At 64.3% G+C, this 900589-nt stretch carries 827 protein-coding genes, 7 tRNA genes, 1 other RNA gene, 14 pseudogenes and 3 riboswitches (1 of these 852 cut by a window edge); of the genes and pseudogenes, 487 read left to right on the top strand and 362 right to left on the bottom strand.

Annotated elements, in window-relative coordinates; all coding sequences use genetic code 11:
- Window positions 1–287: the end of a Crp/Fnr family transcriptional regulator gene (locus RIdsm_RS07060; RefSeq protein WP_057814852.1), read on the top strand. 331 nt of this gene lie to the left of the window's left edge; 287 of the gene's 618 nt are visible here — the last part of the coding sequence; its start codon lies off the left edge, out of view; it ends in the stop codon at window positions 285–287.
- Window positions 288–544: 257 nt separating this feature from the next.
- Here RIdsm_RS07060 and RIdsm_RS07065 read toward each other — a convergent pair whose 3' ends face one another.
- Window positions 545–1882, bottom strand: coding sequence for an MFS transporter (locus RIdsm_RS07065; RefSeq protein ID WP_074940144.1), 1338 nt, complete (start codon window positions 1880–1882; stop codon window positions 545–547).
- A gap of 284 nt (window positions 1883–2166) precedes the next feature.
- Complete coding sequence (locus RIdsm_RS07070) at window positions 2167–2784, bottom strand: NAD(P)H-dependent oxidoreductase (RefSeq protein ID WP_074940142.1); 618 nt, start codon at window positions 2782–2784, stop codon at window positions 2167–2169.
- A gap of 1274 nt (window positions 2785–4058) precedes the next feature.
- Here RIdsm_RS07070 and paoA point away from each other — a divergent pair.
- Genes paoA through paoC form a run of 3 tightly spaced genes read left to right on the top strand, consistent with a single transcriptional unit; the run spans window position 4059 to window position 7835 of the window.
- A complete protein-coding gene (gene paoA, locus RIdsm_RS07075) occupies window positions 4059–4706 on the top strand; it encodes an aldehyde dehydrogenase iron-sulfur subunit PaoA (protein ID WP_057814855.1) in 648 nt (215 codons plus the stop codon).
- Window positions 4703–5653, top strand: coding sequence for an FAD binding domain-containing protein (locus RIdsm_RS07080; protein WP_057814857.1), 951 nt, complete (start codon window positions 4703–4705; stop codon window positions 5651–5653). Before paoA ends, RIdsm_RS07080 begins: the two co-directional genes overlap by 4 nt.
- 1 nt (window position 5654) lies before the next feature.
- A complete protein-coding gene (gene paoC / locus RIdsm_RS07085; protein WP_057814859.1) occupies window positions 5655–7835 on the top strand; it encodes an aldehyde oxidoreductase molybdenum-binding subunit PaoC in 2181 nt (726 codons plus the stop codon).
- 409 nt (window positions 7836–8244) lie between these two features.
- On the opposite strand, the gene RIdsm_RS07090 is transcribed toward paoC, so the two are convergent.
- Window positions 8245–9234, bottom strand: coding sequence for a HAMP domain-containing protein (locus RIdsm_RS07090; RefSeq protein WP_236553214.1), 990 nt, complete (start codon window positions 9232–9234; stop codon window positions 8245–8247).
- 383 nt (window positions 9235–9617) lie between these two features.
- On the opposite strand from RIdsm_RS07090, the gene RIdsm_RS07095 reads away from it, so the two are divergent.
- The 3 genes from RIdsm_RS07095 to RIdsm_RS07105 are packed head-to-tail and all read left to right on the top strand — an operon-like array spanning window position 9618 to window position 13376.
- The gene (locus RIdsm_RS07095) at window positions 9618–10796 is read left to right on the top strand and encodes an HlyD family secretion protein (protein WP_057814863.1); all 1179 of its coding nucleotides are present in this window, start codon (window positions 9618–9620) and stop codon (window positions 10794–10796) included.
- Window positions 10796–12814, top strand: a complete 2019-nt coding sequence (locus RIdsm_RS07100; RefSeq protein WP_057814865.1) for a glycosyltransferase — start codon at window positions 10796–10798, stop codon at window positions 12812–12814. Before RIdsm_RS07095 ends, RIdsm_RS07100 begins: the two co-directional genes overlap by 1 nt.
- Entirely contained in the window at window positions 12798–13376 is a 579-nt protein-coding gene (locus RIdsm_RS07105) for a hypothetical protein (RefSeq protein WP_143100434.1), read from the top strand. Before RIdsm_RS07100 ends, RIdsm_RS07105 begins: the two co-directional genes overlap by 17 nt.
- Window positions 13377–13894: 518 nt before the next feature.
- Here the strand turns inward: RIdsm_RS07105 and RIdsm_RS07110 are convergent.
- The 3 genes from RIdsm_RS07110 to RIdsm_RS07120 all read right to left on the bottom strand — a co-directional run bounded on the left by RIdsm_RS07110 (window position 13895) and on the right by RIdsm_RS07120 (window position 16389).
- Entirely contained in the window at window positions 13895–14635 is a 741-nt protein-coding gene (locus tag RIdsm_RS07110; RefSeq protein ID WP_057814869.1) for a DUF1353 domain-containing protein, read from the bottom strand.
- Window positions 14636–14648: 13 nt separating this feature from the next.
- Complete coding sequence (locus RIdsm_RS30050) at window positions 14649–15239, bottom strand: GNAT family N-acetyltransferase (RefSeq protein ID WP_057814871.1); 591 nt, start codon at window positions 15237–15239, stop codon at window positions 14649–14651.
- 244 nt (window positions 15240–15483) lie between these two features.
- The gene (locus tag RIdsm_RS07120) at window positions 15484–16389 is read right to left on the bottom strand and encodes a homocysteine S-methyltransferase family protein (protein WP_244955851.1); all 906 of its coding nucleotides are present in this window, start codon (window positions 16387–16389) and stop codon (window positions 15484–15486) included.
- 401 nt (window positions 16390–16790) lie between these two features.
- On the opposite strand from RIdsm_RS07120, the gene RIdsm_RS07125 reads away from it, so the two are divergent.
- Complete coding sequence (locus RIdsm_RS07125; RefSeq protein ID WP_160325829.1) at window positions 16791–20267, top strand: ATP-binding protein; 3477 nt, start codon at window positions 16791–16793, stop codon at window positions 20265–20267.
- Window positions 20268–20611: 344 nt separating this feature from the next.
- Here the strand turns inward: RIdsm_RS07125 and RIdsm_RS07130 are convergent, their stop codons facing one another.
- Window positions 20612–21565 (bottom strand): ornithine cyclodeaminase family protein, encoded by a 954-nt coding sequence (locus RIdsm_RS07130; RefSeq protein ID WP_057814875.1) that lies wholly within the window; start codon window positions 21563–21565, stop codon window positions 20612–20614.
- A complete protein-coding gene (locus RIdsm_RS07135; RefSeq protein WP_057814877.1) occupies window positions 21562–23130 on the bottom strand; it encodes an FAD-dependent oxidoreductase in 1569 nt (522 codons plus the stop codon). The genes RIdsm_RS07130 and RIdsm_RS07135 overlap by 4 nt, the downstream gene beginning before the upstream one ends.
- Window positions 23131–23831: 701 nt before the next feature.
- Between RIdsm_RS07135 and RIdsm_RS07140 the strand changes: the two genes are divergently transcribed.
- From RIdsm_RS07140 to RIdsm_RS07150, 3 genes are all read left to right on the top strand, one after another.
- Window positions 23832–25919: an NADH:flavin oxidoreductase gene (locus RIdsm_RS07140; protein ID WP_074940139.1), complete on the top strand. Its 2088-nt coding sequence runs from the start codon at window positions 23832–23834 to the stop codon at window positions 25917–25919.
- 14 nt (window positions 25920–25933) lie between these two features.
- A complete protein-coding gene (locus RIdsm_RS07145) occupies window positions 25934–27103 on the top strand; it encodes a mandelate racemase/muconate lactonizing enzyme family protein (RefSeq protein ID WP_057814879.1) in 1170 nt (389 codons plus the stop codon).
- A 98-nt stretch (window positions 27104–27201) separates the two neighbouring features.
- Window positions 27202–28230, top strand: a complete 1029-nt coding sequence (locus RIdsm_RS07150; RefSeq protein WP_057814881.1) for a GlxA family transcriptional regulator — start codon at window positions 27202–27204, stop codon at window positions 28228–28230.
- 637 nt (window positions 28231–28867) lie between these two features.
- On the opposite strand, the gene RIdsm_RS07155 is transcribed toward RIdsm_RS07150, so the two are convergent.
- Together RIdsm_RS07155 and RIdsm_RS07160 are read right to left on the bottom strand one after the other, a co-directional pair.
- Window positions 28868–30136: an MFS transporter gene (locus RIdsm_RS07155; protein ID WP_057814883.1), complete on the bottom strand. Its 1269-nt coding sequence runs from the start codon at window positions 30134–30136 to the stop codon at window positions 28868–28870.
- The gene (locus RIdsm_RS07160; RefSeq protein ID WP_143100432.1) at window positions 30133–31638 is read right to left on the bottom strand and encodes an alpha/beta fold hydrolase; all 1506 of its coding nucleotides are present in this window, start codon (window positions 31636–31638) and stop codon (window positions 30133–30135) included. The genes RIdsm_RS07155 and RIdsm_RS07160 overlap by 4 nt, the downstream gene beginning before the upstream one ends.
- Before the next feature lie 509 nt (window positions 31639–32147).
- On the opposite strand from RIdsm_RS07160, the gene RIdsm_RS07165 reads away from it, so the two are divergent.
- The 9 genes from RIdsm_RS07165 (at window position 32148) to RIdsm_RS07205 (ending at window position 43192) form a co-directional block, all read left to right on the top strand.
- A complete protein-coding gene (locus tag RIdsm_RS07165) occupies window positions 32148–33647 on the top strand; it encodes a C1 family peptidase (protein WP_177228411.1) in 1500 nt (499 codons plus the stop codon).
- Window positions 33644–34153: an OmpA family protein gene (locus tag RIdsm_RS07170; RefSeq protein ID WP_057814889.1), complete on the top strand. Its 510-nt coding sequence runs from the start codon at window positions 33644–33646 to the stop codon at window positions 34151–34153. The genes RIdsm_RS07165 and RIdsm_RS07170 overlap by 4 nt, the downstream gene beginning before the upstream one ends.
- A 24-nt stretch (window positions 34154–34177) precedes the next feature.
- Window positions 34178–38020: a caspase family protein gene (locus RIdsm_RS07175; RefSeq protein WP_057814891.1), complete on the top strand. Its 3843-nt coding sequence runs from the start codon at window positions 34178–34180 to the stop codon at window positions 38018–38020.
- Between the two features lie 788 nt (window positions 38021–38808).
- Entirely contained in the window at window positions 38809–38961 is a 153-nt protein-coding gene (locus RIdsm_RS30055) for a hypothetical protein (protein ID WP_160325830.1), read from the top strand.
- Window positions 38962–39232: 271 nt separating this feature from the next.
- Window positions 39233–39778: a GbsR/MarR family transcriptional regulator gene (locus RIdsm_RS07185; RefSeq protein ID WP_057814893.1), complete on the top strand. Its 546-nt coding sequence runs from the start codon at window positions 39233–39235 to the stop codon at window positions 39776–39778.
- A gap of 15 nt (window positions 39779–39793) precedes the next feature.
- Window positions 39794–41230 (top strand): cytochrome ubiquinol oxidase subunit I, encoded by a 1437-nt coding sequence (locus RIdsm_RS07190; protein ID WP_057814895.1) that lies wholly within the window; start codon window positions 39794–39796, stop codon window positions 41228–41230.
- A gap of 7 nt (window positions 41231–41237) precedes the next feature.
- Window positions 41238–42248, top strand: coding sequence for a cytochrome d ubiquinol oxidase subunit II (locus RIdsm_RS07195; protein WP_057815113.1), 1011 nt, complete (start codon window positions 41238–41240; stop codon window positions 42246–42248).
- Between the two features lie 350 nt (window positions 42249–42598).
- Complete coding sequence (locus tag RIdsm_RS07200) at window positions 42599–42799, top strand: GntR family transcriptional regulator (RefSeq protein WP_057814897.1); 201 nt, start codon at window positions 42599–42601, stop codon at window positions 42797–42799.
- A gap of 45 nt (window positions 42800–42844) precedes the next feature.
- Window positions 42845–43192, top strand: coding sequence for a hypothetical protein (locus RIdsm_RS07205; protein WP_057814899.1), 348 nt, complete (start codon window positions 42845–42847; stop codon window positions 43190–43192).
- Here RIdsm_RS07205 and RIdsm_RS07210 read toward each other — a convergent pair.
- The 3 genes from RIdsm_RS07210 to RIdsm_RS07220 are packed head-to-tail and all read right to left on the bottom strand — an operon-like array spanning window position 43155 to window position 46858.
- The gene (locus tag RIdsm_RS07210; RefSeq protein WP_057814902.1) at window positions 43155–44447 is read right to left on the bottom strand and encodes an NAD(P)/FAD-dependent oxidoreductase; all 1293 of its coding nucleotides are present in this window, start codon (window positions 44445–44447) and stop codon (window positions 43155–43157) included. The two genes, RIdsm_RS07205 and RIdsm_RS07210, sit on opposite strands and share 38 nt — an antisense overlap.
- Window positions 44448–44451: 4 nt before the next feature.
- Window positions 44452–45357, bottom strand: a complete 906-nt coding sequence (locus RIdsm_RS07215; protein WP_057814905.1) for a dihydrodipicolinate synthase family protein — start codon at window positions 45355–45357, stop codon at window positions 44452–44454.
- Window positions 45358–45367: 10 nt separating this feature from the next.
- Window positions 45368–46858, bottom strand: a complete 1491-nt coding sequence (locus tag RIdsm_RS07220; RefSeq protein WP_057814908.1) for an aldehyde dehydrogenase — start codon at window positions 46856–46858, stop codon at window positions 45368–45370.
- A gap of 188 nt (window positions 46859–47046) precedes the next feature.
- On the opposite strand from RIdsm_RS07220, the gene RIdsm_RS07225 reads away from it, so the two are divergent.
- From RIdsm_RS07225 to RIdsm_RS07260, 8 genes and pseudogenes are all read left to right on the top strand, one after another.
- The gene (locus tag RIdsm_RS07225; protein WP_057814910.1) at window positions 47047–47676 is read left to right on the top strand and encodes a cupin domain-containing protein; all 630 of its coding nucleotides are present in this window, start codon (window positions 47047–47049) and stop codon (window positions 47674–47676) included.
- A 108-nt stretch (window positions 47677–47784) separates the two neighbouring features.
- Window positions 47785–48630 (top strand): ABC transporter permease, encoded by an 846-nt coding sequence (locus RIdsm_RS07230; protein ID WP_057814912.1) that lies wholly within the window; start codon window positions 47785–47787, stop codon window positions 48628–48630.
- A 4-nt stretch (window positions 48631–48634) separates the two neighbouring features.
- Window positions 48635–49432, top strand: a complete 798-nt coding sequence (locus tag RIdsm_RS07235; RefSeq protein WP_057814915.1) for an ABC transporter permease — start codon at window positions 48635–48637, stop codon at window positions 49430–49432.
- A 53-nt stretch (window positions 49433–49485) separates the two neighbouring features.
- Complete coding sequence (locus tag RIdsm_RS07240; RefSeq protein ID WP_177228410.1) at window positions 49486–50586, top strand: ABC transporter ATP-binding protein; 1101 nt, start codon at window positions 49486–49488, stop codon at window positions 50584–50586.
- Between the two features lie 32 nt (window positions 50587–50618).
- Window positions 50619–51680 carry an ABC transporter substrate-binding protein gene (locus RIdsm_RS07245; protein ID WP_057814920.1) on the top strand — a complete coding sequence of 354 codons (1062 nt, stop codon included), beginning with the start codon at window positions 50619–50621 and terminating at the stop codon, window positions 51678–51680.
- 25 nt (window positions 51681–51705) lie between these two features.
- Entirely contained in the window at window positions 51706–53157 is a 1452-nt protein-coding gene (locus tag RIdsm_RS07250) for an FAD-binding oxidoreductase (RefSeq protein ID WP_057815115.1), read from the top strand.
- On the top strand, window positions 53150–54322 hold the full coding sequence (locus tag RIdsm_RS07255) for an alpha-hydroxy acid oxidase (RefSeq protein WP_160325832.1): 1173 nt from the start codon (window positions 53150–53152) through the stop codon (window positions 54320–54322). Before RIdsm_RS07250 ends, RIdsm_RS07255 begins: the two co-directional genes overlap by 8 nt.
- A gap of 232 nt (window positions 54323–54554) precedes the next feature.
- Window positions 54555–55966 (top strand): annotated as a pseudogene (locus tag RIdsm_RS07260) (aldehyde dehydrogenase family protein).
- An 81-nt stretch (window positions 55967–56047) separates the two neighbouring features.
- Here the strand turns inward: RIdsm_RS07260 and RIdsm_RS07265 are convergent.
- Genes RIdsm_RS07265 through RIdsm_RS07305 form a run of 9 tightly spaced genes read right to left on the bottom strand, consistent with a single transcriptional unit; the run spans window position 56048 to window position 64267 of the window.
- Window positions 56048–57067 carry a cyclase family protein gene (locus tag RIdsm_RS07265; RefSeq protein WP_057814928.1) on the bottom strand — a complete coding sequence of 340 codons (1020 nt, stop codon included), beginning with the start codon at window positions 57065–57067 and terminating at the stop codon, window positions 56048–56050.
- Window positions 57064–58182, bottom strand: a complete 1119-nt coding sequence (locus tag RIdsm_RS07270) for an NAD-dependent epimerase/dehydratase family protein (RefSeq protein WP_057814930.1) — start codon at window positions 58180–58182, stop codon at window positions 57064–57066. The genes RIdsm_RS07265 and RIdsm_RS07270 overlap by 4 nt, the downstream gene beginning before the upstream one ends.
- 1 nt (window position 58183) lies before the next feature.
- Window positions 58184–59344, bottom strand: coding sequence for an acyl-CoA dehydrogenase family protein (locus RIdsm_RS07275; protein WP_057814932.1), 1161 nt, complete (start codon window positions 59342–59344; stop codon window positions 58184–58186).
- Window positions 59345–59349: 5 nt separating this feature from the next.
- On the bottom strand, window positions 59350–60222 hold the full coding sequence (locus tag RIdsm_RS07280; protein ID WP_057814934.1) for a MaoC/PaaZ C-terminal domain-containing protein: 873 nt from the start codon (window positions 60220–60222) through the stop codon (window positions 59350–59352).
- Window positions 60222–61133, bottom strand: a complete 912-nt coding sequence (locus tag RIdsm_RS07285; protein ID WP_057814936.1) for an SDR family oxidoreductase — start codon at window positions 61131–61133, stop codon at window positions 60222–60224. The genes RIdsm_RS07280 and RIdsm_RS07285 overlap by 1 nt, the downstream gene beginning before the upstream one ends.
- 40 nt (window positions 61134–61173) lie before the next feature.
- The gene (locus RIdsm_RS07290; RefSeq protein ID WP_057814938.1) at window positions 61174–62328 is read right to left on the bottom strand and encodes an acetyl-CoA acetyltransferase; all 1155 of its coding nucleotides are present in this window, start codon (window positions 62326–62328) and stop codon (window positions 61174–61176) included.
- Window positions 62325–62717, bottom strand: a complete 393-nt coding sequence (locus RIdsm_RS07295) for a Zn-ribbon domain-containing OB-fold protein (RefSeq protein ID WP_057814940.1) — start codon at window positions 62715–62717, stop codon at window positions 62325–62327. Before RIdsm_RS07295 ends, RIdsm_RS07290 begins: the two co-directional genes overlap by 4 nt.
- Window positions 62714–63223 (bottom strand): hypothetical protein, encoded by a 510-nt coding sequence (locus RIdsm_RS07300; protein WP_057814942.1) that lies wholly within the window; start codon window positions 63221–63223, stop codon window positions 62714–62716. The genes RIdsm_RS07295 and RIdsm_RS07300 overlap by 4 nt, the downstream gene beginning before the upstream one ends.
- Before the next feature lie 3 nt (window positions 63224–63226).
- A complete protein-coding gene (locus RIdsm_RS07305; RefSeq protein WP_160325833.1) occupies window positions 63227–64267 on the bottom strand; it encodes an enoyl-CoA hydratase/isomerase family protein in 1041 nt (346 codons plus the stop codon).
- A gap of 88 nt (window positions 64268–64355) precedes the next feature.
- On the opposite strand from RIdsm_RS07305, the gene RIdsm_RS07310 reads away from it, so the two are divergent.
- The 11 genes from RIdsm_RS07310 to RIdsm_RS07360 are packed head-to-tail and all read left to right on the top strand — an operon-like array spanning window position 64356 to window position 75195.
- Entirely contained in the window at window positions 64356–65537 is a 1182-nt protein-coding gene (locus tag RIdsm_RS07310) for an ABC transporter substrate-binding protein (protein ID WP_201455562.1), read from the top strand.
- A complete protein-coding gene (locus RIdsm_RS07315) occupies window positions 65506–66339 on the top strand; it encodes an ABC transporter ATP-binding protein (RefSeq protein WP_217625296.1) in 834 nt (277 codons plus the stop codon). Before RIdsm_RS07310 ends, RIdsm_RS07315 begins: the two co-directional genes overlap by 32 nt.
- A complete protein-coding gene (locus RIdsm_RS07320; protein WP_057814948.1) occupies window positions 66336–67082 on the top strand; it encodes an ABC transporter ATP-binding protein in 747 nt (248 codons plus the stop codon). Before RIdsm_RS07315 ends, RIdsm_RS07320 begins: the two co-directional genes overlap by 4 nt.
- Entirely contained in the window at window positions 67079–67945 is an 867-nt protein-coding gene (locus RIdsm_RS07325; RefSeq protein ID WP_057814950.1) for a branched-chain amino acid ABC transporter permease, read from the top strand. The genes RIdsm_RS07320 and RIdsm_RS07325 overlap by 4 nt, the downstream gene beginning before the upstream one ends.
- A 1-nt stretch (window position 67946) precedes the next feature.
- Window positions 67947–68927: a branched-chain amino acid ABC transporter permease gene (locus tag RIdsm_RS07330; protein WP_057814952.1), complete on the top strand. Its 981-nt coding sequence runs from the start codon at window positions 67947–67949 to the stop codon at window positions 68925–68927.
- Between the two features lie 9 nt (window positions 68928–68936).
- A complete protein-coding gene (locus RIdsm_RS07335) occupies window positions 68937–70112 on the top strand; it encodes an acyl-CoA dehydrogenase family protein (protein WP_057814954.1) in 1176 nt (391 codons plus the stop codon).
- A gap of 23 nt (window positions 70113–70135) precedes the next feature.
- Window positions 70136–70780: a TetR/AcrR family transcriptional regulator gene (locus tag RIdsm_RS07340; RefSeq protein WP_074940131.1), complete on the top strand. Its 645-nt coding sequence runs from the start codon at window positions 70136–70138 to the stop codon at window positions 70778–70780.
- The gene (locus tag RIdsm_RS07345; RefSeq protein ID WP_057814956.1) at window positions 70780–72114 is read left to right on the top strand and encodes a phenylacetate--CoA ligase family protein; all 1335 of its coding nucleotides are present in this window, start codon (window positions 70780–70782) and stop codon (window positions 72112–72114) included. Before RIdsm_RS07340 ends, RIdsm_RS07345 begins: the two co-directional genes overlap by 1 nt.
- Window positions 72111–73223, top strand: coding sequence for a CoA transferase (locus RIdsm_RS07350; protein WP_057814958.1), 1113 nt, complete (start codon window positions 72111–72113; stop codon window positions 73221–73223). Before RIdsm_RS07345 ends, RIdsm_RS07350 begins: the two co-directional genes overlap by 4 nt.
- The gene (locus RIdsm_RS07355; RefSeq protein WP_057814959.1) at window positions 73220–74032 is read left to right on the top strand and encodes an SDR family NAD(P)-dependent oxidoreductase; all 813 of its coding nucleotides are present in this window, start codon (window positions 73220–73222) and stop codon (window positions 74030–74032) included. Before RIdsm_RS07350 ends, RIdsm_RS07355 begins: the two co-directional genes overlap by 4 nt.
- Complete coding sequence (locus RIdsm_RS07360; protein WP_244955852.1) at window positions 74032–75195, top strand: CaiB/BaiF CoA transferase family protein; 1164 nt, start codon at window positions 74032–74034, stop codon at window positions 75193–75195. The genes RIdsm_RS07355 and RIdsm_RS07360 overlap by 1 nt, the downstream gene beginning before the upstream one ends.
- A 230-nt stretch (window positions 75196–75425) precedes the next feature.
- On the opposite strand, the gene RIdsm_RS07365 is transcribed toward RIdsm_RS07360, so the two are convergent.
- Window positions 75426–76313: a LysR family transcriptional regulator gene (locus tag RIdsm_RS07365; RefSeq protein WP_074940127.1), complete on the bottom strand. Its 888-nt coding sequence runs from the start codon at window positions 76311–76313 to the stop codon at window positions 75426–75428.
- 183 nt (window positions 76314–76496) lie between these two features.
- Here RIdsm_RS07365 and RIdsm_RS07370 point away from each other — a divergent pair, with 183 nt between their 5' ends.
- The 6 genes from RIdsm_RS07370 (at window position 76497) to RIdsm_RS07395 (ending at window position 82717) form a co-directional block, all read left to right on the top strand.
- Entirely contained in the window at window positions 76497–77546 is a 1050-nt protein-coding gene (locus RIdsm_RS07370; RefSeq protein WP_057814966.1) for an ABC transporter ATP-binding protein, read from the top strand.
- 76 nt (window positions 77547–77622) lie between these two features.
- Window positions 77623–78657: an ABC transporter substrate-binding protein gene (locus tag RIdsm_RS07375; protein ID WP_057814969.1), complete on the top strand. Its 1035-nt coding sequence runs from the start codon at window positions 77623–77625 to the stop codon at window positions 78655–78657.
- A 61-nt stretch (window positions 78658–78718) separates the two neighbouring features.
- On the top strand, window positions 78719–79528 hold the full coding sequence (locus tag RIdsm_RS07380; protein WP_177228409.1) for an ABC transporter permease: 810 nt from the start codon (window positions 78719–78721) through the stop codon (window positions 79526–79528).
- Between the two features lie 2 nt (window positions 79529–79530).
- A complete protein-coding gene (locus RIdsm_RS07385; protein WP_160325834.1) occupies window positions 79531–80307 on the top strand; it encodes an ABC transporter permease in 777 nt (258 codons plus the stop codon).
- Window positions 80304–81092, top strand: a complete 789-nt coding sequence (locus RIdsm_RS07390) for an enoyl-CoA hydratase/isomerase family protein (RefSeq protein WP_057814975.1) — start codon at window positions 80304–80306, stop codon at window positions 81090–81092. The genes RIdsm_RS07385 and RIdsm_RS07390 overlap by 4 nt, the downstream gene beginning before the upstream one ends.
- Window positions 81089–82717 (top strand): class I adenylate-forming enzyme family protein, encoded by a 1629-nt coding sequence (locus tag RIdsm_RS07395; protein WP_057814977.1) that lies wholly within the window; start codon window positions 81089–81091, stop codon window positions 82715–82717. The genes RIdsm_RS07390 and RIdsm_RS07395 overlap by 4 nt, the downstream gene beginning before the upstream one ends.
- A gap of 309 nt (window positions 82718–83026) precedes the next feature.
- Here the strand turns inward: RIdsm_RS07395 and nhaC are convergent, their stop codons facing one another.
- From nhaC to RIdsm_RS30480, 3 genes and pseudogenes are all read right to left on the bottom strand, one after another.
- Window positions 83027–84553 (bottom strand): Na+/H+ antiporter NhaC, encoded by a 1527-nt coding sequence (gene nhaC, locus RIdsm_RS07400; RefSeq protein WP_057814979.1) that lies wholly within the window; start codon window positions 84551–84553, stop codon window positions 83027–83029.
- Window positions 84554–84651: 98 nt separating this feature from the next.
- Entirely contained in the window at window positions 84652–88317 is a 3666-nt protein-coding gene (putA, locus tag RIdsm_RS07405; RefSeq protein WP_057814981.1) for a bifunctional proline dehydrogenase/L-glutamate gamma-semialdehyde dehydrogenase PutA, read from the bottom strand.
- 329 nt (window positions 88318–88646) lie between these two features.
- Window positions 88647–89209: pseudogene (locus RIdsm_RS30480) on the bottom strand (DDE-type integrase/transposase/recombinase).
- A 455-nt stretch (window positions 89210–89664) separates the two neighbouring features.
- Window positions 89665–89783, top strand: a riboswitch (TPP riboswitch).
- Between the two features lie 102 nt (window positions 89784–89885).
- Here RIdsm_RS30480 and thiC point away from each other — a divergent pair.
- The 3 genes from thiC (at window position 89886) to thiE (ending at window position 93123) form a co-directional block, all read left to right on the top strand.
- On the top strand, window positions 89886–91688 hold the full coding sequence (gene thiC / locus RIdsm_RS07415; RefSeq protein ID WP_057814982.1) for a phosphomethylpyrimidine synthase ThiC: 1803 nt from the start codon (window positions 89886–89888) through the stop codon (window positions 91686–91688).
- Window positions 91685–92488 (top strand): hydroxyethylthiazole kinase, encoded by an 804-nt coding sequence (thiM, locus tag RIdsm_RS07420; RefSeq protein ID WP_057814984.1) that lies wholly within the window; start codon window positions 91685–91687, stop codon window positions 92486–92488. The genes thiC and thiM overlap by 4 nt, the downstream gene beginning before the upstream one ends.
- A 62-nt stretch (window positions 92489–92550) precedes the next feature.
- A complete protein-coding gene (thiE, locus tag RIdsm_RS07425) occupies window positions 92551–93123 on the top strand; it encodes a thiamine phosphate synthase (RefSeq protein ID WP_420854129.1) in 573 nt (190 codons plus the stop codon).
- On the opposite strand, the gene thiD is transcribed toward thiE, so the two are convergent.
- From thiD to RIdsm_RS07450, 5 genes are all read right to left on the bottom strand, one after another.
- On the bottom strand, window positions 93112–93918 hold the full coding sequence (gene thiD / locus RIdsm_RS07430) for a bifunctional hydroxymethylpyrimidine kinase/phosphomethylpyrimidine kinase (RefSeq protein ID WP_057814988.1): 807 nt from the start codon (window positions 93916–93918) through the stop codon (window positions 93112–93114). The genes thiE and thiD overlap by 12 nt on opposite strands.
- Window positions 93915–94364: an NUDIX hydrolase gene (locus RIdsm_RS07435; protein WP_057814989.1), complete on the bottom strand. Its 450-nt coding sequence runs from the start codon at window positions 94362–94364 to the stop codon at window positions 93915–93917. The genes thiD and RIdsm_RS07435 overlap by 4 nt, the downstream gene beginning before the upstream one ends.
- A 34-nt stretch (window positions 94365–94398) precedes the next feature.
- Window positions 94399–94515: riboswitch (TPP riboswitch) on the bottom strand.
- Window positions 94516–94540: 25 nt separating this feature from the next.
- A complete protein-coding gene (locus RIdsm_RS07440) occupies window positions 94541–94843 on the bottom strand; it encodes a type 2 periplasmic-binding domain-containing protein (RefSeq protein WP_057814991.1) in 303 nt (100 codons plus the stop codon).
- Between the two features lie 216 nt (window positions 94844–95059).
- Window positions 95060–96280, bottom strand: coding sequence for an MFS transporter (locus RIdsm_RS07445; protein WP_057814993.1), 1221 nt, complete (start codon window positions 96278–96280; stop codon window positions 95060–95062).
- Window positions 96277–98346 (bottom strand): TonB-dependent siderophore receptor, encoded by a 2070-nt coding sequence (locus RIdsm_RS07450; protein ID WP_236553206.1) that lies wholly within the window; start codon window positions 98344–98346, stop codon window positions 96277–96279. Before RIdsm_RS07450 ends, RIdsm_RS07445 begins: the two co-directional genes overlap by 4 nt.
- 481 nt (window positions 98347–98827) lie before the next feature.
- Between RIdsm_RS07450 and RIdsm_RS07455 the strand changes: the two genes are divergently transcribed.
- Window positions 98828–99736: a LysR substrate-binding domain-containing protein gene (locus tag RIdsm_RS07455; protein WP_074940124.1), complete on the top strand. Its 909-nt coding sequence runs from the start codon at window positions 98828–98830 to the stop codon at window positions 99734–99736.
- Window positions 99737–99852: 116 nt separating this feature from the next.
- On the opposite strand, the gene RIdsm_RS07460 is transcribed toward RIdsm_RS07455, so the two are convergent.
- The 5 genes from RIdsm_RS07460 to RIdsm_RS07480 all read right to left on the bottom strand — a co-directional run bounded on the left by RIdsm_RS07460 (window position 99853) and on the right by RIdsm_RS07480 (window position 107362).
- Window positions 99853–101871, bottom strand: a complete 2019-nt coding sequence (locus RIdsm_RS07460; protein ID WP_057814999.1) for a CocE/NonD family hydrolase — start codon at window positions 101869–101871, stop codon at window positions 99853–99855.
- Between the two features lie 13 nt (window positions 101872–101884).
- Window positions 101885–103912, bottom strand: a complete 2028-nt coding sequence (locus RIdsm_RS07465) for a dipeptide ABC transporter ATP-binding protein (RefSeq protein ID WP_057815001.1) — start codon at window positions 103910–103912, stop codon at window positions 101885–101887.
- A gap of 4 nt (window positions 103913–103916) precedes the next feature.
- On the bottom strand, window positions 103917–104714 hold the full coding sequence (locus tag RIdsm_RS07470; protein ID WP_236553207.1) for an ABC transporter permease: 798 nt from the start codon (window positions 104712–104714) through the stop codon (window positions 103917–103919).
- Window positions 104715–104809: 95 nt separating this feature from the next.
- A complete protein-coding gene (locus RIdsm_RS07475) occupies window positions 104810–105757 on the bottom strand; it encodes an ABC transporter permease (protein WP_057815006.1) in 948 nt (315 codons plus the stop codon).
- A gap of 78 nt (window positions 105758–105835) precedes the next feature.
- Entirely contained in the window at window positions 105836–107362 is a 1527-nt protein-coding gene (locus RIdsm_RS07480) for an ABC transporter substrate-binding protein (RefSeq protein ID WP_160325835.1), read from the bottom strand.
- 708 nt (window positions 107363–108070) lie between these two features.
- Between RIdsm_RS07480 and RIdsm_RS07485 the strand changes: the two genes are divergently transcribed.
- The 3 genes from RIdsm_RS07485 to dctP (RIdsm_RS07495) are packed head-to-tail and all read left to right on the top strand — an operon-like array spanning window position 108071 to window position 110997.
- Window positions 108071–108565: a TRAP transporter small permease subunit gene (locus tag RIdsm_RS07485; RefSeq protein WP_057815119.1), complete on the top strand. Its 495-nt coding sequence runs from the start codon at window positions 108071–108073 to the stop codon at window positions 108563–108565.
- Window positions 108562–109887: a TRAP transporter large permease gene (locus RIdsm_RS07490; RefSeq protein ID WP_177228408.1), complete on the top strand. Its 1326-nt coding sequence runs from the start codon at window positions 108562–108564 to the stop codon at window positions 109885–109887. Before RIdsm_RS07485 ends, RIdsm_RS07490 begins: the two co-directional genes overlap by 4 nt.
- A 24-nt stretch (window positions 109888–109911) precedes the next feature.
- Window positions 109912–110997, top strand: a complete 1086-nt coding sequence (gene dctP, locus RIdsm_RS07495; RefSeq protein ID WP_057815011.1) for a TRAP transporter substrate-binding protein DctP — start codon at window positions 109912–109914, stop codon at window positions 110995–110997.
- 431 nt (window positions 110998–111428) lie between these two features.
- Here the strand turns inward: dctP (RIdsm_RS07495) and RIdsm_RS07500 are convergent, their stop codons facing one another.
- Window positions 111429–112322, bottom strand: coding sequence for a LysR substrate-binding domain-containing protein (locus RIdsm_RS07500; protein ID WP_057815013.1), 894 nt, complete (start codon window positions 112320–112322; stop codon window positions 111429–111431).
- Window positions 112323–112391: 69 nt separating this feature from the next.
- On the opposite strand from RIdsm_RS07500, the gene RIdsm_RS07505 reads away from it, so the two are divergent.
- From RIdsm_RS07505 to RIdsm_RS07515, 4 genes are all read left to right on the top strand, one after another.
- Window positions 112392–113342, top strand: a complete 951-nt coding sequence (locus tag RIdsm_RS07505) for a DMT family transporter (protein WP_057815014.1) — start codon at window positions 112392–112394, stop codon at window positions 113340–113342.
- Between the two features lie 2 nt (window positions 113343–113344).
- Window positions 113345–113764 (top strand): LysE family translocator, encoded by a 420-nt coding sequence (locus RIdsm_RS07510; RefSeq protein WP_217625285.1) that lies wholly within the window; start codon window positions 113345–113347, stop codon window positions 113762–113764.
- Entirely contained in the window at window positions 113739–113966 is a 228-nt protein-coding gene (locus RIdsm_RS30345) for a hypothetical protein (protein WP_217625286.1), read from the top strand. Before RIdsm_RS07510 ends, RIdsm_RS30345 begins: the two co-directional genes overlap by 26 nt.
- Window positions 113967–114696: 730 nt before the next feature.
- A complete protein-coding gene (locus tag RIdsm_RS07515) occupies window positions 114697–115617 on the top strand; it encodes a LysR family transcriptional regulator (protein WP_057815016.1) in 921 nt (306 codons plus the stop codon).
- A 61-nt stretch (window positions 115618–115678) separates the two neighbouring features.
- On the opposite strand, the gene RIdsm_RS07520 is transcribed toward RIdsm_RS07515, so the two are convergent.
- Genes RIdsm_RS07520 through RIdsm_RS07540 form a run of 5 tightly spaced genes read right to left on the bottom strand, consistent with a single transcriptional unit; the run spans window position 115679 to window position 121151 of the window.
- Complete coding sequence (locus RIdsm_RS07520) at window positions 115679–116479, bottom strand: N-acyl homoserine lactonase family protein (protein WP_057815017.1); 801 nt, start codon at window positions 116477–116479, stop codon at window positions 115679–115681.
- 1 nt (window position 116480) lies between these two features.
- Window positions 116481–117398, bottom strand: coding sequence for an NAD(P)-dependent oxidoreductase (locus RIdsm_RS07525; RefSeq protein ID WP_057815019.1), 918 nt, complete (start codon window positions 117396–117398; stop codon window positions 116481–116483).
- Entirely contained in the window at window positions 117395–119425 is a 2031-nt protein-coding gene (locus RIdsm_RS07530) for a (Fe-S)-binding protein (protein WP_057815021.1), read from the bottom strand. The genes RIdsm_RS07525 and RIdsm_RS07530 overlap by 4 nt, the downstream gene beginning before the upstream one ends.
- Window positions 119422–120396 (bottom strand): electron transfer flavoprotein subunit alpha/FixB family protein, encoded by a 975-nt coding sequence (locus RIdsm_RS07535; protein ID WP_057815023.1) that lies wholly within the window; start codon window positions 120394–120396, stop codon window positions 119422–119424. The genes RIdsm_RS07530 and RIdsm_RS07535 overlap by 4 nt, the downstream gene beginning before the upstream one ends.
- Window positions 120393–121151: an electron transfer flavoprotein subunit beta/FixA family protein gene (locus tag RIdsm_RS07540; protein ID WP_143100431.1), complete on the bottom strand. Its 759-nt coding sequence runs from the start codon at window positions 121149–121151 to the stop codon at window positions 120393–120395. The genes RIdsm_RS07535 and RIdsm_RS07540 overlap by 4 nt, the downstream gene beginning before the upstream one ends.
- A gap of 315 nt (window positions 121152–121466) precedes the next feature.
- Between RIdsm_RS07540 and RIdsm_RS07545 the strand changes: the two genes are divergently transcribed.
- The 10 genes from RIdsm_RS07545 to RIdsm_RS07590 all read left to right on the top strand — a co-directional run bounded on the left by RIdsm_RS07545 (window position 121467) and on the right by RIdsm_RS07590 (window position 132687).
- Window positions 121467–122654 carry a substrate-binding domain-containing protein gene (locus RIdsm_RS07545; protein ID WP_160325837.1) on the top strand — a complete coding sequence of 396 codons (1188 nt, stop codon included), beginning with the start codon at window positions 121467–121469 and terminating at the stop codon, window positions 122652–122654.
- Between the two features lie 79 nt (window positions 122655–122733).
- A complete protein-coding gene (locus RIdsm_RS07550; protein WP_057815028.1) occupies window positions 122734–124263 on the top strand; it encodes a sugar ABC transporter ATP-binding protein in 1530 nt (509 codons plus the stop codon).
- On the top strand, window positions 124260–125216 hold the full coding sequence (locus RIdsm_RS07555) for an ABC transporter permease (protein WP_057815030.1): 957 nt from the start codon (window positions 124260–124262) through the stop codon (window positions 125214–125216). The genes RIdsm_RS07550 and RIdsm_RS07555 overlap by 4 nt, the downstream gene beginning before the upstream one ends.
- Window positions 125213–126190, top strand: a complete 978-nt coding sequence (locus RIdsm_RS07560; RefSeq protein WP_057815032.1) for an ABC transporter permease — start codon at window positions 125213–125215, stop codon at window positions 126188–126190. The genes RIdsm_RS07555 and RIdsm_RS07560 overlap by 4 nt, the downstream gene beginning before the upstream one ends.
- 29 nt (window positions 126191–126219) lie before the next feature.
- Window positions 126220–127884 (top strand): GMC family oxidoreductase, encoded by a 1665-nt coding sequence (locus RIdsm_RS07565; RefSeq protein ID WP_057815034.1) that lies wholly within the window; start codon window positions 126220–126222, stop codon window positions 127882–127884.
- A 1-nt stretch (window position 127885) separates the two neighbouring features.
- Entirely contained in the window at window positions 127886–128305 is a 420-nt protein-coding gene (locus RIdsm_RS07570; RefSeq protein ID WP_057815036.1) for a hypothetical protein, read from the top strand.
- Between the two features lie 49 nt (window positions 128306–128354).
- Window positions 128355–128732, top strand: a complete 378-nt coding sequence (locus tag RIdsm_RS07575; protein WP_057815038.1) for a carboxymuconolactone decarboxylase family protein — start codon at window positions 128355–128357, stop codon at window positions 128730–128732.
- Window positions 128732–130216 (top strand): aldehyde dehydrogenase, encoded by a 1485-nt coding sequence (locus RIdsm_RS07580; RefSeq protein WP_236553208.1) that lies wholly within the window; start codon window positions 128732–128734, stop codon window positions 130214–130216. Before RIdsm_RS07575 ends, RIdsm_RS07580 begins: the two co-directional genes overlap by 1 nt.
- Window positions 130203–131759 (top strand): aldehyde dehydrogenase family protein, encoded by a 1557-nt coding sequence (locus RIdsm_RS07585; RefSeq protein WP_236553209.1) that lies wholly within the window; start codon window positions 130203–130205, stop codon window positions 131757–131759. Before RIdsm_RS07580 ends, RIdsm_RS07585 begins: the two co-directional genes overlap by 14 nt.
- Before the next feature lie 10 nt (window positions 131760–131769).
- On the top strand, window positions 131770–132687 hold the full coding sequence (locus RIdsm_RS07590) for an SMP-30/gluconolactonase/LRE family protein (protein ID WP_057815042.1): 918 nt from the start codon (window positions 131770–131772) through the stop codon (window positions 132685–132687).
- 376 nt (window positions 132688–133063) lie between these two features.
- Here RIdsm_RS07590 and RIdsm_RS07595 read toward each other — a convergent pair whose 3' ends face one another.
- The 4 genes from RIdsm_RS07595 to RIdsm_RS07610 form a co-directional block, all read right to left on the bottom strand.
- On the bottom strand, window positions 133064–136195 hold the full coding sequence (locus RIdsm_RS07595; RefSeq protein ID WP_057815044.1) for a multidrug efflux RND transporter permease subunit: 3132 nt from the start codon (window positions 136193–136195) through the stop codon (window positions 133064–133066).
- A 6-nt stretch (window positions 136196–136201) separates the two neighbouring features.
- On the bottom strand, window positions 136202–137365 hold the full coding sequence (locus RIdsm_RS07600) for an efflux RND transporter periplasmic adaptor subunit (protein ID WP_236553210.1): 1164 nt from the start codon (window positions 137363–137365) through the stop codon (window positions 136202–136204).
- A gap of 181 nt (window positions 137366–137546) precedes the next feature.
- Window positions 137547–137918 carry a DoxX family protein gene (locus tag RIdsm_RS07605; RefSeq protein WP_057815048.1) on the bottom strand — a complete coding sequence of 124 codons (372 nt, stop codon included), beginning with the start codon at window positions 137916–137918 and terminating at the stop codon, window positions 137547–137549.
- A 205-nt stretch (window positions 137919–138123) separates the two neighbouring features.
- Window positions 138124–138726 carry a superoxide dismutase gene (locus tag RIdsm_RS07610; RefSeq protein ID WP_057815050.1) on the bottom strand — a complete coding sequence of 201 codons (603 nt, stop codon included), beginning with the start codon at window positions 138724–138726 and terminating at the stop codon, window positions 138124–138126.
- Between the two features lie 105 nt (window positions 138727–138831).
- Here RIdsm_RS07610 and RIdsm_RS07615 point away from each other — a divergent pair, with 105 nt between their 5' ends.
- Window positions 138832–139494, top strand: a complete 663-nt coding sequence (locus RIdsm_RS07615; protein ID WP_236553211.1) for a helix-turn-helix transcriptional regulator — start codon at window positions 138832–138834, stop codon at window positions 139492–139494.
- A gap of 485 nt (window positions 139495–139979) precedes the next feature.
- Here the strand turns inward: RIdsm_RS07615 and RIdsm_RS07620 are convergent, their stop codons facing one another.
- The 5 genes and pseudogenes from RIdsm_RS07620 to RIdsm_RS07640 form a co-directional block, all read right to left on the bottom strand.
- On the bottom strand, window positions 139980–141092 hold the full coding sequence (locus RIdsm_RS07620; protein ID WP_057815054.1) for an ABC transporter permease: 1113 nt from the start codon (window positions 141090–141092) through the stop codon (window positions 139980–139982).
- Between the two features lies 1 nt (window position 141093).
- Window positions 141094–143829, bottom strand: coding sequence for a ribosome-associated ATPase/putative transporter RbbA (gene rbbA, locus RIdsm_RS07625; protein ID WP_057815056.1), 2736 nt, complete (start codon window positions 143827–143829; stop codon window positions 141094–141096).
- On the bottom strand, window positions 143826–144890 hold the full coding sequence (locus tag RIdsm_RS07630) for an HlyD family secretion protein (RefSeq protein WP_057815058.1): 1065 nt from the start codon (window positions 144888–144890) through the stop codon (window positions 143826–143828). Before RIdsm_RS07630 ends, rbbA begins: the two co-directional genes overlap by 4 nt.
- Window positions 144891–144971: 81 nt before the next feature.
- Window positions 144972–145478 carry a MarR family winged helix-turn-helix transcriptional regulator gene (locus RIdsm_RS07635; RefSeq protein ID WP_082647339.1) on the bottom strand — a complete coding sequence of 169 codons (507 nt, stop codon included), beginning with the start codon at window positions 145476–145478 and terminating at the stop codon, window positions 144972–144974.
- A gap of 129 nt (window positions 145479–145607) precedes the next feature.
- Window positions 145608–145718, bottom strand: a pseudogene (locus RIdsm_RS07640) (transposase); the annotation flags it as partial.
- 295 nt (window positions 145719–146013) lie between these two features.
- On the opposite strand from RIdsm_RS07640, the gene ftsH reads away from it, so the two are divergent.
- From ftsH to RIdsm_RS07655, 3 genes are all read left to right on the top strand, one after another.
- Window positions 146014–147894 carry an ATP-dependent zinc metalloprotease FtsH gene (ftsH, locus tag RIdsm_RS07645; RefSeq protein ID WP_082647340.1) on the top strand — a complete coding sequence of 627 codons (1881 nt, stop codon included), beginning with the start codon at window positions 146014–146016 and terminating at the stop codon, window positions 147892–147894.
- 202 nt (window positions 147895–148096) lie between these two features.
- Window positions 148097–148531 (top strand): hypothetical protein, encoded by a 435-nt coding sequence (locus tag RIdsm_RS07650; protein WP_057815062.1) that lies wholly within the window; start codon window positions 148097–148099, stop codon window positions 148529–148531.
- A 164-nt stretch (window positions 148532–148695) separates the two neighbouring features.
- The gene (locus RIdsm_RS07655) at window positions 148696–151419 is read left to right on the top strand and encodes a cation-transporting P-type ATPase (RefSeq protein WP_057815064.1); all 2724 of its coding nucleotides are present in this window, start codon (window positions 148696–148698) and stop codon (window positions 151417–151419) included.
- Between the two features lie 354 nt (window positions 151420–151773).
- On the opposite strand, the gene RIdsm_RS07660 is transcribed toward RIdsm_RS07655, so the two are convergent.
- Window positions 151774–152703, bottom strand: coding sequence for an IS110 family RNA-guided transposase (locus RIdsm_RS07660; protein ID WP_151175235.1), 930 nt, complete (start codon window positions 152701–152703; stop codon window positions 151774–151776).
- A gap of 403 nt (window positions 152704–153106) precedes the next feature.
- Between RIdsm_RS07660 and RIdsm_RS07665 the strand changes: the two genes are divergently transcribed.
- From RIdsm_RS07665 to RIdsm_RS07680, 4 genes are read left to right on the top strand one after another with little or no spacing between them, the layout of a single operon-like run.
- Window positions 153107–153418: a hypothetical protein gene (locus tag RIdsm_RS07665; RefSeq protein ID WP_057822042.1), complete on the top strand. Its 312-nt coding sequence runs from the start codon at window positions 153107–153109 to the stop codon at window positions 153416–153418.
- Between the two features lie 53 nt (window positions 153419–153471).
- Complete coding sequence (locus tag RIdsm_RS07670) at window positions 153472–154071, top strand: c-type cytochrome (RefSeq protein WP_057822041.1); 600 nt, start codon at window positions 153472–153474, stop codon at window positions 154069–154071.
- Between the two features lie 2 nt (window positions 154072–154073).
- Window positions 154074–154979, top strand: a complete 906-nt coding sequence (locus tag RIdsm_RS07675) for a c-type cytochrome (RefSeq protein WP_057822040.1) — start codon at window positions 154074–154076, stop codon at window positions 154977–154979.
- A 35-nt stretch (window positions 154980–155014) separates the two neighbouring features.
- Window positions 155015–155440, top strand: a complete 426-nt coding sequence (locus RIdsm_RS07680) for a c-type cytochrome (protein ID WP_057822039.1) — start codon at window positions 155015–155017, stop codon at window positions 155438–155440.
- Window positions 155441–155507: 67 nt separating this feature from the next.
- On the opposite strand, the gene RIdsm_RS07685 is transcribed toward RIdsm_RS07680, so the two are convergent.
- A complete protein-coding gene (locus tag RIdsm_RS07685) occupies window positions 155508–157859 on the bottom strand; it encodes a heavy metal translocating P-type ATPase (protein WP_057822037.1) in 2352 nt (783 codons plus the stop codon).
- 159 nt (window positions 157860–158018) lie between these two features.
- Complete coding sequence (locus RIdsm_RS07690; protein WP_151175218.1) at window positions 158019–158843, bottom strand: IS5 family transposase; 825 nt, start codon at window positions 158841–158843, stop codon at window positions 158019–158021.
- 133 nt (window positions 158844–158976) lie between these two features.
- Here RIdsm_RS07690 and RIdsm_RS07695 point away from each other — a divergent pair, with 133 nt between their 5' ends.
- The 4 genes from RIdsm_RS07695 to RIdsm_RS07710 all read left to right on the top strand — a co-directional run bounded on the left by RIdsm_RS07695 (window position 158977) and on the right by RIdsm_RS07710 (window position 165211).
- A complete protein-coding gene (locus RIdsm_RS07695) occupies window positions 158977–159336 on the top strand; it encodes a hypothetical protein (RefSeq protein ID WP_057822016.1) in 360 nt (119 codons plus the stop codon).
- Window positions 159337–159429: 93 nt separating this feature from the next.
- Window positions 159430–161622, top strand: a complete 2193-nt coding sequence (locus RIdsm_RS07700; RefSeq protein WP_057822014.1) for an efflux RND transporter periplasmic adaptor subunit — start codon at window positions 159430–159432, stop codon at window positions 161620–161622.
- Complete coding sequence (locus RIdsm_RS07705) at window positions 161619–164798, top strand: efflux RND transporter permease subunit (RefSeq protein WP_057822012.1); 3180 nt, start codon at window positions 161619–161621, stop codon at window positions 164796–164798. The genes RIdsm_RS07700 and RIdsm_RS07705 overlap by 4 nt, the downstream gene beginning before the upstream one ends.
- A gap of 32 nt (window positions 164799–164830) precedes the next feature.
- Window positions 164831–165211: a copper-binding protein gene (locus tag RIdsm_RS07710; protein WP_236553430.1), complete on the top strand. Its 381-nt coding sequence runs from the start codon at window positions 164831–164833 to the stop codon at window positions 165209–165211.
- A gap of 329 nt (window positions 165212–165540) precedes the next feature.
- Here RIdsm_RS07710 and RIdsm_RS07715 read toward each other — a convergent pair whose 3' ends face one another.
- Both RIdsm_RS07715 and RIdsm_RS07720 read right to left on the bottom strand, forming a co-directional pair.
- Complete coding sequence (locus tag RIdsm_RS07715; protein ID WP_151175219.1) at window positions 165541–166248, bottom strand: IS6 family transposase; 708 nt, start codon at window positions 166246–166248, stop codon at window positions 165541–165543.
- Between the two features lie 351 nt (window positions 166249–166599).
- The gene (locus RIdsm_RS07720; protein WP_057821622.1) at window positions 166600–167484 is read right to left on the bottom strand and encodes a MurR/RpiR family transcriptional regulator; all 885 of its coding nucleotides are present in this window, start codon (window positions 167482–167484) and stop codon (window positions 166600–166602) included.
- A gap of 143 nt (window positions 167485–167627) precedes the next feature.
- Between RIdsm_RS07720 and RIdsm_RS07725 the strand changes: the two genes are divergently transcribed.
- The 4 genes from RIdsm_RS07725 to RIdsm_RS07740 are packed head-to-tail and all read left to right on the top strand — an operon-like array spanning window position 167628 to window position 171339.
- Entirely contained in the window at window positions 167628–168341 is a 714-nt protein-coding gene (locus RIdsm_RS07725) for an N-formylglutamate amidohydrolase (RefSeq protein ID WP_244955853.1), read from the top strand.
- Window positions 168338–168916, top strand: a complete 579-nt coding sequence (locus tag RIdsm_RS07730) for a TRAP transporter small permease subunit (RefSeq protein ID WP_057821618.1) — start codon at window positions 168338–168340, stop codon at window positions 168914–168916. The genes RIdsm_RS07725 and RIdsm_RS07730 overlap by 4 nt, the downstream gene beginning before the upstream one ends.
- Entirely contained in the window at window positions 168916–170241 is a 1326-nt protein-coding gene (locus tag RIdsm_RS07735; protein WP_057821616.1) for a TRAP transporter large permease, read from the top strand. Before RIdsm_RS07730 ends, RIdsm_RS07735 begins: the two co-directional genes overlap by 1 nt.
- Before the next feature lie 60 nt (window positions 170242–170301).
- Window positions 170302–171339 carry a TRAP transporter substrate-binding protein gene (locus tag RIdsm_RS07740; protein WP_057821614.1) on the top strand — a complete coding sequence of 346 codons (1038 nt, stop codon included), beginning with the start codon at window positions 170302–170304 and terminating at the stop codon, window positions 171337–171339.
- Window positions 171340–171708: 369 nt separating this feature from the next.
- Here the strand turns inward: RIdsm_RS07740 and RIdsm_RS07745 are convergent.
- Window positions 171709–172380 (bottom strand): annotated as a pseudogene (locus RIdsm_RS07745) (IS6 family transposase).
- Between the two features lie 176 nt (window positions 172381–172556).
- On the opposite strand from RIdsm_RS07745, the gene RIdsm_RS07750 reads away from it, so the two are divergent.
- Entirely contained in the window at window positions 172557–173453 is an 897-nt protein-coding gene (locus RIdsm_RS07750; RefSeq protein WP_057821612.1) for a LysR family transcriptional regulator, read from the top strand.
- Window positions 173454–173463: 10 nt separating this feature from the next.
- On the opposite strand, the gene RIdsm_RS07755 is transcribed toward RIdsm_RS07750, so the two are convergent.
- The 11 genes and pseudogenes from RIdsm_RS07755 to RIdsm_RS07805 all read right to left on the bottom strand — a co-directional run bounded on the left by RIdsm_RS07755 (window position 173464) and on the right by RIdsm_RS07805 (window position 184411).
- Window positions 173464–174234, bottom strand: a complete 771-nt coding sequence (locus tag RIdsm_RS07755) for a carbon-nitrogen hydrolase family protein (RefSeq protein ID WP_057821611.1) — start codon at window positions 174232–174234, stop codon at window positions 173464–173466.
- A complete protein-coding gene (locus tag RIdsm_RS07760; protein WP_057821609.1) occupies window positions 174234–175265 on the bottom strand; it encodes an alcohol dehydrogenase catalytic domain-containing protein in 1032 nt (343 codons plus the stop codon). Before RIdsm_RS07760 ends, RIdsm_RS07755 begins: the two co-directional genes overlap by 1 nt.
- Window positions 175258–176058, bottom strand: coding sequence for an ABC transporter permease (locus RIdsm_RS07765; RefSeq protein ID WP_057821607.1), 801 nt, complete (start codon window positions 176056–176058; stop codon window positions 175258–175260). The genes RIdsm_RS07760 and RIdsm_RS07765 overlap by 8 nt, the downstream gene beginning before the upstream one ends.
- Complete coding sequence (locus RIdsm_RS07770; RefSeq protein ID WP_057821605.1) at window positions 176055–176909, bottom strand: ABC transporter permease; 855 nt, start codon at window positions 176907–176909, stop codon at window positions 176055–176057. The genes RIdsm_RS07765 and RIdsm_RS07770 overlap by 4 nt, the downstream gene beginning before the upstream one ends.
- The gene (locus RIdsm_RS07775) at window positions 176906–177952 is read right to left on the bottom strand and encodes an ABC transporter ATP-binding protein (RefSeq protein WP_057821603.1); all 1047 of its coding nucleotides are present in this window, start codon (window positions 177950–177952) and stop codon (window positions 176906–176908) included. Before RIdsm_RS07775 ends, RIdsm_RS07770 begins: the two co-directional genes overlap by 4 nt.
- A gap of 63 nt (window positions 177953–178015) precedes the next feature.
- Window positions 178016–179086 (bottom strand): ABC transporter substrate-binding protein, encoded by a 1071-nt coding sequence (locus tag RIdsm_RS07780; RefSeq protein ID WP_057821602.1) that lies wholly within the window; start codon window positions 179084–179086, stop codon window positions 178016–178018.
- Between the two features lie 24 nt (window positions 179087–179110).
- A complete protein-coding gene (gene speB, locus RIdsm_RS07785; protein WP_057821601.1) occupies window positions 179111–180064 on the bottom strand; it encodes an agmatinase in 954 nt (317 codons plus the stop codon).
- A 384-nt stretch (window positions 180065–180448) separates the two neighbouring features.
- Window positions 180449–180951 (bottom strand): annotated as a pseudogene (locus tag RIdsm_RS07790) (IS6 family transposase); the annotation flags it as partial.
- 156 nt (window positions 180952–181107) lie between these two features.
- Window positions 181108–182169, bottom strand: coding sequence for a response regulator (locus RIdsm_RS07795; protein WP_057821599.1), 1062 nt, complete (start codon window positions 182167–182169; stop codon window positions 181108–181110).
- Window positions 182166–183938, bottom strand: coding sequence for a sensor histidine kinase (locus RIdsm_RS07800; protein ID WP_057821597.1), 1773 nt, complete (start codon window positions 183936–183938; stop codon window positions 182166–182168). Before RIdsm_RS07800 ends, RIdsm_RS07795 begins: the two co-directional genes overlap by 4 nt.
- A complete protein-coding gene (locus RIdsm_RS07805) occupies window positions 183935–184411 on the bottom strand; it encodes a putative pterin-binding protein (RefSeq protein ID WP_201455612.1) in 477 nt (158 codons plus the stop codon). Before RIdsm_RS07805 ends, RIdsm_RS07800 begins: the two co-directional genes overlap by 4 nt.
- A 202-nt stretch (window positions 184412–184613) precedes the next feature.
- Between RIdsm_RS07805 and RIdsm_RS07810 the strand changes: the two genes are divergently transcribed.
- The 6 genes and pseudogenes from RIdsm_RS07810 to RIdsm_RS30485 form a co-directional block, all read left to right on the top strand.
- Complete coding sequence (locus tag RIdsm_RS07810; protein WP_244955854.1) at window positions 184614–185603, top strand: hypothetical protein; 990 nt, start codon at window positions 184614–184616, stop codon at window positions 185601–185603.
- A gap of 6 nt (window positions 185604–185609) precedes the next feature.
- Window positions 185610–186395 carry an SH3 domain-containing protein gene (locus RIdsm_RS07815; RefSeq protein WP_151175220.1) on the top strand — a complete coding sequence of 262 codons (786 nt, stop codon included), beginning with the start codon at window positions 185610–185612 and terminating at the stop codon, window positions 186393–186395.
- A gap of 71 nt (window positions 186396–186466) precedes the next feature.
- Window positions 186467–187474, top strand: a complete 1008-nt coding sequence (locus RIdsm_RS07820) for a DUF3137 domain-containing protein (RefSeq protein ID WP_057821592.1) — start codon at window positions 186467–186469, stop codon at window positions 187472–187474.
- A 58-nt stretch (window positions 187475–187532) separates the two neighbouring features.
- Window positions 187533–189809, top strand: a complete 2277-nt coding sequence (locus RIdsm_RS07825; protein WP_191908992.1) for a vWA domain-containing protein — start codon at window positions 187533–187535, stop codon at window positions 189807–189809.
- 165 nt (window positions 189810–189974) lie between these two features.
- Window positions 189975–191942, top strand: a complete 1968-nt coding sequence (locus RIdsm_RS07830; protein ID WP_144435887.1) for a hypothetical protein — start codon at window positions 189975–189977, stop codon at window positions 191940–191942.
- A gap of 34 nt (window positions 191943–191976) precedes the next feature.
- Window positions 191977–192219 (top strand): annotated as a pseudogene (locus RIdsm_RS30485) (IS3 family transposase); the annotation flags it as partial.
- A gap of 134 nt (window positions 192220–192353) precedes the next feature.
- Here RIdsm_RS30485 and RIdsm_RS07835 read toward each other — a convergent pair.
- From RIdsm_RS07835 to RIdsm_RS07855, 5 genes are all read right to left on the bottom strand, one after another.
- A complete protein-coding gene (locus RIdsm_RS07835) occupies window positions 192354–193229 on the bottom strand; it encodes an ABC transporter permease (RefSeq protein ID WP_057821587.1) in 876 nt (291 codons plus the stop codon).
- A 4-nt stretch (window positions 193230–193233) separates the two neighbouring features.
- On the bottom strand, window positions 193234–194100 hold the full coding sequence (locus tag RIdsm_RS07840) for an ABC transporter permease (RefSeq protein WP_057821586.1): 867 nt from the start codon (window positions 194098–194100) through the stop codon (window positions 193234–193236).
- Window positions 194100–195170 carry an ABC transporter ATP-binding protein gene (locus tag RIdsm_RS07845; protein ID WP_057821584.1) on the bottom strand — a complete coding sequence of 357 codons (1071 nt, stop codon included), beginning with the start codon at window positions 195168–195170 and terminating at the stop codon, window positions 194100–194102. Before RIdsm_RS07845 ends, RIdsm_RS07840 begins: the two co-directional genes overlap by 1 nt.
- Before the next feature lie 64 nt (window positions 195171–195234).
- A complete protein-coding gene (locus RIdsm_RS07850; protein WP_057821582.1) occupies window positions 195235–196311 on the bottom strand; it encodes an extracellular solute-binding protein in 1077 nt (358 codons plus the stop codon).
- Between the two features lie 37 nt (window positions 196312–196348).
- Complete coding sequence (locus RIdsm_RS07855; RefSeq protein WP_143100576.1) at window positions 196349–199039, bottom strand: hypothetical protein; 2691 nt, start codon at window positions 199037–199039, stop codon at window positions 196349–196351.
- A 204-nt stretch (window positions 199040–199243) separates the two neighbouring features.
- Between RIdsm_RS07855 and RIdsm_RS07860 the strand changes: the two genes are divergently transcribed.
- A complete protein-coding gene (locus RIdsm_RS07860) occupies window positions 199244–200134 on the top strand; it encodes a LysR family transcriptional regulator (RefSeq protein ID WP_057821578.1) in 891 nt (296 codons plus the stop codon).
- Window positions 200135–200217: 83 nt separating this feature from the next.
- Here the strand turns inward: RIdsm_RS07860 and RIdsm_RS07865 are convergent, their stop codons facing one another.
- From RIdsm_RS07865 to RIdsm_RS07890, 6 genes and pseudogenes are all read right to left on the bottom strand, one after another.
- Window positions 200218–200925, bottom strand: coding sequence for an IS6 family transposase (locus tag RIdsm_RS07865; protein WP_151175222.1), 708 nt, complete (start codon window positions 200923–200925; stop codon window positions 200218–200220).
- A gap of 265 nt (window positions 200926–201190) precedes the next feature.
- Entirely contained in the window at window positions 201191–201898 is a 708-nt protein-coding gene (locus RIdsm_RS07870; RefSeq protein WP_151175223.1) for an IS6 family transposase, read from the bottom strand.
- 265 nt (window positions 201899–202163) lie between these two features.
- A pseudogene (locus tag RIdsm_RS07875) lies at window positions 202164–202871 on the bottom strand (IS6 family transposase).
- A 491-nt stretch (window positions 202872–203362) separates the two neighbouring features.
- Window positions 203363–204295, bottom strand: a complete 933-nt coding sequence (locus RIdsm_RS07880; RefSeq protein WP_057814294.1) for an SMP-30/gluconolactonase/LRE family protein — start codon at window positions 204293–204295, stop codon at window positions 203363–203365.
- Window positions 204296–204326: 31 nt separating this feature from the next.
- Window positions 204327–206054, bottom strand: a complete 1728-nt coding sequence (locus tag RIdsm_RS07885) for a thiamine pyrophosphate-binding protein (protein ID WP_057814287.1) — start codon at window positions 206052–206054, stop codon at window positions 204327–204329.
- Window positions 206051–206788 (bottom strand): GntR family transcriptional regulator, encoded by a 738-nt coding sequence (locus RIdsm_RS07890; RefSeq protein WP_082647296.1) that lies wholly within the window; start codon window positions 206786–206788, stop codon window positions 206051–206053. Before RIdsm_RS07890 ends, RIdsm_RS07885 begins: the two co-directional genes overlap by 4 nt.
- 151 nt (window positions 206789–206939) lie before the next feature.
- Between RIdsm_RS07890 and RIdsm_RS07895 the strand changes: the two genes are divergently transcribed.
- The 11 genes from RIdsm_RS07895 (at window position 206940) to RIdsm_RS07945 (ending at window position 217978) form a co-directional block, all read left to right on the top strand.
- On the top strand, window positions 206940–208649 hold the full coding sequence (locus RIdsm_RS07895) for an acetolactate synthase catalytic subunit (RefSeq protein WP_057814273.1): 1710 nt from the start codon (window positions 206940–206942) through the stop codon (window positions 208647–208649).
- Between the two features lie 12 nt (window positions 208650–208661).
- A complete protein-coding gene (locus RIdsm_RS07900) occupies window positions 208662–209546 on the top strand; it encodes a branched-chain amino acid ABC transporter permease (protein WP_057814265.1) in 885 nt (294 codons plus the stop codon).
- Window positions 209543–210574, top strand: a complete 1032-nt coding sequence (locus tag RIdsm_RS07905) for a branched-chain amino acid ABC transporter permease (RefSeq protein ID WP_057814256.1) — start codon at window positions 209543–209545, stop codon at window positions 210572–210574. The genes RIdsm_RS07900 and RIdsm_RS07905 overlap by 4 nt, the downstream gene beginning before the upstream one ends.
- Window positions 210574–211320, top strand: a complete 747-nt coding sequence (locus RIdsm_RS07910) for an ABC transporter ATP-binding protein (protein ID WP_057814249.1) — start codon at window positions 210574–210576, stop codon at window positions 211318–211320. The genes RIdsm_RS07905 and RIdsm_RS07910 overlap by 1 nt, the downstream gene beginning before the upstream one ends.
- Window positions 211313–212041 carry an ABC transporter ATP-binding protein gene (locus RIdsm_RS07915; RefSeq protein ID WP_057814244.1) on the top strand — a complete coding sequence of 243 codons (729 nt, stop codon included), beginning with the start codon at window positions 211313–211315 and terminating at the stop codon, window positions 212039–212041. The genes RIdsm_RS07910 and RIdsm_RS07915 overlap by 8 nt, the downstream gene beginning before the upstream one ends.
- A gap of 2 nt (window positions 212042–212043) precedes the next feature.
- The gene (locus RIdsm_RS07920) at window positions 212044–213315 is read left to right on the top strand and encodes an ABC transporter substrate-binding protein (protein ID WP_057814234.1); all 1272 of its coding nucleotides are present in this window, start codon (window positions 212044–212046) and stop codon (window positions 213313–213315) included.
- A gap of 67 nt (window positions 213316–213382) precedes the next feature.
- Window positions 213383–214444 carry a zinc-dependent alcohol dehydrogenase gene (locus RIdsm_RS07925; RefSeq protein WP_057814232.1) on the top strand — a complete coding sequence of 354 codons (1062 nt, stop codon included), beginning with the start codon at window positions 213383–213385 and terminating at the stop codon, window positions 214442–214444.
- Complete coding sequence (locus tag RIdsm_RS07930) at window positions 214441–215187, top strand: SDR family oxidoreductase (RefSeq protein ID WP_057814231.1); 747 nt, start codon at window positions 214441–214443, stop codon at window positions 215185–215187. Before RIdsm_RS07925 ends, RIdsm_RS07930 begins: the two co-directional genes overlap by 4 nt.
- A 16-nt stretch (window positions 215188–215203) precedes the next feature.
- Window positions 215204–216196: an NAD(P)H-quinone oxidoreductase gene (locus tag RIdsm_RS07935; protein WP_201455555.1), complete on the top strand. Its 993-nt coding sequence runs from the start codon at window positions 215204–215206 to the stop codon at window positions 216194–216196.
- Between the two features lie 83 nt (window positions 216197–216279).
- On the top strand, window positions 216280–216615 hold the full coding sequence (locus RIdsm_RS07940) for an integrase core domain-containing protein (RefSeq protein WP_074940026.1): 336 nt from the start codon (window positions 216280–216282) through the stop codon (window positions 216613–216615).
- 37 nt (window positions 216616–216652) lie between these two features.
- Window positions 216653–217978, top strand: a complete 1326-nt coding sequence (locus tag RIdsm_RS07945) for a glycosyltransferase family 87 protein (protein ID WP_057814229.1) — start codon at window positions 216653–216655, stop codon at window positions 217976–217978.
- A 101-nt stretch (window positions 217979–218079) separates the two neighbouring features.
- Here the strand turns inward: RIdsm_RS07945 and RIdsm_RS07950 are convergent.
- Together RIdsm_RS07950 and RIdsm_RS07960 are read right to left on the bottom strand one after the other, a co-directional pair.
- Window positions 218080–218295 (bottom strand): annotated as a pseudogene (locus tag RIdsm_RS07950) (IS481 family transposase); the annotation flags it as partial.
- Window positions 218296–218578: 283 nt separating this feature from the next.
- Window positions 218579–219193 (bottom strand): replication-relaxation family protein, encoded by a 615-nt coding sequence (locus RIdsm_RS07960; RefSeq protein ID WP_143100419.1) that lies wholly within the window; start codon window positions 219191–219193, stop codon window positions 218579–218581.
- An 821-nt stretch (window positions 219194–220014) separates the two neighbouring features.
- Between RIdsm_RS07960 and RIdsm_RS07965 the strand changes: the two genes are divergently transcribed.
- A complete protein-coding gene (locus RIdsm_RS07965) occupies window positions 220015–221481 on the top strand; it encodes a tyrosine-type recombinase/integrase (protein WP_082647292.1) in 1467 nt (488 codons plus the stop codon).
- A gap of 51 nt (window positions 221482–221532) precedes the next feature.
- Here the strand turns inward: RIdsm_RS07965 and RIdsm_RS07970 are convergent, their stop codons facing one another.
- Both RIdsm_RS07970 and RIdsm_RS07975 read right to left on the bottom strand, forming a co-directional pair.
- A complete protein-coding gene (locus RIdsm_RS07970; RefSeq protein WP_143100399.1) occupies window positions 221533–222447 on the bottom strand; it encodes a hypothetical protein in 915 nt (304 codons plus the stop codon).
- A gap of 41 nt (window positions 222448–222488) precedes the next feature.
- Window positions 222489–223499, bottom strand: a complete 1011-nt coding sequence (locus RIdsm_RS07975; protein ID WP_057814225.1) for a tyrosine-type recombinase/integrase — start codon at window positions 223497–223499, stop codon at window positions 222489–222491.
- A gap of 271 nt (window positions 223500–223770) precedes the next feature.
- Between RIdsm_RS07975 and RIdsm_RS07980 the strand changes: the two genes are divergently transcribed.
- Window positions 223771–224424 carry a YajG family lipoprotein gene (locus RIdsm_RS07980; protein ID WP_143100400.1) on the top strand — a complete coding sequence of 218 codons (654 nt, stop codon included), beginning with the start codon at window positions 223771–223773 and terminating at the stop codon, window positions 224422–224424.
- Between the two features lie 352 nt (window positions 224425–224776).
- On the opposite strand, the pseudogene RIdsm_RS07985 reads toward RIdsm_RS07980, so the two are convergent.
- A pseudogene (locus tag RIdsm_RS07985) lies at window positions 224777–225012 on the bottom strand (transposase); the annotation flags it as partial.
- Between the two features lie 116 nt (window positions 225013–225128).
- Here RIdsm_RS07985 and RIdsm_RS07990 point away from each other — a divergent pair.
- A pseudogene (locus RIdsm_RS07990) lies at window positions 225129–225551 on the top strand (helix-turn-helix domain-containing protein); the annotation flags it as partial.
- Window positions 225552–226071: 520 nt separating this feature from the next.
- Window positions 226072–226440 carry a hypothetical protein gene (locus RIdsm_RS07995; RefSeq protein ID WP_143100401.1) on the top strand — a complete coding sequence of 123 codons (369 nt, stop codon included), beginning with the start codon at window positions 226072–226074 and terminating at the stop codon, window positions 226438–226440.
- Window positions 226441–226536: 96 nt separating this feature from the next.
- On the opposite strand, the gene RIdsm_RS08000 is transcribed toward RIdsm_RS07995, so the two are convergent.
- Together RIdsm_RS08000 and RIdsm_RS08005 are read right to left on the bottom strand one after the other, a co-directional pair.
- The gene (locus tag RIdsm_RS08000; protein WP_057814219.1) at window positions 226537–227475 is read right to left on the bottom strand and encodes a cyclic nucleotide-binding domain-containing protein; all 939 of its coding nucleotides are present in this window, start codon (window positions 227473–227475) and stop codon (window positions 226537–226539) included.
- On the bottom strand, window positions 227472–229934 hold the full coding sequence (locus RIdsm_RS08005; protein WP_143100402.1) for an ABC transporter ATP-binding protein/permease: 2463 nt from the start codon (window positions 229932–229934) through the stop codon (window positions 227472–227474). Before RIdsm_RS08005 ends, RIdsm_RS08000 begins: the two co-directional genes overlap by 4 nt.
- A 146-nt stretch (window positions 229935–230080) precedes the next feature.
- On the opposite strand from RIdsm_RS08005, the gene RIdsm_RS30060 reads away from it, so the two are divergent.
- The 4 genes from RIdsm_RS30060 to RIdsm_RS08020 all read left to right on the top strand — a co-directional run bounded on the left by RIdsm_RS30060 (window position 230081) and on the right by RIdsm_RS08020 (window position 234954).
- Complete coding sequence (locus RIdsm_RS30060; RefSeq protein WP_160325816.1) at window positions 230081–230248, top strand: hypothetical protein; 168 nt, start codon at window positions 230081–230083, stop codon at window positions 230246–230248.
- An 82-nt stretch (window positions 230249–230330) separates the two neighbouring features.
- Entirely contained in the window at window positions 230331–231167 is an 837-nt protein-coding gene (locus RIdsm_RS08010; protein WP_074940032.1) for a cupin-like domain-containing protein, read from the top strand.
- Window positions 231167–234205: a type 2 lanthipeptide synthetase LanM gene (lanM, locus tag RIdsm_RS08015; protein ID WP_057814214.1), complete on the top strand. Its 3039-nt coding sequence runs from the start codon at window positions 231167–231169 to the stop codon at window positions 234203–234205. Before RIdsm_RS08010 ends, lanM begins: the two co-directional genes overlap by 1 nt.
- On the top strand, window positions 234202–234954 hold the full coding sequence (locus RIdsm_RS08020; protein ID WP_057814213.1) for a JmjC domain-containing protein: 753 nt from the start codon (window positions 234202–234204) through the stop codon (window positions 234952–234954). Before lanM ends, RIdsm_RS08020 begins: the two co-directional genes overlap by 4 nt.
- 523 nt (window positions 234955–235477) lie before the next feature.
- On the opposite strand, the gene RIdsm_RS08025 is transcribed toward RIdsm_RS08020, so the two are convergent.
- The 3 genes and pseudogenes from RIdsm_RS08025 to RIdsm_RS08035 form a co-directional block, all read right to left on the bottom strand.
- Complete coding sequence (locus RIdsm_RS08025; RefSeq protein WP_177228396.1) at window positions 235478–236812, bottom strand: P-loop NTPase family protein; 1335 nt, start codon at window positions 236810–236812, stop codon at window positions 235478–235480.
- Window positions 236788–237495 (bottom strand): IS6 family transposase, encoded by a 708-nt coding sequence (locus RIdsm_RS08030; RefSeq protein ID WP_057814212.1) that lies wholly within the window; start codon window positions 237493–237495, stop codon window positions 236788–236790. Before RIdsm_RS08030 ends, RIdsm_RS08025 begins: the two co-directional genes overlap by 25 nt.
- Window positions 237496–237554: 59 nt before the next feature.
- A pseudogene (locus RIdsm_RS08035) lies at window positions 237555–237995 on the bottom strand (IS6 family transposase); the annotation flags it as partial.
- Between RIdsm_RS08035 and RIdsm_RS30490 the strand changes: the two are divergent.
- Entirely contained in the window at window positions 237918–238166 is a 249-nt protein-coding gene (locus RIdsm_RS30490; protein WP_236553195.1) for a hypothetical protein, read from the top strand. The pseudogene RIdsm_RS08035 and the gene RIdsm_RS30490 overlap by 78 nt on opposite strands.
- A 19-nt stretch (window positions 238167–238185) precedes the next feature.
- Here the strand turns inward: RIdsm_RS30490 and RIdsm_RS08040 are convergent, their stop codons facing one another.
- Window positions 238186–239697 carry a bifunctional AfsR/SARP family transcriptional regulator/alpha/beta hydrolase gene (locus tag RIdsm_RS08040; protein ID WP_057814391.1) on the bottom strand — a complete coding sequence of 504 codons (1512 nt, stop codon included), beginning with the start codon at window positions 239695–239697 and terminating at the stop codon, window positions 238186–238188.
- Between the two features lie 393 nt (window positions 239698–240090).
- On the opposite strand from RIdsm_RS08040, the gene RIdsm_RS08045 reads away from it, so the two are divergent.
- The 8 genes from RIdsm_RS08045 to RIdsm_RS08080 all read left to right on the top strand — a co-directional run bounded on the left by RIdsm_RS08045 (window position 240091) and on the right by RIdsm_RS08080 (window position 246654).
- On the top strand, window positions 240091–241476 hold the full coding sequence (locus RIdsm_RS08045; RefSeq protein ID WP_217625287.1) for an ATP-binding protein: 1386 nt from the start codon (window positions 240091–240093) through the stop codon (window positions 241474–241476).
- Window positions 241477–241492: 16 nt separating this feature from the next.
- Window positions 241493–242233 (top strand): response regulator, encoded by a 741-nt coding sequence (locus tag RIdsm_RS08050; protein ID WP_057814208.1) that lies wholly within the window; start codon window positions 241493–241495, stop codon window positions 242231–242233.
- Window positions 242230–243567 (top strand): ammonium transporter, encoded by a 1338-nt coding sequence (locus RIdsm_RS08055; RefSeq protein WP_236553191.1) that lies wholly within the window; start codon window positions 242230–242232, stop codon window positions 243565–243567. Before RIdsm_RS08050 ends, RIdsm_RS08055 begins: the two co-directional genes overlap by 4 nt.
- A 295-nt stretch (window positions 243568–243862) precedes the next feature.
- On the top strand, window positions 243863–244138 hold the full coding sequence (locus tag RIdsm_RS08060; protein WP_057814207.1) for a DUF1127 domain-containing protein: 276 nt from the start codon (window positions 243863–243865) through the stop codon (window positions 244136–244138).
- Complete coding sequence (locus RIdsm_RS08065; protein ID WP_057814205.1) at window positions 244138–244698, top strand: STAS domain-containing protein; 561 nt, start codon at window positions 244138–244140, stop codon at window positions 244696–244698. Before RIdsm_RS08060 ends, RIdsm_RS08065 begins: the two co-directional genes overlap by 1 nt.
- Window positions 244695–245261, top strand: a complete 567-nt coding sequence (locus tag RIdsm_RS08070) for a YgjV family protein (RefSeq protein ID WP_057814203.1) — start codon at window positions 244695–244697, stop codon at window positions 245259–245261. Before RIdsm_RS08065 ends, RIdsm_RS08070 begins: the two co-directional genes overlap by 4 nt.
- A 65-nt stretch (window positions 245262–245326) precedes the next feature.
- The gene (locus RIdsm_RS08075; RefSeq protein ID WP_160325814.1) at window positions 245327–245521 is read left to right on the top strand and encodes a DUF1127 domain-containing protein; all 195 of its coding nucleotides are present in this window, start codon (window positions 245327–245329) and stop codon (window positions 245519–245521) included.
- 53 nt (window positions 245522–245574) lie between these two features.
- Window positions 245575–246654 (top strand): glutamine synthetase beta-grasp domain-containing protein, encoded by a 1080-nt coding sequence (locus tag RIdsm_RS08080; RefSeq protein ID WP_057814200.1) that lies wholly within the window; start codon window positions 245575–245577, stop codon window positions 246652–246654.
- 344 nt (window positions 246655–246998) lie between these two features.
- On the opposite strand, the gene RIdsm_RS08085 is transcribed toward RIdsm_RS08080, so the two are convergent.
- From RIdsm_RS08085 to RIdsm_RS08095, 3 genes are all read right to left on the bottom strand, one after another.
- A complete protein-coding gene (locus tag RIdsm_RS08085) occupies window positions 246999–248513 on the bottom strand; it encodes an FAD-dependent oxidoreductase (protein WP_057814199.1) in 1515 nt (504 codons plus the stop codon).
- Window positions 248510–248764, bottom strand: coding sequence for a hypothetical protein (locus RIdsm_RS08090; RefSeq protein WP_057814198.1), 255 nt, complete (start codon window positions 248762–248764; stop codon window positions 248510–248512). The genes RIdsm_RS08085 and RIdsm_RS08090 overlap by 4 nt, the downstream gene beginning before the upstream one ends.
- Before the next feature lie 641 nt (window positions 248765–249405).
- Complete coding sequence (locus RIdsm_RS08095; RefSeq protein WP_057814196.1) at window positions 249406–249996, bottom strand: IS6 family transposase; 591 nt, start codon at window positions 249994–249996, stop codon at window positions 249406–249408.
- 189 nt (window positions 249997–250185) lie between these two features.
- Between RIdsm_RS08095 and RIdsm_RS08100 the strand changes: the two genes are divergently transcribed.
- The 3 genes from RIdsm_RS08100 (at window position 250186) to RIdsm_RS08110 (ending at window position 253435) form a co-directional block, all read left to right on the top strand.
- Window positions 250186–252117, top strand: coding sequence for a BTAD domain-containing putative transcriptional regulator (locus RIdsm_RS08100; RefSeq protein WP_057814194.1), 1932 nt, complete (start codon window positions 250186–250188; stop codon window positions 252115–252117).
- Window positions 252118–252198: 81 nt separating this feature from the next.
- The gene (locus tag RIdsm_RS08105; RefSeq protein WP_057814187.1) at window positions 252199–252570 is read left to right on the top strand and encodes a nuclear transport factor 2 family protein; all 372 of its coding nucleotides are present in this window, start codon (window positions 252199–252201) and stop codon (window positions 252568–252570) included.
- A gap of 64 nt (window positions 252571–252634) precedes the next feature.
- Window positions 252635–253435 carry a methyltransferase domain-containing protein gene (locus tag RIdsm_RS08110; protein ID WP_057814183.1) on the top strand — a complete coding sequence of 267 codons (801 nt, stop codon included), beginning with the start codon at window positions 252635–252637 and terminating at the stop codon, window positions 253433–253435.
- A gap of 287 nt (window positions 253436–253722) precedes the next feature.
- On the opposite strand, the gene RIdsm_RS08115 is transcribed toward RIdsm_RS08110, so the two are convergent.
- Window positions 253723–254445, bottom strand: a complete 723-nt coding sequence (locus RIdsm_RS08115) for a winged helix-turn-helix transcriptional regulator (protein ID WP_057814181.1) — start codon at window positions 254443–254445, stop codon at window positions 253723–253725.
- 151 nt (window positions 254446–254596) lie between these two features.
- On the opposite strand from RIdsm_RS08115, the gene RIdsm_RS08120 reads away from it, so the two are divergent.
- The 4 genes from RIdsm_RS08120 to RIdsm_RS30065 all read left to right on the top strand — a co-directional run bounded on the left by RIdsm_RS08120 (window position 254597) and on the right by RIdsm_RS30065 (window position 256013).
- Window positions 254597–254812, top strand: coding sequence for a tautomerase family protein (locus RIdsm_RS08120; RefSeq protein ID WP_057814179.1), 216 nt, complete (start codon window positions 254597–254599; stop codon window positions 254810–254812).
- A 65-nt stretch (window positions 254813–254877) separates the two neighbouring features.
- Entirely contained in the window at window positions 254878–255396 is a 519-nt protein-coding gene (locus RIdsm_RS08125) for an OsmC family protein (RefSeq protein ID WP_057814178.1), read from the top strand.
- Window positions 255396–255662 carry a hypothetical protein gene (locus RIdsm_RS08130; RefSeq protein WP_057814177.1) on the top strand — a complete coding sequence of 89 codons (267 nt, stop codon included), beginning with the start codon at window positions 255396–255398 and terminating at the stop codon, window positions 255660–255662. Before RIdsm_RS08125 ends, RIdsm_RS08130 begins: the two co-directional genes overlap by 1 nt.
- A 180-nt stretch (window positions 255663–255842) precedes the next feature.
- Window positions 255843–256013, top strand: coding sequence for a hypothetical protein (locus RIdsm_RS30065; protein WP_160325813.1), 171 nt, complete (start codon window positions 255843–255845; stop codon window positions 256011–256013).
- Between the two features lie 30 nt (window positions 256014–256043).
- Here the strand turns inward: RIdsm_RS30065 and RIdsm_RS30070 are convergent, their stop codons facing one another.
- Both RIdsm_RS30070 and RIdsm_RS08135 read right to left on the bottom strand, forming a co-directional pair.
- Entirely contained in the window at window positions 256044–256181 is a 138-nt protein-coding gene (locus RIdsm_RS30070; RefSeq protein ID WP_177228398.1) for a hypothetical protein, read from the bottom strand.
- 325 nt (window positions 256182–256506) lie between these two features.
- Window positions 256507–256740 carry a hypothetical protein gene (locus RIdsm_RS08135; protein WP_057814175.1) on the bottom strand — a complete coding sequence of 78 codons (234 nt, stop codon included), beginning with the start codon at window positions 256738–256740 and terminating at the stop codon, window positions 256507–256509.
- Between the two features lie 325 nt (window positions 256741–257065).
- On the opposite strand from RIdsm_RS08135, the gene RIdsm_RS08140 reads away from it, so the two are divergent.
- From RIdsm_RS08140 to RIdsm_RS08150, 3 genes and pseudogenes are all read left to right on the top strand, one after another.
- Window positions 257066–257365: a DUF3489 domain-containing protein gene (locus RIdsm_RS08140; RefSeq protein ID WP_057814174.1), complete on the top strand. Its 300-nt coding sequence runs from the start codon at window positions 257066–257068 to the stop codon at window positions 257363–257365.
- Entirely contained in the window at window positions 257365–257772 is a 408-nt protein-coding gene (locus RIdsm_RS08145; RefSeq protein WP_057814173.1) for a DUF2924 domain-containing protein, read from the top strand. Before RIdsm_RS08140 ends, RIdsm_RS08145 begins: the two co-directional genes overlap by 1 nt.
- A pseudogene (locus RIdsm_RS08150) lies at window positions 257769–257990 on the top strand (recombinase family protein); the annotation flags it as partial. The gene RIdsm_RS08145 and the pseudogene RIdsm_RS08150, both read left to right, overlap by 4 nt.
- 72 nt (window positions 257991–258062) lie before the next feature.
- Here RIdsm_RS08150 and istB read toward each other — a convergent pair.
- Window positions 258063–258854 carry an IS21-like element helper ATPase IstB gene (istB, locus tag RIdsm_RS08155; RefSeq protein ID WP_057814171.1) on the bottom strand — a complete coding sequence of 264 codons (792 nt, stop codon included), beginning with the start codon at window positions 258852–258854 and terminating at the stop codon, window positions 258063–258065.
- On the bottom strand, window positions 258844–260373 hold the full coding sequence (gene istA / locus RIdsm_RS08160; protein ID WP_057814387.1) for an IS21 family transposase: 1530 nt from the start codon (window positions 260371–260373) through the stop codon (window positions 258844–258846). The genes istB and istA overlap by 11 nt, the downstream gene beginning before the upstream one ends.
- Before the next feature lie 113 nt (window positions 260374–260486).
- Here istA and RIdsm_RS08165 point away from each other — a divergent pair.
- Window positions 260487–260756 (top strand): annotated as a pseudogene (locus RIdsm_RS08165) (integrase core domain-containing protein); the annotation flags it as partial.
- A gap of 347 nt (window positions 260757–261103) precedes the next feature.
- On the opposite strand, the gene RIdsm_RS08170 reads toward RIdsm_RS08165, so the two are convergent.
- Together RIdsm_RS08170 and RIdsm_RS08175 are read right to left on the bottom strand one after the other, a co-directional pair.
- The gene (locus RIdsm_RS08170) at window positions 261104–261571 is read right to left on the bottom strand and encodes a DUF411 domain-containing protein (protein ID WP_057814170.1); all 468 of its coding nucleotides are present in this window, start codon (window positions 261569–261571) and stop codon (window positions 261104–261106) included.
- Between the two features lie 11 nt (window positions 261572–261582).
- Entirely contained in the window at window positions 261583–263868 is a 2286-nt protein-coding gene (locus RIdsm_RS08175; protein WP_057814169.1) for a heavy metal translocating P-type ATPase, read from the bottom strand.
- A gap of 149 nt (window positions 263869–264017) precedes the next feature.
- Between RIdsm_RS08175 and RIdsm_RS08180 the strand changes: the two genes are divergently transcribed.
- Window positions 264018–264446, top strand: coding sequence for a MerR family transcriptional regulator (locus RIdsm_RS08180; RefSeq protein ID WP_057814168.1), 429 nt, complete (start codon window positions 264018–264020; stop codon window positions 264444–264446).
- A complete protein-coding gene (locus tag RIdsm_RS08185) occupies window positions 264446–264769 on the top strand; it encodes a YnfA family protein (RefSeq protein ID WP_057814166.1) in 324 nt (107 codons plus the stop codon). Before RIdsm_RS08180 ends, RIdsm_RS08185 begins: the two co-directional genes overlap by 1 nt.
- A gap of 59 nt (window positions 264770–264828) precedes the next feature.
- Here the strand turns inward: RIdsm_RS08185 and RIdsm_RS08190 are convergent, their stop codons facing one another.
- The 4 genes from RIdsm_RS08190 to RIdsm_RS08205 form a co-directional block, all read right to left on the bottom strand.
- Window positions 264829–265095 (bottom strand): hypothetical protein, encoded by a 267-nt coding sequence (locus RIdsm_RS08190; RefSeq protein ID WP_057814165.1) that lies wholly within the window; start codon window positions 265093–265095, stop codon window positions 264829–264831.
- Between the two features lie 307 nt (window positions 265096–265402).
- Window positions 265403–266881 carry a phage terminase large subunit gene (terL, locus tag RIdsm_RS08195; protein WP_057814164.1) on the bottom strand — a complete coding sequence of 493 codons (1479 nt, stop codon included), beginning with the start codon at window positions 266879–266881 and terminating at the stop codon, window positions 265403–265405.
- Window positions 266878–267306, bottom strand: a complete 429-nt coding sequence (locus tag RIdsm_RS08200; RefSeq protein WP_057814162.1) for a DUF5681 domain-containing protein — start codon at window positions 267304–267306, stop codon at window positions 266878–266880. The genes terL and RIdsm_RS08200 overlap by 4 nt, the downstream gene beginning before the upstream one ends.
- A complete protein-coding gene (locus RIdsm_RS08205) occupies window positions 267293–268672 on the bottom strand; it encodes a site-specific DNA-methyltransferase (protein ID WP_057814157.1) in 1380 nt (459 codons plus the stop codon). The genes RIdsm_RS08200 and RIdsm_RS08205 overlap by 14 nt, the downstream gene beginning before the upstream one ends.
- Before the next feature lie 443 nt (window positions 268673–269115).
- On the opposite strand from RIdsm_RS08205, the gene RIdsm_RS08210 reads away from it, so the two are divergent.
- The 3 genes from RIdsm_RS08210 to RIdsm_RS08220 are packed head-to-tail and all read left to right on the top strand — an operon-like array spanning window position 269116 to window position 271459.
- Window positions 269116–269385, top strand: a complete 270-nt coding sequence (locus RIdsm_RS08210; protein ID WP_057814155.1) for a DUF3489 domain-containing protein — start codon at window positions 269116–269118, stop codon at window positions 269383–269385.
- Entirely contained in the window at window positions 269385–269792 is a 408-nt protein-coding gene (locus RIdsm_RS08215; RefSeq protein ID WP_057814154.1) for a DUF2924 domain-containing protein, read from the top strand. Before RIdsm_RS08210 ends, RIdsm_RS08215 begins: the two co-directional genes overlap by 1 nt.
- A complete protein-coding gene (locus tag RIdsm_RS08220; RefSeq protein WP_057814152.1) occupies window positions 269789–271459 on the top strand; it encodes a recombinase family protein in 1671 nt (556 codons plus the stop codon). Before RIdsm_RS08215 ends, RIdsm_RS08220 begins: the two co-directional genes overlap by 4 nt.
- Window positions 271460–271813: 354 nt before the next feature.
- Here RIdsm_RS08220 and RIdsm_RS08225 read toward each other — a convergent pair.
- Window positions 271814–271903: transfer RNA gene (locus tag RIdsm_RS08225), tRNA-Ser, on the bottom strand.
- A gap of 221 nt (window positions 271904–272124) precedes the next feature.
- Here RIdsm_RS08225 and RIdsm_RS08230 point away from each other — a divergent pair.
- The 7 genes from RIdsm_RS08230 to RIdsm_RS08260 are packed head-to-tail and all read left to right on the top strand — an operon-like array spanning window position 272125 to window position 278448.
- A complete protein-coding gene (locus tag RIdsm_RS08230; RefSeq protein ID WP_057814150.1) occupies window positions 272125–273003 on the top strand; it encodes an SPOR domain-containing protein in 879 nt (292 codons plus the stop codon).
- 11 nt (window positions 273004–273014) lie between these two features.
- The gene (locus RIdsm_RS08235; protein WP_057814148.1) at window positions 273015–274181 is read left to right on the top strand and encodes a D-alanyl-D-alanine carboxypeptidase family protein; all 1167 of its coding nucleotides are present in this window, start codon (window positions 273015–273017) and stop codon (window positions 274179–274181) included.
- Window positions 274178–274804, top strand: a complete 627-nt coding sequence (gene tmk / locus RIdsm_RS08240; protein WP_057814147.1) for a dTMP kinase — start codon at window positions 274178–274180, stop codon at window positions 274802–274804. The genes RIdsm_RS08235 and tmk overlap by 4 nt, the downstream gene beginning before the upstream one ends.
- On the top strand, window positions 274801–275922 hold the full coding sequence (locus RIdsm_RS08245; protein WP_057814145.1) for a DNA polymerase III subunit delta': 1122 nt from the start codon (window positions 274801–274803) through the stop codon (window positions 275920–275922). Before tmk ends, RIdsm_RS08245 begins: the two co-directional genes overlap by 4 nt.
- Window positions 275923–275928: 6 nt before the next feature.
- Entirely contained in the window at window positions 275929–276720 is a 792-nt protein-coding gene (locus RIdsm_RS08250) for a TatD family hydrolase (RefSeq protein WP_057814143.1), read from the top strand.
- A complete protein-coding gene (locus RIdsm_RS08255; protein WP_057814141.1) occupies window positions 276717–277514 on the top strand; it encodes an MBL fold metallo-hydrolase in 798 nt (265 codons plus the stop codon). Before RIdsm_RS08250 ends, RIdsm_RS08255 begins: the two co-directional genes overlap by 4 nt.
- A 4-nt stretch (window positions 277515–277518) precedes the next feature.
- Window positions 277519–278448 (top strand): AEC family transporter, encoded by a 930-nt coding sequence (locus RIdsm_RS08260; protein WP_057814138.1) that lies wholly within the window; start codon window positions 277519–277521, stop codon window positions 278446–278448.
- A 55-nt stretch (window positions 278449–278503) separates the two neighbouring features.
- On the opposite strand, the gene RIdsm_RS08265 is transcribed toward RIdsm_RS08260, so the two are convergent.
- The 3 genes from RIdsm_RS08265 to RIdsm_RS08275 form a co-directional block, all read right to left on the bottom strand.
- Window positions 278504–279733 carry a mandelate racemase/muconate lactonizing enzyme family protein gene (locus RIdsm_RS08265; protein ID WP_057814137.1) on the bottom strand — a complete coding sequence of 410 codons (1230 nt, stop codon included), beginning with the start codon at window positions 279731–279733 and terminating at the stop codon, window positions 278504–278506.
- Window positions 279734–279817: 84 nt separating this feature from the next.
- Window positions 279818–280903 (bottom strand): Zn-dependent alcohol dehydrogenase, encoded by a 1086-nt coding sequence (locus tag RIdsm_RS08270; RefSeq protein ID WP_057814136.1) that lies wholly within the window; start codon window positions 280901–280903, stop codon window positions 279818–279820.
- Between the two features lie 84 nt (window positions 280904–280987).
- A complete protein-coding gene (locus RIdsm_RS08275) occupies window positions 280988–282199 on the bottom strand; it encodes a TCR/Tet family MFS transporter (RefSeq protein WP_057814135.1) in 1212 nt (403 codons plus the stop codon).
- Window positions 282200–282759: 560 nt separating this feature from the next.
- Here RIdsm_RS08275 and RIdsm_RS08280 point away from each other — a divergent pair.
- Window positions 282760–283350 carry a hypothetical protein gene (locus tag RIdsm_RS08280; RefSeq protein WP_143100403.1) on the top strand — a complete coding sequence of 197 codons (591 nt, stop codon included), beginning with the start codon at window positions 282760–282762 and terminating at the stop codon, window positions 283348–283350.
- Between the two features lie 166 nt (window positions 283351–283516).
- Here the strand turns inward: RIdsm_RS08280 and pcaD are convergent, their stop codons facing one another.
- From pcaD to RIdsm_RS08310, 6 genes are all read right to left on the bottom strand, one after another.
- Window positions 283517–284305, bottom strand: coding sequence for a 3-oxoadipate enol-lactonase (pcaD, locus tag RIdsm_RS08285; protein WP_057814133.1), 789 nt, complete (start codon window positions 284303–284305; stop codon window positions 283517–283519).
- Window positions 284306–284401: 96 nt separating this feature from the next.
- Window positions 284402–285571: a 4-hydroxybenzoate 3-monooxygenase gene (gene pobA, locus RIdsm_RS08290; protein WP_057814131.1), complete on the bottom strand. Its 1170-nt coding sequence runs from the start codon at window positions 285569–285571 to the stop codon at window positions 284402–284404.
- 47 nt (window positions 285572–285618) lie between these two features.
- Window positions 285619–286824 carry an endonuclease/exonuclease/phosphatase family protein gene (locus RIdsm_RS08295; protein WP_057814130.1) on the bottom strand — a complete coding sequence of 402 codons (1206 nt, stop codon included), beginning with the start codon at window positions 286822–286824 and terminating at the stop codon, window positions 285619–285621.
- Window positions 286825–287094: 270 nt separating this feature from the next.
- Window positions 287095–288081 (bottom strand): threonine ammonia-lyase, encoded by a 987-nt coding sequence (locus RIdsm_RS08300; protein ID WP_057814129.1) that lies wholly within the window; start codon window positions 288079–288081, stop codon window positions 287095–287097.
- Window positions 288078–288914: an alpha/beta fold hydrolase gene (locus RIdsm_RS08305; protein WP_057814128.1), complete on the bottom strand. Its 837-nt coding sequence runs from the start codon at window positions 288912–288914 to the stop codon at window positions 288078–288080. Before RIdsm_RS08305 ends, RIdsm_RS08300 begins: the two co-directional genes overlap by 4 nt.
- Window positions 288914–289597 carry a haloacid dehalogenase type II gene (locus RIdsm_RS08310; RefSeq protein ID WP_057814126.1) on the bottom strand — a complete coding sequence of 228 codons (684 nt, stop codon included), beginning with the start codon at window positions 289595–289597 and terminating at the stop codon, window positions 288914–288916. The genes RIdsm_RS08305 and RIdsm_RS08310 overlap by 1 nt, the downstream gene beginning before the upstream one ends.
- A gap of 211 nt (window positions 289598–289808) precedes the next feature.
- Here RIdsm_RS08310 and RIdsm_RS08315 point away from each other — a divergent pair, with 211 nt between their 5' ends.
- Together RIdsm_RS08315 and RIdsm_RS08320 are read left to right on the top strand one after the other, a co-directional pair.
- Window positions 289809–290237, top strand: coding sequence for an FKBP-type peptidyl-prolyl cis-trans isomerase (locus RIdsm_RS08315; protein WP_057814124.1), 429 nt, complete (start codon window positions 289809–289811; stop codon window positions 290235–290237).
- Window positions 290238–290368: 131 nt separating this feature from the next.
- The gene (locus RIdsm_RS08320) at window positions 290369–290980 is read left to right on the top strand and encodes a hypothetical protein (protein ID WP_057814123.1); all 612 of its coding nucleotides are present in this window, start codon (window positions 290369–290371) and stop codon (window positions 290978–290980) included.
- Window positions 290981–291002: 22 nt separating this feature from the next.
- Here RIdsm_RS08320 and RIdsm_RS08325 read toward each other — a convergent pair whose 3' ends face one another.
- The gene (locus RIdsm_RS08325; RefSeq protein WP_057814122.1) at window positions 291003–291998 is read right to left on the bottom strand and encodes an NADPH:quinone reductase; all 996 of its coding nucleotides are present in this window, start codon (window positions 291996–291998) and stop codon (window positions 291003–291005) included.
- 117 nt (window positions 291999–292115) lie between these two features.
- On the opposite strand from RIdsm_RS08325, the gene RIdsm_RS08330 reads away from it, so the two are divergent.
- The gene (locus tag RIdsm_RS08330) at window positions 292116–292439 is read left to right on the top strand and encodes a nucleoside/nucleotide kinase family protein (RefSeq protein ID WP_057814121.1); all 324 of its coding nucleotides are present in this window, start codon (window positions 292116–292118) and stop codon (window positions 292437–292439) included.
- 143 nt (window positions 292440–292582) lie between these two features.
- Here the strand turns inward: RIdsm_RS08330 and irrA are convergent, their stop codons facing one another.
- The gene (gene irrA / locus RIdsm_RS08335; RefSeq protein WP_057814120.1) at window positions 292583–293008 is read right to left on the bottom strand and encodes an iron response transcriptional regulator IrrA; all 426 of its coding nucleotides are present in this window, start codon (window positions 293006–293008) and stop codon (window positions 292583–292585) included.
- A 169-nt stretch (window positions 293009–293177) separates the two neighbouring features.
- Between irrA and fabA the strand changes: the two genes are divergently transcribed.
- Window positions 293178–293687, top strand: a complete 510-nt coding sequence (gene fabA / locus RIdsm_RS08340) for a bifunctional 3-hydroxydecanoyl-ACP dehydratase/trans-2-decenoyl-ACP isomerase (RefSeq protein ID WP_057814119.1) — start codon at window positions 293178–293180, stop codon at window positions 293685–293687.
- Between the two features lie 14 nt (window positions 293688–293701).
- Here the strand turns inward: fabA and RIdsm_RS08345 are convergent, their stop codons facing one another.
- The 3 genes from RIdsm_RS08345 to RIdsm_RS08355 form a co-directional block, all read right to left on the bottom strand.
- A complete protein-coding gene (locus RIdsm_RS08345) occupies window positions 293702–294124 on the bottom strand; it encodes a hypothetical protein (RefSeq protein WP_057814118.1) in 423 nt (140 codons plus the stop codon).
- A gap of 161 nt (window positions 294125–294285) precedes the next feature.
- Window positions 294286–294813 carry a hypothetical protein gene (locus tag RIdsm_RS08350; RefSeq protein WP_057814117.1) on the bottom strand — a complete coding sequence of 176 codons (528 nt, stop codon included), beginning with the start codon at window positions 294811–294813 and terminating at the stop codon, window positions 294286–294288.
- A gap of 123 nt (window positions 294814–294936) precedes the next feature.
- Window positions 294937–295854, bottom strand: coding sequence for a sulfotransferase (locus RIdsm_RS08355; protein WP_236553190.1), 918 nt, complete (start codon window positions 295852–295854; stop codon window positions 294937–294939).
- Window positions 295855–296030: 176 nt separating this feature from the next.
- Here RIdsm_RS08355 and fabB point away from each other — a divergent pair, with 176 nt between their 5' ends.
- The 4 genes from fabB to RIdsm_RS08375 all read left to right on the top strand — a co-directional run bounded on the left by fabB (window position 296031) and on the right by RIdsm_RS08375 (window position 299824).
- A complete protein-coding gene (gene fabB / locus RIdsm_RS08360; RefSeq protein WP_057814114.1) occupies window positions 296031–297260 on the top strand; it encodes a beta-ketoacyl-ACP synthase I in 1230 nt (409 codons plus the stop codon).
- A 7-nt stretch (window positions 297261–297267) separates the two neighbouring features.
- The gene (locus RIdsm_RS08365; RefSeq protein WP_057814113.1) at window positions 297268–298059 is read left to right on the top strand and encodes an enoyl-ACP reductase FabI; all 792 of its coding nucleotides are present in this window, start codon (window positions 297268–297270) and stop codon (window positions 298057–298059) included.
- A gap of 78 nt (window positions 298060–298137) precedes the next feature.
- On the top strand, window positions 298138–298455 hold the full coding sequence (locus tag RIdsm_RS08370; protein WP_057814112.1) for a hypothetical protein: 318 nt from the start codon (window positions 298138–298140) through the stop codon (window positions 298453–298455).
- A gap of 79 nt (window positions 298456–298534) precedes the next feature.
- The gene (locus RIdsm_RS08375; RefSeq protein ID WP_057814111.1) at window positions 298535–299824 is read left to right on the top strand and encodes an aminomethyl transferase family protein; all 1290 of its coding nucleotides are present in this window, start codon (window positions 298535–298537) and stop codon (window positions 299822–299824) included.
- Between the two features lie 59 nt (window positions 299825–299883).
- On the opposite strand, the gene RIdsm_RS08380 is transcribed toward RIdsm_RS08375, so the two are convergent.
- Entirely contained in the window at window positions 299884–300753 is an 870-nt protein-coding gene (locus tag RIdsm_RS08380) for a hypothetical protein (protein ID WP_057814110.1), read from the bottom strand.
- A 121-nt stretch (window positions 300754–300874) separates the two neighbouring features.
- Here RIdsm_RS08380 and miaB point away from each other — a divergent pair, with 121 nt between their 5' ends.
- The 9 genes from miaB (at window position 300875) to trmB (ending at window position 309668) form a co-directional block, all read left to right on the top strand.
- Window positions 300875–302209, top strand: coding sequence for a tRNA (N6-isopentenyl adenosine(37)-C2)-methylthiotransferase MiaB (miaB, locus tag RIdsm_RS08385; RefSeq protein WP_057814109.1), 1335 nt, complete (start codon window positions 300875–300877; stop codon window positions 302207–302209).
- 303 nt (window positions 302210–302512) lie between these two features.
- A complete protein-coding gene (locus RIdsm_RS08390) occupies window positions 302513–303019 on the top strand; it encodes an OmpA family protein (RefSeq protein ID WP_420426179.1) in 507 nt (168 codons plus the stop codon).
- A 9-nt stretch (window positions 303020–303028) separates the two neighbouring features.
- Complete coding sequence (locus RIdsm_RS08395; RefSeq protein WP_057814106.1) at window positions 303029–303328, top strand: hypothetical protein; 300 nt, start codon at window positions 303029–303031, stop codon at window positions 303326–303328.
- Between the two features lie 147 nt (window positions 303329–303475).
- On the top strand, window positions 303476–304489 hold the full coding sequence (locus tag RIdsm_RS08400) for a PhoH family protein (protein WP_420854115.1): 1014 nt from the start codon (window positions 303476–303478) through the stop codon (window positions 304487–304489).
- A gap of 70 nt (window positions 304490–304559) precedes the next feature.
- Window positions 304560–305048 carry an rRNA maturation RNase YbeY gene (gene ybeY, locus RIdsm_RS08405; RefSeq protein ID WP_057814104.1) on the top strand — a complete coding sequence of 163 codons (489 nt, stop codon included), beginning with the start codon at window positions 304560–304562 and terminating at the stop codon, window positions 305046–305048.
- Window positions 305049–305103: 55 nt separating this feature from the next.
- Window positions 305104–305988 (top strand): hemolysin family protein, encoded by an 885-nt coding sequence (locus RIdsm_RS08410; RefSeq protein ID WP_057814103.1) that lies wholly within the window; start codon window positions 305104–305106, stop codon window positions 305986–305988.
- 5 nt (window positions 305989–305993) lie between these two features.
- A complete protein-coding gene (gene lnt / locus RIdsm_RS08415) occupies window positions 305994–307502 on the top strand; it encodes an apolipoprotein N-acyltransferase (RefSeq protein ID WP_057814102.1) in 1509 nt (502 codons plus the stop codon).
- Between the two features lie 37 nt (window positions 307503–307539).
- Window positions 307540–307588: riboswitch (SAM-SAH riboswitch) on the top strand.
- Window positions 307589–307594: 6 nt separating this feature from the next.
- The gene (metK, locus tag RIdsm_RS08420) at window positions 307595–308776 is read left to right on the top strand and encodes a methionine adenosyltransferase (protein ID WP_057814101.1); all 1182 of its coding nucleotides are present in this window, start codon (window positions 307595–307597) and stop codon (window positions 308774–308776) included.
- A gap of 175 nt (window positions 308777–308951) precedes the next feature.
- Window positions 308952–309668 carry a tRNA (guanosine(46)-N7)-methyltransferase TrmB gene (gene trmB, locus RIdsm_RS08425; protein WP_082647287.1) on the top strand — a complete coding sequence of 239 codons (717 nt, stop codon included), beginning with the start codon at window positions 308952–308954 and terminating at the stop codon, window positions 309666–309668.
- Window positions 309669–309771: 103 nt separating this feature from the next.
- Here the strand turns inward: trmB and argE are convergent, their stop codons facing one another.
- Window positions 309772–310935 (bottom strand): acetylornithine deacetylase, encoded by a 1164-nt coding sequence (gene argE / locus RIdsm_RS08430; protein WP_057814097.1) that lies wholly within the window; start codon window positions 310933–310935, stop codon window positions 309772–309774.
- Between the two features lie 301 nt (window positions 310936–311236).
- Here argE and RIdsm_RS08435 point away from each other — a divergent pair, with 301 nt between their 5' ends.
- Window positions 311237–312493, top strand: coding sequence for a M24 family metallopeptidase (locus tag RIdsm_RS08435; protein ID WP_057814095.1), 1257 nt, complete (start codon window positions 311237–311239; stop codon window positions 312491–312493).
- Window positions 312494–312668: 175 nt separating this feature from the next.
- Here the strand turns inward: RIdsm_RS08435 and RIdsm_RS08440 are convergent, their stop codons facing one another.
- The 7 genes from RIdsm_RS08440 to RIdsm_RS08470 all read right to left on the bottom strand — a co-directional run bounded on the left by RIdsm_RS08440 (window position 312669) and on the right by RIdsm_RS08470 (window position 317963).
- On the bottom strand, window positions 312669–313466 hold the full coding sequence (locus RIdsm_RS08440) for a sulfotransferase family 2 domain-containing protein (RefSeq protein WP_057814094.1): 798 nt from the start codon (window positions 313464–313466) through the stop codon (window positions 312669–312671).
- Between the two features lie 140 nt (window positions 313467–313606).
- Window positions 313607–313983: RNase P RNA component class A (gene rnpB / locus RIdsm_RS08445), an RNA gene on the bottom strand.
- 13 nt (window positions 313984–313996) lie between these two features.
- A complete protein-coding gene (locus tag RIdsm_RS08450; RefSeq protein WP_074940095.1) occupies window positions 313997–314659 on the bottom strand; it encodes an N-acetylmuramoyl-L-alanine amidase in 663 nt (220 codons plus the stop codon).
- 28 nt (window positions 314660–314687) lie between these two features.
- Window positions 314688–315449, bottom strand: coding sequence for a hypothetical protein (locus RIdsm_RS08455; RefSeq protein WP_057814092.1), 762 nt, complete (start codon window positions 315447–315449; stop codon window positions 314688–314690).
- 35 nt (window positions 315450–315484) lie between these two features.
- Entirely contained in the window at window positions 315485–316972 is a 1488-nt protein-coding gene (gene gatA, locus RIdsm_RS08460) for an Asp-tRNA(Asn)/Glu-tRNA(Gln) amidotransferase subunit GatA (protein WP_057814091.1), read from the bottom strand.
- Between the two features lie 2 nt (window positions 316973–316974).
- Window positions 316975–317262 carry an Asp-tRNA(Asn)/Glu-tRNA(Gln) amidotransferase subunit GatC gene (gatC, locus tag RIdsm_RS08465; protein WP_057814089.1) on the bottom strand — a complete coding sequence of 96 codons (288 nt, stop codon included), beginning with the start codon at window positions 317260–317262 and terminating at the stop codon, window positions 316975–316977.
- A gap of 38 nt (window positions 317263–317300) precedes the next feature.
- On the bottom strand, window positions 317301–317963 hold the full coding sequence (locus tag RIdsm_RS08470) for a ceramidase domain-containing protein (protein WP_057814087.1): 663 nt from the start codon (window positions 317961–317963) through the stop codon (window positions 317301–317303).
- 56 nt (window positions 317964–318019) lie between these two features.
- Here RIdsm_RS08470 and RIdsm_RS08475 point away from each other — a divergent pair, with 56 nt between their 5' ends.
- Complete coding sequence (locus RIdsm_RS08475; RefSeq protein WP_057814082.1) at window positions 318020–318712, top strand: metal-dependent hydrolase; 693 nt, start codon at window positions 318020–318022, stop codon at window positions 318710–318712.
- A gap of 100 nt (window positions 318713–318812) precedes the next feature.
- On the opposite strand, the gene RIdsm_RS08480 is transcribed toward RIdsm_RS08475, so the two are convergent.
- Window positions 318813–319262, bottom strand: coding sequence for a nucleoside deaminase (locus tag RIdsm_RS08480; RefSeq protein ID WP_057814080.1), 450 nt, complete (start codon window positions 319260–319262; stop codon window positions 318813–318815).
- Between the two features lie 63 nt (window positions 319263–319325).
- Here RIdsm_RS08480 and RIdsm_RS08485 point away from each other — a divergent pair, with 63 nt between their 5' ends.
- Window positions 319326–320132, top strand: a complete 807-nt coding sequence (locus tag RIdsm_RS08485) for a pseudouridine synthase (protein WP_057814078.1) — start codon at window positions 319326–319328, stop codon at window positions 320130–320132.
- 1 nt (window position 320133) lies between these two features.
- On the opposite strand, the gene RIdsm_RS08490 is transcribed toward RIdsm_RS08485, so the two are convergent.
- Window positions 320134–321156: a GlxA family transcriptional regulator gene (locus RIdsm_RS08490; protein ID WP_057814077.1), complete on the bottom strand. Its 1023-nt coding sequence runs from the start codon at window positions 321154–321156 to the stop codon at window positions 320134–320136.
- Window positions 321157–321258: 102 nt separating this feature from the next.
- Here RIdsm_RS08490 and dtd point away from each other — a divergent pair, with 102 nt between their 5' ends.
- Both dtd and RIdsm_RS08500 read left to right on the top strand, forming a co-directional pair.
- Window positions 321259–321696 carry a D-aminoacyl-tRNA deacylase gene (dtd, locus tag RIdsm_RS08495; RefSeq protein ID WP_057814385.1) on the top strand — a complete coding sequence of 146 codons (438 nt, stop codon included), beginning with the start codon at window positions 321259–321261 and terminating at the stop codon, window positions 321694–321696.
- 54 nt (window positions 321697–321750) lie between these two features.
- Window positions 321751–322251 carry a DUF2244 domain-containing protein gene (locus tag RIdsm_RS08500; protein ID WP_057814075.1) on the top strand — a complete coding sequence of 167 codons (501 nt, stop codon included), beginning with the start codon at window positions 321751–321753 and terminating at the stop codon, window positions 322249–322251.
- 221 nt (window positions 322252–322472) lie between these two features.
- Here the strand turns inward: RIdsm_RS08500 and RIdsm_RS08505 are convergent, their stop codons facing one another.
- On the bottom strand, window positions 322473–322931 hold the full coding sequence (locus RIdsm_RS08505; protein ID WP_057814073.1) for a GatB/YqeY domain-containing protein: 459 nt from the start codon (window positions 322929–322931) through the stop codon (window positions 322473–322475).
- 197 nt (window positions 322932–323128) lie between these two features.
- Between RIdsm_RS08505 and carA the strand changes: the two genes are divergently transcribed.
- Window positions 323129–324277 (top strand): glutamine-hydrolyzing carbamoyl-phosphate synthase small subunit, encoded by a 1149-nt coding sequence (gene carA / locus RIdsm_RS08510; RefSeq protein ID WP_057814071.1) that lies wholly within the window; start codon window positions 323129–323131, stop codon window positions 324275–324277.
- A gap of 93 nt (window positions 324278–324370) precedes the next feature.
- The gene (locus tag RIdsm_RS08515; protein ID WP_057814069.1) at window positions 324371–326290 is read left to right on the top strand and encodes a glycosyltransferase; all 1920 of its coding nucleotides are present in this window, start codon (window positions 324371–324373) and stop codon (window positions 326288–326290) included.
- On the opposite strand, the gene RIdsm_RS08520 is transcribed toward RIdsm_RS08515, so the two are convergent.
- Window positions 326264–326908, bottom strand: coding sequence for a GntR family transcriptional regulator (locus RIdsm_RS08520; protein ID WP_057814067.1), 645 nt, complete (start codon window positions 326906–326908; stop codon window positions 326264–326266). The two genes, RIdsm_RS08515 and RIdsm_RS08520, sit on opposite strands and share 27 nt — an antisense overlap.
- 116 nt (window positions 326909–327024) lie before the next feature.
- On the opposite strand from RIdsm_RS08520, the gene RIdsm_RS08525 reads away from it, so the two are divergent.
- The 4 genes from RIdsm_RS08525 (at window position 327025) to RIdsm_RS08540 (ending at window position 329873) form a co-directional block, all read left to right on the top strand.
- Window positions 327025–327669: a pyrimidine 5'-nucleotidase gene (locus RIdsm_RS08525; protein ID WP_057814065.1), complete on the top strand. Its 645-nt coding sequence runs from the start codon at window positions 327025–327027 to the stop codon at window positions 327667–327669.
- An 87-nt stretch (window positions 327670–327756) separates the two neighbouring features.
- On the top strand, window positions 327757–327969 hold the full coding sequence (locus tag RIdsm_RS08530; protein ID WP_057814063.1) for a hypothetical protein: 213 nt from the start codon (window positions 327757–327759) through the stop codon (window positions 327967–327969).
- Between the two features lie 24 nt (window positions 327970–327993).
- Window positions 327994–329187 carry a UbiH/UbiF family hydroxylase gene (locus tag RIdsm_RS08535; RefSeq protein ID WP_057814060.1) on the top strand — a complete coding sequence of 398 codons (1194 nt, stop codon included), beginning with the start codon at window positions 327994–327996 and terminating at the stop codon, window positions 329185–329187.
- Between the two features lie 47 nt (window positions 329188–329234).
- A complete protein-coding gene (locus RIdsm_RS08540) occupies window positions 329235–329873 on the top strand; it encodes a M50 family metallopeptidase (RefSeq protein WP_338049632.1) in 639 nt (212 codons plus the stop codon).
- A 1-nt stretch (window position 329874) separates the two neighbouring features.
- On the opposite strand, the gene RIdsm_RS08545 is transcribed toward RIdsm_RS08540, so the two are convergent.
- The 3 genes from RIdsm_RS08545 to RIdsm_RS08555 all read right to left on the bottom strand — a co-directional run bounded on the left by RIdsm_RS08545 (window position 329875) and on the right by RIdsm_RS08555 (window position 332092).
- Window positions 329875–331002, bottom strand: coding sequence for an aminotransferase class V-fold PLP-dependent enzyme (locus tag RIdsm_RS08545; RefSeq protein WP_057814058.1), 1128 nt, complete (start codon window positions 331000–331002; stop codon window positions 329875–329877).
- Between the two features lie 179 nt (window positions 331003–331181).
- Window positions 331182–331640 carry an Lrp/AsnC family transcriptional regulator gene (locus RIdsm_RS08550; protein WP_057814056.1) on the bottom strand — a complete coding sequence of 153 codons (459 nt, stop codon included), beginning with the start codon at window positions 331638–331640 and terminating at the stop codon, window positions 331182–331184.
- The gene (locus RIdsm_RS08555) at window positions 331637–332092 is read right to left on the bottom strand and encodes an Lrp/AsnC family transcriptional regulator (protein ID WP_057814054.1); all 456 of its coding nucleotides are present in this window, start codon (window positions 332090–332092) and stop codon (window positions 331637–331639) included. Before RIdsm_RS08555 ends, RIdsm_RS08550 begins: the two co-directional genes overlap by 4 nt.
- 129 nt (window positions 332093–332221) lie before the next feature.
- Here RIdsm_RS08555 and ilvC point away from each other — a divergent pair, with 129 nt between their 5' ends.
- Both ilvC and RIdsm_RS08565 read left to right on the top strand, forming a co-directional pair.
- Window positions 332222–333244, top strand: coding sequence for a ketol-acid reductoisomerase (gene ilvC, locus RIdsm_RS08560; protein WP_057814053.1), 1023 nt, complete (start codon window positions 332222–332224; stop codon window positions 333242–333244).
- 70 nt (window positions 333245–333314) lie between these two features.
- On the top strand, window positions 333315–334229 hold the full coding sequence (locus tag RIdsm_RS08565) for a DMT family transporter (RefSeq protein ID WP_082647286.1): 915 nt from the start codon (window positions 333315–333317) through the stop codon (window positions 334227–334229).
- Here RIdsm_RS08565 and folP read toward each other — a convergent pair.
- Together folP and RIdsm_RS08575 are read right to left on the bottom strand one after the other, a co-directional pair.
- Window positions 334226–335236 carry a dihydropteroate synthase gene (folP, locus tag RIdsm_RS08570; protein WP_057814049.1) on the bottom strand — a complete coding sequence of 337 codons (1011 nt, stop codon included), beginning with the start codon at window positions 335234–335236 and terminating at the stop codon, window positions 334226–334228. The two genes, RIdsm_RS08565 and folP, sit on opposite strands and share 4 nt — an antisense overlap.
- A 6-nt stretch (window positions 335237–335242) precedes the next feature.
- Window positions 335243–336172, bottom strand: coding sequence for a dihydroneopterin aldolase (locus RIdsm_RS08575; RefSeq protein ID WP_057814047.1), 930 nt, complete (start codon window positions 336170–336172; stop codon window positions 335243–335245).
- 414 nt (window positions 336173–336586) lie between these two features.
- Here RIdsm_RS08575 and RIdsm_RS08580 point away from each other — a divergent pair, with 414 nt between their 5' ends.
- On the top strand, window positions 336587–337369 hold the full coding sequence (locus tag RIdsm_RS08580) for an MBL fold metallo-hydrolase (RefSeq protein ID WP_057814045.1): 783 nt from the start codon (window positions 336587–336589) through the stop codon (window positions 337367–337369).
- A gap of 239 nt (window positions 337370–337608) precedes the next feature.
- Here the strand turns inward: RIdsm_RS08580 and RIdsm_RS08585 are convergent, their stop codons facing one another.
- The 4 genes from RIdsm_RS08585 to RIdsm_RS08600 all read right to left on the bottom strand — a co-directional run bounded on the left by RIdsm_RS08585 (window position 337609) and on the right by RIdsm_RS08600 (window position 344247).
- On the bottom strand, window positions 337609–338637 hold the full coding sequence (locus tag RIdsm_RS08585; RefSeq protein ID WP_160325811.1) for a hypothetical protein: 1029 nt from the start codon (window positions 338635–338637) through the stop codon (window positions 337609–337611).
- 207 nt (window positions 338638–338844) lie between these two features.
- The gene (locus RIdsm_RS08590) at window positions 338845–341439 is read right to left on the bottom strand and encodes a bifunctional metallophosphatase/5'-nucleotidase (RefSeq protein ID WP_082647285.1); all 2595 of its coding nucleotides are present in this window, start codon (window positions 341437–341439) and stop codon (window positions 338845–338847) included.
- 288 nt (window positions 341440–341727) lie between these two features.
- Window positions 341728–342369: an outer membrane protein gene (locus tag RIdsm_RS08595; RefSeq protein WP_082647284.1), complete on the bottom strand. Its 642-nt coding sequence runs from the start codon at window positions 342367–342369 to the stop codon at window positions 341728–341730.
- Between the two features lie 204 nt (window positions 342370–342573).
- A complete protein-coding gene (locus RIdsm_RS08600) occupies window positions 342574–344247 on the bottom strand; it encodes a cytochrome c oxidase subunit I (RefSeq protein ID WP_057814042.1) in 1674 nt (557 codons plus the stop codon).
- A gap of 343 nt (window positions 344248–344590) precedes the next feature.
- On the opposite strand from RIdsm_RS08600, the gene RIdsm_RS08605 reads away from it, so the two are divergent.
- A complete protein-coding gene (locus RIdsm_RS08605) occupies window positions 344591–344968 on the top strand; it encodes a hypothetical protein (RefSeq protein WP_057814040.1) in 378 nt (125 codons plus the stop codon).
- Window positions 344969–345108: 140 nt separating this feature from the next.
- Here the strand turns inward: RIdsm_RS08605 and lipB are convergent, their stop codons facing one another.
- Complete coding sequence (gene lipB, locus RIdsm_RS08610; protein ID WP_057814038.1) at window positions 345109–345771, bottom strand: lipoyl(octanoyl) transferase LipB; 663 nt, start codon at window positions 345769–345771, stop codon at window positions 345109–345111.
- Between the two features lie 176 nt (window positions 345772–345947).
- On the opposite strand from lipB, the gene RIdsm_RS08615 reads away from it, so the two are divergent.
- The 4 genes from RIdsm_RS08615 (at window position 345948) to RIdsm_RS08630 (ending at window position 349537) form a co-directional block, all read left to right on the top strand.
- The gene (locus tag RIdsm_RS08615) at window positions 345948–347555 is read left to right on the top strand and encodes a peptidoglycan-binding domain-containing protein (protein ID WP_057814037.1); all 1608 of its coding nucleotides are present in this window, start codon (window positions 345948–345950) and stop codon (window positions 347553–347555) included.
- A 214-nt stretch (window positions 347556–347769) separates the two neighbouring features.
- A tRNA-Leu gene (locus RIdsm_RS08620) sits at window positions 347770–347856 on the top strand.
- A gap of 298 nt (window positions 347857–348154) precedes the next feature.
- Complete coding sequence (locus RIdsm_RS08625) at window positions 348155–348502, top strand: hypothetical protein (RefSeq protein ID WP_160325810.1); 348 nt, start codon at window positions 348155–348157, stop codon at window positions 348500–348502.
- Between the two features lie 126 nt (window positions 348503–348628).
- Entirely contained in the window at window positions 348629–349537 is a 909-nt protein-coding gene (locus tag RIdsm_RS08630; protein WP_057814033.1) for a DMT family transporter, read from the top strand.
- Between the two features lie 52 nt (window positions 349538–349589).
- On the opposite strand, the gene RIdsm_RS08635 is transcribed toward RIdsm_RS08630, so the two are convergent.
- From RIdsm_RS08635 to dctP (RIdsm_RS08645), 3 genes are all read right to left on the bottom strand, one after another.
- Window positions 349590–350945, bottom strand: a complete 1356-nt coding sequence (locus RIdsm_RS08635) for a TRAP transporter large permease (protein WP_057814031.1) — start codon at window positions 350943–350945, stop codon at window positions 349590–349592.
- Window positions 350946–350948: 3 nt separating this feature from the next.
- Entirely contained in the window at window positions 350949–352169 is a 1221-nt protein-coding gene (locus RIdsm_RS08640; RefSeq protein WP_057814029.1) for a TRAP transporter small permease subunit, read from the bottom strand.
- A gap of 77 nt (window positions 352170–352246) precedes the next feature.
- Window positions 352247–353350, bottom strand: coding sequence for a TRAP transporter substrate-binding protein DctP (gene dctP / locus RIdsm_RS08645; protein WP_057814381.1), 1104 nt, complete (start codon window positions 353348–353350; stop codon window positions 352247–352249).
- 208 nt (window positions 353351–353558) lie between these two features.
- On the opposite strand from dctP (RIdsm_RS08645), the gene RIdsm_RS08650 reads away from it, so the two are divergent.
- The 3 genes from RIdsm_RS08650 (at window position 353559) to RIdsm_RS08660 (ending at window position 356107) form a co-directional block, all read left to right on the top strand.
- Entirely contained in the window at window positions 353559–354260 is a 702-nt protein-coding gene (locus RIdsm_RS08650) for an SDR family oxidoreductase (protein WP_057814027.1), read from the top strand.
- A gap of 114 nt (window positions 354261–354374) precedes the next feature.
- The gene (locus RIdsm_RS08655; RefSeq protein ID WP_057814025.1) at window positions 354375–355616 is read left to right on the top strand and encodes a lytic murein transglycosylase; all 1242 of its coding nucleotides are present in this window, start codon (window positions 354375–354377) and stop codon (window positions 355614–355616) included.
- 50 nt (window positions 355617–355666) lie between these two features.
- Window positions 355667–356107, top strand: coding sequence for a hypothetical protein (locus tag RIdsm_RS08660; RefSeq protein ID WP_057814024.1), 441 nt, complete (start codon window positions 355667–355669; stop codon window positions 356105–356107).
- Window positions 356108–356137: 30 nt separating this feature from the next.
- On the opposite strand, the gene RIdsm_RS08665 is transcribed toward RIdsm_RS08660, so the two are convergent.
- From RIdsm_RS08665 to crtA, 5 genes are all read right to left on the bottom strand, one after another.
- Window positions 356138–357943 carry a hypothetical protein gene (locus RIdsm_RS08665; protein WP_057814023.1) on the bottom strand — a complete coding sequence of 602 codons (1806 nt, stop codon included), beginning with the start codon at window positions 357941–357943 and terminating at the stop codon, window positions 356138–356140.
- Between the two features lie 89 nt (window positions 357944–358032).
- Window positions 358033–358896, bottom strand: a complete 864-nt coding sequence (bchO, locus tag RIdsm_RS08670) for an alpha/beta fold hydrolase BchO (protein ID WP_057814022.1) — start codon at window positions 358894–358896, stop codon at window positions 358033–358035.
- Window positions 358897–358902: 6 nt separating this feature from the next.
- The gene (locus RIdsm_RS08675; protein WP_057814021.1) at window positions 358903–360573 is read right to left on the bottom strand and encodes a magnesium chelatase subunit D; all 1671 of its coding nucleotides are present in this window, start codon (window positions 360571–360573) and stop codon (window positions 358903–358905) included.
- Window positions 360570–361574, bottom strand: coding sequence for a magnesium chelatase ATPase subunit I (gene bchI, locus RIdsm_RS08680; RefSeq protein WP_057814020.1), 1005 nt, complete (start codon window positions 361572–361574; stop codon window positions 360570–360572). Before bchI ends, RIdsm_RS08675 begins: the two co-directional genes overlap by 4 nt.
- Window positions 361571–362278 (bottom strand): spheroidene monooxygenase, encoded by a 708-nt coding sequence (gene crtA, locus RIdsm_RS08685; protein ID WP_057814379.1) that lies wholly within the window; start codon window positions 362276–362278, stop codon window positions 361571–361573. The genes bchI and crtA overlap by 4 nt, the downstream gene beginning before the upstream one ends.
- Window positions 362279–362386: 108 nt before the next feature.
- On the opposite strand from crtA, the gene RIdsm_RS08690 reads away from it, so the two are divergent.
- The 4 genes from RIdsm_RS08690 to RIdsm_RS08705 all read left to right on the top strand — a co-directional run bounded on the left by RIdsm_RS08690 (window position 362387) and on the right by RIdsm_RS08705 (window position 366569).
- Window positions 362387–363943 carry a phytoene desaturase gene (locus RIdsm_RS08690; RefSeq protein ID WP_057814019.1) on the top strand — a complete coding sequence of 519 codons (1557 nt, stop codon included), beginning with the start codon at window positions 362387–362389 and terminating at the stop codon, window positions 363941–363943.
- Window positions 363940–364980, top strand: a complete 1041-nt coding sequence (gene crtB, locus RIdsm_RS08695) for a 15-cis-phytoene synthase (protein ID WP_057814018.1) — start codon at window positions 363940–363942, stop codon at window positions 364978–364980. The genes RIdsm_RS08690 and crtB overlap by 4 nt, the downstream gene beginning before the upstream one ends.
- A 5-nt stretch (window positions 364981–364985) precedes the next feature.
- A complete protein-coding gene (gene tspO / locus RIdsm_RS08700) occupies window positions 364986–365462 on the top strand; it encodes a tryptophan-rich sensory protein TspO (RefSeq protein WP_057814015.1) in 477 nt (158 codons plus the stop codon).
- A gap of 75 nt (window positions 365463–365537) precedes the next feature.
- Window positions 365538–366569, top strand: coding sequence for a sodium:calcium antiporter (locus tag RIdsm_RS08705; RefSeq protein WP_057814011.1), 1032 nt, complete (start codon window positions 365538–365540; stop codon window positions 366567–366569).
- Here the strand turns inward: RIdsm_RS08705 and crtC are convergent.
- Both crtC and crtD read right to left on the bottom strand, forming a co-directional pair.
- Window positions 366566–367441 carry a carotenoid 1,2-hydratase gene (gene crtC, locus RIdsm_RS08710; RefSeq protein WP_074940098.1) on the bottom strand — a complete coding sequence of 292 codons (876 nt, stop codon included), beginning with the start codon at window positions 367439–367441 and terminating at the stop codon, window positions 366566–366568. The genes RIdsm_RS08705 and crtC overlap by 4 nt on opposite strands.
- The gene (crtD, locus tag RIdsm_RS08715) at window positions 367396–368982 is read right to left on the bottom strand and encodes a 1-hydroxycarotenoid 3,4-desaturase CrtD (protein ID WP_143100407.1); all 1587 of its coding nucleotides are present in this window, start codon (window positions 368980–368982) and stop codon (window positions 367396–367398) included. The genes crtC and crtD overlap by 46 nt, the downstream gene beginning before the upstream one ends.
- A gap of 96 nt (window positions 368983–369078) precedes the next feature.
- On the opposite strand from crtD, the gene RIdsm_RS08720 reads away from it, so the two are divergent.
- The 14 genes from RIdsm_RS08720 to dxs all read left to right on the top strand — a co-directional run bounded on the left by RIdsm_RS08720 (window position 369079) and on the right by dxs (window position 382419).
- Window positions 369079–369948 (top strand): polyprenyl synthetase family protein, encoded by an 870-nt coding sequence (locus RIdsm_RS08720; protein WP_057814008.1) that lies wholly within the window; start codon window positions 369079–369081, stop codon window positions 369946–369948.
- Window positions 369949–369951: 3 nt separating this feature from the next.
- A complete protein-coding gene (locus tag RIdsm_RS08725; protein ID WP_057814006.1) occupies window positions 369952–371082 on the top strand; it encodes a methyltransferase in 1131 nt (376 codons plus the stop codon).
- A gap of 145 nt (window positions 371083–371227) precedes the next feature.
- Complete coding sequence (bchC, locus tag RIdsm_RS08730; protein ID WP_057814004.1) at window positions 371228–372169, top strand: chlorophyll synthesis pathway protein BchC; 942 nt, start codon at window positions 371228–371230, stop codon at window positions 372167–372169.
- Entirely contained in the window at window positions 372166–373167 is a 1002-nt protein-coding gene (locus RIdsm_RS08735; protein WP_057814002.1) for a chlorophyllide a reductase iron protein subunit X, read from the top strand. The genes bchC and RIdsm_RS08735 overlap by 4 nt, the downstream gene beginning before the upstream one ends.
- Entirely contained in the window at window positions 373154–373297 is a 144-nt protein-coding gene (locus RIdsm_RS30075) for a hypothetical protein (protein WP_160325809.1), read from the top strand. The genes RIdsm_RS08735 and RIdsm_RS30075 overlap by 14 nt, the downstream gene beginning before the upstream one ends.
- The gene (bchY, locus tag RIdsm_RS08740) at window positions 373294–374856 is read left to right on the top strand and encodes a chlorophyllide a reductase subunit Y (RefSeq protein WP_057814001.1); all 1563 of its coding nucleotides are present in this window, start codon (window positions 373294–373296) and stop codon (window positions 374854–374856) included. Before RIdsm_RS30075 ends, bchY begins: the two co-directional genes overlap by 4 nt.
- A gap of 163 nt (window positions 374857–375019) precedes the next feature.
- A complete protein-coding gene (gene bchZ, locus RIdsm_RS08745; protein ID WP_057813999.1) occupies window positions 375020–376504 on the top strand; it encodes a chlorophyllide a reductase subunit Z in 1485 nt (494 codons plus the stop codon).
- Complete coding sequence (gene pufQ / locus RIdsm_RS08750; protein WP_057813997.1) at window positions 376501–376725, top strand: cytochrome PufQ; 225 nt, start codon at window positions 376501–376503, stop codon at window positions 376723–376725. Before bchZ ends, pufQ begins: the two co-directional genes overlap by 4 nt.
- A 133-nt stretch (window positions 376726–376858) precedes the next feature.
- Complete coding sequence (gene pufB, locus RIdsm_RS08755; RefSeq protein WP_057813995.1) at window positions 376859–377008, top strand: light-harvesting antenna LH1, beta subunit; 150 nt, start codon at window positions 376859–376861, stop codon at window positions 377006–377008.
- A 14-nt stretch (window positions 377009–377022) separates the two neighbouring features.
- Window positions 377023–377190, top strand: a complete 168-nt coding sequence (gene pufA / locus RIdsm_RS08760) for a light-harvesting antenna LH1, alpha subunit (protein ID WP_057813993.1) — start codon at window positions 377023–377025, stop codon at window positions 377188–377190.
- A gap of 120 nt (window positions 377191–377310) precedes the next feature.
- Window positions 377311–378150, top strand: a complete 840-nt coding sequence (gene pufL, locus RIdsm_RS08765) for a photosynthetic reaction center subunit L (RefSeq protein WP_057813991.1) — start codon at window positions 377311–377313, stop codon at window positions 378148–378150.
- 3 nt (window positions 378151–378153) lie between these two features.
- Window positions 378154–379140, top strand: a complete 987-nt coding sequence (pufM, locus tag RIdsm_RS08770; RefSeq protein ID WP_057813989.1) for a photosynthetic reaction center subunit M — start codon at window positions 378154–378156, stop codon at window positions 379138–379140.
- Between the two features lie 2 nt (window positions 379141–379142).
- Entirely contained in the window at window positions 379143–380381 is a 1239-nt protein-coding gene (pufC, locus tag RIdsm_RS08775) for a photosynthetic reaction center cytochrome PufC (protein ID WP_082647283.1), read from the top strand.
- Window positions 380382–380487: 106 nt separating this feature from the next.
- On the top strand, window positions 380488–382419 hold the full coding sequence (dxs, locus tag RIdsm_RS08780; protein WP_057813987.1) for a 1-deoxy-D-xylulose-5-phosphate synthase: 1932 nt from the start codon (window positions 380488–380490) through the stop codon (window positions 382417–382419).
- Window positions 382420–382492: 73 nt separating this feature from the next.
- Here the strand turns inward: dxs and RIdsm_RS08785 are convergent, their stop codons facing one another.
- The 15 genes from RIdsm_RS08785 to bchF all read right to left on the bottom strand — a co-directional run bounded on the left by RIdsm_RS08785 (window position 382493) and on the right by bchF (window position 398543).
- Window positions 382493–382912: a c-type cytochrome gene (locus RIdsm_RS08785; RefSeq protein ID WP_057813985.1), complete on the bottom strand. Its 420-nt coding sequence runs from the start codon at window positions 382910–382912 to the stop codon at window positions 382493–382495.
- 75 nt (window positions 382913–382987) lie between these two features.
- Window positions 382988–384202, bottom strand: a complete 1215-nt coding sequence (gene hemA, locus RIdsm_RS08790) for a 5-aminolevulinate synthase (protein WP_057813982.1) — start codon at window positions 384200–384202, stop codon at window positions 382988–382990.
- Window positions 384192–385004, bottom strand: a complete 813-nt coding sequence (puhE, locus tag RIdsm_RS08795) for a putative photosynthetic complex assembly protein PuhE (protein WP_057813980.1) — start codon at window positions 385002–385004, stop codon at window positions 384192–384194. Before puhE ends, hemA begins: the two co-directional genes overlap by 11 nt.
- Window positions 385005–385098: 94 nt before the next feature.
- Complete coding sequence (gene acsF, locus RIdsm_RS08800; protein WP_057813978.1) at window positions 385099–386238, bottom strand: magnesium-protoporphyrin IX monomethyl ester (oxidative) cyclase; 1140 nt, start codon at window positions 386236–386238, stop codon at window positions 385099–385101.
- Window positions 386235–386531, bottom strand: a complete 297-nt coding sequence (locus tag RIdsm_RS08805; protein ID WP_057813976.1) for a hypothetical protein — start codon at window positions 386529–386531, stop codon at window positions 386235–386237. The genes acsF and RIdsm_RS08805 overlap by 4 nt, the downstream gene beginning before the upstream one ends.
- A 14-nt stretch (window positions 386532–386545) precedes the next feature.
- Window positions 386546–387019, bottom strand: coding sequence for a photosynthetic complex assembly protein PuhC (puhC, locus tag RIdsm_RS08810; RefSeq protein ID WP_057813975.1), 474 nt, complete (start codon window positions 387017–387019; stop codon window positions 386546–386548).
- 10 nt (window positions 387020–387029) lie between these two features.
- Window positions 387030–387662 (bottom strand): photosynthetic complex putative assembly protein PuhB, encoded by a 633-nt coding sequence (puhB, locus tag RIdsm_RS08815; RefSeq protein WP_057813973.1) that lies wholly within the window; start codon window positions 387660–387662, stop codon window positions 387030–387032.
- A 44-nt stretch (window positions 387663–387706) separates the two neighbouring features.
- The gene (gene puhA, locus RIdsm_RS08820; RefSeq protein ID WP_057813971.1) at window positions 387707–388474 is read right to left on the bottom strand and encodes a photosynthetic reaction center subunit H; all 768 of its coding nucleotides are present in this window, start codon (window positions 388472–388474) and stop codon (window positions 387707–387709) included.
- A gap of 28 nt (window positions 388475–388502) precedes the next feature.
- Entirely contained in the window at window positions 388503–389945 is a 1443-nt protein-coding gene (locus tag RIdsm_RS08825) for a PucC family protein (RefSeq protein ID WP_057813969.1), read from the bottom strand.
- Entirely contained in the window at window positions 389942–390622 is a 681-nt protein-coding gene (gene bchM, locus RIdsm_RS08830) for a magnesium protoporphyrin IX methyltransferase (RefSeq protein ID WP_057813967.1), read from the bottom strand. The genes RIdsm_RS08825 and bchM overlap by 4 nt, the downstream gene beginning before the upstream one ends.
- A complete protein-coding gene (gene bchL / locus RIdsm_RS08835; RefSeq protein WP_057813965.1) occupies window positions 390622–391518 on the bottom strand; it encodes a ferredoxin:protochlorophyllide reductase (ATP-dependent) iron-sulfur ATP-binding protein in 897 nt (298 codons plus the stop codon). Before bchL ends, bchM begins: the two co-directional genes overlap by 1 nt.
- Before the next feature lie 88 nt (window positions 391519–391606).
- Complete coding sequence (locus tag RIdsm_RS08840; RefSeq protein WP_057813963.1) at window positions 391607–395179, bottom strand: magnesium chelatase subunit H; 3573 nt, start codon at window positions 395177–395179, stop codon at window positions 391607–391609.
- Window positions 395169–396698, bottom strand: coding sequence for a ferredoxin:protochlorophyllide reductase (ATP-dependent) subunit B (bchB, locus tag RIdsm_RS08845; protein ID WP_057813962.1), 1530 nt, complete (start codon window positions 396696–396698; stop codon window positions 395169–395171). The genes RIdsm_RS08840 and bchB overlap by 11 nt, the downstream gene beginning before the upstream one ends.
- A gap of 73 nt (window positions 396699–396771) precedes the next feature.
- Window positions 396772–398058: a ferredoxin:protochlorophyllide reductase (ATP-dependent) subunit N gene (locus tag RIdsm_RS08850; RefSeq protein WP_057813960.1), complete on the bottom strand. Its 1287-nt coding sequence runs from the start codon at window positions 398056–398058 to the stop codon at window positions 396772–396774.
- Entirely contained in the window at window positions 398055–398543 is a 489-nt protein-coding gene (gene bchF, locus RIdsm_RS08855; RefSeq protein ID WP_057813958.1) for a 2-vinyl bacteriochlorophyllide hydratase, read from the bottom strand. The genes RIdsm_RS08850 and bchF overlap by 4 nt, the downstream gene beginning before the upstream one ends.
- Before the next feature lie 334 nt (window positions 398544–398877).
- Here bchF and RIdsm_RS08860 point away from each other — a divergent pair, with 334 nt between their 5' ends.
- The 10 genes from RIdsm_RS08860 (at window position 398878) to RIdsm_RS08905 (ending at window position 410983) form a co-directional block, all read left to right on the top strand.
- Window positions 398878–399672, top strand: a complete 795-nt coding sequence (locus RIdsm_RS08860; RefSeq protein WP_082647282.1) for a cobalamin B12-binding domain-containing protein — start codon at window positions 398878–398880, stop codon at window positions 399670–399672.
- Window positions 399673–399707: 35 nt separating this feature from the next.
- Window positions 399708–401150, top strand: a complete 1443-nt coding sequence (gene ppsR / locus RIdsm_RS08865; protein WP_057813956.1) for a transcriptional regulator PpsR — start codon at window positions 399708–399710, stop codon at window positions 401148–401150.
- Window positions 401151–401222: 72 nt separating this feature from the next.
- Window positions 401223–402131 (top strand): chlorophyll synthase ChlG, encoded by a 909-nt coding sequence (chlG, locus tag RIdsm_RS08870; protein ID WP_057813954.1) that lies wholly within the window; start codon window positions 401223–401225, stop codon window positions 402129–402131.
- On the top strand, window positions 402128–403417 hold the full coding sequence (locus tag RIdsm_RS08875; protein ID WP_057813952.1) for a BCD family MFS transporter: 1290 nt from the start codon (window positions 402128–402130) through the stop codon (window positions 403415–403417). Before chlG ends, RIdsm_RS08875 begins: the two co-directional genes overlap by 4 nt.
- Before the next feature lie 2 nt (window positions 403418–403419).
- Complete coding sequence (locus tag RIdsm_RS08880; RefSeq protein WP_057813950.1) at window positions 403420–404598, top strand: geranylgeranyl diphosphate reductase; 1179 nt, start codon at window positions 403420–403422, stop codon at window positions 404596–404598.
- Complete coding sequence (gene idi / locus RIdsm_RS08885; protein ID WP_057813948.1) at window positions 404595–405131, top strand: isopentenyl-diphosphate Delta-isomerase; 537 nt, start codon at window positions 404595–404597, stop codon at window positions 405129–405131. The genes RIdsm_RS08880 and idi overlap by 4 nt, the downstream gene beginning before the upstream one ends.
- 100 nt (window positions 405132–405231) lie before the next feature.
- Window positions 405232–406869, top strand: a complete 1638-nt coding sequence (bchE, locus tag RIdsm_RS08890) for a magnesium-protoporphyrin IX monomethyl ester anaerobic oxidative cyclase (protein WP_057813946.1) — start codon at window positions 405232–405234, stop codon at window positions 406867–406869.
- Window positions 406870–406872: 3 nt separating this feature from the next.
- On the top strand, window positions 406873–407454 hold the full coding sequence (gene bchJ, locus RIdsm_RS08895) for a bacteriochlorophyll 4-vinyl reductase (protein ID WP_057813945.1): 582 nt from the start codon (window positions 406873–406875) through the stop codon (window positions 407452–407454).
- Window positions 407455–407605: 151 nt separating this feature from the next.
- Window positions 407606–409351, top strand: a complete 1746-nt coding sequence (locus tag RIdsm_RS08900) for a sugar phosphorylase (RefSeq protein WP_057813943.1) — start codon at window positions 407606–407608, stop codon at window positions 409349–409351.
- A 123-nt stretch (window positions 409352–409474) separates the two neighbouring features.
- Window positions 409475–410983, top strand: coding sequence for a hypothetical protein (locus RIdsm_RS08905; protein ID WP_057813941.1), 1509 nt, complete (start codon window positions 409475–409477; stop codon window positions 410981–410983).
- 31 nt (window positions 410984–411014) lie between these two features.
- On the opposite strand, the gene RIdsm_RS08910 is transcribed toward RIdsm_RS08905, so the two are convergent.
- The 5 genes from RIdsm_RS08910 to RIdsm_RS08930 form a co-directional block, all read right to left on the bottom strand.
- Entirely contained in the window at window positions 411015–412235 is a 1221-nt protein-coding gene (locus RIdsm_RS08910; RefSeq protein WP_057813939.1) for a glycosyltransferase family protein, read from the bottom strand.
- A 21-nt stretch (window positions 412236–412256) separates the two neighbouring features.
- Window positions 412257–413045: an HAD-IIB family hydrolase gene (locus RIdsm_RS08915; RefSeq protein WP_057813937.1), complete on the bottom strand. Its 789-nt coding sequence runs from the start codon at window positions 413043–413045 to the stop codon at window positions 412257–412259.
- Between the two features lie 100 nt (window positions 413046–413145).
- Entirely contained in the window at window positions 413146–414198 is a 1053-nt protein-coding gene (locus RIdsm_RS08920) for a YeeE/YedE family protein (protein WP_143100408.1), read from the bottom strand.
- A gap of 24 nt (window positions 414199–414222) precedes the next feature.
- Entirely contained in the window at window positions 414223–414612 is a 390-nt protein-coding gene (locus tag RIdsm_RS08925) for an ArsR/SmtB family transcription factor (protein ID WP_082647281.1), read from the bottom strand.
- Window positions 414609–414983, bottom strand: a complete 375-nt coding sequence (locus tag RIdsm_RS08930) for a thioredoxin domain-containing protein (RefSeq protein WP_057813935.1) — start codon at window positions 414981–414983, stop codon at window positions 414609–414611. Before RIdsm_RS08930 ends, RIdsm_RS08925 begins: the two co-directional genes overlap by 4 nt.
- Window positions 414984–415062: 79 nt before the next feature.
- On the opposite strand from RIdsm_RS08930, the gene RIdsm_RS08935 reads away from it, so the two are divergent.
- The 13 genes from RIdsm_RS08935 to RIdsm_RS08995 all read left to right on the top strand — a co-directional run bounded on the left by RIdsm_RS08935 (window position 415063) and on the right by RIdsm_RS08995 (window position 426599).
- A complete protein-coding gene (locus tag RIdsm_RS08935) occupies window positions 415063–415800 on the top strand; it encodes a cytochrome c biogenesis CcdA family protein (RefSeq protein WP_057814369.1) in 738 nt (245 codons plus the stop codon).
- 15 nt (window positions 415801–415815) lie between these two features.
- Window positions 415816–416394 (top strand): thioredoxin family protein, encoded by a 579-nt coding sequence (locus RIdsm_RS08940; RefSeq protein ID WP_057813933.1) that lies wholly within the window; start codon window positions 415816–415818, stop codon window positions 416392–416394.
- Between the two features lie 107 nt (window positions 416395–416501).
- Window positions 416502–416981, top strand: a complete 480-nt coding sequence (soxX, locus tag RIdsm_RS08945; RefSeq protein ID WP_057813931.1) for a sulfur oxidation c-type cytochrome SoxX — start codon at window positions 416502–416504, stop codon at window positions 416979–416981.
- Between the two features lie 34 nt (window positions 416982–417015).
- The gene (soxY, locus tag RIdsm_RS08950) at window positions 417016–417435 is read left to right on the top strand and encodes a thiosulfate oxidation carrier protein SoxY (RefSeq protein WP_057814367.1); all 420 of its coding nucleotides are present in this window, start codon (window positions 417016–417018) and stop codon (window positions 417433–417435) included.
- Window positions 417436–417455: 20 nt separating this feature from the next.
- On the top strand, window positions 417456–417785 hold the full coding sequence (soxZ, locus tag RIdsm_RS08955) for a thiosulfate oxidation carrier complex protein SoxZ (protein WP_057813929.1): 330 nt from the start codon (window positions 417456–417458) through the stop codon (window positions 417783–417785).
- Window positions 417786–417851: 66 nt separating this feature from the next.
- Window positions 417852–418706 carry a sulfur oxidation c-type cytochrome SoxA gene (gene soxA, locus RIdsm_RS08960; protein WP_057813927.1) on the top strand — a complete coding sequence of 285 codons (855 nt, stop codon included), beginning with the start codon at window positions 417852–417854 and terminating at the stop codon, window positions 418704–418706.
- A gap of 95 nt (window positions 418707–418801) precedes the next feature.
- Window positions 418802–420499 carry a thiosulfohydrolase SoxB gene (gene soxB / locus RIdsm_RS08965; protein WP_057813926.1) on the top strand — a complete coding sequence of 566 codons (1698 nt, stop codon included), beginning with the start codon at window positions 418802–418804 and terminating at the stop codon, window positions 420497–420499.
- 27 nt (window positions 420500–420526) lie between these two features.
- Window positions 420527–421801 (top strand): sulfite dehydrogenase, encoded by a 1275-nt coding sequence (gene soxC, locus RIdsm_RS08970; RefSeq protein WP_057813924.1) that lies wholly within the window; start codon window positions 420527–420529, stop codon window positions 421799–421801.
- Entirely contained in the window at window positions 421785–422852 is a 1068-nt protein-coding gene (locus tag RIdsm_RS08975) for a c-type cytochrome (protein ID WP_057813922.1), read from the top strand. Before soxC ends, RIdsm_RS08975 begins: the two co-directional genes overlap by 17 nt.
- A gap of 140 nt (window positions 422853–422992) precedes the next feature.
- Window positions 422993–423661, top strand: coding sequence for a c-type cytochrome (locus tag RIdsm_RS08980; protein ID WP_177228403.1), 669 nt, complete (start codon window positions 422993–422995; stop codon window positions 423659–423661).
- Between the two features lie 25 nt (window positions 423662–423686).
- Window positions 423687–424958, top strand: a complete 1272-nt coding sequence (locus RIdsm_RS08985; protein WP_057813918.1) for an NAD(P)/FAD-dependent oxidoreductase — start codon at window positions 423687–423689, stop codon at window positions 424956–424958.
- A 92-nt stretch (window positions 424959–425050) separates the two neighbouring features.
- Window positions 425051–425461, top strand: coding sequence for a DUF302 domain-containing protein (locus tag RIdsm_RS08990; protein WP_143100423.1), 411 nt, complete (start codon window positions 425051–425053; stop codon window positions 425459–425461).
- Between the two features lie 70 nt (window positions 425462–425531).
- Window positions 425532–426599: a YeeE/YedE family protein gene (locus tag RIdsm_RS08995; RefSeq protein ID WP_420854116.1), complete on the top strand. Its 1068-nt coding sequence runs from the start codon at window positions 425532–425534 to the stop codon at window positions 426597–426599.
- A gap of 147 nt (window positions 426600–426746) precedes the next feature.
- Here the strand turns inward: RIdsm_RS08995 and RIdsm_RS09000 are convergent, their stop codons facing one another.
- Together RIdsm_RS09000 and RIdsm_RS09005 are read right to left on the bottom strand one after the other, a co-directional pair.
- On the bottom strand, window positions 426747–427694 hold the full coding sequence (locus RIdsm_RS09000) for an MBL fold metallo-hydrolase (RefSeq protein ID WP_057813912.1): 948 nt from the start codon (window positions 427692–427694) through the stop codon (window positions 426747–426749).
- Window positions 427691–428608 carry an MBL fold metallo-hydrolase gene (locus RIdsm_RS09005; RefSeq protein WP_236553187.1) on the bottom strand — a complete coding sequence of 306 codons (918 nt, stop codon included), beginning with the start codon at window positions 428606–428608 and terminating at the stop codon, window positions 427691–427693. The genes RIdsm_RS09000 and RIdsm_RS09005 overlap by 4 nt, the downstream gene beginning before the upstream one ends.
- A 116-nt stretch (window positions 428609–428724) precedes the next feature.
- On the opposite strand from RIdsm_RS09005, the gene RIdsm_RS09010 reads away from it, so the two are divergent.
- The 3 genes from RIdsm_RS09010 to RIdsm_RS09020 are packed head-to-tail and all read left to right on the top strand — an operon-like array spanning window position 428725 to window position 431083.
- A complete protein-coding gene (locus RIdsm_RS09010) occupies window positions 428725–429210 on the top strand; it encodes a flavodoxin family protein (protein WP_057813908.1) in 486 nt (161 codons plus the stop codon).
- Between the two features lies 1 nt (window position 429211).
- Complete coding sequence (locus tag RIdsm_RS09015; protein ID WP_057813905.1) at window positions 429212–430012, top strand: PfkB family carbohydrate kinase; 801 nt, start codon at window positions 429212–429214, stop codon at window positions 430010–430012.
- Between the two features lie 3 nt (window positions 430013–430015).
- Complete coding sequence (locus tag RIdsm_RS09020; RefSeq protein WP_057813903.1) at window positions 430016–431083, top strand: methylglyoxal synthase; 1068 nt, start codon at window positions 430016–430018, stop codon at window positions 431081–431083.
- Between the two features lie 330 nt (window positions 431084–431413).
- On the opposite strand, the gene RIdsm_RS09025 is transcribed toward RIdsm_RS09020, so the two are convergent.
- The 3 genes from RIdsm_RS09025 to RIdsm_RS09035 form a co-directional block, all read right to left on the bottom strand.
- Window positions 431414–431848, bottom strand: a complete 435-nt coding sequence (locus tag RIdsm_RS09025; protein ID WP_244955855.1) for a hypothetical protein — start codon at window positions 431846–431848, stop codon at window positions 431414–431416.
- Between the two features lie 78 nt (window positions 431849–431926).
- Window positions 431927–432826 (bottom strand): dihydrodipicolinate synthase family protein, encoded by a 900-nt coding sequence (locus RIdsm_RS09030; protein WP_057813900.1) that lies wholly within the window; start codon window positions 432824–432826, stop codon window positions 431927–431929.
- A 5-nt stretch (window positions 432827–432831) separates the two neighbouring features.
- A complete protein-coding gene (locus tag RIdsm_RS09035; protein ID WP_057813898.1) occupies window positions 432832–434172 on the bottom strand; it encodes an NAD(P)H-dependent oxidoreductase in 1341 nt (446 codons plus the stop codon).
- A 268-nt stretch (window positions 434173–434440) separates the two neighbouring features.
- Between RIdsm_RS09035 and RIdsm_RS09040 the strand changes: the two genes are divergently transcribed.
- The 4 genes from RIdsm_RS09040 to RIdsm_RS09055 are packed head-to-tail and all read left to right on the top strand — an operon-like array spanning window position 434441 to window position 437934.
- Window positions 434441–435211 (top strand): transketolase, encoded by a 771-nt coding sequence (locus RIdsm_RS09040; RefSeq protein WP_177228404.1) that lies wholly within the window; start codon window positions 434441–434443, stop codon window positions 435209–435211.
- Entirely contained in the window at window positions 435208–436251 is a 1044-nt protein-coding gene (locus tag RIdsm_RS09045) for a transketolase family protein (RefSeq protein ID WP_074940059.1), read from the top strand. Before RIdsm_RS09040 ends, RIdsm_RS09045 begins: the two co-directional genes overlap by 4 nt.
- A gap of 2 nt (window positions 436252–436253) precedes the next feature.
- Entirely contained in the window at window positions 436254–437147 is an 894-nt protein-coding gene (gene ltnD / locus RIdsm_RS09050) for an L-threonate dehydrogenase (RefSeq protein ID WP_057813894.1), read from the top strand.
- Between the two features lie 34 nt (window positions 437148–437181).
- The gene (locus tag RIdsm_RS09055) at window positions 437182–437934 is read left to right on the top strand and encodes an SDR family NAD(P)-dependent oxidoreductase (protein ID WP_057813892.1); all 753 of its coding nucleotides are present in this window, start codon (window positions 437182–437184) and stop codon (window positions 437932–437934) included.
- Window positions 437935–437973: 39 nt separating this feature from the next.
- Here the strand turns inward: RIdsm_RS09055 and RIdsm_RS09060 are convergent, their stop codons facing one another.
- Genes RIdsm_RS09060 through RIdsm_RS09070 form a run of 3 tightly spaced genes read right to left on the bottom strand, consistent with a single transcriptional unit; the run spans window position 437974 to window position 440543 of the window.
- Complete coding sequence (locus RIdsm_RS09060) at window positions 437974–438960, bottom strand: LysR substrate-binding domain-containing protein (protein ID WP_057813889.1); 987 nt, start codon at window positions 438958–438960, stop codon at window positions 437974–437976.
- Window positions 438961–438973: 13 nt separating this feature from the next.
- Window positions 438974–439819, bottom strand: a complete 846-nt coding sequence (locus tag RIdsm_RS09065) for a fumarylacetoacetate hydrolase family protein (RefSeq protein ID WP_057813887.1) — start codon at window positions 439817–439819, stop codon at window positions 438974–438976.
- Between the two features lie 37 nt (window positions 439820–439856).
- Complete coding sequence (locus tag RIdsm_RS09070) at window positions 439857–440543, bottom strand: GntR family transcriptional regulator (RefSeq protein ID WP_057813884.1); 687 nt, start codon at window positions 440541–440543, stop codon at window positions 439857–439859.
- A gap of 223 nt (window positions 440544–440766) precedes the next feature.
- Between RIdsm_RS09070 and RIdsm_RS09075 the strand changes: the two genes are divergently transcribed.
- The 8 genes from RIdsm_RS09075 (at window position 440767) to RIdsm_RS09110 (ending at window position 449445) form a co-directional block, all read left to right on the top strand.
- A complete protein-coding gene (locus RIdsm_RS09075; RefSeq protein ID WP_057813883.1) occupies window positions 440767–441780 on the top strand; it encodes a TRAP transporter substrate-binding protein in 1014 nt (337 codons plus the stop codon).
- 109 nt (window positions 441781–441889) lie between these two features.
- A complete protein-coding gene (locus tag RIdsm_RS09080) occupies window positions 441890–442699 on the top strand; it encodes a TRAP transporter small permease subunit (RefSeq protein WP_057813881.1) in 810 nt (269 codons plus the stop codon).
- On the top strand, window positions 442700–444328 hold the full coding sequence (locus RIdsm_RS09085) for a TRAP transporter large permease (RefSeq protein ID WP_201455554.1): 1629 nt from the start codon (window positions 442700–442702) through the stop codon (window positions 444326–444328). It begins immediately after the preceding gene.
- Window positions 444329–444413: 85 nt separating this feature from the next.
- Window positions 444414–445355 (top strand): phytanoyl-CoA dioxygenase family protein, encoded by a 942-nt coding sequence (locus tag RIdsm_RS09090; RefSeq protein WP_057813879.1) that lies wholly within the window; start codon window positions 444414–444416, stop codon window positions 445353–445355.
- A 9-nt stretch (window positions 445356–445364) separates the two neighbouring features.
- Window positions 445365–446855 (top strand): UxaA family hydrolase, encoded by a 1491-nt coding sequence (locus tag RIdsm_RS09095; protein WP_057813877.1) that lies wholly within the window; start codon window positions 445365–445367, stop codon window positions 446853–446855.
- A gap of 46 nt (window positions 446856–446901) precedes the next feature.
- On the top strand, window positions 446902–447795 hold the full coding sequence (locus tag RIdsm_RS09100; protein WP_057813875.1) for an NAD(P)-dependent oxidoreductase: 894 nt from the start codon (window positions 446902–446904) through the stop codon (window positions 447793–447795).
- The gene (locus RIdsm_RS09105) at window positions 447792–448514 is read left to right on the top strand and encodes an SDR family oxidoreductase (RefSeq protein WP_057813873.1); all 723 of its coding nucleotides are present in this window, start codon (window positions 447792–447794) and stop codon (window positions 448512–448514) included. The genes RIdsm_RS09100 and RIdsm_RS09105 overlap by 4 nt, the downstream gene beginning before the upstream one ends.
- Before the next feature lie 19 nt (window positions 448515–448533).
- Window positions 448534–449445, top strand: a complete 912-nt coding sequence (locus RIdsm_RS09110) for a DMT family transporter (RefSeq protein ID WP_057813871.1) — start codon at window positions 448534–448536, stop codon at window positions 449443–449445.
- A 107-nt stretch (window positions 449446–449552) separates the two neighbouring features.
- Here the strand turns inward: RIdsm_RS09110 and RIdsm_RS09115 are convergent, their stop codons facing one another.
- From RIdsm_RS09115 to RIdsm_RS09125, 3 genes are read right to left on the bottom strand one after another with little or no spacing between them, the layout of a single operon-like run.
- On the bottom strand, window positions 449553–450353 hold the full coding sequence (locus RIdsm_RS09115) for an NAD-dependent epimerase/dehydratase family protein (protein WP_057813870.1): 801 nt from the start codon (window positions 450351–450353) through the stop codon (window positions 449553–449555).
- 3 nt (window positions 450354–450356) lie between these two features.
- A complete protein-coding gene (locus RIdsm_RS09120) occupies window positions 450357–451094 on the bottom strand; it encodes an SDR family oxidoreductase (protein WP_057813868.1) in 738 nt (245 codons plus the stop codon).
- Window positions 451095–451122: 28 nt separating this feature from the next.
- Window positions 451123–452904, bottom strand: a complete 1782-nt coding sequence (locus tag RIdsm_RS09125) for an IlvD/Edd family dehydratase (RefSeq protein ID WP_057813866.1) — start codon at window positions 452902–452904, stop codon at window positions 451123–451125.
- Between the two features lie 247 nt (window positions 452905–453151).
- Between RIdsm_RS09125 and RIdsm_RS09130 the strand changes: the two genes are divergently transcribed.
- Window positions 453152–453850, top strand: a complete 699-nt coding sequence (locus RIdsm_RS09130; RefSeq protein WP_057813864.1) for an RraA family protein — start codon at window positions 453152–453154, stop codon at window positions 453848–453850.
- Window positions 453851–453854: 4 nt separating this feature from the next.
- Here RIdsm_RS09130 and RIdsm_RS09135 read toward each other — a convergent pair whose 3' ends face one another.
- From RIdsm_RS09135 to RIdsm_RS09145, 3 genes are read right to left on the bottom strand one after another with little or no spacing between them, the layout of a single operon-like run.
- On the bottom strand, window positions 453855–454751 hold the full coding sequence (locus RIdsm_RS09135) for a phytanoyl-CoA dioxygenase family protein (protein ID WP_057813862.1): 897 nt from the start codon (window positions 454749–454751) through the stop codon (window positions 453855–453857).
- A gap of 14 nt (window positions 454752–454765) precedes the next feature.
- Window positions 454766–455686, bottom strand: a complete 921-nt coding sequence (locus RIdsm_RS09140) for an NAD(P)-dependent oxidoreductase (RefSeq protein WP_057813860.1) — start codon at window positions 455684–455686, stop codon at window positions 454766–454768.
- 12 nt (window positions 455687–455698) lie between these two features.
- Window positions 455699–456460 (bottom strand): SDR family oxidoreductase, encoded by a 762-nt coding sequence (locus RIdsm_RS09145; RefSeq protein ID WP_057813858.1) that lies wholly within the window; start codon window positions 456458–456460, stop codon window positions 455699–455701.
- Window positions 456461–456577: 117 nt separating this feature from the next.
- On the opposite strand from RIdsm_RS09145, the gene RIdsm_RS09150 reads away from it, so the two are divergent.
- The 8 genes from RIdsm_RS09150 to denD are packed head-to-tail and all read left to right on the top strand — an operon-like array spanning window position 456578 to window position 464408.
- On the top strand, window positions 456578–457615 hold the full coding sequence (locus RIdsm_RS09150) for an L-idonate 5-dehydrogenase (protein WP_057813856.1): 1038 nt from the start codon (window positions 456578–456580) through the stop codon (window positions 457613–457615).
- A complete protein-coding gene (locus RIdsm_RS09155) occupies window positions 457609–458211 on the top strand; it encodes a LysE family translocator (RefSeq protein ID WP_057813854.1) in 603 nt (200 codons plus the stop codon). Before RIdsm_RS09150 ends, RIdsm_RS09155 begins: the two co-directional genes overlap by 7 nt.
- A 23-nt stretch (window positions 458212–458234) precedes the next feature.
- Window positions 458235–459152, top strand: coding sequence for a dihydrodipicolinate synthase family protein (locus RIdsm_RS09160; RefSeq protein WP_057813852.1), 918 nt, complete (start codon window positions 458235–458237; stop codon window positions 459150–459152).
- The gene (locus RIdsm_RS09165) at window positions 459149–460549 is read left to right on the top strand and encodes an FAD-binding oxidoreductase (RefSeq protein ID WP_143100409.1); all 1401 of its coding nucleotides are present in this window, start codon (window positions 459149–459151) and stop codon (window positions 460547–460549) included. The genes RIdsm_RS09160 and RIdsm_RS09165 overlap by 4 nt, the downstream gene beginning before the upstream one ends.
- The gene (locus RIdsm_RS09170) at window positions 460539–461681 is read left to right on the top strand and encodes a fumarylacetoacetate hydrolase family protein (RefSeq protein ID WP_057813848.1); all 1143 of its coding nucleotides are present in this window, start codon (window positions 460539–460541) and stop codon (window positions 461679–461681) included. Before RIdsm_RS09165 ends, RIdsm_RS09170 begins: the two co-directional genes overlap by 11 nt.
- A 5-nt stretch (window positions 461682–461686) precedes the next feature.
- Window positions 461687–462529, top strand: coding sequence for an SMP-30/gluconolactonase/LRE family protein (locus tag RIdsm_RS09175; protein WP_057814361.1), 843 nt, complete (start codon window positions 461687–461689; stop codon window positions 462527–462529).
- A 29-nt stretch (window positions 462530–462558) separates the two neighbouring features.
- Window positions 462559–463443: a sugar kinase gene (locus RIdsm_RS09180; RefSeq protein WP_057814359.1), complete on the top strand. Its 885-nt coding sequence runs from the start codon at window positions 462559–462561 to the stop codon at window positions 463441–463443.
- The gene (denD, locus tag RIdsm_RS09185) at window positions 463440–464408 is read left to right on the top strand and encodes a D-erythronate dehydrogenase (protein ID WP_057813846.1); all 969 of its coding nucleotides are present in this window, start codon (window positions 463440–463442) and stop codon (window positions 464406–464408) included. The genes RIdsm_RS09180 and denD overlap by 4 nt, the downstream gene beginning before the upstream one ends.
- A gap of 82 nt (window positions 464409–464490) precedes the next feature.
- Here denD and RIdsm_RS09190 read toward each other — a convergent pair whose 3' ends face one another.
- From RIdsm_RS09190 to RIdsm_RS09215, 6 genes are all read right to left on the bottom strand, one after another.
- Window positions 464491–465258 carry an HpcH/HpaI aldolase family protein gene (locus RIdsm_RS09190; RefSeq protein ID WP_057813844.1) on the bottom strand — a complete coding sequence of 256 codons (768 nt, stop codon included), beginning with the start codon at window positions 465256–465258 and terminating at the stop codon, window positions 464491–464493.
- A gap of 12 nt (window positions 465259–465270) precedes the next feature.
- Complete coding sequence (locus RIdsm_RS09195) at window positions 465271–466209, bottom strand: 2-hydroxyacid dehydrogenase (RefSeq protein WP_057813842.1); 939 nt, start codon at window positions 466207–466209, stop codon at window positions 465271–465273.
- A gap of 40 nt (window positions 466210–466249) precedes the next feature.
- Window positions 466250–467023, bottom strand: a complete 774-nt coding sequence (locus RIdsm_RS09200; protein ID WP_057813840.1) for a hydroxypyruvate isomerase family protein — start codon at window positions 467021–467023, stop codon at window positions 466250–466252.
- Window positions 467020–467670: a 3-oxo-tetronate 4-phosphate decarboxylase gene (gene otnC / locus RIdsm_RS09205; RefSeq protein WP_057813838.1), complete on the bottom strand. Its 651-nt coding sequence runs from the start codon at window positions 467668–467670 to the stop codon at window positions 467020–467022. Before otnC ends, RIdsm_RS09200 begins: the two co-directional genes overlap by 4 nt.
- Window positions 467667–468929 carry a 3-oxo-tetronate kinase gene (gene otnK / locus RIdsm_RS09210; RefSeq protein WP_057814357.1) on the bottom strand — a complete coding sequence of 421 codons (1263 nt, stop codon included), beginning with the start codon at window positions 468927–468929 and terminating at the stop codon, window positions 467667–467669. Before otnK ends, otnC begins: the two co-directional genes overlap by 4 nt.
- 107 nt (window positions 468930–469036) lie before the next feature.
- A complete protein-coding gene (locus RIdsm_RS09215; RefSeq protein WP_057813837.1) occupies window positions 469037–471001 on the bottom strand; it encodes a transketolase family protein in 1965 nt (654 codons plus the stop codon).
- 390 nt (window positions 471002–471391) lie between these two features.
- On the opposite strand from RIdsm_RS09215, the gene eda reads away from it, so the two are divergent.
- Window positions 471392–472033, top strand: coding sequence for a bifunctional 4-hydroxy-2-oxoglutarate aldolase/2-dehydro-3-deoxy-phosphogluconate aldolase (eda, locus tag RIdsm_RS09220; RefSeq protein ID WP_057813835.1), 642 nt, complete (start codon window positions 471392–471394; stop codon window positions 472031–472033).
- Between the two features lie 16 nt (window positions 472034–472049).
- On the opposite strand, the gene RIdsm_RS09225 is transcribed toward eda, so the two are convergent.
- The 3 genes from RIdsm_RS09225 to RIdsm_RS09235 all read right to left on the bottom strand — a co-directional run bounded on the left by RIdsm_RS09225 (window position 472050) and on the right by RIdsm_RS09235 (window position 477020).
- On the bottom strand, window positions 472050–474389 hold the full coding sequence (locus RIdsm_RS09225; RefSeq protein WP_057813832.1) for a mechanosensitive ion channel domain-containing protein: 2340 nt from the start codon (window positions 474387–474389) through the stop codon (window positions 472050–472052).
- Between the two features lie 179 nt (window positions 474390–474568).
- Window positions 474569–475705, bottom strand: a complete 1137-nt coding sequence (gene ribB, locus RIdsm_RS09230) for a 3,4-dihydroxy-2-butanone-4-phosphate synthase (RefSeq protein WP_057813829.1) — start codon at window positions 475703–475705, stop codon at window positions 474569–474571.
- Window positions 475706–475805: 100 nt separating this feature from the next.
- Window positions 475806–477020, bottom strand: coding sequence for an MFS transporter (locus RIdsm_RS09235; RefSeq protein ID WP_177228399.1), 1215 nt, complete (start codon window positions 477018–477020; stop codon window positions 475806–475808).
- Window positions 477021–477514: 494 nt separating this feature from the next.
- Between RIdsm_RS09235 and RIdsm_RS09240 the strand changes: the two genes are divergently transcribed.
- The 4 genes from RIdsm_RS09240 (at window position 477515) to RIdsm_RS09255 (ending at window position 481377) form a co-directional block, all read left to right on the top strand.
- Window positions 477515–478285: an SDR family NAD(P)-dependent oxidoreductase gene (locus RIdsm_RS09240; RefSeq protein WP_217625288.1), complete on the top strand. Its 771-nt coding sequence runs from the start codon at window positions 477515–477517 to the stop codon at window positions 478283–478285.
- Window positions 478286–478325: 40 nt separating this feature from the next.
- Window positions 478326–479492 carry an acyl-CoA dehydrogenase family protein gene (locus RIdsm_RS09245; RefSeq protein ID WP_160325808.1) on the top strand — a complete coding sequence of 389 codons (1167 nt, stop codon included), beginning with the start codon at window positions 478326–478328 and terminating at the stop codon, window positions 479490–479492.
- A gap of 10 nt (window positions 479493–479502) precedes the next feature.
- On the top strand, window positions 479503–479901 hold the full coding sequence (locus tag RIdsm_RS09250) for a MaoC/PaaZ C-terminal domain-containing protein (protein WP_057813823.1): 399 nt from the start codon (window positions 479503–479505) through the stop codon (window positions 479899–479901).
- Between the two features lie 96 nt (window positions 479902–479997).
- Window positions 479998–481377 (top strand): acetyl-CoA carboxylase biotin carboxylase subunit, encoded by a 1380-nt coding sequence (locus RIdsm_RS09255; protein ID WP_057813821.1) that lies wholly within the window; start codon window positions 479998–480000, stop codon window positions 481375–481377.
- A gap of 90 nt (window positions 481378–481467) precedes the next feature.
- Here the strand turns inward: RIdsm_RS09255 and RIdsm_RS09260 are convergent, their stop codons facing one another.
- The 6 genes from RIdsm_RS09260 to RIdsm_RS09285 all read right to left on the bottom strand — a co-directional run bounded on the left by RIdsm_RS09260 (window position 481468) and on the right by RIdsm_RS09285 (window position 488487).
- Window positions 481468–482583, bottom strand: a complete 1116-nt coding sequence (locus RIdsm_RS09260; RefSeq protein WP_057813820.1) for a C4-dicarboxylate TRAP transporter substrate-binding protein — start codon at window positions 482581–482583, stop codon at window positions 481468–481470.
- A 79-nt stretch (window positions 482584–482662) separates the two neighbouring features.
- On the bottom strand, window positions 482663–483970 hold the full coding sequence (locus tag RIdsm_RS09265) for a TRAP transporter large permease (RefSeq protein ID WP_057813818.1): 1308 nt from the start codon (window positions 483968–483970) through the stop codon (window positions 482663–482665).
- Entirely contained in the window at window positions 483970–484506 is a 537-nt protein-coding gene (locus RIdsm_RS09270) for a TRAP transporter small permease subunit (protein WP_082647277.1), read from the bottom strand. The genes RIdsm_RS09265 and RIdsm_RS09270 overlap by 1 nt, the downstream gene beginning before the upstream one ends.
- 155 nt (window positions 484507–484661) lie before the next feature.
- Window positions 484662–485378, bottom strand: a complete 717-nt coding sequence (locus tag RIdsm_RS09275) for an enoyl-CoA hydratase/isomerase family protein (RefSeq protein ID WP_057813815.1) — start codon at window positions 485376–485378, stop codon at window positions 484662–484664.
- Window positions 485375–486952 carry an FAD-dependent oxidoreductase gene (locus tag RIdsm_RS09280; protein WP_057813814.1) on the bottom strand — a complete coding sequence of 526 codons (1578 nt, stop codon included), beginning with the start codon at window positions 486950–486952 and terminating at the stop codon, window positions 485375–485377. Before RIdsm_RS09280 ends, RIdsm_RS09275 begins: the two co-directional genes overlap by 4 nt.
- Window positions 486949–488487, bottom strand: coding sequence for an acyl-CoA carboxylase subunit beta (locus tag RIdsm_RS09285; protein ID WP_057813812.1), 1539 nt, complete (start codon window positions 488485–488487; stop codon window positions 486949–486951). The genes RIdsm_RS09280 and RIdsm_RS09285 overlap by 4 nt, the downstream gene beginning before the upstream one ends.
- Before the next feature lie 105 nt (window positions 488488–488592).
- Here RIdsm_RS09285 and RIdsm_RS09290 point away from each other — a divergent pair, with 105 nt between their 5' ends.
- Entirely contained in the window at window positions 488593–488814 is a 222-nt protein-coding gene (locus RIdsm_RS09290) for a biotin/lipoyl-containing protein (RefSeq protein WP_057814354.1), read from the top strand.
- Between the two features lie 24 nt (window positions 488815–488838).
- Here the strand turns inward: RIdsm_RS09290 and RIdsm_RS09295 are convergent, their stop codons facing one another.
- A complete protein-coding gene (locus RIdsm_RS09295; RefSeq protein ID WP_057813810.1) occupies window positions 488839–489348 on the bottom strand; it encodes a flavin reductase family protein in 510 nt (169 codons plus the stop codon).
- 183 nt (window positions 489349–489531) lie between these two features.
- Here RIdsm_RS09295 and RIdsm_RS09300 point away from each other — a divergent pair, with 183 nt between their 5' ends.
- The 3 genes from RIdsm_RS09300 to RIdsm_RS09310 are packed head-to-tail and all read left to right on the top strand — an operon-like array spanning window position 489532 to window position 492786.
- Entirely contained in the window at window positions 489532–490689 is a 1158-nt protein-coding gene (locus RIdsm_RS09300; protein WP_057813808.1) for an acyl-CoA dehydrogenase family protein, read from the top strand.
- Between the two features lie 19 nt (window positions 490690–490708).
- On the top strand, window positions 490709–491170 hold the full coding sequence (locus tag RIdsm_RS09305; protein ID WP_057813807.1) for an FAS1-like dehydratase domain-containing protein: 462 nt from the start codon (window positions 490709–490711) through the stop codon (window positions 491168–491170).
- Window positions 491167–492786, top strand: a complete 1620-nt coding sequence (locus RIdsm_RS09310) for a rhodanese-like domain-containing protein (protein ID WP_057813805.1) — start codon at window positions 491167–491169, stop codon at window positions 492784–492786. Before RIdsm_RS09305 ends, RIdsm_RS09310 begins: the two co-directional genes overlap by 4 nt.
- Window positions 492787–492802: 16 nt before the next feature.
- Here the strand turns inward: RIdsm_RS09310 and RIdsm_RS09315 are convergent, their stop codons facing one another.
- Window positions 492803–494179: an aminotransferase-like domain-containing protein gene (locus tag RIdsm_RS09315; RefSeq protein WP_057813803.1), complete on the bottom strand. Its 1377-nt coding sequence runs from the start codon at window positions 494177–494179 to the stop codon at window positions 492803–492805.
- Between the two features lie 190 nt (window positions 494180–494369).
- On the opposite strand from RIdsm_RS09315, the gene RIdsm_RS09320 reads away from it, so the two are divergent.
- Entirely contained in the window at window positions 494370–495992 is a 1623-nt protein-coding gene (locus RIdsm_RS09320; RefSeq protein WP_057813802.1) for a class I adenylate-forming enzyme family protein, read from the top strand.
- Between the two features lie 6 nt (window positions 495993–495998).
- Here RIdsm_RS09320 and RIdsm_RS09325 read toward each other — a convergent pair whose 3' ends face one another.
- Entirely contained in the window at window positions 495999–496883 is an 885-nt protein-coding gene (locus RIdsm_RS09325; protein ID WP_057813799.1) for an alpha/beta fold hydrolase, read from the bottom strand.
- Window positions 496884–497020: 137 nt separating this feature from the next.
- Here RIdsm_RS09325 and coxB point away from each other — a divergent pair, with 137 nt between their 5' ends.
- The 6 genes from coxB (at window position 497021) to ligD (ending at window position 505065) form a co-directional block, all read left to right on the top strand.
- On the top strand, window positions 497021–498010 hold the full coding sequence (gene coxB, locus RIdsm_RS09330; protein WP_057813797.1) for a cytochrome c oxidase subunit II: 990 nt from the start codon (window positions 497021–497023) through the stop codon (window positions 498008–498010).
- Window positions 498007–500580, top strand: coding sequence for a cytochrome c oxidase subunit I (gene ctaD / locus RIdsm_RS09335; protein ID WP_057813795.1), 2574 nt, complete (start codon window positions 498007–498009; stop codon window positions 500578–500580). Before coxB ends, ctaD begins: the two co-directional genes overlap by 4 nt.
- Entirely contained in the window at window positions 500577–500966 is a 390-nt protein-coding gene (locus RIdsm_RS09340; protein ID WP_057813793.1) for a hypothetical protein, read from the top strand. Before ctaD ends, RIdsm_RS09340 begins: the two co-directional genes overlap by 4 nt.
- Window positions 500963–501535 carry a cytochrome c oxidase assembly protein gene (locus RIdsm_RS09345; RefSeq protein WP_057813790.1) on the top strand — a complete coding sequence of 191 codons (573 nt, stop codon included), beginning with the start codon at window positions 500963–500965 and terminating at the stop codon, window positions 501533–501535. The genes RIdsm_RS09340 and RIdsm_RS09345 overlap by 4 nt, the downstream gene beginning before the upstream one ends.
- Entirely contained in the window at window positions 501532–502524 is a 993-nt protein-coding gene (locus tag RIdsm_RS09350; RefSeq protein WP_057813788.1) for a c-type cytochrome, read from the top strand. The genes RIdsm_RS09345 and RIdsm_RS09350 overlap by 4 nt, the downstream gene beginning before the upstream one ends.
- Window positions 502525–502638: 114 nt before the next feature.
- Window positions 502639–505065, top strand: coding sequence for a DNA ligase D (ligD, locus tag RIdsm_RS09355; protein ID WP_082647274.1), 2427 nt, complete (start codon window positions 502639–502641; stop codon window positions 505063–505065).
- Between the two features lie 6 nt (window positions 505066–505071).
- Here ligD and RIdsm_RS09360 read toward each other — a convergent pair whose 3' ends face one another.
- The 5 genes from RIdsm_RS09360 to RIdsm_RS09380 all read right to left on the bottom strand — a co-directional run bounded on the left by RIdsm_RS09360 (window position 505072) and on the right by RIdsm_RS09380 (window position 513145).
- Entirely contained in the window at window positions 505072–505653 is a 582-nt protein-coding gene (locus RIdsm_RS09360) for an exopolysaccharide biosynthesis protein (protein WP_057813786.1), read from the bottom strand.
- 83 nt (window positions 505654–505736) lie between these two features.
- Window positions 505737–507563, bottom strand: coding sequence for an acetyl-CoA hydrolase/transferase C-terminal domain-containing protein (locus RIdsm_RS09365; protein ID WP_057813784.1), 1827 nt, complete (start codon window positions 507561–507563; stop codon window positions 505737–505739).
- Window positions 507556–509619, bottom strand: a complete 2064-nt coding sequence (locus RIdsm_RS09370) for a 3-hydroxyacyl-CoA dehydrogenase NAD-binding domain-containing protein (RefSeq protein WP_057813782.1) — start codon at window positions 509617–509619, stop codon at window positions 507556–507558. The genes RIdsm_RS09365 and RIdsm_RS09370 overlap by 8 nt, the downstream gene beginning before the upstream one ends.
- Window positions 509616–510899, bottom strand: a complete 1284-nt coding sequence (locus RIdsm_RS09375) for an acetyl-CoA C-acetyltransferase (protein ID WP_057813781.1) — start codon at window positions 510897–510899, stop codon at window positions 509616–509618. Before RIdsm_RS09375 ends, RIdsm_RS09370 begins: the two co-directional genes overlap by 4 nt.
- Complete coding sequence (locus RIdsm_RS09380) at window positions 510896–513145, bottom strand: acyl-CoA dehydrogenase (protein WP_057813779.1); 2250 nt, start codon at window positions 513143–513145, stop codon at window positions 510896–510898. The genes RIdsm_RS09375 and RIdsm_RS09380 overlap by 4 nt, the downstream gene beginning before the upstream one ends.
- Window positions 513146–513443: 298 nt before the next feature.
- Here RIdsm_RS09380 and RIdsm_RS09385 point away from each other — a divergent pair, with 298 nt between their 5' ends.
- Window positions 513444–514070 carry a Crp/Fnr family transcriptional regulator gene (locus RIdsm_RS09385; protein ID WP_235607989.1) on the top strand — a complete coding sequence of 209 codons (627 nt, stop codon included), beginning with the start codon at window positions 513444–513446 and terminating at the stop codon, window positions 514068–514070.
- Here the strand turns inward: RIdsm_RS09385 and proC are convergent.
- Genes proC through RIdsm_RS09415 form a run of 6 tightly spaced genes read right to left on the bottom strand, consistent with a single transcriptional unit; the run spans window position 514060 to window position 522221 of the window.
- On the bottom strand, window positions 514060–514872 hold the full coding sequence (gene proC / locus RIdsm_RS09390; protein ID WP_057813775.1) for a pyrroline-5-carboxylate reductase: 813 nt from the start codon (window positions 514870–514872) through the stop codon (window positions 514060–514062). The two genes, RIdsm_RS09385 and proC, sit on opposite strands and share 11 nt — an antisense overlap.
- A gap of 32 nt (window positions 514873–514904) precedes the next feature.
- Window positions 514905–518312 (bottom strand): molybdopterin-dependent oxidoreductase, encoded by a 3408-nt coding sequence (locus RIdsm_RS09395; protein ID WP_057813773.1) that lies wholly within the window; start codon window positions 518310–518312, stop codon window positions 514905–514907.
- A gap of 49 nt (window positions 518313–518361) precedes the next feature.
- A complete protein-coding gene (locus RIdsm_RS09400; protein WP_057813772.1) occupies window positions 518362–519426 on the bottom strand; it encodes an ABC transporter ATP-binding protein in 1065 nt (354 codons plus the stop codon).
- Window positions 519427–519438: 12 nt separating this feature from the next.
- Window positions 519439–520263: an ABC transporter permease gene (locus tag RIdsm_RS09405; protein ID WP_057813770.1), complete on the bottom strand. Its 825-nt coding sequence runs from the start codon at window positions 520261–520263 to the stop codon at window positions 519439–519441.
- Between the two features lie 3 nt (window positions 520264–520266).
- Window positions 520267–521169 carry an ABC transporter permease gene (locus RIdsm_RS09410; protein ID WP_057813768.1) on the bottom strand — a complete coding sequence of 301 codons (903 nt, stop codon included), beginning with the start codon at window positions 521167–521169 and terminating at the stop codon, window positions 520267–520269.
- Window positions 521166–522221, bottom strand: a complete 1056-nt coding sequence (locus RIdsm_RS09415) for an ABC transporter substrate-binding protein (RefSeq protein WP_057813766.1) — start codon at window positions 522219–522221, stop codon at window positions 521166–521168. The genes RIdsm_RS09410 and RIdsm_RS09415 overlap by 4 nt, the downstream gene beginning before the upstream one ends.
- A gap of 137 nt (window positions 522222–522358) precedes the next feature.
- Between RIdsm_RS09415 and RIdsm_RS09420 the strand changes: the two genes are divergently transcribed.
- The 6 genes from RIdsm_RS09420 (at window position 522359) to RIdsm_RS09450 (ending at window position 541026) form a co-directional block, all read left to right on the top strand.
- A complete protein-coding gene (locus RIdsm_RS09420) occupies window positions 522359–523261 on the top strand; it encodes a LysR family transcriptional regulator (protein WP_064260998.1) in 903 nt (300 codons plus the stop codon).
- Between the two features lie 422 nt (window positions 523262–523683).
- On the top strand, window positions 523684–523893 hold the full coding sequence (locus RIdsm_RS09425) for a hypothetical protein (protein ID WP_217625289.1): 210 nt from the start codon (window positions 523684–523686) through the stop codon (window positions 523891–523893).
- A gap of 196 nt (window positions 523894–524089) precedes the next feature.
- A complete protein-coding gene (locus tag RIdsm_RS09430) occupies window positions 524090–524479 on the top strand; it encodes a hypothetical protein (protein WP_057813762.1) in 390 nt (129 codons plus the stop codon).
- Between the two features lie 772 nt (window positions 524480–525251).
- Window positions 525252–528290, top strand: coding sequence for a hypothetical protein (locus tag RIdsm_RS30495; RefSeq protein WP_057813760.1), 3039 nt, complete (start codon window positions 525252–525254; stop codon window positions 528288–528290).
- Window positions 528291–533097: 4807 nt separating this feature from the next.
- The gene (locus RIdsm_RS09445) at window positions 533098–539316 is read left to right on the top strand and encodes an ICP22 family protein (protein ID WP_151175224.1); all 6219 of its coding nucleotides are present in this window, start codon (window positions 533098–533100) and stop codon (window positions 539314–539316) included.
- Between the two features lie 492 nt (window positions 539317–539808).
- Complete coding sequence (locus tag RIdsm_RS09450) at window positions 539809–541026, top strand: DUF3644 domain-containing protein (RefSeq protein WP_236553186.1); 1218 nt, start codon at window positions 539809–539811, stop codon at window positions 541024–541026.
- Window positions 541027–541061: 35 nt separating this feature from the next.
- Here RIdsm_RS09450 and RIdsm_RS09455 read toward each other — a convergent pair whose 3' ends face one another.
- The 6 genes from RIdsm_RS09455 to RIdsm_RS09480 form a co-directional block, all read right to left on the bottom strand.
- The gene (locus tag RIdsm_RS09455) at window positions 541062–544478 is read right to left on the bottom strand and encodes a DEAD/DEAH box helicase family protein (protein WP_057813754.1); all 3417 of its coding nucleotides are present in this window, start codon (window positions 544476–544478) and stop codon (window positions 541062–541064) included.
- 15 nt (window positions 544479–544493) lie between these two features.
- A complete protein-coding gene (locus RIdsm_RS09460) occupies window positions 544494–545696 on the bottom strand; it encodes a restriction endonuclease subunit S (protein ID WP_057813752.1) in 1203 nt (400 codons plus the stop codon).
- Window positions 545693–546631 (bottom strand): GIY-YIG nuclease family protein, encoded by a 939-nt coding sequence (locus tag RIdsm_RS09465; protein WP_057813750.1) that lies wholly within the window; start codon window positions 546629–546631, stop codon window positions 545693–545695. The genes RIdsm_RS09460 and RIdsm_RS09465 overlap by 4 nt, the downstream gene beginning before the upstream one ends.
- Window positions 546628–548235 carry a class I SAM-dependent DNA methyltransferase gene (locus tag RIdsm_RS09470; protein WP_057813748.1) on the bottom strand — a complete coding sequence of 536 codons (1608 nt, stop codon included), beginning with the start codon at window positions 548233–548235 and terminating at the stop codon, window positions 546628–546630. Before RIdsm_RS09470 ends, RIdsm_RS09465 begins: the two co-directional genes overlap by 4 nt.
- Before the next feature lie 188 nt (window positions 548236–548423).
- Window positions 548424–549107, bottom strand: a complete 684-nt coding sequence (locus tag RIdsm_RS09475) for a coiled-coil domain-containing protein (protein WP_057813745.1) — start codon at window positions 549105–549107, stop codon at window positions 548424–548426.
- Window positions 549108–549228: 121 nt separating this feature from the next.
- The gene (locus RIdsm_RS09480; protein WP_057813743.1) at window positions 549229–550320 is read right to left on the bottom strand and encodes an AAA family ATPase; all 1092 of its coding nucleotides are present in this window, start codon (window positions 550318–550320) and stop codon (window positions 549229–549231) included.
- Window positions 550321–550949: 629 nt separating this feature from the next.
- Here RIdsm_RS09480 and RIdsm_RS09485 point away from each other — a divergent pair.
- From RIdsm_RS09485 to RIdsm_RS09505, 5 genes are all read left to right on the top strand, one after another.
- Window positions 550950–551330, top strand: coding sequence for a hypothetical protein (locus RIdsm_RS09485; RefSeq protein ID WP_057813741.1), 381 nt, complete (start codon window positions 550950–550952; stop codon window positions 551328–551330).
- A gap of 297 nt (window positions 551331–551627) precedes the next feature.
- Window positions 551628–553427: a hypothetical protein gene (locus tag RIdsm_RS09490; protein ID WP_057813739.1), complete on the top strand. Its 1800-nt coding sequence runs from the start codon at window positions 551628–551630 to the stop codon at window positions 553425–553427.
- Window position 553428: 1 nt separating this feature from the next.
- The gene (locus RIdsm_RS09495; protein ID WP_057813738.1) at window positions 553429–554829 is read left to right on the top strand and encodes a hypothetical protein; all 1401 of its coding nucleotides are present in this window, start codon (window positions 553429–553431) and stop codon (window positions 554827–554829) included.
- 228 nt (window positions 554830–555057) lie between these two features.
- A complete protein-coding gene (locus tag RIdsm_RS09500; RefSeq protein WP_057813736.1) occupies window positions 555058–555465 on the top strand; it encodes a hypothetical protein in 408 nt (135 codons plus the stop codon).
- Window positions 555465–555839 carry a hypothetical protein gene (locus RIdsm_RS09505; protein WP_057813734.1) on the top strand — a complete coding sequence of 125 codons (375 nt, stop codon included), beginning with the start codon at window positions 555465–555467 and terminating at the stop codon, window positions 555837–555839. The genes RIdsm_RS09500 and RIdsm_RS09505 overlap by 1 nt, the downstream gene beginning before the upstream one ends.
- A gap of 22 nt (window positions 555840–555861) precedes the next feature.
- On the opposite strand, the gene RIdsm_RS30355 is transcribed toward RIdsm_RS09505, so the two are convergent.
- The 5 genes and pseudogenes from RIdsm_RS30355 to RIdsm_RS09520 form a co-directional block, all read right to left on the bottom strand.
- Window positions 555862–556059, bottom strand: coding sequence for a hypothetical protein (locus RIdsm_RS30355; protein WP_057813733.1), 198 nt, complete (start codon window positions 556057–556059; stop codon window positions 555862–555864).
- A gap of 54 nt (window positions 556060–556113) precedes the next feature.
- Complete coding sequence (locus tag RIdsm_RS09510; protein WP_057813731.1) at window positions 556114–558642, bottom strand: tyrosine-type recombinase/integrase; 2529 nt, start codon at window positions 558640–558642, stop codon at window positions 556114–556116.
- A gap of 75 nt (window positions 558643–558717) precedes the next feature.
- A pseudogene (locus RIdsm_RS30885) lies at window positions 558718–558957 on the bottom strand (hypothetical protein); the annotation flags it as partial.
- A tRNA-Gln gene (locus tag RIdsm_RS09515) sits at window positions 558958–559032 on the bottom strand.
- Window positions 559033–559127: 95 nt separating this feature from the next.
- Window positions 559128–559649, bottom strand: coding sequence for an SH3 domain-containing protein (locus RIdsm_RS09520; protein WP_057813729.1), 522 nt, complete (start codon window positions 559647–559649; stop codon window positions 559128–559130).
- 105 nt (window positions 559650–559754) lie between these two features.
- On the opposite strand from RIdsm_RS09520, the gene RIdsm_RS09525 reads away from it, so the two are divergent.
- Window positions 559755–560741, top strand: coding sequence for a 2-hydroxyacid dehydrogenase (locus RIdsm_RS09525; protein WP_057813727.1), 987 nt, complete (start codon window positions 559755–559757; stop codon window positions 560739–560741).
- A 39-nt stretch (window positions 560742–560780) separates the two neighbouring features.
- Here RIdsm_RS09525 and RIdsm_RS09530 read toward each other — a convergent pair whose 3' ends face one another.
- On the bottom strand, window positions 560781–561755 hold the full coding sequence (locus RIdsm_RS09530; protein ID WP_057813726.1) for a quinone oxidoreductase family protein: 975 nt from the start codon (window positions 561753–561755) through the stop codon (window positions 560781–560783).
- A gap of 301 nt (window positions 561756–562056) precedes the next feature.
- Between RIdsm_RS09530 and RIdsm_RS09535 the strand changes: the two genes are divergently transcribed.
- From RIdsm_RS09535 to RIdsm_RS09555, 5 genes are all read left to right on the top strand, one after another.
- Window positions 562057–562722 carry a cyclic nucleotide-binding domain-containing protein gene (locus RIdsm_RS09535; RefSeq protein WP_057813724.1) on the top strand — a complete coding sequence of 222 codons (666 nt, stop codon included), beginning with the start codon at window positions 562057–562059 and terminating at the stop codon, window positions 562720–562722.
- Window positions 562723–562905: 183 nt separating this feature from the next.
- Window positions 562906–564690 carry a gamma-glutamyltransferase gene (ggt, locus tag RIdsm_RS09540; RefSeq protein WP_057813722.1) on the top strand — a complete coding sequence of 595 codons (1785 nt, stop codon included), beginning with the start codon at window positions 562906–562908 and terminating at the stop codon, window positions 564688–564690.
- A 113-nt stretch (window positions 564691–564803) separates the two neighbouring features.
- Window positions 564804–565781: a hypothetical protein gene (locus RIdsm_RS09545; protein WP_057813720.1), complete on the top strand. Its 978-nt coding sequence runs from the start codon at window positions 564804–564806 to the stop codon at window positions 565779–565781.
- Window positions 565782–565931: 150 nt separating this feature from the next.
- On the top strand, window positions 565932–568439 hold the full coding sequence (locus RIdsm_RS09550) for a GcvT family protein (RefSeq protein WP_057813718.1): 2508 nt from the start codon (window positions 565932–565934) through the stop codon (window positions 568437–568439).
- A gap of 133 nt (window positions 568440–568572) precedes the next feature.
- A complete protein-coding gene (locus tag RIdsm_RS09555; RefSeq protein ID WP_143100413.1) occupies window positions 568573–569229 on the top strand; it encodes a hypothetical protein in 657 nt (218 codons plus the stop codon).
- Between the two features lie 7 nt (window positions 569230–569236).
- Here the strand turns inward: RIdsm_RS09555 and nusB are convergent, their stop codons facing one another.
- From nusB to ribB (RIdsm_RS09570), 3 genes are read right to left on the bottom strand one after another with little or no spacing between them, the layout of a single operon-like run.
- Window positions 569237–569722: a transcription antitermination factor NusB gene (nusB, locus tag RIdsm_RS09560; protein WP_057813713.1), complete on the bottom strand. Its 486-nt coding sequence runs from the start codon at window positions 569720–569722 to the stop codon at window positions 569237–569239.
- Complete coding sequence (locus RIdsm_RS09565; protein WP_057813711.1) at window positions 569719–570261, bottom strand: 6,7-dimethyl-8-ribityllumazine synthase; 543 nt, start codon at window positions 570259–570261, stop codon at window positions 569719–569721. Before RIdsm_RS09565 ends, nusB begins: the two co-directional genes overlap by 4 nt.
- Entirely contained in the window at window positions 570261–571418 is a 1158-nt protein-coding gene (gene ribB, locus RIdsm_RS09570) for a 3,4-dihydroxy-2-butanone-4-phosphate synthase (protein WP_057813709.1), read from the bottom strand. Before ribB (RIdsm_RS09570) ends, RIdsm_RS09565 begins: the two co-directional genes overlap by 1 nt.
- A 186-nt stretch (window positions 571419–571604) precedes the next feature.
- Between ribB (RIdsm_RS09570) and RIdsm_RS09575 the strand changes: the two genes are divergently transcribed.
- Complete coding sequence (locus tag RIdsm_RS09575) at window positions 571605–571943, top strand: hypothetical protein (protein WP_057813707.1); 339 nt, start codon at window positions 571605–571607, stop codon at window positions 571941–571943.
- A 305-nt stretch (window positions 571944–572248) separates the two neighbouring features.
- Here the strand turns inward: RIdsm_RS09575 and RIdsm_RS09580 are convergent, their stop codons facing one another.
- Together RIdsm_RS09580 and RIdsm_RS09585 are read right to left on the bottom strand one after the other, a co-directional pair.
- Window positions 572249–573031 carry a COG3904 family protein gene (locus tag RIdsm_RS09580; RefSeq protein WP_057813705.1) on the bottom strand — a complete coding sequence of 261 codons (783 nt, stop codon included), beginning with the start codon at window positions 573029–573031 and terminating at the stop codon, window positions 572249–572251.
- Entirely contained in the window at window positions 573028–574320 is a 1293-nt protein-coding gene (locus tag RIdsm_RS09585) for a hypothetical protein (RefSeq protein WP_057813703.1), read from the bottom strand. Before RIdsm_RS09585 ends, RIdsm_RS09580 begins: the two co-directional genes overlap by 4 nt.
- Before the next feature lie 149 nt (window positions 574321–574469).
- Here RIdsm_RS09585 and RIdsm_RS09590 point away from each other — a divergent pair, with 149 nt between their 5' ends.
- A complete protein-coding gene (locus RIdsm_RS09590; RefSeq protein WP_057814350.1) occupies window positions 574470–574919 on the top strand; it encodes an MmcB family DNA repair protein in 450 nt (149 codons plus the stop codon).
- Here the strand turns inward: RIdsm_RS09590 and RIdsm_RS09595 are convergent.
- Window positions 574914–575102 carry a DUF6324 family protein gene (locus RIdsm_RS09595; protein ID WP_057813700.1) on the bottom strand — a complete coding sequence of 63 codons (189 nt, stop codon included), beginning with the start codon at window positions 575100–575102 and terminating at the stop codon, window positions 574914–574916. The genes RIdsm_RS09590 and RIdsm_RS09595 overlap by 6 nt on opposite strands.
- 78 nt (window positions 575103–575180) lie before the next feature.
- Here RIdsm_RS09595 and RIdsm_RS09600 point away from each other — a divergent pair, with 78 nt between their 5' ends.
- The 3 genes from RIdsm_RS09600 (at window position 575181) to RIdsm_RS09610 (ending at window position 577276) form a co-directional block, all read left to right on the top strand.
- Window positions 575181–575663 carry a GNAT family N-acetyltransferase gene (locus RIdsm_RS09600; protein WP_057813698.1) on the top strand — a complete coding sequence of 161 codons (483 nt, stop codon included), beginning with the start codon at window positions 575181–575183 and terminating at the stop codon, window positions 575661–575663.
- A 211-nt stretch (window positions 575664–575874) separates the two neighbouring features.
- Complete coding sequence (locus tag RIdsm_RS09605; protein WP_074940063.1) at window positions 575875–577038, top strand: porin; 1164 nt, start codon at window positions 575875–575877, stop codon at window positions 577036–577038.
- Between the two features lie 161 nt (window positions 577039–577199).
- Window positions 577200–577276 (top strand) — tRNA-His (locus tag RIdsm_RS09610).
- Between the two features lie 55 nt (window positions 577277–577331).
- On the opposite strand, the gene RIdsm_RS09615 is transcribed toward RIdsm_RS09610, so the two are convergent.
- Window positions 577332–577634: a DUF6476 family protein gene (locus tag RIdsm_RS09615; RefSeq protein ID WP_057813694.1), complete on the bottom strand. Its 303-nt coding sequence runs from the start codon at window positions 577632–577634 to the stop codon at window positions 577332–577334.
- Here RIdsm_RS09615 and RIdsm_RS09620 point away from each other — a divergent pair.
- The 4 genes from RIdsm_RS09620 to RIdsm_RS09635 all read left to right on the top strand — a co-directional run bounded on the left by RIdsm_RS09620 (window position 577633) and on the right by RIdsm_RS09635 (window position 582153).
- Window positions 577633–578658: an RluA family pseudouridine synthase gene (locus RIdsm_RS09620; protein ID WP_057813693.1), complete on the top strand. Its 1026-nt coding sequence runs from the start codon at window positions 577633–577635 to the stop codon at window positions 578656–578658. The two genes, RIdsm_RS09615 and RIdsm_RS09620, sit on opposite strands and share 2 nt — an antisense overlap.
- 176 nt (window positions 578659–578834) lie before the next feature.
- The gene (rpoH, locus tag RIdsm_RS09625) at window positions 578835–579731 is read left to right on the top strand and encodes an RNA polymerase sigma factor RpoH (protein WP_057813691.1); all 897 of its coding nucleotides are present in this window, start codon (window positions 578835–578837) and stop codon (window positions 579729–579731) included.
- 62 nt (window positions 579732–579793) lie between these two features.
- Window positions 579794–580876, top strand: a complete 1083-nt coding sequence (locus tag RIdsm_RS09630; protein WP_236553185.1) for an alpha/beta hydrolase — start codon at window positions 579794–579796, stop codon at window positions 580874–580876.
- 86 nt (window positions 580877–580962) lie between these two features.
- Window positions 580963–582153 carry a hypothetical protein gene (locus RIdsm_RS09635; RefSeq protein WP_057813689.1) on the top strand — a complete coding sequence of 397 codons (1191 nt, stop codon included), beginning with the start codon at window positions 580963–580965 and terminating at the stop codon, window positions 582151–582153.
- Between the two features lie 64 nt (window positions 582154–582217).
- On the opposite strand, the gene RIdsm_RS09640 is transcribed toward RIdsm_RS09635, so the two are convergent.
- The 7 genes from RIdsm_RS09640 to RIdsm_RS09670 form a co-directional block, all read right to left on the bottom strand.
- Window positions 582218–584038 carry a M3 family oligoendopeptidase gene (locus RIdsm_RS09640; protein WP_057813687.1) on the bottom strand — a complete coding sequence of 607 codons (1821 nt, stop codon included), beginning with the start codon at window positions 584036–584038 and terminating at the stop codon, window positions 582218–582220.
- Between the two features lie 239 nt (window positions 584039–584277).
- Window positions 584278–585147, bottom strand: a complete 870-nt coding sequence (locus RIdsm_RS09645; protein WP_057813685.1) for a hypothetical protein — start codon at window positions 585145–585147, stop codon at window positions 584278–584280.
- A 148-nt stretch (window positions 585148–585295) separates the two neighbouring features.
- Window positions 585296–586576, bottom strand: a complete 1281-nt coding sequence (locus tag RIdsm_RS09650) for a caspase family protein (RefSeq protein ID WP_057813683.1) — start codon at window positions 586574–586576, stop codon at window positions 585296–585298.
- Window positions 586577–586641: 65 nt separating this feature from the next.
- The gene (locus RIdsm_RS09655; protein WP_057813681.1) at window positions 586642–588237 is read right to left on the bottom strand and encodes an ATP-dependent DNA ligase; all 1596 of its coding nucleotides are present in this window, start codon (window positions 588235–588237) and stop codon (window positions 586642–586644) included.
- Window positions 588234–589253 (bottom strand): ligase-associated DNA damage response exonuclease, encoded by a 1020-nt coding sequence (locus tag RIdsm_RS09660; RefSeq protein WP_057813679.1) that lies wholly within the window; start codon window positions 589251–589253, stop codon window positions 588234–588236. The genes RIdsm_RS09655 and RIdsm_RS09660 overlap by 4 nt, the downstream gene beginning before the upstream one ends.
- Window positions 589254–589293: 40 nt before the next feature.
- Window positions 589294–590271, bottom strand: coding sequence for an alpha/beta fold hydrolase (locus tag RIdsm_RS09665; protein WP_057813677.1), 978 nt, complete (start codon window positions 590269–590271; stop codon window positions 589294–589296).
- Window positions 590268–590558: an SCP2 sterol-binding domain-containing protein gene (locus tag RIdsm_RS09670; protein WP_057813675.1), complete on the bottom strand. Its 291-nt coding sequence runs from the start codon at window positions 590556–590558 to the stop codon at window positions 590268–590270. The genes RIdsm_RS09665 and RIdsm_RS09670 overlap by 4 nt, the downstream gene beginning before the upstream one ends.
- Window positions 590559–590635: 77 nt before the next feature.
- Between RIdsm_RS09670 and RIdsm_RS09675 the strand changes: the two genes are divergently transcribed.
- From RIdsm_RS09675 to RIdsm_RS09695, 5 genes are all read left to right on the top strand, one after another.
- Window positions 590636–591193 (top strand): tetratricopeptide repeat protein, encoded by a 558-nt coding sequence (locus tag RIdsm_RS09675; protein ID WP_236553184.1) that lies wholly within the window; start codon window positions 590636–590638, stop codon window positions 591191–591193.
- Window positions 591194–591212: 19 nt separating this feature from the next.
- Window positions 591213–594176 (top strand): helicase-related protein, encoded by a 2964-nt coding sequence (locus tag RIdsm_RS09680; protein ID WP_057813671.1) that lies wholly within the window; start codon window positions 591213–591215, stop codon window positions 594174–594176.
- Between the two features lie 7 nt (window positions 594177–594183).
- Window positions 594184–594570 carry an RNA-binding S4 domain-containing protein gene (locus tag RIdsm_RS09685; RefSeq protein WP_057813669.1) on the top strand — a complete coding sequence of 129 codons (387 nt, stop codon included), beginning with the start codon at window positions 594184–594186 and terminating at the stop codon, window positions 594568–594570.
- Window positions 594571–594622: 52 nt separating this feature from the next.
- On the top strand, window positions 594623–594961 hold the full coding sequence (fdxA, locus tag RIdsm_RS09690; RefSeq protein ID WP_057813667.1) for a ferredoxin FdxA: 339 nt from the start codon (window positions 594623–594625) through the stop codon (window positions 594959–594961).
- Between the two features lie 307 nt (window positions 594962–595268).
- On the top strand, window positions 595269–595778 hold the full coding sequence (locus tag RIdsm_RS09695) for a CarD family transcriptional regulator (RefSeq protein ID WP_057813666.1): 510 nt from the start codon (window positions 595269–595271) through the stop codon (window positions 595776–595778).
- 76 nt (window positions 595779–595854) lie between these two features.
- Here the strand turns inward: RIdsm_RS09695 and cobS are convergent, their stop codons facing one another.
- Window positions 595855–596613 carry an adenosylcobinamide-GDP ribazoletransferase gene (gene cobS / locus RIdsm_RS09700; RefSeq protein ID WP_057813664.1) on the bottom strand — a complete coding sequence of 253 codons (759 nt, stop codon included), beginning with the start codon at window positions 596611–596613 and terminating at the stop codon, window positions 595855–595857.
- Between the two features lie 77 nt (window positions 596614–596690).
- On the opposite strand from cobS, the gene cobT reads away from it, so the two are divergent.
- A complete protein-coding gene (gene cobT, locus RIdsm_RS09705; RefSeq protein WP_057813662.1) occupies window positions 596691–597707 on the top strand; it encodes a nicotinate-nucleotide--dimethylbenzimidazole phosphoribosyltransferase in 1017 nt (338 codons plus the stop codon).
- Here cobT and RIdsm_RS09710 read toward each other — a convergent pair.
- Together RIdsm_RS09710 and RIdsm_RS09715 are read right to left on the bottom strand one after the other, a co-directional pair.
- Window positions 597704–599626, bottom strand: coding sequence for a monovalent cation:proton antiporter-2 (CPA2) family protein (locus RIdsm_RS09710; protein WP_057813659.1), 1923 nt, complete (start codon window positions 599624–599626; stop codon window positions 597704–597706). The two genes, cobT and RIdsm_RS09710, sit on opposite strands and share 4 nt — an antisense overlap.
- Window positions 599627–599658: 32 nt before the next feature.
- Window positions 599659–600114, bottom strand: coding sequence for an Lrp/AsnC family transcriptional regulator (locus RIdsm_RS09715; RefSeq protein ID WP_057813657.1), 456 nt, complete (start codon window positions 600112–600114; stop codon window positions 599659–599661).
- Between the two features lie 143 nt (window positions 600115–600257).
- On the opposite strand from RIdsm_RS09715, the gene hppD reads away from it, so the two are divergent.
- Complete coding sequence (gene hppD / locus RIdsm_RS09720; protein WP_057813655.1) at window positions 600258–601352, top strand: 4-hydroxyphenylpyruvate dioxygenase; 1095 nt, start codon at window positions 600258–600260, stop codon at window positions 601350–601352.
- 39 nt (window positions 601353–601391) lie between these two features.
- On the opposite strand, the gene RIdsm_RS09725 is transcribed toward hppD, so the two are convergent.
- From RIdsm_RS09725 to RIdsm_RS09745, 5 genes are all read right to left on the bottom strand, one after another.
- Window positions 601392–604076 carry a hypothetical protein gene (locus tag RIdsm_RS09725; RefSeq protein ID WP_057813653.1) on the bottom strand — a complete coding sequence of 895 codons (2685 nt, stop codon included), beginning with the start codon at window positions 604074–604076 and terminating at the stop codon, window positions 601392–601394.
- A gap of 145 nt (window positions 604077–604221) precedes the next feature.
- Window positions 604222–605517 carry an O-acetylhomoserine aminocarboxypropyltransferase/cysteine synthase family protein gene (locus RIdsm_RS09730; RefSeq protein ID WP_057813651.1) on the bottom strand — a complete coding sequence of 432 codons (1296 nt, stop codon included), beginning with the start codon at window positions 605515–605517 and terminating at the stop codon, window positions 604222–604224.
- 75 nt (window positions 605518–605592) lie between these two features.
- Entirely contained in the window at window positions 605593–605916 is a 324-nt protein-coding gene (locus tag RIdsm_RS09735; protein WP_057813649.1) for a hypothetical protein, read from the bottom strand.
- Between the two features lie 87 nt (window positions 605917–606003).
- The gene (locus RIdsm_RS09740) at window positions 606004–606549 is read right to left on the bottom strand and encodes a DUF421 domain-containing protein (protein WP_057813647.1); all 546 of its coding nucleotides are present in this window, start codon (window positions 606547–606549) and stop codon (window positions 606004–606006) included.
- 39 nt (window positions 606550–606588) lie between these two features.
- A complete protein-coding gene (locus tag RIdsm_RS09745) occupies window positions 606589–607593 on the bottom strand; it encodes a hypothetical protein (protein WP_057813644.1) in 1005 nt (334 codons plus the stop codon).
- A 104-nt stretch (window positions 607594–607697) separates the two neighbouring features.
- Here RIdsm_RS09745 and RIdsm_RS09750 point away from each other — a divergent pair, with 104 nt between their 5' ends.
- The 9 genes from RIdsm_RS09750 to RIdsm_RS09790 all read left to right on the top strand — a co-directional run bounded on the left by RIdsm_RS09750 (window position 607698) and on the right by RIdsm_RS09790 (window position 615567).
- The gene (locus RIdsm_RS09750; protein ID WP_074940067.1) at window positions 607698–608198 is read left to right on the top strand and encodes a hypothetical protein; all 501 of its coding nucleotides are present in this window, start codon (window positions 607698–607700) and stop codon (window positions 608196–608198) included.
- Between the two features lie 135 nt (window positions 608199–608333).
- Entirely contained in the window at window positions 608334–609410 is a 1077-nt protein-coding gene (locus tag RIdsm_RS09755; protein ID WP_057813642.1) for a coiled-coil domain-containing protein, read from the top strand.
- Window positions 609411–609653, top strand: coding sequence for a hypothetical protein (locus RIdsm_RS09760; protein WP_057813640.1), 243 nt, complete (start codon window positions 609411–609413; stop codon window positions 609651–609653).
- Entirely contained in the window at window positions 609646–610791 is a 1146-nt protein-coding gene (locus RIdsm_RS09765; protein WP_236553183.1) for a hypothetical protein, read from the top strand. The genes RIdsm_RS09760 and RIdsm_RS09765 overlap by 8 nt, the downstream gene beginning before the upstream one ends.
- Window positions 610792–610842: 51 nt before the next feature.
- Window positions 610843–611268, top strand: a complete 426-nt coding sequence (locus RIdsm_RS09770; RefSeq protein WP_057813638.1) for a hypothetical protein — start codon at window positions 610843–610845, stop codon at window positions 611266–611268.
- Window positions 611265–613202, top strand: a complete 1938-nt coding sequence (locus RIdsm_RS09775; RefSeq protein WP_057813636.1) for an AAA family ATPase — start codon at window positions 611265–611267, stop codon at window positions 613200–613202. Before RIdsm_RS09770 ends, RIdsm_RS09775 begins: the two co-directional genes overlap by 4 nt.
- A gap of 78 nt (window positions 613203–613280) precedes the next feature.
- Window positions 613281–614630: a DUF6638 family protein gene (locus tag RIdsm_RS09780; protein WP_057813634.1), complete on the top strand. Its 1350-nt coding sequence runs from the start codon at window positions 613281–613283 to the stop codon at window positions 614628–614630.
- Window positions 614631–614633: 3 nt separating this feature from the next.
- Entirely contained in the window at window positions 614634–614900 is a 267-nt protein-coding gene (locus tag RIdsm_RS09785; protein WP_057813632.1) for a hypothetical protein, read from the top strand.
- A 10-nt stretch (window positions 614901–614910) separates the two neighbouring features.
- Window positions 614911–615567 carry a DUF1523 family protein gene (locus RIdsm_RS09790; RefSeq protein ID WP_057813630.1) on the top strand — a complete coding sequence of 219 codons (657 nt, stop codon included), beginning with the start codon at window positions 614911–614913 and terminating at the stop codon, window positions 615565–615567.
- A 19-nt stretch (window positions 615568–615586) separates the two neighbouring features.
- On the opposite strand, the gene RIdsm_RS09795 is transcribed toward RIdsm_RS09790, so the two are convergent.
- Window positions 615587–615670: transfer RNA gene (locus RIdsm_RS09795), tRNA-Tyr, on the bottom strand.
- 130 nt (window positions 615671–615800) lie between these two features.
- Here RIdsm_RS09795 and rlmB point away from each other — a divergent pair.
- The gene (gene rlmB, locus RIdsm_RS09800; RefSeq protein ID WP_057813628.1) at window positions 615801–616592 is read left to right on the top strand and encodes a 23S rRNA (guanosine(2251)-2'-O)-methyltransferase RlmB; all 792 of its coding nucleotides are present in this window, start codon (window positions 615801–615803) and stop codon (window positions 616590–616592) included.
- Here the strand turns inward: rlmB and RIdsm_RS09805 are convergent.
- The gene (locus tag RIdsm_RS09805; protein WP_057813626.1) at window positions 616589–617482 is read right to left on the bottom strand and encodes a hypothetical protein; all 894 of its coding nucleotides are present in this window, start codon (window positions 617480–617482) and stop codon (window positions 616589–616591) included. The two genes, rlmB and RIdsm_RS09805, sit on opposite strands and share 4 nt — an antisense overlap.
- Before the next feature lie 129 nt (window positions 617483–617611).
- Between RIdsm_RS09805 and RIdsm_RS09810 the strand changes: the two genes are divergently transcribed.
- Together RIdsm_RS09810 and RIdsm_RS09815 are read left to right on the top strand one after the other, a co-directional pair.
- Window positions 617612–617959, top strand: coding sequence for a hypothetical protein (locus tag RIdsm_RS09810; RefSeq protein WP_057813624.1), 348 nt, complete (start codon window positions 617612–617614; stop codon window positions 617957–617959).
- A gap of 233 nt (window positions 617960–618192) precedes the next feature.
- Complete coding sequence (locus RIdsm_RS09815; RefSeq protein ID WP_057813622.1) at window positions 618193–618666, top strand: CoA-binding protein; 474 nt, start codon at window positions 618193–618195, stop codon at window positions 618664–618666.
- An 83-nt stretch (window positions 618667–618749) separates the two neighbouring features.
- Here RIdsm_RS09815 and RIdsm_RS09820 read toward each other — a convergent pair whose 3' ends face one another.
- From RIdsm_RS09820 to RIdsm_RS09835, 4 genes are all read right to left on the bottom strand, one after another.
- Window positions 618750–619055, bottom strand: a complete 306-nt coding sequence (locus tag RIdsm_RS09820) for a Dabb family protein (RefSeq protein ID WP_057813620.1) — start codon at window positions 619053–619055, stop codon at window positions 618750–618752.
- Window positions 619052–619363, bottom strand: coding sequence for a phosphoribosyl-ATP diphosphatase (locus tag RIdsm_RS09825; protein ID WP_057813618.1), 312 nt, complete (start codon window positions 619361–619363; stop codon window positions 619052–619054). The genes RIdsm_RS09820 and RIdsm_RS09825 overlap by 4 nt, the downstream gene beginning before the upstream one ends.
- Window positions 619360–620124: an imidazole glycerol phosphate synthase subunit HisF gene (hisF, locus tag RIdsm_RS09830; RefSeq protein WP_057813616.1), complete on the bottom strand. Its 765-nt coding sequence runs from the start codon at window positions 620122–620124 to the stop codon at window positions 619360–619362. The genes RIdsm_RS09825 and hisF overlap by 4 nt, the downstream gene beginning before the upstream one ends.
- Window positions 620125–620220: 96 nt before the next feature.
- Window positions 620221–620568, bottom strand: a complete 348-nt coding sequence (locus RIdsm_RS09835) for a hypothetical protein (protein WP_057813614.1) — start codon at window positions 620566–620568, stop codon at window positions 620221–620223.
- Window positions 620569–620744: 176 nt separating this feature from the next.
- Between RIdsm_RS09835 and RIdsm_RS09840 the strand changes: the two genes are divergently transcribed.
- Window positions 620745–621206, top strand: a complete 462-nt coding sequence (locus RIdsm_RS09840; protein ID WP_082647265.1) for a DUF302 domain-containing protein — start codon at window positions 620745–620747, stop codon at window positions 621204–621206.
- Here the strand turns inward: RIdsm_RS09840 and RIdsm_RS09845 are convergent, their stop codons facing one another.
- From RIdsm_RS09845 to RIdsm_RS09865, 5 genes are read right to left on the bottom strand one after another with little or no spacing between them, the layout of a single operon-like run.
- Window positions 621207–621503: a hypothetical protein gene (locus tag RIdsm_RS09845; protein ID WP_236553182.1), complete on the bottom strand. Its 297-nt coding sequence runs from the start codon at window positions 621501–621503 to the stop codon at window positions 621207–621209.
- A gap of 41 nt (window positions 621504–621544) precedes the next feature.
- Window positions 621545–622258 (bottom strand): proteasome-type protease, encoded by a 714-nt coding sequence (locus RIdsm_RS09850; protein WP_082647264.1) that lies wholly within the window; start codon window positions 622256–622258, stop codon window positions 621545–621547.
- 28 nt (window positions 622259–622286) lie between these two features.
- Window positions 622287–623084 (bottom strand): transglutaminase family protein, encoded by a 798-nt coding sequence (locus RIdsm_RS09855; protein ID WP_057813610.1) that lies wholly within the window; start codon window positions 623082–623084, stop codon window positions 622287–622289.
- Between the two features lie 5 nt (window positions 623085–623089).
- A complete protein-coding gene (locus RIdsm_RS09860; RefSeq protein WP_057813608.1) occupies window positions 623090–624031 on the bottom strand; it encodes an alpha-E domain-containing protein in 942 nt (313 codons plus the stop codon).
- Window positions 624032–624033: 2 nt separating this feature from the next.
- Complete coding sequence (locus tag RIdsm_RS09865; RefSeq protein ID WP_057813606.1) at window positions 624034–625458, bottom strand: circularly permuted type 2 ATP-grasp protein; 1425 nt, start codon at window positions 625456–625458, stop codon at window positions 624034–624036.
- Window positions 625459–625745: 287 nt separating this feature from the next.
- Between RIdsm_RS09865 and RIdsm_RS09870 the strand changes: the two genes are divergently transcribed.
- From RIdsm_RS09870 to RIdsm_RS09885, 4 genes are read left to right on the top strand one after another with little or no spacing between them, the layout of a single operon-like run.
- Complete coding sequence (locus RIdsm_RS09870) at window positions 625746–626207, top strand: (2Fe-2S)-binding protein (RefSeq protein WP_057813605.1); 462 nt, start codon at window positions 625746–625748, stop codon at window positions 626205–626207.
- Window position 626208: 1 nt separating this feature from the next.
- The gene (locus RIdsm_RS09875) at window positions 626209–628449 is read left to right on the top strand and encodes a xanthine dehydrogenase family protein molybdopterin-binding subunit (RefSeq protein ID WP_057813603.1); all 2241 of its coding nucleotides are present in this window, start codon (window positions 626209–626211) and stop codon (window positions 628447–628449) included.
- 8 nt (window positions 628450–628457) lie between these two features.
- On the top strand, window positions 628458–629072 hold the full coding sequence (locus RIdsm_RS09880; protein ID WP_057813601.1) for a hypothetical protein: 615 nt from the start codon (window positions 628458–628460) through the stop codon (window positions 629070–629072).
- Between the two features lie 10 nt (window positions 629073–629082).
- Entirely contained in the window at window positions 629083–629427 is a 345-nt protein-coding gene (locus tag RIdsm_RS09885; protein WP_074940070.1) for a hypothetical protein, read from the top strand.
- Here RIdsm_RS09885 and RIdsm_RS09890 read toward each other — a convergent pair whose 3' ends face one another.
- The 3 genes from RIdsm_RS09890 to RIdsm_RS09900 all read right to left on the bottom strand — a co-directional run bounded on the left by RIdsm_RS09890 (window position 629428) and on the right by RIdsm_RS09900 (window position 632590).
- Window positions 629428–630963, bottom strand: coding sequence for a methyl-accepting chemotaxis protein (locus RIdsm_RS09890; protein ID WP_057813598.1), 1536 nt, complete (start codon window positions 630961–630963; stop codon window positions 629428–629430). It lies immediately after the preceding gene.
- 99 nt (window positions 630964–631062) lie between these two features.
- The gene (locus RIdsm_RS09895; RefSeq protein WP_057813596.1) at window positions 631063–631599 is read right to left on the bottom strand and encodes a chemotaxis protein CheD; all 537 of its coding nucleotides are present in this window, start codon (window positions 631597–631599) and stop codon (window positions 631063–631065) included.
- Complete coding sequence (locus RIdsm_RS09900; RefSeq protein ID WP_057813594.1) at window positions 631592–632590, bottom strand: CheB methylesterase domain-containing protein; 999 nt, start codon at window positions 632588–632590, stop codon at window positions 631592–631594. The genes RIdsm_RS09895 and RIdsm_RS09900 overlap by 8 nt, the downstream gene beginning before the upstream one ends.
- A gap of 239 nt (window positions 632591–632829) precedes the next feature.
- Between RIdsm_RS09900 and RIdsm_RS09905 the strand changes: the two genes are divergently transcribed.
- The 8 genes from RIdsm_RS09905 to RIdsm_RS09940 all read left to right on the top strand — a co-directional run bounded on the left by RIdsm_RS09905 (window position 632830) and on the right by RIdsm_RS09940 (window position 639194).
- On the top strand, window positions 632830–634287 hold the full coding sequence (locus RIdsm_RS09905; protein ID WP_057813592.1) for a globin-coupled sensor protein: 1458 nt from the start codon (window positions 632830–632832) through the stop codon (window positions 634285–634287).
- A 77-nt stretch (window positions 634288–634364) separates the two neighbouring features.
- Entirely contained in the window at window positions 634365–634655 is a 291-nt protein-coding gene (locus RIdsm_RS09910; RefSeq protein ID WP_064260618.1) for an STAS domain-containing protein, read from the top strand.
- Entirely contained in the window at window positions 634652–635032 is a 381-nt protein-coding gene (locus RIdsm_RS09915) for a response regulator (protein ID WP_057813587.1), read from the top strand. Before RIdsm_RS09910 ends, RIdsm_RS09915 begins: the two co-directional genes overlap by 4 nt.
- Window positions 635029–637131, top strand: a complete 2103-nt coding sequence (locus RIdsm_RS09920) for a chemotaxis protein CheA (RefSeq protein WP_057813585.1) — start codon at window positions 635029–635031, stop codon at window positions 637129–637131. Before RIdsm_RS09915 ends, RIdsm_RS09920 begins: the two co-directional genes overlap by 4 nt.
- Entirely contained in the window at window positions 637128–637601 is a 474-nt protein-coding gene (locus tag RIdsm_RS09925; RefSeq protein ID WP_244955856.1) for a chemotaxis protein CheW, read from the top strand. Before RIdsm_RS09920 ends, RIdsm_RS09925 begins: the two co-directional genes overlap by 4 nt.
- Before the next feature lie 10 nt (window positions 637602–637611).
- Window positions 637612–638460, top strand: coding sequence for a CheR family methyltransferase (locus RIdsm_RS09930; RefSeq protein WP_074940113.1), 849 nt, complete (start codon window positions 637612–637614; stop codon window positions 638458–638460).
- A 36-nt stretch (window positions 638461–638496) separates the two neighbouring features.
- Complete coding sequence (locus RIdsm_RS09935) at window positions 638497–638883, top strand: response regulator (RefSeq protein WP_057813583.1); 387 nt, start codon at window positions 638497–638499, stop codon at window positions 638881–638883.
- Window positions 638880–639194, top strand: a complete 315-nt coding sequence (locus tag RIdsm_RS09940; protein WP_057813580.1) for a hypothetical protein — start codon at window positions 638880–638882, stop codon at window positions 639192–639194. Before RIdsm_RS09935 ends, RIdsm_RS09940 begins: the two co-directional genes overlap by 4 nt.
- 155 nt (window positions 639195–639349) lie before the next feature.
- Here RIdsm_RS09940 and RIdsm_RS09945 read toward each other — a convergent pair whose 3' ends face one another.
- The 5 genes from RIdsm_RS09945 to RIdsm_RS09965 all read right to left on the bottom strand — a co-directional run bounded on the left by RIdsm_RS09945 (window position 639350) and on the right by RIdsm_RS09965 (window position 644714).
- Window positions 639350–641080, bottom strand: a complete 1731-nt coding sequence (locus tag RIdsm_RS09945) for a methyl-accepting chemotaxis protein (protein WP_057813578.1) — start codon at window positions 641078–641080, stop codon at window positions 639350–639352.
- A 35-nt stretch (window positions 641081–641115) separates the two neighbouring features.
- Window positions 641116–641697 (bottom strand): hypothetical protein, encoded by a 582-nt coding sequence (locus tag RIdsm_RS09950; protein ID WP_057813576.1) that lies wholly within the window; start codon window positions 641695–641697, stop codon window positions 641116–641118.
- Between the two features lie 136 nt (window positions 641698–641833).
- A complete protein-coding gene (kynU, locus tag RIdsm_RS09955) occupies window positions 641834–643024 on the bottom strand; it encodes a kynureninase (RefSeq protein ID WP_057813574.1) in 1191 nt (396 codons plus the stop codon).
- A complete protein-coding gene (locus tag RIdsm_RS09960) occupies window positions 643024–643854 on the bottom strand; it encodes a tryptophan 2,3-dioxygenase (protein WP_057813572.1) in 831 nt (276 codons plus the stop codon). The genes kynU and RIdsm_RS09960 overlap by 1 nt, the downstream gene beginning before the upstream one ends.
- A complete protein-coding gene (locus RIdsm_RS09965; RefSeq protein WP_236553181.1) occupies window positions 643851–644714 on the bottom strand; it encodes an alpha/beta hydrolase in 864 nt (287 codons plus the stop codon). Before RIdsm_RS09965 ends, RIdsm_RS09960 begins: the two co-directional genes overlap by 4 nt.
- A 96-nt stretch (window positions 644715–644810) precedes the next feature.
- Here RIdsm_RS09965 and RIdsm_RS09970 point away from each other — a divergent pair, with 96 nt between their 5' ends.
- Genes RIdsm_RS09970 through RIdsm_RS10010 form a run of 9 tightly spaced genes read left to right on the top strand, consistent with a single transcriptional unit; the run spans window position 644811 to window position 653951 of the window.
- Window positions 644811–647099 carry a bifunctional salicylyl-CoA 5-hydroxylase/oxidoreductase gene (locus RIdsm_RS09970; RefSeq protein ID WP_057813568.1) on the top strand — a complete coding sequence of 763 codons (2289 nt, stop codon included), beginning with the start codon at window positions 644811–644813 and terminating at the stop codon, window positions 647097–647099.
- Window positions 647096–647851, top strand: coding sequence for an SDR family NAD(P)-dependent oxidoreductase (locus RIdsm_RS09975; RefSeq protein ID WP_057813566.1), 756 nt, complete (start codon window positions 647096–647098; stop codon window positions 647849–647851). The genes RIdsm_RS09970 and RIdsm_RS09975 overlap by 4 nt, the downstream gene beginning before the upstream one ends.
- The gene (locus RIdsm_RS09980) at window positions 647848–648324 is read left to right on the top strand and encodes a MarR family winged helix-turn-helix transcriptional regulator (RefSeq protein WP_057813565.1); all 477 of its coding nucleotides are present in this window, start codon (window positions 647848–647850) and stop codon (window positions 648322–648324) included. The genes RIdsm_RS09975 and RIdsm_RS09980 overlap by 4 nt, the downstream gene beginning before the upstream one ends.
- On the top strand, window positions 648314–649114 hold the full coding sequence (locus RIdsm_RS09985) for an enoyl-CoA hydratase family protein (protein WP_057813563.1): 801 nt from the start codon (window positions 648314–648316) through the stop codon (window positions 649112–649114). Before RIdsm_RS09980 ends, RIdsm_RS09985 begins: the two co-directional genes overlap by 11 nt.
- Window positions 649114–650265, top strand: a complete 1152-nt coding sequence (locus RIdsm_RS09990; RefSeq protein ID WP_057813561.1) for an acyl-CoA dehydrogenase family protein — start codon at window positions 649114–649116, stop codon at window positions 650263–650265. The genes RIdsm_RS09985 and RIdsm_RS09990 overlap by 1 nt, the downstream gene beginning before the upstream one ends.
- A 2-nt stretch (window positions 650266–650267) precedes the next feature.
- On the top strand, window positions 650268–651890 hold the full coding sequence (locus RIdsm_RS09995; RefSeq protein WP_057814340.1) for an AMP-binding protein: 1623 nt from the start codon (window positions 650268–650270) through the stop codon (window positions 651888–651890).
- Entirely contained in the window at window positions 651887–652309 is a 423-nt protein-coding gene (locus tag RIdsm_RS10000) for an acyl-CoA thioesterase (protein ID WP_057813559.1), read from the top strand. Before RIdsm_RS09995 ends, RIdsm_RS10000 begins: the two co-directional genes overlap by 4 nt.
- On the top strand, window positions 652306–652704 hold the full coding sequence (locus tag RIdsm_RS10005) for a RidA family protein (RefSeq protein WP_057813557.1): 399 nt from the start codon (window positions 652306–652308) through the stop codon (window positions 652702–652704). The genes RIdsm_RS10000 and RIdsm_RS10005 overlap by 4 nt, the downstream gene beginning before the upstream one ends.
- Window positions 652705–652724: 20 nt before the next feature.
- A complete protein-coding gene (locus RIdsm_RS10010) occupies window positions 652725–653951 on the top strand; it encodes a flavin-dependent oxidoreductase (RefSeq protein ID WP_057813555.1) in 1227 nt (408 codons plus the stop codon).
- A 55-nt stretch (window positions 653952–654006) separates the two neighbouring features.
- Here the strand turns inward: RIdsm_RS10010 and RIdsm_RS10015 are convergent, their stop codons facing one another.
- From RIdsm_RS10015 to RIdsm_RS10045, 7 genes are all read right to left on the bottom strand, one after another.
- Window positions 654007–654525, bottom strand: a complete 519-nt coding sequence (locus RIdsm_RS10015; RefSeq protein ID WP_057814339.1) for a hypothetical protein — start codon at window positions 654523–654525, stop codon at window positions 654007–654009.
- Between the two features lie 125 nt (window positions 654526–654650).
- Entirely contained in the window at window positions 654651–655091 is a 441-nt protein-coding gene (locus RIdsm_RS10020; protein WP_057813553.1) for a cupin domain-containing protein, read from the bottom strand.
- Between the two features lie 27 nt (window positions 655092–655118).
- Window positions 655119–655826: an ABC transporter ATP-binding protein gene (locus tag RIdsm_RS10025; RefSeq protein ID WP_057813552.1), complete on the bottom strand. Its 708-nt coding sequence runs from the start codon at window positions 655824–655826 to the stop codon at window positions 655119–655121.
- Entirely contained in the window at window positions 655823–656587 is a 765-nt protein-coding gene (locus RIdsm_RS10030) for an ABC transporter ATP-binding protein (protein ID WP_057813550.1), read from the bottom strand. The genes RIdsm_RS10025 and RIdsm_RS10030 overlap by 4 nt, the downstream gene beginning before the upstream one ends.
- Complete coding sequence (locus RIdsm_RS10035) at window positions 656584–657564, bottom strand: branched-chain amino acid ABC transporter permease (protein ID WP_057813548.1); 981 nt, start codon at window positions 657562–657564, stop codon at window positions 656584–656586. The genes RIdsm_RS10030 and RIdsm_RS10035 overlap by 4 nt, the downstream gene beginning before the upstream one ends.
- On the bottom strand, window positions 657561–658487 hold the full coding sequence (locus tag RIdsm_RS10040; RefSeq protein ID WP_057813546.1) for a branched-chain amino acid ABC transporter permease: 927 nt from the start codon (window positions 658485–658487) through the stop codon (window positions 657561–657563). Before RIdsm_RS10040 ends, RIdsm_RS10035 begins: the two co-directional genes overlap by 4 nt.
- Window positions 658488–658549: 62 nt before the next feature.
- Window positions 658550–659704: an ABC transporter substrate-binding protein gene (locus RIdsm_RS10045; RefSeq protein ID WP_057813544.1), complete on the bottom strand. Its 1155-nt coding sequence runs from the start codon at window positions 659702–659704 to the stop codon at window positions 658550–658552.
- 337 nt (window positions 659705–660041) lie between these two features.
- Between RIdsm_RS10045 and RIdsm_RS10050 the strand changes: the two genes are divergently transcribed.
- The 15 genes from RIdsm_RS10050 to RIdsm_RS10120 all read left to right on the top strand — a co-directional run bounded on the left by RIdsm_RS10050 (window position 660042) and on the right by RIdsm_RS10120 (window position 670697).
- A complete protein-coding gene (locus RIdsm_RS10050) occupies window positions 660042–660743 on the top strand; it encodes a TylF/MycF/NovP-related O-methyltransferase (protein WP_057813542.1) in 702 nt (233 codons plus the stop codon).
- A gap of 303 nt (window positions 660744–661046) precedes the next feature.
- Complete coding sequence (locus tag RIdsm_RS10055; RefSeq protein ID WP_244955858.1) at window positions 661047–662285, top strand: tyrosine-type recombinase/integrase; 1239 nt, start codon at window positions 661047–661049, stop codon at window positions 662283–662285.
- Window positions 662285–662719: a hypothetical protein gene (locus tag RIdsm_RS10060; protein ID WP_057813538.1), complete on the top strand. Its 435-nt coding sequence runs from the start codon at window positions 662285–662287 to the stop codon at window positions 662717–662719. Before RIdsm_RS10055 ends, RIdsm_RS10060 begins: the two co-directional genes overlap by 1 nt.
- A 75-nt stretch (window positions 662720–662794) precedes the next feature.
- Window positions 662795–662983, top strand: a complete 189-nt coding sequence (locus tag RIdsm_RS10065) for a helix-turn-helix transcriptional regulator (RefSeq protein WP_057813537.1) — start codon at window positions 662795–662797, stop codon at window positions 662981–662983.
- Window positions 662980–663384 carry a hypothetical protein gene (locus RIdsm_RS10070; protein ID WP_057813535.1) on the top strand — a complete coding sequence of 135 codons (405 nt, stop codon included), beginning with the start codon at window positions 662980–662982 and terminating at the stop codon, window positions 663382–663384. Before RIdsm_RS10065 ends, RIdsm_RS10070 begins: the two co-directional genes overlap by 4 nt.
- Window positions 663381–663593, top strand: a complete 213-nt coding sequence (locus tag RIdsm_RS10075) for a hypothetical protein (protein WP_057813533.1) — start codon at window positions 663381–663383, stop codon at window positions 663591–663593. The genes RIdsm_RS10070 and RIdsm_RS10075 overlap by 4 nt, the downstream gene beginning before the upstream one ends.
- A gap of 2 nt (window positions 663594–663595) precedes the next feature.
- Window positions 663596–663907, top strand: coding sequence for a hypothetical protein (locus RIdsm_RS10080; protein ID WP_201455553.1), 312 nt, complete (start codon window positions 663596–663598; stop codon window positions 663905–663907).
- A 585-nt stretch (window positions 663908–664492) separates the two neighbouring features.
- Complete coding sequence (locus RIdsm_RS10085; RefSeq protein WP_057813532.1) at window positions 664493–666025, top strand: terminase large subunit domain-containing protein; 1533 nt, start codon at window positions 664493–664495, stop codon at window positions 666023–666025.
- The gene (locus RIdsm_RS10090) at window positions 666022–666363 is read left to right on the top strand and encodes a hypothetical protein (protein WP_177228401.1); all 342 of its coding nucleotides are present in this window, start codon (window positions 666022–666024) and stop codon (window positions 666361–666363) included. The genes RIdsm_RS10085 and RIdsm_RS10090 overlap by 4 nt, the downstream gene beginning before the upstream one ends.
- 68 nt (window positions 666364–666431) lie before the next feature.
- A complete protein-coding gene (locus tag RIdsm_RS10095; RefSeq protein WP_236553192.1) occupies window positions 666432–666692 on the top strand; it encodes an HNH endonuclease in 261 nt (86 codons plus the stop codon).
- Window position 666693: 1 nt separating this feature from the next.
- Window positions 666694–667956 carry a phage major capsid protein gene (locus RIdsm_RS10100; RefSeq protein WP_057813525.1) on the top strand — a complete coding sequence of 421 codons (1263 nt, stop codon included), beginning with the start codon at window positions 666694–666696 and terminating at the stop codon, window positions 667954–667956.
- Window positions 667956–668570 (top strand): HK97 family phage prohead protease, encoded by a 615-nt coding sequence (locus RIdsm_RS10105; protein WP_057813523.1) that lies wholly within the window; start codon window positions 667956–667958, stop codon window positions 668568–668570. Before RIdsm_RS10100 ends, RIdsm_RS10105 begins: the two co-directional genes overlap by 1 nt.
- Window positions 668561–669097 carry a hypothetical protein gene (locus RIdsm_RS10110; protein WP_057813521.1) on the top strand — a complete coding sequence of 179 codons (537 nt, stop codon included), beginning with the start codon at window positions 668561–668563 and terminating at the stop codon, window positions 669095–669097. Before RIdsm_RS10105 ends, RIdsm_RS10110 begins: the two co-directional genes overlap by 10 nt.
- 2 nt (window positions 669098–669099) lie before the next feature.
- On the top strand, window positions 669100–670188 hold the full coding sequence (locus tag RIdsm_RS10115) for a phage portal family protein (protein ID WP_057813519.1): 1089 nt from the start codon (window positions 669100–669102) through the stop codon (window positions 670186–670188).
- The gene (locus RIdsm_RS10120; protein ID WP_074940072.1) at window positions 670188–670697 is read left to right on the top strand and encodes a hypothetical protein; all 510 of its coding nucleotides are present in this window, start codon (window positions 670188–670190) and stop codon (window positions 670695–670697) included. The genes RIdsm_RS10115 and RIdsm_RS10120 overlap by 1 nt, the downstream gene beginning before the upstream one ends.
- Before the next feature lie 656 nt (window positions 670698–671353).
- On the opposite strand, the gene RIdsm_RS10125 is transcribed toward RIdsm_RS10120, so the two are convergent.
- The 5 genes from RIdsm_RS10125 to RIdsm_RS10140 form a co-directional block, all read right to left on the bottom strand.
- Window positions 671354–671428 (bottom strand) — tRNA-Glu (locus tag RIdsm_RS10125).
- Window positions 671429–671641: 213 nt separating this feature from the next.
- Window positions 671642–673384 carry a single-stranded-DNA-specific exonuclease RecJ gene (gene recJ / locus RIdsm_RS10130; RefSeq protein ID WP_057813517.1) on the bottom strand — a complete coding sequence of 581 codons (1743 nt, stop codon included), beginning with the start codon at window positions 673382–673384 and terminating at the stop codon, window positions 671642–671644.
- Window positions 673381–673530 (bottom strand): cysteine hydrolase family protein, encoded by a 150-nt coding sequence (locus RIdsm_RS30080; RefSeq protein WP_160325805.1) that lies wholly within the window; start codon window positions 673528–673530, stop codon window positions 673381–673383. Before RIdsm_RS30080 ends, recJ begins: the two co-directional genes overlap by 4 nt.
- A 7-nt stretch (window positions 673531–673537) precedes the next feature.
- Window positions 673538–674500 (bottom strand): class II fructose-bisphosphatase, encoded by a 963-nt coding sequence (gene glpX, locus RIdsm_RS10135; RefSeq protein ID WP_057813515.1) that lies wholly within the window; start codon window positions 674498–674500, stop codon window positions 673538–673540.
- Window positions 674501–674587: 87 nt separating this feature from the next.
- Entirely contained in the window at window positions 674588–675874 is a 1287-nt protein-coding gene (locus tag RIdsm_RS10140; RefSeq protein WP_057813513.1) for a homoserine dehydrogenase, read from the bottom strand.
- Between the two features lie 220 nt (window positions 675875–676094).
- Here RIdsm_RS10140 and nthA point away from each other — a divergent pair, with 220 nt between their 5' ends.
- The 3 genes from nthA to RIdsm_RS10155 are packed head-to-tail and all read left to right on the top strand — an operon-like array spanning window position 676095 to window position 677717.
- Window positions 676095–676742 carry a nitrile hydratase subunit alpha gene (nthA, locus tag RIdsm_RS10145; RefSeq protein ID WP_057813511.1) on the top strand — a complete coding sequence of 216 codons (648 nt, stop codon included), beginning with the start codon at window positions 676095–676097 and terminating at the stop codon, window positions 676740–676742.
- Window positions 676742–677380, top strand: a complete 639-nt coding sequence (locus RIdsm_RS10150; protein ID WP_057813509.1) for an SH3-like domain-containing protein — start codon at window positions 676742–676744, stop codon at window positions 677378–677380. Before nthA ends, RIdsm_RS10150 begins: the two co-directional genes overlap by 1 nt.
- Before the next feature lies 1 nt (window position 677381).
- A complete protein-coding gene (locus tag RIdsm_RS10155) occupies window positions 677382–677717 on the top strand; it encodes a nitrile hydratase accessory protein (protein ID WP_217625290.1) in 336 nt (111 codons plus the stop codon).
- A gap of 6 nt (window positions 677718–677723) precedes the next feature.
- On the opposite strand, the gene RIdsm_RS10160 is transcribed toward RIdsm_RS10155, so the two are convergent.
- Window positions 677724–678053: a hypothetical protein gene (locus RIdsm_RS10160; protein ID WP_057813505.1), complete on the bottom strand. Its 330-nt coding sequence runs from the start codon at window positions 678051–678053 to the stop codon at window positions 677724–677726.
- A 103-nt stretch (window positions 678054–678156) separates the two neighbouring features.
- On the opposite strand from RIdsm_RS10160, the gene RIdsm_RS10165 reads away from it, so the two are divergent.
- From RIdsm_RS10165 to RIdsm_RS10175, 3 genes are all read left to right on the top strand, one after another.
- Entirely contained in the window at window positions 678157–678747 is a 591-nt protein-coding gene (locus tag RIdsm_RS10165) for a TetR/AcrR family transcriptional regulator (protein WP_057813503.1), read from the top strand.
- Between the two features lie 82 nt (window positions 678748–678829).
- Complete coding sequence (locus RIdsm_RS10170; RefSeq protein ID WP_082647263.1) at window positions 678830–679153, top strand: c-type cytochrome; 324 nt, start codon at window positions 678830–678832, stop codon at window positions 679151–679153.
- A 426-nt stretch (window positions 679154–679579) separates the two neighbouring features.
- Window positions 679580–679894: a hypothetical protein gene (locus RIdsm_RS10175; protein WP_144435870.1), complete on the top strand. Its 315-nt coding sequence runs from the start codon at window positions 679580–679582 to the stop codon at window positions 679892–679894.
- Between the two features lie 127 nt (window positions 679895–680021).
- On the opposite strand, the gene RIdsm_RS10180 is transcribed toward RIdsm_RS10175, so the two are convergent.
- Complete coding sequence (locus tag RIdsm_RS10180) at window positions 680022–681155, bottom strand: AAA family ATPase (protein ID WP_236553178.1); 1134 nt, start codon at window positions 681153–681155, stop codon at window positions 680022–680024.
- A 4-nt stretch (window positions 681156–681159) separates the two neighbouring features.
- Complete coding sequence (locus tag RIdsm_RS10185) at window positions 681160–681972, bottom strand: RNA ligase family protein (RefSeq protein WP_057813496.1); 813 nt, start codon at window positions 681970–681972, stop codon at window positions 681160–681162.
- Between the two features lie 498 nt (window positions 681973–682470).
- Here RIdsm_RS10185 and RIdsm_RS30085 point away from each other — a divergent pair, with 498 nt between their 5' ends.
- Complete coding sequence (locus RIdsm_RS30085; protein ID WP_160325804.1) at window positions 682471–682578, top strand: LPXTG cell wall anchor domain-containing protein; 108 nt, start codon at window positions 682471–682473, stop codon at window positions 682576–682578.
- Between the two features lie 42 nt (window positions 682579–682620).
- Here RIdsm_RS30085 and RIdsm_RS10195 read toward each other — a convergent pair whose 3' ends face one another.
- Both RIdsm_RS10195 and RIdsm_RS10200 read right to left on the bottom strand, forming a co-directional pair.
- Complete coding sequence (locus tag RIdsm_RS10195; protein WP_057813495.1) at window positions 682621–683019, bottom strand: nuclear transport factor 2 family protein; 399 nt, start codon at window positions 683017–683019, stop codon at window positions 682621–682623.
- An 11-nt stretch (window positions 683020–683030) separates the two neighbouring features.
- A complete protein-coding gene (locus RIdsm_RS10200; RefSeq protein WP_057813492.1) occupies window positions 683031–683564 on the bottom strand; it encodes a redoxin domain-containing protein in 534 nt (177 codons plus the stop codon).
- Window positions 683565–683637: 73 nt separating this feature from the next.
- Here RIdsm_RS10200 and RIdsm_RS10205 point away from each other — a divergent pair, with 73 nt between their 5' ends.
- Complete coding sequence (locus tag RIdsm_RS10205) at window positions 683638–684243, top strand: TetR/AcrR family transcriptional regulator (RefSeq protein ID WP_217625291.1); 606 nt, start codon at window positions 683638–683640, stop codon at window positions 684241–684243.
- A gap of 36 nt (window positions 684244–684279) precedes the next feature.
- On the opposite strand, the gene RIdsm_RS10210 is transcribed toward RIdsm_RS10205, so the two are convergent.
- Complete coding sequence (locus RIdsm_RS10210) at window positions 684280–685191, bottom strand: pirin family protein (protein ID WP_057813490.1); 912 nt, start codon at window positions 685189–685191, stop codon at window positions 684280–684282.
- A 173-nt stretch (window positions 685192–685364) separates the two neighbouring features.
- Here RIdsm_RS10210 and RIdsm_RS10215 point away from each other — a divergent pair, with 173 nt between their 5' ends.
- On the top strand, window positions 685365–685850 hold the full coding sequence (locus RIdsm_RS10215; protein WP_057813488.1) for a hypothetical protein: 486 nt from the start codon (window positions 685365–685367) through the stop codon (window positions 685848–685850).
- Window positions 685851–685856: 6 nt separating this feature from the next.
- Here the strand turns inward: RIdsm_RS10215 and RIdsm_RS10220 are convergent, their stop codons facing one another.
- From RIdsm_RS10220 to RIdsm_RS10230, 3 genes are read right to left on the bottom strand one after another with little or no spacing between them, the layout of a single operon-like run.
- Window positions 685857–686426, bottom strand: coding sequence for a TadE/TadG family type IV pilus assembly protein (locus tag RIdsm_RS10220; RefSeq protein WP_057813486.1), 570 nt, complete (start codon window positions 686424–686426; stop codon window positions 685857–685859).
- Window positions 686426–686977: a TadE/TadG family type IV pilus assembly protein gene (locus tag RIdsm_RS10225; RefSeq protein ID WP_057813484.1), complete on the bottom strand. Its 552-nt coding sequence runs from the start codon at window positions 686975–686977 to the stop codon at window positions 686426–686428. Before RIdsm_RS10225 ends, RIdsm_RS10220 begins: the two co-directional genes overlap by 1 nt.
- Window positions 686974–688767: a TadE/TadG family type IV pilus assembly protein gene (locus tag RIdsm_RS10230; protein WP_057813482.1), complete on the bottom strand. Its 1794-nt coding sequence runs from the start codon at window positions 688765–688767 to the stop codon at window positions 686974–686976. The genes RIdsm_RS10225 and RIdsm_RS10230 overlap by 4 nt, the downstream gene beginning before the upstream one ends.
- A 308-nt stretch (window positions 688768–689075) precedes the next feature.
- Here RIdsm_RS10230 and RIdsm_RS10235 point away from each other — a divergent pair, with 308 nt between their 5' ends.
- The 14 genes from RIdsm_RS10235 (at window position 689076) to RIdsm_RS10300 (ending at window position 703783) form a co-directional block, all read left to right on the top strand.
- A complete protein-coding gene (locus tag RIdsm_RS10235) occupies window positions 689076–690509 on the top strand; it encodes a Glu/Leu/Phe/Val family dehydrogenase (protein WP_057813480.1) in 1434 nt (477 codons plus the stop codon).
- A 7-nt stretch (window positions 690510–690516) separates the two neighbouring features.
- The gene (locus tag RIdsm_RS10240; protein WP_074940075.1) at window positions 690517–691110 is read left to right on the top strand and encodes a DUF6151 family protein; all 594 of its coding nucleotides are present in this window, start codon (window positions 690517–690519) and stop codon (window positions 691108–691110) included.
- A 327-nt stretch (window positions 691111–691437) separates the two neighbouring features.
- Complete coding sequence (locus RIdsm_RS10245; protein WP_057813476.1) at window positions 691438–692691, top strand: sarcosine oxidase subunit beta family protein; 1254 nt, start codon at window positions 691438–691440, stop codon at window positions 692689–692691.
- Between the two features lie 119 nt (window positions 692692–692810).
- Window positions 692811–693452, top strand: a complete 642-nt coding sequence (locus RIdsm_RS10250) for a YceI family protein (protein WP_057813474.1) — start codon at window positions 692811–692813, stop codon at window positions 693450–693452.
- Window positions 693453–693456: 4 nt separating this feature from the next.
- A complete protein-coding gene (locus tag RIdsm_RS10255) occupies window positions 693457–693729 on the top strand; it encodes a sarcosine oxidase subunit delta (RefSeq protein ID WP_057813472.1) in 273 nt (90 codons plus the stop codon).
- Window positions 693726–696656, top strand: coding sequence for a sarcosine oxidase subunit alpha family protein (locus RIdsm_RS10260; RefSeq protein ID WP_057813470.1), 2931 nt, complete (start codon window positions 693726–693728; stop codon window positions 696654–696656). The genes RIdsm_RS10255 and RIdsm_RS10260 overlap by 4 nt, the downstream gene beginning before the upstream one ends.
- Before the next feature lie 10 nt (window positions 696657–696666).
- The gene (locus RIdsm_RS10265) at window positions 696667–697200 is read left to right on the top strand and encodes a sarcosine oxidase subunit gamma (protein WP_236553177.1); all 534 of its coding nucleotides are present in this window, start codon (window positions 696667–696669) and stop codon (window positions 697198–697200) included.
- A gap of 43 nt (window positions 697201–697243) precedes the next feature.
- Complete coding sequence (locus RIdsm_RS10270; RefSeq protein ID WP_057813465.1) at window positions 697244–697552, top strand: hypothetical protein; 309 nt, start codon at window positions 697244–697246, stop codon at window positions 697550–697552.
- A gap of 41 nt (window positions 697553–697593) precedes the next feature.
- Window positions 697594–699558: a DNA primase gene (gene dnaG / locus RIdsm_RS10275; RefSeq protein ID WP_057813463.1), complete on the top strand. Its 1965-nt coding sequence runs from the start codon at window positions 697594–697596 to the stop codon at window positions 699556–699558.
- 112 nt (window positions 699559–699670) lie between these two features.
- Window positions 699671–701671, top strand: coding sequence for an RNA polymerase sigma factor RpoD (gene rpoD / locus RIdsm_RS10280; protein ID WP_057813461.1), 2001 nt, complete (start codon window positions 699671–699673; stop codon window positions 701669–701671).
- Window positions 701672–701802: 131 nt separating this feature from the next.
- Window positions 701803–702186 (top strand): hypothetical protein, encoded by a 384-nt coding sequence (locus RIdsm_RS10285; protein WP_057813458.1) that lies wholly within the window; start codon window positions 701803–701805, stop codon window positions 702184–702186.
- Between the two features lie 149 nt (window positions 702187–702335).
- Entirely contained in the window at window positions 702336–702647 is a 312-nt protein-coding gene (locus RIdsm_RS10290) for an HlyU family transcriptional regulator (RefSeq protein ID WP_244955857.1), read from the top strand.
- Between the two features lie 81 nt (window positions 702648–702728).
- Window positions 702729–703187, top strand: a complete 459-nt coding sequence (locus RIdsm_RS10295; RefSeq protein WP_057813454.1) for a thiol-disulfide oxidoreductase DCC family protein — start codon at window positions 702729–702731, stop codon at window positions 703185–703187.
- A complete protein-coding gene (locus RIdsm_RS10300) occupies window positions 703184–703783 on the top strand; it encodes a DUF4166 domain-containing protein (protein WP_057813452.1) in 600 nt (199 codons plus the stop codon). The genes RIdsm_RS10295 and RIdsm_RS10300 overlap by 4 nt, the downstream gene beginning before the upstream one ends.
- Here the strand turns inward: RIdsm_RS10300 and RIdsm_RS10305 are convergent.
- Window positions 703725–704678 (bottom strand): AEC family transporter, encoded by a 954-nt coding sequence (locus tag RIdsm_RS10305; protein WP_236553176.1) that lies wholly within the window; start codon window positions 704676–704678, stop codon window positions 703725–703727. The genes RIdsm_RS10300 and RIdsm_RS10305 overlap by 59 nt on opposite strands.
- A gap of 117 nt (window positions 704679–704795) precedes the next feature.
- On the opposite strand from RIdsm_RS10305, the gene RIdsm_RS10310 reads away from it, so the two are divergent.
- The 5 genes from RIdsm_RS10310 (at window position 704796) to ribD (ending at window position 707883) form a co-directional block, all read left to right on the top strand.
- Window positions 704796–705284, top strand: a complete 489-nt coding sequence (locus tag RIdsm_RS10310) for a hypothetical protein (protein WP_057813449.1) — start codon at window positions 704796–704798, stop codon at window positions 705282–705284.
- 5 nt (window positions 705285–705289) lie between these two features.
- Window positions 705290–705715, top strand: a complete 426-nt coding sequence (locus tag RIdsm_RS10315; RefSeq protein WP_057814330.1) for a secondary thiamine-phosphate synthase enzyme YjbQ — start codon at window positions 705290–705292, stop codon at window positions 705713–705715.
- A 142-nt stretch (window positions 705716–705857) separates the two neighbouring features.
- The gene (locus tag RIdsm_RS10320) at window positions 705858–706115 is read left to right on the top strand and encodes a hypothetical protein (protein ID WP_057813447.1); all 258 of its coding nucleotides are present in this window, start codon (window positions 705858–705860) and stop codon (window positions 706113–706115) included.
- A gap of 197 nt (window positions 706116–706312) precedes the next feature.
- Window positions 706313–706792, top strand: a complete 480-nt coding sequence (nrdR, locus tag RIdsm_RS10325; RefSeq protein WP_057813445.1) for a transcriptional regulator NrdR — start codon at window positions 706313–706315, stop codon at window positions 706790–706792.
- A complete protein-coding gene (ribD, locus tag RIdsm_RS10330) occupies window positions 706789–707883 on the top strand; it encodes a bifunctional diaminohydroxyphosphoribosylaminopyrimidine deaminase/5-amino-6-(5-phosphoribosylamino)uracil reductase RibD (protein ID WP_236553175.1) in 1095 nt (364 codons plus the stop codon). The genes nrdR and ribD overlap by 4 nt, the downstream gene beginning before the upstream one ends.
- Before the next feature lie 91 nt (window positions 707884–707974).
- On the opposite strand, the gene RIdsm_RS10335 is transcribed toward ribD, so the two are convergent.
- The 3 genes from RIdsm_RS10335 to RIdsm_RS10345 all read right to left on the bottom strand — a co-directional run bounded on the left by RIdsm_RS10335 (window position 707975) and on the right by RIdsm_RS10345 (window position 709641).
- Window positions 707975–708619, bottom strand: coding sequence for an SDR family NAD(P)-dependent oxidoreductase (locus RIdsm_RS10335; RefSeq protein WP_057813443.1), 645 nt, complete (start codon window positions 708617–708619; stop codon window positions 707975–707977).
- 10 nt (window positions 708620–708629) lie between these two features.
- Entirely contained in the window at window positions 708630–709091 is a 462-nt protein-coding gene (locus RIdsm_RS10340; protein ID WP_057813441.1) for a DUF1178 family protein, read from the bottom strand.
- A gap of 73 nt (window positions 709092–709164) precedes the next feature.
- On the bottom strand, window positions 709165–709641 hold the full coding sequence (locus RIdsm_RS10345; RefSeq protein ID WP_057813439.1) for an NUDIX hydrolase: 477 nt from the start codon (window positions 709639–709641) through the stop codon (window positions 709165–709167).
- A gap of 297 nt (window positions 709642–709938) precedes the next feature.
- Between RIdsm_RS10345 and RIdsm_RS30090 the strand changes: the two genes are divergently transcribed.
- The 5 genes from RIdsm_RS30090 (at window position 709939) to bfr (ending at window position 711588) form a co-directional block, all read left to right on the top strand.
- On the top strand, window positions 709939–710091 hold the full coding sequence (locus RIdsm_RS30090) for a hypothetical protein (protein ID WP_160325803.1): 153 nt from the start codon (window positions 709939–709941) through the stop codon (window positions 710089–710091).
- Window positions 710088–710252 carry a hemin uptake protein HemP gene (hemP, locus tag RIdsm_RS10350; protein WP_064504600.1) on the top strand — a complete coding sequence of 55 codons (165 nt, stop codon included), beginning with the start codon at window positions 710088–710090 and terminating at the stop codon, window positions 710250–710252. The genes RIdsm_RS30090 and hemP overlap by 4 nt, the downstream gene beginning before the upstream one ends.
- A 6-nt stretch (window positions 710253–710258) precedes the next feature.
- Complete coding sequence (locus RIdsm_RS10355; RefSeq protein ID WP_057813437.1) at window positions 710259–710735, top strand: hypothetical protein; 477 nt, start codon at window positions 710259–710261, stop codon at window positions 710733–710735.
- Between the two features lie 126 nt (window positions 710736–710861).
- Window positions 710862–711137 carry a (2Fe-2S)-binding protein gene (locus tag RIdsm_RS10360; RefSeq protein WP_074940080.1) on the top strand — a complete coding sequence of 92 codons (276 nt, stop codon included), beginning with the start codon at window positions 710862–710864 and terminating at the stop codon, window positions 711135–711137.
- A complete protein-coding gene (gene bfr / locus RIdsm_RS10365; protein ID WP_057813436.1) occupies window positions 711103–711588 on the top strand; it encodes a bacterioferritin in 486 nt (161 codons plus the stop codon). The genes RIdsm_RS10360 and bfr overlap by 35 nt, the downstream gene beginning before the upstream one ends.
- 121 nt (window positions 711589–711709) lie before the next feature.
- On the opposite strand, the gene RIdsm_RS10370 is transcribed toward bfr, so the two are convergent.
- From RIdsm_RS10370 to RIdsm_RS10390, 5 genes are all read right to left on the bottom strand, one after another.
- Window positions 711710–712678, bottom strand: a complete 969-nt coding sequence (locus tag RIdsm_RS10370; protein ID WP_057813434.1) for an ABC transporter ATP-binding protein — start codon at window positions 712676–712678, stop codon at window positions 711710–711712.
- On the bottom strand, window positions 712675–713646 hold the full coding sequence (locus tag RIdsm_RS10375; RefSeq protein WP_057813432.1) for an ABC transporter ATP-binding protein: 972 nt from the start codon (window positions 713644–713646) through the stop codon (window positions 712675–712677). Before RIdsm_RS10375 ends, RIdsm_RS10370 begins: the two co-directional genes overlap by 4 nt.
- Window positions 713646–714554, bottom strand: coding sequence for an ABC transporter permease (locus RIdsm_RS10380; protein ID WP_057813429.1), 909 nt, complete (start codon window positions 714552–714554; stop codon window positions 713646–713648). Before RIdsm_RS10380 ends, RIdsm_RS10375 begins: the two co-directional genes overlap by 1 nt.
- Window positions 714551–715537 carry an ABC transporter permease gene (locus RIdsm_RS10385; protein ID WP_235607863.1) on the bottom strand — a complete coding sequence of 329 codons (987 nt, stop codon included), beginning with the start codon at window positions 715535–715537 and terminating at the stop codon, window positions 714551–714553. The genes RIdsm_RS10380 and RIdsm_RS10385 overlap by 4 nt, the downstream gene beginning before the upstream one ends.
- A gap of 143 nt (window positions 715538–715680) precedes the next feature.
- Window positions 715681–717219, bottom strand: a complete 1539-nt coding sequence (locus RIdsm_RS10390) for an ABC transporter substrate-binding protein (protein ID WP_057813427.1) — start codon at window positions 717217–717219, stop codon at window positions 715681–715683.
- 336 nt (window positions 717220–717555) lie between these two features.
- On the opposite strand from RIdsm_RS10390, the gene RIdsm_RS30095 reads away from it, so the two are divergent.
- The 6 genes from RIdsm_RS30095 to RIdsm_RS10420 all read left to right on the top strand — a co-directional run bounded on the left by RIdsm_RS30095 (window position 717556) and on the right by RIdsm_RS10420 (window position 723340).
- A complete protein-coding gene (locus RIdsm_RS30095; protein ID WP_057813425.1) occupies window positions 717556–717933 on the top strand; it encodes a hypothetical protein in 378 nt (125 codons plus the stop codon).
- A 95-nt stretch (window positions 717934–718028) separates the two neighbouring features.
- A complete protein-coding gene (locus RIdsm_RS10400) occupies window positions 718029–718856 on the top strand; it encodes a hypothetical protein (RefSeq protein ID WP_057813423.1) in 828 nt (275 codons plus the stop codon).
- Window positions 718857–718865: 9 nt separating this feature from the next.
- Window positions 718866–719519 carry a Fe2+-dependent dioxygenase gene (locus RIdsm_RS10405; RefSeq protein WP_217625292.1) on the top strand — a complete coding sequence of 218 codons (654 nt, stop codon included), beginning with the start codon at window positions 718866–718868 and terminating at the stop codon, window positions 719517–719519.
- Between the two features lie 51 nt (window positions 719520–719570).
- The gene (locus RIdsm_RS10410) at window positions 719571–721238 is read left to right on the top strand and encodes an ABC transporter permease (RefSeq protein ID WP_082647262.1); all 1668 of its coding nucleotides are present in this window, start codon (window positions 719571–719573) and stop codon (window positions 721236–721238) included.
- Between the two features lie 125 nt (window positions 721239–721363).
- Complete coding sequence (locus RIdsm_RS10415) at window positions 721364–722044, top strand: hypothetical protein (protein WP_057813419.1); 681 nt, start codon at window positions 721364–721366, stop codon at window positions 722042–722044.
- A gap of 108 nt (window positions 722045–722152) precedes the next feature.
- Complete coding sequence (locus tag RIdsm_RS10420; RefSeq protein ID WP_057813417.1) at window positions 722153–723340, top strand: MFS transporter; 1188 nt, start codon at window positions 722153–722155, stop codon at window positions 723338–723340.
- 127 nt (window positions 723341–723467) lie between these two features.
- Here RIdsm_RS10420 and RIdsm_RS10425 read toward each other — a convergent pair whose 3' ends face one another.
- Window positions 723468–724817 carry an NAD(P)-binding domain-containing protein gene (locus tag RIdsm_RS10425; RefSeq protein ID WP_057813415.1) on the bottom strand — a complete coding sequence of 450 codons (1350 nt, stop codon included), beginning with the start codon at window positions 724815–724817 and terminating at the stop codon, window positions 723468–723470.
- A gap of 160 nt (window positions 724818–724977) precedes the next feature.
- Here RIdsm_RS10425 and RIdsm_RS10430 point away from each other — a divergent pair, with 160 nt between their 5' ends.
- Complete coding sequence (locus RIdsm_RS10430; protein ID WP_057813413.1) at window positions 724978–726279, top strand: ABC transporter substrate-binding protein; 1302 nt, start codon at window positions 724978–724980, stop codon at window positions 726277–726279.
- A gap of 127 nt (window positions 726280–726406) precedes the next feature.
- Here the strand turns inward: RIdsm_RS10430 and RIdsm_RS10435 are convergent, their stop codons facing one another.
- Window positions 726407–727135 carry a FadR/GntR family transcriptional regulator gene (locus tag RIdsm_RS10435; RefSeq protein WP_057813411.1) on the bottom strand — a complete coding sequence of 243 codons (729 nt, stop codon included), beginning with the start codon at window positions 727133–727135 and terminating at the stop codon, window positions 726407–726409.
- Window positions 727136–727347: 212 nt separating this feature from the next.
- On the opposite strand from RIdsm_RS10435, the gene RIdsm_RS10440 reads away from it, so the two are divergent.
- Window positions 727348–727839 (top strand): thioesterase family protein, encoded by a 492-nt coding sequence (locus tag RIdsm_RS10440; protein ID WP_057814309.1) that lies wholly within the window; start codon window positions 727348–727350, stop codon window positions 727837–727839.
- A gap of 6 nt (window positions 727840–727845) precedes the next feature.
- On the opposite strand, the gene RIdsm_RS10445 is transcribed toward RIdsm_RS10440, so the two are convergent.
- The 3 genes from RIdsm_RS10445 to RIdsm_RS10455 form a co-directional block, all read right to left on the bottom strand.
- Window positions 727846–728496 carry a hypothetical protein gene (locus RIdsm_RS10445; protein ID WP_074940083.1) on the bottom strand — a complete coding sequence of 217 codons (651 nt, stop codon included), beginning with the start codon at window positions 728494–728496 and terminating at the stop codon, window positions 727846–727848.
- 242 nt (window positions 728497–728738) lie between these two features.
- A complete protein-coding gene (gene gatB / locus RIdsm_RS10450; RefSeq protein WP_057813407.1) occupies window positions 728739–730250 on the bottom strand; it encodes an Asp-tRNA(Asn)/Glu-tRNA(Gln) amidotransferase subunit GatB in 1512 nt (503 codons plus the stop codon).
- A gap of 135 nt (window positions 730251–730385) precedes the next feature.
- The gene (locus tag RIdsm_RS10455; RefSeq protein WP_057813405.1) at window positions 730386–731612 is read right to left on the bottom strand and encodes a hypothetical protein; all 1227 of its coding nucleotides are present in this window, start codon (window positions 731610–731612) and stop codon (window positions 730386–730388) included.
- A gap of 202 nt (window positions 731613–731814) precedes the next feature.
- Between RIdsm_RS10455 and RIdsm_RS30855 the strand changes: the two genes are divergently transcribed.
- Window positions 731815–732906 carry a lytic transglycosylase domain-containing protein gene (locus RIdsm_RS30855; RefSeq protein WP_082647261.1) on the top strand — a complete coding sequence of 364 codons (1092 nt, stop codon included), beginning with the start codon at window positions 731815–731817 and terminating at the stop codon, window positions 732904–732906.
- 13 nt (window positions 732907–732919) lie between these two features.
- Here RIdsm_RS30855 and sigJ read toward each other — a convergent pair whose 3' ends face one another.
- The 3 genes from sigJ to pepN form a co-directional block, all read right to left on the bottom strand.
- Window positions 732920–733807 carry an RNA polymerase sigma factor SigJ gene (gene sigJ / locus RIdsm_RS10465; protein ID WP_057813403.1) on the bottom strand — a complete coding sequence of 296 codons (888 nt, stop codon included), beginning with the start codon at window positions 733805–733807 and terminating at the stop codon, window positions 732920–732922.
- Window positions 733797–734258 (bottom strand): carboxymuconolactone decarboxylase family protein, encoded by a 462-nt coding sequence (locus RIdsm_RS10470; RefSeq protein ID WP_057813401.1) that lies wholly within the window; start codon window positions 734256–734258, stop codon window positions 733797–733799. The genes sigJ and RIdsm_RS10470 overlap by 11 nt, the downstream gene beginning before the upstream one ends.
- An 82-nt stretch (window positions 734259–734340) precedes the next feature.
- Complete coding sequence (pepN, locus tag RIdsm_RS10475) at window positions 734341–736893, bottom strand: aminopeptidase N (protein ID WP_057813399.1); 2553 nt, start codon at window positions 736891–736893, stop codon at window positions 734341–734343.
- Between the two features lie 114 nt (window positions 736894–737007).
- Here pepN and RIdsm_RS10480 point away from each other — a divergent pair, with 114 nt between their 5' ends.
- From RIdsm_RS10480 to RIdsm_RS10495, 4 genes are all read left to right on the top strand, one after another.
- Entirely contained in the window at window positions 737008–737211 is a 204-nt protein-coding gene (locus tag RIdsm_RS10480) for a hypothetical protein (RefSeq protein ID WP_057813397.1), read from the top strand.
- Between the two features lie 144 nt (window positions 737212–737355).
- Window positions 737356–738132: a gamma-glutamyl-gamma-aminobutyrate hydrolase family protein gene (locus RIdsm_RS10485; protein WP_082647260.1), complete on the top strand. Its 777-nt coding sequence runs from the start codon at window positions 737356–737358 to the stop codon at window positions 738130–738132.
- A gap of 198 nt (window positions 738133–738330) precedes the next feature.
- A complete protein-coding gene (locus tag RIdsm_RS10490; protein ID WP_057813395.1) occupies window positions 738331–739026 on the top strand; it encodes a DNA helicase in 696 nt (231 codons plus the stop codon).
- A gap of 145 nt (window positions 739027–739171) precedes the next feature.
- Window positions 739172–739639, top strand: coding sequence for a hypothetical protein (locus RIdsm_RS10495; protein WP_057813394.1), 468 nt, complete (start codon window positions 739172–739174; stop codon window positions 739637–739639).
- A 9-nt stretch (window positions 739640–739648) separates the two neighbouring features.
- Here the strand turns inward: RIdsm_RS10495 and RIdsm_RS10500 are convergent, their stop codons facing one another.
- Window positions 739649–740011: an MmcQ/YjbR family DNA-binding protein gene (locus tag RIdsm_RS10500; protein ID WP_057813391.1), complete on the bottom strand. Its 363-nt coding sequence runs from the start codon at window positions 740009–740011 to the stop codon at window positions 739649–739651.
- 4 nt (window positions 740012–740015) lie between these two features.
- Complete coding sequence (locus RIdsm_RS10505; protein ID WP_057813389.1) at window positions 740016–740765, bottom strand: SDR family NAD(P)-dependent oxidoreductase; 750 nt, start codon at window positions 740763–740765, stop codon at window positions 740016–740018.
- A 118-nt stretch (window positions 740766–740883) separates the two neighbouring features.
- Here RIdsm_RS10505 and RIdsm_RS10510 point away from each other — a divergent pair, with 118 nt between their 5' ends.
- The 5 genes from RIdsm_RS10510 to RIdsm_RS10530 all read left to right on the top strand — a co-directional run bounded on the left by RIdsm_RS10510 (window position 740884) and on the right by RIdsm_RS10530 (window position 746793).
- A complete protein-coding gene (locus RIdsm_RS10510) occupies window positions 740884–741336 on the top strand; it encodes a methyltransferase family protein (protein ID WP_057813388.1) in 453 nt (150 codons plus the stop codon).
- Window positions 741337–741457: 121 nt separating this feature from the next.
- Window positions 741458–741964 carry a phasin family protein gene (locus RIdsm_RS10515; protein ID WP_057813386.1) on the top strand — a complete coding sequence of 169 codons (507 nt, stop codon included), beginning with the start codon at window positions 741458–741460 and terminating at the stop codon, window positions 741962–741964.
- A 45-nt stretch (window positions 741965–742009) separates the two neighbouring features.
- Window positions 742010–743584, top strand: a complete 1575-nt coding sequence (locus RIdsm_RS10520; RefSeq protein ID WP_057813384.1) for a Re/Si-specific NAD(P)(+) transhydrogenase subunit alpha — start codon at window positions 742010–742012, stop codon at window positions 743582–743584.
- A gap of 14 nt (window positions 743585–743598) precedes the next feature.
- Window positions 743599–745032 (top strand): NAD(P)(+) transhydrogenase (Re/Si-specific) subunit beta, encoded by a 1434-nt coding sequence (locus RIdsm_RS10525; protein WP_057813382.1) that lies wholly within the window; start codon window positions 743599–743601, stop codon window positions 745030–745032.
- A 480-nt stretch (window positions 745033–745512) separates the two neighbouring features.
- A complete protein-coding gene (locus RIdsm_RS10530) occupies window positions 745513–746793 on the top strand; it encodes a DUF3422 family protein (RefSeq protein ID WP_057813380.1) in 1281 nt (426 codons plus the stop codon).
- A 102-nt stretch (window positions 746794–746895) separates the two neighbouring features.
- Here RIdsm_RS10530 and RIdsm_RS10535 read toward each other — a convergent pair whose 3' ends face one another.
- From RIdsm_RS10535 to xdhA, 10 genes are all read right to left on the bottom strand, one after another.
- Window positions 746896–747681 (bottom strand): glycoside hydrolase family 25 protein, encoded by a 786-nt coding sequence (locus tag RIdsm_RS10535; RefSeq protein WP_057813378.1) that lies wholly within the window; start codon window positions 747679–747681, stop codon window positions 746896–746898.
- 3 nt (window positions 747682–747684) lie between these two features.
- Window positions 747685–748350, bottom strand: a complete 666-nt coding sequence (locus RIdsm_RS10540; protein ID WP_057813376.1) for a DUF938 domain-containing protein — start codon at window positions 748348–748350, stop codon at window positions 747685–747687.
- 178 nt (window positions 748351–748528) lie between these two features.
- Complete coding sequence (locus RIdsm_RS10545) at window positions 748529–749200, bottom strand: hypothetical protein (RefSeq protein ID WP_074940087.1); 672 nt, start codon at window positions 749198–749200, stop codon at window positions 748529–748531.
- 190 nt (window positions 749201–749390) lie between these two features.
- Window positions 749391–750464, bottom strand: a complete 1074-nt coding sequence (locus tag RIdsm_RS10550; protein WP_057813375.1) for a BMP family ABC transporter substrate-binding protein — start codon at window positions 750462–750464, stop codon at window positions 749391–749393.
- Between the two features lie 50 nt (window positions 750465–750514).
- Window positions 750515–751435, bottom strand: coding sequence for an ABC transporter permease (locus RIdsm_RS10555; protein WP_057813373.1), 921 nt, complete (start codon window positions 751433–751435; stop codon window positions 750515–750517).
- Complete coding sequence (locus tag RIdsm_RS10560; protein WP_057813371.1) at window positions 751435–752517, bottom strand: ABC transporter permease; 1083 nt, start codon at window positions 752515–752517, stop codon at window positions 751435–751437. The genes RIdsm_RS10555 and RIdsm_RS10560 overlap by 1 nt, the downstream gene beginning before the upstream one ends.
- Window positions 752518–752661: 144 nt before the next feature.
- Entirely contained in the window at window positions 752662–754179 is a 1518-nt protein-coding gene (locus tag RIdsm_RS10565; RefSeq protein ID WP_057813369.1) for an ABC transporter ATP-binding protein, read from the bottom strand.
- A complete protein-coding gene (gene xdhC / locus RIdsm_RS10570) occupies window positions 754176–755111 on the bottom strand; it encodes a xanthine dehydrogenase accessory protein XdhC (protein ID WP_057813367.1) in 936 nt (311 codons plus the stop codon). Before xdhC ends, RIdsm_RS10565 begins: the two co-directional genes overlap by 4 nt.
- Complete coding sequence (xdhB, locus tag RIdsm_RS10575) at window positions 755101–757533, bottom strand: xanthine dehydrogenase molybdopterin binding subunit (protein ID WP_057813365.1); 2433 nt, start codon at window positions 757531–757533, stop codon at window positions 755101–755103. The genes xdhC and xdhB overlap by 11 nt, the downstream gene beginning before the upstream one ends.
- The gene (gene xdhA, locus RIdsm_RS10580; protein WP_057813363.1) at window positions 757530–758888 is read right to left on the bottom strand and encodes a xanthine dehydrogenase small subunit; all 1359 of its coding nucleotides are present in this window, start codon (window positions 758886–758888) and stop codon (window positions 757530–757532) included. The genes xdhB and xdhA overlap by 4 nt, the downstream gene beginning before the upstream one ends.
- A gap of 380 nt (window positions 758889–759268) precedes the next feature.
- On the opposite strand from xdhA, the gene dnaE reads away from it, so the two are divergent.
- Together dnaE and RIdsm_RS10590 are read left to right on the top strand one after the other, a co-directional pair.
- Window positions 759269–762763, top strand: coding sequence for a DNA polymerase III subunit alpha (gene dnaE / locus RIdsm_RS10585; protein WP_057813361.1), 3495 nt, complete (start codon window positions 759269–759271; stop codon window positions 762761–762763).
- Window positions 762764–762870: 107 nt separating this feature from the next.
- Window positions 762871–763638, top strand: a complete 768-nt coding sequence (locus tag RIdsm_RS10590) for a DUF2076 domain-containing protein (protein WP_143100416.1) — start codon at window positions 762871–762873, stop codon at window positions 763636–763638.
- Between the two features lie 12 nt (window positions 763639–763650).
- On the opposite strand, the gene RIdsm_RS10595 is transcribed toward RIdsm_RS10590, so the two are convergent.
- Window positions 763651–763845 carry a SlyX family protein gene (locus RIdsm_RS10595; RefSeq protein WP_057813357.1) on the bottom strand — a complete coding sequence of 65 codons (195 nt, stop codon included), beginning with the start codon at window positions 763843–763845 and terminating at the stop codon, window positions 763651–763653.
- Between the two features lie 148 nt (window positions 763846–763993).
- Between RIdsm_RS10595 and hisS the strand changes: the two genes are divergently transcribed.
- Genes hisS through hisG form a run of 3 tightly spaced genes read left to right on the top strand, consistent with a single transcriptional unit; the run spans window position 763994 to window position 767258 of the window.
- Window positions 763994–765484, top strand: a complete 1491-nt coding sequence (gene hisS / locus RIdsm_RS10600; protein ID WP_057813355.1) for a histidine--tRNA ligase — start codon at window positions 763994–763996, stop codon at window positions 765482–765484.
- On the top strand, window positions 765481–766566 hold the full coding sequence (locus RIdsm_RS10605) for an ATP phosphoribosyltransferase regulatory subunit (protein ID WP_057813353.1): 1086 nt from the start codon (window positions 765481–765483) through the stop codon (window positions 766564–766566). Before hisS ends, RIdsm_RS10605 begins: the two co-directional genes overlap by 4 nt.
- Window positions 766563–767258, top strand: coding sequence for an ATP phosphoribosyltransferase (gene hisG / locus RIdsm_RS10610; RefSeq protein ID WP_057813351.1), 696 nt, complete (start codon window positions 766563–766565; stop codon window positions 767256–767258). The genes RIdsm_RS10605 and hisG overlap by 4 nt, the downstream gene beginning before the upstream one ends.
- 487 nt (window positions 767259–767745) lie before the next feature.
- On the opposite strand, the gene RIdsm_RS10615 is transcribed toward hisG, so the two are convergent.
- The 3 genes from RIdsm_RS10615 to RIdsm_RS10625 form a co-directional block, all read right to left on the bottom strand.
- Window positions 767746–768333 carry an outer membrane protein gene (locus RIdsm_RS10615; RefSeq protein WP_057813349.1) on the bottom strand — a complete coding sequence of 196 codons (588 nt, stop codon included), beginning with the start codon at window positions 768331–768333 and terminating at the stop codon, window positions 767746–767748.
- A gap of 294 nt (window positions 768334–768627) precedes the next feature.
- A complete protein-coding gene (locus tag RIdsm_RS10620; RefSeq protein ID WP_057813347.1) occupies window positions 768628–769218 on the bottom strand; it encodes an outer membrane protein in 591 nt (196 codons plus the stop codon).
- A 500-nt stretch (window positions 769219–769718) separates the two neighbouring features.
- The gene (locus tag RIdsm_RS10625) at window positions 769719–770147 is read right to left on the bottom strand and encodes a DUF1489 family protein (RefSeq protein WP_057813345.1); all 429 of its coding nucleotides are present in this window, start codon (window positions 770145–770147) and stop codon (window positions 769719–769721) included.
- A 95-nt stretch (window positions 770148–770242) separates the two neighbouring features.
- On the opposite strand from RIdsm_RS10625, the gene RIdsm_RS10630 reads away from it, so the two are divergent.
- Window positions 770243–772531, top strand: a complete 2289-nt coding sequence (locus RIdsm_RS10630; protein ID WP_057813343.1) for an adenosylcobalamin-dependent ribonucleoside-diphosphate reductase — start codon at window positions 770243–770245, stop codon at window positions 772529–772531.
- Between the two features lie 122 nt (window positions 772532–772653).
- Window positions 772654–773004 carry a hypothetical protein gene (locus tag RIdsm_RS10635; protein ID WP_143100417.1) on the top strand — a complete coding sequence of 117 codons (351 nt, stop codon included), beginning with the start codon at window positions 772654–772656 and terminating at the stop codon, window positions 773002–773004.
- 4 nt (window positions 773005–773008) lie between these two features.
- Here RIdsm_RS10635 and RIdsm_RS10640 read toward each other — a convergent pair whose 3' ends face one another.
- The gene (locus RIdsm_RS10640) at window positions 773009–773227 is read right to left on the bottom strand and encodes a hypothetical protein (RefSeq protein ID WP_057813338.1); all 219 of its coding nucleotides are present in this window, start codon (window positions 773225–773227) and stop codon (window positions 773009–773011) included.
- Window positions 773228–773831: 604 nt separating this feature from the next.
- On the opposite strand from RIdsm_RS10640, the gene phnY reads away from it, so the two are divergent.
- The gene (gene phnY, locus RIdsm_RS10645) at window positions 773832–775280 is read left to right on the top strand and encodes a phosphonoacetaldehyde dehydrogenase (RefSeq protein WP_057813337.1); all 1449 of its coding nucleotides are present in this window, start codon (window positions 773832–773834) and stop codon (window positions 775278–775280) included.
- 12 nt (window positions 775281–775292) lie between these two features.
- Here phnY and RIdsm_RS10650 read toward each other — a convergent pair whose 3' ends face one another.
- Window positions 775293–776831, bottom strand: a complete 1539-nt coding sequence (locus RIdsm_RS10650) for an alkaline phosphatase family protein (protein ID WP_057813335.1) — start codon at window positions 776829–776831, stop codon at window positions 775293–775295.
- A 280-nt stretch (window positions 776832–777111) separates the two neighbouring features.
- On the opposite strand from RIdsm_RS10650, the gene RIdsm_RS10655 reads away from it, so the two are divergent.
- The 4 genes from RIdsm_RS10655 (at window position 777112) to RIdsm_RS10670 (ending at window position 781875) form a co-directional block, all read left to right on the top strand.
- Window positions 777112–778245 (top strand): extracellular solute-binding protein, encoded by a 1134-nt coding sequence (locus RIdsm_RS10655; RefSeq protein WP_057813333.1) that lies wholly within the window; start codon window positions 777112–777114, stop codon window positions 778243–778245.
- Between the two features lie 117 nt (window positions 778246–778362).
- Window positions 778363–779475: an ABC transporter ATP-binding protein gene (locus RIdsm_RS10660; protein ID WP_057813331.1), complete on the top strand. Its 1113-nt coding sequence runs from the start codon at window positions 778363–778365 to the stop codon at window positions 779473–779475.
- 13 nt (window positions 779476–779488) lie between these two features.
- Window positions 779489–780409, top strand: a complete 921-nt coding sequence (locus RIdsm_RS10665) for an ABC transporter permease (RefSeq protein ID WP_057813329.1) — start codon at window positions 779489–779491, stop codon at window positions 780407–780409.
- Window positions 780406–781875 carry an ABC transporter permease gene (locus RIdsm_RS10670; protein ID WP_082647259.1) on the top strand — a complete coding sequence of 490 codons (1470 nt, stop codon included), beginning with the start codon at window positions 780406–780408 and terminating at the stop codon, window positions 781873–781875. The genes RIdsm_RS10665 and RIdsm_RS10670 overlap by 4 nt, the downstream gene beginning before the upstream one ends.
- A gap of 156 nt (window positions 781876–782031) precedes the next feature.
- Here RIdsm_RS10670 and RIdsm_RS10675 read toward each other — a convergent pair whose 3' ends face one another.
- The 4 genes from RIdsm_RS10675 to RIdsm_RS10690 form a co-directional block, all read right to left on the bottom strand.
- On the bottom strand, window positions 782032–783765 hold the full coding sequence (locus RIdsm_RS10675; RefSeq protein ID WP_143100418.1) for an IS1 family transposase: 1734 nt from the start codon (window positions 783763–783765) through the stop codon (window positions 782032–782034).
- A gap of 153 nt (window positions 783766–783918) precedes the next feature.
- Entirely contained in the window at window positions 783919–786435 is a 2517-nt protein-coding gene (locus RIdsm_RS10680) for a Hint domain-containing protein (protein WP_057819525.1), read from the bottom strand.
- Window positions 786436–786552: 117 nt separating this feature from the next.
- The gene (locus RIdsm_RS10685; RefSeq protein WP_064259368.1) at window positions 786553–787302 is read right to left on the bottom strand and encodes a MarR family transcriptional regulator; all 750 of its coding nucleotides are present in this window, start codon (window positions 787300–787302) and stop codon (window positions 786553–786555) included.
- A 103-nt stretch (window positions 787303–787405) separates the two neighbouring features.
- A complete protein-coding gene (locus RIdsm_RS10690; protein ID WP_236553372.1) occupies window positions 787406–788353 on the bottom strand; it encodes a LysR family transcriptional regulator in 948 nt (315 codons plus the stop codon).
- Between the two features lie 215 nt (window positions 788354–788568).
- Here RIdsm_RS10690 and RIdsm_RS10695 point away from each other — a divergent pair, with 215 nt between their 5' ends.
- The 17 genes from RIdsm_RS10695 to RIdsm_RS10775 all read left to right on the top strand — a co-directional run bounded on the left by RIdsm_RS10695 (window position 788569) and on the right by RIdsm_RS10775 (window position 807846).
- Window positions 788569–789804 (top strand): ABC transporter substrate-binding protein, encoded by a 1236-nt coding sequence (locus RIdsm_RS10695; protein ID WP_057819519.1) that lies wholly within the window; start codon window positions 788569–788571, stop codon window positions 789802–789804.
- A 91-nt stretch (window positions 789805–789895) separates the two neighbouring features.
- The gene (locus RIdsm_RS10700; RefSeq protein ID WP_057819517.1) at window positions 789896–791164 is read left to right on the top strand and encodes a branched-chain amino acid ABC transporter permease; all 1269 of its coding nucleotides are present in this window, start codon (window positions 789896–789898) and stop codon (window positions 791162–791164) included.
- A gap of 12 nt (window positions 791165–791176) precedes the next feature.
- Window positions 791177–792409: a branched-chain amino acid ABC transporter permease gene (locus RIdsm_RS10705; protein WP_057819515.1), complete on the top strand. Its 1233-nt coding sequence runs from the start codon at window positions 791177–791179 to the stop codon at window positions 792407–792409.
- Window positions 792406–793146: an ABC transporter ATP-binding protein gene (locus RIdsm_RS10710; protein ID WP_057819514.1), complete on the top strand. Its 741-nt coding sequence runs from the start codon at window positions 792406–792408 to the stop codon at window positions 793144–793146. The genes RIdsm_RS10705 and RIdsm_RS10710 overlap by 4 nt, the downstream gene beginning before the upstream one ends.
- Entirely contained in the window at window positions 793143–793865 is a 723-nt protein-coding gene (locus RIdsm_RS10715) for an ABC transporter ATP-binding protein (protein WP_057819512.1), read from the top strand. The genes RIdsm_RS10710 and RIdsm_RS10715 overlap by 4 nt, the downstream gene beginning before the upstream one ends.
- A gap of 8 nt (window positions 793866–793873) precedes the next feature.
- A complete protein-coding gene (locus tag RIdsm_RS10720; protein ID WP_057819510.1) occupies window positions 793874–795211 on the top strand; it encodes an aminotransferase family protein in 1338 nt (445 codons plus the stop codon).
- 163 nt (window positions 795212–795374) lie between these two features.
- On the top strand, window positions 795375–796301 hold the full coding sequence (gene kce / locus RIdsm_RS10725; protein WP_057819508.1) for a 3,5-dioxohexanoate:acetyl-CoA acetone transferase: 927 nt from the start codon (window positions 795375–795377) through the stop codon (window positions 796299–796301).
- Window positions 796288–796779 carry a GNAT family N-acetyltransferase gene (locus RIdsm_RS10730; protein ID WP_057819507.1) on the top strand — a complete coding sequence of 164 codons (492 nt, stop codon included), beginning with the start codon at window positions 796288–796290 and terminating at the stop codon, window positions 796777–796779. Before kce ends, RIdsm_RS10730 begins: the two co-directional genes overlap by 14 nt.
- The gene (locus RIdsm_RS10735) at window positions 796779–797801 is read left to right on the top strand and encodes a histone deacetylase family protein (protein WP_057819505.1); all 1023 of its coding nucleotides are present in this window, start codon (window positions 796779–796781) and stop codon (window positions 797799–797801) included. The genes RIdsm_RS10730 and RIdsm_RS10735 overlap by 1 nt, the downstream gene beginning before the upstream one ends.
- Before the next feature lies 1 nt (window position 797802).
- Entirely contained in the window at window positions 797803–798843 is a 1041-nt protein-coding gene (locus RIdsm_RS10740) for a dipeptide epimerase (protein WP_057819503.1), read from the top strand.
- Complete coding sequence (locus RIdsm_RS10745) at window positions 798836–799882, top strand: N-acetyltransferase DgcN family protein (RefSeq protein WP_057819501.1); 1047 nt, start codon at window positions 798836–798838, stop codon at window positions 799880–799882. Before RIdsm_RS10740 ends, RIdsm_RS10745 begins: the two co-directional genes overlap by 8 nt.
- 61 nt (window positions 799883–799943) lie before the next feature.
- Window positions 799944–801689: an ATP-binding protein gene (locus RIdsm_RS10750; protein ID WP_057819499.1), complete on the top strand. Its 1746-nt coding sequence runs from the start codon at window positions 799944–799946 to the stop codon at window positions 801687–801689.
- Entirely contained in the window at window positions 801686–802918 is a 1233-nt protein-coding gene (locus tag RIdsm_RS10755) for a sigma-54-dependent transcriptional regulator (RefSeq protein WP_057819496.1), read from the top strand. Before RIdsm_RS10750 ends, RIdsm_RS10755 begins: the two co-directional genes overlap by 4 nt.
- A 329-nt stretch (window positions 802919–803247) precedes the next feature.
- On the top strand, window positions 803248–804249 hold the full coding sequence (locus RIdsm_RS10760) for a DctP family TRAP transporter solute-binding subunit (protein ID WP_057819493.1): 1002 nt from the start codon (window positions 803248–803250) through the stop codon (window positions 804247–804249).
- Between the two features lie 95 nt (window positions 804250–804344).
- Window positions 804345–805010, top strand: a complete 666-nt coding sequence (locus RIdsm_RS10765; protein WP_057819490.1) for a TRAP transporter small permease — start codon at window positions 804345–804347, stop codon at window positions 805008–805010.
- On the top strand, window positions 805010–806389 hold the full coding sequence (locus tag RIdsm_RS10770; RefSeq protein ID WP_057819488.1) for a TRAP transporter large permease: 1380 nt from the start codon (window positions 805010–805012) through the stop codon (window positions 806387–806389). The genes RIdsm_RS10765 and RIdsm_RS10770 overlap by 1 nt, the downstream gene beginning before the upstream one ends.
- A gap of 149 nt (window positions 806390–806538) precedes the next feature.
- Window positions 806539–807846, top strand: coding sequence for an NAD(P)/FAD-dependent oxidoreductase (locus tag RIdsm_RS10775; protein WP_057819486.1), 1308 nt, complete (start codon window positions 806539–806541; stop codon window positions 807844–807846).
- A gap of 3 nt (window positions 807847–807849) precedes the next feature.
- Here RIdsm_RS10775 and RIdsm_RS10780 read toward each other — a convergent pair whose 3' ends face one another.
- Complete coding sequence (locus RIdsm_RS10780) at window positions 807850–808326, bottom strand: MarR family winged helix-turn-helix transcriptional regulator (RefSeq protein WP_057819544.1); 477 nt, start codon at window positions 808324–808326, stop codon at window positions 807850–807852.
- Window positions 808327–808550: 224 nt separating this feature from the next.
- Between RIdsm_RS10780 and ectA the strand changes: the two genes are divergently transcribed.
- The 4 genes from ectA to RIdsm_RS10800 are packed head-to-tail and all read left to right on the top strand — an operon-like array spanning window position 808551 to window position 812286.
- Entirely contained in the window at window positions 808551–809081 is a 531-nt protein-coding gene (gene ectA, locus RIdsm_RS10785; RefSeq protein WP_177228451.1) for a diaminobutyrate acetyltransferase, read from the top strand.
- A 49-nt stretch (window positions 809082–809130) separates the two neighbouring features.
- Window positions 809131–810423, top strand: a complete 1293-nt coding sequence (gene ectB / locus RIdsm_RS10790; protein WP_057819484.1) for a diaminobutyrate--2-oxoglutarate transaminase — start codon at window positions 809131–809133, stop codon at window positions 810421–810423.
- A 4-nt stretch (window positions 810424–810427) separates the two neighbouring features.
- Complete coding sequence (locus RIdsm_RS10795; protein ID WP_057819483.1) at window positions 810428–810829, top strand: ectoine synthase; 402 nt, start codon at window positions 810428–810430, stop codon at window positions 810827–810829.
- 20 nt (window positions 810830–810849) lie between these two features.
- The gene (locus RIdsm_RS10800; protein ID WP_057819481.1) at window positions 810850–812286 is read left to right on the top strand and encodes an aspartate kinase; all 1437 of its coding nucleotides are present in this window, start codon (window positions 810850–810852) and stop codon (window positions 812284–812286) included.
- Window positions 812287–812372: 86 nt separating this feature from the next.
- Here the strand turns inward: RIdsm_RS10800 and RIdsm_RS30100 are convergent, their stop codons facing one another.
- Window positions 812373–812543, bottom strand: coding sequence for a hypothetical protein (locus tag RIdsm_RS30100; RefSeq protein ID WP_177228450.1), 171 nt, complete (start codon window positions 812541–812543; stop codon window positions 812373–812375).
- A gap of 15 nt (window positions 812544–812558) precedes the next feature.
- Window positions 812559–813944 (bottom strand): ammonium transporter, encoded by a 1386-nt coding sequence (locus RIdsm_RS10805; protein WP_057819479.1) that lies wholly within the window; start codon window positions 813942–813944, stop codon window positions 812559–812561.
- On the opposite strand from RIdsm_RS10805, the gene RIdsm_RS30360 reads away from it, so the two are divergent.
- The gene (locus tag RIdsm_RS30360) at window positions 813912–814175 is read left to right on the top strand and encodes a hypothetical protein (protein WP_177228447.1); all 264 of its coding nucleotides are present in this window, start codon (window positions 813912–813914) and stop codon (window positions 814173–814175) included. The two genes, RIdsm_RS10805 and RIdsm_RS30360, sit on opposite strands and share 33 nt — an antisense overlap.
- A 60-nt stretch (window positions 814176–814235) precedes the next feature.
- Here the strand turns inward: RIdsm_RS30360 and RIdsm_RS10810 are convergent, their stop codons facing one another.
- From RIdsm_RS10810 to RIdsm_RS10825, 4 genes are all read right to left on the bottom strand, one after another.
- Window positions 814236–814466: a hypothetical protein gene (locus RIdsm_RS10810; RefSeq protein WP_057819477.1), complete on the bottom strand. Its 231-nt coding sequence runs from the start codon at window positions 814464–814466 to the stop codon at window positions 814236–814238.
- A 13-nt stretch (window positions 814467–814479) separates the two neighbouring features.
- Window positions 814480–815910 carry an ammonium transporter gene (locus RIdsm_RS10815; protein ID WP_057819474.1) on the bottom strand — a complete coding sequence of 477 codons (1431 nt, stop codon included), beginning with the start codon at window positions 815908–815910 and terminating at the stop codon, window positions 814480–814482.
- Window positions 815911–816325: 415 nt separating this feature from the next.
- Window positions 816326–816955, bottom strand: coding sequence for a dimethylsulfonioproprionate lyase family protein (locus tag RIdsm_RS10820; protein WP_082647486.1), 630 nt, complete (start codon window positions 816953–816955; stop codon window positions 816326–816328).
- A 116-nt stretch (window positions 816956–817071) separates the two neighbouring features.
- Window positions 817072–817698, bottom strand: a complete 627-nt coding sequence (locus RIdsm_RS10825; protein ID WP_057819472.1) for a dimethylsulfonioproprionate lyase family protein — start codon at window positions 817696–817698, stop codon at window positions 817072–817074.
- A 215-nt stretch (window positions 817699–817913) separates the two neighbouring features.
- Between RIdsm_RS10825 and RIdsm_RS10830 the strand changes: the two genes are divergently transcribed.
- The 13 genes from RIdsm_RS10830 (at window position 817914) to RIdsm_RS10890 (ending at window position 829604) form a co-directional block, all read left to right on the top strand.
- Complete coding sequence (locus tag RIdsm_RS10830; protein ID WP_057819469.1) at window positions 817914–819359, top strand: aldehyde dehydrogenase family protein; 1446 nt, start codon at window positions 817914–817916, stop codon at window positions 819357–819359.
- Between the two features lie 82 nt (window positions 819360–819441).
- Entirely contained in the window at window positions 819442–820149 is a 708-nt protein-coding gene (locus RIdsm_RS10835) for a glutathione S-transferase (RefSeq protein ID WP_057819467.1), read from the top strand.
- Window positions 820139–821362, top strand: coding sequence for a Coenzyme F420 hydrogenase/dehydrogenase, beta subunit C-terminal domain (locus RIdsm_RS10840; protein ID WP_057819465.1), 1224 nt, complete (start codon window positions 820139–820141; stop codon window positions 821360–821362). The genes RIdsm_RS10835 and RIdsm_RS10840 overlap by 11 nt, the downstream gene beginning before the upstream one ends.
- Window positions 821359–821832 (top strand): ADP-ribosylglycohydrolase family protein, encoded by a 474-nt coding sequence (locus tag RIdsm_RS30365; RefSeq protein WP_057819462.1) that lies wholly within the window; start codon window positions 821359–821361, stop codon window positions 821830–821832. The genes RIdsm_RS10840 and RIdsm_RS30365 overlap by 4 nt, the downstream gene beginning before the upstream one ends.
- Entirely contained in the window at window positions 821833–822210 is a 378-nt protein-coding gene (locus tag RIdsm_RS30370) for an ADP-ribosylglycohydrolase family protein (protein WP_057819459.1), read from the top strand.
- Between the two features lie 13 nt (window positions 822211–822223).
- Window positions 822224–822610 carry a carboxymuconolactone decarboxylase family protein gene (locus tag RIdsm_RS10855; protein WP_057819457.1) on the top strand — a complete coding sequence of 129 codons (387 nt, stop codon included), beginning with the start codon at window positions 822224–822226 and terminating at the stop codon, window positions 822608–822610.
- Window positions 822611–822702: 92 nt separating this feature from the next.
- Entirely contained in the window at window positions 822703–823533 is an 831-nt protein-coding gene (locus tag RIdsm_RS10860) for a 3-oxoadipate:acetyl-CoA acetyltransferase (RefSeq protein ID WP_057819455.1), read from the top strand.
- Entirely contained in the window at window positions 823530–824615 is a 1086-nt protein-coding gene (locus RIdsm_RS10865; RefSeq protein ID WP_057819453.1) for a 3-carboxy-cis,cis-muconate cycloisomerase, read from the top strand. The genes RIdsm_RS10860 and RIdsm_RS10865 overlap by 4 nt, the downstream gene beginning before the upstream one ends.
- A gap of 322 nt (window positions 824616–824937) precedes the next feature.
- Window positions 824938–826134, top strand: coding sequence for a porin (locus RIdsm_RS10870; RefSeq protein WP_057819451.1), 1197 nt, complete (start codon window positions 824938–824940; stop codon window positions 826132–826134).
- Between the two features lie 111 nt (window positions 826135–826245).
- Window positions 826246–827076 (top strand): sulfotransferase domain-containing protein, encoded by an 831-nt coding sequence (locus RIdsm_RS10875; protein ID WP_057819449.1) that lies wholly within the window; start codon window positions 826246–826248, stop codon window positions 827074–827076.
- A complete protein-coding gene (locus RIdsm_RS10880) occupies window positions 827073–827909 on the top strand; it encodes a sulfotransferase domain-containing protein (protein ID WP_057819447.1) in 837 nt (278 codons plus the stop codon). The genes RIdsm_RS10875 and RIdsm_RS10880 overlap by 4 nt, the downstream gene beginning before the upstream one ends.
- A complete protein-coding gene (locus tag RIdsm_RS10885) occupies window positions 827906–828745 on the top strand; it encodes a sulfotransferase domain-containing protein (RefSeq protein WP_057819444.1) in 840 nt (279 codons plus the stop codon). Before RIdsm_RS10880 ends, RIdsm_RS10885 begins: the two co-directional genes overlap by 4 nt.
- Window positions 828738–829604, top strand: a complete 867-nt coding sequence (locus RIdsm_RS10890) for a sulfotransferase domain-containing protein (protein WP_057819442.1) — start codon at window positions 828738–828740, stop codon at window positions 829602–829604. Before RIdsm_RS10885 ends, RIdsm_RS10890 begins: the two co-directional genes overlap by 8 nt.
- A 2-nt stretch (window positions 829605–829606) precedes the next feature.
- Here the strand turns inward: RIdsm_RS10890 and RIdsm_RS10895 are convergent, their stop codons facing one another.
- Together RIdsm_RS10895 and RIdsm_RS10900 are read right to left on the bottom strand one after the other, a co-directional pair.
- Window positions 829607–830755 carry an alkane 1-monooxygenase gene (locus RIdsm_RS10895; RefSeq protein ID WP_057819440.1) on the bottom strand — a complete coding sequence of 383 codons (1149 nt, stop codon included), beginning with the start codon at window positions 830753–830755 and terminating at the stop codon, window positions 829607–829609.
- A gap of 170 nt (window positions 830756–830925) precedes the next feature.
- Complete coding sequence (locus tag RIdsm_RS10900; protein ID WP_057819437.1) at window positions 830926–832068, bottom strand: TauD/TfdA family dioxygenase; 1143 nt, start codon at window positions 832066–832068, stop codon at window positions 830926–830928.
- A 751-nt stretch (window positions 832069–832819) separates the two neighbouring features.
- On the opposite strand from RIdsm_RS10900, the gene dusA reads away from it, so the two are divergent.
- Window positions 832820–833776: a tRNA dihydrouridine(20/20a) synthase DusA gene (gene dusA / locus RIdsm_RS10905; RefSeq protein WP_057819538.1), complete on the top strand. Its 957-nt coding sequence runs from the start codon at window positions 832820–832822 to the stop codon at window positions 833774–833776.
- A 7-nt stretch (window positions 833777–833783) separates the two neighbouring features.
- Here dusA and RIdsm_RS10910 read toward each other — a convergent pair whose 3' ends face one another.
- The gene (locus RIdsm_RS10910) at window positions 833784–834959 is read right to left on the bottom strand and encodes a multidrug effflux MFS transporter (protein ID WP_057819434.1); all 1176 of its coding nucleotides are present in this window, start codon (window positions 834957–834959) and stop codon (window positions 833784–833786) included.
- A gap of 166 nt (window positions 834960–835125) precedes the next feature.
- Between RIdsm_RS10910 and RIdsm_RS10915 the strand changes: the two genes are divergently transcribed.
- Together RIdsm_RS10915 and RIdsm_RS10920 are read left to right on the top strand one after the other, a co-directional pair.
- Window positions 835126–835950 carry a sulfite exporter TauE/SafE family protein gene (locus RIdsm_RS10915; RefSeq protein WP_057819432.1) on the top strand — a complete coding sequence of 275 codons (825 nt, stop codon included), beginning with the start codon at window positions 835126–835128 and terminating at the stop codon, window positions 835948–835950.
- Window positions 835944–836729, top strand: a complete 786-nt coding sequence (locus RIdsm_RS10920; protein WP_057819430.1) for a hypothetical protein — start codon at window positions 835944–835946, stop codon at window positions 836727–836729. The genes RIdsm_RS10915 and RIdsm_RS10920 overlap by 7 nt, the downstream gene beginning before the upstream one ends.
- A 176-nt stretch (window positions 836730–836905) precedes the next feature.
- On the opposite strand, the gene RIdsm_RS10925 is transcribed toward RIdsm_RS10920, so the two are convergent.
- From RIdsm_RS10925 to ccmI, 3 genes are read right to left on the bottom strand one after another with little or no spacing between them, the layout of a single operon-like run.
- Window positions 836906–837145: a DUF1289 domain-containing protein gene (locus RIdsm_RS10925; protein WP_057819428.1), complete on the bottom strand. Its 240-nt coding sequence runs from the start codon at window positions 837143–837145 to the stop codon at window positions 836906–836908.
- Complete coding sequence (gene ruvX / locus RIdsm_RS10930) at window positions 837142–837618, bottom strand: Holliday junction resolvase RuvX (RefSeq protein WP_057819426.1); 477 nt, start codon at window positions 837616–837618, stop codon at window positions 837142–837144. Before ruvX ends, RIdsm_RS10925 begins: the two co-directional genes overlap by 4 nt.
- Window positions 837615–838841 (bottom strand): c-type cytochrome biogenesis protein CcmI, encoded by a 1227-nt coding sequence (gene ccmI / locus RIdsm_RS10935; protein WP_057819425.1) that lies wholly within the window; start codon window positions 838839–838841, stop codon window positions 837615–837617. The genes ruvX and ccmI overlap by 4 nt, the downstream gene beginning before the upstream one ends.
- Before the next feature lie 241 nt (window positions 838842–839082).
- Between ccmI and RIdsm_RS10940 the strand changes: the two genes are divergently transcribed.
- The 8 genes from RIdsm_RS10940 to RIdsm_RS10975 all read left to right on the top strand — a co-directional run bounded on the left by RIdsm_RS10940 (window position 839083) and on the right by RIdsm_RS10975 (window position 846585).
- The gene (locus tag RIdsm_RS10940; protein WP_057819423.1) at window positions 839083–840327 is read left to right on the top strand and encodes a sarcosine oxidase subunit beta family protein; all 1245 of its coding nucleotides are present in this window, start codon (window positions 839083–839085) and stop codon (window positions 840325–840327) included.
- Window positions 840327–841052 (top strand): hypothetical protein, encoded by a 726-nt coding sequence (locus RIdsm_RS10945; protein ID WP_057819421.1) that lies wholly within the window; start codon window positions 840327–840329, stop codon window positions 841050–841052. Before RIdsm_RS10940 ends, RIdsm_RS10945 begins: the two co-directional genes overlap by 1 nt.
- A gap of 292 nt (window positions 841053–841344) precedes the next feature.
- Complete coding sequence (locus RIdsm_RS10950) at window positions 841345–841617, top strand: hypothetical protein (RefSeq protein ID WP_057819418.1); 273 nt, start codon at window positions 841345–841347, stop codon at window positions 841615–841617.
- 192 nt (window positions 841618–841809) lie between these two features.
- Complete coding sequence (locus RIdsm_RS10955) at window positions 841810–842133, top strand: hypothetical protein (RefSeq protein ID WP_057819416.1); 324 nt, start codon at window positions 841810–841812, stop codon at window positions 842131–842133.
- A gap of 213 nt (window positions 842134–842346) precedes the next feature.
- Window positions 842347–842574 (top strand): hypothetical protein, encoded by a 228-nt coding sequence (locus RIdsm_RS10960; RefSeq protein ID WP_138179216.1) that lies wholly within the window; start codon window positions 842347–842349, stop codon window positions 842572–842574.
- 108 nt (window positions 842575–842682) lie between these two features.
- Window positions 842683–843012 carry a sarcosine oxidase subunit delta gene (locus RIdsm_RS10965; protein WP_057819536.1) on the top strand — a complete coding sequence of 110 codons (330 nt, stop codon included), beginning with the start codon at window positions 842683–842685 and terminating at the stop codon, window positions 843010–843012.
- Window positions 843009–846023, top strand: a complete 3015-nt coding sequence (locus RIdsm_RS10970; RefSeq protein WP_057819413.1) for a sarcosine oxidase subunit alpha family protein — start codon at window positions 843009–843011, stop codon at window positions 846021–846023. The genes RIdsm_RS10965 and RIdsm_RS10970 overlap by 4 nt, the downstream gene beginning before the upstream one ends.
- A complete protein-coding gene (locus tag RIdsm_RS10975) occupies window positions 846016–846585 on the top strand; it encodes a sarcosine oxidase subunit gamma (RefSeq protein WP_057819411.1) in 570 nt (189 codons plus the stop codon). The genes RIdsm_RS10970 and RIdsm_RS10975 overlap by 8 nt, the downstream gene beginning before the upstream one ends.
- Before the next feature lie 88 nt (window positions 846586–846673).
- On the opposite strand, the gene RIdsm_RS10980 is transcribed toward RIdsm_RS10975, so the two are convergent.
- Both RIdsm_RS10980 and RIdsm_RS10985 read right to left on the bottom strand, forming a co-directional pair.
- Window positions 846674–848266 (bottom strand): AMP-binding protein, encoded by a 1593-nt coding sequence (locus RIdsm_RS10980; protein ID WP_057819408.1) that lies wholly within the window; start codon window positions 848264–848266, stop codon window positions 846674–846676.
- Between the two features lie 4 nt (window positions 848267–848270).
- Window positions 848271–849077 (bottom strand): enoyl-CoA hydratase/isomerase family protein, encoded by an 807-nt coding sequence (locus RIdsm_RS10985; protein ID WP_057819405.1) that lies wholly within the window; start codon window positions 849075–849077, stop codon window positions 848271–848273.
- Between the two features lie 308 nt (window positions 849078–849385).
- On the opposite strand from RIdsm_RS10985, the gene RIdsm_RS10990 reads away from it, so the two are divergent.
- From RIdsm_RS10990 to rarD, 5 genes are all read left to right on the top strand, one after another.
- Window positions 849386–849985, top strand: a complete 600-nt coding sequence (locus tag RIdsm_RS10990; RefSeq protein ID WP_057819402.1) for a superoxide dismutase — start codon at window positions 849386–849388, stop codon at window positions 849983–849985.
- Between the two features lie 232 nt (window positions 849986–850217).
- Window positions 850218–850616, top strand: a complete 399-nt coding sequence (locus RIdsm_RS10995; protein WP_057819400.1) for a hypothetical protein — start codon at window positions 850218–850220, stop codon at window positions 850614–850616.
- A gap of 86 nt (window positions 850617–850702) precedes the next feature.
- Window positions 850703–850924 (top strand): hypothetical protein, encoded by a 222-nt coding sequence (locus RIdsm_RS11000; protein WP_057819398.1) that lies wholly within the window; start codon window positions 850703–850705, stop codon window positions 850922–850924.
- Between the two features lies 1 nt (window position 850925).
- On the top strand, window positions 850926–851384 hold the full coding sequence (locus tag RIdsm_RS11005) for a baeRF12 domain-containing protein (protein ID WP_057819397.1): 459 nt from the start codon (window positions 850926–850928) through the stop codon (window positions 851382–851384).
- 81 nt (window positions 851385–851465) lie between these two features.
- Window positions 851466–852362 (top strand): EamA family transporter RarD, encoded by an 897-nt coding sequence (gene rarD, locus RIdsm_RS11010; protein ID WP_057819395.1) that lies wholly within the window; start codon window positions 851466–851468, stop codon window positions 852360–852362.
- Here rarD and RIdsm_RS11015 read toward each other — a convergent pair.
- Window positions 852323–852874 carry an LOG family protein gene (locus tag RIdsm_RS11015; RefSeq protein ID WP_057819393.1) on the bottom strand — a complete coding sequence of 184 codons (552 nt, stop codon included), beginning with the start codon at window positions 852872–852874 and terminating at the stop codon, window positions 852323–852325. The two genes, rarD and RIdsm_RS11015, sit on opposite strands and share 40 nt — an antisense overlap.
- 101 nt (window positions 852875–852975) lie before the next feature.
- Between RIdsm_RS11015 and RIdsm_RS30375 the strand changes: the two genes are divergently transcribed.
- The 4 genes from RIdsm_RS30375 (at window position 852976) to xrtE (ending at window position 858935) form a co-directional block, all read left to right on the top strand.
- Entirely contained in the window at window positions 852976–854907 is a 1932-nt protein-coding gene (locus RIdsm_RS30375; protein ID WP_057819391.1) for a LysM peptidoglycan-binding domain-containing protein, read from the top strand.
- Between the two features lie 136 nt (window positions 854908–855043).
- Entirely contained in the window at window positions 855044–856867 is a 1824-nt protein-coding gene (locus tag RIdsm_RS11025) for an ABCB family ABC transporter ATP-binding protein/permease (protein WP_057819389.1), read from the top strand.
- Between the two features lie 4 nt (window positions 856868–856871).
- A complete protein-coding gene (locus tag RIdsm_RS11030; RefSeq protein ID WP_057819387.1) occupies window positions 856872–857216 on the top strand; it encodes a hypothetical protein in 345 nt (114 codons plus the stop codon).
- Window positions 857217–857363: 147 nt separating this feature from the next.
- The gene (gene xrtE, locus RIdsm_RS11035) at window positions 857364–858935 is read left to right on the top strand and encodes an exosortase E/protease, VPEID-CTERM system (protein WP_074940618.1); all 1572 of its coding nucleotides are present in this window, start codon (window positions 857364–857366) and stop codon (window positions 858933–858935) included.
- On the opposite strand, the gene RIdsm_RS11040 is transcribed toward xrtE, so the two are convergent.
- The 3 genes from RIdsm_RS11040 to RIdsm_RS11050 form a co-directional block, all read right to left on the bottom strand.
- Window positions 858936–859181 carry a VPEID-CTERM sorting domain-containing protein gene (locus RIdsm_RS11040; protein ID WP_057819385.1) on the bottom strand — a complete coding sequence of 82 codons (246 nt, stop codon included), beginning with the start codon at window positions 859179–859181 and terminating at the stop codon, window positions 858936–858938.
- A gap of 220 nt (window positions 859182–859401) precedes the next feature.
- Window positions 859402–863190: an efflux RND transporter permease subunit gene (locus RIdsm_RS11045; protein WP_057819383.1), complete on the bottom strand. Its 3789-nt coding sequence runs from the start codon at window positions 863188–863190 to the stop codon at window positions 859402–859404.
- Window positions 863187–864527 (bottom strand): efflux RND transporter periplasmic adaptor subunit, encoded by a 1341-nt coding sequence (locus RIdsm_RS11050; RefSeq protein ID WP_057819381.1) that lies wholly within the window; start codon window positions 864525–864527, stop codon window positions 863187–863189. Before RIdsm_RS11050 ends, RIdsm_RS11045 begins: the two co-directional genes overlap by 4 nt.
- 232 nt (window positions 864528–864759) lie before the next feature.
- Here RIdsm_RS11050 and RIdsm_RS11055 point away from each other — a divergent pair, with 232 nt between their 5' ends.
- From RIdsm_RS11055 to der, 3 genes are all read left to right on the top strand, one after another.
- A complete protein-coding gene (locus RIdsm_RS11055) occupies window positions 864760–865410 on the top strand; it encodes a tetratricopeptide repeat protein (protein ID WP_057819379.1) in 651 nt (216 codons plus the stop codon).
- Between the two features lie 66 nt (window positions 865411–865476).
- Entirely contained in the window at window positions 865477–866808 is a 1332-nt protein-coding gene (locus RIdsm_RS11060) for a PQQ-like beta-propeller repeat protein (protein WP_057819377.1), read from the top strand.
- 49 nt (window positions 866809–866857) lie between these two features.
- Window positions 866858–868309 (top strand): ribosome biogenesis GTPase Der, encoded by a 1452-nt coding sequence (der, locus tag RIdsm_RS11065; RefSeq protein WP_057819376.1) that lies wholly within the window; start codon window positions 866858–866860, stop codon window positions 868307–868309.
- 13 nt (window positions 868310–868322) lie between these two features.
- Here der and RIdsm_RS11070 read toward each other — a convergent pair whose 3' ends face one another.
- On the bottom strand, window positions 868323–869012 hold the full coding sequence (locus RIdsm_RS11070) for a hypothetical protein (RefSeq protein WP_338049631.1): 690 nt from the start codon (window positions 869010–869012) through the stop codon (window positions 868323–868325).
- A gap of 167 nt (window positions 869013–869179) precedes the next feature.
- Between RIdsm_RS11070 and RIdsm_RS11075 the strand changes: the two genes are divergently transcribed.
- Both RIdsm_RS11075 and RIdsm_RS11080 read left to right on the top strand, forming a co-directional pair.
- Entirely contained in the window at window positions 869180–870169 is a 990-nt protein-coding gene (locus RIdsm_RS11075; protein ID WP_057819372.1) for a fatty acid desaturase, read from the top strand.
- Between the two features lie 152 nt (window positions 870170–870321).
- Window positions 870322–870558 carry an EF-hand domain-containing protein gene (locus tag RIdsm_RS11080; RefSeq protein WP_057819370.1) on the top strand — a complete coding sequence of 79 codons (237 nt, stop codon included), beginning with the start codon at window positions 870322–870324 and terminating at the stop codon, window positions 870556–870558.
- 134 nt (window positions 870559–870692) lie between these two features.
- On the opposite strand, the gene serS is transcribed toward RIdsm_RS11080, so the two are convergent.
- Window positions 870693–871985, bottom strand: a complete 1293-nt coding sequence (gene serS / locus RIdsm_RS11085; protein WP_057819368.1) for a serine--tRNA ligase — start codon at window positions 871983–871985, stop codon at window positions 870693–870695.
- Window positions 871986–872089: 104 nt separating this feature from the next.
- Window positions 872090–873784: a pentapeptide repeat-containing protein gene (locus RIdsm_RS11090; RefSeq protein ID WP_143100540.1), complete on the bottom strand. Its 1695-nt coding sequence runs from the start codon at window positions 873782–873784 to the stop codon at window positions 872090–872092.
- Window positions 873785–874030: 246 nt separating this feature from the next.
- Here RIdsm_RS11090 and yajC point away from each other — a divergent pair, with 246 nt between their 5' ends.
- From yajC to RIdsm_RS11140, 10 genes are all read left to right on the top strand, one after another.
- Complete coding sequence (yajC, locus tag RIdsm_RS11095) at window positions 874031–874312, top strand: preprotein translocase subunit YajC (protein ID WP_057819364.1); 282 nt, start codon at window positions 874031–874033, stop codon at window positions 874310–874312.
- A 40-nt stretch (window positions 874313–874352) separates the two neighbouring features.
- Entirely contained in the window at window positions 874353–877016 is a 2664-nt protein-coding gene (secD, locus tag RIdsm_RS11100) for a protein translocase subunit SecD (protein WP_057819362.1), read from the top strand.
- Window positions 877009–877770 (top strand): sulfite exporter TauE/SafE family protein, encoded by a 762-nt coding sequence (locus RIdsm_RS11105; RefSeq protein ID WP_057819360.1) that lies wholly within the window; start codon window positions 877009–877011, stop codon window positions 877768–877770. Before secD ends, RIdsm_RS11105 begins: the two co-directional genes overlap by 8 nt.
- A 1-nt stretch (window position 877771) precedes the next feature.
- Complete coding sequence (locus RIdsm_RS11110) at window positions 877772–878125, top strand: Mth938-like domain-containing protein (protein WP_057819358.1); 354 nt, start codon at window positions 877772–877774, stop codon at window positions 878123–878125.
- Window positions 878126–878210: 85 nt separating this feature from the next.
- On the top strand, window positions 878211–878828 hold the full coding sequence (ccmA, locus tag RIdsm_RS11115; RefSeq protein ID WP_057819533.1) for a heme ABC exporter ATP-binding protein CcmA: 618 nt from the start codon (window positions 878211–878213) through the stop codon (window positions 878826–878828).
- Complete coding sequence (ccmB, locus tag RIdsm_RS11120) at window positions 878825–879481, top strand: heme exporter protein CcmB (RefSeq protein WP_057819356.1); 657 nt, start codon at window positions 878825–878827, stop codon at window positions 879479–879481. Before ccmA ends, ccmB begins: the two co-directional genes overlap by 4 nt.
- 16 nt (window positions 879482–879497) lie before the next feature.
- Window positions 879498–880235 (top strand): heme ABC transporter permease, encoded by a 738-nt coding sequence (locus RIdsm_RS11125; RefSeq protein ID WP_057819354.1) that lies wholly within the window; start codon window positions 879498–879500, stop codon window positions 880233–880235.
- Window positions 880232–880390, top strand: a complete 159-nt coding sequence (gene ccmD, locus RIdsm_RS11130) for a heme exporter protein CcmD (RefSeq protein WP_177228449.1) — start codon at window positions 880232–880234, stop codon at window positions 880388–880390. The genes RIdsm_RS11125 and ccmD overlap by 4 nt, the downstream gene beginning before the upstream one ends.
- Window positions 880383–880928 carry a DsbE family thiol:disulfide interchange protein gene (locus RIdsm_RS11135; protein ID WP_057819352.1) on the top strand — a complete coding sequence of 182 codons (546 nt, stop codon included), beginning with the start codon at window positions 880383–880385 and terminating at the stop codon, window positions 880926–880928. Before ccmD ends, RIdsm_RS11135 begins: the two co-directional genes overlap by 8 nt.
- Window positions 880925–882022: an ABC transporter ATP-binding protein gene (locus RIdsm_RS11140; protein WP_057819350.1), complete on the top strand. Its 1098-nt coding sequence runs from the start codon at window positions 880925–880927 to the stop codon at window positions 882020–882022. Before RIdsm_RS11135 ends, RIdsm_RS11140 begins: the two co-directional genes overlap by 4 nt.
- Before the next feature lie 192 nt (window positions 882023–882214).
- Here RIdsm_RS11140 and RIdsm_RS11145 read toward each other — a convergent pair whose 3' ends face one another.
- The 4 genes from RIdsm_RS11145 to purB all read right to left on the bottom strand — a co-directional run bounded on the left by RIdsm_RS11145 (window position 882215) and on the right by purB (window position 885592).
- Window positions 882215–883300: a flagellar motor switch protein FliG gene (locus tag RIdsm_RS11145; RefSeq protein ID WP_057819347.1), complete on the bottom strand. Its 1086-nt coding sequence runs from the start codon at window positions 883298–883300 to the stop codon at window positions 882215–882217.
- Between the two features lie 112 nt (window positions 883301–883412).
- On the bottom strand, window positions 883413–883571 hold the full coding sequence (locus tag RIdsm_RS11150; RefSeq protein ID WP_138178986.1) for a chitin-binding domain-containing protein: 159 nt from the start codon (window positions 883569–883571) through the stop codon (window positions 883413–883415).
- 75 nt (window positions 883572–883646) lie between these two features.
- Window positions 883647–884180, bottom strand: a complete 534-nt coding sequence (locus tag RIdsm_RS11155) for a tetratricopeptide repeat protein (RefSeq protein WP_057819346.1) — start codon at window positions 884178–884180, stop codon at window positions 883647–883649.
- Between the two features lie 104 nt (window positions 884181–884284).
- Complete coding sequence (gene purB, locus RIdsm_RS11160; protein WP_057819344.1) at window positions 884285–885592, bottom strand: adenylosuccinate lyase; 1308 nt, start codon at window positions 885590–885592, stop codon at window positions 884285–884287.
- 82 nt (window positions 885593–885674) lie between these two features.
- Between purB and RIdsm_RS11165 the strand changes: the two genes are divergently transcribed.
- Together RIdsm_RS11165 and RIdsm_RS11170 are read left to right on the top strand one after the other, a co-directional pair.
- Window positions 885675–886088, top strand: a complete 414-nt coding sequence (locus RIdsm_RS11165; protein WP_236553371.1) for a DUF6314 family protein — start codon at window positions 885675–885677, stop codon at window positions 886086–886088.
- Window positions 886089–886474: 386 nt separating this feature from the next.
- On the top strand, window positions 886475–887221 hold the full coding sequence (locus tag RIdsm_RS11170) for a heme-dependent oxidative N-demethylase family protein (protein ID WP_057819340.1): 747 nt from the start codon (window positions 886475–886477) through the stop codon (window positions 887219–887221).
- Here the strand turns inward: RIdsm_RS11170 and RIdsm_RS11175 are convergent.
- The 5 genes from RIdsm_RS11175 to RIdsm_RS11195 form a co-directional block, all read right to left on the bottom strand.
- Window positions 887209–887994 carry a hypothetical protein gene (locus RIdsm_RS11175; protein WP_057819338.1) on the bottom strand — a complete coding sequence of 262 codons (786 nt, stop codon included), beginning with the start codon at window positions 887992–887994 and terminating at the stop codon, window positions 887209–887211. The genes RIdsm_RS11170 and RIdsm_RS11175 overlap by 13 nt on opposite strands.
- Window positions 887995–888149: 155 nt before the next feature.
- The gene (locus RIdsm_RS11180; RefSeq protein ID WP_057819336.1) at window positions 888150–888956 is read right to left on the bottom strand and encodes a lytic murein transglycosylase; all 807 of its coding nucleotides are present in this window, start codon (window positions 888954–888956) and stop codon (window positions 888150–888152) included.
- A 77-nt stretch (window positions 888957–889033) separates the two neighbouring features.
- Window positions 889034–889933, bottom strand: a complete 900-nt coding sequence (locus RIdsm_RS11185) for a hypothetical protein (protein ID WP_177228448.1) — start codon at window positions 889931–889933, stop codon at window positions 889034–889036.
- 204 nt (window positions 889934–890137) lie between these two features.
- A complete protein-coding gene (gene glnA / locus RIdsm_RS11190) occupies window positions 890138–891544 on the bottom strand; it encodes a type I glutamate--ammonia ligase (protein WP_057819332.1) in 1407 nt (468 codons plus the stop codon).
- 43 nt (window positions 891545–891587) lie between these two features.
- Complete coding sequence (locus tag RIdsm_RS11195) at window positions 891588–891926, bottom strand: P-II family nitrogen regulator (protein WP_057819330.1); 339 nt, start codon at window positions 891924–891926, stop codon at window positions 891588–891590.
- A gap of 169 nt (window positions 891927–892095) precedes the next feature.
- Between RIdsm_RS11195 and RIdsm_RS11200 the strand changes: the two genes are divergently transcribed.
- Window positions 892096–893706, top strand: a complete 1611-nt coding sequence (locus tag RIdsm_RS11200) for an NAD(P)H-hydrate dehydratase (protein WP_057819328.1) — start codon at window positions 892096–892098, stop codon at window positions 893704–893706.
- An 85-nt stretch (window positions 893707–893791) separates the two neighbouring features.
- Here the strand turns inward: RIdsm_RS11200 and RIdsm_RS11205 are convergent, their stop codons facing one another.
- Window positions 893792–894280, bottom strand: a complete 489-nt coding sequence (locus tag RIdsm_RS11205; protein ID WP_074940615.1) for a Hint domain-containing protein — start codon at window positions 894278–894280, stop codon at window positions 893792–893794.
- A 153-nt stretch (window positions 894281–894433) separates the two neighbouring features.
- Here RIdsm_RS11205 and RIdsm_RS11210 point away from each other — a divergent pair.
- Window positions 894434–894518: transfer RNA gene (locus tag RIdsm_RS11210), tRNA-Leu, on the top strand.
- A gap of 214 nt (window positions 894519–894732) precedes the next feature.
- On the top strand, window positions 894733–894993 hold the full coding sequence (locus RIdsm_RS11215; protein WP_057819324.1) for a hypothetical protein: 261 nt from the start codon (window positions 894733–894735) through the stop codon (window positions 894991–894993).
- A gap of 80 nt (window positions 894994–895073) precedes the next feature.
- On the opposite strand, the gene RIdsm_RS11220 is transcribed toward RIdsm_RS11215, so the two are convergent.
- Entirely contained in the window at window positions 895074–895721 is a 648-nt protein-coding gene (locus tag RIdsm_RS11220) for a L,D-transpeptidase (protein WP_057819322.1), read from the bottom strand.
- Between the two features lie 149 nt (window positions 895722–895870).
- On the bottom strand, window positions 895871–896320 hold the full coding sequence (locus tag RIdsm_RS11225) for a nucleoside deaminase (protein WP_057819320.1): 450 nt from the start codon (window positions 896318–896320) through the stop codon (window positions 895871–895873).
- Window positions 896321–896515: 195 nt separating this feature from the next.
- Between RIdsm_RS11225 and tig the strand changes: the two genes are divergently transcribed.
- From tig to RIdsm_RS11245, 4 genes are all read left to right on the top strand, one after another.
- Complete coding sequence (gene tig / locus RIdsm_RS11230) at window positions 896516–897847, top strand: trigger factor (RefSeq protein ID WP_057819318.1); 1332 nt, start codon at window positions 896516–896518, stop codon at window positions 897845–897847.
- Between the two features lie 218 nt (window positions 897848–898065).
- Window positions 898066–898842: a DUF6782 family putative metallopeptidase gene (locus RIdsm_RS11235; protein WP_057819316.1), complete on the top strand. Its 777-nt coding sequence runs from the start codon at window positions 898066–898068 to the stop codon at window positions 898840–898842.
- 167 nt (window positions 898843–899009) lie between these two features.
- Window positions 899010–900056 (top strand): methyltransferase, encoded by a 1047-nt coding sequence (locus tag RIdsm_RS11240; protein ID WP_057819315.1) that lies wholly within the window; start codon window positions 899010–899012, stop codon window positions 900054–900056.
- Window positions 900057–900064: 8 nt separating this feature from the next.
- On the top strand, window positions 900065–900517 hold the full coding sequence (locus tag RIdsm_RS11245) for a thioesterase family protein (protein WP_057819313.1): 453 nt from the start codon (window positions 900065–900067) through the stop codon (window positions 900515–900517).
- Window positions 900518–900589 lie beyond the last annotated feature (72 nt).

Genomic DNA, 900589 nt, shown 5'->3' on the forward strand with positions numbered 1-900589 from the left:
TCGAAAAGGGCGATCCGGTTGACAGCCTTTACTATATTGCCGAGGGCCTAGTTGAGATCGAGGGTCAGGACGTGACGGTGCCCGCAGGCAATATCTTCGGCGAAATGGCCTTTTTCAACAGCAGCGCTCAGAGAATGGCGACGGTTCATTGTGTGGAAGATACGGTTGTCTACGAACTCAACGAGAAACGGTTTACGCGGCTGCAGTACGAAGACCCCAAGTTTGCCATGGCCGTGATGCGACTGGTCACAAAGCGGCTCGTAGCGAATGCGGCACACACGCACTAGGCGTAAGCCGCATCTGGCGCCACGGCCCAACTCGACACATTCCAGGGGTACGTGGGGGCGGGAGGCCGGTGCTGTCAGTCAAGTGCGAGCGCCTTTCCATTGAGACCGCGAAACCGTCCAACATGTCGCGCCAATATCGCGCCGCTCCGCAAAGTCTTCGGCACATTTGCATTGAACAGGTTGCAGGCAGAATTTTTTAGAAGTGACCAGTTTCACCGATCCCTTGCTGTGGCAGCAGGTCAACAGACGGGGCCGCGTCACGCCCGAGCGGCCCCGCGATTCAGCAGAACCATGCAGCCTAACCCAGCGAGGCTGAAGACCGCTGTCATCCAGACCGCCTGGTGCCAATGCGCGAACAGGTCTCCGGGCCGGGTTCCCGCGATCAGGACGGAGACCAGCGCGATCCCGAGCGCCGAGCCGAGATAGCGGGCCGTGTTGTTCGCGGCCGAGCCCATGGCCGCCCGGTCTGGCGGAACGCTTTCCACCGCGGCATGTCCCAGCGACGCGTTCAGAACCCCATTCGCAAGTCCCGCCATCAGAAGCCCGGGCATCACTGCGTACCAGGCCATGGCTTCGCCGGTCATCAACAACAGAAGTTGCCCTGCCGTGCAGCCGAGGATGGCTATGATTACCCGAGCCCGCGGCGCCAACCGGGAAGGCAGGTACCGTGCTCCGAGCGCCGAAAGAACCGTCACCCCCGACCACGCCAGCAGGATCACCGCCGACGCGATAGGCGACAGGCCGGCGCCACGTTCAAGGATCGTCGGCACGAGTGACATGAGCGACAGGACACCGGCGCCCGATGCGAAAGCCGCCAACGTCGCCCCGCTGAAAGCCACCCTTTGGAACAGGTCCACCCGCAGGATCGGGTTGGCCACGCGCCTTTCAACCCGGACGAACAAAACCAGCGCGACGATGCTGAGGCCCAACAGGACGGCAACAAGCCCGGTCAGGCCGAAACGAACCTCTATGAGCGCGGCCAGCAGGGAGGACAGTCCGACCAACAGCGCGAGGCTGCCTGCGAGATCCAGCCGGTGCGGGATGGGCACGCTCTCAGGCAGACGACGCGCGGCCCAGCCCAGCACGGTCGCTGCAAGTGCCAGCAGAAGATGCGCCAACTGCCAGCCACCAAGCGGCAGCAGCACGGCTGTCAGGATCGGCCCCAACGACACACCCGCGCCGAGCCCTGCCGCCCAACCGGCCGCGGCGCGTTCCCGCGCCGCCCCGGTGTAGATCTGCCCGACAAGACCCAGTCCGCAGGCCATGATGCCTGCACTTCCAAGCCCCTGCGCGATGCGCGCCAGGATCAGCATCGGCCCGTTTTGCGACAGGGCTGCGACGAGAGAGAACACCGCCGTGACCCAGAGGCCGCCAGCAAAGGTCTTGCGCCGTCCGTAGGTGTCCCCGAGCGCCCCCGCAATCAGCAGGCCAACGGCAGCACCGAGTGGCATGGCACTCATCACCCAAGCCTGTTCGCCCTCGGTAAGTGACAGCGAAACCGTCATCGCCTCGAGCGCGGTTAGCGGTGCCGAAAACGTCGCCAATGCCAGCAGGGTGGACAGGCAAATTACCATCAATGGCAAACGGGGTACCATGCGTCGAACTCCTTCAGTGTGTCAGGCTGCGACCGGATACCCAGGGTACGGGCAGGGTGCGGAGGGCCTTGGTCGATTCAGCGGATGCAGAGGTATCCCTTCGCAGCGAGGCCCTGCGCGGCCTTTCACCGCCTTGGAGAGATTAGTCGTCTGACGCATGCTCGAAATGTCGTAAAACCGGCATTCAGCCATGACCGAAGTTCATGAATTCCGACTCGCTGCAAAGCCTCAATGCGCCAGACAGATCGTGGAAATGGTCAGACAACGCCTGCGGCCGGGCCGGTTCAACTTTGAAGCCGGCCGATCAACTGCTGCTGATACTGGGGGAGCTCCGACGCTGAGATTGATTGAAACGCGAGTGGACGCAGATAGGTCATGCCGGCGTGCAATGCGCTGGCCTTCATCGGGGTAAATACGTCTGCCAGGTCGACACCGATCCTGCCCGACTGACCGTATGTGGATGCGCCTCCGGCGGCAGTTGTAACAAGGAGCATTTCCTTGCCTTGCCACAGGCCGGGCCCGACGCTCCCCCAGACGTCATTCAGATACGCCTTCATCATCGGCGTGATGTTGAACCAATGCGTCGGGAACATGAACACGATCCGGTCATGTTGCCGGGTGATGTCGCGCTCGTTTCGAGCGTCGATGGCGCGCGTATCGTCACCGTAGATGGTTTCCAGATTTCGTACGGTCACTCCGGTTACGCTTTCGGCCGCCTGTTGCAACCCTTTGTTGAAGACCGATCGTTCCGGATAGGGATGTGACGCGATCAAGAGGGTCTTGATATCCGTGCTGTATGGCTTGTCGACCGATCGAGCAGTGGCAGTGCGGGTCCGGAGCAGCCCGCCGGCAACTGCGGCGGCCAATAGCAGCTTAGCCTTTAAAAAATCGCGTCGTTTCATGTGCGCAAATCCTCTTTGGGGGAGTTCATTTAGGGGTGCCTGGCGCGGTATCTCGACCTCGGCTGGATTACATGGATCCCTCTCCGTAACGGGCCCAGGTGATCGCGACAGGTGCAGACGGGATGGACAGCATGGGCATCCAGCCGGTTCTGGGGCTGCCGCATAGCACAGGTAAGCATGGGCTCATCTGCCAGGGTTTTTCTTCCACGACCTTGCGCCAATGGATCCAGAGATCGGCGGCATGGCCAGCGTTCGTCACGCCGTGACTGGACGAGGGCGTGCCATTAGACGTGAGGCAATCAACAGGCACCGGCCGTTCATCGGGCGAGATGTTCAAGTAGCAGTTGCTGTGCAATCTTCGCATCCTGATACGTCTTGATATGCGGAGGTTGATTTCCCGCAATTGGATATCCAGATCGGGATCCGCCAACATATAACCCACCGACATCCCGGAGGTTATGCTCAAAAGATTGCAGCCACCCATGAGCCGCTTTCATGAAACGCGGCGATTTCATTACGGGATTGGTCAGCTATATGCACCTCTCGTGGTCTATGAAACCGAGTGGCGGCGTCGGGTGAGACGGAGGTGTTTTTCGGTTAGCCCGCGACTTAGCTCGTCACGCCCAACCCTGCTTTGAAGAGAAAACCGACGCGTTTCCCCACTACTGAAACAGCCCTTTAGTTATCCGATTGGATGTGATGAGCGATGCCCTAAAGGCTCGCGCGTGAACGCAGGATCGATGATGGCAGCAAGCCGGCTAGCTTGTGGTTGGTGTGGATCCGCCAGCCCAAAGAGGCCGAGATCCGCAACTTTCGGATCTTGTGATCTCGGTGCAGAATGAAAAGTCAATAATTTTTTCGACCTCATGTTCTGCACCGCACTGCATGCAACGGGGCTCGCCGATGACCTTCACGAATACCTCCGCTGGACGGATCAAGCACGGGGCCGCCTGAAAATGACCTTCCGGATCTCGAAGGCAAGCAGGGAGAATTGAACCACAGCTACATTGTCCCTGCCGGCCCTTGGGAGAAATCCATACGGAGCTCATGACGTGGTGTCTTCCCATCGCGCTGTCAAATCGGAAGGTCGACATACGCCATGACCGCCGGACGAGCGCAGCTCGGCCTTTCGCGCAAGGCCATTCATGAAAACCGTTCATCACTGCTTTCGTCCGGTCAAGCGGAGACCTGGGAAACCCCTGGGAGCCTCATGCGTTGAGTGTTCAGTTCCGCCGGCCAACCGGCGCATATTTACCCGAGAGGAAGATCTCATCATGAGTCCACCCATCGATTTCAGCCTGCGCCGCCGCACATTGTTGGCGGGTACGGCCGCAGCCGCGGTAGTGGCCGCGGCGACACGTAACACAGCCGCCGCTCAGGGCACTGGTGTCCCGGTGTCTGCTGGCGAAACGAAGAGTTCGGTCACTCTTGTCGTCAACGGACGCGAGCGCGAGCTGATGGTCGATAATCGCGTCACCCTGCTCGACGCCCTGCGCGAGCACCTGAAGCTGACTGGCACCAAGAAGGGCTGCGACCACGGCCAGTGCGGCGCCTGTACGTGCACGGTGAACGGCGAGCGGATCAATTCCTGCCTCAGCCTCGCCGTGATGCATGACGGTGACGAGATTGAAACGGTCGAGGGGATCGGCCAGCCCGACGCTATGGACGCAATGCAGGCAGCCTTCGTCGAAAATGATGGCTTCCAGTGCGGTTACTGCACGCCGGGCCAGATCAGTTCCGCCCGCAAGGTCATCGAGGAAATCCGGGCCGGCATCCCCAGTCATGTCACGGGTGACCTGACGGCCGAGATCACCCTGACCGACGCGGAAATCCGTGAACGCATGTCAGGCAATATCTGCCGGTGTGGTGCCTACGCCAACATCCTCGCTGCCATCACACAAGTCGCGGAGGAGAGAGCATGAGAGCCTTTTCCTATGAAAAACCTGCCAATCCCGCAGACGCCGCAGCACGCGCTGCCGAGGTCGAAGGGGCGAAATTTCTCGCCGGTGGAACCAATCTTCTCGACTTGATGAAGCTCGAGATCGAGGCCCCCGCCCACGTCATCGACGTGAACGGCCTGGGCTTGGACGAGGTGACGGAAACCGAAGAGGGCGGCTTGCGCATCGGTACGCTGGTCTCGAACACGGCGCTCTCGGCCCATGCGCGCATTCGGCGCAATTACCCGGTGTTGACCCGGGCCATTGCCGCCGGGGCCACCGGGCAGCTGCGCAACAAGGCCACCACCGGGGGCAACCTGTTACAACGGACCCGCTGCCCCTATTTCTATGACACCAACATGCCATGCAACAAGCGCGTGCCCGGCTCGGGCTGTGGCGCGCTGACAGAGGGGGCCTTTTCGCGTCAGCTTGGCGTCATTGGTACGTCCGACGACTGCATAGCCACGCATCCCTCTGACATGGCGGTCGCCATGCGGGTGCTAGACGCGGTAGTCGAGACGGTCACGCCAGACGGCATGACCCGGGAAATCGCACTAGAGGATTTTCACCGCCTTCCCGGCGATACGCCGCAGAACGAAACCGCTCTGATGCCCGGCGAACTGATCACCCATGTGCGACTCCCCGCTCCAGTCGGCGGCCACCAAGCCTATCATAAGGTGCGGGACCGAGCGTCCTATGCCTTCGCGCTGGTCTCTGTCGCGCTGGTCCGTCAGCCCGACGGTACCGGGCGCGTGGCCCTCGGTGGTGTCGCGCCGAAGCCGTGGCGCCGCGCCGACGCCGATGCCGAGCTGCCCAATGGGGCCTCCGCCGTGATGTCGGTACTCCTCGACGGGGCCCAGCCCACCGAGGAGAACGCCTTCAAACTGACCCTCGCCGAGCGGACCCTTGCCGCCATGCTGAAGGAGGCCTGAGATGGAATTCAATTCACCAGTCGACACCAACCTTTTCGACGATGCCAAGGTCATCGGCAAGCCCACGCACCGTATCGACGGGCCGCTCAAGGTGACGGGCTCCGCGCCCTATGCCTATGAACGCAACGATGCCGCGCCGGATGCGCTATACGGTTACCCGCTCGGTGCCGCCATCGGTCACGGGCGCATCACTTCGATGGATGCGGAGGCCGCGCGAAATGCCCCCGGTGTGCGCGCCGTGGTAACGACGCTGGAAATCGATCCGCTGGAAAAGGGAATGAACAACGTGGCGCGTCTCTTTGGCGGCGACGAAGTTCAGCACTATCATCAGGCTATTGCGGTGGTCGTGGCTGACACGTTCGAGGAAGCCCGCGCTGCGACGGCCCTGATCGAGGTGCAGTACGAGGAAGGCGAACCCGCCAATCTCGATCTCGATGAGGCCTTCGCCCGGGTTGAAGGCTCCGGAGAACCTGACACGCTTGTTGGTGACGTGGACGCCGCTTTCCGCGACGCGGACGCGGTGATCGATCAGATGTACCGCACTCCGGGCGAAAGCCACACCATGATGGAACCGCACGCCTCGACCGTCGACTGGTCGGATGGCGAGGACATGACGGTCTGGACCTCGAACCAGATGATCAACTGGAACCGGCAGTCCATCGCCACCACCTTCGGCATCGATCAGGAACGGATCCGCGTGGAAAGCCCCTACGTGGGCGGCGGCTTCGGCGCCAAGCTCTGGCTGCGGGCCGACGCGGTGCTCGCCGCGCTGGGCTCTCGGGCGGTCGGCGCACCTGTGAAGCTCGCCCTTCCGCGGCCGATGGTGATGAACAACACGACCCACCGCTCTGCGACCGTTCAGCGTATTCGCCTTGCGGCGAATGCCGATGGCCGGCTCAAGGGCCTGTGGCACGAGGCTGCGTCCTATTGCCTGCCAGGCGGGCGAGGTGAGAATGCCACCGCCCAGACGCCCGTCTTCTATGCCGGCGAGACACGGCGCGTGAAAAACCACGTGGTGGACATGCCCTTGCCCGAGACCGCCGACATGCGCGCACCGGGCGAGGCTTCGGGTCTCATGGCGCTGGAAATCGCCATGGACGAGATGGCCGAGCAACTGGGCATGGACCCTGTGCAGTTCCGGATCGTGAACGACACGCAGGTCAATCCCTCGGAGCCGGACAAGCCGTTCAGCGACCGACATTTCGTCGAGTGCCTCGAGCGCGGTGCCGAGGAGTTTGGCTGGGCGAGCCGGAACACCGCCCCTGGCCAACAGCGTGACGGCGACTGGCTGATCGGGCATGGCGTGGCCGGGGCCTATCGTGGTGCGCTGGTGTTGCCGTCTGGCGCACGGGCGATCCTCGATGGCGGCAAGTTGATCATCGAGACCGACATGACCGATATCGGCACCGGCTCCTACACCATCCTCGCCCAGACCGCGGCCGAGACGATGGGCATGGACGTCGAGGACGTCGAGATGCGGATGGGCAACAGCGCCTATCCCGTCTCCTCCGGCTCGGGCGGCCAGTTCGGCGGCCCCAGCTCCAGCTCGGGCGTCTACGCGGCCTGCATGGCCCTTCGCGAAAAGGTCGCCGGCAATCTCGGGATAGATGAGGCATCCTTCAATGGGGGCCGCGTGACCGGGGGCGACATCGACATGGCGCTCTCCGAGATCAACGAAGAGGCTTCCGCCGAAGACGCGATCCAGTGGGGCGAGTTTCAGAAGGGGTATGCGATGGGCACCTTCGGGGCGCATTTCGTCGAGGTGGGCGTTCACGCCTATACCGGTGAAACCCGGGTGCGGCGCATGCTGGCAGTCTGCGATTCCGGCCGCATTCTCAACCCCGTCACCGCGCGCAGCCAGGTCATCGGCGGCATGGTTATGGGCGTCGGCGCGGCTCTGTCCGAAGACATGGCGCTTGACCGCGGTCGCGGGTTCTTCGCCAATCACGACATGGCCAATTACGAGGTGGCAGTGCACGCCGACATTCCTGATCAGGAGGTCATATTCCTCGATACGCTCGATGGCGTGGCGACCCCGCTCAAGGCAAAGGGTGTCGGTGAACTTGGGCTCTGCGGTGTGGCGGCCGCCGTAGCCAATGCGATGTACAACGCAACCGGCGTCCGGGTACGTGACTATCCTCTGACGGTGGACAAATTGATTGATCGTATGCCGGAGGTCTGAAGACTTCGGTCAGCGGGCGGCGGCATGGTTGCTGTCGCCCGTGACGCTGCCGGCGCATGACAGACACTACAACAGCCGGGTCGTCGATCATTTTGGGGTTTCAGCGTCATGTAGTCGATATGTTTGCGCAAAACGCTGAGTGGGTAACATCCTTGAGGTAAGGAGCCATCTGATCACGCCCTGACGCCATGTGCGCCAAGCGTATCTTATGGATATCCTGCTAAAAACCTTCCACCGTCTTGCTCGTACTCGTCGTCTTTGCTGCTGCGACGCTTTGCAGGTCGGCTCCGGGCAGTTTGAGTATTGCATGTGCGGTATCGTCCCAGCGCAGATGCACTCTGCATTGCAGCGAACGAGCATTCTTTAGCGCGACAGGTTCTAAAACTGACGAGGCCGTGGACTGTACGCCCTAATAATAGCGGCTTTGAATGCGGCTCAGCGCATGAGACAGCTGCTCGCATTCCCGGCTGGAGTTGTACTCTTCCGGGTAGGGTTCCTTGCCTTCGGCTATCTCTCGCGCGATGCCCGTCAGGCGCTCCAGCGGACGCACGAAATGCCGTGTGAACAGGATCGAAAAGACACCAAGAACTCCCAGCAGGCTGAGCAGGCTGATCCACATGGCAACGGATAGTTGGGTCACATCTTGCCCGGTAGAGGCCGGTGGCACGCGCGCAACAACGGAAAGGCCTGTTGGCGGCGCATTGCCCACGGTAAGCTCAGGCGCAACAGCGAAGATATTTTTCGAACCGTCCGCATCCTCGACGATTTGTGCAGAACCAATATTGAGCGAAAGCGATCCGAGGCTGGCTGGTGTCAGGTTCAGGCGTGCCTGCTGATCCGGACCGAAGATGGAGCGGCCGCGCTGATCGACGACATACGCGATCAGGCCAAGGTCGTCGGCGGCGGCGCGCACGTATTCCTTGAGCCAACTCGCCTTGAGGCTGTAAACATAGACGCCAGTAACCTCTCCGTCCGCGGATTTGACGGGAACCGAAATGTTAATCACGTCCCTCTGGTCATGGGGCTGCTCCGTGCTGGACGAGGTAATCCTACCAAAGAACGGACCGTGTAGACCTTTCCGATACCATTCCGTGCTCGTTACTGACGTGCCTTCTCCAACCCCGTTGGACCCCACCCGGATCGTGCCGGAAAGGTCGGCCAACCCCGCCCATGCGACACGCCCGCCAGCGACAAGCACAGCGTCGGTGAAAGCGCGTGTCTCTGCGTAGTCCTTGGTTGCAAGTTGTCCGGCGACCGCCTGAAGACTTTCCCACTCGCGTTCGACCGCCCTTGAGACAGCAAGTCGAAGGGCTTTCACCCCGCGGATCGCATTCTCGGATACGACTCGAGTTTCAAAGTTCTGCGCGTGTTGATTTATCGGCCACCAGATTGCCAGCATGCCCAGCACGCCACAGATCATTACGAAGCCGAATATTGACGTCGCAAGGCGTGGGGCATGAAGTTTTGGACTTCGAGAATTTGTAACCTCAAGCCGAGCCATTCGCGGATTTCTACCCACTCTTACCTTACCGTGCACCACTCGCCATACCCTCCAGCCGAGAAAGCCAGGAGCGAGCCTCGTGCGTCACCGGGCGCCGAATAAAGTGCAAATTTGGCAACATTAAGATAGATCCATAGAAGTTTCGTTCTTCGGCAAGGCAAGCGATCTCCCGCCTGCCATGGCGGCGCAAGAGCGAAGATTTTGCCTTCCGCCATACTCTCGTCAATTTAATCGTGCGAACTGTCTTCAAATCGTCGTTGCAGTTTCGAGAGGTCGATAGTTTGCGGTATCTGCGCCTGTGCATTGGGTTTTTTCTGCTGTTTGGCGCGCTCTACGTCATCGTCGTCGAACAGATGACGGGCGCCAGCTCGAACGCGTTCGTCAATGCGCCTTTGTTTACAGCCCGCGCACCTATTGCGGGGGATGTTGCGCTCCCCGATCGGTCTCCCGGCGCCGTGATTGCCGAGGGAACGACGCTTTTCTCCATAGAAGACCCAAGGTCGGACCAGATGCGCTTGAACGATCTCCGGCTGGAAAGGGATTTGCTGTTGGCTGAGCTTGAACGGCTTGAAGCGGAACGCGGCGCCCGGCAGGCCAGCCTGAGCTGGCTTGAGTCGACTGCGGGCAAATACGGCGCCGCGCGCACGCGCGAGCTTCAGTTTCTGGCGAACGGCACGGTGTCGCCGTCCGAGACACCGACGATACCGGGGCAGCCTTCAGATAGCGCCGAGGCCGTGGACGAGGAAAAGCTGGCGCCTTACGAAAACGAACCCGAGGGCTTTCTTGAACTCTCGCGTGCCTTTCTGGAGGGCGCCACAGGGGATTTTGCCGAAATAGAGGCGCTCCAACTGCAGGCCGCGCAAGGCGCGATCTACCTCGACAACTCCGCGGGCGCGGCCTGGAACATGGCCCTGCGTTTCCGGGAGGCGGAAACCTTGCTCGCACTTGTCGAAGCCGACATCGTGCGCGCCAAGGCGCAACTCGATGCCTATGATGTTCGCACCGAGCGCGAGCTGTCGCGCCTCGTTGGGCTTCGCGGTGATACGCTCTCCTCACAAGTGAACGGCGTCCTCTGGCAGGAGCTGACCGCTGATGGGGTCAACGTCCAGCGTGGTGACCCCATCCTGCAGGTTGCCGATTGCGACTCCGTGCTGGTGACTCTCTCCGTGTCGGAGACAATCTACAATTCCATTTCCACCGGTGATACCGCGACCTTCCGGCCGCTTGGTGGACATCAGGTGATGCAAGGCACGGTAGCTCGCCTGGCAGGAGCCGGCGCGGCTTCGGTCTACAGCAACATGGCGGTTTCACCGAGCGAGGAGCATCTCGAACGCTACGACGTTGCGCTTGTCGTTCCGGAATTGAGGGCCGATTCGACAGGCGGTTGCAGCATCGGCCGAACAGGCCGCGTCTTCTTCGATGAGCGCCCGTTCGATATCTTGTGGAAGTTCTGGAAGTAATGCTTCCAAACCTTTACCTGGGCGATTTCGGCGCAAGCCTCATGCACGTGGTTCCGATCCTCGGCGCAGCACTGATCCTGCCTTATCTCATCAATCGCAATGACACCCGTCACCGGGTATTCCTGTTCGCGATCGCGATTGTTTTCGCGATCCGCTACGCATGGTGGCGCACGACCGAGACGATCGCGCCGGTGGGCTGGACAGTGGATTTTCTGGCCAGTGGGCTGTTGCTGGGTCTTGAGCTTATGGCAATCGTAAGTTCGATCAGCGCTTTTTTCATCCTCATGCGTCACCGCGACCGAAGTTCCGACGCCTACCTCCACGCCGGCTGGTGGGGAGAAGAGCCGCCGAAAGTCGCGCTGCTTATCGCGACATACAATGAGGAGCTCGAGGTGCTCGAACGCACCATCATCGGCTCCAAGGCACTCCGCCACCCAGAGAAGGAGATCATGGTTCTCGATGACGGGCGGCGCGACTGGCTACGTGACTACTGCGAGAAACAGGGTGTCACCTATGTACGGCGGCCCGACAACAAACACGCCAAGGCCGGCAACATCAATCATACGCTTCAACTTCTCTGGGCGCGCGAGAGACCACCAGATTATGTCGCCGTGCTGGACGCGGATTTCGTGCCGCACCGGGGCTTCCTGTCGCGCACGCTGGCGCTGTTTCACGATCCGACCGTGGGTCTTGTTCAGACGCCGCAACATTTCTTCAACGCCGACCCGATCCAGCACAATCTCGGCATCAGCCGCTCGTATCCCGACGAGCAACGTTTCTTTTTCGATGACATGCAGCCATCGCGCGATGGCTGGGGTGTCGCCTTCTGCTGCGGGACCTCCTCGATCATGCGGCTTGACGCGTTGAAGGATATCGGCGGCTTTCCCACCGACAGCATCACCGAGGATTACATGATCACGCTATGCCTGCAGAACGCCGGCTGGCAAACTGCATACCTCAACGAGCCGCTGACCGAGGGTCTCGCACCGGAGGGGTTGAAGGAATACGTGACGCAGCGGTCGCGCTGGTGTCTTGGCATGATGCAAATCGCGCGCAGTCGGGTTGGGCCGTTCCGCAAGAACGGGCTGCGGTTGCGTGACCGCTGGAGCGTCATCGACGCCAGCCTCTACTGGATCACGACATTTCCCTTCCGCGTCGCGGCCATGGTCTTCCCTTTGCTCTATTGGTACGGCAACATCACCGTGGTGGATGCCAGCCCGGCCGATGTCGTAACCTACTTTGGCTGCTTCTTCGTCTGGAACCTGATGGCGATCAACCTGATGTCGCGCGGCAACGTCGTGCCGATCCTGACCGATGTCAGCCAGCTGCTGGGCGCTTTGCCGATCACCCGTGCAGCCTTCGTCGGGCTGGTGCAGCCCAGGGGCCACCCTTTCAGCGTGACCGCCAAGGGTGGGGACCGCAGCCGCATTGTTGTGCAATGGAACATGCTGGCGCCCTTCGCAATCCTGCTCGGTCTGACGGTGATCGGGCTGCTGCTGGGCCTCGTGACCGACCGGTTCGCGTTCAACGATGCGGGCGAAGGCAAGTGGGTTATCCTCTTCTGGACGATCTACAACATGATCGTGCTGACCCTGACGATCATCGCGTGTGTCGAACTGCCCCGGCGCGAGCGCCACGTGGCCGACACGCCCGAGCGAATAACCTTCAAATTCGGCAGCGAGGAAAAGCGCATGTGGGTCACCAGCCTGACCCAGAACACCGCCCGGCTGCGGGGCGGGCATTTCGATGTCGGCACATATGGAAAGATCGATCTGCCGGGGGTTGGCGAGCTTCCAGTCTTCGTGCTGGCGCAGACAGCCGACGGAATGCGGGTGGAACTCATGCCCGACGAAGAACAGCGCGATGCCCTGTTCATGAGGTTCTATACCGAAGACAATACGCCAGGTATCAGTGTGGTGGACACCTGGAACATGCTGGGCGACATGGCGCGGCGGATCTCGCGCATCAGCCGGGACAAAACAGCCGGTAAAGGAGCAGCACTTGACCGAAAAGACTAAACCCATCCGAGCCGTGGCCGTAACGCTTACACTCGCGCTGGCCCCTCCGGCGGCCCGGGCCGACGGAGAGTTCTATCAACTGGACCTTGGAGAGGACACCACGACGGCCGTGATTTCGGTTGAGCGGGACCGCCTGTCTTACGGCATGGTCTTCAGCGACTATACCGGTCCGGAAGATCTGAACCTGACCGCCAGCTACAAGTTCACTCTGGGAACTCCGGTCACCTTTCGAGCCGGGCCGGCCGTCCAACTCGAGGGGCTCGACACGGTCAAGGGCGGGATCCGGCTCGTGGCTGAGCATTATCAGCCCACCAGTTTCGGCAGCATCTTCCTGCTTGGTGAGGTCACCACGATCGATCGCGGTTACTTCGCCCTCGCCGCGATCGGCTTCGACAAACCGGACGTGACGTTCGAGTTCAGCTATCTCGGGGACGATGATGGTTTCCGCGACACGGTTGCGGCCGTGGCATTCGGGATTCCCAAGACCAAGGCGAGTTTCCGTGCCGGCTACAAGTTTGACAGCGAGGAAAGCTTCGTGGGCATCTCGATCAACACCTTCTGAGGCGGGCAAGACTGTCTGACTTCGGCACTTACCGGGCCGAATGAGGTGTTTGAGCAACGAAGGATTTCTGGTTCACCGAAGCCATTTTGGAGCGAAGATAAACGACATATCCGGATGCTGCTGACAAGCGTTTCAAGGACATCAATCGTCAGGCGCGCATGCACGAAGCGGCGAGGAAACTATCCTCATCGTGCGTGCCGGGATTGGAAGCGATGAAGGCACGTTAGCTCATTGCCGCCATGAAGGAATTGCCGAGGGCCTGCATTTCAGCTGGTCAAACGAGTTTCTCGTCGCTGGAAGGAACCGACTGACGGTGACATTGGCCGTCGGGCCACGGCCCCGGGGGCATGGAACATCGCTCGGCCGGTCACGCTGAAGAACGATGGCAAACAAGCAGGAGTTATGCGTTCGAACCGTCATGGATGTGGGCCCCGCTGCGGATATCGTCGGACTTTGTTTCTGCGCGGCCCCAGCCAGCAAATGGTCACGTGCCGGGGAACCAGCCGCAGGCACGGAAATCAGGGCGCCGTTGCAGACGCCGTCGACAGAATCCCCGACTCGCGGCGGCGCATCCAGGCTTCTATTTCGGCCAGCGTCGGGCGCTCTCTTTCGATGAAGCGCAGGCACGCTTCCATCTCGCGGCGCAGAACGGTGTCGGGTACGCCTTCCAGCGATCGCGAGGGATCGTTCCATCGCGGGCCACCCAGGTAGACGGCGGCGAACATGACCTTCGCCTTTGCGGGCGGTACACCCGCGGCGCGCAGGCCGTGGTAGAACATCCGGTGCGTTTCCTCCCAGGATCGCGCGCGAAACTGGTTCAGTTGTTCGTTTCCCGCACCGCAATAGGCATCGTGCAGCGCCGCCGGGGAGAGGAATTCGGTGCTGCGCGGCTCTCCGATCAGGGGCACGAATATAGGGGGGATCGAGGCGCCGTCGGTCAGTGTCCCCGGTGGCGCCGTCCAGACGGTACCTGACGGGTCCGTGAAGCTGACCGGGGTGACAAGCCGCGCATAGAGGTGCGGCTTGCCGGGGATCTGGATCGCCTCTGCCCCTACCGTTGGCGGCGCGCTCCCGAAGGCGCAGCGGCGTGCCGGCGCATCGCCGCAGGCCGGCCCGGCGCCGAAAGGATCCCCCGTAAGAAAGAGGGCCCCGAGCGCAAGAAGCAAAGCCAGCGAAATCAGCCACCGGTACCGTTGCGACAGTTTGAAACCCCGGCGCCGCACCTGACCGGGGTGCTGCAGGCTGAACAGGGTGGACATGGCATGGCTCCTTTCACCGGGGACTGCGGACCATCGCGGTCAGCGGCGGGCAACCGGCAACCCGAATCTCTGCCGTTGCGTCAAAACCATGGCGGGCATAGAGGGCGCGATTGCGGGTGGTTGTCGCCTCGAGATAGGCGGGCACACCGGTTCGATCGCAGATCTCGAGAACATGACGCAGAAGCGCCGCCCCGTGGCCCTGTCCCTGCCTGTCGGGGCAGGTGCCGATGACCGGGAGATACCAGTGCGGCTCGTCCGGATGGTGCGCGCCCATCTCCTCGATCACGGCGAAGGCATCGCCTTGGCGATGTGGGGGCAGCGAACGTTCGATGACCTCGCAGAGGGCTGTTTCGTCAGGTTCGGAGCCGGGCTGAACCCACAGGGCGGCAGCGGCTTCGTTGAGCCGTAATGTGCATTCCGTGAAAGCAGGTGCGCCGAGCGCGGCTGCGAATGCGGGGAAATGGCGCCCGTATTCTGCGTCGTCCGGGTAGAGCCAGCGGACCGGCGGGTCCTGTTCAAAGGCGCTTTGGATGATGTCGAGGGCGCGGTGGGCGAGGCCCCTATCTGACTCGGTCGAGGGGAGCGTGAGTTCGGTCTGTGTCATTGGCTTATCTTTTGGTAGCGATACGGGACGTCTGGGATGAAACATGCCGGCAGAGCGCCGGTATCGGGTCGGTTCGACGACGCTTCTGGCCTGCGTCGCGGAGGATGAGTTCAGCCTTCGGGATGGCATGCCGCCGGTTTCGAACATGGGAATAGATGCGATCGCTGGCCTTTCTTTCCGGCAACATGAGATCGGTTGAGGCTGCCCGGGGCGGTGCCCGGGCAGCCGGGGGGCAAGTTTGAGGTCACTCGGCGTGGCTGGCCGCGCAGCAATCGGCGATTGCTTCGACATGGCGATGGTCGGTGCCGCAGCAGCCGCCCAGGACCTTGAGATTCGGCAATAGACGGCGCAGCCGGGCATAGTCGCGGCCCAACTCGGCGGGGTTGCCGGCATCGAGTTCCTCGGCTTCGTCAAGCTCTGCGTGGCTGAGGCGGGAGGCATTGGCGCGTACGCCGCCGATCCTTTTCAACCAGCCGGAGCCGGCTTCGAGCGCGTCGCGGAAGTGGTCGGGATGCGCGCAGTTGACCATGAAGTAGGCCGCGGCACAGTCGGTGCGGGCATCGGTTTCCTCGAAGGCCCGGCCAAGTGGGGTGCCGTCGGGCAGATGGCCGTCCGTTTCCACGGTGTAGGCCACGACGACCGGCAGGCCGACTTTTTTCGCCGCCCGGATCACGCCGACACCTTCGGCCACGGTCGAAAGCGTCACGGCGGTCACCATGTCGACATCGGTCTGGGCAAACCAGCCGATCTGTTCGGCGTGGTAGCGCTCGGCTTCGGCCGCGGTCATGGCGCTATCTGGCCGATAGCCATCTCCCCGCGGGCCGATATTGCCCGAGATCACCATCGGCCGTACCGAACCGGCCGCACCACGCAGGTCGGACAGGAACCCGATGGCCGCGCGGTTGATCCGCGCCAGGTCTTCGGGGGAATGGCCCAGCTGGGCGCCCCAATCGCGGCTGGCCCGCCAAGTCGGCGCTTCCAGCACGAAACCGGTGCCGTGGTCCGCGGCGATGCTGATATGGCGGCGATAGTAGCGCGTCAGCGTTTCGCGTCCTTCGGGGGTTTCCATCAGCGGATAGGCGGCGAAGGCCGGCAGATCGAGACCGTCGTGGAAGATCAGCGTCGTTTCCAGGCCGGAATCGGTCAGCATCAAGCTGTTGTCGAACTGGGGAAGATTATTGCGATACGTCGTCATTTGGGTCACCATAGGTTAGGGTTTCGAAGCAGGGTCGGTCTCTGCGGCGGCAGACCGGTCACCTCACCGAGGGGGTCGATCCGCGGCAGGCCAAACAGGCGGGTTACCAGGCCGTGCCATTTGCGCGGCCTTGGCGTTCCGGACATGCGGCCGGAACCTGGTCTTGAATTGAAGTGAATCATGTGTCGGCTCTTTGAATTTGTCTGATGAGCCGGCTTTTGCCCGGTCGGCGTGAATTTCTCCGGGTCTCCATGCGTGAAAGGTGCGTGAAAATGGGTCTCCGGCTTGAATGTCTTGGCGGCTTCGCGATGACACAGGACGGCGAAAGGGTGGCATTGAGCCCCCGCAAGCCCCGGATGCTGGCCGGACTTCTTGCCGTGGCGCGGCGGCGAACGATGTCCCGCCAGCGCCTTGCCGCCTTGCTCTGGGAAGACAGCGACGGCGAACAGGCGAGGGTAAGCCTGCGTCAGGCGCTGGCCCAGATACGTCGCGCCGCGGGCGATGGCTGGATCGAGGCAGAGGGCGACGACCTGCGCCTTGGCCCGGGCGTGGCTACCGATCTCGACGCGTTCCACGACGCGCTGGCGCGCAATGATCCGGCCGAGGCGGTGCGCCTGTATCGCGGGCCGTTCCTGGAGGGGCTCGAGGCGAATACCTCCGATCTCGCGCAGGCTCTCGCGGAGCATCGCGCAAGGCTCGCGACCCTGGTCACGGATGCCCTGTCGCAGGAGCTTGAGCGGATGGGAGACAGCCCTGATGCCGCGGCGCTGGCACACCGGTTGCTGGGACACGATCCGCTGAACGAGGCGGCACACCGGCGGCTGATGAAGCTGGACGCCGCGCGCGGCATGCGCGGGGCGGTGAGGTCACGGTTCAACGATTTGGAGGCCGCGCTGCGGCGTAACCTGGGTACCGCCCCCGCGCCCGAGACGCGCGCGCTTTATGACCGGCTGCGCCGAGGGGGAGGTGTTGCGTCCCAGGCGCCCGGACCGGAAGCCATGGATGCAGCGGGCGGCGCGCACACGCCCGACACGACCCTCCTGCTGCTGTGCATGGAGGCGGACGGCACGCCGGATTTTGACTTGCTGCGTGAAACGGCCTGCGCCAATGGCGCGGTCGAGCTCGAGGCGCGACCGGGCGAAGTGGCGTTCGTCTTCACCGGCCGGCCGTTGCACGATGTTGCCAACACCGCCCTCAAATTGGCCGCGGATGCAGGACCAAACCTTTCCTTCGGGCTGACTGCACCGGAAACCGCGGACCCCGCGACATCCCGCGCATTCCTGCAGGCCAGGCGTGTGGCGGCGATGGCGGAACCTGGTGATATTCTCGTTGTTGCGGACCTGGCACCGCGCCTCGGGCTGGCCGTCGAAATCGGCCAGCGCGCCGTGTCGCTGCAACGAGGCGCCACGCGAAAGCGCCCCGACCTCCCGATCATCGGACGGGATACCGAGCTGGCGCAGATCAAAGCCGCGACTTCGGCGGCGCAGATCGCCGGATCCGGTTTGACGATCCATCTGAGCGGTGAAGCCGGGATCGGAAAGAGCAGGCTGGCCGCAGAAATTGCGCGAAGTGGTCGGCAATCCGGGATGCGCATCGCGGTGGCGGGGTTCGACGCCTTCTCTCCCGGATCGCGCCACCTGGCACAGAGGATCATGGCCGCACTGCCGGAGCTTCCACGGCCGGAAGAGCTACCCTCGATTGATCGTGCCGTATGGTCGTGGCTTTGCGATGCGGAGATCGGCAACGAGGTCGAGTTGCGGTTGAGTGCACTTTCCCCCGAGTCGCAGCAGGCGCGGATCGTCGACGTTCTAGCCGCCGCCCTGACCCGGGCGGCGCAGCCTTCCGGTCTCCTCATCGTCATCGAGGACTGCCACTGGAGGCCCATGGGTGCCGGAGACTTCATCCTAGAGCTCGTGAAGAAACTTCAGAACAGCCCCGCCGTCGTTCTGCTGACGGAACGTCCCGGGCCTCGGAGCCTGGACCGCCGGCTTGCGGTGCGCGGCTTGTCCGCACTGGTTCGCGTCACGCTTCCGCCCTTGCCGGAGGCGGTGGCGCGCGACCTGGTCCGGGCGGTGGCGCCCGGCAACAATGCCCCCGAAGCAGCCATCGAACGGGCCGCCGGGCACCCTCTGTTCCTTATCCGCCTGCTCGAAGCAAACTGGACCGATGGCGCCCTGCCGACGAGCGTCGCGGAACTGGTGCAGGAGCAGGTCGAAAGGCTGCCCGAAGCCGAGCGGGGTGGATTGCGGCAGGCCGCGATACTGGGAGCGAGTTTCGATCCGGCCGATGCCGCCGCGATTTTTCCTGAAACCGCGAGACTTCGCCCAAGCGGAGATCTGCTGCACGAGACTGAAGCCGGGCTTGCCTTCGGTCACGATCTCGTCCACCTTGCGATCTACGAGGCCATCCCGGAGGACACACGGCAGGACTGGCATGCGCGTGCGGCGGCGTATTTCCGTGGGGGCGATCCGCTGCGGTGGGCCGATCACGCGCTGCGGGCGGCGGATGACGCCGATGCCGGGCATGCCGCCGTCGCGGCGGCGAATGCCATGGTCACCGCGCGCCGTTTTTCGGCCGCCTTTCCCTATATCGAGAAAGGTCTTGCCCGCGATGGCGACCCCGAAGCGCACGCCGAACTGCACTCCTGCCGCGCCAGCATCCGTCGCACCCGGGGCGATATGGCCGGGGCGCTGGAGGATTACCGCACCGCACATGCCCTCGCCACCAGGGCCGAAACACGCGTTGCCATGCTGACGCGCCAGGCGCTCGTTCTGCACCGGCTCGGCCAGGGGGACGAGGCCGACCTGGCGCTGGACGCGGCCGAAGAGATCGCCGATTCCATCGGTCTTGCCGGCCCTGTCCGTGCGGAAATACATGAACAGCGCGGCAACCGCGCGTTCGTGCGGGGGGATCATGCGGCCTGCATGGCACATCACACGGCGGCGCTTGCCGCGGCCGAGATTGCTGGCGATCCGCGCGGCATAGCCCGCGGCCACGGTGGCATCGGTGATGCGGCCTATGCCGCCGGCCGGTTCACCACCGCGTATGGCCATTTCACCAAGGCCATCGAAACAGCCGAACGTGCTGGCCTCGGGCTCGTGCGGGAAGAGTACATGTTCATGCGGGCCTTCTCGCTGTTCTTCGCCGATCCCGGTCCGCAAGCCTTTCTGCTGGCCGACGTCGCCGTCGACAGCGCGGTCCAATGCGGCGCCGCCCGAACGGAGCTGATCGCCCGCGAGATACGGGCGGAAATGCGCACAGCCAATGGTGATCTGATTGGCCTCGAGGAAGACCTGGTCGCGATTTCCAAACTTGCCACGGCACGGGGCGAAACCCGGTTCATGAAGGATGTGCAGACGCTGTATGCCTATCTCCACATGCGCCGGGGCGACCTTCGGACGGCGAGAGAGTATATCGAGCCGTTGCTCGAGGATGCCTGTTCCGACGCCTATATCGGCGGCAAGATATTGGGTCTCGCAGCCTTGCTGGCAGAAGACCGCGATACTCGGGATGACTGGATTGCAAAGGGACGGGAGTGCCTGGCGCGCGGCTCTCTCGCGCATTCGGTTTTCTGGTATCACGCCAGCGTTCTCGAACGCGCAGTGATGGATGGCGACAAAGCATTGGCGAGGGAAGAGATCGATGCGATGTTTGCTTTCGCAGCGAAAGAGCCGATCGGGATCATGTCGCTCTACATACGCACCGCCGAGCTTCTCCTGTGGCCCTCATCCGACGCGGATCGCCAAACCCATGCGGATGTCGTCCGGGCCGCTTGTCTTGAGGATTGCGCCCAGATCCTGCTCCGTCCGGAGCGGGATTACGCCAGACCGTGAGGGTGACAGGCTGCGTTGCCTGTTCGCGAAGGCGCCACCGGCGCAGGATCGTCGCGGGCTCCCGCTGAAGTTATCCGCTCGCGCAACAGGTCGTTTACGAGTCTGACACCAGGCCAGCGGCCAAGGCGACGCTGTGTGAGGTCGGGATCCAGGCCATGCTGTCACGTGTACCGTGCCGAGCCGCGCCATTCGGCCAAGGCGACGGCACGGTTTCGTTTGAATTGGCGCCAGCAGTCGTGACGTCTTTCCAAAGACTTTGCATGTGCCGGAAATGCAGCGTCGCCAGCTCTCGTCGTCGGAAGGTCAGGTCCGAGTTCTCGGCTCGAGTCAGGGCTGCTTTTGCGTTACCCTTCAATGGCATGCGCTGTAATGACTTGCGCGGTCATCAGGTCGAGTTGCGAAGCGCCCGCATTCTTGAACATCGAGATGTCGTCTGGCCCCGGCAAGGCACAACGGCCCTGGCACAGGTCGTAGAGATCGCCGAGCACATCCTCGCGGGTGATGACCCCGGCCTCGATCGCCTGTGTGAAATCACCCGATTTTTCGATCGCAGACGGATCATCGACGTAGAGCTTGGCGCGGGTGAGCAGCGTGTCGTCCCCCTCGCGCATTTCAGGACGGAACGAGCCGATCAGCCCGACATGGGTGCCGGGCTTGAGCATGTCGCCTCGGATGATGGGCTCCTCGGCCATTGTGGCGGCAAGGATGATGTCGGCCCCGGCATGGGCGGCCGCCACATCCGTACAAGGCACAACCGGCAGGCCCCTGCCGGACAGGTCGCTGGCGAGGGCTTCGGCCTTTTCCATGGTCCGGTTCCAGACCTGTACCTCGTCAATGCCGGGACAGACGGCGAGCGCCGCCTCGATGACATAGGGCGCTAGTGCGCCTGCGCCCATCATCACCAGTTTCTTCGCGTCCGGACGGGCCAGCAGGCGTATGCCGAGAGCGGTGTCGGCAGCCGTCTTGCGGAAGATCAATGCCTCCCCGTCGATCAGCGTTTGCGGTTTGCCTGTGGCGGGGTCGAAGATGATGTAGATCGACCCCACCGTGGACACACCATGCCGTTCCATGTTCTTCGGAAAGGACGTGACGAGTTTGACGCCGAGTGCCTCGTCCTTCTCCCACGCCGGGGCGATGGTCATGAAATCCGGCTGGCCGTCGTCACGAGACTGCCAAAGGCGGAGCTGACCGGTCTTCGGCTTTTCACGCCTATGTGCGGCTTCGAGCGCGTCGATCAGGGTCAGCCATGGGGCTCGGGCGTGGACTTCGTCGAAGTCGATATAGGGCAGGGCGCTCATGCGGCCGTCTCCGCCAGGCCTGAAACGGAGTGAAAATGCTCGGCGACGAAAGCGCGGTAGGCGGCGACTTCCTCGCCGATGCGGGCGTCGTCCCACCCGAGGATGTCGGCCACTTCCCGTGCCACGGCCTCTGCATGCGGCAGGCCGAGATCCACCTGCCATCCAAGGTTCACCCTGCGGAACATCAGGTCGAGCAGGGTATGGACATGCTCGCGCTCGGCCGCTGCGCGCAGGCTCACAATCGGTACACCGCCGATCGTGGGGCCGTCATCAACCGGCAGTAGCTGCGCGCCCGGATCAAGCTTGCCCGGCGTGCCCGTGGCCTTGCAACGTGCCGAAACCCATTTCGCAATGCTGCGTCCGGCATGACGGTGCACCATGATCGGCGTGCCGGTGATGGTGATGGCGTTCTCGAGGCCTTCCTTGGCGAGGTCGTGTATCGTGAAGGATTTGACACCATCGCTGGTCTGGTCATCGGTTCGAGGACGCACGCCGCACCACGCATAGCGGACATCTTTGCGGGACAGGTTGACTTCCGGGAAGACGCGGTTGGCCTCGCCCAACAGGTAATCGACCTCCTCGGGCTCCACGCGCACGTCTTCGGGGCGGCCCTCGAAAACCGTCTCGGTCGGGCCGAAGAAGTGGTGATCGCCCCAAGGCATGAGATAGAAGGGCTGCTGCTTGGAACTGAGCGTTTCGAAACCCTGGCCGCGGCAGTCATCGGGCAACTTGACCACCACGTTGACCCCCTTGATGCCGACGACATGCGAGCGCTTGGGCGGCACCGGGCCCTGCTTGAGCAGTCGGTCGACCCATGGGCCTGCCGCATTCACGAGATAGCGCGCGCGCACCTCGGCCCGCTGGTTGGAGCCTGCAGCCGGGCGACCCGGACGGGGGCCGTTCTCCAGCGTGAGCACCCAATCGCCGCCATCGCGGCGAAAGCTGTCGACCCGGACGTAGTTCGCCACCTCCGCGCCAAGGCGCTGGGCGTCGACCACCGTATCCATGACGATCCGCTCGGCCCAGTCATACTGGTACTCTCGGAACCGGGCGACGCCGGTGAGCTTGGAGCCGTCCATGTGGGAGACGACGCCCGAAGTCGCGGCCTCCGGCATCCTCTGGTGCCGATAGGCCAGCGGTGCATTGCGCGAGCCGAAGACGCTGAGCGCACGGTACCCGAGGGCCACCTTCCAGCGGGGGTAGTCACTCTTCTTCTGGACAGGGAAAACAAAGTCGAGCGCCTTCACGCGCTCCGGCATGGTCGTGGCGATCTCGGTGCGGCAGTGCATCGAGAGCCGGGCCATGCGGATACGTTGATACATCTCGCGGGGGTGGAAGATGGCCCGCCAGAGCGGGTAATCGGGTGAGAAATAGGCCAGTCCGCAATAGAGCAGGCGGCTCGACCGGCTCGACGTGCCAGAGGCGAAGTCACCCTGTTCGACCAGCAGCACCCGGTAGCCATTGGCCGACAGGTTCTGTGTGGCGGAGGCGCCGGCGGCTCCCCCTCCGACGACGACAACGTCGTAATCCGTTCCGTCGAGTTTCTGCAACTTTTCCGCGCTCATCACGCCATTCCTTCTTTCAGTTCAGGTTCGCTGACCAGCCTGCCGCGCTCGACAAACGCACCGTTGAGCCAGAACGGATCGAGATACGATGCCGAGGCGACGAGAAACCGGGTATTAGCGCGTTACTGTGCGCCAAGGATGCGACGCGTCTCGCCTGTGTCGATTTCCCGCCCGTCGTGCAGCACCAACATCCTGTCGGCCAGCAAGACGGCGGCGACAGGGAAATCTCGTCGCAAAGCGGAACCTCGGGCCGGATCGGCGGGATTTTGAGTGTCATGGACAACTCCTGTTGTGACAACCGGCTCGAACCGACCCTGTGAGGCGGCCGGTGAACCGTTTAGCTTGCTTGCGGCACGGGCATCCAGTCCCCGGTCGTGCTCGACGGGCTGCGCGGGTAAGCCATTGACTTCATTAGGTCGCGCTCTGTCAGCCGTGTTCTGAATAGGCAGAATGATTCCGACGACATCTTTACATTCGGGCCAAAACCGGCGTGCTGAATAGGTCGAAACTGGACCGGCTAGCTGCCCGTTCTGGACATCTGCAGCCAGGCACAGCCTGTGGTTGCGCATGTCCAGAACGGGCAGTTTCGGCGTCCGAAATACGACTGTTCAAAACCCCTGATCGGCGAAAGGATTGCAGCAGAAACTGCGCCAGTGCAGGTTTCCCGTGTTGCCCTTGCCGCCGCATCAGAGGTTTCCGAGATGAACCAGCCCCCGTCCCACGCGCCTGACCGTGCCGCGACGCCGCTCAGCCAAGAGGGCGCGAAAGACCCGCTTCTACAGCCCCTGACGGTGCGCCATCTCACGCTCAAGAACCGAATCTTCGACACGAGCCACGCCATCCGCCTGACCGAGGACAGCCTGCCGAAAGAACGCTATCGGCTCTACCACGAGGAAAAGGCCAAGGGGGGTATCGGCCTGACGATGTTCGGTGGTTCCTCCAACGTCTCGCCCGACTCGGGCTCGGTTTTCGGAGCCGTCACGCTCGACCGCGACGAGGCGATTCCGCACCTGAGGGATTTTGCGGAGGCCATGCACCGGCACGGTTCGGCAGTGATGGTACAACTCACCCACCTCGGCGGTCGCAGCCACTGGCGCGCGGGCGACTGGCTGCCCACGCTGGCCCCGTCTCGTTTCCGGGAACCGGCCCACCGGGGCTTCGCCAAGGCGGCGGAGCATCATGATCTCGACCGCATCGTGAAAGAGTTCGGCGATGCGGCATGGCGCTGTCGAGAGGCAGGGTTGGACGGGGCGGAACTGCATGTGCATCATCACCTCGTCGGACAGTTCTGGTCGCCGCTGATGAACCACCGCACCGACGAATACGGTGGCTCGATCGAGAACCGGGCGCGTTTCGGGCTGCGGGTGCTCGAGGAAATGCGCAAGCGTGCGGGCGACGACTTTCTCATCTCGATTCGCATGGCGGTGGGGGAGGGGCTCGATGCCGGCATGTCCGATGCCGATTATCTCGAGATGGCGCGACTGCATGAGCGGTCCGGGCTGATCGATTTCTTCAACCTCACCTACGGGCGCATTGACACGCCGATCGGGTTGTCGAGCTATATGCCTGGCATGGCGATGGGGCTCGCGCCGCAGCTCCAGTTCGTGGCCGCCTTCAAGAATTTTGTGGGGCTTCCGGTGTTCCATGCCGCCCGTATCAATGATCTCGCCACGGCGCGTTACGCGATCTCGGAAGGGCTGATCGACATGGTGGGCATGACCCGCGCCCATATCGCCGACCCGCATATCGTGAAGAAGATCAGCGAGGGTCGAGAAGAGCAGATCCGCCCCTGCGTCGGCGCCACCTATTGCTCGTGGCATGCGACCTGTATCCACAATGCTTCGATCGGTCGCGAGAAGACCCTGCCGCATCTCGTGCCCAAGGCGCCAAAGGCGCGCCGCGTCACCGTGGTGGGCGCCGGGCCCGCCGGGCTGGAAGCCGCCCGTGTCTGCGCCGAGCGCGGCCATGATGTGACCCTGCTCGAGGCCGCGCCGAAGGCCGGCGGGCAAGTGCTGCTGGCGGCCGAGCTGCACAAGCGGCGTGACCTGATCGGAATCATCGACTGGCGGGTGAGCGAGGCCGAACGGCTGGGCGTGACGACTCGCTACAACTGCTTCGCCGATGAATCGATGATCCGCGAGACCAATGCAGATGTCGTCATCATCGCTACCGGCGGGCTTCCCGACCAGATGGAAAGCGAGATCCCGGGCGCCGAAATGGCCGAAACCCTGTGGGACGTGCTGGGCACCCCCGGGCCCATCGAAGGCGATGTGCTCTTTTTCGACGTGACCGGCACGGCCTCGGGCCTGAATGCTGCCACCACCATGGCTGAAAGCGGCGGCACCGTTCTGACCGTGACGCCGGATTCGATGGTGGGCATGGAAACCAGCGGCATCGAGCGCCCGCTGATGATGCGTGATTATTATGCCTCCGGCGCGCAGGCGCTGACCGATCACAAGCTCATTGGCATAGAACGCCGTGACAACCAGCTCGTGGCCACCGTCGAGAATATCTTCAGCGGTGCCCGTTCCGAGCGTTCGACCAACCGCGTGGTGATCGAGAACGGAACCATTCCGGTTGACGAGGTCTACCACGCGCTCGCGCCCGGCGCAGACAATGGCGGCGCCTTCGACATGCGTGCCATGGTCGAGGGGGCCGAAGGCACCGGGGGCCCTGTGGTGCCCCCCGATAACGACAGCTATCTCCTCTATCGCATCGGCGATGCCGTCGCCTCCCGCGACATTCACGTCGCCATTCTAGAGGCCACCCGACTGGCCCGAACCGTCTGAAGGACCCCAAGACCATGAAGATCACCAAGGCTCGTATTTACAAGATCCCCAGCGGAGGCATCTCCCCCGTGGTATTGGAGCTGGAAACCGAGGACGGCACCAAGGGCCTCGGCGAGGCCTGCATCGCCTACGGCGCCGGCTCGACCGCCGCGGCCGGGATGGTCTACGACATTCTCGAACGCTATGTGATCGGCGGTGTCAGCGCGTTCGACGGCGAAAAGGTCTGGAACCGGTTCTACGATCACGGCTTCTGGGGCAAGGGAGGCGGACCCGTCATCATGTCGGGCATCTCTGCCATTGAAACGGCCATGCTCGACCTCAAGGCGCGCCTGCTGGGCGTGCCTGTGCACACCTTGCTCGGCGGCAAGATCAACGACAGCCTGCGGGCCTATTGCAACGGCTGGTATTTCGGCTGTACCGAGGATGCCCAGCTTCCCGGCGCGGCAGAAAAGGCCGTGGCCGATGGCTACAAGGCGATCAAGTTCTATCCATTTGCCACGATCCTGCCCGAAGGCCGGCTGCTGCATCCTTCGCTCAGATCGACGTCTGATCAAACGGTCATTGCCAAGGCCCTGAAACGCCTCAAGGAAATCCGCTCGGCCGTTGGTGATGATGTCGAGATCATGCTCGACCTGACCGCCAGCCTTACGCCCGACGATACGATCCGCTTCTGCCGCGAGGCGGCCGAGATTGATATCACTTTCATCGAGGAACCGGCCATCCCGGGTGACACGCGGGCGCTGGCCGACATCCGTCGGGAGATTTCGCAGCCGACCGCCGTGGGGGAGCGTCTGGCCTCGCGCTACGCCTTCCGCGATGTGCTGGAAGCCCGTGCCGCCGACATCCTTCAGCCGGATATCGGCAATACCGGTGGCGTGATGGAAACCCGCCGGATTGCCGCAATGGCAGAAACCTACGGCCTCAAGGTACAACCCCATATCTGCGCCTCGGCCGTTTCCACCGCCGTTGGGATGCACCTGAGTGCCTCTCTGCCCAACTTCTACTGGCAGGAGCATTTTCCCTATTGGTCACGCATCCCGGGCCATACCGATTTCGTTGAAGCGCCGGTGGAAGACACGATCAAAGACGGGATGATCCCCGTAAATGATCTTCAGGGTTACGGCGTTTCGCTGCGCAAAGAAGTCGCGGAACAGCATATCTGGGCCGAGATGGAGCTCGCCTGAGCGCAAAAGACGGGCCCCCCCCTTGTCGCAGGGCACAAACAGGGGGAGGCTGACGCCACAGAGGACGACCGTCGGTTGCATGGAAGAAGAGACGACACATGAGAAAATTCGCGTTTCTGCTGCACCCGTCCTTCCAGATGCTGGGGGTGGTCAATGCCACCGAAGCGATGCGTGTCGCAAACTCCGTTTGCGAAACGCCCCATTTCCGCTGGAGTTTCGTTCATGACTCCGCCCCCGACGTACCCTCGAGCTCCGGCGTGCCGATCCGGGCCGAGACATCACTCTCGGAGCTTGAAGACTTCGATACGCTGATCGTCTGTTCGAGCTTTCGTCACAAGGATTACGTCAATGCGGGCACCGCCTCTCTGTTGCGCCGCTTCGCGCGCTTCGGCAAGACGCTCGGCTCCTTCGAAAGCGGCATCTATCACCTGGCCGACGCGGGCGTGATGAACGGCCACCGGGCCACGGCTCATTTCAACAACCTCCCGCTTTTCGAACAGCTTTTCCCCGAGGTGAATTTCTGCCGCAGCGTCTTCACCTGCGAGCGCGGGCGCATGACGGCCGCAGGTGGCACCGCCTGCCTTGACCTGATGCTCCACGTGATCAAGCAGGATCTCGGCCCGATGGTGGCCACACGGGTGGCCAGTCTCATCAACTACAGCGGTCGCCAGCGCGCCGACGCCCTGCAGGACAGCCTGCTCACCGCAAGCCGCCATGATCATCAGCCAGCGGTGCGCGAGGCCTGCCGTCTGATGGAGGTGAACATCGGCGCCACAGCGGGCGGCATCGAGGAAATCGCCCGACGCGTCGATATCTCCCGCCGTCATCTCGACCGGATGTTCCGCGAGGCGTTCGGGTGTACCGCCGCCGATTATTTCCGCCAGATCCGCCTCGCGCGGGCGCGCAAGTTGGTGAAAAGCACGGGGCTCGAATTTGGCGCGATCAGCGAACTATGCGGCTTCGCCTCCTATTCGCATTTCCTGATACGCTATCGTGCGCAGTTTGGCCTATCACCCTCACAGGACCGGCAGTCGCCTAACCTCACCGCCTACGACCCCAGCCGGATTCGTCCCAGCGACGACCTGCATCCGTTCCAGCAGGGGATCGACGTGAAACGGATGATCTGAACACCCATCCAGTGCAGCGGTGCTGTCAGATTCAATCGAAGTCATCTCAGATTGGCACGTGAGTCTTTCCTGCATGCCATGCAGGGGCCGAACAGCGGGCCGAGGGCGACGGCACGGGATCGTAACTCACATCATCCCGCGTGAATGGAGCAGGTCCTTGACCTCAGGCAAAGAGCCGAGCGTGGGCGAGGACGGGATCATTGCCCTCCCGGGCGGTGGCGCCGTCCAGGCTGGTGGCGGAAACACACTCGTTGTGACCTGGCCTTGCGGCAGCTTCGTCGCTCGGGTCCCTTATTGGGAAGGCTCGCATATCACGGTCGGTTTCGCACCTGACCCGGATATGACCTACGCGGCCTCGTGCGCTTCACCGAACGTTACATGGTGCTCCGCAGGAGTCGCCCTTCCACGATCCGGTCTCCCCGAAGGTCTGCGAGGCGGACGAGCCGAACCCGTTCATTTCGGCGGGAGAATAACCCGCCGAAAGCCCGATGAACAGGTTGTTCCAGGGGTTTGCCAACAAGCAATGAACCGAGAACGCGCGCCAGGACTACTCCATTCGGAAAGAACAGCGGTACGCTTTGGCTTGAAATGGTCGCCTTATTCCGTGCGGGCACGGGAGGCAGAGGCTCAACCCGCCTCAAGCCCACTCGCTCTGACATGACCCTTTGAGAGACCTGCAAAGCATCACGACGCTCGCTGCCGAAATCGCAGGCAACGCCAGTGTCGCCGTGACGGTCACATCCATCGCCAGAAGCCCGGCATTGCCGAAGATCGAAGCAGCCACTGCCGCCTTGTTGGTCATGGTGAAGGCAGCAGTCGAGATGCCCTCGACAGGTTCACCAAGCCGCGCAGCGTGTGCTGCGGCCACATCAGGGATCATGGCCCAAGGGCAAACAGATAGCCCGCCCGTTGCAATACCTGCAAGTATCGCCGCAGCAAACAGAAGAACGGACATCCCGGAATTCACAGGCACAAGTGCAGCCAGAGCCAGAGCCACGAGGTAGAGCAGAGCCGCGTAAAGCAGCGCGTCCACCTTCCCCCGGTTGCGACACACGACCACCCACATACGCAAGGACGCGAACGTGGCGGCAAAGACTGTTCCCAATACGATAGCTTGCCCCTCCGCCCTGAGGCCAACACCGATCTCCATCCAGAACGGCAGGGCTGATTGCAGGGACACCAGCGCCACAACAGAAGCCGCGAATGTCACGAGTGTTTTGATTGCGTTGCCTGTAGCCGAAAGGCCGGCCAGTGCTTTCCATGGAGAAACCTGAACGGAAGCCCGGGCCTTTTCGGTGATCTTCATCAGGAAGGGCAGGTAGGCCGCCACCGAAATCACCGTCATGGCGATCGCCACGCCGACCCAAGTCGTGGCATCGGAGTCTGACAATGGAACGTCGTGGTGCGCGCCGATGGCGGCCGGAAACAGCGTCGACGCAATGAGAAGAGCACAGAATACGAAGGCCATATCGACAGCGGCCTGAACGCTACGGTCATGATAGGTCGGCGCAAAGGACGGGAGCATCCCCAACCGGGGGATGGACACGCACGTGTATCCGATCGTGAAGACCAGGAACGCCGCAGCAGCCGCGATGAGTTGCGGCGTCGTATCCTCGAACCAGAGCGGCGCCGCCCAAAGCGCGATGAAGGCGGGTGCGGCAATCGGCAAGCCCATGGCAATCGTGCGCTTGCGCCCGAACCGGTCGGCAAAGGCTCCGATCAGCGGGTCGAGCAATGCGTCGCAGATCCTGCCTGCCACAAAGACGGTGCCGGCCCAGAGCGGCGGCAGGCCCACGATCGTGACGAGGTAGAACAAAAGCCATCCGTTCACCGTAGCGAACAGAAGCGTGACCGAGAGATCAGGGCTTCCGAAGGCAAGCCTGTCGCGCAGTGGGGTGACTGTCATTCTGCCGCCACCCTTTCGAGCACGCGGTGCAAATGCTCGTACCAAACAAGCTGTCCCGCCCCCGGCAGTACATGCAACCGGGCGTTTGGCAGCGAATCCGCCAGGGCTTCGATTAGCGGAAGCGGATGTATGGCATCCTGTGCCCCGTGGTGAAGTTGAATGGCCAGGTCGGCAGGCGCCCGGTGCCACCCCAGATCGGCCTGGAAAAGGAAGTCGTGTCTCGCTGACGCTGCGCTGTCCAGCAATGAATCGGAAAAGCGGTCGACTCCGTAGGTTCCATGCAGATCACGGGCGACAATTGCCGCGTCTGCCGGACTGTCGGAGAATTGCGCCTCCAACAACTGCTTGAGTGCGCCGGGCCGTCGCAGTCTCCCTTCGAGATGTCCGAGAACCGGGTCGAGCAGCATCGGCCGCTGCGCCGCAAGGGCAAGAACCCCGCGTGCCAGCCGGCGCGCTCCTGTCTCCGGCCGACCCTCCCTGACGCAGGCGCCCGCCACATGCAGAGCAGAGACCCGCTCGGGATGCGCGCGCGCCAGTGCCAGCCCCACCTTGGAGGCCGCGGCGAAGGCCAGAACCGGAACCCTATCATGTGCGACCGTGGTAATCGCAAGTTCAGCACCGCGAACGGCATGTTCCATATGGGCTTCGGGCGTAAGCGCGGAAGCGCCAGGATCGAGTGTTCCGTGCCGAAGCGGCCAGATCAACCGAAGCCCGATGCGTTCACAGGCTTCGATCTCTGCCGCACGGATATCCGGCAGCGCCATCGGGTGCAGGACAATCACGGGCCGTGCATCTGGCCGCCCCATATCCAGCACCGGCGTGGATGTCCGCCCGTCGGCGCTTGTCAGCCCGTAGGCGCGAACGCCCTTGGGCATGTATCGGTTGACATAATCCGCAAGGGTGCGGCCAACCGCCTGTCTCGGCGGATTGACGTGGGCCGCAAGCGCAAGGACCAGTGCCGCGGCGACCTTCCGGCTGATGGTCGAAAGATCCGCCCCGTCAAACCTTTCACGCAGATGCTGAGCCTGGCGCTTTCGTGTTTCGACACTGCGATTGTCAAGCCGAGCACCCTCCTTCAACCCGATGCCAGACATCTGCAGAACAAGCACCCGGCGTAATGCAGGAGAAAGGCTGGCGGCCGGAAACGTGGCCATGAGAAACTCGCTGAGACAGTCCGGATCGAGCAACGCGGTGAAACCGGCCGTTCCGGCGCTTTGCTCGATGACTCGGACCACAAGGTCATCCCCCTCGACACCAAACGCAATCGGCATTCCCTCCTCCCGAACGCTATCGAAAAAGCGCGTCGCAGTTTGGTGAGAGGCCGTATGTCGCAACGTCGGATCGGTTGGTCGAAGCACGCCGCCCGACTCGAGAAATACGGCCGGGCGCCATGTTACGAGTTTCAGCGGCGGGTCGCCCCGTTCGCGCGGTAGGACCGACAGGATGTCGTCCAGCCCTTGCGTGACCAACTCATCGTTATTCCCTGATGATTCAGTCGGCATTCATTAACCAAAAAAGCTATTAGGTACTGACATTTACCCTGACAATAGAAGTCCGCTGCCGGGCCGTCCAGTGCGATACCACCCAAGGGGGATGCGGGACCCACCCGAAACGCGCATCATTTCGACGCCGAGGGCCTGACTTTCAGGGCTTCTGAGGCTGCTGCCGGTCCGAAAGAGACGGTAGCGGGGCGTTTGTCAGATCAGGATTCGTTCGCAACGGCGAAACGCCGGCGCGCGAGAGAGGGGAACCCGAGTATGCATCCAGACACGGTCACTCCGGTGGACGCCGCAGCCGCTGCCACCATGCGGCGCTCTCTTGCGCTTTTCCGGCATCGGAAAGTCGTAACCCTGCCGGGGATGCGCGAAGGCCCGGCCCGGGCGGGCATAGGGTTGCATGATCAGGCCGGGCCCGACGTTTTTCGAAGCTGGCAGTTGCCCGGTCGCCCTCTCGTCATTGGTCGTGTAGGTGCAGTATGACAGGGCTTTCTTGGTTCTTTCGGGTGTCCGCGGTGTCGCTGTCTGCCGGCCTTCTCTGGGCCGTTCCCGACAAACTCGTGGCGCAGGAAGAGGCTCCGCTCTACACGACCGGCGCCGTTCCTGCTCCGCGCGAGCTGCTCGACAGCCTGCCGACGACCCCCGAGTTCCGATCCTACCTGCCGCAAGCCATCAGCCTTTCTGACCGAATGCCCGAAGCCGGCGATCAGGGGGCGTGGGGCTCCTGTGTCTCCTGGGCCGTGGGATACGCCGCCCGGTCGTATTACGAACGTGCGGCACACGGCCGGCAGATTTCGCGCCCGAACAACCTGGTAAGCCCGGGCTGGCTGCACGGCATCATCCGCGTCGACCCGAATGACTGCACGCGGGGCGCACTGGTTGTGAAAGGTCTCGAACAGCTAAAGACAGGTGCCGTCTCGATGATGTCGTATCCTTACGACACCCGGCGGTGCGAAGCCGTGCCGTCGAGCGAGGCGCAACAGGTGTCCGAGTTCCGGATACGCGATTACCGCACCGTATCGACGACCGACCTCGACCAGATCAGGGGGCAGCTGGCCTCTGGCCACCCGGTCGTGTTCGCCGCCCGTTTGAACCAGGAATTCATGCGCGGCCGGGGAAAGTCGACTTGGCGGGCATCGCCGGACCAAGGCGAATTCACGGGCAATCACGCGATGACGCTCACCGGCTATGATGACCGCGACGGGGTTTTCACCTTCATCAACTCGTGGGGCACCGCATGGGGGCAGGACGGCTACGGCAAGATGACCTACGATACGTTCAAGGCACGGGCCTTCGAGGCTTTCGTCATCGAACCCACCGCCCCGCCAATCCGCCCGCGGCCACAGGAACCCGACCCGCCGCCGCGCCCCCAGGTAAAGGTGCTGACTGACCCGGAGCTTGAATGCGCCCAGGTCTTCGAGCGGACCGACCAGCCCCGCCCGGCACTGGATGGTTTCGTCGGCTCAGAGGAAGACTTCGAGACATTGCGCGACCGTTTCGGCGAGAGCCATGACATGGAGGTCGAACTGCGGCCCTGGCCACAATGCGAGGCCCTGCTGATCCTGACGCAGGGGCGGCTGGCAGCGGAGGGCCCCGAGATCGAGATACCGAAGACGGATTATCGCGAGGGCGACCTCTTCTCCTTTGCCGTCGTCACGCCGGATTTCGACACGCATCTGCACCTGTCATATTTCCAGGCCGACGGCTCGGTCGTGCATCTCAGCCAGAGCGCCGGAGACCGGCTCGTCACCCTGCTCCCACGCCAGCAGGTCATGATGGGCGATGGCGAAGACGGGCGACCGGCCTTCCAGGTGTCGGGCCCCTTCGGAAACGAAATGCTTCTGGCGATCACCACGAAGAGCCCGCTCTTCACCGAGGCCCGCCCCCAGGTCGAAGACGAGCGGGATTTCCTCAGCGCGCTGCGGGCCGCGACCATCGAATTCGAAGATGACGGAGATGGCCGCTACTACGCCAGCCGTTCCGTCGCGATCACAACCCGAGGAGACACTGAATGAAGGCACCGATTTACAGTCTTGCACTGGCCGTGCTGCTGGCAACCCCATTGCCCGTTGCCGCCCAAACCGTCGATGCCGAAGCCATAGTGGATGCCTTGCGCACCGATCTTCCGGGGCGCGGCAAACGCGGGTTGACCATTCTGGACGATGAAGACGTGCCCCCGCCGGCGATCGACCTGCGGATCGGCTTCGATTACAACGAAGCCACCCTGACCGTCGAGGCGCGACAGAGCATTCGGGCACTTGCGACTGCCCTGTCCGACGAGCGCCTTGCCAGCCTCCGTTTCGAGATCATAGGCCATACCGATGCCCGCGGATCCGATGCCTATAACGACGACCTGTCGGAGCGTCGCGCCCTTGCCGTGGCAAGCAGCCTGACCACGGATCACGGTCTCGACCCGTCGCGGTTCGTTCCATCGGGGCGCGGGGAGCGGGAACTGATCAAACCCTCTGACCCCGAAAGCGGAGAGAACCGCCGGGTCGAAATTCGCACCATCCTCGACTGATCCTTCAACGAGAGAAATCCCTTCATGTGTACCCGCGTTGCAATCGTTTCCGTCCTTTGGCTCATCTCGTTTGCCGTCTCCGCGATGGCGGCGGAGCTCTACCTGCGCAAAGGAGAAATTCCCGTTTACAACGGCTGGACTGATGCAAGCGAGCAACGCAACGAAATCGGCCGCATCCAGGGCGGACGGCCCGCCGCCGAACTCAGCAGGCTCCATCGGCAGACACGGGAATTCTACCGGATCGAGCATGGCGAGGTGGAGGGGATCGTACGTGCCGAGGACTTTCTTCTGAGCGAAACCGACCTCGAAGATGAGGGGTTGATCCAGTTTCTGCCTGCCAACGGATCCTCTTTCTTCCGCGGGTCGTCGATGGCGCCGCCGCGCCTGACGAACAACGGGCGCTACCTCATCAACAGCAACCGCGCTTTTCTTGATCTGGAACTGGAGCGCGTGGTGCTGGAACTTGGGCCGGTCACCAATTCCGCCATGGGCCAAGGGGTTCTGACCGAGACACGATACGTCAGCACCTCGACCGGGACATCGGATCAATCGCGCCTGATCGTCTATGACACGGACAACATCTCGCAGTTTCAGGAATACAGTTCCTACGACTATGGGATGGCAGAATTCGAACGCATCTGGCACAGCGGCCAAGGGGACGTGATCTTTGCGACAGGTCAACTCGATGGTGATATCAATGATCGGCGTGCCGACCTGATCGCCGTCAATGTGCTGACGGGCGAAGAACTGTTTCGGCATTCTCTCAAGGCACAGAACGGCTATGTCAACCTTGCCCGAATGAATGACGGGCGGTGGCTTATCTTGCAGCGCGGCGGTGTCGCCGGGGGCGAGCATCTCTACCTGCTTGATCCTGTAGGCTTGTCCATAGATCGCGAGACGACGGTTGATTTTGCGACAGACTGTTCCGCGGGCGGCCCGCGATTCAAAATTTTCGAAGAAGACAACATTGTTGAGTTCGGGCTGGAATGCTCGGACCACTCTACACCTTCCTATTTCGCAGCCGTCGACTTGGAACGGTTCGAGCTTCTCTGGAAAAAGGTCGAGACCGGCCTCACCGCGATTCAGTACACACCGGAGGTCGGATACTTTCACTCTCCGCGCTACGGCAAAGCCTTTGCCGCCGATATCTTCACCGGCGAGCGGACGGACGACCCACGTCCCTTTCCCCCCTACGAGCATGGCGAATCGCGGCGCAGTTACGAAGTAAGCTCACCCGACGGCACGGTTTCCGTGATGTTCCGCGGCAGCCTCTGGGTCCGGCCCAACAGACATGTTGCGGCGAAGGAAGACATAACCTTCGCGTCGGGTCTGCGCCAGGATCTAAGCATCACCCGATCCGGCCCTGGCCTCGACAAGAGTTTCGATGTGTCCTTTGCCCGCCGGCAATGGGCCGATCTGGACCCCGAGTCCAACCTGCTGCGAACCGTCATCATGGATGGACCGGAGACAAAAGCCTATTTCGAGTGGACCTTGGGGCAGCCCGAGGTTTCGATTGCGCAACCGCTTCCCGAAGACGTTTTCTGGCTCTCGGGGCCGGAGGACACGCCGCGCAAGGCGCTCGTATTTGCCGATCTGGAGGATGTCGACAAACGCCTTGTCGACATCCACAGGCTCGCCCCCGGGTCCCGGGTCGCCAGCGACGGAGAGATCATCCTGGCTCCACCGAGGCGAAACTCATTGACATCCTGCCAGCAATCGAATGGCAACGACATCTGGAAATGGTCTGGTGTGAAAGGCCGGCACCTCTTGCTGAACCATTGCTTCATCGACACCCAAAGCGATGACGGCACCTGGTCGTACGTGGACGACATGACCGTGAAATTGCGATCGGGGTGCAGTTACCGTCGCGATGATGGCCCGTGCCGGTCCACGCAAATATCCGAACTGAAAACCTCCCACCGGCTGGTCGAGACCGATGGCGGTACCGCCTTGGTGAGCTACGGAATAACGTCCGACAACGGTATCGAGGTGCTCGTTCAACACCCCGACGCTCCGGAGGTGCCGCGCTATCTTGCCTTCGATTTCCTCGATCGGGGTTTCCACCTTTATGATCAGGGCGATGATACATACAACGCGAGCCTGTACGTATTGCCGCCGATGGACGGTGCCCTGAGGTTCTTGGTTCGGGGGGTGCCGAAGACCGATCCCAAGATGCGCGGCGAATACGGCCCCACCTTCAAAAGCACTTTCATTTACCGCTTCGACCTGTTGGGCAACCAGATCGGCGCGCCGATGCGCTCCAGTTCGGAATTGAGCCCGGACGGTCTGATCGGGGCCCAAGATATCGCGGCGGACAATGATGCCGTGGTGATCGCGGGCAGCTCGGGCGGGCTTTACTTCTTCGACGCCACCATGGCTCAGGTCAGTGGCCATCCCCGCCACCCCGGCTTCACCGGCCTCGGTAACGCCGAAATTTTGATGGGCGATGGCTATACGGTCGTGCCGCAAACCGCTAGTGCCTCGGACGTTTTCAACACCGCCACCGGCGAACGTCTCGCCACCTTGTATTTTGGCCCCGATGGCGCCGCTCTGGCGCTCCTGCCGTCGGGTTTCTTCTCGTTTAACGAGCTGTCGGCGGCGGCCGACATTCTTGTCAGGAACCGCGAAACTAACCGTGCGGTGTCGCTGTCGGCCTTCGCCGAAACCTTCTACCGGCCCGATCTCGTACAGGCGGCGCTTGTGGGCGACCCCGGCCGTCAGCTGGCAGATGCCCGCGCCGCCGTGTCGCTCGCCGATGCGTTCGAGGCCGGCCCCGCACCACTGGTGACCGACCTGACGCTGGAGCAAGATAACCCGCCCGGCGCGGTCATCGCCCGGGCCAGCTTGTCGGTGGGCGAGGGCGGGCTTGGTTGGCTGCTGTGGCGCGTGAACGGAAAGGTTGTCGCGATCGATGAAAGCCAGGCCGGTGCCGAGGCCGAGGAAGTGCAGATCACCCGCAAACTGCCCTTGTCGGTGGGGTCAAATGAAGTCTCGGTGCAGGCGACGAATTCCAGCCGCCTGCAAAGCTCGGAGCCGGTCAGCGTTGAAGGCCCTGAATTCGCAGGCGACGCCGCGCCTGGGAAACTGCATATCCTGACGGTTGCCGTTCAGGATTACGCTGACGACCGGCTGGACCTTGCATACCCCACCCGCGACGCAGAAGCCTTCGAAGAAGCCCTTGTCGGTGCAGCGACCGCGCAGGACGCCCGAGTAGGGCCCGCTTCGCTGCTGGGCCGGGACGTATCTGTCACGCGGCTCTTCGATCAGGATGTCACGCGCGCCCGGGTGGCCGAGACGATACGCGATATGTCAGAACGGATGCATCCGAACGACGTCTTCGTCCTCTTCGTCGCGGGCCACGGCCTGACGGATGAAGGCCGCTTCCACTTCCTCGCCTCCGATGTCCGGACCGGTCGCGACCCCAAGGCGGAACTGGCTGAACGCGCGATCTCTCAAAACGATTTGAACAGGTGGCTGTCTCGCCTTCCTGCCCAGCGCTCGATCGTTCTGATCGATGCATGCGAAAGCGGCTCCGCCTTGCGGATGGATGCTGCGTTCCGCCTGCATCAGGCCGCCGTCAATGGCCCGGTCGGAGACGGAACGACCCGATTGATGGTGTCGGCATCTGCCGAAACGCAATACGCCCTCGAAGGTCATAACGGCCACGGGGCCTTCACCAGCGTCCTGCTGGACGCGTTCGCCTCGGGCGACCAGAATGGCGATGGGCTCATCAGCGCGACCGAGCTGTCGGATCATGTCAGGAACACCCTGCCGGAACTTACTTCGGAAAAGTGGAGCTACCGGCAGGTTCCGCAGATCAACCTGATCGGCGAAGATATCATCCTGGGTTCTTCTATCGAAAGGTGAAGACAAGCGTGAGGCGCCTGTACGGCAGCGAGTTTCCGTCGACGTCGCATGCACCTGAAAACGCCGAATTTTGCCATGCGGTCAGGGTAGGGGGAGGCACAACCCGTCTTGAACCAGGTTCCTCTGACATGACCGTTTCACTCCTGAAGGCGGCATTGCCGTCACGGGGCCCCTATACCGTAGCGCCCGGGGGCCAGTATATTGTTCGGGTCGAGCATGGATTTGATGTTGCCGCATGCGGTTCGGAACGCGTTTGTGGTCTGGTCCATGTGGAAGCGCTGGTAGTCGATCGGCGCGCGCCCAACGAAAACGCCTCTTGTGACAAGTTCCGCCGACATTTCCCAGCAGCACGCATCGGCCCGGGCGGGCCGTCATCTTCCAGCATTTCCTTGATCAGATGGATGCGACCCCGTGGTGACTCGTTTTCATCGCGCGTCAGCACATAGGTCGGGCAGGTGTTGGTAAAGAACCCGTAATGGACACAGGCTTGCAAGATCGCGTCCGCTTCGACGATCCGATTGTCGGTCAGTTGCGCGGGAGAGAAGTTCGTTTTCACGGCGCGGCACCCTCCGCCGGCGTTGCAGCGGCATGGTTTGAGGTCGACATGGCAGAAAACAGTTCCGGCCCTCACGGTTGGCATCAAAATGGGCATGGCCTGCCCCTGCGCCGCCAGAATAGCCGGCCAGCGTCGACAGGGCTTGGCTGGGAGCGCAGGATTTCTTTGCTCATTGCGAAATTTGAGCGGCGAGACGGCTGCGGCCCGCCGCTGTCATGCCGGGAGGAGCGCGATGCAACGACGCCGTTGGTCTACCGATACCGTCCGTCAGGCGGACAGGTTCGACGTGTGGAAACACGTCATTTGCGACGAGGTTCTGAACGTCGAAGCCTACGGGATACAGGACAATTCGCGGCCCGTCCGTGTTCCCGATTTCCTTCGCTGACATCACTGTCCTGCTCATGCAGGAGGTCTTCGGCGTTGCCCGGTGAAATTGGAAACCGAACATACATCACGAGCGCCAGGCAGATGATGTCACGGCTCCTTCGAAGGTGGCGAAAGGGTTCGGCCAGCTCATTCAGGCAGGGTAGCTCGCAAACACATCGCTCCGACACTGCCTTTCATAGGGAAGGACGCGGTCATTTGACAGGCAACGCCATGGCACTATCTGAACTTTCAGGAATTACTGAAAATTCGGGTATTCAAGGAGTGCCGGAATGAACCTGCCACCGATTCACAGGGAGTTCGTGCTGCATTTCGGCGAGATGGGCAGCAGGTGGGGCATCAATCGAACGGTCGGGCAAATCTATGCCCTGCTCTTCCTGTCTGCCGAAGCACTGAACGCCGATCAGATCACCCAATCGCTGGGCATTAGCCGGTCCAACGCGTCCATGGGGCTGAAGGAGCTGCGGGCCTGGCGCCTGGTAAGGCTGAAACGCGTCGATGGCGAACGGAAAGACCATTTCACCACTCCCGACGACCTCTGGGAGATCGTCCGGACCCTGATCGAGGAACGCAAGAAACGCGAAATCGATCCAACGCTGACCACCCTTCGCGCACTGGAGATGCAGGGTGCCTCATTAGACGCCTACTCCGAGGCGCGTATCGTCGAACTGCGCAAGATGATCGAACTGATGACCGAATTCTATGAGGATATGGCGCGGCTTGAGACCGAAAAGCTGATCCGCCTGATGACCTATGGTAGCAGGATTGCAGGCGTCATCGACAAGGTGGGCGGTTATCTGCCCGCAACCAGAAGCTAGCGAGGACACGACGGAATGGAAGCGCTCGACACTCTTCTGCTCAGCCGCATCCAGTTTGCGGCGAACATCTCTTTCCACATCCTGTTCCCCACGGTCACGATTGCGCTGGGTTGGGTGCTGCTGTTCTTCCGACTGCGATTTGCGCATTCGGGCGATGAAAAATGGATGGCGGCATACCGGTTCTGGGTGAAGGTCTTCGCCCTCAGCTTTGCAATGGGGGTCGTCTCGGGCATCACCATGTCGTTCCAGTTCGGAACCAACTGGCCGGGCTTCATGGAAACCGTTGGAAACATCGCGGGGCCGCTGCTGGCCTACGAAGTTCTGACTGCCTTCTTTCTCGAGGCCGCTTTCGTGGGCATCATGCTGTTCGGCATCTCTCGCGTGCCGGGGTGGCTGCACGTCACGGCGACCGCGCTGGTTGCCTTTGGCACCACGCTTTCGACATTCTGGATCATCGTGCTCAACAGCTGGATGCACACGCCGCAAGGGTACGAGGTGGTCAATGGCGTGGCCTTCGCCACCAGCTGGTGGGAGATCATCTTCAACCCCTCCATGCCCTATCGCTTCGCGCACATGATGCTGGCATCGTTCCTGACCGTCAGTTTTCTCGTGGCAGGTGTCTCTGCCTTTCGATGGGTCATCGGCGACCGGTCGCGCGAGGTGCGCGCAGTGTTGAAAACCGGCGTGGCCATCGCCGCGTTGCTGATCCCCGCACAGATCTTCATGGGTGACATGCACGGTCTGAACACGCTGGAACATCAGCCGCAGAAAGTCGCGGCAATGGAAGGCAACTGGGACTCCGGCCCAAACACACCGCTGCTGCTGTTTGCGCTGCCCGATGAGGAACTGCGCGAGAACCGGTTCGAAATTGGCATACCCAATGCCGCTTCGATCATCCTTAAGCACCATGCCGACGGCGTCGTGCCCGGTTTGAACGATTTCCTGGCCGATGACGGCACGCCGTTGCACCCGCCGGTCAGTCCTGTCTTCTGGTCGTTCCGGGTCATGGTCGGCACAGGGTTCGGCATGCTGGGTCTCAGCTGGGCTGCGGTCTTCTTCATGTGGCGCCGCCGTGATCGCCACGTGGGCCGGGCCAAGGGGCGCTGGATGGCGGTCGAGGGGCTGCCCAAGCCGCTGCTGTGGGCGCTGGTTCCGATGGCCTTTTCGGGTTGGGTGGCCACGCTGGCCGGGTGGTACACGACCGAGATCGGCCGCCAGCCCTGGCTGGTGCAAGGGATCATGACCACGGATATGGCCGTTGCGGATGTGCCCGCGCCGATGGTTCTGGGTACGCTGCTTGCCTATCTCGCTGTCTATGCCTCCCTCCTGATCGCCTATGTCGGGGTGATCGCTTACCTTGCACGCAAGGCCGCGCGCGGCGGTGATGCGCGCCCTGACAGCATGTCCCATTCGGGAAAGGCGAATGTCGTCGCCCTGAACGCCGCGGAGTGAGCCGATGATGCCAGACTTCTCAAACCCCGCCAACTGGCTGCCGTGGGCCTTTGCCTCTCTCATGGGGCTGTCGATCCTCGTCTACGTCGTGCTGGACGGGTTCGACCTTGGCATCGGTATCCTGTTCCCCTTGGCTGAACCCGACGAACAGGAGCGCATGATCGGTTCCATCGGTCCGTTCTGGGATGCCAACGAGACCTGGTTGGTCCTGGCCGTCGGGCTGCTGCTTGTCGCCTTTCCGACAGCCCACGGGATCATCCTGTCGACCCTTTACCTGCCGGTCTTCCTGATGCTGATCGGGCTGATCCTGCGCGGTGTTGCGTTCGAGTTCCGCGCCAAGGTGCGCAGCCGTCGCAAGGCGCTGTGGAACCGGCTGTTCTTTGTCGGTTCCCTTGTCACGGCCCTGGCGCAGGGGTTCATGTTGGGTCTCTACATCATGGGGCTCGTGCAAACCCCCGCGACCTACCTGTTTGCCGCCTTGTGTTCGGTCTTCCTCGCTGTGGGGTACAGTTTCATCGGTGCGACCTGGTTGATTCACAAGACGGTCGAGGGCTTGCAGTCCAAAGCGGTGAAATGGGCGCGGCACAGCCTTTGGGCCGTGATCGCCGGCATCGGCGCTGTATCTCTGGCAACGCCGCTGGTCAGCGATCGGATCTACGACAAGTGGTTCACCTACCCTGAAATCCTCTGGCTGGTCCCCTTGCCCTTCATTTCCGGTGTAATGGTCGTGGCGTTGTGGTGGATGCTCCAACGGATGCCCTTTGCGGGCGACCGCTGGAACTGGCTCCCCTTCGCCACGTCCAGCGCAATTTTCGCGGCCGCATATCTGGGCCTCGCCTACAGTTTTTACCCCTACGTGGTGCCAAACCGGCTGACCATCTACGAGGCGGCCTCGGCCCCGGAGAGCCTGATGATCATTCTCGTCGGCGCATGTTTCGTGGTGCCGGCAATCATCGGCTATTCGATCCTTGCCTACGTGGTTTTCCGCGGCAAGGCGGCCGATCTGCGCTACGATTGACGTGACCAACTCCGCTGCCGCCTTTCGCTGCGGGCAGGTGTCTCTTCATGGAAGGGTACCAGGCGGATCCGAACGTCTTCAAGCCGGGACGGTCCGGCCAGCCAGGTGATTTGTCGGCTCGTCGGAATGTATCGTACCGGCTGGGGCGAACTCACTTAGGCAGGGCAGGGCGCGCGGAACCCGGTCGCAAGTTTGTCCCGTTGGCATGACTGCTATCCTCGATGAGTATCTTGTCCGGCCAATACCGGTGAAGTCCGGAAAGCCTATGGGAAAGGGTCATCGTTTTACCTTGCCGGATAACTCGACTTTGCCGCTGCGCGATCACATCAGCGAGGCGGTTGGGGACACGCTTGATTTCGAAAGGCGAGGCGCTGCCGTCATGTCGTGCGCTCTCGGCGGATCTCAAGGTGTCCCGCAACACGGTCTTTGCCGCCTATGCGCGGCTGCCTGTCTGGAGCGGCGATTCCGACGGGTTGGACAGTGACTTCCTTGTCGAACAATTGCAGAAACGGCTTCTGAGTTATCGCGGGTTGCGCGCAGGCCGCGACTAGATTGTCATCACCGCAGGCTCTCAGAACGCGCTCTTCATCCTGGGGATGCTCTTTGCCGGAAAGACAGGCGCGATCGCCTTCGAAAACCCCGGCTATCCGGAAGCGCGAAATGCCTTCATGCTTGCCGGCAACGAAGTCATCGGCGTTCCGATCGACGCGGACGGCATGGATATCAGCGCCATCCCGAAGCAATGCAAAGTGGTCTATGTCACCGCCAGCCACCAGTTCCCCACGGCGGCCACCTTGCCGCTTCAACGCCGCCGCGACCTTCTGGACATGGCGCAACGGGTCGGTCCTGCTCATTCAGGCAGGGCAGGTGAAGGCACGGTCGATGACCGGCGCATCGCTCTGATACCTACCGCAAAAGCCGTGCCCGAAGCCGCGCAAAGGTGACGGCGGCTTTGACCCCAATGGGCCAAAAAGGATGAAAAGGAATTTTCCGCATGCTGCTTGGCGGGATGACAAGGTCGGATGCTCCCGACCTGTCGGCAAGTGCGGCGGCGAGATGCTGGCCCAATGCGGTCGCCAGCGCCACCCCGCGGCCATTGTAGCCATATGCAATCAGCAGGCCTGTGTCTGGCGCATGAATATGGGGCAGGTGATCCTTGGTGATGCTGACCCTGCCGTTCCAGGCGTGTTTCCAGCCGTGCCCCGCCAATTCGGGCCAAAGCTCAACGGCCCGGTTCGCAACCGCTGTCATGCCTGACGCCGCGGAGCTCGGCCGCATCGGGCCGCGGCCGCCGATGATCAGGTGCCCGTCGGGGTCGACGCGGTAATAGACGGTCACAAGTCCAGCCTCGTAGAGAACGCGGCGGGACGGGAATACCGTCTTCGCCAGCGACCCGCTCAGCGGATTCGAGGCCAGCGCAGAGCTGAATACCGGAACCGCTGCCTGTCGAAGGCCGGGAACAAGCCCGTCGGCATAGCCGTTGCAGGCCACGAGAACCCTGTCGGCGCGCAGCGTGGCGCCGTTCGTCTCAAGCTCCCATCCATCCCCGGCGCGGCGCAGGGCCGTGACACGGCTTGCCCCGTGCAGGGCGGCGCCGCGCTGTGCGGCCGCGTCGGCGAGACCCCGGCTGAGCTGTAGCGGATTCACTTCGCCCCCGCGCGGATCGAGAAAGGCCGAATGATAAACCTCGTGCCCGGTCTCCGCGGCAAGGTCAGCCTTATCCAGCCATTTTAGCGGCATCCCGTGCGCCCGCATGTCCTCGTAGGAGGCGCGGACAGCTTCAGCTTCCCGCTCGGACGTGGCGGCGCGCAATGTGCCGCAGCGGCGCATGCCGCAGTCTATACCAAGCCGCTCAACGAGCGTGGCGGTTTCCTCGACCGTCGACCATGCAAAGTCGACAATCTTGCGGCCCTGCGCCTCTCCGAAATGTTCGAGGAACCAGGACGGGTTGAACTTGAGGCCGGGGTTCAGCTGCCCGCCGTTGCGCCCCGACGCGCCCCAACCGGGGACTTCGGCCTCCAGCACGGTGACGTCGTGGCCGGCCTCGGCCAGGTGAAGCGCGGTCGAAAGACCGGTCAGCCCGCCGCCCACGATGGCTATGCCAGTGCGCCCGTCCCGTTCAAAGGGCGGAAACCTTGGTTCAGGTCCGGCCTGATGAAGGTAGAGTGCGTTGTCCGCGGTTTCGGGCGAGGGGCGCATCTGCTCAGCCGGCCCTTGGCAGGTTAACGCCGGAGGCGCGAAGATCGGACATGGCCTTTTCGACCTGCTTGCGCGCACTATCCGACAGGGGATGAAGCGGCACGGGCGAGCTTCCGGTCTCCAGGCCGATCAGCGCGAGAGCATGACGAAGCGGAACCGGGTTTTCCTCGCAGAACAATGCCGCCATCAGCGGCTCGAGACTGCGTTGCAGGGCGATCGCCTCGGCCAGTTTCCCATCGGCGGCAAGCTCCTGAACCTGCGCCCAGATACCGGGAACGAGGACAGCCGAGGTCAGTACACCGCCGACCGCGCCAAGCGCGACCTGCTGGGCGAAGAGCGTGTCCTGGCCGCTCAGAACCGAGAAGTCGGGTCCGACCGACCGAACCAGCCGGTCGAAGGCGGCCATGTCGGTGTTGGACGCCTTGATCGAGTTGATCGTGCCATCCTCGGCCAGGGCGGCGATCGTGTCGGTGTCGACGACGAAGTGCGACCGCGCGGGATTGTCATAGAACATGATCGGCAGGTCCACCGCGTCACGGACAGCGTGGAAATAGTCGATGACGCCCGACTGGGTCAGCTTGACGTAATAGGGGATCATCAGCATCAGGCCGTCCGCCCCGGCCTCGGCAAAGGCCCGCGCCGCGGGCAGCGCGTCGCCAAGGCCCGGTGCCAGGACGCCGGCATAGACCGGAGCGCCGCTGGCCGCCTCGACACAGGCTTCGATCGTGGCGATCCGCGTTTCGGGAGAGAGGGACGTATATTCGCCGGTGCCGCCAAGGGGCACCAGCCCGCTCGCCCCGTTGTCGAGCATATGGCGAACGACAGCCTTCATCGAAGCCACGTCGGCGCCACCCTCCGCAGTCAAAGATGTCGGGCAGGCGGGCATCAGCCCGGTCAGGGGTTTGGTCATTGCTTCGTCCTCAGCCCAGGTTGATCCAGGTTGTCTTGATGTCGGTGTACTTGTCGATGGCATGCAGCGACTTGTCGCGGCCGAAGCCTGACTGCTTGAAGCCGCCGAAGGGCGACGAAATGTGGCCGTGATCGAAACAGTTCACCCAGACCACTCCGGCGTGCAGCGCCTCGGAAACCCGGAATGTCCGGTTCAGATCGCCCGTCCAGACCCCGGCGGCAAGCCCGTAAATCGTGTCATTGGCAATCTTGATCGCCTCGGCCTCGTCCTTGAAGGTCAGCACCGAAAGCACCGGCCCGAAAATCTCTTCCTTGGCGATCCGCATGTCGGGTGAGACATCCGCGAAGACGGTGGGTTCCACGAAACACCCGCCCGCGTCGGGCTGCCCGCCACCGGAGACCAGCCGCGCGCCTTGGCTGCGGCCCGACTCGATGTAGCCGAGCACCCGGTCGGTCTGCGTCTTGTCCACGATCGCGCCGATCTGCGTTTCCGGATCGAGCGGGTCGCCGACCCGCATCGCCCGACCCGTGGTCACGATCTTTTCCAGCACCTGCTCCGCAATGCTTTCCTCGACCAGAACCCGCGAGCCCGCGTTGCAGACTTCGCCCTGGTTGTAGAAGATACCCCAGGCGGCGGCTTCGGCCGCAGCATCGACATCCGGGGCATCGGCGAAAATGATGTTTGGAGATTTGCCGCCGCATTCCAGCCCGACGCGCTTGAGGTTGGACTGGCCGGAATACTGCATGAACAGCTTGCCCACCGCCGTCGACCCGGTGAAGGCGATGCAGTCGACATCCATGTGCAGCCCCAAGGCCCGGCCGGCGGTTTCCCCCATGCCGGGCACGACATTCAGTACGCCTTCGGGAATGCCCGCTTCGACTGCGAGCGCGGCGATGCGAATGGCCGACATCGAGGATTGCTCGGCTGGCTTCAGGACCACGCTGTTGCCCGCCGCGAGGATCGGGGCGATCTTCCAGGCGGCCATCATCAGCGGAAAGTTCCACGGCACGACCGCGCCGACCACGCCCAGCGGCGCGCGCCGCATCAGCGAAACCGCCGAGCCCGGCGTCGGCGCGATCTCGTCGTAGATCTTGTCGATCGCCTGGCCGTACCACCGCAGGCAGCTGTGAGAGAGCGGAAGGTCCGTCGAAAGCGCGTCCGAAATCGGCTTGCCCATGTCGAGCGTCTCAAGCAGCGCGAGCTCCCGCGTATGGGATTCGATGAGGTCGGCAAACCTGACGAGGCGCGCGCCGCGGTCCGAAGGGCTCATCTTCGACCAGACGCCGCTGTCGAACGCGCGGCGCGCCACGGCGACGGCCCGGTCGATGTCCCCGGTGCCGCCCTCCGCGATCTGGCAGGTGATTTCCCCGGTGGCCGGGTTCACGTTGTCGAAGGTTTTTCCCGATTCCGCGTCAAGATAGGTTCCGTCTATAAACATGCGACCTTCGGGAGAGATGACCTGCGCCGCTTCGCGCCAGTCTTGGATGTTGCTATCCAGCATGTCATTGTCCAAATTCTAAGTGATGGTTTGGGTGGAGCATCCGGAAAACTCCGCGCCTTTGCAAGGAAGTTTTTTGGAATTCTGAAATCTGGTTGTGAAGGGGGTTAATTTCACGTAGCATTTCAGAATAATGGCGGCCGCACTAAGGGCGGATCACCTCAACCACAGAAAGTTGATGGCGGGGATACATGGACGGCAAGGAAATTGGCGCGGGCGGCGCTGTTGGAAATGACGTTGGTGCAAAGAAGCGGCGTACCTCCGGCTCCGGTGACACGCCGAAGGTCGGCGGCCGAATCAGGGACTTGCGGCAGCAGCAGAAAATGACGCTGGCAGATCTGGCGGCTGCGTCAGGTATCTCTATCGGAACGCTATCCCAGATCGAGCGCGAATTGGTGTCTCCGACCGTGCGGACGCTTTTTACGCTGGGCGAGGCGCTCGGTGTGTCTGCTGCGTGGCTGCTTGATCCCGAGAGTGATGAAAAAAAGGCCGATCCATATGTCGTTACCGCTGATCGGCGGCAGCCATTCCTGCGCTCCGAGGGCCTGAAGAAAGACCTTATTTCGCCGGCCTCCAGCGATCGACTCAGGGGGTTCTACATGCTGCTTGAGCCCGGCTACGGATCCGGCGAGGCGCCCTATGCACATAATGGCGAAGAGATCGGGCTCGTGATGTGCGGCGTCCTGGAGCTCGAGATCGAGGGCGAGACGTGGATTCTTCGTGAAGGCGACTGTTTTGCCTTCCCGAGCGATTTGCCGCATAGATTCGCGAATATCGGCGCGACGCAATGTGCCGTGTTCTGGATCAACGCAGATATCTAGAATTTCATATTTCAGAATCCTGCTTGCCAAGCCGGGTGATTGATGTCAGTTTCCTGAAAATGTCTCGGGTCGCGTGTTCAAATGTGACCGAACGACTGACGAGGGAACATGCAAGACGACACCCCATATCTGAATCAGACGACAGGGTTCCTGCTGATCGCGCCGATGGCGGCGCTGCTGGCTGTCCTGTTTCTCTATCCACTGGGCCAGACCCTGTGGCAGAGCTTCAATGATCAAGGCTTCACGCTGCGCGCCTATGCCGACCTTCTGGACAGCACGCTTTTCCTGAAGGTCCTGAAGACGACCCTGGTCATCAGCGGCACTGCAACGGTCGTGAGCCTTCTCCTCGGCTTTCCGGTCGCGCTGCACCTGTCGCGGATGGATGCGCACAAGCGCGTGCCCTACCTCGTCATGGTGATGCTGCCCTTCTGGACGAGCATCCTGGTCAAGAGTTTCGCGCTGACGGTGCTGCTCGGGTATGACGGGGTGGTGAACACGTTTCTCAGCTGGGTCTTCCAGACCGAGATCCATCTTGCGCTGGTGTTCAACCGGATCGGCGCGATCCTCGGCATGATCAACTACGTCCTGCCCTTCATGATCGTCTCGATTCTCTCGAGCCTGCTGTCGCAGGATGCAAACCTGGGGCGCGCCGCAGAAGTCATGGGCGCATCGCGCTTCACCATCTTCCGGCGCATCACGCTGCCGCTGGCACTGCCCGGCGTGATCGCGGGCGTACTGATCAACATCACCCTGTCCATCGGCATGTATATCACGCCGGATCTGCTGGGTGGTCGCCAAGATATGATGGTTGCAAACCTCATCGATTTCTACACGCGGCAAACCCTCGACTGGCCGCTTGCATCGGCCATCGCGATTGTTCTGCTGCTGATTTCCGGAGTCCTCGTCGCGGCGCTCGGAAAGGTGCAGGGCGGCGCAGGCATTGCGGGGAGGTAAGGGTATGAGCCGTAGAATGAACGCAATGGGAACCCTCGTCGTGCCGGTGCTGGCATGGGTGACCTACATTTTCCTGATGGCGCCGTCGCTGATCGTTGTTCCGATCTCGTTCGGCTCCGGCACCGAGCTGCAATTTCCCCCGCGCGACCTGTCGGTCGACCTCTACCGCCAGTTCTTCACCGATCCCTCCTGGTGGGGCGCCCTGACCCAGAGCTTGTTCGTCGCGCTCTGCGTGACCGTGCTGACAACGGCGATCACGGTGCCGGCGGCCTATGCACTGAACCGGGCACGCCTGCCGGGAACCGGCCTTTGGAAGGCGCTGGCGATGGGGCCGCTGCTGGTGCCGATGATCGTGCTGGCGCTTGGGCTCTACCTTCAGCTTGCTCCTTACGGGATGCTGAACCGGACCGTCACCGTGGTGCTGACCCACTCGATGCTGGCGATCCCCTTCATGATGGTTTCCGTCAGCGCCTCGCTTCGACACCTCGATCCAGCCTATGAGCAGGTCTGCCTGATCATGGGGGCGAGCAAGGCGACGATCTTTTTCCGCGTGGTCCTGCCGCAGCTGAAATCCGGAATCGCGGGCGGTGCGCTCTTCGCGTTCCTGATCTCGCTGGACGAAGTGATCGTCTCCTACTTCATCACCGGTCCCGAAACGGAGACCCTTCCGGTCAAGATGTTCAGCGCGCTGCGCTGGGAAATCTCTCCGGTCATCGCGGCGGTTTCGACCCTGTTGACGGTGGTTTCCCTGGTCCTGGCGCTGGCAATGATGCGCCTTGAACGCAAGGGGCAGGCGACATGACCGTTGCCGCACTGAACGTCAATCCTCCGATGCCGCAAGGAAACGTAAAAAGCATGACTCAAAGTTCGACCGCTTCGGACATGATCCGCGTCTCAAACCTGACCCGTCGCTATGGAGATTTCGTCGCCCTCGACAGTGTCGACCTCGCCGTGAAGGAAGGCGAATTCGTCACGCTGCTTGGGCCTTCAGGGTCGGGCAAGTCGACGCTGCTGAACCTGATCTCGGGCATGACCCAGGTCAGCGAGGGGCAGATCGAGATCGACGGGCGCGACGCAACGCATGTGCCGACCAACGCGCGCGGTCTGGGCATGGTGTTCCAGAACTACGCGTTGATGCCGCACATGACGGTGTTCGACAACATCGCCTTCCCGCTGCAGGTGCGCAAGGTGGCCAAGTCGGAGATCGAGACCCGCGTGCGCGAAGTGCTGAGCCTGATCCAGCTTGAGCACGTCGCCGACCGCAAGCCCAAGCAGCTGTCCGGCGGCCAGCAGCAGCGTATCTCGCTGGCGCGGTGCATCGTCTATCGCCCGCCGATCATCCTGATGGACGAACCTCTCGGCGCGCTCGACAAGAAACTGCGTGAGGATATGCAGCTCGAAATCAAGCGGCTTCACGCCGAACTTGGCGTGACGATCATCTATGTCACGCACGACCAGGAAGAGGCCCTCGCGATGTCCGACCGCATCGTCTTGATGCGCAACGGCCGGATCGAGCAGCAGGGCAACCCCGAAGACCTCTACTTCAAACCCGAAACGCTGTTCGCGGCCGATTTCCTCGGCTCCTCGAACCTGTTCTTCGGCAAGATCGACGCCGCCTCCGGCACCCTGGTCACGGGGGCAGGCAAGCTGCCCTACGAAAACGCGGCCCCCGGCGCGGCCGACACGGGCGAAGCCGTCCTCATGGTGCGCCCGGAATCCCTGTCCATGGAGGCGAAACAGAATTGGCCCGGTATCGAAGCGGAAGTGCTCGATACCGTGGTTCTGGGTGGTTTCCAGCGTCACTACCTCCGGGCGGATGACGGGACGCAACTGACGGTTCAGGTTCCGACGAGCCCGAACGCGCAGCGCCCGGAAAGACGCTCCCGCGTGACCGTCAGCTGGGATTCGTCCGATGCCCGCCTCCTGCCGCCGGATCCGGCCTTCAAATCAGAATGAAAAACTGAAGTTCAACAAGGAAAGGAAAATTCATGTCGAAACTTCTTAAGCCCTCCCGCCGCGCGGTTCTGCACGGTCTGTCAACCGGGGCAATGGCGCTGGCCGCTCCGGCCGTTTTCACCGGCCGTGCCTTCGCACAGGACAGCAAGATCACCGTAACCTCGTGGGGCGGCAGCTACCACGAGATGGTGCAGACCAACTTCGTCGAGCCGTTCACGGCCGAGACGGGTATCGAGGTGCAGCTGGTCGACAATGGCGACATGGCAAAGGTCAAGGCGCAGGTTCTGAGCAACTCCGTGACCTGGGACGTGATCGACGCGCCGGCCGCTTTCGCAACCTCCGGTGCCAAGCAGGACCTCTGGGAAGAGCTCGACCCCGAGCTGGTCAACATGTCCGGCCTGGTCGAAGCGCCGAACCCCTATTACATGCCGCTCTACCTCTACAGCGGCGGTCTTCTCTGGAACACCGAACGTCACCCCGACGGCCAGCACCCGGTCGATTTCGCGGGCTTCTACGATGTCGAGCAATTCCCGGGACGCCGCTGCATGCGGTCGCTGGCACCTGAAACTCTGGAAGCGGCGCTTGTCGCGGACGGCGTGGCGCCGGAAGACCTCTACCCGCTGGACGTCGAGCGCGCCTTCGCCAAGCTTGACGAGCTGAAGCCGCATGTCTCGACCTTTGCCAGCTCGACCCCGGAACAGGTGTCGTCGGTCACCCAGAACGAGGCGGACTTCTCCTACAGCTACTACAACCGCGTGAACTCTGCGCGGCAGGGCGGCGCGGCGCTGGACTTCTCGTTCGACCAGACGAACAACTCGCTCGACTTCTTCGCCATCCCGAAAGGCTCGCCCAACAAGGAAGCCGCCATGCGGTTCATTGAATTCTGCATGCGCCCCGAACAACAGAAGGCATGGTCGCTTGCGGGCTTCTACGTGCCGAACCGTATGTCGGTGCTGGAAGAAATCCGGAACAGCGATCAAGGCGGCTACCTGCCGGATCTCGGCAACGGCCGCAATGTCGTTATCGACCCAGCTTGGTGGGGCGACAACTACGACGCCGTTCAGCGCCGGTACGCCGAGTGGATGATCAGCTAAACACCTTTTGATCGGAATGACGCGGATGTTGGACACGACCGATTTTTTGACCTCGCTGCAAACCGTGGTGGGCGAAGCCCACGTCCTCACGGCAGACGACCAGGTCGCGGGTTTTCTCATCGACGTGCGGAGGCGTTACGAAGGCGACGCTCTCTGCATCGTCGAGCCCGGCTCGACCGCAGAGGTAAGCGACGTGGTTCGGTTGTGTGCCCGGCACCGTATCCCGATCACCCCCATCGGCGGCAATACCGGCCTTGTCGGTAGTGCCGCCGTTGTGGCAAGAAAATCCGAAAGCGGAGAGATCATTAAGGGCATCGGCCTGTCGATGCGCCGGATGAACAGGATCCGCGAGATTTCTCCGTTGGCGGAAACCATCACCGTCGAGGCGGGTTGCGTTCTTCAATCCATTCAGGACGCGGCCGAGGCAGAAGACATGCAGTTTCCCCTCAGCCTCAGCGCCGAGGGGAGCTGCCAGATCGGCGGGAACATCGCCACGAACGCGGGCGGCACGGCCGCGCTGCGCTTCGGGGTCACGCGCAATCTGGTTCTCGGGCTGGAAGTGGTGCTGCCTTCGGGCGAAATCATCAGCAGGCTGTCCGGCCTGCGCAAGAACAATACCGGGTATGACCTCAAGCAGCTTTTCATCGGCTCGGAGGGCACGCTCGGAATTATCACTGCCGCAGTTCTGCGCATTTTCCCGCGGCCGCTAAGCCGCGAAACGGCGCTGGTCGCGGTCGACTCGGTCGACGCCGGTCTCAAGATCCTTCGACGGATGAAGGCGGCATTCGGCGAGCGCGTCACCGCAGCCGAGATCACCGAAGCCGACTACATGCGCCTTGTACTGGAGCAGATGCAGGGCACGCGGCTTCCGTTCGAGGCCCTGCCAACATGGTCCTTGCTGCTCGAGGTTTCCGACACGCGCGAAGACACCGATCTTGCAGCCTTGATGCAGGAGACGCTGGTCAAGGCGCTGGAAGACGAACTGGCGCAGGACGTTGTCATCGCCCAGAACGACCGCCAGGCAGAGGAGTTCTGGTTCCTCCGCCACGCGGTGTCCGACGCGATCCGCCATTCCGGGCCGAACATGTCGCATGACAGCTCAGTGCCGCTGATGTGTCAGGAGGATTACGTCGAGATGACCCGAGAGCGGATCCTCGAGGCGTTCCCGGACTCGCGCCCGCTCTACGTCGGCCACCTCGGCGACGGCAACATGCACCTCGTGGTGCTCTTCGCCCAGGGCAGGTTCCCCCATCCCGATGACTACAACAAGGTTTCGGGCGAACTGGACCAGATCATCGACGACGTCGTCTCGGAACTGCAGGGCGGTGTCACCGCGGAACACGGGATCGGTCTGAGTTACCGCGCGCGACTTGCCCGGGCCGTCGGCCCCGAAGAGATTGCTATCATGCGCGGGATCAAGCGGGTCTTCGATCCGGATAACATCATGAATCCAGGCAAACTCTTTCTCGGTGACTGACCGGAAAACGACGTCCTTTCTGGATTGCCGGGAAGCGCGGGCACAGGCCCGGCGGCGCCTGCCACGGGGTGTTTTCGAATACATCGATCGGGGGACCGAAGCTGAGACGGCCATGTCTCACAACCGCGCGCGGTTCGACGCGCTGCGCGTGGTGCCCCGGGTTCTTACTGGCGGGGCGGCGCGTGATCTGTCGGCGGATTACCTGGGAACGCACCGAGAGCTCCCCTTCATCATGGCGCCCACTGCCTTTTCGGGCATGGTCCGCCACAGGGGCGACATCGCGCTCAGCCGGGCCGCGCGCAGCCTCGGCCTGCCGTTCTGCGTCGCCACCGAAGGCCTTCTATCGATAGACGAAATTGCCGCGGCTTCCCCTGCCGAGCATTGGTTTCAGATCTACCTCTGGACAGGCGAGGAAAACTGGCGGCCATTGCTGGCACGAGCCCGGGATGCAGGCGTCGAAATACTGGTGATGACGATCGACACACCAGTATATCCCAAGCGGACATTCAACCAGCACAACGGCTTCGGTCTGCCGCTGCGATACGGGCCGCGCAACATTGCCGATGTGCTGTCACGCCCCCTATGGGCCGCGGACGTTCTCGGGCGCGCCTTGGTCAGAGGTGGCTTGCCACGGTTCGCCCATCACCCCCGCGCCGCGGAGGCAACCATTACCGGGCGTGATGTGCCGCCGATGACCCACCAGGCAGGTCTGAACTGGGATCACGTGGCCAAGGTCCGCGCGGCCTGGAAGGGAAAGCTACTTCTGAAGGGAATCCTACACCCCGACGATGCCCGGCGCGCGGTTTCCGAAGGGGCCGACGGGGTCATCGTGTCAAGCCATGGCATGCGAAACCTCGACATTTCCGTCGCGCCGCTCGACATGCTGCCCGCGCTGCGGAAGGCCCTGGGCGACAAGACGACACTCCTTGCCGATAGCGGGGTGCAGCGGGGCAGCGATGTCTTCAAGCTGCTCCATGCGGACGCGGATGCCGTCCTGTTGGGGCGGGCGATGCTCTATGGCCTGGCAAGTGGCGGGCAGGCCGGTGTGCAGGCGATGGTTGATATCCTTGCCGACGAACTGGACCGAACCATGGCGATGTGCGGATGCCGAACGCTCGCAGACATTCGCCAAGCTTCCGTCGAACGCGATTACATTGGCAAATAAGGCCCGGCGGGGCGTGTCACGTCCGACAGTGGCGCGGCCTTGCCTGGGTGCCCATGCCCGTCGCTCTGGCCTTGTCCTCCGACAGATCCTCCCGTCCGCGTTCCGGCCGAAAAACCCCGAAAGATCATAACTTTTGGCACGTTCTGAGCCAACTCAATTGAATGTTCCTTATACCTTCCCCACTGCTAGCATCCCTCCGAAACTCAAGAAGACAAGTTTGGAGAAACCCCCCATGCAGAATGAAGCCGTGACGTCGCAAATTGACAGGCTGCAGATTCCCCTGCCGGACAAGGCATTCATCGGTGGCGCATGGGTTTCGGCCAGATCAGGCAAGACCTTGCCCTGTATATTCCCCGGCACCGGCGAAACCATCGGCACCGTCGCCGATTGCGATGCCGCGGATGTCGATGACGCCGTCAAGAGCGCCCGCGCCGCCTTCGAGGCCGGCACATGGTCGCGCATGGCCCCGCAGGACCGGCGCCGCATCATGCTCCGGTTCTCCGAGCTGATCCTCGAAAACCGCGATGATCTCGCCCTGCTCGAAACCCTGAACGTGGGCAAGCCGCTCGTCAACGCCACCAATGGCGACATTCCCTCCGCCGCAGGCTGCGTCGCCTGGTTCGGCGAGGCGATCGACAAGATCTACGGCGAGGTTGGCCCCACCGACGACTCGATGCTTGCCATCGCAGTGCGCGAGCCCGTCGGCGTCGTGGGCGCCGTGGTGCCTTGGAACTTCCCGCTCTCCATGCCGCGTGGAAATTCGCACCGGCGCTCGCCGCCGGCAACTCGGTCACCCTCAAACCGGCCGAGCAATCCCCCTACACCGCGCTGCGCATTGCCGAACTGGCCGTCGAAGCCGGCATTCCCGCGGGCGTCTTCAACGTCCTCTCCGGATACGGTGAAACCGCAGGGCAGGCGCTTGGCCGCCACATGGATGTCGATTGCCTGGCCTTCACGGGCTCGACCGCCGTCGGCCGGATGTTCCAGGTCTATGCCGGCCAAAGCAACGGCAAGCGCGTCAGCCTCGAACTCGGCGGCAAGTCGCCCCAGGTCGTCCTCGCCGACGCCGATCTCGATGCCGCCGCCGCCGGCGTCGCGGCGGGCATCTTCTCCAACGCGGGCCAGGTCTGCAACGCGGGCTCCCGCGTCGTGGTCCAGGACGGCATCAAGGACAAGCTCCTTGAAAAGGTGGTCGAGAAAGCCCGCGAGATCGTCGTGGGCGACCCGTTCGACGCGGCCACCAAGATGGGCCCGCTGGTTAGTGCCGAACAGTACGAGCGTGTCCTGAGCTATATGGAGACCGGCCTCGAACAGGGCGCAACCATCGCGACAGGCGGCGGCAAGCTCAACGAGGAAACCGGGGGCTACTACGTGGCGCCGACGATCTTCGACAACGTCAACAACGACATGCGCATCGCCCGGGAAGAAATCTTCGGGCCGGTCCTCTCGGTGATTTCGGTGAAGGATGCCGAAGAGGCCGTGAAGGTCCCCAAAGACACCGATTTCGGCATGATGCCGCGCAAGTCTTTCCACGACGCCAAGCATCTCTTTCCGCAGTCGATCTTCAGCGAGATGTTGCTCGAAACACTCAAGTCATCGGTGGACGATGCTGTCCTGAGGTGTCCATTGCGTCGGCCGGTGTGATATGCCGGTGAAAAGAATGAAAAATTGCAACTGTTGTCCGCCTGGCCAGGTTGTCCTGATATGGCTCTTGGACAAGACATGTCACACCATCGCGATCGGTGTCACCGGCGAGCCCACCGAACCTGGCAGGCGCAATGGCGGGGCTGTAAGGAAGAAGGCTGAACGTTGGTTTTCACTCAGCCATGCGGCAAGTTCCCCGAAATGCCACAACTCACCAAGGTGGATGCCGAGTTTGAAAAGACAGTGGTTGTGCAACGGCAACGCCGGGAAACGTTCTTCATCTGGCACACGCGATGGGTAGGCCTCAACTGCGAAATTGTCTGCACAGATAGCCACGATACCACTGTCAGTGACCCAGTTGAGCAGCCGCTCATCCCTGCCGTCAAGCACGGCGCAGGCATTGGCCAGAACCTCTCCGTCTGGCTGTTTGTTCATCGACAGAACAAGGTCGGCAAAGCCAGTGTTGAGGCAAAGAAAGTCCCCTGATTCCACCTCGACATCCATGCCGTCCATGGCTTTCATGAGGGCGTCGTAGTCGATCAGTTTACGATCGCGTCCGTAAGCTCTCTCAAGGTCGACCATCACGCCGCGACCCTGCACACCACAGGCCGCCAGGTTCTCGATGCCGAGGGCCGCGGCTCCGTGATCGTCCCCCTCATCGGGCCCGACGATATCGCTACCGCCGCGATAACCGTTGTAATAGACCTTCTCGGCCACACCGTCGCCGTCGGCATCAAATCGCATGCCGACGTGAGCAAGTGCATCCCATTGCGTTGAATACTGGGTGTACAGCGTTACCGCGTCATCGGATATTACGTCGCAATAACAAGGTGAAACGCCCGATAGATCGAAGTTGAAATTATGACCGTCCCCTCGTTTTTCATGGTGGAAGACGGGTTCCTTGCGGAGGGGGAAAAGCACGTTGCCGCCCGGATAGTCCAGTGGAAGCGACAGGCAGAATGACCGCCCTTCGCGGATCTCGCGGGCACCGCGCAGCCGCGCCTCGGGCGTGAGCAGATTCATCCGGCCGATCTGATCATCCGGGCCGAAATCCCCCCAGTTTGATCCTTCGGGCCGGTTTTTCCAGCGTTGTTCTGTCATGGCGTCCTCCCGTTGCTGAGTCTTTCGATACGCTCGCGCGAAGGCAGAACGTTGCGGTCCTGCAACTGACGGATCAGCTTGCGGAACATGTCTTCGCTATCGACACAGCCGCCAAAGCCCGCCTTGCGGAGCTTGATGGTCGAAACGATCACTGGCGCAGGCGGGCGCTTGGCGCCGGTCGCGAAAATGAAATCGGCATAGTGATGGGAGCGGCCCATGAGCGCGCCGAGGTCTTCACAGGCCAGCCCCTCCAACCGGGCAAGCGCGCGCCACTCTTCCGCCCGCGGCGGAAGGGTATCGGCCAGACGCTGCGGCGCGTCAGAGCCGGGCGTAGCACCGAGTGCCTCGGCGATGGCGGGCCAGACGTTGCGCCACGCGAAGACATCGCCATTGGTGATGTTGAATATCTCGTTTCTTGCGGTTTCAGCTTCGGCGGCCCAGAACAACGCCCCGGCGATAAGCCCGGCATCCACCGCTTCCAGCACGTAATCCGGCCCGCCGGTGAAGCAAAGCGGCCGCCCCTGCGCAGCTTCCAGCGCGGAAAAGGCACCAATCACCGGCAGCACGTTCATAACTGCGCCGATGGCATCGCCAAAGACAACTTGGGGCCGCCAGATAGTGAACCCGAAACCCGCTTTCTCGGCCGCGGCCCGCAGCAGGTCTTCCTGAAGCCAATAGAAATTCTCATGGTCATGGCGCGGCCAGCTTTCACGGGCGGGAACAGGGAAGGGGCGGATATGAACGCCGTAGGCCTTTGTGCCTTGAAAGGCCGAGACGTGGGAAAGCGAGCCCGACATGCCGAGCGGTTCGAGCAGATTTTCCAGCATGGCACGGTTGGTTTCCATCTGCGCCGCCGAGCGCCAGCCGTTTACGAGATCCGGTTCCTCGTAGACGGCGGCATACACGAGGTGAGTGACGGGATCGAGGCCGGCGATGGCCTCGACGCATGCGGTGGAATTGGTCAGGTCGACGGGAAGATGGGCGTAGGTGCAGTCCAGTTTTGGATCGCGCCGCGAGAGCGCCGTGACCTTCCAGCCGGCGGACGCGAAACGGGCAACGGCCGCCCGGCCGATGACCCCTGAGGCACCCGCGATCAGGACGTGCGGTTGCGCCATCTCATCCCCTCTGACTGAAGCGTCGACCGATAAGCCCGGCGGCAATATTGATCTTCTGAATGTCGATCGACCCGCCGGCGATGCCCCAGCCAAAGCTGTCCCTCACGCGGCGTTCCATTCCGTATTCCTTCGCGTAGCCGTACCCTCCCATGAGTTGCATCGCGGTGGTTGTCACTTCCCGCGTCATCTCGTTGGCCATGCATTTGGCCATGGCGGCTTGCTGGCTGTCGGGCAGGCCAGTCTCGGCGTTGGCTGCGGCACGATGGATCATCAGCCGCGTGGCCTCTACCTTTACGGCCATTTCGGCCAGTTTGATCTGTACCGCCTGAAAGTCGACGATCGGCTTGCCGAACTGATGGCGTTCCTGAACGTATTGAGTCACCATCTCGAGCGCCCCCGACGCGGTGCCGAGCGCCATGGTGGCATTGCCCAGCCGCTCGATGTTGAAAAGACCCATCAGCTTGCCGAATCCGCCAGCCTCTACGATCACGTGTTCGCGTGGCACCCGAACTTCGTCGAAATTCATATCGGCCGAGGATACGCCGCGGAAGCCCATAAGCTTTTCTTGCGGGCCGAAGCTGAGCCCCTCCGTATCGCGATCGACGAAAACTGCTCCCACGCCCTTGGCGCCCTGGATGCCGTCGAACCTGCAGAAAACGACATATCCATCCGAATGGCCTGCACCCGAGCACCAGCGCTTGGCGCCGTTGATGACGACCTCTTGGCCATCCAAACGGGCCGTGGTTCGGAGATCTGTCAGGGCCGTGCCCGCGTCGGGTTCCGACATGGAGATAGCCACCAGCAACTCGCCTGCGGCCGCCTGAGGCACAACACGCGCGGCAAGATCCGGATGCCCAAGCGCCTCGACGATGCGGACCGGCCCGGCGCAGCATTCGAAGACAGGAAAGGCCACCCCGACCGAGACCTTGGCGAATTCTTCCATGACGAGAAAGGCATCGAGATGCGACAGGCCCAGTCCGCCATATTCCTCCCGCGTGTTTACCCCCAGGAAGCCCATGTCACCGTAGCGTTTGAGCCAATCATGGCTCACCGGCTCGGCCGTGTCGTCTATCTCCCGCGCAAGGTCCGGCAGTTCGGCCTGCACGAACTTGCGCGCGGTTTCCTTCAAGGCTTTCTGATCGTCAGAGAGGTCGAAATTCATCTGGCTTACGCCTCCATCATGTAATCGAAACGCCCGCTTCCAAGAACGGTGGCCTCACGCTCCGGTACGCGCATTTCGAAGGCGGCCTTGCCGGGGCTTTCCGTCCAGTAGTCGATGCTCAGGGTCTCCCCGGGGTAGACCGGCGCCGAGAAACGTCCCGCCAAGCTCTTAACTCGCGAGCCATCCGCGTCGCACAGCGCATCCATCATGCCCCGGCACGCGATGCCGAAGGTGGACAGCCCATGCAGAATAGGTCTTTCGAACCCGGCCTTGCGCGCGACGGTGGGGTCGGAATGCAGCGGGTTGAGATCGCCCGAAAGCCGGTAAATCAGCGCCAGTTGCGGCGGCGTGGACACGCTGACCGTGCCGTCCGGAGCGCGTTCTGGCGGCCTTTCCATCGTCACGCTCTGCCGGGCGCTGCCGCCGAACCCGCCGGCCCCGCGGCAGAAAACATTGTGATTGACGCTGGCGATGGGCTCGCCCGTTTCGGCGTCGGAAATCTCGCGTTCGGTCACGATCAGCGCGCCCTTGCCGGGGCCCTTGTCCACCAGTTCAACGATCCGCGTCTTTGCCCGGATGCGGCCCTCGACGGGCAGGGGGCCATGCATGCGCATGGCCTGTTCGCCATGAACGACCTTGAGGTAATCCACGCCGGTCTTCTCGTCCCGCAGCCAGGCACCGTCATAGCCCAGTACGTTGACCATGGCCGGCATGGCCTGCATTTGCTGAGCATGGTCAAGAAAACGCAATTGCCGCTTGTCGAGCGGGTCGTCGCCATAACCGAGGCCGAGCGCATAGATCGCGGCGTCCTTCCAGGACCACTCCTGTACGATCTCGTCGCGATCGAGCGACATCAGGTAGTCGGGGTTAAGTGGCATCAGACCGGATCCCACGAGATGACATCCGCGGAGCGTTCGAGCGGGGTGAGATGCGGCCGGAACGCAGATGCCATCTCGGCAATGCTCTCTGCCGTCCAGCCATCGCCGCGGTGCAGGCTGCGTACCGGGCGCGGCTGGGAAAAGAGGTAGATCTCATTGTTGCGGGCCGAAAAGATCTGGCCCGAAATTCCTGCCGCCGCGTCTGAGCCGAGGAAGGCTACAAGCGGTGCAATCTTCTCGGGGGTCATCCGCTTCAGCTTGGCGACACGATCCTTGTCGGCTTCCGTCTCGGTGGGAATGGAACTGACCATGCGCGACCATGCGAAAGGCGCGATGCAGTTCGAGCGCACGTTGTACCGCTGCATGTCCATCGCGATGGCCCGCGACAGGCCCACGATGCCCATCTTGGCGGCCATGTAGTTGGCCTGACCGAAATTGCCGATCAGCCCGGCCGTGGACGTCATGTGAACCATGGCGCCGCCGTTCTGGTTGCGGAAGACTCCCGCTGCGGCCCGGCTGAGGTAAAAGCTTCCCATCAGGTGTACATCGATCACGGCGCGGAACTGGTCGGGATCCATCTTGTGGAAGATTGCGTCACGCAGGATACCGGCATTGTTCACCACGAGGTCGAGCCCGCCGAAATTGTCCATCGCAGATTGCATCATCTGCTGAACGCCGTCCCATTCGCTGACCGATGCCGTGGAGCCGACCGCCTGGCCTCCGTTGGACCGGATGCCTTGGGCCACCGCGTCGGCGGCGCCGGCGTTCTCGGCTTCGCCGGTGAGGGTCACACCGATATCGTTGACAACCACATTGGCGCCTTCTCTGGCGAGGCCTTCGGCAATGGCCTTGCCCACGCCTTGCCCCGCGCCTGTGACGATTGCGGTTTTTCCTTCCAGAACCCCTGTCATGGTGTCTCCCTGTCTGCATGCTGTTTCTTCGGATGCGTGGTCAAAGCGCAGCCTCCGTGCCCAGAATGGCGGTGGCCTGGCTGGAAAGAACACCGCCATTGGCATGTGCGAGCGCAATTTCGGCGCCATCGACCTGTCGCGCACCGGCCTGTCCGCGTAGTTGAAGCACCGCTTCGATTAATGTGAAAAGCCCATACATACCGGGGTGGTTGCAGCTCAGGCCCCCGCCGTTCGTGTTCACCGGCAGGCTGCCGCCCGGTGCGATGGCGCCTGAGGACACGAAGGCCCCGCCTTCGCCCTTTGGGCAGAACCCGAGATCTTCGAGGAACATCAGCGTGCAGATGGTGAAGGCGTCGTAGACCATTACGTGGTCGATATCCTCGGGCCGCACGCCCGCCTGGGCCATGGCCGCTGCACCGGAGTGTTTCGCCGCGGTCTCTGAGAGAGAGGGCATAGATGCTATCTGGCGATGGCTCACGGCGATACCGCTGCCCAGCACCGGCACGGGTGGCTGGCGCAAATCACGGGCCCTGTCCGTCCGGGTCAGAACGATGGCAGCGCCGCCATCGGTGACAAGGCAGCAATCCGCCTTGGTCAGCGGGTCGTTCACCATGCGAGCCGACAAAACGTCATCGGCGGTCAATTCTTCCCGTTCGAAGGCGGCGGGGTTCATACGTGCCCATTCGCGCGCGGCCACGGCCACCCGGGCCAGGTCCTCGCGCGTGGTGCCATAGTCATGCATATGCCGTCCCGCAGCCAACGCGTAGCTCGAAAGCGGGTAACGTGGCTTGTAGGGCGCTTCGAAGGGCTGCGGGTCCGGCATAGGGGCAAGCTTGCCGCCAGCGCTGCGCTGGTTGGAGCCGTAACATACGAGCGCCACGTCGCACTGGCCGGTCGCGAGCGCCGACATGGCAGAGCGCAGGTGAAACAGGAATGAAGCCCCACCCACCATCGTGCCGTCGGCATGTCGCAGTTGCCCCGCGACACCAAGGCGTTCGGCAGCGTTGAGAACCGGCAGCCCGCTGGTGGAGTGCGCGCAATAGAGCGCATCCACGTCTTTCAGGGAGAGGCCGGCGTCTTCCAGCGCAAGGAAGGTGGCCTCCTGCAACTGGTCGAAGGCCGTTCGCCCGGGCGCATTCCAGCGATTGGTGTTGCCGATTCCGGCCACGGAAATGGCGCCGCGCAGATCGCTCATGCCCGCTCCTCCGCGCGATCGAAGACGACCACGAGTGTTTCGCCACCTGTGTCGACACGGGCAGTGACGCGCTGTCCGATCTGTACTTCCTCCGCGGTCACGCCTTCCACCCGGCTCATGATGCGCGGGCCTTCGTCGAGTTCGATGATTGACACGTCATAGGCGCCGTCGCGAGCGCGCACGGTCGTCGTGGCATACACGGTGCCCGGGCCGCTGGCGGGCACGAGGGCAGGCTCGGGGGCACCGCAAGCCTGACAGGTAGCCACGGGCGGAAACTGGGATGCATTGCAGGCGCCGCAGGTCTGGATGGCGAACACGCCGCTTTCAAGAAGGTCTGTCCAGCGTGTCTCGGGGCCGGCCCCGTCGAATCTGGGGTCTGTCGTGCTCATTGCATTTCGTCCTGATTGGCGTGGGTAAGGGCGGCAAAGGCGATCGCCTCGTCGAAGGGCAGTTCAGCCGCCGCGACGAGCGCCGACTTGTATCTGGCAAGGAGGTCGGCCGCGCCACTATGCAAGACCCCGGCGGCCCCAAGGGCGGTCAGGGGGCAGGGCTCGGCCAGAAACGCGCGTGCGGCGACCTGGCCCATGCGATTGGCGGCAAGCGCCGCAATCAACGGCCCACGATGTGCACCGTCCGCGCCGGTGGCGTCGGACACCGAAACCAAGTCGGCGAGCAGCGCCAGGGCCACCCCGCGCGGGCCGAATTCGCCCGAAAGAGCAAGCGAAACGGGCATCCGCGAGCGGGCCAGAATGGTGATCCAGGTGCTGGCGTCTGCCTGAAGCGCGGCGCGCATCTCACCTTCGATAAAAAGGGCACCACCCGCGCGCAAGGCCTTGCCGATGCCTCGGCCGAGCTCGGCATCCGTCATGGTGTCGGAAATCTTGAAGGCGGTCATCGGTCAGTTTCCCGTGAAGTCGGGCTGGCGTTTCTCAAGAAAGGCAGTGATCCCTTCGCTGGCATCGGAAGAAGCCAGCAGGTTGGCCATCAAGGCGACCTCGTGGTCGAGCGCGGCCACCGCGGACATCCGCCAACGCGCTCTCATTGCCGATTTGACTGCGCGCAGGGCCAGAGGGGCTTTGCGGGCGAGGTGTTCTGCTTCCGTGGCGGTGGCGCCAAGCAGCGCCTCTTTCGGCACGACCCTGTCGACCAACCCGGCGCGACGGGCGGCATAGGCGTCGACGAACCCTCCCCGCATGGCTGCCTCGGCCTGCATTCCTCGGCCTGCGCGTTCTCCCCAAAGTTGGGTGCCACCCGCCCCTGGGATGATGCCGAGGTTGATTTCAGGCTGGCCGAAAACCGCCGTGTCGGAGGCGATCACGATGTCTGCGGCCAGTGCGATCTCGCAGCCGCCGCCAAGGCAGAAGCCCGATACCGCGGCGATGACCGGAAGACGCGAGTCGCGAATGCGCTCAAAGCCGAAGCGGTTGGGCGAAGTCACGTAGCTCGCTGCCGTTTGCCCGGACAGCATGTCGATATCCGCCCCGGCCGAGAAGGTATCTGCTCCGCCAGTCAGGATGATGATCTGCGTTTCGCCATCGGCCTCGGCGGCCTCCATCGCTTCGGCCATGCCAGTGAGAACGGCCACGTTGAGCGCGTTGCGCGCCTCGGGGCGGCTGATCGTTATGGTCGTCACGGCGGCCTTGCGGGCCGTATGAATCACGGGCTTGTCAGTCGTGGGCATGGGGCTCCTCCTGGCGAGAACGTGACATACCAGTGGGTATGCTGACAAGATGGAATCACAAATTTCTGCTCTTGGCCCGTTGTTAGAAGGCGCTGATTTGTGGTCGATCATAGAGGATTTTCTGATATTTTCGGCGAGGAGAAGCTTGGGTTCATCCGCAGAAATCATGCACGCGATCTTTATATTTAATGAAATAAAAACAGTGTAATAAAGATATTCTGCGCCTGCAGAAACATAGCTAGTTCGTAGCGTGGTCATTGACCGACCGTTTGTGTGTACGTGGAAGGCTTGCTTTTTGTGTGTTGGCTTCCGGAGTATCGGAATGGGTTGACGCATGAACATACCTATGAGTATGCTTTTTGTGTTAGGGAGGAAAAACATGCACAAACTAGTCAAGCCAATTGTATCTGCCGTCGTGGGGCTCGGCCTCGCGGCCAGCGCCGCGATCGCGCAGGAAGATCCCGTCAAGGTCGGGGTTATCTTCCCCTTCAGCGGAGGGGCCGGGCCTCAGGGGAAGCACGTGAGTTGGGCCATCGAATCGATGGCTGCGATCATCAACGAGGATGGCGGCGTCATGGGGCGCCAGATCGAACTTGTGATGCGGGACGACGAATCGACCCCCGCCGTGGGCGTGTCTCGCGCCAATGAGCTGATTGCCGAAGGTGTCGAGGTCATCATCGAAGGCTGGAACAGCCCTGTGACGCTGGCCATGCAGCCGGTCATCAATCGCGCGGGTATTATGGATATCACCGCGATTTCAAAGGCCGACCCGATCCTTTCGGGCGAGGGGAACCCGCTGGCGGTGCGCTTCAACAGCTCGAACGCCCAGGATGGTGAGGTTGTTGCCAAGTACATCGTCGACAACGCCCTGACCCGCGTGGCCTTCATGACGGAAAACGATGCCTACGGGAACGGCGCGCAGGCGTCCATCCAGTCGGCCCTCGAAAAGATGGGCCATGAATACGAGGTCGTGGCTGAAGAGAAGTTCCCCTTCGATCAGGCCGATTTCCGGGTCTCGCTCTCCAACGTGAAGTCGGCCGAGCCGGACGTGACGATTGCGATCAATGCAAATGAAGGTCTGGGCATGCCGGCGCTGATCCGCCAGCATTCTCGCTCTCGAGTTCCGGGGCAGCTGGTTGCAGCCGTGGGTACCGTGGCGCCCAGCGTCATCGAGGTGGCCGGCGAAGCGGCCAATGGCCTGATCGGTGCGGATATCTACTTTCCGGCGGTCGAGCCTTTCGCGTCAAACGAGGCGAACATGGCCTTTGTCTCCAAGACGGAAGAGCTGCACGACTACACGCCTGACAAGTTCATGGCACTTGGTGCAGCAGCGCTGCAAATCTGGGCGAAGGCGGTGGAAGACACCGGCAGTTTCGCCAAGGAAGATGTCGCAAAACGCATGCGTGGCGGCAGCTTTGAAGGCACCATTCTGGGTGACATAACGTTCGGTGACAACGGCCAGCTCAACTCAAACCACTATCTCTTCGACGTGGTGGATGGCGAGATCGTCGTCCGGACCGGCAGCTGAGCAGCAGGGCGATCGCCAGATGACTGTTTCTCAAGGCAACGGGCGGTCGCTCACCGTCGATGGGCTTCGGGTGCGCTATGGTGCGCTCGTTGCCCTCGACGGGGTCTCCTTCACCGTGAGGCCGGGCGAAATCCTCGGGATCATCGGCCCGAACGGCGCCGGCAAGAGCACCTGCTACAATGCCACGACCAACATGGTGCAACGTGCCGGTCGCGTGCGGATCGGTGATCAGGATGTGACCGACGTGCCCGCCCATGGCCTCGCCGCGCTCGGTCTGCGCCGGGCGTTTCAACAAAACACGTTCTTTTCCAACATCACCGTTCTCGAAAACATGATCGCCGTGATGCAACATGCCCACGGCTCATCCCTTGGTCAGACAATTTTTCGTCCTCTGGCCTCTGCCCGGCGCGCAGCCCAGGCCCGAGACGCGGCCCGCGAAGCGCTGGTCTGGATGGGCATCCCTGAAGCCTACCATGACAGCTACCCGACGCAGATTCCCTATGGCACGCAGCGCTCTCTTTCGATCGCGCTCGCCAACGCCACGGGTGCCGACATCCTGTTGCTGGACGAACCGGCAGCCGGACTCGGCGGCGAAGACATGCAGAACCTCGTCGACCTGATGCTCACGCTCAGGGACAACGGCGTCGCGCTGGTCGTCATCGAACATCACATGGATCTGATCATGAGCGTCACCGACCAAATCGTCGTGCTCGATCAGGGCCGCATGATCGCAAGCGGCGTGCCCGCAGACATCCGCAACTCTCCCGAGGTGCTGGAAGCCTACCTGGGGCGTGCGGAATGACCGAGCAGGCAAAAAGTCCGGTTCTCGAGATCGAGAACCTAACGGCCGACTACAACGGCAACCGGGCACTGACGGTAAATCGCCTTGCACTCCACGAGCAGGAGCTCATGGGGGTTGTGGGGGCCAATGGTGCCGGGAAGTCCACGCTTGTCGGGGCAATCCTCAACTGGTCGCGCGGCGCGCCTCGCGTTTCAGGCCGTGTTGTGCTCGACGGCGAGGACTTGAGCCGGCTGGACACGACACAGCGCGTGAAGAAGGGGCTGCTTCTCATTCCCGAGAGCCAATTGATCTTCCACACAATGAGTGTGGCCGACAACCTTGCCCACCACGCATCCGAGGCCGAAGCTGCGGGGCGGCATATCTACTCGCTGAATGACATCTACGATCTCTTTCCCAACCTCGCCAACCGGCGTGAGCATCTGGGAGGGCAATTGTCGGGTGGCGAGCGGCAGATGCTTGGCATCGCGCGGGCTCTGCGCCTCGCGCCAAGGGTTCTTCTACTCGACGAGCCCTCGATCGGCCTCGCGCCTAAGCTCGTCTCGACTGTGCTCAAGACGATCCGACAGCTGGCCGACAACGGGCTGACCGTGCTGCTCATCGAGCAAAACGTGAAAGCAGCGATAGAGGTGGTCGACAAGGTGGCGTTGATCGAACGCGGCCGGATCCTGGCCGAGGGCACCGCCACCGAGATGCGAGACGACCCACGCATCGCAGAAGCCTATCTGGGAGGGCAGGCCCCATGAATTTTGCACAACAGGTTATCAACGGGCTCGTTCTTGGTCATGCATATGCGCTCATCGCCATCGGCTGGACGGTGCTTCTGGGTGTGGCCCGGCTCGTCAATTTCGGACACGGGCAGATGTATATGCTCGGTGCCTTCGTCACCTGGTTCGCCATGACAGGTCTCGACCTGCCCTATCTCGCCGCCATACCGCTGGCGATGATGGTGGGCGTCGGCGTGGGATACGTCATGCAGCGCACCATGCTCAGCCTCACCATAAGGCAGGATCTTGTCTCGGTCATGATCGTAACGCTCGGGTTCGGCTACGTGATTGAGGGGGCCGCGGCGCTCACCTTCGGTTCGACCGGGCAGATACTGGATACGCCGCTTTCCCTGAAAGACATTTACTGGGGCGATATCTGGTTCACCTGGCAGGACGTGGCCACTGTCATCGTCACGATCCTGGTTTTCATCTCGCTGAAATACGTGATCGAGCACAGCCCGGTTGGCCGCAAGGTGCGCATGGTCGCCGAAGATCCCAAGCTTGCGCAGCTGGCGGGTATTTCCATCAAGCGCATCTACCTGGGCGTATTCGCCTTCGAGGGGGCCACGGTTGCACTGGCCGCGGCCATGGTTGCACCGCGCACGCCAATCCTGACTTCGATGGGCTTCGAGGAGGTGATCATCACCTTCGTGGTCGTGGTCCTGGGCGGCATCGGCTCGGTAACGGGCAGTTACCTCGCCGGGCTGGGCCTCGGGCTCTTCACTGCGTTCTTCGGGGCCTATGTTTCCTCGGCCTACGCGACCGCCGCGATGTTCGTGGTTTTGATCGCGGTGCTGGTCTTGCGTCCGGGCGGCATGACCCAGAAGATGGGAGGTCATTGAAATGCAGGGCGCAACGCTTCGCAAACTCGTCCTTCCCGTACTCGGGGTCGGCTTCCTCGCGCTACCCTGGCTGAGCGGCGGCGCCAATGTTGTCTTCTCCGCATGTGTCATCATCGCGATTTTCGCGGTCATGTCCTACGGGCTCGACATCATTGTCTCGGATCTTGGCGAGGTCAGCCTCGCCCACCCGGTTTTCTTTGCCGGCGGGGCATATGTCACCTCGATCGCCTCGTCGCGCGCCGGTCTTGATCCGCTCTCGACGCTGGTGCTCTCGCTGTTGGTCGTTCTCGTTATGGCGGGGGCCATTGCTTTCGTGACCTTGCGCCTGCGAGAGTTCGTCTTCTCCCTGGTGACCTACGCGGTTTCTGTTGTGGCGATGACCGTTGCTTCCAACTGGGCCTTCCTCGGCGGGTCTGACGGGGTAACGGGCATCCCGGCCTTCGAGCTTTTCGGGTACAGGGCGCTTACGGACAAACAGCTCTGGCCTGTTGCCTGGGCACTGCTGATGGCAACGCTCTACCTGGTGGCTGCATTTCGTAAATCCCGTCTCGGGCACGCTGCGATGACGGTGCACCTCAATCCGTCGCTGGCCCGGATGTCAGGTATCAGCCCCGAACTGGTCCGGATGAAGGTCTTCCTTGTTTCCGCGCCGATCAGTGCGTCCGCCGGCTGGCTCTACGCCTATCAGCGCGCCTATATCAGCGCGGATGTCCTTACACCGTATTTCCTGATCCTGATGCTCACCGCCGTGGTGCTGGTCGGGCGCCGCATCCTGCTCGCACCGCTGCTAGGCGTCACGCTCATAATCCTTCAGGAACGCTTCCTGTCCTATGGCGCCTATGTCGACCGGATCATTCTCGGGACGCTTCTCATCATGGCGCTCTCCTTCCTTCCGCGCGGCCTATACGGGCTGGTGCAGGATACAATCTCGGCTCTGCGCCGTCCCAAAAACCAACCGCTCGAAGAGCGGCAAGAAACCTAGGAGGCAGACATGTCTATCATCTGGTCCCCGAAACTCGATTCCGGCGCGCAAGCCTGGCTCGACACGGCCGCGGCGCTGACGAAGGACACGTTCGAACCGCTCGCCGAAGAGCTTGACCGCGAACAGCGCTACCCGTGGGAAAGCATCGACGTGCTGGTCAAGTCGGGCCTCGCGGGTGTTTTCATACCCAAGGAGCACGGCGGGCAGGGCGCGCCGCTTTCGGCGACCATTGCCGTTGTGGAAGAAGTGGCCAGCGGCTGCGCCTCAACTGCAGCTATCCTTTGTGCCTGTCAGTTGGGCGCGTTCCCGGTGCTGCTGGGCGGCACCAAGCAGCAGAAGGACAAGTATCTGGGCGAGATGGCAAATGGTACGGGGACCAGCTTTGCACTCTCCGAGCGTTCCACCGGATCCGACGCGGCTGCCATCACCACGACGGCCGTGCGTGAAAACGATGGCTGGCGCATCAAGGGCGAGAAATACTGGATCGGGAACGGGGGCGCCTCGCGCTACTACGTCGTCTTCGCCAAGACGGACCCGGCCGCCGGCGGCCGTGGCATTTCCGCCTTCATGGTCGACAAGGAGGCCAATGGTGTCGAGATAGATGAACTCAACGACAAGATGGGCATCCGCGGCACGCAGACGTCAAACTTGAAGCTCGACACATGGGTGCCGCAGGATGCCATGGTGGGCGAAAAGGGCAGGGCACTCCGCCTTGCGCTGAAAACGCTCAACGTGGGCCGCATAATGGTCTCGGCGCAATCCACCGGGCTAGCGCTGGCCGCCTATCGCACCGCCGCCGAGCGCGCGGTGGAGCGGGAAGCCTTCGGGAAGGCGATCATCGACAACCAGGGCATCGGTTTCAAGCTGGCGGATGTCGCGACCGAGCTTTCGGCCGCGCGCATGATGCTTTACGAGGCGGCACGCGCCTATGACGCGGGAGAAGACGTGCAGGTGCTTGGTGCGATGGCCAAGCTCTACACGTCCGAAGTGGCGCACAAGGCCGCCGATGCCGCAATGCAGATCTGGGGCGGCTTCGGCTATTGCAAGCCCAACCTCGCCGAACGGCTCTACAGGGATCAGCGCATTCTCGAGATCTACGAAGGTACCTCGGAAATTCAGAGACTTGTGCTGGCGCGGTCCATTAAGAATGCCGTCGAGGCGGCCGGAAAGGATCAGGCGGCCTGACGCTGAAGACAAGGAATTCGCCCATGGCCAAGCAGAAAATCAACCAGGAGCGCGAAAGCGACGCGAAGAACGAGATCGTGCGGACCGCGGCCGAGATTTTCATGAACTACGGTTACGCCGCCACATCAATCGACGCGATCGCCGAGAAGATGGGGGCAACCAAGGGTCGTATCTATCACTACTACCGCAGCAAGGCGCAGATTTTCTTCGATATCCAGCGCACTGCGATGACACAGCTCATGCAAGCGGTGGAACCTATCGCGCAGGAGAAAGTGCCGGCTGAGGAAAAGTTGCCGCGCATGGCATGGGCGCATCTTTCGCTCATGCTGCGGGAACTGCCGGTGCAGAAAGTCGCGGTGCAGGGCCTCGAGAAATACCTGTTCGAGGCCGAGGGCTTCCGTCATGCCAAAACGCTCTCGGAAATCAACGCCCTGCGCGACGACTACGAACAGATGTTCGCTGAAGTGATCGATGCGGGCGCCCGGGAAGGGGTGTTCGTGAAAGACTCTCCGCGACTGCTTACGAAACCGTTCTTCGGCACGATGAACTGGGTCACGGTCTGGTACAGGCCGCGGCGCATCCAGTCGGACGAGGATATCGATACGATCTGCTCGACGCTTGTCGATTTTGCCATGCGCGGGCTGCGTGACCCCAAGGGAGGAACTTGATGAGGACAGCGGCGAAGAAGCCCTATTCCGATGCGGTGTGGGATGAAGTTGAGCTCTGGTCTCGCGATCGGATCGAGGCCTTTCAGACTGACGCGCTGCCGAAGCAGCTCGATTATGTGGCAAATAACAGTGCCCATTACAAAAAGCTGTTCGCTGACCTGGGTGTCGAGGCCGGGGATATCAGAAGTCTCGACGACATCCGCAAGCTACCCCTCACGAAGAAGCAGGATTATGTCAGCGGATTGGCGGAAGACCCGCCCTTCGGCACCTTCCGCGCGGTCTGTATGACAGATGCGGCGCGGGTGCATTACTCCTCTGGCACCACGTCGAAGCCGGCTCCGGTGCTCTGGAGCCATGACGATCTAGACCGCTGGGCCGATCTTTATGCGCGATTTCTCTATGCGCAGGGGTTACGCGCCGATGACGTGTTTCACTGCATGTTCGGCTATTCGTGGTTCGTGGGCGGGCTTGGGGCCACGCTCGCGGCGCAATACCTGGGCGCGCTCGTTATCCCGGGGGGATCGGTCGACACCGAGCGCCAGATCGACACCATTCTAGAATACCGCCCGCGCTGCGTGATCGGTACGCCCTCTTTCATGGCCCACATCGCCGAGGCGGCCTATGCCCGCGGCGTGGACCTTCGGGCCAGCAGTGTCGACATGGTCTGCGTCGGCGGCGAGCCGGGGGCTTCCATCCCCGGAACGCGCGAGCGGATCGAGGCACAGTGGGGGGCCAAGATGTTCGACTGTTACGGCGCGCTCGAATGCCAGCCGATCGGCTGGGACACCGCGCTGCAGCTCGGGCCGACCCTGGCAGAAGATTTCATCTACGTGGAAATCCTCGACCCGGACACCGACGAGCCGGTGCCCGACGGAACCCCGGGTGTCCTGGTGCTCACCCATCTCGACAAGCAGGCCTGTCCGCTGGTGCGATGGTGGACCGGTGACGTCGTGGTGCGCGACAGCAGCGTGGGACCCGATGGCCGCACCCATGCCCGCCTTGTTGGCGGTGTCCAAGGCCGGGCCGATGACATGCTGATCGTGCGTGGCGTCAATCTCTTCCCTTCGGCCGTGGAAGACGTGGTGCGGGCCCATCCGGGCACCACCAACGAATACGCGCTGGTCGTTACCGACGAGATGAAGGACCCCGAAACCGGGTTCCTCAAGCGTGTGCTGCTGCGCGTGGAACGGGCTGATATCAATGATGAAAATCTCGCCGAAAGCCTTGGCGCGGCGCTGCGCAACAAGCTCAACGTGCGCTTCGACATGGAGGTGCTGGACCCCGGGACGCTGCCGAGGACCGTGCACAAGGCTAAAAGGCTGTTGCGCGAATGACCCCGCGACCGCCTCAACCCCTTGCCGGCAAGCGCGTGGTCGAGTTCTCGCAGTTCATCGCGGGCCCCACGGCCGCACAGATGCTGGCGGACTTCGGGGCCGAAATCATCAAGGTGGAGCCGCCCCTGGGCGACGGTTCGCGCGCTTTGCCCGGCGGCGACCACGGCTCGGCCTATTACCGTTGCTTCAACACCGGCAAGGACAGCCAGGTCATCGACATGGGCAGCGATGAGGGCCGCGCGGCGTTCCACAAACTGCTGGCCCGGGCAGACGCAATGCTCTGCAACGTGGCCCCCCGGGCCTTGCGCAAACTGGGGCTCGACCCCGACAACCTGAAACGGGATTATCCGAACCTGGTGGTCACGCTGATATCGGGGTTCGGGCAGGAGGATGACCGCTCCTGCATGGACACGATCGCGCAATGCGAAAGCGGCTTTGCCTGGATGAACGGCAACGCCGATGGCACGCCCCGCGTTTCGACCTCCTGGCCGGTGGATTTTTTCTCGGGGCACTACGCGGCGATGGCCACGGCCATGGCCTTGCTGGACAAGGGCCGGTCAGGCGGAACGATCGTCGACCTTTCGATGATGGAGGTGGCCGCTGCCATGCTGTTGGGGCCGGCCGCGATCCTTGCCGCGGAGGGCAGCCAGCTTGGCCAGCCCTCGGGCAACCGGGACAGGGCCTCGGCCCCGTCGGGGATCTACGAATGCGCTGACGGGCACGTCTACATCTACGGCGGGCTCGACGCTTATTGGGCGGCTCTGAACGGCGAGGTGGGGGCGCCCGAGGCCGGTGCGGCCGAGCGGCTTGCCCGGGCGGAGGCGTTCGACGGCTACGTGGAGGCCTGGACGAAACCGCAGACCGTCGAGGCCGTGCTCGAGACCATGGCCCGCCTGCGCGTGCCGGCAGGTGCAGTGCGCCAGCCACCCGAGGCGCTGGACCGAATCCGCGCCTTGCGGCCCGGGGCCGGCGTGACCGAGGGGCAGGGCGGCCAGATGGTGCCGGCCTATCCCGCGCTTTTCGACGGGGCGCGTATCGTGCGCCCGGTGGCACCGGCGCTGGGAGAGCCCGGCGTCAAGACACACAGACATCAAGGGAGTGAGACATGAAGGACGGCGACCCGCAGGAAACGGTATCGGTGCTGAAGGACGGGCTTTTCAAGGGAAAAGGCGCCGTCGTGAGCGGTGCGGGCACGGGCATCGGCCGGGGCATCGTGACCCGGCTTGTCGGGCTTGGCATGGACGTGACAGGCCTTGGCCGCCGGGAGGAGCCGCTGGCGGAAACCGCTGAGGCGGTGAAAGAGATGCCTGGCAGCTTTCGCTACCAGTCCTGCAACGTGCGCGACATCGAGGCGCTGGAGGCGGCTATCGAGGAGGCAGGCGAAACCCATGGGATCGACCTTCTGGTGAACAATGCCGGGGGGCAGTTCTTCGCTCCCGCCACCGAGATCAGCCGCCGTGGCTGGGACGCTGTAATCGACCTCAACCTTTCGGCGATCTTCACGGCGACCAAGGCGGCGTATCCCTACCTGAAGTCACGCCGCGGCGCGGTGGTCAACATGTCGCTTTCGGGGGTCGAGCGTGGGTCCATGGGCCTTGCCCATTCCATTGCGGCCCGGTCCGGGGTGCTGGGCATGACGCGGTCGCTGGCGCTGGAGTGGGCGGGGGACGGCATCCGTCTCAACTGCCTCGGGCCCGGTACGGTGGTGACCTCGGGTCTTTCGGACGAGGCGGCGCGGGCCTTGCTTGACGGGCTGCTGGCCGCCACGCCCATGCACTGCGAAACCTCCGTCGAAGAGGTGGCTGAGTTGACAGCCTTCCTCGCAAGCCCGGCGGGCCGGCTGATGACCGGCCAACTCATCCAGATCGATGGCGGCGCGCATATCGGTGCGGGACTCCACATGATCGGGGCGGCATGATGGCGCCACCGCTCGACGGCATCAAGGTGCTCGATCTCAGCCGCGTGCTGGCGGGCCCGACCTGCACGCAGACGTTGGCCGACCTGGGCGCCGAGGTCTGGAAGATCGAACCTCCTGGCAAGGGCGACGACACACGCGGCTGGATGCCGCCTGAGGTCGAGGGAGAGTCGACCTATTTCATGTGTTGCAACCGCTCCAAGAAATCGGTTGCGCTCGATCTGAAGAGCCAGGAAGGCCGGGCGGCCGTCCAGGCGCTCGCCCGCAAGGCCGATGTGCTCGTAGAGAACTTTCGCCAAGGGGCGCTAGATGCTTTCGGTCTAGATTACGAGACGCTGTCCGCTGACAACCGGCGTCTGATATATTGCTCGATCTCCGGGTATGGACGCACCGGCCCACGCGCCGGCGAAGGTGGCTACGATTTCACCATTCAGGCCGAAAGCGGTCTAATGGCGATCACCGGCGAACCCGAGGGCGAGCCGATGAAACTCGGCGTCGCGATCACCGATATTGCGACGGGTATGAACGCGGTTCAGGCCATTCTGGCGGCGCTGTTCGCGCGCGAGCGCACGGGACGTGGTCAGCATCTCGACCTCGCGCTCTTTGACAGCGCAGTGGCGCTTTTGGCCAACGTCGCTTCCGGCTATCTTCAAACCGGGCGTGAGCCCAACCGCTATGGGAATGCGCATGCCACCGTGGTGCCCTATCAGCTTTTCGACACCATCGATGGAACTTTGGCGCTGGCCTGTGGCAATGACGGTCAGTTCCTGGCGCTTTGCGAGGTGCTGGGCCGGACCGATCTCGCCCGTGACGAGCGCTTCATCCGCAACCGAAGCCGCGTTGAAAATCGCGACACGCTGATTCCCGAGCTTCAAGCGGCCTTCCTGACAAGGGGTACGGATGAATGGATCAGCCTTCTGCGCAAGGCCAAGGTGCCCGTGGGCTCGGTACGCTCGGTGAGCGAGGTGTTTAGCGCCGCTGATGTACTGGAGCGCGGCCTCGTGACCACGGTGCCCGATGCAGTGCATGGCCAGTTGAGCCTTGTACGATCGCCGCTCCGCTTCTCGGAAACGCCCCTGCACACCCCTGTGGCGCCACCCCGGCTTGGCGATAACACCGAAGAGGTGCTGGCAGCCCATGGGATCAATCTTGGTGCATCGAAGTGATTTGCCGGAATGGCATTGTCACGGCATGAAACGCCCCGATTCTAAATATGCTGGACCGGCAGGGGTTGAACCTGCGGTCTGTGGATCCCGAAAGCAAAACGTGGTCCTATCCTGTACCACCGGAACCGCACCGCCTCGTAGCAGACGTCGATGCCGCGCTCATGAAGCAGGTCTTTTGAAAACTGGGGTAGAGCATCACCGCCAGGCGGATGATCTCTGACACTGTCCGTTTACGCGATATGCTCGCGTAGAAGATCGAAGAACAGCGTCTCGTGTCGATTGCTTGGCATGCCACGCCGCTTGTAGCCGAACACATCGTAGCGGATCTTCGGCTCGAATGGCCGCCACTCCACGTCGAATTGACCACTCAATGTTTCGCAGATCATCTTGCTGACAATCGAAACGCCGGCGCCTTGCTCCACGAGGGAAAAGACGGACTCGCTGAGAGGCGAGAAAACCCTGATGTTTCGGACAACGCCGAGGTTCTGAAATGCCGCGGCGGAGCGGTAATAGTTCAACTCATTGCGCGAAGACAGCACGATGAAGTCCTCTTCCGAGACCTGTTCCGCATGAATTGTCGATTGCGCACACAGAGGGTGCGACTTGGGCAGGATGATCACGGCTTCCGAACTGCCGAGCCTTTCCTGAATGAAATTCTGATTATTGATCGGCACGCTGGTAACGGCAATGTCGATCATACCGCCCGACATCCAAGAGTGGAAATAGCTGGTCGCGAACGGATAGACGGCGAGGCTCACATCCGGACGGCGCTCCATGAATTTCGAAAGCACCGGTGTCAGCAGGGAGGCTCCCCATGCGGCTTCGCAGGCAATTGACATCTGCCCGCGATTGCCTTCCTTGATCGCCTGGGCACGCTGCTCAAGCTCCTGCATGACGTACAGGCTCTTCTCGCTTTCGATAAAGAACATCTCGCCAGCTTCGGTCAGTCGCAGGCCACGCCCGTCTCGTTCGAACAGTTTGAAATCCAGGGCCATTTCTAGGTCCTTGAGGGTCTGACTGGCTGCGGGTTGCGACATCCCCAACTGGGAAGATGCAGCCGTTACGCTGCCAGTCTGAACGATGGCGTGAAAGACGTTTAGTTGGCGTATGCGCAGCATGGCGAGACCTCTCGTGAGGGGAGTTAGGGAGGGTATAGATCAGAGCAAATACCTTAGAGGCATTAATAACTAAATGCTTATGTATTTGCGTCATATCCGCTTGGACGCGCCGCCAAATCTCTCCTTATCGTTGAAGAGCAATCATTCACGCCCGACCTCGGGCTACATCGGAGCAGCTACGACATGACGACGGGCGCCGCGGTAAAATTCGAAAACGTGTCGAAACACTTCGGCAACACGACGGCGCTGGACGGCTTGGATCTGACCGTCAGGTCCGGGGAGTTCCTTACGTTGCTCGGCGAAAGCGGCTCTGGCAAGACGACCGCTCTCAACCTTCTGGCCGGGTTCTTCCAGGCCTCTTCGGGGACCATTCTCGTGAACGGCACGGATGTATCGTCGCTGCCCCCGGAAAAGCGGAACATCGGGATGGTTTTCCAGAATTATTCCTTGTTTCCGCACATGACGGTGGAAGCCAACATCGCCTATCCGCTGAGGATGAGAGGCGAAGACCGGGACAGCATGCGCCGAAAAACCGCGCGGGCGCTGGAAATCGTACACATGTCACAATTTGCTCGCCGGATGCCCTCTGAACTGTCAGGCGGTCAACAGCAGCGGGTTGCGTTGGCGCGGGCAATCGTGTTCGAACCTCCGCTTCTGCTGATGGATGAGCCATTGGGCGCTCTTGACCAAAACCTAAGGGAAAAGCTGCAGTCCGAGATCAAGGACCTTCATACTCAGCTTGGAAGCACGATTGTTTTCGTGACCCATGATCAGCGCGAAGCGCTGGCCCTGTCCGACCGGATCGCGCTGATGCGCGACGGTCGCCTCGAACAGGTCGGCACACCTACTGAGATCTACGACAACCCCGTCAGCGAGTTCGCCGCCCGCTTCGTCGGCCAGACGAACATTTTCCGTGTCGAGCTTCGGGGCGATCAGGTCGATATCCCGCAGCTGCGCACCACGATGCCGAAAGCCGGCGCTGACGGCACCGCGACATGCGCGGTTCTGCGGCCGGAAAACATCCGGCTGTCGCCGCAGGCTGACGACACGACGATCTCCGCGAAGCTGGAGAAGTCCACCTTCCAGGGCGACTCGTTCTTCTACGAAGTCAGACACGAGGACGCCTGCATCCTTGTCCGGGCCGAGCGCGACGCTGGCCCGCCGCCGCCTCTGGGCAGCCAGGTCAATCTGCGCTTCGCCAGGGAAGACATCGTCTTTGTCCGGGATACCTGACCGACGCGATGAATACTCCAGACCAGAAAAGCAACAGGCCCCAAACCGGCCATAACCACAACAGGAAGAGAGAACCATGAAGACACTGAACAAACTGCTTGTCTCGGCGGCGTTCCTGCCGTCGATGGCAATGTCGCAGGAATTGACTTTCGCAACCGCCGGCGGTGTCTGGCTGGAAACGATTACCGAGGCCTGCCTCGACCCGTATGCTGAATCGGCGGGCGTCGAAGTCGCGGGCGTGGCCACGGAAGATACGGCCGCCCAAATCCGCGCGCAGATGATGACCCAGATCCAGTGGGATATCGTCGAGGTTCCTTCTGCCGTGCTCGCGCTCGGCACCGCCGAAGGCTGGTTCGAGCCCCTCGACTGGGACAAGATCGACCCGGAGAACCAGCTGCCTGATGTCGCGCGTCAGGAAAACGGCATCGGCTTCACCACCTATTCCGAAGGCATTGTCTATCGCACCGATGGCGAGAACGACCCGATCAACTCCTGGGCCGATTTCTGGAATGTCGAGGAGTTCCCCGGCAACCGCTCGCTGCGCGATACGCCGCTCGGCAACCTTGAATACGCTCTGCTGGCAGACGGCGTGTCGAAAGAAGAGCTCTACGACGTGCTGTCGAGTGAAGAAGGCGTCGACCGTGCATTCGCCAAGCTCGACGAGATCAAGCCGAACATCACCGTCTGGTGGACGGCCGGTCAGCAGCCGATCCAGTATATCGCAAGCGGCGATGTGGATTACTCCACCACGTGGAACGGCCGCGTGACCTCCGCCGTGGAAGACGGCATCCCGGCGGGTTTCGTCTGGAACGAAGCGGCGCTCATCGTGGGGTACTACGCCGTGATGAAGGGGAGCGAGCAGGTGGATCTCGCCAATGACCTGCTGAAGTTCTGCTGGACCGATCCCCAGATCAGCGCGAACGTGGTCGAACGGATGCCGTACCCGGGTTTCGCCCCCGGCCTCTATGATCTGCTGCCGGAAGAAACGGCGCAGAACCTGTCGACCTTCCCGGCAAATGAAGAGGTGCAGTTCGCCTTCGACGGTGGCTTCTGGGCCGAGAACCGTCCCGAGCTGCAGGACCGCTGGCAGTCCTGGCGCCTGTCGAACTGAGCGTGGACGATGACCGGAACACAAGGGCAGGAAAGCAACAATGCACAAGGCTAGGGCAGCAATGCCATTCATTCCGGTCGTGCTATTGCTCGGATTATGCTTCGTCTATCCCGTCGCGGAAGTCCTGAAATGGGGTTTCCACGACGGGAGCTGGACGGCGCGGTACATCGGGACGGTCGGCCGTCCGGAGTATATCCGCATCCTTCTCAATACCGTGCAAGTGGCGGTAGTCACCTCCGTATCCTGCATGGTGCTCGGCTATCCCGTCGCCTACGTCATATCCCGACAAAGGGCTGCGCTCAGAACCGTCCTGCTGATCGCTATCGTCGTGACGATGTGGGTCAGCGTGCTGATCCGCACCTACGCGTGGATGGTCGTTCTCGGTCGGGAAGGCATCATCAACAACGTGCTGGCGGCAACCGGCATCATCGACGAGCCGGTCCAGCTCATGTTCACGACCGGCGCAGTTTATGTCGCCATGATTCAGACCCTGCTGCCGATCAGTATCCTCGCTTCCTTCTCGGGTATGGCCGGGTTCGACCAAACACTGCTCCGCGCGGCGCGCGCCTTCGGCGCGTCTAAATGGGGAGGGTTCCGGACCGTGTTCTTCCCCCTGACCATCGACGGCGTGATTGCGGGCGGGCTGCTGGTTCTGCTGATGTCGCTCGGTTTCTTTATCACCCCCGCCCTCGTCGGCGGTCCGTCAGATATCCTGATCGCCAATGTCATCAGCGACCATGTCAACCAGACACTGAACTGGAACCTCGCGGCGGCGCTTTCGGCGGTACTGTTGGTCATCGGAACAGCGATGGTTCTGGCAGTCCTGATCGTGACCCTCGGTGTCAGACGTTTCCACAAGCGAGCGCTATGACCATGTCTACTATTCTTATCCGGGCCTACACGGCGGTGATGCTGGCGCTGCTCACCTTCCCGATCTTCCTCGTGATCCCGATGTCATTCAGTGCCACGCGCTACCTGCAGTTCCCGCCCGAGGAATACAGTCTGCGGTGGTACCAGTTTCTCTGGGAAAGCGCGGCATGGCAGGAGGCAGCGCTCCGCAGCCTCGGAATCTCGGCCGCCGCCACGCTGATCGCTCTGCCCATTGGCACGCTGGCCGCGCTGGGCGTCAGCCGATCGAGCGGGGCGACAGGGCGCATTGTCACGATGCTGTCTCTGGGGCCACAGATCGTGCCCGCGGTGATCGTGGCGCTCGGCGCTTTGCTGGTATCGGCCGGGCTCGGCCTCTATGGCAACCCGCTCGCGCTGGTCCTGGTGCATGCCTGTCTCGGCATTCCCTTCGTGCTGCTGGTGGTGACGCCGGTCCTGCGTGAAGGCAGCGAGCAATACATGCGGGCCGCCCGCTCTCTGGGCGCTGGCTTCTGGAGGGCCGTGTTCACGGTCGTGCTTCCGCAGATCATGCCGGCCCTCTTCGCGTCGGCGGTGTTCGTTTTCTTCATTTCATTCGACGAACTGGTGATCGCGCTTTTCCTCATGGGCGGTACCGAGACCCTGCCGATGCGGATCTGGTCCGACCTGCGCAATGAACTCACACCCGCGGTCGCTGCCGTATCGACTATCCTCATCCTGGTGACACTTGCGGCCATCATCCCCGCGGAAATCTATCGGAACAAGAAAAGGAGAGCGCCGTGATCGAGTACGAGCGCGACGGAGAGATCGGGATTTTCACGATCGCCAACGGCAAGGTGAACCCGTTCAACCCGCAAATGCACAAGGATTTCTACCAGAAACTGAAGGCCTTCGAGAATGATCCGGCGGTAAAGGTCGGCATCCTGACCGGGGCAGGCGATCGGGCCTTCTGTGCGGGCGACGACCTGAAAACTCCCCGCGAGGATCGCACGATCGAGGAACATGTCGAAAAGCACTTTGCGAACGTCGACCCCGATGCCGAGCCTTCCTATCCGGGCTGGGAGCGTGAAATTCACATGATGACGCGCTTCAAGCCGATCATCGGCGCGGTGAAGGGGTGGTGCGTCGGGCAGGGGCTGGTGTACCTCATGCGCCTGACAGACATGCGGATTTCCGGCGAAAGCGCTCGCTACGGCCTGCCGGAAATTGCTTTTGACATGGCCGGGGGAAGTGGCATGGCGGCCATCTCCCGCCACCTGCCGCGTGCCATCGCGATGGAACTGGTACTGACGGGCGATCCGATCGACGCGCAGGAGGCCTACCGCATTGGCTTTGCCAACAAGATCGTCCCGGACTCCGAGGTGATGGACGCCGCGAAAGCCCTTGCTGCCCGCATCTCCCGCCATTCGGGCCGCGCGATCCGGATCGAGATGGAGTCGTTCCATCGTGCCGAACAGACCGACGACGCGACTTCCTACGCTCTAACCGATCACATGTTCCGCCTTCAGCGGCTGGCTTCGTCCAAACAGGTCGGTACGTTCGACTATAAAGGGAAAACCGGTAAATGACGGACGCGATCAAGGCTCAGGTCGCGGCTGATCGGCTTCGGATGGAAAGCCGGCCGCTGGGCGAGACCATACCTGGCCTGATGTTCGACGCTGCAGCCGATGCACCCGATGAAATTGCCATCGCGGTGCTCGACGAGACGCTGACACTGACCTATCGCGCAACCGCCGACTGGGTGCGCAAACTCGCGATCGAACTGCAGGCGCGCGGCGTGACCTCGGGTGACGTCGTGGGCGTGATGCTCCGGAACGGTCCGGAGTTCCCCATCGCCTGGATGGCGATTACGGCGCTCGGTGCCGTGATGATACCGGTCAACACCAGCTACACAACGCGTGAAGTCCGTTTCGTGCTCAGCAAGGGTGGGGCCTCCCACCTCATCATCGAAGAGGAACTGCACGAAGAACTCGACGATGGCGAACCGCTTCTCGATGGCACGCTGTTGTCCATCGCGCTGGCGACCGCTGACACGCTGCTTTTCGAGGGACTCGTCGCGTCCGATGCCGTCGCCGATCCCGATTTCACTCCGGTCGCAACGCAGTTCGACCTCAGCAATATCCAGTTCACGTCCGGCAGCACGGGCATGCCCAAAGGCTGTCGGCAGACCCACCGCTTCTGGCTGGAAGTGGCGCTATTTATCGCCGAGGCCTACCAGCCGATCCACAAACGCATTCTGGTCAATCAGTCGCTCTTTTACATGGACCCGCAGTTTATGTTCCTCGCGGCCGTGCGCAACAGGGGCACCGCCTTCATTGCTCGCCGCCAAAGCTCGAGCCGGTTCTTCGACTGGGTCGCCGATAACGGCATCGAGTTCATGTTCCTGCCCGAGTTCGTCTACAAGCAGGAAGGCTGGCGCGGGAAGGACCTCTCGAAGGTGCGGCGCGCGATGGTATTCGGCTGGGGCCGGGAGAACCATGTCGAGGCAGAAGGCGCACTTGGCTTCCCCCTCCGCGAAGGGTTCGGCATGACCGAAATCGGTATAGCGGCCTACCTGCCGGAGAACGCGCGCGAAATGCTGGGCTCGCGGTCCTGCGGGCTTCCGGCTCCCTACCGCGAATTGAAAGTCATGCGTTCTCTCGAGGAAGAGGCCGACCCTGGCGAAAGCGGGGAACTCTGGGTGCGCGGGCCGGGAGTCATAACCGCATATCACGACAATCCCGAGGCCAACGAGAATTCTTTCCAGGACGGATGGTTTCGGACGGGCGATCTGGCCGTTCAGGACGCGCAAGGGTTCTATTACTACGTCGGACGCCTGAAAGATATGATTCGGCGCAGCGGCGAGAACATCGCGGCGCAGGAGATCGAAGCGGTTCTGCGAACGGCGCCCGGCATTTTCGAAGCCTCTGTCGTCCCGGTGAAAGACTTGGCACGAGGAGAAGAAGTCAAAGCGTTCGTAACTTGCTTGCCGGGCGTTGACCTTCGATCGGATCAAGCAGCGCTGGAAGCTGTCTATAAGACATGTGCAGCCAATCTTGCCCCGTTCAAGGTCCCTCGTTTCATCGAGCAGATCGACGTGTTTCCCCGCACCGGGTCGAACAAAATCGCGAAAAAGGAACTTGTAAGTTCGCGCATGTCGGTCGTGTCGGAGCATTATGACCGGACCGCCCGTGATTGGGTCCAGCAGTCCTGATAACCTTAGTTGATCCTTGATGTGTACTCCACAAACGCCCCGACTTCAGTTCGAGTTTATGAATAAAATCCCTGGCTGGGAGAGGAGCGGCGCCCATGAAAATGCCCCTCAGACAGGGTCTAACCGGTCGCTCCAAGCGCTGAACGGCCGACCTTTATGCCGCGCGGATTTGGACTTGCCCTGAAAAAGTAGAAAGCACCAACTGAGGAACCAGGAGGTGTTCTATGCAAAGGGAAACAGACCGACGCAGCCGGAGACGGCGCGAGATCGCTGGTCGCGCGTATCGGCGCGACCAGCTTTTGGTTGTGGCTACTCGGCCGGTCTCGCCTCGCTCTCCCACCCGGTCTCAGGATCGTCGAAGCCATGGGCGCTCATGTCCTTGATCGTCTCGCCGCTGTCTTTCCAGCCTTGGATCTCCTCCGGCGTGGCCTTGGGCGAGAAGAGCCCTGTGAACGCGTAAATGATGCCGATCACCGGTGCCAGCCAGCATGCAAAGGCAAGCGGGATATAAAGCAGGTTCTGGATGTTGCCGTCAGCCACCCCGAGGGCCAATGCGCTGATAACGAAGGCGCCACCGGCGTTCCACGGGATCAGCGGTGACATCAGCGTGCCGCCTTCCTCGACCGCGCGGCTGAGGTTCAGAGTGGAGTAGCCCATGCCCCGGTAGACCGGCGCGTACATGCGGCCCGGCAACGCGATGGACAGGTACGGATCGCCGGCGACGAGGTTCGTCGCGATCGAGGTGCCGATGGCCGAAGACTGGATGCCGGCAAAGCCGCGCACCTTCGTCATGATCGCGTTGATGATCGTCTCGAGGCAGCCGGTTCGTTCCAGCGCGCCGCCAAAGCCGAGCGCGATCAAAACCAGTGAAATCGTCCACATCATCGACTGGATACCGCCGCGGTTAAGCAAGCTGTCGATTTCCGACACGCCTGTCTCGATGGAATATCCCGAGTTTGCGAACGTGAATACTTCATGAAGACCGGCGCCCTGGAACGCCATTGCCATAAGGCCACCCACGACAACGCCGGCAAACAATGACGGGATCGGCGGTTGTTTGGTTACTGCCAAACCGATGACCAACAGCGCAGGCGCAAGAAGCCAGGGCGATATCCAGAAATTCTCCTGCAGTGCCGAGGTGATCGCATCGATGCGCTCGAAGGATGTCGACTCGGCGTCGACCATCGAGAACCCGACCCAGGTGTAGATCCCCAGCGCGATCAGCATGGCGGGGATGGTCGTCGGCATCATGTTCCGGATGTGATCGAAAACGCTCGTTCCCGTCACGGCCGGGGCAAGGTTGGTTGTGTCCGACAGGGGCGAAATCTTGTCGCCGAAGAACGCGCCGGAAACCACCGCGCCTGCGGTCCAGTAGACCGGGATGTCGAAGCCCGCGCCGATGCCCATGAGCGCGAGTCCCACCGTGCCGACGGTGCCCCAGGATGTGCCGAGCGACAGCGACACGATCGAACAGAGGATCATCGCAGCCGCGAGAAAAATCTGCGGAGAAAGGATCACGAGACCATAGTAGATCAGGGTCGGAACCGTTCCGGAGGCGATCCAGACGCCGATGATCATGCCGACGGTGATCAGCACCGATACCGACGGCAGGGACACGTTGATGACGTGGAACACGCCGTCCTGGATGTTGGGCCATTTATGGCCGAGGTAGATACCGACGATGCTGGTGATGGCCAGGCCGATCGACAGCGGGATGTGCGGAGTGAAATCGTCAAAGTAGAAAAGTTGAAGTCCGAGGACGACGAGAGTCAGCACCACGGGAATGAGTGCCAGACCCAGCGTTGGCGCGCGTGGTTCCGTCTGTTTGGATGACATGGGATTAGCCCCTCTGTTTTTAGTATTTCTTTTTCACGGTCTTGGTCTTGCCGTTTTGGCGGGCCAGCTTCGAGGCGGGCCCGACCATCAGGTATCCGTCAGTCGACAGACGCGAGCAGGCTCGCATTTCCGCCCGCGGCGGTCGTGTCTATGCATAGATGACGTTCGACCACGTAACGCTCGGGGCAGATCACCTGCGTCTCGAGCGGAACGATAGGCCCCTTGCGTTTGGCCAACGAGAGGCGAAGATCACGGGTCCAGTCGGATGCGCCTGCCGCCGCGACGGCGGCAATGCCGTCCAACGTGGCAAGCGTGTCTGGCGCGACCGTGCCGTCGAACGCCACAACCGGCGCGCCTGCGTCGGCCAGTGGTTTCGCCGCAGTCTCGGCACCCGGGGCCACGATCACGACACCGCATCCGGCTCCCAGGGCCTGCACCGCCTGCGCGAGGGCACGATCCACCGTCGGCCCGAGGCAGAGAACGGTGCCCTTGGAATACATGCTCAGCCGGTTGCTCTCACCGGTCGGCCCCGGAAGGTTCTGCGGCGTCATGTCGAAGGCTGCCGTCTCGTGCAGCGCCTTGCGGATATTGCCCTTGGCACCCGACAATGCCTTGCGCAACACCGAAACCCGGTCACCCGACCGCGCGGCCCAGTTCCGGGCATCGAGCTTGGCGACGGCCTTGTTCAGCGTCTCGGCGTCCATGGCATCGCCTTTGGGAGCATCGTGCGAGGTGGCCTCGGACGTACGGCGGAAACGCGTTACGTAGAGCGGTCCGCCCGCCTTCGGCCCCGTGCCCGACAGGCCCTCGCCGCCGAAAGGCTGACTGCCCACAATCGCGCCGATCTGGTTGCGGTTGACATAGGTGTTGCCGACCTTGATCTGTTCGACGATCTGCTGAACGCGATCATCGATCCGGGTGTGCAGACCGAATGTCAGGCCGTACCCACGCGCGTTGATCTGTTGGACGACCTGGTCGATCTTGCTCGCCTTGAACGTCGCGACATGCAGTACGGGCCCGAAGATCTCTTTCTCCAGGTCACCAATGCCGTCAACCTTGACCACGGCCGGCTGCACATATGTGCCCTTTTCCGGTGCCGGCAGGGTCTTGAGAACGCGCTTTGCCTTGTCCTGGGCCTCGGTATAGGCGGTTATCTCGGCCTGCGCATCGGCGTCGATCACCGGGGAGACATCCGTGTCGACGAACCAGGGGTCGCCGATGACCAGCGCATCCATGGCGCCATAGAGCATCTCCAGCAGGCGGTCGCGCGCTTCTTCCTGAACGTAAAGCATCCGCAACGCCGAGCACCGTTGGCCCGCCGACTGGAAGGAAGAGATCAGGATATCGCGCACGGCCTGTTCGGTCAGCGCCGTGGAGTCCACGATCATGGCATTCAGGCCACCCGTCTCTGCGATCAGCACGGCTTCGGGTCCGGCGTTCTCGGCGAGCGCCTTGTGGATGATCTGCGCGACCTCGGTCGAACCGGTGAAGCATACGCCCGCGATGCGTTTGTCGCTGGTCAGCGGTCCGCCCACGGTGGGGCCGTCGCCGGGCAGCAGTTGCAGTGCGGCCTCGGGCAACCCGGCCTCGCGCATGAACTGCACTGCGCGTGCGGCGATCAGCGGCGTCTGTTCCGCTGGTTTTGCGAGCACGGCATTCCCTGCCGCTAGGGCTGCCGCAATTTGACCCGTGAAGATGGCCAGCGGAAAATTCCACGGCGAGATGCAGACAAAGATGCCGCGCGCCTGCGCGGGCTGCTCGTCCTCCAGCCGCTCGGCTTCATTGGCGTAATAGCGCAGGAAGTCTACAGCCTCGCGCACTTCGGCAATCCCGTCGAGCACGGTCTTGCCTGCTTCGCGCGTGGTGATCGCCGTCAGTTCGGCGATGTTTTCTTCGTAGAGATCGGCGACCTTGCGCAGCACGTTCGCACGGTCCGATACGGGTATGGCCGACCATTCGTCGAATCCGGCGCCCGCAGCTTCGAGCGCAGCGCTCACTTCATCCTTCGTCGCCTCGAATACCGTGCCCACGACAACGGAATTGTCCGCGGGCGACACCGCATCGCGTGCCTCGCCTTTCGGTTCGGGGTTGCCCGCCAGCATCGGGCCGGCGGTCCAGGTCGCGTCGGCCCAGGCCTCGCGCGCCGTCAACAGCGGCAACACCGAGGCGGGCTCATTGACGCGGAACCCCTTGGAGTTCCGGCGGTCGGGGGCGAACAGCTCTTGCGGCAAAAGGATGTTGGGGTTGGCAATCTGGTCGAGCTTCCCGACTTCGGCCACCGGATCGCGCGAGATATCCGACGACGGGATCTTGTCATCGACAATCTGGTTCACAAAAGACGAGTTGGCCCCGTTTTCCAGAAGGCGCCGTACGAGATAAGCCAGAAGGTCGCGGTGAGCACCGACAGGGGCGTAGATGCGGCACCGCGTATCTTCCGCCTGTTTCACGATGCCATGCAGGGACTCCCCCATGCCATGCAGGCGCTGGAACTCGAAACTGTCCTTGTCGTTGCCGGCCATCGCGATAACAGCGGCACAGGTATGCGCGTTATGCGTGGCGAATTGCGGGTAGATGCGGTCGCGGCGATCCATCAGCATCCTGGCACAGGCCATGTAGCTCACGTCAGTGTTGACCTTGCGCGTGAAGACCGGGAAGCGTTCGACACCCAGCTCCTGCGCCAGCTTGATCTCGGTATCCCAATAGGCGCCCTTGACCAGCCGCACCATGATCTTGCGGTCAAGCCGCTCGGCCAGATCGTAAAGATATTCGATCACCGGGGCCGCGCGGCGGCCGTAAGCCTGCACAACAACCCCGAAACCTTCCCAGCCTTCAATTTCCGGGTCAGAAAGCAGCTCCTCGATAACATCGAGCGACAGGTCGAGTCGGTCCTGCTCTTCGGCGTCGATGTTGAAGCCGATATTCGCTTTGGCGGCCTGACGTACCAATTCCTTGGCACGCGGCACCAGGTCCTTCATCACCGTTTCACGATGCGTGTATTCATAGCGCGGGTGCAGTGCCGAAAGCTTGACCGAGATGCCGGGGCTCGAGCGCACGTCGCCTTTCGCCTGCTTGGCGATGGCCGAGATCGCATCGGCATAAGCCTTCTGGTAGCGTACGGCGTCTTCGTCGGTGCGCGCCGCCTCGCCCAGCATGTCGTATGAATAGGTGTAGCCCTTCTTCTCCAGCTCACGGGCGTTCTTCATGCCTTCCTCGATGGTCTGGCCCAGCACGAACTGCCGTCCGAGGATTTTCATCGATTGGCCCACGGCGGTGCGCACGACCGGCTCGCCCATGCAACGGACAAGGCCGCGCAGCGCTGCCGCGGGGCGCTTGGGGTCGTCATCCAGCACCCGACCGGTCAGCATGAGCGCCCAGGTCGAAGCGTTGACCAGCGAAGACGAGGAATGGCCCAGGTGTGCGCCCCAGTCGGACGGTTCGATCTTGTCATGGATCAGCTCGTCGATCGTCTCGGCATCCGGAACCCGGAGCAGGGCCTCGGCCAGGCACATGAGGCCCACGCCCTCTTCGGTCGAGAGGCCGTATTCGGCAAGGAATGCTTCCATCATCGATGGCGAGGTTTCCTTGCGCACACGGTCGACATATCGCGCACCGGCCGCGGCAATCTCCTGGCGCTCCGCCTCCGAAAGGTTGATATGTTCTACAAGGGCGCGCAGGACGTCGCCTTCATCCGCCTTGTAGTTCTGCCGGATTGATTTCCTGAGCGGACCCTCGGCATCCTGCGTTAACGTCGCGTATTTGTTCATATAGACCTCCTGAAGGATTGCGTTGATTCGCCTTCCGCTTGGGGCCGATATGATTTCATAATTTCAAAGCCTTACAGGAAGCAGAGACAGCTATCAGAATTGTCTGACCTAAAATGAAACCAAAACTCATGTTATCCATAGGGTCAACCTTTGACTGAAAATCTGCCAATCCACTCGCCTGATGGGCAGGAATCGCCGAGACAATGGGCGTGTATGAAGCGTCACCTCCTGCACATCCCTCCTCTCCAAACGGCATTAGAACAGAACTGCCTGGCAGGTGCTGCCAGACCAATTCGAACTCGTCTCAGCTCGGACCGTGAAACTGTTGTTCACGCTGCGCCGAGTTGGCGCCACTCGGTGAGAGCAACGGCGCGGCTGCATTTGAAGTATTGTCTGCCGTAGGGGCTGCGCTCCGAATTGAACAAACTGTGGATTGAAGAATGGAGGGCGGCGAATTTCTGCAAGCTTCGCATGCACCGGAAGCGGGACTTGGCGCGCTCTCTTCGTCGGAATCTCAGGTTTGAGTTCTGTTTTAGGTTGTTGAGCCAGCGCCCTCTACGCTGCCGATCCGCGTTCCCGATGTCTTTCATCGCTGCGTTGCGGTTTCGAAACTTGGTGACGAAGGCCTCGAGAATTTCGTTTCGTTGTCGACAGCGCTCCAGATATAATCTGTCTTGCTGTTGATGTACACGAAGACCTCGTCGAGATGCCAGTTCCAGTTCCAGTGGCCGCGCATCCGCTGGGAGCTGGCTTTGCGGATTTCAGAGGCGAAAAACGGCCCGACCCGCATCCACAAAAATCGGACTGACTCTTGGCTGACGTCGATGCTTCGTTCATGCAGCAGGCCTTTGACATTGCGCAGAGACAGCGGAAATCTGACTTACATCTTCATCACCGCCAGGCGGATGACTTAATGGATCGTTCGAAAGTAACGGAACGGATTGGGCCTACACATTCAGGCAGGCTAGGGAGCGGGATAATCCGTCGCAAACTCATCCCTCTGACAACCCCCTGTGACAGGCTCTGAGAGTACTTGGCGGCGGTTGTGGCCATCGACACGATGCAATGCCCGGCGCCAACGTCTCTCATAGGCGCGGATCGCTCCGGCGTCCGGTTCGAGACCATCACGGGCCGCCCCGTACGTCAGAGGTCGAGGTCCATAGGCCCCAAGCGGATGAAGCCGGTTTAGTTTCGCGGTTCCAAGACAATTTCCATTCGCTCCGGGAGACAAGCTGGCCGATCTGGATCATTTGAAACGACGAAATGAATTGAACTGCGAGTTCGGAAATTCAGGTAGGCCGGCATGCCGCGAAGGTTGACATCGGCGCGTTTGCCGCGCAGCCTGCCGACACTCACCCGGGGGGTCTCGACAAGAGGCTGAGATACTGCTGGCACCCGTGCAGCGCAGTGACCCGATGAACCTGATCCAGTTCATACTGGCGTAGGGATGGTGCACTGGCCGCGCGGGCCCCGATCATGTCAGGCATGTGGGGGCAAAAACCATACCGGCAACCCCATTCGACGCGGAACTGGGTCTCCAACGCTTTGAGCTATGGAGGCTCCGACCGATGAAAGACCTGACCCCAACCGTCACCACGGGCCCGCTGCCCGCCTCGCGCCGCGTCTGGCACGCGGGCGAGCGTCACCCCGATATCCGCGTGCCCATGCGCGAGATCGACCTGCACCCAACGGCAGGCGAGCCACCCGTCACCGTATATGACAGCTCCGGCCCCTATACGGACCCGGATGCCGAGATCGCCATCGACCGCGGACTTCCGCGCCTGCGCGAGGGCTGGATCGCCGCCCGAGGCGATACCGAGACTTACGAGGGCCGCGACACTACCCCCGCCGACAACGGGTTCGCCGAAGGCGCGCGGCTGGTGCCGGAATTCCCCGTGCGCAATGCGCCGCGCCATGCAACCGGGGGGCGGGCCGTAACCCAGATGGCCTATGCCCGCGCCGGGATCGTCACGCCGGAAATGGAATTCGTGGCAATCCGGGAAAACCTCGGCCGCAAGGCTCAGGCCGAGAAACTGACCCGCGACGGCGAAAGCTTTGGCGCGGCGATCCCGGATTTCATCACGCCGGAATTCGTCCGCGATGAAATCGCCATGGGGCGGGCGATCATCCCCACCAACATCAACCACCCCGAGGCCGAACCCATGGCGATCGGGCGCAACTTCCTCGTGAAGATCAATGCCAATATCGGCAATTCGGCCGTGACCTCGTCGATGGCCGAGGAAGTCGAGAAGATGGTCTGGGCGACGAGATGGGGCGCCGACACGGTCATGGACCTGTCGACGGGGCGCAACATCCACAACATCCGCGACTGGATCCTGCGCAACTCTCCGGTGCCGATCGGGACGGTGCCGCTGTACCAGGCGCTGGAAAAGGTCGGCGGCATTGCCGAAGATCTGACCTGGGAAGTCTTCCGCGACACGCTGATCGAGCAGGCCGAGCAGGGGGTGGACTATTTCACGATCCACGCGGGCGTCAGGCTGCACATGATCCCGATGACGGTGAACCGGGTGACCGGGATCGTTTCGCGCGGGGGCTCGATCATGGCAAAGTGGTGCCTGCATCATCACCGCGAAAGCTTCCTCTACGAGCATTTCGACGAGATCTGCGAGATCGCGCGTGCCTATGACGTGTCCTTCTCGCTTGGCGACGGGCTGCGGCCCGGCTCAATCGCGGATGCCAATGACGAGGCCCAGTTCGCGGAACTCGAGACGCTGGGCGAGCTGACGCAGATCGCCTGGGCGCGCGACTGTCAGGTCATGATCGAAGGGCCGGGCCACGTGCCCATGCACAAGATCAAGCCCAACATGGACAAGCAGCTCGAGGTCTGCGGCGAGGCACCGTTCTATACGCTCGGGCCGCTCACGACCGACATCGCGCCGGGCTACGACCACATCACCAGCGGCATCGGTGCGGCCATGATCGGGTGGTTCGGCACGGCGATGCTCTGCTACGTGACGCCCAAGGAGCACCTTGGGCTGCCCGACCGCGACGACGTGAAGGTCGGCGTCATCACCTACAAGATCGCGGCCCATGCGGCGGACCTGGCCAAGGGCCACCCAGCGGCGCAGATCCGCGACGATGCCTTGTCGCGGGCGCGGTTCGAGTTCCGCTGGGAAGACCAGTTCAACCTCTCGCTCGATCCCGAAACCGCCCGGTCGATGCATGACGAAACCCTGCCAAAAGAGGCCCACAAGGTCGCGCATTTCTGTTCGATGTGCGGGCCGAAGTTCTGCTCGATGCGGATCAGCCACGACATCCGCGCGGAGGCACAGAAGGACGGCATGGCGCGCATGGCAGAGAAGTTCCGCGAAGGCGGAGACCTGTATATCCCGCTGGAGGACGTGAAATGAGCCAGACACCCGCAAACCTTCTGACCACCCTGCGCGCCGCGCCGCCGCTGGTGCAATGCATCACCAACTACGTCGCGATGAACATCGCGGCCAACGTAATGGTCGCCGCAGGGGCCAGCCCTGCGATGGTGTCCGCCGCCGAAGAGGCCGAAGAGTTTGCCGGCATCGCAGGTGCGGTGACGGTGAATATCGGCACCCTGTCGCCGCCCTTCGTGGCGGGGATGCGGGCTGCAATCCGGGGGGCACAGCAGGCCGGGCGACCCTGGGTGTTGGACCCGGTGGCCTGCCAGGCGACACGCTATCGCCGCGAGGTGGTGCAGGCGCTGGTGGCCGAAGGTCCGACGATTATCCGGGGGAATGCCTCGGAGATTCTGTCGCTAGCAGGCGAGGTCAGCCAGGGGCAGGGGGTCGACGGGCGCGATGCCGTCGAGATGGCGGAGAAGGGCGCGCGGCGGGTGGCGCGCTCCAGCGGCGCGGTGGTCGCCGTGACCGGCGCGGTCGACTACGTGACCGACGGCACCCGCGCGGTGAGGATCGAGGGCGGCTCGCCCTACATGCCGATGAACACCGCGCTTGGCTGTTCGCTGACCTGCCTCTGCGGGGCCTATGCGGCGGTGGCCGAAGGCGCCTTCGACGCCGCCGTGGGCGCGCTGGCGCATTTCGCCGTGGCGGGCGAACGGGCGCAGGAGGGGGCCTCGGGGCCGGGCAGCTTTGCGCCGCGGTTTCTGGACGCGCTGGCCGCTGTGACGCCCGAAGCGCTGTCGGGGGCGGTGATCCATGACGCGGCGGTGCACGCGTGAGGCGCTGCCCGGACCTGTCGCTCTACCTCGTGCTCGATCCCGGCCTCTGCGCCGGGGTCGGCATGGTGGAAACCGCCCGCGCCGCCGTGGCGGGTGGGGCGACGGTGGTGCAACTGCGCGACAAGGCGGCAGACACCACGCGGATGATCGAGACGGGGCACGCGCTGAAGGCCGCGCTGGCCGCGACCGGCAGCGCGCTGATCGTGAACGACGACGTGGAGGCCGCCATCGCCATCGGCGCGGACGGGCTGCACATCGGTCAGGGCGACATGGCGGTGGAGGAGGCGCGGGCGCGGATCGGCGCGGCGATGGTGCTGGGTCTGTCGGTCGAGACCCCCGCGCTGGCCGCCGCCGTAGATCCGGCGCTGGTCGATTACATCGGGGCGGGGCCGGTCTTTTCCACGCCGTCCAAGCTGGATCACAAGGCCCCTGTAGGCTTTGAAGGGCTGGCAGCGCAGGTCGCAGCAAGCCCCGTGCCCGCCGTGGCGATCGGCGGGTTGAAAGCCCACCACGTGGCACAGGCTCTAAAGGCCGGGGCGCAGGGTGTCGCGGTTGTTTCGGCCATCTGCGGTCAACCGGACCCCAAGGCCGCTGCCGGCGCCCTCAGGGACAGGATCGACGCCCTAGACGCCTGATCCCCAAAGCGCATGAAAGTGATGCACGGGCCCGTGCCCCTGGCCCACGTCCAATGCATCGCTTTCGGCAAGCGCGGCGTGCAGATAGGCCTTGGCGCGGGCCACGGCTTCGGGCATGTCGTGATGTGGCAAAAGCGCCGCGATGGCCGAAGAGAGCGTGCAGCCGGTGCCGTGATCGTTGGTCGTGGCGATGCGCGGGGCCTTCAGTGCCCGGGTGCCCTTGGGGCCAGTCAGCAGGTCGGTGCTGTGCTCGCCCTCCAGATGCCCGCCCTTCAGCAGCACGTAGTCCGAACCTAGCGCCAAGAGGTCCGGTAGGGCGGCCTGCATCGCCTGGACAGTCCAGTCGTCTTCGCGACCCAGCAGAACTGCGGCTTCGGGCAGGTTCGGGGTGATGACGCGGGCCAGCGGCACAAGCGCCTCGCGCACGGCCGAGACCGCTTCTGGGTCGAGCAGGGCATGACCGCTTTTTGCCACCATCACCGGGTCGAGCACGATGTTACCCGCCCCGTGATGGCGCAGCCTGTCGGCCACGGCCTCGGCAATTCCGGCATTTGAGATCATCCCGATCTTCACCGCGTCGATGCGTACGTCGTCCAGTACCGCGTCGATCTGGTCGGCGACGAAATCGGGCGACAGTGCCTGAAAAGAGCGGACGCCGCAGGTGTTCTGCGCCACGACTGCGGTGACGACCGAACAGGCATATGCCCCTAGCGCCGACATGGCCTTGATATCGGCCTGGATTCCTGCGCCGCCCGAGGGATCGGTACCCGCGATGGTCAGGACGTTAGCGGTCATGACGGCATCTCCGACATCAGTGCAGCGGCCTGGTCCGCGACCTCGGCCACATCGAGGCTCAGCGCGAGGTTTCTGTCAGTTAATGCATTGAGGTCGACCCATCGCGCCTCGAGCGCGTCGTCCCCCGCAACCGGCTCTCCGGCTTTCCATCGGAATAGCACGGCGATCAAGATGAAGTGTCGGCACAGGTTGCCTGTGGCGTCATGGTCGAACGCGTCAACTGCCGTGAACACGCGGAGCGGCTCGGCGGAAACACCGGTTTCCTCCGCGAGTTCTCTTGTTGCGGCTTCAAACAGGGTCTCGCCGTGGCCGATCTTTCCGCCCGGAAATCCCCACCGCCCCGCGTCGGGCGGATTTGCGCGGCGAACGAGAAGCACCTGATTGTCGCGTATGACGGCGGCGATGGTCGCGGAAATCGGGCGAGGGTCTATGGATGGAGATGGCAAGTCGGCCTCGTCATGCTAAGGCCGGCAAGGGCAAGAGAGCGGTGCGATCCTGTCCCTTCGCCGGCATGATCCGGATCAGGTTCAAAGGGTCACCGCGCTGCATCTGCCAGCGATATCTCAGCCCCTTGTCGGGACACCCCTAGGTAATTTGCATCCTATCAGTGTGGTGCCCGAAATCAACGCTTCCCGTGCTGCGACTCTGCCGGGCCCAGATGCCTGAGGGTCTCTTCTCGGAGCACCCGCGCAAGCCTTTCGGCAAAGCGCGACAGTTTCGGTGCCCGCAACAGGCGCACGTCGATGTTCGGTAAATCCGGCAGGTCAAGCTCTGCGCCGACGCAGGCGAGATCCTCCGGTCTGCCGTGATCCATGCGAACGACGATGCCTAAGCCACTGCGCAAGCCAGCCCAGACGGCGGGCAGGTTCGGAGTGGTGAGCACGGCGCGCCAGCGCGTTTGGCTGTGGTCCAGCACGGCACCCATGCAGCAGGAGTGCGCCGTGCCAGAACGAAAGCGGAAGCCGCACGATTAGCACCATTGCTTGCTGTTACATACCGTCTGATCACCGTCGCAGTGGGGTGCGTGGATAGTAATGCGGAGGCCTGCCTCGGGGTTAGACTCGGAAGAGGCGATGTTCCGTCTAGATGAAAAGCCAAGAACCTGCCGTGGCCCCGGTCTCAAGTGCGGGCGCAAATGGCGTCACAGGGTTGCGATACTTGGCTCTGTCCGCCGGCTGAGCGCGACAATGGTCGGGATGGCCGCGAGGGCGAGGCCCGCGGCAATAGAGAAGAAGATTCCGTAGCCGAAATGCTCTGCCACGAGGCCGGCGAGGCTGCCAGAGATCATGCTGACGGCTGCATCCATGCACTGGAACAGCGTGAAGTCGACGCCCGCCTGCCGGGGGTCGGACCATTTCATGAAGAGCGCGTAGAGCGCCACGAAGCCGAGCGCCATCATCGCCGCGCTGCCGGCGATTGCGATCGGGGCGGCGATCTGGGTGCCGACGATTCCGGTACCGGCCGAAAAGGCCACGAAGCCGAGCAGCCCCGCCTGCACGGCGACTGCCGAGGCGAGGATGCGGCGGCTGCCGAATTTCCGCACAAGCCCACCGCCGCACAGCGCCCCGACAAGCCCCAGCCCAAGGCTGCCTGCACCGCTCACCAACCCGAGATCGGTCAGGGAATAGCCCGCGTCGATGAAGAAAGGGCCGATCATGCCCATCGCGGTTTTCTGGGCGACTACGTAGATCGCGGCGATTGCAAGCCCGTTGCGCACCTCGGGCCGCGACAGGGCATCGGACAGTTTCGGGACATGCGCGCGGGTTTCGTCGGTGCCGGCGCGGGCAATCAGGATGAAGGGGAGGATCAGAAGCACCACGCCGCCTGCCATCGTCCAAGTTCCGATGGCCCATCCGGCCCGGTCGACCAGCACGAGGAAAAGCCCGCCGCCGATGGCCGAGCCGACATAGGCCCCGCCCACCTGCGCAGCGTTGCCCCAGCCGTATTGCCCGCCGCGCAGGGCGGCCACGGCGTAGCCGTCGCAGGAGATGTCGACTGTGGCGGTAGCGAAGGCCACGGCCAGAAGCACCGCCATGACCGGCAGCACCGGGGCCGGCCCGATAAGCCCGGCGAGGCAGAGGCCGATAAACGAGACTGCCCCACCCGCGAGCACGATCTGCGCCGAGCGGTGCCGGCCCCGTGCGGGAAGCCGGAAGCGTTCAACCGCAGGGGCCCAGAGAAACTTCAGCGCCCAGGGGAGCACCAACAGCGACAAGAGCCCGATCTGGTCGAGCGGCAGCCCCTGTTGTCGGAGCACCCCCGGAAGGCCGGACCATGTCAGCCCGCCGATCACGCTTTGCGCGACGTAGACGCCGCCAATCGCTCCAACGATCGCCGGCGCCGATGGTGTGGACCCGCTCAAAACCGGTGCCGGAGGCTGACCGTGGCCGTGCGACCTTCGTAGCGGTAGCAGGTGCCGGCGCTGCAGGTCTGGCCGTCTTCGTCGAAGAGGTTCTTCACGTTGGCCTGGAGCTGCACACCTTCGATGCCGTGGCGGGCAAGGTCATAAGTGAAGCTGAGGTCGGTGAAATAGCGCTCGGAATTGCGGAAGCTGTTCTGGTCGTCGCCCCAGCTTGGCCCGACATAGCGCAGGCCGCCCCCGATACCGATCCCGCGAAGGGGGCCGGTTGTCGGCTCGTAGAAGGCCCAGAGGGAGGCGCTGGTTTCGGGGATGGCGGAGAGGTCGTTGCCATTGGTGCCCGCAGCGCCTTTTTCGATCTCGACCTCGACCTTGGTGAAGCTGCCGGTGACGCGGAGCGCCTTGGTCAGGTTCGCCTGTGCCTCGATCTCGAAGCCCTGCGAATGCAGGTCGAGCTGGCGCTGCTTGTTGACGCCGGTGGAGGTGTCGAAGACCACGCCGTCTTCCTGCTGAATGTCGAAGAGCGATGCGGTGATCAGGCTGTCGGTTCCTGGGATGACGTACTTGACGCCGATCTCTGCCTGTTCGGCGCGGGTGGGTTCGGCCGGACGGCTGACATTGGTGGTCACATCGTCGAAGACCCGCCCGACATTGGGCGAGAAGGAGGTCGAGTAGTTGGCGAAGGGCGTAAGGCCGTTCGAGAACTCGTAGGCGACGCCGATGCGGCCCGAGAAGGCCTCGTCGGAGGTATTGGTCGGCCTGCCGGTGGCATCATAAGCCTTGGTGTCGACCCAGTCGTAGCGGCCACTGGCGAAGACCGTCCATGGGCCAGAGGTCATCTGGTCATGGAAATAGACGCCGACTTGGTCGTTCCGCTGCCCGCCGGAATAGGGCACCGGCATCGTGGCCGTCGCCGCGGCTGACACATAGCCGACGGCGGAATAGGCATCGTAGGAGGCCTGGGTGTAGTCGACGCCTGCGACCATTTCATGCTCGACCGCGCCGGTTGAGAAGTCGATCTCGGCCATGGTGTCGACGGAGAACTGCTGCATGTCCTCGAGGTAGTGCCCCCAGTAGCGCGCGAGGCCCCCGCCAGCCGCGTAGAAGCCGCTGTATTCAAGATCAGCGTCGACCTCGGAATACCTGAGGTTCTGGCGCAGGGTGATGGCGTTTGTCAGCTCGTGCTCGATCTCGTAACCGGCGCGCCACTGCGTCTGCTCGAAATCGTTGTAAGCCGGGTCGCCGTTGTAGAGTTCGGACGCGACTCCGTAGCTCGGATTGTAGTAAGCGGCGGTGCCACCGACCGTAGCCTCGGAGTATTCGCCGAGGAAGGTGATGCGCGTGCGGTCGCTGAGATTGTAGGTCAGGCTGGGCGCGATCAGCATCTTGTCGTCGGGATAACCCGGCAGCGGGGTGCCGGAATCGCGCCAGAGGCCGGTCAGGCGGTATAGAAGCCGCCCGTCTTCGTCGATCGGGCCGGAGAAGTCGAAGGCCACTTCGGCGCGGTCGTCCGTGCCGGTTGTGAATTTCAGCTCGCGGAACTTGTAGTCGAGGGGGCGCTTACTGACGATATTGACCAGCCCGCCCGGGCCGCTGACGCCATAGAGGGAGGAGGCCGGGCCCTTCAGGAGCGCGACGCCTTCATAGGTGTAGGGATCGTTGCGGAACCAGGCCGACGGACCGTTATACTGGCGCAGGCCATCGCGGAAGAGGCCTGTGTAATAGGCCGGGAAGCCACGCAGGTAGAGGGCGTCGTAGCGGGTATCGAAACCGAAATTGTTGACGGAGGTGCCGCTGGAATAGCCGACCGTGTCGAGAAGGGTGCGCGGCTGCTGATCTTCGATTTGGTCCGTCGTCACGACGCTGATGTTCTGGGGGATGCGGCGGATCTCGGTGTCGACCTTGGTGGCCTGACGCCCGCCTTGGGCGACGTAACCATCCTGTTGCAGGGTGTCGTCGCTTTCCGACTCGAGCTGGATCGTTCCCAGCTCGTAGTTCTGGCCTTCTTGCGCCGTCGCGGGAAGTCCGATGACGGCGGTGACAGCCAGCACGCTTATTGATGTTCGCACGAAATTACTCCTGTACATACTCGGGTCCCGGTTGGGGGTGTGTCACGTTCATCGAAGAATAACAAACAAAAATAGTCAGATTTATGGTTCTCTGGTGGATAAGGAAGGCGGAATCCAACACACGGTCCCGAACTCCACCGGCCGCACGATCGGCGTTGCGCTTGTCAGATAGTGCCGAAAATGGCGCGAGAGGGTGCTGTCAGACCAATTCGAGCTCGTCTCGACTTGGTCAGTGAGGTTGCCCTTTATGCCGCGCCGAGACTGCGCCACTTGGCCAGAGCGGCAGCATGGTTGTGCTTGAGAATTTGTCTGCTGTGGAGGTTGCGCCCCGAATTGAACAAGGTGTTCTCATAGCTCAATTCTCAGTAAAATATTGGAAGCCTTCCGGTCCACGTCTCAGCTGAAATTAACAGCCTTACAAAAACGAAGATATGCGATTACATTTTTTTCGCTTTGAACCCAATGTTTACGGAATTTGGTCATGCCGCGCAGATTTCCACCGTTTTCGGCAATCCGAGCGTTTGAATCCACGGCGCGGCTTGGACGGCAGACCGAGGCTGCGAAGGAGTTGGGGGTTTCGATCTCCGCCATCAGTCATCAGATCAAGGCGTTGGAGAACTATGTTGGCGCGCCTCTTTTCGAGAAACAGAGCGGCCAGCTTCGGCTTTCCGCGTTCGGCTCGCAGTTGCTGGCTCCGCTTACCGGGGCGCTCAACATGCTCGAATCGACCTTTGCCAACTATCCGAACCGATCCGGTGTTCGCCAACTGACCATTCAGACTTACAAGCCCTTTGCGAACCTTTGGCTGATGCCGCAGCTGGCTGATTTCACGACACGGTTTCCCGACATTCCGCTGTCGGTTCTGACATCGACGAAACGCCCGCTGGAGAGCGATGTCGACATGGCCGTGATCTACGCGAACTCAAAACCCCAGGAAGAACGCTGCGATCTGCTTTTCAGGGAGGTCACCACGCCGGTCTGCTCGCCGGACCTGTTGAAGATGAAAGGTGGTGAGCCGACGATCGAAAGGCTTGCCAGTGAGCGGTTGATCTCATCTGCCAAGTACATGAACGCTTGGCAGGACTGGATGAGCGATGCAGGAGTGCAGGGTTTTCATGCGCGACCGTCTCTAGTGGTGGATGATCTCTCGACCGGGCTGCAGGCCGCGATAAGTGGAGTGGGGTGGGTCATGGACATGACGCCGCTTGCGTCGTGGTACAAGGGGCAAGGGGCCCTGGTGGCCCCGTTCAAGGGCGTGCTTCACGAGACGGGGTATTCATATTACCTCGTGATATCAAGGCATTGCGTCAATCGAGAAGACGCTTTGGTGTTTCGCGACTGGCTTTTGAAGCAATGCGGCCGGGAGGAGGATGAGGCCCCGGGCGGCTGAGATGCCTCTGCGATCCGGACGTTACGGTGTTGTCAAGCAGCGCAGTTAGTTGCTGAGGTGGGCCGCCCCGGGCAATCCTCCAGGGCGGCTTTCAGCCTGATCCGGTGCGGCGGGTGTCAAACCAGCACCCTCGGGATCCGTTCCAGCCATGATTTGGCGAGGACCGGCTTGCCGTCTTCATAGGCGCGGATCGAGGCTTCGATGATGAAGTCGTTCTCGTCGCAGCGCATGGCCTGCTGCGTTTCGATCCGAAATTCATGCTGGCCCTTGCGGCCCCATTCGTTCAACGCGACGGAGCGGCATTCTGCGGTGGTGGGGTCGCTTTCCGAAACGCTGCGCTCCCGCTGGCTCCGGCTGCCAAACTCCCAGCCGGTGTGGTCGATCCTGTGACGGCCGTTGTCGGATACCTGACGTGTCGTGACCGTGCCTGTTCTGACGTCGCGGACGACCTCAACCACCTGGGGAACCGGCGCACGTAGGATAGTCTTCGGTTGGACGGGAGCGGATACGGCGGGTGGGAAGGGGGGCAGCGTGTCGTCGATCGCCCGCCGCTCGCGCACCGGCAGTCGTAGGACGCTGTTGGCAAGATCGATGGTCAGCGTGGCCGGCTCGGGCGAGGGCCAGACGACCGGCCAGTAGGATGTCGACAAGGCAAGGCGGAGCGTGTGGCCGGCGGCAAAGCTGTGCGCAGCATCGTTCAGCTTGACGCGCACCCGGTAGGTCTTGCCGGGTTCGAGCGGTTCGGGATGTTCGTGGCTGTCGCGATGGGTCAGGTTCAGTATGCCATAGGTGACGCGGCTGGAGGTTCCGTCGGGCGCGACGTCACAGAGACGCGCGCATATCAGGGCGCACGGTTTGTCCGACGCCACGTCGATCTCGAGCTCCGGTGTGCCGAAGAATTCGAAGGGTTCGTCGACCGGCATATCAAAGCAGGCGGACCGGGCGTCGTCTATCCGCTGATCGGTCGGCTCGTCAGGCAGACCGCCGCCGCCGCCGATCCAGGACACGCTGCTTTCGCCAAGCGTTTGCGGCGAACAGATGTCGATTGTGCCGGCTCCCGGGGTCATTGACAGGCCTGACGAACCCAGGTTCAGGTGCCGGAGTTGCGCATCGTCAGCGGGCCAGCCAAGTTCGGCGATCCATCGCCCGGGGCGGTGTGTCGGGACGGCCGAGGGCGGCGCATAGTCCTGCATCCATGCCCGGATCATCGGCTCGTCCATGATACCGGTGTCCTGCTCCTTGAGCCAGTAATCCCACCACCGCAAGGCTTCCTGCAGATAGCCGATGTCGGGCCCGGGAAGGCTTTGATGGGGGTACTGGTGGCCCCAGGGACCAATGAGGGCGCGCCTTGGCGCGTTCAGCCCCTGCATGAGCCGAAGGACGGAGTTGGTGTAGCTGTCCGACCAGCCGCCGACGGCAAAGACGGCGCATTCGATAGCGCTGAAGTCTTCGCAGACGGAACCGTGCTTCCAGTAGGCATCCCGCCGCTGGTGACTGACCCAGTCAATCAACCAGGGGCGGGCCACCTCGAGCCGATCCTGCCAAATCTCCCGCCAGTTTTCGCCCACCGCATCGGGATCGGGCGGCCGGGCGGCGCTTTGAAACATGGAAAAGGCCCATGTCGCATTGCTGACATTCATGCCCCCGCCCATGTAGTGAACATCGTCCGCATAGCGGTCATCCGTGCTGTCGACGGTAATGATGCATTTCAGTTCCGGCGGGCGCAGGGCGGCAACCTGAAGCGCATTGAAGCCGCCCCAGCTTTTGCCGAACATTCCGACACTGCCCGTGCACCACTGCTGTTTGGCAATCCAGGCGATCACCTCGACACAGTCGTCGAGCTCCTGCTGTAGGTATTCGTCGAGCAGGGCACCTTCACTTTCGCCCGAGCCACGGATATCGACACGGAGGCTGGCATAACCGTGACCCGCAAAATAGGGGTGCATTGCCTCGTCTCGGGCAGTTGTGCCGTCACGCTTGCAATAGGGAATATATTCGAGCAGTGCCGGGACTGGGTTATCGTGCGCGTCTTCCGGAAGCCAATACCGGACGGCCAACCGAGTGCCGTCGGACAGCGGTATCCAGTCATGCAGTACTTCGCGGATCGGGCGGTCAAATGTCGGTTGCGTGTTCAACGGATATTCCTTCTTACGATAGCGGGTGGTGGCACCGGATATGGCGTCCCGGGGTGATTTCCCTCACAGCCGGCAATTCGGATCTGCAGATGTCCGTCGCGAACGGGCAGCGGTTGTGAAACTCGCACCCTGTCGGTCGGTCGGACAGGCTCGGGACTTCGCCCTCGATGGATGCAAAGGCGCGACGGGCGTTCGGGTCGGGCTTCGGAATGGCATTCAGAAGACCCTGTGTGTAGGGGTGTTTCGGGGTGGCGAATATCTGGCTCGCCGGACCCTGTTCCACGATGCGGCCCAGATACATGATGCCCAGCTTGTCGCTTATGTGGCGCATCACGGGCAGGTTGTGGCTGATAACGAGATAGCTGAGGCCCAGCTCTTTTTGTAGCCGGCCCATCAGGTTCAGGATTTCGCCCTGAACCGAAACATCCAGCCCCGCCGTGGGCTCGTCGGCGATGATGAGCCTTGGGGACAGGGCCAGGGCACGGGCGACGCCGACGCGCCGGGCTTGTCCGCCGGAAAGTTCGTGCGGGTAGCGGGAGAGTATCGCGCTTTGCAGCCCGACCATGTCGAACAGCTCTTTCGCGCGCGCATCGCGGTCGATGTCATCGATTCCGTGAATGTCGTAGGGTTCCAGAACCAGCGCCTTTGCGGTTCGCCTTGGCGAGAGCGAGGCGATCGGATCCTGAAACATCATCGCGACGTCGCGGCGCACGGGCTTCAGTTCTTTCTCGGTCAGCCCAGTCAAGTTGAGCCCGCCGAATTCGACGCGCCCGTGCTGTGCATCGGTCAACCCGATGATCGCGCGACCGAGGGAGGTCTTACCGGATCCGCTTTCGCCGACAAGGCCATAGGTTTCGCCTTCGGAGATCTCGAGCGACACGCCATGGACCGCGTCGATGAAAGGATCGCGGTTTCCCTTCACCAGGGCAGAGATCGGCCCTTCGGTACGGAAGCGAACGCGCAGATTTTCGACCTTCAGTGAGGTTTTTGGGGAAAGTTCCGGGGGCTCTTCGCCCCCGGCCTTCGGGGACAGGACGTCGGCGAACGTGTAATCGCCACCATTCTCGAGAAGGAGGCAACGTGCGAAATGATCTTCGCCGGTATGAATCTCTTTCGGATGATGGATCCTGCAATCGGGTCGTGCAACGGGACAGCGCTCTGCGAAAACGCATCCGTCCGGACGGGTGCGAAGGTCGGGAACGCTTCCCGGGATTGTCGGCAACTGCCTGGTTCGCCGGTTCAACAAGGCCGGATCGCATTCCAGCAGTTTTCGCGTGTACGGGTGCTTGGCCTGTTCGAAGATGTCGTGGACGGTACCGCGTTCCACCACCTCGCCCGCGAACATGACAACGACTTCGTCGCAAAGTTCGGCGATCAGGCCGAGGTTGTGGGAGACGAAGACCACGGAACCTTCGAATTCGGCCTTCATCTTGCGTATCAGGTGAACGATCTGCGCTTCCATCGTGACGTCGAGCGCGGTTGTTGGTTCGTCGGCGATCAGCAGGCGCGGGTTTACCAGCAGGGCCATGGCGATCGATACCCTCTGGCGCATGCCGCCGGAGAATTCATGCGGGTACTGCTCAAACCGTATTTCGGGGTCGGAAATGCCGACCTTTCGCAGCATCGAGATCACTTTGTCGCGTTTGGATGCGTAGGACAGATCGCGCCTGCGATAGAGAACGTCGGTCATCTGCTGGCCGATCGAAATCACGGGGTTTTGCGATGTCATGGGATCCTGAAACACCATCGAGATCTTCTGGCCGCGCAGCTCCTGCAACCGCTTTGGCCCGGCTTTTAGGATGTCTTCGCCTTCGAACAGCACTTCACCACTCGGAATAAGCGCGTTGTTGGCCAGCAACCGCATTGCGGCGGAAACCACGGTGGATTTCCCGCTGCCGGATTCACCTACAATGCCGACGATCTTGTTCTCGGGAATACGGATGGAGACATCGCGGATGGCCGAGATCCGGCCGCGGGGCGTCGAGAATTCAAGATTCAGGTTGCGTATGTCCAGGATGGGGGCTGAGGAGGGGGGCGTCATGACTTTACCGGGTTCCCCTTAGTTTGGGGTCAATCACGTCGCGCAGTGCTTCGCCGAGGAAGGTGAAGCCGAGGGTCGTCAGGATGAGCGGCACGCCGCCCGCGATCACAGGCCAGGGCGTGTCTCGGATGACGCTGAAGCCTTCGTTCAGAACGGTTCCCCATGTGGCTGTCGGCGGGAGAACACCAAGACCCAGGAAGCTCAACCCTGCCTCGACCGTCACGACGACGGGCACGTCCATCGCGGCGAGGATCAGCAGGGGACCGATGGCATTCGGCAGGATGTGCCGGCGGATCACCGTGAATGGGCCCGCGCCAAGCGAGCGGATCGCGAGGATATATTCGGTGTTTTTCAGGGCGAGTGTTTGGGTTCTTGCGATCCTTCCGAAGCTGGGCACCGCCCCGATGACGAAGATGATGCCGACCATTTTGACGCTCGGTTCGGTCAGGGTCAGGATGGCAAGCGCGAGCACAATGGAGGGGAAGGAGCGGATGGTGTCGAAAAGCAGGACCATGGCATTGTCCAGCCAGGCGGGACCGTAGCCGGCGATCGTTCCCAGAAACATGCCAATGATCAGCGAGGCGGGGACTGCCGTGAAGGCGAGGGTCAGCTCGATCCTGCCGCCATAGAGAATGCGCGTAAGTAGGTCTCGGCCGAGCCCGTCGGTGCCGATCAGGTGGGTTCGCGAGGGGGGCTCCAGCGGCATGCCCGCGAAATCGTATGGCCCGTAAGGAGTTAACCACGGGGCGAGGATTGCCGAAAGAAGGAAGACGGTCACCAGGATCAGGCCAAGCAGGCCCATCGGATTTGCAAGCAATGAGGACAGCGCGATAGAAAACTCGGACCGGTCGCGCGGCGTTTGCGGGCTCTGCCCAATGTGAGTCATCGAGTGTCCTCCTAGCTCAGCTTTTGCCGCATGCGGGGGTCGAAGAATGCCGCAAGGACATCTGTCGCGAGCAATGCGAACACGTAGAGGAGTGCGGTGGTCAGGACGGCGCCCTGTACCACCGGGAAGTTCCGTGCCTCGACCATGTCGAATATCAGTTTGCCGAGTCCGGGGCGGGTGAAGATGATCTCGGCAAAGACGGCGCCCGACAGAAGCCCGCCGAACCCGACGCCGATCAGGGTGATGGTGGGCAGGATCGCGACGCGAAGAGCGTAGTTGTAGAGGATCTTGCGCCTGGGCAGGCCGAAGGCCGTGGCCGCGCGCACGTGGTTTTCGCTAAGGACTTCGAGCATGGAGGCGCGGACGATCCGGGCGAGATAGCCGACCCATCCCAGGCCTACCGCAAAGGCCGGCAGGGTGAGGAATCGCAGTTGTGCCCAGAGCCCCGGTTCATCGTTGATGCCGATCACCGGGAACCAGCGCAATTCGATGGCCAAAAGCAGGAGTGCATAGATCGAGACGACAAAGGAGGGGACGGCAATCGTGCCGACCGAGAGTATCCCGGTGATGCGGTCGGCGGCCGAGTTGGGATGTGCGGCAGAGAAGCAGCCCAGCGGGATGCCGATGACGATTGCCCATCCCAGTGAGGCGACGGCGAGGATCACGGTGTTCGGAAGCTGTGCAAGGACCAGGTCCAGGACCGGCCTGTCCGTGAAGATGTCACGTCCCAGATCGCCCGTCAGCAGATTGCCGAAGAAGGCGGCCAGTTGGACATAGATCGGCTGGTCCAGCTTCATTTTCTCGATGAACCTCGCTTCCGCTTCCGGCGTAGCGCGGGGGCCAAGGGCGATCGATACCGGGTCGCCGGGGATCAGGTGGATCATCAGGAACAGGGCGACGATCACCAGGGCCACGATGACGAGCGAGAGGCCGGTGCGTCGAATGAGGTACGAGATCATGTCACTATCGTTGGTCCGGGCAGCTTGTCGCGGACCAGTGGCGGGCCCGCGGCAAGCTGTTGCTTCGGTATTCGTGGATCAGGCAGGGGCGATGTCCGCAAAGAGGTAGACACCGGTCGGGTCGACGGCAGGCTCTATCGATTTGGAATAGAGAAACGCCTCCGGTTCGTGGTTGAGCCAGATATAGGCGCCTGTCGACTCCATGATCTCCTGGAGGCGCATGTAAATTTCGCGACGTTCCTCTTCGTCGGTGAGTTCGAGCGCCTTGGTGTAGAGCGTGTCGAATTCTTCATCAGTCCAGCGCTCCCAGTTCCAATTGCCCTTCTGTTCGCTGATGAACCATTGAAAATAGTCGGACGGGTCCACGTTGCCGCCGAAGCGCATGATCCAGAGCTGGCTGTCCTTCCAGGCGTCGCCCTTGCTTTCCCGGCCGTATCCCCAGAATTGGCCGCTTTCGAGGGGCTGGATGTTCAGCGTGACGCCGATTGCCGCCAGGTTCTGCTGCATGATCTGTGCCGCAAGCAGGCGCTCTCGGTTGTTGTTGATCGTGACGATGCTGAGTTCCAGATCCTCAACGCCCGCTTCGGCGAGCAAGGCTTTCGCAGCCTTGGGGTCGTAGGCGTAGCCATGTTCCTTACGGCTGCCGAGAATGCCGGGCGGGACGATTCCGTGTGCTTCGGCCGCTACGCCCTTGAAGGCGATCTGACGGATGCTGTCGGTATTGATGGCGCGTTGGATGGCCTGGCGCACCCGGATATCCTGCAGCTTGGGGTGTTCGGTGTTCATGCCGACCCAGGCGTATTGCAGGTTGCCCGCCACGAAGATTCCGGCGTTTTCGGGTGGATTTTCCTCGTAGCGGGGGATGGAGGCGGATTCGATCTTCGTGATGTCGATCTCACCGGCCTCGAAGGCCAGTTCGCCTGCGTTGCCGTCTTCCACCACGATGCACTCGATCTCGGTGAAGTCGGCCGGTGTTCCGCTCCAATCGGGATTGGCGGAAAGCGTGAGTTTCTGCCGTTGGATATGCTCGCTGATGTAGTAGGGCCCGCAGGTCGCGGGAACGTTCAGCGTGAATCGCTTTTCGTCCAATTCCTCGACCGCGGCCTTGCAGACAACGGTGGCCACGCCTGTGCACATCGTGACGGTCATGAACGGGGCATAGGCATGTTTGAGAATGATGGCCCCGGAATGCGTGCCGGTGACTTCGATGCTCTCCATGGCCGCCCAGCGTTTTGCCCAGTCGCCCTCAAGCTGGCGCGTGTAGGAGTAGACGACATCTTCGGCGGTCACTTCGCCATAGTCGTTCGACCAGGTCAGCCCGGGCTTGAGGTCGAACTCGATGCGCGTCGGGCTTGCGAGTTCGAGGCGCGTGACGAATTCGGAGGGTTTCCAGGTAACGGCGTCGCCGGATAGGTCTAGCTCGGCCAGTCTTGGCATCGTGGCATACTGGATGGCCATTTCCTGAGCACCGATCATGTAGGCTGGGTCGAGCACTTCCATGTCGCGCTGAATCCGGGCACGAAGGACGGAGCCTTCCTGAGCCAATAGCACGGAACTGCTCAGGCCCAACGCTCCGAAGCCGGCGGTGAGTGCCGAACCCGCCAAGAAATCACGTCTATTTGGTGTCATTTATTGCTCCCTGGTTGTTTGAAAACGGGATGCCGAGATTTGAAAAGTCGGGGCCACGAAGCGCCTTCCGGAGCGCTCTGCATGGACAATTCGGCATGTGAATACCGTCTGGCGATATCTAGCCTGGGGTTTTGTGGGGCCCCAATTGAAAATGATTCAACTCGACGCTGGACAGGAGCGTTTGCAACGCAAGCCCCTTAGGGCCGCCTGCCGTGATACAATCAGAGCCGCTTTCCGGTGTCCGCCGGGGGAGGTGCTGAACTGCTCGAACTCGACCATCGACACCATCCCCTGCGATTTCAACGAGAAGGCGCTGCGCTACAAACGGCTGTTGAATGTACGCGAGACGATGCTTCACACAAGGCCCGTCAAGCTGCCCGAGGAGATAGCCCGGGGCAAACCCATCTTGCGGTGGTTTCTGGCCTGTTTCCAAAGAAATAAACCACTTCAGCGGACGCACTCAACGATGGCCCCTTACCTCAAAATTAGCGAAGCCGGAATCCACGTTATTCGGGGCTACACATTTCAATCGAGTTGCCCCAAGCTCCTTTGGCATACCGTGGCACACATTGCGGGTTGAACTAATCGCGAATAACCTTCAGTTTCTCGACATCCGCTTGAGGAGGAGAACCTCTCGACATGTGAGAGGACTGGTATGTGGAAATGCAGTCGGGAGGGAATTGCATGGTCATACGGGCGATTGACGGATTGAACGAGATTGTCGGTCGTATCGTTGCGGTTGTGGCAATTGTCTTTGCTGCCATCATCATTTTTGATGTCGTGATGCGCTACGCCTTCAGCGAACCCACCAGATGGGCGTTTGACGTTTCGAAGCAGCTTTTCGGCTTCTACTTTGTTCTGCTGGGGGGCTACGCGCTGCGCCACGGTGCCCATGTCAGGGTCGATATCCTGACTGAACAATTCGGACGTATGGCAAGAAAGGCCGTCGATCTTATGGGTTACGTGATATTCTTTTTCCCGTTTGCCTGGGTCTTTCTGACACGTTCGTGGGAGTTCGCATCGCGCTCCTGGTCGCAAGGGGAGGTGACCTATGGCGCAATCCAGATGCCGGTATATCCCCTAAAGATGGCCATGTGCGTGGCCTCCGGCCTGTTATTGCTTCAGGGGATATCCGAAGTCCTGAAGATCCTGCTTGATCGCGAGGAGACCTCGGAATGACACCTGAGCTCATTTCCGTGTTGATGTTCGGTCTGCTGGTCTGTGGCCTGTTCATGGGTCATCCACTGGCGTTCGTACTGGGCGGCACAGCCGTCCTTACCGCAATCATCGCCGGCAAACCGATGGTCTTGGGCATCGTCATCAACCGGATCTATGGAGATGTGCTGGACAATTACACATTGATCGCGATTCCGCTTTTTGTCCTGATGGCGCGTTTCCTTTCGGACTCCGGAGTAACGGACCGAATGTTCGAGACGCTGCGTTTGTTGCTCAGCCGGGTACGGGGCGGGTTGGCGCTGGCAGTCGTCTTCATCTCGATCCTGCTGGCGGCGACGACGGGTATCATCGGCGCGTCAATCACCGTGATGGGCGTCATGGCGCTGCGGCCGATGCTGCAATACGGATATTCCCAATCGCTCACGACTGGGGTGATCGCCGCGTCTGGGTGCCTCGGCATCCTGATACCGCCTTCGATCATGCTGATCCTAATGGCCAGTTACTCGCCGCTGTCGGTTGGCGAATTGTTCGCAGGCTCCATGATCCCGGGCGTTTTGCTGGGACTCAGTTACGCGCTCTATGTTTACGTGATCTCGGTTCTCCGGCCGGATCTCGCCCCGGCAGTGGAGCCGGACGAAAAGACCAGCAGGGGCGAACTGATGCGCATGCTGGTGATCGAGGCGCTGCCGCCGTTGCTGCTGATCTTCGGCATTCTGGGTTCCCTACTTGCGGGCATTGCCACTGCGACAGAAGCCTCTGCCATCGGGGCGGCGCTGGCTCTGCTTATCGTCATATTGCGCAAGAAGTTCAGGCTCGGCACGTTTTACGGCGCAATGCTTGAAACCGCGCGTACCTCGGCAATGATTCTGTTCATCGTCGTCGGTGCCACGGCCTTTACCGGTGTTTTCAACATCACCGGCGGCTTGCGTGCGACGCAGGAACTGATCCGGACGCTGGACATGCAGCCCTGGATGCTCATCGCGGTGATGCTGGCTATCGTATTCATCCTTGGGGCCTTCCTCGACTGGACCGGGATCGTGCTGTTGTCCTTCCCGATCTTCTTGCCGATCGTGCAGGAGATGCCGGATGTCAGCCTGCTGTGGTTCGTGGTCCTCATGGCGGTGGTCCTGCAAACGTCGTTCCTGACCCCTCCATTTGGATATGCGTTGTTCTATTTGCGTGCCATCGCGCCAAAAGAAGTCCGGACCGGAGCGATCATCCGCGGCGTCCTGCCGTTCATCGGGCTGATCCTGATAATGTGCCTGCTGGTCGCGTTTTTCCCGTCGCTGGTCACGTGGCTTCCGGACGCCCTCTATACTAGCTGACTTTCAACCAAGAAGGAGAAAACCATGACTGCCAAGGCACTCTTTATTGCCGCGTCCGCGGCAGCCGCCATCGGCTCACAAGCCGTGGCGCAGGAAAGCTGGACCATGACAACCACCTGGCCTTCGTCGCTTGAGTTGATCGAGACCGACAAGCACTTTGTCGATCTCGCCAACAAGCTGACCGTGGGAGAGTTGACCATCGAGTTCTTCGAGGGCGGGGCGATCGTCCCGTCGGGCGAGGTCTTCGGCGCGGTTGAATCCGGCACGATCCAGGCCGGCGCCGACTGGCCCGGCTATTGGGCTGGCCGCGACGCCGCCTTCTCGCCGCTCGCCACCACGCCGAGCCTGTTCAACGCGGTCGACTACGTGAACTGGATTCAGCAATGGGGCGGCGCCGAGCTTTACAACGAGATCTACGGCAATTTCGGCATGGTCTACCTGCCCTACGGCGTGACCAACAACGAATCCGGCTTTCGCACCAACGAGCCGATCGTCACCCTCGAAGACCTGCAGGGCAAGCGCTTGCGGCTGTCCGGCCTTGAACAGGGCAGGCTGCTTGAACGCCTCGGCGGCAACCAGGTGTCCATGGCCGGCGGCGAGATCTACCAGGCGCTCGAGCGCGGCGTAATCGACGGGGCCGAGTTCTCGACCCCGAACGTCGATTGGTCGGGCGGCTTCCAGCAGGTCACCGACTATTGGGCGACCCCGGGCTGGCACCAGTCGGCCTCGGTCTTCGGCGTAATGATCAACAAGGCGTCCTGGGACGCGCTGAGCCCCGAAACGCAGGAAAAACTGCAGATCGCGGCCGATGCAACCCTGCTGTGGTCGCTGGCCTTCACCGAGAAACGGGCGACGGAAGCCTATGCGAAATTCGACGAGGCCGTCGAGATCAACCGCTACGATGACGAGACCCTCGAACAGGTTCAGCAGATGGCCAACGAGGTGATCGTTGAGACGGCTTGCGAAAACCCCAACTCTGCGAAGGTTTACCTGAGCATGATCGAGTATCTTGAAGACTACAAACAGTGGCGTGATGCCTCTGCCCCGTTCAACCTTGGCCGCACACCAGATGGCCCCGACGTCGAAGCCCTGCGTGAGTGCGCAGGCTAAGTATTCCGACGGAACGAAAAAGAGCACGCCCGCCCACTCCGGCGGGCGTGCTTGTTCAGTTTGCCAAGGTCATCATTGGTGTGCGTGTACGGACCTCGCTTGAGTGCAGAGGGCTGGTGCGTCGATCACGATCTAGCGTGGTGCCAGACGGAATCGAACTTGTCTCAGCTTGGACAGTGAAACTGTCCTTTAGGCCACGCGGAGTTGGCGCCACCCAATGAGAGAAGCAGCCCGGTTGGGCTTGATTATGCGTCTTGAATAGGTGCCCAACTCCGCATTGCTCAAGTTATGGTCTGATAGTGAGCGGTGGCGAATTTCTGCAAACTTCGCATGCGCCCGAAGCGGGAGCTGGCGCGCTGAAGCATGGTGTGGGACGGCAAATTCGTGCCTCTGACAAAGCTAGGGCCAGGATGTCAGATCTCCTGTGAGGGTCAGGTTAGTTCCGCTTGCAGCCATGAGACAAGGCTATCCACAGCGGTGTAATTCGAGCGCCTTGAGCCTCTGAAGACGGAAATCTCATTTGGTCTATCGACATGTTGATGGCAAGCGGCTCGCAACTTGCCGTCCGCGATCATGTCACTGACCGTTCTTTTCCAACCCAAGGCGACCCCCTGGCCGGTGACCGCTGCCTGAAGCACGAGGGGGTAACTGTCGAATGATACGATCCGCAAGCGGGACGGACGGGGAATGCCGGTGGCGGCGAACCACTCCGGCCAGTCAAACCAGTCTTGCGGCGTGACGCGATGCGACAGGAGAGGGAGGTTGCCCAAGGTTTCCGGCGAGATTGGATCGGGATGATCCGCGAGCAGGGAGGGGGCGCAGACCGGAAAAATGGAGTCCGCCGCGGTGAAGAGCAACCGGGCCGAACCCGAGGCGCGACCGGTGGTCTGCAGGGCGATGTCGAAGGGTTCGGTCGCCTCCGTAAGCGGTGCAAGCGCACTGACGAGTTGAAGCTGCACCTCGGGATGGTTGGCATGGAAATCCGAAAGCCGCGGCATCAGCCAGTAGAAGGCCTCGCAGAGCTGGCAGCGAAGCACGACGGTATCGGGGTCGCGGCTGCCGCGAATGGCGGCGACTTCGGCGCGGATGGCTGCCAGCGCGTCGCCCGCGACCTGTCCCAGCCGCCGACCCTCCTCGGTCAGGAATACCGCGCGGTTGCGGCGTTCAAACAGGCGTAAGCCCAACTCTTCTTCTAGCTGCCCGATCTGGCGGCTGACGGCGGTCTGCGTCAACCCAAGCTCCTCGGCGGCACGGGTGAAGCTCTCGAGCCGGGCCGCGGCTTCGAACGGGCGCAGCCTAGCAAGTTGGATGTCGTTGTGTCGCATTACGTTTACTCATGCAATTTTCCTGTTTTATCATTTTTATTGGCCCCTTGTGAATGATTGCATGCCCACATGTCATCATTTCGATCCTTTTTGCCGCCGATGCCGGCCCTTGGTTCGGGACTCGCCGCGATCACTGCGGGCGTGTTGCTGCTCTCGCTGTCCGACGCGCTGGTGAAACTCGCCAACGAGGGGCTTTCGCTTGGGCAAGTTTTGACGATCCGATCCGGCATTGCCGTGTTGTGCCTTGGGGCAGTCCTGCGGCTGACGACACGGGAGAAAGTAAGCCTGGTCCGCGTCACGGGCTGGGTGTGGTTACGCAGCCTTTGCCTCGCCCTGATGTGGGGATGCTACTATGCAGCGTTGCCCGAACTGCCGTTCTCCATTGCGGCTGCCTGTTATTACACCTCGCCGATGTGGATGGCTTTGTTGTCTTCAAAGCTGCTCGGAACGCGCATCGGGGTGCGCGGCGCGTTTGCGATCCTTCTCGGTCTTGTCGGCGTCATGACGATTCTCCGGCCGGGGCTCGATGACGTTTCGCCAATGGTCGCCCTGCCGCTTCTTGCCGGGTTCTTCTATGCGCTTGCAGCCGTCATTACCCAGGGCCGTTGCAGTGCCGTCCCGGCGATGTCTATGGCAATGAACCTTAACCTCGTTCTGCTACTGAGCGGTCTGGCCCTGGTCGCCGGCCTGTGGTGGAGCGGACGCAATAACGACGCGGGGTTCCTGTTGTCGGTTTGGCCGGCTCTGGAGGCGGCGGACCTGGGCCTGCTGGCCGGGCTGGGCGTATTGCTCGCCGTCATCACCGCCCTTGTCGCCTATGCGTATCAGAGGGCGCCCGCACCTGTCATCGGCTTGTTCGATAATGGGTATCTTGTCTTCGCCCTGTTCTGGAGCGTCCTGATCTTTGGCGATCGACCGGGCTTAATCGATCTTCTGGGAATTGTCCTGATTGGGAGCGGGGCACTCCTTGCCACCACGGTATCGACCAGTTGCGGTCGGGACCGAAGCGATGAGGGTTGATCTTGTCACTGGAGACCTGGATTGCCTACACCACCGCCTGCGTTGTCCTGACAATGATTCCGGGACCGAGCGTCATGCTCGTGGTCGCGCAGGCGCTGACGCGGGGTAGGGTGGCAGCGGCGATGTGTATTCTCGGAGACGTGGTGGGGAGCATCGTGCTTGTCGGGCTGTCCTTCGCCGGGGTCGGCGCCATTCTTGCCGCTTCCGCCATCCTATTCCAACTCGTCAAATGGGTCGGGGTGCTTTACCTCGCCTGGCTGGGGATTAGTCAGATCATAGAGGCGCGGCGCGATGCACCGGAGAGGGCCAGCCATGCAGGGGGCGCCTCGTCCTGGAGCAGCTTCTGGGCCGGGACCGTGACCGCCGTGCTGAACCCCAAAGCGATCGTTTTTTTACATGGCATTCCTTGCCCAGTTCATTGATCCGCAAGGCGATTTGCTCGTGCAGCTTACGGTGCTGACGGTGACCTCGAGCCTTGTTGTCGTGGTGCTGCTGGCCGGGTATGCGCTGATTGCAGAGCGGGCGGGGCAGCTCTTTGACAGTCAGCGCGCGCGTCGCCGCATGGGCTATGCTGGCGGCGGGTTCATGATCGGCGGCAGCGCGGTGATGGCGGTGACGCGCTAGGCCTGCCGCGTCGTTGCCGGGGAAGGGTCCCGGAAGCCCGTCGCGCAGCCTTCTGGCCTCGGGCGCAGTTTCCTCTCCTTTGCCTCAGACGAAGTGCTTGCCCCAGTCCATCGGAACGAGAACGCCGCCGAGATGCAGAAATCTGCCCGCAGCGAGATTTCGTTCAGCCAGAAGGCGCCCCGCAAGTGCAACGTGACCTGCTCCTCTGGGAGCCCGCGCTTGTCGGTCAGTTCAGTTCCGGGTTTGACCGTCTTTGACCGTCGGTGATACTCCCACCGGGTGAGCCCGTCGAGGCTCGTGTGGGGACGGTGATGGGTGTCGTCGATGCACGCGGTTTGGTCTCCTTCCGTGCAAACGGCTATATGACGTTGGGCCTCGATGGTAAGACCATGACCAACGATAGGAAAAACCCTCTGCCATTGGTCGTAAGTGATATCGGCGTTCCGACTGATTGAGTGTCAGAAAGGCGCCCGTACAAATCGATCCGAACTGTGCCATTGGCGCTGACGTAATGCAGATCCGGAGCGTTTGCCCGGATACTTGTCACCAGCCCAACGAACCTGCTCTCCCGGCCCATCAGAATGGCATCAGGCCCGTGCCACAAGTTGAAAACCCCTGCTGTTGTTACAAGTGCCGTAGCCTGAAATACCACCTAGGCGCGAACCAGAAGTCATTGGAATAAAGAATGAAAATCCATTAGAAAGGGGCATTGCGGTTTGGGAGGAGCGCGATGGAATTTCGGCAAATGAAAGCCTTTCAGACTGTAGCGCGTGCGGGCAGCCTTTCGCAGGCTGCGATGAGCTTGTCCGTAAGCCAGCCGATGGTCACGCGACACATTCGCCAGCTTGAGGAAGAATTGGGAGTCGAGCTGTTTCACCGCACCGGCCGCGGTGTCGTGTTGACCGAGGCTGGCGTCATGCTGAAGGAATATGTCGATGAGATCATCGACCGCGAGGAGGTGGCGCGCAATGTCGTTTCAGCCATGCAGAAGAGCCCGAAAGGCAAACTTGTCCTCGGTGTGCCGCCTTCAGTTGGAACCGTTCTGACCGTACCGTTAGTGAAAAAGATCAAGAACGAGTTCCCCAATGTTACGTTGAGGGTGATCGAGGGATTCTCGGGACATGTGCTGGAGTGGTTGACGGTCGGACGGATAGATGCGGCTGTGCTTTACAATCCGCCGCGGCTGCCATCGGTCGTGACGGAGCCTCTGGTCGAGGATGAGCTTTGTCTGATCGGTCCGATGGTTGCGCGGAATGCACCGGATACGCCGGTTGTAAGTCTCGAAGTGATGTCGAGCCTGCCCATGATCCTGCCCAGCCGTCCCCACGGATTGCGGCGCCTTATTGATGACGAAATGACGAAGGCCGGCTTCGAACTTCGCGTCGACATGGAGCTGGAAGCGATGTCGTCAAACCTGATGCTGGTGGAGGAATCCTCGGGATATACGGTGTTGCCTTATGCCACGGTGCACAGGCTGGTGCAGCAGCGCCGCGTGCGCGCTTGGCGGTTTGACCCCTCCCTGTCCCGGCAGCTTCTTCTGGCGACCAGCACAAGCAAGCCGATGTCACCTCTGATCCGGTCGATGATGCGGACCTTCAGGCAGGAGGTGCGCGATATCATTTCAAGCTTTCCCTGGCGCCCGGGACCATGACGTGCCCAAGCATACGGAGCTTGTCAGTGCCCGTCGCGACGGCATTCCATTCAAGCTTCGATCAGGGGGTGCGGGGCGGATGATCCAGACGAACGATATCATGCAGGTCAGCTGACACAGGGCGGTACCGTTCGAGAACAAGCGGGTCATGGCCGGGAATGATACGGTCTTCAGCATCCTGACCGGCAAGCTCCTTCATCCGGCGAACACCGTCGAGGACCGCTGCCGCATTGTCGAAAACGGGGAAGGGCTGGGCGCGCTCCATGTTCGCGTAGAAATGCGCCGCGTCCGAGCCCAGGACAACCGGGCCACGCGCGGTGTCGACCCGGACGACCTGAAGCCCGCGAGAATGGCCGCCCACATGGTGAACGGAAAGGCCGGGTGCCAATTCCTCGTCGCGATGGTGAAAGCAGACCTTTCCCTCGTAGACACGGCGGATCATGGTCACAACGTCTTCGACTTCGAAAGGGTGGTTGATCGCCTTGTGGCACATGCAGCGGCCCGTGGCGTATTCCATCTCCGTGTCCTGAAGATGAAAGGTGGCCTCCGGGAACATGTCGTTATTGCCTGCGTGATCGTAGTGCAGGTGGGAAATGATTACGTCTTGAACCTTGGCGTGATCGATCCCGATGGCGGCCAAGCCTTCGGCAACGGGCCGGATCAGGGTCCGGCCGCGCTTGGAGCCCATGTCCGCCGAGAACCCGGTATCAAGCACGAAGGTCCGTGTCTCTGACCGAATTGCCCAGACGAAATAGTCGAGCGGCATGTCCACGTCGTGACTGTCCCCGCCTAGAAAATTCTGGGAAGACTTGCGACCGTCATGCCCGAAACGAACGGCATGGATCTCGTAAGTGTCCGACATCCTAGGCCTCTGCCGCGCCCTGTTCGGACGAGCCGACCTCGACATGCGCCCAGCCTTCGACGATCTTGACCATAGATGTGAAGTCGCTTTCCGCACCATAGACCTGGTTGGTCATGCTGAGCATCTGGCGTACGGCACTGCCCACGACCATCGGAACGCCCATCGCCTCGGCCTCGTCCACGCAAAGCCGGACATCCTTGAAGGATAGACCGGTGGCAAAACCGAAATCGAACGTGCGAGGCAGTACGGATTTCGGAAACTTGTCCTCGGTTGCACTGTTGCGGCCGCTGCCGGCGTTGATGACGTCCAGCATGATCTTGGGGTCCAGCCCGGCCTTGACGCCCATGACGACGGCTTCGCAGGACGCGGCCAGCGCCGAGGCTGCAAGCAGGTTGTTCGCCAGCTTCATGGTCTGGGCCGATCCTGGGGTTTCCCCCATGTAAAACAGTTTGCCGAAAATCTCGAGAACCGGGGTCACCTCGTCATAGGCGCTGCGCGGTCCAGAGTTCATCACGGCCAACGTGCCGTTGCGCGCGCCTTTCAAGCCGCCACTGACGGGGCTGTCGATCATGGCTTTGCCCTCTTTCTCGAGGGCCGCGGCGATGTTGTTGGCAACACGCGGGCCGGTGGTGCTGATGTCGATCAGTATGCGCATAGCTTTGCCGTGGATTGCGCCGTTTTCCCCCAGCGATACCTGTTCGAGAATCTGCGGGCTGGGCAGGCTGACTATGACGATCTCTGCACTGTCGGCAACAGAGCGCGGGCTGTCCGCAGCGGTGGCGCCAAGCGCGGTCAATCGGCGTGTAGCGGCAAGGTCGGTGTCGTGGATCACCAAGTCGTATCCTGCGTCGATCAGCCGGCCGGCCATCGGTTCGCCCATCTTGCCGACCCCGACAAAACCCAGTTTGATTTTGCTCATATGTTTTCCTCCTCCGGTGCCAGGCGTTCGGCCTGGGTGTTTCCATCCTGCGCAGGCGTGACAGCCTGCGCGTGTTTCGGTGCTGATGGGTCTATGGAGCCGTCAGCGACTTCGAAAAGTTCGATTACATCGCGGACTTCGATCCGGTCCCCGACGCCAAGCGCATCGACCGCGGCCGTGTACATGACCTTGTCCTTGGGACAGGAGGTCACGAAGGTCGTCACGTCCGGCAGGTCCATCGCCTCGCGGATGCGGTTTTCGCTGGGGCGTTCGATCACGCCCTCGTCGTCCTGCCAGATGCGGCCGCCGCCGGCACCGCAGCAAAAGCTGTTCTCGCGGCAGCGTGGCATGTCGTGCAGCTCGAACCCGGCCGCTGCGATCAGCCGGCGCGGAGCATCGAATTCGCCATTGTAGCGGCCAAGGTAGCAGGGGTCGTGATAGGTCGCCTTTCCACCAGCGAGCCCGTGTGCCGCATTCAGGCAACCGGCCTCCAGCAATTCAGCCAGGAAAGTCGTGTAGTGCTGCACATTATAGCGAGTACCGAACACGCCGTATTCGTTGCGAAGGGCGTTGAGGCTGTGAGGGTCCGTCGTAATGATCCGGTTGAAGTTTGCGGCGTCAATCGCCTCGATATTGGCTTGGGCAAGCATTTCGAACAGGCCCTCTTCACCCGAGCGGCGCACATCGTTGCCGCTGTTTTGCTCAGCGTCGTAGAGGATGCCGAAATCAACACCGGCGGCCTTGAGAAGCTCGGCCACGCGGCGCGTCGTTTCCTGTGCGCGAGGATCGAAAGAGGCGTAATCACCCACAAACCAAAGGACGTCGACCGGCTCCTTCCGGGCATCCTTTGGTTTGAAGGATAGGGGCTTTGTCCAACGCGCGCGCTGACGGCCCGGGCGGCCCATCGAATTGCCCGTGTTCGTGAGATTCATGAAGGCATCCTGCATCCCGGCATTGACGGTGCCATCTTCGACAAGTGTGCGACGCAGGTTGATGATCTTGGGCAGATGCTCGATCTCGACCGGGCAGACTTCCTGACAGGCACTGCAAGTAGTGCAAGACCAAAGGGTTTCCGGTGCGATGGCGCCGCCAACGATGGGTTCGTGGACACGCTCGGGGTCGGTCATCGCGTCGCGCAGATCGGTGATCAGAAGCTTCGGGCTGAGGGGCAGGCCCGCCGCGTGGGCAGGGCAAACCTCCTGGCAGCGCCCGCATTCGGTACAGGCCAGAAGGTCGAACTTCTGTTTCCAGTCGAACTCCGTGAACTCCTGAACGCCGGGAACGTCCTTGTCTTCCCGCTGGTCCGGTGACCGCCCGCGAGAGCCGAGATTTCGGAACCAGATATTCGGCGCCGCAAGGAACATGTGGCGGTGTTTCGAGCCGGGAATATAGACGAGAAACCCCAGTATCGCGCAGACATGCACCCAGTAGAAAAACCGCTCGCCCAGAAATGCGTTCATGTCGAGCTGGGCCACGCCTTGCGCGATGGCTGCGGAGATGGGACGCCAGCGCGGGTCTGCCCCCTCGAGCACGGCAAAGGCGGATTCCAGCAACATCGAAACAACGATCGCCAGGATGAGAAAATAGATGGTCGTGGCATCGCGCGAATTGGAGCCGCGGAACCGCGTGGGCCGCATGACGTGCCGATGCCAGGTCGCCAGCGCGACCCCCGCAACCATCACGAGGGCGAATATGTCTTGCAGCAGGGCAATCCAGGTGTTTCCGCCGACGGGGGCCAGGCTGAACCCGGGGAAGAGACCGGATCCGAAGGCCTGGATGATCGCGGTCGACAGCACCAGGAACGACGTGAAGATCATCGCGTGGAGCACGCCCGACAGCGGCTTGCGCAAGAGCTTGCGGTGCAAGCCCACGGCAGCCAGTACCCCAGCCAGCCGAACGCCCGGGTCGCCACGACGCCCGGCAGCGGGCCCGTCGGCGAGCAGCGGCGCGATCAGGTGGCGTGAACGCCACCAGGTCACGGCAATGGCCAGCAGGGTAATCCCCCAGAGGATCAACTGTTCCGTCATGCCGCGTCGCCTGCCGCCGCGACCGGGTTTTCTTCGAGGAGTTCTTCCAGTGCATCCATGAAATCGAACATGTCGCATGTGGCGACATAGTGAGCGACATTGAAGATGGGCGCGTCGGGATCACTGTTGATGGCTACGATCGATTCCGCGGATGCCATCCCTTCGAGATGCTCTGGGGCGCCCGAGACGCCAAGCGCAAGATAAAGGCCCGGCTTGACCTTCTGGCCCGACTTGCCCACCTGGCGCAGTTTCTCTAGCAGACCGCCATCAACCACGGGGCGGCTGCCAGCGAGCTCCGCCGATAGGGCACTCGCGAGGCCGCGGGCCTGTTCTATCCCGGTTTCGTCGCCGATTCCGCGACCAACGCATAGGATCCGGTTCGCCTGGGTCAGGTCGACGCCCGTAAGTTCGGGGCGATCCACGCCGGTCAGGCGGGTGCTGTAGGCCGCTTCGGCGTCGGTACCTCGCTTCAGGTCACCGACCACCGGTTGCGACGGGGCGGCTTCGAATGAGCCCGGCGTGATCGACAGCACGCAGCCGGCCCCGATCCGCGACGTGGCATCGAGTTTCCCGCCGTAGATCTGAGAGCGGACAAGTATATCTGCGCCGGCACGCTCCAGGCCTGTCACGTAGGCGAGCATGTCCATGTCGCAGCGGGCGGCGAGCCACGGGCCGATATCGAGACCGAGCGCGGAATAGGCCACCAGCACCACGTCGGGCCGATCCTCTGCTACCAGGCTGGCCAGGGCCACTTGTGCGGCCTCGGCCGTGGGAAGCCCCTCTGTTTCCGAAAGCAGGCCGACAACCTTGTCCGCGGCGCCAAACTGTTCCTTTGCTTCGGTCGGGTGGCCCAATGCAGCCACGGTCACCTCTCCGTCGTCACCACATACGGTGCGGGCGGCTGTGATCAGTTCCAGCGAAACGGGCTCGAAAGCGATGTCGCTGGGGTCGCTGATGACGAGAACTTTCATGCCACTGCTCCGCTTCTGATGAGGTCTAGGAATTTGGCGGCCGCGTCTTCGGCTGTTCCGCCCAAGGATGTCGCGGCTTCGTCTCTCTGCGGGCGCGCGAGTTTTAAGAGCTCTCCCGATGGTTCGAGCCGCTCGGCCTCTGCCGCGGCAGTGGCAATTGGCAGTTTCGAAGCTTCACGAAGTTTGCTGCCGGAAACGTAGCGCGGTGCCTTCGATGCTGTCTGCACGCCCAGCACAGCAGGCAAGGTCAACTCGTAATGTGCCGTGACGCCGCCACCGCGTTCCTGCGATACGGCGAGGCCCGTGTTGGCCAGCGCCACACGGCTCGTACCGGACAGGCCTGGCCAATTCAGGATCGCAGAGAGATAAGGCGCAAGCTGACCATGCAGGTCCTCCGCGGCCTGAACGCCGGTCAGCACGAGATCGACGCCTTCGTTCTTCGCGATCGCCGCCACATCGCGAGCGATGACGCGCGACGATATCATGTCATCCGGCTCGGTTTCATATTCAATGGCGCGATCCGCACCACGGGCCAGGGCCATTTGCAGAACCCGCCCGGCCCCTTCGCCGCATCCCAGCGCAATCACTTCGCCGCCACAGGCTTCCTTGAGCAGAATCGCTTCTTCCAGGGCCTGGTCATCAAAATCGTTGAGTTTGAAATCAAGCCATTCGTGGTCAAGGCCGGGGCTGTCTTCCAACAGTTCCAGCTCACATGCCGGGTCTGGCATCATGCGCAACACGACCAGTAGTTTCACGGCGCTTCCTCCCGCATTGTCTTAATTCAAGTGCGTCGCGCTCATGCCCGTGACCGGGCCGAAAAGCCGGCGACGCCTTCCTCCAACTAGAAGCTAATCCCGGGGCGTTCCTGGCTGGAAGTGCCTCAATGGTAATACCGGATATTACCTCAATGCGGATTGACCGGAGCGCCTGTCTCGCTGCTACTGTTAAACCGTGGATTGGCCGATATCGTGCAGGCAAGCCATTGAAGAGGAATGATTTTTCTTCCTCTCGGAGGAGGCGCACGATCATCGATGGCTGATTCATCGGAGATGTCAAAGGGAGGAAAGAACATGCATTCCGATAAGGGAAAAGGCATGGCCGCGAAGGTTTTGGCCATGGGATTTGTCGCCGCGATCAGCACGACTTCTGCGGTGCCGCTCAGTGCTGCAGAGGACACCGCGCAAGCGGCGAAAACCGGGTATGAGGGGGTGCCGCGCACCTGGCTCTGGAACCCCAATTTCAATGAGATGATCGACACGTCAGAGTACAAGAAGGAAGGCCCCTACGTGATCGGCTTCTCGAACGCGTCGATCTCCAACGCATGGCGCGTCGCCTTCCAACATGGCGTTCTCTGGGCCGCCGGCGAGAACTCGGATCAGATCGAACGATTCCTGGTCACGGATGCCAATGACGATCCCTCGAAGCAGATCGCCGACATCCAGGATTTGATCAGCCAAGGCGTTGATCTGCTTCTGATCGCATCTGCGACAGAAGAAGCTCTGGACAGCGTTGTCGGCCGCGCCACGCGGCAGGGCATCCCGGTCGTCATGGTGGATCGCAAGGTTTCGACCCGTGATAACTACATCACTTTCGTGACCGCTTCGGACACGGTGGTGGGGCGCATGGAAGCGCAATGGATGGCCGAGTATCTCAACGGCGAAGGCGATATCGTCATGCTGCCTGGCATCGCCGGTTCGTCGGTGGCGGAAGATCGCATCAAGGCGAACAAGGAAGTCTTGGCCAAATTCCCGGGCATCAACGTGCTGGAGATGCAGTATACCGACTGGAACCCGGCCACGGGCAAATCGACCATGGCGGCCCTGCTCCAGAAATACGGTGACGAGATCGATGGCGTGTTGGCCGACAGCGCTCTTCAGGGCTACGGCGCGATCGAAGCCTACCTGGATGCAGGTTACGGAAAGGGCGAGATCCCTCCGATGACGGGCGGCGACGTGGCGCGCATGTACCAGCTCGCGCATACCTATGACGTGCCGATGATGGGGATCGATTACCCGACCTCGATGGGAATTACCGGCGTGGAAACTGCGCTTGACGTGCTGAACGGTGTTCCGGTTCCGGCCCGTGTGGAAGTCAACATGCAGGTCGTGACATCGCCGGATGCCGAGACCCCATCGGTGCGGGCCGATCGCTATCTGCTAGATCATGTCAGCATGGATGATCCCGGTGACCTGTCTCCGAGCCACGGTCTTCCGGATGGGTACAACCCGGCTACGTTCGATCCCGAATATCCAAAGTAACGGAGAAATGTTTCCTGTCCCGCATGGAGGATGCGGGGCAGGGGTGTCGGGTTGTTCGGACGAACAAGTGGAGGAGCCAATGTCACTGCCGGTTCTCGAATTGCAGAAAATCGAGAAGGTCTATCCGGGCGTCAAGCCGCTGGACCGGGTCGATTTCCAGGTTTTGCCGGGTGAAGTTCATGCCCTGTTGGGTGAGAACGGTGCGGGCAAGTCCACGCTTACAAAAGTCATAGGTGGAAGCACCCGGCCCAATGGCGGTAGCATCACCTATTTGGGCGAGACAGTGACATGGCGCTCGCCGCGACAGGCCCGCGATGCCGGTATCCATATCATCCATCAGGAGCTGGCGCTCTTTCCTGAACTGACGGTTGCCGAAAACATACTGATCGACCATCAGCCGCGCGGAACCCTGGGGCTGATTTCCCAGCGCACCCGGATGCGCAGGGCACGCGAAGTTCTCGACACGCTCGGTGTCGACATCGATCCTGCGGCGCGCGTCGATGACCTGCCGTTGGCCGAGCAGCAGATGGTGGAGATAGCCAAGGCTCTGGTGGGGGATCTGCGTTTGCTGATCCTTGATGAGCCGACGGCAGTCATCTCGGGCCGCGAAGTGGATCTGTTGTTTGACCGGATGCGCCATCTTCGCGCGCAGGGTATCGGGATCGTCTACATCTCGCACCGCCTCGAAGAGATTTTCGAGATTGCGGATCGTGTCACCGTGTTGAAGGACGGCCAGGTGGTTGGGACGCGGCCAGTGGCAGAGCTCACGCGCGACCAGATGATCAGCATGATGGTCGGGCGCGAGATTGCCGGGATTTATCCGCCGAAGGCCGCCAAGCCGCCCGTTGGGGACCCGGTGCTTTGCATTCGGGGTCTTTCCTCCGGGCAGCGTGTCCGCGACGTGTCAATCGAGCTGCGCGCGGGCGAGATCGTCGGTATGGCGGGGATGGTCGGCTCTGGCCGTACCGAGGTCGCGGATGCCGTGTTTGGAGTGGGGCCGGTCGACGGCGGAGAAATTCTGCTCGACGGGCAACCGCTGGGCAATCACAGTCCGGCAGAATCCATCGCCCGTGGCATCGGGTATCTGACCGAGAACCGAAAGGGGCAGGGCTTGTTCCTGTCGATGCCGGTTTCGCTGAACGTGGTCGCTCCGGCACTGAAGGACATCAGCTCCGGCCCGATGATAGATGCCGCACGGGAACGCGATATCGCCCAGGAGCAGGTTGCAGCCTTCTCGGTTTCCACACCGTCGGTCAAGGTGCCGGTCGGGGCCCTGTCCGGCGGCAACCAGCAGAAGGTTCTGTTCTCCCGTTGGACAAGGATTTCCGACAGGCTGCTTATCCTGGATGAGCCGACGCGCGGTGTCGACGTGGGCGCCAAGGTCGAAATCTACCGCATCATTCGCGAGCTTGCCGACAAGGGTCTGGCGATCCTCATGATCAGCAGCGAACTGCCCGAGGTAGTGGGGCTTTCGGATCGCGTGGTCGTGATGGCGAATGGTGTGGTCACCGGGGAAGTCGCTGGGGACGGCATCACCGAGGATTCGATCATGAAATATGCGGTCGCAGGCCATGGGGAATCCACGGCGAATAAGGAGGCTTTGCCATGAGCGCGCTGATCGCAACATTTCGGGGCAACCGTCTGTTGCCGAGCTATCTTATCGTATTGGCGCTTCTCGTCATCATTCTGGTGGTTGGCGCCCAGGTGTCGGACCGGTTTCTGACATTTCGTAATTTTTCCTACCTGTTTCAGCAGATGATCGTGCTCGGCCTTGTCAGTCTCGGACAAACCTTCGCCATCCTGCTTGGCGGGATCGACCTTTCGATCGGCGCTCTGGTCGGGGCTGTCACGGTATTCCTTGCCTCATTCCTCGAATGGCAACCGCACCTGATGTGGGTGGCCGTTCCGGCCGCGCTGCTCTTGGGGGCGCTGGTTGGGGCGATCAACGGACTTTTGTCGGTTACGCTCAGGGTGCATCCGCTGATCGTGACGCTGGGCATGTCGTCGGTGATATTCGGCCTGACCTTGATGTACCGTAAGATACCAGGCGGGTCTGTTCCGATCGTGTTCGAGGAACTGGCCTATGGCAGTTTCTGGGGGGTGCCGATTCCGGCGGTGGCACTGGTCTTCTTCTTCGTCGTGGCCGGCCTTTGGCTTCAACGCAGTCGGTCAGGCCGCATGATCTATTTTGTCGGAGGGGACGAGGAGGCCGCCCGCCTGAACGGCGTACCTGTCAACCGTGTCAAGGTGCTCGCCTTTGCGCTTGCGGGGCTTTGCTCGGCGCTCGCCGCGGTATTCCTGACGGCCAAGACCGGTGTCGGGGATCCGAGGATCGGAACGGCCCTCACGCTCCAGTCGATCACGCCGGTCATCGTCGGTGGCACCATTCTGGCAGGAGGGCGTGGAGGCGTGCTCGGCACCTTCCTCGGCGTGCTGCTGGTGGCAATGTTGAACAACCTTCTGAATTTCGCGGGCGTGTCGAGCTACTGGCAATGGGTGGTCCAGGGCGGGATCATCATCATCGCCGTCGGTCTGCATCGTTCGAGAGGAAAGGCACAATGATGGAAGCGGACAAGAGCCGGGCACGCACAGGTGGCGGAGAGGGTCTGAACTTGGCGGCCGTAATGGAGAAGTGGGGCCTTTACATGTTCCTCGGCCTTCTTCTGGCGGTGGCCGCAGTGACGTCGCCGGCATTTCTCGCGCCCGAGAACATCGTCAATGTCCTGACCATCGCCGCACCGCTCGGCATGGTCGTGATTGGCCAGGTTTTCGTCATACTGGTGCGCGGGCTCGATCTGTCAGTCGCCTCGCTCATGGCCACGGTGGCGGTGATGGCCACGGCGTTCAAGGCAACGGACGATTCCATGATCCCGGCGATCTTTGCCGCGGCGCTGGTGATGTCTGCGCTGGTGGGGCTGGTCAATGGCTGGCTGGTGGCGCGCCGGGGCGTGAGCCCGTTTCTCGCGACATTGGCGACCATGATCATCCTGCAAGGCGCGCGCTTTGCCTATACCGGCGGGGCGCCGATTTCGACGCTGCCCCCGGGTATGAGCTGGCTGGCTTCAGGGAGGGTGATGGGCATTCCCGTCAACCTCATTGCGCTGCTTCTTCTGGCCCTGGTCGCCGGCGTGTTGCTGCACAAGTCCCGTCTGGGGCGCCAGATTTACATGGTGGGGACCAATCCGCAGGCCGCGCGCCTCAATGGTCTGTCGCCGGACCGGATCACCATCCTGTGCTACGTCATCTGCTCGGTATGCGCCGGCATCGGTGGTTTGTTCCTGCTCGGATATGTCGGCACCGTGTCGAACTGGGTGGGGCAGGGCTATGAACTGGATTCGATCGTCGCGGCAGTGATGGGCGGCGTCGCCCTTTCGGGCGGGCGCGGAACTGTCGTCGGAGCGCTGACTGGTGTCGTGGTGCTCGTCGTGATCAGCAACCTCGTCCTGCTGCTGGGTTTCCCCATCGAACTGCAGGAAGTCATCAAGGGCATCATCATTGTCGGTGCGGCAGCGTTCTATCGCACACGGCTGATGTGAGCCGGAAATCTCAAGGAGAGGAGAAACACATGTCCGTTTCGCAACTCAAGACGAAACCCCGCCGGCCACGTCGCGATGAGGAGGTCGATGTCCTGATCGTCGGGGCAGGGCCGTCCGGATCGGTCGCTGCGCTGGAGCTGGCCAAGGCTGGCATGTCGGTGGTCGTCATGGAGCAGGGCGACTGGCCGGAATATGCAGAATACACCGGCGCACGCCCTGAACACGAGCTGGTCTCGACCAAGCTGTGGCACCCGAACCCGAACGTAAGGGACAGCCCGAGCGACTACCCGGTTGATACCTCTACCACGGATATCAATCCGCTGATGTACGCAGGGGTCGGTGGTAGCGCCAACCTATACGGGGCCCAGTGGATGCATTTTCTGCCTTCGGATTTCCGCGTGCGGAGCCTCGACGGTGTCGCCGATGACTGGCCGATGTCCTACGAGGATCTGCTGCCCTACCAGCTTGAGATCGAACGCCAAGTCGGCGTTTCCGGGCTGTCGGGCGATCCGGCCTATCCGCCACGGGGACCATACCCGTTTCCGGCATTGCCGATGGGCAGCGTTGGCTACAAGGGGATCGAAGGTCAGGAAAAGATGGGGTGGCACTGGTGGCCCGGTTCCAACGCGATCCCGTCGGAGCAGCATGGTCAACTGAACCCGTGTGTGCGGCGTGGCACCTGCCTGACGGGATGCCCCGAGGGGGCGAAATCGACGACCGACCGGTCGCATTGGCCGATGGCTCTCAAGGCAGGGGCCATGCTGATCACCAATGCACGCGTCTCGGAGATCGAAACGAACGAGGAAGGCCTGGCGACCGGGGTTGTCTACTTTGACGCGAACGGGCGTCAGAGACGTCAAAGGGCGAAAGTCGTCATCCTTTGCGCCAACGGGGTGGGCACACCGCGCCTGCTCCTGATGTCCGGTGGCGAAGACGGGCTTGCAAACTCGTCCGGCCTCGTGGGCAAGCGCCTGATGATGCACCCCTTCGCGTCGATCCTGGCGTCCTTTCCGGACCCGCTCGACAGCTGGCGCGGACCGTTCGGCCAGCAGATCTATTCGCTCGAATTCTACGAAACGGACGAGAGCCGAGGTTTCGTGCGCGGATCGAAGTGGAACTGCATGCCCTCGGGCGGCCCGGTGGGCGTCTCCGGGGCCATCGGGTCAAAGGTTTATGTCTCGGAAGAGGGCGATTATCGCGATTTTTGGGGGAGTAACCTTCACGAGAACGTGGCGCGCCGCTTCGGCCATTCGCTCATCTGGGGGATCGTCGGCGAGGATCTTCCCGAGGAAAGCAACCAGGTCGTTCTCTCCTCCGATCTGACCGACAGCGACGGGCTTCCGGCGCCGCAGATACGCTATCAGGTCAACGAGAATTCGAACCGTCTGCTTCAGTTCAACATCGACCGGTGCCTGGAAAGCGTAAAGGCCGCGGGAGCGATCGAGACGCTGGTGAGCACGCCGGTTCGCGAAAGCGGATGGCACCTGATCGGAACGACGGTCATGGGCGCGGACCCAAAAACCTCGGTCGTTGATCAGTGGGGGGCGGCGCATGACGTGCCGAACCTCTACGTCATGGACGCGTCGACCTTCCCGACGTCGGGTGCGACCAATCCGACCGCAACCATCATGGCGGTCGCGCTTCGCAACACGCGCCGGCTGATCGCGGAACGTAGAAATCAGAAGGTGGCCTGACATGACTCAAGAGCAATCGACGACATTCATGGCATTGGCCGACGACCTGATCCCGGCCCATGATAGCATGCCGGCCTTCTCACAGGTCTGTACCTTCGACGAAACGCTGGCCGCGCTGGATTTTCGCACAGACCTCAAGGAGGGCTTTTCGCGGGCACTTGCCACAGACCTGCAAGAGGGGGCGACAGCCTATCTCGACAGGATCGTGCAGAAGGACCCCGAAGCCTTCGAAGCGATCAGCTCCGTCGCGGTGTGCACCTACTACATGAACCCGAAGGTTCGCGAGCTGATCGGATATCCGGGCCAGGAAAGCGTGTCCTACGACTCGAAGGCGACGCAGGGCTACCTGACTGACGGCTCGCTGGCGAGGGTCATCGCGCGCGGACCGATCTACAAACCCACACCGGAGCTCGCCGACTGAGGCGCCCCAAACAACCTATCGCAAATCCCCATACGGAAAGGAAAAGACCATGGACAAGGCAACCTTCGATAAAGGCCTGGAAATTCGCAAGTCGGTGCTTGGCGCCGAATTCGTAGAGAAGTCGATCGAGGCGGCAGATGACTTCAACCTGCCGCTTCAGGAACTGGTGACGGAATACTGTTGGGGTGCCGTCTGGGGCCGCGATACGCTCGACAAGAAGACACGCTCGATGTTGAACATCGGGATGCTCGCCTCCCTGAACCGCAAGCACGAACTGACGATGCACGTGAAAGGCGCGATCCGCAACGGCGTGACCAAGGAGGAAATCCGTGAGGTTCTGCTGCAGGTCGTGATCTATGCCGGTGTGCCGGCAGGCGTCGACAGTTTCCGGACCGCAAAGGAAGCGCTGGCAGAGCTGGACGAATAATGCCACGCGATCAGGTTTCCGTAGAGACATATGAAATGCTAATCGGTGGGCGCTGGACCGGCGCCCATTCCGGCGAATATTTCGACAGCCATGATCCTTTCACCGGTGAGGTCTGGGCACGTCTGCCGCGGGCCGGCGCGGAAGATGTCGAGAGTGCGGTGGAGGCAGCCGACACAGCTTTCCGAGGAGAGTGGAGGTCGATGACCGCGTCGAAACGCGGGCTGTTGTTGAACCGCTTTGCCGATCTATTGGCGGATGAGGCCGAGCGTCTCGCCGAACTGGAGACGCGGGACAACGGCAAGCTGATTGCCGAAATGCGCATGCAGCTCAATTACATGCCGCAATGGTATCGCTATTTTGGCGGTCTTGCAGACAAGGTCGAAGGCCGGGTCATCCCGATCGATAAGCCGGGGGTGATGAACTACACCCGCGAGGAACCGGTGGGTGTCGTGGCAGCGATCACCCCGTGGAACTCGCCCCTGATGCTTGCGTCCTGGAAATTGGCGCCGGCGCTTGCCGCGGGATGCACCGTCGTCTGGAAGCCGTCGGAGTTTTCCTCGGTCTCTGCCCTGGCGTTTGGCAGGTTGTTCGAAAAGGCGGGGTTCCCGCCCGGCGTCGTCAACATAGTCACTGGCCTGGGGCAGGAAATGGGTGAAGCCCTGGTGACGCATCCGAAGGTTGCCAAGGTTGCCTTCACCGGCGGCGATGCCTCCGGTCGCAAGGTCTACGGCGGAGCAGCGGACAACCTCAAAAAGGTGACGCTCGAACTAGGGGGCAAGTCCGCCAATATTGTTTTCGAGGATGCCAAGATGGAAGCCGCTATTCCCGGGCTGGTATCCGGCATTTTCGCGGCGTCCGGGCAGACGTGCATCGCCGGGTCACGTGCCCTTGTGCAGCGTTCGGTCTATGACGAGGTGCTCGAGAGATTGGTGGACTTCGCGCGCTCAGCACAAATGGGCGATCCGTTGGACCCCGAGACCCAGGTCGGACCGATCACGACCCAGCCACAGCGCGCCAAGGTGATGGACTATATCAATATCGCGAAGGGCGAGGGCGCGCGTTGCATGCTGGGGGGCGAGGCGCCCGATGGGGACGGCTGGTTCGTCGAGCCGACTATCTTTGGCGACGTTCGCCAGGATATGCGGATCGCGCAAGAGGAAGTGTTTGGTCCTGTCTTGTCTGTCATCCCGTTCGAGGACGAAGAAGAGGCGGTGTCGATCGCCAATGACAGCATTTACGGTCTCGCGGCAGGGCTCTGGACTCAGGATATCGGCCGGGCAATGCGGCTGCCCGAACGTTTGGAAGCTGGCACGGTCTGGGTGAATATGTATCGCGCGACCAGCCCGCTATCACCCTTCGGTGGGGTGAAGCAATCGGGCATCGGCCGGGAGAACGGCCAGACCGCCATTAGGGAATACCTTCAGGAAAAGTCCGTCTGGATCGACATGGAAAATTCGATCCCGGCGCCCTTTGTCCAGCGCTGAGGCGCAGGCAGAGAAGACGCGAAGAGAGGAAGATCAAATGACTAGTCATGTTGCTGCGGCATCCGAACATCCGGATGCCGCCCGGGAATTCTTGCGCCGAGAGCATGGGCTTGTGATCGGTGCGGACCGTCGCTCGGCAGCTTCGGGGCAAACGCTCGATGTGCTCGACCCCTCCAATGGTTCTTGCCTTGGCCGGGTTCCTGCCGGGGGCCAAGCGGATGTCGATCTCGCCGTCGCTGCGGCCCGGAAAGCCCTCGACGGGCCGTGGGGGCGCATGACCCCTTCCGACAGGTCGCGCTTGATCTGGCGGTTGGCCGAAAGTCTTCTCGACCATGCCGAAGAACTGGCGACGATCAACACGCTGGAGAACGGCAAGCCGATCGGCGACAGCCTGAATGGAGAGGTTCCCTTTACTGCCGATGTCTTTCGCTATTATGCGGGCTGGGCCACCAAGCTGAACGGCGAGACAATGACCGTCAGCGCGCCCGGCGAGTGGCACAGCTACACGCGTCGTGAGCCGATCGGCGTGGTCGGACAGATCATTCCGTGGAATTTTCCCCTGGCGATGCTGGCTTGGAAAGTGGCACCGGCACTGGCATGTGGCTGCACCATCGTCCTGAAGCCCGCGGAGGCGACGCCCATGGGGGCTCTCAGGCTGGCGGAACTGGCCCTTGAAGCCGGTCTGCCCGAAGGTGTGCTCAACGTGGTGACGGGATATGGCGCCGAAGCCGGCGCCGCGATCTCGGGGCACCCGGGGATCGAGAAGGTGGCCTTCACTGGATCAACGGTGACTGGCCGCGCGATCGCGACGGCTGCGCTCGGGAACCTCAAGAAGGTCAGCCTCGAACTGGGTGGAAAGGCCCCGACCATCATCCTGAAGGATGCCGATCTGGAGACGGCCATCGAAGGCGCTGCCTTTGGATCGTTCTTCAATGCCGGGCAGAGCTGTGGGGCAGGGACCAGGCTGTTCGCGCATCGGGACGTATTCGACCGGGTGGTCGAGGGCGTTGCCGAGGCGGGCGGCGCCATGCGTATCGGGGCCGGAATCGATCCCGATACACAACTCGGCCCGGTCGTTTCCGACCATCAGCAGGCCCGCATTCTGAGGCTTCTGGACGAAGGCCGCGCCGACGGGGCAGAGATGATCTGCGGCGGGCGCGCGGCCGATCGCGAAGGGTACTTCATCGAGCCGACCGTTATCACGGATGTGACGCCGGACATGTCTGTCATGCGTGAAGAACTGTTTGGCCCGGTGGTTTGTGCCGTGCCGTTCGATGATGATGACCTCGACACGTTGGCCAAGGCGGCGAATGACACGCAATACGGGCTGGCCGCCGCAATCTGGACCAACGATCTCGGACGTGCACACCGTTTGGCCGCGAGGATCAAGGCTGGAACGGTCTGGGTCAACACCCACAATTTCAACGACGCGACTATGCCGTTCGGCGGCTTCAAGCAGTCGGGATGGGGTCGTGATCTCGGGGCTCAGGCGTTGGAGCTTTATTCAGAAACCAAGACGGTCGCCATCCGGCTGCCGTCATAGGGAGGTCAAGATGGACTGTTTCGAAATCCTCGATCCGCGTTTCGCGCGGTTGATCGACCCGGTAGCCTTTCTCGAGAAACTGCACGGCGAGAACCGCTGGGCCGAAGGGCCGGTCTGGTTCGGTGACCTGCGCTGCCTGGTCTGGAGCGACATACCGAATGACCGGATGCTGAAATGGGAAGAAGAGACCGGCGCTGTTTCGCTTTTTCGCGGGGGAATGGAGAACCCGAACGGCTCGACCCGAGATCGGCAGGGACGCTTGGTCACCTGTGAACAAGGTGGCCGCCGGGTTCTGCGTAAGGAAATGGATGGGACGGTAACCGTCCTGGCGGACCGGCACGCAGACGGACGATTGAATTCGCCGAACGACGTGGTGGTTAAATCCGATGGCTCCGTCTGGTTTACCGATCCCAACTACGGAATCATATCTGACTATGTCGGCCGCAAGGCGGCGCAAGAGCAATCGGGATGTCATGTTTTCCGGCTCGACCCGGCGACCGGTGAGCTTACGGTCGTTGTCGATAACATGGATATGCCGAACGGCCTGGCCTTTTCACCGGATGAAAGCACGCTTTACATCGCCGACAGCGGTTGGCTGACCGACCGTAGCGCGCCGCATCATCTGCGCGCCTTTGACGTGGAGGGTGACAAGCTGGGCGCCTCGCGTGTTCTGGCGGAAATCTCTCCGGGAATTCCCGACGGGCTGCGGGTAGACGTGGAAGGGCATCTATGGGTCAGCGCCTGGGATGGCGTGCATTGCCTGACACCCAACGGGGAGCTCATCGGAAAAATCAAGGTACCTGAAGTTGTTGCGAACCTCTGCTTTGGCGGGGCGCGCTACAATCGTCTGTTCATTACTGCCACGACCGGTATCTACTCGGTCTTTCTCAACACGACGGGTGTTAGGTATGCCTCTGCGCTGAATTAGATCGGCACGGCCGGTTGGGTTCGGTCCTTTCAGTTCGGCGCTCTTGAACAGGATTGACACGGGGTACGTGCGTCCTTGTTCGCTCCCCACTGACCTTCTCCCCTTGGTGTCCGCGCTAATACGCTGGCGCTGTTCAATGTCTGGTCCTCTTCCGACCCTCGGTATCACTTTTGCGGGGTGAGCTCGTCGAAGCTCTCACCCATACCGGACCCCGGTGGCGCACGCAGCGAAGGGCCGCTACGGCAGTTCTCGACGGTAAGACAGACAGGGCGGAATGCAGATGTTCGACACACCTCATTCAACGATCTCTTTTTCTAGGCGAAGCGCGCAAATCAAGCAAATGCCCAGGCGTCTCGATCTGCCTGCGATCACTATCTCAAATGTGCAGTTCCGTCTTTCCGGCCAATTTCTTGTGCGTGCCCGTGAGCTTCATCACGAATACGAAGAAGACCGGGGCAAAGATCACGCCGAGCAAGGTTGCGGAGATCATTCCACCCACGACATAGGCGCCGATGGCGTTCTGGCTGGCCGCAGATGGCCCGGTGGCGATCGCCATGGGTACGACGCCCATGGTGAAGGCCAGAGAGGTCATCAGGATCGGGCGGAACCGGAGGCGGCAGGCTTCGACCGTGGCTTCGAGCAGTCCTTGCCCTTCGGTGATGAGATCTTTGGTGACCTCGACGATCAGGATCGCGTTCTTTGCGGACAGACCGACAATCGTGATGAGGCCCACGGTAAAGAACACGTCATTGGCCAGCCCCAGGGTCGTGACCGCCGCGACCGTGCCGACGGCGCCCATCGGCACGATCAACATGACCGATAATGGGATCGACCAGCTACCGTAAAGCCCGGCAAGGCACAGGAAGACGAATAGAACCGAGAGGCCGATCAGGATCGGGGCCTGGCTGCCGCTTTCGATCTCCTGGAGCGACTGGCCGGTCCATTCATAGGTAAAACCCGATGGCAGTTCGGCGGCGAGCCGTTGCATCTCGCTCAGCGCTTCGCCCGAGGAGAACCCCGATGCCGCCTCGCCGTTGATGCGGATGGAGGGGTAGCCGTTGTAGCCCACGATCTGCACCGGTCCGTAGCCCCAGTCGGCCGTCGCGAAGGACGACAGCGGCACCATGCCGCCCTGCATGTTGCGGACGTTGAGCTTCATGACCTCCTCGAGGCTGGCCCGGGCCTCCGGCTTGGCCTGCACGATGACGCTTTGCATCTTTCCCGCATTGGGGAAGTCGTTCACGTAGCCCGAGCCAAGCGCGACCGAAATCGTCCGGTTGATCTCTCCGAACGTGACGCCGAAGGCGTTGGCCTTCTCGCGGTCGATCTCGAGGTTGATCTGCGGGCCGGGTGTCAGCCCCTCGATATACATCTGCCCGAGCACTGGACTTTCCCGGCCGCCTGCCATGATTTGACCGGCTGCTTCCTGCAGCGCCGCGTTCCCGTTGTTGCCACGGTCCTGCAGGCGAAAGGCAAAGCCATTGCCGGTGCCGAGCCCGGCAATGGGGGGCGGGGAAATCGCGAAGGCGATTGCATCGCGGATGCCGAAGAGCTGACCCGAAAGCTGGCCGGCGAGGGCGCCGGCGGCAAGCCCGGGCGCCTTGCGTTCCGACCAGTCGTCAAGCGTCACAAAGCTGATGGCCGAGTTCGGACCCTGCCCCGAGAACGAGAAACCCTGAACGGTCACGATGTCCGAGACACCCTCGGTCGAAAGGGCGATGCCCTCGACCGCCTTGGTCACTTCGCGCATCCGGAAGGAGGTCGCCTCCGGTGGGCCCTGCATGCTGACGATCAGGTAGCCCTGATCCTCCTGCGGCAGGAAGCCTGCGGGCACCCGGGCGTAGAACCATCCCAGCCCGATCACAAGCGCCAGGTAGACCAGCATCATGCGCCCCGAACGGCGGATCAGCCAGCCCACCAGGCCGGAATAACCTTTGGACGTGCGGTCGAAGCCACGGTTGAACCAGCCGGCGGGCCCGCGTTTTTCATGGCTGTGTCCTGGCGGAATGGGCTTGAGAAAGGTGGCGCAGAGGGCCGGTGTAAGCGAAAGCGCAAGATAGGCCGAGAAGAAGATCGAGACGACCATCGTGAGCGAGAATTGCTGGTAAATGATACCGACCGAGCCCGGGAAGAAGGCCAGGGGCACGAAGACCGCCATGAGGGCCAGCGTAATCCCGACAATCGCGCCCGAAATCTGGCTCATCGCCTTCTTCGATGCCTCGCGCGGAGACAGGCCCTCTTCCGACATGATGCGTTCGACATTCTCGACCACGACGATCGCATCATCGACAAGAATGCCGATGGCGAGCACCATGGCGAACATGGTGAGCACGTTGATCGAGAAGCCTGCGCCGAGCATCACCGCCAGCGTTCCGGCAAGCGCGATCGGTACCACCAGCATCGGGATGACGGTGTAGCGCAGGTTCTGGAGGAAGATCATCATCACCAGGAACACCAGCGCGACGGCTTCGAGCAGGGTGTGGACCACCTTTTCAATGGATGCGGAAACGAAGGGCGTCGTGTCGTAGGGAATGGAGTATTCAACGCCTTCCGGAAAGCTGGACCCGAGTTCTTCGAGTTTTGTGCGCACCCCCTCTGCGGTGTCGAGGGCGTTGCCGGTGGGTGAAAGCTGAATGCCGATCTGCGCGGCGTCCTCGCCGTTCAGATAGGATTTGAACGAGTAGTATTCGGCGTCGAGCTCTACCTCGGCGACATCGGACAGCCGGACGAGCGAGCCGTCCTCGCGGGCGCGCAGGACGATGGTTTCGAAGGCTTCTGGCGTGGTCAGCTGGCCTGTCACAAGGAGCGTGGCCTGCGTCTGCTGGCCCGCGGGGGCCGGTTGAGCGCCGATGGAGCCCGCCGAGACCTGTGCGTTCTGTTCCGAGATGGCAGCAGTGATATCGGTGACAGACAGGTCGAGACCCACTAGCTTGGCCGGATCGATCCAGATGCGCATGGCGCGTTCGGCAGAGAAAAGCTGAGCCTTCCCGACGCCCGGCACGCGGCGGATTTCGTTGAGCACGTTGCGGGTGGCGTAATCAGCCAGGGCGATCGACCCGAAGCCCGACTCCTCGCTTGCGAAAAGCGAGACGAACATAAGGTAGCTAGATCCGGCTTCCTCGACCGTCAGGCCCTCCTGCTGCACCTGTGCCGGCAATGAGGATTCGACCCGCCTGAGCCGGTTTTGGGTGTCGACCACGGCCTGCGAGACGTTGGTTCCGGAGGCGAATGTCACGGTGATGGTGACAGAGCCGGTCGCGTCTGACGTGGACTCGAAGTAGAGCATGCCCGAGATGCCGTTGAGTTCTTCCTCGATGGGTTGGGTCACCTGCTGATACAGGTCTTCCGGCGCTGCGCCGGCAAAACGGGTCGAGATCGTGACCTGTGGCGGGGCCACGTCGGGATATTGCGAAACCGGCAGCGACGGAAGCGAAAGCACCCCGGCGAGCGTGATGAAAATGGCGATGACCCACGCCAGCACCGGGTTGTCGATGAAGAACTTTGCCACTGGAGGTTACTCCGCGTCCGGGCGGGACAGGTCGTCGAGACGCCTGGCGCAGACATCGGGTGCTGCGGTGTCGGGCTCGGCCGGATCCGTCCAACAGACGGGGCCAACAGGGGCGCCGGGGCCGATTTTCTGGAAACCGTCGACGATGACCATTTCCCCGCCCGACAGGCCTTTTTCAATTGTCGTAGCGTTGCCGATGCTTCGGCCTGGCGTGACCATTCGGGGCTGGGCCGTTCCCGCCTCGTCGACGACGAAAACGCTTGCCGCGCCTGACGCGTCGCGGCGTATGGCCTGGCGAGGGACCAGCAGCGCGCCCTGCTCGCGGGCCTGTTCCACGGCGACGCGGACATACATGCCCGGAAGGAGAAGGCCGTCGGGGTTCGGGACCTCGGCTCGTAGTGTGACCTGTCCGCTGGACCGCTCGACCGAAGACTCCGCGAAGAGCAGCTTGCCGGGATAAGGGTAGAGCGAGCCGTCGTCGAGATAGAGTTTCACCTGGGCGGCGCCCGGTTCAACCTGTGTGAGAGCGCCCGAGTCGAGGGCGCGCCGCAATCGCAGGAGTTCCGAAACGGGCTGCTGCATGTCGGCATAGACCGTGTCGAGCTGCTGAATGGTGGTTACGGCCTCGCCTTGTGCGGTAACCAGCGCCCCCTCGGTGATGAGGGCGCGGCCGGCACGGCCGGAGATCGGCGCCCGGATTTCGGTGTATCCGAGATCCACTTCCGCCGCGCGCAACTGGGCGCGGGCTTCCGCCACGCCGGCCCTGGCCTGCAGAAGCTCCGCCTCGGCATTCTCGTAGGCGGCTTCGCTGGTGACGTTCCTCTGCTTCAGGGAGGCGTAGCGGCTTTCGGTCTGGCGCGCGTCTGCCAGAACCGCCTTGGCGCGTTCCAGTGCGGCGTTTGCGGCCTCGACGGCAATCTCATAGCGTGCCCGGTCGAGCCGGAACAGCACATCGCCCTTTTCGACATTGCTGCCTTGCTCATATGCGCGGGATTCGATGATCCCTCCAACGCGGGCGCGCACCTCGGCGACACGTGTGGCAACGATGCGCCCCGGCAGTTCGGAGCTGACGGCCAATTCCTCCGGTTCGGCAACCACGACGCCGACGGGGCTTGGCGGGCGGTCCTGGGCAGAGGCCGACAGGGCGGACAGCGCGGTTGAAAGGGCCATCAACACGGGGGCGGCAAGCGTAGTCATCTGACGGCCTGTTCGGACGGAAGATCGGGGCCTCGGGGCGGCGGGAGCAGCGTGGTTTGCGCTGGTGGGAACGGGCATTTTTCAGAATCCGATTTCGTGGCGGCCGGGAAGGTCGCGAGGGGCGGGCTGGCTGGCCTGCGGTTCTCTTTGCGGGTCACATGTCGGGCCGGAAGCCCGTCCTGGCGGTGGCGCGTTTCGTGATCCAGCCGTTGAGAACGACGAGGACGAATACGGTCAAGGGGGGCACTGCGTGGCCGGTTTCACCGTGCAGTAGCACCGTCGCCGCCGCTGCGGCCATCACCCCGCAGCCAAGCAGGTTGCCGAATTGCCGTGCCGTGGGCGACGCGATCAGCACCGCAGTGAGCCATTCAAGCCCGCCGGTGACGTAGTGAAACCAGTCCGGATATCCCCAGCGTTCGTAATCCGCCAGGATCACGTCAGAGGCGAAAATGTTGAGCGTGCCGCCGATCACAAAGAAAGCGGCGAGAAGGCCGGCATAGATATGGCGCCAAGGAAGAGTTTTCATTGGAATGGTCCTGTCTTTCGGCAGTGGACTTGGTCGGGTCACGGCCGGGTTCAGAGGGGCGCGGCGAGGCGGAGCACCGTCGATGTTGTGTGCCCTTCACGAAAGTGAGGGCACCGGTGAACCTCCGCCAATCGTCGCGAAAACCAGCCACAGGCGGACGATCGTCCGCCTGCACCAGGAGAAACGGTCTGCCCGAACCGCTCGGTCAGGCGAGATTGGCCTCGGCGAACTCGTAATTCGCAAGCTTGTCGAGGAAGTTGGCAACATAATCGGGCCGCCGGTTGCGGAAATCGACGTAGTAGCTGTGCTCCCACACGTCGAGGCCCAGCAAGGCCGTGCCCTCGCCGGTCGCGAGGGGGTTCACACCGTTGGGTGTCTTGCTGACGGAAAGCCGACCATCGGGTTTCTGGATCAACCACGCCCACCCCGATCCGAACTGTCCGACGGCGGCGGTCTTGAACGCCTCCTTGAACTGATCGACGGAGCCGAAATCTTCCACGAGCTTCGTTTCCAGTTTACCTGGCAGGCGTCCGCCTTCGGGCGACAGTGCGTTCCAGAAATGAATGTGATTCCAGTGCTGGCCGGCCTGATTGAAGACGCCCGCAAGATCTGGGTTTGCATAGGAGAGCGAAACGATCTCCTCCAGGCTCTTGCCTTGCAGGTCGGTGGTCTTATCCACGAACCCGTTCAGGGCCGTGACATAGGCCTGGTGGTGCTTGTCATGATGCAGCTCCAGCGTTTCCTGGCTCATGCCACGATCTGCGAGCGCGGATTTGGCGAAATTCAGGGAGGGAAGTTCGAATGCCATGGTTGATCTCCATTCTGGCCAAAATCTTGCGAGTCGTTCGTTGGCTCGCTATTTAAGCAAGTACGAGCTTGTAAAAATACCGGATGGAATATGTCAAGAAACAACTTGGAAAAATATGACGCGGCACCGCGTGCGCCGTCCGAGCGCATTCTCATGACATTGAAGATGCAGGGCGCGCTGACCTCCACACAGCTTGGCGAGCGGCTCGGCATCACCAGCGAGGGCGCCAGGCAACATCTTCAGAAACTTGCAGAAAATGGACTGGTTTCTGAAGAGCAGCGCGCCAAGGGGCGCGGGCGCCCGGCGACGTACTGGCACCTGACCGAGAAGGGACAGGACCGTTTTCCAAATAGCCACGCGGCCCTGACAGTGGATATCCTGCGGAGCATCTCGGACGTTCTGGGACAGGATGCGCTCGAGCGGATCATCGGTGCGCGGGAAGCCGAGACGCAGGCGATCTACAGGGCGGCGATGGTTGATTGCCGCTCTCTCAAGGAACGCGTGGAAAAGCTTGCCGAGCTTCGTTCCGCGGAAGGCTATATGGCTCAATCCGAGGAGCGCGAAGAAGGAGGGATGCTCTTCGTCGAAAACCATTGTCCAATCTGCGCGGCGGCCACCTTCTGCCAGGGGTTTTGCCGCGCGGAGAAAATGGTTTTCGAAAATGTCCTTGGGGGAGGCGTCTCTGTTGAGCGCGTTGAACACATCGTATCCGGTGCACGGCGGTGCGCCTACGTGATCACGGACGACCCCGATAGTGCAAAAGCTTGAAGCGCGAATGACCTAATTGGAGATTTTGCGCGCGGCATTCCAGATGCCGTTTTCGGACTTCGACGTGCATCAAAGGCTTCTTAGGGCCTTTCGCCAAACAGCTCTTGCCGCTGCACAATCAAACTTCAACTGACGTTTATTCGGTAAGTTTTTGGACAAAAACGAAAGTTCGCCGCAAGATTTGAATGTCGCATATGGGCCGTTCGCGACGGTCCTAAAGTCTGCGCGCAAAGCCGTCATTTGCTACGGGCGCGGACATTCAGCCATGTAGCAGGGCACGCATATGGCCAATCGTCACGGCGAGCGGAGACCTGCTGCCAACTCTGGCGAGGACAAAATGCAAAGGCGCACAAGAAGCGAAACGGCATGAGCTGTCCGCGATTCGATGAGAAACTCAGGCATGGCTATGAGGCATGACAATATGCCTTAGCGGGTGCTGAGGTTCGAAATAGAGAACATCACCGATAGCTTGGCCTGCTATTGGCTCAGTTCAGAAACCCACGGAACGATCGTAGGGATATGGCGAAGAAGACCGCCGCGATCCCGGTGAGCCACATCATTTGTGGCCAGACGACATCCAGACTGGCGCCGCGAAACAGGACCGCTTGCGAGAGGATCACGTAGTGGGTGTTGGGCGCAATCAGCATGATGTTCTGAACCAGGTCGGGCATAGACTCCCGCGGAGTCTGTGCCCCTGAAAGGACCTGTAAGGGGAGCAGTACAAGGATCATCATGATCCCAAACTGGGGCATGGAGCGCGCGAAGGTCGCGAGAAAAATCCCCAGAGCAGCAGTTGCGAAGAGATGCAGCGCCGTGCCCAGCATGAAGAGCGCCAGAGAACCCTGAAGCGGGATGCCCAGCACAATGTTGCACATCACTACGAGTGCGAACAGTGTGCCCAGGATAACCACGAGGGACATTGACCAGAGCTTGCTGATCATGATTTCGAGCGGGGTGACCGGCATGACCAGAAGGTGCTCAATGGTGCCATGTTCCCGCTCGCGGATCAGCGCCGCTCCGGCCAGGATCAGTGCCAGCAGGGTGACGCTGTTGGCAACACCCATCACCGCCTGAAACCAGCCTCCATTCAGTTCGGGGTTGAACCGGGCACGCAGCTGCAGATCGACGGGCGGCCGCGGATCTGAGCGATGGCCTTCGAGGAATTCGGAAATCTCTGCCGACAAGATGGACTGAACATAACCGGCGCCGGAAAATGCCTGTGCCATCTGGGTGGCGTCCACGTTGAGCTGAATCTCCGGGCGTTTTCCGGCGAGAAGATCGGATTGGAAATCTGGCGGAATATCCAAGGCGAAGGTATCGAGGCCTTCGTCCATCCGGCGGTCCATTTCATTCCAGCCGATGCGCCTTGTCTCGGTGAAGAATGGCGGCTGAAACGCCTGCTCAAGGCGGTGGCTGAGGGGTGATTGGTCCTCGTTCACGATGGCGATGGGCGCGCGGTTCAGAGTCTCGCTGGCCGAATTCGCCGACGAGGTGATTTGCAGGGTGAAGGAGAACAGGATCAGGAACATCATGATCGGGTCTCGTGCCAGCCCGCGGATTTCCTTGATCCCAAGATGAAGTATGTTCCCCAGATCCATGCTACCTCTCCTGTTTGCGCATCAACAGCGCGCCGAGGCCGATCAGTACGGGTATCGCCAGTGCCAGCGGCCAGAGTGCGGAAGACAGCTCGGAAAACCCAAGTGCCTTGGAGAAGGCGCCGCGCGAAATGGTCATGAAGTGGGTCGTCGGATAGGCGCTAGAAATCAGTGCGTTGATCCCGTCCATCGAGGATACGGGCGTGATCATGCCGGAAAACTGCACGGCTGGCAGAATGGTCGCCATTGCCGTGGCAAAGATCGCTGCAAGCTGGCTTTTGACGAAGGCCGAGATAACCAGCCCCATGGCGGTGGCAGTGGAGACATAGAGGACGCCTGCCAAGGAGTAGAAAAGAAGATCTCCGCTAAACGGCACCCGAAACAGGAACACGGCTAGACAGGTGAGCAGGACGAGATTGACGATTGCGACCAAGGTATAGGGCAACTGTTTTCCCAAGAGGAATTCCAGCCGGGTTGCAGGTGTGACGTAGAAATTGGTGATAGATCCCATTTCACGCTCCCGCACCACGGACAGGGTGGACAGCATGGCGGGAATGAGCAGTAGCAAGATCGGGATCACGGCCGGAACCATGGCAACGATGCTCTTGATGTCAGGGTTGTAGCGATACCGCAGCTCTAACCCGAAATCGCCGGCCACTGCTGCCGGACCGTAAGCCTCTCGCATCCCGGACATCAACCAGCTTTGATGCATGCCCTGGACATACCCCATCACAGTTTCCGCGCGTGTGGGGTTTGATCCGTCGATCCAGCCGCCGATTTCGACATCGCGGCCACGTAAGACGTCGCGGCCGAAATCGGGTGGTATCTCAATCGCCAAATCGAGCGTACCCGCCCGCATGCGCCGATCCATGTCGGGATAGCCGGTCATCGCATCCTGTTCGATGAAGTAGCGAGACCCTGAAATCTGGTCGATGTAATCGCGGCTCACCGTGGACTGATCGTAATCGAGCACCGCAAAGCGCAGATCCTCAACGTCCATGTTGATGCCGAAACCGATCACCAGCATCAGGAGCAACGAGCCGAAAATGGCCAGGGCGGCGCGGATCGGATCGCGACGGAGCTCCATGGACTCGCGCATCGCATAGCTCAGCATTCGGCGCAGCCCGAAGATGGCGGAGCCGGAGGCAGTTTTTTCGGGGGGCGGATCGGTTGGAGCGGGCTTAGGCGTCTTTTCCGCGACGGTATCTCCGGTGGCCTCTTCCAGATGCGTGATGAATGCCTCTTCCAGCGTCGCCGCGCCAGAGGAGGCCATGATCTCGGCCGGGCTGTCGGAGATCAGCACGCGGCCCGCATGCATCAGCGAGATGCGGTCGCACATCATCGCCTCATTCATGAAATGGGTCGAGACAAAGATCGTGACACCGTCTTTGCGCGAGAGCTCCGCGAGCATCTGCCAGAACGCATCGCGTGCCACCGGGTCGACGCCGGAGGTTGGCTCGTCGAGGATCAGGATGTCCGGCGCATGAATCATCGCCACCGCAAGCGACAGTCGTTGACGCAGGCCCAGCGGGAGCGCGTCGGGCCGGCTGTCCATGACCTCGGCGAGATCGAACCGCAGGCGTATCTCTTCCATGCGTGGCCGAATCTCCGCAGGTGGGATCTTGAAGAGGCGCGCGTGCAGGTCCAGGTTCTGAGCGACGGTCAGTTCGCCATAGAGCGAAAAGGCCTGGCTCATGTAGCCCACACGACGCCGGACGGCGATATCATGCGGATCGACCTGGTTTCCGAATAATCTGGCTTTGCCCTCTGTAGCTTCCAAAAGCCCCGTGAGCATTTTCATGGTTGTGGTCTTGCCGCAGCCATTGGATCCCAGAAAGCCGAAAATCTCGCCCTTGGGGATGCGGAAACTGACCCTGTCGACGGCTGTGAAGTCACCGAACTGTTTGGTCAGACCTTCGGCTTCGATGGCGTAGGTCTTGTTCTCGTGCTGGATTGGCGGGATCACAACTTCTCGGTGCCTTTTGCGCTCGTCCTCCGGCAGCAGGGCGATGAAGGCGGCGTCAAGCGTGTCCGTGCCGGTTCGCGCCATCAACTCATCCGGCGCGCCCTTGTCCAAAACCCGCCCGGCATTCATCGCGATCAGCCAATCAAAGCGGGCTGCCTCCTCCATGTAGGCGGTCGCAACCACCACGCTCATGCCGGGGCGGCCGTCGCGAAAACGGTCGATCAGTTCCCAGAACTGACGCCGGGAGAGGGGGTCGACCCCCGTCGTCGGCTCGTCAAGAATCAGAAGATCCGGATCATGGATCAGCGCGCAGCACAGGCCCAACTTCTGCTTCATCCCGCCTGACAGCTTGCCCGCCGGGCGGTTACGAAATGCCTCCAACCCGGTGGCGGCCAAGAGATCGGCGATACGCGCTTCACGCTCAGCACGACCTTGATTGAAAAGGCGCCCGAAGAAATCGACGTTCTCGAACACCGATAGCGTCTCATAGAGGTTCCGTCCCAGACCCTGTGGCATATAGGCGATGCCGGGGCAGACCTGCTGGCGATGGCGCGCGGAGCGCATGTCGCCGCCAAGAACCCTGAGCGTTCCTGCCTGCATTGCGCGTGCCCCGGAGATTAAGGCCAGAAGGCTGGATTTCCCCACGCCGTCGGGGCCGATCAACCCGACCATGCAGCCGGCGGGAATGTCGACGGACACGGCGTCGAGCGCCTGCACCCTTCGGTAGGAGAGGCTTACATCGCGGATTTCTGCGATGACGGGTCGGGAAGTCATTCGGCCAGCGTCTGCTGAAGGAAATCGGGCCAGTCGACCTCCGGATTTAGCCGGACATAGGCCATGCCGGGCAAGCCGGTTTTCACCTGGGTAATATACTTTTGCAGAAGATCCGGGTCGATCCGAGCCCGGACGCGAAAGGTCAGTTTGAGCCGCTCCTGTTCGGTTTCCACGGTGCGCGGCGTGAATTGCGCCACATCAGAAACGAAAGAGATCGTGGCCGGAATGGCAATCTCCGGCGCGGCGTCCAGCACAAGCCGAACCTCCGTGCCAATGCCGATACGGCCGGCCTCTTCGGTCGGAAGAAAGAAGTTCATGTAGACATTGGAGACGTCGATCATGTTGATCACCCTACCGCCGGCGCCGAGAACTTCACCCGGTTCGGCCAGGCGATATTGTATCCGGCCATCACGCGGCGCGACGAGCGTAGCATCGGCAATCTGGGCCTCAATCCGGGTCACTGAGGCCCGTGCGGCTTCGACCGCGGCCTGGGCATCCACGATCATTGCCTCGGCAGACCGGATGGCCACCTTGGCCGCGGCCTGCGATGCCTGTGCCGAAGCCAATACGGCTCTCGCCCGACGTTCCGAGGCACGATCGTCATCGAGGGTTTGCTGCGAAATGGTGTCGGTCTGAGCGAGCCGTTCGGAACGTTCCAAACGTGTGGCGGCAGCATCGAGATCGGCATCGTGCAAGGCAACATTTGCCTGGGCGGCCTCGAATTCCGCCTGCCGCTGCTCAACGAGACTTTGCGCGGTCTGTACGGAAATCTGGGCCCGGCGTAGCTGTGCGGCGGCCTCGGCCCGCAGAGCCATGAGCTCGGTCGTGTCCATTCGAGCCAGAACATCGTCCTTCGTAACGAAATCGCCTTCCGAAAAGAAAACGTCTTCAAGCCGCCCGCCGGTCTTGGCCGCGATGTCGATATCCACCGCTTCGAGCCGGCCGTTGGCAATGACTATGCCGTCGGGGAAACCATTCGACGACAATTGCTCGAAGGCCACCCAGCCAGCGAAACCGACGAGAGCGATCCCGAGCGCCAGCCATTTCACTTTCAGTTTCATAATAGCCCTCATGTCTGCATTGGCCTGGAGGTATCTCTGTTGCGCATCCCCGTGATGCGCTTGGGGAAGAGAGGTGCGTCTTCATTCCAGAGCTTTGGCTCGGCGGCGCAGGCCCGCCAGTTTTTCATGTTCCAAAGTCAGATGCGTTGCGGTCACGTGTCGAAGTGCTTCCAGATACCGTGCAACCACCTCCAGTTCAGTCGAGGTGAACTCATCCGTGATCTGTGTGTAACAGGCGTGAAGAGCGACATATTCCTGCAAGGGACGAGCAGCGGCCTCTTTGTCCAGAGAAATCAGAACGCCGCGCCGATCCTCCGGATTCGGTTTTCGCACCACCATACCCCCGGCCTCCAACCTCAGGATCAGGGCTGAGACCGCGCCCGATGTCAGGCCAAGCGCATGCCCGATCTCTTTCGGGCTCATCGGGACGTTGTTTCCGCCCAGCAGGCAGATCGCCCGAAAGTCTGTCTGGTGCATGTCGCTCGACTGCGCGCTCTGCTCGTTAACGGCGTCGATCTGCTGCATGAAGCGCAGAAGCGCTTTGCCCACCCGGCGCACAATACTGTTTCTGCTTTGTTTATCGCTCATATTTTATCTTAATAGTGAAGATACTTCTTGGTAAAGGAAGTTTCTGTTAGCATTTGATGAGAATGGTTCGATTTCATCTCGCGGCTGCTTCGACAGGCCGGCTGCCTGTCGTCATATAGCTTGGAGCAAGGTGGCCTGGCTGATACCGGCCGTGCTGCAGGTTTCCGCAACCGGCGTGCCTTGCTCGCGCTGCTTCACGATGAAGGCCTTCTGCGCCTCCGTGAACTTCGATGCCTTCATGCGTTTCCACTACTCTCCCAGCCAAGAAGGATTAGCCGAAAACGCCTGCTTCGAACGATCCAGTTCCCAGGGGGAGAGAATTCGCTTTGGTTGTTTTGTAGGCTGTAGTCTCCATGCCCAAAGAATTTTTGAGTGGGTTCCACGGAACTTGGGCATTTTGTTTGCTGCCTTCAGCTTTGAACGCCGTTGAATGAATTCGACCAGTTCTCGTGGAGTTGCGTCAGTGTGGACGTGGGTACAGCGATGGAATAATTGTTTTAACCGGCAAGTGCTGAAACGTGACGGCGGGAATGCGATGTCGGGCGACAATGATGGGCAACGGAAGCCGAAAGACCCAGCGGGCTGGGGGCCGCGGTGGGCGCTGTTTCTCTGGTTCGCGGTGCTTTCGACTCTCGTTCTTGGGTCGATATTCTCTGATGGCGCCACGACGACCGACATCTCCTATTCCGAACTCAAGCAGATGGTCCGGGAGGGCAGGGCGACTTCGGCCATCATCGAAGAGCATGACGTCATCGTGACGCGCGACGGCGCCGGCCCGAACGAGACCGAAAGGTATCGGGCCGTGATCCCGGCACAGGGCGATCCCGCCTTACTGGCGCTTCTGGAGGATCGGAATGTCACGATCACCGCCCGCAGGCCACAGGGTACGTCAGTTTTGGTCTATTTTCTGCCGTGGCTCCTGATTATCGGATTCTATATGTGGTGGCAGCGGCGCCTTACGGGTCAGCTCGGCGGCGGCTACGGGTCCGGGGCGCTTGGTGGGCTGTTCAGCGGACGGTTCTCGAAACCCGCAGAAAAAAAGACGGGCATCACCTTCGCCGACGTCGCGGGACAGGACCAGGCGAAAAAGGAGGTGGCCGAGCTGGTGGAATTCCTGCGCGAGCCCGAGCGGTTCGAGAAGGTCGGCGCGGAAGTGCCGCATGGCGTGTTGCTGATGGGCCCGCCCGGCACCGGCAAGACGCTTCTGGCCAGGGCGCTGGCAGGGGAGGCCGATGTGCCGTTCTTCTCGACCTCCGGATCGGAGTTCATCGAGGTCTTCGTCGGCGTCGGTGCCGGTCGCGTGCGGAAGATGTTCGAAGCGGCCCGCAAGGCGGCCCCGGCGGTGATCTTCATCGATGAGCTCGACAGCATCGGGCGCACACGCGGCACGGGCCTCGGTGGTGGACACGACGAGCGCGAGCAGACACTGAACCAGATCCTGGCCGAGCTCGACGGCTTCGATGGCAAGGAGGCCGTGGTCGTTCTGGCCGCCACCAACCGACCCGACGTGCTCGACCCGGCGCTGCTGCGGCCGGGGCGGTTCGACCGGCATGTGATGCTTAGCCTGCCGGACAAGGCTGCGAGACGCGCGATTTTGGGTATCCATGCGCGAAAGCTGCCACTGTCCGAAACCGGCGATCTCGACACAATCGCAGCTGGCACCCCGGGCTTTTCCGGCGCCGACCTGAAGAACCTGCTGAATGAGGCCGCAATCAACGCGGCCCGGCGCAGCGACGACAAGATCACTGGCTCGGATCTGCAGGACGCGCGCGACAAGGTGATGATGGGAACCGTCCGGACACTGGCCATACAACCCGAAGAACGCCACCGGCTTGCCGTACACGAGGCCGGCCACACGGCAGTCGCCTATTACACACCCGGAGCGGACCCGCTCCACAAGGTCACCATCATCCCGCGGGGCAGGGCTCTTGGCGGTACGCATATGCTCAGTACGGAAGAGCATCACACCCTGCCGGAAGACTATCTTCGAGCGCAGCTGGCCATCCTGCTCGCCGGGCGGGCGGCGGAGAAAGCCCTGATCGGCAATGTCAGCTCTGGCGCTGACGATGACATCAAGCGCGCAACGGAAATGGCCCGCTCGATGGTCGCGCGTTGGGGCATGACCGAAGAGCTCGGCCCGGTCGACCTGCGCCAGAGCGAGGATCATCCCTTCCTCGGCCAGTCCATTGCCCGGCCCCGCGAACATGCCGACGACACGGCCGCACGCGTCGATGCCGCAGTGATTGATCTTCTGAAGGCGTCCGAGGCCGAAGCCACCCGGATCATCGAAGGGCACAGGGACAGGCTTCTTGCCCTGGTGCGGGAACTCGAAGAGCGCGAGGTGCTGGAATTCGATGCGATCGAGGCATGTCTCTCTCCCGGCAAGAGGAAGGCAGGCGCGCGCGAGAAGGCTTAGCCGACGAACGGTCGGACTGGCCGGAAAATCGCGTTAGCGCCTGTCCATGCCATGTGACGAAGAGCGACATACTTTGGGGTTCATACATGGTGGAATGTCAGCCGGGCACAGGTTTTTACGCATGTTAATGACGTCTGTCGTTTCAGCGCAAAGCATGGTGCCCGGCGAGAATGATTCGAAACTCTGCGACAGGAAAAGTGACATGGCAAAGGCAACCTCAACCCCTTCGGTGACCAAGATCAGTTGGCCTGCGGGTATCTTCGGAACATACTCGCTGGTCGGCCCCCAGATCGCGCATTTCTGGGAGGCGCAGGAGGATATCCTTACGGATGGCGAAACTTTCGCCAGGAACTGGTTCGAGCGCCGCCACACGGCTACGCGAACGGCGCTCGAAGCCGCAATGGAGATCGGGCAATGTGGCATTTCAGACCCGGCCGGGGCGATGAAGGCCGTGACCAGGTGGCAAACGCATTCCATGGAACGCGTCGCGCAGGACTACCGGGAATGGCTGGGGCTCTGGACCAGATGCGCCGGCTACCTGAACAATGCCGAGATGGAAGCCGGCGAAGAAGGTATGAAGAGCGTGGCGAAATCCATGACACCGGCCAAGCGGATGAAGGACGACATCCCGGTTTAAAGCGTTCGGGCCCGACAGGTTAAGCGCGGTCGGGCCTGGTGCCGGCATGCCCCGAGACCTGGCGAAACCCTGGTCTTTCCCCCTGACCAAAGGAATCCGACTCCGCAATGGCGGAAACCGATCCAGTCCCCGAAACGCAAGGCGAGACACCCGGATCTGACCGGATGCCCGTGGTTCATGCCTTGGATGCAGCGGATGCTTTGGAACTAGTTGCGTCGACGCCAGATGGGCTGAGTTCCGAGGAAGCCACGCGCCGGCTGAACATATACGGCCCGAACCGGTCGCCGGAGCCGAAAAAACGCAGCACGGTGCTGAGGTTCCTCGCCCACTTCCACAATGTGTTGATCTACGTGCTGATCGGCTCCGCAATCGTGACGGCGGCCCTGCAGCACTGGGTCGATACCGGCGTCATCATGGCCGTAGTCCTTGTGAATGCCGTGATCGGTTTCCTTCAGGAGGGCCGCGCCGAGCGGGCAATGGAAGCCATTCGGGACATGCTGGCTCCACACGCCACAGTCTTGCGGAACGGGCACCGCAGATCGGTAGACGCGGCCGATCTCGTTCCCGGCGACATCGTCCTGATAGATGCGGGCAGTCGCGTTCCGGCAGACCTGCGGCTGATCGAGGCCCGGGGTCTCAAGGCCGAGGAAGCTATTCTGACCGGTGAGTCCGTTTCCGTGGACAAGGGCATCGACCCGGTCGGGAAAGAGGTGGCGCTGGGCGACAAGACGTCGATGCTGTTCAGCGGCACACTCGTCGTTTCGGGGGCGGCGCGCGGCGTCGTGGTGGCCACCGGACCTGCGACCGAGATCGGCCAGATCAGCGACATGCTGACCGGTGTCCAGACGCTGACCACGCCGCTTCTGCGGCAGATGGATGTCTTTGCCCGCTGGCTTACGCTCTTCATCCTGCTCGTTGCGGCAAGTCTGTTGGTCTATGGCTACTTTGTCGGACACATGCCGTTCGCGGAACTGTTCATGGCCGTGGTCGGGCTGTCTGTTGCCGCGATCCCCGAAGGGCTACCGGCCGTACTTACGATTACGCTGGCCGTGGGGGTTCAGGCGATGGCGCGGCGGAACGCCATCGTTCGACGCCTGCCCGCCATCGAGACGCTCGGCGCGGTCTCGGTGATCTGCACTGACAAGACCGGTACGCTTACCCGCAACGAGATGATGGCGGCCAGCCTGATTTCTTCCGAGCATCACTACGTGGTTGAAGGCGACGGCTATGCCCCCGAGGGCGAGTTGCGCCGGCGCGGCGCGAGTGTGCCCGAGCCGGAAAATGCGATCCTGTCGGAATTCGCAAATGCCGCGGCCCTGTGCAACGACGCGACTTTGCGCAGAGCCGAAGGCGAGTGGCATGCAGAGGGCGACCCTATGGAAGGCGCGCTGCTCGCCCTTGCCGGCAAAATCGCCGGCGACACCGAAACGCCTTCGGCCCTCTGGTCACGAACCGACACGATCCCGTTCGACGCGGCGCATCGCTACATGGCCGTGCTGCACCATGACCACGAGGGGCATGCGGCAATCCATGTGAAAGGAGCCCCCGAGGCTGTGCTCGACATGTGCGCGACACAGCGCGGGTCGGATGGGGAGGCTGCGCCGATCGATGCCGCCTATTGGCACGGGATGGTGGAACACCTCGCCGCCGAAGGGCAGCGGGTGATCGCCGTTGCCAACCGCCCGGTCCGGCAGTCCCAGACGATCCTGAACGCCTCGGACCTGGACGGGAGGCTGACCCTGATCGGCCTGATCGGCCTGATTGATCCGCCGCGCCCGGAAGCGATCGACGCCGTTGCCGAATGTCATGCCGCCGGCATCGACGTGAAGATGATCACGGGCGACCACGCGGCAACCGCGCGCGCCATCGCGGCCGTCATCGGGTTGAAGCACTGCGAAGAGGTGCTGACCGGTGCGGACCTTGAGGCGATGGACGAGACCGCGCTTTCCGCGGCAGTCGCAGAGGTTGATGTCTTTGCCCGCACGTCCCCGGCGCACAAGCTTCGACTGGTGAATGCGCTGCAATCGCGCGGACTGACCGTGGCAATGACCGGAGACGGGGTCAACGACGCGCCCGCGCTGAAACGCGCCGATGCTGGTATAGCGATGGGCCGGAAGGGCAGCGAGGCGGCGAGAGAGGCCGCCGACCTGGTTCTGGCCGATGACAATTTCGCCTCGATCGTCGCCGCCGTGCGCGAGGGACGCACGGTCTTCGACAATATCAAGAAGGTCATCAGCTGGACGTTGCCGACGAGTTTCGGTGAGGCGGCGACGATCATCGTGGCACTCTTTGCCGGGCTGGCCCTGCCAGTCACCGCGGTTCAGATCCTTTGGATCAATCTTGTCACGGCAGCCACACTGGGGCTTGCGCTTGCCTTTGAGCCGTCCGAGCCCGGCACCATGCGCAGACAGCCTCGCCAGCGTTCGGCACCGTTGCTTTCCGGCGGGCTGGTTTGGCATATCGTGCTGGTGTCAGCGCTGTTCCTGGCGGCAGGCTTTGGCGTGTTCTTCTATGCGCTCGATCGGGGGTATCCCCTCGTGCTGGCCCAGACAATCGCCATGAACACACTGATCGTGCTTGAGCTTTTCCACCTATTCTTCGTTCGCAACATCCACGGGACGTCACTGACATGGAAGGCGGCCCGGGGCACTAAGGTGATATGGGCCTGTGTCGTGACAGTTGTGGCGGCGCAGGGGGCCATCACCTATCTGCCGCCCCTGCAATCGGTCTTTGGCACGCAGGCCGTTTCGGTCTTTGACGGGTTGCTGATTTTGGCCATCGGCATCTTGTTCTTTGCCCTGATCGAAACAGAAAAGCAAATGCGTCTCGCATTACGGAGCCCGGAACCGGGCAAATCCCGAACACGTGATGCTCAGGCCCGATCGTAGGTCTGGAAAATTGGCGTTTGACCGTGAGTGGCGTTACAGATGAATACCTGTGACCACACGGCCGGAACTACACTGACGGTCGTCCGCTTCAATCCCGGAATGACACCCGTAATACAGGGCAAGCTTGAGCTTGAGGCGACAGCCGTGTCCAAGGTGATTTTGGACTCAGGCGAGATGGCCATGCTGCTAGCACCTCGGCACGAACTCGGCAGCGTAGAGGTTATGGATCTCTTGCTGACAGCACGAGAAACGGGAAAAAGGTTCAGCTGCTCGGATGAAGGGGCGTACTGCACCGTCTCGCAATGGGTACCCGGCTACAGTGCGTTGAGAATGAGCGCGTAGCAACTGTCTTTCTTATCCTGCCGCTGGCCGGTGCTCCCTTTGATCCCGCAGCATTGCGTTGAGGACGGTGATCAGCTTGCGGGCGCAGGCGACGATGGCGAGTTTCACGGGCTTGCCGACTTCCTGCAGCTTGCGCCGGAAGGCACGCAGCGCCGGGTCATACCGGCTGGCGATGAACCCCGCGAGGTAGAGCGTGCGCCGCACCTCCGCGCGGCCGCCCCAGATCCGCCGCTTCCCCCGGAACCGGCCGCTGTCGCAGGCATGCGGCGCCAGACCGGCGAGGCTGGCGATCGCCCGGCGGTCGAGACGGCCCAGCTCGGGCAGCCGGGCCAGCAGGCTTGCCGCCAGCAGCGGCCCCACCCCCGGCATCGTCCGCAAGAGGCGCGACCGGTCCGACAGCGCCTCATCCGCCCCGATCACCGCGGCGATCTCGGCCTCGAGCTTGCCGATCCGGCGGCGCAGCAGCGCGATCATGCTGCCGATATCGCGGCGGACAGAGGCATCGCGGGCCTGACGCAGGCGCGCCATCTCGGCCCGCAGCATCGCGCCGAGATCGTCCCGGCGGCCCATCAGGCCGGCCAGCCGCGCCCGCCCGGGATCGGCCGGCGGCGTCGGGCGCAAAGCCAGCGCCCGACCCATCTCCGCCAGCACCCGGGCATCGACCCGGTCGGTCTTGGCCAGCCGGCCCGTGGCGCGGGCGAACTCCCGCGCCTGCCGCGGGTTGACCCGGGCGTAGGTGACATCCGCCGCGCCGAGCGCCTCGGCCAGCGGGTGCTCGTACCCGCCCGAGGCCTCGAACACCACCAGCGCCCCCCGGGCCCGGGCGGCGAAAGCCCGAAGCTCGGCGGTCGCCATCGGCACCCGCTCCGCCCGGCGGGCGGACAGAAAGAAGACGTCGATCCAGTCCTTGGCGATATCGACGCCGATGACATCTTGTGGCAAAGTCATGGGGCCTGTCCTTGATCTGCGGGATCGGCTGGTTGCACAGCCCTCCCTGGCAACTGTTCAGGTTTGACAACGGTCGGCAGACGAGCCCCGGGCTACGCGACGGTCTCAAGGACCAAGGGTGGGACGGGGTCTCGCCTGCCGATACACAATATCGCACAGATCAAAGAGACAAGGGTAGTGTCGGCCCATAGCAACCTTTTGTTAACGTTTCGCCGAATGGCCGTTCTCCTGCCGTTAGCCGGCATTTTTATTCACTCAAGTATGCTGACATCTCCACGCCAGTGTCCACGAAGCTGCAGGCAATGAGCACAAGTACGCCGTTGTTTTGCTCTCACTATGTTGACATGCCGTGCGATCAACAGACATCATTCCCAAGATGACAGTTTCCGCATACCGCATGGCCTTTACCACCGCTTACGTGATGATTGCCTTTGTTCTGTTCTACGCAGCAATGGCCATGCCCGCGGCTGCGCATGGTAATGAGAGTCATCTGTCCGCAATGGTTGCACAGGAGCAGGCGCCGACTGGTGAGGCTCTGGCCGATGATACCTGTTGTCACAAGGTCGGAACCTGCGTCGTGCAATTCCTGCAAGTCAGTCCGGATACGGCCCCGCTCGAGGTCCAGTTGACCACGATCGGGCGCGGGATCGCGACAGTGCGATATGCATCGATCTCGTCGGAGACTGACCCACCCCCACCGCGCGCCTGACCGATGGAAATCGACCCCTCGGGGTAAACTCTATCGGATCAAGGAAATCAGGAATGACATTTAGACAATTGGTACTGGGCGGGGCCGCCATCGCGAGCCTTTCCGCCGCAGCATTCGCGCATTCGGGCGCCACTGGTGTGGTCAAGGAGCGGATGGACGCGATGAAATCCATGGGGGACGCGATCAAGCGCATACAGCCGATGATGTCCGGCGAGACCGGCTATGATGAAGCGGCTGTGCGAGAGGCCGCGCAGGCCATCGCCGCCGAGGCGGGCAAGGCAATGACCGGCAAGTTCCCGGAGGGCTCGAATGAGCACCCGTCCGAAACCCTGCCGCGCACCTGGGAGGAATGGGATCGCTTCACCGCCCTCGCAACCCAGCTGGAAACGGCGGCGCAAGGGCTCGCCCTTGCTTCGGGCAACGTCCTGCATGGCGCCGGCCACATGATGAGCGGCCAGTCCGGGATGATGGGCGGCAACATGATGGGGGATAGCTCCGGCATGATGGGTAACGGCATGATGATGAGCGACGGCGCCATGCCCCAAGGTATGACCGCCGAGCAGATCGGCCAGATGCCCGCCGACGGGGCCTTCATGATGGTCACTCAAACCTGTTCGGCCTGCCATGATCGCTATCGGCAGGACGACGACTGACCATGTACCGCATTTTTCGTGTTCTGATCGGCCTCGCCGCGCTGGCGGGGCTGGGCGGTGCGTCTCTGGCTGTCTGGCCCATCGGCGAAGCGCCCGACCTGACCGAGCGCAAAGGTGACGCCCAAAGGGGCGCCTACCTCGCCCGGGCCGGGGGCTGCATTGCCTGCCATTCGGACCCCGGTTCCGGCCGTCCCGCCCTGACCGGCGGGGCGCCCATCGAAACCGGTTTTGGCCGGTTCGTGCCGCCCAACATCACCCCGCATGACACCGCGGGTATCGGCGCGTGGACGATCGACGATTTCGCCCGCGCCGTTCGGCAGGGCGTGGCCCCGGACGGGAATCCCTACTACCCGGCCTTTCCCTATGCGTTCTATAGCCACCTGAGCGACCAGGACATCGCCGATCTCTGGGCGGCGTTCCAGGGGGTGGGACCTCAGGAGGTGACGTCGGGCGAGAACGAGATCGCTTTCCCGTTCAACCTGCGCTTCGGGCTGAAGCTTTGGCGGGCGGTCTATGCCGAGGGCCCGGCGACGGCGGCGGATCCCGACAGGTCCGACGCCTGGAACCGGGGACGGTGGCTGGTCAACGGGCTGGCTCATTGCGGCGCGTGCCATACCGATCGCAACCTTCTGGGCGGGCGACGACCGGGCGAATATCTGTCCGGGAGCGACGACCTGCCGGACGGAGGCAAGGCCCCGCCGATCAGACCCGGTGACCTGCGCGAGGCGGGCTGGACCGTGTCCTCGCTGGCCTTCGGGCTGAAATCCGGCGTGATGCCGGATGGCGACACGTTCGGCAGCGGCATGGGCGAGGTGGTGCGCGACGGCACGGCATGGCTCAGCGAGGAGGATCGCCGGGCGATGGCCGCGTACCTGCTCGACGAAGACGAGGCCGGCGACGGAGGCTGATCCCCCGTTTCGGCGCAAAATATCTGGAGAATCCGATGAACAAGACGCTGATGATCGGCGCTCTGGCCGCCGCGTTTGCCGGCGTTGCCTATTACGTCACGCAGACCGGCCAGAGCGACCCGGGCGCGCCCGCGCAAGGGGACGCAATGGTGGCGGTCTCGCTGCCCGAGGAACTGTCGCAAAGGGCACAGATGGGCGAGAAGGCCTTTGACGCCGTCTGTGCCGCCTGCCATGGGCAGAACGCAGCCGGAAAGATGGGCAATGGCCCACCTCTCATCCACAAGATCTACGAGCCTTCGCATCACGGCGATATGGCGTTTCACATGGCCGTGCAGAACGGGGTGCGCGCGCACCACTGGCGCTTTGGGAACATGCCGGCTCAGGAGGGGCTCACGCGTGCCGACGTGGAGGCCATCATCGCCTATGTGCGCGCAGTGCAGAAGGTCAACGGTATCAACTGACCGGGTGGCATTGGAAAAACGAGGGCCTGCCGCGGGCGCCCGCGGCAGGCCTGTTGCCTGGACCGTCTCAGAGCTTTACGCCCCGCAGCCGAAGCGCATTGCCGATCACCGAGACCGACGACAGGGACATCGCCGCCGCCGCGATCATCGGCGAGAGCAGGAGGCCGAAGACCGGGTAGAGGATACCCGCCGCGACCGGCACGCCGGCCGCGTTGTAGACGAAGGCGAAGAACAGGTTCTGCTTGATGTTGCGCAGGGTGGCGCGGGCCAGCTTGCGCGCCCGGACGATCCCCGTCAGATCCCCCGACAACAGCGTGATGCCGGCGCTTTCCACCGCCACATCTGCGCCTGTGCCCATCGCGATGCCCACATCCGCCGCCGCCAGCGCGGGCGCGTCGTTCACGCCGTCACCGGCCATTGCCACGAGTGCACCCGCGGCGTGAAGCTCATCCACCAGCGCTTTCTTGTCCTCCGGCAGGACGCCGGCGCGTACCTCGTCGATACCCAGCTTGGCGGCCACCGCCTCGGCGGTGCGCTGGTTGTCGCCTGTCGCCATGATCACCCGCAGGCCTTGTGCGTGCAGATTGCGGATCGCGGCTTCGGTGGTATCCTTTATCGGGTCTGCCACGGCGACGATCCCTGCCAGGGTGCCGCCGATGGCGATGAACATCGCCGTCTTGCCCTCGGCGCGGAGCGTGTCGGCCGTTTCTTCGGCTTTGCCGGTGTCGATGCTCAGGCTGTCCATCATCGCCGGATTGCCAAGCGCCACGTCGCTCTCATCGACCCGACCCCTGACGCCCTTGCCGGTGATGGCCTCGAAATCTCTGGCACGCGCGGGTTTCAGCCCACGGTCTCGCGCGCCGGCCACGATGGCCTCGGCCAGGGGATGCTCGGAGCCCATCTCCAGCGCGGCGGCGACGGCCAGCACATCCTCCTCGTTGCGATCCGACAGGGTGACGACATCCGTCAGGCGCGGTCGCCCCTCGGTCAGGGTGCCGGTCTTGTCGACGATCAGCGTGTCGACCTTGGACATGCGTTCGAGCGCCTGGGCGTCCTTGATCAGAACGCCGGCCTGTGCCCCGCGCCCGGCGGCCGTGGTGATCGAGATCGGGGTGGCGAGACCCAGCGCACAGGGGCAGGCGATGATCAGCACCGAAACCGCCGAGACGATGGCGAAGGCCAGCGCCGGGTCGGGCCCGACCGCCAGCCAGGTGCCGAAGGCGATCACGGCGACGGCCACGACCGTCGGCACGAAGATTTCCGACACCTTGTCGGCAAGGCCCTGGATCGGCGCCTTGGAGCGGCGAGCGCCCGCGACCATGTCGACGATCTGCGCCAGCACGGTATCGGCGCCTACCTGCGTGGCCCGGATCGCGAGGGTTCCGTTCTTGTTGATCGTGCCACCGGTGACGTGGTCGCCCTCGGTCTTTTCCACCGGCACCGGCTCGCCCGTGATCATGCTTTCATCGACCGAGGAGTGGCCCTCGATCACCTCGGCATCGACCGGCACGCTGTCGCCGGGACGCACGCGGAGCATGTCGCCTTCGACCACGTTTTCCAATGGCGCGTCGTATTCCGAGCCGTCTGGCAGGATGCGCCGCGCCGTCTTGGGTGCAAGATCCATCAAGGCACGGATCGCGTCGCCTGTTCGCTCACGGGCGCGCAGTTCCAGAACCTGCCCCACGAAGATCAGCGTGACGATGACCACCGCCGCTTCGTAGTACGTACCGACCCCGTCGCCCATGCGGTATTCCTGTGGAAAGATCCCCGGCGCGAAGGTGGCGAAGAGCGAATAGAGATAGGCCGCGCCCACGCCCAGCGAAATCAGCGTCCACATGTTCGGCGAGACGTTGCGGATCGAGTCGATCCCGCGCTTGAAGAAAGGCTGAGCGGCCCAGAAAACAATCGGCGTGGCCAGTGCAAACTCGATATAGACCGAAAGCTGATGGCCCAGCCAGTCGCGCAGGTTGAGGCCGACCATTTCACCCATTGTCAGCACCATGAGGGGCACCGCAGCCGCCGCACTGACCCAGAGGCGGCGGGTAAAGTCGGTCAGTTCCTCGCTGGGCTCGTCGCTGGGCACCATCGGCTCGAGCGCCATGCCGCAGATCGGGCAAGCCCCGGGCTCGTCGCGGATGATCTCGGGATGCATCGGGCAGGTCCATTGCGTGCCTTGCGCCACGTTGCCCTTGGCCTTTTCGGCGTTGCCGGACGCATAGAAATAGGGATCGTTGCGAAACTTCTCCTGGCAGCCGTCGGAGCAGAAGTGGAAGCTTTGCCCATCATAGGTGTCGGTGCGGGTCTTTTCGGTGACCTGGACGGTCATTCCGCAGACCGGGTCTGTTGCGGTATCGGCCCCGGCGGGACTATCTTTGCCGTGATTATGATGGGGGTGATCGTGGTTTGCGTGCCCGGTCATGGCTGTCTCCTTGTCCGTGGCAGCTTATGTAAGGGTTCCAGTCACTGGAGGGTCAAGGCCGGACGGAAAAAATCGCAAAAGATCGGTCAAAGATCTTCGGATCACGAAAAATTGGGGCGGTCGCTTTTAAGAGTCCGATTCAAAATGGAGTGAGGCTTTTCAAGCCCTTGCGAGTAGCCTTGTCATGCGCCTGATATGCGCGATGATAATCCAGGCTTCGGCACTCTCGATGGTTTTCTCCCAATCCTTTGCCAGGCGGCGGCATTTGCCGAGCCAAGCGAAGGTGCGCTCGACCACCCATCTTCGGGGCAAGACCTCGAACCCAACGGTCGTGTCCGAGCGTTTCACGATCTGAATGACCCAGCGGCCGATGCCGGTCAGAGCGTCGCGCAGCTTTGGACCGGCATATCCACCGTCCGCAAACACATGACGCAGTTTCGGAGCCTCCCGGGCCAGTTGACGGAACACTTCAGGCGCACCGTCACGATCCTGAATGCTGGCGGCATGAACGCGCAGCGCGATCAGGTGGCCACAGGTGTCGGTCATGATGTGGCGCTTGCGGCCCTTGATCCGCTTACCGGCATCATAGCCGCTAACCCCGCCGTTTTCAGTGGTTTTCACGCTCTGGCTGTCGATCACACCGGCTGTAGGCGCGCTGGTCCGGCCTTCTGCCCGCCGCGCTGTCGCAACCAGCGTACGGTTGATTTCAGCAAGCAGACCGTTGTTACGCCAACCGTAGAAATAATAACGCACGGTCGAAACAGGCGGAAAATCCTTCGGTAAAAGCGACCATGCGCACCCCGATGCAGCAACATATTGGATTGCGTCCCAGACAAGGCGAAGTTCGACCTCCCGTGGCCTGCCAAGCGGGTTAGCGCCGGGCAGGAGTGGTGCAACAATCTCCCATTCCTCATCTGTTACATCACTTGCATATCGTGGTGCGGTGCGTTCATATCGGTTGCGGGTGAGTTCAGTCCAGGCCATTTCGAGCTCCGTTCAGTTGTGCAACCGAACAGAATCATAACCTGCTGAATTCACCCAACTCATTTCCGATCAGGCTCTAAGGGATTGCCGGTTTGACTGGACAGTCGCGGAAAGCCCGGTATTTTCGCGACCTATGAAACAGTTGCAGGCCGTTCTTGCCAAAAGTCTGATGGTCGTGCTGGTGGCGATGTTCGTCATGGGCTCGTTTGGCATGGGCGCCGCCGGTGCTGAGACGATGGACGAGTCCGCGCACATGATGGGCCACGCAGACCCGTCCGTCAGCGATTGTCCGACGATGGACGAGACGGATGCGCCGATGCAGAAGGGCCATGCCGCCTGCACGATGACGGTCTGCTGTTTCTCCGAAGGTCCCGATTTCCGCGCGATCCGGCCGGAGGCGCAGATCCTGCCCGCCAGCTACCTGCTGTCCGTCGAGGCCCGCCTGACCCAGGCGGAACCCGAGCGCGCCAAGAAACCCCCGAAACACGCCTGATCCCTTGACCGGAATGGTCCGGGCGCCTTGCTGCGTCCGGGCACCCTTGTTGCCGCGGCGCGCCCGCGGGACGCCAAGAGACAGGTATATGATATGCGTGGACGATATTTCGCGCTGGCGGTCATGGCGCTGGCCGCTGGAGGCGCCGGTGGTGTGCTGTATGAGCGTGAGCGGATGGCCCAGACGATGGATGCGGGCGATGACGGCGACAAGATCCTCTATTGGGTCGCGCCGATGGACCCGAATTTCCGCAAGGACGGCCCGGGCAAGTCTCCGATGGGTATGGATCTCGTGCCGGTCTACGAAGGGCAGGAGCCGTCGGGCGACTCCGAGGAGGTGACGCTGTCGGCGGCCGAGGTGAACACCATCGGTGTGCGCACCGCCGTGGCACGGGTCGAGGACATCGCGCACCGGATCGATACGGTGGGCTTTGTCGATTACGATGAGCACGCGACCAGCCATATCCATACCCGCGTAGAAGGATGGATCGAGCAGCTGGAGTTGCGCGCCGTGGGTGACGAGGTCTCCGAGGGCGATCTGCTGTTCGAGCTCTACGCTCCCGAGATCACCATCGCCAGTTCCGAGCTTCTGCGCGCCACGCGGTCGGGCGATGCCGACGAGATCGCTATCGCCCGGACCAAGCTGATGAATTTCGGTGTCAGCGCCCGCCAGATCGACGAGATGGCGCTGGCGGAACGCCCGGCGCAGCGTGTGCGGTTCTATGCGCCCCAGGACGGCGTGGTCTTCGCGCTCGAGGCCGCCGACGGCATGTACCTGCGGCCCGACACGCGGGCGATGTCGCTGGCCGATACCTCGTCCGTCTGGCTGCTGGTGGACGTGTTCGAACGAGATATGACGCTGCTGTCGGACGACATGCGCGCCGAGGCCCGGTTCGATCACCTGCCGGGGCAGGTCTTTTCCGGCGAGATCGACTACATCTTCCCCGAACTCGACGCCAAGACGCGCACGCTGCGGGTGCGGTTGCGGTTCGACAATGAAGACGGGCTGTTGCGGCCCAACATGTTTGCCAAGGTGGCCCTTGTGCCGAACGAGGCGCGACAGGCGCTGACCGTGCCGTCCGAGGCGGTGATCCGCACCGGCCGCGCCGAGCGTGTGATCCTGCGGCTGGCCGACGGCAGTTTCCGCCCCAGGCTGATCACCACCGGCCTGCGCGGCGGATTTGCCGAGGGACGGCGCACCGAGATCGTGCAGGGGTTGGCCCCGGGCGACGAGGTCGTGGCCTCGGCACAGTTCCTGATCGACAGCGAAAGTGCCCTGAATGCCGGGATGATGCGCTTTGCGCCAACCGATGCGGAACCGGCCATCGGCAAGGGCGTCCTGCTGTCGCTGGACACTGACACGCGCCGCGCCCGGATCGCGCACGCAGCGATCGAGGCATTGGGCTGGCCCGCGATGGAGACCGAGTTCGCCCTGCGCTCGGATGTCTACCTTGAGGACCTGACCGAGGGGCAGGACGTGGAATTCGAAGCGGTGCGCGGCGCAGACGGGCTGATCGCGCTCACGCGCCTGGGGCGGGACGACGGGGTCGATGCCACCGGCGAAGGAGTGGTTCATGCCATCACGCCCGAGGGCAAGCTGACCGTCAGCCACGATCCGATCCCGGCGCTTGGCTGGCCCGCGATGAAGATGGACCTCGACGTGCAGGGCGTCGACACCGCCGCGATCCCGCTGGGCGAGCCGGTGTCTTTCGACCTGTCCGCAGGAGAGGACGGCATGGCCGTCATCGTGGCCGTCCGGGCCGGGGGCGCGGAGGCCGAGACAGCGCCCGAGATGGCGGAGGCCGGACCGCAAGAGGACGCCGCGCCGCCGATTACCGTCGAGGGTCGTATCGCGGCGGTCAATGCCGAAACCAGCATGGCAACTATCGCCCACGGCCCGATTGCCGAGATCGGGATGCCGGGGATGACGATGGACTTTGCTCTGACCGACGGGCTCGACCCGGCGGATCTGCCCTTGGAGCAGGATGTGACGCTGACCTTCGTGCGGCCCGATGGCCTGACGATGGTTCTGGACGCGGTGGAGGCCAAACCCGAACCGATGACCGTCACCGGCACGATCAATAGCGTCGATGCCGAAACGGGCATGGCCAATATCACCCACGGCCCGATTGCCGAGATCGGTATGCCCGGGATGACCATGGATTTCGCCCTCGCCGGGGGTGTCGATCCGGCAGGCTTGCGTGTCGGGCAGGAAACCAGGCTGTTGCTGATGCAGGGGCCTGACATGACCCTGTCGCTCGCCGGAACCGTGGAGCTGGGCCAATGATTCCCGCCGTCATCCGCTGGTCCGTCGCCAACCGCTTCATCGTGATCGTGCTGGCGCTTTTTCTCGGGGCCGCCGGGGTCTGGGCGCTGCGAAGCACGCCGGTCGATGCGATCCCCGATCTGTCGGACGTGCAGGTCATCATCAAGACACCCTATGCCGGGCAGGCGCCGCAGGTGGTCGAGGATCAGGTCACCTATCCGATCACCACCGCCATGCTGTCGGTGCCGGGGGCGGTGGACGTGCGCGGGTTTTCCTTTTTCGGCGACAGCTACGTCTATGTCGTCTTCGAGGATGGCACCGACCTTTACTGGGCGCGGTCGCGGGTACTGGAATACCTCGCGCAGGTGCAGTCGCGCCTGCCTGCCGGCGTGAACCCGGAGCTTGGCCCGGACGCCACCGGCGTCGGCTGGATCTATCAATACGTGCTGATCGACCGCACCGGCGGGCATGACCTGTCGCAGCTGCGCACGCTGCAGGACTGGTTCCTGAAATTCGAATTGCAGACAATCGAGGGCGTGTCCGAGGTGGCCACAATCGGCGGCATGGTTAAGCAGTACCAGGTGGTCGTCGACCCCGACAAGCTGCGGGCCTTCAACATCCCGCTCGCAACCCTGCGCGCCGCCATCGGCGAGGCCAACCGTGAAAGCGGCGGCAGCGTGATCGAAATGGCCGAGGCCGAGTACATGGTTCGCGCCACCGGCTATGTCGACAGCATCGAGGACCTGTCCGAGATCCCCCTGATGGTCAATGACCGGGGCGCGGCGGTCACCCTTGGGGACGTGGCCGAGATCCGGCTGGGGCCGCAGATGCGGCGCGGCGTGGGCGAGTTCAACGGCGAGGGCGACGCGGTGGGTGCGGTGATCGTCATGCGGTGGGGCGAGAACGCGCTGGCCACGATCAAGGCGGTCGAGGAAAAGCTCGATGAGCTGCGTGGCTCGCTGCCCGAAGGGGTGGAGATCCTCACCACCTACGACCGATCCGGCGTGATTGAACGGGCCATCGACAACCTGCAAAAGAAACTGACCGAGGAATTCATCGTTGTCATCCTGGTTTGTGGCGCGTTCCTCTTGCACCTGCGCTCGTCGCTGGTGATCGTGCTCTTCCTGCCGCTGGGGGTGCTGGCGGCCTTTGCCGTGATGCGCCTGCAAGGGGTCAACGCCAACATCATGTCACTGGGCGGAATCGCCATCGCTATCGGCGCCATGGTGGATGCCGCCGTGGTGATGATCGAGGCCATGCACCGCAAGATGGAAGGCAAACGCCTGTCCTCCGAGGAACGATGGCAGGCCGCGCGCGAGGCGGCCGCCGAGGTTGGACCGGCGCTGTTCTACTCGCTGGCGATCATCACGATCAGCTTCCTGCCCGTCTTCGTGCTGGAATCGCAGGAGGGGCGGCTCTTCAAGCCCCTGGCCTTCACCAAGACCTACGCGATGGCCGGTGCCGCGATCCTGTCGATCACGCTGGTTCCGGTGCTGATGGGCTACTTCATAAGGGGTAAGATCGTGGCTGAGCGGCGCAACCCGCTGAACGTGGCCTGCCAGTGGATCTATCGACCGTTCCTCGATGCCGCCGTTGCCTGGCCGTGGGCGACGGTCGTGCTGGCCGCCGCATTGGTGATCTCGATGGCGCACCCGCTGCAACGGCTGGGCACCGAGTTCATGCCGGAGCTGAACGAGGGCGATTTCCTTTACATGCCGTCGCTCTACCCCGGTGTCTCTATCGGCAAGGCGCGCGAGGTGCTGCAACAGACCAACCGGATGATCGCGCAGGTGCCCGAGGTGGAAACCGTGCATGGCAAGCTGGGCCGGGCCGACACGGCGACCGACCCCGCGCCGCTGACCATGATAGAGACGACGATCCAGCTGAAACCGCGGGAAGAGTGGCGACCGGGTGTCGGCATGGACGACATCCGTAACGAACTCGACGCCCGCGTTCAGGTGCCCGGCGTCACCAATGTCTGGATTCAGCCGATCAAGAACCGGATCGACATGCTGGCCACTGGGGTGAAGACGCCGGTGGGGGTCAAGGTCTCGGGCGCCGACCTTAACGTGATCGAAGAGATCGCCGTGGCGGTCGAACAGGCCGTGGCCGACATCCCCGGCACCGCTTCGGCCTATGCCGAACGCCCCGTGGGCGGCCGGTTCATCGAGATCGACATCGACCGCGCGGCGGCCGCGCGCTACGCCCTGTCGATCCAGGATGTGCAGGAGGTGGTGCAGACGGCCATCGGCGGGCAGACCATCGCGGAATCCGTCGAGGGGCTGGAACGCTTCCCGATCAACCTGCGCTATCCGCGCGACTGGCGAGACAGCCCCGACGGGCTGGACGATCTGCCTATCGTCACGCCTTCGGGCGCGCATATCCCGCTGGGGGCCGTGGCCGAGGTCAAGCTGGTCGACGGCCCCGGCATGATCCGGTCCGAAAATGCTCGGCGCACCGGCTTTGTCTTCATCGACATCGCCGGGCGTGACCTTGGCAGCTACGTGGCCGAGGCACAGCAGGTGGTGGCGAACACTATCGAGCTGCCGCCGGGCTATTCCATCGCCTGGTCGGGCCAGTACGAGTATATCGAGCGCGTGCAGGAGCGGCTGGGCCTGGTGGCCCCGGCGACCCTGATGATCATCACGCTGATGCTGTTCCTGGCGTTCAACCGGGTGACGGAAGTTGCGATCATCCTGCTGGCGCTGCCCGTGGCGCTGGCCGGGGGCGTGTGGCTGATCTTCACACTTGGTTACGCTGTGTCGGTTGCCGTGCTCGTGGGATTCATTGCCCTCGCTGGCGTGGCGGTGGAGACCGCGATCGTCATGCTGCTCTACCTCAACCTGGCCTGGGACCGGCGCGTTCTGGCGGCCAAGGAACGGGGCCGCGAGGTCAACCGCGACGACATCGAGACGGCGGTGTTCGAAGGCGCGCTCCTGCGCCTGCGGCCCAAGCTAATGACCGTGGCGACGATCTTCGCAGGCCTCATCCCGATCATGTATGGCGATGGCACCGGGTCCGAGGTGATGCAGCGCATCGCCGCGCCGATGATCGGAGGAATGGCAACCGCGACGATCCTGACGCTCTTCGTGATCCCATCGATCTTCGTCATCTGGAAACGTTTCACCCTGGGACGGGTCAACCGGCAGATGCTGCAGCCCGTCCGTCCCTTCCACTCCCCCCAGCCCGGTGAATGACCGGGCACCACATGCGCAAAAGGAGAACCAATATGCGTCATTTCCTGCTTTCCCTCGCCTTCGCCGCGGCCGCCCCGGCGTTTGCCTTGGCCAGCGACGACTCGGAGTCCGGCCACGGCATGTCCTCGCACGAGGGCATGGGCACCGAGTCGCACGAAAACATGCATGACGAGTCCCACGAAGGCATGGCGGGCGTCCATGCCGAGGCGACGGTCAACAGCATCGGTGACGGCACCGCGAACATCACCCACGGACCGATCGCCGAGATCGGCTGGCCCGCCATGACAATGGACTTGCCCGTGCTTGACGGCGCTGAAGTCGGCGGCGTGGAAGATGGCGACGAGGTGATGATGATGCTCGAAAAGGGCGAGGACGGCATGTACGCCATCCGTGCGCTCATGCCGAAAGAATAAGACGGACCAAGAGTGAAGAGCGCGCCCTTGCCCCGTCGAGTATGGGCGCGCTTGATAATCCAAGATCTTGTTAACGCTGAGAAGCCGCCATTGGAACAGATCGCAGCGAAGGTCAGGAACCCGCCCAAACTCACCGGACTTTAATGCAGTTTCGAGCGTTACTTCGGTGTCCCCGAAACATCTTTCGGGCTTTCCCTAGTACAGTGGCTGGCAATGATTGGGCCCATGGACTGGGAAAACAAAGTTGAAAAACCTTCATCCGAAAAGGCTTCAGGGGGTGCTGTCAGACGAATTCGAACTCGTCTCTACTTAGACAGTGAGGCTGTCCTTTATGCCGCGCCGAGACTGCGCCACTCGACCAGAGCGGCGGTTCTGTTCAGCTTGAAGATATCGCGCCGGGAGAGGGCTCGGCCCTGATTGAAGTGGTTGAAAACGGAAGAATGGACGGCAACGAATTTCTGAAGACTTCGCATTCGGCGGAAGCGCTGCATGGCTCGCTCCCTTCGTCGGAATGGCAGGTGTGAATTCTCAATACGGTTATTGAGCCAGCGCCCACATGCCTGCAGATCATCACATCCGAGGTCACGCAGCGCGGCCCTGTAGGAAGGGAAGCGATTGGTTACTAGAACTTCTGGTTGACCGTAGCGGCGCATCAATTTTCTCAGAATTTTCAATGCGGTGCGCTTGTTTCTGCGCTTCGTGACAACGCTCTCCAACACCTCACCCTCGTGATCTACCGCTCGCCAGAGATAGTGGCGCTCGTCTTTTATCTTCACGAAAACTTCGTCCACGTGCCACTGCCATTTCGAGAAGGCACGCAGCTTTTGAACCCTTTTTCTTCTGATCTCTGAGGCAAACATTGGGCCGAACCTGTTCCACCAGAACCGTACCGTCTCGTAGCTAACGTCGATGCGGCGCTCGTGGAGAAGGTATTCGACATTTCGCAGCGAGAGCGGGAACCCGACGTAGAGCATCACCGCCAGGCCGATGATCTCGGGGCTGGATTTGAAATACTTGAAAGGGTCGCGTTTAGCCATGCGGGCAGGGTAGGCGGGGGCTCAGCCCGTCTCAAGCCAAGTTCCTCTGACATGACCCATATTTTCGTGCCTGCTACATCACCACCGGGTTAACGTGACAGTGCCGTCAGCAATCGTGATCGCCGCACCACACCAAACCAGACCGTTGCAATAAGGCGGGGTCCATATACGTCCACAAATGACACCATCGGCTTGCTCATTGAGGCAGGGCAGGCGGCGGCAAAGTCGGTCGCAAGCTCATCCCTCTGACACCGCCTAGCCGCGGCGAGGTGTTCGCAGACGACGTTGAACTCGTCTGAAAATCCCGTGACCAGCCGGCGAATCGGAACGCCGACGCGTCTCAAGGAACGTTCACTTGCGGAATATACGGGTCGAACGGAACATGTCTTCCAGCGCTTCGATCCGATCGCGCGCCTTTTCCAGGCGTTGCGTCTGAATGGCGGCAATCAACGCCTCGACGATCAGATTAATGCCCAGTGTCGAGTCCCAGCTTGAGGGTACCTCGACAAGCGCATTGATCACGTGGTCTGCCGATTTCGAGATAGGCGACCCCCACTGGTCAGTGAATAGGACGATGACGACGCCACGCTGTTTGGCCAGATCCGCAAGCCGCGCGAGATCCGCCTCATAGCGGCGAATGTCGAAGATCACCAGAACCGAGCTTGGGCCCATGTCGATAAGATACTGCGGCCAAACGTTCGGAGATTGAGACAGCAACGTAACGCCGGGGCGTATGATCTGTAGATGGTTGAAGAAATAGTCCGCGTTCGAGCGCGTGATCCGGCCGCCCAGAAGAAACACGTTGCGCTGCGTATCTGCCAGTGCCTTGGCCAAGGCGTCGAAGGTCGCGGGATCGAGGCGCTTGATCGTCTGATCGAGATTTTCGAACACCGTCTCGGCGAAATTGCGGAAAGCAGGAGAGTCCTTTCGCCCCTCCGGCCAGCCTTCTCGCTTCAGGATAGGCTTCCTGATCTGGGCCGACGCTTCTTCGCGCAGCGCGGCCTGCATTTCGGGGAACCCGTCAAAGCCCAGTTTTCGCGCCAGCCGGATCACGCTCGGGGTCGATACGCCCGCGGCATCTGCGAGCTTGGTAATCGACTGAAGCCCGGACATGGGGTAATCGTTCAAAAGAGTGTCGGACAGAAATCGTTCAGCCGGGGTCAGCTGGCTGGCCTTGTCCTTGAGTCTATCCTTTAAAGTTTCGGAACGTCTCACGTGCGCTCCCTTTTGAAGCATTTGTTACAGGATAATTTGGGGTCGTAGCACCGTCTACAAAAATTTCTTGACAGATTTTGTGTCGCCAACCCTAAAGTGGCGGTGTGAGTGGTTCAAAATCATACCAGATTCTGTCGGCTGAAGACGGATCGCCAGCGGCAGTCGTGAATGCGCGTGGGAAAGGACCAATTTGCCTTGTCTGCGAACATGCCAGCGTTGTCATCCCCGCTGGGCTCGGCTCGCTCGGCCTGGCCGAAGAAGATCGCTTTTCTCATGCTGTTTGGGACATAGGGGCCGAGCTATTGGCGCGTGACCTGTCGCGAAAGCTCGATGCGCCTCTGGTCGTCGCAACGGTCTCGCGGCTGGTGTACGACCTGAACCGCCCCCCAACGGCGCCAGGAGCCATGCCTTCCAAGAGCGGCGCGATACAGGTGCCGGGAAACCTGAACCTGTCGGATGACGACAGGGCGTTACGGGCCTCTGAGGTGTACGAGCCCTTCCATGCAAAGGTTTCCGAAGTTCTGGACGGATTCGATACGCCCCCTGCCTTCGTCACGATCCACAGCTTCACCCCAACCTGGGACGGCAAGAACCGAGAAACGCAGCTTGGCCTTTTGCATGATGCCGATCCCCGCCTTGCGATGGCCATGATGGCAATATCCGACGACACGCTCGTGACCCGGCTGAACGAGCCCTATTCGGCGCGCGACGGGGTGACCCACATGCTGGAACGCCATGCCATCGCCCGCGGGTTGCAAAACGTTATGATCGAACTGCGTAACGACCTGCTTACCCGTGAGGACGATGTGGCGCGGATATCATCGCTTCTGGCCGGAATGCTGACCGCGTCTCTTGACCTGCAGCCTGAATCCGCATGACCGGTTTGATGCTGACATATGTCAAGCGGGTCGATCGCATGAACCGCTGGATCGGGCGCATCGTGATGTACGGAATATTCGCAATGATGGCGATCCTGCTGTGGTCGACCTTCACCAAGGTCGGCAGCGATCTGGGCGTGCAGATCAACCCCTCGCTCTGGACGCTGGAGATGGCGCAATTTGCGATGGTCGCCTATTTCATCCTCGGCGGCCCCTACTCGATCCAGATGGGGTCGAACGTGCGGATGGACCTGCTCTATGGCGAGTGGAGCGAACGGCGCAAGGCACAGGTCGATGCCATTACCGTGCTTTTTCTGATCGTCTACTTGGTTTTCCTGCTCTGGGGCGGATGGGACAGCCTGATGTATTCCTTCAAGTACGGCGGCGAGCGCAGTTCCAGCGCCTGGCGCCCCTATATGTGGCCGATCAAGACGATCATGGTGATCGGTATTTTCCTGATGCTGCTTCAGGCGACCAGCGAATTCTTCAAGGACATTCTCAGGCTCAAGGGGCATGACATGGGGCCAAAAGACGTGGATCAAAGCGCCCCCGGCGCCTCGGGAACGAGCGCCTGATGTCATACGAAGCCATCGCCGCGCTGATGTTCGCCTCGATGATGCTGATGTTGCTGACCGGTCAGCGTGTGTTCGGCGCCATAGGGTTCGTGGCCGTTGTCGCCGCTTTTTTCCTCTGGGGCGACAGGGGAGGCTATGACCTCGGCTTTTCGGCGGCGGTCAAGCTGATGAATTGGTATCCGCTTCTGACGCTGCCGATGTTCATTTTCATGGGCTATATTCTGTCCGAAAGCCGCATCGCCGATGACCTATACCGAATGTTCCATGTCTGGATGGGGGGCCTCTCTGGCGGCCTGGCCGTCGGCACAATCGGGCTTATGGTTCTGATCTCTGCCATGAACGGGCTATCGGTCGCGGGTATGGCCATCGGTGCAACCATCGCACTCCCCGAACTGCTGAAACGGGGGTATGACAAGCGGATGGTCACGGGGGTGATACAGGCCGGGTCGTCGCTTGGCATTCTCGTGCCGCCTTCGGTCGTGCTGGTCCTGTATGCCATGATCGCGCGGCAGCCGGTGGGCCAGCTTTGGCTGGCCGGGGTCTTGCCGGGCCTGATGATGGCGGGCATGTTCGTGCTTTACATCGTGATCCGCTGCCACCTGAACCCTCAGCTTGGACCGATCCTGCCGAAAGAAGAGCGCGATATCCCAATGGGCGAAAAGATCCGGCTGCTGGGGGCCGGGTTTTTGCCGCTCTTCATCTTCTTCGCCATGATGGTGCCCTTCGTGAATGGCTGGACGTCGCTGGTGGAATCTTCGGCCATAGGCGCGATTGCCGCCTTGCTTGCGGCCGTGCTGAAGGGCCGGATGACGCGGCAGGTGTTCGAGACATCGGTACGAAAGACACTTGGCATCTCCTGCATGTTCATGTGGATCATCCTGGCAGCTCTGGCCTTCGGATCGGTCTTCGACGGGCTGGGCGCGGTCAAGGCGATTGAAAGCCTCTTCACCGAACAGATGGGCCTCAGCCCCTGGATGATCCTGATCCTGATGCAGCTGTCTTTCATCATCATGGGTACGTTTCTGGACGACACCGCCATGCTTGTCATCGTGGCGCCGCTTTATGTGCCGCTCGTGGGGGCTTTGGGCTTCGACCTGATCTGGTATGGCGTGCTATACACGATCACCACGCAAATCGCCTACATGACGCCGCCGTTCGGCTATAACCTGTTCTTGATGCGCGCGATGGCACCGCCAGAGATCACGCTGAAGGATATCTACTCTTCGATCCTGCCCTTCGTGCTCGTTATGGTGGTGGCGCTGACGACGATCATGATATTCCCGGAAATCGCGCTGTGGCTGCCGGGATATGTCTATGGAAATTAAGCAAAGAGACCTTGGTCACAAGGCGAATGAGAAACCTAACCTAACAGAGAGGGATTTAAGATGACAACAAGACGCAATTTTCTGAGAGCGGCCGGTGTGGCCGTGCCCGCGACGCTGGCGACGCCCGCAATCGTCAAGGCGCAATCTGCGATCAAGTGGCGCTTCCAGACCTATGCCGGCAGTGCCCTTGGCGAACAGGTGACCAAACCGGCCATCGACTATATTAACGCCAATTCCAATGGCGAGCTTGAGATCGAACTATTTTATGCCGATCAGATCGTTCCGACGGGCGAACTGTTCCAGGCGTTGCAGCGTGGCACGATCGACGGCGTCCATTCGGATGACGACTCGATGGCGTCTCCCACCCCTCTCCGGGTCTTCGGCGGCTACTTCCCCTTCGCCACAAAGCATATCCTCGACGTGCCAGTGCTGTTCAACCAGTACGGCCTCGCCGATATCTGGCGCGAGGAATACGGCAAGGTCGGCGTGCAATGGCTGTCGGCGGCGGGGCAGGACCCGTGCAACTTCAACACCAAGAAGGAAATCACGTCAGTCGATGATCTCGACGGGCTGAAGCTCTATACGTTCCCGACCGCGGGCCGCTTCCTTGCCAAGTTCGGTGTGGTCCCGGTGAATATCCCCTACGAGGACGCCGAAGTTGCCGTACAGACCGGCGAGCTTGACGGCATGGCATGGTCAGGCATCACCGAAGATTACACGGTGGGCTGGGCCGACGTGACTGACTACTTCCTGACCAACAACATTTCGGGCGCTTGGATCGGATCGTGGTTCGCAAACCAGGAACGCTGGGCCGAACTGCCCGACCACCTGAAATCGGTCGTCATGGCGGGGGTCGAAGCCGGTCATACCTACCGCAACCAATGGTACTGGGGCGGCGAGGCCGCGCTGCGCGCCAACGGCGACAAGCTGGAACTCCGCTCGGTGCCCGCCTCCGAATGGGCCGAGGTCGAGAACGCCGCCAAGGAATTCTGGGACGAGATCGCCCAGGAAGGCGAGGTTCACGAGAAGATCGTCGGCATTTTCCGCGAGTACAACTCGGTCATCAACCAGGCCGGCGTGCCCTACAATTTCGAGTAAGCTGGCCCCACACCCAGGGAGCGCCTTTAACAAGGCGCTCCTTTCACTTCACGGGAGAGCGAGAATGAGCGCCAACCTTACCTTCGACGCGCTGAAAGACCTTGCCGGCAAGGGCGAGATCGACACGGTTCTTGGGCCTGTCAGACGGATTCGAACGGGTCTCAGTTGGGGGCAGTGACGCTGTCCTTCAGCGCGGTCCTGTAGGACCGTAGTTAGTTGGTAACGATCTTTTCGGGCCGCCCGTAGCGCAGTATAGCTTTCTTCAAGAGTTTCAGGACCGCTCGCTTGTCTCGCGTCTGGCGTTGTCACGTTAATTCGCGGCGATGGGCCGAAGCGCGGCATTCGGCATCAGGTCGCCACAATCTCACGTCAATCGGCCACGGCTGCGGGTCGAAATACCTTCAGTGTGCGGCGGGAAATCAGGTGGCGTTGTACGTTGAAGAGGTTGGCAATCGCAGCGTGGGTCGAAAGAAAACGCTGCGCCGAACCTGGTGACTTGAAGCGGACTTGTTGCCGTTCTGGGCGTCGGGTCGGCTGATGTGAAACCTCAGCCCGATTGTTCACGCGGCCACCAGTCACGTGCCTGTTGGCCAAGCCCAAGTCCCGCAACGCGGCGCTGTAGGACCGAAGCCGACCCGTCACGATAGCATCCGGGACATAGCCCTATCTTTTCACCAAGTTTCGCAGCAATTTCGATGCGGCCTTCCGATCTCGCGTCGACTGAACCAGGATGTCGAGCACCTCGCCCTCATCATCGACAGCGCGCCAGAGATAGACGATCTTGCCACCGATCTTAAGGAAGACCTCGTCCAAGTGCCTGCAATCCGAGGGGCGTGGCCTGCGCTTTCGGCTCCGGTTTGCGTAGGTCGCTCCGAACTTCAACACCCATCGACTGACGGTCTCATAGGATGCATCGATACCCCGTTCCGCGAGCATATCTTCGACATCGCGGTAGCTCAGCGCGAACCGGAAATAGAGCCAAACGGCATGCTGGATGATCGCAGGCGGAAAACGATGGCGGGCGTAGGAAACTCGGTGCACGGTGGGTAACATCTTCACCCCCGTTTGATCACCACGCGGTTAACGTGACATTGCCTTAGTCGGTTATTCATCGTGAGCCGAACTCAGACATCCGCACCGACGCGTCGAGACCGACCTAGCCCGTCAATATTATTATCGGCTTGTTGAGTTCGGGGTTTGAGTGCTTCTATGCGAGGATGAAGATCACCGGGACAGAACTGCACCTCCTTGCCGTCTTTAACAGCGTCGTTCGTAACAGCGGCATTTCCGCGGCGCAGGTTGAGCTCGGTCTCAGTCAGCCGACGATCTCCAACCACATCACTGCGCTCGAAGAACGATTGGGGGTCAAGCTTTGCCAGCGGGGGCGGCGTGGATTCCTGCTGACGGAGAAGGGCCGGATCGTCCACGAAATGAGCCAATCGCTGCTCGCCACTATGGCCAAGCACGAAAGCAAGCTGGCCGAGCTGCGCGGCAGCCTGGTGGGGGGGATCAAAATCGCCGTGGTCGACTGTCTTGTCAGCGACCCGGATTTTCGGCTGCCGGAAGCGATCAAGGTGTTTGTCGATGCTGCCCCTGCGGTGCGGATCGAGCTGACGGTGGAGCGGCCGCAGGATATCCTGAGCGGGATACTCGACGGAAGTTTCGACGTAGGGATAGGCGGGTTCGACAACCTTGTTAGCGGGCTTGACTACGAGACGATCTATCACGAGCCGCACGGGCTTTACTGCGGCCGGGGGCATGTGCTGTTCGACCAGCCTAACGAGAGCCTGACCTCCTGCGATTATACCGGCTACGCCTGGGCGCATCGCCGCTACTGGAGCCGGCGGCGCCAGCGGGGGTGGCAGTTGTCCGAGAAGGATGCCTTCGTGCAGGAGATCGAGGCGCAGATGGCGCTGGTGCTGAGTGGGGCCTTCCTAGGGCTGTTGCCGGAACATGCCGCGCGGGCTCATGTCGAGACGGGCAAGCTGCGGCGGTTGCCGTTCAGCGGCCCCAATCTTGACGTGCCGATGAGCCTGGTGACCCGGAATGCGCCGCGGCCGGCGACGATCGAGCTGTTCCGCAAGGAAATGCTGGCGCTTTACCCGGGCGATTGAACCGGGGGTGTCAGTCGTTCCGGTCGAGGTCTTCCAGGTAGCTGTTCTCTGCGCGCTCGCGTCGAAGGAGGTCGGGGTCGAGATCGGCGAACAGAAGTTTTTGGTCGGCCTCGGCGGAGGCCAAAGTTTCGCCATTGGGCCCGTTGATCGAAGAGAGGCCGACGAAATCAAGTCCGTGCTCGGTTCCGGTGCGGTTCGCGTAGCCGAGAAAGAGCTGGTTCTCCATCGCCCTGACAGGCACGAGCTGACGCGCGATGCGGTCGTGGGGAGCCATCAGAGCGGTTGGCACGACGACGAGATCCGCCCCTGCCTGTGCCTCTTCGCGAACAAGCTCGGGGAACTCGACATCGTAGCAGATCAGGACGCCCACGTTCAGGCCGCCAACCTCGAAACGGGTGACATGGCGGCCGGGGGTGAAGGTTTCCTTTTCCCATGGCCCGAACAGCAGGCGCTTGTAATACCGTCCAAGCTCTTCCCCGGTGGAGGAGAAGATCACGGCGGCATTGCGCACACCTTCGTTCGAAAGCACGTGCGAGCCCATGACGACCGAAATGGCGTTGTCGGCCGCGATTCGGCCGACGCGGGCCAACGCCGCCTCGACATCGGAGAGGTCGGCGGCGGTCAGGCCGGGAATGTGGTAACCGGTAAGGTAGCCTTCGGGGAAGACGATCAGCCCGGCGCCGGAAGCGGCAGCATCGGACACGATGCGCTCGACCTCGGATAGGGTGGCGGCATGGTCATTCGCGACGCCCGCGCCTTGCCAGAGGGCCAGTTTCAGCATCAGCTCGCGCCCATGGCGGGAAATTTGAGTACGATCCGGCCGCGCACGTCGCCGCGGGCAAGCTTGTCGAGCCCCTCTCCGATCTGGTCGAAGGGCAGAACTTCGTGGTCGACCTTGAAGGGATGATCGCTGGCGAAGTCGAGAAACTGCCGGAGGTCGGCACGCGTACCGACAGACGAGTCCATGACCCGGTGGCCACCGTCAATGAGCCACATCATGGAAAGCGGAACGGGCTCGTGGACAAGGGCGACCGCCACGATCTGGCTCAGCGGGTTGGCAGCCTTGGCGATCAGGTCCCAGACCGAGGGAGTCGGGGCGAAGTTTAGCGTGATGTCGGCGCCGCCCCAGTCGCGGATTTCCTGCACGGCGTCGGGCGACACCGCGAGACTGGCGCCATGCGACAGCGCCTCGGACCGGCGGCGTTCGTCGGGTTCGACGACTGCGACGCGCAGGCCCCGCGAAAGGGCGATCTCGATGGCGTACTGGCCAAGCCCGCCGGCGCCCACCACGAGCAGGCGCTGGCCAGCCTGGACGTCGCAGCGCGCCAGTGCCGACCAGGCCGTGAGCCCGGCGCATAGCAGCGGGCCGGCGGTCACGGGGTCGAGTCCGTCGGGGATGGGCGTCGCGAAGCGCGTGTCGAGGATGGCATATTCGGCGAAGGCGCCGGGGGCGTCGAGGCCGCGCGCCTTCTGCTCGGGGCAGAACGTCTCCCGCCCGCGCAGGCAGGGATCGCAATCGAGGCAGGTCTCGTAGAGCCAGGGCAGGCCAACCCGCGTGCCAACGGCAAGGGGCCCGTCGCCGGCGACGATGCGACCGACGCCTTCGTGGCCAAGGATCAGGGGAAACGCCTCTTCCGGGAGAGGCTCGTCGCCCTGCTGTACGTGCAGGTCGGAATGGCACAATCCGCAGGTTTCCATCTGCACGAGGTATTCGCCCTTGCCGGGCTTTGGCACCGGGACCCGGTCAAGGCGCAGGGGCTTGCCCGGCGCATCGCACAAGGCCGCCAACATGGTGTCGGGCAGGTCAGTCATTTCCAATCCTTTCCGCCCCGAGCAGGCGCGGCAGATTTCCGTAGCGCCCGATCAGGCCGAAGGTCAGCGCGGCGAGTGCCACGAAGATGACCGCGACGACGCCCATGATGGGGGTGTAGCCATAGCGCAGGGAGTTGAAGATCTTGATGGGCAGGGTTTCTACGGTGAAGCCGGCCACCATGTAGGCGATGATGTACTCGTTCAGCGACAGGACAAAGGCGAAGGCGTAGCCGGAAATCATGAACGGTGTCAGCAGTGGCAGAATGACCGTCCGCAGGACCTGGCCGCGCCGGGCGCCCATGGTTCGGGCGGCTTCGATCAGCGAGGTGTCGACCGCCGCCAGCCCGAGGCTGATGGTGACCACCGGCAGGGTGACCAGGAACACGCCGTGCGAGATGATCGTGGCGGTCATCTGGCCGTACATGCCGACCGATACCCAAAATACCAGGAAGCCGAGGGCGGAAATCACCGGGGGCAGCATGAAGGGCGCCACCCCAAGCACGTAGAGCGATCGTGCGAGCCAGTTGTTGCGCGACCAGGCATGCAGCGCCAAGGGCAGGGCGATGGCCACCGCCAGCAGGCTGGATACGGCGGCGATCACGAGGGAATTGCGCAGCGGTATCAGCCAATCGGAGTTGCGGAACAGCTCGACATACCATTTCAGCGAAAGGTTCTGCGGCGGGAACACCAGGCTTTGCTGACCGTTGAGGGAAACCCCCGCCACGACCACGATGGGCGCCGCCAGAAGCAGCAGGATCACGACGACATAGAGCGTTTGCAGGCGGCGGGTCATGTTTCCGCCCCCTTGTCGCGGCTCAGAAGAAGGGAGAGCCCGACCATCAGCAGCGAGACCAGCAGCAGAAGCACGGCCATGGCTGCGGCGAAAGGCAGGTTCGACTGGAAGATCGCCTGATCGGTGATGTGAACGGACAATGTCCAGTGCTGTGGTTGGCCCAGGACCTGGGGCAGAAGGTAGATGCCGAGGGTGAAGACGAAGACGAGGATGAGCGCGCCCACCATCGGCTTGCGCAGCATTGGCAGTGTGACCGTTCTGAACGTCTGAAGCGGGCTGGCGCCCATCATCCGGGCCGCTTCACCCAGTTCCGGGTCAAGGCGCGAGACCGGAGGATAGAGGACGAGAACCGAGTAGGGCAGCGCCAGGTAGCACATGCCCGTCATCAACGCGAGCAGGCTGGGCGTGTAGGCGCGTGATTCCTCGATGATGCCGAGAAAGGCCAGCAGGTTGCCGACCCCGGCCGTCTTCGACAGCAGGGTGGAAAGCGAGAAGCCGATGATGACCTCGGACAGCGACAGAACCGATAGCAGGATCACCAGCACGATGGTCTGACCGCGCTGTTTCATGCGGGCGAGACTGAGGGTGAAGGGGAAGGCGAGAAGCACACAGATGACGGCTGCGCCTGCCGAAATCATCACGGAGGTCAGAAGGATCTTTCCGAAGAACACGGAGAAGAAGCGAAGGTAGCTGTCGAGTTCGAAGCCCGGCTCGTAGAAACCGCCCGAGACCCGGTGCGCCACGCTGACCGAGAGCATGATGGCGAAGGGCACGACGAAGAACACCAGCAGACATGCGGTGGGCAGAAGGGTCAGCCAGCCCGGCGTCGGTTTGTGCGGCTGCTGGCTCATGCCGGGAACACCACGCGCTTTCCGGGGGCGAAACTCACGCCGACCTCGTCGCCCAGATCGATATCCGGCCGGGCGCTTGGCGCGTAGAGCGCGGTGATTTCGTGGCCGTCATGGTCGAGCACGTACTGGATGCTTTCGCCGAGGTCGCGGATGAAGATGACCTTGGCCGGAAGGCCGGTGCCCGCCGCCTCCAGCCGCACATCCTCGGGCCGGACGGAGAGCATTAGGTCAGAGCCCGGTTCGCTCTTGATCCGGTCGTCTTCGGCTGCGTCGAAGCGGTGGCCAAGAACCTCGATGTTGTGGTCGGCGTCGAGAGTGCACGGCAGCAGGTTGGACGTGCCGATGAAGCCCGCCACGAAGGCATTTGCGGGATCGCGGTAGATTTCCATCGGCGAGCCGATCTGCTGAACTCGGCCCTCGTTCATCACGATGACCATGTCGGCCATGGTCAGCGCCTCTTTCTGGTCGTGGGTCACGACGATCGTGGTGACGCCAAGGCGCTGCTGAAGCTGGCGCAGTTCGACCTGCATGTGTTCGCGCAGATTGGCATCGAGTGCCGAAAGCGGCTCGTCCAGCAGGAACACTTTCGGGTCGATCGCCAGGCCGCGCGCGATGGCGACGCGCTGGCGCTGGCCGCCGGAGAGTTGGTGGATGCGCCGGTCGCCGAGGCCGGAAAGCTGCACGAGGTCGAGAAGTTCGGTCACGCGCTTGCGGGCCTCGGCCTTCGAGCGGCCGCGGATTGTGAGGGGATAGGCGACGTTGTCGGCCACGCTCAGGTGCGGGAAGAGGGCAAGCGACTGGAAGACCATTCCGAAGTCACGCTTTTCCGGAGGCACTGCCGTCTGATCCTCGCCCGAGACGATCACCTGACCTTCGGTCGGCATCTCAAGGCCGGCGAGCAGGCGCAGCAAGGTGGTCTTGCCACAGCCCGACGGCCCGAGAAGGCAGACGAAACTGCCGTCGGGTATGTCGAGGGTGACGTCTTCAACCGCGGTCAAACGCCCGAAGCGCTTGGTCATGCTGCGCAGCGACAGCTCGGTCATGGAGGAATCCTTCTGATCGTGACCGGCCCGGGGTCGTTCCGGGCCGGTCTGGCGTCGCTTGACTTAGCCGGTGACGAGCTCGGACCACTTCTGGTTCACCCAGTCGGCCTTGTCGACATAGAGTTCGTACCTCGGCAGGATCGGCTCCTGCTCTGAAGAGACGGCGGCGAATTCCTCGTCCGTGAGGTCGGTCATGTCGCGCGGGATCGTCGGTGCGGTGCCGACGAAGCGCGAGAGTTTCGACTGGATTTCCGGCTGGGACATGTAGTCGATGAAGACCTGGCTGGCCTCGATCGCCTCGGAAGCCTTGGACACCACCCAGGAGCCGGAATCAAGCACGGCGCCCTCTTTCGGGAAGGTCGAGCGTACTGGCTTGCCATCGGCTGCTGCGAGGCCGGTCACGTCGTGGTAATACTGACCCATCGGGATCTCGCCGGTTTCCAGCGCCTGCTGGAACTGGCCTTCGTCGCGGTACCACAGGCGGACATTCGGCTTCACTTCCGCCAGCTTGTTCATGACCTCCAGCACGCCTTCCTCGGTGGCGAGAATGTCGGTGCCGTCGAAGTAGCAATGCCCGGTGATCTCGAGCAGGAAGGAGTTCGACGCCAGGGCCAGCAGACCGAGGCTGTTCTCGTTGGCCGGATCCCAGAGCGTCGTCCAGCTTTCGGGGGCATCGGGATATACATCGGTGTTGCTAACCAGGCTGATGTACCAGGACACCGCGCCGGTGCCGTAAAACCCTGCACCTTCATAGCCGTGCACGAAGTGATCCGGCAGGTTTTCGACATTGGGCATGGCGCTGCGGTCGAGTTCGGCCCAGAGGTTGGCGCGCTCGCCGCGGATGCGCGCGACCTGCGCCATCATCGAGACGTCGGCCGGCGCCTGGCCGGCGCGGGCGGCCTGTTGCAGCTGGACGAGCCAGGCCTCGCCCGTGGGCTCGGCGATCGATTCGACCTCGATGCCGGTGGCCTCGGTGAAATCGGGGAAGATATGGGTCTTGAAGCTTTCCTCGAAATAGCCGCCGTAGGTGCCCACCTTGAGCGTCTTGTCCTGCGCCAAGGCGAGGGACGGCGCCGCGAGCGTGCCGAGCGCGGCCGCACTGGTCGTCGTAATGAATTCGCGTCTCTTCATCATTGTTCAGTCTCCCTGTTTCTGAGGTTACTTGGCGCCCTGCGGTACATTTGGAAGGACGCAGAGCATTTCGTACAACAAATTCGCCCCGATCAGAGCGGTGTTGCCCGTGGGGTCGTAGGGCGGCGAGACCTCGACGAGATCGCAGCCGACGATATTAAGATCACGGCAGCCGCGGACGATTTCAAGCGCCTGCCAGGTCGACAGGCCGCCGGGCTCGACCGTTCCGGTGCCGGGGGCGAAGGCGGGGTCGAGGCTGTCGATGTCGAAAGAAATGTAGACCGGCCTGTCCTGCACGGCCTCACGGACCTGCTGCATCAGAGGGGCGAGCGACTTGTACCAGCATTCTTCGGCCTGAATCACCGTCCACCCCCGGTCACGGCCCCAGTCGAAATCGTCGCGGGAATAGCCGGTGCCGCGCAGGCCGATCTGGAACACCCGGTCATTATCGAGGCAGCCGTCTTCCCACGCGCGACGGAAGGGGCAACCGTGGGCCACTTTTTCCCCGAACATTTCCTCGTTGATATCGGCATGGGCATCCACGTGGATCAGCGCCACCGGGCCGTGCACCTTCTTCATAGCCTTAAGGATCGGCCAGGTCAGCGTGTGATCACCCCCTAGGGTAAGCGGAATTGCCCTGTTCGAGAGGATCTCGTCGTAAAAGGTCTCGATAATGCCAACGGATTTCTTGAGGTCGAAGGTGTTGATCGGCACATCGCCGATGTCTGCCACCTGAATATGATCGAAGGGTGCTGCGCCGGTGGCCATGTTGTAGGGACGCAGCATCCTGCTTTCATCGCGGATCTGGCGAGGGCCCAGGCGCGTGCCTGGACGGTTCGACGTACCGATATCCAATGGGATACCGACAAAGCACGCATCGAGCCCTTCGGCGCTCTCGTGCGCTGGAAGCCGCATCATCGTCGCGGGCCCACCGAAACGCGGCATGTCATTGCCTCCAAGAGGTTGGTTTAAACTACGCATTCTGCATCCCTGCCAAATCGATCGCCGTATATTCGGTTGCTCAAGGATAAATGAGTTCTGCGTCGGTCGAATATCATCTTACGAACGAATACATTTGCTCATCCAAATGTATTTCACGTCTGTGCGGTAGGTCTCTCTTCCTCAATGAACGATAGACGGTTCCGCGCGCGGCGAAAGCCGCCCTCCGACCTATCAGCGAGTTAGCGGGTGGCCCTTAGCTGACATTGCGACGGTCCGACGGATGCTGCGTTCTCGGCCAGAGTTTCACACGTTGGCACGTACTTTCGGCGCCCCCCCCCCCAAGGCTTCAGTAGCCTGGGATGCGCAAGCGGGAGGTGTCAGACGGAGTCCAACTCATCTCAGCTCGGACAGTGAAGCTGTCCTTTATGCCGCGCCGAGTTGGCGCCACTCGGTGAGAGCAGCGGCGCGGTTGCGCTTGAAATTTTGTCTGCTGTAGAGGCTGCGCTCCGAATTGAACAAGTTGTGGATTGAAGAATGGACGGCGGCGAATTTTTGCAAACTTCGCCTGCGCCGGAAGCGGACATGGCGCGCTCTCTTCGTCGGAATGGCAGGTGTGAGTTCTCTATTCGGCTATTGAGCCAGCGCCCTGTATTCTTCCGATCCGCGTTCCCGATGTCTTTCATCGCGGCGCCGTAGGAGCGCAGGTTGTCGGTGACGATCTCTTCTGGTTGACCGTAGCGCTTCATCAATTTCTTTAGGAATTTCAACGCTGCCTTGCGGTCTCGACGCTTGGTGACGAAGGCCTCGAGAATTTCGCCTTCATGGTCGACAGCACGCCACATGTAATGTGTCTCGCCGTTGATTTTTACAAAGACCTCGTCGAGATGCCATTGCCAATTCGAGTAGCAGCGCATCCGCTGGGCTCTGGCTTTCGAGACCGAGAATTGAAATATCCTGATGCATTTGATGGCTTCTTAGACCTGGCTTAACGGCCAAATCATCGAACACTACGCTGGTGCAGGGGCCGTCCACAGCATCAGGTCAGTCTTGAGATGCCACGAAGACGAAGAAGATATCACGTACTACGTGAGCCCTTCGTATTTGATCATCATCGGCCCGGCGAGGATCAGCGCGACGAGATCGGCCTGGCGGTTCGTGCCGGTTTTTTGAAACAGGTTGCGCATATGGAAGGCGATGGTGGTTTGCGAGACGTCCAGTTCTTCGGCAACGTCGACCGTGCGGGCGCCATTGGCCAAGGCGCCTGCGACACGCGCCTCGGTGGGGGTCAGGCCGAATAGATCCATCAACAGGGTTTCCGGCGCGCGGCTGCGGCGGTCGGGAGCAGCGAGGAACAGGGCCAGGGCCGGGGCGTCGGGCGGGTCGTCTTCCTGAACGGGTAAGGCGCAGGCCAGCGATGAGAGTGCGCCTTCGCCGGTAACGCTAGGCAACTGGATGCCCACGACCTTGTCATCCCCCGCTTTTGCCGCCTCTAGCGTTTCGGACAGGGCGCGCCGGAAGGCACGGCCTGACCCTTGGTCCAGCGGGATCACACTCTTGCTCTGAATACCGATCCAGTCGGCGGCGGCCGCCAGATCGCAAGCTGCACTGTTGGCGTAAAGCAACCGCCCCGACCCGTCGAGAAGGACCACGCCCAATGCAACCAGGTTCAACACCTGTTCGGCGCCCTTGCCCGAAAGCCCGGCAAGGGCGCGGCGCAAGGCGGAGAGCTCGTCGTGATGATGCTCGCGGATACGTTCGACCTGACGCAGGCGGGCCGCGATCGTTGCCAGCATCAGGTCGTAATCGACGGGCTTGACCAGGTAATCGTCGGCGCCGAGGAGCTTTCCCTCGACGACCTTGTGCGGTTCAGACAGGGCAGTCAGGAAGACGAACGGGGTTGTGGCCAGTTCGGGCGGCATCTCGCGCAGGGTCTCGAGGACGCCGTAGCCATCGAGACCGGGCATGGAGATATCGCACAGAACCAGATCGGGCTTGGCGCTCGTTAGAAATTCGAGCGCCGCCTCGCCATTGGCCGCTTCCATGGCGCGATAGCCGGCGTCTTGCAACTCCTCGACGATGTCGCGACGCAGCGCGTCCTCGTCTTCGATGACGAAGATCAGGGGGGGATCGGTGGAGGTGGTCATGCGGTGCTCGGTTTGAAGCGGGGGAGGGTCATGCGGAAGGTGACGCCGTCGCTGCCGGGTCGCAGGGTGAGGTCGCCGCCCTGCATCCGCGCCAGCGTGCGCGCCATAAAGAGGCCGAGCCCGGTGCCCGCGCTTCCGGTGCTGTTGGTGCCCCGGTAGTTGCGATTGAAGATCAGGTTCCGTTCCTCCTCGGGGATGGGGCTGCCTTCGTTGTGCACATCGCAGAACAGGTTTTGCCGGTCGCCATGCACGCGGATCGAAACCAGTGATCCGGGAGCAGTATATTTTATCGCGTTCGAGAGGAGGTTTTCGAGAATTTGTTCGACATGGGCCGGGTCGCAGAAAACCGCATCGCCGGTGTCCGGTGAGGGAAGGATACTGATTTCGCGGGCCGGGTCGGTCTCGCGCTGGCGGGCGCAGACCGTGTCGACGATGTCGTTCAGGTCGCACCGCACCCTTTGAGAGCCGAGTTGGCCTGCGTCCAGCCGGGCTACATCCAGTGTGCTTTCAACCAGCCGTGTCAGCCCGGCAATCGCGCTGCGGGCACGGTTGGCCCGTTCCGCGACCTCGCCCGGCTCCACGCGGGGCCCACGCCGGATCAGCCTTTGCAGGGCGGAATCCGCCACGGCCAGCGGGGTGCGGAACTGGTGCGAGACCATCGCCGCGAAGTTGCGGTAGAGATCCGCGGCGGAGCGTTCGCGTTGTAGCGCGTCGTCGAGATCGCGGGTGCGCTCGGCCACCAGGTCCTCCAGCCGGTCCCGGTCCTCGGCCTCGCGTTGCTGGGCGGCGTGACGGTCTGTGGCGTCATGCAGGAAGAGTATCGCGCCGATCACCTCGCCGTCGTTGCGCATGGGGAAAAACCGGAGATCCACGTAGCGGGGCTCCGTTTGTTCGTTTTGGAAAAGCGGGTGCAGGGCAAGCTCGGAGGACTGGCCCTCAAGCGCCCTGGCTAGGCCGGCTTGCAGCGGGGCGATGCCGAAAAAGCCCGCAAGTTCGGCCGGCGGTCGGCCCATGGCCTGTTCTGCAGATTTCCCGATCAGGCCCGCCATGGCGTCGTTCCACAGGGTACAGCGCCCGGCGCGATCGACCGCCAGGATGCCTTCGCCGCTGGAGGAGACCAGCAGCGCCGAGAAATCCCGGGACTGCCGGAGCATCAGGTTGCGCTGATGGGACTGGCGAAGGGCGACCGCCAGCGTCGCAGCGAGTATCCCGCCCGCCGCCATGATGCCGATCAGAAACAGGATGATCTGGCGGAGCTGGGCGCGATAGGTTTCGAGCCGCTCCCCTAGGTCATTCCATTCCGCGATCATTGCCTTGTTGGCCGCACGCCCGAACAACCTGGCTGCGGGTTTCAGGGCGTCTCTCAGGCGCGCCCCGTCGCCCGGGGATAAGTCGGCGACGACCGGCGTCATGGCGTCCAACACCGCGGCTATCCGGTCGAGGTCGTCATCATAGCCGATCTCTTCGACAAAGCGGCGCTGCGGGCCGTCGTTCAGGATGGCGATCCGACTTTTCAGGATGTCGAAGCGCAGGGAAAGTTCCTCGGTGTCGGCTTCGCCCAGTCCGATGAGCGCTGCCGTTTCCGTCAGACGGCGGGCGGCGACCTCGCTTTGGTGAAAGACCCAGAGCATGTTCTTTTCCGCACCGACCCGCATCGCGTTCTCGACCTCGAGCATGCGGATCAGGGAGAACGTCAGCAGTACCGCGAAGACAACGACCGCAACGAGGGGCAGAAGCAGGCCGAAGGCCAGGTTGCGAAACCGGATCATTGCACCTCGAGCCGGGAGAGTTGCCAGACCCAGCGGTAATCATACCGGATATCCTGTAGCGCCTGGTGCTGGTCGCGCGGATAGACGATCCAGAGTGGACCCTTGTCATTACGGTGCAGGGGCTGACCATCCATGCTGTAGGCTACGATCACATCGAATTCGGTGAAATCCGTCATCGGGATTTCGACGATGTAATCGTTCAGCGCGGAGGCGATGACCTCATCGCCCTCGGCACCGAGTTTTTTGAGCAGGTCGCGCATGAGGAAGCCGGTGAATCTGTGTGTGCCGTCGGTGACGACTGTGGATGTCTCCAGCGAGGCCCGGGGTAGTTTCTGCAGGGCCTCACGATCAAGCCTGACCGTGCCTTCGGTGATATTGCCAGTGACTTCCAGAATGATATCATCCTGACCGGCGAGAGCGGCGCCGCTGACCAGCATCAACGTAGCCACCATGCAGGCTGTTGGATTCAGCATATCTTACTCCCCTTGTTTTGCGCCTTACTTCACCAGCCCTCAGACCTTTGCGCAAACCCTTATCTTACAATTAATTAGGCTTCCCCCTCTGAACGAACGGGGCGCGACGGGGAAAGCTGACCGACCCTTTCACCCAAATTCGGAATCAGGCGGCCGGTTCACGTCCTGGCCCGAAACCGGCGGGAGCCTGAACAAGGGGAAGATGGATATGTGGGATTTCAGCCTTGGCGGCGCATTGGGGATGATGGCGCGCACGATGCCCTTCATTCTTCTGCGCATGGCCGTCTATTTCGGGATCACGCTTGGCTACATTCTGGTCACCGGGGCCGGGGCCGGGATCGGGTACGGAATTGGCGGTTTCGGGGATGAGGACTTTCGCGCAAGCGCCACCATGTGGGGTGGGTTTGCGGGCCTCGGGATATTCGGGGCGATCATGTACTGGGTGCGGGAGTACATCCTCTACATCGTCAAGGCTGGCCATATCGCGGTTCTGATCGAACTGATCGACGGAAAGCCTATGCCGGAGGGGCGCGGGCAGGTCGCGCATGCGACCGCCGTGGTCAAGGAACGCTTTCCGCAGGCGAGCCTGCTGTTCGCGATCGATCAGCTGATCAAGGGGGTCATCAAGGCGATATCCGGGCTGGTGAAGGGGATCCTGACCATTCTGCCGATCCCCGGGGTGCAGCAGATCTCAAGCATCTTTTCGGCTTTCATGCGCGTCGCGGTCGGCTTCGTGGACGAGGTGATCCTTGCCTACGCCATCCGAACCAATTCGGAAAATTCCTGGATGTCCGCGAAGCAGGCGCTGGTGCTTTACGGGCAGAACTACAAGGTCATGCTGAAGAACGCGGCGTGGTTGGCGCTTATCGTGTACGGGCTGGGCTTGTTGGTATTTCTGGTCATGCTCGCCCCTGCGGCGCTTGTCGTCTACATCATGCCCGGCGCGTGGGCGGCCGGGGGCGTAGTCTTCGCGCTGTTGTTTGCGTGGAGCGTCAAGGCGGCGCTGCTGGAGCCCTTCGCCATCGCCTGCATGATGCAGGTCTATTTCCGCACCATCGAAGGCCAGACGCCCAACCCGGAATGGGAGGCCAAGCTGGAGCAGATGTCGGGAAAATTTCGCGAGTTGAAAGAACGGGCCGTCGGGGCCGTGGGCGCGGAGACGGTCCAGGACGGCGGTGCCAAGCCGGCGTAACGCGGTGTGACCAAGCACATTTTACCAGTGACGGAGGGTATCTTGCTGACATTGACCAAGCGTTTGATCATCATGCTTTCCTTGCTTCTGCCCCCGGCGGCCGCCTTGTCGCAGATGGACGGGCATGGGCCGGACGCATGGCAGGTCACGGGCGTTGCACCGAATGACACGCTGAATGTGCGCACGGGGCCAGGGACGGAGCATCTGGTCATCGGCACCTTCGAGCATGATGCCACGGGATTGCGGATGAGCACCTGCGTTCCATTCCTGACTCGTCAGAAATATCACCAACTGACAGAGGCCCAACGCGCGAACCTGCCGCCCAGATGGTGCCTGATGACAAGCCCGGACCGCCAGACAAGGGGGTGGGTTTCCGCACACTACCTGCAGGAGGATATATCGGGCGTGCATGCGGAGATGGAGCCGTCGGTGGCCGAGGCACAGGCGCTTGTGCGTGATCTTTACAGCAGCTTCGAAACCGCCAGCACAGTCGCGGCCAACCCTTTTTCCCCGGAAAATCGCCAAGCCTATTTCTTCGCGTCGATTGCGCCTCAGTTGTCGGGGCGCGGCGCGGACCTGCTTTACGACGCACAGGATTTCCAGGGAGAAGTGACGCGCATCGCGCCTGACTCCGATCAGCCAATGCTTCGGGGAATGATCACCATCGAAGTGGATTTCACCAACTGGGGCCAGTCGCAGCGTGCCGTCTTCCGGCTGCGCGCAGATACCGCAAGGCCAGGCGCCCCGGTGCGCATTTTCCGGATCGAACATGACGGCTGGGAATTTCCGTGACCCGTGATCTTCTCATTCACCCTGTCCGGAATTCCAGAAGGGCGCATTAAAGCCCAAAGAACAGAGGCAATATGACGACCACATTCACCGAGCACGCCGAGATTGAGACAGGCTTTTCCAAGGTATTCTCTGCCCGAATTGTGCCGCGACTGGCTGAACTTGAGGACAAGAGAAAAGCGATCCTGGCAGTGGCCAAGCGACACGCCATCATCGCGCTGGCGGTCGGGGCGGTCTTCGGCCTTGTTTTCACTGTGTTCGGTGAAGGGGCGGACGGGATCGGGGGCCTGCTTGTCGGGTTTCTCATTCCGGTCGCGTTTGGCGGTGTCGCCGCGTTCCTACTGTGGAAGCGGCAGGCCGCGAAATGGCGTGGCTCTGCGGCACAAACCGTGATGCCCGTCATCTGCGACTTCCTTGGCGACATGACATACGACCACGAGGCGCTGAGAGGGTTCGAACTCGAGCGGATGCAGAAGCTTGGCGTGATCCGCCCTTACAGCGAAACCAGGATCCGGGATCGGCTGGAGGGCACCTATCGCGATACGCCGTTCGAACTTGTCCATGCGGAGTTGTCTTCGAATTCGCGTCGGCACGGCGACAATTCCCCGAAGACGCATTTCAAGGGCTTGCTGATGCGCGTTCGCGTGCCCGAGCCGATTTCGGACCGAATCCTGATTGCGCGCGATTTTCAGGGGCCGGGCAACAAGCTGGCCGAGATGTTCGGGGGCGGCACCGGGCGCGACCTGCCGAAGGTGGACACGGGGCACGAGGTGTTTGAACGGTATTTCGAGGTCTATTCCTCGAACCCCTCCGTCGCGCGCAGCATTCTGGCGCCGGGGTTCCTCGAAAGTTTCGTAATGATCGCGGAAGCCGAGAGCGGCCGGCACGGGCCGGAGGGGCTGGAAGCGGGGTTTCACGAGGAGTCCTTCTTCATGGCGCTCAAAAGGGAAGACGACTTCCTGCAGATGGGGGCCCTCACCACGCCGGCCGATGACATCGAGGAGGATTTGCACGGTGTCTTCGAGGACATCACCACCGTGCGCCGCATCATCGACCGCCTGCATGGTGATCATCCGGCATGACCGTCACGGACATGCCACGGCCGGACAGTGCCAGAACAAGACCAGGGAGAAACAGGACATGAAACAGAATGCCTTGCGCAGAGCTGCATTCGCGCTTGCCGGGGGGATGGCGTGTGCTACCCCTGCCATCGCGGAGGATGAGAACGTCATGATCGTTTTCGACGGGTCGAACTCGATGTGGGGCCAGATCGAGGGCACCGCCAAGATCGAGATCGCCCAGGGCGTGATGGACAACCTGCTGGGAGACTGGACCGAGAGCCGCAGGGTCGGGCTGATGGCCTATGGCCACCGGCGGCGCGGGGATTGCACGGATATCGAAACCATCGTCGCCCCGGGTGACGGCACCCGCGCCGACATTCTCGACCGGATCGGCGGGGTCACCCCAACGGGGAAGACGCCGCTGACCAGTGCGGTGGAACAGGCCGCGACAGAGCTGTCCTATACCGATACGCCTGCCACCGTGGTGCTTATCTCCGACGGGCTGGAAAGCTGCGACCGCGACCCGTGCGCGCTGGCGGAAACGCTTGAGAAGGGGGGCGTCGGGTTCACGGCGCATGTGGTTGGGTTCGGTCTTGGCGATGCGGATGCGGGTGCGCTGTCCTGCCTGGCGGAGAGGACCGGCGGGCAGTACATTGCGGCCGGCAATGCCGAGGAATTGGGGCAGGCGTTCAGCGCCGTGGCCACTGCGGTATCCGAACCGGAGCCCGAGCCGGAACCGGAGCCGGAACGCCCCGAAGTGATCGTCACCGGCCCCGAGACGGCCCCCGCAGGGTCGCTCGTGCGGGTGGGCTGGGACAAGACCCTGGACAACAGGAATTACGTCACCATCGTGCCCGCCGGTGCCGATGCGGGGGAGTACGGCAACTACATCCGCGTGAAGGACAGGTCCGAGGGTGACCTGCGGGCCCCCGCGGATACCGGCATGTATGAACTGCGCTACATGACGGACGAGGGCGATAAGGTGCTCGGCACCGCAGCCATCGAGATCACCGAACCCGCGGTGACGCTGAGCGGTCCGGAGACGGCGCTGGCGGGTGAGCTGTTCCCGGTGGAATGGACCGGGGCGGTACACGGCCGGGATTACATTACGATCGTCGCAATGGGTGCCGAGGACGGTAGCCACATCAACTATTTCCGCGTGAAGGACAGGAGCCGCAACAAGCTGCGGGCACCGGCGGAGCCGGGGCTTTACGAGCTGCGCTACGTGCTCGAGGAGGGCGAGCGGACGATGGCGAGCCAAGCCATCGAGATCACCGAGCCGGAGGTGACGCTGAGCGGGCCGGAGACGGCGCTGGCGGGTGAGCTGTTCCCGGTGGAATGGACCGGGGCGGTACACGGCCGGGATTACATTACGATCGTCGCAATGGGTGCCGAGGACGGCAGCCACATCAACTATTTCCGCGTGAAGGACAGGAGCCGCAACAAGCTGCGGGCGCCGGCGGAGCCGGGGCTTTACGAACTGCGCTACGTGCTCGAGGAGGGCGAGCGGACGATGGCGAGCCAGGCCATCGAGATCACCGAACCCGCGGTGACGCTGAGCGGGCCGGAGACGGCGCTGGCCGGTGAGCTGTTCCCGGTGGAATGGACCGGGACGGTGCATGGCCGGGATTACATTACGATCGTCGCAATGGGTGCCGAGGACGGCAGCCACATCAACTATTTCCGCGTGAAGGACAGGAGCCGCAACAAGCTGCGGGCGCCGGCGGAGCCTGGGCTCTATGAGCTGCGCTACGTGCTCGAGGAGGGTGAGCGGACGATGGCGAGCCAGACCATCGAGATCACTGAGCCCGAGGTGACGCTGACCGGGCCGGATGAGATCAGGGCCGGCACGGAAGCTACGATTGAATGGACCGGAGCCGTGCATGGCAGGGACTACATCACCATCGTGCCGGTAGGGGCCGAAGAGGGTAGCCACGGCGAGTACTTCCGCGTGAAGGACAGGAGTCGACAAACGATGCAGGCGCCCGAAAAGCCCGGGCTTTATGAGCTGCGCTATGTGCTTGAGGAGGGCAAGCGCACGATGGCCCGTCACAAGATCGAGATCCTGGCCGCCGACGCGCCGCTGGAAAGCGGTGCCAGCCTCAGCGCCCCGGAAACCGCCGCGCCCGGTGCCGAAATCGACGTTGGCTGGGAGGTGGAGACCGAAAGCGGGGATCAGCGGATTACCCTGGCGCGCGGCAACCAGGCAATCTTCACCTGGCTGGAGGCAATCAAGATCTCGGGCGAGCCCCCGGTGAAGCTCACCCTGCCGGAGGAGCCGGGCATGTACGAACTGCGCTTTCTGGATGTGGCGAACCAGGCGGTTCTGTCGCGCAAGGTGATCAAAGTTGAATGAGACCAGTCGGGCGAACCCGGGGCAACAGGGCGGCGCGGTCGACTGCTGCCTGCCGTCCAGAGCTTGTTGAATGGAGGAGAGGCTTAGTAAATGAAACCTGCTATTGCAGCGATGCTGGTCATGCTGTCTGTCGTCCCCGCACGTGGGGAAGGCGCGCCGGAGGCCGTGGCAGATGCGCCGAATTACATTGCCGAGTCCGAGCATTTTCGCCTTTATTGCAACGCTGGCGATCATGATTGCGGAGCGTCGAACGACCCGGCACTGGCGCAACATTCTCGCGAGATGCTCGACAACATGGAAGCGGCCTATGCATGGCTCGACGATCTGGGTTTTCCGGTGGAAGAGAGCCATCTGGAGAGAGCGCGTTCGGACCGCAAGTTCCGCTTGCGTCTCGATCCGAATAGCGCGGCGAATGGCGGTTGCGTGGGCGATGCCTGCACCGATGTGAGCGGCGCGGATTCCAAGCTGTTGATCCCGAAGTCCAACGTGGCGATGGCGGCGAATGATCCTTCGCTTCTGGCGCATGAATTCGTGCATACGCTTCAGAGGGCAGTCGATGTGCGCGGCTCCGACAGGTTCTGGATGGACGAAGCCACAGCAACCGCGATCGGCACCTCGTTCGGTACGAAATACGGGTACGGCGTCGATCTTTACGAGCCCAAGTATTACATGTCCTTCGACCGGCCCTTTTACGATGTGGTAAGCGATGGCTACGGCAATTGGGCCTACCTGCTCGGGGTCGGGCAGAACCTCGGCAGCCGGGACATGGTCGCCTACCTGTCGAAACCGCAATTCTTGAACATTGAAGAGGATTTTCACGGAGCCTCCCCGTCGGCCCTCATGGACTTGCTCTACGACAAGGATCTGGTTGGAGGGCTGACCTTCGATCAGGAGTCTCCGAAGTTCGTCGCCAAGATGAACAACATCGAACCCTCGAATGACCCGGGCGACAGTGCCTATCACTATTACACCGACATCGAGGACCATACTGTCAGCATTCCCGCCACCGACGCCTCTCATGAAGAGCGGTTCGACGGCTCCGCTCTTACCTATGCCGTGGCCCCGATGCGCTTGAAATTGGACGTTACGGCGAAACCGGATGCCGAGCCGCGCGACACGCTGATGATGGTCGATCTGGAGGTGACTGACGGAAGCCCGCGCGACGATCTCACCCTGGTCATCGAGCATAAGCAGGCCGATAAGCCACTTCAGGAAACACTTATGCTCGACGGTTCCAACCCACCCGATGAACTGGGCTTCGTTCGGGTCGTCAATGTGCCATCGGCCGCGCAGGGCGATGCGAGCCCGAACCGATTCGAGCTGGAAGTACGTGCCCGGCCCATCGGTCTCGATCCGCCCGGCTGCTTGCGCGCGGGCGAGCCGGCGGGTTTCGCCGCGCGCGGCTTCGACCCGGAAGAGGCGGACAATTGGCGGCTGGAGGCCGACAACGGCACCACCGACGGTCTGAGCGTTACGCCCGCCCACTCCGGTGAGGTGAATGTCAGCCTGGAGGTGGACAGCCCTGTCACGCGCGGCCAGACCGGCCTTGAACCTGTGACGCAAGAGACCAGCCGGGTTGAGCTTGGGCGCTTCAAGGTGGCCCAAGACGACTGCATGGTCCGCCTGAGCGTGGGCCCGGCCCAGGCCACCTATACATCGGACGGGTCCTATACGGAGTATCGCACGCCAAGCGGCAGAGCCCTTTATTTCAAACAGGGAGATATCGCAGTGTACAAACAGTCTGGCTGGATGCCCATCCCGGCGCCGGCCAAGCAGATGGTGATCGGCCGTATCTCAGGGAGCCCGCTGATGGGCGGGCTGGCGCAGGGGGCACTGAAAGAAGACGCGGATACCGAGGCGATCCTGCCAGCCATGCCGCTGGAATTCTCCAGGCGCTTTTCGTGGAAGAACATCCGAAAGGCGACCCTGCTGAGTGGAAAAAAAACCCAGCGCAGCGCGGCGCCTTGCCCCGGTGGTGGCGAGGGATGCACCGAAACGGTGTTTCGGATGGGGCCGCACGCCATCCCGATCATCTATGACGCACAGGACCGCCCCCTCCGGGCGGTATTCAAGAACCAGCCCGTCGAATTCGCATATGGCACCTGGCCGATCCGCCGCCCGCCTGGGTGGTAACCCGCAAGTCGGCAGACATGGCAACGCAGTTCCGGAAGGGAGGATCCGCATCGTGCTTTCCTTGAGGCGAGGTGAAGAAAGCATAGCACTTCTTTGCCCTCGTCAAGGGATAACTGCGAGCCTGTCTTTCAGCTGATCGAAGGACTTTCTTGAGGCTGGGAAGAACCGGCTGGCGGGTGGCGGGGCGCCTCAGGCTACCACCCCCGAGGACAAGGATCTGCGCTCTGATGCAACCGCGCTGAAGGAAGTGGTCGCGGGGCTGATACTGGACAACAGGCGACCTGCTCCCCTTGGAGGCCGCGTTAACGAGTCAGCTCTGTTCAGGTTTTGATGTGCTACCCAATGCGCCCTCGGCCGTTGTCAGATTTTTGGCGCTTCGATCAGACGCACGGGCTGTTCTCGTACGCTGAATTATTCCATCGCCGCGACCGCAATGCCTTCCGCCTTCTTCGGTCTTTGTGCCAGCACCGAAGCCAGCGCCAGCAGGCCGGAGCCGAGCATCAGCACCACCGACATGGCATTGAGAACCGGGGTGGAGCCGACCTTCACCATGCGGTCATACATGGTGATCGTCAGCGGCGCGTCGGAGCCGACCAGCATCAGCGTGGTGTTGAAATTCTCGAAGGATACGAGAAAGGCCACCACGAACGCCGAGAATAGCGCCGGGAACAGGAACGGCAGCGTGACGGTCGTCAGAACGCGGCCCCGGCTTGCCCCGAGGTTCAGCGCCGCCTCCTCCAGCGCGATGTCGAATTTCTGCAACCGCGCGGCAATGACGAGCGACGTGATGGTCGTCAGGAAGGAGAACTGCCCCAGCACAATGAGCGGGATGCCCGGGCGAAGCGACAGGAGGAAGATGCCGAACTCCCGGTCGAGAAAATTGGCCACCATCGAGGCGAGGAGAAGGATCGATATGCCGATGATGACGCCGGGAATGACCAGCGGGATGATCATCAGGATATAGAGCAGGGATTTCATCGGGAACTGCCTGCGCTCGAACAGGAAGGCGTTGCAGGTGCCTGCCGCCACCGACAGCGCGGCGACGATCACCCCGATGTAAAGCGAATTGCCCATGCCGCGCAGCAGCCGGTCGTCGTGCAGCAGGCCAACCTTGGGATCGCTTGAGGAAAAGAACCAATCCCAGGTGAAGCCCTGCCACGGCAGCGACGGGAACATCGAGTCGTTGAAGGCAAAGACCCCGGCGGCCACGAGCGGCGCGATCAGGTAGATGAAGAAGATCAGCACGTAGGCCCGGAACACCCAAATGAGCGATTTGCTGCCCTGCATCGGCCTATTCCTTCGCAACCGTTGTGGCGAGGCTCTGCCCCGTCAGCCGAAGGCCAAGCCAGACTACCAACGAGGTGAAGATCAGCAGCAGGACACCGAAGGTGGAGCCCATCTCCCAGTTATAGCGGGTGACGAACTGGGTGTAGATCTGCTCGGTGAACCAGCTCGAATTCTTGCCGCCCAGGAGGATCGGCGTCAGGTAGCTGCCCGCGGTCAGCATGAAGGTGATGATGCAGCCTGCCACGATGCCCGGCATGGCATACGGCACGATGATCCGCCGGAACACCGTCAGGCGCGAGCCGCCAAGGTTGTAGCCCGCCTCCAGCAGCGCGCCATCCATCCCCTGCAGGGTCGAGACGAGCGGCACGATCATGAACAGGATCACCGTGTAGACAAGGCCGATGATCACGGTCACATCGTTATAGAGCATCTCGATGGGGCCGGAGATGATGCCGAGGCTGACCAGCGTGGTGGAAATGACGCCGGTTTCTCGGAGCAGCAGTATCCACCCATAGGCGCGGACGAGGTCGGATACCCAAAGCGGGATAAGACACATCAGGAACAGGCCCGCGCGGCTGCGCTCCTTCGCGATCTTGGCGATGTAATAGGCAACCGGAAATCCCATGAGCAGCGCCAGCGTGGTCACGAGGACGGAGATCCACGCCGTGCGCAGCAGGGTATTGCGGTAGATCGGCTCCTCGAAGAAGGCGGCGTAGTTCCCGAAGCCGAAGGTGAACTCGTTTACCCCCACCTTCTCCCGAAGAGAGACATAGCCGATGCCAAGCTGCGGCAGCACGATCAGAAGCCCGATCCACAGCGCGAACGGCGTGAAGAGCAGGGCTAGGGACAGCCTGTCGGCGCTGCGGCCCATCAACCGGCCCTCCGCGCGAAGATGAGCGCGTGATCGGGGCGCCAGTTGACGGTGGCGGCATCGCCCTCGGCAACCGCAGGCGCCTCAGCCGGGATCGCGACCTCCAGAAGCTGACCTGTGCTGGCGCGCATCAGGATGCGGGAATTGGCCCCGTTGAAAAGCAGGCTGTCCACCTTCCCCTCAAGGCTCTGTCCTGCCCCGCCCGCGCCGAGATGAAGCGCCTCGGGTCGCAGGAACACCTCCACGTCGTCGCCTGTGCGGCTGCCGTCGCAAAGCTTGCCGATCACATCGCCACCCTGCGGTAGCTCCACCCGCGCCTCGCCGGAACGTATCTCGGCGATCTTGCCGGGGAAGCAGTTGGCATCGCCCACGAACCCCGCGACGAAGCCCGACACGGGCCGGTCATACAGCTCCCGAGGGCTGCCGATCTGTTCGAACCGGCCGGCATTCATCACCGCCACCTGATCCGACATCACCAGCGCCTCGGACTGGTCGTGGGTGATGTAGAGAAACGTCGTCTCGAACTGGTGCTGAAGCTGCTTCAGCTCGATCTTCATATGCTCGCGCAGCTTGAGATCCAGCGCGCCGAGCGGTTCGTCGAGCAGGAGAACATCCGGCTCCAGCACCATGCAGCGGGCGATGGCGATGCGCTGTTTCTGCCCGCCCGATAGCTGCTCGATCCGCTTTTCCTCGACCCCGGGCAATCCGACACGGTCTAACACGCGGGCGACTTTTTCGGCGATGCCGGACCGGGCATCGCCCCGGCAGCGCAGGCCATAGGCAATGTTTTCGCCCACGTTCATCATCGGGAAAAGCGCCAGATGCTGAAACACCATCTTCACGTTGCGCCGGTTGGGCGGCAGGCCCAGCACGCTTTCCCCCTTGATCCGGATATCGCCGGAGCTGGGCGTCTCGAACCCCGCGATCATGCGCATCAGGGTGGTCTTGCCACAGCCCGACGGCCCCAGGATCGAGAAGAAGGCACCGGACGGGACATCCAGCGACACTTCCGAGACGGCGGTGAAATGGCCGAATTTCTTGGTTACGCGCTCGCAGCTCAGGTCATTCATCGCGGCTCATCCGTCAATCAAGGGGTCCACCCGGCGCACGGTGCGCGCCGGGTGGCCTGTACACTTATTCCGAGGTGGCGGCCTTCACGCGGTCCAGCACCCGGCCTTCCAGATCTTCCAGCCCCGGCGGAACGCTGGGCATGAACTTGAGGTTATCCAGCGCCTCCTCGTCAAAGGCGGCCGCGACGGCCTCGCGCGCTTCTTCAGGCATCAGCTCGACCCCACCCTTAACCGCGCTAACCGCACCGCTGGACGCGGAGATCATGGTGACGATCTCGGGCTGGTTGACGAAGTTGATCCACTTGTAGGCCGCATCGTCCGCCTCGCCCCGCTTGGGCAGGGTGAAGGTGTCGATCCAGGCCAACGCGCCGGTCCGGGTCGGGATGAAGCGGATATCGGGGTTTTCCTTGTAGAGCTTGAAGGCGGTGGAATCCCACGCGTCGGACATGACGATCTCTCCGGAAAGCAGCAGCGCGGACAGGTCATCCCCGCCGGTCCAGTAGGTCTTCACGTTGTCCTTGCAGTCAATCAGGGTTTGGCCGATCTCGTCGATCATCGCTTCGTAGGCCTCGAAATCGTCATAGGCCGCAAACGGATCCTTGCCGGTGTCGAAGGCAAACCCCAGCAGCAGCGCGCGTTTCAGACGCATCGACACGCGGCCCTTGTATTGCGGGTCGCACAGGTCAGTCCAGCCTTCCACGTCCGGCGCCTTGGAGATGTCGACCACAAGGCCCTGTGTTCCCCAGACATGCGGGATGGAATAGATCTCGCCGTCTATCTCGGCGTATTTCTCCATCGCCTCCATCATGTTCGGCTGGAAGACCGAGGTGTCGACCTGGGACAGGTCCATCGGCTTGTAGATGCCGTACTCGGCCTGCGCCGCCTTGATGCGCGACACGCTGGGCTGCGCCAGGTCATAGCCGGAGCCGCCGGTGGCGCGCAGCTTGGCGACCATTTCCTCGTTGTTGGAGAAGGTCACCTCCACGTCGATGTCGGGATACTTCTCTTCGAAGAGCTCGATCACCGAGTCCGGGGCATAGCCGCCCCATGTCAGCAGCCGGAGCGTTTCCGCTTGCGCGCCGTGGGCCGAAAAACCGAGAGCCACGATACCGGATACGAATGCGTTCATCTTATTATTCATCGTCTTCTCTCCTATTGGATGGCAGTTTTTGGTTGTTCTAGTTTCTTGTTTTTATGTGGAAATAAGGCGTGCTCGATACATCCTCGCCAAGGCCCGGAAAGAAGGACGACACCCCGTCGCAGGCGATCTCGAAATAGTAGAGGATCGCGTAGGGGCTGTCGGTGTACTCTCCGGGAATGGTGGCATGACAGGCGCCGCCGGCCCACGTCATCGGGGCCTCCTGCCACGGGGCTGTCTGCAGCGTCTGGCGGAAAAGCAGGCGGACGTCGCGGCGCGAGGCGCCGAAAGGGGTGCAGGTGATCCGGACGGGCTCGCCCCGCGTGACCTCGGGCCGGGGGACATGCTGGCAGGGCATGATCTGCGCGGCGGACCAGTGCAGGATGCGCGCCACGGCCAGCGCGTCTTGCCGCGTTCCCTCGCCTGCGCCATCCGCTGCCAGTCTTGCCGCCATGTCCTCGATATCCGCGTCGATCGCGGGTAGTCGGTCATCCCAACGCCCACGCAACCAGCGGAGCGGGCCGAAGGCGATATCCTCCAGGTAAACCTCGCAGCTGATCTCGGCCGCCACGGCCCAGGCGGCGCGGGCCGCGCGGTAGCAGCGCAGCGCCTCCCGGCCCACCCCGGCGGCGCCGGACAGCAGGTAATATTCCCATAGCGTCGCGGCGCGGATCTTCTCGGCGAAGAACCGGCCGATCCCGGCCATGATCGTTACATCGACACGCAGCAGGTAAAGCGCCGTGCTTTCCTCCCCCGTCCGGTCCAGCGCGCGTGCCATCGCGGCCTCGGCCGTGTCGGCGAACTGTTCTAGCCAGTTGGCCCATGTCAGGGGGGCCAGCTTGCGGATCGGCGCGCCGTCTCGAAGCGCGCGGGCGAACCCTGCGGGAGAGAGGAACATCTGCGGATCGGTCGCCCCCACCGTGCCGAAGCGGGATCCGACAGGCAGCTCGTACCCGTAGGGCAGCGGCGGCGCGTCATGCAGGATCGACATGTTCTCGTACATCTCCGGCCAGTAGGAGTTGTTCGAGGCGGTTGGTGCATGGGCATGGGCGATCAGCGGCATGATCCGGCTGGCCGAGGCAAGGGCCGTCGCGCAATGCGGCGCGGCGGGCCCGTACTTCGCGGCCATCCCCCGCTCGAACGCCTGCCCGTCGGCGCGCGGATCATAAAGCGACCGGCCCCAGACGCGGTAGGTATAGGTGAATTTCTCCCAGTCGCGGGACCGCGGGAAATAGGGCTTGTTGTAGCCGATGCGGTCCTTGTCCTGCGCCGCGCCCATGCGGCCCTTGAAGGACAGCGGATCGCACAGCTCGATCCCTGCCGCACCGCTGAAACTGCCATTTGCCCCGAAAGCCGCGGCCAGCACCGGATCGCCCCAGAGCAGCACCCGCTGCGTGCCTGGCCAGATGCGGAACATCAAGTCATAGGGCCGGCCCGCGGTCAGCAGGTCGCCATAGGAATAACGCATGAACTTGCGCGAGCCCTCGCTGAACTTCCACAGTCCGTCAAAGCGATGCGCATCGTCGCCCGAGTAGAGCGTCTTGCGCGCGCTTTTCTTGCCGCCTTCCAGATCCAGCTCCAGCGGCCGGATCGAGGCCTGGTGATAGGCCAGCCCCATATGCTCCAGCGTGTACTTGGGAGATACCGTCACCGGCATGCGCGTCTCCAGCGCCATGCCGATCAGCGTCTCGTCGATCCCCTTGGCATGAAGATCGAGCCGCAGGGTGCGACCGGCGCCGGTCACCGCGCCGAAATAGGTCTTCCAGAAGGCGTAATCGCCCTCGGGAATGCCCGATTCCACATGCACCCGCAGGGTCAGGCCGCTGATCTCCGGCACCTCCGCAAGGATCAGCGCCAGCGCGTCACGGCAGTAGGCGGCCAGGTTATCCGGGCCCAGCCCCTGCACCTGGTGGCGTGCGCCGGGGTAATGGTCGAAATCGTAATTCTGGGTCCAGAGCGCAAGCTGGAACTCCAGCCCGCGCCGCGCGGCCTCTCGCGCGATGAACTTCAGCGTGTCGAGATTCTCGCGCCGCTCCGCCTCGGGCAGGTTGGTTATGGTGACGCCATGGCCCGGCACGTCGACAAGGAAAGGATAGGCGAAATGCAGGTAGACATCTGACAGGAACTCGTTCCCGTAGGGGTAATTGTAGTGCATCCCCAGCGTCAGGGTCAGGCGGTTGAACCGGTGGGTGACCAGCTCGTCGAGATACGCCTGCCAGCCGTCGCGGTCACGGAACCACGGCAGGTCCTCCACCTCGCTTGAAAAGCATTTGGAAAGGCTTCGCACCCTTGTGGCGGGCTCTCCGACCAACGGCAGGGGGATGTCGAAGGCCTGCTCCGGCGTGGGCATGGTGCGCAGTCGGTCGGCCAGCTCGGTGATGGCGTAGATCAACCCGCGCAGGTCCGCGCCGTAAAGGCAGAGCGGCGCCTGCGCCTCGCGGCCGTTGCGGAAGATCGCGAAGCTTTCCACCCCCTCGGGAAGGGTCACGTCGCAGGCGGCAGCGATGCGGGTGATTTCCGCCCCGGCGCCCAGCGCAAGGTCAAGGTGATCGCGACCGCCCGCACCCGGCGCAGCCGCCTGTCGAAGCGCCGCGCCGCAGGTGCCCAGCCGGTCCGCCAGCAGGGCGATGCCCCAGTCGAGCCCGTCCCGCTCCGCCGCGCTTTCCACGCCAATCACGCGGAAAGACACGGAATCTTCCTGGTCCAGAACCGTCTCACCCTGTCGCGTCATTGCGGCCATCCCCACGTCTCGGGGTCGTCTTGCGCCTGAGCGGCGTCTTTCCCCTTGAGCCAAGGCTAGGTCACAAGATTAAACCGATAAAGCGAATATATTTGCGCAATATAATCGGAATATCCGATTGAATATCGACAGGCCGGCGCGCCGGGTGCTAGCCTTGCCTGCGCCCCCGGACCTCGCACGGAGAAGCGAAGAGCGATGCATATCGACCAGATCCGCACCTTTCTCGAAGTGGTGGCGACCGGGAATTTCAACCGCGCCGCCGAGAACCTCAATGTCACGCAATCCACCGTCAGCGCGCGCATCCGCTCGCTGGAGGAGGAGCTGGGCCGCGCGCTGTTCGAACGCGGCCGCAACGGCGCGCGGCTGACCGCGGCGGGGGACCGGCTGCTGCGGCACGGGCACAGCATGCGGCGCCTGTGGCAGCGCGCACGCAATGACGTGGCCCTGCCGGATGCCTATGATTCCTCGCTCAGCCTCGGCGTGACGCTCAGCCTCTGGGAGGAGATAGAACTGCCCTGGGTCAACTGGATGCACCGGGAGGCGCCGACGGTCTCGCTTCACGTGGAGGCGGATTATTCCCCCGGTCTGATGCGCCACCTGCGCGACGGCATCCTCGATATCGCGGTGATGTACGAGCCGCTCCAGATGCAGGAACTGGTGATCGAGGAATTCCTGCGGGACGAGCTGATCCTGTTCACCACCCATCCTGCCTGCGACGTGGCCGATGAGATCTGGCGGCAGGATTACGTGCTGGTCGATTGGGGCGAGGATTTCCGCTACGACCACGATTCCATGTATCCGGACCTCGTGCACAGTTTCTCTGCCGGGCTCAGTTCGGTCGCGGTGCAATACCTGGAGCAGAACGCCGCCAGTGCTTATCTTCCGGCGCGGCTGGTGTTGCGGCAATTGAAGAAAGGGGTGGTCCGGCCTGTGCGCAATGCGCCGGTCTTTGAGCGCACCGGATGCCTGATCTACAGCAAGTCACCGGCGGATGGCGATCTTCTCAATCTGGGGCTTGAGGGGCTGCGCAGCGTTACCGCCGAGCTGGAAGCGCAGACGGCGCGGCTCGTCGAAGCCGCGCGCTGAACCGCTCTGGGTTTCACGGAGGCTCCAGTTGGTGCTGTCAGACGAATTCGAACTCGTCTCTACTTAGACAGTGAGGCTGTCCTTTATGCCGCGCCGAGACTGCGCCACTCGACCAGAGCGGCGGTTCTGTTCAGCTTGAAGATATCGCGCCGGGAGAGGGCTCGGCCCTGATTGAAGTGGTTGAAAACGGAAGAATGGACGGCAACGAATTTCTGAAGACTTCGCATTCGGCGGAAGCGCTGCATGGCTCGCTCCCTTCGTCGGAATGGCAGGTGTGAATTCTCAATACGGTTATTGAGCCAGCGCCCACATGCCTGCAGATCATCACATCCGAGGTCACGCAGCGCGGCCCTGTAGGAAGGGAAGCGATTGGTTACTAGAACTTCTGGTTGACCGTAGCGGCGCATCAATTTTCTCAGAATTTTCAATGCGGTGCGCTTGTTTCTGCGCTTCGTGACAACGCTCTCCAACACCTCACCCTCGTGATCTATGGCCTGCCAGAGATAGTGGTGCTCGCCTTTTGTATTCAAGAAGACTTCGTACACGTGCCACTGCCATGTCGAGAATGCACGCAGCTTTTGAACCCGTTTTCTTCTGATCTCTGAGGCGAAACTTGGGCCGAACCTGCTCCACCAGTATCGTATCGTCTCGTAGCTAACGTCGATGCCGCGCTCGTGGAGAAGGTCTTCGACATTTCGCAGCGAGAGCGGAAACCGGACGTAGAGCATCACCGGCAGGCGGATGATTTCCGGGCTGGATTTAAAGTATTTGAAAGGGTCGCGTTTTGGCATGCCAGTAGGGTAGGGGCCCGGTCAGCGGGCCTCGAGCCAAGTTCTTCTGACATGACCCCGCGGAGTTTGGCGGTTTGAGACTTCTTCGAATTTGTCGGTAGGGTGTGGGCAAACGGTGCGTCTCTGTTTGAAAGCCGCTCCTCCAAACCCCGGAAATGACGGAGCAATTTAGGGAAATTGCGAACGAGGAAAGAGAGACCCGTCTGGCTGGCGGTGCTGTCAGACGAATTCGAACTCGTCTCTACTTGGACAGTGAGGCTGTCCTTTATGCCGCGCCGAGACTGCGCCACTCGACCAGAGCGGCGGTTCTGTTCAGCTTGAAGATATCGCGCCGGGAGAGGGCTCGGCCCTGATTGAAGTGGTTGAAAACGGAAGAATGGACGGCAACGAATTTCTGAAGACTTCGCATTCGGCGGAAGCGCTGCATGGCTCGCTCCCTTCGTCGGAATGGCAGGTGTGAATTCTCAATACGGTTATTGAGCCAGCGCCCACATGCCTGCAGATTATCACATCCGAGGTCACGCAGCGCGGCCCTGTAGGAAAGGAAGCGATCGGTTACTAGAACTTCTGGTCGACCGTAGCGCCGCATCATTTTTCTCAGCATTTTCAATGCGGCGCGCTTGTTTCTGCGCTTCGTGACAACGCTCTCCAACACCTCACCCTCGTGATCTACGGCCCGCCAGAGATAGTGGCGCTCGCCTTTTGTCTTCACGAAAACTTCGTCCACGTGCCACTGCCATTTCGAGAAGGCACGCAGCTTTTGAACCCTTTTTCTTCTGATCTCTGAGGCAAACATTGGGCCGAACCTGCTCCACCAGTATCGTGTCGCCTCGTAGCTAACATCGACGCCGCGCTCGTGGAGAAGGTCTTCGACATTTCGCTGCAAGAGTGGGAACCGGACGTAGAGCATCACCGTCAGGCGGATGATTTCCGGGCTGGATTTAAAGTATTTGAAAGGGTCGCGTTTTGGCATGCCAGTAGGGTAGGGGCCCGGTCAGCGGGCCTCGAGCCAAGTTCTTCTGACATGACCCCGCGGAGTTTGGCGGTTTGGGACTTCTTCGAATTTGTCGGTAGGGTGTGGGCGAACGGTGCGTCTCTGTTTGAAAGCCGCTCCTCCAAACCCCGGAAATGACGGAGCAATTTAGGGAAATTCCGAACGAGGAAAGAGAGACCCGTCTGGCTGGCGGTGCTGTCATACCAATTCGAACTCGTCTCCACTTGGACAGTGAGGTTGCCCTTTATGCCGCGCCGAGACTGCGCCACTCGGCCAGAGCGGCGGTTCTGTTCAGCTTGCAGATATCGCGTGGGGAGAGGGTTCGGCCTTGATTGAAGTGGTTGAAAACGGAAGAATCGACGGCAACGAATTTCTGAAGACTTCGCATTCGGCGGAAGCGCTGCATGGCTCGCTCCCTTCGTCGGAATGGCAGGCGTGAATTCTCAATACGGTTATTGAGCCAGCGCCCACATGCCTGCAGATCATCACATCCGAGGTCACGCAGCGCGGCCCTGTAGGAAGGGAAGCGATCGGTTACTAGAACTTCTGGTCGACCGTAGCGCCGCATCATTTTTGGAAGCATTTTCAATGCGGCGCGCTTGTTTCTGCGCTTCGTGACAACGTTCTCCAACACCTCACCCTCGTGATCTATGGCCTGCCAGAGATAGTGGTGCTCGCCGTTTATCTTCACGAAGACTTCGTCCACGTGCCACTGCCATTTCGAGAAGGCACGCAGCTTTTGAACCCGTTTTCTTCTGATCTCTGAGGCGAACATTGGGCCGAATCTGTTCCACCAGAACCGTACCGTCTCGTAGCTAACGTCGATGCCGCGCTAGTGGAGAAGGTATTCGACATTTCGCAGCGAGAGTGGGAACCGGACGTAGAGCATCACCGCCAGGCCGATGATCTCGGGGCTGGATTTAAAGTACTTGAAAGGGTCGCGGTTAGCCATGCGGGCAGGGTAGGCGGGGGCTCAACCAGTCTCAAGCCAAGTTCCTCTGACATGACCAATCGCCCAACTCGATGCAGCGGTTTCTGTCTGTTCACGATGACATTTACAATCAATTCAAACGGCAACGCCACCTGATCTCCCGCCGCACCTTCCGTGAGACGCGCGCTAAAGCGATGGCCGGGTGGCATCAAATCGTTGCCGCTTGAATGCGGACTGAAGCAATTTCTCGGGTAACCTGAAGTTACCGTGACAACGCCCTGCAGAGAATGAACGCTCTGCCTTACTGAGACGATCGAAAATCGTAGAAGCTGCAAATATCGTTGTCGCCTCGCGGCCTGTCCGCGCCTTTGACTTCGTAAACTTCTTACGCAAAACCTTCTCCCCCGTTTCGGTAATTCGCTGAATAAAGTGAGGCGGTAATTGGTTTGGAAGAAAGTCTGCATAGTCCAGACAGGCATCCCTCTGACACTGCAGGCGCGCCGTCTCGGAAATCACCCGTTGAAGCTCAGCCTGAGCCCGGGCCGCTCCCACCGCATCTTCAGCAATTGCCCCGAGGAGGAAAGCGTAACGTAAGCGTCCTTCATGTCCGGGCCACCGAAGGCGATGTTGGTGCAGAACGGGTCGGGCATGGCGATTTCGTCGACGATCTCGCCCTCGGGCGAAATCACCAGCACTGCCCCGCGATAGATCTGGCCGATGCAGATGTTTCCAGCGCTGTCGACGGCGAGAGAATCAAAGCCCCGTTTCCCCTCGGGCGAGGCGACGAGGCGCCCGCCATGCGCAGCCCCCAACTGGGGGTCGAGCGCAAGCTGACCGGGCCCCGTGACGTCGAAAGCCCAGAGACGGCAGGTAAAGGTCTCGGTTACCCAGAGCGTGCGGCCATCAGGGGACAGGCCGACACCGTTCGGAGAATGTACCGGAAAGATCACCTCGCGTAGCTCACTGCCATCGATCCGCCCGTAAAGCACCGCGCCACGGTCCATGTCCCGCTCACGCACCTTGCCGTGATCGGTGAACCAGAAGCCGCCATGCTCGTCGAAGACGATGTCGTTCGGCCCCTTCAGCGGGGCCTTGTCCGAGGCGGTGTAAAGTACCGTCACCTCGCCAGTTTGCAGGTCGACCCGCTCGATCCGGCCGCCCGCGTAATCCTCGGCCTGGCCCGCCGGGCGCAGGTCGTCTTCCGCGAATTCCTCCCAGCGGAAGCCACCGTTGTTGCAGACGTAAAGCGCTCCATCCGGCCCAATGGCAGCACCGTTCGGGCCGGAGCCGGTTTCCGCGACGATCGAACGCGTACCGTCGGGCGCCACCCGGGTGATCTTGCCGCGGGCGATCTCGACGACGATCACCGATCCATCCTCCATCACGACCGGCCCCTCGGGAAAGCGCAGCCCCTTGGTGACGACCTCATGCTTCGTCTTGCTCATGTACTCTCTTCCTCCTCCCGGGCCCGTCGTATCAGTCCGCCGCCAGGCCGCGCGTTTCCGACGTTTCCGAATAGGCCAGCCGCGCGAAGGACACCTCCATCGAGGCCTCCACGTCGATGACGGCGGGCCGCTGTTCCTCCTGTGTGACGCGTAGCGCGGCGGCAAGCGCCTCCTTGAGCGGTTCGATGCCCGAGGCGTGGAACCCCGCGCAGCCCATGCCCCGCGCGATTGCGGCATAATCGACCCTCGAGAACTGCGTCGCGAAGGGGCCGCGTGAATGCTGCGACCAGCCGAGCGCGTCGTTGTTCATCACCACCGAGATGATCGGCAGCGCGGCCTCGATCGCGGTGATCAAGCCGTTCATCGTCATCGAAAATCCGCCATCGCCCGAAAAGGCGACGACCGGGTTTTCCGGCGACAGCAGCTTGCGCGCCATGGCCGAGGGCAGGGCATAGCCCATCGGGCCTGCGCCGGCCGGCTGGATGAAACGGCCCGCCCCGCGCGGGCGCAGGAAGTGCAGCATGAAGATCCGGTTCTCGCCCGCGTCGCAGGTATAGATCGTCTCGCGCGGCAGGATCTCCTGCATCGTCGCGATGATCTCATGCGGGTGAATCGCGGCCGCCCCCGCATCCGAGGCGGGCAGGGACACGTGGCGCGGGGTGTTCAGCGCCGCGGTCCAGGTCTCATGCGCGGCGGCGGTCCAGCCGGTGCGCAGCGCGTCGAGAATTGTCGCGGCATCGCCCAGTAGCGGATGCGCGACGGGGATCGTCCACGACAGGTTGCGCGGTTCGATATCCACCTGAATCAGCGTTTGCCGCGACGGGTCGATAAGTCCGGTGTCGCCGTTGTTGGTGTCCGAGGCCGAAAGCTTGGTGCCGATGGCCAAGATCACGTCGGCGCCGGCGACTGCACGATGCGCCAACGGGTTGCCGTAACCGCCATAGACCCCGCAGGAAAGCACGTGGTCTTCATCGAAGACGCCTTTGCCCGAGGGCGACGTGACGACGGGAATGCCGCACGCCTCGGCAAATCGCATCAGGGCGGCTTCGGCGCGGCCCACGCGAATGCCATTGCCGGCGATGATCAGCGGCCGTGCGGCACCCTGCAGCGCGGCAAGGGAAGCGGTCAGTTCGGGCACGCCGCGCAGGGGCGGGGCGATAAAGGCCTCGGCCGGGTAGATTCGCGGCGCGGCCTCCGGGCGCGCCTCGCCATCCAGGGCGCGCAGACCCAGAAGCATGGCCACCGGCCCCGGTTCGCCCGAACAGGCGTGCTTGATCGCAAGCTGCGTGGCCACCACCGCCGAATTCGGATCTTCCGCGGTAAAGACCTCCTTGGTGACGGCGCCGAAGGCCTGCCGGGCATCCCAGTTGCCGTACTCGCCTGTCCCCGACTGGTAAGGCGCATGCAGCGAGGCGCCGGGCGTGTCTGAGAAATCGGTCAGCAGCAGCAGCGGCGTCGCCGAAAGATGCGCCTCGATGGTGCCGAGCAGCCCGTTGCCCAGAACCCAGGGGCCCTGGCCCAGCAGCACGCTCGGCGCGCCGGTGATGCGGCCGATGGTTTCGGCCATCACCGCGCCAAGGCTTTCCTCGCGCACGAGGATGGTCCGAATTTTCTCCTGCCGCTTTTCCAGCGCGCCGAAGATCCTTCCGGTATGCCCGCCGGAAAGGCCGAAAACATGCTTGATGCCCGCGGCGATCAGCGTGTCGACAATGGCATCCGCGGCGGCGACCGGGGCGTCGTAAAGCGGCTGGCAGGTCATCGTTTCGTTCCGCCGGGTGTATCCTGTGCTTCCAGGTTGCCCAGGATCGCCGTCGCGCTGCCCGCGATATCGGCCTGGATCGCCTCGCGTGCGGCCGCGCCGTCGCGGTTGTGCAGCGCTTCTATGACAGTCAGGTGCGAGTGGCGTTCGCCCAGGCTGGGCACGTCGCGATGCTCGTAAAGCACATTGAGTAGGGGCCCCATCTGAAGCCACAGTCCTTCGACGATGCGCAACAGCCGGCGCGACCCGCCGGCGGCGGCCAGTTCGAGGTGAAAGCGCTGGTTCCAGACCAGCGCCGAGCGATAATCGGCCGAGTTCTTGGCCTCGATCAGGTGCGCGTGCAGGCGGGTGAGCTCGGCGATGGTCTTATTCGTCGCCAGCCCGGCGGCGCGAAAGGCGGCCTCGCCCTCGGTCAGCTCGCGCAACCGGCGCAGGTCTTCATAGCTCTCGGCGTCAAGCTGCGGCACCACGAAGGAGCGCCCCGCCGTCTGTTCCAGCGCGCCTTCTGCGGCCAGTTGCACCAGCGCCTCGCGCACCGGGGTAGGGCTTATTCCCATCGCCGAGGCCAGGTCGCGAATCGTCAGCTTGGCGCCAGGCCGGAAGCCGCCGGTCATGAGACCGCGCTTGAGTTCGCCATAGGCTTCCTGGGCAAGATTCACATGGGCAAGCGACCGCAAGCCTTCTGAGCGCTCGTCGTTTGAAGGCCTGTCCGCGCCCATAGATTTCAACTCCATCAATTCACCGCGTTTTCTACCATGAAAGGCAGATCTGTCCCGATCTGAGTAGGACAAATCCGAAGTCGCATCAAGTTTGATATATCATTTTACATCTTGATATATCATATTTCGGATTGTAGCTGTCGAGTCGAGGAACGTGGGAGGACAGATGGCAGACCAATCCGGGCATACGGGGCAATCGCCCGTTGCCGTGACGCTTGCGGCTTCGCTCAAGCGGCACGGGGTCGAGGTGCTATTCGGCCAGAGCCTGCCGAGCGCGCTGCATCTCGTGGCGCCGGAGTTCGGCATGCTGCAGGTGAATTACCGAACCGAGAACGCGGGCGGCACCATGGCCGACGGCTATGCGCGGATCGCCAACCGGATCGGCGTCGTGACGGCCCAGAACGGCCCGGCAGCGACGCTGCTGGTGCCGCCGCTGGCCGAGGCCTTCAAGGCGTCCGTGCCGCTTCTGGCGATCGTGCAGGAGGTCGACCGCGATGCCACCGATCGCAACGCCTTCCAGGAATTCGACCACATGGGGCTGTTCGCCCCCTGCACGAAATGGGTGCGCCGCATCGACACGGCCGCGCGGGTCGAGGATTACGTCGACATGGCTGTCACCGCCGCGACGACCGGTCGGCCCGGCCCGGTCGCGCTGCTCTGCCCGGCCGACCTTTTGCGGGACGCGCACAGCGTGGCCCAGGCCCGCGTGGCCGCAATGGGCTATTTTCCCCTCGACCGCGTGGCCCCCGACCCCGACCGCATCCGTGCGGCGGCAAGTTTAATCGCCGGGGCGAAGAACCCTGTCGTGATCGCCGGGGGCGGGGTGCACCTGTCGCAGGCCACGGATGCCCTGACCGACCTTCAGGAGGTGGCCCATCTTCCCGTCGGCACCACGAACATGGGCAAGGGGGCGGTCAGCGAAGAGCATCCCCTGTCGCTCGGCGTGCTGACCAATGCGCTGGCCGAAGGCTCGCCCGCCCGGCCGATGCGCGCCATCCTGGACGAAGCCGACGTCATCCTGCTGGTGGGCACGCGCACCAACCAGAACGGTACCGACAGCTGGAAGCTTTATCCGCGCGAGGCCAGGATCATCCATATCGACATCGACGGCTGCGAGGTCGGCCGGAACTACGAGGCCGATCGGCTTGTGGGCGATGCCCGGCTGGCGCTGACGTCCCTCAAGCAGGCGTTGGAGGCCGAGGGGCTGGCCGCGCGCAAGGACGCCCGCGCCGCGCTCGAAGAGCGCATCGCCAATGGCCGGACGGAGGGCCGCGAAGGCGCTGTCGCGATGTACTCCGACGCCGCGCCGCTCAGGCCGGAACGGATCATGGCCGAGCTCGACAGCCGCATCGACGGCGACACCATCGTGTCGGCCGACGCGAGCTATTCCTCGCTCTGGGTTCTCGGCTTCCTGACCGCCCGCCGGGCCGGTCAGCGTTTTGTCACGCCTCGCGGGCTGGCCGGTCTCGGCTGGGGGCTGCCCCTGGGGCTCGGGGCCAAGGCCGGCGCGCCGGACCGCAAGGTTGTGACCGTGGTCGGCGATGGCGGGTTCGCCCATAGCTGGCAGGAGCTTGAAACGGCCCGCCGCATGGGGCTGGGGCTGGTGGTGATCGTTCTCAACAACGGCATCCTCGGGTTCCAGAAACACGCGGAGCTGGTGAAATTCGGCGCCCATACCGGCGCCATCGATTTCACGCCGGTCGATCACGCCGCGGTTGCCAAGGCCGCCGGCTGTGATGGTATCCGCGTCGAGACCGTGGCCGAACTCGGCGCGGCGCTCGACACGGGCCTCGCAAGCGATGGGGTGACCGTCCTCGACGTCGTGACCGACCCCGATGCGTACCCGCCGATCACCGTCTTCGAAGGACACCTGTAGGGGAGGATTGCAATGCAGCTCGTGTTTCAGCTGCTGGTTTCGGGTGTTCTGCTGGGCGGCGTCTACGCCCTGGCGGCGCTCGGCCTGAACTTGATCTTCGGCGTTGCCAAGATCGTGAACTTCGCACATGGCGAATTCCTGATGCTCGGCATGTATGCCGGCTTCGGCCTGATGACCCTGACGGGCATCAACCCTTATTGGGGCTCGCCGCTGATCGCGGTGGCCTTCTTCGTGCTCGGCATGGCGTTCTACTGGTGCGTCATGCGCTTCACGATCTATTCGACCGAGCTGACCCAGGTTTTCACGACCCTCGGCCTGTCGATCGCACTCCAGAACCTCGCGCTGGTGCTGTTCTCGGCCGATTACCGGACCATCCAGACGATGCCCGAGGGTATGTCGTCGCTCCAGGTCATGGGCTTTCACCTGTCGACTGACCGGGTCATCGCCTTCTTCTTCGCGCTGGCCATCTTTGGCGGCGTGATGTTCTTCCTTCGGCGCACCTATACCGGGCGCGCCATCGAGGCGGTTTCGCAGGATCTGACGGCGGCCCGGCTGATGGGCATCAACACGCGCAAGATTTTCCTGATCACCTTCGGCCTGGGCATCGGCATCACCGGCGTCGCCGGTGCGGTGCTGGTGCCGTCCTTCTATGCCTTCCCGTCGGTCGGCACCTTCTTTGTGCTCATCGCCTTCGTGGTCGTCATCCTCGGCGGGCTCGGCAGCGTGACGGGCACGATGATCGGCGGCCTCTCCCTGGGGCTGATCGAAAGCTATATCGGCTACTTCAGCCCCGACCTGAAGGAGGCCACCCACTTCATCCTGCTGATCCTGCTTCTCGCGGTGCGCCCGCAGGGCATGCTGGGGGTCAAGGGTGCCGAGAAGGAGACGCTGAAATGAGCTGGCTTCTCGACTATTTCGACATTCGCCGCAGCGACGGTATCTGGGCCCTGCTTCTGCTGGCCATGACGATCGGCCTGCCGCTGACCCTCAGCAACGATTACTACCTGAACGTGCTAGTCCTGATCTTCCTTTATGCCGGCATGGCATCGGCTTGGAACATCCTGGGCGGCATGGCGGGGCAGTTCTCGCTCGGGCACACGGCCTTTTTCGGAACCGGCGCCTATACCTCGACGCTTCTCTACAATTACCTCGGCGTCTCGCCCTGGCTTGGGCTGCTGGCGGGGGGTGCGCTGAGCATGGTCTTCGCGGTGATCATCGCCTATCCGGCGTTCCGGATGCGCGGCGTGTTCTTCGCCATGGCCACCCTGGCCTTCGGCGAGGCGATCCGCATCCTGCTGGTCTATTCCCGCAAGTTCGTGGACATGCCCTATGGTCTTTCGATCAACTGGCAACCGGGCTTCGGGCGCATGATCTTCGAGGAGCGTTCCTCCTACGCGCTGCTGGCGGGGGCCTTCCTGATCATCGTCACCGTCATCGCCTACGGCATGTCGCGCAGCTATCTCGGCGCGTATCTGCGCGCCATCCGCGACAGCGAGGAAGCGGCGGTGGCCTCGGGCATCCCGATGCGGCGCTACAAGATGATCGCCTTGCTGGTCTCGGCGTTCTTCACCTCGGCGGGCGGCACGCTGCTGGCGCAATACGTGCTCTACATCGAGCCCAGCACGGTCTTCAGCATGGCTTTCTCCGTCGACCTGCCGCTGATGGGGCTGCTCGGCGGACTCGGAACCGTGGCCGGGCCGATCCTCGGCGCGATCATCGCCCTGCCGCTGCGGGACATCCTGCTCGATCTCTTCGGAAGCGCGGCGGCGGGTCTGCACCTGGTGATCTACGGCGTCATGCTGATGGTCATCGTGATCGTTCTTCCCGAGGGGCTGATCGGCGGGGTGAAATCCCTGGCCCGCAAGTTGCGCCGCGGCCGCTCCTCCAAGGCGTCCCCGGACGCCTCCAAGAGAAAGGGGTCGTGATGCTCGAGATTGATACAGTCACCAAGCGCTTCGGCGGGCTGGTCGCGGTGGACGCGGTGTCGCTCACCGTCAACGAGGGCGAGATCGTCGGCCTGATCGGCCCAAACGGCGCCGGCAAGACCACGCTCTACAACGTCATCGCGGGTACCTTCCCGCCGACCGAGGGCACCGTGCGCTTCAATGGCCGGCGAATCGAGGGCATGCGCGCCGACGAGACCTGTACGCTCGGCCTGGCGCGGACCTTCCAGATCCCGCATGTGTTCGCCTCGATGACCGTCGGCGAAAGTATCCAGGTCGGTGCCTTCCTGCACCGCCGCCGCCGCTCTGCGGCACGGGCGCTCTCGCTGGAAGTGGCGGCGGCCGTGGGGCTTGGAGAGCGGTTCGATACGCCGACAACGGCGCTGACAACGGCGGAACGCAAGCGGCTCGAAGTCGCCCGCACGCTGGCCACCGAACCGCAGATGATCCTGCTCGACGAGGTGATGGCAGGGCTGAACCACACCGAGGTCAACCTGATGCTCGACCTTGTCCGCACGCTGCGCGACCGCGGCCTGACGGTGCTTTTCGTCGAGCACAATCTCTCGGCCGTGATGAAGATCTGCGACCGTGTCGCGGTTCTCGACCACGGCGCCAAGATAGCCGACGGCCTTCCCGAGGAGGTGATGGAAAATCCCGAAGTGGTTGCGGCCTACCTCGGCCCGCCGGCCGGGCGCGACGTTGCGGAGACGGAGGGCGGGAATGCTTAGTGTCGAAAACCTTCACGCGGGCTATGGCGACGCCGAAGTGCTCTTCGGGATCGACCTTCAGGTCGAGAAGGGCGAAGTCGTGGCCATCGTCGGCTCGAACGGGGCCGGCAAGACGACCCTGCTTCGCGCCTTGTCGGGCATCATCCAGCCGACGCAGGGCCATGTCCGCCTTTTGGGCGAGGACGTGACCGGCATGCACACGCACAACCTCGTCGAGAAGGGGCTGGTCATGGTCCCCGAGGGCCGGCGCCTGTTTCCGCGCATGTCGGTGCGACGCAATCTCGAGATCGCCGCCTATTCGTCGCGGGCGCGGCCGCACCTGGCCGAACAGCTGCGCGAGGTCTACGAGCTTTTCCCGATCCTTCAGGAACGCTCCGACCAGCTGGGCGGCACGCTTTCGGGCGGTCAGCAACAGATGGTCGCGATTGCCCGCGGGCTGGTCGCGACGCCCGAGGTCCTGATGCTGGACGAGGTCTCGCTCGGTCTCGCGCCGGTCATGATCTCGCGGGTATACGAGGCGATCCGGGCAATCCGGGACACGGGCGTCACGCTCGTTCTCGTCGAGCAGAACGTAAGTCAGGCGCTATCCGTGGCGGATCGTGCCTATGTCATCCAGCACGGCCAGGTCGCACTCTCCGGAAGCGGAAAAGAGCTTCAGGACAACGAGGAGGTGCGTCGGGTCTACCTGGGTCTTGGTCCAAAGGAGGAGAACTTGAAATGACTATGAACCGCAGAAGATTCGGCCAGACAGCCCTGGCCGCGGGCGCCGCCGCACTGGCCGCACCCTGGGTCCGGCCGGCACGCGCCGCCGGAGATGCCGCACGTCTCGGCGTGCTGCTGCCCTTGTCGGGGCCGCTGGCCTCGCTCGGCAACGACGTGTTGCGCGGCTTCCAGCTGGCGATGGACCTGACGAACGAGGATGGTGGCGTCATGGGCCAGCAGGCCGAGTTCGTCACCGTCGACGTGCCGTCCTCGACCGAAGCGACTTCGCAGGCCACCCGTCTGATCACCAGCGAGAACGTCGACCTGATCATGGGCTCCTACGCCTCGTCGATCTCCTTTGCTGCAAGTCAGGTCGCCGAGCGCAACAAGGTGGTCTACTTCGAACAGGGCGCCGTCGCCGACGACATCACCAGCCGCGGGTTCAAGAACCTGTTCCGTTTCATCTACCCGGCCTCCGAGTTGGGCGGCGGCGCGGCGCAGTTCACCCTCGACAAGGTGCTACCCGAGATCGGCAAGGAAGCCGGCGACGTGAAGGTGGCGCTTCTCTACGAAGACAGCTTTTACGGCACGGCCGTGGGCGAGGGCGCCCACAAGGTGCTCGAGGAGGCCGGCGTGAACATCGTCGACGAGACCTCCTACAGCTACAAGACCACCGACCTTTCGCCGATGGTCCAGCGCTACAAGCAGCTCGAGCCCGACGTTCTGATCCTGTGCCAATACACTCCCGACGGCATTCTGTTCTGGCGGCAGGCCCGCGAAGCGGGTCTCGAGGTCAAGGCGGTCGTGGGCAATGGCGGCGCGCATAACGTGGGCGATTTCGCCGATGCGCTCGGCGACGATGTGAACGGTGTGCTGAATGCGGGCACCTCAGTCTACATCGACAAGAACGGCCTGACCGAGGACGCGGCGGCCACCTTCACCCGCTTCCACGAAGAACATGTCGCCCGCTTCGACGGCCGCAAGCCCTCGGCGCACACCGGCATGGGCTTCAACGCCATGTGGACCGTCCTGCAGGACATCCTGCCCGGCGCCGGCGAGCTGTCGACCGAGGCGATCCGCGACGCGGCGCTGGCGCTCGACAAGCCGGTGGGCTCCAGCATCGTGGGCTGGGGTACCAAGTTCGACCCGGAGACTCAGAACAACACCCGTGCCTTCCCGACCTACGACCAGTGGCAAGGCAAGGAGATCCACACGGTCGCACCCGAAGAGGTCGCGATCTCCGAGATCAAGGCGCTCCCGCTGCCGACATGGGGCCAGCGCGGCTCGATCTGACCAACCAACCTGGCGGGGGGGCCGAAGCCTGCCCCCCCGGCAAAACGTCTCATTCGGGTATCCGGACATGCTGAGCTACAGAAAACCCGCCCCGGGGCCGGGCCTCGAACTGACCGATACGCCCGCGCCGGGCGATCCGGGGCCCGATGAGGTGCTCGTCTCCGTGCAGGCGGTGGGCATCTGCGGCTCAGACCTGCACGTCCTGGAATGGGATGGCGGCTACGAATTCATGGTGCCGCATCTTCCCGTCACCCTCGGACATGAATTCGCGGGCATCGTCGCCCGTACCGGCGAAGGCGTCTCGCATGTCTCGGCCGGGGACCGGGTGACCGTCTGGCCCTCCAGCCCCTGCGGCGTCTGCCAGGCCTGCCGCGATGGTGTTGCCCAGAACTGCAGCGACAAGCGCACCCTCGGCCTCTATACCGACGGCGCCTTCGCGCCGCAGGTCCTCTGCCGCGCCAACGGCGCCTTTCCCTTGCCCGCCGACCTCGATTTCGAGATCGGCGCGCTGACCGAACCGCTCTGCGTCGGCCACCGCGCTGTCGCCGTCGGTGGCGTGGGGCAGGGGGACCGGGTTCTTGTCCTCGGCCCCGGCACCATCGGGCAGGCGATCGCCATCTTCGCCCGCGATGCGGGCGCCGCCGCGGTCGCCGTGGCCGGCTATGACGACAGGGCAAGGCTTCAGGCGTGTGCCGACCTCGGCTTCACGACCACCTACGACCTCGCACAGGAGGGCGACCGTGCCGCGATGGAACGCGATTTCTCCGGCGCCGACGTGATCTTCGAAGCCACCGGCCGCGCCGTCAGCGTCACTGACGGCCTGTCGCTCTTGCGGACCGAGGGCGTGCTGGTGATGACCGGCATCCATTCCCGCAACGTCACGTTCGCCCCCACCGATTTCGTCCGCCGCAAGTTGCAGATCCGCGGCTCTCACGGCTCGCGCAAGTCCGACTGGGAAGCGGTGATCGCCAAGCTTCGGGCTGACGGCCCGTCCCTCCGCCCGATGATCACTCACCGGCTGGGTCTGCACGACATCGCCAGCGGCTTCGATCTCGCACGGCAGCGCGTCGCCTCCAAGGTGATGGTCTTCCCGCAAGACACCGGACCCGAGCAGGAAGCAGACAGATGACACAACAGAAAACCGCGCTCGTCACCGGGGCCGCACAGGGCATTGGCGCCGGCATCGCGAAACGCCTGGCCGACGACGGCTGCCGCGTGATCCTGATGGACGTGCTGCCCGACGTGGCCGAAATGGCAAGGCAGATCGGCTCCGGCGCCAGCCCGGCCGTTCTCGACCTCTCCGACGTGGCGGCGATCGAACCCTTCATGGCCGGATTGATCGGGCGGGACGGCCCGATCGACATCCTCGTCAACAACGCCGGTATTTCGCCCAAGCATGACGGCAAGCGCGCGCCGGTGCGCGACACCGCGCTTGCCGAATGGCAATCGGTCATCGACGTGAACCTCACGGCCGCCTTCCTGCTGTGCAAGATGGTGGTGCCCGGCATGCAGGCGCGCGGCTGGGGCCGGATCGTCAACATGTCCTCCCAGGCGGCGCGCACCCGCTCGACCGTGGCGGGCTCGCATTATGCGGCCTCCAAGGCCGGGCTGATCGCCTTCTCCCGCACGCTGGCGGGAGAGGTCGGGCAGGACGGGATCACCGTCAACTGCATCGCCCCGGGCCGCATTGACACGCCGATGGCCGCCACCGCCGGGGCCGAGGTCAACACCGCCTACGTCAAGACCATCCCGGTCGGCCGGATCGGCACCCCCGCCGATGTCGCAGAGGCCGTCGCCTATTTCGCCTCCGACGCGACCGGTTTCGTTACCGGAACCGTGATGGATGTGAACGGCGGCCATTTCATGGGCTGAACGAGGAGAACGAGCAATGTCCGATACCATGCGTTACGTGAAGATCGACGGCTTCGGCGACCCCGAGGTGCTGAAACCCGCCGAAGGGCCGCGCCCGGTTGCCGCCGAGGGAGAGGTCCTGATCCGGGTGAAAGCCGCCGGGGTGAACCGCCCCGACGTGGTCCAGCGCCGGGGCGCCTATCCGCCGCCTCCCGGCGTTACCGACATTCCCGGCCTCGAGGTCGCAGGCGAGATTGCCGAGGTCGGGCCCGGGGTCTCCGGCCTGTCCGTCGGTGACCGGGTCTGCGCGCTCGTCGCGGGCGGTGGCTATGCCGAATACGTCGCCGCACCCGCCCCGCAGGTACTGCCGATCCCCGGCGGGCTTGACGACGCAGCCGCTGCAGCCATCCCGGAAACATACTTCACCGTATGGACAAACGTATTCCAGCTCGGCGGCTTCAAGGCCGGCGAAACGATTCTCGTGCACGGCGGGGCATCGGGCATCGGCACGACCGCGATCCAGCTTGCCGCAGCCCTCGGCGGCCGCGTCTTCGCCACCGTGCGCAGCGATGAAAAGGCCGCCGCCTGCCGGGAAATCGGCGCCGAAGAGGCCATCAACTACACGACCGATAATTTCGCCGACCGTGTGCTCGACCTCACCGACGGGGTAGGGGTGGACGTCATCCTCGACATGCGCGGCGGCGACTTCTTCCCCGAGAACCTGCGCGCGGCCGCCCAGGGCGGTCGCATGGTCTCCATCGCCTCGCTCGCCGGGCGCGAGGTTACGCTCGACATCCCAACCATGATGCGCAAGCGCGTAACCATCACGGGTTCGACCCTGCGCGCCCGGCCAGTGGCCGAAAAGGGCGCCATCGCGGACGAGCTGCGCACCCATGTCTGGCCGCTCTTCGAGGCCGGAAAGATCCGGCCCCGTGTTGCCCAAACTCTCGACCTCCACGAAGCCGCCGACGCGCACCGGCTGCTGGAAAGCAATTCGGTCGTCGGCAAGGTCGTCCTGCTCTGCGAATAGCGGAGCATGGCCTCCTGAAGTTGCCGTGACAACGCCTATCGCTCCAAAGTAGCCAAACGGATTCGGAGATACTGGTCACGGGGGTGGTGCAGGCGGAGTATGAATACAACGCGCTCGGCCAACAGGTGGTCCGGCGGCTGTGGCGCTCGCTCAAGCAGGAGGCGGTCTATCTCGAAGAAATCGCCGACGGCTTCCAGGCCAGGCGGGTGATCAGCAACTGGATGGCGTTCTACAACACCGAACGCCCTCATTCTTCCCTTGAGCACAGAACGCCGAAGGAAACACATTGGCGCGGTCGAGACGAGAAATTGGCGGCAAGAAAACCAAACCCGATACACCTTAGATCAGCCGCAGAGCTGTTCGGAAAACCGGGACCACTTCACCGCCTTGTTTCGCTCAGGAATGTGCGCAAGGGTTGAGTGAAATGATTCGTAAACAACTTAAGTATAGCATTCCATGTGTGATGCCCGGCCGATCTCACCCCGGCTCGACACTCTGACCAGCTCAGCCATCTGCTTTCTATTCGTGCTGGTCGCCTTCTACGCCAATCACAAAACCTGGTTTCAGGACATGGGCGCGGTCTGGGTCGCGGCCGAGTTCTTTGCAGACGCGATGCCGGAGCGTATGTACGATGCGCCGGATCAGTTTTTCCAAGGCAGAATGCCTGAGGGCTGGACAGAAATGGCCTTCGACGCCGGTGCGCCAAACGAGACCTCAGAGCTGGTGCCTTATGTCTACCCACCGCTCTGGGCGGCGCTGCTTGCGCCAGTGACAAAGATCACCTCGGCGCAGGTGTTTTTCACCGTCAGCCAGACCTTGCAGGTCGCCGCACTTGTTGCGGCGATGCTTCTGGTCCGGCGGATGTACACCATGGGCCGCGGATTGACCGTCCACGTCGCGATCAGCTGCGCGCTATTGTACTATTCCGTGCCCTCGGCGCTCGCCCTGTTTCAGAACCAGCCACAAATCATGGTGACATTTCTGACAGTATGGGCGTTCGAACGTTATGGATCCGGGCGAAGCGTACAAGCGGGCGCCCTGCTTGCGACAGCGGCGGCAGTCAAACTTGTGCCTGCGGCCTTTGTCCTGATCTTTCTTTTCGACCGCGATGGTCGAGCCGTGCTTTCCTTTCTTCTGACCTTGGTTGGGTTCAGTTTGCTTAGCGTCGCCGTGGCCGGTTGGGATGTTCACCTGCTCTTCCTGGACCGCGTCCAGGAATTCGAACGGCACATTATTGCGGTCGCCCACAACCATTCCCTGTCGGTCGTTTGGGCACAGCTTGCAGACTGGAACACTGTATCCAACGCGCTGCCCCTGAAAGAGCCGATGCTGCTGCTCAAACAGCCAGCAGCGCTTGGTCTGGCGCTCAAGCTTGTGTTCCTTGGGTCCGTTCTGGCCTTGTTGTTCCAAACTTCGAAGATGGCCTCTGACAAGCGATTGGCTGTCCGTCTTCTGGGCGTCGGCATTATGCTTGGATTGACCGCGCCGGTGGGTTGGGCGCATTACTACCTGCTGCCTATCTTGCTGCTTCCATTCCTTTTCGGATTTCTGCCCCGGACAGAGGCCTTAATCTGGATCGGGGTCCAACTGACGGTCTTATCCGTCAACGCCCTGTTCATCGCGCAGTCTTACCCGTCCGCAAGCGCCCTGTCAGTGATCGCACCCATAGCGTTCTGGTTTGGCCTGTTCGTGAGGCTCTGCGGCTATTCGTTGGCGTCGTCCCGGTCTCTACTCCATGACGGCGCGGTTTCGGCCAGCAGAGGACCCAGACGTTCGAGATAACCATTTGATTTCCAATTCTTAGCTCTCACGCGATTTTCCTGAATACCCCAAATGATATCTCCATATCTCTATTTATTGAGAGGTCCGAATGCCTTACAGGGATGCCGCTGCAGGCATCTATGCAGAGAAGATCGCGTCAGGTGCGGGATCGTCGGCTGCAGAGCGTAAAGGCAATCATCCAAAGGCAATTGAGTGTGGCGCCGAAAAGCAACGATTACGGCCTCTTCTTCGCTTAGAAGGGTCGAGCGCGGCTCCCGCGGCCCGTTCGTCTGATCTACGACGGTCTGCCGGGCGCAGCCGTGGCGTATCTGTCCCATAAGGCATCCTTCCATTCCAACGAATGGATCGCGCCATCAAAACCTGGGATCAAACACCTAGCGGCGCAGCGTGGCCGGGGCTCAGGTTCTGGAGGCCAAATTGGTTGTCCCGGAACAGGGAAGTCGCTGAGGCCGCCGTGTGCCATGAACATGACGGTGCCATTGGGGCGAAGCCATAACTGGCGGGCCGCGTTGGTGGGTGGGCATGAGGGCCTGCGCGCCACGCGGCCACAATCCCGAGACTGCCGTTCACGGCTTTGCGTCAATCCTGGCTTCGCCCTCTCTACAAAACCAATTCGGTTTCGCCGCCGCAACTCATCCATGGTACGTCCTGGAACGCCGCCATTTCCCGCCACCGCGCACTCCCCGGTAGCACCTTGGCCAGGAAGCGCCCGGCATATTCGCCTGCCTCCGCCCGTGCGATCTCATCGAAACGCGCCATGCGGCGGGGAGCGTCGAAGACCCAGAGCACCAACGTGTTCGCCCGCAGGCCGAAATAGCGGCGATGGGCCTCTGTCACGAACATTTCACGATAGAGCTTGATCGAACGCTGCAGGCTCTTGCAGTGCTTTGCCGATCGGAGCGGTTCGGTGCCGCGATCAAACTCAAGCAGGAACGCCCGGTAGCAGTCAGGGTATTTCAGCGCGAAGAGCTGATCCGGGATCAGCTGACGGCCGCCAACCGGGACTGGCAGCGCTGCAGCGTTGCGCGCCAGGATCGTATGACCGGGAATGAATTCATGACGCCGTTTTTGCACGGCGATATCAAGCGAGCTGGTGACGGCCACGACCAGAAACCCATGCCAGCGAACGGACGGGGAGGACCTTTGGCGCGATCTGGGAGCCGGCCTACGACCGTCGGGTTCGCCACTATCGGAGCGATGTGAGGACGGCGGCAGCGCCTGACCTGCTCCATCTGCGGCCCACGCTTAAGTTCCTCGGCGTCTCGCGCTCCCCGCTCTTCATAGATCACCGAGATGTCGTCGCGAGCCCGGGGGAAACCCGATACACCTTAGATCAGGCGCTGAGCGGTCCGAAAAACCGGGACCACTTCAGCGCTTACCTCGAAGATTCGTGACTATAGCTACGCTATTCAAAACTTCGAATAGCCTCAGACTGAAGCAGAATGATTGCTGCCAATAGTTGATCAACATTTTCAGCATTCTCCCTTAAGTGTTGCCGTGCCGGCTTTGCGCGCTAGGTCGCCGCAACATGGGAGGTTTTTTGAGTGAGGATCATTGTATGTTTACTAGTAGGTGCTCTCATCATGGCTCTTGCTGTCGTCGAAGGCTTTTCTGCGGAAGCTTCTGAACAAGCCAGCCCAGTACGACGGCCGCTCTAACCATCGCAAGCGCAGCCTTTGCCCTTATGGCAGGTGTAACTCCGTTTGATGCATGAATCCCCGCAAGCTTTGCCTTTCCGGCAGACCTTACAGCACGCAGCGGACCAGATCTGCATTGAGGCACCTCTCAGCCTTTCGGCGGCCGACAGGTCAGCTTGCTCATTAAAAGTAGGTGGATAACTGTAGAGGCCCGTCTTAACCGAACCTGCTTCGGCGGAAGTTACCACCAATACAATAGCAGTAAGCGCGAATAAGCCTCTGAATTTGATATTGTTCATATCAATATCTCCAAGTGTCAAAAAAGGTTCGCGCAACAACCTTTAGGTCACATTGAAACTGCTATTTCAACTTATAATCCATTTCATCAGGAGAAGACGTTTGCCTCAAATCACACCTTTGGAAGAGCGCGTCCTCAAACTTCCTGTCAGAAAATCGCCGTACTGGGAGACGCTGGAATACTGTCGGCATATTGGAATCCAGAAAACCGGACAAAACACGGGCCATTGGGTCGCGAGGATCAGAAACAAGTCTGGCGGGTACAAGCAGTCAACTTTGATGTCTTGGCATTCGGAAGCTAATCAATTCTCCGAGGCCGTCGAAATGGCATGTTCTTGGTTCAGTTCGCCGAGCGTATCAGCGGTGGCCGCCGATCCCTATCCCAAGGGCTCCAAACAGGGGTTGGCCTACTGTCCGTGGGGTTCAGAATTTACACTGGGCCACGCGCTCGACGACTACGTTAAGTGGAAGCGCATTGCGGCGACGCAGAGCCATTTCGCATCCCTTGTTAGTTTGATCAATCACCACATTTTGCCGAGGCTAGGGCACATTCTGCTCGATGAACTGAACGGTCGCCACATCATCCAGTTTTCTGTAGACGTGCTCGAAACGCCTCCGAAGCGGGGCAACCAGAAGCCAGGGCCGCGCAGGAAGCTTGCTGAACTCAGTCCCGACGAGCTTAGAAAGCGTAAAAAGACACTGAACACGCTGATTGGTGTTCTGCGACTGGCAGTGAAACTAGCCTGGGAAAATGGGTCCACCGAATCTGAACGAGCATGGCGCTGTATTCGACGCGTGCCCATTTCCGATCAGCCACGCACGATTTTCCTCTCGCGCCAAGAATGCGTAACGCTATTAGAGAGTTGTCGAGGCGACTTGCGGGACTTGGTCCAAGGGGCTCTCTATACAGGGTGTCGTGTAGCTGAGCTCTCCAATCTAAAGGTTCGCGACGTGGCGTGCGATGTCTTTGGCATCTACGTTGCACCGCTGAAATCTCGCCGTCCGAGATACGTTTTCCTACCCGACGAGGGATTGGCCTTTTTCCTGGCGCTTTGCGCGGGACGAATGCCGGACGATTACGTATTTCGGCACCGGTCAGGCTATTCGTGGCAGGGTCGGCATAAGCACTTATTCAAGGAGGCTGTGCGTAATGCAGGACTGCCTGAAGAGTTCGTTTTTCACGGACTTCGCCATACGTATGCAAGTCAACTGGTACAGGCAGGAACGCCGCTCATCGTTGTATCGCAACAGCTAGGTCATGCGAACACAGATACTGTCAGCCGAACCTACGGGCATCTGGCACCCCAGATCAGAGAAGTTCAGGTTCGCACGCATTTTGCAGAATTGGACATGAGTTATGCTGAGAAGGCGAGAGGGCTAAGCGAGAAATTTCAGGAGCTTTCCAAATCATTGCAGGGGAATGACTGGCGCGAATACGGAAAACTTGAACCTGTTCATTCATGGCCCCGGTCAAACTTTGTGACCAGTGATTCAGAAGTAGCACAATTACTGCTTGGTTTTGAGGGGCCAGACTGCGAAAAAAAGAGCGAGGCAAGTGACTGGCGCTGAGAGGAGATTTGCACAACGGCAATTCTGGGCGCACCTTGAAATGCTTCCAACTCAATTTGGCAACTGAATTGCAGATGGCCACTTCGACGTGATTTCCTTCCAGTCCGCCTCGTACCTTTCATCGAGTTCGGAGGTCATTTCTGAACTCCAGAGCGTGAAGGCAGGATTTGTCGCAGTTGCTGGGTGACGGGCCATGGCTCGCCGCGAAACCTTTCCGGGCGCTAGTTGAAATGAGCCATGCTGGATCTTTCGCTCTAGCCAACTCACGGCATCCATGGAAAGCGTCGGTAAAGGTCGATTATCCAAGCTGACTAAATCCGTTCCAGCGGCCAGGGATGCCAGTATATTGGGTTCTGTTTGCCCAAAGTCTTCATATCGCCAGATCATCAACTTGGCTCTCGGCAAAGCTGCCTTTAGCTCCGTAACCACATCCACCCACGAACGGCTCAATGGCCACAGGGATGCAGCTACTTCGTCTTTTTCAAGCAAAGTTCCATTTCTGAGTGCACTCGTGTAGTTCGACGAAAAAAACTTCGAGTAAGCTCGGACAGCAAAGTACACGCTGACCGAACTGTGATTGAATAGCTCCGACAAGAGCGACAAGCGCATTGCGATATCCGGATACAGGCCCTTCAGGATAAGATTGTTCTTGCAGGAGCCAATCAGGTTCTCTTCAGAGACAATAACGCGCTTTGCGCGCGGTTTGTCTTCAACTCCATTACGAATCATTCGCCTGAGACGCTGGCCTGTGTCCGCACAACGCTGCAAATTTCTCGCATCGGACTGTCTCGGCGACGGGAGCTTCAGCCCAATTTTGCCTCGTATGTCTTTCGGGAGAAACAACTGAACGCCTGCTTCGGAAAGTCCATCTCGGTTCTTATCCAGTCGCTTTTGAAGGTATGTCGTCGCGGTTTTATGGGCACCCAAATGCAAGCAGATATCCAGCTTATCTGTATCCTTCGCCATCAAAATTTCGATCCTAAAAAAAACTTGAACAGGACTCTGCATCAGCCGTCTGAACTTCCAGCGTTGCAGGTCAGGCTCTTCCTTGCAAATTCTCTTGAAACTTTGGCGGCGGCCGAATTGCTCGCCAGGATCCTCCTTCCATAGCGCGCCGGCATCTCGGGCGACGTCCAGCGACCGGCCACCATGATGGAAGAGAGGTCACAACCAATCCGAAAGGCGTCATGAACGCCTCCCACGCGTGTACTGTGGGCCGATACATCCTTTCGGCCGGTGCATCGCTTGATGATCCTTGAAATCGTTGCCGGATCCATCGGGGCAATGCGTGCGTTCGCTTGGGACTTGGTCAGCAGCGGATCCTCGGATTTCAATCCGGCCAGTTCGATCCATTCAAGGACTGCGGCCGTTCCCTGCTCCGATAGAAAGGCGTAGGCGCCTTGGCCGAATTGGTCCGTCTTTGACTTCGCAACGAAGAGGAGACTTGAACCATCGTCCTGCCGGATCAGGTCGCGAACCTTGAAGGCGACGATTTCCGAAGACCGGCACCAGCTATCGGTCGCAACCCACAGGACAGCTTTGTCTCTGATATGTTGTCGAGAGTTCCCGAGCTTCTGGATCGCCTTGTAGACTTCCGCCTTGCAAAGCGGTGGTGCTTGCCGAACCCATGCACCGTACTTCCGCTTCACGCCTTTCAAAGCCAACTCCACGAGCCTGTGCCGGCATGGTGTCGGCTGAAAGGTGGCTCGATGCATTTCGGATATTGCCCAAAGCCGGGTTTCGATGGTCGTGCATTTAACTTTGCCACCCAGATAGTCGACATACTCGGCAACCGCTCTTGGATCGACGGGTGGGTCCGGGTTGTGACCATGCTCAGAACACCAATCCCTGAAGTTCTGGGTGATCTGGCGGTAGTTACGAAGCGTTTCCTTCGCAAAGGCGGCCTCTGAGCGCTTCCGGTACTCAGCGATGAGTGCTTCTCGTGTTTCGGATGGTGCATGGGCGAGCTTTACGACTGTCTCCAGACGTTCGGCGTCCCGGTCAAAATTGTAATCCATCTGAGCCTCGGCTTGTTCGATTAGAAATCCGTATGTTCAGACAAGCCGGTATTAACGATTCGTTAAGCTTTTTAGGTGAAGGCTTCGGGCATGAGAGAGCCAAAAAATTCCCAAGTCTCAGACCGTTTGATCATGGCAGAAGAGGTCATAGCGGAGTACGTCCAGAAGTTCGGCTTTACCGTTGCAGCGAAATGCTACTTCCTCAGTTGGAATGACGAAGAGAACCAAAGTGATACGCTTGGAGCCGATGTTTTACCGCCAGATACGGTAGGTGGACAGCGACCAACTCTGGATAAATAAAGAAAATCCCTTCCTTCATTCACGTTTTGGTTGTGCCACATTTGAATCTCCGAAAAGGTGGTGGTTCAAAAATAATGAGGGACAGATGAGACTTCGTAATCTTACCACTATTTTCGTAGCTGTGTGTGCATTGGCCGCGTGTGACTCTTACTCGGCACAACAATACCAAAGCAGTCCTCAGAACGTGATTGCGCTTCAGTCATTGGCGAAACAAGGCGTTCGTGCTTCGGTGGGCACCGTGCAGGTTGCTGAAGGCGTTAATGCACAGCCGACCTGCCGTCTGGCTGGTCCATTGGATCTGGGGGGCGGACAAAGCGTAACCGAGACCGTCAAAGAAGCAATTCAGTCAGAGTTCCTAGCTTCGAACATTTACAGCCCAAGCGGAACGCCTATTAGCGTCGTTATTACACAACTCAAACCGAGTTCGTTCGAGGGGACTTGGACGATTTCGATGCAGGTTTCATCACAGCGAGGCAAAGGTTATTCAGTCACGACCAACACGAAGTTCAGCACTAGCTTTTCTGCTATGGCGGCATGCAACAATACTGCGCAAGCATTCAACAGAGCCCTGAGTGCCGCAATCAACGATATGGTCACCGATCCAAGGTTCCGTTCACTGCTATAGTCATCTGTTTGCGCTCAGATTGGGAAACCCCGAAATGAGCGGGGTGAATAGGTAGCTGTCAGTTTCGGCCAGTTTCGGCTGGCCGCGGCATCGCCTAAAGGCCCTGGTCGGACATTCTGAATTTCAGGGCGGTGTTCATCAACGCTCGCCGCCGTCTACGTACCGGCCAGTTACGGTGTGATCTTCTGACGGTACATCCTCTCAAGCTAGATCTTTGGGGCTCGATCAAGGGCGCGCGGAACGGTGCCGCGCCCTTTTCTGTGAACAGGCGTGCAATTTTGGCCTCTTAGCAGGGTGATCGGCGTCGAAAAATGGCTCTGAATCAATTTCGGTGCAGCTTGGGGCCCTCCGGTCAGGATACCTCAACGAGCCGGGCTCTGAGCAGGTCGATGTTGGCCTGGCCATACATCTGGCGTTTGAGGGTCTTGAGGCGGTTGATCTGTCCCTCGGTCTGCCCGTTCGACCATGGCTCCCGCAGAGCAGCGGCGACCGCGGCCTGGTCCCGCCGAAGCCCGCGGGGTCCGGCCGAAGCCCGCGGGCGAAAGCACCGAGCTGGCTCTCTCCGGCTTTGTCCAACCATGTTTCCAATGCTGTTGGATGTCACTGAGAACTGACCCGGCGGCAGTCAAAATTGTCACTGAAAATTGACCCGTGTGGAACCATGCCCTTGACGGGATTTGTCGGGGGTTTTCGGAGTGATCGACATGGGTTTATTGAGCGTCATTCGACGTTGGGCATTGCGGGACAAGATGCCCATCCGCGAGATTGCGCGGCGGACAGGGCTGTCTCGCAACACCATCAAGAAGTATTTGCGAGCGGGGATTGTTGAACCCTAGTTCCAGAAACCGGCGCGGCCAAGCAAGCTGGACCCATATGCTGAGAAGCTGACAGGCTGGCTGGTGACCGAGCAGCGCAAGTCGCGCAAGGACCGGCGCACTGCCAAGCAGATGCACGCTGACCTAGTTCAGCTTGGCTATGACGGCTCGTTTGAGCGGGTCGCAGTCTTCGTGCGGACCTGGAAAGGAGACCGGCAACGCGCGCATCTGACGACGGATCGCGGGACATTCGTGCCGCTGGTGTTTCAGCCGGGCGAGGCGTTCCAGTTCGATTGGAGCGAGGACTGGGCCCATGAACCTGAAACACGCTCTTCGCGAGATCGAGACCGAGAATCGAAATATCCTGATGCATTCGATGGCTCCTTAGGCCTGGCTTAACGGCCAAATCATTGCACACTACGCCGGTGCAGGGGCCGTCCACAGCATCAGGTCAGAATTTTAACAGGTCCAGGGAGCGGGCAGGTCCGTCGCAAGCTCATGCGTATGACACTGCCCTCTGCCGCTTACATCATAGACATCATTGGCAGACAAGGAGGCCGATCAAATGCTCATAGGATACGCACGTGCAAGTTAACCTAGCATGCCCCCTTTGACAGTGTCTTGGAACTGATCAATGATTGGGTCTGCAGCACGTTGCGTGCTGGCAAACCTTGTGAGATTACAACGAAGACCAGTTATGACTTTAAATGATACCAAGAAGATTTCCCGACCCAATGCTGTTACGCGGAGCTTGCTCGCACTCCTTATCGGGGCCGTCGGTGCCGCAGTACATACTGCGATCGTGTCCACAATTCCTGTGTTGATCATGATTGTGAGCACGTTTTCCATTGCTCTGGCGGCTTTGAGCTGCGTGTTCTACGCGATGATCCCGAGCTCCGGGTTCAATCGCTTCTGGATTGCCGCTATCGGCGGCTGCGTGAACGTGATCGTGGCGGTGCTTGTCTGGTTCGCCATCCGTCTGGGCAGCCTATCCGACGCGTTTTTCGTGCTCAGCATGGGCCCCGGGGAAGTCTGGAGCACAATCGTTCTCTTTTCCCGAAACATCGCATTTTCCCTGAACGGGTCGGAGTTGACAGGCGAGAGCCTGCTTTACATCTTCTGGGTTCCGGAACTGGTGCTGCTCTTCCTGTTTCCCGTCATCATGTCGCGGTTCGGGAGCGGGCTGAGTGGATTGCGCTGATCTCAAAAGTGGTTTTGCGGCCTGTTCAGGAACCGGCATATGTGAGCGCGTGCGAATGCTTCTGATGCGCGCGTGCCGCTGACTGGTCGCCTCGGGTCAGGCAGCAACGTCTTCTTCGACCTTGACCGTTTGACCCAGCTTTTCGAACCGGGACGCGAGGTAATAGGCCATTGCCTGGCTTCGCAGGTCCGAAATTCGGATTGCCGCTTCCTCGCGCAGCACGAAGGGAAGGTCGGGAACCGCGCCGGCCTCGTCGCCTGTCGCGATTTCGACCGTAATGCAAAACCTTTCGGCGGCGCCTGCCAAGTGCATTCGCAATTCGTTCAGCATCGCGACCTCGGCCTTTGAAATCTGGTCATCGAGACTGGCGACGAGATTGACGAGACCGAACACGAACTCACAAAGGCCGTACTCCCCGTCAGCTCTGGTCAACTCGCGAAACACCTGTATGAGCCGGAGTGAATGCTGGATCGACCCCATCGAAAGGTCGAGTGTGTTCAGCGGGATATCGAGAAAACCGGCCATATGTGTCAGAAAGTTGTGTTCCCGCTTGTCGATATCCTCGTCGATGGCCACGGTATGGGCCATGACCTCGAGCAACCGTGTACGCTGCACGTCTGGTAACGAGAGCGCATGCGACTTGCGAAGCGTGCCTTCCATGACAAACAGGTTTACCAGGTTCATGTCAGACTGGCACAGGTAGGTGACGACATCCCGATCGAGCGAGATCAGGGTGCTGTCTTCTGCTGCCTCGGCGCCGTTCTCCGAAAGCGCGTATTCATCGGTCCACAGGCCGAAGACCTCGCCCGGCCCCCGGTCCACCACATGGCCCGCCTTGGTATAGGTCACGCGCCCCGTCACCACAAAAAGAAGCCTGTCGATATCCGACCTGGGAGGGAACACAGGCTCTCCCTGCCGGAAGACCTCGAAACTGCCGAGCTCCCGGATGGCCGCATACATGTCGTACGGAATGGCCTTGAAGAGGGCGTGCGCGGAAAGATAGGCGTCCAGATTCAGGTCATGATGTTCGATCATCGTGCTACGCTTTCGTTGACCTTCTCGGTGACCTTGGCCTTTTCCAGAAGCAATGTGCGATCAGAGCGTCTACCGACGAACTGATCATGAGTGATCGTCAGGATGATCGCTTTCCGCTTCAGGTCGTGGAGCATCGCCACGATGCGGTTGCGCGCCTGTTCGTCGAGCGCTGATGTGGGCTCGTCCATCACGTACAAGTCGCTCTCGCAGGCAAGGCATCGACAGATTGCGACCAACTGACGTTGTCCGCCGGAAAGTCGCTGTCCCCCTTTCCCGATGCCGGCGCCGAGGGACCAGTGAAGCAGGTCGTTGCGTGCGAAACGTGTTTCGAGGACATCGAGGATCATCTGATCGATCGTATCCTCGATACGCTTGTTTCGTACGACAACCCGCCCCGCGATCAGGTTGTCGCGCAGCGACAGGTTAATATCCATTAGGTCTGGATCGCCCGTGTCGCGGGAAAGGTTCCGCTGCCTGATCCATCCGATAAGATACTCGCGGCTCTCGGCATCAAGCACCTGTTCGAGGGGCACGCCAGGGAACTCGTCAACGCGTGCCGACAATGCCGAGGCGATCAGCAAGAGCGCCTGGTCCTCGCTCTCTTCGATCCTGACCAGCCCCATCGCCGCCCGCCGCAATGCCCAGACGTGTTCGTCCAGGATGTTATTCGTCAGGCGGACATAGATGTCGTGACTGTCGAGATTGCGAAGGCTCCAATCCCACCGCTCAAGAATGTGCTGGCCAAGGCGACGCAGCGCCGGCCAGTCGTGGGGCGCCTCCTGGCCCAAGGCCACGAGGCGGTCGAGCGTCAGATCCGCATGGTCGATATGCAGCCCCGTCAGCTTTTCGATCAGAAGAACCGCACCGTCATTGCGCTTTGACGGGACCAGGTGCAGGCCCTTCATGGCAGCAAGATGCGTAGCAAGCTCGGCGCGCAGCTCCGATATGTTCCCGGAGTTGACCGGCCAGTCATCATTTGGCGGCTGATCGAGGATGTTCTGGAAACAGAATTGAGCCACGCCGGATTTTTGAACGGCCTGCAGCATCATTTCTTCGTCAAGCTCGCCCTCGGGAACGGCGATCTCGATGTTGTCACGCACATTCCCGCTAACGAGATTGACCTGCTGCGGCATGTAGGAAATCCTGATGCGGTCCAGCGCCGCCCCCGATTTGTCGCGCCCGGTTATGGTGCCCTTGTCCTGCGGCATGCGCCCAAGCAGAAGATTGATCAGGGTCGACTTCCCGCTGCCTGAAGGCCCCATCAGAGTGTACCAGCGTCCCTGTTCAAGGTCGAAAGATGCATCCGCCACGATCGGCTTGTCGTACCCGAACCCGAGGTCTCTGACCTCGAGCCGGGTGCCGGAAACTCCATCCGGCATAGCAGCCTCTTCGGATTCCGGGCCATTTTCCTCTTGCGAAGCATATTCGCCAAGCCGTTCGACGCTGTTGCCGCCCAGTTGCAGCAGCGCGCGCGCCTGAATGATCGCGGACAATCCGGAAAACAGCTCGGGCAGAACCTTGATGACCACCGGAATGAGCGCGATCTGTGTCGCGTCGTCGCCAACTCCCCAGAGCAGCGCGACAACAATCATTGCAAGCGACAGCACGTAAGACAGCGTGTTCCACGACACCAGTGTCTGGTGGTGCAGGAAGAAGCGCAGGTATGTCCGGTCACGCTTCGCCTGATGGGCGCTCAGGCGGCGGAACATGTTGGGAGCGATGCGAACCACCTGCGCAATTCCGCGCAGTCCCAGGTTGTCGATCACGATTTCCTTGCCGCCATCCTCAAGCACGGCGAACTTCTGGTCGATGCTTGGCAGGGGCTTTGCAAGCTGAACGCTGATCAGTGCACAGAGGACCATCGCCCCGAATGTCGCCGCGGCGACAAGCACGTCGACCGACAGGAAGAAAAGGAAAGTGGACAACAGGAGAAGCACCTGAAAGATCAGGTCCACAAGGTGATCGCGCCGTTCGCAGACCCGCCTTATGTCAAAGACCATTCGGTTGCCGATTTCACCCAACGAGGTGTTCTGAAAAAAGCCATCATCCTTGCGAAGCAGATTGGCGAAGACCGCGGCCTCCAGATCGCTCTTCGACCGCGTGTTCATCTGTGTCTGCAGGATGTGACCGGCGCCCGAGGCAGCAATCTTCAGCAGGCTCACGACCACGAAAAGGATGAGAAACCCCGCCCACGGCTGAACGGCCTGGTGTTGCACCGCAGTCCGGATTGCTCCCATCAGACCTCCTTGATCGTCGGGCCTGTCGTCCGACAGGCTCTGGATCATCAACAGCAATGCCGTGTTCTCCAGGTACACAAGCCCCGCGGCAAGCAGGCCGAAGGCGATAACGATCAGGAACTTTCTTAGATACGGTGCCGCAAAGATGGGCATCAGTCGCGAGATTTCGAAGTTGGATTGCATTCGGCTTTCCGATCGAGTTTTCACCACCGCTTCATTCAATGTGGAGTTCGACCGTTATGGCTCCCATTAAAAATGTAGACTCAAATCGACTGCCATGTTACCTATATTACACGTCTTTTAAAGTGGGTAACTTAACTTATCTTATTATAAAGACTAAATTATTAGAGAAGGACCTTAGTACGGTAATGGAAAGCAAGATTTTTGAATCCCGCGAACAAGATCATCATTTCTCCTCCAAAACCTCGGATGTGGTGACAACCGAAACCGCCATCGCAAACACGAGCGGTCAGGCGCCGCGTGCGATGGGGACTGGCTTCTCCACTTGTCCGGCCAAGACGGGAAAGTACTGCTGAAGCAGGCGGCTTTTGTCGGCTTTTCTCTGCCGAAAGCTCATCGGGATGCCGGGCCCCGGCATCCTCTTTCACCGAGAGCCTCATGCACACCGAAACGGGTTGCGAAAAGGATCTGCGCCGCGTCCGTCAGTTCGACGGCGTACCTGATCTCGCCTGTTTCACGGAGCAGCTTCACTATAACCTCGAACCGGTTGTCCTTCGAAATTCGTGCTTCGACTGGCAGCCGGTGCGCGAGTGGAGCCCTGAACGACTGGAAGGCAAGCTGGCCGACCAGATGCTACGCATTTCCTCTTCCGCTTCGGGGTACTTTCCGGACACAGGGTCAACCTGTCGTGAAAAACTGTCGGGCCGAGCCTTTTTTGAGCGCTTGAAGGACGAGGCCGCCGGACGTTCGCCTCGATACAGCTATCTCGACGGATCGGAGACGTTCTTCAACCTTGGAGGCGAAAGCTCTTCCGCGCTAGTGGCGCTTGAACCGGAAGCCCGTCCGCCCCGCGCGGTACTGTCGCCCTTTCTGGTCAAATCGGCGTTATGGATCGGGGGCGGCGGCGTCCATTCAGGCCTGCATTACGATGGCAACGGATGCAACAATTTCAACGTGCAGGTCTGCGGCCGGAAATCCATAATTCTGCTTTCGCCGAAATATATCGACCGTCTCAGCATGCTTTCACCGGACAAATTCGCGCATCTGGGACATTTTAGCGGGCTGAGTCTGGATCGTGACGACATGGCAGGCCACCCTGCGTTCTCGGAGCTCACCCTGTATCATGCGGTGCTCGACCCCGGTGATGTCCTTTTCATTCCCGCGCTCTGGTTTCATGCGGTCACATCGCTTGAAGCATTCAATGCGAACGTGAATTTCTGGACCTTGCCCGATTCCACCTATCTGACGCCGCTCCTGAAAGATCTGGTCACCTGATGTTAAGCCGGGCGCAAATGCAATCCATTGCGGCCGGAGCACTCTCGCTGGAGGAAAGATGGGCGTTTCCAGGGTCAACCCGGCGTCCGTGCGATGCCGAAACGCTTGCGAACTGGTACGAGGCCCTGAATGGGGCCATGCCTCAACGGTTGCATCTGGCCGGCCAGGAAGGAACCGATCCGGCCGACCTGCTCTTCGAAATCGATCCTGCCGGTATCGACCCGTTGCCGGCTTGGGTCGTGGCGTTGAACTCGGCGCTGTGCGATCTGGGGTCATCTGCGGAACGGCGGGTTGTTGCCCCCCCGGGAAGCCCTTCGCTTTCCCCGGAGCCTTTCGAAGAATTGCTCTGGCCATTGGCCCGAACGCTGGCCGACGATTGGACAGCGGAGCAGAAGAGGCTTCTTTCTGAAGTGGCGCGGTTTCAGGCGCGTCATGCCTTGCTGCGGCGGCTGGCCCGCCAAACCGAACGGTCACTGGGGGTTGTCTTTGCAAACTACCGTGCATCGCACACGGAAGCCGGCGCATACGGGCGTTTCATCGCGTTAATGCGGCAAGGCGGATTTGGCCAATATCTCCTTGCCTACCCCGTGGCCGCCCGCGCGATCATGCGCACTGTCGACAACTGGCATTCCGCCTTGCAGGAAATGATCGAACGCCTGGCCAGGGATCAATCGGCCCTTAAGAGACTGACGGGAACATCGGCGATCTTCCCCATCCGGGACATCGATTTCGAACTTTCCGATCCACATGACGGCGAGCGTAGCGTGGCGCGTCTTACACTGGCTGCGGGAAAATCCGTCCACTACAAGCCTCGGCCCATCGAGGCGGAGCATGTGCTGGCCAGTGTCGCCCGAAAGTTCGAAGACTTCGACCCGGCGCGCTTCTCACTGCCATGTCCGGCAATGATTGCACGCCCAGACTGTGGATGGGTTGAAACGATAACGCAGACCGACCTGCCGGAAGACGTGCCTCCATCCTTGTATTTCAGACGCTTCGGCCACTGGCTCGGGCTGATGCATGTCCTGCAAGGTGGCGACATCCATCCCGATAACGTGGTCGCATGTGGTGCCCATCCCCATATCGTCGACGCTGAAGTTCTGTTGCAGGGTGTTCTGTCGGAAAACAATTTTTTTATCGACGCAGCGAGAGACCCGGCGCTGCGCGCGCTGTCGTATTCGACCATTCATACCGGGATGCTGCCGAGTTTCGCCGTGAAGGAGGATGGACAAACTACGGACCAGAGCGGCTGGTATCTTCCGCAGGCCAATGACTTGAACAGGCTGCGCCAACGCTGGGCCGAAATCAACTCGGACGATATGCATTTGGCGGATGAAACCGGGCCGCGGGCGACACACCACCTTCCGACCATAGGCGGTCGGCAGGTCGGTGCGCGTGAACACGCCGCCGATATCGTTGTCGGCCTGCGCGAAATATTGGAAGCCTCGCTCGACTTGCGCGACCCCGTTGCTGTTGAACTGGACAGGCTGATGGCATCCGGCACGATCGCGACAAGGTTCGTTTTTCGCGATACTCAGGTCTATGGCGCGATGCTGGATCGCTTGGCGGACCCACCAGCACAACGGTCGGGACTGGCGCGAAGCATAAGGCTGGAAACGCTTGCCCGCGTGCTGAAATCCCCGAAAACAGGCTCGGTCGTGCCTGCTCTCTTGCGTTCAGAACTGACCGCCCTCGAGCGCGGAGACGTTCCGCTCTTTCGTACCTTCGTCGCGTCCGGTGAGATCCTGTCCCGGCGTCAGGTCATCGTGACGAACGCATTTGGCCCAACCGGTGTGCAGTGGGTGAAGACCCGTTTGGCTGCATTGGCTCCCGCGAGCATTGCACGAGAGGCCGACATCGTTTCAAGCGCTTACATGGCCACACATGACAAGTCACCGGCCCCACCAAGAGACAGCGGTGGTTCCGCCAACTTCCGTGAATTGGCCGTGCCGGAAATGGAACGGCTTACCACGCTGCTTTCGAGAACGGCTTTGCAGGATGATGGTGACGCCCTGAACTGGCTTGCGATTCAGCCGGTCGGGACTGAAGGGCGGACCCACGTCGCGCCGCTTGATACATCACTTTACGATGGTCTTGCCGGCATCGCCCTGGCGCTTGCCGTTTCGGCTGACGTGACCCGATCTCGAATGGCTGCAACGCTGTGCGAGGGTAGCCTGAAGACCATTGCGCACAAGCTTTCAGCCGGCGACCTGGCCGAGGTGGGCCCGGGATATGGTGAAGGTGTGGGAGGTGTCCTTGCCGCGTCGGCCCAGATCGCGAGCCTGTTTCCGAACATGATCGCACGGCAGGTGATCGACCAGATCGCCACGGCGCTCGAAAGAGGGCAGGAACTGGAAACTTGGGACGTCGAGGACCTGTATGGAGGAATCGCCGGCCTGATCCTCGGCCTCGGAGCGGTGGAGCCCGTGCTGGGAAGGGCCCGCACCGCGGTGTTGATGAAACGGGCATTTAAACGATTGAAGCTCCTGCTGGCTCGTCCGCAATCCGACACAACCGGCCGGGCTTGGGGTTCCGGCATGGCCCATGGCGCGGGCGGCATCGCCGCGGCGCAAGCCATGTTGCAGTCATTCGGGGTGCTCGGGCCGCACGAAAACCTGCCCGAGAGCGGCGAAAGCGGCGCTCCGGCGAGTACAGATGATGAAAAACCGGCACGAGCAACCTCCTGGTGTCATGGTGCAGGGGGGCTGGCTCTCGATACAAGCATCCTTCAAAGGGCGGCCGGCTGCGGCCCCGATCACCTGTGTTGCGGCGAAGCCGGGCGATTGGATTCAAGGCTGGCCCTTGGAGATGATGTCGAACCCCTTCGTCGTGAGGCGGCGGGCATGGTGTCAGCGGCGCAAGGTTCCGTCGGGTATCGATTCTATCTTCGGGGCCCCGACACACTGAAACCGGGCCTCTTCACCGGGCATGCCGGGATCATCTACCTGTTGGCGCGATTGCATGACCCGGATCGATATGACTCAATCCTGCCGCGGATGACGTTGACCAGGGCCCCGCGACCGAAAAAGGAAATTGCATGAAGGATTTCAACAAGCCGACACTGGCTGATCTGTTGGGTGACATGACGGCAGATACGTTTCGGACAAACTACAACAACGCGCGCACGGTCCATCTTCCCGGCGCAATGAGCGATCAACGGCATCACCTCGATTTCTCCGAGCTTCGCGCTTTGGTCGAAAACCTCGACAACGCTGCGGAATACTGGCTTGACGAGGCCGGGGTCGAGCGCAGCGTCAGTCTGGACGGCAAGACCGCATGGCAGCGCGCGCAAGAGGGTTGCACCCTGATATGCAACGGTCTCAGCCGGGTCAGCGAACCGGCAAGGGCACTCTCCGAGAGCATGATCGATGGACTGGACGGCGAGGGCTGGCCCGGGGCGCGGCTGTTTTACTCGACCGCGTTCGATTACGGCTATGCAAGCCATCTTGACCCTTTCGCGACCTTCACGGTTCAGGTTTCCGGCCGAAAACGCTGGTTCGCCTCCCCGACGCCCGAGCGGTTCGATGTACAGAAACTCTCCCATTCGGTCATCATGCCGGCGCCGGGTGAGATCGAAGAAATGCCGTTCTTTACCTTCCGGCACCGGGAGGAAACGGATATGCAGAGTTTCGATCTGATGCCAGGTGACGTGCTCTATTTCCCTGCCGGAACATGGCACCGTGCCGTTTCGCTGGAACCTTCGCTTTCCGTGGCCATCGATATTCGTCCGCGTATTCTGCCTGAACCGGAATTCGAGGCAACGGTTATCCGGCATCCCCCACCTGACTGAGCCTGTGAGAGGGTCCTGTCACACGGTTTCGAACTCGTCTTCGCTAATCGGGTTGCATTTGTGAAGTCCTTCAAGCGGTTTTCTCGCCTTGGTATTTGTGCCCCGGCTGGTTCGCGGTATTCGAAAATACTGAAGATGACGAGCGATACCCTGAAACGAATGGCAGGAATGTATGCATTGCAGACATTGCTGAGTAGATAAAAGTAAGTCTGGTTCGGGGCAAATGCGGAGGCGCGTAGGTTCCATTATGTTAACGTTCTGTTCGCGCCCTTCGCCGCCGAGCTAGATGGGCGGGAAGCTGACTTTCGCTGCTCTACCGCGAGAAATTGCACAGATCGGGAAAGCGGACGTTCGACCCCACGAACCAGGGTTGGTCATTTTTCGAGACAGTTCTTCAGGGAAGCTGGCATTCGCAGCAGCAAGCGCAAATGGTCGGCTTGCAGTCGATCGCGAACCCAGGGTGCTTTCGCTGGGTGCTGCATGGATCGTCACATCATCGATCAAAATTCTGCGAAAACCGTGGTCAAAGTCGCTCGATCTCATGAGCTTCGAACCAGCCGTTACGAAGTGCAGAAGCTGCAAGAGTATCGGGCTCTTCGGAATAGGCGACCAGCGCCAAGCTTTTCTTTGCTCGTGTACAAGTGACGTAAAGCAGGCGGCGCGTGCGCGTAATGCCGCCTTCAGTGCCTTCGGCAAGATGCTTGCGGTCAGTGTCCGACAGCGGCTTGGCTTCGAATAGCTTATCGTAAGAAAACAGGAAGCCTCGCGCGTCGCTGTCGTCAAGAATTACCAGCACACGATCGAACTCAAGCCCTTTTACGCCCTGATGGGTTCCGAATGGACCACGATCACTGACATATTCGGCGAAATGGACCGTTTGGTTGTACGGAGTCTCAAGAAATGCCCGCCAAGCCTCTAGGCTTTCGGGAGACATCTCCGCAACTGCTTGCTCCTCTTTCGACTCTGCTTCTTCATTTGTCTTCTCAGGCTCCGCAATTTCAGCCTTCGGCTCATCAGCTACAAACGGCTGCAAGGCAGCAGGAATCTCGAACAGCCCGTGTTGCGCCACGCATTGGAGAACGGTGAGAAAGGTTGCATCTGGGCTTTCAGTTTCGAGGCCCAGCAGCGCGTCTACTCCTGCACGTATTGTCTGCAAGGGATCGCCGGTTGTTGACCTCTCAGCAATTGCTGATCGCTTAAGAAGGGGAGAAGTCGCGCGTAGGTGCGCCATGACCGCGAAAGCATTGTTCGCCTGTGCAGCCGCGACTAGTGGAGCGACGCGTTCAGTAAAGAGCCTTAGGCCTGCAAGTTCTCCCGTCCGAACCCCGGTAGATAGGCGCGAGTCCCGGTCAAGCGCCTGGAACATCTCAAGGAACCCGTACCTTGAAGCCGCCATATGGTGTTCAAGCGTGAGTGCCTTAACTCCAGCTTGGTCTCGCCAATTAGGATCGTTGCAGAATTCAGCCATTCGATCCTGAACCTGCCGTTCAAGCGCTGGCTTGTCGGGCGAGCTGCTAGAGGCAACAAACAAGCGAACGAGGCCGACATCGCTATCGTCGCGGGCCACCTGGCTTTGGCGATCAATTGGAGCGCGAAGTACATTGCCAAGCGCGATCACGCGTTGAGGCGATCGGTGATTCATTCTCTTCACGGGACGCGCCCAATCATCCGGAACGAGGCGCTCCAGTTCCGGATGGCCGTCAAGAAAGATCCGCTGCATCATATCCCCGAACAGGCCCACCGCAAACTTGTCCTTGTTCGCCGCAGCAAGTGCGAAGAAGGTTCTGTCAGACGGATTCGAACTCGTCTCGCCTTGGACAGTAACGCTGCCCTTTATGCGACGCAGAGTTGACGCCACTCGGCGAGAGCAGCGGCTCGGTTCCGTTTGAAATTCTGTCTGCTGTAGAGGCTTCGCTCCGAATTGAAGAAGTTGTGGATTGAAGAGTGAACGGCGGCAAATTTCTGTAGACTTCGCATGCGCCGGAAGCGGGACATGGCACGCTCTCGTCGTCGGAATGGCAGGTGTGAATTTTCTATTCGGTTGTTCAGCCAGCGCCCTGTACGCTGCCGATCCGCGTTCCCGATTTCCTTCATTGCCGCACCATAGGAACGCAGCTTGTCGGTGACGATGCGGTCTGGCTGCCCATAGCGCTTCACCAATTTCCTGAGGAATTTCAATGCCGCTTTACGATCGCGACGCTTTGTGACAAAGGCATCGAGAACCTCGCCTTCGTGGTCGACGGCCCGCCACATGTAATGGGTTTCGCCGTTGATCTTCACGAAGACCTCGTCCAGATGCCACTGGTGGTTGGAGTAGCAGCGCATCCGTTGGATCCTGGCCTTGCGTATCTCCGAGGCGAAAAGCGGGCCGAACCGCATCCACCAATACCGGACGGACTCGTGGCTGATGTCGATACCTCGCTCGTGGAGCAGGTCCTCGACATTGCGCAGTGAGAGCGGGAAACGCACATACATCATCACCGCCAAGCGGATTACTTCACGGCTCGTTCGAAAGTAGCGGAACGGATTGGGTTTGCTCATTGAGGCAGGGTAGAGGCCAGCGAGGTCGCTCGCAAGCTCATCCCTCTGACACTGCCGGCGCGATTGTTGAGCCAGCGACCGCAGGCTTGCAGATCGCCACAGCCAAGTTCTCGCAGCGCGGCGCGATACGAGGGTAGGCGGTCGGTGACCAGGACTTCTGGCTTTCCGTATCGCCGCATCAAATTCCTGAGCATTTTGAATGCGGCGCGCTTGTTTCGTCTTTTCGTGACGACGCTTTCCAGCACCTCGCCTTCATGGTCCAAGGCCCGCCAGAGGTAGTGGCGCTCGCCGTTGATCTTCACGAACACCTCGTCCCCATGTCACTGCCACTTCGAGTAGGTACGCAGGCGTTGCACGCGCTTTCGGCGAATTTCTGACGCGAACACCGGTCCGAACCGGTTCCACCAATACCGAACGGTTTCATGGCTGATCTCGATCCCGCGTTCATGCAACAGGTCTTCAACGTTCCTGAGCGAAAGTGGGAACCGCACGTTGAGCATCACCGCCAGGCGGATGATCTCTTGGCTCGATTTGAATTATTTGAAAGGGTCGCGTTTTGCCATGCCGGCAGGGTAGGGCGCCGACCAGCCGGCCTCAAGCTGAGTTGTTCTGACATGGCCGAGGATTGGCTACCTTTCACATTGCGGTCAAACGAAATTCGCAGTGAGTGATATATTGCGGATGTTTCTGTCAGATCTCGTGTTCCCGAAGGAAGTCGGCGACTGCCCTGATGCCCACATGCCAAGCCGGTTCCTTGTCGACGATGATATGGTTGCGGCTCTGGAGAGGGACGAAACGGGCGCCGGGAATGCCCGAGGCCAGCGCGCGCCCCATATCCAGTGGTATCCGCTGGTCGTACTGGGAATGCAGCACGATTGTCGGCACCCGCACGTCCTTGAGGCGGTGGCGCACATCGATCCAGCCGAACGCCTCCTGAAAACGTGCGGCGTTCCTTGGCGACGCCGTCTTGTGCTGGAAATCGTCGAACCATGCCAGGTCCTCTGCGCTGGCATCGGGCATGAAGGTCTGCGAGAAGATGTGCCGGTAGGCCGGGTTGTCCGTTCCCCAGCCCACTTCGGTCAGGGTCAGCACGGCCTCGCGCCGCGCCTGTTCTTCGGGGCTGGAGAGGTGGCGCCAGCCCGCAGCATAGCCGCCGAACAGGATCAGGCCGCTCACCCTTTCCGGGTGTCGCGCCGCGTATTCGATCGACACGGCGCAGCCCTGGGAGATACCGAGCAACGGGAACCTTTCAAGTCCCAGGCTGTCGGCGACAGCCTCCAGGTCTTCGACGAAGGCATCGAACTCCAATTTGTCCACGTCCCAGTCGGACAAGCCGCTGCCGCGCTCGTCATACCGGATGAAAGTGCGAGCCCGGGCGATTGTGCCGAACGTCCTGCCCCAGATCGGGCTGTTCCAATCGAATTCGAGATGGTTCAGCCAGTTTGCCGCCTTCAGCATGGGTGGGCCCGAGCCGATGGTGGCATAGGCAATCTTGGTGCCGTCGGGCACGTCGCAAAACCCGATACGCTGAGCCTGTACAGCCCGTCGACCGGGATTTGATTTCCGCGTGGTCCGGGGCGGCGGTCCGGCGTTTTTTGTAGTTGCGCCCTGGTCTTCTTCATGGGCGCTCGCGCCCTCGGGATCGACCTCGTGCCACAGGCGGCGCCACTTCCCCGCTTTGAACGCGGGCATCTCGGGATGGGTTGCGAGGCGCTGCAGGACCTCGACCCGCAGGGCGCTGGCGTCTTCCCGTTCCGAGGTCAGCCAGCCGGTAAACGCCTCGTCGCCCGCCTCGTCGAGACCGTCGAGAAGCGGCATGTCAAGGCGATCTGCCATGTGTTCAAGTTCGTCGACCGAAAGGCTTACATCGTCGGATTTTAGACGCGTCGTGATATCGTGCAGGTCGATCTGGGCGTTGTTCGCATCGAACCACACACGTTCCCTATCGGCCCTGATCTGAATGTCTTCGGGGGTGTCGACCACCTTGCGCAGTTTGGTCAGGGACCAGCGCAGGGCCGCCTTGGGGTCGTCCGGTACATCCCAGAGCAGTTCGCACAAGCGTTCCCGCCTGTGGGGGCGCCCGGTCGCCGCCAGGAAGCCAAGCAAGGCCCTTGCCTTGCGTGAGGCCGGCAAGGGTATTGGCCGACCGTCCCGAGTGACCCGCAATTCTCCGAACAATGAAATTTGCAGTTGCTGCGACAAGGCCTGTTCCTTTTTGTTCGAACAACCCAACCAGACGTTCCGGTCTGGGCAACCCTTTTCTAATCGCTACTGACGGCGCGAGACACCAAAAGATTGGGCGATAATACGGGCATTACAACTCTGGTTACAACGGTCACCCTTTAGGCAGCTGCACAGAGCCTTTTGGCGACACCCGGAAACCTGTTCTTTGAATGAGATCAACAGATCAGAAGAGCCATGCCCGTGACTGCTTTGGAATCGCCCCGAAAAAGCCGTATAAGTCCTTTCGTAGGCTACGTTATATCTTCGTACGAGATTGCCGAAGAATTGGTGCGGAACTGTCCGTCGGCGGTGATCGTCGCGCGTCTTTCGGACGGCCGAATCGCCGCCGAAAGCGAGTTGGCCCGAAAGCTGATGAAATGTCAGACCTCCCGCATTGGGCATCAGCTGAGCGCGCAATGGTCCAGCCGCCGCCATTTCCAGAAGTTGATTGCGCAGTTCGAACAAACGGGGGTTCTGGACAACGTCGAGGCGCGGCTTCAGAAGAACGACGGAACACAGTTCTGGTGTGCCGTTTCCGCCCGAATGCTGAGGGTCGAGGAGGAGCGGTACATCTATGTTCACCTTCTTGACCTGACCGACCAGTTGACAGCGCGAAGCGAGATTTCCCGCCAGCGGGATGCGCTTCACGCGGCCGAAAAGCTCAGCGCGATCGGCCAGCTACTTGGCGGCATCTCGCACGAGTTGAACAATCCGCTCTCGGTCCTGTCCGGTCAGGCGCTGATGCTGAAGGAAAAGGCGCCGACCGCCAATGTCGCCGCACGGGCCGACCGGATCATCAACGCCGCCGAGCGCTGCTCGCGCATCGTGCGAAGCTTTCTCGATTTGGCCCGGAACAAGCCCGTTTCGCCCGTGGTGACCAACCTGAACGAGGTCGTGGTTGAGGCGGTCGAGACGACGATCGACGCTCTTCGGGGCGCGGGCATCGACGTCGTGCTGGAGTTGCCCAAGGACCTGCCCGAGGTGCTGTTTGATCCGGATCAGCTGAGGCAGGTTCTCGTGAACCTCATCGTAAATGCGCAACAGGCGATGGAGGGGGCCGGTCGGCCGATGCGCATCACCATCGCCACACGCTGTTCTACGGATGGAGAAGCGGTTCTGCTGCGGTTCATCGATACCGGTCCCGGCGTGCCCAGGGACATCAGTTCGCGTATCTTCGACCCGCTCTTCACGACCAAGGCGCCGGGCAAGGGAACCGGCCTAGGCCTGGCGCTGTGTCGGCGGATCATGGAGGCGCAAGGCGGCGATATCGAATTGATGAGCACCTCAGCCCGCGGCACGTCCTTCCAACTGTCGTTCAGGTCCCTCGCGCCGGTTTCAGAGGCTGGCCCCGACGTCCGCCGGCGTCCGGCGACCCATGCCAGGGGCGTTTCGGTCCTGATCGTCCACAATGAAGAGGACGCCGCTGCGGATCTTGCGGATATCGTCACGGCCGAAGGCCAAGGGGTCGAGATCGTGCACTCCGCCTACGTGGCGATAGAGCGATTGCGTAAGGGTCGCTACGATCAGGTGTTTTGTCGGGCCGGCCTCGGTGACTTGGCCCCGCGCGATTTTCTGCGGGCCGTGGAGGATGCCCGGCCCGGCGCCTCTGCCGGGCTTGTGTTTCTGCTGGACCGGACGCCCGACCGCAAGACCACGGATTACCTCGACATGGTCGAGCGCCCCTATCTTCGAAACCCGATCCGCCGCAGCGATGTCAAGGAAGTGCTCGAGCTTCTGACCCTGCGTCCGGCAGCCTGACCAGAGGAGTGACTTCATGACCTGCGGCCAACATATCGCGGTGGTGGACGATGACGACGAGATCCGCGCCACCTTTGAGGAATACCTCACCGACAAGGGGTTCCGCGTGTCCTCGCTCAATGGCGGTGAGGCCTTGCGGGCGCTTATCGACGGTGACGACCACCCCGTCCTGGTCCTTCTGGACATCACGATGCCCGGCGAGGACGGATTCTCCCTTGCCCGGTTCCTGTCGGCGTCCACGAACGTGAAGATCATCATGGTCACGGCGTCGGGCGAAACGATCGACCGGGTCGTGGGCCTTGAGCTGGGCGCGGATGACTACATCGCCAAACCCGTCGACCTGCGGGAATTGCAGGCCCGCATCAAGGCGGTGCTGCGCCGCTCTGACCCCGGGACGCGCGAGGCGTCGGTACAGAAACAGGCTTCGCGGGTGCGCTTCGGGGAATGCGAGCTTGATCTGCAGGCCCGGCGGCTGTTCGACCTCGATGGCCGTGAAATCAGGATGAGCGCAATGGAATGCGACCTGCTGCGGGTGTTCGCGGAGCGGCCCAACCGGGTGCTGACCCGCGACAACCTTCTGGAACTCGCCCATCACGGCGACTGGGACCCCTACGATCGTTCGATCGACCTGCGGATCTCGCGGTTGCGCCGCAAGATCGAACGTGACCCGGGCAAGCCCGAAGTACTGAAGACCGTGCGGGGTGTCGGCTATGTGTTCGCGACCGAGGCAACCGGCATGGCGGAGGTCCGGACATGATCCGGGTTATGCCCCCCGCCCGCCTGCCGCGCGCCGGCCTTCGGGTCTGCGCTGTCGCCTGCACCGGCCTCATGCTGTCGGCCCAGCCCGGTGCGGCCGAGATACCGGCCGAGACCGCCTATGTCCTCAACTCGCTTTCGTTCCTCTACCATGGGATGCTGGTCTTCTTCATGGCGACCGGGTTCTCGATGCTCGAGGGCGGGCTCGTCCGAACCAAGAGCGTGTCGACGATCCTGCTGAAGAATGTGATCCTGATCGCGGTCGCGATGATCGGGTTCTACCTCGTCGGCTACAACCTGATGTTCTACAACGTGGACGGCGGGTACTGGGGCACGCCCCGGGCCTGGTCGCCGGACCAGACCGACGCGCTGTCGCAGGGCGCGGCGCCCGCGTCGATCTGGCTGTTCCAGACGCTGTTTGCGGTGACCGCTGTGTCCATCATTTCGGGGACGCTGGCCGAACGGATGCGTCTGCTGCCGTTCTTCGTCTTCGTCGCCTTCATGTCCTGCGTGCTCTATCCCGTTCAGGGCGCCTGGGGCTGGGGCGGGGGATGGCTGGCCGAGATGGGGTTCCTGGATTTCGCCGGGGGAACCCATGTCCACAGCGCTGCCGGCTGGGCGGCCCTAACCGGGGCTATCGTGCTTGGCCCGCGGCGCAGCCGGTTCGCCGACAGCGGAGAAGTGCGGCCCATGGCGGCGTCGTCGCTGCCGCTGGTGACACTGGGGACGATGATCCTGTGGCTTGGCTGGCTGGGGTTCAACGGCGGTTCGCAGGGATCGATGGATTCCGTCGCCGATGTGATCGCGATCGCGAATATCTACGTCAACACCCTGATGGCGACCTGCGGCGGCATCGTCGCGACCGCTGCGCTGCTTCAACTTCTGCGTCGCAAGATCGACCTCACCATGGTGCTGAACGGGGCGCTGGCGGGGCTCGTCAGCATCACCGCGGGTCCGGATACCTCAGGCATTGTCGGCGCGCTGCTGATCGGCGCGGTCGGCGGCTGCCTCATGCTCTGGACCACGCACCTGTTGCTTCGGCTGAGGATCGACGACGTGATCGGTGCGATCCCGGTGCACCTCGCTTGCGGGATCTGGGGCACGCTCGTCGTCAGCCTGCATCACCCGGAGGGAGACATCAGGGTACAGCTGATCGGCGTGGCGGCGGTCGCGGTCTTCTGTGTGACGGCCAGCGTCGTGGTCTGGATCGGCCTGCGTCGCTTCATGCGGCTGCGACTGAGCCAGGGGGAGGAAGCGATCGGTATCGACCGGGTCGAGACCGGGGCGCTGGCCTATCCGGAATTCGCGACGCGGTCGGTCCTACCGGGAGACTGATATGGCGAGTCCGAAACGGAACGCTTCGAAGGGGGCCGGTGAACAAGCGTTCAACGGCCCTTTTGCTGTCTGATCCAGGTCGATCCCAGCCACCGCTTGCGGTGGCCACTGACAAATTCCGTGGGTGCTGAAATATGTACCGCCGAATGTGTCAGTCGGTGACACAGGTCTTACACTTCCCCGGGTTTCGCGAGGTCATCGGGACAAGTCCCGCTCCTAGAACACTCCCATCAACGGTCGGTCACCAGCGCACAGCACGGGCCGGCGCATACGAAAATTGATGAGGAGATAAGGAATGTGGAGTCTTACCACCAATGTATTCTCGCTGCCGGCACTCTTCGGCATCCGAGGTTCCATGGCCCGCCCGGCGGGTGAAACGGACACTCGGATCGTCGCCGCCCTGAGGGAATTGTCGACCTTCGAAGATCACGAGTTGAGCGACATCGGCCTCTGTCGGTCCGACCTGACGCCGGAGGGCTTGGTCCTTGCCGGTGAGCGCCGGAAGACGCAGCAGGCCGCCATCGACAGGGAAGCCGCCTTCTCCGTCAGCGCGGTCCGGAGGGCCAACTGATGGGAGCGCGTTTTCAAGATATCAGGGGCCTCGGGCGGGCCGGCCTTTCCCTCGTCGCGGATGACCTTCGCGGCGGTCGGCCCGGTATCGACAGCGTCTCGCTCGCGCCCGGGATCCGCCGCGCGGATTTCGAGCAGCCCAGGCTCGACTTCTCGTGTTCCAACATCGGGAACGTTCTGGTCATCGACCTTTTTGGGGATATCGCCAGCCGCACGACCGGTGCGCTGAAGGATGCGCTGATGGCACCGATCGCCGCCGGAAGCGTCCGGATCGTCGTCGATCTGTCCGCAGTACGGTCCATGACGCGGGCCGGTGTCGGGCCGTTCATCATCGCGGCGAAGCTTGCGCGGTTTCGCGGTGGCGACCTGCGGATTTGTGGGGCCGATGCGGCCGCCGCAGAGATGCTTTCAGGCCTTGGGCATCATTACCTGGTCCGTGTCGATCGCAGCCGTAAAGAGGCCGTGGCCGCGCTGGCCAAAGCACAGGGCAAAGACGAGATGGCGTGGTCGACCGCAGAAAACCTGTGCCAGCCGTCGCTCATACCGGAGAGGCTGACATGATCGCGCAGATATTTCCGGACGATCCGGCGACGCTTCTGACCGGCCTCGCCGCGATCCTGTGCCTGAGCAGCAGCCCCGCCTTCGGCAATCGAAAGGCGATGCTGACGGCCCAGTTGGCCGCAAGTGCCTTCTTCCTTGCGCATTACCTGTGCCTTGGGATCACGGTCGCCGCTGCGGCCAATGCGCTTGGCTTCGTTCAGACCCTGGCGGCGATCCTTGCGCCATGCAGCGCGAGGATGAACCGGCTGGGCTATGGCCTGATCGGCCTGATGCTGCTGGGCGGGTTCTGGTTCTGGCAGGGCCCGATCTCGGGGCTGAGCATGCTTGCCATGACGGCGATCGCGCTCGGGCGGATGCAGACCGATCAGCTCAGGCTGCGGCTGCTGCTGCTTGCCGGAGGCGCGGCATGGATCGCACATGACTTCATCGGCGAAGCCTGGCTCGCGCTTGTCGCGGATATCGGAGCCTTCATGATCGGTCTCGTCGCCCTTGTCGCGATGCATGTGTGCATTCGGATTGAGTGGCGGCTGCCGGCCCCGATGTCCGCAAACCCCGCCGCCTGACGCTCATGCAGGCCGCAAGGCACGGCCTGCCAACTTCACACCCCATTCACACAGGATTTCAGGACATGACACTGTTTAACGCCGCCATCACAAAGCCCGGAACTGGCCTTTCCATAGGGAAGCTGGTCTGGGCTACGGCCCGCCACTTTCGCCCCAAGTCCCGGGATGACCTCGGTTCGCTAACAGACCACATGCTCGAGGACATCGGGCTGACCCGCTTCCATGTCGACCGCGCAGGACGGGGCTTGCCGTTCTTCTGAAGACCGGCCGCCTCGCAACAAAGACCCCAACCAACCCAAACAGGAGAAAAGACATGACCAAACTTGGATTTGCAGAATACATCTGGCTCGACGGCGGCACGCCTACGCAGGGCCTTCGCTCCAAAGCGCGCGTTATAAGCGTGCCGTCCAGCCCCGTCGCTGCCGACTTCCCGATCTGGAGCTTCGACGGCTCCTCCACCGGGCAGGCTGAGGGCGAGGATTCCGACTGCTTCCTCGAGCCGGTCTGTGTTGTCGCGGACCCGAAGCGGGGCGTGGGCAGCTACCTCGTGCTGTGCGAGGTGATGAACCCCGACGGCACGCCGCATGACACCAACCACCGGGCCGCGCTGCGCAGCACGCTGGCAAAGGCGGGCGACGAAGCCCCCTGGGCCGGGTTCGAGCAGGAGTATACGATCTACCGAGATGGCCGCCCGCTCGGGTTTCCCGAGAACGGTTACCCCCGCCCGCAGGGTCCCTATTATTGCAGCGTGGGGGCCGATGTGGCCTATGGACGGAACCTGGCCGATGCCCATGCGGCGTCCTGCCTCGACGCCGGGATCATGATTTACGGCATCAATGCCGAGGTCATGCCGGGTCAGTGGGAATTCCAGATCGGCCCCCGTGGCATCGACGCAGAACCGGCGGATGCGCTCACCATGTCAGACCATGTCTGGCTCGCGCGGTTCCTCCTTCAGCGCGAGGCCGAGCGGTTCGGCTATGTCATCTCGTTCTCGAACAAACCGATGGCGGGCGACTGGAACGGCGCAGGGATGCACACCAACTTCTCGACCGCCGCGACCCGCAGCCAGATGGGCGGACGCAAGGCGATCAAGGCCGCCGTCACCCGTCTAGGCAATGCCCATGACAAGCACATCGCGGAATATGGGGCTGATCTTGCCTCGCGTCTGACTGGTCTGCACGAGACCTGCAGCATCCTCGACTTCCGCTCGGGCATCGCGCATCGCGGCGCCTCGATCCGGATCCCGCAGCCGGTGGCACGCAAGGGCTATGGCTATTTTGAGGATCGACGACCCGGCGCCAACGCGGATCCCTACCGCGTCGTAAACTGCCTCGTGGACACGGTCTGCTGCGCGCAAGACGCCGTGCCTCAGGTCGCTCAGGAAGCCGTCTAACGGCCCCGGCGGATGGTATCGCCGCGGTCGGGGGCATGTCGATCGAAACATCGGCATGCCTCCGACAGCCACTTGCACCCAATTCGGGGATGCAGGCGTTCAGGGGCAGTCCCGAAACCTCTGATCCGCGCGGATTCGGGACCCAAGAGGGCCGACGGATCGAGGATCGTCTCCGCCCCGACGATGAGCGACATGAAAGAATGGCCAGCGCAGACGGCTCGAACGGGCCCGTCCGAGGGCAAAAAGCGTGGCCGACAACGCGGCGCGGTTGACGGGTCCCGAAAGGGTCCCGTCCGAACGCTAGCTTCCGGCCCAGTTCCGCCAGCCGTCCGATCCGACAACGCTCATGCTGCACGCGTTCGCCGGACGGTTTCGTCCTCGGGCACGCCCGGCCGGAGCGGGCCGCAGCGGACGCCATGCCGGCGGGCGACTTCGTCCAGGGCGGCACGGCACCAGGCGGTGCGGCGGGCACCGTACCGCTTGATGCCCAACAGGGCCCGAAGCCGCCGATATATGGGAAAGACACTGTCGAGGTCGGTGCCGCAGCGCATCATCGTCCTGGCCGGCAGCGTCTCGATCAGCGCGATGGTGTTGGCGTAGGTCAGCGCGGCGATGGCGGCGACATAGGCCTGTGGCGAGCGGGCGAAAAGCGCATCGCCGTCCATCTCGTAGAGCGGCATCCGTGACATCCGGTCCGAAAGGAAGGCATGCGTCATCAGGAACGCCGCCGTCGTGCTGAGGAAGTGCGTCGTGGCGTTCGGCACGATGCGCAGCACCTGCCCGTCGGCCGAGAGGCACGGCGCCTGCGGGCGCGGGTGCCGCATCAGTTGGCCGGTGCAGCCCACGATCAGCGCCCCGGGCTCGACAGGGCGGTGGGCGCCGCTGCGCAGGATCATTTCCGGCCCCTCCGGCCCGTCGACGACGTCCTCGAGATGATCGCCGATCACCTCGGAGAGCCCACCCGCGATCGTATCGCGCTCCGCATCGGACAGAAGGCCGAAGAGGAAGCGCCGCCCTGCGCCGACGGCGGTGCCGTAGTGCTGCGCGATCCGGTCGTGGATCGCATCCTCGTTCGTGCCGTCGAAGCGCAGCGCGATATCACGGAAGAAATCGGCCACCAACACGCCGGTCCACCAGCGCCGGGGTGACTTCGGAAACAGCATCTCGCGGCGCATGAAGGTGGTGCCAGTCCCGTCGATCAGGGTGACCGGGCGACGGTCGTCCCCCGACACGATGCGGTGAATCGCGTCCATCCCGGTCTTTCCCCCGCCAACGACGTAGACCGGCGCCGCAGGCCGGCTGTGCAGGGCCGTGATGAGGTCTTCGGAGGCCACGGAGTCGACCGCGCGGCTGGACAGGCTGAGTGGCGCGGAGCGCGGAACGTTGTAGCCCGTGGCCCAGACGACGCGACGGGCGCGCAGCTCGCTGGCTGGGCCGTCGGCGGCCAGGCATAGCCGGACAAGCTGGTGGTCGCCCTCCGGTTGGCAGGACTGGGCGTACTGGCCGAAGTGCTCCTCGACCCGAAGCCGGGTGCGGAGGTTTTTGTAGCAGCGTTCGAGGTGCCGTGCGACCTCGCCGCGGGAGGCGAGGTAGTCCGCCGGCCGTCGCCAGTTCCAGGGCATGTTGCCGACAGTGAATGCCGTGTGGGGTTGATGCAGGTGGCAGTGATCGTAGATCCAGGTCCACATGCCGCCGGGTCGGGCGTTGGCATCGACAAGCGCGACCCGGGCGTCCTTCGGCAGGAGGTCGGCAGCCGCCGCAAGGGCGTTGAGGCCGGCAATGCCCGCACCGATGACCACGAGGTCGAAGAGGGGCGCTGCAGGCGATTGAAGCGGGTAGGTCTGGGCCGGCAATTTCATCGTAGATCTCCCAGGGGTCTGACGCCCTCGGCGATCCTCAGGGAATGGAGGCCACGCGGCGCGCGTTTGCCGTAGCGATCGGACCGTGTCGGGCCGATGTCTGTGATAAGGTCGTCCGGCATGTCGGAGAGCCGGTCCAGTCGCCGACGGATACCGATAAGGCCTTTCACGGCTTTGAAGAGGGTCGCCAGTTTCGAGCGGCGCGGCAAAGCCGCCGGAAGAGGCACGTCAAAGTGTTCGGAGGACGTCATTTCTAATGCTCCTTTGAGGGCTGTGGGGGCATGTAGTTGGGGTCAGTTCCGTTCTCGCGCCGCATTCGACAACCAGGCGGCTGTAACCGGCTCGTATGCGTTCGACCGACTGATCGCAGAGCGGGCCGGTGGCTCGGGAAACGATCTGCCCGTCGAGGTGGACAATCGTGACATCGCCCTTGATTTCGTTCTGGCTGAGCATCGCTCTTCCCCATCTGGCAGTGCCGAGGAAAAAAGCTCTGCCCGGCCATGGGGCGTCCAATAGTCCAACCCGCGTTGTAGCGAGCGTTGTTGTCGCCGTTTTAGTTGGGACGACCCAACGTTGTTTTTCCCGAGCCGGTCGCGGTCCGGAGTGAGATACGATCCTCCTCAAAAAAATTGATCACGGATGTGACATAGGATCGCCATGTCGGCTCATAGCCGACAAGAACACGGTTCCGGCTCTCCCGCGGCACAAAGCGCCAGGGATGGTTGAGGCGAGTTCCGCCAGTGTCCCAGATGCCTGTGAGCATGTCCACGGAACCCAACGTTCTGCTCGCGCCCGAACCCGTTTTCGATTGGACTTGTCGCGGTTTGATGCCCGACGAACAGGCGTTGTCACGGTAACTTCGGGTTGCCCGAGAAATTGCTTCAGTCCGCATTCAAGCGGCAACGATTTGATGCCACTCGGCCATCGCTTTGGCGCGTGTCTGACGGAGGGTCCGGCGGGAGATCAGGTGGCGTTGCAGGTTGAATTGATTGTAAATGGCATCGTGGACGGCCAAAAACCGCTGCATCGAGCAGGGCGATTTGAACCGGCCCATTCGCCGTTCTCGTCGGCGTGTTGGTTGATGTGAGACTTCAGCCCGATTGTTCGATCGACCGCCTGTGACATGAAGGTGGTTCAGGCCGAGTTCTCGAAGCGCTGCGGAATAGGAACCCAGCTTATCGGTGACGATCCTGTCCGGAACGTAGCCCCGCTTTTTCAGGAGTTTACGCGTGAGGTTCAGGGCTGCGCGCTTGTTTCGGCGTGATTGGGCGAGGACTTCAAGAACCTCGCCTTCGTCGTCAACGGCGCGCCACAGGTAAACCCGCTTACCACGGATACGGACAAAAACCTCATCAAGATGCCAGGTTCCCGAAGGCTGAACTCTGCGAGGAGGAGGGCAGGATCGAACAGTCGGTCCGGAATGCAAAAGCCAGATGAGTCGACTTGGACCGGATAGATTGCGTCCAATGATGTGTCGCGTCATCTGGCAAAGAGGAGCGGGAAGCAGCCGTTCGTTGCTTTAGCGTTGGAGTGTGGGCGAATTCCTTGAACCGGACATTCAAACTGCAATACGTGCCATCACCGCGGAGGATAGCGGCTTTGTCGCACAAACTTTCGGACAAACCGAGCCGTCGGTGGCCCCCTGCCAGTCGATTTGTTAGAATTTCGGGCCATGTCGGGGCGCACTTTCGATGACAACGCTTCACTTTTTCTTCGGCTGTGGGATCGGCCGCTGGTGTTCGATGCGGAAGGAGAGCCGGTCCGGTTCCCGACGCAGAAGGCACGTGCACTGTTCGTCTACCTTGCCCGAGCCGGAGAAGATGGCGCAGCCCGCGGGCATTTGTCGGAACTGTTCTGGCCGGGCAGACCGGAGCGGGATGCGCGCCGGGCTTTGCGCGGGACCTTGTACGAGATGCGCAGCGCGCTGTGCCAAGGTGCCAACAAGATCGTGCGGCAGTCGCGTGACCGACTTTCGGTGAATCCGGAGTCGATCGCTACCGAGTTCAGAGGCGGTGATGGCAATCCTGGTCATGCGGCCGGCGAATTCCTGATCGGGCTCGAGATCGGCACGCCCGGCTTCGACCAGTGGTGCGCGGAAGAGCGGGCGCGGTTGTGCGAGGCGGCGGTTGGCAGGGCGGTCGCGTCCATGGAGGTGTGCCTCGCGGAAGGTCGCTTCGCGGCTGCACTCGGCGCGGCCGAACAGGTCATGGCCCTCGATCCCCTGAGCGAACTGGGCTGCCGCGGCGCCATGCGCGCGCTGAGCGGGATCGGCCGGCGCGCCGATGCGCTGCGGCGCTACGCGGCGTTCCGCGCGACACTGGCGGAGGACCTGGGCGCCGCGCCGGAAGCGGCGACCGAGCGTTTGGCGGATCACATCCGGCAAGCCGACGACCGCCTGCCGCACGTCGCGCTCAGCAGGCCGGACATGCCCTCGCTCGTCGTGATGCCGTTCGCGGACCTGACCGGGGGCGACAAGGCGCATCTGGTCGATGGGATGGCTGCGGACGTGCGCACCGCGCTGGCGCGCGACAGGGCGCTGTTCGTGGTGGCCGGCGACTCGGCAGACACCTATCGGGAAACCATGCTCGGTGCGGCCGAGATCGCGGGGGAACTGGGGGTGCGCTACCTGCTGCAGGGCCGGGTCCGGCTGGATGACGAGCGGTTGCGGCTTGATGTCGAACTGGCCGACGGACCGCGAAAAACCGTGGTTTGGAGCGAGCGGTACGACCGGCTTCGCGGGTCGATCCTGAGCGTTCAGGATGAGGTGGTGGCACAGATCGTGGCTACGTTGCGCGGCTACAAGGGAATCGTGCAACGCAACGAGGCGCAGCTTGCCCGGGCCAAGTCCGAAGCCGACCTTGAAACCCATGATCACCTGATGCGCGGCATGATGCTGAAGGAAAGGTTCCTGAAGGAAGACATGCGCGCCGCACGCGATCATTTTGATCAGGCGCTGGCGCTGTCCCCGAACTCGGCACCCGCGCATGGCTGGCTCGCCTGGACGTGGTTCTTCGAGGTGTATCTGGGGTGGGCGAACGATCCCGCGGAGGCCCTGGCACTGACCGAGCAGAATGCCCGGAGGTCGGTGCAACTCGACCCGGATCTCGACTTCGCGCACTGGGCGCTCGGCGCCGCTTATCTTGCCGCGGGCGACAATGCAGCGGCGCTCGACTGTTTCGACCGGGCGCTGGAACTCAATCCGAACAATTCCGATGCCCTTGCCAACTGCGCGTGGCCATTGATGTTCGAAGGCCGGACGGAGGAGGCGGTCTCCCGGCTGGAGCGCGCGATGCGGCTGAACCCGTTCCACCCGGACTGGTATCTCTGGGGCCTGGGGATGGCCCGGTATCTTCAGGGCAAATTCCCCGAGGCCTGCGCGGCACTCGGCCGGATGGCGCAACCCAACGAGCAGAGCAAGGCCTTCGAGATCGCCGCGCTCTTCCGCGTCGGCGAGGCCGAGCGGGCACGCGAGGAGGTTCTCGCGCTCGACCGGCTGGCCCCGGGTGCGCAGGTTGCGGACATCGTCGCACCGCTCGGGTTCAGGGACCACCGGGTGCAGATTGCGTTGGCGGATGCCCTTCACGCCGCAGGCGTCGCGGGCTGAGCGGCAAGCGACCAACGGTTTTCCGACGCGAATCGGTTTCCCTCCAGGCTGTCGAAAGACCGAAAACAGGAGGACATCAAGATGCAGACCAACGACGAAACTGCGATCCGAGACACTATCGACCGCTACGTGGAGGGCATGCGCACCGCCGACGTCGCGCTGCTCAGATCCGCGTTCCACGAACACGCCAACATGTTCGGCGATTTTGGCGATGACCTGATGGCCGCCCCGATCGAGTCGCTGTTCGACTGGGCCGCCGCGGAACTGGAACCCGGGGCAACAGGTGCCGATCACCGGGTCGAGATCGAGGACGTCGAAATCGCCGGCGAAGTCGCCCTGGCCCGCGTGCACGAGCGGGACTTTTTCGGCGGCGACGCGCGCGAGTTCTTCACGCTCGTGCGGTCGCCCGACGGCTGGCGGATCACCTGCAAGTCCTGGGCGACGATCGGCTGACATCTCTCCACCAGCCCGAATTCAATCCGCGAAACCATACTCTGCCAAGAAAAGGCGGTTTACGATGCCCGACCCGTTTCAGAATGTTTCCGCCGCGGGTGACGCGATGATTGGTCAGATCATCGCCGCGCTCGAAGACCGGGCCGACGATCCCGCGATGAATGAGATCATCGCGCGCTACTTCGCCGAACTCGACTGGCCCGAAGGGGGCACGCTGCTGGAGGTCGGCTGCGGCACAGGTCCCGTGGCACGGGCCGCGGCGCGCCATAGTCCCGGAACAAAGGTGATCGGGACCGATCCGGCCAAGGAACTTGTCACGGATGCGCGGAACCGCGCGACTGACATACCGAACCTGCGTTTCGAGGCCTGCGATGGTGCGCTACAGCCGGTGGATGCGGGTTCGGTGGACGCGGTGATCCTGCACACGGTACTCAGTCACGTCGCGGACCCGCAGCCGCTGCTGGCCGAGGCATTCCGCGTGCTGCGACCGGGCGGACAACTGGCTGTCTGCGACGCGGATTTCTCGCGGCTGTCGCTGGCGCTGTGTCCGGACGATCCGCTCGAAGCCTGTGCCATCGGGTTCACGCGGAACTTCGTGACCGATCCCTGGCTCGCGGCGCGCCTCAGGCCTTTGCTAGCCGAGGCGGGGTTCGAGACCGAAACATTCCGGACCGAGACCAGGCTTGACCTCGATGGTCACGGCGGCCCGGTGTGGACGCAATTCGCGACGGGGCACCTCGTCGCAGATGGGATCATCGGTCAGCCGCTCGCGGACGCGCTCGTCGCCGAATGCCAGCGCCGCATCGATGCCGGAACCCTCTACGGCTTCAATCCGTTCGTGACAGCGGTCGTGCGCCGACCCTGAACTGGGTGCGGGCCTGGGCAGCGAGGGCGAATGGCATTGCCCGTGCCTCCCCCTCACTGCTCGTCGTCGACTGGCCGCACGCTCTGATTGCCGCGGAACAGGTTTTCGGGGTCCTCGCGCACCCAACCGAGCACCCACGCCGACGGCCCATCGAGGCGTTCGGCGCCTGGATGGGCGCATATGCATCGCATGAACGGTAGAGTCCCGTTACAGCGTCATCAACTTCTTCTGACCGACGGCAACGGAATGCGTCGGCCAAGCAGGCTCATAGGACTCCGGGCATATTCTCAGCCACTGCTGCGGCGTGTCTCTTCGCAGGCAGGATGATTCAAGACGTCCGCGTAGCTGCTTCGCACGAGCCACCTGGTCAGGGTCCGGGCCATCAATTCATCTCCGCTCAGGCAGATCCTGTCGGCATCAATCTCGGCCTCGAAGGTCGAATGCCCCATCCAGGCGGCGGTGAGCGCCCGAAGGTCGCAGACCACGAACAGGTCCACCTCGTGCTTGGGGTCCGTGAAGCAGAGGTCGGTTTCCTCACCGGGCTTGGACAGTAACCAGTAATGGACGGTCTCCTCGGGAGGTTGTTCGAGGATGAACTGGATGACGCATTTCCGCCGGGGAAGCTCGAGCTGGTCGATCTTGCGCCGGATGTTCCACATCAGCAGCTGCGCATCGAGGTCCTGCAGCGACACCTCGCTGTCGATGTTCCGGTGCGCCCACTCGCCCAACCCGCGGATCAGCGGCTCGGCCTCATCAGCCATTGCCGTCGTGACATATTCCGCGTGGCCACCCGGCCCGTCGGTCTTCTTGCGCACCAGCCCGTTGGCTTCCAGTTCCTTCAGGCGCTTAGACAGAAGCCCGGGCGACATGCCGGGAACGCCGCGCTGGATCTCGTTGAACCGGGTGGAGCCGGACCACATCTCGGTGAGAACCAGCATCGTCCAGCGGGGCTCGAGCAGGCTCGCTGCCATGACGACGGGACAGAATCTCGGATAGTTCGAATCTGGCATCTCGGCACCTCCGCTTTGACCCAAACATGCCGCCCGCCCTTTCGTCCACTTCACATAGTGTAGCGGGTTTGCTGCATTTGCTGAACTGGGCCGGTCCGATCCGGCCGTGAGAGGGTCGTTTCATCGAAACCGCAAAGGAAGGAGTGGAATCATGCCTCTTGTAGACATCGAACTGGTCGAAGGCGTCTTCGACGACCAGCAGAAGGCGAAGATGATCGAGAAACTGACCGACGCGATGGTCGAGGTCGAAGGCGAGAACATGCGCCAGGTAACCTGGGTGCGGGTCAAGGAGGTCCGCAGCGGTCACTGGGGCATCGGTGGCAACCCGCTAAGGACCGAGGACCTCAAGGCGATGGCCGCCGAATGAGCATCGCTGCCGGCCGGGCCATCCTCCGGGGCGGCCCGGCCCGGGAACCGCCTGGAGGAACAGTCATGGACAGGAACAGTAACGCGCGGGAGGCGCAGTTGCGCGCCATCTCCGTCTTCGTGAAGAGACCGGAGCATGCCCATGTCGTCAACCGCGGCACCGCCGAGGTTCGAGAGGGGCTGAGTTGCGTCTACGAGCAGGACGGTCACCGGATCGCCCTCGACATGCCCGAGGCGATCGGCGGCAGTGGCGAAGGGCCGTCTCCCGGTTACTTTGGACGCGCGGCGATCTGCGGGTGCCTTGCCATCGGGATCAAGATGACGGCAGCGCGGGACGATCTGCGGCTTGATGCGGTGCGCGTCGGAATCGAGCAGGACTTCGACATTCGCGGAGTGCTGGGCATGGAGGGTGTGAATGCCGCCCCCGGCGATACGCGGATCACCATCGAGATCACGAGCCTCGAACCCGAGGCGCAGCTGCGACTGATGGTCGACCGCGCGTTCGCGGCGGATCCGTGGTTTCTGGCTTTCCGAGATGCGCAACCGATCCGCACGGCGGTTTCCGTCATCGAGGAGATCGCGTGATGGAGGCGCGCTTGCAGACCCGTGTCCAGCGCTACGGCTGGGATGCAGCCGCCCCGCATTACCATTCGGGTTGGGAGGCGCAGCTGCGACCGGCCCATGACAGGCTGATGGAGATGGCCGGGCCTGCGCTTGGCCAGCGGGTCATCGCGGTTGCCTGCGGAAGCGGACTGGTGACGAAACGGCTGGCGGACCGGATCGGACCCACGGGCCGTCTGCTCGCCACGGGCGTTGTCACGGTAACTTCGGGTCGCCTGAGAAATGGCTAAGATACGGTGTCAAGTGGACTATTTTTCCTATCTTATCTGATTTTAACCCCCGTACCCCCCCGCAAATCTTAATGAAAGTATGAAAAAACAGGTGTTTGGGAAAAACGGGGGGGCGGCTAACCCCCGTCAACCTCCGTCATCTGGTTGCGCCCGCCGTACCCGCCCTGCTATCGCAGGCCCATGGAACGTCGCATCAAGCGTCAAACCAAGAAAGACCCCGAGGGCCGCCTCTTGATGCTGTTCGAGGTTGTTGACGTCATCAACGGTGAGGAACGCCACTCCGGCGAGCGCCCGTTGTTCGATACGCGGGAGAAGGCGCAGGCTTGGATTGATCGGCATCGCCCGCGTTAGCTTCGCAACCGTCTACAATTTTTCCGGCTATCAGATTACACTCGACAACTTCGGCTTGTTATTGCCAATGACATGCAACATCGGATCAAGCGTCGCGTTAAGAATACCTCCGACAACCGCCTCGTAACCCGGTTCGAGGTTGTCGAGGTAATCGATGGGAAGGTTCATCACTCCCATGATCGTCCCTTGTTTCGGACGAAGGACGAGGCGGAGAGATGGATTTATAAGTATGGTTCGCGAAAGAGATACTGACGCGGACCCTCACCAAATTGGATGCAGGGTGAAGGCCCGCGCCACTAGGAGTGGACCCAGCGCGCCAACGCTGTGATTTGAACGGCCCAATCTCTGCCAGCAACCTTGCCTGTCTCGCGCCTGCCGTGCAACCGAAAGCTGTGCTTCTATCCGGGGCGGTTTTTGTTGTAGGGGTTGCTATCCTTCATATCTGCCGTGCGGAGGAAGCCGGTATCGAACGCTCGATCCTGTATCCTGCAGATCACCCGTTTTGTGTGCCGTCGTGGTGTCTCAGTGCCGTGGCGACCAGTTCTGCCAGCCGACATGCCTCGCCTTCACTCTGGGCGGCCGCTTGGTCAAAACCACGCGCCAGGTCTTCGCGTGCATTCGGGCCGTTTGTGACGGCCTCTGCCATTCCCATGACCATTGCCACTGCCGCGTGTCGCACCTCGATCACTTGATCCTCAAGTGCTTTGATTTTTTCTTCCGGCGTCATGGTGCCCTTTCGATATGCATCCGCGTTTATTGACAGTGGCAGCCTGTAACGGCTCGCGACCTATGCGTAATCCAATCTCTGATTGGTGGTAAAGAACCCATCTGATGTTGAGCACGATAGAATTCTGGAAGTTGCATCGTCTTTGTCGTCCGACGCCATCACGTTGGATGTTTTGCTCTTCTTGTAAAACATTGGCGTTTTCTCTGGAACGGACTGGACTGCGGCGCCCTTTCGAGCGTTGCTGTCCCTGCGCCCGGCACATGGTTCGGGCTTCTCTCGGTGACAGGGCCGGCATAGGGCCAGCCCCGTAAACCGGGAGAACTCCATGACGAAGAAGAACACTAAAACGGCAAGTAAGAAGGCCGGGAGCGCGGAGCGCAAACGGCCGGGTCGCAAATCGCAGGGCGCGGCGCCGAGGAATCCCAAGACCGCGCTGGTGCGCGAGATGCTGGAAGGCGAGGTCGGTGCGAGCCTGGACGATCTCTGCAAAGCGACCGGCTGGCAGCCGCACACCGTTCGGGCGGCGCTCAGCGGCCTGCGCAAGACGGGAAACGTAATCAACCGCACCAAGAATGATGCAGGCAAGTCGATTTATCGCGTCACGGATACAGGCGGTGCCACGTGATGCCTCATGTCGACGAGATAGAAGCGATGGATCGCCAGCAGCTCTTAGCGCTCTGGCAAGATCTCTTCGACGTGCCGCCGCCAAAGAGCCTGAGCCGGCCCTTCCTGCGACGGGTGCTCGCCTTCGAGGTGCAGGCCCGCGCGATGGGCGCTTTGCCTAAGGGCTTCATCACCAAATTGGAGCGAGCGGCAGGCGAGGACGCGCCCAAGCGCAGTGATGGCCTGAAGCCCGGCGGCCGGCTTCTGCGTGAGTGGAACGGTGTCACCCACGTCGTTGATGTCACCGAGCAGGGGTTTCGATGGCGGGACAAAACTTGGCGCTCGCTTTCGGCCATCGCGCGTGAGATCACCGGTGCGCACTGGTCGGGGCCGCGTTTCTTCGGCTTGAATGGCGGGGCAGGGCGGTGAGCCGCAAAATCCGTTGCGCCATCTATACCCGGAAATCGACGGAGGACGGGCTGGAGCAGGGTTTCAACTCCCTCGACGCCCAGCACGAGGCCTGTGCGGCCTATGTGACCAGCCAGCGTGGCGAAGGCTGGACCCTACTGCCCGCCCGCTATGACGATGGCGGCGTGTCGGGCGGCACGTTGGAACGCCCGGGCCTGCAACGCCTTATGGCCGACATCGTGTTAATTTCCGCTGAGAAGTGACCCGGTATTTTCACCGAGATTTGACCCGCCCTTACAGCTTATCAGCGGTCATGTTTTGGTCAATGCGGGGGTCTCCTTTCGCTTTTGCTTTGCAGCCTCGGAGCTGGCCTTGAAGCGGTAGCTGTCGTTGCCGGTCTCCAGGATATGACAGCGATGTGTGAGGCGATCGAGGAGCGCCGTTGTCATCTTGGCGTCGCCGAAGACCTGGGCCCATTCCGCGAAGCTGAGGTTGGTTGTGATGATGACACTGGTGCGCTCATAGAGCTTGCTGAGGAGATGGAACAGCAAGGCGCCACCGGACGCACTGAACGGCAGGTAACCGAGCTCGTCGAGGATGACCAAGTCGATTTTGGTCAGCATCTCAGCCATCTTCCCGGCCTTTCCGATGGCCTTCTCTTGTTCGAGAGCATTCACGAGTTCCACGGTTGAGAAGAAGCGGACCTTGCGACGATGATGCTCGATGGCCTGGACGCCGATCGCTGTCGCAACGTGGCTTTTTCCGGTGCCTGGGCCGCCTATGAGGACGACGTTCTCTGCGTTTTCCATGAACTCCCCGCGATGCAGCTGCCGGACTGTGGCCTCGTTGATGTCGCTGGAGGCAAAGTCGAAGCCCGCGAGATCCTTGTAGGCTGGGAAGCGCGCGACCTTCATGTGGTTGGCGATGGATCGGACTTCCCGTTCAGCCATCTCCGCCTTGAGCAGCTGGGACAACATCGGCGTTGCGGCCTCGAAGGCAGGTGCACCTTGGGCGACGAGATCATCGACGGCCTGGGCCATGCCGTGCAGCTTGAGGCTGCGCAGCATGATCACGATCGAAGCCCCTGCAGGATCATGACGCATGACGCTTCTCCGTGGTTTGCCTCAGGCCGTCATAGCGGTCGACATCGGCCTTCGGGGCGGTCGCCAGCGCCAGCGCTTCCGGCGGATCGATCTCGGGGGGATCGGTCTGTTTGCGGTCGACCAGCCTGTGGAGCAGGTTCAGGATGTGCGTCTTGGTTGGCACGCCGGCCTCCAGAGCCAGTTCTACGGCGCACAAGACCGCCTCTTCGTCATGGTGGAGCACCAGGGACAGGATATCGACCATCTCCCGGTCCCCACCTTCCTTGCGCAGCATGTGATCCTGCAGGCGGCGGAAGGCGTCGGGCATCTCCGTGAACGGCGCGCCGTTGCGCAGCGCTCCTGGTTTGCGTTGGATGACCGCGAGATAGTGCCGCCAATCATAGACGACCCGGCCCGGCTTGTGGTGCGAGCGCTCAATGATGCGCGCATGTGTGCACACCGTCTGCCCCTCCGCCACGATGACCAACCGATCGGGGTAGACATGCAGGCTGACGGGGCGGTTCGCGAAGCTGGCAGGGACGCTGTATCGGTTGCGTTCAAAGGTCACCAAACACGTTGGCGATACACGTTTGCCGTGCTCGACAAACCCGTCGAATGCGGGGGGCAATGCCATGAGCATGGGCTTCTCTGCTTCCCAGACATCTGCGATTGAACCGGGCAATGTCTGATGCGCCGTTTCCGCCCAGAGGGCGATACAGCGATCCTCCAGCCACTGGTTCAGCTCGTCCAGCGTGTCGAAGACCGGTATGATCTGCCAGAGGCGGTTGCGGGCGTCTCGTACGCTCTTCTCGACCTGACCTTTCTCCCAACCCGCGGCAGGATTGCAGAACTCTGGCTCAAACACGTAGTGGCTGGCCATGGCTTGGAAGCGCGCATTGATATCGCGCTGCTTGCCGCGACCGACACGGTCCACGGCCGTCTTCATATTGTCATAAATCCCACGGCCAGGCACTCCGCCGAAGACGCGGAATGCATGCCAATGGGCATCGAACAGCATCTCATGGGTCTGAAGCAGATAGGCCCGAACCAGGAAAGCGCGGCTGTGGGACAGCTTCGTGTGTGCGACCTGGAGCTTGATACGCTCACCGCCGAGGGTGGCCCAGTCCTCGCTCCAGTCGAACTGGAAGGCTTCGCCAGGCTGGAAGACCAACGGCACATAGGTGCCGCGTCCCGTTGTTTGCTCGGCCAGGTGCCGATCTGCGCGCCACGCCCGGGCAAACGCGGCGACACGCCCGTAGGACCCGTCGTAGCCGAGCTTCACCAAGTCTTCGTGCATCTTCTTCAGGCAGCGGCGCTCTTTGCGCGGCTTGCGCGTTTGCGCCAGAAGCCATGCGGAAAGTCGATCCGCATAAGGGTCCAGCTTGCTGGCGCGTGGCGGCGTCTTGAACCTTGGTTCAACAGCGCCCTCGCGAAGATACTTCCGGATGGTGTTGCGAGACAGGCCCGTGCGCCTGGCGATCTCGCGAATGGGCATCTTGTCACGCAAGGCCCAACGTCGAATGACACTCAAAAATCCCATGTCGATCACTCCATGTCTCCCCGACAAAACCCGTCAGGGAAAGGTGTTCACATGGGTCAATTCTCAGTGAAAAATTTGAAGCCTACCGGGTCACTTCTCAGCGGAAATTAACAGTCAGAGACTGGATCGCCGCGGTCGGCTCGAAGACTGCGTTCATTGAGCCCGGATCACCCTGGGAGAACGGCTATTGCGAAAGCTTCAATGCCCGCTTCCGCGACGAACTGCTTAACGGCGAACTCTTCTACACACTCAAGGAGGCGAGGATCATCATCGAAACCTGGAGAAGACACTACAACACCGTTCGGCCTCACAGCGCCCTTGGATACCGGCCACCCGCACCGGAAAGTATCGTCCAGATGGACCAGAGGCCGGTTATGCACTAACAATCAACCTGGATCACTCAGTGGGGGCATCCCACCATCCTAACAGCGAACACGAAAGAGTTCTGTTAACGCTGGAAAGCGTTTAACCCGCGTTTCGGCGACTCAATAAAGCACATCGAATCCGCTCTGAGAAGCCGCGCCATCTCGCGCCGTACCCACTTTGGGCTGGTATATACCGACCGCAGCTGCAGTATCTGAGGTAATCGCAACCGTCCGGTGTGGGCTCGTTCCGGACCTTCGCCGCAAGGTTCGCGAAGGCCGGCAACGCGGACTTTCCTGACTTTCGCTGCGACTGCGCGGTGTGAGATTTGTGCAGTGTCCTCACGGCGACCCTGAGATCGGTGCCGTCAGGCAGCCTCGTAGCTGGAGAAGATTTTCGTCCCGCCATCTCTGAGGATCAGGAACACATCGTAGACTTCCCGCTCATCCTCTGGCCCCATGCCCGGTGATCCGTAAGGCATCCCGGGCACGGCGAGACCGACGGCATCGGGACGCTCGGATAGCAGCCGTCGAATGTCGGCCGTCGGCACGTGTCCTTCGATCATGTAGCCCTCGATCTCGCCGGTGTGGCAGGAGGTCATGTTCTGGGGGATGCCGTTCTCGAGCTTGTGCCGGATCAGGAGGGTGCCGAAGCTGCGCTCGGTGGTGACCTTGAAGCCGTCCTCTTTCAGGATCTCGATCCAGGCGGTGCAGCAGCCACAGTTCGGATCTTTCAGAACGTGGATCGCGGGAGAGCTTTGGGACAGTCCGGCGGTCGGTGCCGTCGCGGCGAAACACGCGGCGGAGGCCATCATGGCGCGGCGGGTGAGGGTCATCAGGGTTCCTTTCAGGTCGTTGCGGCTGCGTGATCGGGGCGTGTCTCAGCGGTCAGACCGACGTGCCCCGCAGGATCAGGTGTGCCGGTGGGCCGGAAGAACAGCAGCCGGAGCGCGTTCATCGTGACCAGCACCGTGGCGCCGGTATCCGCAAGGATCGCGATCCAGAGGCCGGTGATGCCAAGGACGGTAGTTACGAGGAAGACCGCCTTTAGCCCGAGGGCGATCGCGATGTTCTGGCGGATGTTCGACATGGTGGCCCGGGCGAGGCGGATCTTGCCCGACACATCGGTCACGCGGTTGCGCAGGATCGCCGCGTCGGCGGTCTCGAGCGCGACATCGGTGCCCGAGCCCATTGCAACGCCGACATGCGCGGCGGCGAGCGCGGGCGCGTCGTTGATCCCGTCGCCGATCATCATCACCCGGGCCTCCGCCGTCAGGTCGCGGATCGCCGTCACCTTGTCCTCCGGCATCAGTTCCGAACGATGTTCGATCCCGAGCCCCTCAGCGATAGCTTGGGCCGTGCGCGGGTTGTCCCCCGTCAGCATGACCGAAGAGATGCCGAGCCCGCGCAGTTGCGCGATAGCGTTTGCCGCGTCGTCCCGCGGCTCGTCCCTGAGCGCGATGAGGCCCTGAGGCACGTCATTGCAGAGCACGATGACCACCGTCTTGCCCTCGGCTTCCAGTGCCGCCACGCGGGTCCGCAGGTCGTCCGTGAGTGCGCCGCGCTCGTTCGCCAGCCGTGGGGAGCCCACGCTGACGGTCACACCGTCGATGGAGGCTTCCGCCCCCTTGCCGGGAAGCGCGCGGCCGCCGGTGGCCGTCGCCGCGCCCACGCCTCGCCACTCGGCCTCGGCGCAGATCGCCTGTCCGAGCGGGTGGCTCGCGCCGCTCTCGACCCCGGCGGCAAGCGCCATGAGGTCGTCGTCGCTTCCGCTCAACACAGAGACATCTGTCACGCGGGGCCTGCCATGTGTGAGCGTCCCGGTCTTGTCGAAGGCGACATGGGTCGTGCGGGCCGCCGACTCGATCACCGCGCCGCCCTTCATCAGCAGACCGTTGCGCGCGCCGGTCGAGAGCGCTGAAGTGATCGAGGCCGGCACCGAGATCACCAGCGCGCAGGGGCAGCCGATCAGCAGCAGCGCCAGCGCCCGGTAGACCCACTCGCCCCAAGCCAGCCCGAAGGCCAGCGGCGGAACGATAGCGACGAGAACAGCGACCCCGACCACAGCGGGCATGTAGACCCGGCTGAACCGGTCGATGAAGCGCTCGGTCGGCGCGCGGGCGCTCTCGGCCTCTTCCACGAGGCGGACAATGCGGGCGATGGTGTTGTCCTCGGCCGACCTCAACACCCGCACGCGCAGCAGAGCTTCGGTGTTGATCGACCCCGCGAAGACCTCCGCGCCCGGCTCCTTGAGGCTCGGGACGCTCTCGCCGGTCACTGGGCTCTCGTCGACACCCGACGTGCCGTCGATCACCTCGCCGTCGCAGGGAACGCGATCACCGGGGCGGACCTGAACGACCTGGCCCAACTGGAGCCTCTCGGCCGCGACCTCCCGTGTCTTGCCACCCACTTCGAGCCGTGCCGTCTTCGGCACGAGCTTCGAGAGTGCGCGAATGCTGTCGCGCGCCTTGCCCGCAGAGACGCCTTCCAGGAGTTCGCCCACGGCGAAGAGGAAAACGACGAGCGCCGCCTCTTCCGGCTCGCCGATTATCAGCGCGCCACCAGCGGCGATGGTCATCAGCATCTCGATAGTGAAGGGCATTCCCGCCCGCGTCATGGCGAAGGCGCGCTGCGCCACGGGCACGATCCCGACCAGCGTCGCCAGGACGAATGCCCAATGCGCGATCTCAGTCGGCAGGACGAGGCGGGACGCCCAAGCCGCCGCGAGCAATGCGCCGGTGCCGAGCACGAGGCGACCCTTGGACGTCTCCAACCAGGAGGTCGGCGCGTCATCGGCGGGCCCAGTGATCTCCTTCGGCTCGCTGTCGATTTCCACGGCCTCCGCCGCATCCGGAAAGGCTCCCTCCGGCAGGACAAAGCCGCCCTGGGGTTTCTCTGGCCGCGCGCCTTTTGGCGCGATCCCGAAGCCGACGCCGCGCACTGCCTTCTCGATGTGCTCTGGCGGTGTCTGTGTCTCATCGAGCGTCAGTCGCAACCGCTCGGCCATCAGGGCGACATCGACACGCTCGACGCCAGGCAGGCGCTCGACTGCGCCGCGCACCTTGGCGGCGCATGACCCGCAATCCATGCCTGTAACGCGCCATTCGCGTTGTTTTGCACTCGTGTCTGCCATGAAGGCTCTCCGTCGTGATTCTTCGATCGACCCTTGATATACGACCTACAGCAACTGTAGGTTCAAGCCTCGGCTGGAGATTTTCTACAACGTTTGCCGTGGTGAGGAGCCACGCGATCCCCGCACCACAGGGCCGTAGGAGGAAACCCATGCTTTCAATCGGCACTCTCGCCAAGCGCACCGGCACAAAGGTGCAAACGATCCGATACTACGAACAGATTGGTCTAATGCCTGAGCCCGGTCGGACAGATGGTGGCCAGAGACGCTATGGGGATGTCGAGCTTGATCGTCTTTCCTTCATCCGTCACTCCCGGCAGCTCGGCTTCTCGCTTGGCGCGATCCGCGAGCTTCTGGATCTTTCTGACAGTCCGGAACGGTCATGTGCGCAGGTCGATGCAGTCGCCCAGAAACAGCTGCGCGAGGTCGAGGCGCGCATCGCGCGTCTCGAGGCGCTCCGGATCGAACTTCGGCGAATGATCGGCGAGTGCAGGGCCGATCGGGTTGCGAACTGCCGCATCCTTGAGGTGCTACGCGACCACGAAGAGTGCCTCTCCGATCACGACCGGCCCAGTTCCTGATGCCGACCGTGTTGATCTATCCTTTCGCTGCGCTGGCCGAGATCGCCGGCTGCTTTGCAATCTGGGCCTGGTGGCGGGGCGCGTCGATCTTCTGGCTGCTGCCAGGGATTGCGAGCCTTGTGCTGTTCGGCTGGCTTCTGGCACAGGTCGAGGCAGGTTTCGCCGGTCGAGCCTATGCCGCCTACGGCGGCGTATATATCGCCGCGTCGCTTCTCTGGATGTGGAGCGCAGAGGGGCAGCGGCCTGACGTATGGGACATCGCCGGTGCCTGCCTGTGCCTGATCGGCGCCGCAGTAATCCTTCTCGCACCACGCGCAGGTTGATAAAGGCTCAAGCCAGACCTTCGCCGCGTTATGCATGAATGGCCGCACTGGGCCGTTGCCTACTGCCTAAACGGAATGACGTTTGAACCACCGTTTGCGAAGGCGACTGCACCTTCACTGCGAATGGTCCTTATTGCCTCCGCGAATGCGGCTCGGTCGTCTTCAAAGAGATCATCCCAGACAATGGAAGTCCCGTCTTCGGTCACAACTTCCAGCGACCAACCGTCCCCACCTTCGAGTTTGTAGATGTCCACCTTAAATGTCACGCCATCCTCAACAATGCGCTGCGAGGCGCTGGAAATGACAAGGTTGGGTTCGGGTTCCATCTGAATACCTCTTTGATCTTCCGCTGATGATAGAAGCACTGGAGATGGAAGCCAATGTCCGCAAAGCGGGATGCTGTTGCAGCATCTGGAGCAATCGACAGATGGCAGGTTAGGGCCGTTCGCGACGTGGCACTTGACCCTTTTATCTGCATGAAATATTGGTCTGCAGTGTTGAGCGGGCGTTGTGTAATGGTAAGACCTCAGCCTTCCAAGCTCGTGTTTTCCTCCAAGACGTGGATCAGCCTTCAAAGTTTCCCGGCCGACAAATAGCCTGCAAAACCCAGAACCTACGGGACTTGGCGTTCGGTTACTTGCGGACCGGCCTTTTCAAATTGCGTTTCTGGCGCTCGACATTGATCGGGTGACGACGACCGAGGGCCCGGCGAAACCCATACCCCTTGGTCCAGTTCAGGAACTGGCTGAAACTGTCCACCTGGTCATCCCATTTTCCCCTGGGGAAACTCTGGAGCTCGCGTTTGAAGGTTTTGAGCCACGGCGCGTCAACCGGCAGGTAAACGTTCCCTTCTTCGACCGGAGCGCAGGCCGCATTGAAACGGACTTCCTTGTCATGCTCTGGCTTGATCGACACGGCCTGCCTGTAGTCGTTCACCCCAAATTCCTGCAGCAAGGGTTTCCCGCTGGCCGCGTCCTCGATCAGTACGCGGTCGACTTGCCAGTCGTCACAGAGCCTGAACGCCTTTTGCTTGAGCTCGGGAAAATCCAACTGGTCGCGGAAGACGTGCAACAAGTACCAGCGGCGCTCACGAAACCCCCAGGTCGTGCAAACCGAGTAATCCGATCCCGGGTCAGACGACATGCCGGTATCCCAGCTTTGGACCACCAGTTCATAGTCATTGCGCGACAAGTGCTCCTCGTAGCTGCCGAACCACTCCCAGCGAAGGGGCGAGCCGTCGGGCGCGATCGGGTTTTGCTGATACTGACAGTTGAACGTCGTGGTCCCCAGTTCCTTGCGCATACGCTCAAGGGTTTCGAGATCCATCCTCTCGGGGAACAATGCCTCGCCTGTCTTGCGCAGGTGAACCTGCCCCACACCGATGGCAATTTGTTCGTCCTGCTCGGCAATGGCCGTGAGATTCAAATGCCGATACGTGCCCTTTTCGAGCAGATAGCCGGGCGGGTCCATCTCGTGGAGACGTTGGGCAATCATCGCAACACGACCTTCGCTGGGATTGTTGAACCGGGTCAGCAGGGTCTCCTCGATGTAGATTCTGGCCCTCTCCAGCTCCGTTTCGGATGCCGCGTCCTGAGCTTTCAGAAGATCATCGATGATGATGTAGTCCGCCCCGAACCCCGTGACGGCGCCGCTGATGGAAACGGCCTTGCGGCCGCCCCCTTTGGTCGTGCGGAAATCGTAGGCCGAGTTGCCCTTGGCAGCGAGGCGCGTCCCAGGAAACACACGCTTGTACCAGTCCGACTCCATGATCCTTCGGCAGGCTTCGGAGTGGATCCGCGCGAGGTCCAGGCCGTAGCTTGCCACAATGATCTTGGCGCTGGGATAATGGCCAAGGATAAAGGCAGACAAGGCCACGGCGACGGTGATCGACTTGAGATGGCGCGGCGGCACGTTGATGACCAGTCGGGTATTTTTGCCGGAGAGCAAATGGTCAAGCTCGTGACACATGGCTTGCACGTGCCAGGCAGGAACGAACTGGTCCTCTTCACCCTGGTGCAGGGTCTCGAAGGCCTTCCACACAAACGCAAAAAGGTTTTTCCGATAGAGGGCTGTCGCTGCCTGGGCGCCAAGCTCGGGAGCCTGAAACGTCATTGGTGCTCTCCCTCATCGTCGTCGGCGTCAAACAAGCCCTTGCCACCGACCTCGAAAAAATAACGCAGGACATCTTCGTCCGTTTGGTCGGTCCGTACGATCTGTGCGTCTTGCTCAGCATCTGACGCATCAGCATCCGCCAAGGGGAGGAGTTTGATCAGCCGGTCTTGCGCCCGGGCGTCGCCTTCAAGCCCGGACTTGAGCAAAGTGCGGAACAACGCTTCGATCATTGTAATCTGCTTGCGGCGTCCGTTTTCCTTGATGTTAACCGTACTGAAGAGACGCTCTCGGAAAATGGTCGCGACGTTCTTCGACCCCTTCGGCCGACCCTTGGGATTGCCCGACTGGCCTTTCTTGAACTGGCTGTGCTTCGGCGGTTTGCCGTAGCCCACCTCGTAGTCCTTGTCATCGTCACTGGTCGTCATGGGTCTGCTCATCTTCGTTGGAGTTCGTCGCGTCTTCGCGGTCGGCGAAGGTCTCGCCGGTCTCAAGGTGAGTGGCCGTCTCGCCGGTCAGCGCCTGCCACCGGCGGATCGCCACGTCGACGTAAAGCGGGTCGAGCTCGATCGCGCGGGCAGAGCGGCCCGCCTTCTCAGCGGCGAGCACCGTGGCGCCCGATCCGCAGAAAGGATCGAGCACGATCTCGCCGCGGTGGCTCACGTCCCGGATGGCATCGGCAACGAGCGCGGTCGGCTTGACCGTGGGGTGATCGACGAGATCCTCGCTACGGCCTTTGCGGAACGTATTGACGCCGGCGTAGTCCCAGACGTTGGTCCGGTAGCGGCCGTGACGGCCGAGCTCGACATTGTTGATATGGCCCACGTCGCCTTTCTTGAAGATGCAGACCATCTCGTGCTTCGAGCGGTAAAGGCTGCCCATGCCGCCATTGGTCTTGTTCCAGACGCAGAGATTGATGAGCGACAAGCCTTCCGCCTTGCCGGCATCGATCAAATCGGCCAGGTGGCGCCAGTCCATGCAGATCATGCAGATCCCGCCATCCATGACGTGAGCCATGCTCTGGCGGATGAAGGCCCGCAGGAAGTCGCGGAATTCCGCGTCGCTCATCTCGCCAACGCCCATGGCAAAGTCACGGTGGGTGCCGGTGTCACCCATACGCACGTGACCATTGATCGGCACGTTGTAAGGCGGATCGGTGAAGATCATCCGCGCGGTATCCTCGCCCATGAGCGCGGAATAGGCGGACGGCTCAAGCGCATTGCCGCATAGGATGCGATGCCGGCCCAGCTGCCAGATCTCCCCGGGACAGGTGACAGGGCCTGCCTGCGGATCCGGTTCATCGACCGTTTCCTTGTCTTCGGTGTCATCCTCTGTCGGAGCGTCGCCGAGAATGATGTCGAGCTCCGGCGTATCGAACCCGGTGAGCGTGAGATCACACTCGAGTTCACCGGCAAGGTCGAGATCGCTGAGGTCCAGGATCTCGAACCGCAGGATCTCGTCGTCCCAGTCGGAGAGTTCGGCAATGCGGTTGTCGGCGATCCGGTAGGCCTTGATCTGGGCGTCGGTCAGGTGATCGAGTTGGACGGTCGGAACGGTCTCGAGCTTGAGCCGCTTGGCGGCCTCGAACCGACCGTGGCCGGCCACGATCGCGCGGTCGCGGTCAATGAGTACGGGGTTGTTGAACCCGAACTCCCGGATCGACCGGGCAATGAGATCGATCTGCTTGTCGCTGTGCTGCCGCGCGTTGCGCGCGTAGGGCTTCAGCCGGTCAATGGGCAGGGCGGTGGTCGCCGGTGCCTTGGCCGGTTTCTTTCTGGGTTTAGGATGGGACATACATGTCTCCTGAGTTTCACGAACCCCAAGGGGGCGGTTGCGGGAAACCAGGATCCGGAGACGGAACAGAGCAGCTCAACGGCGCTTCGGACCTTGCGATCCGGCTCCTGGTTGAGGCTGCTCCCTGTCGGCCACGAGGGGCCAGTGGGTATTCTGCCAAACTGTGAAGTATCGCGCGTGCAAGACGGCGTACGGCGATGGTGGATAGGTAACGAGTTGATCCCGATCTGGCAAGAGGTAAATTTGAAAAAATGCAGCGTTGACAAAGAATTAGGGGTATCCAACCTGAGCGATTATTTGTCTGGTGAGAAGATACTGTCCATGACATTCCGCTGGACTTCTGCGCCACAGGAAGCGTTGCTGTCTCTGCGCCCGATACATGGATCGGGCTCCTCTCGGTAGCAGGGCCGACATGAGGTTGGCCCGCAAACCGGGAGACCAACATGACCAACACCGCAAAGACCCGCAAATCGCGAGTATCAAAGCCGAAGACGGATACACCACGGAAGTCGAAGACCGCGCTGGTGCGCGAGATGCTCCAACGCGCAGACGGAGCCGGCCTTGATGAGCTCTGCAAGATGACGGGCTGGCAATCGCACACGGTGCGGGCCGCGCTCAGCGGCCTGCGCAAGGCCGGCGATGTGATCGACCGCACGAAGAATGAGGACGGCAAATCGATCTATCGGATCACCGCAGCCGCAGAGGCGCAGTGATGGTTGCGGTATCCGAGATCGAAACGATGGACCGCCCGCAGCTCATCGCGCTCTGGCAGGACCACTTCGGTGGTCCGCCGCCAAAGAGCCTGAGCCGACCGTTCCTGCGGCGGACGCTGGCATTCGAAATGCAGTCACGGGCACAGGGCGGTCTGCCCAAAGGGTTCGTGGCGAAGCTGGAACGGGCAGCCGGAGGCGATGCGCCCAAGCGAAGTACGGGTCTGCAACCGGGCGGTCGGCTCCTGCGGGAGTGGAATGGCGTCACCCACGTCGTCGACGTCACCGAGCAGGGGTTCCGCTGGCGCGACCAAAGCTGGCGCTCGCTTTCGGCCATCGCGCGCGAGATCACCGGCGCCCATTGGTCCGGTCCGCGCTTCTTTGGGCTCAATGGGAGGGCAGGGGGATGACCAGGAAAATCCGGTGCGCCATCTATACCCGCAAGTCCACCGAGGATGGGCTCGACCAGGAGTTCAACTCGCTTGATGCGCAACATGAAGCCTGTGCGGCCTATATCGCGAGCCAACGGGGCGAAGGCTGGAGTATGCTTCCCGCCCGCTATGACGATGGTGGCGTATCGGGCGGCACGCTGGAACGTCCGGCGCTCACGCAGCTGATGGAGGACGTCGATGCCGGGCGCATCGACATGATCGTGGTCTACAAGATTGACCGGCTGACGCGCTCGCTCTCGGACTTCGCCAAACTGGTGGACCGGTTCGAGGCCGCCGGGTGTTCCTTCGTGTCGGTCACACAAGCCTTTAACACCTCCTCGTCGATGGGCCGGCTCACGCTCAACATGCTCTTGAGCTTTGCCCAGTTCGAGCGTGAAGTGACGGCGGAACGCATCCGCGACAAGATCGCGGCCTCGAAGAAGCGCGGCCTCTGGATGGGCGGCGTGCCGCCCCTTGGCTACAACGCGCATCCCGATCCCAACACCCGCAGCCTCGTCATCAACGAGGGCGAGCGTGGCACGGTCGAAACCCTTTATGATCTCTACGACGAACTTGGCTGTCTCCGGGCTGTCGAGCAGGAAGCTGACCGCCGCGGTCTGCGTTCCAAGCGGCATGTCTTCTCGACGGGCCGGGTGCAGGGCGGCGGCTCGCTGTCCCGGGGCCAGATCCACCACATTCTCTGCAATCCAATTTACGTCGGCCGAATCCGCCACAAGGACAAGGTGTTTGACGGACAGCATGCGGCCATCATCGTTGACGAGTTGTGGGACCGGGTGCAGGCCAAGCTGCAGGACGCGAGTGTCAGGCCAAGATCGAGAAGCAAAGCGCAGGGGAGCGCGACCAGATCTGCGCCGCTCACGGGCAAGTTCCGCGACCAGACCGGCGACCGCCTGACGCCATCGCATGCGAGCAAGGGCGGTCGGCGGATCCGCTACTATGTCTCGAACCGGCTTCTCTCCGGGGGCGACAAGGCGAACGGTTGGCGGCTACCGGCCCAGCAGTTCGAGAACTCGGTTGCCACCACGGTCGCAAAACATCTCGAAGACGCCATGCGCCGTCATACCCTGCTCGCGGCTCCCGACCTGGAGGCGGCGGACGAAACCTCGCGCAAAGTGGACGATCTTGTTCAACGCTTTCGAAGCGGAGATGCCCAGCTTCTCAAGACGCTCGTCACTGAGGGGCAGCTTGGAAAGGATCGTCTCAAGATACAGCTTGACCGTGATGAAATTGCGGCCCTTCTGGAAATGGCTCCCGAAGACATATCCGAGGCGATCCTGTCCATCGAGGCTCCATTCACGATGCGACGGCGAGGTGTGGAAGCGCGAATCGTCACCGGCGAGATCCTGTCCGGACCGGACCGCACGCTTATTCGTGGATTGGCCAAGGGCCATAAATGGGCGGCAGACCTCCAGAAGGGCATGCCGATCTCGCAGATTGCCCGCCGTGAAAAAGTGACCGAGGCCTACATTCGAACACGGGCGCAGCTCGCGTTCCTGGCGCCGTCGATCCAGACGGCGATTTTCGATGGCAAGCAGCCAGCCAATCTGACGCTTGAAAAACTGGTGCGCATGCAGATCCCGCTCGACTGGACTGAGCAGGAGAGATTGCTTGGAATCGGCGCGTAACAGGCCGTCCCTGATACGCGATCCAATCTCCCTGATCCTCCCTGAAAATTCCCTGTTAGCCTGAAACGTTTCCCTGTTCTGTTTGTAGGGAAATGACGCCTTAAGGTATTGTTTTGCAGTGGTTTCGTCTTGGGCGCATATGCCCAATCTCTCTCAATACCCTGTAAATCGAGTGTTATCAGGGAAATCTCTCTAAAACCGAACCGCGCCAAATGGCCAACTGAGACGCGGGCTATGATCCAGGGGAAATGGGGAGATACGGTGCGTCTCACTTCGAATGCCCAGCTCGTATCCAGCGGGAATTGCGGCTGAAAACGCGGGAAAACCGTACACGGGAAATGAGACTGGGGTGGGTGGCGGAGGAGGTGGGATTCGAACCCACGGTACGCTTTCACGTACGCCGGTTTTCAAGACCGGTGCAATCGACCACTCTGCCACTCCTCCGGGTCCGGACCTCCTTAAGGGGGCCTGCGCGATTCTGAAAGGTGCGAGTTGCAGGGGAATTTCGCCAAGGAGCGCGCGGCGCACTTTTCTTGTGTCCGAACTGGCGCTAGACTGCGGCAAGAGCGGCCTGTGCGCGGGGTGCGCGTGGGGCGGAAGGCGAGAAAATCCGGAAAAACCGGGAGGGCGCAGATCAACGCGCCGCGACAGGCAAGGAACTTGGGATGGCGTATCATACAGAAGGGCGCAGGCTATTGAGGGCGGGCACGGCGATCGCCCTGGCCGGCGGGCTGGCCCTTGGCGGCTGCGGCGAAGGCACGGAGGGCGGCACGTTCGGCTTTCTCAAGCCCAAGGCCGACACGGCCGAGGCGGCGGACATGCAGGACACCTCGACCACCAAGCTGGTCGAACGCGATGTCGAGGCGCCGGAAGTCTTCCAGGTCACCGATAGCGGGCTGTGGGACGGCCGGCCCTCGCTGGGCGGCGTCTGGGTGGCGCACCCCGACGTGAAGGAGCCCGAGCGGGTCATCATCCGCAACACCAAGAATTCCAAGTTCGTGATCGGGGCGCTGTTCCGCCGCGAGCGCAACAACCCGGGCCCGTCGATCCAGGTGTCGTCGGATGCCGCGTCGGCGCTGGGCATGCTGGCCGGCGCCCCGGCGCAGCTCAACGTGACGGCCCTGCGCCGCGAAGCGCAGCCCACCGATGCGGAAGAGGTGGCCGAGGCGCCCGCGACCGATCTGACGGCGCCCGAGAGCGTCGAGGCGACCACGCTCGATCCGGTCTCGACCGCGACCGCCGCGATCGAGGAGGCCGAGGCCACGCCGCCCACGCCGGAACCGAAACCCAAGCCGCCGCAAACCTCGTCTCTCGACAAGCCCTACCTGCAGATCGGCATCTTCAGCGTCGAGGAGAACGCCCTCAACACTGCCGAGGCCATGCGCCAGAACGGCATGGTGCCGACCGTCAAGAAACAGAGCGCCAAGGGCAAGACCTTCTGGCGCGTCATCGTGGGCCCCGCCGCCAACAAGGCCGAGCGCAGCGCGCTGCTGCGCAAGGTCAAGGGCGTCGGGTTCGCGGATGCCTATCCCGTAACAAACTGAAGCTGATCCCTATGCCTCGTCTGACCCTACTCCTGTCGCACATCGTTCTGATCGTCCTGCTGGCGCTGCCGGCGCGCGCCTTCGACACCCAGGCCAAGGCCGCCTATGTGATGGACATGACGACCGGCACCGTGCTGCTGGACAAGAACGCCGATACGCCGCTGCCGCCTGCCTCGATGTCGAAGCTGATGACGCTCTACGTGGCGTTCGAGGCGATCCGTGACGGGCGGCTGTCGCTCGACGAAAAGCTGCCGGTCTCCGAGCACGCCATGAGCTATGGCGGCTCGACCATGTTTCTCGACACCACCGACCGGGTGACCGTCGAAGACCTGCTGCGCGGCATCATCGTGCTGTCGGGGAACGACGCCTGTGCCGTGATCGCCGAGGCGCTGAGCCCCAACGGCACCGAGGCCGGCTTTGCCCGCTTCATGACCCAGCGCGCCCAGCAGCTGGGGATGACCAGCTCCACCTTCCAGAATTCCAACGGCTGGCCCGCGGCGGGCCACCTGATGAGCGTGCGTGACCTTGCGCTTCTGGCCCGGCACATCATCGAGGATTTCCCGGAATTCTACCCGATGTTCGCCGAGACCGAGTATTCCTTCGATGGGCGCGCCCCGCAGAACACGCAGAACCGCAACCCGCTTCTGCGGCTTGGCATTGGCGCCGACGGCCTCAAGACCGGGCACACCGAGCGGGCGGGTTATGGCCTTGTCGGGTCGGCCAAGCAGGGCGACCGCCGGGTGATCGTGGTGGTCTCGGGCCTGCAGACGGCCGGCCAGCGCGCCGAGGAGGCCGAGGCGCTGGTCACCTGGGCCTTCCGCCAGTTCGTGCAGAAATCGGTGGTCAAGGCCGACACGCAGGTTGCCATGGCCGATGTCTGGATGGGTCAGGCCGACAGCGTCGGGCTGGTGCCGGGCGAGGATGTATCGGCCTTGCTGCCGGTGCTGTCCGATGAAGAGGTGCAGGCCGAGGTGGTCTATACCGGCCCGGTTCACGCGCCGGTGGCGAAGGGTGACGAGCTGGCCCAGCTTGTTTTCGCCCCCGAAGGCCTGCCCGAGAAGAGCGTGCCGCTCTATGCCGCCAACGACGTGCCGTCGGGGGGCTTTCTCGTCAGGCTCAAGACGGTGTCGGGGCTGCTTCTGAATCGGCTGAGGCAGGGCCCCGAGGGCCAGCTTTGAGTGGCGGTGCCCGGTTCATCACGCTTGAAGGGATAGACGGTTCGGGCAAGTCGACACAGGCGCGGCTGCTGGCCGAGGCGCTGCGCGGGCAGGGGCATGTCGTGCATCTGACGCGCGAGCCGGGCGGCAGCCCCGGGGCCGAGGAAATCCGCAAGCTTCTGCTGGAAGGCGACCCCGATCGCTGGTCGGCCGAGACCGAGATCCTGCTCTTTACCGCCGCGCGGCGGGACCATCTGGAGCGGGTGATCGAGCCGGCGCTGGCACGCGGAGAGATCGTCATTTGCGACCGCTTCGCCGACAGCACCCGCATGTACCAGGGCCTGCGCAGTGCCGAGGGCCGCGAGATGGTCGACAGCCTGCATGACCTGATGATCAAGCGCGAGCCCGACCTGACCCTGCTGATCGACCTCGACCCGCAGGCGGGGCTTGACCGGGCGCTGTCGCGCAAGGGCAGCGAAGAGCGCTTCGAAAGCTTCGGTACCGACCTTCAGGCGCGGATGCGGGCCGGGTTCCTGGAGCTTGCGGGCGACTTTCCCGACCGGATCACCGTCATCGACGGCGCGCGGGCGCCCGAGCAGGTTGCACAGGATATCCTGGGCGTCGTAACCTCGCGCCTCAGATGAGCGACGACTCCACAGCCAGACCCGATCAGATCGCCGGCGCCCCGCATCCGCGGGAGACGCCTGAATTATATGGTCAAAAACCCGCCGAGCAGGCGTTCCTGACCGCGTTCAACTCGGGCCGCATGCATCATGGCTGGTTGCTGACCGGCCCGCGCGGGGTGGGCAAGGCCACGCTGGCGTGGAAGATCGCACGGTTCCTGCTGGCCACGCCCGAGGCCGACGAGGGCGGGCTGTTCGGCGATGCACCGCCCGTGCCCGATACGCTCGACGTGCCCGAGGATCATCCGGTCGCAAGGCGCCTGCTGGCCGGGTCCGACCCGGGGCTGTACCACATCACCCGCAGGGTCAACGAAAAGACAGGCCGCCTGCGCGACATGATCATCGCGGAAAATGTGCGTGATTTGAACCGCTTCCTGCACATGTCGGCGACCGAGGGCGGGCGGCGCGTGGTGATCATCGACAGTGCCGACGAGATGAACACACAGGCCGCCAACGCCCTGCTGAAGATGCTTGAGGAGCCGCCGGCAAGAACGACGCTGCTGCTGATCAGCCACCAGCCCGCCAAGCTTCTGCCGACGATCCGGTCACGGTGCCGCGACCTGCGGCTGGTGCCGCTCTCGACCGAGGATATGGCCGCCGCGCTGCGGCAGGCCGGGGTGGAGCCGGGCACGGAGACCGAGGCGATTGCCGAGCTCTCCGGCGGGTCGGTGGGGGAGGCGGTGCGGCTGCTGAACCTCGAAGGGTTAAAACTTTATGAAGAGCTGGTCGGATTGGCGGCCAGCCTGCCGCGGCTTGACCGGCCCAAGGCCAATGCGCTGGCACAGGCCGCGGCGGCGCGCGGGGCGGAGGACAAGCTCGACCTGCTTTTCGGCCTGACCGACCTGATGCTGGCCCGGCTGGCCCGCACGGGCGCCACCGGCACGGCCCCGCCCGAGGCCGCGAAAGGCGAGGCCGAGATGCTGACCCGCCTCGCGCCCGGGCCCCACCAGGCGCGCGCCTGGGCGGCGCTGGCGCAGGAGATCGGCGAACGCGCGCGCCATGGCCGGGCGGTGAACCTTGACCCTGCCGCCTTGGTGCTTGATACGGTCTTCAAGCTGCAAAACTGTGCCAGAGCCTGAGGTTTCATGTCCGACCCCGTCGCGATCACCGACAGCCATTGCCATCTCGACTTCGACACGTTCGACGAAGAGCGTGACGATATCGTTAACCGCGCGGTCGAGGCCGGCGTCACGAAGATGGTCACGATCTGCACCAAGCTGCGGCTGGAGCCGCAGGTGCGGGCGATCGCCGAGGCCTATGACCCCGTCTTCTACGCCGCCGGCACCCACCCGATGAGCGCCGCCGACGAGCCGATGGCGACGGTCGACGAGCTGGTGAAGCTGGCAGAACATCCGAAATTCGTGGGCATCGGCGAGACGGGGCTCGATTACCATTACACCGCGGAAAGCGCGGAGGTGCAGAAGGAAAGCCTGCACGTCCATATCGCCGCCGCGCGCGAGACCGGCTTGCCGCTCATCATCCATTCCCGCGATGCCGACGAGGACATGGCCCGCATCCTGACCGACGAGTACAGGAACGGCGCCTATTCCTGTGTCATGCATTGCTTTTCTTCCGGGGCCGCGCTGGCGAAATCGGCGCTGGAGCTGGGGTTCTACCTATCGATGTCGGGCATCGCCGCCTTCCCGAAAAGCCAGGAGCTGCGGGATATCTTTGCCGCCGCGCCGGCCGACCGGATCCTTGTCGAAACCGACGCGCCCTATCTTGCGCCGCCGCCCTATCGCGGCAAGCGGAACGAGCCCTCCTATACCGTGCACACCGCCAAGGTGGGAGCCGAGGTGTTCGGCATGGACTGGCCCGATTTCGCGGCGCAGACACAGGCGAATTTCCGGCGCCTCTTCTGGAAGGCCGCCGCATGACCGAAACGCGCTTTACCATCCTGGGCTGCGGGTCGTCCGGCGGGGTGCCGCGGCTGGGCAACAACTGGGGCGATTGCGACCCGGAAAACCCGAAGAACAACCGCCGCCGCTGTTCGATGCTGATCGAGCGGGAAGGCGAGGGGGGCACGACCCGGGTGCTGATCGACACCTCGCCCGACCTGCGCAGCCAGCTTCTGGGCGCGGGCGTGGGCGAGTTGGATGCGGTCGTCTACACCCATGACCACGCCGACCACGTGCACGGGCTCGACGACCTGCGGATGATCGTCTTCAACATGAAGCAGCGGGTGCCGGTCTGGGCCGATGGCGACACGCAGAACACGCTTTATTCCCGCTTCGGATATGCCTTCATGCAACCTGAGGGCTCGCCTTATCCACCGATCCTCGAGATGCACACCATCAAAGGCGACATCACGGTCGAGGGGGCCGGCGGGGCGGTGACGCTGCGGCCGTTCAAGGTGAACCACGGCTCGATCGATGCGCTGGGCTTCCGGATCGGCGAGCTGGCCTACCTGCCGGACGTGGCGGAGATCCCCGAGGAAAGCTGGGCCGCGCTGGAGGGGCTCGATTGCTGGGTGCTCGACGCGCTGCGCCGCACGCCGCACCCGACCCATTCGCACCTGGAACAGTCGCTTGAGTGGATCGGCCGCGCCGCGCCGCGCCGGGCGGTGCTGACCAACATGCATATCGACCTGGATTACCAGACCGTGGCGGACGAGACGCCCGAGCATATCACCCCTGCCTATGACGGCATGGTGATTACCTATACGGACTAGGCCCTTGCAGGCGCTTATTGATGTCATCCTTCCGGTCTTCCTGGTCATCGGGTTCGGTTACCTGGCGGTCTGGCGGGGATGGTTCAGCCAGGCGGGTGTCGACGGGCTGACGAAATTTTCGCAGAGCTTTGCCATTCCCTGTCTTCTGTTCACCGCCATCGCGCGGCTGGACCTCGGCCAGAGCTTCGACTGGCGGCTTCTTGTCAGCTTCTATGCCGGCGCCCTGGCCGGGTTCACGCTGGGGCTGTTCGGGGCGCGGTTCCTGTTCCGGCGGGACTGGGAGGATTCGGTTGTCATCGGGTTCATCTGCCTGTTCTCAAACTCGGTCCTGCTGGGGCTTCCGCTGACCGAACGGGCCTATGGCGCCGATGCGCTGGAGGCGAATTTCGCCATCATCGCGATGCATTCGCCGATCTGCTACGGCATCGGGATCTCGGTGATGGAGATCGTGCGCGCCAAGGGGCAGGCGGGTTTCGGCGTGGTCAAGCGGGTGGTGAAATCGATGTTCTCGAACGCGCTGATCCTCGGGATCGGGGCGGGGTTCATCGTTAACTTCTCCGGTGTGACGCTGCCCGGCGTGCTGAACGATGCGCTTGACCTGATGGTGCGGGCCGCGCTGCCGGCGGCGATCTTCGGGATGGGGGGCGTGCTGGCAAGCTACAAGGCCGAGGGCGATTTCCGGATCGTGCTATATGCCTGCCTTATTTCATTGGTCATTCACCCGACGATCACCCGCAGCATGGGCCTGGCGCTGAGCCTGCCGGTGGAGCCCACACGCTCGGCCGTTCTGACGGCAGCGATGGCGCCGGGGGTGAACGCCTATATCTTCGCCTCGATGTATGGCCGCGCCATGCGCGTGGCTGCGACGACCGTGCTGGTCGCCACTGCGTTAACCATTTTGACCGCCTGGGTCTGGCTGAGCTTCCTGCCGTAAGGGGCAGGGGGCTTCGTAACAGACCTTCCTTAAGACTTCGCAAACGCCGTGGAGATCATTCCTTCGGCGGCGCGCCACCCGCAAAGCTGTTGCCGTTGACGTAATCGCAGGGCGCTTCCTGCATCTGCAGGTGCAGCCCGTCATCCTCGTACGGGTGGGCGCGGGCGAAGTCCTCGTCGACCTCGATGCCGAGGCCGGGGGCCTCGGGCGGGGTGATGAAGCCCTGCTCGACCCGGATCGACCCCTTGATCAGCCGGTCATGGAACTCGGTCTCGATCGTCTCGCACATCAGCAGGTTGGGGATCGAGGCGGCGAGGTTGATATTCGCCGCCCATTCCACCGGCCCGGCATAGAGATGCGGGGCGAGCTGTGCGTTGTAAACCTCTGCCATGGCAGAGACTTTCTTCATTTCCCAGATGCCGCCCGCCCGGCCCAATGCCGGTTGCAGGATGGCCGCCGCGCCCTCGCGCAGGAGGGGGGCGAACTCGGCCTTGGTGGTCAGCCGCTCGCCGGTGGCGATGGGGATGCGGACTTTCGCGGCCACCTGGGCCATCTGGCCGACGCTGTCGGGCGGCACCGGCTCCTCGTACCAGAGCGGCGAATAGGGCTCGAGCGCCTGGCCGAGGCGGATGGCCCCGGCGGTGGTGAACTGGCCATGGGTGCCGAAGAGCAGGTCGGCCTTGTCGCCCACCGCCTCGCGGATGGCCTTGCAGAAGGCGACCGAGAGCGAGATGTCGGACATGGCCGGCATATGCCCGCCGCGCAGGGTGTAGGGGCCTGCCGGGTCGAATTTTATCGCGGTATATCCGCGGCTTACGCAGTCGAGTGCGCTTTCGGCGGCCATCTCGGGCGAGGTCCAGAAATCGGCCAGCTTGTGATGCGGCAGGGGGTAGAGATAGGTGTAGGCGCGGATGCGCTCGTTCATCTTTCCGCCGAGCAGGGCCCAGACCGGGCGGCCGCGGGCCTTGCCGAGGATATCCCAGCAGGCAATCTCCAGCCCCGAAAAGGCGCCCATGACGGTCAGGTCGGGCCGCTGGGTGAAGCCCGAGGAATAGGCCCGGCGGAACATAAGCTCAATGTTTTCAGGGGTTTCGCCGGCCATGTGCCGCTCGAACACGTCGCGGATCACCGGCTTCATCGCCTCTGGCCCGACCGAGGCGGCATAGCATTCGCCCCAGCCGGTGATGCCGGTATCGGTGGTCAGTTTCACCAGGATCCAGTAGCGCCCACCCCAGCCCGGGGCAGGCGGCGAGGTGACGATGATGTCGAGGTCTTGCAGCTTCATGGCGGGCCTCCCGAAGGGGGTTTTGCAACGTCGGTATTACGTCGGTATTTTGTCGGTATCACGTCGGTGCGGCATCGGCGCGGCCTAGCGCAGCATGATCACGTTGCGCCGCGCGCTGCCGGTGTTGGTGTCGGCGATGGCCTCGTTGATCTGGTCGAACGACCAGCGGTTCGAGATCAGCTCGTCGAGCTTGAGGCGGCCCTGGGCGTAGAGGTCGATCATCCACGGAATGTCGCGCTTGACCACCACGTCGCCCATCAGCGAGCCGGTGATGCCCTGCCCGTAGGCGGCCAAATTCACCGGCTCGTAGGACGACATGTCGCCGGAATGGGGCATGCCGACCGCGATGATCCGGCCGCCGCCCGCAAGGTAGCGCGGCGCCTGGTCATAGGCGGGGATCGCGCCCACGGTCACGAAAACGGCGTCGGCGCCCCGGCCCATGGCCTTTTTCGCGGCGCGCCAGGGTTTTTCTTGGGTGGCCAGCACGCCGTCGGTCGCGCCGAAGGCCTTGGCGTCTTCCAGCTTGCCCTCGCTCATGTCGACGGCGACGATACGGCGGGCGCCGGCGATGCGCGCGCCCTGGATGGCGTTGAGCCCGACACCGCCGGCGCCGATCACGACCACGTCCTGCCCGGCGCGCAGCTTGGCGGCGTTGACCACCGAGCCGATGCCGGTGATCACTCCGCAGGCCAGCAGGCAGGCGGCGTCCATCGCCATGTCCTCGGGGATCTTCGCGACCTGGCTGTGATGCACGACGACCTTCTCGGCAAAGGCGCCACAGGCCATCGCCTGATGCAGCACACCGCCATCGGCCGTGGTCAGCGGCCCGTGATCGCCATCATAGGGCGTGTCGCAGCCGGTGGGCCGGCCGCTGCCGCAGCTGGCGCATTCGCCACAGGCGCGGATCAGCGTCACGACCACCGGGTCGCCCTCGGACAGCCCGTTGACCCCGGCGCCGACGGAGGTGACGCGGCCCGCCGCCTCGTGGCCGTAGACGGCGGGCAGGGTGCCGCCCCAGGCGCCCTCGGCATAGGAAATGTCGGAATGGCAGATCGCCACGGCATCGAGCGTGACCTCGATCTCGCCCATCTCGGGGGCGCGCAGCCTGACGTCTTCGATGACAAGGGGTTTGCCGAATTCGTGGCAGACGGCGGCCTTGATGGTTTGCATGATGATCCCTCCGGCAGGTTTTGAGGGGCAGCCTGACCCGGATTCTTTCACCGGTGCAAGCGGGAAAAAGGCGGCTTCGGCCTCTTACGGGGCGGAAACGGGGCGGCGCGTGGTAAGGAACAGCACGAGCGCCGCCAGGGTGAGCAGAAGCGCGGCGAGGAAGGGCGCGCCGGGCAGGTAGATGGCGCCGCCCGGCATGGTGGCCGCGGCGAAGACGCCGGTCATCAGCAGGGGCGAGAGGATCATCGCCAGCGCGTTGACGGAGGTGAGGATGCCCTGCAGCTCGCCCTGCGCGTCATCCGGCGTCTGCTGCGACATCATCGCCTGCAGCGCGGGCACCGCCATGGCGGCCATCGCGGCGACCGGCGTGAGGATCAGGGCGAGCGGGCCATTGGTGATGAAGGCCAGCACCGGGAAGGCGAGGATGGAAAAGCCGAAGCCCAGCACCACGGTGCGCAGCTCGCCCAGCCGCGACAGCGCCAGCCGGATGACGCCGCCCTGCACGACCGCCATCGAGATGCCGAAGACGGCCAGCGACAGGCCGATCATCCGCGGATCCCAGCCAAAGCGGGCCTGGGTGAAATAGGCCCAGATCGCCGGGTAGACATGGGTGGCCAGCTGGTAGAGCAGCAGCACGGTCAGCAGCCGCCCCATGCCGGGCAGCGCCCGGATCTGGCGCGCGGCGCCGAACGGGTTGGCGCGGCGCCAGATGAAGGGACGGCGTTTGTCGGGGGTGACGGTTTCGGGCAGGATGACGAGGCCGAAGAGGAAATTGGCAAAGGCCAGCGCCGCGGCGGCATGGAACGGCGCGCGGGTGCCCAGGTCGCCCAGCACCCCGCCGATCACCGGCCCCAGCACGAACCCGAGGCCAAAGGCGGCGCTGACCATGCCGAACCCCGCGCCGCGTTTCTCGGGCGGCGAGATATCGGCCATGAAGGCCGAGGCGGTGGAATGGGTCGCCCCGGTGATGCCACCGACGATGCGGCCCAGAAGCAGCAGCCAGATCGAGCCCGCCAGCGCCATGACCACGTAATCGATGGCCATCACGAAGAGCGAAATGAGGAGTACCGGCCGCCGCCCGAACCTGTCGGAGAGGTTGCCCATCACCGGCCCGAAGAGGAATTGCATCACCGCGAAGGCGGTCGACAGCACCCCGCCCCAAAGCGCCGCGCGGGCCAGGCTGCCGCCCTCGACCTCGAGGATCAGCGCCGGCATGACCGGCAGGATGAGCCCGATGCCCATCGCGTCGATCATCACGGTCATCAGGATGAAGATGGTGGGCAGCCGCCGCCGCATCGGCCTCTCCGGTCTGGCGGGGCCGGGCCCCTGTCTGCCGACCATAGACGCGCCACGCCCCCCTGCAAAGCGCCCCCCCGTGCTTCTTCTTGGGTCAAATATCCAGTCCGTTACGGATGTGCGATCATGGGTGCGGGCGGGAGCTTGTAAATATCCAGATGTGAAGACATCGTCTCCGCGCCGGGGCCCCGGCCGCATTGGTTTGTCCTGCACACTTGATTGGAGCGGTTGGCGCTGACCCCATGCGACTGGAACAGGAGTATCATGATGGATGATCAAGGGGGCCACATGGTTGCAGCCAACGGTCCTCGTGCAGAGTTAGGTGGGCACTTGTTGTCAGAGGCAGGTCAATAATCCCGCGAATGGTGTGGTATTGCCAACCACACGAAATTCCCCAATCCCAATAACAAGTTCCTTCGCCGGGGGAGTGGCATCCACCGTCAACGGTACTATGACTATCTGAACAAGCGGTTGAAAAATGTTCTTCCCAGCCAATAGTCGAAGACGACTCGGCAACTTGCAGATGAAATTGAGCGCGGCGAAATTAACTGGTGACTATGATGGCATATTACGAATTGAAGTATCCAGATGACGTTAGTGCTTGGGTTGCCACCTTGGGCCGACACCCAGGTCAAAAGTTTGATCCTAAGACCGGCGCGGAAGACTTTTCGGAGCACAGAAAAGTTGCTCATTATCTGGCGTCTTGGCGACCGGGAGAAGATTGGCGTCCAGCGCCGGTTTGCCTACATTTCAGGGCACGAGGGCGAAAGCTCGTCAAAAAAGATCGCATTTTCAACGATGTGGTCGGGCCTTTCATTTCGCAGAATGCTGTTGAAAGAATGCGAAATCTTCTTGAGCGGCAAGGTCATGTCCTGCCACTTGATGTGGTAAACAGCGACGAGCGATTTTTCTTATGGTGGGTGCCCTGTATCGAAGACAGCGTTGACTATACGCGTTCGGAAAAATTTCCAGATGGAACAGTAAAGAAAATTGCGCTTGATGTCCAAAAAGTTGCTGGCATCACAGCGTTCAGGCCGCATTATACAGGTATGTACAATCCAAGTTCACAAGGCATGGTTCTGGTCGATGAGGAGTTCAAATCCGCATGGAATGATGCAAAGCTAACAGGAATAGATTTTAGCCCAGTTTAGCCGTCTTTTGGCGTGTTCTCACTGGCAGCCTGAAAGTCATTTAAACACTTGTATTGCCCGAACATCTGAGTGCCATTGGTGATGGCCTGCTCCACTTGGAGTCCGCATTTGTCAATGAAATCCCTTAAGGATTTCAACGTGGGGGCAGCGCCCCCTTACCCCGTTGTCAGATATGCCCCGTCTCGCGCAGGAAATCCGTCAGCAGCCCGGCATATTCCTCGGGTTTCTCGACGCAGGGCAGGTGCCCCGCGCGGCGCATCAGGTGGAAGCTCGACCCCGGCACCAGCTCGACCGTCTCGCGCACGAGGTCGGGCGGCGTGGCGCCGTCTTCCGAGCCGGCGATGCCCATGAGCGGCAGTCGCAACCCGCTGGTGGGGGTATAGAAATCGGTGCCCGCGATGGCCGCGCCGCAGCCCATGTAGCCCTCGGCGGGCTGGCTCACCAGCATGTCGCGCCAGTAGGGCAGGGCGTCGGAGGCCAGGAAGTCGCGCGAGAACCAGCGCTCCATCACCGAGTCCGCCATCGGCTCGAGGCCACCTTCGCGGATCGCGGCGATCCGGTCCTCCCACATCTCCTTGGTGCCGATCTTGGCCGCCGTGTTCGACAGCACCAGCGCGCGGACCTGGTCGAGCCGCTTGACCGCCAGCCCCTGGCCGATCAGCCCGCCGATGGAGAGGCCCACGAAGACCGCATCGCGCACGTTCAGGTGGTCGAGCAGCTGCTCGGCATCCCGCACCAGCGCGCCCATCGCGTAAGGTGCGGGCGGCACCGAGCTTTTGCCGTGGCCGCGCTTGTCGTAGCGGATGATCCGCAGCCCCTGCGGCAGGTAAGGCAGGATCGGGTCCCACAGGTGCAGGTTGGTGCCCAGCGAATTGGCAAAGACCACCGGCGCACCGGCCGGATCGCCGTCTTCTTCGTAATGCAGGGTCACGTCGTCGAGTTGCAGCTCGGGCATGGGGCCTCCGGTGGTCTTGTGGGTCGCGCGCCCCGGGCCTGGGCCCCGGGGCCTCCTTGTCGGCTGTGCGAGGTCCCGGGTCAAGCCCGGGACGGATCAGTAGGGCAGGCCCACGTAGTTTTCCGCCAGCGCCCGCTGGGCGGCCTCGTTTTCCGACAGGAAGGCCAGCTCGGCGGCCTGGACATGCAGGTCGAACTCCGACTGTTCGGGGAAACGGTGCAGCAGGTTGGTCATCGACCAGCTGAAGCGCTGGGTCTTCCAGATGCGCTCCAGCGCCGTTTCGGAATAGCGGTCGAGCCCTTCGCTCTCGCCGTCCTGATAGTGGGCGACCATGCCGTGATAAAGGTAATGCACGTCGCTGGCGGCGGTGTTGAGCCCCTTGGCGCCGGTGGGCGGCACGATATGGGCGGCGTCGCCGCAGAGGAACATCCGGCCCCAGCGCATCGGCTCGCACACGAAGGAGAGCAGCGGCGCGATGGATTTCTCGATCGACGGACCGGTGACGAGTTTCTCGGCCGTATCCTCGGGCAGGCGGCGCTTCAATTCGGTCCAGAACGCCTCGTCCTCCCAATCCTCGGGCCGGTCGGAGAGGGCGCACTGGATGTAATAGCGGCTGAGGTTCGCGTTGCGCATCGAGCAGAGGGCAAAGCCGCGGTCGGAATTGGCGTAGATCAGCTCGTCCTCGACGGGCGGCGTTTCCGACAGGATGCCGAGCCAGCCGAACGGGTAGGTCTTCTCGTACTCGGTGCGCACCTCTTCCGGGATCGCCTGTCGCGAGGGGCCGTGGAAGCCATCGCAACCCGCGATGAAATCACAATCGAGCCGGACAACCTTGCCCTCGTGCAGGAAGGTCACGAAGGGCGCGTCGGTGTCGAGATCCTGCGGCCGCACGCCCGAGCACTCGAAAAGCGTGGTGCCCCCTGCCGCCTCGCGTGCGTCGTAGAGGTCGCGGGTCACCTCGGTCTGGCCATAGACGATCACATGATTTCCGGTGAGTTTCTCGAAGTCGATGCGGAAAAGCCCGCCTTCATGGGCGATGCCGGTGCCCTCGTGGATGATGCCTTCCTTGTCCATCCGCGCGCCCACGCCCGCCTCGCGCATGAGCCCGGCGAAACCGGTTTCCAGCACGCCCGCGCGGATGCGGCCGAGCACATGCTGTTTCGTGCGCCGTTCCAGAACGACGGTGTCGATCCCGTGTTTCAACAGCAACTGCCCAAGCAGCAGGCCGGACGGCCCGCCGCCGATGATGGCGACCTGAGTGCGCATGACGATCCTCCCCTTCTTTGTCCCCGGGCCCAGTCTGGCGCAGGCCCCTATCCCGCGTAAAGGTCCATATGCGCCATCACCTGTCCATGATCTGACGCAAGTTTGTTATAGGGCGCCTCGGGGTGCGAGCCGTCGGTGAGGTGGTCGTTGAAGACGCTGAAATAGGTCATCTCGCCGATCTTGCCCTCGTAATCGGGGTGGAAGTGGCGCGACAGGAAGATCTGGTCGATCGACTCGAAGACCCCGCCGAAGGCCGCCGTGTAGACCATGTCGCGCAGGGATTTTCGGACGAAGAGCTTTTCGGCGGAATGCAGGCGGACGCGCTCGACATCCTCGGTGATCTGGCGGTTCTCTTCTTCGCTGTAGCGGTCGGTGGGGCTTTGGGCGTCGTGGCGCAGCATCCAGGCGTAGTTGCGGAAGGGCGCCTCGCCGGTGATGATTTCCGAGCTGACGGCGTGTTCGCCATCGTTGAAATCGCCCAGAACCATGACGGGGGTGCCGGCGTTGAGTTCTGTAACGATTTCACGGCGCAGCACCCAGGCCTCGGCCATCCGGCGCAGCGCCGAGCGGAGGGAGCCCATGGCGCGGCCGACCGGGTCGTATTTCGTGAGGTCTTCCTCGGGCGCATAGGCCGCGCCGTCCGGCTTGATGTATTCGCCGAGCTTCGATTTCAGGTGGCAGTTGAAGACCGTGACGGTCTGGCCGCCGATGGGGATGCGGGCCTTGAGAATGGGGCGCGAGAGGCGGCGAAGGGTGTAATGGCCGGCCTCCTGTGCCGCCATGCCCCGGAGTGGCTGGAAGGGAATTTTGAGAGGTTCCGGCAAGTCCTGGATGACTTCCGGCGGTTCCGTGAATCCGAAACGTGACAGCAGCGCCAGGCCGGGGCGGCGCTTGCCGGGCGTGCCGGGATCGGCGGCATTGGGGGCGAAGGCCAGTTCGGCGTCGCCGTAAGGGTCGACGCGGATGCGGTCGAAGATGACCTTGCGGTGATAGCGCTTGGATTTGTCGGGCACGGTCGCGGCGTTCAGCACCTCGGCCCGTTCCGAGGCCTCCTCGATCACCTCGATCAGCGGGTCTTCCTCGAAGATCTCCTGGAAGCCCACGATATCGGCGTTCATGGTCAGAAGCTGGTCGGCCATCCAGTCTTTCTTCCAGGCGTATTCCTCGGGCGTGTATTTCTGGAACTCGTAATATTCCTTGTCGGCACCGATGAGGTTCTTGACGTTGAAACTGGCGATGGTGAAGCGGGGCATGGCGGACCTGTGGGTTTGTTTGGGCGGAGGTTGCGTTATGGAAAGCACTTGGTTGGTTTTTGGGTGTTTTTCCGGGCGCTAAGTCGGATTGATGCAAGAATGGGGGCTGGAAAGCGTGAGGCAAGCGGCCGTTTTCCGCGCGGAAAACGGGATAGAAAATGCGTATTTTCTATCCCGGAATTTGCGCAAATTCCGGGGCCGCACAGGGGGAGAGCGATGCGCGGGACCCGGTCCTGTGGACCGTCCCGACGGGTCAGGGGAAGGGCGCCGTTAAGGCGCATCGTCCAGCGTCGCCAGCGCCCGGCGAAACACCTGCGCGTCGACATTGCCGCCCGAGATGGTGCAGATCACCGTGTCCCCCTCGATCTCGTCGCCGTGGTAGAGCGCCCCCGCCAGCGCCGCCGCGCCGCCCGGTTCGGCCACCAGTTTCAACCGTTGGAAGGCCACGCCCATGGCGCGCAGGCACTCGTCTTCGCTGACCGCGATGCCGGGGCCGCAGAGGCGTTGCATGATGGGAAAGGTGATCTCGCCCGGGGCGGGGGTGAGGATGGCGTCGCAGATATTGCCCGAGGCGCGGGCGTTGCTCTCGCGCTGGCCGGATTCGAGCGAGCGGGTGACGTCGTCGAAGCCTTCCGGCTCGACCGGGCGCACCCGGAAGCCCGGCGCGTCCGCTTCCAGGGCCATGGCGACGCCCGCAGTGAACCCGCCGCCGCCGCAGCAGACCAGCACGTCGCCGGTTTCGATGCCTTCCTCGCGCGCCTGTTCGGCAATCTCGAGCCCGCAGGTGCCTTGGCCGGCGATCACCAGCGGCTCGTCGAAGGGCTTGACGAGGGTGAGGCCCCGCTCGGCCTTGAGCGCCTCGCCCACCGCCTCGCGGCTTTCGCCGTTCTCGCGGTCGTAGAGCACCACCTCGGCGCCCAATGCGCGGGTGTTGTCGATCTTCAGCTTGGGCGCGTCGGCGGGCATGATGATGACCGCCGGCACGCCGTATTCCGCCGCCGCCTTGGCGACGCCCTGCGCGTGGTTGCCGCTGGAATAGGCGAGGACGCCCTTGGCACGCGTCTCGCCGTCGAGCGCCGAGAGCGCCGAACGCCCGCCGCGATACTTGAAGCTGCCGGTGTGCTGAAGGCATTCGGGTTTGACGAAGACGCGGCGGCCGGCGATCTCGTCGAGGAAGGGGGAAGAGAGCAGGGGCGTGCGCCGGGCGTGGCCCTTCAGCCGGTCGGCCGCGGCGCGGATCATGGTGATATCGCTCAAGTCACTCTCTCCAGAAGGGCGCGGATCGCGGTCAGGGATTCAGCCTCGTCGAGGAAGGGCACATGGCCCCGGTCGGGCACGACGGCGGTGATCATGTCGGGGTGGCGGGCGTGCATTTCGGCCTGCGTCTCGGCCGTGAAAAGGTCGGAATTCTGCCCGCGGATCGAGGCGAGCGGCTGATCCTTCAGCCCGTCGAACAACTGCCAGAGGTCGGGCGCGTCGCCCGCGCCGGCCTGCCCGATCATGGCGTCGCGCAGGCGCGAGTCGTAGCGGATGCCGATGCCGCCATCGTCGGGCTTCTCGAACCACATGAACTCGGCCTGTTCGCGCCAGCGCTCCAGCGGCACGCCCGGGAAGCCCGCCTCGTTGCCCTTCTTCAGCGCCTCGGCCGCGCTGTCGAGATCGGGGAAGGGGGGCGTCTTGCCGACGTAATCCATGATCCGCTCTATGCCGATGGGGGCGACCTCTGGCCCGATATCGTTGAGCACGACGCCATTCAGCCGGTCGGGATGCGTGTGGGAGAGCGCCATGGCGATCAGCCCGCCGCGCGAGGTGCCGATGATGGTGGCCTTGTCGATCCCCAGGTGATCGAGCAGTTCGACCGCATCCTGCCCTTCGCGCAGGATGTTGTAGCTCATGTAATCCTCGGCATAATCCGACTGCCCCCGGCCGCGATAATCGAGCCGTATCAGGCGCGTATCGGTCATATGCGGCACGAGATAGGTGAAATCGGTGGTGTTCCGGGTGAGCCCCGCAAGGCAGAGAACGGGCGGGCCGTCGCCCTGATCCTCGTAATGCAGGGAAAGGCTGTCGGAGGTGGTGAACTTGGGCATCAGGCAGCGATCTCCGGTATGCCGGTGAGGTCATTCAGGGTGGTGTCGGGGGTGGCGGGCAGCCGGTCCATCGGCTGGCCCGCGCGGTTGACCCAGGCGGTGCGGAAGCCGTAGCCCGCGGCGGCCGCGGCATCCCAGCCGTTGGACGAGACGAAGAGCACCTCGCTCTTGGCACAGCCGAAGCGGTTGCCGACGAGGTCGTAGACCACGTGGGCCGGTTTGAAGACGCCCACGCTTTCGACAGAGAGCACGTCGTCGAGCAGGTCGCCGATGCCGGCGGATTGCACGGCGCCGTCCAGCATGTCGGGCGAGCCGTTCGAGAGAATGGCGGTGGTTTTCCCCGCCTCCTTGAGGGCGCGCAGCATGGCGGGCACCTCCGGAAAGGCCTCGAGCTCCCAGTAGAGTTGCAACAGGCGCTCGCGCAGGTCTGCGTCACCGCCCAGCCCCTCGGCCTCGAGCGCCCAGTCGAGCCCGTCCTGCGTGACCTGCCAGAAATCGGTGTGATGCCCGGTGATCGCCCGAAGCCAGGTGTATTGCAGCTGTTTCAGCCGCCAGTGCTCGGCGATGGCGGGCCAGTGATCTCGGAACCCCTCGCGCCCCGGTTCGGCGGCGGCGTTGCGGGCGGCGGCGGCCACGTCGAAGAGCGTGCCGTAGGCGTCGAAGATGCAGGTCGTGATGGCCATGATGTCCCTCCCCGTCACGAGCGGCAGGTTTGCATGTCTCGCGGGCGGGTGAAAGGCCCATTTCTTTCAAGAAATATTGGTTTTATCGTCGCGCGCGGGCGCGCGGCGGTTTGCAATCCGGGTTCGGCGTTGCTACGTTGAGGTTTGTCGAGACAAGCACCCGCCTAGGACGCGGCCTTGTAAACCCATTCCCAAACCGATCGGATTCCATATGACCCAGGCAAAGACGGGCGACACAGTACGTATTCACTACACCGGCACGCTGACGGACGGTTCCACCTTCGACAGCAGCGAAGGGCGTGACCCGCTCGAGTTCACGGTTGGCTCGGGCCAGATCATTCCCGGCCTCGACGCGGCCCTTCCCGGCATGGAAGAGGGCGAGAAGAAAACCGTCGAGGTTCCGGCGGACGAGGCCTATGGCCAGCCCGACCCGAACGCCAAGCAGGCCGTGCCGCGCACCGACATCCCGGAAGACATTCCGCTCGATATCGGCACCCAGCTGCAGGTTCAGACGCCGCAGGGGCAGGTGATGCCGGTGACCGTCGCGGAAGTGACCGAAGAGCAGGTCATCCTCGACGCCAACCACCCGCTGGCGGGCAAGGACCTGACGTTCAACATCGAGCTGGTCTCGGTGGCCTGAACGGCTTTTCCGGACAAGTCCGGTAATTGAAAACGCGCGCAAGGCCTCGTGGCCTTGCGCGCGTTTTTTGTATGGTATCCTCTTGGTCCAGGGACGGGGCCGCCCGTGCCGGCCCGGGAAGAGAGGGTGACATGAGCACGTATACCGAGGCGCTCCTGGAGCGGATCCGCCAGCTTCAGGACGAGATCGAGGCCGAGATCCACCGCGGGCGCGAGCGCTTCCGCTACCGGCTGGAGAATGGCCGCGTGGTGTTCGAGGCGGAGATGCGCCAGCGGCACCGGGCCTTCCGGGTGAAGCTCTCGACCTTCCTGCGGCAGGCCCGGCCGATGGTGATCGTCACCGCGCCGGTGATCTACGCAATGATCGTGCCCTTTGCGCTGCTCGACCTCTTCGTGACCGTCTATCAACGGGTCTGTTTCCCCGTCTACGGGATCGAACGGGTGAAGCGGGGCGATTTCATCCGCCTCGACCGGCACCACCTGGCCTATCTGAACGGGGTGCAGAAACTGAACTGTATCTATTGCGGCTATGCCAACGGGCTGATCGGCTACGTGCAGGAGATCGCGGGCCGGACCGAGGCCTATTGGTGCCCGATCAAGCATGCTGCACGGGTGGGCGGGCACCATGCCTATTACGCGCAGTTCGTGGATTACGGCGATGCGGAAGGCTACGGCCCGGGGCTGGAGGCGTCGCGGGCGCGGATCACGAAGGTGGGCCTGTCGGGCCACGAGGTGGGGGAGTAGAGGGAGCCCCGCCCGGTGGCTCTCAGTCCTGACCGGTGCTCAGCAGAACCGCCCCAGCCCGGCCCGGCGCCAGCACGATATCCTGCGCCTCGGCCGCTTTCTCCAGCGGCAGCACGTGCTCCACATCCGGCTTCAGCGACCCATCGGCCAGCGCCGCGTGCAGGCGCTCGATCGCCTCGGACCGGGGGCCGTCGGGCAGGATGTAGATGAGCGAAATGTCGAGCTTCAGCGCCTTGAACAGGAACGGGCCGAAGGGCAGTTCAGGCGTCATGTTCTTGACCGAGCCATAGGCGGCGATGGTGCCGAGCGGCTTCATCACCTCGGCCAGAAGCGGGGCGTTCACGCCGAATTCCACCTCGACCGCGCGGTCGATGCCGGCGCCGCCGGTGATCTCGGTGATCTTGGCGGCCAACTCGGGGTCGGCATAGTCGAGCACGTGGTCGGCGCCCGCCGCTTTCACGCGGTCGATGCCGCCTGACGAGCAGGTGGCGATGACCGTCGCGCCGCCGGACTTGGCCAGTTGCACCGCGTTATGGCCCACGGCCCCCGCACCGCCGCTGACGAGCATGGTTTGCCCGGCCACGTCGCCGCCGCCGAAGACGGTCTGCGCGGCGGTCAGGCCCGGAATGCCGAGCGTGGCGCCCGCTTCGAGCGAGACACCCTCGGGCAGGGCGACGGCCTGTGCCTCGGGCAGGGCGATATACTCGGCCGCGGTGCCGAAGGGGCGCTGCCACTGGCCGTTCCAGATCCACACGCGCTCGCCCACGCGGGCGGCATCGACGCCGTCGCCCACCGCCTCGATCACGCCGCTGCCGTCGGAATGGGGGATGATTCGGGGGTAGGCGGGCTTGGTGACCCCGGGGCGCGAGCCCGCGCGGGCCTTGGCATCCGACGGGTTCACACCGGAAAAGGCGACGCGCACGAGCACCTCGCCCGCTTGCGGGGCGGGCGTGTCGAGCTCGCCCGTTTCGAGAACCTCGGCAGCGGGGCCGAAGCGTTCATACCAGACGGCGCGCATGACGCTCTCCTTCTCGCTGAATTTCCAAGTGGAACACTGGCTTGCAAGTGCTTGTAAAGAATTTGTTTACCATGCGCACCTAATGCTCGGGGCCGTGAAAGTAAACGGAGGGGGCATATGATCCTTGGAAAAAAACCTGCATTTTACATCGCGGCCTTGGCCGTTTCGGCCGGGCTGGCCGGCTGCGGCACGCCCGAAAGCATGACCGAGCCGATCGTGTCATCCTTCAACGAGGCGAGTGTCGAGATCCAGGTGGGGGAGGGCGACATGGGGTTCATGAGCGAAGAGATGCGCGCGCAGGCGGTTCAAAAGGCAGACGCAAAGGCGGTGGAAATCTGCGCGCGCGGGCCGAACCGGCGGGCAGAGTTCGCAAGCCAAAGGCGTGTGCCGATCAGCCAGTATCTCGCCGTGACGAGGCGGCTATATCTCTGTCTCAAATAGCTCGGTGTCCCTTGCGTCAGGCGACTGTTCGATGTTGACCCGACGTTTGACGCAAGGACGCCCATAATCGCGCCCCGGGCATGGATCCGGGGCGTAAGCTGCCCGTGACGCGACAGCATTCGAAAGATCTTGTCGAAAAACTCTTATTTCCCGGTGCGGCGCAGGCGGATGACCACGTCGACGCTGGCCACCTCGGCCCCGTCGGGGGCCTTGGGCAGGCGGGCGATCTCGAGCTCTTCGGCGGGAGCGTCGGTCAGTTTCTGGTCGTCTTCCCAGAAGAAATGCGGGTGGTCATGGGTGTTGGTGTCGAAATAGCTTTTCGAGCCGTCCACGGTGATCTCCTGCACGAGGCCGGCGTCGCAGAACGCCTTGACGGTGTTGTAGACCGTGGCGAGCGACACTTTCTCGCCCGTCTCCTGGGCCGAGGCGAACAGGCTTTCCGCGGTGAAGTGGCGATGACGGCCGTCGCCAACGAGCAGCGTCGCGAGAGCCACGCGCTGTCTTGTCGGTCTCAGGCCCGAGCCTGCTAGCCACGCCGTGCCGCGTGTGATCGCTTGCGTTTCGGTCATACTGCACCTCTCAGTCAGGCGTAATATAAGCAGTGCCACAGGGGGATTTCAAACAAATTTCATGGCGCTGGCGAGCGATGCGGGGGGTGTCGCGGGCTTGCAAGGCGCTTTGTCGCAATGATACAGGACTTGGGACTGAGCCGCATCCAACATGAAAGGGCCGCGTTGCATGGCCGACTACCCGAGCAGCTTCGACCGAGATGACCTGCTGAAATGCGCACGGGGCGAATTGTTCGGGCCGGGCAATGCCCAGCTGCCCGAACCGCCGATGCTGATGATGGACCGGATCACCGACATTTCCGGGGATGGCGGGCCGCATGGCAAGGGGCACGTGATCGCCGAGTTCGACATCAAGCCCGACCTGTGGTTCTTCGAGTGCCACTTTCCCGGCAACCCGATCATGCCCGGCTGTCTCGGCCTTGACGGGCTGTGGCAGCTGACCGGCTTCAACCTCGGCTGGCGCGGCTGGCAGGGGCGGGGCTATGCGCTGGGCGTGGGCGAGGTGAAGCTCAAGGGCATGGTCCGGCCCGACCGCAAGATGCTGACCTATTACGTGAATTTCACCAAGGCCGTGCAGACCCGCCGGCTGACCATGGGCGTCGCCGACGGCGTGGTCGAGGCCGATGGCGAGGTCATCTACGAGGTCAAGGACATGAAAGTGGCCCTCAGCGAGAGCTGAGCGCCGGACCTGTCCTAAAGCAGGAAGTCGAATCCGTCCGTCAGGTCGGGGGGCACGTTGCCCTCCCACTCCGGTTCGATGTCTTTCGGGTCCGGGGCGGGGCTGGCAAAGCCGGTATGTCCGTTCAGGCGATCTTCCAGGATTTCCTGGATTGAAAGCGGCCGGGGCGGCACAGCGGGGCCCGGGCCCGTGTCCGGGAATTCCCTGTCGAGTTCCTCGCGCAATTGGTCGATGAAGAAAGAGGGGCGGCCACCGGGGTTGGGGATATCCGGCCCGTCACCGCCGGGAGGGCTGTCGCCATGGCCGAAAAGGATTTCGAAAAAATCTTCCCGGGTCGTATCGCCCGGGTATGTCGGGCCGGTCGGGTCGGAGCCCTGGCCGCCAAACTCCTCGATTAATCTTCGCAACGCGTATCCGGGCGAAAGGTCTTCCGGCATGATCGTATCCTCCTCGAAATTCGATCGTTTAGCCCGGGCGCGATGCCGGAGCCGAAAAATGCGCTTTCATTATAGCAGATTTTCCCGGTTCTGCTGAGCCAAAGATTCCGAGCGGAAAGGTGGTGGCGACGGTCGAGCTGCCCCGACCGCCGCCCTGTTCACTACAGCAGGAAATCGAACCCGTCGGTCAGGTCGGGCGGCACGTTCCCGTCCCAATCCGGTTCGGCCTTGACCTCCGGTTCGGCGGGGGCCTGTTCCACGACGCCCGGGTGGCGAAGGTTCAGGATGTCTTCCAGAACCACCTCGGGCGGTGATCCCGGCGGGCCCATCGGATAGGAGCCGGGGCCGGAATGACCGTTGCCGAAGAGCCCGGAAATCAGATCCCCGAGCGGGTTGTCCGAGCCCGGCGGTATCGGAGGAAGCCCACCCGGGCCGCCATGCCCCGGGCCTTCGCCAAAGAGGCCGCCAAGAAGCTCGGCCAACGGGTTGCCGGGCGCGGGCGGTCCGGACGGGTAGCCGCCGGGGCCACCGTGACCGGGCCCGTCGCCGAAGCCGCCGCCGAACAGGTCTTCGAAGATCTGGTCAGGCGGACCCGATGGCCCCGGGCCCGGCCCTGGGCCGGGCAGGCCGTGCCCGCCGCCAAATATCTCATCGACAAAATCGAACCCTGGAATTCCATCTTCTGGCATAATCTAATCCTCCCTCAATGCCTTTTGGGTGTCCCCTGGGTGACCCGACGTAAAGTCGGATTGAAGAGTTTGTACAGTATAGCACAATATTCGCCATTTTCGTCAGAAAGAGTTTCGGAAGGATTAAGCCTGCCAGGCCGGGGGCAGCTCTGCGCCGAAACGCTCGCGGCAGAAGGCGTATTGGGGGCCGAGATGCGCGCGGAAGGCCTCACGCGCGGCGTCGGGCAGGGGCAGGGTGACGGTGGTTTCGTTGCGCCGCTCCGACAGGGCCGCGGGCCGGTAGGGCGCATCGGCGAAAGCACAGAGCCGGCGAAGCGTCTCTTCGCGGAAGAGCGTTTCGTAGAACAGGTAGAGGATATCCCCGGCGGGGAAGGTCGCGTCGAGCGCGGTGACGATGGCACGGTAATCGGCGCGGGCGGCGATGGCGGGATTGGCCAGCGCCCGGGGCCACTTGGTGGCGGCATCGTTCGACGCGCTGAGCTGTTGCAGGTGGCGCAGCTGTGACCAGAGCCGCTCGACCGGGTCGCGCATCACGAAGAGGAGGCGCAGGCGCGCGTTCTGCGTGGCGCAGAAGCGTTTCATCCAGGCAAACCCCTCGGCCCCGATGACCGAATAGGACGGGGTCAGATCGCAGACGGTGCGGGTATCCGGCCCGCAAAGCCGGGCGAGATGGTCGAAATAGGCGCTGTCGTCGTAAAGCATCTGCGCCCGGTCGAGGCTGGCGCGGAAGGTGGGGCGCGCGCGCAGGTTGGCCGCCTTGTCGCCCGGCTGATCAAGGTGATAGGCGAGGCGCGAGAGCGCCAGCGCCTCCATGTCGCCAAGCGCGAGGGCGGGGAATTTCGCGTCGAAGAAATGCACCTCCTTCAGCGGCGAGGGGGCGACGCCCGGCAGCGTGCCGAGATAGTGGAACAGCCAGCTGGTCGCGCATTTGGCGGCGCCGACGCAGATCAGCAGCGTCTTGTCGTCGAGCTCCGGCATGCGGCGGGGGAGGGGGCCGGTTTCCGGCCCCGGTCCATCGGCACTGGGCGCGTCGCTGGTCATCTGTCACATCCCCGGCCCGGGCGGGCCCTGACGCAACGTTGCCACAACGGCGCGGGCCGCTCAACGTCAAGGCAGGCGGGGCCTGCGCATAAGTGCCTGTCGCGATTGCCCTCCTGCCATCTTGCACCACCCTCCCCGCATGCCCTACAAGGCGATAAGACAGCTAGGGAGGCAATATGCGCCGCGTCGTCGTCACCGGGCTGGGGATCGTCTCCAGCATTGGCAACAATGCCGAGGAAGTCCTTGCGTCGCTCAAGGGCGGAAAATCCGGAATCACCGCCAATGAAGAGATGGCCGAGCACGGCTTTCGCAGCCGGATCGCGGGCGATCTGAAGATCGACGTGTCCGAGCATGTCGACAAGCGGACCCTGCGTTTCATGGGGCCCGGGGCGGCCTATGCCCATATCGCCATGCAACAGGCGATTGCCGATGCCGGGCTCGAGGAAGGCGATATCGTCAACCCGCGCACCGGGCTTGTGGCCGGGTCCGGCGGGCCGTCGACATCCGCCATGCTGAGCGCGCACCAGACGGTTCTGAAAACCGGCGGGACCAAGCGGATCGGGCCGTTCGCGGTGCCGAAATGCATGTGCTCGACCGTGTCGGCGAACCTGTCGACCGCCTTCAAGATCAAGGGAATCAACTATTCGATCACCTCGGCCTGCTCCACCTCGCTGCATTGCATCGGCAACGCGGCCGAGCAGATCATGATGGGCAAGCAGGACGTGATGTTCGCCGGCGGCGGCGAGGAGCTGGACTGGACGCTGTCTTGCCTCTTCGACGCGATGGGCGCGATGTCCTCCAAGCGCAACGACACGCCTGAGGCGGCCAGCCGGGCGTTCGATGCCGACCGCGACGGGTTCGTGATCTCGGGCGGCGGCGGGATGCTGGTGCTGGAAGACCTAGAACACGCCAAGGCGCGTGGCGCGAAGATCTATGCCGAGGTCACGGGTTATGCCGCCACCTCTGACGGGCATGACATGGTGGCCCCCTCGGGCGAGGGCGGCGAACGGGCGATGCGGCTGGTGCTCGACCAGCTGGGCAACGATCACAAGGTCGGCTACATCAACGCTCACGGCACCTCGACCCCCGTGGGCGATGCCGGCGAGGTGGCCGCGGTGCGGCGCATTTTCGGCGAGGGGCACGTGCCGCCGATCAGCTCGACCAAGTCGCTGACGGGCCACGCGCAGGGCGCGGCCGGCGCGCTCGAGGCGATCTTCTGCCTTCTGGCGCTGGAGCACGACTTCATTATCCCGTCGATCAATGTCGACACCCTGGATCCGGAGATCAACCCGGGCGAGATCGCCACGGAATGCGCCGAGAATGCCGGGCTCGACACGGTGATGACCAATTCCTTCGGCTTCGGCGGAACCAACGGCTCGATGCTGCTGAGCAAGTACCACGGATAGGTAACAGATGAACAATTCGATGAAGGGCATGCGCGGGCTGGTCATGGGCGTGGCGAACGAGCGCTCGATCGCCTGGGGCATTGCCAAGGCCATGCACGAGGCGGGCGCCGAGCTGGCGTTTTCCTACCAGGGCGAGGCCTTTGGCAAGCGCGTGCAGCCGCTGGCGGCGACGCTGGGCTCGGACCTGCTGCTCGATATCGACGTGACCGACGAGGAGTCGCTCGACGCCGCCTTCGCCAAGCTGGGCGAGACATGGCCGACCATCGATTTCCTGGTGCATGCGATCGCCTATTCGGACAAATCCGAACTGACCGGGCGGTTCCTGAATACCAGCCGGCACAACTTCAAGCATTCGATGGATATCTCCTGCTATTCCTTCATCGAGGTGGCCCGGCGGGCCTATCCGCTGATGAAGGACAATGGCGGCACCATGCTGACGCTGACCTACCAGGGCTCGAACCGGGTGGCGCCGAATTACAACGTCATGGGCGTGGCCAAGGCGGCGCTGGAGGCGACGACGCGCTACCTCGCCAACGACCTCGGGCCCGACAAGATCCGGGTGAACGCCATTTCGCCGGGTCCGATGAAGACGCTGGCGGGCGCGGCCATCGGCGGCGCGCGGCGCACCTTCCGGCATACGGAAGAGAACGCGCCGCTCAGGGCCAATGCCACGCTCGAGGCGGTGGGCGGCACCGCCGTCTACCTTGCCTCGCCGGCGGGGGCCTTCACCACGGGCGAGATCATCCGCGTCGATGGCGGCTATCACGTGCTGGGAATGCCACAGGCCGAGAACCTTTAAGAGATTTCCGGGCCGGCGGCCCGGATTCCGCCACGCCTTCGCCGTGCTTTGGCCAAACCGGCCTGTTACGCGACAGGCATGGATTACATTCAGAAAGCCCAGGAAAAACATCAAGAGCGGCCCCATGCCGCGCGTGCCGTCAGGGCGCGGCGCTGGTCGCGGCGAGTGTTCGCGCTTCTGATCCTCGTGTTCCTCTACGCCGTCTGGCAGGACAGGGCGCTCGCGCCGCCGATCCACGACGGAATGCAGAAAACCGTAAGTCTTGCGACCGGTTTCGTGGAAAACTCGGACGATATCCGCTCCTATGTGAAACAGACCTTCGGCAGTTCCTCGGGCACGAGCGTCGAGCAGCAATACGATCCGATCACGCGGTGGCTGCTGAAATGGACAAGCTGAGCCGGCGCCTCTGAGCGGCGGTCCGCGCGCCGGGCTTGACGCGTCGGGAACGCGACCCCACCTCCCGTGGGTTATGCCTATGCAAAAACGCTCCCACCCGAACGTTCCGGGCATCGATCAGAGCGATCGCCTTGTTCCCGCCAACCTGCGCCAGAGCGGTCAGACGCCCGTGCAGATGCTCATTTCCACGAGGGTCCGGAAATCGGCCTTCTGGCACCTGTCGATCGAAGCGGGCGCGTGGCGGGCCTCCGTCTACAACCGCATGTACCACCCGCGTGGCTATATCCGGCCCGAGGATGGCGGCGCCATGGCCGAGTACCGGGCGCTGGTGCACGGTGTGACCCTGTGGAACGTCGCCGTCGAGCGCCAGATCCGGGTGAAGGGCAAGCAGGCGGAAGATTTCGTGAACTACGTCATCACCCGCGATGCCAGCCGCATCAAGGTGATGCATGGCAAATACTGCATCCTTTGCAACGAGAAGGGCGGCATCCTGAACGACCCGGTCGTCCTGCGGCCGGCGCGCGACGAATTCTGGTTCTCGCTGTCCGACAGCGACCTCATGCTGTGGCTTCAGGGGGTGAACACGCCCAAGGCCTGGGACGTTGAGATCGACGAGATCGACGTCGAGCCGCTGCAGGTTCAGGGGCCGCTCTCGGAAGACATGATGGCCGAGCTGATTGGCGAGGACCTGCGGAAAATCCCCTATTACGGCCTGATGGAGGCCGAGATCGGCGGCGCGCCCGTGCTGATCAGCCAGACCGGGTTTTCCGGCGAGAAGGGCTACGAGGTCTATGTCTACAACGCCCACGAGACGGCCGAGCAGGTGTGGTACGCGCTGCGCGGCGTCGGCGCGCGCTATGGCCTGCGGGTGATCGCCCCCGGACACCACCGCCGGATCGCCGCCGGCATCCTGAGCTGGGGCCAGGACATGGATCACGAGACCTCGCCCTTCCAGGTGAACCTGGCCTTCCAGGTGCCGAAGAAGAAAAAGGCCGAGTACATCGGCAAGGCGGCGCTGGAAAAACAGCGCGACCAGATCGAGGCGGGCAGCTATCCGTTCAGCCTCAAGCTTGTCGGCATGAAGCTGGGCGGGCGGCCCATCACCGATTACGCGCCCGATTTCTGGCTGATCCAGAACCGCGAGGGCACGCGCTGTGGCTATGTCACCTCGCCCTGGTGGTCGCCGGAGCTGGAGACGAACATCGCGCTGGGCTACGTGCCCTGGGCGCTGTCGAAGCTGGGGACCGAGCTCAGGGTGGAACTGCCCGAAACCTATGCCGAACAGTCGGGCGAACCGGTGCAAGCGGTCGTGTCGGAGGTGCCGTTCGTGGCCTCGGAACACCCGAGCGCCCGCGAACAAGGCAAGTAGGGGCGTTTTCTTGAAAAGAAAACGGTCCGAAATCTTTTAAAGATTTCGGGGCGTTGCGCCTAGAACCACTGGCCCGGCTCCATCAGTCCGAGGTCGAGCAACTGGCGCGAATGCCACTCGAACGGGGCCGAGTTGTGCCATCGGAAATCGTGGATGTCGAAGGTCGAGCCCGGGTTGGTCTTGAGCGCCTTGGCGGTGCGGAACGACACCACCGCCGCCGTCAGGTTGTTGTGCCACGGACAGGCATAGGTGTTGTATTCCTCGTCCGAAAACGTGTGGGTGTCGCGCAGGGTCAGGCCGGGCTTGGCCTTGAACAGCGAGATCCGGTCGATCTTGCGGCGTGCTGGCGGGATATGTTCCTCGTAGCGCCAGCGCAGGCCGCCGAAGAAATCGAGCTGGCGGTCCTTCGGGTGGTTGTGATTGTCGGGGTCCTTGCGAGCCAGCGCGTAATAGCCCGACTTGTCGAGATTGGCATCTTCCAGCGCGACGGCGTTCTTGTGCTGGCGCAGGTCGCCGGCATAGATGTCGATCACGTAGGTCAGCATGGCGTCGCGCCGTTCCTCGCCGTGGAACGTGGCAAGCTCCCCCACGGTGCGCGTCTCGCAGAAGGGGAAGAACAGGTACTCGGCATTGAAGCAGTAATACAGCCAGATGCCCGGCGCCGCCTCGATCACGCGGTTCACCAGGTCGGGGAAGCCGGCCTCGCGCTTGACGTCGTGGTCGACACGGATGACGGCCTCCTCCACGTCGGGCGCAAGGTCGAAGGCCGGCGGCATGAAGGCCACCACCTGCCTGAACCGCAGGTCGAGGTGATGGCGCAGGGTGCTGTCGGTCTCGACATCGTCCTCGACAAGGACAAGCGCCACCGGCCCCTTGGCCAGCGCCGTCTTGCCCTCCGCCAGAAACGCATCCAGGCTGGAATACCGCATTGTCACCCTCAAACTGCCCGGCCGCGAGAGTCGGCCAATTCGCGACGCATTGCAAGTGACCCCGGCCTTGATGTAGGGAAACGCCCTGATCACTCACACAAGCTTTCCGGAGCGCGACGAGATGGCCGAGGCGAAGAAGCTCTACATCAAGACCTATGGATGCCAGATGAACGTCTATGACAGCGAGCGCATGGCCGAGGCCATGGGCGGCGCGGGCTATGTCGAGACGCAATCGCCTGACGATGCCGACATGATCCTGCTGAACACCTGTCACATCCGGGAAAAGGCGGCCGAGAAGGTCTATTCCGAGCTGGGCCGGTTCCGCGGGCTGAAAGAGGCGCGCCCCGATCTCAAGATCGGCGTGGCGGGCTGCGTGGCCCAGGCCGAGGGCGAGGAGATCATGCGCCGCCAGCCGATGGTCGACCTTGTCGTTGGCCCGCAAAGCTATCACCGCCTGCCCGAGCTCGAGGCCAAGGCGCGGGCCGGGACAAAGGCGCTCGACACCGACTTCCCGCTCGAGGACAAGTTCGACGCGCTGAAGAACCGCCCCAAGGCCAAGCGCGGCCCGACCGCCTTCCTGACCGTGCAGGAAGGCTGCGACAAGTTCTGCGCCTTCTGCGTGGTCCCCTATACCCGCGGCGCCGAGGTCAGCCGGCCGGCGACGCGCGTGCTCGACGAGGCGCGCGACCTGGTCGAGCGGGGCGTGCGCGAGATCACCCTGCTGGGCCAGAACGTCAACGCCTACCACGGCGAAGGCCCCGACGGCAAAGACTGGTCGCTGGCGCGGCTGATCTGGGCCCTCAACGATATCGACGGGCTGGAGCGCATCCGCTTCACCACCTCGCACCCCAACGACATGGATGACGACCTGATCGCGGCCCATGGCGAATGCGAGAAGCTGATGCCCTACCTGCACCTGCCCGTGCAGTCGGGCAGCGACCGCATCCTCAAGCGGATGAACCGCAGCCACACCGCCGAAAGTTACCTGCGGTTGATCGAGCGGATCCGCGCGGCGCGGCCCGATATCCTGATGTCGGGCGATTTCATCGTCGGCTTCCCGGAAGAGACCGAGGCCGATTTCCAGGCGACGCTCGATCTCATCGAGGAAGTTCAGTACGGTTACGCCTTTTCCTTCAAGTATTCCCCGCGTCCCGGCACGCCGGCCGCCGAGCGGTCGATGGTCGACGAGGCCGAGGCCTCGGAGCGGCTGCAACGGCTGCAGGCGCTGATCACCAGGCAGCAGCGCGCGGTGCAGGATTCCATGGTCGGCCGCCGGGTCAAGGTGCTCTTCGAGAAACCGGGCCGTCTGCCCGGCCAGATGGTGGGCAAGTCGGATTACCTGCATGCCGTGCACGTGGCCGAATCTGATGCGCAGCCGGGCGAGCTTTCGGAGGTCGAAATCATCGAAAGCGGGGCCAATTCATTGGCCGGCCGGCCCGTGCAGGGCCTCTCTTAAACCGGTGATTCAAGACTGTCGGCTAAGGCCGTATTGTCAATGAATAAACCCTGAATCGCCCCTTCCGGCCCCGGATCGGAACGGGGTTGTTTCCGGTGCTGCGACAATGTGGCTTCATTTAGGCTTCACAACAAAGCGAAACTTGTTACACTCAAACAATAATTTCATTTCGCATGGATTCTCTGCTCATTTCACCGTGCGATCTGGGGGGTTAACATAAGGACAGTGGCTGTGACCGAATATCTTTCGAAAACAGTTCGCGGCATCCTCGGCGGGCTTGCTGCCGCCGTCATTGGTATTTCAGTGACGGCAAGTTATGCCGAGGCCCAGAGCGGCCAGCGCGTGGTTGTCGGCGAACGGTACGTTCCTACGATCTGGGTCGACCCGGACGGGTGTGAACACTGGGTGATGGACGATGGCTGGGAAGGCTACATGTCGCCCCACGTGACGCGTCAGGGCATCCCGGTCTGCCGCCGCGGCAACGTGTGTGGCGTGATGAACTCGGATCAGCTCTTCGCCACGGACAGCGCGCATATCAACGCCTCCGGGCGCCAGCGGCTGGCCAGCTTCTTCCAGCAGACGCAGGCGATTTCCTACATCATCGTCGGGCACACCGACAGCCGGGCGTCGGACGAGTACAACCTCGACCTGTCTCTGCGTCGCGCCAATTCGGTCGCCCAGATCGCGGCCTCGACCGGTGCGCGGATCGCGGATGTGCGCGGGTATGGCGAACGCATGCCGAAGGCGCCGAACTCGACGGCCGCCGGGATGCAGCAGAACCGCCGCGTCGAAATCATCTGCATCCGCTAGGGGGATACCATGAAGATCGTCAAAATCTGTGCCGTTCTCGGCGCTGCCCTGCTGGTCACCGGCTGTGTCGGATCCAAGCAGAACAAGACCGTCGACCGCTTTATCGACAGCAAGCACCTGAGCCAGCTTCAGGCCGGCATCTGGGTCGACCCGAACGGCTGTGATCACTGGATCATCGACGACGGGATCGAAGGCTACCTGTCGCAGCGTCTCGACCAGTACGGCAAGCCGGTCTGTTCGGGCGTCGCACCGCCGAACGTGGCCACCGGCGCCTTCAAGCGCGGCTCGCCGGTCTCCGACCCGATCTGATCCGGGCGCCAGCGTACCAAAAATCAGCCGCAGGCAAGGCGCCTGCGGCTTTTTTTGTACCAGCCCGGTGACATTTGATCCCTTTATCTTGCAGTTGTCTCGCCGTCTTGGCACCATATATACGACACGCTGGTTCAGGAGATCTGTTTGGCTACAACCGCGCTGCCCCCGATGGACGACTCTTCCGCGCTGCATGAAGAGACCGTTGAATTTCCCGATAATTTCCTCCTCATTGACCTGTGCGGCGAGCATGACCGCAACCTGGCCGAGATCGAGCGTCAATTGGGCGTGCAGATCATGCGGCGCGGGAATCAGTTGTCGGTGGTGGGCGAAGAGCCCCTGGTCAAGGAAGGCGTCGGCGTCCTGACCGCGCTCTATGCCCGGCTCGAGGCGGGGCGGTCGGTCGAGCCGGCCGATATCGACCGCGAGCTGCGGATGGGCGGCAGCGGGCCCGAGCCGCAGTCGGAACCCTGCGACGGCGACCAGCTCGAAATGTTCAAGGGCGGGCCGGTCGAGATCAAGACCCGCAAGAAGCTCGTCGAGCCGCGCACCGACGCCCAGAAGGCCTATGTGCTGTCGCTCTTCAACAACGAGATGGCCTTCGGCATCGGCCCGGCGGGCACCGGCAAGACCTATCTTGCGGTGGCGGTGGGCGTTTCGATGTTCATCGAAGGCCATGTCGACCGGATCATCCTTGCGCGCCCCGCGGTCGAGGCGGGCGAGAAGCTGGGCTATCTGCCCGGAGACATGAAGGAGAAGGTCGACCCCTACATGCAGCCGCTCTACGACGCGCTGAACGATTTCTTCCCGGCCAAGCAGGCGGCCAAGCTGATCGAGGAGAAGCGGATCGAGATCGCGCCGCTCGCCTTCATGCGGGGCCGGACGCTGGCCAATGCCTTCGTGGTGCTCGACGAGGCGCAGAACGCGACCTCGATGCAGATGAAGATGTTCCTGACCCGCCTGGGCGAGGGCAGCCGCATGGTCATCACCGGCGACCGCAGCCAGGTCGACCTGCCGCGCGGCGTGACGAGCGGGTTGCACGACGCCGAGCGGCTGTTGCGGGATATCCCCAACATCTCGTTCAACTACTTCACCTCGAAGGACGTGGTGCGCCACCCGCTGGTGGCGAAGATCATCGAGGCCTATGAAAAGGACGTGTGAGGCGGGGCGCCGTTTTCTTCGAAGAAAACGGACCGGAAAATTCGAATTTTCCGGCCTGCGACGGTAGGCGATGCAGATCGACATTCTCTACGAAGACGACCGCTGGGACTCGGCGGATTTTGCCGCGCTGGCCGACCGCGCGGCAGAGACGGCGCTCCGCCATGTCGGGCTGGACCCCGACGCATGGGAAATCTCCATCCTCGCCTGCGACGACGCCCGCATTGCCGTGCTGAACGAGGACTTCCGCGACAAGCCCACGCCGACCAACGTGCTGTCCTGGCCGTCCGAGGAACGCGCGCCGGAAGAGCCGGGTGCGATACCCGACCTGCCAGAGCCGGGCCTCGACCCGGAACTGGGCGACATCGCCATCGCCTACGACACCTGCGCGCGGGAAGCCGAGGCCGCGGGCAAGCCGATGGCCGATCATGTCACGCACCTCGTTGTTCACGCGCTGTTACATCTTCTGGGCTATGATCATGTGCGTGACCAAGATGCCACTTTGATGGAAGCAACCGAGGTGGCGATACTTGGCAAGCTGGGTCTGCCTGACCCATATTGAAACCTGTCAGGGCCGCGTGTATGCACGGCCCCACCTTTTTTTGGACCTAAGGACAATGGGCGACAGCACAGACGCATCTTCTAACGCGGCGCGTTGCGCGCAGGCGGATAGCCAGGACAGCGAAGAAGAGCAGGGCGGTTTTTTCCGCCGCATATTCGATGCATTCAGCACGGGCGAGGATGAAGACGAGGAAGACGGGGCAAACAGGCCGCGCTCTGGCGCGTTGGGCCTTGGTAACCTGCGCACCCTCACGGTCGAGGATGTTTCGGTTCCGAAAGCCGATATCGTCGCCGTACCCATCGACATCACCAAGGACGAACTTGTCAGCGTCTTCCGCGAAAGCGGCAAGACCCGGCTGCCGGTCTATGACGGCACACTCGATTCGCCCGTGGGCATGGCGCACCTGAAGGATTTCGCGCTCAGCCACGGATTCAACGGCAAGGGTGGCAGGTTTTCGCTCAAGCCGCTGGTGCGGCCGCTGCTCTACGTGCCGCCCTCCATGCCGATCGGCGTGCTCCTCCAGAACATGCAGAACGAACGCCGCCACATGGCGCTGGTGATCGACGAATATGGCGGGGTCGACGGGCTGGTGACGATCGAGGACCTGATCGAACAGGTCGTGGGCGAGATCGAGGACGAGCACGACACCGAAGACGACACCTACTGGGTGCAGGAAAAGCCCGGCATCTACCTCGCGCAGGCCAAGACCCCCCTCGACGAGTTCGAGGAGGAGATCGGCCAGTCGCTGACCGAGGCCGAAGAGGTCGACGAGGAAGAGATCGACACGCTGGGCGGTCTGGTCTTCATGCTGCTGGGCCGGGTGCCGGTGCGCGGCGAGATGGTCGAACACCCCGGCGGCACGGTCTTCGAGGTGGTCGAGGCCGATCCGCGCCGCATCAAGCGGCTGCGCGTCCGCCTTCCCGGACATTCGGACAGCTAGGATACATGCGCGCCCCCGGGATCGTTCAGGCGCTCGGGCCGCGTGCGCAACTGGCGCTCGCCGCGCTGGCGGGCGCGCTGGGCGCGCTGGGGCAGGCGCCGGTCGCGTTCTGGCCGGCGACGGTGCTGTCGCTGGCGGTGGTCTTCGGGCTGGGGCGCCTGGCGCCGGGCTGGCGGCGGGCCGGCTGGCTGGGGCTCTCGGCGGGCACCGGCTATTACATGCTGGCGCTCTTCTGGATCGTCGAGCCCTTCTTCGTCGACGCCGCCCGGCATGGCTGGATGGCGCCCTTCGCGCTTTTCTTCCTCGCGCTGGGGCTCGGCCTCTTCTGGGGCGGCGCGCTGGCGATCACCCGCGCGCTCGGCGGGCGAGTCGCGCCCTTCGTCGCGATGGTCATGCTGATCGAAGCGGCCCGCACCTATCTGCTGACCGGGTTTCCCTGGGCGCAGGTGGGCCATGCCCTGATCGACACGCCGCTGCTGCACTGGTCGTCCTGGGGCGGCTCGCTTGCGCTGACCGGGCTCGTGGTGTCCGGCGGGGCAGGGCTCTGGCTGCTGGCCGAGCGGCGCTGGGCGCCGGGCGGCGCGCTTCTGGCGCTGCCGGCTGTGCTCTGGGCCGCGGCCATTCCCCTCACGCCAGAGGCACCGGCCGGGCCCGACGCGGCCACCGTGCGCCTCGTGCAGCCCAACGCGCCGCAGCACGAGAAATGGGACCCCGAGAAGGCTCTGGGCTTCTTCGAACGGCAGATCGACTACACCGCCGCGCCGCCAGAGGGGCCGGCGCCCGACCTGATCGTCTGGCCGGAAACCGCGATCCCGTGGGTGCTGGAACGGGCGCGGCCGGCGCTCGACGCGATCTCGGACGCCGCCGGTGACACGCCGGTGGTGCTGGGCCTGCAACGCTTCGAGGGGCGGCGCTATTACAACTCGCTGATCCGGCTCGACCGCGGGGGCGCGGTGTCGGCGCTCTACGACAAGCACCACCTCGTGCCCTTCGGGGAATACATGCCGTTGGGGGATTTCCTTGCGAATTTCGGCATTTACGGCCTCGCCTCGAACGAGGGAAACGGCTATTCCTTCGGCCCCGGCCCGCAGGTGATCGACCTTGGCAAGCTGGGCCTTGCCTTGCCGCTCATCTGCTACGAAGGGGTCTTCCCGCAGGATGTGGGCGCCTATGACAGGCGGCCCGACATGCTGCTGCTCATCACCAACGACGCGTGGTTCGGCAATATCCTCGGACCCTACCAGCACCTCGCCCAGGCGCGGCTCAGAAGCGCCGAACAGGGCCTGCCGATGATCCGCGTGGCCAATACCGGCGTCTCGGCAATGATCGACGCGACGGGGCGCGTGACCACCTCTCTGCCCCTTGGCGAGGCAGGATGGACCGACACCCCCCTGCCACCGCCGCTGCCGCCCACGCCCTATGCGCGCACCGGCGATTGGCCCATCGCCGGGTTTGCCCTTTTTTTGCTCGTTCTGTCCCTTCTGTACCACAAGCGTACAAACCGCAGTTTTTAAGCGTTGACGCCCTCATGGGCGCGGCCTAAGCAGTTTCGACCCGTCACAACGGCTACCTGACGTGACGGGAAAATCTTAATGGAGCAACATTCATGTCCCGTCAGAACTATATCTTCACCTCCGAGTCCGTTTCGGAGGGGCACCCCGACAAGGTGTGCGACCGAATTTCCGATGCCGTGCTCGACGCCTTCCTGGCCGAGGATCCCCTCGCCCGGGTGGCCTGTGAGACATTCGCCACCACCAACCAGGTCGTCATCGGCGGCGAGGTGGGCCTGACGGATCAGGACAAGCTGCGCGATTACATGGGCAAGATCGAGGGCATCGCCCGCGAGTGCATTCGCGACATCGGCTACGAGCAGGAGAAGTTCCACTGGGACACCTGCAACGTCATGAACCTGCTTCACGAACAATCGGCGCATATCGCCCAGGGCGTGACCGGGGCCGACAACCGCGACGAGGGCGCGGGCGACCAGGGCATCATGTTCGGCTTCGCCACCAACGAGACCGACGCGCTCATGCCGGCGCCGATCCAGTTCTCGCACGCGATCCTGCGCCGCCTGGCCGAGGTGCGCAAATCGGGGCAGGAACCGGCGCTGGGCCCGGACGCCAAGTCGCAGCTTTCGGTGCGCTACGAAGGCGGCAAGCCCGTGGGCGTGACCCAGGTCGTGCTGTCGACCCAGCACCTCGACGAGGACCTGACCAGCGACGACATCCGCGAGATGGTCGAGCCTTACATCCGCGAAGTGCTGCCCGCCGACTGGCTGTCGGATGAGACCGTCTGGCACGTGAACCCGACCGGCAAGTTCGTCATCGGCGGCCCCGATGGCGACGCGGGCCTGACCGGCCGCAAGATCATCGTCGACACCTATGGCGGCGCCGCGCCGCACGGGGGCGGGGCCTTCTCGGGCAAGGACCCAACGAAGGTGGACCGCTCGGCCGCCTACGCCGCGCGCTACCTCGCCAAGAACGTGGTCGCCGCCGGCATGGCCGAGCGCTGCACCATCCAGCTCTCCTACGCCATCGGCGTGGCCGAGCCGCTGTCGATCTATGCCGAAACCCACGGCACCGGCGAAGTGCCCGAAGAGCAGATCGAAAAGGCGATCCGCGCCTCGATGAGCCTGACGCCCCGCGGCATTCGCGAGCAGCTCGAGCTCAACAAGCCGATCTACCAGCGCACCGCGGCCTATGGCCATTTCGGCCGTGAGCCGGATGCCGATGGCGGCTTCAGCTGGGAACGCACCGACCTTGTCGAGGCGCTGAAGAAAGCGATCTGATCACAGAATGCAGGTTGCGAAGGGCGGCGCCGGGCGCCGCCCTTTTTATGTGGGTGATGCATGGGTCAAGCTGTCAAACATCAAGGAAACCGCGCCGATTTGCGGAAAGCTGCGCCGTTGATGTACGATTTCGGCAAGGCTGTACCGATGATGTCGTACCTTGGAGGGCCTCAAAATGACCGATAAATCCCATCCGTCCGGCGCGCCGTGGCGCAATTTCTACGGCCGGCTCAAGGGCAAGTCTCTGCGCAAGTCGCAGAAGATCTATATCGACGAGGATCTGGCCGCGCTGTCGCCCGGCAAGGTCGACTGGGATGTGAACCCCGAGCGCGAAGCGATTGACCTGAAAGGGCTTTTCGGCGACCGGCCCCTGTGGCTCGAGATCGGCTTCGGCGGGGGTGAGCACATGGTGCACCAGGCCGCCCGGAACCCCGGCACGGGGTTCATCGGCTGCGAGCCTTACATCAACGGGGTCGCCATGCTCCTGGGCAAGATCCGCGACGAGGGCTGCGAGAATATCCGCATCCACCCCGGCGATGTGCGCGACCTGTTCGATGTTTTGCCCGAGAAATCGGTGGATCGCGCCTTTCTCCTCTACCCCGATCCCTGGCCCAAGAAACGCCACCACCGGCGCCGCTTCGTCACGCCCGAGCACCTCGAGCCGCTGGCGCAGGTGCTCAAGCCGGGGGCCATTTTCCGGGTGGCGACGGATATTCCCGATTACGTCCGCCAGACCCTGCAACAGGTGCCGAAGCACGGGTTCGAATGGCTGGCCGAGGGCCCGAAGGACTGGCGCGAGCCGTGGGATGACTGGCTCTCGACCCGTTACGAACAGAAGGCCCTGCGCGAGGGCCGCGTGCCCCACTACCTGACCTTCCGCCGGGAAGGTTAGGGTTTTCCATCAAGGCGTTGCAGGGCGGTCTTGAACACCCGTCCCGGGCTTGCCCCGGGGCCTCCGCGGTCCCACGAAAGGCCCCGGATCAGGCGGCGGCCCGTCAGGCCGCCAGTTTCCCGCCCAGCCGGTCGAGCATGTCGAGGCATTGCTGCAACTGCCCGATCGAGACAAACTCGTCGGGCTTGTGCGCCTGATCGATCGAGCCCGGCCCGCAGATCACCGACGACATGCCGAAGCTCTGGAAGATCCCGGCCTCCGTCCCGAACGGCACCACGTCGACCGAGTTGGCGCCGGTCAGCTCCATCACGATGTCCTTGGCCTCGTTTTCGTCAACCGGTTCGAGGCCTTCCACCTCGCCGATCACCTCGGTGACGATATCGGCGTCGGGGCAGACGGCCTTCATCGCGGGAAGCAGCTGGTTGAAGCAATAGTCGCGCAGGTCGTCCTTGACGAAATCGGCGTCAGAGGTCTGCACGGGCCTCATTTCCCACTGCACCTCGGCATGGCCGGCGATCACGTTATGGGCCACGCCCCCCTGCAAACTGCCGGTGTTGATCGTGGTCCAGGGCGGGTCGAACCGGCTGCCGGCCGGGGCCCGGGCCCGCAGCGCATCCTTCAGTTCCAACAGGCGGTTCACGTAGCGCACCGCATATTCCACCGCGTTCACCCCCCGGTCGGGTGCCGAGCCATGGCCGGCAAGCCCGGAAAACCGCGTCGTGTACTCATAGCAGCCCTTGTGCCCCTCGATGATCCGCATCGAAGTGGGCTCTCCGATCACCGCAACACCGGGCCGCAAGCCCTTGGATTTCAGGCTTTTCACCAGCGATTGCGCCCCGAAACAGCCGACCTCCTCGTCATAGGTGAAGGCAAAATGCACCGGCCGGTCCTTGACCCGCTCGGCAAAGATCGGCGCCATGGCGGTGGCGGCGGCGATGAACCCTTTCATGTCGCAGGTGCCGCGCCCGTAAAGCCGGCCCTCGTGCTCGATCATCTCGAACGGGTCCGACACCCAGTCATTTGCGTCGGCCGGCACCACGTCGGAATGACCCGACAGCACGATGCCCCCGTCAACTTCGGGGCCTATGGTCGCGAAAAGATTGGCCTTATGCCCGATATCGTCATGGTAGATGTCGACCCGCGCCCCGGCCTCTTCGAGGCGGTACGCCAGGTACGAGATCATGTCGACATTGCTGAATTCGGAAACGGTGGGAAAGGCGATCAGGTCGCCCAGAAGCGCCACCGTATCGGAAAGCTGTGTTGTCACGCGCACCCTCCCGGCTGTTGGAAAACCTGATCGACTGTGTTGAGGCGGGGCTGCCCCGTCAAGTCAATTCTGGACAGAATGCGCTGTCAGGCCGTGCTGACGGCGCTCGGTGATGGAAGATCACTCGCCGGGCGCGGTTTCTGACCGGCCTGTGCCCCGTTTCGCCCGGCTCATGTCGCATGACGCGTCGTGCGGTGTCGATCTGGGATAAGCGCCGCCGCCCCGGGCCTGTTACACCAAGGCCAACTTCCCTGAAACGTTTGACCGAATTGACGCGCGTCGCCGCGCGAAAGGAGATATCATGGCAGAGTTCGACTGGCACGCCGAGCGGGGCGACCTTGCAGGCCTCGCCCAGCTGGATCGCAGCCCCGACGACGAAGGCATCGACCTGAAAGCGGTCCGGCAGTACCGCCAGGCGCAGGTGCGCCGCGAGATGGGCCGCCACGGCATCGACGCGGTGATCCTGAGCGACCCGGTGAACATCCGCTACGCCACCGGCACCCGCAACATGCAGGTGTTTTCCATGCGCAACGGCCCGGCGCGCTACCTGCTGCTGACGGCCGACCGGTCGATCCTGTTCGAGTTCACCGGCTGCCTGCACCTGGCCGAGGGGTTCGAGACGGTCGACGAGGTGCGCCCCGGCAAGACGGCGAGCTTCGTCGCGGCCGGCCCGGACATCGCCGCGCGCGAGATCGGCTGGGCAAAGGACATGGCGGCGTTGGTCGAGGAGGTCGCGGGCAAACGGGCCACCGTCGGCATCGAACGGATGAACGCCGGTGCAGCGCTGGCCCTCCGCGATGCGGGCGTGCACGTGGTCGATGCCCAGGCCCCGGTCGAGATGGCCCGCGCGATCAAGTCCGCCGAGGAGATGAAATGCATCAACGCCTCCCTGCGCGCCACCGAGCGGGGCGTGGCAAAGCTGCGCGAGGCCATCCGCCCGGGCCTGACCGAGGCCGAGCTCTGGTCGGTGCTGCACCAGTCGGTGATCGCCCAGAACGGCGATTACGTCGAAACCCGCCTGCTGAACGCCGGGGCGCGCACCAACCCGTGGTTCCAGGAGACCAGCGACAACGTGATCGGAGAAAACGAGCTGATCGCGCTGGATACCGACGTGGTCGGCTGCCACGGCTATTACTCCGACTTCTCGCGCACCTTCCATAGCGGGCCGGGCAACCCCACGGCCGAGCAGAAGGAACTCTACCGCGTGGCCCATGAGCAGGTGTCGCACAATATCGGCATCCTGCATCCGGGCATGTCGTTCCGCGATTATGCCGAGGCCGCGTGGGACATCCCCCAGAAATACCACGCCAACCGCTATTACCTGTCGGCGCATGGCTGCGGGATGACGGGGGAGTATCCCTATCTCTACCACCGGGGCGATTTCCCCGATGCGGGCTACGATGGCGAGATCAAACCGGGCATGACGCTCTGTGTCGAAAGCTATATCGGCGCCGAAGGCGGCAAGGAGGGCGTGAAGCTGGAGCAGCAGGTGCTGATCACCGAAACGGGTGTCGAGCTGTTGTCGCGCTTCCCTTTCGAGGAGGCATTGCTGGGGTAGGGGGCGCGTCAACGGGCGGCGGCGCGCTCCGGTTTCGTGGCATGCGTCATTCTCATGCGATACCGGAGCGCCTGCCGGCCACGCCGCAGGGCTCCCCCGCACGAGCCACGTAAACCGCAAGGTACAACGACGCCGCCTCTACCCTCGTGCCAGTGACACACACGCGCGATGGCCTTCAATCCAGGCTGACACACCCGCTGCGCAGGTCGAACCGCAGCCGGTCGGGGAAGGCGAAGATCCCATCGCTTTCAAGCAGCGCGCGTTCGGGGTCTATCGAGCCATCTTTCTGATATCCGAACAGCGCCATTTCCGTGCGAAAACGGAACAGCAAACGGTTCGTCAGGTCCGGGTTTGTCACGTACCGGTTGCGATAGGCCCCGATGTTTCTGGGCTTTGCCACAAGCGCGGCCTCGTGGCCGAGAAGCTTTGAAAAGACGCTAATGGCGTCGTTGAGCCGCTCCTTGTACACAAGGAAGTCGACCTGGCATTTCCCGTTGCGGTCAAAACATTGGGCAATCTGGAAATCCCTGATCGGGCGACAGTGCCATTCAAAGTCATGGTCAAGGAACGACTCCGCGAACTGTTCGAAGCTTTGAAACCCGTGGTACTCCACGGCAGAGGCCCATCCCCAGCCGTCCAGGTTGGGCCTTTGGTTGTGGTAGTAGTAGCTGAACAGCCACTCGGTGGGCGAACGTATCACCGCGAAGCGGATGCATTTCCGGAAGTTCCTGTCGTAGATGTAGGTGGGCCAAGTCTTCCACCCGCGTTCAAAATGCGCAATGTGCCCCACGTGCACGACATCATCCACGCCGAAAGCGTGTCCGGAATTGAAGTAATTCGGAGCTCCCTTGAAGGCATTGTTCAGGGTGCTGCCGCCAGTCTTGGGGATGTGGACGTGGAAAATGCCGTTTTCCAAACTTCTCAGGCCGACTCCCGCCACAGCCTCGATGCGATCTTCGAGCCTTTCTGTCATGGGCGTCCCTCAAGCGATTGAACCGACAATTGCCTTCGCGATCTAATGCCATTGAATTTGCGCCCCGGGGTGAGTCGTGTCAAGAAACGGGCGCGGATGGGTGAGGGCTGGTTGGCCTCTTTGCCGGAAATGTCCGGAAAATGCGCGGAGGGCCTGTAAGCCGGATTCTGTCCCGGGTTGCCCCGGGGATGACCATTCATCTGGGCCTGCTGTTACCAACAGGCTCGTGCTGCCAACCCGGACCGCGGGGCCAAGGCCGGCCCAAAATGCGGTCCCTATTCGGCATTGCTCCCGGTGGGGCTTGCCGTGCCGGTCCGGTTGCCCGTCCCGCGGTGGGCTCTTACCCCACCGTTTCACCCTTACCCCGCGTGGTTCGCCGAAACGAATGGCAGGGCGGTCTGTTTTCTGTGGCGCTTTCCCTCGGGTTGCCCCGGCCGGGCGTTACCCGGCACCGTCGCCTTGTGGAGTCCGGACTTTCCTCGCCACCTTGCGGTGGTGCGGCCATCCGGCCCTCCGCGCATCTGTGGCAATTAGGCGCTCGGCGCCGCCCGGTCAACGGGAAACCGGCTTGCGAGGTCGGCGGCGAGGCTTGCGTCGATGGCATCCGCCGGGCCGCTGGCCCAGGAGCGGAAGCGCAGGCGGAAGGCGTGCAGGATTTCCTCCGGGGCGGCCTCGGGCGGGTAGCCGAAGCGGCGGGCGCTCTCAAGGAAATTCCCCTCCGCACCGGGGCAGGGCCACACCGACAACCCCGACAGCGCCAGCCGCCGCCAGTCGAACCGCGGGCCCGGGTCGAACTTGCGGTCGGGCGCCATGTCGGAATGGGCGATCACCCGGTGGGGCTCAATGGACCAGCGGCCCATGACCCCCCGCATCAGCCCCTCCAGCGCCGCCATCTGCGGTTCAGGGAAGGGGGCGGTGCCGGTATTGACCAGCTCGATGCCGATGGAGCGGGAATTGACGTCGTCCGTGCCGGCCCAGTGCCCGGCCCCCGCATGCCACGCCCTGAGCGCCTCGGGCACCAGTTGCCAAAGCGCCCCCGTTTCCGAAATCAGGTAATGCGCCGACACCTCGGCGCCAGGGTCGCACAGCCGCTCATGCGCGGCGGCGCAGCTGTCCATGCCGGTGTAATGCAGCACGATCATGTCGGGCAGAACGCCACCCCGCCGCTCGCCGCAATTGGGCGATGGGGTCACAGTGGCCGACGGGTGGTCGGGGGTCACCTCAGCCGTTCACCGCGATGCGGAAAGGCGCGGGGTTCCAGCCGCAGGCATAGCCGTCGCCATCGGGGTCGAGCCCCATCTTGTCGCGGTTCGGCCCGCCATTGGCGAGAAAGTCGATCTGGGCCCGGTCGGCCGAGGAATACTTGGCGCAGTTCCGCTCGAAGCGCGACTGCTTGTTGATGCCGATCCGGCTGTAGATCTTGGCGCCCACCGGGTGCTTGGTCGACAGGGCATATTCGACGATGTTCGGCCCGGTATTGCCCGAGCGCGAGGGCAGGGCGGTGGGCTGCACCACCTGGTACTGCTCGCGGTTGCGGGCGATCAGCTCGGCATCGCTCTCGATCGAGCGGGCCTCGCCCACGGCGTCGAAATCGTTCTCGGTCGAGATGCCCGAGGCGGTTTCCACGGTCTCGGGCGCCGGGTTGTTGGGATTGGCGCGCAAGGGCTGCTGGCTGGAATTGGCACGGGTCGCGGCCAGCGCGGCCTGGGTTTCGCGGGCCAGCGTCTCGCTGTCGGTGTCGTCGGCCGACGCGGTTGTCGTGGCGCTCAGAGGCTGGGTCGTAACCGCCGTGGTCGAGACTTCGTCGGACATTGCGCCGGCGGGCGGTACGGCGGTGGCGCCGGTCTGCGCGGCGGCGCTTGCCTGCCGTCTGCTCTCGTACTCGGAATAGTCGTCAAACCCCACGCCAGCCGCGCTGTCGGGGATGCTGGGCGAACAGGCCGAAACGGCCGCCAGGGCCGCGACGAGGATCGTGATACGCATCTGCTTATGTCCTGCCATCTATCGTTTTGGACAGTTTACCACCATTTGGCGGGTTTTGCCACATATCCCGCCGCCTGTTCGAGCGCATAGGCCGTGTTGAGCAGATCACCCTCTTCCCACGGCCGCCCGATCAGCTGCAGGCCAAGCGGCAGCCCCTGCCGGTCGAGCCCCGCCGGCACGGCGATCCCCGGCAGCCCGGCCAGGTTCACGGTCACGGTGAAGACGTCGTTGAGATACATCTGCACCGGGTCCGCCTCGGCCATCTCGCCCAGCCCGAAGGCGGCCGAGGGGGTGGCCGGCGTCAGGATCGCATCGATCCCCTCGGCAAACACATCCTCGAAATCCTTCTTGATCAGCGTCCGCACCTTCCGCGCCTTGTTGTAATAGGCATCGTAGAACCCCGCCGACAGCACGTAGGTGCCGACCATCACCCGGCGCTGCACCTCGTGCCCGAACCCCTCGGCGCGGGTCTTCTCGTACATCTCTGTGATGCCGTCGCCCTGTTCCAGCTTGGCGCGATGCCCATAGCGCACGCCATCATACCGGGCGAGGTTCGAAGACGCCTCCGCCGGCGCGATCACGTAATAGGCGGGCAGGGCGTATTTCGTATGCGGCAGGCTGATATCGCGGATCTCGGCCCCCGCATCCTTCAGCATCGCCGTGCCGTCGGCCCACAGGGTCTCGATCTCCTCGGGCATTCCGTCCATCCGGTATTCCTTGGGAATCCCGATGACCTTGCCCTTGATGTCACCCGTCAGCATCGCCTCGAAATCCGGCACGGCCAGATCGGCAGAGGTCGAATCCTTCGGGTCATGCCCGCACATCGCCTCCAGCATGATCGCCGCATCCCGCACCGACTTGGTCATCGGCCCCGCCTGGTCGAGCGACGAGGCAAACGCCACGATCCCCCAGCGCGAGCACCGCCCATAGGTGGGCTTGATGCCGGTGATGCCGGTAAAGGCGGCAGGCTGGCGGATCGAGCCGCCGGTATCGGTGCCGGTCGCGGCCAGGCAGAGGTCGGCGGACACGGCGCTCGCCGAGCCGCCCGAAGACCCGCCCGGCGTCAGCGCCGTCTCGTCATTCCCGCGCCGCCACGGGTTCACCGCGTTGCCGTAAACCGACGTCTCGTTCGACGAGCCCATCGCGAACTCGTCCATGTTGAGCTTGCCCAGCATCACCGCGCCCGCGTCGAACAGGTTCTGCGTGACGGTCGATTCGTATTCCGGCTTGAACCCTTTCAGGATCCCGCTCGCCGCCTGGCTCGGCACGCCCTTGGTGCAGAACAGATCCTTGATCCCCAAGGGAATCCCGCACATCGGCGCATCGTCGCCCTTCTGCAGCCGCGCATCGGCGAACTTCGCCTGCTCCCGCGCGATCTCCGGCGTGTTGTGCACGAAGGCATTGAGCGCGCCCGCGCTCTCGATCGCCTTCAGGCAGGCCTCCGTCAGCTCGGACGACGTCACTTCGCCGGCACGCAGCTTGTCGCGCGCCTCGGCGATGGTGAGGGTGTTCAGGTCGGTCATGCTCACTCCACCACTTTGGGAACCGCGAAAAAGCCTTCGCGCGCGTCGGGGGCGTTCGACAGCACCTTCTTCTGCTGGTGCCCGTCGGTCACCTTGTCCTCGCGCCGTTTCAGGCGCATGGGCGTGACGCTGGTCATCGGCTCGACGCCGTCCACATCCACCTCGCCCAGCTGTTCGATGAAGCCGAGGATGGTGTTGAATTCATTCGCCAGCGCCGGCAGGTCGTCTTCATCCACGCGGATGCGGGCGAGCTTGGCCACGCGGGCGGCGGTTTCCAGATCGATCGACATGTGATGCCTCTTGCGGTGCTCGGGTCTGACGCCAGCGTTTACCCCCCGTGCGGGCGGCGCGCAAGCATGTGACGGCGGTAGACCTCGATCATCCAGCCCAGCAGCACGCCATTGAGCAGGTGCCAGGCGAAATGCGTGCCCAGGGGCCAGCTGTCACAAAGCGGCATGTCGAGGCTGCGCAGGGTGATCGAGCCCAGAAGCAGCCCCGCGCCGATGGCCAGGCCCCGGGCGGTTTCGGGCGCGCGGCGGGCCAGTATCGCGGCATAGCCGGCGACCAGCACGACAACGGGCATGTACCCGGCCGAGCTCGACAGGAACGGCACCTGCCGGAAGATCGGCACCAGCAGCGCCGCGAAGGGAAAGAACAGCCCCACCGAGACCAGCGACCAGAGCTTCGACAGGCCAAGGTAATCGCGGCTGGAGGCATAAAGATAGACCAGGATGAAGGCGAGAATCGGCGTCGTATCCGCCAGCGCCGACCAGCCCTGCGCATGGGTATGAAACAGGTAGCTGCCGATCCCGATGATCGCCAGCAGCACCACCATCGCGTTGGCGCGCGGCAGATGCGCCCCGCGCAGCCGCCATGCCATCACCGCAGCCGACAGGATAAAGGCAAGGTTGGTCACCGCGTTCACCGGCTCGGCCCAGTAAGCGGGCCCCAGCCGTTCGCAATATCCGTCGATTGACGCAAACAGGTCCATCGGGCTTTTCTCTCTCGCGCGAGTTGCTAGGTTACGATCAAACATAGGAGTACATCATGCAAATCACATGGCTCGGACACGCCTCTTTCAAGATCGCCATCGGGGGGCAGGTTCTGCTGATCGACCCGTGGCTGACCGGCAACCCCATGCTGACCGAGGATCAGCACGACGCGGCGGTCGAGGGGGCGACGCATATCCTTCTCACCCATGCCCATTTCGACCACGTGTCAGATACGGTGGGGCTGGCCCGCAAACTCGATATCCCCGTCGTCGGGCAGTTCGACCTGATGGGCTACTGGGAAGAGAAAGAGAAAATCTCGACCGTCGGCTTCAACAAGGGCGGCACGGTCGACCTTGGCGGCGTGAAGGTCACGATGGTCCACGCCGTGCACTCCACCAGCTTCGGCACCGAAAACGGCCCGCATGTGCCCGGCACCGAATGCGGTTTCATGATCGAGGCCGACGGCCACACCATCTATGTCTCGGGCGACACCGACGTGATCGCCGACATGAAAATCTTCAACGACCTGCACGAACCCGATATCGGCATCCTCTGCGCCGGCGGCCATTTCACCATGGACATGCGCCGCGCGGCCTATGCCGCCAAGACCTTCTTCAATTTCAAGACGGTCATCCCCTGCCACTACAAGACCTTCCCGATCCTCGAACAATCGGCCGAGGAACTGGCAAAGGCGCTGCCGGGCGTGAACGTGATCGAAGCGGACGTCATGGAGCCGTTCGAGCTCTGACCGACCCCCCCGGGGCGCTGCCCCGGACCCCGGAGTACTTACGGCAAGATGAAGCCCAACCCGAGCTTCATCTTGCCAAAAATACTCAAATCCCCACGCTTCAACGCCGCGCGGCGAAGAAGGTTTTCAGCAACCCCTCCGCCTCTTCCGCCGCGATCCCGTCATAGACCTCCGGCACATGGTGGCACTGCGGATGCGTGAAGATCCGCGGCCCCTGTGCCACGCCCCCCGATTTCGGGTCGGCCGCGCCGTAGTAGAGCCGCGCGATCCGGGCATAGGAGATCGCCGCCGCGCACATCGGGCAGGGCTCCAGCGTGACGTACAGGCTGTGGCCCGGCAACCGCTCGCTGCCCGCCAGCAGGCAGGCCGCGCGCAGGGCCAGTATCTCGGCATGGGCCGTGGGGTCGTTCATCTCGCGCGTCCGGTTGCCCGCCTGCGCCACGATCGCCCCCGACGCATCGGCAATCACCGCGCCCACCGGCACCTCGCCCCGGTCGCCCGCCGCGCGGGCCTCGGCCAGTGCCGTGTCCATATGGCTCTTGAACGTCATTCCCCCTGCATGCCCCGCGCATGACGCTTTCGCAAGCGCGGCTTTTGCGGTAAGCGCCATGCCATGAACAGCAAGACCCCAGACGGCGACCGGATCGCCAAGGTGATCGCCCGGGCCGGCGTGGCCAGCCGGCGCGAGGCCGAGCGCATGATCGAGGCCGGCCGCGTGAGCGTGAACGGCAAGGTGATCGACCGCGCCGCCCTCAACGTTACCGAAAAGGATGCCGTCACCGTCGACGGCAAACCCCTCGACGCGCCCGAGCCGCCGCGCCTCTGGCTTTACCACAAGCCCACCGGCCTCGTGACCACCACGAAGGACGAGCAGGGCCGGCCCACGATCTTCGACGACCTGCCGGAAGAGATGCCGCGCGTGCTGAGCGTCGGCCGGCTCGACATCAATTCCGAAGGGCTCTTGCTGCTGACCAACGATGGCGGGGTGAAGCGCAAGCTGGAATTGCCCTCGACCGGCTGGATGCGCCGCTACCGCGTGCGGGTGAAGGGCCGGCCCAAGGACGAGACATTTGAGCCGCTCCGCAAGGGGCTCGACCTCGATGGCGAGAAATTCCAGCCGATGACCGTGACGCTCGACCGCCAGCAGGGCGCCAACGCCTGGGTCACCGTCTCGATCCGCGAGGGCAAGAACCGCGAGGTCCGCCGCGCGATGGAGGCCGTCGGCCTCTCCGTCAACCGCCTGATCCGCGTCTCCTACGGCCCCTTCCAGCTGGGCCAGCTGAAGCCCGGAGAGGTCGAAGAAGTGCGCCCCCGCGTGATGCGCGAACAGCTGGGGCTGAAGGAAGACCGGCCCGGCAAGAGCGGCAAGGGCGAGGCCAAGCCCGTCCCCCAACGCACCCGCCGCCCGAAACGCCGGTAATTCAGCCTCCGGCGACCGGCTGCGTCCACCCCTTCCGGTACACGCTCGGGCTCTTCCCGTACCGCTTCCGGAACCGCTGCGAGAGCTGCGTGGAACTGGTGAACCCCGTTGCCGCCGCCACCTCCGCCACCGTCATGTTGGTCTCGTTCAGCAGCGCATGCGCCCGGGTCACCCGCAGGTCGAGGTAGAACTGCGCCGGCGTCGCCCGGATATACCGCTGGAACAGCCGCTCCATCTGCCGCTTCGACAGCCCGATATGCCCCGCCACGTCCCGCATCTCGACCGGGTCCTCCAGATGCGCCTTCATGTACTCCACCGCCGCAATGAGCCGCGGGTTCCGGCTCCCGATGGCCGAGGCATAGGCCGACCGCTGCGGCACCGCCCGGTTCTCCGATCGGCTGTGCAGGCACATGTCCGCCACGATCGTCGCCAGCTCACTGCCGAAATCCGCCTCGATGATCGCCAGCATCATGTCCGTCGCCGCACTCCCCCCGCCACAGGTCAGCAATCCGTCGTCGTTCTCGTAAAGGTTCTCGGTCGGCTCCAGGTCCAGGAACGTCTCGACGAAGGCCGGCTGGTTCTCCCAGTGCAGGGTAAACCGCCGCCCGTCGAGCAGCCCGGCCCGCGCCAGCGCAAACGCCCCGGTGCAGATGCCGCCCACCCGCGCCCCGAAGGCCCGCTGCCTCGTGATCCACCCCACCGCCCGCCGCGAGGTGCTCTCGTTCGGCTCGATCCCGCCACAGACAAACGCCGCCCCGTCCCGCGGCACATCGCGCAGGGCCGTATCCGGCGTGATGGTGACCCCGCAGGAACAGGTGACCGAGGCATCGTCCTCCGTCATCACGTACCAGCGGTAGAGCTCCTTGCCGGTCACCTGGTTGGCCACCCGCAACGGCTCCAGCGCCGAGGTGAAGGCCAGAAGCGTCAGCTTCGGCAGCAACAGGAAATGATAATCCCGCGGCGGCCCGTCATAGACCACCGAAAGGCTGGCCGCACCGCGGGGAACGAAAGACCGGTCTTGCATGACGACCGGCTTAGCACCGCGCGGGTCGATTGTGCAAAATTCCTTGCGCCCGGCCTGCTGCTTGGCCAAGGTCCGGCCCGGAACATCGAAGGGGAGAAAGCGATGCGCGCATTGCTGCAACGGGTGGCCCATGCCTCGGTCAGGGTCGAGGGCGAGGTAATCGGTCAAACCGGCCCCGGCCTGCTGATCCTCGTCTGCGCCATGCAGGGCGATGCCGAGGCGCAGGCCGACCAGCTCGCCGCCAAGATCGCGAAACTGCGCATCTTCCCCGACGAGGCCGGCAAGATGAACCTCTCGGTCCGCGACATGGGCGGGGCGGCGCTGGTGGTCAGCCAGTTCACGCTGGCCGCCGACACCAGCCGGGGCAACCGCCCCGGCTTCTCCGCCGCCGCACCCCCGGCCGAAGGCGAGCGGCTCTACGAGTATTTCGCCGACCAACTGGCCGCACAGGGCATCCCCGTCCAGAAAGGCCAGTTCGGCGCCGACATGAAGGTCGAGCTGCTCAATGACGGGCCGGTGACGATCTGGATGGAAAGCTGAGCCCGCGCGCATCGGCGCGGTTTTCCTTTCCGCGATCCACGCTAGGATAGGGGCATGCCGTACGAGTGGAACGCATCGTCTAAGCCGACAGGCACCGTGCGCCGCCTGCGCCTGTGGCCGCACCGGTCACTGCCGCGCCGGGGGTTTGCCGCGTTCATCCTCGCGACCTTCACGCTGATCACCATCCCGCTCTACCCGCTGCTTGGCACGATCGTGCTCTGGGGGCTGCTGCCCTTCCTGCTGCTGGCCGTGGCCGGGCTCTGGTGGGGGCTCGAGCGGTCCTATCGCGATGGCACCCTCGAAGAGGAACTGACCATCGACGCCGAGCAGATCCGCCTGACTCGGACAGACCCGAAAGGCGCGAGGAAGGAATGGGAATGCCAGAGCTACTGGGCCAAGGCCACGATGCACGAGAAAGGCGGGCCGGTGCCGCATTACGTCACGCTCAGCGGCAAGGGCCGCGAGGTCGAGATCGGCGCCTTCCTGTCGGAGGACGAGCGCAAGGCGCTCTACGGCGAACTATCGGATGCGCTGCGCCAGGCGACCAGGCCGTAGGGTGGGTGAAACCCACCATTCACCCGCGCCCCGCACCTGAGCCTAGGGTAACAACGCATCGAATTCTTTAAAAGAATTCGACCCGATATCTTTTCAAGATATCGCCCCAAACCGCCACGTCTCGGGAAAAAACACCGACAAAATACCGACGTTATACCGACGCGATACCGACGTCGCGTTTGCCGCCGAATTCGTTAACGCAGCACGACGCGCGGCCCCGGTCAGGCCAGCCGTTCCTTAACCTTCGGACCGACCATGCCGAAATCCATCTGGCCGGTGTATTTCTCTTTCAGCCGGCCCATGATCTTGCCCATGTCGCGGATCGACGTGGCGCCGGTATCCTTGATCGCCTTGTCGATGGCGGCGTCCACCTCAGACTCGTCAAGCGGGCGGGGCAGGTACTCGGCGATGATCTCGATCTCGCGCTGCTCCCGCTCTGCCAGGTCGAGCCGGCCGCCTTCTTCATAGGCGCGCACGCTTTCCTGCCGCTGCTTGGTCATCTTGCCGAGAATGGCCATGATGTCGGCATCGGTCAGGTCGGTATCGCCATCGGCGCCGCGGCGGGCGATGTCCTGGTCCTTGATGGCCGCATTGATCAGCCGCAGCGTCGCCAGACGCGCGGTGTCTTTTTCTTTCATGGCCTGTTTCAGCGCAGTGTTGACCTGCTCTCTCAATCCCATCGACATTTTTCCCCATGGCCGCTGGCAAGGCTCCCAAACTATCGGAAAGCGCCGGAGGTGACAACCGCGCGCGACGCAACGGCACAACCGCCGGGCGCGTGGATGGCAGCCGCGCAACAGCGGGCGCTTGTCCCTTGACCCTCGGGGTCCGCGACCATAGTTTCCGGCCAATTTGCACCCCCGGAGATTCTTTCGCCATGGCTCACTCGCAGCAAAAGCGCCCGACCGCCTGTCTGGTTCTCGCCGACGGTTCCGTCTTCTATGGCAAGGGGTTCGGGGCGACCGGCCAGGTCACGGCCGAGCTTTGCTTCAACACCGCCATGACCGGCTACCAGGAAATCATGACCGACCCCTCCTACGCGGGTCAGGTGGTGACCTTCACCTTCCCCCACGTGGGCAACGTCGGCGTGAACCCCGAGGATGACGAAACCGCCGACCCGGTGGCCGAGGGCATGGTGGTGAAATGGGATCCGACCGAACCCAGCAACTGGCGCTCGGCCGAGACGCTGTCGGAGTGGCTGGCGCGGCGTGGCCGCGTGGCGATCGGCGGGGTCGACACCCGCCGCCTGACCCGGGCGATCCGCCAGCAGGGCGCGCCGCATGTGGCGCTGGCCCATGATCCGGACGGCAATTTCGACGTCTCGGCGCTGATCAGCCACGCCCGCGGCTTTGCCGGGCTCGAAGGCATGGACCTCGCCAAGCGGGTGAGCTGTGCGCAATCCTATCGCTGGGACGAGATGCGCTGGGCCTGGCCCGACGGCTATGCCCGCCAGAAAGAGGCGAAGCACAAGGTCGTGGCCGTGGATTACGGCGCCAAGCGCAACATCCTGCGCTGCCTTGCGAGTGCGGGCTGCGAAGTGACGGTGATGCCCGCCACCTCGACCGCCGAGGACGTGCTGGCGCAGAACCCCGACGGCGTGTTCCTGTCGAACGGCCCGGGCGATCCGGCGGCGACGGGCGAATATGCCGTGCCGATGATCCAGGGTGTGATGGACAAGGGCCTGCCGATCTTCGGCATCTGCCTCGGCCACCAGATGCTGGCGCTGGCTGTCGGGGCCAAGACGGTGAAGATGAACCACGGTCACCACGGCGCCAACCACCCGGTGCAGGAGCTCGAGACCGGCAAGGTCGAGATCACCTCGATGAACCACGGCTTCGCGGTCGACAGCCAGACCCTTCCCAAGGGCGTGACCGAGACGCATGTGTCGCTCTTCGACGGCTCGAACTGCGGCATCCGGCTCGACGGCCGGCCGGTCTTCTCGGTGCAGCACCACCCCGAGGCCAGCCCGGGCCCGCAGGACAGTTTCTACCTCTTCGAACGCTTCGCGGCCTCGATGAACCGTTAACCATTCGACGCCGTGTGCGTTAACGTGTTGTTTACCCATAATTAACCATCTGCTGCCACCCTCGCGGTCATTCGAGACCGCAAGGAGCGGCACATGGGCATTTCAGAGCTACGGCACCTGACCACCTCCCCCCGCACCGGAGACGGTGCGCCGTCGGCGCTGGAGCGGGATCTTCTGGCCCGCGGGACAGTCGAGCCCGGGGACCTGGACCGGGCGGCATGGGTTCAGGCACGATCGGATGCCACGCTCGACCGTATTCTCAGCGCCGAAGGGTTGGTCGGCGAGGAGGATCTGCTCGATGCCCATGCGCGGGCGTTCAAGTCGCGGCGGCTCTCGGCAAAGGACCTGGGAGAGTTGCAACAATTCCGGGTCGATACCGATGTCGAGCGTCTGATCCGCCACGCCGCGCTGCCGGTGGTGGACCGGGACGGAAAGGCAGCCATCGTATGCTGCGACCCGCAAAGCTTCGATGCCATCAGGCCTGATCTGCCCGAGGCGCTCAGCCCGGCGCGCGTGCTGTTCGCGCCGCGCCGCGCGATCCAGGACCGGCTTGCCGCGCTGCACCGGTCCGAACTGGTGCAGGCGATGGTCACCCGCGTTCCGGATGTCGAAAGCTGCCGGACCTGGAGCCAACGACAAGACCGGCGGTTGTTGGTTGTGGCCGGTGTGCTGCTCGGGTTGGTGCTGCTGACGTTTCTCTTTCCCCGGCTGGTCTTTGGGCTATTGGCGGGGTGGGCGGTGTTCACGCTGCTCGTTTCGGCATGCTTCAAGATCGCGGCCTTTGTCGCGCGCATGGCCGCGGGTCCGCCCGCGCCGGCGCCGGCGCAGCCCTTGCGCAAGCTGCCACTGCCGCGGGTGTCGGTGCTGGTGCCGCTCTACAGGGAAACCGAGATCGTGCACGAGCTGGTCGCGCGGCTGACGCGCCTGACCTATCCCAAAAGCCTGCTCGACGTGATCCTCGTGCTGGAGGAGGAGGATGGCGAGACGCGCGACGCGCTGGCGGAAATTGACCTGCCGCCATGGATCAGACCGGTCGTCGTGCCGGATGGCGAGCCGAGGACCAAGCCGCGCGCGATGAATTACGCGCTGGATTTCTGCGATGGCGACATCATCGGCATCTACGACGCCGAGGATGCGCCGGCGCCCGACCAGATCATGCAGGTTGTGCGCGGCTTCGGCGCGGCACCGCCTGAGGTGGCCTGCATCCAGGGATATCTCGACTATTACAACCCGCGTCAGAACTGGCTGGCGCGGTGTTTCACCATCGAGTACGCCACGTGGTTCCGCATGATGCTGCCGGGCATGGCGCGGATGGGGCTGGCGATTCCGCTTGGGGGGACAACGGTTTTCATGCGCCGGCGCGCGCTGGAGAAGCTGGGCGCGTGGGATTCGCACAACGTGACCGAGGATGCCGACCTGGGGTTCCGGCTGGCGCGCCACGGATACCGGACGCAGATGCTGGCCACGGTGACGGCCGAGGAGGCCAATTGCCGGCCCTGGCCCTGGATCAAGCAGCGCTCGCGCTGGCTGAAGGGATACATGACCACCTATCTCGTGCATATGCGCCGGCCGCGCGAGTTGTGGCGGCAACTGGGCGCCTGGCGGTTTCTCGGCTTTCAGGCGCATTTCCTGACCGCGCTTTCGCAGTTCTTCCTGGCCCCGTTCCTGTGGTCGTTCTGGCTTGTGCTGCTGGGGGCGCCGCACCCGCTCGACACGTTCATTCCGCACGGCGCGATGGTGGCGCTCGGCTCGCTTTTCCTGACGATCGAGGTGATCAACATGACGATCCACGCCACGGCCGTTTCCGGGCCACGGCACCGACACCTCATGTTGTGGACGCCGACGATGCATTTCTATGCCCCGCTGGGGGCGGTCGCGGCGTACAAGGCGCTCTACGAACTGGTGCTGAAACCGTTTTTCTGGGACAAGACCCAGCACGGCCTGTCACTGGGAGGCGCGCAGGGACGGCGGTCGATCAGGCCCATGTCAGACGGTGCTTTCGACTTCTCCTGAATCGAGCTTCAGCCGGGTGACAAATGCCTTGGAAATATGGGCCCTGAGCGCCTCGCCGGCGGTCGTGGCATCGCGCTTTTCGATCGCCGAGACGATGGCGTCATGTTCACGCAGGGCATCCTCGTCCCGGCCCACCGCGGCCAGCGAGGTGGTCGCCATCAGCGCCATCGAGCGATGCACCAGATCGAGCTGCTGGACCAGGAACCGGTTGTGCGAGGCAAGGTGGATCTGCTTGTGAAAGCGCCGGTTGGCGCGGGCCATCGCCTGCGGGTCGCCGATCAGGGAACGGTCGTCGTCGACCATGTCGCGCAGCACGCGCACCTCTTCCTCGGTCGCGTGGCGGGCGGCAAGGCTGGCAGCCAGCCCCTCGAGCTCGGCCCGCACGACGTAGAGCTCGGCCAACTGGTTGTGATCGAGCGAGGCCACGATGAGGCTGCGCCCGTCGCGGGCCAGCAAAGACTGGGTTTCTAGCCGCTGCAACGCCTCGCGGATGGGCGTGCGCGAGACGCCGAACCGCTCGGCCAGATCGCTTTCGACCAGCCGGTCGCCGGGCTTGAACACACCCATGTCGATGGCTTCGAGAATGAGCGTGTAGGCGTCTTTCATCGGCGCTTTCATGAGCGGTTGTGTCCCTGTCGCGTGCTTTTCCTTATCCGCGAGAGCTTACGCACGGGCCTTCACGGCAATCAACCCTTGCCGTTGCACGCAATGTCGCAGGCGCCTATCCTGCCGCCATGCCAAAGCAGCACTTCACACATGTCGAAACTTGGGTCTTCGATCTGGACAATACGCTCTATCCGCCGCGGGCGCGGCTGTTCGACCAGATCGAGGTGCGGATGACGCAGTTCGTCATGGATGCGCTGAAGGTGAACCGAGGGGAAGCCGACCGGTTGCGGAAGAAATACTGGGCCGAGCACGGCACCACGCTGGCCGGGCTGATGCGGGTGCACGGGGTCGACCCGGGGCCCTACCTGACCCATGTGCACGACATCTCGCTCGATCACCTGGAGGCGGATGTGGACCTGAATTCGCATATCCGAAGCCTGCCGGGGCGGAAGATCGTCTATACCAACGGCACCGCGCCCTATGCGCAGAGAGTCGTGGAAAAACGGGGGCTTGGCGGCGCGTTCGATGCGATCTACGGGGTGGAGCATGCAGGTTTTCACCCCAAGCCCGACCGGGCGGCCTTCGATGCGGTCTTCGCACTGGACGGGGTGCGCACCGACCGCGCGGCGATGTTCGAGGACGACCCCCGTAACCTGGCCGAGCCGCACGCCATGGGCATGCGCACCGTGCACGTGGCCGAGGCGCCGCATAAGGCCGACCATATCCACCATCACACCGATGACCTGACCGGGTTCCTGGCGCGGCTGATCTGACCGTGCCCCTGCGTCGAATTGCGCGTTTCGCGCGCGCTCAAAGTGCCTATCTGTCCCCCTGAAGACAGCGCGAACACGGAGAATGACATGGCGTATCAGGACACGGCCAGCGAGGCCGAACTTCAGCAGCATGGCGAGGAAAAAGAGGTCAACGTGGCCTATATCTATCTTGCCCTGGCTCTGGCGGTGGCGGCATGGGCCGCGGCGGTTGTAATCTTCGGGCTGCCGGGGCTTTATATCCCTGCCGTGGCGATGGTGCCGGTCTGCATGCTGACCATCGTGCGGATCACATTGGGCTAGCCAGCCCGCAAGGGCGGAGGACGCATGGACGCGGATATCATCATCTCGGGCGGCGGCGTGGCCGGGCTTTCGGCCGCGGCCATCTTCGGCAATGCCGGGTTCAGGGTGATCTGCGTCGACCCCGCCCCGCCGGTGACCGAGCGGGATGTCGAAGGGTCCGACCTGCGGACGACGGCTTTTTTGCAGCCTGCTCAATCGCTTATGGAAGAGGCGGGGCTCTGGGCAAGGCTGGCGCCCCATGCCGAGCCGTTGCAGGTGATGCGGATCGTCGATGCCGGTGGCGAGGTGTCGGAACCGCGGATCATCAAGGAATTCGATGCCGGCGACATCTCGGAAAAGCCGTTCGGGTGGAATCTGCCGAATTGGCTTTTGCGGCGCGAGATGGTGGCGCATCTGGAGAGGCTGGAGAATGTCGAGTTCCGGCCCGGAACCGGGGTGTCTTCGCTGTTCACGCGGGAAGCCGAGGCGCGGGTTGGGCTGTCGGATGGGTCGAAGCTGCGCTGTCGACTGGTGATTGCCGCGGATGGACGGAATTCGCCGGTGCGCGAGGCGGCGGGGGTATCGGTGAAGACCACGCGCTATGGGCAGAAGGCGCTGGCCTTTGCCGTGACGCATCCCATTCCGCATGAGCATGTGTCGACCGAAATTCACCGCTCGGGCGGGCCGTTCACGCTGGTGCCCTTGCCGGACTATGACGGGCGGCCGTCTTCGGCCATCGTGTGGATGGAAGAGGGGCCCGAGGCGATGCGGCTGAAGGACCTGCCCGAGGCGGAGTTCGAGGCGGCGATGAATGAGCGGTCTTGTCTGCTCTTCGGGCCTTTGAAACTGGCCTCGCGGCGCACGGTCTGGCCGATCATCAGCCAGGTGGCGGAGCGGATGTATGCCGAGCGGGTGGCGCTGGTGGCCGAGGCCGCGCATGTGGTGCCGCCGATTGGCGCGCAGGGGCTGAACATGAGCCTGGGCGATATGCGGGTGCTGCTGGAACTGGCGCAGGCGGCGCCGGAACGGCTGGGGGACCGGGCGATGCTGGAGACCTATCACAAGCGGCGGCACGGGGAAGTGAAGCTGCGAGTGACGGGGATCGACGTGTTGAACCGGGCCTCGATGGTGCATGCGCAGCCCTTGCGGGATGCGCGGGCGATGGGGCTCAACGCGATCTATTCGCTGGCGCCGGTGCGCAAGACGCTGATGCAGATCGGGCTGGGGGCGCGGGGCTGAGCCTGCGGGGCGGCATAGGTCTGCTGAAGGGGCATTGGCAGTTGCTGGTGCTGGTCGGGCTGATTGCCGCGCTGTGGCAGACGACGGCGGTCATGCCGTTGAAACTTCTCGTTGTTTTCCTGCACGAGCTGTCGCACGCGGTGGCGACGGTGCTCACCGGCGGGTCGGTGGTGGGGATGACGCTGGACCCGATGCAGGGCGGCTCGGTGACGTCGCGCGGGGGGTGGCGGTTCGTCATTCTGAGCGCGGGATACCTCGGGTCGCTGCTCATCGGCGTGGGATTGTTTCTGACGGCCGTTCGCACAAGGTGGGATCGGGTGATCCTTGGGGGTCTGGGCGTGGTGCTTCTGGTCGTGACGGTTTTGTACCTGCGGAGCCTTTATGCCATCGGGTTCGGAGTGGTGACGGGCGTGCTGATGATCGGGGCGGCCAGATACCTGCGGCGGGACTTGAACGACCTTGTTTTGCGGGTGATCGGGCTTGCCAGCATGATCTACGTGCCGCTCGATATCTTCAGCGACACCATTGCGCGGGCGCATCTGCGGTCGGATGCGCGGATGCTGGCGGAGGAGTTTGCCGGCCCCACCCTGTTCTGGGGCGGGGCGTGGCTTTTGCTGAGCCTCTGGGTGATCTGGCTGTGCCTGCGCCGGGGGCTGGGGCGCAGCAGCAATATCGCGTGGCGGTAGCCTAGAGCACCTTGTCGATCACGGCCTGAAGGCGGGATTTGGCGGCGTCGACGTCGTAGAGCTTGTCGAGGCCGAAGAGGCCGAGGCGGAAGGTCATGAAGCCCTCGGGCTCGTCGCAGGCCAGCGGGACGCCGGCGGCAATCTGCATGCCCTGCTGGCTGAATTTCTTGCCGTTCTGGATGTCGGGGTCGCTGGTGTAGCTGACCACCACGCCCGGTGCGCCGTAGCCTTCGGCGGCGACGGAGGTGACGCCCTTTTCGGCCAGCATGGCGCGGACGCCGTTGCCGAGATCCCATTGCGCCTGGCGGAGTTTCTCGAAGCCGTACTCTTTCGTTTCCAGCATCGTGTCGCGGAAGGCGCGCAGCGCGTCGGTGGGCATGGTGGCGTGGTAGGCATGGCCGCCGTTTTCATAGGCCTGCATGATCTGGTGCCATTTCTTCAGGTCGATGGCGAAGCTGTTGGAGGTGGTTTTCTCCAGCCGTTCCAGGGCCTTGTCGGAGAGCATCACCAGCCCGGCGGAGGGGGAGGCGGACCAGCCCTTTTGCGGGGCGGAGATCAGGACATCGACGCCGGTTTTCTCCATGTCGACCCAGGCGCAGCCTGAGGCGATGCAGTCGAGCACCATCAGCGCGCCGACCTCGTGGGCGGCCTCGGCCAGTTGGGTGATGTAGTCGTCGGGCAGGATGATGCCGGCGGAGGTTTCGACGTGGGGGGCGAAGACGGCGTCGGGTTTCGCTTCGCGGATCTTGGCGGTGACCTCCTCGATGGGGGCCGGGGCGAAGGGGGATTGGGCGCCGTTGCCGGTCTGGCGGGCCATGCAAACGGTTGTTTCGGCGGTGAATTTGCCCATGTCGAAGATCTGCGACCAGCGGTAGGAGAACCAGCCGTTGCGGACGATGAGGGCGTGGGCGTTGGTGCCGAACTGGCGGGCGACGGCCTCCATCGCGTAGGTGCCGCCGCCGGGGATGATGGCGGTGGAGCGGGCGTTGTAGACCTCTTTCAGCATGCCGGAGATATCGCGCATGACATGCTGGAAGGTCTGGCTCATGTGGTTGAGCGAGCGGTCGGTGAAGACGACGGAATATTCGAGCAGGCCGTCGGGGTCTATGGTGTCGAGAAGGGCAGTCATTTGCAGGCTCCTGTCTGGCAAGAGGGATTTGTCGCAGGGCTTAGCAGAGGGCGGGGGAAACCACATCCGAAAAAAGGCGGCAGGGGTGGGGTGGTTTTCGACAGCGGGGGCGGTGGGGGCGAAATCTTGAAAAGATTTCGGATCGATTTCTTTTGAAGAAATCGATGCGGGTCAGATAGTTAGCCGATGGGGCCGGGGCGGCGTTCTTCCGACAGCATGACGTTGGCTTCGACGTCGCCCACGCCGGGCAGCATCATGATGCGGCGGCGCAGGACGCGTTCGAAATCGGAGATGTCGCGGGCGACGATGCGCAGGCGGTAGTCGAAGAGGCCGAGGATGTGTTCGACCGTCTGCACCTCGGGGATGGCCGAGACGGCGCGTTCGAAGACGTCGATGCTGACCCGGCCCTTGGTGGCGAGTTTCACGCCGAGGAAGACGGTGACGCCGAAACCCAGCCTGTCATGGTCGAGATCGAGGCGCTGGCCCTTGATGACGCCGCTGTCGTAGAGCCGGCGGATGCGGCGCCATGTGGCGGGTTGGGACAGGCCGAGCTTGCGGCCAAGGGTGCTGGCCGGTTGGGTGGCGTCCTGGACCAGTTCGCGCAGGAGGCGGCGGTCGGTGGTGTCGAGCTCGATCATACCGGCAGGATCTCGTCTGTCTTGATGCGGGCGACGTGCATCAGCCCCTCGATATCGGCGATATGGGGCAGGGCGAGGATGGCGGTGCGGTAGAGCTCCTGGTAATGGGTCATGTCGCGGGCGATGACCGAAAGGCGCAGGTCGACACGGCCGAGGAAGGTCTGGATTTCCACGACCTCGGGCACCTCGCGCGCGGCGGCGAGGAATTCGTCGAAGGCGCGCGGCTCGGATTTTTCGAGCGTGACGCGCAAGCTGACCTCGACCTCGTAGCCAAGCGCGCGCCAGTCGATCACCGCGCGGTTGGCGCGGATGATGCCCGCGCCTTTCATCCGGTCGAGCCGGCGGGCGCAGGTGGCGGGCGTGACGCCCGCGGCCTCGGCCAGGTCGGCCACGGGCTGGGCGGCGTCGTGCTGATAATGGCGCAGGATGCGCCTGTCGATGTCGTCGAGCATGAAAATTCACATATCCGGGTTAACGGAGAATGAATACCACGTGGTTTTTCGAAAAGCACGGGCAAATGATGTGATTTTCCACCCCAACAGGCAGATTGTGCGCCCAGAAACGTTAAAGGAGACTGAACCATGCGTGTCTATTACGATCGCGACTGCGACATCAACCTGATCAAGGACAAGAAGGTTGCCATCCTGGGCTATGGCAGCCAGGGCCATGCCCACGCGCTGAACCTGCGCGACAGCGGCGCCAAGAACGTGGTCGTCGCGCTGCGCGAAGGCTCGAGCTCGGCCGCCAAGGCGGAAGGCGAAGGCCTGAAGGTCATGGAGATTTCCGAGGCCGCCGCATGGTGCGACCTGATGATGTTCACCATGCCCGACGAGCTTCAGGCGGATACCTGGAACAAGTACGTCAAGGACCACATCAAGCCGGGCGCGGCGATTGCGTTTGCCCACGGCCTCAACGTCCATTTCGGCCTGATCGAGGCGCCGGACAGCGTTGACGTCATCATGATGGCGCCGAAGGGCCCGGGCCACACGGTGCGCGGCGAATACGTCAAGGGCGGCGGCGTGCCCTGCCTCGTGGCCGTTCACAACGACGCGTCGGGCAAGGCGCTGGAGCTGGGGCTTTCCTATTGCTCGGCCATCGGCGGCGGGCGCTCGGGCATCATCGAGACCGATTTCAAGGAAGAGTGCGAAACCGATCTCTTCGGCGAGCAGGCGGTTCTGTGCGGCGGTTTGGTCGAGCTGATCCGGATGGGCTTCGAGACGCTGGTCGAGGCGGGTTACGCGCCCGAGATGGCCTATTTCGAGTGTCTGCACGAGGTGAAGCTGATCGTCGACCTGATCTACGAGGGCGGCATCGCGAACATGAACTACTCGATCTCGAACACGGCCGAGTATGGCGAATATGTCAGCGGCCCGCGCATCCTGCCTTACGACGAGACCAAGGCGCGGATGAAGGCGGTTCTGGACGATATCCAGCAGGGCCGGTTCGTGCGCGACTGGATGAGCGAATGCTCGGTCGGCCAGCCGTCGTTCAAGGCGATCCGCCGCAACAACGACGCCCACCAGATCGAAGCCGTGGGCGAGACCCTGCGCGGCATGATGCCGTGGATTTCCGCCGGCAAGATGGTGGACAAGGCGAAGAACTGAGGGCTATCCCTTGGACGAGCAGAGGGGCGCCCCGCCGGGCGCCCCTTTTTCATTCGCGGGGAGGGGAATGATGCAGGATATCAGGCCGGTCAACTGGCTTCGGATCGTCGTGCTGGCGGCGATCTGGGGGGCGTCGTTCATGTCGGTGTCAGTTGCGCTGGAGGGCGTCGGGCCGCTGACGGTGGTGGCGGTGCGGCTGGGATTGGGGGCGGCGTTTCTGGTGGTGCTGTCCTTTGCGCTAGGGCATGGGCTGCCGCCGGTGAGGGGAAGGCCGGCGGGGCGCGTCTGGGCCTTCGTGCTGGCGATGGCGGTGTTTTCCAACGCGTTGCCGTTCCTGCTGTTGAGCTGGGGGCAGCAGGTGGTGGCCTCGGGGTTTGCCGGCGTTTGCATGGCGGTGGTGCCGCTGTTGGTTTTGCCCTTGGCGCATGTGTTCGTGCCGGGGGAGGTGATGACGTTCCGGCGGCTCATCGGGTTCTGTATCGGGACGGCGGGGGTGATTGTGCTGATCGGGCCGGAGGCGTTTGCGTCGACGGGGGAGAGTTTCGAGAGTCTGGCCAAGATGGCCTGCGTGGGGGCGGCGTGTTGTTACGCGATTGGCGGGATCTTCACGCGGCTTTGCCCGGCGGTGGACCTGCTGGCGCTGGCGGCGGCGGTGCTGCTGGTGGCGGCGGTGCTGTTTGCGCCCTTGGCGTTGGTTGTCGAGGGGTGGCCCCGGGACGTGCCGGGGTTGAGTTTGGCGGCGCTGGTGTATCTGGGGCTGTTGCCGACGGGGGTGGCGCAGATCCTGCTGGTGATGGTGATCCGGGATGCGGGGCCGGTGTTTCTGGGGCTGGTGAATTACCAGGTGCCGGTGTGGTCGGTGATCTTTGGCGTGGTGCTGTTGGCTGAGCCGTTGCCGCCGAGTTTGGTGCTGGCGATGGCGTTGATCCTGGCCGGGGTGGCGCTGAGCCAGTGGGGGGCGTTGAGCCGGTTGTTCCGGCGTTAGGGCAGGCGGCCCAGGGTGGCGGCCTGCCAGAGGCGGAGGGCCTCGGCCGTTTCGCGGACGTCGTGGATGCGGAGGAGCTGGACGCCCTGGGCCACACCTGCCAAAGCCACGGCGACGGAGCCGGGGGCGCGGTGGCGGGCGGACTCGGCGCCGCCGATGGTGCCGATGAAGCGCTTGCGGGAGGCGCCGAGGAGGACGGCGCAGCCGAGCCCGTGGAAGAGGGCGAGGTTCTGCAGGAGCGTGAGGTTGTGTTCGAGCGTCTTGCCGAAGCCGATGCCGGGGTCGACGATGATGCGTTCACGCGGGATGCCGAGGGTTTCGAGCGCCGTCACGCGGGCGGCGAGGTGGTCGTAGACGTCGAGGGCGACGTTGTCGTAGCGGGGGTCCTTCTGCATGATGTCGGGCGTGCCCTGGGCGTGCATGACGCAGACGGGCAGGCCGTTCTCGGCGCAGTAGGGGGCGAGGGCCGGGTCGAAGGTGAAGCCGGCCACGTCGTTGACGAGGTCGGCGCCGTCTTTGTGGGCGGCGCGGGCGACGGGGGCCTTGCGGGTGTCGATGGAGATGGGGGTGGCCATCTCGGCGCGAATGGCACCGATGACCGGGGCGGTGCGGCGGATTTCCTCTTCGATATCGACTTCCGTCGAGCCCGGACGGGTGGATTCACCGCCGATGTCGAGGATGTCGGCGCCCTGTTCGGTCATGGCGCGGGCATGGGCGAGGGCGGCGTCGGGGGAGAAGTGCTCGCCGCCGTCGGAGAAGCTGTCGGGGGTGACGTTGAGGATGCCCATGAGGCGCGGCGTGTCGAAGGTGAGGCCGGCGATGGGGGCGCGGGGTTTCGTCAGGTTTTCAAGGGCGTCGGCGGGGATATCGGCCGCGGGGATGAGGCGCGAGGGGGCGTCGCGGTGGAGCGCCTCGACCGTGTCGAACCACGCCCAGCCGCCGGCAAGGGGGAAGGCGCCGGTGGGGCGGGCGCGGTCGGTGCTGGGGATGGGGCGGTAGTAGGTCATGGGCCCTCAGAGGCCGGATTGGGCGATATCCTGAACCAGCACCGGAACGGGCGGGTTGGCGGGGGGCGTTTCGCCGATCAGGAGCAGGTCGGAGGCGTCGATATGGCCGGCGAACCACGAGGCGAGCGCGACCGGGTCGTCGGGGCCTGTGGTGGGGCCGTCGACCGCGTCGAGGACGATTTTCGAGGGGGCCCAGACACTTATCTGGCCGTTCTTCATGGACCAGTCGAGCTCGGTACGGCTGCCCACGACGACGCAGCGGTCGTCGCGGCCCGCGAGCACCCAGGCGTTCTGTTCGAGCGCCAGAAGGTCGACGCGGCGTTGGGTCATGCGGTGGCCGGTTTGCGGCGCGGCGGTGTCGGCATGGCCGACGCAGAGGATCACCGGCTCGGCGCGGGCTTCGAGCTGGTCGAGCCAGCGGGCGAGGTTGGGCGAGCGGATGGCGGCGTTGGTGAGGTAGACGACATGGGGGTGGGGCGCGGTGTCGTGGTGGGGCGTGACCGGCTTGGTTTTCAGGTCCGAGACGGAACGGACGATCTCGACGCCGAGGGCGCCGGGGCCGCGGTCGAGTTTCTCGATGCGGACGAAGGTGCGGACGGCCTGCGGCTCCCACAGGATGCGTTCGGCGATGCGGTCTGCGAGTGTTTCCAGCAGGTTCAGGCGTTCTTCGGCCAGCGCCGCGTGGATCGCCTCGGTCACCTTGTCGTAGCTGAGGATGCGGTCGACATCGTCGTCGATCGGGTCGGTGAGGGGCCGGACCTCGACCACCACGTTGAAGGAGACGCGCTGGGTTGTGCCGCGCTCGGCCTGGAAGGCGCCGATCTCGACCTCGACCACATGATCGCGCACGGAAATGCGGTCGAGCGGCCCGTCGGGGGCCGTGGCATCGGCGCGGGCCGAGGGGTGGGCGAAAGCGAGGCGGATTTCGTTGGACATGGCGCGTCCTCCGGCAAGGTCAGTGGGGCGGGGGATAGCATGGGCCGAGACGAGGGGGGAAGGGCGAATGCGACGGGGCAGGGCGCGGAGGCGGCAGGGTTGGCGATTCGATGGTTAACGGCGTTGATTTGCTGGGATCGGGACGTCGGTATCACGTCGGTATTTTGTCGGTATCGCGTCGGTATCGGCGTCTGTGGGGGCGGGGGTAAATGTGGCGCGCGGTGCGCAACGGGCCAGATGTGGGGTGGGGCGCAACGGGGATGGGGCGGCGCGGTGGACGCGGGATGTGCAAAATTCCTCTGTCCGTCGGCCGTGACACTCGCCGCGCCGGGCGAATGCACTATTCTCTCTGCGGACAGTCGAAGACATGTCGACGTCTGACGACGCCACGCAACAAACCCGGGAGGTTCCCACATGACGACCAGACGCAATTTCCTGATTGGCAGTGCCGCTGCCGGAACGGTGACGGTTCTGCCCTCGCTCGCACTTGCGGCCGAGGACGGCGCCAGCATGAGCTTCATGGATGGCAAACTGACCATTCACCCGATTTCGCACGCTTCCTTTGTCATGGAGACGCCGGCGGGCGTGATCTATGTCGATCCGGTGGGCGAGGTCACGGATTACGAAGGCATGCCGGACCCGGAGCTCATCCTCGTGACGCACCGGCATGGCGACCATTTCAACGCCGAGTTGCTGGGCATGATGCCCGACGTGCCGATCCTGACCAATGCGGATGTGATGGGCATGATGCCCGAGGAGATGCAGGGCCAGGCGCAGAGCATCGCGGCGGGCGAGAGCACCGAGATGATGGGTGTCGGGATCGAGGCGGTGCCGGCCTACAACATCACCGAGGGGCGGATGGATTTTCACCCGCAGGACCGGGGCGATATCGGCTTTGTGCTGACGATCGACGGGAGCCGGGTGTATATCTCGGGCGACACGGAAGGCACCGACGAGATGCGCGCGCTCGAGGATATCGACGTGGCGCTGGTGTGCATGAACCTGCCCTTCACCATGACGGCGGAGCAGGCGGCGGAGGCCGTGGCCGAGTTCAATCCGGGCGTGGTGATCCCCTATCACTATCGCGGCCGGGATGGCGGCACGCAGGACCCGGAAGCCTTCGCGCAGATGCTGAACGATGCGGGGGCCGAGACCGAGGTCAAGCTGCATGACTGGTACAACGGCGAGCTGAGCTGAGCCGTTAAGAGTGGTGGGTTGGCACCCACCCTACGGAAGGGCTCCGGCGTTGGCCGGGGCCTTTTTTTGTTGGTCGGTGCAGTGCGGAGCTGAGAGCCGTTCAGGGTCACCCGATGCCAAGCAACCGGTTCCCGAAGATATCCTCGGGAGTTGGGTATGATGGATGTCGGTTGCGCGGGACGAAGCGGTCATCGCTCACGCGCGTTTCGAGGTCGGCTTTGATCTCTGCCGCTCGTTTCTCAGATGTCCGAATTTAGCCAAGCGATGTTGTGAGCGTAGCCTTCGCTGCACCATGCTTGCTGCAATTCGAGGTCCAATACGCAAAAGTAGTGTTCATAACGGTATTGATGAGTTTCCGAGAATGGCTGTCCGACAGAGTTACAGAATGCTTTGGCTTCCTCTAAGTCTTTGCCGGTCAGTTTCTCGCGACCTGTCAGTCTGGCCAGTCCATAGCGTGCGTCTGGGCTGAAGACTACGGGCTGAGCGTAACTGCCGCATTTGCCGGAACTTGTATCCAGCCCCGAAAGCTCAACAATCACTTCAAAACTGCCATTCTTAGAATTCAGTTTCGCCAGTACTCCGTCTTTGAGATCAAACCAAACGTCACCTTTGCCATCAATCGCAGGGTACTTTCCATGTTCGCAAAGACGACTGGTCGAGCCGCTTACCGTATCCCATCCCCAAAGCCCGTCACCTCCGAGGATTATTCGGCGCTCATCCGTGTCAAAAGCACCACCTAGCACCCAAGGCGACAGTTCAATCGAAGCCAAGGTGCTGACTTCGTTCGCTAAATGGTAGACAGCCGCGCCCTGTCGGTTGCTGTATAGAACCTTTTCACATGTGCCACTGAGCGCGAGAGGAACGAACGCTCCTTCCGGAAGTTGCAGTCTTTGGATACTTCCATTCTCAAGGTTCAGACGGGCGATGAAGCTTTGCATCGGTTCTTCGCCGCGCAAATGCATCAATAAATCGGGCCCCTTCGGATTATGCGAAAGCATCCAAACCGGAGATGCATTTTCACTGATCTTGCTTTCTTCCTCGGCGCTACCATGAAGCTCATAAGATACAATTCCGTCGACCGATACAAAGACCCGCCTCGTGGTTTCATCGACAGCAATGGGACAGTTGCTTCCACCAGAGAAACCAATCTCTTGTTTATGTCGGAACGCTGTATCCGTCGAAATCAAGCATTGTCCGGGAGACTGTCCCGATATCAGGAGTTCAAAACCCGTTTCCATTGGTTCGACCTGCGTCCAACCATCGGCCAAGGACAAATTCATACTAGACATGGATTTAACCTAGAGAGTCCAAAAGCACATGAAAAGCTGCCATTCGCGCAAGCCGCAGCATCCGTCACTTTGGGCTCGAAGCGGTCATTGCGATCAGGACCCACTGCTGGTTCCCACGTAAGCCAGTTGCGGCAAAGGCCCCGGTATGTGCCGGGGCCTTTGCTGTCATGTTGTCGGTGAGTGCCGTCAGACGAACATGAACTCGTCGATGGCGGTGTCGAGGGCCAGCCCGTCCTGGAAGTCGAGGTTCTGGATGCGGGTGTCTTCGGCGGGGCCGGTGTCGGCCATGTCGAAGGCGGTGTCGGGCGTGGCGTGGGTGTCGAGCAGGTATTCGGCCAGCGCGTCCTGTTCGGTGCCGTCATCGGCGAAGGTGGCGTCGCCCGTCTGCACGCCTTCCTGTTCGAGGGGGACGTAGTCGAAATCCTCGGGGAAGGGGTAGCCGTCGCCGCCGCCGATGAAGGTGCCGTTCTCGTCGTAGCGGGGTTCGGCGAGGAAGCCGAGGGTGACGACACCGTATTCGGCGTCGGGGTTGACGATCTCGCCGTCCTTGACCAGCACCGCGCGGATTTCGCCGGTCTCGGGATCGACGAAGGCGGCGTCCTCGATGCGCTGGCCTTCGGGGGCGTCGGGGTCGAAGCTGAAGACCACGCCGGAAACCTGGATGAACTGGCCTCCGGCCTCGGGGTAGGCGGCGATGCCGTGTTCCAGGAGGGCCACGATCTCGGCGCCGGTGAGCGTGCCCACCACGAGGTCGTTGTTGAAGGCGAGCGTGGTCTGGATGTCGTTCTGGCTGATGCCGCCCTCGGGTTTGACGACGTTGCCGTCCTCGTCGAGGATTTCCTCGTTGACGCCGCGCACCGGCTCGGAGCCGCCCGGGGGCACGATGGTCTGGCCGATGGAGGCGCGGATGCCGCCGCCGTTCTTGACCGAGAGCCAGATGTCGTCGCCGTCGCCGTACATTTCATTGGCATAGGCGAGGTTGGCGTCGGCGGTGAGGTTGCCGAGGTTGGTTTCCTGGGTGCGGACGCCGTCGGGGTCGTCAGCGGTGCCGGTGCCGGAGCGTTCGCCGTTGAGGAAGACGTCGGAGACGCCGAAGACATTGCCCTCGGTGGCGAGGATCTGGTCCTGGATGGCGTCGGCGATGGCCTGGATTTCCGGGTCGATGTCGTCTTCGGCGTCGAGGTCGGCGACGCCCTGGTCGTCGGTGGCGTAGGCGCCGGAGATGTCGGGGTCGTAGCTTTCGGGGATGATGTTGCCGTAGGCGTCGAACTCGATGACCAGCCGGCCCACGTATTTGTAGGAGCCGTCGGTATTGACCACGGCGGTCATGGTGCCGCCGGCGTTTTCGACGAATTGCGGGTAGTCGCCCTGGTCGCTGTCGCCGTCGCGGGGGCGGTCATTCTCGTCGAAGAGGCGGGTGTTGGAGCCGCCGGCGACGATGATGTCGACATCGGTGAGGCGCTCGGCCAGTTCGAGCTCGATATCGATCTGCTGCATGTGGGAGAGCAGGATGACCTTGTCCATGGTCGGGTTGGCGGCGAGCAGCGCGTCGACCTCGGCCTGGATCTCGGCGGCGAGCGCGTCGAGCTCTTCGTCGGTGGGGGTGGTGCCGGCCCAGCCCGGGTGGGCGGTGACGCCCTCGGGCGAGGAGATCGAGCCGAGCGTGGGGGTGGTGGCGCCGACGACGCCGAAGATCTCGCCATCCTGCTCGATCACGGTGGAGGAGGTGACGACGCCGCCCTGGGGCGCCTGGCCGCCCTCGGTTTCCAGCGGGGCGAGGTTGGGGTCGCCCGAGAAGTCGAGGTTGGTGGAGAGGTAGGGGAACATGGTGCCGCCGAAATCCTCGCCCGCGAGTGCGGTGCCGTCGAGCGACGAGAAGTCGCCGGGGGCGGTGCCGTCGATCAGGCCGCCGAGCGGGGCGGTGCCGAAGTCGAACTCGTGGTTGCCGAGGGCGATGGCCTGCACGCCGAGCTCGTTCTGGATCTGGATGTCGGCGATGCCGGCGGAGCCGAAGACGGCGGCCGAGGCATCGTAGAAGAGGCCGGGGATGAAGGCGTCGCCCGAGGAGAGGGTGAGGGTGGCGTCGGCGCCCACGTCCTCGTCGCGCAGGACGTTGAGCACGCCCGAGAAGTTGGGCGCGTCGGTGACGGCGCGGGTGCCCGCTTCCTGGTCGGCGAAGTGCAGCAGGATGAGGGTGAAGGTGTCGGCGGGGTCGAGCACCTCGATCTCGACCGAGGCGAGATCGCTTTCGAAGGCGCCGTTGGAGATGCGGTAGTCGAAGGAGATGTCGCCGCCATCGAACCAGCGGGTCTGGGTGACTTCGACGGTGCCGTCTTCGGTCACCATGACATAGGCTTCGGGGAAGATGAAATTGCCGCCGACGCCGATCATCTGGCCGGGGCGGACGTCGCGGCCGTTGATTTCGGAGATATGCAGGTCTTCGGCCTCGGCGCCGTCGCCGGGCAGGTCGTTGCCGATCAGGTCGAGGGTGACGGGGTCGCCTTCGACGGTGCGTTCCATGTCGTCATTCGCGGTGGGGGTGCCGGCCGGGGCGGGGGTGGTCGGACCGTCGCCGCCGCCATCGCCGCCATCGTCATCGCGCAGGTTGCGCAGGACTTCGAGCAGGCGGGCGAGACCGGGCCCGTAGCCGTCGGTCGGGCCGGCGGGCGGCGTGGGCTGGCCGGGCATGTCGGGGAAGCCGGGGAAACCGGGGAGCCCGGGAAGGGCTTCGGCGCCGGGTTGGGGCTGGGGTTTGGGCTGGGGAAGGAAAGGTAAGGACATGTGGTAACGCACCCTCGTATCCGGTTGTTGCGGTATGGAATGAAGCAATCAGGCCCATTCTTTGCGCAGGTCGGGTGACGGCTTTGTGGCGGTTTTCACAAAGTTTGGTGACGGGGGTGCGAGGGAGGTGGACGAGAGGGGAGGGCGCGAAGCGCGAGGGGGGGCGGAGGCTGCGGACCGGGGGCCGGGGTGCAGGGGTGGTGGGTTGGCACCCACCCTACGGTACGGCGCGAAGTGGCACGCCCCGGCGAGGGGCGTGCCGTCGTCGAGGGTCGAGGGCCGGCGGGGTTACTTGCCGCCGAGCTTGATGGAGACGCGCAGCAGCGCCGAGAAGGTTTCCGGCGCGACGGAGTAGGGCACGTCATAGGCCATCACGGTTCGGTCGAATTCGGCCCAGCGGGCCTCGGCGCCGATATGGACCCGGTCGTTGACGGCGTATTCGAGGCCGAGGCCCCATGTCCAGCCGCCGATATCGCTCGAGTCCGGGAAGGTTGTGACGGCGTTCCGGGTGAAGCCGGAATAATCCATCTGGGCGTAACCGGCGGTGCCGTAGACCAGCACGCGGTCGAAGGTCATGCCGGCGCGGGCGCGGATCGTGGCGATCGAGTCGATCCCGGCGTTACAGGTGAAGGCCGGGTTGAAGCAGGGCACCGTGCTCGACATGTTCGTGAAGGCCCAGTCGGCTTCGACACCCACGAGGAAACGGTTGTTGAACTGGTAATCGTAGCCGAGAAAGACGCCATACATGGCATCGTCAGAGTTGGGCTGGAACAGGTTGAACGCGTTCGATTTCGGCTTCAGCTCGCCATAGCCGGCCATTGCGCCGGCGTGGAAGCCTGTCCAGTCATGGGTGCCCTGGGCTTCGGCCGCCTGGCCCATGAAGAGCGCTGCGGCGAGGGCAAGTGCGGTATTTCTGATTTTTGCAAACATTCTAAATTCCACCTTTGGTCCGTTATCGGAGTCCCCACCCCGAAGAGTCTCAGTGAACTTGAATCCGCGCAGTATGCACCGAGTCGGCGTCTTTTCCACGAAATAAGTGGGGGCCCGTCCGGGCAGGCCGGTGGATGAACCGTGGAACGAAAAAGGCCCCGGGCGATGCCGGGGCCTTGATCTGGTGTCGCTGGAGGGCGGCGGTCAGTGCGCGTGGCCCTTGTCCCAGTCTTCCTGCTTGGGCAGGATTTCGAATGTGTGCTCGGGCGGGGGCGAGGCCACCGTCCATTCGAGCGTGTCGGCGTATTCGTTCCAGTAGTTGTTCTGGGTCACCTTCGCGCCGCGGAGGAGCGAGTAGATCACGATCCCGAAGAAGAACACGAAGGACGCAAAGGAGATGAACGCGCCGAGCGAGGACCACCAGTTCCAGACCGCGAAGGCCTCGGGGTAGTCGATGTAGCGGCGCGGCATGCCCTGGCGGCCCAGGAAGTGCTGCGGGAAGAAGGTGAGGTTGGCGCCCAGGAACATCGCCCAGAAGTGCAGCTTGCCTGCCCATTCCGGGTATTGGCGGCCCGTCATCTTGCCGAAGTAGAAGTAGATCCCGGCGAAGATGGCGAAGACGGCGCCCAGCGACATCACGTAGTGGAAGTGCGCGACCACGTAGTAGGTGTCGTGATAGGCGCGGTCGATGCCGGCCTGCGAGAGCACGATGCCGGTCACGCCGCCCACGGTGAAGAGGAACAGGAAGCCGAAGGCCCAGAGCATCGGCGTCTTGAACTCGATCGAGCCGCCCCACATCGTGGCGATCCACGAGAAGACCTTCACCCCTGTCGGCACGGCGATGACCATGGTTGCCAGCATGAAGTAGCTTTGCTGGGTCAGCGACATGCCGACGGTGTACATGTGGTGCGCCCACACGACGAAGCCGAGAAGGCCGATGGCGATCAGCGCCCAGACCATCGGCAGGTAGCCGAAGATCGGCTTGCGCGCGAAGGTCGCGATCACGTGGGAGATGATGCCGAAGCCGGGCAGGATGATGATGTACACTTCCGGGTGGCCGAAGAACCACAGGATGTGCTGATAGAGGATCGGGTCACCGCCGCCGGCCGGGTCGAAGAAGGTCGTGCCGAAGTTCCGGTCGGTCAGCAGCATGGTGATGGCGCCCGCCAGGACCGGCAGCGACAGCAGGATGAGCCATGCGGTGACGAAGATCGACCACGCGAAGAGCGGCACCTTGAAGAGCGTCATGCCCGGGGCACGCATGTTCAGGAAGGTGGTGATCATGTTGATCGCGCCGAGGATCGAGGAGGCGCCCGAGACGTGGACCGCGAAGATCGCGAGGTCCATCGACATGCCGGATTCGTTGACCGAGAGCGGCGGGTAGAGCACCCAGCCCACGCCCGAGCCGAGCTGGCCGTTGCCGCCCGGAGAGAGCAGCGAGGCGACGCCCAGCGAGGTACCGGCCACGTAGAGCCAGAAAGAAAGGTTGTTCATCCGCGGGAACGCCATGTCGGGCGCGCCGATCTGCAGCGGCATGAAGAAGTTGCCGAAGCCGCCGAAGAGGGCCGGGATCACCACGAAGAACATCATCAGGACGCCGTGATAGGTGATCATCACGTTCCAGAGGTGGCCGTTCGGGGTACATTCGCCCGCGGCCGCCGCGATGAAGCGCGCGCCTTCGAGGCACATGTACTGAACGCCCGGCTCCATCAGTTCCATCCGCATGTAGACGGTGAACATGACCGAGATCAGCCCGACGATGGCCGAGGTGATCAGGTAGAGGATACCGATATCCTTGTGGTTGGTGGACATGAACCATCGGGTGAAGAACCCCCGGTTATCTTCATGGCCATGGCCGTGAATGGCTGCATCTGCCATTGGCTGCCTCCTGCTGAAACTTACTGTGGCGCGTCACCGGTCGAGTCACGCACCGGCAATTGTTGCAGGTTTTAGAATGTCTCCGTGACCGGGGCAATGCATGAGTTTGATCTGGATCAATGAATATTGTCGCACCCCCGCGGCGCGTGGGGCCGGTTCGGTTCCCTGTGATCACGCGGATGTGTTCTAGGGACACGAAACGGTGAGGCCGTCCGGGGCAAGCGGAATTATTCTTTGTTTTCAGGGGTAAGTGACCAAACGTCACCCTGCGCGACGCTGGAACCATCTGCGTGTGGCTGACGTTGGGTTGCTGAAGTTCGATGATAGGAAAGAGGAGATTATCATGAAACATTGGAACGCCATTACCAAGACCGGCGCAGCCGCCACCGTTGCGCTGCTGGTCGGTCTTCCCGCCAACGCCATGACCTGCGAGGAATTCACCGCGATGAGCGCGGAGAACCAGCAGGGCTATATCATGGGCCTTGATGCCGGCCGTACCGAAGCGCGCGAGATGGCGCGCGGCGACGCGCCGGACAGCCAGGGCGAAGGTGTCTCCGTCAAGGAGGACGAGAGCACCGATGGCGGGCGTGAGGAAGCGCGCGACGAAGCCAACAGCGCGCCGGACATGTACGTTCAGGTCGTGGAAGACTGCACCGCATCGCCGGGCATGACCGTGACCGAGGCATTCCCCATGGCGGATCCTCAGGGGAAGGGCGGCTGACGCCCAACTGATCCGTTGCTTTTCAAGGTTGCCGGCCCTTTCGCACCATGTGCGGAAGGGTCGGTTCTTTTTGGGGGCGGTGATTTTTCAATAAATTTAGGAAGTTAGTCCACGCAAGCTGAGCGGGACAGCCGTTCGGCTTATACCTGTTCCAGCGCCGGGAAGACGTTGGGGAAGGTTTTCTTAAGCGCCACGTCGACATCGCCCATGTCCACCGGAAGGCCGAGATCGACGAGCGAGGTGACGCCGTGCTCGGCGATGCCGCAGGGGACGATGCCGGAGAAGTGCTCGAGATCGGGTTCGACGTTGATCGAGATGCCGTGGAAGCTGACCCAGCGGCGCATCTTGATGCCGATGGCGGCGATCTTGTCTTCGGGCTTCTCGCCCGTTGGGGTCAGCGGCCTGTCGTCGCGCACCACCCAGACGCCCACCCGACCGGGGCGGATTTCGCCCTTCACGTTGAACTGGTCGAGCGTGGCGATGACCCAGGCCTCGAGATCCTCGACGAAGCGGCGCACGTCGCGGCCGCGGCGGCCGACATTCAGCATGACATAGACCACCCGCTGGCCCGGCCCGTGATAGGTGTACTGCCCGCCCCGGCGGGTCTGGTGCACCGGGAACCGGTCGGGCGCGTGCAGGTCGGCGGGGTCGGCGGAGGTGCCGGCGGTGTAGAGGGGCGGGTGTTCGAGAAGCCATATGGCCTCGGCGGCGCGGCCCTCGGCGATGGCGGCGGCGCGCGCCTCCATCTCGCGGCAGGCGGTTTCATATCCGGTCAGGCCGGGGGAGGTGATCCAGTCGACCATTTTCCAGGTGGCCTCTTTTCTGGCGCCCGCGATTCGCCCGCGCGCGCGGTAACCAAGGGAGTATCGTATTGAGGGAAAAGTGCAAATTCGGCCGCAAAAAACCCTGACGGATTCGTGATGGGCCGTGCTAGCATGCGCGCTATCAAGGAATTTTCGTACCTGGAGGGATAAAAATTATGGCTTTCAAAAGGATCACCGGCGCGGCGGTGATGACCGCGATGCTGATGGTGCCGGTAAGCCGGGCCCATGCCGGCGACGAGTTTGTCGGCGGGCTTGTCGGCGGGCTGATCGGCGGCGCGATCGGCAGCGGCATTGCGAACCAGCAGCGCCAGAAGACGCGCACGACGCGCTCGCGCACGGTTTACGTGCAACCCCGCGCCACCTCGGCGCAGCGGCAGACGGCGCGGGAAATCCAGACCTCGCTGAATTACTTCGGCTTCAATGCCGGGGCGGCGGATGGCGTTCTGGGCGGGCAGTCGCGGGCCGCGATTTCGCGCTACCAGGGCTACATGGGGTATCCGGCGACGGGGCAGCTGACCGAATACGAGAAGACCATGCTGCTGGGCGCCTATCACCGGGCGCTGGCGGGCGGGGCGGAGGTCAACCAGATCATCGCCAAGTCGAACGAGGGCGCGCGGGCGGTTCTGATCGCGCAGCGTGACGGGACGACCGGCACGCGCACCACCGGCTATGCCGGGCTGCCGCTGTCGGTGTCGCAGGCGGTGGACGAGGTGGCGGACAGTTCCGACCCGTCGGCCGAGCAGCTGTTGCAGCGCTCGGGGTTCATCCAGCTGGCGGACCTCAACGGCGATGGCAGCACCGATTACATCATCGACACGGCGCTGGCCGGCAGCAGCTTCTGGTGCAACGCCTCGCAGTGCAAGACGATGGTCTTCGCCTCGACCTCGGACGGGTACCGGCGCAACGACCTGCTGCTGCACGCGCCCAAGCCCGACAGCTTCGACTGTATCGGCGGCACCTGCCAGGTGAAGGCGGCGCCCGCGGCACAGCCCGAGGCCAACACGATGATGGCCAAGGCCGAGGAGCCGGAAGCCGGCGCCACCGCCGGGCTGACCCTGCCGGTGTTCAACACCGCCCCGAAGCAGAAATCGCTGTCGAGCCATTGCAGCAAGGTCAACCTGCTGACCAGCGCCAATGGCGGGTTCACCACCGTGTCGGACGTGAGCAACCCCGATTTCGCGCTGAGCGAACAGCTGTGCCTGACGCGGACCTATGCCGTGGCAAGGGGTGAGGACATCATCGCCTCGGTCCAGGGGGCGAGCCAGGCCGCGATCGAGCAGCAATGCGACGCCTTCGGGGCCAGCATGGCGGGCTATATCGGGTCGCTCAACTCGAAGTCGCCCAAGGCGGTTCTGAACGAGGTGAGCACCCTCGTCCTGAACAGCGGCATGACCCCGGAACAGCTTCGCACGACCGCGCAGATCTGCATGGCGAGCGGCTACCAGTCGGACAAGATGCCGGCGGCGCTGGGCGGGGCCCTGCTGCTGACCGCGCTGGGCGAACGGCCCTATGCCGAGCTGGTGGGGCACCACCTGCATGGCGGGTTCGGCACGGATGACAACGCCGACATGGCGCTGGCATGGTACGAGGTGGCGATCTCGGCGCTGGATGGCGGGGCGGCCCCGGTCTTTGCCCCGAGCCAGGCCGAGCGGATCGACGTGGTGCGCAAGGCGGCCCTCGGGCTGGCCGGACACGACATGACGACGCCGGTTCCGGCGGCCAGCACCGGGACGACCATGCCGGTCTTCACGCTGTCGGAGTAAGGTTCACAGCCGGGAGGGCGCTCCTGTTTGACCCGGCTGCGGCCTGTGTGCCGCGGGGTTTCATATATGCGGCTCCGCGGGGTCACAGGCGATGCGCGGCATGGGGGAAACCCCGTGCCGCGCCTTCGTTCGAGGGGGGCGCGAAAAAGGCGGAATTTTCCTCTTCACAAGGGCGCGGCAATTGCGTATACGCCGCGCACCTACCTGATCACGTGCGGTCGTGGCGGAATTGGTAGACGCGCAGCGTTGAGGTCGCTGTGGGGTAACACCCGTGGAAGTTCGAGTCTTCTCGACCGCACCAATCACTCCCAGACATGGATGATGCCTTTGTGTGCTGTCGGCGCGGGTGAGGCGTTTTCTTGAAAAGAAAACGGTCCGAAATCTTTTGAAGATTTCGGTTTGGCCGTTGGGGTTTTGGGCAAGGCTCGGAGGCGTCTTGCGCCGAGCTGTTCTTCCGGCGCGTACGCAGCGTGGCTCTCGATCCAGCGGCCGAAGGCCTTGACGGAAATTCATTCGGCCATTCTGATGACGGTATGGGACACGCAGGCAGGTTGGATCAGAGGCAGAAAAAGACCTTCGCTGTCGCGTTTCCCGTCGTGATGGCCGTGACACTTGCCGTGCTTTACCTCGTGAATGACCATGACAGCCCGGGCCGATTGTTGGCGGGGGCGGTATACGCGACGTTGCGGATGTCCTCGCTGTACCTGTTCGTCATATTCGTGACGTGCCCATTCGGGTTCTTCTGGAGGGTCGCGGCGATTAATTCTGCCGTCGGTTTGATCGTTCTTTTCGTGGCATACCACGCCTATGCGGGGCGGGACGCCGATATCGGGGCGGTCATCACCTCGACGCTTGTCGATTACGGCGATTACCTGAAAGTGCTGGGGCTTGTCTCGGTTCTGCTTGGAAGCGTCGTGAAATACGTGTCCCGGCGCAGGTTCTGGTGAAACCAAGCGCTTTTCGAGCTCACACCCGATAATGTTGCGGAGTCCAAACCGCTCGGGTGGCGCCAAGTCTCGACTATCCCCGGGAAACATGCTTCCTGACCCAAGGTAGGGTGTGTGAGGGCCGGGATGACGGGCAGAACCAACAATGCCGTGATGGGCATTCTGATCAGCATCGTGGCGCTTGTCCTGTTCGACTTCATGGCCCTGATCATCAAGGCCCTGTCGGTGCGCTATGCGGCGGCGGAGCTGTCGGCCTATCGCAACCTCTTCGGGCTGGTGCCGAGTGCGCTGGCGCTGTGGATGACGGCCACGTGGCGGCGGGGCGACCGGAGCCTGAGGATGCGGCAGTGGCGGCTGGCCGTGGGGCGGGGCATGGCGGTGACGCTGGCGCAGCTGCTGTTCTACCTGTCGCTGGGGCTGATGGCCTTTGCGACGGCGACGACGATTTCCTACACGACCGCGCTTTTCACCACCGCGCTGGCGGTGCCGCTCCTGGGCGAGCGGGTGGGGGTGATCCGGTGGGCGGCGGTGGCGATCGGGTTCGTGGGGGTGCTGCTGATCATGCGGCCGGGCACGGATGCGTTTGCCTGGCACATGCTGCTGCCGTTCGGGGCCTCGGCGCTCTATGCCTTTACCGGGGTGAGTGCGCGGATGGTCGACGAGGGGGTGCCGACGCCGCTGTTCAACCTCTATTCCTCGGCCGTGGCGGCGGTGGGGTCGGTCGTGCTGGCCTTTGCCCTGGGCGGGTTTTCCCCGCTGGCGAGCTGGTACGATGCGGGGATGATCTTTCTGATGGGGCTTTTCGGGGGCTCGGCGGTGCTGTGTCTCGTGGTGTCGTTCCGGATGACGGAGCCCAGCAACCTTGCCCCGTTCAGCTATTTCGGGATCCCGATCGCCTTTGTCTTCGGCTGGCTCTTCTTCGGCGAGGCGCCGATCGATACGCTGATGCCGGGGGCACTTCTGATCGTGTTCGGCGGGCTGATGATCGTCTTCCGCGAACGGCGGTTGCGGCGGGCCGGGCGGTTGGTGGAGTGAAAAGGGCCGCCACGGTTGTGACGGCCCTCGTTCGTTTCACGGGTGCCTCCGGCTATCCGTAGACGATGTTCGGCAGCCAGGTGATGATCTGCGGGAAGAGCATGCACATCACCAGTCCCACGATCTGAAGGAAGAGGAAGGGCAGGGCCGAGCGGAAGATGTCGCCCATCGGGATCTCCGGCGGGGCCACGCCGCGCAGGTAGAAGAGGGCGTAGCCGAAGGGCGGCGACAGGAAGCTCATCTGCATGTTGACGAGGTAGAGCACGCCGAACCACAGCACGAGGTCGCCTTCGTCCCCCAGCCCGAAGGCCTGGGCGCCGAGCGCCTTGACGATGGGCACGAAAATCGGGACCGCCAGAAGCAGGATGCCGACCCAGTCGAGGAACATGCCCAAGAGGATCAGAACGATCTGCATCAGGATCAGGATGCCCCACGGCCCGAGGCCGAGGCCTGTCATCGTCTGTTCGACGAAGTGCTGGCCGCCTTCGAGCACGTAGAGGCCGACGAAGATGGTCGCGCCGAACATGATCCAGATGACCATGGCCGAGGCCTTGAGCGTGGTGAGGCAGGCCTCGCGCACGGTGGCCCAGTTGAGCTTCTGGTGGATGGCGGCGACGATGAAGGCGCCGAAGGTGCCGATGCCGGCCGCTTCCACCGGGGTGGCGACGCCGGTGAAGATCACGCCGAGGACCACCACGATGAGCGTGAGCGGCGCGGCCATGTTGCCCAGCAGGCGCAGTTTCTCGGCGGTGCTGACGCGTTCCTCGACCGGGATGGGCGGGCCTTTCTGGGGATTGGCGTAGCACATCACGGTGACGTAGAGGATGTAGAAGCCCGAGAGCATCAGGCCCGGCAGGACCGCGCCGATGAAGAGCTCGCCCACCGATTGCTCGGCCACCACCGCGTAGATGATGGCGAGGATGGAGGGCGGGATCAGGATGCCCAGCGTGCCGCCCGCCATGATCGAGCCCATGGCGATCTTGGGGTCGTAATGGCGTTTGAGCATGGCCGGAAGCGCGATGATGCCCATGGTGACCACCGCCGCGCCGATGACGCCGACCATTGCCGCGAGGATCGTCGAGGCGATGATCGTGGCAGCGGCAAGCCCGCCCTTCACGCCGCCCAGCAGCTTGTAGATGACGTCGAACATCTCGTTGATGATGCCCGCCCTTTCCAGCATCGCGGCCAGGAAAATAAAGAGCGGGATGGCCGAAAGCTGGTAGTTGGTCATCAAGGGGAAGATCCGCGACGGCACGATGTTGAGCGTGCGCGCATCGCCGAGGATGAACAGGAAGACGCAGGCCAGGCCGCCGGTCACGAAGGCCAGCGGCAGGCCGGCCATCAGCAGCACGATGAGGCTGCCGAACATCAGCAGCGTGAGCCATGCAATGTCAATCTCGATACCCATGGCTTACCCCGCCTGCAAGTTTTGACGAACGATGTCGACGTCGCGGGCGAGCTTGGCGATCCCCTGCAGGATCAGCAGCACCGCGCCCACGACGATGGCCCATTTGAAGGGCCAGTAGGCGATCGTCCATTCCGAGAAGGAAATCTCGTTCACCACGGTCGCATCCATCGCGAAGATCCAGCCGGTGACCAGCAGGGTGCCCGCGAAGATGAAGAAGAAGATCGAGGTGAAGAGATCGACCACCGCTTTGCGCAAGGGCGACCATTCGGCGTAGAACACGTCGACCTTCACATGGGCATCGGTCAGCGCCGCGTAGGCGCCGGCGATGAGGTACTGCATCCCGAACATCAGGAACATGCCCTCGTGGACCCAGATGGTGGGCGAGTTGAAGACGTAGCGGGCGACGACCTCGAAGTAATAGGCGAAGACCGCGATGACCGCCCAGTAGGAGACGAACTCGCCGCAGAAATAGGACATCCGGTCGATCGCCCCGGTCCAGCCGGTGCCGATATGGTCGTGGTCCTTTTTCTCCTCCTCGTGCTCGATATGTTCGAGCGCCGCCGCGGCCGGGTCGGTCTTAGTCGGTTCGGCGTCGGCGCGGGCCTGGGCCTTGCGGACCATGCCGGGGATCAGCACCGCGTCGATGGCGATGAGCGCGCAGAGCAGCATGAGCGCGTAGAAGGCGAAGTCGGACCATTGCTGGCGGGCGGCGCGGGCGTTCTCGAGCGCGGGGCCCGCGGCCTCGAGATCGGCGCGGGCGCCGTCGAGACGCTCGGCGTCGGTGACCTTGGCCTCCTGCGCCTTTTCCAGCTCCTTCTCGGCGCGGATCTGGGCGAAGGAGCCTTCCTCGGCCTCGGCGAGATCGGCCTCAAGCCCGGCGATCTTGTCGTCGGCGCCCGCCACCTTGGGTTCGAGCCGGTCGACGATGCGTTGGGCGCTGCTGACGGCGTTGGCGGTTTCGCTGACCACCTCGCGGGCCTCGCGGCCCTGGGCGTTGAAGACCAGGATCGAGAAGAAGATCGGCAGGAAGATCAGCCCCCACATGTTGCGGAGGTAAAGCCGGTGCAGGCCGAGCAGCCCGCCGGTGAAGAGGATCATGTAGGCGATGGGCACCGAGTAGCCCGGTGTCCGCCGCCGGCGGGCCATCACCATGGCGACGAGGGGGAAGACGATGAGGCCCCCCCAGTACAGCCAGTGCGGCAGGATGAAATCTATGCTGGGCATTGTCTTTCCGCTTGTGCGCGCGTGTCGGGCCCCCGCGATGGCGGAGGCCCGGTTTCCATCAGGTCAGGAGCGGTCGATCAGAGATCGAGTTCCTGGCCTTCGACCATGTCGGGCGTCACGTAGCCAAGCGAGCCGGACATCATATAGTCGAGCTGGGTCTTGAACACGCGGGCCGCGTTCTTGTCGCGGTTGGCGTATTTGTACCAGATCGGCACGGCGACCTCGGTCATGATTTCCACGTCGGTCTGGCCGAGGCGGGTAACCTCGGTGCCGTCGGCCTCGAATTTCTCCCAGGCTTCCTGGTCGGCCTTCTGGATGGCGGCGTGGTGCATGTCGGAATAGCTGTGCACTTCCATCTCGACGAATTGCTTCATCTCGTCGGAGAGGGCGTTCCAGCTGTCCATGCCCACGGTCAGATCCATGATGTCGACGGGCTGGTAGACCGACATGAAGCCCGGCGGGCCCATCGAGATGTAATCGGTCACCTGGCTGAAGCCGAGCGCGTAGTTCACCGCCGGGCCCACGTAGTCGGCCACGTCGATGGTGCCTTTCTCCAGCGCCGGGAAGATTTCCGAGCCGGGCAGGAGCGTGGTTTTGGCGCCAAGGGCCGAGAAGAGTTCGGCGACCATGCCGCCGGGGGCGCGCATCTTGCGGCCGGCGAAATCGTCGACCGAGCGGATCGGCACCTTGGAGTGGATGATGTTCGGCCCGTGGTGGATGGGGCCGACGAAGTGCATGTTCTGCTCGGCATAAAGTTCGCGCGCCATTTCGAGGCCGCCGAGGCCGTAGTAGAACACGTCGAATTCATGCGGGTTGCGCAGGCCCATCGGGTAGCTGGTCAGGAACATGGCCGCCGGGATGATGCCCTGGGCGTAGATGGTGAAGGGGTTCACCGCGTCGAGCACGCCGTTCTTGACCGCGTCGTAGAGCTGGAAGTCGCCCACGACGTCATTGGCGCCGAAGGATTCGAAGGCCAGCTCGCCGCCGGTCTTTTCCTGGATCGAGGCGGCCCAGTCCTTGAAGATCTGCAGGCCGATGCCGCCGGGCCACGAGGTTTGCACCTTCCACGTGGTGCCCTGGCCTTGCGCGGTCGCGATGGCCGGGGCGGAAAGCCCGGCTGCGCCCGCTGTCGCCAGCCCGGTCAGCGCCGCGCGACGTGAAATCGTCTTGTTATGTGTCATCATATCCTCCCTAGTGTTTGGCGGTGTGCCGCGGCGCCCTCCCTGACGCCGGCGGCGCAAGTTGCCGCGACGTCCAAACTAAAGCTTCGCTGAAATTGGTAAAGGTTTTTTTCCAATTCGGCCCATTGCGCGGTTTGCGCCGGGGGCACTGGCCGTGCTCGGCGGGTCTGATAGCGTGCGGGGAAGAGGGAATCGGAAGGAGCGGGACATGGCGGAAAAGGTTTGCGTGATCATCGGCGGCGGGCGCGGCATGGGCGCCGCGACCGCGCGGGAGATGCACGGGCGGGGGTACAAGCTGGCCTTGATGTCCCCTTCGGAAAGCTGCGAGGCCCTGGCGGCCGAGCTGGGCGGGGTGGCAAGGCGCGGCAAGGCGGAGACAGCGGAGGACACGCAGGCGCTGTTCGACCTGGCGATGGAGACCTATGGCCGGATCGACGCGCTGCTCATCCATGTGGGCGGGCCGCCGAAGGGCGACCTGCTGGAGATATCGGAAGAGGACTGGGACCGCGCCAACGAGATGGTCATCAAGCCGGTGATCCGGATGGCCAAGCTGGTGACGCCGGTGATGGAGAAACAGGGCGGCGGGTCGATCGTGGCGATCACCACGTTTTCGGCCTTCGAGCCGAGCCTGACCTTTCCCACGTCGAGCGTCTACCGGGTGGGGGTGTCGTCTTTCGCCAAGCTCTATTCCGACCGTTACGGGCCGGCGAATATCCGGTTCAACTGTTTGCTGCCCGGTTTTACCGACAGTCTCGACCTGCCGCAGAAGTTTGCGGAGATGTCGGCGCTGGGCCGGCTGGGCCGCGCCGAGGAACAGGCCAAGGCGGCGGCGTTCCTGCTGAGCGAGGACAGCAGTTACATCACGGGTCAGTCGCTCAGGGTCGACGGGGGCGTGACGCGGCATATGTAGTGTGGCGTGATCCCGCCCGTCGGGCCCGGGCCGCGGAGTTGTGACGTGCATTGACCCGGGCCGGGCGGCTAAAATATGCCGGCCACTCAGATGCCGATGGACGGACCTTTGCCGATGATGCTGCGCGCCCTTGCTTTGCTGATGGTTGTCACCTGCCTGCCGGCGGTCGCCGGGGCGGTGGACCGGGCTGCCGTCGAGACACAGTACCAGCGGTGGCTGGAACAGACCGTGTGGCCGCAGGCGCGCGCCAAGGGTGTGTCGCGCGGCACGTTCGAGCGGGCGTTCAAGGGGGTCACGCTGAACTGGAAGCTGCCTGACCTGGTGCCGCCGGGCACGCAGGCGCGTACGCCCGAGGACCAGTTCCAGGCCGAGTTCGGATCGCCGGCGCGGTATTTCGGCGGCAACAAGCTGGAGAGCGCCACCTCGGTCGGGCGGGTGATGGCGAAGCGGTACGCGGGCGTGCTGGCCGCGGCGGAGGCGGCGACGGGCGTGCCCGGGCGGATCGTGCTGGCCGTCTGGGGCCGCGAAAGCGGCTATGGCCGCGTGGCCATCAAGTATGACGCGTTCGAGGTGCTGGGGACCAAGGGGTTCATGAGCACGCGGGCGGGTTACTTTACCGAAGAGCTGATCGCCGCGCTGCAGATCGCCGAGGCGGGCCATGCGCCGGGCGGCGGCATGAAGAGCAGCTGGGCCGGGGCGCTGGGCCAGCCGCAGTTCATGCCCTCGCGGTATTTGCAGTTTGCCACGGATGGCGATGGCGACGGCAAGGCGGATATCTGGAATTCGGAGGCGGATACCATCGCCTCGATCGCCCGGTACCTGGAGCATTTCGGCTGGGTGCCGGGGCGCGACTGGGGGTTCGAAGTGCGGGTGCCTGCCTCGGTGTCCTGCGCGCTGGAAGGCCCCGACCAGGGGAGGCCGATTGCGGACTGGGCCGAGATGGGCGTGACACGCGTGTCGGGCCGGCCGTTTCCCGAGCATGAATTGCGCGGCGAGGGTTACCTGATGATGCCGGCGGGCCGGAAGGGGCCCGCGTTCATCGTGACGCCGAATTTCTACGTGCTGAAGAAGTATAACGAGAGCGATCTTTACGCGCTTTTCGTGGGGCATGTGGGCGACCGGATCCAGTACGGGATGAAGGATTTCCGGGGCGACTGGGGCCGGGTCGGGGGCCTGAAACGCTCGGACGTGGCGGCGATGCAGCGGGCGCTGGTGGATATGGGCCATGATGTCGGTGGCGCCGACGGGCTGGCGGGGTTCAAGACGCGCCGGTCGATCGGGCGGTGGCAGGCCGAGGCGGGGAGCGCGCAGACCTGCTTTCCGGAGGCGTCGATGAAGAAGGCGCTGGTGCGGTAGGGATGCCCGAGGCCGTGGCCCAGTGAGATTTTGCCTGTAGGGTGAGGGCCATGGGACCGTACCGGATCACGTCATTGGGGTATGCCGCGCTGTTGCTGCTCATGGGATGCGTCGGATTGCTGTATGACCGCCTGTCGCGCGGGCTTGCAGAGCCGGGAGAGGGCGGCCCGTTCTTCTGCCGGGAACTGCTGAGTTCGGGTGGAGACGACAGCGGGCTGGTGTCGGTCTTTGCCGCCTTCCTGGTGCCTGCGGGTCTGAGACTGGCCCGTCTGTCTGCGGGGCCTGTCGGGTACGAAGGTCTTGTCTTCCTGATTTGCCTGGTCTTGAGCTGCGCTTCGCTGGTTCTGGCGCGCCTCGACTGCGGGGCGATAGTCTACACCGCTTTTGGCGTGCCCGATCCGATGTTGGCGGCCGCGCTGGTCGCTCTTCCGGTCTCCGGGGGCTTGCTGCTGAAGCTGTATTTCGACCGCCGGCAGGGCAAGGGCCGGTAGAGCCGGTCTTTTCCGCCGCCGATCGCCCGTTCAGCCCTTCATCACCGTCAGGAAATCGTTGAAGGCCTGCATCCGCGAGGCGAGGGCGCCGGGGCGGTTGATGCCGGCCTTGTTGCCATCCATCTTCTCCCACGCCGTCTTGCCCTGATTGTAGAGCTTGTCGGAGGCGTAGATCGAAAGGTCGGACTCCTGGGCGCGGAGGCGGTCGAAATTCTCGGAGAACATCTTCCAGCAGATGTCCTTGAAATCGATCCGCACCGGGTCGGGGCGCCTGACGGGCGGCCGTTTCGAGGGCACGTGCTGATCCAGCACCTCGAGAGCGGGGGGGAATTCGAGCACCTGCCCGTCATATTGCGAGGGGCGGTGGTAGTCGGACTGGGTGAAATCGACATCCCAGGGCTTGTCGTACTGGACGTAGGCCAGCTTTTCACAGAGCGCGCGGGTGATATCGAAGACCACGCGGCCGGTGGCCTTGACCTCGGGCGGGAGGCCGCGGGCGGCCTTGAGGAGCGAGATCGAGACGCCGGGGTTGATGTCTTCCGCGATGCCGATCTTGGGCATCTTGATGCCGTAGTGATAGCTGTTGCGGAAGAAGAAGTAGTGGCTGTCGACCTTCTGGCTGAAGGTCTCGCCGGGCAGGCGGTCGAACGTGTCGGCGTAGTACGGCATCGCCGCGGTCAGGATTTCGGGCGTGTCGTCCCACGGGTCGCGGGCCCTGAGGTGGCGGTTCAGCGTGTCGGGGTCGTAGGGCTCGCGGCGGTCGGTGACCTGCAGGAATGTCTGGAACACGTCGCGGTAGATCTCGCCCGCCCCGCCGAGCATGCGGACGCCCTTGATCTCGGCCAGCTCCTGGACGGTGTTGAGCTGTGTCTTGGCGAAGAAGTGATACGCGCCGAAGAGGTGGCTGCGCCGTTTCAGAAGGCGGTCGCGCGGGGTGGTGATGTCCCACCCGATGACCTCGGGGTTGGGGTGATAGCTGCCGCCGAATTCCTTGACGAGGCCGGTGGCGATGGCGAGGTCGACATCGCCCAGCTTGTTGGGGGTCACCTTGGTGTTGAAGACCACGTCCTTGATGCGGCCGAGCGCCACCACGGCCGAGAGCACGATGCGGCTGTCGCGGCCGCCGGAGATATCGCACAGGACGGGGCGGCCGGAGTCGAGAATGGCCTGCACGTTGGCGATGATCTCTTCGGCGCCTTTCTCGACGAGGGCATGGTATTCGTCGGGGGTGAGGTAGTCGGGGTTGCCGTTGGCGTCGGTGGGCGGGCCGGGGAAGACCGCATCGCGCTGATGGGCGGTGACGGTGTTGGTGACCTCGACCTCTTCGCCGCCCAAGAGCACGTTCACCCCCTCGACGGGCGTGGCGATGGTGGAAAGCTGGTGGCAGATGACCGAGTTGAAGGCCGCGTTGGCGAAGGCGCCGCGCAGGTCGAGCCGGCCCACCGCGATGGCCGCGAGGTGCAGCCGGTTGGTGACGATGCCCGCGCCGTAATAGAGCGAATGGTGGGCGCAGATATCGCTGCGCACGGTGGTCTTCTCGGGCCAGAAGCTGAGCAGGTTGAACATGCCGACGCCGGGCTGTTCGGGGAAGCGGTCGAGCACGGCGGGGCCGATCGCGAACTTGCCGTCGAAGATGCCGGTGCCGCTGAGGATGTGCTGACCGCGGGGGAGGTTCCACGTATAGACGGTGTGGCCGTTGCGGACCATGACCTCGGCGCCCAGGGCGGTGAACTTGGCGCGGAGTTCTTCGGAATCCTTGGTGGTGATCAGGAAGTCGCCGCAGGCGCCGTCATAGGGCACGAAGTCGAGGGAGTCGGGGCCGTAAGCGTCGTACATGGGAAGCCTTTGCGTGTTGTCGGAGCCGGCGGACCGGGCGCGGGAAATGAATAACGAACGGGCGCAGGCTTGGAAAGCGAGAAGCGGCGTCAGGGGCCGGTGTCGGCGAGCCAGTCGAGGAGGAGCGGCAGGACGGTTTCCGGGGCTTCCTCATGCGCGAGGTGGCCGAGGCCGGGGAGGCGCGTGAGGGTGGCGTTCGGCATGGTGGCCGCCGCGCGGTCGGAGGTTTCGGGGGGCACGGCGCGGTCGTTTTCGGCGGCGAGGAAGAGGGTGCGGGCGGTGATCTGCGGCAGGCGGTCGGCGAGGGGGTCGATGTTCCACTGGGCCATCATCTGTAGCGTGCCGTCGACATGGGCGCGGTCGGCGATGAGGCGGGCGTAGAGGGCGTAGCCTTCGTCGTCGAGAGTGGAGCCGGTGCCGGCGATGAGGCGGCGGGCGCGGGCGGTGGGGTTGCCGCCGAGGGTGAAGGCCATGGCGGTAAGCGGGTTGAGGGCGAGCACCTTGGCCAGCACGGGGAAGAGCCAGCCCGCGACGCCTTCGAAGCGGCCGAGGGCGGCGTTGAGGGCGATGACCTTTGGCGCGGGTGAAAGGCGGCTGGCGAGGTTGAGGGCGAGCGCCGCGCCGGCGGAATGGCCGAGGACGACATCGGGGTGCCAGCCTTCCTGTTGGCAGAGATGGGCGATGTCGGCGGTCATGGGCTCGAGCCCGCAGCGGGTTTTCGTGCCGGCGCGGGTGAAGCCCTGGCCGGGCAGGTCGAGGGCGATGACGCGGTGGGTTTGGGCAAGGGTCGGGATGAGGGCGCGGAAGCTGTGGGTGGAGGCGCCGGCGCCGTGGAGCAGGAGGATAAGCGGGCCGGTGCCGGTTTCCTGCACGTGCCATTGGTGGGGCTTCGAGGCGATGCGCCGCGAGAGGTGGTGGAGCGGCCATGTGGGGAGGTCGCGGGACCAGTCCATCGCGCGTCAGCCCGTCAGCGCCGCGTCGGTGGCGGCGGCGAGGTGGCGCGCGTCGGCGCGGGGGAGGGCGAGGTATTGGGCGTTCAGCCAGCCTGCCAGCAGGGTGCCGTCGCGGCCCGGGCGGGCGGCGGTGTCGATGACGACGGAGGAAAGGCCGAGATGGGAGAGGCGGCGGGCCATGGCTTCGGCGTCGGATGCGGCGGTGGCGCGGCCGGGGGTGCCGTCGAGCGCGATATTGGCGCGGCCGTCGGTGAGGAGCGCAAGTGCCGGGGAGAGGCCGCGGGTGCGCGCAAGGTCGGTGAGGTCGAGCGCGGCGCGCAGGCCGGAGGCGAGCGGCGTGCCGCCGCCGCCGGGCAGGCCCGCAAGCTGGCGCTTGGCCTGCACGAGGGAGCGGGTTGGGGAGAGCAGGATCTCGGCCCCCTCGCCGCGAAAGGCGATGAGGGCGACCTGGTCGCGCTTGGCATAGGCCTGGGCGAGCATGAGTTCGATGGCGCCTTTCGCCTCGGCCATGCGGGCCATGGCGGCGGAGCCGGAGGCGTCGACAGTGAAGATCACGAGCCGGTCGGAGCGGTCCTCGTACCGGCGCAGGCGAATGTCGGCGGGGTGGATGATGAGGCGGGGGCCGTCGGGGCGGGCCTCGCGGCGGAGCGGTTGCCACGGGGCGGCGGCCCGCAGGGTGGCGATGATGTCGATGCGGGCGCGGCCATCGGGGCGCCCGGGGCGCGAGGGGAGCGGGCGGCCGCGGCGGTTGCCGGTGCGCTTGGTCCCGGCGCCGCTGCCCTGGGCCGCGCGGGATGCGCGGGCGCGTTTTTCCAGTTGGGTCAGCAGGTCGGGGGGCAGGAGGGCGGCGATGGCCTCGACGATGAGGTCGTCGGGGATATCGGTGAGGTCGGAGGTTGTGTGGCTGTCGGTCTGAGTGTCGGGTGTCTCGTCGGGTTGGGGTTCGGGGGCGTCGGGTTGCTCGGGGATCATGGTCGCGCGGGCGGGGTAGACGAGTTCGGCGGCGTGGCGGAGATCGTCGTCGGTCGTCTCAGCGCGGGCGTCGAGGGCGGCGAGTGCCAGGGCCGCGCGCTGGGCGAGGAGGGGGGCGCGGAGGCTGGCGATGCCGAAGCGGGCGGCGAGGGCGACGAGGGTTTCGGCGTCGTCGGGGCGCAGGGTGACGTTTGGCAGGCGGGCGCGGGCGGCGTCGATGTCGGCGGGGGCCGGCAGGAGGGGGCGGGCCTCGGCATGGGGCACTTGGGAGAGGTCGACGTGGAAGGCGAGGCGTTCGGTGAGGCAGGCGGGGGCGGCTTCCTCGGGCTCGGCGCCTTCGTCGAGGAGGAGGAGGGCGTGGCCGGTCTGGGCGTCGAGGAGTTGGGCGAGGCGGGCGGCGAGGCCGGGGGGCGTGCGCTCGGCCATGGGCAGGACAAGGGCAGAGGGGGTGTCGGCGAGGCCCGCGTCGCGGATCATGCGGCCTTCGGCGAGGGAGGCGGCGACGTTGAGGCCGCCGAAGAGTTGCGTGTCGGACAGGCCCGGATGGATACGGCGGAGGGGGAGGGGCAGGATTTTGAGCTCGTCTTCAAGGGTTTGGCGCGCGGGGCCGGGGCGAGCGCGGATCGTGAGGCCCTTGAGGCCTGCCGGGTCGATCGCCAGCAGGGTCAGCGCGGTGAGCGCGCGGAACCAGTCGGGAGAGGTCATCCGAACGTGTCCGCGACGGTGCGCTCGACGCGGGCGACGGAGCCGGCCTCGTCCAACGGGTCGCGGCGGAGGCGGTGGCTCATGGCGATGGGGGCGATGCGGCGGAGGTGGTCGCGGTCGATGGCGGTGGCGCCCTCGTAGGCGGCCAGCGCGCGGGCGGCGCGCAGGAGGGTGAGCTCGCCGCGCAGGCCATCAGCGCCGAGGGCGACGCTGAGCGTGGCGCAGTCGGTGAGGATGGCGTCGGGGGTCCTGGTGGTGGCCAGCGCGTCGCGGGCGGCAAGGATGGCCTTGCGGATCTTGCCGTCTTCGCGCTGCCATTTCCTGAGGAATTTTTCGGTGTCGCGTTCGAAGGCGTCGCGGCGGCGGATGACCTCGACCCGCTCGGATATGTCGTCGGGGGAGCGGACCTCGACCGAGAGGCCGAAGCGGTCGAGCAGTTGGGGGCGAAGCTCGCCTTCCTCGGGGTTGCCGGAGCCCACCAGCACGAAGCGGGCGGGGTGGCGAATGGAGAGGCCCTCGCGTTCCACGGTGTTGATGCCGGACTGGGCCACGTCGAGCAGTAGGTCGACGATGTGATCCTCGAGCAGGTTGACCTCGTCGATATAGAGGTAGCCGCGGTTGGCGCGGGCTAGGAGGCCCGGCTCGAAGGCCTTTTCGCCCTGGGTTAGGGCACGTTCGATGTCGAGCGCGCCGGTGACGCGGTCTTCGGTGACGCCCAAGGGCAGGTCGACCACGGGGGTGGGGCGCTGGGTGGTTTTGGTCGAGGCGACATGGGCCCAGTCGGGGCAGTCCTCGGGGCGTTGGGAATTGACGGGGCAGCCTTCGACCACGGTGATTTTCGGCAGCAGGGCGGCGAGCGCCCGAACGGCGGTGGATTTGCCGGTGCCGCGGTCGCCGAAGACCAGCACGCCGCCAAGGCCGGGGTCGATGGCGGTGAGGATCATCGCCAGTTTCATTTGGTCCTGTCCGACGATGGCGGAGAAGGGGAAGGGGGTATTCATGCGGCGTAGTCCAGTTGGTCGAGGGGGTTTTGGCCGTGCCATGTGCCGGTGGCGGCGGCGACGTGGAAGCGGGCGTAGAGTTCTTCGCGGAACCAGTTGCCCTCGCGCACGGCGCGGATGGCGCGGGCGTGGGGCCCGTCGGCGCGGGCGAAATTGGCCATGGTGGCGGTGTCGGGCCAGATCGAGAAGGTGATCTGGTGGAAGAGGGGCAGCTCGCCGATGCCGATCTTGAAGAGGACATTGGGATCGGCGCCGATGGCGCGGCTGATGGTGGGCTCGCGGCGCCAGAAGCGGAGGGCCGCGCGGGGGCGGATGGTGGCGCGGGTGAGGGCGGCGACGGGGCCGCTTGATTGTGTGGGCTGTGGGATGAAGGGGGTGGTGCCGGACCATGCGCCGCGCGACGAGGTTGGGGTGAGGTAGAGGGTGTAGCTTTCCGTGGCGCGGGCGCGGTAGCGGCGGAAGATGGCGGTGGTGTCGATGCGGGTTTGGGCGGTGGTGAGGTCGGGCCAGGTGGCGAGGATGGCATAGACGGCGGTGTTGGGCAGCGGGGTGAAGCCTTCGCCGGTGCCCGAGCCGCAGAGCTTCCAGAAGCCGATATCGTGGATGCGCGACATCGGGCGTCTGGCGAGGCCCATCATGGCGAAGGCCCAGAGCCGCGAAAACCCCGGGGGAAAACGGAAAAAGCTGAGGCTGACGGTTTGGATCGCGATGCCCTCCTGGCGCGTGGAAATGACTGTCGCACGGTTTCGGATTCCATCAAAGACGGGCAATGGGTGATTGTCAACTTTAGTTGACAGGTGTAGGCTGAGTTCATGTTGACACGCGTCGATCCCGCGCTGAGCCCGGAGGCGGCCGCACCGGTTGCGCCGCATGCCGTGGTGATTGGCGCCGGGCTGGGCGGCTTGGCATCGGCCATGCGGCTGGGGGCGAAGGGCTACCGGGTGACGGTACTGGACCGGCTGGATGGGCCCGGCGGGCGTGGCTCGGCGATCCGGGCGGAGGGGCACCGGTTCGACCTGGGGCCGACCATCGTGACGGTGCCGCAGGTGTTTCGGGAGTTGTGGGCGGCCTCTGGGCGGGATTTCGACGCGGATGTCGATCTGCGCCCGCTCGACCCGTTCTACGAGATCCGCTGGCCTGATGGGAGCCGGTTTGCCGCGCGGCAGGATACGGGGGCGATGCTTGCGGAGGTAGGACGTCTGTCGCCCGGGGATGTGCGCGGGTATGAGCGGTTTCTGAAGGACAGCGAGGCCCGCTACCGGATCGGGTTCGAGGATATGGGGCGCCGGCCGATGCATCGGTTGGCCGACCTGGTGAAGGTGCTGCCGGCCTTCGCGCGGCTGCGGGCGGATCGGTCGGTCTATGCCCATGCGGCAAGGCGGGTGAAGGATGAGCGGTTGCGCATGGCGCTGTCGTTTCATCCGCTGTTCATCGGGGGCGATCCGTTTCACGTGACCTCGATCTATGCGCTGGTGAGCCATCTGGAGAAGGCCTTCGGCGTGCACTACGCGATGGGCGGGGTGGAGGCGATCGCGCGGGCGATGGTCAAGGTGATCTCGGCGCAGGGCGGTCAGGTGCGGCAGGGCGTCGAGGTGGACGAGGTCGTGCTGCGCGAGGGCCGGGCGGTGGGGGTGCGGCTGGCCTCGGGCGAAGAGATTGGCGCCGATATCGTGGTGTCGAACGCGGATGCGGGGCATACCTATGACCGGCTGATGCGGAATGTGCCCAAGCGGCGGTGGACAGCGCCGAAGCTGCGCCGGACACGGTGGTCGATGAGCCTGTTCGTCTGGTATTTCGGGACGAAGGGAACCAGGGGCCTGTGGCCGGAGGTGGGGCATCACACGATCCTGAACGGGCCGCGCTATGAGGGGCTGGTCAGGGATATCTTCGTGAAGGGGCGGCTGGCTAAGGACATGAGCCTATACGTGCATCGGCCGAGCGTGACCGACCCGGGCGTGGCGCCGGAGGGCGGCGATACCTTCTATGCGCTGAGCCCGGTGCCGCATCTGGGGCATGACGACCCCGTGGACTGGGCGGCGATGGAGGAGGTCTATCGCCGCAAGGTGCAGGATGTGCTGGAGCGGGAGTTGCTGCCGGGGCTGGGGAAGCACCTGACGGCGTCGCGCGTGTTCACGCCGGAGACGTTCCGGGACAGGTACCTGTCGCCGCACGGGGCGGGGTTTTCCATCGAGCCGCGGATTTTGCAGAGCGCGTGGTTCCGGCCGCATAACGTGAGCGAAGAGGCGAAGGGGCTTTATCTGGTTGGCGCGGGAACGCATCCGGGGGCGGGGCTGCCGGGGGTGATTTCGAGTGCCGAGGTGCTGGCGCAGCTGGTGCCGGAGCCGGTGGGCGTGGAGGTGGCGAGATGATCGACCCGAAGGACATGGCGCATTGCGCGGAGGCGATCCGGCACGGGTCGCGGTCGTTCCATGCGGCCTCGAAGCTGTTGCCGAGGCGGCTGCGGGATCCGGCGTTGGCGCTTTATGCGTTCTGCCGGTTGGCGGATGATGCGGTGGACCTGCAACTCGCCAAGGCCGAGGCGGTGTTGCGGCTGCATGAGCGGCTGGACCGGGCCTATGCCGGGCGGCCGGAGAATGCGCCCGCCGACCGGGCCTTTGCGGCGATCATCGAGGCGTACGACATGCCGCGGGCCTTGCCGGAGGCGTTGCTGGAAGGGTTGGCGTGGGATGCGATGGAGCGGCGGTATCAGACGCTGTCGGAGCTCAGGGCCTATTCGGCGCGCGTCGCCTCGGCCGTGGGGGCGATGATGTGCGTGCTGATGCGGGTGCGGGATGCCGATGCGCTGGCACGGGCCTGTGACCTTGGCGTGGCGATGCAGCTGACGAATATTGCGCGCGACGTGGGTGAGGATGCGCGGGAGGGGCGGCTTTATTTGCCGGTCGAGTGGCTGGAGGAGGTCGGGCTGGCGCCGGAGGATCTGCTGAGCGATGCGCGGATGCGGCCGGAGCTGGCGGTGCTGTCGCGGCGGTTGTTGCGCGAGGCCGAGGGGCTTTATGCAAGGTCGGAGGCCGGGGTGGCCGCGCTGCCGCTGGATTGCCGGCCGGGGATATTCGCGGCGCGGTTCATCTATGCGGGGATCGGTGCGGAGGTGCGGCGCAACGGGTATGACGCGGTGAATCACCGGGCGCGGACCAATGGCGCGCAGAAGCTGGGTTGGGTGATGCTGGCGGGGCTGCGGGCGGGGGGCACGCTGGTGATGCCGCGCTCGCCGGTGATCCATGCGCGGGCGTTGCCCGAGACGCAGTTCCTGGTAGACGCGGCGGCGGAGGCCGCGCCAAGGGCCGCGGACTGGAGCGATCAGCTTTATGGGACGCTGGCCGGGTTGAAGGCGCGGGACCGGGCGCAAAAGGCATCATTGATGCAGGGCGTGCGGGTCGCTAGGTAACGGACATGATCTGGATTTGTTTCGCCATCTTTCTGGGCGCCTGTTTCGGCGCGGGGGCCACGGGCGGGCTGTTTCCGCCCGGTGTCTGGTATGCGCGGCTGCAGAAGCCCACGTGGACACCGCCCAACTGGCTGTTCCCGGTGGCCTGGACGACGCTTTACATCTGCATGGCCGCCGCCGGCGCGCGCGCGGCGGTGAGCGAGGGCAACGGGATCGCCATGGCGCTCTGGTCGTTGCAGATCGCGCTGAACGGGCTTTGGACGCCGGTCTTCTTCGGGCTGAGGCGGATGAAGCTGGGGCTGCTGGTTCTGAGCCTGCTTTGGCTGTCGGTGGCGGCGGCGCTGGTGTCGCTGTGGCAGGTCGACTGGATTGCCGGGCTGCTGTTCGTGCCGTATCTTGCCTGGGTCACGGTGGCCGGGGCGCTGAACCTGTCGGTGATCCGGCTGAACCCCGGTGAGACGGGCCGCGCACAGGAAAACTGAGTGTACGGCAGGAACGTCGCCGCCGTCGGTCGCGTTGGGGTTTCATCGTTTCGCTGATCGGGGGGCCCTCTTTCCATGTTCGAATCCTTGTCGATGCCGCTTGTCTTCGGTGCCTTCGCGCTGGCGGCGCTGGTCGTGCTGGTGCTGGGCACCAAGATGGCCGGGCTGGCCGACCGGATCGCAGACAGCACCGGGCTGGGCGAGGCGGTGACCGGGGGCCTTTTGCTTGGCGCGGCGACGTCCTTGTCGGGCACGGTGGTGTCCCTGACGGCGGCGCTGGATGGCCGGGCGGGGCTGGCGTTTTCCAACGGGATCGGCGGGATCGCGGCGCAGACGGCGTTCCTGGCGCTGGCGGATACGGTCTATCGGAAAGCCAATCTCGAGCATTCGGCGGCGGATGTGACGAACGTCTTCCAGGCGGCGCTTCTGTCGCTGATGCTGGTGGTGCCGCTGGGGGCTGTGCTGACGCCGGATATGTCGTTCTGGGCGGTGCACCCGGCGTCGGTCGTGCTGGTGGTGATCTATCTGATGGGGGCCTACCGGACGGCGGACATGAAGGAAAACCCGATGTGGAAGGCGGTCGACACCAAGGAGACCCGCCACGACACGCCGGACGAGGAGACGACGAGCAAGGAAGACCCCAAGCGGCAGATCGCGGTTTTCGTGGCGATGATGCTGGTGCTGGGCGTCGCGGGCTGGGTGATTGCCCAATCGGCGGAGCAGATCACCGACCGGATGGACCTTTCGGCGGCGCTGGTGGGGGCGTTGATGACGGCCGTGGTGACGTCCTTGCCGGAGCTGGTGACGACGTTGGCGGCCGTGCGGCGTGGCGCGTTGCAACTGGCCGTGGGCGGGATCATCGGGGGTAACAGTTTCGACGTGCTGTTCCTGACGCTGTCGGATTTCGGGTATCGTGACGGCTCGCTTTACCATGCGATCGGGCAGGGGGATCTGTTCTGGCTGATCGTGGGGCAGGCGATGACGGCGGTGCTGCTCTTGGGTCTGATCGTGCGCGAGAAGCAGGGGCCGGGGAATATCGGCTGGGAAAGCGTGCTGATGCTGTCGATCTATGGCGGCGCGGTGGGGTTCCAGGCGTGGTCGGGCTAGGTTTCGAACGTCCATCCCGCGCGGCGGGGGACGCGGACGGCGAGCATCGGTTTCAATAGCGGCGAGCGGAAGCGGCGGAGGTCGAGCGCCTCGTGCACGCCCGTCGTTTCCTCTCCTTGCAGCCGGGTTTTGACCGCCGAGCGGCTGTAGAACGGGGCGTCGAGCATGTTTTGCACTTGTTTCGGGGTGTAGCCCGCGTCGGCGCGGGTGGTGCGTTTGACGGCCCAGAGGCTGCGTTTCATGGGCGCCTTGGGTGGCAGCGGGATGGCTTGTGCTGAGCCGGTTTCATCGAAATGGGTGGCCATGGCGAGGGTCGAGCCGTCGCGGCGGGTGGCGTCGTAGAAGCAGGTGCTGCCGCCCTGATGGGGGAAGCGGCCCCATGTCCAGTAGGTGAAATCCTGTTCCAGTGCGCGGGTTCCGAAATTGGCGTCGAAATAGCCGTGCCCTTGCCAGCGCCAGCCGGGGGCGTCGAGGTCGACCTCGACCGTGCAGGTGGGGGCGAAGGGGCGCCAGATATGGGTGCCATCGGGCGTAAGGGGGAGTTCGACGGTGGTGAGCGCCGAGGGGGTGACGGTGATGCGGCCCTGCACGCGGGAGATGACGGGCGGGGATGAGATCTCATCGATGTCGATGATGAGTTGGCCGTTCTGCCAGCGCATGGCGGAGGGGCCGATTTGCAGGGTGTCGGCGGTTTGGCGGAGGGCAGTACGGCCGCGGTCGGTCATGGTGAATCGGCCGCCGGGGCCGTAGGTGGCGACGTTGAGGCAGATATGGTTTTCCGGGTCGCGGCGGCCCGACCACGCGTACCATGGCGAGAAGACCGAGCCTATGAACCCGATGACGCTGACCGCGCGGCCGCCGCCGTCGCGGATGGCGTCGATATACCACCAGGCGTAGCCGTTCGGCGGGACGGCGAGGTTGAAGTTCGGTCGCTCAAGATCGCCTCGGCCGCGTGCCGGGCGGAGAGGGTCGCCATCGGCACCCCCGCCCCCGGATGGGTGCCGCCCCCGGCCAGGTAGAGGCCCTTGATGGGCGTCCGGGCCGTGGGGCGCTGGAAGGCTGCCGTCATGCCATGCGGGCTCTGCCCGTAGAGGGAGCCGGCCGAGGCCGGGAAGAGACTGTCGAAGCCCTGTGGGGTGGTCAGGGCTGTCTGGCTCGGTTCCGGTGAGAAGGTCAGGCCGAAGCGGGCCAGCGTGCGGAAGGTTCGTGTCTGGCATGATGCAGGCTCCTGCGGGTGGCCGTCGGTCAGAGGCGGGGCGTTGGCGATGATCTCGAAGCGTTCGAGTTGTGGCGGGGCTGTGGGCAGGCCGCGGTCCATCGCGCAGACATAGAGCGTGGGGCCAGGGGCGTATCGGCCACGGGCCAGCGCGTCGAATTCGGGCTTCGGATCGGCGCGGAAGAAGACGTTGTGATGGGCGAGGTCGGGGCCGTGCGGCGTGGCGGCGAAGGCCCAGACCTCGGCCGAGAGGCTGCGGTCCGTGTGGCGAGTTTGTTGGGCGACGGTCTCGGTGTCGGGGCCGAGGGCGCCGGTGGCGAGGGCACGGGGGTCGCCGTTGAAGAGGATGGTTTCGGCGGGGATGCGAGTGCCGTCGGAGAGATGGACGGCGCGGGCGCGGCCATTGGTGGCTTCGATGCGGGCGACGTGGGTGGCGTAGTGGAAGTGGGCGCCGCGTGCGGTGGCGATCTGGGCGAGGGCCGTGGCCAGCCGGTGCATGCCGCCTTCGATGGCCCAGACGCCCGCCGCCTCGGCCTGCCAGATGAGCGAGAGGATGGCGGGAACGCCATAGGGCGAGCCGCCGACATAGGTCGCGTAACGGCCGAAGAGCTGGGCGAGGCGGGGGTCGTCGAAGCTTTGGTCGAGGATCTGGGCGAGGGTCTTGCCGGGGGCCATGCGGGGCAGGAGCCACGGGCGGGTGAGGCAGTGGAGGGTGAGCTTGCCGAGGGATGGGGCGGGGGCCTGCATGATCGGCGCGTCGAAGGCCTCGAAAAGCTGGCGGGCGCGGGTGGAGAAGGCGTGGAACTGTTTCGCGGCCTTGGCGTCGGCGAACGAAGTGATGGCCGTTTCGTTCAAGGCCGGGTCGTCGTGGAGGTCGAGTCGGCTTCCGTCGGGCCAGAAGTGGCGGGCGAGGAGGGATTGGCGGTGGAGGGTGACGTGATCTTCCAGCCGCTCGTCCAAGGCGCGGAAGAGCTCGTCGAAAACGGGGCGCATGGTGAGGACGGTGGGGCCTGTGTCGACCGGCCCGGCGGGTGAAGGCAGGGTGCGCATCTTGCCGCCGGGGGTGCTGTGCCGTTCGAGGACGGTCACGTCGAGGCCGGCCTGTGCCAGCCGCGCGGCGGCGGCCAGCCCGGCTATTCCGGCGCCGATGACGATAACCCTGTCCGCGCCGTCGGGTGCTGTGTGCGGCCCTGTCATGAGGGGAATTATTGACTCGGGGGCTGCGATGTGTCCAGAATAGTTTACACTAGGCATGTCATACATTGATGACATTTAGCCCGAAGGAGGCCGTTCATGCCGCTTACCGACCGGATCGAAGGCGCCGTTACACGGGCGTTGGGGACCACGCAGGGCGGATCGGCGCCGAAGCAACTGGCCGAGGCGCTGGGCTATGCCTGTTTGCCGGGTGGGGCAAGGATCAGGCCGACGATCCTTTTGTCGGTGGCGATGGCCTGTGGCGATGACAAGCCACGGATGGCCGATGCGGCGGCGGCGTCGCTGGAGCTTATTCACTGTGCGAGCCTCGTGCATGACGACCTGCCGTGCTTCGACGATGCGGAGGTCAGGCGCGGGAAGCCGTCGGTGCACCGGGCCTATTCGCAGCCCTTGGCGGTGCTGACGGGGGATAGCCTGATCATCCTGGCGTTCCAGACGCTGGCGCGGGCCGCGGCGGTGGATGGGGCACGGGCGGCGCAGCTGTCGCTTACCTTGTCGGAACGGACGGGGATGCCGAACGGGATCTGTGCCGGGCAGGGCTGGGAAAGCGAGCCGGAGATTGATCTGGGCGCGTACCATCGGTCGAAGACGGCGGCGCTGTTCATCGCGGCGACGCAGATGGGCGCGATTTCCGCCGGGCATGAGCCGGAGGCGTGGTATGACCTTGGCGCCCTGATCGGCGAGGCGTTCCAGGTGGCGGATGATTTGCGCGATGCATTGCTGGACGAGGCGACGCTGGGCAAGCCGGTGGGGCAGGATGACCTGCACGGGCGGCCCAATGCGGTGGCGGAGCTTGGGGTCGAGGGGGCGTTCAAGCATCTGTCGGATATTCTCGCTGGGGCGATCGCCTCGATCCCCTCGTGCCCGGGCGAGGCGGCGCTGGCGAAGATCGTGTCGATGCAGGCGGAGCGGATCATGCCCGCGGTGCCGGCGCGTTACCAGGTCTAGGGTATGGTGGCCGAGAGCGACCCGGGGGCTGGCGGGTTTCGCCCGTCGGTCTGGGTCGCGCGGCTGATTGCCCGGCCGGGGTTTCAGCGGGTGGCGAGCCGGGTGCCGCTTGGCCGGGGGTTGGCGCGGCGCGACGGCGCCGGGATTTTCGATATATTGCAGGGGTTTGTGGCGGCGCAGGTTTTGTCTGCGCTGGTCGAGTTGGGCGTGTTGCGGCGGCTCCTGGACGGGCCGGACGGCGCGGGGCGGCTGGGGCTGGCCTGTGGTATCCCCGAGGACCGGATGGGCGAGCTGTTGCAGGCCGGGGCCGCGCTGAAGCTGTTGAAACGGCGGCGGGACGGGCGGTTTGCGCTGGCCCGGAAGGGCGCGGCGATATTGGGCGTGCCGGGGCTGGAGGACATGATCCGGCACAACCGGGCGTTCTATGCGGATATGGCGGAGCCGGAGGCCCTGCTCAGGGGCGAGGGGGAGACGCAGTTGCAGCGGTTCTGGCCCTACGTCTTTGGCGGGTCGGACGGCATGTCGCGCGAGGCGGCGGAGCGGTATTCGGACCTGATGGCGCGCTCGCAGGAGCTGGTGGCGCAGGATACGCTGGAGGCGGTCTCGTTGCGTGGCGTCGGTACGCTGCTGGATGTGGGCGGCGGGTCGGGGGTGTTCCTGGCGGCGGCGTTGAGGCGGTATGGCGGTATGCGGGGCATGCTGCTCGACCTGCCGGCCGTGATGCCGGCGGCGGAGGAGCGGTTGGGGCGTGAAGGGCTGAGGGCCCGCGTGGCGCTGCATGGCGGGAGTTTCCGGGAGGGGGCGATTCCCCGCGGGGCGGACGCGATTTCGCTGATCCGGGTGCTCTATGACCATGACGACGACACGGTGCGCGCGCTCTTGGCGAAGGTTCATGACGCGCTGCCCGAGGGCGGCAGGCTGGTGATTTCCGAGCCGATGTCGGGCGGGCGGCGGCCCGAGCGGGCGGGGGATGTCTATTTCGCGTTCTACACGATGGCGATGGGCACGGGGCGCGTGCGCTCGGCCGAGCGGATCGGCGAGATGTGCCGCGAGGCGGGGTTTGGAAACATCCGCGCGCCAAAGGCGCGGCGGCCCTTCATCACCAGCGTTCTGACCTGCGCCAAGCCGGGCTGAGAGAATCGCCCGGACCCGCCCGTCAATCCTAACAAAGTGTAAAGATAAGTTGACAGATAAAGGTGTCTGTATAGACTGACATTCAGGCTTGGGAGGCCGACCTGCCCGACACATGAGCGGCAGGCGAGAAAAAAGGGAGGCGATCATGGAAACCCGCGCTGTCCTCCTGAATGGTCCGGAAGACCTTCAATTGGACACACTGGCGCTCAAGGCGCCGGGGGCCGATGATCTGGTCGTCGAAATCTCCCATTCCGGCATTTCCACTGGCACCGAAAAACTGTTCTGGTCCGGCCGGATGCCACCGTTTCCCGGCATGGGGTACCCGCTGGTGCCCGGCTACGAGTCGGCGGGCGAGATTGTCGAGGCCGGGGCGAATACCGGGTTCAAAGTTGGCGACACTGTCTTCGTGCCGGGTGCAGATTGTTTTGACGGAGCGTACGGTCTGTTCGGCGGGGCCACGCAACGGCTTGTGACGACCGCCGGGCGGGTCACGCGAATCGATGCGGGGCACGGGGCCGAGGGGGCGCTTCTGGCGCTGGCGGCGACGGCGCGCCATGCGATGGCGGGGCTGGACAAGGCCGTGCCGGAACTGATCGTCGGGCATGGGGTGCTGGGCCGGCTGCTGGCGCGGCTGACCGTGGCCGCGGGGGCCAAGCCGCCGACCGTCTGGGAGACGGATCCGGGGCGCCGGAGTGGCGCGCAAGGGTACCAAGTCATTGCCCCCGAAGACGACGAACGCCGCGACTATCGCGCGATCTATGACGCGTCGGGCAATGCGGAAATTCTGAACGACCTGATCGGACGGATCGGGAAGGGCGGCGAGATCGTGCTGGCGGGCTTCTACCCGTCGGACCTGAGCTTTGCCTTTGCGCCCGCCTTCATGAAGGAAGCGCGGCTGCGCGTGGCGGCCGAATGGGCGCGCGACGACCTGCTGGCCGTGCGCAGCCTGATCGAGAGCGGGGCGCTGTCGATGGCGGGTCTCATCACCCACAGCGCGCCGGCCGGGGACGCCGACCGGGCTTATCGGACCGCCTTTGGCGATCCGGCCTGCCTGAAAATGATACTCAACTGGAAGGACGCAGCGTGAAGGACGACGTGCCTAATCTCAAAGACTTCGACAGACGTCTGCGCGACGAGGCGAGCGAAGACCTCGCCGACCTGATCACCGAAGAGCCTACGAAGAAGACGCAGATCATCGCGATCTACGGCAAGGGGGGTATCGGGAAATCGTTCACGCTGGCCAACCTGAGCCACATGATGGCGGAGCAGGGCAAGCGCGTTCTGCTGATCGGGTGCGATCCGAAGTCGGACACGACGAGCCTTCTGTTCGGGGGCAAGGCGTGCCCGACGATTATCGAGACCTCGACGAAGAAGGGGCTTTCGGGCGAGCCGGTGAAGATTGGCGACGTGTGTTTCAAGCGCGGCGGCGTGTTCGCCATGGAGCTTGGCGGACCGGAAGTGGGCCGCGGCTGTGGCGGGCGCGGGATCATCCACGGGTTCGAACTGCTTGAAAAGCTGGGGTTCCATGACTGGGATTTCGACTATGTGCTGCTCGACTTCCTGGGCGACGTGGTATGCGGGGGCTTTGGCCTGCCGATCGCGCGGGACATGGCGCAGAAGGTGATTTTGGTGGGGTCGAACGACCTGCAGTCGCTTTATGTGGCCAACAACGTGTGCTCGGCGGTGGAGTATTTTCGCAAGCTGGGCGGGAATGTCGGCGTCGCGGGGCTGGTCATCAACAAGGATGACGGTTCGGGCGAGGCCGCGGCCTTTGCCGAGGCCGCCGGCGTGCCGGTGCTGGCCTCGATCCCGGCGGATGACGATCTGCGGAAGAAATCGGCGAATTACCAGATTGTCGGGACGGACAAGAGCCCGTGGGGGAGCCTGTTTGCCGGGCTGGCCGACGCGGTTTCCGTGGCGCCGCCGATCCGGCCGGTGCCGCTGGATCAGGACGGGTTGCTGGGGCTGTTCGACGGGTCCGACACGGGCGCGGGCGTCACGCTGGAGCCCGCGACGGACGAGGATATGCGCGGCAAGAACGCCAAGCCCAGGGAAAGCCTGGAGGTGATCTATGACGACGCGTGAGCGTTCCTTCGAGGCCGACAGGGCCATCGTGCGGGCGGTGTTCCGGGCGGCGCGGCCGGACCAGATTCGTCGGCTGCTGCGGGACATCCTGGAGACGAATTCCGACACGGGAAGACCGGAGGCCACATGAGCAAGCACGTCACATATGACGACGCGGGCGAGGTCGAGGTGACCCGTGGCACGGCCAGCGAGGAGGCGCCCCGGCTGGAGGGCGATCCGGGGCTGGGGTGCCATTCCGGGACGGAGATGGAAAAAGCCGCGCGCATGGCCGGGCAGAGCGAACTGCTGGACCAGTATGCGCGCGACTATCCGCAAGGCCCGCACGACAAGCCGCAAAGTATGTGTCCCGCCTTTGGCAGCTTGCGTGTGGGTCTTCGGATGAAACGGGTGGCGACGGTGCTGTCGGGCTCGGCCTGCTGTGTCTACGGGCTGACCTTTGTCAGCCATTTCTACGGGGCGCGGCGGTCGGTGGGCTATGTGCCGTTCAATTCCGAGACGCTCGTTACCGGCAAGCTGTTCGAGGATATCCGCGACGCGGTGCATGAGCTGGCCGATCCGGACCGGTTCGATGCGGTGGTGGTGACGAACCTCTGCGTGCCGACGGCGAGCGGGGTGCCTTTGCGGCTGTTGCCGGACGAGATCAACGGCGTTCGGATCGTCGGGATCGACGTGCCGGGGTTCGGGATACCGACCCATGCCGAGGCGAAGGATGTGCTGGCGGGCGCGATGCTGAACTATGCGCGGGCCGAGGCGGAAGCGGGGCCGGTGGCCCGGCCGGAGGCGGGAGTGTCGGATCTGCCGACCGTGGCGCTTCTGGGCGAGATGTTTCCGGCGGATCCGGTGATGATTGACCGGATGCTGGCGCCGATGGGATTGGCGGCGGGGCCGGTTGTGCCGTGCCGGGAGTGGCGGGAGCTTTATGCCGCGCTGGATTGCGGGGCGGTGGCGGCTGTGCACCCGTTCTACACGGCCGCGATCCGCGAGTTCGAGGCGGCCGGGCGGCCCGTGGTGGGCAGCGCGCCGGTGGGGCGTGACGGCACCGCGGCCTGGTTGAGCGGTATCGGGGAAGCCTTTGGGATTTCAGCGGAAAAGGTGGCGGAGGCGCAGAACGCGTTCCTGCCCGCGATCGAGGGCGCGCTGGCGGCGAAGCCGGTGCGCGGGACGATCACGCTGAGCGGGTACGAGGGCAGCGAGTTGCTGGTCGCAAGGCTGCTGATCGAGAGCGGGGCGGAGGTGCCCTACGTGGGCACGGCCTGCCCGAAAACGCCGTGGTCGGAGGCGGATGCGGAATGGCTTCGGGCCAAGGGCGTGACGGTGAAATTCCGGGCCTCGCTGGAGGATGATTGCGCGGCGATGGAAGGGGTCAAGCCGGACCTGGCCATCGGCACGACGCCGGTTGTGCAGAAGGCGAAAGAGCTGGGGATTCCGGGGCTTTATTACACGAACCTGATCTCGGCGCGGCCGCTTATGGGGCCGGCGGGGGCGGGGAGCCTGGCGGAGGTCGTCAATGCGGCCATCGCGGGCAAGGAGCGGATGGACCGGATGCGGGAGTTCTTCGAGGGCGTGGGTCACGGGGATACCGCGGGGATCTGGGAAGGCGATCCGAATATTCGCGAGGATTTCCGGGCGCTTAACGTCAAGAAACTCGAGAAGCAGGAGAGGGCGCGGAAGGCGCAGGAGATGATTTGATGGCGTTTCGTGGGGGATATCATGGTGGATTAGGGGCTCTGCCCCCGACGTTGAAATCCGGCGGATTTCAACGCCTCCCCCGGGATATTTCGGGCCAGAAGAAGCATGTCGGTATCACGTCGGTATTACGTCGGTATTTTGTCGGTGCGGAAGGCGGTGCGGGATGTTGATCCAGGATCATGACCGGGCCGGCGGGTATTGGGGGGCGGTCTATGCCTTCTGTGCCGTGAAGGGGTTGCAGGTGGTGATCGACGGGCCGGTTGGGTGCGAGAACCTGCCGGTGACGAGCGTGCTGCATTACACGGACGCGCTGCCGCCGCATGAATTGCCGATCGTGGTGACCGGGCTTGGCGAAGAGGAGCTGGGCCGCGAGGGCACGGAAGGGGCGATGAAGCGGGCGTGGGGGGTGCTCGATCCGGCGCTTCCGGCGGTGGTGGTCACCGGCTCGATTGCCGAGATGATCGGCGGGGGCGTGACGCCGCAGGGCACGAACATTCAGCGCTTCCTGCCGCGGACCATCGACGAGGATCAGTGGGAAGCCGCCGACCGGGCGATGACGTGGCTTTTCACCGAGTTCGGGATGACCAAGGGGCGGATGCCCAAGGAGAAGGCCCGCGAGGAGGGCGCCAAGCCGCGCGTCAATATCCTGGGGCCGATGTATGGCACGTTCAACATGGCGAGCGATCTGCACGAGATCCGGCGGCTGGTCGAGGGGATCGGGGCCGAGGTCAACATGGTGCTGCCGCTGGGCGCGCACCTGGCCGAGATGCGGAACCTTGTGAATGCGGATGTGAATGTCTGCATGTATCGCGAGTTCGGGCGGGGTTTGGCGGAGGTGCTGGACAAGCCCTACCTGCAGGCGCCGATCGGGGTGGACTCGACCACCAAATTCCTGCGCAAGCTGGGCGAGTTGCTGGGGCTCGATCCCGAGCCGTTCATCGCGCGCGAGAAGCATTCGACGATCAAGCCGGTGTGGGACCTGTGGCGCTCGGTCACGCAGGATTTCTTTGCCACGGCCAGTTTCGGGATCGTGGCGAACGAGACCTATGCGCGGGGCATCCGGCATTTCCTGGAAGGCGACCTGGGCCTGCCCTGCGCCTTTGCGGTGGCAAGATGCGCCGGGACCAAGACCAACAACGAGGAGGTGCGCGCGATGGTGGCGCAGCACCGGCCGCTGATCCTGATGGGGTCGATCAACGAGAAGATGTACCTGGCCGAGATGAAGGCCGGGCACGGGCCGCAGCCGGCCTTCATTCCGGCAAGCTTTCCCGGCGCCGCGATACGGCGGGCCACGGGGACGCCGATGATGGGCTATGCGGGGGCGACCTACCTGCTTCAGGAAGTGTGCAATGGCCTCTTCGATGCGCTGTTCCACATCCTGCCGCTGGGCAGCGAGATGGATGCGGCGGCCGCGACGCCCACGCCGCTCAGACGCAATTTCCCGTGGGACGAGGATGCGCAGGCCGAGCTTGACCGCATCGTCGCCACGCACCCGGTTCTGACCCGGATTTCCGCCGCCAAGACCTTGCGCGATGCCGCCGAGGACGCGGCCCTCAGGCAGGGTGCCGAGCGGGTGGTTCTGGAAACCGTGCAACAGCTTTCGCCCGAAAGGGCCACTTCAGTTCGCAAAGGAGGACTGACCCGATGACCGACCTCACATCCAACACGCCACGCCGCGGAAGCGGCGGCCGCCGGCGGAGCGCGGAGTTCCATTTCTACTTCGTGCTGATCTTCCTGCTGGCCCTGCCTTTCGCGACCGTGCGCTGGGCGCGGGACGTGATGACCTTCCGGACGCTCGACCTTCGGGGGCCGCTGGCGCGGGCCTGGGCCGAGGCGGACCGGACGACGCCTTTGATTTTCTCGGCCTGAGCGGTGACGCGCGGGACCCGAGACACGAGCTGCCGCCCCGCAAGGGGGGACAGACGCCAAAGGGGCCAGTCAGGCCCCGATGGACCCGGCCGCGGGGAACGCGGCGTCAGCATAACGTTCCGGAGGAAAGTTCATGGCTGATAACACCGACCTGTCCTTCACAGGTCTCACCGACGAGCAAGCCCAGGAGCTGCATTCGGTCTATATGAGCGGCCTTTGGCTGTTCGTACTGGTTGCAGTGGTCGCACATATCGCGACCTACATCTGGGCGCCCTGGTTCTGAGGAAGGATCGATAAATGTCTAAGTTCTACAAGATCTGGCTCATTTTCGATCCGCGCCGCGTGTTCGTTGCGCAAGGCGTCTTCCTGTTCCTGTTGGCCGTCATGATCCACCTGGTGGTTCTGTCGAACGGCGTCAACTGGTTCGAGAATGCGGCCGCATCGCGCTCGGCATCTTCGGAGTGATCCAAGGGACGCAAGTCCTAAGAGCGTTGCGGGCGGCGCGGCCGCCCGCAGCAAACCACATCAACGACATGACGGCTTGATGTCTGGACAGGACGGGCCGCCAAACGCGGAGAGACACATATGGCGTTGCTTAGCTTCGAGAGAAAGTACCGTGTCCGCGGAGGGACGCTGATCGGCGGCGATCTGTTCGACTTCTGGGTGGGGCCCTTCTACGTGGGGTTCTTCGGGGTCACCACTGCCTTTTTCGCGGCCCTGGGGACGATCCTGATATTCTGGGGGGCGGCCCACCAGGGCACGTTCAACCCGTGGCTTATCAATATTGCGCCGCCCGACCTGAGTTACGGGTTGGGCATGGCGCCGCTGATGGAGGGCGGTCTGTGGCAGATCATCACGATCTGCGCGATCGGGGCCTTCTGCAGCTGGGCGCTGCGCGAGGTGGAGATCTGCCGGAAGCTGGGGATGGGCTATCACGTGCCCTTCGCCTTTGCCTTCGCGATCCTGGCCTATGTCACGCTGGTGGTGTTCCGGCCGGTGCTGATGGGGGCGTGGGGGCATGGGTTTCCCTATGGCATCTTCAGTCACCTAGACTGGGTCAGCAACACCGGCTACGCGTACCTGCATTTCCATTACAACCCGGCGCATATGCTGGCGGTGTCGCTGTTCTTCACGACCTGCCTGGCGCTGGCGCTGCATGGCGGGCTGATCCTGTCGGCGGCGAACCCCGAGAAGGGGGAAGAGATGAAGACGCCCGATCACGAGGACACGTTCTTTCGCGACCTCATCGGGTATTCGATCGGCACGCTGGGGATTCACCGGCTTGGGCTGCTCTTGGCGCTGAACGCGGTGTTCTGGTCGGCGGTGTGCATCATCATCAGCGGCCCGGTCTGGACCAAGGGCTGGCCCGAATGGTGGAACTGGTGGCTCGAGCTGCCGATCTGGCCCTCGCAGATGGGGATGTGAAAAATGGCTGATTATCAGAATATCTTCACGCAAGTTCAGGTTGAAGGTCCGCCGGAATGGGGGATGGACAACGAGAACAACATGGCCGAGGAGCGGATCGGGAAACCGGGGTTCAACCGGCTGATCGGGTGGATCGGCAACGCGCAGCTGGGGCCGTTCTACCTTGGCTGGACGGGGATGATCTCGATCGCGACGGGGGTTTTGTGCCTCAACATCATCGGGATCAACATGCTGGCGCAGGTCGGCTGGTCTATCCCGGAGTTCCTGCGGCAGGGGTTCTGGCTGGCGCTGGAGCCGCCGGGGCCGGAATATGGCCTGCAGATGCCGCCACTGAATGAAGGGGGCTGGTATATCATCGCCTCGTTCCTTCTGTTGGTGAGCGTGTGTACCTGGTGGCTGCGCACCTACCTGCTGGCCGAGCAGCACAAGATGGGCAAGCACGTGGCCTGGGCCTTCGCGTCGGCCATCTGGCTGTTCCTGGTGCTGGGCCTCTTCCGGCCGATCCTGATGGGGTCGTGGTCGGAGGCGGTGCCCTACGGGATCTTCCCGCATCTCGACTGGACCACGGCGTTTTCCATTCGCTACGGGAACCTCTACTACAACCCGTTCCACTGTCTTTCGATCGTGTTCCTTTACGGCTCGTGCCTGCTGTTCGCGATGCATGGCGCCACGATCCTGGCCGTCAGCCGGTTCGGCGGCGACCGGGAGCTGGAGCAGATCGTCGACCGGGGCACGGCCTCGGAGCGGGCCGCCCTCTTCTGGCGCTGGACCATGGGGTTCAACGCCACGATGGAAGGCATTCACCGCTGGGCGTGGTGGTTTGCCGTGCTGACGCCGATCACCGGCGGGATCGGGATCCTGCTGACCGGCACCGTGGTGGACAACTGGTTCATCTGGGCCCAGGAGCACAATTTCGCGCCCATGTATGACGGCTCTTACGGCTACGACAGTTACGGGTCTTACGAGGCCTTCATAGGGCAGGAGAACTGATCATGCTTCCTCAATGGTTCAACAAGTGGAATGAAGACAACCCCACCAACATCTACCGCCCGGCGATCCTTGTCGGCGTGGCGGGCGGGGCGGTTTTCGTGGCGACCATGCTGGTGGCGTTCGGGCAGCCCTATGCGACCGAGAGCCTGCAGACCGGGCCAAGGGGGACGGGGATGTCGGTGACCGAGTTCACCATGGATCTCGACACGCCCGACCCCTCGATCGAGGGGTTCCTGGCCACCACATCCGACCCGGTGCCACCTCAGGGCGGGGAAGAGACCGCCGGGGAGGCGCGTGAGAACGTGCCGCCGGGGCTGGAGGGGCTGACGGTCGAGAACTATGACCGCCTGCTCACCGCCATGCGGGCCTGGACGGGGATACCGGACCTCTTCGAGGATGCGGAGAGCTACCAGACCGCCGTGGGTCATATCATGGTCGGCATGACCCAGAACCTCAACGAGAACTGGGATGGCCATGTCAACGCGCAGAAACAGGTGGGCGTGACCTGCTACACCTGTCACCGCGGGCAGCCGGTGCCGAGCGACGTCTGGTTCCGGACGGTCAAGGACACCCCGGCCGCCGCCGGCTGGTCGGCCAGTCAGAACATGGTGACCGACGTGAGCCAGTCGACCTCGCTTCCGTCGGATGCGCTGGAGACCTACCTGCTCGATTACGGGGTGATCGGGGTGCATGACCTCGACAGCCGGGTGGCCGGTGTGCCGGGGCAGGATGGCTATCCGGGCATCCAGAATGCCGAGCGGACCTATGCGCTGATGAACTATATCGACAATGCGCTGGGGGTGAACTGTACCTTCTGTCACAACACGCGCGCCTTCTACGATGGCGGGCAGGTCACGTTGCAGTGGGGGACCGCGCAGCTTGGCATCCAGATGGTGCAGGAGCTGAACAACGAGTACCTCGTGTCGCTGGACGGGCTATTGCCGGAAGATCGGCTTGGCCCGGTGCATGGCGACGCGCCGAAGGCCGCGTGCAAGACCTGTCACAAGGGCTATCAACAGCCGCTTCAGGGCACCAACGTGATCCGGCAATGGCCGGAGCTGGCCACGACCTCGGGTGAGCCGGACTATGCCGCGTTCGAAGGGGCGGAGTCTGGTTCGGAGAGCGCGGAGGCCGAGGGGGCCGACGAGTCGGGATCCGAGGAGCAGGTGGCCGTAGAGGGCGATGCCGCCGAGGAAGGCGCCGCCGACGGCGAAGAGACCGAAGGCACCGCCACCGAATGACGAACGGGGCGGCCGGGCATTCCGGCCGCCTTGCCCATCGCGCCGCACGCGCCCCGGAAGATTGCGCGGGCGACGCAGCCACCACCCTTTGCGAAAGGGGGACGCGATGACCCATACCACCCCGAAAACCCCGCTTCTTGACCGCGTGGCCGGACCGGCCGACCTGCGGCGGATGCCTGATGATGAGCTGGCGGCGCTGGCCGGTGAGCTGCGTGCCGAGCTGATCTCGGCGGTATCGGAGACGGGCGGGCATCTGGGCTCGTCGCTGGGAGTGGTCGAGTTGACGGTGGCCATTCATGCCGTGTTCAACACGCCGATGGACAAGCTGATCTGGGACGTGGGGCACCAGTGCTATCCGCACAAGATCCTGACGGGCCGGCGCGACCGGATCCGGACGCTGCGCCAGAAGGGGGGGCTTTCGGGCTTCACCAAGCGGGCGGAGAGCGCGTTCGATCCGTTCGGGGCGGCGCATTCCTCGACCTCGATCAGCGCGGCGCTGGGGTTCACCGTGGGCCGCGACATGGGCCAGGCGACGGGCGATGCGATCGCCGTGATCGGCGACGGCGCGATCAGCGCCGGGATGGCCTATGAGGCGCTGAACAACGCGGGCGCCGAGGGGCGGCGGATGTTCGTCATCCTCAACGACAACGAGATGTCGATCGCGCCGCCGGTGGGGGCGATGTCGGCCTATCTGAGCGGATTGTATGCGAATGAGCCGCTGGCGAAGATGCGGTCATTGGCCGAAGGGTTCGAGGCGGCGATGCCGGCGCCGATGCGCGAGGGGGCGAAGCGGGCGAGGCAGTTGGTGACGGGGGGCTTGAGCGGGTCGGGGACGCTCTTCGAGGAGCTGGGATTCGAGTATGTCGGCCCCATCGACGGGCATGACATGCGGCAGGTCTTGCCGGTGCTGCGCGCCGCGCGGGCGCGGGCGACGGGGCCGGTTCTGATCCATTGCTGCACGGTGAAGGGCAAGGGCTATGCGCCCGCCGAAACCAGTGCCGACAAGTATCACGGCGTGGCGAAGTTCGACGTGGAAACCGGCGCGCAGGCCAAGAAGGCGGGCGGGGCGCCGAGCTATACCTCGGTCTTTGGCAAGGCCTTGAGCGAGGAAGCGGCGCGCGACCCGGATATCGTGGCGGTGACGGCGGCGATGCCGGCGGGCACCGGCGTGGATATCATGGCGCAGCGCTTTCCGGGGCGGGTGTTCGACGTGGGCATTGCCGAGCAGCACGGGGTAACCTTTGCCGCCGGGATGGCGGCGAGCGGGCTGAAGCCCTTTGCGGCGATCTATTCGACGTTTTTGCAGCGCGGCTATGACCAGGTGGTGCATGACGTGGCGCTTCAGGGCCTGCCGGTGCGGTTTGCCATCGACCGGGCGGGGCTTGTCGGCGCCGACGGGGCGACACATGCCGGCGCCTTCGACATCGGCTACCTGTCGAGCTTGCCGGGGTTCACGGTGATGGCGGCGGCGGATGAGGCGGAGCTCAAGCACATGGTGGCGACGGCGGCGGCGCATGATGACGGGCCGATTGCCTTCCGCTATCCGCGCGGGGCCGGGACGGGGGTGACGTTGCCGGAGCGGGGTCAGGTGCTGGAGATCGGCCGCGGCCGGGTGCTGTGCGAGGGGGATGACGTGGCGCTGTTGTCGCTGGGGGCGCATCTGTCGGAATGCCTCGATGCGGCGGCGATGCTGGAGGATGAGGGCCTGAGCGTGACGGTGGCCGATGCGCGGTTCGCCAAGCCTCTGGACGAGGCCTTGGTGCTCAGGCTTGCACGGACGCACCGGGCGCTGGTGACGGTGGAGGAGGGGGCCGAGGGCGGCTTCGGCTCCGTCGTGATGCATGCGCTGGCGCGGCATGGCGCGTTCGACCGGGGGCTGGCGATCCGGAACGTCTGCCTGCCGGACCGGTTCATCGAGCAGGCGAGCCCGGCGGAGATGTATGCGGATGCGGGGATGACGGCGGCGGATATCGCGGCCATGGCGCGGGGCGCCGTGGGCCGGGGCACGGAGGTGGTGCCGCTGAGCGTGGCCACCTGAGAGACGAAGGGCGGGCGACGAGAAGCCGCGCGGGCCAAGGGCCGGCGCGGCTTTTTCTTGGCTGTCGGAGGGCTCAGCTGTCGGCGCCGAGGGACGAGAGATAGGCCCAGAGATCGGCGGCGTCTTCTTCCTTGCGGACCTTGTAGGTCATCTTGGCGCGGCCGTCTTCACCGGTGTATTCCTTGAGCCAGTCCGTCGGCTCCTGCACGTAGCCGATGAAGTCTTCCTCGTTCCACTCGAGGCCCTTTTCGCCGGCGGCGGTCATCAGGTCGGAATACTTGAAGTCTTCCTGCGATCCGGCGGTGCGGCCGGCGACGCCGTAGAGGTTCGGGCCGGTGCGGCCGCCCTTGACGATGGTTTCATCCGCCGACTCGATCATGTGGCAGGACTTGCACTTGCGGAATTCCTTCTCCCCGTTTTCCGCGTCGCCTGCGGCGTAAGCCGGAAGGGTCAGAGCGATCGTGGCGGTCAGGGCTGCAATCGTTGATTTCATGGGGTCCTCCATTGCTGCGTAATCAGTGATCTAGAACGGGTTGGTGTAAGTCAACGTTACAGGCTGTCGCGGGGGTCAGGCCACGGCATGGGCGATGGCGCATTGCTTCCACAGCACGGTCAGCGCCTCGACCAGGTGGTCGATATCGGCGTCGGAATGAAGCGGGCCGGGGGTGAAGCGCAGGCGTTCGGTGCCCTTGGGCACTGTGGGGTAGTTGATGGGCTGCACGTAGATCCCGTAGTCGTTCATCAGGATGTCGGACAGCATCCGGCACTTGACCGGGTCCTTGATCATGACGGGGATGATGTGGCTGGGGTTGTCCATGTGCGGGATGCCGCGGGCGTCGAGTTTCGCGCGCAGGCGGGCGACCTGGCGGCGCTGGCGTTGGCGTTCGAGGTCGGAGGTTTTCAGGTGGGCGATCGAGGCCTGCGCGGCGGCCGCTACGGCGGGGGGCAGGGCGGTGGTAAAGATGAAGCCGCTGGCGAAGGAGCGGACGAAATCGCAGAGCGCGGCCGAGCCGGTGATGTAGCCGCCCATGCAGCCATAGGCCTTGCCGAGCGTGCCCTCGATGAGGGTGATGCGGTCCGCCAGCCCCAGTTCCTCGGACACGCCGCCGCCGCGGGGCCCGTAGAGGCCCACGGCATGGACCTCGTCGAGATAGGTCATGGCGCCGTGCTTCTCGGCCACCTCGACGATTTCCTGCATCGGGCAGATATCGCCATCCATGGAATAGACGCTTTCGAAGGCAACGATCTTGGGCGCGTTGGCGGGCAGGGTGGCCAGCTTGCGGTCGAGGTCCTCGGGGTCGTTATGCTTCCAGATGACTTTCTGGGCGCGGGAATGGCGGATGCCTTCGATCATGCTGGCATGGTTGAGCGCGTCGGACAGGATCACCGCGTCGGGCAGGCGGGCGCCCAGCGTCGACAGCGCCGCCCAGTTCGACACGTAGCCGGAGGTGAAGAGCAACGCCGCCTCCTTCCCGTGCAGGTCCGCCAGTTCACGTTCGAGGGCCACGTGGTGGTAATTGGTGCCCGAGATGTTGCGGGTGCCGCCGGCGCCGGTGCCGCATTGGTCGATCGCGGCCTTCATGGCCTCGCGCACGATGGGGTTCTGGCCCATGCCGAGATAATCGTTCGAGCACCAGACGGTGACTTCGTCGGGGGCGTCGTCGTCATGGCTTTTCGCCTTGGGAAAGGCGCCGCAGCGGCGCTCGAGCTCGGCGAAGATGCGGTAATTGCCCTCGCCCTTCAGGTCGTCGAGCTGTGCGGTGAACATGGCATCAAAAGTCATGAGGTCCCTCCGGTCGTGTGCTTGGTGTCTGTTGCCTGGGCGCCGGAAGCATCCAGCGCCAGAGTTTCGCGTCGGGCAGCGGAAGCACCATGAGCCAGTGTTCCAGAAGCGCGAGCGCAGTGATGGCGAAAAGGAGGCCGAAGCCCGCCGCCCCGGCCGGGGTTTCGGCCGCGTAAAGCCGTTCGAGCCAGCAGGCGGCGGCGAAGGTGAGCGCGGTGATCGAGACCGGGAAGACCCAGTTGAGCCGCGAGATGCGGAAATGGCTGGCCAGATGGGCGAGCGCCTCGGGCAGGAACTCGGTATTGATCTTGGGCACGCCGAAATAGAGGTTCAGCTTGGCCGAGATGCGGGCAAAGTAGAGGATCGTGAAGGTCCAGAGGCCGAAGGTGTTTTCCGCCCCCGCGCCGTAGAGCCACATGGCCAGCAGCAGCGAGGTCAGCAGCATTTCGTGATAGGCGATGGTGCCCCAGGCACGGATGAAGCGTTCCCATTCCGGCAGGCCCTTCGGGCAGGGATAGGGGTTGGGCCCGGTGATGACGCCGGTCAGGAAGGCGAGCTCCACCCAGCCCCAGATCGCCAGCGCCGAGAGGAACGCGCCATAGGCCGCGCCGGTCGAGGTGCCGCCGAGCGAGCGCTCGTAGCCCCAGACGCCCACCGCCAGCAGGGGCAGCGCCGCGCCCGTGACCATCCTCCGCGCCCGCCGCCCGGCCCGGTCGGCATGGCGCACCACCATCAGGATCGCCCCGGTGGAGAACCACCAGACGAAAAGCGCCACGAGGGCTGCGACCCACGCCGAACTCATGGCGACCCCCCTGCTTCTTCTGGCCAAAAATATCCCGGGGGCGTGGGGGCAGCGCCCCCACTCCGGTCCGCGATGCAATCGCGGAAACCGGCCATCAGTACGCCGGCTCCAGCCGGGTCGAGGCGGGCACGTTATGCCGTTTCGCCGGGATGACGTAGAGCCGCGCGAAGGCCGCTGCCGCGCGGGTGCTGGCCGCCATGCGCCGCAGCGCCGCCATCGGGCCGGTCTGGGCCTTGGCTTTCGCGAGGTCGGCATTGGCCTTTTGCAGCCGCTTCAGCCCGCGCGACCAGGCGGGGCTCTCGATGTCGAGGGTGATTGGAAAGATCTGTTTCGAGAGCTCCGAGGTCTTGGTGAAGACCTCGTGCCCGTACCAGTCGGGATCGACGCCCAGGGCCGCGTGGAATTCCGGCCGCTGGTGGTCGCGCACGTACATGGTGGCGTAAACCGCCGTCAGGAAGAACTTGATCCACCAGACATTGACGCCCGAGGTGAGTTTCGGGTCGGTCTTCATCAGCAGCGCGAAGGCCTCGCCATGGCGGAACTCGTCGTTGCACCATTCCTCGAACCATTTGAAGATCGGGTGGAAGCGGTGTTCGGGATGCGCCTGAAGGTGGCGGAAGATGGTGATGTATCTCGCATAGCCGATCTTCTCGCTCAGATAGGTTGCGTAATAGATAAATTTCGGCCGGAAGTAGGTATATTTCTTCTTCTGGGTCAGGAAGCCGAGGTTCACCGCCACGCCCGCCTCGCGCAGGGCATCGTTGATGAAGCCCGCGTGGCGGGCCTCGTCGCGGGCCATGAGCTGAAACAGCTTGGTGATGTCGGGGTTGCCGCCGCGGCGCTTCATTTCCTTGTAGAGCACGCAGCCCGAGAATTCGGCGGTGCAGGAGGAGATCAGGAAGTCGATGAATTCCTTCTTCAGGGCGGGGTCCATCCCCTCCCAGTCGACATGGTCCCAGTCTTCGGTCTTGCGGAAGTGGCCCTTGTTGGGGTCGGCGTCCATCTCGGCGATGAGTTCGTCCCAGTCGCGGCGCACCGGGGTGACGTCGATCGCGTCCATCTCGTCGAAATCGGTGGTGTAGAAGCGCGGCGTCAGCAGGGTGTTCTGCATGGCCACGTCGGTGGCGAAATGGCTGTCGAGCTTGGCCTGCTCTTCCTGGATGGCGAGGCCTTCCTCGGCCGTGGTCGCATCGGCGGTGTGCCGGGCGTGAAGGGGTTTGGCTTGCATGTTCATAGCGTGGCCTCCTCGGAGAAGGAAAATTCGCAGAGTTCCATGACTTCGATATCGCCGGTCCAGCGCGTCCAGAGGCGTTCGAGCTTGCTGGCGCGGACGATGGTCGCCTCGCGGTCTTCGCGGACGATCTCACCGAAGGGGGCCATGATCTCGGGCCCTTTGACCTGGACCTCATCCCCCGGATAGACGGTGGTGCCGTTGTTGAAGCGCACATGCGCGTGCAGGCTTTCGAACTTGTGGCTTATCTCCACCGTGCAGGGCGCGTGTTCTATTTCTCTTGTCAGCCATCCCATTTTGGCCTCCTCTCTCAGTTTGCCAGAAGCCGCGCGAAGGCCTTGGCGTTGTCTGCGCCGAACCCCATGAGGTCGGCGCTCCACCCCGTTGCGGGGTCGTGGATTTCGAGACGCCCGGTGTCGCGTCGGCGCAGCGCGAGGGGGGCGTCGGGGGCGACACCGTGCTTGGTGCGTTCGCGCAGGATCACGCGGTAGACGCCCGAGACGAAGCCGCCTTCCTGCGGTGTCAGCTCGGCGATGAGCGTGCCGTCGGGCGCGGTGACGGTGGCGCGGCCGGCCATGTCGCCCGAGAGGACGATGGCGCGTTCGGTGACGATGGCGCCTTGCGGCGGCGTGGCGACGAGCGGGCGGTCGGTGAGGCGGGCCCAGGTGACGACGGCCAGAACGGTGAGGCAGAGGATCAGCATGGCGCGGGCCATGAAGCGGGGCACGAGTTCCTTGTCCTGCGGTTTGCGGGGGGCTGCGGGGTGTGTGTCGATCTGGGTCATCGGTTCGGTCCTATTCCGCCGCCACGGCCGGGGCGGGGGCCGTGCGGGCCACTTGCGGCGTGCTGATGCGGGCCTCGGCGGCCTCGGAGAGCAGGCGGGCGATGTTGTCGGCGTCGGGGATGCAGCGCAGCGCGGGCTGGGTGCGGCGCATGACCCAGGGGCGCACATGCGGCCAGCAGACGAGGTAGGACAGCCGCGTCTTGCCCTTGAGGTCGAGCGCGATGGTGCCGGTGCCCCCCTTGCGCAGGTCGAGCGAGGCACTGGCGATCTGGGTGAAGGGCAGGTTCAGCGTGACGGTCAGCGCCGCGCCGATGCGCATGGCGACGCGGCGGTTGGTGATGGTGTAGATGGTCGAGCGAGCCTGCATGAAGCCGATGATCATCAGGAGCGCCGCCGTGATCGCGCCCATGACGAGGAAGGGGAAGGCGGCCGCGAAGGCCGTGCCGGCCGCCGCCTGGTCGATCAGCGTGACGAAGCGCCAGAGCGCCAGCGCCACGAAATAGGCCACCACCCATTTGAGGTTGAGCGACTCCTTCGTCAGCGCCCACCAGTCGGGGCGGCCCTGCCAGAGGATCCGTTCCCCCTCTGGCGGTGTTTCGGGCAGCCCTGCGACGGGCTCGAATGCAAAATCGTCATGGCTCATGGTGGCCTCCTCCCGTTTTCCTTGTTGGCCCCGGGCTGGCCGTGTCAGCCCAGTTGTGGTTCCAGCCGCTCTGCGCTGGCGTAGAGCGTGCCGCCGGCGTAGTAGCCGGTGATCTTGTCTTCCTCGAGCAACGTGACCTGCCGGGGCGAGGCGTGGGCCGGGATGCCGGGGAAGTGCTTGCCGTAGAGCGAGCGCACGGCGACCCGGTCGGACTTGATCCGCGCCATGGTCAGCGGGATGAGCCGCTTCCCCTTGTTGTCGTTCAGCTCCATCTCGAGGTAGCGGACAAGCTGTTCGGGCTCGTCGATCCACATGTCGGTGACGCGGCCCACGACGGCGCCGTCGCCCGCCACGACCGGCAGGTTGCGCGGGTCGCGGCCGGCGGCCACGGAATAGTGCTCGTTCGCGGCCATCGGCACGATCTTGGGATGGCCCTGGCCGTCAAGCTCGGGCACGTCGCGGCGCGGGGCCCAGCTTGCGGGGCCGACGCCATCGGCCATCGGGTCGCCGGTGGGCACGAACGGAAAGCCGTTGCCGGCCGCCGTCTTGGCGAGCGCGATCTCGGAACGTTCGGCATTCTGGGCCGACGGCACGGTGACCTCGCCGCGTCCGTGGGGCAGCTTGAAGGTCTTGTCGTCGGGCACCGGGAACAGGCCCTGGTTGGCCGACGGCTTGCCGTCATCGTCTTCGAGGGGGTAGCCCTCGCGCATGTTCTCGCGCTGGATGTAGTAGATCAGCAGCGCGAAGAAGATCCAGAACAGCCAGAGCGTCAGGCTGGCCAGGTCGAAATTGCCAAAGAACGGTTCGGTCATGTTTCAATCCTTTCGATCGGTCTGCGGGTCATGTCGGGAAGTCGGCCAGGCCGATACGGGCCGTTCCCGGTTTGGGGGGCTGCGGGGCGAGGCCGGGCAGGCGGACCAGCGGGCCCAGCACGACGAGCGTCACGAAGAGCAGCCCGATTTCGATGTGGTAGACGAAGGAATAGCCGGTGGCGGCGGTGTTCAGCGCCTCGCCCCAGGCGCCGGTGGTGGCGATGGCGTTGATGCCGTCGCGCAGCGCGCCGCCGAAGGCGATGGAGAGACCCGCCGCCGTGGCCTGGGCCGCGCCCCAGGCGCCGAGCGCGAGGCCGTGGCCGGCGGCGCCTTTCGCGGGCAGGGTCATGGCGGCGATGAGGGTCGAGACGGCGAAGAGCCCGCCGCCGAAGCCGATGAGCAGCGTGCCGGCGAAGAAGATCGCGGCGGATTGCATGGGCGCGGCGAAGATGACGGTGGAGAAGGCGGCGATGCCGAAGAGGATGCCGGTGGCCGCAAGTCGGAAGGCGTTGCGGCCGTGTGACAGCGCCCGGCCGGCAAGTGCGAAGCCTGCCAGCGCGCCTGCGGCCCAGACAGCGGTGAGAAGCGTGGTGGAGGAGACCGAGAGGCCGAGGATCTCGCCGCCGTAGGGTTCAAGCAGGACGTCCTGCATGTTGAAGCCCATCGTGCCGAGGAAGGCCACGGCGAGGAGGCGCCCGGCCTGACCGCCGTTCATCAGGTCGGCCCATGCGTCGCGGAAGCGGGGGCGGGGCGTTTCGCGCTCGGCGCGGCTCATCGGGCAGACTTTTTCCTGTTTCCAGAGCGCGATGAGGTTGAGGAGGATGCCGACGCTGGCCGCGCCCTGCACGACGCGGATCAGTTGCAGCGGCGTGAAGTCGCGCAGAAGCCAGCCGATGATGATGGAAGACAGCCCCATGCCGAGGAGGAACATGACATAGAGCAGCGCCACGACGCGGGGGCGGGTTTCGTCCGTCGCGCGGTCTGTGGCCAGCGCGAGGCCCGCGGTCTGGGTCATGTGGATGCCGAGGCCCGTCATCAGGAAGGCCAGCGCGGCGAGCACTTCGCCCGCCCATGCCGGGCCGACGGTCTGCTGGCCGGAGAGGACGAGCAGCGCGAAGGGCATGACGGCAAGCCCGCCCATCTGCCAGAGCGAGCCGAACCAGAGATAGGGGATGCGCTTCCATCCCAGCGCGCTTTTGTGGGTGTCCGAGCGGAAGCCCAGAAGGGTGCGGAAGGGGGCGATCAGGACCGGCAGGGCGATCATCATCGCGACGATGGTGGCCGGGACGCTGAGTTCGACGATCATCACGCGGTTGAGCGTGCCCAGAAGCATCACGGTCGCCATGCCCACCGAGACCTGGAAGAGCGAGAGGCGCAGGAGCTGACCCAGCGGCAGGCCGTCGCTTGCCGCGTCGGCGAAGGGAAGGAAGCGGGTGGTCAGCTGCTTGAGGTGATGCGGGCGGAGGATCATGGGCGATACTCCATCGCCTGGCTGATGTAGAAGCCGGAGGTGACGCGGTCGAGCGCGGTGAGGGTGCCGGGGGCCTCGGCCTTGGTGAGGGCCTTTGTCAGGCGGGCCGGGGCGTGGGGCACCATGGTGGGCGAGCGGTCGGCGCGCGGGAAGAGCTGGCCCATGCGCCACATCGCCATCAGAAGCGCGGTGCGCGGGGCGACGGTGAAGACAATGCTGCCGGAGGTGCGTTGGCCGAGGTTGTTGAGGGCGGCGGCGATGTCGGCCTGGGTGTAGTAGATCAGGCTGTCCATCGCCATGACGTGGTCGAAGCGGCCGAGATCGGTGCCCAGCATGTCGCCGGTGCGGAAATCGACCTTGGCCGTCAGGTCGAGCGGCAGGCGCTGGCGGGCGATGCCCACGAGCGAGGGCGAGATGTCGATCGCCACCACCTCGGCGCCGCGGGCCGCCAGTTCCGCCGTCATCTGCCCGGCGCCGCAGCCCGCATCGAGCACGCGGGCGCCGGTAAGGTCGGCGGGCAGGCGGGAAAGCATCTGCGCGCGCATCGCATCGCGCCCGCGCCGCACGGTTTCGCGGATCTTCGAGACCGGCGCATCGCTCGTCAGCCGTTCCCATGTGCGGGTGGCCGTGCGGTCGAAATAGGTCTCGACGCGGGTGAGCGTGCGGTCATAGGTCATCAGTCGAACCCCAGAAGCTCGAAGATGTCGCGGTCTTCCATGGGGGCGGGGGCCAGTGGTTCCGTCCCACGCCAGAGGGTTTCGGCGAGGCGGACATATTCGGCCCGGCAGGCGAGGATATCGTCGTCGTCGTCCATCTCGAAGAGGGTCTTCTTCTTGAGGCGCGAGCGGCGGATGGCGTCGACGTCGGGCATGTGGGCGATGCGGTTGAAGCCCACTTCGCGGCAGTAGCGGTCGACCTCGTCGGTGTCTTTCGAACGGTTGGCGATACAGCCGGCGAGCCGCACCTTGTAGTTGGCCGACTTGGCCTGAACGGCCGCGATGATGCGGTTCATGGCGTAGATCGAGTCGAAATCGTTGGCGGTGACGATGACCGCGCGGTCGGCATGCTGAAGCGGCGCGGCAAAGCCGCCGCAGACCACGTCGCCCAGCACGTCGAAGATCACCACGTCGGTGTCTTCCAGCATGTGGTGCTGTTTCAGCAGCTTGACGGTCTGGCCCACCACATAGCCGCCACAGCCGGTGCCGGCGGGCGGGCCGCCGGCCTCGACGCATTGCACGCCGCCCCAGCCCATCGTGACGAAATCTTCCGGCCTCAACTCCTCGGGATGGAAATCGACCTCCTTCAGGATGTCGATCACCGTGGGCTGCAGCCGCCCGGTCAGGGTGAAGGTACTGTCATGCTTGGGGTCGCAGCCGATCTGCAACACGCGCTTGCCCATTTGGGCGAAGGCGGCGGAGAGGTTCGACGAGGTGGTCGATTTGCCGATGCCGCCCTTGCCGTAGACCGAGAAGACCTTGGCGCCTTCGATTTTCATCGACGGGTCCTGGTGGACCTGAACCGACCCTTCGCCGTCCTGACCCTTGAGGTTCGGGATGTCGTCGCGGGGACTCATGGTGCCTCTCTTTCATTGTTCTTCAAATACTCCGGGGGTGTGGGGGCAGCGCCCCCACGAAGGCCTCGGAACATGGCGCGTTGCGGGGTCATTCTGCGGCCACCCCTTCCAGCCGGTCTTCCAGCGCGTCCGCGGCATCGCGCAGCGCTGCAAGGGTTGCGTCGTCGGGTTGCCAGTAGGCGCGGTCATGGGCCTCGAGCAGGCGGTTCGCCATGCGCGAGGAGGCCGCCGGGTTGAGCGTGGCGAGCCGCTGGCGCATCTCCGCGTCGAGGACGAAGGTTTCGGAGATGCGCTGGTAGACCCACGGCTCGACCTGGCCGGTGGTGGCCGACCAGCCCATCGTGTTGGTGACGTGGCTTTCGATCTGGCGCACGCCTTCGGCCCCGTGTTTCAGCAGGGCCTCGTGGAATTTCGGGTTGAGCGAGCGCGAGCGGGTTTCCAGCGCGACCTGGTCGGCCAGCGTGCGGATGCGGCCGGCGCCGCGGGTGGTGTCTGAGATGTAGACCGCCGCTTCCTGCCCGCCGCGGGCGCGTTTGACCGCGCGGGAGATGCCGCCGAGCGTGTCGAAATAGTGGTCGACGGTGGTGATGCCGAGTTCGACCGACTCGAGGTTCTGATAGGCGAGGTCGACATCGGCGAGGGCCTTTTTCAGTAGGCCGTTGTTCTGTTGGGCCTTGCCGTTCATGCCGTAGGCAAAGCTCTTGCGGGCGACATAGGCGTCGGCCAGCTCGTCCTCGTCGTCGAAGGCGGAGCTGTCGACCAGCATGTTGACGTTGGAGCCATAGGCGCCCTCGGCATTGGAGAAGACGCGGAGGGACGCCGTTTCCATGTCGCAGCCTTCGCTTTCGGCGTAGGCCAGCGCGTGGGCGCGGAGGAAGTTCATGTCTTCCGGCTCGTCAGCGGTGGCGGCCTTGAAGGCGGCCTCGGCCAGCAGTTTCGTCTGCAGCGGCAGCAGGTCGCGGAAGATGCCGGAGAGGGTCATGATGACGTCGATCCGGGGGCGGCCCAATTCGGCGAGCGGCACGAGGTCGGCGCCGCAGAGGCGGCCGAAATTGTCGAAGCGGGGCTTGGCGCCCATGAGCGCGAGGGCCTGTGCCAGCGGCGCGCCGTCGGACTTGATGTTGTCGGAGCCCCAGAGCACAAGCGCCACGCTGCGCGGCAGGGTCTTGTGGGTGTCGAGCAGCAGTTGCGCCTGTTTCGCGCCTTCGCGGCAGGCGAATTCGGTTGGCATGCGGAACGGGTCGAAGGCGTGGATGTTGCGGCCCGTGGGCAGGATGTCGGTGGAGCGGATGAGATCGCCGCCCGGAACCGGGGGCGTGAAACGGCCGTCGAGGGCGTGAAGGAGCGCGGGAAGTTCGGTGTCGCGTTGCAGGAGGTTGTCGGTGCGGGCGCGGGTCTCGGCGTCGGCGCCGTCGAGCAGGGTGAGGTATTCGGCGCGGGCGGTGTCGGACATGGGCTCGCCGACGATATGCAGGCCATCGGGGATGAGGGCGTCTTCGGTTTCGAGCAGTTTCAGCCAGAGCGTGTCGGGGTCTTGCGTCGGCATGTCGACGGCGGCGGCCTGTTCGGCGATGAGCGCCGCGATCTCGGAGCGTTCCGGGGCGTCGGGGGCGGTGGCGCGCCAGCGGGTGAGGCTGTCTTTCAGCTCCGCCAGCCCCTTGTAGAGGCCGGAGGCGGCCAGCGGCGGTGTGAGGTGCGAGACCGTCACGGCGTTCGAACGGCGCTTGGCGAGCGTGGCCTCGGAGGGGTTGTTGGAGGCGTAGAGGTAGACATTGGGCAGATCGCCGATCAGGCGGTCGGGCCAGCAGGCCGCGCCGGGGCCGGCCTGTTTGCCGGGCATGAATTCCAGCGCGCCATGCATGCCGAAATGCAGGAGCGCATCGGCGCGGAAGGTTTGGCGGAGCCAGAGGTAGAATTGCGTGAAGGCGTGGGTGGGGGCGAAGCCGCGCTCGAAGAGCAGGCGCATCGGGTCGCCCTCGTAGCCGAAGGCGGGCTGGAGGCCGACGAAGACCTTGCCGAACTGCGCGCCGAGGATAAAGACGCCGCGGCCGTCGGATTGCACCTTGCCGGGGGCGGGGCCCCATTGGGCCTCGATTTCCGAAAGCCAGGGCGTGTCGGCGACGATCCGGTCGGCGGGGACGTGATCGGCGACGTTGGCCTCCTGTCCGTACTGGGCGGCCGAGCCTTCGAGGACGGCGGCGCGGAGGGCGTCGACCGTTTCCGGCGGGTCGAGGTCGTAGCCGCGGGCTTTCAACGCGTGGAGCGTGTTGAAGAGCGAGCGGAAGACATCGAGATAGGCGGCGGTGCCGGCGGCGCCCGCGTTGGGCGGGAAGCCGAAGAGGACGATGCCGAGGCGGCGGTTGGCGGTCTCGCTGCGGCGCAGGCGGGCCTGCCGGTCGACGCGGGCGGCCAGCGTGTCGATGCGTTCGGGGCAGGGGGCCATGGCCTTGACCGCCGAGATCATCGAGCAGGCGCGGAAGCAGCCGGCGCAGCCCTCGGGGCCATGACGGCCGGCGAAGACGGTGGGGGTGGTGGCGCCGTCGAGCTCGGGCAGGGCGATGAGCATGGTGGTCTCGATCGGCCCCAGCCCCTGCGGTGAGGCGGCCCATTGGCCGAGCGTCTGGAACTCCAGCGGGTGGGCGGCGGTGTAGGGCACGTCGAGCGCCGAGAGCACGTCGATGGCGGCGGTGTTGTCGTTATAGGCCGGGCCGCCGACGAGAGAGAAGCCGGTGAGGGAGAGGAGGGCGTCGATTTGCGTGACGCCGTTCTGGCGGAAGAAGCTGTCGATGGCGGGGCGCGCGTCGAGGCCGCCGGCGAAAGCGGGCAGGACGCGGAGGCCGCGGGCTTCGAGGGCGCGGATGACGGCGTCGTAATGGGCGGTGTCGTTGGAGAGCACGTAGCTGCGCATCATCAGCAGGCCGACGGTGGCGTGATACCCCTTGGGCGCGGGCAGGTCGGCGGGGTCGGTGGTGATGCGGTCCTTCAGACCCGGGTGGTAGAGGCCGGTATCGGGGTAGTCGAGCGGTTCGGGCGCGCGGGCGCCGCGCCAGCCGGCGTGGCGGCAGTAGCGCGAGATCATGAAGCGGACCATCGCCTCGATATTGTCGTCCGACGCGCCGAGCCAGTATTGCATCATCAGGAACCAGGCGCGGAGATCCTGGGCCTTGCCGGGAATGAGCTTGAGGATGCGGGGCAGGCGGCGGAGCATCCGCATCTTCTTGGCGCCGTCATCGGTTTTCGAGGTTTTCGAGCCGCCGCGCAGTTTTTTCAGAAGCTTGCGGGTGGTGCTTTCGGGGGCCGCCATGTCGAGCGTGCCCATGCGGGTGAGCTTGACGATCTGGGCATCGGCGATGATTCCGGCCATGGCATCGCAGTTGTCGCGGCGGGCCTGCAGGTCTGGCAGGATGGCGGCGATATGCTCTTCGAGAAAGAGCAGGTTGGCGATGACGATGTCGCCGGTGGCGATGGCGGATTTGGCCTCGGCCAGCGCCTCGGGGCGTTCGCCCCATTCGGCGGCGGCGTGGACGGTGAGTTCGAGGCCGGGGAAATCGCGTTCGAGCCGGCCGGCGACGCGGGCGCAGGGGCCGGCGGCGTGGCTGTCCAGCGTGAGGATGACCACGCGGTAGGGCTGGGGCCCGGGTATGATGGCATCACCGCGCATAATGGGCCTTGGCCTCGTAGAGCGTGTCGATGCCGATCTGGGAAAGGCCTTTTTCGGCGGCGAAACTTTCGGTGTTGCGGCGGGCCTTGCCGCGGACGAAGAAGGGGACTTTCTTGAGTTCGCGCTCGGCGTCGTCGAGCCAGACCACGGTACCGGGGTGCTCGTCAGCCGTTACCGGCTGCCTCGCCTCGGGGTCGGGGCGGGGCTTGGCCTTGTGGCCGTGGTGGCTGGCGCCGGCGTCGTCGTGGAATTCGAAATCCTCGCGGAACATGTGGAGGAGGTGTTCTTCCAGCCCCATGACGAGGGGGTGCACCCAGGTGTCGAAGATGACGTTGGCGCCCTCGATGCCCATCTGGGGCGAGTAGCGGGCGGGGAAATCCTGGACGTGGACGGGCGCGGAGATGACGGCGCAGGGGATGCCGAGGCGCTTGCCGATATGGCGCTCCATCTGGGTGCCGAGGATGAGTTCGGGGGCGAGGGTTTCGATGCGCTGTTCGACGTCGAGATAGTCGTCGGTGATCAGCGCCTCGACGCCGTACTCCCGGGCCAGCGCCCGGATCGGGCGGGCCATTTCGCGGTTGTAGCAGCCGAGGCCCGCGACCTCGAAGCCCATCTCGTCGCGGGCGATGCGGGCGGCGGTGGCGACATGGGTGCCGTCGCCGAAGAGGAAGACGCGCTTGCCGGTGAGGTAGGTGGAATCGACGCTGGCCGAGTACCAGGGCAGGCGGAGGCGGGCGGTGTCGAGGGTTGGTTCGACGCCGGTGAGGGTGGCGACCTCCTTGACGAAATCATGGGTGGCGCCGACGCCGATGGGGACGGTTTTGGTGAAGGGCAGGTTCAGTTCCCGTTCCATCCAGCGGCAGGCGGCCTCGCCCGTCTCGGGGTACATGAGCACGTTGAAATGGGCGGCGCCGAGGCGGGTGAGGTCTTGCGGCGTGGCGCCATAGGGGGCGCAGACGTTGACGGAGATGCCGAGGTCGGAGAGCAGCGCCGTGATCTCGGTGATGTCGTCGCGGTGGCGGAAGCCGAGGGCGGTAGGGCCGATGAGGTTGCAGGTGATCTGCGGGGTCTTGTCCATCGGCCGGGCGAGGGCGCGGGTGATCTGGAAGAAGGTCTCGTCGGCGCCGAAGTTTTCCTTGCGCTGGTAGCTGGGCAGGTCGAGCGGGATGACGGGGATGGGCAGGCCCATGGTTTCGGCCATGCCGCCGGGATCGTCCTGGATCAGTTCGGCGGTGCAGGAGGCGCCGACGATCATCGCCTGCGGCTGGAACCGCTCGTAGGCGTTCTGACAGGCGGTCTTGAAGAGGTTGGCGGTGTCGGAGCCGAGGTCGCGGGCCTGGAAGGTGGTGTAGGTGACCGGCGGGCGGTGGTTGCGGCGCTCGATCATGGTGAAGAGCAGGTCGGCATAGGTGTCGCCCTGCGGGGCGTGGAGGACGTAGTGCAGGCCCTTCATGGCAGTGGCGACGCGGAGGGCGCCGACGTGGGGGGGGCCTTCGTATGTCCAGACGGAGAGTTTCATTGTGGTGTCGGAGCGAGGGGCCAGCCCCTCGCGCTCCCCGGGATATTTGTGGCCAGAAGAAGCATGGGCGTTTTCATTCTGCCGCCTCCAGTTTCAGCGCGTTGCGGCGGTGGAGGGGGCGGGAGAAGAGCGCGGCGAGGTCGCCGGCCTGTTCGTAGAAATGGACGGGGGTGAAGACGAGTTCGATGGCCCACTTGGTGGCGAGGCCCTCGGCCTCGAGCGGGTTGGCGAGGCCCAGGCCGCAGACCGTGAGGTCGGGGCGGGCGGTGCGGCAGCGGTCGAGCTGGAGTTCGACATCCTGCCCTTCGGCGATGGTCGGGCCCTGGCTGAGCAGGTCGAGATCGGGGCCGACGACGGATTTGTGGATATAGGGCGCCCCGACCTCGACCGCTTCCATGCCGCATTCGCGGGTCAGGAAGCGGGCGAGGGGGATCTCCAGCTGGCTGTCGGGAAAGAAGAAAACCGACTTGCCGGAGAGCGTGGTCGCGGCTTTCGCCACGGCCTTGCGGGCGCGAGCGCGGGGCGCGCCGGTGACGGCGTCGAAACGCGCCTCATCGACGCCGAATTCCCGTGCCACGGCTTGAAGCCACGCGGTGGTGCCCTCTTCGCCAAACGGGAAAGGCGCGGGAAGGTGGCGCGCCCCGCGACGCTCCAGGGCGGCAAGGGTGCCACCGAGGAACGGCTGGGTGAGGGCGAAGACGGTATTCGGGCCCACGGCCAGGCCGCTATCGGCATGGCGCGCGGGCAGGACCGATATGTCGTCGATCCCCATCTTGCCCAGCAGGTCGAGGGCCTGATCCTCCACCACGTCGGGCAGGGCGCCCACGAGCAGAAGCTGGCGTTTGTCGGTCTCGGGCAGGGCCGGGACCATCGAGGCGAGGCAGGCATCCTCGCCCTCGGTGAAGGTGGTTTCGATGCCGGAGCCCGAGTAGTTGAGGACGCGCACCTTGGGCGCGTGGCGGGCGGTGAGCTTCTCGGCGGCGCGGGCGAGGTCGAGCTTGATGACCTCGGAGGGGCAGGAGCCCACGAGGAAGAGCTGGCGGATGTCGGTGCGGCGGGCGAGGAGGCGGTCGACGTCGCGCTCGAGCTCGGCCTGGGCATCGGCGAGGCCGGCGAGGTCGGTTTCCTCGAGGATGGCGGTGCCGAAGCGGGGTTCGGCGAAGATCATTACCCCGGCGGCGGATTGCAGCAGGTGGGCGCAGGTGCGCGAGCCCACGACGAGGAAGAAGGCATCCTGCATCTTGCGGTGAAGCCAGATGATTCCCGTCAGGCCGCAGAACACCTCGTGCTGGCCGCGCTGTTTCAGGACGGGCGTTTCGCGACAGCCGGCGGCGGGGGGCGGGGGCGCGTGATGGGTCATGTCGGGGCCCCCGATTGCAGCCGCGCGGCGCGCAGCTTGAGCAGGAATTGCCCGGCGTTGATGACGTAGGCCGCGTAGGCTGCAAGCGCCAGGACCATCAGCCCGGCGGGGGCGAGCGCCCCGGTGAGGAGCGCCCAGAGATAGGCGCTGTGCAGGGCGATGACGGCGAAGCTGAAGACGTCTTCCCAGAAGAAGGCGGGGGCGAAAAGCCATTGGCCGAACACCACTTTTTCCCAGATCGCGCCGGTGATCATGATCAGGTAGAGAAAGCCGGTTTTCACGAGAATCGAGAGGGTCGCGGCCTCGTAGCCGTCGCCGGTGAGCAGGAAGCGCAGGACGAGGGCGAGCGAGACGAGGAAGACGAGGAACTGGGCCGGGGCGAGCACGCCCTGCACCGTGGTCCAGATCGTGGCGTCGCGCCGGGCGCGTTCTGCCTCGGTGTAAAGCGCGTTGGTGCCGGTTTTATGAGGCGCTCGCGGTGACATGCATCCCCTCGCAGGCCAGTGTTGCTGGATCGATGCTAGGGGCTGGGTCGGCGAAGTGTCAACTTAAATTTACACATTGAGATTTCGAGAATGTAAATTCGAGTGGGCATTTTGGGGTGCTCGAGGGAAAGCGGCGCCGAAAAGCTGGATTTTCGGGGGGTTGCCCAAGGGGCGGCTTGCCAAATTGCCGGGGAATCCAATGGAATAGGCCGGGGACGCGGCGGTGTATGTCAAGATAAATTGACATTTTGACGGGGCGGGCGCACACTCTATCTTACCAGAGCAGGATGGATGAGGCCCGCGAAGAGGCCCGACCACAGCCATGGGGGGAGACATGGACGAGGATAATACCCAGGACCGCTCTGCCTTTTCCGACGCGCAATCGCCCGCCCTGCGTTTCCTTGTCGAATCCGCCCTGAAAACCGTGATCTCCGGAAAGGCCCGGTCGCAGCCGCGCAGCCGCGAGGACTGGGTCGCGCGCCTGTGCGACCAGCTGATGTCCGACTCGGAGACGAGCCACCAGGCCGTGCTGTCGCAGCTGATGGCGACGGGGGTGAGCTCGGAGGAGCTGTACCAGCATTACATTCCTGCCGCAGCGCGGAAGCTGGGGCAGCTGTGGCTCAATGACGAGGCGAGCTTCGTCGATGTCACCGTGGGCGCGTCGCGCCTGCAGGCGCTGTTTCGCGCGCGGGCCGGGGGCGGGCCGCTCGACCGGAGCATCCCGCTGGGCCAGTCGGTGCTGATGGTGGTGCCGCAGCACGAGCAGCATTCGCTGGGGGCCTTCGTGGCCGCCGACAACATGCGGCGGCACGGGGTCTGGGTGCATATGGGCATCGGGCTGAACCATGCCGAGATTGCCGAACTTGTGGCCACGAACCGGTTTTCCATGATCGGGCTGACCGCCGCGACATGGAATTCGGTTGTCAATGCAACTGAAATCGTGGATTACCTACGCTCCAACGTGGAGGGCGTTCCGCCGATCGTGATCGGGGGGCGGGCCGCTGCGGAGAAAGACAAGGTCGTCAGGCGCACGGGCGCGGATCATGCCGTGCAATCCGCGCGTGAAGCCGTCGAGAAATGCGGGCTGGTCACGGTTGGTGGCGCCGCGCTTTTCGATAAGGTAACCTGAGGGCGTAAGCGTTGATGACTTGACGAGGAAACATCGTGACCGAGCAAGGGCGCATATCCGAAAGATTTCGAGCGGGCGTCCTGCCAGACCCGGGCCAGATCGACGAACTTGTTGAAAGCGTTGCCGATTTGGCGGTTCTGGTAAGCGGGAGCGGTGTTGTCGAGGGAATTTCCGTCAATCCCGATTGTCCGTCGCTGGGCTGTCTCGACCATTGGGTCGGGCGGAAGTTCGAGACGTTCCTGACGCAGGAGAGCCGCGAGAAGTTTGCCGAGCGGCTGACGGTGATCGCGGCCAAGCCCGACCTGGCGCGGCGGCCGGTCGAAATGAATCACGTCGACAATGCCACTTGGGAATTCCCGATCCGCTACAGCCTGCACCGGGTGAAGGGCAGCGATTCGATTCTGCTGGTGGGGCGCGACATGCAGCCCATCGCCGAGGTGCAGCAGAGGCTCGTTTCCGAGCAGCTGGCGCGGGAGCGTGACCAGCAGAAGATGCGCAGCGGCGAGACCTTCTATCGCGTGGTGCTGGAGGCGGCGGAGACGCCGCTGGTTTTGGTCGAGCCGGAGAAGGGGCGGATCCACGATCTGAACTCGGCCGCGGCGACGCTGTTGGGGACGACGCCCGACACATTGCGCGGCAATGCCTTTGCGCAGGCCTTCGAGGGCTGGCGGCGCAACGAGATGATGGAGGCGCTGCAGGGGGCGGCCGCCGCGGACGGGATGAGCAGCGTCGACGTGATCGCGCGGCGGAACGGGCGGGAACTGGCGCTGGTGCCGGAATATTTCCGGGCCGCCGGAGAGCTGTTCCTGCTGTGCCGGGTGGTGACGACAGAAGAGACCGAGGGCGCCGGGCCGGAAGTGGCGCAGTCGCTGGCGGCGCTGTTCGGCGCGTCGAGCGACGCGATCGTGCTGACCGACGGGAAGGGCGTGATCCGGGATGCGAACGAGGCGTTCCTGATCATGACGGATGCCGCGCAGCTGCGCGACGTGAAGCACAAGTCGCTGGCGGATTTCCTGGCGCGGGGCACGGTGGATCTGAAGCTGATCCTCGAAACCGCCGGGAAGGCCGGGCGGATGAGCCGCTATTCCTCGCAGATCAGCAGCGTGGTGGGCTCGCGGTCGAGCGTCGAGATCTCGGTGGCGCAGCTGGGCCAGCGAAACGGGGAGCTTGGCTTTGGTTTCATCATTCGCGACGTTTCCCCCAGCCAGACGGTTGATGAGGGTGCGGGCGCCGGCGTGATGAGCGACGACGCGATGCAGAGCGTGATGGATCTTGTGGGCACCGCGTCGCTGAAGGAGCTGGTGTCGGCCACCTCGGACGTGGTCGAGAAGATGTGCATCGAGACGGCGGTGAAGCTGACCGGGAACAACCGGGTGGCGGCGGCCGAGATGCTGGGGCTGTCGCGGCAGAGCCTTTACGTGAAGCTGCGCAAGCACGGGCTGCTGAATGCGCGGCCGGGTGACGATTCCGAGGGCTGAGGCGTTCACGATCCGGGGCTTTGGGCAAGAAAAGCCTTTCGGGAATCCTGATTGTATAGTTTAATTGACACCATGAGTGTCACGTTGGATTTACAATCGCGCCGGCGGATGCCTCATCCGCGCGCCGTTCTGACCCTGATCAAGCCGATCACGTGGTTCCCGCCGATCTGGGCGTACCTTTGCGGTGTCGTCTCGAGCGGGGTGCCGGTGATGTCGGCGCCGTGGCTGGTGCTGGCCGGTGTGCTGCTGGCGGGGCCAGTGGTGTGCGGGATGAGCCAGGCGGCGAATGACTGGTGCGACCGGCATGTGGACGCGATCAATGAACCGCACAGGCCGATTCCGTCGGGGCAGATCCCGGGGCGGTGGGGCCTGTGGATCGCGCTTGTGATGAGCGGGTTTGCCTTGTGTCTTGGCGCGCTCCTAGGGCCGTGGGGCTTCGGGGCGACGGTGTTCGGGGTGCTGGCGGCCTGGGCCTATTCGGCCGAACCGGTGCGGCTGAAGCGGTCGGGTGTCTGGGGGCCGGGGCTGGTCGGGCTCTGTTACGAGGGGCTGCCGTGGTTCACGGGCGCGGCCGTGCTGTCGGCGGGGGCGCCTGCCTGGCCGATCGTGGTGATTGCGCTGCTCTATGCGCTGGGCGCGCATGGGATCATGACGCTCAATGATTTCAAGGCTTTGGAAGGGGATCGGCAGACGGGGGTGAACTCTCTGCCGGTGACGCTTGGGCCTGAGAGGGCGGCACGGGTTGCCTGTTGGGTGATGGCGGTGCCGCAGGTCGTGGTGATCGGGTTGATGGCCGTCTGGGATATGCCGGTCTTTGCCGGAATTATCGCGGTGCTGTTGCTGGCGCAGGTCTGGGCGATGCGGGTTCTGCTGACCGATCCGAAGGGCCGGGCGCCGTGGTATAACGGGACGGGCGTGATGCTGTATGTGAGCGGCATGATGATCGCCGCCGTGGCCCTTCGGATGATGGGGGCGGGGTGATGTTGAGCTGGCTCTCCATCGTTCGGCTGGGTCTGGTGCAGATGTGCCTTGGCGCGGTGGTGGTGCTGACGACCTCGACGCTGAACCGGCTGATGGTGGTGGAGCTGGCCTTGCCGGCGGTGCTGCCGGGGTTCTTGGTGGCGTTGCATTACGGGATACAGATCACGCGGCCCAACTGGGGGTTCCTGTCGGATACCGGCGGGCGCCGGACTAGGTGGATCGTCGGCGGCATGGCGGCGCTGGCGCTGGGGGCGTTCGGGGCGGCCTCGGGCGTGGTGCTGTTCGAGACGTCGTTCGGCGCCGCGCTGGCGGTGTCGGTAGTGGCCTATGCGCTGATCGGGCTGGGGGTGGGGGCGTCCGGCACCTCGCTTCTGGCGTTGCTGGCGACGGCGACCGAGCCGCGCCGGCGGGCGGCGGCGGCGACGATCACCTGGCTGATGATGATTGCCGGGATCGCGGTGACGGCGGGGACGGTGGGTGTTTTCCTCGATCCGTACAGCCCGGCCTTGCTGATGAAGATCGTTGGGGTCGTGACCGGGGGCGCCGTGCTGCTGACGGTGCTGGCGGTCTGGCGGGTCGAGCGCGGGCTGACGCCGGCGCCGCGACAGTCCGGGGAGGTGCGGTTCATCGACGGGCTGCGCGAGGTCTGGGCGGAGCCGGCGGCAAGAAATTTCACGATCTTCGTGTTCCTGTCGATGACGGCGTATTTCATGCAGGAGTTGATCCTTGAGCCCTATGCGGGGCTCGTGTTCGGGTTCACGCCGGGGCAGTCGACCTCGCTTTCCGGGGCGCAGAATGGCGGGGTTTTCCTTGGCATGCTGACCGTGGGGATCGCGGCGACGGGCTTGCGGATCGGGTCGCTCAGGACATGGGCGATGGCCGGGTGTCTGGGCTCGGCCGGGAGCCTGGGGATGATCACAGCACTTGGCGGGGCGGCGGTGCCGGGGACATTGATGCCGGCGGTGGTGTCGCTTGGGTTTTTCAACGGAATGTTCGCGGTGGCGGCCATTGGCTCGATGATGGCGCTGGCCGGGCAGGGGCGCGGATCGCGTGAGGGCACGCGGATGGGCCTTTGGGGCGCGGCGCAGGCGATTGCCGCCGGGTTCGGCGGCCTCGTGGGGGCTGCGGCGGCCGACCTGATGCGGGTCGCGATGGCCAATGACGCCGCGGCCTTCGGCACGGTTTTCACATTCGAGGCGATGCTCTTTGTCATCGCCGCCCTGATGGCGCTGAGGGTGATCGACCATGGCCGCGGCCGCGCCGGCGCGGTGGTTCCGGGAGAATAGCCATGTATGATGTCGTCGTTGTCGGAGGGGGGCCGTCGGGAGCGACGGCCGCCGAGGATCTGGCCCGGTCGGGCGCGAAAGTGGCGCTCATTGACAGGGCGGGGCGGATCAAGCCGTGCGGCGGGGCCATTCCGCCGCGGCTGATCGCCGATTTCGACATTCCCGACGAGATGCTGGTGGCGAAGATCACCACGGCGCGGATGATTTCGCCGACGGGGCGGCACGTGGATATTCCGATCGAGAACGGGTTTGTCGGCATGGTCGACCGGGAGGACTTCGACGAGTTCCTGCGCGAGCGGGCGGCGGGCGCCGGGGCGGAGCGGATGACCGGCACCTACAAGCGGGTCGAGCGGGACGAGGCCGGCACGCATGTGGTCTATCGCGACAAGGCGAGTGGCGCGGAGCGGCGGCTGGCGACGAAGCTGGTGATCGGGGCGGATGGTGCACGGTCGAACGTGGCCAAGGACGAGGTGCCGGGGGGCGACCGTATCCCTTACGTGATCGCCTATCACGAGATCATCGAGGCGCCGGGCAAGGTGGGGAGCTATGACCCCGACCGGTGTGATGTGATCTATGACGGGCGGATATCGCCGGATTTCTACGGCTGGGTGTTCCCGCACGGGAAGTCTGCGAGCGTCGGCATGGGGTCGATGGTGCGCGATGTGGATCTGAAGAAGGCGACGGCCGATCTGCGGATGGCGAGCGGGCTGGTGGACTGCCCGACGATCCGGCGGGAGGGCGCGCCGATCCCGCTCAAGCCCTTGGATCGGTGGGACAATGGGCGCGACGTGGTGCTGGCCGGCGATGCCGCGGGCGTCGTGGCGCCAAGCTCGGGCGAGGGGATTTACTATGCCATGGTCGGCGGCCGAGTGGCGGCGACGGCGGCGATGGCCTGCCTGTCGACGGGCCGGGTGAAGGATCTGCAACTGGCACGGCGGCTGTTCATGCGCGAGCACAAAACCGTGTTCCGGGTGTTGGCATCCATGCAGAATGCCTATTACAAGTCGGACGAGCGGCGGGAGCGGTTTGTATCGCTCTGCCATGATATCGACGTGCAAAGGCTGACCTTCGAGGCCTACATGAACAAGAAACTGGTTCGCGCGCGCCCGATGGCGCATCTCAGGATCGGGCTGAAGAACCTGGCCCATCTGACGCGGCTTGTCCCGGCGGCATATACATGACGAAACAGGAACCCATCGCGACCGACATGATCCCCACCTGGGTGGGAGGCGACCTTGTGGCGGTCGAGAAGATCGAGGCGCACCGGCGCGGGCTGTTGCACAAGGCCGTGTCGGTCTTCGTGCTGTGCGGGTCGGAGGTGCTGATCCAGCGCCGGGCGCTGGGCAAGTATCACACGCCGGGGCTTTGGGCGAACACCTGTTGCACCCATCCGCATTGGGGCGAGGCGCCGGAGGCCTGCGCGCATCGGCGGCTTTACGAGGAGCTGGGGCTCGAGTGTCTGACGCTCGAGCATCGGGACCAGGTGACGTACCGGGCCGATGTGGGCGGCGGGCTGACCGAGCATGAGCGGGTGGATATCTACCTTGCGCGTGTCGACGAAAAGCCCGAGCCGGTGCCGAACCCGGACGAGGTGATGGATACGGGCTGGGTCGACATGGCCGAGCTGGCCGAGCGGACGCGGCGCAACCCTGCGCTGTTTACGCCGTGGCTGCGGATTTACCTGGAAAACCACGCCGATCAGATCTTCGCCTGAGCGGAAACGCCTTGTAAAACAAGGTGTGGCTTGATCTGTGTCAAGTCTGAACCTCGCATGACGTGTCAACTTATATTGACACATCAGGGAGGGAAAACCGATGCGCGTGGTGCTGATCCATCCGAATTACCATTCCGGCGGGGCCGAGATCGCGGGGAACTGGCCGCCCGCCTGGGTGGCCTATATCGCCGGGTCGCTGAAGGCTGCAGGTTTCGACGATGTGCATTTCATCGACGCGATGACCAACGACCTGATGGATACCGAGATCGCCGCGCGGTTGCAGGAATTGCAGCCCGACGTGGTGGGCACGACGGCGATCACGCCCTCGATCTACAAGGCCGAGCGGATATTGGAGATCGCCAAGCAGGTGGTGCCGGATGCTCTGGGCATTCTCGGGGGCGTGCATGCGACCTTCATGTTCAAGCAGGTGCTGTCGGAGGCGCCCTGGGTCGACGTGATTGTGCGGGGCGAAGGCGAGGAGATCATCGTCGAGTTGATCCGGGCGGTGGACGAGGGCCGGTATTTTCAGGACCGGCGGCGGATCAAGGGGCTGGCCTTCCGCGATGGCGAGGAGATCGTCGCGACGCAGGCCGCCAGCACGGTGAAGGATCTGGACGGGATCACGCCGGACTGGTCGCTGCTGGAGTGGGAGAAATACATCTACGTGCCGCTCAACACGCGCGTGGCGATTCCCAACATGGCGCGGGGGTGCCCGTTCACCTGTTCCTTCTGCTCGCAATGGAAGTTCTGGCGCGACTACCGGGTGCGTGACCCCAAGGCCGTGGTCGACGAGATCGAGACGCTGGTGAACGAGCATGGCGTGGGCTTCTTCATCCTGGCCGACGAGGAGCCGACGATCAACAAGCGCAAGTTCACCGAGTTCTGCAACGAGCTGATCGCGCGGGGCCTGCCGGACAAGGTGAAATGGGGCATCAACACCCGCGTGACCGACATCATGCGCGATCGCAACGACCTGTGGCTCTGGCGCAAGGCCGGGCTGGTGCATGTGAGCCTTGGCACCGAGGCTGCGGCGCAGATGAAGCTGGACCTGTTCAACAAGGAAACCAAGGTGGCCGAGAACCGCGAGGCGATCCGGCTTCTGCGCGAGGCGGATATCTTCACCGAGGCGCAGTTCATCGTCGGGCTCGACAACGAGACCGAGGAGACGCTTGAGGAAACCTATCGCTTTGCGCGGGAGTGGAACCCCGACCTTGCCAACTGGTCGATGTACACACCCTGGCCCTTCACGCCGCTTTTTCAGGAACTGGGCGACAAGGTCGAGGTGTTCGACTTCGAGAAGTACAATTTCGTGACGCCCATCATGAAGCCCAAGGCGATGGACCGGGCGACGCTTCTGGACCGGGTGATGCACAATTACCGGCGGTTCTACATGATCAAGGCGCTGTTCCATTACCCGTGGCGGGGCACCGGGTTCCGGCGGAAATATCTGCTGGGATGTTTGCGGGCCTTTGCAAAGGCGGGCTTCGCGCGGACTTTCTATGACTTGGGCAAGGTGGGCTATTGGGGCCCGCAGTCAAAGGAGAAGGTGGATTTCCATTTCGACGGCGAGCGGCAGATTGCCGAGGCCCAGATGGCCGACTGGGAGGCGATGGCCGACCGCAAGGTGAAGGCCGCCGAACGCAAGGCGGCGGTGCGCGCGCAGGTGAAGGCGAAGAAGGCCGAACTGGCGGAATTGCAGGCCGGGGCGCGCGCCTGTGGCGGTGGCGAGCAGGGCTAGGCGATGGGCGCGCAACCCGGCCGGGTCGGGCCGAACGCCATATTGCAGAGCCGCGAGGCGCTGGAGGCGCTGGGCGGGGTCGAACTGGCGGTTAGGGTGTTCGAAGCGGCGGGGCTGTTGCCGCTCTACGATGTGCCGCCGGTCGAGATGGTCCCGCAGGACAAGGCGATGGCGTTGCACCGGGCGATCCGCGCGGCGCTTCCCGAGGACGAAGCGCTTTGGGCGGCGCGGGAAGGGGGGTATCGCACGGGGCGCTACATCCTGGCGAAACGGATTCCGAAATTTGCCCGGGAGATGCTGCAAATCCTGCCCGCGCCGCTGGCCGGTCGGCTTTTGCTGAAGGCGATCCAGAAACACGCCTGGACCTTTGCGGGCACCGGGCGGGTCATCACCGCGCCCGGCCCGCCAATGGAGATCGTGATCGAGGACAACCCGCTGGCCCAGCCGGGGTGCCCGTGGCATGGCTCGGTGTTCGAAACGCTGTTCGGGCGGCTGGTGGCGCCGCATGTGCGCGTGAGCCACCCTGCGTGTTGTGCGACAGGCGCCCCCGCCTGCCGGTTTCTCATCGACATCAGCGGCGCGTAAACCCTGCCCAAGCTTTGGGCCAAGCGGTGCCCGGTTGGGCGGCTTGGTGCGGTTTCGCGCATCGCCTATTTGACACGCGGCGTAAAACCCTGAAAAACAAGCCTTAACCAAGGCGCCCCCGAGCGCGGGACTGGCAGGAGGCAAACGGGACGTGCCCAGCAGACCCAATCCATTCGATGCGCGGTTGAGCGCGCTGGTCGGCCGGATCTATCCGGAGGCCGATCAGCGCGCCATTTGCCGCGATATCTGCGAGGCGTTCTGGCCCGAGGGGGCGCATCGGCGCAAGCGGGCGCGGGCGCCGTCGAACCGGCTTTGGTCGGAAAAGGATGCGGTGCTGATCACCTATGGCAACTCGATCATCGACGGCACATACAAGCCTTTGGACCTGCTGGAGGATTTCCTGACGAGCCGGATGCAGGGCGTGGTGAACGGGGTGCATATCCTGCCGTTCTTCCCGTTCAGTTCCGATGACGGGTTCGCGGTGACCGATTACCGGGCGGTGAACCCGCAGCTGGGCGACTGGACGGATATCACCCGCATCGCGAAACGGTTTCACCTGATGTCGGACCTCGTGCTGAACCACGTGTCGAGCCAGGGGCCGTGGTTTCACGACTACATGCAGGGGCGCGAGCCCTATGACCGGTTCTTCTACGAAGGCAACCCCGAGGACGACCTGAGCCAGGTGGTGCGCCCGCGCACGACGCCGCTTCTGCGCGAGGTGGAGACGCGGGACGGTACGAAACATGTCTGGTGCACCTTCAGCCACGACCAGATCGACCTCGATTTCACCAACCCCGAAGTGCTGCTGGAAATGCTGCGCATCATCCGGATGCATATCGACCGCGGCGTGCGCATCCTGCGGCTCGATGCGGTGGCGTTCCTGTGGAAGGAGCCGGGCACGCCCTGCATCCACCTGCCGCAGACCCATGCCATCGTGCAGCTGATGCGTCTGTTGTGCGATTACGCGACCGAGACGGTGGTGCTGCTGACCGAGACCAACGTGCCACGGACGGAGAACCTGAGCTACTTCGGCAACCGGAACGAGGCGCACGCGGTCTACAACTTCCCGCTGCCGCCGCTGATCCTGCATGCGCTGCAGTCGGGCACGGCGCGCTACCTGCATCGCTGGCAATCGGCGATGCCGCCGGCGCAGCTGGGCTGTGCCTATCTCAACTTCACCGCCAGCCATGACGGGATCGGGATGCGGCCCGCCGAAGGGGTGCTTCCGGCCGAGGAGCAGGCGCGGGTGATCGAGGCGGTGACGGCGGCCGGGGGGCTGGTGTCGATGCGCACGCTGCCCGACGGGCGTGAGGCGCCCTACGAGCTGAACTGTTCGCTCTACGAGGCGATGCGGCAGACCTTTCACGGCGAGGATGACCATCACCACGCGCGCTTCCTGTGTTCGCAGACCATCGTGATGTCGCTGGAGGGAATTCCGGCCTTCTACATCCATTCGCTTCTGGCCACGCCCAACGATCACGACGCGGTTGCGCGGCGGGGAATGAACCGGGCGATCAATCGGCACCGGTGGCACTATCCGGACCTTCTGGAGAAGCTGGCCGACGAAGGGTCGGACCAGGCGCGGGTTCTGGCGGACATGTCCGACAGGCTGCGGCTGCGCTCGAAACAGAAGGCGTTCCACCCGAACGCGACGCAGTTCACGCTGGCGCTCGACGAGCGGCTTTTCGGGGTCTGGCGGCAGAGCCTCGACCGGCACCAGTCGATCTTCGCCATCCACAATGTCAGCGCCGACGAGGTGCGGGTGAGTCCCTATTCGATCAACATGATCGAGGGGGAACGCTGGGTCGACCTGCTGTCGGGCGAGGATATCGTGATGGAAGGCGACGACATCGTCTTTGCCCCCTACCAGTGCCGCTGGATCACCAACCGGGGGTAGGGCCGGGCGGTGGCCAGTGTGTTTCCGCGGTTATTGGTGACAGGGAGAGGGGCGTTGCGGTAGCCATCACGGGGCAAAAAGAAATTTGTTTGACGTATGCGATAGATCGCGAAGGGGTGGGTCATGGGTTTTGGCAAGATGTTTCGCGCGGTTGCGGCGCTGTTGTGGGTTATCGTCATTCCAGGGGCGGGGATCGCGCAAGGCACCCTGCCGGACGTCGTGCCGAACAAGCCCATTTCCGGTGATCCGCTGATCGACTATCGCATCGAGGCGTGCAGCGGGACCTATGGGTTCGGGCCGTATCTTTACGCACCGTCGGATCACATCATCCGGTTCAGCGATTTCTGCCTGCTCGAAGACCAGGGCGTTGCGCTTGCCGCAGAGGAACTCTCGGGTCTCACGCTGACCAAGGATGGGCCCAACTTCCGCCTGTTCGAGGACTTCCCGTCGGGGGATGAACGCTATGCGCGCAACAATGTGTCCTTCCTTTTCGGCGAGGGCACCGAGGAATGCGAGTCTTCAGAGCCGAGAAATGCGTTCGAGTACACGATACCCAATGCCGACGCGTTGCGGGATTTCAAGGAAACCGGGTTCGGCTGGCAGGAAGGGTATGTCATCGGCGAAACGGCGGCGCGGCCTCGGGCGGATGAGGCGCGGGTGCTGCTCTGGATCATGCGGTTTTCGCAGTCCGAGATGGCAACGCGCACCCTTGAGTCCTACGAGCTTGGCGAGGACGGTGGCTTGTGGGCCTCGATCCGGTTTGGCGACGCAGGCGGCACGGTCGAGATCGACACCGGTTTCGGAGATCACTACGGCAAGGCCGATGGCGGGCTGTCGATCACCTATAACGGCGATGGCAGCTTCTCGGCGACAGGGCGTTTTTCAGCCGACAGTTCGCGGGTCGCGGGGCATGGCCCGACCGATATGGTTTCGATCTCGGGAGAGATCCCCTTCATGCGAGGGCACTTCCTTGGCGCGGATGGGTCCCGGATAAGCGGATACGGCTTGGTAATAGGCACCTTTCGGACAGCGGGCGGGCAGACACATCCGTTTCGCGCGGTCGCCTCGCTGGAAGGCTGTGCGGTGGAGGATGCCGTGGCGGCGGAGGATGCGCCGGATACGGAAGAGCTGGTTTCGGAAGGCGATGCACAGGCTTCGCCCGACGCCGTCCTTGAGCGCTTCACCAAAACCTGCACGCAGGTGCTTGGCGACCCCGACGCCTATCTTGCCGGTATCGAGACACCGGGCCCGGCGGGGGAGAGGGTGACCTCTGTGAGCCCCGACAAGAAACTTGTCTCTGTCTATGCGAGAGACGGGACCACCTATGACGAGGTCGAACTGCATATCGTCGGCAACAGGCAGGTCAGGGACTGTTCCGTGATCGGCGAGTTCCACGGGGCCGATACCGAAGAGCTTGCCGGGCAGTTCCGGCAGATGGTCGAAAGCCGGGAAGGGCTGACCATCTCGGGCGGGCATGCGCCGCAGGATTATGTCGACGGGGGCGCATTGACCACGGAAGAGGATATCTACCTCTACGCGATCGACGGGCTATGGCCCGAGCTTGGCCTGATCGCGACCGCGCATGTCATTGCCGGTGAATTGCAGCTTTACGTCCAGCGCACGATGAACTGAGGCGGCCGTTCCCCGCGCGGTGAAAAGCGCCTCAGGCGAACTCCGCCGCGTCTTCGTTGGCGGCCTGCTTGAGGTCGCGGAGGAACGCTGAATCGGCGGCGTGGACGCGGTTCCAGGTGGGGATGAAGGGGCTTTCGTTGGGGTTCTCGAGGAAGATCTGGCCCGCCCGGATGATGTTCTCGGCGAAGAGCTCGACCGACTTCTCCTCCTTGTGGCGGTCGACGCGCAGGCCGTTCATCTTGGCGTCGTTGTAGTAGCTTTCCAGCAGGTCGAGCGCCTGGCGGTAATAGGTGGCCTTGAGCGTGCGGAAGAGGTTGGGGGTGAACACGGTGCCGTCGGAGGCGAGCTTGCGGAAGATCGCCTTGCAGATGTCGGTGGACATGCGGCTCAGGCCCTTGCTGGCGTCCTCTTCCGAGAGGTCCTGGTGCTTGTGGTCATAGGCGTCGGAAATCTCGACCTGGCAGACCGATTGCGGGGCAAGGTTGCGCCAGGCTTCGGACAGCACGCCGATTTCAAGCCCCCAGTCGGAGGGGATGCGCAGGTCGGGCAGGGTTTGCGTGCGCAGGGCGAACTCGCCCGACAGCGGATAGCGGAAGCTGCGCAGGTAATCGAGGTAGTCTCGGTCGCCCACCACCTTCTTGAGCGCAATGAGCAGCGGGCTGACCAGCAGGCGCGTCACCCGGCCGTTCAGCTTGCCCTCGCCGATGCGGGGGTAATAGCCCTTGGCCATCTGGTAGGGGAAGGTCGGGTTGGCGACCGGGTAGACCAGCGAGGCCAGCATCGAGCGGTCATAGGTCAGGATATCGCAGTCGTGGATGGCCATGACCGAGCTGTCGGCGCAGGCGATGAGATAGCCCATGCAGGTCCAGACATTCTTGCCCTTGCCGGGCTCCTGCGGGTAGAGGCCGTGTTCCTTGAGCCGTTCGCCCAAGGCGAGCATGCGGGGGCTTTCGTTCCAGAGCACCATGTGGGTCTGGGGCAGCTCGGAGAAGAATTCCCGCGCGTGGCGGAACTGGGCCTCGTCGGCCTGATCGAGCCCGACAATGATCCGGTGCAGGTAGGGGACGGTCTTGAGCTCGTTGAGGATATTTGGCAGCGCCGGGCCTTCGAGCTCGGAATAGAGGCAGGGCAGCACCAGGGTGATGCGGCGGCTTTCGCCGAAGGCCTGAAGCTCGTATTCGAGGTCGTCCAGGCTGCGGGTGCGCAGGTTGTGGAGGGTGGTGATGTTGCCGTTCTGGTGAAAATCGCTCATGCCCTGACCTGCTTTCGTAATTCAATTCCGTGCGGGCGTGCGCCCGAGTTCCTGCATAAGCCCAAGCACGGCCTGACACCAGCCTGCGGGGCCTTCTTCGGTGGTGCGGCGAATGCGGCCGCTGTCCTCGCCCGGCATCTTGGGCAGGGGCGGGGCGGCGTCGTTGCGGATGATGACGCCGATATCGGCCCGCTCAAGCATCTCGGTATCGTTCGGTGCATCGCCGAGGGCGATGGTATGGCGCGGGCGGTAGGTTTCGATGATGTCGTCCATGCGGCCGGCCTTTGTGCCTCCGAAAGAGAGGGTGAGAAAACGGCCGCCGCGCCGGGCGGAGAGGCCGGCCGCATCTGCGGCTTCGAGGAAACGTTCGAGGGCGGCGTCGGTTCCCGTCCAGAGGCCGGGTTCTGAAAAGCGGCGCTGGCGGGCGCGGGCGGCATCCTGTTCCGGCAGGCCGGTGGTGGCGGCGACTTCGGCCGTGTCCATGTCGCCGAAGCCGTGAAAGCCTTCCGGAAGGTCGCCGAGGCGGGCGCGCAGGTCGCGGTATATGTTGTCATCGCCGGTGCTGCCGGTGACGTCGCCGGGGTCGAGCAGGCCGGCGCCGTTTTCGACGATGGCGGGCCAGTCGGAAAGGCCCATTTCGGCGCGGAGCGGGGCGATTTCGGCGGCGGTCTTGCTGCTGGCGAGGATGACGCCGCAGCCGCGCGCCTTCAGGGCATCGAGGGCGGGTTTGGCCGGGGCCCAGGAATAGTCGTCATGCCCCAGAAGGGTGCCATCGAGATCGGAGAAGATCAGGAAATCCGGGGCGTTCATATGTCCGTCGCGTCGGCTTGCAATTCGCCTACGAGGATAGCCGCGCAAGGTCAGGATCGTAAACGGGTTTTTCGGGTGCCGCAGGGGCAGTGCGCCGGGTTCAGGACATGGCGAAGCCGGTGATCAGCTGCCGCAGGCCGATGGCCGCGCCGATGAAGATGGCGACGAAGGTGACCGGCGCCGAGAAGGCCAGCACCGAGAAGGCCGAGAGCCCCTGGCCGATGGTGCAGCCGAGGGCCAGGACCGAGCCGAAGCCCATCAGCACCGCGCCCAGCACCTGCCGGCGCAGTTCGCGGGGGTCTTCGCAGGCCTCCCACCGGAAATGGCCCTTGATGAGGCTGCCGGCGAAGGCGCCGGCGAGCACGCCCAGAACGGAGCCGACGCCGAAGCTGATGCCGCCGCCGCTGGATGTCATGACATAGAGGAGGGTTTCGCCCAAGGGAGCCGAGTAGGTGTGCGACACGACGGGCAGGGCGCTGAGATGGCTGTGAACGATGGCCGAGGTGCCCCACCAGCCCGAGACGATGGCGAGGCCGACCATGACGGACCAGATGAGTGTGGCGGGTTTCGTGAGGAAGTCTTTGGAGGCCAGTGCCGCGGCCGATATGGCGAGGCCGATGACCAGCCCCGGCCCGACCGGCCCGCTGCCCGCGATCTGGCCGATGACACCGGCGATGGAGAAGGTCTCGAGATTGACCTCGGTGGTGGATATGAGCGCCACGCGGGCCGATGCGAGGGGACCGGAGAGCATGATATAGGCCGAGATGCCCATGACCAGCACGATGACGAAGGCGCGGAAATCGCCCCCGCCCGAGCGGGCGAGCGCGCCGAAGCCGCAATGGCCGGCGATCGACATGCCGTAGCCGAAGATGAGCCCGCCCGCGATGCTGGCGACGGGGGACCAGGGCGAGGAGAGGTAGAGGGTTTCGGCAAGGTCGACCGCGCCGAAACCTGCCAGAAGGTGAACGCCGATCACCGCCACGCCGATGGCGAGCACCCACATCCGCAGGCGGACGGAGCTGTGCTGGTAGAGGACATCCTCGATGGCGCCGAGGGTGCAGAACCGACCCAGCCGCGCCGCGAGCCCCAGGAGGCCGCCGCCGAACAGGCCCACGAGGGCCATCAGCGTCGCATCCGACAGACCTTGAAACACGTTTTCTCCTCCCGTGTCAGAGCCTCAGCCGCACCGGCAGAAAAGCTCGTAGACGGTATCCAGTATTCTGATGGCGCGGTTATCTGTCAAACGGTAGTAGATCGCCTTGCCCTCGCGCCTTGGAGTCACGAGCCCCTCGGTGCGCAGGCGCGAGAGCTGTTGCGAGACCGCCGCCTGACGGGCCGAGAGCAGGTCTTCGAGCTCGGTGACGGACTTTTCGCCGGAGGAGAGATGGCAGAGGATCAGCAGGCGGCCCTCGTGGCTGATGGCCTTGAGGAAAGCCGAGGCGTCGGCCGCGCTCTGCACGATTCGGTCAAGCTCGTCCTGCGGGACGGGGGCCGGGGGTTCGGGCGGCAGGGGGGCGTCATCGGCAGGGGGCGAGGGTGCGCGCCCGCGATGGAAGCCCAGTCTCATGACCCGCCCGGCTTGGTGGCCTCGGGGTGGGCGTCGAGCAGCTGGTCGAGCATCGGCCAGAAGAAATGCGCGCCCGGGTAGCCTTCGATCCGGCCCAGTTCCTGGCCGTCTTCGACCAGCACGAAGGTGGGGGTGAAGACCGGTTTCGAGGCGAAGTCTATGTCCTCGGGCAGGGCGCTGATCTCGACACGGCGAAGGGGGGCGCGGCGGGCCTCCTCGGTCTTGTGGTAGCTTATGCCGATCTCCTCGTTCCATTGCTGGCACCAGTGGCAGCCGGGCCGCTGGACCATGACAAGCTCGGCCGCCCGCAGGGGCAGGGCGGCAAGACCGGCCAGGAAAAGGCCCGTGACAATCGCGAGTGGCTTGGGCATGAAAGCTCCGGTTGACGGGATCGTGTCATATACAATAGTTTGAATATGAAATGCGATCAAGCTTGGTAGGCGGTGAATGATGCTGGACGTTTCGCTGATCAGTGCCTTTGTTGGCGGGCTGATCGTATTCTTTTCGCCCTGCGTCCTGCCGATTGTGCCGTTCTACTTAAGCTACATGGCCGGTGCGTCAATGCAGGAGATCAGCGGCGACGGGGCCTTGCCGCCGGGCGTGCGGCGGCGGGCGTTCCTTGCGTCGGTCATGTTCTCGCTGGGAATCATCACCGTTTTCGTGCTGCTGGGGGCGGCCGCCTTCGGGCTGAGCCAGGCGTTCCGGTCGGTGCAGACCGAGTTCCGGCTGGTGGCGGCGCTGATCGTGTTCATCCTCGGGCTGCATTTCCTGGGCGTGCTGAAGATCGGGTTCCTGAACCGGGTGTTCCAGATGGAGGCGGGCTCGACCCAGAAGATGTCGGTGATGGGGGCGTACCTGGTGGGGTTCGCCTTTGCCGCGGGCTGGACGCCCTGCGTGGGCGGGGTTCTGACGGCGGTGGTTTTCACCGCCTCGACCGAGGCGACGGCGATGCGGGGGCTGGTGTTGCTGCTGGTGTTCGGGCTGGCGATGACGACGCCCTTCATGATCGCGGCGCTGTTCATCGGGCCGTTTTTGCGTTTCGCCTCGAAATTCCGGCGCCATTTGCCTAAGGTGGAAAAGGCGATGGGGCTTCTGCTGATCGTGTTCGCCGTGCTGATCGCGACCGACAGCGTCAATTACATCGCCGAGTGGATGCTCGATGCGTTCCCGGCCTTTCAGAACATCTGACGGAGGAGAGATGTCATGACACGCCTGATGAGTTTGGTTGCCGCGCTGATGCTGGCGCTGCCGGTCTATGCCGCCGAGATGGGCGATGACGGGCTGCACAAGGCCGACTGGATGCGCGAGACGTTCAAGGACCTGAACGAGGATCTGGCCGAGGCCAATGCCGAGGGCAAGCGGCTGATGCTGCTCTTTGAACAGCGTGGCTGTGTCTATTGCCGGAAGATGCACGAGGAGGTTTTTTCCGACGCGGAGGTGGCGGATTACATCCGCGACAATTACTTCGTGGTGCAGATGAACCTGCACGGCGACACCGAGATCGTCGATTTCGACGGCGAGGCGATGACCGAGAAGGCGGCGGCGCGGAAGTGGGGCCTGTTGTTCACGCCGACGATTCTCTACCTGCCGGAAGAGGTGGAAGAGGGTAAAAACGCGGCACAGGCGGCGGTGGCCTCGCAGCCCGGGGCGTTTTCCAAGGGGACAACGCTTGACCTGATGACCTGGGTCGAAGAAAAACGGTATGAGTTGGATAATGGCGAAGATTTTCAACGTTATCACGCAAGAAGGATAAAGGAACGCGACGACGGCAAGACGGACTGATCGCGACAGATTGTTGCGATAAATTCAAAAATCGGAATTTAATCTTGCCGGGGTCTGTCGTTGTGTCCTATGATATACAAAAAGTTGAATGTGTAACGGGAGGACACATGCGCACACTCACCACAACAGCCATCGCCGTACTGGCAACGACAGTTGCCGTCACGGCGGCCGAGGTTGCCCCGAAAGAGGTCAAGTTCGACGAATACGGCTCTGTCGAGACCTCGCTGACCGGCACGCCGGGCGATCCGGAAAACGGGGCGGTCATCATGAAGACCAAATCGATGGGGAACTGCATTTCCTGTCACCAGGTCACGGCGCTGGAGGATGCACCGTTTCATGGCGAAATCGGCCCGATGCTGGATGGCGCGGGCGATCGCTGGACGGAAGCCGACCTGCGCGGGATCGTGAGCAACGCCAAGAAGACGTTCCCGGGCACGATGATGCCGGCCTACTACAAGGTCGACGGCTACATTCGCCCCGGTGACGCGTTCACCGGCAAGGCGGCCGAGGAGCCGCTTCCGCCGCTGCTGAGCGGACAGCAAGTTGAAGACGTCGTCGCCTTTCTGATGACGCTCAAGGAAGAATGACGTCTCTCGCGAGAGACTGCCAAAGGAGATGAAGATGGAATTCACAAGACGCGAAACGCTGGTGATCGGTGCGGCCACGGCCGCCGTCGCCGCGCTGCCGATGCCGGCGATGGCCTCGGCGACCGATGACCTGATCGCCGAGTTCACCGGCGGGGCCGACGTGGCCGACAGCGGCGTCGATCTCGACGCGCCGGAGATTGCCGAGAACGGCAACACCGTTCCGATCGAAGTGGGCGCCGAGGGCGCGGTTTCGATCATGGTACTGGCGGCCGGCAACCCGACCCCGCCCGTGGCGACGTTCAATTTCGGCCCGCTGGCCGGCGCCAGCCGCGCCAAGACGCGCATCCGCCTTGCCACCACGCAGGACGTGATCGCCGTGGCGAAGATGGCCGATGGCAGCTTTGCCAAGTCGACGAAAACCGTGAAAGTCACCATTGGCGGCTGCGGCGGCTGAGCGAGAAGGAGACAAGACAGATGGCAAAAGGTGTACGCCCCCGCGTGAAAGTCCCCAAGAAGGCCTCGGCCGGAGACGTGATCACGATCAAGACCCTGATCAGCCACAAGATGGAATCGGGTCAGCGCACGGATAGCGACGGCAACAAGATCCCGCGGTCGATCATCAATCACTTCACCTGTACCTTTAACGGGGAAACGGTGATCGACGTGAAGATGGAGCCCGCGATCTCGACCAACCCGTATTTCGAGTTCGACGCCAAGGTGCCCGAGGCGGGCGAGTTCAAGTTCGTCTGGAACGACGACGATGGCTCGGTCTACGAGGACAGCCAGGAAATCGCGGTCGGCTGAGGATCTGCAAGCGACCCCTTCGCCCGGACGCCCGGGCGCGGGGCAAGCCAGGGAGGATAAATATACATGAAATTCAGAGCACTCACCGCCGTTGCCGCACTGCTTGTCGCGCCCGGTCTGGCCATGGCCGGCCCGGATGACGACACGCTGGTCATCAATGGCGATATGGAAATGGTGACGAAGACAGCCGCGCCCGAGCATATGTCGGAGACCGGGATCGACGAGATCATCTCGGGCTGGCATTTCCGGTCGGACGAGACCCAGGCGCTGGAAGCGGATGATTTCGACAACCCCGGCATGGTGTTCGTCGATATCGGCCAGGAGCAATGGGACACGGTGGAAGGCACCGAGAACAAGTCCTGCGCGAGCTGCCATGACGATCCGGCCGAAAGCATGAAGGGTGTGCGCGCGGTCTATCCGAAGTGGAACGACAACGCCGAGGAAGTCCGGACGCTGGCCCAGCAGATCAACACCTGCCGGGAAGAGCGGATGGGCGCAGAGCCTTATGGCTATACCAGCGGCCAGATGGCCAACATGGAAGCGCTGATCTCGGTTCAGTCGCGCGGGATGCCGGTCGACGTGGCCATCGACGGCCCGGCCGAAAGCACCTGGGCCTGGGGCAAGGAGCTGTACTACACGCGCACCGGCCAGCTTGAGCTGAGCTGCGCGAATTGCCACGAAGACAACTATGGCAACATGATCCGGGCCGACCACCTGAGCCAGGGCCAGATCAACGGCTTCCCGGTCTACCGCCTGAAGAACGCCAAGCTGAACACGGCACATGCCCGGTTCAAGGGCTGCGTGCGGGATACGCGCGCCGAGACCTACAAGCCCGGCAGCCCCGAATTCGTGGCGCTGGAACTCTATGTCGCGAGCCGCGGCAATGGCCTGTCGGTCGAAGGGCCGTCGGTACGTAACTAAGCGGATAGCCCCGCATCGCCTGCGCGTTGCGGGGTTTTCCTTACCTAAACACATTCAAAATTCCGCATGTCATAGCGGGTCAGGATGCGCAAAACATGATTTCTCGCCGCGATTTCCTTCAGGTCAGCATGGCCGCTTCGGCGCTGGTGGGCGCCAGCGGGTTCGGCAACTGGGCGAAGCTGGCAGCACAGCAATCGCTGACGCAGGACGATCTTCTGCAGTTCGACACGTTCGGCAACGTGAGCCTCATTCACGTGACCGATATCCATGCCCAGCTGAAGCCGATCTATTTCCGCGAGCCGGAGGTGAATATCGGCGTGGGGTCGAACAAGGGGAAGGTGCCGCATATCACCGGCGCCGAGTTCCGGAAGATGTACGGCATCGAGGATGGCAGCCCGCTGAACTATGCGCTGACCTATGACGATTTCTCGTCGCTGGCGCAGGCCTATGGCAAGATGGGCGGGATGGACCGTGTGGCGACGGTGGTGAACGCCATCCGCGCCGACCGGCCCGATGCGATCCTGCTGGACGGCGGCGATACGTGGCACGGCTCCTACACCTGCTATCACACGGAAGGCCAGGACATGGTCAACGTGATGAACGCGCTCAAGCCCGACGCGATGACCTTCCACTGGGAGTTCACGCTGGGGCAGGACAGGGTGCGCGAGCTGGTCGAGGGGCTGCCCTTCGCGGCGCTCGGTCAGAACATTTTCGACGCCGAGTGGGATGAGCCCTCGGAGGAGTTCGCGCCGTACCAGTTCTTCGAGCGGGGCGGAACCAAGATCGCGGTGATCGGGCAGGCCTTCCCCTACATGCCCATCGCCAACCCCGGCTGGATGTTCCCCGATTTCAGCTTCGGTATCCGCGACGAGCGGATGCAGGAGATGGTGAACGAGGTGCGCGGGCAGGGGGCCGAGCTGGTCGTTCTGCTGAGCCATAACGGGTTCGACGTCGACAAGCAGATGGCGACCGTGGTGGAAGGGATCGACGTGATCCTGTCGGGCCACACCCACGATGCCGTGCCCGAGCCGGTGCTGGTGGGCGAGACGATGATCGTGGCGAGCGGCTCGAACGGCAAGTTCGTCAGCCGGGTGGACCTCGACGTGCGCGACGGGCGGATGATGGGCTTCCGGCACAAGCTGATCCCGATCTTCTCGGACGTGATCGAACCCGATGCGGAGATGACCGCGCTGATCGACGAGCAGCGCGCGCCCTACGAGGCCGAGATGGGCGAGGTGATCGGGCAGACCGACAGCCTGCTCTACCGCCGTGGCAACTTCAACGGCACGTGGGACGACCTGATCTGCGATGCGCTTCTGTCGGAGCGGGAGGCGGATATCGCCCTGTCGCCCGGCGTGCGCTGGGGGCCAAGCCTGATCCCCGGCGACGACATCACGCGCGAGGACATCTGGAACGTCACCTCGATGTCCTATCCCAACGCCTATCGCAATGAAATGACGGGGGAATTCCTGAAGGTGGTGCTCGAGGACGTGGCCGACAACATCTTCAACCCCAACCCCTATTACCAGCAGGGCGGCGACATGGTGCGCACCGGCGGCATGGGCTACCGGATCGACGTGTCCAAGCCGCAGGGCGAGCGGATTTCCGAGATGACCCTGCTGAAGACCGGCGAGGCGATCGACCCGGCGAAAACTTATGTCGTGGCCGGCTGGGCCAGCGTGAACGAGGGCACCGAGGGCCCGCCGATCTGGGACGTGGTGGAAAGCCACGTGCGCAAGCTGGGCACAGTCAGCCTTTCCGAAAACACTAGCGTCACCGTGACGGGTATCTGAGCAGACGACCGAGGAGGCCTGAGAAAGATGTCAGAGAGCTTCATGAAGAATACCACCTCGCGCCGGGCGTTCCTGCGCGGCAGCGCGGCGGCCGCCGTGGCGGCGGGGGCCGGGGCAGGGGCCGCGAAGGCGGCCGAGCCCGATCCGCTGATCACCGAGGTGCAGGACTGGGCCGCCGGGTTCGGCGACGGGGTCGATGCGACGCCCTATGGCCTGCCGATCCGGTTCGAGGATGACGTGATCCGGCGGAACGTGGAATGGCTGACGGCCGACACGATCAGCTCGATCAACTTCACGCCCATTCACGCGCTGGACGGCACGATCACCCCGCAGGGCTGCGCCTTCGAGCGGCACCATTCGGGCGCGATCGAGCTGCGGAAGGAAGATTACCGGCTGATGATCAACGGCATGGTCGAGACGCCGCTGGTCTTCACCTACGAGGACCTGACGCGCTTCCCGCGGGAAAACCACGTCTATTTCTGCGAATGCGCCGCCAATACCGGCATGGAATGGGCGGGCGCGCAGCTGAACGGCGCACAGTTCACCCATGGCATGATTCACAACATGGAATATACCGGCGTGCCGCTGCGCACGATCCTCGAGGAGGCCGGTTACAGCACCGACGGCAAGTGGGTCTATGTCGAGGGCGCCGATGCCTCGTCGAACGGCCGCTCGATCCCGATGGAGAAGGCGCTGGATGACGTGCTGGTGGCGTTCAAGGCCAATGGCGAGGCGCTGCGCAAGGAGCATGGCTATCCCGTGCGGCTGGTCGTGCCGGGCTGGGAAGGCAATATGTGGGTCAAGTGGCTGCGCCGGGTCGAGGTGATGGACGCGCCTGTCGAAAGCCGCGAGGAGACGTCGAAATATACCGACACGCTGGCCGATGGCACGAGCCGCAAGTGGACCTGGGAGATGGACGCGAAGTCTGTCGTCACCGCGCCCAGCCCGCAATCGCCCATCACCCACGGGCCCGGGCCGCTGGTCATCACCGGGCTGGCCTGGTCCGGCCGGGGCGCGATCACCCGTGTCGACGTGTCGAAGGACGGCGGCAAGACGTGGGAGACCGCAAGGCTGGCCAAGCCGGGCGAGACACGGGCGCTGACGCGGTTCTACCTCGATACCGAGTGGGACGGCGGCGAGATGCTGCTGCAATCGCGCGCCATGGACGACACGGGTTACGTGCAGCCCACCAAGGCGCAGCTGCGTGAGGTGCGCGGCGAGAACTCGATCTATCACAACAACTGCATCCAGACCTGGTGGGTCCGCGAGACCGGGGAGGCCGAAAATGTCGAAGTATCTTAAAGCCACCGCGCTGACCCTTGGCGTGGGCCTTCTGGCCGCGCCGGTTCTGGCCGGGCAATACGGGCTGGGCCGGCCGGCGCTGCCCGAGGAGATTGCCGCGTGGAACCTCGATATCCATCCCGATGGCAGCGGGCTGCCCGAAGGGTCGGGCTCGGTCGAGGATGGCGAGATGCTGTTCTCGGAGAACTGCGCCTCGTGCCACGGCGATTTCGCCGAGGGCGTCGACAACTGGCCGAAGCTGGCCGGGGGCGACGGGACGCTCGCCGACAAGGACCCGGTAAAGACCGTGGGCTCCTACTGGCCCTACCTGTCGACCGTGTGGGATTACGTGCACCGCTCGATGCCCTTCGGCAACGCGCAGTCGCTGTCGAATGACGATGTCTACGCGATCACGGCCTATATCCTTTATTCCAACTACCTGGTGGAGGAAGATTTCGTTCTGTCGAACGAGAATTTCCTCGAGGTGGAAATGCCCAATGCCGACGGGTTCATCGTGGATGACCGGGAAGAGGCGGAAAGCCATTTCTGGCAGGACGAGCCTTGCATGGAGAATTGCAAGGATAACGTCGAGATCACCATGCGCGCCCGCGTGCTGGACGTGACGCCGCAAGAGGAAGAGGCCGAGAACGACGCCGCCTTCGAGGAGCAGAAGGCCGAGGCCGAGACCGCCGTGGTGGAAGAGGCGGCCGTGGAGGAGCCTGCGGCTTCCGAAGAGCCGGCCGCCGCGCCGGACCCGGCGCTGGTCGAGGCAGGCGAGAAGGTGTTCCGCAAGTGCAAGGCCTGCCACCAGGTCGGCGAGGGCGCCAAGAACCGCACCGGCCCCGTGCTGAACGGGGTGATGGGCCGGGCCGCCGGCTCGGTCGAGGACTTCCGCTATTCCAAGGCGCTGGAAGAGGCCGCCGAGGGCGGGCTTGTCTGGACCGAGGAAACGCTGGGCGAATTCCTGGCCAACCCGCGCAAGTATCTCAAGGGCACCAAGATGGCCTTTGCCGGTCTGCGGAAGGACGAGGACCAGGCCGCGATCGCTGCCTATCTGTCGACCTTCGAGTGATCGGGGCGGTGGGGTTTACGTTTCTCCCTGGTCCCTGCCGGAGACATGGCGACGCGATGTCGGATGCCTCCGGCGGGGATATTTTGGGCCAGAAGAAGCGGCGGGCCGGATATCGGCTGGCCGCTTTGTTTTTTCTTGGGATGGGGCTTGCGGGCGCGGCGCAGGCCGAACTGATCGGCGATGCCGAGAAGGGCGCGGAGGCGTTCGGCCAGTGCAAGGGCTGTCACCAGATAGGCAAGGGCGCGGAGGACCGGATCGGGCCGCATCTGAACGGTATCTTCGGACGGCAGGCCGGGGCGCACGAGGGGTTCGCCTATTCCGAGGCGATGGAGCGAATGTCGGCGGACGGGCTGGTCTGGACGCTCGAGACGCTGGACGCCTACGTGAAGAACCCCCGCGCCTTGGTGTCGAAGACGCGGATGAGCTATCGTGGCATGAAGGACGACCAGCAGCGCGCCGATCTGCTGGCCTATCTGCGGACGTTCTCGGACAACCCGGCCAACATTCCCGAGGCCGAGCCCACCGCGCTGGGCACCGATCACGACCTCGACCCTGCCATTCTCGCCCTTGAGGGCGACCCGGAATACGGCGAATATCTCGCCACCGAATGTCTGACCTGTCACCAGGCGGACGGCTCCGCGGACGGCATCCCGTCCATCACCCGCTGGCCCGAGGAGGATTTCGTCGTGGCCATGCATGCCTACAAGAACAAGCTGCGCCCGCACCCGGTGATGCAGATGATGGCAGGGCGGTTGTCGAACGAGGAGATTGCTGCCCTCGCGGCCTATTTCAAGGAGCTCGACGGTTAGCGCAACCAGGGAGGAGGATCCGAAAATGACCTTGAACAGACGGAGTTTCATCGGCACCGGCGCGGTGGCGGCGGCGAGCCTTGCGGCGCCGAAGGTGATGGCGCAGGGCATGGCGAAACCGCGTGTCTTGGTGATCGGCGGCGGGGCGGGGGGCGCGACGGCGGCCCGCTATATCGCCAAGGACAGCAAGGGCGAGGTCAGCGTCACGCTGGTCGAACCGACGCGGGAGTATTTCACCTGTTTCTTCTCGAACCTCTATCTTGGCGGCTTCAAGGAGATCGGGGATATCGGCCATACCTACGGCACGCTGGCGGCCGAGTACGGGATCAACGTCATTCATGACTGGGCCGTCGAGGTGGACCGCGATGCGAAGACCGTGAGCCTCGCCGGCGGCCCCGTGCTGGAATATGACCGGCTGATCCTGAGCCCGGGGATCGATTTCGTCGAGGGCGCGGTGCCCGGCTGGGACATCACCGCGCAGAACGCCATGCCGCATGCCTACAAGGCAGGCTCGCAATCGCAGCTTCTGCGGGCGCAGATCGAGGCGATGCCCGAGGGGGGCGTCTTTGGCATGGTGGCGCCGCCCAACCCCTATCGCTGTCCGCCCGGCCCTTACGAGCGGGTGTCGATGGTGGCGCATGTGCTGAAGCAGCGGAACCCGACCGCGAAGATCCTGATTGCCGATCCGAAGCCGAAATTCTCGAAACAGGCGCTGTTCGAGGAGGGCTGGCAGACGCATTACGGCGGCATGATCGAATGGATCGGGCCGGATTTCGGCGGGCAGAACGTCAGCGTCGACCCGCAGGGGATGACCATCGATATCGACGGGATGGTCGAAGAGGTCGCGGCCTGCAACGTGATCCCCGCCCAGAAGGCGGGCCGGATCGCCGAGCTGGCCGGGCTGACCGACGAGAGCGGGTTCTGCCAGATCGTGCCGGCCACGATGCAAAGCCGGGTGGACGAGAACGTGCATGTTCTGGGCGATGCGACGAATGCCGGGGACATGCCGAAATCGGGCTTCTCGGCCAACAGCCAGGCCAAGGTCTGTGCCAACGCCGTGCGGGGTGCGCTGACCGGGTCGAAGGTCTTCCCCGCGAAGTTCTCGAACACCTGCTGGTCGCTGATCGACGCCGATGACGGCGTGAAGGTGGGCGCGACCTACGAGGCGACCGACGAGAAGATCGCCAAGGTCGACGGGTTCATCAGCGAGACCGGCGAGGATGCCGAAACGCGCAAGGCCACCTACGAGGAATCGCTGGGCTGGTATGCGGGGATCACCTCTGACATGTTCGGCTGAGACCGAATGAGGCGCGGGCCGGGAAAGCCGGCCCGTGCCGAGCTTGCGGACGAGGAAGCGGGAGACAGGCTTTGAAACAACTGATCGCGGCGATGGGGCTGGGCGTGCTGACGGCGGGGGCCGCCATGGCGCAGGACGTGACGGCCTATGATTACGAGGGCAGCTTCGACGATGCGAGCTTTGCGCTGGAAAACGCCATCATCGGGCAGGGGCTGGTCGTGGACCATGTCAGCCACGTGGGCGAGATGCTGGCCCGCACGCGCGAGGATGTGGGCAGCGACGTGAAGCTTTTCGAGGATGCCGTGGTGATGCAGTTCTGTTCCGCCATCCTGTCGCGCAAGATGATGGAGGCGGACCCGCTCAACATCGCCCATTGCCCCTATGGCATCTTCGTCACCGAACGGGGCGGCAAGGTGCAGATCGGCTATCGCAACTTCCCCGAGGGCGAAATGCAGGAGGTGCAGAGCTTCCTCGACGGGATCGTGCAGGAGGCGCTGGACTAGGCCGCGCAACATATTCAAGTTGACGCATGTCAAGGCGGAGCTGCCCGGTCGGGCGTAGGCACGTCGCATGATGGAAACCCTGATTGACAGCTATGGCGACGGCGCGGTCCTGATGATGGCGGGGCTGGCCGTGGGCGTGCTGTTCGGCGCGGCCGCGCAGCATTCGCGGTTCTGCCTGCGGGCGGCGGCGGTGGAGGTGACGGGCGGCGTGCTGGGGCCGCGGCTGTCGATCTGGCTGGTGGCGTTCTTTGCGGCCGTCGCCTCTGTGCAGGGGGCGGTGGCGATGGGCTGGCTCGACGTCTCGCAATCCCGCCAGCTGGCCGCGACCGGCAGCCTGTCGGGCGCGATCATCGGCGGGCTGATGTTCGGGTCGGGGATGATCCTGGCACGCGGCTGTGCGAGCCGGCTGCTGGTGCTGTCGGCGACGGGGAACTTGCGGGCGCTCTTGACAGGGCTGGTGCTGACGCTGGTCGCGCAATCGGCGCTGCGGGGCGTGCTGGCCCCGGCGCGGGAGGCGCTGGGCCGGCTCTGGCTGGTGCCGGGGGGCGAGGCGCGGAGTTTGTTGGCGATGCTGGGCGTGGGGTCCGGGCTGGTGGCGGTGCTGGCGGCGGTGGCGCTGATGCTGTCCTTCGGGCTGGCATGGCGGCGGGGCGTGCAGGCGAGCCACGTGACAGCAGCCGCGCTGGTCGGGCTTGCCGTGGCGCTGGGCTGGGCGGCGACCTACGCGGTGGCGCAGGTCTCGTTCGAGGTGGTGCCGATTTCGTCGGTGACCTTTACGGGGCCGGCGACGGATACGCTGATGGGGCTGGTGAACACGACGACCTTGCCGCTTGGCTTCGGCGTAGGGCTGGTGCCGGGGGTGTTCATAGGCTCGGGGGTGACCGCGATTCTCACGAAAGAATTCAAGATCCAGCGCTTCGGGGCGGACACGCCGATGGAGCGTTACCTGGTCGGCGCGGTTCTGATGGGGTTCGGCGCAATGCTGGCGGGTGGCTGCGCGGTGGGTGCGGGCATGTCGGGGGGTGCGATCATGGCGCTGACGGCGTGGGTGGCGGTGTTCTGTATGTGGCTTGGCGCGATGGCGACGCAGGCGGGGCTGGAACGGTTCGGCGGGGCGGCGCGCGCCGCGGCGGGGTGAGACCGGAATTTTCGAAAATTCCGGGATAGAAAATGCGCATTTTCTATCCCGTTTTCCGCGCGGAAAACGGGGTGTGCCGCGGGCGAGGGGGCAACCGGAAAATTGGAATTTTCCGGACCGTTTTCTTCGAAGAAAACGTCGGCGCCGTTATTCCCACTCCATCTGTTCGTAGACCCGGCCGGCGTTCTTCGTCGCCAGTTCCTCGTAGGTGTCGAGATGGGCATAGGGCGACTGGTCGACGTAATAGGCATCCGACAGGTCACCGCCCGCATCGATATGCTCGCGGATCTTGCCGCGCAGGTAGACGAGGTAGTCATGCGTGTAGCGCCGCACCTGCGCCATGTTGGTCGGGTGCCCGTGACCGGGGATCACGTAGGTGGCGCCGAGCGGTTCGAATTCGGTCTCCCACGTCTCCAGCCAGTCGGCGGTATAGGTGTGCTGGAAGATCGGCAGCATGCGCTCGTGAAAGGCCATGTCGCCCGAGATGACGAGGCTCTGCTCGGGCAGCCAGACGACGATGTCGCCGGGGCTGTGGGCCGGGCCGAGATAGCGGGCCTCGATGTGGAAATCGCCCATGTCGACGATGTACTCGTCGGAGAAGGTTTCCGTGGGGCCCTGCACGGTGGTGCCTTCGGCCTTGTCGCGGTTGTAGCGCTTCATGCCCTCGAGCACGGTGCCGCCATATTCCTCGATTTCGTGCGCGGCGTCCTCGTGGGCGACGATGGGCACGCCCTGTTCCGCCCAATAGGCGTTGCCGAGCATGGCGTGGCCTTGCCCGTTCTCGTTGAAGACAAGCTTCACGGGCTGGTCGGTGATGCGCCTGATCTCGTCATGGAGCGCCCTGGCGAGGCCATAGGCCGCGCCGCCGTTGATCACGACCACGCCGTCGCCGGTGACGATGAAGCTGAGGTTGTTGTTATGGCCGGAGTTCTCGTAGGTGGGCGGCGCCGTGGCGCCGATGGCGGACCAGACGCCGGGGATGACCTCGACCGGCTCGTCGTAGAGTATCGAGCCGGGGTACTTGTCGGCGATCTGTTCGCTGGCGGTGGCGGCGGTGGCGCAGAGCAGCGCGGCCGTCAGGAGCAGGGGTTTCATGCCTCGTCCTCCACGAAGCGGTAGGCGCCGTCCTTGCGCTCGACCCGGCCCATGCCGCCGCCGGGCAGGTGGAAGCCGACGATGCGCATCTTGTCGGTCGCCGCCTGGTCCATCAGCCGGGCGCGGGTTTCGGCGCCGAGCTCGCGGTTCTGGTCGGAGCCGCTGGGCCAGTCGGGGCGCTCGAAATTGACGTGAGCGTTGGTGAAGGCGTCGCCCACCACCAGCACCGGGTCGCCGCCGGTGGCGATCTCGAAGGAGGTGTGGCCGGGCGTGTGGCCGGGGGTGGCATGGGCCATGATGCCGGGCAGCACCTCGTCGCCGGCTTTGAAGAACTGCACGATGTCCTCGATCGCCTCGAGCCGGCGCTGGGCGCCCACGGCGAAGGCGGCGCGGGCCTCGCCGATGGTGTTCACGGTGTCGGGGTCCGACCAGTAGTCCCACTCGGCCTGCCCGAAATGGTGGGTGGCGTTGGCGAAGAGCAGCTCGTCGAACCCGTCGAGCACGCCCCAGAGATGGTCGGGGTGGCCGTGGGTGAAGACGACATCGGTCACGTCCTCGGGGGCAATATCCATGTCGTAGAGCGTGTCGGCCAGATCGCCCGCCGTGGGCATGAAGGAGGGCCCTGCGCCCGCGTCGAAAAGGATCAGCCGGTCGCCGTCGCGCAGGAGCGTGAGGTTGCAGGGCTGCTGGACCTCGTCGCGGGGCACGTCGTGGCGCTCGAGAATCTCGGCCAGCTCGGCCTGGGGCATGCCGTCGAAGACGAAATCGCCGGGCAGGACGAGGTGACCGTCGCTGGCGGTCAGAACCTCGCGCCCGTCGCCCGCGGCGATGACCCGGGTTGCGGTGCTGGTAAATCCGGCTGCGATTGCCGCTGTGCCAAGTCCGTACAGCATCTGCCGTCTGGTGGTGATCACGGCGCATCCTCCCTTTATATATTCCGTGTTGTGAATATTTTATCCTTCAAAGTCCGGCCGGGCAAGCCCGCTACACGATATGGTCACAGGTTTGCCGAGTCGCTAGGGTCGGGACCATGACCGAACTTCTGATCGTTTACCACTCGAAGACCGGGGGCAGCCGGCAGATGGCCGAGGCCGCCGCCACGGCCGCCGAAGGCGAGGCGCCGACCGTGCTGAAACCCGCGGCCGAGGCCGGGCCGGAGGACCTGTTGCGGGCCGACGGGTACATCTTCTGCGCGCCGGAGAACCTGGCGGCGATTGCCGGGGTGATGAAGGATTTCTTCGACCGGTGTTACTACCCCGTGCTGGGGCAGATCGAGGCAAAACCTTACGCACAGATGGTCTGTGCCGGCTCGGACGGGACCAATGCCGTGCGCCAGATCGCCCGGATCGCGCAGGGCTGGCGGCTGCGGGAGGTGCAGGAGCCGCTGATCGTCTGCACCCATGCGCAGACGCCGGAGGAGATCCTGGCCGAGAAAACGATTGCCGAGGAGGAGCTGGCCAAGTGCCGCGACCTCGGCCAGGCGCTGGCGGCCGGGCTGAGCATGGGCGCGTTCTGAGGTGGCGCGCATCCTGATCCTGTCGAGTGTCGTGGCGATGGGCCATGTGGGCCTGTCGGCGGGGCAGCCTGTCTGTCAGCGGTTGGGATACGATGTGACGGGTGTGCCGACCACGGTGCTGTCGAATCATCCGGCGTGGCCGCATGTGGCCGGGGCTGCCGTTGATCCGGGGCAGATCGGGGCGATGGTCGCGGCGCTGGAGGCGAACGGGTGGCTGGCGGATCACGAGGCGGTGCTGATCGGGTACATGCCGAGCGCCGCGCATGTCGAGGTGGCGGTCGACCTGATCGGGCGGGTCCGGGCCACGGCGCCGGGCGTGCGGGTGGTGGTCGATCCGATCCTCGGCGATAATCCGAAGGGGCTTTACGTGCCTGAAGAGGTCGCCGGGGTGGTGCGGGACCGGCTGGTGCCGCTGGCCGATGTGGCGACGCCGAACCTGTTCGAACTGGGGTGGCTGACCGGCCGGGATGGCGCGGATGTGGACGGGGCGGCGAAGGCGGCGCGCGCGCTGGGCGTGCCTGTGGTGCATGTGACGTCGCCGCCGTTGCAGGAGCCGGAGACGGGCGTGCTGTCGGTGACAAGCGACGGGGTGGAGTTGTACCGGACGGCCCGGGCGCCAGACGTGCCGCATGGCATCGGCGACGTTTTCGCCGCCTTGATTGCCGCAGGTTTGCCCGCCGGGCAGGCGCTGGGTCACGTGGCGGCGCTGGCAAGGGCCTCGCAGGGGCAGGCGCATCTTGCTATCGTCGCGGGGGCGGCCGACTGGGCCGCCGCCGGGCCCGTGGCTTCAGAGAAGGTTTGACCGATGGCGTTCAACTTCATCCTCATGCTGACCGAGAACGACCGGACCATTCCCGACGCACCCGAACGGCTCGAGCAGGCGCTGGAGGGCGGGGCGCGGCATATCGGGTTCAAGGATGTGGGCCTGCCGTTCGAGGAGTTGCGCGAACTGGCGCGGACGATCCGGAATGCCGGCGGGCGGTCATATCTCGAGGTGGTCAGCCTTGACGAGGAAAGCGAGCTGGCCTCGGCCCGGGCGGCGGTGGAGCTGGACGTGGATTGCCTGCTGGGCGGCACGCGGGCGGCGGCGGTGACCGAGGTGATCCGGGATCATCCGCTGCGCTACTACCCGTTTCCGGGGCGGATCACCGGGCATCCCAGCGTGCTGGAAGGCCCCGCGGAGGAGATCGTGGCCTCGGCCAGGGCGCTGGCGGATCTGGAGCATGTGCATGGGCTCGATCTGCTGGCCTATCGCTTCGATGGCGATGTGCCGGGGCTGATGCGTCAGGTGGCGCAGGCGGTGACCAAGCCGGTGATCGTGGCGGGCAGCATCGACAGCGAAGACCGGATCGGGGCCGTGGCCGAGGCGGGCGCGGCCGGCTTCACCGTGGGCACGGCGGCCTTTGCCGGGGCGTTCCGGGCAGGCGAAAGTTTCGTCGAGCAGGTGCGTGCCATCCTGTCGATCACGGCCCGGGCGCAGGCGCGTTCGACCGCGCCGCGCAAGTTCGCGCTGGTGGCGCATGATGCGCGGAAGGCGCATCTGCGGGCATGGGTGCTCAGGCATCGAAATGCGCTGGCGGGGCACCGGCTGATCTGCACGGGCGGTACCGGGACGATGCTGTCCGAGATCTGCCCCGAATTGCATGTCCAACGGCTGCAGCGCGGCTCGATGGGCGGCGATCAGCAGCTGGGCGCCTTGGTGGCGAATGGCGAGCTGGATGCGGTGGTGTTCTTCGCCGACCCGATGGCGCCCCATGGCAGCGACGTGGATCTGCAGGCGCTGACACGGCTGTCGATCATGCACGACATCCCGATGGCGCTGAGCGGGGCGGCGGCCGATCTCGTGGTTCTTGCGTTTTTGGCACAGGAGTGAAGCAGGCGCGCCGCGGGTCAGGTTTGGTCAGTTTTCGGGTTGGGGCAGTGTGATCAGCGCAGGCGTGCCTTGCTGATCCGCAGGGTCACTTGACCGTACGGATCAGGGCCAGCAGCAGGCCGCCAACGGCGACAAGTCCGACTAGAATAAGTGCGCTCGACATGGGCATCCCCTTTCACATGCTGAGCATTGGCAACAGACCCGTGCTTACGGGCGACTCACCCTTTCGGGCAACGGGGCGGGAAGGGGCTGGGGGGCGAGTGTTGCTTGAATGTCAGAGGGCTTGGGCGGAATGGCGCCTAACGCGTCTCGGGAATGACCTCGCGGGGCTTACTCGCAGTCTGGAAGCCAGCCCTGCACATTATCGGGCGAGGGCCTGACGCTTTCGGGCAGGTCTTGCAGCACCTCGTCGATGACTTCGGCCGAAAGTTCGGCAACCTCGCAGGCATACTCGGCGCGGGTGCCGTCGGGGTTGTCTTCCTTCCAGTCCTGAAAGTCGCGTTCCTCGAAATAGGCGATGGCGCCGAGGCCGGCGATGGGCACGGCGGCAATCATGCGGCGCAGGCGGGCCTTGGCCTTGGTCCGGGCGATGGCGCGGGCCAGTTGGCGGCGATGGGCGACAGCGGCGGCCGCGGCCTGGCCGCTGACGGTGGCGACGGTGGCGGTGAGTTGCACCGCCCAGACGGTGGCCGCGAGGGTGGTCGAGGCCAGCGCGAAGCAGAGCCAGCCGAGAAAGACCACGTTGCGGAATAGCCTGAAGATCATGCCCATGGGTGCCTGCCCCTGTCCTGCCTTTGCGGGCAGGCTACGCCGTTCGGGCCCTTTGGCCAACCACGAGCCGGATCAGGTCAGGCCGTTGGTCGCGAGAAAGTCGTCGAGCCGGGCTTGTTGCGCGTCGGTGAGGGGCCAGGCGGAGGGCGGGCGTGTTGGGCCGCAGTGGAAGCCTTGCGCCAATAGCGCGGCCTTCACGGCGGTCACGTTGGTGCCATTCAGTTCTTCGGCGCGGATATCCTCGAAGCTCCGCATCCCGGCGATCAGCGCGTTGGCCTTGTCGTAGTCACCATGCGCCAGCGCGGCGTGAATCCCGACAGAGCGTTCCGGCCAGACATTGATGAGCCCGGAGGTGAAGCCGCGGGCGCCCACCGCGTAAAGCGGCGGCGCCCAGATTTCCGCCAGCCCGCAGACCCAGGTGATGCCCGGGTCGCAGGCTGCGATGGCGGCGGCCAGTTTCAGCGGGTTGGGCGTGGCCCATTTGACGCCCTTCACGCCGGGCAGGGCGCAGAGATCGGCGATGGCCTGCGTGCCCATCGCATCGTTGCGCAGGTAGAGCATGACGGGCAGGCCGCCGCCCGCGTCGATGACGGCCTTGACGTAATCGACGGTGCCGCGCGGGCTGACGAACGGGTCGGGCGGCTGGTGGATCATCAGGGCCGAGGCGCCTGCGTCCGCAGAGGCTTTGGCGAGGCGGCAGGCGTCGCGGACACCGCGGCCGACGCCGGCGAGAAGGGGCGCGCGTCCATCGACAAGGGCGGCAGCCTCGCGCACCATGGTGCAGGCCTCGTCGGTGGTGAGCGCGTAGAACTCTCCGGTATTGCCGTTGACGACGGGCATGTGAACGCCGGCGGACAGCGCCCGGTCGAGGATCGGGGCAAGGCGGCTGGGCGCCACATCGCCCGCGTCGTCATAAGGCGTGACGAGGATGCCGGAGATACCGGCCAGCGCGGTGTCGAGGTCGTGGGACATGGGCGTCACCCTTCCAGCAGGCGTTTCTGGTCCTTGCGCATCTCGAAGATATCGATGTCGTCGGTGATCTCCACGTCGGCGAGCGTGATGACCTGGTCGCGTTTCACCGCGCGTTTCAGCCGGATGTGATGCGCAAGGCCGATCGGCAGCGCGTCCTCCGCCGCCGAGAGGCGGGCGGGGATCGCCTTGGCCCAGACCTTGAAACCGCCTTCGCCGTCGAGCATGTCGCCCGCCTCGAAATCGCCCTTGGCCGTGGCCACCGCATCGGCGCGGAAGCGGGTGGAACTGCCCGTCGCCTCGCCCCGCAGCACGGCGGAAAGGACCGAGACCGAGGTTTCCAGCCCGATCAGGTGGAACGGCCGCCACATCGAGCCGTACCAGCCCGACGCGTCGGTCAGCAGGCCGTATTGCTGGAAACAGGCGCGGGTGTATTCATCCGGCGCGCGGAAGGTGACGAACATGCCGTACTGGATGTTGTTGAGCACCACGCGCCCGTCGGGTTCGCGGCTGGCGGCGATGTCGACGAGGCCGGGTTTGGCCAGCTGCCCGCCGTCGGCTTGCGGTTTGAAGACGGTGGCAAGGTCCTGCAGCCCGGCGGGGTGGAAGGCCAGCCCGTCATCGGGACAGTCAAGCCCGGTGGCGTTGGCGACGGCGGCCATTTCGATGGCGGCCTTGGTGCCATCGGTGAAGGAGTTGTACATTTTCGGGTTGAAGTCGCCCGCCGCCACCTCCTCCTCGGACCAGCCGAAGAAGCTCCAGACCGTGTCGGGGGTGGAGTAGCGATAGGGCGGGGCGAAGTTCATGCCCTTGCCCGCCGCGACCAGTTCGAACCCGCTGGCATGGACCCAGTCGACCAGCTCGCAGATCGCCGCCGGCTGGTCGCCATAGGCCATGGAATAGACCACGCCCGCCGCGCGGGCCTTTTCCGCCAGGAGCGGCCCGCAAAGCACGTCGGCCTCGACATTGACCATGACGACATGTTTGCCCGCCTCGATGGCCGCCAGTGCGTGGCGGATGCCGGCGATGGGGTGGCCGGTGGCCTCGATCACCACCTCGATACCGTCGAAATCGAAGAGTTTCGCGGCGTCGTCGGTGATGTGGGTGGCGCCGCTGTCGTGGGCGTCGGCGAGGGAGGGGGCGCTGTATTGCGCCTCGTCCCAGTGGACGCGGGCGAGCGACTCGCGGGCTTTTCCCATGTCGAGATCGGCCACGCCGACCACGTGGTAGCCCGCGATATGCTTCGCCTGCGCGAGGATCATCGAGCCGAACTTGCCTGCGCCAATGAGGCCGATGCGAACGGGTTTGCCCGCGGCGGCGCGGGCGGCGAGCATGGCGGAGAGGTTCATCGCGGCAGTCCTTTTCCGTTCGGTTGGGTCAGACCTTAGCCAACGGGGGGAAGGCCGAACCATCATTATTTCGAACGCGAATGTTAAGTTCTGCTTCAATCCCCTTAATCAAACCTCGCTTGCCAGTTGCCCCGCCTTGGGGGCTTTTTGCGAGCACCTGAGCCAAGCGTCTGGGAGGAGCGGCGGCGTGCAGACCCGAAGCGAGAAAACCGGTTCCAATGTCAGCCTGCCTCGGCGCGCGTGGTCGATCCGGCGCAATGCGCTTCTGATGGGCGAGGTGCAGGGGCAGGGCTATATCGGTCAGGCGCTGGGCGTGGCGGACGCGCTGGCGACCGCGTATTTCCACGCGATGACCTATCGCGCCGACGACCCCGAATGGGAGGGGCGCGACCGATTCTACCTCTCGATCGGCCATTACGCCATCGCGCTTTACGCGGCGCTGATCGAGGCCGGTGTCCTGCCGGAGGACGAGATCCCGACCTACGGCATGGATGACAGCCGGATGCCGATGTCGGGCATGGCCGCCTATACGCCGGGGATGGAGATCACCGGCGGCTCGCTGGGGCATGGGCTGGGCATCGCCGTGGGGGCGGCGCTGGGGCTGAAGCGGAAGAACAACCCGGCCTTCGTCTACAACCTGCTGTCGGATGGCGAGCTGGGCGAGGGCTCGACGTGGGAGGCGGTGATGTCGGCGGTGCAGTGGAAGCTCGACAACCTGATCGCCATCGTCGACTTCAACAACCAGCAGGCCGACGGGCCGACGCGCGACGCGTTGGCCGTGGGGGCGGAGGCGCCGAAATGGGCGGCGTTCGGCTGGTACGCGCAGGAGGTGGACGGCAACGACCTCGATGCGCTGGTCGCCGCGTTCGACAACGCCCGCAACCACGCGGAGGCCAAGCCGCGCGTGATCATCTGCAACACGAAGATGTGCAAGGGCGTGCCGTTCCTCGAGGCGCGGGAGTCGAACCATTTCATCCGGGTCGAGGCCGACGAATGGGCCAAGGCGCTGGCCGTGCTGGACGAGGGGAAACCGCTTTGACCATACCCACCCATTCCCGCCGCAAGTCGAAATACGACCCCCGGTCCGTGCCGGAGGGGGAGCGGCTCGCCACCTCGGCGATGATCGCCTCGCTCGATTCCGAGGGGCGCGAGACCGTTTCGGCGCCCTTTGGCCACGCGCTGGTCGATCTGGCGAAGACGCGCGAGGATATCGTGGGGCTGTCCGCGGACCTGTCGAAATACACCGACCTGCATGTCTTCGCGAAGGCCCACCCCGACCGGTTCTACCAGATGGGCATGGCCGAGGCGGTGCTGATGTCGGCGGCGGCGGGGCTTGCGCGCGAGGGGTTCACGCCCTTCGCCACCACCTATGCGGTTTTCGCCTCGCGCCGGGCCTATGACTTCATCGCCATGGCGATCGCCGAGGAGAACCTGCCGGTCAAGATCTGCTGTGCCCTGCCGGGGCTGACGACGGGCTACGGCCCCTCGCACCAGGCGACCGAGGATCTGGCGATCATGCGGGGGATGCCGAACCTGACGGTGATCGACCCTTGCGATGCGGTCGAGATCGATCAGGCGACACGAGTGATCGCCGAGACGCCGGGGCCGGTCTACATGCGGCTTCTGCGCGGGCAGGTGCCGGATGTGCTGGGGCGGTATGGCTACCGCTTCCAGTTGGGCAAGGCGCAGACCATTCGCGACGGCTCGGACGTGCTGTTCATCTCGTCGGGCTTCATGACGATGCGGGTGCTGGACGCGGCCGAGGCGCTGGCGCGCGACGGGGTGTCCTGCGCCGTGCTGCATTCGCCGACGATCAAGCCGCTCGATGCCGAGACCATCGCCGCCGAGGCCCGCAAGGGCGGGCGGCTTGTGGTGACGGCCGAGAACCATTCGGTGACCGGCGGGTTGGGCGAGGCCGTGGCGGGGGCGCTGATGCGGGCGGGTGTGCACGTGCCGTTCCACCAGATCGCCCTGCCGGACGAGTATCTCGACGCGGGTGCGCTGCCAACGCTGCACGAGCAGTACGGGCTGTCGGTCGACAGCATCACCGCGCGCGTCAAGACATGGCTGGAGGGCTGAACATGCCGGGCACCGCGATCATCGGGCTGGGGAACATGGGGCAGGGGATGGCCCGCAACATCCTGAAGGCCGGCATCGGCCTGAAGGGGTTCGATCTATCCGAGGCGGCGCGGGCGCGGTTTGCCGAGGACGGAGGCACGCCCGCCGAGAGTGCCGCAGAGGCGGCGGAGGGGTGTGACCTGCTGCTGGTGATGGTGCAGACCCCGGCGCAGGCGCAGGACGTTCTTTTCGGAACCGGCGGGGTAGCGGCGGCGCTCGAACCCGGATCAACCGTTATCCTGTGCTCGACGGTAGCCCCGTCGGATGCACGGGCGCTCGGCACGGCGCTTGGGGACGTTGGGCACCTGATGCTCGACGCGCCGGTGTCGGGCGGCATGAAGGGGGCGGAGGCCGGCGCGCTGACGGTGATGGCCTCGGGGGCGCCGGAGGCGTTCGCCCGCGCCGAGGCGGTACTGGAGGCCGTGGCGAAAACCGTGCACCGGCTGGGCGACGCGCCGGGGATGGGGGCGACCTACAAGGTGGTGCATCAGCTGGCCGCCGGCGTGCACCTGGCCGCGGCGGCCGAGTTGCTGGCGCTGGGCGCCAAGGCCGGGTGCGACCCGCAGACCCTGTTCGAGATCGTCACCAGCTCTGCCGGGCAGAGCTGGATGCTCGAGGACCGCGGCCCGCGCATGATGCAGGCCGATCCGGCCTGCGCCTCGTCGGTCGATATCTTCGTCAAGGACGTGGGGCTTGTGCTGCAGACCGGCAAGGAGGCGTCCGTGCCACTGCCCCTGGCGGCGGCCGCGCACCAGATGTTTCTTGGCGCATCTTCGCTGGGCCACGGGGCCGAGGACGACAGCAAGGTCATCCGCGCCTACGAGGCGCTGACCGGCAAGACGGTGCATGAAAGCTGAGCGGCCCGCGGGGCCCACAGGACAGGAGCGACGAATGGGATTACTCGAGGGACAGACGGCCATCATCACCGGCGCGGCCAGCCCGCGGGGCTTGGGCAAGGCAACCGCGCGGCTGTTTGCCGAGCATGGCTGCAAGGTGGCGATCCTCGATCTGGACGCGGCGCTGGCCGAGGAAGCGGCGGCGGATATCGGCGAGGCGCATATCGGGCTGGCCTGCGACGTGACCCGCCGGGCCGATTGCGACGCGGCGGCGGCCACGGTGATCGAGGCGTTCGGCCATATCGATATCGTGGTCAACAACGCGGGCATCACCCAGCCGCTCAAGATCATGGATATCCGGCACGAGAATTACGATGCCGTGCTCGATGTGAACCTGCTGGGCACGCTGCACATGAGCCAGGCCGTCATCCCGCATATGCGCGAGCGGAAATCGGGCAAGTTCGTCAACATGTCGTCGGTCTCGGCACAGCGGGGCGGGGGCATCTTCGGCGGGCCGCATTACTCGGCCGCCAAGGCCGGCGTTCTGGGGCTGACCAAGGCGATGGCGCGGGAGCTGGCGCCCGACGGGATACGCGCCAACGCCATCTGCCCGGGCTTCATCGCCACCGATATCACGCAGGGCAAGCTGACGCCCGAGATGAAAGAGCAGATCCTCGCCGGCATCCCGATGGGCCGCGCGGGCGAGGCGTCGGACGTGGCGGGATGTGCGCTCTTCCTGGCGTCCGAGCTGTCGTCCTACGTGACAGGCTCGGAGGTCGACGTGAACGGCGGGTCGCTCATCCACTGAAATTTCTGGCAGCACGGTTTCGGGGCGAGGGCGGGGCCCTCAGGTTTGCTCGATGCGGCCTGAGGGCCTTTCCGATTCCAGCACGATATCTTCGAGGAAAAGCCCGTGGCGGTCGAGCACGGCATGCAGCTCCTTCTCGTGCGCGGCGACCTGTTCGTCGAGCCAGCCGAGAAAGCGGCGCACGGCCCGGCGGTTGAGGTTGCGCGCGGGGCAGATCGCCCAATAGGCCGGGAACCGCAGAACGGGCAGGGCGGGCGTGACCGGCACAAGCCGGCCCTCGGCCAGTTCGGGCAGGGCAAGCGCCAGCGATTCCAGCACGATGCCCGATCCGTCGAGCGCCAGCTGCAGCGCCATCGACGAGCGGTCCATCAGGATGGTCTTGCGGTTGGCCTCGGTCTCGACCCCGGTGTGCATCAGCCAGAAATCCCACTGGCAGAGGGCGCGGGCACTGTCGATCAGGCGGGCCTTGTCGAACATCTCTCCCGGTTTGCCACTGCCGAGCTCTGCCAGGTATTGCGGGCTGCAAAGCGGCAGGACATGATCCTGGATCACGGCCTGGGCATGGTAGCCCGCCCAGTGGCCGGTGCCGTAGCGGATGTCGAGATCCATGACCTCGCGGTCGAAATCGGTGGGGTCGGGGGCCGCGTCGGCGCGCAGGTCCCAGTCGGGGTAGCGGGCGACGAAATCCGACAGGCGGGGCCCCAGCCAGCGGACGCCAAAGCTGGGCGAGACGCGCAGGTTGAGGCGATAGGTCTCGCGCGTCTTGCCAAGGTGTCGGCGGGCGTCGCGCAGCATCCGCAGGGCGGTGGCCGAGGTCTGGAACAGCTGTTCGCCTTCCAGCGTCAGGCTGAGCGAACGCCCGTCGCGGCGGAAGAGCCGGACACCAAGCTGCTGTTCCAGAAGCTTGATCTGCTGGCTGACCGCCGAGGGCGAGACAGACAGCTCTTCCGCCGCGCGGGTGATCGTGCCGCGCCGCGCCACGGTTTCGAAATAGAGGAAACCGTTGAGGTTCGGGGTGCGTGGCACGGCGCGTTCCGGTTCAGTCGGCGGCGACCGTTTCCTGTCGCTGGGTGCCGAGGCCCTCGACCGTAAGCTCCATCACGTCGCCCGGTTTCAGGAAGCGCGGCGGCTTCATGCCGAGGCCCACGCCCGAGGGCGTGCCGGTGGCGATGATGTCGCCCGGCATGAGCTTCATGAAATTGCTCATGTAGGCAATGATCTCGGCCACGCCGAAGATCATGTCGTCGGTGTTTGAATCCTGCACCGTCTCGCCGTTGAGCGACAGGCTGAGGTCGAGCTTCTGCGGGTCGGCCACCTCGTCGGCGGTGACCAGCCACGGGCCGGTGGGGCCGAAGGTGGGGGCGGACTTGCCCTTGATCCACTGGCCGCCGCGCTCGGCCTGGAATTCGCGTTCCGAGACGTCGTTGATGACACAGTAGCCCGCCACGTGGGAAAGCGCGTCGGCTTCGCTGACATAGAGCGTCTCGCGCCCGATGACGACGCCAAGTTCGACCTCCCAGTCGGATTTGACGGAGTTGCGGGGGATGATGACCGCGTCGTTCGGGCCGCACAGGGCCGAGCTGGCCTTGGAGAAGATGATCGGTTCTTTCGGCGGCTCGGCCCCGGTTTCGGCGGCGTGCTTGGCATAGTTGAGGCCGATGCAGAAGAAGTTCGGCACCGAGGCGAGGCAGGCGCCGACGCGGCCGGGGTTTTCCACCAGCGGCAGGCTCTCGGGGTCGATGCCGCGAATGGCATCCAGTGCTTCGAGCGAGACGCTGCTGCCGACAAAGTCGGCGACCTTGCCGGAAAGATCCCGGACCTGTCCGTCACTGTCGAGAATGCCGGGCTTTTCCTGACCCTGCGGGCCAAAACGCAATAATTTCATGGAGTCGATGTCCCTCGCGCTGGTGGTGGCCGCGATGTCAGGCGGCCGGTTTGTCGTTGGGTTCGGGCGGCAGGTCTTCCTGTCCGTGTTCGAAGAAGTCCCGCACGTTTATCACGAGGTGTTTGAGGTGGCTATGGAGGTGAAGCTTGACCGCCTCGATATCCCGGTTCAGGAGGCCCCGCGCGATGGCGCTGTGCTGTTCCAGCACCCGGTCGCGCGAGCGTTTGCGGCTGGCCGACAGGTAGCGGGCGCGCCAGAGCCGCGCGAGGATGGCACCGTGGGTTTCGGCGAGTACCCGGTTGTTGGCGGCGCGGACGATGGCCTTGTGAAATTCCATATCGAGTTCGAACACATCGACCATGTCGAGATCGTCGTAGAGGCGTTCCATGCGGTCCTGAAGTTCGACGATTTCGCGAAGCTGCTCGTCGCTCGCGCGCTCGACCGCCAGCTCGCCCGAAAGCATTTCGAGCGAGGTCAGCACCTCGATATTGTCCTCGACCTCGCGCAGGGTGGGCTCGGCCACGATCGGGCTGCGGGCGGGCCGCAGGATGACCAGCCCGTCCTGGGCGAGAATGCGGATGGCCTCGCGCATGGGGGTTCGGCTGACGCCCATCTCGGCGGCATTGTCGCGCTCCTTGATGGACGCGCCCGGCGCCAGCTTTCCGCGCAGGATATCCCTGCGAAGCTGGTTGGCGATCTGTTCTGCCAGAATCCCTTCGGCCATGCCGTGTCTTCACCCCGAGTGGTCGATGCCTGCCCTTCCCGATCATGTTCCTCGACGGGGTGCAAGCCTCACTTTTTGCAATTTGGTATACCAAAAATTGTTGATTGTCGAGGCAGCATTCGCTACCGTCTTTCAGGATGGTATACCATCTTGGCCCGGCAATGGAGGATGCCCGGCCGTCAAAAACAGGTGCCGCGAAGGCACCGCTAGGGAGGAGATGACTATGAAGTTGACTAGCTTTCTGATGACCGCCGGCGCGACGGCGCTGATGGCTGCATCGGCCACGGCCGAACCGGTCACGCTGCGGGTTCAGACCCACTATGCCACCGAGCACCCGACCGGCAAGCAGCTGGCGGAATGGGCCGATGACGTACAGGTCATGTCGGGCGGGGATATCACCGTCGAGATGTTCTATTCGTCCTCCGTCGTGGCCACGACGGAAACCTTCGATGCCGCCATCAACGGCATTCTCGACTGTGACGCCACGGGCGGGGCCTACCAGACCGGCAAGAACCCGGCGTTCCAGTTCGTCGGCGACATCATGGGCGGGTACGAAACCCCCTGGCAGCAATATTCGTGGCTCTATCACGGCGGCGGTTACGAGGCCGCGCAGGAGCTTTACAACGCGCAGAACATGCAGCTGATCGGCTGGTCGATCTATGGCCAGGAATCGCTGTCATCCTCCAAGCCGATCGCCGGGCTGGAAGACCTCAAGGGCTGGAAGTTCCGCTCGCCGCCGGGCATGGAAACCGAGATTTTCGAAAAGCTCGGCGCCTCGCCCATCGTGATGGACTTCACCGAGATCTTCACCGCGCTGGAAACCGGCATCATCGACGGGGCCGATGCCTCGGGCCTCTACAACAACGTCGGGCTGGGCCTCTACGACATCGTCAAGCACGCCACCTATCCGGGCTTCCACTCGATGCCGTCCGACCACCTGGCCTGCAACCTCGATGTGTGGAACGACCTGACCGACCAGCAGCGCCGCATCATCGACACCGCCTGGCAGAAAGTGTCGTTCCAGATCGCGCTGTCGAACGGCAAGAACAACGCCGCCGCCGCAGCCGAGCTGCGCGAGCAGGGTGTCACGCTGCATAACTGGTCGGAAGAAGACCGGGCCGAGTTCCGCGAAGCCGCCCAGGCCGCGTGGGATGACTGGGGCTCGCGCTCGCCCGAAGCCGGGGCGATCCTCGAAAGCCACAAGGTCTATCTCAAGCAGCTTGGCCTGATCGACTGAGGCGCACCGCGCCTTAGCCAACACCCGGAATGACGGATGCGCCCCTGTGAATGATGGGCGCATCCGAACCGCCCGGGCAAAAACCATCAAGGCACAGTGGAGAGCGAGCATGGAAAAGGAAAGCCTCTGGCTCGGACCGCTCAGGCAGCCGGTGCGCATGATAATGCTGGCCTTCTGCGCGGCCGTGGCGCTGATCTATCTCTGGCTGATCCTCAACCGTTTCATATCTGAAGACGCGCTGGGCATGCACGAGATGATCCGGCCGCAGGGCCGCCCGCTTGTCTGGGTGATGCTGCTGTCGATGGCGGGGGCGGTTCTTTTCGCCGGGCTCTACCTGTCGGACTTCCACGGCGCGCTCGAAGCCCCGCCAAGCGGGTTCTTCGATATCGTGTCGCTGGTCACCTCGCGCATCGCGATGATCCTGACGGCGCTGATCGTCATCGTGATGTTCTACGAGGTCGTCTCGCGCTACGTGTTTTCGCGGCCCACGCTCTGGGCCAACGAACTTTCGCTCTGGATCGCCGCCTTCGTCTTCCTGTTCGCCGGGCAGTACGCGATGCAGCAGCGCAGCCATATCCGGATCTACGTGATCTACGACATGATGCCCCGCTGGGCGCAGAAGGCCGCCGACGTGCTGTCGGTGTTGCTGATCGTGGCGTTCACCTTCGCCCTCGTCTGGGGGAACTACGCCGACGCCGAACGCCGCTTCCTGCGGATGGAAACCTTCGGCACCGCGTGGGATCCGCCCATTCCGGGCATCGTCAAGCCGGCGGTCCTGCTCATCATCGTGCTGGTCGCGATCCAGGCGGTGTCGAACCTGATCGCCGACTGGAACAAGAAGCCCGAACACCACTCGCCGCTCGACGAGATCGACGAGACCGAGATCAAGCATATCCGCGAAACGCTGGAGAAGAAGTGAATGGAATTCCTCGAGCTATTCGCGTGGATGAAGGTCGGCGACGTGGCGACCCTGTCGATCTACCTTCTGATAGGGATGTTCGTGCTGCTGGCGATCGGCATGCCGCTGGGCTTTGCCTCGGCTTTCCTGGCGGTCGCGGTCATCGTGATGAAATTCGGGCCCGAAGTGTCGTTCGGGCGGTTCGGCAGCGGGCCGATGTCGGTGCTGGCGCAGGCCGTCTATCGACAGATGACCAACTATGTGCTGATCTCGGTGCCCTTGTTCATCTTCATGGCCTCGCTGCTGGAACGCTCTGGCATCGCCAAGGACATGTACGACGCCCTGAACCAGTGGCTGTCGCGGACACGGGGCGGCATTGCCATCGTCACCTCGATCATGGCGGTGATCATGGCGGCCATGTCGGGGATCATCGGCGGCGAGGTGGTGCTGCTCGGGCTGATCGCGCTGCCGCAGATGCTGCGGCTGGGCTATAACCAGAACCTCGCCATCGGAACGATCTGCGCCTCCGGCTCGCTGGGCACGATGATCCCGCCGTCGATCGTGCTGATCTTCTACGGGCTGGTGACCGAGACGTCGATCAAGGCGCTGTTCACCGCGTCGTTCCTGCCAGGCTTCATGCTGGCCTCGTTCTTCATTCTCTACATCATCATCCGCACGAACCTGAACCCGTCTTTGGCACCGCTTCCCGAGGAAGACCCGACCGCGCCGAAGGGGATGGAGAAATTCCTGCGTTTCGTCGGCTTCCTGTCGCGCTTTGCACTCTGGATCACCGGCTTCCTGCTGCTCAGGGCGGTGTTCTTCACCATCACGGGCGACAACACGGTCGAAGAGGGGCTTGAGCCCATCGCGCTGGGGATGGTGTCGGACATTCCCTATATCGTGGGCGCATTCGCGATCGCGACGGCGCTGATCCTGTTCGTGGTCGGGCGCGAAAGGGCCGAGGAAGGCTGGCAGATGGGCAAGGGCCTGATCGCCCCGGTCATCGTGATCGGCGTGGTCCTGGGGTCGATCTACATGGGCATCACCGGCATCACCGAAGCCGCCGGCATGGGCGTGGTCGCGGTGTTCGTCATCGGGCTGGTGCGCCGAGAGATGACCTTCGACATCGTCTGGGACAGCCTGATGCGCACGCTCAAGTCGACCGGCACGATCATCTGGGTCACCATCGGCGCGGCCTCGCTGGCCGCGGCCTATACGCTGGCGGGCGGGCCGACCTACGTGGCCAACATGATCGTCGCGGCAGAACTGCCCACCATGGGGATCATCCTTGTGATGATGGTGATCTTCCTGATCATGGGCATGTTCATGGACTGGATCGGCATCGTGCTGCTGATCATGCCGGTCTTCCTGCCGATCGTGCTGAAGCTGCCGGTCGAGGAAATCGGGATCTTCGGCGAACTGGATCCGCGGCAGGTGGCGATCTGGTTCGGCGTGGTGTTCTGCATGAACATGCAGGTGAGTTTCCTGTCGCCGCCCTTCGGGCCGGCCGCGTTCTATCTCAAGTCGGTGGCGCCGGCGCATATTTCGCTGACGGCGATCTTCCGGGGGTTCCTGCCGTTCATCGTGCTGCAGCTTCTGGCGCTGTCGGTGCTGCTGATCTGGCCGCCGATCGTGACGCTGTTCCTGTAAGGGGCGGCAGGCGGACCGAATGCCTGAAAGGGGGGCGGGTCACCCCGCCCCCCTTGTCTTCCGAAAGCGCGTACCGGGGGGTGCCATGCTTGACCAGTCTCAGATCGATGCGTTCAACCGCGACGGGGTGATCGTCGTGCCGGATGTTCTGGCGGGCGACGTGCTTGCGGCAGTGCGGGCGGAATATTCCGGGCTGCTCGACACGCTCTACGCCGGCTGGCACCGCGAGGGGCGCGTGCCCCCGCCCGAGGGTCGCGATTTCCAGGACAAGCTGCTGACCAGCTACAAGGCGGGGTGCGACTGGTTTCAGCCGATGGATATCTCGCTGCCGGGCGACGAGATCACGCCCGACACGCCGTTTCATTTCGGCCCGGCGGTGTTCGACATGATCACCTGTGCCCGGCTGCTCGACCTCGTGGAATGCCTCATCGGGCCAGAGATCACCTCGAACCCGATCCAGCATGTGCGGCTGAAGCCGCCGGCGGGCGAGTTGCACAAGGACGAAATCCGCGCCCATGTGGGCGGCACCGACTGGCATCAGGATCGCGGCGTGGCGCATGAGGAGGCCGACGCCACAACGATGGTGACGGTCTGGCTGGCGATTTCGGACGCGACCGTGGAAAACGGGTGCCTGCAGGCGATCCCCGGCACGCCGCGAATGTACCCCCATTGCCCCAAGACGCAGACGGCGATTGCCGACGGCGTGCTCGATGTCGGCAAGGCGCAGGCTTTGCCGGTGAAGGCCGGCGGGGCGGTGATCTTTCACCCTCTGACGCCGCATGCCTCGCTCGACAATGTCTCCAAGCAGTTCCGCTGGTCCTTCGACATCCGCTACAACGTGACCGGCCAGCCGACCGGGCGGGCGCATTTCCCGGACTTCGTCGCACGCTCGCGGGCGCAGCCCGAGACGGAGCTGCGCGACTGGCGGGCGTGGCTCAGCATGTGGGAACACGCGCGGGCGCGCCTGTCGGGGCAGGCCCATATTCCCATCCACCGCTGGGACGCCAGCAGCCCCTCCTGCGCCTGAGGCCTCCCGATGAAGACCGTTCGACTGTCCGACGCCGACAACGTGGTGACCGCCATCTCCCAATTGGCGCCGGACGAGGACGACGCAATCGAGCTTGTCCCGCGCGGCCACAAGATGGCCACCCGCCCCATCGCCCGCGGCGATGCGGTGCGCAAATACGCCCAGGTCATCGGCTATGCCTCAACGGACATCCCCCAGGGCGCCCACGTACACACCCACAACCTGGAATTCCGCAACGTCGACACCGCTTACGAATTCTCGACCAACCTGACACCCGCCACGCCCGCGACCACCACCGACACCTTCATGGGCTACCGCCGCGCCTCGGGCCGGGTCGGCACGCGCAACTACATCGCCGTCCTCACCTCGGTGAACTGCTCGGCCACCGCCGCGCGGATGATCGCCGACCACTTCACCCCCGAGCGGCTGGCGCCCTATCCCAATGTCGACGGCGTGGCCGCTTTCGTGCATGGCACCGGCTGCGGCATGGCCGGGTCGGGCGAGGGGTTCGAGGCGCTGCAGCGTGTCATGTGGGGCTATGCCCGCAACGCCAACGTGGGCGGCGTGCTGATGGCCGGGTTGGGCTGCGAGACCAACCAGATCGACTGGCTGGTCGAGGCGTTCGGCCTGACGCCGGGCCCCTTGTTCCAGACGATGAACATCCAGGACGTGGGCGGCATCCGGAAGACGGTCGAGGCCGGCATAGCCAAGATCGAGGCGATGCTGCCGCTGGTCAACGAGGCCGAACGCGAACCATGCCCGGCCTCGGAGCTGATGGTCGCCCTGCAATGCGGCGGGTCCGATGCCTGGTCGGGCATCACCGCCAACCCCGCGGTCGGCCATGCCTGCGACCTGCTGGTCGCACAGGGCGGCACCGGCGTGCTGGCCGAGACACCCGAGATCTACGGGGCCGAGCACCTGCTGACGGCGCGCGCGGCAAGCCGCGAGGTGGGCGAGAAACTCATCGCCCTCATCCGCTGGTGGGAGGATTACACCGCCCGCAACCACGGCAGCATGGACAACAACCCCAGCCCCGGCAACAAGAAGGGCGGCCTGACCACCATTCTCGAGAAATCGCTGGGCGCGGCGGCCAAGGGCGGCACCACGCCCCTGACGGGCGTCTACAAATATGCCGAGCCGGTGACGGCCAAGGGCTTCACCTTCATGGACAGCCCCGGCTATGACCCGGCCAGCGTGACGGGGCAGATCGCCAGCGGCTGCAACCTTGTCGTCTTCACCACCGGGCGCGGCTCGGCCTTCGGCTCGAAGCCCGCGCCGACGCTGAAAGTGGCGACCAACACCCAGATGTACGAGCGGATGACCGAGGATATGGACGTGAACGCCGGCCGTATCCTGACCGACGGCGCCAGCGTCGAAGAGGTCGGGCGCGAGATCTACGAGGCGTGGCTCAGGCTGGCCTCGGGCGAGGTGTCGAAATCCGAGGCGCAGGGGCTGGGCGATCATGAATTCGTGCCGTGGCAGATCGGCGCGGTGATGTAACGGCAGGTCCCCTGCAACGGGGCCGTGCCATGAGAGGGAGGACAACATGAGCAAGCCGACAATCGGCTTCATCGGGCTGGGGCTGATGGGCCGGGCCATGGTGGGGTGCCTGCAGGATGCGGGCTATGACGTGAGTGTGCTGGGCAACCGCGACCGGAGCGGGATCGAGGAGGCCGTGGCACGCGGCGGACGCGAGGCCGGCTCGGCCCGGGAGATGGCCGAGAATTGCGATATCGTGATGCTGTGCGTCGGGACCTCGGAGCAGGTCGAGCAACGGATCTACGGAGAGGACGGCGTGCTGGCCGGGGCGAAAGCGGGCCAGGTGGTGATCGATTTCGGCACCTCCTTGCCCTCGTCGACGCAGAAGATCGGGGCCGATCTGGCGGAAAAGGGCGCCGTCTATCTCGACGCGCCGCTGGGCCGGACGCCGGCTCATGCCAAGGATGGCTTGCTGAACATCATGTGCGCAGGCGACGAGGCGGCCTATGAAAAGGTCAAGCCGGTGCTCGACGTGCTGGGCGAGAATGTCTTCCATCTCGGCAAGCTGGGGAACGGGCACACGATCAAGCTGATCAACAACTTCTTCGCCATGACGACGGCCAACGCGATGGCGGAGGCCTTTGCCACGGCGGATGCGGCGGGCATCGACCGGCAGGCGCTTTACAGCGTGATGTCGGCCGGGCCCCTCAAGTCGGGGATGATGGACTTCATCCGCAACTATGCGGTGGATGGGCAGGTCGACCTTGCCTTTTCGGTTGCAAATGCGGCCAAGGATGTGGGCTATTACCGGCAGATGGCGGGGGACCTGGGGCTTGAAAGTCGCATGTCGACCGCGGCCGATGCCACGCTGCGCGAGGCGCGCGATGGCGGCGATGGCGGGATCATGGTCCCGGAAATGGTGGATTGGATGGCGAAACATCTCGGGAGTAAGCAGTCATGAGGCTGAAGGGCAAACGCGCGTTCATCACCGCCGCGGGGCAGGGCATCGGGCGGGCAAGCGCCGCGGCGATGGCCCGCGAGGGGGCGCATGTCATCGCCACCGATCTGAACGGCGACCTGCTGGAAGGGCTCGACGTGGCCGAAAGCTTTGCCCTCGACGCGCTCGACAAGGTGGCGCTGGTGCAGGCGGTCGGCGAGGCGCAGCCCGATATCCTGGTCAACTGCTCCGGCATCGTGCATTCGGGCACGATCCTCGACGCCACGGACGAGGAGTTCGACCTGGCCATGAACCTCAACGTGCGGGCGCATTTCCACGCGATCCAGGCGGCGGTGCCGGGGATGCTGGAGCGCGGCACGGGGTCGATCGTCAATATCGCCTCGGTCTGTTCCAGCCTGCGGGGCCTGCCGAACCGGTTCATCTATGGCACGTCGAAGGGCGCCACGATCGGGCTGACCAAGCAGGTCGCGGCGGATTACATCACGCAAGGCATCCGCTGTAACTGCATCGCGCCCGGTACGGTCGACAGCCCGTCGCTGCAACAGCGCCTGAAGGACACGGGCGATTACGAGGCGGCGATGAAGGCCTTCGTCGCGCGTCAGCCCATGGGCCGGCTGGGCGAGGCGGAAGAGATTGCCGACCTGGTGGTCTATCTTGCCAGTGACGAAACGCGCTATATGACGGGGCAATGTGTGGCGATTGACGGCGGCATGACGATGTGACCTGCCAGCGGATGATGATGTGAGTGCACCGAAGCCAAGGGAAGACCGGACCGCCGCGGGTGTGCTGACCATGCTGTGCGCGGTGGTGTTTTTCACCTGCATCGACAGTTCGGCCAAGTGGCTGTCGCTTGCGGGCATGCCGGTGCTGCAGATCGTGTTCGCCCGGTATTTCGGGCACTTCGTCTATGCCACGCTGATCTACATGCCGCAGGAGGGGCTTTCGGCCTTCCGCTCGCGGGCGCCTTTCAAACAGCTTCTGCGCTCGACATTCCTGTTCGGCTCGACCGTCTGCAACTTCTTCGCGCTGCAATCGCTGCCGATCACGGTGACAACGACGATCATGTTCGCGGGGCCGATCGTGGTGACCCTGCTGGCGATCCCGATCCTTGGCGAGAAGGTCGGCCTGCGCCGGATCGCGGCGGTCTGCACCGGGTTCGTGGGCGTGCTGGTGGTGATGCAGCCCTGGGGGGCGGAGTTCCACCCGGCGATGATGTATTCGCTGGCGGCGCTGGTGATTGCCTCGATGTATTTCATCATGACGCGGATGCTCGCGGGGGTGGAGACGAATGCCACGCAACAGGTTTGGTCGGCGGGGCTCGCCTCGGTCGTGCTGGCGCCTTTTGCGGCGTCGGTCTGGGTCTGGCCCGAGGGCGGGACGGAATGGCTGGTGATGTTCCTGATCGGCGGGTTCGGGATGACGGGGCATATCCTCGTCACCATCGCGCATCGCTGGGCCGATGCGTCGATTCTGGCGCCGATGGTTTACAGCCAGATCTTCCTGGCGGCGATCGCCGGGATCGTGGTGTTCGCCACGTGGCCCACGATCTGGACCCTGGGCGGCGGGCTGATCATCATCGGCTCGGGCCTCTATATCTGGCACCGGGAGCGGCAGAAGGCCGGAGCGCTGCGAAAGACGACGCGGGTGCCCTGAGCGCGAGGCGGGCTTCGGTCGCAGACACCGACGCAATACCGACAAAATACCGACGTTATACCGACGTCGAATTTCCTGCAAAACAAGGGGTGTGGGCCCTGAACGGGTCAGTCCTCGAAATGCCCCGCCTTGGCGAATTTTCCACCCTGGTAAATCACCTCCGGATCGTCCGGATCCTGGGCCGGGTCGTCAGCGAAGAGATGGGCAAACCGGGCCGAGCTGTCCCTCGGTTTCCAGCCGAGATAGGCGGTCTCGGAATTGTCCCACCAGCTTTCCTCGTTGTCCGAAACCCCGTAAACGATGGGGCATCCCAGCCTCGGCACCTCCAGCATCACGCCGATCAGCCGCAGCATGTCGGCCGACGACATCCACGTCGCCATCATCCGGCGGTCCTTGGGTTCGGGAAAGCACGACCCGATGCGCAGGATCAGCGTTTCGATGCCGTACTTGTCCCAATACATGCTGGCCAGCGCCTCGCCATAGGCTTTCGACACGCCGTAATTGCTGTCAGGCCGGATGGGCGAGGAGGCGGTAAGGCGTGTCTCGCGGGAATGGAAGCCGATCACGTGGTTGGAACTGGCGAAGAGGATGCGGCGTGCGCCCTCCTTCCGGGCGGCCTCGTACAGGTGATAGGTGCCGTCGATATTGACCGGGTGGATGAGGTCGGCGCGGTTCTCGGTCGAGATGCCGCCGAAATGCAGGATGGCATCGCAGCCCTTCACCGTCTCGCGCACGGCGTCGGCATCGGTCAGGTCGCACGTGACGATCTCTTCATGTGCGCCCGGTTCGCCGAGGTCCGCGACATCGGAAAGCCGCACTGTCTTGGCATAATCTGCCAGTCCTTCGCGGATCTGCTGGCCAATGGTGCCGGCGGCGCCGGTCATGAGCAGGCGTTGGGTCTTTCGCATGGGTTACCCCCGTCCGATATAGGGCATGTTGGTGGCCATGACGGTCATGAACTGCACGTTGGCGTCGAGGGGCAGGTCGGCCATGTGCAGGACGGAATTCGCCACATGCGCCACGTCCATCACCGGTTCGATGGCGATGGAGCCGTCGGCCTGCGGGACGCCTTCGGTCATCTTGGCGGCCATGTCGGTGAGGGCGTTGCCGATGTCGACCTGGCCGCAGGCGATGTTGAACGGCCGGCCATCGAGGCTGATCGAGCGGGTCAGGCCGGTGATGGCGTGTTTCGAGGCAGTGTAGGGCGCCGAGCCCCAGCGCGGCACGTAGGCCGAGACCGAGCCGTTATTGATGATCCGGCCGCCCTGCGGCTCTTGCTTTCTCATGATACCAAATGCGGCGCGGGCACAGATGAAGCTGCCGGTCACGTTGATGTCGATGAGCTGGCGGAACTCCTCGACCGGGATTTCATCGATGGGGGCGCCGGGCCGGCCGATACCTGCGTTGTTGAAGATGGCGTCGAGGTGTCCCCAGTCCTGCGCAGCACGGCCGAAGGCGGCCTCGACCTGCGCCTCGTCGGTCACGTCGCAGGGCAGGGTGAGCGCGTTTTCGTGCCCGTTTGCCGTTTCCTCCAATGCCTCGGCACGGCGGCCCACGAGGCCCACGCGCCAGCCGGCGTCGAGGAAGGCATGGGCGGTGGCGCGGCCCACGCCGCCGCCGCCGCCGGTGATGATGATTGACTTGGTCATGTGTGTCCTCCCGCGGGTCCGCCCCGTTCTAGTGGTTGTCTCTGGGCAGATCCTTCGCGATCTTCTGGTACGCGGTTGCCAGTTCGAGGCAGCCGCCATCGGCCAGCTGTCCGACATGGGTGCGGTAGATTTCCTGCCAAGGCGTCTGGCTCTTGATCTCGGGAGCTTCCCAGGCGTCGATGCGGGCCTGCCATTCGGCCTCGTCGACCAAGGCGTCCATCTTCGAGGCGTTCAGGTCGAGCCGCACCATGTCGCCCGTGCGCAGGTAGGCCAGACCACCGCCCACCACGCTTTCGGGCGAGGCGTTGAGGATCGAGGGGCTTTCCGAGGTGCCCGATTGGCGCCCGTCGCCCACGGTGGGCAGGTGGTTGATGCCCTGCCGGATGATCGCGTCTGGCGGTTGCATGTTCACCACCTCGGCCGAGCCCGGGTAGCCCACGCAGCCCACGCCACGGATGAAGAGAACGGTGCGTTCGTCGATGCCGAGTTCGGTGTCGTTGATCCGGTCGTGGTAATCCTCGGGGCCTTCGAAGACCACGGCGCGCGCTTCGAAGACGCCCTCGTTGCCCGGCTCTGAAAGGAAGCGCTTGCGGAAGTCGTCGGAAATCACGCTGGTCTTCATCAGCGCCGAATCGAACAGGTTGCCGGACAACACCTTGAAGCCCGCATTCGTGCGCAGGGGTTCCGCGTAGGGGGTGATCACGTCGCGGTCGACGCTTTCCAGCCCGGCGAGGTTCTGGCCCATGCTGTGGCCGGTCGCCGTCATCACGCCCTCGTGGATCCGGCCCGCGCGCATCAGTTCGGCCATGACCGCCGGCACGCCACCCGCGCGGAAGAAACTTTCGCCGAGATATTCGCCGGCCGGCTGCATGTTGACCATGAGCGGCACGTCGAAGCCGAGGGTCTGCCAGTCCTTCACGTCCAGCTCGACGCCGATATGGCGGGCGACGGCCTGCAGGTGGGGGGGTGCGTTGGTCGAGCCGCCGATGGCGGTGTTGACCACGATCGCGTTTTCGAAGGCTTCGCGGGTCAGGATGTCGGACGGCTTGAGGTCTTCGTAAACCATGCTGACGATGCGCTTGCCGGTCTCGTAAGCCATCGCCATCCGTTCACGGAAGGGCGCCGGGATGGCCGAGTTGCCGGTCAGCGTCATGCCGAGCGCCTCGGCCAGCGCGTTCATCGTGCTGGCCGTGCCCATGGTGTTGCAATGGCCGAGGCTGGGCGCGGCGGAGCAGACGCGGCTGATGAATTCGTCGTAGTCGATTTCGCCCATGGCCAGCAGGCGGCGGCTTTCCCACACGATCAGACCCGAGCCCGCGCGCTTGCCCTTCCACCACCCGTCGAGCATGGGCCCGCCGTTGAGCGCGATGGCCGGCAGGTCGACGGTGGCCGCGCCCATCAGCATCGCCGGTGTGGTCTTGTCGCAGCCGGTGGTCAGCACGACCCCGTCGATCGGGTAGCCGTGCAGCACCTCGACGAGGCTGAGATATTGCAGGTTGCGGTCGAGCGCCGCGGTGGGTCGCTTGCCGGTTTCCTGGATCGGGTGCACGGGAAACTCCATCGGAATGCCGCCCGCCTCGCGGATGCCCGCCTTGATCCGGTCCATCAGGAAGACGTGGATCTTGTTGCAGGGTGCAATGTCCGAGCCGGTCTGGGCGATGCCGATGATGGGCTTGCCGCCCTGAAGCTCTTCGCGGGTGAATTCCTGGTTCTGGTAGCGTTCGAGGTAGAGCGCCGTTATCCCGGGGTTGTTGGGGTTGTCGAACCATTCCTGCGATCGGAACTGCTTGTTCGCACGTGTGTCAGACATCGAGCCGGTCTCCCTGAATTCCGCGTTCGCCCAAAGCTGGTGAACACGCCTCTTGTGACAGCATTCCCATTTGGTATACCAAATGCAAGGGCAAAGCGCCCATATGAGCAAGGCATTCCGGTGAATCTGGCGGCGGCATCCGCCGGAAGACGCGAAATGCCATGTCGTGGTGTCCTGGTGGATGCCGCGATGCTATGACGTGACCCGGGCGTACCTTGCGCGACGCCCTGACAACCGGAGCCCCGAGATGATCGAAGAACCGCCTGTCCTGACCCTCCGCCGGAGTTTTCCGCGCCCCAGCGCGGCCCAGATCGCGGCTTTTCGCGATGTGCCGACGGGGTTCGTCTGCGACGCCATGGGCGGGCAGGGGGCGCTGAGTTCCGACATTCAGCCGATCGGCGGCGGGCGGGATATCGACTGTCGGGCCGTAGGCCCGGCACTGGTGGCGGATAACGGGCCGGCCGAGATTCTCGCGACGATGGGCGCGCTGCATATCCTCGAACCGGGTGACATCATCCTGTCGGCGGTGCATGGCCACCGGAATTGTTCGGCCTCGGGCGATCAGTTCTGCGGCATGATGAAGAACAAGGGCGCGGCCGGGTTTGTGACCGATGGTGAGATGCGCGATTACGACGGCATCGTCGAGGTGGGCCTTCCGGCGTGGTGCACCGGGCTGAGCCCCAACTCGCCCTATTCGAACGGGCCCGCGCGGGCGGGGTTCGGCGCGGTGATCGGCGGCGTGCGGGTCGAGAGTGGCGATCTGATCGTGGCCGACCGGAACGGCGTGGTCGTGGTGCCGCTTGCCGAGATCGACCGGGTGATCGGGCGACTTTCGAAGGTGAAGGAACTTGAAGGCGTACTCGAGGCGAAGGTGCGCGAGGGGTTCTGCCAGATGGCGGCCATCGAGGAGATGATCGCCGATGGTCGCGCGGTGATCGAGGACTAGGCGGTCAATCTTCGGCAAAGGCGCTACGGGCGCCTGCCGATTCCTGCGTGCGGAAGATCGAGCCGGTGTCGGGTGCCGGGGGCAGGGGCATGGTGACGGGAACCTGCTCCAGTCGTGGGGTCAGACAGGGTGTGCCGGTGATCGTGCGATCCTGCAGGTCGTCCCAGAATTTCCGCTGGCCGAGCGCGTGGAAGTAGGAATTCGAGCCGAGGATCGGCCAGGCGTCGGCGCTGGCGCATTCGTAGAAGAGGATCATCCGCGCCCGGTCGCTCCGGTTGGGGGCGGAGCCGTGCAGGAGCCGGGCGTGATGCACCGTCATGCTGCCCGCCTTGCCGGTGAGGGTGACGATCTTCTCGCGGTCGAAGGCCGGGTCGTCGGGGTTGATGGCGCCGGCGAAGACGCCGTTGGACGTATGGTCGAGCACCGGGCCGCGATGGGTGCCGGGGATGACCATGAGGGGGCCGTTCGCCTCGTCCACGTCTTCCAGCATCAGGCCGAAGGCAAGCAGGTCGTCATTGGTGTGCGGGTAGAAGGCCCAGTCCTGATGCCATTCCACCGCGCGCCCGCCGCCTGGGGCCTTGGTGTTGAGCTTGGAGGTCAGGATCGTGGTGTCGGGGCCGAGCAGGTCGTTGAGCACTTGCGTCATGGTGGAGTGGCGCAGCACCTCCCAGAAATACGGGTCCTGCTTGTGGGGGATCTTGATGCGGGTCAGGCGGGGGCTGTCGGGGCCGTGGCCCTTGTCGAGGTCGTAGACATCGTTGCTTTCGCTGACGGTACGCGAGGCGTCGATGAGGCGTGCGGTGATGGCGCGCAGGCGGTCGAGCTGGTCGGGCGTGACCGCGTTTTCGATCATCAGGTAGCCGTTCTCGGCGTAAAACGCCCGTTGCGCGTCGCTCAGCATCGCGTTGTCCTCTCTCAGCGGCCTTTCTTCACCTCGGCTTCCATGTCGAGCCCGTTCAGCCGGCCCACGTGATCCGACAGCATCGGCACGTAATCCTGTCCGGCGCCGATGGCCTCGGCATGGGTGAAATAGTGTTTCGCGGCGGCGGCCATGACGTTCATCACGCCCGCATCGGTGGCCATGGCGTTCACATAGCGGATGTCCTTGGACATGTTGGCGATCGAGAACTTGTGGGCGTCGCGGTCGCGCTCGCAGACATAGGTCATGAACGTGCCGAAGAAGCCGCTGCCGAGGCGGCTGGGCCCGATCACCTCGCGGAAGGTGTGGGGCGAGATGCCGACCTTGGCGCCAAGGGCGGCCGTTTCGGAATAGAGCGCCGCGTAGGCCGCGCCGAGGAAGTTCATCAGCAGTTTCATCTTGTGGCCCGAGCCGGTGGGGCCGATGCGGGTGATGGTGCCGGCCCAGCAGTCGATGACGGGCGATACGGTGGCGAAATCACCCTCGTCGCAGCCGACCATCGCGTCGAGCTTGCCTTCCTCGGCCTCTTTCGGGGTACGGCCAAGGGGCGCGTCGACCATCTTCACGCCTTGCGCTGCCATCTCTTCCGCCAGTGCCATGGTCGAGACCGGGTCGGCGGTGGTGGTGTCTATCACGATCAGCCCCTCGCGCGCCCCGGCAAGGATGCCGTCAGGCCCGCGGATCACGGCCTCGACCTGGGGCGAGTTGGAAAGGCAGATATGGACGATGTCGCAGTTTTCGGCCATCTCTTTCGGGCTGGCGGCTTCCTTCGCGCCCATGCCGAGCAGGCTGTCCACCGGCTCGCGGTTCACGTTGCCCTTGATCCAAAGGTCGTAGCCGCCCTTGAGGATGTTCTTGGCCATGCCGTGGCCCATCAGGCCCACGCCGATGAAACCGATGACGGGTTTGTCGCTCATGTCTGTTCTCCCTTAAAGGCTGGCCGTGATGCCGCCGTCGACGAACAGCGTGTGACCGTTGACGAAGCTCGCCGCGTCTGAGGCGAGAAAGATGCAGGCGCCGACGAGTTCCTCGACCTCGCCCCAGCGGCCGGCCGGGGTGCGGTTCTCGAGCCAAGTGGTGAAGTCCGGGTCGGCGACGAGGGCGGCGTTGAGCGGCGTGTCGAAATAGCCCGGCGCGATGGCGTTGCAGTTGAGCCCGTGTTTCGCCCAGTCGGTCGCCATGCCCTTGGTCAGGTTGGTGACGGCGCCCTTGGAGGCGGTGTAGGGCGCGATGCCGGGGCGGGCGAGAAGGCTTTGCACGCTGGCGATGTTGATGATCCGGCCTGATTGCCGGGCGATCATGTGGCGGGCGGCGGCCTGGCCCACGTAGAAGACCGAATTCACGTTGGTGCGCATCAGGCGGTCGAAATCCTCGGGCGGGAAATCTTCCAAAGGCGTGCGGTGCTGCATGCCGGCGTTGTTGACGAGGATGTGGATCGGGCCGGTATCGGCTTCGTATCGGTCGATGGCGTCACGGGCGGCGGCTGCGTCGGTCACGTCGAAGGGCAGGGTGGCGACCTCGGCGCCCTCGGCGCGCAGTTTCTCCGCCGCTTCCTCCAGCCGGTCGGCGTTACGCGCGTTCAGCACCAGCCGGGCCCCGGCCTGTGCCAGACCGCGTGCCAGGGCAAGGCCGATGCCCATGGACGAGCCGGTGACGAGGGCCGTGCGGCCCGTCAGATCGAACAGTTGCATTCATCCTCCCTGCGGCGGTCCGGCGGGAAATTCGCATTCCCTGTCAAACGCGCCTTGATCAAATGGTATACCATTTTTATAACGATGCAAGCGGAACCCCGGCGGAGGAGACGGGCGATGACGGCGCTCTATGCCCATGCGGCGAAAGACCTGCGGCTGGAAGACTGCCGCGCGGCCGATCCGGAGCCGGGACAGGTTCTGATTGGGATGGCCCGTGGCGGAATCTGCGGATCGGACCTGCATTACTTCAACCATGGCGGTTTCGGTGCCGTGCGGCTGCGCGAGCCGATGATCCTCGGGCACGAGGTGGCGGGGGTGGTCGAGGCGCTGGGCGAAGGGGTCGAGGAGCTGTCTGTCGGCGAGCTAGTGGCGGTGTCGCCGTCGCGGCCCTGTGGCAGTTGCGGCGAATGCCTGCGGGGTCTGCCGAACCATTGCCTGAACATGCGCTTCTACGGCTCGGCGATGCCGTTCCCGCATGTGCAGGGCGCATTTCGCGCCAAGTTGGTGGCGGAGGCGTCGCAATGCGTGGCCGCAAAGGGGCTGGAACCGGCCGAGGCGGCCATGGCCGAACCGTTATCGGTGGCATTGCACGCGGTGCGCCGGGTGGGCGAGATGCTGGGGCGCCGGGTTTTGGTGACGGGCTGCGGGCCGATCGGTGTGCTGGTCATCCTGGCCGCGCGGCGGGCCGGGGCGGCGGAGATCATCGCCACTGATATCGCCGAGAACGGGCTGGCATTTGCCCGGGCGGCGGGGGCGGATGCGGCTTTGGATACGTCGAAAGATCCCGAAGCGCTGGCGCCTTACGCGGCAGGTAAGGGCTGCCTCGACGTGCTGTTCGAATGCTCGGGTGCCGAGGCGGCGCTGGCAGGTGGCATAGCGGCGCTCAGGCCGCGGGGGCAGGTGGTGCAGCTGGGCCTTTCGGGCGACATGCGGCTGCCGATGATGCAGATCACCGCGAAGGAACTGTCGCTCAGCGGCTCGTTCCGGTTTCACGAGGAATTCGCGGTGGCGGTGGACCTGATGCGCAAGGGGCTGATCGACGTGGCCCCGCTGATCACTCACAGCTTTCCGTTGTCAGAGTATGACCATGCCTTCGCCACCGCCTCGGACAGGGCACAGTCGATGAAGGTACAGCTGGATTTCACCGCATGCTGACCTTTGCCGCCGCCGTCTTCTTCCTGATCATCACGCCCGGGCCCGGGGTGATGACGACGGCCGGGTTCGGCGCGGCTTACGGGTTCAAGGCTTCGCTGCGTTACCTGGTCGGGCTTTTCATCGGCACCAACCTGGTGATGCTGGCGGTGATGACGGGCCTGGCGGCGGTGATCCTGTCGGTGCCGTGGCTGCGCAACGTGCTGATGTTCGCCTCGGTGGCCTACCTGCTTTACCTCGCCGGGCGCATTGCCTTTGCCGGCGCGAAGGTGGCGTTCATGGAGGCGAAATCGCCCCCCGGCGTGCTGGGCGGCATCACGCTGCAGGCGATCAACCCCAAGGCCTATGCGGTGAACACCTCGCTGATCACCGGGTTCGATTATGCGCCCGATGCCTTCCTGTTCGAGATGATTTCCAAGGCGCTGATCATGAATATCATCTGGATTCCCATCCACCTGGCCTGGCTTTGGGCCGGCGTTTCGTTGCACAAGCTGAACCTGTCGGACCGCACGCAGCGGACGATCAACATCCTCATGGCCCTGTCGATGCTGGGGGTCGTGGCGCTGGCGCTGTGGTCGGCCTCGCGCGGGGCCGGGTGAGGAGGAGACATGGAGGAGAGCGCATGACCCACGCCACCTATTCAGGCATCTGGCCGGTCGCACCGACACCGTTTCACCCCGACGGCCAAATCGACACCGAGGGGATGACGCGGGTGCTCGACTGCATGATCGACCAGGGGGTCGACGGGATCTGTATCCTTGCCAACTTCTCGGAACAGTTCCTGATTTCCGACGAGGAGCGGGCGCTGCTGACGCGGCTGTCGCTGGAGCATGTGGCGGGGCGGGTGCCAGTGATCGTGACGATCAGCCATTTCGCGACGCCCATTGCTGTGGAGCGGGCGCGGTTTGCCAAGGAACTGGGCGCCGATATCGTGATGATGATGCCGCCCTATCACGGGGCGCTCTTGAAGGGGACGGCCGAGCAGACATTCGAGCAGTTCCGAGCGGTGGGCGAGGTGGGTATCCCGATCATGCTGCAGGATGCGCCGCTGTCGGGGGTCGATCTGCCGGTGCCTCTGCTGGTGCGGATGGCGAGGGAGATCGAGATGCTGAAGCTCTTCAAAATCGAATGCCCGCAGGCGGCGGCCAAACTGCGGGCGCTGATTGACGAGGGGGACGATGCGATCGAGGGGCCATTCGACGGGGAGGAGGCGATCACGCTGCTGGCCGATCTGGATGCCGGGGCGACGGGGACGATGACCAGCGCGATGATGCCCGACTTGATCGGACCGGTGGTGCGGGATTTCCTGGCCGGCAACCGGCAGGCGGCGATTGAGGGGTATGCCAGGGTGCTTCCCGCCGTGAACCACGAGAACCGGCAATGCGGGTTCAGGTCTGCCAAGGCGGCGATGGTGGAGGGCGGGGTGATCGCCTCGGACTTTTGCCGCCACCCGATCCCGCCGCTGCATCCCGACACGCGGGCGATGCTGATGGAACTGTTGCGGCCGCTTGACCCGATGGTGCTGTCATGGGGGAAATGAGGCGCATCGAAACCGCCCTGCCGGAGTTGCAGGCGCTTCTGGGCGAGCGGCTTGTGACGTCGGAGGCCGACCGCGCGTTGCACGGTCAGAACGAGACTTACTACCCGGTCACCCCGCCCGATGCGGTGGCCTATCCGGAGAATACGGAGGAGGTGTCGGCCATCCTGCGGCTTTGCAACCGTCACGCTGTGCCGGTCACGGCCTATGGCGCGGCGAGCAGCCTTGAAGGGCAGCACCTGGCGATTCAGGGGGGGATCAGCCTCGACATGAGCCGGATGGGCGCGGTTCTGGCGGTCAATGCGGAGGACCTGAACGCGGTGGTGCAGCCCGGGATTACCCGCAAGCGGCTGAACGAGGAGTTGCGGGCGACGGGGCTGTTCTTTCCGGTCGATCCCGGCGCGGATGCCAGCATCGGTGGGATGGCCGCGACGCGGGCGAGCGGGACGACCGCGGTGCGCTATGGCACGATGCGCGAGAATATCCTCGCGCTCGAGGCGGTGATGGCGGATGGCACGGTGATCCGCACCGGCAGCCGGGCGCGGAAAAGCTCGACCGGGTATGACCTGACGCATCTGCTGGTGGGCTCGGAAGGCACGCTGGGGATCATCACCGAACTGACCCTTCGGCTTCAGGGCATTCCGGAGGCGATCAGCGCGGCGACCTGCCGGTTTCCCTCGGTCGAGGATGCGGTGAACTGCGTGATCCTGACGATCCAGTCGGGCCTGCCGATGGCGCGGATCGAGTTGCTGGACGAGATGATGGTGAGGGGGTTCAACCGGTACTCGCAGGCCGACCTGCCCGAGGAGCCCCACCTGTTCCTGGAGTTCCACGGCTCGCCGGCCGCGGTGGCCGAGCAGCGCGACGCCTTTGGCGAGATTGCCACGGAGTTCGGGGCGGATGGCTGGAAGACCGCCGATACCACCGAGGAGCGGAACGCGCTGTGGGAGATGCGGCACAAGGCGCATTACGCATCGGCCGCCTTTGGCAAGGGCGGGCATATCTGGCCCACGGATGTCTGCGTGCCGATCTCGCATTTGGCCGAGGCGGTGTTGCAGGCGCAGCGGGATGCCAAGCGGCTGGGGCTGACGGCGACGATCGTGGGGCATGTGGGCGACGGGAATTTCCATGCCGGCTTGAGCGTCGATCCGGGGGATGCGGACGAGATGGCGCGTGCTGAAGAGTTCACGCAGGCACTGGCGGAAACCGCGCTGCGGCTGGGCGGCACGGTCAGCGGCGAGCATGGGATCGGGCTTGGCAAGCAGAAATACATGACGGCCGAGCATGGCGCGGCGCTGGCCTACATGCGGGCGATCAAGGCGGGGTTCGACCCCAACAACATTCTCAACCCCGGCAAGCTTCTGCCGCCGGGCAACCGGGAGATTTCGGATGGTTCCTGACGACGGCAAGGCGACACTGGTCGGGCGTATCTGGCGGCCGGGGATCGGCCCGGCGGTGGTGCGGCTCGACGGCGACGCGGTGGTGGACATCACCAGCCGGGAGCTTCCCACGATGCAGGCGTTGCTGGAGGCGGATGATCCCGCGGCCGCGGCCCGCGAGGCGGGTGGCGACACTGTCTGCACGCTGGCGGAGCTGACGGCGTGTTCGACCGAGGATGCCGGGGCGGATGACCTGCGGTTGCTGGCGCCGCCGGATTTGCAGGCGATCAAGGCCGCCGGGGTGACCTTTGCCGAAAGCATGGTCGAGCGGGTGATCGAGGAGCAGGCGGCGGGCGATGCCGACCGGGCCGAGGCGATCCGGGCAAGGGTGAAATCGGTGATCGGCGACAGCCTGTCGGGGATCGAGCCGGGGTCGGATCAGGCCATGCAGGTCAAGGCGGTGCTGCAGGAGGAAGGCTTGTGGTCGCAGTACCTGGAGGTTGGCATCGGCCCGGATGCGGAGGTGTTCACCAAGTGCCAGCCCATGGCCTCGGTGGGGAGCGGGGCGGCCGTGGGGTTGCACCCGGTGTCGAGCTGGAACAACCCCGAGCCGGAAGTGGTGCTGGCGGTCAATTCGCGTGGGGTCGTCGTGGGGGCGACGCTGGGCAACGACGTGAACCTGCGGGACGTGGAAGGGCGCTCGGCGTTGCTTCTGGGCAAGGCCAAGGACAACAATGCCTCCTGTGCGCTAGGGCCGTTCCTGCGGCTCTTCGACGAGGGGTTCGGGATGGAGGATGTGCGCCGGGCCGAGCTGACCATGCGGGTCGAGGGCCAAGATGGCTTCGTGCTGGAAGGCCATTCCTCGATGACGAAGATCAGCCGCGACCCGGCCCAGATCGTGGCGCAGACCATCGGGGCGCATCACCAGTACCCGGATGGCTTCTTCCTGTTCCTCGGCACCATGTTCGCGCCGGTCAAGGACCGGGGCGCGCCGGGGCAGGGCTTTACCCATAAGGGCGGCGACGTGGTGACGATCAGCGAACCGTCGCTGGGGGCGCTGAGCAACATTGTGCGGCTGTCGACCGAGTGCCCGGAATGGGTATTCGGGACGGCTGCGCTGATGCGGAACCTGGCGCAGAGGGGGCTGTTGTGACGGCGGTGGAGGTGTTTGACGACACGAATTGCCTGCTGGGGGAGGGACCGCTCTGGCACCCGCTGCGGGGGCAGTTCTTCTGGTTCGATATCGACGCGCACCGGCTTTACACGCGCACGGACGAGGGGCAGCAGGTGTGGCAGTTCGACGAGCATGTCTCGGCCGCCGGGTGGGTGGACGAGGCGCGGCTGCTGGTGGCGTCGGAGAGTGCGCTGATTGATTTCAACGTGGAAACGGGGGCGCATGCGAAGGTTTGCGACCTCGAGGCGGACAACCCGGCGACCCGGTCGAACGATGGTCGGGCGGACCCCTATGGCGGGTTCTGGATCGGGACGATGGGCAAGATGAAGGAGCCCGGCGCGGGGGCGATCTATCGGTATTACCGGGGCGAGCTTCGGCGGCTTTATGCGCTTTGGTCGATCCCGAATGCCATGTGTTTCACGCCGGACGGGCGGTTTGCCTATCTCTCCGATACGCCGACGGGCAAGGTCTGGCGGCAGGCGCTGGATGGTGAGGGCTGGCCCTCGGGGGCGCCGGAGCTGTTCGTTGATCTGCCCGGAGACCGGTACCGGCCGGACGGGGCGGTGGTGGATGCCGATGGCAACCTGTGGTGTGCGCAGTTCCGGCACGGGAAGGTGGCGGTTTTCGATCCTGACGGCCGGGAGGTGCGGAGCATCGCGCTGCCTGCAAAGCGCACGACATGCCCGGCCTTTGGCGGGGAGGATCTGCGAACGCTGTTCGTGACCAGTGCCAGCCAGGAGCCGGAGGTCACGACCGAGCATGACGGGCGGACATATGCGCTTCGTGTCGACGTGGCGGGGCAGCAAGAGCACCGGGTGATCCTGTGAGCCGGTCGTTCCTTGCCCTGGGCGAATGCATGGTCGAGATGGCCGATGCGGGCGGCGGGCTCTACCGGCGCGGGTTTGCCGGGGATACGTTCAACACCGCCTGGTACGCGCGGCGGCTGCTGCCGGAGGAGTGGAGCGTCGGCTATGGCAGTTGCATCGGCACCGATGCCGTCTCGGCCGAGATGTGCGCCTTCATGGAGGGGGAGGGGATCGACACCTCGGCGCTGCGGCGGCTAGAGCACCGCACGGTCGGGCTTTACATGATCAGCCTCGAGAATGGCGAGCGCAGTTTTTCCTATTGGCGCAGCCAGTCGGCGGCGCGGGCGGTGGCGGATGATCCGGCCTGGCTGGCAGATGTGCTGGCGGGGCGGGATATCCTTTATTTTTCGGGGATTACGCTGGCGATCCTGACGGCTGAGGCGCGCCGGGTGTTGTGCGATGCGCTGGGCCGGGCGAGGGCCGGGGGCGCGCTGGTGGCGTTCGATACCAACCTGCGGGAACGGTTGTGGGAGACGCCGGAGGCGATGCGCGAGGGGCTGACCATGGGGGCGTCGGTGGCCGACGTGGTGCTGCCCTCCTTCGACGAGGAGCAGCGCGCGTTCGGGGATAGCGCGCCGGAGGAGACGATTGCGCGTTACCGGGCCTGCGGTGCGAAGATCGTGCCGGTGAAGAATGGCGGCGGAGACCTGACGCTGTGGGATGACAAGGGGACCAGAACGCTGCCGGCCGCACGCTTCGAGAGCGTGGTCGACACGACGGCCGCGGGCGACAGTTTCGGGGCGGCGTTCCTTGCAGGCATGGCCGCCGGGCGATCGGTGGATGACGCGGCGCGGGGGGCGATGGCGCTTGCCGCGCGGGTCATCCAGTTTCGCGGCGCGCTGGTGCCGCAGATATTCGAGGGAGGAGAGACATGAACATCCTGATCATCGGGGGCGGCGGGGTCGTCGGGCAGAAGTTGGGCCGGGCGCTGGCCGAACGGGGCGAATTGCGCGGGGAAGCGATTTCGACGATCACGCTGGCGGATATCAACGATCCGGCGCCGATCGACGGCGGGGCGGTGAAGGTCGAGACGATGACCTGCAATATCGCCGATGCGTCCTCGGTCGAGGCCTGCGTCACGGCGGATACGGTCGTGATCTATCTGCTGGCCGCCATCGTTTCGGCCCATGCGGAAGAGGATTTCGACGCGGGGCTTTCGATCAACCTGATGGGCACGCTCAACGTGTTGCAGCGGGCGCGGGAGCTTGGGACGAAGCCGGTCGTGGTGTTCACCTCGTCGATCGCCGTCTATGGCGGCGAGGTTCCGGACCCGATCGTCGATCACAGTTTCCTCAATCCGCAAACCTCTTATGGGGCGCAGAAGGCGATGGGGGAACTGCTGCTGAATGACTTTTCGCGGAAGGGGTTCATTGACGGGCGCGGCTTCCGCCTGCCCACGATTTCGGTCAGGCCGGGCAAGCCGAACCGCGCGGCCTCGAGCTTCATGTCGTCGATCCTGCGCGAGCCGCTCAACGGGCAGGAGGCGGTTTGCCCGGTGGAGGCGGATTTCCCGCATTACTACCTGAGCCCGCGGAAATGCGTGGAGAACCTGATCAAGGGGGCGGAGATTGCGGAACGCGATCTGGGACAGAACCGCTGCATGATGATGCCGGGGCGGATGTGGACGATCGGGCAGATGATCGACGCGATGACGGCGGTCGCGGGGCCGGAGCCGGCGACGCTGATCAAGTGGGAGCCGCAGCCGGATATCCAGGCCATCGTGACTGGCTGGCGGTTCGACCTGCGGCCGGAGAAGGCGGTGACGCTGGGGCTGTCGGCGGATGAGAGTTTCGAGGACAACGTGCGGTACTACCTCGAGGACGACAAGCCGGCGGGCTGAGGGCGGGGGCCGTTTTCTTCGAAGACAACGGGTAAGAAAATGGGATTTTCTTGCCCGGAATTTTTGAAAATTCCGGGTCGTCCTAGCCCTTGAAGTGCTTGCAGGCCTCCAGCCGGGCCAGTGCGCCGCGGCGCAGGAGCGGCAGGTCGATATCGACCGCGGTAAAGGTGCAGCCCGCTTTCACCACGTCTTCCAGCAGCGCCTGATCGGGCGACAGGAAGCCCGACGGTTTGCCGGCGGCGCGGATGCGGGCGATGCCGTCGGTGATGGCGGCGTGGACCTCGGGATGTTTGGGGTTGCCCGGGTGGCCGAGGCTGGCGGCCAGGTCGGCGGGGCCGATGAAGAGCCCGTCGATGCCCGGCACGGCGGCGATCTCCTCCAGCCGGTCGAGTGCTTCGCGGGTTTCGATCTGAACGATCAGGCAGATCTCCTCGCGCGCCTTGGTGAAATAGCCGGGTTCGGCGCCGAAGCCGGTGGCGCGGGAGACGCTGCTGACGCCGCGGATGCCCTCGGGCGGGTAGGCGACGGCGGCGGCGGCGAGTTCGGCCTCCTCGACCGTCTGGACGTAAGGCACGAGGATGTTGCGGGCGCCCACGTCGAGCAGGCGCTTGATCTCGGCCACGTTGAGGCAGCTTGGCCGGACCATCGGTTCGATATCGCAGGCCGAGAGCGCCTGCAGCATGGCCATGACGCCGGGCTCGTCATTGGGGGTGTGTTCGCAGTCGAGCAGGATCCAGTCGTAGCCGAGCTGGCCCAGCATTTCGGTGACCATCGGCTCGCGCATCATGCTCCAGATGCCGATCTGGGGGCGGCCCTCGGCGATGGCGCGTTTGAAACGGTTTTCCTTCATGGGTCGGATCCCTCAGTTGACCGCGGTCAGCAGGGGCTGACCGGCGTGAAAGGCGGCGATGTTGTCGCGCTGAAGCTGGCCCATGGCGGCGCGGGTTTCGACCGTGCCCGAGCCGTGGTGGGGTTGGATGACGACGTTGCTGAGCTCGTAGAAGCACGGGTCGATATCCGGCTCGCCGAGGAAGACGTCGAGCCCGGCGCCGGCGATCCGGCCCTGTTCCAGCGCGTCGAGCAGGGCGGCCTCGTCGACGGTCGTGCCGCGCGAGATGTTGACCACCACGCCGCGGGGGCCGAGCGCGTCGATCACGTCTTTCGAGACGAATTTCTCGGTGTCGGGCCCGCCGACGATGGCGATCACGAGGAAATCGACCGCATGGGCCAGCGAGACGGGATCGGCGTGAAAGGTCCAGCCGGGCGTCTGCTTCTCGGAGCGGGCGTAGTAGTGGATATCCATCTTGAAGGCGGCGAGGCGGTCGGCGATCTCGCGTCCGATGCGGCCGAGGCCGACGATGCCGGCGCGGCCGCCCGTCATCCTGTGGGCGAGCCGGTATTCGCCCCTGGTCTTCCAGTTGCCGGAGCGGGCCCAGTTGCTGGCCTGTTCCATCTCGCGCATCTGCATCAGCAGCATGCCGACAGCGAGATCGGCCACGTCGTCGTTGAGGACGTCGGGCGTGTTGGTCACCCGGATGCCCCGTTCGGTGGCGGCGGGGATGTCTATGGCGTCGTAGCCCACGCCGTAATTGGCGATGAGGCCGAGCTTCGGCAGCAGGTCCATCTCGGCCGGGCCCACCGCCGTGTGGCCCTTGTAGGCAAGGGCGGTGATGGCGCTGCGCGTGGTCTCGTCAAGCCCGGCAAGCTCGGAAATGCGGTCGAGGATGACGGGGGCGAAGGCCTGCTTTGCGGCCGCGGTGTCGGTGTCGGTATAGGGGCCGATGACGAGCGTTGTTGTCATGGTGTCTCCTTTGGAATGCGATGGGTGATGGGGCGGGGTGTCATGCCGGCTTTCCGCGGAAGGTCTTGAGCCAGCCGAGTGTGGCGTCGGTCGGGCCGCCGGGCCGGTATTCGGCGCCGAGCGGGGCCGTCCAGCCGAGGGCGGAAATGGTTTCGAAAAGGTAAACGAAGTTCAGTTCTCCGCCATCGGGCGGGCCGCGGTCGGGGGCGGAGGCGAACTGGATATGACCGATATGGGGGAGGAGGGTTTGCAGGCGGTGGGTCAGGTCGCCTTCCATCAGTTGCACGTGGTAGCAGTCGAACATCAGCTTGAGGTTAACGGCGCGCACGGAGTCGATGATTTGGGCGGCCTGCGCCGTGGTCGACAGGAAATAGCCGGGCGCGTCGTAGTGGTTGAGCGGCTCGATCAGGATGGTGAGGCCGTGCGGGGCCGCGGCGGTGCAGGCGTAGTGCAGGTTGTCGAGGAAGGTTTCGTGGGCCGCTTTGCCCGAGGCAAAGCCGGCCATGACGTGGATGTTGCGGGTGCCGGTGGTGGCGGCGTAGGCGATGGCCTCGTCGATGGCGGCGCGGGCCTCGGCTTCGCGGCCGGGCAGGGCGGCGAGGCCGTTTTCGCCGGCCTCGACGTTGCCGCGGCGGGTGTTGAGGCCGAGCATGGGCAGGTCGGTTTCCGTTAGCGCAGCGGCGACGTCGGCGGCGGGGGTGTCATAGGGCCAGTGGCATTCGACTGCGTCAAAGCCGGCGGCGGCGGCTGCGCGGATGGCGTCGGGCAGGGGGCGGTCGGCCCAGAGGAAACCGAGATTGGCGGAGAATTTCAATCGTCCCACTCCACGTCGAACTTGGTGACCACCGAGCGCACCTGGTCCGCGGTCAGCATCCGCGGCCCCATGCCCCGCAGAAGGAGGGCGAGTTTGGCCGTCTCTTCCAGTTCCTCGATGGCATTGCAGGCGGCTTCCACGTCCTTGCCCGCGACGACCGGCCCGTGATTGGCGAGCATCACGGCAGAGCGTTTGCCGGCCAGCCCACGCACCGCCTCGCCCATGGCCGGGTCGCCCGGCAGGAAGAAGGGCAGGAGGCGGACCTTGCCGAGTTTCATGATGGCGTAGGGGGTCATGGGCGGCAGGAAATCGTCGGGGTCGGTGTCGGGCAGCATCGAGAGGGCGACGGAATGGGTGGAATGGAGGTGGACCACGGCGCCGGTGGTTGAGCGGGTGTCGTAGAAGGCGGTGTGGAGGGGCATTTCCTTGGTGGGTTTGTCGCCGTCGATGAGGGCGCCGTGGGTGTCGAAGCGCGACAGGCGGGCGGGGTCGAGGCGGCCGAAGGCGGTGCCGGTGGGCGAGACGAGCAGGCCGCCATCGGGCGTGCGGGCGGAGATGTTGCCGGTGGAGCCGTGGGTGAGGCCGCGGTCGAAGAGGGACTTGGCGAGCAGGCAGATCTGGTCGCGGAGGCGGGTTTCCTCGGTCATTCGGGCTCCAGCGCGGTGAGGGCGTCGGTGAAGAAGGTCTCGGCGCCGAAATTGCCGGATTTGAGGGCGAGGGCAACCGGGTGGCCGCCGGTTTGGGCAAAGCACCACGGGACGCCGGGGGCGATTTCGCGGCCGACATCGAGGCGGGTGATGCCGAGGGCTTGGGTGACCGCGCCGGAGGTTTCGCCGCCGGCGACGATGAAGCGGCGGGCGCCGTGGCCGCGGGCTGTGGTGGCGCAGGCGGCGAGCGTGTCTTCGACGATCTGGCCGGCGCGGGTTTGGCCGAGTTTGGTCTGGGCGGCTGCGACGGATTGCGGGTCGGCGGTGGCGTAGAGGAGGGGGGCTTGCTGGAGGTTTTGTCGGGAGAGCCAGTCGAGGGCGGGTTGGGGTCCGTGTTCGGCGAGGGAGAGCGGGTCGAGCTGGAAGCACGGCGCGCCGGTGGCAAGGTAGGCGGCGACCTGGCGGTTGGTCATGGCGGAGCAGCTGCCGGACAGGAGGACGGTTTCGGGTGCGGTGGCGGGGGGCGTGAAGGGCTCTGTCTGGCCGATCTCCCGTGTCAGCAGGCCGGGCAGGGGCTGGGCGAGGGCCGAGCCGCCGGTGAGGAGGGGCATGTGGTGCGTGGCGGTGGCGATGGTGGCGAGGTCTTCGTCGGCGACGGCGTCGATGATGACGTGGGCGATGTTGTCGTGGGCAAGATGGGCGAGGGCGTCGCGGATGGCGTCGGGCCCACGGGCGACGGTGAGGCGGTCGATGAGGCCGACCTGTCCCTCCACCTGGGGTTGGAGGAGGCGGAGGAGGCTGGAGTCGCGCATGGGCGTGAGGGGGTGATCCTTCATCGGGCTTTCCGACAGGGGATCGCGGCCGACGAAGAGGTGGCCCATGAAGATCGCGCGCCCGTTTTCGGGGAAGGCGGGGCAGTAGATGGTCTGGGGTGTGGAGAGTTCGGCCATCAGCGCCTCGGCGACGGGGCCGATATTGCCTTTGTCGGTGGAATCGAAGGTGGAGCAGTATTTCCAGTAGAAGCGTTGGGCGCCGGCTGACCGCAGCCATGCAAGGGCCTGTTTTGAAAGGGTTAACGCTTCGTTAGCAGGGGTGGTTCTGATCTTGAGGGCGATGACCTCGAACGGGGCGGTGTTGTCGGGCGGGGTTTCGGGCACGCCCATGCGCAGCGAAACCCGCGCGCCGCTGCGGGCCAGAAGGCCGGCGAGGTCGGTCGCGCCGGTGAAGTCGTCGGCGATGGCGCCCAGGATCGTGGTCATCGGGGTGCCTGCACCGGTCTGGGTGATCTCTCCGGCCGCATCCTGTCGCTCTTCCCTCAGCATGGCATGATTTGGTATACCAAATATCTGCCAAAGCGTGCGGTGGGTCAATGGGTGAGCAAGTCTTTCGCGGTGGCGACGACGCGGGCGGGGGTGATGCCGAAATGGTCATAGAGAACAGGGGCTTGCGCCGAGGCGCCGAAGCCTTCCATGCCGATGAAGACGTCGGTGGGGCGGAGCCACTGGTGCCAGCCGAAGGGGGAGGCGGCCTCGATGGCGATGCGGGGGGCGGTGCCTAGGGTGGCTGTCTGGTAGTCGGCGGGCTGTTGCGCGAAGAGCTCCCAGCAGGGCATGGAGACGATGGCGGCGGCGATGCCGGCTTGGTTCAGGTCCGCTTGGGCTTGAAGGGCGAGGCCGACCTCGGTGCCGGTGGCGAGGAGGGTGATGTCGCGGGGGCCTTCGGTGTCGCGGAGGATATAGGCGCCGTATTGGGTGAGGTTCCCGGAGCGGTCGGTGCGGACCTGGGTGGCATCCTGCCGGGAGAGGGCGAGCATGGAGGGGCCGTCGCTGCGTTCGAGGGCGAGTTTCCAGGCCTCGGCGGTCTCGATGGCGTCGGCGGGGCGGAAGACCTGCATGTTGGGCATGGCGCGGAAGCTGGCGAGGGTCTCGACCGGTTGGTGGGTCGGGCCGTTGGAGCCTACGCCGATGGAATCGTGGGAGAAGACGAAGATGCCGGGCAGGCCCATGAGGGCGGCCATGCGCATGGCGGGGCGTTCGTAATCGGCGAAGGCGAGGTAGGTGACGTTGATCGGGTGCAGGCCGCCATGGGCGGCGATGCCGCAGGTCATGGCGCCCATCAGGTGCTCGCGGACGCCGCAATGGACGTAAGAGCCGCCGCGGTGGTCGGCGGTGAAGGCATCGCGGCTGCGCTTGTGGTTGGTGGGGGCTTCCAGATCGGCGCAGAGGACGAGGGTTTCGGGGAGGATCTCGGTGAGGGCGTCGCAGATGTCGCCGGAGGAGAGGATGGTGGGGCGGGGGGTGTCGGTTGGGAGCTGGTTGGGGCCGAGGTTTTGCCAGAATTCCTCCCATGCATCGGGCAGGGTGGCGGTGTGCCAGCGGTCGAATTCGGGGGGATTTTCGACGTCGGTATAACGTCGGTATTTTGTCGGTATTGCGTCGGTGCGGCTGGCGAGGGCGGCGGCCCAGTCGGCGCGGATTTCGGCCGGGATGTCGAAGGGCGGGTGGGGCCAGTTGCGCTGTTGGCGGGCGGCGGTGGCGTCATCCGGGGTGAGCGGGGCGGAGTGGCCGCCGCGCTGGCCTTCGAGCCGGGGGATGCCGCGGGCGATGGTGGTGCGGCAGGCCAGCAATGAGGGGCGCGGATCGGATTTGGCGGCGTCGAGGGCGGCGTCGATGGCGTCTATGTCGTGGCCGTCGAGTTCCTGCACGTGCCAGTGAGCGGCGCGGAAGCGGGCGGGGATGTCTTCGCTGATCGAGAGCGACGTGGCGCCGTCATCGGTGATCTGGTTGTCGTCCCAGAGGAAGGTGAGCTTGCCGAGGCGGAGATGGCCGGCGAGCGAGATGGCTTCCTGCCCGATGCCTTCCTGCAGGCAGCCGTCGCCGACGAAAGCCCAGGTGCGGTGATTGACGTGGTCGGGGCCGAAGCGGTCGGCGAGGCGGGCCTCGGCCACGGCCATGCCGACGGCGCAGGCGATGCCCTGACCGAGAAGGCCGGTGGTGATCTCGATCCCGGCGTCCTGTTCGATTTCGGGGTGGCCGGCGCAGACGTTGTGCAGCTTGCGGAAGGACTTGAGGGCGTCGATGGTGAGTTTCTCGTAACCGGCGAGGTGGAGGAGGGCGTAGAGCAGCATCGAGCCGTGGCCGTTGGAGAGGACGACGCGGTCGCGGTCGGGCCAGAGGGGGTTCTTCGGGTCGACCCTGACGTGGCGGGCGTAGAGCGTGGCGGCGATTTCGGCCATGCCGAGGGGCACGCCCTGGTGGCCTTCGCCGGCGTTGAGGATGGCGTCGATGGCGAGGAAGCGGATCGCGTCGGCCATTTTCTGGATGTCGGTCATGGTGCCCTCCCGGTCTTTCGGGTGGAGTAGCGGGTTTTGGGGCGGGGGAGGATTAAGTTTTGCTAATGGTGCGTTTGATTTGGATTAAAGGTTCGGTGGGGCTCGGGGTTTGGTGTGCGCTGCGCGGAATCGAGGGCGGAGCCCGCCGCGCATCGACGGGCCGTCCCGACGGCACGGCGATTTGGCAAATGGAGTGGCACGTGCGTAGGTTGGAGGTGCTTGGCGGGGATAAAATGCCCATCACAGAGGTTGGATCGCCGCGCCACGGCCCGTCGATGCGCGGTTTCTCGGAGTGGGGAATATGGCCAGCGGAGGCGGTGGGGTGGTTGTCGGGATCGTGTTGGCTGGCTTAGGGTCGATTCCATTGTGAAAGCAGGGAGAGGGCCAGCAATGACACCGCAGGACGCAAGCCGCAGGACACGGGAATTGTGCGGGCTGGCGCCGGTTATTCCGGTGTTGGTGGTGGAGGATGCGGGGAAGGCCAGGCCATTGGCGGAGGCGTTGGTGGCCGGGGGCCTGCCGGTGCTGGAGGTGACGTTGCGCACGCCGGCGGCGCTGGAGGCGATCCGGGCGATGGCGGAGGTGCCGGGCGGGCATGTGGGGGCCGGGACGCTGATTTCGGCCGAGGATGTCAGGGCGGCGAAGGCGGCGGGGGCCACGTTCGGGGTTTCGCCGGGGGCGACGGATGCGCTGTTGGCGGCGTGCGAGGAGGAGGGCTTGCCGCTGTTGGCCGGCGCCGCGACGGCGAGCGAGGCGATGCGGTTGTTGGCGCGGGGCTATGACATGCTGAAGTTCTTCCCGGCCGAGGCGTCGGGCGGGTCGGCGGCGCTGAAGGCGCTGGGCGGGCCGTTGCCGCAGGTATCGTTTTGTCCGACCGGGGGCGTGAGCCCGGGGAATGCGGGCGATTACCTGAAGCTTTCGACGGTGCCCTGTGTGGGCGGGAGCTGGATCGCGCCCGCCGACCTGGTGACGGCGGAAGACTGGGGGGCGATCGAAGCGAAAGCGCGGGAGGCCGCCGGCCTGTCGGGGTGACGGCCGGCGGTGGGGGTCAGGTGGCCTGAGGTTCGGCCTCGACCGTGATGGGCTGGGTCTTGCCGTCTTTCGACTCGCCGAAATAGATCGTCTGGTGGGGGAACGGGATCTCGATGTTGCGGTCGTCGAAGACGCGCTTGAGCACGCCGTTATAGGCCCGGCCGATGCCCCATTGCCGCCCCGGCACGCATTTGATGCGGGCGCGGAGCATGACCGCGCTGTCGCCGAAGCTGTTGAGGCCGAACCATTCGAGATCGTCGAGGATGCCGTCGGACTGTTCCGGGTCGCCCTTGAGCTCCTCGAAGGCGTCGACCATGGCCTGTTTCACCTCGTCCACGTTCTCGCGGTAGGCGACGCCCATGTCGCAAACGAAATAGCCGTAATCCTTGACGTAGTTCGACACCATGTCGACCGAGGAGAAGGGGATGATGTGGTAGACGCCGTGCAGGTCGCGCAGGCTGACCGAGCGGATGGTGAGACGTTCGACGACGCCGGTGGTGCCGCCCACGGTGACCACGTCGCCCACGTTCATCGCGTTCTCGAACTGGATGAAGATGCCGGTGATGATGTCCTGCACCATCTTCTGGGCGCCGAAACCGATGGCGAGGCCGAGCACCCCGGCGGAGGCGAGAAGCGGCGCGATGTCGAGGCCGATTTCCGCCAGCACGAACATCAGCGTGATGATGATGAGGGCGATGGTGGCGGCGTTCCTTAGAAGCGTCAGCAGGGTCTGTTCGCGGGCGGTGGCGACCGAGCCGAATTCCGGGTTGAGCCGGTAGTCGACCCAGGAGGTCAGCGCGAGCCAGAGGCCGAAGGCCACCAGCAGCACGGCGGAGACCGACAGGATCGTGCCGGTGAGGCGCAGGCCGAACTGGCTGACCATCCAGGCGCGGAGGTCGATGAGGCCGATGGCGTTGATGGCCAGCAGCACGACGGAGACGAAGATGAGCGCGCGCAGGACCGTCAGGATTTTCGGCACGAAGGCGTTGAGGCGGCCCTGGAGGAGCGGCACGCGGTCGGTGAGGTTCGACGGCAGGGTCACGCCGCGGGCGATGGAGCGGCTGAGGAAGCCCGCGATGGCGAAGCCCAGAAGGCCCACCACGAGCACCTGGCCGGAGGCGATGAAGGTCTGGAAGACCGCGTTGCCGGGGCGCAGGAGGACGATGACGAACATCGCCAGCAGGTAGGCCAGCGCCGGCCAGTGCCAGTGCCGCGCGAGGTAGTGCAGCGCGCCGCGCCGGCGGCTGCGGCGGGGCGGGGGTGTGGCGGCCGGGTCCATCACCGGGGCCGGGTCGGACGTGGCGGTGACCATGGGGGCGCCGATCTCGTCGATGGCCTCTTCGCGGGGTGGTTCGGGGTCGGGGTGGTGCGGCGCGGTGTCGGGTTCGTCGGCGCCGAGCATCCAGTCGGTCACCGGCTTGCGGTTGCGGACGACGAGCCAGATGGCGAAGGCCAGCACCGCAAAGGCGATGAGCGCCGAGACGGCGCGGCCCGCCGCGAAGGAGACGTTGCCGTTGATGATCGGGACGACGAGAAGCTGGCCATAGCCCACCACGCCGACGATCAGGCTGATGCGGGTGGAGAGGTAGGCCGCCGCGCGGTCGCCGATGGGCAGGGGCCGGAGCGAGGTCGCGGAGGGCGACAGCACGAGGCGCACCGCAACCTTGGCCATTTCCACCAGCAGGAAGGCGTTGAGGTAGAGCGTCTGGCGGATGCCGATCTGGCCGAATTCGCCGAGCGCGAGGATGGCGAGCGCATAGCCTGCCGCCCAGGCGAGGATGACGATCAGGGCGTCGATCACGGCGGACATGACGAAGAGCACGACGGTGCGGGCCATGCCGCCGTCGCGGGCCGACGCGCTCATCCGGGCGTAAAAGGATTTTCCGAACCAGCGCAGGACGAGGAAGGAGAGGACCGTGCCGGCGATGACGAGGGCGAGGTCGGCCAGCGCGTCGAGAAGCACGCCCGCCTCGCCGCCGCTGAGGCCGGAGAAGACGGCCGGAGCGCGGGTGAGCTGGCGCCAGAAGGTGGTGGCGAAACCGGCGATGTCTTCCGCCGCGGCCTGGGTGACGAGGGCGATGCGGCGCCCGAAGGAGAGATCTTCGGGCGGGGCGGTGCCATCGGCGAGGGTTTCGACGATTTCGTCGCCGGCGCTGTCTGCGGTGGCGACGCCTGCGGCGCGGAGCCGTTCTATCAGGTCGGCGCGGGCCTCGTCATTCTCGATGACGTCGATCAGGAGATCCACGCTTGAGGGCGCGTCTGCGGCAGGGGCGCCGTCGGTGGCGGCCTCCTGCGCCGAGGCGGGCGCGAGTGTCAGCAAAACAAGAACGAGAAAACTCGCAACCAAACGCAGCATACTTCACTGTCTCCGTCTATTCTGATCCGTTGTCCGGGCAAGCCACGCCCGGATGGGCCCTTTGGCCGGAAATGATGACCAAAAGACCCATGTTTTGACCCTTACCTATCGGGAAGTGATGCGAGGTCAAGAAACCGGGCCGACGGAATTTTCTAGTGGCAGAGACCTGCCGCCCGGGCTCAGCCGGTGTCGCCGGAGGCGGGGGCGGGGCTTGGCTGGGGCTCGACGACCTCGAGCCCGTAGCCGCGCAGGGCGACGAGGGGGTGGACGGAAGTGTTGAGCAGGATCATCTCGCGGATGCCGAGGGCGCGGAGGATCTGGGCGCCGGTGCCGTAGTCGCGGATGGTGCTGCCCGAGGGCTGGGGGCTGGCCTTGCGCGACAGGAGCACGTCGGAGGGGCTGCTGCGGTGGGTTTCGCGCATCAGGACGATGACGCCGCGGCCGGCCTTGTCGATCTCCTGCATCGCGCTGAAGACGGCCGAGCCGTGGGAATAGAAGCGGTCGCCGACGATATCATCGAAGAGGTTGACGGCATGGACGCGCACGAGGGCGGGTTTGCCGTCGCCGACATCGCCCTTGACCAGCGCCACGTGCTCGACCCCATCGATCACGTTGCGGAAGACGATGGCGGTGAAGGTGCCGCCGTGGCGGCTTTCGACGGTGTCCTCGCAGACCTTTTCGACCAGTTGCTCGCGGTTGCGGCGGTAGGTGATGAGGTCGGCGATGGTGGCGACCTTGAGGTTCTCGCGGGCGGCGAAGTCGAGGAGCTGGGGCAGGCGGGCCATGGTGCCGTCGGGGTTCATGATCTCGCAGATGACGCCGGCGTCTCCGGCACCGGCGAGGCGGCTGATGTCGACCGCGGCCTCGGTATGGCCGGAGCGGACCAGAACGCCGCCGTCGCGGGCGACGAGCGGGAAGACATGGCCGGGCGAGACGATGTCGGCGGGCCGGGCGCCGTCGGCCACGGCAGCGGCGATGGTGCGGGCGCGGTCGGCGGCGGAGATGCCGGTGGTGACGCCCTCGCGCGCCTCGATCGAGACGGTGAAGGCGGTGCCCATGCGGCTTTCGTTGCCGCGCGCCATCAGGGGCAGGGCGAGTTGTTCGGTCTTTTCGCGGGAGAGGGCGAGGCAGATCAGGCCGCGGCCGTGCATCGCCATGTAGTTGACCGCGTCGGCGTTGGCATGGCGGGCGGGGATGAAGAGATCGCCCTCGTTCTCGCGGTCCTCGTCGTCGACGAGGATGGACATGCGGCCTGCCTTCGCGTCGGCGATGATGTCTTCGATCGGGCTGAGGCCGGGGGTGGCGGTGTCGGGCATGTCACGGGCTTCCTTGGGCGATGTCGCGGCTTGGACGCCTATATTGTGTCATATTGTTGCGAAACAAAATAGGAAAATTGTAGCGGTGCCTATTTCGGGTTCAGTCGGCCCGGGGGATGCGGCGGCAGATCAGGCTGACGCCGAGGCCGATGACGCCGACGGAGGCGAAGAGGACGCTGTAGCCCAGAGAGGAGGCCGTGGCGCCCGGTTCGGGAAAGAGGCCGAGGAGGATGGCCGAGGCGGACTGGGTGAGGAAGACGCCGCCGAGAGAGAGCACGCCGATGGTCGAGATCACCCGGCCCGAATAGCTGGAGGGGAAGAGGCTTTGGGCATGGGCCATGATCAGCATGAAGAAGGTCGAGAGCCCGCAGGCGAAGGCGCAGAGCGCGGTGGCCAGCATCCAGTGGAGGTGGCCAAAGAGGGCGAGCAGCAGGAAGTCGAGCCCCATGAGCGTGGCGCCTATGACGATGAGCTGGCGCCGGGAGGGCATGCGCCGGTCGAGCGTGCCGTAGATCAGCGGCCCGAGGCTGAGGAAGATGATGAGGACGACGAGGCAATAGCTGCGCTGGAGCGCGTCGAGCCCGTGGACATCGGCGAGGTAGGGCAGCGCCCAGAGCCCGGCGAGGATCTGGACGGGGGTGTAGAGCATCGGGGCGGCGAGCAGGAGCGGCCAGACCTTGCGCGTGGCGAAGACCGAGGCGACGCCCTTGAGGCTGTCTTTCAGGCTTTCCGGCTTGCGCTGGGGCAGGATCTGGGTGCCCGGCGGGGCATCGCGGACGACAATGTAGAAAAGGAGGGCTACGAGGGCGGTGCCGGTCGAGAACAGGACGAAGACGGTGCGCCAGCCGTATTCTTCCAGCATCAACGTCAGCGGCGTGGTGGCGAGCAGGCCGCCCAGCATGCCGAAGAACAGGTAGCGCCCGGTGATGGAGGTGGTGGCGTCTTCCGAGACCCAGGCGGCGAAGAGCTTGAACCCGCCCATGACGGCCGCCGAGAAGCCGAAGCCGATCAGGGCGCGGCCGAGCATGAGCACGCCCCAGTGGCCCGACATTGCGACGACGGCACAGCCGGTCGCGGCGACGAGGCCCATGCAGGTCAGGGCGCGGCGGGCGCCGTAGCGGTCGAGCAGGATGCCGGAGGGGATCTGGCCCAAGCCCTGGGCAAGGAACATGATGCCGATGACGACGCCGATCTGTTGCGAGCGCAGGGCGAAGTCGGCGGCGAAGACCGAGGAGAGCACGCTGCCCGAGGTGCGGTGGAACTGACCGAGCGCGAAGAGCATCGAGGCGAGGATGAAGGCGGCGACGAAGCGCACGGATTGTGCGGGAGGGCGGGCGGTGGTGGCGGAGGAACGGCACTCCATAACGGCTCACTTCCGGGTCAAAGCAGCCTATCGGGGGATGCGCGCTTTGCCAAATTGTACGGGTTCAATTGATTTCATTTTTCTGCATTGAGCCGAAAAGTTCAAGGGCGCGCGCGTGCAATGTCGAAAAAAACGATACATTTGCCGGTTTGCACTGGTTTTGGGCGGGGCGCGGGCCGGGGGCGAGCCTGGCGTTGTGGGGCTGCCTGTCGGGGGTGTGAGGGGCGGATGTTTCTTTAAGTACATGAAATATAATGTAAAAAATCCCGTTCGTCTTGGTTTCTTGCGAGGGCGCCTGTCTCGGTCGGCCGGCGCCGTCAAATGGGTTTGTTGCGGTGAAGCGGTAAAAACTTCACCGGCAAAGTATCGCAAAGAGGGGTTGCAATGTTGTTAAATTAAAATCATGATGACAGGTACAAGCGAGATGAACTGCAAGGGAGGACGCGGTGATCGACGCGAAAACGGGGAGGACCGCGGTAGTCACGGGAGGCGGGCGCGGAATCGGTCTGGCGATCGGCCGGCGCTTTGCCCAGAACGGCGACGCTGTCGTGCTTCTGGACCTGGATCCCGGGGTGGCGGAGGCGGCGGAGAAGATCGCCGAAGAAACCGGGGTGACGGTGAAGGGCCTGACCTGTGACGTGACGGACGGTGCGCAGGTCAAGGAGACCTTTGCCGCGATTGCGGATGAGTTCGGTTCGGTCGATATCCTGATCAACAATGCCGGCGTGCTGCGCGACAACCTCATTCACAAGATGTCGGAGGATGACTGGGACACGGTCATGGGGGTGCACCTGAAGGGCGCCTACCTGTGTGCCAAGGCGGCGCAGACCTACATGGTGCCGAAGCGCTATGGCAAGATCGTGAACCTGTCGTCGACCTCGTCGCTGGGGAACCGGGGGCAGCTGAATTATTCGACCGCCAAGGCGGGGCTGCAGGGGTTCACGCGGACGCTGGCGCTGGACCTTGGCAAGTTCAGCATCAACGTGAACTGCATCGCGCCGGGGTTCATCGACACCGAGATGACCCGGTCGACGGCGGAGCGTCAGGGGATCAGCCCGGACGACTACAAGAAGATGAAAGCCGAGAAGATAGCCATCGGGCGCGTGGGCGTTCCGGAGGACGTGGCCAACGTGGCCAATTTCCTCGCGAGCGACGAGGCGTCGTTCGTCAATGGCCAGATCATTTATGTCAGCGGAGGGCCGGAAACCCGGCGATGAGATCATGAATACATTCAGCCCCGTAAAGGGAGAGACCAAGATGCTTGACCCGGTAGACGCCCTGAACACCGACAAGATGCGCGAGCTTGAGCGGATGGCGATCGAGAATTTCCGGCCGAGGGGGCGGGATTACGATGCGCAGAGCGTGATGCCGATGGAGAACATCCGCGAGCTGCACGAGGCCGGGTGGCTTCGGGCGACGCTGCCCCATGAATGGAACGGCATGAACAGCAACGTCGACAGCGACGAGGACCCGGCGACCTTCCTGCAGGGTTTGCGGATGATCGCGCGGGGCTGTCCGGGGACGGCGCATTGCTACCAGGTGACGAACCATTGCGGCTGGGCGGTGCATGACCTTGGCACGGAGGAGCAGCACGAGCTGTTCCTGAAGCCGATGCTGAGCGAGCCGTATCTCGGCACGTTCGTGGGCTCGGAAGCCAAGCGCAAGCACATGTACATGATGAACACCACCGCCAAGAAGGTGGATGGCGGCTATATCCTGCGCGGCGAGAAGAACTATGCCACGAATGGCAGTGCGCTTGGCTTTGCGATCATCTTTGCGGCGATCGAGGGGGTCGAGAACTATCTCGACAACCACCAGATGCTGATCGTGACGCCGGACATGGAAGGGGTGTCGATCGACACGAGTTGGTATCGGCCGAACGGGATGCGCTGTGCCGACAGCCCGGTGATCACGCTGAACGATGTTTTCGTGCCGGACAGTCACGTGCTGGGCGAGCCGGGGGTCTACCCCCGCAACCGCTGGCAGGGCAAGTTCCACCTCGGGTTCACCGCCAACTATCTGGGCGCGACCGAGGGGATGTATGGCTGGTACCTCGATTACATCGTCAACAAGGGCAAGGGCGAGGCCGAACTGATCCAGATGCGGACGGGCGAGATGAAGATCAAGCTCGACGGGGCCGCGTCGATCTTTCACGACGCGATCCGGGCGTATCGCACCAAGCCGATCGTCGAGGCGGAGCTTCTGGCGATGGCGGCGAAGTCGATTGCCGCGGATGTGGCGTTCGAGCTGTCGCACAAGATCATCCATGCGGCCGGGTCGACCGCGCTCTTCGACGAGTTCCCGCTGAGCCGGTATCTGCGCGATCTGGAGACACATGTGCTGCACGCGGGCCATGACAAGACAGCGCAGATCATCGGGCAGTCGGAGCTGAAGCAGAGCTTCGACTCGACCCTGCAACGCTGAGGGCCAAGCCGTGAGCCAGCAATCCGCACCGGAGGTCGGAGACCGGTCGAGTTACACGACCGAGCCGGTCACGACAAAGCAGATCGTGATGTATGCCGGCGCGTCGGGTGACTTCAACCCGATCCACTATGACCAGGCTTATGCGGAATCCGCCGGGCTTGGCGGGGTGATTGCGCATGGGATGCTGACCATGGGCATGGCCGGGCGGTGTGTCACCGACTGGGCCGGGCCCGGGCGTTTCGTCGAGGATATTCGGGGGCGGTTCCTGCACCCGGTGAAGCCGGGCGACAAGGTGACGTTCGCGCTGGAGGTCACGGATGTGGGCACGGCGGTGGAGATGGATCTTACCGGTCATGTCGGCGAGACGCAGGTGTTCAAGGGCACGGCGCGTGTCTCGGGTGGGCGGTAAGCGAACTGGTATCGTTGCGCCGGGGGGACCGGCAGAGGCGCGCGGTCCGGCGACGGGCCGCGCCATTTTTGTGACTGAGAGGAAAGGCGGAGCGGCATGAGGAAGGTATTGATTGCCAACCGGGGGGAGATTGCCTGTCGGGTCATCGCGGCCTGCCGGTCGCTGGGGCTTAAGACCGTGGCGGTCTATTCCGAGGCGGATGCGGCGGCGCTGCATGTGGAGATGGCCGACGAAGCGGTGGCGGTTGGCCCGGCGCCGGCGCGGAAAAGCTATCTCGACAAGGCGGCGGTGCTGGAGGCGGCACGGCAGACCGGGGCGGATGCGGTGCATCCGGGCTATGGGTTTTTGTCGGAGAGTGCCGAGTTTGCGCGGATGGTCGAGGAGGCCGGGCTGATCTGGCTGGGGCCGGATGCCGGGACCATCGCCGTGATGGGCGACAAGGGCGCGGCGCGGACAGCGGCGATCGAGGCCGGGGTCCCGGTGCTGCCCGGGACCGCGCCGCTTGTGAAGGAGGGCGGTGCCGATCTGGATGCGCTGGGCGCCGAGACCGGCTTTCCGCTGTTGGTGAAGGCCACGGCGGGCGGCGGCGGGATCGGGATGCGCCGGGTGGAGACGCCGGAGGCGCTGGCCGATGCGGTGGCCAATGTGCAGGCCCATGCCGAGCGGACCTTTGGCGACGGGACGGTGTACCTGGAGCGGTTCATCCGGCGGGCAAGGCATATCGAGATACAGGTGTTCGGCGATGGCGAGGGCCGTGTGGCCGTCTTCCCCGAGCGGGACTGCACGTTGCAGCGGCGGTACCAGAAGATACTGGAGGAATCGCCGGCACCGGACCTGTCGGAGGAGGTGCGTGACGCGATGAAGGCGGCCGCGCGGCGGCTGGCGCAGGCGAGGCGCTATCGCAGTGCCGGGACGGTGGAGTTCGTCTACGATTCAGAGAAGGGGGATTGGTTCTTCCTCGAGATGAACACGCGGATCCAGGTGGAGCACCGGGTGACCGAGATGGTCACGGGGACCGACCTTGTGGCGATGCAGCTGCGGCTGGCGATGGGGCAGCTTGACGATCTGGCCGAGGATTATGGCGTGCTTGACGGGCGTTGGGCGATCGAGGCGCGGTTGTGTGCGGAGGACCCGCAGAAGAAATTCCTGCCGCGGCCCGGCACGCTGGAGCGGCTGGAGCTGCCGGCGGCGGACGCCACGCTGGTGGTGGATTGCGGTTTGCGGCAAGGCGATGCGGTGTCGCCGCATTACGACTCGATGATCGGCAAGCTGGTGGCCTGTGGTCCGAGCCGGGAGGCGGCGATTGCGCGGCTGGATGCGGCGCTGGCGGCGGTCAGGGTCGAGGGGGTGGTGACGAATGCCGGCTTCGTGCGGCGGCTGCTGGGGCTTCAGGCATTTGCCGAGGCCGAGGTTCACACCCAGTTCGTCGATGCGAACCTGGCGGAGCTTCTGGCGGAAGAAACGACGCCCGCCTGAGTGGCTGCTTTTCTCCTGTCGCGAAACCAAAAAAGAGCCGGCATTGTGCCGGCTCTTTCCAGTTGTGCGGTCGGGAGAAGCTGACCGCGATCAGTATTCCGCGTCGGTCTCGATCTTCGAGAAGATCTCTTCGTCGAGCAGGCGCTGGTAGGTTTCGCGGTCGGTGCCGTTTTCTTCCAGCAGCTTGGTCCATTTCTCGCGCAGGCGGCTGATTTCATCGGCGATCTCCTGCGGGTGGGCGATGCCCTTTTCCTCGCCCTTGGCGACGGCCTCGTCCTGGTACTCCTGCGCGAAGCTCGAGACGAACTCGGCGAATTCGGGATCGGCATGATAGAACTTGGTGCCGGTCTTGGTGTACTCGTCGATCACGTCTTCATCTTCCTTGAGGTAGTTGAAGATCGCGCCGGTCACCATTTCCGCGAGATTGCCGGTGACGGCCTTGCGCTGATCGGGGGTGAGCGAGTTCCACTTCTCGATGCGCATGTTCATGGTCGAGGCGCCGAAGAAGCCGCCGAGCGGATCGAGGATCACGAATTTCGCGGCTTCGCCGTAGGAGCGGGCCTTCTGGGCCGCGACCGAGTGCAGGGCGCAGTCGAGAATGCCGCGGTCGAGGGCCTCGTAGGCTTCGTCGGGGCTGACGTTGATCGGCGTGGCGCCGAGGGCGCGGGCCAGTTCGGCGTAGGCGGCGATGCCGCGGACGCGCTTGCCCTTGAAGTCGTCGATCGTCTTCAATTCTTCCCGGCAGTGGTAGACGTAAGGTGTGAGCGCGTAGGTCGCGAGCGGCCGGGTGTTGAAGTCGCGGTATTCCTGTTCGCAGTCGGGACAGTTGAAGAGCACCAGCTCGTTCAGGACGCCGGTCATGACGAGCGGCTTGTCGTTGAGCAGGCTGAATTCGCCGAGGTAGGTGTCGACCGGCATTTCGGAGGGCACGTAGGCGCCGACGAAATAGCCCGCATCGGCCAGCCCGTCACGCACGCCGCCGGGGATGTCACGGCCCGAGAGCAGCGAGCCGCCGACATGCATCTCGTAGTCGATGGTGCCGTTGGAGTCTTCCTTCACGTTTTCGAAGAACTCGGTCAGCACGGGGTTGGTGATATGCAGCGGGTTGAGATAGCTGGCATACACGATCTTCGTGTTTTCCTGGGCCCAGGCCGCGCCGGCGGTCAGCGCCACGGTCGCGGCAATCGCTAGTTGTCCAAGTTTCATTTTGGTCCTCCTCTGTTGTTCTCTGGGCGGCTCCTCTTCCGCCCGACGGGTTAGTTCCGGAATCCGGGGCCGCCGCGGGTCATCGCATGAGGCCGGGGATGAATAGCGAGATCTGGGGGAACAGGATCAGCAGCGAGAGCGTCACCAGGTCGGCCAGCAGGAACCACAGGACCCCGCGGAAGATCGTGGTGAGCGATATGGCGTTGCCGACCACCCCCTTGATGATGAAACAGTTCAATCCGACGGGCGGCGTGATCAGGCCGATCTCGAGATACTTGATCATGATGACGCCGAACCAGATGAGATCCATGTCGAGTGCGTGCAGGATCGGCACCATGATCGGGATGGTGAGCAGCATGATGCCCATCGAGTCGAGGAACATGCCGAGCATGATGTAGATGAGCGAGACGCCGACCATGAAGAGCAGCGGATCGACCGCCATCTGTTCGACCACGTCGGACAGGAAGGTGGGCAGGCCGCTGAAGGCCATGAAGCGCGCCAGAAGGAAGCCGCCCATGGCGATGAAGAGGATGGTCGAGGTGCCCTTGAGCGCGTCGAGCAGCGAGTTGACGATGACCTTAACGGTCAGGCGGCGCTGGGCTGCGGCGATCACGAAGGCCATCAGCGCCCCGCCGGCCGCGGATTCGGTGGCGGTGAAGACGCCCGAGTACATGCCGCCGATGACGGCGAGCACCAGAAGCGGCAGGGGCCAGACTTCGAGCAGGATGGCAAAGCGGGCGCGCCAGGTGACGGTTTCCTCGACCGGCGGGGCGAGCGAGGGCTTCAGTTTGCAGCGCAGGACGATGAGCGCCATGAACATGAAGGCCGACAGCAGGCCGGGCAGGATGCCCGCCAGCAGGGCCTGGCCGACCGAGACCTCGGCGAAGATGGCGTAGAGCACCATGAGGATGCTGGGCGGGATGAGCGAGCCCAGCGTGCCGGCGACCGCGACGGAGCCCGCTGCAAGGCCGGGTTCGTACTTGTAGCGCATCATTTCGGGGATCGCGATGCGGCCCATGGCGGCGGCGGTGGCGACGCTGGAGCCCGAGGCGGCGGCAAAGCCGGCGCTGGCCATGGTCGAGGCCACCGCAAGCCCGCCCGGCAGGCGGCTGAGCCAGAGGCGCGCGGCGGCGAAGAGGCTTTGGGTGAGCCCGCTGTTATAGGCGACGCTGCCCATCAGCAGGAACATCGGCACGGCCGAGAGCGACCAGTGGGCGATGAAATTGTAGGGCTGTTCGGTGAGCACCGCGAAGGCCGCCGTGGGCCCGCGGATGGCCGCGACGCCGGCAACCGAGACGCCCGCCAGCGCCAGCGCGATGGGGACCCGCAGGGCGAGCAGCAGCAGGAGCACGCCCAGGCCGATGGCGCCTATTGCAATCGAAGACATCAGTGGGCCGTCCCGTGTGCTGGAGTGTTCTGGTCGGGGTCGTTCTTGCCGAAGGCGACGGCGAATTCCTCGATGGCGCTCATGGCGTAGACGATGCTCATCAGTCCGGTGCCGGCCACCACGAGCCAGCGCGCCGGCCAGGTGAAGACGAGGATGACGCCGAGGACGAATTCGCCCAACTGGGTCATGGCCATCGCTTTCTCGATAGCGGCCATCGTGAAGTAGCCCATTGCCAGGGTGGCAAGCACGTAGACAATGCCGTCGATTGCCGCGTTCGTGCGGGGGCCGAGACCGGCGGTGAACAGTTCGATGATGACGTGCCCGCGGTGCAGCTGGATATAGGCCAGCGGCAGGAAGACCACCGAAACCATGTAATAGAAGGAGACGATTTCGAGCGTGCCGGGCACTGTCGAGCTGAACATCGTGCGCAGGGCCGCGTCGGCGCAGATCTGAAGCATCATCAGCACCATGGCAATGGCGGCGATGCCGATCTGTGCCTTGCACAGCAAGACTATTGCGCGGCGTATCGCCGTCATTGTGTCCTCCCTTGCGATAAGAACCTGGCGTTGCAGACTCACGTATCGCCGTTTCAACTTAGGAAATTGATCAATCTGAATGCAAGCAAATTATCTCATTTATATGCGTTCAATTGCGGAATTGTATCGCAAATTGGATCGACACATTCTGGGATTCAATCCTGTGTTGCATTTCGTTCCAGCCGGTCGGCCACGTTCGCCTCTGTCGCGAGTTGCCGGGCCTCGGCAGCGGGGGCGGTGGCGGAGGCGCGGACGAGGCGGCGAATCTGCTGCAGGCGGGCGGGCGGCAGGTCGGCGAGTTGGCGGGCCAGCGCCTCGGCCGCGTCCTCCGGCGTGTCGGAGAGTTGGGTGACGATGCCGAGATCGAAGGCGTCGGCCGCGGTCAGGGGCGTTTCGGTGCAGAGCACGTGGAACGCCCGGCGTTCGCCGATGACGGCCACGAGGGGCGGCACGACGAGGGCGGGCAGGACGCCCTTGCTGAGTTCGGGGAAGCCGAAGCGGGCGCCGGGGCCGGCGATGGCGAGGGTACCGGCGCAGACCATGCCGCAGCCGGCGCCGAGGGCCGGGCCGGTGACCACGGAAATGCTGGGGATCGCGAGGTCGGAGAGGGTCGCGAAGAGGCCGCCCATGCGGTCGGCATGGGCGCGGAATTCGGCCTCGGTGGTCATGGCACCGACCGCCTTGAGGTCGGCCCCGGCGGAGAAGGCGGGGCCCTGGCCGGAGATCGTCACGACGCGGGCGCGCGCTTCGGCCTCGCGCAGGGAGGCGACGATGGCGTCCATCAGCTCGGCGTTGAGGGCGTTGCGCTTGTCGGGCCGGTTGAGGGTCAGCCGGGCGATGCCGTCGGTGATGGCGAAGGTGACGAGGCTCATGACGGCGCCTTTTGGCGGCCGAGCGCGTGGCGGGCCGCTGTCCAGCCGCCGACGAGGCATTCGGTGAGGTTGCCGCCGCTCATGTAGACATGGCCGAAGATGCTGCCCAGCTCGCCCGCGGCGTAGAGGCCGGGGATCGGATCGCCGAAGGGGTCGACGACCTGCTGATGCACGTTGCGGCGGGGGCCGCCTTGGGTGTTGATGACGATGGGTTGGACTTCGCCCGCGTAGAAGGGCGGGGTGTCGATGGGGCGCATGGTGTCGGGCTGGCGGTTGAACGCGGTGTCGGTGCCGGTTTCGCAGGCGATGTTCCAGGCCGCGACGGTCTCGCGGAGCGTCTCGGGCGGGGTGCCGGTGAGGCGGGCCAGTTCTTCCAGCGTGTCGGCCTTCTGGAAGATGCCCATCTCGACTTCCGTCAGGTTGTCGGCGCTCCACTCGTGGCGGGGGTGGGGGTCGTTATGAACGACGCGGCCCATCGGGTACATCTTGCGGCCGTTTTCGTCGAAGATCATGAAGGCGGGTTTGCGCGGGAAACTCTGGGTGCCGAAGTCGAACACGTCGAAGGGGCGGGCGCCGGAATCGCCGGGGTAGGGCGGGTATTCGTCCATGAAGCGGTTTCCGGTGGAATCGACCACGATCCAGGCGAGCGGCGCGAGGGAGCGGGTGCTGGCGCGGGTTTGTGGTGTCTCGCTGCCTTCGAGGCCGAGATCGGCCAGCATGTCGAGGCGACCCGGCGTCCACATTGGGACCGCCTTGAGGAACAGGCCGAACGGGTAGTCGGGATCGGGGTGCTTGAGGCCGTAGGGCCCGTGGTAATGCCACATGTGCCAGAGGTCTGCGCCGACCGCTTGGGCCATGCGGATGCCGTCGCCGGTGTTGCCGAGGAAGGCGCCGGGGATGAGTGGGCCGCCCTGGAAGTATTGTGCCTGCATCTCGGGGGCGTGCTCGAAGCCGCCGCAGGTGAGGATGACGCCGCGGCGGGCGCGGATCCGGCGGGCGGTGCCGTCGATGGTGGCGGTGAGGCCGGTGACGGCGCCGTTTTCGCCGGTGACAAGGCGGTGGACGGGCGCGTTCGTCTCGATGCGGACGCCGGCGGATTGGGCGGCGTGCTCAAGGACGCGGAAGAGGCGGGTGCCGTTCTTGACGGGCGACATGGCGTGGTAGCTGTCGGCGCCGTCGATCTCGGGCAGGGCGGTCACCTCGGCATAGGCCAGCGCGTCGTAGCCGGGGTAGGGGTAGTTGCCGAGCGCGTCGATGACGCGCATCTCGGCGCCGCAGGTGTCGGCGAGGGTTTTCAGGTAGACGGGGGCCTTGGCCATGCCGGTGGCGAAGGCCTGCAGGATGTCGTCGGGGGTATTGCCGCCGCAGGTGGCGCGGAGGTAGTCGAGGGCCTTTTCGGGCTGGTGGCTCACGCGGATGCCGCCGGCGGAGGCGATGGAGAGGCCGCCGGGGAAGGGCATTTTCTCAAGCAGCAGGGTGTCGGCGCCGTTGGCGGCGGCCTCGTAGGCGGCGGTGGCGCCGGCGGCGCCGAAGCCCACGACGACGATGTCGGCCTCGTCTGTCCAGCCGCTCATGGGTCGATCCGCGAGACGAAGCCGGTGCGGCGGGTGGCGTGGGCGCTTTCCAGCGCCTCGATGATGGTGGCGCGGGTTTCGTCGGGGCGGATGATGTCGTCTATCAGGCCCTGCTCGGCGGCGATGTAGGCGGAGGCATCCTCTTCGGCCTGGGCGAGGAGCTCGCGGCGCTTGTCGTCGGGCGAGTCGGCCTCGCGGATTTGTTGGCCATAGGTCAGCTCGACCCCGGCGGCGGGGCCCATCACGTCGAATTGCGCGGTGGGCCAGGCGACGAGGCGGTCGGGGCCCATCGTCTTGCCACCGAGGGCGAGGTAGGCCAGCCCGATGGCCTTGCGGATCACGACGGTGACCTTTGGCACCTCGCTTGAGGCAACGCTGTTGAGGATGCGCGCGGCGAGAGAGACCATGCGTTTTTCCTCGATCTCGGGGCCGACGATGAAGCCGGGGCAATCGGTAAGGAAGACGAGCGGGATGTGGAAGGCGTTGCAGGTGTCGACGAACTTGCGCAGCTTGTGGGCCGCCTTGTCATCCATCGCGCCGGCCCAGTGCATCGGGTTGTTGGCGACGAGACCCACGGTATGGCCGTCGAACCGGGCGAAATGGGTGAGCAGGCCCTTGCCGTAGGCGGGGCGGAAGGGGAAGCTTTGGCCGCCGTCGACAATGAGCTCGATCAGGCGGTGCATGTCATAGGCGCGGCGGTGGTTGTCGGGGACCAGCGCGTTGAGGGCCTCGGCGCCGTCTTCGGTGTCGCAAAGGGCGGGCTCGGGCGCGAGGCGGGGTGGGAGGTGGTCGCAGTTGGAGGGGAAGTAGGAGAGGAACTTGCGGATCGAGAGCAGCACGTCGCGATCGTCTTCGCCGACGTAATCGGCCTGGCCGGTGACCTCTGACGACATCTGCCAGCCGCCGAGTTCGTCGGGGGTGACGGTCTTGCGGATGCCGACTCGGACGACGGCGGGGCCGGACATGCCCATGAAGCCGCTGTTCTTCGTCATCGGCACGAAGTCGGACTGGGCGGCGGTGAAGGAGGGGCCGCCGAAACAGGCGCCCATGATGGCGGCGACCTGCGGCACGCGGCCCGAGAGTTGCATGTGCTCGCGGAAGCGGTTGCCGATGGCCGCGGCGGCAGCGCCGTTGTTCTCCTGGAATCGTCCGGCGCCCGCTTCCATCAGGGCGATATAGGGGGCGGAGTGTTTGAGGGCGAGTTCGCGGAGGCGCGAGATCTTGGCCTCGGCGGTGCGGCCGCGGGTGCCGCCGACGACGGAGGCGTCTTCGGAGCAGACATAGACGAGCCGGCCGTCGATGGTGCCCTTGCCGGCGATCAGCCCGTCGGCGGGGGTGCGGTCGTGCAGGTCGGGGTGGGGGCTTCGGCCGAGGACGCCCAGCTCGGAGAAGGAGCCCGGGTCGAGCAGGATGTCGAGGCGCGTGCGCGCGTCGAGCTTGTTCTGCTTCGCGAGGCGCTCGAGCCGGTCGGGGCCGCCCATCCGGCGCCCGGCGGCGCGGCGCGCTTCGAGCTCTTCGAGTGTCTTCTTGTCCATTCAGTCCCTGTCCGTTTTCATTTTTGTTTCCGATTCACTATAACAATTGACCAGCATTGTGCCAATAACTATGGTTTCATTTAAGAAGAAAGAATGGAGTTGCACATGGCGCGTACTGAGATCACGGCGACGGTCACCGGATCGGTCTGGGAGGTTCCGGTCTCGGTCGGCGACACGGTCAACGCGGGCGATGAGGTCGTGATCGCGGAGGCCATGAAGATGGAGATCGCCATCGAGGCACCTGTGGCCGGCAAGGTGGTCGAACTGCGTGTCGCGAAGGACGACGAGATCGAGGAAGGGGCGGTGATCGCGGTCATCGAGAGCTGACGGCACGGGCGTGCGCGCCGCGCCTCAGGCGACGGCGCTCATGCCGCTATAGGCGCCATCGAAATAGAGCAGGGGCGAGGCGGCCTCGGGCAGGGAGGCCACCACGACGCGGCCGATGAAGATCGCGTGTGTGCCCGACATGATGACCTGGTCGACCTCACAGTCGAAGCTGACCAGCGAGCCCTCGATGGCCGGGGCGCCGGTGGCGAGCCGGGTCCAGTTGCACAGATCGAGGCGCCTGGTGCTTTCGACGTTCAGGAACTGGTTGGCGAGGTCCTGTTGCTTTTCGCTGAGGACGTTCACGCAGAACCGCTTGCTTTCCGCGATGGGCCCGCAGGCGGAGGCGGACTTGTTCACGCAGACCAGAAGGGTGGGCGGCTCGGCGCTGACCGAGCAGACGGCGGTGGCGAGCATGCCGTAGAGTTCGCCGTCGGATTCGGTCGAAATAACGTTCACGGCGGCCGCGAGGCGCCGCATGCCCATGCGGAATTCGTCTGGTCCGGCGGCGGTGAACGACGTGTGGCTCATGTTCATGCTTTCCCTCCCGAGGCGCCGATGACCCCGGTGTGTCCTGGCGGGGGCGTCGGCTCGATTACTGCGATACATTATGCATATATTGTTCTTGCCAGCAAGATAACAATGCGTAATGATTGTCATATCATTGAAAGACAATTCGCCGGCCCAGGCCGGCGATTCTTATGGGAGGAGGTGTCTTGCATGGATTTTGACCTGAACGAGCGGCAGGCCGAGCTGGTGCGCGCGGCGGAAGAGGTGGCCGAGCGCAAGCTGATCCCCATGCTGGATGCCGCGGACACGCCCGAAGGGGTCAATGGGCTGCGCCGGACGATGGCCGAGCAGGGGCTTCTGGGCCTGAACCTTCCCGAGGAATTGGGCGGGATGGGCGTGCCGCTTCTGGATACTCTGCTGGTGACGCGCGCGTTGCAGAAGGCGGCGCCGCTTCTGGGCGGGATCGCGCATCGTAGCTCGACCGGCGCCGTGGGGGCTGTGGCGGAATACGGCACGCAGGCGCAGAAGGAGGCCTTCGTCATCCCGTCCTGCAAGGGCGAGATCGGGATTTCCATCGGGATTACGGAGCCCGACGCCGGGTCGGCGGCGACCGCGATGAAGACCAGCGCGAAGGTCGAGGGCGACGAGGTGGTGCTGAACGGCTCGAAGCAGTTCGTGAGCTTCGTGAACAACAACCATTACACGCTGGTCTATTGCCGGTTCGGCACTACCGGGCGGCCGGGAGATATCGGCGCGGTGATCGTGCCGCATGACGCGCCGGGGTTCAGCCACTCGGAAGGCACGCTCAACATGGCCGACGAGCTGTTGTTCGAGCTGTATTTCGATGAGTGCCGGGTGCCGAAGGAGAACGTGCTGGTCGATGGCGGGGCGTTCGGCAAGCTGATCAGTGTCTACAATGCCGAGCGGCTTGGCTCGATCTCGCGCATGATCGGGTCGGCCGAAGCGGCTTACGAGATGGCGCTGGGCTATGCCAAGGAGCGCAAGCAGTTCAACCGTGAGCTGGCCGATTTCCAGGGGATCCAGTGGATGCTGGCCGACATGCGGGTGAAGCTGGATGCGGCGGCGCTGCTGACTTGGCGGGCGGCGGCGACGGCTGTGAAGACGGGGCTGCCTTCGCCCACCGAGACGTCGATTGCCAAGGTTTTTACCGCGAAGGCCGCCAAGGAGGTGTGCGACGACGCGATCCAGATCATGGGAGCGAACGGCTATACCAAGGAATACCCGCTGGTGCATCGCTATGCCGAGGTGCGGGGCGGGTCGATCTATGGCGGGACGATGCAGATTCACAAGAACATGATCGCCGGGGCCATCCTCGAGCGGTCGTCGAGCCAGTGGAAGCGCAGCTGAACCGGGAGGGCGGATACTCATGGAGATCGACAGAAGCCTGATCGGGACGTCGAGCGATACATGGATCGTGGAGGTGGAGCGCGGGGCGATCCGGCGGTTTGCCGAGGCGATCGGGGATGACAACCCGCTGTGGCGGGACGCGGAATTTGCGCGGTCGCAGGGTTATCCGGACGTGATCGCGCCGCCGAGCTTTCCGGTGAGTTTCGTGATGCCGGACATTCCGCCGTGGTGGGAAGGGCTTGATCGCAAGCGGTTCCTGGCGGGCGAGCACGGGTTTTCCTACACGCGGCCGATCACGGTCGGGGATGTGCTGAGCTGTCGGATGACATTGCTGGACGTGACGCGGAAGGAGGGCCGATCGGGCAGCATGGACCTGATGCTTCAGGAGGTGCGCGGCCTGGATGCGGAGGGGCGGGATGTTTTCGCCCATCGCAGGACGACCGTCTATCGCGGGCTCGACAGCAAGGTACGCGGATCGTGACGGCCGAGGCGGGAACGATCGGGGCGGCTGAGCTTGTGGCGCGGGGCATGGACTGGCCGCGGCGGGGCTGGGCGCTGCTGGATGTCCGCGATGCCGGGGAGTTCGAGCGCGGGCATGTGCCGGGGGCGACGTCGCTGCCGCGGCGGATGCTGGAGTTCCGGGCGCTCGAGGTGATGCCCGACGCCGGCTGGCCGGTGGTGGTGTATGACAGCGGCCGGCCGGGAGACCGCCGGGCCGCCTTGGCGGCAGACCGGCTGGGCGAGCTGGGCGTCGAGCGGGTGGAAATCCTGGCGGGCGGCGTGCTGGGCTGGAGCATGGAAGGCCGTGCGCTGGCGACCGGTGTCAATGTGCCCAGCAAGAGGTTCGGCGAAGAGGTTCTGGAGGGCGACGGCGTCAAGGTGGTGACGCCCGCGGAGCTGATGCGTGGCGGTGCGGGAGCGATCTGCGACGTGCGCACGGCACGGGAGTTCGCGGATCATCACCTGGAGGGGGCGGTGTCGCTGCCCGGGTTCGACCTGGCGGGGCATCTGCCGGGGCTGGCGCGGCAGAGTGACCGGATCATTCTGAATTGCGCCGGGCGGACGAGGTCGATCATCGCCGCGGCGACGGCGGGGGCCTTGGGCTATGCCTGCGCGGCGCTGGAAAACGGCACGATGGGCTGGCGGCTGGCCGGTGGAGAGGTGGAGAGCGGCGCGGGCGAGGAGATGCCCGGCGCGGCAAAGGCCGATGTGGTCGCGGTCGCGGCGCGGGCGCGGGAGCTGGCGCTGTCGCAGGGCGTGGTGCCCGTTGCGGCGGCCGATCTGGCAAGGCGTCGCGCGGAGGCCGGGCCCGAGCGGCCCTACGTGCTGGACGTGCGGGCGCTGGAGGCGTTCGAGGCAGGGCATGTGCCCGGGGCGATCTGTCTGCCCGGGGGGCAGGCGATCCAGCGGACGGATGACTTCCTTGCGGTGCCCGGCGCGCCGGTGGTGGTGACGGATGACGGCGATGCGCGGGCGTGGCTGGCGGCGTGGTGGCTGAAACGGATGGGCTTTGCGCAGGTCTTCGTGCTGGAGGGCGGTGTGCCGGCCTGGCGCGAAGCCGGGCAGGACATGGCCACGGGCCGGGGGCGGCAGAGGCCGGAGCTTGTGGATCGCGTGGTGGCCGAGGTGCCGAAGATTGGCGCGGGCGAGCTGAACGAGCGGCTGCGCCGCGACGACGTGCCGGTGACGATCGACGTGAGTTCCAGCCGCGCCTATGCGCGCGGGCACCTGCCCGGGGCGATCTGGATTTCGCGGGGGTGGCTGGAGCACGAGATCCGGCGGCATGCCTCGCCCGGGGACCTGGTGGTGGTGACGGCGCATGACCGGGTGCAGGCGATGCTGGGCGCGGAGGCGCTGTTGCGGACGGGATATCCGAAGGCGGTGGCGCTGGATGCCGACATGCGCGACTGGCGGGCGCTGGGCGGAGCGGTGGACACCGGGAACCTGCCGGCCCATGCGCTCGATATCGTCGAGCCGCCCTATGCCAAGGGGCTGGAGGGGATGCGCGCGTATCTCGAGTGGGAAATCGGCCTGACCGGAGGCGCGCCGGACGGGAAGAGCCCGTCGGCGGCTGCCGGCGGGTCGGCCGGGGCCTGACGAGATGCGGGCAGGGTCAGACCATCATCGGCGGGGCGTTCCGCTCGGCCATGAGGCCGGCGAGGATGTCGATGCCCTTTTCCACCATTTCGGGTTTTTGCCACGGGTTGACCGAGATGCGCACGGCGGGTGCCGCGCCCGGGCGGATCATGAAATTGTCGGCGGGCACGACCGAGACGCCGGCCCGGCGGGCGGCCTCGTAGAATTCCAGCGAGGTCCAGTGGTCGGGCAGGTGGAGCCAGATGAAGAAGGCGGCCGGGTGGCTGCTGTGGGGCACGCCGTGAAGCCGGCGGCTCATCATTTCGTGCCGGGCGGCGAGGGCCTCGAGGTTGCGCTGGGCGACGGTTTCGGCGGTGCCCTCGTTGATCAGGGCGGTGGCGACCTCGGCCATCAGCGGCGGGTTGGCGAGCGTCAGGGCGTGCAGGGTGGTGCCGAGCTGTTCGAAAAGCTGCGGCGGGCTGACGAGGTAGCCCACGCGCATGGCGGGGCTCACGCATTTCGACAGGCCGGTGACGTAGATTACGTTCGCGGGGGCGAAATGGGCCAGCGGCATGGGCCGGTCGCGCAGGCCGCCGATGGCGCCGTCATCCTCGATGGCGATGACGCCGTGGCGGGTGATGATCTCGGCGATCTCGCGGCGGCGGGATTCGGGCATCACCGCGCCGGTCGGATTGTGGCAGGTGGGCTGCATGTAGACGAGGCGCACGCCGGTTTCGGAAATGCGGCGGTCGAGGTCTTCGGGGATCACGCCCTGATCGTCGATCGCCACGCCCTGAAGGTTGCGCTCGAGCAGCGAGCCGAGGGCCTTGATGCCGGAATAGGCGAGGTCTTCGACGAGGACGGTTTCGCCGGCCTTGCTGAGCGCGGTGATGGCGAGCATCAGCGCCTGCTGGGTGCCGTTGGTGACCATGGTGAGTTCGGGCGCGGGTTTGAAGCCGGTGCGCGAGATCCAGGTGGCGCCGGCGGTGCGGTGCGGCAGGAAGCCGACGGCGGGCGCGTATTTCTGGAGCGGCATCAGGCTGGAGCGATGGCCGACATTGATCATGGCATTGGAGATCGAATCGACGAGCCCCGGGACCGAGAGGCTGAAGCAGGCGAAGTCGATGGTGCCCGGCTGGCGCTCGGGCAGGGGGCTGAGCATGCCCTCTTCCATCGCGGCTTCGCGTACGAAGGTGCCCCGGCCGACCTGGCTGCTGAGAAGCTGTCGTTCGCGGACGATGTTGTAGGCGCGGCCGACGGTGCCGACGGTGACCTTCAGTTCTCGGGCGAGGTCGCGCTGGGGCGGAAGCTGGGCGCCGGGCTGCAGTTCGCCGCTTTCGATGGCTTGAGAAATGGCGCTGGCCAGCGCAAGGTAGCGCGGCCCTTCGCTGTCGGCGATTTCAGGTACCCACATGGTCGGCTTCCTTCGGTTTGTTCCTTACGTACTGCCGGGATTGCACCGGTAATTGTCTCGATCATAGACGATACACTTGCGGCGAATAAAGCCACAATCGTTCGAATGTGTCGAAATTTCCGGGCAATGGTCGCCAGTCCACAGCGACAAGTCGGCCCAAAGTCAAGATTGAGCAGGGAGAGCTTGACCCATGGATAATCCGTTCCTCGGCAAAACTTACGCGGAGAGCCTCGCGCTGGTGGCTGCGACCTACCCGGAGAACGATGCGCTGGTGTTCCGCGACAGGCGCTACAGTTTCGCCGACCTCAAGGCGGAGGCCGACAGCGTGTCGGCGCGGCTGGCCGATCTGGGCCTGGTGCGCGGGGACAAGGTTGCGATCCTGATGCCGAACCGGCCGGAGTTCCTGTTCATGTGGCTGGGGGCCGCGCAGATGGGCATGACGGCGGTGATGATCAACACGCGGTTGAGGCCCGACGAGATCGCCTATCAACTGGCGCAGTCGGAGAGCGACGCGGTGTTCATCCCCGGGCAGGGGGCGTTCCGCGATTTCGTGGGCGAGCTGGCGGAGCTGGCGCCGGCGGTGCGGGATGGCAGGCCCGGCGAAGTCGGTTCGGAGAAGCTGCCGAAGCTGCGTTGGGTGATCGTGGCCGATACCCCGCCTGAGGGCTATTCCGGGCTCACCGACTGGTCGGGACCGGCGCCGGAGGGGCTGCCCGTGCCGCCGCTTGAAAGGGACATGAACCAGCCTGGCATCATTGCCTACAGCTCGGGGACAACGGCGCTGCCGAAGGGGGCGATGATCGGGCATCATGTGTGGCGCAAGGGCTGGGATATCGGCATCCGGGTGGAATTCGACGAGAGCGATTGTCTTTACATGTCGATCCCGCTTTTCGGCTCGATGGCGACGATGAACGGCGTGCTGCCGTTCTGGACGCGGGGCGCCAAGGTGGTGCTCGGCGAGCAGTTCGATGCGGCCGTGTGCCTGGCGGCGGTGGAGACGGAGCGGGTGACGGCCATTCACCTGCTGCCGCCCATCGTGTCGCAGCTGGCGGAACATCCGGACCTTGGGCGGCGCGATACAGCATCGCTGCGGATCGGGTTCGTGCTGTCGATTGCGCCGGAGGTGCTGGACAAGGTGGCGGACGTGCTGAAGATCCCCGGTGTGATGACCGGCTATGGCATGACCGAGACGACCACGGTGCTGACCCGCAACCGGTGGGACGACCCGCGCGAGGTGCGTCATGCGACGCAGGGCTTCGCGCTGCCCGATATCGAGTTGATGATCGTCGATCCGCAGACGCTGAAGGAGGTGCCGGCGGGCCAGCAGGGCGAGATCTGGTCGCGCGGTTATTGCAACATGCTGGGGTACTACAACAAGCCGGAGGAGACGGCGCGGGTGCTGCGCGAGGATGGCTGGTTTCGCACAGGCGATACCGGCTGGCTGGACGAGACCGGGCGGCTGACCTACACCGGCCGGCTTGGCGATGCCTACAAGTCGCGCGGGTTCAACGTGGCGCCGCAGGAGATCGAGCATGTCATCGCCCAGATCGAGGGTGTGCGGCAATGCGCGGTGGTCGGCATTCCGGCGGGCAACGACGACAACGTGGGCGTGGCCTATATCGTGCCGGAAGAGGGCGCGCGGCTGGAGGGCGCGGAGATCCTGCGGGTGCTGAAGCCGAAGCTGGCCAGCTACAAGATGCCGGGCGAGGCGTTCATCGTGGAGGACCTGCCGATGACGTCGGGCACCGGCAAGGTGCAGAAGTTCAAGCTGCGCGAGGATGCGATGGCGCGGATGAAGCTGACGGCCGGGTAGGGCCGCTCAGGTCTTGCGGTCGAGGAAGTCGAGGATCGCCGTGGCGATGCGCTCGGCGCCCTGCGGGTCGAGATGGACATGGTGATCGCCGGGGATGTCGATGGCCTCGTAATCGGCGACCAGGTTGGTGGCGAGGCGGCGGGCCTCGGCGGGCCAGGTGGTGTAGGTCGGCAGACCGCCTTCCGCCCAGATGTTCAGGACCGGCATGGTGAGGGCACGGAGCACGGCCTCGACCTGTGGCCGGGTGAGTTTCATGGCGGAGCTGGCGAAGAGGCGGGCATCGGCGCGGGTGTGGAAGCCATCGGAGGTTTCCGCGACAGCGCGGTCGACGAGCGCTTCGGCGGTCTGGCGGCTGTTGCGGCGTTCGCTGCGGCGGGTGACGTAGTCGTCCTTTGACGTGAAGGTGCGGCGGCGCCTTTGGCTTTGGCGGCGGGTTTCCTCGATGAAGGCGCGGAGCGTGTCGACGACGGCATCGTCGGCGACCGGGTCGGGGACGAGCGCGTCGAGGGCGATGACGGCATTGATACGGTCGGGCTGGGCGGCGGCAAAAAGCGAGTTGATGTTGGCGCCGCGGGAATGGCCCAGCAGGGTGACGGTCTGCCACCCGAGCGTATCAAGCAGGGCCGCCATTTGCGGCAGGTCATCCCAGAGGTTGTAGGTCGCGTCAGGGGAGCGGTGGGCGCTGTGGCCCTGTCCGCTGAGGTCGATGGCGACGACGCGGCATCCGGTCAGGCGGGGGCCGAGTTCGCGAAAGCTGTCGGCGTGATCCATCCAGCCGTGGGTTGCCAGAACGGGACGGCCGTCTTCCGGGCCCCAGGCGAGGCCAGCGTATTGCAGGCCATCGAGCGTCCAGCGGCAGTCTTCGGGTTGGGATTTGTTGGAATCTTGCATTGCGCTGCGCCTCGGTGGTCCGGCTTCGGGCGGAGAATGGCCGACGCGCGCGCGGGTTACAATGCCGGGGAACCGGTTTCGGTTCCGTGGCGTTGAGCCACATGAGTTCAAGACAGCGTGACCGGGGACGCCGAAGGATGCTGGATCTCGTCGGCCGTGGGGTCGCGGGTGCGCTGCCGCTGTTTTTGCTGGTGTCTTGCGGGAAGGAGCAATCGGCTCTGGATGCCGCGGGGCGCGATGCTGAAGCGATCCGCAACATCTTCTGGGTGACGCTGGTAGGCGCCTGCATCCTTTGGGTGCTGGTGAACGGGGCGTTTTACACCCTGACACGTCTGCGCACCCGCCCGATGGGAGACGGGTTCGTGCGGCCGCTCCTGATCGGGGGCGGCATTGTCGCGCCGTCGGTACTGCTGATCGGGCTGCTGGTCTGGGCGCTGAACATCCTGCCGGACCAGCGGGCGCCGGGGGACGGGTTGCAGGTGCGGGTGACCGGCGAGCAATGGTGGTGGCGGGTGGAGTACTGGCCCGAGGGGGCGGAGGAGCCGGTCGTCACGGCGAACGAGATCCGGTTGCCGGCGGGCCAGCGGACGGAGTTCGTGCTGGCGGCGGACCGGGTCATTCATTCGTTCTGGATCCCGTCGCTGGGGGGCAAGATGGACATGTTCCCGGGGCGCGAGACGCGGGTGAGCCTGCATCCGGAAAGGCCGGGGCGGTATCGCGGGCAATGCGCCGAGTTTTGCGGGGTGAGCCATGCGTGGATGGCCTTTGCAGCGGTCGTGATGCCGGAAGACGAGTTCGACGCGTGGCTGGAACGCGAGGCGGGGGATGCCGTGGCGCCGGAGAGTGCCGAGGCGATGCGTGGCCAGGCGTTGTTCCGGTCGGAAGGCTGTGGCGCCTGCCACGCAGTGCGGGGCACGGAGGCGGTCGGGCAGGTGGGGCCGGACCTGACGCATGTGGGCAGCCGCGAGACGCTGGGCGCCGGGCGGCTGGGCACGACGCTTGCGGAGTTCGAGCGGTGGATCGCGCATACCGGAGAGCTGAAGCCGGAGGTGCGGATGCCGACCTATGACCATCTGGACGACGGACAGATCGCCGATATGGCGGCTTATCTGAAGGGGCTGAAATGACGGATCACCGCCAGGACCGATCGGCATTGCCGAAACCCTCGGGCCCCTATCCGCCGACCGAGGAGATGCTGGCCGAGCCGGTGCCGGAGGAGGTGCGGCAGGCCCAGGCCGAGCGGCTGCGGAAGGTGTGGGCGACGCCGAAGGGCATCCGTTACTGGACGGCGGTGAACAACAGCGAGGTGGGCAAGTGGTATTGCCTGACCGCGCTGGTCTTCATGCTGCTGGCGGGGGTCATGGCGCTTCTGATCCGGGCGCAGCTGGCCTTTCCCGAGAGCGAGCTGATCTCGGCGGACCGGTTCAACCAGCTGTTCACGATGCACGGCTCGGCGATGATGTTTCTGTTCGCTGTGCCGATGTTCGAGGCGATTTCGATTCTGCTTTTGCCGGGGATGCTGGGGGCAAGGGACATGCCGTTTCCGCGGCTGTCGGCGTTTGGCTATTGGTGTTTCCTGATCGGCGGGGTGTTCGTGATCGGGTCGATCTTCTTCGATGCGGCGCCGAGGGCGGGGTGGTTCATGTACCCGCCGCTGGCGACCGAGGACGAGGGACCGGGGAGCGATATCTGGCTGTTAGGCTTGAGTTTCATCGAGGTGGCGTCGATCGCGGCGGCGGTGGAGCTGATCGTGGGGACGCTGAAATGCCGCCCGCCGGGGATGCGGGTGAATATCATGCCGCTATACGCGTGGTACGTGATGGTGGTGGGGGGCATGATCCTGTTCGCCTTTCCGCCGCTTATCGCGGGGGATTTCCTGTTCGAGCTGGAGCGGAGTTTCGACTGGCCCTTCTTCGACCCCGAGCGGGGCGGCGACCCGATGCTGTGGCAGCACCTGTTCTGGATCTTCGGGCATCCGGAGGTCTACATCATCTTCCTGCCGTCGATCGCCATTGCCGCGATGATCATCCCGACCGTCGCGCGGCGGCCGATCGTGGGCTATTCGTGGATCGTGCTGTCGGCGGTGGGCACCGGGTTTCTGAGCTTCGGGCTCTGGGTGCATCACATGTTCACCACCGGCTTGCCGTCGATCTCGCTTGGGTTCTTCTCGGCGGCGTCCGAGGCGGTGGTGATCCCGACAGGGGTGCAGATTTTCGCATTCCTTGCGACGCTCATGGTGGGGCGGGTGAAGATGACGCTGCCGATGCTGTGGATCGCAGGCGCCCTGGCGATCTTCACCATGGGCGGGCTGACGGGCGTGATGCTGGCTCTGGCGCCGTTCGATTTTCAGGCGCATGACACGTATTTCGTGGTGGCGCACCTGCATTACACGCTGTTCGGGGGCATGGTCTTTCCGGTGATCGCGGGGGTCTATTACTTCTTCCCGTTCATCCAGAAGAAGCAGTTGTCCGAGCGGCTGGGGCGCTGGGCGTTCTGGCTGATCTTCTGCGGCTTCAACCTGACCTTCCTGCCGATGCACCTGACGGGGCTGTGGGGGATGCCGCGGCGGATTTACACCTATCCCACGGGGCTTGGCTGGGACGGGCTGAACCTGATCTCGACGGTGGGGGCGTTCATCATTGCCACCGGTTTCGCGGTGTTCGTGTGGGATTTGGTGCGGCCCAAGCGCCGCCAGCCGCAGATCGAGCGGAACCCGTGGGAGGCGGGCACGCTGGAATGGACCCATGATGTGCCCGAGGAGGCGTGGGGGATCCGGTCGATCCCGCATGTGACGAGCCGGTATCCGCTGTGGGATCAGCCGGAGATGCAGGCGCGGATCGATGCGGGGCGGTATTACCTGCCCGATGCGGTCGAGGGGCGGCGGGAGACGCTGGTGACCTCGGTGATCGATGCCGAGCCCATACAGGTGCAGCGGGTGACGGGGCCGGCGTGGATTACCCAAGCCGCGGCGGGGTTCACCGGGGGGGCGTTCATCTTTCCGACGTTTCACTGGTATCCGCCGGCGATCGTCTGTGCAGTGCTGGCGGTGTGCTGCATCATCTACTGGCTCTGGACCTCTACCGCGCGGGTGCCGGAGGCGCCGAGCAAGGATGCGGGGCTGGGGCTGACCCTGCCGACCTATGCGTCGGGGCATGCCTCGGTTGGCTGGTGGGCGATGTGGATCACCATGCTGGGGGATGCGACGGCGTTCGCCTCGCTGGTCTTCGGGTTCTTCTTCTACTGGACCTCGCAGGCGGATTTCCCGCCGGAGGGAGCGATGCATGCCGAGGCGGGGCTGGTGGGGCTGGCTGGGGTCGGTTTGGCGCTGTCATGGGCGCTGACCCTAGGGGCGCGAGAGTTGAACCGGCGCTGGGCGGTCGGGGCGGCGAGGGCGTGTCTGGCCGTAGCGCCGTTTCTTGCGGCCGGCGGTGTCGCGGCGTTACTGCTGTCGGTGTGGGAGTTGGCGCCGGAGACGCATGTCTATCCGGCGGTGCTTTGGGCGCTGGCGATCTGGATCACGGTGCATGCCGGGGCCGGGGTGATCATGCAGCTTTACTGTCTGGCCGGGTCGCTCTTCGGGAAGCTGACGCCGGTTTATGACGCCGATATCTGGAACGTCTCGCTTTACTGGCATTTCCAGGTGCTGGCGGCGCTGGTGACCTGTGCGGTGATGGGCCTTGCCCCGGGGGTGCTATGAGCGAACGGAAGGAGCAGTTGGAGGAATTTGCCGAGGAGCGGGCGAGCCTGTTGAAGATCACGACGGGGCCGCTGATCTGGGCCATTCATTTCGTGATCTGCTACGGGCTGGTGGCGGTGAACTGTGCGAAGGGTTGGGATATCGGCATGGCGCGGACCGGGCTGCTGGTGTTCAGCGTCGGGGCGTTGGTGGCGATCGTCTGGGTGGGCTGGGGTAGCTGGCGGCAGTGGAATCTGCATGAAACGGGGGATTACTTCAACAGCTGGGGGCGGGCCGAGGACCGGCACCATTTCCTGGGGCATGCGGCGTTTCTGCTGGCGATCATTTCGTTTCTCGGCGTGGTGTTCGTGTCGTTGCCGCTGGTGATGCTGGGGGGGTGCTCATGACCGCGCGGTTCTTGGTACCCGGGTTGGTTTTGCTGGCGGCGGTGTGGGTGTTGCCGCTTGAGGCGGGGATGCCGGTTTTCGCGGCGCATATGCTGCGGCACATGGTGCTGGTGGCGGTGGCGGCACCGCTGGTCGTGCTGGGGCTGCCTAGGCTGACGGAGCGGCTGGCGGTGCCGCCGCTGGCGGCGGCCGCGGCGGAGTTCGTGGTGGTCTGGGCGTGGCACCTGCCGGTGGCGCACGGGCTGGGGCGGACGGTAGCGCTGGGCTTCGTGGCGGAGCAGGCGAGCTTCCTGATCGTCGGGTTGCTGGTCTGGGCCGGGTGCTTGCGGCGGGACAGGCCGCTCGCCGGGGCCGGGGGGCTTTTGCTGACCTCTATGCACATGACGCTTCTGGGAGCGCTGATCGTGCTGGCGCCGCGGGATCTTTATGCCGAGATCTGCGGGACCGCGCCGGATCTTTCGGGCCAGCAGGTCGGCGGGATGCTGATGCTGGGGATCGGGACGCCGGTCTACCTGATCGCGGGGCTGATGCTGACTGGGATGTCGTTGAGAGAGCGGGGGGCGGCATGAGGGCGGTGTTGCTGACGCTGGCCGCGCTGGCGGCGCTGGGCCTGACCGGGGCGGTGGCCGTGGTGTGGTTTGGGCTTTACAACGTGTCGGCCGTGACCGGGCACCTGCCGGGGGTGAGCTGGGTGTTGCATACGACGTTTCGGAACTCGGTCTGGCTGCGGGCGCCGTCGGAGGAGACGGTGCCGGAGCTGGACGATAAGGACCTGATCGCGCTGGGGGCGGGGCATTACGCGACGGCCTGCGTGCCGTGCCACGGCATGCCCGGAGAGCCGGCGAGCGCGACGATGCAGGCGATGGTGCCGGCGCCGCCGCATATCGACGAGGCGGTGGCGCATTGGGAGCCGAACGAGCTGTTCTGGATCGTCGAGAACGGGGTGAAGATGACCGGGATGCCGGCCTGGCCCGTGGGTGGCCGGGATGATGAGGTTTGGGCGGTGGTGGCCTACCTCGTGTCGGTGCAGGAGGAGGCGGCGCCGGAGCTGGCGGGGGAGGATGAGCCGGAGGAGTATTGTGCGAGTTGTCACGGGCGTGTCGGCGGGCAGGTGCCACGGCTCGATATTCTGCAGGCGGAGTACCTGGAAGAGCAGTTGCAGGCCTACCTTTCGGGCAAGCGGCCGAGCGGGATCATGGCGCAGGCGGTGACCTCGGTGCCCGAGGCGCGGCTGGCGGAACTGGCGCGGCATTTCGCGGAGACGGCGGACGAGGCGGGTGACGAGGATGTGGCCGACGCGGAACTGGCGTCGAAGGGCGAGGCGCTGGCGAGAGAGGGGACGCGGGACGTGCCGACCTGTCTGGCGTGCCACGGCGAGCGGGAGGACGGACAGCGGAAAGGGCCGGTGCTGGATGGGCAGCGGCGGGGGTTCATGGAGGTGCAGTTGACGCTGTGGCGGGACGGAGTTCTGGAGCATGACCCGCTGATGCGGGCCGCGACGCGGGATCTGAGCGATGCGGAGATCGCGGCGCTGGCCGCCTATTTCGCGGGCCGGTGAGACCCCGCGGCGCGGAAACTTTCAAAGGAGATGTGCGTTTTGCCGATGTGGCCTGTCGCCGGGGCAGCCCGGCTCAGGCCGATGGACTGCGCGGAAACTGTCAGGACAAATGCCATGAACAAGCTCGACCGCTATAACGACAAACGTGATTTCGACACCACCCCGGAGCCGCGGGGCGAGGCGGCCCTGGCCGGCGGATCGCAGGCGTCGTTCGTCGTGCAGAAGCATGATGCGAGCAGCTTGCATTTCGATTTCCGGCTGGAATGGGACGGGGTCCTTTTGTCGTGGGCCGTGACAAAGGGGCCGTCGGATGACCCGTCGGAAAAGCGGCTGGCGGTCAGGACGGAGGATCATCCTGTCGCCTATGGCAGCTTCGAAGGGACGATTCCGGAAGACGAGTATGGCGGCGGCACCGTGATGCTGTGGGACAGCGGAGCGTGGGAGCCGCTGCATGATGTGGCGAAGGGCCTGAAGGAAGGGAAGCTGCATTTCCGGCTGCATGGTGCGCGGATGGAAGGCGGCTGGGTGCTGGTGAAGATGGGCGGCGGCAAGGGGGATCGCGACAACTGGCTGCTGATCAAGGAGCGGGACGATTTCGCCGGGCGGAGTGCCGATGCGCTGGTCAACAAGTATAAGCGAAGCGTGACGACCGGCCGGACGATGCGGGAGATTGCGGCCGACACGCCGGCTTTCGAGGCGGTGACGCACAAGAAGGCGCTGCCGCGGTTCCGGAAAGTGGAGCTGGCGACGCTGAAGGATGAACCGCCCGAGGGCGAGGGGTGGCAGCACGAGGTGAAGTTCGACGGGTATCGCTGCCTGATGGCCGTGGGCAAGGGCGGCGTGCGGCTTTACACGCGCAACGGCAAGGACTGGTCCGACCGGTTCGGGGCGCTGTGCGGGCCGGCGGATGCGCTGCCATGTGATGCCGCGCTGATCGATGGCGAGGTGGTGGCCGAGCGGGGCGGGTTTTCGGAGTTGCAGGCGGCTTTGAAGGCGGGTGATCCGCTGGTGTTACACGCGTTCGATTGCCTGCACCTGGATGGAGACGACCTGACCGGAAAGCATTTGTCGGAGCGGCGTGAAGCGTTGGAGGGCCTGTTCGGGGATCTGCCGCCGCGCGGGCCGCTTCGGCTGAGCCCGGTGCTGGAGGGCGACGGCGCCGAGGCGCTGGCGGCGATGTGCAAAGCCGGCGGCGAGGGGATCGTGTCGAAGAAGATCGACGCGCCCTACAGCGGCAAGCGCAGCAAGGCCTGGATCAAGGCGAAATGCATTCAGGAGGCGGAGTTCGTGGTGGGCGGCTGGTCGCCCTCGGACAAGAAGGGGCGGGCGTTTTCCTCGCTCTTGCTGGGGAGCTACGAGGACGAGGGGTTCGTCTATCGTGGCCGCGTCGGCACCGGCTTCGATGACGAGGATTTCGAGGCCCTGGCGAAGGAGCTGAAGCGGCTGGGCCGGAAGACGGCGCCGTTCGAGGGCGATTTGCCGTCGGAGACGAAGGGTTCCCAGTGGGTGACGCCCGAGCTTGTGGCGCAGGTGGAGTATACCGAGTTCACCAGCGAAGGACGGATCAGGCATGGCGCCTACAAGGGGCTGCGCGAGGACAAGGAGGCGGAGAACGTGAGTGCGAAGGCGGAAGCGGAAACCGACAGTGGCGACGAGGAGATCGGCGGTGTGCGGGTGTCGAGCACGGGGCGCGTCATGTTCCCCGATGCGGGGCTGACCAAGGGCGACGTGGCGCGGCATTATGCGCGGGTGGCCGAGCGGATGCTCGAACATGTCGAGGACAGGCCGCTGTCGCTGTTGCGCTGTCCGGACGGGATCGAGGAAGAGTGCTTTTTCCAGAAACATGCGGGGAAAGGCTTTCCTGAGGACATCAGGACCGTGCCGATCAAGGAGAAGGACGGGGACACGGCAGATTACATGTATGTCACCACGCCCGCCGGCCTGATCGGGGCGGCGCAGATGGGGGCGGTAGAGTATCATGTCTGGGGGGCGCGGCGGGACAAGCTGGAACGGCCCGACCGGATGGTGTTCGACCTCGACCCCGACGAGGGTTTGGGCTTTGACGCGGTGAAACGGGCGGCTGTCGAGGTGCGCGAGGGGCTGGAGGCCTGCGGACTTCAGTCGGTGCCGATGGTGACCGGTGGCAAGGGTGTGCATGTGATCGTGCCGCTGAGGCGGATCGCCGAGTGGGATCGGGTGAAGGACTTCGCCAAGGGGTTCGCGCAGGCCTTGGCCGAGAAAGAGCCCAAGCGCTACACCGCGACGATGTCGAAGGAGAAGCGCAAGGGCAAGCTGTTCATCGACTGGCTCCGCAACGAGCGGGGGGCGACGGCGATTGCGCCCTATTCGCTGCGGGCGCGGCCCGGGGCGGCGGTGGCTGTGCCGGTGAGCTGGGATGAGTTGGAGGAGCTGGACCGACCCGACGGGTTTCATATGGGTGACATGGAGGACCGCTTGTCGCGGACGTGCCCGCTGGGCGAGGTCGATGCGCAGGGGCTTGGCAAGGGCGCGATGGAGGCGCTTGAGGACTGGGCCGGATAGGCGCGGTCAGATCCAGTAGTAGAGCGTGACCGGGATGACGGAGAGCAGCGCCAGCGACGCCAGCGCAAGCACGCCGTCGCGGGTGAGCAGGCTGGCGGCGAAAAGCGCGATGACGCCCGAGGCGATGGAGCCCGAGGTGGGCACGATTTCCATGAACGGCATGAAAAGCGTGAGCGCCATGACGAGGATCAGCGGCACCCAGATCCAGGGCCGGTGAAAGAACCACGTGAAGCGCGGCTTCAGGAAGCGCTCGATGAAATGCACCGGCTTGCGCAGCCAGGCGATGCCCTTGCAGAGCTTTTCGGTGGAAAGCTTGCGCCGCGTGATGAAGCGGGGCAGCCAGAGGTCGTCGCGCCCGAGCATCATTTGGGCGACGAGGATGAAGACCAGCAGGGCGACGATGGCCGTGACGCCGGGGATCGCGCTGGCGGGCGAGGTGGAGATCAGCGAGAAGACCAGCATGAGCGAGGCAAACGACGACCGGCCGAGGGCCTCGATCACGTCTTCGACCTCGATCGACTTGCCGTCGACCGTGTTTTCAAGCTCGTCGAGCACGTCGCTCAACGCGTGGGTACGGCGCTTGCTCACCTTCTTTGTCTTCCCTCGGTTGTATAGTGGCCTGCCGGAAAGATAACGAACACGGGTCTGCAAAGTTCCGGCGTTGCGGCAGCTCAGGTGTTGTCGGGTGCGGTGGCCTTCAAGGCGCCTGCAAGCGCCCAGGATTCGAGCCGTTCCTTGAGGGAGGCCGGGGTGTCGAGGCCCATGCGGGCCATTTCCTCGGGCGGCTTGGGTGCGGTCATGCCCGAAAGAACGAGACGGGCCATGGCGCGGGTGTTGCCTTGAGTTTCCGAGAGGCGGCCGAGGGCCGGCAGGATGCGGCGTTCGACCGCGTCGAAATCGGTGCCGAAGGGGAAATCGGGCAGGTCGTGGGGGGCGAGCCACTGGGCGAGGGCCTCGGGGGTGTTGGCGCGCCAGGCGGGGTCGATGGCGAAATCCTTCGCGACCTTGCCGGCGGACTTGGCCTTGTCCAGCAGGTCGTCCTGAAAGCGGCTGTCGGTGATGGCGAGCATGCGGGCGATGGCATCCTCGTCGCGCTGGCCGCGCAGGTCGGCGATGCCATACTCGGTGACGATGATGTCGCGATAGGCGCGAGGGACGCTTTCGTGCGGCTGTTCCCAGACGATGTTGGAAACGGTCTCGCCCTTCTTGGTGCGGGTCGAGGGCAGGGTGATCAGCGCGCGGCCGCCGTCGAGGGCGAAGGCCTGTTCGATGAAGTTGAACTGGCCGCCGATGCCGCTGACCTCCTGTGCGCCGGTGGTGATGTCACTGACCAGACCGCCGAGAAGGGTGGCTTTCATGGCGGAGTTGACGAAGCGGGCATCGGTGCGGGCGGCGCGCTTGGCGGGCTCGTCGCCGTAGAGCTGGTTGGTGTAGGAGACGGGCATCATGTGGATTTTCGCGCGCTGTTCGGGGGGAAGGTCGCGCAGGCGGTCGTAGAAATCGCGGCAGTCGACGAAGAAGCCGGCGTGGATGGCGGCGCCGTCGACCTCGCGCTTGATGATACCGCGTTCGAATAACTGGAGCAGCCCGTCGACCAGCATTTCGGTGACGGCATAGAGGCCGGTGTCGAAGGGGCCTTGCTCGTCGAAGGCGTCGGGGGCGAAGGGGGAGGTTTCGGTGATTTTCGAAAGCTGGCCCGACTGGCGCAGGATGAGCGCATGGGCCACTGCGTCGCCAATGGCGCCGATGCCGATCTGCAGGGTGCCGCCGTCGGGGATGGTGCGGGCGACGTGGAGGCCGATGGCGTGTTCCGGGCGGCCGACGGGGCGTTTGACGACGGAGAAGAGGTCGAAATCTGCGGGAGAGTCGCAGTGGAGTTGCACCTCGTCGCGGGGCAGGCGCGCTTCGGGGCCGTCCATGGCGGGCAGCTTGTCGGTGATCTCGCCCACGATCAGGAAATCCTGCCGCCCTTCGCGGCGGGCGCGGAGGAGATCGGAGGAGATGTCGGTGTTGCAGGACAGGCTGTAATTGGCGTTGTCGAGGGGGGCCAGCAGTTGCATCAGAACGTTGGGCCGCCAGTTGGCCAGAACGTCATAGGCGTGGGTGTAATTCGCGGGGATGTAATGACGCTGGGCGTCGCGAACGCCGATCCAGCGGCCGGCCTGCATGAAGAACTCGGACACCTCGATATTGTCGGGCAGCGTGCCGTCGCGCAGCATGTCGGCATAGGCGAGCGGCGGGTAGCGGCCGAAAAGGCGGTCGGCGGCGGGTTCGAGGAAGCGCTGTGCCATGCCCTCGGACATGTCGGGGCGTTCCAGCGTCAGGGCGGTCAGGATCGACAGGCGCGCGTCGGAGCGGTCGGCCACTGCGCGGGTCAGCGCGTTGACCAAGGTAACCGGTTTGCCCAGGCCGAGGGGCAGGGCAAGCCGGATATCGCCGCCGGTGCGCTCGATGATCTCGTGCGCGATGGCGTCGGCAGATCGGTCTGCGTCAGACAAGGTCGCCCCAACCCGGATCGGGGGTGAAGCGGGGGCCGTGGCGGTCGGCCAGTTGCTCCAGTGTTTTCGGCACGTCGCGGCGGGTCTTGGCGTAGTGCAGAGGGCCGCCGCGGAAGGGAGCCCAGCCGGTGCCGAATATGACGGCGCCGTCGATCGTGTCGGCATCTGGGGCGACGCCCTTGCGCAAGCATTCGATGGCGGCGTTGCACATGGGCAGGATGAGACGGTCGATGATCGCCTGATCGGGGTCGTCGGCGGGCGTGTCGGGCGGCGTTTCGCTGTCGTAGTCGTAAAGGCCCTTGCCGGCCTTCTTGCCGGTTTCGCCTTTCTCGACCTTCTCCGGAAGCCAGGCGGGGGTGTCGGCGACGGGCGTTTCGAGACCGTTTTGCATCGAGTTGGCCACCTCGAGACAGATGTCTAGCCCGACCTGGTCGGCGAGCGTCACCGGGCCCATGGGCATACCGAAGGTGAGGGCCGCGCGGTCGATCTCTTCCTTGGAATAGCCCTCGTCGAGCATGACCATCGCCTCCATCAGGTAGGGGGCGAGGACGCGGTTCACGAGGAAGCCGGGGTAGTCTTTGACCCGCGCAGGCAGGCGGTCGACGCCGGTGGTGAAGGCGGCGAGCCGGTCGAGCGTGTCGGCGGAGGCCTTCTTGTGCGAAACCACTTCGACCAGGGGCATCTGGCTGACCGGGTTGAAGAAGTGGAGGCCTGCGAAGCGCTTGGCATCGGGGGCGGCGCTTACGAGATCGGCAAGCTTGAGGCTGGAGGTGTTGGTGGCGAGGATCGCGCCGGGTTTCATCACGTCGGCGAGGCTCGCGTAGATTTTCTCTTTCAGTTCCAGCTTTTCCGGGGCCGCTTCGATCACGAGGTCGGCGCGGGCCCGACCGAGCCCTTGCGGATCGGGCATGAGGCGGTCGAGGGCGTCGCGCTTCTCGATGCTCTTGAGGTGCTTCTTCTCGTAGATTTTCGTGGCGCGGCGGATGGTGGCGCCGAGGGGGTCGAGCTTGACGTCCTCGATGGTGACGCGCTTGCCCTGCATGGCGGACCATGCGGCGATTTCCGCGCCCATCGCGCCGGCGCCGATCACGTGGACATGGGCGATGCCATCATCGCCCTTGCCGGCCGCCTTGAGATTGCGGCGCAGGAAAAAGACGCGGATGAGGTTCTGGGCGGTGGGGCTGTTCAGTAGTTCCGCAAAGGAGGCAATCTCGGCCTTTTGCATTTCGGCCGGGTCGTCGCCGTGGTCTTCCCACAGGTCGATCAGCGCGAAGGGGGCGGGGAAATGCGCGCGGGGCGCCTTCTTCTCGCTTTCGGCACGCATGCGGGTGGCGGCGAGATTGCGGGCGACGCCGGTGCGCAGGGCGGAGGCGCGGAAGCCGCCGTGGTCGCGCTCCATCTTGCCGGAGGCGGCGGCGTCGGTGGCGGCTGCGACATGGCGCTCGGGGACGAGCGCGTCGAGGATGCCGAGTTTCTTGGCCTTGCGGTCATGGGCGGTTTTGCCGGTGAGCATCATCTGCATCGCTTCTGTCGGGTCGATGAGCGAGGTCAGGCGGAAGGTGCCGCCAAGGCCGGGGTGCAGGCCGAGCTGAATTTCGGGGAAGCCCAGTTTCACGCCCTCGATGCCGATGCGGTAGTCGCAGGCTAGGGCCAGCTCGAAGCCGCCACCGAGCGTGGCGCCGTGGACCACGGCCACGGTCGGGAAGGGCAGGTCGGCCAGCTTGTCGAGGACGGCGTGGCCCTGTTGCAGCATCTCGACGGCATCGTCGCCGCGCAGGTCGGCGAAGCCGTCGATATCGGCGCCGGCGGCAAAGCCGCCCGGTTTGGCGGAGCGGATGACGAGCGCCTTGGGGGTCGCGGCCTTGGCATCGTCGAGCAGGGTGTCGAGCTCGCGCAGGACCTCTTCGGAGATGACGTTGGTGCCGGTGTCGGCGCAGTCGAGCCACAGGACGATCTGGTCGCCGCGTAATTCCTTGCGCCAATGCCGTGCGTCGGGAGCGGCGGGCGCGTCGGTGACTTCATCGGGGGTGATCTGGTCGAGTACGTCGTCGGTCATGCGGCCTCCAGGAGCATGGCGCCGCCCTGTCCGCCGCCGATACATTCGGTGGCGATGCCGCGCTTGGCGCCGCGTGCTTTCAGGGCGTTGGCGAGGTGAAGCACGATGCGGTTGCCGCTGGTGCCGACCGGGTGGCCTAGGCTGATAGCGCCGCCATCCACATTGAGTTTGTCGTGGTCGATGCGGCCGAATGCGCTGTCATAGCCGAGGATTTCCTTGCAGAAATCATCGTCCTGCCAGGCGGCGAGGCAGGCGAGCACCTGCGCGGCGAAAGCCTCGTTGATTTCCCAGAGGTCGACGTCGTCGACGGAAAGGCCGTGCCGCTGGGCCAGCGGGGTCGAGGCCAGCACCGGGCCGAGACCCATGATGCCGGGGTCGAGTGCGGCCCATTCGCTGTCGACGATCTTGGCGATGGGGGTCAGGCCATGCGCCTCGACTGCTTGTTCGGAGGCGAGGATCGTCCAGGACGCGCCATCGGTGATCTGGCTGGAATTGCCGGGGGTGACCTTGCCGTAGGGCTTCTCGAAGGCGGGGTTCAGCTTGGCCAGCTTCTCGAGCGAGCTGTCGGGACGGACGCCGTCATCGTGTTCGTGGGCGTTGCCGTCGCTGTCGAAGGCGGGAAGGACCTCGCCATCCAGACGACCTTCCTTCTGGGCCGCGGTGAGGCGCTTGTGGCTGTCGACGGCATAGGCGTCGGCGGTGGTGCGGTCGATGCCGAAGCGGTGGGCCAGCACCTCGGCCGTCTGGCCCATGTTGAGCGAGGTGATCGGGTCTGTCAGGCCGCGTTCGAGGCCGATGACGGGCGAGAAGAAGTCGGGGCGCACCTCGGACATGGCTTTCACCTTGTCGAGCGGGCCCTTGGCGCGGGCGAGGTCGCCGTACCATTCGGTGGCCTCGCGGCTGTAGACGAGGGGCGCGTGGCTGAGCGCCTCGGTGCCGCCGGCGAGGATCATCTCGTGGCTGCCCTCGCGGATGTAGCGATAGGCGGTGTCGATGCTCTGCATGCCCGAACCGCAGTTGATCTGAACGGTGAAGGCCACCTGCTCTTCGCCCATGCCGAGGCGGAGGGCGGCGACGCGGGCGGGGTTCATCTCGTCTTGGATGACGTTGACGCAGCCGAGGATCACGAGGTCGAAGGCCGTGGCCTCGAAGGGCTGTCGCATCAGGAGCGGACGGCCGCATTGCACGGCGAGGTCGACGGGGGTGAAGGGGCCGGGGCGGCCGCGGGCGCGCAGGAAGGGCGTGCGGGCGCCATCGACGAGGTAGACGGGACGGCTCATTCAGCGGCCTCCTTTCCGCCGGTCCAGTCGTGGTTCCGGCGCATGTCGGGGAAGAGGCGGGCCAGCTCGTCAGGCGTGTAATCGTCGACGGCGACCACCCGCTGCACGGCTTCCTCGGCCCGTTTCAGTTGCTGGAAGTCCTTCTCGGACAGCACGCCGGCGTCGAGGGCTTCCTGCGGGGTCTTGCCCATCTCGCGCAGGCGCTTGGCCAGCGGTTCGGCCTTCAGTACGAGGGCGTAGGCGTTGTCGAGCAGGCCCAGCCCGCTTTCGGGGGCGGGCTTGTGGAGGTCCCTCACGAGCCGCTCGCGGGTTTCCGAGGGGTGGTAGATCAGCATGGCGCATTGTTCCGTCACCGTGTCGGACGGGCCGCGCGGGTGGGCGCGGGGGCGCAGGATGGGGCGCAGCAGCCAGCCGACCCAACGGGCGGGCATGTTGGCGATGGTCTCGTCGAGCGCCTGGCCGATGCGGTTGAAGCCGGTTTCGGCGGCGTGGTGGACGAGGGGCAGGTCGGCCTCGTTGCGGCCTTCGTCCTCCCACCGTTTGAGCGTGGCGGCGATGAGGTACATCTCGGACAGGGCATCGCCGAGGCGGGCGGAGATCATCTCTTTCCGCTTGAGCGCGCCGCCGAGGGTGAGGAAGGCCATGTCGGCGGTCACCGCGAAGGCGGCGGACCAGCGCGACAGGCGGCGGTAGAGCGGGGTGATCTTGCCAGCGTCGTCGGGCGCGTCACCGCGGCCTGTCCAGGCGGACCAGAAGGCGCGGAAGACGGTGCGCACGGAATGGTTCACGTGGGCCCAGAAATGCTTGTCGAAGGCGTCGAGCGACTTTTCCTGGTCGGGTTCCTGCAGGGCCTCGATTTCGTCGAGCAGGTGGGGGTGCGCACGAATGGCGCCCTGACCGAAGATGATCAGGTTGCGGGTGACGATATTGGCGCCCTCGACGGTGATCCCGATGGGGATCGCCCGGTAGGAGGGCAGCAGGTAGTTGAGCGGGCCGTCGATCACCGCCTTGCCGGAATGCACGTCCATCGCATCGGTGATGGCGTCGCGCATGCGGGTGGTGGCGTGGTATTTCATGATCGCCGAGATCACGGCGAGCTTGTAGCCCTGGTCGAGCGTTGCCGTGGTCAGGCGGCGGCCGGCATCGACGGTATAGGCGCTGGCGGCGATGCGGGCCATAGGCTCCTGCACCCCGCCGAAGAGGCCGATGGGCAGGTTGAACTGCTTGCGGATGCGGGCATAGGCGCCGGTGGTGTGCGCGGCCATGGCGGTGGAGGCGGCGGAAAGCGAGGGCAGCGAGATGCCGCGCCCGGCGGCGAGCGCGCTCATCAGCATCATCCAGCCGCGGCCAGCGTATTCCGGCCCGCCGATGATGTTTTCGAGCGGGATGAACACATCGGTGCCGGTGGTGGGGCCGTTGAGGAACATGGTGCCCGAGGGCAGGTGCCGGCGGCCGGTTTCGACGCCGGGCAGGTCGGTGGGCACGAGGGCGCAGGTGATGCCGATATCCTCGGTGTCGCCCAGCAGGTGATCGGGGTCGCGCAGTTTGAAGGCGAGGCCAAGCACCGTGCAGATGGGCGAGAGCGTAATGTAGCGCTTGGCCCAGTTCATGCGGATGCCGAGCACTTCCTCACCATTCCACTGGCCCTTGCAGATGACGCCATCGTCGGTCATCGCCGAGGCGTCGGAGCCCGCGTCTTCGCTGGTCAGACCGAAGGCGGGGAGTTCCTTGCCGCTGGCGAGGCGGGGGAGCCAGTCTTTCTTCTGATCGTCTGTGCCGAATTGCAGGATCAGCTCGCCGGGACCGAGCGAGTTGGGGACCATCACGGTGACGGCCGCCACGACCGAGTGGCTTGCGATGTAGCGGACGACCTCGGAATGGGCATAGGCGGAAAAGCCGAGCCCGCCATGTTCCTTCGGGATGATCATGCCGAAGAAGCCCTTTTCGCGCAGGAAGTCCCAGGCTTCGGGCGACAGGTCGGCGGTGTGCTGGTCAATTTCCCAGCTGTCCACCATGCCGCAGAATTCGCGGCAGGGACCGTCGATGAAGGCCTGTTCCTCGGCTGTCAGTTCGGGCGCCTTCATCGAGCGCAGCATCGACCAGTCGGGCTTGCCCGAGAACAGCTCGGCCTCGAAATGGACATCGCCCGAGTTGATGGCCTCGGATTCGGTTTCCGACAGGGTCGGCAGCGCGCCCTTGGCCCATTTGAAGATCGGCTTGGTGATGTAGGATTTGCGAAATGACACGGTTTGGCCCTCCTGAACTACGGAAACGCGCGGTGACGGACAGGGTTCCGCCTTTCGCCGGGTCAGGGCGCGATTTTCGGGATATGTCGCAGATGGAGCGCGGTTCTGGGCCGATTTTTGCGCAGTGGCATGGGGCGCCCTGGCTGGCGAGCCGGCGGGATTGCCCACGCCGTCGGATTATGATGTGTCGCCGGTCTTCTGTGCCCGCGCCCTCCTCTCCATCCGTTCAGAACGCTTGGCGCGCGGCGGAAAGCAGACCATAAGGATTTGCGGAAATGCGGGTAATACAATGAATTTAATGACGATACACTGGATCGAGGCGTTCGGCTGGCTGGCGTCGCTTCTGACGGTCGCGACCTATGCCATGAATACGATGATCCCGCTGCGGGTTCTCGCCATCGCGTCTTCGATCTGTTTCATCTTCTATGCCTCCGTCCTCGAGCTCTGGCCGCTGCTGGTGATGGAGTTGACGCTTCTGCCGATAAACGCCTACCGCTTCTGGGAGATCCTCACGCTGCGGGGGAGGGTGTCGCGGGCAACGGAAGGTGCGGCGGCGGATTTCTCGATCATCAAGACCTATGGCAAGCGGCGCCGGATCGAGGCCGGAACCTGTATCTTCAGGCGTGGCGACCCGGTGGACCGGCTGTATTTCCTGGCGGAAGGCCGGGTTCTGATCGAGGAGGTCGGGGTCGAGATTTCCGACGGGGACATCTTCGGCGAGATCGCGTTTTTCACCGATGCGGCGCAGCGCACGGCCACGGCGCGCACCGTCGGGGAAGTGGAAGTCTACGAGATCGACGAGAAGCGCTTCATGCGCCTGCAATTCGAGGATCCGAGTTTCGGCCTGTCGATCATGCGCACCGTCACGCGGCGGCTTGCCGCCAACGGACAGCTCGAACTCGGTGCAGGAGCGGTTACGTCTTAGGGGCGCCGGAGAGTTCGACGGAGCGGGCTTTCGCCGCGTCGACGGTGCGGTCGAGCAGGTGGGCGAGCCGATCGTCCCGTGCCAGTGCGGCGAGGCCTGCCGCCGTTGTGCCATTGGGGCTGGTCACCTTGTGGCGGAGGTCTTCCGGCGTTGGGCTCCCTTCCAGAAGCCGGCCCGCGGTAATCGCGGTGCCGACGGCCAGCGTTTCGGCGGTTGCGGCGGGTAGCCCGTGTGCCATCGCCGCATCGCGCAGGGTTTCGCAGAAGGCGAAGAAATAGGCCGGGCCGCTGCCGGAGATTGCCGTGACGGTATGCAGGTCGTCCTCGTTTTCGACCCAGCACATCGGGCCTATGGCGGAGAACATGTCATCGAGCAACGCTTCGGTCGCTTGTGGCACATCGGGGCCCGCGAACCCCGCGGAGACGGCGTAGCCCGCCATGGCGCCGATATTGGGCATGATCCGCGCAATCGGCGTGCCGGCGGGCAGTGCGGTGCCAATGGTGTCGATGCCAACGCCCGCCGCGACCGAGACGATACATGTCGCGGGGCCAATATGAGGAGCGACCTCTTTCAGCGCCGGGACGACCTTGTCGGGCTTCACCGCCAGGATAACGACATCGGGTTTCAACCCTGCGGGGAGCGCGGCGGCCTCGGTATGGAAGGCGACCCCGGGATACCGGTCGGAGGCCTCGGCCACCGGGTCGATGACGTTAAAGGCGGCCTCGTGCTGCCAGCTTCCGATCCAGCCTTGGAGGAGGGCGCCGCCCATGTTGCCGGCGCCGATCAGCACGATCGTCTTCATTCTGTACTTCCTTCCCGGTTTTCGGAGATGGCTCAGGCGTCCAGCGTCACGCTGGACACCGGGTAGGCCTGGCAGGTCAGGCATTGTTGCGGGTCGTCGGTTTCGACCTCGGTGTAGTGGCCGACCTCGCCCGAGATCACCGCGGTGGCGCAGCTTTCGCACTGGCCTGTCCGGCAGCCCGAGGGAAGCGCGAGGCCGTGCTTGCCGGCGAGGTCGAGCAGGGAGCCGTCGGCCGGGGTCCAGCGCAATGTCTTGTTCTGGCGGCTGAAATGTACCTGTTGCGGCGCAAGGTCGGTGGCCGAAACGCGCGGCGGCGCGGTGAAACGTTCGTGAAACACTTCGAAGGCGGGCACATCCATGTCGTCGAGACTTTTGCGGAAGGTGCTCAGCATCTCGTCGGGGCCGCACATGTAGAACCGCGCGCGCCGGGCGAGCAGGGCCGGGTCGATCTTTTCGGGCGAGAGCCGCCCGGTGAGGTGATCGACCGTCTCTTCCGGGCGCGGGCGGCTGTAGAAGTTGTGGACGGTGATGCGCCCGCTTGCCGTGCTCAGCGCCTCGATCCTGTCCCGGAAGGCATGTTCCGCACCGTTGCGGGAGCCGTAGTAGAGGTGGATTTCCGGGCCGCCGTGCTGTGCGACATGCTCCAGCAGGCTGATGAACGGGGTGATGCCGATGCCGGCCGCGATCAGCACCACAGGGAATTCGTTCTCCACGGGCAGGGTGAAGTGGCCGTCGGGGGCGGCGGCGAGAACGCTGTCGCCCGGTTTCAGGTCGCTCAGCGCGCCGGAGAGTGCGCCGTCATCCAGCCGCCGTATGCCGACGCGGTAGCTCGTGGGTGCGATGCCGGGCAGGCCGGTCAGGGAGTAGGAGCGGGAGAGCGTCGGGTCTTCCGCACCGGGGAGGCGGAGCGAGATGAACTGCCCCGGCTTGAAGCCGGTCAGCGGTGTTTCGTTTTCCGAGGCCAATGTCAGCTCGGTCACGCCGGGCGCGATACGGGTGGCATTGGTCACCGTCAGCGGACGATAGCCCGTCCAGGGGGAGGTGGCGGTGCCGGCCGGCACCACCTCGCAGCACATCGAGCGCACGGCGGGCGCGCCGCTGACCGGATCGAGCCGGTCGAAGCCGGCGAGCGAATTGTAGTTTGCGTCGCTCTCGCCGCGGATCTCGTAGGCGGGCGCACCGATGTCGGGGGCCCCTTGCCACCAGCCATACCCGGCGACCACCACGCCGGGGTCGAGGGCGGGGTCGATATGGGCTTCCATGGTGATGCGCGCGCCGTTGCGCAGAAGATGCACGGTTGCACCCTCGGCGATGCCGCGCTGAGCCGCCGTGTCGGGGTGCAGGTCGACCCGGGGCGTGCGGGACTTGCGCCGCAGCATGTTCAGGCCGCGGTGCTGGGTGTGGCAGTAATAGCCGCTCTTGGCGGTGGTGAGGATCAGCGGGGCGTCCTTGGTCGGCTGTTCGGGGGGCACGAAATCGGGCACGGCCGGGTAGCCGTGGGCCTGAAGCTTGCATGAATGGAATTCGACCCGGCGGGAGGGGGTCGGGAAGCCCGCCACGGTGCCGTCGGGGCGCGGGGTGGCATAGCTGCGGAAGCTGTGCTCGAGCGGGATGGTGAGGCCCATGGGGGCGCCGCGCAGATCGTCGGTCGTCAGGCCGATCGGGGCCAGGATCGCGTCATGCGCGGCATCCCAGTCGCCGTGACCGAACTGTTCGCCGAAGCCCAGCCGCTCCGCCAGGGCTGCGACGATGTCGAAATCCGAACGGGCTTCGCCGCGCGGGGGCACCATGGCGGGCCGGAGCTGGAGCGTTTCCTGCGCTGCCAGTGAAATCTCGAACCCGGCCCGCAGGCCATCCCGCTCCCACGCGCTGTTCACGGGCAGGATGATATCGGCGCTCATGGCGCTGGGGTTGAGGAACATGTCGCAGTGAACCTGCAGGTCGAGCTTTTCGAGGGCCGCTCGGCCCCGGTCAGGATCAGGCTGGGAGGACAGGACGTTGCTGCCGAAGCTGACGAGGGCGCGGACGCGATACGGCTTTTCCTCGAGGATGCCGCGGTAGACCTCGCTGCCGGTGACCCAGCCGCCGCTGGCGGGGCCGAGCGGGCGGGTCTGGTAGCCGAGCGATTTTTCCGCCTGTTCCCGGGGTAACGTTGCGTAGCTGCTGATCGGTTCGATGGGGATCGAGGGCCATGTCACGTTGCCGCCCGGTGTGTCGTATTGGCCGGTGAGGGCGAAGACGCAGGCGATGGCGCGGTCGGTTTGGGTGGCGTTGCCCTGTTGTCCGACGCCCGTCCAGCAGTAGTAGCTGACGCTTTTTGCGGAGGCGAGGCGGCGGGCGAAGGCGTGGAGGTCTTTCGGGTCGATATTGCAGGTTTCCGCGACATGCTCGGGCGTGAAGGGCGCGCTGGCCTGGCGGAGCTCGGCGAAGGCCGTCTTGCAGGCGACCGTGCCGCCGCCAGCGAGGGCGATCTCGCCGGTGTGGAAGAGATCGAGGTTTTCGCTGAGTGACGGATCGAGTGCGTGGCGGGTGTCGACGGCCACCGGCGCGCCCCGGCTGGCGTCGAAGGCGACGAAGGCGTCGGCGGGCGTGAGACCCGCGTCGCCGGCCCGGAGCAGTGCGCCGGTGTCCTCGCGCACGAGGAAGGGCGCGTTGGACCATTGGCGCACGAAGGTTTCGTCGAAGCCCTCGTCCGCGAGCAACAGCCGGATGAGACCGAGCGCGAGGGCGCCGTCACTGCCGGGCCGCACGCGGAGCCATTGCGCGGCCTGCGATGCCATGCCGGTTTTGCGTGGGTCGACCAGCACCAGCTCGGCCCCCCGTTGAAGCGCGCCTGCGATCTTCTCGGCCTGGGCCAGCCAGACCTTTTCGGGATTGTGACCCCAGAGCACGATCAGGTCACTGTTGGCGTAATCCGGTACGGGCAGGCCGGTGCCGACCGTCAGCTTGTGCATGTGGTCCTTGTGCCAGTTGCACAGCTCGGTGGCCCAGCAGATGTTGGGGCTGCCATAGGTCCACACGAAGCGTTCGAGCCATGGCAGGCTGTCGGAGATCGATGCCGCGCTGGGGGAGGCGAAGGAGAAGACGACGCTTTCGGGGCCGCTTTCCCGCGCGTATTCGGCCAGGTTGCCGGCGATCTCGTCGAGCGCCTCGTCCCAGCTGATTTCCTCGAATCCGGGGTCTTCATCGCCCTTGGGCCGGGTGCGCCGGAGCGGTTTCGTCAGGCGGCGGGCGCTGTGAACCACTTCGGGCGCGGCGCGGCCCTTGGGGCAGATCGCCTTTCCGGTCGGGTGCTCGGGCAGGGGCTGAACCGAGACGAGCCTGCCGTTCCGGACGCGGTTCAGCGTGCCGCAACGGGACCGGCAGAAGGTGCAGTAGCCGGGTATGTCCCCGTCGGTGACGGAGCTGTGCCGGGGTTTGCGAAACTCAGGCTTGTTCATGCTGGTCTTCCTCGTCTGGTCGGTGCCTGTGACTGCGCGCGTCACCCTATCACAGGAGCACGGCCGCGTCGGGGGCCCAATGTGCATAGACGGTGTCGCCGGGGGCAAAACGTTTCGGACCGGCCGTGTCGAAGTTCTGGCAATGGGCGGTAATTTCTTCCGAGCCCACGTTCATCAATACCTCGGTCAGGGCGCCGCGGTAGATCACCGATTTCACGGTGGCATCCATGCCGTGGCCGTTGCCGGTCTCGTCGTGGTTGCGGCTTTCGCTGAGGCGGATCTTCTCGGGGCGGATCGAGATTGTACCGCGCTCGGCCCGGGCGCCGGCATGGCCGAAGCCTACGGTCTGCCCGCTGGTCAGCTTGAATTGTCCGGCGCCGACATCCTGTCCGGTCAGGAAGTTCGAGGCGCCGATGAATTCGGCCACGAAACGGTTGGCGGGCCGCTCGTAGATTTCGGTGGGCGTGCCGACCTGTTCGATGCGTCCGCCCGACATGACGGCGATGCGGTCGGCGACGCTGATCGCCTCGTCCTGGTCGTGGGTCACGAAGACGGTGGTGAGGCCCAGCGTTTTCTGCAGGGCGCGCAGTTCGTTGCGGACTTCCAGCCGAAGCTTGGCATCCAGCGCTGAGAGCGGTTCGTCGAGCAGCAGGGCGTCCGGTTCGTAGACGATGGCGCGGGCCAGCGCGGCGCGTTGCTGTTGCCCGCCGGAAAGCTCGTGCGGCATCCGCCCTGCAAGGTGTTCCATCTGCACGAGCTGAAGCGCGCGGGTCACCTGCGGGCCGATGTCGGACTTGGCGATCTTGCGCATCTGAAGGCCGAAGGCGACGTTGTCGGCAATCGTCATGTGGGGGAAGAGCGCGTAGCTTTGGAAGACGATCCCGGCGTTCCGCGAATAGGGCGGCAGGAAGGTCACGTCGCGGCTGCCGAAATGAATGGCGCCGTCGTCGGGCAGGGTCAGCCCTGCGATCATGCGCAGGGTCGTCGTCTTGCCGCATCCCGACGGCCCAAGGAAAGCCAGGAATTCTTCCTTCTGGATGTCGAGGTTGAGCTTGTCGACGGTCGTCAGGCTGCCGTAGCGCTTGGTGACGTTTTCGAGGGTGATGCTGGACATTCCGGAGCCTCCTTAAAAGGCGCGTGTAAGCTTGAAGAAGCGGTTGGTGACGATCATCACCAGCGCGATGCTGGCGATCTGAACCGTCGCCACGGCGGCGATGGTCGGATCGATGTTCCACTCCAGGTAATTGATGATCGCGATCGGCAGCGTGGTGGCGCCGGGCCCGACGAGAAAGAGTGATTTCTCGAGGTCGATGAACGAGATCACGAAGGCGAAGAGACCGCCGGCCACGATGCCGGGCCGGATGGCGGGCAGGGTAACGCGCATGAATACGGTGAGCGGGCGGGCACCCATCGTCAGCGCCGCTTCCTCGACCTGACGGTTCATGCCGACGAGCGAGGCCGTCACAAGCCGCACCGTCCAGGGCAGGGCGATCAGGCTGTGGGCAATGCAGAGCCCGGCAAAGGTCTGTGCCAGTTGCAGGCCGGAAAAGACCTCGAGCTCGATCAGGAACATGAAGAGCGCAGCGCCCGACACGATGCCCGGCACGATGAGCGGCCCGAGCAGAACGGTCTGGATCGCCTCACGCCCGCGGAAACTGGTGCGCGCGAGATAGAGTGCGGCGGGCACCCCGACAAGGATGCTGACGCCGGTGGCGATGGCCCCCACCTTGAGGCTCATGAAGAAGCCCTGGCGGAAGCGGGGCATGTCCCAGGCATTCGCGTACCAGTCGAGCGTGTAGCCCTTGGGCGGGAAGCTGATGATCTTGTTTTCGAAGAAGCTGACCCAGATCACCGAGGCGAGCGGCAGGATCAGCACGAGGAAGGCCAGGCCCGCCGAGATCATCATGGCGATGTCGAAGGCCGACGGCCCGGGTTTGCGCGACGCGGACATGGCTTACATCCTCCCGTAGCGTTTCTGAAGGAACAGGCTGGAGGCCACGGTCAGGATGAGCGTGGCGACCATGAGGACGAAGGCCAGGCTTGCCGCGAAGGGCCAGTTGAAGGCTTCGATGGCCTGTTCGTAGACGGCCGGGGCCATCATGTGGAAGGTGGGCCCGCCCAGCAGCACGGGGCTGGCATAGGCATTCATCCCGAGGATGAAGACCAGCAGGCCGCCCGAATAGATGCCGGGCATGGCGAGCGGAACGAAGATGCGGAAAAAGGCGGTGGCCGGTTTCGCGCCCATGGTTGCGGCGGCATCCTCGTAATCGGCGGAAACCCTGTCGAAGACGCTTTGCAGCGTGATGATCATGAACGGCAGGAGGACGGCGACGAGGCTGAGCAGCACGGCCGAGAGCGTGTACATGATGCGGATCGGCTCGTCGATCAGGCCGAGGAACAGCAGGCTTTCGTTGACGAGGCCGCGGTCGGACAGCAAGACCATCCAGCCGGCGACCCGCACGGCGTTGCCCATGAGCAGGGGGATGATCGAGGCAAGGATGAGGATGGTGCGCAGACGGGCAGACTTGGTGCGCGAAATCAGGTGGGCTGCGGGGACGCCGAGGATGAGGCACAGCAGCGTGGTGAGCGCGGCGACGCCGACGGTGCGCAGCAGAACGTCGCGATAGAACGGATCGGTGAAGAACTTGGCGTAGTTTTCGAGGGTCAGGCCCTGGATCGCCATGTCACGCGGGTCGAACTCGGCGAAGCTGTAGCGCGCCATCAGGAGGAGCGGCAGGCAAAGGCCGAAGATGACCAGCAGAAGGCTGGGAACGGGCAGGAACGCGAAGGACGTTCCGCCCCGGGGGCGGCGGACCTTGCGGTCCGCCGGGATGTCGGAAGCGTCGGTGGAAGTCACCCCTTGAACTCCTTGTTCCACCAGTCGAGCCACGCGTTGTCGTTCTCGGCCGCATAATCGTAGTCGACGAAGTGCAGCTTTTCCTTCTGCGCGTCGGTGAATTCGAGCTTCTCCTTTTCCTCTTGCGAAAGGGAGGCATCGGTGGTCGCGACCGAGTAGTAGGTCTTGCGGGCGATGTTGGCCATGCCGTCGGGCGAAAGCATCGCGTCGAGATAGGCGTAGGCCGCCTCGCGGTTCGAGGCCTTTTTCGGAACGCCCACGCCGAAGGCAATCGCGATCGCGCCTTCGTCGGGATAGGCCATCTCGATCGGCAGTCCGTTCGCATTCCAGAGTTGCGCGCGGGCGCTGTAGTTGGCGGAGATGTCGATCTCGCCATTCTCGAAGCCGGCGGCCAGCGCGTCATGGGAGGGGTAGAGGCGTGGCTGGATCTCTTCCTTCATCTCCATCAGCTTGTCGAAGGCCGGCTCGACATTGCTCATGTCGCCGCCCGCGACGAGGGCCGCCGCGTAGATGTAGTTGAAGTAGATTTGGTCGTAGAGCCCGACGCGGCCCTTGTATTCCGGGTTCCACAGATCGGCGAAGCTGGTCGGCGGGGTGGAGACGGTGTTCGGATTGTAGAGCACGACAACGCCGCCGTAGATGGCCGGAACGTAGTAGGGCGACTGCAGCTGCGGGATGATCGTGTCGGCATTCGACAGCTGGCTGTAATCGATCTCTTCCAGCACGTTCTGATCGTTCATCTCGAAGGCGTCGCTGTCGCTCAGCCAGGTCACGTCGACCGAGCTGCGGGGCAGGCGGCGTTCCGCCAGCAGCCGCGTCTTGCGCTCCGAGACCGGGGCCAGATCCTTCACGAGATCGACGCCGTTATCCGCGAACGCGCTGCGTTCGAAGGAGTCGTACATGTAATCGTTCCACGACCCACCCCAGTTGGACACGACCAGATCGCCGGAAAGGGCGCTGGCGCGGCCCGGAAGGGTGGCGGCCGCCATCGCGGCACCCGATCCGGCCACGAAGGCACGGCGGCTCAGTTGAAATCTGTCATCACGTTTCATGGCTGGTATTCCTCGCTGTTGCTGAACTTGTCATTTCTGCACCGGTACGGTCGGGTCCGGCGTTATCTGGGCAACGTTGACGGGGAAGGCGTCCTATTACTATTTTAGAATGATCAAAGCTGATATTGAAAAAATCAATGAATGTGACCATCCGCCAGATCCGGTACTTCGTGGCCACCGCCGAAGCGGGGCAGGTCTCTCGCGCTGCGGAAATATGCAACATCACACAGTCGTCGATCACGCTTGCGATCAACCGGCTGGAAGACGAGCTGGGCCAGAAGTTGTTCGTGCGGCAGTCGCGGGGTATGTTGCTGACCGCCCAGGGCGAGGATTTTCTCAGGCATTGTCATGCGATCCTGCAGACACTGGACGACGCGATGGAGCTGCGCCCGGCGGTTCCCAGTGACCTGACGGCCACCATCCGTGTCGGCATGACCGGCACGATCGCGGGGTATGTGTTTCCGCCGTTCTGGCGGAAGTTCAAGCGCGAGTTTCCCCGGATCACCCTTGCGGTGGTCGAGGCGGAGTATGCCGAGCTTGAGAAGGCGTTGCTGGCGGACGAGTTGGATATGGTGATGATGCTGATCTCCAACATCCGCCGGAGCGATGCCTGTACCTACGAGAAGCTGCTGGAATCGCCCAGGCGGCTTTGGCTGGCCAACAGCAATCCGCTGGCCAACAAGGAGCGCATCTCGCTGGCCGATCTGAAGGACCAGGATTACATCGTGCCGACCATGGACGCGCACGAGGGCATGATCGAGCGCTACTGGGTCGCCAACGGATTCGAACCCAAGGTGCTGTTCCGAAGCTACGCGCTCGAGGCGCTGCGCAGCATGGTGGGGAATGATCTCGGCGTTTCGATCCTGTCGGACATGGTCTATCGCTCGTTCTCGCTGGAGGGGCGCCGGATCGTGCGGCGTGATCTTGTCGAACCGCCCCCGAGTTCGGATGTCGGCATCGCGTGGCGCAAGGATGAGGCGTTGAGCGTTGCCGGCAAGACGTTCCTGTCAATGCTGCGCTCTGAGACGTCGGGCCTGTAGGCTAAAGGGGAAGGCGGATGCAACGGACGCGGCGTTGGGCCAGCGACGACAGGCCTGGCCGGCACAGCTTTCGGAGCATCCCGTCACAAGCGGGACGCAGGCATAGTTTTGATCTGAAGAAAGTGGCTGGGGTGGTAGGATTCTATGCTAAGTTATTGACATATTTGTAATATATAGGCGATTAAAGGATATGGTGTCAAGTCGGGCGTGAGCAAAGAACTCAAAGTGCACCAGTCGGTGACCTCCTGAGAACCTCAAGTTTGGAGTGTCTCCAGTTTTCCCGCGGAAGACCACATTGCGCGGAATTGGTAGGATTATTGTGGGGTGTTTATCTCGGGCGGGCAGCCAACCCCGACCTACCGACCGTTCTACTTTCCGCCCAGTCACATTACGCGCCTTCGGACCGCTTCGCTTTCGTCGAGGTGTTCGGCCTCGGCGAGGACCGCACCCGGCGCCAGAAAATCCGCGCCGAAGCTGACGATCTCCTGCGTTGTCTCGGCTACACCGTAGAGCTCAAGCCCGGACGCGACGTCTACGACGAGACGCCGCGCCGGCCGACCTCGGCGCACGATGAACTTCGGATGCTCCGGTGCCTGCGCGCGGCCTGCGGCATGACGGGCGAGGGGCGCTGACCCTCACACCTCAACTTTTTTCTTCGTCGATCAAGCAACCGGCCAATATCTCATTCGAAACAGAAAGCAGGAAGAACGCAGTACCCTCCAGCACGGTCCAACACCCGGAATTCTGACGGTCGTGGCGGCGCAAGCCGTCCTTTCCCGGACGCGACCTCGGGCAAGAACACCCCCGGATCCCAACCTGGAGGTTGGTATGAACTCGATCGTTTTCACCCAATTCGTGACGCCCGTTCAGGGCGCATCCTGTCTCGACATCCCCCTTCATCGCCTGGGCGCGGATATCGACGCCGAGATCGGCAGCCTGGAGTATCTTCTCGACATCTCCGGCCTCGAGGATGCCATTGACGACATCGGGGCTCTTTCCGAGCTGCACCTCGCCGCCGACGCGTCCCGCGAGGATATCGACCGGCTGCTCGAAAGCGCCGTGGCACCGCTTGAGCGCCTTCTGGCGCGCGTGCGCACGATCCCTCTCGACGGCCCTCTTGCCGGCCCGGCTCCCTCGGATTTCGACGCCTGGCTGCGCTGGCCGGGCGCGCGGCTCGAGGACATTCTGGCGACGCTCCGCCACGCGCTTGCCACCTGAGGAGGGCAAGGCAGGGCCCCGGTGTTGCCGCCTGGGCCCTTTGTCGTATCCGATAAGACGGGTTTTCCGCATCGTCTGCCTTCTCGTTTGGAGAACAGGCTAACTTCAAACTGCGAACTTTTCAGGTAAGCAGGTCAACTGGAAAGGCCAAAGTCATCATCTCTTGCGCGCACAAACTCCTGACTATGCTCAATGCGATTATGAAAACGGAACGGCCTACCGAGACGCCGTCGCATGAAACACAGTTGCTACTCAGGAATTGGAGAGCCTCCGGCAAACCCGGCGCGGTTCAAAGTCAGATGGACCCCGAAATATCGAAGGTGCTGCATTTCCTGTAGCTACATAATCTCCAATTCGTTCGAACAGGAGAGCGTTGGTCAAGAATTCCGTCTCAATGGCGGACAAATCGTAAAAAGACTTTGTGGTTCTGGCATACGGCCAATGATAGGCATTACAAACCAAAATGAGTCCGCCCGGCCGCGGCAGGGCGGTGTTCTCGGAAGAGGAGCGAACCCTTGGGCACTGCATAGCCGAATTCTGAATTCATCACACACCGATAGAATGATACCCCACGTCTGACACACCAACCTCGTTGATCCGCACCGTGACAGTTTTCGCCGCTCCCCGAAGCCATGATCCGATGTCGAGAATCCGCTGTCCGAAAAATGCCGGGAGCGGGCGCCGATCAGAGAACATCCAACAAGAGAGGCAGTAAGGCCAAGTGACGACGGCTCCATCCAATCTGAATACGCTACCCGAAATCGAAGCCGCCATGGTCACGCTTCGTACCGGCGCCGGCTCGACACCCTTCATCCTCGACATGCCTGTGCCCCCCGGTCTTCAACAGGCCGCCGAAAAGGCACTGAAATCCTACTCCATCTTCATGATCCTGGACAAGTTTCCCACACTTGGTGTCTGGGGCGTCCTGCTACCCCTCTCTCGGAACTATGCGGAGGATGGCAAGCACGTCTATCGCCATATCACGTCCTTCCTCGGAAGAGTGAGCGACGATCAACAGGAGATCGAGATGCTGAAGAGCCGATATCGCCAGGCCGCCCGGCGGATCGGCCTGCCCATACCAACATCGAACCAGCCCACCGGCCTCTTTTTCGCCGCGATGGGCCCTGCCAAGGCGCAGTTGGAGGTACTTGCAAACGCGCTGGTCTGGATGGCCCTGCACCATGGACCTCCGGCGACAGAAGACACCGCCTCCGCGCGCGCCTGGCAACGACGCGCCGTTGCCAGGCGCTGTCCGAACCACACCCGCATCCAGGCAACTGTCCGGTTCGACCAATCCGCCCACATCGCCCAACGCTTCGACTACTGGCGTCGGGGCGAGGCTGCCAACGGCGAGCGCGAGGACTTGCTCTTCGATGCCTACGACCGCGCCATCGCCTCCTTCCACCGCAAGAGATCGGATATCGTCGCACCGCCGAAGGTCCTCTGGTCGGGCGCGGAACTGGCCGTGGAACCGGAACCCTCCCGGCATAGACAATCGCTCACCCTGGGAGCTTTCCCGACGCCCGTCGCAGCGGGCACCATCACGCGCATCCCGGCGCCGTGGCCGGGAAAACTCTCCTGGCGCTGCAGGAACCAGTCACAGGACATCCATCTCGCACCGCAACCCGGAGAAATTCTCCTGTTCGACGCAGACTCAGGGGCACTCCTGACACGTGAGCGACAGGACGCAGGGGCAACAACTGCTTCTGCAGAACGACTTGTCATCCTGTCTCGGGGCGCCTTCTCCTCGCCCTCGTTCGGGCCTGCGATCCCAGCGGAAGATCCCGACTTCCGTGTCGCCTGGGCCGTGAACGGAGAGACTCTGGAATTCGAAGATGGGCAACGCTTTGATATATCTGCGCCCGAGGAAGCATCGATCTGGCTCGACGCGCGCAGCCTCGCCTCGGATGGTTCTCGCCGCTTGCTCTCCTGCGAGGGCGCTGTCGTCGTCAAGCTCGATGCCGAGATCGGTGGACGCAGCCGGATTCTTCGAGCAACCTTCGGCAATATGCGCCGTTTCCGCGAAATCACGGTCAACAGCGAAGGTATCGCGCGGCTTCCCTTCACGGACCTCGGCCTCGCGATCGCCGACGCTCCTCAAAAAATCCGTTTCGACGTCCTGGCGCCGGGCGCTGCCGGGGATGCAGCCGCCCGGGCAGAACTCTCGGCCGCCGCCTGGATATGGCCCGGTGTCGCGCGGATCGATGGAGATCCCGCCGTTCTGCCCCGCCCGGCCAACTTCCTCCCCGCCCATAGCGCCGGGCTTCGCGAAACCCCCGGAGGTCTCGTCGTCGACGACCGGGCCGATGTCGAGACCCCTATTCTCGGTGTCTCCTCGGATGGTGAAATCCGGGAATTCGGCCTTCGCCTCGATCGCGAAGACCTTTGGCACTATCACGTTCCCACCCAAACCTGGGCGCGGGTTCCCAGGGGAAAGACCCTCATCTTCGGTCATTCGTCGCTCCACGACACGCTGACGGTCCGATCGACAGACCGGCATGCCGACATCCTTGCGCTCGGGGCGGAAATCCGAGGGCCTTTCATCGGTCGGACGTCATGGGAAATCGGCGCCAGCCTCCTGGAGGCGCCGACGGGCGACGACAGGATCGCCTTGCGCAGGAAGGGCGGGCGGATCGATCTTCTCGCCAGGATCCGCCATGTCGACGACCCCCGGAATATCGATCTCACCATGGAAAACAACCGGCTCGACCTGTCGCTCGACCACCGCGGTGAGGTCGATGCCATTCGGATCGATATTCGCAGAGCGGATGGTGCATCCGTGGTCGCCGACCATTCCCTCGGTCGCAGGCCCGTTCCCCTGCCCGCCTTCCACGGCCTCTCGGTACGCCACGACCCCACGGAACAGCGCCTCACAATCTCCCTTCCCCTGGATCCCGCAGCGGCCCCGGGACGGATGCGGCTTCTCTACCGCGCCACCAACGAAGAGACATTTCAACCTTTCAAAGACAGCGATGGAGCGGATATCGCACTTGGCCTGCCAGGCGAAATCGACCAGATCGATATCGCCTGCCTGAAAAACCTTGCCGGCTTTCTCGCCCAAAAGAGTCCCACCGCTCTCGGGGACCAGGTCAAGTCTGCCCTCCAGCCCGCCTACGAACAGGCAATCCGAGAGATTTCGCCTTCGCGGATGGTCGGTCCGATCAAGGCCGCACTCCTCGACATGCCCGACGTCGATGAGTGTGCGCCGCGACACGATCTCGCCGGATCGGCTCCATGGATTTTCGAGGCCCCTGGCGCTGCGTTCTCGGGCATAAGCGCGGGCTCCGGCCTCACCCCGCTCGCTCAACTCGCGCGCCACCCCCGGGTGCCGGGACTTCCCGACCCTCGAGGAGACGATCCGATGCAGGCCTGGCTGGCGCGCCTTGCAACAGATGTCGAGCTGCCGCCCGACTTCGCATCCGGCAGGCTCGAAGCAGCATTCCATGCCCTGCGCTTTCGCACGAGAGATACGGACCTGCACGATCTCGTCACCGACGATCTTCTGTCGGCGACGGTGCGCCTTGTCACGGATGCCCATGTCGACAACCTCGGGCACCTGCGATCCTTCGATGCCGGTGGCGGTGGCGATCCCCGGCCAGCTCGCATTGCCGCCTCGATCGAACGTTTCGCCAGAGCGGCAGCCCTCGGCGAAGCCGAGAGGCACGTCGATGGGCTGGTCACGCGCACCGGCCTGCCTCGAGCCGAGATCGGCCAGGCCCTTACATTGATGCTGCGGGCGGGCATCGAATTCTTCGTCTACTTCCGCGGGCTCTGGTCCCAGGCCGCACAACAGCACGAAAGACAGACATGACAGACCTCGACCCGAATGCCTTTCGAGATCACCTCAACGCGACCATGGCGCGCTTCGTGTCGACCAGTTCGCCGATCAATGACATCCGCGCGCCGGAGCTCGCCCGCCAGGTCCGGGACGCCGTCGCGAGCATGCAATTCGTCAAGGGTCCCAATGTCGAGATGCTGCCCGACTTCGAAAAGGGTCGCAGCCTCCAAGCGCTTGCCAGCGATGATTTGCTTGCGCCGCAATGGTCCGCCTTTGCGACCAATGCCCCCTCGGTCTGGTCACGACCCTTGCATGCCCACCAGGAAAGCGCCCTGCTGCGCGACGAGAACTACCTCGTTGCGACCGGGACGGGTTCCGGCAAGACCGAGGCCTTCCTCTACCCGATGATCGACCAGATCCTCAAGCAGGGCGACCTGTCGCGCCCCGGGGTCCGGGCCATCCTTGTCTACCCACTCAATGCACTGGCCAACGACCAGCTCAACCGAATTGCCTCCCTGCTTTTCCGCGACCTCGGGGATCCCGGCATCACGCTCGGCCGCTACACCGGCCAGGTGAAGGCCAATGCCACGCGGGACGAGGAGATCACGCGACTGCGGGACACGCCCACCTTCCAGGAGATCTTCGGGGAAGACGCGGATGTGCCGTTGAACTGGAAGCTCTCCCGAAAGGAAATGCGCGAGGCGCCGCCCCATATCCTGATCACCAACTACGCCATGCTCGAGCATATCCTGCTTCTGCCGACAAATCGCCCGCTTCTGGCCGACGCGCGCCTCAACACGATCGTACTCGACGAGATCCACACCTATGCCGGGGCGCAGGCGATCGAAGTGGCTTTCCTGCTTCGGCGCCTCAAGGCGCACCTGGGTGTCCCAGACGGAGCCATACGCTGCATCGGGACCTCGGCCTCGCTGGACCCGGGGCGCAAGGGCGAACTGGCGAATTTCGCCAGCAACCTCTTCGGAGAACCCTTCGGAGGGGAAGCCTCGGTGATCACCTCCCAGCGCAAGACGCATCCTGCCCTCTCCGCCATGCCGACGCCGAGCGGCCTCTCCCCGAAACGCTGGGTCGAGGCTGCGGGGCTCGCCAATATCGCGAGGGAAGCGACGCGCAACGAAACACCCCTCGACACCGAGGCCTGGAATTTCGAGGCGGATCTTCTCGACCTCCCCGAGCTCCGCCTGGACGAGACCCTGCCACTCGGGGATGCCCTGATCGCCAGGCTTGGCGGCTTCGAGGAGATCTGCAGGATCGCCGGCAAGCTCGAAGACGGCGCCGTGCCGCTCCATGTCCTGGCCGAGGAGGTCTTTTCCGATGCCGGATCCGAGGCGATTCCGGCCCTGACCGGACTGATCGCGATCGGGGTGCTTGCCATCAGCGAAGACCAGGCGGTCTTTCCCCTGCTCCCCGCCCGTTACCACCTGATTTCCCGGGCGCCCGACCGGGTCGGCGTCGTTCTGGCCGCCGACAGGGATGACCAGGTTTCCGAGATCGTCATCGGTGCGGACCGCGACGAGGAGGAGCGTCCGGCATTCGAACTCTTCACCTGCCGCAACTGCGGAGAGCCTTACCTGGAGGCCTTCATGGGCGGGGCTTGCCTTTCACCGCAGCCAGGCTCGGGTCCAAGGCAGCTTCTTCGCCTTGTTCCAGGGGTCGCCGACGCCGAAGAAGAAGGCGAGGAAGAGGGCGCCGACGAGCCGCTCCTGTTGCATGTCGACCCGGCAACCGGCGAGCCGCTCGACGAGGACACGCCCGGCGCCGTTGTCCTTGAATCCGTCGAGCTTTCCGAGGATCCCGATGACGGCACACGCTACCTGAAGCGCTGTTTGAGCTGCAATCACTTCCCGAGCCGACACCTCGAGCCCATCACGCGGCTACGGCCCGGCGACGAGGCCATCGCGGCCGTGGCCGCGCAGACCCTGCTCGAGGCCATGCCGGAGAAGTCCAGCGGAGAGAACCCGCCGATGGGTGGGCGCAACCTGCTGGTCTTCTCGGACAACCGCCAAGACGCGGCCTTCTTCGCCCCCTTCTTCGAGCGGACCTCGCGCGAACAGGCCATCCGTGCGGCCATGCTCCGTGCCGTAGAGCGGGATGGTCCAATCGATCTCGACAACCTCGTGGGCGCTGTGGAGCGGCTGCTGCGTGAAGACGGGCTCCGGCTTTACCGGCCCGGCGTGGTCCCGGTGCTGGAAACCGGAACCAACCAGTATCAGCGCCTCAAGGCCTTGATTGTCGCCGAGCTGACCGTTTTCGGAAAGGGGCGCCTCAGCCTCGAGGGATTTGGTCTCATCGGTGTCGATTATCGGCAGATCGCGCGACCGATCCGGGCCGTCGAGAAAGCCATGCCCGGCCCCATGAAACCGCACTCCGAAGCCGTCGTGCGATACCTGCTCAAGATGGCGCGCGAACACCGGGCCGTCGCCGAGAAAGCCTCGGGGATGATCGATCTCGAGGATGAATCGATCTGGACCCGCATCGCCTCCCAACGTGGTCGATGCATTGCACGCGAGCGGAACCCGCGCACGGACCTGCCCCTCGCGTTGATCCCGGCGAGCGGCTTCAGGAACCGCTTTACACGTCTGCTTGAAAAGATGGCCGCGGCCTGCGGGACATCGATCTCCCATCTCGAGAAGCACGATGTCCTCGTCGCATTCTGGAAGGCGATCGAGGGGCCCCGTTCGCTCGCAGAAAAGCACGGCACCGGGCTTGGCCTCAAGTTCGACAAGGACCTTCTCCTTCTGCCCTCCACCGAGGTCAGGCTCTACCAATGCACGAAGTGCGGGGCCCGCACGCAAGCCGACACCGCCGGGGTCTGCCAGTCCATGAAATGCGATGGGGTGCTCCAAGAGGTGCCCATCGAAGACCGGCACACACTGGGCGAGCGCAATCACTACGTCGCCCGCTACCGCGAGCATCCCCGGCTCGGCATTGCCCGTGAGCACACGGCTGCCATTGCTGGCGCGGTGCGCTCGGTGATCGAGGAACAGTTCAAGGCCGGCGAGGTCAATCTCCTCTCCTGCACGACGACGATGGAGATGGGCGTCGATCTCGGCGACCTGGAAGCCGTGCATTGCAAGAACGTCCCGCCCTCCATCGCGAACTACCAGCAACGTGCCGGTCGGGCGGGGCGCCGTGCCCAGGTCGCACCCATCGTGATGACCACCGCGCGCTCCGGGCGCTTCGACCGGGCGGCCTACGAGGAGTTCGGCCGCTATCTCGCCGCGAAGCCCATCATCCCCTACCTGTCGCTCGACAATGCCGGGTTTTTCCAAAGACACCAGGTGGCCATGCTGCTCGCGCGCTTCCTCGAGCACCGGCTCTCGGGTTATACCCGTTCGGGCGCACCGCGGCTGCGCGATGTCCTCGGACAGGTACTCGACGCGCCGGCCCGGGCGGCCTTTGCTTCCGATTTCGACGGATGGCTCACAGGGGCAACGGAAGACGTCCAGGCCGCCGCGGATCTCGGCAAACGCCTCCCCGAGGCCCTGTCGGGGATCGCTCTCGATGCGACGGGCCTTCGCGCCACGATCCGCGATCGCGTCAAGGGTTTCGCAGATGCCGCCTGGGGGCGCTGGGGCGTGATGCAATCGGCCATCGACGATCTCGAGGAAAAGCGGCTCGAGACCGACAAGACCGACAGCAAGGCCATCCTGAAGATCGACCGCTCGACGCGCGCCCTCAGGACGCAACAGGAACTCTACATAAACCAGTTCCTGGTCGACCAACTCTCGCGGCGCGCCGTCATCCCGACCTACAGCTTCCCGGTGCATTCGGTCAGCCTCGAGGTGCTCAACACCGCTGGCCAGACGGCGGACAGCGCTCTTCTCGAACTCGACCGCGACGGCTCGATCGGCATCGCCGAATACGCGCCCAGCTCCGAAGTCGTCGCCGGCGGCCGCGTCTGGACCAGTGTCGGCATCTCGAAACGCTCCCGGTTCACCGGAGACGACGCCTTCGTGGAGCGCGCCCGCTACAGGGTCTGCGAGGCCTGCAAGTCTCCCCAGATCACGAATATCGGCATCGATCCCGCACCCGACTGTCAGCAATGCGGAACGAGCTTTGCCGAGCACGCCGGGACGCGCAATTTCATACGCCCGAACGGTTTCCTGACCTCGATCACCGACAGCGACGGGCGCGACCCGGGCGCCAGCCGCATCCGGCCCGTGGTCTCCGACGAGGCCCTGCTTTTGACCGAGGCGCCGCGCGCGGCCTACGCCGCAACGGATATCCCCGGCCTGCTGACCTTCCACGCGCCGGGTTCCAACCGTCCCGAACACGAACTCGGCCGCATCATCACGGTCAACCGCGGGCGCCACAAGGGCGGCTTTGCCTGGTGCGGATCCTGCGAACACGCGGTGCCAGTGCGGGGCGGCGGTCCGCCCGGTCACATGTGGCAGACGGTGCAGAAGCTCGACGAGCACACCAACCCGCGCACCGGTCAGGTCTGCCGGGCCGATCCCGATGCGAAGATCTATCCAGTGGATCTTGCACATATCTTCGAGACAGATGTCCGCGCGCTTATGTTCGACAGCACGCCGCGCAACCCCGAGGGGTTGGATCTCTCCGGCCACCACTCCCTTGGGAGAACCCTGCAGGAGGCCTTGCGCCTCGGCGCCGCCGACCTGCTCGAGACCGACCCGAGGGACCTCAAGGCTCTGATCCAGCGTCTCGACGGCCGTCTCGTGATCGTGCTCTATGATGCGGTCTCGGGAGGCGCCGGCTATGCCACGCGGCTGACGCGGGAAGACGGTTTCATGGTCCGGGACCTGCTCTTCGCCGCGCGCAAGATTCTCGATTGTGCTAACCCGGACTGCCGCACGAGTTGCACGCGCTGCCTGAACGATTATTCCAATCAGGCCTATTGGCTGGACTTCGAACGACATCCAGCCCTGGCGTGGATCGAGACCATCCTGATCGACGCTGGGCTCAAAATCACGCCCGCAAGTACGCTTTAACGAGGAGGAAAGACAGACACATGCCCAAGGAAACCACGTTCGATCCGTCGCTTCTCACCTCGAGCTCGAGTGGCTTTGCCGAGGATCGCTTACGGGCGATATTTGCCTCATACGACCCCGAGGAAGGGTTCCCAAATGATATGCCAAGCTTTCCGATTCTCGACCTGGCGCCGGATGCCCCATCTTTCCTCGCCAAGGCAGGGCATTTCTCCGCACGGGACATGAAGTTCATCGTCTCCCATGCCTACCTCGATGCGGACCCGAAGAACCCGCTCGAGGTCTACACCGAACTCATGCAGCGCGCCGAGAAAGACCCAACGATCTTTCCTGCCTTGGAAATGAGCGTTGCCAAGAACCGGCTTCAATCGAAATCTGGGCAAGCCCAACAGAAAGTGGATGCGGATAAGCTCTCGCGTTTCGTCGCCAAGTTTCCGACCGACAAGTTGAGACTGAGAACCAACCAGAGCCTCATGGATCGACTCGGAGAGTTCGTCGAGCCGGGGCCCGTTGCAACTGATCTCTGGGTGGGAGCTTTCTTCGAATACTCCGTCCACTGCCTTAATAATCCACACGACGAGGAGTACATCAACCTTGTCGAGATCTTGTTCTTCGGCAAGGGGTCCGAAAAGGATCTTGCGGATGAACTTTTCGCCACCCGTGATCGGGCTGACTGGGCTAACATCGAAGTCGTCATTATGAAGTCGCTGGATTACCTCCTCGAACAGGGGGCCTCCGACCAACTTGATCCATCTCGGCTCTCCATACTGCTGAAATCAATCCTGGCGGCCTACGAGGTGGCACCTTCCGCCGGCTTCCTTCGCATCATCGGTCGCATCACGCAGAAAACTGCGGACCTCATGGATACTCCCCCCTCTGCCGAACCTCCTTGCTTCACCGAAGCACTGGACACGCTCGGCCTGGAAGGATCTTCCGGGACGATCGACGACGCGGCCTTCGCCTGCCTGGACGATCCCAGGCTGCGCGGCCTCGCCTTCAAACTCAGGCATTACCAGGAGGCTGCTCCGGAGATGCGTGAAAAGCAGGACCTCGTTGAAGCGCAGATCGCCGAAGCGACGGCGAACAAGCAATACGGCGCCCTGCGCACCCTGGCCGAAGAGGCAGAAATCATATCCGAAGACCTCGAGGCCGGTGAGCAGCTGAAAAGGCAAATGCAGGACCTGGTCGAGCTCGCCCTGCTTGGAGAGATCGAGAGCTTCGAGGCGGAAATCGCCTCTTTCCCCTCCCCCGAGAGCGAAGACGAGGAACTGGCAATCGTCCAGTGTGGCGCGCGCAAGGCCTCCCGGCCTTCCGCCGAAACGCCAGAAGATCCGGACAGGGAAGCCGAGGAGACCGCGGCCGATGCGGCCACGGCATCCGTTGACGAGACGTCGCCGTTGCCTGGCGCCGACGAGGAGGCTGTGACCCCTCCCGCGGAAGAGGTCACGGAAAGCGACGATCTCGCAGGCGATCCACAGCCTGACATGGACACGAAGGCAGAGGATCTTCCTGCGGATCCCGCCCCATCGGAAGCAGAAAGCCCAGTCGAGGACGTCGAGGATCACGAAATCGCCGAGCCCGGGGATGATACGCTGGCAGAAGGCGACCCTGGGCCCATGGATGACGCGGACCCCGTTATCGCGGAGGCAGAGGACGACACGTCCGAGGCCGAGTCACAGAGTGCCAGCACAACGGACGCGGCGGATGAAGACCGCGAAGCGACGGCTCCCGCGATCGATCCGGCCTGCCTGAACGATCTGATTGCCAAAGATCTCCTCGGGATCGCTGCCAATGCCGCCGCCTCGCTCGAGATGAATGGCAGCAGCTGGCCCATCAGCCACACCGCCCTGAAGGTTGCAGCCGCCTCGCGCTTTCCCCAGCGGAGCTATGGCCCAGAAGCGCACAGCTTCCTCGACATGGCCACGCCCGCGCTGCAGCCACGCAACGACATATCGGCCGTCCTGACCCTCGGCGCCCTGCTCAGGCCCACCATTGGCGTGAGCAACCAGACGCTCAGAGCCTCCCTCGTCGACCTGGCCCGGGGGCCGCTCGGCGCCCACCTGATGCGCGTGGCCGAAGCCGTCTCGCAACTCGACTACGATTTCCCGCCAAGCCCGGACAAGCTGGCGGAGATTTCCGGCGCCCGCCTCGTTCCGCAGAAGAAGCGGATCCTTGAAAGGCTCCTTGCCTGGCAGGACACCACGGCGGGCAAGAAATCGCGTTGGCCCTTTGCCAACCAATTCATGCATCATGTCGTCTCCGACGCCGGGCTAATCGGACATGCGATCCGCGATATCCAGACGGGCAGCAAGCATGCTGCAAGCCGGGCACAGCGCGCCATTGAGGACCTCGGCGAGACGAGCACCATCCAGGACCGGTCCATCGAATACGCCGCGGATGTCGGAAAGCCGACCGCGGGCATCCACCCGAAAGGCCTGGAATATCTCGACAAGCAGTTCGACGAGGCACGCTCGCTTCTCGGTGCCTGGATCAGGGCCGATGAACAGGAAGGCAGCAACGATCAGCGCAACGACGAGAAACTGCGCAAGACCATCGGCAATCTGAGGACACGCCTCGGCAGCGCCCGCGATATGCTCGACAGGATTACCGGTGCCGACGATCTCGATGCCGCTGTTGCCGGTTGGCTCCGGGACCAGGTCGACCTGGCCCTCGAGGCCCTGTCCGGCCACGACACGGGAAAATTCACGACGCTGCAGGACGCTCTCGGAGCAGAGCACGATCTCCTGCCCGCGCACCTGCACAGCAGGCTCGAGGATCCCAAGACCCGCCTCGACACCTGGCGCCATATCCTCGAAGAGAAAAATGTCCAGGAGCCCGAAGCGGCCTTCGCAGCGGCCCTCGCCTCCGGTGCTTTCGAGACCGCGCAGCGGCTGAGCACGCGCTACGATATCGGCGACACTACGGAATTGAAGTCCAGGGCCGGGGAGTTCGCACATCACTGGCTGGCGCAGATGGAAACGCGCGACCGGCGCCTCAAGACGCTCGCAAAGGTCGACTACGCCCATCAGCAGGAACTGGCGCGCCGCCTCGACTGGTGCAAAACCGCGCGGGACGATCTTCTGGGCCTCGACAGTGGCGACAAGATCGCCGATCTCCCCGAAATTCCCGAAGGCGTGGAGGAAATCGACAGGATTTCCGAGAAAATTGAACAGGCCATCCGGGACGACCAGGCCGAACGCATTCAGGAGTATCGCACCGAGGCCAACGCCGATGATGCCGACAATCTCCTCGATGAGATCGATGACATCCCGCTCGAGGCCGCCGAGGATCGTATTGCCCAGCTTCGGGACGGCCGGTCGGCAGCCACCATGGAAGCCGAACTCGACGGCCTGGTTGCGGCCTTCACCCCGGATTTCGTCACGGCAGCCTCCGGGGCGGACTGGCCTCGGACGACCGAGGGCTACAAGGTGGCCTTCATGCGCGACGGGGTGCTGAAGACGGAAGAAGACCGCCGTGCACCGGCCGCCGCATTGCTGGAGCTCTTCCACGAGGTCTGCAAATCCGCCAAGAGCAGCAATGCGCCCGCAACCAAGCTCAAGGCCCTCTTCGAGGAGCTCGGCTTCGAGGACGCACGCGTTTCGAACGTCACCTCGCTCGGGCGCCCCAAGACCTGGAGCATGCGCCTCAACGGCAAGGTCGTTTCCGACGGCTGGTTCTTGCCCCCGAGTTTCGGATCGAATGCCACCTCCTACCGACTGCTGCTGATCGGCCCGGACACGCTTCCCGAGGCCATTCAGAAGGCCCTCGATCCTGAGGCCCCGACGATCATCCTCGTGGCAGGCATCATCGACATGGCGCGGCGCCACGAGTTCGCAGAGCGCCTGCGCGGACAGGCCATCCCGGCCCTTCTCATCGACGAGGCGCTCATCGCCTTCGCCGCCACGCGGCGCGAGACGAGGGCCCGCACCATCTTCGAATGCGGCCTCCCCTATGGCCGGGTCGAGCCCTACACGACCGATCCCGGCCAGATCCCGCCGGAGATGTTCTTCGGGCGCGAAACCGAGATGCGTGACATCCTGTCCAGGACGGCCGACGGCTGCCTTGTTTATGGCGGGCGCCAGCTGGGCAAGTCCGCCCTGCTCAGCCATATTGCCAAGACCCATAACTCCGTGGAAGATAATCGTATCATCGTGCGTCGGGACGTCAAATCCCTGGGGAACTCCGAGAAGACCTCCGCCATCTGGAGCCATCTCAACGGCATGTTGTCCGATTACGGCGTCGTTCGGAAGGAAAGCCGGACGGCGGATGATATCTGCAGGGACATCCGCGGTTGGCTCGTCAAGAAACCCGAAGGGCGTGTCATCTGCCTTTTCGACGAGACGGATCACTTCATGGCCTCGGAAACGAAAGCCGATTACCCCGAGCTCGGCCGGTTGAAAGAACTCATGGAAGAGACCGGACGCCGCTTCAAGGTCGTCTTCGCCGGCCTTCACAACGTCAAGCGGATGCACCGTCAGCCCAACTCGCCCCTTGCGCATCTCGGACAGCCCATCTGCATCGGTCCGCTGAACCGGACCCAGGACGACAAGCGCGCCGCGTATGACCTTGTGGTGGAGCCTATGCGGTCGGCCGGGTTCCGCTTCGAAAGCCTGCAGGCCGTCGAGGATATCCTCGCCTGGGCGAATTACTTCCCCTCTCTCGTCCAGGAATATGCCAAGGGCCTGCTGTCCACGCTGCACGGCGCCGGTAGCGGGAAGGGGTATCGTCTTGTCGAAGACGGGCCTCTTTGGGCGATCCCGACCGACGATCTGTTCAACCATCGTAACTTCCAGCAGATCGAAGCGCGCGTCCGGGAGAAGTTCCACCTTACCCTGGACCTCGATCCGCGCTACGCTCTGGTTGCCTACACGCTTGCGCTTCTGAACCTGGAAGGAAACGAGCTCAAGGCACGAATGATCGGCTTCACTCCGGAGGAACTCCTCGATCACGCCAGCCCCTTCTGGCCAGATAGCGCCGAGCAGCCGACACAGGCCTCATTCGATGTCCTCCTGGACGAACTCTTCGAACTGGGCGTGATCGGCAAGATCCCCGCGCCAGGCTCGGAGCGGGCCCGCTACTGTCTCCGGTCCCGGCAGGTCGCAGCCATGCTCGGCTCCTACGACGACATCGTTCGCGCTCTCGACGACCTGAGCAAGAAAGACCCGGCCGTATCTTATGACCGCGGCACCTATCGCCGTCCCTACCAGGGACCTGGCCAAGGCTCAAAAAGCAAGGTATTGGCCTATTCGCCCTTGACCGATCTTCAGATCGAAACCCTCCTCGACGACGCAGATACAAGCTCGCGTATCGTTTGCGGCCTTCCCATCCTCGGCCTCGACAAGATCGCCCCGGCCCTGAAGCAAATCCACGAGGAGGGTCAGCTGCCCATCGACCGAAAGGACCAGCGGATCGAGTTTGTCACGACCGCCGAGACCAAGGCCTTCACCGCGGCCATCTCAAAATTGAAACCGGCAAGCGGCCTGCGCGTGGTTTTCCATACGCCCGGCTCCTCCGAAGAGGCTCGGAGCGTGCTGTCCTGGCTCGAAGAGGGGCAGAGCCCGGTGCTCGACGGTCACGTGCGGCCGGTCATCCTGCTCGATGCGCGCGATCCGGAAATGAGGGGGCTTGCCTGGCGCCGGCGGGACCAGGCCATATTCCTGCGTCCATGGGCGTCCGAGATGGTCCGGGTGCATCTTCATGCCATCGAGGCGACTCCGCTCGACACACCCGATGACCGGCGGCGCATTCTCGCTGCGACGGGCGGCATCCCCTCAAAGTCCGTGGAGTTGATCGACGCCATCCTGCAATCCGATGACCGTGACGGCACATTCGCTGCCTGGAAAAGCTCCGTCGATCCGCGGAGGGACATTTCTTCGGACGACCTGGCAGGTGTCATTTCCGTGATCGATGACGCGAAGGAGGGGGATTACGAGGCCCTCGACGACATCCTGCAGGGCGAGTTCGGGAAGGATCTCGTGACATTGGCGCCGGACCTTGTCGCAACCGCGCTTCTGTCTCTCTGGTCACCCGAGCAACGCATCATACGAAAGTCGGCGCTCGGCCTTCTCGTGGAGGGCGCAGGCACTTGAAAGCCCGCGCAGCGGCTCCGCCGATGGTGTCGCTGCGCGTCAAATCGTCAAAACCTTGCGCAAGTAACAGAATGCAATTTTGACCCGGGAAACGTGTCTATTTCTGGTGGTAACAGGCCAAGAAAAAGGGTTTTCCGCATGTCGCCAGCCCCTAACGTAAATGTTGAAGCTTTGGGATGCCACCGATGCTCTCGGTGGCGTTTCCATTGGAGAACAGGCGCTTGGCGGGAAGGGCCTCAGCGGTGCCCTATCTTCCCGGATCCTTCAAGAACGGCCATTAGATCGTCATGTCTCTCACGAATATCCGCCATTCGCCGACGTCGCCGGCTGCGAATATTGTTCGCGAGGCTTTCTGCAACCTGTTCGGCGATGTAGTGTGATTTTACGATATCCGTGCTGCCATGATGTGCTGCCGGCTTTGCAAGTTCAATCCCCTCGACACCGTGATGGGCGATTGCGTCAGAGTAGAGCAAACAGTCGCGGAGGTACCACTTGGCAGAGAACGAGCAAGAGAAACCCAAAAAGAAGAAAAAACGGCGCGGTAATACCCTGGAGAACTGGGAAGTCGCGATCGTGAAGGCCATGATCGCCCGCGGCAGCCCGTTCGCAAATGATCAGGACATCCTCGCGTACTTCACGCGCCCGACACGATCAGTGAATCATCGGCTCATCAGCGAGATTCGGAGTGAGGCGAAGCACAAGGCGATCAAGCCCGCGAGCGATGACGATCTTGATGCATTCCTCGCGACATGGCCCGACATCGACCATGAGACCGGACTGAGCGTCCGGGGCGATGAACTCCTCATCAAAGCCCGCGAAGCGATGATCGCTGCCGTGCAAACCTTCAACAGTGCGGGCCTGACGTTCCGCGCTGAACTCTTTATCGTTACCGCTATAATCGCCTGGACTTATCTCCTTCATGCTTGGTTCAAGAGAGAGGGTATCGACTACCGTTACCCTGGCCAGACGACAAAGGAAGGTGCTGACAAGTTCTGGGAACTCGGCCACTGCCTGAAACAGGGCAAGTGTCCGGCGAAGGGCGGCGTAGCGAAGAACCTTCAGTTCCTGATTGAAATCCGGCATGAGATCGAGCACCGCTCAACGAGCCGGATCGATGATGCCCTCGGCGCGAAACTCCAGTCCTGCGCGCTGAACTTCAACGACCTCCTGAAGAAGGAATTCGGGGCGCAGTACGGCCTCGAGAAACGCCTTCCGATCGCGCTCCAGTTCGTGTCTTTCGGCAGCGAGCAGCGGTCTGCTCTCAAGAAGGCGTCTGGGCTGCCCAAGAACCTTGAAGCGGCAATCGATGCATTCGAGCACAGTTTAGACGAGGAGCAGATGAAGGATTCTGCATACCGTATGTCCTATGGCTTTGTGCCTATGGCAGCAAAGAAACCTGGTGCTGCTGACATGGCCGTTCAGATCGTTTCACCAGGCAGTTCGGAGGCGGGAGAGATCGAGAAGATCATCTTCAAAGAGGTGAACAAGAACCGCTACCCTCCTGGCAAGGTCGTCGAGAAGGTTCAGGCGGCAGGCTTCCCGAAATTCAGCATGCATGATCACACGCAGCTCTGGAAGAAGAGAGATGCGAAGAAAGACGGCAAGGGCTTCGGTTGTCCGGGCGACTATAAAGGCAGCTGGGTGTGGTTCGACCGTTGGGTCGAAGAAGTTATTTCTCACTGCGAGGCCGAAGGCGAGCGATATCGTTGACCACGGCGCGTGGCGGCGCTCTCCATCGACGTTTCTCAGCCGACGTCGGCAGATGCATCAGAGACAACCGCCGTCTGATTGAGGGTTCGGAGCCGATCCAGGAAGCGGTCAACTTCCCGCTCGTTGAAGACGCTATCGGGACCGTCGGGTGTGAGGTCGGAGAAAGGGCTATCGTAGAGCAGACCCGGGTCAATGACACCGTTCCGGGTGAGGTGCTCGATGACCATGCCGACGAACTCGATCTGATCGGCCGAAGCACCATCAGCGATGAATTCGGCGAAATACTCCTGGGCCGCCGCACGGTCCAGGCCGACGATGGATCTCAGGAAGACGCCGAACCCTCCGACTTGGGCGCTCTCGGTTTTCCTTGCGATCTCGATGTCGGCGTCCGATCCCACTCCTGCTTCAAGCAGCATACGCTCGAGTTCTTCGATGTCGAGGCGAGTAAGCGACTTTCCCGCCCGCAACCGGCGAAGAGCAACGTGATCGCCGTGCCTCTGAAGAAACTCGCGGGCCTTCTTCTTGAACGCGGCAAAATCTGCCGCGGGATTCAGGGGAACTGGCGTGGCGGCGCCGAGATCGTCTTCGAAGTCGGTGTAGAGGATACTGCGCGAAGACTGATCGATAAGATGGACGATGTCCCGCAGACGCAAACGGGCTCGCTCGGCGATGGGCACCGTCAAGCCTTCCCACCAGCCGTCTGTCAGGACATCCTCGATGAGTTCCGCGTGTCTTGCCACCGCGGGTATTTCCAGCTTCGTCGAGAGCGCCGTCGCGATCTCCATCACCTTCCGACGGCAGGACTCCATCTTCGTCGAACGGCCCATCAGACTGAGTTGAAGCTCGAACATCACGAGGTCGAACCTCTTCGCTTCTTCGCCGCCGAGATCGGCACCACTCGGCAGCGCCGCCAGACCTGTGATTTCCTCGGTGGCCTCCTCCGACAATGCGGACCATGGCGCATCGTCTGCCTGCCAGGTCTCAACTGAGCGCAAGTGACCGCGGACGACGAAGGAGGAGATGTCGAGGCCCATAACGAAGCGGCGCACGTCTGAGACGATCTCCGCGCGGACACCCTTGAGGTCTTCCGCGTCGTCATCGTGCTGCGCTTGGGATTTTGAGGACAGCGTATCGTCGATGCCCTGCGCCACCTTCAACCTTGCCTCGATCAGCCGCTCCGTCAGCGACTTCGAGACCGACGGATCCTTGAGTTCCGGGTTCGATCCGAAGAATTCCAGGTTGCCGCAGACGTCGAAGATCCGGAATGCGGTCTTGTCCTCGCCGGGGCCGAACAGATCTGGCCGAAGTCGTGTTCCCCTGCCGACCATTTGCCAGAATTTCGTCTTAGAGCGCACAAGCTTGAAGAAGACCAGGTTGACCACCTCAGGCACATCCACGCCCGTGTCCATCATGTCGACAGAGATGGCGATGTGCGGCTCACTGCCTGGAATCTCGAAGGCCTCGATCAGGCTCTGGGCATAGCTATCGCCGTGAACGATCCGCCGAGCGAATGTGCCGCCGTAGTTCGGCCAGCCAGCATTGAATCGTTCCTCAATGAATTCTGCGTGCCGCTTGCTCGCTGCGAAGATGATCGTCTTGCCAATCTTGTCGCCACCCGCGACTCGGATGCCGTGCTCCATGACATGGGCCAGCACCTTGTCGACCGTATCGGCGTTGAACAGATACTTGTTGATCTCTCCAGCCGTGACCTCCTCGCGCCGCCCAGTCTCGCCCCAATCAAGCTCATCCCACTGGTCTTTCTCCTCGTCCGACAGGTCGTCGTAGCGGATGCCCTCGCGAATGAACCTGGTCGGCAGCGAGATGGGCTCGAAGGGCACCAGGAACCCGTCCTCGATTGCCTCCTCAAGGCCGTAGAAGTCCGTGGGATGCCCGGGGTCGAGGTCGAACAGCCGGTAGGTGTCTCGATCCACCTCGTCGCGGGGCGTGGCCGTGAGGCCTACGAGGTAGCTGTCGAACCACTCGAAGATTGCGCGGTAGCGCTTGTAGATGGACCGGTGGGCCTCGTCGATGATGACAAGGTCAAAATGCCCGGGCCCGAAGCGCCGGCCGGAATGATCGGCTCGGTCGATCAGGTTCATCATCGTCGGATAGGTCGAGACGTAGACCCGGCCAGTGCCCGAGGGATCGGTCACCAGGTTCACCGGCGAGCTGTCCGGCATCTGCTGCGCGAAGGCGTTGCGCGCCTGCCGGACGAGGCTGATACGGTCACAGAGGAACAGGGCCCGCTTCACCAGGCCCGCGCGCACCATCATGTCCACCAGGGCGATCACCGTCCGCGTCTTGCCTGTGCCCGTCGCCATGACCAGCAGGGCCTTTCGGGAACCGGCATCGAAATGGTCGGCGATCCGCGTCAGGGCGCGGGTCTGGTAGGGGCGTCCGGCGATGGCGGCCTTCGGCTTCTGGTCGACCAGGGCTTTCGCCTCGGTCCGGCGGGCGATCATCTCGCCCAGTTCCTGCGCGGTCTTGAAGCCGCCCAGTCGACGGGGCGGGATGTTCCGGGCATCGTCCCAGATCCAGTGCTCGTAGCCGTTGGTGTAGAAGATCACCGGGCGGCGGCCGTGCATCTGCTCCAGAGCGTCTGCATAGAGCTTCGCCTGCTGCTGCCCCTCGGATGGCGACCGCCGGGTGCGCTTGGCCTCTACGACGGCCAGAGGCAGGCCGTCCGCGCCCCAGAGGACGTAATCAGCGAAGCCATGGCCCTGCTCGTTGGGCATCGGCTCCACGCGGTATTCCAGATCCCGGCCTTCCTTCAGGTCGGACCATCCGGACTCGGCCAGCAGCAGGTCGATCAGGCGCAGGCGGGTGGTGGCCTCTTTGTAGTCGTGCGGGTCGGCGGATTGATCGGCGCGGGCCTTGGCCACGTCGGCGCGCTTTGCCTTCAACTCGTCGTGGAGGCTGGCGTAGCGGGCGCGGAGGTCCTCGAGCTCCTCGGAGCGCGCCTCCAGGGCTTTCTCGGTGCTCTGGATGCGCCCCCGTGCCGCGCGGATCAGGTCGAGCCGGGCGGTCAGCGGGGCCGGGTCGAAATCGTTGGGCTCGGGCGGCTTCTGGCGACGGGCGTAGGTGCGGCCGAACCAGTGCAGGACGTGGTGCAGCTCCTCGACCACCTGGCGCGCCCCCTCGGGCTTCAAATTTGCCCCCTCGTGCGCGGACTTGTTGCGGACGAGGTTGATGAACCGCGCCTTGGCGTGGACTTTCTGGCCCATGATCGTGCGCAGGTCGGGGTCGTTGATCATCCGGCTCGCGCCAACCTGCGCGGGGGGCGTCAGGCCCGCGTCATGGGCGAAGGCCCAGCCGAGCGCCAGCTCCACCGCCTTGCCCGCCAGGATCGCCGCCGCCTCGGGCTCCGACATCGCCAGCCGCTCGGCCGAACTCGCTGCGGCGTGGACGGCGGGGAAGTCGGGTTCGAGATGGGCGAAGTTGCTGGCGGTCATGACGGGGTTCCGGGGTCAGAGATCTCCGGCGAAAGCGCGGGATTGGAGGGAGGCGAAGAGTGTTTCGAGCTCACCGAGATGGGTGGTTAAGTTCTCCTTTGCTCGGCGAATTTCGTCCAGCCGTCGGGTGAACTCTCTTTGCTCCTCGATCGGTGGCGTAATGAAGTCGATGCCCTTCAATGCGGTTGCGTTCAGATGCTGCTGAACCTGCCCAGTCTGATTTGACAATGCCATCTGCCGTCCCGCGTCGGAATTAAGAAAAGCCTCAAGGAAATACGGCAGCAGTTCATCCTCTTTTGGGCTTGCGATCAACATGTCTATGCAATTCGCTCCGGCGATTTCTTCGTCGACAACGGCTGCTCTCCCTGGTTGCCCCGTGCGAACGATAACGACATCGCCCTTTTTCATCTTGGATTTCTTGAGAGGCCCGTCATTTGTCTGCTGCGAGAAATACTTCAGATCCTTCAGGTCAAAGCCGCCCTCTCGGACATTTACCGACCGCAAGGCAGGAACCCCATCATCTACGTAATAGGATGCGGGCTTGATTACGACGCCAACTGTGATCCGCGAGCAAAGGTCCGATAGCTTTCGCGCCGGATAGCCCAGAGGGTTATCGCGCGGGTCCCCGAACATCTCCGCGAAGATCGCGCCCGGGAGGGTGTCGAGCAGGGCGAGGGCCTCGCGGCGGCGGCGGCGCAGGGCGTCGGCCGCATCCAGTATCCCTGCAATCCGCCGCTGCTCCTCGAGGGGCGGGAGGGAGATTTGTAGCCCCTTCAAGGCTGTGGCATTCAGGTTCAGCATCGTCACCCCGGAAGCCGCGTTCTCCAGTTCTCGCCTCGCTCGTGGCGATCGAAGAATGTGCACGAGGTATTCTGGAATTAGCTTTTCGGGAGATGGGACGATTTTCATCGAACCTGTGCCGCAGATCATTCCTGCATGCTCTGGGAGAACCACGGCACATCGCCCCATTTCACCACGTCGCCCCATGATGACCTCACCGGCCTCCAGGTGATATCGTTTCAAGGAAGCGGCCTTTTCATCCGAGATTGAGAATTCTGGATCAGCGGCGATACCATCTGGGGCAATGTGCATCGGGTTGATGACTGGAATGCCGCCGGCGATGTAGTCCGCCTTGTGCAGCAAAGATCCAAAGGGGCCGATCTGAACGTCTGCAACCTCTCCAAGCGTCCGAAAAAACGGCGTGATTGCGATATTCATTCCGCCGCCTCCTGCTTCGCCGCCTGCGCCTGCTGCCAGTCGTGATAGGTCTGGCTCGCGCCCTTCACCTTCCATTCCAGCCGCCCGTTGCTGTTGCGATCCAGCACGACCGCAGCCGCCGCCGAAGGGCTGGAGAAGGACCAAGGCTTGGCGAAGCGCAGCTTGCTGGTGCCCGGCGGCACCTCCTGCGGCACCAGCACGCCGTCGGCGATGAGCTTCTCCTTCAGCCCGCCATAGCTCTGCTGGACATAGCCGGTGTCCTTCAGAGCTTCGGAGCCCTCCAGCACGATGAATTCGCCATCCTCCTCGACCGCCGTGGCCGAGACGCCGCTCTTGTGCCGGATCTCGAATTGCACCTCGTCCGACACGGAGGGCGAGGTCGGGCTGGCCTTGGCGCTGACGGCCTTCGGCTGCGGCTTCAGCATGTCGAGCCCGATCACCGGCAGGATGATCCGGAGGTTTGCCAGGAACTGCTCCATGTTCGCAATGTCGGCCTCGGGGAGGCGCCGGCGGGTGATGTCCGGGTTCGTGCCGTTGTCGAGCGTCACGCGGCCCGCCTTGGCCGTCTGTTCGATCAGCCGCGCCTCGAGGTATTCGGCATGGCCCTTCGACATGTCGTCGTCGCTGGTCGTGACGGTGATCGCCGTCTCCCAGAAATCGCGTTTCACCGCGCTCTGCTTGATGCGTTCGGCGACGGAATTGCCTGACCCGATGTAGACCCGGGTTGTGCCGGTTGTGTCGGGATCGGGGCCGGCGAGGATGTAGACGCCCGTGCGGTCCACCTCGTCCCGCGCCGTGAGGTCACCGAAGGCGGAAGCCCCGGAGACGAAGAGGAGCCCCGTCCAGCCGTGGATGGTCGCCTTGCGCAGACCAGTGGGCTTGCCGTCGACCAGGAAGAGCTGGATCGTGCGGCCGTAGGTCTCGCCATTGCTCATTCGGCGGCCTCGCGCGCGGTCTCGCGCGCGGTGCCGTCGCCGAGCATCTTCTCGAGCTCCTCGAGGCCGTCGAAGATGTCCCGCTCCATCTCGCGCAGGCGCGACAGGATCTCGGCGGGCGGCTCGTGCTCGACCGCGTCATGCTCGATCTCGCGATAGCGGTTGAGGCTGAGGTCGTAGCCGGCGGCGGCGATCTCCTCCTTCGGGACGACGAAGCTGCGGGCGGTGCGGGGATTGTCCTTCTCCGATCCCTCGCGTTCCTGCCACCGGGCGAGTGCGTCGGGGAGGTCGGTGAGCTTCGCCTCGTCCTCGGTCAACTCAGCCCAGGGGCCGATCTTGTCCTCGGGCACGAGCAGGTTGCGCTTGTCGTCCAGGCTGAGACCATCGGCGTGCATGTCGTAGAACCACACGTCCTCGGTGCCGCCGGAGTCGGTGCGCTGGAAGAGCAAGATGGCGGTCGAGACCCCGGCATAGGGGCGGAAGACCCCGGCCGGGAGCTTGACCACACCCTGGAGCTGCTGATCCTCGACCAGCATGCGCCGCACTTCTTTGTGGGCCTTGTTGGAACCGAAGAGCACGCCGTCGGGCACGACCACCGCTGCCCGGCCGCCACGCTTCAGGAGGCGCAGGAAGAGGGCCAGGAAAAGCAGCTCGGTCTTCCGGGTGTTGACGATGCGGGTGAGATCCTTGGCCACCGCCTCGGCATCCAGAGATCCGGCGAAGGGCGGGTTGGCAAGGATCAGGGAATAGGCCTCGGCTTCGTCGCCGTGCTCCTCTGTGAGAGAGTCGCGGTAGACGATCGACGCGTCCTCGAAGCCGTGCAGGGCCATGTTCATGGCGCCGAGCCGGAGCATGGTGCCGTCGAAGTCATGGCCGTGGAACATGCCGGTTTCGACGTGCAAACGCGCGTCCGGATCGGTCCACGCATCGGCATCATTGCGACGCAGGTATTCCGCCGCGCCGACCAGAAAGCCGGCGGTTCCGCAGGCCGGATCGCAGATCACGTCATCCCGCCGGGGTTCCGTCATGGCGACCATGAGCTCGATGATGTGCCGCGGAGTCCGGAACTGGCCGTTCTGCCCGGCGCTGGCGACCTTGGACAGCATATATTCGTAGAGGTCGCCTTTGGTGTCCCGGCTCTTCATCGGCAGATCCGAGACGAGATCGACGACCTTGGCCAGGAGACGGCCGGTGGGGATCTCGTAGCGGGCACTGGCCATATGCTTGCGGAGGGGGGCCCCATCGGACCCGAGGCGACGCAGGAAGGGGATCAGATGGTTCTCGGCCGCTTCCTGCATCTCTGTCGGCGGTAAGGTGATGAATCGAGGCCAGCGGAGATCGGCCAGGGAACGACCGTCCGCGATCTTGTTGCCGGCATCGTCGACTACCGGGATGCCGTCCAGCTCGTCCGGGAAGAGGTTCCGCTCGATCTCCGTGCCGCGCGCCCGGGCCTGACGTTCCGCGAGGGTCTGCGCGTCGTCGAGGCCTTTGAAGAAGAGCAGGAGGGTCAGCTGCTCCATGACCGTCTGCGGGTTCGATAGCCCGCCCGTCCACATCGCGTTCCAGATCGCGTCGACCTTGGATTTCAATTCACCAGTTATCATTGCTCCCTTTCCGTGGCGCTGGGGTCGCACGGTCGTGCGCATCAGCTCTTGCCTCACGCTTAAGAGACATTAACGGACGGGACTGAAACAGGAAAGACGCCGCATGATGCGGCGCCTTCAGTGAGTTTCAACAGGATCGATTGTCATTTTGGGAGGTTGGGGGATCTCTCGGTGACGGGTTCCGTGGATCAGGGCATTGAGGGGTTGCGTTCGCTTTCGACAACCCCCGACATGATTTCTGAGATCACTGATCGGATCTCGTCCCGCGCTTCTGATTTTTTCAACTCTGATAACAGCCGGTCGACGGAATTTCCTGCACTTCTCAGGTGCTCGATTTCGTTACGCAACTCAGCCATGTCTGACTGCAACACAGCGTTTTCGGCCTGCTTCCTTTCGCTCAGGTCTGAGATTTCCTCGATCTGACGCGCCTGGTCATGGATCTTTGTTTCCAGTTCCTTGATGCGCCAATTCGCGTTTGTCTTGTCCCGCCGGAGCTCTTCGCATTCTTCCTGTGCTTTGGCGAGGCACACTGCGTTCTGTTGGGCTACAAGAAGCTGTAGCTCGCGCGTCATTGCGCCGACAATTGATTCAATGGATGTACGGGCCTTTTCCGGCAGCGCCCCAATGAGACGGCCCTCTTCCTCCTCGGCAATACTCGAAAGGACATGATCGACGGGACTCTCAAGGCTACGTGTGTCGATCCCTTTGCTAATGCCGAGCTGCTCGCAGAGAACAGTCTTCACCGCAGCGGCGTCGATCTCATCACGCGGCGTGCCACCGTTGATCAAGCTGGTGATTGCGGCGTGGACCTGCTCGAGGTTGTAGCGCGGTGGCCTTCCGCCAGTGTTCTTCTTGTCGGTCGTCGTGGTCATTATTTGAGTTTGCCTTTCAGTTTGCCAAACCGAGTTTGCGAAACTCGGGTCGGCGTGTTGGGGGTAGGATGAATGTTGGTTCTTCTTCAGAAACCAGAAACGAAAATCCAGCTTATCGGGTTTAACCCGGAGGCCGATGAGCCGTGCGCGTCAAAGTCCAGACGCCGCCTGATCCGGTGACAATTGGATTGTCTGCATTTGCAAGGTCGCTAAGGATACGATTGATCGTACGGTTCAGGTTTTCCGGGGCCACGCCTGCGAAGAGCTCCGGCGGCAGCGTTGCCGCAAGGTCCGCTGTCTTGAAAGGGGCCAGCGCGAGCTCGCGCAGCATGCCGCGTGTTTGAAGCGCAATCCTGACCGCCATGACGCGGCCATTCTCCGCTCTTTTCGGATTGGGTGCTTTTTCAAACGTCGGTGCCGATGTCTCTACGGCATGAGCGGTCGTACGCTCGTCTCCGTCTTCATCCAATCCGAGCACGATTTTCTCGATCCGAAAATGTACGGGCGCAAGTTTGGGCTGGGTGCGCTGCTTGTCCTGCATGACTGCCACACTGTCCTCCGTCTTCCCGGGTTTCAGGCAGATCTCCGTATCGACCGCCGCGCGAAGGGCCGAGCTGCCACGCCCGCCACGATCGACGTCTTTCCCGGTATGATGTACGAGCATGACGTGGGTATTCAGGCTCCTTGCGATCCACTCCGCAGCCTGCACGACTTGCGTCATCGAAGCCGCGCAATTCTCATCAAGCAAGCCGATGGAACGCGCCAGAGTGTCGAAAACGATCAAGACGATGTCTTCGCCGGTCTCATGCATGACGCCTTTAAGAAACTCGACAAAAGAAGCGACAGCCTTGAAATTCGAAAGGTCGAGTGCCTGGCCGCACACAAGGTAGTTTTGTCTTGCGGCAGGAGTGACATCGCTGCTGTGAATGCGGTCGAGCACGGAAGCGGGTGCTTCTGGTGCCACATGCACGACCAGTCCGGGCTTGACCCGAGCACCGAAACTGGGACGAGCCGTGACAATGCAATTGCCGATGTGGCAAACGAGAGCAGACTTCCCAACGTTCGATGGCCCATATAGGAGCGAGGTCTCGTTACGCAGCAGCCATCCCTTCATTGCATAGTTCCACTCCAACGACGGGCTGTGATCGGCCACGGGCCTGATACAGGTCTCCCAGTCGGGAATGTCTTGCTCGTTATCTTGGATATGGGGCATTCGGCCTCTCCGTGTGTCTTCTTGTTTCAATGTCTGACTTCATGACCATCGGGAAATAGAGACGCCTGCGAGCGCGCCAAAATTCGAGGCGCAAGATTTTTCGCATTGTCTCCCACCGGGCCAGCCAGACAACCGGACACCCCCTTACGGGGGAATGTCCGGTTGTCTGGCTGGCCAGTGTTCTGCGGATTTTTGAATGGAGGATCTTTTCCCTATGTCCCTTTCGAGACCGAATGACCGACAGGGATAAATCATGAAAAACAGTCACTTGAACCCAGTATCCTTGAGCGAGGCAGCGCACTTTCTCGCCGTTTCCTCCCGCACAGTTCGCCGGCTCATCGATTCCGGTGGGCTGCAGTGCACGTGGGTTGGAAGCGCACTTGCGGTGCCCGTGGATAGCCTCCCCGGCCTGCGTTGCGCGGCCGATGCAGGCCTGGACAAGCGTCCTCTACTGCGACTTCACGAAGCGTCCGCTCTCCTTGGATGTTCGCCTCGCGATCTACGCGACCTGACGCGATCGGGAAAATTGAATTCGGTTTTCGTGGGCTGTTCGGAGCGGTGGGTGCCTGCGGATATCGACGCGTTTGAGATGACGGGCGCTCATGACGCATGAGGGAGAAACCCGGGTCATGACGCGAGCCAATGTCGCAGATGCGGGCACGGTCGGGCTTTCCATGCTCGCGATCCACTGGTCGGTGTGCGGGGCAACAGCACGTGCCATCATCATAGCCCACGGTCTGCCGGAGGTGTCCGCGTCCGGCTGGCCAAAATACCGCTGGTCGGATGTCTGGCGGATCGAGGGCGCTGGCCTTGTGCCGCCATGTGATTGGGCTGACTTCCGAAAGCCGCTGCTGCGAGCCTCGGACCTCACCGGTCTCGATGCGAAGGGCCGCTCCGCGCGCACCTGGCGCCGCAATGTCGAGACCGGTCGCATGCCGTCGATCCGGCTTTCCAACAACGTGTGCCGCATTCGGCAATGCACCTTTCTCGCGATGGCTCCGTATGTGTGACGATGGCTTCTGCTCTTGGCCGGGATTTACCCGGTTTGGCCGCCAATACCCCGTAATTGCGGTGGTTTCACCCAGACGTACGGCCACAGACATGGCCTGTCTCTGGGGATGCCTATGGGTAAATTGGCCGCCGTTTTCGGATCTTGACCGGGACTTGCGCAAGCAGCGGCCAGGGCCGGGTGAACCCTCGTGACCGCCTGTCGCGGCCGGCTCTTCTGGACGAGAGCCGGCCGCGACAGGCGGTCAGACGAATACCAACATTTAGGACCTACAATGACCGTAGCAAACATCAGAAACATGCAAGATCTCTACGACAATCTCGATGGGCTGGGCTACTCGCCCTCGGTCGTCAATCAGATCCGGCCGCGCATCCTTGAATGCCCGAAGTACTACAACCGGCCACTTTGCCAGATCGACGCGGATTACGACGCCTTCGTGGAGCGCTGGGGCACGGGGCATGTCGCGGCCCTGGCGTCCGGCTTCAAGTCCCGCGAACACTTCGTCGAGTGGCGCAAGCGCGTGCGCGGCGCGCTATCCCGCGTCCATGTGAAACCGGCAAAGGGCGCGCCGATCCTCGCCGAATGGCAAGCGGTCCTTGCTTCCGTCGCAGCGCATAGTGGCCCTAAGAAGCGTCTCGGCCCGCATCGGGAGCATGGTGTGAAGATCCTGGCAGAATGCGCCTCGGCGGCCGGCCTGAGGCCACAGGACTTGACGGATGAGGCGATCACCCGGATCGCGACTCCGTTGAAGACAAAGGCGCGCAGAACCTTCAAGCGGGGGATCGACACGATGAACGATCTGTTCGACCACTCCGACATCATTGCGCCGCTCCGTTCCGGCTTTCCCGAGGCACCATTGGCGCAGCCGGATCGCGTCAAGTCGGTGCCGAGCACGCGCCGCCGAGGCGGCCCCAATGCTTCGTCCAAATTCTGGGATCCTTTCGATGCGTTCGTCGCACGCAAGCGCGGCAAAGACCACCTGGGACGCCCCGTGCCCGCCGAGGAGAGCGAATTCAAGCCACGCACAGCGCAGACCTACGAGAACGCTCTCAACAATGCCACGGGCGTTCTTGAGCGAGCCGGAATTCTCCTGCCGGGAGACGAACTCACGCTGCGAGATCTCTGCAGCCTCGAGACGATCACGCAGATGTCGGACCTCTGGCAACTACGAATGCTGGACGGTGAAGTCGACAAGGAGGCCGCGACGCTCCACCTGACGGTTGAACGCCTGTCTCATATTGCGGTCTATTCGAAATATCTCGGCAAGAAAGACCGGAAAAAGCTGCAGAAGTTGCGTGACAAGGTGCGCAAGAAGGCGAAGCGGCGCGGGCGCATGTCCGCGCCACGGGAAGCCTGGATCAAGGCTTTCTCGCGCAGCACACCGCAGCAGCTGGCCGTGCATGGCATGCCGGAGGCGCTCATGCGCGAGGCCCAGAAAATTCTCGATGACTGGGACCGCCTCAAAAAGGCCAAGAAGCACAAGGTCCGCATGCGCGCCCTGCATCTCGGTATCGCAGCGGTGCAATCCGCAATCCTGTTCAGGGGTTCGGCGGTAAGGGCCTCGAACCTTCGCGGCCTTCCGTTCCGTGGTGAGGATGCGCAACTTTTTCTCGGCCAGGGCGAGGAAGACGTGCGCCTTTCGATCCCGGCCGCGCTGGTCAAGAACGGCGTCGAGATCGAGGCCGACTTCGACGACGACGCCCGGTCGGTCATCGACTGGTATCTGCGCGAAATCCGGCCGCGTCTTATCGAAGATCATCCGTATGGTCACAACCTCGCGGACAGTGACTGGCTGTTTCCATCAAAATGCGCAGACCGCCCCATGGAAGAAACCACGTTCGCGGATCACTACCGGGTTGGCGTCGAGGCCGTCGGGCTCGACATGACTCTGCATCAGTCACGCCACATCACCGTGTACTTCATCCTGGATGAGGATCCGAGCGCGCTCGCGCTCGCCGCCGCGGTTCTCGGCGACGATGTCAGCACAGTGGAAGCGCATTACGCATGGATGGATGGCGTGAAAGCCGTCATCGAAGGTCGAAAATTGCTTCAGGAGTCGCGCAAGAAAGCGCGGAAACACGTCAAAGGAGGGCGCTGAGATGAGCATATCCAAAGATCCGCAGGACTGGTTTGGCGCGTCGCGCCTCAATGGGCTATCCGAGCCGGACCGGGCCCGCCTCGCGCGCTGGACGGCGCATTTGGCCGCGCACGGTGTCAAGGCACCGCGCGCGGAGGATTTCCGGAGCTTCGGAAAACTCTCCACCCTCGAACGTCTGCGGCGTGTACTGGGACTGGTAGCTCCGGAGCAATGTGGTCCGCTGCGCCACGTGATTTCGGAGCTGGGGCGGGCTAAGCGAGCAGGACGGTCACAAGCGACAGGCGCCCCTCGAGGGCCGGATCTTGTGCTCGCAATCCCACGAGATGACCTGCGAGCCGACTGGCACGCAACGCTCGACGACATGCGGGATCGCGCGAAGCGGCGCGATGCCGGTCTCTTGCTCCTGTCCGGCCCGACACCGCCGGCCTCGAGCATGATCGGTGATATCGAATACGTGCTCCGCGCGGTATCAAAGGCTTGCATCGGGGCTGGCCGGTCCCCCACGCTCGACAAGCAGGCAATCCTGTCCTGGCTCGCTCGAGAGGACGCGCGCGGCCGCCGTGGGACCGGACTTGCCTTGCAGCTTCGCCTGATCGCCGGCTTTCTCGCGTATCGCGGAGAGAAGAAGAAACTGATCACCAGGCTCGAAAGTCTCGCCGGAGACTATGCACGGCGAGGAAGGAAACTGCGGAAGCGGAAATTCCAATGGCTGGATCAGCATGGTACGACGATTGGTGAGGTCTGGGACATCGCCGAGGCCCTCCGCGAGGAGAGCCTGCAGGCCCCGGCCGGTACGGCCCGGCGATATCGTCTTGCGCTGCACGCCGCCGTACTTGCGCTTTCGGTCAACATGCCGCTCCGGATCGGCGATCTGCACCGCCTCCGCATCGGTCACGAGATCTGCCGATCAAACACGGGCTGGTCGGTTCAGACGCGGCTGAGCAAGACGGATTTAGAGTACGACCTGCCTGCGCTCTGGCCGGAATCAACACCGTTTCTCGATGCGCTTCTTACACTGGAGGCTGCCGGTGGTGCCCTGTGGCCGGAATACGATAGACGCCGTGGCACGCCGCTCTTCTCCGAGACCGGCGGTGACACAGCGCTGACCGCGGACTGGATATCCGATGTCTTCTACGAGCATGTCGGCACCGGTCAGCACATCATGCGCACGATCTGGCATCAGCTCGCATATGAGAGCGATCGCGACCTGACCTGGATGTCGCTGGCCTTGTGCGGTCAGACGGGCGCGCGCACGAAGCGCGAATACCGTGAGCGCAACGCCCTTGGTCGCACCGTGCGGGCCGGACGGCAGAGCCTCAAGGGACGCCGCAAGCAGGCGTTGCTCGAGGCTCGGCTCGCCGACTGCAAGATGCGGGATCAGAGCCCGAGCGGGACACACTGAGGCATGACCCAACCACCGGGCGCGCGCCCTTGAATGAGGGCGCGCCCGGCCGGTTGGGCGATCTGAAAAAGCTTGTCGGGGACGCCTTGCGCGACGCCGATCGCCAAGCGTGACGGATCTCCACGATCGGAAAGATCAGGCCACACGACAAGAATCGCGCCCTTTCGCAGCGGGGATATCTGACGCGGCTCATCCCGAGTTCGCGCATCACAGAGAGTGAGTATCCCGATGAAACACGAGCCGAATATCAATTCCCTGCTGCGGAATACGAAGATTGCCGATGCGTTCCGGCGCTGGCTTTGCGAAGACGGCGACACCCTGGTCGCCGCGGCCGACTTGCTCGGCGGTCCGAATTGGGCGAGGCGCGCCAGCACCGTCGTCACCTGCGCTCGGAATGGCGGCGATCTGCATACGCACCGGCAGACACTTGCGCGTCTTGCCAAGCTTCTGCGTCTCGAGTTCGTCGATGACCTTTCACGACCCGAGGCAGCACGATTTGTCGCTCTTCACCCCGACGACCCACGTGCCACAGATGCCATGGTTTGTGCGGACGCGGTCTTAAAAGGCAGGCGAGCGTTGGAAGCTCTTTGGCTTGCCGGCATTCCAGGCCACGGTCATGGTGAGGAGGTGCAGTGATGGAGATTGCGAACACTCCCGGTCTCACCACCGCGCGCTTGCAGGCAGAGTTGGCAGCTCAATGGCTGAACTTGATCCGCTTTGAAAATCATCATGGTGCGCCCACATTCTCGCCAAGCATGTGCTACTACCATGCCATGCTCGACCCCGAGGCCGGGGACTCTGCGCGGCTGGAGGCGTGCCGGGCCATGCTGCTCTGCATCCGGCGGCGCCTCCCGATCGAGGACTTCAAGGGCCTTGCGAAATTCAAGGAAGAGCGACCGAAGGATCCGTACGGCAAGGCGTGGAAAACGACACGGTTGGGTGCCGAGTTGTGGATGATCGCACATCTTCTCGAGATCGCGATCAGCGGACTCGAAGAGGGTTGCCGATAAGTCGGAGTAACCGGGGCCGCCATCAGGCGGCCCCGGTTTCTTGTATGCTGACATCAGCCGCGCAAAGCGACCTTCGCTCGAAACGGTTTTTGTCCGGAAAGCGGTTTGACTTGGCCTCTACCATGGCTTTGAGGATCTCGAGAGAGGTCATCGTCAACCGTGTCGTCGCCCGAACCACCTGAACGTCCTCGGTGACGACAGGTTTTTCAGGGGCCCACATTACAGGCTCAAGCGTTGCCCCATGGTTATTCTTCGATTCTGCCTCTTGTCGATGCTACCTTGCCTTTTTCGGCCTCACACTCTTGGTGCGCCTGCGTTCGACTGAAAGGGGGCGCGGCTGTCGCGTGCTCTCGTAGACAGGTTCGGGCGTGATATCTCCTGCACGGCTGAGATGTTCATGAAGGCGTGCTTGCGAATTTTTGCCAATGCGGCCCAGGCGGCGATGCAGCAAGTTTGTATCCGTCTCCGGCACAAGGAAACGCCGTCGCAAATTGAAACGTGTCGGAATGTCGAGCTGGGCCTCGGCCAGTTCCACCGATCCCGAAATCGCGAGTTCATTTGGTGCGGGTCTGGAGGTTTCCAGCGGACAGCCCCAGGCAATATCGAGAAATTTTCGGTTGCCGAGAGTACGCGTGGCGACGATCAACCCAGGACGCCCGGTTGACGAGGTGATATCGCCGCGACGGTTCGGGAGTGCGCAGACAACCAGATCTCCCACGACGAGGTCGACCGGGCGGCAGTCCTGGTCCGGAATGTTCGGTTCGGCATCGATCATAAAATCTTTTTCGGTTTTCTGCTGTCCTGCCAAGGTTTTGCGGTTCGCAGAGGGGGTATATAGTGGTTTGTCGTCGACCAGAATCAGCAGGTGCTCGAGTGCAGCCGTCGCCTCTTCGCTCGCCGGCATGGTGAGGGAATATTGCCGGCTGAGCGAAATGATCGAGGCGGCAACGTCCTTTTCCCCGAGAGGCGCACATCCGTTCCACGGATATGCCGAGGGGGCTTTTCGGCCCGAGACGGATGCTTCGAACACGATCTCGTCGGTTTCCGCGTCGCGTAGCAGGACGGCGGAGACTTCCCGGCGATCGGTCAACGCCACGTCGACATCCAGCGCCGTCTGCAGGGCGGTCGTGTTGCCTGTAATGACCGGGAAGCCAAACCGCCGGTCGACGCCGACCTCGATCCCGTAGTCGACAGTATCGAGCACGTCTTTGAGTTCCAGCAGGCCATGGTCGGAATAATGCCGGTCGATGGTTGTGCCCTCGAGGTGACCGAGGATCCGCTGACGCGTGCCGGTATCGATGCCCAGGCCCATGAGCTTGGAGGACAGCGTACGCCGCATGGCGTAGATGTCCTCACGTGCGTCGTGGAGCTTTAGCGTCGTCAAGAGGTTCCGCAGGCGATCGCCGAAGATCTGTGATCGCCGGCCGTGGCTCTTGTCAGGCTGGATCTCCGGGAAGAGCCAGCTCTCGCCTGCCTTCTTTTTCGCGACGACCCATTCCCGGAACCCCAGCTTGAGAAGGATCTGCGGGATCGGCAAAATACGCCGAGATTGTTCGTTTTTCAGGTATGCATCTTCTTCCTCTCCAAGGAAGATGCAGAGGATGCCGTCGCGGCGAACGATGTCCGACACGGCGGCCTGGAGGATCTCTTCTGGGCGTACGCCCATCGTGATCATAACCAGGGGAACCCAGTAGATTGCATCCCGGATGATATATCTTTTGCGCGCTGTCGCCTTGCGGCTGCGCTGCTTGGGCGAAGAGGTGCCAAGATAAATCGGCGAGCGGAACAGGCGTGATACGTGCTCAAGCGACCAAGACATGCGCCGCTTCGGGCGCGATACCCGTGTCGGGAGTTTGCAGTCGGTCTTCTGGGACTTGTGCCATGCCTGTAGCCGTTTCTTGAGTTGGGAATGTGATGGAACGACGCGATCCTCATCATCGACATCGCGGCCGACGCGTTTCGTTCCGAGCGCGGCGCGGAAGATGCGATTGAGCATGTCGCGCTGGACGAAAAGGTAGCCATCAGTCAACCGCGGGATGAGTTCCTGTACCAGCCGACGGCGCTTGTCGGGTATCGATAATGTGTCGAGGCTGGTGATCTCTTCAAGGAGCTTGGCGTCTTTTGTATCGGCTTCGCGGATTTCCTGAAGCGGACACAAATCCCGTCCTGCATGACCATGGCGATTACGTCCGTGGGCTTTGCCCCAGCCTTTCGGTAGCATCCAGACGGTGAACAGAAACTCGAAAGATTGCTCGAGCACAATCGATGAGACAGGTATGTCTTCGAAGTACGAGATGGCGAGTTTCCCGACGACACGGATCTTATTCTCGACGTCACGAGGGGCCTCTTTGCAGGCTTTCTCGACCGCGTCCGAAAGCAACATGGGGGGCTTCATGCTGTCCCGGGACGGGGCCAGTCCGTGGTCCAGAAGGAGCTCACGGCCGACATGCAGTGGATCATCGAAGTCCCGCTCCACGCAGGCGTTCAACTCGTTCAGCCGCCGCATGAGAAAGAGTACTTGCCGGGCAACCGCAGGGGCCTCGATGGCGTCTGTGCCGAGGCCGTTTTGCCGCGCGATCTCTCCCGCGAATGCCGCGGCCACCGACCAGTCCCGGGTTCGCTGGGCGTCCCGGATACGATCGGTCTCAGCTTCGAGCCGGTCGAGATAGGCGTCGGCGCCCTCGATGGGTGGCGCACTCTCCTGGCGGGCGATCATGCCACCGACGGCCGAGCGAACCATTTCTTTGAGCATCGATTGAACCCTGGCCTCGCAGACCGGGCTGTTCTGAAGTTCGCTGAGCACGTTTCTCTCTCCTGCCTCTATCGCGGACAGCAGGTCGGCCGACCGCTTTACCGCTTCGGCGAGGACGTGCGTACGAAGTGATACCGACAGAAATGCAGGCGCGCCGAAACGCCGAATTTTTTCGGGCCAGCGCCGCCGGAAGTAGAAGATCCCGTTTCTGAGAACGAGGTGAAGCCCCCATTTTCTCGACGGTTCCCGCGCTCCACACCGCGTGCGATGTGAACCAGTTTGTGAACCACCGCGACGTGGAGACGGGAGGCTGGCCGCTTGATCAACGGCTATCCCATTGGGAGGTATGGAGTTTTTTGAGGTCATTGGCTGGGGTGGTAGGATTCGAACCTACGGTACACGGTACCAAAAACCGCTGCCTTACCACTTGGCTACACCCCAACGGTGACGCGCGTATTACTCTGGTCGGTGCGGCTGTTCAAGCCCGGATTGGCAGAAATTCGCGCCTTTTGTGCCGGTCATGCGATCGGGCAGGGTTACTCGAGGATTTCGTCGGCGGCGACGCCCCAGATCGTCTCTTTCGGGGTCCAGCCCTCGTAGCCTGCAACCTCAAGCCGGCACCAGCCTGGGGTGCAGGTTTCGATGCGGGCGATGACGCCGATTTCAAGCCGTGCGATCACGATGGCGTTGGGATCGGGCTGGGCGTGCAGTTCCAGCATGTCCTGTTCGGCGATGGCGGTGCGCACGCCTGACAGGAGCGAATAATGCACCCAGCCGCCGGCGCCGTCACGGTCGCGCACGCGGCGCCAGTGGCCGTGCTCTGCGGTGATCTCGAGGGGAGTGTCCTCGTGCTTGAAGACCCAGTCGATGCGATGCGTCAGGCTCGGGCCCCGGCGGACATTGGCCTCGGCGGCCTTCATCGAGACGAAGCGTGGCAGCGGAAGGTTGGTGACCGGCCCGCGCTCATCTGCCCGGGCGGGCAGGGCGGCGGCCAGACCGGCGATGACACAGGCGAAAAGTCCCGGGGCCATCCCCGGAAACGTCGATTTAAGCGACATGCTCGAATTCCTGCTCTTCAATGCCATTGGGGTTCTTGTGCCCCGCTGTTTCATGGGCCAGTCTGGCACCATCGCGCGGTCATTGGAAGTCAAAGGAGGAGCTCCATGCCATCTGCCCGTCTGAGTGTTGTCGTAACGCGACGCTTGCCCGAGCCGGTGGAGCGCCGGATGCAGGAGCTGTTCGACGTGCGCCTGCGCGAGAGCGATACGCCGATGTCGCGTGAGGAACTGGTCGAGGCGGTGGCGTCGGCCGATGTTCTGGTGCCGACGATCACCGACCGGATCGACGCCGGCCTGATTTCCCAGGCCGGCGAGCGGTTGAAGCTGATCGCCAATTACGGCGCCGGGGTCGACCATATCGACGTGCACACGGCGCGCCAGCGGGGGATCCTGGTGTCGAACACGCCGGGCGTTCTGACCGACGACACGGCCGACATGACCATGGCGCTGATCCTGGCCGTTCTACGCCGCATCCCCGAGGGGCTGGCCCTGATGCAGTCGGGCGAGTGGCACGGCTGGTCGCCCACCGCACTGCTTGGCGGGCGCGTGGCCGGGCGGCGGCTGGGCATCCTCGGCATGGGCCGGATCGGGCAGGCGGTGGCCCGCCGGGCGTCGGCCTTCGGCATGCAGATCCATTATCACAACCGGCATCGCCTGCGCGAGGAGACCGAAGAAGATCTGGGCGCGCGGTACTGGGAAAGCCTTGACCAGATGGTCGCGCGGATGGACGTGATGTCGATCAACTGCCCGCACACGCCCTCGACCTTCCACCTGATGAACGCACGGCGGCTGAAGCTGATGAAGCCCGACTCGGTGATCGTGAACACGTCGCGGGGCGAGGTGATCGACGAGAACGCCCTGACGAGAATGCTGCGGGCCGGCGAAATCGCCGGAGCCGGGCTCGATGTCTTCGAGCACGGGACCGAGATCAATCCGCGCCTGCGGGAGCTGAAAAACGTGGTGCTGCTGCCGCATATGGGCTCGGCCACGAACGAGGGTCGGATGGAGATGGGCGAGAAGGTGCTCTTGAACATCAAGACCTTCGACGACGGCCACCGCCCGCCAGATCAGGTGGTGCCGGCGATGCTTTGAAGGAGGAACGGCGCCACGAGGGCGCCGTTCTTTGTTTGCTCAGAGGGTGATGATGGTGGAGCCGGTGGTTTCGCGGGCTTCCAGCGCGCGGTGGGCCTCGGCGATGTCCTCGAGCGCGAAACGCTGCCCGATATTCACCTTCACGTCGCCGCTTTCCACCTTCTCGAACAGGTGCTTGGCCATCGCCTGGCAGCGGTCGTGATCGGCCAGGAAGGTAAAGAGCGTGGTGCGCGTCATCTTGAGCGAGCCCTTCGAGGCCAGCGTCAGCAGGCTGACCGGCTCGACCGGGCCGGAGGCATTGCCGAAGGACATCATCATGCCCAGCGGTTTGAGGCAGTCGAGCGAGGCGTCGAACGTGTCCTTGCCGACGCCGTCCATCACGACATCAACGCCCTTGTCGCCGGTGATTTTCTTGACCTCGGGCACGAAATCCGTCTCGCGGTAGTTGATGCAGTGGCTGGCGCCCATTTCCAGCGCGAGCTTGCACTTCGCGTCGGTTCCGGCCGTGCCGATCAACTCGATCCCTTCCGAGCGCGCCCACTGGCAGGCGAGCAGGCCCACGCCCCCGGCGGCCGCGTGGAAGAGCACGGTCTGGCCTTTCTCGAGCGGCCAGGTGCGGTGGAAGAGGTATTCCACGGTCATGCCCTGCAGCATGATCGAGGCCGCTTCCTCGAAGGAAATGCCATCTGGCAGGGGGCACACCTGTGCGGCAGGCATGACGCGCACGTCGCAATAGGCGCCGGGTGGTACGGCGGCATAGGCGGCGCGGTCGCCTTCCTTGAGATGGGTGACGCCTTCGCCCACGGCCTCGACGATGCCGGCCGCCTCCATGCCGAGGGCATGGGGCAGGGGTAGCGGGTAGAGCCCGGTGCGCTGGTAGACGTCGATGTAGTTCAGTCCGCAGGCCTTGTGGCGGATGCGAATCTCGCCCGGGCCGGGTTCGCCCACCTCGACCTCGACGAGTTTCATTTTTTCCGGGCCGCCGGCCTCTTCGATAATGACGCTGCGTGACATGGGCGCTTCCTTGTCTGGTTGCGGGGATTTGGGGGCATTACTGCACGGATTGGCCCGCGGGCTCAACAAGGATGACGCCGATGGCCGTCGCGACGGACGTTGGTGGAAATTGCCCGGCGAAGCGCGTGCCGAGGCTCGGTGTGCGGTATGTTACATTGTGGAAAGTCCCGCCCGATCAGAAATTTAGCAGCTTTCCACGACAGGCCGTGGCCCTTGATCAAATTGGTTGACAACACTGGACGATCGAGGCGGTCGTCGGGTACCGATGTCGGCATGGTACCCTTCTGTGGCAGGTGATTTTTTGAACGCATTTGAGTATCAGGATTATCTCGTGTTTCTCGCGGGCGGGATTTTCTGCCTGGGGTATCTGATCATCAACCAGGTCTTCCTGCGGATCATGGGCCTGATCGGCATGGGCCTTTACATTCTCTACTACGCCATCGCCGCGGAAACGCCGCTCTGGTCGGCGATCTGGGTCAGCGTGGCCATGGTGATCACCAACCTGATCGGGCTTTTCAGCCTTTGGCTGCGCTCGTCACCGCTTTCGATCCCGCGGCGGTACCGGGATATCTATGCGCATTTCGACATCCTGCCGCCCGGTGATTTCCGAAAGCTGATGCGGGCCGCCAGGCGCGGTGAACGGCCGATGGGGTACGAGCTGACGCAGGTCGGTAACCCGGTCGATACGCTCACCTTCGTCATCAATGGCGGCGCGGACGTGCTGAAAAGCGGTCAGACATTTTCATTGCCGGACGGCATTTTCGTGGGCGAGATCGCCTATCTCACCGGGCACGCGGCGTCGGCGACGGTCGTGCTGACCGGGAAGAGCGACGTGCTGGAGTGGAACATTCCCGCCCTGCGGCGCCAGGCGGCGCGGGACGTTCAGTTTCGCCTTGCGCTCGATGCCATGATTTCGCTCGACCTGGCCGGCAAGGTGGCGCGCGGCGGCTCACCCGTGCAGGTTTAGGGCCGCCGGTGCGGGGTGGGGCGCGCAAACGCGGCGCATTTCCGCATGTGAAGAACTGTGCGGTTGCCAAGACCCGTGAACGTGCCGTTAGCTATGGTCAAACCCCGACACGGTGCGCGGGGATGAAGGGCGCTTGGCCTGGTCTCTGGCGCCCGGCCAGATAACATTTCGACAGGAGGTTCCATGCCCCGTTTTGCCCTTTCCCTGATTTTCTGTGCGCTTCCCGTGCTGGCGATGGCCCAGCAGGCCGCCGACACGGTAGCCCCGGAAGAAGCCGGCGCGGGGCTGGTGGCGACGTCCGAGGCGTCGGCCAGGGCGCTCGAGGCGAAAGAGGCCGGTCGCCCGACCGAGGCGCAGGACTGGATGGTCGCCGCCGCCAACCCGCTGGCGGTCGAGGCCGGGGCAAAGGTGCTGGAGGAGGGCGGTACCGCGGCGGACGCGATGATCGCGGTACAGGCCGTGCTGGGGCTTGTGGAGCCGCAGAGCTCGGGGCTTGGCGGCGGGGCGTTTCTTGTCTGGTATGACGGAGAAAGCGGCGACGTCACCACGCTCGACGGGCGGGAGACGGCACCGCTGGCGGCGACGCCGCGGCTGTTTCAGGACGAGGATGGCGAGCCGCTGGACTTCTTCGATGCCGTGGTTGGCGGCCGCTCGGTTGGCGTGCCGGGTACGCCCGCCCTGCTGAAGGCGGCGCATGAGCGGTGGGGACAATCCGAGTGGTCCGGTCTTTTCGACGCGGCGATCGGGCTGGCCGATGAGGGGTTCGCGGTGTCGCCCCGGCTGTCGACCATGGTGGCGGGCGATGCCATCCGCCTGACACGGTTTGCGGGAACGCGCGACTATTTCTTCCCCGAAGGCAAGCTGCCCGAGGTGGGGCAGGTGCTGAAGAACCCGGCCTATGCAGAGAGCCTGCGCCTGCTGGCGAGCGAGGGGCCGGCGCCGTTTTACACCGGCGATATTGCCAAGGACATCGTGAAGACCGTGCGGGAAGCGCCGGGGAACCCGGGTGTGATGGCGGAGATCGACCTTGCCATCTACGGCGTTAAGGAGCGTGACCCTGTTTGTGCACCCTATCGCGGCTACGAGGTCTGCGGTATGGGCCCGCCGTCTTCCGGCGCGCTGACGGTGGGGCAGATCCTGGGGCTTCTGGCGCCCTATGACATTGCCACGATGGGGGCGGAGAGCCCCGAGGCATGGCGGTTGATCGGCGATGCCAGCCGGCTGGCCTTTGCCGATCGGGGCCGGTACATGGCCGATACCGATTTCGTGCCGGTGCCGGTCGAAGGGCTGGTCGACCCGGATTACCTGTCGAAGCGGGCGGAATTGCTGAAAGGCGAGGCGGCCCTGGAGGCCGTAGAGGCCGGGGAGCCCGAGTATGATCACGCGCTCAACTGGGCCGATGATGCCTCGATCGAGTTTCCGTCGACCTCGCATATCTCGATTGTCGACAAGTACGGCAACGCGCTTTCCATGACGACAACCATCGAGAACGGGTTTGGCTCTCGCCTGATGGTGCGGGGGTTCCTTCTGAACAACGAACTGACCGACTTCTCCTTCCGCAGCCACGAGGATGGGCGGCCCATCGCCAACCGGGTGGAGCCCGGCAAGCGGCCGCGGTCATCCATGTCGCCGACCATCGTGCTGAAGGACGGCAAGCCGGTGCTGATCGTGGGCTCGCCCGGGGGCAGCCGGATCATCGGCTATGTCGCCAAGACGATCATCGCCCATCTCGACTGGGGGATGGACGTGCAGGAAGCGGTTGCCCTGCCGCACCTCGTGAACCGGTTCGGTACCTATGACGTGGAAGGCGGGCTGGTGAGCGAAGACCTGGCGACATCGCTGGCGGGCATGGGGTTCGAGGTGAACCGGCGGCTGCTGACCTCGGGGCTGCACGCAATCTCGCTGCACGAGGGCGGGATGAAGGGCGGGGCCGACCCGCGCCGGGAAGGGGTGGCCCTGGGCAAGTAGCCGGGTCATTCCGCTTGGGTGTGGTACGCCACCCAATCGCCGCTGCTGATCCCGATTTCCGCCCCAATCGGATGCCATCACTCCGCCACCGAAAAGTCAGCGGAGCATGCTACATGGTCAATATCTACGGTATCGGGTTCGCCTGCGCGGCCGCCACCTTCGCGGTGGGCGCGGATTACGTCGTCCAGGCGAAGGCGAACGGGTATGCGCCGGGCGCCTATGCTTTCTCGGATTATGTCGGCGAGTATAACGCCCGCCTTGGCGAGACGGTCAGCGCCTTCAAGACGGCCCGCCGGCAGTCGGAAGCCGCGCATGTCCACCTGCCCGAGGCGCCCAAAGGTTGGGTCCGGCAGGAATGGGAAGACCCGCATGCGGATTCCGACGAGGCCCTGGCCGGGCTGCCGCTGATCACGCAGATGGCTCTCAAGGATGAACTCAAGAAGGCGGCGCAGGTCGCGTTGTTCAATACTTGGGATTACGTGCGGGGCGATGAGATGATTCGCTTGTCAGCCCGGTATATCGGCAATGATTCCCCCGAGCGGGGGATCGTCTCCTTGGGGCATCTAGTTTCGGAATCTTATTACGGGGAAGCAGGCCCCAGGTATCAACCCTATGCTGTGGTGCAGGGCGTGCCCTATTTCGAAGTCACGGGGCCGGAAAAGCAGGGTGGCGCCCAGTTGGCGCTCGAGGCGTTCCTTGGCGATGACATCATCCTCGGCGTGGCCGCCAATGCAGAGCCGGCGACGGTGCGCGCCTTCCTTGAGCGCATCGATTACGACGGCTTGAACCTGATGCTTGATGAGCCACTGGCGGGCGTCGGGAGCAATGCCCCCAAGCTGACGGAGGAGCAGGAGCTCGCGCTCGGGACAGCGGCGGCAGAGGCCCGATATGAAGGGGAGATGCTTGCCACGGCTGTGAAAGAGAGCACGACCGGGGCGGAGCCCGAGCCTGCGAAACCGGCCGCCTCTGTGGTTAAACTCAACGGGGGCCAAGCGCTTGGGGAACGCGCATCAAATGGCGGTGTGAGCCGCCTGCAACTGTCCGGCGGACGGTCCTGCCTGGGGGCGGCGAGCGGGGCGTTCTGCGACTGACATACGCCATTTCCTGACATGCATACGCCGCCCGGGGTCCGACCGCCCCGGGCGGCGTCGGTTTTAAGCCTGTTTATGTCGGCTGAAACCGCCGTCGCCATACAGGAATGGTACATATGCGCCAACGCATGCACGAAGGAGTCGCAGCCCATGAAAACGCAAGTCAAAGCCCTGGTCGTCGGCGGCGGCGCCGTTGGCACCTCGATTGCCTATCACCTGGCCAAGGCCGGGTGGGATGACGTGATGCTGGTCGAGCGCGACGAGCTGACCTCGGGCTCGACCTGGCACGCCGCCGGGCTGCTGCCACTCTTCAACATGTCCTATGCGACGACCCACATCCACAAATACTCGGTCGACTTCTACAAGACCCTGGAAGAGGAAACCGGGCTGAACGCCGGGTTCGCCGTGGTCGGCAACCTGCGCATGGCACAGACGCAGGAGCGGATGGACGAGTACATGCTCTATGCCTCGACCGCCGAGACCTGTGGTGTGTCTTATGAATTCCTGAGCCCCGACGAGATCAAGGCGCGCTGGCCGCTGATCAACACCGAGGACCTGGCCGGCGCGATCTATCACCAGACCGACGGTTACATTAACCCCGCCGACGTAACCATGGCGATGGCCAAGGGCGCCCGTCAGCGCGGCGTGATGATCGAGCGCAAGTGGCAGGCCGACAAGTTCGAGTGGATGGGCGACCACTGGGACGTTACGCTCACGAAGATGGTCGAGAAGGGCGGCAATCTCGTGCCTGGCGAAGAGCAGACGGTGATCAGCGCAGAGCACGTGGTGACCGCGAGCGGGAACCACGCGCAGCGCACCGCTAAGCTTCTGGGAATCAAGATGCCGGCCATTCCGGTCGAGCACCAGTTCATCGTGACCGATGCCGACCCAGCGCTGCAGAAATATCGCGCAGAGGGCAATGGCGAGCATCCGGTCATTCGCGACGCCGACGCGCAATCCTACGTGCGGGAAGAGCGGGGCGGCTGGATCCTGGGCGTCTACGAGAAGAACGCGCCGGCCTGCTTTGAATATGGCGTGCCCGACAGCTTCCGCGCCGACCTCTTCCCGCTCGACCTCGAGCGGATCGAAGAGCAGTACATGGCGATGATCCACCGCATGCCGTCGAGCGAGGAATGCGGGTTGAAGGACGATTTCAATGGCCCGATCTGCTATACGCCGGATGGCAACCCGCTGGTCGGCCCGGCGCCGGGCCTGCGCAACATGTGGCTGGCCGAGGGGTTCAGCTTCGGCATCACGGCGGCGGGCGGCACGGGCTATTACCTGGCGCAGATGATGGTCGATGGCGAGGCCGAGATCGACATGGCTTCGCTCGACCCCAAGCGGTATTCGTCGAACTGGATGACCACCGAGTTCGCGGCGCGCAAGAACGAAGAGTGCTACGATCACGTCTACATCCTGCACCACCCCGACGAGGAACGCCCGGCCTGCCGGCCGCTGCGGACGGTGCCGGCCTATGACCGCCAGAAAGCGCGGGGCGCGCAGTTCGGCTTCGTCAACGGCTGGGAGCGCCCGAACTATTTCGGCCCGCTCGATGCGCCGGACAATTTCGACCACGATGCGCGCAGCTTCCGCCGGGGCGAATGGTGGCAGTATGCCGTCGAGGAGGCCAAGGCGATCCGCGAGGGCGTTGGCCTGATCGACGCGTCGGCCTTCAGCAAGCATATCGTCAAGGGCGCGGGGGCGACCGCCTTCCTCGACTGGTTCACCTGCAACAAGCTGCCCAAGGTGGGGCGGATCAACCTGACCTACGCGCTGACCGCGAACGGCACGACGCGCACCGAGTACACGATCGTGCGGCTGGAAGAGGACAAGTATTACCTCGTTTCGGCCGGGGCGTGGACGGAGTACGATGCGGATTTCCTGAAGAAGGGGATCGAGGACAAGGAGTCCGAGTTCGGCCGGATCGACCTGCAGGACGTGACCAGCCAGTGGGGTGTGTTCGCCATTGCCGGGCCCAAGTCGCGCGACGTGCTCAATGAAGTGATCAAGGATGCCGACCCGGCCACCGCCCTGTCGAACAAGCGCTTCCCGTGGCTGTCGGCGCGGCCGATCGAGCTGGGCATGTGCCCGGTGAACGCGATCCGCGTGGCCTATACCGGCGAGCTGGGCTGGGAGCTGCACCACCCGATGGAGATGCAGAACTACCTGTTCGACCTGCTGGAAAAGGCCGGTGAGAAGCATGGCATGAAGCTGGTCGGGGCGCGGGCGCAGAACTGGCTGCGGCAGGAGAAATCCTATCGTGCCTTCGGCAACGAGCTGGGCCGGGATGCGACGCCGCTGGAGGCCGACCTGCCGCGCTTTGTCGATCTCGACAAGGAGTTTCACGGCAAGGCCAAGCTGGTCGAGACCGGCGTGCGGGTGAAGTGCTGCACCGTGCTGATCGACGGGCCGGAGGATGCCGACCCGTGGGGCCGCGAGGTGCTTTACACCGAGGATGGCACCCGCGTGGGCCGCTTGACCTCGGGCGGGTATTCGGTTCATTTCGGGAAGTCCATCGGCATGGGCTACGTCAAGCCCGAGCAGGCGGTGGAAGGCACGAAGCTGAAGGTCAAGATGCAGGACAAGCTGTGGGATGCCGTGGTGACCTGTGACAGCCCCTACGATCCAAAGAACGAGGTGATCCGCAAGGATGCATAAACCCGGCCGCCATCGGTACTTTCTAGCCCCGGTGGCGGCGGCGCTTTGTTTTGCGCTCGCGTTCTTTTATCCCCTCAACCCCCTGTCCAAGGGGGCGGAAGACTATGCAAGCAGGGTCGCGGCGGCGAGCGCCGTGACCTATGTTTCCCTGCGCACGCTCAACGCATTTCTGTCGACCGCGCAGGAGGCCGAGGTGGGGCTGTCGGTCGGGGCGTCGGCCTCGGTGCAGCCGCTCAAGACGCTGGAACCGATCGACGACACGATAGAACGGATCGCGGGTGTGGTGTTCGCGATGATGATGGTCTCCGGCGTGCTGTCGGTCGCCATGGGGCCGGTGGGGGCCATCGGGTTCGCGATGAGCGGGTTTGGCCTGCTGGCCATGATGCTCGTGACGAGAATGCGGGTCGGGCGGAAGCTGTTGCTGTACGGGGCATTCTTTGCGCTGGCCCTGCCAGTGTCCTACTGGCTGTCCGGGGCGCTGGCCGACGTGATGACGGAGCGGACATGGACCGAGAACCAGCGCATCGTCAGCGAGATCATCGACGGCGTCGACGCCGCGCAACCGGAGACGGAAGACGAGGGCTGGCTCTCGGGTTGGTTCGAGCAGGGGGATGCCATCGCCAAATACAGCTCGATGGCGTCGCGTATCGCGTCGGAGGCCGACGTGCTGATCCAGAGCTATATCGAGCTGCTGGCGGTGCTGCTGTTCAACCTGATCCTGCTGCCGATGATCCTGATCGGCGGGGTCTTCGTGTTGTTCCGCTGGGTGGCCAACGACGCGCTGGCGTGAGCGCGGGCTAGAACGCTTCCGGTTTCGCCTCGCGCGCCATGTGGTCGAGCACGGCGTTGACGAACTTGGGCTCGCGCCCTTCCGGGTAGAAGCTTTTGGCGATGTCGACGAATTCCATGATCACCACCTTGGGCGGCGTGTCGGAGTTGACCATCTCGGCCCCGGCGGCGCGGAAGAGGGCGCGGAGGGTCGGGTCGATGCGGTCGATCTTCCACTTGGCCACGATGGCGCGGTCGGTCATCTGGTCGATCTTCGCCTGCCAGTTCACGGCATCCTCGATCAGCTTGCGGAACAGGTCGATATCGCCATCGGCCATGTCGACGCCTTCGTCCAGCTCGGCGCCGAAGCGGTGAGACAGGAATTCCTGCACCACGGAATTCACGCTTTGCTGCGAGTGCTCCATCTGGAACAGCGCCTGCACGGCATAGAACCGCGCTGCGGAGCGCATGCGCCGCTTCTGGTTGCCGGAAACTGTCTTGACGTCGTCGGTCATGCCTTGGGGGCGTCCTTGTCATGGTCGGAGGGTGTCGTGTCAGGCTCGGGCAGGAATCCCACGCCCTTGCGCCGACCGCCCCACTTACGGCCCAATGCCACCAGATGCAAGGCCGCGGCAGCCGCGCCGGCGCCCTTGTTCATCTGGGTTGGGTCGGCGCGGGCGACGGCCTGGTCGCGGTTCTCGACCGTGAGGATGCCGTTGCCCACGAGCGTGCCTTGCAGGCCCAGAAGCGTGATCCCGCGCGAACTGTCATTGCAGACGGTGTCGTAATGGGTTGTTTCGCCTCGGATGACACAGCCGAGGGCGACATAGCCGTCGAACTTGGCCATACGATCGGCCATGCCGATGGCGGTGGGAATTTCCAGCGCGCCGGGCACCTCGACGATCTCGTGGGTGCCGCCGCTGGCCTCGATCTCGGCCGTGGCGCCGGCGATCAACATGTCGGCGATATCGCGGTAGAAGGGCGCCACCACGATCAGGATCTTGACCGGGTCGCCGAACGTCGCGCGGGGCAGGGTGTATTCGGTTCCGGCCATCAGGTCTTTCCTTGGCTGAGGGGCTGGGTGCCCACGATCGTGATCCCGTAGGCGTCGAGGCCGAGGTAGCGGGTGTCGCGGTTGTCGGACAGCAGGATCAGCTCGTGCAGGCCCATGGTCGACATGATCTGTGCGCCAAGCCCGGTCTGCTTGATGGTGCGGGGGCCTTCGTCTTCCTCGATCTCGCTGGCGAGCTTGGGGCGGGGCTGCCGGAAGAGAAAGATGGCGCCGCGGCCCTCCTCGGCGATGATGTCCATCGCGCGGGGCAGCTTGCCGGCAGGGCGGCCCCTGGCCGCGGAAAGGCCGATGCCCAGCACGTCTTCCAGCGCGTTGAGGGCGTGGGTGCGGGCCAGGACGGGCTTGCCGTCGTAGATGTCGCCCTTGGTCAGCACCACGTGTTCCGTGCCGGTGATCTGGTCGGCGAAGATAAGCATTTCCCACTCGCCACCATGCGACGAGGTCACCGTGTCGCGCCGAACCTCGCGCACGAGGTTGTCGTGCTTGTGGCGATAGGCGATGAGGTCGGAGATCGTGCCGATCCTGAGGCCGTGCGCCTTGGCAAATTCGACGAGGTCGGGGAGGCGGGCCATCGTCCCGTCAGCCTTCATGATCTCGCAGATCACCCCCGAAGGATGCAGGCCGGCGAGCCGCGAGATGTCGACCGCCGCCTCGGTGTGACCGGCGCGCACCAGCACGCCGCCGTTGCGGGCGCGCAAGGGGAAGACGTGGCCGGGCGTGGCGATCTGAGTCGACGTGTTCTGATCGTTGATGGCCGTGGCGATAGTATGGGCGCGGTCCGCGGCGGAAATGCCGGTCGTCACCCCCTCGCGCGCCTCGATCGAGACGGTGAAGGCGGTTTCGTGCCGCGAGGAGTTGTTGACGGCCATCATCGGAAGGCTGAGCCGGTCGATCCGTTCGGCGGTCATCGGCAGGCAGATCAGGCCGCGGCCATGGGTGGCCATGAAGTTGATCACCTCGGGCGTGGCGAATTCGGCGGCGACGACGAGGTCGCCCTCGTTCTCGCGGTCTTCGTGGTCGACGAGAATGAACATCTCGCCCTTTCGCGCGGCGGCGATGATCTCCTCGGTGGACGAAATCGCGCTTTCGAATTCGCTTTCGACCGGTCCGGGTTTTTCAAAGGCTTGGATTTCGGACATACGTCTCCCCTGGGGGCGGTGCAGGACTGCCAGATAGCGCAGGGCAGGGCCAATGGCCAGAGCCGATTCACGTGGCAGAATTGCGCTTTCCCGGGGAAAACGCCTGTCGAACCCTGCACGCGCCCTTGAGTGCCGGGCGTGGTGTGTTACACTTTAGGGCGCACCTCGAAAAGGAGTCGCAACGTCATGCCCAAGCTTATCCGCCTGTATATCAAGAATGTCGCCATCGGCTTCGGTCTTGCAGGGGTTTTCGTGGGGATGCTGCTCTGGTTCAACATCGCAAACCTCTGGCACCTGATCAGCACGTCCGACAAGGGCTGGATTGCGCTGTTCGTGCTATGGGTCTCGAACGGGGTGATTTTCGCCGGCGTCCAGTTCGGCATCGCCGTGATGCGGATGAAGGATGACGACGACGATGACGGCCCCGGCGGCGGTTTGCGCCAGCATGTCGGCATGCGCCGCGAGCACGCGACGATTCCGGTGCGGGTCGATCAGGGCAGCCGGGCGTTCTGGGAAAAACGCTGAGGCGCTTGGGAAAGCCGAAAATCCTCTCGATGCCGCGCGGTCCTGCCGACGCGGCATTTTCTTTGTGCGGGTGATATCGGGCTTCTTGGGAGTTCGGTGTGACGGGCCCGCACGCAACCGTTTGGTTATCTCATTCCCGAGGACCTGCATGTACAGGTGGGCGCCGGTATAACCGAACCAGGGCTCGGACAGAGCCAGCTCCCTCGGAATTATTTAAGGCCACCGGAATGCAACCGTTCACGAGAAGGGCAGCACCCGTCACGCATCATAGGTAAGCCGGGGCAGGGCCGAGAGCAAGGGGTCTGTCACTCTTCTTCCGTCACGAATCCGTAGGCGCGGAGCTGTTCGGGCAGGAGCACGTAGATTTCGTCGGGCGGGGTGGCCAGCGCGTGGGTCATGACCATCGGGTCGATGCCCATGTCGTCGAGGTAGACCATCACCTCGCCTTGTCCGGCCTGGATGTCTTCGACCGCGAATGACGCCGGCAGGATCGAGCTTTTGCCGAAGTAATGCTGGTGCACGCCGACCTGGGCGCGGTCGTCGATCTGCCGTTCGCTGCCGCCGACCAGGACATAGGGGCAGGCCGACAGGCAGAATTCGCCGGCCAGCATCTGCGTGTTGATGCCCTGGTCGCGCAAGTGACGGCCCAGCTGCAGCGCGTCCTGAACGGACCCGCCGGGGGATTGAAGGACCAGTGTTTCGGGTGTTGGCGTGGTCTCCGACAGCAGTTTCTCGACCCTGGCGCCGTCGCCTTCGGCGATGGCCCCTTCGAGCCTGTAGGTGGCTCCCTCGATCTGGGTCAGCATCAGCCGTTCCGGCAGTTGCCCGGGGTCGCGGGCCGGCTGTGTTGGCGGGCGGTCGCGCTCGGGCCGGTAGGTGCGGCGCTGGTCGCCGGGGCGCACCGGTTCGGTCAGGCGCGGGGTGTCGGGCCCCTGGCCCGGGAGGGACAGGCGCCCAAGCTGGACGTCACCCAGCACCAGCATCGCCCCGATGCCAACCTGAAAGATCAGGATCGCGGTCAGGATGCGGGCAACGCCGTTCGGTTTTTTCCTTTTTTCCTCGGGCTTCGGCGGCTCTTCCGTGGTCATGACGAGCTGCCCGTGATGCGCTTGATCTTGTTGCCATCGGCGTCACGCGGCCGGGAGTCTTCAGTGTGCTCCATCGCGGCATCGACCTCTTTCGCGGCGGCGAGCGCCGCGCGCAGTTCGGCCAGCGTCAGGTTGTCTTCAACGGTCGTCCCGTCGCGGCCGCTGCGGATCGCCGACTGGGTGATGGCGAGGATCAGCACAAGGACGGCAGGCAGAAGGTCGATGGCGATGGCCCCGGCCCAGGACGGCACGAAATTGCGGGCATAGAGGATCACCGCATCGGCGGCGGAGATGGGCGTGTAGGTGACCTCGGGGGCGGAGGGGAGGTTGGCCACCTCCTGTGCCGCGCCTTCCAGCGTCGCGGCGCGTTGGCCCAGCACTTCGAGGACCGAGGTGATCGTGGATGACTGGCTGTCGCGGCTTTCCGCGGTACTGCCGTCGAGCTCGGGCAGAACGACGGAGGCGGCAAGGTCCTGCGCTGCGCGTTCGACGAGGGGGGCCACCGTCAGTTGCCGCATCTGCGTGATCAAGCCCTGAAGCCGCACGGCCAGTTCAGAGAATTCGATGGAGCGCGCCTCGACCGGCCCGGGTTCGACCGTCAGGGCGCGCATCCGGCTGAGGATCTGGTTGCCTTCGGTGAAGGCGCTGTCGACCAAGGGCGTCTGCTCGGCGATCTGGGTTTCCAGTGCAGACAGCTCTGCCGCCTTTTGCCGGAGCACCCGGAACACGGCGCCACGCCCGGCAAGGCCCGAGAGGTTGCCGGTGGCTTCCTGTTCGCTGAGATCCTCGAAAGACTGGCGTACGCGGGCCACGTCGCGTTCCAGCGCCTGGCCGGTCAGGGCCACCTCGTGCGCACGTTCAAGGCTTGCCTGGTAGTCCTGCACGGTCTTGGCAAGGTGTTGTTCGACGGCCGCGGACCCGGCCAGCGCGGCCGCGTTGAGCCAGCTCGACATGGCGACGATGGCAAGCGAGCCGAGCCCCATGGCCCCGAGGAGACCAAGCCGCGCCTGGCGCGAGTTCACGGCCGGGAACAGCCGCAGGAGGTAGGACCAGAAAACGAAGATGCCTACCGAGACCGCCACGGAATAGGCGATCGCGGCGAAGGCCGACATCGCGCCGGTGTCATCCAGCAGCGAGGAGACGCCGAGATAGGTGTAGATGCCGGACGCCACGGCCAGAACGCCGAGCGCCGTGCCCGAGAAGGTGTTGAGCCAGTCCACGTGCCCCTCGAGTTCGCGCGCATAGCGCACACCCCGGCTGCGGGCGGATTCAGGCGAAGGATGGGACATGTCGGGGCGCTTTCGGTTGGGCGTGGACGGGGTGGGCCACATAAGAAGTATGAATTGGATAGTGCAAACATCAAGCGGGCGGCACACGACCTCGCTGGGCTGTGAAGAAGGGCTTGCCAATGTTCACGTATTGTTCATACATTGAGGCCATGAGCCACGCCGTGATCCCGCCCGATACACTGATGCCCGGCCAGTTGCTGGCCCGTGGTGTCTGTCGCCACCTGGCTGGTCACGACTTCGTCTGCGTCGAGGAATTCACGCCCGAGCGCGGGCGCAGGGTCGATGTGATGGCGCTGGGGCCAAAGGGCGAGATCTGGGTGATCGAGTGCAAATCCTCGCGCGCCGATTTCATGTCGGACGGGAAGTGGGAAGGCTATCTCGACTGGTGCGACCGGTATTTCTGGGCGGTCGACGAGGCGTTTCCGTCCGAGCTTCTGCCGGCGGACACAGGTCTGATCATGGCTGACGCCTATGATGCCGAGATCATCCGCATGGCACCGGAGGACAAGCTGCCGGCGGCGCGGCGCACCGCGCTGACCCGAAGGTTTGCCCGGCATGCGGCGCGGCGGCTTCAGGCCCTGCGCGACCCGGTTCTATGAGCCCCGCTTGTCGGCGGCCTTGGCGGCCGACATGATCTCCTCGGCGATCTCGCGCGCTTCGTCGGGGTCGAAATCCATGGGGATTTCAACGCCGTCCGCCTCGACGTAAATGCGGACCATGCCCTGATCGGTCGGCCCGATCTGCAGGTTCGCCTCGATGTTCCGTTCGGTGTTGATGCCCATGATGCCCTCCTGAAAAAGCGCTCTGCAGGTATATCGTTCCGTCTTGAAAGACAAGCCTGCAATGGGTTTGGTTGTTCCATGGAAACGATAGAGATCCGCGAGTTCACCGCTGCCGACGCAGATTGGGTCGTCGCCCGGCACGGCGTGCTTTACGCACAGGAGGCCGGATTCGACGCCAGTTTCGAGGCGCTGGTGGCCGAGATCGTGGCGAGTTTCGCGACCTCGCACGATCCCGCCCGTGAGCGGGGGTGGATTGCCGAGCGCGCGGGGCGGCGGGTTGGATGCATTTTCTGTGTCCGACTGGATGCGACGACGGCCAAGCTGCGGTTGTTCCTGGTCGAGCCGGAGACCCGCGGCACCGGATTGGGCAGGCGGCTCCTGGACACCTGCCTCGGGTTTGCGAAGCACTGCGGTTACGCGCGCCTGTCGCTCTGGACCCATGAAAGCCACCGCGCCGCCTGTGCGCTATACAAGGCGCGGGGGTTTGCCTGCGAATCCTCCCACCCCGTGCATTCCTTCGGGCAGGACCTGATCGAGCAAAGCTGGACGATCGACCTGTAGGCCGACCCCGATTTCCCTTGTTCTGCACGCGCCTGCATTTGGCGGGGCGGGGCGGAAATTATTGACCAATGGATTTACGTAACGTCAAGATGGGTCGAGGGGCGGGCCCCCGTCGTGCAATGGGCGCGTCGGATGTTGGCCGTCAGGGGGAGACGGGGAAATGGTCACATTACAGGGTGCGCACGCACGTGCGCTCACAGGCGTATCCACGTTGGCATTGCTTGTGCCGGCGGGGGCCTCTGCGGCCGAATGGGAGATCTCGGTCGGCGGCTACATGGAACAGTACCTCGCCTTCAGCTCTGCCGATATCGGCGGCGCGGCGGATCGCGACGGGGTCGATGCGGCCGTGGGGACGGAGTTTTACTTTCGGCCGAGCATCACCCTCGATAACGGGCTCACGTTCGGCGCGGACCTCAGCTTGGAAGGGTCGGCCTCGACCACCGGGGATGCTGATGGCGGTATCGACGAGGCGTTCGTTTTCGTTCGGGGAAGCTTCGGTGAAATTCTGATCGGTGAGCAGGAGCTGGCGGGGAGCAGGCTGACGCCGCGACCGCCGGGCGCCTATTTTCCTGGGCCGGACGCGAGTATTCTCTCTATCAACTCCGGGTCGATCGGGAATTTCATACCGTTCTCGGGCGCAGTCGGCGGGGTCGAGACGGGCGACGATGTGTACCGAGGCACGCTCGGGTCCAGCTTTGCCTCGATCGCGGGGGGAGATAATCAGCCCAGCATCACCTATTTCACGCCGCGCTTCGCCGGGTTTCAGCTTGGGCTGAGCTATGCGCGTGACAGTTCGTCGAGCCTGACCGGCTCGTCGACCTATACCGACCTGCGAAATATCTTCGATATCGGCGCCAACTACGTGAACAGTTTCGGGGATTTCGATGTCGCGATATCCGCGCGGTGGGGGACTGCGGAGAACAGGTTCGACCCGCGCGCCGACCCGCAGCTCTGGGGCGCCGGTATCAGCGTGGAACGAGGGGGATTCACGATCGGCGGCAGCTGGGCCGAGAGCCGGGGCTCGTCGCGGGCGCGCAATGACGGCGTGGCCTACGAGGTCGGGATCAGCTACGAAACCGGGCCATGGACATTCGCGTTCAGCCATTTTCATGGTCAGAACACGGATAACGAACATATCGGTTTCGGGCCGGAAGAGCGGCTGGAGACGTTTCAGCTTGGGGTCTCCTATGACCTGAACTACGGGGCGACGCGGGTCGAGAGCCCGTTCTCGCTGGCCTGGGCCGACAAGGCCGAGATCTTCGGGTCGATCACGGCGGTCAATTTCGACGAGGATGTGGGCGACCCGGGCTTCGGCACACCCGGCAACGATGTCGATGGCTTCGTGATAGGCACCGGCTTTCGCCTGTCGTTCTGATGGGCCTTGGCGTGCACGGGGACTGATGGGCCGGTCGGATTTTTCAGCCTGTGAAGCGGGCAGGGCGCGCTTTCCCGGTTGCATCGGCCGAAGAGCTTTGGCATACGAGGCTCCAGTCTCGTCATAAGGCGTCTGTTGCGATGCCGAGACGACCAGGCAGTGCCGCCTTAGCTCAGTAGGTTAGAGCGCTAGATTGTGGATCTAGAGGTCCCCCGTTCGAGCCGGGGAGGCGGTACCATCTTCCCCCCTTTCAAACCGATCGCATCATGCCGTGACGGCAGGGGCCACCCTGCTCATTCGACCTGCAGGGTCTGCCGCAACTCGCCGCTTTCGAGGTCGAAGATCAGGATCTGATCGTCGGAGGTGACCACCGCGTACCAGCCGGCGCCCCTGGTGAAGGCCGTGGGCGTGGTGCCGTCGGGCAGGGTGATGACATCGGGCAGGGTGGGGCCCATGGCATCTGAGAAGCGGATGACAAACAGCACGACGATGATTATGAACCCCAGAATCATGGTCGCGCTGAGCGTGGTGACCAGAATACGCAGGTATTTCACCGTTCCGGCATCGACCGGCTGTTCCTGGGAGTTCTCCGTCATGGGGTCGTCACCCTTGTCCTTTCGGATCGCGGCCGCGCCGCCGCCCCGCCTTGATAAGGCGCTTTCCCGCGATGTGCCAGAGGGGGCGGCGCTATCGCGGACGCGGCTGGCCCGGCTGGTGAGCGACGGGCAGGTCAGGGTGAACGGCGCGGTGGTGACCGATGGCAAGGCGCGGGTGACCGAGGGAGACCTTGTCGAGATCGAGGTGCCGGAGGCCGAGGAGGTGGAGACCGTCGCGCAGGATATCGCGCTCGACGTGGTCTTCGAGGATGACGACCTGATCGTGATCAACAAGCCCGCCGGGATGGTGGTGCACCCCGCGCCGGGCAGCCCCGCAGGCACGCTGGTCAACGCGCTGCTGCATCATTGCGGCGACACCCTGTCGGGCGTGGGGGGCGAGAAAAGGCCGGGGATCGTGCACCGGATCGACAAGGACACCTCCGGCCTGCTGGTGGCGGCGAAGTCGGACAGGGCGCATCACGGGCTGGCGAAACAGTTCGAGAAACACAGTGCGGAGCGGGTGTACCTGGCGCTGGCCTATGGGTGCCCCGATGCGTCGGACCCGCGTTTGCGGGGGACGAGAGGCGTGTCGTTCGAGCCGGGCAACGTGCTGAAGATCACCACGCAGCTGGCCCGGCACAAGACCGACCGGCAGAGACAGGCGGTGCTGTTCGATGGCGGGCGGCATGCTGTAACACGGGCGCGCGTGATCGAATGTTTCGGAAATCCGGGCGCCGTGAGCCTGCTGGAATGCCGGTTGGAGACGGGGCGGACGCACCAGATCAGGGTGCACCTGACGCATGCCGGGCATGGGCTGATCGGCGACCCGGTATACGGCGGGAAGCGAAAGCTGGCCGCCAATGCCTTGCCGGAAAAGGCTTTTTCGGCGTTGTACGGGTTCAAGAGGCAGGCGCTACATGCCGCTGTTCTGGGCTTCGAGCACCCGGTGTCGGGCGAAGTTCTGCGCTTCGAGGCGCCATTACCCGCCGACTTCGCCGAGGTGCTGGAACTGCTGCGCGAGTGAAATCGTTTGCACGGTTGCGTGAGGAGGGTGTCACACCTCTGGCCAAATCAGGCCAAGAGGTTCATCCTTTATTAAACTATTCGGTTCAGTCGGCTTGAAACGGCCCCTGCGTCACCCTAGATCGATGTTAAGCAACTAAACATTGGTTGACGGGTCAACTTGGAGGAAACGAGGCATTGAGCAACTACGCAAATCTTCCCGCACCATCCCCGGAAGGCGGCCTTAACCGCTATCTGCAGGAGATCCGCAAGTTTCCCCTGCTGGAACCGGAACAGGAATACATGCTGGCCAAGCGCTGGGTCGAGGGCCAGGACACCGAGGCCGCGCACCAGCTTGTCACCAGCCACCTGCGGCTGGCGGCCAAGATCGCCATGGGCTATCGCGGCTACGGCCTGCCGCAGGCCGAGGTGATTTCCGAGGCGAACGTGGGCCTGATGCAGGCCGTGAAACGGTTCGACCCCGAGAAAGGCTTCCGGCTTGCCACCTATGCGATGTGGTGGATCCGCGCCAGCATCCAGGAATACATCCTGCGCAGCTGGTCGATGGTGAAACTGGGCACCACCAGCGCGCAGAAGAAGCTGTTCTTCAACCTGCGCAAGGCCAAGTCGCGCATCGGCGCGCTGGAGGATGGCGACCTGCGCCCGGAGAACGTCAAGCAGATCGCGCATGATCTGGGCGTGACCGAGGACGAGGTGATCTCGATGAACCGGCGGATGTCGGGCAGCGACGCGTCGCTGAACGCCACGGTCGGTTCGGACGAAGACAGTTCGATGCAATGGCAGGACTGGCTTGAGGATGAGGATGCCGACCAGGCCGCCGATTACGAGAAGCAGGACGAGCTTTCCGCGCGGCGCGAATTGCTGGCCGAGGCGATGGATGTTCTGAACGAAAGGGAAAAGGATATCTTAACGCAGCGGCGTTTGAGCGATCAGGCGGTGACGCTGGAAGAGCTGAGCGGCCAGTATGACGTGAGCCGCGAGCGGATTCGGCAGATCGAGGTGCGCGCGTTCGAGAAACTGCAGAAGCGGATGCGCAGCCTGGCACAGGAAAAAGGCATGTTGCCGGCCGCCTGAGGTCTTGGAGCGAAATCAAAATCGAAGTAGCCTCCCCGCGTAGTCCGTGGGGAGGCTTTTCCATGTCCGGCGTTCCGAATTCTTTAATCGCCCGGTCGGTGGTGAGCGTGCTGCCCCGCAGGGTGGCGGTCTTCTGTCTTGCGGCGATGCTTGTCGCCTGTTCGCCGCGCCCGGCCGCGCAGTTCGCCCCGCCCGATCCGGCGGCGAGCGTCGAGCGGATCTACGTGGCGACGGAGCTCGACCTTGACGATCTTGGCCGGCAGTTCGGGCAGAAGCGGCCCTCGGGGCTGAAATTCCTGCATGTCGACGTGTCGATCCCGCCAACGCATACGCCGGGCAAGGTGGAATGGCCCGAGGGCCCGCCCGATGCCGCGACGGATTTCGTGATGACCGGCAGCCATGTCTATCGCGGATCGGGCGACATGCTGGGGGCGATGCGGCGGCGGTCGCCGGGCAACGAGACGCTGGTGTTCGTGCACGGGTACAACAACACGTTTTCCGACGCGGTCTATCGCTTCGCGCAGATGCGGGCCGATTTCGGCTCTGACGAGCCGGGGCTGGTGTATTCCTGGCCCTCGGCCGGTGACCCGCGGGGCTATGCCTATGACCGCGACAGCGTTCTTTATTCGCGGGACGATTTCAAACGGGTGCTGGACGCGCTGACGAAGACCGGCAATGACCGGGTGTTGCTGCTGGCCCATTCGATGGGGGCTCAGCTGGTCATGGAGACGCTGCGTCAGGCGGCGTTGAGCGGGGACAGGGCGCTTCTGAACCGGATCAACGGGGTCGTGCTGATGTCGCCGGATATCGACACGGATGTGTTCCGGGCGCAGGCGGCGGCGATCGGGGAGTTGCCGCAGCCCTTCCTGATTTTCGTATCGCAGCAGGATAGGGCGCTGTCGCTGGCGGGGCTTCTGACCGGGCGCAAGCCGCGGCTGGGCACGCTGAAGGACCCCACGCTGTTGCAGGGGATCGAGGGGGTGCGGGTGATCGATTTCACCGCGCTGGGGGATGGCGAGGGGCTGAACCACGCCACCGCCGTAACCTCGCCCGCCGCGATTTCGGTGCTGAAGGGGCTGATCGCCCAGGCGGCCAGCGGGGATGAGGCGTTCGACGATTACATGGTGCTCGACGCCGACCCGTGAGGCCGGGTCGTGACCCTGCGGAACTGCTTGTATTTTCCGGGCGTTCGCCCATCTTTGGCGGATCTCGGTCGAGGGGAGGGCGGCCCATGCATGCGATTGCGGATACCAAGAGCCTGGTTGCCGACGGGGTGATCGATGCGCGCCAGGCGCGCGAGATCGAGGTCAGGGCGCGGGAGACGATGGTTGCGCTGGCGATCAACGCGATCCTGTGTTTCGGCATCGTGGCGGCGACGGCGGGCTTGATCTTCTGGCTGGCCAATGCGGCCTCGGTGGCCGTGTTCGGGGGGCTGGCGCTGACTGGCGGGTTGCTGGTGCTGGCCCGGGGCGGCGAGATGTACCGGATGTTCGGCAATGCCGCCGCGCTGATCGGGGCGGGGATGCTGATCGGCGGGGCGGTGTTCGAACTGATCGACAAGTACGAGGCGAGCGCCGGCTGGGTGATGCTGTTTGCCGGGGTGATCGTGGCCGTGGCGGGGGCCGTCGCGCTGTGGCGCGGGGCGTGGACGACGCATTTCGTGACCGGGGCGATCTTCCTGATGGGGGTGGCGCTGCACCTGGGCGGCTGCGGGCTGGTGATGGTGCAGAACGAGGTGTCGGGGCTGCCGGTGGCGATGCTGTATCTTTATGCCAGCCTGTTGATTGCGGGCGCCGGGGTGCTGACGGATGTGCGGTTGGTGACGGCGCTGGCGATCGCGCCCTTTGCGCAGATGCTGGATACGGGCACGGCCTATTTCCATGCGGCTTACGTGTTTTATTCGCCGGAGCCGACGCTATCGATCCTGCAGATGGGGGTGATGGTGCTGCTGCTGATCTGGGCCAAGAATGTCTGGCCGGAGCGCTACGCGCGGCATGCGCGGGTGCTGTCGGTGCTGGGGTTCATCGTGGCGAGCCTGTGTGCGCTGGTTGGGTCGCTCTGGGGCGACGTGGTGGGCGAGACGATGTGGGGGCCGGGGCGGTTCAGCGACCCGGACCAGACATGGGAGGAGTACGAGGCGATCCGCGAGGCGTTTCGGGAGAGCACGCTGGTGATCTCGCACCACGTCTATTCAGTCGTCTGGGCGGTGGTGCTGGCGGGGGTGATCTATGTGGCGGCGATGCGGGCGAACCGGGGGATCTTCAACGCGGCGATGACCTTTGCGGGCATTCACGCCTATACGCAGCTGTTCGAGAGCTTCGGGGACGAGCCGCTGGCCTATGTCATCGGCGGGCTGGCGGCGATACCGCTGGCCTGGGGGATGTGGCGGCTGAACGGGTGGATCACGGCGCGGCAGGGGTAGGCGCTGAAATGAAACGGGCCGGAAAGCAGCAGCTTTCCGGCCCGTGATTTCTGGACTTTTCCGGTCAGTCCTCCATCGCTTCCAGCTCGTCGATGAAGCGGGAAATCATCGAAAGCCCCTTGTCCCAGAAGGCCGGGTCGGAGGCGTCGAGGCCGAAGGGGGCCAGAAGCTCTTTGTGGTGCTTGGAGCCGCCGGCGCGGAGCATGTCGAAATACTTGTCCTGGAAGCCCTCGGGGTTTTCCTCGTAGACGGCGTAGAGCGCGTTCACCAGACCGTCGCCGAAGGCGTAGGCGTAGACGTAGAAGGGCGAGTGGACGAAGTGGGGGATATAGGCCCAGAAGCTTTCGTAGCCGTCCATGAATTCGAAGGCCGGGCCGAGGCTTTCGCCTTGCACCGACATCCACAGCGCGCCGATATCCTCGGGCGTGAGCTCGCCTTCGCGGCGGGCGGCGTGGAGTTTGCATTCGAAGTCGTAGAAGGCGATCTGGCGGACGACCGTGTTGATCATGTCTTCGACCTTGCCGGCGAGCAGGACCTTGCGTTCCTGGTCGTCCTTGGCGGCGTCGAGCATCTTGCGGAAGGTCAGCATCTCGCCGAAGACACTGGCGGTTTCGGCCAGTGTCAGCGGGGTGGAGGACAGCAGTTCGCCCTGGTCGGCGGCAAGCACCTGGTGGACGCCGTGGCCGAGCTCATGCGCCAGGGTCATCACGTCGCGCGGCTTGCCCAGGTAGTTGAGCAGCACGTAGGGGTGGACGTCGGTCACCGTGGGGTGGGCAAAGGCGCCGGGGGCCTTGCCGGGCTTGACGCCCGCGTCGATCCAGCCCTTCTCGAAGAAGGGTTCGGCGATCTCGCCCATGCGGGGGTCGAAGGCGGAATAGGCGTCCATCACCATGCCGCGGGCGGTGGGCCAGTCGACGGTCTTCTTCTCCTCCATCGGAAGGGGCGCGTTGCGGTCCCAGACCTGCATGGTGTCGAGGCCGAGCCATTTGCGTTTCAGCTCGTAATAGCGGTGGCTGAGCTTGGGGTAGGCGGCGACGACGGCGTCGCGCAGGGCCTCGACCACTTCGGGCTCGACATGGTTGGCGAGGTGGCGGGAGGTCTGGGCCGTGGGCATCTGGCGCCAGCGGTCGATAACTTCCTTTTCCTTGGCGCAGGTGTTGTGGACCCGGGCGAAGGTGCGGATGTTCTCGCCGAAGACGCGGGCCAGTTCGCGGGCGGCGGCCTCGCGCTTGGCGCGGTCCTGTTCGGTGAGCAGGTTGAGCGTGCCTTCGATGCCGAGCTCTTCGCCGTCGACGGTGAAGGTGAGCCCGGCGATGGTTTCGTCGAAGAGCCGTTCCCACGCGTCGCCAACAACGCCGAGGTCGTGGAGGAATTTCTCGAGCTCGTCGGAGAGCTGGTAGGGCTTCATCGCGCGAATGCGGTCGAGCACGGGTTTGTAGCGGGCGAGGTCGTCGTTCCCGGCATACATGGCTGCCAGAGCATCGTCTTCCAAGCGGTTGAGTTCCAACGTGAAAAACACCAGCGGGGTGGTGTATGTCGTGATCTTCTCCTGGCAGTCGGAGAGGAACTTGGCGCGGCCCGGATCGGTGGTGATCTGGTGGTAGCGCAGGCCGGCGAAGGACATGATGCGGCCGGCGATGGCACTGATCTTCTCGTCGCGCTCGATGCATTCGAGGAGGCCCGCGGCGTCGAGCGAGGCGAGCTTGCCTTCGTAATCGGCGGCGAAGGCGGCGCATTCCTTTTCGAGCCATTCGAGGTCGCGCTGGAGCTCGGGGGCGTCTTCGGAGGCGTAGAGATCCGTCAGGTCCCATTCGGGGAGGTCGCCAAGGTTGTCGGAGCCGGAGGTGGCGTTGGCGTCGAAGGCGGGCCGGGGCAGATGGATCATGGAGTACTCCTGATGGGTTTGAGCCAGACATAAGGAAGGCGGGCGGCAGGCTCAAGCGGGGAGATTGGGGCGGGTTTCGCCTTATAAGGGCGAATCACGGTTAACGGCCTGAAATATCACGATTTCCGATGTCGGTATCGCGTCGGTATAACGTCGGTATTTTGTCGGTGTTCATGCCGGTGCCGGCGGCGGGCCGGGCGGGTTAACCGCCCGGGCGTTGCGCAACGGCGGGGCGGCGGTCAGAACCGCTGTTCCAGGGTGACGTGGAAGGCGGTGCCCTGTCGCGTTTCGGTGGCCGAGACGATCCAGGAGGTGCTGTCGCGCAGGATGAAATCGGCGGCCACGCCAAAGGCGTCGTCCTTGTCGTCGAGGCTGAGTTCGCTGAAGGCCAGCAGGTCGAGCCCCTGGAGCGGAGAATACGCGACATCGAGCGCCAGCGTATCGGGCCGGGCGTTGGCGCCGGGGTGGAGATAGGCGAGGCCCAGCCGCGTGCTGCCGAGATCGTAGGTGCCGCCGATCTTGGCGTTCACGCCGTCGGTGGTGACGATATCGGCCCAGACGCCTTCGACCGCGCCGGCGAGGGTGAAGTTTTCCCATTCCCGTTCGACGGCGAAGGCGACGGCGGTGAAGTCACCCTTGCTGGCGTGGTGGGCGGAGGCGACGAAGGTGGTCTGGCCCAGCGTGCCGGTATAGGAGGCGCCCCACGGCACGGCGCCGCGGCGGATGGGTTCGACGGTGGCAAGCGCCCGGGTGTATTCCACGCGGTCGGAGCCGACCCGGGGCGCGGTGTGGTCGAAGGTCGAGATCAGCACCGTGTCGTAGGCCGAGCGGGTGAAGCCCACGCGCCAGGTGTCGTTCCAGGTGAGGGCCGCGTAGGTTTCGTGCGGGCGGCCGGCCTTGCCGGCGAAGCCGTAGAAGCCCAGCTCGGCGCCAAGGGGGACGGTGCGGAAGAAGTCGAAGCCCATGATGAGGTCGGCCGCGCCGATGCCTTCGCCGCCATTCAGGCTGGTGGCGCCGACACGGAGTTCGCCGTCGAAATCGACCTGCTGGGCCGTGGCGGCGGAAACGGACAGGATGAGCGCCGACAGGGCGCTGGCTACTCGGAACATGGAACGGGCCTCGTTTTGTATTTTGGCGCAGAGGATGCACCAAGGCCGGGGAATAGGGAAGCGGGAACAGGAAAGCCGCGGGAAAAGGCCGGGGATGTGTTGCCGCGCTGGCCGTGGGAGCCCGTGCCGGGGAAGGCGGCCGCCCGGCTTACTGGAACCCGAGCGCCGAGAGGGCCGTGTCGTCGTAATGGGTGCCGGGATAGGTGCTCAGGATTTCGAGCTGGATCCATTTCTGGGCCGCCATGCCGGGCAGGTCGAAGCGCTGCCAGTCCATCGTGTCGCGCAGGTTGAGCATGGCCTGCGCGCCGGTCGAGCCGGTGACCCGCAGGCTGGCGACGCGGGCGTTGCGGGTGAAGACGCGCTCGGACTTGGCGTAGCCGTTGATCATGAAGAGCGTGCGGATGTCTTTCTCGGTGCCGAATTCCCAGGCCAGTGTCTGGCCTTCGCCGGTGCCCTTGACGCCTTCGACCCAGGCCGTGGCGGGGCTGTCGTCGATCAGGTTTTCGGGGCCATAGCTGTTCGCGCCCTGCGAGGCGAGCACGCTGGAGGCGCAGAAGCGGGCGGTGGTGCCGTCGATCTCGCCCGAGATGCAGGTTTCGCCCATGAGGGCGGGGCGCGGGTTGTGGGTGACGAGCGGCTTGGCGAGGGCGGTGTTGGCGCTGGTGGAATTGTCGGCAGTCCGGGGGAGGCCGGCGAGGTAGACCTCGTCGATGAGGGCCGAGTTTTCCCATGGGATCTGGCGGTTGCTGGAGGCTTCCATGACGTCGGCGCGGACGCGGCGCATGACGGCGTGGATGTTCTCGCCGGGCCGGTCGATGTGGCGGAGCAGCGCCTCGGTGAAGGGGCTGTTGCGGCCGGTGCCGTCGGCGGCGACGTTGCCGGGCTCTGTCGAGTAGGCGATGAAGGAGCCGACGCCGGCATCCATGCGGAAGAGCCCGCGGGTGGCGTCATCGGCGGAGCGGGAGCCGTCGGTGCGGGCGACGAACGGGTTGTTGCGGCACGCGTCGAGGATGACGAGCCGGGTATGGGCGCGGGATTCGAGCGTGGCGAGGATGGATTGCAGGCTTATCGAGCTTTTGACGAGGTCGTTCTCGCTTCCGGGCGAGGCGTCGACCGGCATGATGTAGTTCTGGCTGCCGAGCTGGGTGGCGTGGCCGGCGAAGTAGAAGAGCACGGTGTCGTCGTAGTGCAGGCGCTGGCCGACCTGCTGGACGAGGCGGAGAGCGTCGCGCTGGGGCAGGTCGATGCCTTCGTGGACGTCGAAGCCCATCTCGCGCAGGCGGGCGGCCACGTCGGTGGCGTCGTTGACGGCGTTTCTCAGGGGCTTGGCGTGGAGGTAATTGCCGTTGCCCATGACGAGGGCGACACGGTCGGCGAGGGCACCGGTGGCGGTGGCGAGAAGCAGGGTCAGGGCAATGAGCAGGCGCATGGAAAGGATCGCTATGTAAATCGAAAGCGATGTTAGCGCGGGATTCGACGCCGGGGAAGGTGGATTCAGCCGTATTGCGACAGGAGAGCGTGCAGGTCGTCGAGGCTGTTGGCCTCCTGCACGGGCTTGTCGTGGCGCCAGCGGGCCATGCGGGGGAAGCGGAGCGCGATGCCGGATTTGTGGCGGGGGCTCTCGAAGATGCCTTCGAAGGCGATCTCGAAGACATGCTCGGGGCGGACCTGCCGGACGGGGCCGAAGCGTTGCAGCGTGTTCTTGCGGACCCAGGCGGTGATCTTGCGGAATTCGCTGTCGGTGAGGCCGGAATAGGCCTTGGTGAAAGGCACGAGGTCGTTGCCGGACCAGACCGCGAAGGTGAAATCGGTGAAGAGGTTGGCGCGGCGGCCGTGGCCTTGCTGGGCGTAGATCATGACGGCGTCGACGGTGAGCGGGTCGAGCTTCCATTTCCACCAGTCGCCCTTCTTGCGGCCCACGTGATAGGGGCTGTCGGCGCGCTTGAGCATGACGCCCTCGGCGCGGTGGTCGCGGGCGGTGGCGCGGGTTTGGGCGAGGTCGTTCCATGATTTGAAGGGGATGAGGGGAGAGGGGCGCAGGGGGGCGTCTTGGGGCAGGTCTTGCAGGAGGGTGTCGAGTTTCGCGCGGCGGGTGGTGAAGGGGAGGTCGCGGAGGTCTTGGCCGTTTTCCTCGAGCAGGTCGTAGGCGAGGAGGATGACGGGGGCCTCCTTGAGCAGTTTCTTCGGCACGGTCTTGCGGCCGATGCGTTTCTGCAGGGCGTTGAAGGGGAGCGGGTGGGGGTCTTCCCACGCGACGATCTCGCCGTCGATCACGGTGCCGTCGGGGAGGAAATCGCGGGCGCGGGCGAGTTCGGGGAAGCGGTCGGTCATCAGTTCTTCGCCGCGGGACCAGACGAAGTGCTCGGCGCCGCGGAGGATGAGTTGGCCGCGGATGCCGTCCCACTTCCATTCCGCGTGCCAGTCGGTTGGATTGCCGAGAGAATCCGGGGTTTCCTCGTCGAGGCCGTAGGCGAGGCAGAAGGGGTAGGGGCGGGAAAGCTCGGCCGCCTTGTCTTCGGCCTCGATGAGGGAGTGGTAGGTGGTTTTCTCGGGCGTCCAGTCGCCCATGAGGCGGTGGGCGAGTTGGGCCTCGTCCTGACCGGTGGCCTGGGCCAGCGCGCGGGTCATCAGTTTGCGGGAGATGCCGACGCGGAAGCCGCCGGTGAGGAGCTTGTTGAAGACGAGGCGTTCGAGGGGCTCCATCCGGTTCCAGGCGTCGAGGATGGCGGCTTTGCGGTCGTCTTCCGAGGCGGCGTCGAGCGCGCGGAGGCGGGTGATCCAGGTGGTGAGGGTGTCGTCATGCGTCTCGGAGGGTTCGGGCAGGACGAGGGCGATGGTTTCGGCGAGGTCGCCGACGATGGGGTAGCTTTCCTCGAAGAGCCAGAGGGGGATGCCGGCGCGTTCGGCCGCCCATTCGCGCAGGCGGGTGGTGGTGATGGTGCGGCGGGGGCGGCGGCCGGAGAAAAGCGCGATTGTCCAGAGGCGGTCATCTTCCGGCGCCTCGGAGAGGTAGGTGGCCAGCGCCTCGACCTTTTTCGTGGTCTTGGTGGTCTGGTCGATGGTGGCGAAGAGGGTGGCGAAGCGTTTCATCCGGGCGCGTCCGCCTCGGTGCTGGCGTCGTCGTCGAGGGATTCGCCGGTGAACTCGGTCGGGACGACTTGGGCGTTGTAGCCCTGCTCGTTCAGCCATCGCGCGAAGATGTCGGTGTAACCATGCGTGGCGTATATGTTTTCGGCGCCGGTCGCCTTGATGGCGGCGTTGAGGCCATCCCAGTCGGCGTGGTCGGACATGACGAAGCCGCGGTCGAGGGCGCGGCGGCGGCGGACGCCGCGCAGGCGCATCCAGCCGGAGGCGAAGCCGGTGGAGGCGGGGCGGAAGCGGCGGGCCCATGGCGTGGAGAGCGCGCCGGGCGGGGCGAGGACGAGGGCGCCGGGGTGGTCGGCCGCTTTGGTGTCGGGGATGACGTGGATGGTGTCGGGGAGCGGCAGGCCTTGCCCGCGCAGGACGGCGTTGGTGTTCTCGACGGCGCCGTGGGTGAGGATGGGCGCAATGGAGGGGTCGAGCAGGGAGAGGACGCGCTGGGCCTTGCCGAGGGAATAGGCGCCGAGGAGGGAGAAGCGGCCATTGGCGGCGTTGTCGGCCCACCAGCGGTTGATCTGGTCCGAAACCTCGGCCTCGGGCGCCCAGGTGAAGACGGGAAGGCCGAAGGTGCATTCGGTGATGAAGCTGTGGCAGCGGACGGGGTCGAAAGGCTCGGAGAGGCGGTCGGGGTCGGTTTTGTAGTCGCCGGAGACGACCCAGACCTCGCCCTCCACTTCCACGCGGATCTGGGCGGAGCCGGGGACGTGGCCCGCCGGGTGGAAGGAGACGCTCGCCCCGCCGATCCGGCGGGTCTCGCCATAGTCGACGGTATCGAGGGTGATGTCGCCGAGGCGATGGTGCATGACGGGCGCGGCGGCGGCGGTGGCGAGGTAGCGGTTGTGCCCCGGCCGCGCGTGGTCGGCATGGCCATGGGTGATGAGCGCCCGGTCGACGGGGCGCCACGGGTCGATGAAGAAATCGCCCGCCGGGCAGTAGATGCCCTGTGGTTTGAATTCGAGAACCATGCCCGAAGGATAGCCCGGCTTGCGCCGGTGGCCAGAGGGATCAGGCCACGCCGGGGGCGCCGGTTGTCTTTCCGTCGGACTGGCTGTGCTGTTCGAAGAAGGAGCCCATCATGTCGAAGACCGCCGCGCGGGTTTCGGGGTCGTCCATCATCACCTCGTGGCGGCCGCCTTCGATCACCTCGAGCCGGCCGTTGGGCCAGGCGGCCATGCGCTGGCGGATGCGGGTGACGTCGACGATTTCCTCGTCGGAGCCCATGATGGTGAGGCAGGGCAGGTTTGGCGAGGGTTTGCGGGCGAGCGCGCGGGTTTCCATCAGCGCCTCGTGCAGCCAATGGAGGCTGGGGCCGCCGAGGCCGAGCTCGGGCTGGGCGTTGAGGTGGTCGATCATGTAATCGTACATCGCCCGGTCGCGGGTGAGCTTGTTGGTCTCGAACGGCTCGGAGAGCACGTAGCTGCCGCCCGCCGTGCCGGGGGCGTAGCGGTGGCCGATGCCGAGGCGCTTGGAACTCCACGAGAGGGACCATGCGACGGGGCGCAGGGCGTCGGACATCTGGATGCCCCACATCGGCCCCGAGAAGACGCAGGAGGCGACGGACAGGCCTTCCATGGCCGCGCGCAGGCCGATGCAGCCGCCCATGGAATGGGCGAGCAGGTGCCAGGGCTTGGGGAGGTCGAGCTCTTCGGCCGCGGCGACCATGGCGCGGACGTCATGCTGGTAATCGGTGAAATGCATGACGTGGCCGGCCATCTCGTCATCGACGAGCCGGTCGGCGAGGCCCTGGCCGCGCCAGTCGATGGCGAAGGTGGCGAGGCCGCGGCTTGCCAGATCGCGGGCGGCGCGGCCGTATTTCTCGATATACTCGGTGCGCCCCGGGAAGAGGAACACCGTGCCGTTTGCCCCCTCGGGCCGCCACAGGCCGAGCCTGATCCGGGTGCCGTCGGCCGTGTCGGCCCACCACGCCCGGCCGTCGCCCGGCCCGTCGGACAGTTCGGCGAAGAAGGGGGCGGCTTCGGTCACGCCAGGACGGAGCCCAGTTTCATGGCGAGGCCCATGTCGCCGTCGACGCTGAGCTTGCCGGACATGAAGGCGGATGTGGGGTCGAGATCGCCCTCGAGGATGGCCTCGAAGGTCTCGGCATCGGCGGTCAGGGTCACGTCGGCCTCGTCGTCGCCTTCGCGCACGCCGTTCTCGTCGATGATGATGGCGCCTTCGCCCTCGATCACGAACTTGGCGGTGCCGTCGTCGAATCCGTCGCCGACCTTGGGTTTCAGGGCCTCGACGGCGCTCTTGGTGACATCACTCATGTTCAATTTCCTCCGGTCTGGCCATCGGGGGGCTATGATTCCCCGAAATGGGCGCTAAATTCAGTGGTGTTATGGGCATGTCATTCCAATTTCTCAATCGTACCGTTGCGTCGGTTCTGGCGATAGTCCTGTTATCAACCGTTTGCTGGGCGGCGGACCAGGACAAGCTCGACCGGCTGTACGGCCAGTTGCAGGACGCCGAGCCGGCGGAGGCGCGGCGGGTGGCCAAGGAAATAGAGCTGGAATGGTCGAAATCCGGCTCTCCGGCGATGGACCTGTTGTTGAAAAGGGGCACGGACGCGATGGAGGCGGGAGATTTCGCGTCTGCGATCGGGCATTTCACCGCGCTGACCGACCATGCGCCGGATTTCGCCGAGGGCTGGCACCGGCGGGCCGTGGCCTTTGCCGCATCCGAGATGTACGGCCCGGCGGTGGACGATTTACGGCACGCGCTGGAGCTCAACCCGCGGCACTACGACGCGATTGCCGCGCTGGGTGGCATCCTCGTGAAGATCGAGAAGCCCGAAGTGGCCGCGCAGGCCTTTCAGCAGGTTTTGGCTATACATCCCCATTACAGGGAAGTAACCGAGGCCCTGGAACATCTGGACAGCCAGACGGGCGGCGCAGATCTCTGAATTGTAACGGAGCGGTCGCATGGCCGAGCAGTCAAGAACCCTTGCGGTTCTGGGGCCAACCAACACGGGCAAGACGCATTTCGCCATCGAGCGCATGCTGGGGTACCGGACCGGGGTGATCGGTCTGCCGCTGCGCCTGTTGGCGCGGGAGGTCTATGACAAGATCGTCAAGGTGCGCGGCCCGTCGGTGGTGGCGTTGGTCACCGGCGAAGAGCGGATCGTTCCGGAGCGGACGCAGTACTGGGTGTGTACCGTCGAGGCGATGCCGGAGGGGATGGGCGCGGATTTCGTGGCCGTCGACGAGATCCAGCTTTGTGCCGACCCGGAGCGGGGGCACGTGTTCACCGACCGGCTGCTGAGGATGCGGGGGCTGCACGAGACGCAGTTCCTGGGCTCGCATTCGATGCGGGGGGCGATTGCTCAGCTGGTGCCGGGGGTGGAGTTCGTGGGGCGCGAGCGGATGTCGCAGCTCATGTACACGGGCTCGAAGAAGATCCCGAAGATGCCGCCGCGGAGCGCGATCGTGGGGTTCTCGGTTGAAAACGTGTATGCCATTGCCGAGCTGCTGCGCCGTCAGAAGGGCGGGGCGGCCGTGGTGATGGGGGCGCTTTCCCCCAGGACGCGGAATGCGCAGGTGGAGCTTTATCAGAACGGGGATGTCGACTACCTCGTGGCGACGGATGCGATCGGGATGGGGCTGAACCTCGATATCGATCACGTGGCGTTTTCCTCGCTTTCCAAGTTCGACGGGCGGCGGATGCGGGCGTTGCAGCCCAACGAGCTGGCGCAGATCGCGGGCCGTGCGGGCCGCGGGATGAGCAACGGCACCTTCGGGGTGACGGGCGAGGCGCCCGATCTCGACCCGGACGTGGCGCAGGCGATCATGGATCACCGGTTCGCGCCCATCCGCAAGCTGGAGTGGCGAAACCCCGCGCTGAGCTTCGGGCATCTCGATGCGCTGATCGCCTCGCTGGAGGTGCGGCCCGAGAACGAGCGGCTGACCAAGGCGCGGGAGGCCGATGACCTTGGTGCGCTGAAAACATTGGCCGAGGTGGCGGAGGTTCGCGCACGGGCCAGCGACGGCCCGTCGGTGCGCCTGTTATGGGATGTGTGCCGGGTTCCCGATTTCCGGGGCATCAGCCATGCCGAGCATGCGAGCCTTCTGGAGCGGATTTACTGCGACCTTCACGAGCGCGGAAAGGTATCGGAAGACTGGTTTTCTCGACAAGTTCGTCGTATCGACCGAACCGAAGGCGACATTGATACGTTAAGCAAACGTCTGGCCTATATCAGGACGTGGACATATGTAGCCCAGCGGAACGGCTGGATTGAGAACGAAACCCATTGGCGCGACGCAACGCGCGCGGTAGAAGACCGCCTGTCAGATGCGCTTCATGGCGCTTTGACACAGAGATTTGTAGACAGGCGCACCTCGGTGCTGCTCAGGCGGCTAAAGCAGAAGGAGGCCATCGTGGCCGAAGTGAACGATACCGGTGAAGTGACTGTCGAAGGCGAATTCGTCGGCCGGCTGGAAGGATTCCGTTTCATCCAGGACAAGGCGGCAGCCGGGCAGGAAGCCAAGACGCTGCAACAGGCGAGCCTTCAGGCGCTGGCGCCGCATTTCCATTTGCGGGCGGACCGGTTCTATAACGCGCCCGATACCGAGATCGATTTCACCGAGCAGGGCGGCCTGATGTGGGGCGACCAGGCGGTGGGCAAGCTGGTGGCCGGCAGCGATCCGCTCAAGCCGGGTGTGTCGGCTTACGTGGACGACACGGCCGGGCCGGAGGTGATGCAGAAGGTGCAGCGCCGGTTGCAGCATTTCATCGACCGCAAGATCGCGACGCTGTTCGAGCCGCTGCTGAACATCCAGCGCGACGAGGAGATGACCGGGCTGGCCCGCGGCTTCGGCTTCCGCATGGTCGAGAATTTCGGCGTGATCCCGCGCGGCCAGGTGGCCGACGAGGTGAAGGCGCTGGATCAGGAGTCGCGCGGCGCGCTGCGCAAGCACGGCGTGCGGTTCGGGCAGTTCACGATTTTCATGCCGCTGCTGCTTAAGCCGGCGCCGACGCGCCTGCGGCTGGTGCTGTGGTCGCTGACCAAGGGGCTGGACGAGTTCCCCGAGTCGCCGCCGCCGGGCTTGGTGACGGTGCCCGCGACCGAGACGACGGAAGGTTATTACGCCATGGCCGGCTATCGCGCGGCGGGCGAGCGGGCGATCCGGATCGACATGCTGGAGCGCCTGGCCGACATGCTGCGGGCCGAGGACAGCCGGGCCGGGTTCGAGGCCAAGGCCGACATGCTGTCGATCACCGGCATGACGCTGGAGCAGTTCGCCGACCTGATGCAGGGCCTGGGCTACAAGGCCGAGCGGGCTGAGCGCGAGAAGGTGAAGCCGGTTGACCAGGCCGTGGCCGATGCGTCTTCGGACGAGGCGACGGCGGCCGAGGCCGGCGACGCCCCGGTGATGGATGCGGCGGACGCCGGCGGAACGGCGGAGCCCGAGGCCGGACCGGTGATGGAGAATGCGGAGGCCGCGGCGGGCCATGTGCCGGACGCTGCGGATGCGCCGGCGGAGACGGCCGAGGACAAGGCCGAAGAGATTGCCGACGCCGGCGAGGCGCCGATCGCGGCGGAACCTGCCGAGGCGCCGGAGGACGAGGCCGAGATCCCCGAGACGCCGGAAGAGGAGATCCTGCCCGGCGAAAGCCCGGCCGACGTGGCCCAGCCCGAGGTCGAGGTGTTCTATACCTTCACCTGGGCCGGCCGCCCCAAGGGCAACCGCCAGAACCAGCAGCGCCGGCAGGGCAAGCCGCAGGGCCAGGAAAAGGGGCAGGGCCGCAAGCCCAAGGGCAAGCCGCGGGGCGGAAAGCCCGAGCAGAAGGGTGCGCGCAACTATTCCTCGAAGCCCGAGAAGAAAGACAAGATCGACCCCGACAACCCCTTCGCCGCGGCGCTCATGGGGTTGAAGGACAAGAGCTGATGCTCGTGTGACCGGGCCCGCGCCGAAGATCCGCCTCGACAAGTGGCTGTGGCACGCGCGTTTCTTCAAGACGCGCGGGCTTTCGGCGAAGCTTGTCTCGGGCGGGCATGTGCGGGTTAACAGCCAGAAGGTGGGCAAGCCCGCCCATGCGGTGGGGCCGGGCGATGTGCTGACCTTTCCGCAGGCGCGGCGGGTCAGGGTGATCAGGATCGTCGCGGTGGGCGAGCGGCGCGGGCCGGCGCCCGAGGCGCAGGGGCTCTACGAGGATCTTGATCCACCGAAGGCCGTTGACCCGAACACCGTTCCACAACCGCCCAAATTTGAGGGAAAAGGACGCCCCACGAAACGCGATCGCCGCAAACTCGACCTCAATCGTTCCGATACGCTTGAATGATCTTCGGCACTGGATTAGTTCAGGCCGGAGATATCAAGGATGAGCCCGCCAGATGACTTATGTGGTGATCGACAACTGCATCGAATGCAAATACACCGACTGCGTCGAGGTCTGCCCCGTGGATTGTTTCTACGAGGGCGAGAACATGCTGGTGATTCACCCCGACGAATGCATCGACTGCGGTGTCTGTGAGCCGGAGTGCCCCGCCGACGCGATCCGGCCCGACACCGAGCCGGACATGGAGAAATGGGTTGAGTTCAACCGGAAGTATTCCGAGATGTGGCCGGTGATCATCACCAAGAAAGACCAGCTTCCCCAGGCAGACGACCGCGACGGGGAAGAGGGCAAGCTGGACAAGTATTTCTCGGAGAAGCCGGGCGAGGGGGGCTGAACCGGGCGGTTCAGCCGATTCGATATCGGACGGCCTGTCAGTGGCCGTACAAAGACGCAGGAGTGCCGTGTAACGCCTTTGATTCAAAGGCGAAATACGGCCGTTCAAGCAATTGTGCTTCCTGAGGCCGCGTTTTTGTGCTATAGTTTTGTGACATGTGAAGAACACCGCCTGATATCCATTCGCCCGAGCTGCCTTTGGGAATGGGTATTTCTGCGCCTATTGCATCGGCTCATCGGATGACCAGATCCCCTGGGGCGAGCCCTTTGCGCTGTCTGTGACGGTTTGCAAGATGAGGAAAGACTGAATGAGCAAATCCAAGAAATCCGAGTTCCGCGCTGACGATTACGTTGTGTATCCCGCGCATGGCGTGGGCCAGATCGTGTCGATCGAGAAGCAGGAGATCGCCGGGATCGAACTGGAACTGTTCGTGATTTCGTTCGAGAAGGACAAGATGACCCTGCGGGTGCCGACGAACAAGGCGGCCGAGATCGGCATGCGGAGCCTGTCGAGCCCGGACGTGGTGTCGAAGGCCATGAGCACGCTCAAGGGCAAGGCCCGGGTGAAGCGCGCGATGTGGTCGCGCCGCGCGCAGGAATACGAACAGAAGATCAACTCGGGCGACCTGATCGCGATTGCCGAGGTGGTGCGCGACCTGCACCGCACGGACGATCAGCGCGAGCAGAGCTATTCCGAGCGCCAGCTGTACGAAGCAGCCCTTGAGCGCCTGACCCGTGAAGTGGCCGCCGTGAGCGGTGGCGACGAGGTGCAGGCGGCCAAGAAGGTCGACGAAGTGCTGGTGTCGCGCGCCGCGTAAACGCCCGGCGAGACTGGAGAAATGTGGAAGGCCGTGCCCCTTGGGGCGCGGTCTTTGGCGTTTATGCGGGCTCGGCTCAGGCGACGAGGCTGAAGAGGATGGCGATCTCGGCCACCTGCTGGGTGGCGCCGAGGACGTCGCCGGTTTGCCCGCCGATCATCGAGCGGGCGAGGAACCCCATCGCAAGCGCTGCGGCGAGGGCCCATGCAATGGCGGGCAGGCCGCTCCAGCCGGTGAAGAGGATCGCGGCGGTGGCGCCGATGGCCAGCGCCAGCCAGGCGGTGCGCGACGGGACCGCGCCGACGCTGTGCGAGAGCCCGCCTTCGCGGGCATGGGGCAGGCGGGCCATCAGGAGCGGCATGGTGGCGCGGGAGAGCGCAGCGGCGACGAGGAGGGCCGCGGCGGCGGTGCCGCCGCCCATGTCGAAGAGCAGCGTCAGGGCCGCCCAGCGGGCCGCGACCGAGAGGATGAGCGCCAGCACGCCATAGGTGCCGATGCGGCTGTCTTTCATGATCTCGAGGCGGCGGTCGCGGGTCCAGCCGCCCCAGAACCCGTCGGCGGTGTCGGCAAGGCCGTCTTCGTGGATGGCGCCGGTGGCCATTGTCAGAAAACCCATCACGATCAGCGCCGTAAGCGGCGAAGGTAATCCGAACGCGTGGGCGATGACGCCCAGCAGGGCGGCCAGTGCGCCGAGGATGAGGCCGGCCAGCGGGAAGGCCCAGGCCGCGGCCGCGCCGCGGGCGGCGTCGCCCGGGGGAACCGGCAGGCGGGACAGCAGGCCCAGGGCCGTGAATATGTCTTCCGCGCTGACGAAGGGGGTTTCGTTTTTGTGCATGCCGGTGCCTCTTTTGGGGCTGTCTCGGAAAACGGGCTGCGGTAGAGGGAACGGGTACTGGAATAACGGGGTCAGGTATGCATCAGGAATTGAATTCGGTCGAGGCGTTTTCGCAGTATTTGCAGGACCTGCCCGAAGAGGATGCCGCCGCGCGGGCCGCTGCTCAGGAGCGGAACGGGCAGCTGACCAAGCCGCCGGGGGCGTTGGGCCGGCTCGAGGATCTGGCCGCGTGGTATTGCGCGTGGCGGGGGGATGCGAAGCCGGAGATTGCCAAGCCGCAAGTGATTGTCTTTGCCGGCAATCACGGGGTGACGGCGCAGGGGATCTCGGCCTTTCCGGCGGATGTGACCGTGCAGATGGTGGCGAATTTCGAGGCCGGGGGCGCGGCGATCAACCAGCTCGCCAAGGCGTTCGGCGCGAAGATGGATGTGCATGCGCTGGAGCTCGACCGGCCCACGGCCGATTTCACGCAAGGGCCCGCGATGGACGAGGCCGAGTTCCTGGCGGCGTTGAAGACCGGCTGGGAAGCTGTTGATCCGGAAGCGGATTTGCTGGTCGTGGGGGAGATGGGGATCGGCAATACCACCGCGGCGGCGGCGATGGCGTTGGCGCTGTTCGGTGGTGAGGCCGGTGACTGGACGGGCCGTGGCACGGGCGTCAGCGACGAGGCGTTGCAGCTGAAGGCCGAGGTCGTGGCGCGGGCCGTGGCAGCGAATGCGGGCTGCGGGACGGACGGGCTTGAGGTGCTGCGTTGCCTTGGCGGCCGGGAGATTGCCGCGATGGCCGGTGCGATGGTGCGGGCGCGGGTGCTGCGGATTCCGATGATCCTGGACGGGTTCATCTGCACGGCCGCCGGCGCCTGTCTGGAAGCGGCGCGGAAGGGTGCGCTGGACCATGCGGTTGCAGGCCATGTGAGCGCCGAGGCGGCGCATCCGGCGCTGCTGGCGCGGCTCGGGAAGGAGCCGCTGCTGGCGATGGGCATGCGGCTGGGCGAGGGCTCGGGCGCGGCGCTGGCGATGGGTGTGCTGAAGGGCGCGGTCGCCTGTCACTCGGGCATGGCGACCTTTGCCGAGGCGGGGGTGTCGGGGGGCTAGGCGCCCTCCTTGTCCTTGTCGGGCAGATCGTTGGCGGCCGATTCCTCCAACTGCGAGAGCAGCATGGTCTGGAGTTCCGACTCGAGCTCCTTGGCGCGGGAGATGTAGGCGGCGTTCTCGACCGTGGGCACTTCGGGGTTCCAGAGCGCGGCGAGTTCGCGGACGGAGTGGCGGTCGTGCTTGTAGAAGGTCTTTTCGAGCTCGGAGGCCTCGAATTCGGAAAGCCCCATGTTTTCAAGAACGTAGCGGCCGGCGCGCAGGGAGCTGTCGAACAGTTCGCGGACGATGTCATCGGCCCCCGCCTGGTAGAGGCGGAAGACGTGGGTGCGGTCGCGGGCGCGGGCGACGATGTGCAGGTCGGGGCGTTCGCGGCGGGCGAAAGCGACGAGGCGGGTGGTGGCCTCGGGGCTGTCGAGCGCGACGACGAGGACCTTGGCCTCTTTCAGGCCGGCAGCGTGCAGAAGCTCGGGGCGGGAGGGGTCGCCGAGGAAGCCCTTGATGCCGAAGCGGCGCATGCGCTGGATGGCCGAAAGGTCGTGGTCGAGCACCACGGTGTCGAAGCCGCTGGAGCGGACGAGGCGGTTGACCACCTGCCCGAAGCGGCCGATGCCGGCGATGATGACGGGGCCGCGAGCGTCGATCTCGTCGGGCTCCTGCGCTTCGCTGCTTTCGTCGATCCGGTGCGAGAGCCAGTCGTAGAGGATGAAGAGCAGCGGCGTGATCAGCATAGAGATGGCGACCACGAGCAGCAGCGTTTCGGTCATTGCCCGGGGGATGACGTTCTGCTGGCCGGAAAACGAGATCAGGACGAAGCCGAATTCCCCGGCCTGGGCCAGCGACAGGGTGAAGAGCCAGAGGTTGCGGCCGCGGAGTGAGAAGATCCGGCCGAGGATATAGAGGATTCCGCCCTTAAGTATGATTACTGCAAGGGATAGGCCAATAATGGTGAAGAAACTTCCGAACAAGATCGTAAAATTGATACCCGCGCCGACCGTGATGAAGAACAGGCCAAGCAGGAGGCCCTTGAACGGCTCGATATCGCTCTCCAGTTCGTGACGGAATTCGCTGGAGGCGAGGACGACGCCGGCGAGGAAGGCGCCAAGCGCGGGCGAAAGGCCGACGAGGTTCATCAGGAAGGCGATGCCGACGACGATCAGCAGCGCCAGCGCGGTCGACATCTCGCGCAGGCGGGCGTGGTGGATGTAGCGGAAGACCGGATGGGTGAGGTAGATGCCGGTGAGGATGATGGCCGCCACCGCGCCCAGCGTGACGAGGGTGACGCCCCAGCCCGGCAGGCTTTGAATGAAGGAGGCCGCCGCCTCGTGGGCGCCCTCGGCATGGGCCGGGGCGTCGCCCTCGCGGGCGCGCTTGATGGTTTCGCCCAAGATCATGTCGGGTGTCTTCGGCAGGGCCAGCAGGGGGATGAAGGCCAGCATCGGGATGACCGCGATGTCCTGCGTGAGCAGGACCGAGAAGGCCGAGCGGCCGCCGCCGGTCTGCATCAGCCCCTTTTCCGACAGGGTTTGCAGGACGATCGCGGTCGAGGAGAGGGCGAAGACGAGGCCGATGGCGAGCGCCACGCTCCAGTTGATGCCAAGGACCATGGTGCCGGCCATGACGGCGGCGGTGGTCAGGCCGATCTGCAGACCGCCGAGGCCGATGAGCCTGTGCCGCATGTCCCAGAGCGCCCGGGGTTCCAGCTCGAGCCCGATGAGGAAGAGCATCATGACGACGCCGAATTCGGCAAAGTGCTGTAATTCCTCGGTTTCATGCCCGGCGACGAAACCCAGCACGGGCCCGATGACGATGCCGGCGGCGAGATAGCCCAGCACCGACCCCAGCCCCAGCCGCGCGGCCAGCGGCACCGCGATGACGGCGGCGGCGAGGAAAATCGAGGCCTGGAACAGGAAGCCTTCCATTTGGCGTTAGGTCCTTCGTAACGTTCTTTGGGTCATAATGGCAGGGGCGCGTCGGGTTTGCACTGGTCCATTACGATCTGGCTTTGCACCTTTGCCACCGCCCCGTGAGGCAGGAGCACGTCGTGGATGAGCCGGTTGAGCGCGGGGAGGTCCTCGCAATAGACGCGGAGGAGGTAATCGGCATTGCCGGTGAGGGTCCAGGCGCTGACGACCTCGGATCGCGTGTCGAGCAGGCGGGTGAAGGAACGGGCCTGTTCGGGCCCGTGGCTGGTGAGTTCGACCTGCACGAAAGCCTGTATGGCGAGGCCGAGTTGAACAGGGTCGAGCTTGGCCGAGTAGCCGCGGATGAGGCCGCTGGTTTCCAGCCGCTGGCGGCGGCGGCCCGCCTGGCTGGGCGAAAGGCCCAGTTCGGCGCCGAGATCCTGCGCGGTGAGTTGCGCGTTCTTCTGGAGGGCCGAGAGCAGGCGGATATCGGTTTCATCAAGCATATGCGGATATTATGCGGCGTAGACGACAGTTTTGCAAATATGCCGCGGGAAATTGGCGAAAACCGGCCATGAATGCGCACATCCCGTATGCCGGATGCGGTAAATTTAGTCTGAACAGGAAAAACCGCGAAGGAGATGCGCTGATGGGACCTTTCCCGCATGACCGCCCGCAATCGAAGATCACCGACGAGAACCCCGCCGGCACGGACGGGTTCGAGTTCGTCGAGTTTGCGCATGCCGACCCGGAGGAGCTGCGGACGCTCTTTGCCTCGATGGGCTACGAGAAGGTGGCGCGGCACAAGGAGAAGGATATCGAGCTGTGGCAGCAGGGCGATATCACCTATGTGGTGAACGCGGAGCCCGGCAGCTTTGGTCAGAAATTCGTGGAGGAGCATGGCCCCTGTGCGCCCTCGATGGGCTGGCGCGTGGTGGATGCGCAGCACGCGTTCGAGCATGCCGTGGCGAAGGGGGCGGAACCTTACGAGGGCGGTGGCAAGGTGCTGGACGTGCCGACGATCTACGGGATCGGGGGCAGCCTGATCTATTTCATCGACCAATATCACGATACCTCGCCCTATAACGAGGAATATCAATGGCTTGAGGTGTCGAAGCCCAAGGGCGTGGGGTTCTATTACCTCGACCACCTGACGCATAACGTGTTCAAGGGGAACATGGACAAGTGGTTCCGGTTCTATGGCGACCTGTTCAATTTCAGGGAAATCCGGTTCTTCGATATCGAGGGCAAGTTCACCGGGCTGTACAGCCGCGCGCTGACCTCGCCCTGTGGGCGGATCCGGATACCGATCAACGAGGACCGGGGCGGGACCGGGCAGATCGTGTCGTATCTGAAGAAGTACAATGGCGAGGGGATCCAGCATATCGCGGTGGGGACCGAGGATATCTATGGCTCGACCGATGCGATCGCCGAAAGGGGTGTGAAGTTCATGCCGGGGCCGCCGGATACTTATTACGATCTGTCGAAGGAGCGGGTCACGGGCCATGAGGAGCCGATCGAGCGGATGAAGAAACACGGCATCCTGATCGACGGGGAAGGCGTGGTCGATGGCGGGGAGACGAAGATTTTGCTGCAGATCTTCTCGAAAACCGTGATCGGGCCGATCTTCTTCGAGTTCATCCAGCGGAAGGGCGATGACGGGTTCGGCGAGGGCAACTTCAAGGCGCTGTTCGAATCGATCGAGCAGGAGCAGATCGACAGCGGCGAGTTGAAGACCGGATGACAGGAGGGGCGGCGGGGCCGCCCTTGCCGTGCCCCGGGGTCAGCCCTGGGGCATTTTCAGAACGACGGAGCGGCCGCCCTTGACGTAGCGCAGCTCGCTCTCGCCGATGGCGGCGACCTGGCCGCCATCGAGGCGATCCCCCACCTGGACCTTGCGATAGCTGCCATTGGCCATGCGCACCAGCGCACGGCGGCCATTGGGTTTGCCGTAGACGCCGATCAGGTTCACCTTTCTGAGCGAAATCTGGTTCCGTTCGGTTGCCGCGCGGGCGACGGAGGTTGCTGTCGGGATGCTGACGGCGACGCGCTGTTCCTGGCTGACGGGTTCGGCCGCAGCCGCCTGCTGCGCCTGGGCGACGATGGAGGCAAAGCTGCTTGGCCGGGTGTTGGGCTTGAGCGAAACGGCAACGGCTTCTTCCGTGGCGGTGGCCAGCGGGTCATCGCTTTCCGCGTCGGTGCCGTTCTCCTCGGCCAGGGCCTCGATCGCCTCCTGCTGGGCGCTCTTGGGGCGCAGGCGGGGGCGGAAGCTGGCCAGTTCGGTGCGGGTGCGGCCGCCGAGGATCGAGCGCTCGCGGGTTTCCTGGAGGTCGCCGGGGCGGGCGCGCGGCCGGATCGTGGGATCCTCGGGCGCCGCGGCGGCGGGGCCGCCGACGATTTCGGGCGCCGCCCGCGGCGGCGTGTCCGGCGGGAGGATGGGCGGCGGGCCGGTGAAGATGGTTACGCCCTCGGGGGTTTCGGTGCCCTCGGGGGTGGCGGCGATGAAGCCGCGATCGTCAAGCTCGAACCGCGCGCCGGGCGGGGGCGGGTCGGAGGGGGTGTCGGGGCGCGCGCCGGGCGTCAGCTCTTCCGCCTCGGGGAGGGCCACCGCGTCGGAGAAATTCACGTCGGGGTCGAGGGTTGTCTGGTAGACGTCCTCGAGAGTGGTAACGCCCGGCGCCTGTGAAGGCTCGGGCGCCATTTGCCATATGCCGGTTGCTGCGTAGCGGGCGCGTGCCTCGTCGGGGGTGAGTTCCTCGGGGACGCGCTCAGGCAGCGGCGTGGGCGGGGGCTCTTCCATCACGTCGACCTGCGCGCCGGTGTCGGCGGCGTCTTCGACGGTGTCCTCTTCGGACAGTGCGGCGGTGTCGATTTCGGCGGGCTGGTCCTCGGCCTCGGGCTGATCGGTCAGGGCGGAGGAGACGGCCTCGTCGATGGCGGGGTCGGTGGCGGGCTGGGTTTCCTCGGCGGTCTGGATCTCGTCGTCGAAGCGGAAGAGGCCGGCGACGCCATCGTCGAGGAAAAGCGCGGCCCATGCGGCGACGCCGACAAGGAAGAGCAGCAGGGCCGCCGTGAGTATCAGCGCCATGTAGCGCGGCTTGTCGGGCTGGATGTTCTCGGTACGGCGGGCGCCGAAGATGGTCATCCGGTCCTTTTCGTCGAGGCTGGCCGCGGCGGCGGCTGGGCTCAGCGCTGGCTCGTCCGCGACCGGGTCGGGGGTGCGCCGTTTGGAGCGGCGGGGCTCGACGAGGTCGTCCGCGGGTTTCTTGCGGCGCGACAGGAAGCCGCCGATCCCGGATTTCCGTTCGCTGTCAGGCGCTTCCGGCGTGAGGGACGCGGGCGGCGGGCCGGTGTAGTCGTCCTCCGGCGGGCTGATTGGAAAGTCGGATTTGGGCTCGGGGGCCGGCACGGCGGCGAGCGCCTCGGGCGAGGGGCCCTTGGCCGGGGTCGGCTTTTTCGCCGCGGGGCTTTTTTGTGCAGGCGCATCGGGCGGGGGCGTGAACCGGGACCTGGGCAGATCGGAGGACCTGTCGCCGCCGCCGCGGGCGGCGCGAATCGAGGTGAAGGCGACAGGGGTGTCGGCCGGTTCTTCGGTCTTGTCGTCGGCCGGTTCCGGGTCGGCTTTCTTGGTGGCCGGTTCCGGGGCGGGCTTGTCGTCGGCGGGCTTGGGGGCGTCCTGCGGCTTGGCGTCTGCGGCCGGTTGCGGGTTGTCTTTCTTTTTCGGTTCCTGCGGGGCGTCGGCCTTCTTTGCGGCCGCGGCCGCGGCCTCGGCTTCGGTCTCGGCTTCGGGCTTCGATTCCGGCTTGGTCTTTGGCTCGGGCTTCGCTTCGGCCTTCGGTTTGGCTTCGGGTTTTGGCTCCTGCTTGGGGTCGGGCTCGACGGCCGGGCTTTCGGGAACCGGTTCGGGTTCGGGCAGGCGGGCGGCGCCGACGATGTGAATGACCTCGTTCTCGCGGTCGACCGATTCGTCGGGGCCGAGCAGCTTGCCGGCATAGGCGGTTTCGCCGAAGAACGGCTCGCCCGCGAAGGCCTCTTCGGCGGGCATGGCGACGAAGCAGAGCGGGTTCAGGGCATGTTCCTGGGCGAAGCTTTCGGCTTCGGCCAGGGTTTCGCGGGCGACGGCGGCCACATGCACGCGCCCGTCGCGCACCGACCAGTCGTAGGACAGCTCGCGCAGGGGGTATGGTGTGGCGCCGTCGAGCGCGTCGCGCACTTCGGCCTCGATCGTGTTGACGTCGCGGGCGGAGGTTTCGACCGTGAGATACTTGATCTGGTCGTCGGGCAGGACGAGCTTGGTGCGCAGGCCGGTCGGATCGAGCGAGCGCGCCTTGGATACCAGTTCTGCCAGATCGGCCGCCAGATCATCGGCGTTGAGCGCCACCTCGCCGACAAGATGCCAGCCTGCATGCGTGCGGTGCAGCAGGCTGATCCCGTCGAAGGAAAGTGTCAGCGCAAAATTCGGTTTCATTGGCAACGCTTTAGCACAAGGAGTTCACTCTCGTACATACTCTTTGAGACCACCGATTTTAGCGTAGCTTCGATCCGAGGGAAAGGGAAAGCCCCGCGCGGCATTCCGGGGAATATAAGGCGCGGGGCGTTCCTCTCCAACGGTGTCAGCTCGAGGCTTTTTTCAGGGCCTGGTCGAGATCGGCGATGATGTCGTCGGCATCCTCGATGCCGATGGAGATACGGACCACGTTGGGCGCGGCGCCCGCGGCTGTCTGTTGTTCGGGGGTGAGCTGGCGGTGGGTGGTCGAAGCCGAGTGGATCACCAGCGAGCGGGTGTCGCCCAGGTTGGCGACGTGGCTGAAGAGCTCGAGGTTGTCGACCAGCTTGACGCAGGCCTCGTAGCCGCCCTTGAGCGCGACGGTGAAGAGGCCGCCGGCGCCTTTCGGGCAGATTTTCGCCACCCGGTCATAGGAGGGCGAGGATTTGAGGCCGGCATAGGTGACGGCCTCGACCGCGTCGTGGTTTTCGAGCCAGCTTGCGACGGTTTCGGCGTTTTCCACGTGTTTCTGCATACGCAGCGACAGGGTTTCGATGCCCATCAGCGTGTAGTGGGCGGCCTGCGGGTTCAGCGTCATGCCGAGGTCGCGCAGGCCGATGGCGATGCCGTGGAAAGTGAAGGCCAAGGGGCCGAACGTCTCGTGGAACTTGAGGCCGTGATAGGCGGGCTCGGGCTCGGAGAGGGAGGGGAACTTGTCGGAGGCCGACCAGTCGAACGTGCCGCTGTCGACGACGCAGCCGCCGGTGACGGTGCCGTTGCCGGTGAGGAACTTGGTCATCGAGTGGACGACGAGGGTCGCGCCATGCTCGATGGGCCGGCAGAGGTAGGGCGTGGCCGAGGTGTTGTCGACGATGAGCGGCAGCCCCGCGTCGTCGGCGATTTTCGCCAGCGTGTCGATATCGGCGATGTGGCCGCCCGGGTTGGCGATGGATTCGCAGAAGATGGCGCGGGTGTCGTCGTCGATCGCGGCTTTCACGGCGTCGGTGTCGTCGATGTCGACGAACTTGGCCGACCAGCCGAAGCGCTTGATCGTCTGGGAGAATTGCGTGACCGAGCCGCCGTAGAGGCGGGTGGAGACGACGACGTTCCTGCCGGGGCTCATCAGCGGGAAGAGCGCCATGATCTGGGCCGCGTGGCCCGAGGAGCAGCAGACGGCGCCGGAGCCGCCCTCGAGTGTCGCGATGCGTTCCTGCAGGACGGCGACGGTGGGGTTGGTGAGGCGCGAGTAGATGTAGCCCACTTCCTGGAGGTTGAAGAGGGCGGCGGCATGTTCGGCGTCGCGGAAGACATAGGCCGTGGTCTGGTAGATCGGCGTCTGGCGCGCGCCGGTGGCCGGGTCGGGGCGCGAGCCGGCGTGGATTTGCAATGTGTCGAAACCGAATTCGTGAATTTTATCGGACATGTGGAGCCTCCCTGAATGCGTCGCACTCAGGGGTATGCCAAGTTCAGGATTGGAACAACAACGATGTTGGCGCGATCACTCTGTCGTCAGATCGGCGCCGGCGGGGGCGCGGCGGAATTCGTCGATATGGTTGGTGTTGCCGGCCTCGCGGATGGCGCCTGTGCAGGGCATCACGGGGCAGGGCACGTCTTCGCCGTTGACGCGCACGGTGCGGTGGCCGTTTTGGGCGCCCAGGAAGGCAAAGACCGGTTTGCGATCGGTAACGGTGTAGTAGTCGTCATCGACGCGCATTTCGAATCGACGGACTTCGGCGGGCTCGCTGCAGGCCGACAGGGTCGCGGCGCACAGGGCGGTGAAAAGAAAGGGCTTTGTAAAAGGCACGGTGCGGAATCCACTCATCTGTCTCGGACATGCACCGGAAGTGTACCATACAAATTGCCGATTTTGTTGCTGAAAGTGGCAAATACTGTTTCTGGCGCAGGGGCGTCAGGCCGGGCCGGCCCCCTTTCCGGAGACGCCGGCCGGGAGCTTATCGGTGTCGGAAGTGCCGGGCAGAGCGGTGACGGAGAAAGAGCCATCGCTTTCCAGCACGACGGCCTGTGCCTGCTCGGGGGCGGCGAGACCGGCGGAGCGGAGGACCGTGTCGAGCTCTGAGAGGGTGACACGCTCGCGCCGGAGGGCGTCGGGGCAGGTCTCGCCGCGGTAGACCAGAAGCTGCGGCTCGGAGCGGACCAGCCGGGCGAGGCGGGGCCAGCGGACGGAGGTGGCGGTGACCGCCCATTGCAGACCGATCAGCAGAAGAAGCGCCGTCAGGCCTTCGAAAAGCGTGACCGTCTTGGAGAGCAGGATGGTGGCGAGCGTGGAGCCGATGGCGACGGTGACGACGAGATCGAAGGCGTTGAGCTTGGCCAGGGTCCGCTTGCCGGAGATGCGCAGCATGGCGACAAGCGCGACGTAGGCCAGCGTGCCCACCAGCACCACGCGCAGGAGGTCGGACCAGCTTTCGAAGAACATGTTTTCGATTTGAACCATCGGTGGGTCAACCGGTGGCGGGCGGGGGAAGTTCCCGGTTCAGCGCATCCAGTAGCCGTTGCGGCGGATGGTGTTGCGGATCGCCTGTTCCTTGCGGGGGAGGTTGTCGCGGTCGAAGAGGGCGCGCGCCTTCTGGCCGCGGCCGTGGTAGATCATGAACTTGATCGGGTCGTATTTCTTGAGGACTTTCTTGACCGGGTTGGGCGAGGCGACCTGTTCCAGCACCTCGACCACGCGGTCGGATTCGCGGGCGTAGAGCAGGGGGAGCATCCGGTAATGGCAGGTGATGTCGCCGTCGAGCAGCCCCTCGGGGAGGGTGTCGCGGCCGCCGCCGAGGGAATGGATGGTGAGCGGCAGCGCGACCTGGTCGAGCCAGGGGTCGAGGGACTGGCAGACAAGCTCGGGCGGTGGATCGTCGCGGATGGCCAATGCGTAGTCGAGGAAGCGCTGGCCGAAGACGCGGGGGCATTTGTAGAAGAAGAAGCCCGCGTTGAAATAGAGGTAGCGGCGCCAGTATTCGTCGGGTTGCGAAGTGTCGAGCGAGCTTTCGAAGTCAAGGCCGAACTTGTCGTAGAGGGATTTCCACGTCTGGGTGTAGCCGGGGCCGTAGAGCTCGATTTCGGGCCAGGTGCCTTCGCGGCGGAGCGAGGCGGTGGGGCGGTCGAAGTCGAAGGGGACGGTGGCGAGGTCGCCGGTGACGAGCGTGTCGGTGTCGAAGAAGACGAAAGGTTCACCCTCGGGCAGGGCGAAGAGGGCTTCGATCTTGTTGCCGTAGGGGTAGGCCTCGCCGAAATGGTGCGACTCGAAGGGCAGGATTTCGGCGCCGAGGCGGTCGAGCAATTCGAGCGTGTCGTCGCCGCGGATCGTCGGGTCTTTCTCCCATAGCGGGCCGGGCCGGGGTTCGGCGACGATCAGGCGGCCGGGGAAATCGGGGGAGTTCATCTGCATCGAGGCGGCGAAGAGGATGGCCTCGTATTGCAGGCGGCCGCCCTGACCGACGATCACGACGTTGAAGGGTTGGTTTTCGCGCACCTTTGCGGCCATACTCTTGGTGGTCCTGCCTGTCTGCTCTGGCGTCACTATAGGTGGCGAAGGGCCGGGGCAGAAGGGGGCAGTTGAGGACATTTCATGATGGAAGGATTTGCGGGATGATCGACTGGATACTGGCGGGGATCGTGCTGGCGTTGGGCGGAGGTGGCGAGACGGACGTGGCAGGCGCAGGTATGACGGACCCGGCGGGGGAAAGCGCGGGCGGGGCGCCGACGGGTTTCGTCGCCGAGCCGCAGGTGCCGACGGGGCAGTTCACCACCGCCGTGGAGGTGAAGCCGATCCTGCAGGCGACGAAGGCGAACTGGGTCGCGGTGCGGGAATACGAGGGGCGGGATCTGCTTTACGTGACGCATCTGCTGAGCTGGCGCTGCGGGATGCACCAGGTGCGGTATGCGATCAATGACGGGCCGATGCAGGTCTGGCCGCTGCCGCCCTGCCTAGAGGGGACGGCGCAGCCCAATGCCATTCGCGCCGAGGACGGGCTCCCCTATCAGGTGTTCGGGCTGGGCAATGTCGGAAGCGTGACGGTGGAGATTCTCTTTGACGACCTGACCACCGACAGCGCACGGTTCGAGCGGGCGCAGGTGCTGATGCCGTGAGCCAGAAGAGATGAATGCCTCCGGCGGGGATATTTGGGGCCAGAAGAAACACGGGGTAGAGCCTGTGTTTCCGCTTAAGTTTCCGCGCGATCCGAATATATTGGGCGCGAGGATGTTTCAGACAGGGAGTTTTCGATGGCCGATTTGGATGCGCAGGTGCGCGAAAGCCAGGAACAGGTGGAGCAGGCGCAGGCCCGGATTGCCGAGCTGACCAGCCGGATCGAGACGGCACGCAGCAAGATCAAGGGCGGCGAGGATGCCACGCTCGACATCGAGAACGCCACGCTGGAAGAGGTGCACGCGCATACCGACACGATGAATGCCAATATCGCCGAGCTGATCATGGGGCTCGACGATGTGACCGCCGCGTTTTCGCGCGATTTCGACGAGATGCGCAACAAGACCGGCTGGGAGAGCTTCGTGGGCGTCTTTTCCAAGGCCAAGGCCGACAGCATGCGGCAGGACCGGATTCGCACGGCCAATATCGACGACAAGCTGCAGGACCTGATTTCGAAGTCGGACGTGATCGTGAACCTTCTGGAGGGCCAGCTGACCATGCTGGAAGAGCAGAAGGTGAAGGTGGAGACGAACCTTTCCGAAACGCTCGACGAGCGGGAGGCGACGGTGGGCGAGCTGGAGACGCTGCGCGCGGATATCCAGGCGCTGGACCCGGAGATCATCCGGCTGGAGCAGAAGATCGCCAACGAGACGGATGCCGCGGCGCGGACGAAGCTCGAGACCGAACTGGCGGAGATGAACGCGAAGTACAACGAGAAGGTGCAGCAGGAGCAGGTGAAGCTGGCCAAGAGCCAGACGCTGGAGCGCTATATCGAGAAGGGCAAGACCTGGGTCGACAGTTTGCAGAACCAGGCGGCGACGCAGATGGTGCTGATCAACAAGCTGCGGACGGACACCAAGCAGCGGGTGGTGCTGTACGATGCCTTGTCGAAGTCGCTGAAGACCGCGCAGCAGCAGGACGTGGCGCACCGGATCAACGAGATCGGCGTGCAGACCGACCAGGAGGCGCAGAGCGCCATGGCCGGGATCGGGGCCGCGACCAACCAGCGGATGGCCGACATGATGGAGCAGCACGAGGAGCACATGGTGTTCGCCCGCGAGGTGCTGGAAGCGAAGGCCAAGGCGGATGAGCGGTTCGCGCGGCGTTTCGCGAAGATCATCGAGAAGCACGACAAGAACCTGTATGGGGCTTAAGTGAGCGAAGGGAAGGCCATCAAGCTCGTGCTGCGGGTCGTGGTGCGTTACGGTTTGGTGGCCGGCTTCCTGGCCATCGCGATGTTGGCGGCCCGTCACCAGATCTACTGGCTTTGCATCGCGGGCGTGACCGGGGCGGGTGTCATGATCGCCTATATCATGGCCACCACAAGGGGCGGGGCGGTGACGCTCGACGCCTACAAGGATCAACAGATTACGGTAGATCGGAACAAGATTGATTGATGAACTGCCACAGAACGCGCGGAGCGCTACGGCCAACGACCATGTCGGGCTGACCGACCTTTACGCCTCGCGCCGGTATTTCGCCAAGTTCGAGCGGATCACCGGGTATCTGAACCGGGTGGCGGCGGTGATGCAGGCGGACAGCAAGTTCGACAAGGACGAGGTGGAGGTGCTGACCGCCTATGTGCAGGGCATCGCCTATACCTTCCGGGCGCTGAGCATGAAGTACCTGCTGGTGGGCCGCGATACGGGGCGGTTCTTCGGCTCGCTGGCGATGGATGTGCGCGAGAGCGGCTTTCCGGTCTTCAACGAGCTGATGGTGATGGCCAATGACGCCCACCAGGCTGGCCGGCACCTGCAGAACATGCCCGATGCCGACACGCTGAAGCGGCAGATGGTCGAGCAGATCATTGGCGAGCGGACAATACCCACGAAGCTGCAATTCGCTTTGTCTCAAAGGCTTTATTACGAAGAGCTCATGCGGGGGCACCTGTTCTGGGCGCAGAACGACCCCTCGCTTGTATGGCTCAGCGGCATGGGCGACCGGCGGCGCTACATGCTGCACTGGGCCGTCTACGACAGCCAGGTCAACCTGCCGACGATCTACCTGATGGAACTGGAGGATAGCGGGCGCACGCCGCTCGCCAAGGACGAGCGGCGCTGGCCTGAGGTGCAGGCGCATCTGATGGGGCAGGCGCTGGGCGGGCTGAAGCTTCTGACCATCGCGCGGGGCATCGACGAGGCGTTCGATGACATTCACCCCAAGCGACTGCGGCGGCTGCATGTGGGGCCGATGTATTCCCACGCCTATACCAGCCAGAGCGGGCCGATCCGGGATGTTCTGGCCGAGGCGCACGCGCCCGAGGGGCAGGACTGGGCGCTGGCCTGGACCGACGAGGTGCTGGAAAGCGAGCGGGTGCGCGAGGAGCGCGCAGGCTGGTTCGGGACGGTGGAGCGCGAGGTTTTCGCGCTCGACCCGTTCTCGGGCCGCGGAGTGGATACCGGGGCCACGCGGACGGAGCGGAGCATCATCCTGCCCGAGCGGCCCTACCAGGTGCTGGCCGAGAAAGCCCCGGCGGGGTTCGCGGCGGTGACGAAATACGTGGTGAGCCCCGGCGGCCGCGTTTTGCGATATTGAGCGGTGGAATTTGAGTATTTTCGGAAAGATGAAAGAACGGGAGGCAGCACGTTGAAACGGTTTGGTTTTCTGGTGATCGCGGCCGCCGTTCTGGTGGCGGGCTGCGCCAAGGTGAAGGAGCCGGCCGCGCCCTCGGCGCAGGTGGTGGCCGAGCGGCTGATGACGCGCAGCGAAAGCCCGGCGCGCGTGCAGCGCTGGCTTTTGTCGCGCGGGTTCCAGCAGATCGAGCGGACGGGATATGGCGGCGTCTGGCCGCGCACGGGGCCGTGCTTCCAGACAGTCAAGGGGCTGCTCTACCGCGACCGGACGGTGACGCGGGTGTGTTTCGCGGCCGACCAGTACCCAGTCGTGCTGTTGCGCGAGCGGCAGGGATATTACTGGACGGAGGTCTATCCGAACGATCTGTCCTACAACCTCTACGGCCCCAGTGGCCTTGGGGCGATTTCCGATGAAACGGTGGAGATATTGAAGCGATGAGCCTGACGGCCGACACGATGGAGCTTCGCGAGGAGGAGATCGCGAAACATTACGAGGCGGCCCAGGCCATGCTGGACGGGTTCGACCACACGCCGCGCGTGGGAAAGCCCCGGGAGACCGAGCAGGAGGAGCGCTCGGCCGGGCTTGGCACGCGGCGGCGGTTCCGGACAACGACGCCGGGGCTGGTGACCCGCTCGACGGCGCGGGCCGAGGGGGTGCACCTGCTGCAGACGATCGCGGCGGCAGACGGGGATGACCCGCTCACGAGCCCGCTGCAGGCGACGGTGATGCACGGGCTGCGCCGGGCGCTGGCGATTGCGCTGGCGGTGGGCGAGGCGTTTGCCGAGGCGACGGGGCTGGCCGAGCTGCGGCGGGCGAACCTGGCGGGGTCGCTGGGGGCTGACCGGAAGACGGAGTTCACCGAGCTGATGGGCGCCGAGGCGCTGGCGGTCAGCCACGTTTTCGCCAATGCGACGGCGTTCCTTTTGGGCCCGCATGGTTCGGAAGTGTCGGTCGAGGTGGGCGAGGTCGAGGAGCTTCTGACCGACAATGCGCAGCTGGCGCTGCATGGGCTGTTGTGGGAGCTCGATCAGGATATCGCGGCGATGGCGGGCGACGATGCGCGGCTGGTGGCCGTCGTATCGGCGTTTGCCGAGCAGGTGATGGAGAAGGTCGCGATCCGGGCGCAGAATACCGGCAGGCTCGGGGCCTTTACCGGGGCGAGCTGGCGGGTGGAGGCGGATGACTTCACCATTCGCGGCTTCGAGGCGGCGGCGAAGGGCAAGTCGACCACGCTGACCATGGAGTTCAAGCAGCCGCACGAGGTGGTGGGCAACCATATCGCCAAGTACCAGGCGCTGAAGCTGGCGAAGATGATCATGGCCTATGATTTCGACCGGCGGCTGAACCCGTTCGTTGAACTGGGCGGGTTCATCTTCACCTTCATGGGCGACGGCAAGCCGGGCACGGGGAAGACCACGCTGATCCGGATGATGGCGGGGCTGATGAACGGGTATTGCGAGGTGGCGGGCTATCCGTTCCGGTACATGAACCTCTCCACGGAAAGCATTGATTCCTATCAGGGAAAGAGTGCTCAGAACGCCAAGAGTTTCATCAACACGGTGCTGGATCCGGGGGTGATCGGGTTCGGGACGGTCGACGATATCGATCAGCTTGCGGGCAAGCGGGGCGACCGGCAGTCGAGCGCCGGGCAACTGGAGATCACCGCCGTTCTGATGGAGAGCTTTTCGGGGGCGAATACGGTGGTGCGGGGGAACTGCACCTTCGGGATGTTCTCGAACTACCCGGAGAACGTGGATGACGCATTGCGGCAGCGGGCGGGGGCGCGGTTCCTGGTCGACGGGCCGCAGACGCGGGAGGATTACATCGACATCCTGCACCTGTTGATGGGGAAGAACCATGACATCCCGCTCGGGAGACATGAACTCTATGCTGCGCAGGAGATCAAGAAGGCGGTGGCGGCGTCGTTCGAAAGCCACAGCCGGCCGCATGAGGATGGGCTGATAAAGGTCTATGATCGTGTGGAAAAAGACCTCGGCAAGCTGGATACGATTGCCAAGCTGGGCACCTATCTGAAGGGCATCCAGGAAGCGGACGAGCGGTTCACCGGGCGGGCGATCAAGAACATCACCGACGCGGTGAAGGTCCGGGCGATGGATTTCGAGTTGCCGGATGAGTGGATGGAAGAGCCGGAGCTGTTCCTCTTCAAACCCTACGAGGAGAAGCTGGGCATGATCGAGGAACTGCGCCAGCCGATCACGGTGGAGATGGTGATCCAGGAAATCAACCGCTACGCGGATTCGGAATTCCGCTATGCCGACAAGTCTGACGAGGTGGCGATCGAGAATATGGTTCGCGAGTTCGGGCGTACGGAGGAGGCCAAGCGGCGGTACTTGGAGGGGAAGGATGGGTGAGAGTTTGCCATGTAGGGTGGGTGCAACCCACCTTGCGTCGAGACGGGGGATGGTGGGTTGCACCCACCCTACGCCCTCATGAAACGCCTCATCACATCCGGGCTGATGTTCGGCAACCTGATCCACGTGGACAGCCCCGCGCTGGTGGAAAGGTATAACCGGGCGCTGAAGCACCTGACGGGGAAGCAGACGGGCCTTACCGATTTCTACATCGACATTTCCGGGTATTCGCCCGAGGTGGGGGACGAGCTGGATGATCCGCTTTACCTGAACCATGCGGGGGTGAACCGGCAGTTCATTCTGCTCACCACGGCGCAGAAGACTGCGCCGCTGCTGGATGCGAAGTTTTCGACCTCGCGGGGGATTTTGAGGCAGTTCATCGAGGAGAACGAGCCCGCGCTTTTCGCGCTGACCGCGCGGGATGCGGTGGCGGGGGAGTTGGTGAACTCCGTCTTCGATATGTCTGATCCGAAACGGCTTTTCGATATCCGGCGGATCGTGATCGAGGCGGATACGACGAATGGGCGCATCCGGCGGGCGGCGGAGCTGGACCAGAAGGTGAGCAGGTTTCTCAACGAGGAGGATGCGTGGTTCGACGACGTGCTGATCGCCGAGATGATCGGGCTGGCGGGCGAGACCGGGGATATCGTGCGCAACCCGGTGTCGCTGAAGAAGATGGAGTTCGAGCAGCGCGATTTCTGGACGGCGCATTTCGGCGGGCTGTACCTGTTCCAGGATCTGGAACTGCCCGGCGTGATTGCCTCGGCCGGCAAGGAGGGCTTGGGCGATTTGCCGATCGAGTATGTCTTCGGGCTGGAGGAGCGGAACCGGATCGCCAATTTCCTCGACCTGAACGGATTGGTGGAACCCATTGTAAAGGCGCGAGGAATCGATGCGAGTGCCGTGCTTCGGCAGAAGATGGATTTCATGATGGTCGACGCGCTGGCCGATGCGGGCGTCGACCTTGCCGGGCGGTCGCGGACGGATATGCGGCGGCTGGCCCGCACCCATGCCAGCCAGTTGCCGGAGGAGTTTCACGCGCTGGCCGCGTTGTTGAACTGGGCCGAGAGCGGGGGCAAGTGGCCCACCATCGCCAGCGACAGCCCGGCCTATTTCTATACGCTCAGGGCCTCGGGTCACAAGGATGCGGACCTGGTGAACATGCTGCTGGCGGAGCTGGCGCCCAAGGATTTCCGGCAGCTTTTCATCTGTCACAAGGAGCTGTTCTACCGCCGCTATGCGGGGTGGAGCGACACCAAGAAGGCCTATGTGGTCGAGTATCTGCTGAACGAATACCAGGTGGACAAGGTGGGCGCGCGCAAGGCACTGTTTGGCCGGGACGCGCCCATGGAAGAAGAGATCAAACCGGAGCCGGACATGGACCAGCTGATCGAGCTGGTCGGTCCGTGGGGCCCGGTAAGGAGGTAAGGCATGGCGGCACTGGCCAAGCTTGTGGTGATTGGCTTCATCGTTCTGACGATTATCTATGTGTGCCTGTCGCTCTATTCCCGCTCTGTGCGCAAGGGGAAGCTGGAGGAGTGGTGGGAAGAGGAAGGGCGGCCGGGCGACCGGGAGGCCTATATCGAGGCCGGGCTGAAGGATTACGAGGGCTCGCTCAGGCGGAAGCTTATCTGGGGCGTCTATATCGTGCCGGTCGCGGTGATCGGCGCCGTCATTTATTTTACCAATTTCCACTGAGGCGCGGGCGATGGTGTATTTGAAATGGGCATTCTGGATCGTGGTCTGGGTGCTGATCGCGGCCTTCTTTCATTACACGTTGCCGCAACATGACATTGCGCGGATCACGGATACCTATGAAAAGCGGATCGATTTCGGGGAAAACTCGATCTTCTGGGCGAGCCCGGATGTGGGGAACGATACCGGTGCGGTGAACCGCGACGTGTTCTTCATCCAGGCGGTTCGCACGAATGGCCGGGTGATGGTGTATCGGAACGAGGATACCGGCTGGGGCTGGCCGCCCTATTTCAAGTTCGACACCGCGAACCTTCAGGCCGAGGCGGCGGACCTCAAATCGACCGGGGAGACGCCGAAATGGGTGTCGATCAAGCATTACGGCTGGCGCAACGAGTTCATGTCGATCTATCCCAACGCGGTGGAGGTGCGCGCCGTGGCCGGGCCGGATGTTGGTACTGGAATACCGTGGTTCAACATCCTGATTATTGGGTGTTTTCTGGTGGTTGTTCTGGGGGTCTGGGCGCTGTGGCGGCGGTTTCGCGCCCGGCGGATCGACCCGGTTTTCGACGATATCGGCGAGAGCTGGGATGCGGCGGGTGACCGGGTGGATCACCATCGCAGCCGGTTCAAGCGCTGGCGGGACAGCTGGAAGCCCAAGCACAAACGCTGATCTGTTCAGAGAGGGAAAGTGGTGGGCGACCTAGGAATCGAACCTAGCGTGCGTCTCCGCGAGGGAGTTACAGTCCCCTGCCACACCTTGCGGCCTGTCGCCCACTTCTGCCCCGGGTGACCCCGTGGCGTGACGGCGTATTTAGAAGCGCCGCCTTGGCCCGTCAACCGGAAAATGCCTTGCGACCCGCGCGTTGGGCGCGCATTGTCGCGGCCCGGACAAGGAGGGCGTTCATGGCCACGAAGAAACCCCGCTGGGTCGTCGAGAAAGAGCAGGCGAAGAAGGCGGCATCGGCCGAAACCGTGTGGCTTTTCGGGCTGCACGCGGTGCGCGATGCGTTGCAGAACCCGGCGCGGGAGAAGCTGCGGCTGGTGGTGACGAAGAACGCGCTGGACCGGCTGGGCGAGGCGGTTGTGGCCGAAGCCGGGATCGAGCCCGAGATGGCGGATGCGCGGAAGTTTCCGGCGCCGCTCGACCCGCAATCGGTGCACCAGGGGGCGGCAATGGAGGTCAAGGCGCTCGATTGGGGCAGCCTTGTCGACCGGTGCATGGGCGATGGCGAGCGGCCGCCGCGGGTGGTGATGCTCGACCGGGTGACGGACCCGCATAACGTGGGCGCGATCCTGCGCTCGGCCGAGGTGTTCGGGGCCTGCGCAGTGGTGGCGCCGCGGCATCATTCGGCGCCCGAGACGGGCGCGCTGGCCAAGACGGCAAGCGGGGCGCTGGAACGGCAACCCTACCTGCGGGTGCGGAACCTTGCGGATGCGATCACCGAGTTGCAGGGCATGGGATACGTGGTGCTGGGCCTCGATGGCGAGGCGGAGGCGACGATAGAGCAGGCGCTGGAGGGGCGGCGCGACCGGCCCGTGGCGCTGGTGCTGGGGGCCGAGGGGCCGGGGTTGCGCGAGAAGACGCGGGAGACGGTGGACCAGCTGGTGCGGATCCCGTTTGCGGGAGCGTTCGGCTCGCTCAACGTGTCGAACGCGGCGGCGGTGTCGTTATACGCCGCCCGGGCGGACGGTTAAGCGGGCGGCGGGTCGTCGCGCAGGAGGCCGAAGAGCCGGCCCTTGAGACACCACGAGAGGCCGAAGGCGACGAGGCCGAGCGTTTCGAACCAGAAGGTGAGGTTGGCGCGGTTCCAGCCGGCGAAGCCGCCGATCGGGTCGTCAAGCCCGAGGTAGCGGATGAACTTGTAGAGCAGCGCGCCGAGGGCTACGAGGATCAGCCCGCCGAAGATGCGGTAGAGCAGGTTGCGCAGGCGCTTGTTGGCGACGGAGCGGCCGGTGGCAGAGACCGAGGCGGGCGACTGGGGCCGGGTGAAGACCACGAGCGAGTAATAGGCCAGCACGAGGAACATGCCCGCGGCTGCGGCGTAGTGGATCATGGTGAAGATCTCGGCATTGATGCCGAAGGTGGGCCAGAAATCGAAACTGGCCGTGCCTTCGAGGGGGACGTCCGGGCTCTGGACGGCGTGGCCGCCCTGTGAGTCTTTCAGGAAGACGCGGGAGACGAGACCGCCGTAATCCTCGCAGCCCTTGCCGCTGGTGGGCATCAGCGCCACCCCGAAGGCGCAGAGCCCGGCAAAGCGGGCGGCGCGAATATCCCACTTGTTGTGGCCGAGATAGCCGTCGACCGCCTGTTCGCGCCCGCCGGTAGCGGCGGGGAGGTGGTAGAAGAAGGTCATCTGCAGCCCGATGAAGCAGAGCGTGCCGACGAGGATGTCGCCGCCGAGACGGGAATAATAGTAGTGGCTGATCGAATCGATGCCGGGGCAGGTGTTGCCGAGGGCGCTGATGAAGAGCAGGGCGAAGGGCAGGAGGAGGGCGGCAAGGCCGATGCCCTTGTTCACGGATTCGAGCTTGATCCGGAAGGGCAGGCCATCGTCGGCATGGGCCCTGAGAGAGACGATATCCATTGATTCTGTCCCCGGCTGCTAAACCTATGCGCGAATCATACGGCGCGGCGGGTAGGTGCGTCCAGCCTCGCGGTTGCAACGGGGGGCGGGAGTGCCTTTATCGGAAAGGTGGATTTTGACGGGGGACAGATGCCCGAGGGACGAAAGATTGCCACCTGCTGTTATTGCGGCACGCGCGCCGTTCTGGTGTTCGACAAGGCGCGGCACGAACTGACCTGCCAGGGGTGCGGGGCGCCGTTGCACAACATGAAGTCGATGCCGCAAGAGGATGGGAAGAAAAGGAAAACCGCCCCGAGGCGCAACACGGGCCGGCGCGATTTGCCGGAGTTTCCGCGCGAGGCGCCGCGGGATCGGGATCATGGCTATCACCGCGCGTGGCACCCGGCGAAGCACAAGAAATCGCGCAAGAAACGCAAACCCATGCTGCGCCGGCTGGTCGAGGAGATCTGGGACGAGGTCGAGGATATCTTCGACTGAGGTCACAGTGCTGTTAACGCATGTTCACAGCTATATTACATGCTCTTTTTATTATCACACCCGTACCTATCTATACCCCGGAGGCGCCAATACGGAACATCGGCGTTTCTCTTCACTGTCCCTCGTTCCGCGACTGGCGCCCGGGAGTTACCCGGGCGCTTTTTTCTTGTGCGACCGGATCCCGGTGTCGTGCGGGCTTTCGCTGTGGGCCGTGCGGCAGTATTCCTGAAGGCATGAACGAGAGCTATTCCGATTCCCACCTGCGCCGTATCCTGAACCGCACCCGCCGCATTGCGGTGGTGGGCGTGTCCCTCAACGAGGTGCGGCCGAGCTATTACGTGGCGCGGTACCTGTCGCTGAAGAAATTCCAGGTTTTTCCGGTGAACCCGGTCTATGCCGGAAAGACGGCCTTTGGCCGGGAGGTCTATGCCAGCCTGAGCGACATCGGCGAGGAGGTGGACATGGTCGACATCTTCCGCCGGCCGGAGCATGTGCCGGAGGTCGTCGACGAGGCACTGGAGGCGTTTCCCAAGCTGCAGACGATCTGGATGCAGATAGGCGTGTGGCACGAGGAGGCGGCCGAGAAGGCGCGGGCGCGGGGCGTGGACGTGATCATGAACCGGTGCCCGAAGATCGAGTATCAGCGGCTTTTTGGCGAGTTGCGGATGGGCGGGTTCAATACCGGCGTGATTTCCTCGAAACTGTGAGCGTGGGTCGGGGCGCTGCCCCGTCGCGCCGGGGGCGCGACTCCCCGGGATATTTTCGGCCAGAAGAAGCGCGGGGTCGGTGGTCAGTCCGGTGTCGGGGCTGTGGCCTCGATATCGGCGGCGATGCGGGTTTCGCGTAGGGGCTTCACGATATCGATGGAGCGCTGGTAGAGCGGGTGCGCCTTGTAGGCGGCGAGCGCGGCCTCGTCGGTAAATTCCGCGTAGACCACGAGATCGACCGGCGCCTCTGTCAGCATGTCGGCATGCAGGTTGGGGCCGACTTCCCAGTGGCTGGAATGGGGGATCCGGGAGAGAAGCGTCAGCCCCTCGCGCACGCGGTCGAGATCGCCCGGGTCGCGGACGGTGAAGAAGACGATGTGACGGATCATGGCTTGCGGGCCGCTTTCTCGGCCAGGCCGGAGCGGGACTGGCGGCGGGCGAGTTCTTCCATGACGTCGGCGACGGAAACGCCGCGGGATTGCAGCATCACGAGGAGGTGAAAGAGCACGTCGGCGGCCTCGGAGGTGAGGCGCTCGGGGTCGTTCTTCACGGCTTCGATGATGGCCTCGATGGCCTCTTCGCCGAATTTCTCGGCCACCTTTTCGGGGCCCTTGGCCAGCAGCTTGGCTGTCCAGCTTTCGTCGGGCGAGGCGGCGGCGCGGGTGGCGACGATCTGTTCGAGCTCTTCGAGGGTCATGCGCCTGTTCTCATCGGGATGCCGGCCGCGGCCATGTGGGCCTTGGCCTGGGCGATGGTGTAATCGCCGAAATGGAAGATCGAGGCGGCGAGCACAGCGGAGGCGCCGCCTTGCGTCACGCCATCGACGAGGTGATCGAGATTGCCGACGCCGCCCGAGGCGATGACGGGGACCGAGACGGCATCGGAGATGGCGCGGGTGAGGGGCAGGTTGAAGCCCGCGCGGGTGCCGTCGCGATCCATCGAGGTGAGGAGGATTTCGCCGGCGCCCTTTGCCTCGACCAGTTTGGCGAATTCGACCGCGTCGATGCCGGTGGGCTTGCGGCCGCCATGGGTGAAGATCTCCCATTTGCCGGGGGAGACGGTCTTGGCGTCGATGGCGACGACGATGCACTGGCTGCCGAAGCGGTCGGCGGCCTCGCGCACGACGTCGGGGTTGGCGACGGCGGCGGAGTTGAAGCTGACCTTGTCGGCACCGGCGAGCAGCAGGGCGCGGACGTCTTCGGCCGTGCGCACGCCGCCGCCCACGGTGAGCGGGATGTAGCAGTTCTCGGCGGTGCGGCGGACCACGTCGAACATGGTGCCGCGGTTTTCGTGGGTGGCGTGGATGTCGAGAAAGCAGAGCTCGTCGGCGCCGGCGGCGTCGTAGGCTTTCGCGGCATCGACCGGGTCGCCCGCGTCGCGCAGGTTGACGAAGTTGACGCCCTTGACGACGCGGCCGTCGGCCACGTCGAGGCAGGGGATGATGCGGGTCTTGAGCATGGGCGCGCCGCCTGTTGGGTGTTTGGGGGCGTTTTATTGGCAAATGGCGGAACATGCCAGAGGTGGGGGGCCCGGAAACTGGTTCCGGCTCGGGCGTCAGGCCGGGCCGGTCTTGCGCCCGAGCAGCAGGTTTGCCGCATGGGCGAAAAGTGCCAGCGGGATGCCGGCGAGGAGGTAGACCTTGCCGGCAAGGATCTGCAGCGGGAGGGTGCCGGACACGGTGGCACCAAGTGCCGTGCTGCCGAGGCAGGTGTCATAGCCGGTCATGAGCGAGCCGCTGCAGGCCAGCATCGGGATGACCACCACGGCCGCGAGAGCCACCGCGACGCAGCCGCCCCAGAACATGAGCGCGCGGGCCGGCGGGAAGGTAAGGTTGCGGGCGGTGACGACCGCGACGATGGCGGGCATGCCGAAGAAGAAGGACAGCAGGATGGCGTTCAGCATGGGCGGGCTTCCGTGCGCGGGAGCGAATACGGGGCATTATGCGGCAGCGAGACGGTCTGTCAACGCGTGGCGGGGGCTTGCCGGCGGTTGGTCTTCACGTGGATGTTTATGGGCAATCGATGGCGCATCGCCGAGGGTGGGGGCGATTTTGAAGCGAGGATGGAAGGAGATCGGAGATGCGGAAGATCTTGCAGACACTGGCGGTGGGAAGCGTTCTGTGGGCCGCGCCCGGATGGGCCGACAGTGACGATATCGTCAAGGTCCGGGCCACGGGCGACGTGGCGACGACCATGTCGGCGCTGGAGGCAGCGGTCGAGGGGGCCGGGGCGACGGTGTTCGCCAGGGTCGATCACGGTGCCGGGGCCGAGGGGGCGGGGCTGGAGCTTGGGCCGTCGCAGCTGTTGATCTTCGGCAATCCGAAGCTGGGGACGCCGGCGATGCAGGCCAATCCGCTGGCGGGGCTTTTTCTGCCGCTGAAGGTGCTGGTCTACGAAGACGCGGGCGGGCAGGTCTGGTTGGCCTATGAAGCGCCGGAGGAGACGCTCGACGATCTGGACGGGGTCGATGACGATGCGGATTACGTGGCCAGGATGACCGGGGCGTTGCGCAAGCTGACGCAGGCGGCGGCGGGCGGCTGATCAGCCGCGTTTCACCCGCAGGCGCAGGTGGCGGATGAGGGCGTAAAGGCCCCACGCCACGCCGGAGGCGAGCACGAAGGGGCCGAAGATGAGCGGGCCCCAGGCTGCCAGAACGCCCATCATGGCCGCCGTGTCGCCCACGTCGCGGCCGTGGAACTCGCAAGGGTAGGAGCCGGCTTCGTCGATGCGGCAGCCGTAGAGGGTGCCGAGAAGGATCACGCCGAGGACGCAGCCCAGCCAGACGAGGATGGGCAGCAGGGTCATGAACGCGAAGAAGCGGTTGATCCAGCGGGACATTTTCGCAGTCTAGTCCGGAAGGCGCGGGGCTGTCACGCGGGTCAGAATTCGTAGGTGGGCAGCCGGTCGAGCGCGTCGGTGAGCGCGGTGCCCCAGTCGCGCGAGACGGTTTGGAAATAAGGGTCGTCAAGCTCGATCCGGCCGGTCTTGCCCGTCTTCAGGCTGTCGGTTTCGTAGACGTGGTAATCGAAGGGCGCGCCGACGGTAAGGTTGGCCTTGAGGGTCGAGTCGAAGCTGACCAGCAGCAGCCGGAGCGCCTTTTCGAAGCTCATGTCGGGGCGGTAGGCGCGCACGAGGATCGGGCGGCCATACTTGATCTCACCGATCTGGAAGAAGGGCGTATCCTCGCCCGACTCGATGAAGTTGCCTTCGGGGTAGATGAGGAACATGCGGGGCGGGCCGCCATAGATCTGGCCGCCGAGCATCATGGTCGCGTTGAAGGCGCTGTCGGCCTGCTGGCCGGTCTGGGCATGGGCCTCGATCACTTCGCGCAGGACGTCTGCCACAAGGCGCGCGGCCTGGAACATCGAGGGCGCCGCCATCAGCGAGGGGTCGCGGTCGTCAGGCGCCTTGGTGCGCTCTTCCAGAAGGCTGATGACGGCCTGGGTGGTGGCGAGGTTGCCCGCGCTCATCAGGGTGAGCACGCGCTCGCCGGGGTTCTCGAAGATCTTCATCTTGCGGAAGGTCGAGATGTTGTCGAGCCCGGCATTGGTGCGCGTGTCGGACATGAAGACGAGGCCCCTGTCCAGCATCATTCCCACGCAATATGTCATCTGTCGGCCCTTACTGCTGCGCCACCTCGATCTCGACCGAGAGGCTTTCGCCCGCCCCGCCGATCCGGGTTCCAGTTACAGGGGCGGCGTCGGCATAGTCCAGCCCGGTTGCGACACGGACGTAACGTGTATCCGGCGAAATGCCGTTCGATATGTCGAAGCCGACCCAGCCGAGCCCGTCGACATGGGCTTCGGCCCAGGCGTGCATCGCTTCCTGACGGATCGAATCGTTGAGCATGAGATAGCCCGAGACGTAGCGCGCCGGGTAGCCCATGCGGCGGGCGCCGGCGAGGAAGATATGGGTGTGGTCCTGGCAGACGCCCTTGCCCGCGGTGATGGCATCTTCGGCCGACCAGTTTGGTTCGGAGGCGGCCAGTTGATATTCGACCTCGTCGCGGATGACGGCCGAGAGGGCGTGCAGTTGGTCGAGATCGCTTTCGGCGTCCACTTGCCGCACGAGGCCCGCCACGCCCTGGCCCTGCTTGGTCTGGGCCGTGCTGCTGAGGTAGAGCCAGAGCGGCGCCGGGCCCGGGTGAGGCCCGACGATGCCGTGGCTTTCGGAGATGTCGAGCGTGCCGGAGGAGGTGATGGTCAGCTCCTGCGCGCCCGCGTCGATGCTGAGCAGTTCGACCACGTTGTTGTGGTGATCCTGGAAGGAGAGCTCCTTTTTCCCGCCGGTGACGTCGGTGGCCCAGTCGACCACGTTCTGCTGGTGGCTGGTCTTGGGGGTCTTGCGCAGCTGTTGCAGGCCGAAGCTGACGGGCTCGGGGAACTGGTAGCGGGTGGTGTGGCTGATCGAAAGGCGCATGGGGCTCACTTGTAGAACCTGTAGTCGATCTCGATCTGGCCGCCGAGATCGGAGAGCAGGGAGAGAATCTGTTGCAGGTATTCGTGCAGACCGTAATCGAAGATCGCGTCGATGTCGTGGCTGAGGAATTTGCGTTCGATATGGTCTGCCTTGCCGAAGGCGGGCGGGCGGTTGCCGTAGTTGGAGCAGAGATAACCGAGGTTGTCACGCAGCTTGGAGACGCAGAAGGCGAGGCTGCGGGGCATCCGCTTGTCGAGGATGAGGAAATGGGCGATGTCGCGCGGCTCGAACTGGCTGCCGTATTCCATGCGGAAGCCGCCGCGGGCCGAGACCGAGCGCAGGATCGTTTCCCATTGCACGTTGTCGATCGAGGAGCCCACCGACATGACCGAGGGCAGCAGCACGTAGTATTTCACGTCGAGGATGCGCGCGGTGTTGTCGGCGCGTTCGAGGAAGGTGCCGATGCGGGCGAAATCGTAGATGTCGTTCCTGAGCATCGTACCGTGGGTGGCGCCGCGCACCAGCGCGCTGCGCTGGCGCAGATCGCCCAGCACGCCGGGCAGGTCGCGTTCCGAAACCTTGCGCGCGAGCAGGTCGCGGGCGGCCATGTAGGCGCTGTTGGTGGCTTCCCACACTTCGTGCGTCAACGCCGTGCGCACCATGCGGGCGTTGAGGCGGGCGGACTCGATGCTGGAACGCACCGACGAGGTATTGTCCTTGGAGCGCAGCATCCAGTCGATGGCGGCGTCCTTGGTCAGGGTGTCGTGGTGCGCGTTGAAGGCGGCCTCGACCCCGGCGGTCTGCATGACCGAGCGCCATTCGTCGTCGGTGCTGCCCGAGCGGGTCAGCGCGATGCGCTGGCCGGTCTCGATCAGGCGGGCGGTGTTCTCGGCCCGCTCGAGGTAGCGGTACATCCAGAAGAGGCCGTTGGCGGTTTTTCCCAGCATCGTCAATCCTCCAGCACCCAGGTGTCCTTGGTGCCGCCGCCCTGCGACGAGTTGACGACGAGCGAGCCCTTCTCGAGCGCCACCCGGGTCAGGCCGCCAGGGGTGATGTGCACCCGTTCGGGGCTGCAGAGAACGAAGGGCCGCAGGTCGACATGGCGGGGCGTGAGGCCGGAACGGCCGAGGATCGGCACGGTCGAGAGCGACAGGGTCGGCTGGGCGATGTAGTTGCCGGGGCGGGCCTTGAGCTTCTTGCGGAACTCGGCCAGCTCCTTCTTCGAGGAGGTGGGGCCGATCAGCATGCCGTAGCCGCCGGAGCCGTGGACCTCTTTCACGACAAGGTCGGCGAGGTTGTCGAGCACGTAGGCGAGCGAGTCTTCCTCGGAGCAGCGCCAGGTTGGCACGTTTTCCAGCAGGGGCCGTTCGCCGGTGTAGAATTCGACGATGTCGGGCATGTAGCTGTAGATCGCCTTGTCGTCGGCGATGCCGGTGCCGGGCGCGTTGGCGATGGTGATGCCGCCGGCGCGGTAGACATCCATGATGCCCGGCACGCCCAACGCACTGTCGGGGTTGAAGTTGAGCGGGTCGAGAAAGTCGTCGTCGACCCGGCGGTAGAGCACGTCGATGGGCTTGTAGCCTTCGGTGGTGCGCATGGCCACGCGGCCATCGACCACGCGCAGGTCGTGGCCTTCGACCAGTTCGACGCCCATCTGATCGGCCAGGAAGGCATGTTCGAAATAGGCGGAGTTGAAGATGCCCGGCGTCAGGATCGCGACGGTGGGTTTCGGCCCCGTCATGGGCGGCGCGCAGGCGGCGAGCGAACGGCGCAGGTCGGCGGGGTAGTTCTGCACCGGCTGGACGCTGTTGCGCGAGAAAAGCTCGGGGAACATCCGCAGCATGGTTTCGCGGTTCTCCAGCATGTAGCTGACCCCCGAGGGCGTGCGGGCGTTGTCTTCGAGCACGTAGAACTGGTCGTCGCCGGTGCGCACGAGGTCGATGCCGACGATATGGGTATAGATGCCGCCCGGAGGCGTGACACCGATCATGTGGGGCAGGAAGGCGTCGTTGCGGCTGATCATCTCTTCGGGGATGCGGCCGGCGCGGACAATTTCCTGCTTGTGGTAGATGTCGTAGAGGAAGGCGTTGATCGCGCGGACGCGCTGTTCGATGCCGCGCCCGAGCTTCTGCCATTCGCGGCCCGAGATGATGCGCGGGACGAGATCGAAGGGAATCAGCCGTTCCTCGGCCTCGGCCCGGCCGTAAACGTTGAAGGTGATGCCGGTCAGGCGGAAGAGCTCCTCTGCCTCGCGCTGCTTGGCGCGCAGGCGTTTGGGATCTTCGCCGTCATACCAGCTTTTGAAGTCGGAATAGGGCCGGCGAAGCGTCTCCGACGTGCCCCACATTTCGTCGAAAATGTCCTGCGTGTTCATAGGGTCATTAAGACATGATTAAGTCTTGCCGCAAAGGGCCTTGGCGGGGAGGATGCCTGCATGACGTGCGGTCCGCCTTATATTTGGGCGTTGGCGGGAGCGGGCGTCGATGTGCGGGGCGGCGGGGGAAGTCTGGGGCCTGGCCGGGCGGCGCATTGTGAGTGGCGTGGCGCAACGTGACGCTCGAAATTATGTGCCCGCCTGCTATCCTTCTGCGTGTGAAGGGCGCTGGCAGGATATGGCCGGCCGGTCTTTCAGCCAGTCACCAGAGGGAGCGGTGGTTAGCCATGAAGCTGACGGTCAACGGGGTGGAGCACGAGGCGGATATCGAGCCGGATATGCCGCTGCTCTGGGTGTTGCGGGACGAGCTGAAGATACGCGGGCCGAAATACGGCTGCGGGATTGCCCAGTGCGGGGCCTGCACGGTGCATATGGACGGGGTCGCCGTGCGCTCCTGCCAGATTTCGGCCGGGGATGCGGACGGCGCCGACGTGGTGACGATCGAGGGCCTCGGCACGCCTGACAGCCTTCATGCGGTGCAGGCCGCGTGGATCGAGCACCAGGTGGCGCAGTGCGGCTATTGCCAGTCGGGCCAAATCATGCAGGCGGCCTATCTGCTGGAGATGACGCCAGAGCCCACGGACGAGGATATCGACAAGGTCATGGGCGGAAACCTGTGCCGGTGCGGGACATATCTGCGCATCCGGGCCGCGATCAAATCTGCTTCCGATGCGATGAAGGGGGCCTGAGATGAGCCGTTTGGGAACGATCACCCGCCGCGCTTTCCTTGTCGGGTCCACCGCCGTGGCCGGCGGGGTGGCCTTTGGCGTCTATACCGTGCGCAAGCCGCATGCGAACCCTTTGGAAGATGGGTTGGCCGACGGCGAGGCCGCGTTGACGCCATATGTGCGGATCGATGCCGAGGGGGTGACGCTGATCACGCCGCGCGCCGACCTGGGGCAGGGGGCCTATCACGTGCAGGCCGCGCTTCTGGCCGAGGAGCTGGACGTGGACCTGGAGGATATCCGGGTCGATCCGGGCCCGCCGAGCGGCGCCTACTGGAACACCGCCATGGCCGAGGAAGCGGCGGAGTTCATGGTGCCGTCGCAGGGGATCCTGCAAGCGGGCGCTGCGACGGTCGTCGGCTCGGTGATGAAGGTGATGGGGCTGCAGATTACCGGCGGTTCGACCACGGTGCCGGACGGGTTCGATAAACTCCGCGCGGCGGGGGCATCGGCGCGGGAGACGCTGAAGGCCGCGGTGGCGGCGCGGGAAGGCGTTTCCGTGGGCGATCTGACGACCGAAGCGGGCCACGTGGTGCTGCCGGATGGAACGAAGGTCGCCTATGCCGAGCTGGCGTCGGACGTGGCGGGTATGGGCGTGGTGCAGAACGTGCGGCTGCGCCAGCCGGAGGAGTGGCGGTACATTGGCAAGCCGATGCGCCGGATCGACATGGTGGCGAAATCCACCGGCACGCAGGATTACGGGATCGACGTCGAGATCGAGGGGATGGTGCATGCCGCCATCCGATTGAACCCGGCGCAGACCGGGCCGCTCAACAGTTTCGACGCGAGCGAGGCGGAGCAGATGCGTGGCGTGAAAGCGGTTGTGCCGGTGACGGGCGGCGTGGCCGTGGTGGCCGACAATACCTGGCGGGCTTTCAAGGCCGCGGAGGCGGTGAAGGTCAAGTGGGGCAAGGCGCCGTTTCCTGCGTCGATGGAGCAGCACTGGGCGGCGCTGGGCGAGGCGTTCGCGGAGGATACGCTCGACAGCCGCAACCGGGATGATGGCGATGTGGACGGGGCGCTGGGCGAGGGCGAGGTGATCGAGGCCGAGTACCGCGCGCCCTACCTGGCGCATGCGCCGCTCGAGCCGATAAGCGCCGTGGTGCGGGTGGATGACGACGGGGCCGAGGTGTGGACCGGAACCCAGATCCCCCGTTTCGTGCAGCAGAACGTGGCCCGCGTGGCCGGGGTGGACGCCGACAACGTCGTGGTCAACGTGCTGATGATGGGGGGCAGTTTCGGTCACCGGCTCGAAGATGAGGTGGTCAAGCAGGCGACGGAAATCGCCGTGACGATGAAAGGGACGCCCGTGAAGCTGACCTATTCGCGGGAGGAGGACATGACGCACGACTTCCCCCGCCAGATCGCGATGGGGCGTGTGCGCGGGAAGGTGGCCGGCGGACGGGTCGAGACGATGGACCTGTCGATCGCCATGCCCTCGGTCATGGCCTCGCAGATGGGTCGGCAGGGGCAGCCCGTTCCGGGGCCGGACAGCCAGATCGTTGCGGGCGCTTGGAATGCACCCTTTGCCATTCCGAACCACCGGGTGACCGGCTATCGCGCGCCGGAGCTGGCGCCGATTTCGTCGTGGCGGTCTGTTGGGGCTTCGTCGAACGGGTTCTTTTACAACGCGGCGCTCGATGAGCTGATCGATGCGGCCGGCGCCGACCCGTTGGAGGAGCGTTTGCGGCTTTGCGATGACCCGCTGGCCCGGCAGGTGCTGGAGGCGGTGGCCGACATGTCCTCCTGGGACGGGCCATTGGGCGAGGGGCGGGGGCGCGGCGTGGCCTTCGTGCAGAGCTTCGGCGTGCGCTGTGCCGAGGTGGTCGAGGTGAGCCAGGGCGACCGTGGCTTGAACATCGACAAGGTCTGGGTTGCGGCCGAGGTGGGCCGGGTGGTCGACCCGGTGAATTTCGAGAACCACATTCAGGGCGCGGTGGTCTGGGGGCTGGGCCACGCGATGAATTGCGAGATCACCTATGCCGATGGCCGGGCGGAGCAGTCGAATTACCACGCTTTCGAGGGGATGCGGATGTGGCAGACGCCCGAGATCATGGTGCGGGGGTTGGAGAATGGCGAGCGTGTGACCGGGGTGGGCGAGCCGCCGGTGCCGCCGGCCGCGCCGGCGCTGGCAGGCGCGATCTTTGCGGCGACGGGCAAGCGCCTGCGGGAGATGCCGTTCAGCAAGTTCGTGACATTCGCATGAGGGCCGGGATGAGACATCTGCTTGGGTTGGTGGCGTTGGCCGGGTTTTCCATGCCCGTGCTGGCGGCCGGTGAGGATGTCGTGATCGCGCCGCCCGAGGAAGGATCGGTGAGCCGGGAAGAGGGGCTTGCGGCCTGGGAGCGGATCTACGAGGTCGCCTCGCATCCGCGCTGTGCCAATTGCCATGTGGGGGAGGACAACCTGCCCATGTGGTCCGGGCCGAGCTATGGCGAGACGCGGCCGCACGGAATGAACATCGATGGCGGCGAAAGCCGGATCGGGGCGGAATACGTGCCCTGCCAGACCTGTCATGCCTATAATGAAACCGGTGGCAACAATGGCGCGCACGAGGCGCCGCAGGTGGCTGACAGCTGGCACCTGGCGCCGGTCGAGATGCAATGGTTCGGCAAGAGCTCGGTCGAGATCTGCAACCAGCTGCGCGACCCGGAGCGTAATGGCGGCCAGGATCATGTCGAGCTGGCCGAGCACCTGGGTCACGGCCCCCTGGTGAGCTGGGGCTGGGCGCCGGGCGGCGGGCGGGAGCCCGCGCCGTACAGCCTGCAGGCGCATATCGACGACATGCTGGCCTGGGGCGTGGCCGGGTTTCCGTGTGAAAACGACTGAGGAGGGGGCGATGCGGAAAGGGTTGATGCGCCTGGCGGCCCTGGTGATGCTGGCAATCGCGGGGCTTCACATGGTGTCGTTGATGCTGGCGGGGCCGTTGGCGGAGGGCCTTGCCGGAGCGCTGCCTGCGGTTGCGGCCGTGGCGGTCGCGGCCGGGCTCTGGCGCGGGTGGCGCTGGGTGGCATGGCTGGCAATGCTGGGCGCGATCGTCGCGTTCGGGGCCGTGCTGGGCCGGGTCGGGGTGTCGCCGGTGCCGGACGGGGTATTGTACATGCTGGCCATCGCCTATGGTGCGTTCTCGGTGATGTCCTTCACCCTGCTGTGGTGGGGGCCGAGGGCGCCGCGCGCCCGCTGATCAGAACCCGTCGAAATCGGAGAGGGACGGCAGCGCTGCGGCAGCCGAACCTGCCACGGCGGCAGGGGGATCGGGAAGCCGCGCAGGCGGGCCCGGCACCGGCCGCAGGTCGGGCGCCTTGCGGGGCGGCAGCGGCGAGGGTTTCGGCTGTGGCGCGAGAGGCCGAGACGCCTGGCGAACAGGCGGCTCGGCACGGCCGGTTTCCTTGGTGATGCCCGACAGGCCCCTGGCCAGTTCGTCGGTGTTCTTCGTCAGCACCGATGACGCTGCGGTGACCTGTTCGGCGATGGAAACCGCGGCCTTGGTGGAGGCGTCGAGCTGGCCCACGTGATCGTTGATCTCGCGGATGTCCGACCTTTGGTCGCGGGCGACGCCGGAAATGTCCGAAATGACGTTTTCAAACCGGATCGTGTTCTCGAGAATGGCCTCGAGCCGTTCGCCCGAGGTGGTCACCAGCTTGCTGCCATGGTTGACCTGCGTCGCACTCTCGTCGATCAACCCTTTGATCTCTTTTGCGGATTTGGAAGCGCGCTGCGCCAGTGACCGCACTTCGGAGGCCACGACTGCAAAGCCCTTTCCGGCCTCTCCCGCCCGTGCGGCCTCGACCCCGGCATTGAGAGCGAGGAGGTTGGTCTGGAAGGCGATGCCGTCGATGACACCCACGACGTGACGGACATTCTCGCTGCTGGCCTCGATCCGGTGCATGGCGTCCATCGCCTCCCGCACCACGGCAGCGCCGCTCTCCGCCTGTGCGCGGCTCTCGCGGGTGACCGTTTCGGCCTGATCGAGACGATCGCTGGCCCCCTGCACGGTTTCCGTCAGGTGCGCCAGAACCGTCACCGAGCGTTCGAGATTCTCCGACTGGCTGTCGGCCCGGTTCACGAGATCTTCGGCCGCGCTCTGGATATCGGAAGCGCCATCGCGCACGGCGTCGATGGATTTTCCCATGTCCCGGATCCTCTCCTGAAGGGCGCTGGCCGCCTGGTTGAATCCCTTGTGCAGCGCTTCATCGTCCGGCGAGGTGGCGGCCGGTGGCTGGGCTTTGATACGCACGGTCAGATCGCCCCGGGCCAGTGTGGCAAGCGCATCTATGGTGGCTTTAACTGTATCTGAAGCTGGCACCGAACCTGCCAGCGGGTCGGCAGGAGGTATCTTGCCGGAATCGGTGCTCGCTACCCCTCGCGCCTTTGCGGAGGCGAGTGTGCTGCGGATGGCCGACAGGCGTCTGGCCAGATCGCCCGACACCCCCGTGTCTTCGGTGTGGGGGATGTCACTGGCCAGATTTCCCCGCTCCAGTTGCTGGGCCGCGTCCGCGATATCTTTCAGAGGCAGCAGGAGGCGGGCAGTGGCAAGACGGTTCAGAATGGCCATCAGGGCCGCACCCAGGGCCGCAGGCGCAACGATGGCGCCCCATGAGGCCGCGCCTGTCGGGCTGTTCCAATAGGTGCGGAACATGGCGATGCACAAGGCTGACAGAACGACGACCACGGCAAGAGCCAGAATGGCCTTGCGGATGTGGGGGGCGGAACGGTTCATCGGGGATATCCTTCGCGCTGGGCGGCTGCACAGGCATGCATCAAAGAAGCTAAGAAATCGTTCTCGAGTCACATGATCTTCGCAGCCGCGGATTTGTCTTCAGAAGAGTTCGACACTGCCGGACGGCGTTCTGGGCCGGCGCACCACTTTTTCGGTGCGTTGCACCTCGCCCCCGGACGGATCGACCCGTTCGACGCGCGCGATGCCGGTCGCCGGGCGAAAGCGCAGTCGCCGGCCGAACCGACCGCCGGTATCCGCCCCTCGCAGGATGAACCCCTCCTGCCGGACGAAATCGCGGGCGAACTGGGCATTGCTGTCGCCGATCCTGCCCAGCCCCGACACCACGTTCCCGCCGCCGAATAGCTGTACCTCGAGCCGGTTGCGATGGGCGCCGGCCCGCAGCATGGCGTTGATCAGCTGCTCCATCGAATGCGCCCCGTACTTGATGTTGTTGCCCGCCGAGGGGTCGTTGCCGGGGAGCAGGAAGTGATTCATGCCGCCGATCTTGCGGAACGGGTCGAAGACGCAGGCGGCCACGCAGGAGCCCAGAACGGTCGTCATTTCATCGTCGGGCCGGTCCGAGACGCGGTACTGGCCCTGAATGATATGGATGACGTTGAGAAGGCGGTCAGCCATGTCGGCTCCTTTCGGTGGATTGGGCCGCGGCGGAGAGAAGCGCGGGGCCGATGCGGGAAATTGGAAGTTGCTGGGCGACGGCCCCCATCTCGAAGGCGGCGCGGGGCATGCCGTAGACGGTCGAACTGGCCTCGTCCTGCCCGATCGTCCATCCGCCGGCCCGGCGGATGGCGGCGAGCCCCTCGGCCCCGTCGCGGCCCATACCGGTCAGCAGGACGCCGACCGCCGCCGGGCCGAGCGTGGCGGCCGAGTGGAAAAGCGCATCGACCGAGGGCCGGTGGCCGGACACGGGCGCGCCGGGAACAAGGCGGCAGCGCCGGCCCGGCGGGACGATCGAGAGGTGCCGGTCATTGCCCGGCGCCATGAGCACCAGCCCCGGTTCCAGCGAATCGGATGCAGCGGCCGGGCGGACCTGCGCCGAACAATGCCGGTCGAGCCGCTGGGCCAGGCCGGGAAGGTACGTGCCGCTGATGTGCTGCACGATCAGCGTCGGCGGGCAGGATTTCGGGTAGGCGGAAAGAACCTGGATCAGCGCCTCGACGCCGCCGGTCGAGGCGCCGATGACCACTGTTTTCCACCCGTCGGAGATATGGGCCCTGGGGCACGGCTGCACGGGCTGGCGCCGAAGCCCGAAACGGGTTCCGAGGTAGGGGCCGAGACCGCCCGCGCGATCGACATCGACGTCGGTGATGCTGGTATATGGCCCGGACGCCGGGCGGAGCCCCGCCGCGATCAGGATGCAGTCGACCTCGAGCGCGGCGAGCATCGCGGCGTACATCGGAAAGTTGCCCAGTCGCGTCACCTCTTCCGCGATGAGCACGAGGTCGGGATGCTCGTGCTCGGTCAGATTGTAGGCCTCCGTCAGGTCCCTCGCACTTCCGATCAGGGCGATACCGGGCGTTTCGCCGATCGACTGAAGATAGCGGTGCGACCGGTGCCGACGCGGGTCGAGCAGCAGGATCGAGAGGCTGGATGATTCTTGCGACGGCACGGGAGCTCTTCCTGGCAATGGCCCCGGCCTGTCCGGGCGCCTGCGTCGATCTTTAGGCGCAGAGAGTTAAGAGCCGGAAAACTCATGCATAGAATTTTACGGGATTGATCTGCGCATGATCCGGCCGGCGTTAACCGATTGTTCTTGGTTGGTGCATAACGTCGCCCTCGGTCCGGGTGCCCTGGAAACGGGGCTCCGCACCGTCCGCAACAGCCGCGCGATCTGTGATGAGGTAAGGAATGGAAGCTCTGAAAATCGTTCAGGAACCGTCGGAAGACCGTTTCGCCACCTTCGGGTTGGACCTGTCAAACACCGAAACGTTGAAGCGGCTTCGGCCGACGATCAGCGCGGCACTCGGTCCGGCGCTGGATGGGCTTTACGACAATATCCGGGCCAACCCGGGGCTGCGCGCGTTTTTTCAAGACGAACAGCACATGGAGCGTTCGAAGGAAGCCCAGCGTCGGCACTGGCTGGCCATCTGTAACGGCCGGTTTGACGACGACTACCAGGAGCGCGCCCACCGGATCGGCAAGACCCACGCCCGGATCGGGCTGCGGCCCATAGACTATATCGGCGGGTACTCGCACGTGTGCGACGCCCTGATCGCGGCCGTGGTGAGCGAGCATCTTGGCCGGTCTTCACGTCTTTTCGGCTTTCGCCGTACCGATGTTGACGGGCTGACGCTGGACATCTGCACGCTGATCAAGGCGACGCTGATCGATGTCAGCGCGTCTCTCTCCGTCTATACCGACAGCGTCGAGAACATGAGGGACGATGCCGAGACATGTCTCGCCTTTTCCCTCGACAAGCTGGCCGACGCGTTGGCCGCGCTGGCGGAAGGCGACCTCACGGTGTCAGTCGACACGGCGGAATTCAACGGCAACGAGAAGCTGGCGTCGGCACTGAATCTTGCCGTGTCTAACCTGAGCGACCTGATTTCCGAGACGCGCCGAAGCGCAGAGACGATCAAGTCGAGCTCGCGGGAAGTGGCCCAGGCGGCGGATGATCTCGCCAAGCGCACCGAGCAGCAGGCGACCAATCTCGAGGAAACGACAGCCGCGGTGAACACGCTCAACGATTCCGTGCGTGACACGGCCGCCTCGGCCCGCACGACGAACGAGACCGTCGACCTTGCACTTCGAGATGCGCGGGCCGGGGGCAAGGTCGTCGAGGACACGCAAAAGGCCATGACGCAGATCGAATCGTCTGCGCATGAGATGAGCCAGATCATCGGTGTCATCGACGAGATCGCCTTCCAGACCAACCTGCTGGCGCTCAACGCCGGGGTCGAGGCCGCGCGGGCAGGCGAAGCCGGCAAGGGATTCGCCGTCGTGGCATCCGAGGTCCGGACACTCGCACAACGCTCCGCCGAGGCGGCCAAATCGATCAAGGCGCTGATCGGTGCCAGCTCGGATCACGTCTCGGCCGGCGTGGAACTGGTGCAGAACACCTCCGAGGTCCTCAAGCGAACGATCGCGGCGTTCGGCGAAGTGAGCGAACAGGTCAACGCGATCACCGAGGCGACGCAGACCCAGGCTTCGAACATCGAAGAAATCAACGCCGCGGTCTCCTACCTCGACCAGATGACCCAACAGAATGCGGCCATGGTCGAGCAGACGTCGGCGGCCGGGGCGTCGCTTGCGAACGAGGCCGACACCATGGCCGGACAAGTCGCGGAATTCCGGCTCGGCTCCTGAAGCGCCTGCACCGACGGCTGCCGGAAAGGCGAGGCGAGACACGCATGTTCATGTTCCGATCAAGAAGGACTTCGACAATGGACGACAAGCTATTGCTGCCTGCGCGGTTTGACAGCGCCGCGGCTCAGACGGTCACCGAGAACCTCATGGTACGGCGGGGCCGCCCCCTGACCGTCGGTGCCGGTCAGGTTGCCTTTGCCGGGGCGCTGGGGCTTCAGGTGCTTATCGCCGCCCGACGCCAATGGGCACAGAGTGATATCGCATTCGAGGTGTCCGAACCGAGCGACGCATTGCTCGACGCGTGCCGGGCACTCGGTATTGCAGGCTCCGAAATCGGCATTTCGCCGGATCCGGAGGTCGCGGCATGACGGTACAGGTTCTGGCAATCGACGATTCCCGCACCATGCGCAATCTTCTCAACGCGACGCTAAGCTCGGCCGGTTTCGAAGTCGAGCTCGCCGAGGATGGTGAAGACGGCTTGCGCCGCTTTGACCAATCCGACCCCGATGTGGTGATCACGGACATCAACATGCCCCGCCTTGACGGTTTCGGCTTCATCGAGGCCGCAAGGGGCCGGTCGCGCGACCGGGTGGTGCCGATCCTGGTTTTGACGACCGAGAGTGCCGCAGACCTGAAGGATCGCGCCCGCGCCGCCGGGGCGTCGGGCTGGATCGTCAAACCTTTCGACGAGGACAAACTTCTATGGGCGATCGAACGGGTCGCAGGACCGGAGGTGCGTCGATGAGCTCCAACGGAACCGAGGATTTTCGCAGCTCTTTCTTCGAGGAGTGTGAGGAACTGCTCGAATCCATGCATGATGGGTTCGATCTGCTGGCGGGTGGCGGGCAGGATGGCGAGACGATGAACGCCATCTTTCGCGCCGTCCATTCCATCAAGGGCGGGGCGGGAGCCTTTGGCTTCACCGATCTCGTGGCCTTCGCCCACCAGTTCGAAACTGCGCTGGATCACGTGCGTTCGGGTAAATGCGAGGCCGATGCGGAACTTCTCGATCTCTTCCGGCAGTGCGGCGACAACCTGTCCGACCTTGTGTCTGCTGCCAGAAATGGCGGCGATGTCCCGCCTCGCGGCGCTGGCTTGCTTGAGCTGCTGCACGATGCAATCGGCACGAGCGCAGACAGCGAAGATGACGCGCCACCGGATTTCGAACCCGTGACGCTCGACATCGGTGCGGGAGGGGGCGCGGATCGGGTTTTCACCATACGCTTTTCCGCCGCGCCCGGACTTTTTGCCTCCGGAAATGAGCCGCTGGTGCTGTTCCGGGCCTTGGCCGGCCTTGGCCGGCTCGACGTAGAGGCCGACGTGTCCGGCGTGCCCCAGCTTGACAGGTTGACCCCGCAGGAGTGTCATCTTGCCTGGACCGCGACGCTTTCAACCCGCGCGAGCGAGACGGATATTCGCGACGTTTTCGAGTTCGTCGATGGCGCCTGCCGGCTCGACATCGACGAGGAGGCCGGACCGGCTGATCCGCCAGAGGAGGTTCCGGCTGCAGGGCTGCCGTCCTTGTCCGAACTGATCGGTGGTGGCGAAGATTCCGATGCCACCCGGGAAACCGATCGCGAACCGGAAGCCGCAGGGCCCGAGCCCGCTGCCACAACGGCCGGCAGCAGTGCACCTCGCCCGGGCGGTACGATCCGGGTCGATCTCGACAAGATCGACAAGCTCATCAACCTGGTGGGAGAATTGGTGATCAAGGAAGCGATGTTGTCGCAGTCGATCACCGATCTTCCCGGGCAAACGGAAAGCGACCTTTCGGCCGCTTTGGAAAGTCTCAAGCAACTGGCTGGCGAGATACAGGAGGGTGTGATGGCAGTCCGCGCTCAGCCGGTGAAACCCATGTTCCAACGCATGGCGCGTATCGTGCGCGAGGCTGGAGCTGCCACCGGAAAGAGAGTGCGTTTCGTCACGAACGGGGACTACACCGAGGTCGACAAGACCGTAATCGAACGCCTTGTCGATCCGCTAACGCACATGATTCGCAATGCCATCGACCATGGCCTCGAAACGGCCGACCAGCGCGAGGCAGCCGGCAAGTCGCGCGAAGGCACAGTCACGATCACGGCGGCGCATAGATCCGGCCGGGTGATGATCGACGTCGCCGATGATGGCGGAGGCATCAATCGCGAGAAAGTCAGGAAACTGGCGGTCGAGCGTGGCCTCATTGCAAAATCAGATACGCTCTCTGCGGCGGAGATCGACAACCTCCTGTTTCTGCCGGGCTTTTCGTCCAAGGACGAGGTGTCGGAAATGTCGGGCCGTGGCGTTGGTCTCGACGTTGTGCGCAGTGAAATCCAGACACTCGGCGGGCGGGTCTCGATCCATTCGGAACCGGGTGAGGGCACGACGTTTTCGATCAGCCTGCCGCTGACGCTGGCCGTGCTCGAGGGCATGGTGATCCGGGTCGCCAACCAAACGATGGTGGTACCGATCTCCGCGATCCAGGAAACCCTGCAGCCGCGGTCTGCCGCCATCCATGCGATAGGATCCGGCGGTTGGGTCCTCAAGAACCGAAGCGGTCTCGTTCCCGTCATCGATCTGGGTGGCTTCTTCGGGTTTCGAGGATCGGTCGCCGATATCGACTCCCACGTGCTGCTGCTGATCGAATCCGATGCCAATCAGCACTATGCCCTGATTGTCGATGACATACAGGATCAGCGGCAGGTCGTGATCAAGAGCCTCGAAACCAACTACCAGCAGGTTCAAGGCGTTGCCGCCGCCACCATTCTCGGCGACGGGCGGATCGCGCTCATCATCGACCCGGACAGCATCGCGCGTGGCAGCGGCGGCCTGGGGTCGGGACATTCCTCTTTCCAAATGGCGGTATGACCATGAAACACGCGGTACTAGAACCTTCGAGAACCTACCAGGAAGTCGTGGCTTTCCGGGTGTCGGACCAGGATTTCTGCTTTGACCTCACATCGGTCAGGGAGATACGCGGTTGGACGGAGACAACCATCCTCCCGCGGGCGCAAAGCTATGTGAAAGGTGTCATAAACCTGCGTGGCTCTGTCGTCCCGGTGGTAGACCTATCAGAACGCTTGGGGCTTGGGGCCACAGACCCTCACCCGCGCACCGTGATCATCATCACGGTGCTTGAAAACCAGACTGTCGGGCTTCTGGCGGATGTGGTCTCTGATATCCTGACGGTGTCTCCAAGTGATCTTCAGCCCATTCCGGATATCGTCGACGACACGGTGCGGCGATTCATTTCCGGTGTCCTCGTCATAGAAGACAGGATGATCCGAAAGATGGATCTGGCCGAGGTGTTGCCGTCGGTTCAGGGTGAGGCAGTATGACGTGACCCGCATGCCGACGCCCGCACCGGCGATGGTGCGCAACGAACTCGACGACAGATCCTTTCTGCGACTTTCCGAGCTCGTTTACTCGGAAAGCGGCATTGTACTGAGCGACGGCAAGCGTAACCTGGTGACGTCGCGCCTGGCGCGACGATTGCGTGATCTCGATCTCGCCGATTTCGATGCGTATTGCCAGCATCTGGAGTCGGCCGATGGCGCCGCCGAGAGGCGCCGAATGATCTCGCTTCTGACGACGAATGTGACGAAGTTCTTTCGTGAAGTGCACCATTTTGAAGCCTTGCAGGCGCAGATTTTGCCACCGCTCATTGCGCGGGCTCGCAGCGGTGGGCGGGTGCGCATCTGGTCGGCCGGCTGTTCGTCGGGGCAGGAACCCTACAGCATCGCGGCGACCGTCAAGAAGCTGATGCCCGACGTGAACCGCCATGACTTGCGTATCCTCGGGACGGATATCGATCCGGAGATGATCCGCGCTGGCCGCGCGGCGATCTACACCGATGCCGACGAGCCGCAGATACCGCCCGACATGCGAAGGCTCATGTTCGGGCCGGCGGAGACCCGGGAAGCCGGAGTGCCGATCGCCCCTGATGTCAAGTCGCTGGTCACGCTGACGGAGTTGAACCTGATGCAGGATTGGCCGATGCGTGGTCGCTTCGACGTGATCTTCTGCCGCAACGTGGTGATCTATTTCGACGCCAAAACCCAGGCGCGCCTCTGGGCGCGGTTCGCGGAGGTTCTGGCGCCGGGCGGCTATCTGTTCGTCGGGCATTCCGAGCGTGTCTCGGGCCCGGCGGTCGACCAGTTCACGCCGACCGGCGTGACGCAGTATTGCCGCACGTGATCCTCCGCTGCGGCCTCAGGAAAACAGGAGACGATCGTGAGTCTGAAAGAAAGATTGAGCGTGATGGTCGTGGACGACATGTCGGTCAGCCGGGGCCTGATCATCCAGGCGTTGGAGGATATCGGCATCAAGACCATCGACTTTTGCAATGATGGCGAAAGCGCGTTCCGCAAACTTGCGGTGAAGCCGGTACACTTGGTCATTTCCGACTACAACATGCCTGGGGCGAATGGCCTGCAGCTGTTGGCGGGGCTGCGGCAGTACCAGGCGACGCAGCGGATCGGGTTCATCCTGATTACCGGTACCGCATCGCAGGAGATCGTCGACAAGGGAAACCAGCTGGGCATGAACAATTACCTCAAGAAGCCGTTTTCTTCGGCCGACCTGAAGGCCTGCATCGAGCGCGTCGTGGGGCCGCTATGACGATGAATGAAGATGAAAACATTTCGCTGGCGGCCGTGCTTTCGAACACCGCGAAGCTGCTGGAGGTCCTGTCGGCCAAGTCCGCGGAGATCGATGAAGCTGTCGGCGACTGGCTGGTCAGCGGTGACGGGACCCGACCGCCGCTTGTTTTGCTGCAGGATGTCGATCTCCTCAGGCAGTCGGTCGACTGTCTGAGGATCCTGGCGGGTAATCTTGCCCGGCAGGAGCTTGAGGGTTGCATCATTTCGGTCGCCGACGCCGTTGATGGTATCTATCTGGAATCGATAAGAAGCGGCTGCCGGCGCACCTGAAAACAGCCGCCGCAGCCGACGAAAAAAGCCCCGACATGTGTCGGGGTTTTTCTTGTTTGCCTGTTTCGATGTTCCGCTTGGCGCCAGGGTGGCGTGATCGCGAGGAGGAGGTCTCTTCGCGAAATGCCTGCCCGCGTGGTTCGCGGCGGCCCGGGTCATGCGACCCGGGCTGTTCCGTTGCGCGGGTCGGTGCGGAAGCTCTGGACAGCGGCGTTGAGATCCCGGGCGTCCTGGTCGAGCTGGTGGGTGGCGGCGGTCGATTCTTCCACCATGGCCGCATTCTGCTGGGTCACACCGTCCAGCTGGCCGACGCCCGTGTTGATCTGGGTGAGGCCGGCCGATTGCTCGGCGGTGCGCTCCGCGATGCGGGTGATATGGATGGAAATATCCGCGACCTGCCGGACGATGGATTGCAGCGCGTCGCCGGCCTTTCGTACGAGCGAGACACCTTCCTCGACATGGGTGGCGGAGCCGTCGATCAACGACTTGATCTCGAGCACGGCCTCGGACGAACGATGCGCGAGCGCGCGCACCTCGGTCGCGACCACGGCGAACCCCTTGCCGGCCTCGCCAGCCCGTGCGGCCTCGACCCCGGCGTTGAGTGCCAGCAGGTTGGTCTGGAAGGCAATATCCTCGATCACGCCGATGATCTGGTGGATCTGGGCCGAGCTTTCCTCGATCGTGCTGACCGCGTCGACGGCCCGGTGCACGACGTGGCCGGTTTCGTCGGCGTCGCAGCGTGCGGTGTCGGCAATATCGGCCGCCTCGCGGCTTTCACTGGCTGTGGTGGCGATGCTGCGGGTGAGCTCGTCGAGTGCCGCCGCGGTTTCCTCGAGCGTGGCGGCCTGGCCTTCGGTGCGCTGGGAGAGATCGTCGGACGACCGGGCGATCTCGGTCGATCGCTGGCTGATGAAACCGGCGTTGTCGCGCACCTTTTCGACGGCGGTCGACAGGAGCGTGGTCGCCCGGTTGAAATTCTTGCGCAGGGCCTCGTATTCCGGTGCGAAGGGGATCTCGATACGCCGGGTCAGATCGCCTTCGGCCAGACCGTCGAGGCCGACGGTAAGCGCATCGACGACCGTGCGCTGTTCCTGCTCTTTCTGCGCGATCATTTCGGCCGTTTCGCGGGCCTTGGCATCGGCCTCGCGGGCGAGGCGTTCGGTCTCTCGCGCGCGCACCAGCTTTTCGCGCTGACCGTCGAGGGCGCGGGCGATGCGCCCGATCTCGTCACCCTTGCCGAGATGTGGCACAGGCGTTTCCAACTGCCCTTCCGCAACCCGTGTCATGGCAGCGGTCACGTCCTCGAGCGGGCGCGAGAGCCAGCGCCGCAGCAGGTAGGCGGAGATGAGTAAAAGGGACACGAGCACGCCGATGGCCCAGAGCCATGCCTCCTGGCTGGCCTCGTGGACGATCTGCATCTGCCCCTCGGGGGACCAGAGGCTGCCGACGGCGCCGACGATCGTGTTCTCCTCGCCCATAATGACGGGAACGACCACGGCTGTGCCGTCTTCGCTGAATTGCGGCTCGCCCCGTTCCATTGCGGCGATCGCCAAGGGCCTGAGGGTCGAGCTTGGATCGAAGCCTTCCATGCCGGCGCGAGCCGCTTCCTCGGCCCCCGGGCGATAAGCCGCGAGCCCGACGACATCACCATGCTCCTTTTCGAGAAGGTTGCTCATTTCCTCTTCGATGCGATCGAACTTTTCGAACCGAATGGCGCCGGCCGACCGATCGGCAAGGGCCGAGGTGGCGGACGTGGCGCGCATGATGATCTGGTCGCCGACCATGCCTTTCAGCATGGCCGAGTATTGCAGTGCCGGTATGGTCGCGACGCAGACCGCCGTGAGGAAGACCATGGTGATGGCTTTGAAAAACACGTTGATTTGCATCCGAACCTCCAGTTCCTTGACGCAGCCCGAGGGCCTTACATCAGTGCTTCGGCATTGACGCCCACGGTGAGCGCCCCCACCGGTTCACCGGTTTCCGGGTCGGTCAGGGTGACCGAGATATAGCCCTGGTAGGTCTGTGTGGATTCGTCGAATTCCACCTCGCCCAGATGGATGGCGCCGGGGCCTTTGGCGTAGGTTTCGGTGAACTTCGCTTCATCGCCCTGCCACATGTCCGAGGTCATGGACGTGGAGGCGACGTTGAGCCCATGGGCATCCATCGCGAAGGCTTCGGTGATGACGCCGCCCGAGTCCTCGACACGCGTGCGCAGGAAATCGGCGGCGTCGTTGTGAAGTACGGGCTGGATAATCGGGGCATCGGCCGCGCCGACTTCGGAGCGCCATTCGGCGTCCATCGCGTCGATATCGGCCTGGGTCAGGCCAGAGCGCGCGGCGTTCTGGGCCTCGATGGCCGAGATCAGCGCCGGGTCGTTCGCCCAGTGTGCGATCGCGGTCTCGTAGTAGTTCGACAGGGTGGCCGAGAAGTCGTCCGCGGTGGCGGACAGGGTCGTGGCGGACAGGCTCGCCACGGCCGTGAGGGCGAAGAGGACTTTGTGCATGGAAGGACTCCGTTCATGTTTGGACAATGAACAGGGCTAGGGAAAATTAGCTTACATGCCGTTAAATCCCGCATGACGGGGGATGTCGGCGCGCGTTATCGCGCTGCCATTTACGTAGAATTGCTCGTAGTTTCGATTACGTCACGCGGTTTGCCCGGTGGAATTCCGGCCTGTCCCAGGCTTTCGTATCGATGATATCGGCGAGGATTGTCACAGCGGCGGAGACGTCGGCGCTGTCGATATAGAGCGGCGTGAAGCCGAAGCGCATGACATCGGGTGCGCGGAAGTCGCCTATGACACCGCGGGCGATCAGGGCCTGCATGGCGGCGTAGCCGTGCTCGAAGGCGAAGGAGACCTGGCTGCCGCGGTGTTGCGCGTCGCGCGGGCTGACGAGATGGAGGTCGGGGCAGGCGGTTTCGACCTCGGCGATGAACTGTTCGCAGAGCGCGACGGAGGCGGCGCGGATCTCGGCCATGTCGGTTTCGGCCCAGACTTCCAGTGCCGCTTCGAGGGCGGTCATTTGCAGCACCGGGGGCGTACCCACGCGCATGCGTTCGATGCCGGGGGCGGGGCGGTAGCCTTGTTCGAAGGCGAAGGGCGCATCGTGGCCGAGCCAGCCCGAGAGGGCGGGTTGGGCCGTGGCCGCGAGGTCGGGGCGGATGTAGATGAAGGCCGGCGCGCCGGGGCCGCCGTTGAGGTACTTGTAGGTGCAACCGACGGCGAAATCGCAGTTGGAGCCTGCGAGGTCGATTTCGAGGGCGCCGGCGCTGTGGGCGAGATCCCAGATCATCACGGCACCGGCGGCGTGGGCCTTGTCGGTAATGGCGTGCATGTCGTGGCGCCGCCCGGTGCGGTAATCGACCTCGGTCAGCATCACGGCGGCGAGGCTGTCGTCGATGGCGTCGGCCACCTCTTCCGGGGCGACGGTACGCAGCTCGTAGCCTGCGTTTTTCAGCGCGATCAGGCCTTCGGCCATGTAGAGATCGGTCGGGAAGTTGCCTTTGTCCGACAGGATCACCCGGCGGTCGGGGCGCATGGCGAGCGCGGCGGAGAGGGCCTGGAAGACCTTGATCGAGAGCGTGTCGCCCATCACGACAGAGCCCTCGGGCGCGCCGATGAGCCGGGCCACGGCATTGCCGACGCGCAGGGGTTGTTCCATCCAGCCGCACGAATTCCACGCGCGGATGAGCTCCTGCCCCCATTCGCGGGTGACGGCCTCGGCCACGCGGGCGGGCACGTGTTTGGGCAGGGGCCCGAGCGAGTTGCCGTCGAGATAGATCACGCCTTCGGGCAGGTCAAAGAGGTCTTTTCGGGGCAGGGTGGTCATCATAGTCCTCCGCGCATGTGCCAGAGTTCGGGGAAGAGCTCGACCTCGAGCATCCGGCGCAGGTAGCTCACACCGCTGGTGCCGCCAGTGCCGCGTTTGAGGCCGATGACGCGCTCGACCGTGGTGACGTGGTTGAAACGCCAGCGGCGGAAGTAGTCTTCGAGGTCGACAAGCTTTTCGGCGAGTTGGTAGAGGGTCCAGTGTTTGTCGGGGGCGCGGTAGATGATCGTCCACGCTTCGATCACGGCCTCGTCGGCTTTATGCGGCTCGCGCAGGCGGAAGATGTCGGGGTCAAAGCTGCGGCCGAGGTGGGTTTCCAGCAGGCGCAGGGCGACGTGGTAGAGGGTGGGCTTTTCCAGTTCCTCTTCCAGCAGGGCATGCAGGTCGGGGCGGTGTTCGTGGACCTTCATCATCGCCGTGTTGCGGTTGCCGAGCAGGTATTCGATCAGGCGGTACTGGTGCGACTGGAAGCCCGAGGAGGCCCCGAGGCTTTCGCGGAAGGTCGTGTAGTCGCTGGGCGTCATGGTGCGCAGCACGTCCCACGCGCCGTTCAACTGCTCGAAGATGCGGGCGACGCGGGTGAGCAGCTTGAAAGCCTGTTCCTGCCGGCCCTGCTGCAGAAGGTCGCGGGCGGTGCCGAGCTCGTGCAGGGCAAGTTTCATCCAGAGTTCCGAGGTCTGGTGCTGGATGATGAAGAGCATTTCGTCATGGGCATCCGACAGCGGGTGCTGGGCCTCGAGGAGCGAGTCGATGGCAAGGTAGTCGCCATAGCTCATGTCGCCCGCGAAGGCCGTCTTGGCACCGTCGCTGGTGGGGTCGTATCCGCTCATCTCAGTATTTCTTTCGTGAGCGGGCTGTCGGGGTCTTCGAGCCCGCCGATCACGGTGAAATGGTTGTGACCGGGGTCGTAGACGGAGGTGACGTCGGCGCCCTTGAGGCCCCAGACCTCTTCAATCAGGCGAGTCTGGCGGATGAATTCGGGGCGTTCCTGTGCGCCGACCCAGGCGGTGAGGGGCACGCCGGGGAGCGGGTCGTACCCGGCGGGGCTTTCGGCTTCGGCTTCCTCGGGCGTCAGGCGCAGGGTGTCGTTGAGCTTGATGGCGGTCAGGGGGCCGAGCTGGTGCAGGCCGGAGATCGAGGTGACGCGGGCAAGGCGGGCCGCCACATCCTCGGGCAGCACGCCCTGGCACATCATCCGGGCCACGAGGTGCCCGCCGGCGGAGTGGCCGGAGAGGCGGATCGGGCCGGGAACCTGGCCCGCGGCGACGGTCACGGCGCGGGTGATACATTGGGTGATCTCGCTGATCCGGGCGTCGGGGGCGAGGGGATAGGAGGGCATGGCCACCGTCCAGCCGCTTTCGACACAGCCGCGGGCGAGGTTGGACCAGGAGGATTTGTCGAAGGCCCGCCAGTAACCGCCATGGACGAAGACCATGAGGCCGCGGCTTTCGCTCTCGGGTGCGAAGATATCCATCACCTCGCGCGGGCCATCGCCATAGGCCACATCCTCTTGCAGGCGCCCGGCCTTGGCCATCTCCGCACGGTAGGCCCCGGCGGCCTCGGCCCATTGGCCGGGCAGGGCAGCGCCGCCGGGTATGTAGGCCATGTTCTCGAATGCGTCGTCCCAGTCGATCATCTCGTTCCTCCGCGTCTGGTCCGCCTTGGCGGGTGGGTGCACAGTATCTGTCATTTGCAATATTTCAAGCTTGAAGGTTTAAGCTTGAAATAAATTTCGGCTCCTCCTATCCTGACCGGGAAACAAGATGCAGGGAAGGGAGGAAGAGCCATGCGTGTTGCCTGTCTGGGCGGGGGGCCGGCCGGTCTCTACTTCGCCATATCGCTGAAGCTGCGCCAGCCGGAGGCCGAGGTGGTCGTGCTCGAGCGCAACAAGCCCGATGACACGTTTGGCTGGGGCGTGGTCCTGTCGGATGAAACGCTCGACAACCTGCATCAGAACGACGCCAAAAGCGCCGAGGCGATCCGGGCGCATTTCGCCTATTGGGACGATATCGCCGTGCATTACCGGGGCGAGAAGGTGGTCTCGACCGGGCATGGGTTCTGTGGCATCGGGCGCAAGCAATTGCTGCTGCTGTTGCAGGAGCGGGCGCGGGAGCTGGGCGTCGAGCTGCGGTTCGAGACGGAGGTGGAAAGCGCCTCGGCCTATGCCAAGGATTTCGACCTCGTGGTCGCCTGCGACGGGCTGAATTCCAAGACCCGCACCGAGTTTGCCGACACGTTCAAGCCGGATATCGAGCCGCGCGCCTGCAAGTTCGTCTGGCTGGGCACGCATCAGAAATTCGACGACGCCTTCACCTTCATCTTCGAAGAAACCGACAAGGGCTGGGTCTGGGCGCATGCCTACCAGTTCGACGACGACACCGCGACCTTCATTGTCGAGACCGACGAGGCCACGTGGGAGGCCTATGGTTTCGGAGAGATGAATCAGGAGGAGAATATCGCGGTCTGCGAGGAGATCTTCCGCGATCATCTCGACGGCAACAGCCTGATGTCGAACGCCAAGCATATCCGGGGTTCGGCCTGGCTGAACTTCCCCCGGGTGCTTTGCGAGAAATGGTATCACGAGAATATCGTGCTGATGGGCGATGCCTCGGCCACGGCGCATTTCTCGATCGGGTCGGGCACCAAGCTGGCGGTGGAAAGCGCCATTGCGCTGGCCGAATACCTGACGACGAAGCCGACGATGGAGGCCGCGTTCGAAGCCTACCAGGACGAGCGGCGGCTGGAGGTGCTGCGGCTGCAATCGGCGGCGCGGAATTCGCTGGAGTGGTTCGAGGAGGTGCATCGGTACCTGCACCTTGACCCGGTACAGTTTAACTATTCCCTGCTGACCCGGTCGCAGCGGATCAGCCACGAGAACCTGCGCCTGCGGGATGCAGCGTGGCTGGAAGGGGCCGAGAAGTGGTTCCAGACGCGGGCGGGCGGGCCGGACAGCCCGGTGCGCTCGCCGATGTTCGCGCCGTACCGGCTGCGGGAGATGGCCCTGAAGAACCGGATCGTGGTGTCGCCGATGGCGCAGTACAAGGCCGTCGATGGCTGCCCCACCGACTGGCATCTCGTGCATCTGGGCGAGCGGGCCAAGGGCGGGGCCGGGCTGGTTTACACCGAGATGACCTGCGTGTCGCCCGAAGGCCGGATCACGCCGGGCTGTCCGGGGCTTTATGCGCCGGAGCATGAGGCGGCGTGGCAGAGGGTCGTCGGGTTCGTGCATGAAGAGACGGACGCGAAGATCTGCTGCCAGATCGGCCATTCCGGGCGCAAGGGCTCGACCCAGCTTGGCTGGGAGGAGATGGACGCGCCTTTGGCCGAGGGGAATTGGGAGACGATGTCGGCCTCGGCGATTGCGTGGTCGGACCGGAACGCCGTGCCGCGAGAGATGACGCGGGAGGATATGGACCGGGTCAGGGACGAGTTCGTGGCGGCGGCGGAGATGGCCGAGCGTGCGGGGTTCGACATGATCGAGCTGCATGCGGCGCACGGCTACCTGATTTCGTCCTTCATCTCGCCGGTGTCGAATGTGCGGCAGGATGAGTATGGCGGAAGCCTCGAGAACCGGCTGCGCTATCCGCTGGAGGTGTTCGAGGCGATGCGGGCGGTGTGGCCCGAGGACAAGCCTATGGCCGTCAGGATTTCGGCCAATGACTGGGTGGGCGACGACGGGGTGACGCCGGAGGAGGCGGTAGAGATCGCCAAGGCGTTCCACGCGGCGGGCGCCGATATCATCGACGTCTCGGCTGGTCAGACCAGCACGCAGGCCAAGCCCGTCTATGGGCGGATGTTCCAGACGCCCTTCTCTGATCGCATCCGTAACGAGACCGGCATCGCGACCATGGCGGTGGGCAATATCTACGAGGCGGACCATGCCAACTCGATCCTGATGGCGGGGCGGGCGGATCTGGTGTGCGTTGCGCGGCCGCATCTGGCCGACCCGTACTGGACGTTGCACGCGGGTGCGGCGATCGGTGACAGGCATGCGGCGTGGCCGCTGCCCTATGAGCCCGGGCGGGATCAGCTGTGGCGGCTCTCGGATCGCGAGGCCGAGGCGGTGCGGGTATGAGCGTTTCCGGGAGCCACGTGGTGATCACCGGCGGCGGCTCGGGCGTGGGGGCCGAGATGGCCCGCGTCTTTGCCGCCGAAGGGGCGAAGGTCACGATCCTCGGGCGGAGCTACGCGCCGTTGAAAGAGGTGGCGGATGAAACCGGGGCGCTGCCGCTGGCGGCGGATGTGACGCAGCGCGCGAGCCTTGATGCGGCATTGGGGCAGGCGCGGGAGGTGAACGGGCCGGTGGCCATTGCCATCGCCAATGCGGGCGCTGCGCCCTCGGCGCCGTTCCGCAAGGTGACGGCGGAGGCTTTCAGTGCCTCGCTGGCGGTGAACCTCGAAGGGGTGTTCCACCTCTGGCAGGCCTGTCACGAGGAGATGGCGGCGGCGGGCTGGGGGCGGCTGATTGCCATTGCCTCGACCGCCGGGCTGAAGGGGTATCCTTATGTCTCGCCCTATTGTGCCTCGAAACACGGGGTCATCGGGTTGACCCGGGCGCTGGCGCAGGAGTTGGGGCGTACGGGGATCACCGTCAACGCCATCTGCCCCGGTTTCATCGACACGCCGCTCTTGTCGAAGTCGATCGAGGCGATCACCGCCAAGACCGGCAAGTCGGAGGACGAGGCGCGGGCGCAGCTTTACGCGGGCAATCCGCAGAAGCGTTTCGTGGAAACGGGGGAAGTCGCGGGCACGGCGCTGTGGCTGTGTTCCAAGGCCGCGGCCTCGGTCAGCGGGCACGCGCTGTCACTTTCGGGAGGAGAAATATGAGCATGACCAAGGAACACCCGGCCCCGTCGCCGGCGTCGAAGGAAAGCCTGCGGCTGTGGCTGCGCATCCTGAAGGTGCAACGGATGGTCGAAGGGGAGCTGCGCGAACGGTTCAGGACCGAGTTCGACACCACCCTGCCGCGTTTCGACGTGATGTCGGCGCTCTACCGCTATCGGGACGGCATGAAGATGAGCGAGCTTTCGCGGGCGCTGAAAGTGTCGAACGGCAACGTGACGGGCATCGTCGACCGGCTGGCTGACGATGGCCTGGCGCTGCGCGTGCCAGTGCCGGGGGACCGGCGGGCGGCGATGGTGCGGCTGACGAAACGCGGCATCGAGGTGTTCGAGGCGCAGGCCGCCGCGCACGAGGTCTGGGTGCACGAGGCGTTGGGCGGGCTGGAAGGCGAGGAGAGCGCGATGGTGGCCCGGATGCTCGACCATGCTTTGACAGAAGGAGACGACGATGCGCAGTGACGTTGAGCATTTCCAGTGCAGTATCGAGAACGGGATCGCGCGCGTGGCGCTCGACCGGCCGGAGCGGAAGAACCCGCTGACATTCGACAGCTATGCCGAGCTGCGGGATTGGTTCCGCGACCTGCATTACGCCGATGACGTCGATGCGGTGGTCTTCGCGGGGAGCGGCGGGAATTTTTCCTCTGGCGGCGATGTGCACGAGATCATCGGGCCGCTCACGAAGATGAACATGAAGGAGCTGATGCGGTTTACGCGGATGACCGGGGATCTCGTGAAGGCGATGGTGAATTGCGGCAAGCCGATCATCGCGGCGGTGGATGGGATCTGTGCGGGCGCCGGGGCGATCATCGCCATGGCCTCGGACATGCGGATTGCCACGCCCGAGGCGAAGACGGCTTTCCTGTTCACGCGCGTGGGGCTGGCGGGGTGCGATATGGGCGCCTGCGCGATCCTGCCCCGGATCATCGGGCAGGGCCGGGCGGCAGAGCTTCTTTATACAGGCCGGGCGATGAGCGCCGAGGAGGGCGAACGCTGGGGGTTCTACAACAGGCTGGTCTCGCAGGAGGAGCTGGAGGCGGAGGCGATGGAGATGGCCCGCCGTATCGCCGCGGGCCCGAACTTTGCCCACATGATGACCAAGACGATGCTGGCGCAGGAATGGTCGATGTCGATCGAACAGGCGATCGAGTCGGAGGCGCAGGCGCAGGCGATCTGCATGCAGACCGAGGATTTCACGCGGGCGTTCAACGCATTCGTGGCCAAGGAAAAACCGGTCTTCGAGGGGGATTGATGGCCGACCGCAGCTATCTCGACTGGCCGTTCTTCGAGCCGCATCACAAGGCCCATGCGGATGCGCTGGCCGGGTGGTGTGCCTCGCTGGAGGTCGACCATTCCGACACCGATGCCGCCTGCCGCAAGTTGGTGGCCGAGCTCGGGGCCGATGGCTGGCTGAAACCCACGGCAAGTGTCGATGGCGCGCCGCTCGACGTACGCACGCTGGCGCTGTCGCGGGAGACGCTGGCACGGCATGACGGGCTGGCGGATTTCGCCTTTGCCATGCAGGGCCTCGGCACCGGGGCATTGTCACTTTTCGGCTCGGACGCGCAGAAACAGGCCTGGCTACCACTCACGACCGCCGGACAGGCGATCTCGGCCTTTGCGTTGACCGAGCCTCAGTCGGGCTCTGACGTGGCGGCGTCGACGATGACCGCCACGAAGGACGGCGAGGAGTATATCCTCAACGGAGAGAAGACGTGGATCTCGAATGGCGGGATCGCGGATATCTACACCGTCTTTGCCCGGACGGGGGAAGCGCCGGGGGCGAGGGGGCTCTCGGCCTTTCTTGTCACGCCCGACATGCCCGGGTTCGAGGTGGTGGAGCGGTTGCAGGTGATCGCGCCGCACCCGCTGGCCCGGTTGCGGTTCAATGATGTGCGTGTGCCGGCGGCGAACATGATCGGCGCGCCGGGGCAGGGGTTCAAAGTAGCGATGTCGGTGCTGGACGTGTTCCGCACGACCGTGGCCGCCGCCGCGCTGGGTTTTGCCCGGCGGGCGCTCGACGAGGCGGTGGCGCGGGTGACCGAACGGCATATCCAGGGCGCGCCGCTTTCCGATTTGCAGATGGTGCAGGGGCATATCGCCGACATGGCGCTCGACGTGGATGCCAGCGCGCTGCTGGTCTATCGCGCGGCCTGGACCAAGGACAGCGGCGCGCCGCGGGTGAGCCGCGAGGCGGCGATGGCCAAGCTTTTCTCCACTGAACAGGCGCAGAGCGTGATCGACCGGGCCGTGCAGCTTCATGGCGGCGACGGCGTGCGGTCGGGCGAGGCGGTGGAGGCGCTCTACCGCGATATCCGGGCGCTGCGGATTTACGAGGGCGCCTCGGACGTGCAGCGCGTCATCATCGCGCGCGCCACACTCGATCAACTGAAAGGGAAATGACGATGCTAGGGCCTTCTGCACATGTCGATACTTTCACGCGTGACAATCTGCCGCCCGAGGAAATGCAGCCGGATTTCTTGCTGGACGGGTTCGATTACCCCGAGCGGTTGAATGTGGGTGTGGAGCTGACCGACCGCATGGTCGAGCGCGGCTTTGGCGACCGCACCGCGCTGATCGGCAACGGGCGGCGGCGGACCTACAAGGAGCTCTCCGACTGGACGAACCGGCTGGCGCATGTGCTGGTCGAAGATCTGAAGCTGAAGCCCGGTAACCGGGTGCTGATCCGCTCGGCCAACAACCCGGCGATGGTGGCGGCGTGGCTGGCGGCGACCAAGGCAGGGGCGGTGGTGGTGAACACCATGCCGATGCTGCGGGCGGGGGAGCTGTCGAAGATCGTCGACAAGGCCGAGATCACCCATGCGCTCTGCGATACGCGGCTGATGGAAGAGATGGTGACCTGCGCCAAGGGGTCGAAGTTCCTCAAATCGGTGGTGGGGTTCGACGGGACGTCGAACCACGATGCCGAGCTGGACCGGCTGGCACTCGAGAAACCTGTGACGTTCGAGGCCGTGGACACGGGCCGTGATGACGTGGCGCTTTTGGGGTTCACCTCCGGCACCACGGGGAACCCGAAGGCGACGATGCATTTTCATCGTGACCTGCTGATCATCGCGGATGGCTATGCGAAAGAGGTGCTGAACGTGGTGCCCGACGACATCTTCATCGGCTCGCCGCCGCTGGCCTTCACCTTCGGGCTTGGGGGGCTTGCGGTCTTCCCGCTGCGTTTTGGCGCCACTGCGACATTGCTGGAAACCGCCTCGCCGCCCAACATGATCGAGATCATCGAGAAATACCGCGCCACGGTCTGTTTCACCGCCCCTACCGCCTATCGCGCCATGCTGCGGGCGATGGACGAAGGCGCCGACCTCAGCAGCCTGCGCGCCGCCGTGTCGGCGGGGGAAACACTGCCGGGGCCTGTCTACGACGAGTGGATGAAGAAGACCGGCAAGCCCATGCTCGACGGGATCGGGGCGACGGAGATGCTGCATATCTTCATCACCAACCGGTTCGACGATCACAAGCCCGCCTGTACGGGCAAGCCCGTTACCGGCTACGAGGTGAAGGTGCTCGACAATGACGGGAACGAGCAGCCGGCGGGCGAGCCCGGGCGGCTGGCCGTGCGGGGCCCGACGGGGTGCCGCTATCTCGCAGACGACAGGCAGGCGGATTACGTCGAGAACGGGTGGAACATCACCGGCGACACCTTCGTGGTGGATGACGAGGGCTACCTGCACTTCGCCGCGCGCAACGACGACATGATCGTCTCGTCCGGCTACAACATCGCCGGACCGGAAGTCGAGGCGGCGCTGCTGGCGCATGAGGCCGTGGTGGAATGCGCCGTCGTCGGCGCCCCGGATGAAGAGCGTGGTGCCATCGTCGAGGCGCATGTGGTGCTGGCCGAGGGGTTCAAGGATGACGCGCTGATGGTCAAGACCTTGCAGGATCACGTGAAATCGACGATTGCGCCTTACAAGTACCCGCGCTCTGTCGTCTTCTGCGAGAGCCTGCCCAAGACCCAGACCGGGAAGATCCAGCGTTTCCGCCTTCGAAAGGATACTGCATGAGCGCCCCCGTCTGTGCCTTTACCCGAGAGAGCAAGGTGCTGTTCAAGCACTGCGACCCGGCCGAGCTGGTCTTTTTCCCGCGCTTCTTCGAGATGATGAATGACCTGGTCGAGGAGTTCTTCGACGCCATCGGCTACCCGTTCGAGGAGTTTCACCATCAGGGTGCGATCCCCACGGTGCAGATCGAGGCAGGTTTTCCGAAGCCCAGCCGCCATGGCGACCGGCTTTGCTTCTCGCTCTGGGTGGAACGGATCGGCGGCACCAGCGCCACCCTCCGGATTCTCACGCAAAGCGGCGGCGAGACGCGGATGACCTATCGCGCCACGATCGTACTGGTGGGCGAGGACGGGCGGCCGAAGGCCTGGCCCGACGCCCTGAGACAGGCAATGATGCCCTACATGGAAAGCGAGGACGCATGACACACCAGGTGATCTCTCCCGAAGGCTGGGCGCCCGCCAAGGGTTATGCCAACGGTATCCTGACCAAGGACGGCACGCTCTATGTCGGTGGCCAGATCGGCTGGACCGCGGAGCAGGTGTTCGAAAGCCATGACTTCATCGGCCAGATGGAGCAGGCTTTGCGGAATATCCTCGCCATTCTGGAGGCGGCGGGCGGGACGGCGGACGACCTGACGCGCCTGACATGGTATGTCACCGACAAGCAGGAATACCTTGCCCGGCAGCGCGAGGTCGGCCAGGCCTATCGCCGGGTGCTGGGGCGGCATTTTCCGGCGATGACCATGGTCGTGGTTTCGGCGCTGATCGAGGACGAGGCGTTGGTGGAAATCGAGGCAACGGCGGTGATCGGCCGCTGACAGCATAAGGGGATGGGCGCATGAAGGTTCTGATCGCAGGCGGGGGCATTGGCGGGCTCACACTGGCGCTGATGCTGCATGAGAGGGGCATCCAGGCGAAGGTGTTCGAACAATCGAGCCAGGTGCGCGAGCTGGGCGTGGGGATCAACACGCTACCGCACGCGATTGCGGAGCTGGAGAAGCTTGGGCTGTTGCCGGCGCTGGATGCGGCGGCGATCCGGACGCGGCGGCTGATTTACAAGACGGGTCAGGGCCTTGATATCGTGGCGCAGCCGCGTGGGCTTTGGGCGGGGCTCGATGCGCCGCAGTTTTCCATTCACCGGGGGCGGCTGCAGAAGCTCATTCACGACGCGGTGCTTGAGCGGCTGGGTGACGGCGGTGTGCAATGCGACCGGCGGCTGGTGTCGTTCGAGGATACCGGCGCGGGTGTCGAGGCGGTCTTCGAGGCGCGGGACGGCACGCGTTACGAAGAGAGCGGCGATATCCTGATCGGGGCCGATGGCATCCATTCCACCGTGCGCAGCCATTACTATCCCGACCAGGGGGCGCCGTCGTGGAACGGCGTGCTGATGTGGCGGGGCGCGGCGTGGTGGCCGCAATTCCTGGATGGCGCGTCGATGATTGTGGCGGGCGGGTTCAAGCACAAGCTGGTGCTGTACCCAATTGCCCATGACCCCGACCGGCCCGGCGAGGCGCTGACCAACTGGGTGGTCTGCACCAAGGTGGGCGATGCGGATACCCCCATTCCGGGGCGCGATGACTGGTCGCGCAAGGCCTCGACCGAGGAGGCGCTGGAGATGGCCGAGGGCCACCTTCAGGTGCCCGAGATGGATGTCATGGAGTTGATCCGCGCCACCGAGGAGATTTTCGTCTACCCGATGTGCGACCGTGACGGGCTGCCGCGCTGGACGCATGGGCGGGTGACCCTGCTGGGGGATGCGGCGCATCCGATGTACCCGGTGGGCTCGAACGGGGCGAGCCAGGCCATTCTCGACGCCCGCGACCTGGCCGATCGGCTGGCCGAGGGCGGTGACGTCGTGGCGGCGCTGGAGGCCTATGATGACGCGCGCCGGCCGGCGACGGCGGCGATCGTTGCGGCGAACCGCAAGGGGGGGCCGGAAGGGGTGATCGACTTCGTCGAGGAGCGCGCGCCTGAGGGCTATGAGGATGTGCATGACGTGGCCACGGCGGAGGAGTTGCGGGCCATCGTGGGCGATTACGAGAAGCTGCAGGTGGCCGGACGGTAGAGGCTGGGCGCGCCCGGAATTTGCGCAAATTCCGGGTAAGAAAATGCGCATTTTCTTACCCGTTTTCCGGTCGGAAAACGGATGCCGGGCCGCCGGTGTCCAACCGGTACTTGCGGAAGGCAGCGCCCTCGTAATCGACCTCTCCGACGAAGCTTGCTCCCAGCCGCCTCAGCGCGCCGAGGTTTCGGCGCGACGGCGGTAGCAGGAAGGTGACATACGGAATGCGGCTGTCGGCGCGGGCAAAGGCCAGCGCCTGTTGGGTGATCCGAAGGCCCAGCCCGAACCTTTCCGGCGTCAGGACGAGGCCGAAATCCCACGCGTCGCCTTCCTTTTGGAACCCTCCCCAGCCGGCATAGGTGCCATCGGCCAGAAACGCCCAGTGGCCCAGCCCGTCGAGTTTCCAGCAGGCCTCCTTGTCGGCCACGAAGGCGGCCACGGTGTCGATCGTCCAGTCGCCGGAGAGGAGCGGCATGTGCCGCGCCATCACGGGATGCGACATGTGTGCGAGGATCGCCTCGGGCGCGATCTCGGGCAGGCGGGTGAACGTGATCGTGGGGGAGGGGTGGCCGGTCATGTGGCCCATAGGCACGCGATCGGCCGAAACAGGCAAATCACCATGGTGTGTGGCCAGCGGGCAAGGGACCGGAGGATCGGCCCCGAAGCCTCCGGGGCCGATCGTTTTTCAGAGAGCCGAGCCGCTTATTCCGGCGGCGGCAGGAAGTCGACCTCGTGCTCGGCCGAGATGCGCACCAGCTCCTCGGGGTCGGTCACGTTGTCGAGCTTGCCGAAAAGCTCAAACAGTTTCCGCGACGGTGCCACGCCGAAGATGCAGGTCGCCGTCTCGCCCGAGCGGTTGTAGATGCCGTGCGCCAGCCCCATCGGCATGCGGATCGTGTCGCCGGCATGGGCCACGTGTTTCTCGGGCCCGAATTCGACCTCGAGCGTGCCTTCCAGCATGCAGATCCATTCATCCTGCGTGGGGTGGATATGCGGCGGCACGAAGGTGCCGTCGGGGATGTTGGCATGCCAGATGAAGGCGTTCTCGGAATGCAGTTTCGGCGTGTAGGTGTGGCCGACGACATTCCAGGCGAGGCCGTCGAGCCCGTCTTTCTCGGGGGTAATTCCGGGGGTCAGTGTCATCTTTCGGGTCTCCCTCTTGGTTCCGGATCAAAGATGCAGGTGGCGTTCGAGCGTGGCGGTGATGGCCTGGCCTTCCTCGGCCGCGGTGACGGTGGTGATGATCTCACCTTTCTCGATCACGTAGTGGCGGTCGGCAAGCCCTGCCAGCGCGCCCACGTTCTTGTCGATCAGAAGGATGGCTTCGCCTTCCGCCTTCAAAGTGGCGAGGCGGGTCCAGATTTCCTCGCGGATGAGGGGGGCGAGGCCTTCTGTCGCCTCGTCGAGGATCAAGAGGCGCGGGTTGGTCATCAGGGCGCGGGCGATGGCGACCATCTGTTGCTCACCGCCGGAAAGTTGCGCGCCCAGGTGGGTGCGGCGTTCCTTGAGGCGGGGGAAGAAATCGTAGACCGAGGTCAGATCCCACCGGTTGCGGCCCTCGGGCATCTTGGCGGCGGCGAGGAGGTTTTCCTCGACCGTGAGCGTGGGGAAGACCTGCCGGCCTTCCGGTACGAGGCCAACGCCCGCCCTGCCGATGGCATATGGCGGCTGGCCGGCGTAATTCTTGCCGTCGACCTGTACCTCGCCCGACCATGGCTTGATGAGCCCCATGATGGCACGCACGGTGGTGGTCTTGCCCATGCCGTTGCGGCCGAGCAGGGTGACGACCTCGCCCTCGCCAATCTCGAGGTCGATGCCGAAGAGCACCTGGGCCGAGCCATAGCCGGCGGTGATGTTGGTCAGGGACAGGAGGTTCATGCTGCGCCCTCCGTGTGGTCTTCGCCGAGATAGGCGGCGCGGGCTTTCGGGTCGGCGCGCACCTCGTCGGGCGTGCCGGTGGCGACGATGGCGCCCGCGACCAGCACCGAAACCCGGTCGGCGAGGCGGAAGACGGCCTCCATGTCATGCTCGATCAGCAGCATGGGGTAATGCGCCTTCAGCTCGAGCAGGGTGTCGGTGAGGCCCTCGCTTTCGGCCCGTCCCATGCCCGCCATCGGCTCGTCGAGGAGCAGGGCGTGCGGCTGGCCGGCGATGGCGATGGCCAGCTCCAGCATCCGCTTTTCGCCGTAGGAGAGTTCGCCCGCCATGGTGGCGGCGCGAGGCCCGAGGCCGATGCGGGCAAGGGCGGTCATCGCGGCCTCGTTCAAAGCCGCCTCGCGGTCGGCGCGGCGGAAGAACCGCATGCTGGAGCCCGCCCGCATCTGGGCGGCGAGGGCCACGTTCTCCAGCACGGTGAACTCCGGCAGGATCGAGGTGATCTGGAAGGATCGACCGAGCCCCGCCACGGCGCGCTCGTGCTGTTTCTGGCCGGTGACGTCGCGCCCCTCGAAGGCGATCTTGCCGGCGTCGGGTTGGAGGAGGCCGGAAATCTGGTGTATCAGCGTCGACTTGCCCGCGCCGTTCGGCCCGATCAGGGCATGGCATTCGCCGCGATGCAGGTCGAGATCGACCTTGTCGGTGACGACCAGCGCGCCGAAGGCCTTTTGCAGGCCCTTGAGTTGAAGGACGACTTCGCTCATTGCGGCCCCCTGACGCGGTCGAGCAGGCCGACGAGGCCGCCGCGGGCATAGAGCGCGATCAGCACCAGCAGCGGGCCGAAGATGAGCCGCCAGTCATGGGTGATCGACGAGAGTGTCTCTTCGATCAGGATGAAGAAGAGCGCGCCGATGAGCGCCCCGTTGCGGGTGGCCATGCCGCCGAGGACGACCATCACGATCAGGTCGCCCGAGCGCTGCCAAGCCCCCAGCGAGGGCGAGATGAAGGCGGCGTGGGTGGCCCAGAGCACGCCGGCGATGGCGGCGATCACGCCGGCGATGACGTAAGCCGTCAGGCGATAGCGGAAGACCGAGTAGCCCATCGAGGCGACGCGGGTGGGGTTCTGTCGCGCGGCCCGCAGCACGCGGCCGAAGCGCGATCCGGTGATCCGGTGGACCAGCGCCCACGTGCCCAGCAGCACGGCGAAGACCGAGATGTAGACCCCCATGTCGGACGACAACCAACGGGTGCCGAGGAAATCCGGGCCCGACCATAGCGTCAGCCCGTCATCGGCGCCGTATTGTGCGAGCGAGCCCAGAGCGAAAAAGATCATTTGCCCGAAGGCCAGCGTGATCATGATGAAGGAGACGCCGGAGGTGCGCAGGCAGATGGCCCCGCTTATCAGCGCGAAAAGTCCCGCGGCGCCCATCGCGACGGGCAGGATGAGGGCCATCTCGTAGACGTCCTCGGTGATCATGATCCCGCAGGCATAGGCGCCGATGGCGACGAAGGCGGAGTGGCCGAAGCTGACCATGCCGCCATGCCCCATCAGCAGGTCGAGCGAGATGGCGACGATGGCGAGGATCATGGCGCGGACGGCGAGCGAGGTCAGCCATGCGCCGCCCCAGAATTCGGCCAATACCGGGATCAGCGCCAGAGCGGCGAAGATCACGCCGGCCACGATGAAGGGCGCCCGGGGCGTGGCGGCCGCGGGGGCCTGGATGTCGGCCTGATCGGTCATCGCGTCACCTTTGGGGAGAAAAGGCCCTCGGGCCGCCAGAAGAGCACCAGTGCCATCAGCACGTAGATCAGCATCGAGGCGATGGCCGGGCCGATCTGGTTGGCCGAGGACGGGTCCATGATGAGGCGCAGGCCGTCGGTGACCAGCGTTCGGCCGAGCGTATCGACGAGCCCCACCAATAGGGCGGCCACGAAGGCGCCGCGGATCGAGCCGGCGCCGCCGATGATGATCACCACGAAGGCCACGATCAGGAGGTTGTCGCCCATGCCCGGCTCGACCGAGTAGAGGGGGGCGGCCATGACGCCGGCGAACCCGGCAAGCATGGCGCCGAAGCCGAAGACGATGAGGAATAGCTGCCGCACGTTCACGCCCAAGGCCGAGACCATCTCGGGGTTGGTGGCGCCCGCACGGATCAGCATGCCGACGCGCGTGCGGGTGATGACGAGCCAGAGGGCAAGCGCCACCAGCAGGCCGGCGACGATGAGCGCCACGCGGTAGGCCGGATAAAGGAGGCCGTCGACCAGTACGAAGGAGAAGTCGAGGAAGGCCGGCGGCGGCACCGAGAGCGAGGCGGGCCCGAAGAGCACTTTCATCAGCTGGTTGAGAAACAGGATCACGCCGAAGGTGGCGAGCACCTGGCTGAGGTGATCGCGGTCATAGAGATGTCGGAAGACGAGGAACTCCAGCACCAGCCCCAGCAGAAGCGCCAGGGGCAGGGCCAGCACGAGGGCGGCCAGGAAGCTGCCCGTCAGGCCGTAGAGATAGACGGCAAGGTAGGCGCCCAGCATGTACTGCACCCCGTGGGCGAGGTTGATGAACCCCATCACCCCGAAGACGAGCGTCAGGCCGGCCGCGATCAGGAACAGGATAACACCCAGCTGCAGCCCGTTCAGGAGCTGGATCAGGATCAGCGTTGTGGACATGGGAGGCCTTTATCGCCGGAGCCGCGAATGGCGGGGCCGAAGGCCGGCCCCGCCGCATCGGCTTACATGCTGCATTCGCCGGCGAAGTTGTCGCCGTAATTCTCGAAGACCAGCTCGCCCGTCGCGGTGGCCCACTGGCCGTCTTCCCGCTCTTCCACCGAAAGCTGGTAGAAGTTCTGAGTCGGGTAGTGGTTCGAGTTGAAGGCGAAATCGCCGCGCAGCGAGGTGAAATCGGCCGCTTCCATCGCGGCGCGCACGGCATCCTTGTCGGAGAGGTCGCCGCCGACCGAGGCCACCGCGCTGTCGATCAGCATGGCGGCGTCATAGGCCTGCATGGCATAGCCGCCGGGGACGTAGCCGTATTTTTCCTCGAAGGCGGCCACGAATTTCTGGCTGGCCTCGTTGTCGGCATCCGGGGCCCAGTTGCCCGCGGCGATGAAGCCTTCGGCGGCTTCCTTCTGGGCGGGCAGGGTGGTTTCATCGGTGGTGAAGACCGACATGAACTGGATGCGGTCGGCGAGCCCGGCATCGCGGAACTGGCGCACGAAGCGCACACCCATGCCGCCCGGGGTGAAGGCGAAGACGGCGTCGGCGTCGGAGGTGGCGATGCGCGCGATCTCGGCCGAGTAGTCCTGATGCCCGAGCGGCACGTAGACCTCGTCGACGATCTCGCCCTCGTAGTGCATCTGGAAGCCTTCCATGTTGTCGCGGCCGGCCTGGTAGTTCGGCGCGATCATGAAGACCTTTTCATAGCCCGCCGCCTGGGCGTGGGCGCCCATCACCTCGGCATTCTGGTTGTTCTGGTAGGAGGTGACGAAGAAGTAGGGGTTGCAGTTGCGCCCGGCGAAGGTCGACGGCCCGGCGTTGGGGCTGATCAGGAAGGTTTCCGACTCGATCACCGGCTTGAAGATCGCCTGCAGCATGTTCGAGAAGATCGTGCCGACGACGAAATCGACCTCTTCCTGCACCATGCCGTTGGCTTTCGAGAGCGCCACCTCGGGTTTCAGCTCGTCATCCTCGACGATGAGCGTCGCCTCTTCGCCGCCAAGCTTGCCGCCGAGATCGTCGAGCGCCAGCTGGAAGCCGTCAACGGCCTGCTGGCCAAGCGCCGCGGGCGGGCCCGAGAGGGTCACGATCATGCCGACCTCGACCTCGGCCGAGGCGGTGGTGCCGAGGCCCAGAAGACCGGCGGCCAGTGTTGTGCCTAGTTTTTTCATCCATCTTCTCCCTGTTCGCGCGTTTGGCGCGATTATTATCGAATTCCGCATGGCCCGGCCGGTCTGCGTGTGCGTTACCGGCGGCGTGTCATGCGGTTGGCTGGTCACCAACTCAGAGCAGGACGCTCCGCCGCCGTCAACGCCTACATGGCTCTTCCGGCAGGGACATGAGGGAAGGATAGGCCGGAACGGATCAATATTTCAAGCTTGAAGTTTCAAGTGTGAAGTAACGCTTGGCCAAGGCACGGCCCGGCCATATTGCGCGGTCGATGGCAGTGGGCAGTTGTTTCGCCCCCGGGGACGTGGAAGAACGTGACCGTCGGGGAAAGGGTGCCGCATGTGGAAAGCTCATGACAACAGGTCGGGTGTCGGGGCCAGGGTCGGCGCCCGGCTGTTGCGGCGCGCGGGCTACATGCCGGCGCGGATCTACGGCAACCTTGCGCGGATCGCCACGGGGCTGGGGCTGCCATACCTGGGCGACAACGTGCGCTATCTTCAGATGGGTCTTCTGGCGCAGGAGCTGGAGCGCCGGGGCGTCGAGGGGGCGATCGCCGAGCTGGGCGTCTTCCGGGGCGATTTCACGCGGCTGATCGCGCGGGCCTTCAATAACCGCAAGTACTATCTGTTCGACACGTTCGAAGGGTTCGACGCGGAGCAGATTTCGCAGGATACCGCGCGGTTCGACGCGAAAGGGCACGACTTCAGCGACACCTCGGTCGAGCGCGTGCTGGCCCGGGTCGATGCGGACGCGACCTGCGAGATGATCGTGCGGCAGGGGCTCTTTCCCGATACGGCGAAGGGGCTGGAGGACCAGTTTGCCTTCGTTTCGATCGATGTCGACCTGTACGAGCCGACGCTGGAGGGCCTGCGGTATTTCTATCCGCGCATGGCCAGGGGCGGCTACATCATGGTGCATGACCTGATGGCCGACAGGTACAGGGGCTGTCGCGAGGCGATCTACGCGTTTTGCGAGGCGGAAGGGGTGACGTTCGTGCCGCTGCCCGATGCGATCTGCAGTGCGTTGCTCGTCAAATCATGAACAAATGGTTAACGAGGTCGTGACTCCGCGCAATCTGCCCCTTCGGGCGGATTTGTCTCAGCATGTCGGGGAGTTCCGCCAAGTGGCAGCCCGTAGGTCTACATGCGTAGCGTAACACGACAGTGCGATATGAAGCGAAAAGCCTTATTTCACAGGGTGTTGCCGCATTATTCTGTTTCCTTGTGTTGCGTCATGTAACGGACAGTGCTATTCGTTTTGGCATGTAGAATGGCATAACGTAAGCAGGGGGAATCGAACTTGCCAAAGAAGGCGCAGGAGCTTGGCCCGCTCCAAGTGAAACGGCTGACGCATCCTGGCGGCATAGGCAATGTGACTTTTGCAGTCGGCGGCGTTGACGGGCTACAAATTCAAATCACGCCAAACGGCGCGCGGTCTTGGGTGCTGCGCACAACCATCGCTGGCACCCGCCGTAACATAGGACTCGGCTCTTATCCGTCCGTCACGCTCGCACAAGCTCGTGAGCGGGCAAGAGAGTCGCGGGACTTGATATGGAAGGGCATTGACCCGGTGGCGCAGAGGCGAGCGGCAAGGGCCGCGCTGGCAGCGCAGAACGCACGCGATCTTACTTTCGCAGAGGCGGCGGAACGGTTGCTCTCCACGAAAGAGAAGGAGTTTCGCAGCGAGCGACATGCAAAAATCTGGCGATCCTCGCTTGACCTCTATGCGATCCCGACAATGGGCGACATGCAGGTTTCAGAGATTGAACGGCAGGATGTGCTGCGCGCTCTTGAGCCGATATGGACTACAAAAACGGACACTGCAAAACGGCTGCGGCAGCGGATAGAGGCCGTCCTGTCGTGGGCAACTGTTGCTGGGCATCGAGAAGGTGAAAACCCGGCGCGGTGGAAACATAATCTTGACGCCTTCCTGCCAGCGGCAAGCAAGGTGGCCAAAACCAAGCATTGGCCCGCGCTGGCGCTGGACGATACTTCGGATTGGTTTGCGGATCTTCGTGGCCGCGAGGGCATCGCCACGCGGGCGCTGGAGTTACTCGCTCTGACTGCGGTCAGGTCGGGCGACGTGCGCGGCGCGGTCTGGTCCGAAATCGACCTTAGCGCCAAGCTTTGGACCATCCCGGCTGATAGGATGAAGGCCGCAAAGGAACACCGCGTTCCGCTCACGGCGGAGGCAGCGGCGCTCTTGGAAGCTGTGCCAAGGATGCAGGGCGTCCCGTATGTGTTCCCGGCGGCGCGCGGTGGGATGCTGTCTGACGCGGCGTTGTCGGCGTGCATGAAGCGCATCAACGAGGCGCGGGAGGGCGGCTATCTCGACCGCGTTTCCGGGCGTCCTGCTGTTCCTCACGGACTTAGATCGACTTTTCGGGATTGGGCAGCCGAGCGCACGAACTATCCGCGAGACATGGCCGAAATGGCGCTTGCACATAACGTAGGCACAGAAGTTGAGCGGGCCTATCGGCGCGGCGATATGCTGGAAAAGCGGCGGCAGATGATGGGGGCTTGGCAGCGATTTCTGCGCGGTGAGGCAGGCGGCAAAGTTGTTCGCATTGGGGAGGCAGGTTGATGGATTTCAGCGAATTCGACACAGCCACCTTGGGGGAAGCAGAGCGCGGTAACTTTGAACGACTGATAAAGAAGCTGCGCAGCAATGATAGATTATTAAAGGGTGAAAGGGACTTTCTTGCCGACCGGCTGGAAGGAAAAAAGAAGCTCAAGAAAGGGCCGAAACCAAAGATCAACCCTATGGATATCGAGGCATATCTGGCGTTTGCATGGCTTTGTGACCGTGAGGGTTGGCCAAAGGAGGCTGCTAATTTGCGTGTTGCGGAACTGCTTGGCGAAGATGAGTCATTCGTTAGGCGGAGGCGACGCAGAGCCAAGCCTGCTATTCCGTTGTTGGAGGCACTCGCAGCGTTGGGTGCGACTTCACAGACGGTAATGCCCCCTATGTTGTTGAGGAAAGAAGCGGGTCAGGGGACCGAAAAGGGCGTTAAATAACGTCCTGCGCTTTCTTTGGACCCCTCGGCAAATATGTGAACATTGGGAAGCACCTTGTAACTAACAGGTGCTTCAATGACACAAACTTATCTGACTGACATTCAGGTTGCGCAGCGCTACGGGATCGCGCGCCCGACCGTCTGGCGCTGGCATCGCGAGAAGCCGGACTTTCCCCGCGTTGTGCGTCTTTCCGGTCGCTGCGCCCGATGGAAGCTCTCCGACATCGAGGCTTGGGAATCCCAGCAAGCGGAGGTGGCGGCATGAGGTTCAAAGACTTTCCCCCGTCCGTGCAAGCCGAGCTCAAGTCCTATGGCAAGAAGGAAATGCAGTATCTCGCAATCGACGCGAGGCGCGAGGCGGATAACGACCGCTTGGCGGAACTCACGACCGACCCCGGCGAGGCGCTGAAATCGGCGTTCGACGTGCGAAGGAAGAAGTTGAGCCTTGAGGTCGATGACCCGCTCGACTTCATCGAAGGCGCGATTGAACTGACGCGCACGACCCTCGGACATGAGATGGACGAGGACATTGTCTACCGCTCGATGTGGGACATGCTGACGGCGGCAAGCGACGTGCTTCGCGAGTATCGCAACCGCGACCGCGAGGTGCAGGAGTGCCTACGGGCCGCGTGGCTAGGTGTGCGCGATGCGGAGGATGGCGCATGAGCTGGACTAGCGGCCTGAGTACCTCCGACCTGCTGGAACTGAAACCGAAAGGTCACTATCGCATCTGCGAAACCGAAGACGGTTTCCTTGTCACCATCAACATACCGGGAGAGCCGCCTGACAGGTTCATCTGCGCTTCTCGCGGCGCGGCAAACCAGCTTGCTATCCGTCTCTCTGACATGGGCCTCACCGGGCTTTGGGAGGCGTGATGATGGCTCAGGAAAAGCAAACCCCCGCTGCGGCTGTCACCGCGAGCGAGGGCCAATTCGACGCCACCCAACGTCAAGGCGACGATACCATTTCGGTGAAGACCAAGCAACAGCGATGGAGAGCGCGCAACCCGCGCGCCTACCTCGCTCACCTCACTGTGCAGAACGCGCTGAGGCTTGGCCTGATTGTGCGCCAACCTTGTGAGGAATGCGGCTCGGACAAGAGCGAGGCGCACCACGACGACTATTCTAATCCGCTCGCTGTGACGTGGCTCTGCCGCCGTCATCACCGCGCCCGGCATCGGAACCCCTGACAGAACCTCGCCCCTGCACCTTGGGCGAGGTGTGGGGGCGTTCATTCATCGGAGCAGACCGGACGCCGAGCCGGGCATATCCCTTCATCCGTCCTAGCCTTTGACCATTGAGCGAATTCAATGGGCTTAAGACGATCCGGGGGCATCACCCACCCCGAGCGGTACCGACTCCTACTGGGCCGCTCAGAGACGCGACATCTATAACCCACCGGCAGGGGCACATGCCCTGTTCATGGCGACATGTTCCGACCGGGGACCGCACCGACGCATAGCTGCAAAGGGCGGGGCAGGAGCAAAGCCTGCGGGGAAGCGGCTGGCCCACGATACGGGTATCGCGTGGAAACGGATCGAGGAAGCGTAGGGCCTTCCCCTGCATGCGGGGGGAAGGAGCGGGTGGGGGTAGTGTGTTTAAACGAATGGTGGTAATATAATACCCCAGCGCAATCAGGTGGACTTGCCTATGTTTTCATCGAATGCCTATTTATTGTGCATTCTGGTCCCAATGGTCCGGCTTTCCTCGGGGGGGCCTTTCGCGGGGCGGGGTGTTCCTTTCTCTCTCCTGAAAAAATCCGGGGAGGGCTGCTGATGGCGAGGGCATCGAAAGAGGCATCGGCGGCGCTGCGGTTCCTGCCCAAGCTGGTCGTCCCCGAGGGCCGCATGGCTGGACGGCGGTTGAAGCTGGCGAGCTATCAAAAGGACTTCGTTCGCGGCGCATTCTCGAAGGGCACGGCGGTCGGATTGCTTAGTGTGGGGCGCGGCTCAGCCAAGACGGCTATCTCGGCGGGCATCGCGTTGGGGCACCTGATGGGCGAGATCGCGCCCCAGCCCAAGCGCGAGATCATCTTCGCGGCCCGGAACCGGGACCAAGCCAAGATCGCGTTCGGCTTCTTGGTAGGCTTCATCGAAGGTTTGCCGGAGGAAGATCAGGAGCAATTCACGATCCGGCGCGGCTCCAAGCTGGAAGTCGAGACGGCGGAGAACGGCGGCGGTCTGGCGCGGGTGATCGCAGCGGACGGAAAGTCCATCCTCGGCGGTGCGCCCACACTGGCGATCCTCGATGAGCGGGCAGCATGGGAACGCGAGAAGGGCGACAACCTCGAAAACGCTATCTTGTCCGGTCTGGGCAAGCGTGACGGCCGGGCGCTGATTATCAGCACGTCGGCACCTGACGACGCGAACACCTTTTCCCGGTGGCTCGATGAGCCGCCGCCGGGGACGTATGTGCAGGAGCATCGCCCCGAACCGGGCTTGCCGCCGGATGATCTAGAAAGCCTGCTGATCGCCAACCCCGGCGCGCGCGAGGGCATCGGCTCCACGCCGGAATGGCTGGTAGCGCAGGCGCGGCGGGCGATTGCACGGGGCGGCTCTGCCCTGTCCAGCTTCCGTAACTTGAATAGGAATGAACGTGTCGCGTCCGATGATCGGTCGGTGCTGGTCACGGTTGATGAATGGCTGGCGGCCGAGGTGTCGCCCGACGACCTGCCCGAACGCGAAGGGCCAGTGATCCTTGGCGTTGACCTGGGCGGTTCGCGGTCCATGAGCGCGGCGGCGCTGTTCTGGCCCGAGACAGGACGGCTCGAATGTGTGGGTGCCTTTCCGACGAAACCCGGCCTTGCGGATCGTGGCGCGGCTGACGGTGTATCGAGCCGCTACGTCGAGATGAACGAGCGCGGCGAACTGGTGACGATGGGTGAGACCACAGTGCCGGTGGATCGCTTCCTTGCCGATGTGGCGGAACGTCTCGACGGGCAAACCCCGGCGGCAATCGTGGGCGACCGCTTCCGTCATGCGGAGTTTATCGAAGCGCTGCGCGGTGCCGCGCTGGATCGCGTTCCCTGTGTCTGGCGCGGGATGGGATGGAAAGACGGCAGCGAGGATGTGGAGAGGTTCCGGCGGGCGCTCTTTGAACAGCGGGTGCAAACGGTGCCGTCTCTGCTGCTGCGCTCTGCCTTCGCGGACGCGATCACGCTGGTGGATCCGGCAGGCAATCACAAGCTTGCGAAATCACGTTCGACCGGGCGGATCGACCCGGCGGCGGCAACTGTCATCGCGGTTGCCCAAGGCATCCGCATGACAAGCGCACCGAAGAACAAAGGGGGACGGTTCGCATGGGGATGACTGAGACGGCATCGCGGCTGATCGCGAAATGGGGGCAGGCTGGCACGTTCGTGCGTCCCGGAGAAGCGGACGAAACCACCTATCCGCCCACGCCGGGCACGCCCACCAATCACGCCGCGACCGTGTGCGTGGTGGACTACACGTCCGAGGATCGCGATGGGAGCAACATTCAGGCGAACGACCTGCGGGCATTTGTGGCGGTCGAGGACTTGGACATCACCCCGGACAATGGGGATAGCCTGACGGTCGCGGGCAAGACCTTTTCCGTGGTGCGCGTGGTGCCGATGGCCCCCGATGGCGTGGCCCGGTTCTATGACGTGCAGGTGCGTGGCGCATGAACAGGCGGCGCGAATATCAGCGGCATTCGGCCCGCGTGATCCGGTCCCGGCGCTGGAAGGCCCTGCGGATGCAGGCGCTCGACCGCGACGACTGGCAATGCGTCCAGTGCGGTGAGCGGCGGCGGTTGGAGGTGGATCATATCGAACCCGTCCGGGACCGCCCGGACTTGGCGTTCAGGCTGTCCAATCTCCAATGCCTCTGCGGTCGGTGTCACAGCCGCAAAACCCGAATTGAGGTTGGCATGGGTCAGCCCAATCCCGCCCGCGAGGCGTGGAAGTCCTTGCTGCGGGACATGCAGCGAAACCAATCGAGCAACATAGGAGAATAGAATGCTTGATTCTGTGAAAATCCAGCGCCGTCAATCGGAAATCCGCCAGTCGCTGGCCGAACTGGTCGGGAAGGAAGCCCCGTCCGAGGACGAAACCCGGTCCATGGAAGACATGGACAAAGAATACCGCGCCAATGAAGTGCGGTATCGCGCCGCGCTGGTGGCGGAAGACGAGGAACGGCGCGAGGCGAAAGACGATCTTGAGACCCGCTCGGATCGCGAGTGGTCCGAACTGATGGGCCAATTCGAGATGCGGCAAGTCGCGCTGGCATTGGACGAGGGCCGCGCGCTCGATGGCCAGACGGCGGAGATCGTGACCGAACTGCGCGAGCGGGGCGGCTATCGCGGTGTCCCGGTGCCGTGGGAAGCTCTGGAACAACGGGCGGGTGAGACTATTGCCAGTGGCACGCCGGACCCGATGCAGACGCGCCCGATCATTGACCGGCTGTTTCCGCAATCGGTCGCGGCGCGCATGGGCGGGCAGATGATCAATATCCCGCAAGGCGAGGTGGAATATCCGGTTGTCACGTCCAGCGTCACGGCATCCTGGCAAGCGACCGAAACGGGCAATGTCGCGGACCCGTCCGCCTATGCGACGACTGACAAGCCGCTCGCCCCGGACCATACGCTGGGCATCCAGATGAAGCTGACCCGGAAAACCCTGAAACAGTCCGGGCAGGCGCTGGAACAGGCGGTGCGCCGGGACATGAACGGGGCCATGTCGCAGGAGATGGACCGGGTTGCCTTCCTTGGCAGCGGTTCCTCGGGTGAGCCGGATGGCGTGATTGCCGGCGCATCGGGCTATGGCATCACCGAAACGGCGGTGGATGCGGCGGCAAGCTGGTCCGCATTCCGCGCCGCGGTGACGCGGTTCATGCTGGCGAACGCGGCAGGCTCGCCGTCTGCCGTCCGGCTTCTGATTCGGCCCGAGGTCTGGGACGCGATGGACGACGCCTATATCGACACTGGCACCGGCCTGACCGAATGGGACCGGCTGGTGAAGAACATCCCGGCGGGCAACATCGCCATGAGTCCGAACGCGCTGGCGGCGCCGACCGGCGATCCGGCGGAATCCAGTGCGCTGCTGACTACGAATGTGGGCGGTGTCCCCCCGTTCTTCGTGGCGACCTGGGGCGCGGTCGATCTGATCCGCGATCCGTACTCGGACGCGCAATCCGGCGGGCTGCGACTGACTGCGTTGGCGACGATGGATGTGACCGTTGCGCGCGGGGTGCAACTCGAAGTCCTGACCGGGGTGCAGTGATGCTCTACGGCGGTCACGAAGGCGCATTAGAACTGCGCAAGCGGGCGTCGGGCGCGTTGCAGCTCGCTGGCCGCTTTCCATACAACAAGGCTGCCGTCCTTTCGGACGGTGGCCGCACCGGCAGGCCACGCAAAGAGGTCATGGCCAGCCGCGCGTTCGCCTACCGGGTGGAGCGTCCCGAGGAGGATATTCACCTGCTGATCGGCCACAGCTATGACCGGCCCCTTGCATCGCGCGGGGCCGGGACGCTGGAACTGGCGGACAGTGACGACGCCTTGTCCTTCGCGGCCACGATCACCGATGAAATGCAGGAGGTCAGCTATGTGCGCGACTTCCTTGCGGCGATGCGCGCGGGGCTGATCATCGGTATCAGTCCCGGTTTCAGGATTCCACCGGAACGGGCCGAACCTAACGCGGAGAAGGTCGAGGAAGAAGATCCGGCGGAGGGCACAGCGCTAATCCGCACGATCTTCGCGGCCTTGCTCTATGAACTGAGCGTCGTAACCCGCCCGGCCTATGACGAAACTCAAATCGAGGAACGGAACTGGAAGCCCCAGCCGCAAGCGCGGGTGTTCCTGACGAACAAGACGCGGGGGGCGCTGCAATGGCGGTGACATTGAAAGAGATCGAGGAAATCCCGGCCAGCTATCCCGTGCCCCCCAGCCTTTCGATGGCCGCGATGGCGCTGAATCCAGATGCGATCTGGCAACGGCTGGAAGCCTACTGCCGAGTGCGCTGGACCGCGCGGGAAGTGGTCTGGACGGTCGAGGGGGAAGGCGCTTGGGAAGCCCCCGTGTCGCCTGCCACGCTGAACACTGTCGAGGTCTGGGAAAGCGGCACATGGGTTGAATGCACCCCGGCGGCGTCCCCATGGGGCGGCTATGAATTTCCCGGCGACGGCCCGTATCGGATCACGGCAGAGGTGGGTGGCGGCGACGTGCCTTCGGCTGTCATGGAAGCGTTCCGGCGGCTGGCCGAATACTTGGCGGACGAACCCGACCGCGCGGGCGTGTCCAGCTACAGCGTGAACATGGGCGGCGCGATCCAAGAAAGCTATGACCGCAACCCGGCATGGATGGGGCGGGCAATGGAACTGAGCGGGGCGGCGGACCTACTGCGCCCCTACAAGCGGAGGGCCTGAGCATGTGGCCATTTTCCAACTGGAACTTTAAGAAGGGCGTCCACCCTAAAGACGAGACCCGCGCCGCCGGTAGCGGCTTCACGGCGGAGATCATGTCGGCGCGCGAAAGCTACATCGCTGGGCGGCGGGGCATTGCCGAACTGTCGTCAACCGCGCAGTCGTGTATCAGCTTGTGGGAAGGCGGTCTCGGGCTGGCGGACGTGGAGGGTGCCGACCTTCTGGATAAGCGGTCCCTGACGCTCGCCGCGCGGTCCCTCGCATTGCGGGGCGAGGCGCTATTCCTGATCCGCGAGACGGGCCTTGTCCCGTGTTCCGATTGGGACTTGCGCACCCGAGACGGGAAGCCCACGGCCTACCGCGTGTCCGTTTCCGAGGCCGGTGGCGGGCGCACCGAGACTGCGCTGGCGGCGGAGGTGCTGCATTTTCGTATCGGCTGCGATCCTGTCGCGCCGTGGTATGGATCGGCCCCGCTCAAGCGGTCGCAACTAACGGCGGGGCTGTTGAACGCGGTCGAGACGGCGCTTGCGGAAGTCTATGAGATAGCCCCTTTGGGCAGTCAGGTACTTCCGTTTCCCGAGTCGCCGCAAACGGACATGGAACAAATTGCGCGCGGCTTCCGGGGCGCTCACGGCAAGGTGCTGGTCAGGGAAAGCGTCAATGTGGCGGCGGCGGGCGGTCCTGCACCTGTCCAAGACTGGAAACCGCACGACCTTTCCCCGGACCTGTCCAAGAGCATGACGCGCGAGACGCTGGCGGCGGCACGGGACGGCATCAACATGGCATTCGGCATCCTGCCGGGGCTGACGGCACCGGCCACGACCGGGCCTATGGTTCGCGAGGCGCAACGTCACCTTGCCCAATGGGTGTTACAACCGATTGCAGCCATGATCGCGGAGGAAGCCTCAGACAAATTACAGCAAGCCGTAAATCTGGATTGCATGAGGCCGCTACAGGCGTTCGATGCTGGCGGACGGGCGCGGGCGGCGGCGCAGATTGTGCAGACGTTGGCCTTGGCGAAAGAAGCGGGCGTCGATCCGGCGCAGGCGCTCAAGCTTGTGGATTGGGGGGATGAGCGTGGCGGGGCGGCGTAATGCTGAAGATGAGTCCCGCCGCGATGAAGGCGAAGCGCAAGGCCGATCGCCGTGAGCGCGATCGGCTGCGTGGGCGTCTCAGACAGCAACGGTTTGAGGCGCTAGCCGATGAACTGGCCCGCGTCATCAAGCTCGCCTTCGCTGCGGGTGACACCGGCTCGCTCTTTGGAATGGAAGGGCCATTGCGGGCGGGCATCCGTTCGGACCTTTGCCTTGCGGGATGGCAATGGGAGACCGCCGACCTTTTGGCCCGTGACTTGCTGACCGAGGCGTTCAAGCGGGCGCGGGCAGTGCGCCCGACCTGGTATGAGGGCCAACCGGACTGGGTGATACACGAGGGCCTGCTGATCGAAAGGGAGCGATGCGTCAAATGCGGAAAACAACTTCCAGATGGGCACAAGAAGTATTGCAGCAATCTCTGCGCAGACGCGCATCATCACCAGATAGCGGAGCTTCGGAAGGGCAGCGAGGATGTAGTGGTAAAGATCGCGACCAAGAACATGACATGAGGGCGCTCTGCGTCGTCTGCGGCGCGGACATGTGGCCCTGCCGGCCGAATAAAATGTTCTGTAGTGCCGCCTGCATCGAGACCGACCGGCGGCAAACCGAAACAACTGCGCGAATCGAGGAACTGGCAAAGCGTAAATGCCTGCGTTGCGGCGCACCTATTCCGCTGACGGCAACCCGGCGGCGTAGGTATTGCTCAACAGCTTGCGAGCCGCCGCCCTATTACGCGGGCAGCCGGGAATGCGCATGGTGCGGGCAAGAATTTCGGGCGGTGGGCAAAGATCAGCGGTGTTGTTCGATTAGCTGCGGTGCGAAGTCGAGGCGGCGCGCCGAATCGCGCCCGTGCAAAGTCTGCGGGATCGAGATCGAGACCCCCTTGCCGGAACAGATATATTGTTCGCCGCGATGCAACCAACGGGCCTACCGCGAAAGGAAGCGCCGCGCGCGTGCGGGCCTATCTGGGGAATTCCCCAGATAGCGGCGAGGCGGTCATCGTGGTCGGGTGCCTTCGCAAGTTGGGAGAGCACATTCTGCCCCGCGCACCGCCAACTTGGCGGAGGGGGGGGTGAGGTGCATTTTCGAGATGGCATGTCGGATGGCACAAAGGCCCGAGCGCCCTTGAAATTATCCAGTAAAAACATGCGTTTGATGGATAAAGTGGCAGCCCGTAGGGGAATCGAACCCCTCTTTCCAGGTTGAAAACCTGGCGTCCTAACCGATAGACGAACGGGCCATGCCTTGGCGTGAGGCGTTTCCTATGAAAAAGCCGGACCCTGCGCAAGAGGCAAAATGCAAAATTTTCGCTCGGCGGCGACTTGTTTCAATCCCGGCTCGGGGAACGTGGGGTCAGGTTTTGCCGGCCCGGCGTTAAAGCCTGGTGAATCGCGCGTTCGCGGTGGGTTGGCGGCACGGGCATGGTGCTCTGGCGCGACGAATCGCGGCGCGGTCAGCCGGTGCGGGCGGCGTCTTCGAGGCGAAGCTGCACGGTCTGCCGGCCGCCCCAGGTGTTGAGGTCGAGCCGCCCGGCGAGATGGAAGCGCGCGCCGCCATGCGCTTCCAGCGTGGCGCCGATCTCGGTGTCGTAGGCGCCGAAGGCGATGGCGTCGAGCTTGGGGCCCATGCCGTCGCCGAAGCGCAGCTTGAGGTGGTTGGCGCCCACCCGCTTGGCAAAGCCGATCTGCATGTCGGGAAAGGCATAGCGCGGGCCGGGGGCGCCCGCGCCGAAGGGGCCGGCGGTTTCGATCTGGTTGACCAGTTCGGGCGTGGCGGCCCCCGGCATCAGGATTCCGTCGAGAGCGAGGTCGCGGGGGCCGGCGGTGCCGGCGCCCTGACGTTCGAGCAGCTCGGAGAGGCGTTCCATCGCTGCTTCCAGCTTATCGCGGGCCACGGTGAGCCCTGCGGCCATTCGGTGGCCGCCGCCCTTGATGAGGAGGCCTTCCGCCGCCAGACGGTGGATTGCCGCGCCGAGGTCGACGCCCGAGACGGAGCGGCCGGAGCCCTTGCCCTCGTCGCCTTCGAAACCGATGACGATGGCGGGGCGGTTGGTGGCTTCCTTGAGGCGGGAGGCGACGATGCCGACGACGCCCGGGTGCCAGCCGTCTTTCGCGGCCCAGACCAGCGGCGCGTCGAGCCCGCGCGCCTCGGCCTGTTCGAGGGCGGCGTCGCGCACGGCGGTCTCGATCTCGCGCCGCTCGGTGTTGAGCTGGTCGAGGCGGTCGGCCATGGCCTGCGCCTCGTGCGGGTTGTCGCAGGCCAGAAGGCGCGCGCCTAGGTCGGCCTTGCCGATCCGGCCACCGGCGTTGACGCGGGGGCCCAGCACGAAGCCCAGGTGATAGGAGGTGGGCGCGCTGTCGAGGCGGGAGACGTCGGAGAGCGCCACGAGGCCGGGGCGGTGGCGGCCAGCCATGACCTTGAGGCCCTGCTGCACGAAGGCGCGGTTCACGCCCTTGAGGGGGGCCACGTCGGCCACGGTGGCCAGCGCCACGAGGTCGAGCATGGCCATCAGGTCGGGGCCTTTCTGGCCGGCCTCGCGCAGTTGGCGGCCTGCCTCGACCAACATCAGGAAGACGACGGCGGCGGCGCAGAGATGGCCGAGGTCGCCCGGTTCGTCCTGCCGGTTGGGGTTCACCACGGCGGTTGCGTCGGGGAGGGTTTCGCCGCCCAGGTGGTGGTCGAGGATGATGACGTCGGCGCCCTTGGCCGCGGCGACGGCATCGTGGCTGAGCGTGCCGCAGTCGACGCAGACGATGAGGTCGTGATTGGCGGCAAGCTCGGCCATGGCGGGCTCGTTGGGGCCATAGCCCTCGTCGATGCGGTCGGGGATGTAGAGGGTGGCCTGCAGGCCCATCTGGCGCAGCCAGTCGATCAGCAGCGCGGCGGAGGCGCCGCCGTCGACGTCATAGTCGGCGAAGATGGCGATCTTGCCCTTGCGCCGGACCTCGTCGAGGAAACGGGCCGCGGCGGTCTCCATGTCCTTGAGGCGGCGCGGGTCGGGGAGGAGGTCGCGGAGCTTCGGTTCGAGATAGCCTGCGGCCTCTTCCGGGGCGACGCCCAGCCGGGCGAGGGTCTGGCAGATCGGGCGGGGCAGGGCGGCAGACTGCATCAGCGCCTCGGCCAGCCGGTCGGTCTCGGACGAGGGGCCGACCCAGCGGCGGCCGGTTAGGGAGCTTTCGACGCCGAGGAAGCTCATGCGTGGCCTTGCAGGATGTCGCAAGCGGCGCGCCACGCGGTGAGCAGCGCGCCGGCGGTGTCTTCGGCGGCGGGGGCGGTGCGCTCGCCCCACGCCGCGTTGTCGAACCCCGTCTGGATATCGATCAGGATCAGTGCCGCCGGCATGGCCCGGTCAAAGCGGGTGGCGGCAGGTCATCCGGCGGCGTTCCCCGGTCCTGGACCTGAGCAGCAGGGTTTCGGTCTCGATGCTGTCGCCGCGCGGCTTGAGGCCAGCGACGAGCGAGCCGGTGGTCACGCCGGTGGCGGCGAAGATCACGTCGGCGGTGACCATTTCATCGCGGGAATAGACGCGGTCGAGATCGGTGATCCCGGCCTTTGCGGCGCGGCCCTTTTCATCGTCGTTGCGGAAGAGGAGCCGGCCCCAGATCTGGCCGCCGAGGCATTTGAGGGCGCCCGCCGCCAGCACGCCCTCGGGCGCGCCGCCCGAACCCATGTACATGTCGATGCCGGTGGTTTCCGGATCGGTGCAGTGCATCACGCCCGCCACGTCGCCATCGCCGATCAGGTAGACCGAGGCGCCGACTTCGCGGAGCTCGGCGATGGCATCCTGGTGGCGGGGGCGTTCGAGCACGCAGACGGTGATGTCTCCGGGGGCGCAGCCCTTGGCCTTTGCCAGCGCCTCGACCCGTTCCCGAGGGCTCATGTCGAGCGAGACGACGTCCTTGGGGTAGCCGGGGCCGACGGCGAGCTTGTCCATGTAGACATCCGGTGCGTGCAGCATGGTGCCGCGCGGGGCCATCGAGATGACGGTCAGCGCGTTGGGCATGGCCTTGGCGGTGATGGTGGTGCCTTCGAGCGGGTCGAGCGCGATGTCGACGCCGGGGCCGTTGCCGGTGCCCACTTCCTCGCCGATATAGAGCATCGGCGCCTCGTCGCGTTCGCCTTCGCCGATCACCACGACGCCGGCGATGTCGAGCTTGCCCAGCTCCTCGCGCATGGCGTTGACGGCGGCCTGGTCGGCGGCTTTCTCGTCACCGCGGCCGATGAGCGGGCGGCAGGCCAGCGCGGCCTGTTCCGAAACCCGGGCGAGGGCGAGCGACAGGATGGTGTCGTCGAATTGCGCAGCGTCGGACATGAAAACTCCTTGAGAAAATTGGCCGGACGGGTCGGCCAACAGCATTAGCGACGGGGTGACGCCGGCACAAGAGCCGGAGCGCCGCCCCTAGACGGATTCGATGCGCAGGGCGACGGGCTGATGCGCGATGACGTCGAGCCGGCTCATGGCGTCGAGCGCCTCGTCGAGGGCGCTGCGGGTGGTGCGGTGGGTGACGATCAGCACGGGGGCGGTGTTGTCCTTGTGCTTGGTCTGGCGCATCCGGTCGATCGAGATGCCGGCATTGCCGAGCGCGGTCGCCACCTTGGCGAGCGCGCCGGGTTTGTCGTCGAGCGCCATGCGCAGATAATAGGGCGCGGGCGTCGCCGTCTTGGCCGGGGTGGCCTCGGTCAGCATCGCGGCGGGCACGCCGAAGGTGGTGCAGCGGAAGCCGCGGGCGATGTCGATGACGTCGCCCATCACCGCGCTGGCGGTGGGGCCCTCGCCCGCGCCGGGGCCGCGCAGGACGATCTGCTGCACCTGGTCGCCTTCGAGCACCACCATGTTGGTGCCGCCCTCGAGCTGGCCCAGCGGGCTGCGCTTGGGCACGAGACAGGGCGACATGCGCTGTTCCAGCCCGCGGCCGGTCATCTGGGCGACGCCCAGAAGCTTGATGCGGTAGCCGAGGTCGTCGGCATGGCGGATATCGGTGATGGTGACACGTTCGATGCCTTCCAGCTCGACCGCGTCGAAATTGACCTGCGCGCCGAAGGCGATGGCCGACAGCAGCGCCAGCTTGTGACCGGCGTCGATCCCGCCCACGTCGAGCGTCGGATCGGCCTCGAGAAAGCCCAGCTTGTCGGCCTCTTCGAAGACCTCGTCATAGGGCAGCCCGCCAGATTGCATCCGGGTCAGGATGTAGTTGCAGGTGCCGTTCATCACGCCCATGACGCGGGTGATCTCGTTGCCGGCCAGTCCCTCGGTCAGCGACTTCACGACGGGGATGCCACCCGCGACGGCCGCTTCGAAGCGCAGCACGGCGCCGTTCGCCTCGGCCATTTCCGCCAGCGCCTGCCCGTGATGGGCGAGCATGGCCTTGTTGGCGGTGACCACGTCCTTGCCCGCGGACAGCGCGGCTTCGGTGGCGGCCTTGGCCGGGCCGTCGCTGCCGCCCATCAGTTCGACGAAAAGGTCGACATCGTCGCGGGAGGCCAGCGCCACGGGGTCGTCTTCCCAGGCGTAATCGGAGAGGTTCACGCCCCGGTCCTTGTCGCGGGTGCGGGCCGAGACGGCGGAGATGGTCACCGGGCGGCCTGCGCGGGCCTCGATCAGCTTGGCCTTCTGGCGGACGATCTTGACGACACCGGTGCCGACGGTGCCAAGCCCGGCGATGCCAAGGCGCAGGGGAGTGGTCATGGGGCGCTCCGAAATAACTTCGCGGAAGGGTCTTTCAGAGGCGTGTAAACGCTCGGGGCGGGGCTTGCAACGCGGGTTTTGTACGGGAGGGGCGGGCCGCCGGGGGCGTCGAAGGTGACTCGAATCGAAGAACGGTCTACCCTCGGTGACCATTCCGACGGTCATGCGGTGTCCGTCGCCGGATGCCGCGAGATCCTCTTTTTCTCAGGGGAGACGCGTTTTGAGTTCACATGACTCCGACAAGGTCGCGAAGCTGCATCGCGAGTTGCACAGCCACCTGCCGCCGGAACCGGCGCTTCGCCTGAAGGCGCTGGAAACCGTTCTCGTCGAAAAGGGCTTTCTGGCCGAGGATGCCGTCGACAAATGGCTCGACGACTATTCGGAAAACGTGGGGCCGATGAACGGCGCCAGGGTGATCGCCAGGGCCTGGAGCGACGCGGGCTTTGCCGACCGCCTTGCCGCCGACACGCCCGCGGCCTTCTCGGAGGTCATACCCGGCATCGCCGATGGCTACCCGATCGTGGCGGTGTTCAACACGCCCGCAACCCACAACCTGATCGTTTGCACGCTCTGCTCCTGCTATCCGCTGGGCATTCTGGGCATGTCGCCGTCGTGGTACAAATCGACCGAGTACAGGGCCCGCGCCGTCAGGGACCCGCGCGGCGTTCTGGCCGAGTTCGGAACCGTCCTGCCGGAGGGCGTGGAGCTCAAGGTCTGGGATTCCACCTCGGACCGGCGCTACATGGTCGTGCCCGAGCGCCCCGCTGGCACCGAAGGCTGGTCGGAAGAGGAATTGGCCGGTCTGGTCACGCGGAACTCCATGATCGGGACGGTGCGCGATCTTTCTCCGGCACGGGGGGCGGCGTGATGGATACGGTTCACGACCTTGGCGGCACGCAGGGCTTCGGGCCCTTGCCGAACGTTTCGGAAGATGACGCGGCCTTGTTCGCGGAGGAATGGAAGGCCCGGGTCTGGGCGCTGGCGATGATGTCGATGGACAAGCTGAGCGAGGATCAGACGGGCTGGACGCTGGACTGGTATCGGCACGTGCTCGAGCGGTTGCCGCCCGACCTCTACCTGCGGATGGATTATTTCGAGAAGTGGATCCTCGGGATGATGACAACGGCGGTCGACGAGGGGATCGCCGAGGTTTCCGAGTTCACGGCGGGCCGGGCGGATGCGCGGGATTTCAGCTATGGCAATGCGGCGCCGGTCGAGACGGTTGCCGGTGAAAAGCCGCGGTTCGGGCCCGGCGATGCTGTAGTTTGCCGCCGGGACGTGGGCAGCATGCACACCCGCATGGTCGGATATGTCCGGGGCCGGGCCGGGGTGATCGACAGCGTGATCGGCGCGCAGGCCCTGCCGGACGAGTCCGCGAAAGGCCTTTTGCGCAAGGAGCAGACCTATGTCGTGCGGTTTCCGATGGCCGGGCTCTGGCCCGAGGCGGCGGGCAGCGACGACAGCCTGTTGATCGACATGTGGGACAGCTACCTTGAGCCGGCCTGACATGAGCCCTGCCGCGCGGCGTGAACGCGCGGGCCAACCTGCCTTTGCGGAGCAGTGGCATGCGCAGGTGACGGCCGTCGTGGAGGTGCTTGTCGCCGACGGGAAGCTTGATGCGGCAGAGTGGTCGCGGGCGTTGGGTGCGGAGCTTGACCGCCGGTCCGCCGAGGGGGCGCCGGATACGGACGAGACGTATTATGCCGCGTTTCTGGGCGTGTTGGAGCGGATGCTCGATGAGGCGCGGATGGCCGGGACGGAGGATGTGACCCGGCGCGAGAGCGACTGGAGGCAGGCCTACCTGAGCACGCCCCACGGCCAGCCGGTTGCCCTGAAAGGCTAGCCGGGCTCAGCCCTCGTCGTCCTCGATCTCGACTTTCTGGTTCAACCGGTCCTTGTCGGCCTCGCCGATCACCTCGCCCCTGAGGCCGGCGGCGCGGGCCTTGAGCCTTGCGGCGCGGGCATCGATCTCGGGTGCGGGGGAGGCGGCGTCGAGCGGCATGGCGGCGCCCGAGGGTGCGCGGGCCGCGGCGCGGGCGCGCAGGGTTTCGGCCGGGACAAGGGCGGGATAGTCCGACGCCCAGGCCTCGTCGCTGACCACGGCGTCGAGCTGCGGAAAGGTGCTGCAGCCTGCCACCAGCGCGGCGGCGCAGAACGCAAGGGTGGAGCGCAGGGGCATCGGCGCGGTCTCCGGATGTGGCACTGTAGCCTACTTGCCACTTTTGCAGTGGGGAGGGCAAGTCGGGCGTTGATCTGAACACTCGTTCAATTATGCTGGCCGCATGGCAAGAACCCAAGGCTCTCATTCCGGGATCACCGGCCCCAAGGTGCGCGAAGCGGCGCTGAAACTCTTTGCGCGGCACGGATTTGCGGCCGTTTCCATGCGCCAGATCGCGGGCGAGGTGGGGGTGCAGGCGGGGGCGCTGTACAATTACACGCCGGACAAGCAGACGCTGCTGTTCGACCTGATGCAGACCCATCTTGAGGAGCTTCTGGCGGCGCAGGAAGAGGCGCAGGCGGGGCAACCCGAGCCCTTTGCGGCGCTGCGGGATTTCACCCGGTTTCACATCAACTTCCACACCGAGCGGCCGGAGGAAGTATTCATTGCCTACATGGAGTTGCGCAATCTCAGCGACGAGAATTTCGAGGTGATCGAGAAGCTGCGCCGGGCTTACGAGGGGCGGCTGGTGGACATCCTGAAACGCGGGGTCGACGAGGGGGTGTTCACCATCGCCGACACGCGGGTTGCGGCAATGGCGCTGATTGCCATGCTGAACGGGGTGAACACCTGGTTCCGCGAGGGCGGGCGGCTGTCGCTGGCGGAGGTGCAGGACATCTACTGGGACATGGTGCGCAAGGCGGTGAGTTCCTGAGCGGGATTGACACCGATCAATGACGCCAGGTCAGCCCGGCGCGATAGTGCCCCTGCCAACTGTCTTGCAGGGAGCCTGATCCATGAAACCACTCGCAACACTCGCCCTGGGCCTTGTTTTGCTGGCCCCCGCCGCCATGGCGCAGGAGGCGGACATCCTCGAAGGCCGGAAGATCGCCGAGGAATATTGCGCCCGCTGTCACGACATCGAACCAGGGGGCAAGTTCAAATCCTACCCGCCGAGTTTCCGGGCGATTGCGGTCTACATGGACCCCGAGATCATCCGGATGAAGATCATGCAGCCGGACCACAATACGATCATGCCGAAATACGCCATGTTCATCAACCAGACGCGGTTGTGGAACGTGGTGGAATACATCCTGTCGCTGGAGACGCTGGAAGAGTGAGCGGCGGCCGGGGAGGGGAGGTTCGAGTGTCGCCTTCACGGAGAGGCCGGGTGTCTGAAAGTGTTAACGAGGGGGCCCAGAGCCGGGGGGCGAATCGGGGTTAATGCCCTGAAAAAGCGGGGAAACCCCGTGTCGGTATCGCGTCGGTATAACGTCGGTATTTCGTCGGTGCGATTTTCGGTGCCGGGGCGGGTTAATGTGGCGCGCGGTGCGGCGGGGCCCGAGATGTTGAGGGCCGCGCAACAGGGGCGTCGGCGGTGCGCGCGCCGGTCCGGTGTCGCAGCGGTGCGGGATGAGCCGCCGCGCGTGACCGAGAAACGCATCCTCGACTCGGCGGCCTGAAGATGGGAGGCTGGTCGAGACGCCGGCACTGACAGGGGGCATGGTGGCCTGATGAGCGAGTTTCGACTTTCCGATGCCGTGAGGATGAGCGAAGTAGACCTCTATGCGGAATTCGGCTTCCGCAAGATGCTCCTGTGCTCGGCGGTCGCGGTCGTCCTGACGGTGGCGGTCTTCAGCGCCGTGGTGTTCGGCCTGTACTTTGCCTTCGGGATCTGGGAGGGGCCGCCCGTCGGGGTGTATACCCTCTTCTGGGTGATCCTGTCCGGTCTCCTGATCGGGAAGTGGGGACGGATTTACCGGGTACACCGGGAAAGCGGCCTGATCTGGGCCGGGGCGAGCGTGGGCCTCGTGGGGTTCTTTTTCGGCGTGATGGTGCTGATACGAGCCACTGCCGGATAGCTGGACAGTCCAGCCCTTTGCATGTCGTGGTGCAAATTGGGCCAAGGGCTCGGAGCGCCATGTCCACTCCGAGCCCAGGGTGACGAATGCCACGCGCTGCGCCAATGTGTGCATGCGCGCGACGGCGCTATGTCCAGGTAACTTTGTGAGCTTCCCAAATCTGCGGCGGTTCCAGCTTCTTTGACAGGTGATCTATCGCGGCGTCGGGTACAGCATCCGGCCGGCTCCGATTCTGCCGAAGCAGTCGATCTGGGCTGACTTCGACGTAGATGAGCTCGATCCGGGCACCGTAGTCCCGCAGAAGCCGCAATATCTTTGATCGGTTCTGCCGCGTCACATTCGTTGCATTCCAAACAAAGTCCCGTCCGGCTCGCATGTGCTCTCTGGCCCTTTCATGTGCTGCTTGGATCACTTGGCCTTGGTTGTCAGTTGCCGAGACACCAAGTTCGTCTCGGATCAGATCGAGGCTGACGACCGGATGCTCAGGGCGGTGCTTGGTGATCCAGGTGTCCTTCCCGGCACCAGGCAGGCCAGACATCACCGTGACGGTGCATGGGAACGCCTCATGAGCCGCATAATGCGGATCACGGTCTTCCAGTTCGAAGTAGGCGACACGGCTTTCATCGTTGGCGAAAGCGAACCTACGCGCCCAACAATCGGCCTCCTGGAACGTCAATGCGGCGAGGCTGATGTTCTCCAGAATGGCCTGCTGGTCCTCGCATGTACGACCCAATGCGTCGGCCTTGGCATGCAGGTACAGATGATCCGTCCGACAACGCCACGATGTTTCGATGTCCATGCGTATGGGGTCGGGCCGTTCGATGAGCCAAAACGGTAGTTGGTGGTGGGCAATGATCCCACAAAGGTCTTCCCGCCATGCAAATGGGGATCCTGCATGCCAAAGCAACTCCCGCGCGATGGAGGCCCCGATCCGTGAATGACCACGGGAAGATACCCGCCCATCATCTTGATGCTTCGTCACAGCAGGTTTACCCACATCATGCAGCACGGCGGCCCAGAAGAGATTGGCCCGATCCACAATGGGCAGCCCTTGCCAGTCTGGATCAGCCACCAGCGCCTCGACAACCATCCGCGTGTGCTTACCGACGTCACCTTCGGCGTGGTGGATCGGATCCTGCGGACAGGTGTCGAGTATGGCAAGTTCCGGCCAGAGCGACCAAATCTCGGCCCAGTCCACCTTCCAGGCCGGGTCGGCAGGAACCAAAGCCAGCAGGTGGTCATGTGTGACGGTGGGTTTCATGGACTTACGCATCATAGGCTCCATCCAAGCCCAATGTGGGTGCAAAAATGTCAACACCGTCGGCGAGCCCGTTCGGGAGGATCGGACGGTCATGCCAATGCCCATCAGCTGCTTCAATCGCCTGTAAGAAATCTGCTCGGACGAACTTGAAACGGTCTTCAACGTGATCCGCACTCTCCTGTTTCAGGTAAAGCCCTTCTGCAAGGTCGCTGTCCTCGGTTTGCTGGTCAACCTTGTCAGAACGGCTGCCCGACCGCTCTGCTGCCACGATCAAGGCATCACGCCACTCAGAGGATTTGTAAGGGGATGGCCGGGTCAGGCCGACAAGCTGGTCGACAGACCTGATTTCTCCTGTATGGACGACCGGTACGGGCATGATCGGCAATCCGGTCAACAATTCCTGACGGGCCGCCGTGCTGAGGAACACACCGTTGGTTCGGTCCAGCACGTCAAACTCCATGAAGTAGTGGGGAAGCCTGTCATAGAAAACAGTATGTTTGGCATACATCCACTCGCCATACATGACGAAGCGATGACCCAACACAGGGTGCAGGACGTGCGCATGGGCGGCCGCCCAAGTCTTTAGCAGGGCAAAGTGCCGTTCCCGACCTCCACCGGTCAGGTAGTGCCCCCGGCTTTGAATCAGCAAGGTGCCATTGGCGTCGAACGACACAGCAGAGTTGGCGCCGTCGAGCTTCTCTTCAACGACAAGGACTTGGCCCGAAAGCTCCTTTATTGGTTTGTCGTCCGCCATATCGCCCACTTGAAGGCGCGAACCCTCAATGTGCCGCGTACGCGGGTATTTTATAATTTTCATGATTGTCTCACGATGTTTCGTATAAACGCACAAAACCACCCGGCAGGATTTACCAGGGTGTTGGTTCAAACATGTGCGCAGCGATTACATCGTATATCCGTGGGGTTCGGGGTTGAGACGGCTTCGCTAGTTACCGCCGGGGTTGAGAAAACTCAACAGCGGACCTTCAACGGGAATGCTTTAATGTCCGCTTCGTCCGCCAAGCCGACCGTTGGCGCGGAGACGTCCCGGAGATTTCTTCGGGACGCCTTGTCGGACATAGCGTCAGGCCCGCAAGGCGCTTGACCACGAGTTGCACCACGACATGCAAAGGGCGGGAGGGGCAGTGCTTCTTTTTATTGTCTTGAGCGCCGGTACCTGCGGGCGCCGTTTTCCGCGCGGAAAACGGGATAGAAAATGCGCATTTTCTATCCTGGAATTTTCGAAAATTCCGGGTGCGCTCATGGTGCCGGGTGGGTATTTCGGACCGGGCAGGGGGCGCGGAAAGGGAGGTGCGGCATGGTCTTCGGGCACTGGACCCAGACGGGGGTGGATATCTGGCTGACGCTGATCGGGATGGCGGTGGTCGGGCTGGTGCTGCTTTACGTGGTGCGGCGGAAGACGTGAGGGGGCGGCCCGTGGAAGGGCCGGCCCCTTTCGTGAGCAGGGTCAGGCCGCGTCCGCGTCGGGGCGGCTGAAATTCACCTCGCGGGTCACCTGCCAGCGGCCGTCCTCGAAGACGAAGTCGATGCTGAGGTCGATCATCATCTTCGGCCCGCCGACAGGGATCTTGCGGGAGATCAGCACGTGGCCGCGATTGCCGGTGACGGTGAGGCGGTGGAGGTTGAACCAGAGGTGATCCTCGGGTGTCCTGTCGCGGAAGGTCTTTTGCAGCAGCGCCATGAAGTCCCGTTTTTGCAGGGTCACCAGGCGGCCGTCGATGCCGAGGTCCATCACCTCGATATCGTCATGGTAGATGGTGTCGAGCGTGGCCATGTCGGCGCGCACGCCGGCCTGCATGAGCTCGTCGAGCCGGGCGCGGAGGGTGGTTTCAGTGGGCTGGGTCATGGCATGTCCTTTCAGGCGTGGGTACCGTTGATGGGGGTGTTGGAAAAGGCGCCGCGGCGGAAGCCGATGCCCTTGGCGATCCATGCGAGGTCGGGGCGGGCGAAGGGGACGTTGGAGATGTCGGTGATCTGGAGGAGGCCTGAATCGTCGATGACGAAGAGGCCGGGTTCGGCGAATGGGGCTTCCACGTCGCGGCCGTTCTCGAGGCCCGAGATGTACAGGCCGAGTTGCTGCATCTGCGGGATGGTGAGCCCGTAGGCCACGTCGAATTGCGGCGCGACCTCCTCCATGTGGGCCGCCGCGCGGGCCGCGGTATCGGCCGAGACGGCGAGCACGTCGGTGCCCTGGGCCGTGAAGTCGGGCAGGCGGTCGTTCAGCTCCTTCAGGTAGGTGGTGCAGAGCGGGCAGTGCTTGCCGCGGTAGACGATGGTGAGCTGCCAGTCGAAGCCGTCGCGGGGTTTGGCGAGGCTGCGCGTGCCGCCGGAGAGCACGGGAAGGTCGATCGCCGGAAACACAGATCCGGCGGCGAGTTTCGGGGTGGTCATGGGGAGCCTTTCGCTTTATATATCGAACGGTACAAATATGTCGGGCGCCACCGGGCGGGTCAAGGATTATATATTGAACGATACAAAAAAATTAGGGCGGCCGCGCAGCTTCGACTATGACGCGGCGCTGAGGCAGGCGATGCATGTCTTCTGGACGATGGGCTATGACGGGGCGTCGCTGCGCGACCTGAAGGGGGCGATGGGGATCACCGGCCCGAGCCTTTACGCGGCCTTCGGCGACAAGCGTGAGCTGTATCTCAAGACCATCGACCATTACCGCGAGGCCGAGGGCTGTGCGCCCCTGGTGGCCTTCGAGGCGGAGGAGGATATCGCGGCGGCGATCCGCGCGTTCCTGGTCGAAATCATCGATTCCGCCACCGGGCACGAGAGCGGGGCGAAGGGGTGTTTCCTGGCCTCGAGCGTTGCGACGACCGCGGGGCAGGTCGACGGCGTGTCGGAGCGGTTGCAGGCGGCGATTGCCGAGGCGCAGGCCCGGCTGACGGCGCGGTTCGAGCGGGAGGTGGAGACGGGGACGCTGCCGGAGGGGTTCCCGTCAGAAGAGCGGGCGGCGCTGCTGTTCGATATAAGGCAGGGCTACATGTTCCGGGGCCGCGCCGGGGTGGCGCGGGAGGAGCTGATGCGGGATCTCGACGCGCGGGTGGCGTTGTTGCTGGCGTGAGCCGGGCCGCGGCGATGCGCGGCCCGGGGTATTGCGTCAGTGGGCGGGCTTGATGAAGGTGCCGTTGCGCAATTCGCTCATGGCGGTCATCAGCTCGTCGCGGGTGTTCATCACGATCGGCCCGTGCCAGGCCACCGGCTCCTGGATCGGCGCGCCGGAGACCAGCAGGAAGCGCACACCCTCGTCGCCCGCCTGCACGGTGATCTCGTCGCCGGTGCCGAAGCGGATGAGCGTCCGGTTGCCCGACATGTCGCGGATGTTCACCTCCTGCCCGCCGACTTCCTTTTCAAGGAGCACGCCCGAGGGGGCCGAGGCGTCGGCGAAGGCCGCGGAGCCTTCGAAGACATAGGCGAAGCTGCGGCGGTAGGTGTCGACCTTGAAGGTCTTCTTCACGCCCGCCGGCACCGAGATGTCGAGATACTGCGGATCGGCGGCGATGCCGTCGACCGGGCCGGTCTTGCCCCAGAAGCTGCCCACCACGACGCGCACGGTGGTGCCGTCATCGTCGGTCACTTCGGGGATCTCGCCGCCTTTCACGTCCTGATACCGCGGCGCGGTCATCTTGAGCGAGGAGGGCAGGTTGGCCCAGAGCTGGAAGCCGTGCATCTGGCCCTGCGGGTTCCCCTTGGGCATCTCCTGGTGCATGATGCCCGATCCGGCGGTCATCCATTGCACGTCGCCCGCGCCCAGCGTGCCGGTGTTGCCCAGCGAGTCGCCGTGCTCGACCGTGCCCGACAGGACATAGGTGATGGTTTCGATGCCCCGGTGGGGGTGCCACGGGAAGCCCTGGGCGTAATGCTCGGGCCGCTCGTTGCGGAAATCGTCGAAGAGCAGGAACGGGTCGAGCTCGGACGGGTCCTGGAACCCGAAGGCGCGGTGCAGGTGGACGCCGGCGCCTTCCATGGTGGGTTGCGCGGGGCGTTGTTCGAGGATCGGTCTGATGGACATGGGATGGTCCTCCTTTCCGTGTAGATGTAGAGAGTTTGGCAGCCCGCGCCAGAGGGCGGCATGGCCGGTTCGGGAAGGGCATTTGTGCGTGGATGCGCAAAACCCTCTCGCGCGGCGGCCGCGAACCGGGTAGAGGCGGGCAGGGCAACGGGGCAGGGCGAAGGAGGCCGCGGATGGGCGATGACGACACGGTTCTGGCGACGGTCAGCGCCTCGGCCATGCGCCGGGGGCTGGGGATCACCATGCTGGGCCTCCTGGGGCTTCTGCTGATCTACACCGGCATCCTGCGGCCGCCCGCGCATATGGGCTGGCAGGCCTTCCTGGTGGTGATGGGGATCCTGTCGCTGTGGGGCGCGGAGCGGATGCGCCGGGCCACGCGGGTGGCGGTGGAGCTGACCGAGGCGGGCCTGCGCACGAGCGACGGCGAGGTGATCGCGGCGGTGGAGGATATCGCCTCGGTCGACCGGGGGGCGTTCGCCTTCAAGCCGTCGAACGGGTTCATCCTGCGGCTGAAGGGCCGGGCGCCGGGCCGCTGGCAGCCGGGGCTGTGGTGGCGGTTCGGGCCGCGGGTGGGCATCGGGGGCGTGACCCCGGGGTCACAGGGCAAGGTGATGGCCGACATCATCGCCGCCAAGCTGGCCGAGCGCGACCCGCGCTGAGCCGGCTCAGGACGAGCAGCGTTCGAAGCAGAGCTGCGGGGCGAAGCGGAGGCTGGTGAAGACGCGCGTGTCGATGTTGATCTTCTCGCTGAAGACCAGCCCGAAGAGCGAGTCGTATTCCGAGACGCTTTCCACGACGATCACCTCTTCGCCGTCGTTCATGACGGGCAGGCGGTCGTGCTGCGAGGCGGTGTCGGCGCTGCGCAGCTCGCGCATCCGGCCGGTGCCGCGCACCTTCGACCAGGCGACGTCATACTGGTCGTCGTCGGCGTCGTAGCGGACGATGGTCACCCGCACCTGGTTGTTGCCGGCGTCGTTCGAGATCTCGTCGAAGAGGATCTTGACGTTGTCCATGTAGGTTTCGTTGACGACCGACTGTTCGCGCGAGAGCAGGTCGGCGACGGTGTAGGTGGCCTTGATCCGCACGCTCTTGTAGCGGTGGACCTCGAAGAACTCGTAGGTGGCGCAGAGGGTCCAGAACAGAAGCGGGAAGGCGATCACGGATTCGACCATGAACGAGCCGCGTTCGTCGTCGCGGAAGGTTTTCAGCAGGTGCTTGAGATACAGCCAGGACATCAGAGCGGCTCCTGCACGAAGGCGGTCATGGACACGATCGAGGCTTGCCCGTTGGCATCCTTGCTCAGCGCGCTGCCGAGCGCGTCGTCGGGAAAGAGCGGGTCGAAGCGCAGGCAGGCGCGCAGCAGCATGAGACGGTTTTCCTCGAGCCGGCCTTGCGGGCCCGCACGGAACTGCCTGACCGGCTTGGTGGGCTCGGCCGCATCGGTGCAGTCGGCGGTGCGGTCGAGCGAGTTGAAGGAGCGCATGTCGGCCGAGCGCATTTCGAGGCGCAGGGTGTTGTCGCAGTCGCGGATCATCAGGGCGTTCTCGCAGATGATCTGCTTGATCTCGTTGTGCTGGGGGGCGGTCCCCGTGCCGAGGCGCACCTCGCGCACGGCAATGTCGAGGCCGCGTTCGAGCAGGGTGTAGCGCAGGGTGACGAAGCCCAGCTCGATCGACATCAGCATGAGGGCGAGATAGGCCGGGAAGACCAGCACGAACTCGACCGAGGCGTTGCCGCCCTCGTCGCGGAGGAAGCGGCGCAGCTCGTATCCGAAGGGGCCGATCATTGGGTCAGCCTCAGGTTCTGCACGTTCGAGGCGATGGAGCTGAACGCGGCGGAGATGTTGGAGCCGTTGGTCGGGTAGTAGTGGTTGCCCGAGGAGGCACAGGCCTGGAGCTGGCGCTCGGCGTTGCCGCCCGACGAGATGCCGTAGCCGATGGTGTAGACCACGACGCCCTGGGTCTTGGTGGCGTTGCAGATGTTCTGCATCATGGTGTCCTTGGTGCCGCCGCCTTCCCGTTCGGAATAGCGGTAGTCGTTCCACGGGCCCCAGTTGCCGGTCTTGCTGCCGTACCAGTCGGGCGACATCAGGCCCCAGGCCTCTTCCCAGTCGAGGCGTTCGGCCCTGACGAAATCCTCGCGTTCCTGAAGGTCGCCGAACTCGTAATAGTTGAGCCAGTCGTTCTCGTCGATGTCGAGGTAGTCGTTGCCGTCGCGCAGGTAGTAGAGCGAGTATTCCTGGCCTTCTTCCGAGTACTCGCACTTGAACCAGCTGGAGTAGTATTCGCAATACTGCTCGTAATAGCTGTCATAGTAGCGGCGCGAGACGTTGTAGACCGAATAGGCGTAGAGGAATTCCTGTTCCTGGAAGGTCAGCCGGTAGAGGTCGGAGTTGGCCCCGCGATAGGGGCTGTTCTCGTCGAAATAGTAGGAGTCGGTGTTCTGGCCATCGGCCATGAGCACGATGATCTTGAGCGTGTCGCCCTCGGTATAGGAGGAGGGGATGTTCGCGAGCGAGGCATCGACGACGCCCACATCCGAGCTTTGCAGCGTGGTGAAGACGCTGGAGAACTTGGGATCGAGCAGGGCCGCGCCCCATTTCATGCCGATATGGGCCGAGGTGTTGCCGTCGGCGTCGAGCGAGTTGATGCGGGAGTGCAGGTCGGACTTGCTCATCGAGTAGGGCAGGATCTGGGCGCGCACCTCGGGGAAGCACGAGCGCCATTCGGCGTTGAGATCGTCGAAGCCGCCGTAGAGCGAGGTATAGATCTGCTGATCGTAGGCGACCGAGGGGTCGATGCCGGCCGTGGTGTAATCGGACGAGGAGAATCGCAGGCACGAGGAATAGTCGTGCGTGTCGTTCACGGTCAGGGCGTTGTAGATATCGGCGCCGGGCGCCACGTTCCACGAGAACGGGACCAGCGAGATCACGGTATTGCCCGGCTCGGAGCCGTCGATGATCGTGGTCACGAAGTTTCGCGCGGCCGACTTGAGGTTCGTCATCTTGGTGCCTTCCATCGAGCCCGACACGTCGAGCACGAGGGAGACTTCCAGCTTGGGCGTGCGCACCTCGGCCTCGGCGGCGCCGAAGGCTTCGAGCGTGTCGACGCCGGACAGCTTCATCAGGTAGGTGTCGATGTTCATGCTGGCCTCGGCATAGGCCCGCGTCGCGTTGAGCGAGGTCTCGATGTCGTCGGTGCCGGTGCCGTCGGTGTCGATATCGTGCAGGTAGCTGGACATGTCGTTCTTGGCGAAATAGTCCTCGATGATCGCCTTCACGTCATCGACTTCCGAGCCGATCGGCGCCCCCGCGCCGGCCAGCACCGCGCTGTCGAGCGTGGCCTGCAGGTGGGTGCGCTCCATCTCGTAGCGCATCATGTCGATGCCGAGGCCGGCCATCACCAGCATGAACAGGAACATGAACAGCGTGAGGATGATGGCGTTTCCGTCTTCCTCGTCACGGAAGCGTTCGATTTCTTGCGAAAGCCCATGACAGCCGCGCGCCGCCCGGCCATGGGCGAGCGCACGTGTCCTGGCGATCTGCCAGGTCGTCCTGCTCCCGGAAAACTTGAACATCACACTACCCTCATCACGTCAAACATCGTGCCTGTACGAATCCGCACATGGATTTTGGCCAGCAATATATGGCCCGGGAGCTTGTCTGAATTAAGGCGAAACTACGAATAGTTGCCGGTAATCATGTGGTTACCCGGAAACTATGCCGCGGTGCGGCGGGCATTGTTGCCCCTTGGTGGCGGATGGCCACCGGGGCCGGTTGTAAAATCGGCGGGTGGACAATCAACGGGCATGCGGTAACGATACCGTCAAAAATGATCCGTAGAAGCCGAACAACGGACGTGAAACGCAACAGGGAGAGACGACTTATGACAAGCCCCCGGAAGGAGCCGAGTTTCCGCGAAAGCGTGGACTTGATGTTTAACCACGCGGTCGCGCTGATGGACCTGCCGCCGGGGCTCGAGGAGAAGATCCGCGTCTGCAACGCCACCTATACCGTGCGCTTCGGCGTGCGGCTGCGCGGCCAGATCCAGACGTTCACCGGCTATCGCAGCGTGCATTCCGAGCACATGGAGCCGGTGAAGGGCGGGATCCGCTACTCGATGGGCGTGAACCAGGACGAGGTCGAGGCGCTGGCCGCGCTGATGACCTACAAATGCGCCATCGTCGAGGCGCCGTTCGGCGGCTCGAAGGGCGGTTTGCGGATCGACCCCCGGGAATGGGACGAGCACGAGCTGGAGCTGATCACCCGGCGCTTCGCCTATGAGCTGGCCAAGCGCGACCTGATCAACCCCAGCCAGAACGTGCCCGCGCCCGACATGGGCACCGGCGAGCGCGAGATGGCGTGGATCGCCGACCAGTACCGGCGGATGAACACCACCGACATCAACTCCCGCGCCTGCGTCACCGGCAAGCCGGTGAATGCCGGCGGCATCCAGGGCCGGACGGAGGCCACGGGCCGGGGCGTGCAATACGCGCTGCAGGAGTTCTTCCGCCACCCCGAGGACGTCAAGGCGGCCGGCATGTCGGGCACGCTCGATGGCAAGCGGGTGATCGTGCAGGGCCTCGGCAACGTGGGCTATCACGCCGCCAAGTTCCTGTCGGAAGAGGATGGCTGCAAGGTCGTCGGCATCATCGAGCGCGACGGCGGGCTGTGGGACGATGACGGGCTGAACGTCGAGGAGATCCGCAACTGGATCGCCAAGCATGGCGGGGTGGATGGCTATTCCTCGGGGAAATACGTCAAGGACGGCGCCAAGTTCCTCGAGGAAGAGTGCGACATCCTCGTGCCGGCGGCGATGGAAGGGGTGATCAACCTCGAAAACGCCGAGCGGGTGAAGGCGCCGCTGATCATCGAGGCCGCGAACGGCCCGGTGACCGCCGGGGCCGACGAGATCCTGCGCAAGAAGGGCACGGTGATCATCCCCGACATGTATGCCAACGCGGGCGGTGTGACGGTGTCGTATTTCGAATGGGTGAAGAACCTCAGCCATATCCGCTTTGGCCGCATGGGCCGGCGGCAGGAGGAGGCGCGGCACCAGCTGATCGTGTCGGAACTCGAGCGGCTGGACAGTCACCTGGGCGATGCCTGGGTGATGTCGCCGGACTTCAAGAAGAAGTACCTGCGCGGGGCGGGCGAGTTGGAGCTCGTGCGCTCGGGGCTCGACGACACGATGCGCACGGCCTACCAGCAGATCCGCGAGGTCTGGCATTCGCGGGACGACGTGCAGGACCTGCGCACCGCGGCCTATCTCGTGGCGATCGAGAAGGTTGCGGCGAGCTACCGGGCGCTGGGGCTCTGAGGCTGCAGTGGCCGGGCGCGACGTCGACATAGCGTGCCGTTGCGGGAACGTGACGGGGCGGGTGTCGGGCGTCTCGCCCGCCACGGGCTGCCGGGTGACGTGCCATTGCAAGGATTGCCGGGCCTTTGCCACCCATGTGGGGGCGGCGGATATCCTTGACGGCAACGGCGGGTTCGAGCTGTTCCAGACCTTGCCGGCACGGTTGGCGTTTACCTCGGGGGTCGAGCATCTGCGCTGTCTGCGGCTGTCGCCCAAGGGCATGATGCGGTGGTACGCGGGGTGTTGCGGCACGCCCATCGGGAACACGCTGGCGGGCTCGGGGTGGTATTTCCTGAGCCTTGCCGTGGTTCTGGTGCCCGAGGACCAGGCGGCGGCGCTGGGGCCGAACCGGGGGAGCTTCTTTGCCAAGGACGCGCCGGAGGGGGCCAATCCGCCGGCGGATCACGGGAAGTGGACGTTGATGTCGGGGGCGTTCGGGCGGCATTTCGCGGCGCTCTGCGGGCTGGCGCCGAAGGGGTCGCCTTTCTTCGAGGGGGGCAGGCCGGTGGTGGAGCCGGAGATCCTGACGAAAGAGCAGCGATTGAAGGCCGAGGCCGTGTAGCGCAACGGTGCCGCCCGCCGCGCATCGACGGACCGCGGGGCGGCGAACCGACGGGAGTGGCCTGGCGCTTTATGGTGGCCAAGTCAGGAAGACCTTGTTCCGTGTTGTTCCAATAGCAAAATCGCCGGACCGTCGGGGCGGCCCGTCGATGCGCGGCGGGCTTCGCCCTTGATTCCGCGCAGGTTCTTCGCCTTGATGATCGCTTTCCATGCGCGCCTTGTCGCCCCTAGGCCGGAATTCGTCGATCCGGGGTGCGCGGGGCTTTTGGCGTGTTGCTATCCGGGACGGGACTTGCTTCACTCCGCGCAATCACAGGGGAGTCTCCACATGCGCTTTTCCGGCTTGCGCGTTCTCAAGGAAGGCCTGACGGGCAACAAGGGCTGGCAGGCCCATTGGCGCGATGCCGAACCGAAATCCGAGTATGACGTGGTCATCATCGGCGGCGGCGGGCACGGGCTGTCGACGGCCTATTACCTGGCGAAGAACCACGGCATCCGGAATGTCGCGGTGCTGGAGAAGGGGTATCTTGGCGGCGGGAACGTGGGGCGGAATACCACGATTGTCAGGGCCAACTACTTCCTGCCGGGGAATTCGGAATTCTACAGCCACTCGCTCAAACTGTGGGAGGGGCTGGAGCAGGACCTGAACTACAACACCATGCTGTCGCAGCGGGGGCAGATTTCGCTTTTCCATTCCGACGGGCAGCGGGACGCGGCGATCCGGCGGGGGAATTCCATCGTCAACCAGGGCGACGAGGCGGAGCTTCTGTCGCTGGCGCAGTTGAAGAAGATGGTGCCGTTCCTCGATTACGAGCAGCAGCGGTTTCCCATTCACGGCGCCCTCATTTCGCGGCGCTCGGGCACGGCGCGGCATGACGCGGTGGCCTGGGGCTATGCGCGCGGCGCGAGCGCGCGGGGTGTGGACCTGATCCAGAACTGCGAGGTGACGGGGATCGACATCGAGGGCGGGAAAGTGACCGGGGTGCAGACCTCGCGTGGCGCGATCAAGGCGAAGAAGGTGGCGATGATCGTGGCGGGCCGGTCGAGCCAGGTGGCGGCGATGGCGGGCATGCGCCTGCCGATCGAGAGCCACGTGCTTCAGGCCTTCGTGACCGAGGGGCTGAAGCCCTGCATCGACCATGTTATCAGCTTCGGCATGGGGCATTTCTATATCAGCCAGTCCGACAAGGGCGGGCTGGTGTTCGGGGGCGACCTGGATTTCTACGCCTCCTATGCCCAGCGGGGAAACCTGCCGATGGTGGAGCACGTGATGGAGGCGGGGATGACCCTGATGCCGGCGATCGGCAAGGCAAGGGTGCTGCGCAGCTGGGGCGGGATCATGGACATGTCGCCCGACGGCTCGCCCATCATCGACCGGACGCATATCGACGGGCTCTACCTCAATTGCGGCTGGTGCTATGGCGGGTTCAAGGCGGTGCCGGGCTCGGGCTATTCGATGGCGCATCTCGTGGCGACCGACGAGCCGCACGCGCCGGCGGCCCGGTTCCGGCTGGACCGGTTCCGGACGGGCTATGGGCTGATGGACGAGGAAGGCACGGGGATGCAGCATAACCTGCATTGATGGTCTGCATGGCGAGGTCGGGATTTTGAGTATTTTTGGCAAGATGAAGCCGGGCGCGCGGGAAGGTTTTCAACGGCGGGGCGCGCGGTGAGGGGCGGAATTTGAGTATTTTTGGAACAATGAAAGGGCTGGGGGGCGTCTTGACTCTGGCCGTGGTGCTGGGCGGGGCGGCTTTCGCGCAGGAGGCGGCATTGCCGGCAGGGAGCTATGCGCTTGATCCGTATCATTCGACCTTGCGGTTCTCGGTGAGCCACCTGGGGTTTTCCGACTACGTGATGAGTTTCGACCGGTTCGAGGCGGACCTGGAGCTGGACCCGGCGGCGCCGGGCGGGGCGGCGCTTTCGGTGACGGTGGACCCAAGCTCGCTCGACGTGCCGGCGCCGCCCGAGGGGTTCATGGGTGAGCTGATGGGCGAGAGCTGGCTGAATGTCGCGGCGCATCCGGAGATCACCTTCGTGTCGACGGCGGTCGAGATGACGGGCGATAAGACCGCCACGGTGACGGGCGATCTGACCCTGCTGGGGGTGACGAAGCCGGTGGTGCTGGAGGTGACGTTCAACGGGGGCTATGCCGGGCACCCGTTTGACCCCAATGCGCGGGTGGGCTTTTCGGGCACGGGCAGCTTCAGCCGGTCCGACTTCGGCATGGGGTTCGGCGTGCCTGCGCCGGGCACGACGATGGGCGTGGGCGATATGGTGTCGGTGGAAATCGAGGCCGAGTTCACCGGGCCGGCTTTGGAAGAAACACAGGACCAGGACTGAGCGGATGCGGATCAATTGCCCCAATTGCGGAGAGCGCGACCGGCGCGAGTTCTATTATGTCGGCGATGCCGTGGCGATGGACCGCCCGGCGCCGGAGGCGGGCGAGGCCGCGTGGGACGATTACGTGCATAACCGGGACAACCCGGCCGGCGTGACGCGCGACCTGTGGTATCACGAAAGCGGGTGTTCGGCGTGGCTGGTGGTGACGCGGGATACGCGGACGCATGCGATCGAGAAGGTGGAATTGGCGCAGGCCATCAAGGAGGCGGGCGCATGAGGGTTGCGGGCGAGGGGCTGATCAACCGCAGGCGGCGGGTGGAGTTTTCCTTTGACGGGCGCAGCTACCAGGGGGTCGAGGGGGATACGCTGGCCTCGGCACTGCTGGCCAACGATATCCGGCTGATCGGGCGATCGTTCAAGTATCACCGGCCGAGGGGGCTGCTGACCGCCGGAAGCGAGGAGCCAAACGGCCTTGTGACCACGGGCCGCGGTGCGGGGCAGGAGCCCAACATGCGCGCCACGATGGTGGAGCTGTTCGACGGGTTGCAGGCGCGGAGCCAGAACAACTGGCCGTCGCTGGATTTCGACCTGATGTCGGTGAACGATCTGGCGGCGCCCTTCCTGGGGGCGGGGTTCTATTACAAGACCTTCATGTGGCCGCCGAAATTCTGGGAGAAGGTCTATGAGCCGGTCATTCGGCGGGCGGCGGGCCTCGGCGCGCTGTCGATGGAGGCCAATGCCGACAAGTACGAGAAGGCCTGGGCGCATTGCGATCTGCTGGTGATCGGGGCGGGGCCGGCCGGTTTGATGGCGGCGTTGACGGCGGCGCGGGCCGGGGTCGACGTGGTGCTGGCCGAGGAGGATGTGCGCACGGGCGGGCGGCTCAATGCCGAGACGTTCGAGGTGGATGGTGTGCCCGGGCGCGTGTGGGCCGAGGAGGTGACGCGGGAGCTGGCGGCGATGGAGAATGTGCGCCTGCTGACGCGGACCACGGTGACCGGGGCCTATGATCATGGCACCTACGGCGCGCTGGAGCGGCTGTCGCCGGCGGAGGCGGCGAAGAAGGGCGCGCCGAGGGAGTGTTTCTGGCGGATCGTGGCGAAGCGGGCGGTGCTGGCCGCCGGCGCGCTGGAGCGGCCGATCGCGTTTCAGAACAATGACCGGCCGGGGATCATGAACGCCAGTGCCGTGCGGGCCTATGTGAACCGCTGGTGCGTGAGCCCGGGGCAGAGCGTGGCGGTCTTTGGCAACAACGACGATGCGCACCGGACGGCGGCGGATCTGCTGGAGGCGGGGGTGCATGTGAGCGCGCTGGTGGATGCGCGGCATGATGCGGTGAGCGATCTGGACGTGCCGTTCTACGCGGGGGCACAGGTGTGCAACAGCGAGGGGCGGCGCGGGCTGGAGGCGATCTCGATTGCCCGCGCCTCGGGGATCGAGAAGGTGAAGGCCGAGGGGCTGGCGGTGTCGGGCGGGTGGAACCCGACGGTGCACCTGACCTGTCACATGAACGGGCGGCCGGTGTGGAATTCGGAGATTGCGGCGTTTGTACCTCAGGCCGGGGCCGTGCCGGGGCTGGTGACGGCGGGGGCCTGCGAGGGGGTGTTCTCGACGCGCGGCTGCCTTGAGGCGGGCGTTCGGGTGGCCTCGGCGGTGCTGGAGGATCTGGGGGTGAAGGTGCCCAAGGTCGATGTGCCGGGGGCCGAGGATAGCGCTTACGACATCAGCCCGCTCTGGGCCGTGCCGGGGAAGGGCCGGGCGTGGCTGGATTTCCAGAACGACGTGACCGTGAAGGACGTGAAGCAGGCCGCGACGGAGAATTTCCGCTCGGTCGAGCATATGAAGCGCTACACCACGCAGGGCATGGCGACGGACCAGGGGAAGAATTCGAACGTCGCGGCGCTGGCGGTGCTGGCGGATGTGACGGGTCGGGGGATTCCCGAGACTGGGACGACGACGTTCCGGCCGCCTTACGTGCCCGTCTCCATCGCCGCGCTGGGCGCGGGCGGGCAGGGCAAGGGGTTCGCGCCGCAGCGCTTCACCACCTCCCATGCCGCGAGCGTGGAACGCGGGGCGCCGATGATCGAGGCGGGGCTGTGGTATCGGCCGAGCTATTTCCCGCAAAAGGGCGAGCGCACGTGGCGGCAATCCTGCGACCGGGAGGTCGGGATGGTGCGCGAGCATGTGGGGGTGTCGGATGTCTCGACCCTTGGCAAGATCGACATCCAGGGGCCGGATGCCGGGGCGTTTCTGGATTTCGTCTATACCAACCTGTTCTCGACCCTGAAGGTGGGGCGGGTGCGGTACGGGCTGATGCTGCGCGAAGACGGGCACGTGATGGATGACGGCACGACCGCGCGGCTGGGGGAAAACCATTACCTGATGACCACCACCACCGCCGCGGCGGGGGAAGTGATGCGGCACCTGGAATTCGTGCAGCAATGTCTGCGCCCGGAGATGGACGTGCGGTTCGTGTCGGTGACGGAGCAATGGGCGCAGTTTGCCGTGGCCGGGCCGAAATCGCGGGAGCTGCTGAACGGGCTGCTGGACGCGGCGATTGATGACGAGGCGTGGCCGTTCATGTCCTGCGGGGAGGTTTCCGTCGGGGGCGTGAAAGGGCGGCTGTTCCGGATCTCCTTCTCGGGCGAGCATGCCTACGAGGTGGCAGTGCCGGCGCGGTATGGCGCGTCGCTGTTCAGTGAGTTGGTGACCCGGGCCGAGGCGCTGGAGGGCGGGCCTTACGGGATGGAGGCGCTGAACGTTCTCCGGATCGAGAAGGGGTTCATCACCCATGCCGAGATTCATGGGCGCACCACGGCGTTCGATATCGGGATGGCAAGGATGGTGAGCCAGAAGAAGGATTGCATCGGGAAGACGATGGCGGCGCGGGATGGTTTGATGGACGAGACCCGCGAGCAGCTTGTCGGGCTGAAACCGGTGGGTGCCGTGAAGCAGCTGGTGGCCGGCGCGCATCTCTTCAACGAGGGGGACGAGGCCGTGCGCACCAAGGATCAGGGCTATATCACCTCGGTGGCGTTTTCGCCGACCTTCGGGCATGTCATGGCGCTGGGGTTCCTCAAGAACGGCCGGGCGCGGGTGGGCGACCGCATCCGTATGGTCGAGCATCTGAAGGGGGTGCAGACGGTCTGTGAGGTGATCGACCCGGTGCAGTTCGACCCAGAGGGAGGGCGTGTGCGTGGTTGAGTTGACGGCAATGACCCCGCTTGACGGGATGGCGCCGGTGGCGATCGGCAAGGTGACGTTGAGCGAGGTGGATCTCGGGCGCCTGACGACGGTGGCGCCGGACAAGGGCCGCGATGGCAAGCTGGGCGAGGCGCTGAAGGCGGCGCACGGGATGGCGTGGCCGGGGCCGAACCGGGCGACGGGGAAACAGGGCGCGCGGGCCATCTGGTTCGGGCAGCGGATGGCGCTGCTGGCGGGGCCGGAAGCGGACACGACGCTGGCCGAGCATGCCGCGATGACCGATCAGTCGGATGCCTGGGTGGCGGTGACGCTGGAGGGTGAACAGGCGGCCGAGGTTCTGGCTCGGGTCACGCCCATCGACCTGCGGCCGCAGGTCTTCAAGCGGGGGCATACGGCGCGGACCGAGCTGCAGCACATGATGGCGTCGATCACGAAGACGGCTGACGACACGTTCCTGATCCTCGTCTTCCGGTCCTTCGCCGACACGCTGCTGCATGATCTCAGGGCCGCCATGGAAGGGGTTGCGGCGCGGGGCCGGCCCTGACACTCTGGACCGCGTTTGTTGATTGCGGATGAGGCGGCTGCCCATGCCCCGGTTTCTGATGGCCCTTTTGCTGTGCTGCGCGCTGCCCGTGGCGGCGCCCGCGCAGGGCTTGGGCAAGGAGAATTGCAGCGCGACGAAACAGATCCTGTCGGTCGCCATCAAGGGCCGCAAGGCCGGGCTGACGGCGCGCTCGCTCAAGTCGCAGCTGACCACGGGGCGCGCGGCGGTGGCCGAGAGATACCGCCCCACGGTGGCGACGCTGGTCGATCTTGTCTTCACGCTCGACCAGGCCAGCCTGACCGAGAAGACCGCGACGGATTACGAAACCGAATGTCTCAACTATAAGCCGTGAGCGCCCTTGGCCCCGCCGCCGGATTGCCCCATATTCAGGGGATGAGCCTGCCCCCCGGATTCCTTGACGAGCTGAGAACGCGCACCTCGCTGTCGCAGGTGGTGGGCCGCAAGGTCATGTGGGACAATCGCAAGTCGAACCAGGGCAAGGGCGACATGTGGGCGCCGTGCCCGTTCCACCACGAGAAGACGGCCAGTTTCCACGTCGATGACCGGAAGGGATATTACTACTGCTTCGGCTGCCACGCGAAGGGCGACGCCATCAGTTTCGTGCGCGAAACCGAGAATGTCGATTTCATGGAGGCGGTGAAGATCCTGGCGCAGGAGGCCGGGATGACCGTGCCCGAGCGCGACCCGCAAGCCCAGCAGAAGGCCGACCGGCGGACCGAACTGATCGAGGTGATGGAGATGGCGGTGCGCCATTTCCGGATGTCGCTCAGCACCGGGGCCGGGGCGACGGCGCGGGAGTATCTTGTCGGGCGGGGCCTGAAGGAGGACGCGCTCGAGCGCTTCGAGATCGGCTTTGCGCCCGATGGCTGGCAGGGGTTGTGGGATCACCTGACCGGCAAGGGGGTGGAGCCGCAGAAGATCCTCGATTGCGGGCTGGCGAAGGCGTCGCAGCGGGGCGGCAAACCCTATGACACGTTCCGCAACCGCATCATGTTTCCCATTCGCGACGTGCGGGGGCGGTGTATCGCCTTTGGCGGGCGGGCGATGGACCCCGACGACAACGCGAAATACCTGAACTCGCCCGAGACCGAGCTCTTCGACAAGTCGCATACGCTCTATAACCACGCGCCTGCGCGCGAGGCGGCGGGCAAGGGCCAGCCGCTGATCGTGGCGGAAGGGTATATGGACGTGATTGCGCTGTCCGAGGCGGGGTTCGAGGCGGCGGTGGCGCCGCTCGGCACGGCGGTGACCGAGCATCAGCTGCAACTCCTGTGGCGGATTGCCGACGAGCCGATCGTGGCGCTGGATGGCGACACGGCGGGCCTGCGGGCGGCCTACCGGGTGATCGACCTGGCGCTGCCGCTGCTGGAGGCGGGCAAGTCGTTGCGGTTCGCCCTGATGCCCGAGGGGCAGGACCCCGACGACCTGTTGCGCCGCGAGGGGGCCGGGGCCGTGCAGGGCGTGCTCGATGCCGCGATGCCGATGGTCACGTTGCTGTGGCAGCGCGAAACCGAGGGTCGGCAGTATGACAGTCCCGAGCGGCGGGCCGCGCTCGACAAGGCGCTGCGCGAGAAGATCCAGTTGATCAAGGACCCCTCGATTCGCCACCATTACGGGCAGGCGGTGAAGGACCTGCGCTGGCAGCTGTTCAACCCGCGCAACACTCAGCCGGGCGGGCAGGGCCAGAGGCGCGGCGGCGGCAAGGGCAAGTGGACGCCCATCGCGCCGGTGCGGGCCGAGACCAAGAGCTCGCTTCTGGTGACCTCGGACGAGAAAGCCTATGGCGCGCTGCGCGAGGCGGTGATCCTGGCCGTGCTGATCCTGACGCCCGAGGTGATGGAGGAGTTCGAGAGCCGGATCGAGGATCTGCCCTGTACCGGGCCGGACCATGCTCGCCTGCGTGACCTGCTGCTGCGCCATGGCGACACCGGGGCCGAGAGCCTGAGGGAATATATTGCCGCGGAAATGGGGCCCGAGGCCGTTGAAAACCTGTGCCGCCGACCCCATGTCGCGCTCATCCCCGCGGTGCGTCGGCCCGGTGACCAGGACCTGGCCCGGCAGACCGTGAAGGAGGAGCTTGAGAAACTCGATGCCGCCCGCGGACTGGAACAGGAAATCAGCGAGGCGACCGAGGATATCGGCGGGATGGCCGGAGAGTTCATGACCCACCGGCTCAAGGCGGCCGCGCAGGCGCGCGAAAGCGCGACGCGCAGCGTGCAGGAGGATCAGACCGAGTATGAAATAGGGGCCAACGGCGCCCCGATCAGCCGGTCGGAAAAAGAGGCGTTTGACGCATTATTGGAGACCATGGGGTTTCCGAAGAATCACGATGAGTGACTTTTGGGCACGAATCAGTAAAGAAATCAGGGTAAAGGGTTTGCGAATCAGCAGATCGCGCTATTGATTCGGGTTATCCGCGAATCACCCGCCCACTGTTCAGGAGACGTTCATGGCCGCCAAGGACAACGACGACCAGAAGCCCGAAGATCAGGAGGCCGAAATCTCGCTCGACATGAGCCAGGCCGCGGTCAAGAAGATGATCGCCGAGGCGCGCGAGAAAGGTTTCATCACCTACGATCAGCTCAACAAGGTCCTGCCGCCCGACCAGGTCGGCAGCGAGCAGATCGAGGATGTCATGTCGATGCTCTCCGAGATGGGCATCAACATCATCGAGGATGAAGAGGCCGAGGAAGAAGAGCAGAAATCGACCGCCGTCGCCGAGATCGGCCGCAAGGGCGAGCTGACGCTGGGCTCGGGCAAGGAAGAGAAGCTCGACCGCACCGACGACCCGGTGCGCATGTACCTGCGCGAGATGGGCTCTGTCGAACTGCTGAGCCGCGAGGGCGAGATCGCCATCGCCAAGCGGATCGAGGCGGGCCGGAACACGATGATCGCGGGGCTTTGCGAAAGCCCGCTGACCTTCCAGGCCATCACCATCTGGCGCGACGAGCTTCTGGGCGAAGACATTCTTCTGCGCGACGTGATCGACCTCGAGACCACCTTCTCGGGCCAGATGGGCGACGAGGAAAGCGAGTCGATGGTCGAGGCCGCGAACCTCGCCTCGGCGCCCACGGGCGGCGAGAAGAAGAAGGAGGAAAGCTCGGAGCCCGAGCTTGATGCCGACGGCAACCCGATTTCGCGCGAGGATGACGGGGACGACGAAGAGGACGATCAGGCCAACATGAGCCTTGCGGCGATGGAAGCCGCGCTCAAGCCGCGTGTCCTCGAGACGCTGGACCGGATCGCCAACGATTACGAGAAACTGTCCGAGATGCAGGACAGCCGGATTTCGGCGACCCTGAACGAGGACGGCTCGTTCAGCCAGGCGCAGGAGGACACCTACCAGACGCTGCGCTCGGAAATCGTCCAGCTGGTGAACTCGCTGCACCTGCACAACAACCGTATCGAGGCGCTGATCGACCAGCTGTACGGCATCAACCGCCGGATCATGCAGATCGACAGTGCCATGGTGAAGCTGGCCGACCAGGCCCGCATCAACCGCAAGGAATTCGTCGACGAGTATCGCGGCCGCGAGCTTGACCCGAACTGGCTCGAGGACATGGCGGCCAAGTCGGGCCGTGGCTGGCAGGCCTTCATGGAACGCTCGCCCGGCAAGGTGGCAGAGCTGCGCGCCGACATGGCGCAGGTGGGCCAGTATGTGGGCCTCGACATCAGCGAATTCCGCCGGATCGTCCAGCAGGTGCAGAAGGGTGAGAAGGAAGCCCGCAACGCCAAGAAGGAAATGGTCGAGGCGAACCTGCGGCTGGTGATCTCGATCGCCAAGAAATACACCAACCGCGGGCTGCAGTTCCTCGACCTCATCCAGGAGGGGAACATCGGCCTGATGAAGGCGGTCGACAAGTTCGAATACCGCCGCGGCTACAAGTTCTCGACCTATGCAACGTGGTGGATCCGGCAGGCGATCACCCGCTCGATCGCCGACCAGGCGCGCACCATCCGTATCCCGGTGCACATGATCGAGACGATCAACAAGCTGGTCCGCACCGGCCGCCAGATGCTGCACGAAATCGGCCGGGAGCCCACGCCGGAAGAGCTGGCCGAGAAGCTGCAGATGCCGCTCGAGAAGGTCCGCAAGGTGATGAAGATCGCCAAGGAGCCGATTTCCCTCGAAACGCCCATCGGCGACGAGGAAGACAGCCAGCTCGGCGATTTCATCGAGGACAAGAACGTCATCCTGCCGCTGGATTCGGCCATTCAGGACAACCTGAAGGAAACCACGACACGGGTGCTGTCCTCGCTCACCCCGCGCGAGGAACGGGTCCTGCGGATGCGCTTCGGTATCGGCATGAACACCGACCACACGCTCGAGGAGGTGGGCCAGCAGTTCAGCGTGACCCGCGAGCGGATCCGCCAGATCGAGGCCAAGGCGCTGCGCAAGCTGAAGCACCCGAGCCGGTCACGAAAGCTGCGGTCGTTCCTGGATCAGTGAGCGGGCGACACAGCCGGATATGGATAGAGCGGGCCGTCGGCAGACGGCCCGTTTTGCGTTCAGGGCCGGCGGCTTCTGGGAACGGGGAGGGACGAGAGTTTGTTTGAGATGGACCACGGCGGGGCGCCGCGATGATCGAATATCGGTTCTACATCCATGATTTCGACGGTGATGCGAAGGAGGTTGCAGAGTTCCTGGGCTTCCCCGATGCACGCCACGCGAACCGAGGCGAGCGCAATTCGGAGAAGGTCATACCCCGACGGAACAGCGTGATCTTCTCGGTCGATGACCCGACGGGACAGGACGCAAGCCGCCTGACAGCCTTTGCGAAGGGCGTGACGAACAGGCGCGAAAAACTGAGAGGCTTGGGAGGCGGGACGACATACAAGCTCGCGCTGATCCTCACCGGGTACGGGGCCGAGTATGACGTGCACGTCACCATTCCAACCGAGATTACCAAGATAGCCTGCGAGCTTGGCTGTGAGATCGACGTCTTTGTCTCGAGCGTGGATTGATCCGGCGGACCGGTTTTGAAGGCTTTCCGGTAAGACCCGGAAACCGTCACGACGGAACGGCCGCAAATTCGCCCCCGACCTTGACACCACCCGCCCCCGCGCCCACCCTTTGACAGGTCCGGCGCCTGTCCGGGCCTGTGCTGCAACGAATGGAAAGGCTGCCCATGTCGCTCTTGTCACGTCTCTTCGGGTCCGGCTCCGGGTCGGAGAAGGGCTCTGCGCCTCAGCACGAGCCGGTCACGTACGAGGGCTTCACCATCCATCCCGAGCCGATCAAGGAAGGCGGCACCTATCGCGTGGCCGCGCGGATCGAGAAGGAAGTGGAGGGCGAGATGCGCTCGCACCAACTGATCCGGGCCGACATGGTGAGCGACCCAGATCAGGCGGCGACGGAATCGACGCGCAAGGCGCAGCGGCTGATCGACGAGCGGGGCGACAAACTGTTCGACCGGCCCCGGTGACGTAGGGTGGGTGCCAACCCACCGCGCCTGACATAACGCCCCATTGCGCCCGCGCCGCGCCCGGCGTCTACTGCGCGGGACATGGCCAGAGACCTCTCAGACCTTCCCCAGGACCTGCGCGACCGGATCGCGGGGCAGGATCTTGTCGTCTTCGACGGGGAATGCGTGCTCTGCTCGGGGTTCTTCCGCTTCATGCTGGCCCATGACCGGGCCGGGCGGTTCCGGTTCGCCACGGCCCAGTCGCCGCTTGGCACCGAGCTTTACACCGCGCTGGGGCTGTCGACGGAGGAGTACGAGACCAACCTCGTGATCGTGGGCGGCCGGATTTACGAGAAGCTCGATGCCTTTGCCGCGGCGATGCGGGCGATCGGCTGGCCATGGCGGGGGCTGTCGGCGGTGCGCGTGTTGCCGGCGTGGCTCAAGACGCCCGCCTATACCGCCATCGCGCGCAACCGGTATCGCCTTTTCGGGCGGTACGAGACCTGCATGATGCCCGATGCCGCGGTCAGGGCGCGGTTCCTGCAAGGGGGCTGGGGATGAGCGGTGATCCGTTCGACGCGGCGATCGCGGCCAGGGGGCTGGCGGTGGCCCCGGCGGTGCGGGCGTTCCACGCGGGCGAGGGGGTCTATGAAGGCCGGGCCGAGATCACCCGGGGGCGGCACGTGTTGGTGCGGCTGGGGCTGTGGCTGGCGGGGATGCCGCCCGAGGGGCGGGATGTGCCGGTGCGCGTGCGCGTGACGGGAGACCGAGACGGCTCGGTCTGGCGGCGTGATTTCGGCGGGCACGTGACGGTGTCGCGCCTGCGCCATGACCGGTCGAGCGGGCATGTCGAGGAACGGTTCGGCCCGGTGCGCCTGGCGCTGTCGGTGACGGTCGAGGGCGGGGCGCTTGTCGTGGGCGTGGCCGGCATGTCGGTGCTGGGCGTGCCGGTGCCCAAGGGGCTGCGGCCGGTGAGCGAGACGCGGGAGTTCGAGGACGAGGACGGGCGGTTCCGCTTCGATGTGGGCGCCCGCATCCCGTGGCTCGGGCCGGTGATCCGCTACGAGGGGTGGCTTGAGCCCGCGCCTCAGGCGCGGGTCAGCGGTTCGCCAGCCATTCCGCCACGGTCATCCAGATCGGCAGGGTCGCCGCGCTGAGGATGGTGGTCTGGGCGATGAGCGTGGCCGCGAGCTTGCGGTCGGCGCCGAAGCCCGCCGCCAGCACATGCGCGGCCGAGGCCGTGGGCAGGGCCGCGAAGACCACCAGCACCGGCACGATGGGGGCGGAGGAGCCGAGCGCCAGCGCGATCAGCGTGACGGTCAGGGGCAGGATCACGAGTTTCGTCGTCACCAGCACCCCGGTGAACCGGTCGAGCCGCCCCAGCGCCCGCCAGTTGAGTGTGGCCCCGATGGAGATGAGGGCGACCGGGATGGCAGCCTCGGCCAGAAGCGTCACCGGGGCCAGCACCGGCTGGGGGATCTTCAGCCCGGTGAGCCCCACCGCCACGCCCGCAAGGCTGGCCAGCAGGAACGGGTTGAGCGCCACCCGGCGCAGCATCGCCCCCGCCGTCAGCCCGGTGCCGCGCGACAGTGCCGAGACGGCGAAGATGTTGGCCAGCGGGATGCCGAGGCCGATGGTGACCGAGTACATGCCGATATCGGCCGAGGGCAGGGCCTGCACCAGCACGAAGCCCAATGCCGTGTTGAACCGCCATGCCGCCTGCCAGCAGCCGGCGAAGTCGAGGAATTTTTCCGGACCAAACGGTCGGGCGAGCCAGCCGAGCGCCAGCCCCAGAGCCAGCACCGACCAGACCAGCGGACCCACCAGCAACAGGCTAGCCGGCTCGATGGGCCGGGAGGCCGCGGCGGTGAAGATCAGCGCCGGGAAGAGGATCTCGAAATTCAGCCGGTCGAGACCGGCCCAGGCGTTCTCGCTCAGCCGGTTGCGCACCAGCCCGCCCAGCAGGACAAGCAGGATGACGGGCAGAAGGCCGGTGACGAGGATGGGCAGCATGGGGCGACGGGTCCGGGCGCGGGGGTTCGGCCCCGTCATGCCCTCTGGCGGCGGCCGGGTAAAGCCCTGCCGGCCGCCCGTGTCATGAGCGTTGCCGGGTGCGGCGCCGATGGCGTATGTCTTGACGTGTCAGTCATTTCATCGCCGGAGCCTCCGATGCGTCTTGTTTCCCTTGTTGTCTGCCTTGCCCTTTCGCCCCTTGCCGCCACGGCCCAGGCGGCCTGCAACGGCGTGCCGCTCTTCCATTGCCAGGCCGGCAGCAAGAGCATCGACCTGTGCCTGGTGGGCGACGTGGCGGTCTATCGCTTCGGGCCCTCGGGCCGGGCCGCCGAGCTGGTGCTGGAGCGGCATGTCACCGACGTGGCCCTGCAGCCGTGGAACGGCGTCGGCCGCTACCTGTGGGAGGAGGTGACGCTGTTCAACAGCGGCTATTCCTATGCGCTGAGCTACAGCGTCGACCGGCTGGCGCAGGGCGAGCCGCAGGTGACCGGCGGGGTGATCGTGGCGCAGGGCAACCGCACGCTGGCCGAGGTGCAATGCACCCCCGGCACGGTGCGCGCGCATGATTTCTACCCGATCTTCGAGCGGAAGGAGGCCAACGGCCAGTGCTGGAACCTCGAAACCTTCGAATGGCAGCGCTGCTGACCGCGATGCAGACCAGTTTCGGGATAGAGACGCGCGGGCAGGGGCTTTACGAGTTCACGGGGCAGGTGGATGCCTGGTTGCGGGACAGGAAGGCCGGCGACGGTCTTCTGACGCTCTTCATCCGCCATACCTCGGCCAGCCTGCTGATCCAGGAGAATGCCGACCCGGATGTGCAGCGCGACCTGCAGGCCTATTTCAGTCGGCTGGTGCCGCCGTCGGACGACCCCTCGATGCGCTACCTGCGGCACACGATGGAAGGGCCCGACGACATGCCCGCCCATATCAAGGCGGCGATGATGCCGGTGAGCCTGACCATTCCGGTCAGCGGCGGGCGGATGGTTCTGGGCACGTGGCAGGGGCTCTACGTCTTCGAGCACCGCGACCGGCCGCATCTGCGGAAGGTGGCGGCGCACCTGGCTGTGTCGGCCTAGCCCGGCGGCGCCGGATTTCGCATCGCCGCATCAAAATTCGTTGCGGGATTCCAGAAAAGGAATAAAAGCGAATCAGGGCAACATCGCCCGTATCGGCCGTGGCGCGACCCGCGCCCGGTAACAGTCGAAAGGACTATAAAATATGGCTGAAGCCAAAACCAAAGCCCCGCTCACCGAAGAGCAGAAACAGCGCCGCTGGGCAGGTCGCAAACTGGCGATCCTGCATTTCAACCAGCAGTTCAGCGCCGCGAACCCCGAGGCCAGCAAGGAAGAGCGCAAGGCCGCGTGGAAAGACGCGAAAAAAGCACAGACCAAGATGGCCATGCGCACGCTCACCCAGATGGAGCGTGCCGGTTTCGGGATCACCGTGCCGGCCAAGGCGACGGAAGCCGCTGAATAAGCGCATGTTCTGACGAGTGTCCGGCCCGGCCGAGTGCCACGACGGCGCCTCTGGGCCGGGCGCAACACAAAGCTCCCCTTTATATAGCGCCGCAAATTCTTCTCTACCCAAAACTTTGCGGCTGCCCTATAGTGGCTGTGGATAAATGGGCTTAAGACCCATAACCAACGAGGCAGAGAAGAGAAGGGGCTGGGGCGATGCGGTGCCCGTTTTGCGGAAACATTGATACACAGGTGAAGGACTCGCGTCCGGCGGAGGATCACGTGTCGATCCGGCGGCGGCGGTTCTGTCCGGCCTGCGGCGGCAGGTTCACGACCTACGAGCGCGTGCAGCTGCGCGATCTCGTGGTGGTCAAATCGAACGGGCGGCGCGAGGATTTCGATCGCGACAAGCTCGAACGCTCGATCCGGATCGCGCTGCAGAAGCGCCCGGTGGAACCCGAACGGGTGGAACAGATGATCTCGGGCATCGTCCGGCGGCTGGAGTCGCTGGGGGAAACCGACATCCCCTCGAAGACCGTGGGCGAGATCGTCATGGAAAGCCTGGCCCGGATCGACACCGTGGCCTACGTGCGGTTCGCGAGCGTTTACAAGAACTTCCAGGCGGCGGATGACTTCGACAAGTTCGTGAGCGAGCTGCGCCCCGGCGCCGCGGAAGACGCCCCCGCGGACGAGTGAGCGACACCGATACAAGGTACATGCGTCTCGCGCTGGCGCTTGGCCGGCGCGGGCAGGGTCAATGCTGGCCCAACCCGGCCGTGGGCTGCGTGATCGTGCGTGACGGCCGGGTCGTCGGGCGCGGCTGGACCCAGCCGGGCGGGCGGCCCCATGCGGAACGGGTGGCCTTGGACCAGGCCGGCGCGGCGGCGCGGGGGGCCGTGGCCTATGTCAGCCTCGAGCCTTGCGCCCATCATGGAAAGACGCCGCCCTGTGCCGAGGCGTTGATTGCGGCGGGCGTGGCCCGGGTCGTGGCGCCGCTGGAAGACAGCGACGCGCGGGTCTCGGGCAGGGGCTTTGCCATGCTGCGGGAGGCGGGCATCGAAGTCGTCACCGGGGTTCTGGCGGCCGAGGCCGAGGCCGACCTTTCGGGGTTCTTCCGCAAGGCCACCGCCGGTCGGCCCTCCATCACGTTGAAGCTTGCCAGTTCCTTCGACGGGCGCATCGCCACGGCGAGCGGGCACAGCCAGTGGATCACCGGGCCTGAGGCGCGGCGCCTCGTGCATGGGCTGCGGGCCAGGCATGACGCGGTTATGGTGGGCGCGGGCACGGCGCGGGCGGATGACCCGATGCTTACCGTGCGCGGCTTCGGCGTGGCGCGGCAACCGGTGCGGGTGGTCGTCTCGCGCAGGCTGGATTTGCCGCAGGACGGGAAGCTCGCGCAGACGGCGGGCGAGGTGCCGGTGTGGCTGTGCCACGGGCCGGATGCGGATGAAGACCGGATGGCGGCGTGGAAGGGGTTCGGGGCGACGCTGCTGCCCTGCGCCCTGACCGGCCGGCAGATCGACCCGGTGTCGGTCTGCGAGGCGCTGGCGGCTCAGGGCCTGACGCGGGTGTTCTGCGAAGGCGGCGGCGCGCTGGCAGCCTCGCTCCTGTCGGCCGGGCTGGTCGACGAGTTGGTGGGGTTTACGGCCGGGTTCGCCGTGGGGGCCGAGGGGCTGCCATCGGTTGGGGCGATGGGGATCTCCTCGCTCGACGAGGCGGAGCGGTTTGCGCTGGCCGAGGTGCGGCAGGTTGGCGGGGACGTGATGCACCGGTGGGTGCGCACCTGAGGCGTCGGTGCCTCGTCGGGCTGACGGACCTGGGTATTTGAGCCAAGAAAATGCGGCAGGTCGGGTGCGCCCCCGGGGCGTGGCGCCCGGCTCAGAAGGGCAGGTCGCGGCCATCCCAGGTGCGGAAGCTGCCGGTGCTGTCGAGGCTCAGGCGGTCGAACTCGGTGACCAGACCGTCGGCGGACTCGTCGACGCTGACATCACCCTTTTCGCCGCCCATGTCGGTGCGGACCCAGCCCGGGTGGTAGATGCCCACGGCGATGTCGAGTTCCTTGAGATCGACGGCGAGGTTGCGGCCGAGGTTGAGCGCGGCGGCTTTCGAGGCGCGGTAGCAATAGCTGCCGCCGGCGGCGAGCTCGTCGCTGCCCAGACGGCTGGAGATGATGGCGATCTTCGCATTCTTCGCCTGTTGCAGGCCGGTCAGCAGGGTCTGCACGGTGAGGAAGACGCCGGTCACGTTGGTGGCCATGGCGTCGGCCCAGGTTTCGGCGTCGAAACCGCTGGCGAGGGACTGCCCCTTGTCGGGGTAGATGCCCGCGTTGCAGATCAGCAGGTCGACGGGTTTGGTGCCCACCGCCTCGGCCAGCGCGGGGAACTGGTCGGGTTGCGTCACGTCGAGCGGCACGGCGCCCTCGGCGGCGCGGGCGGTGCCGGTGACCTCGTGGCCCGCGGCACGGTAGCGCTCGGCAAGGGCGTGGCCGATGCCCCGGCTGACCCCGGTGATCACGACATGCATGGCCGTCTCCTCAGTTGGATTTGCGGTTGGGAAGGAAGGGCAGGGGCGTGACCGGCACGCCATCCTCGATCAGCTTGCGGGCCTCTTCGGGCTTGGCCTCGCCGTAGATCGAGCGTTCGGGGGCGCTGCCCTCGTGCATCTGGCGGGCCTCGCGGACGAAATTGACGCCGACATATTCGGAGCTCTTCTCGATCTGGCGCTTGAGCTCGGCCATCGCCTGTTCGGCGGGGCTGGCAGGGGCCGACAGCGGGCGCTCGCGCGGCTGGGCCTTCTCGGGCGCGGCGGGCGCCTCTTTCGCCTTGCGGCGGCTGTCGCGCACGCTTGGCGCCATCAGGGCCTTTTCCACGTGGGTCGAGCCGCAGACGGCGCAGGCGACCATCCCCGCCGCATGCAGCTTGTCGAAGGCCGAGGCCGACTGGAACCAGCTGTCGAAGCGGTGGTCCTGATCGCATTTGAGGGTGAACTGAATCACACCGGGTACTCCACTACACAACTGCGGAATAGTTATACCGTCAGGGGCGGTTTTCAAGCGCGCATCACGCGGGTCAGAGCCGCATGAGCTTGGGGTCGAAGGCGCGGATGATCTGGGCGAGCTCGGCCTCCTCGACCCGGGCCGCGGCCTTTTTGCGACGCATCCATTTGCGCTTGCGCTGGCCCAGCTCGGGGTAGTCGTCGGCCAGCGCCTTGACCCGCACGGGGTAGACCATCGCCACGCAGGGCAGGCCGCCATGCTGGGGCAGCACCTTGTGGTAGGAGAAAAGCCCCAGGCTCGGCCCGGTGACGCGGCCCATGACGCCGGCCTCTTCCCAGGCTTCCTGCAGGGCTGATTCGGCGGGGGTGCAGCCGTCGAGCGGCCAGCCCTTGGGGATGATCCAACGCTTGGTGCCGCGCGAGGTGACCATGAGGAATTCGGGCTTATCGTTGCGAATGCGGTAGCAGAGCGCGGCAAACTGGGTGCGCACGTCGGATTTCCGCCGCGTGCGGAGCGCGATGGGGACCTGCTTGAGGTAGTGCTGGGTCATCGGGTTATCCTCCCCCCTGGCCCCGGGCTGCTCTGCCGAAGTGTATATACAGCTTGCCAGACACGGCCTTTCATTGCGAGTCCTGATTGCGGCGGGCTCATATTTTCCAAGGGGCCCGATGCCGCGGCGAAACGTTTGCGCGCGCGGAAGGGGGAGGGGGGGCGGGGCGCAAGGCGTCGCCGGATAAACCTAGGGAAATAATCAGGATTGACAAAGCTGAGTGAAAAGCTCAGAAATGAGGTCAGCCAACCGACAGCGGTCAGCCATCAGCCAGGACAGACGGATAGGAGCGACAGGATGATTGCTGAACGGTTGACCCGCGCCAAGCGCCCGGGGCAGGGGGCGTTGCCCACGCGCGAGCAGGCGGCGGACATGGCGATGGCGGGGCTTCTCTCGCCCGACGTGGTGCTCGAGCACCTGCTCGACCGGATCGAAGGGCGCCTGGCATGATGACGCTGCGCAGATCCCCCGCCGGAGACGAGGCCACCGCGCAACCCCAGTACGACGCCCGCGAACTGATCGGCGATGGCCAGACCGCCACCATCACGCTCGACGGACAGATCTACACGCTGCGCATCACCCGCATGGGCAAGCTCATCCTGACGAAGTGACCCCCGATGAAACAGCATAGCGAGATGCGGGGCGGCTTTCCCGTCGCCGCGTTCGACACCCTGCCCGAGGCCGAGCGCGTGCTGGTCCGGGCGCTGCGCCACTGGTCCGACGGGCCGGACGGGCAGGAGCGGATCGCCCGCCTGCTGCTGGCCTCGATGGGCGAGGCCGAGGCGCAGACCTGCCAGCGCGCCCTCAACGACGTGATGGGCGTGATCGCCCGGCACGGCCGGCGCAAGCTGGTCCGACACAAGGAGACATGCTCCTGCGTGGGCGCCGACGAGGCGGTGTTTGCGCATTTCGTCATGCTAGCCGCCACCGGCGAGCGCGAAGACGCGATGCTGATCGGCTCGCTGATCGTGGAAGGCCCGCTGCTGATGGCGATGACCGAAGCCGCGCGGCAGGCCGGGCTCTACCTGCACCGGGCGACGATCTCGAAGCTGAACGCCACTGTCCGCCAGCGCGCCGGCGCCACGCTTCACTGAGCGAGAGGGAACCGTGCGGCATTCCCGCACGTTTCCGTTATCCGACAGAAAACCTCTGGTATTCGTCACGGTTTTGTGCAGATATCAGATTACGATGGATCACCGCGATCCGACCAAGAGGCCCAAATGATCATCTGCCACTGCCAGTCGATCACAGACCGCGACATCCGCGCCGCCGTAGACTGGATGCGGGCGGCGGACGAGGACACGCTCATCACCCCCGGCAAGGTATACCGCGCGCTTGGCAAGAAAGCCGATTGCGGGGGATGCCTGCCTCTCTTCCTTGACACCATGCACCAGTGTGACACCTTTGTCATACCCATGCAGCGGCGCGTAGAGCGCCGCGAGAAATCAAAGGAAGTGAGCGATGAAGGGCGACGAAAAGGTTATCGAGTACCTTAACAAGGCACTGCGAAGCGAATTGACGGCAGTGAGCCAGTACTGGCTGCATTACCGGCTGCAGGAAGACTGGGGCTATGGCAAGAACGCCGCCAAGTCACGCGAGGAAAGCATCGAGGAGATGCACCACGCCGACAAGCTGATCACGCGCATCATCTTCCTCGGCGGCCACCCCAACCTGCAGAAGCTCGACACGCTGCGCATCGGCGAGACCCTGCGCGAGACGCTGGATGCCGACCTTGCGGCCGAGCATGACGCCCGGACCCTCTATATCGAGGCGCGTGACCATTGCGAGAAGGTGGGTGACTACGTCTCGAAGAACCTGTTTGAGGAACTGATCGCCGACGAGGAAGGCCATATCGACTTCCTCGAGACGCAGATCGACCTTTACGACAGCCTTGGCGCCGAGAAGTACGGGCTTCTCAATGCGAGTTCGGCAGACGAAGCCGAGTGATTGCTGGCCGGGTAGGGGGCTCTGCCCCCAACGTTGAAATCCTGAGGGATTTCAACGTCTCCCCCGGGATATTTTTACCAAGAAGAAGCAGGGGCGGCGCCGTGTCGGGGCCGCCCTTTTTCTATTCCGCGAAGTGGCAGGCGGCTTCGGTGCCGTTGGCGAGTTTGCGCAGTTCGGGGCGGTCCTGGCGGCAGATGGCCTCGGCCATGGGGCAGCGCGGCGCGAAGGGGCAGCCGGGGGGCGGGTTGACCGGGTCGGGCAGTTCGCCGGGCTTGCGCGGGTTGTCGAAGGAGCCGCCTTCGAGCTTGGGGATCGCGTCGAGCAGGAGGCGCGTGTAGGGGTGCTTGGGCGCCTTGAAGAGCTCCTCGGCGGTGGCAAGCTCCATCACGCGGCCGAGATACATCACCGCGACGCGGGTGCCGAAATGCTCGACCACCGACAGGTCGTGGGTGATGAAGAGGTAGGTCAGCCCGCGTTCGGCCTGCAGGTCGGTCAGCAGGTTGAGGATCTGCGCCTGGATCGAGACGTCGAGCGCCGAGATGGGCTCGTCGGCGACGATGAAGGCGGGGTTGGTGACAAGCGCGCGGGCGATGGCGATGCGCTGGCGCTGGCCGCCCGAGAACTCGTGCGGCAGGCGGCGCTGCCAGCTCTGGTCGCAGCCGGTGGCGTCGAGCACTTCCTCGACCCGCTGGCGCACCTGCTGGGTATTCATCTCCGGCATCAGGTGCTGCACCGGTTCTGCCAGCGTGTCGAACACGTTGCGGCGCGGGTTGAGCGAGGCATAGGGGTTCTGGAACACCATCTGCATGTCGCGGCGCACCGGTTTGCGGGCGGCCTCGTCCATGTTGTCGATGCGCTGGCCCTGGAAATAGATCTCGCCGGCGGACGGCGGCTGCAGCCCGATGATGGCGCGGCCGAGCGTTGTCTTGCCGCAGCCCGACTCGCCCACGACGCAGAAGCTTTCGCCGGGCTGGATGGCGATATCGACGGTGTTGAGCGCGTGCAGCACCGGCTTTTCGCGCGACAGGAAGTGCGTCGGCAGCGCGAAGCGCACTTCGACGCCCTTGGTTTCGACGATGGGCTGGCTCATGAGGCGGCCTCCGCCGGGGTGAGGGGGTGGAAGCAGGCGGCGTGGCCGCCCGCGCGTTCGGGAATCTCCTGCCGGCAGCGCTCGGTCGCGCGGTTGCAGCGCGGGTGATAGGCGCAGCCCTTGGGCAGGGCGGTGATCGGCGGCATTGAGCCGGGGATCTGGTAGAGCCGCTCGCCACGCTCGGCATTCTGCGGCAGCGCCTGCAGCAGGCCGTAGGTATAGGGGTGCTGCGGGCCCTTGATGATCTCCTGCGTGGGGCCTTCCTCGACGCATTTGCCCGCATACATGATCATGATCCGCTCGGTCACCTCGGCCACGACGCCAAGGTCGTGGGTGATGAGGATCAGCGCCACGTCATTCTCGCGGCAGAGCTTGAGGATGAGGGCCATGATCTCGGCCTGAATCGTCACGTCGAGCGCGGTGGTGGGCTCGTCGGCGATGATCAGTTCCGGGTCGGTCAGAAGGGCAATGGCGATGACGACACGCTGGCGCAGGCCGCCCGACAGCTCATGCGGGTAGGAGGTCATCCGGTTCTCGGCCGAGGGGATGGCCACCATGCGCAGCTTTTCCACGCAGAGCTTGTGCGCCTCGGATTTCGAGATGCGGCGGTGCGCCTGCAGCGTCTCGATCATCTGGGCGCCGATCGTCATCACCGGGTTCAGCGTGACCATCGGGTCCTGGAAGATCATCGAGATGCGGTTGCCGCGAAGCTTGCGGATCTTCCGCTCGGACAGCTCCAGCAGGTTTTCCCCGTGGAAATTGATCGTGCCGCCCGACACCCGGCCGGGCTCGGCGATGAGGTTCAGGATGGCGAAGGCCAGCATCGACTTGCCGGCGCCGGATTCGCCGACAACGCCCAGCCGCTCGCCCTTTTCCAGCGTCAGGTCGACCCCGCGCAGGGCCTCGACCTCGTCGCGCTTGCCGCGCGGAAAGGCCACGTGCAGGTCACGCACTTCGAGCATTGCCATCAGTCCTCTCCCCGCCGCAGTTTCGGATTGAGCACGTCGCGCATCCAGTCGCCCAGGAGGTTCAGCGCCAGGATCAGCACCACCAGCACGATGGCGGGGTAGAGGGTGATCCACCACGAGCCCGAGAAGATGAACTCGAAACCCGAGCGGATGAGCGAGCCCAGCGACGGGCGGTCGGTCGGCATGCCCAGCCCGAGGAACGAGAGCGCGGCCTCGGTCATGATCGCCTCGGCCACCTGGATGGTCGAGATGACCAGCACTGGCGTCAGCGTGTTGGGCAGGATATGCCCCCACATCACCTTGCGCGCCGGCAGGCCGATGACGCGGGCGGCGTCAACATATTCCTTTGACTTCTCACCCAGGACCGAGCTGCGCACGGTGCGGGCGAACTTGGGCCATTCGGCGATGCCGATGATCATGATCAGCATGAAGATCGCGTAATCGGCATAGGTGTTGGCGTCGAAGGCGGCGTTGAAGATGGCCAGCACGATGATCGCGATCATCAGGGTGGAAAGCGACATCTGGATATCCGCCAGCCGCATCAGGAAGGCGTCGATCCAGCCACCCTTGTAGCCGGCAATGAGGCCCAGCGTGATGCCGAGAATGGCCTGCACCACCACCGCGCCGATCCCGATCAGGAGGGAAATGCCGGTGCCGTACATGATGGTCGACAGCACGCCGCGCCCCTGCGCGTCGGTGCCCAGCAGGAAGCGCTCGTCGCCGCCATCCTGCCATGCGGGGGGCATCTCGCTGTCCATGATCGACAGCTGCATCAGGTCATAGGGGTTCTGCGGCGCGATGAAGGGCGCCAGCGCCGCCATCAGCACCAGCAGCAGGAGCACGAGGCCCGCGGCCATCGCCACCGGGTCGCCAATGAAGCGTTTGAAGACAAAGCGCCAGGTGATCATGATTTGGCCCCCGGCAGTTTCACGGTCGGGTTGATCAGCGTGTAGATGAAATCGACGATGGTGTTGACCACCACGAAGATCAGGCCGACCACGATGATGTAGGCGATGATGAGCGGCGTATCGACCCGGTTCACCGCCTCGAGAAAGAGAAAGCCCATGCCCGGCCACTGGAAGACCGTCTCGGTCAGGATGGTATAGGCGATGAGCGTGCCGATCATCAGGCCGCCCACCGTGACCACGGGCAGAAGCGTGTTGCGGAAGGCGTGCACGTAACGCACCCGGCGGGTCGAGAGGCCCTTGGCGCGGGCAAAGCGCACGTAATCGGTGGCCATCGTCTCCATCATCTCGGCCCGGATCAGGCGGATGAAGAGCGGCAGCATGATCGAGGACAGCGCGATCGAGGGCAGGATCAGGTGCGCCCAGCCGTCAACCGTCAGCAGGCCGGTCTCCCATCCCCAGGGCAGCTCGACCGTGTCGCCGCGCCCGAAGGCGGGCAGCCAGTTCAGCTCGACCCCGAAGATCCAGACCAGCATGATCGCGGTCAGGAAGACGGGGATCGAGATGCCGACGATCGAGCCGGTCATGATCACGCGGGCGAAGAAACTGTCGCGGTTGATGGCACAGTATATCCCCGCCGGGATCGACACCGACAGGAAGATGAAGACCGCGCCCAGCACCAGCTCGAACGTGGCGGGGAACTTGTCCATGATCACGTCGAGGGCAGGGCGCTTGAAGAAATAGGAGGTGCCGAGATCGCCCTGCACGGCGTTGCCGAGAAAGCGGACATATTGCACCATGAAGGGGTCGTTGAGGCCCAGCTCTTCGCGCAGGGCGTCGCGCTCTTCCTCGGAGACCGACTGGCCCACGAGTTCGCGCAGCGGATCGCCGAGGTTGTCCTGGATCGAAAAGCCGATGAGCGAGATGACGAACATCACGATCACGGCCTGCAGGGCCCGGCGGATGAGGAAAGCGAGAATGTGCATGGCTTCGGTTCGGTCCCGTGGCGCGCGCCTTTTCAGCGACTCAGCTATTGCGTGGCGCGCGACAAATCACGGATGGCGCGCGGAGTGCAAGGCGCGAAATGCCGGCGGGCCGGGTAAACCGGCCCGCCGGACGCAGCGTTAGCTTACTCTTCGATGACCAGGTCGCCCAGGTAGGGGAAGTTCATCACGTTGAGCACGGGCTCGATATCGACGCCCGTACGCGCGGCCCAGGCCAGGTCCTGCCAGTGCAGCGGCACGAAGGCTGCCTCGTCATAGAGGATCTGCTCGACCGTCTGCAGCATGTCGGCGCGCTTCTGCTCGTCCGTTTCGGTCAGCGACGCCATGGTCAGGCGGTCGACTTCCTCGTTCGAGTAGTTGCCCGAGTTGTACTGCCCACGGCCGGTGTCGGGGTTCGGCGTCATGGTCAGGAACTCGTTGAAGTTGGCGCTGTCCTCGGTGTCCGAATGCCAGCCGATCATCATGATGTCGGCGGCGCGTTCATCGAACTTGGGCCAGTATTGCGCCTTCGGCATGGTGGTCAGGTCGATCTCGATGCCGATCTTCGCCAGCATGGCGGCCGCCGCTTCGCAGATCTTGTAGTCGTTCACGTAGCGGTTGTTGGGGCACATCATCGTGGCCGAGAACCCGTCGGCGTAACCGGCCTCTTCCATCAGCGCCTTGGCTTTCTCGACGTCGAAGCGCGGCTCGAGGTTGGGGTTGTGCCCCACGTAGCCCTCGGGCGACTGTTGCGCCGCGACGGTGCCGAAGCCCTTCATGATCTTCTGCACGATGCCTTCGTTGTTGATGGCATGCACGATCGCCTGGCGGACCTTGACGTCGGCCAGCGCCTCGTTGCGCTCCTGGTTCATCTGCAGGGTGATGATCCGGGTGCCGGTCATGGTGACGAGCTTGGTGTCCTCGTTGTTCTCGATCCGCTCGAGATCGGTCGGCGGCACCGGTGCGATGAAGTCGACGTCACCCGACAGCAGGGCGGCGACGCGGGTCGGCGCTTCCTTGATCGGCGTCAGGATCGCGGTCTGCACGTTGCCCGGGCTGTCGGTGTCCCAATAGTCGGGGTTGCGCTCGAAGGTGACCTTCACGCCCTGTTCGCGCTCGGCGATGGTGAACGGGCCGGTGCCCGAGACGTTCTGGCTGGCAAAGCTGTCACCGTGCTTGGCGATCTCGTCGCCGCCCTCGGTGTAGAAGTCCTTGTCCAGCGGGAACACGTAGGTCGCCGTGTGCAGGATCAGCGGGCTCGGGCCATCGGTCTTAACCTCGACGGTGTAGTCGTCAACCGCGGTGGCCGAGGACCAGCCGGCGAAGATGCCCTTGAAGTCGGGCGAGGATTTCAGGCGCTCGATCGTGTAGACCACGTCTTCCGCCGTCAGGTCGTTGCCGGAATGGAATTTCACGCCTTCCCGGATGTGGAACAGCATGGTGGTGTCGTCGATCCGCTCCCACTCGGTGGCGATGCGCGGGTCGAAGCCCAGATCCTTGTTCCAGCGCACGAGCGGGTCAAAGACCATGTGGCTCAGCTGGAGCGTACCGCCCGACAGCTGCTCATGCGGGTCAAGCGACACCGGGTCGGCGTCATAGGCAAAGTTCAGCGTCTGCGCCGAACCCATGCCTGCGGCCGCCACGAGAATCGCGGATGCCGTTGCAAGATTGCGTAGAACTTTCATGTATATCTCCCTGGATAAGCCGGATTTGCGGGGCCATTGACAGGCAACCCCCCGGACATAGCCGCAAGGTTGTCGCGATTCTGAACAGGTGTAAAGGCCGCGTGCCGCTACGTTACGGCGTTGGGTGGCGTCAAAAAACCAGCCAAACCAGTGGGCTAGGCGGAAATTTTATCAAAAGGTCAAAGGCTTGGCCGGGCCCGCCGCGCTGCAACCGACAGGCGAGGCATGTACGGTGGAGCGCCATTTTCCAATCCTGACCGTTATTCATGGTTTTGTTGACACCCGCTCGGACGGCCAATACCAATTATTTCTATCAGGAAATGAGGAGATGCGCTGATGACCGATACCCCCGAAAAACCCCGCCGCCTTGTCACCGCCCGCCGCAGCGTTGCCCTTGGCACGCTGGCCGCCGTGGTCGCCGGTGGCAGCGCCGCCCACGCCGCTGTGGCCACGCCCGACATGACCGACACGCCGGAATGGGTTCAGCTGGCCTCCGACGACGGTGAAGGCGAGGGCGAAGCCGAGGGAGAAGGTGAAGCCGAGGGTGAAGGCCAGGCCGCAGCCGAAGCAGAAGGCGAGGGCGAAGCCGAAGGCAGCGAGGAATACTCCGAGGAAGGCGAAGGCGAGTCTGAAGGAGAGGGTGAAGGCGAGGGCGAAGGCGAGGGCGAAGGTGAAGGTGAAGGAGAGGGTGAAGGCGAGGGCGAAGGCTCCTGACGTAGCCCCACGCCGACCATCCCGTACCTTCCGGCGCCGCATGTCCCCAAACATGCGGCGCCCTTGATTTCAGAGCTTCCCGAAAGGACCGCGCGATGAGCGACACCCCCGAGAAACCCCGCCGCCTTGTCACCGCCCGGCGCACGCTCACCATCGGCACGCTGGCCGCTGGCCTTGCCACTGCCGCCCATGCCACCATCGTCACCCCCGCCGAGGCGGACCTGCCCGACAGCTACTGGCTGGCCGCCGGCGAAGGCGAGGGGGAAGGCGAAGGTGAAGGCGAGGGCGAGGGCGAAGCCGCAGAGCAGGACAGCAGCGCCCGGATGGACGACGCCGCCTTCCTCGTGGCCCTCGGCCAGCTCGAAGGCCGGCTTTTCGCCGCCACCGCGCTTGCCGAAGACGGCCAGGCCGACGCGGCCGCGGCGCTGCTTGACGGCCCGGCCGGCGATGTTCACGCGGCGCTCGACGCCCGCGGGATAGACGGTGTGGCCGATGCCCTTGCCGCCCTCGACACCGCCATCGCCGAAGGCGCCGACACCGTCGCAGACGACTACGACACCGCCCGCGACCTCTTCGAATCCGCCCGCCGCGAAACCACCGCGCGGGCCCAGTTCCGCTCGCTCATCGCGCTGACCCGCGCCGCCGCCGAAACCTATGCCGGTGCCGTCGACGGCGATCAGATCACCGACCTCGCCGCCTACCAGGCCGCCTGGGGCATGATCGAGCTGGCCAAGGTCGAAGCCGGCGAGATGGCTAAGGCCAACCACGACCGCATTTCGCAGGCCGGGCAGGGCCTTGTCGACGCGCTCGGGTTCGCCGACCCCGCCTTCACCGACCTGCAAGCCGCCGGTCTGCACCCCGATGCCAGCCTGCTGCACGGCGCCGCAGGGCGGATGGATCTGGCCCTGTCGAAGGTGTACTGAGCGATGTTCATGGTCATCGGAGACGTGCTCGATAAGCAGGAGGTGGCCGACCTGCGCGCCGCCGCCGACGCCATCGAGTTCCAGGACGGCCGCGCCACCGCCGGCCGCTATGCCCGCGGTGTGAAGAGCAATCTTCAGGCGAAACCCTCGGCCGATCTCGACGAGATCCTGGCCTCGGTGCGCAAAAAGCTCTTCAAGAACGAGCTGTTCCGCTCGGTCGCCCGGCCCAGAAAGATCGCCCGCTCGCTGCTCTCCCGCTATGGCCCCGGCATGGAATACGGCTTCCATGTCGACGACCCGATCATGAAGGGCAGCCGCACCGACCTCTCCTTCACCCTCTACCTGTCGGAACCCGAGGAATACGAGGGCGGCGGCCTCGTCATCGACGACGTGCTCGAGGAACGGGTCATCCGGCTTCAGGCCGGCGACATGGTGCTTTACCCCACCTCGGCCCTGCACCGGGTCGAGCCCGTCACCACCGGCGAACGGGTCGCCGTGGTGGGCTGGGTTACGAGCTGGGTGCGCGATGCGGCGAAACGCGAGGTGCTGCACGATCTCGACGTCGCCACCCGCTCGATCTTTGACGAGCATGGCAAGACCCCGGCCTTCGACCGGCTCTTCAAGGCGAAAAGCAACCTTTACCGCATGTGGGCGGACGGGTAGGGAGATGTGCCGCGGCCCGCAAGAGCCGCCCGAGACCGAGCGGACCTGAGAATGCTGAGTGAAAAAGTCCTGCACCGACTGGCCTGGGTCGTCGTCGCGTTCTGCGTCGCGCCGATCCTTGCGGCGGCGCTGGCGGCGTTCACCGGCAACCTCGAGGTGTGGCGCGACGTGTTGGCCTCCGTCCTGCCGCGCTATGTGCGCACCACGCTGATCCTGGTGGCGATCGTGGGGGTGGCGACCGCCGTTATCGGGTCGGTCACGGCATGGCTGGTGACGGTCTACCGCTTCCCCGGCTCCCGCTGGCTCGAGATCGCGCTGGCCCTGCCGCTGGCCTTCCCGGCCTACGTGATGGCCTATGCCTATACCTACATGCTCGACCATCCAGGGCCGGTGCAGACGGTGCTGCGCGACATCACCGGCTGGGGCCCGCGCGACTACTGGTTCCCCGAGGTCCGCTCGCTGGGGGGCGCGGCGCTGATGCTGACCATCGTGCTCTACCCGTATGTCTACCTGCTGGCGCGCGCCTCCTTCCGCCAGCAATCGGCCAATGCCTTCCTCGTTGCCCGCACGCTGGGCCGCTCGCCCTTGAAAGCCTTCTACCGCGTCGCCCTGCCGATGGCGCGGCCCGCCATTGCCGGCGGCGCGCTGCTGGCGATCATGGAGACCATCGCCGATTACGGCACCGTCGCCTTCTTCAACGTCCAGACCTTCGCCACCGGCATCTACCAGGCGTGGTTTTCCCTGGGCGACCGGGCGGCGGCGGCGCAGCTCTCGCTCTGCCTGCTGAGCTTCGCCCTTCTGCTGGCCGGCCTCGAACGCGCCCAGCGGGGCCGCGCCCGCACCGCCGGGCGGGGTAGCCGGTTCGAGACGATGGAGCGCCCCCGCCTGACCGGCGCCTCGGGCTGGGTTGCCTTCGCCCTCTGCCTCGGGCCGGTGCTTCTGGGGTTCGTCATCCCGGCGATCATGCTGGGCGTGATGGCGGTGGGCTCGGGCCAGTCGCTCCTCTCCTCGCGCTACGTCGCGCTGATGCAGAACTCGGTCACCGTGGCCGGCGTCGCCGCCGTGCTGACGGTCATCGGCGCCATCCTCATCGGCTTCCGCGCCCGCACGCGCCCCTCGCGCAGCTCGAAGCTGATCGTGATCGGCGCGGGCGTGGGCTATGCGGTGCCCGGCGGCGTGATCGCCGTCGGCCTCATGGTGCCCATGGCCGCCCTCGACAACATCATCGACGGCATCATGGAAAGCCGCTTCGGTATCGACACCGGGCTGCTGATCACAGGCTCCATCTGGCTGATGGTGCTGGCCTACATGGCCCGCTTCATGGCGGCCGCCCTCAACGCCTATGACAGCGGCATGGCCACCATCCCGCACCACCTCGACGCCATCGGCCGCTCGCTGGGGCAGCCGGGGCAACGCCTCTTGTGGCGCATCCACCTGCCGGTGGCGCGCAACTCGGTGCTGACGGCGCTGCTGATCGTCTTCGTCGACGTGATGAAGGAACTGCCCGCGACGCTCATCCTCCACCCGTTCAACTTCCAGACGCTGGCGGTGCAGGCCCACCGGCTGGCCGCCGACGAACGGCTGGCCGAGGCGGCGGTGCCCTCGCTGGTGCTGGTGGCGTTCGGCCTGATCCCCGTCGCTGTTCTCTGCCGGGCCTTGGGCCGCGAGGGGCGGGGGCAAAAGGCGGCGCGTCTCGGCACGGCGGTCAGCGCAGGGTAGGGCAAAGCGGCGCGCAGAAAATGCGCGGGGCGAGGCGAATTTCCTAGCAAGCCTCGCTTTTTGGGGTAACCTGACCCCCGGGAGCAGCCGGACGCATTGGCCCGGCTCGGGTGGAGGGAAATTTCATGAAATACGCATTGGCCGCTTTTCTGGCCGCTTTCATTGGCGTTTCGGCCCATGCCGCGCCCTGCAAGGCGCCGTCATCGATCGAGAATGTCTACCTGGTCAAGGAATCGTATTCCTACACGAGCGCCTTCGCCGCGCAGCTGACCAAGCCCAAGCTGAACCTCGATTTCATCGAAGAGATACGGATTTATTCCGGCGATTACGTCGTGAAACTGCAATGGTACGAAAACCTGTTCGAACCCCAGTACGGAAGCCGGAAGATCACCGAGGGGTTCCGGGTGATATCCGGCATGCTCGGAGACGAGTACCAGGCCAGGATGAGAGCCAGCGAGACCACGTTCCAGTTCATCATCAACGACAACGTCATCGACGTTCCCGTTCCCCCGTCCTCGGAGAGGGAGAATCTCGGCTACACCGACAACAAGCGGCATTACGGGCTGAGCTCGGACACCGTCCAGATGCAGGACGGACGGACCCTGTCGGAATTCCTCGAGCAAAGCCTTGCCGGCAGCAGCAACTACACTTTTGCTATCGGGCTGGGCCGGGAAAAGTCGCGCCTTGGCGGGGTCAGCCATGAACAGGTGGTGACGGTCGACATTCCCTATGCCGACCTGCAAAGGCTGAGCGGCGAGTTGGACGCCCATGTCGCGAAAACCAAGGGCGAATCCTGCATGCGGTAGGCCCGCCCAGGCCGCCCAGGCCGTAACCGGCCTTCCTTCGCGGTATCCTCGGCCTGCGTGGAACCTTTCCCGGGACTTTTCATTCCTGCATGGAAAGGAGGCCGCGCCATGACCTATTTCCACAGCCTGTCCGCCGCTGGTTTCGCGGCGACCGCGATCAGCTATGGCCCCGGACGGGTCGGGTTCGGCCTCTTCGTGCCCGCCTTCAGCGGGGCGTTCTCGCTTGACGGCACGACCATCGGCCTGATTTCCAGCCTCGGCTTCGGCGGATTCTTCCTGGCGCTGCTGACGGCGCAGTATCTGCTGAACCGGCAGGGGCCGGAAGTGCCGGTGCTGGCGGGGCTTGCCTCGGCGACCGTGGGCATGGCGCTGGTGGCCGCGGCGCCCTCGCTGCCCGTGCTGGCGGCGGGTGTCTTCCTCGCCTCGGCCAGCGCCGGCTTCGCCTGGACGCCCTTCAACGACGCCGTGCACCGCAAGATCCGCGATATTGACCGGGCCACCGCCCTGTCGGAGATCAGCACCGGCACCAGTATCGGCATCGCGCTGGCGGGCGCGGCGGCGCTGGCGATGGTTTTCACCGGCCTGTCCTGGCGGCTGTGCTGGGCGCTTTTCGCGGGGGCAAGCGCTCTGGCGCTTGTGGCCAACTGGGCCTCGCTGCGCCATGTCGAAAAAGACCCCGAAGCGGTGGCCCGCCGTTCGTGGCGGGCGCTGATGGAGCCCTCCATCGTGCCGATGCTGACCGTGGGCTTTGCCTTCGGCTTCACCTCGTCGATCTACATCTCCTTCGCCGCGCGCCACATCGCCGATGCGGGCGGTGTGCCGGGCGTGCCGGGTGCGGCGACGCCGGCGGTGGTGTTCCTCTGCTTCGGCCTTGCGGGGCTGGCCGGCCTGATGACCAGCCGGTTCCGGTCCGCGCTGGGGCTGACCCCGCTTCTGCGCCTGACGATGGCGGCCGGGGCAGGGTCTCTGGCACTGGCCGCGCTGCTGCCGGGGAACTGGCTGGGCCTTGCCGGCTCGGCGGGGCTGCAGGGGGTGCACGTCATGGTGATCAGCGCGGTGCTGGCCTTCTGGTCCGAGCGGCTCTTCCCGGCCATGCCGACGCTCAGCTTCACCGCGGCCCTGCTGGCCACGGCGGCGGGCAACATCCTTGGCCCGGCCGTGGCGGGCACCGTCTCTGACACGCTGGGCATGACGGCGATGTTCATGGCGGCGGCGGTGGTGCCGGCCTCGGTCGCGCTGTCCCTGCGCGGGCGCTACGTGCGCGAGTATCCGGCAGCACTGGGGGCGGCTGCGTGAGGGGGGCGGGGCTCCCCAATCAAAAAAATCCCGGCCACGGCGGGCCGGGAACTCAGGGACGTGACCTGAAGTGTCGGCCCTGGCCGCTCGGGGAGAGTGTGCGGCCGGGACCCGGTGTATGGTGCGATCAGGCGCCCGTCTGCAGGTACGACTCGAGGCTGTCGTCGAGCGCGTCCTTCCACGGCGTGTGGTGCGCCGGGGCCTTCTTGCCCGTCAGCGGCGACACGTAGCCGTTGTTGCGGAAGGTCATGATGTCCTGCTTCTTGTGCTTCTTCCACTTGTAGAACTGCTCGCAGGCCATATCGAGGTCGAAGCTCGGGTAATCGGTCTCTGCGATCAGCTCGGCGACGTAATCGCCCTGGTACTTGATGCAGGCGTAATCGTCTTCCAGCGCGTCCTCGTCGGCCTGCCGCTTCTTCCAGTCGGCGTCCATCGTGGCGCGATCGGGCAGGTCGATCTTGCCCATGATCGCGTCGCGCACCCACCAGGCCTGCGCGTCGAACATGTTGAAGGTGAACCACTGGTCCTGCATCCCGAGATAGAAAAGCTTGGGATTATGCACCCACACCACGCCCTTGTAGAGGTCGGTCGTCGCCAGCCGGTTCGCCGTCTTCAGGCGCAGGTCGTCGGGCAGGAAGTTGAAATGGTGCTTGTAGCCGGTGCACAGGATGATGGCATCGACGTCGCGGCTTGTGCCGTCCGTGAAATACGCCGTGCGCCCCTCGACCCGGTCGAGCGCCGGCACCTCGTCCCAGTTGTCGGGCCAGTCATACCCCATCGGCGCCGAGCGATAGCAGGAGGTGATCGACTTGGCGCCGTATTTCCAGCACTGGCTGCCGATATCCTCGGCCGAGTAGCTGGACCCCATGATCAGGATGTCCTTGCCCTCGAATTCCCGCGCGTCGCGGAAGTCGTGGGCGTGCAGGATACGGCCGTTGAACCCGTCGAAGCCCGGGTATTCCGGCACGTTCGGCACCGAGAAATGGCCGGAGGCAACGATCACGTGATCGTACTCCTCGACCGTCTCCTGGTCTTTCTCGCTGTCCCGCGCGGTGACGGTGAACTTGCCCGACGCGTCGTCATAGCTCACGTCGCGCACCACGTTGTTGAAGCGGATCCAGTCGCGCACGCCGGCCTTCTTCACCCGGCCTTCGATATAGTCGAACAGAACCGCGCGCGGCGGGTAGCTGGCGATCTCCTGCCCGAAATGTTCGTCGAAGGAATAATCGGCGAATTCCAGGCCTTCCTTCGGCCCGTTCGACCAAAGGTAGCGGTACATCGAGCCGTGGCAGGGCTCGCCATCCTTGTCGACACCGGTGCGCCACGTGTAGTTCCACAGCCCCCCCCAGTTCGACTGTTTCTCGTAGCAGACGATTTCGGGAATATCCTCGCCGTTCGCTTTCGCCGACTGGAACGCCCGCAGCTGCGCCAGCCCCGACGGCCCCGCCCCGATGATCGCCACTCTTTTCTTGGCCATTAGCTATTTCTCCCTGTGGATTGAACCAATATTATAATTTGGTACTTTTGGTTCATTTCAGGAAACCAAAGCGTGAACCAATTTGTCAACAACAATCCTGTTCACGCCGGCAGATTCCGCCTAGACTTGCTCGAACCGCTGTCAGAAGGGACGCGACGGGATGGACGCATCGAGCTTTGCACAGCGCCTGGCGATTTCCGGTGCCATGCCAAGGCTTTCGGTCGGCATGGCCAGCACGGTCAATATCGGCTTCCTGGCGCCGCTCTCGGGGCAGGCCGAAAGCTGGGGCCTGCCGGGGCTGCATGGCTGCCGCATCTGGGAGGGCTGGCTGAACCGCGCGGGCGGGCTGCTGATCGGCGGGCGCCGCTATCCGATTCGCATCCACGCCCATGATTGCGGCAGCGGGCCGGACGAGGCCCATGAAGGCGCGGTCGAGCTGGTGCAGGGCCACGACGTCAAGCTGATGATGATGCTGGGCGGCGACGATTACGCCGCCGCGGGCGACTACCTGACCGAAAAGCGCATCCTGACCTCGACCCTGCTGCCGTCGGACCTCTCGCCCGACACGCCCTACCTGATCGCGCCGTCCGAGGTGCACCCGGTCTACGTGGTCACCGGGGTCGACTGGCTGACCCGCACGCAGCCGGGCCTGAAAACCGTCGCCCTCTGCGCCCAGAAAGACGGGATGGGCCTGCCCTCGCTTGCCACCTACCGCGCGGCCTTCAAGGCGTCGGGGGTCGAGATCGTGAGCGAAATCCAGTACCCGGCCTCTGGCGGCGACCCGGCGGAGATCGTGGGGCCCATGCTCGAGGCCAACCCGGACATCCTCTGCTGGTGCACGAGCTATACGCCCATGGTCCACGCCATGACCGAATACGCCCATGCCCGGGGCTTCACGGGCCGCATCCTCTCCTGCACCTTCGACCATTACGACCGGCTGGTGGGCAAGCTGGGCGCGGAGTTCATGGAAGGGGTCACCTTCCAGTTCCCCGATTTCGACGACCCGGCGTTGCGGGAAAAGGCGTTCTTCTTCAACCAGCCCAACGTCTTCTACGAGGAGTTCAACAACCGCTACCCCGGAAGCTGGTCGGCGGTGAGCTGGGAATATGCCGCCATCCTCGACATCTGGCACGCGGCGGTGGAAAAGGCCGGCACGGTGAACCCGGTCTCGGTGCTGGCGGCGATGAAACAGCTCGGCCACGTGACCCACGCCTTCGGCTCGGCCGAATGGTGGGGAAACGAGCTTTTCGGCATCGACAACGCCTTGGTGGGCGATTGGCCGGTGGTGTCGATCCGGGGCGGCAAGGCGCGGATCGAGGAATTCGGCTCGGTCCCCGACTGGCTGCACGCCCATGGCGGGGCGCTCAGGCGCGAGATGGTCGATTTGGGCCAGATGTGGGACCAGCGCCTGACCGGCCCGGCCCGCGAAACCAAGCTGGGCGCGCGGACGGTGGCGGAGTAGGGTCGGCGCCCGGCACCGACGTGATACCGACAAGATACCGACGTTATACCGACGTTGAAATCCGGCTCACCACGGCCCGAAAATCGACCCGTAGGGTGGGTGCAAACCCACCTTAACCCGCACCCCGTTAAAAATCCTGCAACAACAGCTTCTGCTCTTCCACCAGATGCAGCTTGATGAACTCCACGGCACTCGCCACATCCCGCGAGGCAATCGCGTTGAACAGCGTATTATACCGCTTCTGGTAATCCTGCATCCGCTTCGGCGTCAGGTTCCGGCGGCGCAGCTTGGTGCGGAAGCTTTGCCGGTAGGTCTCGATCGTCAGCCGGTAGCACGACGCCAGCAACGGGTTGCCGGTACCCTCCGCGATCTGGGTGTAGAGCTTCTCTTCCAGCTCGATGAACGCATCCACATCCGTCTGGATCTGCTCGATCTTCGACAGCGTCTCCGACAGGTCGTTGATCTCGCGCGGGGTCATGTTCACCACCGCCAGCCGCACCATTTCCGGCTCGAGAATACCCCGCACCACGAGGTGGTGCAGCGGGCTCGTCTCGTCGGCGACAGACGCCGTCGCCGCATCCCCCGGCGCGGCCGAGCGATAGGTCACGAAACTGCCCGAACCCGGCCGCCGGCGGATGGCCTTCTGGCTTTCCAGCACGTCGAGCGCCTCACGCACGGTGTTCCTGGCCACCCCAAGCTCCGCCGCCAGGGTCCGTTCCGACGGCAGGCGCGTGTCGGTCGGGTATTCCTCCGACTTGATGCGCGCGAAAAGCGTGTCGACGACGATCTGCACCGTCGCCCCCACCGGCTGGCCGGTGACGATCCCGCGGTCGCTGTCGTCGAGGTCTTTCTGCATGCCGGTCGCTCCCTGGCTGGGCTGGGACGGGCGAACCAGACCAATCCGGCCCGGGCCCGCGTGAATTGGTACTATGGCGGGGGAGACGCCCGATTTCCAGCCTCCTCTTTGCCGACACCGCTTCGCAAGGGCGAAACCGGCCGCCCGGCGGCTTGCACTCCGGCGCGGCTTCGCCCTATCTTGCCGCGACCCTGGAACAAGCGCGCGTGCCCATGACCGAAAACGGACTGTTCGTATCCTCCTTTCTCGAGGTCGAGAAAGGCTGGATCGACTACAACAATCACCTGAACATGGGCTATTACACGGTGGTCTTCGACCGCGCCTCGGACGAGCTGTGGGATTGGATCGGCTTTGGCGAGCGCTACGTGGCCGAGACCAACCACACCACCTTTGCCGCCGAATTCCACGTGCGCTACCTGCGCGAGGTGAAGCTGGGCGACAGGCTCTACTCCCGGATCCGCATCATCGATCACGACGAAAAGCGCTTTCACACCTTCCAGGAGCTTTATCACGAGGATGGCTGGCTGTCGGCGACGGGCGAGGGGCTGACCCTGCATGTCGATCTCGGCGGTCCGAAGGTCGCGCCGATGCCGGAAAACATCCAGTCCCGCATCCGGGCGATGGCCGAGGCGAACGCGAAGCTGCCCCCGCCCGAAGGGCTGGGGCGCAGTGTCGGGCTCAGGCGGAAGGTGACAAGCGGCTGAGGCGGCTCACTCGCCGGGCTGGGCCAGCGGGGCAGGGATCGGGTCGAGCGGCGTCTCGGTCGGCATGACCGCCTGCCGCACGCGCACCGCCGCAGCCTCGTAGCAGAAATACAGCCACGTCGCGGCGCCGAGGAACTTGAACCCTTCCTCGACCATCTGGTTCACGCTGTAGGGGATGCCGATCACCTCCTGCACCGCGTCGACCGCCACCGACATCGCCAGCATCGAGCCGGCCGCGATGAAGGCGAACCCGTCGATGCGGAAGATGGTCTGCCGGTGCTTCGACAGAAGCCGCCACAGGAAGATGGCGTAGATCGGCACGACGATCCCCTCGGCGATATAGCGGTCATGGATCAGGAAGAAGTCATCGGCCGCCAGCACCAGGGAAAAGCCGCCCACAAGGATCAGAAGCCGGCGGATCGCATCGTCGCCGTCGGGCTCGAACGAGAACGCCCGCGCCAGGCTGATCGCCGCCGCCGACACCCAGAACCAGACGCCGATATTCGAGAGGAACCCGAGGAAGCTCGACTGCCCCGTGGTCTGCGGTGTGTCGCGCAGGATCTCGATCACGGTAAAGCCGGATTGTGTGAGAACTGTCAGCGAAATGACATAGAAAAGCAGTACGGGAATGCCACAAACGCGCAGATATCGGTGCATCTTGTCCATCGGGAAGCAATTTAGGATGGGCGTGTATACGGACGGTTAAGCCCCTCTGTCTATACAGAAGGGGTCCGGTTGTTATGTTTTTGTTACTTTGTTGTTACAGGCGTGTCTGATCGGGTCTAGCAGGGCCGGCCTTGTCCGGCGACCCGGCAGGGCGCGCCCGAATGAAAACGCCCTGCGGGGGAAATCCGCAGGGCGCTTAACATTTCGTTAACCTTGGCGAACGGCGCCTTGCCTCAGAGCCCCAGCTTCTGCTGCACGATCTCGTTCACGGCCTTGGGGTTGGCCTTGCCGCCCGTGGCCTTCATCACCTGGCCAACGAACCAGCCCGCAAGCTTGGGGTTCGACTGTGCCTTCTCCACCTGCGCCGGGTTGTCGGCGATGATCTGGTCGACCGCCGTCTCGATGGCGCCGGTGTCGGTGACCTGTTTCATGCCGCGCTCTTCGACGATCTTCGCCGGGTCGCCGCCCTCGGTATAGACGATCTCGAACAGGTCCTTGGCGATCTTGCCCGAGATGGCATCGGACGAGATCAGGTCGACGATCCCGCCCAGCTGCGCGGGCGAGACGGGGCTTTCGGTGATGTCGTGGCCTTCCTTCTTCAGCCGGCCGAAGAGCTCGTTGATGACCCAGTTCGCCACCAGCTTGCCGTCGCGGCCCTCGGCTGCCGCCTCGAAGAAGGCCGCGTTCTCATGCTCGGCGGTCAGGACGTTGGCGTCATACTCGGACAGCCCGAAATTGTTGACGAAGCGCGATTTCTTCTCGTCCGGCAACTCGGGCAGAGACTCGGCGATGCCATCCACCCAGTCCTGCTCGATCTCTAGCGGCAGCAGGTCGGGGTCGGGGAAGTAGCGGTAATCATGCGCCTCTTCCTTCGACCGCATCGAGCGCGTCTCGTTCTTGTCGGGGTCGTAGAGGCGGGTTTCCTGCACGATCTCGCCGCCGCCCTCGACAATCGCGATCTGGCGGCGCGCCTCGTAGTCGATGGCCATCTGGATGAAGCGCATCGAGTTCATGTTCTTGATCTCGCAGCGGGTGCCGAGGTGCGAGAAATCCTGCGTTTCCATGTATTTCTCATAGGCGCCCGGGCGGCAGACCGAGACGTTCACGTCGGCCCGCAGGTTGCCGTTCTGCATGTTCCCGTCGCAGGTGCCCAGATAGCGCAGGATCTGGCGCAGCTTCAGCACATAGGCCGCCGCTTCCTCCGGCCCGCGAATGTCGGGGCGGCTAACGATTTCCATGAGGCAGACGCCCGTGCGGTTGAGATCGACGAAGGACATGTGCGGATCCATGTCATGGATCGACTTGCCGGCATCCTGCTCCATGTGGATGCGCTCGATGCGCACCTTGCGGGCGATGCCGGGTTCCATGTCGACGATGATCTCGCCCTCGCCCACGATCGGGTGGTAGAGCTGCGAGATCTGGTAGCCCTGCGGCAGGTCGGGGTAGAAATAGTTCTTGCGGTCGAAGGCCGATTTCAGGTTAATCTGCGCCTTCAGGCCAAGGCCCGTGCGCACCGCCTGCTCGACGCAGAACTCGTTGATGACGGGCAGCATGCCGGGCATGGCCGCATCCACGAAGGAGACGTTCGAGTTGGGCTCGGCGCCGAATTGCGTCGAGGCACCGGAAAACAGCTTGGCATTCGAGGCGACCTGGGCATGCACCTCCATGCCGATCACCAGTTCCCAGTCGTGCTTGGCCCCGGCGATCACCTTGGGTTTCGGGGGCTCAAAGGTCAGGTCAAGCATGTGCCGTGCTCCGTTTGCGTATCGTCCGGGGTTCTAGACCGGGCGGACGCAACGGGCAAGGGGCGCCAGCGCGCCGTCGAAGTCTTCAAAAGACTTCGATCCGCATTCTTTTCAAGAATGCGCCGCCCCGGGCACTCAGAGCGCGGGCAGCCGGTACATGCCCTGCGGCGAGAAGGCGATCGAGCTGCCGTCGGCAATCTCGGAGGCAAAGCGCGCGGCGATGATCCGCAGCGCGGTCTGCCGCCCCTTCACCACCAGCGCCCGGCGCGAGGGCAACATCGGGATCTGCCCCGGCGCCAGCAGCGTCTGCGACCAGATCAGCGGGTGCAGTTCCTGCAGGTAATCCGACAGGATCCAGTCAAGGCAGTCATGCAGCTGTTGCCGGGTCGCTTCGCCGCGCGAGGACAGCGTTTTCTCCTGGCTCGCCGGCGCCATCGAGATGGCGCAGAAGGCGGCGAACTGGTTGATCACGTGCTGGTCGAGCTTGCGGTCGATGATGTTCTCCATCCCCTCGATGAAGAAATCGGCATCGAGCAGCTCGATCGCCGCCGGATCGGCGGTCAGCGCGTCGAGATAGACCCAGGTATAGCCGCCGGCCTGCCACTCGTCGCTGGTCTGCGAGGCGATGCGGCGGGCCTCGATCTCGAGCACGTTGGGCGATTTGCGCAGGAACTGCACCATGTGCCGGCCCATGGCGCGCATGTGGCGGTGCCCCTCGGGGTCGAGCTCGATCAGCTTGGCGTAATCCTCAGCCAGGTGACGGCCGCGCTTTTCATTGGTGGCGTTCAGCGCGCATTGCGCCGCCAGCAGCGAGGGCGCGTCGAGCGCCACGCCGTCATAGGGGGCTAGGATCTCCTCGGCGCGTTCCAGATGCTCATGCGCCCGGTTCAGGCTTTTCTCGGGGGCGGTTTCGAAGGTGATGCTGTGCCAGGCCCAGGCGATGTCGAGATGCGCGAGCGCCACGACCAGCGCGCAGGCATATTCGCCCGGCTCGTCCTCCAGCACCTCTTCCAGCGCTTCCATCCCGTCGGGGTTGGGCTCGGCATTGTCATGCAGCGCGTCCTCGGCGGCCGACACCACGTCGCTGCGGGCGCCATAGGCCAGCAGCAGCGAGGCGGTCTCGCCCCCGGGCGTGGTCAGGCGCGATTCGTCGGCATAGCGGATGCGGCGCGCCAGTTCGCTCCAGCGGTCCTGACGGGCAAGCTTCTGTCCTTTGTCCTGGTGGGTGGCGCGGGCCATCTCCTCGTCCGAGACGGGCAGGGAGGGCAGGATGATGCGCTTGGTCAGGGCGTCGATGTCCTTTTCGGTCATCTTGCGCACCTTCTTCGCCCCGCCGGAGCCCTTGCCCGATCCGGTCAGCATCCCGCGCAGCTTCGAGAGTGTTCCGGAAGTGGACTTTGACTGATTGCTCGATTTCAACATACTTGGCCCGTTCAGATGGAATTCGCTTTCGCTTGTGACAGCGTATTCAGCCCAAAATTGGGCAAGTCGAGGGAGATGGCAGGGAAAACATGCGGCCAGCGCATGTGGGCCAGAGGACGACGAAGGAAGGGAAGTCGGGGGGATGAACAGACTAATACTTTGTCTTTCCATATTATTTTATCCATCTACCCTGCTGTCGCAGGAAAAGGACGACCCGTCTGGCAGTGTATTTCCACCTGCGCGCACTGCCCAGATTCCCCATGTCCGATGGGCGCACCGGGCCGAATCCGACCTCTGGACGCGCTCCGCCCTGTCGGCGCTCAAGCAGCACGGCGCGGGGCTGGTCGACATGGTGCCGCGCGATATCGGCGACTGGTGCCCGGCCTATCCGACGGCTTCGGCGGAAAAGCGCCGCGCCTTCTGGGTGGGGTTCCTGTCGGCGCTGGCCAAGTACGAAAGCACCCATCGGCCGCATGCCGTGGGCGGCGGCGGGCGCTGGTTCGGGCTGTTGCAGATCCTGCCGGCGACGGCGCGGGGCTATGGCTGTCGGGCACGCTCGGGCCGGGCGCTTCTCGATGGGCCGGCGAACCTGTCCTGCGCGATCCGGATCATGACCCGCACGGTGCGGCGCGACGGCGTGGTCTCGCGCGGGATGCGCGGGGTGGCGGCGGATTGGGGCCCGCTGGTGAGCCGGTCGAAACGGCACGAGATGATGGCCTGGACCAAGGCGCAGAAATACTGCACGCCGCTGTCGAGCGTCCGGCCCCGGGCGCGGCCGGTGGCCTGGGTCGGCACGGGGGGCGTGGCACAGGTTCGGCCGAAGGTGCGGCCGCCCGGCGATTTCGAGATCGAGATCGTGACGCAGAAGGCGCCCGAGGTCGATATCGTGCGGTCTGAAGGCAGCGAGGTTGAGGTGCCCGTGGAACCGCAGATCGAGATCGTCATGCCCGCGGAGGGCGAGACGGCCTCGCCGGAAGAGCTCGAAATGGAGATCGTGACGCCGGAAGAGGGAGATAGCGCTTCGTCGAAAGAGCTCGAGTTGGAGATCGTCACGCCGGTGGAAGGCGAGCGGGCCGCGTCGGAGGAGCTTGAGATCGAGATCGTGACAAGACAGGACGGCCAGGCCGCCTCTCCTGATGATCTCGATATCGAGATCGTCGAGCCCAAGGCGCGTGAAGAGGCGCTTGAACTGGACATCATCCGGCCCGGGCAACTGGAGATCGTCTCGCCCTGACCGAAGGTCGCGCCTAGGCGTGCTCCCTCGGCAGGTGGCGCAGCTTCTCGGGGTTTCGCACGATCCAGAGCGCGGCGATGCGGCCGTCGCGGATGCTGACGGCCGTGGTCTGCAGCACACCGGCCGCATCGACCGAGAGGAAGCCCGGCGCGCCGTTTATGCGACGAAGCGGCGGGCAAGGGGCCACAGGCAGAAGGTTCTTGCGGGCAAGCCCGGCAAAGAGCCCCGCCGCGCGCCGCCGCCCCGAAAGCACGTTGATCGCCGCCGGTACCTTGCCGCCGCCATCGGTATGCACCTCGATATCCTCGGCGAAGAGATCCAGCAGCCGCTGCATGTCGCCCTGGCGGCTGGCTTCCCAGAAGGCCGCGATGATCGGGCGGGCGGCGTCGAGCGAGGGCGCCGCCGGCGGCTCGGCCCCGGCCAGCCGCTTGCGGGCACGCGACACCAGTTGCCGACAGGTCGCGGGGGTGCGCCCCACCACCTGCGCGATCTCCTCGAACCCGTAGTCGAACGCATCGCGCAGCAGGAAGGCCGCGCGCATCTCGGGCGATAATGTCTCCAGCAGCAGGATCAGCGCGATGCTCACATCCTCGGTCACCATCCATTGCTGCTCGGGCGTCGGATCCGGGCTTTCCAGCAGCGGCTCGGGCAGCCACGCGCCCACGTAGCTCTCGCGCTGGCGGCGGGCCGATTTCAGGTGGTCGAGACAGAGGCGGCTGACGACCGTGGTCAGCCAGCGCGCGGGGCTGTCCAGCGTGTCGAAATCCTGCGCGGCAAGGCGCAGCCAGGCCTGTTGCAGGATGTCCTCGGTTTCGGCGACCGATCCGGTCATGCGATAGGCGAGCCCCGCCAGACGGCGGCGCTCGCCCTCGAAGACGGTCAGCGGCCGGTCAGGCGGCATCGCGGTCCTCTCGTGCCGGGTGGACCGAGCGGAACCCCACGGCGAACCGGTTCCACGCGTTGATCACGTTGATGACAAGGGTCAGGTCGGCCTGTTCGGTTTCGCTGAACTCGGCGGCCAGCGCGGCGTAATCACGCTCCGGCGCGGCGGTCGCCTCGAGCCGGGTCAGCGCCTCGGCCCAGGCCAGCGCGGCCCGTTCGCGTCGCGAGAAGGCCGGGCTTTCGCGCCATGCCGCCAGCACGTCGAGCTGTTGCTGGGTGATCCCGGCCTTGCGGGCGTCGGGCGCGTGCATGTCGAGACAATAGGCGCAGCCGTTGATCTGCGACACGCGCATCTTGACCAGCTCGCGCAGCGCCAGCGGGATCGACAGGCTGCGGCTTGCCTCCTCCAGCGCCAGCATCGCCTTGGCGGCCTCGGGCGAGGCGGTATGGAAATTCAGTCGGGGTGTCATGGGGCAACTCCTTTCAAGGTTGGGTCTGCCTGCATGACGATCTGCCGCCCCGGTTTGTGACAGGGGCGGCATGATTTTTCGCTCACGCCCCGCGGATGCGGCTGACCATCTCCGTGGTGTCGCGGCTGAGCCCCTCGACCGCGAGGATGCGGTCCAGTTCGGCGGCGATCTTCGCCTGCCGGTCGGCATCGTAGCGCCTCCACGTCTCGAAGGCCGAGCACATGCGCGCCGTGGTCTGCGGGTTGAGCGGGTCGAGCTTGATCAGCCAGTCCGCCAGCACCCGGTAGCCTTTCCCCGACGCATGGTGGAAGCCCACCGCGTTCATCGCCAGCGCGCCAAGCGTGGCGCGGAAACGGTTCGGGTTCTTCATGCTGAAATCGGGGTGCCCGGTCAGCCGTTCGGCCACGTCCGCCGCGTCTTCGGGGGCGGCGTTGACGACCTGGAGGGAGAACCACTTGTCGATGACCAGCCGGTCATGCCGCCACTGGTCATAGAAGGCCTGCGTCGCCGCGTCGCCCTTGCCCGCCTGCAACAGGCAGGAGAAGGCGGCGAGCTGCTGGGTCATGTTGTCGGCGGCGTCATACTGGGCCTGCGCCTGTGCGCCGCCATCGAGCCGGGTGATGAGCCCGAGCGCCCCGTTGGCCAGCGCCCGCGCGCCCGATTGTTCGGCATTGGGCTGGTAGGGCTCGGTCACCTGGTATTGCGCGTAAAGCTTCGGCGCGAGGTCCTGCATCGCCTCGGCGCGGGCGTGCTTGAGGGTTTCCAGCGCCTCCCAGATCGCCTGCGGGTCGGGGGTGGTGCCGCCATCGTAAAGCGCCTGGGCCAGGTCGTCCTGCGAGGGCAGCCCAAGCGCCAGCCAGCGGAAGGCCGGGTCGAGGCTGTCATCGCGCAGCATGGCCTGCACCGCGTCGAGATAGAGGTCGTCGGGCTGGGCCCCGTCGCGTAGCATCGCCAGCAACCCATCGCGCGCCAGGTCGCGGCCCGCTTCCCACTTGTTGAACGGGTCGGTGTCATGGGCCAGCAGGAAGGCGCGCTCGGCATTGTCGGTCTCGCGCTCGACGATCACCGGGGCCGAGAAGCCGCGCAGGACCGATGGCACCGGCTTGGCGCCGAGCCCCTCGAAGCTGAAGCTCTGCTTGGTCTCCGTCATTTCCAGCACCTGCGTTTCAAGTACCTCGTCGCCATTGGGGCCCAGCAGCCCCACGGCGATGGGAATGACCCGCGGCGGCTTGTCGGTCTGGCCCGGCGTGGGCGGCGTCGACTGCTCGAAATGTAGCGTATAGGTGCCGTCTGCATAGTCGTCGGTGACTTTCAGGCGCGGCGTGCCCGCATCGGTGTACCAGCGCATGAACTGCGTGAGATCGCGCCCCGTCGCCTCCTCGAAGACGGCAAGCCAGTCCTCGATCGTGGCGGCATCGCCGTCATGGCGCTCGAAATAGAGGTCGAGCGCCTTGGCATACCCCTCGTCCCCCACCAGCGTCTTGAGCATCCCGATCAGCTCGGCGCCCTTTTCATAGACCGTGGCGGTGTAGAAGTTGTTGATCTCGACAAAGCTTTCGGGCCGCACCGGGTGCGCCAGCGGGCCGTTATCCTCGCGGAACTGCCGGGCGCGCAGGGCGATCACGTCGGAAATCCGCTTGACCGCGGCCGAGCGCATGTCGGCGGTGAACTCGCTGTCGCGGAAGACGGTCAGGCCCTCCTTCAGGCACAGCTGGAACCAGTCGCGGCAGGTGATGCGGTTGCCCGTCCAGTTGTGGAAATACTCATGCGCGATGATCGCCTCGATCCGTTCGAAATTCATGTCGGTCGAGGTGGCCGGGTTGGCCAGAACGGCGGCCGAGTTGAAGATGTTCAGCCCCTTGTTCTCCATCGCGCCCATGTTGAAATCGTCGACCGCAACGATGTTGAAGATGTCGAGGTCGTATTCCCGGCCATAGACCTCCTCGTCCCACTTCATCGACTTGATCAGGCTCTCCATGGCGAAGGCGCATTTGTTCTCGTCGCCGGGGCGGACCCAGACGTTGAGCTCGACGGGCTTGCCCGACCGCGTGGTGAAGTGGCCCGGATGGTTCACCAGGTCACCGGCCACCAAGGCAAAGAGATAGGCGGGCTTGGGCCACGGGTCGTGCCATTCGGCAAAGCCGTCGCCCTGCGCGCCGGGGTTGCCGTTCGACAGCAGCACCTTTTCCTCCCCCTCGATCCGCACGTCGAAGGGGGCCAGCACGTCGGGGCGGTCGGGATAATAGGTGATCTTGCGGAAGCCCTCGGCCTCGCATTGGGTGCAGTACATGCCGTTCGACATGTAAAGCCCCTCGAGCGCGGTGTTGGCCTGGGGGTCGATCTCGACCTCGGCCTCCCAGACGAAGGGGGTGTCGGGCACCTCGCAGGTCAGGCCCTCGTCGGTCACGTCGGGGGCGACGGGCTGGCCGTCGATACTGGCCGAGATCAGCTTGAGCTTCTCGCCATGCAGGAAAAAGCGGCGGTCTTGCGCCTCCGGATTGGGCCGGAAGGCAATGCGCGAGATCACCCGCGTGGCAGACGGATCAAGCCGGAAGGTCAGCGCGACCTCGTCGATGCGAAAGCCGAAGGGCGTATAGTCCTTCAGGTAGATCGTCTGGGGGGATGCGTCCTTCATCGTGGCCTCCGCTGGCGGAACATTTGGGGTTGGGCGCACGTTATTTCCCCAAGCAGGGGGCTGCAATGGCACTGCCCCGCGATTTTCGCATTCAGCATTGAGAGGAAGGACACCGTGTCTGCACCCGAACCCGATCTCGAAACAGCGAAACGCCGTCACAAGGGCCCGCTTGTCGGCATCGCCATCGCCGTTGGCTTTGCCATCGTGTTGTTGGGCGCGCTCGCCCTTTGGGTCTCCTACCAGGGCAATGAACCGGGCAACGGCGCCTCGCAGATCGACGGGCGGACCGGCGCCGAGGAACAGAGCGACGGGGCCTGAGGCGCGGCGGCGGGACCTGCCTCTTTCGTGGTCATCCCGCGCGATTCTGCATAAGCGCGCGTCCGGTTGTGCGGGAATAGCTGTTTCCATATCATCTGTTGGATTATATCCAGAGTCACAGGCTCGAACGGACAGAGGATCAGCATGACCCGCCCGATCATCGGCATCATCGGCAACAGTTATCTTATCGACGGCAGCTACCCGGTTCATGCCGGCGGCCAGATGAACTCGGACGCGGTCGCGCAGGTGGCCGACTGCATCCCGATGATCGTGCCCACCGATCCGCGCTTCATGTCGGTCGACGAACTGCTCGAGGCCTGCGATGGCTTCCTGCTGACCGGCGGGCGGCCCAACGTCCACCCAGAGGAATACGGCCACGAGCCGACCGAGGCACATGGCACCTTCGACCGGTCGCGCGACGCGATCTCGCTGCCGCTGGTGCGGGCCTGTGTCGAACGCGGGCAGCCGATCTTCGGCGTCTGCCGCGGCTTCCAGGAGGTGAACGTGGCGCTGGGCGGCACGTTGCACCCCGAGATCCGTGACCTTCCGGGGCGCGAGAACCACCGCATGCCCCCCGACGGCACCATCGAAGAGAAATTCGCCCTGCGCCATTCGGTGAAGTTCACCGAGGGCGGGGTCTTCCACCGCCTGCTGGGCGAGGCCGAGGTGATGACCAACACCCTTCACGGGCAGGGCATCATCGACCCGGGCCGCGGCGTGGTGATCGACGGCTACGCCCCCGACGGCACGCCCGAGGCGATCTATGTCGAGGGCGCGCGGGGCTTCACCCTGTCGGTGCAGTGGCACCCCGAGTACAACGCCGCCGCAGACCCGGTCAGCCGCGCGCTCTTCGGCGCGTTCGGGCAGGCCGCGCGCGACTGGGCGGCAGGGCGGTCGGCGCCGGTGCGGCGCTCGGCCTGATTTTTCCCGACCGGTGACGTTGGACTTGCGGGCGAGGCCCCCGCACGGCTAGGCTGTTCTCAGGCGCGGCCCGCGCCTCCTCCCTCCGATCCGGGGCAGCATTGCACATGCAGGGCCATTTTCCGCATCCAACCCGCACTTGCCGGGGCCGCGCATGAGGAGGGGTTGCGTGTCTGGCCCGGTTGCGGAGGTATCGGAATGAGGCTGTCAGCCCCCATCTACAAACTGAAACGTCAGGCGAAACGTCTGGCGCGCGACGAGGGCATCGCCCTTCACGCCGCGCTCGACCGGATTGCCACGGAGCAGGGCTTCAAGTCCTGGAGCCACTTGGCCTCGGCAGCACAGCCCGGCCCGGCGGACAGCGTGCTGCGCCAGCTGGAACCGGGCGACATGCTGCTCGTCGCGGCCCGGCCGGGGCAGGGGAAGACCCTGCTGGGCCTCGAACTGGCGCTTGGCGCCGGGTCTTTGGGCCGCAAGGGCGTGTTCTTCACACTCGACTACACCCGTCGCGACGTCGACGAGCACCTGGCCCGCCTGCCGGGGCAGGGCGAGATCGTCGTCGACACCTCCGACGAGATCTGCGCGGCCTACATCACCGACCGGCTGACGCGGCTCGACACGCCGGCGCTGGCGGTGATCGACTACCTCCAGATCCTCGACCAGCGGCGCGAGACCCCGCCGCTCGCCGATCAACTGGCGGCGCTGAAGGCCCATGCCAGGGCGGCGGGCGCCATCCTCGCCATGATCTCGCAGGTCGACCGGGCCTTCGACCCGGCCAGGGGCCAACTGCCCGGGATCATGGATATCCGCATGCCCAACCCGTTCGATCCGGGGCTCTTCGACAAGGCCTGTTTCCTGCATGACGGGCAGGTGCGGATGGGCCGGGTGGGCTGAGGCCGCGGCGCGGTAAATTTGCCCGCCGCCCTTGATCGCCGGACAGAATCGTTGAAAACTCAAAGGATTACATGCACGGGGCCGGCGGCATCTGCCCGCCGGTCTCATGTGCCGAAAGTCATTTTTTCAAAGAAAGGTAATTGGTATGAAACCGTATTTCACGAAACCCCTCTGCGCCGCCATTCTGGCGCTGGCCCCCAACCTCTCGGCCGCCGAGAACTGCTATTTCAGTTTGCAGGCCGAGCTTTACGATCGCGCCCAGAGATACTCGCGGGATTTCCTGAAACCCATTATCGGTCAGGACGTTCGATCCGAAAACCTGCCCGCGGGAACCCTGCATATCACCACGGACTGCGACAAGATCGTAGATGGGCTGACCGTGTATCGCCGACACCTCAGGCCGACCCTCGAGGACCTCCGGGACGAAATCTACGATAGTATCCTCACGGACCGGGAGGAGGGGTACCTGAACTGCGCGCGGCGAGGCAGCAAGAATTACGATGTCGTCGTTCATCAGATGGACAACATGCTGGAGATCGCCGCGGCGGCCTTTCGACATCACAGGGACCACTGCGATGGGGATCCCCAATTCGAATGGGAAGATCTGTCCTGAAGCAGACGATCAGTCGAGCACGATCCCCAGCTCGGCCCGCGCCTTCTTGGTAAGGTTGCGGGCCACCATCTCATACGACGCCACGATATGTTCGCGCAGGCTGTCATCCGACATCCCCTTCGCCGCGTGGACCTGCAGCCATTTCAGCCCGCGCGAGGCAAGGTAGGGGGCAGGGCGGATGCCCGGCTGGTCCTGCAACACCTCGTAGGCCAGCTCCGACGCCTTGAAGGTGAAAGCGTCGCGCCCCTCGTTCCAGCCGCAGATGGCAAACACCTTCGTGCCCACCTTCCAGACATCCGCATCGCCCCACTGCACCACGTGATGCGTGCCGGTGAGCGTGGCGCAGAAGGCGTTGAACTCCTCCCGCGTCATGGCCTCAGCACTGGCCGCCCATGATCTCGATGGTCTGACCGTTGATGCTTTGCGACCCCGGCCCGCACAGCCATGTGACCGCGGCCGAAACCTCCTCGGGTTCGATCAGGCGGCGGTGGCGGTTCACATGCACCATCATGTTGAGCGCATCCTCCTGGCTGATCCCCGCGCGGTCGCTGATGCTGCTGACGTTGCGGCTGATGATGTCGGTATCGGTGTAACCGGGGCAGAGCGCGTTGAAGGTGATCGGCTTGCCGAGGTAATCCTCGCTGAGGCTGCGGATCAGGCCGATCAGCCCGTGTTTCGACGCGGTATAGGCCGATGCGCCCTTCAGCCCGCGGATGCCGGCGATGGAGGAGACGGCGATGACCCGGCCCCAGTCGGCATTGCGCATCGACGACAGCGATTCCCGGATCGTCCAGAACGCGCCGTCGAGGTTGGTGGCCATGACCCAGCGCCAGAACTCGGTGTCGGTCTTGTGCAGCGCGCGACCTTCGGCGACGCCGGCATTGGGCACGCAGATCTGGATGGGCCCGCGCGCCTCGACCGCCTGTGCGATGCCGTCGCAAACCGAGGCTTCGTCGGTCACATCCATCACCAGCGGGTGCAGCGTGTCGCCCGCGGCCTCTTCCAGCACCTCGCGGCGGCGGCCGGTGATCGTCACCTCCGCGCCCTGATCGGCCAGCGACCGGGCGATGGCCAGCCCGATGCCCGTGCCGCCCCCGGTGACGATTGCGTGTTTCCCTTCCAGCATCCTGGTCTCCTTTTCCTGTTGCGGCGCACCCTATAGGACATATCGGGGGGAACAAGCCGCTTGCGCCGACTATGCCGCATGGACAGTCTGGCGCGCGGCTTCATAGTTTGGAATCGCAATGCAGAAATGGATCGACATACCGCCCGTCTGGCTGGCCGCCTTCGCCGCGATTGCCTGGTGGCAGAGCGCCTATCACCCCATGGGGCTTGGCTTCGGCGGCGCCTGGGCCGATTTCGCGGGCGGCCTGCTGGTTGGCGGCGGGCTGGTGCTGGTCGCGCTGGCCTTTGCCGAGTTCCGCCGCCACAAGACCACGGTCATCCCGCACCAGGAAGCCGACCGCCTGATCCAGACCGGCATCTTCCGCCGCAGCCGCAACCCGATCTACCTGGCCGACGTCCTGATCCTCGCAGGGCTGATCCTGCGATGGGACGCGGTCCTGTCGCTTCCGCTCGTTCCGATCCTGCTCTGGGTGCTTGAAAACCGCTTCGTGATTCCGGAAGAAGACCGCCTCCGCCGCAAGTTTCGGGCCGAATTCGCCCGCTATTGCCAAAAAACGCGGCGTTGGGTCTGAAAATTGGGCCATTCAGGGAGTCGCATCCTTCCCGGTATTGTGAAATAACGACCGTTGGACGAATAAAACCGTCACGCGCGCGGGAGGAACTGGCGCGCATCAGCGAACAGGGAGATGAGCCATGGCCGACAACAAGAAAACCGGCAAGCAGACCCAATCCACGATGGATCCGTTCGGATTTTCCGAGATGTTCCAGGAGTCGTTCAAGATGTTCGACCCCGAGCGCGTGGCCCAGATGTTCGACCCGCAGAAGGTCTTCGCGCAGATGCCGGCGATGCAGTCTGCCGACATGGACATGAATTCCATCATCAAGAAGAACCAGGCCTCGTTCGAGGCGATGGTCGAGGCCAACAAGGCCGCCGCCGCCACCTACCAGGACATGCTGGAAAAGCAGATGGATATCTTCAACCGCATGACCTCTGCGGCGCAGGACGTGGCGAAGAAGACCGAAAGCCCGGTCAGCCCCGATGCGGCCGCGAAGAATTCCAAGGTCTATGCCGAGGCGGCCGAGACCGCCTTCAACCTGATGCGCGAAATGGCCGAAGCCGCGCAGTCCGCCAACCAGGAGGCGTTCGACCGCCTGAGCGGGCAGGTGGCGCAGGCCATGGACAACATGAAAAACAAGTAATGCCGCAATTCACAGCGTGCCTTTGACAGCAAGGGGAATGAGACATTGAAGATCGGAACGCCAAAGGAAGTTCTGAAGGGCGAGAACCGGGTCGCGATGACGCCGGACTCGGCGTTGCAGCTACAGAAGCTGGGCTATGACTGCGCCATAGAAACCGGGGCAGGCGACAATGCCGGCTTCAAGGATGCCGATTACGAGGCCGCGGGCGTCGAGATCATCAAGACGCCCGCCGCGCTGTGGAAGGCGGCGGATATCGTGGCCAAGGTCCGCGTGCCCACCGAGACCGAGCTGAAGCGGCTGCGGAAAGACCAGACGCTGATCACCTTCTTCAACCCCGGCGGCAACGAAGAGGGGCTGGAGCTCGCCAAGTCGAAAGGCGCCACCGTCATCGCGATGGAGATGGTGCCGCGGATCAGCCGTGCCCAGAAGATGGACGCGCTCAGCTCGATGGCCAATATCGCGGGCTACCGCGCGGTGATCGAGGCGGCCAACAACTTCCCCCGGCTGATGACCGGCCAGGTGACGGCAGCGGGCAAGGTCGCCCCCGCCCGCGTTCTGGTCGTCGGCGCCGGTGTGGCGGGTCTGGCCGCCATCGGCACCTCCACCTCGCTCGGCGCCATCACCTACGCCTTCGACGTGCGCCCCGAAGTGGCCGAGCAGATCGAGTCGATGGGGGCCGAGTTCGTCTATCTCGACTTCGAGGAAGAGCAGAAGGACGGCTCCTCCACCGGCGGCTATGCTGCCCCTTCGAGCCCCGAGTTCCAGGAAAAGCAGCTCGAGAAGTTCCGCGAGCTGGCGCCCGAGGTCGATATCGTCATCACCACGGCGCTCATCCCCAACCGGCCCGCGCCGGTTCTCTGGACCAAGGACATGGTCGAGGCGATGAAGCCCGGCTCCGTCATCGTCGACCTTGCCGCCGAGCGTGGCGGCAACTGCGAGCTGACCAAGCCGGACGAGAAGATCGTCACCGACAACGGCGTGACCATCGTGGGCTATACCGACTTCCCCAGCCGGATGGCGACGCAAAGCTCGACGCTCTACGCCACCAACATCCGCCACATGATGACCGACCTGACGCCCGAGAAGGACGGCAAGCCGGTCCATGACATGGAGGATGACGTCATCCGCGGCTCGACTGTCACCCACAAGGGCGAGATCACCTGGCCACCGCCACCGCCCAAGGTGCAGGCCATCGCGGCCCAGAAGCCCAAGGAAAAAGCGAAAGAGCTGACCCCGGAAGAGCGCAAGGCGCAGGAAGTCGCGGCCTTCAAGCAGCAGACCAAGAACCAGGTCACGCTGCTCGCCATCGGCGGCGCGCTGGTCCTGCTGGCGGGGCTCTATGCGCCGGCCAGCTTCATGCAGCACTTCATCGTCTTCGTCCTGTCGGTCTTCGTGGGCTTCCAGGTCATCTGGAACGTCTCGCACTCCCTGCACACGCCCCTGATGGCGGTCACGAATGCCATTTCGTCGATCATCATCCTCGGCGCGCTGATGCAGATCGGCTCGGGCTCGTTCATCGTCATATTGCTCGCCGCGCTTTCGGTCTTCATGGCCGGGATCAACATCTTCGGCGGCTTCCTCGTCACCCGGCGCATGCTCGCCATGTTCCAGAAGTCCTGAAGGAGGCCTGAGTAATGGAATTCGGATTTACCATTGCGGCCTATGTCGTGGCCGCCGTTCTCTTCATCCTCTCGCTGGGGGGGCTCTCGGGTCAGGAAAGCGCCAAGCGCGCCGTCTGGTACGGCATCGTCGGCATGGGCCTCGCGGTTCTGGCCACGCTCATCGGGCCGGGCTCCGGCCTCTGGCTGCTGTCGCTGATCCTCGTCGCCGCGGGTGGCGTGATCGGGGTCTATGTCGCCAAGCGCGTCCAGATGACCGAGATGCCGCAGCTTGTCGCCGCCATGCACTCGCTGGTGGGTCTCGCCGCGGTCTTCGTGGGCTTCAACGCCGATATCGAGATCGGCCGCGTCATGGCGATGGAGGCGGACACCTATTCCAGCCTGCAGGGCTTCGCCGCGCTCATTGCCAAGAAGACCCAGGTCGAGATCAACATCCTGCGGGTCGAGCTGTTCCTCGGCGTCTTCATCGGGGCGGTCACCTTCACCGGCTCGGTCATCGCCTTCGGCAAGCTGGCGGGCAAGGTCAGCTCCAAGGCAGAGAAGCTGCCGGGCGGGCATGTGCTGAACGCCGGGGCGGCGATCATCTCGGTCGTCTGCCTGATCTGGTACCTGAGCTCGGGCGGGTTCATTCCGCTGGCGCTGATGACCGTGATGGCGCTCTTCATCGGCTATCACCTGATCATGGGCATCGGCGGCGCCGACATGCCGGTCGTTGTGTCGATGCTGAACAGCTACTCAGGCTGGGCAGCCGCTGCTATCGGCTTCTCGCTGGGCAATGACCTTCTCATCGTGGTGGGCGCCCTCGTGGGCTCCTCCGGTGCGATCCTCAGCTACATCATGTGCAAGGCGATGAACCGCTCGTTCATCAGCGTGATCCTCGGCGGCTTCGGCAACGATGGCGGCCCGGCGGCGGAAATCGAGGGCGAACAGGTCGCCATCGAGGCCGACGGCGTGGCACAGGCCCTCAACGAGGCCGACAGCGTGATCATCGTGCCGGGCTACGGCATGGCGGTGGCGCAGGCGCAGCAGGCGGTCAGCGAGCTGACCAACAAGCTGCGCGCCAAGGGCAAGAACGTGCGCTTCGGCATCCACCCCGTGGCGGGCCGTCTTCCCGGCCACATGAACGTGCTGCTGGCCGAGGCGAAGGTGCCCTACGACATCGTGCTCGAGATGGAAGAGATCAACGACGACTTCCCGGAAACGGACGTCGTGATCGTCATCGGCTCGAACGACATCGTGAACCCCGCCGCCCAGGAAGACCCCAACAGCCCCATCGCCGGCATGCCGGTGCTGGAGGTCTGGAAGGCCAAGAACGTCTTCGTCTCGAAGCGCGGTCAGGGCACGGGCTATTCCGGCATCGAGAACCCGCTCTTCTACAAGGACAACACGCGGATGTTCTACGGCGACGCGAAAGAGAGCGTGACCAAGCTGATCGGCCTGATCGACTGATCACGGTCACACCCGTCATGACAGGCACGGGAGCGGCAACGCCCCCGTGCCTTTTTCTTTTCCGGACGCCCGGTTTTTCGGCGGAAGGGGTGGATTTCCGTATATACGTAGTATAGCAAACGCATATGCGCCGCGAGACGGATACCAGCGGCGCGAAACGAGGAAAGGAAAACACATGGCGAAGAAATCCAAGATCAAGGCCCTCAAACAGGAAGTGGCCTCGCGCAAGAAGAAAGTCGCGCGCCAGGAAGACAAGCTGAAGAAAGCCAAGAAGGCGCTGAAGAAAGCGGCCTGAGCCGGTTTCATGAGCGATCTGCACGGGGCGCCGGGGCTTTGCCGGCGCCCCGTTCGTTTGCGGGGGAGGCGAAATCCGGGCTGCATACAGTTGTATTCATCTAAGCTATTGAAGGTGAAAAGAAATTTGTTCCCTTGAAGGGGGTAACATCGTAGTTTGGGGGCGAATCCAACGAACGGGCCCAGATGCCACCCATCATCGATCATCCCCTGCGCTATCGCCTCGCGAACGAGCTGCACGCGCGCCCCTTTCCCTCGCTCACCGTGCCCGCCACGGCGGTCTACCTCGCCATCAAGCAGGAGCATGGCGCCGCGGGGCGCGACCGCGCGGCCGACATGGCGCATCTCGTGGCGCTGCTCGACCGGCACGGCGCGGCCCATCCCCAGCCCGGCGCCACGCATTTCTCGGGCAAGATCGGGCGGCACACGCTCAAGTGGGAAAGTCATACCGAGTTCGTCACCTACACGGCCTTCCGCGAGGGGCAGGGCAAACGCCCCTTCGACCCCACCGATTTCGAGGTCTTCCCCGAGGATTGGCTGGCCGAGGCGCCGGGGCTGCGCGTCACCTCGGCGCTGATCCGGATCGACCCCCTGAAGGGCGACGACGAGCTGGCCGCCGATATCGCCGACTGGTTCGTGCCCGACAGCGTCGCCGTGGCCAAGGTGCTGGACGACGCCGCCGTCGTCGCCGGCGATTTCCGGATCGACCCGGCCGGCCACCAGCGCCTGCTGATCAGCGTCTCGCCCGACACCGGCCCGCGCCGCGTGGGCCGGATCATGCAGCGCCTCTGCGAGATCGAGACCTACAAGTCGATGTCGATGCTGGGCTTCTCCCGCGTGCGCGAGCTCAACCCCCGCATGGGCGAGCTGGAAGACCGGATGCGCGCCATGATCGGCGACATGACCGGGGGCGAAAAGAAGGCGGAAGAGACCCTGCCGGACCTTCTCGACATCTCCGCCGAGCTTGAGGCGATGGTGGCGCAAAGCTCCTTCCGCTTCGGCGCGACCGAGGCCTACGAGACCATCGTCAGCCAGCGGATTTCCGTGCTGCGCGAAGAACGCTTCCAGGGCCGCCAGACCTTCGGCGAATTCATGATGCGCCGCTACGACCCGGCAATGCGCACCGTGCGGTCCAGCAAGGACCGGCTCGACGCCATGGCCGACCGCGCCCGCCGCGCCGGAGAGCTGCTCCGAACCCGCGTCGATGTCGAACGCAGCGCCCAGAACCAGGCGCTTCTGGAAAGCATGGACAAGCGCGCCGACATGCAGCTGCGCCTGCAAAAGACGGTCGAGGGGCTGTCGGTGGTGGCGATCAGCTATTACGCGGTCTCGCTGGCGGGCTACCTGCTTTACCCGCTCACGGATGTCTTCGGCGTCAGCAAGGGCATGATCACCGCCATCGCGACGCTGCCGGTCGTGGCCGCCGTCTGGTTCATGGTCCGCAAGATCCGCAAGAAGATCGACTGACCCCGATCCACTGACCCATGGCGGGCCCGCACACCCACGCCTTTCATCTTTCCCGAAATACTCCCGCCGGAGGCGTCCGACGCCACCACAGGCGCAGGCGCCTCACTGCTGGCGCTGCCTGACCCACTTGGCCCAGCTCTGCCGCGAGCCGGCAAAGGCGTTGAGGTCGACATCGCCGTTGATCCCCGACACGATCCCGGTGCCGCTATACTGCCAGAAGCTCCAGCGCTGCTTCGGGTAGACATGGTCGAGCGTCTTTGCGACCGAGCGCAGCCAGAACTCCTCGTGCTTCATGTGGTGCAACCCCGCGTCGCGGTAGAATTGCGGGGTGGTGTACACCACCGGGCGCTGCCCGTAATGCCGTTCCAGCCGGTCAAGGAAGATCTTCATCTCGCTGCGCACGACGCTGCCCGCGGGCCGTTTCTGACAGGTGGGCGACATGTGGTTCCACTCCATGTCGAGAACCGGGGGCAGGGCGCCCTTGTGGCGCGGCACGTTGCGGATGAACCACTTGGCCTGTGTCGCCGCATCGGTGCAGAAATAGTAGAAGTGATAGGCCCCGCGCAGCACGCCCGCGCGCCCCGCCTGGTGCCAGTTCTGCGCGAAATGACTGTCCAGCATATCGCCGCCCTCGGTCGCCTTGATGAAGGCGAAATTCACACCGGCCCGCGCCGCCCTCGACCAGTCGATCGTGCCCTGGTAGCGGGCCACGTCGATGCCGTGCACCGGGTAGCGATGCGGCGCGTGGCGGCCGAAATCCACCGGGTCGCGATCGTCGAACGCGGCCGACCGGGTCGAAATCACCGCCTCCTGGGCGCGGGACATCTCGGGCAGCGCGGCTGCGGCCAGAAGGGCAAGCGCGAGAATCGGCATGGCAAGGCGGCGCATCTGTCAGGTCTCCGTTACGCGTTCGGATACGAAGGCGAGGTTGTTGGCGGGCATTTCGACCACTTCGACCAGGGTCAGACCCGCCGCGTGAAGCCAGTCTACAATGTCGAAGTCATCCTTGTAGCCGACGTCCGGATCGGCGGCGCGCAGACTGGCATGAAACCGCGCATCGCCGTCCGAGGTGGTCTCTCCGTTCCGCAGGAAGGGTCCGTACAGCACGAAGCGCCCGCCGGGGGCCAGCGCCTTGCCGGTCTCGGCAATGATGCCCTGCGCCTCGGGCGTGCTGATCAGGTGCAGTAGGTTCACCAGCACGATCAGATCCTGCCCGCCAAGGTCCGCGGCCCAGCCGGGCTTGGCGGCGTCAAGCGCGCGGGCAGGGCGGATATTCGGCAGCGTTTCGGTGGCCGCCCAGGCATCGATACTGGCGCGGCGCTCGGGCGCGATCTCGGTCGGCTGCCACGTGATCCCGGGGAAGGCCCGGGCAAAGGCGAGAACATGCTGCCCGGTCCCGCTGGCAATCTCCAGCGCCCGGCCTTCCGCCGGCACATGGTCGCGCAACAGGTCGGTGAGCGGCCCCGCATTGCGCTCGGCCGAAGGCGCCGACAGCCGCGCGTCTCCATCCGGTTCGGCGACCGAGGCGAGTTCGGCAGGCAGGTCTCGTTTCGTCATGGGCGCTCCCCGATTGGCCGACCACGATACCTGTGACAGGGACATTTTCAAGCGGTGGGAGAGTAAAAAGGGCCGGCCGACCCGGTAGCCCTTTGGGTTGAATCTTATGCGGACCCGGTATGACTGTCCGCGTCGAGCCCATTCCACCGAATGCTGCGCGTTGCATCAATGACCGCTTTCAGGCATCCCAGCTTCGAAATTCTTGAATTCGATCAAGAGCCCCAAGCGCTTCCTGAGACTTTTCGTTGGCGTACTGATTGGCCGCATCCTCAGTGGCCTTTCTGTTCGCAGCGCTGAAGTGTCGATAGTACCAATCGACATGATGACCGACTTCGTGGAACAAAAGGTTGATATAGAATAGCCGAAGCTGTTTCTCTGTGGCGGAAACGGACCAAACGCCTTTCGACTTGGCAACAACAAAATCCAACCGTCGCATCTCGTTCAAAAGCGATTGATCCGAGACTTGTGAGAAGGTTCGCGTTCGGTCGCGCGACCATGGATAAAGAACGATCGCTCGAACCCCGGAGCCACAGACAAACTGGGCAAGGGGCTGAGAGCACGAGTCATATTCTTTTTTTCTAAGGCGACGGCACCAGATATGCGTGATGCCCGATACGTCATAGTCTGGAAGCTCTCTCAAGGCGGATTGGGCTTCCACGGCAGATATTGGAAAGTAGAAGTCTCTTGATGGGTTGTCTTGCAAGAGAATGGGGAGATCACGGTCGCCCTCCGGAGCATCCAGATCGTGGCATCTGTTGAAAATGTTGTCAGCAATTTTGGGCCGCGTTCGACCACCGTAGACATCACCAAATTTTCTACTTTTTTTCCATGGTGTATGTTTGCGTTGCATGATCGATGCTCCTGTCCAAGCCAATGCATATCTTTACACGGCGCAGGTCAACCAACTGATAAACGCGTAAGCGACTGTTGGTTACTCCATGCTAAAGCCGGCACTGTCCCTGCGGATTCAACGGATCGCCGAAACGCAAAAGGCCCCGCCAAACCGGCGGGGCCTTCACCTGTCTCGAAAACGTCCAGCCTTACTGCGGGATCTCGCCCTGCAGCCCCTCGACGAAGAAGTTCATGCCCAGAAGCGTGCCGTCATCCGCCGTCTCGCCCTCGGCCAGCCAGTCCGAGCCGTCCTGCTTCTTCAGAGGGCCGGTGAAGGGGTGGTACTCGCCATTGGCCATGGCCTCCTTCATCGCCAGCGCCTCTTCCTTCACGTCGGCCGGCACAGCATCGGTGATCTCGCCGATCTCGACCATGCCCGGGCCGATCCCGTCCCAGGTCTGCTTGGTCTCCCACGTCCCGTCCATCACGGCTTGCGTGCGCTCGATGTAATAGGGCTTCCAGTTGTCGATGATCGAGCTCACCCGCGGCGTGGGCTTGTACTCGGCCATGTCCGAGGCTTGCCCGAAGGTGATGACGTTGCCGGCCTTTTCGGCGGCGGCCTGCGGCGCGGTCGAATCGGTATGCTGCAGGATCACGTCGGCGCCCTGTTCGATCAGCGCGGTCGCGGCGTCGGCCTCCTTCGCCGGGTCGAACCACGTGTAGGCCCAGATGATCTTGAACTCCACATCCGGGTTGACCTTCTTGGCGTGGATATAGGCCGAGTTGATGCCGCGGATCACCTCCGGAATGGGGAAGGAGGCGATGTAGCCGATGATGTTCGATTCCGTCATCTTGCCGGCGATATGCCCCTGCACGGCGCGGCCTTCATAGAAGCGGGCCGAGTAGGTGCTGACATTGTCGGCGGTCTTGTAGCCTGTGGCGTGCTCGAACTTCACGTCCGGAAACTTCTTGGCCACGTTCACCGTCGGGTCCATGTAGCCGAACGACGTGGTAAAGATCAGGTCGGCGCCCTGCAGGGCCATCTGCGTGATCGCCCGTTCGGCATCGGCGCCCTCGGGCACGCTTTCCTGGTAGACCGTCTCGACCTTGTCGCCGAAATGCTCTTCGATGGCCAGCCGGCCCTGGTTGTGCTCGTAGGTCCAGCCGCCGTCGCCAATCGGGCCCACGTAGATGAAGCCGACCTTGGTCTTGTCCTGCGCCACCGCGGTGGTGGCCAGACCAAGCGCGAGCGCGGCGCCGGTGAGAAGTCTGGTGAGGGTCATTGAGGTCTCCCGTGTTGTTGGTGTTGTGCGTGTTCGTGTTGCCGTCTGCCTCAGGACGAGGCGTGAAAGACGCGGCCCAAGGATGCGGGCGCGCGGGATTTGTCCGCCGACATGATGACCAGCACGACGATGGTGATCAAGTAGGGCGACATCGAAAGATACTCCACCGGAATGGCGACGCCCGCCGCCTGCAGGTTGAGCTGCAGCACCGTGACCCCGCCGAAGAGCCATGCGCCCAGCAGCACGCGGCCCGCCTTCCAGCTTGCGAAGACCACCAGCGCCAGGGCGATCCAGCCGGCGCCTGCCGTCATGCCTTCCGTCCACTGCGGCACGCGCACGAGGCTGATATAGGCCCCGCCCAGCCCCGCGCAGGCGCCGCCGAACAGGATCGCCATCAGCCGCACGCGCACCACCTTGTAGCCAAGCGCATGCGCGGCATCGTGGTTTTCCCCCACCGCCCGCAGGACCAGCCCGACACGCGTGTATTTCAGCGTGGCCCAGACGGCGGCGACCAGCGCCAGCCCGAAATACACCATCAGGTCATGGGAAAAGACGACGCGGCCGATGAAGGGCAGATCGCTCAGCACCGGGATATCCAGCTTCGGCGTCGGCGGCGGCTTGATCCCCACGTAACCTTGGCCCATCAGCGAGCTCAGGCCCAGCCCGAACAGCGTCAACGCCAGCCCGCTCGCCACCTGGTTGGCCAGCGCAAATTGCGTGAGCAACGCGAAAAGCAGCGCCAGAACCGCGCCCCCAAACGCCGCCAGCACGAACCCAAGCAGCGGCGAGCCGGTCTCGACCGCCACGGCAAAGCCACAGATCGCCCCGGTAATCATCATCCCCTCGACCCCGAGGTTCAGCACGCCCGAGCGCTCCACCACCAGCTCGCCGATGGCCGCCAGCAGAATGGGCGTCGCCGCGACAAGCAAGGAGGCCAGCAGAAGGGCAGGGTTGATCGAAGAAAGGTCCATCACGCGGCCTCCGCTGTCTTGATCCGGATACGGAAATTGGTGAGCAGGTCGACGGCCAGCAGGAAGAACAGAAGCATCCCCTGGAACATCTGGATGGCGGCGGCGGGCAGCCCAAGGTTCGACTGCGCGATCTCGCCCCCGATATAGGTCAAAGCCATCAGCAGCCCCGCAAACAGGATCCCCACCGGGTGCAGCCGCCCGAGGAAGGCCACGATGATCGCGGTAAAGCCATAGCCCACGTTGAAGTCGATGCTGACCTGCCCCGACGGCCCCGACACCTCGAACATCCCCGCCATCCCCGCCAGCGCGCCGGCGGTACCGAGACAAAACAGGATCAGCCGCGCCGGGTTGACGCCCGCGAACCGCGCCGCCCTCGGCGCCTCGCCCGTCAGCCGGATGTGATAGCCCAGGATATGCCGGTTCAGCAGCACATAGGCCAGGATCACCGCCAGGAACGCCGCCAGAACCCCCCAATGCATCCCTGTCCCCGCAATCACTTCGGCGTTATGGGCGGACGGATACTGCTGCAGGTTCCGCGAGCCCGGAAAGCCGTGGCCTTCCGGGTTCCGCAACAGCCCCAGCGACATCTTCGCCAGCAATTGCTCGGCCACGTAGACCAGCATCAGCGACACGAGGATCTCGTTCGTCCCGAACCGCACCTTCAAAAGCGCCGGGATCATCGCCCAGGCCCAGCCGCCCAGCGCCCCCGCGATCACCATCAGCGGAAAGATGAACCACGCCTCCATCGGGTAGAAGGCCAGCCCCACACCGGCCCCGCAGAGCGCGCCGATGATATACTGCCCCTCGGCCCCGATATTCCAGATCCCCGCCCGGAACCCGAGGCTCAACCCGATCGCGATCAGAATGAGCGGCGCCCCCTTCACCAGCAGCTGCGGCCGGTAGTAGAAGGCGAACTCGCCGAAGAGCGGCTCCCAGAAGATCGTCCCGATCGCCTCCACCGGGTTCTTGCCCAAGAGCGCGAACAGCGCCCCGCCCGCGATCATGGTGATCACCACCGCTAGCACCGGCGTCAGATAGGTCCAGAGCCGCGACGGCTGCGGCCGTTTCTCAAGCTTCAGCACGCCGCACCTCCTTCACCGCTGCCCTGGGGGCCAGCCCCCAGACCCCCGGGATATTTGACCCAAGAAGAAACAGGCTCTGTGCCCCGATGCTTCTTCTTGGCCAAAATATCCCCGCCGGAGGCATGAAATCTCTCTTCCCCACGCTCAGGCATGCGACACCTCCATCCCGTGGGCACCCCCCATCATCAGCCCGATCTCCTCGACGGTCAGGCCCTTGGCGGGCCGGATATCCGACAGCCGCCCCTCGTTCAGCGCCCCGAACCGGTCGGAAATTTCCATCAGCTCGTCCAAATCCTGGCTGATGCAGACGATCGCCGCCCCCTCGGCGGCAAGGTCCAGCAGCGCCTGCCGGATGGCAGCGGCCGCCGCGGCATCGACGCCCCAGGTGGGCTGGTTGACCACCAGCACCTTCGGCCGTTGCAGCACCTCCCGGCCGATGACGAATTTCTGCAGGTTCCCGCCCGACAGCGAGCGCGCCGCGTTGTCCGGCCCGGGCGTGCGCACGTCGAAAGCCTCAATCACCTTCTCGGCAAAGCTCCGCGCCGCGCCCCATTTCAGGAAGCCGCGGTTCAGCAGGTTCTCCCGCTGCGCCGCCGTCAGCACGCCATTCTCGATCAGGCTCATGTCGGGCGCCGCCGCATGGCCCAGCCGCTCCTCGGGTGCCGCCAGCAAGCCCAGCTCGCGCCGCGCCGTCGGCCCCAGCCGGCCCACCGGCTGACCCAGCAGGCGGATCGCGTCCGCGTCGGTCTTCAACTCCCCCGACAGCACCGCCAGCAATTCGTCCTGCCCGTTACCCGCAACCCCGCCGATCCCGAGGATCTCGCCCTGCTGCACCGTCAGGTGAATATTCTTCAAAGATGTGCCAAAGGCCGAGGGCGACTTGACCGACAGCCCCGAGATATCCAGCGCCACGTCACCCAGATCCCGCCCCGCGCGTTCGGGCGACTCGAACGCCGAGCCCACCATCATCTCCGCCATCTCCCGCGCCGAGGTTTCCGCCGGCACGCAGGTGCCCACGTTCTTGCCCAGCCGCAAGATCGTCGCCGCATCGCACAGCGCGCGGATTTCCTCCAGCTTGTGCGAGATATAGAGGATCGCCACGCCTTCCCCGGTCAGCTTGCGCAGCGTCTCGAACAGGATCTCCACCTCCTGCGGCGTCAGCACCGAGGTCGGCTCGTCCATGATCAGAAGCTTCGGCTCCTGCAGCAGGCAGCGGATGATCTCCACCCTCTGCCGTTCCCCCGCCGACAGGTCACCCACCGTGCGGAAAGGGTCGAGCGGCAACCCGTAGGTCTCCGACACCTCGCGGATCCGCGCCGCAAGGTCGCGCATCGGCGGCGGGTTCTCCATGCCGAGCGCGATATTCTCCGCCACGTTCAGCGCATCGAAGAGCGAAAAGTGCTGGAACACCATCGCCACCCCCGCCGCCCGTGCCGCGCGCGGCTCCGCCGGGGTGAACGGCTTCCCGCGCAGCGTCATCGTGCCGCTGTCGGGTTTCACCAGCCCGTAGATCATCTTCACCAGCGTCGATTTGCCGGCGCCGTTTTCGCCAAGCAGGGCATGCACTTCGCCCTCCTTGATCTCGAACGAGACGTTGTCGTTTGCAACGACGCCCGGATAGGCCTTGGTCAGGCCCTCGATTGTCAGAAGTGTCCCAGTCACGCGGTTTTTCCTTGTTGGAGGCGGGTTTGCGCCCCGGGTCTCAGTATCTCCGCCGCCACGCCGACCGCAATGGCCTGCGGGTGTTTGCCAAGGGCGGGGTCGCCGATCGGGCAGCGGATGCTGTCAATTTGATCTTCACCATGGCCAAGCGCGGCAAGGCGTTTGCGGAACCGCGCCCACTTGGTCTTCGACCCGATCAGCCCCGCGCTGGCAAAGCCGTGGCTCAGGAGTTGATGGCACAGCTCGAGGTCGAGCGCATGGGAATAGGTCAGGACCAGGTGATGCGCGTCGCTTGGCGCGTGCGGCACCAGCCGCGCGGGCTCGGCCGCGGGCAGGGGGGCGACGCCCTCGGGAATGGCGTCGGGAAAGCGATCCGGCCCGGTATCGACCCACGTGATCCGCACCGCCGGCAAAGGCGTCAACACCGCAACCAGCGCCCGCCCCACATGACCCGCGCCCCAGATCCAGATCTCCCGCGTGGGCCGTGCCACCGGCTCGATCATCCAGCCATCGAGCAGCTGCGCCTCCGGCGGCCGCCCCTGGTTGCGCGCCGTGGCCAGCAGGCGTTTCACCGACAGCGGCATCGCCGCGGACCCGGCAACGGGCCGGGCGAAGACCATCTCCGCCTCGGGCAAGGCGGCGGCGTCGAAAACCTCGCTCACCACCTCGACCGCCCCGCCACAGCACTGGCCCATCTCCGGCCCCAGCGCGTGGCGGGAGTGGCGGCAGGCCACCGCCTGCTCTCGCGCCGCCCGCGCCAGCTCGTACTCCAAAGCGCCACCGCCGATCGTCCCGGACTGCCCGTTCTCCCAGACCAGCATCGCCGCCCCGGTCTCCCGCGGGCAGGAGCCATGCGTCGCCGCGATCACCACGCGCACCACGCGCCCATGCGCGGCCACGGCGCGGGCAAGCATATCAAGATCAAACCCCATGACGCACCCGTTCGACCGTCATGAACACCCGTTCCGCCGTCGCAGGGGCATCCAAAGCCGGATAAGCCGCCCCGCAACTGGCCACCGCATCCGACAGCGCAAGAAACGCCGAGATCCCCAGCATGAAGGGCGGCTCGCCCACCGCCTTCGACCGGTAAATCGTCTCCTCCCGGTTCTCGTCATCCCAGAGCGCCACGTTGAACACGTCCGGCCGGTCGCCACAGGCGGGGATCTTGTAGGTCGAGGGCGCGTGCGTGGTCAGCCGGCCCTTGTCGTTCCACACCAGCTCTTCCGTCGTCAGCCACCCCGCGCCCTGCACGTAACCGCCCTCGATCTGCCCGATATCGAGCGCCGGGTTCAGGCTGGCCCCCGCATCGTGCAGGATATCCGTCCGCAGGATCCGGTTCTCGCCGGTCAGGGTGTCGATCACCACCTCGGTGACAGCCGCGCCATAGGCGAAGTAGAAGAACGGCCGGCCCTCGCCGCGAATGCGATCCCACGCCAGCTTGGGCGTCTTGTAGAACCCGGTCGATGACAGGCTCACCCGGTGCTCATAGGCCAGCTTCGCGGCCTCGGCGAAACTCCGTTCGTGCTCGCCCACAAACACCTTGCCATCCTCGAACCGCACGGTCGCAGGCTCCGCCTGATGATACTCGGCCAGAAACGCCGCCATACGCTCGCGAATGGTGTCACAGGCCGCCTTCACCGCCATCCCGTTCAGGTCACTCCCCGAACTCGCCGCGGTGGCCGAGGTATTGGGCACCTTGCCCGTATCGGTCGCCGTGATCTTCACCATCTCCAGCGGCACCCCGAACCGCGCGGCCGCCACCTGCGCCACCTTCTGGAAGAGGCCCTGTCCCATCTCCGTGCCGCCATGGTTGAGGTGGATCGAGCCATCGTTATAGACATGCACCAGCGCGCCGGCCTGGTTGAGATGGGTCAGCGTGAAGGAAATCCCGAACTTCACCGGCGTCAGTGCAATGCCCTTCTTCAGCACGGCGTTCCTGGCATTCCACTCCGCCACCGCCTTGCGCCGGGCGTGATAGTCGGCCTTTTCGACCAGCATATCGGTCATCTCGTGCAGGATGAAATCCTCGACCGGCTGGCCATAGGGCGTGGTCTGCACACCCGCAGGCGGCTTCGGCACCGCGTCCGGCGGCATCTCCGACTGCGCCCCGCGCGAGGCCGGGTCGATATCGTCAGGGATCGGCCGCGCTTTGCTGGCCCCCGGCGAATAGGCCCCGCCATAGCGATGCCCCGTGCCCGGCCCGGTCTTCTCCGGCGCGGCATAGTAATTCACCCGCCGCACCTGCAGCGGATCGCGACCCAGCTCATGGGCGATATGGTCCATCACCCGCTCGATCCCGATCATCCCCTGCGGCCCGCCGAACCCCCGGAACGCGGTGGCCGACTGCGTGTTGGTCTTCAGCCGGTGCGACAATATCCGCGCATGTTCCAGGTGATACGCATTGTCCGCATGCAGCATCGCCCGGTCCGCCACCGGCAGCGACAGATCCTGGCTCCACCCGCACCGGGCATACTGGGTGAACTCCACCCCCAGCACCCGGCCCCGCTCATCGAACCCCGCGCGATAGGCGATCCGGAAATCATGCCGCTTGCCGGTGATGATCATGTCATCGTCCCGGTCATAGCGCATCTTGCAGGGCCTGCCGGTCAGCTGCGCCCCCAGCGCACAGGCAATCGCCAGCGCATTGCCCTGGCTCTCCTTGCCGCCGAACCCGCCGCCCATCCGCCGGCATTCCACCCGCACACCGTGCATCGGGATGCCCAAGGCATGCGCCACCTTGTGCTGTATCTCGCTGGGATGCTGGGTCGAGGACATGACCACCATGTCGCCGCCTTCCTGCGGCAGGGCCATGGCAGCCTGGCCTTCGAGGTAGAAATGCTCCTGCCCACCCATCTCCAGCGTGCCGTCTATGGCATGGGGGGCATTGGCGATGGCGGCGTCCGCATCGCCCTTCTCGTAAAGCCGCGGCCCGTCCTCGAAATGGCTGTCGGCGGCGATGGCGTCGTCGATGCTCAGGATCGGGGTGCGCTCGGCAATCTCCACCGTCGCCTTCCTTGCTGCCTTGCGGGCGTTCAGATGACTGTCCGCGATGACAAGAAACAGAGCCTGCCCGGCATAATGTACCTCGCCCGTGGCCAGCAACGGCTCGTCATGAATGGACGGCGAGGTATCCGCATCCCGCTCAAGATCATCGGCGGTCAGCACCGCGACCACGCCCGCACTGGCCCGAACCTCCGAAACGTCCAGCGCCGTGATCGTCCCCGCCGCCACCTCGCTGACCCCAAAGGCCAGGTGCAGCGTCTCCGCCGGCGTCGGGATATCATCCACGTATCTTGCCTGCCCGGTCACATGCAGCGGCGCGGCGTCGTGGGGCAGGGGCTTCGTCACGCTCATGCTGACACCTCCAACACGCTCGTCGCCTGACCCTGATCCTCGTGGAAGTACCGCCCCAGCAGGTTCCGCGCACTCTCCAGCCGGTACCGGGCCGAGGCGCGCATGTCGGAAAGCGGGGTGAAATCCGTCTCCCACGCCTCCGCCGCGGCCTCCACCGTTTCCAGCGTCCAGGGCTGACCGACAATCGCCGCCTCCACATGCGCCGCGCGCTTCGGAACCCCCGCCATGCCACCAAACGCAATCCGCGCCCCGCTCACAACGCCATCCTCGACGGTGATGTTGAAACACCCGCACACGGCGGAAATATCCTGATCGAACCGTTTCGACAGCTTGTAACAGCGCAACCGGTCGGCCTGCGCCGGAATGGTCACCGCCTCGACGAACTCGCCCTTGGCCCGATCCTGCTTGCCATAGTCGAGGAAGAAATCCTCAAGCGGCAGCTCCCGCCGCACATCGCCCTTCCGCAGATGCAACACCGCCCCCAGCGCAATCAACGCTGGCGGCCCGTCGCCAATGGGCGACCCATTGGCAATATTCCCGCCAATCGTCGCCGCCCCCCGCACCTGAACAGAGCCATACCGCCGGATCAGCCCGGCAAAGTACGGATGCCGCCCGCGCATTTCCCGCATCAGCCGGTCAAGCGTCACCCCCGCGCCCACACGCAGGCCCGCCTCCGTCTCCTCAACCTCCTGCAAATCCCGGCAGCGGTGCAGGAACGCCACCGGCGCCAGCTCCCGCAACTGCTTGGTCACCCATAGCCCCACATCCGTGGCGCCCGCCACCAGCACCGTCTCCGGCGCCCGCTCCAGCAACGCCGCCAGCTCGTCCGACGTCTCGGGCAAAGCCGGGGCAGAGGCCACCGCCGCCAAATCCTCTCGCAGCCACTCCGGCACCGGCTCTTTCGCCGCCGCCTCCGCCGCCCGGATGATCGGCGCGTACCCCGTGCACCGGCACAGGTTCCCCGCCAGCGCCGTGTCGAAATCGCTCTCGCCGTTCAAATGCGCCACCGCCATCGACACGATGAACCCCGGCGTGCAGAACCCGCATTGCGACCCGTGATGTTCGATCATCGCCCGCTGCACCGGGTGCAGCGTGCCATCCGGCCCGCTGATCCCCTCGACCGTGCGAACGGCTTTCCCATGCAGCTGCGGCAGGAACAGGATGCAGGCGTTCAGCGCCTTCGCCCCCTGTGCATCGCTCACCATCACCGTGCAGGCGCCGCAATCGCCCTCGTTGCAGCCCTCCTTGGTGCCGGTCAGCCGCCGACGCTCGCGAAGCCAGTCAAGCAGGGTCTCGGTGGGCGACACCCCGGCAAGTTCGATGGCCTCCCCGTTCAACCGAAAGGAAATGTCCATAAGCACATATGCCTGCCGCGTTACCTCCGCCCTTTTCTGGTGCGCTCCCCCGATGCGGCGTAGAGGGGCGCGGGCTTACCTGACGAACAGGCTATGCGGGCAATTCGCGGCTTGGCAAGGATTGAGTGGGCCCGCGAAACGGGCAAACGGGCACGACGTAACGTCTCGCAGACGGCGCGTGACGCAAGGGAAATCAAGGGCTTGAGCCGGGCGCGCCCCGATTGCCTTGGAATCGGAGGAAGTGTTTCAGACCGGGGCGGGCAATGCATTTGCCCAAACTCAGGGCGAATGGGCCGCCGGGCGCCATGGGGCAGGGTGCCGCCGGGGAAGGGAACGATCCCCTATTTCCACCGCCCCCGCGCCTGCCGTAAGCTGAGCCCATGAGCAGCACCCCCCGATTCATCCACCTCCGCGTCCATACCGAATACTCCCTCCTCGAAGGCGCCGTGCGGCTGAAAAAGCTGCCGGGCCTGTGCGAGGCGGCCGACATGCCGGCCGTGGCCGTCACCGACACCAACAACATGTTCGCGGCGCTCGAATTCTCGGTCACGGCCCAGGGGGCGGGCATCCAGCCGATCATGGGCTGCCAGGTCGATGTGCAATACGTCACCCCCGCGCCGGGCGAACGCCCGAAAGCCCCGGCGCCCGTCGTGCTGCTCGCGCAGTCCGAGCGCGGCTACGAAAACCTGATGAAGCTCAACTCCTGCCTCTACCTGCGCGGCGACGGGCAGCTGCCCCATGTCACGGTGGAAGAGCTGGAGCGCCATTCCGAGGCCGTCATCTGCCTCTCCGGCGGCCCTGATGGCCCGGTGGGCCGCCTCCTGCAGGCGGGCCAGCGCCCCGCCGCCGAAACGCTCATGCGCGACCTGCACAAGGCCTTCGGCGACCGGCTTTACGTGGAACTCCAGCGCCACCCCGGCGAGGCCGGCGCGCCCGAGAACGAACGCCTGACGGAACGCGGCTTCGTCGAGATGGCCTACGCGATGAACATCCCGCTCGTCGCCACCAACGACGTCTATTTCCCGCAGGAAAAGATGTACGAGGCCCACGACGCCATGATCTGCGTCGCCGAGGGCGCCTATGTCGACCAGTCCCAGCCCCGCCGCCGCCTGACCGCCCAGCACTATTTCAAGTCGCCGCAGGAGATGGCCACGCTCTTCGCCGACCTGCCCGAGGCCATCGAGAACACCGTCAAGATCGCCAAGCGCTGCGCCTTCGGCGCCTACCGGCGCGACCCGATCCTGCCGCGCTTCGCCGATGACGAGGTCGACGAGCTGCGCCGTCAGGCCAAGGAAGGGCTGGAAGCCCGCCTCGCCGTCATCCCCCACGCCGCACCGGTGGAAGAGTACGAGAAGCGCCTCGAATTCGAGCTGGGCATCATCGAAGGCATGGGCTTCCCCGGTTACTTCCTGATCGTGGCCGACTTCATCAAGTGGGGGAAGGAACACGACATTCCCGTGGGCCCCGGCCGGGGCTCGGGCGCGGGCTCCCTCGTGGCCTATGCGCTCACCATCACCGACCTCGACCCGCTGCGCTACTCGCTGCTCTTCGAACGGTTCCTCAACCCCGAGCGGGTCTCCATGCCCGACTTCGACATCGACTTCTGCATGGACCGCCGCGAGGAGGTGATCCAGTACGTCCAGCGCAAATACGGCCGCGACAAGGTGGGCCAGATCATCACCTTCGGCGCACTGCTCTCCAAGGCCGCCGTCCGCGACATCGGCCGCGTCCTGCAAATGCCCTATGGTCAGGTCGACCGCCTCTCCAAGATGATCCCCGTCGAGGGCGTCAAACCCGTCTCGATCGAAAAGGCCCTGCAACAGGAAGACCGCCTCCGCGAAGAGGCCCGCTCCGAAGAAGTGGTCGACCGCCTCCTGAAATACGGCATGCAGGTCGAGGGCCTCCTGCGCAACGCCTCCACCCACGCCGCCGGCGTGGTGATCGGCGACCGCCCCCTTGATGAGCTGGTGCCCCTCTACCAGGACCCCCGCTCCGACATGCCCGCGACCCAGTTCAACATGAAATGGGTCGAGCAGGCGGGCCTCGTGAAGTTCGACTTCCTCGGACTCAAGACCCTCACCGTCATTCAAAACGCCATCGAACAGATCCACGCCTCGGGCCGCGACCTGCACACCGCCGCCGATGGCAGCACCATCTACGAACCCTTCGACGGGGCCGAGAACGATATCGGCCAGATCCCCCTCGACGACCCCAAGACCTATGAGCTTTACGCCCGCGCCAAGACAGTCGCCGTGTTCCAGGTGGAAAGCTCGGGCATGATGGACGCGCTCAAGCGCATGAAACCCACCTGCATCGAGGATATCGTCGCGCTCGTGGCCCTCTACCGCCCCGGCCCGATGGAGAACATCCCGAAATACTGCGAGGTCAAGAACGGCCTTTCGAAACGCGACTACCTGCACCCCTCGGTCGACCATATCCTCGACGAGACGCAGGGCATCATCGTCTACCAGGAACAGGTGATGCAGATCGCGCAGGAGATGGCCGGCTATTCCCTCGGCGGCGCCGACCTTCTCCGCCGCGCGATGGGCAAGAAGATCCAGGAAGCGATGGATGCCGAGCGGCCCAAGTTCATCGCCGGGGCCAAGGAAAACGGCGTCGACGACGACAAGGCGCTGGAAGTCTGGAACCTGCTCGACAAATTCGCCAACTACGGCTTCAACAAGTCCCACGCCGCCGCCTACGCCGTCGTCAGCTACCAGACGGCCTGGCTCAAGGCCAACCACCCGGTCGAGTTCATGGCCGGCGTCATGAACTGCGATATCCACCTCACCGACAAGCTCGCCACCTATTTCGAAGAGGTGAAGCACGCGCTCGAGCTGCCTTACGTGCCGCCCTGCGTGAACCGCACCGATGCGACCTTCAAGGTCAGGGACGGCGCGCTGCACTACGCGCTGGGCGCGCTCAAGAACGTGGGCGTCGAGGCCATGCGCCTCATCACCGAGGGCAGGGGAGAGAAACCCTTCGTCACCCTTTTCGACTTCGCCCGCCGCGCCGACCTCAAGCGCATCGGCAAGCGCCCGCTGGAGATGCTGGCCCGGGCCGGTGCCTTCGACGAGCTCGACCGCAACCGCCGCCGCGTCTTCGATAATGTCGAACGGCTGATGAACTACTCCGCCGCGATCCACGAGCAGAAGAACTCCAACCAGGTCTCGCTCTTCGGCGAGGCGGGCGACGACCTGCCCGAGCCGCGGCTTTCCCCGGTCGAAGACTGGCTCCCCGCCGAACGCCTCACCGAGGAGTTCAAGGCGGTGGGCTTCTACCTCTCCGGCCACCCGCTCGACGACTACGCCGCGCCCTTGAAGCGCAAGGATGTGAAAACCCTGGCCGAGGTCACCGAGCATGCCCGTCGCGGCGCGGCGGTGGTCAAGATGGCGGGCGTCGTCGCCGGCCGGCAGGAACGCCGCTCGGCCCGCGGCAACCGCTTCGCCTTCGTCCAGCTCTCCGACACCACCGGCAGTTTCGAGGTCACGGTCTTCTCCGACACGCTCGAAGCCTCCCGCGACCACCTGGAAACCGGCTCCATGGTCGTCCTGACCGTCGAGGCCACGATGGAGGAAGACCAGCTCAAGCTCCTCGCCCGCGTCATCCAGCCCGCCGACACCGTGGTGGCCGACGCCGGCGCCTCGGGCCTGCGCATCTTCGTCGAGGATGCGGGCGCGGTTCCTTCAGTCGCCACGGTTCTCGAAAAATCCGCCGACGCCAAGGGCGGGCGCGGCCCGATCTATTTCTGCCTCCTCGATCAGGCGCTGCCCGGCGAGGTGGAAATCGCGGCCGGGCGCGACTACCCGGTCTCGCCCCAGATCAAGGGCGCCCTGCGCTCCCTGCCGGGCGTCGCCATGGTCGAGGAAATCTGACCGCCCGCGGGCAAATGCCCGAAATGGCAGGCGTTTGCCCACGGGCTGGACGGGGCCGTATGGCGCGGATAAGCTCCGCGCCATCGAACCACCGGAGGGGGATTTCCTTGGCAATGCGCATTGCGTCGGCCTGTCTGTCACTGATGCTCGTGGCCTCCTGCGGGGCCGAGATGGCCGAGGTACCGCGGCTGGCCGATGAGTCCATCGCGGAAGACGCGCCGAAAATGTCGGTCGCCGCGCAGCGCAGCCCGCAGCCCTCCACCGGCGGCTTCCTCTCGGCCCTCTTCGGCGGCACCCGGCAGGCGCCCCAGCCCGAAGCCGCGGCCCCGGGCAGCACCGAGGCCGACGTCACCGAGGCCTCCGTCCCGGCCGCCGACGCCGTGAAAAGCGACATCGCCTTCGGCACCCGGCTGCCCTATGGCAGGGTCGCGAAAATCTGCGGCGTCGCCGACCGCCAGCTTGGCGAGAAAATCGCCCAATACCCCGAGCGCCGCCCGAAACACCGGCTCTACGACAGCGCCCCGGGAAGCACCCGGCCGCACACCTTCTACATCACCGGCTTCGACGACGGCTGCGCGCGGCAGTTCACCGCCGCGATGGCCGTTTTCGGCTCGGTCGAAATGCATGAACAGCTGCGCTATGGCCTGCCGGCCGAGGTGCAGCCCTATTCCGACACCGACAAGGCCTATGAGAAACTCAAGCGCCGGGTCTGCAACAAGCCGCGCCGCAAGCCCTGCGGAAGCCGCATCGGCCAGATGGCCAAGGATACCGTCTTCCTCAGCGTCTATGAACGCTTCGGCGGCAATTCCCAATGGATGAACATCCTGCTCCACGGCGGCGACATCGTCGCCCAGGACCGCAAGTCAGGTCTCTGAGGCCGGGCCGCCTCAGTAATGCGGCGGCCGCTCGTCGCCAAAGGCCGCGGCGCCGGAACTGTCGCTCTCCCGCTCCGCCTCCCGCTGCAACAGCAGCGCCACCCGCCGCTTCAATTGGCCGATTTCGGTTTCCTGCCGGGCCACGACGTCGGACAGGTCGTCGACGACGCGGGCCAGGTTGGCGATGTGTTCTTCAAGCTCCTGCATGGGGGCATGTAAGAGCGATCGGCGGAACGGGTCAAGCACGGGCGGTGGGAAGCCGCTTTGCGCTGCGGCCCGGGGCCTCCTGCCGCTTGCCCCTTCACGCCCCTTCGGCTAGACCGCGCGGCGAATGGCACCGGCAAGGACCCGCAAGATGGCCAAGACCAAGAAACAGCCCCGCCCCAAGGCCGAAACCCCCAAGGGGTTCCGCGACTATTTCGGCGCGGAAGTCAGCGAACGCGCAGAGATGCTGCAGAAGATCGCGGCGGTCTACCATCGCTACGGGTTCGACGCGCTGGAATCGAGCGCGGTCGAGACGGTCGAGGCGCTTGGCAAGTTCCTCCCCGATGTCGACCGCCCCAACGAGGGCGTCTTCGCCTGGCAGGAAGCCGATGAGGACGGCAAGGGCGACTGGCTCGCCCTCCGCTATGACCTGACCGCGCCCTTGGCCCGCGTCTACGCCCAGCACCGCAACGACCTGCCGACCCCCTACCGCCGCTTCGCAATGGGGCCGGTCTGGCGCAACGAAAAGCCGGGTCCGGGCCGCTACCGCCAGTTCTACCAATGCGACGCCGACACCGTCGGCACCGCCAGTATGGCCGCCGATTCCGAGATCTGCGCCATGCTCGCCGACACGCTGGAAGAGGTCGGCATCCCGCGCGGCGATTACCTGATCCGGGTGAACAACCGGAAGGTTCTGAACGGCGTGCTGGAAAGCATGGGGCTTGCGGACGACGAAGAGCGCAGCGCCGCCGTCATGCGCACCATCGACAAGTTCGACAAGGTGGGCGAAGCCGGCGTGCGCGAGCTGCTCGGCAAGGGCCGGCTCGACGCGTCGGGCGCCTATATCGACGGGGTAGGGCTCACCGACGATCAGGCCGACCCCGTGCTGACCTTCCTGACCTCCAAGGCCGACGACATGGCCGAAACCTTCGCCAACCTCCGCAAAGCGGTCGGCGACAGCACGATGGGGCAGGAAGGCGTCGCCGAACTCGAACAGATCGCCGACCTCCTCGCCGCCCAGGGCTACGGCCCCGACCGCATCGTCATCGACCCCTCCGTCGTGCGCGGCCTCGGCTACTACACCGGCCCCGTCTTCGAGGCCGAGCTCACCTTCGAGATCTTCGACGAAAAAGGCCGAAAGCGCCAGTTCGGCTCCGTCGCCGGCGGCGGCCGGTACGACGACCTCGTCAAGCGCTTCACCGGCCAGGCCGTTCCCGCTACCGGCATCTCCATCGGCGTCGACCGCCTGCTCGCCGCGCTGCGCGAAAAGGGCCGCATCGGCGGCACCGCCACCGGCCCCGTCGTCGTCACCGTGATGGACCGCGACCGCATGGCCGATTACCAGGCGATGGTCGGCGAACTCCGCCAGGCCGGCATCCGCGCCGAGGTCTATCTCGGCAATCCGAAGAACTTCGGCAACCAGCTCAAATACGCCGACAAGCGCAACTCCCCCGTCGCCATCATCGAGGGCGGCGACGAAAAGGAGAAGGGCATCGTCCAGATCAAGGACCTGGTCCTTGGCGCAAAAATCGCCGAGAACGCCACGCTCGAGGAGTGGAAGGAACGCCCCAGCCAGTTCGAGGTCCCGCGCGGCGACATGGTCGCCAAGGTCCGCGAAATCCTGGACGGGCAGGGCGGATGACCAACCGTGCCGCGATCCGGGCCGAGGCGATGCGCCTGCGCGGCCTGTTCGAGGCGGCGGGGGCGGAGCCGGTGGAAACCGGTATCCTGCAACCCGCCGACCTCCTCCTCGATCTCTATGGCGAGGATATCCGCGCCCGCGCCTATGTCACCTCCGACGCGCTTCGGGGCGAGCAGATGCTGCGCCCCGACTTCACCGTGCCGGTCGTGCAGATGCACATGGCCCACGGCGCCGAACCCGCCTGCTACACCTACGCGGGCGAGGTCTTCCGCCGCCAGGAAGATGACCCCGACCGCGCCAACGAATACACCCAGGCCGGCTTCGAGGTCTTCGACCGCACCAACCCCGAGGCCGCCGACGCCCGCGTCTTCGCGCTCTTCCACCAGGTGCTCGCACCCCTGAAGCTGCGCGCCGCCACCGGCGATATCGGCATCCTCATGGCCGCCGTCGAGGGCCTGCGCACCTCCGAACGCCGCAAGGCGGCCCTGCGCCGCCACATCTGGCGCCCCAAACGCTTCCGCGCACTCATCGACCGCTACGCCGCCCGTGCCCGCGTGCCCGAAAGCCGCGCCGCCCTTTTGGCCGCCACCGACCCGATGGCCCATGCCGCACCGATGATCGGCCTGCGCAGCGAGACCGAGATCCGCCAGCGGATCGACATCCTCCGCGAAGACGCCGCCGCCGCCCCCCTTTCGGAAAACGAGGTCGCGCTCCTCGACGCCATCCTCGCCGTGCGCGAAACCTCCGACAACGCCCTCGAACAGCTCCGCGACATCGCCGTCGACATGCCCGCCATCGCCCCGGCGATCGACCGGCTGGCCCGCCGCCTCGACGCCCTCGGCGACGCGGGCATCGACGTCACAGCGCTCGATTTCGAGGCCAGCTACGGCCGCACCCAGATGGAATATTACGACGGCTTCGTCTTCGGCTTCTACGCCGAACGCCGCCCCGATCTGCCGCCCGTCGCCACAGGCGGCCGCTACGATGCGCTGACCCGGCAACTGGGCCGCGGCCGCGAAATCCCCGCCGTCGGCGGCGTCATCCGTCCCGGCCTCGTCATCGACCTCGGAGGTGCGGCATGAGCGTGAAGCTTGGCGTCCCCTCCAAGGGCCGGCTGATGGAGAAGACCTTCGAATGGTTCGGCGCCCGCGGCATCGGCCTCGGCCGGGCCGGGTCCGACCGTGAATACGCGGGCTTCGTCGACGGCATCGACAATGTCGAGCTGGTGCTGCTCTCCGCTGGCGAAATCCCTCGCGAACTGGCGGCGGGCCGCATCCACCTCGGCGTCACCGGCACCGACCTCGTGCGCGAGAAGCTGGGCCAGTGGGAACACCGGGTCGAGGAACTGGCCGAGCTGGGCTTCGGCCATGCCGACCTCGTCCTCGCCGTCCCCCGCGCCTGGGTCGACGTGGGCACGCTCGACGACCTCGACGCCGTCGCCGCCGCCTTCCGGGCGAAACACGGCTTCCGCCTGCGCATCGCCACCAAGTACCACCGCCTCGTCCGGGAATTCCTGCGCGAGAACGGCGTCGCCGACTACCAGCTCGTCGACAGCCAGGGCGCCACCGAAGGCACCGTCAAGAACGAAACCGCCGAGGCCATCGCCGATATCACCTCGTCGGGCGACACCCTGCGCGCCAACCACCTCAAGACGCTCGACGACGGGCTGATCCTGCGCAGCCAGGCCACGCTCTTCCGCGCCCGCGGCGTCGACATGGAGCCGGAAGACCGCACGACCCTGAAACAACTGATCGCCAAGCTGGGCGTCGACTGAGCACGGGGCAGGGCGCCCTCTTCAGGGCACCTGCAAATCCATTGATAAGGGAGTGGCCGCAAATCGGGCCGGTCAATCACGTCCTTTGCACCGGAGCCTTTGGGCAAAGCTCGACCAAGGCCGGCTGCGAGCGCGATCCTGACCTATCCACGGAGCGCCTGCGCGGAATCGAGGGCGAAGCCCGCCGCGCATCGACCGTTGGCCGGCAGGCGATTGCCAGCAATTGCCGAGAGGTGGGCCGTCCCGACGGCACGGCGATTTTGCAGGTCGAGTGCCACGCTCTTGGGTCGGATGTGCTTGGCAGGAATAAAGTGGCAGCTACCAACGTTGGTTCGCCGTACCACGGCCCGTCAATGCGCGGCTTTTCACCGTCGGGACGCAATGACCGAAAAGTCAAAAAAAGGACCAATACCAGTCGCCAACACCTCCAACGAAAAAGGCCCGGATGCGTGAACATCCGGGCCTCTGGAAACTGGTCTGGTTCAGATCAGAACTTGAAAACCGTCCGCACGGCGACCGAGGTCGCTTCCGCGCTCACCGGGGTGCCGGTGAAGCTGTCGAAGTCGTGATACAGGACTTCGCCGCCCACGGTCAGGTGATCGCCCACCATGTAGTCATAGCCGCCGCCGACGAAGTAACCGTCGACATCGCCCACGATGTTGGTGTCCATGTTGGCATAGCCGGTGGTGGCGTAGGCCAGGCCACGGCCCATTTTCAGACCGCCGCGAACCTTGACGCGCATGACGTTTTCCATCTGCACGCCCGGTGCGATGTTCAGGCTGGTCCAGTCATAGTCGACAGCCGTGCCGAGCACGAAGTTGCCGAAGTCGTAGTCGTAGCCAGCGGTGAAACCGGAGATCCAGTCGTCGCCGTCGATGGCGGGGAAGTTGGTGTCGACGTTGTAATAGCCGATTTCCGAACCCAGGTAGAAGCCGGTCCAGTTCGGGATCTGCGGAGCGGGGTCGGCGGGTACGATGACCGGTTGCTCGACGACGGGGTCTTGCAGGCTGCCTGCCAGCGCAGGGCCTGCGGTGGTCAGGGTGGCGGCCACGAACAGGGAAAGCGCACGTTTCATTTTTTGTCCTCACGTTCCGGCCCGCTCGTTCCGAGGCGAGCCTGTTGTGCTTGGTTGAGTGGTGTGTCCGAGCAGGTGCCCGGCGCTTGGTCATTCTAAGTTAGGGTCGTGCCTTTTTCACTCAACGTCTGCAACAAAAGAAAAAGTTATCATTCTTTGAGTGTTGCGCCTATGTGACCCAAGGGCACGCAAACACGATTTTTGGCGGTCTTTTGGCGGAAAATCGCCGAAAAACTTTGCACGAAAATCACATTTTACGCGGTTCGGGCCTGGCCGGCCCGAACCGCTTTTCGATCAGAAGCGGAAGGTACCGCGCACCTGAACCGTCGTCGCTTCGACGTCGGTGGTGGTCGAGTTGAAATTGTCGAACTCGTGGTACAGAACCTCGCCGCCAACCGACAGGTTTTCGCCGACAAGGTGCTCATAGCCCGCGCCGACGAAATAGCCGTCGTCGTCGCCTGCGCCGCTGACATCGGCATTGGCATAACCGCCGGTGCCGTAGATCAGGCCGTCGCCGACCTTGTAGCCGCTGCGCAGTTTCACGCGATACACGTTCTCGAGCGTGTTCGCGGGCGACAGCGAGATGTCGGCAAAGTCATAGTCCATGCCGGCACCCACGACCCAGTTGCCGAGGTCGTAGTCGTACCCGAAGGTCAGACCGCCGATGGCGCCGTCGCCATCAAGGCCGGGGGCGCTGGTCTCGACGTTGCCATAGCCCAGCTGACCACCGGCGTAGAAGCCGGTCCAGTCGGGGCCATAGTTCACGGGCTGCGGAACCGGCGCCGTGACCGGCTGTTCCTGCGGGGCGGGCTCGAGGCTGCCTGCCAGCGCGGGGCCGGCGACGAGCGCGGAGGTTGCCGCAAGTACGGTAAGCGTTCTCTTCATGTCTGGTCTCCTTTGTCCTGACGACCATGGTCTTTTCTGCTCCGTCCGGTCCGCTGTGCGGCGCCGGGCACCCCTTCGGCATTTCTCGCGTCCGAAGAGTGTTGGGGGCACATAACCGCCTGCGGCGAGGTGACAAGGGGGTGAGGGCACAGGTTCAGGAATTCGTGATCATCCGCGATGCCGCCGGGCGTGAACTGGCTGGATTTAGCCGTTGATTCAGGCGTTTAGGCTGGTTCCTGCGCATGACTTCGCGTCAGGTCCGATGTGTGGCAATCACGCATCGCCCATGCTTTCTGGGGGCAAGGCGCGCGGTCGTTCGTCGCCGCAGACCGGCGATTTGGCGCAACGCCCGCGCACGCTGGATTAACCCGGTGATCCACCGTCCTGCGCACCGACAAAATACCGACGTAATACCGACGTGATACCGACATGGCGAATTGCCGTAAAAACAGGGCGTTAACCCCGATTCGCACCCCGTTTCCGGAAAACCTCGGCGACCGTCACAAAACCCCGATATCGGCCAGCGCCGCCGACAGCCCGGCGGGCAGGGCGTCCTCGTCCTGCCGCGACGCCGGCAGATCGCCCGGCGCATCGCCCGGCTGCAGGTACCGCCACCCCTGGAACGGCCGCTTCTGCGCGGTGGTCGTCCGGACGATCTCCGGGTCCAGCACGATGGCACAGCGCCTGATCCCGTCCTGCCCGATCACCTCGTCGAACCGCAGGATCCGCTGACGGCACTGCACCAGCCCCTGGATCACCCAGTAAAGCGAGCCGCCATCCAGCACCTCGTCCGCCCGCCGCGGCCACATCCGGGTGATGTGACGGGGCAGCCCGTCCTCGGTCTGCGCCCGGCGGGTCGCCTGCCAGTCCGACATGCTTTCCACGTTCTTCGAACCGACGCTGAGTTTGATGAGATGCAGTTTGGCCATAAGATTCTCCTACCAGAGAGAGTATATGGGTATCATCCGACTTCAATAGCTGGTATCTTGAGCGTTCTTTCACGAAAGCCCGGGATATCCCTGACATGAGCCGTTTCGCCGCCCCCATCGCCGAATCCATCTGGGACATGAAATACCGCCTGAAGGATGGCGACGGCACCGTGCATGACCGCACGGTCGAGGACACGTGGCGCCGCGTGGCCCGCGCGCTGGCGCAGAACGAGGCCGATCCCGGGACGTGGGAAGAGAAATTCTTCACGGCACTCGAGGACTTCCGCTTCCTCCCCGCCGGCCGCATCACCGCCGGCGCCGGCACCGCGCGCCAGGTGACGCTCTTCAATTGCTTCGTCATGGGCACCATCCCCGATAATCTCGACGGCATCTTCAACGCCCTCCGCGAGGCCGCGCTCACCATGCAGCAGGGCGGGGGGATCGGCTATGACTTCTCCACCATCCGACCCCGCGGCGCCGAGGTGAAAGGCGTCTCCGCCGACGCCAGCGGGCCTTTGTCCTTCATGGATGTCTGGGATGCCATGTGCCGCACCATCATGTCCGCCGGCTCCCGCCGCGGCGCCATGATGGCCACCATGCGCTGCGACCACCCCGATGTCGAGGATTTCGTCGCCGCCAAGGCCGACGCCTCCCGCCTGCGCATGTTCAACCTTTCGGTCCTGGTCACCGATGCCTTCATGGAGGCCGTGAAGGCCGACGGCCCGTGGGAGCTGAGTTTCGGCGGCAAGGTCTATCACACCATCCAGGCCCGCGACCTGTGGAACCGGATCATGCAGGCGACCTATGATTTCGCCGAGCCCGGCGTGATCTTCATCGACCGCATCAACGAGGCCAACAATCTCGCCTATTGCGAGACGATCTCGGCCACCAACCCCTGTGGCGAGCAGCCCCTGCCGCCCTATGGCGCCTGCCTGCTGGGTTCGATCAACCTGGCCCGGCTCGTGCGCGAGCCGTTCGAGGCCACGGCCCATGTGGACGAGGCCGAGCTCGATGAACTGGTCGGCACCGCCATCCGCATGATGGACGACGTGGTCGACGTCTCGAACTTCCCGCTCGAACAGCAGCGGCAGGAAGCCCAGGCCAAGCGCCGCATCGGCCTTGGCGTCACCGGCCTCGCCGATGCCCTTCTGATGAAGGGCATGCGCTACGGCACGGAAGAGGCCGCCGAACAGACCGAGCGCTGGATGCACCGCATCGCCCGCGCGGCCTATCTCGCCTCGGTCGAACTGGCCAAGGAAAAGGGCGCCTTCCCCCTCTTCGACGCCGACGCCTTCCTCGCCAGCGGCACCATGCAGGCGATGGACGAAGACGTGCGCGCCGCCGTGGCCGAACACGGCATCCGCAACGCGCTTCTCACCTCCGTCGCGCCCACCGGCACGATCAGCCTCTACGCCGGCAACGTCTCCTCCGGCATCGAGCCGGTCTTCGCCTATTCCTACACCCGCAAGGTGCTGCAGAAAGACGGCTCCCGCACCGAGGAAGAGGTCGAGGATTACGCCGTCCAGATGTGGCGCGACAAGTTCGGTGATGCCGAGCTGCCCGACTATTTCGTCAACGCCCAGATGCTCGAACCCGAGGATCACGTCCGCATGCAGGCCGCGGCCCAGAAATGGGTCGATTCCTCGATTTCCAAGACCATCAACGTGCCCGAGGATATCAGCTTCGAGGCGTTCAAGAACGTCTACATGCAGGCCTACGAAACCGGCTGCAAGGGCTGCACCACCTACCGCCCCAACGACGTGACCGGCTCGGTCCTGAGCGTGAGCGAGAAGGCTGACAAGGTCCCCGGCGAGACACCCGTCAACGATGGCGGCCTGCCGGAAGAGGGGGGCGACGTGGTCTACATGTCCGAACCGCTTGACCGCCCGGCGGAGCTCGACGGCGCGACCTACAAGCTGAAATGGCCCGACAGCAACCACGCGATCTATGTCACCGTCAACGACATCGTTCTCAACGGCCACCGCCGCCCGTTCGAGGTGTTCATCAACTCCAAGAACATGGAGCATTTCGCCTGGACCGTGGCGCTGACCCGGATGATCTCGGCCGTTTTCCGCCGCGGCGGCGACGTCTCCTTCGTGGTGGAAGAGCTGAAAGCCGTCTTCGACCCGCGCGGCGGGGCCTGGATGAACGGCAAGTACATCCCCTCCATACTCGCCGCCATCGGTGGCGTGCTGGAACGGCACATGATCCAGATCGGCTTCCTGGAAGGCGAGGGGCTGGGCCTCAAGAGCGACCCGACCGCCGAGGTCGTCAACCTGCCCGGCAAACGCGGCCCGGCCTGCCCGGCCTGCGGGCAATTCGACATGCGGATGGTCGAGGGCTGCATGACCTGCGTCAATTGCGGCCACTCAAAGTGCGGCTAGAAAAGGCATTGTTAACCTGTTTCGGCTGAAATTTGCTGGCGCGTTGCCTAAAAGCGCGGAATGGTCCACCCTAGGGAAACCTGATCGGCGGGTTTTTTGACGAGTCTGACACGAGGTTGGCCGTGAATACCGAGAAGATCGCATTGGCAGGCGAACTTGCACTCGGCCTTCTCGAGGAAGGCGAGGGTGAGCGCGCGCGCCACGATCTGGACGACGATCCTGAGATGCGAGAGGCCTATCGTTACTGGAGCGAGCGTTTCACCGCCCATTACGATATCGGCGCCGGGGCCGAGGTGGCACCGCCGCCCCGTGTGCTCAGTAACATTGAGTTAACCCTTTTCGGCGAGCAGAGCAGGTCGGTCAGGGGAGGCCTGATCGACGCTGTCCGCGCACCGGAAAACCGGGCGCTGGTGGTCACGCTCGCCGTGGCCAAGGCTGCCCTGCTGGCGTGGATCATCTACCTGTTCGTCTGAGCGCTCAGCCTGCCGCCGGAACCGAGCTGCCATCCATGATGCGACCGATGTAAGGCACGATCAGAAGCGTCGCGGCCACGGTCGCCACCAGCCCGACGGACAGAATGCCGACATGCTCGCCGAACCCGTTCGCCAGGGCATAGGCCGCGATCGCGACAATCGGGATGTGCAGGAGGGCTGCGCAGACAATCTGGACACGACGCTTCTGGCGGGTTGCGGTCATCTTGGTCCTCCCTGATCTGCCTGCTGCATGCGCATGTCGGAACATCTCACGTCGCGGAGACGTGCGCAAGGCTCGGGCCGGGAAATGCTGCGCGGCCGACAACCAGACCGGGCATGGAAACGGGGCAGGGCAGAAAAACTTTCGGGGCGGGTACCGTGCTTTGTCCGCACGGCATCCGCCCCGAAACACGCGCAGCCAGATAGGCTGCCTTGTCGAAAGAAGTCATGCATCGGTTCAGGCTGCAGCCTACCTCCGTCGCAACGCGACGGTTTGGCATGCAATGATGCGGTCTTTTCTTACGAGCGAAGCCCGCGCGCGGGTACCCTCCAAACAAAAATACTCGTCATGGCCAAGACTGAATATGATCAGAAATCTGAGCAGGAATAGGGCAAGGCCAAGGTCATTGCATGGTAGGTTTTGCCGGTTTTTGCCCAAAATTATCGCCATGCGTGTGCGGCCTCATGGCGGCTGTCGGAATGCTGGTGTAAATCCCCCTTTGGGCGTGTTGACCGTGCCCGGCGACCGTCACCATTGACTGCCATGCCGACCGCAAAATCGTTACAAGAGCATGCGAGACACCCCGTCTGATCTGAAGGACCTGAGAATGAGCAAGGACGACATCCGCCGGGACGGCATGCGGATCGGTGGCGAGACTGTCTACACCGAAGCCGTCGTCGAGGTGCGCTACCCCTATACCGACGAGGTCATCGGCACGGTCCCCGCCGGCACCGCCGACCACGCCCGCCGCGCTTTCGAGATTGCGGCCGGCTACACGCCGAAGCTCACCCGCTTCGACCGCAGCCAGATCCTGCAAAAGGCCGGGGCGTTGATCGGCGAACGCCGCGAGGACCTCGCCAGGTGGCTGGTGCTGGAGCTTGGCATCTGCCACCAGCACGCCATCTACGAGACGAAGCGTGCGCAGGATGTCTTTCAATTTGCCGCGGCCGAGGCGCTGAAGGACGATGGCGAGGTCTTTTCCTGCGACCTCACCCATAACGGCAAGGCCCGGAAGATCTTCACCAAGCGCGAGCCTGTTCGGGCGATCTCCGCCATCACGCCGTTCAACCACCCGCTCAACATGGTCAGCCACAAGATCGCGCCGTCGATCGCCACCAACAACTGCATGGTCTGCAAGCCGACCGAGCTGACGCCCCTGACCGCGCTGGCGCTGGCGGATATTCTTTACGAGGCCGGCCTGCCGCCCGAGATGTTCCAGGTAGTGACCGGCTGGCCGGCAGATATCGGCGACGAGATGATCACCAACGACAATATCGACATCATCACCTTCACCGGCGGGGTGCCCGTGGGCAAGATGATCGCGTCGAAAGCCGGCTACAGGCGCACGGCGCTCGAGCTTGGCGGGAACGACCCGTTGATCGTGTGCAACGACCTGTCGCAGGCCGATCTCGAGAAGGCCGCCACCATCGCCGTCGCCGGTGCGACGGGCAATTCCGGTCAGCGCTGCACCGCGATCAAGCGCATTCTCGTGCAGGACAGCGTGGCCGACGCCTTCGTGCCTCTGGTGCTGGAACAGGCGAAGGCCATTCGGTTCGGCGATCCGCAGGACCCCGAAACGCAACTCGGCTGCGTGATCCACGCGCAGGCCGCCGAGCTGTTCGAAGCGCGGGTCCACGACGCCGAGAAAGCCGGCGCCACCATTCTCTACCATCCCGGCCGTGACGGGGCCCTGCTGCCGCCGATCGTGGTCGACCGGGTGCCGCATGAGTGTGACCTGGTGATGGAAGAAACCTTCGGCCCGATCATTCCCATCGTGCGCGTGCCGGACGATGATACCGAGGTCATGCGGATATCGAACGGCACGCCATTCGGCCTGTCCTCCGGCGTCTGCACCAACGACCTCAACCGGGCCATCGCGTATATTAATGGGCTGAACGTGGGCACCTGCAACATCTGGGAGCAGCCGGGCTACCGGATCGAGATGTCGCCCTTCGGCGGCATCAAGGACTCGGGCAATGGCGTCAAGGAAGGCGTGATCGAGGCGATGAAGTTCTTCACCAACGTGAAGACCTATTCGCTGCCCTGGCCGGGGTAAGCCTGCCGCCGGTCAACGCCGGAAGCGTTCAACTGTCTTCGGGCCATCAGGCGTTATGGTCGTCAGCGCCAGCGTCTGATCGGCTTGCCGCATCCTGTGGCGTAGCATCTTCCGGGTCAGGCGGGCCAGGTCGGCGGAATGGGCCGGGTCATCCGCGACATTCGCGAATTCGCCCTCCGCGGCCTTGTCGAACAGGATGGGGGGCAGGTCGGCGGCAAACTCGACCAGGGTGAACCGCTCCTCTCGCAGGATCGCAACGCCGCCCTCTGCCTTGCCAAGGCCGAGCTGGTTCTCGAACGCCGTGGGCGTAAGCGGGTCCGACAGGTCGATCTCGGAATAGCTATGGTCCCGCCAGCCTGAAGGGGCCTCGCCCGCCAGCAAGGGCAGCAAGGATGGTCCGTCCATCGCGTTGGGCGGCTGAAGGCCGGCCCAGTCGAGGATCGTGGGCGTGATGTCGATCGACTCGGTGATCGCGTCGACCTGCCGCCCCGCCTGCGCCGCGTTGCCCGGCACCCGGATGATCAGCGGTGTGCGGTACGCGGCGTCGAAGACGCTCAGCTTGCCCCACATGTGCCGGTCGCCCAGCATTTCACCATGATCGGCGGTCAGCACGATCAGGGTTTGGTCATATTGATCGGTGGCTTTCAAAAACTCCAGCACCCGGCCGATGTGATGGTCGACCTCTGCCGCCAGCCCGAGATACGTGGCGCGAAGCTGCTGCACGGCCTCGTCGGTGGGCCGCAGCTCGCCGAACCCGTCCACCATCGCCGAAATCGGGGCGTGGGCCTGTGCAGGGGCCATGAACGGATGCAGCGCCTGCTCGTCCTCTGCCGTTCCCATCCGGGCGGGCAGGGGAAGAGCGGCCGGGTTCACCAACGCATGATAGGGCGCCGGTGCCACAAGCGGCGGATGCGGGCGGATATAGGTCAGGTGCGCGCACCACGGGCGCGCCGCCAGGCCTTTCATGTGATCGAGAAACCGATCGGTCAGGAACGCGGTGTCGCTGTCCCCGGCGGCATAGAGAGCGGGGTCGCCAAGCCGGAGCGCCCGGCCTTCGGGGGCCTTGGGAATGTAGACCTTCGCATAATCCTCTGCCGGATACCCCCTTGCCAGCAGATGCGCGCGCCAGGGGAGGGATTCCTCCAGCCGCATCTCGACGATTTCCCGGAACCCCGCCATCGGATACTCGTAGGTTGTCAGCGCCGGGTGCCCCTCGGGCCATGCGCGGGGATCCTGCGAGGTGTCGGTATAGCCGAAAAGCAGCGGGTCGTAGCCCGCGCCGCGCAGCTCGGTGGCAAGGTTGGGCGTGTCATGAGCCAGGGGCGTGCCGTTCCGGATGGACCGGTGGTTCATCGCATACTGGCCCGTCAGGATCGATGCGCGCGACGGCCCGCACGGGTTGGTGACCGAAAAATGCCGGTCGAATCGTACCGCGTCTGCCGCCAGCCCGCGGATGTTGGGCAGGCCCACATGCGCCCCCAGCGCCCCGAACACGCAATCGGTGCGCAGTTGGTCGATGATAATGAAAAGGATGTTTCCCTGTCGCGGCATCGCCCGCCGTTTCCCACCTCGTGCCGACGCCGGCCGGCCAGCAGACGCAAGGCCTGCGAGCGAAGAACGCCCTCGGCGCGATCAGTCCAGTTCGTCCGTTTCTGCCTATATTTTGTACCGCAAGACGGAAGAACTTGCGGAGAATCGGTACATCTGGACTTATCTATTCTGCGAACTGTCACTTCGCGATATGGGAATTGGGGGCGACACTCCGCAACATAAAACCGTTACAAGAATTACCGAGGTTCATCGGGTCTAAAGTCCTGAAGGGAGAATTCACATGACAACCAAATCCAACCTCACCCGCCGGTCGGTTCTGCGGGGGGCCACCACGATGGGTGCCGCCGCACTGGCCGCACCGCTTTATTCGAAAAGCGCGCTGGCCTCGTCGGGCGAGATCAACATCCTGATGTGGTCGGATTACCTGCCCGAGAAATTCATCGCCGATTTCGAGGGCGAGACCGGGATCAAGATCAACTACACCGGCATCGGCTCGAACGAGGAAATCATCAACAAGATGAAGGCCACCAAGGGCCAGGGCTTCGACATCGTCAGCCCCACCAACAACCGCTCGCTCCAGTGGGAGCCGCTGGAACTGCTTCAGCCCTTCGACATGAGCAAGGTCAACATCGACGCGGTGAACCCGGCGATGGCCAAGATCGGCACCGACGCGTGGAACTTCGGCGGTGAAGGCGTGCATTGGCTGCCGCATATCTGGGGCACCGAGGGCATCGCCTATCGCACCGACCTGTGGCTGCCGAGCGGCGACGCGCCGAGCTATGGCGATGTCTGGTCGGAAGAGAACGCCGGCAAGACCATGGGTCGCGCGCACTCGATGATGCTGGGCGCCGGCCTCTACATGGAAGCCTCGGGCCAGATGGAGCCGGGCTCGGTGTGGTCGGCCTATAGCGACGAGGAAACCATGCGGAAGGTCTGGACCCAGATCGCCGACTGGACCATCGAGCGCAAGAACCGCATCAAGCTGATCTGGAACGATGCCGACACGCAGAAGAACGGCCTTCTGAATGAAGGTGTGATCGTCGGCCAGACCTGGGATGGCCCGCCGCTGGCGCTGAAATCCGCGGGCGAGCCGGTGCACTACCAGGCGCCGGTCGAGGGCGCAATGGCCTGGGTCGACGGCATGTCGGTGCCGATCGGGGCCCAGAACATGGAGCAGATCTACGCCTTCATCGATTTCGCCTACCAGCAGGAGCCTGCGGGCGTCGCGATCGACAGCCACGGCTACAACTCGCCGGTTCTGGGCGCAGACCAGTATTCGGGCGACACCTACAAGAAGAACTTCGCCGAGGCCTATCCGGGCGACAGCCTGGCCAACCTGAACCCGTGGCCGGCCGAAGCACCCTGGTACGCCGAAGTGCGCACCGAGTTCGTCAACAAGTTCAAGAGCGCCTGAACCGCGCCTTGCCAATACCCCCGGCCCCCTTGCGGGGCCGGGGTTTTTTCCATGACAGACCAGCGCGCGGCGGCCCGGGACAGGCCGGAATAGCGCGCGGCAGACGGGGGATAGCGGATGAGTGCGGGGGTCGGTGTCGATCTTGAGAACCTGTGGATCAGGTTCGGCGATTTCGTCGCGGTGCGCGATGCGAACGTGGCCATCAAAGGGGGGAACTTCTTCTCGTTCCTCGGGCCGTCAGGCTGTGGCAAGACCACGATCCTGCGCGCGGTTTCGGGGTTCCTGGAACCCTCCGAGGGCCGGGTGCTGATCGGCGGCAACGACATGAAGGGGATCGGCCCCAACAAACGCCCGACCGCGCTGATCTTCCAGAACCTCGCGCTGTTCCCGCTGATGAAGGTGTGGGAGAACATCACCTTCTCGCTCGAGATCAAGGGCGCCAGCACGGCCGAACGCCGCAAGCGCGCCGACGAGCTGCTCGAGATGATCGCGCTCAAGGGGCAGGGGGACAAGCTGCCCTCCGAACTCTCCGGTGGCCAGAGGCAGCGGGTGGCGATTGCCCGCGCGCTCTGTGCCGAGCCTGATGTGCTTCTCCTCGACGAACCGCTTTCGGCGCTCGACCTCAAGCTGCGCCAGCACATGCGTACCGAGCTGCGCGAAATCCAGCAGCGTGTCGGCATCACCTTCATCTACATCACCCACGACCAGGGCGAAGCGCTGACCATGTCCGACCAGATCGCGGTGATGAAGGCCGGCGTGATCGACCAGATCGACACGGGCCGCACCATCTACAACGATCCGGCGACCGCGTTTGCGGCCTCCTTCGTGGGCGAGAACAACGTCTTCCGCGGCACCATCAAGGAGGTGAAGGGCGACGAGGCCGTGATCGCGACCAACCGTTCTGGCGACTTGCTGGCGACGATCTCCACCGCCAACCGGGGCAAGATGAAAGCCGGCGACAAGGCGATGGTGTTCATTCGTCCCGAGGCCTTCTCCATCGCCACGACCGGCGCCAAGGGCGATCACTTCGTCACCGCCAAGGTCACCAACGAGGAATTCGAGGGCAACGCCTACAACATCTTCATGGAGGGTGAGGGCGGCAAGGAGCTGAAGGTGGCCCTGCCCAATGTCGGCCAGTCCTTCCAAAGCCATCTCGGGGCGCCGATGACGCTGGAATATGACGTGAGGAACGCGATCATCGTGCCTCACGGCGAGCTGGCGACGGAATAGGGGGGACGACGTGATGCCCCGCTTCCTGAAAGAATTCTTCAACCGCAACGGCACCGGCATGGGCCTGATCATGCTGGGTCTCGTCCTGTTCTGGACGATCGGCCTGATCATCCTGCCGCAATTGTCGATGCTCGACTTCTCGTTCCGGCCGAACCTGCCGCCGCCGGAATATGGCGGGCCCAAGGACGTCTACACGCTGGAGAACTACCAATACCTGATCTTCGGGCCCGAGGGCGGCAGCCAGAGCTACAACTCGGTCGACCTGCGGGTCTTCTACCGCACGATCATCGCCGCGATATTCGTGACGCTCTTCAACCTGATCCTGTGCTACCCGATCGCCTATTACCTCGGGCAGTCGAAGGGCAACCACATCCGCATTTTCGCGCTGATGCTGATCATCCCCTACTGGATCAACGAGATCCTGCGCGCCTTCGCGCTGCGGATCATCTTCGGCGAAAGCGGGGTGATCAACTCGGTACTCATGGGGCTCGGCATCTTCGACGCGCCCTTCGACTTCATCCGCAACGACATCGCGCTCTATGCGGGCCTCGGCTATGCCTACATCCTGCTGATGATCTTCCCGATCTACAACGTGATCGAAAGCCTCGACCGCAACCAGATCGAAGCGGCCCGCGACATGGGCGCGAGCTGGACCAAGATTCACCGGCGGGTGGTCATCCCCTATGCCAAGCCCGGCATCAGCTCGGGCTGCACCATGGTCTTCATGCTGAGCGCCGGCGCGCTGGCCGCGCCGCAGATCCTCGGCGGGCCGTCGAGCCTTTGGTTTACCCAGCTGATCTACCAGCAGTTCAACGACAACAATGACTGGCCGCAGGGCGCGGCCTACGCGATCGTTCTGCTGGTGACCTGTATCCTCTTCGTTCTGGCGATCATGCGCCTGTTCAAGGTGAACATGGGGGATATCGGGAAATGAACCTGTCCGCCATCCGCGTCAGCGTCTGGATCTACCTCGCGATCTTCTTCGCCTACCTGCTGGGGCCGCTGGTGATCATGTCGGTCACGGCGTTCAACTCGTCGGCCTTTCCGCGGGCGACCCCGTGGGAATGCCTGACATTCGACTGGTTCGGAGAGCTCTTCCGGGACGAGCGCATCCTGAACGGGATCAAGAACTCCTTCATCATCGGCGCGGGCACTGTGGTGCTGTCGGTGGCGATGGGTCTGGCGGCGGCGCTGATGCTGACCCAGATCTGGCCCAAGCTGCGCGCCACCTATTACACGGTGATCATCGCGCCGATTCTCATTCCAGGCGTGGTGCTGGGCATCTCGACGCTGGTCTTCTGGGACCGGATCAACCGGTTCCTGGGGCTTGGCCCCGACAGCTTCCTGTCGAACGGCATCTTCCTGACGGTCATCGGCCAGTCGACCTTCATCGCCAGCTACTGCATGCTGGTACTGGTCGCCCGGCTGCAGCGCTACGACATCGGACAAACCGAAGCGGCGCTCGACCTCGGCGCCACCCATGCCCAGGCGTTCCGCAAGGTGCTGCTGCCGTTCATGCGGCCCGCCATCGCCTCGGCCGCGGTGCTGGCCTTCCTTGCCAGCTTCGAGAACTACAACACCACCACCTTCACCTTCGGCCAGTACCCGACACTGACGATCGAACTGGCCCAGAAGGTGCGCTATGGCATCAACCCGTCGATCTCGGCCCTGGCCTTCATCATCGTCGTGCTGACCGTGTTCTTCGCCCTGCTGAACGAGTCGATCATCCGGCGGCGCGAACTGGCTTTCGCGGCCCGGCAAAACAAGTCCGTGGGCGAGGTCACAGGCGGTGTGAAGCTGCCGCGTTTCCTGTCTGGCAACCCTGCCGCCATCGTGCTGGTGATCTTCTGCATCGGTGCGATCACGGTCGTGGGCACCGCCTCGGCCTACAGCCCCGACGCCTGTATTCAGCGCGTGACGGAAGAGAAGCGCCTCGAAGCCGAGCAGCGCATCCAGGAACTGCGCGAACAGCGCGAGGAGGAACGGCGCCAGCGGGAAGAGGAGCGGCAGCGCAAGTTCGAAGGCGTGTTCGACCCTGACGAGCTGACCCCGGGTACCGAGGCGCCGGAAGACGCCGCGCCGAACACAGGCGACAATTCCGGCTTCGGCAATGTCTTCGATCCCGGCAACCTGCAGGGAGAGGAAGAAGAGAGCACGGCACCGGGAGAAGAGACCGACAGCTCCGGCTTCGGGAACGTCTTCGACCCGGGCAACCTGCAAAGCGAGGAAGACAACAGCGCGGCACCGGACGAAGAGAGTGATACCTCGGGCTTCGGCAACGTGTTCGACCCCACCAACCTGCAGGGTGGATCTGAGGACGAAAGCACGGCGCCGGAGGCCGACAGTAACAACTCAGGCTTCGGCAACGTGTTCAATCCCGACAACCTGCAAAGCGAGTAGGCGGGAGCGTTCCGCCGGAGGCTGATACCGCCGCACAAGCTGGGGCTCTCGCCGCCGTGACAACACCCGCAACGAAAAAGGGGCGCCCCGCAAGGCGCAAGCCCCTTACCGTATGTGTGGAAGATTGCGCGCTGCCAATGGCAGCGCGCTTTTTATTCATTCTCCGAAGAGATCCCGCTCGTAGACTTTGCCCTTAGCGAGGCCGAGTTTCATCGCCGGGGTTCGTTTTGTGTCCCGTGATCCCATCCAGTTGTGGTGAAAGCGGTAGATCTCGATGATCTTGACCAGCATCTCCGGCTTGTAGAGGAAGTGCCGATCCCAGGTTCGGCCATTCGCGCTTGGCGTCGAGACTGGCCGGGATGCTGGCCGCACATTGCTGCGAATCTTGTGGAAATAGCTGTCCACGCTCCGCAGCGTGGCGAGACGCATCAATCTCGCGCATCGCTCTGTTGAGAGCTCGGGTCGGTCCGTCTTGAGATCAACGGCCCGGGAAGGTTCGGACTTCGTGTGATACGGCCAATCGAAGGGAGAGCCGATAGGCCTGCCGGCGAGACGCTTGACGATCTCCCTGTCGATTTCCTCGTTCAGCACGAACTCCGGCAGGCTGTTGAGCTGATGTGCGGTCAGGTTGAGATCATTCCGCAAGTCTCGGCGCCCTTGGGCATAGAGAGCCTCGCGTGCGTCGTTGAACTCGTATTTGGCGAAGGACACTGTTGCCACATCCACCCGACCCACCGCGACCTCCGGCGCGAAGGCTGCGAGAAAAGCCTTGCTGAGGCCGGCGTCGCCGTCCTGAACGAAAAAGAAGCGGCTTTCGGATCTCGACACCATTCGGCGGAGCATCAGCGCGTGAGCAAACTGCTGGATGTCTTGGCGCACGAGGCCGCCTACATGCGGCAGTTGTAAACCCAGATCGACATCTGCGAGGATCTCGGGGTCGATCTCGGCGCCTGCGGTGATGTCGTCGAGATATTTCTTGAACTCGGAGGCCGTCCAGAGACGTCCGTGGTGCCGCCAGCAGCGGTCCTTTGCCAGATCTCCATTGGCCGACATGTCGGCCTCGATCTGTCTCATATCGCCCGTAGGGTCGAACTGGAGATGCCCGAGGACGATGAAGCCCGAGTTCGCGTGCGCGGTGCAGAGGTGCTGCACGGACACGGAAGCACGCTTCTTGCGGTTGGGCCAGTTGAGGGTCAGCGTCTGGCTGTCCGTCGCAAAGCGGCGGCCATATCTCACCCAGTCGACATCGCGGAGATCGCCTTCCCGCCGATCGGTGAACTCTCGAACCCGATCGTAGATGAAGTCGATCTTCCGATAGACATCACGCGGCGCGACATCGGCGATCTCCGTGATCTTCGACAGGGAGGTTCCGTGAACGAGCAGTTTCAGGATCTGCCCGTTCTTGGATTGGCGTCGATGATTGCGGGCCGGATGGCCAATGGTGAATGTCGATCGACATTTCTTACAGGCGTATCGCTGATGCCCAGCTTTGGTCCGCCCCGTCCTCCAGTAGAGATCAGGTCTTTTATCCACCGTTTTCCCGTGTGAAAGGCAATCAGCATTTGGGCACGACTTGCCCATACCGTGGAAGCATTGCAATCGCCGCAGGCGTGTGTATTCTTCTACGATAGCTCGGTTGTTTTTGACGACAGACTCCTGGCCGCAATATCCGCATTCGAAGTATTTGTCGTCGCCGGTGCCTCCGACTTTCCCGCGAGGAAAGTTGGCATTCACAGCCGAGAGCCTGAGGCCCCGGCCATCACGGGGATCGGGGCGAACACCGAAATGGGCGCATTGCGCATTCCGGCAAAAGTTCACATCCACTCCGAAAAACGGGAGAGGAAGGCGCCGTTTCGGGCCTGTCGCAGATTTTTGCGAGACGGACTTCACCTGATATCTCCATTCGTGGATTCGTTCAGGTCAAGTTTCTAAGGATAAGGTTGGCCACTTTGTGGCCAACCGAAGCATTTTCTTCAACACATCTGGTAAGGGGCTTGCGCAAGGCGCCCCTTCTTTGTACTCGAACCTTCAGCGCCTGGGCGCTTACTCTTTGATCAGTTCGGGGTTCTCGGCCAGCACCCGGGCTTCGCGCACCTTCAGGGTCGGGCGCACCGGCTCGGAATAGGCCGTGACATCCTCGCGCAGTTCCGGGAAGAGCTGCAGGATTTCCTCGCGGGCATCCTCGGCAAAGGCGCCCATGCCCACGTGACCGGGGTGGAAGCTTTCCGACGGGATGCCCTCGGCATAGACCAGCTCGTGACGGTCGAACATCATGTGGAAGTAATCCACCGTGCCGCCTTCCAGCGGGAAGACCGTCTCGTCGTTGATCAGTGCCTTCGCGGGCACCAGGGCCTCGGGCTTGCCGAACATCAGCTCCACGTGCCAGCCACGCACCAGCATCCGGTGCTGCGGCGAGACGCGCAGGTCACGCTCGTTGCCCATGGCGCCCTTGCGGATCACCACCGGGGCAAGGCTGCCCTCCGCCGGGACGGTCGTCGAGCCGATCCAGCGGATCTTCTGGAAGCCGTGGTCCATGGTGATCACTTCGTCGCCTGCCTTGAGTTCCTCGATCGGAACAGAGCCGCGGCGCGTGGCGATCAGGGTGCCGGAGACGAAGCAGGGCACGTTGGTGTTGTCGTAGGTCAGAGCCGACCCGGTGACAGCCCCGCCGGCACCGTCCTGCAGCGTGAGATCGACACCGCCGATCTGACCCGAGTAGTCGGTTCCGTCGATGTTACCGTCGAGACGACCATCCTCGGCATCCGCGCGCATCATTTCGAGCGGGGTGTCGAAGTCGCCGCCGGCTGCGTTCACATCGGCCACCGTGGTGTCGTTGTAGAAGCTGCTGAGGTCGACGAAGTCGTTGTTGGTCTGGTCGCCATCGGTGATCGAGCCGGTGTCGCCGACGCCGAAGTCGGTGATCGTGTCGGCACCCTCGGCCGACAGCTCGAGGAACGTGTCGTTGCCGTCGCCGCCGGTCATTTCGTCATTGCCGATATTGCCGTCGAGGAAGTCGTCGCCCTGACCGCCGATCAGCGTGTCGTCACCTTCGCCGGCGTCGATCGTATCCTGGTCGATGCCGCCGTCGATATAGTCGTTATCGTCGCCGCCGAAGATCAGGTCATTGTCGTCTTCGCCATAGATCACGTCCTCGCCCGCGCCGCCATAGATCGTGTCCATGCCGTTGTCGGTCACCAGGTCGGGGCTGGGGAAGCCGGTGTCTTCGTCGGTGATGTTCAGTTCATCGGGGAAGCTCGGGCCAAGGCCGCCATAGACGGTGTCGTTGCCGTCGCCCGCTTCGACGTAATCCGAGCCTTCGCCGGTGGTGATCAGGTCGTCGCCGTCACCGGCATAGACCTCGTCATCGTCGATGCCCGAGTTGATCGTGTCGTTGCCGCCGCCCGACACGATGGTGTCGGCGTCGTCGCCGGTGCGGATGCTGTCGTTGCCGTCGCCGGTCGTGACCATGTCGCGATCGTCGTTCGGGTCGCTGTCGGCCGGGAACAGGCCCGGATAGCCGCGATCGGGCAGGGCCGCCTGGCCGAGGTCGGACGACGTGTCGATGGTGTTGTCGCCATCCATGTCTTCCACGACGTCGTTGCCGTCGCCACCTGTGATGGTGTCGTTGTCGTCACCGCCCGAGAGCGTGTCGTCGCCGTCACCGCCGTCGATCGTATCCTCGCCGCCACCGCCATCGATGACATCGTCGCCGTCGCCGCCGCTCAGGTCGTCATTGCCCGGCGTTCCGACATCTCCACCCGAGACGTTGAAGGCGATATCCGTGACGTTGACGCCGCTGTTGCCGCCGCCGTCCTGGCTGTGGACCACTTCGAAATAGGCGACCGGACCCGGGATGCTGACCTTGAAGGAATGCTCGGGGTCGTTGTCATCGGTGTAGTTCTGGTCGTTGCTGTCGGCGAAGTTGTCGCCGGGCAGGCCGTTGGTGCTCGAGGTGTCGATACCGGTTCCGGCGTCCTCGATGTAAACGGGAACCTCGTTGCCGTTCTCATCGTAGGCGCGCACTTCGACAAGGCCGTCGCCGTCAAGGTCGTTCACACGGAACTCGACATCCTCGATCGTGCCTTCGTCAGAGGTCCAGCGGTAGGTGGTGCTGTTGCCGTTGACGTTGGTCACGGATTCGAAAGACGCGTCCTCGGCCACCTCATCGTCGAGGCCCGCGGTCAGCTGATCCTCGGTCTGGTACTGGCTCTGCGTCCCTGCATCCTCGTTCTCGATGGAGAAGGTGATCGACGCTTCGCCGGTGTCCTGGGTGAAACCGCTGGCATAGGCGAGATCGGCGAAGCCGGGGGCGTCGGCCCACTGGAAGATTTCACGCGCGCTGCCACCGGACGTACCGTCGGGCCCGTCGCCGAAAATCACGTCATTGCCGCCGGCACCATCGATGGTGTCGTCACCGCCATTGCCGTAGATCGTGTCGTCGCCATTGGTGATCTGGTCTCCGCCCTGATCGGTCGGAGCGTTCGAGTCATCGTAACCGAGACCCATGTTCTCGCCGGTATCTTCACCGTCGACAATGCCGGGATTATTGGTCGGGGCCATAATCGTGTTCCTCTTTACTGGATCGCCGGACGCCGGATGACGCACCGGTACTTGCATTGAGGAAAGTGTTAATCCGGCCGACCCGTCATGGCAAACGAGTCATTCCGTATATTGAAATCACTCGCGTATTGTGGACAGATTTGGAAACATTCCGGGAAGTAGCCGCCCAATTGCCTCCGCAGTTTCGACACAATCTCGCTGTCTGACGCGCCCCGACCCACCGGAAATAAGGCGAATCGCTACGGCCTGATCCGAATCGTCCTTAACCCGAACGCAAAGCGCGCCTTGCTGCGCATTCCAGATATAGCCCTGGTACTGTGCCTGCCTGTAACGATCGAGGAAATCATGCTCCACGGTGGCATCGCCGCCGGAGGCCCGCAGGGCGCGGGCGGTCATGCGGGTCACCGCAACCGGGTCGAACCGTGACAGCAGGACAGAGACCAGATCGCTTTCGAGGAAGTCGAGTTCGGCCTCCTGGTCCGGCATGGTGGTTTCGACGAGGCGCGCTTCGCCGTCCGGGCTTAAGACCGCGATTTCACACTGCATTCTGCGGTGCTTGAGCGCCTCGTCCACGGCTTTCGAGACAGGATCGATGCCGGGCGGGCTGAAAAACGCGCCGCGAAAACTGTCGCGCAGACCGGACGTGACGATTACGTGCATCTTGCCCAGTTGATAGCGCACGAAGCCCTGGTCGATCAGCGCATGGATGGCGCGATGCACGGCCGTGCGGCTGAGCCCGCTCAGGTCCGTCAGGTGTTGCGGGGACACCGGTCCATGATCCAGCACCAGACCCAGAACCAGGAGGGCCCGGCCAGCCGAGCCGGTCACGGGGGCATTCATGGCCTCGATGTCGGGGCTGTCGCTCATGCGCATCCGACTTTCGCCACATTTCCGCCCCAATGACGATGGCAGGTCATCATTTCCGGGGCAGAGACAACGGCTGCGTCAGGGGATATGCGGCGCGTCGTCCTCATTGCGCCTGCACCGGCCCGACCGGCTTGGGCGAGAAACCCAGAGGACTGAGCCCGTCATAGGTGCGGTCGGCGAGTGTCTTGGCGGCGATCTGCGCCTTCAGGGCCGAAAGGAACTTCCCCTCGGCCCGGCTGAGCCGGCTTGCGGGGTTGGTAACGACGTAAATGTCGACAGCCGGCGGGTTTTCGTAGGGCGGCAAGCGCCACAGCGTGCCGTTCTCCAGATCCTGCCGCACCACGTGGATGGGGAGCGGGCCGATGCCCAGGCCGCAGGAAATCAGCCGCCGCACCTCTTCCAGGTGGGTCGACCGGCCAACGATGTTGTGATCGAGGTCGTTATCGCGGCGGAAGATGGCCACCGGCCGCAGGGCATCGTCCATGCTGTCGGTTTCGAAGGACACTCCGGCACAGCCGCGCAGATCGCTGATATCGAGGTTCCGCCGTCCGTAAAGCGGGTGAGGGGGGCCGCAGAAGAAACCGAAATGCTCGCGATAGATTCGTTCGTATTCCAGTTTTGCCAACCGGCGATTGAGCAGACAGATCCCGAAAGGTGCCGTTTTTTCCAGCACACCGCGCAAAACATTGCGGCTGGTCTCGATACGGATTTCGAAACTGACCTCTGGATAGGCGCGGTGGAAGTCGACGAGGGTCTGGTCGAGGATCGGGGTGACAACGTGGCTGGCCAGCAGGATTTCGACATGCCCCGTCAGCTCCTTGGTGGCCGATTGGGTCAGGTCCGCCAGCCGGGAGATCGAGCCGTAGATTTCGGTGCATTCGCGGTAAAGTTCCCGCCCTGCAGAGGTCAGCCGGAACGCGCCGCCCCCACGTTCTATAAGGCGGCTGCCGATTTGCGCCTCGAGGCGGCCGAGGGCAACGCTGACCGTTGGCTGGCGTCGCAGGAGGCGGGTTGCGGCCGCCGTGATCCCGCCTTCCTCGACGATCACCACGAAGGTGCGCAGCAGGTTCCAGTCGAGGTTGGTTACGAACTTGTCGGCGTGGTTCAGCGCCTCGTCCTTTCACTTTCGGGGCCAGATCCGCGGCCCCATAAATCTCGTCTATGCTCTGAATAGGTATTATCAATTTGAGGCATTTTGACGGTGCCTGCAATAGTTTGGCCTACGAGGCTCTGGAAAAAGAGCCGGGAACCAACGGGAGACATTCAATGACGACTTTCAGATTGCTGACCGCCACCGCGGTCGGCGCCCTTGTGACGGCCGGCGCCGCCATGGCCGCCGATTGCCCCATCAAGATCGGCGGTATCGCCCCGCTTTCGGCCCCCGGCACCGTGGTCGGCGGTGAGGCGATGCGCGAGGCGATGCTGATCGCCGAGGAAGACATCAACGCGGCCGGCGGCGTGCTGGGCTGCGACATCGAGGTGGTGATCGGCGATTCCGAGGGCCTGCCCGAGAAGGGTGCCGCCCTGATGGAGAAATTCATTTCGCAGGATGGCGTTGTCGCCGTGGGTGGCGGCTATCACAGTTCGGTCGGCGTGGCGTCGAAGGACGTGGCGCAACGCCTTGGCGTGCCGACGGTCTTCGCCGAGACGTGGAATGACACCATCACCGGCGACAAGCAGAAATACATCTTCCGCATCGCGCCGCTCAGCTCGTGGGCCTCGGCAACCATCTGGCAATTTGCGCTGACCGTGCCGGGCGTCGAAAAGGTGGCGATCCTGACCGAGAACACCGACTACGGCATTCCCGCCTCGCAGGAAACCGCGAAGGGCCTGGAAAGCGGCGGCGTGGAAAGCACCACCTTCTCGGTGGATATCGGCACGCAGGACTATGCCGGCATCGTGCAGCGGATCAAGGCCGAGAACCCGGACATGATCATTACCCTGGTGACGGGCGAGGCCGCCTACAACTTCACCCAGCAGGCTGCGGATGCCGGCATCGGGCCGCTCGATCTGCCCTTCGTGACCGGGCAGGACGCGCTGGAATCGGGCGCCTACTGGCAGAACGTGCCGGACGGGCAGAACGCCTTCGTGCAGCGGATCGGCGTGCCCGAGACCCAGTTCACCGAAAAGGGCAAGGCCTTCGCCGCCACCTACAAGGAGCGGATGGGCAAGTCTGACGTCGAGAGCTACGCGATGGAGGCCTACGATTCGATCGCCATCATTGCCCAGGCGATCGAAGAGGCCGGTTCGACTGACGCCGACGCGATCGTCACGGCACTGGAAGGGATCGAGCATGACGGTACGCTCGGCAAGATCTACTTCCCCTATGGCACGCAGAAAGACCCGTCTGAAGATGGCAAGGGCGACGAATGGTGGCACCAGTGGCCCGATCCGGCGCTGACCATGATCCAGTACCAGGAAGAAGGGCAGGACTCGACCAGTGCGGCGATCGTCTACCCGGATGCCTACAAGACGGCTGAACCCGTTTTCGTGAACGAGTGATCCGCTGATCCGCCCGGGCGCTCTGATGGCGCCCGGGCCCGCCACAATCCGAAAACAGCCGGGACAAACCCGGCGTGACACGGGGGACATCGTGGAATTTCCGTTGCTGTTCTGGGGCGTGCTGGCCTGGATGATCTTCTGGGCTGTCGCCGGAAGCATTCTCATCAAGCGCCGCTATCTCGCCCGCGATCTCGACACGTCGAACGCGGCCTTCATCGGCACCATGGCCGGCGCCTCGCTTGGCCCGGTTGGGCTGGCTGCGGTCTGGGCGGCGACGCCGCGCGCGTCGGTTTACCTGACCACGTCGCTGGCGCTGCTGACCGTGCTGATCGTCGCGGTGACGTTCAGTTTCGCCGACCCCGACAATATCTGCGTCGTCTCCGGTGGTTTCGTGGCCAGCCAGTTCGTGAACGGGCTGATCATAGGCATCATCTACGGGTTCATGGCGCTTGGCCTGTCGCTGATCTTTTCGATCCTCGGTGTGGTCAGCTTCGCCCATGGGGAATTCTACATGATCGGCGGGATGCTGGTTTATTTCATCACCGAGGTCTGGTTTCCCGGGATCAACCCGCTGATGGGGGTGTTGGGCGCCTGCCTCGTGGCCTTCCTGCTGGGCGCGGCGTTCGAGCGGCTGATGCTGACGCCGATGTATCACGGCAAGATCGACCGGCCGATCGAATACGGGATCCTCGTGACCTTCGGCCTGGCCTTCACGCTGCAGTATTTCGTGCAGGCTCTGGTGGGCGCCAACCCGGTGAAAGCGCAGCGCTTCCTCGAATTCCCGCGCTGGCGTTTCCCCGCCGAGGCCGACCCGATCTGGATCAAGACCAGCCGGGGCAGCATGACGCTCTTCGAGCAGGTCACCATTTCCAGCCCGCGTTTCACCGCGGCCATCACCTGCATCCTCGTTCTGGCGGCGCTTCTCTTCCTGATGCATCGCACGTGGACAGGAAAAGCCCTGCGCGCCGTTAGCCAGGACCGCGAGGCCGCCGCCATCACCGGCATCAACCCCAACACGATGAACATGCTGGCCTTCGCCCTAGGGGGCATGATCGCCGCGCTGGCCGGCGCGCTGCTGGTGCAGGCCTTTTCATGGTTGCCGCAGGTGGGCGCCATCCCCGCGATGCGCTCCTTCGTGATCGTCGTGCTGGGCGGGCTCGGCTCTTTGCCCGGGGCCTTCATCGGCGGCATCATGGTCGGCCTTGTCGAGGCCGCGGGGACCGGCTGTGTTCCCGACGCTCAGAAAGCCGCCAGCTATATCCCGGCCTACGGCATGATCGTGCTCACGCTCACGCTGCTGCTGCGGCCCACGGGCATGTTCGGCCGCCGCTTCGCCAGCGGCATGCACGGACAGGGCTAGGGGGTAGAGGCCATGAGAAAGCAGATACCCAACATTGCCGGCGGCATCTTCCTGATCATCCTGCTGATCTTTCCGCTGACCTATGGGGCGGCGGATTACGACTACATCATGCACATCCTGATCACCGGCTTCTTCTACGCGATCCTCGCGGCAAGCTGGTCGATGCTGTCGGGCTATGCGGGGCAGTTTTCGTTCGGGCACATGGGCTTCATGGCGATCGGCGCCTATACGACGGGCCTGTTCTGTCACTACATCTACCTCTCGCCCGAGCCGACGGAACTTTGCGCGGAAACGCCCTTCTTCGGCCAGTGGCTGGTGGTGGTGAACCCGATCGGGGTAACCTCGACCACCCTGACACAGGATTGCCTGCGGCAGGCGCTCGAAGCATGGGGCGGCACGGTCGACGTGCAACCGATGCCGGTTTTGCTCGGGATTATTCTGGGCACGCTGATGGGCGCGCTTGCGGGTTTCCTTGTCGGCATGTTGGTGCTGCGCCTCCGGGCAGCGTATCTCGCGCTGTTCACGCTGGGCTTCTCCGAGATCCTCAAGGCCACCATCTCGGCCGAGATCGACATCACGCGGGGGCAGGCGGGGCTGGAATTGCCGCCGCTCTATCCCAACGGCGTCAACCTTTTCGGCACCTATTTCGAACCCACCGACAAACTGCCGCCGTACTACACGATGCTGGCGCTGCTATTGGCATGCCTCGCCGTCCTCGGCTGGCTGGCGCGATCGAAATTCGGCCTTTTCGTACGCGCCCTGCGCGAGGATCAGGATGCGGCTGCAGCACTTGGCGTGAACACCACCCGCTACAAGGTGCTGGTCTTCACCATCACCTGTGCCATGGCCGCCGCAGCGGGCGCCGTGCAGGGGCATTACGTACAGATCATCACGCCCAACATGCTGTTTCTCCTTCAGATGAGCCTTGTCGTGGCGATGGCCGTGATCGGCGGTATCGAGAACTTCGTGGCGGCCGCCATCGGCGCGATCATCCTTCAGGTGGTGCTCGAACTCCTGCGCAACAGCTTCGTCATCGGCGGCATCGAAGTCGACATGACGATCTGGCGGCTCGTTTTCTTCGGCCTGCTGCTGATGATCACGCTCCGGTTCTTCCGCAACGGCCTGATCGCCCCCATCATCGCCTATTTCCGCCGCGAAGGCGTGGCCGAGGAAACCGTCGCCAAGCGCGCCTCGACCGTCACCGGCCCGGGCGGCGGCCCGCATAGAACGGAGGCACCGGATTGATACATCTCAAGGTCACCAACCTGCAGAAGCGCTTTGGCGGGAACCACGTCCTGAAAGGCGTGAATTTCGAGATCAACGGCCCCGAGCTGATCGGTCTGATCGGCCCGAACGGGGCAGGCAAGACGACGATGACCAACATCCTCGACGGGGCGATCAAACCCACCAGCGGCACGGTCTATCTCGGCGAGAAACGCATCGACCAGTTGCAGCCTTTCGAAGTGGCACGCGCCGGGCTTGGCCGAACCTTCCAGGTGACGCGCTCGTTCCGGCGGATGACGGTGCTCGAAAACCTCTACGTGCCGGCGCTCGCCATGGGCAACACGCATGGGCAGGCAGAGCTTCGCGACAAGGCGATGGGGGTGCTGGAGTTTCTGACCATCGACCACCTGCGCAATGAATACGCACAGGCCCTGTCCGGCGGGCAGCAGAAGCTTCTGGAACTGGGCCGCCTGCTGATGCTCAACCCCGATGTCATCATTCTCGACGAACCCTTCGCCGGCGTGCACCCGCGCCTGATGGAGGTGATCTACGCCTACATCCAGCGCGTCAACGACGAAGGCAAGGCGATCATCATCATCAGCCACCAGATGGATTCGATCTTCTCTCTCTCCCAGCGGCTTCTGGTGCTGAACTTCGGAGACCTCATCGCCGACGGTCCCCCGGAGGACGTCAAGAACGACCCGGCCGTGATCGAGGCCTATCTCGGCGCCGAGGAAGGCGAGGAGGCCCCGGCATGACCGAACCGGCAACCGTTCTCGAGATGAAGAACCTCTCGGTGGGTTACTACCGCGATCTCAACATCCTCTCCGATCTCGACATCAAGGCACGGCAGGGCCAGATCACCACGATCCTGGGCGCCAATGGCGTGGGCAAGTCGACGGCACTCAAGGCCGCCTTCGGGTTTCTTTCGCCCAATCAGGGCGACATCCTGCTCGGTGGCGAGTCGATCCTGGGCATTCCGCCGCACGAGAAGATCCTCAAGGGGCTGGCCTACATCCCCCAGCAGCCCGGGGTATTCAAGGACATGACCGTCGAGGAAAACCTCGAACTGGGCGGCTGGACCTTCCGGCGCGACCGCAAGCAGGTGCGCCAGAAAGTCGAGGCGAACTATGAACGTTTCCCGGCGCTCCGTGACAAGCGCAAGCAGGTAACGGGCGAGCTGTCGGGCGGGCAGCAGCGCATGGTAGAGATCGGCCGCACGCTGATGTCGGAACCCAAGATGCTGTTGGTCGACGAGCCAACGGCGGGCCTTTCGAAAATGCTGGCCGAGGAGGTCTACGAGATGCTCACCGACCTCGCGAAGGTCGACAAGCTGACCATCCTGCTCGTCGACCAGGAAATCCGCCATGCTCTCAAGATCGCCGACTATGTCTACGTGCTTGAACTGGGCCGGAACAAGTTCGAAGGCCCGGCCGATGAGTTCGACGATCTCGAAAAGGCTTTCTGGATAGCGTGAGAGACGATATGGACGGGCAGGGCAAAAGCCATCTTTTCTATCAGACCCGGCAGCGCCGCCCACGGCTCAGGCAGGCCGAGGGCGTGTATATCTGGGACGTGGACGGCAAGCGTTATCTCGACGGCTCGTCCGGGGCGATGGTGTGCAATATCGGTCATTCCAACCCCAACGTGCTCGAGGCCATGCGCAGGCAGATGGAGATCGCCACCTTCGGCTATCGCCTGCATTTCGAGACGGAACCGAGCGAGGCGCTGGCGGCCAAGGTCGCGGGGCTGGCCCCCGACGGGATGGAGCGCGTGTTCTTCGTTTCCGGCGGCTCGGAAGCGGTGGAAAGCGCCATCAAGCTCGCCCGGCAATACAAGCTGGCGGTGGGCGAGCCGCAGCGCTGGAAAGTGATCTCGCGCTACCCAGCCTATCACGGCTGCACGATCGGCGCGCTGGCACTGACCGGTTACGCGCCAATGACGGCACCCTTCGACCCGATGATGCGGCAGATGCCGAAGATCCCCGCGCCGCGCGCTTATCTCGACGGGCTCGACCCGGCCGACGCGGAAACCGGCCGCCACTACGCCGACATGCTGGAAGAGCGCATCCTGCAGGAAGGGCCGGAAACCGTGCTGGCCTTCATCGTCGAACCGATCGGCGGAGCCTCGACCGGCTGCCTCATGCCGCCAGAAGGTTACATGAAACGCATCCGTGAGATATGTGACCGCTACGATGTGCTGCTTATCCATGACGAGGTGATCTCGGGCGGCGGACGCACCGGCACATTTTTCGCGGCCGACAACTGGGACACCGTGCCGGATATCGCGGCGCTCTCGAAAGGGTTCGGCGCGGGCTACATGCCGCTCGGCGCGGTGATCGCACAGGAGGAGATCGTCGAGGCGGTGCTGGGCCATGGCGGCTTCATCCACGGCTTCACCTATGCCGGCAACCCGCTCGCCTGTGCCGCGGGGCTCGCCGTGATCGAGGAAATCGAGCGGCAGGACATGATGCACAACGCGCTGGAGGTGGGCACCCAGCTCGGCCACCGCCTGCGCGCTTTGATGAACCGCTACCCGATCATCGGCGACGTGCGCGGCATGGGGATGCTGCAGGCCTTCGAACTGGTGTCCGACCGCGCCACAATGACACCGCTGCCGAAGGAATTGAACGCCTTTGACCGGCTGGTCGAGGCGGCCTATGACGAAGGGCTCATCATCTACTCCCGCCGTACGCGCGGAGGCTATTCCGGCGACCATTTCATCGTTGCGCCACCGATGATCAGCACCACCGTACATGTCGACGAGATTATTGAAAAGCTCACCCGCGCGCTCGACCGGTTCTGCGAAGAGGCGGGACTTTGACCCTGCGCTCCGCACGAAACGAGTGCGTTTCGCGGCGCCGTCGGATGCCTCCGGCGGGGATATTTCGGGTCAGAAGAAGCATGAAGCGCGCGCACCTGCTTCTTCTGGCTGAAAGTATCCCGGGGGTTTGGGGGCTGGCCCCCAATCGAACGGGTTAGGCGCCATGTCGAAGATCATCATCACCTGCGCCGTGACCGGCTCGATCCATACGCCCAGCCTGTCGCCGCATCTGCCCTTCACCGCGAAGGATATCGAAGATCAGGCCGTGGAAGCTGCCGAGGCGGGCGCGGCGATCCTGCATCTGCACGCCCGTGACCCGGACGATGGCCGGCCCTCGTCGAAATCCGAGCACTTCATGAACTTCCTGCCCGGGATCCGCGACCGGTGCGACGCGGTGATCAACATAACCACCGGCGGCAGCGCCATCATGTCGCTGGAAGATCGGCTCGCGGGTGCGATGGCGGCCGAGCCCGAGATGTGTTCGCTCAACATGGGCTCGATGAATTTCGCCCTCTACCCACTTGCCGCGCGGGACCGTGAGTGGCGGTTCGACTGGGAAAAACCCTTTCTCGAGTCGACCGACGACCTGATCTTCAAGAACACCCCGCGCGACATCGCCCATGTTCTGCACGAAATGGGCGAAAGGCGGGGCGCGCGGTTCGAGTTCGAGTGTTATGACATGAGCCACCTTGTCATGTTGCGCCATTTCGTCGAGCGCGGCCTCGTGAAAGCGCCGATCTTCATCCAGTTCGTCTTTGGCGTGCTGGGCGGCATGGCCCCGGCGCCCGAGACGCTTTCGCACATGGTGCGGCTGGCCGATGACTATTTCGGCGATGACTACCGTTTCTCGGTGCTGGCGGCGGGCCGGGCGCAGATGACGATGGCGGCGACGGCTGCCGGGATGGGCGGCCATGTCCGCGTCGGGCTGGAAGACAGCCTTTACATCGAGAAGGGAAAACTGGCGGTCTCGAATGCCGAGCAGGTGCAAAAGGCCCGCCGCATCGTCGAGGGGCTGGGCCGGCAGGTTGCCACACCGGACGAGGCCCGCGCGATGCTCGGGCTGAAAGGGGCGGCGCATGTCGCCTTCTGACCCGTGGCGGATCACGCCGGTGGGTCCGGGGGATATCGTCGATCTCTCCCATGCCCTCGAGGCGCTATCGGCCCATATGGGCGACAGCCACCATGCGACCGAGGATGCCCTGTCGCTGGCCTGCCTCGGCGTTCCGCCGGCCTGCCACGGACTGTTGGCGCGCGGTGGTGAGACGGTCATCGGCGCGGCCCTGGTCTCGCCGGTCTTTTCCACCACCTTCGGCGCGGCGGGCGCCTATGTGTCCGACCTCTGGGTGGGCGATGTGGCGCGGGGGCAAGGGCTGGGCCGGGCGCTCCTGCGCGCCTCGGCGGAGTTCGCGAGAGAAGAATGGCGGGCGTGTTTCCTGAAACTGACCGTCTATGCCGAGAATACCGCTGCCCGGGCGTTTTACGACCGGCTCGGCTTTGATATGGCCGAGCGTGACCTGACCTGCCTTCTGGCAGCAAAGGCTTTCGACGACTTGATGGGAGATCCTTGATGAAAGCCATCCTCGACGACCGCCAGCGCGCGCATGACCCGAAGAACTTCATGGCGAACGGCACACGCAAACCAAACCCCGAAGTACCCAGGCGTGTCGATATCCTGAAGGCGGGGGCCGAAGCGGCGGGCTGTGTCTTCGAGACCCCGGCCGATGCGGGGCTCGGGCCGATCGCCGCGGTCCATACGGCCGAGTACCTGACCTTCCTGCGGAACATCCACACCCGCTGGCAGCGCATCGAGGGGGCATCGGACGAGGTGATCCCCAATGTCCACCCGATGAACCGCACCGACAGCTACCCGAAATCGGCGGTGGGGCAGGCGGGATATCACCAGGCCGATACGGCCTGCCCGATCGCGGAATATACCTGGAAGGCCGCTTACTGGTCGGCCCAGACCGCCGTGAGCGGGGCGGATGCGGTCGCGGCCGGGGCGCGGGCTGTCTACGCGCTCTCCCGCCCGCCGGGGCATCACGCCTTTGCAGACCTTGCCGGGGGGTTTTGTTTCTTCAACAATTCCGGCATCGCCGCGCAAAGGCTGCTATACAAGGGCCTGCGCCCCGCGATCCTCGATGTCGACGTGCACCACGGCAACGGCACGCAGGGCATGTTCTATGCCCGAGGCGATGTGCTGACGGTCTCGATCCACGCGGATCCGGCGCGCTTCTATCCGTTTTTCTGGGGCCATGCCCATGAACGGGGAGAAGGCGCGGGGCTGGGGGCCAACCTCAACCTGCCGCTGGAGCGGGGCACGGACGACGAAACCTACCTGAATACGCTGGATCGGGCGCTCGCACAGATCACCGATTTCGGCGCCGACGTCATTGTCGTGGCGCTCGGGCTCGACGCGCATATCGACGACCCGTTCCAGGGCTTCGCCGTCACGACCGAAGGCTTCACCCGGATCGCCGCGGCCATTGCGGCCACCGGCCTGCCGTTGGTTTGCGTTCAGGAAGGCGGCTACGTCTCCGACGCCCTGGGCGGAAACCTGACGGCGTTTCTCAATGGTATTGAAGGAAACTGACATGGCCGAGATCACGTTCCGAAAGGTCTATCTCAAGAAACGATTTCCGCTGGCGATCAGCCGGGGCGTGATCGAAGGGGCTGAGAACCTTTTCATCTCGATTGCCGAGAACGGGCATATCGGCTGGGGAGAGGTCGCGCCGGGTGCCACCGAGGGCGCGGCGACGACGGAAGAGGCCGAAGCCATGCTGCGTGGGGTGACGGGCAGCGAGTTCGACACCGGCGCTATCCATGACGTCTGGGACAGGGCATATGAGGCGGGCGTCGCGCCTTGCGCGTTGGCGGGGCTCGACATGGCGCTGTGGGATCTGAAGGCCAGACAGGCCGGAATGCCGCTCTACAGCCTTCTGGGGCTGGCGCGGCGTGGTGTGCCGACCTCGCTGACCGTGGGGATCAACTCGCCGGACGTGGTGCGCGAGCGCGTGCCGCTCTTGCTGGAGAAGGGGGCGAAAGCGCTCAAGATCAAGCTGGGCTCGCCCGAGGGGATCGAGGCCGACAAGGCGATGTACGCGGCCGTGGTCGAGAGCGTGGGCGATGCCGATGTCGTTCTGCGGGTCGATGCCAATGGCGGCTGGTCGCTCGACGATGCGCGCCACATGATGGGCTGGCTGGCCGAGCGGCGGGCGGAATATATCGAACAGCCGCTGGTGCGCGGCGCCGAGGATCAGCTTGTCGACCTGTTCAAGGACCGTGCCCTGCCGATCTTCGTCGATGAAAGCTGCCGGATGTCGGGTGATATTCCCGGCTTTGCCGACCGGGTCGACGGGGTGAACCTCAAGCTGATGAAATGCGGCGGCATCACCGAGGCGCTGCGCATTGTCGCCACTGCCCGGGCGTTCGGCCTCAAGACCATGATCGGCTGCATGGGTGAGAGCGCGGTCTCGATCGCGGCGGGGGCCTCGATCGGGGCGCTGTTCGACTATATCGACCTCGACAGCCACTTGAATCTCGACCCCGATCCCGCCGATGGCGCGCCGCTGGTCGATGGGGTGACCCTGCCCGCCGACCGGCCCGGACACGGAGGAGACCTGCCCGATGCTTGAGCCGACCCAGAAGATCGCCATCTATGCCGAGGCCAATATGGGTCTCATCAACGCCAAGATGGCCGAGGGGATCATCCGATACGGCCGCAACCCCGTGACCTGCGTGATCGACAGCCAGGCGGTGGGAAAGAGTCTGAAAGAACTGTGCAAGATCGATCGTGACATTCCCATCGTCGCCACGCTGGACGATGCGATCGGGCTGGGTGCCGAGGTTCTGGTGCTTGGCACCACGCCGTCTGGCGGACGGGTGCCGCCCGAGTGGATGACGATGCTGGAACAGGCGATCGGTTCGGGCCTGTCGGTCGTCAACGGGCTGCATGACCGGTTGAACGATGTGCTTGGCGACAAGCTGAAACCGGGCCAGTGGATCTGGGATATCCGCACGCCCACCGACGCCATGCCGCCCATCGCGATGGCGCGCGCCGCGAAACTTTCCAATATTCGCGCGCTCATGGTCGGCACCGACATGGCCGTGGGAAAGAAGACCTCCGGACTCGAAATCTGGTCGGCCCTCTGTGACGCGGGCCACGACGCGGCCTTTCTTGCCACCGGTCAAAGCGGCGTTGCGATCACTGGCAAGGGTATCCCGCTCGACGCCTTCCGGGTGGATCATGCGGCGGGGGCCGTGGAGAGGATGGTGTTGGAGAACGCAGAGCACGACGTGCTGATCATCGAGGGTCAGGGCTCGCTTCTGCATCCGGGCAGCACGGCCACCCTGCCACTGATGCGGGGAAGTTGCGCAAACGCGCTGATCCTGTGCCACCGGGCCGGGATGGACGTGCTCGACACCGCAGGCGACGCGGTGCCTGTGCCGCCCTTGAAGGACGTCATCGCGCTCAACGAGATGGTTGCGCGGGCGGGCGGGGCGCTGACGCCGGCCAGGGTCGTCGGCATCGCGCTCAACACCCGCGATCTCGACGAAACAGCCGCCCGCGACGCAATCGAGAGCACGGCCCGCGAAACCGGCCTGCCGGTGACAGATCCGGTGCGTTTCGGCGCGGCACCGCTGGCCGACGCGGTGCTGTCCGTCAAGGGCTGAACGACGAGGGCGCTCAGCGGGCATCTGGTCAATCCGGGCGCAGGCTTGCTAGAACAGCGCAATGACGAAGATGCTGCGCACCAGATTGCTCGTGGTCGTCCTGTTTCTCGGGGCGGTCGGCGCCTGCGCGGCTGGCATCTGGCGGTATGCCCATGTCGAGGCGCTGGCCCAGATCGAGAAACAGGGGCGCGCCGACCTCGCACTGGCCTCCGACCGGTTCACCGGCGAACTGCGCCGCTTCCGCGAACTGGCGGTGCTGATGGCCGAACACCCGGTTTTCGATGACCTCACCGCCGAGGATGGTGTCGCACGCGCCGACTGGGTGTTGCAGGACGCCGCCGACAAGAGCGGGGCGCTGGCGCTTTTTTACACCGACACCGCCGGCACCGTGCTGGCCCGCGCCGGCAACGTCACGCTCCGCCCCGCCGGAAGCCGCTATTTCCGCCGCGCCATGCGCGGGGCGCTCGGCACGTTCTACGGCCGGCTTGGGCCGGATGGTGTGCGCGTTTATGCCTTTGCCGCGCCGGCCTTCGGCCCGGACGGGGTCAAGGGGAGTGTCATCGCGTTGGTCGACATGGCCGAGGTTGAATGGGACTGGATCGGCGGTCAGCCCCCCGTGTTCTTCACCGATGCCGACGGGCGCATCTTTTTGTCCAACCGCTCGGAAATTCTTGGCTGGCAGCCGCGAGAAAACGGTGAAGCCCCGGCCCCGCCGATCGAACCCGCGCCGGATTTCAGTGCTGTCTGGCGCAGCGGATACGAGATCTGGCGCCTCGACTGGGGCGACTACCTGCCTCGCGCCGCCCTGCATCTTGCCAAGGCCGAGCCGGTGATCGGCATGACCGGCCACGCCCTTGTCGACACGGCCCCGGCCCGCCGCATCGCGTGGCTTCAGACCTCGGTCTTCACCGTGATCTGCCTGTCTTTCGGCGTGGTCCTCCTGCTTCTCGGCGAGCGCCGCCGCACTCTGGCCCGGGCGAATGCCCAGTTGGAAACCCGCGTGTCGGAACGCACGGCAGAACTGTCAGAGGCCAACATTGCCCTGCGCCGCGAGGTGCAGGAACGCCAGGAGGCCGAAGCCGCCCTCAAGCGCGCACAGGACGAGTTGGTCCAGGCGGGCAAGCTGTCTGCGCTGGGGCAGATGAGCGCCGGCATCAGTCACGAGTTGAACCAGCCGCTGATGGCGATCCAGCAATTTGCCGACAATGGCGGCTCGTTCCTTGCCAAGGGCCGCACCGACGCGGCGGGCGAGAACCTGAACCGCATCTCGCAACTGGCGGCCCGCGCCGCGCGCATCATCAAGAACCTGCGCGCCTTCGCGCGTAACGAGAGCGAGCCGATGGGCAAGGTCGACCTCGTGCAGGTGATGGAGACGGCGGTGGAACTGACCGACGCGCGCCTGCGCAAGGACGAGGTAACGCTTGACTGGCAGGCCCCGGCGCAGCCCGTCTATGCACTCGGTGGCGAGGTGCGGCTTGTCCAGGTCTTCGTCAACCTCATCAACAACGCGGCCGATGCCATGTCGGGCCAGGTCGAAAGGCGGATCAGTATCGCGATCGACGCCGGCCCGCCACTTGCCGTCACCGTGCGCGATATCGGCCCCGGCATCAGTGCACCCGACAAGATGTTCGAGCCCTTCTACACCACCAAGGCTGTCGGCAGCGATGACGGAATGGGCCTCGGGCTGTCGATCTCCTACGGTCTGGTCCAGAGCTTCGGGGGCAATATCCGCGGTACCAACGCCCCGGATGGTGGCGCCGTGATGACGGTGGAACTGGAACGCTGGCAGGAAGAGGCAGCGGCATGAGCGTGGATGTCCTGGTTGTCGACGATGATGCCGCCGTGCGCGACGCGCTGGTCCAGTCGCTGGAACTGGCCGACCTAACAGCAAGGCCCGCTGGCTCATTCATCGAGGCGAAGGATCACATCGCTCCGGATTTTCCAGGCGTGATCCTTTCCGATATCCGAATGCCCGGCCGTGACGGGTTCTACCTTCTGAAATACGCTAACGGTGTCGACGCGGAACTACCGGTCGTGCTGCTTACGGGCGAGGGCGACATTCCCATGGCTGTCGAGGCCATGGGGCAGGGGGCGTTCGACTTTCTCGAGAAACCCTGTGCGCCTGATGACCTGATACCGGTGTTGCAAAGGGCCCTGTCGACCCGGCGTCTGGTTCTGGAAAACCGCCGTCTGAAGGCGCAGTTGCAAACGGGCGACCCGGCGGCACGGATGCTGTTCGGCACCTCGGCGCTGGCCGACGATCTGCGCGCGCGGGTTCGCACGGTTGCGCCCATGGGCGTCGAGGTGCTGGTCACCGGTCCGCCGGGCGCAGGGGTGTCGAAGGTGGCCGAGGTCATTCACCTGATGTCGCCCGCAGCGCGCGGCCCCTTCGTGAAACGCTCTTCCGCCGGGATGGACGGGGTGTCGCTCGACCAGGCGTTCAGCGCGGCCACGGGCGGAACGCTGTTTCTCGACGATGTGTCGGCTCTGCCGGGCGCCACGCAATACGCGCTCGCCGAAAAGCTGGAACACGCGGAAAGCGTTCGGCTCATCGCCGGCACCACGGCCGACCTGTCGGCAGAGGTCGAGGCCGGACGGATGAACGCCGAGCTTTACTATCGGCTCGACGTGACGCCGGTCCGCATCCCTGCGCTGTCCGAGCGTCCCGAAGATATTCCGGTGCTGTTTTCGCACTACGTTGCCCTGGCGGCGGAACAGGCCGGCATACCGGTCCCCGAAGTCACGACCGATCACATGGCCCGCCTGATGGCGCAGGACTGGCCGGGAAATGCCCGGTCGCTCATGTCGGCCGCCATGCGCTTCGTGCTGGGCATGCCGGAAGAGGCGGCGGCCGCCGCCGAACTGGGTCTGGCGGAACAGATGGCACGGGTCGAACGCTCGTTGCTCATTGCCGCGCTTGGGCGCCAGAACGGCCGCGCGTCGGAGGCCGCCAAGGCGCTAAAACTGCCGCGCAAGACCTTTTACGACAAGCTCGCCCGCTACGGCATCCGTCCCGACGATTACCGCCGCAGCTGACGCGCCAGTGCGGCGGGACACGCCCGGCGCTATCCAAAGGTCGCTACGGCAAGCCGCAACGGAATCCGGGACGGGCCGATTGCGGGAAGTGTGCGGAATCTCGCACAGGCACGTTGTTGCAGTGTGCGGGAATCCGCACAATCAGAAGGCGTCAGATCGTCCGATAATCACCGTTTCAGACATAATCCTTTGAAATATAATTATTTTTTCGACATGAAAAACGGGCTGAAACTAAACCTTGAGTGGCGCTGACTTCCCGACAAAGACTTATGGCACCGCCCCGACAAGGGGCAGTCTTGTAATGTTACATCCTGGGAGGAGACCAGACCATGAAGTTCCTGACCGCTGCCGCGAGCGCGCTGGCGCTGTCCGTTTCGGCCACGGCCGTAAGCGCCGCCTGTGATGACGGCGAGATCGTCGTCAAGTTCAGCCACGTCACCAACACCGACAAACACCCCAAGGGCATCGCCGCCTCGCTGCTGGAAAAGCGCGTGAACGAAGAGATGGACGGCACGATGTGCATGGAGGTTTTCCCGAACTCCACGCTTTACGACGACAACAAGGTGCTGGAAGCAATGCTGCAGGGTGACGTGCAGCTGGCCGCCCCCTCGCTTTCGAAGTTCGAGAAATTCACCAAGCAATTCCGCATCTTCGACCTGCCCTTCATGTTCAAGGACATCAACGCCGTCGAACAGTTCCAGGCCTCCGAAGCCGGTCAGGACCTTCTCGACAGCATGCAGCGCCGCGGTCTGCAGGGGCTGGCCTACTGGCATAACGGCATGAAGCAGATGTCGGCCAGCGTGCCGCTGCTCGAGCCGTCCGACGCCGAGGGCCTGAAGTTCCGCGTGCAGTCCTCCGACGTGCTTGTCGCCCAGATGGAAGCGCTTGGCGCGAGCCCGCAGAAGATGGCCTTCTCCGAGGTCTACGGCGCATTGCAACAGGGCGTGGTCGACGGACAGGAAAACACCTGGTCGAACATCTACGGCAAGAAGTTCTTCGAGGTTCAGGACGGCGTGACCGAAACCGATCACGGCATCATCGACTACCTCGTGGTGACCAGCGTCGACTGGCTCGACAGCCTCGAGCCGGAGGTGCGTGACCAGTTCCTGACCATCGTGTCCGAGGTCACCGAGACCCGGAACAAGGAATCCACCAAGGTGAACCAGGACGCCAAGCAGGCCGTCATCGATGCCGGCGGTACCGTTCGCACCCTCGACGCCGACCAGCGCGCCAAGTGGGTCGAAGCGATGAAACCGGTCTGGGAACAGTTCACCGACGACGTGGGCCAGGAAAACATCGACGCGGCGCAGGAAATCAACGCCAGCATGTAAGCCTGACAGGTGCGTGACATCACGCACCTCGCGGGGCGGGCCCGAACTGACCGGGCCCGCCCTTTTCGCAAGATACTTGCGGGAGGAGGGGACAAATGAGTCGCGAACACAGCTTCGTGGACACCATCGAGGAAACGGTGATCGCCACGCTTCTCGGTGCAATGACGGTGGTCACGTTCTCCAACGTGATCGCGCGCTACGTATTCAACTCGAACATTCTGTGGGCGCTGGAACTGACGGTTTTCATGTTCGGCTGGCTGGTGCTTCTGGGCGCGTCCTACGCGGTGAAGAAGCAAAGCCACCTTGGCGTGGACGCGATCGTCAACATCGTCTCGCCGCCGGTGCGCAAGGCGATGGCGCTTTTTTCGATCGCCTGCTGCCTTGTGTTCTCCCTCCTGCTCCTGAAGGGCGCCTGGGATTACTGGTCGGTCTACGCAGAACTGCCGCCCACGACAGGGCGCTGGTTCCCGACCGGGTTCGACACCGATTTCCGCGGCCAGGGGTGGTACGAAGTGCAGGATATTCCGATGCCCGCCATCCTGCGGTTCCTCGAGGACTGGATCAATTTCGGCGAGGAATACGAGAAGATGCCGAAGGCCATTCCCTACGTGGTTCTGCCCGTGTCTTTGGCGCTGCTGACCTTCCGCTTCGCCCAGGTTGCCGTGCAGATCTGGCGTGGCGAGGTCGACCGGATCGTCGCCAGCCACGAGGTGGAAGACGAGCTTGAACAGGTCCGCGCCCAGCAAGGGGGGCATGACTGATGGAAGTCGTTCTTCTTTTCGTGATGGTCATCGGCCTGCTGCTCGTGGGCGTGCCCATTGCCGTGTCGCTCGGCCTCAGCTCCATCCTCTTCCTGCTGTGGTTCTCGGAAAGCTCGTTGGCGTCGGTGGCTCAAACGCTCTTCAGCGCTTTTGAAGGCCACTACACGCTGCTTGCCATTCCCTTCTTCATCCTCGCTTCCTCGTTCATGACGACAGGCGGGGTGGCCCAGCGGATCATCCGCTTTTCCATCGCCTGCGTCGGTCACCTGCATGGTGGGCTGGCCATCGCGGGCGTCTTCGCCTGCATGCTCTTCGCCGCGCTGTCGGGCTCGTCGCCCGCCACCGTTGTGGCCATCGGCACGATCGTCATCGCCGGCATGCGGCAGGTGGGCTATACCCGCGACTTTGCGGCCGGCGTCATCTGTAACGCGGGCACGCTTGGCATCCTGATCCCGCCGTCGATCGTGATGGTGGTCTATGCCGCGGCGGTCGAGGTGTCGGTCGGCCGGATGTTCCTGGCCGGGGTCATTCCAGGTCTTCTGGCGGGTTTCATGCTGATGACGGCCATCTACATCGTGGCCCGCGTGCGCAACATGCCCAAGGGCGACTGGCAGGGCTGGGGCGAGATCTTTGCCTCCGGGCGCGATGCGGCCTGGGGCCTTTTCCTGATCGTCATCATCCTTGGCGGCATCTATGGCGGCATCTTCACCCCGACCGAGGCCGCGGCGGTGGCGGCGGTCTACTCGTTCTTCATCGCCTGTTTCGTCTACAAGGACATGGGGCCGCTCGCGGTCGGCAAGGAGCAGGGCGGCAATCTGAGCCTCCTGCGCAAGCCGTACGCAATCGTCACGGCCTTCTTCCACCCCGACACCAAGCACACGCTCTTCGAGGCGGGCAAGCTGACCGTGACGCTGCTTTTCGTCATCGCCAACGCGCTGATCCTCAAGCACGTGCTGACCGATGAGCAGATCCCGCAGCAGATCGCCGGCGCCATGCTCAACGCGGGTTTCGGGCCTGTCATGTTCCTGATCGTCGTCAACGTGATCCTGCTGATCGGCGGCCAGTTCATGGAGCCTTCGGGCCTTCTCGTGATTGTTGCGCCGCTGGTGTTCCCGATCGCCATGGAGCTTGGGATCGACCCCATTCACCTCGGCATCATCATGGTGGTGAACATGGAGATCGGGATGATTACCCCGCCTGTCGGTCTCAACCTCTTCGTGACCTCGGGCGTGGCGGGCATGCCGATGATGAGCGTCGTGCGCGCGGCGCTGCCGTTCCTCGCGGTGCTCTTCGTCTTCCTGATCATGATCACCTACATTCCGTGGCTCTCGACGGTGTTGCCGAACACCTTCATGGGCCCCGAGATCGTCACGCAGTAGGAAGCTGAAACGGTTCGGGCGCGTAGGATTTATGCGCGCCCGACCACCGGGCCGTCTGGCCCGCATTTGCCCTCCGGTTTGTCGCAGATGTGTCATGGACAAGCCGCCTGACCCGGCAGATAGTCGGCCCGGTCAACGAGGGAACACCCATGCAGTGGAATGACGAATCCGAACCCGGCACTCCGTATTGGTGGAGCGTTCTGAAGAACGACCCGGCTGACGATCCGTTGCCGCAGGATTGCGACGTGCTGGTGATCGGCGCGGGCTTCGCCGGTCTGTCGGCGGCGATCGCCTCCCATGATTGCGGCGCCAGCGTTGTGGTTGTCGACAAGGACGAACCGGGGCAGGGCGCCTCCACCCGCAACGGCGGCATGTTCGGTGCCCATCCCCGGCTGGGATGGAAGGCGCTTTCCGACAAGTTCGGCCCAAAGGTGGCCGATGCGCTCTTTGCCGAGGCGAAGCCGGCGCTTGAATGGGCGAAGGGGCTGATCGACCGCGAAGGCATCGATTGCGACCTGCAACAAACGGGTCGCATCCAGCTTGCCTGGACAAGGCAGCATTTCGAAAACCAGAAAACGCTCGCCCGCCATGTCTCGGAGAAGAGCGACGTCGACGTCTCGATCGTCGAGCGTGACGGGCTGGGGCAGGAAATAGAGACGCCCCGCTATTTCGGCGGGCTGGTCTTCCCCGAACATTGCGGACTTCACCCGGCCAAGTACCACCAGGGGCTGCGCGAGGCTGTCACCCGCCGCGGCATCACGCTCACCGGCAACGCCGAAGTGACGTCGCTCGAGCGCGCCGGCAACCGGTTCTCCGTCACCACGCCAAAGGGCACCGTTCGGGCGGAAAAGGTCATCCTCTGCACCAACGGCTACACCACGCCGCTTTTCCGCTGGCACGTGGCGCGGGTTTTCCCGCTGCCCTCCTACCTGATCGCAACCGAGGAATTGCCGGCCAACCTGCTGGGGCATCTCGCCCCGGGGCGGCGGATGATGGTCGAAACCCGCGCCCGGCACAGCTATTTCCGCCTGTCACCTGATGGCAAGCGCGTGCTCTGGGGCGGGCGGGCCTCCATGCGTGACGTCCCGGTCAACGAGGCCGCCAAACGCCTGCGCGAGACGATGCTCAGCGTCTGGCCGGACCTCGCCGATGCCAGGATCAGCCACGCCTGGTGGGGCAATACGGGCTTCAGCTTCAACCACATGCCCCATGTGGGCGAGGATCGTGGGCTGCATTACGCAATGGGCTTCTCGGGATCGGGCACCGTCATGGCGCCCTATCTGGGCGCCAAGGCAGCTTATCGCGCCCTGGGCGATCCGCGCGGGGCCACGGCCTATGCCGATACCGTCTTGCGCCGGGATGCCCTTCATCCCTTCGCCAAGCCGCATTTCCTAAAGGCCGCGGATATCTGGTATCGGCAGGTGGTCGACCGGGTGGAGAACGCGAAAGCGCGCTGAACGTCAGACGCCGTTCCGGAATTCCCGCGAGTCGAGCACCGGCGATGCGTCGAGATTGGCGGCATTGAGCATCGTCGCGACCCGCTCGAGCGAGGCCACGATCATCGACTGCTCCCAGTCCTCGAGCGCCTCGAACCGGGCGACGAACTGCTGCTGAAGCGCATCGGGCGCGTTGTCGACTGTCGCCCGCCCGTGCTCTGTCAGGATGATGTTGGTCTGCCGCCGGTCGGTGTCAGACTTCTCACGTACCACCAGCCCCTTTTTCACAAGCTTGTCCACCAGCGCCGTCACCGTCGCCTGGGACACGATCATCCGGTGCGATATCTCGGTGGCGGTGCATCGCCCCCGTTCGGCGATGAGCTGCAGCACTCGGAATTGCACCGCTGTCAGACCGGCCGACTGGGCCAGGTCACGGGCATAGGTGTCGGTTGCGCGAAGGATTCTGCGCAGGGCGATTAGGCAGGTATCGATCCGTTCCATGGCCATCTCCGCAAGGATTTTGTTTCATAGTCACATAATAATAATATTTCGGCAATCCACGAAAATGCTTCGGTCGATGAAGGAAACTTTAGGTTTTTAAGGCATAAAACCGCTATTTTGCACTAAAAATGCGACATATTGCTTTGGTATGCTTTGCATCTTGAAGTTTGTGGTGCGGCAAACTACTTTAGTATGCAAAGGAAAACTGAGGAGACAGCAGACCGATGCGACACACGCTGGAACTGATCGACAAAGCGACGCCCTCGTTGCGAAAACCCGTGGCCGAGGACGGCGCGGAAATCTGGAAGCTGATCAAGGCATGCAAACCGCTCGACGAGAACTCGATGTATTGCAACCTTATCCAGTGCGACCATTTCCGCGACACTTGTGTTCTGGCTGAACTGGGTGGCAAGCCGGCGGGCTGGGTTTCGGCCTACGTCATGCCGAACGATCCCTCCACGCTGTTCGTATGGCAGGTCGCTGTTTCTTCCGAAGCGCGCGGTATGGGCCTTGGCACGCTGATGCTCAAGGGCCTTCTCCAGCGCGACGTATGCAAAGATGTCGAGCGTATCCAAACGACCATCACGCGCTCGAACGCCGCCTCGTGGAAGCTGTTTCGCAAATTCGCGAAACAGCAGGACGCGCGGCTCTCCTCGCAGGCCTATTTCGGTGAGGCCCTGCACTTCCAAGGAAAACACAACACCGAATACATGGTCACCATCGACCTCGCGGAAGAAATGGACAAGGCAGCCTGAACGGGCTGCCCGCCTTCCGCTTCAAATCCATCAAACCAAAGGACACGCCATGCCGACTGACACGTCAGCCGACAAGAACATATTTGAACGCCGCGAATCTGAAGCGCGCAGCTATTGCCGCAACTTCGATACGGTATTCACAAAGGCCTTGGGGTCCGAACTTACCGACGCCCACGGCAAAACCTACATCGACTTCCTGGCCGGGTGCTCGTCGCTCAACTACGGGCACAACGATCCCGACATGAAAGCCGCCCTGATCGAGCATATCTCGGGCGACGGGATCGCGCACGGCCTCGACATGTACACGACCGAAAAGGCGCGCTTCCTCGAAGCGTACGAGGAGATCATCCTCAAGCCGCGTGGCATGGACCACAAGATCATGATGACCGGCCCGACCGGCACAAACGCGGTCGAGGCAGCAATGAAGCTGGCCCGCAAGGTTACCGGCCGCCGCAACATCGTGGCCTTCTCCAACGGCTTCCATGGCATGACCATGGGCGCACTGTCGCTGACCGGTAACGCCGGCAAGCGTGGTGGCGCCGGTGGCGGTGCCCTGACCGATGTCACGCACTTCCCCTTCGAAGGCGCGCTCGGCGACGACGTCGATACGCTGGCGCAGGCCGAAATGATGCTCGACAACTCCTCGTCCGGCATCGATGCACCTGCCGCGTTCATCTTCGAGCCGATCCAGGGCGAGGGCGGTCTTACAGCCGCGTCGAAGGAATGGATGCAGGGTGTCGAGCGCCTTGCGCGTAAGTATGGCGCCATGCTGATCGTTGACGACATCCAGTCGGGCTGCGGCCGCACGGGCAGCTACTTCGCCTTCGAGGAGGCGGGTATCGACCCTGACATGATCACGCAGGCGAAATCGCTGTCGGGCTTCGGCCTGCCGTTCGCCGCGCTGCTGATCAAGCCGGAACACGATATCTGGAAGCCCGCCGAGCATAACGGCACCTTCCGTGGCAACACCCATGCTTTCGTGACCGGCCGGGTTGCGCTCGAAAAGTTCTGGAAGACCGATGACTTCGCCAAGGAAGTCCAGGAGAAGAGCAAGATCCTGACCGAAGGTCTCCAGTCCATCGTCGACATCATCCCCGGCGCGCGCCTCAAGGGCCGTGGGCTGATGCAAGGCGTCGACGTGGGCTCCGGCGACAATGCCGGCGAGATCTGCGCACGCGCCTTCGAGAAGGGCCTCGTGATCGAGACGTCGGGTGCCGACGACGAAGTCGTCAAGGTGCTCGCGCCCCTCACAACGCCGGAAGACACCTTCCGCAAGGGCCTCGACATCCTGATCGAGTCGGCACGCGAAGTTTCGACCTCCACCAAGATGGCAGCGGAGTAACACAATGATTGTCAGAGATTTCAACGATATCGTCGAAAACCAGAAAGACCGCGTCATCAGTGACGCAGAATGGTCGTCGGTCAGGATGCTCCTTGCCGATGACAAGATGGGGTTTTCGTTCCACATTACGTTCCTGAACGCGGGCTCGGAACACACGTTCGAGTACAAGAACCACTTCGAGAGCGTGTACTGCATGTCCGGCAAGGGGTCGATCACCGACATCGCCACCGGGGAAACACACGAGATTAAGCCTGGCGTGATGTACGCGCTGAACGAGCACGACCGCCACATCCTGCGGGCCGAGGAAGAGCTTGTCATGGCCTGTGTGTTCAACCCGCCGGTGACGGGCACCGAGGTACACCGCGAAGACGGCTCCTATGCCCCGGCTGAAGAATTGGCGGACTGACCGCCGAAAGGAATGATGTCATGAGTTTTCCCAAGCATACCGTCGAAAAGATCGGCGGCACCTCGATGAGTCGCGTGAACGAGTTGCTCGACACGCTTCTGATCGGGGAGCGCGAAGGATCCGATCTCTACCACCGCATCTTCGTCGTCTCGGCCTTTGGCGGCATCACCGACCTTCTGCTCGAGCACAAGAAATCGGGCCGCCCGGGCGTCTATGGCCTCTTTGCCAATGACGACAATGATCATGGATGGCTCGACGCGCTCTCCTCGGTTGGCGACGCCATGTGCGAGGCGCACCGGAAGGTGCTTACCCACCCGGGTGACCAGAACATGGCCGACGAGTTCGTTCGCGAACGGATCGAGGGCGCGCGTTCGTGCCTCTTCGACCTGCAGCGCCTGTGCTCCTTCGGGCATTTCCGCCTGTCGAGCCACATGCTGGTCATCCGCGAGCTTCTGTCGGGCCTGGGCGAGGCGCATTCGGCCTTTGTCACCGCGCTGCTGCTGCAGCGCAATGGCGTCGATGCCCGCTTCGTTGACCTCAGCGGTTGGCGCGACGAGTCCGAGCACACGCTGAAAGAGCGTATCGCAGCCGGTCTCGACGATATCGACCTGACGCGCGAACTGCCCATCGTCACCGGCTACGCCCAGTGCACCGAAGGGCTGATGCGCGAATACGACCGTGGCTATTCCGAGGTGACCTTCTCGAACATCGCCGCCCACACGGGCGCGCACGAGGCGATCATCCACAAGGAATTCCACCTGTCCTCGGCCGATCCGGGCCTTGTGGGCGTGGAAAACGCACGCAAGCTGGGTCACACCAACTACGACGTGGCCGACCAGTTGGCGAATATGGGGATGGAGGCGATCCACCCGAACGCAGCCAAGATCCTGCGCCGGGCCGGCATCACGCTGCGCGTGACCAACGCGTTCGAGCCGGGCGACCCGGGCACGCTGATCGACGAGGAGAAGGCCGAGCATCCCGGCGTGGAGATCGTCACCGGTCTCGATGTCGTGGCCCTCGAGCTCTTCGAACAGGACATGGTCGGCGTCAAAGGTTACGACGCCACCGCGCTTGAGGCGCTCAAGCGTCACAACGTGTGGATCGTGTCGAAAACCTCGAACGCCAACAACATCACGCACTATATCCAGGCCTCGCTCAAGACGGCCAAGCGCGTGATCCGCGAGATCGAGGAGGTCTATCCGCAGGCAGAAGTCACGGCACGGGCCGTATCGCTTGTGGCGGTCATCGGCCGCGACCTGACGGGCGAGCGGGTGCTTGGCCACGGGCTTCAGGCGCTGCACGAGGCGGGTATCGACGTTGTCGCCGCCCAGCAGACGCCGCGCAATGTCGACGCCCAGTTCGTCGTGCCGCGCGATTCCGCTGACGATGCGGTGAAGTGCCTGCACGACGCGTTCGTCTCGGGAAAGAGCGGGGCGGGGCTGGCGCGGGTGGCGTGACCGCTGCCGCATCTGCTCCGCTCTAAGAAGGCGCCCCGCTGGATGATGGCCAGCGGGGCGTCTCATTTTTCAGCTATGACGCGGCCTTACTTGTGGCTGCGATATTTGCCCGACTCGACCTTTTGGCCGACGATCAGCGCCAGGATGGCCATGACGATCGCGATGAACGAAAAGATCGCCGGGGCCGAGGTTCCAAGCCCCATGAAGATCGCGCCGGAGACGCCATCCCATGTCGGTGTGTCAAAGGGAAATCCCATTCTTAAGTCCTCCTGTTACTTGGATGCCGGGGGCGATGCCATGATGCCCTCGGGATAGGCCTGTGCCGGCACCTTGACGGTGTCGAGACCGGCGATTTCAGCAGCTTCCGGCACGCGCAGCATGCCAACCATCTTCAGGATGAGCGAACATCCGTACCCGGTGATGAACCCGATCGCGACGAACACGACCGTGCCCACAAGCTGACCGATGAAGCTGACCGTCGGTACGCCTTCGCCCAGAAGGGCAGGGTAGCCGCTGGCGAAGATGCCAAGAACCAGCATGCCGAAGACACCCATTACGCCGTGAACCGTGACAGCGCCCACCGCGTCGTCGATGCCGAAGCTCTCGATGAAGGCCGCCGCCGGTTTCAGCATCAGCCCCGCCGCCATGGCGATGATGAAGGTGAGCGAGGGGAAGTAGATGTCGACCCCCGAGGCCACCGATATCAGACCGGCCAGCGCGCCCGACATCATCCAGAACGGATCGCGTGTCAGTGTCCAGGCGCCGATGATGCCGCCCGCGACACCCATCAGGATGTTGAAGCTGAGCGCGCCGAGGTTGGTGGGCGTGCCATAGATGGTGGTGAAGTTGCCGCCCCACGACCAGCTTTCGCCGCCGACCACGAGACATCCCATCAGGAAGCCCCAGAAACCCACGACGATCAGCATCAGGCCCGTCGCCGTGAAGGGCATGTTGTGCCCGGCGAGGTTGTTGGCCGTGCCGTCCTCGTTGAACTTGCCGATCCGCGGGCCGAGATTGATCAGCACGCCAAGGGCAAAGAACGCCGCGACCGCGTGCACAAGGCCCGCCGCGCCGAAGTCATGAACGCCCCATTGCTGGATCAGCCAACCGTCCGAATGCCAACCCCATGCGGCCGCCAGCGTCCAGCTGAACCCGCCCAGCACGATCGCCAGGATCACGAAGCCCACCGTCTGGATGCGCTCGATGACCGCGCCCGAGAAGATCGAGGCCGTCGTTGCCGCAAACAGCGTGAAGGCGCCCCAGAAGACGCCGTCGATCTGGTCTTCCGTGTTCGGGCCCATATAGGCCGCCGCGTCGCCCCAGGCGAGCGCGAAGCCGTTGGCGTATTCCGCGCCGGAGATCCCGTTTGGCCCGGCCGAAAGAGAGAACCCCGTGGGGAAGGCCCAGTAGACCCACCAGCCGAAGAAGTAGAAAGCCGGGATCACGAAGGCGAAGGCCAGAATGTTCTTCACGCCCGAAGAAAGGGCGTTCTTGGCGCGCGAGGCGCCCATTTCATAGGCCAGGAACCCTGCATGAATGATGATCATCAGTGGAATGGTTAAGTAATAGTAGGTTTCTGCGAACATCGTGTTCGTCAGATTCCCCTTCGCTTCCAGGGCGGCCACTTGGGCCGCAAGCTCCGCGAGCTGTTCTTCCATGTCGTTCGTACCTCCATACCGTTGGTGGGCTTGCTTACCGGCCCTTTTGGTTCACAATTGGTTCTTTATCAGTGTGAACGCTACACCAATGCTAAGCCAACACAGAATTTCAATGTTGCTGAAATAGAGGGCAAACAGGCTGAAAATACGTGCGTTACCCGTGGTAAACGCTTTGTTCGACGCGGATTATCCCGGCAATGCGGGCAGTTGCCGGGTGAGGGGACCGATTGAACCAAAAACGCCGGCCCAGGGGGCCGGCGCTTGCTTTTTGGGCGATAACTCGAGGTGCGCCTATTCTCGCGCCTCCTCGTCAAATACTCGTTCGAGGCGCTCCTTGCTGCGCGCCGCGGCCTCGTCGACCTCGAACTCCTTCTTCTCGATCCGGGCCTGAAGGATGTGGAACAGCAGCCAGAAGGCGACACCGACAACAAACAGCGTCACCTCCCATCCGACGCCCGGATAGACAGGGCCAAGTTGCGACAGGTCCGCGCCGGACCAGGTTTCGACGATCGTGGTAGACATGATTGCGTCCTCCTCAGGCCAGCAGTCCGAGGCGCTTGGCCTCTTCGATATCGGCTTCCGACACGGCGATCGCGTCGGCCTCCTCTGACAGTTCCTCGCTCATGTCGAGGCCCACCAGCTCCACCGCGGGCGGCACGCGCAGCATGCCCATGCCCTGCAGGATCTTCGAGACGATCCAGGCCGGGATAAAGCCCAGCACGATGAACATGATGCAGGCACCGGCAAGCTGGCCCCATGGCGTGATCACGGCCACCTCTTCATGGTAGCCCGCCGTGGCCGGGTGGCCCCACAGAACGAAGCCGGCAATGATCAGGCCGATGAAACCCGCATAGCCGTGCACCGCAACCGCGCCGACCGGATCGTCGATCTTGAACGTCCGCTCGACCCAGAAATGCAGCTTGTAGGCACAGTAGGCGCCAACCCCGCCGATCAGCATCGCCTCGATCGGGTGGTAGAGGTCATTGCCGGCCGACGCCGTGATGACCCCTGCAAGGCCTGCCGAGTAGGTCCAGAACGCCTCGCCGCGCGAGACGACATAGCCCATCAGCAAGCCGCCCGACAGCGACATCAGGAAGTTGAAGACGATGGCCGACAGGGTGGTGGGCGTCAGGTAGATCGTCGTTGCGGTGAACGTGCCTTCCGCGGCCCCGATGGCGCCCGAGCCGATGATCGGCACGTTGCAGGCCACGTAGAAGCCCCAGAAGCCGCAGTAGATCAGGAAAAGCCCAATCGTCACCAGCCACTTGTTGTGCGGGTTGATGTTGCGCGGGGTGCCGTCGGGGGCGAACTTGCCGATCCTTGGCCCCAGCACGCAGATCACGCCAAGCGCGAAACCGCCCGCGATCGCATGGATCACGCCCGACGCATAGGCGTCGTGATAGCCCAGCTGCGTGACCATCCAGCCATCCGGATGCCAGCCCCAGGCCGCGTCGATGATCCAGGTGAACGAGCCGATGACGACCGCGAGGATCCAGAAGGCCGAGGGCCGGATCCGTTCGATCGTGGCACCCGAGACGATCGAGGCCGCGGTCCAGCTGAACAGCAGGAATGCAGCCCAGAACACGCCGTTCAGGCGCGCCCAGTAGTTGTTGCCGAGATCGACGCCATAGCCCTTGGCCTGCGGGTCGTTGATGCCCGGCCCGCCAAGGTGCGTACCCATCAGCTCGCCCCACGGCACGGCGTTGTCCGATTGGGTAAGGCCGCCGGTGATGCCCGGGCCGTTCGGGAAGGCGAAGTAGATCCACCAGCCGAAGAAGAAGAAGGTCACGGTCACCAGCGGGATCAGCATGGTGTTCTTCATCAGGGTGTGGATGTGGTTCTTGTGACGTGTTGCGCCGACCTCGTACATGCAGAACCCGACGTGGATCAGGAACATGAGCGGTACGGTGACCCAGTAGTAAAATTCGGTGAATATCACCGTCAAAGCACCGATATCGGTATCCATTGACGTGTCCTCCCGTTCAGACATTGTTTCGCGTTTACGGGGGTCTGATCGTCCGGCCCCCAATTCATTCGGACCAGTTTTGGTTTGCTTTTTGTGCTGTTGGTCGCACCAATTATGGCCCAAAAGTGTTTCAACTCTGCATGAGTGTTGGGCATGTTGCCAGATAATTCACCTATCGAATAGAAAAAATTTCACGAAGAGAAAAAAATATTCTTACAAGGGTTGCTCTTGGCGCCGCGACAGGGCTCTTCGCCGCGACGGATCCATGTAGCTCTGTGCGTTTTTCCGCCCATGAAACCTGCAAAGCCGAGGGGGCGTGGCGAATCTGCCCTCAATTTCAGCTTTGCTGTAGCCCCGAGCGAGAACCCTCGGTCCTTTATGTCACCGGAGCGCCGCCGCACCCCGCCGACGCCTGTCACGCGGCGGTCATCCGCGGCGGGTCGGCCAGCCCGGCGCCACGCCAGTAAACCAAGGTCAGGATTGGCGCATCCGTGGTGGTCATGGCGTGGGGCTGGTTCACCCCGTGCAGCCGGGTCGCACCGGGTCCGAGCATGCAGTCGTCCTCGCCGTCGGCATGAAAAAGGCCCGCACCCGAAACGATGGTGTACAGCTCTTCCGGTTCATGCTGGTGGCGCGGGTAGAACAGGTTCGCCCCCCAGAACCCCACCGTGATCCGTGCGCTGTTCGTCACGAAATGCCCCTCCGGCCCGGCCAGCTCGAACCAGCCGAAGCGCTGAAGGAAATCGGCGCCGACCTCGTCCTCGGAATAAGTCAGCCGCCACTCGACGAAAGGCGCGATGGCAAGGATCGCATCGCGTAGCGCCTGCGAGGCTTCCGACGCGGCCCCGGGATCGTTCACCAGGTGCGCAAGGCCCGGCACCTGCACCGGCTCGCGCGAGACATAGGTCAGGTCTTCGGGCCACGGCGCGAACTCCCGCTGCACCGGCGATGCGCCATGCCAGTCGCGCGCCGCCGCAAGCGCGGCGTCGAACAGCGCCCGGACATCACCGGCATCGAGAAGCGGGGAGGGGGCATCGATCTGCATGGGCGGAGCTCCGGCACACGGGAACGCGATGCGCTTCCATGCCAGAGCCCGCTGGCCCCGTCTCACCTGTTTTCGTCAGCAAGACGCCGCGAACAGACCAGCCGGTGCCTTCGGCCTCAGGCCAGCGCGTCGGTTTCGGTCCAGACCGGCTTCTTCTGGATGTCGCCCTTCCATATGACATAGGCGACCAAAGGCGCCGCGTGGGTCGTCAGCGCGTGCGGCGCGTTAACCGGGTGATGCACGATCGCCCCCGGGCCAAGCACGCGCGATCCGCTGCCCTGAAGGTGGAACTCTCCCGACCCCGCCAGCACGAGATAGATCTCCTCCGCCGGGTGGTGATGCATCGGGTAATGAAACCCCGGCGCCTGGTAGACGAAAAAGCTGCGCATCCCCTCGGCGCTCAGAACCGTATCACGGCCAACCACCTCGAAACTGCCGAAATGGGCGTGCAGCGTTTCGCCGAAGGGCGTGTCGCGATAGGTGTCGCGCCAATGCGCACTGCGCGCGGCGGTCAGGGCGCTGTCGTGAAAGGCCTGCAGCGCAGGCAGGGTGGTCAGCCCCGTCTGACCCAGCATCGCGTCGCACAAGGGGTCATGTTTGGCGGCGTAAGCCTGGGGCGTCACCGTGTCGGGGAAATCGCAGAAAGCGGCCAGTTCCGGTACATCCCGGTGCAGTGCCCGCGTTGCATCGAGAAGTGCCTGCCAATGCGTATCGATCATGTTGTCACCAGGGTCATGTGTCATGGGTCTTGTCAAATGACGGCGTCAGCCAGCAGATACTCGTTCATCGCCTCCCGTCCCGCAAGCGCCGTTGCACGCTTACTGTCCGGTCCAATCTCCAGGAGCCCGGCCAGAGCTGGCCACCGGACTTTCCGGTTGCGCTCGCCCCGGTCAGGCGGTTTACCAAAGGGCGACAGGATTGTGTCGCCGGCCCGGCCCGGCGAACGGGAGGGAAGCAGATGAAGGACTATTGGCAGAACTATATCGACGGTGCCTGGGTCGATGGCGGTGCGGGCCGGGTCGATATCATCAACCCCGGCACGGGCGAAACGCTGGCGCAGCAGGCGCTCGCCGACGAAGCCGATATCGACCGCGCGGTTCAGGCTGCCCGCCGCGTCCACCTCTCCGGTGTGCTGACCGACATGCGCCCGGTCGAACGGGGCCGGATGGTGCAGGCGATGGGCCGCTACCTGCTCGACAATCGCGACGCCGTCGCCGAACTGCTGACGCTGGAACAGGGCAAACCGCTCTGGGAGGCGCAGAAGGAAATCGACGGCGCGGCACGCTATTTCGAGTATTACGGCAACCAGGCCGAAACGCTCGAAGGCCGGTCCATCCCCCTCGGCGCGGGTTACTTCGACTTTACCCACTATGAACCCTACGGCGTCTCGGCCCAGATCATCCCGTGGAACTTTCCGCTCGAGATGACCTCGCGCTCGCTCTCCGCCGGGCTTGCCACCGGCAATGCCTGCGTAATCAAGACGCCGGAACTGACGCCGCTCTCGCAGTACATCTTCTGTGAAGCGGCCGAGGCCGTGGGCTTCCCCGCGGGCGCCGTCAACATCATGTGCGGCTGGGGCCATCAGGCCGGCGCCGCACTCTCCGGCCATCCCGACATAAACCAGGTCGTCTTCACCGGCTCGGTCAAGACCGGCATCGCCATCGCCACGGCGGCCGCCCAGAACGTGGTTCCTTGCGTGCTGGAGCTCGGCGGCAAGTCCGCGGCCATCGTTCATGACGACGCCGATCTCGACGCCTTCGAGCGCGATATCCGTTTCGGGATATTCACGAATGCCGGACAGGTCTGCTCGGCCATGAGCCGCGTGCTGGTCCATGAAAGCCGCCATGACGAGGTGATCGACCGCGCCGTGAAGATCGCCAGGTCCGTCTCGGTCGGCCCCGGCATCGAACGCACCGAAGCCGGCCCCACGATGGGCCCGATGGTCAGCGAAGCGCAGCGCGACCGCGCCGCCGGCATGGTGGCGGACGCCGAAGGGCAGGGGGCCACCGTCGCCACCGGCGGGCGCAAGATGAACATTCCCGGCGCCTTCCTCGAACCCACAGTGCTGTCGAACGTCACCCCCGACATGACCATCGCCCAGGAAGAGGTGTTCGGCCCCGTCCTGTCGGTCATGCCCTTCCGCGACGAGGCGCAGGCGATCGAGATCGCCAACGGCACGCAATACGGGCTGGTCGGCGGCGTCTTTACCCGCGACCTCGACCGCGCCACCCGCGCGGCCCGGGCACTCCGCGCCGGGCAGATCTTCGTCAACGAATGGTTCGCCGGCGGCGTGGAAACCCCCTTCGGCGGCTATGGCCGCTCGGGCTATGGCCGCGAAAAGGGGCGCGAGGCGTTGCTCAACTACGTCCAGACCAAGAATGTCGCGATCAGAACGAGGGCGTGAACTGCTTTCTTGAAAAGAAAGCGTCTGGAAATCTTTTAAAGATTTCGCGCTCTTTGTCGGAAACCACGGGGAAAGTGAGAAGATGGCAGATTACACGCTCTATTACTGGCCGCTGCCCTTCCGGGGGCAGTTCATCCGTACGGTGCTGGCCCATGCCGGCGCGACCTGGGAGGAGGCCGACGTCGAAGCGGTCACCGACGTCATGAGCCAGAAGGTCACCGACCAACCCGTCCCTTTCATGGCGCCGCCGATGCTGATCGACCATGATGCCGGCGTCAGCCTCGCCCAGATGCCAGCCATCCTGTCCTTTCTCGGCATGAAGCTCGGCCTGATGCCCGGAGACGCCAAGCGTGCGGCGCTCACCCACAAGATCATCGCCGACGCCAACGACGTCCTCGACGAGGTCACGCGCTACGGCGGCCGTTCCATGTGGACCCGGGAAGAATGGGAGGGTTTCTCCGAAGACCGCCTGCCTCGCTGGGCGCAGATATTCGAGGCCACGGGCCGGGCCCACGGCCTGAAAGCCGACAGCGGCTACATGCTCGGCACGCCCGAGCCGGGGCTCGCCGATCTCGTCACCGCCACGCTCTGGTACACGATGACCGCGAAACTGCTCGATCTGACCACCCTGGTCGAGACCAACGCCCCCCATGTCGCGGCCCTGGGTGAGCGTATCATGTCCACCGATGCGCTGGCCGCCATGCGCGACGATACCGACACCCGCTTCGGCCACGCCTGGTGCGGCGGGCTGATCGAGGCCTCGATCCGCGAGATGCTCAATGAGCAGTGAGGCCCGCCGGCCCGCCTCCGTGCGAGAGGTCGTCGAGCACGGACTCTGCATCGGCTGCGGCCTGTGCGAGGCATTGGGTCCCTACCGCTGGAAGATGACCATGACCGGCGAAGGGCGCCTGCGCCCGGCACCGCTCGGCGAAGAAACCCCGCAAGCCGATGCCGATATCCTCGCCGCCTGTCCCGGCGTGGTGACCGAGGCCACGGCCAACGGCCCGGAATACGACGAGGTTTGGGGCCGCTACGCCCATATGGGCGAGGCCTGGGCCGGCGACCCCGAGATCCGCTTCCGCGCCGCCACCGGCGGGGTGCTCACCGCCCTCGGCGTGCACCTGATCAAGAGCGGCAAGGCGAAGTTCATCCTGCACTGCACGGCCGATCCGGCCCATCCTGTCCGCTCCAAATGGGTGATGAGCGAAACGCCTGAAGACGTTGCGCGACGCTCCGGGTCGCGGTATGGCCCGTCAAATACGCTTGCGGGGCTTGAGGTGGCGCTCGACCGTGGCGAGCCTTTCGCCATCATCGCCAAGCCTTGCGACGCCGGCGCCGTGCGTGCCCGCGCCAAGGCCGACCCCCGGCTCGACGCGCTGCTTGTCGCCGTGCTGGTCATGGTCTGCGGCGGTGCTTCCGATCTCGGCAAGTCGTGGATGCTGCTCGACGAGCTTGGCGTGCCAGAGGAAGACGTGACCGTCTTCCGCTACAGAGGATACGGCAACCCCGGCCGGGCCCGTGTGGAAACAAAAGACGGCCGCGCCTTCGAGCGGACCTATGAAGAGCTCTGGGGCGACGAGGCCGGCTGGCGCATCCAGACCCGATGCAAGCTCTGCCCCGACGCCATCGGCGAGGCCGCCGACGTGGCCGCCGCCGATATCTGGCCCGGCGCGCAGCCCGAGGGCGAGGATGCGGGCTTCAACGGGATCATAACCCGCACGGACACCGGTCAGCATCTCATGCAATCGGCGGTGAAGTCCGGCGACCTGATCCTTGGAAAGGATCACACGCCCCGCGACTACGACCATTTCCAACCCCACCAGGTAAACAAGAAACGCGCCATGGCCGCCCGCCTGCGCGGCCTGTCCCGCGCGGGCTGGCCGGTCTATGCCCACGCGGGCCTGCGTCTCGACACGCTCGACACCGGGGACGAGAGGGAAGAGCAGGGCGCCCATGACCGCGCTCTCAACGGGCGGTTCGCCGAGAAGCTGCCGCGCCCATGACGCAGACTGCCAAGCCCTTCACGCAGGACGAGGCCCGCGGCATGCTGATCGGGCTCGCGGTGGGCGACGCGCTCGGCACCACGCTGGAATTCCGCGAACGCGGCACCTTCGACCCGGTCACCACCATCACTGGCGGCGGCCCGTTCAACCTGAAGCCCGGCCAGTGGACAGACGACACCTCGATGGCCATGTGCCTTGCACAGATGCTGCGCTCTGCCAATGGCTGGGATCCCGAAGACGCCATGAAGCGTTTCGTCAACTGGCGCCGCCACGGCTATCTCTCCTCGACCGGTGCGTGCTTCGACATCGGCACCCAGACCGCCGAGGCGCTCGACCTCTTCGAGAAGACCCGCACCCCCTATTGCGGCCCGACCGACGAGGCGAAATCCGGCAATGGCGGCATCATGCGGCTGGCTCCCGTGGTTCTGGCCTATGGCTCGCAGGTCGACAGCGCCATGGCCGTGGCCTAGATGCAAAGCCGCCTGACCCATGCCAGCCCCACCTGCATGAAGGCCGCGGCCAGCATGGCGCGTTTCATGGTGACCGGCGATACCGGCTTCCTGCCGTGCCCCGACGGCCCGCCGGACGTGGCCAGCGGCTATGTCGTGCACACGCTTCATGCGGCATTCTGGGCGCTGACGCAGGGAGACAATTTTCGCGACGTTCTGCTCGCCGCAGTCAATCTCGGCGGCGACGCAGACACCGTGGGCGCGGTCGCGGGCCAACTCGCCGGCCGCCTTTACGGCTACGAGGGCATTCCGGCAGAATGGCGCCGCGTGCTTTACGACCATGACAAGATACTGACAGCCGCGGACGACCTCTATGTCCTGCGGCCCATAGATGTTTGAAAAGGGAGGTGACATGAGCACATTCGACGAAGACCTGTTCCTGAAGGGGCTCGAACAGCGCAAGGCGACATTGGGCGCCGAATATGTAGAGAAGAACCTCGAAGCCGCCGACGATTTCACCCGCCCGTTCCAGGAGGCGATGACAGCCTGGTGCTGGGGGTTCGGCTGGGGCGACGACGTGATCGACCCCAAGACCCGCTCGATGATGAACCTCGCCATGATCGGCGCCCTGGGCAAGATGACAGAGTGGGAAATCCACTGCAGGGGCGCCCTCACCAACGGCGTCACCAAGGACGAGATCCGCGCCATCATCCACGTGGTCGGCATCTACTGCGGCGTGCCGCAATCGCTGGAATGTTTCCGCGTCGCCAAGAAGGTGCTCGAGGAAAAGGGCCTGTAACGGCAACGGCCCGCCCGCGCGGGCTGTCCCGCCTCGCTTGCGGGGCAAAGGCTTAGGCCGTAAATCATATGCAAACTCGAGGGGAGACCACCATGACCAACCCGTGCATCATCTGTGTCGCGATCACCGGCTCGGTGCCGCAGCAATCCGACAACCCGGCCGTGCCGATCACCATCGAGGAACAGGTCGAGTCGACCCAGGAAGCCTTCGAGGCGGGCGCCTCCATCGCCCATTGCCACGTCCGGATGGAGGACGGCACGCCAACCTCCGACCCCGAACGCTTCGCCCGCCTGAAAGAGGGGCTCGAGAAACACTGCCCTGGCATGATCGTGCAGCTTTCCACCGGTGGCCGCTCCGGCGCAGGCCAGGCGCGGGGCGGCATGCTGCCGCTGCGCCCTGACATGGCCTCGCTCTCGGTGGGCTCCAACAACTTCCCCACGCGCGTCTACGAGAATCCGCCGGATCTCGTCGACTGGCTGGCAGGCGAGATGCGCACCTACGAGGTCGTGCCCGAAATCGAGGCCTTCGATCTCAGCCATATCCTGCAGGCCATCCGCCTGCACGAGCAGGGCAAGCTTTACGGGCCGCTCTACGTGCAATTCGTGATGGGCGTGAAGAACGCCATGCCCGCCGACAAGGAAGTTTTTGATTTCTATGTCAAAACCGTAAAAGAGCGCGCGCCGGAAGCGCAATGGTGCGCCGCCGGGATCGGGCCCAACCAGGTCGTCGTGAACGAATGGGCCATTGCCGCGGGCGGCCACACCCGCACCGGCCTCGAAGACAATATCCGCCTCGACCGCGAAACGCTGGCGCCGTCCAATGCCGCGCTGGTCCGTCGCGCCGTCGAGCTCTGCGGCAAGTACGACCGTCCTGTCGCCACGGCGTCCGAGGCCCGTTCCATCCTTGGCCTGAGGGCCGCGTGACCGGGGCCGAACCCGGCGGTTGGCTCGAGGCCGTCGCGGGCGACGCCCCGACAGCCTCGCGCCTTGCCGAAGCCAGTCGGCTGAAGGACATGCTGCGCGTGGAGGCCGCCTATTCCCGCGCTCTCGGCGCCGTGGGGCAGGTGACGCCCGAGGCCGCAGAGGCCGCCGCCGCCGCCATCGAGACGGCAGAGATCGACACCGCAAAGCTGGCACGGGAAGCCGCCGAGGATGGCATGCCCGTCCCGTCGCTCTCGCGACAGCTGCGCGCGGCCGTACCGGAAGACCTGCAGCGTGCCGTTCACAAGGGCCTTACTTCGCAGGACGTGATGGATACGGCGCTCGTGCTCGCCCTGCGTGATATCCTCGATGATTTCGAAACCCGTCTCGACCGGGTCGACGCAGCTCTCGCTAAGCTCGACGACGCATTCGGCGCGGGTCCCCTCATGGCACGCACGCGGATGCAGGCGGCCCTACCGGTGACCGTGTCCGACCGCATTGCGCTCTGGCGCCGCCCCTTGCCGGGCCACCGCGAGCGGCTGGCCCAGCTCCGCCCCCGGCTCCTGCGCCTGCAACTGGGCGGGCCGGTCGGCACCCGCGGCACCTTCCACGGGCAAGGCGACGCCATCGCCCGGCACATGGCCGGGGCGCTGGACCTCGGCAGCCCCGAAACCGCCTGGCACACCGACCGCAGCCCGCTTGCCGAACTCGGCAGCTGGCTTTCGATGGTGACGGGCAGCCTTGGCAAGATGGGTCACGACATCGCGCTGATGAGCCAGCAGGGCGTCGATGCGGCGCAGCTCAAGGGGGGCGGTTCTTCCTCGGCGATGGCACACAAGGTAAACCCCGTCGGGGCCGAACTGCTCGTCACGCTGGCCCGGTTCACCGCGGTGCAACTTCCGGGTCTGCATCTCGCGCTCGATCACGAGCAGGAACGCTCGGGCATCTCCTGGACTCTCGAATGGCTCGTTCTGCCCCCGATGCTGATCGCGACCGGCGCCGCGCTTGCCCGCGCCGAAGCCCTTCCGGCCGCCATCGAGCGGCTGGGCGACGACGGGGGCGAAAAGGGAACACGCGACGCGTGAAACCGATTCCAAATGCGCTCGACTCGGTCCCGGAAATGCCCCGGTCGGGCGCGCGATTCCTCCTCTCGGGGCGGCGTTCGCAAGGCGGGGCCAAAGCGGCCCGACAGGGCGAAAATCGGGATATTATAAGGAAAAAAGGGCCTTTCGGTTCCGGGCCTGTCGGAAGTGTGTGATTATTACGTCACAACGCGGGCAACAACCGCGGCAAGGGGGGGGCTCGCGTTGACACCTGAGGGGTATTTGGCCCATTCCATCATCAAGCCGTTTCCAAGTACTGGTGCGGTGGAACATGAAACTTTCCTGCTTACTAGGAGGGACAACCTTGAAAAAGCAACTTCTCTGCACCAGCGCGATCGCTCTCGGCATCGCAGCTGCGCCGGCAGCAGCCCAGGAGTGGAACCTGGACTGGGGCGGCTACATGAACCAGCACGTTGCGTTCGGTGACATCTCGGACAACCTGACCGCTCTGACCGGTCTGGCCAGCCCGGACTGGGAAGGCGACGGCCTTGACCTGCACCAAACCACCGAGATCATCTTCACGCCGAGCGTCACGCTCGACAACGGGATGACCTTCGGTATCAACGTTCAGCTCGAAGGCGAGCGTACCGCAGCAAACATCGACGAAACCTACATGTCGATCAGCAGCGATACCTTCGGCCGCCTCGACCTGGGTGCTGAAAACTCGGCTGGTTACAAATCGATGGTTGGCGCACCTGGCGTTACCTCGATGTACATCAACTCGCCCTCGACCTCGGCGTTCATCCCGTACACCGGTGTTGACGCGTTCCTGTCGGCCGCAGCTGGTACCCCGATCACTCTGGTTACCCTGCCGTTCCGTCAAGCAGGTCTGTCGTCCTACACTGAGGTTGGCGGCAACAACGACGTTCAGCGTATCACCTACTACACGCCGGACTTCAACGGCCTGACCGTCGGTGTTTCGTACGCTCCGCAAGGCGTCGTGAACGCTGCATCGAGCTTCAGCATCAACAAAAACGCGGTTCTGTCGGACATCTTCGACATCGGTGTTAACTACTCGAACACCTTTGGCTCGACCGACATCACGCTGGCCGCTCGCTGGGGTACCGGTGACTCGCCGAGCACCGCACCGACCGCTTCGGACTTCGAAACCTGGGGTGTTGGCTTCCAAGTTGGCTTCAACAACATCACCGTTGGTGGTAGCTGGACCGAAAACGACAACGACGAAACCCTCGTTCCGTCGGTTATCGGCATCGGCGACTCGGAAGGCTGGAGCTTTGGTGTCACCTACGACGCCGCTGGTCCGTGGGCCTTCGAAGCTCTGACCTACCAGTCGGAAACCGACCTGGTTGTTGGTGGTGTTGCCCTGGGCAAAACCGATCGTGAAGCCTACCGCATCGGCGCAAGCCGTACGCTTGGACCGGGCGTCGATTGGGATATCTACGTGGTTCACGAAACCCGTGACGCCAACATCCTCGGCGCCCTCCCGGGCGACGAAGTTGAAGGCACCCTGCTGGGTACCGCGATCAACCTGAGCTTCTAAGAAGCTGAAAGGTTCGTCCTAGCGGGCGGGGGGATGCAAATCCCCCCGCCTTGCGTCGTTTTACGCAACAGAAATACCCCTCAGACGCTTACCCGATCGGACCAGAGTGGCATGAAGAACAGTATCGTCTGGCTGGCCTCTTTTCCCAAGTCGGGCAATACGTGGACGCGGATCTTTCTCGCGAACTACTTCGCCAACCGCGACGCGCCCCTCTCGATCAACGAGGCAGACCGCTTCGGTTTTGGCGACTCCGTCCTCAGCATGTACCAGCGCGTCGCCGGCCCCGGCCTCGACGTGAACAACAAGCCCCAGGTCGTGAGTGTCAGGAACCATGTGCTTCAGGCCATCGTCGCGAACAATGCCGACCTGAATTTCGTCAAGACTCACAATGCCTTCACCAATGCCTACGGGGTCGACCTCTTCCCACGGCAGGTGTCGCGCTGCGGCATTTACATCGTCCGCAACCCGCAGGACGTGGTGCTGTCCTATGCCCGCCACTTCGGGATCAGCCACGAAGACGTCGTGATGCGCATGTCACGCAGCGATCACCTGACGCTGCCTTACGAAAACCAGGTCACGCAATTCCTCGGTTCCTGGTCGGATCACGTCTCCGGCTGGGCGTCGACCGGGGTGTTTCCGGTGCTGACCGTCCGCTACGAAGACATGCTCGACCGGCCCGTCGACAGTTTCCGCGCGATCCTGCAACATATCGGCGCTCCCGTGGATGAAGCCCGCCTTGAAAAGGCCGTGCGCTTCTCCAGCTTTGACGAAGTCTCGAAACAGGAACGCGAGCAGGGCTTCAAGGAAGCCTCGCATTACGCCGACCGGTTCTTCACGAAAGGCGAGGCGGGCCAATGGCGAGAGGGGCTCGCCCCCGAGCTATCACGAAAAATCCGCAAGCAGCACCGCAAGGTCATGAAAAAACACGGGTATCTGGAATGACCCCGCAGAAGAATATAGTCTGGCTGGCGTCCTACCCGAAATCGGGCAACACCTGGGTGCGCATCTTCCTGGCCAACTACTTCGCCAACGAGGACAAGCCGCTCTCGATCAATGATGCCGGCCGGTTCGGCTTTGGCGACAGCGCGGCGTCGATGTACCGCAAGGTGGCGGGCGGCCCCATCGACCCGAACAACAAGCGGCAGATCCTCGCCCTGCGCCCGCACCTGCTCAAGGCGATCGCCTCGAACGGGGCCAGCGTCAATTTCATCAAGACCCACAATGTCGACTCGCAGGTCTTCGGCGTCGACCTGATCCCCCCGCAACCCACCCGGACAGCCATTTACATCGTCCGGAACCCGCTCGACGTCACGCTGTCCTTCGCGCGGCATTTCGCCATGAGCCACGACGCAGCGGTCGAAACCATCGGTCGCAGCAACTATGTGACCGAGTCGAATGCGAAACAGGTCACCGAATACCGCGCCTCGTGGTCCGACCACGTCACCAGCTGGACGCAGGAAAAGCGGTTCCCGGTGGTTCTGCTGCGCTACGAGGACATGCTGCAAGACCCGGTCAAGGCCTTCGAGGGCATGTTGACCCGCGCCGCTCTGCCGGTCGACAGGGCCCGGATCGAGAAGGCCGTGCGCTTTTCCAGCTTCGAAGAGGTGTCGAAACAGGAAAAGGAAGGTGGCTTCAAGGAAACCTCCGAGGTCGCCGACCAGTTTTTTACCTTCGGCACCAGCGGGCAATGGCAAACCGCGCTTGCACCCGAACTGGTCGAGAAGGTACGTAAACAGCACCGCAAGATGATGAAAAAACACGGGTATCTCGAATGAGCGCGCCAAAGAGCATTATCTGGCTGGCCTCCTATCCCAAGTCGGGCAACACCTGGACGCGGATATTCCTGGCCAACTACCTCATGAACTCCGACAAGCCTGTTCCGATCAACCAGGTGCATCGCTTCGGCATGGGAGACTCCATTCCGCGCATGTACCAGATGGTCGCCGGCCGCCAGATCGACGTGCGCGATTACCAGGAAACGCTGAAACTGCGCGACAAGGTGCTTGCCGGCATCGTCGCCAACAAGGCCGACGTCAATTTCGTCAAGACCCACAACGTCCGGGCCGAGGCGTTCGGCGTCACCCTGATCCCCGACCGGTTCACCAAATCGGCGATCTACATCATCCGCAACCCCTTGGATATGCTGGTTTCCTTCGCCCGCCACTATGGCCTCAGCCACCAGGATACGGCCACCGCCATCGCCCGCTCGGATCACGCCAACTCGGCCGATGGCACAACCGTGACCCAATTCCTCGGAAGCTGGTCCGAGCACGTCGCCAGTTGGACGGAAAACATGCCATACCCGGTTTGCGTGCTGCGCTACGAAGACATGCTCGCGAAGCCCGAGGAAAGTTTCGGCAAGGTGCTCTCGCATATCGGTATCCCGAACGACCCAGCCCGCCTCGACAAGGCGATCCGCTTTTCCAGCTTCGACGAGTTGTCCAAGCAGGAACAGGATGGCGGTTTTGTCGAAAGCTCACCCAAGAACGAGCGTTTCTTTTCCAAGGGCAAGAGCGGCCAATGGCAGTCGGAGCTGTCCCCCGAGATCGTCGAACAGGTGAAGTCGGATCACCACAAGTACATGAAAAAATACGGATATCTCGATGAGTAACCTGCGGCGGATCATCTGGCTGGCCTCCTACCCGAAATCCGGCAACACCTGGATGCGCAGCCTTCTGGCGCATTACTTCATGCCGCCGGGGCAGGCGCCCGACATCAACAACCTGCGCCGCTTCACCACGGCCGATGTCCGGCAGGATTTCTTCGACGCCGCGAATGGCGGCCCGTTTTCGACCCAAAGCGTGAACGAGTGGCTACAGGTCCGGCAAAAGGCCGTGCGCCTCATCGCCGGCTCCAAGCCGGGCACGCATTTCGTCAAGACGCACTGCCAGGCCGTCCAGTACATGGGCCAGCACCTCATCCCGCCCGAGGTCACCGCGGGCGCCATCTACATCATGCGCAACCCGTTCGATCTTGCCCCGTCCTTCGCCCGCCACCAGAGCGCCGATATCGACACCGCGATCGAGCGGATGATGAACCCGGAGACCATGATGGGCACCGATACCGGTATCCGCGACGCGATGGGCCGCTGGGACACCCATATCGAGACATGGACAAGCGCGCCGGGCCTGCCGCGCCACGTGGTCCGCTACGAGGATATGCTCGACAAGCCCGCCAAGGTCATGCGCGGCCTGCTCGATTTCCTCAGCGTGAAACCCGACAGCGCCAAGCTCGCCAAGGCGATCAAGGCAACCACCTTCGAGGCGATGAAGAAACAGGAGGAAGCCAACGGCTTCTTCGAACGCCCCGCCGGCATGCAGGCCTTCTTCGCCAAGGGGCAGGCCGGCGTCTGGCGCGAGGATCTGACCCCGGCCCAGGTCGGCCGCATTCGCGAGGCGTTCCTGCCGACGCTGGAAAAGTGGTATCCCGAACTTCTGAAGGAAACCGCCGAGGTCGCCGCTGCCGGCTGAACTCAACCCGCGCCGCGCGGGGCAGGGGGCGTCATCCTCTTGTAGGGCCCCCAGTCGGTGATCTCGGGGTAGAACCGCTTCCGCCAAGCCCGAACCTTGGGGTTGAACACCCGCCGCCACAGCGGCGGCACCATCGCGAGCGCCGTCATCGGTGGATAGCCCGTCGGCAGCATCGGCACCTGGCTCTCGTCATAGACCTGCAACAGCGGATAGCGCCGCATCGGATGCACGTGGTGGTCGGCATGGCGCTGCAGGTTGATCAGCAGCAGCCCTGACACCGTATGCGCTGAATCCCACGAATGATGCGGCCGCACCGGCTCATACTTTCCGTCGCCCAGGTGTTTTCGCGTCAGCCCGTAATGCTCGACATAGTTGGTCAGCTCCAGCTGCCAGATCGCCACGATGGCTTGGAACAGGAACAGTCCGACACCCACCATTCCGCCGATCGTATAGGCCAGCGCGAGGAAAAACGCCTGCAACGCCAGATACTTCCAGATCGGATTTGACCTGTGCCACGGCCCAAGCCCCTTGCGCGCCAACATGGCCCGTTCAGCCCGCCAGGCCGAAGCGAACCCGTCGCGCAGCACCCGAAAGAAATACCGGTGAAACCCCTCGTTATACCGCGCCGTCACGGTATCGCGCGGTGTGCCGACATACGGATGGTGCACCAGCAGGTGCTCCGTTCGGAAATGCCCGTACATCACCAGCGCCATCAGCAGATCGCCCAGCGTCCGCTCTACCCGGTTCGCCTTGTGAAACAGCTCATGCGCATAGACGATGCCAACAACGCCAGTGGTCACCCCGATGCCGAACATGATCCCCAGCGTCTCCAGCGTCGAATGCACGGCCACATGTGTCAGGTACCAAAGGCTCCCGTAAACCAGCACGAACTGCACCGGGAACCAGATCCATGTCAGCAACCGGAACCAGAACAGCGCGTCGTCGGGCGTGTCGGGATCCGGGTTTCGCAGGTTCCGGCCCAGAACCATGTCCAGAAGCGGCATCAGCACCCAGCCATAGAACGGCACCAGCAGGATGGCCCAGCCGCCCTGCGTCACCGCCAGCGCGACCAGCGGCACGAAGGTCAGCGTCATCCAGTAAGGCCAAGCCCGAAGGCGGGCCGGTTGCGCGGCGCCTGGAATGCTCGTCATCTTGCCGGACCCTCTCGTCATATAGGGGTAAGTTTCGGCAAGAATGCTGGCAACGCGCGTTACTGTCCTTGACCCGCATCAAGTGCGCGGCGGAACAGACTGTTTCCGTTGAATAAAGGCGCAAGGCGCCGCGCCGCTCTCACGGCGCGACACCAATCATCGGGCGCGGTCTACTCCGCGGCGGTCGCCACCGGCAGCCCGTCATGCCCTTTCGTGGCCAGCGTGCGATACGTGCTCCACGTCGCGCCACGGTCGGTATAGCACCCGCGCAGGTGCCGCTCGCCGCTATCGGCCGAGAACGCTTCCCGCCCGTGCACGATCCTGTGGTTGTCGAACACGATGCATTCCCCGGCATTGAGCCGGAACCGGCACACGAAACGCGGGTCCTGCATCATCCGGATGAACTTGCAGAACGCCGGGTAATAGCTGTCGAGCACCTCCTGCGGCAGGTCCATGTCCTCCTGAAGATGCTGGGAAATCGTCACGCCCGAGACATTGCCCCGCGCGTCGAGCTCGATCACCTTCTGCCAGGCCCGGTAATCCCAGCCGTCATGGCGGTAGAAAAACGGAATCTCGTGCGTCGCCAGAAGCTCGAACGCCTCGGGATCTTCCTCCCGCAGCGCCCCGGCCACCGCGGCCCCGTCCAGAAACAGGCTGAAGCCGCCCTCCACGGTGTTCGCCCGGCAATGCAGGAACTGAACGCCCGGCGCCATCTCCTCGCCGGGCAGGTCGGTATGCATCTCCAGCGGACCGGCGGTAAATGCAAGGTTCGTGGGCTCGATCTCGAGCCGCACCTCGAAGTAATGCCCTTCGCCGGTAGGCGTCACCGGCCCAAGGCAGTTGACCAGCCGCGTCAGGCTCTCATCGCTGTTCTCCATCCCGGTGACCAGCGCGACGCCTTCCTCGATCAGCGCCCGAGACAGCCGCGCACGGCCCTCGTCCGTGCCCTCGACCTCGGCCTGGGACACGCGCCGAAACTGCGCGTTGTGCCCGGCATACCAAAGCTGCCGGGGCAGGTCGGCCGGGTCGGGCTTGCGGCCATTGGCGACGAATGCCTCGAGCTTTTCCATCGGAATGCGCGTCACGTGATCTTCGTTCGCCCACTCGATCTCCAGCGCGTCGTCGGCGATCCGCGCACTCCGCGCGCTCGGGGATGCCTTGAGCGACGTGACATCAAAGACCCGTTCCCGGGTCTGCGGGTCGATCGTCGTCGGGCAGGCATCGCGCAGCCAGTGATAGTTGAAATAGGTTTCACCGCGGGTGAGCGGTGCAATCAGTCCGTTGTCCCTGAGCTGGACCTCGGCGTGCGTCATGGTCGTCTCCGTCTGTTTGTGGTGTGGAAGTTTGAAAGGGCCGGAACGCGCCTTCAGGCCGACTGACCCGTCACGTCACAGGTTTCCGTCATGCCGGTATGAGTGGCATCCAGTCTTCGCATGTCCGGTTCGTTGATACGGCCAGCAGGCCGTTGTTCGGGGAAAGGGGGGAGCCCCTTTTACACGGGCAAGTTGCCCGACCGGCGTGGCCCGGTCTGACCCAGGTTCCGCCTACCGTTCCACAGGAAGGCGGCAGCAGGCTCGATCCGGTTCAAACCGAAGGCCATTCTGGAAGTCTGATGCACGTTGGGCATACCGGCTGTCCCGTCCTGTGTTCCCCCCGTTTATTGCAGTCCCGAACCGGGTATTCAAACAATTGGTTCCGGCCAGCTGCTCCATGAGAATGCAATGCGCCGCTGCATGTTCCCGAACGTCCTTTTCTTGGGCACGAGGCGCGGGAAAGCGGCGTTTCCGGGATGGGTCTGCCGGGCCTCCACATGGTGTCCGTCCTTCTATCGCCTCCGGTTCCCGAAGATCGCGCCGATATTTTGAGAATCGCCGCCCTCACGTGTCGCCGATAGGCGTGAACGCGGAACGGATCATTTTTGCCCCGCCGTGGCGACTCCTCTCGAAAAGACCGGCAAAATGCGTCAAAACCCCACGAAGTCATCAGCCTCAATCCGAGTGGTTGGATTTGAACGAGAAACTGACACAAGACCTGCGCCGCGCCTCGCGCCTCTCCGTCGCCCCCATGATGGACTGGACCGACCGGCATTGCCGCTACCTGCACCGGCTGCTGTCGTCGCGCGCGCTGCTTTACACCGAGATGGTCACCGCCCCCGCGCTGGTGCGGGGCGGCGCGGTGCATCTGCTCGACTTCTCGCCCGAGGAACATCCCGTCGCCCTGCAACTCGGCGGCTCCGACCCGGCCGAACTGGCCGAGGCCGCGCGCATGGGCGCCGAGGCCGGCTATGACGAGATCAACCTCAATGTCGGCTGCCCCTCGGACCGCGTGCAATCCGGCACCTTCGGCGCCGTGCTGATGAAAGAGCCGGCGCTGGTCGCCGAATGCTGCGCTGCCATGATTGCCGCCACCGATGTCGAGGTCACCGTCAAATGCCGCATCGGTGTCGATGATCAGGACCCGGAACAGGTGCTCCCCGAATTCCTCGCCCGCGTCGCGGCCGCCGGTGTCGAACGCTTCACCATCCACGCCCGCAAGGCCTGGCTGCAAGGCCTGTCGCCGAAGGAAAACCGCGACGTCCCGCCGCTCGATTACGATCTCGTCCAGCGCATGAAGGGCCTCTTCCCGGCGCTGCACCTCTCCGTCAACGGCGGTATCTCAACGCTCGCCGAGGCGAAGGCTTTTCTCGATGCGGGGATGGATGGCGTCATGCTCGGCCGCGCCGCCTATCACAATCCGGCCGATATCCTCGGCCCCGCCGACCGGATCATCTTTGGCGAAGACGCCCCCGACCGCACGGCCGAAGACGCCGTTCGCGCCATGCAACCCTATATCGAGACCCACCTCGCCCGGGGCGGCAAGCTTCACCAGATCACCCGCCACATGCTGGGCCTCTTCACCGGCCGCCCCGGCGCCCGCGCCTGGCGCCGCGTCCTGTCGGAAGGGGCCACGCGCCCCGGCGCCGATTACGACCTCGTGGAAGAGGCGCTCGCCCAGGTCACCGGCGAGCCCGTGGCGGGGTAGGGGGCGCTCAGGCGTATTGCTCCCGCGGCAGCATCAAGACGGTCAGCACCGTCGCGATCACCCCGCAGAGCGCAATCGCCGCCAGCATCGGAAGCGCCGTGCCGTCAAAGAACGGCCCCGCCGCAACGATCATCAGCCCGCCCGCCAGCATCTGCAGCGTGCCGCCCATCGACGAGGCCAGCCCGGCAATGTCCCCGTGGTCATCCAGCGCCAGCACCATCGACGTTGGGATCACCACACCCAGACAGGCATTGGCACAGAAGAGCCCCGCCACCACCAGCGGCAGCGTCGTCCCCACGGTCAGTGCCACGCCCACCAGCGCCAGCGTGAACAAGGTGAACCCGGTCACGCCCCGCCGAATGAGCCGCCGCATCCCCATCTTCGCCCCCAGCCACGAGGCGAGCTGAGACGCGGTGAAGAACCCGATCGCGTTCAGGGCAAACGCCACCGAAAACCCGGTCGGCGACAGGCCGAACTGCTCGACATAGACGAACGGCGCCGAGGCCAGGAAGACGAAGAAACTCGCCATCCCGAACCCGCCGATCAGCGTCACCCCCATGAAGCCCGGATCGAACAGCAGCACCCGCCCGCCCCGCAACATCGAGCGCACCGAGATCCTCACGCGGACCTCCTTCGGCAGGGTCTCGGGCTGTGCCAGCAATGTCAGCACCGCCGACAGCACGCCCAGACCCGCCAACACGAAGAACACCGCGCGCCAGCCGGAAAGCGCCATGATCCCGCTGCCCGCCAGCGGCGCCAGCATCGGCGATATCGCGATCACCAGCATGATCATCGCCATCAGCTTCGTCGCCTCGACCCCGGTATACTGGTCGCGGATGATCGCCCGCGGCACCACCATCAGCGCAGCGCCGCCAAGGCCCTGCACGGCCCGCCACGCCACCAGGGCCTCGGCCGATCCGGCCATCGCCGAGCCAAATGCGCCCACGATGAAGATCCCCAGCCCCAGGAAGATCGGCAGCCGCCGCCCGGCCTGATCGGCCAGCGGTCCATAGACCAACTGCGCCACGCCGAAGGCGATGAAATAGCCCGTCAGCGTCATCTGCACGGCCGTCTCGGATGTGCCGAACTCCTCGGCGATCCGCGGCATCGCGGGCAGATACATATCAATCGCCGCCGGCCCGACCAGCGCCAGCAGGCCGAGCACCAACCCGGTACGTAACATGGGATGTCCTTTCAGATTGCGGCCCGTAATCCGGCCGCCTGTCGCGCGCCGAAACCCTAGGAGCCGGTGTCGCAAAAGGCAATGCCGGGTTTTCGGCTTGCCGTGAGCGCCGAATTCCGCTCAACATGGCGCCCGCGACCCGGCGCCGCAAACAAGGAAATGCCCCATGCCCGATACCATGCTGCTTCTTCAGATGCTGGTGCTTCTGCTGGTGATCGGTGGCGTCGCGGGCGTGCTCGCCGGGCTTCTGGGGGTCGGCGGCGGCATCGTGCTCGTGCCGGCTTTCTTCTATGCGTTCCAGACGCTTGGCTATGACGGCCCGCAGCTCATGCAGATCTGCCTCGCCACGTCGCTGGCCACGATCATCGTGACCTCGGTGCGCTCGGTGATGAGCCACAACAAGAAAGGCGCGGTCGACTGGCATATCCTCAAGACATGGATGCCCGGCATCGTCGTGGGCGCCATCGTCGGGGTGATGGTGGCGGCCTCCCTGCGCTCCACGGTTCTGCAGGGGGTCTTCGGCGTGCTCGGCATCGTCATCGGCCTCTATCTCGGGCTCGGCCGCTCGGAATGGCGCCTCGGGCCGACCATGCCCCGCGGTGTCACCCGCGGGCTGCTCTCGCCGATCCTGGGCTTCCTGTCGGTGCTGATGGGCATCGGCGGCGGCAGCTTCGGCGTTCCGCTGATGAGCCTTTACGGCGTACCCATTCACCGCGCCGTGGCCACGGCGGCGGGCTTCGGCGTGACAATCGCAGTCCCCTCGGTCATCGGCTTCCTGTTCCTCACCATCGCCCCGGAAAACCGCCCGCCGCTCACCTTCGGCGCGGTCAACCTCGTGGCCTTCGTGGTGGTCATCGCGATGACCCTCATCACGGCCCCCTGGGGCGTGAAGCTGGCCCACGCCATGGACCCCAAGCCGCTCAAGCGGGTCTTTGCCGTGTTCCTCACCCTCGTGGCGCTCAACATGCTGCGCAAGGCGCTCGGATGGTAGACCAGCTCCTCGACAAGGGCTGGATCAAGTTCCCCGCCGAGCCGGCGGTACGCGACTGGGCCGCCGCCGCCTGCCAGGTGGCACGCGACCGGGTGCAGGACCCGGCCCTGCAGGCCCGCTGGCTCACCTGCGAAGGCACATGGTTCGTGGGCGTCGACGCGCTGCCCAACGATACCTCGGGCGATACGGGCGCCGGCCCGCTTGCCGGAAAGGCGTATGCCGCCGCGAAAGCCCTCTACGGCATCCTGCCGCTGCACCCCGCGCAGGTCTCGGTGGTCTATCCCGGTTATCCCCGCCCGCGCGAAGGCGAAACCGAGGCCAACTTCCGCTACCGCCTCAACCGCGACGCGGCCCATGTCGACGGCTTCCACGCCACCGGTCCCGAGCGCCGCCGCATGCTCAAGGAACGCCATGCCTATATTCTCGGGCTGCCCCTGACCGAATGCAGCGCAGGTGCCGCGCCCCTGACCGTGTGGGAAGGCAGCCATCACCTGATGCGCACAGCCTTCGCCGAGGCGCTGAAAGACATCCCCGAGGCCAAATGGGCTGAAACCGACCTCACCGAAACCTACAAGGCCACCCGCCGCGAGGCCTTCGAGACCTGCCGCCGCATCACCCTGCCGGCCAGACCGGGCGAGGCCTATATCGTCCACCGCCTCGCCCTGCACGGGGTTGCGCCGTGGCAGGAAGGCGCCACTGCCCCGCCCGACGGCCGCATGATCGCCTATTTCCGCCCCGACCTGCCCGAGGGCAACCGCGACTGGCTCGAGCTGCCTTGAGGGGAGAGGGGGCGCTGCCCCCGTCGCCGCACGCGGCGACTCCCCCGGGATATTTTACCCAAGAAGAAGCACGCACCCCATGTTTCACCGTTCCCGAAATACTCCGGGGGAGGCGTTGAAAGCCGCAAGGATTTCAACGTCGGGGGCAGCGCCCCCTGCATCGGTTCAGGATTGTCTCAGCCGCGTGCCAGCCGGGCCGCGCGCCCGCCACGCCGCTTGCGCAGCATCGGGGCCCGGTCGGGCAGGGCGGCCATGATGTCGCGCCGCTCTTCGGGGGTCATCTTCGACCAACGCGCGATCTCGTCGACCGTGCGGAAACACCCCGTGCAGATCCGCGCCTCGGGATGCACGACGCACACGCGCACACAGGGGCTCTCGATTTCCTTGCGCGTCCAGATGGGAGCGTTGTCGTTCAATTGCCTGCCCTCATGTGCCTCAGCCGGTCCAGTGCTCCCTGCAGGATATATGAGGCGGCGACCGCGTCGATAACCTCTTTCCGACGCTTTCGTGTCAAATCGGCCTCGATCAGTGCCCTTTCTGCCGCAACGGTCGACAGGCGCTCGTCCCAGAAGCCGATGGGCAGATCGGTGAGTCGCTCGAGGTTGCGGGCGAAAGCGCGGGTCGATTGACAGCGCGGCCCCTCCGAGCCGTCCATGTTGCGCGGCAGCCCGAGGATGACCCCGCAGGCCTCGCGCGTGCCGGCGATCTCCAGAAGGCGCGCCGCATCCAGCCCGAATTTCTTCCGCTTGATCGTCTCGACCGCGTTGGCCGAGGACAGGATCCCATCCGAGGCCGCCACCCCGATCGTCTTCTCACCCAAGTCCAATCCCAAAAGCGGCCGCATCGGCGGCAGGGCGGCGGCGAACTCCTCGAACGTCTCGAAGATCATTCCAGCACCCCCGCCTCTTGCGCGGCCGCGCGCAGCATCTCCATCTCGGCCTCGCGCCCCTCGAAGACCTGCTGCGCCTCTTCCCAGATCGCGCGGGCCTGATCCGTCTGGCCCAGCACGCCATAGGCGCCGATCAGCCGCGCCCATTCCTGTGCCGTGCCGCCTTCATTGGCCAGCCGCTCCGACAGGCGCGACACCATCCCGCGGATCATGTCGGCGCGATCCTCGTCGCTCAACTCGCCCGCGGCCTCGACATCTTCGGCGCTGGGGCCGGGGGCGTCCTCCATCTCCGGCAACTGGTACTCGACGCCCGCGCGCCAGGCCACTTCCTCGATCCGGCTGCGGATGAGAGGCACCCACGGCGCGCCGGGCTGGCTTTCCTCGAGCAGCGTCCGCCACGTGCGAAAGGCCGCGTCGGGCCGATCGACCTGCATGTAATAGAGCCCGAGATAATACCGCGCCCGAGGCTCCCGCGGCTCGCGCTCGAGCGCCGCGCGGATGGCCGCCTCCGCCTCCTGCGAGATGTACCCCCCGGCGGCCGAAACCATCAGGTCGGCCAGCAACGCGTAATCCGGCGCGGTCGCCTGGTCGCCCTTCACGTCGATCAACTGCTGCTGTGCCTGGTAGGCCGCCGCCAGGTTGCCAAGTGCCGCCTCGTTGCGCACCAGCAGTGCCAGGCCCCGCTGGTCTTCCGGCCGCTTCTCGACCGTCTCTCGCAGCTTCTCCATCAGGACGAGGAAATCTTCCGACACATCCGGCGGCAGTTCCGCCTCGGGCATCTGCGCCTCGACCTCCGCCTGCGTCTGCCGGTTGGCGCGGGCGGCATCCGACGCGGCGATCCGGCCCTTGAGCGGCACATCCGTATAGCCCGGCGCACCCATCTCCGAATAAAGCAGTACCGCACCGCCACCGATCCCGGCAACGGCCAGCCCGGTCATCGCCCAGCCGGCCCATGTCGGCTGCCCGCCAGCCTGCCCCCCCTCGCGCAGCTTGGCATCGGCCGCCAGGATGCGCCGCGACACCTCGGCCCGCAGCCGCTCTGCGTCTTCCTCGTTGATCACACCCCGTGCCAGGTCGCGGTCGACCTCCTTCAGCTGGTCGCGATAGACCCGCAGGTCATAAGCCGCCGGCGGCTCGGCCCCGGCACGCCCCCGCAGAACCGCAACCCCCAGGATCGCGGCGCAAAACAGGGCAAGGGCAGTGATGATGATCCAGAAGAACATGGGGCCTCCCTAACTTGTCCCCATGTAGCGGGGCCGGGGCCCGAGAAAAAGAGGCAAGCGGACGCAGATGGTCGCAGGGGGCGGCGCCGCGCCCCTGACGCGGTCACCTCCCGCATCCGTGACCGGCCCATGTCGCGAATCGCATATCTTATGCCGCGCCGGATATCCTGCCGAAGCCCGAGATATCGCATTACCACCTGCATGCAGACCGGCTGCGAATCCATCTGATCTGAGAGCGCGCATGAAACGTTATTCCGCCTTCGCCATCGCCAAAGAAGCCCTGAGCTATCACATGGGGTGGGAGCGGGCCTGGCAATCGCCCGAGCCGCGCAAGCGGTACGACGCCATCATCATCGGTGCCGGCGGGCATGGCCTCGCCACCGCCTATTACCTCGGCAAGAACCACGGCATCAAGAATGTCGCCATCCTCGAAAAAGGCTGGCTCGGCGGCGGCAACACCGGCCGCAACACCACCATCATCCGCTCGAACTACCTGCAGGATTCCTCGGCCGCCATGTACGAGAAGTCCCGCAGCCTCTACGAGACCCTCAGCCAGGACCTGAACTACAACGTCATGTTCAGCCCCCGCGGCGTCATCATGCTCGCCCAGACCGAGCACGAGGTGCGGGGCTACAAGCGCACGGCCCAGGCCAACGCGCTGCAGGGCGTGCAGACCGAATTCATCACCCCCCACCGGGTGCAGCAGCTCGTGCCGATCATCAACCTCGAAGGGCCCCGCTACCCCGTTCTCGGCGGACTGTGGCAGGCGCGCGGCGGCACCGCCCGGCACGACGCCGTGGCCTGGGGCTTTGCCCGGGCCTGTTCGGCCATGGGCATGGATGTCATCCAGAAATGCGAAGTCACCGGCATCCGCTCGGAAGGCGGCAAGGTCAAAGGCGTCAGCACCAACCGCGGCGACATCGACTGCGACAAGCTCGGCATCGTGGTCGCCGGCCATTCGGGCCACCTGGCCGACATGGCGGGCTTCCGTCTGCCGATCGAGTCGGTGGCGCTTCAGGCGCTCGTCTCCGAGCCCATCAAACCCTGCATGGACGTGGTCGTCATGGCCAACACCGTGCACGGCTACATGAGCCAGTCGGACAAGGGCGAGATGGTCATCGGCGGTGGCGCCGACAATTACAACAACTACACCCAGCGCGGCAGCTTCCACCATATCGAGGAAACCGTCCGCGCGCTCTGCGAAACTTTTCCGATGATCCAGCGGCTCAAGATGCTGCGGCAATGGGGCGGCATCGTCGACATGACCGGCGACCGCTCGCCCATCCTGTCGAAAACGCCCCTGGAAAACTGCTTCATCAACTGCGGGTGGGGCACCGGCGGCTTCAAGGCAACCCCGGGCTCGGGCTGGGGCTTTGCCGAGCTGATGGCGACGGGCTATTCGCCGCTGACCGACGAGTTCTCGCTCGACCGGTTCAAGGAAGGCCGCTTCATCGACGAATCCGTTGCCGCAGGGGTCGCGCACTGATGCAAGGTACGCTTTCCAGCATTGGTTTAGCGGAAGTTTGGGTGCCGCTGTTTGCGGCGCTCTTAGGTGGGTTCCTTTCACTTCTCGGAACCTACTGGGCGCTCATGAGGTCACATGCATTGGAACTTCAGCGCGCCGAAAAACTGGAACTTAAGAAGGCTGCACAAAGAGCGTATGAAGCATTTCATAAGCTGCACAACGCATACGAGACGGCGGCAAACCTTCAACGGCAGATTACCGAAATGTTTGATACCGCAGCAGCCGACGGCGGTGCGGACATGGAACCGTGGGCAAAGGTGAAAGAACTAATTGGGTCGAACTTTCAAGAGGGGGTCATAGAGCCGTCGGAAACCTCATTTTTGATCTCAGCAAGAGAATCTGAACTTTTGAATGACGTTCACCTTAGTCAAAAGAGAATTTGGAATATCTCTGCGTCTGCGCAAAAGTACAATGAGCTTCGTTCTCAATTGGTCACTCTCCTTGAGAAGCACCACATAACGGCAGAAGTAATAGATGGGCACACTATCAGCGCCGAAATCTCCGGTCAGGAAGGCGTGATCGCAAACGTTTGGGAGAACCGCCTGCAGAACCTTCTTGGGCAAATTATTGAGTACTTGGATACGGACACACCGGAAGCGTGGGAAACTCTAGGACGCTTCAAAGAAGCTGCGGAGAAGTACTTTGGGGAAGATTTTCCCGAGTTCCGGCTGGAGAAAGCTAGATGATTATGGAATGTAAGTCTCTGCCATTGGTTCGACTATTTGGCATAGCCTTCGGTGAATTCCCTCCAATTGATCGGGGGTCAGGCAAATTTGCACAGAGAGCGGAAACAAGTTCATCTACTGTGCGCCGAAGAGGTCCTCTTCGCTATCCAGAACTAAATCTGGCGGGAACCGGCCCATGCCAGACCCCCGAAATGGCACCAATTGGCCCGTCAGAGGCGGGGATTCCTGCCGATACTCCCCAGGCATACGGGGCTCTCCTATCTCTATCTCACCAAGGAGAGGAGATCGTCCCATGCCTACTGAACTCGACTACGACCCGAACATCCAGCGCTACCAGCGCATGCCACGGTACCAGCTCGAAGACGACCGCGGCAGCGGCTGGCAACTCTGGGCTCTCGTCGTCCTCATCGCGGGCGGCGCGCTGTTCCTCACCGTCCTCACCGGCTTCGGCCCGGAAGACCAGAACGCAACCGGTGCAGAACCGGCCGTCTCGGCCCCGGCCGACGGGGAAGACGGTGCAGCCGCAACCGTTCCGCAATCCGTCATGGAATCCGACGGCCAGTAACCCACGCGACCTGTCAGGTCTTTCCGGCGGGCGCCCCGATGCGCCCGCCTTTATCGTGCGCGCAAGGGCAGGGGGGCTTCCTCCCCGCCCGGCGGAAACCGGCGCGTTTCCGCAAGGCGCAAGGCTCGATCGGAACCATCCGCAACATGGACTCGTTGGAATGGGCATATCCCGTCCGAAAGGAGTCCACACATGTCACATCAGACCGATCAGAACCCGAACCACGACCACACCTATATCGAACGCACCGAGAAACGCGGCGGCGGCGGCACCGGCATGGCGCTGCTCGTCGGCGGCCTCGTCGTCGCGGTGGGCGTACTCTTCTGGGTCGTCACCGGCGGCTTTGACTTCGGCACCGCAACCGGCGGCAGCGACGTCAACGTCAATGTCGAAGGCAGCGAAGGCGCCGTCAACGACGCGGCCGGCGCTGTCGAAGACGCAGCCGGCGCCGTCGAAAACGCCGCTGAAGACACCGCTGGCGCTGCCGAAGAAGCTGCGGACGACGCCGCAAACTGATCGCGCCCCGGCGCGCATCGCAGCATCGAAGCCGCGTCCTTCCGGGCGCGGCTTCACCCTGCGCGATACCCGTTTCCTGACAGCGGAAACCGGCCTACCGGACCCCGCCGGATACGCGGGCCTTCGCACGAATCCCGTGGGGATTTCCGCTCATTCTTCCGCCGCTTTCGAGGTCGGGGCATGGTCCCGGCTACCGAAACAGGAGGAATGCAGATGTCCTACGAATGGCAAAGATCGAGCAACATGCCCGACTTCACCCGCAGCGGCAATGACGTCGCCACGGGAGGCGGCCGCCTCACCGTTCTCGTCGTCGTCCTCGCGGCGCTCGGCGCGCTCGTGCTGGTCAGCTCGTTCAGCTATGCGCCCGTCTCGACGGGCGAAGAAACAAGCGCACCCGCTGCCGCCGATGGCGCAACCGGCACCGGCGCAACAACCGACTGACGACCTGACGACCGATTTCCCGGGCGGGTGCCGTATGGCGCCCGCCCTTTTCGTGCTCAACGCACGGCCCTTCCCCCACAACCCAAACTCAGAATGGTGGAGACGCGCATGCTGATCCTTGAATGCCCCTATTGCGGCGTCAAAGGCGAGGAGACCGAGTTCGCCGGCGGCGGCGAAGCGCACCTGAAGCGCTTCGGTCCGGGCTCGTCGGATGACGAGTTCCACGGCTACCTCTTCTCGAAAGTGAACCCCAAGGGCGTTCACTTCGAACGCTGGCGTCATGCCCATGGCTGCGGCAAGTGGTTCCACGCCGCCCGCGACACCATCACCCTCGAGGTCTACGGCACCTATCCCGCCCAGACCACCGAGCCGCCGAAAGACATCAAGGACAAGATCTCGGCCAAACGGCCGGGCTGGAGCTGGAGAGAGTTCGCATGAGCACGCGCCTTGCCACGGGCGGGCGGCTTCTGGACAAGAGCCAAACGCTGAAATTCACCTTCAACGGCAAGCACCTGCGCGGGGTCGCGGGCGACACGCTCGCCTCGGCGCTGCTGGCCAATGACCAGATGCTGGTTGGGCGGTCGTTCAAGTACCACCGCCCTCGCGGCATCGTCGCCTCCGGCGTTGAAGAGCCCAACGCGCTCTTCAACATGGGCAAGGGCGCCAGCTTCGAGCCCAACCAGCGCGCCACCACGACCGAGCTCTTCGACGGCCTCACCGTCGAAAGCCAGAACCACTGGCCGAGCCTCGAATTCGACGTGGGCGAGATCAACTCCAAGCTCTTCTCGCGCTTCCTGCCGGCGGGCTTCTACTACAAGATGTTCATGCATCCGCGCCCGCTCTGGAAACATGTCTACGAGCCCTTCATCCGCCAGTCGGCAGGTCTCGGCAAGGCGCCCCAACGCGGTGACGACGACACCTACGAGCATTTCTACGCCTTCGTCGACGTCGCCGTGATCGGCGGCGGCGTGGCGGGCCTTCAGGCGGCGAAAGCGGCGGCCGAAACCGGTGCCCGCGTCCTGCTCATGGAACAGACCGCCCATTGGGGCGGCCGCTCTCCCGTGGATGGCGGCGAGGTCGATGGCCAGCCTGTGGATAAGTTCGTGGATGAAACCCTCGCCGCGCTCGAGGGTATGGAAAACGTGACCCTGCGCACCCGCATGATGGGGGCAGGGGTCTACGACCACGGCTACGTGCTGGGCTACGAACGCGTCACCGACCACCAGCCCGACGCCAAGGGCCCCCGCCACCGCCTCTGGCGGATCCGCGCAGGTCAGGTCATCACCGCGACCGGCGCCCTCGAACGCCCGCTCAGCTTCGCCGGCAACGACATCCCCGGTGTCATGCTGGCCTCGGCCGTGCGCGACTACGCGGTCGATTACGGCATCTCGATCGGCGACCGCACGGTCGTCGTCACCTACAACGACGATGCCTACCGCACCGCGATCACCCTTAAAAACCTCGGTCTCGAGGTGCCCGTCATCCTCGACGCCCGCGCCGAAGGCGGCAGCGCGCTGGCCGAAAAGGCCCGCAAGCTCGGCATCCGTGTCGAGAACGGCAAGGCCATCGCCAAGGTCAAGGGCGGCAAGCGCGTCGAAGGCGTGGCCATCTGCGCTCAAGCCGGTGAAGGCGCCGTGCTGGAAGAGATCAAGTGCGACGCCGTCGCCATGTCTGGCGGCTGGTCGCCGGTCGTCCACCTCTGGTCCCATTGCGGCGGCAAACTGCTCTGGGATGACGCCCAGGCCTTCTTCCGCCCGGATGTGGATAAAGCCCCGACAGGTGACGCTGGGGAACCCTTCGTCATCGCCGCCGGCTCGGCCAATGGCGAGCTTTCGCTCGCCGGCGTCCTCACCGATGCCGACGCCGCGGGCAAGGCCGCGGCTAGGGCCGTCGGCCACACACCGAAAGAGACCGACGCGCCCAAGGCCGCCACAATCGGCGAAGCCCCGATCAAGCAGGTCTGGCTCATGCCGCAGGGCGCCAAGATCCAGCTGCGCATGAAATCCTGGCTCGACTACCAGAACGACGTGAAGGTCAGCGACATCCAGCTCGCCGCCCGCGAGGGCTTTGAATCCGTCGAACACGCCAAGCGCTACACCACGCTCGGCATGGCCACCGACCAGGGCAAGCTCAGCAACATCAACGGCCTCGCGATCCTGTCCGACGCGCTCGGGCAACCGATCCCGCAGACCGGCACCACCACCTTCCGCCCGCCCTATACGCCGATCTCCATGTCGGCCATCGCGGGCGAGGCGAAAGGCCCGCTGTTCCAGCCCCTGCGCAAGACGCCGATGTACGAATGGCACGCCGAGAACGACGCCGACTTCGAACCCGTCGGCCAATGGCGCCGCGCCTACAGCTACCCCAAATCCGGCGAAAGCCGGCATGGCGCGGTCAACCGCGAGATCAAACAGGTCCGCGAAAGCCTCGGCCTGCTCGACGCCTCGACGCTGGGCAAGCTGATCGTCAAGGGGCCGGACGCGGGCAAGTTCCTCGACATGCTCTACACCAACATGATGAGCACGCTGAAACCGGGCCGCTGCCGCTATGGCCTGATGTGCAACGAGAACGGCTTCCTGATGGATGACGGCGTCGTCGCCCGGCTCGATGACGACACGTTCCTCTGCCACACCACCACCGGCGGGGCCGAGTCGATCCATGGCCACATGGAAGAATGGCTCCAGACCGAATGGTGGGACTGGAAAGTCTACGTCGCCAACGTGACCGAGCAATACGCCCAGATCGGCATCGCCGGGCCTAACTCCCGCAAGGTGCTGGAAAAGCTCACCGATGACGACGTCAGCGCCGAGGCTCTGACCTTCATGGGCTGGAAGGACATAACCGTCGCGGGCGTCCCGGTGCGCTGCTACCGCATCTCGTTCGCGGGCGAACTCTCGTTCGAGCTTGCGATCCCGGCCTCCCACGGCCGCGCCATCTGGGACAAGCTGATGGACGCCGGCGCCGAGTTCGGCGTGATGCCCTACGGCACCGAGGCGATGCACGTCATGCGCGCCGAGAAGGGCTTCATCATGATCGGCGACGAGACCGACGGCACCGTGATCCCGCAGGATCTCGGCCTCGACTGGGCGATCTCGAAGAAGAAAGAGGACTACCTCGGCAAACGCGCCCAGGAACGCAAGCACATGGCCGACCCCAAGCGCTGGAAACTCGTCGGGCTCGAAACGACCGATGGCGAAGTCCTGCCCGACGGGGCCTATGCCACCGCCGAAGGCACCAACGCCAACGGCCAGCGCAAGACCCAAGGGCGCGTGACCTCGACCTACCACTCGCCCACACTTGGCCGCGGCATCGCCATGGGCCTCGTGCTCGACGGGCCCGACCGCATGGGCGAGGTGATCGAGTTCCCGAAACTCGACGGCACCGTGATGAAGGCGAAAATCGTCGATCCCATCTTCTACGACAAGGACGGGGAGAAGCAGAATGTCTGATGCAGTCAGCGCGCTGAAAGGCGCATCCTTTGATGGCACTGTCACCGTCCGCGACGCAGGGCTTCAGGGCATGATCACCCTGCGCGGCGATCTCGGCTCGGCCAAGATGACCAAGGCGGTGAAAGACGCGACCGGCGCCGCCAAGCCCGGCCAGCGTGAAATCACCGCGAAAGGCGACAGCGGCGCGGCATGGATGTCGCCCGACGAACTGCTGGTGATGGTGCCCTACGACACCGTCGCCGACGCCCTCGCCAAGATCGAGACGGCGCTCAAGGGCGAGCACTTCCTCGCCGTCAACGTCTCCGACGCCCGCGCCATGTTCGAGATCAAGGGGGCAGGGGCGCGCGAGATCATCGCCAAGCTCTGTCCGGTCGACATGGCCCCCGGTGCGTTCGAGCCGGGCTCGATCCGGCGCACCCGCATGGCCCAGGTCGCCGCGGCCGTCTGGATGACCGACGCCGAAACCATCCGCGTGGTCTGCTTCCGGTCGGTCGCGGAATACGTCTTCGGCCTGCTCTGCGACGCGGCCGAACCGGGTGGCGAGGTGGGCTACTTCGCCTGAGGCGTCGCACGGCCGGCAATGTCGCGCAGTGGGTATTTGAGACCAGAAAGAAGCCGGGGGCGGGCGCGATCGGCGGCCGCCCTTTCCCTTAGCGGCGTGAGCTGGCGTTCCGGTCCCAAGTGTTTTCCGTAATCCCTTGCTCACGCAGGGGAAATTTCTGGATCTTCCCGGTCTGAGTCTTGGGCAGCGCCTCGGCTTGTTCAAGGTAACGCGGCACCATGAAGGACGGCAGCCGCTCCTTGAGGAACGCAGCCAGTTCATCCGGCGCCCATGCCGTGCCGGGCTTCAGCACCACGACCGCCATGACCTCCTGCTCGGTATCGTCTGAGTCCACCGGGATCACCGCGCATTCCAGCACCGAGGGATGCGCCGTCACCTGCTGCTCCACTTCCATCGACGAGATATTCTCCCCCCGCCGCCGGATCGCATCCTTCACCCGGTCGACAAAGGCGAAGTTCCCCGCCTCGTCGCGCACCAGCATGTCGCCGGTATGAAGCCACTGGTTCCGCCACGCCTTCGCCGTCCAGTCCGGATGGTTCCAGTACCCCGCCGAGGTGATCCAGGGCCGCTTCGCCCGCACCAGCGCCTCGCCCGGCGTGCCGTGGGGCACCTCCTCGTCATCCTCGTCGACAAGGATCACCTCGAAACGGTCCTCCTGCACCCGGCCACAGGTCTTGTTGTCATGCAGATCGAAGCCGGAGCGGGTCGGGCAGTTCATCTCGGTCCCGCCCCAGGTGGTCGACACCAGACAGCCAAACCGATCCTTGAACGCCTCCACATCGGCAATGAGCGGCACCATCAGCATCCGCTCCAGCGGCGTGTCGGCATCCTCTTCCCGTTCCGGCTGGCGATAGAGAAAACTCGCCATCGCCCCCAGCAGGAAGCTCACTGTCGCTCCGTGGCGGCGGATATCGTCCCAATAGCTGTCGGTGTGAAACCCGCCCTGCACGATGGCGGTGCACCCGGCGATACAACTGGCATAGACCACCGCGAATTTCCCGGCGATGTGAAATAGCGGGATCGGCGCGAAATAGACATCGCTCTCGCGCAGCTCCAGCATCTCGGTCACGCCATAGGCATACTCGTAGACATGCGCATGGGTCATCATCGCGCCCTTCGACGGGCCGGTCGTCCCGGACGTATACATCACCGCCTGAACGTCATTGTAGCGCGGGCCCGCGCCGCTCCATTCGGTGTCGGCGTAAAGATCCTGCAAAGACACGATATCGAACCGCTCCCGCACCTCCGCAGGCACCTCGCCCTCGCCGGTCACCACCAGCCGCTGCAAATGCTCCAGCTTCCCCGCAATCGGCACCAGCCGGTCGAGGAACTGCGTATGGATCACCATCTCACGCGCCAGCGCGTCGTTGATCATGTAGGCCAGGATTTCGCCGAGATAGTGATTGTTGAGCGGCACCTCGATGATCCCGATCCGCGCCAGCGCGCACCACAGATCGACCACCTCGATCCCGTCGGGAAGCATGCTGAGCATCGTTTCGCCCGGCGCGGTGCCAAGCCCCGATATCCCCTTTGCCAACCGCCCCGACCGCGCGCCGATCTCGGCATAGGTATAGCTTTTCTCGGGCGTCACGATCCACGGCTTGTCCGGCCGGTCCGCGATCCGCCGCGCCAGCACGCTGGCCAGGTCACGCTCGCGCAGCGGGTCGTCCGGCGCCGCCATCGCCCTACCGGCCCTTGAACTTGGGCGGGCGCTTCTCGGCAAAGGCGCTGATCGCCTCGCCGTAATCCTCGGTATAGATCAGGTTGGTGATCGTCTGCTTTTCCAGCTCCAGCGCGGATTCGAAATCGGAATCGAGCCCGCGTTGCAGCATCCGCTTATGCGCCACGGTCGCCAGCGGCGCCCGCGACATGATCCGCCGCGCCAGCTCTTCGGCCGCCGCTTCCTCGTCGCCATCCTTCACCAGCTTGTTGACCAGCCCGATCCGGTACCCCTCTGCCGCGTCGATGAATTCCCCCGTCAGCACCAGCTCCCGCGCCCGGTTCAGCCCCACGATCAGCGGCAGAAGCTGCGAGGCGCCCCCGGTGATGGTCATCCCCGCATTCGACTCCGGAAACCCGAAAATGGCACTTTCCGCCGCGACCACGAGGTCACTGTCGATCGCCACCTCGAACCCGGCCCCCACCGCATGGCCACGCACGCAGGAAATCACCACCTTGCGCGCCTTGCGGATGATCCGCGGAATTTCCTGCAGGTTCTCGGTGATGTCCTCGACGATATCGAGAATGGGGTGGATCTCGCCGCTCTTGATCTGCGGATATTCCTCCATCGCGACCTTCAAGTCGTCGCCCGCACTGAACGCCTTGCCGACGCTGCCGATGATGATTGCCTTCACCTCCGGGTCGTCCGCGGCCTCCTGCAGAACCTCGACCAACCGGCGCACCTCGGGCGGATCGAACGCGTTCAGAACCTCCGGCCGGTTGAACCTGATCCAGCCAATCCCGTCTTTGACCTCGTAAAGAAGATGCGCCATGAAATGTCTCCCTGCCGGTGCTGCCCCGGCCGCATGTCCTGAATATTTCCTGTGATGAAAAAAGCCTAACGAGCGTTCAGCGCATGTCAAGAAACCGCCGCCACCCGGCACCTGTCGCAGGGCTTCAACCGCCGCAATGACAGGAAAAACCTCAATTTCTAAGGGTCGCCAGGGCAGGGCATCTCGGCGGATACTCTCCCGCCACACCGCGGCCGGGCCGGTTTTCGCAAGTTACGCCTTGACGTTCCCACCCCCCCGGACACATGTAATGCCACAGGTTTAACGCAATAACGAACAAGGGGTCCGATATGGCTTTTGAACTTCCCGATCTTCCGTATGCGCACGACGCGCTGGCTGACAGCGGCATGTCGAAAGAGACGCTGGAATATCACCACGACATCCACCACAAGGCCTATGTCGACAACGGCAACAAGGCGATTTCCGGTACCGAGTGGGAAGGCAAATCCGCCGAAGAGATCATCAAGGGCACCTATGATCCGAACGCCGTCGCGCAGTCGGGCATCTTCAACAACGCCTCGCAATACTGGAACCACAACCAGTTCTGGGAAATGATGGCGCCGGGCGGCACCGGCATGCCGGGCGAGCTCGAGAACGCGCTGAAAGAGTCGTTCGGCTCGGTCGACAAGTTCAAGGAAGAGTTCTCCGCCGCGGGCGCAGGCCAGTTCGGCTCGGGCTGGGCATGGCTGGTGAAAGACACCGATGGCAGCCTGAAGGTCACCAAGACCGAGAACGGCGTCAACCCGCTCTGCTTCAACCAGACCGCGCTTCTGGGCTGCGACGTGTGGGAGCATTCCTACTACATCGACTTCCGCAACAAGCGCCCGGCCTACCTGCAGAACTTCCTGGATAACCTGGTGAACTGGGAAAACGTCGCGGGCCGCATGTAAGCCGCACGATCAAGACTTTTCGGAAAGGCCCTGCCTCACGGCGGGGCCTTTTTGCGTCCGGGGTGGTGATGGCTTGCGGCCATCCGCATATGCGCGGCGCAACCGTTGTCGCAATTGCGGGGTGAAAATCGCCCGAAATCCCGCTATCAAGGCCCCAGCAAGGGCGTTCCTTCATCGCCAGAGCGGAAAGAGGCCTGAATGTCTCCGATCGTCGCGGCCGAAAGGGCAGGGCATGCAAATCTTCTCGGTCCTCAGGGGGTGCGTCGCCGCGTATATCGTCGGCGTGTTGTTCAACTGGGCGGGATATCTGATCGACATCCGGCACAGGCCCCGCCCTGCAGGGGATATCTGGACCGATCTCGTCTTCATGGCAGTCATGGGCGGCGGTCTGGCCCTGATCGCGACCATTCTGGTGCTCGCCCTCTGGTTCGTGCTGGCCCGGCGCGGCGCAACTGTCAGCTATCGCGATGCCCTGACCACGGGGGCGGCCGGCACGGTCCTCGTGTTCTGGTCGGTCGGCAATCTGCTCCCCTGGCTCCTCGTGGGCGTCCTTCTGGGCGCGGCGTTCGGGGCCGCCTTCTGGCTCACCGCCTTCGGTCGCCGACGCGAGGTCACCCTGTCCCTGACCTGACGACATCTTGCCCCGACGTCGTTTCCGGAACCGGCGCTTGCCCCACGCGTTTCATTCCTGAAGACCAAGGAAAAGGAGGCGCCAAGATGGCCGAGCGCAAGAGATCCAAAGACGGCAGCCGCGACAGCGAAGAGTATATCGACGAAACCACGGGCGAGCCGGGCGACGAAGGCCGCGCCGGTGGAACCCTTGCCCGCAAGATCGGCACCCGTGACGAAGAAAAACGCAACACCGAACGCCCCGCCGGCCGCACCCGCGTCACCGGCGCAGACGAGCGTGACCACGGATCGGACAGAGGAGACGAATGACATGGCAACACTGACCCACGGCACCTGGGTGCTGATCGCCGATGGCGAAAAGGCCCTTTTCCTGCGCAACGATCTCGACGAGATCAACCCCGACCTCAACGTCGTGCGCATCGAGGAACAGGAAAACCCGGCCGATTCCGACCAGGGCACCGACAAGCCCGGCCGCATGCAGGACACCGGCGTTCAACAGATGTCCTCCATGCAGGAAACCGACTGGCACCAGCTGGCCAAGGACAGGTTTGCCGACGAACTGGCCGAGATGCTCTACAAATACGCCCACAAGAACACCTTCGAGCGGATCGTCCTGATCGCTCCGCCGCGTGTCCTGGGCGAGCTGCGCGACAAGATGCACAAGGAAGTCAGCTCGCGCGTCGTGGCCGACATGCCCAAGGACCTGACCAACCACCCGCTCGACAAGGTCGAGAAACTGCTCAAGTCCGAGCTCGACCCCACAGCCTGACGCCGGCCCGTCACTACCGGCTTGTCTTCCGCGCCGTCCTGCGTCAGCAAGGCGGCGCGCGACAGTTCAGGTGGGGTGACGATGACAGAAGGTGGCAAGGGGATCGCGGCAATCGTGGCCGCCTGCACCATCTGGGGGCTGTCGGCGCTGTACTACAAGTTGCTCGACCACGTACCGCCGCTCGAGGTCCTGGCGCATCGCACGATCTGGTCCTTCGTCTTCTTCGCTGGTGTCCTGATCGCGCAGCGGCGTCTCACGGTTCTCCGGCAGGCCCTGTCGAACTGGAAGGACGTGGCCATCGTCGCCTTCGCGGCCCTGATGATCTCGTGCAACTGGTTCGTGTTCATCTCCTCCATCCAGACCGGCCACGCCATCGAGGCGTCGATGGGCTATTACACATTCCCGCTCGCCTCGGTCCTGATGGGCGCGATCTTCTTCCGCGAAAGACTGGGCCCGGCCCAGGCCGCTGCCGTCGCGCTGGCGGCCATCGCTGTTGTCGTGCTCGCGGCAGGTCTGGGCGTCGCCCCCTGGATTCCGATCATCGTGGCCGCCACCTTCGCCCTTTACGGCGTTGCCAAGAAATGGCTCACCGTCGGGCCCGTCGTCTCCGTCACCGCCGAGGTCATGCTGCTCTCGCCCATCGCGGCAGTCCTGCTCTGGCAGGCCCATCACGCGGGCACGGGCCATTACGGCACCGACATTCCGACATCGCTGCTCCTGATGTTCTCCGGCTTGCTGACCGGCACGCCGCTAATCCTCTTCAGCTACGCCGCCCGCCGCCTGACAATGGCCACCGTGGGGCTGCTGCAATACATCAACCCCAGCCTGCAATTCCTTTGCGCCACGCTCATCTTTCGCGAAGTCTTCAGCATCTGGCACGCCATCGCCTTCGGCCTGATCTGGACGGCGCTGGCGATCTACACCACCGCCCTCTGGCGTCAGGACAGGGTCGCCCGCAGGGTGCCGCCCAGCGTTTGAACGTCCTCGCAGACCGTCACGAATCCACGAAGCGACTCGTCGGCGAACCCTTCGGCGATCACGTGATCGATCAATCCGGCCAGCGGCGTCCAGTACCCGGCGGTATTGAGCAGGATCACCGGCTTGTCATGCAGGCCAAGCTGCCGCCATGTCAGCACCTCGAAGAACTCGTCCAGCGACCCCGCGCCGCCCGGCAGCACCACGATCGCATCGCAATTCATGAACATGACCTTCTTGCGCTCGTGCATCGTCTCGGTCACCACGAAGCGGGTCAGGTCGGTCTTGCCGACCTCCCACCGCACAAGATGCTCGGGGATCACGCCAAAGGTCTCGGCCCCCTCGGCCTGCGCCGCCCGCGCCACCGCGCCCATCAGCCCGACATCGCCCGCGCCATAGACCAGCCGCCAGCCTTCCCGCGCGATCAACTGCCCAAGCGCCGTCGCCTCGGCCTCGTATTCGGGGCGCCGCCCCGCACGTGAGCCGCAAAAGACACAGACCGACCGGACCGCCATAAAATCACCACAATTTGCAAAAGGGTTGTTTTGACCCTAGATAGCCGTGTTGCTAAGGTCCGGCAACCGTGCTGCATGCGGCCCCGGGCGGAAGGATTTGGATGACTAAACAGGCTGGACTGGCGGGCGGGCAATCCGTCGTCGTCGCGGGGGTGGCCGCCGCGGCTGTCGTGGGGGGCGGCCTCTACATGGCCGGCGTGTTCACGCCGTCGCCCGAACGCCCCGAAACCCCGCCGACCGCCATGGTCCAGTCCGAAGACCAGACGGCGCCCGAAACCGACTCCGACCCCGCCACCACCGACACCGGCGAAACCACCCGGACCGACACCGACGCTCCGACCGAGCTTGCCACGGCCACGTCCGATGACCAGCCTACCGCCGAGACCGACCCCGCCCCGCAACCCGACGCCGCCGCCGAGGCCCCCGACGCGCAGGACGACCCCGAGCCTCCGACGATCAGCATGTTCCGCCTCACCCCCGACGGCCAGATGCTCGTCGCCGGCAAGGGCAAGCCGGGCTGGGATGTCTCCATTCTCGTCGATGACGAGGTCCTCGCGACCTTCACCCCCGACGGCAACGGCGATTTCGTCGAGTTCCTCGAAATGGAAAGCAGTGTCGATCCGCGCATCCTGACACTGACCATGCAGTCGCCCGACACGGGCGAGGATATCGTCTCGCTCGACGAGATCATCATCGCCCCCACCCCCCCCGTTGCCATCGCCGAGGCGGACACCGCGACCCAGGATGCCTCGAACGCCACCCCCGACACCGAGGCCGGCGAGACCGCATCGGGCACCACGACCGAGAATGCCGGCGCCGGGGAAACGACAGCCGGCGAAACCACGTCGGAAGACACCGAAGTCGCAGATACGGCGGCCGACACTGCCGGCACCGAAGGCACGGCGTCGGACACGGGCACAACCGTCGAAATCGCCTCGATCGAGACCTCCGACAGCGAGACACCCGAAGCAGGGCAGGGAACCGACACAGCCGCGTCGGCCCCTGACAGCGCCGCATCGACCGGTGATCAGACCGGCGAACCCGGCAGTGCCGAGACCGAACCAGCCGCCGCCGATACCGCCGCGACGACCGGCACCGCCACGGCAGACAGCACCACTACCGCCGCCGACCCGGTCGAAACCGCCTCTCTCGACGTCGCCGCCACCGACCCGGCGGAACCCGAGCCCGCCCAGACCGCCTCCCTCGGCCTCGACGGGTCCGACCCGAACGACACCGAGCCCGAGAAGGACACCCCCGGCGAACCCGACATCACCGCCGAGGCCGACCCGCCCGCCGAGGCCGACACCACCGACCCCGAAGACGTGGTCGCCGCCACCGATACAGGCGATCTGCCGGAACAGGACGCCACCGCAGACGACCCGTCAGACCCCGCGGAACTCGCCAGCGCCGAGATCGGCACCGACGCTCCCGAACCGGCCCAACCCGCCGCCACCGACACCGAACCGGCCGCCGACCCTGCCACCCAGACCGGCACCTCGCAGGCCATCCTGCGTTCCGACGCCTCGGGCGTCAGCGTCATCCAGCCGCCCAGCTCGGGCGACACCGCGCCCGAGGTCATGTCGACCGTCGCGCTCGACGCCATCACCTACAACGAGGAAGGCGAGGTCGAACTGACCGGCCGCGCCAAGGGCGACGGTTTCGTCCGCGTCTATCTCGACAACGCCCCCATCACCACGTCGCGGATCACCGAAGACGGCAACTGGCGCTCGGAACTTCCCGAGGTCGATACCGGCGTCTACACGCTCCGCATCGACGAGGTCGACGCCGACGGCAACGTCATGTCCCGCGTCGAAACCCCCTTCAAGCGCGAGGATCAGGCCCTCCTCAGCACCCGCGACACGTCTCGCAAGATCCAGGCAATCACTGTCCAGCCGGGCAACACCCTCTGGGCCATCTCGCGCGAGAAATACGGCGAGGGCCTGCTCTACGTCCGCATCTTCGAGGCCAACCGCGACCGCATCCGCGACCCCGACCTTATCTATCCGGGCCAGGTCTTCACCGTCCCGAACTGAACGGTGCCCGCCCATGCGGGCACCCGGCAGGCAAAACCCACCGGAAAACCCTGAACACCCCCCTGTGCGTGCATTCGCACTGGCCTCCCTGCCGTCCGCGGCCTATCTGTGACCGACACCCCGAAGAAGACAGCGAATGCGCCGCAGACGAACCCTGACCACCACCGAGCCGCCCAAGAACGGCTGGAAGACGATCCGCGAGGTCGTGCCCTACCTGTGGCCCGACAAAGAGCGGTGGGTCAAATGGCGCGTGGTGCTGGCGCTCGCGGCACTGGTCTGTGCCAAGCTCGTCGCCGTGGGCACGCCATTCCTCTACAAGGGCGCCGTCGACTCGCTTGCCGGCGAAGGCCAGAGCGCGGCCTGGATGCTCGCCGCCGGCGCGGTCGGCCTGACAATCGCCTACGGAATGGCCCGGCTCATGAACACCGGCTTCCAGCAGCTTCGCGACGTGTTCTTCGCCCGCGTCGCCCAGCGGGCCCTGCGCAAGCTCGCCCTGCGCACCTTCCAGCACATCCACGCCATGTCGCTGCGCTACCACATCACCCGCAAGACCGGCGGCCTCTCCCGCATCATCGAGCGCGGCGTGAAAGGCGTCGAGTTCCTGCTGCGCTTCCTCGTCTTCTCCATCGGCCCGCTGGTCCTCGAGCTGCTGATGATCGGCATCGTCCTCTGGACCCTCTTCGACATCTGGTACCTCGTCGTCGTGGCGGGCGTCATCGCCTTCTACGTGCTCTTCACCTTCAAGGTCACCGAATGGCGGGTGAAGCTGCGCAAGCGCATGAACGACCAGGACACCGACGCCAACCAGAAGGCCATCGACAGCCTTCTGAACTTCGAGACCGTCAAGTATTTCGGCGCCGAGGAACGCGAGGCCGAGCGCTATGACAAGGCGATGGAGGGCTACCAGGAAGCCGCGGTAAAGACCTCCTATTCGCTGGCCTTCCTCAATGTCGGGCAATCCCTGCTGATCACCGGCGGGCTCGTCATCGTCATGGTCATGGCCGCCATGGGCGTGCAATCGGGCTCCATGACCGTGGGCGATTTCGTCATGGTCAATTCCTACATGATCCAGATCACCATGCCGCTCAACTTCCTCGGCACGGTCTACCGCGAAATCCGCCAGGCCCTCGTCGACATGGGCGAGATGTTCGGCCTGCTGGAACAGGATCCCGACGTGCGCGACAAGCCCGACGCAAAGCCGCTCCACGTCTCCGGCGGCGCCGTGACCCTTGACGACATCACCTTCGGCTACGACCCCGAACGCCCGATCCTCAAGGGCGTCAGCCTGAACGTCCCGGCCGGCCAGACCGTCGCCATCGTCGGTCCTTCCGGCTCCGGCAAATCCACCATTGGCCGGCTGCTCTTCCGCTTCTATGACGTGCAGCAAGGCTCGCTGAAGATCGACGGTCAGGACGTGCGCGACATCACCCAGAAAAGCCTGCACGACGCCATCGGCGTCGTCCCCCAGGACACCGTGCTTTTCAACGACACCGTGGGTTACAACATCGGCTACGGCCGCGACGGCGCCACCCAGGACGAGATCGAAGCCGCCGCCAGGGCCGCCCAGATCCACGATTTCATCGCCGGCCTTCCCGACGGCTACGACACCACCGTCGGCGAACGCGGCCTGAAACTCTCCGGCGGCGAGAAGCAGCGCGTCGGCATCGCCCGCACCTTCGTCAAGAACCCGCCCATCCTGCTGCTCGACGAGGCCACCAGCGCCCTCGACACCGAAACCGAGCAGGGCATCCAGGAGGCGCTGAAACGCGCAGGCCAGGGGCGCACCGTCATCACCATCGCCCACCGGCTCTCGACCGTGGCCGATGCCGACAACATCATCGTGCTCGAAGACGGCCAGATCGTGGAAGAGGGCAGCCATTCCGAACTGCTCCTGCGCGACGGCCGCTATGCAGGGCTTTGGCGCCGGCAGGCCAACGAACGCGACATGGCGGCAGAGTAAGCGCATGGCCCGCAAGGAACGCCTCGCCACCCCCGACGGCCGCTATTTCGTCACCCGCGGCCGCCTCTGGCGCTGCACCGATCCGTCGCTGGACGACAGCAAACGCCGCGCGGCGGTCAAGGCGCTGATGCAGGCCCGCCGGGCCGTCCAACTGGCCGACACGCCCGAGGCCGAAGCCGAGGCCCGCGCCAATGTCGACACCGCCAAGCACCGCCTTGGGGAGCGCGGCCCCGTCTGGTGGAAGGACGGCGCCCCAGACGAGGGCGGCCGGCACCCGAAAAACACCAGCTATGCCGACTGGTGGGCCGGTCTGGACGAAGAGACACGCGCCAAGGCCGAGGGAAAGTGAAACGGCCGGGAAGGCCGCGAGTTACGGAGCGCAACCTTCGTATCGCTGCCAAACCGAACCGAAATCACCCGGGTCATGCCATGTTTTCAACAGGTTTGCCCCATAGCGCCTGACGTGACCAATAAGAGCCGAACGGACAAGAGCAGTATGCCGAAACGGGCAATTTGGATTTGCGGCCTTTTCGCCGCCGAGATGGTGCTGATCATGCTGGCCTTCCAGGTGCTGGCCTCGGTCGAATGCCGCCTGACACCCATCGAGGCCGCCTGCAGGGGGCTGCGCGGGGCCGTCGTGCGCGCCATGTGCCTCGGTGCGCTGATCGGCGTCTACCTCTGGGCCGCACCCTCGGCCCGCCACGGCTTCGCCCGCATGGCCCGCGACCGCGACGGCGGCAAGGGGTGGGTCCTGCTGCACGCCGCCGCCTTCGCCGCGGTCTTCGTGCCGCTCTTCGTCATCGCCCCCCGCGACCTCAACGAGCTCTTCGGATACGTCTTCCCGGTCCTGACCGCCGGCGCCCTCACGGCCATGCTGGCGGGGCTCTTCTGGCTCGCCGCGCCGCGCGACTGGCAGCGCTGGCTGCAGGGCCGCACCGGCATACTGCTGGGCATCGCCATACTGGCCTTCCTGCTGCCCGACATCGCCAACGCGCTCGGGCCGCTCTGGTACTGGGACATCCTGACCGAAACCACCTTCCAGGGCGTTGTCCTGCTCATGTCGCTGGTCACCGACGACATGGTCATGGCGCCGCCCTTCCAGGTCATCGGCACGCCGGATTTCCTCGTCTCCATCGCCGACAGCTGCTCGGGCGTCGAAGGCTTCGCGCTCATCACCGCCTTCATGGGCATCTATGCCTGGCTTTTCCGCGACACGCTGCGCATGGTGCGCTTCTGGGGCGTCGTCCTGCCCGTCGCGCTGGCGCTCAGCTGGATGCTCAACATCATCCGCATCACGCTGCTGATCCTGATCGGCGACCGCATTTCGCCGACGCTGGCGCAGAACGGCTTTCACAGCTTCGCAGGCTGGCTTTTCTTCATCGCCCTGGCCTTCGGCGTGTTGGTCGCGGCCAGCCGCATCACGTGGCTCCAGAAAGACACGGGCCATGCCGCCCCGGGCGCCCCGCTGTCCGAGGATGACGCGGCGGTCAAGATCATCCCCTTCATCATCTTCATGGTGTCCGGTGTCTTCGCCCAGGCATTCTGGCCGTCCCCCGAACTGGCCTACCCGATCCAGGCGGCGCTGATGTTCGGCGCGCTCTGGTGGGGCCGGGCGGTGCTGGTGCGCTATGCCGCGTGGCCCGACACGGTCGCCGTTCTGGCAGGCGTCGGCATCGGCGTGGGCTGGCTCCTGATGGCGCCGGAACCCGAACCGGCCTCACAGGCGCTGATGGCGCTCTCGCCCCTGGTCTTCCTGCTCTGGGCCACGATCCGCATCGCCGGCACGGTGCTGTTCGTACCGGTGATCGAGGAGCTGTTCTTCCGGGGATACCTGCAATCGCGCCTCGACATCGGCGGCTGGCCGGGCCGGGCGATCTCTATCGCCGTGCCAACGGCCGCCTTCGCGGCCCTTCATGGCCGTTACCTAGAGGCGGGAATCGCCGGTGTGATCTTCGCGCTGCTCGTCCTGCGGCGCGGGCGGCTGGCCGACGCGATCGCCGCCCATGCCGTGGCCAATGCGCTCATCGCCGCCGTGGCGGCGTGGCGCGGAGACTGGGGACTGATCTGATCAGGCGCTGCGGCGGCGCTTGATTTCCCAGGCCAGCAGAAGCATCGCGGCAACCGCGGCCAGTGCCAGCGCACCGCTCGACACGTCGATCTCCGGTGCCGGTGTCGTGTTGCTGCCGCCGGTGCTGCCGCAGTAGATGCCGTAGCGGCTGCACAGGTAATCGCTCCAGCTTTGTGCCGAAACAACCGCCGCCGTCGACAGGTACATCGTGGTCGCGGCCCCCAAAGTCATGAATACGCGTTTCATGTCCCAACCCTTCCTTGCGGATTAATACTGATTAATTGGCCATATTCATGCCACATTCCTGGGGCGTCGGGCCAAGCTTTTCTCTCACTGTACGCAAGTGGAGGACAATATCCGAAGCTTTGCGCGTACTGTTCCGGGCAGGGGGCCAAAAGGGCGGCGAAATCAGGCAAAATTCTGGCGGCGAGGAAAGGCGAAGCGAATCACCCTTTGCGCGATTCGCCTATTCCGCGGCCTTCAGCGGCTTGCCGCCCCGCGCGCCCAGCACCCGCTGGAAATCGTTCAGGCTGGGGCCGTCATCGCCCGCATCCCCTTCGAACCCGCCCTCGGAATAGCGCTCGTCCTCCCAGATGATCTCGGGCGCGCGCAGCCGCCGCGCCTCGCGGTTCAGCGCCCAGTCCTGCGCCGCCCGGCTCGTCCGGCCCAGCGACAGCTTGGCCATCAGCCGTGCGATCCACTTCACATAGGTCGTGGCCCAGACCCGCAGCGCCAGCATCGACGGCGTGAAGATCAGCGTCAGAACCGTCGCGATGCCCAAGCCGAACACCACGGCCGTCGCCAGCTGCTTCCACCACAGGGCCGTCGGGCTATCCACCGAATAACCGCCCCCGATGAAGTCGAGGCTCAGCCCGAACATCATCGGCGCCAGACCCGCCATCGTCGTGATCGTCGTCAGAAGAACCGGCCTGATCCGCGCTTCCGCCGTCCGCGTGATCGCCTCGATCCGCGGCATGTAGCGGCTGAACTCCTGGTAGGTGTCGATCAGCACGATATTGTTGTTCACCACGATCCCGGCCAGCGCCACGATCCCCGTGCCCGTCATGATGATCGAGAAGGGCTGGTTCATCACCAGCATCCCGATCAGCACGCCCGTGGTCGACAGAACCACCGCCAGAAGCACCAGCACCGCGTTGTAGACGCTGTTGAACTGCGCCAGCAGGATGATGAACATCAGCCCCAGCGCCCCCATGAAGGCCTTTTGCAGGAAGGCACCGGATTCCTCCTGGTCCTCCTGGTCGCCGGTCCATTCATACTCGATCGTGGGGGGCAGAACGCCACTGTCCAGCCATTCCGTCAGCGTCGCGATCCGCTCGTTTGCGTTGATCGGCACCACCTGGCTGTCGCCGCTCTCGTCGGTCACCGTCTTGGTCAGCCCTTCCTTCACCGCCGCCTTCACGTCGAAGAACCGCGTCTGGTCGACCCGGTCGATCTGCGCCAGCCCCTCGACCGGCTTGCGGGTGATGAAGTTCGACAGCGGCACCAGCCCGTCCTCTGTCCGCACCTTCAGCGTGTCGAGCGTGCTCAGCACCCGGTCTTCCTCGGGCAGGCGCACCCTGATCTCGATCTCCTCGTCCGACGACGGCACCCGCATGGTGTCGAGCAGGATCCCCCGCGTCACCAGCTGCACCATCGCCCCCACGGTGGCCACGTCGGCGCCATAGCGGCCGGCCTTCTCGACATCCACGTTGATCTGCCAGTCGATGCGGGGCAGGGGCAGCGTATCTTCCACCAGCGTCAGCCCGCGCGTTTCGTCGAACTTCTTCCGCGCCTCTTCGGTGAACGCCTTCAGCGCCTCCCAATTGTCGCCCTTGATCCGCAAATGCACCGGCTTGGCCGAGGCCGGCCCCTGTTCCAGCGACAGGATTTCGAACTGGATGCCCGGGATCGCCCCAAGCGCCGTCGTCAACTCCTCGATGGTCCGGTCGCCGTCCGCCTCGGGCGCCACCACCGTCCGGTGCACGTCATAATCGATGAAGGGCAGGGTGAACCACGTCTCGCTCGTGGTCGGCCGGTCCTCCCACTTGACGATCTCGAACTGCACCTGTCCGATCGTATCCAGCGGCGGCTGCGCCCCACCGGTATTGTTGTTGAGCCCGCTTTCCCCCGCAAAGGCAAAGGCGCTCAGCACGTTGGGATGGCCCAGCACGATCTGCTCGGCCTCCTCGACCAGCGCATCCTTCTGCTCGATCGACAGATTCCCGCGCGCCTTGACGTAGACGATGGCGTTCTCCGGCTCGGATTCCACGAAGAACTCCGTGCCGTTGTTGTTGTTCGTGTAATAGAGCAGCACCGACCCCACGAAGACGAAGATCGCGCAAAAGGCCACCAGCGGCGCCACCGGGTTGCCCGCGATCAGGTGGATGAACCAGCCGAACACCGTCCGCCGGTACCCGGCCTTCACCTTCCCCTCGCGCCGCGGCAGCACCTTGTTGCGCATCCAGCGCAGCGCGTAACGCACCCGCCGGAAGATCGCCATCAGCCCCAGCAGGATGGCCACGACCCCGGCCACCCCCGCCGCGGCCAGAACCACGACCCCCAGAAGCAGAACGAACACCGTCGCCAGCGTCGGCACGACCGAGCCGAGGATATTCCCGCCGTTCATCTGCGCGAACTGCGCGTTCACCATCTCCAGCAGCGCGGGCGCCACCGCCCCCGCCGCCGCCACCGCCGCGGCAGCCAGGGGGAACAACAGGATGTGCCACAGCCAGAACCCGTGCGCGATCTGCCGGATGCGGCTGTCGAACCACCGCTCGATCCGCCCCGTCACCCCGCCCATCACCGGCAGGTAAATCAGCGCCACCAGCAAGGACGCCGACAGCACGAAGATCAGCGTCACCGGCAGCATCCCCATGAACTGCCCCGGCACGCCGGGCCAGAACAGCATCGGCAGGAAGGCGCACAGCGTCGTGGCCGTCGAACTCACCACCGGCCAGAACATCCGCTTTGCGGCGGCCACGTAGGCATGCATCGGCCCCTCGCCATCGGCAATCCGCTTGTCGGCATATTCCACCACCACGATGGCGCCATCCACCAGCATGCCCACGGCCAGGATCAGCCCGAACATCACGATGTTCGACACCGACACGCCCATCACCGCCAAAAGGGCAAAGCACAAAAGGAACGAGGTCGGAATGGCGAACCCCACCAGCAGGGCAGGGCGGATGCCAAGCGCGGCCAGCGTCACGATCATCACCAGCGCAATCGCCGTCAGAACCGAGCCCTCGAGCTGGCTGACCATCGACTCGATGATCCGCGACTGGTCGTTCGAAGTGCCCACCTGCACGGCGGCCCGCAGCTGATCTGGCCACGTCTCTTCCGCCTCCTCCACCGTCTCGCGGATCAGCGCGGCGGTGTCGATGATGTTGAACCCCTTCCGCTTGACCACTTGCAGCGCCACGGTGTTCTCGCCGTTGAACCGCGCCGTGCCCATCCGGTCTTCGAAGGTCAGGTTGATCGTCGCCAGATCGCCCAGCGTCACCACCCGGTCGCCATTGGTCTTGACCGGCAGGTTGTAGATATCCCGCGTCTCGTCGAAAGAGGACGGGATCTTGACCGAGAACGCCCCCTGCGACGTGTCCACCTCGCCCGCCGCGATCAACTGGTTGTTGTTCTGCACCACGTTGATCAGCTCAAGCGCGGTGACGTTGTAGGCCTCCAGCCTCAGCGGGTCGATCACCACCTCGACCATCTCGTCGCGGTTCCCGGCAATCCCGGCCTCCAGCACCGGCTCGAGCCCTTCCAGCCTGTCCTGAAGGTCCTTCGCCAGGTGCGCCATGGTCCGCTCGGGCACGTCGCCCGACAGGTTCACGATGATGATCGGGAATTCCGAGAAGTTGATCTCGCTGATCGAGTACTTGTCCGCGCCTTCCGGAAACTCGGCCTCCGCCGCGTTCATGGAATCGCGCACATCGGCCATGATCTTGGTCTTGTCCCAGCCGAACTCGAACTCCAGCGCAACGCCCGCGTAATTCTCGGCCGCGGTGCCCGTCATCGTCTTCAGCCCGTCAAGGTCGGAAAGCTCCGTCTCCATCACCTTGACCAGAAGCTTCTCGCTGTCCTCGGCGGAAATACCCGGAAACTGCACCGACACGAACAGCGCCGGGATCTCGATATCCGGCTCGCCCTCCTTCGGAAGGCCCACATAGGCCGCCGACCCGGCGATGATGGACAGCACGATGAAGGCCACCACCATCCGGGCACGGGATGCGGCCCAGTCGACGATCCCCGTCATTGGCCGACCTCGCGGAAGACCGGCGCCACCTCGACGCCGTCGGTCACGTATTCCTGCCCGATCACGATCACGTCGGCCTCCGCGGGCAGACCCGCCAGCCACGCGCCGTTGGGCGTATCCCTCAGCAGGCTCACCGGCACGAAGGAGACAAGCTTGTCCTCGCCCACCGTCCTTACGCCCAGCGTGCCCTCGTCATTCAGCGTCATCGCCGAAGTCGGCAGCAGATGTGCATTCGTCCCCTCGGCGGCAATCTCGATCTCGGCAGTCTGCCCATCCCGCAGGCTCAGCTCCGGGTTGGGCACCTGGATATCCACCCGGAACGTCCGGGTCGTCTCGTCGGCCGCGCGCGAGATGAAAACCACCTCGCCCTCGACCGTCTCGCCCGAGGCCAGCTCGGCCCGGGCCGTCGCGCCCATCTCGACCCGGCTGACCGCCGTCTCGGGCACGTAGCCCACCAGCATCATCGGATCGAGCCGGATCACCGTGGCGCACAGGCTGCCGGGCTGCAGAAGACTGCCCCGCTCGGCACTGTCGCTCTCCAGAAGCCCCGAGAAGGGCGCGCTGATCGTCAGCCGCTCGATTTCCCGCTTGGCCGAGGCAACAGCCGCCTGCGCGCTCTGCACGCCAGCCTTGGCGGCCTCCACGTTGGCGGCGACCGTATCCAGCCCCGATTCCGCGGCCCGCAGGCCCGCCCGCGCGCTGACGATCCCGGCCTCGGCCCCGCGCACGGCAGCCTCTGTCGCGGCCACCCGCGTCTGCGAGGCATAGCCATCCTCGCTCAGCCGGCTCGCCGCGTTCGCGTTGATCTCCGCCTCGGCCAGGCGTGATTCCGCCTCCGTGAGCCGCGCATCGGCCTCTTCCACCCGGGCCTCCGCCTCGGGCTTCTTGGCCTGCGCTTCCGGCACCCGGGCCTGCGCCTCGGCCAGCCGCGCCTGCGCTTCGGCCAGAACCGACTCGCGCGTGCCGGGGTCCAGCTCGCACAGAACCTCGCCCTCGTCGACGAAACTGCCCTTGCGCAGCGGCTCCGACACGACCTGGCCGGTGGTCTCGGCCCGAAGCTCCACCTGCCGGTCCGCCTCGGTCTGCCCGCGCACCACGACCGCCCGGTCGATCGGCCGCGCCTTCGAATGCACCGCCACCACGCTGACCGCAGGCTCGCCCGCCGCCGGGTCGTCACCGGCGCCCTTGTCTTCCGCGGGGGCAGGGGCCTCGTCCGCCACCGCCTCTTCCGTTGCGTCCGGTTGCGGCAGCAGGGCAAGTACCCGATCCCGCTCGAAGACGAACGCGTAGATCGCGGCGATCACCAGAATGGCAGCCAGGATTGGAAACAGTCGCATATCTCAACTTTCTGCGCAGACGGGGCCGAAACAAGCGTCACATGGGGCGCCAAGCCTGTTTTGCAACGGCTACCTACCCTGAACCAACCAGTTTAGTTTAAGGTTTTTGACGTTGCCGTTCAAGACGCACAATTCTGGGGTCTTCATGCAACACCGCGCGCCTCTTGGCAGCGCCGGATGCACACTGTAAGAGGGGGCAACCGGCCCAGACACTTAACAGGCGCGAGGCACCGTGAGCGACAGCGACAGTTTCATCGACGAGGTCACCGAAGAGGTCCGCCGCGACCGGTTTTACCGTAACGTGCGCCGCTACGGCTGGATCGCCGTACTCGCCGTGGTTCTGCTGGTCGGCGGCGCCGGCTGGTACGAGTGGCAAAAGGCCCAGGAACGCCAGCAGGCCCAGGCCTTCGGCGATGCCATCCTGTCGGCCCTCAACGCGCCCGAACGTGCGGCCCGCGCCGAGGCGCTTGACGAAATCGACGCCCCCACCGATGGCGGCCGTGCCGTGCTCGCCCTGCTCACCGCCGCCGAAGAGGGCACCGAGAACCCCGAAAGCGCCGCACAGCGCCTGCTGACCATGGCCGACAGCCAGGGCGTGCCGCAGGTCTACCGCCAGCTTGCCACCCTCAAGGCCGTCACCATCCCGGATGCCGGTCTCAGCGTCGAAGACCGCCGCATGCGCCTCGACGGGCTCACCAATGCCGGCGGGCTCACGCGGCTCCTGGCCGAAGAACAACTCGCCCTCCTCGACCTCGAAGAGGGCAACCGCGACGCCGCCCTTGAACGGCTTCAGCGGATCGTCGAAGATGCCGAGGCAACGGCAGGCTTGCGCCAGCGGGTCAGCCAAGTGATTGTGGCTCTCGGCGAGGAGCCGGCCGCATAACGCGGCACCGAATTTTATAAGCCGGGTTCAATCCGGCGATACGCACCAAAGACGGGGGCGAAAGCGTTGAAACGAATTGCGATTTCTCTTGGACTGGCCGGGGTTGCCCTGCTGGCGGCCTGTGAAAAGAAAGAGGTCATCCTCGTCGGCGAGCGGGAAAATATCCGCGCCGTCCTGTCGGAAGGCAACGCCGAAACCACGCTGGCCTCGGCCGAAGCTCCCGCCTCCGCGCCGCCGCTCAACCTGCCGGCTACCCGCGCCAACACCGACTGGACGCAAAGTATCGCCACCCCGGCGACCCGCACCGCCCACCCGGCGCTCAGCGGCTCGCCCCGCCTGATCTGGTCGGTCGACATCGGTGCCGGCGATGGCAAGCGCAACCGCATCAATGCCGACCCGGTCGTCGCCGGCGGCCGCGTCTTCACCCTCGATTCGGAGGCCCGCGTCAGCGCCGTCTCGACGTCGGGCCAACTGCTCTGGACCCGCGATCTCACCCCGGCCAACGATTCCGCCTCCGACGCCAGCGGCGGCGGGCTCGCCTACGGCGCCGGCAAGGTTTTCGTGTCGTCGGGCTTCGGCCTGCTCACCGCCCTCGACGCCGCCTCCGGTGCCGAGATCTGGCAGCAGGACCTGCGCACCACCGGCACCGGCAGCCCCACCGTCTATGACGGGCTCGTCTACCTCGTCTCGGGCGACGAGGTCGGCTGGGCGCTCGACGCCAATGACGGCCGCATCAAGTGGCAGATGACGGGCACTCCCGACAACAACAACGTGCTCGGCGCTCCGGCGCCCGCCATCTCCAGCAAATACGCCGTTTTCGCCTTCGGCTCGGGCCAGGTGCAGGGCGCCTTCCGCAAGGGCGGGCTGCGCCGCTGGGATGCCCAGGTCGCCGGCCGCCGTACCGGTTTCGGCACCGGCAGCGTCACCGACATCACCACCGACCCGGTGATCGACGGCAACACCATCTATGTCGGCAGCCATTCCGGCCGCACCATCGCGCTCGATCTCGGCAATGGCGAACGCCTCTGGACAGCGCCCGACGGACCACTCAACCCGGTCTGGCCGGCCGGCGACTCGATCTTCATGGTCTCCGACCGCAACGAGCTTCTGCGCCTATCCGCCCGCGACGGCAGCCGCCTCTGGGCGCGCGAACTGCCCTTCTTCACCAAGTCGAAGCCCCGCCGCCAGAACGAGATCTACGCCCACCATGGCCCGATCATCGCCGGCGGCCGGCTCATCATCGCGTCGAATGACGGCCTGATGCGCTTCTTCAACCCGCAGAACGGCGCGACGATCGGCTCCGTCGCGATCCCCGGCGGCGCAACGACCGAACCGGTCGTCGCAGGCAGCACGCTCTACGTCGTTTCGACCGACGGGAAATTGCTGGCTTTCCGTTGATCGCGGAATGCGGTAACAGGGCGGCTTGATCCGCTTTGGAGCATAGGAAATGACGTTCTCCCTCGCCATCGTGGGCCGCCCGAACGTGGGCAAGTCCACGCTGTTCAACCGCTTTGTCGGCAAACGCCTGGCCTTGGTCGACAACCAGCCCGGCGTCACCCGTGACCTGCGCGAGGGCGAGGGGCGGCTGGGCGACCTGCGTTTCACCGTGATCGACACCGCCGGCCTGGAAGAGGCCACCGACGCCTCGCTCGAGGGCCGTATGCGCAAGCTCACCGAGCGCGCGGTCGACATGGCCGATGTCTGCCTGTTCCTCATCGACGCCCGCACCGGCGTCACCCCCACGGATGAGCTCTTCGCCGATATCCTGCGCAAGCGCTGCGACCACGTGATCCTGGCCGCCAACAAGGCCGAGGGCTCCGCCGCCGACGCGGGCGTGATCGAGGCGTACTCGCTGGGCCTCGGCGAACCCGTCCGCCTCTCGGCCGAACACGGCGAGGGCATGAACGACATCTACACCCACCTCATGCCGCTCGCCGACGAGTTCGCCAAGCGCGCCGAGGCCGAGGCGCCCGAAACCGACGTCACCCTCGACGAGGCCGAGGCAGAGGAAGACGGCGTCCGCCGCCCCACGCAAGACCGCCCCCTTCAGGTCGCCGTCGTTGGCCGGCCCAATGCCGGAAAATCCACCCTTATCAACAAGATACTTGGCGAAGATCGCCTGCTCACCGGCCCCGAGGCCGGTATCACCCGCGACGCCATCTCGCTCAAGCTCGACTGGGATGGCCTGCCGGTCCGCATCTTCGACACCGCCGGCATGCGCAAGAAGGCCCGCGTACAGGACAAGGTCGAGAAACTCTCGGTCGCCGACGGCCTGCGCGCGGTGAAGTTCGCCGAGGTGGTCGTCGTCCTGCTCGACGCGGCCATCCCCTTCGAACAGCAAGACCTCCGCATCGCCGACCTCGCCGAGCGTGAGGGTCGCGCCGTCGTCCTTGCCGTCAACAAGTGGGACGTGGAAACGGAGAAGCAGGAGAAACTCCGCGATCTGCGCGAGGCCTTCGAACGCCTCCTGCCGCAGCTGCGCGGCGCCCCGCTCGTGACCGTCTCGGCCAAGACGGGGCAGGGGCTCGATCGCCTTCGTGCCGCCGTCGAAAAGGCCCATGACGTCTGGAACCGCCGCGTCTCCACCGCCCGCCTCAACCGCTGGCTCACCGGCATGCTCGAGGCGCACCCGCCGCCCGCGCCCGGCGGCCGCCGCATCAAGCTGCGCTACATGACCCAGGCCAAAACCCGGCCGCCCGGGTTCGTCGTCATGTGCTCGCATCCGGAAAAACTGCCCGATAGCTATTCTCGCTACCTTATCAATGGCTTGCGGGAAGACTTTGACATGCCCGGCACGCCCATCCGCCTGCACATGCGCTCACAGGCCGACAAGAACCCCTACAAGGGCAAGAAGAAATCGACGCCCTCGCGCCTGCGCAAACACCTGAAAGACAAGTGACGCCGGCGCCGGCTCAGGCCGTGCGCCACATCATCACGCCCAGCCCCGCGATCCCGGCAGCGGCCAGCCCCAGCACGGCCGGGTTCATCGGCTCGAGGTTGCCCACGGCCACGCCCACAAGTGCCCAGATCACCGCGGCGCCGTATTCCGGCGTTCCCGGCCGCATGGCCAGCACGGCAGACGCAAGAAGCAGTGCCAGAACCAGCACGAACAGCGCCGCACCCTGCGGGTAGGCAACGCCATACCCGGCCAGAAGCAGCCCCAGCCCCGTGCAGGCCGCCGCCGTCAGCCAGCCGGCAAACACCGCGATCGGCGCCTGCAGCCAAAGCCGGTCGCTGCGCCCGGTCTGCATCAGCGCCGCCAGCGCCGAGCCCAGGATCACCCAAAGCAACGCGGTTGCCGCCAGCGGCGAAACCACCGCCACCGGCAACCATGCCGTTCCAACCGCAAGGCTGATGAACAATGGCGCCCGATGCGCCGCCCATCGCGGGTCATCGGCCCGCCAGAACAGGCCGTACCCGGTGCCGGCGATCATCCAGGCGTAGATCAGGAACCAGATGGAAAACGCATAGCCCGCAGGCTGCGCCGGCGGATTTTCCTGCGGTATGGGGAACTGCCCCGGGTCGAACCCGTCGAACCCGCGCACGAAAAGCGGAGACGCCGCAAACGCCACAGCGGCCACGAAAACCAGTATCGCCAGCATTCGAGTCATCGATGTTTACATGGGGCGATAACCCGCCGCTTCAACCACCCGCCCGGTTTTCCCGTATCGCGGGACTTGAGATGTAATTAAAATGTCCCAAATAACGGTTAAGTGATCAGCGTAACGAATTGCGATCCAGTAATTTTTGACGGTTCGGGACAAAGACAATGACGGATATTCGCGAGTACACCCGCAAATACGCGATCAAAAGTGATGCCATGGGCGCACTCAGCTTCTTCGCATCCCTCGCAGCCTATGGCGCGGCGCTGACGCTGGGCGCCAGCTATGCCACGACCCTCTGGATCTCGGTCCCGATGGTGGTGATCCTCGCCTTCGCCTCGGTTCGGCTCTACGTGCTTCAGCACGATTGCGGCCACCACTCTCTGTTCGAAACGAAGTGGATGAACGATGCGGCGGGTTACGTGCTCTCCATTTTCTCGCTCACGCCCTTCCGGGTCATGCAGTACAACCACAACCTGCACCACGCCTATCTCGGCAATCTCGAACACCGCGAGACGACCGAGGTCTACACCATGACTCTCCGCGAATGGCAGGAAGCGGGCTTTTTCAACCGCCTCTGGTACCGGCTCTACCGCAACCCGCTGATCATGCTGTCGCTGGGCGGCCTCTACACCTATTTCATCGCCTACCGCTGGCCCCGCAACACGCTCAAGGTCGGGGCAGGGGGTGTCATCGCCCATAACCTGATGCTCGCCGCCTACGTGGCCCTCGTCTACCTGGCGTTCGGGATTCCGGGCCTCGTCGTCCTCGCCGCCAGCGCCATCATCGCGGGCGTCATCGGCGTCTTCCTCGTCTACCTGCAGCACAATTTCGAGGACACCTACTGGGACCGCAAACCGGATCTCGATTTCCGCAAGGCCACCCTTGTCGGTTCAAGCTCGCTCGACCTCGGCCACTGGTGGGATGTCGGCACCGGCAATATCGCCTACCACGACCTGCACCACTTCAACCCCTCGATCCCGTCCTTCATGCTCCGCAAATGCCAGAACAACCTGCCGGACGAGCTGAAGAGCCACGACGTGATCCGCTGGCCCGAGGCGATCCGTTCCTTCCGGCTCAAGCTCTGGGACGAAGACGCCGAACGCCTCGTGCCCTTCCCGAAAGAGCCCGCCCACGGCATGGCCGCGGCGGGCTGAACGCCCCGCCGTGCATCGGCCAAAAGGCGCTTAGCCTTGTGCCCTACGCCCCAAGATTTCCGTTGCGAAAAGAGGGCGTTATGGCAGATTCGCGGCGAAGGCGATGTTGCCTTCGAATCGGCGGCAGCAGCCGCCCTGGAGTAAGACCCCAAATGAAAACCCGTGTTCTGTGCCTTGCCGCCATCCTGGCGGTTGCCGCGGTTCAGACCCATGCCGAAACCATGGTGGAAGACACCGATGGCAACGGCGCCTACTCGATGGACGAGATGACCGCCGCCTATCCCGAACTGACCGAGGACGACTTCGTCGAGATCGACACCGACGCCTCCGGCGATATCAGCACCGAAGAGCTGACGCTCGCCACCGAAAGCGGCCTGCTCAGCAACTGATCCCGCCGCAAACCTTTTTCTGACTGTCCCTTCGACTGCCCCGGTGGTGCCCCAGCCACCGGGGTTTTTTGATGGGCCAGTGTCGCGGACCCCGTAGGCCGGGCTTCAGCCCGGCCCCACCGGCACCCAAAATGTTACGCCAACACCCCGTCCGCGCCCAACCGCGTCTTGCCGCGCAGGTAGGGGTGCAGCGCCTCCGGCAGCTCGACCGAGCCATCTTCCCGCTGACCGTTCTCAAGCACCGCGATCAGGCACCGCCCCACCGCCAGCCCCGAGCCGTTCAGCGTATGCAGGAACTGCGGCTTGCCGCCATCCGCCGGCTTGAACCGCGCGTTCATCCGCCGCGCCTGGAACTCGCCGCAGACCGAGCAGGAGGAAATCTCGCGATAGAGGTTCTGCCCCGGCAGCCACACCTCGATGTCATGCGTCCGCCGCGCGCCGAACCCCATGTCGCCCGTGCACAGCACGATCGTCCGGTAAGCCAGGCCCAGCCGTTCCAGAATCCCCTGCGCACAGCCCGTCATCCGGTCCAGCTCCTCGCGGGACTTCTCCGGATGCGTCACGCTCACCATCTCGACCTTCTCGAACTGGTGCTGCCTGAGCATCCCGGCCGTGTCCTTGCCGGCACTCCCGGCTTCCGAGCGGAAACACTGCGTATGCGCCACGTACCGGCGGGGCAGATAGCTTTCCTCCACCGTCAGCCCGTTGACGATATTGGTCAGCGTCACCTCCGCCGTCGGCACCAGCCACCAGCCGTTCGTCGTCCGATAGCTGTCCTCGCCGAATTTCGGCAACTGACCGGTGCCATACATCATCTCGTCGCGCACCAGCACCGGCGTCCATGTCTCCGACAGGCCGTTCTCCTCGGTGTGCACGTCCAGCATGAACTGCGCCAGCGCCCGGTGAATGCGCGCCACGCCCCCCGACAGCACCACGAAGCGCGAGCCGGAAAGCTTGGCCGCCGTCTCGAAATCCATCCCCGGCTTCACGCCCTCGAGCTCGTAATGCTCCTTCGGCTGAAAATCGAACCCCTTCGGCTCGCCCCAGCGATGGATCTCGACATTGTCGGCCTCGTCGGCGCCATCCGGCACGTCCTCCATCGGCAGGTTGGGCAGCGACATCAGCAGGTCGGTGAGCGCCCCGTCAAGCTCCTTGGCCTCGGCCTGCATCGCCGCCACCTCGGCCTTCTTCTCAGCCACAGTGGCGCGCAGCCGCTCGAACTCGGCCTCGTCGCCCTTGGCCTTGGCGGCGCCGACCTCCTTGCTCGCCCGGTTCTGCTCCGCCTGCGCCGTCTCGGCCGCCTGGATCCGTGCCCGCCGCGCTTCATCGGCCTTCAGGATCTCCGACGACGCATCCGACACCCCGCGCCGGGCCATGGCGGCATCGAAGGCTGCTGGATTTTCACGGATCGCGCGGATGTCGTGCATCGGACTGGTTCCTTGAGTTGAGTGAGTCGTGCGCGCCTTATGCCCCAGAATTTTGCCGAGGTGTAGGGCGGGCTTCAGCCCGCCATGCCATCCCGTCTTTAACCCTATCCCTCGTCCGCGTCCTTCGGCGGCTCGTAGGCACCCGGATCGGCCTGCCACTTGCGCCACTCGTAGATAAACAGACCTATCCTTTCGCCGTCCTCGGTTTCAGCAACTCCATCAAGCGCATGCTCCGGCCAGTGTTTCGGCCAAGCCACGCCTTTGGGCAGCGTGACCGAGCCATCGCCGTACATCTCCTCCAGATGTTCGGCGATCTGTGGTACGTCAGAACAATCAAAAGACCTCACGGCGGCACCTCGAAGAGTAGCAGTCGTGACGTCTGTTTGAGCGTCGAACCGCGCCTCCACGAGGAACGCCCCTTGCAAGCGCGCCTCCCTGAGGAACGCCACTTGCAAGCGCGCCTCCCAGAGGTCTGCACCCTGCAGGCGCGCCCGCCCAAGGTTTGCCCCCTGCAACCGTGCCTCCCAGAGGTTTGCCCCCTGCGACCGCACCTCCACGAGGCTCGCCCTCTGCAACCGCGCCTCCCAAAGTTGCGTTCCCTGCAGGCGCGCTTTCCAGAAGTTTGCCCCCTGTAAGCGCGCCTCTACGAGATTCGCGCCTTGCAACCGTGTCAGCACAAGGTTTGCGCCCTGCAATTGGGCTTCCCCGACGTCCGCGCCCTGCAAACGCGCATCCCAGAGGTTCGCGCCCCGCAACTGCGCTCCCCCAAGGTCCGCCCCCTGCAAAAAGCTTCCGGTGAGTTTCGCGCCGTTCAAGTTCAACCCCGACAAGTCGGCGCCGCGCAGATCGGCATTGCGCAGGTCTAGCCGGTAGCCCTCGTAGCCGTGTAAGGATTTCTCCCAATCTCCGAGGGCCTTAAGATAGGCATCGAGCGCCGAAGGGTCGTGGCCATCCTCCGGCCCGTCATACTCGGGGCACTGAAGATCGAAGATGAACGCGGCATCCTCCGCCGCGTCTCCACGCCGGGCCTCTAACAGCCGCTCTTCCGGCCGCCGTCGCCCCAGCACCGTCAGTGCCACCTGGATGTCCTCGCGCGGCTTCAGCCCGACTTGGGCCCTCCTTTGCGCCTCGCGGAAGGCCTCCAGCCGCTCCCCCCAATCTGCCTCCAGCGGCCCGTCGTCCTCGCTCTCCTTGATCTCCAACTGGGGCCAGTCGTCGGTTTGCGGTGCCGGGGCGTTCTGCCGGATATAGGCGCAGAGGATTTCCATGATCTGCACATGGTCCCGGTCACCGTCCTGCGCGATCCGCTCCAGCGCATAGATTGCCCCGATGCGCACTTCGAGGTTGGGTCTCGTGCGATCCGCAACCTTCCACTCGCCGCGTTCGACATTTTGGGCACCTTCAGGCAGTTTGAAATCTTCGTCCCGCCCCTCGAATCCTGTGCGAACCTCCCCGTCCAGTTTGTACGTTACATTACGCCAAACCCGGCTGACGACCTTCTCGGTTCCCAGCCCTTCCACTGCCTTGTTGATCCGGTCGGTGATATGCCCCTGTTCAGCCACGTCCGCCTGTTTCTGAGCGACGATAGCGCGCCAAATGACGAAAGGCGCGCCAAGCAGGGCGACGATCACCGCTCCAGTGCCAAACCCGGCGCGCGGCGCATCGAGCCCGAAATCGAAGAGAGCATGGCCCAACATCACGAAGGCGGCAGAAAGGGCCATTGCGAAAAGCAGGAACATCACGATCGAGAAGAGCGGCCCGAGCCATCGTGCCACAGTCCAGACCGGACGGCGGTTCAAACCGAACCAACCGAGAATATCGGGTTTGTCAGATCGGCTCACAAAATGCCTCGCCTAATACAATTCTGAACAACTTACCCGCGAAACTCCAAATCCCCAACCCGACACAAACACCGACAAAATACCGACGTTATACCGACGCGATACCGACACCCGTTTCCCGCCTTGCAAATACCTCCCCCCGGACTTAGGTTCCGGCAAAATTTCCGCGGCCAAGGCCGCCTTCAACCGACAAGGAAAGCGCGCATGGAAGCCCTTGGCCAGTTCGTCCCCCTCATCCTGATCTTCGCCATCATGTGGTTCCTGCTGATCCGGCCTCAGCAGAAAAAACTCAAGGAACACAAGGCGATGGTCCAGGCTCTTCGCCGTGGCGACCAGGTCGTCACGCAAGGCGGGCTGATCGGCAAGGTCTCCAAGGTCAAGGACGAGGACGAGATCGAGGTCGAGATCGCCCAGGGGGTCAAGGTACGGGTCGTCAAGTCGACCGTGGCCCAGGTTCTGTCGAAGACCGAGCCGGCCGAGTCCTGACCCTGAGGTTCGCCCTCTATCCCATTGTAAAGGCTGAATAATGCTACAGATCGACCTGTGGAAGCGCGTTGTCATCTGGGCCCTCGTGGCCCTCGGCCTCTTCATGGCGCTGCCCAACGTTTTCTACCCCCGGGTCGAGACCTACAATGACGCGACCGCCCTCATCGAGCGCGGAGCGACGCCGGCCGAACTGGAAGAAAAAGGCCTTACACAACAAGAGCTTGAGCAGCAGGCCGGCCAATGGCCCGACTGGATGCCCTCCAGCCTCGTCAATCTCGGCCTCGACCTGCGCGGCGGCGCCCATCTTCTGGCCGAGGTTCAGGTCGAGGATGTCTACGAATCCCGCATCGAGTCGATGTGGCCGGAAATCCGCGACGTGCTCCGCGAAGAGCGCGACCGCGTCGGCCCGATCCGTCTGCAACCTATTGAAAACACGGAGCTTCGTGTTCGCCTCGTCGAGAATGCCGACGAGGTGGATTATGCGGCCTCGGTCGTGCGCGGTCTGGCCCGGCCGGTCACCAGCCTGACCGGCGTCAACGCCAGCGACATCGAAGTCAGCACCGATGGCGACGAGATCGTCGTGCGCCTGAGCGAGGCCGAACGGCGCGCGACAGATGAGCGCACTGTCCGCCAGGCGCTCGAAATCGTCCGCCGCCGGATCGACGAGGTCGGCACCCGCGAACCCACCATCCAGCGGCAGGGCTCCGACCGTATCCTGATCCAGGTCCCCGGCATCGGCAGCGCTGCTGAGCTCAAGGACATCATCGGCACCACCGCCCAGCTGACCTTCCAGCCCGTCGTCGGCCGCACGTCCAACGCCGACGAAAGCCCGGGCGCCGGCAACGAGGTTCTTCCCTCGCTCGACCAGGAGGGCGTCTATTACGTCCTTGAAAGCGCGCCTGTCGTGACGGGTGAAGAGTTGGTCGATGCGCAGCCCGATTTCGACCAGAATGGCCGACCGGCCGTTTCGTTCCGCTTCAACCCCTCCGGCGCGCGCAAGTTCGGTGACTATACGGCGGCCAATATCGGCAACCCCTTCGCGATCGTGCTCGACGAGAAGGTGATCAGCGCCCCGGTTATCCAGGCCCACATCGCCGGCGGCTCAGGCATCATCACGGGCGATTTCTCGGTCGAGGAGAGTACCAATCTTGCCGTTCTCCTGAGGGCAGGGGCCCTTCCCGCAGGGCTCGACTTCCTCGAGGAGCGCACCATCGGGCCCGAGCTTGGGGCCGACAGTATCGAGGCCGGCAAGATCGCCTGTATTGCCGCCTTCGCCTTCGTGCTGATCTTCATGTTCCTGAGCTATGGCACTTTCGGGATATTCGCCAACATCGCCCTGATCATCAACGTCGGCCTGATCTTCGGCCTGCTCAGCATGATCGGCGCCACGCTGACCCTGCCGGGCATCGCCGGCATCGTGCTGACCATCGGCATGGCGGTCGACGCCAACGTGCTGGTGTTCGAGCGAATCCGAGAGGAAATGCGAACCTCGAAAGGTCCTGCACGCGCCATCCAGCTCGGTTACGAGCGTGCGCTCAGCGCCATCACCGACGCCAACATCACCACCTTCATCACCGCGCTGATCCTTTTTGCCATGGGCAGCGGTCCGGTCAGGGGCTTTGCGATCACCCTCGGCCTTGGCATTGTCACGTCGGTCTTCACGGCGATCTACGTGACGCGCCTGCTGGTCGTCATGTGGTTCGAGCGCAAACGGCCCAAGACCGTGCTGCAGGGCCGAGCGCTGCGGCTTGTGCCGAAAGAGACCAAGTGGGATTTCTTCCGCCGCTGGAAGCTGTCCCTCGGCATCTCTGCCGTTCTGATCGTGGTGGCGCTGGGGTCGTTCGCGGCCCAGGGTCTGAATTTCGGCATCGACTTCCGTGGCGGTACGACCATCCGGACGGAAAGCGCCCAGCCGATCGATATCGGGGAATACCGCGAGTCAATCCAGCAGTTGGAACTGGGTGATATCACGATCACCGAGGTGTTCGACCCGACCTTCGGCGCCGATCAGAACGTTGCCATGATCCGCATTCAGGCGCAGGACGACCAGGAAAGCGTATCGGCCGACACCATCCAGGCGGTCGAGGATGCCCTGCAGGAGGCGGTGCCGGATATCGAGTTCACCTCGGTTGAGAGCGTCGGGCCCAAGGTCTCCGGCGAGCTCATCCAGACGGCGGTGGTCGCTGTTTTGCTGGCGATCGGGGCGGTGCTGGTCTACATCTGGCTCAGGTTCGAATGGCAGTTTGCATTGGGTGCCGTTGCGGCACTGGTCCATGACGTGGTGCTGACCATCGGGATATTCTCGGAACTGCAAATCCAGTTCGACCTTGCGATCATCGCGGCACTTCTGACGATCGTCGGTTACTCGCTCAACGACACCGTGGTCGTCTTCGACCGGGTGCGCGAGAACCTGCGGAAGTACAAGAAGAAGCCGTTGAGCGAGGTGCTCAACATCTCGATCAACGAAACCCTCAGCCGGACGATGATGACCTCTGTCACCACGCTTCTGGCCCTTCTGGCGCTCTTCGTGCTGGGCGGCGACGTGATCCGCGGGTTCGTCTTCGCGATGATCTGGGGCGTGATCGTGGGGACCTATTCGTCGGTCTTCGTGGCCAGCACGATCCTTCTGTGGTTGGGTGTCAAGCGCGACTGGTCGAAGCCCGACAAGGGCGCGGGGACGCAGTTCGCCGACGTGGATGCCTGAAGCCCTGACCCAGGCCCTGGCGGCGCCGGGGCTGATCTGGCTGCTGTTCACCATCGGCCTTGCCGGTATCGTCAGGGGGTTCTCCGGTTTCGGCACGGCGTTGATCTTCGTGCCGGTCGCCAACATCTTCCTCGAGCCCAAGACCGTGGTCACGGTGATCGCGCTGACCGGCGTCGCCAGCAACGCCGTGGTGCTGCCACGGGCATGGGGACAGGCTAGCCGGGGCGAGGTGGGCCTGCTGGTCCTGGCGGCGCTGTTGACCGTTCCGGCGGGGCTGTGGCTTCTGGATGTGCTCGACAAGACCACCGTGCGGTGGGTCGTGACCTTCATCGCCGGCGGCATGCTGGCGGCGCTCGTTGCGGGCTGGCGGTTTTCAGGCGTGGTGTCGCGGCCGATGCTGCTGGTGATCGGGGCGGCGGCCGGCGTCATCGGGGGCATGACGGGGCTGACCGGGCCGGTGGTGATTCTCTTCTACCTCGCGGGGCAGGCGGTGGCCCAGTCGGTCAGGGCCAACACGATCCTGTTCCTCGCCGCGCTCGACGTGGTGATCCTGACGAACCTGTTCCTGCAGGGCGCCGTGACGCTGGAAATCGTGTACCTGGCCGTCGTTCTGTCGTTGCCCTATGCCATGACGACCATGCTGGGCCAGTCGCTGTTTGACCCCAGGCACGAGCGCCTTTACCGCTGGGCCGCCTATGGCGTGATCGCGCTGGCGGTTGTCAGCGGTCTGCCGGTTTGGAACAATGGAGGGTGACATGCAACTGAACGAGATGAGTTTCGACGGCGCCACCCCGATCGACGGCTACGGACCCGGGTTCTTCCGGATCGGCGGGCAGGCCATCGAAGGCGGCGTGCTGGTCACGGCACGGGGCGCCAGAAGCTGGGGCGGGTACGAGGATATGCGGCCGCTTCTGGATATCAAGGAAGAGGTGGACGTGCTCTTCGTGGGCACGGGCGCCGATACGGCCCACATCCCTTCGGGTCTGCGTCAGCCGCTCGAGGCGGCGGGCCTGGGCGTCGAGGTGATGAACTCGCCCGCCGCCTGCCGTACCTACAATGTCCTGCTGTCGGAAGGCCGGCGCGTGGCTGTGGCGCTGTTGCCCGTGTAAGGCGGCAGGTCCTGCGTCATTTGTCGCGGCCGGCGCAAGGCGCATGCGCCTTTCCCACCACGATCCTATGCGCTATGGGGTGGCCATGAGCCTCGAGGTGACAGATCTCTCCATTGCGCGCGGGGGCGTGCGGGTGCTGGAGGGCGTGAGTTTCACGCTTGCCCCCGGCCAGGCACTGGTGTTGCGTGGGCCGAACGGGATTGGCAAAACGACGCTCCTGCGCACCGTGGCAGGCTTGCAACCGCCCGTCGGTGGTACGGTAAGGGCCGAGCCCGAAAGCCTTGTCTACGCGGGACATGCCGACGGGATCAAGGCTACGCTGAGCGTATCCGAAAACCTGAGCTTCTGGGCGCAGGTCTTTGGAAAGTCGGATATTTCCCCGGCACTTGAGGCCTTCGACCTGACCCCGCTGGCGGATCGTGCGGCGGGGATGTTGTCGGCTGGCCAGAAACGCCGTTTGGGCCTCGCCCGCCTGCTGGTGACCGGCAGGCCGGTCTGGGTTCTCGATGAGCCCACCGTCTCGCTCGATCGGGAAGCTGTGGCAATGTTCGCTGAGGTCGTTGGCACCCATCTTGCGGGGGGCGGATCGGCGCTTTTGGCGACGCATATCGACCTTGGCATCGACGGGGCCGAGGTGCTCGACGTGGCCCCGTTCCGGGCCCGTGCCACAGAGGTCGACGATTTCGACGAGGCCTTTCTGTGATCGCACTTCTGACCCGCGACATGCGCCTTGCCATCCGGGCCGGCGGGGGCTTTGGCCTCGGGCTGGCGTTCTTCCTGATCGTGGTCACGCTGGTGCCCTTCGGCGTCGGCCCGCAAAGCGACCTTTTGGCGACAATCGCCCCGGGTATCCTCTGGCTGGGCGCGCTGCTGGCCTGCCTGCTGTCGCTCGACCGTATCTTCGCGCTCGACTGGGAAGACGGCAGCCTCGATCTGCTGGCCACCGCCCCTCTGCCGATGGAAGCCGCCGTAAGCGTCAAGGCGCTGGCGCACTGGCTGACCACGGGGCTTCCGCTGGTGCTGGCGACGCCGGTCTTCGGGTTGCTTTTAAGCCTGCCTTCAACGGGTTACGCGCCGCTCTTGCTGTCGCTCCTGCTTGGAACGCCGGCCCTGTCGGTGATCGGCACGTTCGGCGCGGCGCTGACCGTGGGGCTGAAGCGGGGCGGGTTGCTCTTGTCTCTGCTCGTGCTGCCGCTTTATGTGCCGACGCTGATCTTTGGCGCCGAAATGGCGCGGCGGGGCGTCGACGGGCTCGATTATTACACGCCGCTGCTGATGCTGGCGGGGATCACCTGCGGCACGATCGCGCTTTTGCCTTTCGCGTCGGCTGCGGTATTGAAGGTCAATCTGAGGTAGCCAGCGGGAATCGGTGATGAATCTCAACAGGCTCTGGGAATATGCGAACCCGAAGAAGTTCATCGAGACCACCGACAGGGTGCTGCCGGCGGTGTCGATCCTGGCCGTGCTGTGCCTCGTGGTGGGGCTGATCTGGGGCTTTTTCTTCACGCCCGACGATTACCGTCAGGGCTCGACGGTCAAGATTATCTATATCCACGTGCCAAGCGCGCTCATGGCCATAAACGCATGGCTGATGATGCTGGTCACGTCGCTGGTCTGGATCGTGCGGCGGCACCATGTGAGCGCGCTTGCGGCGCGGGCCGCGGCACCGGTCGGCCTCGTCATGACGGTGATCGCGCTGCTGACGGGGGCGATCTGGGGGCAGCCGATGTGGGGGACATGGTGGGCGTGGGATCCGAGGCTGACCTCGTTCCTCATCCTGTTCCTGTTCTACCTGGGCTATATCGCGTTGTGGGAGGCGATCGAGAACGATGACACGGCGGCCGATCTGACCTCGATCCTGTGCCTGGTGGGCTCTGTATTCGCCCTGCTCAGCCGTTACGCGGTGAACTTCTGGAACCAGGGCCTTCACCAGGGCGCGTCACTGAGCCTCGACAAGGAAGAGAACGTCGCCGACGTGTTCTATTACCCGCTGCTGGTGGCGATCGCGGGGTTCGTGCTGCTGTTCATTGCGCTCGTGCTGTTGCGGACCAGGACGGAAATTCGCGCCCGCCGGATGCGGGCCCTTTTGGCACGGGAGCGGATGGGATGATGCCGGATCTTGGAAAATATGCCGAAACCGTCCTGTCGGCCTATGCGGTGTCTATCGTGCTTCTGGTGGTGCTGGTCGCTTTGAGCCTGCGCCGCAGCCGCAAGGTGAAAGACCAGCTGGAAGCTGTTGAAAAGAAGGTCAGAAAACATGGCTAAAGTGTCGCCCCTGATGATCGCGCCGCCGGTGATCTTCGCCGCGCTGGCCGCGCTCTTCTATTTCGGAATGCAGCGCGAGAACCCCGATGATCTGCCCTCGACCTTTATCGGGCGCGAGGCGCCGCCGGTGCCCGAGGCCGATCTCGAGGGGCGCGAGGATTTCGACGACGCCACCCTGCGGGCCGGCGAGGTGACGGTGGTCAACTTCTGGGCCAGCTGGTGCCCGCCATGCCGGGCCGAGCATCCGACGCTGCACAAGCTGGCCGAAGAGGGCATTCAGCTTTACGGCGTCAATTTCAAGGACGAAGCCGCGCAGGCCAACAAGTACCTCGACAATGAGGGCAACCCGTTCCTCGGGATTGCCTTCGATCCCAAGGGGCGCACGGCGATCGACTGGGGCGTCACGGCGCCGCCCGAAACCTTTATCATCGGGCCCGATGGCAAGGTGCTCTACAAGTTCATCGGACCGCTGGTGGGCAGCGATTACGAGCAGCGTTTCCGGCCGGAACTCGAGAAGGCCCTGGAGGCGCCGCGGTGAACGTAGCCGTTCCCAGACTCGAGGCGAAACATCTCCTGCGGCGCTATGGCGGGCGCGTCGTGGTCAACGATGTTTCGCTGCATGTGAACCCGGGGCAGGTGACCTGTCTTCTGGGGCCGTCGGGCTGCGGGAAGTCGACCACGCTGCGGATGATCGCCGGGGTCGAGATGCAGGACTCGGGCGAGATCTATGTCGACGGGTCGCTGATCTGCGACACGGTGTTCCGCGTGCCGCCGGAGCGGCGGAATATTGGCCTTATGTTTCAAGACTTTGCGCTGTTCCCGCACCTGAAGGTGGGGGAGAACGTGGCGTTCGGTCTGTCGGGGGACAAGGCCGTGATGGCGCGGCGGGTCAGCGAGTTGCTGGAGCGGGTCGGGTTGGCGGATTACGGGAATGCCTATCCGCACGAGTTGTCGGGGGGCGAGCAGCAGCGGGTGGCGCTGGCGCGGGCCCTAGCGCCGCGGCCGTCGATCATGCTGATGGACGAGCCGTTTTCGGGTCTCGACAACCGGCTGCGCGATGGCATTCGCGACGAGACGCTGGAGATCCTGCGGGAGCAGGATACGGCCGTGCTGCTGGTCACGCATGAGCCGGAAGAGGCGATGCGGATGGCCGACAACATCGCGCTGATGCGCGATGGGCGGATCGTGCAGGAGGGCGCGCCCTACAATATCTACAACGCCCCGGCCGACCGGGATGCGGTGGCTTTCTTCAGTGATATCAACGTGATCCGGGGCAAAGTTGAAGGGTCCCTGGTGCAGACGCCATTTGGACAGTTCCTGGCGCCTGGGGTGCATGAGGGTAACGAGGTCGAGATCGTCATTCGCCCGCAGCACGTGAAGATCGACTTCGACCGGAGCGGGCGCGGGCCCGATCCGACGATCGAATATGGCACCCCGGCGCGAGGTGTCGTGAAGCGGGCGCGGTTCATGGGGTCGGAGAGCCTGGTGGAGTTCAGGATGGACCATGACGGATCGATTTTCCGGGTGACGGTGCCGAATGTCTTCCTGCCGGCGGAGGGCAAGGTGATGTGGTTGATGATCCGGCGGAACAAGTGTTTCCTGTTCCCGATCAAGCGGACCAACGCGGCCTGAGGGACACGCGTTAAGGGACGGTTTTGCCCGGAATCCAACGTCGGTATCGCGTCGGTATAACGTCGGTATTTTGTCGGTGTTTTTTCCCGAAAGCCTTGTGCGCAAGGGTGTTAACGCACCGGGCGTTGCGTGACAGGACAAGGTGAGATGGCGCGGCGGTGAAAGGCCACGGGGAGGTGGGTTTCACCCACCCTACGGTTCGGAGGTGTCGTCCTCCGGGACGAGGAGGGTGATCTCGCCCGACGCCTCGAGCGTGCGGATGGTGTTGATGACGGCGGTCATCGCCGCCTCGCCATCCTTGGCGCTGACGGTGCCCTGTTCGTCGATCTCGTCCCGCAGCGCGTCTCCCATGCGTTTCGACAGGCTGTCGAGCAGGAAGGTGGCGGCGCCGATGAGATCGTCGTCGCCCGAGGCGAGCGCGGCGGCGAGTGCCGGGGCCAGATCCTGACGGGGCATGTCGCGGGTGATGGTGGGCACGTCGCGCGGGTTGATCCGGTCGGGGATGTTGGCAAAGGTGAAGATTGCCTTGCGCACGAGGCGGGCGAAGTCGAGATCGGTTTCCTCGAGCCCGGTGAGCACGTCGTCGCGGGTGGCGGCCTGGGAGTAGTTGAGGATGGCGCCGACCCGTTCCACCGGACCGCTGTCGAAGGCGGTGGGGGGCACCTGGTGCAGCTGGGCGGCGAGCGAGAGGCCGATCCGGTCGACGGCATCGGGCGTGGCGGCCTCGGTCTGTGACACCGCGTAGGTGATGCGGCGGGCGGTGGCCCCGGGCAGTCGGCCCAGAAGCTCGGCCGCGCGGGTGACGTCGAGCTTGGACAGAAGGATCGCCGCCACCTCGGTGCTTTCGGATTGCAGGATGTTCAGGAGGTGCTGGGCGTCGGCGTTGCAGACCTGTTGCCACGGGTCGCCGAACTGGCGCACGCCGGCCTCTTTCCTGAGGCGGGCGGCGGTCTGGGCGCTGATCCGGCCGTCGAGGGCGGAGAGGGCACCGGCGACGCCGCGCGGGAAGGTCAGACCCATCGCCTCGAGCTCTTCCGAGAATTCGGAGACGACGGCGGTGAGGGTCGTGCGATCGACATAGCGCATTGAGCCCATCTGGGTGGTGAGCTCGGCCTGCAGCCCCTCTGGCAGGTCGGTGAGCGGCACGTCTGCCCCTTCATTGAGCAGGAAGCGCACGATGATGGCGGCTTTCTGCCGACGAGTGAGACGGGCCGCGGCAGAACCGGAAGAACCGGGGCCGGCCGGCAGGGCGAGGCGCGCAAGGTCGGTGGAGGACATACCGATTCCCGAACTGGTGACGAGGGGGACACTAGGGCGGGAAGGTGAAGAAAGCTCTAAACGAAAACGGGCGGCAAAGGCGCCGCCCGTTCCATGCAGATTGGAGCCGCGATCAGCTGGTCGTGGGCACGCAGGACTTCGATTCAGAGTCGTAGGTGCTGCCTTCGGCACAGTTCATCGCCTGTTGTTCATGGTAGGTGCAGCTGGCATAGGCCGAAACGGCCGATGCGACGGTGAGTGCGGCTGCGGTCAGAATGGTCTTCACTTTCATGGTGTACCTCTCCTGTTTGGATGACTGTTTTATAACATAGTTCGTCTTGCCGTTGGGTCACATTTTGGCGCGACCTCAATAATTGTAGGTGGTGCCGGTCAATATGGCCTGCCTCAGCGAGGTTTCCGGCCACGTGCCGGCCCCCCCATGCGCTGAAATTTCGAGCAGTTGGCGCCTGGCCGCCACGAGGTCGCCGGTTTCGACGAAGGCCTGCCCCATGTAGGAGCGCGCGGCGATGTTGCCGGGGTTCTTTTCGAGCGCGGCTTCGTAGAAGCTCATACCCTTGTCCATGTCGCCCAACTTGCGGTGGGTGAAGCCCCAGTAGGTGAGCACGCGGTCGTCGGACTGGTCGGACATGGCGGCAAGCGCCGCTTGCGCGTTCTCGAGCTGGCCGGCATAGGCGAATTCGCGCACCGCACCGAAAAGCGTGTCGTCATCGAGCGCACCGCTTTTCGGGGTTACGCAACGCTGGGTGCGGCTGTCCCAGACCTGGCCATTGGTGCAATCCTGCGTGGTCTGGGTGGGTTTCGGCGGGTCGTCGTCGAAGCGGTCCTTGGCGATGGCAAGGCCCGGAACCGTGAGAGCGGCGATGAGAACGGCGCGAAGCATGGTGACCCCCTGTGATCGGTTTTGCCCCCAGATACGCAGCTGCCTGTGAAACAGTTGCAAAATACCCGGGCCGATCACGGGGTTGTGAGGTCAGCCTTGTGAGGTCAGCTTTCGCCGAAGACGCGGCGGAAGATCGTGTCGACATGCTTGGTGTGGTAGTCCATGTCGAACTTTTCCTCGATCTGCTCCTTGCTCAGGGCGGCGCAGACCTCTTCGTCGGCGAGGAGCTCTTCCTTGAAATCGGTCCGGTGTTCCCAGACCTTGAGCGCGTTGCGCTGGACCATGGCGTAGGCGTCTTCGCGGCTGACGCCCGCTTGCGTCAGGGCCAGCAGGACGCGTTGGGACATGACGAGCCCGGGGAACTTGTTCATGTTCTCGAGCATGTTTTCCGGGAAGATGATCATCTTGTCGACCACGCCCGTGAGGCGGGCGAGGGCGAAGTCGAGGGTGACGGTGGCGTCGGGGCCGATCATCCGCTCGACCGAGGAGTGGGAAATGTCGCGCTCGTGCCAGAGGGCCACGTTTTCCATCGCCGGGATGACCGACATGCGCACGAGGCGGGCGAGACCGGTGAGGTTTTCGGTCAGGACGGGGTTCTTCTTGTGCGGCATGGCCGAGGAGCCCTTCTGGCCCATCGAGAAGAACTCGGCGCCTTCCAGCACCTCGGTGCGCTGCATGTGGCGGATCTCGATCGCGACGTTCTCGATCGAGGAGGCGACGACGCCGAGGGTGGCGAAGAAGGCGGCGTGGCGGTCGCGGGGGATGACCTGCGTGCTGATGGGCTCGGGTTTGAGGCCGAGCTTTTGGCAGACATGCTCCTCTACGCGAGGGTCGATATTGGCGAAGGTGCCGACGGCGCCGGAGATGGCGCCGGTGGCGACCTCGTCGCGGGCGGTGCGTAGGCGGGTGAGGTTGCGCTCCATCTCGGCGTAGAAGCGGGCGAAGGTGAGGCCCATGGTGGTCGGCTCGGCATGGATGCCGTGGGAGCGGCCGACGCGGAGGGTCATCTTGTGCTCGAAGGCGCGGCGCTTGAGGGCGGCGAGGAGGCCCTCCATGTCGGCGATCAGGATGTCGGCGGCGCGGGTGAGCTGGATGTTGAAGCAGGTGTCGAGGACGTCCGAGGAGGTCATGCCCTGGTGGACGAAGCGGGCCTCGTCGGAGCCCACGTGTTCGGCCAGGTGGGTGAGGAAGGCGATGACATCGTGCTTGGTGACCGCCTCGATCTCGTCGATGCGGGCGACGTCGAACTCGACGTTGTTGGCTTTCCAGACGGCCTCTGCATTTTTCCGCGGGATGACGCCCAGATCGGCCATCGCGTCGCAGGCGTGGGCCTCGATCTCGTACCAGATACGGAACTTGGTGGCGGGTTCCCAGATTTGGACCATGTCGGGGCGGGAGTAGCGGGGAATCATGCTGAGCGGTTTTCCGGTTTGAATGGGCTGTCGCGGGGGGTTTAGACTTATGCGCGCTGAGCGGCAAGGCAGGAGCAGGAAAGTGACACTTGGCCTGATGAATTTCGAGGGCAGCTGGCAGGTCGGGCGGCGGATCGAGAATGCCGAGGGGCCCGATGCGCGGTTCGAGGGCGTGGCGCGGTTCGAGCCGGATGGCGCGGGGCTGGTCTATGCCGAGGAGGGGGAGCTGCAGCTGGAGGGGCAGCCGCCCATCCGGGGGGAACGGCGCTACCTGTGGCGGCAGGACGCGGACGGGGCGATCGCGGTGTTCTTCGATGACGGGCGGGATTTTCACCGGTTCGATCCGGGGGCGGAGGCGCCGGGGGACCGGCACCATTGTGCGCCGGATGTCTATGACGTGACCTATGATTTCAGCGGTTGGCCGGAATGGGAGAGCCGCTGGCGGGTGACCGGGCCGCGGAAGGATTACGTGATGGTTTCGCGGTATCGGCGGTGAGCGGGCGGAGGGGGCTTTGCCTTTTAAGTGAGCACGGTCACGGTTTTGAGAATGTCGACTGTGTGTGACAGAGTTGTCAGTGAATCCCGACGGTGCGATGCCGGGCATCGACGGGCCGTGGTGCGGCCCGGCGATGCGCGGCGGGCTGAAGCCCTTGATTCCGCGCAGGCGGGCTTGGCGGGTGATGGAGCCGAATTTCCAGACGTCGGGGCACTTGTGCCATCATATCGACAAAGTGTTTCGCCACGGTGGACGCCAGCCGGATGGATTGAGAGCTCCCTAAGGCGGTTCAGAGAAGTGCCAACTTGGAGCGGTGCAGCGACCCTGTGCCGCTTCCTTTCATTTTGCGGATGCGGGCGGGTGCCAGGCTGGCTAATCATGGGCGCATGACCGAGATCCTGCAGAGCGACATTCCCCATGACGTGACCGCGCCGAAGCCCCTGCCGGGGATCGCGCCGCTGGAGATGGCCGAGTGGCTGCAGGTCGACGAGGCCTTTGCGGCGCAAATGGCCGAGCGCGAGAGGCTGCTGGCCGAGCGGCGGGGCGATGTGCTGGCGGTGACGGAGGCCGGGCAGGGGGCGGCGGCGGAGCTTCTGGAGGTGGTTCTCGATTGGCTGGCCGGGAATGCGCCGGCCTATGACGTGTCGGCGACGCAGGTTCTGCGGCCCGACGGGGTGACCGTGACGGTCGACCGGGACGATCCGATGGGCACGCTGGGGCAGCTGGTGCAGGAGGATCTGTGCATCCTGGAAAAGCAGGGGGAGGAGCATGTGCTGACCGCGGCCGTGCTGTGTTTCCCAGCAAGCTGGCGCCTGGCCGACAAGATCGGGCGGCCGCTGACGACGATCCACGTGCCGGTGCCGTCTTATGACGAGGGGATCGCGCGGCGGGTGCAGCGGCTTTTCGACGGGGTGAGGGAAGGGCGGCCGCTTTGGCGATTCAACGTGCTGAGCTATGCGGCGGCCGATCTTTACCAGCCGGTGCCGCGGCAGCATCAATCGGCCCTGGGCGGCGGGCCCGAGTTGCCGTTTCTTCGGTCGGAACGGCAAAGCATCCTGCGCCTTCCGAAGACGCAGGCCTGTGTTTTCTCAATTCATACCTACGTGGTTCGGAAGCCCGCTCAGACGGCCTGAGCGGCCATCGGGAAGACGTCGCGCAGCATGGTGTAGGCGAACATCGCCGCACCGAGGGCCGGGACGTAAAGGCAGAGCGACAGCGCCAGCGTGTGGATCGTCAGCCGCAGGGGCTTGGTGGGCTCGGCGCGGGAAAGCAGCATCTGGCCGAGATCGTTGGTGAACCCGGACGTGGCGGCTTTGCCGCCTTCCTCGACCTTCCCGGAGCCCGGGGTGTTCCACGAGGTGTTGGCCGTGCCGGTGTTCCAGCGCTCCGACACGGTCTCGAACATGTCGTCATACGCCTCGGGTTCGGGCGCGCTGCCGAAGCGGTCGTTGCGCGGTTTGTTGGTGTCGCCGTGCATGTCCTGGGTGTTCATCCGCAGCAGGTCGAAGGTGCTGTCGATCAGGGCGGCGCCGACCGGTTGACGGGCATCGCCATGCAGGACGGCGGTTGCGGGCAGGTGCTCTTGCGTGCGCTCGACGATCCGGTCCGCGAGGAAGCGATAGGAGGCCGGGTCGATCATGGTGTCCTCGCCGGCGCGGGCGGCGCCGACCGCGATGACAAGGTGCCAGGGCTGGCCTTCATACCGTGCGGGCAGCCAGCCAAGCGCGACACGCACGAAGTCGCGGTCGACGATGGCGATGTCGTCGCAATCCCAGGTCAGCGACCGCTTGCGCGAGTCGACCATCTGGAAGGCGATGTCGAATTCCTCGACGATATCGGCGAAATCCATGCTCGGCTTGTAGCTGAATTCCATCGCCACGACCGAACCGAATGATTGCGTTTCCATGGTCTCAACGCCCTTGTTGCCCTTTTAATGTAAATTTAATCATCGAAATCGGTTTGGAGTGGGGACAAATTGTGGCGCTTTCGTGGTGACGCCGCGGGGATGCCGCATGAGGCGACCCCTGCAACCCCCTGTCTTGAGGGGCTTTTCCGGGCGAACTAGCCGTCGATCCGGGCGCCCATGATGGCGATGGCCTTCTGGTAGACCTCGGCCGCGTTCCACGCTTCGATCACACGGAAATTGGGCTCGCCCGGCTGATAGCCGCGGCCCGGTTTCCAGCCCTTCTGCCGCAGGAAATTGGCGGTCGAGGCCAGCGCGTCGGCCTGGCTGTAGAAGTCGACCCGGCCGTTCCGGTCGGCATCGACACCATAGGTGAGGGCGTTGCCGGGCAGGAACTGGGTATGGCCGAGCTCGCCATGCAGGGCGCCCTTGGTCTGGGCCGTGATCGAGCCCTTGTCGACCAGTTTCAGCGCCCCGATGGCGTGGGGGACGAAGAACGCCGAGCGGCGGCAATCATAGGCGAGCGTGGCGATGGCCGAGACGACCTGGCTGTCGCCCATGAACCGGCCGAACCCGGTTTCCATGCCGTGAATGGCGATCAGCACGCCGGCGGGCACCCCGTAGGACCGTTCGAGCGCGTCGTAGAAGCGGGCGTTGCGGGTCTTGAGCGCGCGGCCCTGCGAGACGATGGTGGCCGATCCGCGAACTTGCATAAACTTTTCAAGCGAGTAGCGGAAACTCTTCTGGTTGCGGTCGGCGGCGATCGTGCGGCTGGCATAACGGGTGGCGGCCAGCGCCTGAAGCCCTTTCTGCCCGACGCCCGCCTGGCGGGCTTCGGAGGCGAAGGCGGCTTTCCACGCCCCGAACCCGGCCGAGGTGTTGCCGCAGGGGGCCGCCAGCGCCGCCGATGCCGAAAAGAGGGTCAGGCCGCCGAAAAGGGCAAGGGCCGTCGAAAGCCGGGTCATGGTTCGCCTCCGTCACGTGTTGAGGGGAAGTGTAACCCGGCCAGACGGCCCCAGGGAAGCATCTTGGTTGGCGGATATCAGCCGATTATGCTTTGCAGCGCGGTCATCGCCTGGGCGGTTGAGCCGAAAGTCTGAAGGCCGATGAACGTGCCGGTGAGGGCGGCTGTCTGGGACGCGAGGCGCAGGTTCTCGCCCTTGGCGCAGTTCAGGATCAGCAGCATGATGCCCAGCGGTAGGGCGAAGAGCGCCACGGCAAAGGACAGGAACCACGCCGACAGGCGCAGGGGCGCGGCCCGCTCGATATCTTCCTTCTCGCGGGCCAGCTTGTCGGCCGCGGCCTCGGTGGCGAGAATGTCGGGGTCGACCCAGTTCTCGGTGAACACCTTGCGCAGCCGGTCGGGCGCCGCCGCATGATCGAAGATCGCCGGATCCTGGTCGGTGATCCGCTGCTGCAGCATGTCGTTGGTTTCCTCGATATCCGGAAGCGCCTTGTTGGGCGTCACGCGGCGCGGCACCACCTTGCCGGCCGGCCGCTTCTCGTCGATGGTCAGCCCCAGCGCGCCGGCGAAATCGGAGGCCGAGAGCACGACATCCGTGTCGATCCACTTGACGTAGTCGGGGGCCAGTTCCTCGTGCAGTTTCTGCAGCGACCGGGCGAGCGCGGAGTCGCGGGAGAAGGTGGAGGTGCGCTTTTCGTCCTTGCTGGCGATGGCCACGGAAAGATACGTGGGCATCCGAAGGGCGAGGGCCGACAGCGAGACGTCCTCTTCGGCTGTCAGGTAAAGCTCGAGCTGCGCGGTGGTGATCAGCGCGCGGTGCTCGGAAATGATGTGTTGGCTGGTGACACGATGCCCCAGCGCTTCGAAGCTGCCAACCACGTGGTTGGCGATGTCTACGATGTCGAGCTCACGGAACGTGGTGAAGGCCAGCCCCGCCGTCGCCCATGTATTGCCTGTCGTCATGATCAGCCCATTCATGCATTCTTTGGTTTTCATTGTCCTCCTATCTGACCGCGAAAGACGGAGTCAGTTTGTTGCAAATGTGGAACTAATTGGGCAAATCGCCGGAGTATTGGTGAGCCGCTCTCGCGGGCGCGCGCGAAGATCGCCCTGCAAGCCTATGTGTTCAATAAAAAAAGGCGCCCGCGTGGGGCGCCTTTCCGTAATACGCTGAAATCGGGCTCAGCAGCTGTAGTACATCTGGAATTCGACCGGGTGCGGCGTGTGCTCGTACATCTCGATCTCTTCCATTTTCAGCTCGATATAGCCGTCGATCTGGTCCTTGGTGAACACGTCCCCGGCCAGCAGGAAGTCGTGATCGGCCGCCAGGGCGTCGATCGCTTCGCGCAGGCTTCCGCAGACGGTGGGGATGCCTTCCAGCTCTTCCGCCGGCAGGTCGTAGAGGTTCTTGTCCATCGCCTCGCCCGGATCGATCTTGTTCTTGATTCCGTCAAGACCGGCCATCAGCAGGGCCGAGAAGCACAGGTAGGGGTTCGATGACGGGTCGGGGAAGCGGGCCTCGACGCGCTTGGCTTTCGGGCTTTCCGTCCACGGGATACGCACGCAGCCCGAGCGGTTGCGGGCCGAGTAGGCGCGCAGAACCGGCGCTTCGAAGCCCGGGATCAGACGCTTGTAGCTGTTGGTCGACGGGTTGGTGAAAGCGTTGAGCGTCTTGGCGTGCTTCAGGATGCCGCCGATGAAATACAGGGCTTCCTGGCTCAGGTCGGCATACTTGTCGCCGGCGAAGAGCGGCTTGCCGTCTTTCCAGATCGACATGTTGACGTGCATGCCGGTGCCGTTGTCGCCCGCGATGGGCTTGGGCATGAAAGTTGCCGTCTTGCCATAGGCTTGCGCGACGTTGTGAATGACGTACTTGTACTTCTGAAGCTCGTCGCCCTGCTTGGTGAGCGTGCCGAAGATCAGGCCGAGCTCGTGCTGGCACGAGGCCACTTCGTGGTGGTGTTTGTCGACCTTCATGCCGAGGCGTTTCATGGTCGAGAGCATTTCCGAGCGGATGTCCTGGGCATCGTCGGTGGGGTTCACCGGGAAGTAGCCGCCCTTGACGCCCGGACGGTGGCCCATGTTGCCCATCTCGTACTCGGTGTCGGTGTTCCACGATGCGTCAAGCGCGTCGACCTCGTAGCCGACCTTGTTGATCGAGTTCGAGAAGCGAACGTCGTCGAACAGGAAGAATTCGGCTTCCGGGCCGAAGAAGGCGCTGTCGCCGATGCCCGAGGAAATCAGGTAGGCTTCGGCTTTTTCGGCGGTGCCGCGCGGGTCGCGCTCGTAGGCTTCGCCGGTGTCGGGTTCGACGACCGAGCAGTGCACGCAGACGGTTTTCTCGGCATAGAACGGGTCGATATAGGCGGACTCGGTGTCGGGCATGAGTTTCATGTCCGATGCTTCGATCGATTTCCAGCCGGCGATCGACGAGCCGTCGAACATGAAGCCTTCTTCGAGGAAGTCTTCATCGACCTGGTCGCTCATCACGGTGACGTGCTGAAGCTTGCCGCGCGGGTCGGTGAAGCGGATGTCGACATACTCGACGTCCTCGTCCTTGATCAGTTTGAGCAGATCGCTTGCGCTCATGGTTACAGATCCCCTTGGTTGGTTGATGTTGCTTGAGTGTGGGTTAAAGCGCGTCCGAGCCGGATTCGCCGGTGCGGATGCGGATGGCCTGTTCGACGGGCGAGACGAAGATCTTGCCGTCGCCGATCTTGTCGGTCTTGGCGGCCTCGACGATCGCCTCGATCGCGCTGTCGACCTGGTCGTCGTCGAGCACGACGTCGATTTTCACCTTGGGCAGGAAATCGACAACGTATTCCGCCCCGCGATACAGTTCGGTATGGCCCTTCTGCCGCCCGAACCCCTTGACCTCGATCACCGAAAGGCCTTGTACGCCGATCTCCTGCAGCGCCTCCTTGACCTCATCAAGCTTGAACGGCTTGATGATCGCTTCGATCTTCTTCATGCGCCCGACCTCCTTGCGACTGTGTCCCGGGATTTCGATCACTTCTCTAAGGGCCGCACAATCGTATAGGCTGGGTGCGGGGGCATGGGGCAGGGTCGAAATGGGTGTTGCTCAATATTTGGGCAAGTCGCTGTAAAACTAATCCAAATTGAATCGGGGGAGAGCGGAATTGACGGAATTGCTGACCGCCGCGCAGATGCGGGCCGTGGAACGGGCGGCCATCGAGTCGGGCGAGGTGACCGGGCTGGAGCTGATGGAACGCGCCGGGCGGGGCGTTGTCGAGGCGGTTTTCGAGGAATGGCCGGAACTGGCGCAGGCGCCGCACAAGGCGGTGGTGCTGTGCGGGCCGGGGAACAATGGCGGCGACGGGTTTGTCGTGGCGCGGCTGTTGAAGGAGTGGGGCTGGGAGGTGGAGGTTTTCCTTTACGGGGATGCGGAGAAGCTGCCGCCGGATGCGCGGGTGAATTACGAGCGGTGGGGGGAGATGGGGGAGGTTCAATCCTATCTGGACGAGGGGGACGGGGCGTTCTGGCTGGACCCGTCCGAATGGGGCCCCGAGTCGCTGATCGTGGATGCGCTGTTCGGTACGGGTCTCACGCGGCCGGTCGAGGGGTTCGATCAATTTGGTTGGGCCACGCAGATGTCGGGGTGGCAGGTAGATGGCAGGCCAGTCGGTGGTAGGAAATATCCGGACGCGCGGGTGGTGGCCGTGGATATGCCGAGCGGCGTTTGTTCGGATTCCGGGCGCTACCTTCGTTCGGACGGGCAGGGGAGACATCACGAAGATATCCGGGCGCACCTGACGGTGGGCTTTCATGCGCGCAAGCTGGGTCATGTCCTGGCCGATGGGCCCGATGCCTGCGGGAGGGTCGTGGTCAAGGATATCGGTCTGGGTCAACCCGCCGACAGGCAGATGGTGCGCAAGGTTGATTCACCGGATCGCGGGGGGCTGGGCAAGCGGGGCGGGCATAAGTTTGGTCATGGCCATGCTCTCATCCTCACCGGTGGCTCCGGGCGGACCGGCGCGGCGCGGCTGGCGGCGCGGGGGGCGCTCAGGATCGGGGCGGGGCTGGTGACGCTGGGGGTGCCGCCCTCTGCGCAGCAGGAGGTGGCCTGCCAGATTATGGCGCTGATGCTGCGGCGGGTGGCGGATGGCGAAGGTTTGGCGGAGGTGCTGGAGGACAGGCGGGTGAATGCGCTGTGTCTCGGGCCTGGCTTGGGTGTCGAGCGGGCCGGGGAGCTGGTGCCGGTGGCGTTGGGGGCGGAACCTTCTCGCGCGGTCGTGCTGGATGCGGATGCGTTGACGGCGTTTGCCGATGCGCCGGAGCGCTTGTTCGGGATGCTGCATGAGCGATGCGTTTTGACGCCGCATGGGGGGGAGTTTGCGCGGCTGTTTCCGGATATCGCCGAGAAGCTGGATGCGGCGCCCGTGAAAGGCCCGGCCTATTCCAAGGTGGATGCGACGCGGGAGGCCGCGGAGCGTGCGGGATGCGTGGTGCTGTTCAAGGGGCCGGATACGGTAATCGCGGGGCCGGACGGGCGGTGTTCGGTGAACTCGGCACAGTATGAGCGCGCCGCGCCCTGGCTGGCGACGGCCGGGGCGGGCGATGTGCTGGCGGGGTTCATCACCGGGCTGCTGGCAAGGGGGTTTGCACCGATGCAGGCGGCGGAGACGGGCGCGTGGCTTCACGTGGAATGTGCGCGGGCCTTCGGACCGGGGCTGATTGCCGAGGATCTGCCGGAGCAACTTCCGAATGTTTTCAGGGAGTTGGGCCTCTGATCGTGCAAAAACCCCGGGGAGAGCCCGGGGTTTTCACTTGGTTTGGAGGGTTTTGTTCGAGTGGTAGCTTAAAGAAAGAAACGTGTCAGGTCGTTGTGTGGTTACCCAGATGGCTCGCCACTTCCAGACCATCGACATAGAGCACGTGGGGTGTGTCGAACTCGAGCTCGTAGAGGGTCATGGTGGCGTTGTCATGCAGGGTCACGAACTCGCCATCGACGAGCCTTTCGGCGGGCACGAGGGCCTGTTCCGCACCGAACAGGGCCTTGGCGCGCCAGTCACGCACGAGAACCGGCTGGCCGGCGGGCAGGGTCGCATCACGCTCGGGGCGGTTGTGGCCAAGGGAACTTGCCTTGATCCGCACCGCGCGGCCTGTGACCCGCCGGTGCCGGACGGCCCGAAGGACCGCCATGCCGCTGTCGCGCGTGATGACGCGACTGCCCGGCCGAAGATCGGAGACACGCATTTCGCCGTCGAGCGTCATGATGAGCGCGCCGCCGAGAAGGCCCGCTTGATGCTCTGCAACGTTAAGAGAGGGTAAACGCGCGTCCTGCCGAGCCAATGCCGGTTTCATGTTCGTTTCCTGCTTTATTTCTGCCTCAGTTTTTTCCCAACAATATGGCAATATTTAGTTAATGTCGCGTCCTTTCTTTGATTGCCCGATAATCGGGCACCCCGATTTTTCGCTCGCATCGGTCTGAGCGCTTTGCTATTGGACGGCTTCGATGCGGGTGTGGCGAAATTGGTAGACGCACCAGATTTAGGTTCTGGCGCCGCAAGGCGTGGGGGTTCAAGTCCCTCCACCCGCACCATTCCTGGTTGGTCCTCCAACTTCGAGCCTTTCCGAACCGTTTCCCTGACTGCCCGACTTTTCGTCACCCGCCGGTGGGCAGAGTGGCATGGGCGGGTCAACTGGAGGGGGAGTTCGGGCCTGTCTGCGGAATGGCGTTGCTGTTGCGGTTTCGATGTGCAAGTTAGTCGGCGGGCAGTTTCGCCCCGACCTCAGTGATTACCGGGAGGGTAACTATGCGGCCAATAACACTTCTGCTGCCTGCGTCCTTTCTGGCGCTTGCTGCCTGCGGCGACCCGACGATGACCGCCAACACCACCGCTGACGGGTTCCTCGAAGAGGTACCGCCGAACGTGGCCATGCTGGCGGCGCCGGATCAGAACCTTCAGATGGTGCAGCTGCGCCCCGACGGGTGCTACTGGTACCTGTACGAAGGGCCGGTCGAGACGCTGATGGTGCCGCTGCGCGCCGAAAGCGGCGGCAAGATCTGCACCTGACCCTTTGGGTTCGGAGCAACGTAAAAAGGCCTTCCGCCGGAAAAGCGGAAGGCCTTTTTCATGTCGCCCGGGCGGGGTGGTCAGAGAACGCCGCTGGTCGGGTAGAGATAGGCCGTCGAACCGAGCGAGACGTTGGGGTAGAGCTCGTTGATATGGGCCATCACCATGCGGATGCAGCCCGAGCTTGCGCGGCCGCCGATGGTGCGGGGTTCGGGCGTGCCGTGGATGCGCAGGTAGCTGTCCTTGTTGCCGCGGTAGAGATAAAGCGCGCGGGAGCCCAGCGGGTTGGTCGGCCCCGGTTCGACGCCGCCTGCATGTTCGGCGTAGAGCTCGGGGTCGCGCTTGATCATGGCCTGGGTGGGGGTCCAGCTGGGCCATTTGGCCTTGCGCTTGATCGAGTAGATGCCGGGCACGTAGAGCTTGCCGCGGGCGATGGCGACGCCGTAGCGCATGGCCGTGCCGCCGGGCTCGATGTGGTAGAGGAAGCGGGCGACGCTGTCGACGTGGATGTCGCCGGTCTTGAGGCCCGGCTTGGTTTCGACGCGAACGGGCAGGAAGCGCGGTTCGAGATCCCAGGGGTTCGAGGTGGCGGGGTCGAAATCGACCGGGGTGACCTGGGCATCCCACATGTCCCAGTCGCCGGCCGCGGCGTTGGCCATGCCCGGCATGGCAACGGGGCCAGAGAACATGGCGGCTGTCGTGATGATGAAATGGCGCCGTGTGAGCATGGCAGGGGGCTCCTTTGGGTTACAGGCTGCGCAGCGCAGGTCTGCTGAGTTATCCGGAACGATTAACGCTTCAACTATAGAATCGGGTCCGAAGTTCAATCAATAAGTGGTGAACCGTTGCAGGCTTGCAATGCCCGGGCGCCATTGCCCTATTCCTCGGCGATATCCTCGTTCCAGAGCGCCGGTTTCTCGCGGATGAAGCGGGTCATCAGGGCGATGCAGTCGGGATCCTGCACGAGGACCACCTCGACGCCGCGCTCGCGCAGGAAGTCGATATTGCCCTCGAAGGTCTGGTTCTCGCCGATCACCACGCGGGGGATGCCGAACTGGATGATGGTGCCGGTGCACATCATGCAGGGGCTGAGCGAGGTGTAGAGGGTCATGTCGCGGTAGGAGGTCTGGCGGCCGGCCTTGCGCAGGCAGTCCATCTCGCCATGGGCGATGGGGTCGCCCTGCTGGACGCGCTGGTTGCGGCCGCGCGCGATCAGCTCGTCGCCGCGCGCGAGCGCGCTGCCGATGGGGCATCCGCCTTCTTCGTAGCCCGCGAGCGCCTCGTCATAGGCGACGCGCAGAAGTTTACGATCGGTTTCGGAGAGCACTTTACGCCTCGTCTTTCTGGAAAGGGTTAACGCACGGTGCGCAGGGTGCGGCACCGGCGCCGGGAAGGGAAGCGAAATCATACCGTCCGGGGCCCAGACTCCGCTTGCACAAGGTCTGCGCCAACCCTAGAAGGGCGCTTGATTTTGACCGCCGCGGACGCCTCTGCGGCCCTTGGATGCAATGGAAGGACGAACATGCAGGTCACGGAAACCCAGAATGAAGGCCTCAAGCGCGCCTACAAGATGGTGCTGACGGCCCAGGAGCTCGATGACAAGGTCATGGAGAAGCTCAAGGAGGCCCAGCCCGAAGTCGAAATGAAAGGCTTTCGCAAGGGCAAGGTCCCGCTGCCGCTTCTGAAGAAGCAGTTCGGCCAGCGTGTGCTGGGCGAAGCGATGCAGGAAGCCGTCGACGGTGCGATGACGCAGCACTTCGAAGACAAGGGCGAGCGCCCCGCCGGCGAGCCGGCCGTGAAGATGGTCAACGAAGAGTGGAAAGAGGGCGACGACGTCGAGGTCGAGATGTCCTACGAGGCGCTGCCGGAGGTGCCCGAGGTCGATTTCAAATCGGTGAAGATCGAGAAGATGGTCGTGAAGGCCGATGACGGGGCCGTCGACGATGCCCTTAAAAACCTGGCCGAGAACGCACAGAACTTCGAGGACCGCAAGAAGGGCACCAAGGCGAAGGATGGCGACCAGGTCGTGATCGACTTCGTGGGCCGTGTCGACGGCGAGGCGTTCGAGGGCGGCAGTGCCGAGGATTACCCGCTGGTGCTGGGCTCGAACAGCTTCATCCCCGGGTTCGAGGAGCAGCTGGTCGGCGTCAAGCAGGACGAGGAAAAGGTTGTCACGGTCAACTTCCCCGACGAGTACCAGGCCGAACACCTGGCCGGGAAGGAAGCCGAGTTCACCTGCACCGTCAAGGCCGTGAAGGCGCCGGCACCTGCCGAGATCGACGACGACCTGGCGCAGAAATACGGGTCGGACAGCCTGGATGCGCTCAAGGAGCAGATCAAGGAGCGGCTGGAGCAGGAATACGCCGGGGCGTCGCGCGCCGTCATGAAGCGCAAGCTGTTGGACGAGCTGGATAAACAGGTCGATTTCGAGCTGCCGCCGAGCATGGTGGAGGCCGAGGCCAAGCAGATCGCGCACCAGCTGTGGCATGACGAGAACCCCGACGTTCAGGGCCATGACCACCCCGAGGTGGAGCCCACCGAGGAGCACACCAAGCTGGCCGAGCGCCGGGTGCGGCTGGGCCTGCTACTGGCCGAGATCGGCCAGAAGGCCGAGGTCGAGGTGACCGATGCCGAGATGACGCAAGCCGTCATGGAGCAGGCGCGGCAATACCCCGGTCAGGAGCGTCAATTCTTTGAATTCGTTCAGCAAAACCCGCAGATGCGCCAACAGCTTCGGGCGCCGATCTTCGAGGACAAGGTGATCGATTACATCGTCGAGCTGGCCGAGGTGAACGAGACGGAAGTCACCAAGGACGAGCTGGAAAAGGCTGTCGAGGCGCTGGAAGACGAGTAAGCCGTCTTCCGCGATCGGAACAGGGAAGGGCCGCCCCGTGGGGCGGCCTTTTCTGTTGTCGGACCCCCGAAATCCGACGTCGGTATAACGTCGGTATTTTGTCGGTATTGCGTCGGTGCGGCTGTCGGTGCGGATTTCGGTGCGCATGGTGGCTTCCACCCGCGCCCGGGCGCCGGTTATGATCGGGGTTCTGGTTCCACCCGGGGCGATGTCGAGGCATGCGCAATAGGCTGATACTGTCGTTCCTTCTTGGCCTGGCCGCGACCGGTGCGCGGGGCGGGGCGGCATGTATTGGCGCGCCCTACCAGGCCGGCGGGACCGAGGCGCAGCGCGAGCTGGTGGAGATCGTGGGCGAGGTCAGGCCGGTGCTGGACCGGTTCGGCGATCTTGGCGCGGTTCTCGAGCGCGAGACGCCGGAGATCTGTTTCGCAAGCCGGATCGGCCCGGCGCTCGGGTATCTGGAGGCGGATATCGGGCGCATCGTGCTGAGCCGGGCGCAGCCGCGGCCCTTGCAGGCGGGCATCTTCCTGCACGAGCTTCGGCATCTCTGGCAGTTTTCCCGGGGCAGTTGCCCGCGGGACGCCCTGTCGATGAAGGAATATGGCCGCGCGACCTTTGCCATCGAGGCGGATGCGAGCGCGGTGAGCCTGTTGCTGGCGTGGGACATGAAGGCGCACGGCGACCCGTCTGTCTGGGAGGCGCTGGCGGCCTGGCCGTCGCATCAGGATATCGCCGCGCGTTTCGCCGAGACGATGGAGGAGACGGGAGACGGCCCTTTGGCCACGACGGCGGCGTTTTATCAGTGGTATGCCTCGCCCGAGCGGCGGGAGCGGTATTACCGGGCCGCGTGCAGCGATTACCTTGACCGGCAGGACAGGTCGCACCTGATCCCGCGCTACCAGGCGATCGGCGCGGAGTTCTTCGAAAGCCTTTGCCGGATGCCCGATGGCGGGGTCTACAGCTGTGCCGACCCGGAGGCGGGCGCCGGGGAGTGAGCGTGCCGGGGCGTCGCGCGGGCTGACGCGACGGAAATCGCCTGAAAAGCAAGCATTCCTGCGGATAAGCCGGTTTGTACCCGCTTCGTTCCTTTGGCTGCGTTGTATCCCGGGGTGGGTCGTGTATCTACTGGGCCCGCTCATAGAAATTGCTGAACGAGGTAAGAATGCTCGACGATGATACGCCGACGACACAAGTAAAAGCCATCGAGACCGCGGAGGACCTGTCTTCGATTGCCTTCAGCTTCATGGCGTCAAAGGCGCTCTTCGCCGGGCTGCATGCCGATATCTTCTCGCAACTGTCGGACGGGCCGAAATCGGCCGCGGAACTGGCCAAGGCAGTGGACATTCCGATCAACCGGATCGTGATGCTGACCACCGCGCTGGCGAGTGTCGGGGTGCTGGTGATCGGGGATGACGAAAAGATCGAGAATTCGCCTGCCGCGCAGAGCTTCCTGTCGAAACAGTCGAAATACGATTTCGGCGATTACCTGCGCTATCAGATCGACCAGCAGATGTATCCGTTCCTGTTGCAGCTCAATGCCGTGATGAAGGGCGATCTGACCGAGGATGCGATTTCGTCCTACAAGCACTGGATGGCGGACGAGGAACAGGCGTCGGTCTATTCGGAAAGCCAGCATGCGGGCTCGCTCGGGCCGGGGCGGACGCTGGCGCGGAAGGTCGATCTGAGCGCGGCGCGGACCTTGCTGGACGTGGGCGGCGGCACGGGGGCCATGACGATCAGCCTGTGCAAGGCCTACGAGAACCTGCACGCGACGATCATCGATTTCCCGAACGTGTCGGAGATCGGCTGGCGGTTCATTTCCGAGGCCGGGCTGGTGGACCGGGTGCGGTACATTCCGGGCAACGCGGTCGAGGTGCAGTGGCCGGGCAACCAGGATGCCATCCTGATGTCCTACCTGATGAGCGGCGTGCCGGGCGACGATGTGAGCGCGCTGTTGCAGAACGCCTATGACTCGCTGGCGCCGGGCGGCAAGCTTCTGGTGCATGACTTCATGGTCGAGGAAGACCGGCGGGGGCCGGCGCTGGCCGCGCTCTGGCAGTTGCAGCACATGGCGTTCACGCCGGATGCGCGCTCGCTGTCGGTGGGCTGGCTGACCGAGGCGGGGAAGAAACTGGGCTTCGAGGTGGAGCTGGCCGACAACCTCATTCCGGCGATGACCAAGCTTGTCGTCTTTTCCAAGCCTGCGTGAGGCGCTCGATGACCAGACTGAAGCTACATGGCGAGCCGTTGCAGGAAGCGTGGCTGGATGCCTACGGGCATCTGAACGAGGCCTATTACCTTGTGCCGTTCAGCAATGCCTCCTGGGCGTTGCAGGATCATTTCGAGGTGGGCACGGCCTATTTCGACGAGACGGGCTGTGCGCTTTACACGCTGGAGACGCATCTGCGCTATCTCGACGAGGTGCGGGCGCCGGCGGATCTGTCGATCGAGTCGGCGGTTCTGGGCGTTGATGGCAAGCGGCTGCATATCGGGCACTGGATGATGGTGGGCGACAAGGAATGCGCGACCTTCGAGTGCATGCTTCTGCATTTCGACACGCGGGAAGGGGGCGTGGCGGCGTTTCCGGATGCGATCCGCGAGAGGCTGGAGGCGGCGGTGCTGGAGCCCAAGCCGGATTGGGCCGGACGGGCGGTGAAGCAGTTGGGGTGACGTGGTCACCAAGGGATGACGGAAAGGGCCGTGCCGTGGGGTGCGGCCCTTTTTTCTCGACAGGTATGTGCG

This window comes from Roseovarius indicus, from assembly GCF_008728195.1.
GTDB classification, from domain to species: Bacteria; Pseudomonadota; Alphaproteobacteria; order Rhodobacterales; family Rhodobacteraceae; genus Roseovarius; species Roseovarius indicus.

Excerpts from the sequence above, each read along its gene's own strand:
- RIdsm_RS07065 (WP_074940144.1), bottom strand. The coding sequence starts at position 1,882 with ATGGTACCCCGTTTGCCATTGATGGTAATTTGCCTGTCCACCCTGCTG.
- RIdsm_RS07070 (WP_074940142.1), bottom strand. The coding sequence starts at position 2,784 with ATGAAACGACGCGATTTTTTAAAGGCTAAGCTGCTATTGGCCGCCGCA.
- paoA (WP_057814855.1), top strand. The coding sequence starts at position 4,059 with ATGAGTCCACCCATCGATTTCAGCCTGCGCCGCCGCACATTGTTGGCG.
- RIdsm_RS07080 (WP_057814857.1), top strand. The coding sequence starts at position 4,703 with ATGAGAGCCTTTTCCTATGAAAAACCTGCCAATCCCGCAGACGCCGCA.
- paoC (WP_057814859.1), top strand. The coding sequence starts at position 5,655 with ATGGAATTCAATTCACCAGTCGACACCAACCTTTTCGACGATGCCAAG.
- RIdsm_RS07090 (WP_236553214.1), bottom strand. The coding sequence starts at position 9,234 with ATGCTGGCAATCTGGTGGCCGATAAATCAACACGCGCAGAACTTTGAA.
- RIdsm_RS07100 (WP_057814865.1), top strand. The coding sequence starts at position 10,796 with ATGCTTCCAAACCTTTACCTGGGCGATTTCGGCGCAAGCCTCATGCAC.
- RIdsm_RS07110 (WP_057814869.1), bottom strand. The coding sequence starts at position 14,635 with ATGTCCACCCTGTTCAGCCTGCAGCACCCCGGTCAGGTGCGGCGCCGG.
- RIdsm_RS30050 (WP_057814871.1), bottom strand. The coding sequence starts at position 15,239 with ATGACACAGACCGAACTCACGCTCCCCTCGACCGAGTCAGATAGGGGC.
- RIdsm_RS07120 (WP_244955851.1), bottom strand. The coding sequence starts at position 16,389 with ATGCTGACCGATTCCGGCCTGGAAACGACGCTGATCTTCCACGACGGT.
- RIdsm_RS07125 (WP_160325829.1), top strand. The coding sequence starts at position 16,791 with ATGCTGGCCGGACTTCTTGCCGTGGCGCGGCGGCGAACGATGTCCCGC.
- RIdsm_RS07130 (WP_057814875.1), bottom strand. The coding sequence starts at position 21,565 with ATGAGCGCCCTGCCCTATATCGACTTCGACGAAGTCCACGCCCGAGCC.
- RIdsm_RS07135 (WP_057814877.1), bottom strand. The coding sequence starts at position 23,130 with ATGAGCGCGGAAAAGTTGCAGAAACTCGACGGAACGGATTACGACGTT.
- RIdsm_RS07140 (WP_074940139.1), top strand. The coding sequence starts at position 23,832 with ATGAACCAGCCCCCGTCCCACGCGCCTGACCGTGCCGCGACGCCGCTC.
- RIdsm_RS07145 (WP_057814879.1), top strand. The coding sequence starts at position 25,934 with ATGAAGATCACCAAGGCTCGTATTTACAAGATCCCCAGCGGAGGCATC.
- RIdsm_RS07150 (WP_057814881.1), top strand. The coding sequence starts at position 27,202 with ATGAGAAAATTCGCGTTTCTGCTGCACCCGTCCTTCCAGATGCTGGGG.
- RIdsm_RS07155 (WP_057814883.1), bottom strand. The coding sequence starts at position 30,136 with ATGACAGTCACCCCACTGCGCGACAGGCTTGCCTTCGGAAGCCCTGAT.
- RIdsm_RS07160 (WP_143100432.1), bottom strand. The coding sequence starts at position 31,638 with ATGCCGACTGAATCATCAGGGAATAACGATGAGTTGGTCACGCAAGGG.
- RIdsm_RS07170 (WP_057814889.1), top strand. The coding sequence starts at position 33,644 with ATGAAGGCACCGATTTACAGTCTTGCACTGGCCGTGCTGCTGGCAACC.
- RIdsm_RS07175 (WP_057814891.1), top strand. The coding sequence starts at position 34,178 with ATGTGTACCCGCGTTGCAATCGTTTCCGTCCTTTGGCTCATCTCGTTT.
- RIdsm_RS30055 (WP_160325830.1), top strand. The coding sequence starts at position 38,809 with ATGCAACGACGCCGTTGGTCTACCGATACCGTCCGTCAGGCGGACAGG.
- RIdsm_RS07185 (WP_057814893.1), top strand. The coding sequence starts at position 39,233 with ATGAACCTGCCACCGATTCACAGGGAGTTCGTGCTGCATTTCGGCGAG.
- RIdsm_RS07190 (WP_057814895.1), top strand. The coding sequence starts at position 39,794 with ATGGAAGCGCTCGACACTCTTCTGCTCAGCCGCATCCAGTTTGCGGCG.
- RIdsm_RS07195 (WP_057815113.1), top strand. The coding sequence starts at position 41,238 with ATGCCAGACTTCTCAAACCCCGCCAACTGGCTGCCGTGGGCCTTTGCC.
- RIdsm_RS07205 (WP_057814899.1), top strand. The coding sequence starts at position 42,845 with ATGCTCTTTGCCGGAAAGACAGGCGCGATCGCCTTCGAAAACCCCGGC.
- RIdsm_RS07210 (WP_057814902.1), bottom strand. The coding sequence starts at position 44,447 with ATGCGCCCCTCGCCCGAAACCGCGGACAACGCACTCTACCTTCATCAG.
- RIdsm_RS07215 (WP_057814905.1), bottom strand. The coding sequence starts at position 45,357 with ATGACCAAACCCCTGACCGGGCTGATGCCCGCCTGCCCGACATCTTTG.
- RIdsm_RS07220 (WP_057814908.1), bottom strand. The coding sequence starts at position 46,858 with ATGCTGGATAGCAACATCCAAGACTGGCGCGAAGCGGCGCAGGTCATC.
- RIdsm_RS07225 (WP_057814910.1), top strand. The coding sequence starts at position 47,047 with ATGGACGGCAAGGAAATTGGCGCGGGCGGCGCTGTTGGAAATGACGTT.
- RIdsm_RS07230 (WP_057814912.1), top strand. The coding sequence starts at position 47,785 with ATGCAAGACGACACCCCATATCTGAATCAGACGACAGGGTTCCTGCTG.
- RIdsm_RS07235 (WP_057814915.1), top strand. The coding sequence starts at position 48,635 with ATGAGCCGTAGAATGAACGCAATGGGAACCCTCGTCGTGCCGGTGCTG.
- RIdsm_RS07240 (WP_177228410.1), top strand. The coding sequence starts at position 49,486 with ATGACTCAAAGTTCGACCGCTTCGGACATGATCCGCGTCTCAAACCTG.
- RIdsm_RS07245 (WP_057814920.1), top strand. The coding sequence starts at position 50,619 with ATGTCGAAACTTCTTAAGCCCTCCCGCCGCGCGGTTCTGCACGGTCTG.
- RIdsm_RS07250 (WP_057815115.1), top strand. The coding sequence starts at position 51,706 with ATGTTGGACACGACCGATTTTTTGACCTCGCTGCAAACCGTGGTGGGC.
- RIdsm_RS07265 (WP_057814928.1), bottom strand. The coding sequence starts at position 57,067 with ATGACAGAACAACGCTGGAAAAACCGGCCCGAAGGATCAAACTGGGGG.
- RIdsm_RS07270 (WP_057814930.1), bottom strand. The coding sequence starts at position 58,182 with ATGGCGCAACCGCACGTCCTGATCGCGGGTGCCTCAGGGGTCATCGGC.
- RIdsm_RS07275 (WP_057814932.1), bottom strand. The coding sequence starts at position 59,344 with ATGAATTTCGACCTCTCTGACGATCAGAAAGCCTTGAAGGAAACCGCG.
- RIdsm_RS07280 (WP_057814934.1), bottom strand. The coding sequence starts at position 60,222 with ATGCCACTTAACCCCGACTACCTGATGTCGCTCGATCGCGACGAGATC.
- RIdsm_RS07285 (WP_057814936.1), bottom strand. The coding sequence starts at position 61,133 with ATGACAGGGGTTCTGGAAGGAAAAACCGCAATCGTCACAGGCGCGGGG.
- RIdsm_RS07290 (WP_057814938.1), bottom strand. The coding sequence starts at position 62,328 with ATGAGCGATCTGCGCGGCGCCATTTCCGTGGCCGGAATCGGCAACACC.
- RIdsm_RS07295 (WP_057814940.1), bottom strand. The coding sequence starts at position 62,717 with ATGAGCACGACAGACCCCAGATTCGACGGGGCCGGCCCCGAGACACGC.
- RIdsm_RS07300 (WP_057814942.1), bottom strand. The coding sequence starts at position 63,223 with ATGACCGCCTTCAAGATTTCCGACACCATGACGGATGCCGAGCTCGGC.
- RIdsm_RS07305 (WP_160325833.1), bottom strand. The coding sequence starts at position 64,267 with ATGACCACGCTACGAACTAGCTATGTTTCTGCAGGCGCAGAATATCTT.
- RIdsm_RS07310 (WP_201455562.1), top strand. The coding sequence starts at position 64,356 with ATGAGTATGCTTTTTGTGTTAGGGAGGAAAAACATGCACAAACTAGTC.
- RIdsm_RS07315 (WP_217625296.1), top strand. The coding sequence starts at position 65,506 with ATGGCGAGATCGTCGTCCGGACCGGCAGCTGAGCAGCAGGGCGATCGC.
- RIdsm_RS07320 (WP_057814948.1), top strand. The coding sequence starts at position 66,336 with ATGACCGAGCAGGCAAAAAGTCCGGTTCTCGAGATCGAGAACCTAACG.
- RIdsm_RS07325 (WP_057814950.1), top strand. The coding sequence starts at position 67,079 with ATGAATTTTGCACAACAGGTTATCAACGGGCTCGTTCTTGGTCATGCA.
- RIdsm_RS07330 (WP_057814952.1), top strand. The coding sequence starts at position 67,947 with ATGCAGGGCGCAACGCTTCGCAAACTCGTCCTTCCCGTACTCGGGGTC.
- RIdsm_RS07335 (WP_057814954.1), top strand. The coding sequence starts at position 68,937 with ATGTCTATCATCTGGTCCCCGAAACTCGATTCCGGCGCGCAAGCCTGG.
- RIdsm_RS07340 (WP_074940131.1), top strand. The coding sequence starts at position 70,136 with ATGGCCAAGCAGAAAATCAACCAGGAGCGCGAAAGCGACGCGAAGAAC.
- RIdsm_RS07345 (WP_057814956.1), top strand. The coding sequence starts at position 70,780 with ATGAGGACAGCGGCGAAGAAGCCCTATTCCGATGCGGTGTGGGATGAA.
- RIdsm_RS07350 (WP_057814958.1), top strand. The coding sequence starts at position 72,111 with ATGACCCCGCGACCGCCTCAACCCCTTGCCGGCAAGCGCGTGGTCGAG.
- RIdsm_RS07355 (WP_057814959.1), top strand. The coding sequence starts at position 73,220 with ATGAAGGACGGCGACCCGCAGGAAACGGTATCGGTGCTGAAGGACGGG.
- RIdsm_RS07360 (WP_244955852.1), top strand. The coding sequence starts at position 74,032 with ATGGCGCCACCGCTCGACGGCATCAAGGTGCTCGATCTCAGCCGCGTG.
- RIdsm_RS07365 (WP_074940127.1), bottom strand. The coding sequence starts at position 76,313 with ATGCTGCGCATACGCCAACTAAACGTCTTTCACGCCATCGTTCAGACT.
- RIdsm_RS07370 (WP_057814966.1), top strand. The coding sequence starts at position 76,497 with ATGACGACGGGCGCCGCGGTAAAATTCGAAAACGTGTCGAAACACTTC.
- RIdsm_RS07375 (WP_057814969.1), top strand. The coding sequence starts at position 77,623 with ATGAAGACACTGAACAAACTGCTTGTCTCGGCGGCGTTCCTGCCGTCG.
- RIdsm_RS07380 (WP_177228409.1), top strand. The coding sequence starts at position 78,719 with ATGCCATTCATTCCGGTCGTGCTATTGCTCGGATTATGCTTCGTCTAT.
- RIdsm_RS07385 (WP_160325834.1), top strand. The coding sequence starts at position 79,531 with ATGTCTACTATTCTTATCCGGGCCTACACGGCGGTGATGCTGGCGCTG.
- RIdsm_RS07395 (WP_057814977.1), top strand. The coding sequence starts at position 81,089 with ATGACGGACGCGATCAAGGCTCAGGTCGCGGCTGATCGGCTTCGGATG.
- nhaC (WP_057814979.1), bottom strand. The coding sequence starts at position 84,553 with ATGTCATCCAAACAGACGGAACCACGCGCGCCAACGCTGGGTCTGGCA.
- putA (WP_057814981.1), bottom strand. The coding sequence starts at position 88,317 with ATGAACAAATACGCGACGTTAACGCAGGATGCCGAGGGTCCGCTCAGG.
- thiC (WP_057814982.1), top strand. The coding sequence starts at position 89,886 with ATGAAAGACCTGACCCCAACCGTCACCACGGGCCCGCTGCCCGCCTCG.
- thiM (WP_057814984.1), top strand. The coding sequence starts at position 91,685 with ATGAGCCAGACACCCGCAAACCTTCTGACCACCCTGCGCGCCGCGCCG.
- thiE (WP_420854129.1), top strand. The coding sequence starts at position 92,551 with ATGGTGGAAACCGCCCGCGCCGCCGTGGCGGGTGGGGCGACGGTGGTG.
- thiD (WP_057814988.1), bottom strand. The coding sequence starts at position 93,918 with ATGACCGCTAACGTCCTGACCATCGCGGGTACCGATCCCTCGGGCGGC.
- RIdsm_RS07440 (WP_057814991.1), bottom strand. The coding sequence starts at position 94,843 with ATGGGTGCCGTGCTGGACCACAGCCAAACGCGCTGGCGCGCCGTGCTC.
- RIdsm_RS07455 (WP_074940124.1), top strand. The coding sequence starts at position 98,828 with ATGCCGCGCAGATTTCCACCGTTTTCGGCAATCCGAGCGTTTGAATCC.
- RIdsm_RS07465 (WP_057815001.1), bottom strand. The coding sequence starts at position 103,912 with ATGACGCCCCCCTCCTCAGCCCCCATCCTGGACATACGCAACCTGAAT.
- RIdsm_RS07470 (WP_236553207.1), bottom strand. The coding sequence starts at position 104,714 with ATGGGCCTGCTTGGCCTGATCCTGGTGACCGTCTTCCTTCTTTCGGCA.
- RIdsm_RS07475 (WP_057815006.1), bottom strand. The coding sequence starts at position 105,757 with ATGATCTCGTACCTCATTCGACGCACCGGCCTCTCGCTCGTCATCGTG.
- RIdsm_RS07485 (WP_057815119.1), top strand. The coding sequence starts at position 108,071 with ATGGTCATACGGGCGATTGACGGATTGAACGAGATTGTCGGTCGTATC.
- RIdsm_RS07490 (WP_177228408.1), top strand. The coding sequence starts at position 108,562 with ATGACACCTGAGCTCATTTCCGTGTTGATGTTCGGTCTGCTGGTCTGT.
- dctP (WP_057815011.1), top strand. The coding sequence starts at position 109,912 with ATGACTGCCAAGGCACTCTTTATTGCCGCGTCCGCGGCAGCCGCCATC.
- RIdsm_RS07500 (WP_057815013.1), bottom strand. The coding sequence starts at position 112,322 with ATGCGACACAACGACATCCAACTTGCTAGGCTGCGCCCGTTCGAAGCC.
- RIdsm_RS07505 (WP_057815014.1), top strand. The coding sequence starts at position 112,392 with ATGTCATCATTTCGATCCTTTTTGCCGCCGATGCCGGCCCTTGGTTCG.
- RIdsm_RS30345 (WP_217625286.1), top strand. The coding sequence starts at position 113,739 with ATGGCATTCCTTGCCCAGTTCATTGATCCGCAAGGCGATTTGCTCGTG.
- RIdsm_RS07515 (WP_057815016.1), top strand. The coding sequence starts at position 114,697 with ATGGAATTTCGGCAAATGAAAGCCTTTCAGACTGTAGCGCGTGCGGGC.
- RIdsm_RS07520 (WP_057815017.1), bottom strand. The coding sequence starts at position 116,479 with ATGTCGGACACTTACGAGATCCATGCCGTTCGTTTCGGGCATGACGGT.
- RIdsm_RS07525 (WP_057815019.1), bottom strand. The coding sequence starts at position 117,398 with ATGAGCAAAATCAAACTGGGTTTTGTCGGGGTCGGCAAGATGGGCGAA.
- RIdsm_RS07530 (WP_057815021.1), bottom strand. The coding sequence starts at position 119,425 with ATGACGGAACAGTTGATCCTCTGGGGGATTACCCTGCTGGCCATTGCC.
- RIdsm_RS07535 (WP_057815023.1), bottom strand. The coding sequence starts at position 120,396 with ATGAAAGTTCTCGTCATCAGCGACCCCAGCGACATCGCTTTCGAGCCC.
- RIdsm_RS07545 (WP_160325837.1), top strand. The coding sequence starts at position 121,467 with ATGCATTCCGATAAGGGAAAAGGCATGGCCGCGAAGGTTTTGGCCATG.
- RIdsm_RS07550 (WP_057815028.1), top strand. The coding sequence starts at position 122,734 with ATGTCACTGCCGGTTCTCGAATTGCAGAAAATCGAGAAGGTCTATCCG.
- RIdsm_RS07555 (WP_057815030.1), top strand. The coding sequence starts at position 124,260 with ATGAGCGCGCTGATCGCAACATTTCGGGGCAACCGTCTGTTGCCGAGC.
- RIdsm_RS07560 (WP_057815032.1), top strand. The coding sequence starts at position 125,213 with ATGATGGAAGCGGACAAGAGCCGGGCACGCACAGGTGGCGGAGAGGGT.
- RIdsm_RS07565 (WP_057815034.1), top strand. The coding sequence starts at position 126,220 with ATGTCCGTTTCGCAACTCAAGACGAAACCCCGCCGGCCACGTCGCGAT.
- RIdsm_RS07570 (WP_057815036.1), top strand. The coding sequence starts at position 127,886 with ATGACTCAAGAGCAATCGACGACATTCATGGCATTGGCCGACGACCTG.
- RIdsm_RS07575 (WP_057815038.1), top strand. The coding sequence starts at position 128,355 with ATGGACAAGGCAACCTTCGATAAAGGCCTGGAAATTCGCAAGTCGGTG.
- RIdsm_RS07580 (WP_236553208.1), top strand. The coding sequence starts at position 128,732 with ATGCCACGCGATCAGGTTTCCGTAGAGACATATGAAATGCTAATCGGT.
- RIdsm_RS07590 (WP_057815042.1), top strand. The coding sequence starts at position 131,770 with ATGGACTGTTTCGAAATCCTCGATCCGCGTTTCGCGCGGTTGATCGAC.
- RIdsm_RS07600 (WP_236553210.1), bottom strand. The coding sequence starts at position 137,365 with ATGGCCCTTTCAACCGCGCTGTCCGCCCTGTCGGCCTCTGCCCAGGAC.
- RIdsm_RS07605 (WP_057815048.1), bottom strand. The coding sequence starts at position 137,918 with ATGAAAACTCTTCCTTGGCGCCATATCTATGCCGGCCTTCTCGCCGCT.
- RIdsm_RS07610 (WP_057815050.1), bottom strand. The coding sequence starts at position 138,726 with ATGGCATTCGAACTTCCCTCCCTGAATTTCGCCAAATCCGCGCTCGCA.
- RIdsm_RS07620 (WP_057815054.1), bottom strand. The coding sequence starts at position 141,092 with ATGGATCTGGGGAACATACTTCATCTTGGGATCAAGGAAATCCGCGGG.
- rbbA (WP_057815056.1), bottom strand. The coding sequence starts at position 143,829 with ATGACTTCCCGACCCGTCATCGCAGAAATCCGCGATGTAAGCCTCTCC.
- RIdsm_RS07630 (WP_057815058.1), bottom strand. The coding sequence starts at position 144,890 with ATGAAACTGAAAGTGAAATGGCTGGCGCTCGGGATCGCTCTCGTCGGT.
- RIdsm_RS07635 (WP_082647339.1), bottom strand. The coding sequence starts at position 145,478 with ATGAGCGATAAACAAAGCAGAAACAGTATTGTGCGCCGGGTGGGCAAA.
- ftsH (WP_082647340.1), top strand. The coding sequence starts at position 146,014 with ATGTCGGGCGACAATGATGGGCAACGGAAGCCGAAAGACCCAGCGGGC.
- RIdsm_RS07650 (WP_057815062.1), top strand. The coding sequence starts at position 148,097 with ATGGCAAAGGCAACCTCAACCCCTTCGGTGACCAAGATCAGTTGGCCT.
- RIdsm_RS07655 (WP_057815064.1), top strand. The coding sequence starts at position 148,696 with ATGCCCGTGGTTCATGCCTTGGATGCAGCGGATGCTTTGGAACTAGTT.
- RIdsm_RS07665 (WP_057822042.1), top strand. The coding sequence starts at position 153,107 with ATGGCCTTTACCACCGCTTACGTGATGATTGCCTTTGTTCTGTTCTAC.
- RIdsm_RS07670 (WP_057822041.1), top strand. The coding sequence starts at position 153,472 with ATGACATTTAGACAATTGGTACTGGGCGGGGCCGCCATCGCGAGCCTT.
- RIdsm_RS07675 (WP_057822040.1), top strand. The coding sequence starts at position 154,074 with ATGTACCGCATTTTTCGTGTTCTGATCGGCCTCGCCGCGCTGGCGGGG.
- RIdsm_RS07680 (WP_057822039.1), top strand. The coding sequence starts at position 155,015 with ATGAACAAGACGCTGATGATCGGCGCTCTGGCCGCCGCGTTTGCCGGC.
- RIdsm_RS07685 (WP_057822037.1), bottom strand. The coding sequence starts at position 157,859 with ATGACCGGGCACGCAAACCACGATCACCCCCATCATAATCACGGCAAA.
- RIdsm_RS07690 (WP_151175218.1), bottom strand. The coding sequence starts at position 158,843 with ATGGCCTGGACTGAACTCACCCGCAACCGATATGAACGCACCGCACCA.
- RIdsm_RS07695 (WP_057822016.1), top strand. The coding sequence starts at position 158,977 with ATGAAACAGTTGCAGGCCGTTCTTGCCAAAAGTCTGATGGTCGTGCTG.
- RIdsm_RS07700 (WP_057822014.1), top strand. The coding sequence starts at position 159,430 with ATGCGTGGACGATATTTCGCGCTGGCGGTCATGGCGCTGGCCGCTGGA.
- RIdsm_RS07705 (WP_057822012.1), top strand. The coding sequence starts at position 161,619 with ATGATTCCCGCCGTCATCCGCTGGTCCGTCGCCAACCGCTTCATCGTG.
- RIdsm_RS07710 (WP_236553430.1), top strand. The coding sequence starts at position 164,831 with ATGCGTCATTTCCTGCTTTCCCTCGCCTTCGCCGCGGCCGCCCCGGCG.
- RIdsm_RS07715 (WP_151175219.1), bottom strand. The coding sequence starts at position 166,248 with ATGGCTAAACGCGACCCTTTCAAGTATTTCAAATCCAGCCCCGAGATC.
- RIdsm_RS07720 (WP_057821622.1), bottom strand. The coding sequence starts at position 167,484 with ATGCTTCAAAAGGGAGCGCACGTGAGACGTTCCGAAACTTTAAAGGAT.
- RIdsm_RS07730 (WP_057821618.1), top strand. The coding sequence starts at position 168,338 with ATGACCGGTTTGATGCTGACATATGTCAAGCGGGTCGATCGCATGAAC.
- RIdsm_RS07735 (WP_057821616.1), top strand. The coding sequence starts at position 168,916 with ATGTCATACGAAGCCATCGCCGCGCTGATGTTCGCCTCGATGATGCTG.
- RIdsm_RS07740 (WP_057821614.1), top strand. The coding sequence starts at position 170,302 with ATGACAACAAGACGCAATTTTCTGAGAGCGGCCGGTGTGGCCGTGCCC.
- RIdsm_RS07750 (WP_057821612.1), top strand. The coding sequence starts at position 172,557 with ATGAAGATCACCGGGACAGAACTGCACCTCCTTGCCGTCTTTAACAGC.
- RIdsm_RS07755 (WP_057821611.1), bottom strand. The coding sequence starts at position 174,234 with ATGCTGAAACTGGCCCTCTGGCAAGGCGCGGGCGTCGCGAATGACCAT.
- RIdsm_RS07760 (WP_057821609.1), bottom strand. The coding sequence starts at position 175,265 with ATGACTGACCTGCCCGACACCATGTTGGCGGCCTTGTGCGATGCGCCG.
- RIdsm_RS07765 (WP_057821607.1), bottom strand. The coding sequence starts at position 176,058 with ATGACCCGCCGCCTGCAAACGCTCTATGTCGTCGTGATCCTGCTGCTT.
- RIdsm_RS07770 (WP_057821605.1), bottom strand. The coding sequence starts at position 176,909 with ATGAGCCAGCAGCCGCACAAACCGACGCCGGGCTGGCTGACCCTTCTG.
- RIdsm_RS07775 (WP_057821603.1), bottom strand. The coding sequence starts at position 177,952 with ATGACCGAGCTGTCGCTGCGCAGCATGACCAAGCGCTTCGGGCGTTTG.
- RIdsm_RS07780 (WP_057821602.1), bottom strand. The coding sequence starts at position 179,086 with ATGATGAAGAGACGCGAATTCATTACGACGACCAGTGCGGCCGCGCTC.
- speB (WP_057821601.1), bottom strand. The coding sequence starts at position 180,064 with ATGCGTAGTTTAAACCAACCTCTTGGAGGCAATGACATGCCGCGTTTC.
- RIdsm_RS07795 (WP_057821599.1), bottom strand. The coding sequence starts at position 182,169 with ATGACCACCTCCACCGATCCCCCCCTGATCTTCGTCATCGAAGACGAG.
- RIdsm_RS07800 (WP_057821597.1), bottom strand. The coding sequence starts at position 183,938 with ATGATCCGGTTTCGCAACCTGGCCTTCGGCCTGCTTCTGCCCCTCGTT.
- RIdsm_RS07805 (WP_201455612.1), bottom strand. The coding sequence starts at position 184,411 with ATGCTGAATCCAACAGCCTGCATGGTGGCTACGTTGATGCTGGTCAGC.
- RIdsm_RS07810 (WP_244955854.1), top strand. The coding sequence starts at position 184,614 with ATGGATATGTGGGATTTCAGCCTTGGCGGCGCATTGGGGATGATGGCG.
- RIdsm_RS07820 (WP_057821592.1), top strand. The coding sequence starts at position 186,467 with ATGACGACCACATTCACCGAGCACGCCGAGATTGAGACAGGCTTTTCC.
- RIdsm_RS07825 (WP_191908992.1), top strand. The coding sequence starts at position 187,533 with ATGAAACAGAATGCCTTGCGCAGAGCTGCATTCGCGCTTGCCGGGGGG.
- RIdsm_RS07835 (WP_057821587.1), bottom strand. The coding sequence starts at position 193,229 with ATGCAGGGCAGCAAATCGCTCATTTGGGTGTTCCGGGCCTACGTGCTG.
- RIdsm_RS07840 (WP_057821586.1), bottom strand. The coding sequence starts at position 194,100 with ATGGGCCGCAGCGCCGACAGGCTGTCCCTAGCCCTGCTCTTCACGCCG.
- RIdsm_RS07845 (WP_057821584.1), bottom strand. The coding sequence starts at position 195,170 with ATGAATGACCTGAGCTGCGAGCGCGTAACCAAGAAATTCGGCCATTTC.
- RIdsm_RS07850 (WP_057821582.1), bottom strand. The coding sequence starts at position 196,311 with ATGAATAATAAGATGAACGCATTCGTATCCGGTATCGTGGCTCTCGGT.
- RIdsm_RS07855 (WP_143100576.1), bottom strand. The coding sequence starts at position 199,039 with ATGACGCGACAGGGTGAGACGGTTCTGGACCAGGAAGATTCCGTGTCT.
- RIdsm_RS07860 (WP_057821578.1), top strand. The coding sequence starts at position 199,244 with ATGCATATCGACCAGATCCGCACCTTTCTCGAAGTGGTGGCGACCGGG.
- RIdsm_RS07865 (WP_151175222.1), bottom strand. The coding sequence starts at position 200,925 with ATGCCAAAACGCGACCCTTTCAAATACTTTAAATCCAGCCCGGAAATC.
- RIdsm_RS07870 (WP_151175223.1), bottom strand. The coding sequence starts at position 201,898 with ATGCCAAAACGCGACCCTTTCAAATACTTTAAATCCAGCCCGGAAATC.
- RIdsm_RS07880 (WP_057814294.1), bottom strand. The coding sequence starts at position 204,295 with ATGAGCAAGACGAAGCATGAGGTCGTCACCAAGGGGCTGCGCTTTCCC.
- RIdsm_RS07885 (WP_057814287.1), bottom strand. The coding sequence starts at position 206,054 with ATGACCTGCCAGCCGCTTTACGACGCCCCGGTCGCCGCCGCGGATGCC.
- RIdsm_RS07890 (WP_082647296.1), bottom strand. The coding sequence starts at position 206,788 with ATGGAGTTGAAATCTATGGGCGCGGACAGGCCTTCAAACGACGAGCGC.
- RIdsm_RS07895 (WP_057814273.1), top strand. The coding sequence starts at position 206,940 with ATGGCAGACCAATCCGGGCATACGGGGCAATCGCCCGTTGCCGTGACG.
- RIdsm_RS07900 (WP_057814265.1), top strand. The coding sequence starts at position 208,662 with ATGCAGCTCGTGTTTCAGCTGCTGGTTTCGGGTGTTCTGCTGGGCGGC.
- RIdsm_RS07905 (WP_057814256.1), top strand. The coding sequence starts at position 209,543 with ATGAGCTGGCTTCTCGACTATTTCGACATTCGCCGCAGCGACGGTATC.
- RIdsm_RS07910 (WP_057814249.1), top strand. The coding sequence starts at position 210,574 with ATGCTCGAGATTGATACAGTCACCAAGCGCTTCGGCGGGCTGGTCGCG.
- RIdsm_RS07915 (WP_057814244.1), top strand. The coding sequence starts at position 211,313 with ATGCTTAGTGTCGAAAACCTTCACGCGGGCTATGGCGACGCCGAAGTG.
- RIdsm_RS07920 (WP_057814234.1), top strand. The coding sequence starts at position 212,044 with ATGAACCGCAGAAGATTCGGCCAGACAGCCCTGGCCGCGGGCGCCGCC.
- RIdsm_RS07925 (WP_057814232.1), top strand. The coding sequence starts at position 213,383 with ATGCTGAGCTACAGAAAACCCGCCCCGGGGCCGGGCCTCGAACTGACC.
- RIdsm_RS07930 (WP_057814231.1), top strand. The coding sequence starts at position 214,441 with ATGACACAACAGAAAACCGCGCTCGTCACCGGGGCCGCACAGGGCATT.
- RIdsm_RS07935 (WP_201455555.1), top strand. The coding sequence starts at position 215,204 with ATGTCCGATACCATGCGTTACGTGAAGATCGACGGCTTCGGCGACCCC.
- RIdsm_RS07945 (WP_057814229.1), top strand. The coding sequence starts at position 216,653 with ATGTGTGATGCCCGGCCGATCTCACCCCGGCTCGACACTCTGACCAGC.
- RIdsm_RS07970 (WP_143100399.1), bottom strand. The coding sequence starts at position 222,447 with ATGGCGAAGGATACAGATAAGCTGGATATCTGCTTGCATTTGGGTGCC.
- RIdsm_RS07975 (WP_057814225.1), bottom strand. The coding sequence starts at position 223,499 with ATGGATTACAATTTTGACCGGGACGCCGAACGTCTGGAGACAGTCGTA.
- RIdsm_RS08000 (WP_057814219.1), bottom strand. The coding sequence starts at position 227,475 with ATGATCGAACATCATGACCTGAATCTGGACGCCTATCTTTCCGCGCAC.
- RIdsm_RS30060 (WP_160325816.1), top strand. The coding sequence starts at position 230,081 with ATGGAAAGCAAGATTTTTGAATCCCGCGAACAAGATCATCATTTCTCC.
- RIdsm_RS08010 (WP_074940032.1), top strand. The coding sequence starts at position 230,331 with ATGCACACCGAAACGGGTTGCGAAAAGGATCTGCGCCGCGTCCGTCAG.
- lanM (WP_057814214.1), top strand. The coding sequence starts at position 231,167 with ATGTTAAGCCGGGCGCAAATGCAATCCATTGCGGCCGGAGCACTCTCG.
- RIdsm_RS08020 (WP_057814213.1), top strand. The coding sequence starts at position 234,202 with ATGAAGGATTTCAACAAGCCGACACTGGCTGATCTGTTGGGTGACATG.
- RIdsm_RS08030 (WP_057814212.1), bottom strand. The coding sequence starts at position 237,495 with ATGAGCAAACCCAATCCGTTCCGCTACTTTCGAACGAGCCGTGAAGTA.
- RIdsm_RS30490 (WP_236553195.1), top strand. The coding sequence starts at position 237,918 with ATGGCTGATCTCGATCCCGCGTTCATGCAACAGGTCTTCAACGTTCCT.
- RIdsm_RS08045 (WP_217625287.1), top strand. The coding sequence starts at position 240,091 with ATGAAATGTCAGACCTCCCGCATTGGGCATCAGCTGAGCGCGCAATGG.
- RIdsm_RS08050 (WP_057814208.1), top strand. The coding sequence starts at position 241,493 with ATGACCTGCGGCCAACATATCGCGGTGGTGGACGATGACGACGAGATC.
- RIdsm_RS08055 (WP_236553191.1), top strand. The coding sequence starts at position 242,230 with ATGATCCGGGTTATGCCCCCCGCCCGCCTGCCGCGCGCCGGCCTTCGG.
- RIdsm_RS08060 (WP_057814207.1), top strand. The coding sequence starts at position 243,863 with ATGTGGAGTCTTACCACCAATGTATTCTCGCTGCCGGCACTCTTCGGC.
- RIdsm_RS08065 (WP_057814205.1), top strand. The coding sequence starts at position 244,138 with ATGGGAGCGCGTTTTCAAGATATCAGGGGCCTCGGGCGGGCCGGCCTT.
- RIdsm_RS08070 (WP_057814203.1), top strand. The coding sequence starts at position 244,695 with ATGATCGCGCAGATATTTCCGGACGATCCGGCGACGCTTCTGACCGGC.
- RIdsm_RS08075 (WP_160325814.1), top strand. The coding sequence starts at position 245,327 with ATGACACTGTTTAACGCCGCCATCACAAAGCCCGGAACTGGCCTTTCC.
- RIdsm_RS08080 (WP_057814200.1), top strand. The coding sequence starts at position 245,575 with ATGACCAAACTTGGATTTGCAGAATACATCTGGCTCGACGGCGGCACG.
- RIdsm_RS08085 (WP_057814199.1), bottom strand. The coding sequence starts at position 248,513 with ATGAAATTGCCGGCCCAGACCTACCCGCTTCAATCGCCTGCAGCGCCC.
- RIdsm_RS08090 (WP_057814198.1), bottom strand. The coding sequence starts at position 248,764 with ATGACGTCCTCCGAACACTTTGACGTGCCTCTTCCGGCGGCTTTGCCG.
- RIdsm_RS08095 (WP_057814196.1), bottom strand. The coding sequence starts at position 249,996 with ATGACGCGACACATCATTGGACGCAATCTATCCGGTCCAAGTCGACTC.
- RIdsm_RS08100 (WP_057814194.1), top strand. The coding sequence starts at position 250,186 with ATGTCGGGGCGCACTTTCGATGACAACGCTTCACTTTTTCTTCGGCTG.
- RIdsm_RS08105 (WP_057814187.1), top strand. The coding sequence starts at position 252,199 with ATGCAGACCAACGACGAAACTGCGATCCGAGACACTATCGACCGCTAC.
- RIdsm_RS08110 (WP_057814183.1), top strand. The coding sequence starts at position 252,635 with ATGCCCGACCCGTTTCAGAATGTTTCCGCCGCGGGTGACGCGATGATT.
- RIdsm_RS08115 (WP_057814181.1), bottom strand. The coding sequence starts at position 254,445 with ATGCCAGATTCGAACTATCCGAGATTCTGTCCCGTCGTCATGGCAGCG.
- RIdsm_RS08120 (WP_057814179.1), top strand. The coding sequence starts at position 254,597 with ATGCCTCTTGTAGACATCGAACTGGTCGAAGGCGTCTTCGACGACCAG.
- RIdsm_RS08125 (WP_057814178.1), top strand. The coding sequence starts at position 254,878 with ATGGACAGGAACAGTAACGCGCGGGAGGCGCAGTTGCGCGCCATCTCC.
- RIdsm_RS08130 (WP_057814177.1), top strand. The coding sequence starts at position 255,396 with ATGGAGGCGCGCTTGCAGACCCGTGTCCAGCGCTACGGCTGGGATGCA.
- RIdsm_RS30065 (WP_160325813.1), top strand. The coding sequence starts at position 255,843 with ATGGAACGTCGCATCAAGCGTCAAACCAAGAAAGACCCCGAGGGCCGC.
- RIdsm_RS30070 (WP_177228398.1), bottom strand. The coding sequence starts at position 256,181 with ATGAACCTTCCCATCGATTACCTCGACAACCTCGAACCGGGTTACGAG.
- RIdsm_RS08135 (WP_057814175.1), bottom strand. The coding sequence starts at position 256,740 with ATGACGCCGGAAGAAAAAATCAAAGCACTTGAGGATCAAGTGATCGAG.
- RIdsm_RS08140 (WP_057814174.1), top strand. The coding sequence starts at position 257,066 with ATGACGAAGAAGAACACTAAAACGGCAAGTAAGAAGGCCGGGAGCGCG.
- RIdsm_RS08145 (WP_057814173.1), top strand. The coding sequence starts at position 257,365 with ATGCCTCATGTCGACGAGATAGAAGCGATGGATCGCCAGCAGCTCTTA.
- istB (WP_057814171.1), bottom strand. The coding sequence starts at position 258,854 with ATGCGTCATGATCCTGCAGGGGCTTCGATCGTGATCATGCTGCGCAGC.
- istA (WP_057814387.1), bottom strand. The coding sequence starts at position 260,373 with ATGGGATTTTTGAGTGTCATTCGACGTTGGGCCTTGCGTGACAAGATG.
- RIdsm_RS08170 (WP_057814170.1), bottom strand. The coding sequence starts at position 261,571 with ATGACCCTCACCCGCCGCGCCATGATGGCCTCCGCCGCGTGTTTCGCC.
- RIdsm_RS08175 (WP_057814169.1), bottom strand. The coding sequence starts at position 263,868 with ATGGCAGACACGAGTGCAAAACAACGCGAATGGCGCGTTACAGGCATG.
- RIdsm_RS08180 (WP_057814168.1), top strand. The coding sequence starts at position 264,018 with ATGCTTTCAATCGGCACTCTCGCCAAGCGCACCGGCACAAAGGTGCAA.
- RIdsm_RS08185 (WP_057814166.1), top strand. The coding sequence starts at position 264,446 with ATGCCGACCGTGTTGATCTATCCTTTCGCTGCGCTGGCCGAGATCGCC.
- RIdsm_RS08190 (WP_057814165.1), bottom strand. The coding sequence starts at position 265,095 with ATGGAACCCGAACCCAACCTTGTCATTTCCAGCGCCTCGCAGCGCATT.
- terL (WP_057814164.1), bottom strand. The coding sequence starts at position 266,881 with ATGACGTTTCAGGCTCCCGAGCTTGGCGCCCAGGCAGCGACAGCCCTC.
- RIdsm_RS08200 (WP_057814162.1), bottom strand. The coding sequence starts at position 267,306 with ATGACGACCAGTGACGATGACAAGGACTACGAGGTGGGCTACGGCAAA.
- RIdsm_RS08205 (WP_057814157.1), bottom strand. The coding sequence starts at position 268,672 with ATGTCCCATCCTAAACCCAGAAAGAAACCGGCCAAGGCACCGGCGACC.
- RIdsm_RS08210 (WP_057814155.1), top strand. The coding sequence starts at position 269,116 with ATGACCAACACCGCAAAGACCCGCAAATCGCGAGTATCAAAGCCGAAG.
- RIdsm_RS08215 (WP_057814154.1), top strand. The coding sequence starts at position 269,385 with ATGGTTGCGGTATCCGAGATCGAAACGATGGACCGCCCGCAGCTCATC.
- RIdsm_RS08220 (WP_057814152.1), top strand. The coding sequence starts at position 269,789 with ATGACCAGGAAAATCCGGTGCGCCATCTATACCCGCAAGTCCACCGAG.
- RIdsm_RS08230 (WP_057814150.1), top strand. The coding sequence starts at position 272,125 with ATGGCGTATCATACAGAAGGGCGCAGGCTATTGAGGGCGGGCACGGCG.
- RIdsm_RS08235 (WP_057814148.1), top strand. The coding sequence starts at position 273,015 with ATGCCTCGTCTGACCCTACTCCTGTCGCACATCGTTCTGATCGTCCTG.
- RIdsm_RS08245 (WP_057814145.1), top strand. The coding sequence starts at position 274,801 with ATGAGCGACGACTCCACAGCCAGACCCGATCAGATCGCCGGCGCCCCG.
- RIdsm_RS08250 (WP_057814143.1), top strand. The coding sequence starts at position 275,929 with ATGTCCGACCCCGTCGCGATCACCGACAGCCATTGCCATCTCGACTTC.
- RIdsm_RS08255 (WP_057814141.1), top strand. The coding sequence starts at position 276,717 with ATGACCGAAACGCGCTTTACCATCCTGGGCTGCGGGTCGTCCGGCGGG.
- RIdsm_RS08265 (WP_057814137.1), bottom strand. The coding sequence starts at position 279,733 with ATGAAGCTGCAAGACCTCGACATCATCGTCACCTCGCCGCCTGCCCCG.
- RIdsm_RS08270 (WP_057814136.1), bottom strand. The coding sequence starts at position 280,903 with ATGCAAACCATCAAGGCCGCCGTCTGCCACGAATTCGGCAAACCCCTT.
- RIdsm_RS08275 (WP_057814135.1), bottom strand. The coding sequence starts at position 282,199 with ATGCGGCGGCGGCTGCCCACCATCTTCATCCTGATGACCGTGATGATC.
- RIdsm_RS08280 (WP_143100403.1), top strand. The coding sequence starts at position 282,760 with ATGGCATATTACGAATTGAAGTATCCAGATGACGTTAGTGCTTGGGTT.
- pcaD (WP_057814133.1), bottom strand. The coding sequence starts at position 284,305 with ATGCCCGAGCTGCAACTCGACGACGTGACCCTGCATTACGAAGAAGAC.
- pobA (WP_057814131.1), bottom strand. The coding sequence starts at position 285,571 with ATGCGCACTCAGGTCGCCATCATCGGCGGCGGGCCGTCCGGCCTGCTG.
- RIdsm_RS08295 (WP_057814130.1), bottom strand. The coding sequence starts at position 286,824 with ATGCCCCGCTTCACCATCGCCAGTTTCAACGTCAAGAACCTCATCGGT.
- RIdsm_RS08305 (WP_057814128.1), bottom strand. The coding sequence starts at position 288,914 with ATGCCCAAGTTCACCACCTCCGACAGCCTTTCCCTGCATTACGAGGAT.
- RIdsm_RS08310 (WP_057814126.1), bottom strand. The coding sequence starts at position 289,597 with ATGGCCATCACGACCTGCATCTTCGACGCCTACGGCACGCTCTTCGAC.
- RIdsm_RS08315 (WP_057814124.1), top strand. The coding sequence starts at position 289,809 with ATGACCCAGGCAAAGACGGGCGACACAGTACGTATTCACTACACCGGC.
- RIdsm_RS08320 (WP_057814123.1), top strand. The coding sequence starts at position 290,369 with ATGAGCACGTATACCGAGGCGCTCCTGGAGCGGATCCGCCAGCTTCAG.
- RIdsm_RS08325 (WP_057814122.1), bottom strand. The coding sequence starts at position 291,998 with ATGCGCGCCGTCTGGTATGAACGCTTCGGCCCCGCTGCCGAGGTTCTC.
- RIdsm_RS08330 (WP_057814121.1), top strand. The coding sequence starts at position 292,116 with ATGATCCTTGGAAAAAAACCTGCATTTTACATCGCGGCCTTGGCCGTT.
- irrA (WP_057814120.1), bottom strand. The coding sequence starts at position 293,008 with ATGACCGAAACGCAAGCGATCACACGCGGCACGGCGTGGCTAGCAGGC.
- fabA (WP_057814119.1), top strand. The coding sequence starts at position 293,178 with ATGGCCGACTACCCGAGCAGCTTCGACCGAGATGACCTGCTGAAATGC.
- RIdsm_RS08345 (WP_057814118.1), bottom strand. The coding sequence starts at position 294,124 with ATGCCGGAAGACCTTTCGCCCGGATACGCGTTGCGAAGATTAATCGAG.
- RIdsm_RS08350 (WP_057814117.1), bottom strand. The coding sequence starts at position 294,813 with ATGCCAGAAGATGGAATTCCAGGGTTCGATTTTGTCGATGAGATATTT.
- RIdsm_RS08355 (WP_236553190.1), bottom strand. The coding sequence starts at position 295,854 with ATGACCAGCGACGCGCCCAGTGCCGATGGACCGGGGCCGGAAACCGGC.
- fabB (WP_057814114.1), top strand. The coding sequence starts at position 296,031 with ATGCGCCGCGTCGTCGTCACCGGGCTGGGGATCGTCTCCAGCATTGGC.
- RIdsm_RS08365 (WP_057814113.1), top strand. The coding sequence starts at position 297,268 with ATGAACAATTCGATGAAGGGCATGCGCGGGCTGGTCATGGGCGTGGCG.
- RIdsm_RS08370 (WP_057814112.1), top strand. The coding sequence starts at position 298,138 with ATGGATTACATTCAGAAAGCCCAGGAAAAACATCAAGAGCGGCCCCAT.
- RIdsm_RS08375 (WP_057814111.1), top strand. The coding sequence starts at position 298,535 with ATGCAAAAACGCTCCCACCCGAACGTTCCGGGCATCGATCAGAGCGAT.
- RIdsm_RS08380 (WP_057814110.1), bottom strand. The coding sequence starts at position 300,753 with ATGCGGTATTCCAGCCTGGATGCGTTTCTGGCGGAGGGCAAGACGGCG.
- miaB (WP_057814109.1), top strand. The coding sequence starts at position 300,875 with ATGGCCGAGGCGAAGAAGCTCTACATCAAGACCTATGGATGCCAGATG.
- RIdsm_RS08395 (WP_057814106.1), top strand. The coding sequence starts at position 303,029 with ATGAAGATCGTCAAAATCTGTGCCGTTCTCGGCGCTGCCCTGCTGGTC.
- ybeY (WP_057814104.1), top strand. The coding sequence starts at position 304,560 with ATGCAGATCGACATTCTCTACGAAGACGACCGCTGGGACTCGGCGGAT.
- RIdsm_RS08410 (WP_057814103.1), top strand. The coding sequence starts at position 305,104 with ATGGGCGACAGCACAGACGCATCTTCTAACGCGGCGCGTTGCGCGCAG.
- lnt (WP_057814102.1), top strand. The coding sequence starts at position 305,994 with ATGCGCGCCCCCGGGATCGTTCAGGCGCTCGGGCCGCGTGCGCAACTG.
- metK (WP_057814101.1), top strand. The coding sequence starts at position 307,595 with ATGTCCCGTCAGAACTATATCTTCACCTCCGAGTCCGTTTCGGAGGGG.
- trmB (WP_082647287.1), top strand. The coding sequence starts at position 308,952 with ATGACCGATAAATCCCATCCGTCCGGCGCGCCGTGGCGCAATTTCTAC.
- RIdsm_RS08435 (WP_057814095.1), top strand. The coding sequence starts at position 311,237 with ATGGCAGAGTTCGACTGGCACGCCGAGCGGGGCGACCTTGCAGGCCTC.
- RIdsm_RS08440 (WP_057814094.1), bottom strand. The coding sequence starts at position 313,466 with ATGACAGAAAGGCTCGAAGATCGCATCGAGGCTGTGGCGGGAGTCGGC.
- RIdsm_RS08455 (WP_057814092.1), bottom strand. The coding sequence starts at position 315,449 with ATGCGTATCACGATCCTCGTCGCGGCCCTGGCGGCCGTTTCGGCCTGT.
- gatA (WP_057814091.1), bottom strand. The coding sequence starts at position 316,972 with ATGACCGACCTGAACACCCTCACCATCGCCGAGGCGCGCGACAAGCTG.
- gatC (WP_057814089.1), bottom strand. The coding sequence starts at position 317,262 with ATGTCGATCGATCTGGAAACCGCCGCCCGCGTGGCCAAGCTCGCCCGC.
- RIdsm_RS08470 (WP_057814087.1), bottom strand. The coding sequence starts at position 317,963 with ATGGACCTGTTTGCGTCAATCGACGGATATTGCGAACGGCTGGGGCCC.
- RIdsm_RS08475 (WP_057814082.1), top strand. The coding sequence starts at position 318,020 with ATGCAAATCACATGGCTCGGACACGCCTCTTTCAAGATCGCCATCGGG.
- RIdsm_RS08480 (WP_057814080.1), bottom strand. The coding sequence starts at position 319,262 with ATGACGTTCAAGAGCCATATGGACACGGCACTGGCCGAGGCCCGCGCG.
- RIdsm_RS08485 (WP_057814078.1), top strand. The coding sequence starts at position 319,326 with ATGAACAGCAAGACCCCAGACGGCGACCGGATCGCCAAGGTGATCGCC.
- RIdsm_RS08490 (WP_057814077.1), bottom strand. The coding sequence starts at position 321,156 with ATGCAAGACCGGTCTTTCGTTCCCCGCGGTGCGGCCAGCCTTTCGGTG.
- dtd (WP_057814385.1), top strand. The coding sequence starts at position 321,259 with ATGCGCGCATTGCTGCAACGGGTGGCCCATGCCTCGGTCAGGGTCGAG.
- RIdsm_RS08500 (WP_057814075.1), top strand. The coding sequence starts at position 321,751 with ATGCCGTACGAGTGGAACGCATCGTCTAAGCCGACAGGCACCGTGCGC.
- RIdsm_RS08505 (WP_057814073.1), bottom strand. The coding sequence starts at position 322,931 with ATGGGATTGAGAGAGCAGGTCAACACTGCGCTGAAACAGGCCATGAAA.
- carA (WP_057814071.1), top strand. The coding sequence starts at position 323,129 with ATGGCTCACTCGCAGCAAAAGCGCCCGACCGCCTGTCTGGTTCTCGCC.
- RIdsm_RS08515 (WP_057814069.1), top strand. The coding sequence starts at position 324,371 with ATGGGCATTTCAGAGCTACGGCACCTGACCACCTCCCCCCGCACCGGA.
- RIdsm_RS08520 (WP_057814067.1), bottom strand. The coding sequence starts at position 326,908 with ATGAAAGCGCCGATGAAAGACGCCTACACGCTCATTCTCGAAGCCATC.
- RIdsm_RS08525 (WP_057814065.1), top strand. The coding sequence starts at position 327,025 with ATGCCAAAGCAGCACTTCACACATGTCGAAACTTGGGTCTTCGATCTG.
- RIdsm_RS08530 (WP_057814063.1), top strand. The coding sequence starts at position 327,757 with ATGGCGTATCAGGACACGGCCAGCGAGGCCGAACTTCAGCAGCATGGC.
- RIdsm_RS08535 (WP_057814060.1), top strand. The coding sequence starts at position 327,994 with ATGGACGCGGATATCATCATCTCGGGCGGCGGCGTGGCCGGGCTTTCG.
- RIdsm_RS08545 (WP_057814058.1), bottom strand. The coding sequence starts at position 331,002 with ATGACTGCCCTTCTCGACACCATAGACCCCGACGGCCTGCTCGAATAT.
- RIdsm_RS08550 (WP_057814056.1), bottom strand. The coding sequence starts at position 331,640 with ATGATCGAGCTCGACACCACCGACCGCCGCCTCCTGCGCGAACTGGTC.
- RIdsm_RS08555 (WP_057814054.1), bottom strand. The coding sequence starts at position 332,092 with ATGCTCGACGACATCGACAGGCGCATCCTGCGCCATTATCAGCACGAC.
- ilvC (WP_057814053.1), top strand. The coding sequence starts at position 332,222 with ATGCGTGTCTATTACGATCGCGACTGCGACATCAACCTGATCAAGGAC.
- RIdsm_RS08565 (WP_082647286.1), top strand. The coding sequence starts at position 333,315 with ATGCAGGATATCAGGCCGGTCAACTGGCTTCGGATCGTCGTGCTGGCG.
- folP (WP_057814049.1), bottom strand. The coding sequence starts at position 335,236 with ATGACCTACTACCGCCCCATCCCCAGCACCGACCGCGCCCGCCCCACC.
- RIdsm_RS08575 (WP_057814047.1), bottom strand. The coding sequence starts at position 336,172 with ATGTCCAACGAAATCCGCCTCGCTTTCGCCCACCCCTCGGCCCGCGCC.
- RIdsm_RS08580 (WP_057814045.1), top strand. The coding sequence starts at position 336,587 with ATGACGACCAGACGCAATTTCCTGATTGGCAGTGCCGCTGCCGGAACG.
- RIdsm_RS08590 (WP_082647285.1), bottom strand. The coding sequence starts at position 341,439 with ATGTCCTTACCTTTCCTTCCCCAGCCCAAACCCCAGCCCCAACCCGGC.
- RIdsm_RS08595 (WP_082647284.1), bottom strand. The coding sequence starts at position 342,369 with ATGTTTGCAAAAATCAGAAATACCGCACTTGCCCTCGCCGCAGCGCTC.
- RIdsm_RS08600 (WP_057814042.1), bottom strand. The coding sequence starts at position 344,247 with ATGGCAGATGCAGCCATTCACGGCCATGGCCATGAAGATAACCGGGGG.
- RIdsm_RS08605 (WP_057814040.1), top strand. The coding sequence starts at position 344,591 with ATGAAACATTGGAACGCCATTACCAAGACCGGCGCAGCCGCCACCGTT.
- lipB (WP_057814038.1), bottom strand. The coding sequence starts at position 345,771 with ATGGTCGACTGGATCACCTCCCCCGGCCTGACCGGATATGAAACCGCC.
- RIdsm_RS08615 (WP_057814037.1), top strand. The coding sequence starts at position 345,948 with ATGGCTTTCAAAAGGATCACCGGCGCGGCGGTGATGACCGCGATGCTG.
- RIdsm_RS08625 (WP_160325810.1), top strand. The coding sequence starts at position 348,155 with ATGGCCGTGACACTTGCCGTGCTTTACCTCGTGAATGACCATGACAGC.
- RIdsm_RS08630 (WP_057814033.1), top strand. The coding sequence starts at position 348,629 with ATGACGGGCAGAACCAACAATGCCGTGATGGGCATTCTGATCAGCATC.
- RIdsm_RS08635 (WP_057814031.1), bottom strand. The coding sequence starts at position 350,945 with ATGGGTATCGAGATTGACATTGCATGGCTCACGCTGCTGATGTTCGGC.
- RIdsm_RS08640 (WP_057814029.1), bottom strand. The coding sequence starts at position 352,169 with ATGCCCAGCATAGATTTCATCCTGCCGCACTGGCTGTACTGGGGGGGC.
- dctP (WP_057814381.1), bottom strand. The coding sequence starts at position 353,350 with ATGACACATAACAAGACGATTTCACGTCGCGCGGCGCTGACCGGGCTG.
- RIdsm_RS08650 (WP_057814027.1), top strand. The coding sequence starts at position 353,559 with ATGGCGGAAAAGGTTTGCGTGATCATCGGCGGCGGGCGCGGCATGGGC.
- RIdsm_RS08655 (WP_057814025.1), top strand. The coding sequence starts at position 354,375 with ATGATGCTGCGCGCCCTTGCTTTGCTGATGGTTGTCACCTGCCTGCCG.
- RIdsm_RS08660 (WP_057814024.1), top strand. The coding sequence starts at position 355,667 with ATGGGACCGTACCGGATCACGTCATTGGGGTATGCCGCGCTGTTGCTG.
- RIdsm_RS08665 (WP_057814023.1), bottom strand. The coding sequence starts at position 357,943 with ATGTACGACGCTTACGGCCCCGACTCCCTCGACTTCGTGCCCTATGAC.
- bchO (WP_057814022.1), bottom strand. The coding sequence starts at position 358,896 with ATGGACTGGTCCCGCGACCTCCCCACATGGCCGCTCCACCACCTCTCG.
- RIdsm_RS08675 (WP_057814021.1), bottom strand. The coding sequence starts at position 360,573 with ATGACCTCTCCCGACTGGTTCCGCGCGCTCACCGCGCTGACCCTGCTG.
- bchI (WP_057814020.1), bottom strand. The coding sequence starts at position 361,574 with ATGAATACCCCCTTCCCCTTCTCCGCCATCGTCGGACAGGACCAAATG.
- RIdsm_RS08690 (WP_057814019.1), top strand. The coding sequence starts at position 362,387 with ATGTTGACACGCGTCGATCCCGCGCTGAGCCCGGAGGCGGCCGCACCG.
- crtB (WP_057814018.1), top strand. The coding sequence starts at position 363,940 with ATGATCGACCCGAAGGACATGGCGCATTGCGCGGAGGCGATCCGGCAC.
- tspO (WP_057814015.1), top strand. The coding sequence starts at position 364,986 with ATGATCTGGATTTGTTTCGCCATCTTTCTGGGCGCCTGTTTCGGCGCG.
- RIdsm_RS08705 (WP_057814011.1), top strand. The coding sequence starts at position 365,538 with ATGTTCGAATCCTTGTCGATGCCGCTTGTCTTCGGTGCCTTCGCGCTG.
- crtD (WP_143100407.1), bottom strand. The coding sequence starts at position 368,982 with ATGACAGGGCCGCACACAGCACCCGACGGCGCGGACAGGGTTATCGTC.
- RIdsm_RS08720 (WP_057814008.1), top strand. The coding sequence starts at position 369,079 with ATGCCGCTTACCGACCGGATCGAAGGCGCCGTTACACGGGCGTTGGGG.
- RIdsm_RS08725 (WP_057814006.1), top strand. The coding sequence starts at position 369,952 with ATGGTGGCCGAGAGCGACCCGGGGGCTGGCGGGTTTCGCCCGTCGGTC.
- bchC (WP_057814004.1), top strand. The coding sequence starts at position 371,228 with ATGGAAACCCGCGCTGTCCTCCTGAATGGTCCGGAAGACCTTCAATTG.
- RIdsm_RS30075 (WP_160325809.1), top strand. The coding sequence starts at position 373,154 with ATGACGACGCGTGAGCGTTCCTTCGAGGCCGACAGGGCCATCGTGCGG.
- bchY (WP_057814001.1), top strand. The coding sequence starts at position 373,294 with ATGAGCAAGCACGTCACATATGACGACGCGGGCGAGGTCGAGGTGACC.
- bchZ (WP_057813999.1), top strand. The coding sequence starts at position 375,020 with ATGTTGATCCAGGATCATGACCGGGCCGGCGGGTATTGGGGGGCGGTC.
- pufQ (WP_057813997.1), top strand. The coding sequence starts at position 376,501 with ATGACCGACCTCACATCCAACACGCCACGCCGCGGAAGCGGCGGCCGC.
- pufB (WP_057813995.1), top strand. The coding sequence starts at position 376,859 with ATGGCTGATAACACCGACCTGTCCTTCACAGGTCTCACCGACGAGCAA.
- pufA (WP_057813993.1), top strand. The coding sequence starts at position 377,023 with ATGTCTAAGTTCTACAAGATCTGGCTCATTTTCGATCCGCGCCGCGTG.
- pufL (WP_057813991.1), top strand. The coding sequence starts at position 377,311 with ATGGCGTTGCTTAGCTTCGAGAGAAAGTACCGTGTCCGCGGAGGGACG.
- pufM (WP_057813989.1), top strand. The coding sequence starts at position 378,154 with ATGGCTGATTATCAGAATATCTTCACGCAAGTTCAGGTTGAAGGTCCG.
- pufC (WP_082647283.1), top strand. The coding sequence starts at position 379,143 with ATGCTTCCTCAATGGTTCAACAAGTGGAATGAAGACAACCCCACCAAC.
- dxs (WP_057813987.1), top strand. The coding sequence starts at position 380,488 with ATGACCCATACCACCCCGAAAACCCCGCTTCTTGACCGCGTGGCCGGA.
- RIdsm_RS08785 (WP_057813985.1), bottom strand. The coding sequence starts at position 382,912 with ATGAAATCAACGATTGCAGCCCTGACCGCCACGATCGCTCTGACCCTT.
- hemA (WP_057813982.1), bottom strand. The coding sequence starts at position 384,202 with ATGACTTTTGATGCCATGTTCACCGCACAGCTCGACGACCTGAAGGGC.
- puhE (WP_057813980.1), bottom strand. The coding sequence starts at position 385,004 with ATGAGTTCGGCGTGGGTCGCAGCCCTCGTGGCGCTTTTCGTCTGGTGG.
- acsF (WP_057813978.1), bottom strand. The coding sequence starts at position 386,238 with ATGAACATGCAAGCCAAACCCCTTCACGCCCGGCACACCGCCGATGCG.
- RIdsm_RS08805 (WP_057813976.1), bottom strand. The coding sequence starts at position 386,531 with ATGGGATGGCTGACAAGAGAAATAGAACACGCGCCCTGCACGGTGGAG.
- puhC (WP_057813975.1), bottom strand. The coding sequence starts at position 387,019 with ATGACCCAGATCGACACACACCCCGCAGCCCCCCGCAAACCGCAGGAC.
- puhB (WP_057813973.1), bottom strand. The coding sequence starts at position 387,662 with ATGAGCCATGACGATTTTGCATTCGAGCCCGTCGCAGGGCTGCCCGAA.
- puhA (WP_057813971.1), bottom strand. The coding sequence starts at position 388,474 with ATGACCGAACCGTTCTTTGGCAATTTCGACCTGGCCAGCCTGACGCTC.
- RIdsm_RS08825 (WP_057813969.1), bottom strand. The coding sequence starts at position 389,945 with ATGATCCTCCGCCCGCATCACCTCAAGCAGCTGACCACCCGCTTCCTT.
- bchM (WP_057813967.1), bottom strand. The coding sequence starts at position 390,622 with ATGACCTATGACCGCACGCTCACCCGCGTCGAGACCTATTTCGACCGC.
- bchL (WP_057813965.1), bottom strand. The coding sequence starts at position 391,518 with ATGAGTCCCCGCGACGACATCCCGAACCTCAAGGGTCAGGACGGCGAA.
- RIdsm_RS08840 (WP_057813963.1), bottom strand. The coding sequence starts at position 395,179 with ATGCGCGGTGATGCCATCATACCCGGGCCCCAGCCCTACCGCGTGGTC.
- bchB (WP_057813962.1), bottom strand. The coding sequence starts at position 396,698 with ATGAAACTCTCCGTCTGGACATACGAAGGCCCCCCCCACGTCGGCGCC.
- RIdsm_RS08850 (WP_057813960.1), bottom strand. The coding sequence starts at position 398,058 with ATGACCCATCACGCGCCCCCGCCCCCCGCCGCCGGCTGTCGCGAAACG.
- bchF (WP_057813958.1), bottom strand. The coding sequence starts at position 398,543 with ATGTCACCGCGAGCGCCTCATAAAACCGGCACCAACGCGCTTTACACC.
- RIdsm_RS08860 (WP_082647282.1), top strand. The coding sequence starts at position 398,878 with ATGGACGAGGATAATACCCAGGACCGCTCTGCCTTTTCCGACGCGCAA.
- chlG (WP_057813954.1), top strand. The coding sequence starts at position 401,223 with ATGAGTGTCACGTTGGATTTACAATCGCGCCGGCGGATGCCTCATCCG.
- RIdsm_RS08880 (WP_057813950.1), top strand. The coding sequence starts at position 403,420 with ATGTATGATGTCGTCGTTGTCGGAGGGGGGCCGTCGGGAGCGACGGCC.
- idi (WP_057813948.1), top strand. The coding sequence starts at position 404,595 with ATGACGAAACAGGAACCCATCGCGACCGACATGATCCCCACCTGGGTG.
- bchE (WP_057813946.1), top strand. The coding sequence starts at position 405,232 with ATGCGCGTGGTGCTGATCCATCCGAATTACCATTCCGGCGGGGCCGAG.
- bchJ (WP_057813945.1), top strand. The coding sequence starts at position 406,873 with ATGGGCGCGCAACCCGGCCGGGTCGGGCCGAACGCCATATTGCAGAGC.
- RIdsm_RS08905 (WP_057813941.1), top strand. The coding sequence starts at position 409,475 with ATGGGTTTTGGCAAGATGTTTCGCGCGGTTGCGGCGCTGTTGTGGGTT.
- RIdsm_RS08910 (WP_057813939.1), bottom strand. The coding sequence starts at position 412,235 with ATGAGCGATTTTCACCAGAACGGCAACATCACCACCCTCCACAACCTG.
- RIdsm_RS08915 (WP_057813937.1), bottom strand. The coding sequence starts at position 413,045 with ATGAACGCCCCGGATTTCCTGATCTTCTCCGATCTCGATGGCACCCTT.
- RIdsm_RS08925 (WP_082647281.1), bottom strand. The coding sequence starts at position 414,612 with ATGAGACTGGGCTTCCATCGCGGGCGCGCACCCTCGCCCCCTGCCGAT.
- RIdsm_RS08930 (WP_057813935.1), bottom strand. The coding sequence starts at position 414,983 with ATGCCCAAGCCACTCGCGATTGTCACGGGCCTTTTCCTGGCCGGTCTT.
- RIdsm_RS08935 (WP_057814369.1), top strand. The coding sequence starts at position 415,063 with ATGCTGGACGTTTCGCTGATCAGTGCCTTTGTTGGCGGGCTGATCGTA.
- RIdsm_RS08940 (WP_057813933.1), top strand. The coding sequence starts at position 415,816 with ATGACACGCCTGATGAGTTTGGTTGCCGCGCTGATGCTGGCGCTGCCG.
- soxX (WP_057813931.1), top strand. The coding sequence starts at position 416,502 with ATGCGCACACTCACCACAACAGCCATCGCCGTACTGGCAACGACAGTT.
- soxY (WP_057814367.1), top strand. The coding sequence starts at position 417,016 with ATGGAATTCACAAGACGCGAAACGCTGGTGATCGGTGCGGCCACGGCC.
- soxZ (WP_057813929.1), top strand. The coding sequence starts at position 417,456 with ATGGCAAAAGGTGTACGCCCCCGCGTGAAAGTCCCCAAGAAGGCCTCG.
- soxA (WP_057813927.1), top strand. The coding sequence starts at position 417,852 with ATGAAATTCAGAGCACTCACCGCCGTTGCCGCACTGCTTGTCGCGCCC.
- soxB (WP_057813926.1), top strand. The coding sequence starts at position 418,802 with ATGATTTCTCGCCGCGATTTCCTTCAGGTCAGCATGGCCGCTTCGGCG.
- soxC (WP_057813924.1), top strand. The coding sequence starts at position 420,527 with ATGTCAGAGAGCTTCATGAAGAATACCACCTCGCGCCGGGCGTTCCTG.
- RIdsm_RS08975 (WP_057813922.1), top strand. The coding sequence starts at position 421,785 with ATGTCGAAGTATCTTAAAGCCACCGCGCTGACCCTTGGCGTGGGCCTT.
- RIdsm_RS08980 (WP_177228403.1), top strand. The coding sequence starts at position 422,993 with ATGGGGCTTGCGGGCGCGGCGCAGGCCGAACTGATCGGCGATGCCGAG.
- RIdsm_RS08985 (WP_057813918.1), top strand. The coding sequence starts at position 423,687 with ATGACCTTGAACAGACGGAGTTTCATCGGCACCGGCGCGGTGGCGGCG.
- RIdsm_RS08990 (WP_143100423.1), top strand. The coding sequence starts at position 425,051 with ATGGGGCTGGGCGTGCTGACGGCGGGGGCCGCCATGGCGCAGGACGTG.
- RIdsm_RS08995 (WP_420854116.1), top strand. The coding sequence starts at position 425,532 with ATGGAAACCCTGATTGACAGCTATGGCGACGGCGCGGTCCTGATGATG.
- RIdsm_RS09000 (WP_057813912.1), bottom strand. The coding sequence starts at position 427,694 with ATGAAACCCCTGCTCCTGACGGCCGCGCTGCTCTGCGCCACCGCCGCC.
- RIdsm_RS09010 (WP_057813908.1), top strand. The coding sequence starts at position 428,725 with ATGACCGAACTTCTGATCGTTTACCACTCGAAGACCGGGGGCAGCCGG.
- RIdsm_RS09020 (WP_057813903.1), top strand. The coding sequence starts at position 430,016 with ATGGCGTTCAACTTCATCCTCATGCTGACCGAGAACGACCGGACCATT.
- RIdsm_RS09025 (WP_244955855.1), bottom strand. The coding sequence starts at position 431,848 with ATGATCTTCAGGCTATTCCGCAACGTGGTCTTTCTCGGCTGGCTCTGC.
- RIdsm_RS09030 (WP_057813900.1), bottom strand. The coding sequence starts at position 432,826 with ATGTCCCACGACCTCGACACCGCGCTGGCCGGTATCTCCGGCATCCTC.
- RIdsm_RS09035 (WP_057813898.1), bottom strand. The coding sequence starts at position 434,172 with ATGAACCTCTCCGCCATGCTCGCCGCCCGCGCCGCCGCGGGCAAACCC.
- RIdsm_RS09040 (WP_177228404.1), top strand. The coding sequence starts at position 434,441 with ATGGGCGAGGTGCAGGGGCAGGGCTATATCGGTCAGGCGCTGGGCGTG.
- ltnD (WP_057813894.1), top strand. The coding sequence starts at position 436,254 with ATGCCGGGCACCGCGATCATCGGGCTGGGGAACATGGGGCAGGGGATG.
- RIdsm_RS09055 (WP_057813892.1), top strand. The coding sequence starts at position 437,182 with ATGGGATTACTCGAGGGACAGACGGCCATCATCACCGGCGCGGCCAGC.
- RIdsm_RS09065 (WP_057813887.1), bottom strand. The coding sequence starts at position 439,819 with ATGAAATTATTGCGTTTTGGCCCGCAGGGTCAGGAAAAGCCCGGCATT.
- RIdsm_RS09070 (WP_057813884.1), bottom strand. The coding sequence starts at position 440,543 with ATGGCCGAAGGGATTCTGGCAGAACAGATCGCCAACCAGCTTCGCAGG.
- RIdsm_RS09075 (WP_057813883.1), top strand. The coding sequence starts at position 440,767 with ATGAAGTTGACTAGCTTTCTGATGACCGCCGGCGCGACGGCGCTGATG.
- RIdsm_RS09080 (WP_057813881.1), top strand. The coding sequence starts at position 441,890 with ATGGAAAAGGAAAGCCTCTGGCTCGGACCGCTCAGGCAGCCGGTGCGC.
- RIdsm_RS09085 (WP_201455554.1), top strand. The coding sequence starts at position 442,700 with ATGGAATTCCTCGAGCTATTCGCGTGGATGAAGGTCGGCGACGTGGCG.
- RIdsm_RS09090 (WP_057813879.1), top strand. The coding sequence starts at position 444,414 with ATGCTTGACCAGTCTCAGATCGATGCGTTCAACCGCGACGGGGTGATC.
- RIdsm_RS09095 (WP_057813877.1), top strand. The coding sequence starts at position 445,365 with ATGAAGACCGTTCGACTGTCCGACGCCGACAACGTGGTGACCGCCATC.
- RIdsm_RS09100 (WP_057813875.1), top strand. The coding sequence starts at position 446,902 with ATGAGCAAGCCGACAATCGGCTTCATCGGGCTGGGGCTGATGGGCCGG.
- RIdsm_RS09105 (WP_057813873.1), top strand. The coding sequence starts at position 447,792 with ATGAGGCTGAAGGGCAAACGCGCGTTCATCACCGCCGCGGGGCAGGGC.
- RIdsm_RS09115 (WP_057813870.1), bottom strand. The coding sequence starts at position 450,353 with ATGCGAAAGACCCAACGCCTGCTCATGACCGGCGCCGCCGGCACCATT.
- RIdsm_RS09120 (WP_057813868.1), bottom strand. The coding sequence starts at position 451,094 with ATGACCAAGTCAATCATCATCACCGGCGGCGGCGGCGGCGTGGGCCGC.
- RIdsm_RS09125 (WP_057813866.1), bottom strand. The coding sequence starts at position 452,904 with ATGTCTGACACACGTGCGAACAAGCAGTTCCGATCGCAGGAATGGTTC.
- RIdsm_RS09130 (WP_057813864.1), top strand. The coding sequence starts at position 453,152 with ATGATCGAAGAACCGCCTGTCCTGACCCTCCGCCGGAGTTTTCCGCGC.
- RIdsm_RS09135 (WP_057813862.1), bottom strand. The coding sequence starts at position 454,751 with ATGCTGAGCGACGCGCAACGGGCGTTTTACGCCGAGAACGGCTACCTG.
- RIdsm_RS09140 (WP_057813860.1), bottom strand. The coding sequence starts at position 455,686 with ATGAGCGACAAACCCGTCATCGGTTTCATCGGCGTGGGCCTGATGGGC.
- RIdsm_RS09145 (WP_057813858.1), bottom strand. The coding sequence starts at position 456,460 with ATGCAACTGTTCGATCTGACGGGCCGCACGGCCCTCGTCACCGGCTCG.
- RIdsm_RS09150 (WP_057813856.1), top strand. The coding sequence starts at position 456,578 with ATGACGGCGCTCTATGCCCATGCGGCGAAAGACCTGCGGCTGGAAGAC.
- RIdsm_RS09155 (WP_057813854.1), top strand. The coding sequence starts at position 457,609 with ATGCTGACCTTTGCCGCCGCCGTCTTCTTCCTGATCATCACGCCCGGG.
- RIdsm_RS09160 (WP_057813852.1), top strand. The coding sequence starts at position 458,235 with ATGACCCACGCCACCTATTCAGGCATCTGGCCGGTCGCACCGACACCG.
- RIdsm_RS09165 (WP_143100409.1), top strand. The coding sequence starts at position 459,149 with ATGAGGCGCATCGAAACCGCCCTGCCGGAGTTGCAGGCGCTTCTGGGC.
- RIdsm_RS09170 (WP_057813848.1), top strand. The coding sequence starts at position 460,539 with ATGGTTCCTGACGACGGCAAGGCGACACTGGTCGGGCGTATCTGGCGG.
- RIdsm_RS09180 (WP_057814359.1), top strand. The coding sequence starts at position 462,559 with ATGGTCGAGATGGCCGATGCGGGCGGCGGGCTCTACCGGCGCGGGTTT.
- denD (WP_057813846.1), top strand. The coding sequence starts at position 463,440 with ATGAACATCCTGATCATCGGGGGCGGCGGGGTCGTCGGGCAGAAGTTG.
- RIdsm_RS09190 (WP_057813844.1), bottom strand. The coding sequence starts at position 465,258 with ATGAAGGAAAACCGTTTCAAACGCGCCATCGCCGAGGGCCGCCCCCAG.
- RIdsm_RS09195 (WP_057813842.1), bottom strand. The coding sequence starts at position 466,209 with ATGACAACAACGCTCGTCATCGGCCCCTATACCGACACCGACACCGCG.
- otnC (WP_057813838.1), bottom strand. The coding sequence starts at position 467,670 with ATGACCGAGGAAACCCGCCTCCGCGACCAGATCTGCCTGCTCGCCAAG.
- otnK (WP_057814357.1), bottom strand. The coding sequence starts at position 468,929 with ATGACCACGATCCTGGGCGCCATCGCCGACGACTTCACCGGCGCGACC.
- RIdsm_RS09215 (WP_057813837.1), bottom strand. The coding sequence starts at position 471,001 with ATGACCGACATCCAGAAAATGGCCGACGCGATCCGCTTCCTCGCCATC.
- eda (WP_057813835.1), top strand. The coding sequence starts at position 471,392 with ATGACACCGCAGGACGCAAGCCGCAGGACACGGGAATTGTGCGGGCTG.
- RIdsm_RS09225 (WP_057813832.1), bottom strand. The coding sequence starts at position 474,389 with ATGCTGCGTTTGGTTGCGAGTTTTCTCGTTCTTGTTTTGCTGACACTC.
- ribB (WP_057813829.1), bottom strand. The coding sequence starts at position 475,705 with ATGCCCGACACCGCCACCCCCGGCCTCAGCCCGATCGAAGACATCATC.
- RIdsm_RS09245 (WP_160325808.1), top strand. The coding sequence starts at position 478,326 with ATGCTTGACCCGGTAGACGCCCTGAACACCGACAAGATGCGCGAGCTT.
- RIdsm_RS09255 (WP_057813821.1), top strand. The coding sequence starts at position 479,998 with ATGAGGAAGGTATTGATTGCCAACCGGGGGGAGATTGCCTGTCGGGTC.
- RIdsm_RS09260 (WP_057813820.1), bottom strand. The coding sequence starts at position 482,583 with ATGAAACTTGGACAACTAGCGATTGCCGCGACCGTGGCGCTGACCGCC.
- RIdsm_RS09265 (WP_057813818.1), bottom strand. The coding sequence starts at position 483,970 with ATGTCTTCGATTGCAATAGGCGCCATCGGCCTGGGCGTGCTCCTGCTG.
- RIdsm_RS09270 (WP_082647277.1), bottom strand. The coding sequence starts at position 484,506 with ATGACGGCGATACGCCGCGCAATAGTCTTGCTGTGCAAGGCACAGATC.
- RIdsm_RS09275 (WP_057813815.1), bottom strand. The coding sequence starts at position 485,378 with ATGAGCCTCGTCACCTTCGCCATCACCGACGGCATCGCCCGGCTGACC.
- RIdsm_RS09280 (WP_057813814.1), bottom strand. The coding sequence starts at position 486,952 with ATGAGCGGCTGGACAGACGAGGCCGACATCGTCGTCGTGGGCTTCGGC.
- RIdsm_RS09285 (WP_057813812.1), bottom strand. The coding sequence starts at position 488,487 with ATGGACAAGAAGACACTCGAAGAGCTCGAAGCGCGCCGCGCCGCCGGG.
- RIdsm_RS09290 (WP_057814354.1), top strand. The coding sequence starts at position 488,593 with ATGGCGCGTACTGAGATCACGGCGACGGTCACCGGATCGGTCTGGGAG.
- RIdsm_RS09295 (WP_057813810.1), bottom strand. The coding sequence starts at position 489,348 with ATGAACATGAGCCACACGTCGTTCACCGCCGCCGGACCAGACGAATTC.
- RIdsm_RS09300 (WP_057813808.1), top strand. The coding sequence starts at position 489,532 with ATGGATTTTGACCTGAACGAGCGGCAGGCCGAGCTGGTGCGCGCGGCG.
- RIdsm_RS09305 (WP_057813807.1), top strand. The coding sequence starts at position 490,709 with ATGGAGATCGACAGAAGCCTGATCGGGACGTCGAGCGATACATGGATC.
- RIdsm_RS09315 (WP_057813803.1), bottom strand. The coding sequence starts at position 494,179 with ATGTGGGTACCTGAAATCGCCGACAGCGAAGGGCCGCGCTACCTTGCG.
- RIdsm_RS09320 (WP_057813802.1), top strand. The coding sequence starts at position 494,370 with ATGGATAATCCGTTCCTCGGCAAAACTTACGCGGAGAGCCTCGCGCTG.
- RIdsm_RS09325 (WP_057813799.1), bottom strand. The coding sequence starts at position 496,883 with ATGCAAGATTCCAACAAATCCCAACCCGAAGACTGCCGCTGGACGCTC.
- coxB (WP_057813797.1), top strand. The coding sequence starts at position 497,021 with ATGCTGGATCTCGTCGGCCGTGGGGTCGCGGGTGCGCTGCCGCTGTTT.
- ctaD (WP_057813795.1), top strand. The coding sequence starts at position 498,007 with ATGACGGATCACCGCCAGGACCGATCGGCATTGCCGAAACCCTCGGGC.
- RIdsm_RS09340 (WP_057813793.1), top strand. The coding sequence starts at position 500,577 with ATGAGCGAACGGAAGGAGCAGTTGGAGGAATTTGCCGAGGAGCGGGCG.
- RIdsm_RS09345 (WP_057813790.1), top strand. The coding sequence starts at position 500,963 with ATGACCGCGCGGTTCTTGGTACCCGGGTTGGTTTTGCTGGCGGCGGTG.
- RIdsm_RS09350 (WP_057813788.1), top strand. The coding sequence starts at position 501,532 with ATGAGGGCGGTGTTGCTGACGCTGGCCGCGCTGGCGGCGCTGGGCCTG.
- ligD (WP_082647274.1), top strand. The coding sequence starts at position 502,639 with ATGAACAAGCTCGACCGCTATAACGACAAACGTGATTTCGACACCACC.
- RIdsm_RS09370 (WP_057813782.1), bottom strand. The coding sequence starts at position 509,619 with ATGACCGACGACGTACTCGACCAGATCACCCCCGATGAAGTCACCGAC.
- RIdsm_RS09375 (WP_057813781.1), bottom strand. The coding sequence starts at position 510,899 with ATGAGCCGTCCCGTCTACCTCGTCGATGGCGCCCGCACGCCCTTCCTG.
- RIdsm_RS09385 (WP_235607989.1), top strand. The coding sequence starts at position 513,444 with ATGACGATACACTGGATCGAGGCGTTCGGCTGGCTGGCGTCGCTTCTG.
- proC (WP_057813775.1), bottom strand. The coding sequence starts at position 514,872 with ATGAAGACGATCGTGCTGATCGGCGCCGGCAACATGGGCGGCGCCCTC.
- RIdsm_RS09395 (WP_057813773.1), bottom strand. The coding sequence starts at position 518,312 with ATGAACAAGCCTGAGTTTCGCAAACCCCGGCACAGCTCCGTCACCGAC.
- RIdsm_RS09400 (WP_057813772.1), bottom strand. The coding sequence starts at position 519,426 with ATGTCCAGCATCACCCTCGAAAACGTCACCAAGCGCTACGGCAGCCTG.
- RIdsm_RS09405 (WP_057813770.1), bottom strand. The coding sequence starts at position 520,263 with ATGTCCGCGTCGCGCAAACCCGGGCCGTCGGCCTTCGACATCGCCATG.
- RIdsm_RS09415 (WP_057813766.1), bottom strand. The coding sequence starts at position 522,221 with ATGAAACGTGATGACAGATTTCAACTGAGCCGCCGTGCCTTCGTGGCC.
- RIdsm_RS09420 (WP_064260998.1), top strand. The coding sequence starts at position 522,359 with ATGAATGTGACCATCCGCCAGATCCGGTACTTCGTGGCCACCGCCGAA.
- RIdsm_RS09430 (WP_057813762.1), top strand. The coding sequence starts at position 524,090 with ATGAACTCGATCGTTTTCACCCAATTCGTGACGCCCGTTCAGGGCGCA.
- RIdsm_RS30495 (WP_057813760.1), top strand. The coding sequence starts at position 525,252 with ATGGTCACGCTTCGTACCGGCGCCGGCTCGACACCCTTCATCCTCGAC.
- RIdsm_RS09455 (WP_057813754.1), bottom strand. The coding sequence starts at position 544,478 with ATGACCGCCAGCAACTTCGCCCATCTCGAACCCGACTTCCCCGCCGTC.
- RIdsm_RS09460 (WP_057813752.1), bottom strand. The coding sequence starts at position 545,696 with ATGAATATCGCAATCACGCCGTTTTTTCGGACGCTTGGAGAGGTTGCA.
- RIdsm_RS09465 (WP_057813750.1), bottom strand. The coding sequence starts at position 546,631 with ATGAGCAATGGCGAGACCTACGGCCGCACGATCCAGCTCTTCCTGGTC.
- RIdsm_RS09470 (WP_057813748.1), bottom strand. The coding sequence starts at position 548,235 with ATGATAACTGGTGAATTGAAATCCAAGGTCGACGCGATCTGGAACGCG.
- RIdsm_RS09475 (WP_057813745.1), bottom strand. The coding sequence starts at position 549,107 with ATGACCACGACGACCGACAAGAAGAACACTGGCGGAAGGCCACCGCGC.
- RIdsm_RS09480 (WP_057813743.1), bottom strand. The coding sequence starts at position 550,320 with ATGCCCCATATCCAAGATAACGAGCAAGACATTCCCGACTGGGAGACC.
- RIdsm_RS09485 (WP_057813741.1), top strand. The coding sequence starts at position 550,950 with ATGACGCGAGCCAATGTCGCAGATGCGGGCACGGTCGGGCTTTCCATG.
- RIdsm_RS09490 (WP_057813739.1), top strand. The coding sequence starts at position 551,628 with ATGCAAGATCTCTACGACAATCTCGATGGGCTGGGCTACTCGCCCTCG.
- RIdsm_RS09495 (WP_057813738.1), top strand. The coding sequence starts at position 553,429 with ATGAGCATATCCAAAGATCCGCAGGACTGGTTTGGCGCGTCGCGCCTC.
- RIdsm_RS09500 (WP_057813736.1), top strand. The coding sequence starts at position 555,058 with ATGAAACACGAGCCGAATATCAATTCCCTGCTGCGGAATACGAAGATT.
- RIdsm_RS09505 (WP_057813734.1), top strand. The coding sequence starts at position 555,465 with ATGGAGATTGCGAACACTCCCGGTCTCACCACCGCGCGCTTGCAGGCA.
- RIdsm_RS30355 (WP_057813733.1), bottom strand. The coding sequence starts at position 556,059 with ATGTGGGCCCCTGAAAAACCTGTCGTCACCGAGGACGTTCAGGTGGTT.
- RIdsm_RS09520 (WP_057813729.1), bottom strand. The coding sequence starts at position 559,649 with ATGTCGCTTAAATCGACGTTTCCGGGGATGGCCCCGGGACTTTTCGCC.
- RIdsm_RS09525 (WP_057813727.1), top strand. The coding sequence starts at position 559,755 with ATGCCATCTGCCCGTCTGAGTGTTGTCGTAACGCGACGCTTGCCCGAG.
- RIdsm_RS09530 (WP_057813726.1), bottom strand. The coding sequence starts at position 561,755 with ATGTCACGCAGCGTCATTATCGAAGAGGCCGGCGGCCCGGAAAAAATG.
- ggt (WP_057813722.1), top strand. The coding sequence starts at position 562,906 with ATGCCCCGTTTTGCCCTTTCCCTGATTTTCTGTGCGCTTCCCGTGCTG.
- RIdsm_RS09545 (WP_057813720.1), top strand. The coding sequence starts at position 564,804 with ATGGTCAATATCTACGGTATCGGGTTCGCCTGCGCGGCCGCCACCTTC.
- RIdsm_RS09550 (WP_057813718.1), top strand. The coding sequence starts at position 565,932 with ATGAAAACGCAAGTCAAAGCCCTGGTCGTCGGCGGCGGCGCCGTTGGC.
- nusB (WP_057813713.1), bottom strand. The coding sequence starts at position 569,722 with ATGACCGACGACGTCAAGACAGTTTCCGGCAACCAGAAGCGGCGCATG.
- RIdsm_RS09565 (WP_057813711.1), bottom strand. The coding sequence starts at position 570,261 with ATGGCCGGAACCGAATACACCCTGCCCCGCGCGACGTTCGGCGACCCG.
- ribB (WP_057813709.1), bottom strand. The coding sequence starts at position 571,418 with ATGTCCGAAATCCAAGCCTTTGAAAAACCCGGACCGGTCGAAAGCGAA.
- RIdsm_RS09575 (WP_057813707.1), top strand. The coding sequence starts at position 571,605 with ATGCCCAAGCTTATCCGCCTGTATATCAAGAATGTCGCCATCGGCTTC.
- RIdsm_RS09580 (WP_057813705.1), bottom strand. The coding sequence starts at position 573,031 with ATGACCACGGAAGAGCCGCCGAAGCCCGAGGAAAAAAGGAAAAAACCG.
- RIdsm_RS09585 (WP_057813703.1), bottom strand. The coding sequence starts at position 574,320 with ATGTCCCATCCTTCGCCTGAATCCGCCCGCAGCCGGGGTGTGCGCTAT.
- RIdsm_RS09590 (WP_057814350.1), top strand. The coding sequence starts at position 574,470 with ATGAGCCACGCCGTGATCCCGCCCGATACACTGATGCCCGGCCAGTTG.
- RIdsm_RS09595 (WP_057813700.1), bottom strand. The coding sequence starts at position 575,102 with ATGGGCATCAACACCGAACGGAACATCGAGGCGAACCTGCAGATCGGG.
- RIdsm_RS09600 (WP_057813698.1), top strand. The coding sequence starts at position 575,181 with ATGGAAACGATAGAGATCCGCGAGTTCACCGCTGCCGACGCAGATTGG.
- RIdsm_RS09620 (WP_057813693.1), top strand. The coding sequence starts at position 577,633 with ATGGGGTCGTCACCCTTGTCCTTTCGGATCGCGGCCGCGCCGCCGCCC.
- RIdsm_RS09615 (WP_057813694.1), bottom strand. The coding sequence starts at position 577,634 with ATGACGGAGAACTCCCAGGAACAGCCGGTCGATGCCGGAACGGTGAAA.
- RIdsm_RS09630 (WP_236553185.1), top strand. The coding sequence starts at position 579,794 with ATGTCCGGCGTTCCGAATTCTTTAATCGCCCGGTCGGTGGTGAGCGTG.
- RIdsm_RS09635 (WP_057813689.1), top strand. The coding sequence starts at position 580,963 with ATGCATGCGATTGCGGATACCAAGAGCCTGGTTGCCGACGGGGTGATC.
- RIdsm_RS09640 (WP_057813687.1), bottom strand. The coding sequence starts at position 584,038 with ATGATCCATCTGCCCCGGCCCGCCTTCGACGCCAACGCCACCTCCGGC.
- RIdsm_RS09645 (WP_057813685.1), bottom strand. The coding sequence starts at position 585,147 with ATGTTCCGAGTAGCCAGCGCCCTGTCGGCGCTCATCCTGTCCGTTTCC.
- RIdsm_RS09650 (WP_057813683.1), bottom strand. The coding sequence starts at position 586,576 with ATGCGCCTGCTCATTGCCCTGACCCTGCTTCTCGCCACCGCCACCGGT.
- RIdsm_RS09655 (WP_057813681.1), bottom strand. The coding sequence starts at position 588,237 with ATGAAACGCTTCGCCACCCTCTTCGCCACCATCGACCAGACCACCAAG.
- RIdsm_RS09660 (WP_057813679.1), bottom strand. The coding sequence starts at position 589,253 with ATGGTTCTCGAATTCAAACCACAGGGCATCTACTGCCCGGCGGGCGAT.
- RIdsm_RS09670 (WP_057813675.1), bottom strand. The coding sequence starts at position 590,558 with ATGAGTGATGTCACCAAGAGCGCCGTCGAGGCCCTGAAACCCAAGGTC.
- RIdsm_RS09675 (WP_236553184.1), top strand. The coding sequence starts at position 590,636 with ATGTCATTCCAATTTCTCAATCGTACCGTTGCGTCGGTTCTGGCGATA.
- RIdsm_RS09680 (WP_057813671.1), top strand. The coding sequence starts at position 591,213 with ATGGCCGAGCAGTCAAGAACCCTTGCGGTTCTGGGGCCAACCAACACG.
- fdxA (WP_057813667.1), top strand. The coding sequence starts at position 594,623 with ATGACTTATGTGGTGATCGACAACTGCATCGAATGCAAATACACCGAC.
- RIdsm_RS09695 (WP_057813666.1), top strand. The coding sequence starts at position 595,269 with ATGAGCAAATCCAAGAAATCCGAGTTCCGCGCTGACGATTACGTTGTG.
- cobS (WP_057813664.1), bottom strand. The coding sequence starts at position 596,613 with ATGCACAAAAACGAAACCCCCTTCGTCAGCGCGGAAGACATATTCACG.
- cobT (WP_057813662.1), top strand. The coding sequence starts at position 596,691 with ATGCATCAGGAATTGAATTCGGTCGAGGCGTTTTCGCAGTATTTGCAG.
- RIdsm_RS09710 (WP_057813659.1), bottom strand. The coding sequence starts at position 599,626 with ATGGAAGGCTTCCTGTTCCAGGCCTCGATTTTCCTCGCCGCCGCCGTC.
- RIdsm_RS09715 (WP_057813657.1), bottom strand. The coding sequence starts at position 600,114 with ATGCTTGATGAAACCGATATCCGCCTGCTCTCGGCCCTCCAGAAGAAC.
- hppD (WP_057813655.1), top strand. The coding sequence starts at position 600,258 with ATGGGACCTTTCCCGCATGACCGCCCGCAATCGAAGATCACCGACGAG.
- RIdsm_RS09725 (WP_057813653.1), bottom strand. The coding sequence starts at position 604,076 with ATGAAACCGAATTTTGCGCTGACACTTTCCTTCGACGGGATCAGCCTG.
- RIdsm_RS09730 (WP_057813651.1), bottom strand. The coding sequence starts at position 605,517 with ATGTCCGATAAAATTCACGAATTCGGTTTCGACACATTGCAAATCCAC.
- RIdsm_RS09735 (WP_057813649.1), bottom strand. The coding sequence starts at position 605,916 with ATGAGTGGATTCCGCACCGTGCCTTTTACAAAGCCCTTTCTTTTCACC.
- RIdsm_RS09740 (WP_057813647.1), bottom strand. The coding sequence starts at position 606,549 with ATGGTTCAAATCGAAAACATGTTCTTCGAAAGCTGGTCCGACCTCCTG.
- RIdsm_RS09745 (WP_057813644.1), bottom strand. The coding sequence starts at position 607,593 with ATGGCCGCAAAGGTGCGCGAAAACCAACCCTTCAACGTCGTGATCGTC.
- RIdsm_RS09750 (WP_074940067.1), top strand. The coding sequence starts at position 607,698 with ATGATCGACTGGATACTGGCGGGGATCGTGCTGGCGTTGGGCGGAGGT.
- RIdsm_RS09755 (WP_057813642.1), top strand. The coding sequence starts at position 608,334 with ATGGCCGATTTGGATGCGCAGGTGCGCGAAAGCCAGGAACAGGTGGAG.
- RIdsm_RS09775 (WP_057813636.1), top strand. The coding sequence starts at position 611,265 with ATGAGCCTGACGGCCGACACGATGGAGCTTCGCGAGGAGGAGATCGCG.
- RIdsm_RS09780 (WP_057813634.1), top strand. The coding sequence starts at position 613,281 with ATGAAACGCCTCATCACATCCGGGCTGATGTTCGGCAACCTGATCCAC.
- RIdsm_RS09785 (WP_057813632.1), top strand. The coding sequence starts at position 614,634 with ATGGCGGCACTGGCCAAGCTTGTGGTGATTGGCTTCATCGTTCTGACG.
- RIdsm_RS09790 (WP_057813630.1), top strand. The coding sequence starts at position 614,911 with ATGGTGTATTTGAAATGGGCATTCTGGATCGTGGTCTGGGTGCTGATC.
- rlmB (WP_057813628.1), top strand. The coding sequence starts at position 615,801 with ATGGCCACGAAGAAACCCCGCTGGGTCGTCGAGAAAGAGCAGGCGAAG.
- RIdsm_RS09805 (WP_057813626.1), bottom strand. The coding sequence starts at position 617,482 with ATGGATATCGTCTCTCTCAGGGCCCATGCCGACGATGGCCTGCCCTTC.
- RIdsm_RS09810 (WP_057813624.1), top strand. The coding sequence starts at position 617,612 with ATGCCCGAGGGACGAAAGATTGCCACCTGCTGTTATTGCGGCACGCGC.
- RIdsm_RS09815 (WP_057813622.1), top strand. The coding sequence starts at position 618,193 with ATGAACGAGAGCTATTCCGATTCCCACCTGCGCCGTATCCTGAACCGC.
- RIdsm_RS09820 (WP_057813620.1), bottom strand. The coding sequence starts at position 619,055 with ATGATCCGTCACATCGTCTTCTTCACCGTCCGCGACCCGGGCGATCTC.
- RIdsm_RS09825 (WP_057813618.1), bottom strand. The coding sequence starts at position 619,363 with ATGACCCTCGAAGAGCTCGAACAGATCGTCGCCACCCGCGCCGCCGCC.
- hisF (WP_057813616.1), bottom strand. The coding sequence starts at position 620,124 with ATGCTCAAGACCCGCATCATCCCCTGCCTCGACGTGGCCGACGGCCGC.
- RIdsm_RS09835 (WP_057813614.1), bottom strand. The coding sequence starts at position 620,568 with ATGCTGAACGCCATCCTGCTGTCCTTCTTCTTCGGCATGCCCGCCATC.
- RIdsm_RS09840 (WP_082647265.1), top strand. The coding sequence starts at position 620,745 with ATGCGGAAGATCTTGCAGACACTGGCGGTGGGAAGCGTTCTGTGGGCC.
- RIdsm_RS09845 (WP_236553182.1), bottom strand. The coding sequence starts at position 621,503 with ATGTCCCGCTGGATCAACCGCTTCTTCGCGTTCATGACCCTGCTGCCC.
- RIdsm_RS09850 (WP_082647264.1), bottom strand. The coding sequence starts at position 622,258 with ATGATGCTGGACAGGGGCCTCGTCTTCATGTCCGACACGCGCACCAAT.
- RIdsm_RS09855 (WP_057813610.1), bottom strand. The coding sequence starts at position 623,084 with ATGCGCCTTTCGATCAGCCACACCACCCGCTACCAGTTCCCCGAGCCC.
- RIdsm_RS09860 (WP_057813608.1), bottom strand. The coding sequence starts at position 624,031 with ATGCTGGGAAAAACCGCCAACGGCCTCTTCTGGATGTACCGCTACCTC.
- RIdsm_RS09865 (WP_057813606.1), bottom strand. The coding sequence starts at position 625,458 with ATGAACACGCAGGACATTTTCGACGAAATGTGGGGCACGTCGGAGACG.
- RIdsm_RS09870 (WP_057813605.1), top strand. The coding sequence starts at position 625,746 with ATGAAGCTGACGGTCAACGGGGTGGAGCACGAGGCGGATATCGAGCCG.
- RIdsm_RS09875 (WP_057813603.1), top strand. The coding sequence starts at position 626,209 with ATGAGCCGTTTGGGAACGATCACCCGCCGCGCTTTCCTTGTCGGGTCC.
- RIdsm_RS09880 (WP_057813601.1), top strand. The coding sequence starts at position 628,458 with ATGAGACATCTGCTTGGGTTGGTGGCGTTGGCCGGGTTTTCCATGCCC.
- RIdsm_RS09885 (WP_074940070.1), top strand. The coding sequence starts at position 629,083 with ATGCGGAAAGGGTTGATGCGCCTGGCGGCCCTGGTGATGCTGGCAATC.
- RIdsm_RS09890 (WP_057813598.1), bottom strand. The coding sequence starts at position 630,963 with ATGAACCGTTCCGCCCCCCACATCCGCAAGGCCATTCTGGCTCTTGCC.
- RIdsm_RS09895 (WP_057813596.1), bottom strand. The coding sequence starts at position 631,599 with ATGGCTGACCGCCTTCTCAACGTCATCCATATCATTCAGGGCCAGTAC.
- RIdsm_RS09905 (WP_057813592.1), top strand. The coding sequence starts at position 632,830 with ATGGAAGCTCTGAAAATCGTTCAGGAACCGTCGGAAGACCGTTTCGCC.
- RIdsm_RS09910 (WP_064260618.1), top strand. The coding sequence starts at position 634,365 with ATGGACGACAAGCTATTGCTGCCTGCGCGGTTTGACAGCGCCGCGGCT.
- RIdsm_RS09915 (WP_057813587.1), top strand. The coding sequence starts at position 634,652 with ATGACGGTACAGGTTCTGGCAATCGACGATTCCCGCACCATGCGCAAT.
- RIdsm_RS09920 (WP_057813585.1), top strand. The coding sequence starts at position 635,029 with ATGAGCTCCAACGGAACCGAGGATTTTCGCAGCTCTTTCTTCGAGGAG.
- RIdsm_RS09925 (WP_244955856.1), top strand. The coding sequence starts at position 637,128 with ATGACCATGAAACACGCGGTACTAGAACCTTCGAGAACCTACCAGGAA.
- RIdsm_RS09930 (WP_074940113.1), top strand. The coding sequence starts at position 637,612 with ATGCCGACGCCCGCACCGGCGATGGTGCGCAACGAACTCGACGACAGA.
- RIdsm_RS09940 (WP_057813580.1), top strand. The coding sequence starts at position 638,880 with ATGACGATGAATGAAGATGAAAACATTTCGCTGGCGGCCGTGCTTTCG.
- RIdsm_RS09945 (WP_057813578.1), bottom strand. The coding sequence starts at position 641,080 with ATGCAAATCAACGTGTTTTTCAAAGCCATCACCATGGTCTTCCTCACG.
- RIdsm_RS09950 (WP_057813576.1), bottom strand. The coding sequence starts at position 641,697 with ATGCACAAAGTCCTCTTCGCCCTCACGGCCGTGGCGAGCCTGTCCGCC.
- kynU (WP_057813574.1), bottom strand. The coding sequence starts at position 643,024 with ATGACCACCCTGCCCCGAAAAGACCTCTTTGACCTGCCCGAAGGCGTG.
- RIdsm_RS09960 (WP_057813572.1), bottom strand. The coding sequence starts at position 643,854 with ATGAGCGGATACGACCCCACCAGCGACGGTGCCAAGACGGCCTTCGCG.
- RIdsm_RS09965 (WP_236553181.1), bottom strand. The coding sequence starts at position 644,714 with ATGACAGATACTGTGCACCCACCCGCCAAGGCGGACCAGACGCGGAGG.
- RIdsm_RS09970 (WP_057813568.1), top strand. The coding sequence starts at position 644,811 with ATGCGTGTTGCCTGTCTGGGCGGGGGGCCGGCCGGTCTCTACTTCGCC.
- RIdsm_RS09975 (WP_057813566.1), top strand. The coding sequence starts at position 647,096 with ATGAGCGTTTCCGGGAGCCACGTGGTGATCACCGGCGGCGGCTCGGGC.
- RIdsm_RS09980 (WP_057813565.1), top strand. The coding sequence starts at position 647,848 with ATGAGCATGACCAAGGAACACCCGGCCCCGTCGCCGGCGTCGAAGGAA.
- RIdsm_RS09985 (WP_057813563.1), top strand. The coding sequence starts at position 648,314 with ATGCGCAGTGACGTTGAGCATTTCCAGTGCAGTATCGAGAACGGGATC.
- RIdsm_RS09990 (WP_057813561.1), top strand. The coding sequence starts at position 649,114 with ATGGCCGACCGCAGCTATCTCGACTGGCCGTTCTTCGAGCCGCATCAC.
- RIdsm_RS09995 (WP_057814340.1), top strand. The coding sequence starts at position 650,268 with ATGCTAGGGCCTTCTGCACATGTCGATACTTTCACGCGTGACAATCTG.
- RIdsm_RS10000 (WP_057813559.1), top strand. The coding sequence starts at position 651,887 with ATGAGCGCCCCCGTCTGTGCCTTTACCCGAGAGAGCAAGGTGCTGTTC.
- RIdsm_RS10005 (WP_057813557.1), top strand. The coding sequence starts at position 652,306 with ATGACACACCAGGTGATCTCTCCCGAAGGCTGGGCGCCCGCCAAGGGT.
- RIdsm_RS10010 (WP_057813555.1), top strand. The coding sequence starts at position 652,725 with ATGAAGGTTCTGATCGCAGGCGGGGGCATTGGCGGGCTCACACTGGCG.
- RIdsm_RS10015 (WP_057814339.1), bottom strand. The coding sequence starts at position 654,525 with ATGACCGGCCACCCCTCCCCCACGATCACGTTCACCCGCCTGCCCGAG.
- RIdsm_RS10020 (WP_057813553.1), bottom strand. The coding sequence starts at position 655,091 with ATGACACTGACCCCCGGAATTACCCCCGAGAAAGACGGGCTCGACGGC.
- RIdsm_RS10025 (WP_057813552.1), bottom strand. The coding sequence starts at position 655,826 with ATGAACCTCCTGTCCCTGACCAACATCACCGCCGGCTATGGCTCGGCC.
- RIdsm_RS10030 (WP_057813550.1), bottom strand. The coding sequence starts at position 656,587 with ATGAGCGAAGTCGTCCTTCAACTCAAGGGCCTGCAAAAGGCCTTCGGC.
- RIdsm_RS10035 (WP_057813548.1), bottom strand. The coding sequence starts at position 657,564 with ATGACCGATCAGGCCGACATCCAGGCCCCCGCGGCCGCCACGCCCCGG.
- RIdsm_RS10040 (WP_057813546.1), bottom strand. The coding sequence starts at position 658,487 with ATGTCCACAACGCTGATCCTGATCCAGCTCCTGAACGGGCTGCAGCTG.
- RIdsm_RS10045 (WP_057813544.1), bottom strand. The coding sequence starts at position 659,704 with ATGAAAAAACTAGGCACAACACTGGCCGCCGGTCTTCTGGGCCTCGGC.
- RIdsm_RS10050 (WP_057813542.1), top strand. The coding sequence starts at position 660,042 with ATGTGGAAAGCTCATGACAACAGGTCGGGTGTCGGGGCCAGGGTCGGC.
- RIdsm_RS10060 (WP_057813538.1), top strand. The coding sequence starts at position 662,285 with ATGGATTTCAGCGAATTCGACACAGCCACCTTGGGGGAAGCAGAGCGC.
- RIdsm_RS10065 (WP_057813537.1), top strand. The coding sequence starts at position 662,795 with ATGACACAAACTTATCTGACTGACATTCAGGTTGCGCAGCGCTACGGG.
- RIdsm_RS10070 (WP_057813535.1), top strand. The coding sequence starts at position 662,980 with ATGAGGTTCAAAGACTTTCCCCCGTCCGTGCAAGCCGAGCTCAAGTCC.
- RIdsm_RS10075 (WP_057813533.1), top strand. The coding sequence starts at position 663,381 with ATGAGCTGGACTAGCGGCCTGAGTACCTCCGACCTGCTGGAACTGAAA.
- RIdsm_RS10080 (WP_201455553.1), top strand. The coding sequence starts at position 663,596 with ATGGCTCAGGAAAAGCAAACCCCCGCTGCGGCTGTCACCGCGAGCGAG.
- RIdsm_RS10085 (WP_057813532.1), top strand. The coding sequence starts at position 664,493 with ATGGCGAGGGCATCGAAAGAGGCATCGGCGGCGCTGCGGTTCCTGCCC.
- RIdsm_RS10090 (WP_177228401.1), top strand. The coding sequence starts at position 666,022 with ATGACTGAGACGGCATCGCGGCTGATCGCGAAATGGGGGCAGGCTGGC.
- RIdsm_RS10095 (WP_236553192.1), top strand. The coding sequence starts at position 666,432 with ATGCAGGCGCTCGACCGCGACGACTGGCAATGCGTCCAGTGCGGTGAG.
- RIdsm_RS10100 (WP_057813525.1), top strand. The coding sequence starts at position 666,694 with ATGCTTGATTCTGTGAAAATCCAGCGCCGTCAATCGGAAATCCGCCAG.
- RIdsm_RS10105 (WP_057813523.1), top strand. The coding sequence starts at position 667,956 with ATGCTCTACGGCGGTCACGAAGGCGCATTAGAACTGCGCAAGCGGGCG.
- RIdsm_RS10110 (WP_057813521.1), top strand. The coding sequence starts at position 668,561 with ATGGCGGTGACATTGAAAGAGATCGAGGAAATCCCGGCCAGCTATCCC.
- RIdsm_RS10115 (WP_057813519.1), top strand. The coding sequence starts at position 669,100 with ATGTGGCCATTTTCCAACTGGAACTTTAAGAAGGGCGTCCACCCTAAA.
- RIdsm_RS10120 (WP_074940072.1), top strand. The coding sequence starts at position 670,188 with ATGCTGAAGATGAGTCCCGCCGCGATGAAGGCGAAGCGCAAGGCCGAT.
- recJ (WP_057813517.1), bottom strand. The coding sequence starts at position 673,384 with ATGAGCTTCCTCGGCGTCGAAAGCTCCCTAACCGGCCGCCGCTGGGTC.
- RIdsm_RS30080 (WP_160325805.1), bottom strand. The coding sequence starts at position 673,530 with ATGCCGGCGGCACTGATCCTGATCGATATCCAGACGGGGTTCGACAAC.
- glpX (WP_057813515.1), bottom strand. The coding sequence starts at position 674,500 with ATGTCCGACGCTGCGCAATTCGACGACACCATCCTGTCGCTCGCCCTC.
- RIdsm_RS10140 (WP_057813513.1), bottom strand. The coding sequence starts at position 675,874 with ATGACCACTCCCCTGCGCCTTGGCATCGCCGGGCTTGGCACCGTCGGC.
- RIdsm_RS10150 (WP_057813509.1), top strand. The coding sequence starts at position 676,742 with ATGGATACGGTTCACGACCTTGGCGGCACGCAGGGCTTCGGGCCCTTG.
- RIdsm_RS10155 (WP_217625290.1), top strand. The coding sequence starts at position 677,382 with ATGAGCCCTGCCGCGCGGCGTGAACGCGCGGGCCAACCTGCCTTTGCG.
- RIdsm_RS10160 (WP_057813505.1), bottom strand. The coding sequence starts at position 678,053 with ATGCCCCTGCGCTCCACCCTTGCGTTCTGCGCCGCCGCGCTGGTGGCA.
- RIdsm_RS10165 (WP_057813503.1), top strand. The coding sequence starts at position 678,157 with ATGGCAAGAACCCAAGGCTCTCATTCCGGGATCACCGGCCCCAAGGTG.
- RIdsm_RS10170 (WP_082647263.1), top strand. The coding sequence starts at position 678,830 with ATGAAACCACTCGCAACACTCGCCCTGGGCCTTGTTTTGCTGGCCCCC.
- RIdsm_RS10175 (WP_144435870.1), top strand. The coding sequence starts at position 679,580 with ATGAGCGAAGTAGACCTCTATGCGGAATTCGGCTTCCGCAAGATGCTC.
- RIdsm_RS10180 (WP_236553178.1), bottom strand. The coding sequence starts at position 681,155 with ATGAAACCCACCGTCACACATGACCACCTGCTGGCTTTGGTTCCTGCC.
- RIdsm_RS10185 (WP_057813496.1), bottom strand. The coding sequence starts at position 681,972 with ATGAAAATTATAAAATACCCGCGTACGCGGCACATTGAGGGTTCGCGC.
- RIdsm_RS30085 (WP_160325804.1), top strand. The coding sequence starts at position 682,471 with ATGGTCTTCGGGCACTGGACCCAGACGGGGGTGGATATCTGGCTGACG.
- RIdsm_RS10195 (WP_057813495.1), bottom strand. The coding sequence starts at position 683,019 with ATGACCCAGCCCACTGAAACCACCCTCCGCGCCCGGCTCGACGAGCTC.
- RIdsm_RS10200 (WP_057813492.1), bottom strand. The coding sequence starts at position 683,564 with ATGACCACCCCGAAACTCGCCGCCGGATCTGTGTTTCCGGCGATCGAC.
- RIdsm_RS10210 (WP_057813490.1), bottom strand. The coding sequence starts at position 685,191 with ATGTCCATCAGACCGATCCTCGAACAACGCCCCGCGCAACCCACCATG.
- RIdsm_RS10215 (WP_057813488.1), top strand. The coding sequence starts at position 685,365 with ATGGGCGATGACGACACGGTTCTGGCGACGGTCAGCGCCTCGGCCATG.
- RIdsm_RS10220 (WP_057813486.1), bottom strand. The coding sequence starts at position 686,426 with ATGTCCTGGCTGTATCTCAAGCACCTGCTGAAAACCTTCCGCGACGAC.
- RIdsm_RS10225 (WP_057813484.1), bottom strand. The coding sequence starts at position 686,977 with ATGATCGGCCCCTTCGGATACGAGCTGCGCCGCTTCCTCCGCGACGAG.
- RIdsm_RS10230 (WP_057813482.1), bottom strand. The coding sequence starts at position 688,767 with ATGTTCAAGTTTTCCGGGAGCAGGACGACCTGGCAGATCGCCAGGACA.
- RIdsm_RS10235 (WP_057813480.1), top strand. The coding sequence starts at position 689,076 with ATGACAAGCCCCCGGAAGGAGCCGAGTTTCCGCGAAAGCGTGGACTTG.
- RIdsm_RS10245 (WP_057813476.1), top strand. The coding sequence starts at position 691,438 with ATGCGCTTTTCCGGCTTGCGCGTTCTCAAGGAAGGCCTGACGGGCAAC.
- RIdsm_RS10250 (WP_057813474.1), top strand. The coding sequence starts at position 692,811 with ATGAAAGGGCTGGGGGGCGTCTTGACTCTGGCCGTGGTGCTGGGCGGG.
- RIdsm_RS10255 (WP_057813472.1), top strand. The coding sequence starts at position 693,457 with ATGCGGATCAATTGCCCCAATTGCGGAGAGCGCGACCGGCGCGAGTTC.
- RIdsm_RS10260 (WP_057813470.1), top strand. The coding sequence starts at position 693,726 with ATGAGGGTTGCGGGCGAGGGGCTGATCAACCGCAGGCGGCGGGTGGAG.
- RIdsm_RS10265 (WP_236553177.1), top strand. The coding sequence starts at position 696,667 with ATGACCCCGCTTGACGGGATGGCGCCGGTGGCGATCGGCAAGGTGACG.
- RIdsm_RS10270 (WP_057813465.1), top strand. The coding sequence starts at position 697,244 with ATGCCCCGGTTTCTGATGGCCCTTTTGCTGTGCTGCGCGCTGCCCGTG.
- dnaG (WP_057813463.1), top strand. The coding sequence starts at position 697,594 with ATGAGCCTGCCCCCCGGATTCCTTGACGAGCTGAGAACGCGCACCTCG.
- rpoD (WP_057813461.1), top strand. The coding sequence starts at position 699,671 with ATGGCCGCCAAGGACAACGACGACCAGAAGCCCGAAGATCAGGAGGCC.
- RIdsm_RS10285 (WP_057813458.1), top strand. The coding sequence starts at position 701,803 with ATGATCGAATATCGGTTCTACATCCATGATTTCGACGGTGATGCGAAG.
- RIdsm_RS10290 (WP_244955857.1), top strand. The coding sequence starts at position 702,336 with ATGGAAAGGCTGCCCATGTCGCTCTTGTCACGTCTCTTCGGGTCCGGC.
- RIdsm_RS10295 (WP_057813454.1), top strand. The coding sequence starts at position 702,729 with ATGGCCAGAGACCTCTCAGACCTTCCCCAGGACCTGCGCGACCGGATC.
- RIdsm_RS10300 (WP_057813452.1), top strand. The coding sequence starts at position 703,184 with ATGAGCGGTGATCCGTTCGACGCGGCGATCGCGGCCAGGGGGCTGGCG.
- RIdsm_RS10305 (WP_236553176.1), bottom strand. The coding sequence starts at position 704,678 with ATGACGGGGCCGAACCCCCGCGCCCGGACCCGTCGCCCCATGCTGCCC.
- RIdsm_RS10310 (WP_057813449.1), top strand. The coding sequence starts at position 704,796 with ATGCGTCTTGTTTCCCTTGTTGTCTGCCTTGCCCTTTCGCCCCTTGCC.
- RIdsm_RS10315 (WP_057814330.1), top strand. The coding sequence starts at position 705,290 with ATGCAGACCAGTTTCGGGATAGAGACGCGCGGGCAGGGGCTTTACGAG.
- RIdsm_RS10320 (WP_057813447.1), top strand. The coding sequence starts at position 705,858 with ATGGCTGAAGCCAAAACCAAAGCCCCGCTCACCGAAGAGCAGAAACAG.
- nrdR (WP_057813445.1), top strand. The coding sequence starts at position 706,313 with ATGCGGTGCCCGTTTTGCGGAAACATTGATACACAGGTGAAGGACTCG.
- RIdsm_RS10335 (WP_057813443.1), bottom strand. The coding sequence starts at position 708,619 with ATGCATGTCGTGATCACCGGGGTCAGCCGGGGCATCGGCCACGCCCTT.
- RIdsm_RS10345 (WP_057813439.1), bottom strand. The coding sequence starts at position 709,641 with ATGACCCAGCACTACCTCAAGCAGGTCCCCATCGCGCTCCGCACGCGG.
- RIdsm_RS30090 (WP_160325803.1), top strand. The coding sequence starts at position 709,939 with ATGATTGCTGAACGGTTGACCCGCGCCAAGCGCCCGGGGCAGGGGGCG.
- hemP (WP_064504600.1), top strand. The coding sequence starts at position 710,088 with ATGATGACGCTGCGCAGATCCCCCGCCGGAGACGAGGCCACCGCGCAA.
- RIdsm_RS10355 (WP_057813437.1), top strand. The coding sequence starts at position 710,259 with ATGAAACAGCATAGCGAGATGCGGGGCGGCTTTCCCGTCGCCGCGTTC.
- RIdsm_RS10360 (WP_074940080.1), top strand. The coding sequence starts at position 710,862 with ATGATCATCTGCCACTGCCAGTCGATCACAGACCGCGACATCCGCGCC.
- bfr (WP_057813436.1), top strand. The coding sequence starts at position 711,103 with ATGAAGGGCGACGAAAAGGTTATCGAGTACCTTAACAAGGCACTGCGA.
- RIdsm_RS10370 (WP_057813434.1), bottom strand. The coding sequence starts at position 712,678 with ATGAGCCAGCCCATCGTCGAAACCAAGGGCGTCGAAGTGCGCTTCGCG.
- RIdsm_RS10375 (WP_057813432.1), bottom strand. The coding sequence starts at position 713,646 with ATGGCAATGCTCGAAGTGCGTGACCTGCACGTGGCCTTTCCGCGCGGC.
- RIdsm_RS10380 (WP_057813429.1), bottom strand. The coding sequence starts at position 714,554 with ATGATCACCTGGCGCTTTGTCTTCAAACGCTTCATTGGCGACCCGGTG.
- RIdsm_RS10385 (WP_235607863.1), bottom strand. The coding sequence starts at position 715,537 with ATGCACATTCTCGCTTTCCTCATCCGCCGGGCCCTGCAGGCCGTGATC.
- RIdsm_RS10390 (WP_057813427.1), bottom strand. The coding sequence starts at position 717,219 with ATGAAAGTTCTACGCAATCTTGCAACGGCATCCGCGATTCTCGTGGCG.
- RIdsm_RS30095 (WP_057813425.1), top strand. The coding sequence starts at position 717,556 with ATGACCGATACCCCCGAAAAACCCCGCCGCCTTGTCACCGCCCGCCGC.
- RIdsm_RS10400 (WP_057813423.1), top strand. The coding sequence starts at position 718,029 with ATGAGCGACACCCCCGAGAAACCCCGCCGCCTTGTCACCGCCCGGCGC.
- RIdsm_RS10405 (WP_217625292.1), top strand. The coding sequence starts at position 718,866 with ATGGTCATCGGAGACGTGCTCGATAAGCAGGAGGTGGCCGACCTGCGC.
- RIdsm_RS10410 (WP_082647262.1), top strand. The coding sequence starts at position 719,571 with ATGCTGAGTGAAAAAGTCCTGCACCGACTGGCCTGGGTCGTCGTCGCG.
- RIdsm_RS10415 (WP_057813419.1), top strand. The coding sequence starts at position 721,364 with ATGAAATACGCATTGGCCGCTTTTCTGGCCGCTTTCATTGGCGTTTCG.
- RIdsm_RS10420 (WP_057813417.1), top strand. The coding sequence starts at position 722,153 with ATGACCTATTTCCACAGCCTGTCCGCCGCTGGTTTCGCGGCGACCGCG.
- RIdsm_RS10425 (WP_057813415.1), bottom strand. The coding sequence starts at position 724,817 with ATGGCCAAGAAAAGAGTGGCGATCATCGGGGCGGGGCCGTCGGGGCTG.
- RIdsm_RS10430 (WP_057813413.1), top strand. The coding sequence starts at position 724,978 with ATGGACGCATCGAGCTTTGCACAGCGCCTGGCGATTTCCGGTGCCATG.
- RIdsm_RS10435 (WP_057813411.1), bottom strand. The coding sequence starts at position 727,135 with ATGCAGAAAGACCTCGACGACAGCGACCGCGGGATCGTCACCGGCCAG.
- RIdsm_RS10440 (WP_057814309.1), top strand. The coding sequence starts at position 727,348 with ATGACCGAAAACGGACTGTTCGTATCCTCCTTTCTCGAGGTCGAGAAA.
- RIdsm_RS10445 (WP_074940083.1), bottom strand. The coding sequence starts at position 728,496 with ATGCACCGATATCTGCGCGTTTGTGGCATTCCCGTACTGCTTTTCTAT.
- gatB (WP_057813407.1), bottom strand. The coding sequence starts at position 730,250 with ATGCTTGACCTGACCTTTGAGCCCCCGAAACCCAAGGTGATCGCCGGG.
- RIdsm_RS10455 (WP_057813405.1), bottom strand. The coding sequence starts at position 731,612 with ATGCTGACCGGATCGGGCAAGGGCTCCGGCGGGGCGAAGAAGGTGCGC.
- RIdsm_RS30855 (WP_082647261.1), top strand. The coding sequence starts at position 731,815 with ATGAACAGACTAATACTTTGTCTTTCCATATTATTTTATCCATCTACC.
- sigJ (WP_057813403.1), bottom strand. The coding sequence starts at position 733,807 with ATGCCGCCTGACCGGCCGCTGACCGTCTTCGAGGGCGAGCGCCGCCGT.
- RIdsm_RS10470 (WP_057813401.1), bottom strand. The coding sequence starts at position 734,258 with ATGACACCCCGACTGAATTTCCATACCGCCTCGCCCGAGGCCGCCAAG.
- pepN (WP_057813399.1), bottom strand. The coding sequence starts at position 736,893 with ATGAAGGACGCATCCCCCCAGACGATCTACCTGAAGGACTATACGCCC.
- RIdsm_RS10485 (WP_082647260.1), top strand. The coding sequence starts at position 737,356 with ATGACCCGCCCGATCATCGGCATCATCGGCAACAGTTATCTTATCGAC.
- RIdsm_RS10490 (WP_057813395.1), top strand. The coding sequence starts at position 738,331 with ATGAGGCTGTCAGCCCCCATCTACAAACTGAAACGTCAGGCGAAACGT.
- RIdsm_RS10495 (WP_057813394.1), top strand. The coding sequence starts at position 739,172 with ATGAAACCGTATTTCACGAAACCCCTCTGCGCCGCCATTCTGGCGCTG.
- RIdsm_RS10500 (WP_057813391.1), bottom strand. The coding sequence starts at position 740,011 with ATGACGCGGGAGGAGTTCAACGCCTTCTGCGCCACGCTCACCGGCACG.
- RIdsm_RS10505 (WP_057813389.1), bottom strand. The coding sequence starts at position 740,765 with ATGCTGGAAGGGAAACACGCAATCGTCACCGGGGGCGGCACGGGCATC.
- RIdsm_RS10510 (WP_057813388.1), top strand. The coding sequence starts at position 740,884 with ATGCAGAAATGGATCGACATACCGCCCGTCTGGCTGGCCGCCTTCGCC.
- RIdsm_RS10515 (WP_057813386.1), top strand. The coding sequence starts at position 741,458 with ATGGCCGACAACAAGAAAACCGGCAAGCAGACCCAATCCACGATGGAT.
- RIdsm_RS10525 (WP_057813382.1), top strand. The coding sequence starts at position 743,599 with ATGGAATTCGGATTTACCATTGCGGCCTATGTCGTGGCCGCCGTTCTC.
- RIdsm_RS10530 (WP_057813380.1), top strand. The coding sequence starts at position 745,513 with ATGCCACCCATCATCGATCATCCCCTGCGCTATCGCCTCGCGAACGAG.
- RIdsm_RS10535 (WP_057813378.1), bottom strand. The coding sequence starts at position 747,681 with ATGCGCCGCCTTGCCATGCCGATTCTCGCGCTTGCCCTTCTGGCCGCA.
- RIdsm_RS10540 (WP_057813376.1), bottom strand. The coding sequence starts at position 748,350 with ATGACGAAACGAGACCTGCCTGCCGAACTCGCCTCGGTCGCCGAACCG.
- RIdsm_RS10545 (WP_074940087.1), bottom strand. The coding sequence starts at position 749,200 with ATGCAACGCAAACATACACCATGGAAAAAAAGTAGAAAATTTGGTGAT.
- RIdsm_RS10550 (WP_057813375.1), bottom strand. The coding sequence starts at position 750,464 with ATGACCCTCACCAGACTTCTCACCGGCGCCGCGCTCGCGCTTGGTCTG.
- RIdsm_RS10555 (WP_057813373.1), bottom strand. The coding sequence starts at position 751,435 with ATGGACCTTTCTTCGATCAACCCTGCCCTTCTGCTGGCCTCCTTGCTT.
- xdhC (WP_057813367.1), bottom strand. The coding sequence starts at position 755,111 with ATGGGGTTTGATCTTGATATGCTTGCCCGCGCCGTGGCCGCGCATGGG.
- xdhB (WP_057813365.1), bottom strand. The coding sequence starts at position 757,533 with ATGAGCGTGACGAAGCCCCTGCCCCACGACGCCGCGCCGCTGCATGTG.
- xdhA (WP_057813363.1), bottom strand. The coding sequence starts at position 758,888 with ATGGACATTTCCTTTCGGTTGAACGGGGAGGCCATCGAACTTGCCGGG.
- dnaE (WP_057813361.1), top strand. The coding sequence starts at position 759,269 with ATGAGCAGCACCCCCCGATTCATCCACCTCCGCGTCCATACCGAATAC.
- RIdsm_RS10595 (WP_057813357.1), bottom strand. The coding sequence starts at position 763,845 with ATGCAGGAGCTTGAAGAACACATCGCCAACCTGGCCCGCGTCGTCGAC.
- hisS (WP_057813355.1), top strand. The coding sequence starts at position 763,994 with ATGGCCAAGACCAAGAAACAGCCCCGCCCCAAGGCCGAAACCCCCAAG.
- RIdsm_RS10605 (WP_057813353.1), top strand. The coding sequence starts at position 765,481 with ATGACCAACCGTGCCGCGATCCGGGCCGAGGCGATGCGCCTGCGCGGC.
- hisG (WP_057813351.1), top strand. The coding sequence starts at position 766,563 with ATGAGCGTGAAGCTTGGCGTCCCCTCCAAGGGCCGGCTGATGGAGAAG.
- RIdsm_RS10615 (WP_057813349.1), bottom strand. The coding sequence starts at position 768,333 with ATGAAACGTGCGCTTTCCCTGTTCGTGGCCGCCACCCTGACCACCGCA.
- RIdsm_RS10620 (WP_057813347.1), bottom strand. The coding sequence starts at position 769,218 with ATGAAGAGAACGCTTACCGTACTTGCGGCAACCTCCGCGCTCGTCGCC.
- RIdsm_RS10625 (WP_057813345.1), bottom strand. The coding sequence starts at position 770,147 with ATGGCCAAACTGCATCTCATCAAACTCAGCGTCGGTTCGAAGAACGTG.
- RIdsm_RS10630 (WP_057813343.1), top strand. The coding sequence starts at position 770,243 with ATGAGCCGTTTCGCCGCCCCCATCGCCGAATCCATCTGGGACATGAAA.
- RIdsm_RS10640 (WP_057813338.1), bottom strand. The coding sequence starts at position 773,227 with ATGACCGCAACCCGCCAGAAGCGTCGTGTCCAGATTGTCTGCGCAGCC.
- phnY (WP_057813337.1), top strand. The coding sequence starts at position 773,832 with ATGAGCAAGGACGACATCCGCCGGGACGGCATGCGGATCGGTGGCGAG.
- RIdsm_RS10650 (WP_057813335.1), bottom strand. The coding sequence starts at position 776,831 with ATGCCGCGACAGGGAAACATCCTTTTCATTATCATCGACCAACTGCGC.
- RIdsm_RS10655 (WP_057813333.1), top strand. The coding sequence starts at position 777,112 with ATGACAACCAAATCCAACCTCACCCGCCGGTCGGTTCTGCGGGGGGCC.
- RIdsm_RS10660 (WP_057813331.1), top strand. The coding sequence starts at position 778,363 with ATGAGTGCGGGGGTCGGTGTCGATCTTGAGAACCTGTGGATCAGGTTC.
- RIdsm_RS10665 (WP_057813329.1), top strand. The coding sequence starts at position 779,489 with ATGCCCCGCTTCCTGAAAGAATTCTTCAACCGCAACGGCACCGGCATG.
- RIdsm_RS10670 (WP_082647259.1), top strand. The coding sequence starts at position 780,406 with ATGAACCTGTCCGCCATCCGCGTCAGCGTCTGGATCTACCTCGCGATC.
- RIdsm_RS10680 (WP_057819525.1), bottom strand. The coding sequence starts at position 786,435 with ATGGCCCCGACCAATAATCCCGGCATTGTCGACGGTGAAGATACCGGC.
- RIdsm_RS10685 (WP_064259368.1), bottom strand. The coding sequence starts at position 787,302 with ATGAGCGACAGCCCCGACATCGAGGCCATGAATGCCCCCGTGACCGGC.
- RIdsm_RS10695 (WP_057819519.1), top strand. The coding sequence starts at position 788,569 with ATGACGACTTTCAGATTGCTGACCGCCACCGCGGTCGGCGCCCTTGTG.
- RIdsm_RS10705 (WP_057819515.1), top strand. The coding sequence starts at position 791,177 with ATGAGAAAGCAGATACCCAACATTGCCGGCGGCATCTTCCTGATCATC.
- RIdsm_RS10715 (WP_057819512.1), top strand. The coding sequence starts at position 793,143 with ATGACCGAACCGGCAACCGTTCTCGAGATGAAGAACCTCTCGGTGGGT.
- RIdsm_RS10720 (WP_057819510.1), top strand. The coding sequence starts at position 793,874 with ATGGACGGGCAGGGCAAAAGCCATCTTTTCTATCAGACCCGGCAGCGC.
- kce (WP_057819508.1), top strand. The coding sequence starts at position 795,375 with ATGTCGAAGATCATCATCACCTGCGCCGTGACCGGCTCGATCCATACG.
- RIdsm_RS10730 (WP_057819507.1), top strand. The coding sequence starts at position 796,288 with ATGTCGCCTTCTGACCCGTGGCGGATCACGCCGGTGGGTCCGGGGGAT.
- RIdsm_RS10735 (WP_057819505.1), top strand. The coding sequence starts at position 796,779 with ATGAAAGCCATCCTCGACGACCGCCAGCGCGCGCATGACCCGAAGAAC.
- RIdsm_RS10740 (WP_057819503.1), top strand. The coding sequence starts at position 797,803 with ATGGCCGAGATCACGTTCCGAAAGGTCTATCTCAAGAAACGATTTCCG.
- RIdsm_RS10745 (WP_057819501.1), top strand. The coding sequence starts at position 798,836 with ATGCTTGAGCCGACCCAGAAGATCGCCATCTATGCCGAGGCCAATATG.
- RIdsm_RS10750 (WP_057819499.1), top strand. The coding sequence starts at position 799,944 with ATGACGAAGATGCTGCGCACCAGATTGCTCGTGGTCGTCCTGTTTCTC.
- RIdsm_RS10755 (WP_057819496.1), top strand. The coding sequence starts at position 801,686 with ATGAGCGTGGATGTCCTGGTTGTCGACGATGATGCCGCCGTGCGCGAC.
- RIdsm_RS10760 (WP_057819493.1), top strand. The coding sequence starts at position 803,248 with ATGAAGTTCCTGACCGCTGCCGCGAGCGCGCTGGCGCTGTCCGTTTCG.
- RIdsm_RS10765 (WP_057819490.1), top strand. The coding sequence starts at position 804,345 with ATGAGTCGCGAACACAGCTTCGTGGACACCATCGAGGAAACGGTGATC.
- RIdsm_RS10770 (WP_057819488.1), top strand. The coding sequence starts at position 805,010 with ATGGAAGTCGTTCTTCTTTTCGTGATGGTCATCGGCCTGCTGCTCGTG.
- RIdsm_RS10775 (WP_057819486.1), top strand. The coding sequence starts at position 806,539 with ATGCAGTGGAATGACGAATCCGAACCCGGCACTCCGTATTGGTGGAGC.
- RIdsm_RS10780 (WP_057819544.1), bottom strand. The coding sequence starts at position 808,326 with ATGGAACGGATCGATACCTGCCTAATCGCCCTGCGCAGAATCCTTCGC.
- ectA (WP_177228451.1), top strand. The coding sequence starts at position 808,551 with ATGCGACACACGCTGGAACTGATCGACAAAGCGACGCCCTCGTTGCGA.
- ectB (WP_057819484.1), top strand. The coding sequence starts at position 809,131 with ATGCCGACTGACACGTCAGCCGACAAGAACATATTTGAACGCCGCGAA.
- RIdsm_RS10795 (WP_057819483.1), top strand. The coding sequence starts at position 810,428 with ATGATTGTCAGAGATTTCAACGATATCGTCGAAAACCAGAAAGACCGC.
- RIdsm_RS10800 (WP_057819481.1), top strand. The coding sequence starts at position 810,850 with ATGAGTTTTCCCAAGCATACCGTCGAAAAGATCGGCGGCACCTCGATG.
- RIdsm_RS30100 (WP_177228450.1), bottom strand. The coding sequence starts at position 812,543 with ATGGGATTTCCCTTTGACACACCGACATGGGATGGCGTCTCCGGCGCG.
- RIdsm_RS10805 (WP_057819479.1), bottom strand. The coding sequence starts at position 813,944 with ATGGAAGAACAGCTCGCGGAGCTTGCGGCCCAAGTGGCCGCCCTGGAA.
- RIdsm_RS10810 (WP_057819477.1), bottom strand. The coding sequence starts at position 814,466 with ATGTCTACCACGATCGTCGAAACCTGGTCCGGCGCGGACCTGTCGCAA.
- RIdsm_RS10815 (WP_057819474.1), bottom strand. The coding sequence starts at position 815,910 with ATGGATACCGATATCGGTGCTTTGACGGTGATATTCACCGAATTTTAC.
- RIdsm_RS10820 (WP_082647486.1), bottom strand. The coding sequence starts at position 816,955 with ATGCAGATCGATGCCCCCTCCCCGCTTCTCGATGCCGGTGATGTCCGG.
- RIdsm_RS10825 (WP_057819472.1), bottom strand. The coding sequence starts at position 817,698 with ATGACACATGACCCTGGTGACAACATGATCGATACGCATTGGCAGGCA.
- RIdsm_RS10830 (WP_057819469.1), top strand. The coding sequence starts at position 817,914 with ATGAAGGACTATTGGCAGAACTATATCGACGGTGCCTGGGTCGATGGC.
- RIdsm_RS10835 (WP_057819467.1), top strand. The coding sequence starts at position 819,442 with ATGGCAGATTACACGCTCTATTACTGGCCGCTGCCCTTCCGGGGGCAG.
- RIdsm_RS10840 (WP_057819465.1), top strand. The coding sequence starts at position 820,139 with ATGAGCAGTGAGGCCCGCCGGCCCGCCTCCGTGCGAGAGGTCGTCGAG.
- RIdsm_RS30365 (WP_057819462.1), top strand. The coding sequence starts at position 821,359 with ATGACGCAGACTGCCAAGCCCTTCACGCAGGACGAGGCCCGCGGCATG.
- RIdsm_RS30370 (WP_057819459.1), top strand. The coding sequence starts at position 821,833 with ATGCAAAGCCGCCTGACCCATGCCAGCCCCACCTGCATGAAGGCCGCG.
- RIdsm_RS10855 (WP_057819457.1), top strand. The coding sequence starts at position 822,224 with ATGAGCACATTCGACGAAGACCTGTTCCTGAAGGGGCTCGAACAGCGC.
- RIdsm_RS10860 (WP_057819455.1), top strand. The coding sequence starts at position 822,703 with ATGACCAACCCGTGCATCATCTGTGTCGCGATCACCGGCTCGGTGCCG.
- RIdsm_RS10875 (WP_057819449.1), top strand. The coding sequence starts at position 826,246 with ATGAAGAACAGTATCGTCTGGCTGGCCTCTTTTCCCAAGTCGGGCAAT.
- RIdsm_RS10880 (WP_057819447.1), top strand. The coding sequence starts at position 827,073 with ATGACCCCGCAGAAGAATATAGTCTGGCTGGCGTCCTACCCGAAATCG.
- RIdsm_RS10885 (WP_057819444.1), top strand. The coding sequence starts at position 827,906 with ATGAGCGCGCCAAAGAGCATTATCTGGCTGGCCTCCTATCCCAAGTCG.
- RIdsm_RS10890 (WP_057819442.1), top strand. The coding sequence starts at position 828,738 with ATGAGTAACCTGCGGCGGATCATCTGGCTGGCCTCCTACCCGAAATCC.
- RIdsm_RS10895 (WP_057819440.1), bottom strand. The coding sequence starts at position 830,755 with ATGACGAGCATTCCAGGCGCCGCGCAACCGGCCCGCCTTCGGGCTTGG.
- RIdsm_RS10900 (WP_057819437.1), bottom strand. The coding sequence starts at position 832,068 with ATGACGCACGCCGAGGTCCAGCTCAGGGACAACGGACTGATTGCACCG.
- dusA (WP_057819538.1), top strand. The coding sequence starts at position 832,820 with ATGATGGACTGGACCGACCGGCATTGCCGCTACCTGCACCGGCTGCTG.
- RIdsm_RS10910 (WP_057819434.1), bottom strand. The coding sequence starts at position 834,959 with ATGTTACGTACCGGGTTGGTGCTCGGCCTGCTGGCGCTGGTCGGGCCG.
- RIdsm_RS10915 (WP_057819432.1), top strand. The coding sequence starts at position 835,126 with ATGCCCGATACCATGCTGCTTCTTCAGATGCTGGTGCTTCTGCTGGTG.
- RIdsm_RS10920 (WP_057819430.1), top strand. The coding sequence starts at position 835,944 with ATGGTAGACCAGCTCCTCGACAAGGGCTGGATCAAGTTCCCCGCCGAG.
- ruvX (WP_057819426.1), bottom strand. The coding sequence starts at position 837,618 with ATGATCTTCGAGACGTTCGAGGAGTTCGCCGCCGCCCTGCCGCCGATG.
- ccmI (WP_057819425.1), bottom strand. The coding sequence starts at position 838,841 with ATGTTCTTCTGGATCATCATCACTGCCCTTGCCCTGTTTTGCGCCGCG.
- RIdsm_RS10940 (WP_057819423.1), top strand. The coding sequence starts at position 839,083 with ATGAAACGTTATTCCGCCTTCGCCATCGCCAAAGAAGCCCTGAGCTAT.
- RIdsm_RS10945 (WP_057819421.1), top strand. The coding sequence starts at position 840,327 with ATGCAAGGTACGCTTTCCAGCATTGGTTTAGCGGAAGTTTGGGTGCCG.
- RIdsm_RS10950 (WP_057819418.1), top strand. The coding sequence starts at position 841,345 with ATGCCTACTGAACTCGACTACGACCCGAACATCCAGCGCTACCAGCGC.
- RIdsm_RS10955 (WP_057819416.1), top strand. The coding sequence starts at position 841,810 with ATGTCACATCAGACCGATCAGAACCCGAACCACGACCACACCTATATC.
- RIdsm_RS10960 (WP_138179216.1), top strand. The coding sequence starts at position 842,347 with ATGTCCTACGAATGGCAAAGATCGAGCAACATGCCCGACTTCACCCGC.
- RIdsm_RS10965 (WP_057819536.1), top strand. The coding sequence starts at position 842,683 with ATGCTGATCCTTGAATGCCCCTATTGCGGCGTCAAAGGCGAGGAGACC.
- RIdsm_RS10970 (WP_057819413.1), top strand. The coding sequence starts at position 843,009 with ATGAGCACGCGCCTTGCCACGGGCGGGCGGCTTCTGGACAAGAGCCAA.
- RIdsm_RS10975 (WP_057819411.1), top strand. The coding sequence starts at position 846,016 with ATGTCTGATGCAGTCAGCGCGCTGAAAGGCGCATCCTTTGATGGCACT.
- RIdsm_RS10980 (WP_057819408.1), bottom strand. The coding sequence starts at position 848,266 with ATGGCGGCGCCGGACGACCCGCTGCGCGAGCGTGACCTGGCCAGCGTG.
- RIdsm_RS10985 (WP_057819405.1), bottom strand. The coding sequence starts at position 849,077 with ATGGCGCATCTTCTTTACGAGGTCAAAGACGGGATTGGCTGGATCAGG.
- RIdsm_RS10990 (WP_057819402.1), top strand. The coding sequence starts at position 849,386 with ATGGCTTTTGAACTTCCCGATCTTCCGTATGCGCACGACGCGCTGGCT.
- RIdsm_RS10995 (WP_057819400.1), top strand. The coding sequence starts at position 850,218 with ATGCAAATCTTCTCGGTCCTCAGGGGGTGCGTCGCCGCGTATATCGTC.
- RIdsm_RS11000 (WP_057819398.1), top strand. The coding sequence starts at position 850,703 with ATGGCCGAGCGCAAGAGATCCAAAGACGGCAGCCGCGACAGCGAAGAG.
- RIdsm_RS11005 (WP_057819397.1), top strand. The coding sequence starts at position 850,926 with ATGGCAACACTGACCCACGGCACCTGGGTGCTGATCGCCGATGGCGAA.
- rarD (WP_057819395.1), top strand. The coding sequence starts at position 851,466 with ATGACAGAAGGTGGCAAGGGGATCGCGGCAATCGTGGCCGCCTGCACC.
- RIdsm_RS11015 (WP_057819393.1), bottom strand. The coding sequence starts at position 852,874 with ATGGCGGTCCGGTCGGTCTGTGTCTTTTGCGGCTCACGTGCGGGGCGG.
- RIdsm_RS30375 (WP_057819391.1), top strand. The coding sequence starts at position 852,976 with ATGACTAAACAGGCTGGACTGGCGGGCGGGCAATCCGTCGTCGTCGCG.
- RIdsm_RS11025 (WP_057819389.1), top strand. The coding sequence starts at position 855,044 with ATGCGCCGCAGACGAACCCTGACCACCACCGAGCCGCCCAAGAACGGC.
- RIdsm_RS11030 (WP_057819387.1), top strand. The coding sequence starts at position 856,872 with ATGGCCCGCAAGGAACGCCTCGCCACCCCCGACGGCCGCTATTTCGTC.
- xrtE (WP_074940618.1), top strand. The coding sequence starts at position 857,364 with ATGCCGAAACGGGCAATTTGGATTTGCGGCCTTTTCGCCGCCGAGATG.
- RIdsm_RS11040 (WP_057819385.1), bottom strand. The coding sequence starts at position 859,181 with ATGAAACGCGTATTCATGACTTTGGGGGCCGCGACCACGATGTACCTG.
- RIdsm_RS11045 (WP_057819383.1), bottom strand. The coding sequence starts at position 863,190 with ATGACGGGGATCGTCGACTGGGCCGCATCCCGTGCCCGGATGGTGGTG.
- RIdsm_RS11050 (WP_057819381.1), bottom strand. The coding sequence starts at position 864,527 with ATGCGACTGTTTCCAATCCTGGCTGCCATTCTGGTGATCGCCGCGATC.
- der (WP_057819376.1), top strand. The coding sequence starts at position 866,858 with ATGACGTTCTCCCTCGCCATCGTGGGCCGCCCGAACGTGGGCAAGTCC.
- RIdsm_RS11070 (WP_338049631.1), bottom strand. The coding sequence starts at position 869,012 with ATGCTGGCGATACTGGTTTTCGTGGCCGCTGTGGCGTTTGCGGCGTCT.
- RIdsm_RS11075 (WP_057819372.1), top strand. The coding sequence starts at position 869,180 with ATGACGGATATTCGCGAGTACACCCGCAAATACGCGATCAAAAGTGAT.
- RIdsm_RS11080 (WP_057819370.1), top strand. The coding sequence starts at position 870,322 with ATGAAAACCCGTGTTCTGTGCCTTGCCGCCATCCTGGCGGTTGCCGCG.
- serS (WP_057819368.1), bottom strand. The coding sequence starts at position 871,985 with ATGCACGACATCCGCGCGATCCGTGAAAATCCAGCAGCCTTCGATGCC.
- yajC (WP_057819364.1), top strand. The coding sequence starts at position 874,031 with ATGGAAGCCCTTGGCCAGTTCGTCCCCCTCATCCTGATCTTCGCCATC.
- secD (WP_057819362.1), top strand. The coding sequence starts at position 874,353 with ATGCTACAGATCGACCTGTGGAAGCGCGTTGTCATCTGGGCCCTCGTG.
- RIdsm_RS11105 (WP_057819360.1), top strand. The coding sequence starts at position 877,009 with ATGCCTGAAGCCCTGACCCAGGCCCTGGCGGCGCCGGGGCTGATCTGG.
- RIdsm_RS11110 (WP_057819358.1), top strand. The coding sequence starts at position 877,772 with ATGCAACTGAACGAGATGAGTTTCGACGGCGCCACCCCGATCGACGGC.
- ccmA (WP_057819533.1), top strand. The coding sequence starts at position 878,211 with ATGAGCCTCGAGGTGACAGATCTCTCCATTGCGCGCGGGGGCGTGCGG.
- RIdsm_RS11125 (WP_057819354.1), top strand. The coding sequence starts at position 879,498 with ATGAATCTCAACAGGCTCTGGGAATATGCGAACCCGAAGAAGTTCATC.
- ccmD (WP_177228449.1), top strand. The coding sequence starts at position 880,232 with ATGATGCCGGATCTTGGAAAATATGCCGAAACCGTCCTGTCGGCCTAT.
- RIdsm_RS11135 (WP_057819352.1), top strand. The coding sequence starts at position 880,383 with ATGGCTAAAGTGTCGCCCCTGATGATCGCGCCGCCGGTGATCTTCGCC.
- RIdsm_RS11145 (WP_057819347.1), bottom strand. The coding sequence starts at position 883,300 with ATGTCCTCCACCGACCTTGCGCGCCTCGCCCTGCCGGCCGGCCCCGGT.
- RIdsm_RS11150 (WP_138178986.1), bottom strand. The coding sequence starts at position 883,571 with ATGAAAGTGAAGACCATTCTGACCGCAGCCGCACTCACCGTCGCATCG.
- RIdsm_RS11155 (WP_057819346.1), bottom strand. The coding sequence starts at position 884,180 with ATGCTTCGCGCCGTTCTCATCGCCGCTCTCACGGTTCCGGGCCTTGCC.
- purB (WP_057819344.1), bottom strand. The coding sequence starts at position 885,592 with ATGATTCCCCGCTACTCCCGCCCCGACATGGTCCAAATCTGGGAACCC.
- RIdsm_RS11170 (WP_057819340.1), top strand. The coding sequence starts at position 886,475 with ATGACCGAGATCCTGCAGAGCGACATTCCCCATGACGTGACCGCGCCG.
- RIdsm_RS11175 (WP_057819338.1), bottom strand. The coding sequence starts at position 887,994 with ATGGAAACGCAATCATTCGGTTCGGTCGTGGCGATGGAATTCAGCTAC.
- RIdsm_RS11180 (WP_057819336.1), bottom strand. The coding sequence starts at position 888,956 with ATGACCCGGCTTTCGACGGCCCTTGCCCTTTTCGGCGGCCTGACCCTC.
- RIdsm_RS11185 (WP_177228448.1), bottom strand. The coding sequence starts at position 889,933 with ATGAATGGGCTGATCATGACGACAGGCAATACATGGGCGACGGCGGGG.
- glnA (WP_057819332.1), bottom strand. The coding sequence starts at position 891,544 with ATGAGCGCAAGCGATCTGCTCAAACTGATCAAGGACGAGGACGTCGAG.
- RIdsm_RS11195 (WP_057819330.1), bottom strand. The coding sequence starts at position 891,926 with ATGAAGAAGATCGAAGCGATCATCAAGCCGTTCAAGCTTGATGAGGTC.
- RIdsm_RS11205 (WP_074940615.1), bottom strand. The coding sequence starts at position 894,280 with ATGAAACCGGCATTGGCTCGGCAGGACGCGCGTTTACCCTCTCTTAAC.
- RIdsm_RS11215 (WP_057819324.1), top strand. The coding sequence starts at position 894,733 with ATGCGGCCAATAACACTTCTGCTGCCTGCGTCCTTTCTGGCGCTTGCT.
- RIdsm_RS11220 (WP_057819322.1), bottom strand. The coding sequence starts at position 895,721 with ATGCTCACACGGCGCCATTTCATCATCACGACAGCCGCCATGTTCTCT.
- tig (WP_057819318.1), top strand. The coding sequence starts at position 896,516 with ATGCAGGTCACGGAAACCCAGAATGAAGGCCTCAAGCGCGCCTACAAG.
- RIdsm_RS11235 (WP_057819316.1), top strand. The coding sequence starts at position 898,066 with ATGCGCAATAGGCTGATACTGTCGTTCCTTCTTGGCCTGGCCGCGACC.
- RIdsm_RS11240 (WP_057819315.1), top strand. The coding sequence starts at position 899,010 with ATGCTCGACGATGATACGCCGACGACACAAGTAAAAGCCATCGAGACC.
- RIdsm_RS11245 (WP_057819313.1), top strand. The coding sequence starts at position 900,065 with ATGACCAGACTGAAGCTACATGGCGAGCCGTTGCAGGAAGCGTGGCTG.